874 protein-coding genes, 7 tRNA genes, 13 pseudogenes and 3 riboswitches (2 of these 897 running past the window's edge) are annotated in these 922,746 nt (G+C 68.1%); of the genes and pseudogenes, 399 read left to right on the top strand and 495 right to left on the bottom strand.

What is annotated here, in order from left to right:
• Together ruvC and LKD76_RS13765 are read right to left on the bottom strand one after the other, a co-directional pair.
• A protein-coding gene (gene ruvC / locus LKD76_RS13770; RefSeq protein WP_227985241.1) for a crossover junction endodeoxyribonuclease RuvC crosses the window boundary here: on the bottom strand, positions 1–275 show its beginning. It extends 295 nt beyond the left edge of the window; only the first 275 of its 570 coding nucleotides appear in the window; its start codon is at positions 273–275; its stop codon lies beyond the left edge, outside the window.
• A gap of 87 nt (positions 276–362) precedes the next feature.
• Complete coding sequence (locus LKD76_RS13765; protein WP_227981696.1) at positions 363–872, bottom strand: O-acetyl-ADP-ribose deacetylase; 510 nt, start codon at positions 870–872, stop codon at positions 363–365.
• A 92-nt stretch (positions 873–964) separates the two neighbouring features.
• Here LKD76_RS13765 and LKD76_RS13760 point away from each other — a divergent pair, with 92 nt between their 5' ends.
• Entirely contained in the window at positions 965–2,440 is a 1,476-nt protein-coding gene (locus LKD76_RS13760; protein WP_227985240.1) for an alpha/beta hydrolase, read from the top strand.
• Between the two features lie 63 nt (positions 2,441–2,503).
• Here LKD76_RS13760 and LKD76_RS13755 read toward each other — a convergent pair whose 3' ends face one another.
• The gene (locus LKD76_RS13755; RefSeq protein ID WP_227981695.1) at positions 2,504–3,256 is read right to left on the bottom strand and encodes a YebC/PmpR family DNA-binding transcriptional regulator; all 753 of its coding nucleotides are present in this window, start codon (positions 3,254–3,256) and stop codon (positions 2,504–2,506) included.
• Between the two features lie 110 nt (positions 3,257–3,366).
• Complete coding sequence (pdxT, locus tag LKD76_RS13750; RefSeq protein WP_227981692.1) at positions 3,367–4,029, bottom strand: pyridoxal 5'-phosphate synthase glutaminase subunit PdxT; 663 nt, start codon at positions 4,027–4,029, stop codon at positions 3,367–3,369.
• A 312-nt stretch (positions 4,030–4,341) separates the two neighbouring features.
• Here pdxT and LKD76_RS13745 point away from each other — a divergent pair, with 312 nt between their 5' ends.
• A complete protein-coding gene (locus LKD76_RS13745; RefSeq protein ID WP_227981690.1) occupies positions 4,342–10,464 on the top strand; it encodes a non-ribosomal peptide synthetase in 6,123 nt (2,040 codons plus the stop codon).
• Here LKD76_RS13745 and LKD76_RS13740 read toward each other — a convergent pair.
• Positions 10,442–11,260: an acyl-CoA thioesterase gene (locus tag LKD76_RS13740; RefSeq protein ID WP_227981688.1), complete on the bottom strand. Its 819-nt coding sequence runs from the start codon at positions 11,258–11,260 to the stop codon at positions 10,442–10,444. The genes LKD76_RS13745 and LKD76_RS13740 overlap by 23 nt on opposite strands.
• Before the next feature lie 89 nt (positions 11,261–11,349).
• Entirely contained in the window at positions 11,350–12,783 is a 1,434-nt protein-coding gene (locus LKD76_RS13735; RefSeq protein ID WP_227981687.1) for an MFS transporter, read from the bottom strand.
• A 184-nt stretch (positions 12,784–12,967) separates the two neighbouring features.
• Here LKD76_RS13735 and LKD76_RS13730 point away from each other — a divergent pair, with 184 nt between their 5' ends.
• A complete protein-coding gene (locus LKD76_RS13730; protein WP_227981685.1) occupies positions 12,968–13,579 on the top strand; it encodes a nucleoside/nucleotide kinase family protein in 612 nt (203 codons plus the stop codon).
• 16 nt (positions 13,580–13,595) lie between these two features.
• Here the strand turns inward: LKD76_RS13730 and LKD76_RS13725 are convergent, their stop codons facing one another.
• Positions 13,596–14,564, bottom strand: coding sequence for a LysR family transcriptional regulator (locus LKD76_RS13725; protein WP_227981683.1), 969 nt, complete (start codon positions 14,562–14,564; stop codon positions 13,596–13,598).
• Positions 14,565–14,816: 252 nt separating this feature from the next.
• Between LKD76_RS13725 and LKD76_RS13720 the strand changes: the two genes are divergently transcribed.
• On the top strand, positions 14,817–15,239 hold the full coding sequence (locus LKD76_RS13720; RefSeq protein ID WP_227981681.1) for a VOC family protein: 423 nt from the start codon (positions 14,817–14,819) through the stop codon (positions 15,237–15,239).
• A gap of 1 nt (position 15,240) precedes the next feature.
• Entirely contained in the window at positions 15,241–15,822 is a 582-nt protein-coding gene (locus LKD76_RS13715; protein ID WP_227981679.1) for a TetR/AcrR family transcriptional regulator, read from the top strand.
• 82 nt (positions 15,823–15,904) lie between these two features.
• Here LKD76_RS13715 and pdxS read toward each other — a convergent pair whose 3' ends face one another.
• Positions 15,905–16,807, bottom strand: a complete 903-nt coding sequence (gene pdxS / locus LKD76_RS13710) for a pyridoxal 5'-phosphate synthase lyase subunit PdxS (RefSeq protein WP_227981678.1) — start codon at positions 16,805–16,807, stop codon at positions 15,905–15,907.
• A 520-nt stretch (positions 16,808–17,327) separates the two neighbouring features.
• A complete protein-coding gene (locus LKD76_RS13705) occupies positions 17,328–17,942 on the bottom strand; it encodes a TetR/AcrR family transcriptional regulator (RefSeq protein ID WP_227981677.1) in 615 nt (204 codons plus the stop codon).
• A 204-nt stretch (positions 17,943–18,146) separates the two neighbouring features.
• On the opposite strand from LKD76_RS13705, the gene LKD76_RS13700 reads away from it, so the two are divergent.
• The 4 genes from LKD76_RS13700 to LKD76_RS13685 are packed head-to-tail and all read left to right on the top strand — an operon-like array spanning position 18,147 to position 20,968.
• Positions 18,147–19,370, top strand: a complete 1,224-nt coding sequence (locus tag LKD76_RS13700; RefSeq protein WP_227981676.1) for an alkane 1-monooxygenase — start codon at positions 18,147–18,149, stop codon at positions 19,368–19,370.
• Entirely contained in the window at positions 19,370–19,555 is a 186-nt protein-coding gene (locus LKD76_RS13695) for a rubredoxin (protein WP_227981675.1), read from the top strand. Before LKD76_RS13700 ends, LKD76_RS13695 begins: the two co-directional genes overlap by 1 nt.
• 1 nt (position 19,556) lies before the next feature.
• Positions 19,557–19,739: a rubredoxin gene (locus LKD76_RS13690; RefSeq protein ID WP_227981674.1), complete on the top strand. Its 183-nt coding sequence runs from the start codon at positions 19,557–19,559 to the stop codon at positions 19,737–19,739.
• Complete coding sequence (locus LKD76_RS13685) at positions 19,736–20,968, top strand: NAD(P)/FAD-dependent oxidoreductase (protein WP_227981672.1); 1,233 nt, start codon at positions 19,736–19,738, stop codon at positions 20,966–20,968. Before LKD76_RS13690 ends, LKD76_RS13685 begins: the two co-directional genes overlap by 4 nt.
• 85 nt (positions 20,969–21,053) lie before the next feature.
• On the opposite strand, the gene LKD76_RS13680 is transcribed toward LKD76_RS13685, so the two are convergent.
• The 9 genes from LKD76_RS13680 to LKD76_RS13640 form a co-directional block, all read right to left on the bottom strand.
• Positions 21,054–22,097, bottom strand: a complete 1,044-nt coding sequence (locus tag LKD76_RS13680) for an NUDIX hydrolase (protein WP_227985239.1) — start codon at positions 22,095–22,097, stop codon at positions 21,054–21,056.
• The gene (locus tag LKD76_RS13675) at positions 22,097–23,221 is read right to left on the bottom strand and encodes a glycosyltransferase family 4 protein (RefSeq protein ID WP_227981670.1); all 1,125 of its coding nucleotides are present in this window, start codon (positions 23,219–23,221) and stop codon (positions 22,097–22,099) included. The genes LKD76_RS13680 and LKD76_RS13675 overlap by 1 nt, the downstream gene beginning before the upstream one ends.
• Positions 23,218–24,267: a phosphatidylinositol mannoside acyltransferase gene (locus tag LKD76_RS13670; protein ID WP_227981669.1), complete on the bottom strand. Its 1,050-nt coding sequence runs from the start codon at positions 24,265–24,267 to the stop codon at positions 23,218–23,220. The genes LKD76_RS13675 and LKD76_RS13670 overlap by 4 nt, the downstream gene beginning before the upstream one ends.
• On the bottom strand, positions 24,221–24,892 hold the full coding sequence (pgsA, locus tag LKD76_RS13665; RefSeq protein WP_227981667.1) for a phosphatidylinositol phosphate synthase: 672 nt from the start codon (positions 24,890–24,892) through the stop codon (positions 24,221–24,223). The genes LKD76_RS13670 and pgsA (LKD76_RS13665) overlap by 47 nt, the downstream gene beginning before the upstream one ends.
• Position 24,893: 1 nt before the next feature.
• A complete protein-coding gene (locus tag LKD76_RS13660) occupies positions 24,894–25,499 on the bottom strand; it encodes an ATP adenylyltransferase (protein WP_227981665.1) in 606 nt (201 codons plus the stop codon).
• An 8-nt stretch (positions 25,500–25,507) separates the two neighbouring features.
• On the bottom strand, positions 25,508–27,580 hold the full coding sequence (gene thrS, locus LKD76_RS13655; RefSeq protein WP_227981662.1) for a threonine--tRNA ligase: 2,073 nt from the start codon (positions 27,578–27,580) through the stop codon (positions 25,508–25,510).
• A 258-nt stretch (positions 27,581–27,838) separates the two neighbouring features.
• Complete coding sequence (locus LKD76_RS13650; RefSeq protein ID WP_227981659.1) at positions 27,839–28,486, bottom strand: (2Fe-2S)-binding protein; 648 nt, start codon at positions 28,484–28,486, stop codon at positions 27,839–27,841.
• A 224-nt stretch (positions 28,487–28,710) separates the two neighbouring features.
• Positions 28,711–30,951 (bottom strand): SulP family inorganic anion transporter, encoded by a 2,241-nt coding sequence (locus tag LKD76_RS13645; protein ID WP_227981658.1) that lies wholly within the window; start codon positions 30,949–30,951, stop codon positions 28,711–28,713.
• A 291-nt stretch (positions 30,952–31,242) separates the two neighbouring features.
• Positions 31,243–33,450 carry a SulP family inorganic anion transporter gene (locus LKD76_RS13640; RefSeq protein ID WP_227981657.1) on the bottom strand — a complete coding sequence of 736 codons (2,208 nt, stop codon included), beginning with the start codon at positions 33,448–33,450 and terminating at the stop codon, positions 31,243–31,245.
• A 660-nt stretch (positions 33,451–34,110) separates the two neighbouring features.
• On the opposite strand from LKD76_RS13640, the gene LKD76_RS13635 reads away from it, so the two are divergent.
• Positions 34,111–34,971, top strand: a complete 861-nt coding sequence (locus tag LKD76_RS13635; RefSeq protein WP_227981656.1) for an NAD(P)-dependent oxidoreductase — start codon at positions 34,111–34,113, stop codon at positions 34,969–34,971.
• A 14-nt stretch (positions 34,972–34,985) separates the two neighbouring features.
• Here LKD76_RS13635 and LKD76_RS13630 read toward each other — a convergent pair whose 3' ends face one another.
• Both LKD76_RS13630 and LKD76_RS13625 read right to left on the bottom strand, forming a co-directional pair.
• Positions 34,986–35,411, bottom strand: a complete 426-nt coding sequence (locus tag LKD76_RS13630) for a VOC family protein (RefSeq protein WP_227981654.1) — start codon at positions 35,409–35,411, stop codon at positions 34,986–34,988.
• 264 nt (positions 35,412–35,675) lie between these two features.
• Positions 35,676–35,885 carry a hypothetical protein gene (locus LKD76_RS13625; RefSeq protein WP_227985504.1) on the bottom strand — a complete coding sequence of 70 codons (210 nt, stop codon included), beginning with the start codon at positions 35,883–35,885 and terminating at the stop codon, positions 35,676–35,678.
• Here LKD76_RS13625 and LKD76_RS13620 point away from each other — a divergent pair.
• The 5 genes from LKD76_RS13620 to LKD76_RS13600 all read left to right on the top strand — a co-directional run bounded on the left by LKD76_RS13620 (position 35,823) and on the right by LKD76_RS13600 (position 39,168).
• Entirely contained in the window at positions 35,823–36,512 is a 690-nt protein-coding gene (locus LKD76_RS13620; protein ID WP_255661419.1) for a GntR family transcriptional regulator, read from the top strand. The two genes, LKD76_RS13625 and LKD76_RS13620, sit on opposite strands and share 63 nt — an antisense overlap.
• A gap of 11 nt (positions 36,513–36,523) precedes the next feature.
• The gene (locus tag LKD76_RS13615) at positions 36,524–37,945 is read left to right on the top strand and encodes an amidase (RefSeq protein WP_227981652.1); all 1,422 of its coding nucleotides are present in this window, start codon (positions 36,524–36,526) and stop codon (positions 37,943–37,945) included.
• A 17-nt stretch (positions 37,946–37,962) separates the two neighbouring features.
• Positions 37,963–38,100, top strand: coding sequence for a hypothetical protein (locus LKD76_RS13610; RefSeq protein ID WP_227981650.1), 138 nt, complete (start codon positions 37,963–37,965; stop codon positions 38,098–38,100).
• Between the two features lie 154 nt (positions 38,101–38,254).
• Positions 38,255–38,740 carry a MarR family winged helix-turn-helix transcriptional regulator gene (locus tag LKD76_RS13605; protein ID WP_227981648.1) on the top strand — a complete coding sequence of 162 codons (486 nt, stop codon included), beginning with the start codon at positions 38,255–38,257 and terminating at the stop codon, positions 38,738–38,740.
• A 5-nt stretch (positions 38,741–38,745) separates the two neighbouring features.
• The gene (locus LKD76_RS13600; protein WP_227981646.1) at positions 38,746–39,168 is read left to right on the top strand and encodes an organic hydroperoxide resistance protein; all 423 of its coding nucleotides are present in this window, start codon (positions 38,746–38,748) and stop codon (positions 39,166–39,168) included.
• Here the strand turns inward: LKD76_RS13600 and LKD76_RS32450 are convergent.
• Both LKD76_RS32450 and LKD76_RS13595 read right to left on the bottom strand, forming a co-directional pair.
• Positions 39,099–39,308: pseudogene (locus LKD76_RS32450) on the bottom strand (DUF8730 family Cys-rich protein); the annotation flags it as partial. The gene LKD76_RS13600 and the pseudogene LKD76_RS32450 overlap by 70 nt on opposite strands.
• A 111-nt stretch (positions 39,309–39,419) precedes the next feature.
• Entirely contained in the window at positions 39,420–40,307 is an 888-nt protein-coding gene (locus tag LKD76_RS13595) for a universal stress protein (protein WP_227981644.1), read from the bottom strand.
• Between the two features lie 171 nt (positions 40,308–40,478).
• On the opposite strand from LKD76_RS13595, the gene LKD76_RS13590 reads away from it, so the two are divergent.
• From LKD76_RS13590 to LKD76_RS13575, 4 genes are all read left to right on the top strand, one after another.
• Positions 40,479–41,204, top strand: a complete 726-nt coding sequence (locus LKD76_RS13590) for a FadR/GntR family transcriptional regulator (RefSeq protein WP_227981642.1) — start codon at positions 40,479–40,481, stop codon at positions 41,202–41,204.
• On the top strand, positions 41,201–41,866 hold the full coding sequence (locus LKD76_RS13585; protein ID WP_227981641.1) for a sterol desaturase family protein: 666 nt from the start codon (positions 41,201–41,203) through the stop codon (positions 41,864–41,866). The genes LKD76_RS13590 and LKD76_RS13585 overlap by 4 nt, the downstream gene beginning before the upstream one ends.
• Positions 41,867–41,982: 116 nt before the next feature.
• Complete coding sequence (locus LKD76_RS13580) at positions 41,983–42,195, top strand: hypothetical protein (RefSeq protein WP_227981640.1); 213 nt, start codon at positions 41,983–41,985, stop codon at positions 42,193–42,195.
• A 67-nt stretch (positions 42,196–42,262) separates the two neighbouring features.
• Entirely contained in the window at positions 42,263–42,832 is a 570-nt protein-coding gene (locus tag LKD76_RS13575; protein ID WP_227981639.1) for a hypothetical protein, read from the top strand.
• Between the two features lie 86 nt (positions 42,833–42,918).
• Here LKD76_RS13575 and LKD76_RS13570 read toward each other — a convergent pair whose 3' ends face one another.
• From LKD76_RS13570 to LKD76_RS13545, 6 genes are all read right to left on the bottom strand, one after another.
• Positions 42,919–43,542 (bottom strand): TetR/AcrR family transcriptional regulator, encoded by a 624-nt coding sequence (locus LKD76_RS13570; RefSeq protein ID WP_227981638.1) that lies wholly within the window; start codon positions 43,540–43,542, stop codon positions 42,919–42,921.
• Positions 43,543–43,586: 44 nt separating this feature from the next.
• The gene (locus LKD76_RS13565) at positions 43,587–44,525 is read right to left on the bottom strand and encodes an alpha/beta hydrolase family protein (protein ID WP_227981634.1); all 939 of its coding nucleotides are present in this window, start codon (positions 44,523–44,525) and stop codon (positions 43,587–43,589) included.
• Between the two features lie 82 nt (positions 44,526–44,607).
• The gene (locus LKD76_RS13560) at positions 44,608–46,722 is read right to left on the bottom strand and encodes an acyltransferase family protein (RefSeq protein ID WP_227981632.1); all 2,115 of its coding nucleotides are present in this window, start codon (positions 46,720–46,722) and stop codon (positions 44,608–44,610) included.
• Positions 46,723–46,867: 145 nt separating this feature from the next.
• Complete coding sequence (locus LKD76_RS13555) at positions 46,868–47,554, bottom strand: rhomboid-like protein (RefSeq protein ID WP_227981630.1); 687 nt, start codon at positions 47,552–47,554, stop codon at positions 46,868–46,870.
• Between the two features lie 141 nt (positions 47,555–47,695).
• Entirely contained in the window at positions 47,696–48,853 is a 1,158-nt protein-coding gene (locus LKD76_RS13550; RefSeq protein WP_227981625.1) for an AMP-binding protein, read from the bottom strand.
• Between the two features lie 639 nt (positions 48,854–49,492).
• Positions 49,493–50,041 carry a TetR/AcrR family transcriptional regulator gene (locus LKD76_RS13545; RefSeq protein WP_227981623.1) on the bottom strand — a complete coding sequence of 183 codons (549 nt, stop codon included), beginning with the start codon at positions 50,039–50,041 and terminating at the stop codon, positions 49,493–49,495.
• A gap of 81 nt (positions 50,042–50,122) precedes the next feature.
• Here LKD76_RS13545 and LKD76_RS13540 point away from each other — a divergent pair, with 81 nt between their 5' ends.
• From LKD76_RS13540 to LKD76_RS13520, 5 genes are all read left to right on the top strand, one after another.
• Positions 50,123–50,593: a DUF4334 domain-containing protein gene (locus LKD76_RS13540; protein ID WP_227981621.1), complete on the top strand. Its 471-nt coding sequence runs from the start codon at positions 50,123–50,125 to the stop codon at positions 50,591–50,593.
• A 3-nt stretch (positions 50,594–50,596) separates the two neighbouring features.
• Positions 50,597–51,682 (top strand): NAD(P)-dependent alcohol dehydrogenase, encoded by a 1,086-nt coding sequence (locus tag LKD76_RS13535; protein WP_227981619.1) that lies wholly within the window; start codon positions 50,597–50,599, stop codon positions 51,680–51,682.
• A 59-nt stretch (positions 51,683–51,741) separates the two neighbouring features.
• Positions 51,742–51,817: riboswitch (cobalamin riboswitch) on the top strand.
• 55 nt (positions 51,818–51,872) lie between these two features.
• Positions 51,873–52,088, top strand: a complete 216-nt coding sequence (locus LKD76_RS13530; RefSeq protein ID WP_227981618.1) for a CbtB domain-containing protein — start codon at positions 51,873–51,875, stop codon at positions 52,086–52,088.
• A gap of 21 nt (positions 52,089–52,109) precedes the next feature.
• The gene (locus LKD76_RS13525) at positions 52,110–52,964 is read left to right on the top strand and encodes a CbtA family protein (protein WP_227981617.1); all 855 of its coding nucleotides are present in this window, start codon (positions 52,110–52,112) and stop codon (positions 52,962–52,964) included.
• A complete protein-coding gene (locus LKD76_RS13520; protein WP_227981614.1) occupies positions 52,961–53,521 on the top strand; it encodes a histidine phosphatase family protein in 561 nt (186 codons plus the stop codon). The genes LKD76_RS13525 and LKD76_RS13520 overlap by 4 nt, the downstream gene beginning before the upstream one ends.
• Positions 53,522–53,533: 12 nt before the next feature.
• On the opposite strand, the gene LKD76_RS13515 is transcribed toward LKD76_RS13520, so the two are convergent.
• A complete protein-coding gene (locus LKD76_RS13515; protein ID WP_227981613.1) occupies positions 53,534–53,908 on the bottom strand; it encodes a DUF488 domain-containing protein in 375 nt (124 codons plus the stop codon).
• Between the two features lie 156 nt (positions 53,909–54,064).
• On the opposite strand from LKD76_RS13515, the gene LKD76_RS13510 reads away from it, so the two are divergent.
• From LKD76_RS13510 to LKD76_RS13485, 6 genes are all read left to right on the top strand, one after another.
• Positions 54,065–54,826, top strand: a complete 762-nt coding sequence (locus LKD76_RS13510) for a 1-acyl-sn-glycerol-3-phosphate acyltransferase (protein ID WP_227981612.1) — start codon at positions 54,065–54,067, stop codon at positions 54,824–54,826.
• 274 nt (positions 54,827–55,100) lie between these two features.
• On the top strand, positions 55,101–55,811 hold the full coding sequence (locus LKD76_RS13505; RefSeq protein ID WP_227981611.1) for a TetR/AcrR family transcriptional regulator C-terminal domain-containing protein: 711 nt from the start codon (positions 55,101–55,103) through the stop codon (positions 55,809–55,811).
• 243 nt (positions 55,812–56,054) lie between these two features.
• Positions 56,055–56,645: an ABC transporter permease gene (locus LKD76_RS13500; RefSeq protein WP_227985237.1), complete on the top strand. Its 591-nt coding sequence runs from the start codon at positions 56,055–56,057 to the stop codon at positions 56,643–56,645.
• Complete coding sequence (locus LKD76_RS13495; protein ID WP_227981610.1) at positions 56,645–57,925, top strand: ATP-binding cassette domain-containing protein; 1,281 nt, start codon at positions 56,645–56,647, stop codon at positions 57,923–57,925. The genes LKD76_RS13500 and LKD76_RS13495 overlap by 1 nt, the downstream gene beginning before the upstream one ends.
• Positions 57,922–58,659 (top strand): ABC transporter permease, encoded by a 738-nt coding sequence (locus LKD76_RS13490; protein WP_227981609.1) that lies wholly within the window; start codon positions 57,922–57,924, stop codon positions 58,657–58,659. Before LKD76_RS13495 ends, LKD76_RS13490 begins: the two co-directional genes overlap by 4 nt.
• Entirely contained in the window at positions 58,656–59,663 is a 1,008-nt protein-coding gene (locus tag LKD76_RS13485) for a glycine betaine ABC transporter substrate-binding protein (protein ID WP_227981608.1), read from the top strand. The genes LKD76_RS13490 and LKD76_RS13485 overlap by 4 nt, the downstream gene beginning before the upstream one ends.
• A 23-nt stretch (positions 59,664–59,686) precedes the next feature.
• On the opposite strand, the gene LKD76_RS13480 is transcribed toward LKD76_RS13485, so the two are convergent.
• Together LKD76_RS13480 and LKD76_RS13475 are read right to left on the bottom strand one after the other, a co-directional pair.
• On the bottom strand, positions 59,687–60,439 hold the full coding sequence (locus tag LKD76_RS13480; RefSeq protein WP_227981607.1) for a VOC family protein: 753 nt from the start codon (positions 60,437–60,439) through the stop codon (positions 59,687–59,689).
• Between the two features lie 32 nt (positions 60,440–60,471).
• Entirely contained in the window at positions 60,472–61,317 is an 846-nt protein-coding gene (locus LKD76_RS13475) for a crotonase/enoyl-CoA hydratase family protein (protein WP_227981606.1), read from the bottom strand.
• Between the two features lie 258 nt (positions 61,318–61,575).
• On the opposite strand from LKD76_RS13475, the gene LKD76_RS13470 reads away from it, so the two are divergent.
• The 4 genes from LKD76_RS13470 (at position 61,576) to LKD76_RS13455 (ending at position 68,027) form a co-directional block, all read left to right on the top strand.
• The gene (locus LKD76_RS13470; RefSeq protein WP_227981605.1) at positions 61,576–64,980 is read left to right on the top strand and encodes a serine/threonine-protein kinase; all 3,405 of its coding nucleotides are present in this window, start codon (positions 61,576–61,578) and stop codon (positions 64,978–64,980) included.
• A gap of 76 nt (positions 64,981–65,056) precedes the next feature.
• Complete coding sequence (locus LKD76_RS13465; protein ID WP_227981604.1) at positions 65,057–65,653, top strand: TetR/AcrR family transcriptional regulator; 597 nt, start codon at positions 65,057–65,059, stop codon at positions 65,651–65,653.
• Positions 65,654–65,690: 37 nt separating this feature from the next.
• On the top strand, positions 65,691–66,515 hold the full coding sequence (locus tag LKD76_RS13460) for an acyl-CoA thioesterase (RefSeq protein WP_227981603.1): 825 nt from the start codon (positions 65,691–65,693) through the stop codon (positions 66,513–66,515).
• Between the two features lie 78 nt (positions 66,516–66,593).
• A complete protein-coding gene (locus LKD76_RS13455) occupies positions 66,594–68,027 on the top strand; it encodes a lipase maturation factor family protein (protein WP_227981602.1) in 1,434 nt (477 codons plus the stop codon).
• Between the two features lie 481 nt (positions 68,028–68,508).
• On the opposite strand, the gene LKD76_RS13450 is transcribed toward LKD76_RS13455, so the two are convergent.
• Positions 68,509–68,871 (bottom strand): hypothetical protein, encoded by a 363-nt coding sequence (locus tag LKD76_RS13450; RefSeq protein WP_227981600.1) that lies wholly within the window; start codon positions 68,869–68,871, stop codon positions 68,509–68,511.
• 138 nt (positions 68,872–69,009) lie between these two features.
• Here LKD76_RS13450 and LKD76_RS13445 point away from each other — a divergent pair, with 138 nt between their 5' ends.
• Positions 69,010–69,639, top strand: coding sequence for a VOC family protein (locus tag LKD76_RS13445; protein WP_227981597.1), 630 nt, complete (start codon positions 69,010–69,012; stop codon positions 69,637–69,639).
• Between the two features lie 20 nt (positions 69,640–69,659).
• Here LKD76_RS13445 and LKD76_RS13440 read toward each other — a convergent pair whose 3' ends face one another.
• The 3 genes from LKD76_RS13440 to LKD76_RS13430 form a co-directional block, all read right to left on the bottom strand.
• Positions 69,660–70,088 (bottom strand): SRPBCC family protein, encoded by a 429-nt coding sequence (locus tag LKD76_RS13440; protein ID WP_227981595.1) that lies wholly within the window; start codon positions 70,086–70,088, stop codon positions 69,660–69,662.
• A gap of 170 nt (positions 70,089–70,258) precedes the next feature.
• Positions 70,259–71,107: an alpha/beta fold hydrolase gene (locus LKD76_RS13435; RefSeq protein WP_227981592.1), complete on the bottom strand. Its 849-nt coding sequence runs from the start codon at positions 71,105–71,107 to the stop codon at positions 70,259–70,261.
• A complete protein-coding gene (locus tag LKD76_RS13430) occupies positions 71,104–71,697 on the bottom strand; it encodes a TetR/AcrR family transcriptional regulator (RefSeq protein ID WP_227981591.1) in 594 nt (197 codons plus the stop codon). The genes LKD76_RS13435 and LKD76_RS13430 overlap by 4 nt, the downstream gene beginning before the upstream one ends.
• 240 nt (positions 71,698–71,937) lie before the next feature.
• Between LKD76_RS13430 and LKD76_RS13425 the strand changes: the two genes are divergently transcribed.
• Positions 71,938–72,813, top strand: coding sequence for an SAM-dependent methyltransferase (locus LKD76_RS13425; protein ID WP_227981590.1), 876 nt, complete (start codon positions 71,938–71,940; stop codon positions 72,811–72,813).
• A gap of 241 nt (positions 72,814–73,054) precedes the next feature.
• Here LKD76_RS13425 and LKD76_RS13415 read toward each other — a convergent pair whose 3' ends face one another.
• A complete protein-coding gene (locus LKD76_RS13415; protein ID WP_227981588.1) occupies positions 73,055–73,537 on the bottom strand; it encodes a hypothetical protein in 483 nt (160 codons plus the stop codon).
• Positions 73,538–73,822: 285 nt separating this feature from the next.
• Between LKD76_RS13415 and LKD76_RS13410 the strand changes: the two genes are divergently transcribed.
• On the top strand, positions 73,823–74,038 hold the full coding sequence (locus LKD76_RS13410) for a DUF8691 family protein (RefSeq protein WP_227981586.1): 216 nt from the start codon (positions 73,823–73,825) through the stop codon (positions 74,036–74,038).
• A 15-nt stretch (positions 74,039–74,053) separates the two neighbouring features.
• On the opposite strand, the gene casI is transcribed toward LKD76_RS13410, so the two are convergent.
• The 11 genes from casI to LKD76_RS13355 all read right to left on the bottom strand — a co-directional run bounded on the left by casI (position 74,054) and on the right by LKD76_RS13355 (position 86,169).
• Positions 74,054–75,730 (bottom strand): steroid-22-oyl-CoA synthetase, encoded by a 1,677-nt coding sequence (gene casI, locus LKD76_RS13405; RefSeq protein ID WP_227981585.1) that lies wholly within the window; start codon positions 75,728–75,730, stop codon positions 74,054–74,056.
• 36 nt (positions 75,731–75,766) lie between these two features.
• A complete protein-coding gene (locus tag LKD76_RS13400; protein ID WP_227981584.1) occupies positions 75,767–76,318 on the bottom strand; it encodes a nuclear transport factor 2 family protein in 552 nt (183 codons plus the stop codon).
• Positions 76,319–76,454: 136 nt separating this feature from the next.
• Complete coding sequence (locus LKD76_RS13395) at positions 76,455–77,603, bottom strand: PucR family transcriptional regulator (protein ID WP_227981583.1); 1,149 nt, start codon at positions 77,601–77,603, stop codon at positions 76,455–76,457.
• 262 nt (positions 77,604–77,865) lie between these two features.
• Entirely contained in the window at positions 77,866–78,717 is an 852-nt protein-coding gene (locus LKD76_RS13390; protein ID WP_227981579.1) for a 3-hydroxybutyryl-CoA dehydrogenase, read from the bottom strand.
• A gap of 249 nt (positions 78,718–78,966) precedes the next feature.
• The gene (locus tag LKD76_RS13385) at positions 78,967–79,491 is read right to left on the bottom strand and encodes a GNAT family N-acetyltransferase (RefSeq protein ID WP_227981576.1); all 525 of its coding nucleotides are present in this window, start codon (positions 79,489–79,491) and stop codon (positions 78,967–78,969) included.
• 80 nt (positions 79,492–79,571) lie between these two features.
• Positions 79,572–80,411 (bottom strand): SAM-dependent methyltransferase, encoded by an 840-nt coding sequence (locus LKD76_RS13380; protein ID WP_227981575.1) that lies wholly within the window; start codon positions 80,409–80,411, stop codon positions 79,572–79,574.
• Positions 80,412–80,497: 86 nt separating this feature from the next.
• A complete protein-coding gene (locus tag LKD76_RS13375) occupies positions 80,498–81,865 on the bottom strand; it encodes an FAD-binding oxidoreductase (RefSeq protein WP_227981573.1) in 1,368 nt (455 codons plus the stop codon).
• 7 nt (positions 81,866–81,872) lie between these two features.
• The gene (locus LKD76_RS13370; RefSeq protein WP_227981572.1) at positions 81,873–83,333 is read right to left on the bottom strand and encodes an amino acid permease; all 1,461 of its coding nucleotides are present in this window, start codon (positions 83,331–83,333) and stop codon (positions 81,873–81,875) included.
• 85 nt (positions 83,334–83,418) lie between these two features.
• Positions 83,419–84,381, bottom strand: a complete 963-nt coding sequence (locus LKD76_RS13365) for a DUF5996 family protein (RefSeq protein WP_227981571.1) — start codon at positions 84,379–84,381, stop codon at positions 83,419–83,421.
• 261 nt (positions 84,382–84,642) lie between these two features.
• A complete protein-coding gene (locus tag LKD76_RS13360; RefSeq protein WP_227981570.1) occupies positions 84,643–85,647 on the bottom strand; it encodes an alpha/beta fold hydrolase in 1,005 nt (334 codons plus the stop codon).
• A gap of 21 nt (positions 85,648–85,668) precedes the next feature.
• Complete coding sequence (locus LKD76_RS13355) at positions 85,669–86,169, bottom strand: DinB family protein (RefSeq protein ID WP_227981568.1); 501 nt, start codon at positions 86,167–86,169, stop codon at positions 85,669–85,671.
• An 86-nt stretch (positions 86,170–86,255) separates the two neighbouring features.
• On the opposite strand from LKD76_RS13355, the gene LKD76_RS13350 reads away from it, so the two are divergent.
• On the top strand, positions 86,256–86,873 hold the full coding sequence (locus LKD76_RS13350) for a helix-turn-helix domain-containing protein (RefSeq protein WP_227981566.1): 618 nt from the start codon (positions 86,256–86,258) through the stop codon (positions 86,871–86,873).
• A 78-nt stretch (positions 86,874–86,951) separates the two neighbouring features.
• Here LKD76_RS13350 and LKD76_RS13345 read toward each other — a convergent pair whose 3' ends face one another.
• Positions 86,952–88,298: a family 1 glycosylhydrolase gene (locus tag LKD76_RS13345; RefSeq protein WP_227981565.1), complete on the bottom strand. Its 1,347-nt coding sequence runs from the start codon at positions 88,296–88,298 to the stop codon at positions 86,952–86,954.
• Between the two features lie 182 nt (positions 88,299–88,480).
• Between LKD76_RS13345 and mug the strand changes: the two genes are divergently transcribed.
• Positions 88,481–89,044 carry a G/U mismatch-specific DNA glycosylase gene (gene mug / locus LKD76_RS13340; protein WP_227981562.1) on the top strand — a complete coding sequence of 188 codons (564 nt, stop codon included), beginning with the start codon at positions 88,481–88,483 and terminating at the stop codon, positions 89,042–89,044.
• Between the two features lie 112 nt (positions 89,045–89,156).
• Here the strand turns inward: mug and infA are convergent, their stop codons facing one another.
• The 5 genes from infA to LKD76_RS13315 all read right to left on the bottom strand — a co-directional run bounded on the left by infA (position 89,157) and on the right by LKD76_RS13315 (position 94,116).
• Complete coding sequence (gene infA, locus LKD76_RS13335) at positions 89,157–89,381, bottom strand: translation initiation factor IF-1 (protein WP_227981561.1); 225 nt, start codon at positions 89,379–89,381, stop codon at positions 89,157–89,159.
• Positions 89,378–90,166: a GNAT family N-acetyltransferase gene (locus tag LKD76_RS32055; protein WP_227981559.1), complete on the bottom strand. Its 789-nt coding sequence runs from the start codon at positions 90,164–90,166 to the stop codon at positions 89,378–89,380. The genes infA and LKD76_RS32055 overlap by 4 nt, the downstream gene beginning before the upstream one ends.
• 254 nt (positions 90,167–90,420) lie before the next feature.
• Positions 90,421–91,848, bottom strand: coding sequence for a rifampin monooxygenase (rox, locus tag LKD76_RS13325; RefSeq protein WP_227981558.1), 1,428 nt, complete (start codon positions 91,846–91,848; stop codon positions 90,421–90,423).
• A gap of 289 nt (positions 91,849–92,137) precedes the next feature.
• Positions 92,138–93,547: an MFS transporter gene (locus LKD76_RS13320; RefSeq protein WP_227981557.1), complete on the bottom strand. Its 1,410-nt coding sequence runs from the start codon at positions 93,545–93,547 to the stop codon at positions 92,138–92,140.
• On the bottom strand, positions 93,544–94,116 hold the full coding sequence (locus LKD76_RS13315; protein ID WP_227981555.1) for a TetR/AcrR family transcriptional regulator: 573 nt from the start codon (positions 94,114–94,116) through the stop codon (positions 93,544–93,546). Before LKD76_RS13315 ends, LKD76_RS13320 begins: the two co-directional genes overlap by 4 nt.
• A 37-nt stretch (positions 94,117–94,153) precedes the next feature.
• On the opposite strand from LKD76_RS13315, the gene LKD76_RS13310 reads away from it, so the two are divergent.
• Positions 94,154–94,291, top strand: a complete 138-nt coding sequence (locus LKD76_RS13310) for a hypothetical protein (protein ID WP_227981554.1) — start codon at positions 94,154–94,156, stop codon at positions 94,289–94,291.
• A gap of 13 nt (positions 94,292–94,304) precedes the next feature.
• Here the strand turns inward: LKD76_RS13310 and LKD76_RS13305 are convergent, their stop codons facing one another.
• Positions 94,305–95,327 (bottom strand): LLM class flavin-dependent oxidoreductase, encoded by a 1,023-nt coding sequence (locus tag LKD76_RS13305; protein WP_227981552.1) that lies wholly within the window; start codon positions 95,325–95,327, stop codon positions 94,305–94,307.
• Positions 95,324–96,148, bottom strand: a complete 825-nt coding sequence (locus LKD76_RS13300; protein WP_227981550.1) for a DUF1684 domain-containing protein — start codon at positions 96,146–96,148, stop codon at positions 95,324–95,326. Before LKD76_RS13300 ends, LKD76_RS13305 begins: the two co-directional genes overlap by 4 nt.
• 196 nt (positions 96,149–96,344) lie before the next feature.
• On the opposite strand from LKD76_RS13300, the gene LKD76_RS13295 reads away from it, so the two are divergent.
• The gene (locus LKD76_RS13295; RefSeq protein ID WP_372465802.1) at positions 96,345–97,496 is read left to right on the top strand and encodes a serine hydrolase domain-containing protein; all 1,152 of its coding nucleotides are present in this window, start codon (positions 96,345–96,347) and stop codon (positions 97,494–97,496) included.
• Positions 97,497–97,718: 222 nt separating this feature from the next.
• Here the strand turns inward: LKD76_RS13295 and LKD76_RS13290 are convergent, their stop codons facing one another.
• Together LKD76_RS13290 and LKD76_RS13285 are read right to left on the bottom strand one after the other, a co-directional pair.
• Entirely contained in the window at positions 97,719–98,900 is a 1,182-nt protein-coding gene (locus LKD76_RS13290) for an NAD(P)/FAD-dependent oxidoreductase (RefSeq protein WP_227981548.1), read from the bottom strand.
• Between the two features lie 226 nt (positions 98,901–99,126).
• Positions 99,127–100,047 carry a LysR family transcriptional regulator gene (locus LKD76_RS13285; RefSeq protein WP_227981546.1) on the bottom strand — a complete coding sequence of 307 codons (921 nt, stop codon included), beginning with the start codon at positions 100,045–100,047 and terminating at the stop codon, positions 99,127–99,129.
• 71 nt (positions 100,048–100,118) lie between these two features.
• Here LKD76_RS13285 and LKD76_RS13280 point away from each other — a divergent pair, with 71 nt between their 5' ends.
• Positions 100,119–100,526 carry a nuclear transport factor 2 family protein gene (locus LKD76_RS13280; protein ID WP_227981545.1) on the top strand — a complete coding sequence of 136 codons (408 nt, stop codon included), beginning with the start codon at positions 100,119–100,121 and terminating at the stop codon, positions 100,524–100,526.
• A 137-nt stretch (positions 100,527–100,663) separates the two neighbouring features.
• On the opposite strand, the gene LKD76_RS13275 is transcribed toward LKD76_RS13280, so the two are convergent.
• Both LKD76_RS13275 and LKD76_RS13270 read right to left on the bottom strand, forming a co-directional pair.
• Positions 100,664–101,560 carry an alpha/beta fold hydrolase gene (locus LKD76_RS13275; RefSeq protein WP_227981544.1) on the bottom strand — a complete coding sequence of 299 codons (897 nt, stop codon included), beginning with the start codon at positions 101,558–101,560 and terminating at the stop codon, positions 100,664–100,666.
• Positions 101,557–102,615 carry an alpha/beta hydrolase gene (locus LKD76_RS13270; protein ID WP_227981542.1) on the bottom strand — a complete coding sequence of 353 codons (1,059 nt, stop codon included), beginning with the start codon at positions 102,613–102,615 and terminating at the stop codon, positions 101,557–101,559. The genes LKD76_RS13275 and LKD76_RS13270 overlap by 4 nt, the downstream gene beginning before the upstream one ends.
• On the opposite strand from LKD76_RS13270, the gene LKD76_RS13265 reads away from it, so the two are divergent.
• Positions 102,614–103,348 (top strand): SDR family oxidoreductase, encoded by a 735-nt coding sequence (locus LKD76_RS13265; protein WP_227981535.1) that lies wholly within the window; start codon positions 102,614–102,616, stop codon positions 103,346–103,348. The genes LKD76_RS13270 and LKD76_RS13265 overlap by 2 nt on opposite strands.
• A gap of 175 nt (positions 103,349–103,523) precedes the next feature.
• A complete protein-coding gene (locus LKD76_RS13260; RefSeq protein ID WP_339429087.1) occupies positions 103,524–103,979 on the top strand; it encodes an anthrone oxygenase family protein in 456 nt (151 codons plus the stop codon).
• 204 nt (positions 103,980–104,183) lie between these two features.
• Here LKD76_RS13260 and LKD76_RS13255 read toward each other — a convergent pair whose 3' ends face one another.
• Genes LKD76_RS13255 through LKD76_RS13240 form a run of 4 tightly spaced genes read right to left on the bottom strand, consistent with a single transcriptional unit; the run spans position 104,184 to position 114,251 of the window.
• Complete coding sequence (locus tag LKD76_RS13255; protein ID WP_227981532.1) at positions 104,184–105,641, bottom strand: MFS transporter; 1,458 nt, start codon at positions 105,639–105,641, stop codon at positions 104,184–104,186.
• Complete coding sequence (locus LKD76_RS13250) at positions 105,638–106,339, bottom strand: hypothetical protein (protein ID WP_227981531.1); 702 nt, start codon at positions 106,337–106,339, stop codon at positions 105,638–105,640. Before LKD76_RS13250 ends, LKD76_RS13255 begins: the two co-directional genes overlap by 4 nt.
• Before the next feature lie 15 nt (positions 106,340–106,354).
• The gene (locus LKD76_RS13245) at positions 106,355–107,761 is read right to left on the bottom strand and encodes a condensation domain-containing protein (RefSeq protein ID WP_227981530.1); all 1,407 of its coding nucleotides are present in this window, start codon (positions 107,759–107,761) and stop codon (positions 106,355–106,357) included.
• A 43-nt stretch (positions 107,762–107,804) separates the two neighbouring features.
• Entirely contained in the window at positions 107,805–114,251 is a 6,447-nt protein-coding gene (locus LKD76_RS13240; RefSeq protein WP_227981526.1) for a type I polyketide synthase, read from the bottom strand.
• Positions 114,252–114,643: 392 nt separating this feature from the next.
• Between LKD76_RS13240 and LKD76_RS13235 the strand changes: the two genes are divergently transcribed.
• Entirely contained in the window at positions 114,644–116,878 is a 2,235-nt protein-coding gene (locus tag LKD76_RS13235) for an MMPL family transporter (protein WP_227981524.1), read from the top strand.
• Between the two features lie 50 nt (positions 116,879–116,928).
• Here the strand turns inward: LKD76_RS13235 and LKD76_RS13230 are convergent, their stop codons facing one another.
• From LKD76_RS13230 to LKD76_RS13220, 3 genes are all read right to left on the bottom strand, one after another.
• The gene (locus LKD76_RS13230; RefSeq protein WP_227981522.1) at positions 116,929–117,888 is read right to left on the bottom strand and encodes a terpene synthase family protein; all 960 of its coding nucleotides are present in this window, start codon (positions 117,886–117,888) and stop codon (positions 116,929–116,931) included.
• Positions 117,878–118,852 carry a hypothetical protein gene (locus LKD76_RS13225; RefSeq protein WP_227981520.1) on the bottom strand — a complete coding sequence of 325 codons (975 nt, stop codon included), beginning with the start codon at positions 118,850–118,852 and terminating at the stop codon, positions 117,878–117,880. The genes LKD76_RS13230 and LKD76_RS13225 overlap by 11 nt, the downstream gene beginning before the upstream one ends.
• Positions 118,853–119,377: 525 nt before the next feature.
• The gene (locus tag LKD76_RS13220) at positions 119,378–121,684 is read right to left on the bottom strand and encodes an MFS transporter (protein ID WP_227981519.1); all 2,307 of its coding nucleotides are present in this window, start codon (positions 121,682–121,684) and stop codon (positions 119,378–119,380) included.
• A 205-nt stretch (positions 121,685–121,889) separates the two neighbouring features.
• Between LKD76_RS13220 and LKD76_RS13215 the strand changes: the two genes are divergently transcribed.
• The gene (locus LKD76_RS13215; RefSeq protein WP_227981517.1) at positions 121,890–122,789 is read left to right on the top strand and encodes a phosphotransferase family protein; all 900 of its coding nucleotides are present in this window, start codon (positions 121,890–121,892) and stop codon (positions 122,787–122,789) included.
• 81 nt (positions 122,790–122,870) lie between these two features.
• Here LKD76_RS13215 and LKD76_RS13210 read toward each other — a convergent pair whose 3' ends face one another.
• Complete coding sequence (locus LKD76_RS13210) at positions 122,871–128,336, bottom strand: ATP-binding protein (RefSeq protein ID WP_227981515.1); 5,466 nt, start codon at positions 128,334–128,336, stop codon at positions 122,871–122,873.
• A gap of 447 nt (positions 128,337–128,783) precedes the next feature.
• Between LKD76_RS13210 and LKD76_RS13205 the strand changes: the two genes are divergently transcribed.
• The 13 genes and pseudogenes from LKD76_RS13205 (at position 128,784) to LKD76_RS13145 (ending at position 141,469) form a co-directional block, all read left to right on the top strand.
• Positions 128,784–129,641 (top strand): MlaE family ABC transporter permease, encoded by an 858-nt coding sequence (locus tag LKD76_RS13205; protein WP_227981510.1) that lies wholly within the window; start codon positions 128,784–128,786, stop codon positions 129,639–129,641.
• Positions 129,641–130,504, top strand: a complete 864-nt coding sequence (locus LKD76_RS13200) for an ABC transporter permease (RefSeq protein ID WP_227981509.1) — start codon at positions 129,641–129,643, stop codon at positions 130,502–130,504. The genes LKD76_RS13205 and LKD76_RS13200 overlap by 1 nt, the downstream gene beginning before the upstream one ends.
• Before the next feature lie 4 nt (positions 130,505–130,508).
• Positions 130,509–131,561, top strand: coding sequence for an MlaD family protein (locus LKD76_RS13195; protein WP_227981508.1), 1,053 nt, complete (start codon positions 130,509–130,511; stop codon positions 131,559–131,561).
• Positions 131,561–132,565 (top strand): MlaD family protein, encoded by a 1,005-nt coding sequence (locus LKD76_RS13190; RefSeq protein WP_227981507.1) that lies wholly within the window; start codon positions 131,561–131,563, stop codon positions 132,563–132,565. Before LKD76_RS13195 ends, LKD76_RS13190 begins: the two co-directional genes overlap by 1 nt.
• Positions 132,553–133,596, top strand: coding sequence for an MlaD family protein (locus LKD76_RS13185; RefSeq protein ID WP_227981506.1), 1,044 nt, complete (start codon positions 132,553–132,555; stop codon positions 133,594–133,596). Before LKD76_RS13190 ends, LKD76_RS13185 begins: the two co-directional genes overlap by 13 nt.
• Positions 133,596–134,696, top strand: a complete 1,101-nt coding sequence (locus tag LKD76_RS13180; RefSeq protein ID WP_227981505.1) for an MlaD family protein — start codon at positions 133,596–133,598, stop codon at positions 134,694–134,696. Before LKD76_RS13185 ends, LKD76_RS13180 begins: the two co-directional genes overlap by 1 nt.
• On the top strand, positions 134,693–135,790 hold the full coding sequence (locus LKD76_RS13175) for an MlaD family protein (RefSeq protein ID WP_227981504.1): 1,098 nt from the start codon (positions 134,693–134,695) through the stop codon (positions 135,788–135,790). The genes LKD76_RS13180 and LKD76_RS13175 overlap by 4 nt, the downstream gene beginning before the upstream one ends.
• Complete coding sequence (locus LKD76_RS13170) at positions 135,787–136,743, top strand: MlaD family protein (RefSeq protein ID WP_227981503.1); 957 nt, start codon at positions 135,787–135,789, stop codon at positions 136,741–136,743. Before LKD76_RS13175 ends, LKD76_RS13170 begins: the two co-directional genes overlap by 4 nt.
• Before the next feature lie 42 nt (positions 136,744–136,785).
• Positions 136,786–137,394 (top strand): hypothetical protein, encoded by a 609-nt coding sequence (locus LKD76_RS13165; protein WP_227981501.1) that lies wholly within the window; start codon positions 136,786–136,788, stop codon positions 137,392–137,394.
• 14 nt (positions 137,395–137,408) lie between these two features.
• Positions 137,409–137,696 (top strand): annotated as a pseudogene (locus tag LKD76_RS13160) (LLM class flavin-dependent oxidoreductase); the annotation flags it as partial.
• A gap of 118 nt (positions 137,697–137,814) precedes the next feature.
• A complete protein-coding gene (locus LKD76_RS13155) occupies positions 137,815–138,627 on the top strand; it encodes an acyl-CoA thioesterase domain-containing protein (protein ID WP_227981499.1) in 813 nt (270 codons plus the stop codon).
• A gap of 115 nt (positions 138,628–138,742) precedes the next feature.
• Positions 138,743–140,521 (top strand): annotated as a pseudogene (locus LKD76_RS13150) (MFS transporter); the annotation flags it as partial.
• 171 nt (positions 140,522–140,692) lie between these two features.
• Entirely contained in the window at positions 140,693–141,469 is a 777-nt protein-coding gene (locus LKD76_RS13145) for an MSCRAMM family protein (RefSeq protein ID WP_372465984.1), read from the top strand.
• Positions 141,470–141,792: 323 nt separating this feature from the next.
• Here the strand turns inward: LKD76_RS13145 and LKD76_RS13140 are convergent, their stop codons facing one another.
• A complete protein-coding gene (locus LKD76_RS13140) occupies positions 141,793–142,155 on the bottom strand; it encodes a nuclear transport factor 2 family protein (protein WP_227981497.1) in 363 nt (120 codons plus the stop codon).
• Between the two features lie 305 nt (positions 142,156–142,460).
• Positions 142,461–142,946 (bottom strand): GNAT family N-acetyltransferase, encoded by a 486-nt coding sequence (locus tag LKD76_RS13135; protein WP_227981495.1) that lies wholly within the window; start codon positions 142,944–142,946, stop codon positions 142,461–142,463.
• Between the two features lie 69 nt (positions 142,947–143,015).
• Here LKD76_RS13135 and LKD76_RS13130 point away from each other — a divergent pair, with 69 nt between their 5' ends.
• Both LKD76_RS13130 and LKD76_RS13125 read left to right on the top strand, forming a co-directional pair.
• A complete protein-coding gene (locus tag LKD76_RS13130) occupies positions 143,016–143,915 on the top strand; it encodes a LysR family transcriptional regulator (RefSeq protein ID WP_227981493.1) in 900 nt (299 codons plus the stop codon).
• A gap of 99 nt (positions 143,916–144,014) precedes the next feature.
• On the top strand, positions 144,015–144,401 hold the full coding sequence (locus tag LKD76_RS13125; RefSeq protein ID WP_227981491.1) for a DUF1304 domain-containing protein: 387 nt from the start codon (positions 144,015–144,017) through the stop codon (positions 144,399–144,401).
• Here the strand turns inward: LKD76_RS13125 and LKD76_RS13120 are convergent.
• The 4 genes from LKD76_RS13120 to LKD76_RS13105 form a co-directional block, all read right to left on the bottom strand.
• Entirely contained in the window at positions 144,398–144,700 is a 303-nt protein-coding gene (locus LKD76_RS13120) for a DUF3349 domain-containing protein (protein ID WP_227981488.1), read from the bottom strand. The two genes, LKD76_RS13125 and LKD76_RS13120, sit on opposite strands and share 4 nt — an antisense overlap.
• 3 nt (positions 144,701–144,703) lie before the next feature.
• Complete coding sequence (locus LKD76_RS13115) at positions 144,704–145,000, bottom strand: DUF3349 domain-containing protein (RefSeq protein ID WP_227981487.1); 297 nt, start codon at positions 144,998–145,000, stop codon at positions 144,704–144,706.
• A 64-nt stretch (positions 145,001–145,064) separates the two neighbouring features.
• Complete coding sequence (locus LKD76_RS13110; protein ID WP_227981482.1) at positions 145,065–145,361, bottom strand: hypothetical protein; 297 nt, start codon at positions 145,359–145,361, stop codon at positions 145,065–145,067.
• Between the two features lie 10 nt (positions 145,362–145,371).
• On the bottom strand, positions 145,372–146,565 hold the full coding sequence (locus LKD76_RS13105) for an inorganic phosphate transporter (RefSeq protein WP_227981480.1): 1,194 nt from the start codon (positions 146,563–146,565) through the stop codon (positions 145,372–145,374).
• A 252-nt stretch (positions 146,566–146,817) separates the two neighbouring features.
• Here LKD76_RS13105 and LKD76_RS13100 point away from each other — a divergent pair, with 252 nt between their 5' ends.
• Both LKD76_RS13100 and LKD76_RS13095 read left to right on the top strand, forming a co-directional pair.
• Positions 146,818–147,351, top strand: a complete 534-nt coding sequence (locus tag LKD76_RS13100) for a hypothetical protein (protein WP_227981478.1) — start codon at positions 146,818–146,820, stop codon at positions 147,349–147,351.
• 29 nt (positions 147,352–147,380) lie between these two features.
• Positions 147,381–148,103 (top strand): hypothetical protein, encoded by a 723-nt coding sequence (locus LKD76_RS13095; RefSeq protein WP_227981476.1) that lies wholly within the window; start codon positions 147,381–147,383, stop codon positions 148,101–148,103.
• A gap of 178 nt (positions 148,104–148,281) precedes the next feature.
• On the opposite strand, the gene LKD76_RS13090 is transcribed toward LKD76_RS13095, so the two are convergent.
• From LKD76_RS13090 to LKD76_RS13065, 6 genes are all read right to left on the bottom strand, one after another.
• Entirely contained in the window at positions 148,282–148,908 is a 627-nt protein-coding gene (locus tag LKD76_RS13090) for an alpha/beta fold hydrolase (protein WP_227981474.1), read from the bottom strand.
• The gene (biuH, locus tag LKD76_RS13085; protein ID WP_227981472.1) at positions 148,899–149,606 is read right to left on the bottom strand and encodes a biuret amidohydrolase; all 708 of its coding nucleotides are present in this window, start codon (positions 149,604–149,606) and stop codon (positions 148,899–148,901) included. The genes LKD76_RS13090 and biuH overlap by 10 nt, the downstream gene beginning before the upstream one ends.
• Complete coding sequence (locus LKD76_RS13080; RefSeq protein WP_227981466.1) at positions 149,603–150,913, bottom strand: cytosine permease; 1,311 nt, start codon at positions 150,911–150,913, stop codon at positions 149,603–149,605. The genes biuH and LKD76_RS13080 overlap by 4 nt, the downstream gene beginning before the upstream one ends.
• Positions 150,910–151,968 (bottom strand): cyanuric acid amidohydrolase, encoded by a 1,059-nt coding sequence (atzD, locus tag LKD76_RS13075; protein WP_227981464.1) that lies wholly within the window; start codon positions 151,966–151,968, stop codon positions 150,910–150,912. The genes LKD76_RS13080 and atzD overlap by 4 nt, the downstream gene beginning before the upstream one ends.
• Positions 151,965–153,329: a uracil-xanthine permease family protein gene (locus tag LKD76_RS13070; protein ID WP_227981463.1), complete on the bottom strand. Its 1,365-nt coding sequence runs from the start codon at positions 153,327–153,329 to the stop codon at positions 151,965–151,967. The genes atzD and LKD76_RS13070 overlap by 4 nt, the downstream gene beginning before the upstream one ends.
• A 151-nt stretch (positions 153,330–153,480) precedes the next feature.
• Positions 153,481–154,134: a GntR family transcriptional regulator gene (locus tag LKD76_RS13065; RefSeq protein WP_227981462.1), complete on the bottom strand. Its 654-nt coding sequence runs from the start codon at positions 154,132–154,134 to the stop codon at positions 153,481–153,483.
• Between the two features lie 45 nt (positions 154,135–154,179).
• Between LKD76_RS13065 and LKD76_RS13060 the strand changes: the two genes are divergently transcribed.
• Positions 154,180–154,878, top strand: a complete 699-nt coding sequence (locus LKD76_RS13060; RefSeq protein WP_227981461.1) for a DUF1345 domain-containing protein — start codon at positions 154,180–154,182, stop codon at positions 154,876–154,878.
• 32 nt (positions 154,879–154,910) lie between these two features.
• Here LKD76_RS13060 and LKD76_RS13055 read toward each other — a convergent pair whose 3' ends face one another.
• Complete coding sequence (locus tag LKD76_RS13055) at positions 154,911–155,504, bottom strand: TetR family transcriptional regulator (RefSeq protein ID WP_227981459.1); 594 nt, start codon at positions 155,502–155,504, stop codon at positions 154,911–154,913.
• A 127-nt stretch (positions 155,505–155,631) separates the two neighbouring features.
• Here LKD76_RS13055 and LKD76_RS13050 point away from each other — a divergent pair, with 127 nt between their 5' ends.
• The gene (locus tag LKD76_RS13050; RefSeq protein WP_227981458.1) at positions 155,632–156,540 is read left to right on the top strand and encodes an SDR family oxidoreductase; all 909 of its coding nucleotides are present in this window, start codon (positions 155,632–155,634) and stop codon (positions 156,538–156,540) included.
• 71 nt (positions 156,541–156,611) lie between these two features.
• Here the strand turns inward: LKD76_RS13050 and LKD76_RS13045 are convergent, their stop codons facing one another.
• From LKD76_RS13045 to LKD76_RS13030, 4 genes are read right to left on the bottom strand one after another with little or no spacing between them, the layout of a single operon-like run.
• Entirely contained in the window at positions 156,612–157,016 is a 405-nt protein-coding gene (locus LKD76_RS13045; protein ID WP_227981456.1) for a DUF302 domain-containing protein, read from the bottom strand.
• Positions 157,017–157,054: 38 nt separating this feature from the next.
• Complete coding sequence (locus LKD76_RS13040) at positions 157,055–157,297, bottom strand: YgaP family membrane protein (RefSeq protein ID WP_227981452.1); 243 nt, start codon at positions 157,295–157,297, stop codon at positions 157,055–157,057.
• A 50-nt stretch (positions 157,298–157,347) separates the two neighbouring features.
• Positions 157,348–157,617 (bottom strand): metal-sensitive transcriptional regulator, encoded by a 270-nt coding sequence (locus LKD76_RS13035; protein WP_030516394.1) that lies wholly within the window; start codon positions 157,615–157,617, stop codon positions 157,348–157,350.
• A 60-nt stretch (positions 157,618–157,677) separates the two neighbouring features.
• Complete coding sequence (locus tag LKD76_RS13030) at positions 157,678–159,831, bottom strand: MMPL family transporter (protein WP_227981451.1); 2,154 nt, start codon at positions 159,829–159,831, stop codon at positions 157,678–157,680.
• 157 nt (positions 159,832–159,988) lie between these two features.
• On the opposite strand from LKD76_RS13030, the gene LKD76_RS13025 reads away from it, so the two are divergent.
• Together LKD76_RS13025 and LKD76_RS13020 are read left to right on the top strand one after the other, a co-directional pair.
• Entirely contained in the window at positions 159,989–160,390 is a 402-nt protein-coding gene (locus LKD76_RS13025) for an SgcJ/EcaC family oxidoreductase (protein WP_227981449.1), read from the top strand.
• Between the two features lie 161 nt (positions 160,391–160,551).
• The gene (locus LKD76_RS13020; RefSeq protein ID WP_227981447.1) at positions 160,552–160,959 is read left to right on the top strand and encodes a nuclear transport factor 2 family protein; all 408 of its coding nucleotides are present in this window, start codon (positions 160,552–160,554) and stop codon (positions 160,957–160,959) included.
• A 79-nt stretch (positions 160,960–161,038) separates the two neighbouring features.
• On the opposite strand, the gene LKD76_RS13015 is transcribed toward LKD76_RS13020, so the two are convergent.
• The 3 genes from LKD76_RS13015 to LKD76_RS13005 form a co-directional block, all read right to left on the bottom strand.
• Positions 161,039–162,190, bottom strand: coding sequence for a cytochrome P450 family protein (locus LKD76_RS13015; RefSeq protein ID WP_227981445.1), 1,152 nt, complete (start codon positions 162,188–162,190; stop codon positions 161,039–161,041).
• 589 nt (positions 162,191–162,779) lie between these two features.
• Positions 162,780–164,255 carry a glyceraldehyde-3-phosphate dehydrogenase gene (locus LKD76_RS13010; RefSeq protein ID WP_227981443.1) on the bottom strand — a complete coding sequence of 492 codons (1,476 nt, stop codon included), beginning with the start codon at positions 164,253–164,255 and terminating at the stop codon, positions 162,780–162,782.
• Positions 164,256–164,442: 187 nt separating this feature from the next.
• On the bottom strand, positions 164,443–165,150 hold the full coding sequence (locus LKD76_RS13005) for a DUF4328 domain-containing protein (RefSeq protein ID WP_227981442.1): 708 nt from the start codon (positions 165,148–165,150) through the stop codon (positions 164,443–164,445).
• Positions 165,151–165,304: 154 nt separating this feature from the next.
• Here LKD76_RS13005 and LKD76_RS13000 point away from each other — a divergent pair, with 154 nt between their 5' ends.
• Together LKD76_RS13000 and LKD76_RS32160 are read left to right on the top strand one after the other, a co-directional pair.
• On the top strand, positions 165,305–165,979 hold the full coding sequence (locus LKD76_RS13000) for an RNA polymerase sigma factor (protein ID WP_227981441.1): 675 nt from the start codon (positions 165,305–165,307) through the stop codon (positions 165,977–165,979).
• 53 nt (positions 165,980–166,032) lie between these two features.
• Positions 166,033–168,027, top strand: a complete 1,995-nt coding sequence (locus LKD76_RS32160; protein WP_227981439.1) for a S9 family peptidase — start codon at positions 166,033–166,035, stop codon at positions 168,025–168,027.
• 37 nt (positions 168,028–168,064) lie between these two features.
• Here LKD76_RS32160 and LKD76_RS12990 read toward each other — a convergent pair whose 3' ends face one another.
• Complete coding sequence (locus LKD76_RS12990) at positions 168,065–172,264, bottom strand: serine protease (protein ID WP_227981437.1); 4,200 nt, start codon at positions 172,262–172,264, stop codon at positions 168,065–168,067.
• A 522-nt stretch (positions 172,265–172,786) separates the two neighbouring features.
• Complete coding sequence (locus LKD76_RS12985) at positions 172,787–173,599, bottom strand: SAM-dependent methyltransferase (protein ID WP_227981435.1); 813 nt, start codon at positions 173,597–173,599, stop codon at positions 172,787–172,789.
• Between the two features lie 298 nt (positions 173,600–173,897).
• On the opposite strand from LKD76_RS12985, the gene LKD76_RS12980 reads away from it, so the two are divergent.
• Positions 173,898–174,992: an NAD-dependent epimerase/dehydratase family protein gene (locus tag LKD76_RS12980; protein ID WP_227981428.1), complete on the top strand. Its 1,095-nt coding sequence runs from the start codon at positions 173,898–173,900 to the stop codon at positions 174,990–174,992.
• Between the two features lie 206 nt (positions 174,993–175,198).
• Here LKD76_RS12980 and LKD76_RS12975 read toward each other — a convergent pair whose 3' ends face one another.
• Positions 175,199–176,119 (bottom strand): NADP-dependent oxidoreductase, encoded by a 921-nt coding sequence (locus LKD76_RS12975; protein WP_227981426.1) that lies wholly within the window; start codon positions 176,117–176,119, stop codon positions 175,199–175,201.
• Positions 176,120–176,264: 145 nt separating this feature from the next.
• On the opposite strand from LKD76_RS12975, the gene LKD76_RS12970 reads away from it, so the two are divergent.
• Together LKD76_RS12970 and LKD76_RS12965 are read left to right on the top strand one after the other, a co-directional pair.
• The gene (locus LKD76_RS12970; RefSeq protein WP_227981425.1) at positions 176,265–176,891 is read left to right on the top strand and encodes an HD domain-containing protein; all 627 of its coding nucleotides are present in this window, start codon (positions 176,265–176,267) and stop codon (positions 176,889–176,891) included.
• Between the two features lie 313 nt (positions 176,892–177,204).
• The gene (locus LKD76_RS12965) at positions 177,205–177,708 is read left to right on the top strand and encodes a glycoside hydrolase family 5 protein (protein ID WP_227981424.1); all 504 of its coding nucleotides are present in this window, start codon (positions 177,205–177,207) and stop codon (positions 177,706–177,708) included.
• 304 nt (positions 177,709–178,012) lie between these two features.
• Here the strand turns inward: LKD76_RS12965 and LKD76_RS12960 are convergent, their stop codons facing one another.
• The 3 genes from LKD76_RS12960 to LKD76_RS12950 are packed head-to-tail and all read right to left on the bottom strand — an operon-like array spanning position 178,013 to position 180,983.
• The gene (locus LKD76_RS12960; RefSeq protein WP_227985233.1) at positions 178,013–178,750 is read right to left on the bottom strand and encodes an SDR family NAD(P)-dependent oxidoreductase; all 738 of its coding nucleotides are present in this window, start codon (positions 178,748–178,750) and stop codon (positions 178,013–178,015) included.
• Positions 178,751–178,755: 5 nt separating this feature from the next.
• The gene (locus LKD76_RS12955; protein ID WP_227981423.1) at positions 178,756–179,778 is read right to left on the bottom strand and encodes a phosphotransferase family protein; all 1,023 of its coding nucleotides are present in this window, start codon (positions 179,776–179,778) and stop codon (positions 178,756–178,758) included.
• Positions 179,778–180,983 (bottom strand): acyl-CoA dehydrogenase family protein, encoded by a 1,206-nt coding sequence (locus LKD76_RS12950; protein ID WP_227981422.1) that lies wholly within the window; start codon positions 180,981–180,983, stop codon positions 179,778–179,780. Before LKD76_RS12950 ends, LKD76_RS12955 begins: the two co-directional genes overlap by 1 nt.
• A gap of 127 nt (positions 180,984–181,110) precedes the next feature.
• Between LKD76_RS12950 and LKD76_RS12945 the strand changes: the two genes are divergently transcribed.
• Positions 181,111–181,995, top strand: coding sequence for a TetR-type transcription factor C-terminal domain-containing protein (locus LKD76_RS12945; RefSeq protein WP_227981421.1), 885 nt, complete (start codon positions 181,111–181,113; stop codon positions 181,993–181,995).
• Between the two features lie 11 nt (positions 181,996–182,006).
• On the opposite strand, the gene mftR is transcribed toward LKD76_RS12945, so the two are convergent.
• Entirely contained in the window at positions 182,007–182,621 is a 615-nt protein-coding gene (gene mftR, locus LKD76_RS12940) for a mycofactocin system transcriptional regulator MftR (RefSeq protein ID WP_227981420.1), read from the bottom strand.
• Between the two features lie 68 nt (positions 182,622–182,689).
• Here mftR and mftA point away from each other — a divergent pair, with 68 nt between their 5' ends.
• The 5 genes from mftA to LKD76_RS12915 are packed head-to-tail and all read left to right on the top strand — an operon-like array spanning position 182,690 to position 186,250.
• Positions 182,690–182,800, top strand: coding sequence for a mycofactocin precursor MftA (mftA, locus tag LKD76_RS12935; protein WP_227981419.1), 111 nt, complete (start codon positions 182,690–182,692; stop codon positions 182,798–182,800).
• Positions 182,790–183,086 (top strand): mycofactocin biosynthesis chaperone MftB, encoded by a 297-nt coding sequence (gene mftB, locus LKD76_RS12930; RefSeq protein WP_227981417.1) that lies wholly within the window; start codon positions 182,790–182,792, stop codon positions 183,084–183,086. The genes mftA and mftB overlap by 11 nt, the downstream gene beginning before the upstream one ends.
• Complete coding sequence (mftC, locus tag LKD76_RS12925) at positions 183,083–184,261, top strand: mycofactocin radical SAM maturase (RefSeq protein WP_227981415.1); 1,179 nt, start codon at positions 183,083–183,085, stop codon at positions 184,259–184,261. Before mftB ends, mftC begins: the two co-directional genes overlap by 4 nt.
• 28 nt (positions 184,262–184,289) lie before the next feature.
• Positions 184,290–185,462 (top strand): pre-mycofactocin synthase MftD, encoded by a 1,173-nt coding sequence (gene mftD, locus LKD76_RS12920; protein WP_227981413.1) that lies wholly within the window; start codon positions 184,290–184,292, stop codon positions 185,460–185,462.
• On the top strand, positions 185,462–186,250 hold the full coding sequence (locus tag LKD76_RS12915; RefSeq protein WP_227981412.1) for a mycofactocin-coupled SDR family oxidoreductase: 789 nt from the start codon (positions 185,462–185,464) through the stop codon (positions 186,248–186,250). The genes mftD and LKD76_RS12915 overlap by 1 nt, the downstream gene beginning before the upstream one ends.
• Positions 186,251–186,271: 21 nt before the next feature.
• On the opposite strand, the gene LKD76_RS12910 is transcribed toward LKD76_RS12915, so the two are convergent.
• The 3 genes from LKD76_RS12910 to LKD76_RS12900 are packed head-to-tail and all read right to left on the bottom strand — an operon-like array spanning position 186,272 to position 189,785.
• Positions 186,272–187,147, bottom strand: coding sequence for an SDR family oxidoreductase (locus tag LKD76_RS12910; RefSeq protein ID WP_227981411.1), 876 nt, complete (start codon positions 187,145–187,147; stop codon positions 186,272–186,274).
• Positions 187,147–188,673 (bottom strand): flavin-containing monooxygenase, encoded by a 1,527-nt coding sequence (locus tag LKD76_RS12905; protein WP_227981409.1) that lies wholly within the window; start codon positions 188,671–188,673, stop codon positions 187,147–187,149. The genes LKD76_RS12910 and LKD76_RS12905 overlap by 1 nt, the downstream gene beginning before the upstream one ends.
• Positions 188,674–188,696: 23 nt before the next feature.
• On the bottom strand, positions 188,697–189,785 hold the full coding sequence (locus LKD76_RS12900) for a PDR/VanB family oxidoreductase (protein WP_227981408.1): 1,089 nt from the start codon (positions 189,783–189,785) through the stop codon (positions 188,697–188,699).
• A 98-nt stretch (positions 189,786–189,883) separates the two neighbouring features.
• Here LKD76_RS12900 and LKD76_RS12895 point away from each other — a divergent pair, with 98 nt between their 5' ends.
• Positions 189,884–190,504: a TetR/AcrR family transcriptional regulator gene (locus LKD76_RS12895; protein WP_227981407.1), complete on the top strand. Its 621-nt coding sequence runs from the start codon at positions 189,884–189,886 to the stop codon at positions 190,502–190,504.
• 30 nt (positions 190,505–190,534) lie between these two features.
• On the opposite strand, the pseudogene LKD76_RS12890 reads toward LKD76_RS12895, so the two are convergent.
• The 8 genes and pseudogenes from LKD76_RS12890 to LKD76_RS12855 all read right to left on the bottom strand — a co-directional run.
• A pseudogene (locus LKD76_RS12890) lies at positions 190,535–191,464 on the bottom strand (ABC transporter substrate-binding protein); the annotation flags it as partial.
• A 32-nt stretch (positions 191,465–191,496) separates the two neighbouring features.
• A complete protein-coding gene (locus LKD76_RS12885; RefSeq protein ID WP_227981406.1) occupies positions 191,497–192,204 on the bottom strand; it encodes a class II aldolase/adducin family protein in 708 nt (235 codons plus the stop codon).
• 7 nt (positions 192,205–192,211) lie between these two features.
• A complete protein-coding gene (locus tag LKD76_RS12880) occupies positions 192,212–193,381 on the bottom strand; it encodes an LLM class flavin-dependent oxidoreductase (RefSeq protein ID WP_227981405.1) in 1,170 nt (389 codons plus the stop codon).
• A complete protein-coding gene (locus LKD76_RS12875) occupies positions 193,378–194,508 on the bottom strand; it encodes an LLM class flavin-dependent oxidoreductase (protein WP_227981401.1) in 1,131 nt (376 codons plus the stop codon). The genes LKD76_RS12880 and LKD76_RS12875 overlap by 4 nt, the downstream gene beginning before the upstream one ends.
• Positions 194,505–195,530 carry an ABC transporter substrate-binding protein gene (locus tag LKD76_RS12870; RefSeq protein ID WP_227981399.1) on the bottom strand — a complete coding sequence of 342 codons (1,026 nt, stop codon included), beginning with the start codon at positions 195,528–195,530 and terminating at the stop codon, positions 194,505–194,507. The genes LKD76_RS12875 and LKD76_RS12870 overlap by 4 nt, the downstream gene beginning before the upstream one ends.
• A 15-nt stretch (positions 195,531–195,545) precedes the next feature.
• Positions 195,546–196,298, bottom strand: coding sequence for an ABC transporter ATP-binding protein (locus LKD76_RS12865; RefSeq protein ID WP_227981398.1), 753 nt, complete (start codon positions 196,296–196,298; stop codon positions 195,546–195,548).
• The gene (locus LKD76_RS12860) at positions 196,295–197,134 is read right to left on the bottom strand and encodes an ABC transporter permease (protein WP_227981396.1); all 840 of its coding nucleotides are present in this window, start codon (positions 197,132–197,134) and stop codon (positions 196,295–196,297) included. Before LKD76_RS12860 ends, LKD76_RS12865 begins: the two co-directional genes overlap by 4 nt.
• 1 nt (position 197,135) lies before the next feature.
• Positions 197,136–198,179, bottom strand: a complete 1,044-nt coding sequence (locus LKD76_RS12855; protein WP_227981394.1) for an NrtA/SsuA/CpmA family ABC transporter substrate-binding protein — start codon at positions 198,177–198,179, stop codon at positions 197,136–197,138.
• Between the two features lie 283 nt (positions 198,180–198,462).
• Here LKD76_RS12855 and LKD76_RS12850 point away from each other — a divergent pair, with 283 nt between their 5' ends.
• The gene (locus LKD76_RS12850) at positions 198,463–199,209 is read left to right on the top strand and encodes an IclR family transcriptional regulator (RefSeq protein WP_227985232.1); all 747 of its coding nucleotides are present in this window, start codon (positions 198,463–198,465) and stop codon (positions 199,207–199,209) included.
• 93 nt (positions 199,210–199,302) lie between these two features.
• On the opposite strand, the gene LKD76_RS12845 is transcribed toward LKD76_RS12850, so the two are convergent.
• The 7 genes from LKD76_RS12845 to LKD76_RS12815 form a co-directional block, all read right to left on the bottom strand.
• The gene (locus LKD76_RS12845) at positions 199,303–199,836 is read right to left on the bottom strand and encodes a VOC family protein (RefSeq protein WP_227981392.1); all 534 of its coding nucleotides are present in this window, start codon (positions 199,834–199,836) and stop codon (positions 199,303–199,305) included.
• A gap of 165 nt (positions 199,837–200,001) precedes the next feature.
• Complete coding sequence (locus tag LKD76_RS12840) at positions 200,002–200,406, bottom strand: hypothetical protein (RefSeq protein WP_227981390.1); 405 nt, start codon at positions 200,404–200,406, stop codon at positions 200,002–200,004.
• Positions 200,407–200,469: 63 nt separating this feature from the next.
• Complete coding sequence (locus tag LKD76_RS12835) at positions 200,470–201,231, bottom strand: ABC transporter permease (protein WP_227981388.1); 762 nt, start codon at positions 201,229–201,231, stop codon at positions 200,470–200,472.
• 8 nt (positions 201,232–201,239) lie between these two features.
• Complete coding sequence (locus LKD76_RS12830) at positions 201,240–202,019, bottom strand: ABC transporter ATP-binding protein (RefSeq protein ID WP_227981386.1); 780 nt, start codon at positions 202,017–202,019, stop codon at positions 201,240–201,242.
• Positions 202,016–202,414 carry a DUF1048 domain-containing protein gene (locus LKD76_RS12825; protein ID WP_227981384.1) on the bottom strand — a complete coding sequence of 133 codons (399 nt, stop codon included), beginning with the start codon at positions 202,412–202,414 and terminating at the stop codon, positions 202,016–202,018. The genes LKD76_RS12830 and LKD76_RS12825 overlap by 4 nt, the downstream gene beginning before the upstream one ends.
• On the bottom strand, positions 202,411–202,740 hold the full coding sequence (locus tag LKD76_RS12820) for a PadR family transcriptional regulator (protein WP_308188525.1): 330 nt from the start codon (positions 202,738–202,740) through the stop codon (positions 202,411–202,413). Before LKD76_RS12820 ends, LKD76_RS12825 begins: the two co-directional genes overlap by 4 nt.
• 301 nt (positions 202,741–203,041) lie before the next feature.
• The gene (locus LKD76_RS12815; RefSeq protein ID WP_227981380.1) at positions 203,042–205,102 is read right to left on the bottom strand and encodes an MMPL family transporter; all 2,061 of its coding nucleotides are present in this window, start codon (positions 205,100–205,102) and stop codon (positions 203,042–203,044) included.
• A 117-nt stretch (positions 205,103–205,219) separates the two neighbouring features.
• Here LKD76_RS12815 and LKD76_RS12810 point away from each other — a divergent pair, with 117 nt between their 5' ends.
• Positions 205,220–205,735 (top strand): MarR family winged helix-turn-helix transcriptional regulator, encoded by a 516-nt coding sequence (locus LKD76_RS12810; protein WP_227981379.1) that lies wholly within the window; start codon positions 205,220–205,222, stop codon positions 205,733–205,735.
• 30 nt (positions 205,736–205,765) lie between these two features.
• Here the strand turns inward: LKD76_RS12810 and LKD76_RS12805 are convergent, their stop codons facing one another.
• From LKD76_RS12805 to LKD76_RS12785, 5 genes are all read right to left on the bottom strand, one after another.
• Positions 205,766–206,842, bottom strand: coding sequence for a saccharopine dehydrogenase family protein (locus LKD76_RS12805; RefSeq protein ID WP_227981377.1), 1,077 nt, complete (start codon positions 206,840–206,842; stop codon positions 205,766–205,768).
• Between the two features lie 75 nt (positions 206,843–206,917).
• Complete coding sequence (locus LKD76_RS12800; protein WP_372465799.1) at positions 206,918–207,631, bottom strand: cation efflux transmembrane domain-containing protein; 714 nt, start codon at positions 207,629–207,631, stop codon at positions 206,918–206,920.
• Positions 207,631–207,960: an ArsR/SmtB family transcription factor gene (locus LKD76_RS12795; RefSeq protein ID WP_227981375.1), complete on the bottom strand. Its 330-nt coding sequence runs from the start codon at positions 207,958–207,960 to the stop codon at positions 207,631–207,633. Before LKD76_RS12795 ends, LKD76_RS12800 begins: the two co-directional genes overlap by 1 nt.
• 27 nt (positions 207,961–207,987) lie before the next feature.
• Positions 207,988–208,914: a universal stress protein gene (locus LKD76_RS12790; protein ID WP_227981373.1), complete on the bottom strand. Its 927-nt coding sequence runs from the start codon at positions 208,912–208,914 to the stop codon at positions 207,988–207,990.
• 141 nt (positions 208,915–209,055) lie between these two features.
• A complete protein-coding gene (locus LKD76_RS12785) occupies positions 209,056–211,101 on the bottom strand; it encodes an NAD(+) synthase (protein WP_227981372.1) in 2,046 nt (681 codons plus the stop codon).
• Between the two features lie 231 nt (positions 211,102–211,332).
• Here LKD76_RS12785 and LKD76_RS12780 point away from each other — a divergent pair, with 231 nt between their 5' ends.
• From LKD76_RS12780 to LKD76_RS12755, 6 genes are all read left to right on the top strand, one after another.
• Positions 211,333–212,151: a sigma 54 modulation/S30EA ribosomal C-terminal domain-containing protein gene (locus tag LKD76_RS12780; RefSeq protein WP_227981370.1), complete on the top strand. Its 819-nt coding sequence runs from the start codon at positions 211,333–211,335 to the stop codon at positions 212,149–212,151.
• Positions 212,152–212,255: 104 nt separating this feature from the next.
• Positions 212,256–212,741: a pyridoxamine 5'-phosphate oxidase family protein gene (locus LKD76_RS12775; RefSeq protein WP_308188524.1), complete on the top strand. Its 486-nt coding sequence runs from the start codon at positions 212,256–212,258 to the stop codon at positions 212,739–212,741.
• Positions 212,742–212,838: 97 nt separating this feature from the next.
• Complete coding sequence (locus LKD76_RS12770; RefSeq protein ID WP_227985229.1) at positions 212,839–213,483, top strand: response regulator; 645 nt, start codon at positions 212,839–212,841, stop codon at positions 213,481–213,483.
• Positions 213,484–213,565: 82 nt separating this feature from the next.
• Positions 213,566–214,564: an Acg family FMN-binding oxidoreductase gene (locus LKD76_RS12765; protein ID WP_227981368.1), complete on the top strand. Its 999-nt coding sequence runs from the start codon at positions 213,566–213,568 to the stop codon at positions 214,562–214,564.
• Between the two features lie 72 nt (positions 214,565–214,636).
• The gene (locus tag LKD76_RS12760; protein ID WP_227981366.1) at positions 214,637–215,191 is read left to right on the top strand and encodes a flavodoxin domain-containing protein; all 555 of its coding nucleotides are present in this window, start codon (positions 214,637–214,639) and stop codon (positions 215,189–215,191) included.
• A 99-nt stretch (positions 215,192–215,290) separates the two neighbouring features.
• The gene (locus tag LKD76_RS12755; RefSeq protein ID WP_227981365.1) at positions 215,291–217,018 is read left to right on the top strand and encodes a GAF domain-containing sensor histidine kinase; all 1,728 of its coding nucleotides are present in this window, start codon (positions 215,291–215,293) and stop codon (positions 217,016–217,018) included.
• Positions 217,019–217,026: 8 nt separating this feature from the next.
• Here LKD76_RS12755 and LKD76_RS12750 read toward each other — a convergent pair whose 3' ends face one another.
• The 3 genes from LKD76_RS12750 to LKD76_RS12740 are packed head-to-tail and all read right to left on the bottom strand — an operon-like array spanning position 217,027 to position 219,551.
• Positions 217,027–217,941, bottom strand: a complete 915-nt coding sequence (locus LKD76_RS12750) for a universal stress protein (RefSeq protein WP_227981363.1) — start codon at positions 217,939–217,941, stop codon at positions 217,027–217,029.
• Positions 217,942–217,966: 25 nt separating this feature from the next.
• Positions 217,967–218,560 (bottom strand): Rv1733c family protein, encoded by a 594-nt coding sequence (locus tag LKD76_RS12745; protein ID WP_227981362.1) that lies wholly within the window; start codon positions 218,558–218,560, stop codon positions 217,967–217,969.
• A gap of 13 nt (positions 218,561–218,573) precedes the next feature.
• Positions 218,574–219,551: an Acg family FMN-binding oxidoreductase gene (locus LKD76_RS12740; RefSeq protein WP_227981361.1), complete on the bottom strand. Its 978-nt coding sequence runs from the start codon at positions 219,549–219,551 to the stop codon at positions 218,574–218,576.
• Between the two features lie 199 nt (positions 219,552–219,750).
• Between LKD76_RS12740 and LKD76_RS12735 the strand changes: the two genes are divergently transcribed.
• From LKD76_RS12735 to LKD76_RS12720, 4 genes are read left to right on the top strand one after another with little or no spacing between them, the layout of a single operon-like run.
• Entirely contained in the window at positions 219,751–220,164 is a 414-nt protein-coding gene (locus LKD76_RS12735; protein ID WP_227981360.1) for a hypothetical protein, read from the top strand.
• 45 nt (positions 220,165–220,209) lie between these two features.
• The gene (locus LKD76_RS12730) at positions 220,210–221,160 is read left to right on the top strand and encodes a universal stress protein (RefSeq protein WP_227981359.1); all 951 of its coding nucleotides are present in this window, start codon (positions 220,210–220,212) and stop codon (positions 221,158–221,160) included.
• On the top strand, positions 221,147–221,818 hold the full coding sequence (locus LKD76_RS12725) for an SRPBCC family protein (protein ID WP_227981357.1): 672 nt from the start codon (positions 221,147–221,149) through the stop codon (positions 221,816–221,818). The genes LKD76_RS12730 and LKD76_RS12725 overlap by 14 nt, the downstream gene beginning before the upstream one ends.
• Positions 221,819–221,822: 4 nt before the next feature.
• The gene (locus tag LKD76_RS12720) at positions 221,823–222,398 is read left to right on the top strand and encodes a hypothetical protein (RefSeq protein WP_227981356.1); all 576 of its coding nucleotides are present in this window, start codon (positions 221,823–221,825) and stop codon (positions 222,396–222,398) included.
• A gap of 9 nt (positions 222,399–222,407) precedes the next feature.
• Here the strand turns inward: LKD76_RS12720 and LKD76_RS12715 are convergent, their stop codons facing one another.
• Positions 222,408–223,295 (bottom strand): universal stress protein, encoded by an 888-nt coding sequence (locus tag LKD76_RS12715; protein WP_227981354.1) that lies wholly within the window; start codon positions 223,293–223,295, stop codon positions 222,408–222,410.
• 207 nt (positions 223,296–223,502) lie between these two features.
• Between LKD76_RS12715 and LKD76_RS12710 the strand changes: the two genes are divergently transcribed.
• From LKD76_RS12710 to LKD76_RS12695, 4 genes are all read left to right on the top strand, one after another.
• Positions 223,503–224,384, top strand: coding sequence for a DUF302 domain-containing protein (locus LKD76_RS12710; RefSeq protein ID WP_227981352.1), 882 nt, complete (start codon positions 223,503–223,505; stop codon positions 224,382–224,384).
• 308 nt (positions 224,385–224,692) lie between these two features.
• Positions 224,693–225,394: an ANTAR domain-containing protein gene (locus LKD76_RS32155; RefSeq protein ID WP_227981350.1), complete on the top strand. Its 702-nt coding sequence runs from the start codon at positions 224,693–224,695 to the stop codon at positions 225,392–225,394.
• Between the two features lie 62 nt (positions 225,395–225,456).
• Positions 225,457–226,173: a GAF and ANTAR domain-containing protein gene (locus tag LKD76_RS12700; RefSeq protein ID WP_227981348.1), complete on the top strand. Its 717-nt coding sequence runs from the start codon at positions 225,457–225,459 to the stop codon at positions 226,171–226,173.
• A gap of 198 nt (positions 226,174–226,371) precedes the next feature.
• Positions 226,372–226,983 (top strand): mycothiol-dependent nitroreductase Rv2466c family protein, encoded by a 612-nt coding sequence (locus tag LKD76_RS12695; RefSeq protein WP_227981347.1) that lies wholly within the window; start codon positions 226,372–226,374, stop codon positions 226,981–226,983.
• A gap of 62 nt (positions 226,984–227,045) precedes the next feature.
• On the opposite strand, the gene LKD76_RS12690 is transcribed toward LKD76_RS12695, so the two are convergent.
• The 5 genes from LKD76_RS12690 to LKD76_RS12670 form a co-directional block, all read right to left on the bottom strand.
• Positions 227,046–227,975, bottom strand: a complete 930-nt coding sequence (locus LKD76_RS12690) for a serine/threonine-protein kinase (protein WP_227981345.1) — start codon at positions 227,973–227,975, stop codon at positions 227,046–227,048.
• A 75-nt stretch (positions 227,976–228,050) separates the two neighbouring features.
• Positions 228,051–229,109 carry a glycoside hydrolase family 183 protein gene (locus LKD76_RS12685; protein WP_227981344.1) on the bottom strand — a complete coding sequence of 353 codons (1,059 nt, stop codon included), beginning with the start codon at positions 229,107–229,109 and terminating at the stop codon, positions 228,051–228,053.
• Positions 229,110–229,125: 16 nt separating this feature from the next.
• Entirely contained in the window at positions 229,126–229,461 is a 336-nt protein-coding gene (locus LKD76_RS12680; RefSeq protein ID WP_227981343.1) for a hypothetical protein, read from the bottom strand.
• 19 nt (positions 229,462–229,480) lie between these two features.
• On the bottom strand, positions 229,481–230,431 hold the full coding sequence (locus LKD76_RS12675; protein ID WP_227981342.1) for a hypothetical protein: 951 nt from the start codon (positions 230,429–230,431) through the stop codon (positions 229,481–229,483).
• Positions 230,432–230,590: 159 nt separating this feature from the next.
• On the bottom strand, positions 230,591–231,208 hold the full coding sequence (locus LKD76_RS12670) for a DUF4232 domain-containing protein (RefSeq protein WP_227981340.1): 618 nt from the start codon (positions 231,206–231,208) through the stop codon (positions 230,591–230,593).
• Positions 231,209–231,369: 161 nt separating this feature from the next.
• On the opposite strand from LKD76_RS12670, the gene LKD76_RS12665 reads away from it, so the two are divergent.
• Positions 231,370–232,167: a hypothetical protein gene (locus tag LKD76_RS12665; protein WP_227981338.1), complete on the top strand. Its 798-nt coding sequence runs from the start codon at positions 231,370–231,372 to the stop codon at positions 232,165–232,167.
• A 14-nt stretch (positions 232,168–232,181) separates the two neighbouring features.
• Here the strand turns inward: LKD76_RS12665 and LKD76_RS12660 are convergent, their stop codons facing one another.
• Both LKD76_RS12660 and LKD76_RS12655 read right to left on the bottom strand, forming a co-directional pair.
• A complete protein-coding gene (locus LKD76_RS12660; protein ID WP_227981337.1) occupies positions 232,182–232,844 on the bottom strand; it encodes a phosphate signaling complex PhoU family protein in 663 nt (220 codons plus the stop codon).
• A 73-nt stretch (positions 232,845–232,917) separates the two neighbouring features.
• A complete protein-coding gene (locus tag LKD76_RS12655; protein WP_227981336.1) occupies positions 232,918–233,199 on the bottom strand; it encodes a hypothetical protein in 282 nt (93 codons plus the stop codon).
• A 179-nt stretch (positions 233,200–233,378) separates the two neighbouring features.
• Between LKD76_RS12655 and LKD76_RS12650 the strand changes: the two genes are divergently transcribed.
• Both LKD76_RS12650 and LKD76_RS12645 read left to right on the top strand, forming a co-directional pair.
• Complete coding sequence (locus LKD76_RS12650) at positions 233,379–233,903, top strand: DUF4142 domain-containing protein (protein WP_227981335.1); 525 nt, start codon at positions 233,379–233,381, stop codon at positions 233,901–233,903.
• A 43-nt stretch (positions 233,904–233,946) separates the two neighbouring features.
• Entirely contained in the window at positions 233,947–234,117 is a 171-nt protein-coding gene (locus LKD76_RS12645) for a hypothetical protein (RefSeq protein ID WP_227981334.1), read from the top strand.
• A gap of 409 nt (positions 234,118–234,526) precedes the next feature.
• Here LKD76_RS12645 and LKD76_RS12640 read toward each other — a convergent pair whose 3' ends face one another.
• Positions 234,527–234,877 carry a hypothetical protein gene (locus LKD76_RS12640; RefSeq protein ID WP_227981332.1) on the bottom strand — a complete coding sequence of 117 codons (351 nt, stop codon included), beginning with the start codon at positions 234,875–234,877 and terminating at the stop codon, positions 234,527–234,529.
• Positions 234,878–234,932: 55 nt separating this feature from the next.
• Positions 234,933–235,115, bottom strand: coding sequence for a hypothetical protein (locus LKD76_RS12635; protein WP_227981330.1), 183 nt, complete (start codon positions 235,113–235,115; stop codon positions 234,933–234,935).
• Between LKD76_RS12635 and LKD76_RS12630 the strand changes: the two genes are divergently transcribed.
• Together LKD76_RS12630 and LKD76_RS12625 are read left to right on the top strand one after the other, a co-directional pair.
• On the top strand, positions 235,114–236,187 hold the full coding sequence (locus LKD76_RS12630) for an NAD-dependent epimerase/dehydratase family protein (RefSeq protein WP_227981328.1): 1,074 nt from the start codon (positions 235,114–235,116) through the stop codon (positions 236,185–236,187). The genes LKD76_RS12635 and LKD76_RS12630 overlap by 2 nt on opposite strands.
• A gap of 59 nt (positions 236,188–236,246) precedes the next feature.
• Positions 236,247–236,918, top strand: coding sequence for a methyltransferase (locus tag LKD76_RS12625; RefSeq protein WP_227981326.1), 672 nt, complete (start codon positions 236,247–236,249; stop codon positions 236,916–236,918).
• Positions 236,919–236,959: 41 nt separating this feature from the next.
• Here LKD76_RS12625 and LKD76_RS12620 read toward each other — a convergent pair whose 3' ends face one another.
• From LKD76_RS12620 to mbp1, 8 genes are all read right to left on the bottom strand, one after another.
• Complete coding sequence (locus LKD76_RS12620) at positions 236,960–237,157, bottom strand: CDGSH iron-sulfur domain-containing protein (RefSeq protein ID WP_227985228.1); 198 nt, start codon at positions 237,155–237,157, stop codon at positions 236,960–236,962.
• Between the two features lie 5 nt (positions 237,158–237,162).
• On the bottom strand, positions 237,163–238,272 hold the full coding sequence (locus LKD76_RS12615) for an iron-containing redox enzyme family protein (RefSeq protein WP_227981324.1): 1,110 nt from the start codon (positions 238,270–238,272) through the stop codon (positions 237,163–237,165).
• Between the two features lie 68 nt (positions 238,273–238,340).
• Positions 238,341–239,333 carry a TIGR03557 family F420-dependent LLM class oxidoreductase gene (locus tag LKD76_RS12610; protein ID WP_227981323.1) on the bottom strand — a complete coding sequence of 331 codons (993 nt, stop codon included), beginning with the start codon at positions 239,331–239,333 and terminating at the stop codon, positions 238,341–238,343.
• 111 nt (positions 239,334–239,444) lie between these two features.
• Positions 239,445–239,933: a DUF6328 family protein gene (locus tag LKD76_RS12605; RefSeq protein ID WP_227981321.1), complete on the bottom strand. Its 489-nt coding sequence runs from the start codon at positions 239,931–239,933 to the stop codon at positions 239,445–239,447.
• A complete protein-coding gene (locus tag LKD76_RS12600; RefSeq protein WP_227981318.1) occupies positions 239,926–241,740 on the bottom strand; it encodes a thiamine pyrophosphate-requiring protein in 1,815 nt (604 codons plus the stop codon). The genes LKD76_RS12605 and LKD76_RS12600 overlap by 8 nt, the downstream gene beginning before the upstream one ends.
• Before the next feature lie 146 nt (positions 241,741–241,886).
• A complete protein-coding gene (locus tag LKD76_RS12595; RefSeq protein ID WP_227981316.1) occupies positions 241,887–242,300 on the bottom strand; it encodes an anti-sigma factor in 414 nt (137 codons plus the stop codon).
• Between the two features lie 134 nt (positions 242,301–242,434).
• Positions 242,435–242,830 carry an STAS domain-containing protein gene (locus tag LKD76_RS12590; protein WP_227981314.1) on the bottom strand — a complete coding sequence of 132 codons (396 nt, stop codon included), beginning with the start codon at positions 242,828–242,830 and terminating at the stop codon, positions 242,435–242,437.
• A gap of 256 nt (positions 242,831–243,086) precedes the next feature.
• Positions 243,087–243,338 (bottom strand): microaggregate-binding protein 1, encoded by a 252-nt coding sequence (gene mbp1 / locus LKD76_RS12585; protein ID WP_227981312.1) that lies wholly within the window; start codon positions 243,336–243,338, stop codon positions 243,087–243,089.
• Between the two features lie 159 nt (positions 243,339–243,497).
• Here mbp1 and LKD76_RS12580 point away from each other — a divergent pair, with 159 nt between their 5' ends.
• Positions 243,498–244,346, top strand: coding sequence for a SigB/SigF/SigG family RNA polymerase sigma factor (locus tag LKD76_RS12580; protein WP_227981311.1), 849 nt, complete (start codon positions 243,498–243,500; stop codon positions 244,344–244,346).
• A gap of 20 nt (positions 244,347–244,366) precedes the next feature.
• Here LKD76_RS12580 and LKD76_RS12575 read toward each other — a convergent pair whose 3' ends face one another.
• On the bottom strand, positions 244,367–245,014 hold the full coding sequence (locus LKD76_RS12575) for a TetR/AcrR family transcriptional regulator (RefSeq protein ID WP_227981309.1): 648 nt from the start codon (positions 245,012–245,014) through the stop codon (positions 244,367–244,369).
• Positions 245,015–245,126: 112 nt separating this feature from the next.
• Between LKD76_RS12575 and LKD76_RS12570 the strand changes: the two genes are divergently transcribed.
• Positions 245,127–245,780, top strand: coding sequence for an SRPBCC family protein (locus LKD76_RS12570; RefSeq protein WP_227981307.1), 654 nt, complete (start codon positions 245,127–245,129; stop codon positions 245,778–245,780).
• 14 nt (positions 245,781–245,794) lie between these two features.
• On the opposite strand, the gene LKD76_RS12565 is transcribed toward LKD76_RS12570, so the two are convergent.
• Positions 245,795–246,241: a hypothetical protein gene (locus LKD76_RS12565; RefSeq protein ID WP_227981306.1), complete on the bottom strand. Its 447-nt coding sequence runs from the start codon at positions 246,239–246,241 to the stop codon at positions 245,795–245,797.
• Between the two features lie 129 nt (positions 246,242–246,370).
• Positions 246,371–246,991, bottom strand: coding sequence for a TetR/AcrR family transcriptional regulator (locus tag LKD76_RS12560; protein ID WP_227981304.1), 621 nt, complete (start codon positions 246,989–246,991; stop codon positions 246,371–246,373).
• A 127-nt stretch (positions 246,992–247,118) separates the two neighbouring features.
• Here LKD76_RS12560 and LKD76_RS12555 point away from each other — a divergent pair, with 127 nt between their 5' ends.
• Positions 247,119–247,856 (top strand): nuclear transport factor 2 family protein, encoded by a 738-nt coding sequence (locus LKD76_RS12555; RefSeq protein WP_227981303.1) that lies wholly within the window; start codon positions 247,119–247,121, stop codon positions 247,854–247,856.
• 5 nt (positions 247,857–247,861) lie between these two features.
• Here the strand turns inward: LKD76_RS12555 and LKD76_RS12550 are convergent, their stop codons facing one another.
• Positions 247,862–248,488 carry a TetR/AcrR family transcriptional regulator gene (locus tag LKD76_RS12550; protein ID WP_227981302.1) on the bottom strand — a complete coding sequence of 209 codons (627 nt, stop codon included), beginning with the start codon at positions 248,486–248,488 and terminating at the stop codon, positions 247,862–247,864.
• A 128-nt stretch (positions 248,489–248,616) separates the two neighbouring features.
• Here LKD76_RS12550 and LKD76_RS12545 point away from each other — a divergent pair, with 128 nt between their 5' ends.
• The 6 genes from LKD76_RS12545 (at position 248,617) to LKD76_RS12520 (ending at position 255,634) form a co-directional block, all read left to right on the top strand.
• Positions 248,617–249,357: an SDR family NAD(P)-dependent oxidoreductase gene (locus LKD76_RS12545; protein WP_227981298.1), complete on the top strand. Its 741-nt coding sequence runs from the start codon at positions 248,617–248,619 to the stop codon at positions 249,355–249,357.
• Positions 249,357–249,848: a VOC family protein gene (locus tag LKD76_RS12540; RefSeq protein WP_227981296.1), complete on the top strand. Its 492-nt coding sequence runs from the start codon at positions 249,357–249,359 to the stop codon at positions 249,846–249,848. The genes LKD76_RS12545 and LKD76_RS12540 overlap by 1 nt, the downstream gene beginning before the upstream one ends.
• A gap of 384 nt (positions 249,849–250,232) precedes the next feature.
• A complete protein-coding gene (locus LKD76_RS12535; protein WP_227981294.1) occupies positions 250,233–251,195 on the top strand; it encodes a hypothetical protein in 963 nt (320 codons plus the stop codon).
• A gap of 168 nt (positions 251,196–251,363) precedes the next feature.
• A complete protein-coding gene (locus LKD76_RS12530; RefSeq protein WP_227981292.1) occupies positions 251,364–252,143 on the top strand; it encodes an MspA family porin in 780 nt (259 codons plus the stop codon).
• Positions 252,144–252,315: 172 nt separating this feature from the next.
• Positions 252,316–254,667: an arylsulfatase gene (locus LKD76_RS12525; RefSeq protein WP_227981290.1), complete on the top strand. Its 2,352-nt coding sequence runs from the start codon at positions 252,316–252,318 to the stop codon at positions 254,665–254,667.
• A gap of 46 nt (positions 254,668–254,713) precedes the next feature.
• On the top strand, positions 254,714–255,634 hold the full coding sequence (locus LKD76_RS12520; RefSeq protein WP_227985227.1) for a formylglycine-generating enzyme family protein: 921 nt from the start codon (positions 254,714–254,716) through the stop codon (positions 255,632–255,634).
• Here the strand turns inward: LKD76_RS12520 and LKD76_RS12515 are convergent.
• Positions 255,618–256,724 (bottom strand): NADH:flavin oxidoreductase, encoded by a 1,107-nt coding sequence (locus tag LKD76_RS12515; RefSeq protein WP_227981289.1) that lies wholly within the window; start codon positions 256,722–256,724, stop codon positions 255,618–255,620. The genes LKD76_RS12520 and LKD76_RS12515 overlap by 17 nt on opposite strands.
• A 194-nt stretch (positions 256,725–256,918) precedes the next feature.
• Between LKD76_RS12515 and LKD76_RS12510 the strand changes: the two genes are divergently transcribed.
• The 9 genes from LKD76_RS12510 to LKD76_RS12470 all read left to right on the top strand — a co-directional run bounded on the left by LKD76_RS12510 (position 256,919) and on the right by LKD76_RS12470 (position 265,895).
• Complete coding sequence (locus LKD76_RS12510; protein ID WP_227981287.1) at positions 256,919–258,235, top strand: ferredoxin reductase family protein; 1,317 nt, start codon at positions 256,919–256,921, stop codon at positions 258,233–258,235.
• A 123-nt stretch (positions 258,236–258,358) separates the two neighbouring features.
• Entirely contained in the window at positions 258,359–258,739 is a 381-nt protein-coding gene (locus LKD76_RS12505) for a MarR family winged helix-turn-helix transcriptional regulator (protein ID WP_227981285.1), read from the top strand.
• A gap of 129 nt (positions 258,740–258,868) precedes the next feature.
• Complete coding sequence (locus tag LKD76_RS12500; protein WP_227981284.1) at positions 258,869–259,150, top strand: DUF4149 domain-containing protein; 282 nt, start codon at positions 258,869–258,871, stop codon at positions 259,148–259,150.
• A gap of 89 nt (positions 259,151–259,239) precedes the next feature.
• Entirely contained in the window at positions 259,240–259,578 is a 339-nt protein-coding gene (locus tag LKD76_RS12495; RefSeq protein ID WP_227981283.1) for a histone-like nucleoid-structuring protein Lsr2, read from the top strand.
• Between the two features lie 93 nt (positions 259,579–259,671).
• A complete protein-coding gene (locus tag LKD76_RS12490) occupies positions 259,672–260,844 on the top strand; it encodes a PucR family transcriptional regulator (RefSeq protein WP_227981282.1) in 1,173 nt (390 codons plus the stop codon).
• A gap of 174 nt (positions 260,845–261,018) precedes the next feature.
• The gene (gene lpdA, locus LKD76_RS12485) at positions 261,019–262,476 is read left to right on the top strand and encodes a dihydrolipoyl dehydrogenase (protein ID WP_227981281.1); all 1,458 of its coding nucleotides are present in this window, start codon (positions 261,019–261,021) and stop codon (positions 262,474–262,476) included.
• An 11-nt stretch (positions 262,477–262,487) separates the two neighbouring features.
• A complete protein-coding gene (gene pdhA, locus LKD76_RS12480) occupies positions 262,488–263,651 on the top strand; it encodes a pyruvate dehydrogenase (acetyl-transferring) E1 component subunit alpha (RefSeq protein ID WP_227981279.1) in 1,164 nt (387 codons plus the stop codon).
• Positions 263,652–263,670: 19 nt separating this feature from the next.
• Positions 263,671–264,654: an alpha-ketoacid dehydrogenase subunit beta gene (locus LKD76_RS12475; RefSeq protein WP_227985226.1), complete on the top strand. Its 984-nt coding sequence runs from the start codon at positions 263,671–263,673 to the stop codon at positions 264,652–264,654.
• Between the two features lie 11 nt (positions 264,655–264,665).
• Entirely contained in the window at positions 264,666–265,895 is a 1,230-nt protein-coding gene (locus tag LKD76_RS12470; protein ID WP_227981277.1) for a dihydrolipoamide acetyltransferase family protein, read from the top strand.
• Positions 265,896–266,008: 113 nt separating this feature from the next.
• Here LKD76_RS12470 and LKD76_RS12465 read toward each other — a convergent pair whose 3' ends face one another.
• Entirely contained in the window at positions 266,009–266,950 is a 942-nt protein-coding gene (locus LKD76_RS12465; RefSeq protein ID WP_227981275.1) for a decaprenyl-phosphate phosphoribosyltransferase, read from the bottom strand.
• A gap of 393 nt (positions 266,951–267,343) precedes the next feature.
• On the opposite strand from LKD76_RS12465, the gene LKD76_RS12460 reads away from it, so the two are divergent.
• Genes LKD76_RS12460 through LKD76_RS12445 form a run of 4 tightly spaced genes read left to right on the top strand, consistent with a single transcriptional unit; the run spans position 267,344 to position 273,820 of the window.
• Complete coding sequence (locus tag LKD76_RS12460; protein WP_227981273.1) at positions 267,344–269,293, top strand: cellulose biosynthesis cyclic di-GMP-binding regulatory protein BcsB; 1,950 nt, start codon at positions 267,344–267,346, stop codon at positions 269,291–269,293.
• Positions 269,290–270,711 carry a DUF3488 domain-containing protein gene (locus LKD76_RS12455; protein WP_227981272.1) on the top strand — a complete coding sequence of 474 codons (1,422 nt, stop codon included), beginning with the start codon at positions 269,290–269,292 and terminating at the stop codon, positions 270,709–270,711. The genes LKD76_RS12460 and LKD76_RS12455 overlap by 4 nt, the downstream gene beginning before the upstream one ends.
• Positions 270,705–272,177: a glycosyltransferase gene (locus LKD76_RS12450; protein WP_227981270.1), complete on the top strand. Its 1,473-nt coding sequence runs from the start codon at positions 270,705–270,707 to the stop codon at positions 272,175–272,177. Before LKD76_RS12455 ends, LKD76_RS12450 begins: the two co-directional genes overlap by 7 nt.
• Complete coding sequence (locus LKD76_RS12445; RefSeq protein ID WP_227981268.1) at positions 272,174–273,820, top strand: ArnT family glycosyltransferase; 1,647 nt, start codon at positions 272,174–272,176, stop codon at positions 273,818–273,820. The genes LKD76_RS12450 and LKD76_RS12445 overlap by 4 nt, the downstream gene beginning before the upstream one ends.
• 14 nt (positions 273,821–273,834) lie before the next feature.
• Here the strand turns inward: LKD76_RS12445 and LKD76_RS12440 are convergent, their stop codons facing one another.
• A complete protein-coding gene (locus tag LKD76_RS12440; RefSeq protein WP_227981266.1) occupies positions 273,835–274,644 on the bottom strand; it encodes an alpha/beta fold hydrolase in 810 nt (269 codons plus the stop codon).
• Between the two features lie 288 nt (positions 274,645–274,932).
• Between LKD76_RS12440 and LKD76_RS12435 the strand changes: the two genes are divergently transcribed.
• The gene (locus LKD76_RS12435; RefSeq protein WP_227981264.1) at positions 274,933–275,805 is read left to right on the top strand and encodes a helix-turn-helix domain-containing protein; all 873 of its coding nucleotides are present in this window, start codon (positions 274,933–274,935) and stop codon (positions 275,803–275,805) included.
• Positions 275,806–275,845: 40 nt separating this feature from the next.
• Entirely contained in the window at positions 275,846–276,964 is a 1,119-nt protein-coding gene (locus tag LKD76_RS12430) for a serine hydrolase domain-containing protein (protein WP_227981262.1), read from the top strand.
• A 92-nt stretch (positions 276,965–277,056) separates the two neighbouring features.
• On the opposite strand, the gene LKD76_RS12425 is transcribed toward LKD76_RS12430, so the two are convergent.
• Both LKD76_RS12425 and LKD76_RS12420 read right to left on the bottom strand, forming a co-directional pair.
• On the bottom strand, positions 277,057–278,259 hold the full coding sequence (locus LKD76_RS12425) for a lipid-transfer protein (protein ID WP_227981256.1): 1,203 nt from the start codon (positions 278,257–278,259) through the stop codon (positions 277,057–277,059).
• The gene (locus tag LKD76_RS12420; RefSeq protein WP_227981254.1) at positions 278,252–278,674 is read right to left on the bottom strand and encodes a Zn-ribbon domain-containing OB-fold protein; all 423 of its coding nucleotides are present in this window, start codon (positions 278,672–278,674) and stop codon (positions 278,252–278,254) included. Before LKD76_RS12420 ends, LKD76_RS12425 begins: the two co-directional genes overlap by 8 nt.
• A 156-nt stretch (positions 278,675–278,830) precedes the next feature.
• On the opposite strand from LKD76_RS12420, the gene LKD76_RS12415 reads away from it, so the two are divergent.
• Positions 278,831–279,601: a GTP-binding protein gene (locus tag LKD76_RS12415; protein WP_227981251.1), complete on the top strand. Its 771-nt coding sequence runs from the start codon at positions 278,831–278,833 to the stop codon at positions 279,599–279,601.
• A gap of 30 nt (positions 279,602–279,631) precedes the next feature.
• On the opposite strand, the gene LKD76_RS12410 is transcribed toward LKD76_RS12415, so the two are convergent.
• Complete coding sequence (locus LKD76_RS12410) at positions 279,632–279,985, bottom strand: winged helix-turn-helix transcriptional regulator (RefSeq protein ID WP_227981249.1); 354 nt, start codon at positions 279,983–279,985, stop codon at positions 279,632–279,634.
• Positions 279,986–279,987: 2 nt separating this feature from the next.
• Entirely contained in the window at positions 279,988–280,374 is a 387-nt protein-coding gene (locus tag LKD76_RS12405; protein ID WP_227981248.1) for a hypothetical protein, read from the bottom strand.
• Positions 280,375–280,727: 353 nt separating this feature from the next.
• On the opposite strand from LKD76_RS12405, the gene LKD76_RS12400 reads away from it, so the two are divergent.
• From LKD76_RS12400 to LKD76_RS12380, 5 genes are all read left to right on the top strand, one after another.
• Entirely contained in the window at positions 280,728–281,483 is a 756-nt protein-coding gene (locus LKD76_RS12400; RefSeq protein WP_227981247.1) for a class I SAM-dependent methyltransferase, read from the top strand.
• 277 nt (positions 281,484–281,760) lie between these two features.
• Entirely contained in the window at positions 281,761–282,726 is a 966-nt protein-coding gene (locus LKD76_RS12395; RefSeq protein WP_227981245.1) for a DUF389 domain-containing protein, read from the top strand.
• 109 nt (positions 282,727–282,835) lie between these two features.
• Complete coding sequence (locus LKD76_RS12390) at positions 282,836–283,066, top strand: LapA family protein (RefSeq protein WP_227981244.1); 231 nt, start codon at positions 282,836–282,838, stop codon at positions 283,064–283,066.
• A gap of 103 nt (positions 283,067–283,169) precedes the next feature.
• Complete coding sequence (locus LKD76_RS12385; RefSeq protein ID WP_308188523.1) at positions 283,170–283,568, top strand: SHOCT domain-containing protein; 399 nt, start codon at positions 283,170–283,172, stop codon at positions 283,566–283,568.
• 71 nt (positions 283,569–283,639) lie between these two features.
• Entirely contained in the window at positions 283,640–283,948 is a 309-nt protein-coding gene (locus tag LKD76_RS12380) for a hypothetical protein (protein ID WP_227981243.1), read from the top strand.
• Positions 283,949–283,978: 30 nt separating this feature from the next.
• Here the strand turns inward: LKD76_RS12380 and LKD76_RS12375 are convergent, their stop codons facing one another.
• Together LKD76_RS12375 and LKD76_RS12370 are read right to left on the bottom strand one after the other, a co-directional pair.
• The gene (locus tag LKD76_RS12375; RefSeq protein ID WP_227981242.1) at positions 283,979–284,608 is read right to left on the bottom strand and encodes a hypothetical protein; all 630 of its coding nucleotides are present in this window, start codon (positions 284,606–284,608) and stop codon (positions 283,979–283,981) included.
• A 52-nt stretch (positions 284,609–284,660) separates the two neighbouring features.
• A complete protein-coding gene (locus tag LKD76_RS12370; RefSeq protein ID WP_227981240.1) occupies positions 284,661–285,116 on the bottom strand; it encodes a hypothetical protein in 456 nt (151 codons plus the stop codon).
• Between the two features lie 166 nt (positions 285,117–285,282).
• On the opposite strand from LKD76_RS12370, the gene LKD76_RS12365 reads away from it, so the two are divergent.
• From LKD76_RS12365 to LKD76_RS12350, 4 genes are all read left to right on the top strand, one after another.
• Entirely contained in the window at positions 285,283–286,098 is an 816-nt protein-coding gene (locus LKD76_RS12365; protein ID WP_227981239.1) for an SDR family NAD(P)-dependent oxidoreductase, read from the top strand.
• A gap of 63 nt (positions 286,099–286,161) precedes the next feature.
• A riboswitch (guanidine-III (ykkC-III) riboswitch) is annotated at positions 286,162–286,226 on the top strand.
• Between the two features lie 10 nt (positions 286,227–286,236).
• Positions 286,237–286,551, top strand: coding sequence for a DMT family transporter (locus tag LKD76_RS12360; RefSeq protein ID WP_227981238.1), 315 nt, complete (start codon positions 286,237–286,239; stop codon positions 286,549–286,551).
• Positions 286,552–286,653: 102 nt separating this feature from the next.
• A complete protein-coding gene (locus LKD76_RS12355) occupies positions 286,654–287,601 on the top strand; it encodes an alpha/beta hydrolase (protein WP_227981237.1) in 948 nt (315 codons plus the stop codon).
• A 426-nt stretch (positions 287,602–288,027) separates the two neighbouring features.
• A complete protein-coding gene (locus LKD76_RS12350; protein WP_227981231.1) occupies positions 288,028–289,248 on the top strand; it encodes a fatty acid desaturase family protein in 1,221 nt (406 codons plus the stop codon).
• Between the two features lie 38 nt (positions 289,249–289,286).
• On the opposite strand, the gene LKD76_RS12345 is transcribed toward LKD76_RS12350, so the two are convergent.
• Positions 289,287–290,099 (bottom strand): nucleotidyltransferase domain-containing protein, encoded by an 813-nt coding sequence (locus LKD76_RS12345; protein ID WP_227981229.1) that lies wholly within the window; start codon positions 290,097–290,099, stop codon positions 289,287–289,289.
• 424 nt (positions 290,100–290,523) lie between these two features.
• Here LKD76_RS12345 and LKD76_RS12340 point away from each other — a divergent pair, with 424 nt between their 5' ends.
• Both LKD76_RS12340 and LKD76_RS12335 read left to right on the top strand, forming a co-directional pair.
• The gene (locus LKD76_RS12340) at positions 290,524–290,958 is read left to right on the top strand and encodes a hypothetical protein (RefSeq protein WP_227981228.1); all 435 of its coding nucleotides are present in this window, start codon (positions 290,524–290,526) and stop codon (positions 290,956–290,958) included.
• 100 nt (positions 290,959–291,058) lie between these two features.
• The gene (locus LKD76_RS12335) at positions 291,059–292,957 is read left to right on the top strand and encodes a serine/threonine-protein kinase (protein WP_227981227.1); all 1,899 of its coding nucleotides are present in this window, start codon (positions 291,059–291,061) and stop codon (positions 292,955–292,957) included.
• Between the two features lie 45 nt (positions 292,958–293,002).
• On the opposite strand, the gene LKD76_RS12330 is transcribed toward LKD76_RS12335, so the two are convergent.
• The 7 genes from LKD76_RS12330 to LKD76_RS12300 form a co-directional block, all read right to left on the bottom strand.
• Entirely contained in the window at positions 293,003–293,296 is a 294-nt protein-coding gene (locus LKD76_RS12330) for a hypothetical protein (RefSeq protein WP_227981226.1), read from the bottom strand.
• A gap of 137 nt (positions 293,297–293,433) precedes the next feature.
• Entirely contained in the window at positions 293,434–293,865 is a 432-nt protein-coding gene (locus tag LKD76_RS12325) for a hypothetical protein (RefSeq protein WP_227981225.1), read from the bottom strand.
• 54 nt (positions 293,866–293,919) lie between these two features.
• Positions 293,920–294,075, bottom strand: coding sequence for a DUF6131 family protein (locus LKD76_RS12320; protein WP_227981223.1), 156 nt, complete (start codon positions 294,073–294,075; stop codon positions 293,920–293,922).
• Between the two features lie 125 nt (positions 294,076–294,200).
• Positions 294,201–295,880: a dihydroxy-acid dehydratase gene (gene ilvD / locus LKD76_RS12315; protein ID WP_227981220.1), complete on the bottom strand. Its 1,680-nt coding sequence runs from the start codon at positions 295,878–295,880 to the stop codon at positions 294,201–294,203.
• A gap of 37 nt (positions 295,881–295,917) precedes the next feature.
• Positions 295,918–296,979: an FAD-dependent oxidoreductase gene (locus LKD76_RS12310; RefSeq protein ID WP_227981218.1), complete on the bottom strand. Its 1,062-nt coding sequence runs from the start codon at positions 296,977–296,979 to the stop codon at positions 295,918–295,920.
• 130 nt (positions 296,980–297,109) lie between these two features.
• Positions 297,110–299,056 carry a glycoside hydrolase family 15 protein gene (locus tag LKD76_RS12305; protein WP_227981216.1) on the bottom strand — a complete coding sequence of 649 codons (1,947 nt, stop codon included), beginning with the start codon at positions 299,054–299,056 and terminating at the stop codon, positions 297,110–297,112.
• Between the two features lie 322 nt (positions 299,057–299,378).
• Positions 299,379–299,990 carry a TetR/AcrR family transcriptional regulator gene (locus LKD76_RS12300; protein WP_227981215.1) on the bottom strand — a complete coding sequence of 204 codons (612 nt, stop codon included), beginning with the start codon at positions 299,988–299,990 and terminating at the stop codon, positions 299,379–299,381.
• A gap of 99 nt (positions 299,991–300,089) precedes the next feature.
• Between LKD76_RS12300 and LKD76_RS12295 the strand changes: the two genes are divergently transcribed.
• Complete coding sequence (locus LKD76_RS12295; RefSeq protein WP_227981213.1) at positions 300,090–301,433, top strand: cytochrome P450; 1,344 nt, start codon at positions 300,090–300,092, stop codon at positions 301,431–301,433.
• 55 nt (positions 301,434–301,488) lie between these two features.
• Here the strand turns inward: LKD76_RS12295 and LKD76_RS12290 are convergent, their stop codons facing one another.
• Complete coding sequence (locus LKD76_RS12290) at positions 301,489–303,690, bottom strand: acyl-CoA dehydrogenase family protein (RefSeq protein ID WP_227981212.1); 2,202 nt, start codon at positions 303,688–303,690, stop codon at positions 301,489–301,491.
• 363 nt (positions 303,691–304,053) lie between these two features.
• On the opposite strand from LKD76_RS12290, the gene LKD76_RS12285 reads away from it, so the two are divergent.
• The 3 genes from LKD76_RS12285 (at position 304,054) to LKD76_RS12280 (ending at position 306,237) form a co-directional block, all read left to right on the top strand.
• A complete protein-coding gene (locus tag LKD76_RS12285) occupies positions 304,054–304,542 on the top strand; it encodes a hypothetical protein (RefSeq protein WP_227981211.1) in 489 nt (162 codons plus the stop codon).
• A gap of 126 nt (positions 304,543–304,668) precedes the next feature.
• Complete coding sequence (locus LKD76_RS31835) at positions 304,669–304,791, top strand: hypothetical protein (protein ID WP_255659977.1); 123 nt, start codon at positions 304,669–304,671, stop codon at positions 304,789–304,791.
• 54 nt (positions 304,792–304,845) lie between these two features.
• Positions 304,846–306,237, top strand: a complete 1,392-nt coding sequence (locus tag LKD76_RS12280; RefSeq protein ID WP_227981210.1) for an MFS transporter — start codon at positions 304,846–304,848, stop codon at positions 306,235–306,237.
• Here LKD76_RS12280 and LKD76_RS12275 read toward each other — a convergent pair.
• Both LKD76_RS12275 and LKD76_RS12270 read right to left on the bottom strand, forming a co-directional pair.
• Positions 306,222–306,773: a dihydrofolate reductase family protein gene (locus LKD76_RS12275; RefSeq protein WP_227981209.1), complete on the bottom strand. Its 552-nt coding sequence runs from the start codon at positions 306,771–306,773 to the stop codon at positions 306,222–306,224. The two genes, LKD76_RS12280 and LKD76_RS12275, sit on opposite strands and share 16 nt — an antisense overlap.
• Before the next feature lie 424 nt (positions 306,774–307,197).
• Entirely contained in the window at positions 307,198–308,115 is a 918-nt protein-coding gene (locus LKD76_RS12270) for a DUF5995 family protein (RefSeq protein WP_227981208.1), read from the bottom strand.
• Positions 308,116–308,197: 82 nt separating this feature from the next.
• Here LKD76_RS12270 and LKD76_RS12265 point away from each other — a divergent pair, with 82 nt between their 5' ends.
• The 5 genes and pseudogenes from LKD76_RS12265 to LKD76_RS12245 all read left to right on the top strand — a co-directional run bounded on the left by LKD76_RS12265 (position 308,198) and on the right by LKD76_RS12245 (position 311,596).
• Positions 308,198–308,353, top strand: a complete 156-nt coding sequence (locus LKD76_RS12265) for a hypothetical protein (protein ID WP_227981206.1) — start codon at positions 308,198–308,200, stop codon at positions 308,351–308,353.
• Positions 308,354–308,369: 16 nt separating this feature from the next.
• Positions 308,370–308,828: an SgcJ/EcaC family oxidoreductase gene (locus LKD76_RS12260; protein WP_227981204.1), complete on the top strand. Its 459-nt coding sequence runs from the start codon at positions 308,370–308,372 to the stop codon at positions 308,826–308,828.
• Between the two features lie 684 nt (positions 308,829–309,512).
• Positions 309,513–310,193: pseudogene (locus LKD76_RS12255) on the top strand (ATP-binding protein).
• Positions 310,194–310,304: 111 nt separating this feature from the next.
• The gene (locus tag LKD76_RS12250; protein WP_227981202.1) at positions 310,305–310,886 is read left to right on the top strand and encodes a hypothetical protein; all 582 of its coding nucleotides are present in this window, start codon (positions 310,305–310,307) and stop codon (positions 310,884–310,886) included.
• A gap of 14 nt (positions 310,887–310,900) precedes the next feature.
• Complete coding sequence (locus LKD76_RS12245) at positions 310,901–311,596, top strand: EamA family transporter (protein ID WP_227981200.1); 696 nt, start codon at positions 310,901–310,903, stop codon at positions 311,594–311,596.
• A gap of 145 nt (positions 311,597–311,741) precedes the next feature.
• Here LKD76_RS12245 and LKD76_RS12240 read toward each other — a convergent pair whose 3' ends face one another.
• The 3 genes from LKD76_RS12240 to LKD76_RS12230 all read right to left on the bottom strand — a co-directional run bounded on the left by LKD76_RS12240 (position 311,742) and on the right by LKD76_RS12230 (position 313,188).
• Positions 311,742–312,167 (bottom strand): DUF2871 domain-containing protein, encoded by a 426-nt coding sequence (locus LKD76_RS12240; RefSeq protein WP_227981198.1) that lies wholly within the window; start codon positions 312,165–312,167, stop codon positions 311,742–311,744.
• Positions 312,168–312,216: 49 nt separating this feature from the next.
• Positions 312,217–312,654: a DUF4267 domain-containing protein gene (locus tag LKD76_RS12235; protein ID WP_227981197.1), complete on the bottom strand. Its 438-nt coding sequence runs from the start codon at positions 312,652–312,654 to the stop codon at positions 312,217–312,219.
• Positions 312,655–312,822: 168 nt separating this feature from the next.
• Positions 312,823–313,188, bottom strand: coding sequence for an antibiotic biosynthesis monooxygenase family protein (locus LKD76_RS12230; protein WP_227981196.1), 366 nt, complete (start codon positions 313,186–313,188; stop codon positions 312,823–312,825).
• A gap of 78 nt (positions 313,189–313,266) precedes the next feature.
• On the opposite strand from LKD76_RS12230, the gene LKD76_RS12225 reads away from it, so the two are divergent.
• Positions 313,267–313,755 carry a MarR family winged helix-turn-helix transcriptional regulator gene (locus LKD76_RS12225; RefSeq protein ID WP_227981195.1) on the top strand — a complete coding sequence of 163 codons (489 nt, stop codon included), beginning with the start codon at positions 313,267–313,269 and terminating at the stop codon, positions 313,753–313,755.
• A 107-nt stretch (positions 313,756–313,862) separates the two neighbouring features.
• On the opposite strand, the gene LKD76_RS12220 is transcribed toward LKD76_RS12225, so the two are convergent.
• Both LKD76_RS12220 and LKD76_RS12215 read right to left on the bottom strand, forming a co-directional pair.
• The gene (locus LKD76_RS12220; protein WP_227981194.1) at positions 313,863–314,234 is read right to left on the bottom strand and encodes a Zn-ribbon domain-containing OB-fold protein; all 372 of its coding nucleotides are present in this window, start codon (positions 314,232–314,234) and stop codon (positions 313,863–313,865) included.
• 309 nt (positions 314,235–314,543) lie between these two features.
• Positions 314,544–315,203 carry a TetR/AcrR family transcriptional regulator gene (locus LKD76_RS12215; RefSeq protein ID WP_227981192.1) on the bottom strand — a complete coding sequence of 220 codons (660 nt, stop codon included), beginning with the start codon at positions 315,201–315,203 and terminating at the stop codon, positions 314,544–314,546.
• A gap of 131 nt (positions 315,204–315,334) precedes the next feature.
• Between LKD76_RS12215 and LKD76_RS12210 the strand changes: the two genes are divergently transcribed.
• The 5 genes from LKD76_RS12210 to mhpA are packed head-to-tail and all read left to right on the top strand — an operon-like array spanning position 315,335 to position 321,198.
• Entirely contained in the window at positions 315,335–316,468 is a 1,134-nt protein-coding gene (locus LKD76_RS12210; RefSeq protein ID WP_227981190.1) for a VOC family protein, read from the top strand.
• On the top strand, positions 316,465–317,403 hold the full coding sequence (locus LKD76_RS12205; protein ID WP_227981186.1) for a fumarylacetoacetate hydrolase family protein: 939 nt from the start codon (positions 316,465–316,467) through the stop codon (positions 317,401–317,403). Before LKD76_RS12210 ends, LKD76_RS12205 begins: the two co-directional genes overlap by 4 nt.
• Before the next feature lie 20 nt (positions 317,404–317,423).
• A complete protein-coding gene (locus LKD76_RS12200) occupies positions 317,424–319,316 on the top strand; it encodes an acyl-CoA synthetase (RefSeq protein ID WP_227985224.1) in 1,893 nt (630 codons plus the stop codon).
• Between the two features lie 5 nt (positions 319,317–319,321).
• Positions 319,322–319,666 (top strand): DoxX family protein, encoded by a 345-nt coding sequence (locus LKD76_RS12195; protein ID WP_227981185.1) that lies wholly within the window; start codon positions 319,322–319,324, stop codon positions 319,664–319,666.
• Complete coding sequence (gene mhpA / locus LKD76_RS12190; RefSeq protein WP_227981184.1) at positions 319,663–321,198, top strand: bifunctional 3-(3-hydroxy-phenyl)propionate/3-hydroxycinnamic acid hydroxylase MhpA; 1,536 nt, start codon at positions 319,663–319,665, stop codon at positions 321,196–321,198. Before LKD76_RS12195 ends, mhpA begins: the two co-directional genes overlap by 4 nt.
• A gap of 55 nt (positions 321,199–321,253) precedes the next feature.
• Here mhpA and LKD76_RS12185 read toward each other — a convergent pair whose 3' ends face one another.
• On the bottom strand, positions 321,254–321,856 hold the full coding sequence (locus LKD76_RS12185) for a TetR/AcrR family transcriptional regulator (protein WP_227981183.1): 603 nt from the start codon (positions 321,854–321,856) through the stop codon (positions 321,254–321,256).
• Between the two features lie 106 nt (positions 321,857–321,962).
• Between LKD76_RS12185 and LKD76_RS12180 the strand changes: the two genes are divergently transcribed.
• A complete protein-coding gene (locus LKD76_RS12180) occupies positions 321,963–322,610 on the top strand; it encodes an FMN-dependent NADH-azoreductase (RefSeq protein ID WP_227981181.1) in 648 nt (215 codons plus the stop codon).
• A gap of 1 nt (position 322,611) precedes the next feature.
• Positions 322,612–322,932 carry a DMT family transporter gene (locus LKD76_RS12175; RefSeq protein ID WP_227981179.1) on the top strand — a complete coding sequence of 107 codons (321 nt, stop codon included), beginning with the start codon at positions 322,612–322,614 and terminating at the stop codon, positions 322,930–322,932.
• A gap of 510 nt (positions 322,933–323,442) precedes the next feature.
• On the opposite strand, the gene LKD76_RS12170 is transcribed toward LKD76_RS12175, so the two are convergent.
• Positions 323,443–323,745: a hypothetical protein gene (locus tag LKD76_RS12170; RefSeq protein WP_227981177.1), complete on the bottom strand. Its 303-nt coding sequence runs from the start codon at positions 323,743–323,745 to the stop codon at positions 323,443–323,445.
• 129 nt (positions 323,746–323,874) lie between these two features.
• Here LKD76_RS12170 and LKD76_RS12165 point away from each other — a divergent pair, with 129 nt between their 5' ends.
• The gene (locus LKD76_RS12165) at positions 323,875–324,306 is read left to right on the top strand and encodes a hypothetical protein (RefSeq protein ID WP_227981175.1); all 432 of its coding nucleotides are present in this window, start codon (positions 323,875–323,877) and stop codon (positions 324,304–324,306) included.
• Between the two features lie 847 nt (positions 324,307–325,153).
• Entirely contained in the window at positions 325,154–326,110 is a 957-nt protein-coding gene (locus LKD76_RS12160) for a glycoside hydrolase family protein (RefSeq protein ID WP_227981174.1), read from the top strand.
• Positions 326,111–326,644: 534 nt separating this feature from the next.
• Here the strand turns inward: LKD76_RS12160 and LKD76_RS12155 are convergent.
• Together LKD76_RS12155 and LKD76_RS12150 are read right to left on the bottom strand one after the other, a co-directional pair.
• Positions 326,645–327,562, bottom strand: coding sequence for an NADP-dependent oxidoreductase (locus tag LKD76_RS12155; protein WP_227981173.1), 918 nt, complete (start codon positions 327,560–327,562; stop codon positions 326,645–326,647).
• Positions 327,563–327,684: 122 nt separating this feature from the next.
• On the bottom strand, positions 327,685–331,077 hold the full coding sequence (locus LKD76_RS12150) for an ATP-binding protein (RefSeq protein WP_227981172.1): 3,393 nt from the start codon (positions 331,075–331,077) through the stop codon (positions 327,685–327,687).
• Positions 331,078–331,197: 120 nt separating this feature from the next.
• Between LKD76_RS12150 and LKD76_RS12145 the strand changes: the two genes are divergently transcribed.
• The 3 genes from LKD76_RS12145 to LKD76_RS12135 are packed head-to-tail and all read left to right on the top strand — an operon-like array spanning position 331,198 to position 332,628.
• Positions 331,198–331,839 carry a hemerythrin domain-containing protein gene (locus tag LKD76_RS12145; RefSeq protein ID WP_227981171.1) on the top strand — a complete coding sequence of 214 codons (642 nt, stop codon included), beginning with the start codon at positions 331,198–331,200 and terminating at the stop codon, positions 331,837–331,839.
• A 45-nt stretch (positions 331,840–331,884) separates the two neighbouring features.
• Positions 331,885–332,262 carry a DUF4267 domain-containing protein gene (locus LKD76_RS12140; protein ID WP_227981169.1) on the top strand — a complete coding sequence of 126 codons (378 nt, stop codon included), beginning with the start codon at positions 331,885–331,887 and terminating at the stop codon, positions 332,260–332,262.
• A gap of 45 nt (positions 332,263–332,307) precedes the next feature.
• Positions 332,308–332,628: an NIPSNAP family protein gene (locus tag LKD76_RS12135; protein WP_227981167.1), complete on the top strand. Its 321-nt coding sequence runs from the start codon at positions 332,308–332,310 to the stop codon at positions 332,626–332,628.
• Positions 332,629–332,843: 215 nt separating this feature from the next.
• On the opposite strand, the gene LKD76_RS12130 is transcribed toward LKD76_RS12135, so the two are convergent.
• Positions 332,844–333,023 (bottom strand): IS110 family transposase, encoded by a 180-nt coding sequence (locus LKD76_RS12130; RefSeq protein ID WP_227981163.1) that lies wholly within the window; start codon positions 333,021–333,023, stop codon positions 332,844–332,846.
• A gap of 779 nt (positions 333,024–333,802) precedes the next feature.
• Between LKD76_RS12130 and LKD76_RS12125 the strand changes: the two genes are divergently transcribed.
• On the top strand, positions 333,803–334,045 hold the full coding sequence (locus tag LKD76_RS12125; protein WP_227981161.1) for a hypothetical protein: 243 nt from the start codon (positions 333,803–333,805) through the stop codon (positions 334,043–334,045).
• Positions 334,046–334,248: 203 nt separating this feature from the next.
• Here the strand turns inward: LKD76_RS12125 and LKD76_RS12120 are convergent, their stop codons facing one another.
• Positions 334,249–334,509 carry a hypothetical protein gene (locus tag LKD76_RS12120; protein ID WP_227981159.1) on the bottom strand — a complete coding sequence of 87 codons (261 nt, stop codon included), beginning with the start codon at positions 334,507–334,509 and terminating at the stop codon, positions 334,249–334,251.
• Positions 334,510–334,593: 84 nt separating this feature from the next.
• Complete coding sequence (locus LKD76_RS12115; RefSeq protein WP_227981157.1) at positions 334,594–334,869, bottom strand: hypothetical protein; 276 nt, start codon at positions 334,867–334,869, stop codon at positions 334,594–334,596.
• Between the two features lie 228 nt (positions 334,870–335,097).
• Here LKD76_RS12115 and LKD76_RS12110 point away from each other — a divergent pair, with 228 nt between their 5' ends.
• On the top strand, positions 335,098–336,240 hold the full coding sequence (locus LKD76_RS12110; protein ID WP_227981154.1) for a hypothetical protein: 1,143 nt from the start codon (positions 335,098–335,100) through the stop codon (positions 336,238–336,240).
• Positions 336,241–336,318: 78 nt separating this feature from the next.
• Here LKD76_RS12110 and LKD76_RS12105 read toward each other — a convergent pair whose 3' ends face one another.
• The gene (locus LKD76_RS12105; protein ID WP_157163600.1) at positions 336,319–336,684 is read right to left on the bottom strand and encodes a hypothetical protein; all 366 of its coding nucleotides are present in this window, start codon (positions 336,682–336,684) and stop codon (positions 336,319–336,321) included.
• A gap of 459 nt (positions 336,685–337,143) precedes the next feature.
• On the opposite strand from LKD76_RS12105, the gene LKD76_RS12100 reads away from it, so the two are divergent.
• Positions 337,144–338,175, top strand: coding sequence for a hypothetical protein (locus LKD76_RS12100; RefSeq protein ID WP_227981152.1), 1,032 nt, complete (start codon positions 337,144–337,146; stop codon positions 338,173–338,175).
• A 325-nt stretch (positions 338,176–338,500) separates the two neighbouring features.
• Here LKD76_RS12100 and LKD76_RS12095 read toward each other — a convergent pair whose 3' ends face one another.
• The 11 genes and pseudogenes from LKD76_RS12095 to LKD76_RS12050 all read right to left on the bottom strand — a co-directional run bounded on the left by LKD76_RS12095 (position 338,501) and on the right by LKD76_RS12050 (position 348,937).
• A complete protein-coding gene (locus LKD76_RS12095) occupies positions 338,501–338,941 on the bottom strand; it encodes a DUF1931 family protein (RefSeq protein ID WP_227985223.1) in 441 nt (146 codons plus the stop codon).
• A 13-nt stretch (positions 338,942–338,954) separates the two neighbouring features.
• Positions 338,955–340,682, bottom strand: a complete 1,728-nt coding sequence (locus LKD76_RS12090; RefSeq protein ID WP_227981150.1) for an FAD-dependent oxidoreductase — start codon at positions 340,680–340,682, stop codon at positions 338,955–338,957.
• Positions 340,660–340,926: a ubiquitin carboxyl-terminal hydrolase 14 gene (locus LKD76_RS12085; protein ID WP_227981148.1), complete on the bottom strand. Its 267-nt coding sequence runs from the start codon at positions 340,924–340,926 to the stop codon at positions 340,660–340,662. The genes LKD76_RS12090 and LKD76_RS12085 overlap by 23 nt, the downstream gene beginning before the upstream one ends.
• Positions 340,923–341,375 (bottom strand): thioredoxin, encoded by a 453-nt coding sequence (gene trxA, locus LKD76_RS12080; RefSeq protein WP_227981146.1) that lies wholly within the window; start codon positions 341,373–341,375, stop codon positions 340,923–340,925. Before trxA ends, LKD76_RS12085 begins: the two co-directional genes overlap by 4 nt.
• Positions 341,376–341,389: 14 nt before the next feature.
• Positions 341,390–344,023 carry an ATP-dependent chaperone ClpB gene (gene clpB, locus LKD76_RS12075; RefSeq protein ID WP_227981144.1) on the bottom strand — a complete coding sequence of 878 codons (2,634 nt, stop codon included), beginning with the start codon at positions 344,021–344,023 and terminating at the stop codon, positions 341,390–341,392.
• Positions 344,005–344,333: pseudogene (locus LKD76_RS12070) on the bottom strand (chaperone modulator CbpM). The gene clpB and the pseudogene LKD76_RS12070 overlap by 19 nt, the downstream one beginning before the upstream one ends.
• A complete protein-coding gene (locus LKD76_RS12065; RefSeq protein WP_227981142.1) occupies positions 344,330–345,235 on the bottom strand; it encodes a DnaJ C-terminal domain-containing protein in 906 nt (301 codons plus the stop codon). Before LKD76_RS12065 ends, LKD76_RS12070 begins: the two are co-directional and overlap by 4 nt.
• Positions 345,236–345,241: 6 nt before the next feature.
• Positions 345,242–345,757 (bottom strand): nucleotide exchange factor GrpE, encoded by a 516-nt coding sequence (locus tag LKD76_RS12060; protein ID WP_227981141.1) that lies wholly within the window; start codon positions 345,755–345,757, stop codon positions 345,242–345,244.
• 8 nt (positions 345,758–345,765) lie between these two features.
• Complete coding sequence (gene dnaK, locus LKD76_RS12055) at positions 345,766–347,649, bottom strand: molecular chaperone DnaK (protein WP_227981140.1); 1,884 nt, start codon at positions 347,647–347,649, stop codon at positions 345,766–345,768.
• Positions 347,650–347,652: 3 nt separating this feature from the next.
• Positions 347,653–348,065 (bottom strand): annotated as a pseudogene (locus LKD76_RS32150) (general stress protein).
• A 575-nt stretch (positions 348,066–348,640) separates the two neighbouring features.
• Positions 348,641–348,937, bottom strand: a complete 297-nt coding sequence (locus tag LKD76_RS12050; RefSeq protein ID WP_227981137.1) for a putative quinol monooxygenase — start codon at positions 348,935–348,937, stop codon at positions 348,641–348,643.
• A gap of 351 nt (positions 348,938–349,288) precedes the next feature.
• Here LKD76_RS12050 and LKD76_RS12045 point away from each other — a divergent pair, with 351 nt between their 5' ends.
• The 6 genes and pseudogenes from LKD76_RS12045 to LKD76_RS12020 all read left to right on the top strand — a co-directional run bounded on the left by LKD76_RS12045 (position 349,289) and on the right by LKD76_RS12020 (position 355,070).
• Positions 349,289–350,428, top strand: coding sequence for a glutathione-independent formaldehyde dehydrogenase (locus LKD76_RS12045; RefSeq protein ID WP_227981135.1), 1,140 nt, complete (start codon positions 349,289–349,291; stop codon positions 350,426–350,428).
• Between the two features lie 28 nt (positions 350,429–350,456).
• Positions 350,457–350,864 carry a type 1 glutamine amidotransferase family protein gene (locus tag LKD76_RS12040; RefSeq protein ID WP_227981133.1) on the top strand — a complete coding sequence of 136 codons (408 nt, stop codon included), beginning with the start codon at positions 350,457–350,459 and terminating at the stop codon, positions 350,862–350,864.
• Positions 350,861–351,274 carry a GlcG/HbpS family heme-binding protein gene (locus LKD76_RS12035; RefSeq protein WP_227981131.1) on the top strand — a complete coding sequence of 138 codons (414 nt, stop codon included), beginning with the start codon at positions 350,861–350,863 and terminating at the stop codon, positions 351,272–351,274. Before LKD76_RS12040 ends, LKD76_RS12035 begins: the two co-directional genes overlap by 4 nt.
• A gap of 99 nt (positions 351,275–351,373) precedes the next feature.
• Positions 351,374–351,896, top strand: a pseudogene (locus LKD76_RS12030) (IS3 family transposase); the annotation flags it as partial.
• 475 nt (positions 351,897–352,371) lie between these two features.
• Entirely contained in the window at positions 352,372–352,884 is a 513-nt protein-coding gene (locus LKD76_RS12025) for a hypothetical protein (protein WP_227981129.1), read from the top strand.
• A gap of 536 nt (positions 352,885–353,420) precedes the next feature.
• Positions 353,421–355,070: a long-chain fatty acid--CoA ligase gene (locus LKD76_RS12020; RefSeq protein ID WP_227985222.1), complete on the top strand. Its 1,650-nt coding sequence runs from the start codon at positions 353,421–353,423 to the stop codon at positions 355,068–355,070.
• A 97-nt stretch (positions 355,071–355,167) separates the two neighbouring features.
• On the opposite strand, the gene LKD76_RS12015 is transcribed toward LKD76_RS12020, so the two are convergent.
• The 5 genes from LKD76_RS12015 to LKD76_RS11995 form a co-directional block, all read right to left on the bottom strand.
• Complete coding sequence (locus tag LKD76_RS12015; protein WP_227981128.1) at positions 355,168–355,398, bottom strand: hypothetical protein; 231 nt, start codon at positions 355,396–355,398, stop codon at positions 355,168–355,170.
• Positions 355,392–355,817, bottom strand: coding sequence for a hypothetical protein (locus LKD76_RS12010; protein ID WP_227981127.1), 426 nt, complete (start codon positions 355,815–355,817; stop codon positions 355,392–355,394). The genes LKD76_RS12015 and LKD76_RS12010 overlap by 7 nt, the downstream gene beginning before the upstream one ends.
• Positions 355,818–355,902: 85 nt before the next feature.
• A complete protein-coding gene (locus LKD76_RS12005; protein ID WP_227981125.1) occupies positions 355,903–356,217 on the bottom strand; it encodes a DUF3263 domain-containing protein in 315 nt (104 codons plus the stop codon).
• A gap of 1 nt (position 356,218) precedes the next feature.
• Positions 356,219–356,845 (bottom strand): response regulator transcription factor, encoded by a 627-nt coding sequence (locus LKD76_RS12000; RefSeq protein WP_227981120.1) that lies wholly within the window; start codon positions 356,843–356,845, stop codon positions 356,219–356,221.
• A gap of 341 nt (positions 356,846–357,186) precedes the next feature.
• On the bottom strand, positions 357,187–357,927 hold the full coding sequence (locus LKD76_RS11995) for a DUF8020 domain-containing protein (RefSeq protein WP_227981119.1): 741 nt from the start codon (positions 357,925–357,927) through the stop codon (positions 357,187–357,189).
• 476 nt (positions 357,928–358,403) lie between these two features.
• On the opposite strand from LKD76_RS11995, the gene LKD76_RS11990 reads away from it, so the two are divergent.
• Entirely contained in the window at positions 358,404–359,858 is a 1,455-nt protein-coding gene (locus LKD76_RS11990) for an APC family permease (protein ID WP_227981117.1), read from the top strand.
• Between the two features lie 160 nt (positions 359,859–360,018).
• Here LKD76_RS11990 and LKD76_RS11985 read toward each other — a convergent pair whose 3' ends face one another.
• Positions 360,019–360,432 (bottom strand): nuclear transport factor 2 family protein, encoded by a 414-nt coding sequence (locus LKD76_RS11985; protein WP_227981116.1) that lies wholly within the window; start codon positions 360,430–360,432, stop codon positions 360,019–360,021.
• Positions 360,433–360,480: 48 nt separating this feature from the next.
• Between LKD76_RS11985 and LKD76_RS32145 the strand changes: the two genes are divergently transcribed.
• Positions 360,481–361,851, top strand: a complete 1,371-nt coding sequence (locus tag LKD76_RS32145) for a PucR family transcriptional regulator (RefSeq protein ID WP_227981114.1) — start codon at positions 360,481–360,483, stop codon at positions 361,849–361,851.
• Positions 361,852–361,860: 9 nt separating this feature from the next.
• Here LKD76_RS32145 and LKD76_RS11975 read toward each other — a convergent pair whose 3' ends face one another.
• From LKD76_RS11975 to LKD76_RS11950, 6 genes are all read right to left on the bottom strand, one after another.
• Positions 361,861–362,772 (bottom strand): NAD(P)-binding domain-containing protein, encoded by a 912-nt coding sequence (locus LKD76_RS11975; RefSeq protein ID WP_308188522.1) that lies wholly within the window; start codon positions 362,770–362,772, stop codon positions 361,861–361,863.
• Positions 362,769–363,812, bottom strand: a complete 1,044-nt coding sequence (locus tag LKD76_RS11970) for an alpha/beta hydrolase (protein WP_227981113.1) — start codon at positions 363,810–363,812, stop codon at positions 362,769–362,771. The genes LKD76_RS11975 and LKD76_RS11970 overlap by 4 nt, the downstream gene beginning before the upstream one ends.
• Entirely contained in the window at positions 363,809–365,362 is a 1,554-nt protein-coding gene (locus LKD76_RS11965; protein WP_227981111.1) for a flavin-containing monooxygenase, read from the bottom strand. Before LKD76_RS11965 ends, LKD76_RS11970 begins: the two co-directional genes overlap by 4 nt.
• Positions 365,363–365,506: 144 nt before the next feature.
• Positions 365,507–366,994: an aminobutyraldehyde dehydrogenase gene (locus LKD76_RS11960; RefSeq protein WP_227981101.1), complete on the bottom strand. Its 1,488-nt coding sequence runs from the start codon at positions 366,992–366,994 to the stop codon at positions 365,507–365,509.
• Positions 366,995–367,006: 12 nt separating this feature from the next.
• A complete protein-coding gene (locus LKD76_RS11955; protein WP_227981100.1) occupies positions 367,007–367,435 on the bottom strand; it encodes a hypothetical protein in 429 nt (142 codons plus the stop codon).
• The gene (locus LKD76_RS11950) at positions 367,432–369,069 is read right to left on the bottom strand and encodes a GMC family oxidoreductase (protein ID WP_227981098.1); all 1,638 of its coding nucleotides are present in this window, start codon (positions 369,067–369,069) and stop codon (positions 367,432–367,434) included. Before LKD76_RS11950 ends, LKD76_RS11955 begins: the two co-directional genes overlap by 4 nt.
• Before the next feature lie 58 nt (positions 369,070–369,127).
• Here LKD76_RS11950 and LKD76_RS11945 point away from each other — a divergent pair, with 58 nt between their 5' ends.
• The gene (locus tag LKD76_RS11945; protein ID WP_227981096.1) at positions 369,128–369,757 is read left to right on the top strand and encodes a TetR/AcrR family transcriptional regulator; all 630 of its coding nucleotides are present in this window, start codon (positions 369,128–369,130) and stop codon (positions 369,755–369,757) included.
• A gap of 184 nt (positions 369,758–369,941) precedes the next feature.
• Here LKD76_RS11945 and LKD76_RS11940 read toward each other — a convergent pair whose 3' ends face one another.
• From LKD76_RS11940 to LKD76_RS11925, 4 genes are read right to left on the bottom strand one after another with little or no spacing between them, the layout of a single operon-like run.
• A complete protein-coding gene (locus tag LKD76_RS11940; RefSeq protein WP_227981094.1) occupies positions 369,942–371,315 on the bottom strand; it encodes an acetyl-CoA carboxylase biotin carboxylase subunit in 1,374 nt (457 codons plus the stop codon).
• 5 nt (positions 371,316–371,320) lie between these two features.
• The gene (locus LKD76_RS11935) at positions 371,321–371,536 is read right to left on the bottom strand and encodes a biotin/lipoyl-binding carrier protein (protein WP_227981092.1); all 216 of its coding nucleotides are present in this window, start codon (positions 371,534–371,536) and stop codon (positions 371,321–371,323) included.
• Between the two features lie 44 nt (positions 371,537–371,580).
• Positions 371,581–373,158: an acyl-CoA carboxylase subunit beta gene (locus LKD76_RS11930; RefSeq protein ID WP_227981090.1), complete on the bottom strand. Its 1,578-nt coding sequence runs from the start codon at positions 373,156–373,158 to the stop codon at positions 371,581–371,583.
• Positions 373,155–374,807 (bottom strand): AMP-binding protein, encoded by a 1,653-nt coding sequence (locus LKD76_RS11925; RefSeq protein WP_227981088.1) that lies wholly within the window; start codon positions 374,805–374,807, stop codon positions 373,155–373,157. The genes LKD76_RS11930 and LKD76_RS11925 overlap by 4 nt, the downstream gene beginning before the upstream one ends.
• Between LKD76_RS11925 and LKD76_RS11920 the strand changes: the two genes are divergently transcribed.
• Entirely contained in the window at positions 374,806–375,267 is a 462-nt protein-coding gene (locus LKD76_RS11920) for an acyl-CoA thioesterase (RefSeq protein ID WP_227981083.1), read from the top strand. The genes LKD76_RS11925 and LKD76_RS11920 overlap by 2 nt on opposite strands.
• A complete protein-coding gene (locus tag LKD76_RS11915) occupies positions 375,257–376,441 on the top strand; it encodes a saccharopine dehydrogenase family protein (protein ID WP_227981082.1) in 1,185 nt (394 codons plus the stop codon). Before LKD76_RS11920 ends, LKD76_RS11915 begins: the two co-directional genes overlap by 11 nt.
• 133 nt (positions 376,442–376,574) lie before the next feature.
• On the opposite strand, the gene LKD76_RS11910 is transcribed toward LKD76_RS11915, so the two are convergent.
• On the bottom strand, positions 376,575–378,038 hold the full coding sequence (locus LKD76_RS11910; RefSeq protein WP_227981081.1) for a flavin monoamine oxidase family protein: 1,464 nt from the start codon (positions 378,036–378,038) through the stop codon (positions 376,575–376,577).
• A gap of 556 nt (positions 378,039–378,594) precedes the next feature.
• On the opposite strand from LKD76_RS11910, the gene LKD76_RS11905 reads away from it, so the two are divergent.
• Together LKD76_RS11905 and mobF are read left to right on the top strand one after the other, a co-directional pair.
• Positions 378,595–381,810: a protein kinase domain-containing protein gene (locus tag LKD76_RS11905; protein ID WP_227981080.1), complete on the top strand. Its 3,216-nt coding sequence runs from the start codon at positions 378,595–378,597 to the stop codon at positions 381,808–381,810.
• Between the two features lie 777 nt (positions 381,811–382,587).
• Positions 382,588–386,703 carry a MobF family relaxase gene (gene mobF, locus LKD76_RS11900; protein WP_227981079.1) on the top strand — a complete coding sequence of 1,372 codons (4,116 nt, stop codon included), beginning with the start codon at positions 382,588–382,590 and terminating at the stop codon, positions 386,701–386,703.
• A gap of 49 nt (positions 386,704–386,752) precedes the next feature.
• Here mobF and LKD76_RS11895 read toward each other — a convergent pair whose 3' ends face one another.
• Together LKD76_RS11895 and LKD76_RS11890 are read right to left on the bottom strand one after the other, a co-directional pair.
• Positions 386,753–387,409 (bottom strand): RibD family protein, encoded by a 657-nt coding sequence (locus tag LKD76_RS11895; protein WP_308188644.1) that lies wholly within the window; start codon positions 387,407–387,409, stop codon positions 386,753–386,755.
• Positions 387,410–387,429: 20 nt separating this feature from the next.
• The gene (locus tag LKD76_RS11890) at positions 387,430–388,776 is read right to left on the bottom strand and encodes a helix-turn-helix domain-containing protein (protein ID WP_504828447.1); all 1,347 of its coding nucleotides are present in this window, start codon (positions 388,774–388,776) and stop codon (positions 387,430–387,432) included.
• 375 nt (positions 388,777–389,151) lie between these two features.
• Here LKD76_RS11890 and LKD76_RS11885 point away from each other — a divergent pair, with 375 nt between their 5' ends.
• The 5 genes from LKD76_RS11885 (at position 389,152) to LKD76_RS32325 (ending at position 393,710) form a co-directional block, all read left to right on the top strand.
• A complete protein-coding gene (locus LKD76_RS11885; RefSeq protein ID WP_227981077.1) occupies positions 389,152–389,322 on the top strand; it encodes a hypothetical protein in 171 nt (56 codons plus the stop codon).
• Positions 389,312–389,752, top strand: a complete 441-nt coding sequence (locus LKD76_RS11880; RefSeq protein WP_227981076.1) for a hypothetical protein — start codon at positions 389,312–389,314, stop codon at positions 389,750–389,752. The genes LKD76_RS11885 and LKD76_RS11880 overlap by 11 nt, the downstream gene beginning before the upstream one ends.
• 101 nt (positions 389,753–389,853) lie before the next feature.
• Entirely contained in the window at positions 389,854–390,102 is a 249-nt protein-coding gene (locus LKD76_RS11875; RefSeq protein WP_227981075.1) for a hypothetical protein, read from the top strand.
• Positions 390,083–391,246 carry a hypothetical protein gene (locus tag LKD76_RS11870; RefSeq protein ID WP_227981074.1) on the top strand — a complete coding sequence of 388 codons (1,164 nt, stop codon included), beginning with the start codon at positions 390,083–390,085 and terminating at the stop codon, positions 391,244–391,246. Before LKD76_RS11875 ends, LKD76_RS11870 begins: the two co-directional genes overlap by 20 nt.
• Before the next feature lie 793 nt (positions 391,247–392,039).
• Positions 392,040–393,710 carry a recombinase family protein gene (locus LKD76_RS32325; RefSeq protein WP_227985219.1) on the top strand — a complete coding sequence of 557 codons (1,671 nt, stop codon included), beginning with the start codon at positions 392,040–392,042 and terminating at the stop codon, positions 393,708–393,710.
• On the opposite strand, the gene LKD76_RS11860 is transcribed toward LKD76_RS32325, so the two are convergent.
• Positions 393,667–393,741, bottom strand: a tRNA-Val gene (locus tag LKD76_RS11860). The genes LKD76_RS32325 and LKD76_RS11860 overlap by 44 nt on opposite strands.
• Positions 393,742–394,269: 528 nt before the next feature.
• Between LKD76_RS11860 and LKD76_RS11855 the strand changes: the two genes are divergently transcribed.
• From LKD76_RS11855 to LKD76_RS11845, 3 genes are all read left to right on the top strand, one after another.
• Positions 394,270–394,342, top strand: a tRNA-Gly gene (locus tag LKD76_RS11855).
• 23 nt (positions 394,343–394,365) lie between these two features.
• Positions 394,366–394,436: transfer RNA gene (locus LKD76_RS11850), tRNA-Cys, on the top strand.
• 16 nt (positions 394,437–394,452) lie between these two features.
• Positions 394,453–394,527, top strand: a tRNA-Val gene (locus tag LKD76_RS11845).
• A 371-nt stretch (positions 394,528–394,898) separates the two neighbouring features.
• On the opposite strand, the gene LKD76_RS11840 is transcribed toward LKD76_RS11845, so the two are convergent.
• Both LKD76_RS11840 and LKD76_RS11835 read right to left on the bottom strand, forming a co-directional pair.
• A complete protein-coding gene (locus LKD76_RS11840; RefSeq protein ID WP_372465790.1) occupies positions 394,899–395,102 on the bottom strand; it encodes a DUF397 domain-containing protein in 204 nt (67 codons plus the stop codon).
• Positions 395,092–396,000 carry a helix-turn-helix domain-containing protein gene (locus LKD76_RS11835; RefSeq protein WP_227981072.1) on the bottom strand — a complete coding sequence of 303 codons (909 nt, stop codon included), beginning with the start codon at positions 395,998–396,000 and terminating at the stop codon, positions 395,092–395,094. Before LKD76_RS11835 ends, LKD76_RS11840 begins: the two co-directional genes overlap by 11 nt.
• Positions 396,001–396,288: 288 nt before the next feature.
• On the opposite strand from LKD76_RS11835, the gene LKD76_RS11830 reads away from it, so the two are divergent.
• Both LKD76_RS11830 and LKD76_RS11825 read left to right on the top strand, forming a co-directional pair.
• The gene (locus LKD76_RS11830; protein ID WP_227981071.1) at positions 396,289–396,588 is read left to right on the top strand and encodes a hypothetical protein; all 300 of its coding nucleotides are present in this window, start codon (positions 396,289–396,291) and stop codon (positions 396,586–396,588) included.
• 51 nt (positions 396,589–396,639) lie between these two features.
• Positions 396,640–396,810: pseudogene (locus tag LKD76_RS11825) on the top strand (SRPBCC family protein); the annotation flags it as partial.
• Between the two features lie 2 nt (positions 396,811–396,812).
• On the opposite strand, the gene LKD76_RS11820 reads toward LKD76_RS11825, so the two are convergent.
• Positions 396,813–397,580 carry an ArsR/SmtB family transcription factor gene (locus LKD76_RS11820; RefSeq protein ID WP_227981070.1) on the bottom strand — a complete coding sequence of 256 codons (768 nt, stop codon included), beginning with the start codon at positions 397,578–397,580 and terminating at the stop codon, positions 396,813–396,815.
• A 108-nt stretch (positions 397,581–397,688) separates the two neighbouring features.
• On the opposite strand from LKD76_RS11820, the gene LKD76_RS11815 reads away from it, so the two are divergent.
• Together LKD76_RS11815 and LKD76_RS11810 are read left to right on the top strand one after the other, a co-directional pair.
• Positions 397,689–399,185: an MFS transporter gene (locus LKD76_RS11815; RefSeq protein WP_227981069.1), complete on the top strand. Its 1,497-nt coding sequence runs from the start codon at positions 397,689–397,691 to the stop codon at positions 399,183–399,185.
• A complete protein-coding gene (locus LKD76_RS11810) occupies positions 399,130–400,314 on the top strand; it encodes a hypothetical protein (RefSeq protein WP_227981068.1) in 1,185 nt (394 codons plus the stop codon). The genes LKD76_RS11815 and LKD76_RS11810 overlap by 56 nt, the downstream gene beginning before the upstream one ends.
• A 2-nt stretch (positions 400,315–400,316) precedes the next feature.
• On the opposite strand, the gene LKD76_RS11805 is transcribed toward LKD76_RS11810, so the two are convergent.
• Positions 400,317–401,105 carry a competence protein CoiA family protein gene (locus LKD76_RS11805; protein WP_227981067.1) on the bottom strand — a complete coding sequence of 263 codons (789 nt, stop codon included), beginning with the start codon at positions 401,103–401,105 and terminating at the stop codon, positions 400,317–400,319.
• Positions 401,106–401,527: 422 nt separating this feature from the next.
• Here LKD76_RS11805 and LKD76_RS11800 point away from each other — a divergent pair, with 422 nt between their 5' ends.
• Entirely contained in the window at positions 401,528–402,772 is a 1,245-nt protein-coding gene (locus LKD76_RS11800) for an MFS transporter (protein ID WP_227981066.1), read from the top strand.
• Entirely contained in the window at positions 402,769–403,308 is a 540-nt protein-coding gene (locus tag LKD76_RS11795; protein ID WP_227981065.1) for a GNAT family N-acetyltransferase, read from the top strand. Before LKD76_RS11800 ends, LKD76_RS11795 begins: the two co-directional genes overlap by 4 nt.
• A 49-nt stretch (positions 403,309–403,357) precedes the next feature.
• Here LKD76_RS11795 and LKD76_RS11790 read toward each other — a convergent pair whose 3' ends face one another.
• Both LKD76_RS11790 and zapE read right to left on the bottom strand, forming a co-directional pair.
• Positions 403,358–404,164 (bottom strand): tyrosine-protein phosphatase, encoded by an 807-nt coding sequence (locus LKD76_RS11790; RefSeq protein WP_227981064.1) that lies wholly within the window; start codon positions 404,162–404,164, stop codon positions 403,358–403,360.
• A 77-nt stretch (positions 404,165–404,241) separates the two neighbouring features.
• Positions 404,242–405,261, bottom strand: coding sequence for a cell division protein ZapE (gene zapE, locus LKD76_RS11785; protein WP_227981063.1), 1,020 nt, complete (start codon positions 405,259–405,261; stop codon positions 404,242–404,244).
• 35 nt (positions 405,262–405,296) lie between these two features.
• On the opposite strand from zapE, the gene LKD76_RS11780 reads away from it, so the two are divergent.
• From LKD76_RS11780 to msrB, 4 genes are all read left to right on the top strand, one after another.
• Positions 405,297–406,088 carry a pyrimidine reductase family protein gene (locus LKD76_RS11780; RefSeq protein ID WP_227981062.1) on the top strand — a complete coding sequence of 264 codons (792 nt, stop codon included), beginning with the start codon at positions 405,297–405,299 and terminating at the stop codon, positions 406,086–406,088.
• A 32-nt stretch (positions 406,089–406,120) separates the two neighbouring features.
• Positions 406,121–407,683, top strand: coding sequence for an alpha/beta hydrolase (locus LKD76_RS11775; RefSeq protein WP_227981060.1), 1,563 nt, complete (start codon positions 406,121–406,123; stop codon positions 407,681–407,683).
• 84 nt (positions 407,684–407,767) lie between these two features.
• On the top strand, positions 407,768–409,108 hold the full coding sequence (locus LKD76_RS11770) for a glycosyltransferase family 87 protein (protein ID WP_227981059.1): 1,341 nt from the start codon (positions 407,768–407,770) through the stop codon (positions 409,106–409,108).
• Between the two features lie 58 nt (positions 409,109–409,166).
• The gene (msrB, locus tag LKD76_RS11765; protein ID WP_227981058.1) at positions 409,167–409,622 is read left to right on the top strand and encodes a peptide-methionine (R)-S-oxide reductase MsrB; all 456 of its coding nucleotides are present in this window, start codon (positions 409,167–409,169) and stop codon (positions 409,620–409,622) included.
• Between the two features lie 143 nt (positions 409,623–409,765).
• On the opposite strand, the gene hemQ is transcribed toward msrB, so the two are convergent.
• From hemQ to hemE, 3 genes are all read right to left on the bottom strand, one after another.
• The gene (hemQ, locus tag LKD76_RS11760) at positions 409,766–410,461 is read right to left on the bottom strand and encodes a hydrogen peroxide-dependent heme synthase (protein ID WP_227981056.1); all 696 of its coding nucleotides are present in this window, start codon (positions 410,459–410,461) and stop codon (positions 409,766–409,768) included.
• A gap of 144 nt (positions 410,462–410,605) precedes the next feature.
• A complete protein-coding gene (locus LKD76_RS11755) occupies positions 410,606–411,946 on the bottom strand; it encodes a protoporphyrinogen oxidase (RefSeq protein WP_227981055.1) in 1,341 nt (446 codons plus the stop codon).
• 13 nt (positions 411,947–411,959) lie between these two features.
• Complete coding sequence (gene hemE / locus LKD76_RS11750) at positions 411,960–413,027, bottom strand: uroporphyrinogen decarboxylase (protein ID WP_227981054.1); 1,068 nt, start codon at positions 413,025–413,027, stop codon at positions 411,960–411,962.
• A gap of 206 nt (positions 413,028–413,233) precedes the next feature.
• Here hemE and LKD76_RS11745 point away from each other — a divergent pair, with 206 nt between their 5' ends.
• Positions 413,234–413,785 (top strand): DUF3000 domain-containing protein, encoded by a 552-nt coding sequence (locus LKD76_RS11745; RefSeq protein ID WP_372465983.1) that lies wholly within the window; start codon positions 413,234–413,236, stop codon positions 413,783–413,785.
• Between the two features lie 22 nt (positions 413,786–413,807).
• Positions 413,808–415,109: an HRDC domain-containing protein gene (locus LKD76_RS11740; RefSeq protein ID WP_227981052.1), complete on the top strand. Its 1,302-nt coding sequence runs from the start codon at positions 413,808–413,810 to the stop codon at positions 415,107–415,109.
• Here LKD76_RS11740 and LKD76_RS11735 read toward each other — a convergent pair.
• Together LKD76_RS11735 and dxs are read right to left on the bottom strand one after the other, a co-directional pair.
• Positions 415,097–415,900: an enoyl-CoA hydratase gene (locus tag LKD76_RS11735; protein WP_227981051.1), complete on the bottom strand. Its 804-nt coding sequence runs from the start codon at positions 415,898–415,900 to the stop codon at positions 415,097–415,099. The two genes, LKD76_RS11740 and LKD76_RS11735, sit on opposite strands and share 13 nt — an antisense overlap.
• A gap of 54 nt (positions 415,901–415,954) precedes the next feature.
• Positions 415,955–417,850: a 1-deoxy-D-xylulose-5-phosphate synthase gene (gene dxs, locus LKD76_RS11730; protein WP_227981050.1), complete on the bottom strand. Its 1,896-nt coding sequence runs from the start codon at positions 417,848–417,850 to the stop codon at positions 415,955–415,957.
• A gap of 172 nt (positions 417,851–418,022) precedes the next feature.
• On the opposite strand from dxs, the gene LKD76_RS11725 reads away from it, so the two are divergent.
• The gene (locus tag LKD76_RS11725) at positions 418,023–418,718 is read left to right on the top strand and encodes an SIMPL domain-containing protein (RefSeq protein WP_227981048.1); all 696 of its coding nucleotides are present in this window, start codon (positions 418,023–418,025) and stop codon (positions 418,716–418,718) included.
• Between the two features lie 7 nt (positions 418,719–418,725).
• Here the strand turns inward: LKD76_RS11725 and LKD76_RS11720 are convergent, their stop codons facing one another.
• Together LKD76_RS11720 and LKD76_RS11715 are read right to left on the bottom strand one after the other, a co-directional pair.
• A complete protein-coding gene (locus LKD76_RS11720; protein WP_227981047.1) occupies positions 418,726–420,015 on the bottom strand; it encodes a class I SAM-dependent RNA methyltransferase in 1,290 nt (429 codons plus the stop codon).
• Entirely contained in the window at positions 420,012–422,000 is a 1,989-nt protein-coding gene (locus tag LKD76_RS11715) for an APC family permease (RefSeq protein ID WP_227981046.1), read from the bottom strand. Before LKD76_RS11715 ends, LKD76_RS11720 begins: the two co-directional genes overlap by 4 nt.
• Positions 422,001–422,168: 168 nt before the next feature.
• Between LKD76_RS11715 and LKD76_RS11710 the strand changes: the two genes are divergently transcribed.
• Entirely contained in the window at positions 422,169–422,840 is a 672-nt protein-coding gene (locus tag LKD76_RS11710; protein ID WP_227981045.1) for a potassium channel family protein, read from the top strand.
• Positions 422,837–423,526 carry a potassium channel family protein gene (locus tag LKD76_RS11705; RefSeq protein WP_227981044.1) on the top strand — a complete coding sequence of 230 codons (690 nt, stop codon included), beginning with the start codon at positions 422,837–422,839 and terminating at the stop codon, positions 423,524–423,526. The genes LKD76_RS11710 and LKD76_RS11705 overlap by 4 nt, the downstream gene beginning before the upstream one ends.
• A gap of 7 nt (positions 423,527–423,533) precedes the next feature.
• On the opposite strand, the gene LKD76_RS11700 is transcribed toward LKD76_RS11705, so the two are convergent.
• The 3 genes from LKD76_RS11700 to LKD76_RS11690 form a co-directional block, all read right to left on the bottom strand.
• Positions 423,534–424,193, bottom strand: coding sequence for a sigma-70 family RNA polymerase sigma factor (locus tag LKD76_RS11700; protein WP_227981043.1), 660 nt, complete (start codon positions 424,191–424,193; stop codon positions 423,534–423,536).
• A 143-nt stretch (positions 424,194–424,336) separates the two neighbouring features.
• Positions 424,337–424,942 carry a DUF3159 domain-containing protein gene (locus tag LKD76_RS11695; protein WP_227985218.1) on the bottom strand — a complete coding sequence of 202 codons (606 nt, stop codon included), beginning with the start codon at positions 424,940–424,942 and terminating at the stop codon, positions 424,337–424,339.
• Between the two features lie 159 nt (positions 424,943–425,101).
• Positions 425,102–425,524, bottom strand: a complete 423-nt coding sequence (locus tag LKD76_RS11690) for an OB-fold nucleic acid binding domain-containing protein (protein WP_227981042.1) — start codon at positions 425,522–425,524, stop codon at positions 425,102–425,104.
• A gap of 308 nt (positions 425,525–425,832) precedes the next feature.
• Here LKD76_RS11690 and LKD76_RS11685 point away from each other — a divergent pair, with 308 nt between their 5' ends.
• Complete coding sequence (locus tag LKD76_RS11685; protein WP_227981041.1) at positions 425,833–426,561, top strand: alpha/beta fold hydrolase; 729 nt, start codon at positions 425,833–425,835, stop codon at positions 426,559–426,561.
• A gap of 43 nt (positions 426,562–426,604) precedes the next feature.
• Here LKD76_RS11685 and LKD76_RS11680 read toward each other — a convergent pair whose 3' ends face one another.
• A complete protein-coding gene (locus LKD76_RS11680) occupies positions 426,605–427,489 on the bottom strand; it encodes a DUF3710 domain-containing protein (protein WP_227985217.1) in 885 nt (294 codons plus the stop codon).
• A 1,172-nt stretch (positions 427,490–428,661) separates the two neighbouring features.
• Positions 428,662–429,159: a dUTP diphosphatase gene (gene dut / locus LKD76_RS11675; protein ID WP_227981040.1), complete on the bottom strand. Its 498-nt coding sequence runs from the start codon at positions 429,157–429,159 to the stop codon at positions 428,662–428,664.
• Between the two features lie 173 nt (positions 429,160–429,332).
• Between dut and LKD76_RS11670 the strand changes: the two genes are divergently transcribed.
• Positions 429,333–429,821: a DUF3093 domain-containing protein gene (locus tag LKD76_RS11670; protein ID WP_227985216.1), complete on the top strand. Its 489-nt coding sequence runs from the start codon at positions 429,333–429,335 to the stop codon at positions 429,819–429,821.
• Between the two features lie 60 nt (positions 429,822–429,881).
• Here the strand turns inward: LKD76_RS11670 and LKD76_RS11665 are convergent, their stop codons facing one another.
• Positions 429,882–430,184, bottom strand: coding sequence for a DUF4193 domain-containing protein (locus tag LKD76_RS11665; protein ID WP_025351469.1), 303 nt, complete (start codon positions 430,182–430,184; stop codon positions 429,882–429,884).
• Positions 430,185–430,710: 526 nt separating this feature from the next.
• Here LKD76_RS11665 and cei point away from each other — a divergent pair.
• Entirely contained in the window at positions 430,711–431,391 is a 681-nt protein-coding gene (cei, locus tag LKD76_RS11660; RefSeq protein WP_227981039.1) for an envelope integrity protein Cei, read from the top strand.
• A 12-nt stretch (positions 431,392–431,403) separates the two neighbouring features.
• Here the strand turns inward: cei and LKD76_RS11655 are convergent, their stop codons facing one another.
• Entirely contained in the window at positions 431,404–432,315 is a 912-nt protein-coding gene (locus tag LKD76_RS11655) for an inositol monophosphatase family protein (RefSeq protein WP_227981038.1), read from the bottom strand.
• Between the two features lie 118 nt (positions 432,316–432,433).
• On the opposite strand from LKD76_RS11655, the gene ppgK reads away from it, so the two are divergent.
• From ppgK to LKD76_RS11630, 5 genes are all read left to right on the top strand, one after another.
• Complete coding sequence (ppgK, locus tag LKD76_RS11650; RefSeq protein WP_227981037.1) at positions 432,434–433,192, top strand: polyphosphate--glucose phosphotransferase; 759 nt, start codon at positions 432,434–432,436, stop codon at positions 433,190–433,192.
• A gap of 151 nt (positions 433,193–433,343) precedes the next feature.
• A complete protein-coding gene (locus tag LKD76_RS11645; protein ID WP_227981036.1) occupies positions 433,344–434,732 on the top strand; it encodes an RNA polymerase sigma factor in 1,389 nt (462 codons plus the stop codon).
• A gap of 96 nt (positions 434,733–434,828) precedes the next feature.
• Positions 434,829–436,418, top strand: a complete 1,590-nt coding sequence (locus LKD76_RS11640) for a Na+/H+ antiporter (RefSeq protein ID WP_227981035.1) — start codon at positions 434,829–434,831, stop codon at positions 436,416–436,418.
• Positions 436,419–436,616: 198 nt separating this feature from the next.
• Entirely contained in the window at positions 436,617–437,480 is an 864-nt protein-coding gene (locus LKD76_RS11635; protein WP_227981034.1) for an MHYT domain-containing protein, read from the top strand.
• Between the two features lie 70 nt (positions 437,481–437,550).
• The gene (locus LKD76_RS11630; protein ID WP_227981033.1) at positions 437,551–438,384 is read left to right on the top strand and encodes a rhomboid-like protein; all 834 of its coding nucleotides are present in this window, start codon (positions 437,551–437,553) and stop codon (positions 438,382–438,384) included.
• Here LKD76_RS11630 and LKD76_RS11625 read toward each other — a convergent pair.
• The 3 genes from LKD76_RS11625 to LKD76_RS11615 are packed head-to-tail and all read right to left on the bottom strand — an operon-like array spanning position 438,346 to position 440,404.
• Entirely contained in the window at positions 438,346–439,527 is a 1,182-nt protein-coding gene (locus LKD76_RS11625; RefSeq protein WP_227981032.1) for a cation:proton antiporter, read from the bottom strand. The two genes, LKD76_RS11630 and LKD76_RS11625, sit on opposite strands and share 39 nt — an antisense overlap.
• A 4-nt stretch (positions 439,528–439,531) precedes the next feature.
• Entirely contained in the window at positions 439,532–440,014 is a 483-nt protein-coding gene (locus LKD76_RS11620; RefSeq protein ID WP_227981031.1) for a cation:proton antiporter regulatory subunit, read from the bottom strand.
• 15 nt (positions 440,015–440,029) lie between these two features.
• Entirely contained in the window at positions 440,030–440,404 is a 375-nt protein-coding gene (locus tag LKD76_RS11615; protein WP_227985215.1) for a DUF952 domain-containing protein, read from the bottom strand.
• Positions 440,405–440,838: 434 nt separating this feature from the next.
• On the opposite strand from LKD76_RS11615, the gene LKD76_RS11610 reads away from it, so the two are divergent.
• The gene (locus tag LKD76_RS11610; protein ID WP_030517230.1) at positions 440,839–441,033 is read left to right on the top strand and encodes a DUF7455 domain-containing protein; all 195 of its coding nucleotides are present in this window, start codon (positions 440,839–440,841) and stop codon (positions 441,031–441,033) included.
• A gap of 61 nt (positions 441,034–441,094) precedes the next feature.
• Here the strand turns inward: LKD76_RS11610 and LKD76_RS11605 are convergent, their stop codons facing one another.
• Positions 441,095–441,880 (bottom strand): TetR/AcrR family transcriptional regulator, encoded by a 786-nt coding sequence (locus LKD76_RS11605; RefSeq protein ID WP_227981030.1) that lies wholly within the window; start codon positions 441,878–441,880, stop codon positions 441,095–441,097.
• Between the two features lie 246 nt (positions 441,881–442,126).
• On the opposite strand from LKD76_RS11605, the gene LKD76_RS11600 reads away from it, so the two are divergent.
• Together LKD76_RS11600 and LKD76_RS11595 are read left to right on the top strand one after the other, a co-directional pair.
• Positions 442,127–443,740 (top strand): DEAD/DEAH box helicase, encoded by a 1,614-nt coding sequence (locus tag LKD76_RS11600; RefSeq protein ID WP_372465982.1) that lies wholly within the window; start codon positions 442,127–442,129, stop codon positions 443,738–443,740.
• Between the two features lies 1 nt (position 443,741).
• Positions 443,742–444,293, top strand: a complete 552-nt coding sequence (locus tag LKD76_RS11595) for a hypothetical protein (RefSeq protein ID WP_227981029.1) — start codon at positions 443,742–443,744, stop codon at positions 444,291–444,293.
• Positions 444,294–444,413: 120 nt separating this feature from the next.
• Here the strand turns inward: LKD76_RS11595 and LKD76_RS11590 are convergent, their stop codons facing one another.
• Complete coding sequence (locus LKD76_RS11590) at positions 444,414–445,154, bottom strand: SDR family NAD(P)-dependent oxidoreductase (protein ID WP_227981028.1); 741 nt, start codon at positions 445,152–445,154, stop codon at positions 444,414–444,416.
• A 103-nt stretch (positions 445,155–445,257) separates the two neighbouring features.
• Here LKD76_RS11590 and LKD76_RS11585 point away from each other — a divergent pair, with 103 nt between their 5' ends.
• Positions 445,258–445,866 carry a TetR/AcrR family transcriptional regulator gene (locus LKD76_RS11585; RefSeq protein WP_227981027.1) on the top strand — a complete coding sequence of 203 codons (609 nt, stop codon included), beginning with the start codon at positions 445,258–445,260 and terminating at the stop codon, positions 445,864–445,866.
• A 37-nt stretch (positions 445,867–445,903) separates the two neighbouring features.
• Here LKD76_RS11585 and LKD76_RS11580 read toward each other — a convergent pair whose 3' ends face one another.
• A complete protein-coding gene (locus LKD76_RS11580; protein WP_227981026.1) occupies positions 445,904–447,625 on the bottom strand; it encodes a DEAD/DEAH box helicase in 1,722 nt (573 codons plus the stop codon).
• A 251-nt stretch (positions 447,626–447,876) separates the two neighbouring features.
• Here LKD76_RS11580 and LKD76_RS11575 point away from each other — a divergent pair, with 251 nt between their 5' ends.
• A complete protein-coding gene (locus LKD76_RS11575) occupies positions 447,877–449,019 on the top strand; it encodes a YihY/virulence factor BrkB family protein (protein WP_372465981.1) in 1,143 nt (380 codons plus the stop codon).
• A gap of 747 nt (positions 449,020–449,766) precedes the next feature.
• On the opposite strand, the gene LKD76_RS11570 is transcribed toward LKD76_RS11575, so the two are convergent.
• Complete coding sequence (locus LKD76_RS11570; RefSeq protein WP_227981024.1) at positions 449,767–450,261, bottom strand: hypothetical protein; 495 nt, start codon at positions 450,259–450,261, stop codon at positions 449,767–449,769.
• Positions 450,262–450,452: 191 nt separating this feature from the next.
• Positions 450,453–450,602: pseudogene (locus LKD76_RS11565) on the bottom strand (alpha/beta hydrolase-fold protein); the annotation flags it as partial.
• On the opposite strand from LKD76_RS11565, the gene LKD76_RS32445 reads away from it, so the two are divergent.
• Complete coding sequence (locus LKD76_RS32445; RefSeq protein ID WP_479687477.1) at positions 450,552–450,932, top strand: twin-arginine translocase TatA/TatE family subunit; 381 nt, start codon at positions 450,552–450,554, stop codon at positions 450,930–450,932. The pseudogene LKD76_RS11565 and the gene LKD76_RS32445 sit on opposite strands and share 51 nt — an antisense overlap.
• Before the next feature lie 80 nt (positions 450,933–451,012).
• On the opposite strand, the gene LKD76_RS11555 is transcribed toward LKD76_RS32445, so the two are convergent.
• Complete coding sequence (locus LKD76_RS11555; protein WP_227981022.1) at positions 451,013–451,246, bottom strand: DUF3039 domain-containing protein; 234 nt, start codon at positions 451,244–451,246, stop codon at positions 451,013–451,015.
• A 320-nt stretch (positions 451,247–451,566) separates the two neighbouring features.
• Here LKD76_RS11555 and LKD76_RS11550 point away from each other — a divergent pair, with 320 nt between their 5' ends.
• From LKD76_RS11550 to LKD76_RS11540, 3 genes are all read left to right on the top strand, one after another.
• Complete coding sequence (locus tag LKD76_RS11550; RefSeq protein WP_227985213.1) at positions 451,567–451,923, top strand: DUF3099 domain-containing protein; 357 nt, start codon at positions 451,567–451,569, stop codon at positions 451,921–451,923.
• 66 nt (positions 451,924–451,989) lie between these two features.
• On the top strand, positions 451,990–453,537 hold the full coding sequence (locus tag LKD76_RS11545) for a DUF7782 domain-containing protein (RefSeq protein ID WP_227981021.1): 1,548 nt from the start codon (positions 451,990–451,992) through the stop codon (positions 453,535–453,537).
• Between the two features lie 193 nt (positions 453,538–453,730).
• Positions 453,731–454,699: a sigma-70 family RNA polymerase sigma factor gene (locus LKD76_RS11540; protein WP_227981020.1), complete on the top strand. Its 969-nt coding sequence runs from the start codon at positions 453,731–453,733 to the stop codon at positions 454,697–454,699.
• A 149-nt stretch (positions 454,700–454,848) separates the two neighbouring features.
• Here the strand turns inward: LKD76_RS11540 and ppc are convergent, their stop codons facing one another.
• From ppc to LKD76_RS11525, 3 genes are all read right to left on the bottom strand, one after another.
• Positions 454,849–457,635 (bottom strand): phosphoenolpyruvate carboxylase, encoded by a 2,787-nt coding sequence (ppc, locus tag LKD76_RS11535; protein ID WP_227981019.1) that lies wholly within the window; start codon positions 457,633–457,635, stop codon positions 454,849–454,851.
• A gap of 68 nt (positions 457,636–457,703) precedes the next feature.
• Positions 457,704–460,403, bottom strand: coding sequence for a bifunctional acetate--CoA ligase family protein/GNAT family N-acetyltransferase (locus tag LKD76_RS11530; protein ID WP_372465788.1), 2,700 nt, complete (start codon positions 460,401–460,403; stop codon positions 457,704–457,706).
• Positions 460,396–461,628 (bottom strand): acetoin utilization protein AcuC, encoded by a 1,233-nt coding sequence (locus LKD76_RS11525; protein ID WP_227981018.1) that lies wholly within the window; start codon positions 461,626–461,628, stop codon positions 460,396–460,398. Before LKD76_RS11525 ends, LKD76_RS11530 begins: the two co-directional genes overlap by 8 nt.
• 252 nt (positions 461,629–461,880) lie before the next feature.
• On the opposite strand from LKD76_RS11525, the gene LKD76_RS11520 reads away from it, so the two are divergent.
• Together LKD76_RS11520 and galE are read left to right on the top strand one after the other, a co-directional pair.
• Positions 461,881–462,567, top strand: coding sequence for an iron-dependent transcriptional repressor DtxR (locus tag LKD76_RS11520; RefSeq protein WP_227981017.1), 687 nt, complete (start codon positions 461,881–461,883; stop codon positions 462,565–462,567).
• A gap of 3 nt (positions 462,568–462,570) precedes the next feature.
• Complete coding sequence (gene galE, locus LKD76_RS11515) at positions 462,571–463,551, top strand: UDP-glucose 4-epimerase GalE (protein WP_227981016.1); 981 nt, start codon at positions 462,571–462,573, stop codon at positions 463,549–463,551.
• 32 nt (positions 463,552–463,583) lie between these two features.
• On the opposite strand, the gene LKD76_RS11510 is transcribed toward galE, so the two are convergent.
• Both LKD76_RS11510 and LKD76_RS11505 read right to left on the bottom strand, forming a co-directional pair.
• Positions 463,584–464,687 carry a DUF4192 domain-containing protein gene (locus LKD76_RS11510; RefSeq protein WP_227981015.1) on the bottom strand — a complete coding sequence of 368 codons (1,104 nt, stop codon included), beginning with the start codon at positions 464,685–464,687 and terminating at the stop codon, positions 463,584–463,586.
• Between the two features lie 1,022 nt (positions 464,688–465,709).
• Positions 465,710–466,423, bottom strand: a complete 714-nt coding sequence (locus LKD76_RS11505) for a DUF5642 family protein (RefSeq protein WP_227981014.1) — start codon at positions 466,421–466,423, stop codon at positions 465,710–465,712.
• A 322-nt stretch (positions 466,424–466,745) separates the two neighbouring features.
• Between LKD76_RS11505 and LKD76_RS11500 the strand changes: the two genes are divergently transcribed.
• The 4 genes from LKD76_RS11500 (at position 466,746) to speD (ending at position 472,861) form a co-directional block, all read left to right on the top strand.
• Complete coding sequence (locus LKD76_RS11500; RefSeq protein WP_227981013.1) at positions 466,746–467,681, top strand: proteasome assembly chaperone family protein; 936 nt, start codon at positions 466,746–466,748, stop codon at positions 467,679–467,681.
• A 99-nt stretch (positions 467,682–467,780) separates the two neighbouring features.
• Entirely contained in the window at positions 467,781–470,288 is a 2,508-nt protein-coding gene (locus LKD76_RS11495) for a DEAD/DEAH box helicase (RefSeq protein WP_227981012.1), read from the top strand.
• Positions 470,289–470,522: 234 nt separating this feature from the next.
• Positions 470,523–471,635: a type III PLP-dependent enzyme gene (locus tag LKD76_RS11490; RefSeq protein ID WP_308188639.1), complete on the top strand. Its 1,113-nt coding sequence runs from the start codon at positions 470,523–470,525 to the stop codon at positions 471,633–471,635.
• An 8-nt stretch (positions 471,636–471,643) separates the two neighbouring features.
• Positions 471,644–472,861 (top strand): adenosylmethionine decarboxylase, encoded by a 1,218-nt coding sequence (gene speD / locus LKD76_RS11485; protein ID WP_227981011.1) that lies wholly within the window; start codon positions 471,644–471,646, stop codon positions 472,859–472,861.
• Between the two features lie 105 nt (positions 472,862–472,966).
• Here the strand turns inward: speD and LKD76_RS11480 are convergent, their stop codons facing one another.
• The 3 genes from LKD76_RS11480 to LKD76_RS11470 form a co-directional block, all read right to left on the bottom strand.
• On the bottom strand, positions 472,967–473,491 hold the full coding sequence (locus LKD76_RS11480; RefSeq protein WP_227981010.1) for a gamma-glutamylcyclotransferase family protein: 525 nt from the start codon (positions 473,489–473,491) through the stop codon (positions 472,967–472,969).
• Between the two features lie 405 nt (positions 473,492–473,896).
• Complete coding sequence (locus LKD76_RS11475) at positions 473,897–474,691, bottom strand: MBL fold metallo-hydrolase (RefSeq protein ID WP_227981009.1); 795 nt, start codon at positions 474,689–474,691, stop codon at positions 473,897–473,899.
• 60 nt (positions 474,692–474,751) lie between these two features.
• Positions 474,752–475,660 carry a hydrogen peroxide-inducible genes activator gene (locus LKD76_RS11470; RefSeq protein WP_227981008.1) on the bottom strand — a complete coding sequence of 303 codons (909 nt, stop codon included), beginning with the start codon at positions 475,658–475,660 and terminating at the stop codon, positions 474,752–474,754.
• A 155-nt stretch (positions 475,661–475,815) separates the two neighbouring features.
• On the opposite strand from LKD76_RS11470, the gene LKD76_RS11465 reads away from it, so the two are divergent.
• The 3 genes from LKD76_RS11465 (at position 475,816) to LKD76_RS11455 (ending at position 477,755) form a co-directional block, all read left to right on the top strand.
• Positions 475,816–476,403: a peroxiredoxin gene (locus tag LKD76_RS11465; RefSeq protein ID WP_227981007.1), complete on the top strand. Its 588-nt coding sequence runs from the start codon at positions 475,816–475,818 to the stop codon at positions 476,401–476,403.
• A gap of 13 nt (positions 476,404–476,416) precedes the next feature.
• Complete coding sequence (gene ahpD / locus LKD76_RS11460) at positions 476,417–476,956, top strand: alkylhydroperoxidase, AhpD family (protein WP_227981006.1); 540 nt, start codon at positions 476,417–476,419, stop codon at positions 476,954–476,956.
• Between the two features lie 112 nt (positions 476,957–477,068).
• Positions 477,069–477,755 (top strand): PhzF family phenazine biosynthesis protein, encoded by a 687-nt coding sequence (locus LKD76_RS11455; protein ID WP_227981005.1) that lies wholly within the window; start codon positions 477,069–477,071, stop codon positions 477,753–477,755.
• A gap of 24 nt (positions 477,756–477,779) precedes the next feature.
• Here the strand turns inward: LKD76_RS11455 and LKD76_RS11450 are convergent, their stop codons facing one another.
• The 4 genes from LKD76_RS11450 to LKD76_RS11435 all read right to left on the bottom strand — a co-directional run bounded on the left by LKD76_RS11450 (position 477,780) and on the right by LKD76_RS11435 (position 480,709).
• Positions 477,780–478,412, bottom strand: a complete 633-nt coding sequence (locus LKD76_RS11450; RefSeq protein WP_227981004.1) for a DUF5134 domain-containing protein — start codon at positions 478,410–478,412, stop codon at positions 477,780–477,782.
• Positions 478,413–478,544: 132 nt separating this feature from the next.
• Positions 478,545–479,768 carry an aminotransferase family protein gene (locus LKD76_RS11445; protein WP_227981003.1) on the bottom strand — a complete coding sequence of 408 codons (1,224 nt, stop codon included), beginning with the start codon at positions 479,766–479,768 and terminating at the stop codon, positions 478,545–478,547.
• 123 nt (positions 479,769–479,891) lie between these two features.
• Complete coding sequence (locus LKD76_RS11440) at positions 479,892–480,524, bottom strand: Pr6Pr family membrane protein (RefSeq protein ID WP_255659945.1); 633 nt, start codon at positions 480,522–480,524, stop codon at positions 479,892–479,894.
• Positions 480,521–480,709: a hypothetical protein gene (locus LKD76_RS11435; protein WP_227981002.1), complete on the bottom strand. Its 189-nt coding sequence runs from the start codon at positions 480,707–480,709 to the stop codon at positions 480,521–480,523. Before LKD76_RS11435 ends, LKD76_RS11440 begins: the two co-directional genes overlap by 4 nt.
• Positions 480,710–480,847: 138 nt before the next feature.
• On the opposite strand from LKD76_RS11435, the gene hrpA reads away from it, so the two are divergent.
• Positions 480,848–484,975, top strand: a complete 4,128-nt coding sequence (gene hrpA, locus LKD76_RS11430; protein WP_227981001.1) for an ATP-dependent RNA helicase HrpA — start codon at positions 480,848–480,850, stop codon at positions 484,973–484,975.
• Here the strand turns inward: hrpA and nrdR are convergent, their stop codons facing one another.
• The 3 genes from nrdR to LKD76_RS11415 form a co-directional block, all read right to left on the bottom strand.
• Positions 484,976–485,452: a transcriptional regulator NrdR gene (nrdR, locus tag LKD76_RS11425; protein ID WP_227981000.1), complete on the bottom strand. Its 477-nt coding sequence runs from the start codon at positions 485,450–485,452 to the stop codon at positions 484,976–484,978.
• Positions 485,453–485,582: 130 nt separating this feature from the next.
• Complete coding sequence (locus LKD76_RS11420; RefSeq protein ID WP_227980999.1) at positions 485,583–486,836, bottom strand: hypothetical protein; 1,254 nt, start codon at positions 486,834–486,836, stop codon at positions 485,583–485,585.
• Between the two features lie 152 nt (positions 486,837–486,988).
• Positions 486,989–487,483 carry a LysM peptidoglycan-binding domain-containing protein gene (locus LKD76_RS11415; RefSeq protein ID WP_227980998.1) on the bottom strand — a complete coding sequence of 165 codons (495 nt, stop codon included), beginning with the start codon at positions 487,481–487,483 and terminating at the stop codon, positions 486,989–486,991.
• A gap of 246 nt (positions 487,484–487,729) precedes the next feature.
• On the opposite strand from LKD76_RS11415, the gene lexA reads away from it, so the two are divergent.
• Complete coding sequence (gene lexA / locus LKD76_RS11410; RefSeq protein WP_227980997.1) at positions 487,730–488,500, top strand: transcriptional repressor LexA; 771 nt, start codon at positions 487,730–487,732, stop codon at positions 488,498–488,500.
• A 14-nt stretch (positions 488,501–488,514) separates the two neighbouring features.
• On the opposite strand, the gene LKD76_RS11405 is transcribed toward lexA, so the two are convergent.
• Positions 488,515–489,519, bottom strand: coding sequence for a cytochrome c oxidase assembly protein (locus LKD76_RS11405; RefSeq protein ID WP_372465786.1), 1,005 nt, complete (start codon positions 489,517–489,519; stop codon positions 488,515–488,517).
• 59 nt (positions 489,520–489,578) lie between these two features.
• Positions 489,579–490,586 carry a cation diffusion facilitator family transporter gene (locus LKD76_RS11400; RefSeq protein ID WP_227980996.1) on the bottom strand — a complete coding sequence of 336 codons (1,008 nt, stop codon included), beginning with the start codon at positions 490,584–490,586 and terminating at the stop codon, positions 489,579–489,581.
• 359 nt (positions 490,587–490,945) lie between these two features.
• Here LKD76_RS11400 and LKD76_RS11395 point away from each other — a divergent pair, with 359 nt between their 5' ends.
• From LKD76_RS11395 to LKD76_RS11385, 3 genes are all read left to right on the top strand, one after another.
• Positions 490,946–491,281, top strand: coding sequence for a histone-like nucleoid-structuring protein Lsr2 (locus LKD76_RS11395; protein WP_227980995.1), 336 nt, complete (start codon positions 490,946–490,948; stop codon positions 491,279–491,281).
• 173 nt (positions 491,282–491,454) lie between these two features.
• Complete coding sequence (locus LKD76_RS11390) at positions 491,455–492,753, top strand: sensor domain-containing diguanylate cyclase (RefSeq protein WP_227980994.1); 1,299 nt, start codon at positions 491,455–491,457, stop codon at positions 492,751–492,753.
• 4 nt (positions 492,754–492,757) lie between these two features.
• Positions 492,758–493,570: an SAM-dependent methyltransferase gene (locus LKD76_RS11385; RefSeq protein WP_227980993.1), complete on the top strand. Its 813-nt coding sequence runs from the start codon at positions 492,758–492,760 to the stop codon at positions 493,568–493,570.
• 33 nt (positions 493,571–493,603) lie between these two features.
• On the opposite strand, the gene LKD76_RS11380 is transcribed toward LKD76_RS11385, so the two are convergent.
• Complete coding sequence (locus LKD76_RS11380; RefSeq protein WP_227980992.1) at positions 493,604–494,599, bottom strand: alpha/beta hydrolase; 996 nt, start codon at positions 494,597–494,599, stop codon at positions 493,604–493,606.
• 267 nt (positions 494,600–494,866) lie between these two features.
• Between LKD76_RS11380 and LKD76_RS11375 the strand changes: the two genes are divergently transcribed.
• Both LKD76_RS11375 and LKD76_RS11370 read left to right on the top strand, forming a co-directional pair.
• On the top strand, positions 494,867–496,954 hold the full coding sequence (locus LKD76_RS11375; protein WP_227980991.1) for an AMP-binding protein: 2,088 nt from the start codon (positions 494,867–494,869) through the stop codon (positions 496,952–496,954).
• A gap of 241 nt (positions 496,955–497,195) precedes the next feature.
• Positions 497,196–498,446, top strand: a complete 1,251-nt coding sequence (locus LKD76_RS11370; RefSeq protein WP_227980990.1) for a PucR family transcriptional regulator — start codon at positions 497,196–497,198, stop codon at positions 498,444–498,446.
• A gap of 56 nt (positions 498,447–498,502) precedes the next feature.
• Here LKD76_RS11370 and LKD76_RS11365 read toward each other — a convergent pair whose 3' ends face one another.
• Both LKD76_RS11365 and LKD76_RS11360 read right to left on the bottom strand, forming a co-directional pair.
• The gene (locus LKD76_RS11365; RefSeq protein ID WP_227980989.1) at positions 498,503–498,907 is read right to left on the bottom strand and encodes an RsbRD N-terminal domain-containing protein; all 405 of its coding nucleotides are present in this window, start codon (positions 498,905–498,907) and stop codon (positions 498,503–498,505) included.
• A 145-nt stretch (positions 498,908–499,052) separates the two neighbouring features.
• Positions 499,053–499,190 carry a hypothetical protein gene (locus LKD76_RS11360; RefSeq protein ID WP_227980988.1) on the bottom strand — a complete coding sequence of 46 codons (138 nt, stop codon included), beginning with the start codon at positions 499,188–499,190 and terminating at the stop codon, positions 499,053–499,055.
• 246 nt (positions 499,191–499,436) lie between these two features.
• On the opposite strand from LKD76_RS11360, the gene LKD76_RS11355 reads away from it, so the two are divergent.
• The 3 genes from LKD76_RS11355 to LKD76_RS11345 all read left to right on the top strand — a co-directional run bounded on the left by LKD76_RS11355 (position 499,437) and on the right by LKD76_RS11345 (position 501,751).
• Entirely contained in the window at positions 499,437–500,348 is a 912-nt protein-coding gene (locus LKD76_RS11355; protein WP_227980987.1) for a helix-turn-helix domain-containing protein, read from the top strand.
• A gap of 44 nt (positions 500,349–500,392) precedes the next feature.
• Complete coding sequence (locus LKD76_RS11350) at positions 500,393–501,217, top strand: SAM-dependent methyltransferase (protein ID WP_227980986.1); 825 nt, start codon at positions 500,393–500,395, stop codon at positions 501,215–501,217.
• A 141-nt stretch (positions 501,218–501,358) separates the two neighbouring features.
• Positions 501,359–501,751, top strand: a complete 393-nt coding sequence (locus LKD76_RS11345; RefSeq protein ID WP_227980985.1) for a hypothetical protein — start codon at positions 501,359–501,361, stop codon at positions 501,749–501,751.
• A 51-nt stretch (positions 501,752–501,802) separates the two neighbouring features.
• Here LKD76_RS11345 and LKD76_RS11340 read toward each other — a convergent pair whose 3' ends face one another.
• Positions 501,803–502,159: a PNPOx family protein gene (locus LKD76_RS11340; RefSeq protein WP_227980984.1), complete on the bottom strand. Its 357-nt coding sequence runs from the start codon at positions 502,157–502,159 to the stop codon at positions 501,803–501,805.
• A 245-nt stretch (positions 502,160–502,404) separates the two neighbouring features.
• Between LKD76_RS11340 and LKD76_RS11335 the strand changes: the two genes are divergently transcribed.
• From LKD76_RS11335 to LKD76_RS11320, 4 genes are read left to right on the top strand one after another with little or no spacing between them, the layout of a single operon-like run.
• Complete coding sequence (locus LKD76_RS11335; RefSeq protein WP_227980983.1) at positions 502,405–504,294, top strand: SCO2524 family protein; 1,890 nt, start codon at positions 502,405–502,407, stop codon at positions 504,292–504,294.
• Positions 504,295–504,310: 16 nt separating this feature from the next.
• Positions 504,311–505,219: an SCO2523 family variant P-loop protein gene (locus LKD76_RS11330; RefSeq protein ID WP_227980982.1), complete on the top strand. Its 909-nt coding sequence runs from the start codon at positions 504,311–504,313 to the stop codon at positions 505,217–505,219.
• A 4-nt stretch (positions 505,220–505,223) separates the two neighbouring features.
• On the top strand, positions 505,224–506,252 hold the full coding sequence (locus LKD76_RS11325) for an SCO2522 family protein (protein WP_227980981.1): 1,029 nt from the start codon (positions 505,224–505,226) through the stop codon (positions 506,250–506,252).
• A 2-nt stretch (positions 506,253–506,254) separates the two neighbouring features.
• Entirely contained in the window at positions 506,255–507,238 is a 984-nt protein-coding gene (locus LKD76_RS11320; protein WP_227980980.1) for an SCO2521 family protein, read from the top strand.
• 5 nt (positions 507,239–507,243) lie between these two features.
• Here the strand turns inward: LKD76_RS11320 and LKD76_RS11315 are convergent, their stop codons facing one another.
• The 3 genes from LKD76_RS11315 to LKD76_RS11305 form a co-directional block, all read right to left on the bottom strand.
• A complete protein-coding gene (locus LKD76_RS11315; RefSeq protein WP_227980979.1) occupies positions 507,244–508,080 on the bottom strand; it encodes a hypothetical protein in 837 nt (278 codons plus the stop codon).
• A 16-nt stretch (positions 508,081–508,096) separates the two neighbouring features.
• Positions 508,097–508,558, bottom strand: a complete 462-nt coding sequence (locus LKD76_RS11310; RefSeq protein ID WP_227980978.1) for a GNAT family N-acetyltransferase — start codon at positions 508,556–508,558, stop codon at positions 508,097–508,099.
• Positions 508,559–508,699: 141 nt separating this feature from the next.
• Complete coding sequence (locus LKD76_RS11305; RefSeq protein WP_227980977.1) at positions 508,700–509,695, bottom strand: phosphatase PAP2 family protein; 996 nt, start codon at positions 509,693–509,695, stop codon at positions 508,700–508,702.
• A 104-nt stretch (positions 509,696–509,799) separates the two neighbouring features.
• Here LKD76_RS11305 and LKD76_RS11300 point away from each other — a divergent pair, with 104 nt between their 5' ends.
• The 4 genes from LKD76_RS11300 (at position 509,800) to LKD76_RS11285 (ending at position 513,469) form a co-directional block, all read left to right on the top strand.
• Positions 509,800–510,501, top strand: a complete 702-nt coding sequence (locus tag LKD76_RS11300; protein WP_227980976.1) for a TetR/AcrR family transcriptional regulator — start codon at positions 509,800–509,802, stop codon at positions 510,499–510,501.
• A gap of 120 nt (positions 510,502–510,621) precedes the next feature.
• The gene (locus LKD76_RS11295) at positions 510,622–512,145 is read left to right on the top strand and encodes an MFS transporter (RefSeq protein ID WP_227980975.1); all 1,524 of its coding nucleotides are present in this window, start codon (positions 510,622–510,624) and stop codon (positions 512,143–512,145) included.
• A 461-nt stretch (positions 512,146–512,606) separates the two neighbouring features.
• Entirely contained in the window at positions 512,607–512,876 is a 270-nt protein-coding gene (locus LKD76_RS11290) for a hypothetical protein (protein ID WP_227980974.1), read from the top strand.
• Positions 512,877–512,911: 35 nt separating this feature from the next.
• Positions 512,912–513,469 carry a type 1 glutamine amidotransferase domain-containing protein gene (locus LKD76_RS11285; protein WP_227980973.1) on the top strand — a complete coding sequence of 186 codons (558 nt, stop codon included), beginning with the start codon at positions 512,912–512,914 and terminating at the stop codon, positions 513,467–513,469.
• A gap of 125 nt (positions 513,470–513,594) precedes the next feature.
• On the opposite strand, the gene LKD76_RS11280 is transcribed toward LKD76_RS11285, so the two are convergent.
• The 6 genes from LKD76_RS11280 to LKD76_RS11255 all read right to left on the bottom strand — a co-directional run bounded on the left by LKD76_RS11280 (position 513,595) and on the right by LKD76_RS11255 (position 520,345).
• Positions 513,595–514,740, bottom strand: coding sequence for an acyl-CoA dehydrogenase family protein (locus LKD76_RS11280; protein ID WP_227980972.1), 1,146 nt, complete (start codon positions 514,738–514,740; stop codon positions 513,595–513,597).
• A 154-nt stretch (positions 514,741–514,894) separates the two neighbouring features.
• Entirely contained in the window at positions 514,895–515,782 is an 888-nt protein-coding gene (locus LKD76_RS11275; protein WP_227980971.1) for a lysophospholipid acyltransferase family protein, read from the bottom strand.
• A gap of 73 nt (positions 515,783–515,855) precedes the next feature.
• Positions 515,856–517,463, bottom strand: coding sequence for a GTPase HflX (gene hflX / locus LKD76_RS11270; RefSeq protein WP_227980970.1), 1,608 nt, complete (start codon positions 517,461–517,463; stop codon positions 515,856–515,858).
• Between the two features lie 74 nt (positions 517,464–517,537).
• Positions 517,538–518,461, bottom strand: a complete 924-nt coding sequence (gene dapF / locus LKD76_RS11265; protein WP_227980969.1) for a diaminopimelate epimerase — start codon at positions 518,459–518,461, stop codon at positions 517,538–517,540.
• A 175-nt stretch (positions 518,462–518,636) separates the two neighbouring features.
• Entirely contained in the window at positions 518,637–519,548 is a 912-nt protein-coding gene (gene miaA, locus LKD76_RS11260; protein ID WP_227980968.1) for a tRNA (adenosine(37)-N6)-dimethylallyltransferase MiaA, read from the bottom strand.
• Positions 519,545–520,345, bottom strand: a complete 801-nt coding sequence (locus tag LKD76_RS11255) for a class III extradiol ring-cleavage dioxygenase family protein (RefSeq protein ID WP_227980967.1) — start codon at positions 520,343–520,345, stop codon at positions 519,545–519,547. The genes miaA and LKD76_RS11255 overlap by 4 nt, the downstream gene beginning before the upstream one ends.
• A 208-nt stretch (positions 520,346–520,553) precedes the next feature.
• Here LKD76_RS11255 and LKD76_RS11250 point away from each other — a divergent pair, with 208 nt between their 5' ends.
• Both LKD76_RS11250 and LKD76_RS11245 read left to right on the top strand, forming a co-directional pair.
• The gene (locus LKD76_RS11250) at positions 520,554–522,029 is read left to right on the top strand and encodes a DUF349 domain-containing protein (RefSeq protein ID WP_227980966.1); all 1,476 of its coding nucleotides are present in this window, start codon (positions 520,554–520,556) and stop codon (positions 522,027–522,029) included.
• 20 nt (positions 522,030–522,049) lie between these two features.
• Positions 522,050–522,451, top strand: a complete 402-nt coding sequence (locus LKD76_RS11245; protein WP_227980965.1) for a nitroreductase/quinone reductase family protein — start codon at positions 522,050–522,052, stop codon at positions 522,449–522,451.
• A 9-nt stretch (positions 522,452–522,460) separates the two neighbouring features.
• On the opposite strand, the gene LKD76_RS11240 is transcribed toward LKD76_RS11245, so the two are convergent.
• Together LKD76_RS11240 and miaB are read right to left on the bottom strand one after the other, a co-directional pair.
• Positions 522,461–523,042, bottom strand: coding sequence for an Rv2732c family membrane protein (locus LKD76_RS11240; protein ID WP_227985208.1), 582 nt, complete (start codon positions 523,040–523,042; stop codon positions 522,461–522,463).
• A gap of 120 nt (positions 523,043–523,162) precedes the next feature.
• On the bottom strand, positions 523,163–524,758 hold the full coding sequence (gene miaB / locus LKD76_RS11235; protein WP_227985207.1) for a tRNA (N6-isopentenyl adenosine(37)-C2)-methylthiotransferase MiaB: 1,596 nt from the start codon (positions 524,756–524,758) through the stop codon (positions 523,163–523,165).
• 306 nt (positions 524,759–525,064) lie between these two features.
• On the opposite strand from miaB, the gene LKD76_RS11230 reads away from it, so the two are divergent.
• The 4 genes from LKD76_RS11230 to LKD76_RS11215 all read left to right on the top strand — a co-directional run bounded on the left by LKD76_RS11230 (position 525,065) and on the right by LKD76_RS11215 (position 528,341).
• Positions 525,065–525,793 carry an amino acid ABC transporter ATP-binding protein gene (locus LKD76_RS11230; protein WP_227985206.1) on the top strand — a complete coding sequence of 243 codons (729 nt, stop codon included), beginning with the start codon at positions 525,065–525,067 and terminating at the stop codon, positions 525,791–525,793.
• Between the two features lie 82 nt (positions 525,794–525,875).
• A complete protein-coding gene (locus LKD76_RS11225; RefSeq protein WP_227980964.1) occupies positions 525,876–526,709 on the top strand; it encodes a glutamate ABC transporter substrate-binding protein in 834 nt (277 codons plus the stop codon).
• Positions 526,710–526,764: 55 nt separating this feature from the next.
• The gene (locus LKD76_RS11220; protein WP_227980963.1) at positions 526,765–527,451 is read left to right on the top strand and encodes an amino acid ABC transporter permease; all 687 of its coding nucleotides are present in this window, start codon (positions 526,765–526,767) and stop codon (positions 527,449–527,451) included.
• Entirely contained in the window at positions 527,448–528,341 is an 894-nt protein-coding gene (locus tag LKD76_RS11215) for an amino acid ABC transporter permease (protein ID WP_227980962.1), read from the top strand. Before LKD76_RS11220 ends, LKD76_RS11215 begins: the two co-directional genes overlap by 4 nt.
• A 135-nt stretch (positions 528,342–528,476) precedes the next feature.
• Here LKD76_RS11215 and LKD76_RS11210 read toward each other — a convergent pair whose 3' ends face one another.
• The 3 genes from LKD76_RS11210 to LKD76_RS11200 all read right to left on the bottom strand — a co-directional run bounded on the left by LKD76_RS11210 (position 528,477) and on the right by LKD76_RS11200 (position 529,457).
• A complete protein-coding gene (locus LKD76_RS11210; RefSeq protein WP_227980961.1) occupies positions 528,477–528,677 on the bottom strand; it encodes a DUF6186 family protein in 201 nt (66 codons plus the stop codon).
• The gene (locus LKD76_RS11205; RefSeq protein WP_227980960.1) at positions 528,674–529,084 is read right to left on the bottom strand and encodes a hypothetical protein; all 411 of its coding nucleotides are present in this window, start codon (positions 529,082–529,084) and stop codon (positions 528,674–528,676) included. Before LKD76_RS11205 ends, LKD76_RS11210 begins: the two co-directional genes overlap by 4 nt.
• Positions 529,085–529,154: 70 nt before the next feature.
• Positions 529,155–529,457 carry an ArsR/SmtB family transcription factor gene (locus tag LKD76_RS11200; protein WP_227980959.1) on the bottom strand — a complete coding sequence of 101 codons (303 nt, stop codon included), beginning with the start codon at positions 529,455–529,457 and terminating at the stop codon, positions 529,155–529,157.
• A 182-nt stretch (positions 529,458–529,639) separates the two neighbouring features.
• Here LKD76_RS11200 and LKD76_RS11195 point away from each other — a divergent pair, with 182 nt between their 5' ends.
• Positions 529,640–530,929 carry an MFS transporter gene (locus LKD76_RS11195; RefSeq protein WP_227980958.1) on the top strand — a complete coding sequence of 430 codons (1,290 nt, stop codon included), beginning with the start codon at positions 529,640–529,642 and terminating at the stop codon, positions 530,927–530,929.
• A 37-nt stretch (positions 530,930–530,966) separates the two neighbouring features.
• On the opposite strand, the gene LKD76_RS32320 is transcribed toward LKD76_RS11195, so the two are convergent.
• From LKD76_RS32320 to pgsA (LKD76_RS11130), 13 genes and pseudogenes are all read right to left on the bottom strand, one after another.
• Positions 530,967–531,314, bottom strand: a complete 348-nt coding sequence (locus LKD76_RS32320) for a hypothetical protein (RefSeq protein WP_372465980.1) — start codon at positions 531,312–531,314, stop codon at positions 530,967–530,969.
• A gap of 159 nt (positions 531,315–531,473) precedes the next feature.
• Positions 531,474–532,166, bottom strand: a pseudogene (gene recX / locus LKD76_RS11185) (recombination regulator RecX); the annotation flags it as partial.
• 291 nt (positions 532,167–532,457) lie between these two features.
• A complete protein-coding gene (recA, locus tag LKD76_RS11180) occupies positions 532,458–533,501 on the bottom strand; it encodes a recombinase RecA (protein WP_025351561.1) in 1,044 nt (347 codons plus the stop codon).
• 188 nt (positions 533,502–533,689) lie between these two features.
• The gene (locus tag LKD76_RS11175) at positions 533,690–534,163 is read right to left on the bottom strand and encodes a nuclear transport factor 2 family protein (RefSeq protein ID WP_227980957.1); all 474 of its coding nucleotides are present in this window, start codon (positions 534,161–534,163) and stop codon (positions 533,690–533,692) included.
• 67 nt (positions 534,164–534,230) lie between these two features.
• Positions 534,231–534,425 (bottom strand): DUF3046 domain-containing protein, encoded by a 195-nt coding sequence (locus LKD76_RS11170; RefSeq protein WP_227980956.1) that lies wholly within the window; start codon positions 534,423–534,425, stop codon positions 534,231–534,233.
• A 42-nt stretch (positions 534,426–534,467) separates the two neighbouring features.
• Entirely contained in the window at positions 534,468–535,631 is a 1,164-nt protein-coding gene (locus tag LKD76_RS11165; protein ID WP_227980955.1) for a glycosyltransferase, read from the bottom strand.
• Between the two features lie 122 nt (positions 535,632–535,753).
• Positions 535,754–536,467: a PIG-L deacetylase family protein gene (locus LKD76_RS11160; protein WP_227985205.1), complete on the bottom strand. Its 714-nt coding sequence runs from the start codon at positions 536,465–536,467 to the stop codon at positions 535,754–535,756.
• Between the two features lie 284 nt (positions 536,468–536,751).
• A complete protein-coding gene (locus LKD76_RS11155; protein ID WP_227980954.1) occupies positions 536,752–536,925 on the bottom strand; it encodes a hypothetical protein in 174 nt (57 codons plus the stop codon).
• A 150-nt stretch (positions 536,926–537,075) separates the two neighbouring features.
• A complete protein-coding gene (pspM, locus tag LKD76_RS11150) occupies positions 537,076–538,398 on the bottom strand; it encodes a phage shock envelope stress response protein PspM (RefSeq protein ID WP_227980953.1) in 1,323 nt (440 codons plus the stop codon).
• 32 nt (positions 538,399–538,430) lie between these two features.
• Positions 538,431–539,249 carry a phage shock protein PspA gene (pspA, locus tag LKD76_RS11145; RefSeq protein WP_227980952.1) on the bottom strand — a complete coding sequence of 273 codons (819 nt, stop codon included), beginning with the start codon at positions 539,247–539,249 and terminating at the stop codon, positions 538,431–538,433.
• A gap of 211 nt (positions 539,250–539,460) precedes the next feature.
• The gene (locus tag LKD76_RS11140) at positions 539,461–539,862 is read right to left on the bottom strand and encodes a helix-turn-helix domain-containing protein (protein WP_227980951.1); all 402 of its coding nucleotides are present in this window, start codon (positions 539,860–539,862) and stop codon (positions 539,461–539,463) included.
• Positions 539,863–540,007: 145 nt separating this feature from the next.
• Positions 540,008–540,517, bottom strand: coding sequence for a CinA family protein (locus LKD76_RS11135; RefSeq protein WP_227985204.1), 510 nt, complete (start codon positions 540,515–540,517; stop codon positions 540,008–540,010).
• Positions 540,518–540,543: 26 nt separating this feature from the next.
• Complete coding sequence (pgsA, locus tag LKD76_RS11130; RefSeq protein WP_372465785.1) at positions 540,544–541,206, bottom strand: CDP-diacylglycerol--glycerol-3-phosphate 3-phosphatidyltransferase; 663 nt, start codon at positions 541,204–541,206, stop codon at positions 540,544–540,546.
• A 119-nt stretch (positions 541,207–541,325) separates the two neighbouring features.
• Here pgsA (LKD76_RS11130) and LKD76_RS11125 point away from each other — a divergent pair, with 119 nt between their 5' ends.
• From LKD76_RS11125 to LKD76_RS11115, 3 genes are read left to right on the top strand one after another with little or no spacing between them, the layout of a single operon-like run.
• Positions 541,326–541,868, top strand: coding sequence for an amino-acid N-acetyltransferase (locus tag LKD76_RS11125; RefSeq protein WP_227980950.1), 543 nt, complete (start codon positions 541,326–541,328; stop codon positions 541,866–541,868).
• 16 nt (positions 541,869–541,884) lie between these two features.
• Positions 541,885–542,169, top strand: coding sequence for a YciI family protein (locus tag LKD76_RS11120; RefSeq protein WP_227980949.1), 285 nt, complete (start codon positions 541,885–541,887; stop codon positions 542,167–542,169).
• Positions 542,169–542,594, top strand: coding sequence for a TIGR03668 family PPOX class F420-dependent oxidoreductase (locus tag LKD76_RS11115; RefSeq protein ID WP_227980948.1), 426 nt, complete (start codon positions 542,169–542,171; stop codon positions 542,592–542,594). The genes LKD76_RS11120 and LKD76_RS11115 overlap by 1 nt, the downstream gene beginning before the upstream one ends.
• Positions 542,595–542,624: 30 nt before the next feature.
• Here LKD76_RS11115 and LKD76_RS11110 read toward each other — a convergent pair whose 3' ends face one another.
• The 4 genes from LKD76_RS11110 to dapA all read right to left on the bottom strand — a co-directional run bounded on the left by LKD76_RS11110 (position 542,625) and on the right by dapA (position 549,013).
• A complete protein-coding gene (locus tag LKD76_RS11110) occupies positions 542,625–545,228 on the bottom strand; it encodes an FtsK/SpoIIIE family DNA translocase (protein WP_227980947.1) in 2,604 nt (867 codons plus the stop codon).
• Positions 545,229–545,356: 128 nt separating this feature from the next.
• Complete coding sequence (locus LKD76_RS11105; protein WP_227980946.1) at positions 545,357–545,980, bottom strand: TIGR03085 family metal-binding protein; 624 nt, start codon at positions 545,978–545,980, stop codon at positions 545,357–545,359.
• Between the two features lie 115 nt (positions 545,981–546,095).
• Complete coding sequence (locus LKD76_RS11100; RefSeq protein WP_227980945.1) at positions 546,096–548,108, bottom strand: RNase J family beta-CASP ribonuclease; 2,013 nt, start codon at positions 548,106–548,108, stop codon at positions 546,096–546,098.
• Positions 548,105–549,013, bottom strand: coding sequence for a 4-hydroxy-tetrahydrodipicolinate synthase (gene dapA, locus LKD76_RS11095; protein ID WP_227980944.1), 909 nt, complete (start codon positions 549,011–549,013; stop codon positions 548,105–548,107). Before dapA ends, LKD76_RS11100 begins: the two co-directional genes overlap by 4 nt.
• A gap of 147 nt (positions 549,014–549,160) precedes the next feature.
• Here dapA and LKD76_RS11090 point away from each other — a divergent pair, with 147 nt between their 5' ends.
• A complete protein-coding gene (locus LKD76_RS11090; protein ID WP_227980943.1) occupies positions 549,161–549,607 on the top strand; it encodes a hypothetical protein in 447 nt (148 codons plus the stop codon).
• Positions 549,608–549,609: 2 nt separating this feature from the next.
• On the opposite strand, the gene LKD76_RS11085 is transcribed toward LKD76_RS11090, so the two are convergent.
• From LKD76_RS11085 to LKD76_RS11070, 4 genes are all read right to left on the bottom strand, one after another.
• The gene (locus LKD76_RS11085) at positions 549,610–550,641 is read right to left on the bottom strand and encodes a DUF8320 family protein (protein WP_227980942.1); all 1,032 of its coding nucleotides are present in this window, start codon (positions 550,639–550,641) and stop codon (positions 549,610–549,612) included.
• Complete coding sequence (locus tag LKD76_RS11080) at positions 550,631–551,890, bottom strand: sensor histidine kinase (RefSeq protein WP_227980941.1); 1,260 nt, start codon at positions 551,888–551,890, stop codon at positions 550,631–550,633. Before LKD76_RS11080 ends, LKD76_RS11085 begins: the two co-directional genes overlap by 11 nt.
• A gap of 2 nt (positions 551,891–551,892) precedes the next feature.
• Entirely contained in the window at positions 551,893–552,549 is a 657-nt protein-coding gene (locus tag LKD76_RS11075; RefSeq protein ID WP_227980940.1) for a response regulator transcription factor, read from the bottom strand.
• 144 nt (positions 552,550–552,693) lie between these two features.
• Positions 552,694–553,146 carry a flavodoxin family protein gene (locus tag LKD76_RS11070; RefSeq protein ID WP_227980939.1) on the bottom strand — a complete coding sequence of 151 codons (453 nt, stop codon included), beginning with the start codon at positions 553,144–553,146 and terminating at the stop codon, positions 552,694–552,696.
• Between the two features lie 140 nt (positions 553,147–553,286).
• On the opposite strand from LKD76_RS11070, the gene LKD76_RS11065 reads away from it, so the two are divergent.
• Complete coding sequence (locus LKD76_RS11065; protein ID WP_227980938.1) at positions 553,287–553,553, top strand: hypothetical protein; 267 nt, start codon at positions 553,287–553,289, stop codon at positions 553,551–553,553.
• A gap of 25 nt (positions 553,554–553,578) precedes the next feature.
• Here LKD76_RS11065 and LKD76_RS11060 read toward each other — a convergent pair whose 3' ends face one another.
• Both LKD76_RS11060 and LKD76_RS11055 read right to left on the bottom strand, forming a co-directional pair.
• Positions 553,579–554,832: a cytochrome P450 family protein gene (locus LKD76_RS11060; protein WP_227980937.1), complete on the bottom strand. Its 1,254-nt coding sequence runs from the start codon at positions 554,830–554,832 to the stop codon at positions 553,579–553,581.
• A gap of 10 nt (positions 554,833–554,842) precedes the next feature.
• Positions 554,843–556,096 carry a cytochrome P450 family protein gene (locus LKD76_RS11055; protein ID WP_227980936.1) on the bottom strand — a complete coding sequence of 418 codons (1,254 nt, stop codon included), beginning with the start codon at positions 556,094–556,096 and terminating at the stop codon, positions 554,843–554,845.
• A 295-nt stretch (positions 556,097–556,391) separates the two neighbouring features.
• On the opposite strand from LKD76_RS11055, the gene LKD76_RS11050 reads away from it, so the two are divergent.
• Complete coding sequence (locus tag LKD76_RS11050; protein WP_227980935.1) at positions 556,392–557,342, top strand: NADP-dependent oxidoreductase; 951 nt, start codon at positions 556,392–556,394, stop codon at positions 557,340–557,342.
• Between the two features lie 21 nt (positions 557,343–557,363).
• Here the strand turns inward: LKD76_RS11050 and LKD76_RS11045 are convergent, their stop codons facing one another.
• The 5 genes from LKD76_RS11045 to LKD76_RS11025 all read right to left on the bottom strand — a co-directional run bounded on the left by LKD76_RS11045 (position 557,364) and on the right by LKD76_RS11025 (position 562,645).
• Positions 557,364–557,858, bottom strand: a complete 495-nt coding sequence (locus tag LKD76_RS11045; protein ID WP_227980934.1) for a hypothetical protein — start codon at positions 557,856–557,858, stop codon at positions 557,364–557,366.
• A 37-nt stretch (positions 557,859–557,895) separates the two neighbouring features.
• Entirely contained in the window at positions 557,896–558,651 is a 756-nt protein-coding gene (dapB, locus tag LKD76_RS11040) for a 4-hydroxy-tetrahydrodipicolinate reductase (protein WP_227980933.1), read from the bottom strand.
• Between the two features lie 161 nt (positions 558,652–558,812).
• Positions 558,813–559,928, bottom strand: coding sequence for an alcohol dehydrogenase catalytic domain-containing protein (locus tag LKD76_RS11035; protein ID WP_227980932.1), 1,116 nt, complete (start codon positions 559,926–559,928; stop codon positions 558,813–558,815).
• An 86-nt stretch (positions 559,929–560,014) separates the two neighbouring features.
• Positions 560,015–561,361, bottom strand: a complete 1,347-nt coding sequence (locus LKD76_RS11030; protein ID WP_227980931.1) for a pentapeptide repeat-containing protein — start codon at positions 561,359–561,361, stop codon at positions 560,015–560,017.
• 78 nt (positions 561,362–561,439) lie between these two features.
• Positions 561,440–562,645 carry an MFS transporter gene (locus tag LKD76_RS11025; protein ID WP_227980930.1) on the bottom strand — a complete coding sequence of 402 codons (1,206 nt, stop codon included), beginning with the start codon at positions 562,643–562,645 and terminating at the stop codon, positions 561,440–561,442.
• A 96-nt stretch (positions 562,646–562,741) separates the two neighbouring features.
• On the opposite strand from LKD76_RS11025, the gene LKD76_RS11020 reads away from it, so the two are divergent.
• On the top strand, positions 562,742–563,083 hold the full coding sequence (locus tag LKD76_RS11020) for an ArsR/SmtB family transcription factor (protein WP_227980929.1): 342 nt from the start codon (positions 562,742–562,744) through the stop codon (positions 563,081–563,083).
• Between the two features lies 1 nt (position 563,084).
• Here LKD76_RS11020 and LKD76_RS11015 read toward each other — a convergent pair whose 3' ends face one another.
• From LKD76_RS11015 to rpsO, 3 genes are all read right to left on the bottom strand, one after another.
• On the bottom strand, positions 563,085–564,401 hold the full coding sequence (locus LKD76_RS11015) for a M16 family metallopeptidase (RefSeq protein ID WP_227985202.1): 1,317 nt from the start codon (positions 564,399–564,401) through the stop codon (positions 563,085–563,087).
• Between the two features lie 177 nt (positions 564,402–564,578).
• Positions 564,579–566,876: a polyribonucleotide nucleotidyltransferase gene (locus LKD76_RS11010; RefSeq protein ID WP_227980928.1), complete on the bottom strand. Its 2,298-nt coding sequence runs from the start codon at positions 566,874–566,876 to the stop codon at positions 564,579–564,581.
• 384 nt (positions 566,877–567,260) lie between these two features.
• Positions 567,261–567,530 (bottom strand): 30S ribosomal protein S15, encoded by a 270-nt coding sequence (gene rpsO, locus LKD76_RS11005; protein WP_227980927.1) that lies wholly within the window; start codon positions 567,528–567,530, stop codon positions 567,261–567,263.
• Positions 567,531–567,785: 255 nt separating this feature from the next.
• Here rpsO and LKD76_RS11000 point away from each other — a divergent pair, with 255 nt between their 5' ends.
• Positions 567,786–568,604 (top strand): alpha/beta fold hydrolase, encoded by an 819-nt coding sequence (locus LKD76_RS11000; protein ID WP_227980926.1) that lies wholly within the window; start codon positions 567,786–567,788, stop codon positions 568,602–568,604.
• A 52-nt stretch (positions 568,605–568,656) separates the two neighbouring features.
• On the opposite strand, the gene LKD76_RS10995 is transcribed toward LKD76_RS11000, so the two are convergent.
• Positions 568,657–569,628: a bifunctional riboflavin kinase/FAD synthetase gene (locus tag LKD76_RS10995; protein WP_227980925.1), complete on the bottom strand. Its 972-nt coding sequence runs from the start codon at positions 569,626–569,628 to the stop codon at positions 568,657–568,659.
• 499 nt (positions 569,629–570,127) lie between these two features.
• On the opposite strand from LKD76_RS10995, the gene LKD76_RS10990 reads away from it, so the two are divergent.
• Entirely contained in the window at positions 570,128–570,790 is a 663-nt protein-coding gene (locus tag LKD76_RS10990) for a metal-dependent transcriptional regulator (protein ID WP_227985201.1), read from the top strand.
• 21 nt (positions 570,791–570,811) lie between these two features.
• On the opposite strand, the gene LKD76_RS10985 is transcribed toward LKD76_RS10990, so the two are convergent.
• Both LKD76_RS10985 and LKD76_RS10980 read right to left on the bottom strand, forming a co-directional pair.
• Complete coding sequence (locus LKD76_RS10985) at positions 570,812–571,873, bottom strand: tartrate dehydrogenase (protein ID WP_227980924.1); 1,062 nt, start codon at positions 571,871–571,873, stop codon at positions 570,812–570,814.
• A complete protein-coding gene (locus LKD76_RS10980) occupies positions 571,873–573,348 on the bottom strand; it encodes an NAD-dependent succinate-semialdehyde dehydrogenase (protein ID WP_227980923.1) in 1,476 nt (491 codons plus the stop codon). Before LKD76_RS10980 ends, LKD76_RS10985 begins: the two co-directional genes overlap by 1 nt.
• A gap of 204 nt (positions 573,349–573,552) precedes the next feature.
• Between LKD76_RS10980 and LKD76_RS10975 the strand changes: the two genes are divergently transcribed.
• On the top strand, positions 573,553–574,794 hold the full coding sequence (locus LKD76_RS10975; RefSeq protein ID WP_227980922.1) for an aspartate aminotransferase family protein: 1,242 nt from the start codon (positions 573,553–573,555) through the stop codon (positions 574,792–574,794).
• 34 nt (positions 574,795–574,828) lie between these two features.
• Positions 574,829–575,329, top strand: a complete 501-nt coding sequence (locus LKD76_RS10970; RefSeq protein WP_227980921.1) for a DUF3830 family protein — start codon at positions 574,829–574,831, stop codon at positions 575,327–575,329.
• Between the two features lie 48 nt (positions 575,330–575,377).
• Here the strand turns inward: LKD76_RS10970 and LKD76_RS10965 are convergent, their stop codons facing one another.
• Both LKD76_RS10965 and LKD76_RS10960 read right to left on the bottom strand, forming a co-directional pair.
• The gene (locus tag LKD76_RS10965) at positions 575,378–576,769 is read right to left on the bottom strand and encodes an amidase (RefSeq protein ID WP_227980920.1); all 1,392 of its coding nucleotides are present in this window, start codon (positions 576,767–576,769) and stop codon (positions 575,378–575,380) included.
• Positions 576,770–576,780: 11 nt separating this feature from the next.
• Positions 576,781–577,746: a D-2-hydroxyacid dehydrogenase gene (locus tag LKD76_RS10960; protein ID WP_227980919.1), complete on the bottom strand. Its 966-nt coding sequence runs from the start codon at positions 577,744–577,746 to the stop codon at positions 576,781–576,783.
• Positions 577,747–577,832: 86 nt separating this feature from the next.
• Between LKD76_RS10960 and LKD76_RS10955 the strand changes: the two genes are divergently transcribed.
• From LKD76_RS10955 to LKD76_RS10945, 3 genes are read left to right on the top strand one after another with little or no spacing between them, the layout of a single operon-like run.
• Positions 577,833–578,573 (top strand): maleate cis-trans isomerase family protein, encoded by a 741-nt coding sequence (locus tag LKD76_RS10955; RefSeq protein WP_227980918.1) that lies wholly within the window; start codon positions 577,833–577,835, stop codon positions 578,571–578,573.
• Positions 578,552–579,322: a maleate cis-trans isomerase family protein gene (locus LKD76_RS10950; protein WP_227980917.1), complete on the top strand. Its 771-nt coding sequence runs from the start codon at positions 578,552–578,554 to the stop codon at positions 579,320–579,322. The genes LKD76_RS10955 and LKD76_RS10950 overlap by 22 nt, the downstream gene beginning before the upstream one ends.
• Complete coding sequence (locus LKD76_RS10945) at positions 579,309–579,983, top strand: GntR family transcriptional regulator (RefSeq protein WP_227980916.1); 675 nt, start codon at positions 579,309–579,311, stop codon at positions 579,981–579,983. The genes LKD76_RS10950 and LKD76_RS10945 overlap by 14 nt, the downstream gene beginning before the upstream one ends.
• A gap of 20 nt (positions 579,984–580,003) precedes the next feature.
• On the opposite strand, the gene truB is transcribed toward LKD76_RS10945, so the two are convergent.
• From truB to rimP, 11 genes are all read right to left on the bottom strand, one after another.
• Complete coding sequence (gene truB / locus LKD76_RS10940) at positions 580,004–580,927, bottom strand: tRNA pseudouridine(55) synthase TruB (RefSeq protein WP_227980915.1); 924 nt, start codon at positions 580,925–580,927, stop codon at positions 580,004–580,006.
• Entirely contained in the window at positions 580,927–581,565 is a 639-nt protein-coding gene (npt, locus tag LKD76_RS10935; protein WP_308188519.1) for a 4'-phosphopantetheinyl transferase Npt, read from the bottom strand. Before npt ends, truB begins: the two co-directional genes overlap by 1 nt.
• Positions 581,566–581,691: 126 nt before the next feature.
• The gene (locus tag LKD76_RS10930) at positions 581,692–582,651 is read right to left on the bottom strand and encodes a metallophosphoesterase family protein (RefSeq protein WP_227980914.1); all 960 of its coding nucleotides are present in this window, start codon (positions 582,649–582,651) and stop codon (positions 581,692–581,694) included.
• Positions 582,652–582,756: 105 nt separating this feature from the next.
• A complete protein-coding gene (locus tag LKD76_RS10925; protein WP_255659920.1) occupies positions 582,757–584,175 on the bottom strand; it encodes an MATE family efflux transporter in 1,419 nt (472 codons plus the stop codon).
• Between the two features lie 159 nt (positions 584,176–584,334).
• A complete protein-coding gene (locus LKD76_RS10920; protein WP_227980913.1) occupies positions 584,335–585,345 on the bottom strand; it encodes a DHH family phosphoesterase in 1,011 nt (336 codons plus the stop codon).
• A 74-nt stretch (positions 585,346–585,419) separates the two neighbouring features.
• Positions 585,420–585,863, bottom strand: coding sequence for a 30S ribosome-binding factor RbfA (gene rbfA / locus LKD76_RS10915; protein ID WP_227980912.1), 444 nt, complete (start codon positions 585,861–585,863; stop codon positions 585,420–585,422).
• 30 nt (positions 585,864–585,893) lie between these two features.
• Positions 585,894–586,184: a DUF503 domain-containing protein gene (locus LKD76_RS10910; RefSeq protein ID WP_227980911.1), complete on the bottom strand. Its 291-nt coding sequence runs from the start codon at positions 586,182–586,184 to the stop codon at positions 585,894–585,896.
• A gap of 99 nt (positions 586,185–586,283) precedes the next feature.
• Positions 586,284–589,226 carry a translation initiation factor IF-2 gene (infB, locus tag LKD76_RS10905; protein ID WP_227980910.1) on the bottom strand — a complete coding sequence of 981 codons (2,943 nt, stop codon included), beginning with the start codon at positions 589,224–589,226 and terminating at the stop codon, positions 586,284–586,286.
• 120 nt (positions 589,227–589,346) lie between these two features.
• Positions 589,347–589,727, bottom strand: coding sequence for a YlxR family protein (locus LKD76_RS10900; protein WP_372465783.1), 381 nt, complete (start codon positions 589,725–589,727; stop codon positions 589,347–589,349).
• Between the two features lie 63 nt (positions 589,728–589,790).
• The gene (nusA, locus tag LKD76_RS10895) at positions 589,791–590,819 is read right to left on the bottom strand and encodes a transcription termination factor NusA (protein ID WP_227980909.1); all 1,029 of its coding nucleotides are present in this window, start codon (positions 590,817–590,819) and stop codon (positions 589,791–589,793) included.
• Positions 590,816–591,451, bottom strand: a complete 636-nt coding sequence (gene rimP / locus LKD76_RS10890; protein WP_227980908.1) for a ribosome maturation factor RimP — start codon at positions 591,449–591,451, stop codon at positions 590,816–590,818. Before rimP ends, nusA begins: the two co-directional genes overlap by 4 nt.
• A 232-nt stretch (positions 591,452–591,683) precedes the next feature.
• Between rimP and LKD76_RS10885 the strand changes: the two genes are divergently transcribed.
• Positions 591,684–592,223 carry a hypothetical protein gene (locus LKD76_RS10885; RefSeq protein WP_227980907.1) on the top strand — a complete coding sequence of 180 codons (540 nt, stop codon included), beginning with the start codon at positions 591,684–591,686 and terminating at the stop codon, positions 592,221–592,223.
• Between the two features lie 94 nt (positions 592,224–592,317).
• The gene (locus LKD76_RS10880; protein ID WP_227980906.1) at positions 592,318–592,749 is read left to right on the top strand and encodes a ferritin-like domain-containing protein; all 432 of its coding nucleotides are present in this window, start codon (positions 592,318–592,320) and stop codon (positions 592,747–592,749) included.
• Positions 592,750–592,794: 45 nt separating this feature from the next.
• On the opposite strand, the gene LKD76_RS10875 is transcribed toward LKD76_RS10880, so the two are convergent.
• Positions 592,795–594,552 (bottom strand): proline--tRNA ligase, encoded by a 1,758-nt coding sequence (locus tag LKD76_RS10875; protein WP_227980905.1) that lies wholly within the window; start codon positions 594,550–594,552, stop codon positions 592,795–592,797.
• 58 nt (positions 594,553–594,610) lie between these two features.
• On the opposite strand from LKD76_RS10875, the gene yaaA reads away from it, so the two are divergent.
• The 3 genes from yaaA (at position 594,611) to LKD76_RS10860 (ending at position 597,868) form a co-directional block, all read left to right on the top strand.
• A complete protein-coding gene (gene yaaA, locus LKD76_RS10870; RefSeq protein ID WP_227980904.1) occupies positions 594,611–595,375 on the top strand; it encodes a peroxide stress protein YaaA in 765 nt (254 codons plus the stop codon).
• 210 nt (positions 595,376–595,585) lie between these two features.
• Positions 595,586–597,409: a three-helix bundle dimerization domain-containing protein gene (locus LKD76_RS10865; RefSeq protein ID WP_227980903.1), complete on the top strand. Its 1,824-nt coding sequence runs from the start codon at positions 595,586–595,588 to the stop codon at positions 597,407–597,409.
• 63 nt (positions 597,410–597,472) lie between these two features.
• Complete coding sequence (locus tag LKD76_RS10860; RefSeq protein WP_227980902.1) at positions 597,473–597,868, top strand: ankyrin repeat domain-containing protein; 396 nt, start codon at positions 597,473–597,475, stop codon at positions 597,866–597,868.
• Positions 597,869–597,877: 9 nt separating this feature from the next.
• Here LKD76_RS10860 and LKD76_RS10855 read toward each other — a convergent pair whose 3' ends face one another.
• The 4 genes from LKD76_RS10855 to LKD76_RS10840 form a co-directional block, all read right to left on the bottom strand.
• On the bottom strand, positions 597,878–599,338 hold the full coding sequence (locus LKD76_RS10855; RefSeq protein ID WP_227985197.1) for an MFS transporter: 1,461 nt from the start codon (positions 599,336–599,338) through the stop codon (positions 597,878–597,880).
• 107 nt (positions 599,339–599,445) lie between these two features.
• A complete protein-coding gene (gene cobA, locus LKD76_RS10850; protein ID WP_227980901.1) occupies positions 599,446–600,705 on the bottom strand; it encodes a uroporphyrinogen-III C-methyltransferase in 1,260 nt (419 codons plus the stop codon).
• 71 nt (positions 600,706–600,776) lie between these two features.
• Positions 600,777–601,400 (bottom strand): LGFP repeat-containing protein, encoded by a 624-nt coding sequence (locus LKD76_RS10845; protein ID WP_308188518.1) that lies wholly within the window; start codon positions 601,398–601,400, stop codon positions 600,777–600,779.
• Positions 601,401–601,541: 141 nt separating this feature from the next.
• Entirely contained in the window at positions 601,542–601,982 is a 441-nt protein-coding gene (locus LKD76_RS10840) for a PPOX class F420-dependent oxidoreductase (protein WP_227980900.1), read from the bottom strand.
• 39 nt (positions 601,983–602,021) lie between these two features.
• Here LKD76_RS10840 and LKD76_RS10835 point away from each other — a divergent pair, with 39 nt between their 5' ends.
• Positions 602,022–602,990, top strand: a complete 969-nt coding sequence (locus tag LKD76_RS10835; protein WP_227980899.1) for a poly(ethylene terephthalate) hydrolase family protein — start codon at positions 602,022–602,024, stop codon at positions 602,988–602,990.
• 4 nt (positions 602,991–602,994) lie between these two features.
• Here LKD76_RS10835 and LKD76_RS10830 read toward each other — a convergent pair whose 3' ends face one another.
• The gene (locus LKD76_RS10830; protein ID WP_227980898.1) at positions 602,995–604,353 is read right to left on the bottom strand and encodes a DoxX family protein; all 1,359 of its coding nucleotides are present in this window, start codon (positions 604,351–604,353) and stop codon (positions 602,995–602,997) included.
• Positions 604,354–604,713: 360 nt separating this feature from the next.
• Between LKD76_RS10830 and LKD76_RS10825 the strand changes: the two genes are divergently transcribed.
• The 3 genes from LKD76_RS10825 (at position 604,714) to LKD76_RS10815 (ending at position 607,591) form a co-directional block, all read left to right on the top strand.
• Positions 604,714–605,850 (top strand): phosphotransferase family protein, encoded by a 1,137-nt coding sequence (locus tag LKD76_RS10825; RefSeq protein ID WP_227980897.1) that lies wholly within the window; start codon positions 604,714–604,716, stop codon positions 605,848–605,850.
• 8 nt (positions 605,851–605,858) lie between these two features.
• Positions 605,859–606,983: an Rv3169 family protein gene (locus LKD76_RS10820; RefSeq protein ID WP_227980896.1), complete on the top strand. Its 1,125-nt coding sequence runs from the start codon at positions 605,859–605,861 to the stop codon at positions 606,981–606,983.
• A 116-nt stretch (positions 606,984–607,099) separates the two neighbouring features.
• Entirely contained in the window at positions 607,100–607,591 is a 492-nt protein-coding gene (locus LKD76_RS10815; protein WP_227980895.1) for a hypothetical protein, read from the top strand.
• Between the two features lie 18 nt (positions 607,592–607,609).
• Here LKD76_RS10815 and LKD76_RS10810 read toward each other — a convergent pair whose 3' ends face one another.
• From LKD76_RS10810 to LKD76_RS10795, 4 genes are all read right to left on the bottom strand, one after another.
• Positions 607,610–608,023: a cobalamin biosynthesis protein gene (locus LKD76_RS10810; RefSeq protein ID WP_227980894.1), complete on the bottom strand. Its 414-nt coding sequence runs from the start codon at positions 608,021–608,023 to the stop codon at positions 607,610–607,612.
• A complete protein-coding gene (locus LKD76_RS10805) occupies positions 608,007–609,422 on the bottom strand; it encodes a cobyrinic acid a,c-diamide synthase CobB (protein WP_227985195.1) in 1,416 nt (471 codons plus the stop codon). Before LKD76_RS10805 ends, LKD76_RS10810 begins: the two co-directional genes overlap by 17 nt.
• A gap of 10 nt (positions 609,423–609,432) precedes the next feature.
• Entirely contained in the window at positions 609,433–610,047 is a 615-nt protein-coding gene (gene cobO, locus LKD76_RS10800; RefSeq protein ID WP_227980893.1) for a cob(I)yrinic acid a,c-diamide adenosyltransferase, read from the bottom strand.
• Positions 610,048–610,135: 88 nt separating this feature from the next.
• A complete protein-coding gene (locus LKD76_RS10795; protein ID WP_227985194.1) occupies positions 610,136–612,055 on the bottom strand; it encodes a VWA domain-containing protein in 1,920 nt (639 codons plus the stop codon).
• A gap of 289 nt (positions 612,056–612,344) precedes the next feature.
• Here LKD76_RS10795 and LKD76_RS10790 point away from each other — a divergent pair, with 289 nt between their 5' ends.
• Entirely contained in the window at positions 612,345–613,118 is a 774-nt protein-coding gene (locus tag LKD76_RS10790; protein WP_227980892.1) for an EI24 domain-containing protein, read from the top strand.
• Positions 613,119–613,200: 82 nt separating this feature from the next.
• On the opposite strand, the gene LKD76_RS10785 is transcribed toward LKD76_RS10790, so the two are convergent.
• Both LKD76_RS10785 and mqo read right to left on the bottom strand, forming a co-directional pair.
• On the bottom strand, positions 613,201–613,650 hold the full coding sequence (locus LKD76_RS10785; RefSeq protein ID WP_227980891.1) for a GNAT family N-acetyltransferase: 450 nt from the start codon (positions 613,648–613,650) through the stop codon (positions 613,201–613,203).
• Positions 613,651–613,671: 21 nt separating this feature from the next.
• Complete coding sequence (gene mqo, locus LKD76_RS10780) at positions 613,672–615,213, bottom strand: malate dehydrogenase (quinone) (RefSeq protein WP_227985193.1); 1,542 nt, start codon at positions 615,211–615,213, stop codon at positions 613,672–613,674.
• 151 nt (positions 615,214–615,364) lie between these two features.
• Here mqo and LKD76_RS10775 point away from each other — a divergent pair, with 151 nt between their 5' ends.
• Positions 615,365–616,387 carry an alpha/beta hydrolase gene (locus tag LKD76_RS10775; protein WP_227980890.1) on the top strand — a complete coding sequence of 341 codons (1,023 nt, stop codon included), beginning with the start codon at positions 615,365–615,367 and terminating at the stop codon, positions 616,385–616,387.
• Between the two features lie 12 nt (positions 616,388–616,399).
• Here LKD76_RS10775 and LKD76_RS10770 read toward each other — a convergent pair whose 3' ends face one another.
• From LKD76_RS10770 to LKD76_RS10750, 5 genes are all read right to left on the bottom strand, one after another.
• Complete coding sequence (locus tag LKD76_RS10770) at positions 616,400–616,960, bottom strand: alpha/beta fold hydrolase (protein ID WP_227980889.1); 561 nt, start codon at positions 616,958–616,960, stop codon at positions 616,400–616,402.
• A 111-nt stretch (positions 616,961–617,071) separates the two neighbouring features.
• Positions 617,072–618,619, bottom strand: a complete 1,548-nt coding sequence (locus tag LKD76_RS10765; protein WP_227980888.1) for a cobyric acid synthase — start codon at positions 618,617–618,619, stop codon at positions 617,072–617,074.
• Between the two features lie 31 nt (positions 618,620–618,650).
• Positions 618,651–619,514, bottom strand: coding sequence for a type I methionyl aminopeptidase (gene map / locus LKD76_RS10760; protein WP_227980887.1), 864 nt, complete (start codon positions 619,512–619,514; stop codon positions 618,651–618,653).
• A 59-nt stretch (positions 619,515–619,573) separates the two neighbouring features.
• A complete protein-coding gene (locus tag LKD76_RS10755; protein ID WP_227980886.1) occupies positions 619,574–620,023 on the bottom strand; it encodes a hypothetical protein in 450 nt (149 codons plus the stop codon).
• Between the two features lie 301 nt (positions 620,024–620,324).
• Entirely contained in the window at positions 620,325–620,945 is a 621-nt protein-coding gene (locus LKD76_RS10750) for a TetR/AcrR family transcriptional regulator (RefSeq protein ID WP_227980885.1), read from the bottom strand.
• A gap of 74 nt (positions 620,946–621,019) precedes the next feature.
• Here LKD76_RS10750 and LKD76_RS10745 point away from each other — a divergent pair, with 74 nt between their 5' ends.
• Positions 621,020–621,574, top strand: coding sequence for a peroxiredoxin-like family protein (locus LKD76_RS10745; RefSeq protein WP_227980884.1), 555 nt, complete (start codon positions 621,020–621,022; stop codon positions 621,572–621,574).
• Positions 621,575–621,586: 12 nt separating this feature from the next.
• On the opposite strand, the gene LKD76_RS10740 is transcribed toward LKD76_RS10745, so the two are convergent.
• The gene (locus tag LKD76_RS10740; RefSeq protein ID WP_227980883.1) at positions 621,587–622,351 is read right to left on the bottom strand and encodes a pirin family protein; all 765 of its coding nucleotides are present in this window, start codon (positions 622,349–622,351) and stop codon (positions 621,587–621,589) included.
• Positions 622,352–622,532: 181 nt separating this feature from the next.
• On the opposite strand from LKD76_RS10740, the gene LKD76_RS10735 reads away from it, so the two are divergent.
• Positions 622,533–623,396: a helix-turn-helix domain-containing protein gene (locus LKD76_RS10735; protein ID WP_227980882.1), complete on the top strand. Its 864-nt coding sequence runs from the start codon at positions 622,533–622,535 to the stop codon at positions 623,394–623,396.
• Between the two features lie 7 nt (positions 623,397–623,403).
• Here LKD76_RS10735 and LKD76_RS10730 read toward each other — a convergent pair whose 3' ends face one another.
• A complete protein-coding gene (locus LKD76_RS10730) occupies positions 623,404–624,225 on the bottom strand; it encodes an ABC transporter permease (RefSeq protein WP_227980881.1) in 822 nt (273 codons plus the stop codon).
• Positions 624,222–625,070, bottom strand: coding sequence for an ABC transporter permease (locus LKD76_RS10725; RefSeq protein WP_227980880.1), 849 nt, complete (start codon positions 625,068–625,070; stop codon positions 624,222–624,224). Before LKD76_RS10725 ends, LKD76_RS10730 begins: the two co-directional genes overlap by 4 nt.
• Positions 625,071–625,257: 187 nt before the next feature.
• Between LKD76_RS10725 and LKD76_RS10720 the strand changes: the two genes are divergently transcribed.
• Together LKD76_RS10720 and LKD76_RS10715 are read left to right on the top strand one after the other, a co-directional pair.
• Entirely contained in the window at positions 625,258–625,776 is a 519-nt protein-coding gene (locus LKD76_RS10720; protein WP_227980879.1) for a peroxynitrite isomerase, read from the top strand.
• A 165-nt stretch (positions 625,777–625,941) separates the two neighbouring features.
• Entirely contained in the window at positions 625,942–626,097 is a 156-nt protein-coding gene (locus LKD76_RS10715; protein ID WP_227980878.1) for a hypothetical protein, read from the top strand.
• Positions 626,098–626,189: 92 nt separating this feature from the next.
• Here the strand turns inward: LKD76_RS10715 and LKD76_RS10710 are convergent, their stop codons facing one another.
• The 3 genes from LKD76_RS10710 to ispG (LKD76_RS10700) all read right to left on the bottom strand — a co-directional run bounded on the left by LKD76_RS10710 (position 626,190) and on the right by ispG (LKD76_RS10700) (position 630,193).
• Entirely contained in the window at positions 626,190–628,010 is a 1,821-nt protein-coding gene (locus LKD76_RS10710; RefSeq protein WP_227980877.1) for a penicillin-binding transpeptidase domain-containing protein, read from the bottom strand.
• A gap of 79 nt (positions 628,011–628,089) precedes the next feature.
• Complete coding sequence (locus LKD76_RS10705) at positions 628,090–628,950, bottom strand: GNAT family N-acetyltransferase (RefSeq protein ID WP_227980876.1); 861 nt, start codon at positions 628,948–628,950, stop codon at positions 628,090–628,092.
• A gap of 109 nt (positions 628,951–629,059) precedes the next feature.
• Positions 629,060–630,193 carry a flavodoxin-dependent (E)-4-hydroxy-3-methylbut-2-enyl-diphosphate synthase gene (ispG, locus tag LKD76_RS10700; protein ID WP_255661230.1) on the bottom strand — a complete coding sequence of 378 codons (1,134 nt, stop codon included), beginning with the start codon at positions 630,191–630,193 and terminating at the stop codon, positions 629,060–629,062.
• 297 nt (positions 630,194–630,490) lie between these two features.
• On the opposite strand from ispG (LKD76_RS10700), the gene LKD76_RS10695 reads away from it, so the two are divergent.
• From LKD76_RS10695 to LKD76_RS10665, 7 genes are all read left to right on the top strand, one after another.
• The gene (locus LKD76_RS10695) at positions 630,491–631,159 is read left to right on the top strand and encodes an endonuclease V (protein ID WP_227980874.1); all 669 of its coding nucleotides are present in this window, start codon (positions 630,491–630,493) and stop codon (positions 631,157–631,159) included.
• Positions 631,160–631,315: 156 nt separating this feature from the next.
• Positions 631,316–632,299, top strand: coding sequence for a helix-turn-helix transcriptional regulator (locus tag LKD76_RS10690; RefSeq protein ID WP_227980873.1), 984 nt, complete (start codon positions 631,316–631,318; stop codon positions 632,297–632,299).
• Between the two features lie 554 nt (positions 632,300–632,853).
• A complete protein-coding gene (locus LKD76_RS10685) occupies positions 632,854–633,120 on the top strand; it encodes a three-helix bundle dimerization domain-containing protein (protein ID WP_227980872.1) in 267 nt (88 codons plus the stop codon).
• A gap of 107 nt (positions 633,121–633,227) precedes the next feature.
• The gene (gene ppk2, locus LKD76_RS10680) at positions 633,228–634,031 is read left to right on the top strand and encodes a polyphosphate kinase 2 (RefSeq protein WP_227985192.1); all 804 of its coding nucleotides are present in this window, start codon (positions 633,228–633,230) and stop codon (positions 634,029–634,031) included.
• Positions 634,032–634,059: 28 nt separating this feature from the next.
• Complete coding sequence (locus tag LKD76_RS10675) at positions 634,060–636,855, top strand: cation-translocating P-type ATPase (protein WP_227980871.1); 2,796 nt, start codon at positions 634,060–634,062, stop codon at positions 636,853–636,855.
• An 8-nt stretch (positions 636,856–636,863) separates the two neighbouring features.
• Positions 636,864–638,570 carry a SulP family inorganic anion transporter gene (locus LKD76_RS10670; protein ID WP_227980870.1) on the top strand — a complete coding sequence of 569 codons (1,707 nt, stop codon included), beginning with the start codon at positions 636,864–636,866 and terminating at the stop codon, positions 638,568–638,570.
• Positions 638,571–638,593: 23 nt separating this feature from the next.
• Positions 638,594–639,949: a diacylglycerol/lipid kinase family protein gene (locus LKD76_RS10665; protein WP_227980869.1), complete on the top strand. Its 1,356-nt coding sequence runs from the start codon at positions 638,594–638,596 to the stop codon at positions 639,947–639,949.
• 48 nt (positions 639,950–639,997) lie between these two features.
• Here LKD76_RS10665 and LKD76_RS10660 read toward each other — a convergent pair whose 3' ends face one another.
• From LKD76_RS10660 to dxr, 3 genes are all read right to left on the bottom strand, one after another.
• Complete coding sequence (locus LKD76_RS10660) at positions 639,998–641,200, bottom strand: cytochrome P450 family protein (RefSeq protein ID WP_227980868.1); 1,203 nt, start codon at positions 641,198–641,200, stop codon at positions 639,998–640,000.
• 174 nt (positions 641,201–641,374) lie between these two features.
• The gene (locus LKD76_RS10655) at positions 641,375–642,604 is read right to left on the bottom strand and encodes a M50 family metallopeptidase (protein ID WP_227980867.1); all 1,230 of its coding nucleotides are present in this window, start codon (positions 642,602–642,604) and stop codon (positions 641,375–641,377) included.
• Between the two features lie 21 nt (positions 642,605–642,625).
• The gene (gene dxr / locus LKD76_RS10650) at positions 642,626–643,765 is read right to left on the bottom strand and encodes a 1-deoxy-D-xylulose-5-phosphate reductoisomerase (RefSeq protein WP_227980866.1); all 1,140 of its coding nucleotides are present in this window, start codon (positions 643,763–643,765) and stop codon (positions 642,626–642,628) included.
• A gap of 173 nt (positions 643,766–643,938) precedes the next feature.
• Here dxr and LKD76_RS10645 point away from each other — a divergent pair, with 173 nt between their 5' ends.
• The gene (locus tag LKD76_RS10645) at positions 643,939–644,223 is read left to right on the top strand and encodes a DUF2631 domain-containing protein (RefSeq protein WP_227980865.1); all 285 of its coding nucleotides are present in this window, start codon (positions 643,939–643,941) and stop codon (positions 644,221–644,223) included.
• 46 nt (positions 644,224–644,269) lie between these two features.
• Here the strand turns inward: LKD76_RS10645 and LKD76_RS10640 are convergent, their stop codons facing one another.
• Positions 644,270–645,019 carry a LysR substrate-binding domain-containing protein gene (locus LKD76_RS10640; RefSeq protein ID WP_227980864.1) on the bottom strand — a complete coding sequence of 250 codons (750 nt, stop codon included), beginning with the start codon at positions 645,017–645,019 and terminating at the stop codon, positions 644,270–644,272.
• Between the two features lie 235 nt (positions 645,020–645,254).
• On the opposite strand from LKD76_RS10640, the gene LKD76_RS10635 reads away from it, so the two are divergent.
• From LKD76_RS10635 to crcB (LKD76_RS10625), 3 genes are all read left to right on the top strand, one after another.
• The gene (locus LKD76_RS10635) at positions 645,255–645,902 is read left to right on the top strand and encodes a phosphatase PAP2 family protein (protein ID WP_227980863.1); all 648 of its coding nucleotides are present in this window, start codon (positions 645,255–645,257) and stop codon (positions 645,900–645,902) included.
• 193 nt (positions 645,903–646,095) lie between these two features.
• Positions 646,096–646,605, top strand: coding sequence for a fluoride efflux transporter CrcB (gene crcB / locus LKD76_RS10630; RefSeq protein WP_308188628.1), 510 nt, complete (start codon positions 646,096–646,098; stop codon positions 646,603–646,605).
• Positions 646,606–646,743: 138 nt separating this feature from the next.
• A complete protein-coding gene (gene crcB, locus LKD76_RS10625; protein ID WP_227980862.1) occupies positions 646,744–647,106 on the top strand; it encodes a fluoride efflux transporter CrcB in 363 nt (120 codons plus the stop codon).
• Positions 647,107–647,137: 31 nt separating this feature from the next.
• On the opposite strand, the gene LKD76_RS10620 is transcribed toward crcB (LKD76_RS10625), so the two are convergent.
• Positions 647,138–647,521 carry a PepSY domain-containing protein gene (locus LKD76_RS10620; RefSeq protein WP_227980861.1) on the bottom strand — a complete coding sequence of 128 codons (384 nt, stop codon included), beginning with the start codon at positions 647,519–647,521 and terminating at the stop codon, positions 647,138–647,140.
• A gap of 119 nt (positions 647,522–647,640) precedes the next feature.
• On the opposite strand from LKD76_RS10620, the gene LKD76_RS10615 reads away from it, so the two are divergent.
• On the top strand, positions 647,641–648,318 hold the full coding sequence (locus LKD76_RS10615) for a response regulator transcription factor (protein WP_227980860.1): 678 nt from the start codon (positions 647,641–647,643) through the stop codon (positions 648,316–648,318).
• Entirely contained in the window at positions 648,311–649,912 is a 1,602-nt protein-coding gene (locus LKD76_RS10610; protein ID WP_227980859.1) for a sensor histidine kinase, read from the top strand. The genes LKD76_RS10615 and LKD76_RS10610 overlap by 8 nt, the downstream gene beginning before the upstream one ends.
• 13 nt (positions 649,913–649,925) lie before the next feature.
• Here the strand turns inward: LKD76_RS10610 and LKD76_RS10605 are convergent, their stop codons facing one another.
• On the bottom strand, positions 649,926–651,122 hold the full coding sequence (locus LKD76_RS10605; protein ID WP_479687476.1) for a PucR family transcriptional regulator: 1,197 nt from the start codon (positions 651,120–651,122) through the stop codon (positions 649,926–649,928).
• A 104-nt stretch (positions 651,123–651,226) separates the two neighbouring features.
• On the opposite strand from LKD76_RS10605, the gene hpnC reads away from it, so the two are divergent.
• The 12 genes from hpnC to LKD76_RS10545 all read left to right on the top strand — a co-directional run bounded on the left by hpnC (position 651,227) and on the right by LKD76_RS10545 (position 667,759).
• On the top strand, positions 651,227–652,081 hold the full coding sequence (hpnC, locus tag LKD76_RS10600) for a squalene synthase HpnC (protein ID WP_227980857.1): 855 nt from the start codon (positions 651,227–651,229) through the stop codon (positions 652,079–652,081).
• A complete protein-coding gene (gene hpnD / locus LKD76_RS10595; protein ID WP_227980856.1) occupies positions 652,078–652,980 on the top strand; it encodes a presqualene diphosphate synthase HpnD in 903 nt (300 codons plus the stop codon). The genes hpnC and hpnD overlap by 4 nt, the downstream gene beginning before the upstream one ends.
• Positions 652,977–654,380 (top strand): hydroxysqualene dehydroxylase HpnE, encoded by a 1,404-nt coding sequence (gene hpnE, locus LKD76_RS10590; protein WP_227980855.1) that lies wholly within the window; start codon positions 652,977–652,979, stop codon positions 654,378–654,380. The genes hpnD and hpnE overlap by 4 nt, the downstream gene beginning before the upstream one ends.
• The gene (locus tag LKD76_RS10585) at positions 654,377–655,393 is read left to right on the top strand and encodes a polyprenyl synthetase family protein (protein ID WP_305082763.1); all 1,017 of its coding nucleotides are present in this window, start codon (positions 654,377–654,379) and stop codon (positions 655,391–655,393) included. The genes hpnE and LKD76_RS10585 overlap by 4 nt, the downstream gene beginning before the upstream one ends.
• 2 nt (positions 655,394–655,395) lie before the next feature.
• Entirely contained in the window at positions 655,396–657,378 is a 1,983-nt protein-coding gene (gene shc / locus LKD76_RS10580) for a squalene--hopene cyclase (RefSeq protein WP_227980854.1), read from the top strand.
• Positions 657,375–658,850 (top strand): 4-hydroxy-3-methylbut-2-enyl diphosphate reductase, encoded by a 1,476-nt coding sequence (gene ispH, locus LKD76_RS10575; protein WP_308188517.1) that lies wholly within the window; start codon positions 657,375–657,377, stop codon positions 658,848–658,850. The genes shc and ispH overlap by 4 nt, the downstream gene beginning before the upstream one ends.
• Positions 658,851–659,852, top strand: a complete 1,002-nt coding sequence (gene hpnH / locus LKD76_RS10570) for an adenosyl-hopene transferase HpnH (protein WP_227980853.1) — start codon at positions 658,851–658,853, stop codon at positions 659,850–659,852.
• A 43-nt stretch (positions 659,853–659,895) separates the two neighbouring features.
• Positions 659,896–661,689 carry a 1-deoxy-D-xylulose-5-phosphate synthase gene (locus LKD76_RS10565; protein ID WP_227980852.1) on the top strand — a complete coding sequence of 598 codons (1,794 nt, stop codon included), beginning with the start codon at positions 659,896–659,898 and terminating at the stop codon, positions 661,687–661,689.
• On the top strand, positions 661,686–662,813 hold the full coding sequence (ispG, locus tag LKD76_RS10560) for a flavodoxin-dependent (E)-4-hydroxy-3-methylbut-2-enyl-diphosphate synthase (RefSeq protein WP_227980851.1): 1,128 nt from the start codon (positions 661,686–661,688) through the stop codon (positions 662,811–662,813). The genes LKD76_RS10565 and ispG (LKD76_RS10560) overlap by 4 nt, the downstream gene beginning before the upstream one ends.
• A 100-nt stretch (positions 662,814–662,913) precedes the next feature.
• A complete protein-coding gene (efeU, locus tag LKD76_RS10555; protein WP_227980850.1) occupies positions 662,914–665,040 on the top strand; it encodes an iron uptake transporter permease EfeU in 2,127 nt (708 codons plus the stop codon).
• A gap of 37 nt (positions 665,041–665,077) precedes the next feature.
• Positions 665,078–666,313: an iron uptake transporter deferrochelatase/peroxidase subunit gene (efeB, locus tag LKD76_RS10550; protein ID WP_227980849.1), complete on the top strand. Its 1,236-nt coding sequence runs from the start codon at positions 665,078–665,080 to the stop codon at positions 666,311–666,313.
• Positions 666,314–666,421: 108 nt separating this feature from the next.
• Complete coding sequence (locus tag LKD76_RS10545; protein WP_227980848.1) at positions 666,422–667,759, top strand: MFS transporter; 1,338 nt, start codon at positions 666,422–666,424, stop codon at positions 667,757–667,759.
• Positions 667,760–667,788: 29 nt separating this feature from the next.
• On the opposite strand, the gene rlmN is transcribed toward LKD76_RS10545, so the two are convergent.
• Positions 667,789–668,901, bottom strand: coding sequence for a dual-specificity RNA methyltransferase RlmN (gene rlmN, locus LKD76_RS10540; RefSeq protein ID WP_227980847.1), 1,113 nt, complete (start codon positions 668,899–668,901; stop codon positions 667,789–667,791).
• Between the two features lie 145 nt (positions 668,902–669,046).
• Here rlmN and LKD76_RS10535 point away from each other — a divergent pair, with 145 nt between their 5' ends.
• Complete coding sequence (locus LKD76_RS10535; RefSeq protein WP_227980846.1) at positions 669,047–669,394, top strand: LapA family protein; 348 nt, start codon at positions 669,047–669,049, stop codon at positions 669,392–669,394.
• On the opposite strand, the gene LKD76_RS10530 is transcribed toward LKD76_RS10535, so the two are convergent.
• The 7 genes from LKD76_RS10530 to LKD76_RS10500 all read right to left on the bottom strand — a co-directional run bounded on the left by LKD76_RS10530 (position 669,391) and on the right by LKD76_RS10500 (position 674,946).
• The gene (locus LKD76_RS10530) at positions 669,391–670,278 is read right to left on the bottom strand and encodes a phosphatidate cytidylyltransferase (protein ID WP_227985189.1); all 888 of its coding nucleotides are present in this window, start codon (positions 670,276–670,278) and stop codon (positions 669,391–669,393) included. The genes LKD76_RS10535 and LKD76_RS10530 overlap by 4 nt on opposite strands.
• Positions 670,279–670,381: 103 nt before the next feature.
• Positions 670,382–670,939 carry a ribosome recycling factor gene (gene frr, locus LKD76_RS10525; protein WP_227980845.1) on the bottom strand — a complete coding sequence of 186 codons (558 nt, stop codon included), beginning with the start codon at positions 670,937–670,939 and terminating at the stop codon, positions 670,382–670,384.
• A gap of 65 nt (positions 670,940–671,004) precedes the next feature.
• Positions 671,005–671,739: a UMP kinase gene (pyrH, locus tag LKD76_RS10520; RefSeq protein ID WP_227980844.1), complete on the bottom strand. Its 735-nt coding sequence runs from the start codon at positions 671,737–671,739 to the stop codon at positions 671,005–671,007.
• A 422-nt stretch (positions 671,740–672,161) separates the two neighbouring features.
• On the bottom strand, positions 672,162–672,986 hold the full coding sequence (tsf, locus tag LKD76_RS10515; protein ID WP_227980843.1) for a translation elongation factor Ts: 825 nt from the start codon (positions 672,984–672,986) through the stop codon (positions 672,162–672,164).
• A 124-nt stretch (positions 672,987–673,110) separates the two neighbouring features.
• Positions 673,111–673,977, bottom strand: a complete 867-nt coding sequence (gene rpsB, locus LKD76_RS10510) for a 30S ribosomal protein S2 (RefSeq protein ID WP_227980842.1) — start codon at positions 673,975–673,977, stop codon at positions 673,111–673,113.
• Between the two features lie 271 nt (positions 673,978–674,248).
• Complete coding sequence (locus LKD76_RS10505; RefSeq protein ID WP_227980841.1) at positions 674,249–674,617, bottom strand: DUF202 domain-containing protein; 369 nt, start codon at positions 674,615–674,617, stop codon at positions 674,249–674,251.
• Positions 674,614–674,946: a YidH family protein gene (locus LKD76_RS10500; protein WP_227985188.1), complete on the bottom strand. Its 333-nt coding sequence runs from the start codon at positions 674,944–674,946 to the stop codon at positions 674,614–674,616. The genes LKD76_RS10505 and LKD76_RS10500 overlap by 4 nt, the downstream gene beginning before the upstream one ends.
• Positions 674,947–675,276: 330 nt before the next feature.
• Here LKD76_RS10500 and LKD76_RS10495 point away from each other — a divergent pair.
• Positions 675,277–675,762: pseudogene (locus tag LKD76_RS10495) on the top strand (murein hydrolase activator EnvC family protein); the annotation flags it as partial.
• A 33-nt stretch (positions 675,763–675,795) separates the two neighbouring features.
• On the opposite strand, the gene LKD76_RS10490 reads toward LKD76_RS10495, so the two are convergent.
• On the bottom strand, positions 675,796–676,557 hold the full coding sequence (locus LKD76_RS10490; RefSeq protein WP_227980840.1) for a siderophore-interacting protein: 762 nt from the start codon (positions 676,555–676,557) through the stop codon (positions 675,796–675,798).
• A gap of 158 nt (positions 676,558–676,715) precedes the next feature.
• Between LKD76_RS10490 and LKD76_RS10485 the strand changes: the two genes are divergently transcribed.
• On the top strand, positions 676,716–677,231 hold the full coding sequence (locus LKD76_RS10485) for a DUF1990 domain-containing protein (protein WP_227980839.1): 516 nt from the start codon (positions 676,716–676,718) through the stop codon (positions 677,229–677,231).
• Positions 677,232–677,256: 25 nt separating this feature from the next.
• Here the strand turns inward: LKD76_RS10485 and LKD76_RS10480 are convergent, their stop codons facing one another.
• The 21 genes from LKD76_RS10480 to ftsY form a co-directional block, all read right to left on the bottom strand.
• Positions 677,257–678,180, bottom strand: a complete 924-nt coding sequence (locus tag LKD76_RS10480) for a tyrosine recombinase XerC (RefSeq protein WP_227980838.1) — start codon at positions 678,178–678,180, stop codon at positions 677,257–677,259.
• Between the two features lie 75 nt (positions 678,181–678,255).
• Entirely contained in the window at positions 678,256–679,392 is a 1,137-nt protein-coding gene (gene dprA, locus LKD76_RS10475) for a DNA-processing protein DprA (RefSeq protein ID WP_422615968.1), read from the bottom strand.
• A 236-nt stretch (positions 679,393–679,628) separates the two neighbouring features.
• Positions 679,629–681,137 carry a YifB family Mg chelatase-like AAA ATPase gene (locus tag LKD76_RS10470; protein WP_227980836.1) on the bottom strand — a complete coding sequence of 503 codons (1,509 nt, stop codon included), beginning with the start codon at positions 681,135–681,137 and terminating at the stop codon, positions 679,629–679,631.
• On the bottom strand, positions 681,137–681,493 hold the full coding sequence (locus tag LKD76_RS10465) for a YraN family protein (protein ID WP_227980835.1): 357 nt from the start codon (positions 681,491–681,493) through the stop codon (positions 681,137–681,139). Before LKD76_RS10465 ends, LKD76_RS10470 begins: the two co-directional genes overlap by 1 nt.
• A 141-nt stretch (positions 681,494–681,634) precedes the next feature.
• A complete protein-coding gene (locus LKD76_RS10460; RefSeq protein ID WP_011210678.1) occupies positions 681,635–681,940 on the bottom strand; it encodes a DUF2469 domain-containing protein in 306 nt (101 codons plus the stop codon).
• A gap of 114 nt (positions 681,941–682,054) precedes the next feature.
• Positions 682,055–682,765: a ribonuclease HII gene (locus LKD76_RS10455; protein ID WP_308188623.1), complete on the bottom strand. Its 711-nt coding sequence runs from the start codon at positions 682,763–682,765 to the stop codon at positions 682,055–682,057.
• Positions 682,766–682,871: 106 nt separating this feature from the next.
• Positions 682,872–683,711, bottom strand: a complete 840-nt coding sequence (gene lepB, locus LKD76_RS10450) for a signal peptidase I (protein ID WP_227980833.1) — start codon at positions 683,709–683,711, stop codon at positions 682,872–682,874.
• A gap of 159 nt (positions 683,712–683,870) precedes the next feature.
• Positions 683,871–684,212 (bottom strand): 50S ribosomal protein L19, encoded by a 342-nt coding sequence (gene rplS, locus LKD76_RS10445; RefSeq protein WP_227980832.1) that lies wholly within the window; start codon positions 684,210–684,212, stop codon positions 683,871–683,873.
• 175 nt (positions 684,213–684,387) lie between these two features.
• On the bottom strand, positions 684,388–685,329 hold the full coding sequence (locus LKD76_RS10440; RefSeq protein ID WP_227980831.1) for a hypothetical protein: 942 nt from the start codon (positions 685,327–685,329) through the stop codon (positions 684,388–684,390).
• A gap of 137 nt (positions 685,330–685,466) precedes the next feature.
• The gene (locus LKD76_RS10435; RefSeq protein ID WP_227985187.1) at positions 685,467–687,803 is read right to left on the bottom strand and encodes a Tex family protein; all 2,337 of its coding nucleotides are present in this window, start codon (positions 687,801–687,803) and stop codon (positions 685,467–685,469) included.
• Between the two features lie 412 nt (positions 687,804–688,215).
• The gene (gene trmD / locus LKD76_RS10430) at positions 688,216–688,944 is read right to left on the bottom strand and encodes a tRNA (guanosine(37)-N1)-methyltransferase TrmD (RefSeq protein WP_227980830.1); all 729 of its coding nucleotides are present in this window, start codon (positions 688,942–688,944) and stop codon (positions 688,216–688,218) included.
• 2 nt (positions 688,945–688,946) lie between these two features.
• The gene (gene rimM, locus LKD76_RS10425) at positions 688,947–689,486 is read right to left on the bottom strand and encodes a ribosome maturation factor RimM (RefSeq protein ID WP_227980829.1); all 540 of its coding nucleotides are present in this window, start codon (positions 689,484–689,486) and stop codon (positions 688,947–688,949) included.
• Complete coding sequence (locus LKD76_RS10420) at positions 689,487–689,729, bottom strand: RNA-binding protein (protein WP_025351752.1); 243 nt, start codon at positions 689,727–689,729, stop codon at positions 689,487–689,489.
• The gene (rpsP, locus tag LKD76_RS10415) at positions 689,729–690,163 is read right to left on the bottom strand and encodes a 30S ribosomal protein S16 (RefSeq protein WP_227980828.1); all 435 of its coding nucleotides are present in this window, start codon (positions 690,161–690,163) and stop codon (positions 689,729–689,731) included. Before rpsP ends, LKD76_RS10420 begins: the two co-directional genes overlap by 1 nt.
• Positions 690,164–690,416: 253 nt before the next feature.
• Positions 690,417–691,517 (bottom strand): amidohydrolase family protein, encoded by a 1,101-nt coding sequence (locus LKD76_RS10410; RefSeq protein ID WP_227980827.1) that lies wholly within the window; start codon positions 691,515–691,517, stop codon positions 690,417–690,419.
• 46 nt (positions 691,518–691,563) lie between these two features.
• On the bottom strand, positions 691,564–693,150 hold the full coding sequence (gene ffh / locus LKD76_RS10405; protein WP_227980826.1) for a signal recognition particle protein: 1,587 nt from the start codon (positions 693,148–693,150) through the stop codon (positions 691,564–691,566).
• A 102-nt stretch (positions 693,151–693,252) separates the two neighbouring features.
• The gene (locus tag LKD76_RS10400) at positions 693,253–693,555 is read right to left on the bottom strand and encodes a hypothetical protein (RefSeq protein ID WP_227980825.1); all 303 of its coding nucleotides are present in this window, start codon (positions 693,553–693,555) and stop codon (positions 693,253–693,255) included.
• Between the two features lie 205 nt (positions 693,556–693,760).
• The gene (locus LKD76_RS10395; RefSeq protein WP_227980824.1) at positions 693,761–696,196 is read right to left on the bottom strand and encodes a [protein-PII] uridylyltransferase; all 2,436 of its coding nucleotides are present in this window, start codon (positions 696,194–696,196) and stop codon (positions 693,761–693,763) included.
• Between the two features lie 86 nt (positions 696,197–696,282).
• A complete protein-coding gene (locus LKD76_RS10390) occupies positions 696,283–696,621 on the bottom strand; it encodes a P-II family nitrogen regulator (protein WP_227980823.1) in 339 nt (112 codons plus the stop codon).
• A 4-nt stretch (positions 696,622–696,625) separates the two neighbouring features.
• Positions 696,626–698,035, bottom strand: a complete 1,410-nt coding sequence (locus tag LKD76_RS10385; protein ID WP_227980822.1) for an ammonium transporter — start codon at positions 698,033–698,035, stop codon at positions 696,626–696,628.
• Between the two features lie 257 nt (positions 698,036–698,292).
• On the bottom strand, positions 698,293–699,840 hold the full coding sequence (gene ftsY / locus LKD76_RS10380; RefSeq protein ID WP_255659886.1) for a signal recognition particle-docking protein FtsY: 1,548 nt from the start codon (positions 699,838–699,840) through the stop codon (positions 698,293–698,295).
• Positions 699,841–700,179: 339 nt separating this feature from the next.
• Between ftsY and LKD76_RS10375 the strand changes: the two genes are divergently transcribed.
• The gene (locus LKD76_RS10375) at positions 700,180–700,569 is read left to right on the top strand and encodes a DUF2237 family protein (RefSeq protein ID WP_227980820.1); all 390 of its coding nucleotides are present in this window, start codon (positions 700,180–700,182) and stop codon (positions 700,567–700,569) included.
• Between the two features lie 24 nt (positions 700,570–700,593).
• Here the strand turns inward: LKD76_RS10375 and LKD76_RS10370 are convergent, their stop codons facing one another.
• Together LKD76_RS10370 and LKD76_RS10365 are read right to left on the bottom strand one after the other, a co-directional pair.
• Positions 700,594–701,673, bottom strand: coding sequence for an alcohol dehydrogenase catalytic domain-containing protein (locus LKD76_RS10370; RefSeq protein WP_227980819.1), 1,080 nt, complete (start codon positions 701,671–701,673; stop codon positions 700,594–700,596).
• Positions 701,674–701,675: 2 nt separating this feature from the next.
• On the bottom strand, positions 701,676–702,857 hold the full coding sequence (locus LKD76_RS10365) for an LLM class flavin-dependent oxidoreductase (RefSeq protein ID WP_227980818.1): 1,182 nt from the start codon (positions 702,855–702,857) through the stop codon (positions 701,676–701,678).
• A gap of 255 nt (positions 702,858–703,112) precedes the next feature.
• Between LKD76_RS10365 and LKD76_RS10360 the strand changes: the two genes are divergently transcribed.
• Positions 703,113–703,751, top strand: coding sequence for a TetR/AcrR family transcriptional regulator (locus LKD76_RS10360; RefSeq protein WP_227980817.1), 639 nt, complete (start codon positions 703,113–703,115; stop codon positions 703,749–703,751).
• Between the two features lie 4 nt (positions 703,752–703,755).
• On the opposite strand, the gene LKD76_RS10355 is transcribed toward LKD76_RS10360, so the two are convergent.
• Complete coding sequence (locus LKD76_RS10355) at positions 703,756–704,856, bottom strand: FAD-dependent monooxygenase (protein ID WP_227980816.1); 1,101 nt, start codon at positions 704,854–704,856, stop codon at positions 703,756–703,758.
• A gap of 112 nt (positions 704,857–704,968) precedes the next feature.
• On the opposite strand from LKD76_RS10355, the gene LKD76_RS10350 reads away from it, so the two are divergent.
• The gene (locus LKD76_RS10350; protein WP_227980815.1) at positions 704,969–705,556 is read left to right on the top strand and encodes a TetR/AcrR family transcriptional regulator; all 588 of its coding nucleotides are present in this window, start codon (positions 704,969–704,971) and stop codon (positions 705,554–705,556) included.
• On the top strand, positions 705,557–705,793 hold the full coding sequence (locus LKD76_RS10345) for a hypothetical protein (protein WP_227980814.1): 237 nt from the start codon (positions 705,557–705,559) through the stop codon (positions 705,791–705,793).
• Between the two features lie 17 nt (positions 705,794–705,810).
• Here LKD76_RS10345 and LKD76_RS10340 read toward each other — a convergent pair whose 3' ends face one another.
• Entirely contained in the window at positions 705,811–706,605 is a 795-nt protein-coding gene (locus LKD76_RS10340) for a TetR/AcrR family transcriptional regulator (protein WP_227980813.1), read from the bottom strand.
• Positions 706,606–706,713: 108 nt separating this feature from the next.
• On the opposite strand from LKD76_RS10340, the gene LKD76_RS10335 reads away from it, so the two are divergent.
• A complete protein-coding gene (locus LKD76_RS10335; RefSeq protein WP_227980812.1) occupies positions 706,714–707,610 on the top strand; it encodes an NmrA family NAD(P)-binding protein in 897 nt (298 codons plus the stop codon).
• A gap of 6 nt (positions 707,611–707,616) precedes the next feature.
• Here the strand turns inward: LKD76_RS10335 and smc are convergent, their stop codons facing one another.
• Positions 707,617–711,231, bottom strand: coding sequence for a chromosome segregation protein SMC (smc, locus tag LKD76_RS10330; RefSeq protein WP_227980811.1), 3,615 nt, complete (start codon positions 711,229–711,231; stop codon positions 707,617–707,619).
• 173 nt (positions 711,232–711,404) lie between these two features.
• Here smc and LKD76_RS10325 point away from each other — a divergent pair, with 173 nt between their 5' ends.
• From LKD76_RS10325 to LKD76_RS10310, 4 genes are all read left to right on the top strand, one after another.
• Positions 711,405–712,637, top strand: a complete 1,233-nt coding sequence (locus LKD76_RS10325; RefSeq protein WP_227980810.1) for an acyl-CoA dehydrogenase family protein — start codon at positions 711,405–711,407, stop codon at positions 712,635–712,637.
• Between the two features lies 1 nt (position 712,638).
• A complete protein-coding gene (locus tag LKD76_RS10320) occupies positions 712,639–713,763 on the top strand; it encodes an acyl-CoA dehydrogenase family protein (RefSeq protein ID WP_227980809.1) in 1,125 nt (374 codons plus the stop codon).
• 337 nt (positions 713,764–714,100) lie between these two features.
• The gene (locus LKD76_RS10315) at positions 714,101–714,460 is read left to right on the top strand and encodes a hypothetical protein (RefSeq protein ID WP_227980808.1); all 360 of its coding nucleotides are present in this window, start codon (positions 714,101–714,103) and stop codon (positions 714,458–714,460) included.
• Between the two features lie 177 nt (positions 714,461–714,637).
• Entirely contained in the window at positions 714,638–715,420 is a 783-nt protein-coding gene (locus tag LKD76_RS10310) for a class I SAM-dependent methyltransferase (protein ID WP_227980807.1), read from the top strand.
• 67 nt (positions 715,421–715,487) lie between these two features.
• On the opposite strand, the gene LKD76_RS10305 is transcribed toward LKD76_RS10310, so the two are convergent.
• The 8 genes from LKD76_RS10305 to LKD76_RS10270 all read right to left on the bottom strand — a co-directional run bounded on the left by LKD76_RS10305 (position 715,488) and on the right by LKD76_RS10270 (position 723,262).
• On the bottom strand, positions 715,488–715,958 hold the full coding sequence (locus LKD76_RS10305) for an SRPBCC family protein (RefSeq protein WP_227985186.1): 471 nt from the start codon (positions 715,956–715,958) through the stop codon (positions 715,488–715,490).
• Positions 715,959–716,329: 371 nt separating this feature from the next.
• The gene (locus LKD76_RS10300) at positions 716,330–717,841 is read right to left on the bottom strand and encodes a class I adenylate-forming enzyme family protein (protein ID WP_227980806.1); all 1,512 of its coding nucleotides are present in this window, start codon (positions 717,839–717,841) and stop codon (positions 716,330–716,332) included.
• A gap of 490 nt (positions 717,842–718,331) precedes the next feature.
• Positions 718,332–719,213, bottom strand: a complete 882-nt coding sequence (gene thpD / locus LKD76_RS10295) for an ectoine hydroxylase (protein ID WP_227980805.1) — start codon at positions 719,211–719,213, stop codon at positions 718,332–718,334.
• Positions 719,214–719,240: 27 nt separating this feature from the next.
• Complete coding sequence (locus LKD76_RS10290; RefSeq protein ID WP_227980804.1) at positions 719,241–719,633, bottom strand: ectoine synthase; 393 nt, start codon at positions 719,631–719,633, stop codon at positions 719,241–719,243.
• Positions 719,634–720,896, bottom strand: coding sequence for a diaminobutyrate--2-oxoglutarate transaminase (gene ectB, locus LKD76_RS10285; RefSeq protein WP_227980803.1), 1,263 nt, complete (start codon positions 720,894–720,896; stop codon positions 719,634–719,636).
• 30 nt (positions 720,897–720,926) lie between these two features.
• Entirely contained in the window at positions 720,927–721,478 is a 552-nt protein-coding gene (ectA, locus tag LKD76_RS10280; RefSeq protein ID WP_227985185.1) for a diaminobutyrate acetyltransferase, read from the bottom strand.
• Positions 721,479–721,527: 49 nt separating this feature from the next.
• Complete coding sequence (locus tag LKD76_RS10275) at positions 721,528–722,511, bottom strand: HAMP domain-containing sensor histidine kinase (RefSeq protein WP_227980802.1); 984 nt, start codon at positions 722,509–722,511, stop codon at positions 721,528–721,530.
• 40 nt (positions 722,512–722,551) lie between these two features.
• Positions 722,552–723,262, bottom strand: coding sequence for a response regulator transcription factor (locus LKD76_RS10270; RefSeq protein WP_227980801.1), 711 nt, complete (start codon positions 723,260–723,262; stop codon positions 722,552–722,554).
• A 351-nt stretch (positions 723,263–723,613) separates the two neighbouring features.
• Between LKD76_RS10270 and LKD76_RS10265 the strand changes: the two genes are divergently transcribed.
• Positions 723,614–724,843: a L,D-transpeptidase gene (locus LKD76_RS10265; RefSeq protein WP_227980800.1), complete on the top strand. Its 1,230-nt coding sequence runs from the start codon at positions 723,614–723,616 to the stop codon at positions 724,841–724,843.
• 18 nt (positions 724,844–724,861) lie between these two features.
• Here the strand turns inward: LKD76_RS10265 and LKD76_RS10260 are convergent, their stop codons facing one another.
• From LKD76_RS10260 to LKD76_RS10245, 4 genes are read right to left on the bottom strand one after another with little or no spacing between them, the layout of a single operon-like run.
• Entirely contained in the window at positions 724,862–725,770 is a 909-nt protein-coding gene (locus tag LKD76_RS10260) for a potassium-transporting ATPase subunit C (RefSeq protein WP_227985184.1), read from the bottom strand.
• 16 nt (positions 725,771–725,786) lie between these two features.
• Entirely contained in the window at positions 725,787–727,940 is a 2,154-nt protein-coding gene (kdpB, locus tag LKD76_RS10255; RefSeq protein ID WP_305082762.1) for a potassium-transporting ATPase subunit KdpB, read from the bottom strand.
• 1 nt (position 727,941) lies between these two features.
• Positions 727,942–729,612, bottom strand: coding sequence for a potassium-transporting ATPase subunit KdpA (kdpA, locus tag LKD76_RS10250; RefSeq protein WP_227980799.1), 1,671 nt, complete (start codon positions 729,610–729,612; stop codon positions 727,942–727,944).
• Positions 729,613–729,894: a potassium-transporting ATPase subunit F gene (locus LKD76_RS10245; RefSeq protein WP_227985182.1), complete on the bottom strand. Its 282-nt coding sequence runs from the start codon at positions 729,892–729,894 to the stop codon at positions 729,613–729,615.
• A 163-nt stretch (positions 729,895–730,057) separates the two neighbouring features.
• On the opposite strand from LKD76_RS10245, the gene LKD76_RS10240 reads away from it, so the two are divergent.
• From LKD76_RS10240 to LKD76_RS10230, 3 genes are all read left to right on the top strand, one after another.
• Positions 730,058–730,231, top strand: coding sequence for a hypothetical protein (locus LKD76_RS10240; protein WP_227985503.1), 174 nt, complete (start codon positions 730,058–730,060; stop codon positions 730,229–730,231).
• On the top strand, positions 730,228–732,747 hold the full coding sequence (locus tag LKD76_RS10235) for a DUF4118 domain-containing protein (RefSeq protein ID WP_227980798.1): 2,520 nt from the start codon (positions 730,228–730,230) through the stop codon (positions 732,745–732,747). Before LKD76_RS10240 ends, LKD76_RS10235 begins: the two co-directional genes overlap by 4 nt.
• Before the next feature lie 138 nt (positions 732,748–732,885).
• Positions 732,886–733,593, top strand: coding sequence for a response regulator (locus LKD76_RS10230; protein ID WP_227980797.1), 708 nt, complete (start codon positions 732,886–732,888; stop codon positions 733,591–733,593).
• 10 nt (positions 733,594–733,603) lie between these two features.
• Here LKD76_RS10230 and LKD76_RS32140 read toward each other — a convergent pair whose 3' ends face one another.
• On the bottom strand, positions 733,604–734,800 hold the full coding sequence (locus LKD76_RS32140) for a cytochrome P450 (RefSeq protein WP_227980796.1): 1,197 nt from the start codon (positions 734,798–734,800) through the stop codon (positions 733,604–733,606).
• Between the two features lie 235 nt (positions 734,801–735,035).
• Between LKD76_RS32140 and LKD76_RS10220 the strand changes: the two genes are divergently transcribed.
• From LKD76_RS10220 to LKD76_RS10200, 5 genes are read left to right on the top strand one after another with little or no spacing between them, the layout of a single operon-like run.
• Positions 735,036–735,548 carry an OsmC family protein gene (locus LKD76_RS10220; protein WP_227980795.1) on the top strand — a complete coding sequence of 171 codons (513 nt, stop codon included), beginning with the start codon at positions 735,036–735,038 and terminating at the stop codon, positions 735,546–735,548.
• Positions 735,545–735,826: an acylphosphatase gene (locus tag LKD76_RS10215; protein WP_227980794.1), complete on the top strand. Its 282-nt coding sequence runs from the start codon at positions 735,545–735,547 to the stop codon at positions 735,824–735,826. The genes LKD76_RS10220 and LKD76_RS10215 overlap by 4 nt, the downstream gene beginning before the upstream one ends.
• A 24-nt stretch (positions 735,827–735,850) precedes the next feature.
• Positions 735,851–736,798 (top strand): hypothetical protein, encoded by a 948-nt coding sequence (locus tag LKD76_RS10210; RefSeq protein ID WP_227980792.1) that lies wholly within the window; start codon positions 735,851–735,853, stop codon positions 736,796–736,798.
• On the top strand, positions 736,799–737,965 hold the full coding sequence (locus LKD76_RS10205; protein WP_227980791.1) for a glutathionylspermidine synthase family protein: 1,167 nt from the start codon (positions 736,799–736,801) through the stop codon (positions 737,963–737,965). It abuts the gene before it with no gap.
• 36 nt (positions 737,966–738,001) lie between these two features.
• Positions 738,002–738,454, top strand: coding sequence for a DUF350 domain-containing protein (locus LKD76_RS10200; RefSeq protein WP_227980790.1), 453 nt, complete (start codon positions 738,002–738,004; stop codon positions 738,452–738,454).
• A 12-nt stretch (positions 738,455–738,466) separates the two neighbouring features.
• On the opposite strand, the gene LKD76_RS10195 is transcribed toward LKD76_RS10200, so the two are convergent.
• The 7 genes from LKD76_RS10195 to LKD76_RS10165 all read right to left on the bottom strand — a co-directional run bounded on the left by LKD76_RS10195 (position 738,467) and on the right by LKD76_RS10165 (position 743,511).
• Positions 738,467–739,486: a PHP domain-containing protein gene (locus LKD76_RS10195; protein ID WP_227980789.1), complete on the bottom strand. Its 1,020-nt coding sequence runs from the start codon at positions 739,484–739,486 to the stop codon at positions 738,467–738,469.
• Positions 739,483–740,067 (bottom strand): dihydrofolate reductase family protein, encoded by a 585-nt coding sequence (locus LKD76_RS10190; protein WP_227980788.1) that lies wholly within the window; start codon positions 740,065–740,067, stop codon positions 739,483–739,485. The genes LKD76_RS10195 and LKD76_RS10190 overlap by 4 nt, the downstream gene beginning before the upstream one ends.
• 57 nt (positions 740,068–740,124) lie before the next feature.
• Positions 740,125–740,985, bottom strand: a complete 861-nt coding sequence (gene mutM / locus LKD76_RS10185) for a bifunctional DNA-formamidopyrimidine glycosylase/DNA-(apurinic or apyrimidinic site) lyase (RefSeq protein ID WP_227980786.1) — start codon at positions 740,983–740,985, stop codon at positions 740,125–740,127.
• A complete protein-coding gene (gene rnc / locus LKD76_RS10180; RefSeq protein WP_227980785.1) occupies positions 740,985–741,740 on the bottom strand; it encodes a ribonuclease III in 756 nt (251 codons plus the stop codon). The genes mutM and rnc overlap by 1 nt, the downstream gene beginning before the upstream one ends.
• A gap of 23 nt (positions 741,741–741,763) precedes the next feature.
• Entirely contained in the window at positions 741,764–741,946 is a 183-nt protein-coding gene (rpmF, locus tag LKD76_RS10175) for a 50S ribosomal protein L32 (protein WP_030513024.1), read from the bottom strand.
• 2 nt (positions 741,947–741,948) lie between these two features.
• Positions 741,949–742,608: a YceD family protein gene (locus LKD76_RS10170; protein ID WP_227985181.1), complete on the bottom strand. Its 660-nt coding sequence runs from the start codon at positions 742,606–742,608 to the stop codon at positions 741,949–741,951.
• A gap of 156 nt (positions 742,609–742,764) precedes the next feature.
• On the bottom strand, positions 742,765–743,511 hold the full coding sequence (locus tag LKD76_RS10165) for a DivIVA domain-containing protein (protein WP_227980784.1): 747 nt from the start codon (positions 743,509–743,511) through the stop codon (positions 742,765–742,767).
• Between the two features lie 252 nt (positions 743,512–743,763).
• Between LKD76_RS10165 and LKD76_RS10160 the strand changes: the two genes are divergently transcribed.
• The 3 genes from LKD76_RS10160 (at position 743,764) to coaD (ending at position 746,167) form a co-directional block, all read left to right on the top strand.
• Entirely contained in the window at positions 743,764–744,309 is a 546-nt protein-coding gene (locus LKD76_RS10160; protein WP_227980783.1) for a GtrA family protein, read from the top strand.
• Between the two features lie 295 nt (positions 744,310–744,604).
• Positions 744,605–745,615, top strand: a complete 1,011-nt coding sequence (locus LKD76_RS10155; RefSeq protein WP_227980782.1) for a type IV toxin-antitoxin system AbiEi family antitoxin — start codon at positions 744,605–744,607, stop codon at positions 745,613–745,615.
• Between the two features lie 60 nt (positions 745,616–745,675).
• A complete protein-coding gene (gene coaD, locus LKD76_RS10150) occupies positions 745,676–746,167 on the top strand; it encodes a pantetheine-phosphate adenylyltransferase (RefSeq protein ID WP_227980781.1) in 492 nt (163 codons plus the stop codon).
• Between the two features lie 24 nt (positions 746,168–746,191).
• Here the strand turns inward: coaD and rsmD are convergent, their stop codons facing one another.
• Together rsmD and LKD76_RS10140 are read right to left on the bottom strand one after the other, a co-directional pair.
• Positions 746,192–746,749, bottom strand: a complete 558-nt coding sequence (gene rsmD, locus LKD76_RS10145; protein WP_227980780.1) for a 16S rRNA (guanine(966)-N(2))-methyltransferase RsmD — start codon at positions 746,747–746,749, stop codon at positions 746,192–746,194.
• 7 nt (positions 746,750–746,756) lie between these two features.
• A complete protein-coding gene (locus LKD76_RS10140) occupies positions 746,757–750,161 on the bottom strand; it encodes a pyruvate carboxylase (RefSeq protein WP_227980779.1) in 3,405 nt (1,134 codons plus the stop codon).
• A gap of 226 nt (positions 750,162–750,387) precedes the next feature.
• Positions 750,388–750,604, top strand: a riboswitch (cobalamin riboswitch).
• Positions 750,605–750,734: 130 nt separating this feature from the next.
• Here LKD76_RS10140 and metE point away from each other — a divergent pair.
• Positions 750,735–753,005 (top strand): 5-methyltetrahydropteroyltriglutamate--homocysteine S-methyltransferase, encoded by a 2,271-nt coding sequence (gene metE / locus LKD76_RS10135; protein ID WP_227980778.1) that lies wholly within the window; start codon positions 750,735–750,737, stop codon positions 753,003–753,005.
• Positions 753,006–753,275: 270 nt separating this feature from the next.
• Entirely contained in the window at positions 753,276–754,688 is a 1,413-nt protein-coding gene (locus LKD76_RS10130; protein WP_227985180.1) for a short-chain fatty acyl-CoA regulator family protein, read from the top strand.
• Between the two features lie 4 nt (positions 754,689–754,692).
• Here the strand turns inward: LKD76_RS10130 and recG are convergent, their stop codons facing one another.
• Positions 754,693–756,972 (bottom strand): ATP-dependent DNA helicase RecG, encoded by a 2,280-nt coding sequence (gene recG, locus LKD76_RS10125; RefSeq protein WP_227980777.1) that lies wholly within the window; start codon positions 756,970–756,972, stop codon positions 754,693–754,695.
• The gene (locus LKD76_RS10120) at positions 756,973–758,661 is read right to left on the bottom strand and encodes a DAK2 domain-containing protein (RefSeq protein WP_227980776.1); all 1,689 of its coding nucleotides are present in this window, start codon (positions 758,659–758,661) and stop codon (positions 756,973–756,975) included. It abuts the gene before it with no gap.
• 272 nt (positions 758,662–758,933) lie between these two features.
• Between LKD76_RS10120 and rpmB the strand changes: the two genes are divergently transcribed.
• The gene (gene rpmB, locus LKD76_RS10115; RefSeq protein ID WP_011210730.1) at positions 758,934–759,125 is read left to right on the top strand and encodes a 50S ribosomal protein L28; all 192 of its coding nucleotides are present in this window, start codon (positions 758,934–758,936) and stop codon (positions 759,123–759,125) included.
• Positions 759,126–759,246: 121 nt separating this feature from the next.
• On the top strand, positions 759,247–759,837 hold the full coding sequence (locus LKD76_RS10110) for a GNAT family N-acetyltransferase (RefSeq protein ID WP_227980775.1): 591 nt from the start codon (positions 759,247–759,249) through the stop codon (positions 759,835–759,837).
• Here LKD76_RS10110 and LKD76_RS10105 read toward each other — a convergent pair.
• The 3 genes from LKD76_RS10105 to LKD76_RS10095 form a co-directional block, all read right to left on the bottom strand.
• Positions 759,794–760,069 carry a hypothetical protein gene (locus LKD76_RS10105; protein ID WP_227980774.1) on the bottom strand — a complete coding sequence of 92 codons (276 nt, stop codon included), beginning with the start codon at positions 760,067–760,069 and terminating at the stop codon, positions 759,794–759,796. The two genes, LKD76_RS10110 and LKD76_RS10105, sit on opposite strands and share 44 nt — an antisense overlap.
• Positions 760,070–760,107: 38 nt before the next feature.
• On the bottom strand, positions 760,108–760,785 hold the full coding sequence (locus LKD76_RS10100) for a uracil-DNA glycosylase (RefSeq protein ID WP_227980773.1): 678 nt from the start codon (positions 760,783–760,785) through the stop codon (positions 760,108–760,110).
• A 74-nt stretch (positions 760,786–760,859) separates the two neighbouring features.
• Positions 760,860–761,846 carry a thiamine-phosphate kinase gene (locus LKD76_RS10095; RefSeq protein WP_227980772.1) on the bottom strand — a complete coding sequence of 329 codons (987 nt, stop codon included), beginning with the start codon at positions 761,844–761,846 and terminating at the stop codon, positions 760,860–760,862.
• A gap of 156 nt (positions 761,847–762,002) precedes the next feature.
• Here LKD76_RS10095 and LKD76_RS10090 point away from each other — a divergent pair, with 156 nt between their 5' ends.
• Entirely contained in the window at positions 762,003–762,734 is a 732-nt protein-coding gene (locus LKD76_RS10090) for a DUF3515 domain-containing protein (RefSeq protein ID WP_227980771.1), read from the top strand.
• Here the strand turns inward: LKD76_RS10090 and LKD76_RS10085 are convergent.
• The 3 genes from LKD76_RS10085 to LKD76_RS10075 are packed head-to-tail and all read right to left on the bottom strand — an operon-like array spanning position 762,731 to position 765,212.
• Positions 762,731–763,033: a DUF6191 domain-containing protein gene (locus LKD76_RS10085; RefSeq protein ID WP_227980770.1), complete on the bottom strand. Its 303-nt coding sequence runs from the start codon at positions 763,031–763,033 to the stop codon at positions 762,731–762,733. The genes LKD76_RS10090 and LKD76_RS10085 overlap by 4 nt on opposite strands.
• A 30-nt stretch (positions 763,034–763,063) precedes the next feature.
• Positions 763,064–764,182 carry a D-alanine--D-alanine ligase family protein gene (locus LKD76_RS10080; protein ID WP_227980769.1) on the bottom strand — a complete coding sequence of 373 codons (1,119 nt, stop codon included), beginning with the start codon at positions 764,180–764,182 and terminating at the stop codon, positions 763,064–763,066.
• Positions 764,183–764,216: 34 nt separating this feature from the next.
• Positions 764,217–765,212, bottom strand: coding sequence for an NAD(P)H-dependent glycerol-3-phosphate dehydrogenase (locus LKD76_RS10075; protein ID WP_227980768.1), 996 nt, complete (start codon positions 765,210–765,212; stop codon positions 764,217–764,219).
• Positions 765,213–765,367: 155 nt separating this feature from the next.
• On the opposite strand from LKD76_RS10075, the gene cofC reads away from it, so the two are divergent.
• From cofC to LKD76_RS10060, 3 genes are all read left to right on the top strand, one after another.
• Positions 765,368–766,123 (top strand): 2-phospho-L-lactate guanylyltransferase, encoded by a 756-nt coding sequence (gene cofC, locus LKD76_RS10070; protein WP_227980767.1) that lies wholly within the window; start codon positions 765,368–765,370, stop codon positions 766,121–766,123.
• Positions 766,124–766,194: 71 nt separating this feature from the next.
• Positions 766,195–768,411, top strand: coding sequence for an RNA degradosome polyphosphate kinase (locus tag LKD76_RS10065; protein ID WP_227980766.1), 2,217 nt, complete (start codon positions 766,195–766,197; stop codon positions 768,409–768,411).
• A 74-nt stretch (positions 768,412–768,485) separates the two neighbouring features.
• The gene (locus LKD76_RS10060) at positions 768,486–769,403 is read left to right on the top strand and encodes an NUDIX hydrolase (RefSeq protein WP_227985179.1); all 918 of its coding nucleotides are present in this window, start codon (positions 768,486–768,488) and stop codon (positions 769,401–769,403) included.
• Positions 769,404–769,487: 84 nt separating this feature from the next.
• Here LKD76_RS10060 and LKD76_RS10055 read toward each other — a convergent pair whose 3' ends face one another.
• From LKD76_RS10055 to leuC, 3 genes are all read right to left on the bottom strand, one after another.
• The gene (locus LKD76_RS10055) at positions 769,488–770,147 is read right to left on the bottom strand and encodes an HU family DNA-binding protein (RefSeq protein ID WP_227980765.1); all 660 of its coding nucleotides are present in this window, start codon (positions 770,145–770,147) and stop codon (positions 769,488–769,490) included.
• Between the two features lie 156 nt (positions 770,148–770,303).
• Positions 770,304–770,912 (bottom strand): 3-isopropylmalate dehydratase small subunit, encoded by a 609-nt coding sequence (gene leuD, locus LKD76_RS10050; protein WP_227980764.1) that lies wholly within the window; start codon positions 770,910–770,912, stop codon positions 770,304–770,306.
• Between the two features lie 36 nt (positions 770,913–770,948).
• The gene (leuC, locus tag LKD76_RS10045) at positions 770,949–772,373 is read right to left on the bottom strand and encodes a 3-isopropylmalate dehydratase large subunit (protein WP_227980763.1); all 1,425 of its coding nucleotides are present in this window, start codon (positions 772,371–772,373) and stop codon (positions 770,949–770,951) included.
• Between the two features lie 373 nt (positions 772,374–772,746).
• Here leuC and LKD76_RS10040 point away from each other — a divergent pair, with 373 nt between their 5' ends.
• Positions 772,747–773,448 (top strand): IclR family transcriptional regulator, encoded by a 702-nt coding sequence (locus tag LKD76_RS10040; RefSeq protein ID WP_227980762.1) that lies wholly within the window; start codon positions 772,747–772,749, stop codon positions 773,446–773,448.
• A gap of 55 nt (positions 773,449–773,503) precedes the next feature.
• Complete coding sequence (locus tag LKD76_RS10035; protein ID WP_227980761.1) at positions 773,504–774,004, top strand: pyridoxamine 5'-phosphate oxidase family protein; 501 nt, start codon at positions 773,504–773,506, stop codon at positions 774,002–774,004.
• A gap of 55 nt (positions 774,005–774,059) precedes the next feature.
• On the opposite strand, the gene LKD76_RS10030 is transcribed toward LKD76_RS10035, so the two are convergent.
• From LKD76_RS10030 to LKD76_RS10015, 4 genes are all read right to left on the bottom strand, one after another.
• Positions 774,060–774,132: transfer RNA gene (locus LKD76_RS10030), tRNA-Glu, on the bottom strand.
• Between the two features lie 142 nt (positions 774,133–774,274).
• Positions 774,275–774,346: transfer RNA gene (locus tag LKD76_RS10025), tRNA-Gln, on the bottom strand.
• 187 nt (positions 774,347–774,533) lie between these two features.
• Positions 774,534–775,991 (bottom strand): glutamate--tRNA ligase, encoded by a 1,458-nt coding sequence (gltX, locus tag LKD76_RS10020; RefSeq protein ID WP_227980760.1) that lies wholly within the window; start codon positions 775,989–775,991, stop codon positions 774,534–774,536.
• A 14-nt stretch (positions 775,992–776,005) separates the two neighbouring features.
• The gene (locus tag LKD76_RS10015; protein ID WP_227985178.1) at positions 776,006–776,779 is read right to left on the bottom strand and encodes a fumarylacetoacetate hydrolase family protein; all 774 of its coding nucleotides are present in this window, start codon (positions 776,777–776,779) and stop codon (positions 776,006–776,008) included.
• Positions 776,780–776,942: 163 nt separating this feature from the next.
• On the opposite strand from LKD76_RS10015, the gene LKD76_RS10010 reads away from it, so the two are divergent.
• Positions 776,943–778,115 carry an MFS transporter gene (locus tag LKD76_RS10010; protein WP_227980759.1) on the top strand — a complete coding sequence of 391 codons (1,173 nt, stop codon included), beginning with the start codon at positions 776,943–776,945 and terminating at the stop codon, positions 778,113–778,115.
• Positions 778,116–778,410: 295 nt separating this feature from the next.
• The gene (locus LKD76_RS10005) at positions 778,411–778,932 is read left to right on the top strand and encodes a DUF8020 domain-containing protein (protein WP_227980758.1); all 522 of its coding nucleotides are present in this window, start codon (positions 778,411–778,413) and stop codon (positions 778,930–778,932) included.
• Between the two features lie 606 nt (positions 778,933–779,538).
• Here the strand turns inward: LKD76_RS10005 and LKD76_RS10000 are convergent.
• On the bottom strand, positions 779,539–780,546 hold the full coding sequence (locus LKD76_RS10000; protein WP_227980757.1) for a 3-isopropylmalate dehydrogenase: 1,008 nt from the start codon (positions 780,544–780,546) through the stop codon (positions 779,539–779,541).
• Between the two features lie 163 nt (positions 780,547–780,709).
• Between LKD76_RS10000 and LKD76_RS09995 the strand changes: the two genes are divergently transcribed.
• Positions 780,710–780,931, top strand: coding sequence for a hypothetical protein (locus LKD76_RS09995; protein WP_227980756.1), 222 nt, complete (start codon positions 780,710–780,712; stop codon positions 780,929–780,931).
• Between the two features lie 241 nt (positions 780,932–781,172).
• On the opposite strand, the gene serA is transcribed toward LKD76_RS09995, so the two are convergent.
• The 6 genes from serA to LKD76_RS09965 all read right to left on the bottom strand — a co-directional run bounded on the left by serA (position 781,173) and on the right by LKD76_RS09965 (position 786,946).
• Positions 781,173–782,771, bottom strand: coding sequence for a phosphoglycerate dehydrogenase (gene serA, locus LKD76_RS09990; RefSeq protein ID WP_227980755.1), 1,599 nt, complete (start codon positions 782,769–782,771; stop codon positions 781,173–781,175).
• A gap of 213 nt (positions 782,772–782,984) precedes the next feature.
• Positions 782,985–783,188, bottom strand: a complete 204-nt coding sequence (locus LKD76_RS09985) for a cold-shock protein (RefSeq protein WP_227980754.1) — start codon at positions 783,186–783,188, stop codon at positions 782,985–782,987.
• A gap of 562 nt (positions 783,189–783,750) precedes the next feature.
• Positions 783,751–783,960 carry a cold shock domain-containing protein gene (locus tag LKD76_RS09980; protein ID WP_227980753.1) on the bottom strand — a complete coding sequence of 70 codons (210 nt, stop codon included), beginning with the start codon at positions 783,958–783,960 and terminating at the stop codon, positions 783,751–783,753.
• Between the two features lie 102 nt (positions 783,961–784,062).
• Positions 784,063–784,860, bottom strand: a complete 798-nt coding sequence (locus LKD76_RS09975; RefSeq protein WP_227980752.1) for an ATP-binding cassette domain-containing protein — start codon at positions 784,858–784,860, stop codon at positions 784,063–784,065.
• The gene (locus LKD76_RS09970) at positions 784,857–785,906 is read right to left on the bottom strand and encodes an ABC transporter permease (RefSeq protein ID WP_227980751.1); all 1,050 of its coding nucleotides are present in this window, start codon (positions 785,904–785,906) and stop codon (positions 784,857–784,859) included. The genes LKD76_RS09975 and LKD76_RS09970 overlap by 4 nt, the downstream gene beginning before the upstream one ends.
• A gap of 17 nt (positions 785,907–785,923) precedes the next feature.
• A complete protein-coding gene (locus LKD76_RS09965; protein ID WP_227980750.1) occupies positions 785,924–786,946 on the bottom strand; it encodes a substrate-binding domain-containing protein in 1,023 nt (340 codons plus the stop codon).
• 148 nt (positions 786,947–787,094) lie between these two features.
• On the opposite strand from LKD76_RS09965, the gene LKD76_RS09960 reads away from it, so the two are divergent.
• The 7 genes from LKD76_RS09960 (at position 787,095) to LKD76_RS09930 (ending at position 792,089) form a co-directional block, all read left to right on the top strand.
• Positions 787,095–787,580 carry a MarR family winged helix-turn-helix transcriptional regulator gene (locus LKD76_RS09960; RefSeq protein WP_227980749.1) on the top strand — a complete coding sequence of 162 codons (486 nt, stop codon included), beginning with the start codon at positions 787,095–787,097 and terminating at the stop codon, positions 787,578–787,580.
• A gap of 35 nt (positions 787,581–787,615) precedes the next feature.
• The gene (gene bla / locus LKD76_RS09955; RefSeq protein WP_372465978.1) at positions 787,616–788,524 is read left to right on the top strand and encodes a class A beta-lactamase; all 909 of its coding nucleotides are present in this window, start codon (positions 787,616–787,618) and stop codon (positions 788,522–788,524) included.
• Between the two features lie 96 nt (positions 788,525–788,620).
• A complete protein-coding gene (locus LKD76_RS09950) occupies positions 788,621–789,157 on the top strand; it encodes a carboxymuconolactone decarboxylase family protein (RefSeq protein ID WP_227980747.1) in 537 nt (178 codons plus the stop codon).
• A gap of 560 nt (positions 789,158–789,717) precedes the next feature.
• Positions 789,718–790,134: a PPOX class F420-dependent oxidoreductase gene (locus LKD76_RS09945; RefSeq protein ID WP_227980746.1), complete on the top strand. Its 417-nt coding sequence runs from the start codon at positions 789,718–789,720 to the stop codon at positions 790,132–790,134.
• 91 nt (positions 790,135–790,225) lie between these two features.
• A complete protein-coding gene (locus LKD76_RS09940; protein ID WP_227980745.1) occupies positions 790,226–790,504 on the top strand; it encodes a hypothetical protein in 279 nt (92 codons plus the stop codon).
• A 135-nt stretch (positions 790,505–790,639) separates the two neighbouring features.
• On the top strand, positions 790,640–790,972 hold the full coding sequence (locus LKD76_RS09935) for a hypothetical protein (RefSeq protein WP_227980744.1): 333 nt from the start codon (positions 790,640–790,642) through the stop codon (positions 790,970–790,972).
• Positions 790,973–791,180: 208 nt separating this feature from the next.
• Entirely contained in the window at positions 791,181–792,089 is a 909-nt protein-coding gene (locus LKD76_RS09930) for an NADP-dependent oxidoreductase (protein WP_305082778.1), read from the top strand.
• On the opposite strand, the gene LKD76_RS09925 is transcribed toward LKD76_RS09930, so the two are convergent.
• Positions 792,086–792,835 carry a TetR/AcrR family transcriptional regulator gene (locus LKD76_RS09925; RefSeq protein ID WP_227980742.1) on the bottom strand — a complete coding sequence of 250 codons (750 nt, stop codon included), beginning with the start codon at positions 792,833–792,835 and terminating at the stop codon, positions 792,086–792,088. The two genes, LKD76_RS09930 and LKD76_RS09925, sit on opposite strands and share 4 nt — an antisense overlap.
• Before the next feature lie 103 nt (positions 792,836–792,938).
• Here LKD76_RS09925 and LKD76_RS09920 point away from each other — a divergent pair, with 103 nt between their 5' ends.
• Positions 792,939–793,655, top strand: coding sequence for a hypothetical protein (locus LKD76_RS09920; protein WP_227980741.1), 717 nt, complete (start codon positions 792,939–792,941; stop codon positions 793,653–793,655).
• A gap of 8 nt (positions 793,656–793,663) precedes the next feature.
• Here LKD76_RS09920 and LKD76_RS09915 read toward each other — a convergent pair whose 3' ends face one another.
• Positions 793,664–794,116, bottom strand: a complete 453-nt coding sequence (locus LKD76_RS09915; RefSeq protein WP_227980740.1) for a MarR family winged helix-turn-helix transcriptional regulator — start codon at positions 794,114–794,116, stop codon at positions 793,664–793,666.
• A gap of 59 nt (positions 794,117–794,175) precedes the next feature.
• On the opposite strand from LKD76_RS09915, the gene LKD76_RS09910 reads away from it, so the two are divergent.
• Positions 794,176–794,547 carry a VOC family protein gene (locus LKD76_RS09910; protein ID WP_227980739.1) on the top strand — a complete coding sequence of 124 codons (372 nt, stop codon included), beginning with the start codon at positions 794,176–794,178 and terminating at the stop codon, positions 794,545–794,547.
• A 19-nt stretch (positions 794,548–794,566) separates the two neighbouring features.
• On the opposite strand, the gene LKD76_RS09905 is transcribed toward LKD76_RS09910, so the two are convergent.
• On the bottom strand, positions 794,567–795,217 hold the full coding sequence (locus tag LKD76_RS09905; RefSeq protein WP_227980738.1) for a TetR/AcrR family transcriptional regulator: 651 nt from the start codon (positions 795,215–795,217) through the stop codon (positions 794,567–794,569).
• 111 nt (positions 795,218–795,328) lie between these two features.
• On the opposite strand from LKD76_RS09905, the gene LKD76_RS09900 reads away from it, so the two are divergent.
• Positions 795,329–796,291, top strand: coding sequence for an SDR family oxidoreductase (locus LKD76_RS09900; protein ID WP_227980737.1), 963 nt, complete (start codon positions 795,329–795,331; stop codon positions 796,289–796,291).
• Between the two features lie 187 nt (positions 796,292–796,478).
• Positions 796,479–797,966, top strand: a complete 1,488-nt coding sequence (locus LKD76_RS09895) for an HNH endonuclease signature motif containing protein (protein WP_227980736.1) — start codon at positions 796,479–796,481, stop codon at positions 797,964–797,966.
• Positions 797,967–798,172: 206 nt separating this feature from the next.
• Here the strand turns inward: LKD76_RS09895 and LKD76_RS32050 are convergent.
• The 6 genes and pseudogenes from LKD76_RS32050 to LKD76_RS09865 form a co-directional block, all read right to left on the bottom strand.
• A pseudogene (locus tag LKD76_RS32050) lies at positions 798,173–798,430 on the bottom strand (HAD family hydrolase); the annotation flags it as partial.
• Positions 798,431–798,545: 115 nt separating this feature from the next.
• Complete coding sequence (locus LKD76_RS09885) at positions 798,546–799,370, bottom strand: DUF6339 family protein (RefSeq protein WP_339428986.1); 825 nt, start codon at positions 799,368–799,370, stop codon at positions 798,546–798,548.
• Positions 799,367–800,260 (bottom strand): hypothetical protein, encoded by an 894-nt coding sequence (locus tag LKD76_RS09880; protein WP_227980734.1) that lies wholly within the window; start codon positions 800,258–800,260, stop codon positions 799,367–799,369. Before LKD76_RS09880 ends, LKD76_RS09885 begins: the two co-directional genes overlap by 4 nt.
• Positions 800,260–802,245 (bottom strand): hypothetical protein, encoded by a 1,986-nt coding sequence (locus LKD76_RS09875; protein ID WP_227980733.1) that lies wholly within the window; start codon positions 802,243–802,245, stop codon positions 800,260–800,262. Before LKD76_RS09875 ends, LKD76_RS09880 begins: the two co-directional genes overlap by 1 nt.
• A complete protein-coding gene (locus LKD76_RS09870) occupies positions 802,242–803,261 on the bottom strand; it encodes a PD-(D/E)XK motif protein (protein ID WP_227980732.1) in 1,020 nt (339 codons plus the stop codon). Before LKD76_RS09870 ends, LKD76_RS09875 begins: the two co-directional genes overlap by 4 nt.
• The gene (locus tag LKD76_RS09865) at positions 803,258–805,819 is read right to left on the bottom strand and encodes a Z1 domain-containing protein (RefSeq protein ID WP_227980731.1); all 2,562 of its coding nucleotides are present in this window, start codon (positions 805,817–805,819) and stop codon (positions 803,258–803,260) included. Before LKD76_RS09865 ends, LKD76_RS09870 begins: the two co-directional genes overlap by 4 nt.
• A 374-nt stretch (positions 805,820–806,193) precedes the next feature.
• Here LKD76_RS09865 and LKD76_RS09860 point away from each other — a divergent pair, with 374 nt between their 5' ends.
• Positions 806,194–807,186, top strand: coding sequence for a DNA cytosine methyltransferase (locus tag LKD76_RS09860; protein WP_227980730.1), 993 nt, complete (start codon positions 806,194–806,196; stop codon positions 807,184–807,186).
• 26 nt (positions 807,187–807,212) lie between these two features.
• The gene (locus LKD76_RS09855; RefSeq protein ID WP_227985177.1) at positions 807,213–808,418 is read left to right on the top strand and encodes a DNA cytosine methyltransferase; all 1,206 of its coding nucleotides are present in this window, start codon (positions 807,213–807,215) and stop codon (positions 808,416–808,418) included.
• A gap of 431 nt (positions 808,419–808,849) precedes the next feature.
• Here the strand turns inward: LKD76_RS09855 and LKD76_RS09850 are convergent, their stop codons facing one another.
• Positions 808,850–809,503, bottom strand: a complete 654-nt coding sequence (locus LKD76_RS09850) for a Uma2 family endonuclease (protein WP_227980729.1) — start codon at positions 809,501–809,503, stop codon at positions 808,850–808,852.
• Between the two features lie 112 nt (positions 809,504–809,615).
• Entirely contained in the window at positions 809,616–810,386 is a 771-nt protein-coding gene (locus LKD76_RS09845; RefSeq protein ID WP_227980728.1) for a DUF1460 domain-containing protein, read from the bottom strand.
• A gap of 486 nt (positions 810,387–810,872) precedes the next feature.
• On the opposite strand from LKD76_RS09845, the gene LKD76_RS09840 reads away from it, so the two are divergent.
• Both LKD76_RS09840 and LKD76_RS09835 read left to right on the top strand, forming a co-directional pair.
• Positions 810,873–811,643, top strand: coding sequence for an SDR family NAD(P)-dependent oxidoreductase (locus tag LKD76_RS09840; RefSeq protein ID WP_227980727.1), 771 nt, complete (start codon positions 810,873–810,875; stop codon positions 811,641–811,643).
• A 329-nt stretch (positions 811,644–811,972) separates the two neighbouring features.
• On the top strand, positions 811,973–812,809 hold the full coding sequence (locus LKD76_RS09835) for an enoyl-CoA hydratase/isomerase family protein (RefSeq protein ID WP_227980726.1): 837 nt from the start codon (positions 811,973–811,975) through the stop codon (positions 812,807–812,809).
• 90 nt (positions 812,810–812,899) lie between these two features.
• On the opposite strand, the gene LKD76_RS09830 is transcribed toward LKD76_RS09835, so the two are convergent.
• From LKD76_RS09830 to LKD76_RS09815, 4 genes are all read right to left on the bottom strand, one after another.
• Complete coding sequence (locus LKD76_RS09830; RefSeq protein WP_372465977.1) at positions 812,900–813,874, bottom strand: acyl-CoA thioesterase; 975 nt, start codon at positions 813,872–813,874, stop codon at positions 812,900–812,902.
• Positions 813,875–814,117: 243 nt separating this feature from the next.
• Positions 814,118–815,479 (bottom strand): DUF2252 domain-containing protein, encoded by a 1,362-nt coding sequence (locus tag LKD76_RS09825; RefSeq protein WP_227980724.1) that lies wholly within the window; start codon positions 815,477–815,479, stop codon positions 814,118–814,120.
• Positions 815,480–815,606: 127 nt separating this feature from the next.
• Positions 815,607–816,410 carry a hypothetical protein gene (locus LKD76_RS09820; RefSeq protein WP_227980723.1) on the bottom strand — a complete coding sequence of 268 codons (804 nt, stop codon included), beginning with the start codon at positions 816,408–816,410 and terminating at the stop codon, positions 815,607–815,609.
• Positions 816,411–816,427: 17 nt separating this feature from the next.
• Positions 816,428–816,961 carry a lipoprotein LpqH gene (locus LKD76_RS09815; RefSeq protein ID WP_227980722.1) on the bottom strand — a complete coding sequence of 178 codons (534 nt, stop codon included), beginning with the start codon at positions 816,959–816,961 and terminating at the stop codon, positions 816,428–816,430.
• 155 nt (positions 816,962–817,116) lie between these two features.
• Between LKD76_RS09815 and LKD76_RS09810 the strand changes: the two genes are divergently transcribed.
• The 4 genes from LKD76_RS09810 to LKD76_RS09795 are packed head-to-tail and all read left to right on the top strand — an operon-like array spanning position 817,117 to position 822,309.
• A complete protein-coding gene (locus LKD76_RS09810; RefSeq protein ID WP_227985176.1) occupies positions 817,117–818,487 on the top strand; it encodes a hypothetical protein in 1,371 nt (456 codons plus the stop codon).
• The gene (locus LKD76_RS09805; protein WP_227980721.1) at positions 818,487–819,494 is read left to right on the top strand and encodes a hypothetical protein; all 1,008 of its coding nucleotides are present in this window, start codon (positions 818,487–818,489) and stop codon (positions 819,492–819,494) included. The genes LKD76_RS09810 and LKD76_RS09805 overlap by 1 nt, the downstream gene beginning before the upstream one ends.
• Complete coding sequence (locus LKD76_RS09800) at positions 819,494–821,026, top strand: tetratricopeptide repeat protein (protein WP_227980720.1); 1,533 nt, start codon at positions 819,494–819,496, stop codon at positions 821,024–821,026. The genes LKD76_RS09805 and LKD76_RS09800 overlap by 1 nt, the downstream gene beginning before the upstream one ends.
• Positions 821,023–822,309, top strand: coding sequence for a CHAT domain-containing protein (locus LKD76_RS09795; RefSeq protein WP_227980719.1), 1,287 nt, complete (start codon positions 821,023–821,025; stop codon positions 822,307–822,309). The genes LKD76_RS09800 and LKD76_RS09795 overlap by 4 nt, the downstream gene beginning before the upstream one ends.
• Positions 822,310–822,474: 165 nt before the next feature.
• On the opposite strand, the gene ilvC is transcribed toward LKD76_RS09795, so the two are convergent.
• The 3 genes from ilvC to LKD76_RS09780 form a co-directional block, all read right to left on the bottom strand.
• Positions 822,475–823,476: a ketol-acid reductoisomerase gene (ilvC, locus tag LKD76_RS09790; RefSeq protein WP_227985175.1), complete on the bottom strand. Its 1,002-nt coding sequence runs from the start codon at positions 823,474–823,476 to the stop codon at positions 822,475–822,477.
• A gap of 145 nt (positions 823,477–823,621) precedes the next feature.
• On the bottom strand, positions 823,622–824,125 hold the full coding sequence (gene ilvN, locus LKD76_RS09785) for an acetolactate synthase small subunit (protein ID WP_227980718.1): 504 nt from the start codon (positions 824,123–824,125) through the stop codon (positions 823,622–823,624).
• Positions 824,122–826,086, bottom strand: a complete 1,965-nt coding sequence (locus LKD76_RS09780) for an acetolactate synthase large subunit (RefSeq protein ID WP_227980717.1) — start codon at positions 826,084–826,086, stop codon at positions 824,122–824,124. The genes ilvN and LKD76_RS09780 overlap by 4 nt, the downstream gene beginning before the upstream one ends.
• 351 nt (positions 826,087–826,437) lie before the next feature.
• On the opposite strand from LKD76_RS09780, the gene LKD76_RS09775 reads away from it, so the two are divergent.
• The 3 genes from LKD76_RS09775 (at position 826,438) to LKD76_RS09765 (ending at position 830,530) form a co-directional block, all read left to right on the top strand.
• Entirely contained in the window at positions 826,438–827,010 is a 573-nt protein-coding gene (locus tag LKD76_RS09775; protein WP_227980716.1) for a PH domain-containing protein, read from the top strand.
• A 368-nt stretch (positions 827,011–827,378) separates the two neighbouring features.
• The gene (gene ilvD, locus LKD76_RS09770) at positions 827,379–829,220 is read left to right on the top strand and encodes a dihydroxy-acid dehydratase (protein ID WP_227980715.1); all 1,842 of its coding nucleotides are present in this window, start codon (positions 827,379–827,381) and stop codon (positions 829,218–829,220) included.
• A gap of 188 nt (positions 829,221–829,408) precedes the next feature.
• Positions 829,409–830,530, top strand: a complete 1,122-nt coding sequence (locus LKD76_RS09765; RefSeq protein WP_227980714.1) for a hypothetical protein — start codon at positions 829,409–829,411, stop codon at positions 830,528–830,530.
• 93 nt (positions 830,531–830,623) lie between these two features.
• Here the strand turns inward: LKD76_RS09765 and LKD76_RS09760 are convergent, their stop codons facing one another.
• A complete protein-coding gene (locus LKD76_RS09760) occupies positions 830,624–831,067 on the bottom strand; it encodes a nuclear transport factor 2 family protein (protein WP_227980713.1) in 444 nt (147 codons plus the stop codon).
• A 10-nt stretch (positions 831,068–831,077) separates the two neighbouring features.
• Positions 831,078–831,926: a DoxX family protein gene (locus tag LKD76_RS09755; RefSeq protein ID WP_227980712.1), complete on the bottom strand. Its 849-nt coding sequence runs from the start codon at positions 831,924–831,926 to the stop codon at positions 831,078–831,080.
• Positions 831,927–832,070: 144 nt separating this feature from the next.
• On the opposite strand from LKD76_RS09755, the gene LKD76_RS09750 reads away from it, so the two are divergent.
• On the top strand, positions 832,071–833,201 hold the full coding sequence (locus LKD76_RS09750; protein ID WP_227980711.1) for a PQQ-dependent sugar dehydrogenase: 1,131 nt from the start codon (positions 832,071–832,073) through the stop codon (positions 833,199–833,201).
• Positions 833,202–833,265: 64 nt separating this feature from the next.
• On the opposite strand, the gene gatB is transcribed toward LKD76_RS09750, so the two are convergent.
• From gatB to LKD76_RS09730, 4 genes are all read right to left on the bottom strand, one after another.
• Complete coding sequence (gene gatB / locus LKD76_RS09745; protein ID WP_227980710.1) at positions 833,266–834,777, bottom strand: Asp-tRNA(Asn)/Glu-tRNA(Gln) amidotransferase subunit GatB; 1,512 nt, start codon at positions 834,775–834,777, stop codon at positions 833,266–833,268.
• A 115-nt stretch (positions 834,778–834,892) separates the two neighbouring features.
• Entirely contained in the window at positions 834,893–837,385 is a 2,493-nt protein-coding gene (locus tag LKD76_RS09740) for an ABC transporter permease (RefSeq protein ID WP_227980709.1), read from the bottom strand.
• The gene (locus LKD76_RS09735; protein ID WP_227980708.1) at positions 837,382–838,128 is read right to left on the bottom strand and encodes an ABC transporter ATP-binding protein; all 747 of its coding nucleotides are present in this window, start codon (positions 838,126–838,128) and stop codon (positions 837,382–837,384) included. The genes LKD76_RS09740 and LKD76_RS09735 overlap by 4 nt, the downstream gene beginning before the upstream one ends.
• A gap of 84 nt (positions 838,129–838,212) precedes the next feature.
• A complete protein-coding gene (locus LKD76_RS09730) occupies positions 838,213–838,533 on the bottom strand; it encodes a hypothetical protein (protein WP_227980707.1) in 321 nt (106 codons plus the stop codon).
• Positions 838,534–838,716: 183 nt separating this feature from the next.
• Here LKD76_RS09730 and LKD76_RS09725 point away from each other — a divergent pair, with 183 nt between their 5' ends.
• The 6 genes from LKD76_RS09725 to LKD76_RS09700 all read left to right on the top strand — a co-directional run bounded on the left by LKD76_RS09725 (position 838,717) and on the right by LKD76_RS09700 (position 846,436).
• On the top strand, positions 838,717–840,120 hold the full coding sequence (locus LKD76_RS09725; RefSeq protein WP_227980706.1) for a sensor histidine kinase: 1,404 nt from the start codon (positions 838,717–838,719) through the stop codon (positions 840,118–840,120).
• Positions 840,117–840,821 carry a response regulator gene (locus LKD76_RS09720; protein ID WP_227980705.1) on the top strand — a complete coding sequence of 235 codons (705 nt, stop codon included), beginning with the start codon at positions 840,117–840,119 and terminating at the stop codon, positions 840,819–840,821. The genes LKD76_RS09725 and LKD76_RS09720 overlap by 4 nt, the downstream gene beginning before the upstream one ends.
• Positions 840,822–840,887: 66 nt before the next feature.
• The gene (locus LKD76_RS09715; protein ID WP_227980704.1) at positions 840,888–843,344 is read left to right on the top strand and encodes a serine/threonine-protein kinase; all 2,457 of its coding nucleotides are present in this window, start codon (positions 840,888–840,890) and stop codon (positions 843,342–843,344) included.
• Positions 843,345–843,435: 91 nt separating this feature from the next.
• Positions 843,436–844,257, top strand: a complete 822-nt coding sequence (locus tag LKD76_RS09710) for a serine hydrolase (RefSeq protein WP_227980703.1) — start codon at positions 843,436–843,438, stop codon at positions 844,255–844,257.
• 126 nt (positions 844,258–844,383) lie between these two features.
• On the top strand, positions 844,384–845,316 hold the full coding sequence (locus LKD76_RS09705) for a serine hydrolase (protein ID WP_227980702.1): 933 nt from the start codon (positions 844,384–844,386) through the stop codon (positions 845,314–845,316).
• An 88-nt stretch (positions 845,317–845,404) separates the two neighbouring features.
• The gene (locus LKD76_RS09700) at positions 845,405–846,436 is read left to right on the top strand and encodes an ATP-dependent 6-phosphofructokinase (RefSeq protein ID WP_227980701.1); all 1,032 of its coding nucleotides are present in this window, start codon (positions 845,405–845,407) and stop codon (positions 846,434–846,436) included.
• A gap of 6 nt (positions 846,437–846,442) precedes the next feature.
• Here LKD76_RS09700 and LKD76_RS09695 read toward each other — a convergent pair whose 3' ends face one another.
• The 5 genes from LKD76_RS09695 to LKD76_RS09675 all read right to left on the bottom strand — a co-directional run bounded on the left by LKD76_RS09695 (position 846,443) and on the right by LKD76_RS09675 (position 852,471).
• Positions 846,443–847,582 (bottom strand): hypothetical protein, encoded by a 1,140-nt coding sequence (locus LKD76_RS09695; protein WP_227980700.1) that lies wholly within the window; start codon positions 847,580–847,582, stop codon positions 846,443–846,445.
• A 70-nt stretch (positions 847,583–847,652) separates the two neighbouring features.
• Positions 847,653–849,440 carry a serine/threonine-protein kinase gene (locus LKD76_RS09690; RefSeq protein WP_227980699.1) on the bottom strand — a complete coding sequence of 596 codons (1,788 nt, stop codon included), beginning with the start codon at positions 849,438–849,440 and terminating at the stop codon, positions 847,653–847,655.
• Between the two features lie 52 nt (positions 849,441–849,492).
• Positions 849,493–850,152 (bottom strand): response regulator, encoded by a 660-nt coding sequence (locus LKD76_RS09685; protein WP_227980698.1) that lies wholly within the window; start codon positions 850,150–850,152, stop codon positions 849,493–849,495.
• A gap of 7 nt (positions 850,153–850,159) precedes the next feature.
• Positions 850,160–851,110, bottom strand: coding sequence for an undecaprenyl-diphosphate phosphatase (locus LKD76_RS09680; RefSeq protein WP_227980697.1), 951 nt, complete (start codon positions 851,108–851,110; stop codon positions 850,160–850,162).
• Positions 851,111–851,226: 116 nt separating this feature from the next.
• Positions 851,227–852,471, bottom strand: coding sequence for a sensor histidine kinase (locus LKD76_RS09675; protein ID WP_227980696.1), 1,245 nt, complete (start codon positions 852,469–852,471; stop codon positions 851,227–851,229).
• Positions 852,472–852,638: 167 nt separating this feature from the next.
• Between LKD76_RS09675 and LKD76_RS09670 the strand changes: the two genes are divergently transcribed.
• Together LKD76_RS09670 and LKD76_RS09665 are read left to right on the top strand one after the other, a co-directional pair.
• Positions 852,639–855,107, top strand: coding sequence for an alpha/beta-hydrolase family protein (locus tag LKD76_RS09670; RefSeq protein ID WP_227980695.1), 2,469 nt, complete (start codon positions 852,639–852,641; stop codon positions 855,105–855,107).
• An 83-nt stretch (positions 855,108–855,190) separates the two neighbouring features.
• Positions 855,191–855,640: a MarR family winged helix-turn-helix transcriptional regulator gene (locus LKD76_RS09665; RefSeq protein WP_227980694.1), complete on the top strand. Its 450-nt coding sequence runs from the start codon at positions 855,191–855,193 to the stop codon at positions 855,638–855,640.
• Positions 855,641–855,691: 51 nt separating this feature from the next.
• On the opposite strand, the gene gatA is transcribed toward LKD76_RS09665, so the two are convergent.
• Complete coding sequence (gatA, locus tag LKD76_RS09660; protein ID WP_227980693.1) at positions 855,692–857,164, bottom strand: Asp-tRNA(Asn)/Glu-tRNA(Gln) amidotransferase subunit GatA; 1,473 nt, start codon at positions 857,162–857,164, stop codon at positions 855,692–855,694.
• Positions 857,161–857,457, bottom strand: a complete 297-nt coding sequence (gene gatC / locus LKD76_RS09655; protein ID WP_227980692.1) for an Asp-tRNA(Asn)/Glu-tRNA(Gln) amidotransferase subunit GatC — start codon at positions 857,455–857,457, stop codon at positions 857,161–857,163. Before gatC ends, gatA begins: the two co-directional genes overlap by 4 nt.
• Positions 857,458–857,842: 385 nt before the next feature.
• On the opposite strand from gatC, the gene LKD76_RS09650 reads away from it, so the two are divergent.
• Positions 857,843–858,493: an ACT domain-containing protein gene (locus tag LKD76_RS09650; protein WP_227980691.1), complete on the top strand. Its 651-nt coding sequence runs from the start codon at positions 857,843–857,845 to the stop codon at positions 858,491–858,493.
• Between the two features lie 70 nt (positions 858,494–858,563).
• On the opposite strand, the gene LKD76_RS09645 is transcribed toward LKD76_RS09650, so the two are convergent.
• The 4 genes from LKD76_RS09645 to LKD76_RS09630 form a co-directional block, all read right to left on the bottom strand.
• Positions 858,564–859,067: a GNAT family N-acetyltransferase gene (locus LKD76_RS09645; RefSeq protein ID WP_227980690.1), complete on the bottom strand. Its 504-nt coding sequence runs from the start codon at positions 859,065–859,067 to the stop codon at positions 858,564–858,566.
• Between the two features lie 10 nt (positions 859,068–859,077).
• A complete protein-coding gene (gene ligA / locus LKD76_RS09640) occupies positions 859,078–861,237 on the bottom strand; it encodes an NAD-dependent DNA ligase LigA (protein WP_227980689.1) in 2,160 nt (719 codons plus the stop codon).
• Between the two features lie 105 nt (positions 861,238–861,342).
• On the bottom strand, positions 861,343–861,849 hold the full coding sequence (locus LKD76_RS09635) for an MspA family porin (protein WP_227980688.1): 507 nt from the start codon (positions 861,847–861,849) through the stop codon (positions 861,343–861,345).
• Between the two features lie 150 nt (positions 861,850–861,999).
• Entirely contained in the window at positions 862,000–862,725 is a 726-nt protein-coding gene (locus LKD76_RS09630; protein ID WP_227980687.1) for a hypothetical protein, read from the bottom strand.
• 337 nt (positions 862,726–863,062) lie between these two features.
• On the opposite strand from LKD76_RS09630, the gene LKD76_RS09625 reads away from it, so the two are divergent.
• Both LKD76_RS09625 and LKD76_RS09620 read left to right on the top strand, forming a co-directional pair.
• Positions 863,063–864,310, top strand: coding sequence for an AAA family ATPase (locus LKD76_RS09625; RefSeq protein ID WP_372465779.1), 1,248 nt, complete (start codon positions 863,063–863,065; stop codon positions 864,308–864,310).
• Between the two features lie 38 nt (positions 864,311–864,348).
• Complete coding sequence (locus LKD76_RS09620) at positions 864,349–864,696, top strand: hypothetical protein (RefSeq protein ID WP_227980685.1); 348 nt, start codon at positions 864,349–864,351, stop codon at positions 864,694–864,696.
• Between the two features lie 24 nt (positions 864,697–864,720).
• Here the strand turns inward: LKD76_RS09620 and LKD76_RS09615 are convergent, their stop codons facing one another.
• The 4 genes from LKD76_RS09615 to LKD76_RS09600 all read right to left on the bottom strand — a co-directional run bounded on the left by LKD76_RS09615 (position 864,721) and on the right by LKD76_RS09600 (position 869,037).
• A complete protein-coding gene (locus tag LKD76_RS09615; RefSeq protein ID WP_227980684.1) occupies positions 864,721–865,764 on the bottom strand; it encodes a methionine synthase in 1,044 nt (347 codons plus the stop codon).
• A gap of 34 nt (positions 865,765–865,798) precedes the next feature.
• The gene (gene mnmA / locus LKD76_RS09610; RefSeq protein ID WP_227980683.1) at positions 865,799–866,920 is read right to left on the bottom strand and encodes a tRNA 2-thiouridine(34) synthase MnmA; all 1,122 of its coding nucleotides are present in this window, start codon (positions 866,918–866,920) and stop codon (positions 865,799–865,801) included.
• A complete protein-coding gene (locus LKD76_RS09605; RefSeq protein ID WP_227980682.1) occupies positions 866,917–868,146 on the bottom strand; it encodes a cysteine desulfurase family protein in 1,230 nt (409 codons plus the stop codon). The genes mnmA and LKD76_RS09605 overlap by 4 nt, the downstream gene beginning before the upstream one ends.
• 147 nt (positions 868,147–868,293) lie before the next feature.
• Complete coding sequence (locus LKD76_RS09600; RefSeq protein ID WP_227980681.1) at positions 868,294–869,037, bottom strand: SDR family oxidoreductase; 744 nt, start codon at positions 869,035–869,037, stop codon at positions 868,294–868,296.
• Positions 869,038–869,398: 361 nt separating this feature from the next.
• Between LKD76_RS09600 and LKD76_RS09595 the strand changes: the two genes are divergently transcribed.
• Together LKD76_RS09595 and LKD76_RS09590 are read left to right on the top strand one after the other, a co-directional pair.
• Entirely contained in the window at positions 869,399–869,716 is a 318-nt protein-coding gene (locus LKD76_RS09595) for a hypothetical protein (protein ID WP_227980680.1), read from the top strand.
• Between the two features lie 118 nt (positions 869,717–869,834).
• Positions 869,835–870,332 carry a helix-turn-helix domain-containing protein gene (locus LKD76_RS09590; RefSeq protein WP_227980679.1) on the top strand — a complete coding sequence of 166 codons (498 nt, stop codon included), beginning with the start codon at positions 869,835–869,837 and terminating at the stop codon, positions 870,330–870,332.
• Here LKD76_RS09590 and LKD76_RS09585 read toward each other — a convergent pair.
• Positions 870,311–870,760: a class I SAM-dependent methyltransferase gene (locus LKD76_RS09585; RefSeq protein WP_227980678.1), complete on the bottom strand. Its 450-nt coding sequence runs from the start codon at positions 870,758–870,760 to the stop codon at positions 870,311–870,313. The genes LKD76_RS09590 and LKD76_RS09585 overlap by 22 nt on opposite strands.
• Before the next feature lie 63 nt (positions 870,761–870,823).
• Positions 870,824–871,732: a TIGR03564 family F420-dependent LLM class oxidoreductase gene (locus tag LKD76_RS09580; protein ID WP_227980677.1), complete on the bottom strand. Its 909-nt coding sequence runs from the start codon at positions 871,730–871,732 to the stop codon at positions 870,824–870,826.
• Between the two features lie 233 nt (positions 871,733–871,965).
• Between LKD76_RS09580 and LKD76_RS09575 the strand changes: the two genes are divergently transcribed.
• The 6 genes from LKD76_RS09575 (at position 871,966) to LKD76_RS09550 (ending at position 876,360) form a co-directional block, all read left to right on the top strand.
• A complete protein-coding gene (locus LKD76_RS09575; RefSeq protein WP_227980676.1) occupies positions 871,966–872,781 on the top strand; it encodes an acyl-CoA thioesterase domain-containing protein in 816 nt (271 codons plus the stop codon).
• A 213-nt stretch (positions 872,782–872,994) separates the two neighbouring features.
• Complete coding sequence (locus LKD76_RS09570) at positions 872,995–873,204, top strand: TOBE domain-containing protein (protein ID WP_227980675.1); 210 nt, start codon at positions 872,995–872,997, stop codon at positions 873,202–873,204.
• Positions 873,205–873,332: 128 nt separating this feature from the next.
• Entirely contained in the window at positions 873,333–874,670 is a 1,338-nt protein-coding gene (mftF, locus tag LKD76_RS09565) for a mycofactocin biosynthesis glycosyltransferase MftF (RefSeq protein WP_227980674.1), read from the top strand.
• Positions 874,657–875,346, top strand: a complete 690-nt coding sequence (mftE, locus tag LKD76_RS09560) for a mycofactocin biosynthesis peptidyl-dipeptidase MftE (protein ID WP_227980673.1) — start codon at positions 874,657–874,659, stop codon at positions 875,344–875,346. Before mftF ends, mftE begins: the two co-directional genes overlap by 14 nt.
• Before the next feature lie 77 nt (positions 875,347–875,423).
• Positions 875,424–875,798, top strand: coding sequence for a DUF2255 family protein (locus LKD76_RS09555; protein WP_227980672.1), 375 nt, complete (start codon positions 875,424–875,426; stop codon positions 875,796–875,798).
• 88 nt (positions 875,799–875,886) lie between these two features.
• A complete protein-coding gene (locus LKD76_RS09550) occupies positions 875,887–876,360 on the top strand; it encodes a hypothetical protein (protein WP_227980671.1) in 474 nt (157 codons plus the stop codon).
• A gap of 22 nt (positions 876,361–876,382) precedes the next feature.
• Here LKD76_RS09550 and LKD76_RS09545 read toward each other — a convergent pair whose 3' ends face one another.
• Positions 876,383–877,018 carry a TetR/AcrR family transcriptional regulator gene (locus tag LKD76_RS09545; protein ID WP_227980670.1) on the bottom strand — a complete coding sequence of 212 codons (636 nt, stop codon included), beginning with the start codon at positions 877,016–877,018 and terminating at the stop codon, positions 876,383–876,385.
• A 172-nt stretch (positions 877,019–877,190) separates the two neighbouring features.
• Here LKD76_RS09545 and LKD76_RS09540 point away from each other — a divergent pair, with 172 nt between their 5' ends.
• Positions 877,191–877,742, top strand: a complete 552-nt coding sequence (locus tag LKD76_RS09540) for a nucleotidyltransferase family protein (RefSeq protein ID WP_227980669.1) — start codon at positions 877,191–877,193, stop codon at positions 877,740–877,742.
• Positions 877,743–877,834: 92 nt separating this feature from the next.
• Entirely contained in the window at positions 877,835–878,266 is a 432-nt protein-coding gene (locus LKD76_RS09535; RefSeq protein WP_227980668.1) for a type II toxin-antitoxin system Rv0910 family toxin, read from the top strand.
• 52 nt (positions 878,267–878,318) lie between these two features.
• On the opposite strand, the gene LKD76_RS09530 is transcribed toward LKD76_RS09535, so the two are convergent.
• The gene (locus tag LKD76_RS09530) at positions 878,319–878,801 is read right to left on the bottom strand and encodes a nitroreductase family deazaflavin-dependent oxidoreductase (protein ID WP_227980667.1); all 483 of its coding nucleotides are present in this window, start codon (positions 878,799–878,801) and stop codon (positions 878,319–878,321) included.
• A gap of 341 nt (positions 878,802–879,142) precedes the next feature.
• On the opposite strand from LKD76_RS09530, the gene LKD76_RS09525 reads away from it, so the two are divergent.
• From LKD76_RS09525 to LKD76_RS09510, 4 genes are read left to right on the top strand one after another with little or no spacing between them, the layout of a single operon-like run.
• Positions 879,143–879,544, top strand: a complete 402-nt coding sequence (locus LKD76_RS09525; protein WP_227980666.1) for a TOBE domain-containing protein — start codon at positions 879,143–879,145, stop codon at positions 879,542–879,544.
• A 4-nt stretch (positions 879,545–879,548) separates the two neighbouring features.
• Positions 879,549–880,334, top strand: a complete 786-nt coding sequence (gene modA / locus LKD76_RS09520; RefSeq protein ID WP_227980665.1) for a molybdate ABC transporter substrate-binding protein — start codon at positions 879,549–879,551, stop codon at positions 880,332–880,334.
• Between the two features lie 25 nt (positions 880,335–880,359).
• Positions 880,360–881,178 carry a molybdate ABC transporter permease subunit gene (gene modB, locus LKD76_RS09515; RefSeq protein ID WP_227980664.1) on the top strand — a complete coding sequence of 273 codons (819 nt, stop codon included), beginning with the start codon at positions 880,360–880,362 and terminating at the stop codon, positions 881,176–881,178.
• Positions 881,175–882,224, top strand: a complete 1,050-nt coding sequence (locus tag LKD76_RS09510) for an ABC transporter ATP-binding protein (RefSeq protein ID WP_227980663.1) — start codon at positions 881,175–881,177, stop codon at positions 882,222–882,224. Before modB ends, LKD76_RS09510 begins: the two co-directional genes overlap by 4 nt.
• Before the next feature lie 9 nt (positions 882,225–882,233).
• Here the strand turns inward: LKD76_RS09510 and LKD76_RS09505 are convergent, their stop codons facing one another.
• The gene (locus LKD76_RS09505) at positions 882,234–883,463 is read right to left on the bottom strand and encodes a cytochrome P450 family protein (RefSeq protein ID WP_227980662.1); all 1,230 of its coding nucleotides are present in this window, start codon (positions 883,461–883,463) and stop codon (positions 882,234–882,236) included.
• A 525-nt stretch (positions 883,464–883,988) separates the two neighbouring features.
• On the opposite strand from LKD76_RS09505, the gene LKD76_RS09500 reads away from it, so the two are divergent.
• The 5 genes from LKD76_RS09500 to LKD76_RS09480 all read left to right on the top strand — a co-directional run bounded on the left by LKD76_RS09500 (position 883,989) and on the right by LKD76_RS09480 (position 891,702).
• Entirely contained in the window at positions 883,989–885,053 is a 1,065-nt protein-coding gene (locus tag LKD76_RS09500) for a hypothetical protein (protein WP_227980661.1), read from the top strand.
• 601 nt (positions 885,054–885,654) lie between these two features.
• Positions 885,655–887,151, top strand: coding sequence for a flavin-dependent monooxygenase QhpG (gene qhpG, locus LKD76_RS09495; RefSeq protein WP_227980660.1), 1,497 nt, complete (start codon positions 885,655–885,657; stop codon positions 887,149–887,151).
• A gap of 50 nt (positions 887,152–887,201) precedes the next feature.
• Positions 887,202–888,755, top strand: coding sequence for a 3-deoxy-7-phosphoheptulonate synthase (locus LKD76_RS09490; RefSeq protein WP_227980659.1), 1,554 nt, complete (start codon positions 887,202–887,204; stop codon positions 888,753–888,755).
• A gap of 39 nt (positions 888,756–888,794) precedes the next feature.
• Positions 888,795–890,063: a cation:proton antiporter gene (locus LKD76_RS09485; protein ID WP_227980658.1), complete on the top strand. Its 1,269-nt coding sequence runs from the start codon at positions 888,795–888,797 to the stop codon at positions 890,061–890,063.
• A 352-nt stretch (positions 890,064–890,415) separates the two neighbouring features.
• Positions 890,416–891,702, top strand: coding sequence for a cytochrome P450 family protein (locus LKD76_RS09480; RefSeq protein WP_227980657.1), 1,287 nt, complete (start codon positions 890,416–890,418; stop codon positions 891,700–891,702).
• A gap of 104 nt (positions 891,703–891,806) precedes the next feature.
• Here the strand turns inward: LKD76_RS09480 and LKD76_RS09475 are convergent, their stop codons facing one another.
• Complete coding sequence (locus LKD76_RS09475; RefSeq protein ID WP_227980656.1) at positions 891,807–892,241, bottom strand: hypothetical protein; 435 nt, start codon at positions 892,239–892,241, stop codon at positions 891,807–891,809.
• A gap of 614 nt (positions 892,242–892,855) precedes the next feature.
• Positions 892,856–892,928, bottom strand: a tRNA-Asn gene (locus LKD76_RS09470).
• Between the two features lie 320 nt (positions 892,929–893,248).
• On the opposite strand from LKD76_RS09470, the gene LKD76_RS09465 reads away from it, so the two are divergent.
• Positions 893,249–893,494: a hypothetical protein gene (locus LKD76_RS09465; protein WP_227985174.1), complete on the top strand. Its 246-nt coding sequence runs from the start codon at positions 893,249–893,251 to the stop codon at positions 893,492–893,494.
• Between the two features lie 60 nt (positions 893,495–893,554).
• On the opposite strand, the gene LKD76_RS09460 is transcribed toward LKD76_RS09465, so the two are convergent.
• From LKD76_RS09460 to LKD76_RS09440, 5 genes are all read right to left on the bottom strand, one after another.
• Positions 893,555–894,346 carry an alpha/beta fold hydrolase gene (locus LKD76_RS09460; RefSeq protein WP_227980655.1) on the bottom strand — a complete coding sequence of 264 codons (792 nt, stop codon included), beginning with the start codon at positions 894,344–894,346 and terminating at the stop codon, positions 893,555–893,557.
• Positions 894,347–894,357: 11 nt separating this feature from the next.
• Positions 894,358–896,268, bottom strand: a complete 1,911-nt coding sequence (gene dnaG, locus LKD76_RS09455) for a DNA primase (RefSeq protein WP_227980654.1) — start codon at positions 896,266–896,268, stop codon at positions 894,358–894,360.
• Between the two features lie 49 nt (positions 896,269–896,317).
• Positions 896,318–897,580, bottom strand: a complete 1,263-nt coding sequence (locus LKD76_RS09450) for a deoxyguanosinetriphosphate triphosphohydrolase (protein WP_227980653.1) — start codon at positions 897,578–897,580, stop codon at positions 896,318–896,320.
• A gap of 19 nt (positions 897,581–897,599) precedes the next feature.
• A complete protein-coding gene (locus tag LKD76_RS09445; protein ID WP_227980652.1) occupies positions 897,600–898,292 on the bottom strand; it encodes a YdcF family protein in 693 nt (230 codons plus the stop codon).
• Between the two features lie 62 nt (positions 898,293–898,354).
• Positions 898,355–899,032, bottom strand: coding sequence for an MBL fold metallo-hydrolase (locus LKD76_RS09440; RefSeq protein WP_227980651.1), 678 nt, complete (start codon positions 899,030–899,032; stop codon positions 898,355–898,357).
• 83 nt (positions 899,033–899,115) lie between these two features.
• On the opposite strand from LKD76_RS09440, the gene LKD76_RS09435 reads away from it, so the two are divergent.
• Complete coding sequence (locus tag LKD76_RS09435) at positions 899,116–901,113, top strand: TPM domain-containing protein (protein ID WP_227980650.1); 1,998 nt, start codon at positions 899,116–899,118, stop codon at positions 901,111–901,113.
• Positions 901,114–901,141: 28 nt separating this feature from the next.
• Here LKD76_RS09435 and LKD76_RS09430 read toward each other — a convergent pair whose 3' ends face one another.
• The 8 genes from LKD76_RS09430 to LKD76_RS09395 all read right to left on the bottom strand — a co-directional run bounded on the left by LKD76_RS09430 (position 901,142) and on the right by LKD76_RS09395 (position 909,412).
• Positions 901,142–901,561: a VOC family protein gene (locus LKD76_RS09430; RefSeq protein WP_227980649.1), complete on the bottom strand. Its 420-nt coding sequence runs from the start codon at positions 901,559–901,561 to the stop codon at positions 901,142–901,144.
• 19 nt (positions 901,562–901,580) lie between these two features.
• Positions 901,581–902,186, bottom strand: a complete 606-nt coding sequence (locus LKD76_RS09425; RefSeq protein WP_227980648.1) for a response regulator transcription factor — start codon at positions 902,184–902,186, stop codon at positions 901,581–901,583.
• A gap of 147 nt (positions 902,187–902,333) precedes the next feature.
• Positions 902,334–903,569: a sensor histidine kinase gene (locus LKD76_RS09420; RefSeq protein WP_227980647.1), complete on the bottom strand. Its 1,236-nt coding sequence runs from the start codon at positions 903,567–903,569 to the stop codon at positions 902,334–902,336.
• 82 nt (positions 903,570–903,651) lie between these two features.
• Entirely contained in the window at positions 903,652–904,434 is a 783-nt protein-coding gene (locus LKD76_RS09415; protein ID WP_227980646.1) for an ABC transporter permease, read from the bottom strand.
• Between the two features lies 1 nt (position 904,435).
• Complete coding sequence (locus LKD76_RS09410; RefSeq protein ID WP_227980645.1) at positions 904,436–905,371, bottom strand: ABC transporter ATP-binding protein; 936 nt, start codon at positions 905,369–905,371, stop codon at positions 904,436–904,438.
• A gap of 85 nt (positions 905,372–905,456) precedes the next feature.
• Entirely contained in the window at positions 905,457–906,377 is a 921-nt protein-coding gene (locus LKD76_RS09405) for an NADP-dependent oxidoreductase (protein WP_227980644.1), read from the bottom strand.
• 124 nt (positions 906,378–906,501) lie between these two features.
• Positions 906,502–907,893, bottom strand: coding sequence for a glycine--tRNA ligase (locus tag LKD76_RS09400; RefSeq protein WP_227980643.1), 1,392 nt, complete (start codon positions 907,891–907,893; stop codon positions 906,502–906,504).
• Between the two features lie 310 nt (positions 907,894–908,203).
• On the bottom strand, positions 908,204–909,412 hold the full coding sequence (locus tag LKD76_RS09395; RefSeq protein WP_227980642.1) for an MFS transporter: 1,209 nt from the start codon (positions 909,410–909,412) through the stop codon (positions 908,204–908,206).
• Positions 909,413–909,531: 119 nt separating this feature from the next.
• Here LKD76_RS09395 and LKD76_RS09390 point away from each other — a divergent pair, with 119 nt between their 5' ends.
• The 3 genes from LKD76_RS09390 to LKD76_RS09380 all read left to right on the top strand — a co-directional run bounded on the left by LKD76_RS09390 (position 909,532) and on the right by LKD76_RS09380 (position 911,060).
• Entirely contained in the window at positions 909,532–910,125 is a 594-nt protein-coding gene (locus LKD76_RS09390; protein ID WP_227980641.1) for a helix-turn-helix domain-containing protein, read from the top strand.
• A 99-nt stretch (positions 910,126–910,224) separates the two neighbouring features.
• On the top strand, positions 910,225–910,620 hold the full coding sequence (locus LKD76_RS09385) for an ArsR/SmtB family transcription factor (RefSeq protein WP_025351935.1): 396 nt from the start codon (positions 910,225–910,227) through the stop codon (positions 910,618–910,620).
• Positions 910,617–911,060, top strand: a complete 444-nt coding sequence (locus LKD76_RS09380; protein WP_227980640.1) for a Fur family transcriptional regulator — start codon at positions 910,617–910,619, stop codon at positions 911,058–911,060. The genes LKD76_RS09385 and LKD76_RS09380 overlap by 4 nt, the downstream gene beginning before the upstream one ends.
• A 158-nt stretch (positions 911,061–911,218) precedes the next feature.
• Here the strand turns inward: LKD76_RS09380 and LKD76_RS09375 are convergent, their stop codons facing one another.
• The 3 genes from LKD76_RS09375 to LKD76_RS09365 all read right to left on the bottom strand — a co-directional run bounded on the left by LKD76_RS09375 (position 911,219) and on the right by LKD76_RS09365 (position 913,303).
• The gene (locus LKD76_RS09375) at positions 911,219–911,629 is read right to left on the bottom strand and encodes a hypothetical protein (protein ID WP_372465777.1); all 411 of its coding nucleotides are present in this window, start codon (positions 911,627–911,629) and stop codon (positions 911,219–911,221) included.
• Positions 911,626–912,414, bottom strand: a complete 789-nt coding sequence (locus LKD76_RS09370) for an isoprenyl transferase (protein ID WP_372465776.1) — start codon at positions 912,412–912,414, stop codon at positions 911,626–911,628. The genes LKD76_RS09375 and LKD76_RS09370 overlap by 4 nt, the downstream gene beginning before the upstream one ends.
• Positions 912,415–912,484: 70 nt before the next feature.
• A complete protein-coding gene (locus tag LKD76_RS09365) occupies positions 912,485–913,303 on the bottom strand; it encodes an SAM-dependent methyltransferase (protein ID WP_227980639.1) in 819 nt (272 codons plus the stop codon).
• A gap of 273 nt (positions 913,304–913,576) precedes the next feature.
• On the opposite strand from LKD76_RS09365, the gene LKD76_RS09360 reads away from it, so the two are divergent.
• Complete coding sequence (locus tag LKD76_RS09360; protein ID WP_227980638.1) at positions 913,577–914,452, top strand: LLM class F420-dependent oxidoreductase; 876 nt, start codon at positions 913,577–913,579, stop codon at positions 914,450–914,452.
• A gap of 9 nt (positions 914,453–914,461) precedes the next feature.
• On the opposite strand, the gene recO is transcribed toward LKD76_RS09360, so the two are convergent.
• The 8 genes from recO to LKD76_RS09320 all read right to left on the bottom strand — a co-directional run bounded on the left by recO (position 914,462) and on the right by LKD76_RS09320 (position 921,598).
• Entirely contained in the window at positions 914,462–915,232 is a 771-nt protein-coding gene (gene recO / locus LKD76_RS09355; protein ID WP_227980637.1) for a DNA repair protein RecO, read from the bottom strand.
• Between the two features lie 77 nt (positions 915,233–915,309).
• Entirely contained in the window at positions 915,310–915,723 is a 414-nt protein-coding gene (locus LKD76_RS09350; protein ID WP_227980636.1) for a hypothetical protein, read from the bottom strand.
• Positions 915,724–916,042: 319 nt separating this feature from the next.
• Entirely contained in the window at positions 916,043–916,966 is a 924-nt protein-coding gene (gene era, locus LKD76_RS09345) for a GTPase Era (RefSeq protein WP_227980635.1), read from the bottom strand.
• Positions 916,963–917,328, bottom strand: coding sequence for a cytidine deaminase-like protein (locus LKD76_RS09340; RefSeq protein WP_227980634.1), 366 nt, complete (start codon positions 917,326–917,328; stop codon positions 916,963–916,965). The genes era and LKD76_RS09340 overlap by 4 nt, the downstream gene beginning before the upstream one ends.
• A complete protein-coding gene (locus LKD76_RS09335; RefSeq protein ID WP_227980633.1) occupies positions 917,315–918,676 on the bottom strand; it encodes a hemolysin family protein in 1,362 nt (453 codons plus the stop codon). The genes LKD76_RS09340 and LKD76_RS09335 overlap by 14 nt, the downstream gene beginning before the upstream one ends.
• 88 nt (positions 918,677–918,764) lie before the next feature.
• The gene (gene ybeY / locus LKD76_RS09330) at positions 918,765–919,319 is read right to left on the bottom strand and encodes an rRNA maturation RNase YbeY (RefSeq protein ID WP_227980632.1); all 555 of its coding nucleotides are present in this window, start codon (positions 919,317–919,319) and stop codon (positions 918,765–918,767) included.
• 139 nt (positions 919,320–919,458) lie between these two features.
• A complete protein-coding gene (locus LKD76_RS09325) occupies positions 919,459–920,532 on the bottom strand; it encodes a PhoH family protein (protein WP_227985171.1) in 1,074 nt (357 codons plus the stop codon).
• Between the two features lie 169 nt (positions 920,533–920,701).
• Entirely contained in the window at positions 920,702–921,598 is an 897-nt protein-coding gene (locus LKD76_RS09320; RefSeq protein ID WP_227980631.1) for a LysR family transcriptional regulator, read from the bottom strand.
• Between the two features lie 102 nt (positions 921,599–921,700).
• Here LKD76_RS09320 and LKD76_RS09315 point away from each other — a divergent pair, with 102 nt between their 5' ends.
• A protein-coding gene (locus LKD76_RS09315; RefSeq protein WP_227980630.1) for an MFS transporter crosses the window boundary here: on the top strand, positions 921,701–922,746 show its 5' portion. The gene runs 202 nt beyond the window's last position; 1,046 of the gene's 1,248 nt are visible here — the first part of the coding sequence; it begins with the start codon at positions 921,701–921,703; its stop codon lies beyond the right edge, outside the window.

The raw sequence follows: 922,746 nt of genomic DNA, 5'->3' as shown, positions 1-922,746 counted from the left end.
GCCAGGGCGATCACGCCACCGGCCTGCGCGGTCCCCATCGCGGTGCGAACGTTGTGCTGCGCGAAGACCCGCTCGATCGCGACCGCTTCCGGGTGGTGGGTATCCATCCAGTACTCGGCGGCATCGGCCACCCCCAGCAGACGTTCGGCGAGATCCATATCGGCCGGGGTGCGCACCACGCCGACATCCAGTGCGGTGACCTGCCGTCCCAGCCCACCTTCGACGATGCTCAACCCGCACCGGGTGAGCCCGGGGTCGACGCCCATCACCCGCACGAAATGCACCCCTCCGAGGTCGCGAACAGTTGTTCGAAGTCTAACCGAGACCGGTGACGACTCCGGCCATCGACACGATCGGCCCGCTCAGCCGACGGCCGCCTCGAAGGCACGATAGGTGGTGGCGTCGAAGAGCACGAAACGGATCTCGCGGACCTCGGTCGGCGTGGTCCGCGCGGTGTCCACCGCGATGCGGGCGCCGTTGTCGATCGGCCACCCGTAGATGCCGGTGGAGACCGCCGGGAACGCCACGGTCCGGGCGCCCAATTCGTCTGCCACCCGCAGCGATTCGCGATAGCAGGAGGACAGCAGATCCGAGCGGTCCTGTCCGGCCGCCCAGACCGGGCCGACGGTGTGGATCACCCAGCGCGCGGGCAGATCGCCGGCCGTGGTGGCCACCGCCCGGCCCGTCGGCAGTCCGTCGGGCAGCGCCGTCGCCCGTAGCTGCCGGCATGCCGCGAGCACCTCGGGACCGCCGCGTCGATGGATGGCGCCGTCGACCCCGCCGCCGCCGAGCAGGCCGGAGTTCGCGGCGTTGACGATCGCATCCACGGCCTGTTCGGTGATGTCACCGCGGACCAGTACGAGATCGGCCATGGCTGCCATTGTGCCCTGCACCGGACTCGGAGCGAGTTCACAGCGTTCCTCGAGGTAGGCCACCGACAATGACGCCCGTGTTCTCCGCGCCCATGGATGTGCCGACCCCCGCGCCGACCGTGCCCGCACCGGCGGCCGCCGCCTCGGTGGCCCCACCCGCTCCACCCTCGCTGCCGTCGGCGAAACTCAATCCCTACAACGGTTTTCATCACGGTGTCTCGCTGCTGCACGGCTGGCTGCCGGTGACCATCGAGATCGTCGCGCTCCTCGCACTCGCGATCGCGCTGACGCGCCCGCGACGACGCTGGTGGCTGATCCGGGTGCCGATCTGCCTGGTGCTGGGCGTGGTGGCCGCGCTGACCGCTCGCACGATCATGAACAACGAGGGGCTGGCCTCGGATCCGGCCCCGCCGGAGCTGTGGATCTGCGTGGGCGCGACGGTCGCGGCGCTGGTGCTGGCCGTCGTCGGCTGGCCGGGTGCACGCTGGTGGCAGCGCACGGCCGCGATCGTCGCCGTGCCGTTCGCGGTCGCGAGTACGGCGGTCGTGCTCAACCAGTGGGTGGGCTACTACCCGAGCGTGCAGTCGGCGTGGAGTGCGCTGACCGCCGGGGCGCTGCCGCATCAGACCGATCCGGAAGCCCTGGCCGGAATGCGCGATACCCACCCCGCCACCGGTGTGGTGGTGCCGATCGACACCGGCGACGCCGGTAGCGGATTCAAACACCGCACCGAATACGTCTATCTGCCGCCGGCCTGGTTCGCCGGTCCGACCCCACCCGCGCTACCCGCGGTGATGATGATCGGCGGCGAGTTCAACACCCCCGCCGACTGGTTGCGCAGCGGCCAGATCATGCCGGCGATCGACACCTTCACCGCCGCCGACGGCGGCCACGCGCCCGTGCTGGTGCTCGTCGACTCGTCGGGCAGCTTCAACAACGACACCGAATGCGTCGACGGCCCGCGCGGCGCGGCCGCCGACCATCTCACCCAGGATGTGGTGCCGTACGTGCGGGCGAGGTTCGGCGTCTCCGCCGATCCGGCGAAGTGGGCGGCGGTCGGCTGGTCGATGGGCGGCACCTGCGCGACCGATCTGACCGTGATGCATCCCGAGCTGTTCCACACCTTCGTCGACATCGCGGGCGATCTGGGGCCGACCGCGGGCACCAGGGAGCAGACCGTATCCAGGTTGTACGGCGGGAACGCGGCCGCCTACGACCGCTTCGATCCGATGACGGTGATGGCCGCCCACGGCCCCTATACCGGGGTAGCCGGGCTGTTCGACGACCTCACCCCGCCGCACCGGGCCGGTAACGGCAAGGGCGGCGGGCATTTTCACATGCCGCAGGTGGACGAGAACCGGATCGGCGTGGGCGGTCGGGACGGCGTCATGGACTCCGGCGAGGTCGGCGCCGCGGAGAAGTTGTGCGAGCGGGGCCGCACGGTCGGCATCACCTGCACCATCCACACCACGGAGGGCGGGCACACCTGGCAGTTCGCCGCCGCGGCCTTCACCTCGTCGCTGCCGTGGGTGTCGGCACGGCTGGGCCTGCCCGTCCCCGCGACCTGATCGGCCCCGCGAACGGCTCGGGCCGTCACCGCACCCGCGGTGACGGCCCGAGCCGTATGGATGTCAGTCGTCGAGTTCGGCGAGAACCTCGTCGGACACATCGACATTGGTGTAGACGTTCTGCACGTCGTCACTGTCCTCGAGCGCGTCGACGAGTTTGAACACCTTGCGGGCGCCGTCGACGTCCACCGCGACCGACACCGAGGGCTGGAAGCCGGATTCGGCGGAGTCGTAATCGATTCCGGCGTCCTGCAGCGCGGTACGCACGGCGACCAGGTCACTGGGATCGCTGATGATCTCGAACGAGTCACCGAGGTCGTTGACCTCCTCGGCGCCGGCGTCGAGCACCGCCATCAGTACGTCGTCCTCGCTGAGCCCGTTCTTCTCCAGGGTCACCATGCCCTTGCGGTGGAACAGGTAGGACACCGAGCCGGGGTCGGCCATATTGCCGCCGTTGCGGGTCATGGCGACGCGCACCTCACCCGCGGCGCGGTTGCGGTTGTCGGTCAGACATTCGATCAGCACCGCCACACCGTTGGGGCCGTACCCCTCGTACATGATGGTCTGCCAGTCGGCGCCACCGGCCTCTTCACCGCCACCGCGCTTGCGGGCGCGCTCGATGTTGTCGTTGGGGACCGACGCCTTCTTCGCCTTCTGGATGGCGTCGTAGAGAGTCGGGTTTCCGCCAGGGTCACCACCACCGGTGCGCGCCGCGACCTCGATGTTCTTGATCAACTTCGCGAACATCTTGCCGCGCTTGGCATCGATCACGGCCTTCTTGTGCTTGGTGGTGGCCCATTTGGAGTGGCCGCTCATTCCCTACTTCCTTCGAGGTCGGTGTGCTCGAGGCCCGGACAGATCCGTGATCTGTGTTCCGGCGATCGCTGTGCAGTCTACTGCCCGGCACGAACCCGACCGGCGAAAGGTCAGGCCCCGGCGCCGACGACGCTGCGGACCGAGTCCACGAACAGCCGATGCACCCGCAGATCACCCGTCACCTCCGGGTGGAACGAGGTGGCCAGGACGTTGCCCTGCCGGACCGCGACGATGCGCCCCGCGGCCTGTTCGGGCCCGCCGGCGGACGGGCCGTCGGCGAGGACGGTGCCGGGTGTGGGCCGATGCGGGACGCGGGCCAGGACCTCGACCCCGTCGCCGACGCTTTCCACCCAGGGCGCGCGGATGAAGACCGCCCGGATCGGATCGTCGAGCCCGGTGAAGTCGAGATCGGTTTCGAACGAGTCGACCTGGCGGCCGAAGGCGTTGCGCCGCACCGTCATATCGATACCGGACAGTGACTGCGCATCGGGCCGGGTATCGAGCACCGTGCGGGCCAGCAGGATCATGCCGGCACACGAACCGAAGGCCGGCATCCCCGCGCGCAACCGGGCACGCAACGGCTCCAGCAGGCCGAACACCTCGAGCAGTTTGCTGATCGTGGTGGATTCGCCCCCGGGCAACACCAGCGCGTCGACGGACTCCAGCTCCGATTCCCGGCGGACACTCACCGGCTCGGCGTCGCATGCCGCCAGCGCGTGGAAGTGCTCACGCACATCTCCCTGCAGTGCCAGCACACCAATGGTCGGTTTCACGGCACGAGCATACGAGCCGGGCGTCCCCCGGCGCCCACACAGCCACCGCCACTGTGGCTCCGATCACCGGAAAGGCCCAGGCGACGGACCGGTGGCGTCGAAACGGCGCATTGGATTACCCACTCCCGCAACCGTTAATCCGAGATCTTCCCAACAACGGTAACCCGGGTTGCCGGGCGCGGAACCGTAGCATCGGCGCGCACATTCTCTTCGACCGCGGGATCACATATGCGCGACAGCCTCCGGCCCCACTCGGCTCATCCCCTTCGTCGACAGCGCTCCGCAGCGCGCGGCGGCCGGACCCTGACTCAGATGCTGGATTCGGCAGTCGAGCGCAACCCGGACGGGCTCGCGGTGTCGGTATCCGGCCACGAGATCCGCTACCGCGAACTCGACGCCCGCGCGAATCGGTTGGCGCGCCTGCTGTGGACCTCGGGCGCCGGGCCGGAATCGCGGGTGGCCGTGGTGCTTTCGCGATCATTGGCATCGGTGACGGCGATCTGGGCGGTCGCCAGGACAGGCGCCGCGTTCGTACCGATCGATCCCACCTACCCGCGGGCTCGAGTCGAGTACCAGCTCTCCGACAGCGGCTGCCGAATCGGCCTGACCTGCCGTGAGCACCTGAGCGATCTGCCCGCGGGCGTGCGGTGGCTGGTGCTCGACGACCCTCGGCTGCTCGCCGAACTCGGCGAACAGCCGGCGAGCCCGATCACCTATCTCGACCGGCCCACACCGGTGCGGCCCTCGAACGTCGCGTACGTCACCTACACCTCCGGCTCGACCGGCCGCCCGAAGGGGGTGGCGGTGACCCACTCCGGCCTGCCCGCCCTGTGCGATGAACTTCGCGCCACGGTGCGGATCACCCAGGACGCCCGCATCCTGCACAACGCCTCCCCCAGTTTCGACGCCGCTGTCCTCGAACTGCTGCTCGCGATCGGCGCCGCCGCGACCTTGGTGATCGCCTCACCGCCGGTGATCGGCGGAAACGACCTCGCCGATCTGTTGCGCCGGGAACGGGTCACACACGCGTTCATGACGCCGTCGGTGCTGGCGACCGTCCGGCCGGACGGCCTGGACACCCTCGCCACGATCGTGGTCGGCGGCGAGGCGTGCCCGCCCGACCTCGTCCGGACCTGGGCCACCGGCGGCCGGCGGCTGCACAACGCCTACGGACCCACCGAAACCACCATCGCGGCCACCCTGAGTGACGCGCTTCGGCCGGCCGCCGCCGTCCCCCTGGGCACTGCGATTCCCGGTCTGACCTGCCATATCCTCGACGCGCGGCTCCGGCCGACACTCACCGGCGCGACCGGTGAGCTGTATGTCAGCGGGCCGGCGCTGGCCCGCGGCTATCCGGGCCACCCCGAACCCACCGCGGCGCGTTTCGTGGCCGATCCGTTCGGTGCGCCGGGTGCGCGGATGTATCGCACCGGCGATCTGGTTCGCCGCACCACCACCGGCGAATTGGCATACCTCGGCCGCGCCGATCATCAGGTCAAAGTCCGGGGCCTGCGCATCGAACTCGGCGAGATCGACTCCGCCCTCATGCGCCACCCGGAGGTGGCGCAGGCGGTCACCGTGGATCGCGCGACCGCGGCGGGCGCGGTCGAACTGGTGTCGTTCGTGCGGGGGGCGCCGGGCCGGGAACCGCGAACGGCGGAACTGACAGCGAGTTTGAGTGCCGAACTCCCGGCGTTCATGCTGCCGAACACGGTCGTCGTGGTCGAGCAGTTCCCGCTCACGGCGACCGGGAAGGTCGACCGGACGGCGTTGCGCGCGCAGCGGCTACCCGCCACGCCGTCCCGGCGGGCGGGCGACCTGGGCGAGGATCTGGTCGCCGAGGTATTCGGGCGGATACTGGGTCGCGGCGCGCTCGGCGGCGACACCGATTTCTTTGCCGCCGGGGGCAATTCGCTGCTCGCGACGCAAGTCGCGGCGCGGTTGAGCGAGATCTGGCAGATGCGGGTACCGCCCACGCTGCTGTTCGACCATCCCACCGTCGGCGCGCTCACGACCGCGTTGCGGACCCGACGATTCGACGCCGTGCGGCCGCCGTTGCTCCCGGCCGTGCGTCCCGGGCGAATCCCGTTGTCGCCGAATCAACTTCGATTCTGGCTGCGCAATCAGTTCGATACCACCTCGGCGGTGGACAATGTCGGGTTCGCGCTGCGGTTGTCCGGTGTGAACATCGACGCACTGCACGCGGCCCTCACCGATGTGTTGAGCCGGCACGAAGCATTGCGGACCCGCTATCCGGCCGATGAGGACGGGCCCTATCAACTGGTCCTGGACGCCGCGGCATGCGCCGATTGCTTCGCCGTCGAGGACATCGGCAGCGCCGACCCCGCCGAACGGGTGCACGGCGTCCTGCGGGAGGGCTTCGATGTGACCGCGCGGGTTCCCCTGCGGGTCCGGCTGCTGCGCACCACCCACGACCATGTTCTGGTCTGCGCCCTGCACCACATCTGCGCCGACGGTTCCTCGCTCGCGCCGATGGCACAGGATCTCGCGATCGCCTATGCCGCCCGATGGGCCGGGAAGGCTCCCGACTGGCGACCGATCACGGTGCAGTACGCCGACTACGCCCTGTGGCAGCGGGAACTGCTCGGGTCGCGCGACGACCCGCATTCACTTCTGTCCCGGCAACTCCGGTACTGGAGCGAAGAACTCGACGGGCTCCCCGATCAGCTCGACCTGCCGACCGATCGGCCCCGCCGAGCGGTCGCGTCGCTGCGCGGTTCGACCGTGGATCGCACGATCTCCGCCGCGGCGCACGGCGCGCTACTCGGTCTCGCTCGCGACGGGCACGCCAGTTTGTTCATGGTGATGCGCACGGCGCTGGCGGTCCTGCTGTCCCGGCTGTCGGGCAGTGGCGACATCGCCATCGGGGTGCCGATGACCAACCGGGCCGAGCCGGCACTCGACGGCGTCGTCGGCATGTTCGTCAATACGACCGTCTCCCGGACCCGGATCGATCCCCGCGAGCCCTTCGCGGCCTTGCTCGCCCGCACCAGAGCCCGCGATCTGGCCAATTTCGCACACTCCGAGGTGCCCTTCGAGCAGGTGGTGGACGCGGTCGACCCGGTGCGCTCCCCGGGGCGGCACCCGCTGTATCAAGTCGGCTTCGCCTTCCAGAACTTCGCGCGGGCCGATCTGGACATGCCCGACACCGCGCTGTCGCTGTTCGATATCGAAACCGACACGGTGAAAACCGACCTGCATATCGGCGTGGTCGACACCCGCGACGCGGACGGGGCACCCGGACCGGTGCTGATCCGATTCGGTTACAGCACGGACCTTTTCGACCACGCCACGGTCGAGGGATTCATCGACGCCTATGTCCGCCTGCTGCATTCGGTCGCGGCCGGAGCGTCGACCCCGGTCGGCGATCTGATCCTGGCCGATCCGGGCCACAGCGACTCGGACGCCGGCGGTCACCCCGTCGAAGCCGAGTCGCTCACCGCCGCGCTGGCCCGCCAGGCCGTCGCCCGCCCGGACAGCACCGCGGTGAGCTGCGGACCGGACTCGATCAGCTACCGCGATCTCGCCGACCGGATCACCCGCCTCGCCCGCTGGCTGATCGCACAGGGCGCCGGCCCCGAGTCCATCGTCGCGGTGGCGATGCGGCGGTCGATCGACCAGGTGGTGGCGTTGTACGCGGTGGCGGAGGCGGGCGCGGCCTGGGTGCCGATCGATCCGGACCATCCGCGACAGCGAATCGGCCATATCCTGGAATCGGCTGTCCCGCACTGCGTTCTGACCACTACGGCGGACCGGTTCACCGCGGTCGCCGCCCATGCCGTCGACATGATCGACCTCTCCGCATTCCCGGCCGGCCCGGTGCGCGACGACGAGCGCGAGGTCGCGCTGCGGGGCGATCATCCCGCGTATGTGATCTACACGTCCGGATCCACCGGAAAACCCAAGGGCGTGGTGGTCACCCATGCCGCGATCGTCAATCAGCTCGCGTGGATGCACCAGCGTTACCAGGTCGGACCCGAGGACCGATATCTGCAGAAGACCGCGGCCACGTTCGACGTCTCGCTGTGGGGGTATTTCCTGCCGCTGCGGGCGGGGGCACGGCTGATTCTGGCGGCGCCGGGCCGCGAGCGTGATCCGCACGCGATCTGCGCGCTGATCGCCGAGCACGCCGTCACGCTGACCGATTTCGTCCCCTCCATGCTCACGGTCGTCGTCGGCTGCGCATCCTCGGATCAGTTGCGATCGCTGCGGTCGGTGTTCGTGATCGGGGAGGCGCTGCCGCCGGAGACCGCCCGGGATTTCGCGGCGGTGTGCCCGGCGCAGTTGCACAATCTGTACGGGCCGACCGAGGCCGCGGTCAGCATCACCGAACACCACATCGGCCCGGACGATCTGCGGGCGCCGACCGTGCCCATCGGCGTTCCGGTCTGGAATTCCCGCTGCCCGGTATTGGATTCGCGCCTGCACGAGGTGCCGCCCGCAGTGACCGGCGAGCTCTTCCTCGCCGGGGACCAGCTCGCCCGCGGCTACCACGGCGCACCCGGCCTCACCGCGGCCCGGTTCGTCGCCGATCCGTTCGGACCGCCGGGCACGCGAATGTACCGCAGCGGCGACCTGGCCCGGCGGCGCCGCGACGGTGCGCTGGAATATCTGGGACGCACCGACTTTCAGGTCAAGGTGCGCGGCCATCGCATCGAACTCGGCGAGATCGAGTCCGCGCTGCTCGGCGATCCCGCTGTCGCCCAGGCCGCGGTCACCGTCCACCATTCCGACGCCGGTGACCGGCTCGTCGGATATGTGGTTCCGGCCGACGGGCACGAGGTGGAACCGACAGCGTTGCGGCGCAGGATATCCGGACAGCTGCCGAGCTACATGGTGCCCGCGGCGGTGCAGGTGCTGGCCGCGCTGCCGGTCAACACCAGCGGCAAACTCGATCGCGCCGCCCTACCCGACCCGGTGTTCACCCGCGAGCTCGCCGTCGCCCCGGCGACCGAGTTGGAACACACCCTGGCCGAGGTGTTCGCCGACGTTCTCGGCATCGGCCGGCTCGGCGCCACCGACGACTTCTTCGAGTCCGGCGGCTCCTCGTTACTCGTATTCGTTCTGCACCAACGATTGTCGGCGCGGCTGAACCGCGACGTCGCGATGTCGGCGATTCTCGCCAACCCCACGGTCGCCGGACTGGCCGCCCACCTCAGCGGCTCGGCGACACCGGCGGTGGCGTATTCCCCCGCCGCCGACGCCGTGCTCGAACCCGACATCACAGCGGCCGGATGTGCTCCCGCCTCGACCGCGCCGGCCGGCACGGTGCTGCTCACCGGAGCCACCGGATTCCTGGGGGCGCATCTGTTGAACGCACTGCTGACCCACACCGGGGCACAGGTGGTGTGCCTGGTCCGCGGCACGACCGAGCAGCATCCGCTGGATCGAATCATCGCGTCGCTGCGGCGGTTCCGGCTGCCGACCGACGCCGTGACCGCACGGGTGCGGGCCCTGCGTGGTGATCTCTCGGAACCGAACCTCGGGCTCGATCCGGCGGATTTCGATTTCCTGACCGCAACAATCGACGCGATCTATCACAACGGCGCCCGGGTCAATCATGTCGACCCCTACGAACGACTGCGTGCGGCCAATGTCGAGGGAACTCGATCGATTCTGCGGTTGGCGACCACGCGGCGGGTCAAGGCCGTCCACTTCGTCTCCACACTCGGCGCCGCCGTGCCCGCGGGTGCCATGCCCGCGGTGATCGGTGAGGACGACCGGCTGCACGCCGGGCAATTGCAGGACAACGGCTATCTGATCTCGAAATGGGTTGGCGAGGAACTGATCCGGCAGGCCGGTGAGCGTGGCGTGCCGGTATCCGTGTTCCGGCCCGGCACGATCTGTGGCCACACCGTCTCAGCGGTCAACAACCCCGACGACGCCTTCTGGAATATGGTGCGTGCGGCGGCCGTGCTCGGAGTGGCGCCCGATGTGGGGTCGGCGACGGTATCGCTGGTGCCGGTGGACTACGTCGTGCGGGCTCTCGTCGCGATCAGCACCGGTCGCGGCGCCGGGACCGGCGCGGTCTACCACCTGGTGAACCAGCATCCGGTGGCGGTCGCCGACGTTCTCGATCGGCTGCGCGCGCACGGCTACCCGATCGCCCTGCGGCCACTCGAAGAGGTCCGCGCGGCGCTGGACAGTCGATCCGCCGCCCGGTCGGCGGCGGGTGACGACACACTGGTGCGTGCCGCCCTGCTGGCGCCGACGTTCGCCGGACTCGCGGGCCATACGGTGTGGTCCGACATCGGCACCCGGTCGGCGCTGACAGGCACCGGGATCGAATGCCCTGCCATCGACCGCGTCGTTGTGGACCGCTACATCGAGTGCTTCGTGGAGTCCGGTCTGCTCGAGCCTGTTCCGGCAACCGGCGAGGCGATACCTTCCGTCACTGCCGCAGGCTGCGGATGAGCCCTTCCTGCACGACCTGGGCGACGAACTGGCCGCTCTGGTTGAAGATCCGCCCGGTGGTCAGCGCGCGGCCGTATCCGGCCGAGGGCGAATTCTGGTCGTAGAGCAGCCATTCGTCGGCACGGAACGGGCGCAGGAACCACATCGCGTGGTCGAGCGACGCGTCCTGGGTGGGCTCGTCGCGATGGGTCACCTTCGACGATCCGAGCAGGGTCATATCGCTCATGTAGGCGAGGGTGCACACGTGGAACAGCGGATCGTCGGGCAGCGGGTGCCGGTAGCGGAACCACACCTGCTGCTGGGAGGCCAGGCCGTCGCGCAGGGCGACCTGCTCCTGCGGCACCGGCCGGATGTCCCAGTGCTCCCATTCGCGCATCAGCCACAGCCGCTCCGGGCTCATCGTCTCGTGCCCGTCCGGAATATCCTGCGGCAGCGGCACATCCGGCATCCGATCCTGATGTTCGGGACCTTCGTCGCCGACGTGGAACGACGCCGACATGGTGAATATCGCCTCGCCGTCCTGGATTCCGGTCACCCGCCGGGTGCAGAACGAGCGGCCGTCGCGGATACGCTCGACCAGGTACAGGGTCTGCTCGGATGGATTGCCGGGACGCAGGAAGTAGCCGTGCAGCGAGTGCACCTCGTAGCGGGGCTCCACGGTGCGGACCGCCGACACCAGCGCCTGTCCGGCAACCTGTCCGCCGAAGGTGCGTGGCAGCTGGGACTTCGTCACCGCTCCGCGGAAGATGTCCCGCTCGAGCCGCTCGATCTCGAGCGCTTCTTCGATGGTCGCCATGTACCGTCCTTCCCGGAATAGACGAGCTCAGGCTAAGCGATCGCAACCCGGGGCCGATGCGCGACTCTCCCTCGCGACACGCCACGCGGCTAGCTCGCGCTCGTGCCCTGCGATCCCACGAAAGCCTTGGCCTCCTCCTCCGAGCCGGCGGCCGGTGCCGAACCCCACATGTGCTTGCCGTTGGGTTCGGCCAGGAAGTAGACCGACACCGCGCCCACCAGACCAGCGACGATCAGGTAGTACGCGGGCCAGTTCAGATCTCCGGTCGCGCCGACCAGCGCACCGACGACCACCGAGGTGGTGCCCGCGAACAGCGATACCGCGACATTGAACGACACCGACAGCCCGGCCCCGCGCACCTTGGTCGGGAACAGCGACGGCAGCGTGGACGGCATCGTCGCACTGAAGCAGATCAGCGTCAGCCCCATGATCAGCAGACCCAGGAACACGGCGATCGCGTTGTCGGTACGAACCAGCAGCACCATCGGGAACGCCAGCACGATCAGCGCGACGACACCGGTCCAGATGATGGGTTTTCGGCCGACCCGATCGGAGATCAGGCCGATCACCGGAATGGTCAGCAGCGCGATCGCCATCACCGCGATCTGCAGCCACTGCGATGTCGACGAGGACACCCCGCCACCGGTGCTGTCGGGCACCGTCTCGGTCACATAGGTCGGCATGTAGGAGGTGAGCATGTAGTTGGTGACGTTCCAGACCACGACCAGGCCCATGCAGACCAGCACGAACGGCCACAGTTTCGCCAGGGCCCTGGCCTCGTCGCCGGTTTTGTTGGCCTTCTCCCGCTCCGCGGATTCCATCTCCAGCGCCTCGAAGGCCGGGGTATCGGCCAGGCGCATGCGCAGATACACCCCGACCGCGCCGAGAGGCAGTGCGATGAAGAACGGCAGCCGCCAGCCCCAGGCCAGCAATTGGTCGTGGGTCAGGACGGCGTCGGCGAGCGTCACGATCAACGCGCCGAGCAGATATCCGGTGAAGGTGCCGAATTCCAGCCAGCTTCCCAGGAAGCCGCGGCGCCGGTCGGGGGCGTACTCGGCGATGAAGGTCATCGCGTTGCCGTACTCGCCGCCGGTGGAGAAACCCTGTAGCAACCGCGCGCACAACAGCAGCATGGGCGCCCAGATACCGATCGTGTTCTGATCCGGGATGCAGCCGATCGCGAAGGTTCCGGTGGCCATCAGGATCATCGTCGTCGCGAGCACCTTGTTGCGCCCGATGCGATCGGCCAAGGGGCCGAAGAACATTCCACCGAACGGGCGGACCAGGAATGCCACCGCGAACAGGCCGAAGGTGGCGATGGTCCCGGCGGTGTCACCGAGATGGGAGAAGAACACCTCCTTGATCGTCGGCTCGAAATAGGCGTAGACGCCGAAGTCGTACCACTCGGTGATGTTGCCGATACTGGCGGCGCCGATAGCCCGGCGGATGATCGGCGGGTCGGTCACGACGATGTCGTCGAGCGACCAGCGCCTGGGACGTTCGCGCGGGGTCAGCACAGCCACCGACAGGACCTCCTCGAGTTCGCGATCTGCTCGCGATCCACGACGGCGCGGCCCCGGCCGGGGTCTGAAGATCACCTCGCGCAGGGTCCGTCCGTCCGGGATCGTCCCGCTCAGGCTATGCGATGGCTAACCCGCTCCGCGGGCGACTCTCCGCGATCGGCGAGGCGTCGGGCATGATATGCGGATGCCCGGATACACCCCCACCACCGTGGATGGGCTGGTCACCTCGGTGGCCGAGGCGGTCTTCGATCTCCCCGGCGCGGTGGTGGTCGCGGTCGACGGCGCCGACGCGGCCGCACCGCGCGACCCCGCCGGCCGCCTCGCCGAACTGATCCGGACCCGGGGCCGCCCGGCCGCGGTGGTGTGGTTGCACGACTTCGTCCGCCCGGCATCGGTGCGGCTGGAATTCGGCCGTGACGAGATGTCCTATCGGACAGCCTGGTTCGACTACGCCGCACTCGATCGCGAAGTGCTGCAGGCGCTGCGACACCGGGGCCGGTGGCTGCCCGCCCTGTGGAACGAGGCCGATGACCGATCCGCCCGGGCGGCCGTGCGGCCCGCGGGCCCCGGCGCCGTCGTCGTGGTGGCCGGGCCGATGCTGCTCGGCCGGAATCTGGATTTCGATCTGACGGTCCGGTTGCAGATGTCGGAGCCGGCGCTGCGCCGGCGCACCGACCCCGGCGAGCTCTGGACGATCCCGGCGCTGCTGCGCCACGACGCCGAGCACGACGAGATCCCCGCCTTCGAGGTGCGGTGGGATCATCCGGACCGGCCCGCGCTGCGCACGAACCGCTGACCGGGCGCGCGCCACCTCACCCGATGAAAAGAGCGCGGTCGTCCTCGGGGAGCCAGCAGTCCGCGGCGATGCCGCCGTCGTAGTTGGCGCGGAAATGGTCGATCAGCTGCGGCAGGCCGGGATGGGCGTTAGCGGTCGACCACAGCAGCGCGTGCGGATACGCCGGTGTCGGGTCGACGATCGGCAGTTTTCTGATGTGCGGATGCCACGGATTGCGGAAGTGGTCACTGCTGACGGTGGCCAGCGTGTCCGAGCCGGCGATGCGCTCGATCATCGCCTGGACACCGTCGGGTCCGGGCGCACCGACTGTCGACCGGGGTGTGGTGTCGACGGTGACACCGCAGAATTCGCTCAGCTCGCGGTAGAAGTCGGCCCACTCCGAGGGCACTGCCGCGCCGGGGATCCACACCGTCGACGCGCCGAGCTCGGCGAGGGTGACCGCCGATCTGCCCGCCAGGGGATGTTCGCGGCCGACGAGCAGATGCGACGGATCCAGATACGCCGGTGCGGCCGCGATATCCGGCGGAAGCGGATTCGGGCCGCCGTGGGCGCGAGCGAAGGCCGCGTCGGCCCGGCCGTGCACGACCATATCCCGCGAGGTCACGAAGACGTTCGAGATGACGATCTCGGTATCGGAGTCGCGGTGGTGGTCCAGATAGAACCGCATCCGCTCCATCGCCCCCTGGCGTTCCCCCTGTACGGCGACCCGCAGCGGGCGCGGCACATCGCGCGCAGCCGCCACCGCGCCATCGGCCACGGCGAGCAGTGAGCGCGCGTGTGGTAGGAAGCGGGCTCCGGCCGGGGTCGCGACGACACCGGTCGGTACCCGGTCGAACAGGACCGCGCCCAGCTGCGACTCCAATTTGGCGATCCGTTTGGACACCGCCTGCTGGCTGATGCCGAGCAGGTCGGCGGCGTGCCCGAACTGCCCCTCGTCGACCGCGGCCACGAAGGCACGCACCGCGGCCAGATCGAGATCGGTCATCGCACCTCCGTCACAACCATCGGTTGTCCATCACCCTCGCCGCCGGTTCGGCCCGCGCCACTGTACCGGGTTCGCGATGCGCGAAATACGGTACCGGCCAGGATATTCGCCGCCTGCGCGACAGCCGCGGCCACCACCCCCGATCCCGAGCACCAGGCCGCGGACCGCCCCGCACGACCGGCGCGGGGGGGGGGGGACGCTTCGGCGGCGGGCGAAGTTATTTCAATACAGGTCGTACTGTAATATTGAGCCATGAGCACTGTGGACATGTGGCCGGATCACCTGGCGGTCACCCAGGTACGTATCGCGCGTCCCACCGATCGCCTGGCCGAGGTGGCGCGCTTCTACCGCGAGGGACTCGGACTGCGCGAGCTGTACCGGTTCGAAGGGCACGACGGATACGACGGGGTGATGCTGGGCCTGCCCGGCGCCGGATACCACCTCGAATTCACCAGCAGTGCCGACGGAAGTCCTTGTCCCGCACCGACTCGCGACAATCTGCTGGTGCTGTACTTCACCGGGGAGGCGGCGATGTACGACGTGGTGGCGCGGCTGGCCGAATTCGGGGCCGAACCGGTGCCCGCGGAGAATCCGTACTGGGCGGCCCACGGCGGCATCACCTTCGAAGATCCCGACGGCTGGCGGCTGGTGCTGATGCCACGCAAGGTGTTCTGAGATGGCCGGACGGGTGCGCGACGACCGTATCGACGCGGTGGTTCTGGACACCACTCGCCGCCTGCTGGGCGAGGTCGGATACGCCGAGCTGTCGATCGGGCGCATCGCGACCGAATCCGGCCAGTACCGGCCCGCGATCTATCGCCGGTGGCCGTCGAAACGACACCTGGTCGTGGATGTGGTGGCGCGGATGCTGGGCGCCGCCCCCACGCCGGACACCGGTGACCTACGGGCAGATCTGATCACCGGTACGCGCACCATCGTCACCGCGCTGCGGACCACCGATCTGGGCCGGATCCTGCCGGCACTGGTGGCGGATCTGGCCGCCGATCCCGAACTGTCCCAGCACTTTCTGCGCACGGTCTTCGCGCCGCGCCGGGAATCGAGTGCCGCGCGACTGGAATCGGCGATGGCCCGGGCGGAGATCGGCGCCGTCGCGGATCTCGACTTCGTCCTCGACGCCCTCGCCGCGCCCGTCTACTACCGCGCACTGTTCGCCCACCTGCCGCTCACCGACACCCTCGCCGAGCAAACCGTCGACACGGTACTCGCGGCACTGCCGAAACCGGCCACCGGGCGCTGAGCCCGCGAACGAGAACGCCGGGCCGTCCGATTCGGACGGCCCGGCGACAACGCTTACCGCGCGGGGGTTTTCGGCGCGGCGATCACCAGCCGCGCTCGGCCAGACGGTGCGGCTCCGGGATCTCCTCGACATTGATGCCGACCATGGCCTCTCCGAGACCACGCGAGACCTTCGCGAGCACATCGGGGTCATCGTAGAAGGTGGTGGCCTTGACGATCGCGGCGGCACGCTCGGCCGGGTTGCCGGACTTGAAAATGCCCGAACCCACGAACACACCCTCGGCGCCGAGCTGCATCATCATGGCGGCGTCGGCGGGCGTGGCGATACCACCGGCGGTGAACAGCACCACCGGCAGCTTGCCGGTTTCGGCGATCTCACGGACCAGCTCGTAGGGCGCCTGCAGCTCCTTCGCGGCCACGAACAGCTCGTCCGCGGGCAGCGACTGCAAGTGACGGATCTCGCCGCGGATCTTGCGCATGTGGGTGGTGGCGTTGGAGACGTCGCCGGTACCGGCCTCACCCTTGGAGCGGATCATCGCCGCACCCTCGGTGATGCGGCGCAGCGCCTCACCCAGGTTGGTCGCACCGCAGACGAAGGGGACGGTGAACTCCCACTTGTCGATGTGGTTGGCGTAGTCGGCGGGGGTCAGCACCTCCGACTCGTCGATGTAGTCCACACCGAGGCTCTGCAGGATCTGCGCCTCGACGAAGTGACCGATGCGCGCCTTGGCCATGACCGGGATGGAGACGGCGTTGACGATGCCGTCGATCAGATCCGGATCGCTCATGCGGGCGACGCCGCCCTGGGCGCGGATATCGGCGGGAACCCGCTCGAGCGCCATGACCGCGACCGCACCGGCGTCCTCGGCGATCTTGGCCTGATCGGCGGTGACGACGTCCATGATCACCCCGCCCTTGAGCATCTCGGCCATACCGCGCTTCACGCGGGCGGTGCCGGTCGTCGAGGTGGTGTCGGGCGTTGTCACGGGCAAACTCCTGATTATCGGGGATTCGTTCGAAAGGGCACGCTGCGATGCGAACCCCCACGATTCTAGGCGCCCCGATCAGGCCCCTTCATAGCCAGTCCGGCAGCACTGGACTGGTCGGACCGAATCCGCCCACCGGCCGCGGCGTCCGGTGCGCCGCTACACCGGCGCTACGGCGAGGACGATCCCGCTCCGGAAGTGAGCACGGCCGCCGCACGATGACGTGGGCGGACCGAGCCCCTTCCCGCCGGTCAGAGCGGACCGACGACGAGCAGTTGCGCCCAGTAGGTCGCCGCCTGCTCACCCACATAGGGCAGCAGGAAGTCGTACAGCAGATAGGACATATGCATTCGACATTCACCTCCACACACCGGTTCGCCGGATCCGGTGTGCGGCAAACCGGATTCGACCCTAACCGATGGTGAGGTAGCACACAGCACGAATCGGACGCCGATCCTGCCGATCACCCGTGGCGCCGACGAAAGACGGTGCCCATCAAGGGTTTCGAGTGATCCGACACTCAGTCCCGCGCCAGCAGCGGATCGAACAACCCCACGGCGACGACCCGAATCCGCCCCAGCGCGGCCTCGACCGATCCGGTGGGCTGGAACAGATGGCTGAGCGCAAGGCGCACAACGGTTTCGGCGACCGGGGCCAGTTCCTCGTCGGTCACCCCCGCCAGCTCGTAGCGTTCACGGATCGCCGCGGTCACCGCCTCGATCGCTCGGCCAAGCACCGGTTCCGGCTCGGTCATCAGCGCGGGCAGCAGGGCGGTGTCGGGGGCCGAGCGGCCGGACAGCACGGCTTTGAGCAGCATATTGTCCGCACCGGTACGCAGCGTGAATTCGATCGCGGCGAGCACCCCGGAGATCACATCGTCGGGATGGGCGGCCAGGTTCTCCGCGATCCCCACGAGAAAGACATCCACCTCGTTCGCGATGACGACATCGGCGAGGTCCTGTTTGGTGCCGATCTCCTTGTAGAGCACCGGCCGGCTGACCCCGACCTCCTTGGCCACCCGCGACATGTTCACCGCGCCCCACCCCTCGGTACACACCAGGCGGCGAGCGGTGTCGATGACCCGCTCGCGCAACAGCAGACGCATCTCGGATTGGAAGTTCGGCGCGGTAGCCATGGCTTCGATCGTACAGCATCAGCGAAAACGTTCGACTATTGACAACTCAGACAGATCTGTATTCAATGAGAACACTTCTTCGAAAAGTGTAAATCGCTCCAGGTGGAGCGCAACCCGAGTCCCAGATCCGACGCCCGCGAGCCTCGTCCGCGCCCACCACCCCGTTTCACGCGCCATCGGGCGCACCGTCCGTGAGGAGAACCCGTGACCACATCCCGAATCGGCGAGCCGGCGGCGGCCGCACTGCCGCAGTGGCACGATCGCAAGCGCTATCTATGGCTGTTCGGTCTCGTCCCTCCGACCGCCGTCCTGCTGGCCGCTGGGCTCGTGTGGCTGTTCAACCAACTCGGCTGGCAGCACGCGGCACCCGTCTGGTGGTGGATCGGACCGCTGCTGGTCTACGTGCTGCTGCCGATCCTGGATCGCTTCTTCGGTCCCGACGGGCAGAATCCACCCGACGAGGTGATGGAACAGCTCGAGAACGACCGCTACTACCGCTACTGCGTGTACGCCTACATTCCGTTCCAGCTGCTCAGCCTGGTTTTCGCCTGCTATCTGTGGTCGGCGTCGGATCTGTCGTGGCTGGGCGTCGACGGCGGGCTCGGCCTGGCGTCGAAGATCGGACTGGCGCTCAGCATCGGCATCATGGGGGGCGTCGGAATCAACACCGCGCACGAACTCGGCCACAAGAAGGACGAACTGGAGCGGTGGCTGTCGAAGATCACTCTCGCCCAGACGTTCTACGGCCATTTCTACATCGAGCACAATCGCGGCCACCACGTCCGGGTGGCGACGCCGGAGGATCCGGCGAGTTCGCGCCTCGGCGAATCGTTCTGGACCTTCCTGCCACGCAGCGTGTGGGGCAGTCTGCGCTCGTCCTGGTCATTGGAGCAGACCCGGTTGCGGCGAATGGGTAAGCGGCCGTGGACCATTCATAACGATGTGCTCAACGCGTGGCTGATGTCGGTGGTGCTGTGGGGTGCGCTGGCCGCGATCTTCGGGCCCGGTGTGCTGCCGTTCCTGGTGCTGCAGGCGGTGTACGGATTCTCGCTGCTGGAGACCGTCAACTATCTCGAGCACTACGGCCTGCTGCGACAACGCACCGCGGCCGGGCGCTACGAACGCTGCACCCCCGAACACAGCTGGAACTCCGACCACATCGTCACCAACATCTTCCTCTACCACCTGCAGCGGCACAGCGACCATCACGCCAATCCCACTCGGCGCTATCAGATTCTGCGCAGTATGGATGGTGCTCCCAACCTGCCCAGCGGCTACGCCAGCATGATCACCGTGGCGTATTTCCCGCCGCTGTGGCGCCGCGTCATGGACCGGCGGGTGCTGGCCCACTACGACGGTGACATCACCCGCGCCAATATCCAGCCCGGCAAGCGTGATCGGATCCTCGCGAAGTTCGGAGCCCGCTGATGTCGCGATACCTCTGCCCCATCTGCGATTTCGTCTACGACGAGATCGAAGGCGCACCGCGCGAGGGCTTTTCGGCCGGTACGCCGTGGACAGCGATCCCCGACGACTGGTGCTGCCCCGACTGCGGCGTCCGCGAAAAGCTCGACTTCGAACCGCTCGACCCGGCCGCGACGAAAGGATCCTGACATGACCGACTACAAGCTGTTCCGCTGCGTGCAATGTGGTTTCGAATACGACGAGGCGCTGGGCTGGCCCGAGGACGGGATCGGACCGGGCACCCGCTGGGACGACATCCCCGACGACTGGTCGTGCCCCGATTGCGGTGCGGCCAAGGCCGATTTCGAGATGGTCGAGGTCAGCCGGGCATGACGGGACGTATCGTCATCATCGGCGCGGGCGTGGCCGGCGCGACCGCGGCCCGAACCCTGCGCACCGAGGGATACCGCGGCGAGATCGTCGTCTTCGGCGCCGAAGCGCACCTGCCCTACCGGCGGCCGATGGTCTCCAAGGAATTGCTGGCCGGCACGGCGAACGAACGGCGCCTGCTGCTCGAATCGGCGCAATCGTGGACCGCGCTCGATATCGAACTGCGGCCCGCGACCGCCGTCACCGAGATCGAGGTCGACGCCGACCGGGTGCACGCGGCCGACGGCTCCACGCTCGGCTACGACGCCCTGATCCTCGCCACCGGCGCGCACGCGCGGCAGCTGCCCGGACCCGAGTACGGCGCCTACACCCTGCGCGGCGCCGCCGACGTCGCACCACTGCGCACGGCGATGGTCGACGGCGGCTCGATACTGATCGTCGGCGGCGGACTGGTCGGGTGCGAGGTCGCCGCCACCGCACGCGGCCTGGGCGTTCAGGTGGAGGTCGTGCACTCGGGACCGGCGCCACTGGCGCGCGTGGTCGCGCCCGTCGTCGGAGAGCACTGCCGAAAGCTGCACGCGGACAACGGAGTCGTCATCCACGACTCGGTGATGCTGGACCGCATCGACAACGCGGGCGGCGGCATCCGGGCCGTCGCGGCCGACGGGCGGGAGTGGTCGGCCGCGGCCACGCTCATCGCCATCGGCTCCGAACCGGATACGGCCCTGGCCCGCCGTGCCGGCCTGGCGGTCGGTGACGGCATCCTCGTCGACGAGTACCACACCACCTCGGCTCCGAATATCTTCGCCGCCGGTGACGCCGCCGCGGTCTACGACGCCGACTGCGGGGTCCATATCCGCTCCGAACAGTGGAACAGCGCGCAGGCCCACGGCATCGCGGTGGCGAAATCGGTACTGGGACGAGATGTCGCGCGCGCCGAAGCCGGCTGGGGCTGGACCACGCAGTACGGCACCACCATCCAGTTCGCGGGCCGCCCGGATCCCGACGACGAGATCGTGGTGCGGCCCGGCGACACCGAGGACCGATTCGTGGCGCTGGCCCTGCGCGCGGGCCGGTTGACGGCCGCCGCCGCGGTGGCGCGACCCGCCGATCTGCGCGCGGCCCGATCCCTCATCACCGCCCGGACCACCCACGATCACCGGACCTGGGCGGATCCGGCCATCACACTCACCGAACTCGCCGCCGTGTCCGAACCGGTCGGCCGCCACTGAGTTCCCCGCCGCCGAGCCGGTAGTCCGTCCGGAATCGAGCGGCTCCCCGGCCCGGATCGACACGGGCCGGGCGGCGCATTCGCTCTCAGCGGATGGACCGCACCTCGGGCTCTGCCTCCGACCCCGCCACGGCGATCGCCTCGCCCAGCAATCCGTCCAGGTGGTACGGGTAGACCTGCTCCCCCATGGTGTCCAGTTCCGCGATATCCGGTGGGCGGCACCAGCGGTAGGCGGTCACACAGCGCCGCTCCCACACCGTCGGATCCGCCGGCTTCGGGTCGAACCAGCGAACGCGCGCGACGAAGAACAACTCCTCGGAGCGGATCAGCTCTCCGTTGAACGGAAAGACCGCGACCCGACGCCAGATCGGGCCCCGCAGCAGCGTGGAGTCCAGGGCGAACCCCGTCTCCTCCCACACCTCGCGCACGGCCGCGGTGCGCAGTGTCTCGCCCGGTTCGATCCCGCCGCCGACGGTGAACCAGAACGGGGAATCCGGGGTCAGCGGATCGTGGCCGCGCATCAGCAGCACCCGATCCTGCTCGTCGAGCAGCACCACGCGCGCCGAAGTGCGCACGGTGTCGACCTCGAGTCCGGTGGCCGCGGCCGCCGTGGCCCGTTCGGCGATCTCGAAATAGGTGGGTAGCGGTGCGGTACCACCCAGGTGCAGCAGTCGCACCGGCCGCCGGGTGCGCAGCGCGAGGGTGTCGCGCACGGCGTCGTTGTGGAAGCGCCGCGCGATCAGCACCCGCGCCTCGGCATCGGCCAGTTCGGCCACCAGTTGCGGGCGCAATGTGGCGATATCGACCGACGACAGGGCGACCGCGAGCTGATTCTCCGCGGTCTCCCGGTCGCTCCAGTCGGCCCGTTCGGCCCGATCGGCCAGCCCGATCAGCCGCTTGGCCTGCTCGGCGGCCGCGGACTCCGACATCGGCCCCGCCATCGAGATCGCCACCGTGCGCGCCACCACCGCGCGCCGCGCCAGCGCCGACTCGAGTGCGTCACGCGCCTGATCACTGCGAACGTGCAGCCGGTCGAGCCGGTTGGCGGTGGAATACGCCCAGACACCGATGGCGATGACGACCGCCGCGATCAGCGCGAGGACCAGAATGGTCGTCGCGGAGAAGGTGATCATCCAGCGGTCCTCACCCGGGCGTCACCGACGGTCACCGTCTCGTACACCCGCAGAATCTGTTCGGCCACGACCGGCCAATCGTATTCGCCCACTACCTGATCGGCGATCCGCACCTGGGCCGCGCGGCGGCCGCCGTCGGTGAGCAGTACGTCGATCGCGCGAGCCAGTGCGGTCGAATCCCCCACCGGCACCAGCGATCCCGCGGTACCGTCGCGCAAGACCCGCCGGAACGCGTCCAATTCGCTCGCCACCACGGCGGTTCCGGCCGCCATGGCCTCCACGAGCACGATGCCGAAGCTCTCACCACCCAGATTCGGCGCGCAGTACACGTCCGCGCTGCGCATCGCCGAGGCCTTCTCCGCATCCGACACCTGCCCCAGGAAACGCAGATGTCCGGCATGTTCACCGGCCTCGCGGCGCAGCCGGTCCTCGTCGCCGCGACCCACGATCAGGATCTCGATCTCCGGGTGCCGGTCGACCAGCCGGGGCAGCGCGCCCAGCAGTACCGCCATGCCCTTGCGGGGTTCGTCGTAGCGCCCCAGGAACAGCACCGTGCCGCCCGGACGCGGATAGCCCTGCAGCAGTGGGGCATTCGCGAACGCTCGAACGTCGACCCCGTTCGGGATCTCCACCGCGTCGCTGCCGAGCGCCTCGACCTGCCAGCGCCGCGCGAGCTCGGAGACCGCGATCCGGCCACTGATCTTCTCGTGATACGGCCGCAGCACACCCTGGAAGGTCGCCAGCACCAGCGACCGGGTGGTCGAGGTGTGGAAGGTGGCCACGATGGGCCCCTCGGCCACCTTCAACGCCAGCATCGAGATGCTGGGCGCGTTGGGTTCGTGCACGTGCAGGACCTCGAAGTCGTTGTCGGCGATCCAGCGCCGCAACCGGGTGTAGGCGGTCGGGCCGAACGACAGCCGCGCCACCGAGCCGTTGTAGGGAATGGCCACGGCCTTGCCGGCCGAGACCACGAACTCCGGGAGTTCGGTGTCGTCGGAGGCGGGTGCCAGGACGCTGACCCGATGTCCCCGCTCGATCAGCACCTGCGCCAGCTCCACGACATGGGACTGCACACCACCCGGCACGTCGAACGAGTACGGGCAGACCATGCCGATTCTCATGACGCCGCGTCTCCGGCACGACGCTCACCGGTCGGCGTGGCCTGAGCCCGGGCGATCCGGTCCCGGCGGTGCGGAGACAGATCGCCCTCCCACAGCGGCTGCAACATATGCCAATCGGCGGGATGCTCCGCGATATTCGCCGCGAAGTTGTCCGCGATCTGCTGGGTCGCCGCGGCGACACCACCCGAGACATCCAGCGGTGCGCCGGTTTTCAGACCCCAGCCCTCCCGACCCTGTCCGTCGACGGTGTACCAGGCATGCACCGGCAGCAACGCCGCGCCGGTCTCGATGGCCAACTTCGCCGCGCCCGCCGGCATCCAGGTCCGTTCGCCGAAGAAATCCACCGGCACACCCTTGCCGGTGAGGTCCCGCTCGCCCATCAGGCAGACCACCCGATTGCGACGCAACCGCTCGGCCAGCTGCCCGAACGGCGGCTGTTCACCACCGGTCAGCGGGAACACCTCGAAACCCAGGCTCTCGCGATAGGCGACGAAGCGTTCGAACAACGACTCCGGGTGCAGCCGTTCGGCGACGGTGGAGAAGCTGCCGTAGTTCTGCACCAGCCACATCCCGGCCATATCCCAGTTCCCGGAATGCGGGAGCACGAACACCGCACCTCGCCCGCGCACCAGGGCGGCGTCGAGGTGTTCGATACCGTCGGGCGGCGGCATCAGCGGCGAGCCGGCCAGCGCCGCGTGATCGAGTGTCGGCAGCCGGAACGCCTCCCGCCAATAGCGCGCGTAGGAGCGCATCGACGCGGCGATCAAGTCGTCGGGTACCTCGTGCGGATCGACACCCACCACGCGGGCGAGATTGCGGCGCAGTTGATTCGGCTCCTGACCGCGGTGCATCGCGCGGTTGGCGCGGCGAGCCACCCAGTCGCCGCCGACATCGAACCACCGGCGCGCCGTCCGCTCGGGCAGCCCGCGCACCAGCCGCCAGCCGGTGGCGTACGCCGCGTCGGTCAGTGCCGCCCTGATCTGGGTCACGACCGGATCCTCACTTCGCCGTATCGGGTGTGGCCTTTTTCGCCGGTGCGATGACATCGCGGGCCCCGGCCGAATTACGCACCGCCAGCACGCGCTGGAAAACAGTGACGATGCTGAGCACCGCCAGGACGTACATCGCGACATAGACCGCGTAGGTGAGCCAGTCGACGTCGAAATAGCCGCCGATACCGGTGAGTCCGGCGCCGACGAGCACGATCACCAGCCGGTCCGGGCGCTCGATGATGCCGCCGTCGGCCGACAGGCCGCTGGCCTCGGCGCGCGCCTTGGCGTAGGAGATCACCTGCGAGGTCACCAGGACGACCAGCGTCGCCACGAACAGATGCTTGCTGTGCTCGTGGTACACCGACCACCAGGCCAGCGCACCGAAGATCGCGCCGTCGGCCACCCGGTCGCAGGTGGCGTCGAGCACCGCGCCGTACTTCGTGCCGCCGCCGCGGGCTCGCGCCATGGCCCCGTCGAGCATGTCGAACATGACGAACAGCCAGATCACCATTGTTCCCCAGAACAGGTGATCGGTCGGGAACAGCGTCACCGCGGCCACGATCGACGCGGTGGTGCCGATCAACGTCATCGCATCGGGGGTGAGCCCGGTGCTCACCAGGGCCCGGCCCAGCGGCGCGGTCGCCTTGGCGAACGTCTCCCGACCGAAGAAGCTCAGCACGCTACTCGACTTCCTTCGCCTCGTGCCATGCCCCGGCCAGCAGGGCCCGCGTCTCCCGCAGCAACTGCGGCATCACCTTCACCCCGCCGACGACGGTGATGAAGTTCGCGTCCCCACCCCAGCGGGGAACGATGTGCTGATGCAGGTGGTCGGCCAGTGAGCCGCCGGCCACACCGCCGAGATTGAGCCCGACGTTGAAGCCCTCGGGACGCGACACCCGCTTCATCACCCGGATCGCGCGCTGGGTGAACGCCATCAGCTCGGCGCTCTCCTCGGCCGTGAGGTCCTCGAGGTCGGCCACCCGCCGATATGGCACCACCATCATGTGCCCGGGGTTGTACGGGTAGAGGTTCAGCACCGCGAACACCCACTCGCCCCGGGCGATCACCAGGCCGTCCTCATCGGACATCTTCGGGATCTCGGTGAACGGATGCTTCAGGCCCGCCGATGTGTTCTCCTCGGCGGCGCGGCTGTCACGATCGGCGACCGCGCCGGTGATGTAGGACATCCGGTACGGGGTCCACAGGCGCTGCAACCGGTCCGGATCCCCCGCCCCCGTGTCCACGATGCGCCCCGGCTCCTGTTGTGTCACAGCTTCTTCCACCATGCCCTCACTCACGCCCCACCGGCCCGGACCTCGAACCCTTCCGCGCTCGGCGAGGCGTTGTCCCGCCGGGAGATCCAGTCGGTCACGGTGGCCACCGCATCGGCTACCGGCACCCCGTTGACCTGGGTACCGTCACGGAACCGGAAACTCACCGCACCCGCGTTCACATCACGCTCTCCGGCGAGCAGCATGAACGGCACCTTCTGCGCGGTGTGATTGAAGATCTTCTTCTGCATCCGGTCGTCGCTGCGGTCGACCTCGGCACGCACACCGTGCGCCCGCAACTGCGCCACCACCCCGTCGAGGTGTTCGGCGAAAGCGTCGGCGACGGGGATGCCCACCACCTGCACCGGCGCCAGCCAGGCCGGGAAGGCGCCCGCGTAGTGCTCGGTGAGCACGCCGAAGAAACGCTCGATCGAGCCGAACAGGGCGCGGTGGATCATCACCGGCCGCTTCTTGGTGCCGTCGGAGGAGGTGTATTCCAGCTCGAACAGTTCGGGCAGGAAGAAGTCGAGCTGAATGGTCGACATCTGCCAGGTGCGCCCCAGCGCGTCCTTGACCTGCACGGAGATCTTCGGGCCGTAGAACGCCGCGCCGCCCGGATCCGGAACCAGCTCCAGACCGGAATCGGTGGCCACCCGGCGCAGGGTCTCGGTGGCCTCCTCCCACACCTCGTCGGAGCCGACGAACTTCTCCGGGTCCTTGGTCGACAGCTCCAGGTAGAAGTCGTCGAGGCCATAGTCCTTGAGCAGGTCGAGTACGAATTCGAGGGTGGTGGTGAGCTCCTCGACCACCTGATCCTGTGCGGCGTAGATGTGCGCGTCGTCCTGGGTGAAACCGCGCGCGCGGGTCAGGCCGTGCACGACACCGGACTTCTCGTACCGGTAGACCGAGCCGAATTCGAACAGCCGCAGCGGCAGCTCCCGATACGACCGGCCGCGCGACCGGAAGATCAGATTGTGCATCGGGCAGTTCATCGGCTTGACGTAGTAGTCCTGGCCCGGCTTGCGCACGGTGCCGTCCTCGTTGTACTCCGCGTCCAGGTGCATGGGCGGGAACATGCCGTCGGCGTACCACTCGAGGTGCTTGGAGACCTCGAACAGATGGCCCTTGGTGACATGCGGAGTGTTGACGAATTCGTAGCCGGCGGCGACGTGCCGCTGCCGCGAGTAGTCCTCCATCTCCTTGCGGATGATGCCGCCCTTGGGATGGAAGACCGGCAGGCCCGAGCCCAGTTCGTCCGGGAAGGAGAACAGGTCCAGCTCCGCGCCGAGCTTGCGGTGGTCGCGCTTCTCGGCCTCGGCGAGCCGGGTCAGGTACTCGTCCTGCGCCTCGGTCGACTCCCAGGCGGTGCCGTAGATGCGCTGCAGATCCTCGCGGGACTGATCGCCGCGCCAGTAGGCCGCCGACGAGCGGGTGAGCTTGAACGCCGGAATGAACTTGGTGGTGGGGATGTGCGGGCCCCGGCACAGATCGCCCCAGACCTTCTCGCCCGAGCGCGGGTCGAGATTGTCGTAGATGGTCAGCTCGTTCGGCTCCAGGTCACTGCCGCCGACCTCCATGATCTCCGGATCGTCGATACCCGACTTATCGGAGATCAGCTCGAGTTTGAACGGCTCCTTGGCCAGTTCCACCCGGGCGTCGTCGACCTCGACCACCCGGCGCGAGAATCGTTGCGCGCCTTTGACGATCTTCTTCATCCGGGATTCGAGCTTGGTCAGATCCTCGGGAGTGAAGGGCCGGTCGACCTGGAAGTCGTAGTAGAAGCCATCCTTGATCGGCGGGCCGATGCCCAGTTTGGCCTCGGGGAATTCCTGCTGCACCGCCTGGGCCAGCACATGGGCGGCCGAGTGGCGGATGACGCTGCGGCCGTCCTCGGAGTCGGCGCCGACGGCCTCGACCTCGACATCGGTTTCGGGGGCCCACGACAGGTCCTTGAGGTTGCCCTCGGCGTCGCGCACCACGACGACGGTCTCGGGGCCCTTGGTGGGCAGGCCCGCTTCACGCACCGCGGCACCCGCCGTCGTCCCGGCCGGCACCCGGACGAGGGCGGCAGGGTTATTGCGGGCTGAGGTGGTCACGGCTGCGCTCTCCTTGGCAAAGTCGGTGTTCTCGCCGCGGACGTCCGCCCGCGGCGTTGTCGTGCGGGTGGGTACCCGCCGGGTGCGGGACGAGCCCGCGGAACCGGAGCAGAACTCCGGGCCGGTCGAGCAACTCCGACCGGCGCGACCAATGCTATCGGGACAGTACCGCCGGTGCGCCGATGGACCGGCCGCAACGGCTCGCGGCGGTCCCGATCGACCGTCCCCACCGGCGACCCGGCAGCGACCGCACGGCGTTCACGCCCGGTGTGTGAGGTCGGCCAGCAGCCGCGCACGCTCGGCGGCGGGACGTTTCGGGCAGCTGGTGCACATCTGGCATCCGGGGACCTCGTAGACCAGGCAGCACGAGATCCGCCGCACGAACGTCCGGGATTCCACGTCGATGAACCGGGGCGCCGGGAGCCGGTCACCGATCTCGGCGGCGAGCCGCGCACCGGCGTCGGGATCGCCCGCGTCGATGGCCCGGTTGCCGATCGCGTCCGCGACGATCGCCCACAGCGCGGCCTGCCCGGCGCCGGTCGCCTCGGCCAGTACCGGGACGATCCGGCGCAGCGTGTCCCCCAGTGCCGTTGCCGCGGCGGTGCCGGGTCCACAGGCCGGTGCCACGACGCGCTCGATTCCGCCGTCGGGCCGCATCTCACAGCGCAGCCGTTCCAGTGTCGGGTCGGGCACCGGGCTGCCGGCGACGTAGGCCTCGATGATCGGATCGACCAGCGCCGAGGCCGCCATACACCACCACAGGGTGCCCGAGACGCGGGAAACGCCTGTGCCCCAGGAGATTCCCATATCGGCGACCCGCTCCGCGAGCCAGGCGGGCTCGGTGAGCTTCGTCCCGGCCACCCCGGCCGGGACGCCGGGCGCCAGCGGCTGTGCAGCCATCTTCATCCGACTCCGATCCACGTCGATTCAACGAATGCACCACCTCCACCATGACACGGCCGCAAAATCCGAGTCGCCCGGATCGATCGTGCGCCGTGGTGCGCGGATCAGCGTATCGGCGTGCGCTCGGGCATCGGCCAGGCGCGCCGATTCCGCGCGTGCGGGGCCCGCACACGGCGAATGCGCGAGTTCGGCTGTCGGGCTGCCGAACTCGCGCATTCTCACCAGGATCACGCGTGGGTCGCGCTCCCGGTGGGTATTCCGGGCCGCTCGGCGTCGGTGATCTCGGCGATGCCGCTCGCCGTGACCTCGAGCACCCGCGCGGTGCCGATATCGAAGAACAGGCCCGAGAGCGCGACCCCGCGTTCGGCGACCGCACGCGACACCACCGGGTGATCGCGCAGCGTCTCGACCTGCACCGCGATATTGACCATGCTCAGCTGATCGGCGGCACCGTAACCGGCGGCGGCCGCCGCATCGGCGACCGGATGTCCGGCCCGGAACCGGGTCAAGGCCTCGTCGGCGTGCGAGAGCCAGTCGTCGATGTCGGGACCGGCGGAGGCGTCCGAGAGCAAGGCCTTCATCGCACCGCATCCGGAATGCCCGCACACGACCACATTGCGCACCGACAGGTTGCCCAGCGCGAAGGCCAGCGCCGCGTCCACCGACACATCCGTACCCCGGCGGGGCACCAGATTGCCGATATTGCGGATGGTGAACAGGTCACCGGGGCCGCTGTTGGTGATCACATTCGGCACGATCCGCGAATCGGCACAGGTCAGGAAGAACGAATCCGGGTCCTGCCCGTCGCGCAGTTCGTCCAGATGCGGCCGCATCACGTGGGCGTGGCTGCGGTGATAGGCGGCCACTCCGGCGGCGACGGAATTGCCCTCCTCGGAGCGCCACGGGCCCAGGACGTCGTCCAGCAGACCGCGCGCCCGGCCACGGCGCGGCGGACGCTCCGCGGCGTCGGCCATGCGCGCCGTGCCGATCTCGACGAATTCGACAGTGCCTCCGGTGCTTTCGTGCTGCTTCGCCCAGGAGTGAATGGCGTCGTAGGCGGCATGGTCGAGGAAGTCGACCGTCAACTCGACCATCACATCGGCCCCGGCGGGCACCTTGGCCAGCTGCCCGGTCAGCTTGGGCAGGGCCAGGAAGGTGCAGGTGCCATCCACGCTCACCAGCCACCGATCGGTTCCGGCGACCGGACCGGCCTCGACCGAGACCCGCACCACACGCCACAGCAGCAGCGCGAAGGCGACGATCAAGCCGATCAGCACCCCCTCGAGCAGGTTCAGGAAGACCACCGCGGCGATGGTCACCGCGTAGATCACCAGTTCGCCGGTGCGGTGCGCGATCCTGATGTGCGCCAGCTTCACCAGCTGGATGCCGATCATCACCAGCAGCCCGGCCAGCGCCGATTTCGGAATCTGTTCGACCACACCCACCAGGGCCACCGAGAACAGCAGCACCCACACGCCGTGCAGCAACGCCGAGGCCCGGCTGCGCGCGCCGGCGGTCACATTGGTCGCGCTGCGCACGATCACGCCGGTCACCGGCAGGCCGCCGATCATGCCCGAGGTGACGTTCGCCGCGCCCTGCGCCATGAGCTCACGGTCGAAGTTCGTGCGCGCCCCGGTGTGCATCTTGTCGACCGCGACGGCGGACAGCAGGCTCTCCACGCTCGCGATCAGCGCCACGGTCAGTACCGCGAGCGCGACGCCGCTCCAGTCCCCGCTGGGCATATTCGGCAGGCCGATGGCGTCGAACAGCGAACCGCTCATGGTGATGCGAGCGGGGTCACCCGGCAGTACCAGCGAGAGCGCGGTCGCGATCACGATCGCGACCAGCGGTCCGGGCACGACCCGGATCTTGGCCGGCACGTAGCGCCAGCCCAGCATGATCGCGATGACCAGCCCGCCGATCAGAACATCGATACCGCTCAGATGCAGAAGCTGGTTCGGCAGTTCGGCGACGTTCTCCCACGCCGAACTCTGCGACGAGCCGCCGAGCAGCACATGAACCTGCTGCAACGCGATGGTGATACCGATTCCGGCGAGCATGGCGTGCACCACGACCGGCGCGATGGCGAGGGCCGCACGGGCGATACGGCTCAGGCCGAAGACGATTTGCAGGACACCGGCACCGACTGTGATGAAACAGGTTGTCTTCCAACCGAATTGAGTGATGGTTTCGGCCATCACCACCGTCAGGCCGGCAGCCGGTCCGCTGACCTGTAGAACGGAACCCCCCAGCGCCCCCACCACGATGCCACCGACCGCGGCGGCGATGAGTCCGGCGGCGACGGGCGCGCCGGTGGCGACCGCGATACCGATCGACAGCGGCAGCGCGACGAGGAATACGACAACGGACGCGGGTAGATCGTGCCGCAGGATCGAATTCATCCGATCCGACCAACCGGCCCCCGGTGGGGCGGACGGTCTGGGCGTCGAGACGGTGTCGGCGGACATATTGCTCCTTCACCGGCACCGCGGGTGCGGCCCGGTCGGTCGAACATGTTCTCCAGGCATCGAATTCAGCTGCGAGACTTCGTTGTCCAGCAGTGAGCCGGAAGCGAGGGCAACCCTAATAGTAAAGACTAAGCAAAGCCTTAGAAAAGGGTATTTAGCCTCGGACACTTTCCGAATTCGATGTGACCGCCGTCACCGTCTCTCATTCCTACCTGCATAGACGCCGGTCGGGCGCCGATTCACCTCCTTCGAAACGCGTTCGAGATTTCCAGCGCTGGGAACGTCACAACCTCATACCGGCACCACGGCGGGCCGGCGCACCTCGTCGAATTCGCCGATCCCGTCCTCGGTGATGCGCAGCACTCGCGCCGTCGCGATATCGAAGAACAGACCCGACAGCACGACACCACGCTCCTCGATCCCCCGCGCGACGATCGGATGCGCCGCCAGCGTCTGGACCTGCACCGCGACATTGACCATGCCCAGCTGATCGACCTCACCGAATCCGGCGGCCGCGGCCGCCGCCGCGACCGGATGCCCCGCGCGGAACCGCTCGAGCGACGGCCGGCCGTGCGCGAGCCAATCATCGAGTCCGGATCCGGTGTGCAGGCCGCCGCACAGCGCATCCATCGCACCGCAGCCGGAGTGGCCGCAGACGACGATCGATCGGACATCGAGTTTGTCCAGCGCGTAGATCAGCGCGGCCTCCACCGAGGTGTCACGACCGTCCGCGGGGATGAGATTGCCGATATTGCGCACCGTGAACAGATCGCCGGGACCGCTGTTGGTGATCACATTCGGCACGATCCGCGAATCGGCACAGGTCAGAAACAGCGATTCCGGATCCTGGGCGTGCCGCAGTTCGTCCAGGTGCGGCCGCATCATATGGGCGTGACCGCGGTGGTAGGCCTCGATACCGGCCGCCATCGAATCGGTGCGAGTGGTGCGACGCCACGGACCGAGCATGTCGTCGAGCATGCCGCGGGCGTGCTTGCGCGCGGGCGGGCCCGCCGTGAGATCCGCGATGCGGACGGTACCGAGTTCGACGAATTGCACGGTGCCACCGAGGCTTTCGTGCCGCTGCGCCCATTCGTGCAGGGTGTCGGATGCGGCATGGTCGATGAAGTCCACCGTCATCTCCACCGTGACCGGCGCCCCGGCCGGCACCTTGGCCAGCTGGGCGGTGAGCCGGGGCAGCGCGAGGAAGGTGGCCGAGCCGTCCACGGTCACCAGCCAGCGTCCGGTGTCACCGACCGGCGCGGCCGCGATCACCACCCGCACTACCCGCCACATCAGCAGCCCGAACGACAACACCAGCCCGATCAGCATACCCAGCAGCAGATTGGCGAAGACGACCACGAGAACCGTTGCGGCATAGACGATCAGATCACCGGCACGCCGTGCGAGGCGGATGTGGGCGAGCTTCACCAGCCCGATGCCGATGACGATCAGCAGCCCGGCCAGCGCCGCTTTGGGAATCTGGCGCACCACCTCCACCAGCGCCACCGAGAACACCAGCACCCACACACCACCGAGCATGGTGCTGGCCTTGGTGCGCGCACCGGCCTTCGCATTGGTGATACTGCGGACGATGACCGCCGCCACCGGCAGCCCGCCCAGCATGCCGGACGTCATATTCGCCACGCCCTGACCGAGCAGTTCCCGATCCAGATCGGTGCGATACTCCGGCCGCAGGCGGTCCACGGCGACCGCGGACAGCAGGGTCTCGACGCTGGCGATCAGCGCGATCGTGATCGCCGCCAGCACGACCGCACCCCAATTGCCGTGCGGCAGTTGCGGTAGCGACATCGCGTCGAACAGCGAGCCGTGCAGCGTGATGCGCTCGACACTGGTCGGCACGATCATCGCCAGCGCCGTCGCGACCACGACGGCGGCCAGGGGCGCGGGCACCGCCCGGATACGCCCGGGCAGATAGCGCCAGCCCAGCATGATCGCGATCACCACCACGCCGACCAGCGCGTCACCACCGTGGCTCACGGTGAGCTGATGCGGCAACTGGACGATGCTCTGCCACGAGGAACTCAGCGACTGCCCGCCCAGCAGGACGTGCAGCTGCTGCAACGCGATGACGACACCGATCCCGGCCAGCATGGCGTGGACGACCACCGGCGCGATGGCCAGTGCGGCCCGCGCGATGCGACTCAGCCCGAACAGCACCTGTAGCGCCCCGGCCAGCACCGTGATGAAACATGTTGTCGCCCATCCGAATTGATGGATAGCCTCGGCGACCACCACGGTCAGGCTGGCCGTGGGGCCACTGACCTGCAGCACCGAGCCGCCACACAGTCCGGCGACCAATCCGCCGACGACCGCGGCGATCAATCCGGCGGCGACCGGCGCCCCCATGGCGACGGCCACCCCGATGGACAGGGGTAGCGCGACCAGGAAGACCACCACGGAGGCGGGTAGATCGTGTCGTAGAACAACCGAGAGCCCCTTGGGCGACGTCCGTCGGGCCGGGTCGGTGTCGGTGGACATATTTCTCCTTCGCCGAACCGTGTCGCGGTTCGGTTCATCGGTGGAACATGTACTGGCATCGAAAGCGGGCGGGCGAAGCTCGTTACGCCGAGATGTGTTGCGACTGCGATCCATCGGGACACGCGAGCCCGCGGCAACGCATCGACACAATAGTAAAGACAACGCAAAGCAGTTGGAAAGCGTTTCCAGAAGAAAAATCGCTGCCGGTACCGAATTGTGATCCATATCACATTCGAGAGCGCGATCGTATCGCCGCCGACTGCCGGGACCGGCGTCAGCTCCCCCCGAAAAGGTATGCGACAGAACCGATCCCCGCGGCGACCACCCAAGAGTACCGCATCATCCCTACTGGACATTTGTACGACTTATCTATCACCGCGGCGCGCCGAGCCCGGTGTCCGCACCGCCGGCACCGCTCGGCGCGTCCGCCCGCGCGGAACGACGCGCTGCGGCGCACCACCGATCGTGAACATTCACACCCACTGTCCGGCAACGGTTTTCACCGGCGCCGACCGCGATCACGGCCGGCCGGACGGCGGCGGCCCTCACCACTTCGGCGCCCGCCCCGCCCCGCGCGGGACAGCACCGCATGTCGTGCGAGACAGTGGAAGCAGCGGCACGTCACCGGGGCGCGCCGGGCAACCGAGACGAGGAGGCAGCGTGCATATCGCCGTACTGGGTATGGGACAGATGGGCCGGGCACTCGCCGGGCGCCTGCTCGACGGCGGGCACCGGGTCACGGTGTGGAACCGGACGAAAGGCCGAGCGGGAGAGCTCGAATCCGCCGGCGCCGTGGAGGCCGCGACGATCGCCGACGCGGTCTCCGGTGTCGACGCCGTGATCACCATGCTGGCCGACGATGTCGCGGTCATCTCGGTGGCCTTCGGAGATCTGCAGGCCGCGATCGCGGCGGATACGCCCTATCTGGACTGCTCGACGGTCTCCCCCGCGCTCGGCGCCGCCCTCGCGGATGCCTTCGGCCCCCGATTCCTGTCGCTTCCGATCGTCGGAGCACCCGCCGCGGTCCGCGCGGGCACGGCGACGCTGCTCGCCGGTGGCGACACCGGGCTGATCGATCGGCTCGGACCCCTGCTCGGCGATCTGTCCGACCGGATCCGGCGCTACGAATCGGCCGCGCTGGCGCTGACCGCCAAGGTGACCACGAACTTCCTGCTGCTGTCGGGTGTGGTCGCCCTCGCCGAGGCCTTCACCGTCGGGCGGTCCGGCGGCCTCGACGACGAACAGTTGCACGCACTGCTCGCCGATGCCCCCGTCGTCGCGCCCGCGCTCGCCAACCGGTTCGACGCCGTCCTCACGGCCTCACCGCAGGGCTGGTGGACGACCGTACTGGGCGCCAAGGATGCCGGGCTGGCCCTCGACATCGCGGCCGGGGCCGATCTCGAGTTACCGGTGGCCGAGGTCGTGCGGGGCCGCTACGAGACCGCGGGCGGCCGGGATCCCGATGCCGACATCTCCGCGGTGGCCGCCTTGTACCGCGACCCGACGGCGCCGAACTCCTAGCCGATCGCTCGCCGTCACCGCGGCGCGAAGGACACGACCTCCCACAGGTGGCCGTCGGGATCGGCGAAGTACCCCGCGTGAATTCCCCACGGCCGCCGGCGAGCGGGCTGCGGCACGGTCGCGCCGGCGTCGCGGGCCGGCTCCAGCACGCGGCCCACCGCCTCGTCGGTGTCGACGAACCAGCCCAGGCTCATCGCCGACCCCGACATTCGTTCGAGGCCGACTCCCGCATCCCGGGCCAGATCCTCGCGCCCGTACAGCGACAGCAGCACGCCGTTGTCCATGGTGAACATCGCGACCGCACCTCCCGGATTCTCGGCATCGGCCCGGAACTCGGTGCCGATCACCCCCGGTGAGGACAACCCCAGCGCGCGGTAGAACCGCAGCGACAGATCCAGGTCGCGCACAGCCAGGGTGATCGCGTGGACGTGGGCTCGCACTCGGAGCACCTCCGTATCGAATCGTCGTATGCCGCCAGTCAACCGGGCGCCGGCCCGCACGTTTTGTACGGATCGGACATACCGCTCACACCGCGTAACCGGGCCGCGCGGGCGCCACCGGGGCCCGGGCACCGTCCCATGCCCGGCGAAACCTCCGCCGCACCGATACGAACGTGCTGGTCGGAGGGGTCCGACGGCGCGAATCCACCGCGTAACCAGGTATTTACCTCGGGCCCTTGTCGCGTAACGCCCGGTCTCTGCACGCTACCTGGCATGCAGTACCGCACCGAACGGCTTCACCCCGATCAGGCGGATCGCGATCGCCCGGTCTTCCGCGATCAGGTGCGCCAGCTCCTGCCCGCCGCCGCCCAGCTCCCCGCCCGCCGGCTCCGTGATCTGCTCCGAGCCGCTTTGCGCGCGGGCGCATTCGACGCCGGACGCCTGCCGGGCGAGGCGGAACTCATGGCCGATCATCAGCTGCCGCGCGATGTGGTGCGCGCGGCGCTCGGCCTGCTGCGCGAGGACGGGCTGATCGAACGTCGCCGTGGTGTGGGCACCGTCGCGATCCGCGAACACTACGTCGTCTCCGGCGCCCTGCCGCCGGAGGGCCGCACCCTGGAAGAACATCTGGAACTGGGGCGTATCACGCCGCGATTGCTGCACTGGGCCTGGATTCCGGTACCGCCGGTGATCGCCGCCCACCTCGACGGCGTCGGACCGGACGAGGACTGCCTGTGCATCGAATACGTGCTGCTGCTCGATGATCGGCCGATCGCGGTGTTCACCAACTACCTGCGCGCACCGGAGGCGAGCCGCGTCGATCAGGCCGCCTTCGGCGACGATTTCTACACCCTGCTGCGCGGCGGCCGCGTCGAGGTCGACGGCTGCGATGTCGGGGTGCAGGCCGCGCGCGCCGACGAATGCACCGCGGCCCTGCTGCACATCCTGCCCGGTGAGCCGGTGCTGCTGGTGGAGCAGACCATTCGCACCCGCGCCGGCGAAGCCGTCGACTACGCCCTCGGGTCCTGCCGTGCCGAAATCCAGCTGGAACTCGGCGCCCTGCCCCGGCTCGATATGACCGCGACCCTGCCCCACCGATGATGAGGACCACCATGACACTCGCCGCCACCCCACCCGCGCTCTCCGGTCTCACCGGCGCCGTCGCCGCCCTGCGCAGCGGTGCGACCACCGCCACCCGGCTGCTCGCGCAGGCCACTGCCGCGGCCGATGCCCACGACGGAGCGCTGGGGGTCTACCTCCGCAGATTCGACGAGCGCGCCGCCGCCCGCGCCGCGCGCGTCGACGCTCAGCTCGCCGCCGGGGAACCGGTCGGCCCGCTGGCCGGAATTCCGCTGGGCATCAAGGATATTCTCGCCCATTCGGCGGCACCCACCACCGCGCAGAGCCTGGTGCTGGATCCGGCCTGGGGCGCCGCCGAGGGTGACTGCACGGTGGTGCGCCGGCTGGAGCAGGCCGGCGCGATCGTCACCGGCAAGGTCACCACGATGGAGTTCGCCATCGGCGCACCCGATCCTGCCAAACCCTTTCCGGTGCCGCGCAATCCCTGGAATACCGACCGGTGGGCGGGCGGTTCCAGCTCGGGATCCGGCAGTGGCGTCGCCGCCGGCATGTTCCTCGGCGCGATCGGTACCGACACCGCGGGCAGTATCCGGATCCCGGCCGCCTTCAACGGAATAACGGGTCTCAAGCCCACCTTCGGGCGGGTCCCGAAATCCGGGGTCGTACCGCTGGGCTACACCCTCGACCACCCGGGGCCGATGGCACGATCGGCCGCCGACTGCGCCCTGCTGCTCTCGGTCCTCGCCGGACACGATCCGGCCGATCCCTACAGTGCCCGTACCCCCGCCGACGACTATGTCGGCGCGCTCACCGGCGATCTGAGCGGCCTCACCGTCGGCGTCGACACCCTGGACCGATTCGCCGACGGCGGTATGGATCTCGAACAGCCGCAACGATTCTCCGCGGCGGTGGCCGAACTCGAGGCCGCCGGCGCGCGGATCGTGCCGGTCGAGGTACCGATGTACCGGGAGCTGACCGCGGTCGACGTGGTGGTCATGCTCGCCGAGGCCCACGCGTACCATCAGCGCACTCTGCGCGAGCGCTGGGACGACTATGGGCAGGCGACCCGGATCATCCTCGCCGGCGGCGACGCCGTGAGCGGCCCGGATTATGTTCAGGCGCAACGGGTGCGGCGTATCGGACGGCAGCGGATGGCCGAACTACTGGCCAGGGTGGACCTGGTGATCACCCCGACCGGACACCTCGGCGCCCCGGCCCTCGGGGATCTGGATCAGCTGCGGCCGATGGCGATGCTGGCCAGCTTGCACACGCCGTACTGGAATCCACTCGGCAATCCCACCCTGGCCGTGCCGATCGGCATCGGCAGCGAGGGGATGCCGCTGTCGATGTCGATCTCGGGCAACCATTTCGACGAGACCACCGTGCTGCGCGTGGGCGACGCCTACCAGCGCCGCACCAGCCATCACACCGAAATCCCCACTGCCGTCCGCTGATTCATCAGGAGCACACCATGACCTGGTCCACCGATCCCGACGAGAACACCGCCGTCGACGACATGCGTGCCACCGTGCGCGCCATGACCGCACTGCTCGCCGATGTCGACGCCGCTCGCTACGCCGACCCGGCCGGCGGTTTCACCACCACCTGAGCCGCCCTGGGCAGGCCTCCGGCGGCCTCCCCGAGCCGGCCGCGGAGATCGCTTCGCCGGCCGGGTGGGCCGCGCCCGCGCGATCCGCGCGGCGGTGACACAGCACACTCCCCAAAAGGTTGTGCACAACTTAATTGTGCCCTACATTGACTGTGTGACCGATCCCCTGGCGTTGGACCAGCAGCTGTGCTTCCCGCTGTACGCCGCGTCGCGTGCGATGACCGCGCGCTACCGGCCGATGCTGGCGGCACTGGGTCTGACATATCCGCAGTATCTGGTGATGCTGGTGCTGTGGGAGCGGGACGGTCGCGGCGTCGGCGAGCTCTGCGATGCCCTGGCCCTCGACTCCGGGACCTTGTCGCCGCTGTTGAAACGACTCGAGCAAGCCGAGCTGATCGAACGTGTCCGAGCCACCGACGACGAGCGCCGCGTCGAGATCCGGCTCACCGGACGAGGGCACGCGCTACGCGAGCGGGCCTGCGACATCCCCGGCCACATGGCCGAGGCCACGGGCATGACCGTGGAAGAACTGGTGACACTGCGCGAAACCCTGGTCCGCATGACCATCGCACTCAACGCCGCCACCACGGCGGGTACCTCACCGGATGCCGAGTGCGCATCCTCCGACAGAAAGCGATGACCTAGATGACGATCCTCTACACCGCCGAAGCCCTTGCCACCGGAGACGGACGCAACGGCCACGCCCGCACCACCGACGGCACACTGGACCTGACCCTGGCCACCCCGCCGGAGATGGGCGGCAGCGGGGCGGGCACCAACCCCGAGCAGCTCTTCGCGGCCGGCTACGCCGCCTGTTTCCACTCCGCCCTGCGCCTGGTCGGCAAGCAGGAGAAGGCCGACGTCAGCGACTCCGCGGTCGGAGCGAAGGTCGGCATCGGCCCCAACGACGCCGGCGGATTCGGCCTCGAGGTCACCCTGGAGGTGTCACTGCCGAATCTGGCACGCGACGCCGCGCAAGCACTGGCCGACAAGGCCCATCAGGTCTGCCCGTACTCCAACGCCACGCGCGGCAATATCGACGTGCGCGTGGTCGTCGCCGAGGACTGATCCTCAGCCGCGCTGCCACCAGCGTTTCCGCTGCGAGGCCACCAGCGTTTCCGCTGCGAGGCCTCGGCGTGACCGCCGCACCACTGCGCCGGTGGCACCGAGGCCCGCACCTGATCGATGTGCGCGCCGCAGCCGGACCAGGTGGTCTTACCTCAGGTGGCGCAGGTGGTCGGGACGCACATGGGGCAGCTCCTCACGAATCGGGCGGGATTGCCACCCACTATACCCAGGGGTGGTATTGGCCCCAGCCGTCACCGGCGCACCACCATGATCGGGCATTCGGCCGAATGCACCAGCCCGGCACTGGTTGAGCCGAGCAGCATCCCGGCGAAACCGCCGCGGCCGCGGCTTCCGACCACCGCCAGTTGGGCCGAATCGGATTGTTTCAGGAGCGATTTCCCCGGATCGTCGCGCGCCACCTCCAGCGTCACCGGCACCTCGGGATAGCGATCGCGCCACGGCGCCAGCCGCTGTGCCAGCATCGCATGTTCCGCGTTGACGATGGTGTCCCAGCCGAACATCGAGATGTCGAGACCCGTTGTGTCGCTCCAGGAATGCAGCGCGACCAGTGCTACACCACGGCGCTGCGCCTCCTCGAAGGCGAGGCCGGTCGCCGGATCACTGTTGTCGGTGCCGTCGACCCCGACCAGCACCGGGCGCCGCGCCGCCGCCGCATCGGTGGCGGAATCGTCTTTCACCACCACCACCGGACACCGGGCGTGGTGGACCAGTGCCGAGCTCACCGAACCGAGCAACCCGCGACGCAGAGCCCCCCGCCCCCGGCTTCCGGCCACCATCCGATAGGCGTGCTCCGAGCGGACCAGCAGATCGCCGATGACCAGCTCCAAGCTCAATTCGGCATCGATCACCACATCCGGCCCGGCCAGTTCCCGGGCCGAAGCAGCCGCCTCGGACAGGATCTGCTCACCGTCGGTACGCAACCAATCCGGCTGCGCGGTACCGGCCGCCAGCCCCGGCCCGAATCCCGCCGGCACCGCGATCGAGTGCACGATCCGCAGCGGATGGCCCGACAGTGCCGCATCGCGCGCCGCCCAGGCCACGGCCTGTAGTGAAGTGGGTGACCCGTCCACGGCGACGACGATCGGCGCGGTAGCGGATCCGGATTGCTCGACGGTCACAGGCGGTCCTCCTCGGTCGGCACAGCGGGACACGAGCCGGCGGACACGACGACCACCGCCGGATAAAAATCAGGGCACGAAATCCGGTCAGCTCGATAGTAGCGGTCGACCCCTTCAGAAAACTGGTATGACCACTTGACCTCTTACCACTGCGCGGCTACATTTCGGATCATGGCCTTCCAGCGGATAGACCGGCAGACGGTGCCCGACGCGGTGTTCGACCAGCTCGTCGGCGAGGTGCTCGACGGCGAACTCCCGGCCGGGTCGACCCTTCCGGCGGAACGCCAACTCGCCGAAGCACTCGGGGTGTCGCGGCCGACCGTGCGTGAGGCACTGCGCAAACTCGCCCATACCGGCCTGATCGAGGTGCGCCAGGGCGGCGCCACGACGGTGCGCGACTTCCGCCGCTCCGCCGGACTGGACCTGCTGCCGCGGCTGATCGTGCGCGACGGCACCGTCGACCCAACGGTCGTCACCGACATCCTCGAGGCACGGCGGGTCCTGGGCCGCGAGGTCGCCGTCCTCGCCGCCGAACGCACCGGTGAGACATCCGGCGCCGAGCTCGACGACTGCATCGAATCACTGGCCGCACAGCAGGAACCGGTCGCCCAGCAGCTCGAGGCGCTGAAGTTCTGGGACCACATCGTCGACGGCACCGGATCCATCGTGTTCCGGCTGTTGTTCAACACTCTGCGCGAGGTCTACGAGCCGGCGATCGTGGCGCTGGCCGGGGTGATGGCCCCGGAGGTCGGCAGCATCGAGCACTACCGGAAGCTGGCCGCCGCGATCGCTCGCGGCGACGCCGACGCCGCCCGCACCGCGGCGGACACGCTGTTGCGCATGGCCGCAACACAATTCGACACAGTCGTGCGCACGATGGAAGGTACGCGAGAATGACCGACACCACCCGCCCACACCGCAGGCCCTTCACCCTGCGCGACGCCTTCACCGCCTTCGTGCGCCGCCCCTCACCGTGGATCATCGCCGCATTGTTCGCCGGGGCGGTCGCGGCCCGGATCGCGGTGGGCGACTGGCAGCTCACCGACGTCGCGCTGGCCACGGTGATGCTCGCCCTGTTCCCGCTGACCGAATGGCTGATCCACGTCTGCGTGCTGCACTGGCGCCCTCGCCGGATCGGGCGGTTCACACTGGATTCCCTGCTGGCGCGCAAACACCGCGAACATCATGCCGACCCACGTCGCGTCGACCTGATCTTCATCCCGTGGCAGACGTTCCTGTGGTTGTTCCCCATCCTGGTTCTCGTTGCGGTGCTGGCATTTCCGCGGCTCGGACTCGGTCTGACCTTCCTGACGGTGCTCGGCGTCCTGGGCTCGGCCTACGAGTGGACGCACTATCTGATCCACACCGACTATCAGCCGCGCACCCGGCTCTACACCGCGGTCCGCCGCAATCACCGGCTGCACCATTTCAAGAACGAGCACTACTGGTTCACGGTCACGAGTTCCGGAACCGCCGATCGCCTGCTGGGCACCTATCCCGATCCCGCGACGACACCGAACTCACGCACCGCCACCACGCTGCACGGCACGACGCGCTGACCCGACCGGCAGCGCTGCCCCGAACACTCGGGGCTGTCCCATCCCGCCGGAATGTAGTGAATTGGTCCGTGCGGCAATCGCATCCACCACGTCGCCGACGGAACAGGACCGATCACATGAGCACAGCCGGAACTCTCACTCTGATCGCCGCCGCGACGGTGCTGTGCACCGGCGGCGGCATCGCCACGGCGGCCGACATCACCTCCGCCACGCCGGTGATCGCCCCCGGTGAGCCGGACCCGTCCGGCACCGGCTCCGCCTCGGGCCTCGCGGCTTTGGTGGACGCCCTGGCCAGCGGAAGTGCGCAGGCCACCGCCACCGCGCGGTAGTTGCACCGTCCCCGCCCGCGGCCCGAGACCGGACCCCGGGACACCCGGCCCACTATGGTTCGTGGGTATGCACTGGGATCAGATGACCGCCACACCCGATGAGCTGCGCAAGCGAGCGACCCGGCTGCGACGCGGCGTCGGCCAGCTCGGCATCCTGGAATCGATCCTCAACGTGGCGGAGGGCCCCTGGCAGGGAGCCATGGACGCCGACGGGCGCGGCACCGCCGAACTGAGAATGCATCTGGCCGGGCGTTATCGGGTGACCGCGGTGGTGACCAGCGCCGGCAAACTGAGCCTCATCCAGCTGAACACCCCGGAACCCGGCCGCGACAGCGAACTCGTACTCTCCGCCAAACCCGCACTGCGACGAGGCTGGGACGAAGACCGGCCGATGCCCAAACAACCGCAGTGGCTCGACTATCTGGTCGAGTGGGTGCGCGCCGCCAGCACCGACGTCGACCGTCGTTCGGTGCTCGAATGGCATCTCGAGCGCGCCGACCGCCGGCTGGCCGCGATGAACGAGACCATCGAAAGCCTGCGCCTGAGTCTCACCGAACGCGAGCAGTTGCGCGATGAGCTCGCCGCCGAGGTCGCCGAACTGCGCACCGAATGGGAATCGCTCGGCACCGATGCCTGATCGTCGTTCGCTGTCGTCGCGCGACAGCGGCCGGGTACCGCGCCGGGGAGGCGCCACCGCCCTCCCCGACGTCCCGACCGATGCTGTCAGATGTCGATCAGGGACAGGGCGACCGGAATCAGCAGATCGGTCAACTCCCCCACCTCGGCGCGCGGACGCATCAGCAACCATTCGTGGGCCAGGCCGTTGACGGCGCCGATGAGCACACTGGCGGTCAGGGCCGCGCCCCCGCGCAGCCGGGCGCCGGGGCCGGCGATCGGCACCACCACCATTTCCAGCAGGGTGACCCAGCCGTGACGGCGATCGCGCCGATGCTGTTCCATCCGGTCACTCGCGCCGACCACTTCGATGAAGGCCAGCTTGGCCCGATACGGGTCGGCGGTGATGGATTCCAGATAGGCCGACAGCACGACCGCCATCGCCGCGGCGGGATCGTGCGCCGGCAGCGAGCCCAGCGAGCGCATCACCGCCGCCGCGGCCTCGTCCTGAACCCGGTCGTAGGCCGCGATCAGCACATCCTCACGGGTCTGGAATTCCTCGTAGAACTGTCTTTTGGACAGTCCCGCGGCGGCGCACACGTCGGCGAGTGAGCAGTTCGCGTAACCCTTTTCCGCGAAGACCTTCGTCGCCGCCACGACGAAGCGCTGACGACGTTCGGCCCGGCGCTCGGTCACCGCCCGCCCGCCGTACTGTCTGTTCGCCGTCGTCACAACCTCACACTATCGCTCGGCCACGAACGCGCTCGAGCCGCCGTCTACGCCGATTCGGCGATCTGGGCGAGGATCGCCGCGAGCGCCACCGCCCACGCCGTCGATCCGGCATCGGTGAACTCGGTGTGTCCGGTACCGGGCAGGATCCGCAGTTCGGTGGTGTCGCCGGCGCCGCGGGCGGCATCGACGTAGCGGCGGCTCTGTTCCGGCGCGACGACACGATCGGCGTCACCGTGGATCGCGGTGATGTGCACACCCCGTGGAAGATTGTCGATCGGTGAGGCGAATCGATACCGGTCGGGAACCTCACCGGGCAAGCCGCCCAACAACTTTCGCGCGAATCCGTCGTTGCCGTGGGCCACCGCGTAGTCGAGATCCAGGACCGACGCCATCAGGGTGAGGCTGCGGATACGCGGCCGCTGCGGTATCGGCGCGGCCGTCCGCCGGCCCGCGACCCACGCCGCGAGCTGTCCGCCGGCCGAATGACCGGCCAGATGGACGCGGTCGAGATCCAGACGTCCCCCGGCCCGCTGCTGCACGACCGTGGCCAGTGCTCCGATGGCGTCATCGACGTCGGTCAGCGTCATCGGCCAGCCACCGGCGCCGTTGACCCGCCGATACTCGATATTCCACACCGCGACACCGGCTTCGGCGAGTTGCCGGGCCTGTGCGGCGAACTGACTCAGATCCCGGTACTGCGCCCAGCCACCGCCGTGGATCAGCACGACCACCGGGCACCGGCCGGTCGAACCCGACAGCGGGCCACCGGCCGGCAGATACAGATCACCGAAAGTGTCGGGTTCGGAACCGTAGGCGATGCGCTGCGGCGCACCCGGATCGACGAAGAGGTCCGGCATGACCGGCCCCGCGATCACATCCGGTGCGGCCGGCTCCACCGAACCGAAACCGATCGACGCGACCACGACCGCGAGTACCGCGGCCACGACCCAACGGCGCGCCCCACCGTGTCCAACGCCCACCACGCGCGGGCACCTCCTGCTCGAGCCACTCGAGCACACCGTACTGGGAAAGGGGCCGCCGTGCGGGCTTCAGTGACGCGCGGCACTACCACCAGTGCAGCAACGGCTCCAATCCGCGTCCCAGCGCCCCGGACAGCGACCGCGCATAGCTGGAGGTCAGATGATGTTCGTCGTGATACATGAGGATATTTCCCGCGACGACCGGGCATACCGACGAATCACAGAACGCGTCGCTGAGATCGAGCGGGAAGATGTTCGGATAGCGCGACGCCGGCTCGAGCTGGGGATCGATCGGGTCGAGGGCCTCGGTGCGGCGCATCCCGCAGCTGACCGCGGTGCCGCCACCGGCCAGGCAATCCGCGGCCTTGTAGCGCACCTCGTCCCGGCGCAGCCACGGGGAGTCTCGGACGGTGACCACATTGAGCCCGCGATCGGCCAGCGCCGCCCACACGTCCACGTACTCCGGCGGCGTCTCGTCACCGGGACCGGACCGCGGCCGGGTGCCGGTGGTGAACACCCAATCGGGCCGGTCGACGGCGAGGCGGTCGAGAACCGCGCGCGACCAGTCGCGGCAGTCGGGAATCGGCTCCCCCTTGTAGGTGGCGTCCTCGGCCAGCGTCAGCGGACAGCCCATCTTCAGATACACCTGGATGCGGAACGAATATTGCGCGGCGAGTTCCTGGAATGCCGGAAGCCAGTGCTCGGCATGCGAACTGCCGACCACCGCGATGGTCCGGGTGGCGTTCCTGTCGCCGTAGGTACAGGTGACCACCTCCCGGGTGTCCCAGTCGGCGATACAGCCGTCGAGCGTCGGCGGCGGCAGCTCGCCGGGCGCCTGTAAGACCGTCGGCCGCATCGGCGCCTGCGGTGTCGGCGCCCCGGCCGCCAGTGCCTCGGCACCCGGATAGTTCACCGGATCGAGTGCGCGGGTGGGCTGCGGCGGTTGCCTGTGCACCACCCCGAATTGCCAGGCTCCGGTGGCCGCGACGACCGCGGCCGCCACCAGCGACACCGCGACGCCCGCCGCGCGCCGATAGTGCGGTGAGGCGACCAGCGCCGTTGCTGTGCGGCCCCCCAGTCGCAGCGGCTGCTCGACGAGGCGATGGGTGGCCCAGGCCAGCAGCATCGAGACCGCCACGACTGCGGCGCCGTCGGCCGGGCCCGCCTTCGGGCGCCCGGTCTCGGCCAGATAGAAGATCAGAATCGGCCAGTGCCACAGATACAGCGGATAGGCGATGGTGCCGAGCCACTGCGCGGCACGCGTCGCGAGCAGCCGGTTGGGCCACGGCCTGTCGGCGGCGGCGACATTGTTGGCGGAGGCGATCACCGCCAGGGTCGCGAGAACCGGCACCAGTGCCGCGGGACCCGGATAGCGGTTGGCGCCGTCGACGATCAGCCATCCGCAGGCGAGTACGACCGCGGCACCGGCGAGTGCGGTCACCGTCCGGAATACGCGCGGTAGCGTGAACGCCGGTGCGGCCAGCGCCAGCGCGGCGCCGGCGAGCAACTCCCAGAGGCGAGCGCCGCTGTCGTAGTAGTTCCAGCCCTGGTGGGTGGCCGCGCCGTGCGTGGCGTACCACAGCGACAGCACCGCCGCCGGTGCGGTGATCGCACCCAGGACCGGCCGCAGCTGCGCGCTGCGGCCGGTGCGGCGCAGGATCACCGCGACCAGTGCCACCACCAGCAGCGCGAGCAGATAGAACTGCCCCTGCACGGCCATCGACCACAGATGCTGCAGCGGACTCACCGACGGATCCGCGGCCAGATAGTCCGACCAGGTCGTCGCCAGCCGCCAGTTCTGGAAGTAGAACAGCGAGGCCAGCGTCTGCCCGGCCATATCCGACCATTGGGTGTAGGGCCGTGTCCACACCGTCGCGACCACCACCGCCGCGAGGACGATCACCGTGGCGGGCACCAGCCGCCGTCCGGTGCGCCGGAGGGTGAATCCGATACCGACAGTTCCGGTCTCGGCACGCCGCACCAGCAGTCCGGTGAAGAAGTACCCGGACAGCACCAGGAAGACGTCCACGCCGCCGGAAACCCGGCCGAACCAGATGTGGAACGCCACCACCAGCGCGATCGCCACACCGCGCAGTCCGTCCAGATCGCCGCGGTAGGCCGCGCGACGGGTGCTCGTCCCGGTGTCCGGCCGTGGCGCCGATGTGGCGGTGGCCCCCGTGCCCGCTGTACCTGCGGTCACCACGCGTAGGGCCGGTTCCCGCGATCAAGCGCCTCGGGCGATACCGGAGGATGGAAATGAACACGCGCAGACCACAACACGTCCATTCTCTTAGCACGTGGCAAACGCTCAGCGCCACTTGAGTTTCCGAAACAGGGCTGGTTCGCTATGCCGTTCGCGCGCGCCGGCGGGCTCGCCGGGCGTCGGCCGGATTCCACAGCGCCGCCGCCCGCGACCTGGTCAGCGGATAGCAGGCCAGCCCGATCACGAATGCCGACAGATGCCCGATTCCGGTGAAGGTGAGATGGATCAGCGGCGGCGCGGCGAAACACGCCCCGGCCACCACGACGTACCCCCAGCGCCAGGGATACGCGAGGTGATAGGTCAGCACGCCGATGATGCCGGCGAGGAAATAACTGACGCCGATATCGCGGACGTCGACCATCGCCGGATCGGCATGACCGTGGCCGATCGCCCAGGCCAGCACCCCTTCGCTCAGGTAGGTCGCCGCGACGTGCGCGACCAGGCCGACAATCGCCCAGCGCAGGGCGCCCAGCCATCGTTCGGCGGGCGCGTGGAAGACGCAGTACAGCAGGAGATACGGCAGCCAGAAGTAGCCGTCGATCCAGAGCAGACTGGTCACCAGCACGTGCAGCGGATCGTCGCGGAGGTTGTCGAGGTTCGTCGAGCGTTCGCCCAGAATGGTTTTCAGCGTGCTGCGCGGCACCGAATGCTGCACGATGGTGGTGATCAGCAGCACGGTGAGCCAGGAGAAGGTCCACGGCGCGCTGCGGAGATAGCGCCACAGCGCCGCGCCGCGGTCACGCACCCGCCACGATCGACGATTCGCCACCACCCGCTCCTCCGGCCGATACGGACCGGTGATCGCCGTACTGCCGAACACCGGCCCATCGACTCTGCCCCGTGGGCGCGCCGCCTGCATCACCCGCCGCGGATGAACCCCTCACCCCGTCCGGATCGATCGCCGAGGCGGTCAGCAGGCCGCGATCACCGATGCGGGCAGGCCTGCGAGACTGCGACTCAGGTAGCTGCCGTCACCGGTCAGCGAACGTTCGAATTCGATGGGGTCGTTGAGATAGGTGGTCGCCTGCGATTTGGTGTGCACCTGCGCGTACTGCTCACCGTCGGCGGATCGCGATTCCACCCGGACCCCGGACAGCAGATGGACGCCCGGCGACCCGTCGGCGGCGTCGAAACCGTATGCCACCGGCCCGGTTTCGTCGAGGCCGTAACAGATCGTGATCGGCCCCGAGATCGCCCGCACCCGCGCGGCGACCGAGGACGCCACCGAATGCGGTGACAGCCGCAACCGGATCCGGCGCAGCGCGGCACCGACATCGGCCGACATATCGCCCCGGGTGCCCTGCACCATGGCCTGATAGACGGCCGGTTCGGCGACGAGCACGGTCGGCGATTCGGCCGCCAGGTGGCGGTGGATGTTACCCGCCGCGTGGGTTCCGGCCGGCAGCACCAGATCGGCGCCCGCGACGAGATTGGCCACGGTGGCGGTGTGAAAGCCGAAGCGCCCGAACAGCCCCGAGAAGCACAGGGTCCGATCGGATTCGCGCAGTTTGCTCGCACCCACCCACGCGGTGGCGGCGTTGAGTACCGCGGTCGCCGAGTATTCGAGACAGACCAGCCGGCGCGAGGGCGCGGACGCCACCCGGCACAGCTCGGTGTCGCGATGCAGTGCGGGACGGTCGCCGTCGACCTCGATGCGCTGCGCCCAGGAACGTTCGTCCAATCGGATACCGCTCGCCTGTCCGGAGGCCACCACGGCATCGATACCGCACTCGTCGATCAGCTCGCGCATCGCCGCGAGCGGAAGCGCCGGGTTGGCCAGGACCGGAACATCACCGCGCGCCAGCAGCGCGAGCAGCGTCGAAATATACCCGGGGTAATTCCCCAGTGCCACAAGAACTCTCGACCGCGGACGACGCAGCACCGCGTCGAATCGGGCGGCCTTGTCGCCCACCTCGGCAAGTAACTCGCCGAAGGTGCGGCTGTCGTGCATGGACGACACGGTCGCATGCGGGCGCATACGCATGGCGGTGGTGACCGCGCTGAACAGCAGCGCGGGCCTACCGGCACCGGTCGCGATATCCCTGCCCCGATATCCTCGAATATTCACCGATGCAGATTTCGTTGTCATCGAATACCAATCTTTGATCCCCCTTGTCCGATATCTACCGCAATCCTCCCCGCAGTACACGCTCGCACCCGATCACATGTGGAAACTTCACATGTACGCCACCGGGATGCGGACACATTAACCACAACCGCAACAATGCGCAACCGCGTGCATTCTTGCGTGTTTCGCGAACACATTTACGAATGCAAGTACATTTGCACGGTTGAATGTTCTCACTTTTGTACGTACGACATCGACACTGCCGAGCATCCACCAGGGCCTTTCGTCGAGCCCGTCGTGTCGCGAACCGCCACGGACCACTACCGATACCTCCGGTCACAGACATTCGAGCCTGCGGGCCACCGATCGCAGCGGCGGCGGCGACCCACCTGGGCCGGGTCCAGCAAATGTCCGGCGACAGCCGTTCCCGACAATCATGCCCGTCCGGCCGACGACAATTCCACCCATCTCGACTCCCTGGGTTGCCGGGCCCCTCGGACGGGTATTCCATACAAATGAAAACGCGCGCCGACCCCAATTACCGGAAGTTTCCCGACATACCACGGACACAATAGCGGCGGCATTTCATCCCGCCGTCGAGCCCTCGCGGCGTGTCCGAACCGGTCGGGCGGCTCCGGATCAGGGAGCGATCACACGGCGGGCCGCGCGCACGGTCGCGTCACGACGGTCGCCGACATCGTCGCCGTGCAGCGCGTGCACCGCCGATGTACGGGCGAGGTCGGTGAGCAGGGTCAGCAGGGTCAGCGGCTGGAAGGTGTCGGTGATCGCCCCGGCGCGCTGACCGCGGCGGATCTCGGCGAGTTTGGGCGCGACCGCGCGCCGGATCGCGGCCTCGGCCGCGGGGATATCGGTGCGCTCGATCTCCGCCCAGGACTGCAGGCGCGCGTTGTCGGGATGCCGGAGGTAGTGGTCGAACAACCGGCCGACGTAGGAAGGCAGATCGTCGGCGTCCAACGCGGTTTCCGCGGTGGTCTCGGTGGCCCACTGCTCGGTCACCGCCGCGTACAGATCGTCCTTACCGCCGAAATAGGCGTAGAGACGGTCCTTGCTGGCATGCGCGGCCTCGGCGATCCGGTTGATCCGCGCGCCGGCGACCCCGTACCGGGCGAACTCCGCCTTGGCGGCGGCGAGAATTCGCTCCCTGGTGGCATGACCGGCTGCGCGCATGACGCGAATCCTATATTGCCGAACCATCTGGTTCGGGTGTAGTTTCCCGAACCAGATGGTTCGGGAAACTCTGGAGGACGGATGAGCGACATCACCGATCGCTGGCGGGAACTGGCGGCACAGCCCAGCGGGGTCTCGACGGCGGATCTGGATCGGCTCTGGGCCGACCTCGCGGTCACGCGGGCCGAGGACATCCTGGGCGAATGGAAGGGGGCCGCGTTCCGGACCGGTCATCCGCTGTGCCGCGCATTGGACAAGAACCGTTGGTACGGCAAGACCTTCGTCTCCACGCTGGAGGCGAAGCCGCTGATCTGCCGCGCCGAGGACGGAACGCTGTTCTCCAACCTCGAGCTGGGCGGCGGCGGTGAGGCGACGCTGTGGAACATCGAATTCCGCGGGGAGGTGACCGCGACGATGGTCTACGACAACCGCGCGGTATTCGACCATTTCAAACAGCTCGACGCCGACACACTGATGGGCATCATGAACGGACGCCCGGATCAGGTGCTCGCCGACGGCGAATACTTCTACTTCCTGCTCGAGCGGATCTGAGCCGTGCCCGTCACCACTGCCGCGCTGTCGCGCGATCCGCGCGCCGCATTCAGCCTCGAAGCGGTCGCCGTCGACGAACCCCGAGCCGATGAGATCCTGGTGCGGATCGAGGCTTCGGGTATCTGCCACACCGATCTGGTCTCGAGATTCGCGGGCGCGCCCGATCGGCCGGTTCTGCTCGGCCACGAGGGCGCCGGTGTGGTGGAGTCCGTCGGCGCCGAGGTAGCGGGCATACGCCCCGGCGATCGCGTCGTCCTCACCTTTCGCCACTGCGGGCGATGCCGGAACTGCCGGTTGGGACGCCTGGCCTATTGCGCCCACTCCACCGCCCTGAATCAGTTCGGCGCCCGGCCCGACCGCACGCCTCGGATCACGGTCGCCGGCACCCGGGTCCGCGACGGCTTCTTCGGGCAGTCGAGCTTCGCGGGATACGCCCTGACCACCGCGGACAACACCGTCGTCGTACCGGCCGACGCCGATCCGGCGGTCGCCGCCGGTCTGGGCTGCGGATTCCAGACCGGCGCCGGGGCGGTACTCCATGTGCTGGCCCCCGAACCGGATGCGCGGCTGGTGATCTACGGCGCCGGCGCGGTCGGACTGGCGGGCATGCTGGCCGCCCTGACCCTGCCCGATGTAGGGGTGATCGTGGTCGAACCGTCCGCTTCCCGCCGCGATCTGGCCCTCGAACTCGGCGCGGCGGCGGCGCTGGACCCGGCCGAGGCCGGCGCCGCGATCGCGGATCTCACCGGCGGCGGCGCGACCCACGCCCTCGACACCACCGGACACCCCGAGGTGCTCGCCGGTGCGGTGGCGGCGCTGGGCACCGGCGGCACGGTCGCTGTGGTCGGCCTCGGCAGCGGGGTACCGCCGATCGATATCCGCGATATCGTCCTGGGCGGCAAGACCGTTCGCGGCTGCCTCGAAGGTGACGCGAACCCGCGGGAGTTCATTCCGTGGCTACTCGCGCAGTACACGGCCGGGCTGCTGCCCCTCGACCGTCTGGTCCGGCGCTATCCCCATACCGACATCGACACCGCCCTGGCCGATCAGCGTGCCGGCCGGACCGTCAAACCGGTGCTGCTCTGGTAGCCGTGGCCGCGATTGACCATTCGAGAAGCGTTTTCGTATGGTTATGTGAGCGACGATTCGAGGAACCCGGTGTGAATCCGGGACGGTCGCGCCACTGTGAGCAGCTCCGCGAGGCGGAATGTGAGTCAGGCACTCGGATCCCGCGGTAACCATCGTCTACGGGGACGCGTAATCCCCGAAGGAGTGCCCCATGGCGACGTCGTATGTCCCCCGGTCCGGTATCGAGTCGATCCGGCTCTCGATTCCGACCACGGCGCTGTGGCTGGCCGGTACCACCGTGCTGGCCCTGCTCGCCGTCTATTTCATCGGCATCGACCAGGGCGCGGTCTCGATCTTCGGCAGCGATATGCACGTGCACGAATTCGTCCACGACGCTCGCCACTTCCTCGGCTTCCCCTGCCACTGACCGCGGGAACGAGTCGACACAATGGAAAAGCGAATCATCGGCCGCGGCGTTCTCGTGGGCGCGATCGGAGGACTGCTCGCCTTCCTGTTCGCCCGGATCCTGGCCGAACCGATCATCAACCGCGCCATCGACTACGAGGGCGGCCGGGACGAGGCGCATACCCGCCTCGAGCAGGCCACTGGACATTCGATGCCCGGCATGGAGGAAGCCGAACTGTTCACCCGATCCGTGCAATCGACGATCGGCATCGGTTTCGGCATGATCATCTTCGGCGCCGCGATGGGTGCGCTGTTCGCGGTCGTGTACTGCCTGTTCGTGGGCCGCGTCGGTAAGCTCGGCCCGCGCAATCTCGCACTGTGTGTGGCCGGCGGCATGTTCGTGGTGCTCTACGCGATCCCGTTCTTCAAATACCCCGCCAATCCGCCATCGATCGGCAACCCCGACACCATCCGAGAGCGCACGGGGCTGTACCTGCTGATGGTGCTGATCTCGGCGGTCTGCGCGGTCGGGGCGGTCTGGCTGGGCCGGCGATTGCGGGCGCGCCTGGGCAATTGGACCGCGACCATCGCCGCCGGACTGGCCTTCGTCGTCGTGGTGACGGCGATCGCGGCCCTGCTGCCCTCGCTCGGCCACCTGGCCGCCAACCGCGCACTCGGTGACGCGGCCACCGAAACCCCGGTGCCGCTGACCGATTCGAAGGGCACCATCGTCTACCCGGGCTTCCCCGCCGACGACCTGTACTACTTCCGGTTCTATTCCCTCGGCGCACAGGCGATCCTGTGGGCGGTCATCGGCTTCGGCTTCGCCACACTGGCACCGCGGCTGTTCGATCGGGCGGACGAGCCCGGCCCGGCCGCGGCGGCACCGGTGATATGAGTGCGGGCGTCACCCGGCTGACCCTGGTCAGCCACGGGATGACCGAGGCGATGCGGGCCGCCCGGTTCCCGGCCGACGAACCGATCGAACAACACGCCCGCGGCATCGCGGCCGACACCGCGGCGCTGCGGGGCGATGCGGTCCGGATCGGCCCCGAGGTGCGGGCGGCGCAGACCGCGGCGCTGCTCGGGCTGTCCGGATCGGTCGATCCGGCGCTGCGGGATCTCGACTGCGGGCAGTGGGCCGGCATCGCGATGGATGCCCTGGCGCCGGCGGAGCTCATGGCGTGGATGAGCGATCCCGGCTATCGGGGCCACGGCGGTGAGTCGATCACCGACGTTCTCGACCGCGTGCGCGGCTGGCTCGACACCCGCGCCGCGGACGGGCAGCGGATCGTCGCCGTCACCCATCCCGCCGTGGTGCGCGCGAGCGTCCTCACCGCCCTGTCCGCACCACCGGAATCGTTCTGGCGCATCGACATCCCACCGCTCAGCGCGACCGCGTTGCACGGCCGGGGTACGACCTGGACGGTCCGCCACACCGCGCTTCCGGTATGAGCCACCGGCCCTTCACGCCGCGGCGTCCCCCACCAACCCGGCGAGTACCTCGGCTTCGCTGATCTCGATGCGCGTGGTCGCCGACAGCAGCGTGAGCGTCCCCCGCCGGGCCAGCTCGCGCAGGTGGGTGAGTCCGGCGGCCCGTTCCGGGTCCCGCAGTTCGTCGCGGTAGCGCCGTTCGAACTCGCCGAACCGCTCGGGATCGTGGCCGTACCACGTGCGCAGTTCGGTCGACGGAGCGACCTGCTTACACCATTCGTCGAGGTGAGCGCGCTCCTTGCTCATGCCGCGCGGCCAGATGCGATCGACCAGGACGCGGGCGCCGTCGTCCGGACTCGGATCGTCGTAGATTCGCCGGACTCGCACCCGCGCTCGCGTACTCGCCATCTCCGATCTCCCCTGCGGTCGGCCGTCGCTGCCCGATATCGCCGTACACCCGAGAATAGTCACCGGCGCATCGGGATCGGGGACATCGCACGGTCCACACCGCGAGTGCGAATTCCCACTCCCTACGGTGCCGTAACCTACGGTAGCGTAGGTTGCATGACTCTCTCGACCCCGGCCGCCCTCACCACCTCCCCGCCCCCGGCAGTCGATTTCGACAATCGCGATGTCGTCTACGAGTACTACCGCACCCACCGGCCCTCGCGGGCGCGGGCACGGCTGTCGTGCGCGGTCACCGCCTTTCGCAAACGGCCCGTCGTCAGGTACGCCGACACGGCGCGCGCCGAGATCCGGCAGCTGATTCGCGACGACCGGCGCCTGATCATCGCGATCAACCACCTGAGCGTGGAGGATCCGCGCATGGTCGCGGCCTTCGCCTGGCGCAGCGTCTTCCGACCTCGCATCGGCCGCATCCGTGTCCTGGCCAAGGACGAACTGTTCATCGATCCGGATCAGCGGGCGCGCATCGACGCGATGGGCGCGATCCCGGTCTTTCGCGGTAAGGATCACGGACCGCGCGCCGCCTACGCCGCCGGCCAGCAACTGATGGATGTCTGCGTGCGGCGCATGGTCGACGGTGACGATCTGGCACTGTTCCCGGAGGGCACCTGCAACGAGACCGATCCGACCCGGGTGCAATCCATCGGCACCGGTATCGGCCACATCGCCGCGCGCGCCCGGAAGGCCGGAGCACCACCGGTTTTCGCATTCCTGGGACTGACCTACGACACCGGCGGCCGGGCCACCTTCTACCTCGACCGGCCACTGGCCGAGTTTCCCGAGCGTCCGGCCCAGATCACCAGGGCGGTCAGCACAGGGATGCAGCAGGCGCTCGACGGCGCACTCGCGGCCGTGCGCTGACCCTCCCCGGGTGCGCTCAGCCGAGCGGCAACGTCCGCATCCCGGCGGCGTCGGCCGCGCCGACCACCGCGCGAAAGGATTCGACGTCGGCGACCCGCGGCCGGATTTCCGAGTTCCGATCACAACCACAACCTCCTCCCCCCGAGGCGGCCCACATCGCCACGGTCCAGAGACCCGCTTATTTTCCCCCATCGGGAGAAAATATTCGCAGCTCGCATCGGTCCGATCGGGACGCGTTATCCACGGCGACGCCCGATATCCGTAGCCTGAGGGGGTGAGCGGCGCGAACTCAACAGGGGCGAAGGGTGGCAACGGGGTGGAATCGCGGCGGGGACGGGGCCGGCCGCCACGCTTGAGCCGGGACCGCATCGTCGCCGCGGCGCGTGCGCTGCCACCCGAGACGCTCACGATGAAGGCGGTGGCCGACGCCCTCGGCGTCGACCGTAAATCACTGAACTACTACGTCAGCGACCGCGACGGCCTGCTGGAACTGGTGGCCTTGGACGCCTTCGAAACCGAGATCCGCCGCCTCGCCCTGCCCGCCGACGGTGATTGGCAACATCTGCTGCGGTTGTTCGCCGCGGCCGTCGCGGAAGCCCTCACGCAGGTCGGGGTGCTCATCTCCTATGTGCGATTCAGCGGAAGGGGGCAGCTGTCGGTCCTCACCGAGATCGAGCGGATCTTCGAAACCCTCGTCAGCGCCGGGTTCGAGCCGATGGAGGCCGGGCGCACCATGCGACTGCTCGCCGATATCGCCCATTCGGCCGCCCGGGAGGTCGTCGAGGCGACCCGCGGCCACGTCGACGTCCAGGCCGAACATGTCGCGCGAACCCTGAATTCCGAACTCGGAGACGATTTTCCGCTGCTCCGCGAGGTCGCCACCACGCGTGAGAGCGCCGCACGGGTGGGCGAACAGTTCGAATTCGACCTCGAGCTCGTCATCGCGGGTCTCGAGCGCAGACTGCAGGCGCGCGGACGGGGCTGAGCCCGCCCGATTTCGATCCGCGTGACCGAATCCCGGCCGCGGCTCGTTCACCTGGAAGTTCGCCGCGACACGACTCGCCTCGCCGTGTGTTGTCCGGAACCGGTGCCGCGATGTCAACTAGTCTTTTGACCGCCTGCGCCCGGCGCCGGCGCGGACAGGTACCGGCTGATCTCGGCTGAAGATGGGAGCCCCGTGAACCTGTGGAACTACATCCGAGGGCGGGGTGATGTGCTGGCCTTCCTCATGTATCAGCATGCCTCCCTGGCATTTCAGACGGTCCTGGTCGGCACGATCGTCGCCGTTCTGATCGCGGTGGCGGTATACCGGCTGCCGCTGCTGGCGCAGCTGTCACTGACGTCGAGCCGAGTCGCGCTGACGATTCCGTCGCTGGCACTGCTGGCACTGCTGCTGGTTCCCTTCGGCCTGGGCGTGGTCCCCTCGTTCGTGATGCTGGCGTTCTTCGCGGCACTTCCGGTGATCGGAAACGCGATCGTCGGATTGCAGTCGGTTCCGGCCTCGGTGGTCGAATCCGCCCGGGGCATCGGCTTTTCGCGGTGGCGCATCCTGCTGACGGTCGAACTGCCGATCGCCTGGCCGGTGATCCTCACCGGTATCCGGGTATCCACGCAGATGATCGTCGGCGTCGCCGCCATCGTCGCCTACGTGCTCGGCCCCGGGCTGGGCTCGTTGATCTTCAACGGCCTGTCCCGCCTCGGCGGTGCGAACGCACTCGAGATGGCGCTGACCGGAACCGTTCTCATCGTTATCGTCGCGCTGGTGTTCGACGCACTGCTCGTCCTACTCGGACGCCTCACGATCGCAAAGGGACTCTGATGACCGATGTGACCAGTTCACCCGCACCGTCGGCGCCGCAGCGCAATGTCACCGGGGCGACGATCACCCTGGACTCGGTCGTGAAAAGATATAAGGGACAGGACAAACCGGCCGTCGAGCGCTTGGACCTCGAGATCGAGGCGGGCCGGATCGTCGCCTTCGTCGGCCCGTCGGGATGCGGTAAGACGACCACACTCAAGATGATCAATCGGCTCATCGAGCCGACCGAGGGCCGCATCTTCATCGGGGGCCGCGATGTCACCCGCGAGGACCCCGACAAGTTGCGACAGTCGATCGGCTATGTGATCCAATCCGGCGGCCTGTTCCCGCACTGGTCGGTGCGCAAGAACGTCGGCGCGATACCCCGGGTGCTGGGCTGGGACAAGAAGCGGATCGCCGAGCGCACCGACTATCTGCTGGATCTCGTGGGCCTGGACCCCGCCACCTTCGCCGACCGGCTGCCCAAGGACATGTCGGGCGGGCAGCAGCAGCGCGTCGGTGTAGCGCGGGCGCTCGCGGCGGACCCGCCGGTGCTGCTGATGGACGAGCCGTTCGGCGCGGTCGATCCGATCACCCGGGTTCGGCTGCAGGACAGCCTGATCGCGATCCAGCACGAACTGGGCAAGACCGTCGTGATCGTCACCCACGACTTCGAAGAGGCCACCAAACTCGGCGACAAGGTGCTCATCCTGTCCGAGGGCGGGCACATCGAACAATACGCCCGGCCGGAGGAGATCCTGACCGCGCCGGCCACGCCGTTCGTGGAGGAATTCGTCGGCTCCGGCGCCAAACTGGCCTATCTGACCGTGCAGCGGGTCCGCGACGTCGCCAGTGAGGAAGTGGTCACCGCCCGGATCGGCGAATCATCACACGCGGTGATCGCGCGCGCGAAGGCCGCCGGACAGACCTGGGTGGTCGTCGTCGACGCGGCGGGGCGGCCGCGATCGTGGCCCTCACTGAGCGAACTGGCGAGCAAACCCGAGGTCTCGGACTACCTCGATCGGCGGCTGCCGGTCGTGGCGCGCTCCTCGACGCTCAACGACGCGCTCGACGCCATGCTGGCGGCCAGCCAGGGAGCCGCACTCGTCACCGACGGCCGCGGCGCCGTCGTCGGCTCGCTCAGCATCAGCTCGGTAACCGAGACGATTCAGGCCAAACTCGCCGATGTCCGGTCCGACCAGGACGATCCGTCCTACGAGACCTATGTCGACGGCACCGATCCGGCCCCGACGCCGGTGATCGCCGCCGACGACGAGCACGGATCGGCCGCGCAATCATGAATCGGCTACGCCGGCTGCCGATGGATGTGTGGTTCGAACCGCTCATCATCGCCGTGATCGGCATCGGATATGTCGTCTGGTATCGCGCGCAGACCTTCACCGCCACCGAACAGGCGTCGCTGGCCTGGTCCAATCTGCAGACCACCATCCTGTCGCATATCAAACTCACGGTGGTGGCCACGGTGATCGTCGTGGTCGTCGCGATTCCGCTGGGTATCGCCCTGACCCGACCGGCGCTCCAGCGCCTGGAACCGATCGCGGTCAACATCGCCAATATCGGGCAGGCCGCACCCGCGGTCGGCCTGCTGGTGTTGTTCACCTTCTGGCTGGGCACCGGATTCCGCACCGCGATCGTCGGCTTGGTGGTGTACGCGATTCTGCCGATTCTGCAGAACACGATCGTCGGTCTGCGTCAGGTGGACCAGCGCACCATCGAGGCCTCGCGCGGGATCGGCTTCTCCGCGGCCCGGACCCTGGTGCAGGTGGAGTTGCCGCTGGCGGTGCCGGTGATCCTCAACGGTGTCCGCACCGCACTGGTGATCCTGGTCGGCACCGCGACCCTGAGTACGTTCATCGGCGCCACCAGCCTCGGCACCCTGATCACCACCGGCGTCACCCTGTTTCTGCCCAAACTGCTGGTCTCCGGCGCGATTCTGGTCGGGCTGCTGGCGCTGGTCATCGATTGGCTGGGCAGACTCGTCGAACTGGCCGCGACTCCGCGAGGTGTGTCATGAGATCACCACGGGCACCGATCGCCGGATCCGCACGAGCGCTGACCCTCGCGCTGGCCGCCGTCGCGGTGGCGCTGTCGACGATCACCGGATGCGGTCTGGTGAGTTCGTCGGGCACCTTCCACCAGGCGAGCCTGCCCGGCGGCGACCGACCGCTCGACGGCGCGAAACTGGTTGTCACCTCGAAGAGTTTCACCGAGGGCGTACTCCTGGGCAAGATCACCGCGACCTATCTGGCCGCGGCGGGAGCCGACGTCACCGACCTGACCGGGGCGCCGGGATCGGCGTCCTCGCGGCAGGCGCAGCTCAACGGCGACGCCGATATCCTCTGGGAGTACACCGGAACCGGCTGGGTCAACTATCACAACGAAACCGAGACCATCTCCGACCCGCAGGAACTGTGGCGGCGCGTGCACGACGTCGAGAAGCGCGACTACAACCTGGAGTGGCTGCCACCGGCGAACTTCAACGACACCTACGCCTTCGGGGCGTCGACACCGACCGCGCAGCGGCTGGGGGTGACGTCGCTGTCGGATGTGGCGGCACTGCCGGTGCGCGACCGCACCTTCTGCGTGGACGACGAATTCTTCAGCCGCTCCGACGGTTTCATCCCGATGCTGCAGAAGTACGGAATCCCCTACAACGACCCCAACGGCGTGCCGTCGGGCAATGTGACCCGGATGGACGCCGGGGTGGTGTACACGGCGACGGCCAAGAGCTCACCGTGCAACTTCGGCATGATCTACACCACCGACGGCCGGGTGAAGAATCTGAATCTCGTCGTCCTCGACGACGACAAGAAGTTCTTCCTTCCCTACAGCGGCGCCGCCGTGGTGCGCGGTGCGATCATCGACCGCTACCCGCAGTTGCGCACCCTGCTGGGCACGATCTCCCAGCATCTGACCAACGATCTGATGCAGGAGCTCAACGGCCGCGTCGACATCGACGGCGAGGATCCCGCCGATGTCGCCTACGACTGGTTGAAGAGCGAAAAGCTCGTCGAGTAGCGGCGATTCGGCGCTGATGCCGGTCAGCGATCCGCGGTCCGTCGAGATACCTTGCCGGTCAACGGATCCCGCCCGGTGAGACAGTAGGTTACGCCCACGGGATCGCGCATCACCCACCAGTGCGCCCCGCGGCGCACGCGCCGGGCGCCGAGGGATTCGTGCCAGGCCGCGGTCGTCTCGATATCGGCGCAGGCGATATCGATATGCGCGGCCGGCTCCTGCTCGGCCCCCACGCGTTGCATCAGGATTCGGACCGGCAGCCGGGTGGGCACGAGCAGGCGGGTGAACTCGGGCCGCCCGGTGCGTTGCACCGGCCACCCGGTGAGGGCGGCCCAGAATTCGGTCTCGGCGGCATAGGCCGACGGCGGAATGTCGAGGCAGAGCTGATCCACCCGGCTTCGATCGCCCTCCGGCCCGGTCACAGGCGCCGGGATATGGCTTCCGTCGCCGCTGGTCAGACAGAACGCCAGGCCACTCGGTGAGTGCACCAGCGACCAGGTGTCGTGATCGGCCACCAGGGTCGCACCGAGGTCGCGCGCGGTGCGGCGGGCACGGTCGAGGTCCTCGACGTCGATATCCAGGTGGGCGCCGCCGGCGCCGCCGACTGCCTGCGCCGCCACATAGGCATCACCCGGTGTGGGCTCGAGCGTCGCGAATTCGCCGAACTCACCGTGACGCCGCGACAACCTGGTGCCGCTGATGGCGGTCCAGAACGTGAACGCCTCGTCGAAACGGTCAGCGGGACGATCGACGAAGATCCAGTTCCAGCGAATCATGTCTTCCTCCACGGGCAGTCGTGGCCGGTGCCTCAGGCGGGGCGGAACGGCGGAGTGGCGAGATCACCGGCGAAGACGTCGGGCAGATCTCGATCGACGCTGTCGGGGAACCGCGCGGGCCGCTTCTCCAGGAAGGCCGAGACTCCTTCGCGGGCATCGGCACTGGCGCCGCGCTGGTTGATGCCACGGGATTCGACGCGATGCGAGATCATCGGATGTTCGGCGCCGAGACCACGCCAGAGCATCTGCCGTGACAGCGCCACCGAGACCGGCGCCGAGTACTCGGTCACTCGCCGCGCGAGCACCCGGGCCTGATCGATCAGGTCCGTGGCGGGGTGCACGGCGTAGAACAGTCCGGCGTCGAATGCCTCGTCGGCCTCGACCAGCCGTCCGGAATACACCCAGTCCAGCGCGGTCTGCATCGGCACCAGGCGTGGCAGGAACCAGCTCGAGCACGATTCCGGCACGATGCCGCGCCGATTGAAGACGAAGCCGATGCGCGCGGTGTCCGCGGCGAGCCGGAAGTCCGCGGCCAGCGTCATCGTGATGCCCACCCCGACGGCGGGCCCGTTCACCGCGGCGATGATCGGCTTCTGCGACTCGAACATCCGCAGCGCGACCTCACCGCCGCCGTCCCGGAAGGAATCGGCGGCCTCGGCGGCGAAGGTCTCGGCCCCGGCCGACAGATCCGCACCGGCGCAGAACGCGCGTCCCGCACCGGTGACGATGATCGCGCGCACCCGATCGTCCCGGTCGCAGGCGTCGAAGGCGGCGATCAGCTCCTCCCCCATGGCCGTGGTGAAGGCGTTGAGCTGCGCCGGGCGATCGAGGGTGATGGTGGCGATGGATTCGGAGATCTCCATGCGAATGTCGGCCATATCGGACAGCATGCCAGCCGCCGCCCAGGCGCAGCCATACCCCGGTCCGATCGACACCGGGCGGCCGCGCGAATTCCGTTGCGTCACCTGCCCATCGACGCGCTGCGCCGGGATCGCCGCCGCGCCCCGGCTCGGCCGCTGGGCGGTTCTCGCGAAATCCGGCATCACCGCAGGCCGAGCCTATACTTGACATGCCAGCGCGACGGGCTCCGCGGAAGCAGGACAGACGAAACGGTGCCGATGGCCGACCAGGATCCGATGCCAACTCAGCGCGACCGCTCCCTGGTGATCGACGTCGATCTCCGGGCGGCCGGATTCTCCGATGCCCACGTCATCGGGCGAGGCGGTTTCGGTGTGGTGTACCGATGCCGCGAACTGGCGCTGGGCCGTACCGTCGCGGTGAAGGTGCTCACCGCCGCACCCGAATTCGGGGACGAGAATCTCGAACGCTTCCTGCGCGAACAGCGGGCGATGGGCGGGCTGCCGGAACATCCGAACATCGTCGCCGTCCTGCAGGTCGGGACCACCGGCGACGGCCGGCCCTATCTCGTGATGCCCTACCATCGGCAGGGTTCGCTGGAGCAGCGGATCCAGCGGAGCGGACCTCTGGATATCGCTACCGCACTGCGCATTTCGGTGAAGTTGTCCGGTGCGCTGGAAACCGTGCACCGAGCGGGAATCCTGCATCGGGACATCAAACCCGGCAACGTCCTGCTGACCGAATACGGCGAACCGCAGCTGACCGATTTCGGCATCGCCCGCGTGGAGGGCGGATTCCGGACCACCACCGGAGTGGTGACGGCATCACCCGCGTTCACCGCCCCGGAGGTGTTGCGCGACGGCACCCCGGCGGTGGCCTCCGATATCTACAGTCTGGGCGCCACACTGTTCTGCATGCTCACCGGCCACGCCGCCTACCAGCGGCGTTCCGGTGAGCGGCTGGTCGCCCAGTTCCTGCGCATCACCGAGGAACCGATACCGGATCTGCGACCGGGCGGTATCCCCGAGGACGTCTGCGAGTTGATCGAGCAGAGTATGGCCGCCGATCCCGCGCAGCGGCCCGCCTCGGCCCTGGAATTCGGCGACCGCGCGCGGCAGTTGCAGCGCAGCCATCGGCTGCGGGTCGACGAGATGGCGGTCCCGCCGGCGGCTCCCCTGCCGGAGCTCGCACAGCGCGCCGACCGGACCGCGGAACCGACGCGGCTCGGTCCGGTCACTCCGTCGCATGTCGTGCCCACACCGCCGGTCGCGGAGACCAAATTCCATCCCGCCCTGCCCCCGCGCCCGCTGGTCCGGCGGCCCCGGCTGTTGGAGCGGCTGGATCCGGAGCGCTGGCCGCGCCTGATCGTGATCCACGCCCCCGCCGGGTTCGGCAAGAGCACGCTGGCCGCGCAGTGGGGGCAGCGCATGGTGGGGCGAGGGGTGGCGACGTGCTGGCTCAACATCGATGACGACGACAACAATCCGCTGTGGTTTCTGCTGCACTTCATCGAGGCGGTGGGGCGGGCGCGTCCCGCGCTGACCACCGAACTGCTGCAGGTGGTCGAGGATCACGGCGCCACGGTGACGCGCTACGTCCTGACCACGTTGATCAACCGGATCCACGCCGACGGCGAGCGGGTGGTGGTGATCATCGAGGACTGGCATCGCGTCACCGACGCCGACACCACCGCGGCATTGCGCTTCCTGCTCGACAACGCCTGCCACCACCTGCAGTTGCTGATCACCAGCCGTGAGATGATCGGGGTGCCGCTCTCGGCCATCAGGGTGCGCGACGAACTCATCGAAATCGACTCCGCGGCACTGCGTTTCGATCAGCAGGAGAGCGCGGATTTCCTGTGCCGGGTGGGGGGCCTGGATCTCGCCGACGGGGATGTCGACATGCTGCGGACCGGTACCGACGGCTGGGTCGCGGGACTGCAGCTGGCTTCGATCACACTGCGTGGACGCGACAACCCCGGCACCGTGATCGCCACGATGTCGGGCCGGCATCAGGCGATCAGCGAATATCTCACCGACAACGTGCTCGGCACCCTCGATGCGGACCTCCTGGACGCGTTGCTGGATACCGCGGTGGCCGAACGGATCTGCGGGCCCCTGGCCGCGGAGCTGACCGGCCGGGCGAACGGGCAGGCGTTGCTCGAGGACATCGAGCGCAGGGATCTGTTCCTGCGCCGCCTCGACGACGACGGCGAGTGGTTCCGCTATCACCATCTGTTCGCGGAATTCCTGCGGCAGCGGCTGGAGCGGGAGCGGCCCGAGCGGATACCGCGGCTGCACCGCCGCGCGGCGGAATGGTTCGCGGCCAATGACATGCTCACCGAGGCGATCGACCACGCGATGGCCGCCGGCGAACCGGATCGCGCGGTGGAGCTCGTCGCCGCGCACGCCCGAGCTCTGGTGCAACACTCCCAGCTGGCCACCCTCGCCGCCCTGGCCGCCAAACTGCCGGTGACCGAGGCCGCGGCGGATCCGACACTGCAGATCACGCTGGCCTGGACGGCGGTACTGATGCGGCGGCCGAGTCGCATGCACACCGCCGTGCAGCTGGCGCTGGCCGCGGACTCGGCGAACCGACCACCGGGGCAGGGCAGATCCGATCTGGCGGTCGAGGCGGCGATTCTGTGCGGGGTCGAGACGGCCCTCGCCGATCGGCTCGACGACCTGGACGAAACGGTCGAACACTGTTGCGCCCGAACCGATTCGCTGGCGCCGTTCGTGCTGTCGGTGGCCGCCAATCTGGGCGGATTCGCCGCCCTGCGCCGCTTCGACTACGAGCGGGTACACGAATGGCATCGCTGGGGCCGCACCTACTTCCGGGATATCACCGGCGCGCTGGGCATCATGTACAGCCACTGTTTCGCGGGCATGGCCGCACACGAACAACTCGATACCGAGACCGCCGAGGAACACTTCCGCACGGCGCTGCACCTGGCGCGTACGACGGCCGGGGAGAATTCGCTGACCGCACGACTCGCCTCCGCCGCCCTCGGCGAGTTCCTCTACGAGCGGGGCGAACTCGGGGAGGCGGAAAATCTGCTCGATACCGCCGTGGAGTTCGGATTCGACGGCGGGACAGTCGATTTCCTGATCGCCGCCTACGGAACGGGAGCACGGATCAAGGCGCTGCGCGGTGATCTCACGGCCGCGGAGAAGCGCCTGGCCGACGGGACCGAGATCGCCGCCACCCACGGGCTGCCGCGGCTGGCGGCACGGCTGGAGCTCGAACTGATCCGGCTCGGACTCAGCGACGGCCGGCCCGCCGCGGCGGCGGCACCGCAGGACGACGAAAACGGTATCGCGACCGTCACCCGGGAGTGCTGCGCGGAGGCCGACATCCGGTGGTTGTTGCGCGCCGATCCCGCCGGTGCGCTCGGTGCCGCCCGCACTCTGCGCGATCGGATCGATCCCACCGCGCGGCCGCGCGCCGCCCTGTGCGCGGACCTGCTGTACGCGCACTGCCTGGCCGCGGCGGGCAGCCCGGCCGAGTTGGAGGCCGTGCTGGCACCCGCTGTGGCACGCTGCGCCGACGCGGGTCTGGTGCGGCCGATACTGGACGAGGGTCCCGAGCTGACGGCCGTCGCACGGCGACTGGCGGGCAGAGCACGGCCCGGACATCGGACGAACACCGTTCCCCGCGCCTTCCTCGAACGTCTCGGCTGATCGGTCCCGCCCCTATAGCAACCGTCATAGCCACCCGCGCTATCGTATAACGATTGTTATATACCGGGAGGTGGGGATGACAAGCAGTTCGGGCGGGGACTCGCGCCGAAAACTGGTGGCCGGCGCGGCCGATATGATCCGCCGTCGTGGGCTGGCCGCGACCAGCGTTCGCGACCTCGCCAGACACGCCCGCGCGCCGCTCGGGTCGACCTATCACTACTTCCCGGGCGGCAAGACCGAACTGGCGACCGCGGCGGTCACCCTCGCCGGCGAACTCACCGCCGCGACCCTGGCACGCGAGTTGGGGAAGGGTCCGGTCGACGGGTTGCGCTCCTTCCTGGACATGTGGCGAAAGAACGTGGTGGACAGCGAATTCCGCGCCGGCTGCCCGGTGCTGGCGGTATCGGTCGAAGATGTGCCCGAGGCCGATGGCGCACCCCGCGACGCCGCGGCGGCCGCCTTCACCCGCTGGGCCGGCCTGCTCGCCGCCTCACTGCGCGACCACGGCGCGGACCAGGCCGAGGCCGAAAGCACCGCCACCCTGATCGTCGCCGCGTTCGAGGGCAGTGTGGCCATGTGCCGCGCCGAACGCAGCGTCGCGCCCCTGGACCGCATCGGCGAGCGGCTCGAGTCGCTGATCCGCACCACGATCACGCCCACGCCGGACCGATGATCCGCCCGCCCCGGACCGACCCCTTGGAGGCCACACCGTGAATCCGACCGATATCCGTACACACCCCTTCGATCTGGCGACCGGGCTGACGGCCGCGGGCGAAGGCTCCTTCCGCGGGCACACCTCGGCCCCGTACTCGAATATGGTGGGCCCGTTCGGCGGAATCACCGCGGCCACCGCATTACGCGCCGTCCTCGACGATCCGCGCTGCGCCGCGGACCCGCTCTCCCTGACCGTCAACTTCGCCGGTCCTATCGCCGAGGGCCCGTTCACCATCGACACCCGGCCGGTCCGCACCAATCGCAGCACTCAGCACTGGACGCTGACGCTGAGCCAGGGCCAGGCGGTGGCCACCACCGCCACCGTGGTCTGCGGCACGCGCCGGCCGACATGGTCCGATACCGAGATCAGCCCGCCTCCGGCGCCTCCGGCGGATTCCGTCCCGGTGGCGGACCCGCCGGATTTCCCGGTCTGGATGCGCAATTACGAGATGCGCTTCGTCGAGGGCGGGGGCCCGCTGACCCCGCAGCCACGGGAACAGGCGAGTTCGACCACCACGCTGTGGGTGCGGGATACGCCCGCGCGCCCGCTGGATTTCCCCGCGGTCACCGCACTCAGCGACGTGTTCATTCCGCGTGTGATGGTGCGTACGGGACGCATGGTCGCCGCGAGCACGGTTTCACTCACGGTGTACTTCCACGCCGATGCCGCCGCGCTGGCCGAGCACGGTGCCGAGCCGGTGCTCGCGACCGCCCGGGCCCAGCACTTCGGGCGCGGCTTCTTCGATCAGTCCGCCCACCTGTGGGGTGCCGACGGCACGCCGCTGACCACGACGCACCAGCTGGTCTACTTCAAGGACTGAACCGCCGGCGGCGTCGCGACCGGCTCAGCGGGTATTCCGCACAGGAGGCAGGTCGGCCGATCCGAGGAAGCGGTGTGCATGCAGTGGTTCACGGCACCCGACTACTGGTTCGCGCGGGAGGTATTCCAACGCGGCCTGGCGATCGTCTATCTCGTCGCGTTCGCCGGGGCCGCGCGGCAGTTCCGGGCGCTGATCGGAGCGTCCGGGATGCTGCCGGTACCGCGATTCCTCGCCCGCACGTCGGTGCGGCGCGCACCGAGCATCTTCCACCTGCACTACTCCGACCGCTTCTTCGCGGGCGTCGCCTGGTTCGGCGCGGCATTGGCGGTCGCACTCGCGGCCGGCGCCGATGATCGGGTTCCGCTGTGGGCGGCGATGCTGCTGTGGCTGCTGGCGTGGGTGCTGTACCTGTCGATCGTCAACGTGGGTCAGGTCTGGTACGCGTTCGGCTGGGAGTCGCTGCTGCTGGAAACCGGATTCCTGGCCGTGTTCCTGGGGAACGACCGCACCGCCCCGCCGATTCTGGTGTTGTGGCTGGCGCGCTGGCTACTGTTCCGGGTGGAGTTCGGCGCCGGTCTGGTGAAGATGCGCGGCGATCCGTGCTGGCGCGATCTGACCTGCCTTTACTACCACCACGAAACCCAGCCGATGCCGGGTCCGGCCAGCCGGATGTTCCATCGCCTGCCCCGGCCGCTGCACCGCGTCGAGGTGGCCGCGAACCACGTCGTCCAGCTCGTGGTGCCGTTCGCGCTGTTCACTCCCCAGCCGGTCGCGAGCATCGCCGCCGCGGTGGTCGTCGCGACCCAGCTCTGGCTGATCCTGTCGGGCAATTTCGCGTGGCTGAACTGGTTGACGATCCTGCTGGCCTGCACGGCGATCGACGCTCGCGCGGCCGGGGCCGTAGTGCCACTGCCGGCGCCGCCCGCGCTACCCGGCCCGCCGCCGTGGTTCCTCGCCGCGGTGCTCGCCTTCACCGTCGCGGTGGTCGTACTCAGCTATTGGCCGGTGCGCAATCTGCTGTCCTCACATCAGCGCATGAATGCCAGCTTCAATCACTATCACCTGGTCAACACCTACGGCGCCTTCGGCCGCATCGAACGCCGACGGTTCGAGCTGGTGGTCGAGGGCACCAGCGATCCGGTCCTCACCGAGCGAACCCACTGGCGGGAATACGAGTTCAAGGGCAAACCCGGCGACCCGCGGCGGATGCCGCGCCAGTGGGCGCCGTGGCATCTGCGACTGGACTGGCTGATGTGGTTCGCCGCCATCAGCCCGACCTACGCCCGCGCCTGGCTCGGCCCGTTCCTGCAACGCTTGCTGACCAACGATCCGGCGACCGTACGGCTGTTGCGCCACAACCCTTTCCCTGACTCTCCGCCCACCTATATCCGGGTCCGCCACTTCCGGTACCGGTTCAGCACCAAGGAGGAATTCCGACACGACCATGTGTGGTGGCACCGCACCCCGGTCGGTGACTACGTACCGCCGATCGCGCTCGACTCGCTGCGGTGACGAACGGGAACCGGCCCGGGGCGGTGGCGGCGCCGAAGACCGGCATCGACAGCCGGGTACCCGGCTGATGTCGTACACAGGCTCGGTACACGATTCTGTGCGGGGGTGACGACACCGTGATGCGCTACTGCGAATACCTGTCGGCGGGAAAAGTCGAGATGTTGCATCCGCAGGTCGTTTCGTCGAGCAGGTCGGCCGGCGGGCGATACGTGGGAGAAGGATTCGCGTAGCCGGATTTCGGTGGTCTCGCTCGGGGAATGCGAATTCCTGGCCAAACGGTTGCAGACAGCCGATTACACGGCAGGACTGCCGAAAACACCGCCGGGACGCCGCATCGTCGCGAGGTCCGAGCCGCCTGCGATTCTCGCTACCCCACTGTTCGTCGCACGGTTGGAATGAGCGGGAGGACGTGCTGGGTGGACGTCGTTCATCCGGCACGAGGCGGCCGGTCGACAGGCTTGCTCGGCGACCGGCTGGACAGCTACCGGGTACCGAGGTTCTTCACGTCCCACGACAGGCGGATCCGAGGTTTGGTTTGCAGCGCGAGAGGCTCGTTCGTATCGCCCGGGAACCAGAGCCGCAGACCTTCGTAGCCGGACGGGCCCCGGTCTACGCTCAACCGATCCACACGGTGTAGACGGCCCAGGTAGGTATGTTCCTGCTCGCCTGCGTAGAGGCTGATATACGCCTCGCCGACCATCGGGTCGAGCGAGAACAACACCGCCTGAGCCCCCCGTGCGAGCCGGAACGAATGCAGCCCGACGGGCCACTCGAGATCATCGAACTGTGGCGTCGGCTCGTCCTCGAACAGCCAGATGAGATCGGTGAGTTCGGGAATCTCCATGCGCCGACGGTAGTCGCGTAGCGGTAGCGGCCGGACCGGGGTTCGGTGGCGCACCCACGGCAACCAGAGCGATGCGGCGACCAGAGTGATCAGGAATCGAGAAGCATCGCGTGCGGGGTGGCCGATACCGTTTGCGATATGAACATCACCACTGATCAGAGCACTGTCGCAGCCGTCACCGTCGAGACCCCGGACCCCGCTGCCGCCGCGGCCTTCTACGAGCAGGCCTTCGGTCTCGGCGATCGGCTGCGGGTCCGCGAGACGGAGGCGCAGACGAGCGGGTTCCGCGGATACATCCTCTCGCTCGTGGTGTCGCAGCCCGGCACCGTCGACAGCTTCATCGGTTCCGCGGTGGCGGCGGGGGCGACCACGGTGAAGCCGGCCAAGAAGAGTTTCTGGGGTTACGGCGGCGTCGTCCAGGCTCCCGACGGAGCGGTCTGGAAGATCGCGACCTCGGCGAAGAAGGACACCGGACCGGTCACCCGCGAGGTCGACGACTTCGTCCTGCTGCTCGGGGTCGACAGCGTCAAGGCGACCAAGCAGTTCTATGTCGAGCGCGGCTTGGCAGTGGCCAAGAGTTTCGGCGGGAAGTACGCCGAATTCGAGTCCCCGGCCGGATCGGTGAAGCTGGCGCTCTACGGCCGCAAGGCCGCGGCCAAGGACGCGGGTGTGCCGCCGGAGGGCTCCGGGTCGCATCGAATCGCGATCACCGGACCGCTCGGCTCCTTCACCGATCCGGACGGATTCGTGTGGGAGGTCGAGTCCTGAGTCCGGTGTTCACCTCGGAATCAGGCCGCCTGCAACGGAACTCGGAAGGATTTGCGCAGCGAGGACGGGCCGACGAGGGGAAGCAGCGCGGCGAGGACCTTCCCCTTGACGGCCCGCGGCCGCCGGGTCAGTTCGACGTCGACGCGGGCGCCCTCCGGTGCGGGCGTGGCGCGAAAGACCCAGCCACCGCCGGCGCCGAAGAGTTTCGAATCCAGCGTGGTGACGGTGACCGTGTCGCCGGCCGGATCCCAGTTGTAGCGGGCGCGTTCCCAGGCGGCCGCGGTGCCCTCGGTGACCTCGGCCCAGCCTTCGCCCTGCTCGTGGACGACGAAGTGGTCGGCGTCGATCGTGGGCCACACCCGGGGCCGGGCGGGGCCGAAGTCGGTCAGCACCGCGACGACCTCGGCGGGGGTCAGGGTGGACATGAGATGGAAACGGACCGTGGCCATGGGAACTCCTCGAAACCGGTGGGGCCGCCGGCCGCCGTGGTCGGCCGGTCGATATTCGTGTCCGGTGCGTGATTCGCGGTGCCGGACACTCATCGAGCATGGCCGCTCTCGCCACCGCTTCGAATCCGTCGGATGACGCTGAAGTGACGTATCGACGGTATTCGCGGTCGCTATCCGCGCTTCGCCGGCGCTGTGGGGGCCTCGGCCGCCAGCAGTTCGACCAGCCGGCGCGCGAATTCCGCGGCTTCGGTGCGTATTCCATTGTGCGCACCGGGGAATTCGACCACTTCCAGGCCGAGCCGGGTCGCGATCTCGACAGCGGGCCGGTAGGGCAGACATCCGCGGGTCTCGCGGCCGACCGCGAGCACCAGTCGCTCCGGCACTTCCGAGAGCGCCCGATAATCCGGTGTGTACGAGGTGAATTCGCGCAATTCGTGCTCGATCATCAGCGGCCCATTGGCGGCCAGACGGGTCCACATTCGCGCCGCGCGATCGGACAGCTCCGAGATTTCCGGGGCCGGTTTCATCGCGGGACCGATCCCGGCCAGGAACCGAGCGCCGGCCGCCGCGACCCCCTCGGTGTGCAGCAGCGCGTACACCTCGTCGACCATCGCCAGGTGCGTCTCGGCGTCGGGTAGCACGGCGAAGCAGGGGGGTTCGTGGGCGAGGAGCCTGTGCACGCGTTCGGGGTATCGAGCCAGCAGATCGAGTCCGACGATCGCGCCGTTGCTGGTGCCGAACACGACTGCCGGTTCGTCGGTCAGATGCGCGAGCAGCAGGGCCACATCGTCGGCCTGCACCGACACACGCTGATTCGCGGGACCTCGGTCGAGAACACTGCGCGAATACCCGCGCGGGTCCAGCGCCACGACGGTGAAGTTCCGCTCCAGCACCTCGGCCATATCGTCGAACACGCCCGCGTCCCCGCCACCGCCGGGGATCGCCAGCAGCAGCGGTCCTTCGCCGCGCATTTCGTAATACAACGTGGCGCCGGGTACCGGCAAGAATTCGGATTTCATTGCGAGACTTCCTCTTCGGTTGGGGTCGACCACTGCGACAGGGTCCGGTGCAGTGCGTCGAGGATGTGGCGCCAACTGGTGTCGACAGGCCGGGAGTGCGCGAAGCCGCCCGCCGCCTCGAGGGTGGCGAAACCGTGAAATGTGCTGCGCAGCAAGCGACCCGCATCGGTCAGCTCCGGTTCACGCAGACCGTAACCGCGCAGCAGCGCCGCCGTGAGTTCGATACCGCGCAGCAGTGCGGGCTCTCCGGCCACCTCGGCCGGATCCATCCGGATCTGCGTCGCCGCGTACCGGCCCGGATGTTCGACGGCATAGCAGCGGTACGCATCGCCGAATGCGTGCAGTGCCTCCCGACCGGATCGGCCCGCCACCGCGGGGCCGATCCGGTCGTTCATCTCCGCACCGGCCAACAGCCCGACCTGCACCTGCAGATCCCGCAGATTGCGGACATGGGTATACAGACTGGGGTCCTTCACGCCGAATCTGCGAGCCACCGCGGAGAGGGTGACCTGGGCGAATCCGACCTCGTCGGCGAGTTCGGCCGCGGCGCGGGTGATTCGGTCTCTGGACAGACCGGCACGAGGGGACATCCACCGCTCTCCTTACCTAATATGATTAGGATGTATCCTAATCATATTAGGCAGCGTATGGCCAACCGGACCACTCCGCCGAGCCCGTCGCCGCGTCGCTCGAACCGGGCTTCGCGATCAGAGCGTCAGGTCGGCGAGGGTGCCGAGCAGGGGTGCCGCAATCGAGGGCGATCGGCGACAGAGGTCGCGACGCGGCGCGGGAGGCGAATCGAGGCGGGCACGGTCGGTAGGTTGGCGATCATGCGTACCGACGACGATTCCTGGGATATCAACACGAGTGTCGGATCCACAGCCTTGTTCGTCGCGGCAGCGCGTGCCCTCGGCGGCCGCGCGGCCGATGCCCTCGCCTGCGATCCGTTCGCCGAACTCTTCGTCTCGGCGGCGGGCGGCGAGTGGGCGGATCTACTGGACGGCAGGGTGCGCGATCATCCGCTGCTGACGCCGGACTTCGGTATCCCGTTCCAGCAGCATCAACTGGCCCGCACACGATATTTCGACGAATACCTCCGCGTCGCGGTGGCCGGCGGCATCCGGCAGGTGGTCGTGCTGGCGGCGGGTCTGGACGCACGCGCGTACCGGCTGCCGTGGCTCGAGGGCTGCACGGTGTACGAGTTGGATCGGCCGCAGGTGCTCGACTTCAAACGGGAGACCCTGGCCGACGCCGGACGTTCGCCGATCGCCGATCGCCGCGAAGTAGCGGTCGATCTGCGCTCGGATTGGCCGAAAGCCTTGCGCAGCAGTGGTTTCGACGCTGATCGACCGGCCGCCTGGCTGATCGAAGGGCTGCTGATCTACCTGACACCGACCGCGCAGGACGAGCTCTTCGCCGCCGTCGACGAGCTCAGCGCATCCGGCAGCCGGGTCGCCATCGAACAGATGGATCCCCTGCCCGCCGACGCGGCCGAGGCCCTGACGGCCGGTGGGGACGCGGGATCGGAATGGTTGCGGTTGATCTACAACGAGCCTCGGGACGAGGCCACCGCATGGTTCGACGCCCGAGGCTGGCGTGGTGACCGCGTCTACCTGCCCGAGTACATCCGCAGTCTCGGCGGCACCCCGGCAGGCGCGGAAGGTCGGCAGCAATCGTTGATCAATCTGGTGACCGTCGTCAGGTGATAGGGCCGGCTCGACGCCGGCCACAGCAGCGTGACCAGGACGTACCAGCCACTCGACAGCACCAGCGCGGAGTGCCCCCAACCAGTCGCAGCAACCGGTGCGCAGCGGATCGGGCGCGGCCACCAGGTAGGCGGGACCCAAGGCCGACACCATCAAGGCCGACAACACCATCAGCCCCTCGAGCATCTTCGCCGGGAACGCCAGGCCCAGTGCCGCACCGGCCGGCATCAGCCATGAAGCGCTAGCGGCGCTGACGCTCCTGCGTCGCCGCCGACGTGCGCCGGCGCGGCCGTTCACCGGGTATGAGCAGAGCGAGAGCGGCCACGATGACCCCGCCGGCGAACAGGTACAGCCCCCACGTTCCGCTGAGCAGGTGGCGGTAGTCGTCGTGCAGTTCAGTGCCGAATCGCTCGTTGAGCCGCCAGGCCGGCACGGCGATGGCGGCCACTCCGGCCAGCACTCCGAGCCAGCCCAGCACCCGTGACCCGAACAGTCCCGCCAACAGCATGACCAGCGCCACGATGAGCAGGACGGCGGTGTAGGACGCACGCAGTTGCGGCGTCTGCGCCTGCACACCGTCGAGCGGGATTCCGGTGGCGAAGCCGTCGCGAATATCGACGAGCCGGATGTGGCGGGCCTCGACGACGCCGATGAACGGGCCGAAGGCGCCGACGGCCATCACCACACCACAGGCGAACAACACCAGATGGACGACAGTGCGCATTCCTCCACGGTATTCCCGCGACCGCCGCCACGCACCGACTCACGCCCGATCGTCTCCGTGTCGCGATCGGCGCCGTCCGAAATCCCCGGTGTCCCACGACCACACCGGCGCCGGAAGCGTTGTCACTCGTTGCGGGTGAATTGGCCCGGACCGCACCGTACGGCCGCACGGCGAACATCATCCCGATCGGATGAAGTGCGCCGCGCACGCCGTCTACCAGACTGAACACCGGGAACAGCTCGAATATCGCGGCCGAGTGCACGGGCGACGGAGAGGCGGCCCTCTATGCCGAAGGACATTCGATACCGGTTCGTCATCGAGGGCGAGCTGTCCGAGCGCGCGCTGGCCGCCTTTCCCGAGCTGACTCGCAGCGAGATATCCACGCTCGGCACGACCACCCTCTTCGGGTCGGTACCCGACAGCACGGCCGTACGCGCGGTCCTGGCGCGGGTCGACGCACTCGGCCTGACCTTGATCGAGATGTCCCGGCTACCCGACTGAACGCCGCGTCCGTGCTCACACCATGCGTTGTCTTCCGAACGCGACGAACTCCGACTCCAGCGCCTGCTTGTCCGCGGCGGACATGAGGCGGTACTCCGGTGTGCCGCGGCCCGCCCACCGATGGACCGCGTCGTCGGTGCGCCACATCTGTTCCTGTAGTTCCCGCTTGAGTACCTTGTTCGACCCGGTCACCGGCAGATTCGCCGATACCCGCAACAGCCGGGGTGTGCCCTTGGAACCGAGATCGTCCTGGGCGCGTAAGAATTCGGCGAATTCGCGCAGGTCGAATCCGGCCGGGTCGGCCACCTCGACCGCGGCCATGACCTGATCGCCGGACCGCGGGTCGGGCACCCCGAACGCGGCGGCGGCGATGACGGCCGGATGTCGGCGCAGCACCTGCTCGATCATGAGCGCGGAGGTGTTCTCGCCGTCGACCCGGAGCCAGTCGCCCTTGCGGCCGGCGAAATACAGAAAGCCGTCGGTGTCGATATAGCCGAGATCGCCGGTCCAGTACCAGCCGTTGCGGATGCGTTCGGCATCGGCGATCTCGTTCTTGTAGTACCCCTCGAAGGACATCGCTCCGGCCTTGTCGATCATCTCCCCGATCGCCTCGTCGGGATTGCGCACCCGGCCGTGCTCGTCGAGTTCGGCCCGAGCGCAGTCGCGCAGGGTGTCCGGATTGACCACGGCCACACCGGGATGCGCGGGCCTGCCGAGTGCGGCCGGCGGGGCATTCGGATCCAGGGCGGCCAGGCTCGCTCCCTCACTGGAGCCGTACCCCTCGAACAGTTCGGCGGCGAAGCGACGGCGGAACTGGTCCTGATCGGCCACCGATGCCTCGGTGCCGAAACCGCGAACGAGCGGATTGTCGGAATCGGTCTCGGTTTCGGGCGTGGCCAGCAGATACCCGAGAGCTTTGCCGACGTAGGTGAAGAAGGTCGCGCCGAAGTACCGGACATCCGGAAGAAATTGGGACGCGGAGAATTTCGGGATCAGGCAAACCGTCGCACCGACCGACAGCGCCGGCGCCCACAGCGCCATGATGGCATTGCCGTGGAACAGCGGCATACAGCAGTAGTCCACATCGTCGCGCACATGTCCGAACTTCTCGGTCGCCGCGTAGGCGAGTATCGCGAGGCGGCGCTGGGTGCACCGCACCGCCTTCGAGGTGCCGGTGGTGCCGGAGGTGAACAGCAGCAGCAGCAGCGTGTCCGGCCCGCCCGCCGCGGCGGGTTCGGCTCGATACGCGTCGAGCCGCGCGGCATATCCGGGATCGTCGACCAGCAGGAAACGGTCCTCGGCCAGGCTCAGTTCCAGCTCCCGCAGCCGGGCCATGCCCGCGGCGTCGGTGACGATCAGCTGGCAGTCGACGTACTCGATATCGGCTGCCAGCTGCGCGTCGCCGCGGGTCGGATTGAGTCCGGCCACCGTCGCGCCCGCCAGCGCCGCCGCACCCAGCCAGAAGACGAAATCGGGCACATTGTCCAGCAGTATCCCGATGTGGAACGGTCCGTCACGGCGCAGGGTCCGGGCCAGCTCCGCGCGGGCGGCCGACTCCCGGACCACCGCGTCCCAGCTCCAGTCGGTGTCGCGGGTGCGCAGGCCCAGCCGTTGATCACCGAGCCGGTCGAGCAGCATGGTCGCGACGTCGTCGCGTCGCACACCCAGGATTCCGTCCGATCGTTGCGTCATTTCCCATCGCCTTCCATGAGCCGGGTCGCGACGCTCTCAGGCGCCCGAATACACGAGTTCGACGTATTCGCGCGGTAGTTCGTCGAAGCCGAGCTTGCGGATCTCCACCGGGCCGGAGTGGTAGGAGTCCTCGCCCTCGATGCGGCCTTCGGCATCGATAGGCCAGAGCAGCAGCTGACGGAAGACCACCAGATAGTCGGCGGCCGGATCGTCGACGGGGATACCGATCCGAGCGGCGTAGGCGCCCGGGTAGATCTGTTTGAGGAAACCCTCGGTCACTACGCAATGATCGTCGACGACCAGCCGGTCCAGCTCGTATTCGAGCACATTGCTGCGGCTGGCGACGAAATCGGAGTAGTAGGCGCGCACCCCGTCCCAGCCCTTCGGGCCGACGTCGCTGCCCGCGTTCCAGAAATGGTAGGCCGGTTCGGGTACCAGGGTTCGCATGAGCCCGTCGAGATCGGGTGCGGCCTCGGCCTTCATATGCTCGATGACGATGCCCAGCACCGCGCGATGCCGTTCGTCGGTGGTGACGGCCAGGCGCTGCTCCAGCGGCGCCCAGGTGCTGTTCGGATCGATGACTGCCATGGTGAGACTCCTTCTCGTGCACCGGATTTCCCGTGCACCGCGGGTTGCCTGCCGATCATCACCGACCGACGTGATCCGGATCACCCGCCAGCTGTCGCCGGATGGCCCCGATCCACCCGACACGCGTCGGATCCGATCATCGGGCGCCCCCTGGATCCGTGGTCGAGGACAGCTCCGCCGACGACAGGGCGATGCGGCGCACCATCAGCGCCAGCGTCGCGGTGAACCGGTCCAGAGCCTCGTCGACATCCCAGCCCATCACGGCCTCGACCTGCGCGATCCGCGCCGCGACGGTGCTGTGGTGCAGATGCAGTTCGGCCGCGGTCCGGCGCAGCGATCCGAAGACACAGAAGGCCTCCAGCGTGTCGACGGCCACCGTACCGGCGTCGGTCGCGGCGAAGTCGTTGATCCGCACCACATCCGGTGTTCGGAGCAGGCGCTGTATCGGTAGCTCGCCCAGCAGTGCCAGCGCTCCGAGCCGCCCGTAGGCGACCACCCGACGTCCGTGCCAGGTCGACGACGCGAATCGCAGCGCATGCCGCGCCTGCTCCCAGGAGGTGGCGGCCGCCAGGGCGGGCAACCGCTCCCCCATCCCCAGCCACGGCCCGGACGCACCCCGGCGTGATGCCGGAAACTCCTGAACCACAGCCGAATTCAGCACATCGGAGAGTTCCGGGCAGGTACCGGAGTCCTGGACCAGTACCGCCGTGATCTCCCCGACGATCGCCGAGCGGACCACCGGAACGCGCGCCGCGACGAGGCGCACCGCGTCCGCGGCGCGCGGACCCGATACCGCCAGTACCCGCATCGGCCGCCCAGGGTCCACGCCCAGCAGGCGCATCGCGCGCACCCGGTCCTCCCGCCGTTGCTTCTCCGACAGCACCACCTCGAGCAGAGCCGGATCGCCGAGTCCGGTCGGCTCGGCATCGGGGCCGCGTCGCGCCGTCACCCGCAGGCAGTGCCGCAGCCGGGCCACCAGCACGTCGTCGAGCGGGTGCGTGGCGTCGATCCGCTCCAGCCACACCGCGGGCCGGTCAGCGCAGACCCCCGGCGGCGGTGCGACGGCCGGCAGCGGCCGGCCCGCTGGGTCGTAGCGGATGACGGTCCCCGAGGGCCAGCGTGCCCCGGCCGCACAGTCGGCCAGTACGGCGGCCGCGCGGATCACCGTGTCGGCATTGGCACCGGATTCGGCGAAGGCGTCGAAGTATTCGATGACCCGCAGGACCGAGGATTGATCGGCGGCGAGGTCGGCCAGCCGCGGCCGGCCCGGATCCGGCTCACCCATGCGGTACCTCCACTCCGGCGATTGTCGATCAGAGTGCCAGCAGCATGCCCGCTTTCCACAGGATTCACCCGGATGCTCCCACTGGGTGGCACCGCGCCCGCAGGGGTTTGCCGGCGATGGCGGACGATGTCTCCCGCCCCGAACGGCAGCCCGGTTGTCGCTCCCATCGGCTCGTGGGTCAACCCCTGACCGATCGATTCCGCGATCCACGGCGACGCCCCGGACGGGCGTCGCCGTGTCGTTCGGTACCGGACGAGTGTCGCTACCGGCTGTACTCGTAGAAGCCGCGACCGGTCTTGCGGCCGAGGCGGCCGGCGTCGACCATCCGGCGCAACAGGGCCGGGGGCGCGTAGTGCGGTTCGGCGAATTCGGCGTACAGCGACTCCGAGGCGGCCAGCGCGATATCGAGGCCCACGGTGTCGAGCAGGGTCAACGGTCCCATCGGGTATCCGCATCCGCCCTTCATCGCAGCGTCGATATCCTCGGCGGTCGCATAGCCGGACTCCAGCATCCGCACCGCCTGGCACAGATACGGAATCAACAGCGCGTTGACGATGAAGCCGGAGCGGTCACCGGCCTGCACGGTGGTCTTGTGCAGGGTGTTCTTCGCGTAATCGGTGACCGCGGCGGCCGTCTCCGGGGCGGTGACCAGCGTGGAGATGATCTCCACCAGCGGCATCACGGGAACCGGGTTGAAGAAGTGCACACCGACGACCTGTTCGGGACGCTGGGTGGCGCCGGCGACCTTGATCACCGGGATCGAGGAGGTGTTGGTGGCGAGGATGCCGGTCGGCTTCACGATCTTGTCGAGCTTGCCGAAGATCTCGTACTTCAGCGATTCGATCTCCGGGGCGGCCTCGATGACCAGGTCACGGTCGGCGAACTCCTCGATATCGAGGGTCACCCGCACCCGCGCGATGGCCGCGTCGGCGTCCTCCTGAGTGATCTTGCCCTTGCTCACCCCGCGCGAGATCGAACCGGCGATGCGCTGCTGCGCAGCCTCGGCGAAGTCCGGAGTCGTCTCCAGGACGAGAACCTCGCTCCCGGCCTTCGCACACACCTCGGCGATGCCCGCACCCATGGTTCCGCCACCGATCACACCGATCAGCTTCACAGTCGTCTCTCCCACCATGTCGATTTCGACTTCTCTCGGATTCGTCCGGCACCCTCACCTCGGCGAGCGTCCCGGCGGACCCATTATCGCTGTTCGGGTAGTCGGGCCGTTCCGCGGGCGAACCGCGGCGGCTGATCGCGCGGCGCCCGGTCGTCTCGGTCCGCCACCATGGGGCGCGCCGCGACGCCGCCGATCGTTGGCAGCGAGCATCACCGCCCGGATCGCATGCCGGACTCATCCAGCGTCGTCTCACCTCTCGGCGCGAGTCACACCCAGCTGCCACAGGTTCTCGCCCGGAAGCTCGATCCGATGCCCGAATCCGGACTTCTCCAGCACCCGCACCGATGCCGGATTCGACGGCTCCACCTTCGCGATCACGGCGTCGACTTCCGTTGCGGTGAAGGCGAACTCGGTCAGCCCCCGCACCGCCTCGGGTGCGTAACCGCGACCGCGCCGCGAGGGCACGATCCCATATCCGATCTCGAGCGCACCGTCGCTCGGCGGCCAGAACCAGCCGAGGGATCCGGCGATCAGCCCGGTGGCCCGTTCGACCACCACCCGATGGCCGTGCCGGGCGACCGGGTCCAGCTGCGGAATCAGGCCCGCGACGACCCGATCTCCCTCCGCCGGAAAGTCATCGGCCCAATCCGGGAATCGCCGCGCGGTGAGCACCGCCTCGACCTCCGCGCCGGTCCAGCAGCGCAGCACGAGCCGATCTGTCACCACATCGCTCGCCGGGTCGACCGGGCCGGAATTGTCGCATTCTTCGATCACGACCCGATCGTTCCCGGTCCCCGATCCCGGGTGCAACCGATATTCGCCGGACGGATCCCTCGGCGGCAGGTCATCGGCGGCTAGGGTTTACGGCCTATCGCGGCGTATCCGGCGGCAGGCGGTGCGGTCGCGCCGGTGTCGAGCGCGCTGACACCGGCGGGCAGAGCCGGTGCGATACCGCCCGGGTGCCAGCTGTCGATCGCCACGACGCCGGGCTCGATCACCTCCAGCCCTCGGAAGAATCGCGAAATCCGCTCGTAGGAACGAGCTTCCATCGCTATGCCGCTCTGCTGATAAGCGGCCACCGTGCCCTCGACCATGTCCGGATCGAAGTCGGGGCTCAGATGCGTCATCACCAGGAACGACCCGGCGGCCAGCGGCGCGAGCAGCGTATCGATGATGTCGTACACCCGATCGCCGGGAATGAAGTGACACAGTGCGACCAGGCTCAGCGCCACCGGGCTCGAGAAGTCCAGCGTCTGTTCCACTTCCGGCGCGGCGAGAATCCGCTCCGGCTCGTTCACGTCCGCCTCGACGTATCGGGTAACGCCCTCCTGCGTACCGGTCAGCAGCGCCCGCGCGTGGGCCAGCACGATCGGGTCGTTGTCCACGTACACTACCCGCGCGTCCGGCGCCGCGTCCTGCGCGACCTGATGCAGATTCGGCTCGGTCGGAATCCCGGTGCCGATGTCGAGGAACTGGCGTACACCGAGATCGGCGCTCAAATGGCGGACCGCGCGCACCATGAACGCCCGATTGCCGCGGGCCACCGCCCTTACGGAAGGAATGGCCTGCTCGATCGCCGCCGCGGCCATCCGGTCGGCCTCGTAATTGTCACGCCCGCCGAGGTAGTAATCGTAGATGCGCGCACTGTGCGCCCGATCCTGCCCGAGATCCACCGCACCGCCGCTGTCGGCCACAATCCGCTCCTCTCCGCTGTCCCCGTAGGAGGAGTTAACCACTGCGACCGCTTCTCACACGTGCGCGGGATCGACCACGGGAGCGCCTATCTCGCGGGCAGGATGTGTGGATTGAGGGTCAGTGCGGGGTCGATCCCGTTGCGGATCGCTTTCATCACTTCGATGTCGACCGCCGAACGAGCCAGGTGTATCCAGGACGCCTTCGATCGGCCGATGCCGTGCTCGGCGCTGATACTCCCGTCGTATTCCGCAACCAGCTCGAAGACCCGCCCGGTGATCCGCTGGGCCTGCTGCGGTTCGACATCCAACAGGTTGACATGCACGTTGCCGTCGGCGATATGGCCGAACAGAATCACCCTCGCATCCGGGAATTCCGCGGTGACGGTGCGGGTCAGCGCGTCGACGAAGGGCTCCACCGCGGCCAGCGGTGTGGTGATGTCCAGTTTGACCGGGGGCGTCGAGGAGGCGGCGTTGACGGATTCGGTATGCGCTTCGCGGTAACTCCACAACCGCGCCGCGCGATCGCGCTCGACGGTGGCGTCGACCACGAGATCGCCTGCCAGTTCCAGTGTTCGCAGCAGCAGCGCCTCACTGTCCGGGGGTCCGGATACCTCGACCAGCAGGTAGTACGGCACATCGGTGCTCAGCGGACGCCGCAGCCCACGATGCCGGCCGACCAGAGTCACGCCCGCGTCGGTCATGAATTCGGCGGCCTCGATGGTCAGGCCGGTGCGCCGCAACGAATCGACCAGACGTGGCGCGGCGCCGACCGTCGGGATGCCGAGCAGTGCGCAGTGCGTCTGTGACGGCGGCACATGAAGTTTCATCAATACCTTGGTGACGACGCCGAGCGTCCCCTCGGATCCGGCGAGCAGGCTCGGCAGGTGATAGCCCACATTGTCCTTGCGGAAGCTCTTCCACCGGGTGAGCACGCTGCCGTCGGGCATGACCGCTTCGATGCCGAGCAGTTGCGCCCGGGTGTCGCCGTATTTGATCATCCGGACGCCACCCGCGTTGGTCGCCACGATCCCGCCCAGGGTGGCCGAATCGCGTGAGGCGAGGTCGATGCCGAAGGTCAGGCCGGCCTCGCGCGCCGCGGACTGAGCCCGCGCGACGGTGACACCGGCGCCGGCGGCCAGGGTGTGACCGATCGGGTCCACGCCGTCGATCCCGTTCAGGCGCACCAGGCTCAGCACGACCTCGTCGTGCATCGGGACCGAGCCGCCCACCAGTCCGGTGTTGCCACCCTGCGGCACCACGCCCACGCCCGCTCGATTGCACGCCGCGATCACCCGGGCCACCTCACCGGTGTCGGCGGGCCGCACCACCGCGCTGGTGGCGCCGCGCCAGCGCCCCGTCCAGTCGGCGACGTACTGCGCCGTCACATCGGATTCGGTGAGAACATGTGCCGCACCGACGATGTCGGTGAGTTCGGAGACGACATCTGAGCCCACTGCCGGACTACTCCTTCCCGGATCCGTCGCCGCCGACGGCGCGTTCGGCCGCGATGCGCAGGACCCGGCCGCGTGCGAGGAACCATCCACCGACCAGGACCGGGCCCATGATCACCACCGCGGCGATCACCGCGCCGCGCTGGATCTCGTCGTCGCTGCACGCCATCAGCACGACGACGGCGGCGAGGAACACCAGCGTGGCGATGCTCGTGTACGGCGCGCCGAACAGCCGGAACGACGGGCGTTCGAGCAGCCCCTGCCGCCACCGCTGCCACAACCGCAGCTGGCACAGCACGATGGCCGCCCACGCCGACAGGACGCCGATCGCCGACATGTTCAGCACGATCTCGTACGCCTTGTTCGGGACCACGGCGTTCACCCCGACACCGAGCAACGCGATCGTCCCGGTCGCGAGGATACCGACGTAGGGCACGCCGCCGCGCGACATCCGAGCGGCCGCCGCCGGTGCGCTGCCGTTCGCCGACATCGACCGCAGGATGCGGCCGGTCGAGTACAACCCGGCGTTCAGACTCGAGAACGCGGCGGTCAGAACGACCAGGTTCATCACCGAATCAGCGCCTCCGACACCGAGTTTCGAGAAGAACGTCACGAACGGGCTGACACCCGGCGCGAAAGCCGTGTACGGCAGCAACAGTCCCAGCAGAACCAGCGAACCGACGTAGAACACCGCGATTCTGGCGATGACCGAATTGATCGCGCGCGGCATGATCTTCGCGGGGTGGTCGGTCTCCCCGGCCGCCGTGCCGACCAATTCCACGGCGGAGTAGGCGAAGACGACGCCGGTGGTCACGGTCACCAGCGGCAGCAGCCCGGCCGGGAACAGGCCGCCGTGGCCGGCGATCACACCGATACCCGTCGCCTGCCCGTCGAGGGCGAACCGGCCGCCGAGGAAGACAGTGCCGACGACCAGGAAGATCACCAGGGCCGCGACCTTGATCAACGCCGCCCAGAACTCCATCTCGCCGAACCATTTCACCGACACCAGATTGATCGAGACCACGATCCCCAACGCGATCAACGCGATGGTCCACTGCGGAATCACCCGGAACGCATGCCAGTAGTGCACATACGTCGCGATCGCGGTGATGTCGACGATGCCGCTCATGCACCAGTGGAAGAAGTACATCCACCCGACGCCGAAAGCCAGCTTCTCCCCGTAGAACTCGCGCGCGTAGGACACGAACGAGCCCGAGGACGGTCGATGTAGCACGAGCTCACCGAGGGCCCGCAGGATGAAGAAGACGAAGATCCCGCACACGCCGTAGACCAGGAACAACCCCGGCCCGGCGGCGTGCAGCCGACCGCCCGACCCGAGAAACAGTCCGGTGCCGATGGCGCCGCCGATGGCGATCATCTGCAACTGACGCGGGCGCAGCGACTTGTGGTAGCCGACGTCCTCGGCGGCGAACATTTCCGAGGAGGTCACCGAAGGCCGGATCGCCGCCATTGTCGCCCCCTCCCGCAGCACGCCATATATCGTCAGATAATGTACCGCTGAACGACGGGACGTTCAATAGGTTGGTTCGCGTTCGTCAACCCAGGGACCAGGGTGCGGCGGCGCGTTTCCCTGCCCATCGCTCAGGATCGCATTCCAGAGCGTTGCGCTGCCACTGTCCGAGTTCGGCTGCGACCGCGTATGTTTCACGGAGGAACTGGGCGACCATCGCGTTCGCGTCGTTGGCCGCGCGCACGGTTTCGTAGGGCAGGATGAACTCTCCCAGGTCCGCGGCGTACCTCGCGCCGGGCACCTGCAGGCGACGTTCGCGGTAGCCGTCGGGTTCGGGATACGAGTAGGCGTAGAACGCGCCTTCCTCCCCGCCGCCCGGCCAGAATCCGCAGCTGCTGAGTTCGTGGGAATAGCCCTCCACCATCACCCAATCCGCGCAGTGCGGCGCACCGCCACCGTGTTCGGGCGCGGTCCGTCCCGAGAAACGAGTGCAGGCCAGATCCATTGCGCCCCAGTAGAAATGCACCGGGCTGGACTTACCGGTGAAGCCGGACCGGAACTCGTTGAGCAGGCGATCGGCGTGCACCAGCTGGCGCCAGAACGTGTGCGCGGCGTCCGGATCGTAGGAGGCGTGCACGGTGTCCTCGGCGAAGGGAATCGACGGCTCGACTTCGTTGGGGCGGCCCTGAATCCGTGTCTCGAGCCCGAGTTCATCGAGGGCGTAGGTGGTTTCGGCATAGAACTGCGCGACAGATTTCGGCGCGAGCGCCACGGTGCGAGTGTCGCCGGTGTCGGCCCGGATCACCAATCGGTGTGCGAGGAAGTCGAATTCGATATCGAAGAGCCGATCACCGTACGGGATCGCCGAGGTCGTCAGCCCGCGCGGGCTGACATAGAGGGTCACCTGCCACCAGTGATTCAGCAAGGGAGCGTGGGCCAGCCGGATCTTGCCGACGATCTGCGTCCACATGTGCAGGGTCTCGCGCGTATCCGTCCAGTCCGCCACTCGCAACTGCGGCCATGAGGTGGTGGAATTCGTCGCCGGCATATCGGTCGGTCCCTTCGTCGCCGGTATCGGTTCGGTCCGGGCATCGCACACCGCCGCCCCGCGAGACGGCGGCGTATCGGCGACATCCCTGCCGCCTCGGCCATCCACAGCGCCGAGTACCGGAACCGGAGCAGGCCACCAGAGCGCCCCGATCCGAGCGAAGAGGTCGGAAGCACCGATGTGGCCACGGTATCGCACACGTCGAGCGAAATGCCGTCGCCCGCCCGTACCGGCCGCTCCGCTCGTGATCCGGGCGAGCCCTCACGTCAGGAAGCGCTGCAGTTCGGCCGTGACGAACTCGGGGTTCTCCTCGACGAGCCAGTGCCCCGCATGCGGGACATCGACCGCACGCACGATATCGGTGATGCGCGGGGAGATCGTGGCCCGGACCGCCTCGAGCTGTCCCTGGGCGGTCATGAGCAGGGTCGGCACATGTGTCGGCGCCGCTGCGGCGGTATCCCGGACATCCTCGTCGAGGGCGCGGTAGAGCTCGAAGCCTCCCGACAGCGCCGCGGGCCTGCGATAGGTGCGCGCGAATTCGTCGATGTCGGCGTCGGTGAACGGCGAGCGATCGGAGGTGCCGCCGAATGCCGTGCCACCGAAGGACACCTGCGGATAGAACAGGGCCAGGTACTCGCGGACATGATCACCGACGACCGTTTCGGGGATGGCGCGCTGGGAGTGGAAGGCGATATGCCAGCTCATCGTTCGATAGGCCGACGCGTCGATCGCGGGCCCGGGCAGCGGCAGGTCCAGGTAGCCCAGGCGGGCGGTATCGGCGGGGAACTGGGCGGCGTATTCGAACGCGACGGCCGCGCCGAAGTCGTGGCCGACGACCCGGGCGTCGCGCACGCCGAGCCGTTCGGCGATCAATGTGTGCACGTACCGCGCCAAAGTGGCCTTGTCGTAGCCGGTCGGTGTGCCGGTGCTGTCGCCCAGTCCGGGCAGGTCGATGGCGTAGACGGTGTGCTGCTCGGCCAGGGCGGGCATGATCTTCCACCAGCCGTACCATGTCTGCGGCCAGCCGTGGATCAGTACCACCGGGCTACCGCTGCCGCCGGTCACATAGTGCATACGGACGCCGCCCACCTCGGCGAACTCGTGCCGGAAAGTGTTCTCGAACGCGGCGTCGCCGTGCGTCACGCCGGCATAGGGGGCAACGGCGGGGGTGGTCGTGGAGCAGGCCGCGGTCCCTGTGGTGAGCAGGATCGCGAGTGCGAGGATGGCCATCGCGCGTGTGGGCCGCGGTCGGATTGCGGTGATCATGGGGTCCTGTCCTGGAGGAAGTCAGCGGCCGGTGGCGCCGTCGATCAGTTCGCGAAGGATGTCGGCGTGGCCCGCGTGCCGGCCGGTCTCCTCGATCATGTGGGTGAGCGCCCAGCGGACGCTCGGGGCAGAGCGAAGCCGCCGCGGCCGGGGCATCGGCGCACCGAGATCGGTACAGCCGTCGAGTATTTCGTTCGAACGCTCGACCGCGGCCCGGTAGCGGGCGACCACGTCGGATACGCGGTCCGCCGGCGGGACGTGGAATGTCGCCTGCCAGTCGGACACGGTGTCCCCCAAGAAGATCGAGCGCTCGACGACGGTCAGATGCTCGAGCAGGCCGAGCAGGTTCGTACCCGACGGCACCGCCGCCGCGCGCACCCCGGGTTCGGGTGCACCCTCGACCTTCGCGGCGATCGAGGTGCGGAGATAGTCGAGAAATCCGCGCAGAACCTCGACCTCGTCACTTCCGGTCCGCGGCGGCGGGGTATCCCGGCGGCGGGTGCGGCGCGTGGTGGTGGGCACGAGAACTCCTTCGGTCGGATGCGCTCAGTCTCACCGGGCCCACCACGATCCGGCACGCGATCTTGCGGTTCCGGCAAGATGGGCCCATGGACCCCGAAACCGGAGATGTACTCGACGCCGTGGGGCCGAGGCTGCGCGCGCTGCGCCGCGCCCGCGGGATCACCCTCGCCGATGTCGCCACACTCACCGGGGTGTCGGAGAGCACGCTGTCCCGCCTGGAGAGCGGGCAGCGCCGGGCAACCCTGGAACTACTGTTACCGCTGGCCCGCACCTACGACGTTCCGCTCGACGATCTCGTCGGGGCCCCGCGCACCGGCGACCCCCGCATTCACCTGAAGCCGATCCGGCGGGCCGGCATGGTGTTCGTGCCACTCTCGCGGCGGCCGGGCGGGGTCCAGGCGTTCAAGATGCTGATTCCCGCCCGGCCGGAACCGCTCGAACCGACGCCGCAGATTCACGACGGTTTCGAATGGTTGTACGTGCTCAACGGTCACCTGCGGCTGGTACTCGGCGATCGCGACCTGACCCTGCCACCCGGTGAGGCCGCCGAGTTCGATACCTCTACGCCACACTGGCTGGGCAGCGCCGACGGTGGCGCGGTCGAACTGCTCATCCTGTTCGGCCTGCACGGGGTCCGGGCACACGTGCGGGCCGAGCGGCCGCACGCCGGGCCGGAAAGGAGTGAACGACCTCGACAGGCCTGAGCTCGCGAACCGGGCGGTTGCCGCACCAACCGAATCGCGGCAGCCCCGACGACGCACGGGCAGTGAGGAAGTCGGTGGCTACGACCCCGCGACGGGACTGAGGCAGCTGGCCGGTGGATCGACGAAGATGCAGAGCGACGGGGCACGAGTGGGCCGGTAGCCGCCGGGCACACCGCCCGCGGCGACGATCTGTGAGTAGGTGCCCACCGCGTCGGTGGGGCGGCGAGTGAGCGACGGATCGGTGCGCACGTCGACGGTGAAGAGCCCGAATCGTGGTGTGTAGCTGCCCCATTCGTAATTGTCGGTGAGGCTCCAGTAGTTGTACCCCATCACGTTCATACCGTCGGCCTTCGCGCGCTGCAGCCAGTACACGGTGTCGCGGAGGTGGTCGCTGCGGGTATAGCCGTCCCCGCGCGGCAGACCGTTCTCGGTGGGCATGCCGTTCTCCACGATGTACAGCGGCTTGCCGGGAAGACGGCGTGAATAGCGCTGCAGCGCATAGTAGATACCCTCGGGACGCAGTGGCATCTCCCACAGGCGGGGGCCCGGCAGGTTCGGCAGCGACGATCCGGTGGCCCGTCCGATCGCGCTGTACAGCGACTGCGCCGGGTCGAAGCCGAAGTAGTAGTCCACACCCACATAGTCGAGCCGGGCCGCGATCCGATCGATCAACTCACCGTTGACCTGGTCCTCCGCACCCGCGACATATCCGACGTTGGCGGTCACCTGGGCGCCGGGCTGCCGCTGGTGAATGTAGTCGTAGATGGTGTTGTGGGCATCGACGACCCCGTTCAGCATCCCGCCCGCGTCGGCGCCCGCCTCACGGACCTCGTTCTGAATGTAGGCGACGGGCTCGTTCACGGTGACCCACAGCGGATTTCGCGACGCGTAGCGATCGACGACAGCACGCATATTGGCCAGCCAGTCACCGACCATTCCCGGATTGCGCCACCCGCCCCGGTCCGCCTCCCAGCCCGGGTACACCCAGTGGTCCAAGGTGATCATCGGCCGCATCCCGGCCCGCACGATGGTGTCGACGACCGAATCGTAGAAGCGAAAGGCGTTCTCGTCCCACACCCCGGGCGCGGGCTGCAGCCGAGCCCATTCGATGCCGACCCGGAATACCCGCATGCCCATATCGGCGGCCAGCCGGATGTCGGACTCGTAGCGATCGGCGAAGTCGACCGAATTCTGCAGTGGTTCGTATCCGGGGTTGCGAGCGATGTACCGCGTCCAATTACTGTCGGGCGAGCGGCCTTCGGACTGGAATCCGGAACTCGCCACACCCCACAGGAAGCCGGAATCCAGCGAAGAGAGCGCGGCCGACCGCACGGGTGGCGCCGCCAAGGCCGGAGTACCGGCCAGCAACACCGCCGCAACAGCGACGAACACGGCCGAAGCATTCCGAAGAATCCGGGATCGCATCAATTCAGGGTAACGAACACCACCCTGCCCGCGCTGAGGATCGGCGACGGGGACACATAGCTACAGCCCCAACGACTTCCGCCACAGCACACCAGCGACCCGCGAGCATCACCCGCCCTCGCAGGTCACGGCGGCAGTAACCGGCGCGGACGCGGAATCGGGCGTTGGGGCACACTGGACGGATGGCACATTCCGCCGCGAGCCGCCCCACCCCCGCAGATCTGGCCGCCGCGGCGGGCCGGACCATTCCGGATCTGCTGGCACCGGATCTGCGGGTACTGTTCTGCGGAATCAATCCGGGACTGTGGTCGGGAGCGACCGGTCACCACTTCGCCCGCCCCGGAAACCGTTTCTGGCCGGCACTGTTCCGGTCCGGATTCACCCCGCGCCTGTTCCGCCCCGATGAGCAGGAGGAACTGCTCGCGCTCGGATTGGGCATCACCAACGTCGCGGCGCGCACGACGGCGAAGGCCGACGAGCTGACGCCGCAGGAACTGCGTGACGGCGGCCGAGCGCTCACCGAGAGAGTACGTCGCAATCGCCCCCGCATCCTGGCCGTTCTCGGCCTGGGCGCCTATCGCACGGCATTCGGCCGGCCGAAGACCACCGTCGGCCGCCGAGCCGAGACGCTCGGCGGCACCGCCATCTGGGTGCTGCCCAATCCGAGCGGCCTCAATGCCCACTACACACTGGACGCCCTGGCGACCGAGTTCCGAAAGCTGCGGCAGGCGGCCGAATCCGGGTGAGGCCGGTCTCTCGCGGATCGCGCGAGAAGTTCGCGGCAGCGCGCCCGCGACGGCCGGAAGACATCCGGTCGTCGCGGGGTCGCGGCCTACCGTCCGGCCACACCGACCGGCACTAGTTGCGATACCGGAACAGGATCCGGCCGCGAGTGAGGTCGTAGGGACTCACCTCGACGAGCACACGGTCCTGCAGCTGGATCTTGATGTAGTTCTTCCGGATCTTCCCACTGATATGGGCAAGCACCTGATGCCCGTTCTGCAGTTCCACCGTGAAGGTGGCGTTGCGCAGGCACTCGGTCACGGTGCCCTCGATCTCGATTCCCTTCCCGTTCCTACTCATCGCAGCACCAGTTCCAGGTTGTTGTTCACACACTGGGCTCCGATGCCCTCGAACAGCGCGACGGCCGCGGCGTTCGATTCGTTCACTTCGACCGCCGCCCTGGGAATCCCGCGCTCGTGCAGGGCGCCCAGCGCATGCGCCAGCAGCGCCCGCGCGATGCCCCGGCGGCGCTGATCGGCCCGCACGGCGATCAGCCCGATCCGCGGCAGCCGAGTCACCTGCACGACGCGGATCAGTCCCACATATCGATCCGATTGTGCCGCCACCGCATATTTCGACGGATCCACCACGGTGTCACCGCCTCTGCGCGGCATGATCTCGGCCGGCATCTCCTGCCAGCCGACCGTCGCCTCCACCTCGTCCCGAATCGCTCGATCCACTTGGCGCAGTGGAGCTTCCGCCGCACAACCGGCGGCCAAGATCGTCGTATCCGACGGCGGGGCGGCCGTATCGAGCCCGGTGACCTGTGGGTCGGTCGGCACGAGGCATTCCCGTTCGCGCCGCCGCGTGATGAAACCGGCGCTCTCCCAGCGGGTTACGAGGTCTCGATCGGCCTCGTCGACCACCGTGTACAGCGGCCTCGGCAAGCCGGCCAGCATCGCGGCGGTGAGCGGGCCGAAGGTATCGGGCCGCCACGAGTCGATACTGACGAAGAGCCGGCCGTCGGGCCGTGGCGAGATATCGCCCGACCCGATCGGCACGCCGCGATGCACTGCCTGCCACTGCGTCTGCGAGACGCGTGTGATGACAGTGGGGTGTTCGTTGGAATCGGACGTGAAATCCACAGAATTCATGCTTATCGCCCTTTCGGAGCAGCCTTGAACGACAGGCGCTCCCGGCGACAGCTAGATCGTTCGCCCAACCGTGACGTCGAGAGGGAGCTCCCACTTCGATACAACGTTCATGGGTCTCACCTCCTCGCGTGCTGTCACGGTCCGCATAACGATACCGAGGGTGCGTGTGCCGCGCAAAGGGGTTTTTCCGGAGCAGGTTCTTCCGGAGGAGCCACCGCCGGCGTGTGCGCGGCCGCTTCCCGCAATCACGTGGCGGGCTCGCCGAACCAGCGAGCGAGGTGATCGTTCAGGTCCTGCTGCTGTTCGCCGATCCAGGCGATGTAACCGTCGGGGCGCAGCAGTAGGGCCGGAACATCCAGTGCCGCAGCGGAATCCGCGATGCGGTCGACCCGGTCCGACCAGCCCGCCACGGAAAGGCGTTGGGTGCGGTCGAGTACCACACCACGACCTTCGTGGAGCCGTTCGTAGAGACGGCCGTGTGTCAGCGCGACGTCGCGCAGCCGACGGCCGAGCAGGTCGGGGCCCGCGCCGAAGTCGTAGCGGATGTCGATCGCGGTGATCTTCTCGATCAGGTAGCGGTTCACGTCGTCGAAGTCCATCAGTTCGGTCAGCAGCCTGCGCACCGCCTGCGGACCGGATTCGAGGGACTGCAGTTCCGTCTGAGCGCGGGTGTTGTCGAGAACGGCCGCGGCGACGGGATGGCGTTCACTGCGGTAGGTGTCCAGCAACGTTTCCGGCGCCCAGCCGCGGACCTGCGCGGCCAGTTTCCAGCCGAGGTTGACCGCGTCTTGAACACCCAGGTTCAACCCCTGACCGCCGACGGGTGGATGGACATGGGCCGCATCGCCGGCCAGCAGCACCCGGCCGACCCGGTACTGCTCGGCCAGCCGGGTGGCATCGCCGAAGCGGGACAGCCAGCGCGGGGAGTGCACTCCGAAATCGGTACCGGCGATGGCACGTAACTGCTGTTTGAAGTCATCGAGAGTGGGCGGTTCCGCGCGGTCCTCACGGACCTCCGCGGCGGGAATCACGACGCTGTACACCCTGTCGCCGAAGGGCCGGAACACGAATCGCCGTGTGGTCTCGGCGATCTCGGCCACCGTGGCGGCGACTTCTTCGCGCGTCACGCCCACCTCCATCTCACCCATCAGCGTGTCGTTGCGCGCGGGCTCACCGGGGAAGCCGACACCGAGCAGTTTGCGCACCGTACTGCGGGCACCGTCACAGCCGACGAGATAACGCGACCGCAACCTGTTCCCGTCGGCCAGCTCGACAGTCACCCCCGCGTCGTCCTGCTCGAAACCGGTTATCGCACACCCACTTCGGACCTGCGCGCCCAGGCCGACCGCATGCTCCTCGAGCAGCCGATTGATCACCGGCTGCGGAATACCCAGCAGATACGCGTGCGTGGAATCCAGGCCCTCGGGCGCGGGGGCGGGAATCCCGGCGAAGAGACCGCCGACCGGGCGCTGTCTGCCGTGTTCGAGCAGGCGATCCAGCAGTCCGCGCATCGCCATCAGTTCGAGGCTGCGCATGTGCAGGCTGACGATGCGCACGAACGACCCGGGCTCGGATTCCTTCTCCAGAACGAGCACCCGTACATCGTGCAGCCGCAGTTCGGCGGCCAGCATCGCACCGGTCGGCCCGCACCCGGCAATGATCACATCGAACATGAACCACCCGTCCACTCGTTCTCGCCCATCCGGTCGCCGTGCCTCCCGGCATCGAGCGGCCGTCGATGCACGCCTATCGCCGATTCCGGGTTTCCGCAGGTCCTGGCACTGGCGGCCCATTGTGCGGCACCTGCGAAGCCTGCCGCAAGCGATATATGGGCGAAGGGGCGGGATCGATCACCATGGCGGTTCGCGCCATCGGTCACCGCCGTATCCGATCGCGCGTGATGTGGCGGCAATGGCAGGAACCGCTCGGCTCCAGAACGCACAGGCCGGTAGGAGTGTCGAGTCAGGACTGTGAAACGCTCGATTCGGTCCGCCGGGATCGATCGGTGGCGATGATGAGTGCGCTGACGGCGAGCGCGGGGAGCGCCCACAGCGCTGCGGTGACGTAGCCGTTCCGGGTGGGGAGCAGCGCGTCGTCCGGGGTGGTGGCGGACAGCAGGAGCCCGGCGAGCGCGCTGCCGATGCTCATTCCGATGCTGCGGGCGATCTGGTTGATCGAGAGCACACTCGCCGTTTCCGCTCGAGGCACGCCGACGAGGACGAGCTTGGGCATCACCGCGAACACACCTCCGACGGCGAAGCCGAGCAGGGCGATCGCGACGAGCACGGCCGGCAGCGACCGGTTGCCCACCGCGAACAGCAGCGCGCCGGCGACGGCGACGGCGCTCGAGAACGCGTAGGTCCAGCGTTCGGTGAGGCGCGCGACGAGTCGCGGAACCGCCTTTCCCGCAACGAATCCGAGCAGTGAGAACGGGATCAGTGCCGCACCCGCGGCGACACCGGGCAGTGCGAATCCGTAATCGGCGGTGGTAGGAGTCTGCACGTAGCGGGTGAACAGGCTGAACAGCAGGTACAAACCCGCCCCCGCCACGAGTATCGCCGAGTTCGCCCGGAGCGCGGGTCCCCGGCTCAGCAAGCGCAGGTCCACCAGTGGTGCCGTGGTGCGCAATTCGATGAACGCCCACCCGGCCAGGATCGCGGCGGAGCCGGCCAGGAGTCCGGCGGCCGGCCACCCGCTCGCCCACAGCGCGGGTTCGGCGATGACCAGGAGCAGGCCGAGAGTGCCGAGCGCGAGCAGCAGCGCGCCGGTGACATCGATCCGGGGCAGTTCCCCTGGCGCCTCCGCCGGCAGTGTCCGCCAGGCGATGACGAGTGCGACGGCGGACAGCACGAGTCCCAGGCCGTAGGCGGCGCGCAGGCCCACGACTTGGTCGAGCAAGCTGATCGCGGGATAGCCGACCCCGATGCCGACGGTCGACGCGACCGACAGCGCGGCGATCGTCGATGCCGAGCGCTCGGGCGGGAGATGGGTACGAGCCACACTCATCAACAGCGCGCCGACCGCGACCGCGAGCCCCTGTAATCCGCGTCCGATCAGCAACGCCGCGAACGGAAGTGGGAGCACCGTCAGCAGTCCGCCCACCATGACCAGGGCGAGGGTTGCCAGGATGGTGACACGTCGATACGGTCCACTGCCCAGCCTGCCCAGCACCGGGCCCGCGATCGCCCCGCTGAACAGCGTCACCGTCAAGGTCCACTGCGCGGCGTCCAGCGACACGCGCATTCCCGTGGCGACCGGCGTGATGAGCGGCGCTCCGACACTGCCGATCACCGCGCCCGCCAACGCCGTGCATACCAGAGCGGGGCCGAGCCGTCCGTCCCGCTGGGCGGAGACGTCTACGCGGGTGCTCATCGGTTCGTCTCGGTGGTGATGTGCGCGAACAGACCGGACCGGATCCGGGTGCGCACGCCCTCGGCCCATGCGGCGTCGACCTGTTCGACGTCCATCGCGGCGCCGGCGTTCAGCAACATCCCGAAGGCCAGGAACGTCTTCACCGTCACCGGATCGAGTGCGGTGCCGTCCTCGGCGGTTCCCCACAGCCGCGCGAAACACGACCGCACCGCATCCCGAACCTCCGGATCACCGCATGCGGCGAGGCCCTGAAGCTGCAACAACAACCCGGTCCGGTCGGCCAGCAGGTCGAAGTACTGCGCGCCCATCGCCGAGAGCGAATCCAGGCCGGTCTTCCCCTCCCCCGCGACTCGCATCCCGTCGCTGACACGTTCGAAGGCCGCTCGCACGAGTTCCAGGAACAGGGCCTTCTTCGTCCCGAACATCCGGAAGACATACGCCTGCGTGATCCCTGCGCTCCTCGCGATCGCCTCCGTCGACGCCCCGTGCAATCCGTGTTCGGCGAACTCCTTCGCCGCGATGGCCAGCACTTGGGCGCGTCGCTCGGTTCCGCTCATCCGCTCCGCCATGCGGCATAAGTTACCAGTCACTAACTACTAACAAAATGTGACGCCTGTCCACCCCGGCAATACGGGCGGAGTGCCGGTCGACGATCTGCTCATCCCCGCGGCGACGATCATCCTGGCCGCACGATCCCAGCGGCTCGCGGCCGAGCCCCGGCCGACCGTGAACATCGTTGCCTGACAACGAAACCGACCTAGGTGAGCGCGGGCGTCCACCCCAGTTCGGGGGCGATCAGCTCCACCGTGTCGTGCAGGATCTGCTCGTAGTCCGCACGATGGAACTCATACGGCAGTTCCGGGCGTAGTTCGCCGGTCTGCGCCAGCACCGGATCGGCGCGCAGCTGTTCGAGAATCTGCTCGGCGGTCCCGACGACATCCGAGGCGAACAGCACCCGCCGCTCGCCCTGCGGGCCGAGGGTGCGTTCGTAGCGGCTCGCGGCGTAGGCGCGGTATCGCTCGCGGGTCGCGCGATCGGCGCTGTCGAATGGAACGATCACCCGGCCGACCGCGACGCGTGCCGGTCGGACCGGATCGATCCGCTCGCGGTAATCGCTGATCAGTCCCAGCTGCGCGGTCGCGAAATCGTCACTGCGATAACCGAATACGATGTTTCCGCTGAGCAGATTCAGCCCGTTGTCCGCGGCCCAGCGCACCGACCGGGTGCTCCCGCCGCCGTACCAGACGCGGTCGGCCAGGCCCGGACTGTACGGCTGTAGGCGCGGGCGCTGAGTATTGCCCGGCGAATGAATCACGGTGTCGGCATCACCGAGATAGTGACCGCGCAGGTTCTCGATCAGCCGGGAGACCCGGCCGTAGGACAGATCGAAACTGTGCCAGTCACCGTCGAAGACCAGATCGCCGATCAGGTCGGCATGCGGTGGCCTTCCCGCACTGAATCCCGGCTGCAGGCGCCCCCTGGACAGGACATCGGCCAGCGACAAGTCCTCGGCCAGCCGGAACGGGCTCTCGTAGCCGATCGGAATGACCGCCGCGCCCAACTCCACTCGGCTCGTGCGCTGGGCGGCGGCGGCCAGGAAGACCGCCGCCGAACCGACACCGTGCTCGAGATGCCGCTGCCGGACCCACGCGCCGTCGAACCCGAGGCGCTCGCCGTACTCGAACAGCCGCAGCGTGTCCTCGAGGCCGGTGTACGGATCGTCGTCGAGGTAGTTGCCCGGAGTCAGAAACGCCAGAGCGCTGATCCGCGGAGAGCTCATCCCCGGCGCTCGTAGGGAATCTTCTCCCCCGCCTCGACGGCGATCGGCAACCGATTCTGCGCCGGTGGCAGCGGGCAGGTCGCCAGATCGGTGTATGCGCACGGCAGATTCACCGCTCGATTGAAGTCGAGCACCACCGTCGCGTCGGCGGCCGGCGCCGGTACCTGCAGCACCCGATTCGCCGCGTAGGTGCTGACACCCGAGGTCGCGTCGGTGAACAACACCGACAGATCACCGGCGTTCTTGCCGGGGAACGCGGTCAGGCGCAACGGCTGACCGTCGACCTCGAATTCGACCTCTCCCGGAGCGTCGTAGACGTGCTCGAGCCCTTCCACCGCCGCGCCGACCGTCGTCGGGCGCGGCTCGTCGAAGGCGACATAGCGACCGGTCACCACCCACTTGCGATCCGGCGCGAATGCCGGAGTGCCGTGAAAAGCGGTGCGCAGCGGATTGTCCGGATGCCGAGGACGCACGATATCGTTGCCGCCCCGCTTGGCGACCTCGATCACCGCATCTCCCCACACCGCGTTCACACCACCCCGTTCGGGGATGACACCGAACGCGTAGCGGCCGCGCACCGGATCTCCGTCGATGCTCAGCTCTTCACCCTCGTCCAGCACGACCACCACACCGTCGGTCCCGGTCGACCACGCGCCGGGCGCATCGCCGAAACGCTGCGGGGTCTCGGTGAGCCAGTGCAGACCCGTGATGGCCAGGAACCCGTGCCGGTCGGACAGCTGCGCCTCCTGCCGCCGATGCCATGCCTGCCACTCGGTGGTGAACGTGTCCGCTTCGGTGGCCGACGTCGCCTGTGCTGCCATGTCATCGATGTAATCCGATACCTCGGCCGGCGAACAGGATTGCGCTCAGTAGGAACGCAACTCGTGCGCAGTCGCGTTCGCGTAAGCCTCCACGAGACTGCGGGCCCTCTCATCCGACCGCCACCGGCTGAGTCCGACGCATCGGGTTCGGCCCGGGTAGAACCGGAGTGCGAGCGGTGGGTAGCACCCGAGCCCGATGTGGTTGCGGGCCGGGGCCTTCTACGGTCGCACCGTGCGTCCCCTCGTCCTCGTCACGATCTGCGCAGTGGCGATGCTGCCGGCCGCGTGCGCGCCCCGCCCGCCCGCAACTGTCCCGAGTCCGGCGGCTGGAGCCGACGCCTCGGACAGAGTGCGCGGTGACCTCGACACAGTGGTCCGCACCGGCGCTGTCGGAGCCATTGCCACTCTCACCACGGGCGGATCCACGACCGTGGCGACTTCCGGCCTCGCCGACATCGCGGCGAAGACCGCGATACCCACCGATCGTCCCGAATACGTGCGTGTCGGCAGTATCACCAAGACCTTCACCGCCGCGGTCGTGCTGCAACTGGTGGCCGAACACAGAATCGCTCTCGACGTCTCGGTGGACACCTATCTGCCCGGTCTGCTCAGCGATGCGCGCGACATCACGGTGCGCCGGATCCTGGGGCATCGCAGCGGTCTGCCCGAACCGCCCGACTCTCCGGAGACGAACGAGTACCAGGCGGCGCGAGACGGCCGGACCTTCACGCCCGCGCAAGAGATCGAGCTCGCCCTGCGGTATCCCCTGAAGTTCGCCCCCGGCAACCGATTCGAGTACTCCAACACCAATTACATCGTCGCCGGCATGGTGATCGAGGCGGTTACCGGGCATCGCTACGGCGACGAGCTGCGCGATCGCATTTTCACACCGTTGCATCTGTCGAACACCTATCTGCCCGCCACCGGCGAACACGTTCTGCGCGACCCGCATCCCACCGGCTACGGCACGGTCGAGGGCATCGTCACCGACGAGACCCGCATGGAACCGTCGCTGCCGTGGGCTTCGGGTGCGATGGTCAGCACCGGCGCGGACCTCAACCGATTCTTCATCGCCTTGGCGGCCGGACAGATAGTCCCGCAGGCCGAGTGGAGCCAGATGCTCGACGGCGCCGATATGGGCAACGGCGACGGCATGTTCTACGGTCTCGGAGTCGGCTACACCCGATTACAGTGCGGCGCACAGTTCGTCGGCAATGTCGGCGGCGTGTACGGATTCTCCGCCATCGCGGGCGCCACCGACACCGGGCGCGCGGCCGCGATCTCCTATACCGGCACACCCGCGGCCGTGGATATCCGCAGCCTGCTCAACCACGCCCTGTGCGAATGAGCCCGGCGCACCACCGCGGCGAACCGACTGAACGCGACGTCGGTCGAGCCGATACGCCCGGCCTGCCGAGAAGCGAGACGGGCGCGCGCCTGCTATCTCGAAGAGGGGCGGCGCCGCATCGCGTCGTCGGCATCGTGGGGATCACCGTTCCTTCGTATTCGGCTGCCGCAGTGAGGGATCGGTGGTCGCGCCGCCATCGCCGGGCGCGGCCGGCTCTCGGTGCTACGCGACCGGTGCGGCGCTGGCGGAGCGCCGGGCCCGCAGCAGTGCGGGCCGGTGTTCACCGTCGGAGAACCAGTGGTGCGAACCGGGTTTGCGGGCCTCGGTAGCCAGGTGCTTGATCCCCGCTTCGCACGCGAATTCCTTGAGCTTCTTACCGGCGAACCCACCGAAGTACAGCCGCATGGCGGTCTCGTCCTTGTGACCGAGCTGGTAGATCCCGGCGTCGCGGCCGAAGCTGAGGCACATGGCGGGAAAGGCGAGGTCGATCGGTGCGGGCTGTTCACCGGCGATCCGGTGCAGCACGGTGTCGGCCGCGTGTGCTCCCAGGCAGTACGCCGTGTACGCACTCATCCGGAACGGCAGGTCCGAGGGGGCCGACGAATCACCCGCCGCGACGATGCGTTCGTCGTCGATACTGGTCAGCGTCTCGTCGGTGAGCAGACGCCCGGTCGCGTCGACGCTCAGCCCGCTGCGACCGGCCAGGTCGGGGACGCCGAAGCCGGCGGCCCAGATCGTGACCTCACTCGTCAGGGTCCGGCCGTCGCCGAGCTGTACAGCGTGGCGCTCGATGGCGGTGACGTCGGACCCTTCGACGACGGTCACCCCGAGCTTCGCGAGGTACTTGCGGGCGGTGCGCCGGGCCTTGGGGTGCAGGTAGGGAGCGAGAACGCTACCGCAGGCCACGGTGATCGCGCGTCCCTGCTCGGCCAGCTCGGCGGCGGTCTCGATGCCGGTCGGTCCGCCCCCGATCACCGTCACCGGGACCGAGACCGGGGTGTCGAACAGGACCGACCGCAGTCGTTGCGCAGCCTCCACAGTCGCTACCGGATAGGCGAATTCGGCCGCGCCCGGCACCCGCGGCGCGGGGATCCCGCTTCCCACCGCGTAGACCAGGTAGTCGTATCCAATGCTGTCTCCGCCGCTCAGGTGCACCGTGCGGGCGTCCGCGTCGATCCGCGTCACGCTGTCGACCACCAGCCGGACCTGCTCGGCCAGGATCTCCCGGTATTCGACGGCCGCGTCGTGGGTCGCGCCCACCAGCTGGTGCAACCGCAGCCGCGGCACGAAAACCTCGCGGGGGTTGATCACGGTCACCCGCACATCGTCACGCTGCAGGAGGCGGTTGGCCGCCATCACACCGGCGTACCCGCCACCGATCACAACGACTTCGTTGGTGCTCATTGTTATCTCCGTTCGATGAGGTGTCGGGCATGAGACGCCGCATCCCCGGCGGCTGTGACAGCGGGTGAGGCAGGTCACGGAGTTTGTGCTGCCGGCCGGCTCGGTCCTGCTGCCCTGGCAACAGACCGAGACAACGACACATCGCGCCGATGACGGAGCCTGCCTCGAGCACCGAGCGGTGTGAACCGTTACCCGTGACGGACACATTGGGCCGCGGCTCCGGCCGCTACGCCGGGTCCGTGCCGACACCCCGTGTCCGCTGCCCGATCTCGATAGCCAGCCCGGCCACACTGTCGTGAACGGCATCCACGAACGCGGCGGCCGCCGCCGAGATCTGCGGGCCACGGACCATCACAGTCCTGCGCATCGCGGCCCGGTGATCGATGCGAACCACGGCGACGGCGGAGGGCAGCATGGGAACCGCGATACCCGGAACCACGGTCACGCCCATTCCCGCCGCGACCAGCCCGAGTTTCGCGAACCAATCACGGGCCACGAAGGCGATGTCGGGGTCGTGGTCGTGATGCGGGTCGTGCCAGGCGCCGAGCAGGGTGCCACCGACTTCCGAACTACCCGCGATCCACCGCTCATCGCGCAACTGTTCGGGGGTCACGCTGCGCTGTCCTGCCAGCCGATGGCCCGGCCCCACCGCGACCAGCAGCGGATCGTCGACCACGTGTTCGACCACCACGTCGCCCGGTATCGGATCTGCCGCCGTGACTACTGCCAGGTCCAGTCGGCCACGGCCGAGCGCGGTGAGCAGCCGCGGACTTGTGCCCTCTCGCAGCAGAATTCGCGCGGACGTGAGTGCGATCGCTCGTGGAATCAAGGCCGCCATCGCAGTCGAGAAAGCGCCGACCCGCACCGTAGTGGGGCGGTCGTCCAGTCTGTCGAGTCGTTCTCGCGCGCTGTCGAGCTCACCCAGGACCACCTCCGCGTGCCGCACCACGATCCGGCCGGCGGCCGTCGGTCGCACACCGCGGGCATGGCGTTCGAACAGTTCCCGCCCCGCGGCCAGCTCCATCAGCGCGATCTGGCGGGAGACGGCGGACTGGGTATAGCCGAGCCGCTCCGCCGCGGTCGAAAAGGAGCCGGATCGCGCGGCCTCGCGGACCACCCGCAATCCGAGGATACTGAATTCACCCATGCGAAAATGAGATACCACAGATGCGATATTCTCGCTTGTCGCATAGGTACGGTCGCCATAGCGTCGTCGACGTGCATACCGATGACAACAAGACGTTGCTGCAGAACATCTTCGCTCGCATGGCCGCGGGTGACACCAACGCACTGAGCGATGCCATGGCCGACGAATTTCGCTGGACCTTTCCGGGAAACTGGTCCTGGTCGCGTAGTTGGGGGCCGAAATCGACAGCGCTACACGGTCTGCTTCGGCCGTTGATGTCTCAATTCACCGAGTACCGCATCATGGCGGATGCCATCCACGCCGACGGTGATCGCGTCGTCGTGCAGGCACACAGTGCCGCCGTCACCACCCGCGGCTCGGCTTACGACCAGGTCTACTGCTTCGTGTTCACGGTCGCCGACGGCCTGCTCACCGAGGTCGTCGAATATTGCGACACGGCCCTTGTCGAGCGAGTTCTCGAGCCGTTGCGTCCCGCGTGAAATGCCATCGGGCCGGACCGGAATCTCTCGAGCGCCACCGACACTCGACGGTTGCGATCGGGACCGGTCAGTCCTCGAGAGCTTCCCGCAGTTCTCGAGAAACTCATCGTCGGGTGACCCAGCATCGCGACCGGCGCCTACCGCGGCGGTTCGGTTGCACGGGGCGAACGCGTGAACTCCCGGATGGCCCGCGCGAGTCGCCGTGGTTGGTCGAGCGGGATGAGTGTGTCACTGTCCGCTATCTCGATCAGCGTTGCGACCGGGAGCAATTCGGCGAGGCGCCTGCCGTGTTCGGGTGGCATGACCCGATCGTCGATTGCCCACACCACCAGTGCGGGGCGGTCGAAATTCGGCAGCTGCTTCGCCGCGTCGAGCAAGAGGCTCGTATCCGCCGCCGCGGCGCGCAGCATTCGTACCGCGTCGCGGCGGACCTCCGGCCGGGTCGAGGCCGGCTTCATCCACCCCGCGACCGTCGCGTCGCCGCGCCTGGTCAGCCATCCGAAGGCGAGCGGGCTGCGCCGGAGCATGCGAAACCTCATCTGCCGCATGAACAGTCCGAACAACGGCGGTGAGAGCTTGCCGGAAAGCATGAGCGTCTTGCCGGTGAGACCCGGAGGAAAATTGTCGAACGCCTCGCACGAGACCAGTACGACTCGGCCGATGCGCTGTCCCGAGAACGCGGCGCCATCCTCATCGGCGAGCGGGCCCATGAGGAGCTGAACCAGTGCGCCGCCGGTGTCATTGCCGACGAGGGTCACATCATCCAGGTCGAGGCGGCCGATGAATTCCAGAACCAGCCTGGCTATCCCGGGCAACGACAGATCCGCGCCGTCGTGCATCCCGTGCCGATGCGCGCCGAGTGGCAATGTCGGTGCGACACATCGATAGCCGGCGGCCAGGTCGGCGATCGGCCCGTCCCACAGCGAAGCGTCCATCATCAATCCGTGCAGCAGCACGATGGCGGGGCCGTCACCGCCGGTGTCCCGATAATCGATGGTTCCCGCGGACAATTCGATCCGCTTCACAGGCGTCACTTCCGAGCGCTGTGACGAAGGCCGGACCGATCCGCTCGATGATCGAGCAGGTGCCCGCGCAGGAAGGACAACTGCGCGTCTACGGCCCGCTCGTGTTCGTCCAGGAACGGGGCGTAGTGGTGACCGGGGATACGGGCGATCTCCCCACGCGGAGCGCGGTTCGCCGCCTTCACGGAGGGCTCGACCAGCGACGTCTGATCGCGATCGCAGACCATGACCAGTAGCGGCGGCTGTATGCGGGACGCGACGCGCCCCGGCCGATAGAGCGTGAAGCGCAGCGCGGTACGGGCGGCGATCATCTGCTCCCAGGCGGGATACCGATGCGAACGCAAAGCGCGTCCGGTATCGATTCCGTCCGGCGTCGTGAGCATCGCGACAGTCCCGGGCTCTCCGACGAGCGGCACCAATCGCGGCGGCCGCCGCACGAGGCTACCCAGGGCGTCGAGAATACCCAGGCCGGTGAAACGCAGCATCGCGAGTGTCTTCTGATGGCGCATGGCGTTGCGGCTCACGGCCGGGCCATCGGGGTTCGGTGTCTGGGCGATCGCCGCGCCGAGCTGCGGGTTGCGCGCCGCAACTCGGAAGATATGACCGCCCGAGGCGGAGAACGCCCACACCGCGAGCTTGGCCGGATCGACGCCGGGAAGGGTCCGGGCGAAGTCGATCGCGGCTTGCCAATCATCGAGCTGGTCTCCGGCGGAAAAGGCGAGGCGGGGCTGCCCTCCGCTCTCGCCGACGCGGCGGTAGTCGAAGGCGAGTACCGCGAATCCCTCGTCGTTGAATCGCTTCGCGAACTGGTCGGTGGCCGGCTCCTTCGGCACACCGAACCCGCCGGCCATGATCACGCACGCACCGTTGGTTCCCCGGTAATACCAAGCGGCACAGACAGTGTCGCCGCTACGGAATCGAACCTTCTCCCGCTCGACGGCCTCGGATGCGTCTTGTTCGGTCATGGGGACACCCTCTTCCGCTGTCCGGTCATGCTCTGCATGCCACACTGTATCTAACTCGTATAATATCAGACTCGTACAATACCGATAGAAGGAGAATCCCATGCGGACCAACGATCGCGTCGCCCTTGTCACTGGCAGCGGGCGCAGCATCGGCCGGGCGATCGCTCTGCGCCTGGCCGCGGACGGGGCGAAGGTCGTCATCAACTACAAGAGCAATGCCGAGGCCGCCGAGCAGGTCGCCGCGACGATCGAGTCGCGCGACGGACAGGCCACCACAGTGCAGGCGGATGTATCGGATCCGGCCCAGCTGACATCGCTGTTCGATGCCGCCGAACACCGGTACGGCGGGCTGGATGTGTTCGTGCACAACGCTTACGGGTTCGCCGCCGGTCCGATGATGAGTGCGTCCGACGAGGATTACGCGCGGTCGTTCGGCGCCAACACCCAAGCCGCCTTCGTCGCATTCAGAGAGGCCGCCAAGCGGGTACGCGACGGCGGCCGAATCGTCTACATCTCGTCATCGGCCACCAGGGCGAGCGACCCGACCCTCGCGTTGTACTCCGCGAGCAAGGCGGCGGGACAACAGCTGGCCCGCTCCTTCGCCCGCGAGGTGGGACCTCGGGGAATCACCGTGAACTGCGTATTGCCCGGACCGACGAACACCGATGCGATGCAACCCATGAAGCAGATGCTGCTCGAGCGGGTCGCGCAGACGCCACTGGGCCGCGTCGGCGAACCGGAGGATATCGCCGATGTCGTCGGTTTCCTCACCTCTCATGACGCGCGATGGGTTACCGGCCAGAGCATCGCTGCCGACGGTGGGCTGACCGCCTGACCGACGGCCCGGCGATCACCGAATCGTTTCACACAGGGCGACTTCCACCCGATTCCGGCCACACGTCGACCGCAGCACATGATACGCAAAACATGTAATATGTAACTCGTATTTTATGTGTACGATTGCTTCTATGCTCGAGCGTGTCGCCGGAATCAGCAGGTTCGCCGGCCCTGTGTTCGCCGGCCTCTACGCGGGCGTTCTCCTCACCCTGATGGTTCTCGAGGCGGAACTGCGGCGGTTCGACGGTTCGGTGTATACCCGTGTGGCGCAGGTCAATCTGATCGGCATCCCCTGGCTCGCCGGTGCGACGCTGATCCCGGCGACGCTGTGCGCCGCCGTGCTGGTGATCGTCACGATTCGCCGCCCCGGCCGGGCCCGATGGTGGGCATCGTCCGCACTGCTTCTCCTGCTGACGGTGTTCATCATCTCCTCGGCGGTCAACGTCCAGATCACCGCCGCGGAAGGACGGTGGGACCTGCTGTCGCCACCCCCCGATTGGGCTGTCCAGCGCGATCATTGGCAGATCGCGCACGCAATCCGCACCGCCGCTTCGGTCGCGGCCTTCCTCTGCCTGAGCGTGCTCACGTTCGGGAATGGACCGACTACGGCTCCCCACTCATTCGATTGAATGATCCACTCTGCGAAAGAGGTACTGATGACCACCACAACGGACGGACCACGGTTCGATTCGCCAGCGGCGGCGTGGAATGCGTCGCGTGGCACTATCCGGGCGACAACGGAGCATGTGTCGTGCTGCCGTTCTTGCATCAATTGATCGGACGATGAAGGGATAGCCGGAAACCCATGCGAGATGGCTTCGATCGACCCACTGTCACAGCCGGTTCCTTCGGTGCCGTGGCATGGCGAGTGTCAATGCGCCCAGGCCGAACGACACCACTGCCAAAGCCAGCATCATGGTGATCGCCCCATCGAGAGTGTGGGAGCGGAAGAACAAGGTTGTGAGAACCGCCAAACCCAACGCGTTACCGATCTGTTCGATGGTGGGGACCACCCCCGACGTCTCCGACATGTGGTCGGCGCTGAGCCCCGACAGCATGATCGGCTGCACCTGGACCGCGAAGATTCCGACGCCGAATCCGGCCGCGAAGCACGGTGGGGCGGCGAGGAAGGCGTTCACCTCGCCAGTGGTCAGGTACAGGTAGACGGCGCCCGCACCCATGCAGCCGCCGTAGAGGGTTACGCCGGCCGCCAGGACGAGAATTCCCCACCGGCGCACCAGGAATAGGGAGCCGATGGCGCCTGCGCCGGCGCCCAGCGCGAACAGGGTCATGACTATGGCGGTGTGCCAGGGGGTGTAGCCGAGGACGTCCTGCATGGTGATGGAGGCGGCGAAGACGAAGGCGGTGAACAGGCCGAAGAAGAGGCAGACCAGGATCGAGCCGATTCGGAAGCCTCTGTCGGAGAACAGGTCCAGGCGCATCAGGGGGCTGGCTCCGCGGGCCGCTCGCCTGATCTGGTGGACCACGAACAGGGCGCTCACGACCACACCCGCCAGGCCGAGGGCGATCGGCTGGGCTTGCCAGCCGTGTTGTTGGACCAGGGCGAGGGCGTAGACGACCAGGAGCAGCCCGAATCCGGACAGTGCCGCGCCGCCGAGGTCGAGGCGGTCGGGCGATGCCGGGCGGCCTATGCGCAAATAGCGCCAGGCGAGGGCGAAGGCCACCACGCCGATGGGAAGGTTGATCAGGAAGACCGTGCGCCAGCCCCAGCCGCCGATGTCGACGGTCAGCAGGGCGCCGCCGAGGATGGGGCCGAGCATGCCGGCGAAGCCGGCCACGCCGCCGTACATGGCGAAGACCAGGGAGTGGCGCTCACGGGGGAAGCTGGCGATGAGGATGGCTATGGTCTGGGCTGCCATCCCCGCGCCCGCGGCGCCCTGTACTACGCGAGCCACGACCAATTCGGTCGCGCCGGTGCACATTCCGCACCACACCGAGGCGGCGGTGAACGCCACCACCGAGGTGAGGAACATGGCGCGGCGGCCGACTACGGCGCCGAGACGAGCGGCGCTGAGCAAGGTGCAGGCGAAGGCCAGTGAATAGCCGGAGATGACCAGTAGTTCCGCCGAGCGGGAAGCGCTGAGGTCGGTGGTCACTCTCGGCAGGGCGGTGTTGACGATGGTCACGTCGATCATCTGCATGAACACCGCGATCAGGCAGCCGGCGAAGGCCAGCCATGCCGCTAGTTCGGAGGGCGGCGAATCGAAAACCGGCTCAATGGTTTCCGGGACGTCGACGGCGACCGGTTCACGGTCGGTAGCCCCCGTCATCCGGCCAGCTCGATCACGCTACGCGGCGCCGACAATGCCGGCTCCGTCGGAAAACTCAAGCGCACCAGCCGATGTGGTGGCTCCAGCTCGATCTGCGCCACGAACGGCGGCAGCAATCCGCCGATCATCCTGTCCAGCAACATGTTCACCTGACCGAAGCTGGGACGCAAACGCACCTGACGGCATTCGATGTCGCCGGCTCCGACTTCCACGATGGTGCGTTTGTCCACTCGGGCCACCAGGGGCCAATGCACGGAGAAGGCCAGCCAGGTGTCGATGGATCGCGTCGTCCCCTCGGTGAGGTCGAGGCCACGCAGCAGGGTCATGCCGCCGACGATCGGCATGATGTCGGTGGGGAACGGTGCGGGTGCGCCGCCGATCGGGAGGTGGACGGTGTCGATGAAATGCGCCTCCTCGCGGGACACCACCGCGCCTCGGGATCGGGTTTCGGCGCGGTAGTCCTCCGCGCGCAGGAATCCGTCGATCCGGCCGAAGCGCTGGTCGATGGTGAGCTCCAGTTCGCCGTCACCGCTGGTCGCCTCGAGGAGGGTTCGGTAGCCGCCGTGCTCGTGGGTGACGACGCTGGTCAGTGCGAATCCCGAACTGCGGCCGTCGGTTCCGACGGTGTAGCGGCACTTTTCGCCGTCGGGGATGCCGGGGTCGCGGAAGAGGGTGTGCACCGGGCCTGAGGAAACCACGAAACCTCCTGAAACTCAGTTCGATTCCGCGGTGCGATCGATGATCGACGCGAATACCGATGTCATCGCCGCGATGTAGCGCTCCACCGAGTCGTGGGCTACCGCGGTGTCGGGGTAGATGACGCTCAGCGTCGTCTCCGACGGCAAGCGGTTGACCCAGATCAGGGCCTCCTCCGACGCCGCGCGGTTGGCGTAGACGCCGGCGGTGACCTCGTCGAAGAATTCGTGGCCCGGGAAGTCGCGGGCGTCGATGAACGAGATCATCGGGGTGACCCAGCCCGGCTCGACCTTGATCTCGGAGTCGGCGGGCAACAGGTCGAGCACCCGGTGGAACGAGGTGGGCGCCAGGCGGAGGCCGTTCTCGTAGGCGCGCTGGGCCAGTTTCAGTGTGCGGGTGACGGGAGTGCCGGGGCCGAGGGGGAAGGCCACCGGCACCAGGGTCACGTACCAGCCGACCGAATTGCCCTCCGCCGCCGAGGTTCTCGTGCTGACCGGGGTCATCCCGAAGTAGTAGTCGGAATCGGTGAGAGCGTGCTCGGCCAGCGCCGCGGCCGCGAACACCCCGCCGACGAATTCCGCGTCGTTGGCCCGGCAGATCTCTTCGAAGGCCGACGCCTGGTCTTCGTCCAGCAGCGTCACCGTGCGGTGCGCGCTGCGGTGGTAGCCGTCGGCGCGTTTGCCGAGATCCAGTGGGAACGACGGGAGCCGATTGTCGTTGCCGCGCAACAATTGCAACCATTTCTGCACGCCCGGCGAGGACAGCGTCTGCCTGTCGCTGTAGGCCCGCTCGGTGACGCAGTAGTCCAGATAGCTCGCCGCCGGCGGCAGCGGTTCGGCCTTGCCGCCGAGTTCGGCCAGATACAGCTGCGCGAAATCGGACGCCGACAGGTACTGCCCGAGGCCGTCGGTGTGCAGGTGGTCGACGGCGAGGTAGACCGTGGTCGCGTCGCCGTGCTCGAGGACGCCGAAGGTGAAGCAATCCCATTGGAACGGATCGGGAGTCGTCTTCTCGACGTGCCGGCGGATCGCGGCCGGATCGTCGATCCACCCGTAGTCGACCGGGATGAAGTCGACCACCTCCCCGGGTATCAGGTGCCGTCGCACGATGCCGGCGGCATCGATGTCGAACCAGGTCCGGAAGGTGTCGTGGCGCAGCAGGAACGCGTTGACGATGCGTGTCATCGCCTCCCGGTCGAGATCGCCGGTGGGTATTCGCGCGGTCGCCAGGCACAGTCCGGAGAACCGGAAATCAGCGGCGGCATGCCGATCCGCCTGACGCAGATACTGTTCCTGCTGCAGCGACGGCGGTGCGGGATGTATCGGGGCGGTGCGGGCTCGCGCCACCGATTCCGGTGACGCGACCCACGTGACCATCCGGCCCGGCGGGGGTGCCCATTCGTCGATGAGTCCGAAATCGACCACGGTTACCTCACTTCCACTGGCAGGCGCCGGAACAACGCCCCCATCAGCTGACCCCCGCCATCACCGCGACCGCGCCGGCATCGGCGCCGTTGCCGTTCGAGCCCTCGCCCGCGCGCCGAGAACCGTTCGTGACGGCGCCCTCCACCGCGGCGGCCACGGTGGCCGGATCCGGTTGTCCGCCACCGGGCTCGTGCGCCAGGATCAATTCGGCCACCTTCGGACCGGCCTGCTCGAGGCTGAACGAACGGCCCATCTGCAGCGACATCAGATCGATGCCGAGCGTCTTGGTGACGCGGGCGCCGAGTTCGACCGCCATCAGCGAATCCAGTCCCAGTTCCGGCACCGGGATCGTCATATCGATGGTCTCGACGTCCACCCCCATGACAACCGCCAGTTCGCCGGCCATCAGCCGGGCGATATGCGGTCCGCGCTTGGTCTCCTCCATGGCCGCCAATTCGTCGCGCAACCGAGCCAGCTCGGAGGTGTCCTTGGCCGAGGCCCGGGCCAGTGCGGCGGTGCGGCCGGTGCGGGCCAGTTGCGGGAAGGTGCCGGTCAGCTTGGCCCAGTCGGTCGGGATGACCGCCACGCGCGAGGCACCCAGGCGCAGAGCCTGTTCCAGGTAGGCGGTGGCATCACCCATATCGATCGGCCCGAAGCCGACCAGGTCCAGATATTTCTCGGAGGTCTCGTTCGCGGCCATCCCACCCGCGCCGGACAGATGCCCCCAGCCGACGCACAACGCCCGCTCCCCGGCCTGCGACCAGCGCACGGCCAGCGATTCCACCGCGATATTGGCCGCGCAGTAACTGTACTGGCCGTAGATGCCGTACATCGATCCGCCGGAGGAGCACAGCACGAACATGTCCAGCGTGATTCCCGCGTCGGCGACCGCGGCGTGCACGATCTGCGCGCCGAGCACCTTCGGCCGATAGACCTGTTCGAGCTGACCGATCTCCATCTTCGCGAGGTTGTTGTCGGCGACCGCGCCCGCCGCGTGGAAGACACCGCGCAGCGGGTGCTCGGTGCTGTGGGCCCGTGTGATCGCACCGGCGACCGCCACGGGATCGGTCACATCCACGAGCTCTTCGACCACCTCGATACCGATCGCCCGCCACGCCTCGAGCTGACGGCGCGCTTCCTCGGTGGTCGCGCCGCGCCGGCCGAGCAGCACCAGCCTCCGCGCTCCGCGCAGCGTCAGCCACCGGCCGATCGCCAGACCGAACCCTCCGAAGCCGCCGGTGACGAGATAGGTCGCGGTATCGCTGATCTCGACATCGGGCAGATACGGGCGCACCGGTGGTTCCGGCGCGTCGATCCGCAGCGCGATGCGAGCCGCCCGCGAGGAACGCAGGGTTTCCTCGAACGCCTTACCCACCTCGGCGGTGTCGAACATGTGGTACGGCAGGGGGCGGTAGGTGCCTTCGGTGACCTTCTCGAACACCCGCCGCAGCAGCGCCGCCAGCCGTTGCGGCTTCACCTTGACCAGCCGGTCCAGATCCATCGAGAAGTACGACAGGTTCTTGTCGAAGTTCGCCAGCTCGAGCAGTCCGCCGGTGTAGATATCGGCCTTGCCGACCTCGACGATGCGCCCGAATTCCGCCGCGGCGTTGAAGTTCTGGCGCAGGATCTCACCGGGCGCACTGCTGATGATCACATCGGCGCCGGCGCCGCCGGTGATCGCGGCGACCTCGTCGACGAAGTTCAGCGACCGCGAATTCACCGCGTAGTCCGCGCCCATCGCCAATACGTGCTCGCGCCGCTCCGGCGTGCTCGCGGTACCGATGATGGTGGCGCCGCGCGCCTTCGCGACCTGGATCGCGGCGGTGCCGACACCACCGGCCGCACCGTGCACCAGCACCGTCTCCCCCGGTTCCAGCCGGGCCAGATCCAGCAGCGCGTATTCGGCGGTGCCGAAGGCGATGATGCTGGTGCAGTGACCGGGATCGGTGCCCTCGGGCAGGGCGACCGCGAGTCCGCGGTCCACGACCGCGAAACGCCGCATCATGCCCTTGGCGGCGACCCCGACCAGATCACCCGGCCCGACGCCGTCGACGCCCGGCCCGATCCGCACCACGGTGCCGACACCCTCCATTCCGGGCACGGTGCCGAAATAGGTGGGTGCGAGTTCTCGTTCACCGAGCAGCCCGATGACCTTCAACGGGTCCTTGTAGTTCAATCCGATGACCTGCATGCGGATTTCGATCTCCCCGGGGCCGGGTGCCGGGCGCGGGCATTCCCGCCACGCCAGCGCCGACAGCAGCCGGGTCCGCGGCATATCCAGTTCGAAGTTCGCCTCCGGGTCGGTCAGCGGCGCGGCGGTTTCCAGCTCCTCCAGCCGGTCGGGCAGCGGTTTGGTGATCACCGTGGCCCAGCGTTTCCCGGCGCGCAGCAGCACCTCGTCGCTGTTGTCGAGGGAGAAGGCGCCCGGCACCGCCAATTCGGCCACCAGATCGGCCACCGAGGTGGCGGGTTCGGTATCGATCAGCCGCCACCGCAGCGCGGTCTGCTCGTTGAGCAGAACTCGCCGCGCACCGGCCAGTGCGGCCTGCCCGGTATCGGGTGCGGCGTCGCTGCCCGGCAGCGTGAACGCCGATTCGGTGACGAGGGTGCAGTGCACCACGCCGTCGCCGAATATCGTTTGCGGTGCACCGTTCTCGCTGGGCGGTTCGACGAATTCCGCTATCGCCACCGCGATGCGCTTGAGTGTCCACAACTCGGCCACATCGTCACCGACGGCGCCGGCCACCACACACACGTGCAGCCGTTGGGCCGCATCCTCGCGGGCGGCCCGCAGCTGCTCGACCAGTTCGGCCTCGAGCTCCGGACCGGTCGAACCCACCGCGTGGAGGCGGGATCCCGGGATCGCGGCCGCCAGATCGGCGGCGCGGCCGGTGTCACCGAGGCGGACGACGAGGGTGCTCACCGTACCGGCGTCGGCCAAGGCGGCCGGGTCGATCGGATCGCGTTCCTCCAGTGTCTCGGTGTAGTAGAGCTCGGCCATCCGGTGCAGCGGATCGTCACCGGGCCGCAGCGCGCCGATCTGCAATTCGGACAGCCGGACGACCAGGTTGTGGTCGGCATCGAGCAGATCGACATCGGCGCGCAGCCGCGCCTTCGGATCGCGCCGGGCCACCACCGTGACCGTCTCCGGCAGCGCCGCGAGCAGGCGCACGGCGGCCACCCCGACCGGCACCATCACCCCCTCGTCGATCCGTTCGTCGGCGAACAGCATGGCGGCACACTGCATGGCGGCGTCCACCACCGCCGGATGCGCCAGATGTCCGGAGTCGGCGGCGATGGCACCGTCGACTGTCGCGACGACGACATCGCGGCCCACCCGCACCGAGGTAACCCGCTGGAACGACGGCCCGTATCGCAGACCCGCCGCGGCCAGGCCGCTGTAGAACAGGGCCGGATCGACGTCGATGCCGACCTCGATCTCCGGGACCGCGACCGTGGTCTGCTCGTGACTGCCGGTGAGGGTGCGACCGGAGGCGTGCACGGTCCACGCGGTGCCGGTGGCGCTGCGGGATCGGATCAGGAAGCGACCGCTGGCCTCCTCGATGCTGAGCGCGACCAGCGGCACGTCCGGGGCGCCCATGACCAGCGGTGCGACGAACCGGACCCCTTCCAGCGCGACCTGTTCCGAGCCGATCCTGGCCTGGGTGGCGCTGAGCGCGGCATCGAGGTACGCCGCGCCGGGCATGATCTTGATCCCGTTGACCACGTGGTCCGGCAGCCACGGCAGCAGTTCGGTACCGACCTGCAGCAGCCACTCCGGCCGCCCCTCCACATCCGGATCGCCGAGCATGGCGTACCCACCGGGCGTGCCGAGCCGGGCCTGTTCGAACAGCGGCAGTGCGGAGTGCAGGCGGGTGCGCTGCCACGGGTAGCGCGGCAGCGGCAGATGCGGAGTGGCCGGGCGATCGGCCGGGAACAGCACATCACGGTCCAGGACACCCGCCGCGTGCAGGCCGATCAGGGTGCGGCGCAGGCTGTCCGCATCGCGCTGCTCGCGGTCCAGCGTCGGCACCGTCGTGCCCTGCGCGTCGGCCCCGAGCAGCGCTTCGCGGATATTGCCCGAGAGCACCGGATGCGGGCCGACTTCGAGGAAGATCCGGCTGCCCGCGCCGATCAGAGTCGTGATCGCGTCGAGGAAGCGCACCGGCTGCCGGACATTGGACCACCAGTATTCGGCGTTCCAATCCCCTTCGGTGACCCGCTCGCCGGTGACGGTCGAATACAGCGGCACCGTCGGCGGCCGCGGTGTCAGATCGGCGAGCACCGTGCGCAATTCGGCTTCGATCGGCTCCATCAGCCGGCTGTGGTAGGGCACCTCGACGCGCAGGCGGCGCGCGAATACACCGTCTTCCGTGAGCTTTTCGGCGATCACGTCGAGTCGCTCCAGATCACCGGACAGAGTGACGGCACTGGGGCTGTTCACCGCCGCGATATCGACGCCGGGTTCGTCGGCGATGAGCGCCGCGGCCTTGTTCCTGGGGAGCCCGACCGCGAGCATGCCGCCGGTGCCGGCCGTGGTCGCCTGCAAGCGGGCCCGATGGTAGGCCACCGACACCGCATCGCGCAGCGACAGCATGCCGCTCACATATGCCGCCGACACCTCACCCACGCTGTGGCCCACGATGGCCGCGGGTTCGATGCCGTACTGCGCCAGCTCGCGCGCCAGTCCGACCTGGACGAGGAAGTTGGCCGGTTGCGCGACTTCGGTGCGCGTGACCCGGGATTCGTCCTCGGGACGCTGTAGCTCCTCGATGATCGACCAGCCCGCCACGGCCCGGAACTCGGCGTCGATCGCGGCCGCGGTCTCGGCGAAGATCCCACCGGCGGCGAGCAGTTCGCGCCCCATCCGCCAATGCTGCGGCCCCATTCCGGAGAAGACGAAGACCGGTTCGGCGGCGCGGGAGACGACGGTGCGCGAGGCGTCACGGCCCTCACCGGCGGCATAGGCGCGCAGATCGCGCACCAGATCCTCGGTGTTCGCACCGATCAGCACGCCGGTGCGGAACGGGTGGTGGGCCATGCGCGTCCACGCGGCCTCGGCCAGGTGATCGGGATCGGTGCCGCCGTCGATGAGATCGGCGAACCGGCCCGCCAGCGCACGAGCCGCCGCGGTGCCGCGCGCCGATATCGGCAGGATGCCCAGATGCCGGCGCGGCCCGGCGGCCGCCGGCGCCGCACCGACGTATTCCTGCAGGATCGCGTGCGCGTTGGTGCCGCCGTAGCCGAAACCGTTGACCGCCACCGACATCGGGCCGGCATCGGCGGGCAGCGGTTCGGCCTCGGTTTGCACCCGCAGGCCCAACTCCTCGAAGGGGATGTCCGGGTTCTGTTTCTCCAGCCAGCCCTGGGGCGGCAGGGTGCGATGTTTGATGGCCAGCGCGGCCTTGATCACGCTCGCGACGCCGGCCGCGGCCTCGGTGTGACCGATGGTGGCCTTGACCGAACCCACGCCCACCGTGTCCGTTCGACCGGCCGGTGCGCCGAAAACTCGTCCCAGCGCCCGCAATTCGACCGGATCACCGACCAGGGTGCCGGTGCCGTGCGCCTCCAGATAGGTGACCGAATCCGGCGCCAGGCCCGAGCGTTCACACACGGTGCGGGCCAGCGCTTCCTGGGAATCGACATTCGGCACCGTGATGGCCGTGGTGCGCCCGTCCTGATTCGAGCCCGTGGCCTTGACCACCGCGTAGACGCGGTCGCCGGCGCGCACCGCGTCGTCGAGCTTCTTCAGCACCACCATGCCCGCGCCCTCACCGCGGCCGTAGCCGTCGGCGGAGGCGTCGAAGGATTTGCACCGGCCATCGGTGGCCAGGAAACCGCCCTTGCACATCAGCACGAACGTCTCCGGCTGCAACATGACGTTCACGCCACCCGCGAGGGCCACCTCGCAGTCGTCGTTCGCGAGCGCCTGGCAGGCCAGGTGGAAGGAGACCAGCGACGAGGAGCAGGCGGTGTCGACGGTGATCGCGGGGCCGACCAGGTTGAGCGCGTAGGCGATCCGGTTCGACAGCATGGTGTAGGACGCGCTCGCGGGCGTGTGCATATCGGTGTGGAACAGGGCCGGGCCGACCACGCCGATCACCGACTGGTCGACCACGAATCCGCCGACGTACACACCGACCGAGGCACCCGCCGCCCGGCCCGCCATCCCGGCGTCGTCGAGCGCCTCCCAGGTCACCTCGAGCATGAGACGCTGCTGCGGGTCCAGTACCGTCGCCTCACGCGGGGAGATACCGAAGAAGTCTGGATCGAACTGCCAGGGATCGATGGTCATGAATGCGCCACGCTTGGTGTAGCTGCGGCCCGGCGTACGGGGTTCGGGGTCGTAGTAGCGGCGGAAATCCCAGCGATCCGCCGGCATGTCGACCACACCGTCGCGTTTGCCGATGACGAAGTCCCAGAACGATTCCGGCGAATCGATTCCGCCCGCGAATCGACAGCCGATACCCACAATTGCTATATCCGACACGAATATCCTCCGGTCTCGCGTACAGCGGCCACCGGCTCAATCGGCGACGCACTCGTCTCTGCGGTCCAGGGCCTTTGACCGATGGCGCACAGGCTATTGACCGTGATCGATCGGGTAAACGATTCATCCGAGTTTTGGATCCACCAACGAAATCGCCGATCCCGGTTTGTGATTCCGCCCAGCGCCGCCACCGGGGCGCGCGTCGAATTCGGTGACATGTCTTGAACACGCAGTGACACAACAGTATTCGAGTCACGTGCAAGAGTCGTTGCGCAACAACGACGGGTGCCGGTACCCACATCTCACAACGAGACCGCCGCGCGGCTATGACCCGTGGGAGAATTCCCTTCGGCCACGGGAAATCACTCCGATCCGGCCCTATGTTTCGTTCGATGCTCATTTTCCGCCCGGGTCGCTGGGCCGATATCGTGCTGCGCCGGCGGTGGACGGTCGTCGTCGCGATGATCGCCGGACTCATCGCGCTCGGCGCCTACGGGCTCGGTCTCGGTGATCATCTCAGCTCCAGCGGCTGGGATGATCCGACCTCGGAATCGGTCCGCGCCGCCGCCGTGCACCAGGAGATCTTCGGCCGCGACCACAGTGCGGACGTGCTTGTGCTGTACCACGCGCCGCCGGGTTCCACGATCGACGATCCGGCGTTCTCCGCCCCGATCGTGGCCGCTCTCGACAGTCTGCCGCAACGGTTTCCGGACCGGATCGACCGCGTCAACGGGGCCTACTGGCCGACCCGCACCGGGCTGGCGCTGCCGGATGTCTTCGGTTCCAAGGATCGTCGCGCCGCGTTCGCCTCGATCGCGATCCACGGCGACACTCCGACCGAGCAGATGCGCAACTACCGGGCCGTCTCCCACGAGTTCACCGTCGCGGGGGTGGAGATGGAGGTGGCCGGCGGGCAGGCGGTCGCCGGTGCGCTCAACGACACCATGGCCCACGATCAGCAGCGGATGGAACTGTTCGCCATCCCGGCGGTGGCCGTGCTGCTGTTCTTCCTCTTCGGTGGTGCGGTGGCGGCCGCGCTGCCACTGCTCGTCGGTGGGCTCACCGTGGGCGGCGCATGGGGGATCATCCGTGTGCTGACCACGGTCACGGAGGTGAATTCGTTCGTCTCCCCGGTGGTTTCGATGGTCGGGCTCGGTCTGGCCATCGACTACGGACTGTTCGTGCTGAGCCGGTTCCGCGATGAACTCGCCGCCGGGCGGGAGGTCGACGACGCGGTTCGCCGGTCGATGGCCACCGCCGGTCACACCGTCGCGATCTCCGCGACCATCGTGGTCGTCGCCGCGGCCGCGGTGCTGGTGTTCCCGCAGGGATTTCTGCGCTCGTTCGCCTACGGCGCCATGATCACCGTGGCGCTGGCCGCGATCACCTCGATCACGCTGCTCCCGGCCGTCCTGGCGGTGCTGGGGCATCGGGTGGATCGATTCGGCGTGGGCTGGTTCCGCACCACCGCCCCACCGGACCGGGTCCCGGACAATCGCTGGGGCCGGATCGCGGCACGCGTGCTGAAACGGCCGCTGGTGGTAGCGGTTTCGGTCGTGGTCGGGCTGCTGGTGCTGATCGCGCCGATCCGTGATCTGGCGTTCGGCACCATCAACGAGAGGTTCCTGCCCCCGCAACACCCGACCCGGCTGGCGCAGCAGCATTTCGACGAGATCTTCCCCCTGCGCCGGATCGACCCGATCGATCTGGTCCTGATCACCTACGACCCCGCCGCCAAGGACGAGGTCCTCGCCGCGGCCGACCGTGCCCCCGGGCTCGCGGCATCGTTTCCGGGGTGGCTGCAACGCCCGGCGCAATCCAGTGTGTTCACCACCCAGACGGTGCTGGCCTCGGCCGCCGATCGCGACGCCTGTATCGACTATCTGCGGGCCATGCCGCTGCCGAAGGGCACCACCCTGCTCGTCGGCGGGCAGCCCGCCATCGAGAAGGACAGTATCGACGCGCTGGTACACCGCGTTCCGCTGGTGGTGGCCCTGGTCTTCCTGGCGACCACACTGCTGATGACGCTGAGCCTGCGCTCGCTGCTGCTGCCGTTGAAGGCGGCCGCGCTCAATCTGCTCGGGCTGGGCTCGACGATCGGCATCCTGACGTGGATCTTCGTGGACGGTCACGGCGCCGGAGTGCTCGGCTTCACGCCGCAGCCGATCATGTCGCTGGTGCTGGTGGTGATCGTGTCGGTGATCTACGGGCTGTCCACCGATTACGAGATATTCCTGTTGTCGCGGATGGTGGAGGCCCGCGCGGCGGGTGCGTCCACCGCCGGGGCGATCCGCGCCGGTGTCGCGCACACCGGCCGGATCATCACCGCCGCGGCGCTGATCCTGCTGGTCGTCACCGGCGCCTTCGCCCTGTCGGATCTGGTGATGATGCAATACATCGCCATCGGGATGGTGGCGGCGCTGCTGATCGACGCGACCGTGCTGCGAGTGCTGCTCGTCCCGGCCACCATGCGGCTACTCGGTGACACCGTGTGGTGGGCGCCGAAGTGGTTGCGCCGCAAGCCGACACCCGCGCCCGCGGCCGACATTGCCCACGATGGCGAGGTTTTCGACGCACCCGAATGGAAGGATGTCGCTCCGGCGACCGCCGCGACCCAGCGGGTGTGAGTGATCGTCTCCGCCGGCGGGCTCGGCCGCGGCGCACAGCCGCTCTCCCGCTAGTCGCGGCGGGCGGCAGCCTCCGACAACTCGTCGAGCAACTGTCGCGCTCCCGGATACCGATGTGAGCTCAGATGACGGATCGCCGCCACATTTCCCGCGAGTACCGCCGACAGGATCTCGAGGTAGTCCCGTACGGTCGAATCGCGTTGCGCGAGAGCCGACACCGAACCGTCGGCGGCATTGCGGAACGCCGCGACCGAGACCCGGTAGGCCGTGACGGCTGCCCGGACACCGGCTTCCACACTGCCCAGATCACGGGCGTAGTGCAGCACACTGTTCAGGCTCGCCGGTGCGTCGGTGCCGGGCGGCGGTTCGGCCTCCCGCAGGTAGGAAGCGATGTCATTGCCCCGGGCGACGCATTCCGAAACCAGTTCCAGCACACCGGCCGCCCGCAGCGCGGCATCGGCCTCGGCCGGCACCCGCAGATCCCGGGCGACCCGATGACACCACACATAGGGCGCCACGGCGATGGTGTGGCGGCGCACCGACCAGTGCGCGGCCCAGTCGACCGTGTTCAGATCGAGCTCGCGTTCGCGCATCCGGGCGTCGATGGTGTCGCGGACCGCGCGCTCGAATCCGGCGGCGGGCAGGCCACGTTCGGTCATCGTGGCCACGATCGAGCGATAGCAGGACACCAACTCGTGTTCGGTGCCGACCTGCCCGGTGCGCAGATAGGTGACGAAACGGCTGAGATCCGGCAGCCCGTCGTAGGCGTCGTCGGCCAGCAGGGTCACCGCCACGTACTGTGCGCACAACAGGTTTTCGGCCATGGTGGCATCCGCCGGCGCGCAATGCAGTTCGTAGCTGCTGGCGACGTAGGCGTCCATGGCGTGGCGTTCGGCGCCCAGCGCACAGGTGCAGTGCGCCATCAGCCAGCCGAACAGTTGCTCGGCCAGCTCCTCGTGTCGTCTCCCCGGCAGCAGGTGGGCCCGGAACGGGGCCAGCTCATCGGTCACAGGCCAGCGCCCCCGCCGCGAAGATGGAGGTCAGCGCGGCCGAACCCCAGTAGAGCGGCAGCCTGCCCATCCGGTAGTACGCCGCGGCCGGCCAGCCTCCCGCGTCGTCCTGCCGGGCCAGCAACAGTTCCCGGCGCCGATCCTGTTCGAGGTCACCACCGAGGTTGTCCGCGGCGATGACCGTCAGCGCCAGATCCAGCGCCGAGAGTCGGTCCGCCGCATCGGCGTCGGCCAGGCCGTCGGCGAGCGCGGCGCCACAGGCCGCCGCGATATCGGGGAAGGCGGCGCACAATCGAGAGACCGAGTGCAGGAACGGTTCCGGTCGTGGGTAGTAGCGCGTCCCCTCGCGATAGCGGCCCGACCTCAGATGGTCGAGTACGTAGTCCGTGGTCGCGGAGCTGATTCCGTCCGGATCCTCCAGGCCGCAGGCCTGCGCGTGCCGGAGGATGTACAGCGCGTTGGCGCAGGCCACCGCGTCGTAGCGGGGACCGCGCGTCAACGTCCCCGGATCGGACAGATCCTGCCAGTACACCATCACCACGCCCGGCCGGATCGCGGTTCCGTTCGACGCCGCGGCATCGGGCAGTACGCCCGCGGCGAGGAGCTCGCGCCCGAAGCCGACGAGTTCGTGATCGGTGATCAGGCCGCGATCCCACAGGGCGCCCACGGCCATCGCGGTGCAGTCACTGTCGGCGGGAAAGCCGTTGTGGTCGAAGAAGAACCCGAACCGGTTGTGGTCGTCCCGACCGGACCACACCACCTCGGCCAGGTTCTCGACCAGCTCGCGGTCACGCGCGCTCGAGGTATAGGGCACATGCGCCAAAGCCAGGCTGGCGCTGAATCTTTCGTCGCCCAGATCGAATCCGATATCGCGGCCGAATTCCCGCAGCAGCACATGCCGGCCTTCGGCGGCGTGACAGGCCGCCGCCATCATCGGCGACAACGAGACCTCTGCGCGGGGCACACCGCGCTCATCCGATCGAGAGTGGAGGAAGTCCTTCGCATGCGCCACCGCGCGCTGCCGACAGTCGATGTCCGGTGCAGCCATGTTCGTGCCAAACTCGCTCTGTAGGGTCGCAGCATCCACTGTCGAGCCGATCGATGCGCGAGTGCGGCTGTGTGGAACCGGCACCCCCGCAAGGTGACATCGAGTATTACCGATGCAAGTGCATCCGATGCATACGGGGGCGGATCGGTGCCGATCTGTAATACTTCAGCGAATCCCACACGGCCTCACCGCATCTCACCGGATCGAGGCACGAATCGAGCCTTCGACACAGGCGGCCGGATACCGTGTTCCCCCTCATCGCTTCGGCAAAACCCCTTGTGCACCACCGGTTCTGCACCTCGACAAGAATCGGGCCGGTCCTCGCTGTTTCCTCCAGCGAGACCGGCCCGATTCGTTGTCGTCACGGTTGCGACGGCCCGATCGACATCGGCTGTGGCGCCGCGCACCTTTCCGGTTACCGGCGGTGACGGGCATCGCGCTCTAGCGGGCCGGGACGTGCACCGTCTCGTCGTAGCTCAGCTCCATGTCGTGGGTGACGGTGCCACCGCTGACGTTAACGGTGCTGGCGACCGAGGGATAGCCGCGCGCGACCACGGTGTAGTTGCCCGCCGGCAGGGCCGGGACTCGGTAACGGCCGGCGGAGTCGGTGCGGGCGGTGCCGACCGGCTCACCGGCCGAATCGACCACCGTCACTTGCGCATTCGGCACCGCCCTGCCCTGCGTCTGCACCGCGCCGGCCAGATTCGCCATCGGGGCCAGTGCGGTGTCGTGGTGCAGCAGTCCGGTGGCCGGCACCGTGAGCGTGACGGCCTGCGGCGCCATCGCGTCGGCGACCACCACCAGGGTGTGGGTACCGGGCGCCACGCCGCGGCAGATATAGCCGCCGTCGGCTCCGGTGACGGCGGCGCCGACCACCTCGCCACCGGCGTCGGTGAGGGTTACCGTCGCGTCGGCGACCGGCTCGTCCGTCCCGGCTCGGCGCACCGTTCCGGTGAGCTCACCGGAACTCGGCAGTTCGAGGTCCACCCGCTGCGCGGCAGCACCGACGATCACGGTCACCGCGACCGGCCGATGGGCCGCCGCCGAGGCGATCAGCACATAGCTGCCCGGTTGCGGCGCGGCGAGCCGATAGCCGCCGTCGGACCCGCCCACCGCACGCGAAACCTGATGTCCGCGTTGGTCGATCAGCGTCAGCGCGACACCGGAGACCGGGCGGCCGTTGTCGCCACCGATACTCCCGGCGATGGACGGCTCGTCGAGCCCGGCCGTCGCCGGCTGCGCCGCCGCGACGCCGGAGGCGACCGCGGACAGGCCGTTCTCGCCGGCTTCGACGAGGGTCTGCACCATGGCCTCGGCCGCGGCCGACCCGGCCGGTTCGACGGTCTCGGCCGGTGCGCCGTGTGTGCGGACCGCCGGGATGATCAGGGCCGCCGCCGCCGCGAGGACGGAAACGCCCGCGAGGAACCAGAAGACCTTGGAATAGCCCGAATCCGCGGGCAGACCGTGCGCGGTAGTGGCGCCCGAGGTCAGCAGCACGGCCGAGACAGCGCTGCCGATCGCGCCGCCCACGGTGCGCACATTCGCGTTCATACCGGTTGCCGCGCCGGTCTGGGCGGGCGGCACCGCGGCCACGATGATGGCGGGCATCGACGAGAACGCCAGGCCGATACCGACACCCAGCAGGGCGCCCGCCACGTAGATCTCCCAGCTGTGATCGTGCCCGACGGCGAGCATCACGAACGCCGGAACGGTGATGACACTGCCGATGACCACGATGGCCTTCGGACCGACCCACGCCGCGAGCGGGCCGATGGCCAGCCCGATCGCGAACATCGCGATCGACAGCGGCAGCATGTACAGCCCGGACTGGGTGATGCTGGCGCTCAAGCCGTAGCCGGCCACCGACTTCGGCGTCTGCAACAGCTGCGGCAGGAACGTCATCATCGCGTACATACCGGCACCGGTCAGCACGGCGACCAGATTGGTGGTCCACACCGCCGGGATGCGCATCGTCCGCATATCGATCAGCGGCGTCTCCGACCTCAGTTCCACCACGATCCATCCCGCGGCGCAGACCACGGCCAGCGCGAACAACCCGAGGGTCGCACCCGAGGTCCAGCCCCACGCCGGTCCCTTGCTCACGGCGAGCAGCAGCGCCACGAGCCAGGCCGACAGCAGAATCGCCGCCCCCCAATTGATCCGGCCGGGACTGCGCACCGGCGATTCGGGGACGAACAGGATCGCGGCCACGGCGGCGACCGCGGTGATGATCATCGGCACCCAGAACAGCCAGTGGTAGTTCAGATGGTCGACGATCGGGCCGGCCAGCACCAGGCCCAGGCCGGAGCCGACGGCGATCAGCGAGGACGCGATACCCACCGCCCCGTGCAGCTTGCGCGCCGGGAACTCGTCGCGAATGATGCCGAAGGCCAACGGGATCACGCCGCCACCGAGGCCCTGGATGACCCGGGCGACGATCATCACGCCGATCGAGTCGGTCAGCGCCGCGATCAGCGAGCCGACGGTGAGCGCGACCAGGGTGACGACGAGCATGCGCTCCTTGCCGACCTTGTCACCGATTCGCCCGAGGATGGGCGTGGCCACCGACGCCGACAGTAGATACCCGGTCATCAGCCAGGTCGCCGTGCTCTGCGTGGTGTGCAGAGCCGGAATCAGCAGTGCCAGCACCGGCACGACCATCGACTGCAGCAGGGCGTACGCGGATATTCCGAGCAGCAACACCGCGAAGACGAGGTTGTAGTGCGGGCGAGATGTGACGCGCGACACGGATCGTTTCCTCCCCACGAGCTTAAGCGGAGTGAATCTCCGTTTAAGAACCCTAACAGAGATGAAGGACCCCGATTCACCTCACAGACGTGATCTCGGCCTCAACTTCAAGTAACCACCAAGTTGCCGAAACCGCGTCGGCCGGCCCGCCGATGCCACACAATGAACGACAACATTGGAGTCCGGCACCGAATTGGATATCCGCATGACAACAGAACTAGCGGGAAACGGCGCGTTGTCGGTTCTGCACGCAGCCTGTTTGAGCGTCGGAATGGAGTCGGGGGGCGCCCGGCCGGTGCCGTTCGGGACCGGAATCGGCTACCGACTACCCAGCGGCGTCATGGTCCGGATCAGCGGCCCCGGCCACGGTCCCGGAACCCGCCGGGAGATCGACGCGGCGCGCTGGCTCAGCGAGTCCGGTATCGCGGCCATGGACGCGGTGCCCGGCGTACGTCAGCCATTGGAAATCCACGGACGGACCGTGACGTTCTGGCTCGATCCGCCGCCACATCAGCACGGCACACTCGGTGATGTCGCCGCGACCCTGCTCCGGTTGCACAGCCTGGCGCCACCGACAGACTTCTCCCTCGGGCAGTTCCAGCCCTTCCTCGGTATCGCCGAGACCATCGAAACGGCCGACGTCTTCAGCGTCGACGACCGCCGGTGGCTGCGCGCGCACCTCGGCGAATTGCGCGGGCGCTGGGCGGATCTGCCCAGCGGCCTGCAATGGTGCGTGGTTCACGGCGGAGCATGGGACGGGGAGTTCGCGACCACCACGGATCATCGTGTGCTGGTGCTGAATCTGGAGAATCTGGCGATCGGCCCGCCCGAATGGGATCTGGTGCCCACCGCGATCGAATTCGCGTCCTTCGGCTGGATCACCGCGGCCCAGTACGCCGGATTCTGCGATACCTACCACTACGACGTCATGCGCTGGGGTGGATTCTTCCTGCTGCGCGACATCCTGGAATTCCGGATGACCATCGACGCCGCCCGTGCCGCCGCCGAGGACCCGGCCCACCGGCCGCAGGCCCGGCTGCGACTGTCCTGTATCCGCGGCGACGAGGGGCCACGGCAGTGGCCGGGGTGGGAACCCGTGCCCTGACCGAACTCCGGTCACACGCGTCCGGCCGGGCCCCGCGACTGTGCGGGGCCCGGCCGGACGAGCGTCGTCGATCGAGAGTGGTTACGCGGCGCCGCCCTCGATCGCCTCGATAATGCGAGGACGCAGCTCACGGGCGCTGATCACCGCGTCGACCGAACCGACCTCCACCGCGCGGTGGATGTTGTGCACCCGGTCGAATTCCGCGGCGACCTCACCGAGCTTCTCGGCACGCACGGTCGAACGGAGTTCGTCGAGTTCGGCGGAGGCCTCCGCACGTTCGGTTCCCGATGCGTTGGCCACCCGGGACTCGAGCTCACGAACCCGCGGGTCCTTGGCGGTGCGGGTATCGACCTCGCCGGCGAACACCACCGCGGCGGCGGGGGCGCCACCGAGCACCGAAGCGAACGAACCCTCCAGTGCGAGCACCGTCATATTCGGGTTCAGCGCCTTCGAGAAGACCACGAACGCACCGCCGTGGTACCGCGAGATCACGCAGAACACGATGGGCCCACGGAAATTCACGATCGCCCGGCCGATTTCGGCACCGTACTCGAGCTGCAGTTTGCGCATCGACTCCGGCGATCCGTCGAAGCCCGACAGGTTCGCCAGCACCACCAGCGGACGGTTGCCGCTGGCCGCGTTGATCGCACGGGCGGCCTTCTTCGACGACCGTGGGAACAGGGTGCCCGCGGTGTAGGTGTCCGGGCCGTCGGTGGACGGGAATCCGTGCCGCGGCACACCCCGCGACTCGATACCCAGCAGGCAGACCGGAATACCGCCCAGATGCGCATCCTGCACCACCGCGGTCTCGGCATCGGCCATACCGGCCCACCGCTCCAGGACCGGGTGGTCCTGATCGGCGAGCGCCCGCATCACGGTCCGAATATCGAACGGCTTCTTGCGATCCGGGTTCGCGGCGGCGGAGAAGATCTCGCCCACCGTGGTGAAGTCGCTGTCGGCCAGCGTGTGCGGGAAGGTGCAGACATCGCGGTCGATCGGGTCGGTGGTCTGCGCCCGGCGCGGGGACTGCTCCCCCGGTGCGATGTAGGTGTGGTCGTAGTGCGACATCAGCACATCACGAGCGGCGGACAGGTTCGGCGCCCAATACTGCGCCTGCCCGTTCGGGCCCATGACCCGGTCGTAGCCACCGATACCGAAGTTGTCCTCCGCCGATACACCACCGGAGAAGTCCAGCGCCTGCTTACCGGTCAGCACCATGGCCGAATCCGGCGTCATCACCAGGATGCCCTTGGTGTGCATGAGCATCGTCGCCTCGGCGTTCCAGTACGGCTGCGCGCCGACGTTGATGCCCGAGACCACGATGTTGATCTCACCGCCGTCCTGGGTGAATTCGACGATGCGCTTGAGCGCCGCCGCCACCCAGTCCATGTTCTCGGTACCGGATTTCATCGAGATCCGAGCACCGGAGGACAGGGCGTACCACTCCAGCGGCACCTGCAACTTCTCGGCCAGATCCAGGGCCGCGATCACCCGGCGGCATTCCGGCTCCGACAGCGCGCCCAGCGATTTCGTCGGATCGCCGAGCAGGACGACGCGGGTGACCCCCTCGGGATGCCGCTCGGTCGGCGTGCTGACCACACCCGCGACCATCGCCGCGGTGTTGTGGCCCTTGGGCCGGTCGACCGGCACCAGCGCGTGGTCGGCGTCGAGGTCGTATTCGGCGAAATCACCGAGCAGACCCGTCAATTCGTACGGGTAGACGGTGTTGCGGCTGCTGGCACGCAGCACCTTCTGCCGGTACTCGTCGAGCGGCTCGACCGGATCGTCGGTCCGCTCACCGACGGTGACCTCGGTGCCTCCGGTGGCGTCGAAGCGGAAGCGCACCACGACCTTGACCAGTTCCCCGGTCTCCGGATCGGGCTGTCGGGCGATGAGCAGGATCTCCTCGAGCCCGGCGCCCGCGGTCGTCGGTTCCACGCGCCCGACGATGGTGTCCAGTTCGGCGCGGGTGACATCCAGCGGCGGCCAGATGTAGAGCACGATCCGGTTGGTGTGGTAGCGCTTGCGCGACGGCCGCCGTGACTGGGCGCGGCGGATCGAGTCGACACAGGTCGCCACGGTGCTCTCGGCGGTCGGCAGCGCGAGCAGCCGGCCGTCGTGTTCGCGCAGTGCGGTCAGGTCTCGGACCTGGGCGAAGGCGATCAACCGCTCATCGGCGGGGTTCTCCTTGGCCACCCCCTGGAACAGGTAGACCTCCTCGTCGGAGGACGGCAGCCGGGTGAGGTCGAACTTGCGCAGCCGGCGCATCTGCATGCGCTCGGCGATGTAGGGGTGCAGCCCGCGGATGAGCCGCTCCTCCGACAGTCCGGTGGACGACGGGCGGAAGGTGAAGTGGTGGTGCATGACCGCACCGCCGCTGCCCGCCACCGTGGCGGTGATCCGGTGCACCTGGCCGGGCAGAGCGCGCGCGCCGAGTACCTCCTGCAGGGCCGCGGCCATCGCGTCGAAGTCCTCCGGCTGGTTCTCCCAGCCGAGGTAGATATCGGCTTCGATGGAGGCCGCACCGGCCGCCAGCTCACCGAGTCCGCCCAGCACCGTGTCGAGCGCATCGAAACTGACCGCCGCCGACACCAGGCTCACTCCGCGCCGTTCGGCGACGACGAAGCTGCAGCCGTCGACCTCCTGGGTGCGGACGCCGTCGAGCCCCTTGTTGCCGTAGTAGCGGCGGGTCAGCACCTCGAGCATGACGGTGTTGTCGGGAATGCCGCGCTCCAGGCGCTGGGCCAGCAGCCGCACCAGCGGCTCGGTGCTGCGCACCATCTCGGCGATCCGATCGTCGCGATCGGCGGCGGCGGGCTGCGCGTCCAGATGGCTCAGGTGCTTGCGGACGGTGGCGTACACACGGGCGCGATTACGCCGCAGCAGCGGCTGGCCGTACCAGGCGTAGACCACACCGCGGGTCAGGTCGGCGATCACCGGGAAGCGCACCTGCGTCACGGCGACCAGGCGCTCCAGTGCCAAGCCGACCGGCTCGCGCAGTACCCGATCCGGCACGGGCTCGTTCAGCCACTCGCGCAGCAACGCGGTGACGACCGTGACGGTGTCGGAGGGACGCTGCTGGGCGAGGAAGATACGGAAGACCGCGGCCTCGAGTTCCGGAGTCCGGTCCAGTTCGCTGACGCCGTAGTGGCCGAGCGCCTTGGACAGCTTCGCCCGGTAGGACTCCGGCAGTCCGGCCCGGTCGACGTCCAGGCTCTGCAGATAGGTGTGGAAATACTCCCGCGCGCTGTGCACGTGCCGGTTGGCGGCGTCCTCGCCCCAGGCCCGGTTGTTGCTCAGTTCGGCCAGGTCGGTGAACAGCTCGACCAGTTCGAGTTCCTCGGCCAGCGGCCGGCGGTTGTCCGCGATGGCCTCGCGGCGCACGGCCAGATAGTCGGCGAGGACCCGGCGGTCGTCGTGCGGGTCGACGTCGAATCCGAGCAGCAGGCCGCGCAGATCCTGCTGACCGCGGACCGTGCGCTCGTGCGCGAGCACCCGGGTGGGCGCGTCGGGCAGATCCAGATCGACCGATTCGGCGGCCTGCGCATCGGCCGCGGTGTCGTCCGCGTCGTCGGCGATCGGCTCCAGGCGCAGCAGCGGCGCACCGGCCTCCACCTGCGAGCCGACGGAGACGCCGCATTCCTTGAGCCGGCCCTTGAACGGCGCCCGCAGCACCGTCTCCATCTTCATGCTCTCGAGGACCAGCACCGGCGCGCCGGCCTCGACCTCGTCACCGACCTCGAGCGGCTTGGCGACGACCAGCGCCGGCGCCGGCGAGCGCACGACGCCGCCCTCGTCGCGGCTGACCCGGTGGGTCACGCCGTCGACATCGACCACGTGGGTCGGACCGTGGGTGCCGGTGACCAGGCGGTACCGGACACCGTTGACCACGATCTGACCGGTGTGCCGATCGAAACGCTCGAGATCGACGTCGGCGGTGTGGACATCGGCGCCGGACTCGATACCGATCCGGAAGCGGTGCGCGCCCACCCGGGCGACCCGGAGCCGGTAGCTCGCGCCGCGCAGCTTCAGATCCAGCGGGCGGCCGCTCTCGTGCTGCACCTGCGGACGGCCACCGGCGGCGGTGGACAGCAGCCGATCTCGCTCGGCGCGCTCCTCCTGCTCGTAGGCGTCGATGGCGGCGGCGGCGAGGGCGACCGCGGTGTGACGCTGGGCGACCAGGCGACCCTCACCACGGACGCGGTCGATCCAGCCCGTGTCGGCGCTGGCGTCGATCACCTCGGGCTGGTCGAGCAGGTCGAGAACGAAACTCTTGTTGGTGGCGCCACCTTCGATGATGACCCGGGTCTCACCGACGGCCCGGCGCAAACGGCCCAGCGCCTCCTCACGGTCCCGGCCGTAGGCGATGATCTTGGCGATCATCGAGTCGAAGTCGGCGGGGATGGTGTCGCCCTCGCTGACGCCGGTGTCGACGCGGATACCCGGTCCGGCCGGCAGATCCAGCAGCGCGATCCGGCCCGGGGCCGGGGCGAAGTCGCGATCGGGGTCCTCGGCGTTGAGCCGGGCCTCGATCGCGTGCCCGCGCTCGGTCGGCGGCTCACCCTCGAGTGTGCCGCCCGAGGCCACGTGCAGCTGGGCGCGCACGAGGTCGAATCCGGTGGTGTACTCGGTGATCGGGTGCTCGACCTGCAGGCGGGTGTTGACCTCGAGGAAGGCGAACAGCTGGTCGCCGGGGTGGTAGAGGAATTCGACGGTCGCCGCGCCGCGGTAACCGACGGCGACCGCCAGCCGCTCGGCCGACCCCTTCAACTCCGCGACCTGCTCGGGCGCCAATACCGGCGACGCCGACTCCTCGATGACCTTCTGGTTGCGGCGCTGCACCGAGCAGTCGCGCACACCCAGCGCCCAGGCCGTGCCCTGACCGTCGGCGATCACCTGGACCTCGACGTGGCGGGCACCGGTGACCAGGCGCTCGAGGAATACGACACCACTACCGAAGGCGCGTGCGGCTTCCTGGCTGGTGCGCTCGTAGGCGTCGACCAGCTCGGCCTCGTTGGTGATCACGCGGATTCCGCGACCGCCGCCACCGGCGGTCGCCTTCAGCATCAGCGGGTAGCCGATCTCCCCGGCGGCCGTCACCGCCGCATCCAGGTTGTCGACCGCGCCGCGGCTCCACGGGGCGACCGGGACACCGACCTCTTCGGCGATCAGCTTCGCGCCGATCTTGTCGCCCAGTTTGCGCATCGCATCCGGGCTGGGGCCGATGAAGGTCACACCGATCTGCTCACACAGCTCCGCGAAGGCGGGATCCTCGGCGACGAAACCCCAGCCGACCCAGGCGGCGTCGGCTTTCGTCGCGACCAGCGCCCGCTCGAGGGCCTTGAGGTCCAGATATGGTCGAGCCGATGCCGGACCGAGGTCGTAGGCGATATCGGCCTCGCGCACGAATGTGGCGTTCCGGTCGACGTCGGTGTACAGAGCGACGGTTTCGATCTGTCTCGCGGTCGCCGCGGCCAAATCTCGGACGGCGTGGATGAGACGCATGGCGGCCTCACCCCGGTTCACGATGGCGATGCGGCTGAACACTCGCCAGCTCCTTTCACTACACAGCAGGGCCCGATCGGGCGAGATTTCGTCTACCGGTCATCGGTAGTCTCCCCCTGTATCGCTCATGGGTATACAGCGTGACAGGGTTACCCGCACGTATCTTCGGAAATGCCCCCTATAAGACCATGTTCGCCGCCTTTTCGAGCACCTCGTGGCAGGAACCTGCGAGTGCCGGCGAACCGGGACACCGGTCTTTCACATCGCGTGGCCGTGCCGTGCCGCGCGGGCGAGGACATCGTGGCCGCGCCGCGGCGGTGGCACCGTGGCCGCGCCGCGGCGGTGGCACCGTGGCCGGTCGAATCACCTTCGCACACCCCGCCGACCCAGCATTCCGAATAACAGAACACCTATCTGGATTAGTGTCTGGAATGTGGTCCAGATCATATGGTAGTTTCCCCGCATTGCGTCGGCGATACGGGAGGTTCCATGTCGATCGCAGAACTCGACATAGGCCCCGCGGCGGAACAACCCCGAGCTCGCGCGGCCCTGCGCCGGAATTTTTCCGACACTGTTCTGTCCAGCCTGGCCACCCTCGGCCGAGCCCTGCGGATGGGAGCGCAAGCCGCCCGGATCGGTGTCGTCGACGCGGCGCGGATGCGGTTCCGGACCCACGAAACCCTCACGCAGGCATGGTTTCTGATCAAGGTCACCGCCATCCCGAGTGTGCTGATGGCGATCCCGTTCGGCGTCATCGTGTCCACGCAGGTCGGCAATATCGTGTCCCAGCTCGGCGCCGATTCGATGATCGGCGCGGCCGGCGGGCTCGGCGTGATCAAGCAGGGCGCGCCGCTGGCGACCGCGATGATGCTGGGCGGCGCAGGATCCGCGGCCATCGCCTCCGATCTGGGCGCCCAGACCATCCGCGAGGAGGTCGACGCCATGCGCGTCATGGGCATCGATCCGGTCCAGCGCCTGGTGGTTCCGCGGATCGCGGCGATGATGCTGGTCGCGCCCCTGCTCAACGTCCTGATCGTCAGCGTCGGCATCGTGTCGGGCTTCGCCGTCGCCGTCACCGCCCTCGATGTCACCCCGGGTAGTTACTGGCAGTCGTTCGGCGCGTTCACCACGCCGCTCGATGTGTGGGTCTCACTGATCAAGGCGCTGATCTTCGGCTTCCTGGTCGTCGTCATCGCCTGCCAGCGCGGACTCGAAGCCAGAGGCGGCCCGCGCGGCGTCGCCGACGGAGTCAATGCCGCCGTCGTCATGTCCGTTGCCGCCGTCACCGTCCTCAATACCGCCATCACCCAGGTGGTCACCATGTTCTTCCCGGTGAGGATGGCGTGATGACGGCGACGCCGTACGCGCCGTTCGGACTGCGACGGACCAACCGCGTCCGGCGCCGTTTCCATCCGATGGCCCCGGCGGAGGCCATCGGATTCGCCCTCGGCTTCGGCTGGCAGGTGCTGTCGTCGGCGCCCTACACCCTGACGCACTACCGCCGTCAGACCATCGCGGTCATCACCGATATGACCTGGGGGCGCGGCTCGGTGATCATCGGCGGCGGTGTGGTGCCGCTGATGCTGCTGCTGGGCGCCGCCATGGGCGCCTCCATCGGTATCGAGGCGTACAGTGCGCTCAATCTGCTGTCACTGGGGCAGCTCAGCGGCCTGATCTCGGCATTCGGCGTCACCCGGGAACTGGCGCCGATCGCGGCCGGGGTGGGGTTCGCCGCCCAGGCCGGTTGCCGGATGACCGCCGAGATCGGATCCATGCGCATCTCCGAGGAGATCGACGCGCTGGAATCGCTGGGCGTGCGGTCGGTGCCGTTCGTGGTGACGACCCGGGTCATCGCCGGCATCATCGCGGTCGCACCGGCTTTCGTCGTCGCGCTGATCCTGAGCTACCTGTCGTGCGAGCTGATCGTGACGACCATCCACGGCACCCCGGCCGGGACCTACGACCACTACTTCGACCAGTTCGTCCTCGGCTGGGATGTCATCGCCGCCACCGTCAAGGTGATGGTCTTCGCCCTCGCCGTAGTGCTGATCCATTGCTACCAAGGGTTTTTCGCCACCGGCGGCCCCGAGGGGGTGGGCACCGCCTCCGGCCGCGCGATCCGGGCCAGCCTGGTCTCGATCATCGCCCTCGACATGCTCACGACCATCGTTCTCTGGGGATTCCGATCCCCCATCACGTTCACCGGGTGACCTCATGCCTGCCTATGCCCTGCCCGGAACCGAAGTCGGGCCCCGCCGCGCGCGCATCCTCGGAATCGGCGCCGTCTCCGTGCTCGTGCTGATCGCCGTTGTGTGGCAGCTGATTCCGGACAGCAGACCGGCCGACGATATCCGCGTCACCCTGCTCACCACCCGGATCGGCGCGGGAGTCGCCCCCGGCACCGATGTCCGGCTCGACGGTGTGCGGGTCGGATCGGTGGCCTCGGTGGCCATCGCCGGTGCGGGGCGCCAGCGCATCGGATTGGATCTGCGGGGGTCCCAGCTGTTCGGCCTGACCGATGCCCTGACCGTCGACTACGCGCCGGGCAACCTGTTCGGAATCACGACGCTGCAACTGAACTCGATCAGCGGCGGCGCGGCGCTGCGTGACGGCGCGACCGTGGATCTGTCCGATCGCGACGCCGATCGGGTCCGCGACGCCACCCTCACCGCACTGCTGGAATCCACCGGCCGGCTCACCGACGATGTGCTGACCCCGAAACTCACCGAGCTGCTGCGCAAGACCTCCCATGACATCAGCGCGTTCACTCCGCTGATGCAGGCGATCGGCACCACCGCCCGCTCGTTCACCGAAACCCAGCAGCTGCCCCCGTCGGTCCTGCTGACCCAGTTCGGTTCCGGCCTGTCCGGCGTACCGGGTCTCCTGGCCGGCGCGGCGGAACTGCTGCATTCGGATCTGACGAATCAGCAGCTGCGAACCGACCAGGACATCGCGGTGTTCTCGCAGATGTTCGCCGGAGTGCAGAAACAGATCCTGCCGGTCGCCACGACCACGCTCTACACCGCGCAACGCTATTTCGAGGGCTTTCTGCCGATCGCCACCGCGATCCTCGACCAGGTGCCCGGATCGGTCAGCGCACCACAGCGTTCCGAGGTCGAGCTGAGCGAGCTGCTGGCCCGGCTGGGCACGGGGTTCCACGATTCACCGTCGGGACCGGTGCTCGACGCCCGGGTCGATCTGGACGTGGTCCCGGGGCTGGCCGGACCACTGTCGGCACTGCCGGCCCACCGGCCCGGGGGTCGCTGATGTCGACGCGCGCGTTGTGGATTCGGATCATCGTCTCGGTGGTCGCCATGGCACTGGTGCTGGTCGGTGTGTTCCGGCTGATCGAACGCCCGGTCACCGGCCGCGCCGATACGTATACCGCGATCTTCACCGACGCCAACGGATTACGGCTCGGTGACGACGTGCGCCTCTACGGCGTGCAGGTCGGCAAGGTTCGGGATGTCGAACTCGACGGCGCCCTCGCGCGGGTCCATTTCACGGTGTCGCAGGGCCATCCGCTCTACACCGACACCACAGTGGCCGTGCGCTATCAGAATCTCACCGGCTTCCGGTATCTCGAGATCCGGCAACCGGACCGGCCCGGAGCGCGCCGCGACGCGGACGCCGTCTTCGATACCGCGCACACGGTCCCGGCCTTCGATATCACCACCCTGTTCAACGGTCTGCAGCCGGTGCTGGCGCAATTGTCGCCGGATGATCTGAATCGGTTCGCGAACAGCATGCTGTCGGTCGTCCAAGGGGACGGCAACGGAATCGGCCCGGCCCTGGACGCGATCGACACGCTGAGCCGCTACGCCTCCGACCGGCAGCAGGTGCTGTCCACCCTGGTGAACAATTTCGCGCAGGTGTCCGACCACATGGCCGGAAAATCCGGCAACGCGATGACATTGATGATCAATCTGACGGATCTGTTCGTCACCATCACCGACAAACTGCCCGGACTCGTGCAATTCGCGATGGAGATCCCGCCGATGCTGCGGCCACTGCTCGATCTGCTGCGGGTGCTGGGCGTCACCGGCGCGAAGAATCGGGATCTGGACGCACTGCTGCACCGGGTGCTGCCGAATCCGCGTCAGGCCACCGAGGTGCTGGGACGGCTGCCCGGACTGATTCAGACCATGGCCGCCACCATCCCACCGACCGGATCCGATGCGAGTATCACCTGCTCGCACGGCATCGCGGTCGCCCCGGAACCACTGCAGGTGCTCATCGCCGGACAGAGGATCACGCTATGTCATCGGTGACGACGTTATCGGTTGCGGCGGCATCGGCAAGGGCCCGGCTGCGCGCGCGGCTCACCTCCGACACCGACCGCGGCGCCCAATTGCGCTGGGGTATAGCCGGAATCGTCGGGATCCTGATTCTGGTCGCCGCGATCGGGGTGATCGATGTCGTCGGCACCGGCCCGGAGCGAACCTATTCCGCCGATATCGCCGAGGCCGGTTCGGTACGCACCGGAGATGATGTCCGGATCGCCGGGATCCCGGTCGGCAAGGTGAAAACGCTGGAGCTGCTGCCCGACCGGGTGCGAATGACCTTCACAGTGAAAGATCATGTGTTCATCGGTGATCAGACCACCCTCGCGGTGCGCATGCTCACCCTTGTCGGCGGCTACTACCTCGCCGTGCAACCGGCCGGCACCGCCTCCCTCGGCACGAAGGTGATCCCCGCGCAGCGAGTCGTTCTGCCCTACAACCTGACGCAGGCCTTCCAGGACGCGGTGATTCCGGTGCGGCGCACAGACGGTGATGTCATCCGCCGGGATCTGGCCGCACTGTCCGGTTCGATCGACGCGAGCCCGGACTCGATTCGCAGCGCGGTGCGAGCGGTCGGCGACATCGTCGCCATCATGGACAAGCAGAACGCCGACATCTCGAAAACCCTGTCGCTGACCGACGAATACCTGGCGGCGCTGAACAAGAATTCCGATGTGCTGGTTCGTTTGATGCGCACCTTCGGCACCCTCGAGAACATCGTCGCCGACAACCGGGAGCAGCTCAGCTGGGCACTGCACGGACTGGCGCAGCTGCTGGTGGAACTCAGCCCGCTGGGCCGGATCTGGAACGACTCGCTGCGCGATCAGGCCCAGCCACTGGCCGACGCGGTGCCCAAATTGCGGGAGCTCGACACACGCATGGGGGCACTGCTGGATTCCCTGCACACCTTCGAACAGCGGGTGACACCGTTCGTCGCGCCCGGTGGCGGGCTCACGATCGATCAATCCGGCGCCACCGTGACCGATATATGCGTACCGGTGCCGGGAGGTGGGTGCTGATGCTGAGCCGGATCGCGGGATCGCGCGGACTGATGTCGGCGGCGGTCATTCTGGTGCTGGTCCTGGCGGCGGGAGTCGGATTGAAACTCGCCGAATCCGGACCCGAGACCCGCAGCTACTGCGCGGAGATGCCCGACAGCATCGGGCTGTACAAGGACAGTGCCGTCACCGTGATGGGAGTGCAGGTCGGCAAGGTCACCAGCATCGAACCCCGCGGCGGTGCGGCCGAGGTGCGGTTCACCGTGCGCGCCGACCGCAAACTCGCCCCCGATGTGGGCGCGGTGACGGTCAGCCACACCATCGTCGCGGACCGCGATCTCGCGCTCATCGGACCCGAACCCAGCGGTCCGGGCTGGGATCCGGGACGGTGCATCACCAAAACCCTGACCCCCAAAAGCCTTTCGGAGACCTTCGACGCCCTGGCGAAACTGTCCGATCAGCTCGACGCGGCGAAGGATCCAGCGCAGCGCACCGCCGTCGGCGACGGTCTCGACGCCCTCGACCGTGCCACCTCCGGGACCGGGGAACAGATCAACGCGCTGATCCTGCAATTGAGCAAAGCGCTGGACTCCCCCGACGCCGCGATCGGCCATATCGGCCAACTGCTCGACAGTCTGAGCAATCTCGCGCATCGTGCTCACAACGGCTGGTCGGATCTGGAGACCATCGTCCCGCGGCTGACACAGACCTTCAGCGATATCAACACCCTCGCCTTCCCGCCCGTCATCGATCTGGTGGGCGCGCTGGTCGATCTGCTGCCGCAACTCAACGAGGTGATGATGAAGTTCGGCACCCCCGCACTGCGCGCACTCAACGCCGTCCCCAACCTGGCGCAGCTGATCTCTTCCGGCGTCGGCTCCCTGGCCGAGGTCATCCGCATGGCACCGGTGGTGGCCGGCGGATTCGCCGGCGCCCTCGATCCCGCCGGGGGTATCACGATCGGTTACGCACCACCGAAACTCGCCCTGCCGCAACCGCAGACCGACCGGATCTGCGCGGCACTGAAAACCGTTGCCGGGCAACAGTGCCAGATCAGCGGCAACGGCGCGGTGACGGTTCCGGCCCTGCCCGTACTGCTCTCGGCGGTGAGCGCGAAATGAGGAAATCCATCCGGACCGCCCGCCGCCTCGGCATCCACGCACTGGCCGCCGCCACCATCGCGATATCGGCCACCGCCTGCGGCTTCCAGCCCGCCGATATCCCCGTGCCCGGGACCGGGGTCGGTGGCCCGACCTATCACTTGCGCATCGAATTCGCCGATGTGCTCAACCTGCCGCAGGGCGCCAAGGTCATCGCCGACGGGGTACGGGTCGGGCAACTCACCGGTGTCACCCTCGTCGATCCGGTCCCCGCCACCGCGATCACCCCGGCGCGACGCGGATTTGTGATCGCCGACGTCGCCATCCGCGCCTCGGTGCGCCTCCCGGTCGGCACCACCGCCCAGTTGCGGCAGGCGACACCGCTGGGCGATGTGCACATCGCCCTCACCGAACCGGCCGCACCGTCCGCGAACCGGATCGCCCCCGAGACCACGATTCCACTGGCCGACACCCGGCAGCAGCTGCCGATCGAGGACATCCTCGCGCAGCTGGCCACTTTCGTCGGTAGCGGAGCGGTGAACGACGTTCAGAACATCGTGCACAAGGTGAACGGGATCATGCCGCGCGATCCCGCCGATACCGCGCGGATCGCCGACGTGCTCGGCACCGATCTCGACGACCTCGCCGCACACACCGATTCGATCCACGCGGTGGTCGACGGAATCCACGACACCGTCGTCGAGGGCATGCTCGACCGCGCTCCGATCTGGGATCCGCTGCTCACCCCCGACGGTGTGCGGCACACCACCGATGTGATGAACGCGCAGATCGGGACCATTCTGGTACTCACCGCACTCGGCCCGTTCGCACCGTCGACCACATGGCTGGCGCCGGTGCTGGATTCGACCGCCGCCGCCGCGCACGCGATGGTGCCGATGCTGTTCGGCAGCGCGCCGCTGGATACCGATTCCCCGTCCAATTCCAAGAAACTGATCGATCTGATCCAGACCAAGGTCATTCCGTTCGCCGAGCACGGTCCGAAGATCGATATGGTCGGCGTCGGGATCTCTGCGCCGCCGGATGCCGCGATGGGCACCGAGGAGCAGACCGGACGGATCATCGACGCCCTGCGGATGATCGGAGCGGTGCGATGAGAACTCGTGGTGCGATATCGCTGATCGCGATCGCCGCGGTGCTGGTGTTCGGCATCGTCTACATGACTGTCGGTGTCCTGCACCTGGATCCGCGCAGATCGTATGTCACCGCGAATCTGCATCTGGACAACTCGGGCGGGCTGGGACCGAATTCGCCGGTGTTGTTCGACGGTGTCGCGGTCGGTACCGCGCAGTCGGTGCGCAAACAGGCCTCCGGTGTGGTCGTCGCACTGAAAATCGATAAGCGGTACCGCATCCCGGCCACCGGCGATATCCACATCGAGCAGCTGTCGGCACTGGGTGAGCCCTATGTCGAGTTCGCTCCCACCGGGAACTCCGGGCCGTATCTGACCGACGGCCAGGACATCGCGGCCGATCGGGTGCGGTTGCCGATGTCCGTCACGGCGCTGTCGTCACGCGCGGTGCAACTGCTGAATCAGATTCACCCCGAGGCGATCTCGCATCTGGTCGGGACCTTCGACACAGCGCTGGCCGGCACCGACCAGGCGATGCGGACACTGCGGCGTTCCTCCGATCTGCTGGCCGCCACGCTGCTCAGCCGCACCGACATCATCCGGCAGCTGTTCGCCGATATGCAGGCCATGGGCGCGAATATGCAATGGCTGGGTCCGTCGGTCGATACCGCCGGAGCGCAACTGGGCCTGTTCGGCACCTCGCTCACCAAGATCGTCGAGAACGGCTCGCTGCTGTCGAAGGCGCAGCCGGTCTCGAACTATTTCACCGGAGACGGGCTCGTACCGTTCCTCGGCCGGCTGACCGATCTGCTGAACACGATCGGCCCGGGTCTGGCCCCGCTGGCGCCGGTGCTGCAACCGGTGGTCACCGACGCGGTCGCCCGCGCACCCCACGTCGATATCAGCGCCCTGATCGGCCAGGCACTCCAGAGTGTCGATCCCGACGGGACGCTGCATTTCCGCATCCACGTCAAGTAGCGGCCGAGCACAGCCCGTTCGACCCGGCAGGAGGAACACATCATGAGCACAGCCGTAGACGACAGGGACACCGGCGACGCGGCGGCCTCGGCGCGGGAGTCCACCCCCGCCGCGCCCCGGCGCGCCCAGTTCACCGTGGCCATCCGGCTCTCCACCGCGTTGATCAGCGCGGCGATCGTGGCTCTGCTGGTGCTGAGCGTCGTGTTCGGATACCTGTACTTCGCCGCGCGATCCACCTTGTCCGATCGTGACGCCGCGGCCGCCGACGACCGGCGTGCCGAACAGATCGCGTCGTCGTACTCGGTGGGCGCGTCGACCATCGACTTCCACGACGTCAAGGGCTGGATCGAACGATTGAAGGTGGGCACCACACCCCAGCTGTCGGCCAAATTCGACGCCACCGCACCGCAACTCGAACAGATCCTGCTGCCGCTGCAGTGGACGTCGAAAGCGACACCGCTGTCGGCGGCGGTCATCTCCGAATCCGGCGGCGTCTACAAGGTCAACGCCTACCTGGACGTGACCTCCACCAGTGCGCAGACCCCCGACGGGGGGCGCACCACGGTCACCTACTCCCTCACCATCGACCGCAACTCCGGCTGGAAGATCACCGACGTCGGTGGCCTGCAGAACGCCCTGCCGACCAAGTGAGATCGGACGTCGCGATGACACCACCCGCGTCGCCCGCGCGCCTGCTCACCGAGCTGGGGTACTACACCCTCGCCCGGCATCCGGCGCGACCGGCGGATCTGCTGTCCGAGGCGGCGACCGCCGAGCGGATCGGGCTGGGCGCGGCCTTCGTCTCCGAGCGGTTCAACGTCAAGGACGCGGCCGTGCTCTCGGGCGCGCTCACCCCCGCCGCGCCGAGGCTGGGCGTGGCCACCGCGGCGACGAATCATCACACCCGGCATCCGCTGGTCACCGCGACGATGGGCGCCACCCTGGCCGAACTCGAACCGGTGGTCGCGGCGTATCGCGCGATCCGGCCGGTCGATCGCGATCTGCCGGTGAATCCGGGCGCGAGCGTGGTGCGGCGAATCGGGGCCGACGGCGATAGGTCACTATGACCGTATGACTGATATGCCCGCCATGTTCACCGTCGACGATGCCGGACGGTATCTGCCCACCAAGTGGGCCTTCGGCCGGTGGGGCGCCGATATGCTCAGCGGCCCCGCCGTCTGTGCCGTCGCGGCACGCTCGCTCGAACGTGCGCACGGGCTCTCGGACTTCATCCCGGCGCGCTTCACGATCGACCTGTTCAAGGCGGCCAAGGGGCAACCGCTCGAGGTGCACACCGAGGTCGTCCGCGCCGGGCATCGGATCCACATCAGCCAGGCCCGCATCCGCCAGGGCGAGGTCGAGGTCGCCCAGGCGCGACTGGTGCAATTGCGCGCCACCGACGCCCCGCGTGGTACGGAATGGCATTCCGAGCACCCCTTCGAACCGCCGGTGGATCCGGGCCTGAACTGGTGGTACCGCAGTGACAACGACTGGTCGACGCATATGGGCGAACACCAGAATGCCGGACGCAAGAGCCTGTGGGCGGTACCGCTGGGCGCGGTGGAGGGCGAGGAGCACAGCCCGTTCGTGCAGGCGGTCGTGGGCGCCGAGTCCACGAGCCTGGTGACCAACTGGGGCTCCGCCGGGGTCGGTTACATCAACGGCGATCTGACGGTGGCGCTGAATCGGCTGCCGGTCGGTGACCGCATCGGATTACGCGCCGAGACACATCTCACCGACAACGGCATCTCGACGGGGACGGCGACCCTGTTCGACTCGCGCGGCCCGATCGGCACCGGCATGGTTACCGCCGTCGCCAATACCGCTGCGCAGATCGACTTCTCGGGAGTCCGCGATCCGCTCGAGGGCCGCGGACCCCGGTAGCCCGCTCGCCGCGGACACCTACCACACCGGACGCCATAGGCGCACGATAATCGGACTCCGAAGAAGGGTAAGTCCGATTCTCCCCCTTTAATTAGTTAGCGCTTGCAACTATATTATGTGGAGGCCGTATCCGCTTACTGTTCGATCGGGGAGAGAAAACTTGGCTTCCGCGCAATCCACCGATGATCTGGACGCATCCGACGTCCAGACCATCGGCCGCCGGCTACGGGTAGACCACGATCACCCGCACTACAAGTGGGTGGCACTGTCCAACACCACCCTCGGCATGTTGATGGTCACCATCAACTCCTCGATCGTCATCATCTCGCTGCCGGCGATCTTCCGCGGTATCCATCTCAACCCGCTCGAGCCCGCCAACGTCAGCTACCTGCTGTGGATGCTGATGGGCTTCCTGCTCACTTCCGCGGTCCTCGTGGTGATGTTCGGCCGGCTCGGCGACATGCTCGGCCGGGTCCGTATCTACAACCTCGGCTTCGTCATCTTCACCATCTGCGCGATAGCGCTGTCGTTCGATCCGTTCGATCTCGGCGGCGGCGCGCTGTGGTTGATCGGCTGGCGTGTGGTGCAAGGCATCGGCGGCGCCATGCTGATGGCCAATTCGACGGCCATCCTCACCGACGCCTTCCCCGCCCGCCAGCGCGGTGTGGCACTGGGCATCAACCAGGTCGCGGCGGTGGCCGGATCGTTCCTGGGCCTGCTGCTCGGCGGTCTGCTCGCCGAATGGGATTGGAAGGCGGTGTTCTGGGTCAGCGTTCCCTTCGGCATCCTGGGCACGATCTGGTCCTACAAATCACTGCACGACAACGGCGCGCGCACGCCCGGTTCCCTGGACATCCCCGGCACCCTCACCTTCGCGCTGGGCCTGACCGCGCTGCTGGCCGGTATCACCTACGGCATCCAGCCCTACGGCGACTCCAAGACCGGCTGGGGCAACCCATGGGTGCTGGCCGGAGTCATCGGCGGCATCGTGCTGCTGGCGCTGTTCTGCGTCATCGAGGCGAAGTCCGAGCAGCCCATGTTCCACCTGGCCCTCTTCCGCAATCGCACCTTCGCGCTGGGCAGCTTCGCGAGCCTGATGGCCTCGATCAGCCGTGGTGGCCTGCAGTTCATGCTGATCATCTGGTTGCAGGGCATCTGGCTGCCACTGCACGGCTTCGACTTCGAATCCACGCCGCTGTGGGCGGGCATCTACATGTTGCCGCTGACCATCGGCTTCCTGGTGTCGGGACCGATCTCGGGCTGGCTGAGCGACCGTTACGGCGGCCGGATGTTCGCCGCCGGTGGCCTGCTGCTGGCCGCGGTGACCTTCGTGCTGCTGATCCTGATCCCGGCCGACTTCAACTATTGGCTGTTCGCGCTGATCATCCTGCTCAACGGCCTCGGCATGGGCATCTTCACCTCACCGAACACCGCCGAGGTCATGTCGGCCGTCCCCGCTTCGCAACGAGGTGTGGCCTCCGGTATGCGAGCGACGCTGATGAACGGCGGTATGGCGCTGTCGATCGGCATCTTCTTCTCGCTGATGATCGTCGGCCTGTCCGGCACTCTGCCCGGCGCCATGAACTCCGGGTTGAAGGCACAGGGTGTCCCCGCCGACGTCGCCGGTCAGGTCGCGGATATGCCGCCGGTCGGCAGCTTGTTCGCCACCTTCCTCGGCTACAACCCGTTCAAGGAACTACTCGGCCCCAGCGGCACGCTGGACCAGCCGGGTGTGAACTCCGACGTGCTGACCGGCCAGGAGTTCTTCCCGCACCTGATCTCGGATCCGTTCCACTCGGGTCTGGTCGTGGTCTTCCTGGCCGCGGCGGTGATGATGCTGCTCGGCTCGATCGCCTCCTGGTTCGCTCGCGGTGACTACGTCGAACACGAGGCTCAGGAGTTGGCCGAGGCGACCCGCGAAGGGTTGATCCCCGCCGACGCGGCCACCGCCGCCCTGCCGGTCACCAACGGTCACGCACCGGCCGGCCGGCATTCCCTCACGACGACGATCGCGCGACCGGCGCCCACCGCGGCGCCCGGTACGGGACGCGCGATCAGTGGACGGGTGCTGCGCGCGGACGGCCGCCCGCTGACCGAAGCGGCGCTGACGCTGATCGATCAGCAGGGCCATCAGGTTTCCCGCGCGGCGGGAGATTCCGAGGGCGGGTACGTCATCGACCCGCCGGCCGCCGGAAGCTATGTGCTGATCGTGTCCGCCCGCGGACAGCAGCCGACCGCCGTCACCGTCGGGGTCGACGGCAGGCCGCAACGCGTGGACGTCACTCTGCACAGTTCGGGAGAGCTGTCGGGATTCGTCCGTTCGGCCGGGCGGCCCGTGGCCGGTGCCACCGTCACCCTGACGGATCCGCGCGGCCAGGTCGTCGGCGCCGCGGTCACCGACGTCGATGGCGGGTACCTGTGCGCGGGCGTGGTCGCGGGCGCCTACACACTGGTGGCGGTGGGCGCGCATCTGCGGCCGCAGGCCGTCACGCTGACGGTTCCCGACAGCGGCGTGCTGCACCACGATGTCGAGCTGGCACCGCTGACCATGCTGACCGGTTCCGTGCGTGCCGACAACGGCGGCGCGGTGGCCGATGCCGAGATCACCGTCCGTGACGCCGGCGGCTCGGTACTCGGCACCGCCCGGACCGACAGCCACGGCCGCTACACCGTGACCGATCTGACCGAGGGCGAGCACACGGTGGTCGTGCGCGGTTATCCGCCGCGCTCGACCCGGGTGGTCATCGACGGCGACACGGTCGAGCACGATGTGCGCCTCGGCTACGACACGGACGAGGAGACCGCGGCGGATACTGCGCACGCCGCGGCGGAGACCGAGTAACCCACCCACCGCGTCGCGCACGTTCGTCCCGTGGACGGACGTGCGCGACGCGCGACAGGTTCACCGGAATCCGCAGCAGCGGATACCACGGCCGGATCCCGCCCTCGGTGGTGACGTCGAGCGCCCACCGCGGGGAATATTCACAGCAATACCGTCGACTGTCGCTTGCGCCGAACCTCGGACAGCGGTCTCGCGAACACCGCTGTCCCAGTGATTTTTTCGCGAGAATGAGCGGTGATCATACGAACAGGACGAAGAGCGTTCAGGGCCGCCGACAGGGTGAAGACCCGTTGCGCTCGGCGTGGCCGACCGCCGACGGCGTGTTACTCGACCGCAGAGGCGTGAGCGGCAACGACCCGCCAACCACGCGAGTCGTCATGCGCCCAGGTGCGGGTATAACGCATCCTGGCCGCGAATGGTGACCCGTGAACGCTTCCCTCGACGAGGCCGAGGAACCACGTGACCCCGGTTGTCCCTTCCACCAGCACAGTCAGCTGTTCTTCCTCGAGCTTGCTGACGACCTGAGCCTTGGTGCGGTGCAGCTCGAGATCATCGGTCTTGGTGAACGTGTCGGCGCCGAGGGTGAAGATCAGCCGATCATCGAGTAGCTCATCCAGCGCCTGGACATCCCCAGCCAGCTGCGCGGTCTGAAGTCGCCGTTCAGCTTTCCGCAAGTCCTTCTCCATGGCCCTCATCCTGCCAGCAGGGACGAGGACACCACCCGAAAGCCGACCAACCCAAATCTCCAGGATGAGCCTGCCGAATGTTGTCGATAGCACCCAGCTCGCCCTGGAGGCATGGCACGCCTTGTGCTCCAACGAGGTGGGAGCACAGTCGACGAGACGGTCAAGCTGGACGAGAGGCGAAGTGACGATCCAGCGCGTAGGTCACCCACCGGCAGCGCGCTGCTGTTCGGCTGATTCCCGAACAACCGGTAACCCCGCCGGAGATGTCGTCCGGCTGTGCCGGGGGCGGCGGTGCGGTGCGATCCTCACACCGGCGACACCTTCTGTCCCAGATCGAATTTCATGAACACATCGGCGCGGTCGTAGGGGATCGGACGCAGCTGCTCGGGCTGCACGTGAACGAAGCCCACCGCCTCGTACAGGTGGACGGCCGGGGCCAGCCTGGCGTTACTCGCCAGGAACAACGAGGTGGCGCCCAGCGCCGCGGCCCGATCGATCGCCGCGTCCAGCAGGGAGCGGCCGACGCCGCGGCCCCGAATACGCGGCGTCACAGCCATTTTCGAGATCTCGAACACCCCGGGTTCCTCGGCCACCAGGGCGACGCAGCCGACCCGGTCGTCACCCTCGCGCGCGATGAGGACCTGTCCGCCGTCGTCGACGATCCGCCGCGGGTTGTCGAGCGTATGCAGGTCGGCGGGTTCGACGCCGAACAGCGCGGTGATCCACTCCAGGTTGAGTTCCTTGAAGGCACGGGCATCCTCCGGCGAGGACATCGGTTCGATGACAATCACCCGTCCAGGATCACCCACCTGCAACTATAAGGTCCAATACTTGATAGATCGGATTGATATCTTGAACTTATGGTCAATGGTGTGGAGCTGCGCCACCTGCGGTATTTCCTCGCGGTCGCGGAGGAACTGCATTTCGGCCGGGCGGCGGCCCAGCTGCGGATCGCCCAGCCCGCGCTGACCCAGCAGATCCGCCGCCTGGAGACACTGCTGGGCGCACGGCTGTTCGACCGGACCTCCCGCAGTGTCGCCCTCACCTCCGCCGGTGCCGTACTGCGCGAGCGCGCCGGCGCCCTGCTCGGACATGCCGAACGCGACCTCGCCGAGATCTCCCGTATCGGCCGGGGCAGTCAGGGGACCCTGCACCTGGGATTCGTGCCCTCGGTCCTGCCGCTCGAGCCGCTGCGCGGGGTGCGCGTATTTCGCGAGCGGTTCCCCCTCGTCGATATCGACCTGGTGGAGGGCTTCACCAGCCATCTCATGGAGCGGCTCGCCAACGGCGCGCTGGATCTCGCCATCGTGCGCGACCCCGACCCGGGCGCCGCCACCGCCACCACACCGATGATCACCGAGCCTTTCGTGGCCGTGGTTCCCGGCGACCATCCGCTCGCGGATCGTGACAGCGTCACCGGAGCCGACCTCGTCGACCATCCGATGGTGTTCTTCCCGCGCGCCGCGGGCGCCCTCGCACACGACAAGAACCTCGCGCCGCTGCTGCGCTCCGGCCGCCGCCCGCACATCGTCCAGGAGGGCACCACCTGGACGATCATCCTGTATCTGGTCGCCGCCGGTCTCGGCGTCACCGTCGCTCCCCGCAGCGCGACCTTCACCGCTCCCGGATCGGTCCGCATCCTGGCCCTCGCCGACTCCGACGCCGATACCACCATCCACCTCGCCCACCGCCACGACGACGACCGGCCGCTGGTCCACAACCTGCTGGCGCTGCTGACGGATCCGCCGCCTCCGCGATGAACGCGGTGAGGTCGTTCACGCTGCCGTCGCCGGACTGTCGCGCCGATTCGGGCCGTCACGCCGGGTACGGTGGCCCTCACCCGGCCGAAAGGGATCCCCGTGACGGTTTTCGCATTGGTCTTCGTGGGCATCGCCGCGCTGATCCACGTCTACATCTGGGTGATGGAATCGCTGACGTGGACGAGTCCGCGCACCCGGGCCACCTTCGGTCTGGGTGTGGAACAGGCCGAGGCGACGCGGGAACTGGCGTTCAATCAGGGGTTCTACAACCTGTTCCTGGCCATCGTCGCGGCGGTGGGCATCGGGTTCGTGGCAGCCGGTGACCGCGCGGTCGGGGTGGCATTGATCGCCGCCGGTGCGGGTTCGATGGTGCTGGCCGGCGTGGTGCTGCTGACCTCCTCGCCCGATAAGGCCCGGGCGGCCGCGATCCAGCTGGTGCCGCCGCTGATCGGTTGCCTCGCGCTCGGCCTGAGTGCGGTGTTCTAGTCCAGCCACTGCTCGTCGACCGGACAGCCACCCGCGATCAGATGGTCGCGCACCCGAGCCAGATCCGCTTCCCGGGGCATCTCGTCGGTGAGTTTGGTGATGACGACACCCGCGTCGACCTTGTCGACCGGCAGGGCGCCGTCGAGCCGCAGTTCGTCGGCCACCTGCTGGATCTCCGCATGCGACAACCGCTGTGACAGCAACGCCAGCAGCGGAATGTAGTCGGTATCCGGCACTCCCTGCGGGTAGCCGGTGCGCAGCCATTCGACGATCTTGGCCAACAGCCCGGACAGCGCCATCTCCTACGCGTCCGCCGGGTCGGCCAATGGCCACCCGCCCGCGACCAGGCGGGCCGCGACCCTGTTCACGTCGTCGGCACCGGGCTTCTCCAGGGCGAGCGCCGCGATCGCGGCCTCGATCTCCGGACGCGAGACCGTGCCGTCGGCGCTGCCCTCCACCAGGTGATCGACGATCCGGTCGACCTCGTGTTCGGTGAGTTTGCGATGCAGGACCGCGAACAGTGCCACGTAGTCCGCACGCGGGACGCCCTGCGGGTATCCGGCACGCAGCCAGTGCACCACCGATTCGACGACGGACATATTCGACGAGACGGCGTCGGCGCTTCGCGGTGGCGCGGCTTCACTTCTTCGCGATGACATGGCTTCACTTCTTCGCTGGTTTGGCGCCGAACAACTGGATATCGAAGGTGTGACTGATGAAATCCTTGGCGATGTAGACGATTCCGAGGATCACCGCGACCGCGACGAGCGCGAAGCACAGGTACGCGGCCACCCGCACGGCCGAAACGCGGCGTTGCGCGACGGCGCCGTCGGCGGCCGCGGGTTCGGCCGACCACCATCGTATTCCGGCCGCGAAGATCAGCGGCAGCCCCGCGCCGAGAACGACCGCGATGAGCGTGACCTCGGCCAAGGACTTGGCGATGGCGGTGAACGTGTGCACCTGGCCCTCCTCAGACCGACGCGACGACGGCCGGAGCCGGGCGCTGGGACGGTGGGGCGGGCCCGCCGTCCCAGTCGTCGTTGACATTGGTCGTATCCACCGGGTTGCGCCGCGACCGTAGGTACATGTAGCCCGACAGCGCGATCAGCACGGCGACGTCGGCGAGCACACCGCCGAGGCCACCGATCAGATCGGCGATCCACCAGCACAGCGCACCCACCAGACCGGCCAGCGGCAGCGTGAACAACCACGCCACGGACATGCGTCCGAGCACACCCCAGCGCACCTCACCACCCGGTTTACCCAGCCCGGTACCGAGAATGGAGCCGGTGGCGGTTTGCGTGGTCGACAGCGGGAGCCCGAATTGCGCGGAGGTGAGAATGATGACGGCCGAGGAGGATTCGGCCGCGAAGCCCTGCGGCGAATCGATCTCCACCAGCCCCTTGCCGAGAGTGCGGATGATGCGCCAGCCGCCCAGATAGGTTCCCGCCGCGATCGCCACGGCACAGCACAGTTTGACCCACAGCGGAATGTCGTCGCTCGCGCTGAAGGTGCCGTGCGCGACCAGCGCCATGAAGATCACGCCCATGGTCTTCTGCGCGTCGTTGGTGCCGTGCGCGAGCGACACCAGTGCGGCCGAACCGATCTGGCCCCAGCGGAATCCGCGGGAGACTTTGGTGGCATCGCTGCGGCGCGTCAGCCGGTAGACGGCGTAGGTGCCCAGGGCGGCGACGAGCGCGGCCACGAACGGCGCCAGGACCGCCGGCACGATGATCTTGCTGATCAGTCCGGTCTTCTCGTTACCGGTCCAGATCACCCCGCCGGTGCCGAGTGCGGCCACCGCGGCGCCGATCAGTCCGCCGAACAGCGCATGCGAGGAACTAGACGGGATGCCGAACAGCCAGGTGAACAGATTCCACAGAATGCCGCCGGCCAGGCCGGCGAACACGATGTGCAGCAAGGCCATGTGATGGACGTCGTTGATCCGCAGCAGACCCCCCGACACCGTTTTGGCAACCTCGACCGACAAGAACGCGCCCACCAGATTCAGCACCGCCGACATCGCGACCGCCACGCGGGGACTCAGCGCCCCGGTCGCGATCGAGGTGGCCATGGCATTGGCCGTGTCGTGGAAGCCGTTGGTGAAGTCGAACGCCAATGCCGTGACGATCACGATCACAAGGACGACCAGTTCCGAACTCACGCACTCAGTGTGATGAGCTCGACGCGGCCGGACCCACTTCCCGGCGAGCTGTTCACGCAACGTTCAGCGGCGCGAGTGTGATTCGGTATCGACGGGCCGGGGCACCCGGGCCCCGACCGTCCGGTGCGGGCACTGCTCGGCCCGTTCGTGAGAGCCCCGCACCCGGCTGACTAACCTACGGACGGCTCGTGAGAATCCTCGATTCGCGAATCGAGAGCACGAGCGTGAATCAGGCATCGAGAAAGAAGACGCATGCGTTACTTCACCCGGGCGGCCACACTGGCCGTCCTCGCCGCCTCCGCCACCGCACTCGGGGCGCAGCCGGCATTCGCCGATACTGGGCAGCCCGCCGCCGCGGTGGCGGGCCTACCGGACCGATCGGTGGCGGCGGAGACCGAACCGGCCGCCCCGGCGCAGCCGTCGGACACCGCACCCACCGACCCGGGCGCCGAGTATCTGAACGCCTTCGACTCCATCGCCGGGGCCTGGGCGGACGGCTCCGCGGTGGGACAGGTGGTGGGCACCGCGGCCGGCATCGTGGTGGGTTGCCCGGTCGGGGCGGTGACCGGCGGCACCCTGACCATTCCGGTGCCGGTGTTGACCCCCATCGGCATCGTCGGCGGCTGCGTCCTGGGCGCCGGCACGCTCGGATTCCTCGGCGGCATGGCCGGAGGCATCGTCAGCGGCGGACCGAGCCTGGCGAACGAGGTGGGTGAGCAGTACCAGTCGTTGCACTCCAAAGGGCTGATCGCACAGCAACTTCCGGCCGACACCGCAGCGCACTGACCGCGCACAGATTCCTTGGAGTGACAGATATGAAGAACACGACACGCAGCGCCGCGGTTTCCACGCTCGTCGCCACCGCGCTCGTCGCGGCGGCCGGAGCGGCACAGGCCGACGACACGGCCCCCGCACCCGCCGCACCGCACTCGGAGTGGTCGGCCACCGAACTGGCGCCGGGTATCCGGTACCAGGACGACACCACGACCGGCGCCGCCGCACTGCAGACGCCGATCGGCGCGGTGGCGATCCGTCCGGGCCAGTTCGACATCCGGGATTCGGGAGGCCACACACTGCTCGGTACTCCGATCGAGGTCCCCGCTCCCGCCACCACCGCGAGCCCGGATCGGTCGCCCGAATCCGTTGCCGAACAGGTGGATTCGGCGGCGCCACAGCGGCCCGGCGGCGGTGACACCATGGCGGATCTCAATCAGGCGGTGGCCGCGGCCGCCCCGCACATGGGTCTCGCTTTGGCCGTGGGCAGCATGGCGGGCTCGGTCGTCGGCGCGCTGCTGGGTTGCCCGCTGGGTGTGGCCACCGGCGGCACCCTCGTCTCGGTCGCGACCGCCGGAACACTGACCGTTCCGGCCATGGTCGCGTCCTGCCTGGTCGGCGTGGTCGCGGTCGGTGGACTCGGTGCCAGCGTCGGCGGGGTGGCGGTCGCCATTCCGGTCGGAATCGCGGCGGGCACCCAGAAGTTCAACCAGTTGCAGGCCGAGCGCGCACACGGCGCGCCGGCGGCACCGGCCGCGAGCTGATCGGCTCCGGAGGTCCGGCCGGTGCCGCGCCGGCCGGACCCCGTCACCGGAGGTCCGGCCGGATCAGCCGAGACAGCGTGGGTACCGATCGGTGACACGATGCCGGCCTCCGCGGCGGCGACCGGCCGGCAGCGCCGCCTCCGTATCGTCGCGGAAGGGTTCGGTCGGCGCTCTCGGGCTACCCCGGCTCGGCCAGCTCGGCGACGAGAGCGGCCAAGGCGGCGGGCCGTTCGAGGTGGACGGCGTGGCCGGATCCGGGGATCGCCCGGACGGCGGTGCCGAGGAACGCCGCCAGGCGATCGACCGAAAGATGGCGTGCCGGAGGCGATTGCGCGCCCACGGTGAGAGTGATCCGGGTGGCCGCGGCACCGAGCGGGCGGGGTTCGAATCCCAGGAACATCGCCAGTTCCGCGCCGACCGTGGCCGGCGTGGCGTGAGTGCGCTCCGGTGTCCACCGAGGCCCGTAGAGCGTCCGGCCGAAGCGCTCCACGCCGCCCTCGCGCAGTGCGGCCGCCACCGGGGCCAGCAGTCCCGGCGCCAAGGAACCCGCCGCCGGTTCGTGTAGCAGCGCCCCGCGGACGGGGATGCCGCGCGCGGCGAGTTCGAGGCCGAGAGTGGCGCCGCCACCGACCCCTACGACGTAGGCATCCTCGCACACCGTGGCGAGTGCGGCGACCTCGGTCTCGAGGTCGCCGGACTGCGGGCGCTGAGGACAGATCGTGTCCCAGTGCGCGGGCAACTCGCCGACGGTGTCCCCCCACACCGTGGATTCGGTGGCGGCGCCGTGGATCAGGACTACCCGCATGCGCCCGCCGGGATCGCGCCGAGGGCGGCGAGCAGATCGGCGGAGGAGGCCACCGCGCCGAAAATGCCGCCCTGCATGGTGACCATGCCCAGTGCGGCCTCGTGATGGCTCGGGTCGGTGGCGCCGGTGCAGTCGGACAGCAGCAGGCATTCGTAGCCGCGGTCGTTGGCCTCGCGCATGGTGGTGTGCACGCAGACGTCGGTGGTGATGCCGGTGAGGATCAGATGGGTGATTCCCGCGGTGCGCAACAGCAGATCCAGGTCGGTGGCGTAGAAGGCGCCCTTACCCGGTTTGTCCACGACCGGCTCGCCCGGCGCGGGAGCGACTTCCGGCACGATCTCCCAGCCCGGTTCGCCGCGTACGAGGATGCGCCCGCACGGGCCTTCGGATCCGATCTCGGCGCCCATCCGCGCCGAACGCCAGCGCTTGTTCGCGGGCAGATCGCTCAGATCCCGGCGGTGTCCCTCGCGCGTGTGCACGACCGTCATCCCCGCCTTCCGGGCGGCCGCGAGCACGCGTGTCGTCGGTTCGAGCCCGGCACGGGTGAGGGCGAGGTCGTATCCCATCCGGTCGACGTAGCCGCCCGGCCCGCAGAAGTCGGTCTGCCAGTCGATGAGCAGCAGGGCGGTATGCGCCGGATCGATGGCGCCGTCGTAGGGCCAGGTGTACGGGGTGGCGGGAAGCGACGGGAAGGTCATGCGGTCTCCTCGGCAGCGAATCGTTCGGTCAGGACATGGGTCAGTGCGCACACCAGGGCCGCCACGGCGAACCCGACGACAGCGTCGGACAGCCAGGGCGCGGTGTAGTGGGTCAGCAGTGCGGCACCGGCGCCTGCGCCCCACCCGATGAAGGGCGGGCGGCGCGCGGCGGCGCCGATCTCGCTGTCGCGCCGCCGGATTCGGCCCAGGATCAGCTGATCGACGATGATCACCGCGCCGATCGGCGGGACGATCACCCCCAGCAGATTCAGCCACTGTTCGAAGTAGGTCCAGATCCCCGCGACCGCCGCCACGATGCCGATCGCACCCAGTCCCAGAGTGAACGCGCGCATGCGGCCCGCGGTCAGCTGGCTCCAGCCGACCGCGCCGTTGTACAGGCAGTGCGCGCAGACCGACCCGAGATTGACGAAGACGAACACCACCGCCAGCGGAACCAGCACTCCGCCTCGATCGATCAGCAGCCCCAGGAAGTTGCCACCGTCGGTCCCGGGATCCCTCGCACCGCCGCAGGCCACCACCAGCCCGCCGATCAGCAGGGCGATCGAATTGCCCACGGGGAACGCCGCGAACGCGGCCAGCGCGCCGTGGCGGCCGGTGCGCGACCAGCGGGTGAAGTCGGCGGTCATGGTGCCCGAATCGATGAACGAGGCGATGACCAGTGTGACCGCGGCGCCGAAACTCAGTGCCGCCGAACCGGCGCCACCGGGGTAGGACAGCGGTGCGACCGGACCGTGCCGGGCCGCGAGACAGATCGCCACCGTCCCGAGCGCGACATACAGTGGCGCGGCGATCATCCCGATCACGGCCAGCGCCCGGATGCCGAGCAGCGTCAGCCCGACGAATATCAGCCCCGCGACCAGGGTGGTCAGCTGTTCGTGCCAGCCCAGCCGATCGTGCAGGATCGCCCCGGCCATACCGGTCTGGAATGCGAACCAGCCGATGACGATACTGGCCAGGAACGCCGCCGGAATCGCCGCGGCGCGACGTCCGAAGGTCCGCGCGGCGGTCTGCGCGAAGTTCTCACCGGTCCGTCCGGCCAGTGCGCTCAGCGAGCCGACGTACACCATCAGGCACAGGTTGCCGACCCCGATGGCGGCCAGCCCGCGAACGAATCCGAGCGAGTACACGATCAGGCCACCGAAGACGGCGCAGGTGAGCACCATCGGGAATCCGGCCCATACCGCGGCGACCGAGGCCAGGCTCCGGCGGTGTTGCGGCGGCACCGCCGTGGTCTCGAATTCGTCTGCGCTCCGGCTGATCTCAGTGGTGGTGACGGTGACGGTCATGGCCGCCGGCTCCTTTCCGGGGTCGGCAGTTCGTAGACGACGGTGATGCTGCCACCACCCGGTGGCCCCTGATGTTCGGCGCCGCCGGAGACGTACACCGCGCCATCTCCTTTGAGCGCCGAGAGCAACCCGCCCACCGCCGCGCGCGCGTGCCGGGTGGAGTTGATATCGGAATCGGTCGACATGGTGTGGCGCAATCCGCGGATCCGGCCCGCCGGATCGGCCTCCGCCTTGGCGAAGATCTGGCGGACGACGCCTCCGCGTTCGCGAATCCGATTCAGCAGCGCGGTGACCGACGCCAGATCGAGCGCGTCGCCCATCGCGCCGTGTACGGCGCGCAACGGATTCGACACCGATGCGCTCTCCGCGACCATCAGAATGTGGCAATCGTCGAGTTCGGCGCCGGCACTGGCGGACGCCCGCGCGGAATGCACCGAACCCGAGCCGGCCAGCGCCCGCACCGCGGCGGACCGGTCGCACTCACCGAGTGCGGTGGCGATTCCCAGCGCACTCGCCGCGCGGGAGCGTCCCATGGATTCGTAGGTGTCGGTGGCGACCGGCACCTCGCCTCGTGCCTGGATCGCGGCGATCTTCTCCGAGGTCAGCAGCGGGCATTTCACCACCACCAGATGGACGTCGCCGGGTTCCACGCCGAGTTCGGCACGGAGTTTGCCGACCGTCTCGGCCACCGCGTCCAGCTGTGCGTCCCGGCCGATCTCCTCCGGTCCCAGGATGCGGGTGCGTCCGGCGGCGGCGACCAGGCCGCGGTCGAATCCGGGGTGGTCGCGGTCGTCGCGAACGAACAGGTTGACGTGCGGGCTGAGCACTCCCTCGGTGCCACCGGAGAAGACGGTCACCGCGCTGTCGCGCAGCCGCGGTTCCCAGACCGCCGCCGCGAGGCCGCGGCTGAAGTCGTTGACACAGCCGTTGCCCTCGGTCTTGCCGATCACCGCGACGACATCATCGGGGGCACAACCGCTTTCGGCGAGGTGGCGCAGTGGGGCGAGATCGCCGGGGTCGGCGGTGGGGACGGTGAACAGGGTTATCGCGGTCATATCCGCACCTCCTGGGGTCGGACGTCGGTGACCGCGGCGGTCGGGCGGGACCGTCGCGGGACTCGGAGATGGTGGAAGATCAGATTGAGCACGAATGCCACCAGCACCGTGCTGGTGATCGCTCCCCCGGCCACGATGCGCACGGCGGCGGGCAGGCCCTCGTAGACCTGCGGCGCCACGATGGGAATCATGCCGACCCCCACGGCGAGGGAGACGATCAGCAGGTTGTCGTCACGAACCAGATCGGCCCGCGCCAGCGTGGCGATGCCGACCCCGGCGACGGTCGCGAACATGACCAGGCTCACCGCGCCGATGACGACGCCGGGCAGGCTCGCGACCACCTCGCCCATCTTCGGCACCAGTCCCAGCACCACCAGCATCGCGCCCGCCACGACGGCCGCCGCCCGGCTCACCACACCGGTGATCCGCACGAGACTGACGTTCTGCGCGAAGACGGTGTCGGGGAAGGAGTTCAGCAATCCGGCGACGATCGCGGACACCCCGTCGGCGGCCAGGCCGCGTGCCAGCCGCCCGTGTTCCATCGGCTGTGCCGAATACTCCGACACCGACAGCAGATACGCGGTGGATTCGGCGAAGACGACGAGCATCACCAGGCACATCGACACGATGCCCGCGATCGGGAATTCGGGAGCGCCGAACCGGAACGGATTGGGCAACCCGAGCCAGCCCGCGGCGCCTACCCCGGTGAAGTCGGTCAGCGAGCACGCCGCCGCCACCACGGTCCCCGCCACCAGTGCGATCAGCACCGCCGACTGCGCGAAGATCCCTCGCCCGTAACGCATCAGGGCGACGATGACGACGATGACCCCCGCCGCGAGGGCCAGGTGGGTGCCGTCGGGAGCATGACCGTCGAAGATCATCGTGACGGCGTTGCCGATCAGCGACAACCCGATCATGGTGACCGCCGCGCCCCGCACGATCGGCGGGAAGTAGCGCAGCAGGCGCGCGAACGGAACCGCGACCAGCACACCGAACACCCCGGCGGCGATCATGGCGCCGTAGACCGCGGACAGTCCGTACTGCTGGCCGATCAGGATCATCGGATTCACCGCCGTGAAGGACGCGCCGGCGATCACCGGCAGCCGCACCCCCAGCACTTTTCCGATACCGGCCGCCTGCACGATGGTGATGACACCGGCGACCAGCAGATCGGCGTTCACCAATACCGCGATGGTGGATTTGTCCAGACCGACCGCGGCGCCGAAGACCAGCGGGACCGCGACACATCCGGTGTACATCACCAGCACGTGTTGAGTGCCGAATACCACTGTGCGCCAAGCGGACAGGCGTTGCGGCGGCGGGCCCGGATCGGATCCGGGCGCCGGAGCGGGCAGAGACATGGGAGCTACCTCCGAACAGCGGCGACCAACTCCCAAATTTGTATACAAAACCTGTTACCCGGCGGGGTCGAGCAGTTTTCTTACGCGTTAAGTCCCGGACTGCGGCAGATTTTTGTATACGAACTGGCGCGGAGGGCGCGCCCGGTAGCGACTACCCGATCTCGAGCCGAGCCAGCAACGCCTCGTCCTTGGCGATGTGCTCACCCATCAGATACCCCGCCTGCACCGGCGATCCGCCCAGGATGGCGCGGGCGATCGCGGCGTGGTCACTCCAGGAGTCGTCGGTGCGCTCGTCGAGATGCTGATCGAAGATCCACGCGACGCGATCCAGCAGTTGCCCGAGCATCAACTCCAGCTGGTGGTTACCGGCGGCCCGGGCGACCAGGGTGTGGAAGCGCAGAATGAGCGGCGGCAGGTCGGGATGGGCACGCACCGTGGTCGCCGTGCGGCCCAGTTCGACGACCCGGGCCAGCTCGTCGGCCACGGCGCCGCCTCGATTCTCGGCGGCCAGCTGCGCGGCCAGCACCTCGAGACCGCGCCGGATCTGGATCAGTTCGAGGGCGGCCGACCCGGAGGCCGCCGACACCGTCGCACCGCGGTAACGCACCAACGTGACGAAACCCTCGCTCTGCAACTGCGACAGGGCTTCTCGCACCGGCACCCGCGAAACCCCGAACCGCTGGGCCAGTTCGGCCTCGCGCAGCCGATCCCCCGGTGCGAGGGAACCGGTGAGAATCTGCTCGCGCACCGTCCGGGCGATGACTTCCCGGGGCGCGGGTTCCGGTGCACTGCGAGCGACGGACACACCCCGAGCCTAGACGGCCCGGATACCGGGGCCACGCATGAGAGGATGCCGAACGTGTCGCAGCTGTGCCGAGCCGACGCGTGGCTGTCCGAACGACGCCGGTCGGCGACGAGCCTCGTCGTGGCCGCGCTCGCGGCGACGATCGTCTTCGTCTGCGCCCACGACGAGACGCCGATCTCGGTCGTCGACAGTGGCGTGCTCGCGGGTCTGGCCTATCTGCTCACCTATCTGGTGGCGACCACCGTCGCCTTCTCCGTCGCCACCCGACCTCAGATCGTCTCCTGGGCACAACGCGAGAGCCGGGGCAGTGTGCTGGAGCGCTACATCCTCGGATCGGCCCCCGGTCCCGGCGTCTCGATCTTCTTGGCGGGCGCGGCCATGACCGTCGCCGTGGTCTGGCTGCCCGGATACGGCGGCACCTCATTGCCGACGACACCGCGGGTCGCGGTCGCGATGCTGCTGGTGGTCGTGAGCTGGGTGTGCGTGGTCATGTCCTTCGCGGTCACCTTCCACGCCGACAATCTGGTGGAGGACGAGAACGCCCTGCAGTTCCCCGGCGACGAGTCCGCCCAGTGGGCCGATTACGTGTACTTCGCGGTCTCGGTGATGACCACCTTCGGCACCACCGATGTCACGGTGATCTCCCGGGAGATGCGACGAACCGTGACAGCCAACGCGATCATCGCGTTCGTATTCAACGCCGTGACCGTGGCCGCCTCGGTCACCGCGCTCACCAACCGCTGACGGACGCCCGAAAATCCGTGGGACGCAGGGCCTTACCGGCGTCCGTCGAGAGCCGCGGGCGACGGCGACGCGGCGGCGAGCCGCCGCAGCTCCTCGAAGGCCCGGTCCAGGTGCGCGTCCATGCCCGGTTCGGGATCGTCGACCCAGGCCCCGGCCGCCTCGTCGAAGGCCGCCCAGCCGACCCGGGTGGCCAGACCGGCCCACCGGACGGCGACACCCCGCCGCCGCAACGCCTCGGTCACCGCGTCGACCAGTGCCGCATGTTTGGCCAGATCGCGTTCCCGTAGCGCCGGGGTCGCGGCAATGACACGAAACCGCGGTTCGGCGAAGGCGCGATTGGATTCGATGATGTGCCCGGCCCGCCGGAAGGCGAACAGCAGGACCTCCAGCGGCCCCAGCCGCTCGGGCGCCTCGGCCACCGCGTCGACGAGGGCGGCGCGCACCTCGGCCTCGGCACCGAAGAGCACCTCACGTTTGTCCGGAAAATGACGGAAGAAAGTGCGCTCGGTGACGCCGGCCCGGGCGGCGATCTCGGCCGCGGTGGTGCGGTCGAATCCCTGGTCCCGGAACAGTTCCAGAGCCGCCTGCTGCAGGCGGCGGCGCGCGTGTTCTCCGCTGCGTGGCACGGCCCGATCCTATCCCATAGCGTCAGTGACTGACACCACATTGCGTCAGCGACTGACGCTACGCGTAGAGTCAGTCACTGACGCTACGAATGGCGTCGTTCACTCACGGCAACGGAGAGATTCCGATATGCACATCTTCGTCACCGGCGGTTCGGGCTTGACCGGCCCCGCCGTCATCACCGAACTCGTCACCGCTGGGCACATCGTCACGGGTCTGGCACGGTCGGATGCGGCCGCCGCCCGGCTGGCGGCACTCGGCGCGACGCCACACCGCGGTTCCCTCGACGACCTCGACAGTCTGCGTGAGGGCGCCGAAAACGCCGACGGCGTCCTGCATATGGCCTTCGGAGGCGACTTCACCGATCCCGAGGACATGATGCGGCGCGACCGGACCGCGATCGAGACACTCGCCCGTGCCCTCGAACAGTCGGACAAGCCCTTCGTCAGCACCTCCGGCACGCTGGTGATGCCGGCCGGACGGGAGTCCACCGAGTCGGACGAGCCGGATCCGAACGGGGCCGCGGGTTTTCGGATTCCGGGTGAGCGCGCGTGCCTGGACTCGGCCGCTCGGGGCGTGCGCGCCGGTGTCGTACGACTCGCGCCGACCGTGCACGGTCCCGGCGACCATGGTTTCATCGGCATGCTGGTCGCCACCGCGCGGCGAACCGGCGTCTCGGCCTATATCGGCACCGGCGCCAACCGATGGCCGGCGGTTCATCGGCTCGACGCGGCCCGCCTGTTCCGCCTGGCGGTGGAGCGGGCACCCGCCGGCAGCGTGCTGCACGGAACCGCGGAGAGCGGAGTGACCCTGCGCAGCATCGCGGAAACGATCGGCCGGGTACTGGAACTGCCCGTGGTCTCGCTCGCCCCGGAGGAGGCGGTGGCGCATTTCGTCAGCCCCTTCATGGCCACCGCTTACGGCATCGACGCACCGGTCTCCAGCGTGCGCACCCGGGAACTGGTCGGCTGGACACCGACCGGTCCGACCCTGCTGGACGATCTGGAGAACGGCGACTATCTCGCGGGCGGGGCTTGACGGCCGCCGCCGCGCGTCGGTCTGTGCGCCGCGAATTACCGTGGCGCACAGACCATATCGGAGCCCACGCCTCAGCGGTCGCCGAGGGCGTCGATGGCGGCGCGCAGTTTCGTCGCCGCCGCGGCCGCGACCGGCTCCAATTCCGGGTCACCGGTGACCTGGACCATCACCTGCGGATCCATCGCTTCGACGATGACGGTGCCGGCGTCGGCCGGATCCCGGCGGACGACCACGTTGCACGGCAGCAGCAGTCCGATTCGCCGGTCGACCCCGACCGCACGGTGGGCCAGAGGGGGATTACAGGCGCCGAGAATGCGGTAATCCTCCATATCCACACCGATCTTGGTCTTCAGGGTCGCCGACATATCGATCTCGGTCAGCACGCCGAAGCCCTGTGCGGCCAGCGCCTCGCGCGTTCGTTCGACAGCCTCGTCGAACCGGTCGGTGTGCACGGTGGTGGCGATGGCGAGATTCATGGCTGTTCACGCTTCCTTTGGGTCGTCGTGGTCTGCGGTCAGATTCGGGACGGGGCGCACGGGGCGGTGGCGGGCAACCCCAGCCGCCGCAGTACGAGAGTCACCGGACACCAGCCGGCGACTCCGTACAGCAGCAGATTCACACCCACGAACCCGGTGAACACGAGCCACCAGCTCGACCAGGCCGCGGCCGCGACCACGCTGATCAGCACGAAGGCGCCGGCCAGCAGCGGTACCACGCGAGCGATGGACCAGCCGTGGTGCCGAGGTAGGTTCGTCATGGATCACTCTCCGAATTCGTCATGCCCGGACCTGCGCGGTGGGACCCGCGTTATGCCAGGGCGAGGAACAATTTCTCCAGTTCGGCTTCGCTCATCGGTTCGGCGCCGTCGGCGCTCTCGCCGGTGAGACATTCGCGCAGACCGGTCGCGACGATCTTGAATCCGGCGCGGTCCAGCGCTCGCGACACCGCCGCGAGCTGGGTGACGACGTCCTTGCAGTCGCGGCCCTGCTCGATCATCGCGATCACTCCGCCGAGTTGCCCCTGCGCACGGCGCAAACGGTTCAGCACTTGTGCGATCGTCTCTTCGTTGCCCACCATGGCTGTCTTCCTCTCGTCTCTTCCCCAGTATACCCCTGGGGGTATGGCGGGCCGGTGATCTCAGTCATGCGCGAAATCGATCGACGGCAACACTCTGCGTAGCCACCGCGGCGACCACCACGCACCGTGCCCGGTGAGCCGTAACAATGCGGGCAGCAGCACCAGTCGCACCGCGGCCGCGTCGAGCAGCACCGCCACGCCGAGGATGATGCCCATCTCCTTGGGCGGCAGCGGATCGGCCAGCGCGAAGGTGAAGAAGACCGCCACCATCACCGCCGCCGCGGCGAAGATCACCCGGCCCGAATGGGCGAGCCCGTCGACCAGGGCGTGGCTCGGATCGCCGGTCCGTTCGTAGTGCTCTTTCGCCGTAGCGAGCAGAAAGACCGTGTAGTCCATCGCGATTGCGAAGATCATCGCGAAGAAGAACACCGGCCCCCACCCGTCGAGGAAGCCCTGCGGGGTGAAGCCGAGCACCCCGGCGCCGTGCCCGTCCTGGAAGATCAGCTTCGCCACTCCGAACGCCGCGGCGGTCGACAACAGGCTCACCACCGTACCCAGTGCCGCGACCAGCGGCGCCTGCAAGGCGATCAGCAGCAGTGCGAAACCCAGCGCCAGGATGATGCCCACGATGATCGGGAAGTAATGGTCGAGCGCGTGTTGCAGGTCCAGGTTCTCCGCGGGCGCACCACCCACCAGAGCACCGGCCGGCAAGCGATCTCGCATCTGGTCCAGGATCGTGCCCATCCGCGCGTCGGAGGGGTCCACGTTCGGCAGCGCCTGCATCATGACCAGGCCGCTGCCGTCGCGGGCGGGCTGGGCCGGCGTGACCATCGAGATGCCGTCCACACCCGAAGCCGCCCGCGCGACCGCCGCGGACTCGTCCGCCGGGGCGATGATCTGCAACATTCCAGGCGCACCCTCGCCCATCTGCGCCTGCACCAGCTCATAACCCTGGCGGACCGGGGCGTCGGCGGGCACGACCTGAATCGAAGGCATCGCGACCTTCAGCCCGGTCACCGGGATCGCCAGCGCGATCAGCACCAGCAGCGCGGCGATCGCGAAGGGCCAGGGCCGGTTGTGCAGCAGCCGCCCCCAGGCCGCGAAGCGCGGTGAGCGGTGCTGCCGGCCTCCGAGGCGCGGCAGCGATCCGGCGTTGATTCGGTGACCGAGCGCGCCCAGCGCCGCGGGCAGCAGCGTCAACGTGGCAGCCAGCACGAAAGCCACCGCGAACATGATCCCGACCGCCATCGTCCGCACCGCCGGCGCCGGGACGATCAAGACCGCCGACAGGCTCACCAGGACTGTGAGTCCGGACAATACGACGGCTTTACCCGCCGTACTCATCGTCTCGGCCACCGCCTGACGGGGATCCGCGCTCGCGGCGAGGGCACCACGGAAGCGGGCGACGATGAACAGGGCATAGTCGATGCCCAGCGCCAGGGCGAACATCATCGCGAAGTTCATGGCCCACACCGAAATCGGCGTCACGTGGTTGAGCAGCACCAAACCTCCCGCCGAGGCGATCAGCCCGGCCAGGGTGAGCAGCAGCGGCAGCCCGGCCGCCACCAACGACCCGAACGCGATCACCATGATCGCGAGAGTCACCGGCCAGGAGAACATCTCCGCCTTCAACATCGCTTCGTGGTTGGCCTTGTTGAAATCGCTCCACAACGCCGACGCACCGGTCGGATAGACCTCGATCCCATTGCCCGACAAGGCCGTCAGCGCGTCCTTGTGCGCGTCGACAGCCCGCACCATCTCGTCCGTCGAGGCGGCGGCGCCGGCGATGAGGATTCCGGTGTGCCCGTCCGGGCTGATCGACATCCCCGGCTGCGGCGCCACCACCTCGCCGAATCGGGAGTCACCGGCGAACAAGGCGGTGGCGCTGCCGAGCACCGACTGCACCGCCGGACTGTCGACGGTCTGGGTGTCCGAGTGCACCACGACCTGGACCGCCGCCGACGAGTTCCCGCCGAAGTGCTGCTGAGCCAGCTCCCGGACCCGCACCGAGTCCGATCCGTTCGCCTGCCAGCCGGCGCCGGCGAGTGCGTCGAACACGCTCGGCGCGGCGGCGCCCAGCGCGACCAGCACCACCAGCCACACCCCGAACACGATCCGGGCCCGGCCGGCCATGGCGGCGCCCATTCTGCCCAGCACATCACCGGCACCGCGGGCGGTGGTCTCCGGCGGTGAAACAACCTGCGAGTCGGTCATCACTTTCTCCATTCAATACCCCTGGGGGTATATAGCCGTCGCTGCCGAAGATACCCCATGGGGTATATGAAAGGCAACGAGGTGTCGAAATCGGCCCGCCCCCCACGTCGGTCCGACAGGGCCGGTTCACGGCCCACGACACAATCCGGAGGATGCGATGAGCTCACACCCGACCACGACAAACCCCCTGCTGGAGGCCGCCCGCACGATATTCGAGGCCACATCCGCCGCCTGGGCCGACGGTGACGCGGATTCGTTCGTCACCTGGTACACCGAGACGGCGACCGTCGCACTGCCGGGCCGGCTGCTCACCGGCAGCGCCGATATTCACACGGCGATGACCGCGGCCTTCGCGGGTCCGCTCGCGGGCACCGAACGCGTGCACGAGATCCGGCAGGCGCGTGCGGCCGGTGCGGACACGGCCGTCGTGATCACCGAGAGCGCCACCACATCACCCGGCGCGCCCACCCGAACCGAGGATCGGGAATCCGGAACCTGGGTGCTCGTGCGCCACGACGGCACCTGGCTGATCGAGGCGTACCACAGCTGCCAGGCCTGATCGGCGCAGGCGGACTCGGCCCGGCGTCACCGGGCCGATACGCTCCTCCGCGGCGAGCGGGGCCGGTTCGCCGCGGACGAGCAGCCGGGGCGCGGCCGCTCGTCGGGGCGCGCTGAGTACAGTCCCCGATATTCACCCGACCGACCGATGGAGCCTGTCACATGCACCCTTTCCGAGCCGCCGTCGAGGCACGCGACGAGGCCGCCATCGCGGCACAGCTGGCCGACAATGTGGTGTTCACCAGTCCGGTCGCGTTCAAGCCGTATCCGGGCAAGGCGATCACGGCGGCCATCCTGCGCGCGGTCATCCGGGTGTTCGAGGACTTCCACTACGTGCGCGAAATCGCCGATCCGAACGGCCGCGACCACGCGCTCGTCTTCGAGGCGACCGTCGACGGCAAGAAGCTCACCGGATGCGACTTCCTGCACTTCGACGCCGACGGCAAGATCGACGACTTCATGGTCATGGTCCGGCCGCTGTCGGCGGCCCAGGCCCTCGCGGCCCGCATGGGCGAACAGTTCGAGCGCATCCAGGCCGAGGCCACCGCCGAGCTCAGTGGGCAGGCGTGAGCGGTGCACCGTAGCGGGCCGGAGCCGCTCGCGGCGGAGGGCGCCGCGGCCGAACCACCACGCCCCCATCGTCGCCGGGCTATCCCACCACCGGGAAGGTGACCGGCAATGCGGTCAGGGCACGGTGGAACGGGCCCGGGCGCCAGACCAGATCGCCGTCGGGACTCATATCGGGAAGCACATCGAGTAGCTGATCGATCGCGTCCTGCGCGATCAGGTAGGCCAATGATTGTGCGGGGCAAGCATGTTGGCCGATGCCGAAGGCGAGGTGGGAACGATTGCCGATGCGATCGTCGGCGCGGATCGTGGGATCGTTGTTGGCTGCCGCGATGCTGATCAGGACCGGCTGGTCCGCGGGTAGCCACACGTCGTCGATGAAGATCGGCTGACGCGGATAGGTGACCAGATAGTTGGCCAGCGGCGGGTCGTTGAACAACACCTCGTCGAGTGCGTCCCGGGTCGACAGGCTGCCGCCGAGGACGGAGCCGCCGAAGCGATCCTCGGTGAGGATCAGCAGCAGGGTGTTGACCACCAGATTGAGCTGCAGTTCGATCCCGGCGCCGTAGAAGGTGATCAGTTGATGGACGGCCTCCTCATCGGTGAGAGCCGAATTGTGCCGCAGCAGTTGTGAGGTCACGTCGTTGCCGGGCTCGGCCCGCTTGATCGTGACCAGCTGGTACATCGCCTCACTGACCATCCGGTTGCCCTTGTCGGCGTCGACGCCCTCGAACATCGCCGCCATCCCGGTGGCCACCATCTGGCCGACCTCCGGCGGGCAACCGACCAGCGCGCAGCACACCTGGAAGGTCAGCGGAAATACGTACTGGCTCAGCAGATCCGCCTTGCCCTCGTTTCGGAAACCCTCGATCAGGGGCAGGGCGATCTGCTCGACGATCGCATGCAGACCGTAGAGATCCACCCCTTCGATACTGTCGATGGTGGCCTGCCGGTACCGCGCGAATTCCGGTCCCGCGTTGCGGCTTCCGGTCGGCCGCCACTCCAGGATCGGCAGCACCGGGCAGTCCTCGGCGACGCTGCGCTGCCAGCGGCGCGGATCGGCCGGAAAGTGCTCGGGGTCGTTGAGAATTCGCAACGCGGTCCGGTATCCGATCACCAGCGTGGCGGGTACACCGGGCGCCAGATCCACCGGAACCATCGTGCGGAACCGGTCGCGCATGTGCTGATAGGAGCGATGCGGATCGGCTGCGAATTCCGTTGCGTGCAAAGCCATCCGCGGGCCGTCGAAGCCGTCCGGCGAACCGGGCGAGACCGGGCAACGTGATGCCTGCGCCGGAACCCTGGGTGCGTTCAAGAGAACTCCAAACTCTCGTCCGACCTGATCCACCGCGTCCTCGGAACAACCATCCCGGGGGTCGGACTCACTCTCCCGGCATCGATCACTACTGCTACGAGAACGGAAAACGTACCGACAGCACGGGTACCGCGTGGTGCGATCGCGCTCGGTCGGTTGATGTCTCGGTGGAGCTTACAAAAAAGGGGCCACGACGGCATGCCCGATGATGCCGGGATCGAAACCGGCGAACGGCGAATGTCGATGGAGCTGCACCGAAATACCTTGCGAAGAAGGGATTTACGCGGCACACACGCGGGCGCATCGGAATAAGTCCGGCCGGGCCCGCCGGGACGGTCCGCGTGCGCCGCGGAATCGACGCGGACGCGCGAGACGGACCTGACGCCGCGAAAGTGATGATATATCAACACCTCTCAGGCCGCGGGCCCCGCGACGGCGGTCCGGGGGCGGCATCGATGGTGGGGTACCGGCCTACCCCACCATCGATCGACCTATCGTGCCGGCCGACTCATCCGCGCCGGCCCGCGATCGCCGGCGTGCGGACCTCGGCGCCGAGTTGCGGATGAGTCGGATACTCGATTCCCGAGATGTACTGCACCGTCCGCACCACCTGCGACGAATAGCCGAATTCGTTGTCGTACCAGACATAGAGGATCGCGGTGTCGCCGTCGACGATCGTGGCGTTGGCGTCGATGATCGATGCGGCCCGTGACCCGATGAAATCGCTGGAGACCACATCCGTGGCCGCGGTGTAGTCCAGGTTGCGACTCAACGGACCCGACAGCGACACCCGGCGCAGATATTCGAGCACCTCCGTGCTGGTCGTCTCCCGCTTCAGCTGCAAATTCAGAATCGCCACCGACACGTCCGGGGTGGGGACGCGAATGGAGTTTCCGGTGATCTTGGCCTTGAAATCGGGCATCGCCTTCGCGACCGCCGACGCGGCGCCGGTTTCGGTGAGAACCAGATTGAACGGCGCGGAGCGGCCGCGGCGGTCCGCCCCGTGATAGTTGTCCAGCAGGTTCTGGTCGTTGGTGAACGAGTGCACCGTCTCCACGTGGCCGCGGACGATGCCGAACTCGTCGTCCATCGCCTTGAGCGGCGGCACGATCGCGTTGGTGGTGCACGAGGCGCACGAGAAGATCCGCTGCGAGAGATCCTGGCCGCGGTGGTTGACGCCATGCACGATATTCGGGACGTCACCCTTGCCGGGCGCGGTGAGTACGACCTTCGCGATACCGGGCCGCAGATGCTGCGACAGCCCGTCACGGTCTCGCCACTTACCGGTGTTGTCGATCAGGATCGCGTCGCTGATCCCGTACCGGGTGTAGTCGATCGTCGTCGGATCGTCGCTGTAGATGAACTTGATGACGTTGCCGTTCGCGATGATCGTGTCATTGGCGGCGTCGACCTTGATGGTGCCGTCGAAATGTCCGTGCACCGAATCCCGGCGCAGCAGCGAGGCCCGCTTCGCCAGATCACCGTCGCCACCGCGGCGCACCACCACCGCGCGCAGATTCAGCCCGTTGCCGGAGCCGACCTTCTCGATCAGCAGGCGCGTGACCAGCCGGCCGATGCGGCCGAACCCGTAGAGCACGACATCGCGGGGCCCCGGAGAGGACGACTTGTTGCCACCGATCACATCGGCGAGGACCTCGGCGGTGAACGCACCGATCGGCCGCCCCCGCCCGTCGGCGCGGTAGGCCGTGACCAGCAGACCGAGATCGATCTTGCAGGGACCGAGGTCCAGCTCACCCAGCGCCTGCAGGAACGGCAGGGTCTCGTCGACCGACAGCTCCTCGCCCTCGATCTGCCGCGCGAACCGGTGGGTTCGCAGAATGCTGATCACCGACTTGTTCACCAGTGAGCGGCTGTGCAGCAGGATCGTCACCCCTTTTCCCCGATACAGGGTGCCGATGATGGGGATCATCGCCTCCGCCGCGGCTTCCTGAGCGTTCCAGCGGTCAAGTTGTTCGGTAGTCACCACAGATCCTCGGATTCATCGATGGGGTCGCCCCCTTGATGCTATGGGGGCGCCGATATCACCGCGGACCCACTCTCACCTGTGAGATCTCCGGGGTCCGGCACCTCCCGGCGCCCGCCACGCCACCGGCCGGCGAGATCGCCTCGTCCTGATTGTTCCAGGTGGAGAAAACCCGGGATCGATCGCGTCACGAACCGCCGCGGTTCTCCTGCCAGGTCTGGACTCGGACGATCACCACCGCGAGGAAGACCGCCGAGACGGCCAGAGCCCCGACGGCGAGCAGGTCCGCCACGATCATGGCCGTCCCGTTGGCCGGGGCGAGCGCGTACACGAAATACTCGTCGGTCGATTTCGAGCGCAGCCGCGGCGCACCGAACCGCAGCGACACCAGGGTCAGCGCCCAGGAGACCAGCAAACTCAGCCACCACCCGGTGACCGGCCCGGTGCCGGGGCGGCCGCGCAGCTCCACCGCATCCGCCGGCGTCGCCGGATCGCTCGCGCGGACGACATCCGAAACGATCATCTGCGGGAACCAGAAATTCACCACCGGGCAGAGCCACGCGCCGACAACCCAGCCGAATGCCAGCCGGTGCCCGGCCGCACACAACGCCTCCGCGTTGCGGCGAGCGCGCCACAACCACACGATGATCGCCACGGCCGCGCACACCGTCAGCACCATCGACAGGTCGGCGGCCCAGGAATCCCCGGACCACTCCTGCCGGCTTCCGCTCGGATGCCGCCAATTCCGCTCGAAGTCGGACAGGGTGACCCAATCGATGAGTGTGCTTATCAGTTGTGTGAGTACCACACCGGCCGTCAGCGTGATGGCCGCGGACCCCCACCCGTGCAGTGCTCGCATGTTCCGGACGGGCGCGGTGGACGGTTGTACCGACATGAGTTCGATCCTTTCGTTCGGGAGCCGACACCGATATCAACCGGGCACGGCCGGAAAACGTTGGGTCCCGCGGCATTCCGGCTGCCCGAATCCGGCACCACTGTCGTGAGGTGCGCCGATAGGATTCCGGCAGACCGACAGGAAGGCGAAGGCCATGGGTGCGCCGCTCGATCCCGATCAGGCTCGGGACATCTCGCTGGCCGCGCTGCTGCGGGTGGTCCTGCGGGAGTGCGCGCGGACGCCGCTCACACTGCTCACCGCCGAACCCGGACCGGCCGTGGTCCGGATCGCCCGCGGCGAGAAACAGGGTGCGCCGGATTTCGCCGAATTACTGGTCGAGGCATACGAATCCGCGAGCGAGATGCTGCTGGCGCGCATCGTCCGGCAGATCGGCAACCGCGCCGACGCCGACGACATCGTGCAGACCGCCTTCATGCGGGTCTACGCGCGCCGGCCCGACCACATCACCGATGTGGAGGGGTTGCGGAAGTATCTGTGGGCCACTGCCGAGAATCTGGTGAAAGACGCTGCCGTGCGGGCCGCGAAGGATCGCGAGCGGCTCGATGCCGAGGGACACGAACGCCTGTCGGTTCTCGCCGACCACGCGGGCCTCCCCTTCGACGATACGGTCGCCCTGCGCGACATGCTGATCCGGCTGCTGGACACGCTGCCGCCCCGGGAACGCCAAGCGGTGATCGTCTACACCTACGAGGGCAACACCTACAAGGAGACGGCGCGGGTGATGGGCGTGGCGGAGGGCACTGTCAAGGGATACGTCCACGACGGGCTGGTGCGCATCCGTAAACAGCTCGGCGAGCACGTGGCCTGAGCTCGCGGTGCGCACGCTCACCCCCGCAGGACCGCGGCGACTAGCCTGTCCGGGTGACGATCACCGTATTGCCTTTCGGGTCGTGGCCGACCTCCATCACCTCCGAGAGCGTCGTCAGCGCTGCGGTGCGCCTCGGCGAGGTGCGGGTGGACGGGCCGGACGTGTACTGGTCGGAGGGCCGCCCCACCGAGGGAGGCCGGACCCAGATCGTGCGCCGTCGCCCCGACGGAACCCGCACCGACCTGCTGCCGGACGGGATGGACGCGCGCACGGCGGTCCACGAATACGGTGGCGCCGCGTGGTGGGTGCGCGACGGGGTGCTCTATTTCGCCAACTGGGCGGATCAGCGGCTCTACCGGATCGAGCGCGACGGTGTGCCGGTCGCGCTGACACCGGAGCCGGCCACGGCGCGCGGTGACCGTTACGGCGACGGCGCACTCGATCCGGACGGGGCCACCGTCGTCGCTGTCCGGGAAAGTCATCCGGTGCACGGGCGGGGTGCGATCGATGTGCGCAACGAGATCGTGCGGTTGTCGGCCGATCGGCCGTCGCAGCCCGAAGTCCTGGTCAGCGGACCGGATTTCGTCGTCGCACCACGACCGAGCCCGGACGGGTCCGCGCTCGCCGTCGTCACCTGGGATCACCCCTCGATGCCGTGGGACGACACCGTCCTGCGCGTACGTGACCTGGCGACCGGGACCGACACCGTCGTCGCCGGCGGGCCGGGCGAGTCGGTACAGGAGCCGCGCTGGCAGGAGGACGGCTCGCTGCTGTTCCTGTCCGACCGCAACGGGTGGTGGAACCTCTACCGGTGGACACCGGGCGGCACAGTCGAGGCAGTCATCGAGATGGATGCCGAAATCGGCGTTCCCGCATGGCAGCTGGGCTCGGCGCGCTACGCGGTGCTCGGCGAGCCCGGCATCGTGTTCGCCCGCTGGCGCGACGGCTACGACGCACTGGCCGTGCGCCGCCCGGACGGGTCGGTGATCGATCTGGACCTCCCCTTCTCCGTGATCGTCTCGGTCGAGCGGGCGGACGAGAACGCCGTCGTCGTGGTCGCTGGAACCCCCACTGCCGAACTCGGCGTCTACCGCATCGGATTCGCCGGGACAGCCACCGAAATCGAAACCCTGCGCGCTCCGCGCGATCTCGGATTGGAATCCACCGATATCTCTGTGCCGGAGCCGATCTCGTTTCCTTCGACGGATTCGGCCGGTGCGCCGCGCACCGCCCACGCGCTGTTCTACCCGCCCGCCGCGACCGGGCACCGCGGTCCCGACGGGGAGCTGCCACCGCTGCTGGTCATGATCCACGGGGGTCCGACTTCACACGCGGTGCCCGTGCTCTCCCCGAGTACCCAGTACTGGACCAGCCGCGGAATCGCCGTCGTGGATGTCAATTACGGAGGTTCCACCGGCTACGGCCGCGCCTACCGCGACCTGCTGCGCGATGCCTGGGGTGTGGTCGACGTCGCCGATTGCACAGCCGCCGCCCGGTGGCTGGCGGACAACGGTCGCGTCGATCCGCGCCGGTTGGCCATCCGCGGCGGATCGGCCGGCGGCTACACGACGCTGGCCGCGCTGGCCCGGACCGGCACGCCGTTCTCCGCGGGCGCCGACCACTACGGCGTCGCCGATCTCGAGGCCCTCGCCGCCGAGACCCACAAATTCGAGAGCCGATATCTGGACGGCCTGATCGGCGAGTACCCGGCCGAGCGCGACCGCTACCGTGAGCGGTCACCGATCCACCACATCGACCGGTTCCGCAGTCCGCTGATCGTTCTGCAGGGCAGCGAGGATGCCGTGGTGCCGCCCAATCAGTCGCAGATGATCGTGGACGCACTGCGAGCGCGGCAGATCCCGGTCGCCTTTCTTCTCTTCGACGGTGAGCAGCACGGGTTCCGGCGGGCGGAGAACATCCGCCGGGCACTGGATTCCGAATTGAGTTTCTACGGGCAGATCTTCGGATTCGCGTTGCCGACCGCCGAGGGGATCGAACCGGTCGGCATCGAGAATCTCCCGAACGACGGCGGCCGGCAGCACGGGTGACCCGCACCGACCGCCGTCGAGGCACGACACCGCCGGTTCAGCGGACCCCGCGGCAGGGCCGGGCGGTGTCGGCGCCCACCGGCAGCGCGTCCCGTTCGGCCGGGGTGTAGTCACGATCACTGATGCCGCAGAGGCGCTGCAGAATTCCGTCGCGGTCGAGGTCGACCCGGAAGATGCCGGAGAAGGTCTCGCCGTCCGTGTCACCGGTCAGATAGAACAGGGTGTCCTCCCCGATGACCGGATACCTGTTCCCGTACCCCGGGAGTTCGAACAGTTTCGCGCCCCGATCGATATCCCAGATCTCCAGCTTTCCCAGATCGTCCAGCACCAGCACACCGTCCGCGCTCAGACCCCGCAACATCTTCCCTGTCGAAACCCGATGCGGGAAGCGGGATTCCGCGCCGGTGTCCAGGTTTCGCTCGACCACACCGCCGGAGGGGTCGATCTTGTAGAGGACCGGTGTGCCGGGCCGGACGATGTCGGTCGAACGGCTGTACCGTTCGTCGACGTCGAGCGGCATGGTGCGCACGACCCGGCCATCGGCCACATTCCGCACCACATCCGCGTCCCGCGTCGCCAGCAGGAACCGGTCGGGGTGTGTCGGAACGGAATTCGCCGTCACCCCCTGCTCCACCGACCACCGCAGTTCTTCGAGATCGGACCACGTCCGCACGGTCGCGCCGACCTGCCGCCAGTCCCCGATGTGCCGGCGGGTCACCGTTCCCGCGTAGTAGAAGGCGAGCTCGTCGTCGGCGGTCTGCAGGACCGAGGTCGGGCCGTGCGGCCGGGCACCGAGTTCGGGTGGATAGGGCAGCGAAATATGTTGCTCGACAGTCAGATCGGGCAGCGCGTAGCTGGTCACCCCACCCATGCCGTCGGGAAGCACGAAATGTCGTTCATCGGCGGTGATCTGTCCCGGCGGCTCGGTGACACCGAGCACGGCGGGTGCGGGCAGGACGACACGAGCGACTTCCGCGACGGCAGGGCTCGTTTCGAAGATGCGGATCCCCTGGTTCGGATCCCCGCCGGCCTGACTGAGCGCGACCAGGTACCGGCCGTGCGGACTCCACACGAAATTCGAGGTCACCCCCGCGGTGAAGACACGCAGCCCGGACATCGGAACAGCGGGGGCGAAGCGGAGAAATCCGCTCCGGGTCAGCTGCGTCAGCTGTGGTGCGCCGGGACCCGGCACGCCCAGGAACACACCGGTGCCCTTCGGGGTGTTGCGCACCTGGGTGGTGTAGATCTTTCCGGTGCCGAGATCGACGAGGTAGACCAGCCGCAGGACGTCGTCGTCGCCGGCCGCGGACCGCACCGCGTATCGCTGGCTCGCATCGACATCCCAGTGGCATTTCTCGCTCACCTCGGGCCGATATGCGCCCTCCGTCCGGAATCGCTCGGCTCCGGTGGTGGCGTCCGAGACGATCAGGCTGCCGTCGGCACATCCCACGATCAGGCCGGACGCGGTGATCACGCCCTGCGGAAGTTCCCGCACTCGCTGTCCTGTCCGCGCGTCGCGCAGCACGTTGCGACCGGTGGCCCCGGTGATCTCGTGCATCGCGATCGTGGCCCCATCCGCAGCGACGAACTGCGGATACTGCTCGATAGCGTCCGGCGGTGGCGGCGCGGCCACCCGCACCGGCCGCTGCCCCGCCAGGTCGTACACCTCGAACGCGTCGGTGTGTCCGAGCTGGGAGGGCGCCTGCCGCAGATGCTCGCGGTCGAGACGCAGTGCGAGCAGGGCCCCGTTCGGATCCCAGTTGGCGGCAATCGCATTCGCGGTCAGCGGCGCGTCCTCCGGCTCGCGGACGACCACGGGTCCGGTGTGGCCGCCGATCCGCCAGGCGGTGACCGCGCCGAATTCGGTCACCACGGCCAACGCGGCGCCGTTGCCGCTCAGGTGCAGGGAGACGACCTTCGCCGGCGACGGCGGCAACCGCCGGCAATGGCGTTCGGCGCCGGTGAAACCGGTCCAGACGGTGACATCGTGGTCGTTCTCCGTGACCGCCACCGTCTCCCCGTCCCCGCTCATCGCCATGGACGACGGGTTCGACCACAGGCCCGACACCTGCGAGGTGGCCGCAGCCATGCGCACCTGCTGATTCAACAGTGCCGTGCGCACCTCGTGATCGTCCGGCGCATGACGCGCCGCGGCCTGCGCGAACTGCAGGGCACGTTCGGGGTCGGAGTCGGCGATCCGCAGCGATTCCGCGGCCAGGTCGCGCCCGGCCTGCCACCGCAGTTGCTGCGCGCGCGCCTGACCGCTGCGGTAGGCGACCACCGCCATCGAGGTGGCCACGACCACCAGGACGGTGAGCGTCGCGGCCACGATGCGCAGGCGGCGCACCTCCCGGCCGCGACGCCGTCGGCTGGCGGTGATGAAATCCCGATGCGGCTGCGGCACATCGGTTTTCCGCGCCGCGAGTTGATCCTCGGCAGTGTCGAGCGCGGTGCCGCGCAGCAGAGCGTCGTGCTCGCGGCCGCGCCGCTCCCAGTTGTCCAGGCTCTGGGTGAGCTGCTGTTGCCAGGTGCGGAAGTCGCGATCGGCCTGCAGCAGATCGTGCAGGCGTGCCCAGTTGTCGATGAGCGCCTGATGCGCGAGTTCGACGGTATCGGCGCCGTCCTGGTCGCGGCCGATGACGACCAGGCGGTCGATCGCCAACCGGCCGACGACCTCGCGGAGTTCGGGATGGTCACGCATCCGCAGCACCGTCCGGACGAATCCGGCGCCGCTGGCGGTCGGTATCGCGAGCAGTCCGAGTGCTCGCTGCGCGGCGACCAGCTCGACGGGATCGGTGAACTGCGCCATCACCTGTTCGGCGCGGCGCGCGATGGAAACCGCTACGCTGCCGACGTTTTCGTAGTCGGTGAGGGTGATCCGGCCGCTGGTGCGGCGGACCCACAGATCCGGCAGCACCGAGGCCAGCAGCGGCAGCCCGCCGGGCTGATCGGCTACCTCGTCGACCAGTCGCTCCACCACCGCGTCGTCGAGTGTGACGCCGAGCCGGGCGGCGGGGCGGGTGATCACGTCCCGCAGCTGCGCGCGGCCCAGAGGTGCGAGGGCCACCGTCGCCCCGCCGAGGAATGCGGCGAGATCGGTGTCGAGCAGTTCATCGAACGCATCCCAGCGCAGGGTGCAGACGATCCACAGGCGGCCCTCGGCATCGGCGCGGGTGAGCTCGATCAGTGCCCGCAGCAGAGCGCGGGCCCGGTCCGGCGCCGCGGCCGCGAGTTCTTCGAACTGGTCGACGAACAGCAGGGTGCCTTGTGCCGGTACCCGATTCAGCAATTCCGCCGCACCGGTGTCGCCGGTACCGGCGGCTCGATCGGCCAGCCAGGTCGCCACCGGATCGTCGGCGGCGGCGCCCGAAGTCACCGCCCGGGCACCGGACGCATCACCGCTGAGCCGGAACGCACTGATGCGGCGCCCCTGTTCCCGCACCCGCGGCAGCACACCGGCCCGGACCAGTGAGGACTTGCCGATGCCGGACCGTCCGACCACAGCGGCGAACGAACGGTCCCGCAGAGCGTCGAGGATGCGCTCGATATCCCCGTCGCGGCCGTAGAAGAACGGAGCGTGTTCCTCGTCGAAGGGCTCCATCCCGCGATACGGCGGCGACAGCAGTGCCGGATCCAGGCGCAGCACCTCGTCGATCGGAAGCATGAACGCGGTGCGCGTGTAGCGGCGGCCGTCGGCAGCGACCGCCATACCCGCCACGGCATGGGCCGCGGTATCCCACACCGGGGCGCCGCTGAAGCCCCCGGTGATGGGCTGTCCACCCGTCGCGGCCTGCAATTGCACCCAGCCCTGGCTCTGCGCGGCACGGAACTCGCCGGAAACCCAGACACCGTCGGGCACCTCGGCCGGGAACCCGAACATCCGGAATTGCCCGCCCCACAGCTGCGCGGCGGGCCAGAACGGCAACGGCGCAACGGAATCCGGCGCCGGGCCGGGCAGTTCCAGCACGGCGATATCACCGCGGCCATCCGGCCCGATCGGCGACCAGTGCCGCACCCGCGCGCCGATCGGTTCGGCCGCTCCCGGAAAGTCCACGAGCACAGACTCTTCGGGCGCCGTGACCGCATTCGGGATGCCCAGCGCGGCCGACACGACATGCGCGCAGGTGGCGATCAGCGTGGACCGCAACGGAAATCCCGCACCGACGACCGCGCCGTCCGATGTCAGAATTCGCACGGTGGCCCGGCCGAGCCGGTCGATATCCGGCAACTCTTGCACGAGCGTGAGTCCTCCCCGGAAGTGTGCGGCGAGCCTAGCAAAACCGACGCCGACGCGCCGTGGGAATCCTCACCGGCTCCCGAACACCCCCTGGAGCACCCGGCCCCTCGAGGGCGATCACAGCGACGACATCGCGTGCCATGGCGTATTCGCGACGCAGCCGGTTCAGATCGCGGAAACACCACCGGTTCGGGTTCGCGAGCCTGATCGAGGTCCGGCTCCGATTCCGTTGCGGGAGCGTATCTCTCGATGCGTGTGCCGGTGTCGCCGGGACCGGGCTGGAGGGAAGAAGACGCAGGATATCCGCGATCGGGACGACGGTGAGCGCACCGTCGGCCGCTCCCCCGGGCAGGACCGGCCTGGTTCGGGCACGACCTCGATGGGTCGGCGGATGGGTCCGATATCTCCCATGGCGGTCCCTGCTCTCGTTCCGTGTGGCACTGTCTCACACCGGAATCAACCGGGCAGCCGTCCGAAAGGTTGGGGTCCGGCGGGTCACGATCCGCGTGACCCGCCCGGTGATCAGGGTTTGCGGCCCACCGCGCCGTAGAGCGATACCTGCTTGTCGTGGCTCGGCGGATGGTCGATGCCGCCGTTGCGCCACCGGTGGATCAGCTCGACGCCGGGTTCCACCAATTCCAGTCCGTCGAAGAAGCGCGACACCTCCTCGCGGGTGCGGGGTCGCACGGGAATCCCGCGGTCGCGGTACACCTGCAGCAGCCGGCCCATTCCCTCCGGATCGCGCTCGCTGTCGTCGAATTCCGTTGTCACATGCGACATCGCCAGATAGGACCCGCTCGGCATCGCCGCCATCAACCTGGCCACCACGTCGTAGACGTCGCCGGGGACGAAATGCAGCACCGCCATCAACGAGATCGCCACCGGCTGCGACAGATCCAGGGTGTCCGCCAACTCCGGCGCGGCCAGAATGGCCGCCGGATCCGCGGCATCGGCCTGAACGTAGGCGGTGCGGCCCTCCGCCGAACTCACCAGCAGCGCTCGGGCATGCGCCAGCACGATCGGGTCGTTGTCGACGTACACGACGCGAGACTCGGGCGCCTCGCCCTGTGCGATCTGATGCAGGTTCGGTTCGGTGGGGATGCCGGTGCCGATATCCAGAAATTGCCTGATGCCCTGCCCGACCAGATATCGCGTTGCGTGCCGCATGAATTCGCGATTGGTCTTGGCGGTCACCCGGACCGCCGGGAAGTTCTGCAGGGCCTGTTCGGCGGCCGCGCGATCGGCATCGTAGTAGTCTTTACCGCCGAGAAAGTAGTCATACATCCGAGCCGGATGCGCCACGTCGGTGCGCAGTTCGATCGGGCCGTCGGGCACGGCATCTCTCCTTGTGACATCGAGTCTGTACGGTGCACACATATATCGCATTCGGGCCTGGGGCCCAACATATTCCGGCGGAACGGGATCGAGACGATGCCCGCCGCACCGCCCGAGTACCCGTTTCACCACATCGGCCCGCGCTGACACACAACGGACGACTTCTTCTCATTACACCACCGGCCTGCGCCGGCCGCATCGAAACCGGCCAGTGAGAGCACTTGTCCGGACAGTAGTACAGACTATAGTTCGTCCGATATCGGACCCTGATGCACTTCTCGACCGAGCGGAGTTGGATATGGCCGGCGACCACGATCACGACGATGCCGATCCGTCCGGACCGGTGCTGGTCACCGGCGCCTTCGGACTGGTCGGTTCCGCGGTGGTCCGAGCCCTGGCGGCGGCCGGATTCCAGGTCGTGGCAAGTGATCTCGATGCCGCCGCGAATCGCCGCGCCGCGCGACGGCTCCCGGAGGCGGTGTCAGCGCGCTGGGCCGACCTGACCGCCCCTGGGCAGGTCGAGGCCCTGCTCGATACCGTGCGCCCCAGCGTGATCGTGCATCTGGCCGCGATCATTCCGCCGGTCTGCTACCGACGTCGCCGGCTCGCCCATGCGGTCAATGTCGATGCGACCGCGACCCTGGTGCGGCGCGCCGAAGAACTCTCGTCCCCACCGCGATTCGTGCTGGCCTCCAGTATCGCGGTCTACGGTGCGCGCAATCCGCATCGCGACGAGAGCCCGCTCACCGTCGATACACCGATCCGGCCCACCGATCTGTACGGCGCGCACAAGGCCGCCGCCGAGGGGCTGGTCCGCGGTTCGCGTCTGGACTGGGTGATTCTCCGGCTCGGCGGGGTACTGACGATCGAGCCGATGCTCACCGCGAGCTCCGACACCCTGTATTTCGAAGCGGCGCTGCCGAGCGACGGGCGAATCAACACCGTCGACGTCCGCGACGTCGCCACGGCGATGGTGGCCGCGGCGACGACCCCGAGTACGAAGGAGATCTTTCTCATCGGCGGTGACGCCTCACATCGGCTGCGTCAGCGCGAGATCGGATCGTCCATCGCCGCCGCCTCCGGGCTGACCGACGCGATTCCGCCCGGTCTTCCGGGTGATCCCGCACGCGACGAGGACTGGTTCGCGACGGACTGGATGGATACCGAGCGCGCACAGCAGGTGTTGCGGTTCCAGCATCACGCGTTCCCCGGGATGCTCGACGAGATACGGTCCAGAACAGGGGTTCGACGCTATGTCGTCGCACCGGCAGCGCCGCTGCTGCGGTGGTATCTGCGTCGCGGCTCCCCGTATCGCAACACTGCGCGCCGGTTCGCCGATCCGTGGGGCGCGATCCGTAGCCGGCTGGGTGATCCCGAGCCCGATCTGCTCTGAGTTCCTCGATGACGCGATTCTGTTGTGCCGCTGCCGAAACACCGGTGCCGCCGTACCCTGTGTAGGAATTCGAATGGCAGGCGGCTGCTCCGCGGCACGGTGCCCGGCGATCAACACCACACAGGTTATCGGCCGATATCCGAGGCAGTGCGTGCCGACCTGCGGCGATACCACTCCGCGCGGGCGTGCAGCGGGACCTGCGAACGTCAGTCCGGGGTCACCTTGATGATCGTTCTGCCGCGGGTACGTCCGTTGGGACCGAAGGCAGCAGCCACCTCGGCCAGGGAGCGGACACTGTTGACGAGGGGGATGAGCCGACCATCGTGAAGGCGGGTGGCCAGTTGAATCAGTTGCTCGCGGTTGGGTTCAACAACGAAGAAGATGGCTCGGCCATCGCGGGGCTGGACAGCGGGCGGATCGGCGATGGTGACGAGAGTGCCGCCGGAGCGGAGCAGCGCGGTGGAACGGTCGCGGACGTCGCCGCCGATCACGTCGAGTACTACGTCGACCTCGCCGACGTCCTCCAGGAGTGCGCCGTCCAGGTCGACGAACTCCTGGACGCCGAGATCACCAGCCGCGTCCCGGTCGGCAGCTCGGCCGGTGCCCACGACATAGGCCCCCGCCTCGCGAGCCAGCTGCGCAGCGACGGAGCCGACGGCACCACCGACTCCATGGATGAGAACGGTTTGACCAGTTTGCAACTGAGCGTGGTCGAACAGAGCCTGCCAAGCCGTCAAACCCGAGATCGGTAGAGCGGCTGCGGCGACGTGGTCGACGTCGGCGGGAAGTGGGGCCAGGTTGCGGGCTTCCACGGCGGTGTACTCCGCGAGCGAACCATCGCGGGTCCAGTCGGTCAGCCCGAAGACGCGCTGCCCCACTGTGAGACCAGTGGTGCCGTAGCCGAGCTCGGCGACTACGCCTGATAGTTCGTGGCCGGGGACGCTCGGGGTGCGGTCGCGGCCGGCCCGGTCGGTCCACGACCCCGGCCAGTCCAGCTCACCGCGGGTGAAGCCGGCGGCGTGGACTTGCACGATGACGTCGTTCTCGGCGGCGTGGGGGTGGGGCAGATCGGTCAAGGTCAATCCACCGACCCCCGCTTCGCGATCCCGGACTGTGACGGCTCGCATGTAGGTCCTTCCGGTAGTCGTTGTACTGGATGAGCTTCGACGGTACGCACTCGGAATCCGGCCGCCCCAGGAGTGAACAGCCCACGACTGTGGCGTCGGAATGCATGAGCGATACGGCGGGCCTTGCACGCCGTACTGTCGAAGTATGACCGGTTCGGACGACCTCGCGACCCCTGACACGGTCGCAGCCGCGGCCGCCTTGGACGTGGCCTCCGCGTACCATTCCCCCGCATTGCTGAACCACTCGCGCCGCGTCTACATCTGGGCGGCTGCCCATGGCAGGCAGCAGGGAATCCGGTACGACGCCGAGCTGCTGTTCGCGGCTGCGATGTTCCACGACATCGGCCTGGTACCGGAGTTCGACAGCCACACCGTCTCCTTCGAGGAGGCCGGCGGCCATGTCGCCGGGGTGTTCGCCGCCGGCGCCGGCTGGCCGAGCGAGCGCCGCCAACGCCTCGGCGAAGTCATCGTCAGGCATATGTGGCCTCAGGTGGACGTGGCCGATGATCCCGAAGGTCACCTGCTGTGGCGGGCGACGACATTGGACATCGTGGGGAAGAACATCGACGACTTCAGCCCCGCCTTCCGTGCCGAAGTACTCCAGCAGTACCCCCGGCTCGGGCTCGCCGACGAGTTCATTGCCTGCTTCCAGGCTCAGGCCGGCCGGAAGACCAGCAGCTCCGCCGCACGCGCAATACAGTCCGGCCTTGCCACCAGGATGGCCGCGAACCCCCTCGACGCCGGGTCCGAGCACACGCCCGGCGGAAACTAGCAACTGCGCCATCGCGTGACCGAAGACCCGGAGCGCACAGCTCCGGGTCTTTTCGAAGGGACAGGCCCGCCCGGCAAACCACAGCCGCCCCGCCCCGGCGGGCCTGCGCCGCAGATCCACGCGGCTCCCCGGCACTCCCGGCGGCCCAGGATATTACTGACGTCGCAAGCATCAGCACATATCCAGTCAGCGTTGGGCCCGGCGATCGGCGTCGGAGGTAGGCGGAACCTCCGCCGCCGCGCGAGGGAACCTCGCCTCGATCTCGAAAAACTTCGGCAATACAGCGAACCCGAGCCTGGTAGCACCCGATCTGTTGCCACTGACCGTCATCCGCACAACCGACCCCGAGCGCGCCGTCGTCTTCGGCCCCCGCGCCTGCAACAACATTCGCATGCTGGAACAACTGTCACTGCCCGACGACCCCAACCTGATCGTCACCATCCATCAGTACTGGCCTATCACCTTCACCATGCAGGGCGAACAATGGCTGGGCACCGAGACCCCGTTCGGTGACCCCCGCTCGTGGCTGGGTACCACCTGGACCGGAACCGACCAGCGGCGAGCCGCATTGGCCGCCGGCTACGCAAGCTTGGCCGCCTCGGCCGAAACCAACCACCGCCCCGTCTTCGTCGGCGAGTTCGGCACCACCACCAACGCCGACCCCGACAGCCGCGCCCGCTGGACAGAATTCAACAGGCGAAAGGCCGAAGCACACGGGTTCTCCTGGGGCTGCTGGTCTTTCGCACCCACCTTCGCCCTCTACGACCTCGAATCCCACACCTGGAATCAGCCACTGTTGCGCGCACTGATGGACTGACAAGATCGCGCCGACGGGACCTCCGGCGACTATCCACCCGTCGAGACGGCCGACATCGTTGCCGCGCAGAGGAATGCGACGGCCATGACCGGTATCGCGAGCGGAATCAGCATCCACCCGCGCAGCGCCTCGGTGGCGCAGGGGTTCCACCGGCACACCAGCCGCTCCGTGTTCAGCGGGGAAAACATCCCTCGGCGGACAACAGCAGGCACGTGATCGCGCCCCCGACCGCCCGGGCGATCTGTGCGCGGTGAAGCAGTGTCACCGGCCCGTCGCCCTCGCCGCAGCTCCGCCGCGGCGCGGATCAGGCGCGGTAGCCGTCGGTACCCGCGCGCGACATCACGATATTCGAGACCACGGCGCGAGCGGACAATCGCAGCAGCGAGTCCACCATCTCGACGACATCGTCGACCGCGAGCATCTGCTCGGGCGGGATGCGGTCGTGGATCCAGGCACTCATATCGGTGTCGACATAGCCGGGCGCGATCGTCGTGGCGGCCACGCCGTTGCCCGACTCCTCGGCGTTGAGCGTCGCGATCAGGGAGACGAGGGCGGCTTTGGCCGCACCGTACACCGACAGACCCGCCTCGGCGTACACCCCGGTGATCGAGGACAGGGCGATCACCTTCGCGCCGCGAGCGGGCTCGGCCGCCGCGGCGGTGCGCAGCAGTGGTAGCGCGCCCTGGATGAGTTGCAGTGGCGCCCGCAGATTCACGGCCATGGTCTTGTCGAAGCGGCGCATCACCGCATCGGCGACCGGTTCGGCATAGCCCACACCGGCATTGAGGATCAGCGCCGACATCGCTCCGAAGCGACCCTCGTGTTCGGCGAGTACACCGGCCACTCCGTCGGTATCCGACATATCCGCCGCCACCGCCGCGACATCGACGGCGCCGGCTTCGCGCAACCGGTCCCCGACCGAGGTCAGCCGTTCGGCGTCGCGGGCCGTGATGGTCAGCGCATATCCCTGGCGGGCCAGGCGTTCCGCGACTCCCAGGCCGATTCCACGCGATGCCCCCGTGATCAGGGCGGTCCTCGTCACCTCGGTCAACTCCAGTCTCCTTTCAGTGCGCGCAATCCGGCCGCCATGAACTCCGGTGTCGCCTCGGCCGCCTTCTCGGCGGCCGATCCGGCGTCGGACCCGCGCAGCGCGCGGTGGGTGATGCCCTCGCCGATCACTCCGAGTTTGAAATTGGCCAGGGCGAGGTAGAAGCCCCAGTGGTCCAGCTCCCGGCCGGACGCGGCGGCATAGATCTGCGCGAGGGCGTCCGGCGGCGGCAGCCGGTCGCTGGTCCAGGCGGCCTTCGCGCCGAGAACCAGGTCGAACACCGGGGACCGATAGACGCACATCAACGCGACATCGGTGAGCGGATCGCCCAGTGTGGCCAGCTCCCAGTCGACGACGGCGCGAATGTCGGCCGGATCCGCCGGATCGACGATCGTGTTGTCGATCCGGAAATCACCGTGCACGATCGCGCCCGGCGCCTCGGGTGGCAGCGCCTCGGCCAGGGCGGTGCGCAGCGTGGCGACATCGGCCAGTTCCCGGGTCTTGACCCGATCCCATTGCGACGCCCACAGATTCACCTGCCGGGTCACGAATCCGGCCGGGCGCCCGAAGCCGCCCAGCCCGACGCTCTCGGCGTCCACCGCGTGCAGATCGGCCAGCACCCGCACCAGTCCGGTCACGCAGGCGCCGATCTGGCCGTCGGTGAAGGCCGCGAGGTCGTCCTGATCGCGGACGACCGCGCCGTCGACGAATTCGACAACGGTGGTGGGCGCGCCGAGCGCACTCCCCTCGGCATCGAAGGCGACGGTCTTCGCCACCGGCACAGCGGATTCCCGCAAGGCCCGGGTCACGGTGTACTCGCGGTTCATATCGTGCGCCGACGGCGTGAGTCCGGCGACCGGCGGTCGGCGCACCACCCAGCGCGACACTTCGTCGGAGGCGGCGAAGGTGAGATTGGACCGACCGCCACTGATGAGTTCGACCCGCAGCTCACCGCGCACCTCGACACCCTGCTCGACCAGAAACCGTCGCAGCGCGGCGACATCCATCCCCGGCAGGCTCATCACGCCTCCCGTGCGGCGCGACGTGCCGCGCCGACCACACGCTTGGCGATCGCCCACCGATGCACCTCGGACGGCCCGTCGTAGATCCGGAACGGGCGCACCTCTCGCGACAAGCGCGCCAGCGGCAGATCCTCGGAGACGCCGAGGCCACCGCACATCTGCACACTGCGGTCCACGATCCGGAAGATCGCCTCGGCGGCAAAGGTTTTCGCGATGGAGGTGGCATCGGCGGCATGCTCGCCGCGATCGAGTTCCCAGCACGCGCGGGTCAGCAGCGCTCGGGTGGCCGCGATATCGATCTCGTTGTCGGCGATCATCTTCTGGATCATGCCGAGGTCACCCAGCCGCGAGCCGAAGCCCTCACGCTCGGCCACGTGCGCCACCGCGACATCGTGCCCGCGGCGCGCGGCGCCCAGCCAGCGCATCACATGTGTCATCCGGGCCGGCCCCAGTCGCACCTGCGCGTATTCGAATCCGCGATCGACAGCGCCCAGCACCGCGGAATCCGGCACCAGCACATCGTCGAAGAACACCTCGCAGTGTCCGCCGATCATCGATTTGTCGAGGGTGCCGATATGGCGCTGCACCCGGATCCCGGGGGTGTCCGCGGGCGCCAGGAACATCGTGGCGCCGCCCCGCTGACCGGGCTCACCCGAGGTCCGCGCCATGATGATGAAGAAGCCTGCACCGTCGGCGCCGGTGATGAACCACTTGTGGCCGTTGATCCGCCAGCCGCCCTCGGCGCGCTCGGCCCGCGTGGTCAGCGCCGAGGGATCCGACCCCGCACCGGGCGCCGGTTCGGTCATCGCGAACGCCGAACGCACATCACCGCGGGCGAGCGGTTCCAGGAACCGCTGCTTCTGCTCCGGATCGGCGATGTGGGCGAGCATGTGCACATTGCCCTCGTCCGGGGCCGCGATGTTCACGGCGAGGGGACCGAACAGCGAGTACCCGGCCTCCTCGAACACCGGCGCCCGGTCGGCCATGCCCAGCCCGTGCCCGCCGTATTCGATCGGCGCATGCGGCGCGAACACGCCCGCGTCTCGTGCCGCACGCTGCAATTCCGCCCGCACCGCGTCACCACCCGCGGCGGCGATATCGCCACGGTGCGCGTCCTCCACCGGCAGCACGGTGGCACGCACGAACTCCCGGGTGCGCTCGACCAGAGCTTGAACCTCGGGCGAATACGACAACTCGATCGTCACACGCACTCCTCACCACAGCGGCCGAACGTTCACTCGGCTCACGACTGCAGAAGACAGTGCCACGATACATTTACCCTTGTCAACGCGGCATCGTCAGACCGATTCTTGTTCAGTTATTCTGAACACCATGGATCGTCCGAACCGCGCGGCACACGATGTCGGCACCCGGCTCGAGCAGGCGCGGAAGGCCGCCGGGCTCTCCCTGCGCGAGACCGCCCGCCGCATCGGCGTCAGCCCGGCCACCCTCAGCGCCGTCGAGAACGGCCGGACGGGGGTGTCGGTACCGCGGCTGCGCGCCCTGGCCGCGGAACTGGGTACGACCGTCCCCTGGCTCATCGGGGAACCACCGCGCGAACGACCACCGCGATCCCGGCCCACGAGCGAGGGGGGCCTCCGGCAGCTCCCGGCGGCCGATTGGCGGGAATTCCCTCCGCTGTCACTGGATCCCGTACTCGCCGCGGCCATCGAGTCGTTCGTGGAGACCGGATATCACGGCGCCACCATGCGCTCGATCGCCGATCGGGCGGGGATGAGCGTGCCGGGCGTCTACCACCACTACCACGACAAACAGGAACTGCTCGTGCGCGCACTGGACCTGACGATGGACGAATTGCATCGTCGCGTCCGCGCCGCCGGCGCACAGGGCACGACGGCCATGCTCCGACTGATCCACACCGTCGAGGCACTGGCGCTGTACCACACCCATCGCCGGGAGCTGGCCTTCATCGGCGCCAGCGAGATGCGCAGCCTGACCTCCGCGAACCGGCAGCGAATCGCCGCATCGCGCAACGAACTCCAATACCTGCTCGACGACGTGATCGCGGCCGCGCTCGGCGAGGCGGGCCTGCCACACGACGGCGCGCACGTCGCCGGGCGGGCGATCGCCACGATGTGCACCGCACTGCCGCAATGGTTCCGGCTCGACGGCCCGCTCTCACCCGAGCAGATCGCCACGCAATACGCCGATTTCGCGGTGGGCCTGCTCGGGCTCAGCCCGGCACGCGCCGACTGACGGCGCCCCGGTCAGCCGCCGAATCCCGAGCTCCAGCCACGCAGGGCGCGGTCGAGGACGTCGGTCAGCTCCTCGTCGGGATGGCCGAGCCAGTGTTCGTATCCGGCCACGGCGACGCCGAGGGCGCAGTACCCCGCCACCTGCGGCAGCAGATCGCGGGTGTCCACTCCCATCCGGCCGGCGACGAACTCCGCCACCACGTTGCGCCACTCTCGATAGCGCAACGTCGAATGCGCCTGTAGCGCCGGAACTTTCAGAATCAGCTCCATCCGCTTGCGATGCCAGGGCACCTGGGCCGGGTCGAAGCGATTGAAGGCGACCACGACGGTGCGCACGGCATCGGCGATCCCCTGCTCCGGCGGGCAGCGGTCGAAGAGTTCGCGCATCGCGTGCAGCTGGTCGGTGAAGCTGCCCCACACCACGTCGTTCTTGGAGTCGAAGTAGCGGAAGAAGGTGCGCTTGCTGACGCCGACGGCCGCCGCGATGTCCTCGACCGTGGTGTCGTCGAATCCGCGCTGTTCGAACAGCTCGAAGGCGGCGCGCTCGAGCTCGACCGCACTGGTCGAAGGCTTGCGACCAGCACGTCCGCGCGCGCCGGCAACTTTTCCGGCGCGCGCCCCTTCCATTTTGTCACCCGGTGACATTATGCTGTGCCTCACACCCATCCCGCCTCGCCCGATCCGGAGGAGCGATCATGAACGAACCCATCACCAGCCAGACAGTAGTCCCCGCCGAGGAGGCACTGGTCGAAGACGACCTGCTCGTCGAAGAGGTGTCGATCGATGGCATGTGCGGTGTCTACTGACGAGTTCGACCCGGCCGGCTCCTACCGGCTCGCGCCCTCCATCTCCCTGCGGCCCGAGCCGTTCGGGGCGCTGGTCTACGACTTCACCACCCGCCGCCTGTCGTTTCTGAAGACACGGCAGCTGGTGGCGGTCGTGGAGGGGCTGGCCGAACAACCCGACGCGGCCGCCGCACTGGCGGCCGCGGGGGTCTCCGCGGCCGAACGTCGTAGCTATCTGCACGCGCTCGCGGGCCTGTTGCAGGCAGGCACCATCGAGCCCCGTCCCGCCGAACAGGATCACCGATGAAACTGGTCGAACATTTCAAACACGGCCTCGACGCGCCGATCTGCCTGACCTGGGAACTGACCTACGCCTGCAATCTGGCCTGCGAGCACTGCCTGTCGTCGTCGGGCCGGCGCGATCCGCGCGAGCTGTCGACCGAGGAGTGCAAGGCATTCATCGACGACCTCGAGCGAATGCAGGTCTTCTACGTCAATATCGGCGGCGGTGAGCCGACGGTGCGGTCCGACTTCTGGGAGTTGCTGGACTACGCCGTGGCCCACCACGTCGGAGTCAAGTTCTCCACCAACGGCATTCGGCTGACCCCCGAACGAGCGCGGCAGCTGGCCGCCACCGACTACGTCGACGTGCAGATCTCCATCGACGGCGCCACCGCCGAGGTCAACGACGCCGTGCGTGGCGCCGGATCGTTCGATACCGCGATGCGGGCCATGCAGAACCTGGCCGACGCCGGATTCCGGAACTTCAAGATCTCGGTCGTGATGACCCGCCACAACGTCGACCAGCTCGACGAATTCAAGGCCATCGCGGACCGTTTCGGCGCCCAGCTGCGCATCACCCGGCTGCGCCCGTCCGGTCGGGGCGCCGATGTCTGGAACGATCTGCATCCGACCACCGATCAGCAGCTGAAGATCTACGACTGGCTCGTCGCGCACGGCGAGGGCGTGCTCACCGGGGATTCGTTCTTCCACCTCAACGCCCTGGGTTCCACCCCACTGGCGGGACTGAACCTGTGCGGCGCCGGACGCGTGGTCTGCCTGGTCGACCCGGTCGGCGACGTCTACGCCTGCCCGTTCGCGATTCACGACGAATTCCTGGCCGGCAACGTCCGCGACCGCGGCGGATTCGAAGACGTCTGGCGCACTTCGGATCTGTTCGCCCGGCTGCGGCAGCCACAGAGCGGCGGCGCCTGCACCTCGTGTTCGGCCTACGACACCTGCCAAGGCGGCTGTATGGCCGCGAAATTCTTCACCGGCCTCCCTCTCGACGGACCCGATCCCGAATGTGTGCGCGGTAATGGCGAACTGGCGCTGGCCGGCGCCGGGACGCGCCCGCAGCCGGACAAGAACCACTCACGCTCGGCACCGGTTCGGCGCACGGTCGCCCTCGGGATACCGACCCGCGCCCGGACGGCACCCGATCGGGCCTGTGACACCAGCCCGCTGGCCGGGCTCACCTGACGACATCACCTTCAGCACAAGGACTCTCATGGCAAGCACACGTGACTGGTTCGAATCGGTCGCCGAGGCGCAGCGACGCGCGAAGAAGCGGGTACCCAAGCCGGTCTACCTGGCACTGCTGGCCGGGTCCGAGGCCGGCGCCACCCTCGACGACAACGCCGCCGCTTTCACCGAACTCGGGCTGCGCCCGCACATCGCCGATCTGCCCGCCACCCGCGAACTCGGCACAACCGTACTCGGACAAGAGATCTCGATGCCGGTGATCTGCTCGCCCACCGGCGTGCAGGCGGTCGACCCGGCCGGCGAGGTCGGCGTCGCGCGCGGCGCCGCCATGTCGGGCACCGCGCTCGGACTGTCCTCGTTCGGCTCCAAGCCGATCGAGGAGGTCGTCGCCGCCAACGACAAGACCTTCTTCCAGATCTATTGGCTCGGCGGCAAAGACGACATGGTCGCCCGCCTCGACCGAGCCCGCGAAGCCGGCGCCAAGGGCATCATCGTCACGCTGGACTGGGTGTTCGCCACCGCCCGCGACTGGGGCAGCCCGCCGTTGCCGGAGAAGATCGATGTGAAGACCGCCGTACGGTTCGCACCGCAGGTGGTGACCAAGCCCGGCTGGCTGCTGCGATTCGCCCGCTCCGGGAAACTGCCCGACCTCACCACCCCCAACCTCGTCGCGCGCGGACAGCAGGGCCCGACCTTCTTCGGCGCCTACGGCGAATGGATGGGCACCCCGCCCCCCACCTGGGACGATTTGGCCTGGTTGCGGCAACAGTGGGACGGGCCGTTCCTGATCAAGGGGATCGGCCGCCCCGACGACGCCAAACGCGCCGTCGATATCGGCGCCACCGCCCTCTCGGTGTCCAACCACGGCGGCAACAACCTCGACACCACCCCGGCCGCGATCCGCATGCTCCCCAGCGTGGTCCAGGCGGTCGGCGGCCAGGTCGAGATCCTGCTCGACGGCGGTGTGCGCCGCGGCAGCGACGTGGTCAAGGCCGTCGCACTCGGCGCCCGGGCCGTGATGATCGGACGTCCGTACCTGTGGGGTATGGCCGCGGCCGGCGATCGCGGCGTGCACAACGTGCTCGAGGTGCTGCGGCAGGGCATCGACTCCGCCCTCTACGGGCTCGGGCATTCCTCGATCCACGACCTGTCCCCCGAGGACGTCATCGTGCCCGACGGATTCACCCGGGGTATGTAGTGGACGCGCCGCCGGTCGCCGTTGTCACGGGCGCGGCGCGCGGAATCGGCGCCGCTACCGTGCATCGGCTCGCGACCGAGGGCTGGCGGGTGGTGGCCGTGGACCGCTGCCACGACGATCCCGCCCTCGGCTACCGGCTCGGCACCCGCGACGAGCTGGCCGCGGTGGCCGCCCCCTATCGTGGCGCGGTCGTCGACCTGCCCGGCGACGTGCGCATCCCGGAAAACCTCACCACGGCAGTGGAACTCGCCCGCGAGCGTTTCGGCCGGCTCGATGCCGCGGTAGCCGCCGCGGCGGTCATGACGGGCGGGCGGCCACTGTGGGAAACGACCACCGCGGACTGGGCGCCGATGTTCGACGTCGGCGTCCACGGCATGGCGAATCTCGCGCGCGCGGCCATCCCGGCCATGCTCGCCGGTCCCGGACCGCATACCGGGCGGTTCATCGGAATCGCCTCCGCCGCGGCTCATCACGGCATGTGGCAGCTGTCGGGGTACAGTGCCGCCAAACACGCCGTGGTCGGGCTGATCAAGGGACTGGCCCACGATCTGCGCGGTACCGGCGTCACCGCCACGGCCGTTTCTCCCGGCTCCACCCGCACCGCCCTGCTCACCGAGACCGCGCGGCTCTACGACCTCGACGCGGTCGACGACTTCGCGACCCATCAACTCCTCGACCGAATTCTCGAACCCGATGAGGTCGCTCGCGTCGTCGCCTGGTTGTGTTCACCCGAATCCGCCGCCGTCACCGGCAGTGTCGTCCACGCCGACGGCGGGTTCCTCGGCTAGGTGCGCGCGGCGGCCGCACGCTCACCCACGTCGCTCGATCTCGCGCAGGATCCGGTGCACGGTGGAGCTGGCCGCCAGCCGGCTGTCGAGTGCGACGTTGATCGCACCGCGCAGCAGCGCGTACGGTTCCCAGCCGCTCGGGGCGATGGTGCGCGCGGCGCGATGGGCGATGCCGTCGGCGATGGTGCGCGCCGCCTCCGCGGCGGTGATGCGCACGTTCAACGGCCACGGCAGCAATCCGTCCAGCTGCCGGCCCAGATCGTCGGCATCGAGCATGTCGTGGGTCATCGCCGTCTCGACGATGCCGAAGTAGGCGATACCCGCGCTCGCCCCACTACCACCGAGTTCCACCCGCAGCGCCCGGCCCAGCTGCTCGACGCCGGCTTTGCTGGTCATGTACGGCGAACCACCCATGCCGGGGGCGAAGGCGGCACACGAGGACACCACGACCACATGTCCGCGGGCCCGCACGACGGCGTCGAGCGCGGGATGGACGGTGTTGAACGCACCGGTGAGGTTGATGCCGATCACCCGGTCGAAGTCCGCGGGATCCATGGTCCGCAGGGTGGCCGGCACCGGCGTCACCCCCGCATTGGCGACCACGACGTCGAGACCGCCGAACCCGTCGAGCGTCTCGGCGATCACCGACCGCATACGGGCGCGATCGGCGACGTCGGCGCCGACGGCGTGCGCCCGCGGGCCCAGCTCGTCCGCGGCGGCGCGCGCGGCCGATTCGTCGATATCGGCGATGATCACCTGGGCGCCACGCCGATGCAGGATCGCCGCCAGTTCCCGCCCGATACCCTGCGCGGCGCCGGTGATCAGCACGACCTTGCCTTCGACGTCGTAGGTGCTCCGGTCGAACCAGCCGAACGGGTTCATCGACAGCGCTGTCATCACACCCTCACCTCGTATGCGTCGGCATCGAAATGCCTGGTCCGTCTGCGGTATTCGAAACTCCAGCCGGGATAGAGCCCGGCGTTGCCGCCCTCGGCGGTGGTGTAGTAACTCTGGCACCCGCCGGTGAGCCAGACCGTGGCCGCACTGCGCTGATTCATCTCCGCCACGAACGACTCCTGCTGGGCGGCTCGCACTTCCACCCGGCGCGCACCGCGTTCGCGGCACGATGTCAGGGCGTCGACGATATAGGCGATCTGCGATTCGATCATGTATACCGCCGACTGGTTGCCCGCGGCCCCGAACGGCCCGAGCGTGCAGAAGAAGTTCGGGAACCCGGCGACGGCCGCACCCAGATAGGTCCGGGGCCGGGCTCGCTGTAGCTGCGCGATCGTGACCCCGTCGCGGCCGGTGATCCGTTCGAAGGCCGAGGCGATGGGTTCGAAGCCGGTGCCGAAGATGATGGTGTCGACCGGGATCTCGTCCCCCGCGCGGGTCCGGATGGACCGCGGCCCGACCTCGGCCACACCGTCGGTGACCACCTCGACATTGTCGCGATCGAGCGCTGGCAGGTAGGCGTCGGAGAAGATGGCGCGCTTACAGCCGATCATGTAGTCCGGGGTCACGCGCGCTCGCAGCCGCGGATCGCGGATCTGGCGGCGCAACTGGAACCGGCCGAGCAGCTCGTAGGGATGCCGGAAGCGGTTGTCGACGAATCCCACCAGTCCGAAGCCCTCGATCAGCGAGTACCAGGTGCCCCGCACCAGCTTCTGCGCCAGCGGGACCCGGCGCAGCAGCTCCCGTTCCAGGCCGATGGTGGGCCGGTCCATCCGCGGCACGATCCACGGCGCGGACCGCTGGAATACCGTGAGCGCGGCCACCTTCGGCGCGATCTCGGGAATGAACTGCACGGCGGAGGCCCCGGTGCCGATCACCGCGACCCGCTGCCCCGACAGGTCGTGGTCGTGGTCCCAGTGCAGCGAATGGAAGGCCGTGCCCTCGAAACCGTCCAGGCCCGGCAGCGACGGGTACTTCGCCTCGGCGAAGATGCCCGCGGCCGCGATGAAGAAGTCCGCGGTGAGCGCTCCCCGTGAGGTCTCGATCCGCCACAGCGACTGCTCCTCGTCCCAACGAGCCTCCAGCAGTTCGGTATTCAGCCGGATATGGCGCACCACATCGTGTTCGGTGGCCACCGCCCGGATGTACTCCAAGATCTCCGGCTGCCGCCCGTAGGTGCGCGACCAGTCCGGATTCGGAGCGAACGAATAGCTGTAGAGCTGCGAGGGCACATCGCAGGCGCAGCCCGGATAGGTGTTGGCCTGCCAGGTGCCACCGAGATCGGAGGCCCGTTCCAGCAGCACCAGATCCTCGAACCCGGCCTGCCGCAGTTTGATCGCCAGGCCGATCCCGCCGAAGCCCGCGCCGAGAACGACGACGGCGTGGTGTTCGGTGGCCGGCGCGGCGGCCTGGGCGGCGGAGGTCGGGGATTCGTCGTCGGCGGGAGTGCGCGCGAAACGTGTGGTCATCGGACCGTATCGGCCTTTCACTGTCAGAGATCGAGGACCAGCGGCCCGTCGAGCGAGCGGGAGACGCAGGTCAGCATGTGGTCGCGGCGTTCGGCATCGGGCAGCGCACGGTCTCGATGGTCGACCGCACCGGCGAGGACGCGGGTCTTGCAGGTACCGCAGAACCCCTGCCGGCACGAGTACACGACATCGGGTTCGACGCGGCGGATGGCATCCAGTGCCGTTTCCGTACTGGCGACGCGCACCGAGACGCCGCGGCGGGCGAGCGTCAGCTCGAATTCGCGGCCATCGGACACCGGCAGCGCCGAAAACCGTTCGGTATGCAGCGATCCGGTCGGATTCACCGTGAACGCACAGCGCCGCGCCGCCTCGAGGACCGGCGGCGGACCACAGACGTAGACCGCCGCGCCCGGATCCGCGGTGCGCAGAATCGCCGGGATATCGGGGGTGCCGGCGTCGGAGTCGGCGCGCACGTCGGCACCGGCCGGCAGTTCGTCGAGGAACGGCATGCTGTCTCGTGAACGCCCCAGATACACCAGGCGTCCGCGGGTTCCGGCGGCACGCGCCATCGGCAGGATCGGCGTGATCCCGATACCGGCGGCCACGAACAGATAGGACGGTGCGTTCTCGACGAATGCGAACGCGTTGCGCGGACCTCGAATACGCAGCACATCGCCGCGGCGCAGGGTGTGCACCTCGACCGACCCGCCGTCGCCGCCGGCCAGACGACGCACGGCGATGCGGTAGCGGCGCCGGTCGTCGGGATCGCCGCACAGCGAATACTGCCGCTGACGGCCCGAGGGCAGGAATACGTCCAGATGCGATCCCGGCCGCCACGACGGCAACAGCCCGCCGTCGGGGCGCGCCAGGTGCACGCTCACGACATCGGCGGCTTCCGGCCGCACCGACTCGACCACGGCATCCAAGTCGAATCCGATGTGGCGCACCGGATTCGAGCGCGACAGCGACGGTGTCGTGAACACCTTCCGGTACACATCGACCGCGACGCCCAGCGCACGCAGGCCGATCGTCGGGTCGGCGGCGGGGGCGCTCACGCCCGGTCCGCCGTCGAGGAGGTGGCAAGTGTGCGTCGTCGCACGGTCATCAGCCATGCCCTGACGCTAACAAAGCAACAAATCGTATGGCAATGTGGCAGCCACAAATTATCAGAATTTGTTGCATGATTGCCGTAGCCTGCTACTGTTGCCGTGTGCGCCCCACTGCCACTACCTCGAAGGACACGGAAAAGACCGACGACCTCGAGGCGCGCATCCTCGATGCCGCCCTCGTACAGTTCGAGCGAGTGGGGGTCAAGAAGACGACGATCGAAGACGTCGCCCGGCAGGCGGACGTCGACAGGGTCACCGTCTACCGGCGCATCGGCTCACGCGACGATCTGGTCCGCGCGGTGACGGCCCGCGAAGTACAGAAGCTGCTCGACGAACTGAACGACATCCCGTCCCGGCACGAGACCATCGACGACGTCGTGGTCGCGGTATTCACCACGGTCGTGCTCAGCTGGCGCCGGCACCCGCTGATCGACCGGATGCTCACCCTCGAGCCCGAGCGCCTGCTCCCCCAGTTCACCACCGACGGCGGGGCGCCGTTCGTACTCGCGGTCGAATCCGCGACGACATTGCTGCGGAACACCCTGCGGGACAGGGATTTACCGGTCGCGCCGGATCTGCGCAACCGGGTCGAGATCGCCTGCCGGATCGTGCACTCGATCATCCTGCAGCCGGTGGGCACCATCGATCTCGACTCCGACAGCGACCTCACCGCCTTCGCTCGCGCCTACCTGGTGCCGATCATCACCGCCGCGCGGGACTGACCCGCGCGCCCAGCCGGTCGCCGCCGGTTCCCGCCGCGCGGCGACGAATGCGCCGATCACCGGATCGACCGCGTCGCGCACCCGAACCGTCCTGGGGAGCAGTCCGTTCGCCGCGAGCAGGTCCGCGGCGTGCTGCTGTTCGTCGAGGAATTCCTCGGTCACCGGGCCGATGCCGAACGGGCGCCCGCGCAGGGCGGCTTCCCAGGCGTCGAGCTCGGCGGTGCCGCCACGCGCGACGATATCGTCGACGAAGTACTGGGCCGCGGCGCGCGGATTCTCGGCGATCCAGGCGTCGGATTCCTGCAGGGCGGTGAGGATCGCTTCCAGAGCGGGCCGGTTGTTCTCGGCGAAATCGCGCCGGGTGAACCACAGGGACGGATGGCTGAACACGGATTCGGTGTCGACGAGAGTATGCAGCGCGGAGGCGGCTTCGACCGCGGTCAGGCCCGGATACGCGCCGACCCAGGCGTCCAGGGTGCCGTCGAGCAGCAGGACCCCGCCGTCGTGGACGTCGGTGTCGACCGGTTCGACATCGGCCCAGCCCAGTCCCGCCTTCTCCAGCGCGAACAGCAACAGTGTCGTCTGCCAGGATCCGTGCGCGATCCCGATCCGCTTGCCCTTCAGATCGGCCACCGACTCGATTCCGTTGCCCGCCTTGGTAACCAGGCGGCCGTTCTCGATACGCGGGCCGGAGATGCCGGCGTACACGATGTCGCGGTCGTTGCCGAGCGCGGTGATCGGCGGGGTGAAGCCGGTGCCGATGAAGTCGTAGCCGCCCTCGGTGAACAGGTAGTCCGAATGCACCGACGGCAGCGTGGATTTCACATCGGCACGCTCCGGCTGGGGCAGGGCGCGCAGGTCCACCCATTCCACCTCGGGCAGTACCCGTTCCAGAATGCCGCGGTGGCGCAGGACGAACAGGGAGTTGTTGTGGGGGAAGTAGCCGACCCGAACGGTCACGGTTGCTCCTCGGGAGTTGTGCGGGAGTGGGTTCAGATCAGGCCGCGGCGGCGGGCCTCGTCGGCCAGCCCGGTGCGACCCCACTGCACGGCCAGATTGGACGCGTCCAATTCGACCGAGCCGCCGAGGGTTTCGGCGATCGCCTGGTATTGGGCGCCCTCTTCCAGCAGCACCACCAGTTTCGCCAGGTCCAGCAATCCCGCGCGGCCGATGACGTTCGCGCCGCCGTTGGCTTCGAAGATCGCGATCAGGTCGGGATCCCGGGTCAGCCGGTCCAGGACGAACGCACCGGCGCCGATGCTGCGGTCGATATGCGGCAGGATCTCCCGGGACAGGGTCAAGCGCTGGACGGCCGCGTAGCGGATCGGGAAGGTGCGATGAGTCTGCGCCCAGCCGCCCAGCCAGGGGCTGTGCACGTGCACCACGGAGGTGATCTCGGGATGGGCGCGGAACACCGGGGCGTAGCCGGTGACGAATCCGGCGGATCCGCTGCCGGACAACACTTCTCCGTCGAAGCTCGCCACCACCGGTCGCACGCTGCGGTCGTCGGCCCAGGGCCCGGGTTCGTTCAGTGCGACGGCGATGTCCTCGCCGGGCACCCGTTCGACGAAGTTGACCGTTCCGTTGCCGGTCACGGTACCCGTCTCGCGCAACACCCGGAACGCCTTCTCGGCGTCGCGGGTGGCGGCGGCGACGAAGTCGGTCACGGTCTCGGTGAGCCGGATCTCGGTGCTGGTCATGGTTCTCCTAGTGGGCGTGGGTGAGCACGGGGGCGGCGGCCGGCGCGGTCAGCCGGGAGCGGCCGAGCAACGGCAGCACTTCCTCCCCGACTCGATAGGCCTCTTCCAGATGTGGGTTGCCGGCGAGGATGAAGGCGTCGACGCCGAGGGCGATCAGCTCGTCCAGCCGCTGGGCGACCTGTTCGTAACTGCCGACCAACCCGAAGGCGGGCCCGCCGCGAATCAGGCTGAACCCGCACCAGACGTTGGGCTGTACCTCGAGGTCCCGGTAACCGGTGATGGTTTCGGGCACCCAGCCCTTGATCCGGGCCGCGCCCACCGAATCGCCCTGGGCGGCGCGGTTGGCGGCCTCGCGGTCGACGAAGGCCCAGCCCTTGTGGATCTCGTCCCAGGCCGCCTCCTCGGTATGCCGTGCCAGGATGTCGATGCGCACCGCGAATTTCGGTGTGCGGCCGATCGTGTCGGCATGGGCGCGCACGCCGTCGAATTTGGCCCGCAGATCGGCGAACGGCTCGAGCCAGGACAGGTAGTAGTCCGCATGCCGGCCGGCGGCCTGCACCGCGGCGCCCGAGGATCCGGAGAAGTACACCTCCGGGAAGGGCTGACCGGCCAGGCCCGGTGGCAGCGCGGCGCCGTCGGTGCCGAAGAACCGGCCGTCGTGAGAGTAGGGATCGCCATCCCACACCCCGCGCAGCACATCCAGGAATTCGCTGGTGCGAGCGTAGCGGTCGTCGTGGGAAACCTTGTCGCCCCACCACAATTGGGCGGGCCCGCCACCGCCGCTGATGATGTTGTAGACGAGCCGGCCCCCGGTGGCGCGCTGCAGGCTCGCCGACATCCGGGCGGCCTGCACCGGGTGCAGGAAGCCCGGCTGGAAGGCGACCATGAACCGGTAGGTGGTGGTCTCGCGAGCCAGCGCGGCAGCGAAGGCCCAAGGGTCCTCGGTGACCGGGAACGAGGGCAGCAGCCCGCCCAGGAATCCGGCGGATTCGCTGGCCCTGGCGACGGCGGCGACGTGGTCGATATAGCTGTAGCCGTCCAGTTCTCCGCCCCGGACAGCGGGGGCGATATTGCCGGGGCCGTACCCGGCGGCGTTGCCCCGGTTGTAGCGGCGCGGGGTGCGCAGCGAGGCGTGGTCACCCTCCATACCGATGCGCCAGTAGATGTCGATGGTCATACCACGGCCTCCTTCAGTGTGCGTCCGGCCGGATCGGCGAGGAACAGCAGGTGCTCACCGGCGCGGTGCACCTCTTCGATATGCGGGTGACCGCTCAGCACGACGGTGTCGAATCCGGCAGCGGCATATACCTGAAGCTGCCGGGCCACCTGCTCGTAACTGCCGATCAGGCCGATGGTCTGCGGATAGCCGAGCACGTCGAATCCGGCCCAGCGCCCGTCCCCGAGGCTCAGCGAGCGCGCACCGGGGCCGTCCGGACGCACCTCGTGCCACTGCCGTTCCGCACGCGCCCAGGCCTCGTCCTCGGTCTCGCGGGCGATGATCGGCACGTCGAGTCCGGCGCGCACGGTGCGGCCGGTCTCGGCGGTGCGGGCTCGCAGCGCCGCCAGCGCCGCGGCCGGACCGTCCGGCGTTTCGGTGAACAGGTGCACATCACCGTGGTGGGCCGAAAGGTCCAGTGCGGCAGCGGAAGTGCCGGACAGATGCACGTCCGGGAAGGGCAGCCCGGACAGTACGCCGCGGAAGCCGCCGTCGATCACGTCGAAGTACTGTCCCGCGAACTCGACCCCGGTGCCCCGGAAGCCGGCCCCCGGTACCGGTTCAGAGTTCCAGACCCGGCGCGCCACGGTGAGGAATTCGGCGGCGCGGGTGTAGCGATCGTCCCCGGTCACCCGGTCACCCCGGGCGCGCGCGTCCGCGCCGTCGGTATCGACCGCCAGCCGCCATCCCAGCCGCCCGCCCGACAGCCGCTGCAGGGTGGCCGACATCTTGGCCGCGTACACGGGAGTGCCGAAGGCGGGCTGGAATTCGACGACGACCTGGCTGTGGCGGGTGGCGCGCAAGGCACCCCCGGCCACCATCCAGGATTCCTCACCGAGCGGATCGTAGGGCGCGAGCACACCGTCGAGTCCGGCCAGTTCGGCGGCGGCGATCACCTGATGCAGATCGTCGAAGGGCCCGAAGCGGCCGGGCCGCACATCGGTGGGACCGCGTCCGGCCGGGCGCGGAGTGCGGATGTCCGTAGCCGGAATGGGCGCCGGATCCGAGAAGCCCCCGCGGTGGCGCAGTTCGGGGCGAGCGCGCCGCCCGTCGCCGCGACTGGGCAACCGCCACAGGAATGCGGTCATGCCGCTGCCCGCCCGGCGGCGACGAGTTCCCGGGCCCGTGTCAGCGGCTCCGGGTCGACCCAGGACTCGAGGTCGAAGTCGGCGGCGAGGAATCCGTGGGTGTACAGGAACTGTTTCTGCACGCCCAGCAGTTCCACCCGATCCTCGTCCAGTGTCGGACGCAGGCCGCGATGGAAGTCGGCGCCGTAGGCCGCCTCGACACCTTCGGGGCCGGACAGGGTTTCGCGTTGCAGCACGGTGCGCACACCGTCGAGGTTGTCGGCGGCCCAGTCGGCGGCACGCAGACTCTGCGCGAGGAAGCCGATCACCACCTCGGGGGCGGAATCGAGCAGATCCTGGTGCACGGTGATCGGGCGCGGGGTGCCGTTGTTCACGCGCAGCCGCCGCGTCTCGGTGGCATCGAGGTCCACGGCCACCCGCAGGCCGTGCTGTGCGGCGACCTCCTGGGCGCGTGCGCCCTTGACGTAGATGGCATCCACCTCACCGCGCACGAGTTCCTCCGCGCCCCAGGTCACCCGCCGAGTGCGCTGCTGAATCTCGGTGCGCACCTGGGGGTCTCGTTCGACACCCAACTCCACCACGGTGACGTCGGAGAGGGTGAGCCCGCCCAGGCGCAGGGCGCTGGTGAAGCCGTGCAGGGCCATGGCCCGCGGGAAACTGCGGGCCTGATCCTGGGCCCAGGCCGGAACACCGATCCGCAGTCCGGCCAGCTGGGCGGGCGTGCGCACCGGGGAATCCGGGCCGACCAGGATGGCCTGGGCCTCGTCGATCCAGGTCAGACCGATCAGCCGGGTCGGTGAGCCCTGCGCGTGCGCGGCGATCGCGGGGACATTGCCGCCCTCGCGGATCAGCCCGGACAGCCCGTGGTCGAAATGGGATGCGGCCAGTTCCGGCCCGGCGTCCTGGAGAACTCCGAACCGCAGGCCGTTGCGCTGTGCGGTATCCCCCAGCCAGCCCAGGCTGTGCGCCAGTCCACTGGCGGTGGGGACAGGGCAGCGGGTGTACCAGAGTGTGTCGGTCATGAAATGCTCCTGAGGTCAAGAGGTCCGGTGGTTGTCGGTGACGCGCCCGACGCCGAGTTCGGCGAGCAGACCCGCCCGATAGCGCAGGGCGTCGGGATCCGTGCGGTCCCGGGGGTGCGCGAGATCGATCTCGATGTCGACGGCGAAGCGGCCGCGGTCCAGGACGAGTACGCGGTCGGCGAGCCGGACCGCCTCGTCCACGTCGTGGGTGACCATGAGCACGGCGGGGCGATGACGGTCCACCAGGTCGCCGACCAGATCCTGCATCTGCAATCGGGTCAGCGCGTCCAGGGCCGCGAAAGGCTCGTCGAGCAGCAGCAGTTCGGGTTCCCGGACCAGAGCGCGGGCCAGCGCCGCACGCTGGGCCTCACCACCGGAGAGGGTGGCCGGCCACTGCCGGGCCTTCGGTTCGAGACCGACCTCGGCCAGCGCGCGTAAGCCCGCTTCGCGCGTCGATTTCGCCCGGCGCTGCCCGACGATCACATTGGCCAGCACCCGCTTGGACGGAATGAGACGTGGCTCCTGGTAGACGGTGGTGCGGACGGCCGGCACCAGCACCTGCCCCGCATCCGGCGCTTCCAGCCCGGTGAGCAGGCGTAGCAGGGTGGTCTTACCGGTGCCGCTGGGACCGAGCAGTACCACGAATTCGCCCCGGCGGACGGTCAGGTCCACACCGTCGAGAACGACCTTGTCGCCGAACGCTTTTCGCAATCCCTCGATGCGCACGGCCGCCGGTGCGCAGGTGCGCGATTCGTCCACGGCGGTCACCGGATCGCGACCTGTCCGCGCCAGGGCATCGCGAAGCGTTCGATCAGCCGCACCACGCCGTCGAAGATCAGGCCCAGCAGCGCGTAGAGCACGACGCACAGGACCATGTAGTCGGTGCGGTTGTATTCCTGTGCGAGGGTGACCAGGTATCCGACGCCCTTGCTGGTGCCGACCTGCTCGGCGGCGATCAGACCGGTGATGCTGATGGACAGGCACACTCGCAGCGCCATGAGTATGCCGGGCAGCGCCGAGGGCACAATCACCTCGAGCACCAGCCGGGGCCCGGTCAGGCCGAATCCGCGCGCCGCCTCCACCACCTTGCGGTCCACATTGCGCACCCCGAGGTAGGTGTAGGCGTACATCGGCGCGACGGTGGCCACCGCGATGAGCAGCACCTTGTACAGCTCGTCGATACCGAACCACGCGATGAACAGCGGCACCAGCGCCAGGAACGGGACCGCGCGCACGATCTGCATCGTGGAATCGACCAATTCCTCACCGAGACTCGACAATCCGGCCACGAGACCGAGTAGCAGACCCGCGGTCACCCCCAGCAGCACTCCGAAGGCCGCGCGAGTGAACGAGGCGAGCGCGAAGTCGGCGAGCTGGCCGTTGCGCAGCAGTTCGGTGAACGCCGACCAGACCTTCGGCGGTCCGGCCAGCACCTCCGGTGACAGCGCACCGGTCGCCGAACCGATCCACCAGCCGGCCACGATCAATACCGGCAGCAGGATGCGCAGCGGCACCGAAAGCCATGCGGGCCTGCGCTTGTCCACCCTGCCGCGCGGTGGTGCGAGCGAACCGGCCGGGGCGGCCGGAATGACGACGGCGGTCATCTCAGCGCCCCTTCTGCACTGCGGCCAGCTGATCGGGGCTGAGTTTGGCCCTCAGGTCATAGAAGATGTCGGCGGCGGTGACGGTGCGGCTGATCACGCCGTTGTCGGCGAACAGATTCACCACATCGGCGAGGTCGGCGGCGTCGGAGTCGCGCGGCAGCCGCGGGATGGTGGCCTCACCGTCGACCCGCAGCGCATCCGCGAGCCGGGCGCCGCTGAGCGCCCTGGGCCCGCTCTGCTCGAAGACGTTCTCGAACGCGGTCGGATTGTCGTGCTGCTGGGCGGTGAGCCCTTGCAGCACCTCGAGATACTTGGCGGCGACTTCCGGCCGCTTGTCCAGGATTTCGGTGCGGAACACCACCACCGTGTTGTCCTTGGAGCCGATGCTCTGCTCGGTGGCGATCTCGACGCCGCCGTTGGCCTTGGCCTCCTGATAGGGCACCAGGAACGAGGCCCATGCGTCGACCTTTCCGGTGGCGAACGCGGAGGCGGCGTCCTTCTGCTGCAACGGAACCCGCGTCACGGTGCCGGCCGGCACTCCGGCCTGGGCCAGGGCCTTGAGCAGGATGTACTCACCCTTCGCCGCCGGATTCACCGCGACCCGCTTGCCGACCAGATCGGTCACCGAGTGGATGCCGGACTCCTTGGTGGCGATGATGCCGCTCTGGTCCTTGCCCGCCGGATCCTGCACCGCCACGATCCGTACCGCCACATCCTTGGACAGTGCGCCGACGACGGGACTGAACGCGGCCCCCGACACGTCGAGCTGGCGGGTGTTGAACAGCTTCAGCATGGAGCTGAAACCCGGTGTGGTGGTGACCCATTCGACCTTCGCGCCGAGTGGGGCCAGGGCCTTGTCGAAGATCCCGTCCCGCTTGGCCACCGCCAGCGGGCCCGAATTGCCGGGATCGGCCACCTTCAGCACCAGCTCACTGCCCGGACCGGTGTCGGTGGCGGCTCCGGAGCCACATGCCGCCACCACCGCGACGACGGGAGCGAGCGCGAGCGCCAGTCGCCAACCGTGTGGCCTGCGCGTGCGGAACATCGTGGAGCACCTCTTCCGAATTCATGGCCCGAAGTCGAGCGACTACCCAGCGACAGTAGGTCCGCACGGGATTCGGTACGAGGTAATGCTTTCCGTAGATCGGAAGGCTTGACGGATCATTCCTACTGGGTGTATCCGGGCCGGAAATAGCGCGGTACTGGTGAATCAGGTTCGGCAGTCCAGGTTTTCGCGCGCCGTGAGCCAAAGTCGCAGGGCGCTCACTTTCCAGATATTGGAACAGATCGCCGTCGGTGTGCCGATCGCCTGTGTTACCGTCGCCATCGTGGAAGCCTCCGGTGTGCAGACCGTCGCCCGCGCCCTGTCGGTCCTCGACTGTTTCCGTGACGGCGAGGATCGTGGCGTATCGGAAGTCGCCCGCCGGCAGGGGCTCGCGGTCAGCACCACCCACCGGCTGCTCTCCGCCCTCGTGCAGGCCGGATTCCTGGACAAGGACGAAACCTCCAGCCGCTACCGGATGGGCGGGGCGCTGGCCGAATACGGCCAGATCGCCTACCGCCAGCACCGCATCTACCTCGCCGAACCCAGCCTCGAACAGCTCGCGGCCACGACCGGAGCCAATGTCTCGGTCGCGATTCGCCACAGCATCCACGCCGTATTGCTCGGCACCAGCCGCTGGCGTGACACCGACGGCCACCGCCTCATGGGCGTACGCCTACCCCTGCATGCCAGCGCCTTGGGCAAGGCGCTGCTCGCCTGGTCCGACACCTCCGGCGATTTCCTCGCCACCCTCCCCTACGACGAGGGCACCACCCGATCGGTCTCCAGCCCGGCCGAACTCCGTGCCGAACTGGACCTCGCCCGTGCCCGCGGCTACGCCTACAACGACGAGGAACTCGACCCCGGCTTCCGCACCATCGGCCTGCCCATCCTCACCCCGGCGGGAGACTGCCGCTTCGCCCTGGGCCTGCGCGGGCCCGTCACCCTGATGATCCCGGAACGACTTCCGTTCCTCGTCGAACTGGCCAAGGTGACGGCGGCCGACATCGCCGCTCGCTTCGCCGACGTGTGATCGCGACCGTTATCCGCCCACAGCCGCGCTGTCATCCCGCGAAGCACCGTAATCGGCTGCGCCCCAGCACAGTAGGGCCGGGGCGCCACCGAGTCAGCGCTGCGCGGCGCGGTTCGCCGCGACTCGCATCCACACCTGCGGGTCGGTACGCGGGCCACCGGGAGTCGACGCACCGTAGCGGGCGATCTCGGCCGCGATATCGAGGGGAGCTGTCATCGCGGCGCCGGGTCCCAATGCCCGCTCCACATGCTCGTCGGGCACCAGCCAGCACACCTCGAACTCGATACCGTCGGGGTCACGTCCGTACAGCGCCTTGGTCGACGCGTGATCCGACGCGCCGGTCAGGGCCCCGGCATCCACCAGGCGCCGCTGCAGCGACTCGAGTTCGGACAGCGTCTCCACCTCCCAGGCGACATGGTAGAGGCCGACCGACCCGGCGACCGGGGCCGGCCCGCCGCGCGCTTGGAACAGCCCGAGATCGTGATCGTTGGCCGATCCCGCGTGTCGCAGAAAGGCAGCTCCGGGGAAGCTCTCGGGCAGACGCCGGAATTCGAGCACGTCCTCGTAGAACGCGAGACTGCGCCGCAACTCCGATACGTACAGCACCACATGATTGATCCCACGCATACCTCTTGCGCCCTCCTCGACGCCCGCTCCACCGATCGCGAGTGGTGAAGATCGGGAAATATCACCATCGTCCCCGAATCCGGCCTTGGTCGTCCCACCCTGTCCCGAAGGCCGGTATCCGAGGGTTCTCGCCGGTTCGCCCGCACGAGCGGTGACGTCTCCGCTTCAGCCCTCGGGGGCCGGCACCCAGCGGCGGAGAGCGTCGATGGTGGTTTCCGGAGAGGTGTTGAAGCAGAACCGGATCCCGGGGGCGATCTCGGTGAGGGTGTTGATCAGGCGCTCGAACAGCAGAGTGTGCTCCGATGCCATGCGGACGCCCGCGCCGATCATCGCCACCCGGAAGCCGCGGCCCGCGACGCGGTCGCGCAGCGTCGCCTCCGCCGCATCGGGATCCGCGGGAAGCTCGCAGCTGGTCACCTCGAACCCGGCCGCGCGCAGTGCCGCGCTCCCCGCGGCGATCCGCGCGGTGAGGGTTGCCTCGTCGAGACCCGGATATCGGGTGTAGTCCACCGCGCTGGGATGCAACCCGATCGACAGTACGGCCGTGGTGATCGAATCAGTTCGTGTCATCGCGTCCTCCGAGACGATCGAGCGGCCGCGGTCGGCCGACCACGGGCGGAACCCAGTGTGACACTAGGAGATCCGGCGGCGGTATGCGGCCATGGCCGCGATATAGGCGACGACCAGGATGCCGGCGCACCAGCCCAGCGCGATCCAGATCCCGGTACCGACCGGCTGCTGGGTGAACAGGTCTCGGATCGCGTTGACGATCGAGGTCACCGGCTGATGTTCGGCGAAGGCGCGCACCGGGCCGGGCATCGTCGCGGTGGGCACGAAGGCCGAGCTGATGAACGGGAGGAAGATCAGCGGGTAGGAGAACGCGCTCGCGCCGTCCGGAGTGCTCGCGGTGAGACCCGGGATGACGGCGATCCACGTCAGCGCCAGTGTGAACAACATCAGGATCCCGGCGATCGCCAGCCAGGCCCCTACTCCGGCGCCGGAGCGAAATCCCATGAGCAGCGCGACGAGCACGACGACCACGAGTGAGATCAGATTCGCGACGAGTGACGTCAGCACGTGCGCCCACAGCACCGACGACCGCGCGATCGGCATGGACTGGAACCGCTCGAAGATGCCGTTGTTCTTGTCCTGGAACAATCGGAACGCGGTGTAGGCGATACCCGACGCCACCGTGATGAGCAGAATGCCCGGCAGCAGATATTGCACATACGAATGGGTGCCCGCGTTGATCGCGCCGCCGAACACGTAGACGAACAGCAGCAGGAACGCGATCGGCATGACCACGGTCGTGATGATCGTGTCCATGCTGCGCGTGATGTGGCGCAGGGACCGTCCCAGCAGGACGGCGGTGTCACCGAGGAAATGCTTCGTCATCGGAATCCTCACTTCTGCGCGCTGACGCCACGGTCACCGACGATGGCGAAGAAGATGTCTTCGAGCGTCGGCTTCTTCTCGACATATTCGACCTCGGCCGGCGGGTGCAGCCGCTCGAGTTCGGCCAGGGTGCCGTTCACGATGATCCGGCCCTCGTGCAGGATGGCGATCCGGTCGGCGAGGTGTTCGGCCTCCTCCAGGTACTGCGTCGTGAGCAGGACGGTGGTACCGCGCTCGGCGAGTTCGGCCACGGCCCGCCACACCTCGAGACGCGCCTGCGGGTCGAGCCCGGTCGTCGGCTCGTCGAGAAAGACCACCGGCGGATCCCCGATGAGGCTCATCGCGATATCGAGACGCCGGCGCATACCACCGGAATACGTCGACACCTTCCGCGCGGCCGCGTCGGTCAGGGCGAAACGCGCGAGCAGATCGTCCGCGACCGCACCCGGATTCCGCAGATGCCGAAGCCGGGCTACCAGTACGAGATTCTCACGCCCGCTGAGGATTTCGTCGACAGCGGCGAATTGCCCGGTGAGACTGATGGACTCCCGCACGCGCATCGCCTCGGTGGCGACGTCGAACCCGTTGACACCGGCCGTGCCCGCATCGGCCTTCAGCAGCGTCGCGAGGATTTTCACGACCGTGGTCTTTCCTGCTCCGTTGGAGCCCAGCAGTGCGAAGATGCTGCCGCGCGCAACGTCGAAATCCACCCCGCGCAGCACATTCAGCTGCTTGTAGGATTTCTCCAGACCCCGCACCCGGATGGCCGGCGCTTGTGCTGTCGTCATCGAACGTCCTCGTTCTGTTGTCCGGTGTCTTCGCCGGCGGCCTGCGCGATGGCGCCGCGCAGCCGATCCCGCTCCCGCCTGATCCACGACTCGTCCTGGTAGTTGCGGCCGAATGCCTCGATGAACTCCACCGGTTCCGCCCCGACGACCTGCCGGATCCCGAGCCCGTCCGCCGCGCTCTGCTCGAACAGATCGGCGAGGTCATCGAACATCGAAACACCGCCGCCCGCACCGAAATACATCAGATATCGCTGGAATGCCTCGATCGCGGCGCGGTAGGGCTCGGGAAGCGCTTTGACCCGCGCCCGGTACTGCCACCACCGCCGCTTCTCGCCGATGTCACCGATCACCGTCGAGATGATCTTGGCGGCCATATTCGAGTCGGACATGGTCATTTCCCTCCTTCGTGGAGCTGTTCGAGCCGTTCGGAGAGGAAGCTCCAGGTCCTCCAGAACTCGTCGAGATATTCCCGACCCTGTGTGTTGAGCGAATACACCTTGCGCGGCGGCCCCTTTTCCGACGGGACCTTCTCCACGTCGACGAGGCCGCGCTTCTCGATCCGGACGAGCAGGGCGTAGACCGTGCCCTCGGCGATATCGGAGAAGCCCTGCTCACGCAGCCACGCGGTGATCTCGTAGCCGTATGCGGATCGCAACGACAGGATCGCCAGCACGATGCCCTCCAGCGTGCCCTTCAGCAGCTCTGTCATCTGCTTGCCCACGGGCCACACCTCCCTGTCACTACTAAGCATCAATGAGTACTAGTAGATAGTAACACTGAGTAGCGCGGCCGCAAGGGGGCCTCGAGAAGGGATCGACGGAAATCACCGGATTCGAACGGCGGGAATCCCGGCGCCGGCCCAGCGGCCCGGCACGCGGACGGAGTTGCGGACCACGCCGGGGCATCGAATCCGGCGCGGTCCAGCCGCAACTATATACGTTCTACGTACACAGATAGTAGTTGGTTGCGGCGCAGCGGGATTCGGCGCCGGAACTCACCGGCGCCGAATCGCGCCCGCGGAGTCACCTGGCGCGCGACGGTTCGGATCCCTCCCGCGCATCCGGCGCCGCCTCCCGCATCCAGCGTCCCGGCCACCAGATCGGCCGGCCGATGAGGGCGAAAAGCGCCGGAATGACGACGGTGCGGACCACGAAGGTATCGAGCAGAATGCCGAGGCCGACCACGATGCCCAGCTGGGTCAGGGTGATCAGCGGCAGGACGCCGAGCACGGCGAACACCGCGGCCAGGACGACGCCCGCGCTGGTGATGACACCGCCGGTGGAGGCCACCGCACGCACGATGCCGCCGGTCACCCCGTGGCCGGGGGTTTCCTCACGAGCACGGGTGACCAGGAAGATCGTGTAGTCCACCCCCAGCGCGACGAGGAACAGGAATGCGAACAGCGGCACGTTGGTGTCCAGCGCCGGGAACCCGAAAAGGTGTGCGCTGAGCAGACTTCCGATGCCCAGCGCGGCCAGCGCGCTCAACACGGTGACCCCGACCAGCACCAGCGCGGCCGGCACCGCCCGCAGCAGCACCAGCAGCACGATCAACACCACCGCCAGGATCAGCGGGATGATCAGCAGCTGATCGCGCCGGGCCGCGTCACGGGTGTCGGATGCGACCGCATCCGATCCGCCCACCAGGGCCTGCGCGTCCGGCACCTCGGCCAGTCCCGCACGCAGACGCGCCACGGTGGCGAAGGCCGCCGCCGAAGCCGGTGGCGCGTCGAACACCACCGACCAGCGCGTCGATCCGCTCGCCGACACCCCGCCCGGCGTCGCCCGCACCACCCCCGGGGTTCGATCGAGGACCGCCTGCACTCGGGGCGCGGCCTCCGTTCTCGCCACCACGATCGCGGGATCGCTCGCGCCGGAGGAGAAGTGCTCGCCGAGCGCGCGCAGCCCGTCGACCGATTCCGCCCGCACCCGGAATTGCTCCGATTGCGCGAGTCCGACATGAGCGAACGGGAGCGCGGCGGCACACGCCGCCAGGACGACGAGCGTCCCGGCCACGACCGCCGCCGGACGCCGGACCACCCGCTCGGCGAGCGTGTACCAGGCACCGGATCGCGCCGCGTCCCGGCCGTCGGGGCGGGGCACGAAGGGCCAGAACACCTTTCGGCCACACAGGGCCAGGGCCGGCGGCAGCGCCGTCAGCACGAAGATCGCCGCGATCAACAGGCCCGCCGCACCGAAGGCGCCCAGCGCCCGGGTGTTGGGCAGCAGGGCCAGCAGCAATGTCAGCAAGGCCAGGACCACGGTCAGATTACTGGCCAGCACCGCGGGACCGGCCCGGCGCACCGCGATGCGCAGCGCCTCCCGATGATCCTCGGTCCGGTGCAGCTCATCGCGATACCGCGATACCAGCAGCAGTGCGTAGTTCGTCCCGGCGCCGAATACCAGCACGCTGGTGATCCCCGAAGTCGAGCCGTCGAAGGTCAGCCCGCTCGCCTGCGCCAGGAGGTTGCCGACCGAGGCGGCGACCCGGTCGGCGACCGCCACCACCGACAGCGGAACCAGCCACAGCACCGGAGACCGATACGTGGCGATCAGCAGCACCATCACCACGGCGGCCGTGACCGCGAGCAGCAGCGTATTCGCGCCGGAGAAGGAATCGGCGATATCGGCCCCGAAGGCCGGACCACCGGTGACCCGCAATCTCAGCTCGGCCGGTGCGCCGCTGCGCGCCGCGGCACGCAATTGGTCGATCCGGTCGGTCAGCGCGAAGCCGTTGAGCTGCGCGGACACCGGGACCTGCCCGAGCGCGGCACGCCGGTCCGGCGCCACCACCACACCGGCACCGGGGGCGTCACCACGCATTCGCGTGAGGGCCGCATCGGCCGCGGCGTGGTCCGCGGCGGTCAGATCGGCGCCGTCGGCCCGGGTGACGATCAGCACCGCGGCGGCGGAGTCTCCGCCGGGAAAGCCAGGCAGCAGCTGCTGCACGCGGGCGGCTTCGGCGTTGTCCGGCAACGATTTCGGCGCCGTGCCGCTCGACTCGTTCCCGCCGGAGAGGCCGAGGATAGCGACGGCGGCGACCACCACGGCCAGCAGCACGAGCCAGCCCCTGCGACCCGCCACGACTCGCGCATATCGGTTCCACAGTCCCACGAGCAAACTATTTCAGATACTTAACTAATGCGCAACGGTGACCGCCACCGCCGACTACGCTGAGCACACCGGAGAAAGGAGACGACCGTGGCCGAGCGCTCGACCGGAGCGGCGAACCCCAGCCGCGAACGCGAGGGGCTCGAAAGGACCATCGCCCGCGACATCCGGGCACTCAGCGCCGTCTCCGACCAGATCTCGCATTTCTTCGCCCACTCGAACAAACTGCGGCCCAACGACTTCCGCGCCCTCACTCATATCGCGACCGCGGACGCGGAAGGCAGCCCGCTCACCGCCGGGCAACTGCGCACGCTGCTGGGCGTCTCCCCCGCCGCCATCACCTACCTCGTGGAACGGATGATCGAGTCGGGCCATATCGTGCGGGAAGCCGACGCGAGCGACAAGCGCCGCGTCCTGCTGCGCTACAGCGGCCACGGGATGGACGTGGCCGCGGGATTCTTCGCCCCGATCGGCGCGCGGACCCGCACCGCGCTGGCCGATCTGCCCAACGCCGATCTCGAGGCCACCCACCGGGTGTTGACCGCCATCGTCGGCGCACTGCGCGAGCACGGCACGGCGATGGCGCATCCGGACCCAACGGGCTGAGCGCCGGCCCACCGGTCCCGGATACGACCGCTACCGCAACCCGGCGTCGGCCGCGGCCGCGGACACCGCGTCCAGACCGAAGGCTTCGACGGGACCGAGTGCGCCGGTGTCGCGCAGACCTCCCGACAGCGCGGTCCGCGCACCCCAGGCGAGGATCGCGGCGGTGAAGTCGTAGGGATCGCCTCCGGCGAGGGTTTCCGAGGCCAGCACGCGCCCGGCGCCGTCGCGCACCTCGGCGACCGCCCAGGTGCGGGTGCGCGCCCGGTCGGTCGCGCCGGGACCGCCCGTCGATCCCTTGACGACGCTGCCCAGTGCCGCCTCGGCCAGCCGCCGCACCGGCGTCACCCGTGCGGTGAGATCGGTGATGAGTGAGGTGAGCTGCAGCCCGCGCGCGGCTCCCGGCGGCAGACCCAGGAAGACATCGGCAGCACGCAGATTCGGGTGGGATCGATGCAGGATCAGGTGTTCCGAACCCGGAATCGACACCCCGGTGCGCACCCGGCCGCGCACATCGAAAGTCCGGACCCGCGTACCGGAACGCTGCGGCACGACGTCTCCGTTCCGCAGCGCGAAACCGCGTTCGAACAGCATGCCCGCCATGGATGCCCGGGTGCCGCCGCTGGTGCCCGGGCCGGCGATGAAGTAACCGATATCCGCTCCGGCGGCGTCCGGCGCCGCCCGCAAGGCCTTGGCGGCGGCCAGATTGCCCGGCACGTAATCGAATCCGAAGGCCGGCAGCAGCGCCACGCCCGCCGCGCGGGCCTCGGCGTCACGATCGAAGACATCGCGAATGAACGGCCCCTCGCCGGTCGAGTCGACGTAGTGCGCGCCCGCTCCGAGCGCGGCGGCCAGCGCCGGACCGCCGTATCGCAGGAACGGTCCCACCGTCGTCACCAGCACATCACCGCCACCGAGCAGCCTGCGCACCGAATCCGGATCGCCGACATCGGCGACCGCGGTCTCGGCGCCACCCAGATCGGCGGCCAGTGTCGCCAGCGCGCCGGCGTTGCGCGCGGCCAGCACCGGTGCGGCACCACCGGCGAGCAGGGCCTCGGCGGTGAGCCGGCCGGTGTATCCGGTCGCCCCGAACAACACGATCTTCGCCATCGCCATCACCCGCGTTTCTGTTCGATGCCCGACATCTGCACGGTATCGGACGAACGCGCCGCCGGCAGCGACCACTCAGTCACAGCAGGCGCAGTCGTGCCCCTCGGATGGAGCACCGTCACGCACGACCGGTGCGGGACAACAGGTCTCACCGCGCCGGGCATCGACGCCCTCCTTCACCGCGATCGCGGCGATGACCAGGCCGGCGACCGGATCCGCCCACGACCACCCGAACAGGCTGTTGAGCAGCAGTCCGATCAGCAGCACCGCGGACAGATAGGTACACAGCAGGGTTTGCGCGGAGTCGGCGACCGCGGAGGCCGAGCCGAGTTCGCGACCGGCGCGGCGCTGGGCGTACGAGAGCATCGGCATGACCACCAGACTGGTCGCGGCCAGAGCGATCCCGACCGCCGAGTGACGAGCGTCGGCGGCGCCGAGCAGACCGCGCACCGACTCCACGGTGACGTACACCGCCAGCGCGAAGAAGGACAGCGCGATGACGCGGAGCGCGGCCTTCTCCCGTCGTTGCGGATCCCGGCCGGCGAACTGCCAGGCGACCGCAGCCGCCGAGGACACCTCGATCACCGAGTCGAGTCCGAACCCGATCAACGCGGTCGAGGAGGCGCGGCCGCCCTCGGTGAGCGCGACAACCGCCTCGACCACGTTGTAGGAGATCGTCGCCGCGACGAACCAGCGGATCCGGCGCATGAGCGTCGCCCGGCGTGCCGCCGGCATCCCGGTCGCACGCGGGCCGGGACCCACCACGGGAATGTCCGGTGGGGTCGTCATCAGCAGCACCCGTCCGCGTCGGCGACCGGGCAGCAGGCCGGATCGACGGCCAGTACCAGACCGAGCAGATCGGTCAGGGCGGCCGCGATGCGCGCATCGGCGAGTTCGTAGCGGTTGCGGCGCCCCTCCGGCACGGCCACCACCAGACCGCAACCACGCAGGCAGGCAAGGTGATTGGACAGAATCTGCCGGGAGACCCCGATCCTGTCGGCCAACTCGGACGGATATCCCGGCCCCGTTCGCAAGCTCAACAGCACGTCGGTCCGGGTCGGATCGGACAGTGCATGTCCGAACCGGGACAGGGCGTCGCGATGCAGGAGAGCTTCCACAGGTCTAATAATACAGATTTCGGTGTATCAATTGTGCTGGGGATGCACCACCATCACCGGACACCAGGCGTGCTGGACGAGGGAGCGCGAGGTCGAGCCGAGCAACGCCCGCACCCCACCGCGCCCCCTGCTGCCGACGACCAGCAACTGTGCCGTCTTCGACGAATCCAGCAGCACCGCAACGGGATCGGCGAGACTCACCCGGCGGGTCACCGGCACGTCCGGATACTTCTCCTGCAGGCCCGCCAGCCGTTCGGCGAGCAATGCCCGCTCTCGCACCTCGATCTCCGGCACCGAGAACAGCAGGTGCGGCTCATCGGCGAACTCACCGTTGTAGACGTCGTGACACACGTGCACGGCGACCAGCTCGGCCTCACGTTCGGCTGCTTCCTCGAACGCGGCCCCGACGGCCTCCTCACTGATCGAACTGCCGTCCACCCCGACCACCACCGGCCCCTCGCTGTGGACACCATCCGCCGCGCGCGGATCGGTCCGTACCACCAGCACCGGACCCGGCGCGTTCGCGCTGACGGCCGCCACCGTCGACCCGAAATGGCCGGGCAGCCGACTGAGGCCGTCGGCCGCCAGCACCACCGCGTAGGCCGTGGCGCTCGCACCGACCAGCACGGTCGTGGGATCGGATTCGGCCACCTCGGTCGATATCCGCAATCCGGGCAGCACCGCCCGCACTCGCTGCGCGGCCCGTTCGACCAGCATCTCGCCCTGTTGCCGGGCGGCCGCCACCACGGCGGCCACGGGTGTGCCGGGCATACCGAAGCCGCGCTGGATCCGGCGCAGATCCAGCGCGTGCACGATGTGTAGTTCCCGTCCCCGCTGCGCGGCCATTCCAGCGGCCCAGTCCACCGCGGTATTCGCGGCCGCGGATCTGTCCACGCCGACCACGACCGGGGCCGAGGCGAGGTGACGCGTGTCGGGAGATGCGTTCGATGTCATGTCCGGATCCCCTTCCGAAGTGACGGCACGGCGCAGAATGCGGCCTTGTAGTCACCGTAGCGACGACGACCCCGCACGCGATGCGGCCGAAAGTCCTCAGTGGGCGCCCCGGCGGCACCGGTACCCGGCGCCGCCATCGGCTCAGTCCGGAACGTTGCGGATGAGTTCGTCCAGCCAGGCGGCCGCCGAGGCATCGCTGGGCGCGCGCCAGTCTCCACGCGGCGACAGCGAGCCACCGGAGCCGACCTTGGGCGCATTGGGCAGGGTGGATCGTTTGAACTGACTGGTCTGGACGAACCGGCGGAGGAATTCCGCGAGCCAGTGTTTGATGGTCGCGAGGTCGTATTCGTGTCGCTGGTCGGCCGGGATCAGGTCCGGCCACGCGCCGCGCGTGCGATCCGCCCAGGCGTGGTGGGCCAGATAGGCGATGCGGCTGGGGAGGAATCCGTACCGCAGCAGGTAGTAGAGGTGGAAGTCCTGCAGTTCGTAGGGACCGACCGTGGCCTCCGAACTCTGGATCGCCTCGCCCGGAACCAGTTCCGGGGAGATCTCGGTATCGAGGACCGACCGCAGCACCGTGCTCGCGTCCGGGCCCAGATCTCCCCGATCGGCGGTCCACGCGATCAAATATTTGATCAGCGTCTTGGGCACCGAGGCATTCACGCTGTAGTGCGCCATATGGTCGCCGACGCCGAAGGTGCACCAGCCGAGGGCCAGTTCGCTCAGATCACCGGTGCCCACGACGAGCCCGCCGTGCATATTCGCGAGCCGGAACAGATGGGACGTGCGTTCACCGGCCTGCACGTTCTCGTAGGTGATGTCGTAGACGGCCGCACCCCGCGCGGCCGGATGGCCGAGATCGCGCAGCATCTGCTCCGCCGACGGCCGGATGTCGATCTCACCGGCCGTGGCGCCGACCGCCGCCATCAACCGGCGCGCGTTGTCCAGGGTGCGGCTGCCGGTAGCGAAACCCGGCATGGTGTAGGCGAGCACATTCGACCGCGGCAGCCCGAGCCGGTCCATGGTCTGGGCCGCGACGATCAGCGCGAGAGTCGAATCGAGCCCACCGGAGACACCGATCACCAGATGCCGCGATCCGGTCGCGGCCAGCCGGGTCGCCAGGCCCGCCACCTGGATGTGATGGACCTCCGCACATCGCTGGTTCCGCACGGCCGGATCGGCCGGGACATAGGGGAAACGCGCTATGTCGCGGCGCAGTGCCGGCGCCCCGCCCGGGATCGGCGCGGCGAACTCGATCCGGCGGAACCGTGTCACCCGATCGTGGTGGTCGTGCGCGTTGTCGGTGAAGCTGCCCATGCGCAGCCGGTCCGCGGCCAGGCGCCGCAGATCCACATCGGCGGTGATCAGCTGCGGATCGGGGCCGAACCGCTCGCTCTCGGCCAGTAGATTGCCGTTCTCACAGATCAGGGCTTGCCCGTCCCACGCCATATCCGTCGTGGATTCCCCGTGTCCCGCCGCGGTGTAGAGGTAGGCCGCGACATTGCGCGCCGACGTCGACACGCACAGCTCCCGGCGATAATCCGCCTTGCCGACCACGATATTGCTGGCCGACAGATTCACCAGCACGGTGGCGCCCGCCAGGGCGGCGAATACATTGGGTGGCAAAGGAACCCACGCGTCCTGGCAGATTTCCACGCCCGCCACGAAGCCGGGCAGATCGGTTGCCTCGAACAGCAGATCGGCACCGAAGGGCACGCGCTGCCCGGCCACGGTGATGTGATCGTCGACGGCGTCGCGAGCGGCGGCGAACTGCCGCTTCTCGTAGAACTCCTGGAAGTTCGGCAGATAGCTCTTGGGCACCACGCCCAGTACCCGCCCCCGGTCGACGACCAGGGCACAGTTGAACAACCGATCCCGCACCCGCAGCGGTGCGCCCACCACCATGACGGTGTCGATCTCCGCGCTGTCGGCGATCACCCGGGCTACCGCCGCCGATACGGCGTCGTCCAGCGCGTCCTGGTGGAACAGGTCGTCGGCGGTGTAGCTGGACAGGCCCAGTTCCGGAAATACCGTCAGCACAACGGAATCGGCGGCCGCCCGCCGGGCCAGCAGCACCGTCTGCTCCGCGTTGTAGGCCGGATCCGCCACCCGGACCGCCGGCACCGCGACACCCACCCGGGCGAACCCGTGACGATACAGCGAACGGAACTCCGGCTCCTGAACCATCGCAACTCCTGCACGTTGACCGGCCCGTCGGCCGGCCCGTCGCGGCGGCCGCGGTACCGAGGATCCTCGATCGACGGGTATTCCCGGTCCATCTCACCACGGACCGGCCGCGCCGGCCGCGCACGCGCGGCCGCGGCGGGGGCCCGGTCGGCATCGTGGTGATCATTCGGGACCTTCGACCCTGGTGACGGTCGACTCCTTCGGGTGGTATCGACGCCGAGGAGCGTGACAATGACACTCGGATCCACCGTCCCCGCCGACCCGTGCCCGGGCCCCCGCGACAGGCCGGGCGACATCCCCTCTCCGATCATCGTCCCCGCGGTCGACATCCGGACCGACCCCCGGATTCCGGCCATGTTCGCCGAGTACGCGCGACAACGTATCCGCGCGGCGGCCCAGCGGTGCCCGTTTCCGATCAGGTCGATTCGCGTGCGATTGGCCGACCATCACGACACCGCGGTCTCGCATGCCTTCGTCGCACAGGCCGACATCGTCACCTCCAGGATGGTCCGGATCCAGGTGACGGGCGCGACGGCGCGGGAGGCGGTGGACGCGCTGCAGGCCCGCGCCCGCGCCCGGCTACACACCCTGCCCGCGCCGCGCCCCGCACCCTGGAGCCACTGCGAGCCCCAGGCTGCCACATTGCTGTTCCTGCGACCGGTTCGAGAACGAAAGGTAGTGCGCACCAAATGTTTTCACCTGATCGAGCGCACGCCTGCCGAGGCCGCGGTCGATATGACGTTGATGGACTACACCTTCGAGTTGTTCCGCGAGACGGGCGCCGAGACCGACAGCGTGCTGTACCGCACCGGGCACGACGGATATCGGCTCATCCGGCTGGACCGTCGACCGGTTGCTGTTCACACGGACCCCCGGCAGATCACCGTCGACCCGCGACCGGCACCGCGATGGGACCGCGAGCAAGCACTGGTGCGCCTGTCGCTGAGCGGATTGCCGTTCCTGTTCTACCGCGACCGGGATCTCGACCGCGGCTGCGTGCTGTACCACCGCTACGACGGACATTACGGGTTCATGACCTCCCGGCGGTGATCACCGGAATCCCTGGCGCGGTGGACCTTCGGCTCTAGCCGCCACGCCCGCGCCGATGGTGCGCTGTGATGACCGTACCCCTCGCCTCGAAAGGTACTGCTGCTGTGACCTCGCCGGACCCCGCCGCCGACGGCGCACCCAACCTGGTGATCGCGCTCGATCGCCTGGAAGCGATGCGCCTGCTCACCGGAATCGGCTACGGGCGTATCGTCTTCACCCGCGACGCGCTGCCGGCGATCCGCCCGGTGAATCACCTGGTCGACACGGACGGGAACATCGTCGTGCGCACCCGGCTGACCTCTCGGCTGACCTCGTCGATCCGGGCCGACCCACAGGTGGTCGTCGCCTACGAAGCCGACGATATCGATCCGGTCACCCACACCGGGTGGTCGGTCGTGGTGACCGGACTCGCCCGCGCCGTCACCGAACCCGCCCGGATCGCGTGGTACGAGCACCGATTGCGGCCGTGGGTGGCCGCGAGTATGGACACGGTCGTGGCCATCGAGCCCGCGATCGTGACCGGTGTCCGGCTGCTCGGCGCCACCGATTCGGCCACCGGGGTCGAGCCGAGTGGCTACGGCGCCCACTGATCTCACCGTCAGGAAAGGACTTTGGTCCATGACGTGGCGGCGACCGGGTGATTATGGTGAGAGCACCATCGTCGTTACTCCCGATTGGACACCCACCATGATCAAGGTGTTCCTGGTCGACGACCACGAGATCGTCCGGCGCGGCCTGAGCGACCTGCTCGACGGCGATCCGGACCTGTCCGTCGTCGGTGAGGCGGGCTCGGTGTCCCAGGCACTGGCCCGGATTCCCGCGCTGCGCCCCGATGTCGCGGTGCTCGATGTCCGCCTGCCCGACGGCAACGGCATAGAACTGTGCCGCGAACTGCTGTCCAGACTCGACGGGCTGCGGTGCCTGATCCTCACCTCGTTCACCGATGAGCACGCCATGCTGGACGCGATCCTCGCCGGGGCCAGCGGATACGTGGTCAAGGACATCAAGGGTATGGAACTCGCGAAGGCGGTCAAGGACGTCGGCTCCGGAAAATCACTGCTGGACAACCGTGCCGCGGCCGCGCTCATGGAACAGCTCCGGCACGGCACCGAGCCCGAGGGACCGCTGGCCACGCTCACCGACCAGGAACGCAAGCTCCTCGATCTGCTGGGCGAGGGCCTGACCAACCGGCAGATCGCCGAACGCATGTTCCTGGCGGAGAAGACGGTCAAGAACTACGTCTCGCGACTGCTGGCCAAACTCGGTATGCAGCGCCGCACCCAGGCGGCCGTCTACGCCACCCGCATGCATACCGAGCACAACTCGGACTGACACGCCCGGGGTGACCATCGGCCCTGCGCGCCGAGGGACAACGCCCGTATCGACACCCGGAAACCGCTGTGAGACTTCTCGTATGACCACGACAGCTCATTCGAAGGCCTTGGACAGGCCGGATGAGGCGATGGTCACCGCCGTGCTCCGGCTCGCACAGCGAGCGCCCTCGGTCCACAACACCCAGCCGTGGCGATGGCGTTTCGACGGCGAACGACTACACCTGTTCACCGATCCCGATCGGGTCCTGCCGGCCGCCGATCCGCACGGCCGTGAACAGGTGATCAGTTGCGGCACGGTGCTGCACCACGCCAGGACCGTCTTCGCCGCCCGGCGCTGGCATACCGACACGGTGCGGCTCCCCGACCCCTCGCACCCGGGCTACCTGGCGTTCATCGACTTCCGGCCCTGGCCCGACCCACCGGCGGGAATCGCGGGCCGCGCGGCCGCGATCAGCCGGCGGTACACCGATCGGCTGCCGATGGGCGAACCGCGGGACTGGGCCACGCTCGTGCCGAAACTGCAACAACTCGTCTCCCCCCACGGACTCGGTTGCGACGCCCTCGCCGGCGATATTCGTGCCCGAGTGGCCGCGGTATCGGACAACGCTTCGGCGGCACGCCGCGACGACTGGATGTATCAGGACGAATTGCACTGGTGGGCAGGACATTCCGGAACCACGGAAGGCGTCCCGCCGGGTGGCCTGATCTCCGACGCCGAATTGGCCCGCGTCGACATCGCGCGCCTGTTCCCGTCGGCGCCGCATTCGGAGCGCCGGCCCGGGCGCATCGATCGGGCCCGGCTCCTGGCCCTGAGCTCCCCCGACGAATCGCCGAGCAGCTGGTTGCACACCGGCGAGGCCTTGTCGGCGGTACTCCTGGAATGCACGGCCGCGGGACTGGGCACCTGCCCGGTCACCCACCTCACCGAGGTGCCGGCGGGCCGCCGGGCGCTGGCCGCACTGCTGCCCGGTCACGACTTCCCGCAGGTCCTCGTGCGGGTCGGCACCGCCCCGCCCGGCGAACCGCAACCGCCTCCCACACCTCGGCGCCACGTCGACGAGGTCCTCACCCTGAGCTGAGGGACGTTGGTCCATACCGCGTCGGGAACGATGGCTCTCGCCATGGCCCGCACCGCGGCGCAGGCTCATGATATGAATCACGAAACTCCTCGCATCGCGGTCGTATTCGCCACAGCGCAGGGGTCGACCAAGGCGATCGCCGAATGCATCGGGGCGGATCTGGCCCACCGCGGCGCACAGGTCGAGGTCGCCGACGCCGAGCACGCGCCCGAGCTCTCCCGATTCGATGCCGTGATCCTCGGCAGCGCCGTCCACAACGTCGATGTGCTCCCCGAGATGACAGCCTTCACGCGCGCCCACCGCCGCGAGCTCACCGACCGCGACGTCTGGTTGTTCACCGTCGGCCTGGGCCCGGCGCTGCGCGGCCCGATCGGCCGCCGGATCGGCCGCGTCGTGCCACCGAAGATCGCCGCCCTGCGTGATGCGGTGCAGGCGGTGGACTACAAGGCCTTCGCCGGACGCTTCGAGCATGTGGATGTCTCGTGGCGAGCAGGGGTCGTGTTCCGGTTGCTCTGCGGCGGCCGATACGGAGATCTGCGGGACTGGCCGTCGATCACCGAATGGACCGCCACTATCGCCCATGTCCTGCGACTTCCCCAGCCCACGACCACCATCACGTCTCCGTAACCCCGCATCCTTCGCGGTCCGAGTCGACAGCGGTACTCTTTCGACACAGCGCAAACAACTTCGTTTCGCCCAGTCGACATCGAATACAGGACTGACGACATGGCCGAGGAACAGCGATCCGGTCCGTACTCCGTACGCGGTACGTTGCAGCAGTTGCGACTGCGTGAGTTGCTGTCCGAGGTCCGCGATCGCGTCGACGAGATCATGGATTCCCGAGACCGGATGGACGGTCTGGTCGAGGCCATGCTCTCGGTCACAGCCGGATTGGATCTCGCCGAGACATTACGCGCGATCGTGCACGCCGCGATCAATCTGGTCGATGCCCGGTACGGGGCGCTGGGAGTGCGCGGCCACGACGAGCACCTGACGCAATTCATCTACGAGGGCATCGATGAGCCGACCCGCGAACTCATCGGCGATCTCCCCGAGGGCCACGGCGTGCTGGGGATGTTGTTCACCCAGCCCGCGCCCATCCGGCTCGAGGATCTCGCCGCGCACCCGTCCTCGGTCGGCTTCCCGCCGCATCACCCGCCGATGCGGACCTTCCTCGGCGTGCCCGTACACATCCGCAACGAGACCTTCGGCAACCTCTACCTCACCGAGAAGGCCGGCGGACAGCCCTTCACCGAGGACGACGAACTGATCGTGCAGGCACTCGCCGCCGCGGCCGGCATCGCGATCGAGAACGCCCGCCTGTACCAGGCGGCCCGCAACCGGCAGGTGTGGATCGAGGCCACCCGCGATCTGACCACCGAGTTCCTCGCCGCCACCGACCCGGACCAGGTACTGGGCCATCTGGTCGACCACGCCCGAGTGCTGACCGAGTCGGAACGGGTGCTGCTGGCCACGGTCGACGACCCCGATATACCGGCCCCCGAGATCACCGAACTGACCATCACCCAGTACTCCGGCGCGCGCATCGACGATACGGATGGTCGCCTCGCGGTGGTCGGAACGATCGGCAAGGCCTTCTCCGATCGCCTGCCCCAGCGTTTCGACAACGTGGCCGAACTGGAGTTCGCCGAGTTGTTTCCCACCGGGGGGCCGGTTCTGCTGATTCCCCTGCACACCCGCGACGCGCCGCAGGGCATCCTCATCACGGTGCGGTCCAAGGACGCGGCTCCCTACGACGACGAGATGCTGGGATTGGCGGCGGCGTTCTCCGATCAGGCGGCGCTGGCCATGCAGCTGGCCGCCACCTACCAGCGGCTGCGTGAACTGGACGTGCTCACCGACCGCGACCGGATCGCCCGTGACCTGCACGATCACGTCATACAGCGGTTGTTCGCGATCGGCCTGTCCCTGCAGGGCGCGGTGCCGCGCACCCGCGTGCCCGAGGTACGGACCCGGCTGATCGACGCGATCGACGGCCTGCAGGATGTGGTTCAGGAGATCCGCACGTCCATCTTCGATCTCCACGGCGGGACCAGCACCCGGTTGCGCCAGCGTCTGGACGAGGCGATCCGCCAGCAATGCGGTGACAGCGGGATCCGGACCAGATTGCGGGTGACGGGTCCGTTGTCGGTGATCAGCGCGCAACTGGCCGATCATGCGGAGGCCGTCGTGCGCGAGGGGGTCAGCAACGCCGTCCGGCACGCCCACGCCACGACCATCGAGGTCGACATCTCCGTCGACGACGACCTCGGCATCACGGTCTCCGACAACGGCTGCGGCATCGGCGCCGGCATCACGCCCAGCGGATTGACCAACCTCGAGCAGCGGGCGCAATCGCTCGGCGGCCGATTCTCCGTCGAAGCGAGATCCGCGGCCGACGGCGAGGCCGATCACCGCGGCACTCGCCTGAACTGGTCGGTGCCCCTGAGCTGATCACCGCGTCACTCGGCGTCGGCCGGCTGCCGCACGATGGTGATCGGACATTCCACCGACTGGAGCAGGGCCGCGCTGGTGGAGCCGAGCAGCATGCCGGTGAAACCGCCGCGGCCGTGGCTGCCGACCACCACCAGCTGGGCGTGTTCGGACGCTTCGAGCAGCGACCGCACCGGCCGGTCGAGCATCAGCTTCCGGGTGACCTTCACCTCCGGATAGCGTTCGGCGTAACCGGCGAGACTTTCCGCGAGAACGGCGTCTTCGGACTGTTCGACGGCATCCCAGCCGACGATCGCCGGATCCAGCGCCGTGCTGAGGTCACTCCAGGCATGCAATACCACCAATCCGACGTTGCGCCGCGACGCCTCCTCGAACGCGACCTCGAGCGCCGGAACGCTGTTGCCGGTGCCGTCGACGCCGACGAGAACCGGCTCGACCGCACTCACCGCGTCGATCGCCGACGTCGAATGCACCACGGTGACAGGGCATTTCGCATGACGGGTGATCGCCGAGGAGACCGAGCCGAGCAGGCTGCGGCGGAAGGCGCCCAGGCCACGGCTGCCCACCACGATCGCGTACGCCTGTTCCGACGCCTGAATCAGATGCCCGATGATCGTGTCGGTGGTGACCTCGGTCGTGATCACCGGCGGCTGCTCACCGGTGGCGGCGCGGGCGATCCTGGTCGCCTCGACGAGGGTTCGTTCACCGTCGAGATGCGACCAGCTCATATCGTCCTCGGTCTGAATGGGTGCCAGACCGAGCCCGTCGGCGACACCGATGGAGGTGACCAGGTGCAGGCGGCGATCGTGCAGCGCGGCATCGGCGGCCGCCCACGCGGCAGCGTGGTAGCCGACCGCCGAGCCGTCGACCGCCGCGATGATCGGCGCGTCGACACGGCGCTGCGGTACTGCGCGGTCGGTCATGACGTTCTCCTCACGGATCGAGTTCTCACTGAGTTCCGATGGGGCGGCTTATCGTTCGCCATTCCCGTGCCAGCGCGGCGCGGCGGCGAGCCTCGAACAACCACGCCGTGGCCGCGACCACTGTCACCGCCAGCCCGGTGATCTCGGCGAAACTCGCCACGCCGAGCCCGATGCCGCGCACCGCGGCGGTATCACCGGGCAGTGGCGCGGTGGTCATCCGGCCGTCGGGACCGAGCCAGATCGTCGTCTGTTCGCCGCGGCGGGCGGCATCGGCGACGGGTGCGGTGGCGGTGCCGGAGCGGCCGTCGTGGGTCCACCGCACGGTGGCGTCGGTGCGCTGCGCGGACAGCTCCGTCGCCGTGGTCGTCGTCCGGATCGGATCGTCGACGATGATCGCCGTGACCCGGGTCTTCGCGGCGTTGTCGGCCCTGATCTGCGCGGCGGCGTCGGTGTAGTGAGCGGTCCCCATCGCCGCGGACACCGGCACCGCGGCCAGCACGACCAGCACGGCCAGCATGCGAATCACGGCCTCCACCCGATCCGAGATCCGCATCAGCGGATTCGTGGTCCACGGACCGCTGCGCCACAGGCGAACCACCGGCGAGGGGTATCGCGTCATCCCAGCCACCTCCTCACCACGACGCCACGACCTCGTCCAGGGGCCGGCGCGGGGTCGCCGGCAGCGGCCCCGAATTCGTTGCGGCCCATCCGGTCCGGATGATCATCTGCGGAAATCCGCTGTCCTGGAGCAGCTCCGTACGCAGTTCACGCCGGACCTCGGGCACCTCGAGCGGATCGCTGAGCGGGCAGGTCGCCAGCCCGAAGACGGTCGCGGCCAACAGGATCGCGCTGGTCGCCTCGCCGGAGCGCAACCAGCTGATGCGTTCGTCACCGGCGGTGTACAGGATCAGCATGCGATCGGCGCCGTCCGCGTCGCCGACGATCGCCTCGGGCAGCCGCGGGTCGGCGAACGGCCGAGCGCGCGGCCCGGCCGTGACGACGGCGTTGCGGGCCGGTATCCCGTCCGCGACCGCGTGATGGCCGCTCCAGCGGGCCAGCTCGGCGCGATATCCGGCATCGGCGGCGTGGATCGCGGCGGCACGGGCGAACGCCCGCGACAGGTGGACGCGCCCGGTCTCGGGACCGATGTCACGAACCAGCACACCGCGGGTGGCGCCGGCGTCCACCAGCGCGTCGACGTGGATACCCGGCACGTCCCACGAGGTGTAGCGGCGGCGATCGGAGCGGCGATCGATGATCGCGCGCGCCAGCCGCACCGCCTTCGCCGTCGGCGGGGCCGGGCGGAACTGCACCGCTGCCAGGTGATTCGGCTCCACCGGATTCGGCAGCCGGTGCACCACCGTCGCCCAGCCCAGCGCGGCGGCCGCCACCTGCAGATGATGCAGTGCCGCACCACAACTCACGACGAGGTCGCGCTGGTCGGGGTCGGTGTGGCACAGCTGCCGATCGGGATCCGCGTAGAGTTGGACGGTCTCGTCGCCGATCCGCCACAGCCAGGGCTGGCTGTTGTGTACCGAGGGCGCGAGCACCGCGAGCGCCACCACTGTCATCAGAGTGTCGTGATCGGGTTGGTTCGCGACGGTACTCACAGTCGCTGTCCCTTCGGCTCGTGCGGCTTCGCACCTCAGCATCGCGCGCGCGGGGCTCGCGGAGCATGGCCGAAAGTCACTTCGAAGCCGAGTCTTCGGACAGTGGTCGGGACCGGGCCGCACGAGACGGGCCGAGATGAGGGCACTGCGGGACCAAAGGCCCTTCCGGCGCCGGCACCCGATCCGGAAGGGTCGCGGTATGGCAGGAATCGTTCGCGGAGACAGCGCCTGGTCCTGGCGCGCGCTCTTGGCGGGGACCGCGGGTGCGGTCGCGGCCTGCGCGTTCGCCGGCTCGGTCGTACTGATCACGCGGCGGTCCGCCGGGGGCGATGACCTCGCGCGCACCCTCGGATGGCACAGCCTGGTGGCGGGTGCGGTGATACTCGCGCTGGTGGTCGGAATTCCGATGGCGGTCACCGCCGGCAGTGTGCTGGTCGGCGACCGCCGCGCCGCGACCGTCGCGGTGGCCAGCGGCACATTGCTCATCTGCTGGGTGCTCGGCCAGATGGCCGTCGTGCACACCTTGAGCTGGCTGCAGCCGGTATACCTGCTCCTCGGCGTCGGCGTCGCCGCGCTCGGGCTGCACATCCGAACCGCGGAGATCGAGTCCTGAGCGCCGGTCGAACCGGACAATCGCTCCAGGCGGAAGGAATGCACGATGACCGGGCAGTTCTGGGACATCCCGCGCCGGTTGACCTCGGCGCCGGTGGTGGTCGGTGTCGACGGCTCCGACGCCGCGCGCGCCGCTCTACTGTGGGCGGCCCGGGTCGCGTTGGACCGCGAGCGTGAACTGTGTATCGCGTACGGTCTCGACCTCGACAGCGCGCGGCGGGTGTTCAACTGCTACGACATTTCCGAGCCCGCGGTACTGCAGCGGGTGCGCGCCCACGGTCTCGAAGTAGCCGCCCGCGAGGCGCTCGCCGTGCGCGAAACGCTGCCGGAGCTGCGGGTGTCCACCGAGATCTCGTCCGAACATCCGGCCCGAATGTTGGCGCGCCACAGCGCGACCGCCTACTTGACGGCGGTCGGCCCGCATGGCACCGGCGGTTTCACCGGGCACCTCGGCTCTGTCGCGCTGTCGGTCGCCGCTCGCGCCGAGGGGCCGATCGTGGTGGTGCGTGCCGACTCCGGCGCACCGGACGGTCCGCGCAGCAGCGGGCCGGTGGTGGTCGGCATCGACGGCGGCCCGGTGAGCGAGGCCGCGGTGGCGACGGCCTTCGAGGAAGCCTCCGAGCGTGATGCCGAACTGGTGGCCGTGCACGCCTGGAGCGACCTGACATTCGGTTCCTTCGCCGGCGATCCGTACACCTGGTTCCCGACCTCGGAGATCGAGGTGAACGAGGAAGCGATCCTGGCCGAGCGACTGGCCGGCTGGCAGGAGAAGTATCCCGACGTCCGGGTGCGCCGGCACATCACGATCGCCGACCCCGGCCCGCATCTGCGACAGTGGAGTGATATCGCCCAGTTGATCGTGGTCGGCAGTCACGGCCGGGGCGGCTTCCGCGGTCTGCTGCTGGGCAGCGTCTCCAATTCCCTTGTCCAGCACGCGAACTGTCCCGTCATGGTGGTCCGCCCCGGCAGAGGTCCAAGCGATCGTGACTACTCCTGACGGCCGTATCGCCCACCGCGCCGGCGCCGCGGTGGCCGCCACCCTGACGATCCTCGGCGCGCTGGCCGCCACGTATCGGCTCCTCGCCCGCAGGTGGTGCCTCACCTGGGGTGCGACGGAGGAGGAGGTCCGGCGGCCGATGGCCGGGGACGAGTTGCTGCCGCGGCCGGACCTGCTCGCGACCCGGGCGATCACCATCGAGACCGACGCGGATGCGATATGGCCGTGGCTGCTGCAGTTCGGGCCCGGCCGCGGCGGAATCTACAGCTACGACCGCATCGACCGGCTACTGGGCATCGACGTGCACAGCGCCGAGACGATCCTGCCGCGATACCAGGACCTCGCGGTGGGCGACACCGTGACGATCAACTCCGACAGCACCCCTGCCCGCGTGGCGGTTCTCGACCCCGGACGAGCGCTGGTGTTCCGCACCGAGGACGGCAACTGGGTGTGGTCGTTCGGGCTGTTCCCGTGCCCGGGCGGAACGCGGCTGGTCAGCCGCAATCGCATCGCCACTCCGCACGCCTCGGCACTTCTTCGGCTGTTCGACATCTTCGTCATGGAACCGGGAAGTCTGGTGATGGAGCGAAAGATGTTGCGCGGCATCAAAGAACGCGCCGAACGACGTGGCGATCGGCGCGTCGCGGTCCCGGGGTGAGCCGATGACGGCAACGAGCGTCCCGACACCGCTGCCACCCGCTCCGGCGATGGCAGCGGTCGCACGCTGTCTTGTCACGACCCTCGGTCTGCTGGTCGCGCGTCGCGTCCACCTGCCTACCGAGAACCAGGGGCTGCGACTGGATTTCGCCGACGGAACCTCGGCCCGCGTCTTCCGGGAAACGGTGATCGATCGCCCCGTGTCCCGAGACCCGTGCCTGCTCGTGGTGACCTTCGAACTGCGGGGTGTCCACGGTCGCGGACATGCCTGGTTCCGCCGGGCGAGTGTGCTCAACACCCTGCTCTTCGCCGGATTCCCGGGACTGAGCTCCAAACTGTGGCTGACGCATGACGAACACGGCGCCTACCGCGGTCTCTACGAGTGGGACGGGCCGGGCGCAGCGCAAGCCTACGCGCGCGCCCTGTATCGGGTCCTGGCCCTGGTCAGCGTCCCGGGGTCGATCGGCTATCGAGTCGTGCCGGGCCTGCGCCGCCGTGATCTGCGGACATGGATGGACCGCCGCGACCCCGGCGCGACACCGTGGTGGCAGCTGACCGCGATGCGGCCCGCTCGGTCCTGATCCACGTCCTCAGCGCCGGCCTCGCGGTTCGGGCACGATCAGGGTCGGGCACAGCGCTCGATGCAGCAGTGCCGCCCGGGTCGATCGAGCGATACCGGCCGATCCGTCCCAGCCGTGCCGTCCCACCACCAGCAGCTGGGCGGCATCGGCATGGCCGAGCAGGACATGTGCCGGGCTGTCGAACGCCACCGTCGTCTCCACCGGCACCTGCGGATATCTGCGCGTCCAGGGCGCCAGATGCGCTGCGAGCGCGCGTGTTTCATCGGCCCGCACCCGGCCGAGTTCGCCGGCCAGGGCGAACGCCCCGACCACCTCGTCGCAGGCCCGGAGCGCCATCAGCGCCACCCCGCGCACCGACGCCTCGTCGAAGGCCCGGTCGATCGGCGCGGTCTCGTCGTTCACCCCCACCGCGACGGGACGCTCGTCGCGCTCCACGCCGATCACGCTGTCGCGGTGCACGATCGCGACCGGGCAGTGGGCCTTACGGGTGATCGCGCTGCTGACCGAGCCCAGCAGCGCTCGCCCCAACGCGCCCCGGCCGTGACTGCCCGCGACGATCATCGGCGCCCGCTCGGACCGCCGCAGCAGTGCCGGGACGACGGGATCGGCTGTCAGTTCCGTGGTCACCGCGATATCGCCGGCGACGTGTCCGGCCATCGCCGCCGCTTCCGACAACACCCGCTCGCCGTTCCATCGCAGCCATTCCCGGCCGCCGACGATCTCCATCGCGCTCAGCCCGGTTCGCGGCGCGGACGCCGAGGACAACAGAATCTCGAGTGGGCAGTCGCGTAATGCGCATTCGATCGCCGCCCACCGCACCGCCTGCAGCGCCGTGGCCGAGCCGTCTACCGCCACGACGATCCTGCGCTCGGGCCCGACATTCGTGGCATCGGTCATGGCGGCCTCCTGACACCGTGTTGCTCCGATGATCCGGCCACCGGCGCGCGAACCCTAGGGCCGAAAGTCGATCCGGGCGACAACCTACGTCCGCCGCCGCACCGCACCAAGCCGGACTCGTTCGTCCCGCCGTTGCGGGTCCTTCGCCTCTCGCACATCCGCGCCGATGTGGGCATTGTCGAGACAGCGACGAGACGAGGACGACCGATGAGATACCAGGTGGATGTGTGCGAGGTACCGCCGCAGGCGTTGCTGAGACTGCCGCGCGCGGTCAGGGCCGATCGCCCCGGTGAGGACGTCGCGGCGGGAATGCAGGAGCTGGCCACGGCCGTCACCCGCGCCGGGCTCACCGCGAGCGGACCGCCCACCATCACCTACGCCGAGACCGACCGGCCCGGCGCGGCGACCATCGTCGACTTCGGTGTACCGGTCGAGCCGGCCCCCGCCCTGAGTATGCAGTCGGGTGCGGAGGTGGTGGTACGCGCCGGATTCCTGGTTGCGCGAGCCTGCCACCGCGGCAGTTACCGAGGGCTGGGCGACGCCTACCGCAGCCTCGCGGAGTGGACGAACCACAACGGATATCGCGCCGCCGGCCCGCCGACCGAGGTCTACCTCATCGGTCCCGACGAGGTCAGCGATCCGCGCCTGCTGGTCACCGAGATCCGGCTGCCGGTGGCTCCCATCCCCGTCCTCGTCGCGGAGGCCGGAAAGGACTTCGCGACCGCGCTGCGGCGGGCACGAGAGGCACTGCGGCACAACGGCTTCACGATCCTGTCCGAGATCGATCCACTCGCCGCGCTCCCCGACGGCCGCGCGCCGCACCCCGCCCGCCACACCGTCCTCGAGATCTGCCGGCCGAGCGCGCTGGTACAGGCCTACGACACGGACGACTGTGCGGGCGTGATGATTCCGCATCCGGTCGTCGTGCGGGAACGCCCCGCGGGGATCGTCGTCGCGGCCGCCGACCCGACGGTCTGGGCACAGGCGCTCGCGGACCAGGAGTTGAGCCCGATCGCCGCCGAGGTCCGGCATCACCTCGTCGCGGCCGTCGCCGAACTCGCCGCCGCCACGACGACGTCGGACGCATAGCGCGCGAGCCCGGCTCGCGACGATCCCGCGTCGCGATCGGGAACTCCGCCCGCGCATCCGGGCCGTGGTGCCCTGTGGACCGCGGTCCGGGCGGGAAGGCTAGTGTCGGGACAGAGCCCTCCGAACACCTCGAGCCGGCAACTGTTCGAGGACTCTCGACCAACGACGGTAACTTCGCGCCCATCGTCGTTCGGCCGCGAATCGACGGCGGTGTGTCGACCCGATGAGCTGTCCCGGGCGATGACGCGAAGTCCCGGAACCGTCGATTCGGCAGCGCAGGCGTGCCGTCCCAGAGCAGAGTAGGGCCAGTGAACGAACGATCCGGGGGCCGACTGCACGCGGCCGTGGCCGCGATCGGCCGGCCGCGCAGTGCCCAGGACTGGGGCCATCGAGTCTGTGTGGCCTGTTGCGAGGTGCTCGACGGTGTCGATTCCGCCGCACTCGTGCTGTACGGCGCGGGCACCCTGGTCGACCTGGTGGGCTTCAGCGATTCGTTCGCCGAGCGGATGGAGGACGCGCAGATCGTGGTCGGCGAGGGCCCGGGGCCGACCGCCTTCACCACCGGCACCACGGTACGGGTGGTGACGGGGGTCGCGGCATTCGAACGGTGGCCGATTCTCGCGCACGAGGCCGCGCGCCTGGGCGCCGGCGCGGTGATCGCGCTGCCGTTGCGGATCGGCGGTATCCGCATCGGATCCCTGGATCTGTACCGGCGGCAACCGGGCGACCTGTCGATGGTCGCGGAAAACGATGCCAAGCTGCTGGCGGACCTGATCAGCTACACCCTCATCGAGGACTTCGCCCTGCGCGAGCCCGGTACCGATCCACTGGCCACCACGCACCGGGATGTCAACGTCGCGACCGGAATGATCGCAGCTCAACTGGGTATATCACTCGATGAGGCATTCCTCCGCTTGCGAGCATTCGCTTTCGCCGCGGAACGGCCCCTGCTCGACGTCGCGCGAGGTGTGCTCGAACGCCGCGTCGACCTCGATGGAGCGGCCGAATGATCGACGACAACACGAATTCCATGCGGAATCGTAAGCTTGCGAATGTGTCGAAGGAGCGCGCAGTGCCGGAGCAGTTGGTGCGTGCGCTGTCGCAGATCACCGCGGACCTGGTCCGCGATGCCGATATCGCGAACATGCTTCCGCTGATCACCCGGTTGGGCGCCCAGGTGCTGAACGCCGCCGCGACGGCGCTCGTCGTCGTGGACCCGCGCGGTCGAGTGCGCGTACTTCCGACCACCGACGAGCGGCCCGACCTGACTCGTCTGCTCGAAGCGCACGCACTCGACGGCCCCTGGACCGAGAGCATGTCCTCGATGGACGTGGTGGTCGTCGGGCACGCGGCTGCCGACGGCCGATGGCCGCATGTGTCGCGCGCCGCCGACGGCGCCGGATTCGCCGCGGTCTGCGCGGCGCCGATGATCCTGGGCGACCGAGCGGTCGGCAGCCTGGCGTTGTTCTTCGGCGAGCACGCCGAGTTCGGTCCCGATCACCGGGCCACCATCCAGATGCTCGCCGATTTGACCACATTGTCGTTGTGCCAGAACAGCGACGACACGCGCGCGGAATTGCTCGCTCGCCGGACCCTCTCGGTTTTCGACGATCGCGTGCGCTACGAACACGCCGTCGGCATGACGGCGGGTCGTCTGAACACCGACCCGGATCGGGCCGCGGCCCTGCTGCGTACGCACGCCCGTACCCATGGCCTCTCGCTGGTCACCCTGTCCCGGGACATCATCGATGGGACCTTCGACTGGACGGCACTGGAACCCTCCAGCTGATCGTCCGGCCACAGAACCCGACCGCCGGCGTGGACGCCGGTGCGACCGCACGGGCGGGCACCTCGGCAGTCGGCATGGAATCCGGCCGCCTCGGCCTCTCATACCCCCTGGGGTATATTGGCCCTATCGACCAAATACCCCTCGGGGTATTTTTGTATCAGGCGGCCCCGCAGGACGGGCGACCCGAGAGGAGACGAAATGGCGGAGATCGAACTGTATGTCGACCCGGTCTGCCCGTTCGGATGGGTGACCGCTCGGTGGCTGCTCACCGCGAGCGACAGCGCCGACGCCGATACCGTGCTGCGCCAGATGAGCCTGGCGGCGCTGAACGAGGGACACGAGGTGGACACGGAGCATCGGCCGATGATCGACCGCTCGCGCCGGGTCGGGCGGCTGTTCGCGGCGGTGTCCGAGCGTTACGGCATCGAGGGATTCGGCCGGCTCTACCCGGCATTCGGCATCGCGACCCATGGTCGCGGGGAAACGATGACGGCCCGAGGACTTTCGACGCTACTCGCCGGCGTCGACCTGGACCCCGCCCTGGCCGAGGCCGTCGGCGATCCGGCGTGGGACGAGGCCGTCACCGAGGCGCACCGGGCGAGTCAGCGGGCTCTCGGTGAGCGCGGCGGATGTCCGATCATCAGCATCGGCGGCCGCGGCTTCTTCGGCCCGGTACTCACCGAGATCCCGGGCCCGCGGCAGGGCGCTCGACTGCTGGAAGCACTGGTCACAGCCGCATCGACCCCGGGATTCGCGGAGCTGCGCCGCCCGTATTCCGGCCCGCCGCGGACGGTGAGCCCGGGCGACTGAGCCGCTCGGGCGCGCACAGCTTCTCGCCGATCCCGTCGGTGGCCGCGCAGTCGGGAGCCGAATCACCGGGAGCGCGAATGAAATCCGAGCCGGAAGTGCCCCCAGTGCTCCTCGACCGGGGCGATATCGCGCAGGGCGGCGGCGATCAGGCGAATCGGTTCTCCGCACGAGTCGTAGCGCGCGGCCGGATCCTTCGCCAATGCCCGGTCGAGAATCGAATCCACCGCACGCGGAATCCAATGCCGCCGCCCCGACACATCGGGCGGCGGTTTGTGCACCTGAGCGTCGGCCACCATCATCGGATTGGGTCCCGGGAACGGCGGGCGTCCGGTGAGCAGTTCGACCGCCGAGCACGCCAGCGCGTATTGATCGGTCGCCGGGCACACCAGCCGCCCCCGCACGAGTTCGGGAGCCGCATACGGCAGCGAACCGACCACCCGGCCGTCGACGACCAACGGCGACTCGGGGCGGTCCAGCCATCGAGCCGTGCCGAAGTCCGACAGCTTCGCCGTCGCCGGATCCGCCCGGGGCACCAGAAAGTTGGCGGGCTTCACATCGAGATGGACGAGGCCCAGCCCGTGGATATGATCCAGCGCCTCGGCGATATCGGCCAGCACCCCGAGCACCCTGACCACATTCGGATTGTGATGCGGCGCCGGATCCAATGTCGCGGCGGTGTCGCCGTCCACGTATTCGTGCGCCGACCACAGCCGGCCCCGGAACTCACCGTGAGCGTACATCCGCACGATGGTGCGGTGCGCCACCGTGGTGAGGATGTCGAACTCGTGCAGGAATCCGGCCCGCACCGCCGGAGAACGGCTTTCGGCCGGCTCGAGAACTTTCAGCGACACCGGTCGCGACTCCCGCGGATCGTCGGCGAGATAGACCTCGCTGCTGCCGCCGGCGCCCAGGACGGCGCGGACGAGGTAACCGGCAAACCGCTCACCGGGCGCCAGCAACTCCCGTGGCTCCCAGGTGTGATCACGAAACACCGACACAGGATGTCATCAACCCCGGCAGCAATTCCCACGCAATTCCCAGCCACGGCGAGTGAACCGGTTCCTCGCTCAGGGATCGATCCCATCGAACTGCATCACCCAATAGGGATTGTCGGTGGTGGTGTTCCATTGCGAGACATACAGGGTCACATCGGTCGGCGAGACCGAGCGCGGGTGGATGTAGCCGCCGTAGAGCTGCGGGAACGCGCGGACCCAGAATTGCCACCACGGGACCGAGCCGCGGATCTGCACTCTCGCATCGGTCCACACCCGATCGATCGCCGGTGCGGTGCGGGTGGAGATGCAGTAGCCGTCGACATCGAAGTAGGACATGACCCAGGTGCCGGCGAGGTTCTTCACACTCAACTCCCCGATGGGTCCCATCCCCGCGAACAGCGGAGTGGGTGCGGGGTTACCCCACCGCCAGGCCGTGCCGTCGTAGCCCCAGAACTCGTAGTCGGCGCGGTTCGCGAGCTGCCGCCACGGCACCCGCATCAGGATCGGGCCGTCGCGATTGTGGCCGCGGCCCCATTCCTTCGAGACGATGTACAGGTAGTCGTCGCCGTTGTTGTTCCCGATGCCGGCGAAGGACTGCATCATGAACGGGCTCCAGCCGCCGTACCCGTCGCTGCCGTCGTTGGGCCAGACAGCCGCGTAGTCGGTCCAGGTGTTGCCGTCGTCGTCGGACCAGGCGAGCCCGCAGAACAGCGCGCCGTGGCGGTCGTCGGGCGCGTACCAGTCGTGCACGCTGGTGTAGGTGAGCCAGGTTCGCCCGTCCGGATCGACGAAGGTGTCGTTGGGAATCCGGCTGACCTCGGTCCCGTAGCCGTTGTCGGCATTGTGGGTGTAGGTGAGAGCCTGCTCGGCCCGGCCTCCGCCGGGAGTCGCGGTGAAGGTGGTGGTGGTGGTATCCGGGGCGTCGGTGCTGAACAGCAGCACCGGCGAACCGAGCCAGGTGCCGGAGCCCTGACTGTCACCGGTGAAGGTGTCACCGAATACGAATCCCGACCCGCCCGGCTCGAAACGGTGCCGGTCGTAAGGGATTCCGAGATCGGTTCCTCCCACTCCGAACCGCTCGGCCGTACTTCCGGCATAGCCGGTGATCGGGGTGCCCCAGTGTTTCGGCATAGGCGGCGAATCCGGGTTATGCGGGCCCGGCGAGGACGAATCGGGTCCATGCCGCGGCTCGGTTGGCGTTCTCGGTCGATACCTTCCCCGTACTGAGGTCGATGGCATAGACACAACCGTCGGGGACCCCTCCGTTGAAGGTGGCGAACCACGCGGTCGGCCCGGCTTGCGATGTGGCACAGGCGGTTACGGTGGCGAACGCACCATCCGGAAACGTGATCTCGGAGACGGTGTCCGAGGTGAGGGCGGCAAGCCTGCCGCCCGCGGCGACGGCCGTAGCCGCCGCCCGCACCTGCGGCACACAGTCGGTGATAACGAAGAAGCGGCCGTTCGTGCTCGCGATTGTCGGCATACGAATACTCCGTCGGTAACTATTGATTGGGGGGCTGGAAGCCGGCGATATCGAGTTTCTGCCCGATGGCCGCGATGGCGTCGACGAGCGAACGGCCGCCGAGTTGCGCCCACCCGGCGCCCTGGACACCGCGCATCTGGATCCATTCGTCGCGAATGCGGCCGTCGGGGTCGCGGGGCAACGGCACCTGGGTCGGCCCCGGCGGTGGCGCGAACCCGGGCAGGCCGAGGGTCTGCCCGACGGTGGCGACACCGTCGACGAGTGTGTGCCCGGCCAGCTGCGGCCAGCCGTTGCCGCCGATACCCATGAACTGAATCCACATGTCGGTCACCGGATCCGGTGCGACGGTCCCGACACCGACCTGATTGGCGAATTCCTCCGGCGAGAATCCGTCGGCGGAGTTCATATCGCAGTTCCCGAAAGGCGAGGCGCCCTCGGGCAGTCCACCGCCGTACCCCTGGCCGTCGGTGTACTGATGCGCGATCTGGCCGGGCAGATTGGGGTTCCTGCCGTAACCGGCGCCGATCATGTTGAGCCCGTCCGGGCGCACCGGCCACATGCTGTCGAAATCGGGCCGATTGGCGTAGCCGATGACGCGGCGGGTCGAGCCCAGCCAGTCAGCGAGCCGCCAATACGCGCGGTTGATGCCGTCGGACTGATCGCCGCCGGGATTGCCCCCCGATTCCACGTCGATCATCGAGATCATCTTCGGATGCGGTCCGCCCGCCTGTCCCACCATGCCGCGGTGGTTGTCGACCGTATCGAGCCAGTTCGGCCGCCAGTAGAAGTAGACGATGAAGCAGGCTATTCGCCCGGAGTCCGCGGCCGCGGCGGCCCAGGCGTAGTTCCGATAGAAGTTGTGGTCCTGATAGGTCCCGTCGTTGGAACGGAACGAGAACAGTTGATACGGGTAGGAATCGTCGACCGGTACTTGGAACTCGGACACGTCGGCAAAAAGGGAATCGACCATAATCCCCTCCGAGAGGTCGACCGGCCCACGAGCCGGGCCGGGGTGCGGATGGCTGGCTATTCAATTCTCCGGGGTCGCGCCCGCCCCGTCATCGATAGTGCACTTCTCGTGACCGCGTCGTAATCGGTGACGCCGCAACGAAACCCATGATCATCCGGGTCAACGGCCTTCGGCCCCCGGCACGACGGTGCGAACCCGCAGCTGAGTGGTAGTCACCTGCCCGTTACTGCATGCTGTCGCGGCGCGCGTGACATACAGCGATGCGGTGTTGTCGGGCGGGTAGATCCGGAGACCGGGAACCGGCACCGGCCGGCACGCCTCGGCCGGAATGTTGTGCACATCGACCGCGAACACCAGCGCCGAGGCCTGGCCGCCGGGCGCCAAGCGGACCGGGGCGGACGAGGCGCCCTCGCGGGCGGCGGGCGCGCCGACCGGTCCACCGTCGGGGCCGTCGGCATAGGACACGCCCGGAAAACCCGTGAGCGCACAGGGATCGGACCCGTTGTTGGTGAATACGATCGGGAAGGCGACGGTTCCGGCGGCGGCGCTCTCCGCACCGGCACCGGCGGTGAGATCGGGAGTCCGGCATTGCGGCACAACGGCGTTCGCGCCGGGAACATCCGACGTCCGGGCATCCGCCGGTACCGAACCCACATGCAGCGCCGGGCCCGGAGTGCCGGTCCGCGTATCCGGCGCGGGCTGCTGCGCCCCACAGCCGGCGACGGTCGCGGCCACTGCGACGGTCAGCAACCACCACCCGATCCGCCTTCGTCTCACAACAGCCCACCGTACTCCGCCAGCGGGCGGACAGGGGGTGGAAGCGCCGTCACCGCAACCGGATACGGGCAAAATTCGATCGGCGTTTCCAGTGGTCCGTGTCGCCGTCGCGGGCCTACCGTAGACGTACGGGGAGTTTCGGCGCGGGTAAGGAGAACCCGATGATCGACATCATCACATTGCGTGGGACCGGAGAGACGCGGAACGCCGACGGAGCGCCCGCGGGCATGCTGGCCGCGGTGACCGATCTACTGCCGACCGACAGTTTCAGCTTCTTCGAACCGGAGTGGCCCGCATCGGTCGGACCGGATCCCGATCTGTGGGGGCCGTCGCTGGACACGTCGGTGCGAGAGGGTACCGCCGCGGGCGTGCGGGCGATCCAGCAATCGCCGAATGTCTGTGCGCTGCTGAGTTATTCGCTCGGCGCGATCTGCGCGAGCAAGATCCTCGAAGGGGTGGCCTCGGGGCAGTACACCAATACCGACGGCAGTCCGCTCGAGATCGCCTTCGCCGTCTTCATCGCCAATCCGCTGCGCAAAGCGGGAGATTCGGTGCACAACCTGTGCCCGGCCACCACCTACGGACTGCACGGCCAGCACGGCACCTGGCCCGCGAACGTGGCGACCCGGGAGTACGCGAATCCCGGCGACATCATCACCGCGTCACCGGCCGACTCGCCGCTGCGCGTCATCGATGTGGGGATCTCGCCGTTCTCGTTCGTCGAGGGTGCGAGATTCGGCGATGCCACCTATGTCATCTTCGCCCAGCTGATGGAATTCCTGATGCGCAACCCCGTGGCCAACCTCGCGCGCTTCGTGACGACCGTCAACGGCGTGATCGGCTACCTCACCCCCTACCCCGAGGGCCAGCACGTGCTGTATCCGGCGAAGAACATGCCGGGCGCCGATGTCACCTGGACGACCGCGGCGGCGAACTACATCATCACCGACTTCACATAGGGTCACCGCGCGGATCAGTCCTCGGCGATCCAGGTGTCGGCGGTTTCGCCCGTGGACAGGAAGATGGTGCGGCGCCCCACCTCGACGGCATTGTCGGCGAAGCGCTCGTAATAGCGGCCGAGCAACGTGAGGTCCACCGCCGCGGTGACGCCGTGATCCCAGTCCGGATCCAGCACGGTACCGAGCAGCTGCTCGTGCAGGTGGTCCATGATGTCGTCCTGGGTTTCCAGACCGGCCGCGTCATCGGGATCACCGGACTCGAGCACGCCGGCGGCGCTGGTGGCGATCGCCAGCGCGGTGGTGCCCATCTTGGAGATCAGCGGGCGCACCGCCTCGACCACCACGTGGTCGGGGTGACGCCGCCGCGCACTCGCCGCGATGTGTCCGGCGAGTGCGCCCATCCGCTGCAGATTCCCGATCAGCTGGATCGCGCTCACCACCTGCCGTAACTCGCCGGCCACCGGCGCCTGCAGCGCGAGCAGCCGCATCGCTTCCTGCTCGGCCTGCTGCTGCATGCCCTCGACCCGGACGGCGATATCCATCGCGGCCTCGGCCTGATCGATGTCGGCGTCCACCACGGCGTGCGTGGCGGCCGCGATCGCAGTGCGGTCCTGTAAGCACATCGCGTGCAACAGCCCGGCAAGCCGTCGCAGATTCTCGTGGTACTGGGTACGCATACCCCATCAAAACGCAGAACGGCTCAGATAGCGAGACCGCATTGCCACGACCGGCGCACCGGTTCGCGCTGGTCTAGACCTCCGGGAAGGCTTCCGCCCGGTGACGCAGGCGGTCGGAGAAGCTCTCGGTCCACGCCGCGGTCTCGCTGTCGTCGTCGGCGGCACTCCGGCGCGGCCGCCGATTCATCGGGTGTGAGCGTAGCGATCTCGGGGGGCGCGACTGTAGAGCAACCTCGCGGACACTGGTGGCGAGATAGTCGCGCACGCTCATACCGGCGCATTCGGCCACATCACACAGCTGGGCCCATTCGATGTCGTCCACGGTCACCGTCACGGTGACCTGTTTGTTCGCCATACCCGACACGCTAGACCCATGCCCTCCGCACCGCGCCCCCCGCGCCGCGGTTCGGGTGCCGACAGCGGGCGTTTGCGCAGGCCGGCCCCGGTGCCGGGAACTCCGCGTGCCGTTCGACGTGTAGCACGCGCAACTCTGGGCATCCGGGCGGCAGATACCCGGATACGAAGGAGGCACACATGCGATCACCTCACGGTTTGCTGCTGGCCACTGCCGCCGCCGTCGGTATCGGCATCGCGGGAACCGCGGTCGGCACCGCCGCACCACCCCCTCCCGCACCCCAGGATCAGCAATTCCTCGTCGCCGCCCATCAGGGCAACCTCGCCGAACTCGCCTCCGCCCCGCGTGCCGCGACCATGGGAAGCTGCACACAGGTGCGCGATCTCGGGGCGATGCTCGTCACCGACCACGCCCGGCTGGAGGCCATGGGCGCGGCGGTCGCCATCCCGAACGGCATAGCGCTACCGGGCGACCCCAACCCGGATCAGATCCAGCAGCTCACCTCGGTCGGGCGACAAACCGGGCATGATTTCGATCTGGCCTGGCTGCGTATGCAGGAGGAATTCCACACCCAGACCATGCAGGCCGTCGTCGGCGAGCAGGCCAACGGCTCCGCACCGCAGGTCACCGCGGTCGCCGACGCCGCCGCCCCGATCGTCGAACACCATCTGGCATTGATCCGCGACGCATTGGCCGTGTGCTGATCGCGGGCGTGCTCCGGCACCGCTGACAACGGAAGGAGACGACATGGAACGAGGAAACGCCAAACACGGTGCCCGTCACGACGATCAGCTGCGCCACGAGCTACAGGGCACGTTGCGTGGCAACCGCTCCAGTCGCGCCGAGGAGTGGCGCGAGCCCGAGCCGCCCGCCGACGACGACCCGCCCGCCGCGAGCGGCAGGCTGTCCGGCGGCTGAGCGGTTGCCCCGCAACGGTACAGGCGCGAGCGATACCGCCCCTCCGGCAGGAACCGGCCTCAGGGGCGGTGTCGCCCTAGTTTGCCGATAACGCTGTGCCAGAAAATACTCCGCGATGTGACACCGCCGCACCCGGGCGACGGCGCGTGCAGCGGTCGCGACGGCGCATACGGTGACCGGGACCGCTCATGGCCGGTCGCGATGCCGCACCGCGTCGGTCCGGACACGATGAGAACACGCTCGTGTTTCCGCTCGATATCGTGACCGGCATCGCCTCGGGACACTGTTTTCCTGTGGTGCTCGGACGATTTCATCCCGCGACCTCCCGCCCGCTGTCGGTATGCACGCGGATACCCGAAATCCCTTCCCGGAAAACAGGAACGCGCACAGCGACAGGGCTGTCGAGGCTTCATCCGCTCCCCACGGCCAGCGCCAGATACACCACCATCAGGGCGAACAGGAACCAGCCCGCGCCCTGCCACACCGGCCACGGCCGACCCCCGCGCCAGTGGCGGAAGGTGACGACGAAGGCGCCGATCCCACCCAGGAGCAGCACGACCCCGGGCAGCAGGCCGACCACGAGAATCGAAGGGGTATCACAGATGGTCCGGTCCGCGTCGGCGCATTCGGGTCGCGTGTCGGCCCAGCCGAACGCGATTCCGGCCACCATTCCGGTCATCACCAGTACGGCCACCACGTAGATCACCGCCCGCCGGAAGCTCGGCGGATCGCTCCATTGCGGATTCACCGTCCGCACCACCGCGCGCACCTCCTACTCACAGCCCTATGTTCCGCACTACCCCGTCCGGCGTCGGCTATTCGGCCCGCATCCGAGTCGTTTCGGCAGGCAGCAGCAGGGTCGTTTCGGCAGGCAGCAGCAGGGTCGTTTCGGCAGGCAGCAGCAGGGTCGTTTCGGCAGGCAGCAGCAGGGTCGTTTTGGCAGGCAGCAGCAGGGTAGGCGAACGCTGAGGACAGTCCGATCCGGAGGTGATCGTCATGCGGGTGGTCGTGGTTGGAGCAACCGGCAATGTCGGAACGGCGGTCGTCGCCGCGCTCGCGCGTGCATCGGAGGTCGACTCGATCGTCGGACTGGCTCGGCGCGTGCCCGGCGTCAGCCTCGCCGGCGTGGAATGGCAACGTGTCGATATCAGGCGCGACGACCTCGTCGCGCCGTTCCGGGGAGCCGACGCCGTCATCCATCTGGCGTGGTTGTTCCAGCCCACCCATCGACCATTGGTCACGTGGCGAGCCAACGTCGACGGGACCGCCCGGGTACTGGACGCCGTCGCCGAGGCAGGCGTGCCCGTTCTGGTTCAGGCGTCCTCGGTGGGCGCGTATTCGCCTGTCCAGCACGATGATCCGGTCACCGAGAGTTGGTCGACCGAAGGGTGGCCCGCGGCCGGATACATGCGTGAGAAGGCCTACGTCGAGCGATTGCTGGATCTGTTCGAACGCGATCATCCCGATCGCCGCGTGGTCCGGATGCGACCGGGCTTCACCTTTCAGCGCGCCTCGGCGGCCGAGCAGCGCCGGCTCTTCGCCGGCCCGCTGGTGCCCGGCCGGATCCTCCGGCCCGGATTCGTACCCGTGCTTCCCGTCCCGTCGGGTCTGCGACTGCAGGCGGTGCACGCCGACGATGTCGGCCACGCCTACCGGCTGGCCGTCGTCGATCCCGATGCGCGAGGGGCTTTCAACCTGGCCGCCGACCCGGTGATCGACCGCAAGGTCTTGGGCGAGATCCTGCGCGCACCGACGATGTCGGTTCCGCCCGGTGTGGTCCGCGCGGCCCTGACGGTGGGCTGGCGGCTGCGCCTGGTCCCCGCACCGGCGGATCTGTTCGACGCGATGATGCAGCTTCCGATCATGGACACCGGACGGGCCCGGCGCGAACTGGGCTGGTCCCCGCGGATCGACGCCACCGACGCACTGCGCGAGGTGCTGACGGGTATGCGCACCGGCGCCGGTGGGAACACGCCTCCCCTAGCGGCCGAGGCCGGCGGCCGGCTGCGCGTGCGCGAGTTCGCATCGGGGGTGCGAGCGAGGGATCCCGTCGACGGGTGGGGCGACTGAGGACCACCGCGCTACCCATCGCACCGACCACGCACTTTCGTAGAGACAGGACGACGATCATGTTTCTCCTGCGCCTGCCCGGGGTGTACGGACCACAGCACGACACGGCATTGCTCATGCGGGCCGCCGAGGATCCCTCGATACCGCGCTGCGGACGAGTGCTGGACATGTGCACCGGCACCGGCGCCGTGGCGATCCACGCCGCGCGCAACGGCGCGCAGAGTGTCACCGCCGTGGACATATCGTGGCGGGCGTTGACCTCGGCGTGGCTCAACAGCCGACTCCGCGGGGTATCGGTCGCGCTGCGCCACGCCGACTCGACCCTGCTCGCCGACGACGGCGGCTACGACCTGGTGCTCGCCAATCCCCCCTACGTCCCGGGGCCGCACAGCGCGTCCGCCCACGGCGCGGCGCGAGCCTGGGACGCCGGGCCGAAGGGCCGGGACATCCTCGACCCGCTGTGCCGGGTGCTGCCCCGGCTGCTCAAGCCCAATGCGACAGGTCTGATCGTGCACTCGGCCCTGTGCGATCCGGATACGACCATCGACCGGCTGCGAGCGGGTGGTTTGAAGGCAGCCGTGGTGTCCCGGTCCGTGGTGGAGTTCGGCCCGGTGCTGAACTCACGCGCGAAGGACTTGGAGGCCATGGGCCTGCTCGCTCCCGGGCAGCGGAGGGAGCAACTGGTGGTCGTCCGAGCCGACCGCCCGGACACACCGCCTTCGGCAGACTGACTCCCGTTGTGTACCAAGCGATTCCGGCAGCGTGAACAACGTCAGTGATCCGGGCGTCGATGGCGACGGTGCGAGGTGTCGCACAGCGGGTAGATGCCCGACCGTCGGCACAGGCACACCGCGACCACGAAGCGATCACACCGGACCACGCGGCCGTCGGCGGTCACCAACTCGACAGGCCCTTCGATGAGCGCGGGCCCGTCCTGGGTCAGCGTCACCCGCGTGCGCCGCTCGGACATGGTCATCACCACCGTCTCTCGCCCTCTTCACACCGCGGCTCGGCCGGTCGTTCCCGGTCGGGTACCGGGAGCAATGAACTGCGGCCCTCGGCCCAGCAGTCCAGCAGGGCACGTCCGAACATGCCCTCCAGCAGCTCGGTCGCCTGCATACCGAAGACCAGGGATGCGGTCAGCTCGGGTTCCCGGGCGACGATATCGCCGATCACATCCCTGCGCATCACCTGCTCGTGCACCGCGTCGGCCTCGACATGTTCGGCGTAGAACCGCACACAGGCCGGATGCGCCTCCAGTCGCCGCAGCGTCTCCACCATCCGGCGCGCCGCGGGCGGCGAGCCGATCTCGACACTCGCGAAATGGCCGACCAGCGCGCCCCGCAGCTGCCGATGCAGTCCGAACAGCGACATCATGTTGACCAGGGCGAGCATCGAGGCCGGCACGGCTTCCAGATAGTGCAGGTATTCGTTGTTCATCCCGGCGCCCGCCAGCAGATCGGCGAACAGCTGGGCATGGATGTCCTCGCCCCGGCCGGCGCCGAATTCGTCGTAGGCGACCGCGACGAGTCCCGCCTTGGCGGTCCCGCGCAACCGCGGAATCACCCAGACGTACGGATCGGCTTCCTTGAGGTGGTAGATGGAACGGTGCGCGAAGTATTCGCACACCTGCCACCAGTGTCCCTGCTCGAGCAGGAAACCCCCGACACCGCCGGGTTCGGCCGGTTCGCGCACCAGGATGTCCAGCTCGCGCTCCACATCGGAACCCCCGGCGACGTCCCGGCGCATCGCCGTCAGGAATCGGTCTTCCAGGCGGGCCCGCAGCCCCAGCAGCGCGGGGTCCCATTCCCAGCCTGGATCGACGGAAGCGAAACCGCCGTAATGCAATTCGTAACACATGTGCAGTGCGAGATGGAGATCGTCACCGTAGGCATCGGCATCGCCGGTGTCGATATCGACAGCGGCCGACGTGCCGCGCAGTACGGCGGCGACCGCGTGGGAGAGTTCACCGCGCGGAGTCGGAAGCGGCGGCCCGCTGCCGTTCGCCGGCGCCGCCGGTGGGCGCGTCGCCGACGTCTCGCGAGCGCTTCGCGCGGGCCACCCGTGTGGATACGAGACCTCCATACGCGGCGCATACCCGGCGGCCCCCTGTTCAATCGGAAGTCCGGGCGGTTACCGCCGAATACGAGAGGTCACACGCTCTGGCCGACCCGCCCATCGGCGAGTTCACGGAGCCGGTCGCGCAATTCGGTGTCGAAGAAACCGATGAAACCGTCCGGATCCGGGCCGGCGTTCTGCAGGACCAAGCGGTCGAACCCCGCGTCGAGATACGGGCGGACGGCATTCAGGTAGTCGTCGGCGTCGGTACCGCAGGTGAATTGGCGGCGGATGTCCTCTTCGCGGACCGTCTCGGTGGCCGCGGCGAAGTTGGCCGGATTCGGCAGTTCGCTCATGACCTTCCATCCGGTGAGCCCCCACCGTGACGTCTCGAGCGCGGCCCGCGCCCCGGTGTGGGCATCCCGCGCCCAGGCAACCGGTATCTCGACATAGCGTGGGCCGTCCCCGCCGGATGCCCGGAACTGCCGGACCAGTTCGGGTGACAGCTCGGTAGCGAACAACCCGTCACCCAGTTCACCGGCCAGCCTCGCGGCGGCAGGACCACCGGCGGCGACCGCGATCGTCGGGAGCCGATCGGGCAGATCGAAGATCCGCGCGTCCGACACCTGCAGATACTCGCCACGATAGGACCGATAGCCACCACGCCACAGCAGCCGGATGATCTCGAGGGCCTCCCGCAGCCGGCGGTGGCGGCCGGGTACCGAGGCGGGGAATCCGGCGCCCACCACGTGCTCGTTCAGGCGCTCGCCGGATCCGACCCCGAGCGTGAATCGACCGTCGGAGATCAGCGCCAGCGTCGCGGCGGCCTGCGCGATGATCGCGGGGTGGTAGCGAACCGTAGGGCAGGTCACCCCTGTCGCCAGCTCGATCCGGTCGGTTCGAGCCGCGATCGCCGAGAGCACCGACCACGCGAACGGTGAGTGACCTTGATTGTCCAGCCACGGATGGAAATGATCGCTGATCTCGACGAAGTCGAATCCGGCCGCTTCGGCGAGAATCGCTTGCCGGATCAGTTCCTGCGGACCGAATGCCTCCGCCGCCAGTTTGTACCCGATCTGAGACGCCATTGCTGTCGATCCTCTCCGTCAGGCGGCCCGGGCCTGCCACATTCGGTGCGGTCGCTCCGACCTGGGTCGCGATGTCGATGAACGGGTCCCGGGTAATGCCGGGACGCGCGGTCACGGCGGGTGCAGCCGCTGCCACAGCGGATGCCCGACCCATACGGTCGTGAACAGTGCCGCGCAGGCGACACCCGCCACCGCTCCGGCGATCACACCCGCCACCGTGTCGAAGATCAGCACGGCGACACCGGTGAGGGCCAGGCCCAACAGGATCAGGCCGATCATCGCGAAGTGGTGTCCCGCGCGCACCACCCGGTCGAGCCGGCGCCGGCGGAACAGCAGCCGGTGTGCGGCCACGAGCGCGGTCAGGAACACCGTGGCCGCGATCGATGCCGCGACCACGGCCAGATACAGACTGCGCATCGGGGTGGACAGGGTCGTGAAGCGCTGCTGGAACGGCAACGTGAGCAGGAACCCGGTGAGCAGCTGCACCCCGGTCTGGACCACCCGCAGCTCCTGCAGCAGTCCCGACAGATTCCGGTCGAGCTGATCGGCCTCGGTTTCGTGGCGATCGTATCGATCGAGATCGCGAGCGTCGCTATCCATCCGCTCGATCACCACTGCCGCGGCCCGCCGGAACGAATTCCTGCGCTTTGGTTTTCAGCCCCTGCGCCACCAGATGCCAGGCATTGGGATCCCCTCGCAGCACCGCTTCGGCGGTGGCCTTCATCTGCTCCCAGGTCGCATGCGGCGGAATCGGCGGTACCTCCGGGTCGCAGCGGACATCCAGCACCGTGGGCCGGTCGGCGCGCAGCGCCCGGTCCCAGGCGGGACCGAGCTCATCCGGGTCGTCGACGGCGACGGCGTCCAGGCCGAAGACCCGGGCGGCATCGGCGTACGAGGTGTCCGGAAGTGATTGTGACTCCTCGAATTTCGGGGAACCGCCCATGGACCGCAGCTCCCAGGTGACCTGATTGAGATCGTTGTTGTGGAAGACGCACACGATCAGGCGCGGATCGCTCCACTGCCGGTGATAGCGGGCGATGGTGAGCAGTTCGGCCAGCCCGTTCATCTGCATCGCGCCGTCGCCGACGAGTGCGACGACCGGGCGGTCCGGATGCGCGAATTTCGCACCGATGGCGTAGGGGACGCCGGGTCCCATGGTCGCCAGGGTTCCGGACAGTGAACCGCGCATGTCACCGCGCATCCGCAGACATCGGGCATACCAGTTGGTGGAGGATCCGGAATCGGCGGTGACGATCGCATTCGTCGGGATGCGGTCCGAGAGTTCCCACACCACACGCATGGGGTTGACCGGCTCCGCTTCGAGCATGGCTTGGCGTTCCACCGTTTCCCACCACCGGGCCACCCCGGATTCGACGGTCTCCCGCCAGCTTCTATCGGTCTTGCGCTCCAGCAACGGAATCAACGCCGCCAGTGTGGTTTTCGCGTCGCCGACGAGATTCACCTCGGTCGGATAGCGCATCCCGATCATGGCCTCGTCGATGTCGATCTGGATCGCCCGCGCCTGGTCGAATTCCGGAAGGAATTGCGCGTAGGGGAAATTCGAGCCGACGATGAGCAACGTGTCGCAGTCGCGCATGAGTTCGTAGCTCGGCCGGGTGCCCAGCAGCCCGATGGAACCGGTGACGAACGAAAGCTCATCGGAGAGCACGTCCTTGCCCAGCAGCGCTTTCGCCACTCCGGCCCCGGTGCGGTCGGCGAGCTCGATGAGCTCGGCCGCGGCGCCGCGAGCCCCCTGCCCGGCCAGGATCGCCACCCGCGATCCCGCGTTGAGGACATCCGCGGCGCGCTCGATATCGGCAGGTCCCGGAGTCACCGTCGTCTTCACGACCCCCGGCGGGCTCGAGGGAACCTGCTGGAATTCGTGCGCCGGTGCCTCGTAGGGCTCCTCCTGCAGATCGGCGGGGATGATCACCGCCGTCGGCGCACGCCGCGAACGGGCGACGCGGAACGCGCGATCCAGCGCATTCGGCAACTGGGTGGCCACATTGACCTCGGCCAGATAGTCACTGGCCACATCCTTGTACAGGCTCTGCAGGTCGACCTCCTGCTGGTAGCTGCCGCCCATCGCGCTGCGAGCCGTCTGGCCGACGATCGCGACCACCGGAACATGGTCGAGCTTGGCGTCGTAGAGCCCGTTGAGCAGGTGGATCGCCCCCGGCCCCGAGGTCGCGGCGCACACCCCGACCGCACCACTGAACTTGGCGTACCCGACCGCTTCGAAGGCTGCCATCTCCTCGTGCCGGGCCTGGATGAACGCGGGCTCGTTGCCGGCCCGCCCGAATGCCGCGACCAGGCCGTTTATGCCATCGCCGGGATATCCGAACACCTGCTGCACACCCCAGTCGCGGAGGCGTCGCAGGAGGTAGTCGCCGACTTGCTGCACCATGTCCACTCCTGTCCGTGCTCGGTCCGCGCGGCGTCATCGCCGCCGCGACGGGCGGGTACCCGGGCGAACCGCCGCCAATCAGGGTGTGCGCCGCCCGATCGCGGAGATCATCGCGCTACCGATGGCTGTCGGCGGGGCGGGAAAGATCACTGTCCACCAGGGCCGCACCCGAATTCGACCGTGATCGGGAACCCGCCCCAGATCCGGTCGTAGGACCCGATATCGGTCCGCAGGGTTTCGGTGACGGTACGGATCACGTGCCAGCCGAATCCCTCTTCGTCGATGACCTCTCGCTTGACGGAGATCGTGCTGAGACATACGGCGATTCGGCCACGGTCGACGGTGAGTTCGCAGTCCAACGCGGAACCGACGATGGCCGCGCCGATGAGATCGGTGGCGATCTCGTCGATCGCCACCTGGATATCGGTCACCTCGTCGAGTGCGAACTCGGCGAGCATCAGGACCGTCTCCGTGAGCGCGCGCAGCATCGTCAGCTGACGGTATTCGGCGGGAACTCGAACACCGACCGTCGTTGCCGCACCGAACTGCTCGCTGCCCACGGCTGCCTGTTCCTCCCCTCCGCGTCGACTCGGCCGGTTCCGCGATGCGGAACACCTCCGGCCCCGGCTGGGACCGCCTGTCGACCGCGTACCCGGGTGGGATGCCGCGAAACCCGACCGGCCGGCGGTGGAATTCACGCCCGCAGCGCGGCGTACATGCTCGAGTGCACACGCGATCGTGTGCCCACCCCGACCACCTCCAGCACCCGCTCGACGGGACGCGATCCGGCCACCATGTGCAGTTCGATACCGGCGGCACGGCAGGTGTCCTCGGTGGCGGCGAGTACGGCCGCCGCCCTGATGCCCAGAAACGATGTGTTGCGCAGATCCACGACAACGGCGTGGCGGGCGCGTTTCGCGGCGTATTCCAGCGCATGACGCAGATCGCCGATCACTGACACATCAGCCTCACCCTCCACATGCACCACGATCCGGAAGGGGCCGACGGTGTCGCGGGCGAGGCCGCGGTGAGGTGTGTCCGGTGTGGCGGGGAACTCGGTGGTGTGCGGCACGACGGCGATGGCGGTCATGACAACCTTCCGAACATCCGGGGCTCGCACACAAGCGCCTGAAGGAAACGTCTCCGACGGTTGGCGGGCCGGGGCGGGCTGTTGTCTCAACCTGCAGCCAGTATGTCACGCCGACGGCGCTGTCGCTATGGCCGACCATAGCCACGTGAGCCTCGGACAGGGCCATGAGCTGCGCGAAGCGACCGCCCGGCATTGCCGGGCGGTCGCTTCGTCCCTCATGCGGCGGAGTGTCGTGCGTCATGACGCACGGCGGAACTCAGCCGTCGTCACGCTGGTGCGCGCGCTGACGCTCCTCGTCGGCGGCGGCTTTGGCCCGTTCCTTCTCCGCTTCGGCTTCCTTCTTGGCGGCCTCACGCTGGGAATCGGCCCGATCCTGCTGGGCCCGGCCCTCGCGCTGCTTGGAATCGTCCCCCACGACGGCGCCGGCGACCTCTTTGGCCTTACCCTTCACGCCCTCGACGACGCCTTCCAAACCCTCACGGGCACCGCCCTTTTCGTGTTCGGACAAGACATTCACCTCCCGGTCGCTGATTCGGATGACGATGTCGTGCTACCCGCGCCCCGCACGCCGAAACAGCACGGAACGAATCGGCGTGGGTTCTTTTGACGGCGGTGCGGGTGGGTACCCGATTTCCACCGGCCTCACGTGACAACGAGAGGATGTCGAATGACACCGCAAGCGATGCCCGATACTCCGCCCCGGGCCCGGCACGGCCCCGACAGCTACGACAACATCGAGCCCTGGTTCGACAAATTGGCCGGATTCGACCCCGATGACCCCCATCGCGAAGCGACTCGTGGCGAAATCGTCCGCCTCTGCTTGCCACTGGCCGACCACATCGCCCGCCGCTTCACCGGCCGTGGCGAGAACTACGACGACCTCCATCAGGTCGCCTCACTCGGCCTCGTACTCGCCGTCGATCGCTACGACGTCAGCCGCGGTAGCTCGTTCCTGTCGTTCGCGATCCCCACCATGATGGGTGAGGTGCGCCGCTACTTCCGCGACGGCACCTGGGCCACCCGAGTCCCGCGCCGCCTCAAGGAGTTGCGCACACTGCTGGGCCCCGCCACCGACCGGCTCGCTCAGCGGCTCGGCCGCATGCCCACCGCACGGGAGCTGTCCACCGAACTCGACACCGACATCGTCGATGTCACCCAGGCCATGGTCGCCGGAAACGCCTACCGGTCGGACTCCCTGGACGAGATGATCGCCGCCGACGAGAACGAGACCTACCCTGTCCCGGCCGGCCTCGGCGCCGAGGAACACTGCTACGAACTCACCGAGGATGCGATGGCGGTCCGGCCGCTGATCGCCGAGCTGCCCACGCGGGAACGCCGAATCCTGATCATGCGGTTCTTCGAATCTCGCACCCAGGCCCAGATCGCGCGAGCACTGAACATCTCCCAGATGCAGGTGTCGCGCATCCTGATGCGCACCTTGCGCCGACTCCACGATCGAGCTCTGCCCGACGAAGCGGGCGTCGCGGCACAACCGCGACCGGGGCGCATCCGGTAGGCCCGCACTCGGCCACAGATCTACTGCTTTACAACGGAATTCAGCTCCGCGTCGTACAGCAGCGCGGGGTCGAACCGCATACCGGCGAAGTGCCCCGCCAGCTCGAGCGACAGCACACCGTGCAGCCGGGTCCACACCGATATCGCCCGATGTAACACCGCCGCGGCTTCCGGACGGTCACCCGCCCAGCGACGATGGTCGTCGAGGTGGGTGTCGAATGCTGTCACCGGTCCCTCACGCGGCAGCTCGGCACAGGCTTCGACCAGGACGGACATGATCCGATCGGAGATCTCGACGGTGTCGCCCGGGGCGCGATACCCGGGCACCGGGGTGCCGTAGATCAGGAAGTACCGCTGCGGATCGGCCAGAGCCCAATCGCGCAGCGCGACAGCCAATCCCGTCAGGTCCGCACCCCGTTCCCGCGCCGTGCGCAGCGCATCGGCGAGGCTTCGGTAGGCGTCGCGGACCAGTTCGGTGATCAGTTCGTCCCGACCGGTGAAGTACCGGTACAGCGCGGGGCCGCTCATACCCATCCGCTTCGCGATCGCGTTGAGCGACAGTGCGGAGGCACCCGCCGTCGCGATCTGTTCCCACGCGCACTGCTTGATCTCCGCGCGCACCTGTTCCCGGTAGCGCTCCCGCGGTTTCCGTGCCAGCGGTTCGGTCATGAACCCTCCTGATCTGTCTAGTTAGAGACTATCACTTTCGCGCTTGCCTCTCACACCGAGACGTTATAGCCTCTAACTAACGCAAGACCAAATAGCAAACAGGAGAGCGCTCATGTCCAGCAGCCACCCCTCGAATCGCTCGCAGCGCAGGTCCGGATCGCGTGGCAGGGCCGCACTGGCCGCGGCGGCCGCGGCCACGATCATCGGCGCGACCGGGGCGCCCGCCCTGGCCGACGCTCCCGCGCCGGACCCGACGCCACTCACCTGCGGCGGACAGACCATCGATCGCGCGGCGCCGATCCACTACCGCACCGAAGGCGTCATCGCCGCACCGGTCGACACCGTCTGGAATCTGCAGACCGACGTGGCCCGCTGGCCGTCCTGGCAGGCCCCGGTCACCAGCATGCGACGCCTGGACGACGGCCCCCTCCAACCGAACTCACGGTTCCGATGGACCACACCCGCCCCGGCGACCGCCACCACACCGGCGACCACCCTCACCATCACCTCCACCGTCCGGCAACTCGAGCCGAATCGGTGCCTCCGCTGGACCGGACCGGCCGTCGGCGACGGCATGAGCATCGACGGCGGAACCCACGTCTGGACCTTCACCCCCGTCCCGGGCGGCACGCTCGTACGCACCGAGGAGAACTGGAACGGCGCCCAGGTCGAGGCCGATGTCGCGACCTCCACCCGGTTTCTGGGCGCGGGACTCGAAGCGTGGATCTCCGACCTGCGCAAGGCCGCGGAAACACCCCACCGATAAGCGGCGCGGACCGGTCACCGCGCGAAGCGCGCCCACCCCTCCGAGATGCGCCCGGTCCGGGGTTCGGGACCGCTCGGGGTCATGAACGACGGCATCTCGAACGGGACGCCGGCCTCGTGCCCGCCGATGCGGACCCGCGCCGACCGCGGTGGCCCGGTCCACTCCGCCGCCCACACCCGCCCCAGATGCACGACCCGGGGCCGGGATCCGTCCGGAAGGACCACGTCGACGTCGGAATCCGAGCACATCCCCCACACCACCCACCACCGTTCCGCGGTGTCCGCCGATGTCCCCGCCACCGCGAAAATGGTGTCCGGCTCCACACAGGGCTGCCAGCGCGCCCCCTCACCGGTGATCGGACGTGTTCCCGCGGGCACCTCCACCCGCAGATATCCGGTATCCGCACGCCACTGCAGACGCAACCCCGACCTGGGGAGCAACAATTCGTGAATTGCCGTCAAGCCATCACCTCCCGGCGCCGCGAACCACTCGACACACCGGAACTGGCGAAGGTCCACACTCTATCCACCTTCCACCATAGTTGCCGCATATTTGCTGACAAGTGGTGAACGGGGTTCTTCAGGGAAAGTTCACCGAGCGAGGCCGAGCAGCGCGACCACGATCCCCACCGCGGTATCCACCAGCCGGTCGCGTTCGATCACCAGGTGCCCGTCCGTCCATTCCAGATAGACCGAGGTGAGCGCCCCGGCCAGCGCGGTGCCGATCGTGGCCAGGGTCGCGTCGCTGCTGGCGAACAGACGGTCGGCCCCCGCACCGAGCAGCGGCGCCAGCGCGCGGATCACAGCGGGGGCGCGCTGGGTGATGTGGCGGCGCAGATCGTCGTCGGCCAGCGATTCCCGCAGCAGCACTCGCGCCCGGCGAGGGTCCTCGTCGAAGAAATCGGCGCAGGTTTCCAGCGCGGCCCGGATGGCGGCGTGCGGATCGCAGCCCGGCGCGATGGCCGCGAGCCGATCACGCAGGCCGGCCTCGACGCGGTCGTATACCGCGATGATCAAAACCTCGCGGTTGTCGAAACTCTCGTAGAAGTAGCGCGGGCTCAGATTGGCCCGGCGCACCACCGCGCGCATGGTGACCGCGCCGGCACCAGCGGTGCCCAGCAGATCGAACGCGCAGTCGAGCAGTTGCTCCCGGCGTTCCTCGGATCGATCCTGCAGCGTCTGGCCCCGCCAGAGTTTGGATGCGGCGGTCACGGTGTCATCCTCGCACCCCACTCCATCCAGATATTGACATCATGTGATTCTACATGAATCATATGATTCACCTTCGAACTCGCGCGACCGTGCCGGTCGCGCTTTCGTCGCGGTGAAAGGGTCTTCCATGTTCGATGAGGAACAGTTTCAGCAGGCTCTGCGGCAGCCGCGGCTGTCGAAACCGGCGCCGGAGTTACTGAACTCCAATCGCTCCGTGCCGATCCGCGCGATCCCGGAGGCGGAGCTGCAGGCCGGCACCCTGCAGTGGTTCGGGGAGTTCGAACGCAAGCTGGAGGCCTACGGCAAGCTCGGCGTCGATCTGAGCTGGGTGATGCAGTGGGCCAAGAAGTACTGGTGGAGCTTCCTGGTACGGGATATGAGCGTCAACGACGAGCTGTACGCCCAGGACGTGCGCTACACCGATGTGACGACCTTCGGCCGCACCATCGTCGGCATCGACGAATTCGTGAAATACAACTTCGCGTTCTTCGACGCGATCCCCGACTGGCGCTACGACCCGCTGCCGAATCAGGTGTATCTGGATGTGACGCCGGAAGGCAACGTGCGCACCGTCATTCGGTACATCGGCAGCGGGCACTGGACCGGTCCGCTGCGGCTGTACCCGTACGACGAATCCGCGCCGGTGATCCACGGCAACGGCCGCTTCATCCAATGCCCCGCCGTGGACCGCTACCACTTCAACGCCGACGGGCTGATGGAGGAGGGCGAAACTCTCTACGATTTCCTCGACGCGACCCAGCGCGGCGGCATTCTGCCCCGCGACGACAGCTGGCAGTTCCGCACCCTGATGGCCGCCTCCAAGATCCCCGCGCTGTTGTCCCGGTTCGGGATCACCACGCGGTGAGCCGCTCAGCCCCGGCTCGGCCGCACCGTCGCGACATCGGCTCGTAGCGCGCCGATGAGAATCGCGACGATCTCGTCGGCGCTCAGGGCCGACCGGCCGGCGGCCACGGCACGCTCACGATCGGCCGCGAGGGCGAACAGCACCGTGCTGGTGGCCGCGATGCGCCGGCCCCGCGCCCGCGCCGGCAGATGGTCGAGGTGGCGAGCGATGAGATCGGTGACCTTCTTGGTCGCCGACCACTGCCGATCACCACGCAGCCAATCGACGATCACCGGATGAGCCCGGACCTGTTCCAGAAACCGGGCGTAGTGGGTCGAGCCCTGCTCGTAGGGGACGGTCAACATCGGCTCGACCAGGATGCGCACGAGTGCGGGCAGATCGGGGTCGGTTCCGGTGGCGGCGGCCAGCAGTAGCGTGCGCTTGTCCTCCATGGCGGTGGTGCGCCGATCGACCACGAATTCCACCAGACCGTCGCGAGATCCGAAGTAGTAGTTGACCGCCGAGTTGTTGCGCTGGCCCGCCGCCACCGCGATATCGCGCAGGGAGACGCCGGGACCGCGTTCGGCGTACAACTGCTCGGCGGCGAGCAGCAGCCGTTCACGTGAATCGTGCGGGCGGACATGGTCGCTCACGAAACCATTGAAACACGACGACTGCCGAAACCAGTCGACTACCTTGATCGGTTAAATCAGTTCGCTTAACGTGACCGGACGACCGCGCGTTCCCCGAACGCCGAAGGTGTCGCCGGACAGGAGTCGCAATGAGCAATATGTCGGGAAAAGTGGCGTTGGTGACGGGGGCATCGTCCGGACTCGGCGCCGAGGTGGCGAAACTGCTGGCCCAGCGCGGCGCCTCGGTGTTCGGTGTCGCGCGCGACGAGCGGCGACTGGCCGCGACCTTCGCCGCGACCCCCGGCGGCCGGTTCACCGTCGCCGACATCTCCACCGCCGACGCCTGCCGGTCGGTGGTCGCCCAATGCGTCGAGACCTTCGGCCGGCTCGACGCCCTGATCAACGTCGCGGGCTTCCACCGGATGCGCCACACCCGCGAGATGACCGATGCGGACTGGGAGCACGACCTCGCGGTGAATCTGCACGGCCCGTTCCACCTCTGCCGCGCCGCGCTTCCACGGCTGCTCGAGGTCGGCGGCAACATCGTGAACGTGGCATCCATCGCCGGACTCGAGGGTCAGGCGTACTCGGCGGGCTACTGCGCGGCCAAACACGGCCTCGTCGGCCTGACCCGCGCACTGGCGGTCGAATTCACCGCCGATCGGCTGCGTGTCAACGCCGTCTGCCCGGGCGGCATGCTGACCCCGCAGATCACCGATTTCACCCTGCCCGAGGGCGCCGACGTCAACCTCGTCATGCGCACGGCCTCACCCCGTGGCATCAGCGATCCGGCCGATGTGGCGAAGGTGGTCGCATTTCTCGCCGGCGACGATGCCACCGCGGTCCACGGCGCCGTCTACACGGCCGACAACGGCAAGACCGCCGGCTGATGGCCGTCGACTACGGGCCGATCACCCAGATCGCTTGGGTCGGTGCCGATATCGAGGCCACCGAGCGATTGCTGAGCGCCCAGTTCGGCGCCGGCAGCTGGACACGCCTGCCCGACACCCACTTCGGCCCGCACTCGTGCCGATATCGCGGTGAACCCGCGGATTTCACCGCCCACATCTCGCTGTCGTATCTGGCGGATATGCAACTGGAACTCATCCAGCCCGTGCGGGGCACGAGCATCTACACCGAGTTCCTCGACCGCAGCGGCCCCGGCCTGCACCACGTGTGTTTCGAACCATCGGATTTCGATGCCGCGATATCGGAGGCCGCCGCCGGTGGTCTGCCGGTGATCCAGAACGGAGCCGTCGGTGACACGATGCGCTACGCCTACATCGACGGCGCCGCCGCGGGAGTTCCCTATATCGAGATCGCGGAGATCGGCCCCCAGATGCGCGAGTTCTACCGTTACGTCAAGGATCACGCGCACTGAATCCCGAATCCGGGGGGCCACGACGCCCGTGACGCGCCCGCCACCATGCGCGGCCGCGACATCGGAGCCCGTGCGCGGTGTTGGCCCGGTCACGATTCCCGCCGCCGCCGACCGGCCTCGCGTTCCCACCGGATCCCGCCGGGTCCATCCAACTCCGTTCCAGGACAATACTTTTCGCGCGGCCGCCGACGGCGTCACGCGGCCGGGAGAATCGCGTTGTGACCTGAGCCCCATCCATGCGTGGGAGGTCTGGTGGCCCTGCGCGCAGAGCGGTTCTACCGTGATTTTTCGTCGACGCACAGCGCAGTCGCCGACGTACTCGACTCATCACACCGTGCCGGCCGCAACGGTTTCGGCATCGCGGTAACAGACAGACCCGGAGTAATGGCTACCCGAACCCCTTGGACCGATGTTCACCCACGCACCGAAGGCACCGAGCCGCCACGCGGCGCGCTACCGGCGCCACCGGGTGACCGCCGCCCACTATGGGGGTACCTGACCTGCGCCGCGCTGAGCGCCGCCACTCTCATCCTGTTGTTCCAGCCGTGGTTGTCGGCGTCGGGACGCGCCGGGACGATCCGCTCCGACGCCTTCGGCAGGGTGGACGGCGTCACCGGAACGCAGGAGAGCTGGGACGGTTCCGGCGTGCGCAGTGTCGATATCAGCGGCACCTGGGCGGTGCTGACCTGTGTCGCCGTGCTGGCGGCGATCTTCGCGGCGGGCGCGTATCTGCGGACCCGCGCCGCCGTCTTCGCGCACGCCACCGCCGTCGCGGGAGCCGCGGTCGCGATCTTCGTCCTCGCGAATGTGCTGTACCTCAACGACAAGGAGGCCGACCTGCGTGCCGCGGTCGACTACGACAGCGGTCTGTCCGGCCTCTTCCGCAACCTGTTCGGTGGCGCGCACAGCGCCCATCAACTGGCCGGCGCGCATCTCGATATCGCGGCCCTCCTCGCCGGCATCACCGCTTTCGGCGCGGCGGTGAGTGCCCTGGCGCACCATCTGCCCACCGCCGCGGCGGCCCGCCCCGTCGCGCAGACTCCCCCGCCGCCGGTCGCGCAACTCGTCGAGACGGCACCGCCGCCGATGCCCGCCGCCGCACCACAACCGATGTCCGCCGCCGCACCACAACCGATGCCCGCCGCGCCGGCGCAGATGCCCGCACCCGCGCCGGTGATCCCGCCGATCCCCGTCGTGCCCGTCCCCGCACCGGAACTGCACGAGCCCGCGCCCGAACCGCCGCCGTTCCCGGCCCCGAAACAACCGAGCTGGCGCATCGTGATCCCCGCGGGCGAGATCTCCGCGCACACCTATTCACAGCGGCCGGAACGCACGCTCGCCGGATAAGTCGGATTTGTGTCGACCAGGGATTCGAATTCGAATCCCTGGTCGACACACGCATCGCAGCGACGCTGCCCGCCGCGATATCACCGTTATGCTTGCCGTTCGTCAGCTATCTGGATCCGCTTTCGCGTTATCGAGTCCAGCACGTCCGCTTCGAGACAGGATCGAGCTATGCGACGTCCACTTATCGTCGCCGTGACAGGTGCAGCCGTAGCGGCTTTGGCCGGATCGGCCGTATGGGCCGGTAATACCGGATTGGGCCGGGCACAACCGCCCGGCGGGGACGTTTCCGGCTCGGGTCTTCATCTGACGGCGTCGGTCGACAATATCGGAGTCACCCCGCCCGGCGACCGCACACCGAATTACCTCATGACGTTCTCGCACGCGACGCAGGTGTCGGGAAATTACTCTGTCACTGTGGACGGAGGCGCGGTGTCCTCCGGCCAGGCCGTCGCGGGCTTCATCCTGGGCTGCGGCATCAGTGTGGCCGGCGGAGTCAGTGTCGGCATCGAACCCAACCAGGAACTCGATCTCAGCATCTCCCCGACCTTCACTCCGCCCAGTGCCGATGTCGCCCCACCGGGCGTCGGCGCCTTCCCGGGCGGGCGGAGTCGTTCCACCACGACCACGACGACCACCACCACAGCGCCGCCGAGCGGCAGCGTGACTCCGCCCGATTTCAGCCTCGGACCCAGTATCGGCGGCGCTCTGGGACTCGGCGAAGCGCTGGAAGGAAATCTGGGCCCCGGCGAGGTCACCACGGCGACGACCGCGACCGCGACGCTGGACGGCAACACCACCTTCCCGTTCCACCTCGCCTTCAACAACGCCGCGCTCAACGTCTCCCAGTGCGCGTCCCCGGTATCCGCCGTGCCTTTCGTCTCCGCCTCGGTTTCGACCGCGAGCGGTTTGGTCCAGACCACGGCCTACGGAGACCAGTTCACCTTCTGAGCGGGTTCGATCGGCGACCACGGCCGGGCCGCCTGCCGAGGATCTCGATCCGGCGGTCGTCGGCCGCTATCCGAATATCGATTCCCGGAGGATAATCAACCATCGCACCTGGCGGGTCCAGGGTCGTCCTGGATCACGGCCACCAACCAGCTCTCCGTTTCGGAGGTGGACGATGGGCAAGAAGTTCGAAGGACATATCGCGCTCGATATCCGGGATTCGGTGGCCGACTGGCAGCCTTTCGCAGAGCCGACCGCGCCGCGGGAGGCACCCAATGTTCTCTATCTGGTGTGGGACGACATCGGAATCGCCACCTGGGACTGTTACGGCGGTCTGGTCGATATGCCGAATATGCGGCGTATCGCCGAGCGTGGCGTCCAGTTCACCCAATTCCACACGACCGCACTGTGTTCGCCCACCCGCGCCTCGCTGCTGACCGGCCGGAATCCGACCTCGGTCGGTATGGCGACCATCGAGGAGTTCACCGACGGATTCCCGAGTCTGTGTGGCCGCATACCCGAGGACACCGCATTGTGCTCGGAGGTCCTGAGCGAGCGCGGGTGGAATACCTACGCCGTCGGCAAATGGCATATGACGCCGTTGGAGGAGGCGAATCTGGCCGCGTCCAAGCGACATTGGCCACTGGGGCGCGGCTTCGAGCGGTTCTACGGCTTCCTGGGCGGTGAAGCCGATCAGTGGTATCCGAATCTGGTCTACGACAACCACCCGATCACCCAGCCGTACGCACCGGAGGACGGATACCACCTGTCGAAGGATCTGGCCGACAGGTCGATCGAGTTCATTCGCGACACGAAGGTCATCGCGCCCGACAAGCCCTGGTTCCTGTACCTGTGCCCGGGATGCGGCCACGCACCGCACCACGTGCCCCGGGAATGGGCCGACAAATACCGCGGCCGATTCGATATGGGCTACGAGAAGTATCGCGAGATCGCGCTCGCGAACCAGAAGCGATTGGGCTTGATACCGGGCAATACCGAATTGTCGCCCATGAATCCCTATTCGGACGCCACCAGTACCGACGGCAAACCCTGGCCGATGCAGGACACCGTGCGGGAATGGGAGTCGCTGACCGATGACGAGAAGCGGCTCTTCTGCCGCCAGGCCGAGGTGTTCGCCGGATTCCTGTCCTACACCGACGCGCAGATCGGCCGGCTGCTCGACTATCTCGAGGACAGCGGCCAACTGGACAACACGATCATCGTCGCCTTCTCCGACAACGGCGCCAGCGGTGAGGGCGGGCCCAACGGATCCGCCAACGAGATGAAGTTCTTCAACGGCTATATCGACACCATCGAGGACAGCCTGGCCAAAATCGACGAATTGGGTTCGCCGACCACCTACAACCACTACAGCATCGGCTGGGCGATGGCGTTCAATACTCCGTACAAGCTCTACAAGCGCTACGCCTCGCACGAGGGCGGCATAGCCGACGCGTGTCTCATGTCGTGGCCGGCCGGGATCGCGGCCCGGGGCGAATTGCGTCACCAATACCTCAACGTCTGCGATATCACCCCCACGGTGTACGAGCTACTCGGTATCACACCTCCGGACACGGTGAAGAACGTCGCGCAACGGCCGTTGGAAGGGGTCAGCTTCCGAGCACTGTTCGACGACGCGAACGCCGATGTCGGCAAGCACACCCAGTTCTATTCGATGCTGGGCACCCGCGCCATCTGGCATCGCGGGTGGTTCGCCGACGCCGTGCACGCGGCATGTCCGTCCGGCTGGGGACATTTCGAGGCCGACCGGTGGGAACTGTTCCACCTCGAACACGACCGCAGCCAGACCAACGATCTGGCCGAGGTTCACCCCGACCGGCTCGAGGAGATGAAGGCGCTGTGGTTCTCCGAAGCCGAGAAATACGGCGGATTACCGCTCTACGACCTCGATATCGTCTCGGTGATGCTGCGCGACCGCCCGACCTACGCCCAAACCCGCGATTCCGCTGTCTACTATCCGGATATCGCCGAAGTGGGACCCGGCGCCGCGATCGAGATCCGGGGCCGATCGTTCGCGCTGCTCGCGGAAACGACCATCACCAGCCCGGACGCGCAGGGGGTACTGTTCGCCCACGGCGGGCGGCTCGGCGGGCACACGCTGTTCCTGCAGGACGGTCGCCTGTACTACGTCTACAACTTTCTCGGTGAAGAGGAGCAGGTGATCGTCTCCGACCACCCGGTGCCGGTCGGCGATCACATCCTCGGTATGCGTTACGAACGCCGCGGCACCCGGTCCGACAATTTCACGCCCACCGGTGAGGCCGTCCTCTACATCGACGCCGATCCGGTGGGATCATTCGCCGATATGCGCACTCAGCCCACCGTCTTCTCCGGCGTCGGAGAAGGCGTCCGGGTCGGACGCGACATCGGTCAGTCCGTGTCCGCCCGCTACCGGTCGCCGTTCCCGTTCACCGGGGGCAGCATGCGTCAGGTCATCGAGGATGTGAGCGGCAAACCGTACGTAGATCTGGAAATGGCCGCCGCCGCGGCATTTTCACGCGATTGAGGCACCCCCGGTGGCCACCCTGAGCGGCGCCGACGTGCGTCGCGGCATGGTTCCGATCACCGGTGGCGACTTCGCGATGGGCTGCGACGACTTCTTTCCCGAGGAGCGTCCGGTACACCGGGTGCACGTCGGCTCGTTCCTGATCGACGCGCACCCGGTGACCAACGCCGCCTTCCGGCGATTCGTCAAGCAGACCGGCTACGTCACCGTCGCCGAGCGCACGCCCACGACCGAGGACTACCCGGACGCGGATCCGGCGCGGCTGACCCCCGGAGGGCTGGTGTTCCACCCCACCCGGGGGCCGGTGCCGTTGGACGACTGGCGGCGGTGGTGGCGGTATGTGCCCGGCGCGAGCTGGCGTCATCCGCTCGGACCCGGCAGCACCCTCGACGGACTCGACCGCCACCCGGTCACCCAGGTCTGTTACCGGGATGCGGCGGCGTTCGCGGCCTGGGCCGGCAAACAGCTCCCGACAGAGGCCGAATGGGAGTACGCGGCCCGCGGCGGGCTCGACTCGGCCACCTTCGCGTGGGGCGACGAGTTCGAGCCCACCGGGCGGCGCATGGCCAACGTCTGGGTCGGCGCCTTCCCCTGGCAGTTCCATCCGGGTCGGGGACAACGGGCGACACCGGGCACGACCGTGGTCGGCACCTACTCCCCCAACGGCTACGGACTGTTCGATATGACCGGCAACGTCTGGGAGTGGACCGCCGATCCCTTCCTCTCCCACACCCCGGCACCGGCCTGCTGTGCGCCGCGGCCGCCCGGCGTCGAACCCGAAGCGGCGCAACGCTTCGCACGGCATGTCGTCAAGGGCGGCTCGTACTTGTGCGCGGCCTGCTACTGCTTGCGTTACCGCCCGGCGGCCCGCCAGTCGCAGACCGAGGACACCGCCACCTGCCACCTCGGGTTTCGGTGTGTCCTGCGCGAGGACGTCCATCGGTCATCGCTCAGCGGAAGGGAGTGATCTCCGAAAGTCGTCGATCGCGTATCTTGTTCACCCATTCCGGATCGGCGAGCAGGGCCCGGCCCACCGCGACGACATCGAACTCGCCGCGTTCGAACTGCTCTCGCAGCACGCGGAAGCGCTGCGCCTGCGTCTCGTCGATCCGATCGCCGCGAAAGACGCTGTCGACTCCGACCGACCCGACGGTGACGACCGGCAGCCCGGTGATCTTCTTGGTCCAGCCGGCCAGGCTGAGATCGTCCGCCTGCTCGGTGAACTCGGGCAGCCAATGCCGCCGCTGCGAGGTGTGGAAGAGATCGACACCGGCTTCGACCAGCGGTGTCAGTAACTCCTCGAGTTCCGCCGGCGTCTCGGCGATCCGGGCGCTGTAGTCGACGCCCTTCCACTGCGAATAGCGGTAGATGATCGGGAAGTCCGGGCCCACGGCCTCACGGACGGCGGCGACCACCCGCGCGGGGAACGCGGCGCGACGGCGCAGGGTCCCTCCGTACTCATCGGTGCGGCGATTGGTCGCGGCCCAGAAGAACTGGTCGAGCAGATACCCGTGCGCACCGTGCATTTCGATGCCGTCGAATCCCAGCCGCTGGGCCAGGACCGCCGACTCCACGTACGAATCGACCAGGGTGTCCAGATCGGCCACCGTCAACGCCCGCCCCACCGTGCGACCGGTGTGATCGACGCCGGACGGACTCACCGTCCGCAGATCCGGTTCGAAGGCGGGTTCGTCGCCCCGGTCGACACCGGTATGCCACAACTGCGGAACGATCGCGGCGCCCTCGGCATGGACCGCCTCGACCACCGCGCGCCACCCGGCCGCGCTGTCGTCGCCGTAGAACCGCGGCACCGCCGCGAACGGACCGGACGCCGGGCCCCGGACGTAGGTTCCCTCGGTGACGATCAGCCCCACCCCGCCGGCGGCGTGTTCACGGTAGTAGGCGACGTTCTCCGCGTTCGGAATGCCGTCCGGTGATTGCACCCTGGTCATCGGCGCCATCGCGAATCTGTTCCGCAGCCGCAGCGACCCCGCGCGGAATTCGGAGAACAACTCGTCGAGATGGACGGCGGGCCCGGCGAGGGGTTCGTGTGACATGGGGCATATTTCCTTCCGGTTCGACAACAGCGCTCGAATTCCGAGGGCAACACCATCGACATCCCGGTCATTCCGGACCGGGTCCGCTGCGGGCATGTCGTCTCGTTCCGGTGGTCGCCGGGACCTAGACTCACGACCAGGCGGTCGGTTGGTGTACTGCGCGGTTCGGTGGACGAGTTGCCCGGGAGGTCGCGATGTCTCTGGTCGCCCGAGGACTGGGCTGGTTCGGGTTGTATCTGGCGGTGGCCGTGGTTCCCCTGGTCTTCGCCGTGATCGGCGTGAACGCGCCGAGCCGGGGGTTCTGGACGGAGTTCTCGGTCGCGCTGGGATTCGTCGGAATGTCCATGCTGGGTATGCAATTCGCATTGGTCGCACGATTCCGGGCGATCGCCGCACCGTTCGGCGAGGACGCCCTCGTGCAGTTCCACCGCCAGATTTCCTTTGTCGCGCTGGCCTTCGTGCTCGCCCATCCGATCCTGTTGCAATTCGCGGGCACCGATATCGTCGGACTGCTCGACCTGACCCAGGCCCCGCCGCGCGCCCGTTTCGCGGTCGCCTCCACCGTGCTGCTGGTGATCGTCGTCGCGACCTCGGTGTGGCGTCGCAGGCTCCGGATCGGCTACGAGATCTGGCAGATCGCGCACGGGCTGCTGTCGGTGCTGGTGGTCGCCTTCGCACTGGCCCATATGCTGCTCGTCGGCTACTACCTCGACCAGATCTGGAAGAAGTGGCTGTGGGCGCTGATGACCGTCGCACTGGTCACCCTGCTGGTGTGGGTGCGAGTGGTTCAGCCGCTGCTGCGGCTGCGCCGGCCCTGGCGCATCACCCGGGTCACCGCCGAACGCGGCAACGCGCACACCCTGACCGTGGCACCGGACGGGCACCGCGGATTCCGGTTCGCGCCCGGACAGTTCGGCTGGCTGGTCGTCGACCGCTCCCCGTTCTCGGTCACCGCACACCCGTTCTCGTTCTCCTCCAGTGCCGAACGCGTCGGTTCGGTCGAGGTGACCGTCAAAGCGCTCGGTGATTTCACCGCCACCGTCGGCGATATCCGCCCGGGAACCCGGGCCTGGCTCGACGGCCCGCACGGGGTTTTCAGCCCCGACCGCAACGAGGGGCCCGGTTTCGTCCTCATCGCGGGCGGAGTCGGGATCACGCCGATGGTCAGCATCCTGCGCACCATGGCCGATCGCGAGGACCGCCGTCCCGTGCTGCTGCTGTATGCGACCCGCTCCCTCGCCGATGCCACACTCGCCGACGAACTGCCGCCGCTGGCGCAACGGCTCGACCTGACCATCGTGCACATCCTCGAGCGACCCGGCCCGGACTGGTCCGGAGAGCGCGGGTTCATCGACCGGGCCGTGCTGTCGCGTCATCTTCCCCGCCGCTACGAACGACTGCAGTACTTCATCTGCGGGCCGGCTCCGATGGTCACCGCCGTAGAGGACGCGCTGGCCGCCGAGCGAGTTCCGGCCGACCGTGTCCACACCGAACGCTTCGACTTCGTCTGAAAGGCCGATCGGACATGCGCCACACCTACACGACTCGCGCGGTCCTCGTGATCACCCTCGTCCTGCTGATCGCCTGCCTCTGGTTCGGTTTCGCTGTCTAGTCGATTACTGCTGGACAGCTAGTTGTCGACCCTGCTGGATCAGCGCCTGGCGCCCTACGGTGTCACCGCGCAGCAGGCGGCCGTGCTGGTGAGCGTCGCGGCCGGGCGGACCGCGCCGCGCGTGCTGGCGACCGCGTTGCGCACCGACACCGCGGGATTGACCAGATTGCTCGATCGACTCGAGGCCAAGGAACTGGTGACCCGCCGGCGCAGCACCACCGACCGGCGCTCGGTGGTCGTCGAGCTCACCGACGCGGGCCGGACGCTGACTCCCGATCTGCTGCCGCGGTTCACCGAGGCCGCCCATCACATGTTCGCCGGAGTTCCCGAGCGTGCAGTCCGGCTGGTCGGCGATGTGCTCGCGCGGGCCGTGGCCAACCTGCGCGGCGAGGACGGCCGCTGATCGGCGGCCATGGAGATCGGTTGCACAGCCCGGTGGCACGGTCGGCCATAATCTCGGACTGGACACGAACGTGCCGTAGAGCCAACCGATCTCCGCAACGGCCGCGGCACCGGAAAGACAGGGGACACCATGGCCATTCTGTTCCGCATCGGTATGGCGATCTGGTTCTTGAGCGTCGCCGCGATGTTTCTGTCCCGCGCCCTCGAGACTCGGAAGTCGCAGGCGTTCGCGGGCAGTTTCGCACTGTGCGGCGTGGGGTCGGTGATTCTGGCGATCACCACTCCGGCCGTCAGCGGAGCGTCCACCACGCGGAACGTACTGGTCAGTATAGTGTTCGCGGCTTTGGCGTTGCTGTGCGCAGCGGCGACCCTGATCCTGCGGCGTAGCCCGACGGAACAACGGAAGCCCTGAAACTCCCGTCGGGGGACCGGATTTGTTGCCCGCCGCCCGGCGGATTAGCATTCCGCCGCGTCACATACGAGCTGAGCGGAGGGTGCTTCATGGCCAAGAAGGTCATCGTCGAGCTGGTGGACGACTACGACGGCAAGTCCAAGGCCGACGAGACCGTGCATTTCGGCCTCGACGGCGTCGAATACGAGATCGACCTGTCGACGAAGAACGCGGCCGCGCTGCGTGAGATCTTCGAACAGTGGACCCAGCCCGCTCGCAAGGTGGGCCGAAACCGCAAGAGCAACAGCAAGATCAGCGGAACCCGGACCGCACCGGACCGCGAGCACACCGCCGCCATCCGGGAATGGGCCCGAAACAACGGCTACGAGGTCTCCAGCCGCGGCCGCATCCACAAGGACATCGTCGAGGCCTACAACAAGGCCGGCTAGCACCCGGCGTTCCCGGTGGGCGATCACGAAACCGGACCCGAGCGGCCACGACGTACTGTGGCCGACGTGGCGGTATCCAAGAGGTCCGGTCCCGTGACGAACGCGAACGAGCTCGCGGCGGCCTGTCGCGGCGACATTCCCGCGTTGACCGAGAGGCTGATGGCAGCGGTCTTCACCGACAATCCGGAGTGGACCGACTACTCCGCGGTGACCAGGGCAGACCTCCAGGACGGATGCCGGCGTTTTCTGACCCGGGTGCTGGACCTGCTCGGCGCGAAAGGCGCCGGCGCCGAACACGACGATGTCGCCGCGGCGATCGGTAAGCAGCGCGCCGAGCAAGGCGTGCCGCTGGAGGCCATGCTGCGCACCTTCCGCCTGGGCGGACGCATCATCTGGGAAGCGTTGCTCGACCGCGCCGGCGCCATCTCCCCCGCCGACTTCCGGGAAACCGGCACGGCGATGTGGGCGGTGATCGACGGAATGTCCTCGGCGCTGGTCACCTCCTATCGCGGAACCGAACTCGACCGCGTCCGCCGCGACGAGCGCCGCCGCCACGCCCTGATCGAGGATCTGCTGTCCGGTCGCGGCCACGACGCGAGATTCGCCGTGTACGCCGCCCGGGAGTTGCACATCCCGCCGAGTGGCGACTACCTCGTCGTCGTCGGGCGCGGTGATCCCCACCCCCTGCGACTGGGCACCGAGACCGCGTTGGCGGCCAAGGGAATTCGCTCGGTCTGGCACGATCGCGGTGACTCCACCGTCGGTATCGTCGCTCTCGAGCAGCACTCCTCGAAGCAGGTCGCGCAGGTGCTGGAACCGCTCGTGCGCGGCCGCGCCGGTCTGTCCCCCACCGTCTCCGGACTGGCCGAGGTCGACAGTGCGCACACCTTCGCCGCCCTCGCGCTCGACACCGTGCCGCCGCCCGCCGAAGGCGTTCTCATCTCGCTGGACGACCGCTATCCGGAAGCCCTGCTGCTGCGCTCGCCCGACCTCGCGCAGCTGTCGGTGCGCCGGCTGCTGGGACCGATTCTGGCGCTGCCGGCGAAAGAGCGAGATATGTTGCTGCACACCCTGACGGTCTGGCTGGCCGAGAACGGTTCGGCCGCCCATGCCGCGCCGCTGCTGCATTGCCACCGCAACACCGTCATCAACCGGCTCCAGCGCGCCGCCACTCTTCTCGGCCGGCCACTGGAGGGACAGCGCCGCCAGCTGGAACTTTCCCTCGCACTGACCGCGCTCGAACTCCTCGGCCGCCCGAACGACTGAGCCGCGGCACTACCTCGGCGGAGGCTCCGAATTGGGCGCAGCGCCCAATTTTGCGCCCCGATTCCTGGGCTTGCGGGGAATTGCCCGGACCTCCGGCACCGAGCAGACTCCACTCCTGATGGCCCGCACCACAACCGGATTCGGGTCACTTATCCAGGACGAGGAGCACCACAAGTGCCGGAATTCGATCTCTTGATCGTGGGCGGAGGGCCCGGCGGCTACGTCGCGGCGATCCGTGCGGCCCAGCGCGGCCTGCGGGTCGGGCTGGTGGAAAAGGAACGCCCGGGCGGGGTCTGCCTGAACTGGGGCTGCATCCCCACCAAGGCCATGTTGCGGTCGGCCGAGGTATTCCACACCGTCACCGCCGCGGCCGAGTTCGGAATCCACGCCGACAACGTTCGCCTCGACTTCGCCGCGGTGCGCAAACGCAAGGACGGCATCGTCAGCGACCTCACCAACGGTGTCGCGGGTTTGTTGAAAGCCAACGGCGTCACCGTGATCGAGGGGCATGCCCGATTCGTCGGCCCGACCACCGTCGAGGTGTTCGAGCCGGGTCCGTCACCGATCTTCCCGGACGGACCGCGCTACGGCGCCGCGCCGACCGCCACCGCGACCCGCACGGTCGATGCCACCGACGTCGTCATCGCGACCGGATCGGTGCCGGCGCAGCTCCCCGTACCCGGCGCCGACCTACCGGGCGTCATCACCTCCGACGGCGCCTTCGGGCTGAGCGAGGTGCCCCGGCGGCTGGTCGTGATCGGCGGCAGTGCGGTCGGCGCCGAATGGGCCAGCCTGTTCGCCACCCTCGGCGCCGAGGTGACCGTCGTCGAGATGCGGGATCGCCTGGTCCCGGCGGAGGACGAGGAGATCGGCGCCGCCCTGGGCCGCTCCTTCGCCAAGCGCGGCATCACGATCCTGACCGGCTCCACGGTCACCGGCATCGCGCGGGCCGGCGATGGACTGGTCGTCGACGTGGGTGGAACCTCGCCTCGGGAGATCGATGCCGACGTCGTGCTCATCGGTGTGGGCCGCCGCCCGAACACCGCCCACCTCGATCTGGATCACGCCGGGATCGACACGGACGCACGGGGTTTCATCCCCGTCGACGATCGGCTGCGGACCGCCGTCGAGCACGTCTACGCCATCGGTGATGTCACCGGTCGGGCGCTGCTGGCCCATGTGGCCTCCCATCAGGGCCTGACCGCGGCCGACGTCGTCGCCGGGCACGACGCGCGCATCGACTACACGGTCATCCCCGCGGCGACGTTCACCCATCCGGAGATCGCGAGCGTCGGGCTGACCGAGCAGGCGGCCCGGCAGGCCGGACACGAGATCGTCACCGCCACTTTCCCGTTCGCCGCACTCGGGCGCGCGAAATCGTTCGGCGACACCGAGGGCTTCTGCAAGATCGTCGCCGGGGCCCGGTATCGGGAAGTCCTCGGCGTGCACATCATCGGCCCGTCGGCCAGCGATCTGATCACCGAAGGCGCACTGGCGATATCGCTCGAGGCGACTCTCGACGAGCTCGCCGACACCATTCACGCCCACCCCACCCTGGGTGAGATCGGCATGGAGGCGGCCCTGACCGGGCTCGGCCTGCCGGTCCACATCACCCCGCCCCGCACGCGTTGAGGAGCACCACCGTGACTACCGCAACCCCGCAGCAGGCCCCACGCAAGTCCGGCCGGCGCGCGAAAGCCCGGCCAGCGGCCGACGAAGCCCCGCAGGCCGCACCGAACGCGGACCTGCTGGTCGACCGGACCGCCGACACCACCTCGTCGCAGTCCCGCGTCACCGCCGAGGATCCCGGCACCCTCCGTCGTCTCTACCGGGACATGCTGTTCGTACGCCGGTTCGAGGAACGCACCGCCCAGAGCTATCAGCAGGCCAAGATCGGCGGCTACTGCCACCTCAATCTGGGTGAGGAAGCCACCGTGGTCGGGCTCGGTGCCGCGATGCGACGCACCGACTACCTGTTCACCAACTATCGCGAACACGGTTACGCGCTGGCCAAGGGAATCGAGCCGGGGCGCGTGATGGCCGAACTGTACGGCCGGACCACCGGCACCTCCAAAGGGTGGGGCGGCTCGATGCACATGTACGACACCGACACTCGGCTGCTCGGTGGTTATGCCATCGTGGGCGGCCAGGTTCCGCTGGCCGTCGGCGCCGCGCTGGCCATCGACTACCGCGGCGGCGACGATGTCGTGGTGTGCCAGATGGGCGAGGGCACGACCAATATCGGCGCCTTCCACGAATCGCTGAACCTGGCCGCGCTGTGGAAGTTGCCGATCGTGTTCCTGGTGGTCAACAACCGCACCGGTATGGGCACCACCGTCGAGAAGTCCTCCGCCGAGCCGGATCTGTGGAAGCGGGCCGCGGCCTACCGCATGCGCGGCGAACGCGTCGACGGCACCGATGTGCTGGCCGTGCGCGACGCGGCGAGCGAACTCATCGAGTCCGCGCGCCGCACGGGCACACCGGCGCTGCTGGAAGCGATGAGCCATCGGCTCAAGGGCCACTCGGTGGTCGATCCGGCGAAATACCGCACCAGCGAAGCGGTGTCGGTGGCGCGGGAGCACGACCCGATCACACGCTGGCAGGCCGCGCTGCTCGACGCCGGTGTCCTGACCGAGGATTCGGCCGCCGTCATCGAACAGGAGGTCACCGCCGAGGTCGCGGCCGCGGTGGAGTTCGCCGACGCGAGCCCGCATCCGGAACCGTCGAGCCTGTTCGATTACAACTACGCCACCCCGGTGCCCGGCGATTCCCGCCGCCTGCCCGCCGATCCGCTCTTCACCGCCTGAGGACCACCCTGTGCCTGTCATGACCTATCGCGAAGCGCTGCGCGAGACCCTGCGCGACCAGATGCGGCGCGACGACGACATCGTCCTCATCGGTGAGGAGATCGGCGTCTTCGAGGGCTCCTACAAGATCACCGCCGGACTGCTCGACGAGTTCGGCGACAAGCGGGTGCGCGACACCCCGATCGCCGAGGAGGGATTCGTGGGGGCGGCCATCGGCGCCGCCATGCTCGGCCTGCGCCCGATCGTCGAGATCATGACGATCAACTTCTCCCTGCTGGCACTGGATCAGATCGTCAACCACGCCGCCAAGATCTACGGCATGTTCGGCGGGCAGACCAGTGTGCCGATGGTGATCCGCACCCCCGGTGGCGGCGGACAGCAGCTGGGCGCGACCCATTCGCAGAACATCGAGCTGTACTACGCCTTCGTCCCCGGCCTCAAGGTCGTCGCACCCAGCACCCCCGCCGACGCGCGGGCCCTGCTCGAGGCCGCGATCGAGGACGAGGATCCGGTGTTGTTCCTGGAGAACCTGTCGCTGTACAACACCAAAGGTGAAGTGCCGCACGATCTGCCGCCGGCACAGATCGGCAAGGCCGCTGTCACCCGTCCGGGTGCCGACATCACCCTGATCGGCTACTCGCGCATGGCCACCGTGTGCACCCAGGTCGCGGAGAAACTCGCGGCCGAGGGCATCTCGGCGGAGGTGATCGATCTGCGCAGTCTGCGTCCGCTCGATCGCGACACTCTCATCCGCTCGGTGCGCAAGACCGGGTGCGCGGTCATCGGTGAGGACGATTGGCTCACCTACGGTATCGGCGCCGAGATCGCGGCCTCGATCTCCGACGGCGCCTTCGACTATCTCGATGCGCCGGTGCGCCGCGTGGCCATGGCCGAGGTGCCGCTGCCCTACGCCAAACCACTGGAGAAGCTGGCGCTGCCGTCTGTCGACTCGCTCTACACCGCCGCGGTGGAAACCCTTGCGGCCGTGGGTAAGCGACGCTGAGAGGAATCCCTTTGCCCGACATCACCATGCCCCGGCTCTCCGACACCATGGAGGACGGCGTCGTCGCGAACTGGCTCAAACAGGTCGGCGATACCGTCACCCGCGGCGAAGTCCTCGCCGAGATCGAGACCGACAAGGCCCTCATGGAACTCGAGGCCTACGACGACGGGGTCCTCGAACGGATCATCGCCGTCGTGGGAACCCGCGTTCCCATCGGTGAGCCGATCGCCGTCGTCGGCGACGGCAGCGGAGCCGACACGACCCCGGCGCCCACCGGTGCGGCAGCCACCGCGGCCGCGGCGCCGTCACCGGCCGCACCCGCGGCCACCGCACCCGACGGCCGGCACAAATCCTCACCCCTGGCCCGCAAGATCGCTCGCGAGCTCGGTGTCGACATCACCGCTGTCACCGGAACCGGCCCCGGCGGGCGGGTAACTCGTCACGACGTCGAAACCGCGCACACGGCAACCGTTTCCGGTGTTCCGGAGAGCCACACGCCGGAGACTCCGGTGTCGGCGGCCGTCGATACCGCCACGGTCCCGGTGGCCGGCGACTACGACGAGATCCCCTTGACCAGCATTCAGCGAGTGTCGGCCGTACGGCTCACCGAGAGCAAACAACACGCGCCGCACATCTACCTGACCAGCGCGATCGACGTGACCGATCTGCTGGCGTTCCGCGCGCGGATCAACGAGACGCTGGCCGAGGCGGGGGCGGGCAAGGTCAGCGTCAACGATCTGCTCGTCAAGGCTGTCGCTGTCACCCTGCGGGCGAACCCGGCCGTCAATGTCTCCTTCGGCGGGGACACCCTGTTGCGGCACCGGGGAATTCACCTGGGCGTCGCGGTCGCCACCCCCGCCGGTCTGCTGGTTCCCGTGATCCGCGACGCCGATCTCAAACCGGTGTCCGCCATCGCCACCGAGACCCTGGACAAGGCGCGGCGGGCACGCGATCGCAAACTGCGGGCCGAGGAGATGAGCGGCGGTACCTTCACCATCTCCAATCTCGGCATGTACGGCATCGAACATTTCACCGCCGTCATCAACCCACCCGAATGCGCCATCCTGGCCGTGGGCGCCGCGACCGACGAACTCCGGCTCGACGGTGACGATGTGGTGAGCCGGAAGATCCTGCGCGTCACCATGTCCGCGGATCACCGCGCGATCGACGGCGCGGTGGCCGCGCAATTCCTCGCGCAATTGAAAGACCTGATCGAACACCCCCTGCGGATTGTGACCTAGCCGCTACCGCGCACGTCACAACCCCGAAGCCGGGCAGCGCGGTCGAAGACCCATCGCCCCGCTGCCCGGCTTCACCCCTTCGCCGCCGCGACGACGATCGGTCCGACGCCCGGTCAGTGGTAGACGGCGATGAGCAGCGCCACGATCCACACCAGGGCCAGCAGTTGCAGGCGGGCGCTGTGCAGGGCGATCTCCTCGGGTTCGTCTGCCTCCGCCCCGTCGATCGATACGGCGTAGCGCAGCACGGCCATGGTGAACGGGATCAGCGACAGTTCGAACCAGATGCTGTCGGAGCGGGCGGGTTCGAAGGCCCACAGGCTGTAGAAGACGACCAGAGCCGTCGCCGCCATGGTCCACACGAAGCGCAGATAGGTGGGGGTGTAGTACTGCAGCGAGGCACGCATCCGAGCACCGGTGTCGCGGGCGATCATCAACTCCGCGTAGCGTTTTCCCGCGGCGACGAAAACCGATCCCGAGGCCGTCACCAACAGGAACCACATCGACAACCGAACCTCGGCCGCGACGCCGCCCGCGATCGCTCGCACCAGAAATCCTCCGGCGACGAGGCAGATGTCGATGACCGCGACTTCGGTCAGCGCGAGCCAGTACGACAACTGCATCGCGATGAACATCGCGGTCACGAAGGCGAGCTGCCAGGACACGGCCAGCGAGACGAGGACCGCCGCGGCGAGTAGTACGGCCCCCAGCACGCAGGCCACCGGTGCCGGCACGAGTCCTGCCGCGATCGGTCGATAGCGGCGAGCGGAATTCGCGCGATCGGATGACGCGCCGACCGTGTCGGCGATCAGATAGATACCCGATGAGGCCACGCAGAAGACCGCGAAAGCCACCGCGACCCGGCCGACAGCCGCCGCGTCGACGATGTACTCACCGGTGACGACATTCTTTCCGGCAGGCACGAGCGCGGCCAGCACCAGGAGATTCTTCACCCACTGGCGCGGCCGCAGGGCCGCGACGAGTGCGGCCGCCACCGAGCCCGCGGGCCGGGTCCGCGCCGCCGTCATCGGATCGGGATGCGTCGGTTCCTCGCTCATCGGCATCCCCGCTGCCGGCGTCGCATTCGCCGATCTCGCGCCGAGGGTGCGGTCCGGCGAGGTCGCTCGCCGAAGACACGGCGCGTGATGATCGTTACCGTATCCACCCCTCGCACAGTAGCTAATCAACAGCAATAATCACCCTTAGTTTGCCATTCCGCCTGCAGTACCGTTCGCCCGAACGACCGCCGTTGGCCGCTCACCGGGCTCCGGATCCAGCGATCGACGGCGTTGCGCCCCGGAAACCAGCACTCCACCAGTAGCATCCGGGTCGGACGGATCCCATGCGTCCGGTTTGCGGCAACCCGGCCACCGGGACCGCATCGACGGCCACCCGTCCCCGCTGCCTGTGTTCGGAAAGTGTGCGTTCGCTGATCCACGAGAGGGCCGCCGATGCCTATAGCCAAGCGATTGCTCAATCTCGTTGCGGCCGGGGCAGCGCTGCTGACCTTCATCCCGATATCCGCTGTGGCACAACCGCCCGCGGCGACATCGAATGACACACCGCTGGTCGTGGATTCACGCGCGCTCGGACTGGGCGACACGGTGGCCCTGCGCGGCACCCAGGACCAGCGCTCCCTCACCATCCCCGTCCCGCCCGGGCTGACACCGTCCACCCTGAGCCTGCAGGTCGATATGCCCGCCAATGTCGCCCGCGGCTGGATCGAGGCCCGCTCCGGTGATCTCACCTCGGCCCGCGCCGAACTGCCCGCGGGCCCGGCCACGTCGGTACCGCTGACATTGCCGCTGACCGGCATCCCGGTCGATCGCCAGGCGGCGTCGATCACCCTCGACGTATCACTGCTTCCGCGCGACGGCCTGTGCCCGGACGTCTGGTACGACCACAGCGTGGTGCTGCGGAATCTGCGATTCGGATTCAGTGGCGCCCCGGAACTGCCGACCGTCATCGCCGACTTCCTCCCACCGTTGCTGCAGCGCCTGCGGATCGCGATTCCCGCGCAGCCCGACGCACAGGAAATCGACGCCGCCCTGCAACTCGATGCCGCCGTCGTCGCGCACTACGGCACCCAGCCGGTCCGCGTGGTCACCGAAGCACTGGCCGGAAATTCGAACACGCCGGCCGAGCCGGACGGCCCCTTCGATCGCACCGTCGTCATCCGGCGCGGGCCGAGCGCGGGCACGAATCTGACGCCGATGCCGAGTGGACCGCCCGCACTGCTGGTCACCGGGGAAGGCGAGGCGCTCATCGACCAGGCGCGGCTGATCACCAGCGATGTCTCCGCGGTCGCCGTCGATACCGGCGCGGTGGCCGGTTCCATCGACCAGCCGCCGGTCCTCGCACCCGCGAGCACCACCCTCGGGCAGCTCGGCGCGGGCACGCTCAGCGCCACCTCCCACGGACAGGTGTCGGTCGAATTCGGTGTGGACCAAACCCATCTCGGCCGCAACGCACACAACATCCGGGTGCTGTTGTCCGGCACCTACACCCCGCCGCCGCCGACCCAGAGCGGGCTGCTCACCGTGATGGTCGGCGACCGGGTCGTGACCAGCTGGGCGGCCGAGAGCTCCGGCCGCATCCAGCGCTGGATCGACATCCCCGACGATGTCCTGGCTCGCACCACCACCGTGGCGGTGACACTGCAGACCACCGGCGGTACCGCCGGTTGCGGCCTGGACCTGCCACTGACGCTCACGATCTTCCCGGAATCGCAGGTCACCAGCGAGGCGTCACCGAGCGGTCCGCCGTTCGGGTTCCAGGCGCTGCCGCAGGCGCTGCTGCCGAGTGTGAACGTCGCCGCCGACGGCCACGGCTACGACGACGCCGCGCGCGCGATCACCCTGATCGCCGCACAGCAGCGGCTCACCTCGACCCGACTGGATCCACGGTGGGTGACGATGTCGGAGGCCACCGATTCCTCCCATCCGGCGATCCTCATCGCAGGGCAGGGCCGGGTACCGGACGGCATCACACTGCCGCTGTCGGTGTCGACGAACAACACGGTGCGCCTGACCCACCCCGACGGTGGCACCACCGAGATCAAGGTCGACGCGTTCGAGAAGTACGCCTCGATCCAGACGCTCCACCAGAATGAGCGCGAACTGCTGGTGGCGACCTCCGACTCCGGTCCGGCGGAACTGGATCGGACGCTGGCGTGGCTGGATGCGCAGTCGTCGGGATGGGCGAATCTCTCCGGCGATCTGATCTTCACGGTGCCCGGGCGTGATCCGGTGGAATTGAGCCTGCCGCACAGCACCTCGAAGACCTCCACCTCCTCGGGGTTGTCCTCGACCGCGGTGACCGTGCTGGTGATCGCCGCGGCGCTGCTGGCACTCGGAGTACTGATCGCCGTCATCGTGGCATGGCGGCGGAGTACCCGATGAATACCCGCGCGGCGGCGTGGCGCTGGGCGCTCATCGCGGCCGCGACCGGCGCCGGGTTCTGGCAGACCTGGGTCAGCGTGTGGAAATCGGCCGTCGACGGTGGCTCGATCGGCTACATCGTGTTCATCCCGATCCTGGCCGCGCTCGTCGGCTTCGGCGTGGCCCATCGGCCGCGGCGCGGCCCGCTGATCCAGGATCGCCAGACCGATGTGATCGTCGGCCTGGTCGTGCTGGTGATCGCGCTGTCGGTCGAGCGAATGCTGGTGCCGCGCTTGACCCCCTACTACTTTCTGCTGAACCTGGATGTCCTCGCGGCCTGGCTGTTCGTCGTCTTCGCGGTGATCCTGCTGTTCGGGCTGCGACCGGTCACCACGTACTGGCAGGTGGTCGTGTTCGCGCTGGTGGCATGTCCGCTGGTGTACCGGGTGCTGGCGGTCGCGCTGGGCGGTGGGCGCTTCGCCTACGGCTTCGCGATGGTGATCTTCTCGGCGGCGGCGGTGGCCTTCGCCTGCGGCCGGGGCCGCGGCGCGCTGATCCTGTTCGGTCTCTGCCTGGGCGTGGGGGCTGTGGCGATCGCGATCGCGATACAGCCGAAGCCGGTGACCTTCGTCCTACAACTGGTCGCCACCATCGTCACCGTCGCGGTCGGAACCGCCTGGTGGGCGGTCGCACGAACGCGGCGGTCGGGCTCGATCGGCGCGGCGCGCCCGGTGTCGCTGCCGCGCGCACTGCGCGCCGCCATCCTGGTCCCCGTCGCCTGTGCGTTGTTCGCGCTCATCCCGCTGCCCGCGCAGGCCACCTCCGAACCAGCGGCCGGACCACCGTGGACCGGTGATCCGGGGTTGGTCGTCCCGGCGGGATGGGTCCAGTTGTCGGTCGAGCCCTACGACTGGGCAGGACACTATTTCTCCTCCCGCGATGCCTCCCTGGTGCGTCAGACCATCCGCACCCGGGAACCCGATCCGCAGTGGGATTCACTGGGGCGCAATCGAACCGCGCAGATCGATGTGCTGACCGTCAGCAATCCGGTAGCCCTCGAGGTCACGCCGATACGGATGAGTTACGACCTGTCCCACGGCCGGATCAGCGAATCGGTACCGGTGGACGTCGGCCGCGGGATCACCGCCGACATGTCCACCGTCGTCGACGACAACCTGCTACTGACCTGGACCAACCTGAGTTTCGAATGGGCCCGCGCCGACAAGCGGATCCAGCGGGTCACCATCGTCACGGTCGACAATCACGAACCCGATGCCTACTTCCCCGAACCGGTGCCCTCCCCGACCGGCAATGTCGGCGAATTCCTGGAGCTGATGTTCCGCGGGGTGGCGGCGGTATCGGATACGCGCTCGGAGTTCAAGGACCGCGATCTGGTCGAGACCCTGGGCCGGGAACTGGTCGAGGTGCAGAAATGGTGAGCGAGAACGACAGTCGCGCCGCCCCCGGGGTCGAGGCCGCCCTGCACAAGGCGATTCACGGTCTGCGCGAAGCACATCCGGACGCGTCGGCCGCCGTGGTGCTCTACCCCTGGCAGCGCGCCGTGTTGATCGCCGCGCTGGTCGTCACGATCGGGTGCGCGATCGTCTTTCCCCTCCCCACCCTGATCACGCTGACGTTCCTGTCGACCTTCTTCTACGTGTGGACGCTCGTCGACCGCCTGATCCTGTTCTATCGCGGACTCGACGGGCGCACCATCATCCGCGTCTCCGACGAGGAGGCGCTGGCCTTCCCCGATTCCCGGCTACCGACGTATACCGTGCTCGTCCCGGCCTACGACGAGCCGAACATCATCACCCAATTGGTGACCAATATCGGAGCCCTGAACTATCCCGGGGACAAATTGCAGGTACTGCTGCTGCTCGAGGCCGACGACACACCGACAGTGGAGGCCGCGCGCGGGATGAGCGCCGATTTCGGCATGACGATTCTCGAAGTGCCGCCGTCGGATCCGCGCACCAAACCCAAGGCATGCAACTTCGGACTCGAATTCGCCACCGGCGAGATCATCACCATCTACGACGCCGAGGACAATCCCGATCCGCTGCAACTGCGCCGCGCCGCGGTCGCGTTCTCCCGGCTGCCGGACGACACCGCGTGCGTGCAAGCCAAGCTCGCCTTCCACAACGGCGGTCAGAACCTGCTCACCGCATGGTTCACCGCCGATTACGCGCTGTGGTTCAACTTCGTGCTCCCCGGTCTCATGCGCGGCTCGAGTCCGATTCCGCTGGGTGGCACGTCCAATCACCTCCGGCGCGCCGTCCTGGACCGGATCGGCTCGTGGGATCCCTACAACGTCACCGAGGACGCCGATCTCGGGGTGCGGATCGCGGCCTCGGGATATCGCACCGCGGTGCTGGATTCGACGACGCTGGAGGAGGCCAACAGCGACGCCATCAACTGGATCCGGCAGCGCTCGCGCTGGTACAAGGGCTACCTCCAGACCTGGCTGGTGCACACCCGTGCCCCGGTCCGGCTGTGGCGCGCCCTGGGCCCGATCGGTTTCGGCCGGTTCACCACACTGCTGGCGGGCACGCCGATCATCGCCTGTATGAACATGGTGTTCTGGCTCATCACACTGGCGTGGATTCTGGGACAGCCCAGCGTGATTCAGCAGGAGTTCCCCGCCTACGTGTACTTCCCGGCGCTGTTCTGCCTGGTATTCGGTAATACGGCGATGCTGTACATGAATCTCGTCGCCTGCCGGGAAACCAGGCATGCCGCGTTGATCGTGGCGGCGCTGACCACCCCGCTGTACTGGCTGCTGATGAGCGTGGCGGCGATCAAGGGCACCTATCAGCTGATCAGCAGTCCCTCCTACTGGGAGAAGACCGTGCACGGGCTGCCCGGTTCCGGAGAGGGGCCGGCGGAAGGCGAACCGACATGAAATCCGCGTCCCGGTGGCTGTTCTGCGGTACGACGCTGATCTACGTCGCCGCCGGCCTCTACCTCGCCTTCGTTCCCGGCTTCTTCCTCGGCGACTCGCTCAGCCGGGTGGCGACCGCGCGCAGTGTGATGTTCAGCAGGAATCCGCATCTGGCCGCGATCGGATTCATATTCACCCCGTTGACGGCGGTCACGCAACTGCCGGTCGTGTACTTCAGCCAGTGGTGGACGGTGGTGACCGAGCGCGGGGTGAGCGCGGTTCTGATGTCGGCGCCGTTCATGGCCGGCGCGGTCGTGCAGATCTATCTCCTCGGCCGCGACCGGGGACTGCCGTCCTGGCTGGTCTGGGTCGCCACCGCCGCCTTCGCACTCGATCCGATGGTCGTGTTCTACGCCGCGAACGGTATGAGCGAGGCGCCGTTCCTGTTCCTCGTGATCTGGGCGGCGCGACGGCTGATCCGCTGGTGCCACACCGACGACGTGCACGATCTGTGTCTGGCCGGCTGCGCGTTCGGCATCGCCTACCTGGCCCGCTACGACTCGCTCGCCGCCGCGGGCGCCGCGACCCTCTTCGTCATGGGCGTCACCGTATTTCGCTCGAACCGCCGGACCCGCCGCGGCCGGATCGTCGAGGCCCTGCTGGACGGGGTCATCATCGCGATGCCGTCGGCGGTCGCCTTCCTCGGCTGGGCGTTCGCGAGCTGGATCATCACCGGACAGGCCTTCCAGCAACTGTCGTCGGGCTACGGCAATGCCAGCATTCTGGCGCAGAGCGGGGGTGGCGCCTCGACACCGCTGTACGGGCTGGCGTTCAGCCTGGCCGAGATCGTCGTCATGGGCCCGTTCCTGCCGGTACTGATTCCGGTGGTGGCGGTGCTGGCCTGGCAGCGCCGCGATCTCGAGGTGGTGGCCGCGGCGGTGGTGTTCGGCGCCATCATGATCTTCGCGATCCGCAATTACATGACGGGCAGCACCTTTCCGTTCCTGCGGTTCTATTTCGCGGCGCTGCCGTGGATGGTCATCCTGATCTACCAGGTGTACCCCGCACGGGGTCAGCAGCGGGCCCGCCGCCCCGGCCGCTATCGCCGGATCCGGGTTTCCGGCACCGAGCGCCGCGGGCCCGTCCTCGCCACGGTGACGGTGCTGATCCTGGTCACCACCCCGATCGTGACCGGTGCGCTGATGACCTCACCCACACTGTCGGATCAGCAGTACGCCCTCGAGGCCATCGTCCATCCCGAACCCGAGAACACCTCGCCCGAACATCTGCGAGAACTGCACATCATCGCCTCCTTCAGCACCGAACGCCACCTGGCGCGATACATCGACTCCCTGCACCTGCCCGACTCCTCGGTACTGATGGACACCGTCTACGGATTCTCGGTCTACACCGCGACCACCCGCCCGCAGACCTTCGTCATCCCGTCGGACCAGGATTTCGTCGATATCCTCAACAATCCGTCCGGCAGCGGGATCCGCTATATCCTCAGTGTTCCCAATGCCGGGCGCGGCGCCTCCGACGCGATCAACCGCCGCTTTCCCACGCTCTACGACACGGGTGCCGAGATCGCGTCACTGGAGTTGGAAGTGCCCAACGACGGCGACGATCTACCAACCTGGCGGCTGTACCGGGTGACGGGATGAGCCGGCGACCTGCCCTAGACTCCGTTCGCCGCCGCCACGATCACATCGGCTACCACGGCGGGCTGGGATACCAGCGCCACGTGTGACGCCTGCACCTCGCTGGTGTGGGCACCGATCCGGTCGGCCATGGACCGCTGTGCCGCGGGCGGGATCACGGTGTCACCGGCGGACACCAGATACCAGCTCGGCGTGCCGGACCAGGCGGGCGGCCCGGAGAGCTCGAGATTCGCCGAGGCCGCGATGGATTTCTGATGGGCCAGCATGGTGGCCGCGGTGGCATCGCTGACATCGGGTGCGAAAACCTGGTGGAACGATGCGTCGGCGATATAGGCGTCGACGTTGCGGCCCACCGCGGTGCTCGAATCGTCGACGACCTTCATCTGCAGCGCGGGTGGCAGCAACTGACTGCCGGGGTACTGAATCGGATTCAGTGCCAGCGCCACGGGCTCGCCCTGGGCGGGCGCGAACGCCGCCACATAGACCAGCGCTTTCACATTCGGATTGTGCGCGTTCGTGATCACCGCGCCACCGTAGGAGTGGCCGACCAGCACCACCGGGCCGGAGATGCCCGCGAGCGTCTTCTCGATCGCCGCGGCGTCGTAGGCGGGGCCGCGCAACGGGTTCTCGGGCACAACCACCCGATATTCGCGTCCCCGCAAATTTTCGGCGACACCATCCCAGCTCGTGGTGTCGGCGAATGCGCCGTGGACCAGCACGATCGTCGGCATCGACTGAGCAGTCGCGGGCCCGACCGCTGCCACAACGAAACCGGCGATCAGTGCGAATACCGCCGACACTGCGCGCGCGAAACGGCTAATTCTCATCACATGTCCCTTCGTCGCTACACCAGCGGGCTTACAGACGAGGACCGGCAACGCATTGGCAACAACGCCTGGAGCGACGATAGTCCACCGCGCACCGGCAGGCAGGGCGATCCGAGCGATCCGGCGGATTCTCCGGAGATCGCAATTTCTATCGCTGGGCCGGACGCACCGACCACCCGTACTTCCCGCCCATCCAGCGATGGCGCGATCGAATCCGGATATCTGGGCGGCGCGTGTTCTCCCCGACGCGCTCCGGTCCACGATCGGCGGCTGCGTAACCTCGATGAGGTGGCAGTTGTACAGATCGGCCGCGAGCGCGGCGGCGCGTGGGATTTCGCCGGCCCGGGCGATTCCGGCTCCTCGGGTGCCGGGATGATCGGTTACCGCGATATCGGCGGCGCCGGGCTCGATCTGCGAGTCGCAGGGACGACCGCGATCACGGTGGTGATCGGATTCGGGGATCGCGAACTCATCGTCGACGACGCCGAGGGCCACAAGGAACTCGGCGGCTTCGCCGTCGGCCTGCCGGTCGAGGCCATGCGCATTCGCGGCGAGCGGGCCGAGTGCATCGAGGTTCGCTTACCGCCGGCGCGGGCGTATTCGCTGCTGGGGATCCCTCCGGCCGAGCTGGGGCGCGGCGTGGTCGACCTCGACGATCTCTGGGGTGGACGGGCCCTGCACCTGCGGGAGAGGCTGGGGGCCGCCCGGAGCTGGGACGAGCGGTTCGCCGTGACGACAGCGTTTCTGGCACAGGGTGACCGGCCGACCCGAACCCTGGACCCCGAGGTCCTCGCCGGGTGGGATCGGATCCTCACCACCCGTGGCCGGGTGCGGATCGGTGAACTGGCCGAATCCCTCGGATGGAGCGCCAAGCGGCTGTCGGTGCGGTTCGAGTCGCAGATCGGCCTGCCGCCCAAGCGTGCGGCGATGCTGGCCCGGTTCCGCCACGCGGTCGACGGTCTGCTCGCCGGGCAACCCGCTGCCGATGTCGCCGCGACCTGCGGGTACTCCGATCAGGCGCATCTATGCCGCGATATGTCCCTGTTCACCGACCACACCCCGGGGGCACTGACAGCGCATTATCGGCCTGCCATCGCCCGCGATCGCTATCGGGCCTGGGGGAAATTCTTCCAATACGGGACCGGACCGCTCGATCGATAGTGGTGTGCACCGCACCCCATCGACTACGAGAGGACATCTCGTGACCAGCACCCTCGATTCGGCGACACTGCAGAGCGCCCTGGAGGCCGTCCAGCGCGCCGGTATTCCCGGACTCTTCGCCGAGGTACGCGACCGCGGCCGGATCTGGCGAGGCGCCGCCGGAGTCGCCGATCTCGACACCGCCCGCCCGGTCGGCGCCGAGATGCGTCACCGCGTCGGCAGCATCACCAAGACCTTCACCGCCGCCGCGGTGTTGCAGCAGGTCGACAACGGCGCCATCGCGCTCGACACGCCGATCGGGCATTACCTGCCGCACCTGGTTCCCGGCCCTCGCGGCGGGGAGATCACGGTCCGGATGTTGATCAACCACACCAGCGGCCTCGCCGAATATCTTCCCCGCGCCTATCCCTCCCTCGCGGCCTTCCCCGCGCTGGCGGACACCACACCGAAAAGCCTGGATGACAACCGATTCACCCGGTTCCGGCCGGCCGAGCTGATAGAGATGGGTGTCTCAGCGCCCGCGACCGGAGCCCCCGGTAGCACACCGGGGGTGTATTCGAACACCAATTACCTACTGCTGTGCGAACTCCTGGAGTCGGTCACCGGCATCGCGGCGGCGAAATACATCACCGGCAACGTCATCGAACGCGCCGGGCTGTCCGGCACCGAGCTCCCGGACGGTCCCGACATCGCCGGACCGCATGCGCTGCACTACGAATCATGGTTCGGCATGATCGATCCGCCTCGCGACTACAGCGTCTACGACATGTCGTGGGTGGGCCCCGCGGCATCGCTGATATCGACCGTCGCGGATCTGAACCGGTTCTTCGGCCTCCTGCTGGCCGGCGACATCATCAGCCGATCGTCACTGGCTCTGATGCAACAGACCGTCCCGGTCATCTCCTTCGAGGGCAAGATGATCGAGTACGGTCTCGGCCTGCACAAGACGACCCTGCCCGGTCACGGCACCTTCTGGGGGCACGACGGTTCCGTCTGGGGCGGCGGAGCGATATCGATGACCAGCGCCGACGGCACACGACAGCTGTCGGTCGCGGTGAATCTGCAACGCTGGAACCGCCTCGATTCCACGGGAACACCGCGGCCCCATCCCATCGACGGCGCCCTGCAGAGCTTCATCCGGTCGGCGCTGTGCGGCTGATCGCCGCCGGCCCACCGCGTCGCGGCCGCGACAGCCGGAGTTGAGAGCCCCGAAAACCCGGGCAGTGCCCGGGTTTTCGGGGTGAACGGATATCAGCGGGTGGCGATGATGGCCGATCCGTGACCGAACAGTCCCTGATTCACCGCGATACCGGCCCGGGCGTTGTCCACCTGGCGGCCGTCGGCCTGGCCCCGCAACTGCCAGGTGAGCTCGCAGATCTGCGCGATGGCCTGCGCGGGAATCGCCTCTCCGAAGCAGGCCAGACCACCACTGGGATTCACCGGCACCCGGCCGCCCACAGTCGTTGCGCCGCTGCGCAACAGCTCCTCGGCGCCGCCGATCTCACACAGCCCGATATCCTCGTACCAGTCCAGTTCCAGCGCGGTGGACAGGTCGTAGACCTCCGCCAGGGACAGATCCGACGGCCCGATCCCGGCCTCCTCGTACGCGGCGTTCGCGATAGCGGAACGGAACGTCGGCGGCGCGGCGTCGAAGGCCACGGCGGAGTCCGTCGCGAAGTCCGGCAGGTCGAGAACGGTTTTCGGGAACGTCGGCGTGACCGTCGACAGCGCACTGATCCGGACCGGGTCAGTGATGCCGTGGCGGCGGGCGTAATCCATCGACGTCAGCACCAGCGCGGCGCCGCCGTCACTGGTCGCGCAGATATCGAGCAGACGCAGTGGATCCGACACGATCGCCGAGGCGGCGACCTCCTCGGCCGACACCTCCTTGCGGTACCGGGCGTACGGGTTGTTGAGGCCGTGCTTGGCGTTCTTCACCTTGACCGCGGCGAAATCGTCGAGCGTGGCACCGTGCAGCGCCATCCGCCGGCGGGCGTAGAGCGCGAAATAGATCGGGTTGGTGGCGCCGAGCAGGTGGAAGCGCAGCCAGTCCGGATCGTCGCGGCGCTCGCCGCCGACCGGCTGGAAGAACCCCTTCGGAGCGGCATCCGCGCCGACCACCAGCGCCACATCGGTCAGGCCGGCCAGGATCTGGGCACGCGCGTTGGCGATGGCCTGCGCACCGGAGGCGCAGGCGGCATAGCTGCTCGAGATCCGTGCGCCCGACCAGCCCAGGGCCTGGGCGAACGTCGCACCCGACACGAAACCGGGGTAGCCGTTGCGGATGGTGTCGGCCCCGGCGATGTAGCCGACGTCGCGGTGGTCCACGCCGGCGTCGGCCAGCGCCGCGCGTGCCGCGACCAGGCCGTATTCGACGAAGTTGCGTCCCCACTTGCCCCACTGGTGCATACCCGCACCGAGGACGGCGATATCGCGATCATTGGTGTCAGGCATCGACCGGCCTCCACATCCACACCGTGTGCTCCGCTTCCTCGTCCTCGTACAGCACGCCGAGGGTCAGTTCGACCGGCATGCCGACGGCCAGGTCGTCCACGGTGAGGCCGCGTACGACCTGCCCGAGAATCACCATCTGCTCGACCTCGAGCTCGACCGCCGCGACGACGTAGGGCTCGAACGGGTCGGGCGCGACATAGGGCGGCGGCGGCTTGTACCGGGCGTCCGCGTACGACCAGATCCGGCCACGCGTCGAGAACAGGTATTCGGCCAGCTCCGAGCCGTCCTTCGGACTCGCGCACTGCGGGTTGCGGCAGGCCAGCGTGTTTCGCGGGAAGTACGGTGTGGCGCACACATCGCAGCGACTTCCCACGAGACGCACCGCGCCGTCGTCCGCGGTGAACCAATCTGCCACCGCAGGTCGTTGTTCTTTCTGCACAGACCCCACGGTATAGGAACACGTTCTATTTTGGGGATGGAAATCCACTCCGTGGACGGACGCGCGCGGGTACGGTGAGTGGATTCGGGACGCGACCGGACCCGCGAGTCGATCTGGAGTATCACCACGCCGATGGGCACCAAAGCCATTGACCCGCAGACGATCCGCAATGTCACGATCATCGGGGAACCCGATGCGACGAACCGAATCGCCCCTCGCCTGCATCGTCGATTCACCGAGACCGGTTCCGGCACGATCCAGTGGACGACCGACCGCGTCGATCACACGATCCACCTCACCGAGCTGTCGAGCCGGGCCCCCCTGGCGGAGCTGGAGCGGTCCATCCGGGTGGCCGACGGAGTGATCGCGGTCGTGCACGCCGCCGAGCGGCGCGCCCCGCGGTCGCAGACGCTACTGCGGGTCGCCGACGACCATCAGGTCGCACGGATGTGCCTGGTGACCGGACTCGACGACGTCGACGCCGACTTCGACCGCAGCGTCGCCACGATCGCCGATACGCGCGGGGCGGTGCCGCTGACGGTGCAGATTCCCGTCGGCGCCGGCACCGGATTCGGCGGCGTCATCGATCTGGTCTCGATGTGGGCACTGGAGCCGATGGGCGTCGAATTCTTCGGCCCCCATTGGGCTCTCGCCGAGCAGCGCTATCGTGATCTGGTCGCCACCGTGTCCGCACAGGACGCCAGGTATTCCGGCCCGGGCGCGATCCCACCCGACCGGTTGCGCGACCGCATCCGCGGCCTCACCCGCATCGGCGAGGCCGTCCCCGTACTGTGCGACGCCACGCCGAGAGTCGACGACGTCACCCCGCTCCTGGACGCCATCGTCCGGTACCTGCCGTCCCCCCTGCACGTCTGCCAACCCGAACACGCCCTGGACTACTGACTCGCGTCCAACCGGGCGCGGGCGAGAACCTCACGGCCGGGCTTCGTCGGCATCGAGCACGTGCGCCCAGTTCTCGGCCCACGCCGTGACCGGTTGCAGCGCCTCGACGAGTTCGCGTCCCAGCGTCGTCAGGACGTACCCGTCGGCGTGTTCGACCAGGCCGGCCGCGGTGAGTTCGTGCAATCGCCTGGTCAAGACGCTGGATGAAACCTCACCGCACACCGCGCGCAGGGCGCGGAAGGTCAGCGGGGTCTCGGCACGATCGAGTTCCCAGAGCACGCGCAGCACCCATCGTCGCCCGACCAGATCGAACAGGGCCATGACCGGCCGCCCGGCCGTCGAGCCGCGGACCTGCCGTCCCGGTCGCGGGATGTCGGCGGCCACCCTCACCCCACCGATTCGGGCAGCGGCGAATCCCGCAGCCGCTCGGCCATCATCGCCATCGCCTCGCGTAGTGCGCGATAGGGCCGCAGATACAGCGTCACGTGGCCGAGCCCGCCGCCCGCCTCGTGTTCCTCGCGGATCATGCCGTGCAGTTCACTACCGGCGGCCCGCGCGGTGAAGGCGAACACCGCATCGCGCTCATCGCGCCACCGCGCGCTCTCTTCGACACTGTCGAGAACCGTCGCGATCAGGCCGAGCACATGCGCGGCATTCGCCCGCCCGCGATAGTCGGCGACCGGACTGGAGAAGGTCGCGTTCTCGGTCAGCACGGTCGCCAGCTGCGAGATGTCGCGGAACCGCCAGGCATCGAGAACCACACTATCGATCATGCCTCTACAATAGAGGCACAGCGGTGGACGCCGAAGTCCCCCGGCCGGATTCGACTCGCGGGACGCGAGCCGAATCCGTCGCGTTCACCAGCCGGAGCCGGAGCCACCCGATCCGGTGTTGGCAAGGATGGTACCGATGACCATCTGCGCTAGACCGGCCACTGAGCCAAGAAATTCCACGGTGTCCTCCGACTTTCTCATCGCCGATCGTCCGGCGTAGCCAGAACTTAGCCGACAGAACTTATGAAAGGTGTGTATTTCATAAAACTCGCAACCGGGACACCTGGAGGCGCTCCACCTGCCGTATCGACCGCCGACCCCGGGACCGAGCGCCGGCTGGCAGAATCTGCCACATGGACCGCTCGTTCGACGACCTGATATCCGAGGCGTCGGCGGCGCCGGTGGCGGGCTGGGACTTCGCCTGGCTCGACGGACGCGCCACCGAACAACGCCCGTCCTGGGGGTACCAGCGGCAGATGAGCGCCCGCTTGTCGACGGCGACCGCCGCACTCGACATCCAGACCGGCGGCGGCGAAGTCCTCGCCGAGGCAACGAAGTTCCCGCCGACGATGGTGGCCACCGAATCGTGGGCACCGAATATCGCCGAGGCGACCGCGCTGCTGCATCCGCGCGGCGTGGTCGTCGTCGCCGATCCGGACGAGCCGCCGCTGCCGTTCGCCGACGCGGCGTTCGACCTGGTCACCAGTCGCCATCCGGTCACCGTGTGGTGGGACGAGATCGCCCGGGTGCTGCGACCGGGCGGGACCTATTTCGCTCAGCACGTCGGCCCGGCCAGCGTTTTCGAGCTCGTCGAATACTTCCTCGGCCCGCAGCCGCGGGCACGTCGCGCACGCGACCCCGACGACGAGGCCGCGGCGGCCCGCGACGCCGGGCTGCGCATCGTCGACCTGCGCACCGAGCGGCTGCGGATGGAGTTCGCCGATATCGGCGCGGTGGTCTACTTCCTGCGCAAGGTGGTGTGGATGGTCCCCGGCTTCACCGTCGACGTCTATCGCGACCGGCTTATGCTGCTCCACAACGAGATTCGCGAACACGGGCCGTTCGTGGCCCACTCCAGCCGTACCCTGATCGAAGCCCGCACACCGTAGTCGCACCGACCGGAGCCGACGATGCCGGGACGTCGGTGGCGCGGGATCTCGGCCGGGGGTATCACCGTCCGGAAGGGGCCGGACGGATCCCGACCGTCCCCCGCCGCGCCCGATGCCGGATCACCCGGATCGGGCGATGTCCGAACTCACCGGCGCTTCTAACCTCGATCCTGGACAGCGATCCGCTGCCGACGAGTCACCGGATCCGGCACCGCGGACAGGCCTTTCGGCGGATGGCGAAGCCGCTGCCATCGATATCGGCACGGAAGGACCTGTCGTGCACCATCTGCTGCCCACCAGCCAGCGTCGTACTCTCGACGAACTCACCGACCGTCTGGACCTGTCCACCGGCGACACCGGCGCCAAGCGGTCCGCATTCTGGATGATGCTCGTCCTCTCGGCGATCATCGCCATCTCCGGCGTTGTCGGAGACTCCACCGCGACAGTGATCGGCGCGATGATCGTGGCACCGTTGTCGGTGCCGATTCTGGGAATCGGCTTGGGGATCGTCACCGGTCGGGCCCGACTCATCGGACGCAGCGTGCTGCTGGTCCTGGCCGGGATCGGAGTGGTCGTCGTCCTCGGATACCTGTTCGCGCAGTTGCTACCGAATCCGGTCGACGTGCTGTCGAATTCGCAGGTGGTGGGTCGCACGTCGCCGAAACTCATGGATCTGACCGCGGCGTTGGCGACCGGGCTGGTGGCCGCGGTAGCGATCACCCGCCGCGATGTCGGCGATGTACTTCCCGGCGTCGCCATCGCCATTTCCCTCGTTCCACCGCTGGGCGTGGTCGGCGTCTGCCTGGGATCCGATGCTCCCGCCCTGGCCCTGGGCGCTTTCGTACTCTTCGCATCCAATGTGCTGGCCATGATCATCACCACGACCGTCGTGCTGGTGATCGCCGGATACGGCCGCGACGAAGACGCCGCCATCCGCCGCGGCCGGGCCTACGCCGTCTTGGCGATCGCTCTGCTTCTGGTGGTCGTCCCGATGACGGTGAACTCACTGACATCGTTGTGGGCACGCCAGATCTCCGACGCCGCGCAGAGCTGGCTGCAGCAGATCCCGGGCGCCGAGGTCACCGACGTCACCCTCCACAGCGATACCGCCACGGTGTCGGTTCTCGGCCCCCAGCAGCTGCCGCCGGTCGCACAGCTGCAGCGCTCGGTCGACGATCTGGTCCCCTGGAATCCGACGGTGGTCGTCGTGCACACGGTCGGCAGCCGGGGCGGTGATCGTTGAGCCCGGGACGGTCCCCGGATCATCCGCGGTGGGTGATGCCGATCCGGACGATCGGTTCGACACTGATCGTCGTGACCGCGCACCACCTCGACATTCCCGGAGGATCGCGATGACTTCGAGGCCGAAAACATCCGTACTGTCCAGGATTTCCGCGGCCCAGTGGGTCGCGATCGTCCTGGCGGTGCTGGCCGTCATCTTCGTCGCGCAGAATCACCACCGCGTCGACATCAATATCCTGATGGTCACCATCGCCTCGCCGATGTGGCTGGTACTGCTGGTGATGTTCGTCGTCGGATGGCTGGCCGGGCTGCTGACCCGGCGCTCACGCCGGGAGCGGTGAGCCGGCGGTCATTCGGCGGGCTTCGTGCGGCCGTCGTCAGCCGATGCCTTCTCACCCGAATCGGATGAGCCGCGGCAGTGCCGGAATCGGAACAATGCCGGATATGACTGCCGACAATGTGGGTCCCGTGGAACTGGCAGTTCCGGTAATGGTGTTTCGAGCAGGACGTATCGGGCGGCCGGGACTGCTGGGCACGGTGGCGCGGACCGCGGTGGTCGCCGGCACGGCCAGCGCCACCGCCACCGCGGTCAACCGCCGCGCCCAGCGCCGAGCGGCCGAACAGCAGGCATACACCGACCAGCAGGCCTGCACCCAACAACAGGCTTACGCACCCGAACCCGCGCGGTACTACGCGCCGCCGCCCGCCGCACCGGCTCCCGCGGCAGCCGCCGGGCCCGGTGACGATCCGGTCGCCGAACTGCAACAGCCGGGCGAACTGCATCGATCCGGCGTACTCTCGGACCAGGAGTTCGCGGCCACCAAAGCTCAACTGCTGCAATGATCTTCGTCTACCTATCCGGCCCGCGACGCAGCGGAGCCGACCGACCCCGATAGTGCAACCTGGGGGTTGTCATGAACGTGATGACACACGGCAACTTTCGGCGAACCGTACGGCAACGGTCGTGGCGCGCACCGGGTCCGGCCCGCCCCGCGACCGTCGGGCTGCTCCTGCTGATACCGGCCCTGGCCGCGATCGGCCCGCTCGGCGCGGCACTGCTGATTCGCCACCACAACGCCGGCATCGGACCCGGCACCGCGGCGCTGACCACTCTGCTCGCCGCCACCGCGGTCCTGGTGGCCATCGCCGTGGTCGCCCTCACGATGGCATGGCATCACGCTTCGGTCCGGCATCGCCTGCGACACGACCGCCACGCCCGCTAGCGACGATCGCACACCGGGCTCTCGCCCGCACTACCCGTGCCGGGCCCGGTCGATCTCGCGGCCCAGGCAGGTCAGTGAGCCGTAATGCCCGTGCCTGCCGTGGACGAGTTGGTGGGCGAGGATCTCGTTCTTGTCGAGCGCATCGATCTCCGCGAGTTCCGCGAGATACCGGTGCAGGTCCCGCTTTCCGGGCGCGTCGCCCCACCCGTTGGTGCCGGCGTAGTCGATTCCTTCGAGGATCTTGCGATGCCGTTCCGGTCGAGTCGTCATGTGAATCCGTCGTTCCACCAGATTCAGCGCGCCGATCTCATCGGCCCAGAAGCCACAGGAGAACGACGGGTCTTCCACCACGACGACGGGATTGTCACGGGTGTACCTGCGGGCCAGCTCGAGTTCTTTCAGCCCGGGCGCGCACACCAGAGCGGGATGGCCGTACGCGAGGGCGGACTGGTTCGCATTTCGTGGAGTGAGAACTGTCCGATTCCGTGAGAATCGTTGTAGTGGCCCCGAAACGCCCAGAACCCGCTTCTCCGGGAGGATGACGATCGCGGCCTCGTCCGCGCCGACACGTTTCAGAAACCCGGCGGCGAGCTCTACTGCCGGATCCAACCCCATATCGGTGTCGAACGGGATGTATGCAGCCCGAGGCAAGGTAGCCATGTCAGAACAATCTCACCCCCGGCCGACACTGTTACCGATCGGTGACGCCCCATCAGCCGAGCGCGGGCTCACAGACCGCGTCGGCGCGGGGCCGCTTCCCGGCCGCCCGCGAGGCATCGTCGGCATCGGTCGTCTGCGTCGCGCGCAGCAATCCGGCCAGCGCGACACTCGCCCGCGGAGTGCGTGCCACGGCATCGGAGAGCAGTGCCAGATCCGCCGCGATATCGGCACTGTGCACCGACTCGCGGATCTCTCCCCCCGCGGCCGCCGACAGCGTCGAGGTCATCGCCCGCAGTAGGGGCGCCAGCTCGGGGGCCGGCTCGGATTCGAGCACACCCACCGTGATTCGCAGGGTGCTCGCCAGGGCGTCGGCCATCCGCCGGATCCGCTCCGGGGACCCCCCACGCCACGCGTCCAGCGACATCACCACCACCGGCGACTCCGGATCGCCCGCGGGGCTCATCCGCAGCTCCAACTCGCCCGGGGCGAGTGGCAGTCCTTCGCCCACCCCTCGATCCTGGCATCATCCTCCGCGCGTGACGCGGGGGAGTTCGTCCGATCAACGGCAACCGCATGCCTCACGGCCGGGTGAGGTGATACAACCGGCCGGTGAGTCCTCCACGCGCTCGGTCACTTTCGAGCGCGGTCCCAGGAGGGTCGGAAGGAGATCAACCGTGCAGGTCGCGGGAAAAGTATTCGTCGTCACCGGCGCCGGCAACGGCATCGGGCGGTGCGTCGCCACGGAACTGGTGCGGCGCGGGGCGGTTGTCGCGGGGGCCGACCTCGACGAGCAAGCGCTGGCCGCGACGGCGGAGCTGGTCGGTGATCGGACGCGGTTCTCGGCTCACCGCCTCGATATCGGGGACCGCGAGGCGGTGCGGGCCTTTCCCGAAACGGTGCTCGCCGCGCACGGGCAGATCGACGGCCTGTTCAACATTGCCGGCATCGCCCAGCAGTTCCAGACGGTGGCCGAGGTCGACGACGACCGCATCGACACCCTGATGCGAGTGAACTTCTTCGGCGCGGTGTGGATGTGCCGGGCCTTTCTCCCGCACCTGCTGCGGCGGCCCGAGGCCGTTGTCATGAACACCTCGAGTATGTCGGCGCTCGTCCCGGTGCCGGGCTCGACCCTGTACGGCGCGTCCAAGGCCGCGCTGGCACTGTTCGGATACGGCCTGTCCCAGGATCTGCGTGGGCGCTCGAACGTCACGGTGACCACGGTGGTTCCGGGCACGGTGTGGACCGATCTCGTGCGCGCGAGCGCGGCCCAACTGGGAGCGCCTGAAGCGGTGGCGAGAGTTTTCGCCGCCGCGCCCGTGCGGGTGGCTCGCCGCATGGTCGACGCCACCCTGAAGGGCCGGGGCCGGGTGGTGATCGGCAAGGACGCCCACGTCTACAACGTCGTCCGCCGCGTCAGCTTCCGTGCCGCCGATCGGCTCGCCTACCTGCAGGTCGGCAAGATCTTCTATGCCCGCCGAAGCGGATCGTGAGGTGGAGACCATCCTCACCACGGCCGTAGCTTGCCTCGTTGCGTGAAGTTTGCCACGGTAGAGGCAGACCCCGTGACAGGGAGTTCCGGACGAGGGAGCCGTACCCGGCGAGCGACAAGACGGCCGGAAGGACTCGTCATGGCCTGGCTCGTTCTGATTCTGTCCGGCGTGCTCGAAGCGGTATGGGCGATCGCCCTCGGCAAATCCGAGGGGTTCAGCAGGCTGCTGCCGTCGGTGGTGTTCGCGGTGGCGCTGACCCTGAGCATGACCGGACTGGCGATCGCCATGCGCCAGCTCCCGATCGGCACCTCGTATGCGGTGTGGGTCGGCATCGGCGCGGTACTGACGGTGACCTGCTCGATGATCACCGGAGCCGAAACCACCTCCCCGCTGAAAGTTCTTCTGCTGCTGGGGATCGTGGGATGTGTGGTCGGCTTGAAGGTTCTGCACTAGCACGGTCGGCGCGCCGAGCGCCCCTCCTGCGCCGCGCGCCGTGCTTCGGGCACCGCCTGTTTTCCCGCGCGACCAAAGCGGCGCCGGGAGCTGTGCGCCGGCGTGACCGGCACCGCCACCGCCGCACCCCGGACAGCCCGGGTGGTGTCCGTGGAGCAGATCGGCGACCGGCAGCAGCGGGTAGCCGTCTACTCCCCCGCCATGGACCGCCCGATTCCCCTGCTCGTCGTGCGCGCCGCCGCCGCGGCCCCGCGTCCCACGCTGTATCTGCTCAACGGTTCCCAGGGCGGCCCGAACCAGAGCGGATGGGATGCGCAGACCGACGCGTTGGACTTCCTGCGCGACAGGGATGTCAACGTGGTGAACCCGGTCGACGGCGCCAGTTCGTACTACACCGACTGGATGAACGACGATCCGGTTCTGGGTCGCAACAAATGGCAGACCTTCCTCGACGACGAACTCCCGCCGGTGATCGAGGACTTCCTCGGAGCCGACGGCAACCGCGCGCCGGCGGGTGTTTCGATGAGCGGCACCTCGGTACTCGATCTCGCCATCGCCAGGCCCGGCTTCTGGAAGAGCGTGGCCTCCTACAGCGGTTGTGCGCAGACCTCGGATCCGATGGGCCACGAGTTCGTCCGGCTGACCGTGGAGAACTGGGGTGGCGGTCGCAGCGTGGAGAATATGTGGGGGCCGGCCGGCGGGCCGCTGTGGCGGGCCAACGATCCGCTGGTCAACGCGGACCGATTGCGCGGTACGGCCGTTTATCTGAGTTCGGGTAGCGGTATGCCGGGCGCGCCCCACGACACCCCGGGTGACCGGCGGGTCGCGGAGGGAAGGATTCCGTTGCCGGTGCAGATCGTCTTCGGCGGGCCCATCGAGGCGGCGGTGCATCTGTGCACCGCCAACCTCACGCGGCGACTGCATGAGCTGAATATTCCCGTGACAGTGGATGATCGGCCGGTCGGGACCCATTCCTGGGGCTACTGGGAGGACGACCTGCACCGGTCCTGGCCCTTCCTGGCCGCATCGATCGGCAGCCGGGAGGGCTGATCGGGCCCACCCGGCCGGCGCCGAGCTCGGCACACGACTCCGCGAGAGCCTCGAACATGCCGGTCAGGCCATGTTTTCGCGCCGCGACATGGACACCGGTGACAGGTTCCCGTAGGTTCGAAACAGACACCCGGTCTCGTGCAGCGGACGGTAGGCCGTCGAGGGCCGACTGCCGCTTCCCATCCGGAGACGGGATGATCTGCATGACCACCGAGCATTGGATATTCGGCCCGCTTCGCGCGGCCGGGGTGTGGTGGAATACATTCCGCGACACGCGTCTACGCGTGCCGGCCGAACGCGTGGTCAGTGTTCTCGATCGTTTCGAACGGCTGCTCAGAAGTGGATTCTGAACACCGATTCGCCGTCGTCACCGATCGGTGAGGGCGCACTGCTCCACCTGCTCGCGCAGGTCCGGGAAAGGAACACATGGCTATTGCCGACGTCGCGGCCTACGCACATCTGAGCGACGCCGACATCACCGAACTCGGTCGTGCACTCGACGCGATTCGGCGTGACGTCGAGGACGGCAGAGGAGCGCGCGACGCGGCGTATATCCGCCGCACGATTGTCTCCCAGCGTGTCCTCGACGTGGCAGCCCGGATCATGATCGCGGTAAGCCGAGGCAGAGTCGGTTGGGCGCTGGGAGTGACCGGGCTGACGCTGGCCAAATGTGTGGAGAACATGGAAATCGGCCACAACATCTGCCACGGCCAATGGGACTGGATGAACGATCCCGAAATCCATTCCAGCACATGGGAATGGGATATGGCGGCACCGTCGTCGCAGTGGCGTTACGCACACAACGTCCGACACCACGTCTATACGAATGTGCTCGGGATGGACGACGATATCGGCTTCGGGGTCATGCGCGTGACCCGCGATCAGCCCTGGCGCGCGTACATGATCCTGCAGCCGTTGCAGAACCTGCTGTTGGCCCTGACCTTCGAGTGGGGCATCGCGTTACACGGGCTCTACGCCGAATACGAACGCTCGGACGGACGTGCGGCCCGGTCCGGCCACACCACAGCGTTCCTGGGCAAGGCGGTCCGGCAGATCGGGAAGGACTACGTGCTGTTCCCCGCTCTGACCGGCCGCCGGTGGCGGCGGACCCTGACCGCCACCGTCGCCGCCAACATAGTGCGAAACCTCTGGGCGCATACGGTGATCTTCTGCGGACATTTCCCGGACGGCGCGGAGAAGTTCACCTCCGGAGTGGTCGAGCGGGAATCCGAGCACGAGTGGTATCTGCGGCAACTGCTGGGCAGTGCGAACTTCACCGCCGGCCCCCTGCTGGCCGTCCTGAGCGGGAACCTGTGCTATCAGATCGAGCACCACTTGTTCCCCGACCTGCCCAGTAATCGCTATGCCGAAATCGCGGTACGCGTGCGGGCACTGTGCGAGAAATACGATCTGCCCTACACCAGCGGTTCACTGCCGCGTCAGTATCTGCTGGCGATGCGCACCGTCCACAAGTTGGCGGTTCCGGACCGATTCCTGCGCGCCGACTCCGATGACGCCCCGGAGACGGCGTCGGAGCGTAAATTCCCCGTTCCCGCCCCGCCGGCCCACGGGGAGGACAACGCTGTGCGAGGCCGCCGCGGATTGCGCACCGCACTGCGCCGACCGGCGCAGCGGCGCGCGTCGTAGAACCGGTCCGCGACAATGATCGAAGGAGAGCACGGCGATCATCCGGCCCCGGACGATGGCGGCGGTTCGCTGCGCACTGTCGATTCCACTTCGACGGCCACCCAGGACAGGAACCGTCGCACCTCGGCGGCCGGGAGCTCATCGGGGCTCGATCGAGGCCGGTCGAAGCTGGCGAGCGCGAGGTCGACGAGCGGCCGGAAACGCGCTGCGGTGAGCCGGATATCCTGTGCGGCGGCATATTTGGCGAACCAGCGTCCCGTGCGGCAGAACATCACCGAGCGGCAGCCGTTGAGGACCTGATTGTCGGCCAGGTGCCCCTCCCCGGTGGCATGCTCGCGCACCGAAGCCGATACCGCCGCCAGCTGGTCGGCGCGCGCGGGCGCCCCGACGACCTGCCGCACGGGGCGACCGTACAACAGCCGTCCTGCCTGATAGGCGACACCGCGATCGATCACGTACCAGAACGCGGGCGACTGCGCCGCATCGACGCTGACCCGATGGGGCAGCAGCGGGCCGGTGTTGAGATCGAGACGGTACCCGGCCCGGTCACAGCGCTGACCGATGACATCCGCGTCGTACAGCACCAGTTCCAGACCCGCTGCGGGACAATCGAGATCGGTCAGCGCCTCGGCCAGCTCGAGCAGTGCCGCGTCCGGCAGCGCCGGATCGGCGACCACCGTGATATCCACATCACTGCGTCCGTGCCGGTAATCGCCCAGAGCCAGCGAGCCCACGGCGAAGATGCTCACCAGCTGCGGCTCGCACACGATCCGGGTACGCCGGACGAGCTCTCGCAGGTACGGACGCAGTTGCGCGGGCAGGGACCGTGGTCCCACGAGTGAGGCGGCCATCCCACCAGCATCGCACCGATCGGGGGTGGACTCGATCCGGCACGTGACGCACCCGCGGCGGATCCGGTGGAATCCGAAGGCAGCTCACCGAATCCGCCGCGCGCACATCAGAGCAGCAAACCGACGACCCCGGTGATGATGGCGCCGAGATTCGAGACGAGGGATCCGATAACCGCGACGAGTCCGCTGGACAACAGCGTTCCTTTCTCCCGAGCAGTGCTTTCCGACAGCAGCGTCTGGTATTCGAGGTATCGAGCCGGCCGGATGGGTCGGCCGCGAGCCGCTGCTCCGGCGCCGCCTCGCGGGCGCCCAGCCGCACATGCCCGGTTCGCCTGCCGCGACTCCGCGCGGCGAACTTTGAGAATGACCTGAGAAGTTCGCTGCGACTATCACCCCGACGTCGCGCAGAAACGAATCTGGATATGTGCGCGCCCGTGATGTGGAGATCGGGCACACCTACGTGGTGCTGGTCCCCCACCGACTGCCGACCGCTCGCTATCCCGACCGCGACCGGCTGGGCACACACATGTGGGCGGCCGGCCTGCTGATCGGCGCCCGGTTCCGGCTGACCGTCACCGGCATCGACCACAGTGCCACCCCGGTCACGGCCGAGGGCCTGCGACTGATCGAGCGCTCCTCCATCGACATCGAGCTCAGTGACCGCCAGGCCATCGGTCTCGGCCTGCCACCCGGCCAGCGCTACCGTGTCACCGGATCGCTGGTCGACCGCCACGGCCGCCCCGCCCGGGTCCCGTCGATCGAGCCCACGTGTGTGCCGGTGCGCTGGCTCCGCCCCACCGACGATCCCCACCTGCAGCGACACACTCATCGCGACGCTGACCACTGGCCCTACATGTGAATCGTGCGCGGGCGCTCGCCGCTCATCGCGGATACGCCGGAGGCGGCTGTGCGCGATAGAATTCACCATGTCTCGGAGTCACACCTCGGAGTAGCCGGTCATGGGCACCCGACCGGAAGATGACGGCACCGCCGCCTTCGATCCGGCGGCGCATACCGCGCCGCAGCCGATCAGCGAGCGGCCGGCTGCGCCCGAGCTCGACGAGGATCTCGAACCCGGCCGGCGCATCGACGACTTCGACCTGCTGTTGGAGCTGGGCCATGGGGCCTTCGCGACGGTGTTCCTGGCACGGCAGCGATCGATGCAGCGCTTGGTGGCCGTGAAGATCTCCACCGATCACGGCACCGAACCACAGACTCTCGCCCAGCTCGACCACGAATCCATCGTCCGGGTGTACGACCAGCGCGTGCTCCCGGATCGGGGCCTGAAGCTGCTGTACATGCAGTACGTGCCGGGCGGGACGCTGGCCGCGGTGCTGAAACGGGTCCGTGCCACGGCACCGCAACGACGCGGCGGTCAGCTGCTACTGGACGCCGTCGACGAGGCATTGGCGGAGAAGGGCGAGATACCCACCTCGGGCACCCGGGCACGCGACGAGATCGCGAACCTGTCATGGCCCGAGACGGTGGCCTGGCTCGGACGCCGGCTCGCCGGAGCCCTCGACTACGCCGAACGGCGCGGTGTGCTGCACCGCGACATCAAACCGGCGAATGTGCTGCTCTCCGCTTATGCCGCACCGAAATTGGCCGATTTCAACATCAGTTTCAGCGACCATGTCGCGGGCAGCAGTCCGGTCGCGTACTTCGGCGGATCGCTGGCCTATATGTCCCCCGAGCACCTCGAGGCGAGCCATCCGCAGCTGCCCGGCACGGTCGACGACCTCGATACCCGCAGCGATATCTACGCGCTCGGCGTCATGCTGTGGGAGCTGCTGGCCGGGCACCGGCCGTTCCCCCCGATCGAGGCGAAGGATGCTCGGACCTCCGTCGCGCAGCTACTGGCACTGCGGCGCCGCCCGATCGCCTCCCGCTTCCTCGATGATCTGCCCGCCGACTGCCCGGCCTCGCTGCGGCGTGTGCTGTTGACCTGTCTGGCGCCGCAGCGAACCGATCGGTGGGCCAACGGCGCGGAGCTCGCGCAGCAATTCGAGCTGTGCCTGGACGCCCGTGCCCGCGATCTGGTCGACGCCCCGGAGCCCGGCCACCGATTCGGCGGGCCGCTGTGGCCGATCCCGATTCTCGCGATCGCCATCGCCGTTCCGAACGTGGCGGCGGCCGGGTACAACTATCACTACAACAAAACGCTGATCGTCAGCAAGCTCACGCCCGAGGCCCAGCAGTCCTTCCACGATGTCGCTCGGGTGCTCTACCCGCTGGCCATCGCGGTGGCCACCATCCTGATTCTCTACACCTCGCGTCACCTCATCCGAATATCCGTCGGCCTGCACAGGGGACGGAAGTATCCCGACGCGACCCTCACCCGGGCACGTATCGACGCGCTACGGCTCGGCAACCGGGTGGCGGAGATCGCCTTCGTGTTCTGGGTCCTCGGCGGCGTGGTGTTCCCCATAATGCTGAACCTCGTCGCCGGGGGCGTTCCGCACGGCACCTACGCCCATTTCCTGTTGTCGCTGGTCGTCTGCGGCGCCGTCGCGCTGGCGTATCCGTACTTCGCGATCACCTGGTATGTGGTGCGGTTCCTCTATCCGATCTTCCTGGCGCACGGGCGATCCGACGCCGCCGACGTCGAACATCTGCGCCGCCTCGCCCGGCACACCGGCTTCTACCTGACCGTGGCCGCCGCCGTACCGCTGGTCGGGGTCACCGGCATCACCTTCCTGCCGACCTCGGATATCGACGCCATCATCGGGGCGGTTCGCATCCTGTGCGTCGGCGGCATCATCGGCTTCGTTCTCGCCTATGTGTCCTACGGCGTGATCGAGAAGGATCTCCAAGCGCTCGAACGCGTGGCCGCCGCATCCCGCGCCGACACGGCCTGATCGTTCCCGTGCTGCCCGTGCCCGACGAGGTGACCGTCGCCCGCACTACCTCGACCGGGGCCCACCGACGGTCGGTTCCGTCCGGCGGGCGCATTCCAATTCGACCCAGCGGCAGATGATTTCGACGATGTACTCGCGCTCACGGGGGTCAGATCGTGGCCCTTGGCGATACCGTGCGTTCGCCGCAGACAGCTGCGGCGGCACGTGCCGGCGCAGCACCGCCACTCCACGCAGTGCGACGAACTCCACCTCGGGCGCGCGCAGGTGGAACGTCGCCCGGAACGGGTGCCGGGCGATCTCGCCGAGGCGAGCATCGAGGGTCGCGCGGTCCAGTGTCACGACGCCGGCCTAGGTCGACGGTCCGACACCCGCGCCCGGCCACCGCCGGACACCGGCGCCGTCGGGCAACGCCGGAGGTCGTGTGGCGAATGCGGTACCGGACGACGGTGAGCCGACAGAGCGCGCCGGATCCGAACTCACCGACCGTCGGCCCGGTGGTTCCCGCGTGAGCCGGGTGGCGTCCGATCGGGCTCGGCTCCTTCGCGCGCGCCGCGTGTGGCGGCGTCCGGATCGACCTCGTCGGCACGCTGGAATTCCTGTGCGAGTTCGTCGCGGGAGCTGACGGCATCGTGTCGGTGTGCCGCCGCCTGCTCCTTCAGGCCGGCCGCTTGCGCGGCCTTGATATCGGCCTCGGCCGAGGCCGCCCTGGCCTTCGCCGCGGTTTCATCGGCGAGAGCTTGGCGCTGACCGACCTCATGGGACTTCTCGGTCGCCTTCTCGCGAATCTCCGCCGCTTCGGAGCGGCGTTGTTCCCTGCGCTTGTTCACGACCACCCAGCTCAGCGCGGCGATGATCAGAACTGCGACGATCACGACAACAACGATCACGACGATTGTGGTGGTAGTCATCTCGACTCCTCGAACTCATTCGAGCCTGGCTGTGCGGCAGACATCGGAGCGGCGTCAGTAGTAGTACCGTCGCCCGCCGACCGAACGCCCCATTGCCCCCAGGGCCAGCAACACCAAACCGATGACGAGGACCACGATCCCGATGATCCAGACGACATGGATGTTCAGCAGAAACCCGACCACGAGAAGGATGATCCCGAGAATGATCATGTTCGATACCTGATTCGGCAGATGGAGCATCTGTGGGCTCTCCGGCGGTCTCCAAAGCTACCCACGGGCTACTCTTTGTAATGCCAACCCAACCACCGCACGCCCACCGTGTCAACGGTGTCGGATCAGCCGGTGACGGCTCCGTGGGCCGCGGAACCGACCAGCTTGCGGTACTTGGCCAGCACTCCCGAGGTGTACTTCGGGGCCGGTGGCTCCCAGCCGCTCCGGCGCGCGGCGAGTTCACCCTCGTCGATCTCGACATCGAGGATGCGGTTGGCGACATCGAGGACGATCGGGTCGCCGTCCGCGACGAAGGCGATCGGCCCACCGTCCACCGCTTCGGGGGCGACGTGGCCGACACACAAACCGGTTGTGCCGCCGGAGAATCGGCCGTCGGTGAGCAACAGGACATCCTTGCCCAGACCGGCACCCTTGATCGCACCGGTGATGGCGAGCATCTCACGCATACCCGGGCCGCCCTTGGGGCCCTCGTACCGGATGACGACGACATCGCCGGCCACGATCGTGCCGTTCTCGAGGGCGTCCATGGCCGCACGCTCGCCGTCGAACACCCGGGCGGTCCCGCGGAAGACGTCGGAGTCGAAACCCGCGCTCTTCACCACGGCGCCTTCGGGTGCGAGTGTGCCGTGCAGAATGGTCAGCCCGCCCGTCTTGTGGATCGGTCGATCGAGCGGACGGATGACGTCACCGTCGAGGCCCAACTCGATGTGCGACAGATTCTCGGCCATGGTCTTGCCGGTCACCGTCAGCGTATCCCCGTGCAGCAGGCCCGCATCCAGCAGCGCCTTCATCACCACCGGGATCCCGCCGACCCGGTCGACATCGTTCATGACGTAGCGCCCGAACGGCTTGAGATCACCCAGATGGGGCACCTTGTCACCGACGCGATTGAAGTCGGCGAGGGTGAGCTCGACTCCGGCCTCCCGGGCGATGGCCAGCAGATGCAGCACCGCATTGGTCGAACCGCCGAGCGCCATGACGACGGTGATGGCGTTCTCGAACGCCTCGAGGGTCAAGATGTCGCGCGCGGTGATACCGCTGCGCAGCAATCCGACGACGGCCTCACCGGACTTGCGGGCGTATTCGTCGCGGCGCCGGTCCGGGGCCGGCGGCGCGGCCGAACCGGGCAGACTCATGCCCAGCGCCTCGGCGGCCGAGGCCATGGTGTTGGCGGTGTACATACCGCCGCAGGCTCCCTCGCCAGGACAGATCGCCCGCTCGATCCGGTCGACGTCCTCCCTGCTGATCAGGCCCTTCATACACGCGCCGACCGCCTCGAAGGCATCGATGATCGTGACGTCCCGGCCGTCGACATTGCCGGGCAGGGTCGAGCCGGCGTAGAGGAACACACTCGCCAGGTCCAGCCGCGCGGCAGCCATCAGCATGCCCGGCAGGCTCTTGTCGCAGCCGGCGAGCAGCACCGACCCGTCGAGACGCTCGGCCATCATCACGGTCTCGACGGAGTCGGCGATGATCTCGCGGCTCACCAGCGAGAAATGCATCCCCTCATGGCCCATCGAAATCCCGTCGGAGACAGAGATCGTGCCGAACTCGAGCGGGTAGCCGCCACCCGTGTGCACGCCCTCCTTGACCGCCTTCGCCAGACGATCGAGCGACAGATTGCACGGGGTGATCTCGTTCCAGCTGGAGGCGACGCCGATCTGCGGTTTGCTCCAATCGTCGTCGCCCATACCGACAGCGCGAAGCATGCCGCGGGCGGCGGTCTTCTCCAGCCCGTCGGTGACATCGCGCGAGCGAGGCTTGAGGTCATGATCCGGTGCCATGTCGCAAGCCTACGGCCGGTGAAATCCGCGCTCCTGATCAGGCCGTTCGTCGGCGTGGCATCGCCCGCCGCGCCCTTTCCCGGTCGGCGGTGAGCTGCTCGCGCCGCCGCAGCATCGCCGCGGCGGGCGACGTGTCGCCGAGGACCGCGTCGAACACCGCCCGGGCGTCCTCGAGGGCGTCGCGAGCACCGACTCCGGCGGCCGGCGTGATGGCATGGTCGGCGTCGCCGATGAGGACGACCGAATCCCGCGGATCGCACGCCCGATCCAGCGGCACGTTCCGCGCGTTGCTGACGTGGACCGCGTCGGTGCGGGCCAGGAACTGCCCGACCAGCTCCCTGTTCGACGGCGTCGCGGCCGCGACGGTGTCGGCCCATTCGCCGACGGAACGCAGGCCGAGATCGTCGCTGTCGCCGGTCAGCGGCTCACGCGCGATTCGCACGAACCACAGCGCCACCGGATCGTCCGGACGCCAGATGTGCCCGAAAGTACTGGCGGCACTGCCGTCTTCGGCGATCTCGGCGAAGAAGTGCAGCACCGCCGGCGACGAGTCCGGCGGTGGATCCAGCGGAGCGCTCGTCATGCCGTAGAGCACCACGTCGCCGGCGTAGACCGGCGCCCGGTCCGGTTCGAACCGCGCTCGGACCACCGAATCGATCCCATCGGCGGCGACCAGCAGTCCGTCGACGGGCTCGATACTCGAATGGTGGTGCACCGCATGACCATCGGGACTCAGCGCGACATCGGTGACGGGGTCGCCGAAACGCAGGTCCGCACCGGAGTGCGCGACGAATTCCGACAGCACGCCCATCAGATTCCGGCGCAACCAGAACCGATGTCCCCGGCTGGGCATCGCGCTGTGCCTGCCCGAACTGTCGGCGTAGTCGAGCCCGGCCAGCGGATACGACACGTCGTGCAGCGCGTCTCGATCCACGCCCATCGCGGCCATCGCATCGTGTCCGCGACCGTCGATGAACAGGAACGCGCCCGCCCCGGGACCGGGGCGTTGCTGCTCGTAGACGACCGCCCGCCGCCCCCGCCGCGCCAGGCCGCCGGCCAGACAACTGCCCGCGATTCCGCCCCCGATGACGGTCGTCATACTCGAACCTCCTAGCGTTGCCGCTGTCGTCGCCGAGCCTCGATATCCGGGCCGGACTCTACCTGGGCGTCGCCGGGATGCGGAACCGGTTTGCCCGCAAACACTTTCGCCGACGGCAGTTCCGGCGCGGTCAGATGTGGATGTATCCGCCGTTGAGGGTGGCGTCGTCGAGGCGCGGCGCGATGGATTCCCCGCCGAGCGCACTGCGCAGTTCGACCTGCTCGTCCCGGATGACGTGCATAACGGCGTTGATCAGCGCCAGGTGCGTGAATGCCTGCGGATAGTTGCCCCAGTGCCGGCCGGTGCGGGGGTCGATCTCCTCGGCGTACAGGCCCAGCGGACTGGCGTAGCCGAGCAGCTTCTCGCACAGTTGCCTGGCGCGGTGCTTCTCGCCGATTTCCGACAGTGCGGAGACCAGCCAGAACGAGCAGATCGTGAAGGTGCTCTCGTCTCCGGCGCAGCCGTCGTCGGTTTCGTCGACGCGATAGCGCAGGACGAGCCCGTCGACGGTGAGCTCGTCCGCGATGGCGAGCACGGTATTGCGTACTCGTTCGTCATCGGGGGGAAGGAAGCGAACGAGCGGGATGAGCAGGGTCGAGGCGTCCAGTGCCGTACTGCCGTAGAACTGGGTGAACACGCCCCGCGAGTCGACGGCATTGGCACAGATGTCGGCGCGAATGTCGTCGGCGGCCTGTTGCCAGCGATCGGCCCGTTCGAAGTTCTGGTGGATGCGGGCCAGCCGTGCGCCGCGATCGGCGGCGACCCAGCACATCACTTTGCTGGACGTGAAATGTTGCGGCTCGCCACGTACTTCCCAGATCCCGTGATCGGGCTGACGCCACACCGCGAGCGCGCTCTTGACCGCCCAGCGCAGCAGCGGCCAGGTTCGCGCGTCGATCTGGTCCCGATGGCGGGCGTAGAGGTAGACCGCGTCCAGCGCCGCACCCCAAACATCGTGCTGGCGTTGGCGATACGCGTCGTTGCCGATACGCACCGGGACGGCGTTGTCGTATCCGCGCAGGTGGTCGAGCGTCTGTTCGGCCAGATTCGTCTCGCCACCGATGCCGTAGACGATCTGCATACCCTGGCCGTCCTCGGCCAGATTGATGATGTGGGAGAAGTAGTCGTTGGCTTCCCAGCTGAAGCCCAGCGTGTACAGACCCCACAGCGCGAACGCCGAGTCCCGGATCCAGGTGTAGCGATAGTCCCAGTTGCGCTTGCCACCCGGAGTCTCCGGCAGCGACGTCGTGGGGGCGGCGACGATGGCGCCGGTCGGGGCGAAGGTCAGACCCTTGAGGGTCAGCGCGCTGCGCGTGAGCTGAGCGCTCCACGGATGGTCGGGAAACCGGCCGCCCGCCAGCCAGTGCCGCCAATGGTGCACGGTACCGACCAGCCGCTCGTTGGCCTCTTCGACGGTTTCCGGAGCCGCCCGGCTGCCCCACGACAGCGCACAGAATCGAGTGTCACCGCTCTTGAGCAGGGTGCGGGCGACCGCGCGCGAACCTTCCAGCCCCAGACGCAGATCGGTGGTGAGGCGCAGCGGCAGATCGACACCGTCGGCACTCGCCTGGGCGACGTGGTAGCTGTCGAGATATTCCCACCGCGTACCGGCTCGGGCGTAGTCGAAGGCGGGCTGACAGTCGAGGACGAACTGGATCTGCCCGGTCTCGCAGTGCACGGTGCGCAGCAGGATATGTTCGGCGTCGTAATCGGTGGGTGCGCGCCGGTGGGCGCTGCGGCCGGGTTTCTGGTGTCGCCACGGCCCGACGAGCAGCACATCACGTACCGTCGCCCACCCTTCGCCGGAGCGCCAGCTCGTCTCCATGACCAAGGTCCCCGGAATATATCGGCGATCGGCCGCGGTCGCGATATCGGCCGGGGCGAAGCGAAACGATCCGGCCGAACGGTCGAGGATGGCCCCGAACACACTGGGCGAGTCCATCCGCGGCAGGCACATCCACTCGATCGCCCCGCTGGGCGCGATGAGGGCGGTCACCTCGGAGTCGGAGATGAACCCGTAGTCGTCGATGCGCGGAAAGGCCGTGACCCGGGGCGAATATTCCGGATGATCGTTCATGCCCCACTCGTCTCCTGGTCGGACTCTCGGGTGCCGCTTCTGATCGTATGCCAAGGATTTGCCGAATACCCACGGAAACGTCGGCCGGCGCCACCGCGGTGACTCACCCGTCGATCAGGGCATCGCGGCTGTTTTTTTCTCCGGTTCTCCACCGGGTATGAGCGACTCGACACGCGGAGCCTATAAATTAATGCGCATATCTCGGTAGTTCAATTACTCCCTGCGGGAGACGCCACCGGAACGGCACACTCCTCCCGGACCGCACGGCACACGCACTCACAGCCGGTGAGCGAGCGCGTAACCGGTTGCCCGCCCGGCGAATTCAGCGATAGAGGCCGCGCAGCGCACGGCAGGCGGATTCGATGATCTCCTCGGGGGCGGCCTCGATGGCGCCGTCGAGCCACGCTGTGACGAGTTCGGCCATACCGCCGATGAACAGCAGACCGGAGGTTTCGTCGGCGGCTCGGCTGCGGCCGGAATCGCCGAGCCAGGTGCGGACCTCGAGAGCCGCTTCGTGTGCCAGATGACGGAGCAATTCGGTTCGCCGCCGCCGCAATTCGGGGATCGCCACCGATTCGACGATCGCCACTCGGCCCTTGCGCGGGTCCGCGACCAGCAGGCGCACGAAGGCTCCGATCGATGCCCGCATGCGGGCCTCGGGATCGCCGCCGGCGGCGTCGGCGGCGCTGCGGCTGTTCTCCTCGATCTCGACCGCTATCTCGTTCAGGACGGCCTCGAGCAGGGCGTCGAGTCCGGTGAAACTCTCGTAGAAGTAGCGTTCGCTGAGGCCGGCCTCGGCGCAGACGGCGGTCATCGTGGTCCGGGTTCGCGGGTCGGCCCATACCGTCAAACCCGCTTCCAGCAGGCGAGACCGGCGTTCGGTGGCCCGTTCGGCGGCGGTGGCTCCGCGATAGACCCCTGATTGCACAGCCATGGCCCCAGCATGCCACAGCGGGATCCATCCCAAGGTTGACAGGACGCCCTTCCTGAATCAGGCTGTGACGTGAGCGCCATCACAGAGACGAGGTGTGCGATGACGGCCGACGCCCTGGACACCAGGCCGATCCCGACCCAGCGACGCGGCGACCGCGGCTATCCGCTGGTCGGGCAAGTGCTGGAGTTCGCCAAAGACCCCCTGGGGCTGTTCCAGCGCGAATGGGATCACTACGGTCCGGTCGCCCCCATGTACTCGCTCGGCCGGACCGCGGCACTGCTGCTCGGCCCGGACGCGTGCGGTGCGGCGCTACTGAACAAGGACGGCGCCCTGGCCAACGAACCGGCCTGGTCGCGGCTGGTCGGCCCGTTCTTCCACGGCGGGCTCATGCTCATCGATTTCGACGAGCACAAGCGGCATCGGCGGATCATGCAGCAGGCGTTCACCCGTCCGCGGTTGCAGGCCTACACCGAACGCCTGCACCCGGCGATCGAACAGGGTGTCGCGCACTGGGGCGAGAGCGAATCCTTCCCCGCCTACTGGAAACTCAAGCAGCTCACCCTCGATATCGCCGCCGACCTGTTCATGGGCGGCGCCGCGGACACCAGCGCGGCCGAGATGGCGCGGATCAACCAGGCGTTCATCGCCTGCGTTCAGGCCGCCGCCGGAATCGTGCGCGGCAACGTGCCGTTCACGCGCTGGGGTAGGGCCTACCGCGGCCGACGGGTGCTCGAAGATTTTCTGCGCCACTACCTTCCCGCGAAACGCGGCGAACAGACCGACGACATCTTCTCGGTGCTGTGCCATATCGAAGATGAGGACGGCGCCCGGTTCAGCGACGACGACGTGGTGAACCACATGATCTTCTTGATGATGGCCGCCCACGACACCTCCACCATCACCACCTCCACGATCCTGCAGTATCTGGGACAGCACCCGGCGTGGCAGGACCGGTGCCGCGCCGAGGCGGCGGCATTGGGCCCGGCACCGTCGATGGCGCAACTCGAGGGTCTGGAATCCATCGACCTGGTCATGCGCGAGGCGCTGCGACTACGCGCCCCGGTCCCGGTGCTGGTCCGCTACGCGGTGAAAGACACTGTGATCCATGGGGTTCGGATCCCCGCCGGCACCGATGTGGTCATCGGAATCCAGTTCACCCACCTGATGCCGCAGTACTGGACCGACCCGCACACCTTCGACCCGGACCGTTTCGGTCCCGACCGCCGCGAGGACAGATCCCACCGCTTCGCCTGGGAGCCGTTCGGTGGCGGCGCGCACAAATGTATCGGCATGCATTTCGGTGGATTGGAAGTGAAGTCGATCATGCACCGCCTGCTGCGCGACTACCACTGGCGGGTGGATCCCGCGTATGTCCCGCCGCTGGACTACCACTCCCTCCCCTTCCCCAAGGACGGTCTGCCCATCACCTTCGTCCGCAATTGAGCGCAGTCCCGCGCGCCGCCGGGCCGAATTCGGCGGCGCGCGACAGTGACCGGGGTTATTTCCTGGGCAGCCCCATGACGAGGGTGGCGATGGTGTTGAGCTGGATCTCCAGCGTTCCGCCACCGATCACCCAGCTCGGGATATCCAGTTCATGGTGGACGACCTCGGAGTGTTTTTCACTCAGCGCGGCGGCGGGACCGATGAGTTCGAGGGCGGCGGCCGCGGCGTCGGTGTGCAGCATGGAGGCCGCGGCCTTGGAAATACTGGTGGCGGGGCCGATTCCGTGACCGTCGAGACGGCGAATGGTCTCGCGCAGGTTCATCGCCGAGATGGCGGCTCCGCGCGCGCTGATCCGGCCCAGCGCCCGCAGCGCGTTCTCGCGGCTGCCCACGAACTCCGCGCGCTCGATGATGCCGACGATGCGGGCGTTGTGCCCGGGATCTCGGACACCGCCGATGAAAAGCCGTTCCTGGGCAAGGGTTTCCAGTGTCAGCGCCCAGCCCTGACCGACCTCGCCGAGAACCATGTCGCCGGGGACGAAGGCGTCGTCGAAGAACACCTCGTTGAATTCGGCGTTACCGCTGGATTGAGTGATCGGACGGACCGTGACACCGGCGCCGTGCATATCGACCAGGAACATGGTCAGGCCGCGGTGGCGTTCGGCGCCGGAGTCGGTGCGAGCCAGCAGCAGTCCCCAGTCGGAGCGATGAGCCAGCGTGGTCCAGATCTTCTGGCCGTTGAGCCGCCAGCCGTCGCCGTCCGGGGTGGCGCGCAGACTCAGCGAGGCCACATCCGAACCCGCCTCCGGCTCACTCATCAGCTGGCACCAGATCTCCTCACCGCGCAGGGCGGGAGCGGCCAGCCGTGCGAGCTGTTCGGGTGTGCCGCGCGCCAGCACGATCGGCACCACCCACTGGCCGATTCCCATGGAGGGCTGGGCGATTGCGTGCTTGTCGTACTCGTCCTGCAGGATCAGCTGTTCCAGTGGACCGGCTTCGATCCCCCACGGTCTGGGCATGGGCGGGGAGACCAGCCCCGAGTCCGCGAGCAGAGTGCGGCGGGGACCGGTATTGGTGGCGTCGTGGTCACCGATCTTGCCCGGGTTCGGATTGTCCAGGGCGGCGGCACGATCCAGGATCTCCGAGACCCAGTCGCGGAACGTGGAATCGGTTTCCGGCAGCGGCACCGCGAAATTGCGCGGTCCGCCGAGTGCGACCTCCCCGAGGCGCCGTTCCCAGCTCTCCGCGGAACCGCCCAGCCCGGCCAGCGAGATCGCCCGCCGCCAGTACAGATGCAGATCGTGCTCCCAGGTGAAACCGATGGCGCCGTGCAGGCACAGACATTCCACGGCCGCGTGCACGGCATTGCCGAGGGTGGTGATCGCGGCGCCGGCCGTCGCGTGCGTGCGCTGCGCGGGCTCGTCGGCGAGACCACGCACCGCGTCCCAGGCCGCCGCGGTGGCGAGTTCACTGGTGATCAGCAGCTGGGCGGCGCGGTGCTGTACGGCCTGGAAGGAGCCGACGGGGCGACCGAACTGCTTGCGCGCCTTCACATATTCGGTGGCCGTGTCCGAGCACCAGCGGATCACCCCGGCGGCTTCGGCGGCCATGAACGCGGTGGCGACCGCTTCGGCGTAGCCGGCATCGATGCCGGTGAGTTCGGTTCCGGCGGTATCGCGCAGCCGGACGACCGCGAGGTCGCGACCGAGATCCGATCCGGCACGCGCCTCGATCTCCACACCCGGCGCGCTACGTTCCACCAGGAACCAGCGGATCCCGTCGTCCTCGGAAGCGGCCACGAGGAGCACCTCGGCCGACGCAGCGCCCAAGACCGGGCCGGTCGCGCCGCCGAGCCCGGCATCGGCGATCCGCACCCCGTGTCCGGGATCCACGGTCGCAGCGGTCACCCCGGCGGCGAACCGCCGCAGCGCAAGACCGACCGGCTCGGTGGGTTCCGCCGACGCGACGATGGCGCTCGTGACCGCCGACGGGAGCAGCGGCCCGGGTAGCAGCGCCCGCCCGGCTTCGGCGAGTACCACCGCGATCTCGTCCAGGGTTCCGCCCTGTCCGCCCACCGCCTCCGGCAGATGCACACCGGGCAGTCCGAGGGCGACCAGTTCCGCCCAGAAGGCGGGCAGTTCGCCGGCGGCCAGCCGGTCGGTGTGCTTGCGGGTGTATTCGCGGGTGCTGTGGCGGTCGGCGAATCCACTGACGGCCTCCGCCAGCGCCGCCTGATCCACGGTCAGGGCTACGGGCACGATCTCTCACTCCGCTCGGCGTCGATACGCTCCCAGCACGGGCCGGGCACTCCGATTAGAACAGGTTCCACGACGTCGCGGGGTCGAATAGAAGTTCGGCCGATTCGGGGTGAGAGACGATCTCCGGTCCGCGTGATCGTGCCCGCGGTACTCCCCCACTCGGCCCCTTCCGGCGCCATTCGGAGGCGGCGAGCCACCACACGGTCGGTTGTCTGGGAATTTGCCGAATACCGAGCACGGACCCCCGCACAAGGTGACGATGAGGTGGTGACCGATCGAGAACCGCGTCCCCCGGCTGCCGGCCGCCGCCGAGTTCGCGCGGATGCGCCGATTCGACACGCTGCCACGACAGTTTCCGGTGAGATGAGCGCCCTGGCCACCGCGCGGCATCGAGCCCGCGCGGTGCGGCGGGCGTGGGTGGAGAGTCTGGGCCCCGGGGAGCGTTCAGCGGTGTGGGCGTGGGCCTCGTTCACGACGACATTCGCGGCCACGCGGGCCCTCACCCACTGGATCCGCGCGGGGCACGGCCCTTCCAGCGGCGGATTCACTGTGGGGGGCAGGCATTTCCATCACTACAACATCGGCATCGCGATGCTCGAAGCCGTGGGACTGGTGGCCTTGCGCGGAACCGAGCGCGCTCGCCGACATCCGGTGGTCGCCACCTCCTACGGCGCCGGTTCGGCGCTGATCGTCGACGAACTGGCCTTGCTCCTGGATCTCGAGGACGTCTACTGGGCCCGCGAGGGGCGCACCAGTGTCGACGCGGCGATCCTGGTGATCGGCCTCGGCGGCATGACCACCGCCGGATTCGAATTCTGGCCGCGGGCCCGTCGCGCCCTGCGGGGGCACTGACACCAACGCGGCCGACGGTACTGCCCCTTCCTGGACGTGCTGTGCGGTGGGACCGGGAATCCCCCGACCGATCTCGGTCCGTCCGGCACCACGGGGTCCGCTAATTGATTAGGTAGACTAAGCAATGTGGATCGACGGCCCGTGAACCCGCGCGCCCAGGTGGCCGCGACGGTGTCGGCCGCCGGCCTCACCAGGTACCGCCGCCCGACCGGGCAGCACACCACCTCCGTTCTCCAGGCCCATCCGTAGCAACCGAACGTTGCTCGTCATAGAACAAGGAGCCGCACCGCAGGAAAGGCAGTTTTGACCGCGCCCCGCACCGACGACTACCGCAACACCACCGCCACCGATCCGATCCCGGCCGATCCGCCCGTCGCGGTATCGCAGCAGCCGGAGGGCGCCGGTGGGATGTTCACCTCTCTCACCGTCCCCAACTACCGCTATTACTTTGCGGGCCAGGTGGTTTCGAACACCGGCACCTGGATGCAGCGAATCGCCCAGGACTGGCTGGTACTCGGTCTCACCGGCAGCTCGTTCGCCGTCGGAATCACCACCGCCATGCAGTTCCTGCCGATGCTGCTGTTCGGTCTCTACGGCGGCGTCATCGCCGACCGCTTCCCCAAGCGGGGTCTGCTGGTCCTCACTCAGGCCACCATGGGACTGCTCGCCGCCGTCCTCGCCGTCCTGACGCTGACCGGCACGGTCGAGGTATGGCATGTGTACCTGCTGGCGCTACTGCTGGGCATGGTGACCGTCGTCGACAATCCGACCCGCCAGTCGTTCGTTCCGGAAATCGTCGGCCGGCAGCGATTACGCAATGCCGTCAGCCTGAACTCCGCGAACTTCCAGGCCGCCCGGCTCGTCGGCCCGGCAGTCGCCGGAGCGGTGATCGCCGCGGTCGGATCGGGCTGGGCGTTCGTGATCAACGCGGGATCCTTCGCCGCCGTCATCGGCGGCCTGCTGGCGATGCGACCGGCGGAATTGACGCCGGTGCCGCGCCTGCCACGTCGAAAAGGGCAACTGCGCGAGGGTCTCCGCTATGTGAGCGCGCATCCGCAACTGCTCTGGCCGATCGTCATGGTGGGCTTCGTCGGAACCTTCGGCTACAACTTTCCCACCGTGCTGTCGGGCTTCGCCTATCACGTCTTCGATGTCGACGCCGGGAAATACGGACTGCTCAACACCGCGCTGGCGGCGGGATCCCTCGCGGGCGCGCTGCTGGCCAGCCGCCGAGGACGAGTGCGCATGCGGATGCTGGTCGCCACCGCGATCGGCTTCGGGGCGCTCGAGGCGGTCACCGCCTTCGCGCCGGATTATTGGCTGTTCACCGCGCTGCTCGTGGTGGTGGGCTTGCTCGGCCTCACCTTCAACACCTCGGGCAACTCGATGGTGCAACTGGAAACCGACCCCACCATGCGGGGACGGGTGATGTCGCTGTACATGATGGTCTTCACGGGCGGCACCCCCATCGGGGGTCCGATCGTGGGGTGGCTCACCGAGAAATTCGGGCCCCGGTTCGGACTGTTCGCCTGCGGGGTGGTCTCCGCGGCGTCCGCGGCCCTGGTCGGCGTCGTTCTCGCCCGCGCCGCGGGCCTGCGCGTGCGGATCTCGGGCCGGCGGATTTCACTCGTGCCTCGCGACGATCCACTGCCAGGGGTCGCGACCGTGACGACCGGACCTCAGACGGCGGAATAGCGCAGCATCACCGCGGTGTCGAAATGCCTCGTCTCGGTCAACCGGAGCTGAATTCGCTTGTCCAGCGGCGGGAACAGCGGGGTGCCGCCGCCGAGCACCACCGGCATGAGAAACAACTGATACTCGTCGATGAGCCCGTGTGGGATCAGCGAGGCCGCGAGCCCCGCGCCACCGACCTCCATGACGCCATCGCCGCCGGCCTTGAGCCTGCGAACCTCCGCGACCGCGTTCTCGGCGACCAGGGTGCTGTTCCAATGGACCTCGGTCAGCGTCCGGGAGAACACGACCTTGGGCTTCTCCGTCCACAGCCTGGCGAACTCGCGCTCGATGGGCGGCGCGTTCTCGGACACGTGCGGCCAGTGCTCGGCCATCAGTTCGTAGAGCCGGCGACCGTGCAGTGAGACCTCGATATCGCGGTAACGGTCGTTGTGGAACTGGTGCAGCTCGTCGTCCGGGTCGGACCAGTCGATGCCGCCGTCGCGGTCGTTGATGTAGCCGTCCAGGGACACACCGATCCCATAGATCAGTTTTCTCATACCGGGTAGACGGCATACGCCTCCGAAATTCATCGCCGTACATCGGAGACATCCCCGATCGAGGGCCCCGAGCCGTGGGGACACGGGCACGACCGCCCGGGACCCGACGCCTGCGGGTGCCGGTGTGGCGTTGCGCCGACGATGCTGTGCGGCGACAAGCCGAGCCGCACCGCCGCCCCGAACCGGATCGTCGTCGCTTCTGCCGACTGTCGCCGCGATATGGTGCGCGCCAACCGAACCCGGTTCGGATCGTGTCGGTGACGTCGTTACTTTCATCCGTCGCAGCCACGCCGAACAATCAACTTTCTACGTTGCTGTCAGCGTATGTACCGGCCGGGCCGCCCACCTGAGTAGACCGCTACTCGAATTCCACGAGCACCTCCCGCAGGCGGCTGCGGGCCGTCGACGCTGCCCGATGACGGGGTCACAGCCCGCCGTTGGCGGACAGGACCGCGAAGGCGGCGTCGGCGCTGTGCCACAGCGCGTCGATCTCGGCCCGGGTACCCGGTTCCAGCGCGGGATCCTGCAGGGCCAGACCGTTACCGAAGATCACCACGTTCGCACCGGCGTCGGCGAACCGCAGCAGGGCGCCGGAGCCGACTCCGGCACCGACCACCCGGTCCAGGCCCTCGCCCAGGAAATAGAAGCGCCACAGCGGCCCCAGATCACCGCCGTAGATCGATTTCGTCTCGTCGACGATCAGCGATCCCTTGCTCGCGATCGCGTCCACGATCCGGAAATAGTCGGCGGCATTCGCGGGCGTGGAGTGCACGGCGGCGACAGCGTTGGCCAGATCGACACTGAGATGCGCGTTGTAGCCCGCCATCGCGACCCGAGCCGGCGACAGCGAGCAGTCGCGGGCCAGCGCGAAGTAGTTCGCCCATTGCGGTTCGGGTGTGCCGCCGGTGAATTCCGCGTGCACATTGCGCAGGAACCGCAGGAGCAGATCCAGACTGATGCGGTGCGCGTACTCCGGATCGGCGAAGGCGGACGGGTCGCGCTGCAGCGGCATGACCGCGGACTGTTCGACGGCATCGAGACCCAACGCGAGCAGTCCGCGCCGATCCCGGTGCCGCACCAGGATTTCGGCGATCCGCCGATGCTGATCGACGGCCTGCTCCAGGCGCTGCGACGATGTCCCGGACAAGGTGGTCGTATCCGACAGCCGCACGATGTCGGCCACCTCCCCGGCGGACAACGGTGTGCCGCACGCGACGTCGATCGGCTGGGCCGACGCGGTCGCCGGGACACCCACCGCGATCACAGACAGCGTGAGGACTACGAACAACAGGAAGCGGATCCAGGAACGGCGCGGCGGCACCGGGTCCGTCGGGCAGTGCATGTCTTCTCGCCTTCATTCGGTGTTCGAATCGACGGGAACGGCCGAACACCGCTGCGGACACTCGCACGATGCCGACTCGGAGATGCCGAGCGTAACGCAGCACGCGGGCACCGGAGCCCGGCGGCTCGCCGGACGCGGCGACGGATTCACCCCGTGGGAGCCGGTGATCGACGCGGTGGCGTCCTCGGCGGCGGTCACCGGCGATCGGCGGCTTGACCTCGAGTTGGCTCGAGGTTGAATACTGTCTCGCATGAGTGCGATCAACAAACCCCCAGCCCACAGCGACCGAGAGCACGCGGCCCCTTTCGGTCGAGGACGAGCGCGCCATTCGCGACCTGGTGGCCCGCGCCGACCGCGCCCAGGCCGACACCGCCGTACTCCCGGCCCTGCATGCCGACACCGCGGCCGTGGTCAACTTCTACGGCCGTCGGCTCCTCGGCCGTGACATGTTGGAGGCGGCGATGAGTGCGGCCCTGAGCAGCGGACTCGGGGCTGTCCGCACCAGCGTCGAGGTCGTCGACATCCGATCGCTCAGTGCCGACGCCGCCCTCGTCAGCTGCATCAAGACGGTGTACGACGAGCGCCCGGATGAGCAGATCCCGCCGACCACCGGCGCCCTGACCTACGTGACGGTACGGACCGCTACCGGGTGGAAGATCGGCCTGGCCCAGACCACCCCGATTGTCCCGGCCGGACAGCCGGCGCGGATCTGAGCGAGCGAATCGATCGTCGGCCCGGCGATCGACGAATTCTGTTGCAGAACGAGAACATTCGACTGCCAGCTGGACAGGGAAACTCGGATCACGAGCGCTTCCCACTGTGGGTACAGTGGCGAGGTGCATCGATTGCTCGTCGTCCTGGCGCCGCCCCGCTGCTGAGCGGGGCCGATTTCCCGGCGCGCTGAGCCGAGACGGCCGGCGTGCGGTTCTCACCCGGGTGAGTTGAGCGAGCCCCGCTTCCGCGACCCATTCCTCTCGTCGCAGGAGCGCGAATACTCATGCATACCTCGTTGGCGGTTCGCCGTCGCGATCCCGGACAACATGAAGGCGATCGTGGACCGCGCGAACGCGACCGATCCCCGGTTGAACGACTCGTTCCGCGAGTACTACGAGTCTCGTGGGTTCGTGGTTGATCCGGCCCGGGTCCGCAGCCCGCAGCCCGCAGGACAAGCCGCGCGTCGAACGCTGTGTTCCTTATGCACGGTCGAATTTCTTTGCCGGAGAACAATTCCGGGACCTTCAGGACTGCCGGGAACGCGCGCAACGGTGGTGCCGTGAGACCGCGGGGATGAGAATGCTCGCCCGCGGCACCAGCGGCCAGCAGCTGACGCTGCTGCCGCCGCCTGCACCGTCCCGGTTCGTCCGTTCCACCACCGATTTCGCTGTCAGGAGGTCGTCATGAGCACCACCCGCCGTCCCGCCTCGTCCCTAGCGGTCAAACCGATCGAGATCTCCCCGGAGCTGCAGTTCGCTGATGCGGCGGCTCAAGCTCGGCCAATTGCTCGATACCCTCCCGGAACGGTTGGCCCTGGCCAGGTCGAATCGGCTGCCGCACCACGACTTTCTGGAGATGCTGTTCGCCGACGAGGTCGCCCGCCGTGACCGCCAATCCGAGCAACGCCGCGCCAAGACGGCCCATCTGGATCCACAGATGCACCTGGCGGCATGGGACGATTCGACAGCGGTCGCCTTCGACCGCGAACTCTGGCCGAGCTGACCTCGCTGCGGTTTCTCGCCGACGCCTACAACGTCCCGGTGATGGGGCCGGTCGGGGTCGGAAAGACGTTCCTGGCCAACGCATTAGGACACATCGCGGTCCGCCGCCACCATACCGTTCACACCGAGCGCGCCGACAAACTGTTCAAACGGTTGCGTGGTGCGCGCCTGGACGGCAGCTACGAAGACGAGATGCGCAAACTGCACCGCGTGGACCTGTTGATCCTCGATGACCTGGCCTTGCATCGATTGGAGACGCCCGAGACCAACGACTTCTACGAGCTGATCGTCGAGGGCAAGTCCTACCGGCAACGACAGAAGCCCCGCCGCGGCAAACCAGCCGGACCAGCCGACTCGGATTGACCCAGTCCTCCAGTCCTGGGCACCATCACCCACACGGTCTGCGCCCAGAACGAGCTGATCACTGTGATGGCACAGCGGCGGCACCGACCGGGGAAGGGATGAAAGACCGTCATGCAGCGCCGCTACAGCACCGACACAGCCGATCAATGGGCAGGATGGTCGTACTACGGTGCCGCCCACCGATACGACATCCACGACACACCCGAGGCCACTTCGGCCTGCACGCAGGCAATGGACCGCCTCGAAAAAGCCGCCGATGAGGCACGGTTACGCGAACTCGCCCACGACGGCGACCGCTGCGCCTTCATCCGGTTGATCGAGATCATGGTGGACGCAGACCGCGTCGATGACCTGCGGCTCCTGGCACGCGGCGGGGATGACCGCGCGTTTGCCACACTCATGGAATACCTGGTCCGAACCAACAGCATCGACCGGCTGCGCGCGGAGGCGTCCGAGTTCGCCAGCGCCCGACTATGGCTGGCGCAACTGCACTTCCACCGCGGTGAGCATGAGGCCGGGCTCGCCGAGCTAGAAGCCATGGAAAGCGATCCCGACAACGGTGTCTACGCACACTCCGAACGAATAGCGCAGTTGATCCGGCTCAACCGGATAGCCGAAGTCCGCACGATGGCCCAGGCCGGCGACCGCACAGCCACACGACGTCTGAAGCGGATATCCGCCACACCGGATTGACGAGGAACCCGATCATGCGTCACCATCACCACACGGCCCGCGACCAGACAACACGGTTCCATACCCGCGGCAAATCGGTGGTCCCATCACCCTGGCAAGCGACATCCGTCAGTCTGGCCACCCTGATCACGATCGCCGCGGGTCCCGTTCTCGTGCTGGCGCTGGAACGGCTCACGGGCCGATGCGAACTCAATCGCTGGATGATCGCCACGATCGTTCTTTCACTGGCCGGTCTCGCACTGCTCGTAGGACTCCCCTCGGGCGGATTCGCCGTGACCGCTCTGCTCGGCAGTGCGGCATTGTCGCTACTGGCCGCCGCCGGGTTCGTGGCCGTGACACTGTTGGGCGCTCATCCGATACCCGCGATGGATGATCTGGCGACGACCGGGATCAGCTTCACCATCGGCGGCGTGTTGCTGGCACCGATCGCGGAGGGGACGACCTGCTCGACGTTCGATCCCAGCCCGGCCGCTCTCGGACTGCTCCTGGGCTTGGCCACGGCCCCGACCGCGGTCGCTTACACGCTGTACTTCCGCGGTCTCCGCGGCGTCAGCGCCACGATCGTCACCCTGTTGGAAACCCTGACGGCCGCCGTCCTCGGCGCGTTCTTGCTCGGGGATCAGCTCGGCATCGCGGGTACGACGGGAGCGCTCATGCTGGCCGTGGCGGTCGTGATCGCTCCGAAGGCACAGCCCTCCGTGGCGAACTGACCGGTGTCCGCTGTCCACCCCCGGGCCGGGCAGCGGCCTCCGGGACGCACGCCGAGGCGCGTGTCGGCCGGCAGCCGACGCCCCCATCGGCGATGCCGAAAAACGCAGTGCTCGTGTGGTAGCGGGTGAACTGACGCAACGGAGTTCACGAGGGAACCAGGTCCTTGCGGCGATCTGTGATGGCCTGGTGCACGGTGAGGAAGAAGAGCACGAATCCGAACGTCAGCAGGACATGACCGATGCCGGCCAGCTCCGACAGTGGCCGGTATTCGCCGTACCCGAGAACGGTCCGGGCACCGATGACGGTCATGCACGACACCGTCCAGAGGACACCGGTGTTGTAGACGCTGAAGAACCAGCGGTAGGCGCGGGTGTTCGACAGGGCGAGTTGGTGTTCGAGCACCAGGACGATCAGCAGGAACAATGTTCCCAACGCCAGCAGGTGAGTGTGGACCACGGCGAGTTCGGTCTTGCCGGTGAATTGGTGGGCCTTGGTGAGTTCGCGGTAGAACAGGCCCGAGGGCAGGCCCAGGACGGTATAGGCGACGGCGGCCCAGTAGAGCTGTTTCATCGAGTCCTCGTTCCTGAATGGTGGTGCGGTCGTTCGGGGCGTGCGGAGCTCAGGCGGGCTGCGCGGAGGGCGCCGGGGCGCTGGCCCGCTCGGCTTGGCGCACCCGGCCGGCCTCGCGGAGGAGCAGCAGGCCTGTGACCGCGATCAGCGCGGAGGTCAGACCGTGGACGCCGAACGCGGTGGCCATGGAGCCGTGGTGGGCAAGGACGTTGACCATGTCGCCGAGCGGGGCGACGGCCGTCATCAGCAGGACCCAGCCGAGGGCGCGGCGCTGGCCGGTCACCAGCAGGATGCCCGTACCCAGGCCCATCGCGAGTTCGCGGCAGCCTTTCACGATGAGGAAGCCGCCGCCGTCGCCGGAGGGCCAACTCGGCAGGCCGAAGCCCGGGGCGGACGTCGCGGGGCTCGAGATGAAGGACAACGCGAGGTAGAAGGTGAACCCGACGACGGCGGTGGCCAGGGCGGTGTTGAGGTTCTTGTGCGACATGGGTTGTGCTCCTTGACGTTCGGGCAGATCGGTGCGGGTTCGCGTCTGCCGGGACAGTGCCGAGGGGTGAGCGGGGTGATCTCGTCGGCGTCGAGGTGTTTCAGCAGTACGTGCGGCACCCGACCGGTTGCACGCCGGGTGCCGCACTGTCCGACTATCGATCGGCGGTCACCGGGACAGCACGTCGCCGGGTGCTATGTCGAAGGCGAGACGGTAGATCATCGGTCGTGCGGTGAGGTCGAGATCCTCCTGGATCCGCTGATTCAGCCGACGCCATCGCGAAGTGTCGAGAGCGCTACGCAGGGCGGCACCGCTGTCCCAGTCTCCGACGTTGACGAAGACCGCCTCGGCGGCCTCGCCGGCCGCCTGGAACATCCGGGATCGGCGGAAACCCGGCGCGGATGCCATGTACTGGGCATTGTCCCGCCAGCGTTGCAGGAACAGGTCCCGCTGTGCCACGGGTACGGCCATCGTATTGATCACGGTGACCGGGGAATCGGTGTCGGGAACGGCGGGGTCGCTGAAAGCTGTCATATTGTCACGGTAAATGACAATATTCTTAGATGTCAATCTTGCTATGTGGCAATCACGTTGAGTTGCTAGTGTGAGGTCATGGTGAACCGGCCGCTGGACTCGCGTGGGGTATTCCTGTTGTCGCAGATCGGTCATCACGTGGCATACCGGTTCACCGAGCAGCTGGCGCGATTGGATCTGGATCCGGCCCACTTCGCGGTCCTGGGCCACCTGGCCGCCACGGACGGTCGCAGCCAGCAAGAACTCGCGGATCTGCTACGGGTTCACCGCAACGCGATGGTCGGACTGGTCGACGAGCTACAGGAGCGCGGCCTGGTGACCCGGCAGCCCCATCCGGACGACCGCCGCGCACACGCGGTCCACCTCACCGAGCACGCGCGCGAAGCACTCGAGGCCATCCAATCCGAGGCCGATGCACTGGAATCGGAAATCCTCGCCCCCCTCGACGAGGCCGAGCGAACCCTGCTCCTCCCGCTGCTGCAACGCATCGCCGCACACGCGAACCTCCCCGCCGGAATCCATCCCGGCCTGCAACGACGGCGCCGCGCACGCAGAGAACCCCGGTAAACCCGGCCTGCCGAGCACCCGGCTCGCCGGAGCCGGCACCGCCGAAAGGCGCCCAGCGGAAAGCGGCGACGACCACCGACCGCAGACGGATCTGCCTGCGCCGGCGATCAGCCCACCACGAAGACCGGAAACCTGTCGCCTCGCGGGCGCGGCTGGAAATGCACACGCACCGGCCGATCCGGAAGCAATGGCACCTCACCCTCCAGGCAGGTGTAGACCCACGGCCCCTCGTCGAGTTCCACGATCGCGACCGTCGACGGCGTACCACCCGCGCCGGCACGATCCACCACCCGCCACGACACGATCGAACCCGCACCCGACGACGGCACCCGTTCCAGGACATCCGACGCACACGAGGAACATCCGGCCGTCAGCGGCGCGAACAATTTGTCACACTTCGCGCATCGCAGGATCATCAAGATCTCTTCCGCGCTCGTTGTGCCGACATGAGCCCTGTGCTGAAGTGTGGGCGCAGACATCGAATCCTCCGCAACGTGACCGATAGAACGCACACCAGCCTCGTCACCGGCGAGCACCACCGCGACGGTGAAACTACCCCCGCGTATACCTATTTCCGGCAGACCGACTCGCTGAGTGAGACCCCCGCCCGCTCTGCATCAGCGGCCGCGATCAGTACAGATTTCGCGGTCGGGTACGCATCGCCGCGGAAGACATCGACAAAGCCATGCGCCGCCTCAGTGGACACGGATCGCCTCCCGCCGTGTCCGCTACACCCCGACCCGCACAGTCATCAACGCAAGCTGTCGGCCTCCCGCCGGCCCATGCCCCTACGCCGGCAAACGACCTCGCGGGTCGCCGAGTGCAGGAAGCGGACGTTGGCAGATATCGTGCGCTTCCCCGGGAGGCACACCGAACATTCGTAGCAGCCCCTCGGTCACGTGGTCAGAGGCCTCGCAGTCGTCGCGTTCCGGTTTGTCATGCAGCAGTTTCCCGAGGCACAGCGCGGCGCCCGTGACGACGGTCATTGCCAACTCGGGGTCTCGGACATCGAATCGGCCGGCCACAGCCGCGGCCTCGATATCGCGACGTGCGCGGGGTACGAGGCCCCGTCCCGAGTTCGTGAGGGCGAGCCCGTCGTTGAGCAGGACCTTGCTGAGAATGGGCTCGCGGCGGTGCAGACGCCCGGTGAGGCGGAAACTCTGCGCGAATACCTGAGCCGGATCGTCCACGTCTGCGCACAGCTGGTCGAGAAGTGCGCCGTAGTGGTCCAGCGCTTCCTCGACTGCGGCACGGAACAGTTCTTCGCGGCTCTGGAAGTGGTTGTAGAACGATCCCATTCCGACGTCGGCGGCCTGAGTGATATCGAGGATCGGCACGTTGCCCTTCCCCTCCGCCAGCAGTGATTGCGCGGCACCGACAAGCGCGGAACGCGTGCGGGCTTTGCGGCGCTCGAGGCGGCTGGGTTCCGAACCGTTGTGTGCGGTCATCGATACACCTCCAGAAGTACCCGCACACCATCGTAGACGGTCGGCTCAATATTGACGGAATCGTCAGACCCTCTTGACTGACGTCGCCCTCGTAAGTGACGATATCGTCAGTAAGTGAAAGGGAGTGGTCGATGAGCGGCCTCCAGGACGTACACAGCGGACTGCACAGCGACAGCGGCGCGTTGGCCGGCGAGCATCCCGGCAGGTCTCTCGATCCGGTGGTGAAAGTGCTCGATCTCGCGTGGCTGGAATTCGAAAAGCCCGATCTGGACGCGGCAGAGGTCTTTGCCCACGCCTTCGGCTTCGCGACCGCGATGCGTTCCACCGATGAGGTACACCTGCGTGGAAACGATCCGGGTTCGCCCTGTGTTCTCATCCGTCGCGGAGGTCGTTCGAGGTTCGTCGGTCCGGCCTTCCGTGCCGCCGACACGGCCGACCTGGTGCGACTGGCGCGAGTGACCGGTGCGCAGTCCCTGCCACTACCGGAGTCGCTGGGCGGGTTGAGCGTTGTCCTCACCGACCCGAGTCACTTGCGAGTGCGAGTAGTGAGCGACACCCACGAACTGTCAGCCTTGCCGACGCAACGGCCGCACGTGTTCAACTTCGGACATGATGTGGCACGTGCCAACGCCCCCCAGCGTCCGTCGCGAGTGCCCGCACTGGTGCAACGCCTCGGCCATGTCGTGGTCCAGACGACGAAGTATCGGGAAACTCTCGACTGGTACCTGAAGAATCTGGGGCTGATCGTCAGCGACTTCCTCTACTATCCCGGACAGCGGGAACGGGGTCCCGTCATGAGCTTCATTCGCTGCGACCGGGGTTCGCTTCCCGCCGATCATCACACCCTCGCGCTGACGCTGGGCCCGTCGAATCGGTATGTGCACTCCGCGTACCAGGTCGCGGACCTCGACACACTCGCCGCGGGGGGTGAGTACTTGCGCGCGCAGGGATACCACCGGTCCTGGGGGATCGGCCGCCACATTCAAGGCAGCCAGATCTTCGACTACTGGCGCGACCCCGATGGATTCATGGTCGAGCATTTCAGCGACGGCGACATGTTCGATCACACCGTCGAGCCTGGCTGGGCCCCGATGACGGCATCCGGCCTCGCCCAGTGGGGTCCCCCCGCGACCAAGGACTTCCTGGGCATCAAGCCCGGAACCGAATCGCTGCGCGAGCTGCGGGCCATCGGCACCGCACTGCGCGAGGACAACGAATTCGATATCCGCCGCCTGCGCGGCCTGCTGAAAGTGGCCAATTCATGAGCACATCCGTACTCCGCACCGCCGACGCCTGGTGGGTACAGACGCCGACGGGCGCGGTCCGCATCGACACCGCCGCGACGACCACACGGCAACTGCTCGCTGATCGCGACGCGATCGCCAGGGCCGCTGCCGGCTCGGAAACCGTGGCAGTCGACAGCCTTTCGCTGGTTTCGCCGGTCACCTCGCCGTGTCGTGTCGTGGCCCAAATGACGAACTTCGCCTCGCACGTGAAGGACTCGGGCATGGACCCCGCAACGGTGCCGTTGACATTCTTCCGCAAAGCATCCGGATCGATCAGCGGTCCGCAGGATGACATTCTGCGTCCCGCGCACGTTCAGCTTCTCGACTACGAGGTCGAGATCGGTATCGTCTTCGGCCGCGACATGCCGGTCGGCTCGGACATCGCAGCGGAGAACCTGACGGAGTTCATCGCGGGCCTGGTCGTGACCAACGATGTCTCCGCGCGCGATGTGCAACTACCGAAAACTCAGTTCTACGAGGCGAAGTCGTATCCCACCTTCACCCCGGTCGGCCCAGCGCTGGTACTGCTGGACGCCGATGAACTGCGGAGGTTCGGGGATCTGCGGCTGCGGCTGTGGGTCAACGGACAGGCGCGACAGGACATGACAGTCGCGGACATGATCTACCGTCCGGTCGAGGCCCTACGTGCGCTGACCCGCTTCCAGCGAATGCAGGCCGGGGACCTGCTGCTCACCGGCACTCCCGTCGGCACCGCCCTCAGCGCACCACCCAAACTTGCGGAGATCATCGGGTCGCTGCTGCCACCGAAAACCAAGTGGAAGATGTTCTTCCGACGCCAAGCCGAGAATCCGAAGTACCTTCGGGACGGTGACGTGGTCGAGGCCGCGATTCGAACCGACGACGGCGCCATCGACCTGGGCCGCCAACGCACGGTCGTGAGGTACGCCCGGTGAGCGACACTCCGATCCTCGCGATCTCGGCCGAGGAACTGCTCTGGCCCCGCTACGCCGAGCCGGACGATCTCGCGACCATCGAGGCGGTACCGCTGGCGGCGCGCGGCCTGCCCGAATCGACGTATGCCCTGCTGGCCCGAGCGGCGCGGCTATGGCCGGAGCGTAACGCGACCACTGTGATGCCGGAGGCCGCGCGTTGGCGAGAACCGTTCCGGCGCAGCTACTCCGAGCTACTGGCCGAAGTCCATCGATACGGGAACCTGTTGTACGAACTGGGCGTGCGTCGCACCGACGCGGTGGCACTCATCGCGCCCAACTGCGCGCAGTTGATTCCGGCCACTCTGGCCGCCCAGTTGGCGGGTATAGCCGCGCCGATCAACGGTGGCCTGGCACCTGATCATGTCGCAGAACTGTTGCGTCGCTCCGGAGCACGGGTACTGATCACCGCTGGGCCCGAACTCTGTCCCGACACCTGGACCACCGCAGGTGAACTGGCCGCACGCGGCCTCCTCGACACCGTGTTGGTGCTGCGCCCGACCGCCGCCCCGCAGCCGCCACCGGCGCTGCCCACCATCGGCGATCTCCGGGTCGGTTACCTCGATGTGTGTGCCGGCGAACATGATTCCGCAACGTATCGTGGACGGCCGCCGGCGGCATCGGATCTGGCGGCGTTGTTTCACACCGGTGGGACGACCGGGGTGCCGAAGTTGGCTGCCCACCGTCACAGCGGGGAGGTGGCGAACGCGTGGATGATCGCCGCCAACTCTCTACTCGACGAGGATGCGGTGCTGTTCGCCGCGCTGCCGCTGTTTCACGTCAACGCGCTGGTTGTCACCCTGCTCGCACCGCTGTTCCGAGGCCAGTCCGTGGTGTGGGCCGGCCCACTGGGGTACCGGGACTTCGCGTTGTATAAGGAATTCTGGAATATCGTGGCGCACTACCGAATTGCCGCGATGAGCGCGGTACCGACGGTGTACTCGGTGTTGGCGCAATGTCCGATCGATACCGACATCGCGACCTTGCGATACGCACTGGTCGGCGCGTCGCCGCTGCCCCACGCCGTGCGTGAGGACTTCGAGCGGCACACCGGAGTCGGACTGGTGGAAGGCTACGGCCTCACCGAGGCCACCTGCGCGACCGCCCGGAGCTTCCCCGACATCCCCCGCCCCGGCGCGGTCGGGCAGCGTATGCCCTATCAGCAGGTTGCAGTCGTCCGCACAGCCGAGGATGAACCGTGGGAGGCCCTTTCGGTCGGCGAAACCGGCGAATTGGCCATCAGCGGCCCCACCCTCTTCGCCGGATACGTCACCGGCCATGACGAGAACGGGCACCACCTCGACGTCCTGGGCATCATGGTGGAGGGGTGGCTGCGCACAGGCGATCTGGCCCACATCGACGCCGAGGGCTTCATTCATCTGCATGGTCGCGCAAAGGATCTCATCATCCGCGGCGGCCACAACATCGATCCCGCGTCCATCGAGGATGCCCTGCTCAGCCACCCTGGAGTCAGCGCAGCCGGGGCGGTGGGCCGCCCGGACGTCCACGCCGGCGAGGTCCCGGTCGCATACGTCGCGCTCACCTCTGGCGCCGAGGTCACCGAGGACGAGCTGGTGGCCTGGGCAGCCGAACGGGTCCACGAACGCGCCGCCGCGCCCAAAACGGTCACGATCCTCGATGCCCTACCGGTCACCGACATCGGCAAACCTTACAAACCGGGACTACGCGCAGACGCGACCCGCCGCGAACTGGTCGATGCGCTCACCGCGCTCCCGGGAGTCGGCGCCGTCGCAGCCACCGTCGAGGACGGCGCGATTGTCGCCACCGTTACCCTGGGCTCCGATGCCGACCGATCCGCCGCCGAGGCGATCATGGGCCGCTACGCGATCGACTGGAAAGTCGTTGTGGGACAGTGAGCTTCGTGTCGAACATACTGACGGCTCTACTGGCAGCGGGGTTTCCGTCCCTCGGAGTCACCACACTGGCGGAGGTCGAACCGATGCGCACACGTGCCGAGCATCTCGGTTACTCGACAGCCGCCTACCGTGGGATCGGAGCAATCGAGATCGCCGCGGCCGGAGGCATACTCATGGGCGGTACCCGCCCGTCGACCGGCATGGCCGCTGGTACCGGACCGGTGTTGTCGATGTCCGGTGCCGTCGCCGGCCACCTCCGGCGCGGTGACGGCATCCCGGAGATCGCGCCTGCGGCAGGCACCGCGCTCGTCGCGGCGATGTACACCGCGACGCCGGCAGGTGCGTCGTGAGCTCGCCGAAGATTCCGGTGGTGATCGTCGGTGCGGGTCCGACAGGGCTGGCCGTGGCCACTCTGCTCGCGCAGTACGGAATCGAGTCGCTGGCCCTGGAGAGATGGAACGATGTGTACCCGCAGCCGCGCGCGGTCCACCTGGACGGCGAAGTCCGGCGAATCGTGGAACGACTCGGCATCGGCGCCGAATTCGATGCGATCTCGCGGCCCGCGTTGGGACTGCGCCTGGTCGGCCCGGATCGCCGCGTACTGGCGCAGTTCGACCGCGACCCGTCCGGAGGACGTAACGGTTTTCCGGAGGCGAATCTGTTCGATCAGCCGGAGCTGGAAACGGTGTTGCGTGCCAACGTGAGCCGCTATCCGGCCGTGACGTTGCGTGGCGGCGCCGAGGTCACCGATGTCACAGAGGAACTCGACTGCGTCCGAGTGGATTTCACCGACCGGACCACCGGGCACACCGAGTCGGTGTGGGCGGATTATGTCCTGGGCTGCGACGGCGCGAACAGTCTGGTGCGCGAGGTGATCGGCGCGCGGATGCAGGATCTGCGATTCGAGCAAAGATGGTTGGTTGTCGACATCGCCACTACGGCCGCACCCGGGCTGTGGGAAGGCGTGCACCAGGTCTGCGACACGAGGCGACCGGCAACCTATATGCGCATCGGCGAGACACGCTACAGGTGGGAATTTCGGTTGAATCCAGGCGAAACCGCCTCCGACTACAGCGATCTCACACGGCTGTGGCCGCTGCTCGCGCCATGGCTCGATGGAAGAGATGATGAAAGACCGGAGTTGGTGCGCGTCGCGGATTACACCTTCCGTGCACAGTTGGCCGATCGGTGGCGTGGCAAGCGGACATTCCTACTCGGGGACGCCGCCCACCTCACGCCACCGTTCATCGGCCAAGGCATGGGTGCCGGCATACGGGACGGGGCGAACCTCAGCTGGAAACTCGCCGGAGTGCTGCGCGGCGAACTGCCCGACGATCTGCTCGCCACCTACGAAGCCGAGCGGAAACCGCACGCACGGTCGATGATCCGCCTCGCGAAACTCACCGGCATAACGATGACCGAAGGCGGCGAACTGGGTAACCAGCTGCGTCGCCTGATAGCTCCGCGACTACATCTGGCACCCGGCCTCACTCGAATGATCACCGAAGGTGAATCCCCACCCCTGCGGCGGTCCCACATGATCGCAGCGCCGCGGCTACGCCGAGGTCCGACAGGCCGGCTGCTACCGAACAGCCGACTGGCCGACGGACGTCGCCTCGACGACGTAATCGCCGGGAGGTACGCCATCATCACCGCCGCTGATATGTCACCGGCGGACCGGACCGTCGTTGAACAACGCGGCGGAGTCGTCGTACGCCCCGAGGCCGATACGGAACTGTACCGCTGGCTCCGACACCACCACGCGGCCTCGCTCGTGGTCAGACCGGACGGGACCGTGCAGAGTTCCGGGGGAAACCTGTCCGCTCTGTGCGCCTCGATTCCGAGATTCACACCGAGTGTCCGCAGGGCACGTATCACATGAACTCCTGAACAATCGTCGGGTTCGACACCTACCGGCAGTTGATTGCGCGAGGTCATCAGTGCCGCGCGTCCAGGATGCCGTGTGCGAGTTTCGCCAGCCCCGCGGCGATCTGCTCGGAGCCGAGCCCGCGCTCACGCTGATGCCGGTACACCTCGGCGGCGAGCGGTGCGAGGAGCGGATCCACGAGTGAATCAGGTTCGGCCACACCGGCTTCGGCGAGCAGCGCGCGTACGTGCACCGCCCAGAATTGATAGGCCCCGGCGCGGAAGCGCGCGCCGCCGGTCTCCGCACCGAGGACCAGATGGGCGTGGGTGGCCAGCAATTCGACCATCGCAGCGTAGAACGCGGTCAGCCGTTCAGCGGGCGGTGCGCCCGGCCCGAGCGGCGGTTCCCCGCGCAGCAGCTGCTCCTGCAATGCCCGCTCATGCTCGTCGAGCAGCGCGACGGCGATGGATCCCACGTCCGGATAGCGGCGGTACAGCGTCCCCCGGCCGACCCCGGCAGCCTTGGCGATGTCGTCCATGGTGACCGTGCGCGGATCGCGCACGGCGAACAGCGCCGCCGCGGCGGCCAGCACCTTGGCCCGATTACGAGCGGCGTCAGCGCGCTCGACGGGCGCGGACTGGTCGTTGAGCAGGGGGAGGCCGGGGCTGTCCATGCAGCTCACTCTAGCTCCGCAGGTCTAACTGGACAATCTGTCCAGTTAGGCTCTAGCATTGAAAGTCACAAACGGACATAATGTCCAGTTGATTGGAGACTCGACAATGACCACCCTGCTGCACCTCGACGCCAGCGCCCGCCGCACCTCGATCAGCCGCGAACTGAGCGCCGCCTTCGCCGCCGCCTGGCGTGCCGAACACCCCGACGCCACCTACACTCACCGCGATCTGGCCGCCGATCCGATCCCGTTCATCGGCGAGGGCTGGACCGAACTGTGCGACCGCGTGCTGGCCCATGGCGCCACCGACCTCGACCGGCTGGGCGAGCTGGTGGATTCCCCCGCCCAACAGCGGGCCTGGGAGATCGTCGAGCCGCTGCTGACCGAGCTCCGAGCCGCCGATATCGTGCTGATCGGCACGCCGATGTACAACTACTCGATCCCGGCCAGCCTCAAGGCGTGGCTGGATCAGATCACCTTCCCGCGAATGTCACTGGCCCCCACCCGATTCGTGGTCGTCACCGCGCGCGGCGGCGCGTACTCGCCGGGCACGCCGAAAGCGATCTACGACTATCAAGAGCGCTATCTCCGCGACTTCTTCGCAGGCCATTTCGCCGTCGAGGACACAGTTTTCGTCAATTCCGAACTGGTGAACTCGCGCCAGGACCCGGCGCTCGCCCACCTGCGCGACAAGCACGACGCCTCCTACGCCGCCGCGCTCGTCACCGCCCGCACCCTGGGTAAGGAGTACTGAAATGAACTGGCTTGTCCTGAGTTTGGCCGGTGTGGTGGAGATCGCGTGGTCCCAGTCCATCAAGCCGACCCAGAGTTTCACCAAGCCGCTGCCCACCCTGCTGTGTTTCGTCCTCGCGGCGATCGCGGTGTACCTGCTGTCCCACGCCATGCAGTCGCTGCCGGTGGGCACCGCGTACGCCGTCTTCACCGGCATCGGCGCGGTGGGCGCGATCGTGCTCGGCATCGTCGTGCAGAAGGATCCGGTGAGCGCGGGCCGGGTACTGGCGTTGTCCATGATCATCGGCGGCATCATCCTGGCCCGGGTCACCAATCCCGAGTGAGCACGAACCGCGGCATCCGGCCACCGGCCACCGACGCCGCGACCTCGCTGCTGGTCACGCCGTATCCGTTGGTTCTGCGCCGAAACTACGGGAACCCCCCACAAATCCCGAAGTACTCGCGGTCGGCTTATTCGACGACGAGGTTGCCGCGGCCGCTGTGCGGAAGCGTGAACCCGAATTCGGGTAGTGGACTACCCAGGGCTTGACACGCTGATCCCGATAGCGTTTCGACCATGGCGGCTTATTGCCTGAACAACGCCTCTATAGGAGACGAACTTGCGAAGGGGTAAAGACAATGGGACTCAACAGCATGCTGTTCACCTCGCTCGAGCCGAACTGGAAGGTGCTGAAACGCCAGCCGTCGGCCGTTTCACCCTGCGGCATATGACATCAGCTGTCAGCATGAGCGCAGCTGCTTCTCCGAACTGACTGGCCCCGCCCATCTCGGCGACGCCCGAACGCACTCTTCTGCCGATTTGCGGATGCGCGCGTGTAACGCAGCCGTTCCGCCTACGGGCCCAGCGGCCGATAGGCGGTATCGGCAGGGACATAGCCCACCCAGCTGTCGCGGTCGAACGTGCCAGCGGCCCAGGTGCACGGGGACGCTTCGACATCGATGACCGCACCGATATCCCCTAGCTTGCCGTTCAGATCTCCGGCGGCGAGTGTTCTGCCATCCGGACTCAACGACACGGAGCCCTGGAACGAATCGTGGAATGTGACGAGATCACCGATGGGCCGCCGGGTGCCGATATCCCACAGGCACACGACATGTTTCGCGTCGATGGTGACGAGTAACGTCAGCGACCGCACCTTAACGATGTGTCGGCGCCGCCGGTCGCGAGCAGCCGCCCGTCCGGGCTGAACACCAGCGTGGTGCGGTCGATGGACCCTGAACCTGTGTGTCGATAGCGTGTAGGGCCTGAACTGCGAGAGGACACCATGCACGCTCCTGCCTTTGTTTCCATCCTCGCTGCCGTCGGTAGCGCGCTGCTGTTTCAGGCCACGCCGGCCTCCGCCGAGTCGCACACCGGTATGCCGACGCTGACTGCACAGTTCGATGGCGGCCCGTGCGCGACGACCATCAACGCCAAGGCCAATATCTTCGACGACAGCAACCAGGTCTCCATCGGCTACCAGACCAACGACATCGCCGGCACCGGCAGCGCCGGATGCGGGTCGTCGCTGGTCGCCGTCGTCAACTGGCGCAATCTGGACAGCGGTGGGGAGGGTAGCGTCTCACGGCACATGTTCCACAACGAAACCAACTCGATATCCTTCGCCCCCGGCCCGGGACGGATCGCGATCGAGCTGACCACGCTCGGTACCCACTTCCCCGAAGCTTCCCGTCTCGAGGTCGTGATGCACGGCTGATCGCTTCCGGAAAAGGGGCGGCAAATCCCGGCTGAACCTCACCCCTCATCACCCCCGCACCAGCCTGCGCCAACCTCAGCGCCCCATGCGCCGACACCTACATACTCCACCTACCATTGCTCTACGCCGGGGACACACCCAGCACTCACAATCAAGGGGAGGGGCCCGACCGGGGAAACCGCGGACGCGACAGGGTCGTAATCCGTGCTGGTGGCCGCTGCGGCTGCTCATCCCCCCGAGGGCACCCCCCCGGGGCCAGTGAGCCCCCTGGCATTGCTGCGCGTGTAGCCGGTTTCGGCGCGCGAGCTGCGGTCGCCCGTAGGTGCGAGCCAAGCGGGGTCGCCGCAGTATCGGCCGAATTTCGGGCGGATAGGGCGTAGTTGCCGGTCAGTGGGTGCGGGACGCGTCGGGGCCGATGAGGCTGTTGAGTTCGCGCATGGCCTGCGGGGATGGTTCGCCTGCCGCGGTGAGCTGGTTCGGCTGGGGGCAACGGCTCTCATCGCGGCCGGCGCGATCGTGGCCGCGGCCGCGATCACCGCCCGTTGTCGTTGTCTCTCGCGCGATTACTACCTGACCCCTTGTAGGGACAGCATCGCCCCGGCTCGCAGAGCAGATGGCGCGCATGCCGATTCATCTCCACGGCCCACGCAGCAGAGTCCGGCGGCCGCCCGGGACGGGCGGCGTCGGCGCCGGTGCGGCCACCACAAGCAGCATATCGACCTGCTCACCACGCGCGGTGTGTCAGCAATCATTCAGCGTTCACGGGCTGAATAATCCGTGTATGACGTCGATCGGGCTGTCCCGCAGAGCGATGCTCGCCCTGACAGCGAGCGTACCGTTGAGCGTTGTGGCATCCCGACGCGCAGTGGCCGCCGCCCCGCCGATCCGATACACGATGACGGCGTTCACCAACGCCAGCCAGACCGATATGTCGGTCTACGAATCCAGCGACGCAACGAATTTCCAGCTCGTCCAGGCCGACGCCTACCGTCCGCCGGACGCCGACCCCGCCGACACCCCGGCAGCGGCGGCCACGACCACGAAGGGCTTGTGCCGCGACCCCAGCGTCTTTCGTCACGTCGACGGCCAGTACTACGTGACGTACACGACCGCATGGGACGGCAACACCATCGGGTTCGCTCGCAGCCATGACCGGATCCACTGGGAGTTCCTGTACGAGTACACGATTCCGTTCGACGGTGTCACCCATACCTGGGCACCGGAATGGTTCGTCGACCGTGACGGCACGGTCAGCGTCCTGGTGAACATCAACGACGGCACGATCTTTCGGCCGCACGTCATGACCGCGACCACCTCGTCGCTGAGCCGGCTGCATTGGACCACGCCCCTACCGCTGGCAGGCGTCGTTCCCGCACCGGGTGGCCTCGGCTACATCGACACCACGGTCACGTTGTCGCAGGGACGCTACTACGCGTTCGTCAAGAACGAATCGACCAAGAACGTCGAGGTCGCGGTGGCCGACCGCCTGGTCGGCCCGTACACGTTCGCGCGAACCGGGAACTGGGCACGCTGGGGCGGACCGGGCCCGGGACAACCGCGCGAGGGACAGTGCGTGATCCCGCTCCCCGACGGCCGATGGCGGATCTACCTGGATGCCTACGACCTCAACGAACCAACACACGGTCACTATCTCTACAGCGACACCGTCACCGGCGACCTGCTCGGCGAGTGGACCACACCGAAGGACCTGCCTGTCCTGTCCGGTTTCGTCCGCCACTTCACCGTGTTACCCGAACAGCTGAGCACCGACCCGCAACCGGGCCCGAAGCCCGTCACGCGGTGAGGACGATCGGGCCGCGGCCTGCCCGCACCGACCAGGCACCCACGGATCCGCTGGTCACCCTTGGAATACCCTGGATGCTCGTCCATTTCGGCGTTCACGCCGTCTCCAGCACGGTTTTCGTAATCTGCGACAGCAAACCGCCCGGCCCGGATCGCCCACCGCACTGCTGCTGCGCCCGGACCGCTACGGCGCATGGGCAAACCGCATCACCCCACCCGGACGCCACGGACAGACAGGCCCTCCGCACAGCACTGCAGCGCTGTCTCCTGCCGCTGGGGCCGACGAGCCGGCCGTCGGCGTCGGGAATCCGTTGATACATCGTCCAACTCAGGATCGGCGACTACCGATGGGGAACTCAGAGATCATCAAGGGATGACGCGGGTCGACAATCGTGAGCGCAGTGACATCTGCGAGTCGGACACGGTCCCGTGTGGTGTTTGTTCCACCCCACCGTGAGGGCCGGTCGGCCTCGACTCTGGGAACGCCGGCAGGGAGGCGCTGCCGTCCTTCCCGCCTCCGCTGTGGCCGCTTCGGTCAGGGCTCGAGCACGTAGCGACCGCGCGTCCCGCCCTCGGCCATGGCCCGGTGGGCGTCCGCGGCCCGGGCCAACGGCATAACGGCATGCACGCGAGTCGGCAACCGGCCGGCGGCCGCGTGGGCCAGTAGCTGCGCTAGTCGGGGACCGTCCGACTGCGCCATCAGTGTGTGCACTGTGATCCCTCGCTCGGCCGCGGGCACGATATTCGGCCGGACGCCGACGAAGGTTCCGCCGTCGCGGACCGGGGTCAGGCCACACACCTGCCGGGGCGTGGTATCGACGACCGCGTCCCAGCCCATCCCGGCACTCGTGACGAAGCCGGCGCCGAGACTCCGCACGAACGGTTCGTCCGCCTCGCGGGCCAGGCCGGACACCCGCCAACCCCGGTCGGGAGCGAGGGCAGCAACGTTGGCCCCGATCGCGCCGGCGACGCCGGCCACCAGCAGCCGGTTTCCGTCGGTCGGCGGCGCGCCGATCAGATCGACGATCCGCGCCGCACTCAGGCCGCTGAGTGGCACTGTAGATGCCGTGACCAGGTCGAGTGCGTCGGGTACGACGGCGAGATCGGCGGCGGGCACGACGAGTTGCTCGGCGTAGGTGCCGAAGTCGCGGTCGAAACCGAGAACGACACTGGCGACCCGGGTGCCTACGGACAGTTCCACGCCCGGACCGACGGCGCGCACGATGCCGGCGAAGTCCCAGCCCAGACCGGTGTGCGAAGGCTGGTTGATCATGCCCAGCTCGTGGAAGAACCCGCCCACGACACCGAGGTCGGTGGGGTTGACCGGCGTAGCCGCGACCGCGACCCCGACCTCACCGGGGCCGGGCTCGGTGAGCGGGACGTCGATGATCTCGATCGAGTCGGGTCCGCTCGGAGTGCGGACGACGGCGGCCCGGAAAGTAGGTGTGCTCATGTTTCGCTCCTCTAGAGGGTCGTTCCGATGAGCTCGACAATGGTCCCGGGGTTCTGGAAGGTACTTGGAGCCGACTTGGAACGCTGTGGCCGGTGCATGGGACACCCGTCGCCGAAGACGATTCAGCGTTGCCGCGGGGACGAAACCTGGCTGGTGAGAGCATGTTCGGCGCGTGCTCGGGCGTCGGCGGACCAGTGTGGGGCATGCCACCGGTCGGCGACGGCGGCGGCGCGGATGAAGTGGGCGGCGGCCTCGTCGTGCCGGTCGAGGAAGAGAGCGAGTTCGCCGAGCGTGTGGGCGACCGGGCGCAAGGCCAGCGACACGGTTTCCACGCCTGCCGGGGGCCCGTCTCGGTGTGGGAGCAGGTCCGTGTAGCTCTGCTCGGCGGCGTCGCGGTCGTTCGAGGCGATACCGGCAAGGGCGCGCAGGCTGGTCAGGAAGGTGAACAAGAAGTCGGGCCGGATAGGGGCCGGTGCCGCGCCGCACCGGCGGGCCTCGTCGCCGCGGCCGGCGGCGTGGAGGGCGAGCGTGAGTAGGTCGGCGACCATGGGGCCGAGCGCCTCGTGGAAGGCCCGCACGTCGTCCAGGTGGTCGCCGAGCGTGCCGTCGGCGATCCAGATCGCCGCCCGCGCGAGACGGAGGAAGCCCGCGGCGTGCACCGATCCGGCGCGTTCCATGCGTTCGGTGGCCTCGGCGTAGCGGCGTTCGGCATCGGCGAATCGGCCCTCGACGAGCACCAGCGTCGCCAGTGCGATCTCGGCGGCGCCGATCGACTCCGGCATCCGGTAGGTGCGGGCGAGATCGAGCGCTTCTTCGGTGACACGGCGCATGGTTGTCGGGTCGTTGGCCACCGCGGCGTTCGCGGCCTGGTCCAGCAGCCCGGTCACGCGGTAGACAGGCAGGTCGTGCTCGACGCCGATCTCCACCAGCTCCCGGGAGTACTCCTCCCGCCCGGACGCGCGTGCGAGGACCAGGAGCGCGGCGGCGCGGAGGCGGGGATCGGCCGCGAGCTCGAGAGCTTCCTCCCCCGCCGCGACGACCGTCGGATCGTCCTCGCCCACCAGTTCGTGGGCGTAGGCGATCAGAAGGTGGGAACGCGTGCCAGGGGTGAGGCCCGGCCGTTCGAGCAGACGGGCGAGGCGTCCGACGATGTGGTGGTCGACCGTGCCGTATGGGCGGGCTTGCCAGGGAGTGGGTTCGGTCCAGGCGGTGAACGCGGCGATCATCAGGTCCTCGCGCCCGATCGAGTCGGAGTACTCCACGGCCCGCGCGCGTGTGTCCCTGGCCGCGGCGAAGGATCCGGCCCGCACCTGTGCGCGCAGCAGCCTGCCGAGCAGGTCGACGTGTTCATCCGGGTCGCCGGAGTTGGTAACGGCATCGGTGAGGAGCGCGGCCGCTACATCGTGGGCATAGCGTGCCTCGGCCAGCTCGGCGGCGCGCACGCAATAGCCGACGGCCTTCGGTGACCCTGCGCGCGCGTAGTGATGGGCGAGCGCAGCGATATCGCCCGAATCCTCTAGTGCCGCGGCGATCCGAGCGTGCATCCTCGTCGTCCGTATCCGACTGACATCGCTCACCAGCGTGTCCCGGACCAGCGCGTGCACGAACCGGACCCGCCCCGGCCCCGGCTCGTCGAGCAATCCGGCGATGACGCCCGCGTCCAACGCGTCGAGCACGCCGTCCTCGTCGGTGTCGGCGGCCCGGACGAGCATATCCACCGAACTCTCCCGGCCGGCCACGGCAGCCAGCCGTAGGACGGAGACACCGCCCTCGGGGAGCCGGGCGAGCCTGCGCCGCAGCACATCCCGGACACCGTCGGGGACCTCGGAGAGCGCGACCAACGCGCCCTCCCCGTGCAGCAGCCGCGCGCTCTCTCGTACGTAGAAGGGGTTGCCCCCTGTCCGCTCGGCGATCCCGGCCACGGTCGTGTCGTCGGCCGCGCATTCGGCACGTACGAGCTCGGCGACAGCGTCGGCGGGCAGTCCGGCCAGGTCCAGCCGCAGCGGCGCGGCTCGGGCGAGTGATCCGAGGGTGTCGGTGAGCCGCTCGCTCTCGTCCCCGCGATACGCCGCGACGATCAGGATCGGGGCCCGCACACCCACGCCACCGCCGAGCAGGTCCAAGGTCGTGCCGTCCGCGCAGTGCAGATCATCGAGAATCAGCGCAATGGGACGTGCCCCCGCGGCCGCGGTGAGCCAGTTCCACAATGCCCGGCGCAGCCGGAAACGCCCGGCCGTCGCATCTCCCGTACCCCGTGCGGAATCGCAGAGCAGTGGGGCGAGCTCGCCGGGCGGCTCGCCGGACCGGCAACTCGCCGCCACCTCCCGAAGGGCCTCGACCCACGCCCACGCGGGCGGAGCGCTGTCCAGCTCGGGACAGCGCCCGGCAGCTACGAGCCATCCATTCTGTCCGAGTCGCGCGCCGAGGTGCTCCAGCAGTGTCGATTTGCCGAGCCCGGCCTCCCCGGTGACGAGCACGACGCGAACCCCGCCGGTGGCGGCCTCCTCCGCGGCGGCCATCATCACCGCGAGTTCGCGATCGCGCCCCACGAACGCAGCGGCGCCCGGCCCGCCGTTCGACGATTCGACGGCTCTCGGCTCTGTTGCCGTCGAGTCAGATTGTGTTCCTGGCACTTTTGTGGCATCGCGTGCCTGTTCGGCGATGACGTGCGCTCCGGAACCGGCGAACTTCGAAGCGCTGGTGATGGGCAGAACCTCGGCGCGCGGGAGTCGCGCGGACGTCGGCGGAACGGCGGCGTGCAGGATATCCGTGCGCTGGGCGAGGATCGCCGCCTCCAGTTCCATCAGATCCGGGCTCGGATCGAGCCCCAGCTCGTCGGCGAACGTCGCGCCCGCGCGGCGCAGCACGGCCAGTGAGTCGGCTCGGCGACCGCTGCCCCACAGCGCGAGGGCGAGCATCCGCCATCCTTCCTCGCGCAGCGGTTCGTCGCGGGTGAGGCCCTCAGCCTCAGGAACCACCGCGACGGGATCGCCCAGCCGCAGTCCCGCCGCGACGCGCAGTTCACGGGCGACCACCCGCAACTCGTCGAGCCGCGCGATCTCGGCCGCCGCCCACGGCTCGTCGGCGAACTCGGCGAACGCCGGCCCCTGCCACAGCGCCAGCGCCGACCCCAGCCGGTCGCGGGCGTCGCGGGGGTCGGCGAGCGCACGAGTCTCCTCGAGGAACTCCTCGAAACGCCACGCATCCACCGCTTCCGGCGGCACCCGCAGTGCGTAGCCGGGTGGGGCGCTCACCAGCAGCCGGGCCGGGGTGCGTGGCATGCGACCAGGTTCCAGCAGACGGCGCAGGTTGGACACGTACGCCTGCAACGAGGTGCGGGCGCGGCCCGGCGGTTCGCCACGCCACAGATCCTCGACCAGGCGATCGACCGACACCACCTGCCCACGTGCGGCCACCAGCAGAGCCAGCACCCCGCGCTGGCGCGGTCCGCCGAGCGGAACCGGCCCATCACGGTCCTCGGCCGCGAACGAACCCAATACCCGGATCAAGACCATGACCAGGCCGATCGTACGCGCGGTAGGTACCGGTGTTCCATGTCGTCTCCAAGCACCTTCCAACAACCGGGGCTCAGTTTAGGTGCATCGAACCGATCGAACACGGAGGGAAACAAGCAGATGGGCATCGACACCCACGACATGGAAGTAGTTCACCGTGGACTGCGCCGTGAATCGCGGCTGCTGATCGAGCTGGTAGCGGCGGTCGCGCCGGGCGACACCGCTCGGGCCGCGGTCCTCGCCGACCACTTCCGCCTCTACCGGCTGGGTCTGCAGAACCACCACGAGGGCGAGGACGAACTGCTGTGGCCGCTGCTGCTCGCCCGCGTGGATCTCGGGACCGACATCGTCCTACGGATGGAGGCCCAGCACGAGCGCGTAGCCGCCACGCTGACCAGACTGGACACCGAGGTGCCGGCCTGGGAGGCGGCCGCCGCAGCCGACGAACGCGACGCACTCGTGGCCTCGCTCACCGATCACCGGGCGGTCCTGCTGGAGCACCTCGACGACGAAGAGGCCACCTTGCTGCCACTCGCCGCCGACCACCTCACCGAAGCGGAATGGGCCTCGCAGGGCGAGCACCTGGTGGCGCACACTCCCAAGCTCGCACTGCTCACACTTTTCGGCATAGTCCTCGAGGACGCCAACCCGTCCGAACGCGCACGCCTGCTGTCCGGCCTCCCCGCCCCGGTCCGAGGTATCTGGCACCTCATCGGCCGCCCTCGCTACGCCCGCCACATCCGCCGCATCCGCGCGGCGTGATCATTCCGAACATCTGAAACCAGCCATCCACCAAAGGAATTCATTATGCAATCGATTATCGGCAGCTCTCTCGCCGCGCTCATCGGGATCGCGGTCGTCGCCATGGGCAGCTCATTTCTCTGGGCACCGCAGGGGGCGGCCGGCTTCGGCATCCCGAATTCCCCGCTCCAGGACCCTGCCTTTCGTGCATGGCTGCGCGTCAAGGGAATCCGCGATATGGCCGCCGGAGCGTGCATTCTCGTTCTGCTCGCCGTCGGCACGCCGGCGCTGCTCGGCGGGCTCGTACTCACCCTCGCCCTCATTCCGGTCGGAGACGCGGCCATCGTGCTCCGCGACAAAGGGCCCAAGTCGGCCGCCTACGGAGTCCACGCCTCCTCCGCGGCCGTGATGTTCGCGGTCGCATTACTCCTGCTGACCGCCTGAATCCGCGGTCATACAACCATTCTGGAAAGAAGGTAGGAGAACATCTTGAGAAACTACCAGCTCAGGGTATACACACTGTCGACAGCAACCGCACTGGAACAGTATCGGAACACCCACTATCCCCGGCATCTGGCGAGCTTCCCGCAATTCGGCATCGGCCTACACGGTCTGTGGACCGATGACTCCGACGTTCCGCGACTGTACGCATTGCTGTCGTTCCCCCCGGACTCCGACTCGACCGCCGTCACCGAGCGGTATCTCGCCAGCTCCGAATTGCGCTCCGATATGCAGGGTTTCGACATCGATGCCATCCTCGACGTGACCACCACCGAACTCACCCCGGCCCCCGGATCGCCGCTGCTGTGACCGCGCTGTGGGTCGGAACTTCGTCCAACTGTCAAGCGGCGGCGTGATTTCGAGGTTCGGGGACCGGGTGGCCGAATGCTTTCGCCGGGTCGTAGGGCTGGTGGGCGCGTGCAAGAACCGCGATGGCTTGGGCGAGTTCGCTATCGGGTAGTGGGCCCCGGCCATCGGATTGTTCGCGAACACCAGCAGCCCGGTTGCGCGCAGAGCAGCGACCATCAACCGCGTGGGTTCTCGATGGCGACCGGGACCAGGTGGTCTTCGGCATCGCCGGCGTCGGCAAGCATTTGGGTCAGCTCGGCGAAACCGGTTGGATCGTCGGCGATCCGCTTCTTGGACACGAGTTTTCCCTCCCGATCGACGATCGCGATGTCATGATGCCCTTCGGCCCGGTCCACGCCGCAGTAGTCACTCAATCCAGTCCTCCATCAGGTGTTTTGCGGTGTTCGATGTCCCCGGCGGAAACGCGCAGCGCCCTACTTACGAGCCTCGATGGGCTTTCCTCCGATGAGCTGTTCGCGATCCCGGCTCACCCGCACGACACCGGTCTATCTCAGAGCTCGAGGGCCCACGAGAACGCCGGGCGTCTGGTCGTGCGGGAGGGATCGAACCACGAGCTATCCCAACCGAATACGACGACCGGGCAGGAACGACACATCGGGCCTCTGAGGGATCGAGCTCCCGAGGTGAGTCCAGACGTCGCCCGGAACGAACCGTGAATGGTCGAAGCGCCCAGCCGGCTGTATGCCCCGGCAAGGGATCTGGTAACGGTGCCGCCGGCTGTTGAGAGGCCTCCAACGCCCACGGATTCGCTGAGGGATCACCACGATCGAACCGAAGGATCGGATCAACTGGTGCGCAGTATCCGAGCCATCGAATTCCTACCCTTCAGAGATAAGTAGGATTCGCTTCCGGGGTCGATCCGGTTCTGCTCGGCTGGTGCATAGCCTCCGTAGACGGCCGCGACGTGCGCGCCCCAACTTGTTTCGCTGAAACGAGATTTGTCGCTGTACGCATTGGTGGGAGCCCAACTCGGTGTACTGGACCGGGATCCGACCGGTCGATGTCGCGGACGGTGATCTTCGAGTCACCCCTGGAGTCGGTGAATTTTTCCATCTGCGTGCGCTGATAGAATGTTGTGAGATCCCGCGACGGAAGGAAGCCGATGGGGCGAACGATGCCCACGACTGCCGCGCTGGTACGCCGCACCCTCGTTGTAGCGCTGATTGCCGCGGCGATCGGGGCGCCGTACGCGGTGACGGCGACTGCCGTGGTGTTGCAGACTGGGGATGACGGCTTTTGCATCGATGAGAATACGCGTGTGCGTGACGGGTTGCGCGTCACTGACCTCACTTGCATTCATGACCACAGCCGCTTCCACAATCACGAGCGCTTCCATATTCCGCCGACTGATTCTTGAACCCGGCTACCTCTCGAAGTTGGGGCGTCATGGCCACACACGCGCACGCGGAGCAAGGTCAGGTGAGGTTCACCCCGAGTGGTGGACAGGGGGCTTAAAGATTTCAGGCGGCAGCGGTTCGAAGTAAACGCTCGTAATCGTCGGGTCTTTGGTTCCCGATCGCGGAATGCCGCCGGGTAGTGTTGTAGAAGTTCATCCACTTGTCAACCGACACAACGAGTTCGGTCTTTCGTGGCGTAGGTGTGACGGTAATAGTGTTCGTGTTTGAAACTCGACCACAGCGATTCGGAAGGGCTGTTGTCCCAACATATTCCGGTCGCTCCCATCGACGGTAGCAGCCCGTGGTGGCAGCAGGCCCGCGCGGTCAGATAGGTGATATCGGTCGTCCAGACAGCGTCGGGCCGGCCCCGGTCGAAGCGGCGTTCCACCAGATCCGGCGGGAACGATGCCGCGGGATCTGCCACGGTGGTGCGCACTTTGAACGTGCGAGGACTGATCCCTTCGAGCCCGGCCGACGCCATAATCTGGGCGACGGTCTTGGCCGAGACTCACTCGCCCCGATCACGTAACTCGCCGGTTATCCGCGGTGATCCGTGGGTGCCGTGCGATTCGCGATGAACGGTGACGATCTTCGTTTCCAGGTCCGCCCGCCGCTGCTGGCGGTCGGTGAGAACCGTTGCCGCCCTGCGCTTCACATATGCGTAGTAGCTCGATTTCGACACCTGCAGCAGTCGTGCCATGCGGCGGATCGAAAACCGGTGCCCTGCAGGCTGTTCAGTACCGGCAACGCCGGTGACAGTGTCGGGGCCGGCGTACTCGGCCATCAGATCGAACCGGGCCGGTTCGTCTACATCGCGGCAAAGTACGCCGACGCTCTTTTCAGAAACGCGATGTCCTTGTCCTGCTCAGCGACCGTGCGACCGGAATCGATCACACGATGCGCAGCCTCGACTTGTACTCGGCCGTGAACGACCGACGCTTACGAGGAGGCACGAAAGACATCCTAACCAGCGAGATCAACCGTCCCGCCAACTCGGTGTCCACTCCCCGGGGTGAACCTCAGAGTGCGGTACGCCTACTTCGCCTGCCGCAGGAGCAAACAAGGCCTCTGCGACCTCCCCCACCTGCCGGCCGAGACCGTCGAAGAAGCAATCGTCGACCACTACCGCACTCTGCAGCTGCCGACCGACTTCGCCGCCACGACCCGACGCCTGCTCGAACAAGTCGTCTCCGACGAGCAGAACACCACCCGAGAGCTGCACGCCAACCTGAACCGGCAAATGAAGGAACTCGACCAGAGCGAAAACCGGTTGGTCGATCTGCTCGCCGATGGCTCGATGCCCCAAGCCAAGGTGCGCATGAGACTCATCGAGATCAAAGCCCAGCGCAACCGCATCGAAGCGGCCCTCACCAACACTTCCGAAGAACTCGGCGTCGGAACGACGGTTCTCCGTCACGCCCTCGACCTCATCGCCGACCCGTACAGCCTGTATCTGGACGCAGGCCCAGACGTACGGCGACTGCTGAACGAGACGTTGTTCGAGTGCTTCTACATCGATGACATGGAAGACGCCACCGCACTACGAATCACCGACGACAAGACCGGCATGTTCGCTGACCTTCACTCGGCAGCCCTAAACCACCCAAATCGGACGGCGGACAAAACCAGGATCAACCGCCGCGATGCACACCTGCGGACGGTCACTGTTTCGAATAAAGAGGTTCTGGTGGACCTGGCTGGGCGTTACGCGAAACGGGATGACCTGCGCAAACTCGAAAACCTCACAGCCGGAATCCAATCCGACAGCGTCGAACCGAGGAGACGGCAGCGGAAATCACCCAGCCCGATGCGGCCCAAGCCGGCCCGGAACATCCAACACCGACTCCCCCGCCGCACCGTCGACGAACCCGTCCAGGCCTACCGAGACGGCGCAACAACGCTCGAACTTGCCGCCCGATACGACATCTCCAAAACCGCCGTCCTGAACCTGCTCATTAGAGAAGGGGTAACCCGCCGTCACCAACCTCTCACTGACGCCGACATCGACCACCTCGAAAACCTTTACCTCGCCGGCAACTCCCTCGCCTCCTGCAGCCGACTCAGCGGAACACCCGCCAGCACGATCAAAGACGGACTCCACAAACGCGGAACCCCGATGCGCCCCGCCGGTGGACACCGCAACAACCGCACATGAGCCGACACCGAGTGTCGACACACCCGAAAAGCCACCCAATTCAACCCGATAGCGAACCTTCAGCAATCGCTGAACTCGTCAGGCGCGCTCCGTCAACCATTGCCCTACGTTGGTGCCCCCGACCCGACCGGTGTTGGTAAGGCACGATGGGTGATGTGATGGAAGCCCGCGCTCAACGCGTTCGCCATCGCATTCGAAGGCCGGATCACCCAACCGGAAACTGACCCCTACGGGGTCAGATCCACCGGTAATTCGACACTTCCGCGTCGGTGCGAGCGTGGCGGCGGAGCGCGTGTTTCGGGTCTTCTCGTTGGTCGGGAAGAACAGCTCGACCGACAGATCGGAATGGGTGAGACCCATCGGCGTACCGAAACTCCCCAGCAGGTTCGCCGACAATTGCGGCAAGCTCCAAGTGCGGAAGATGTTGGTCGGCGCACCGCGCACGTATTCGAGAATACCCGAACCAGGCTGCGCGCAGCATGATTGGTGAGTCGCACATTCCAGCCGCGGTCGATTGCGGCGCCGGAAACGGGTCGTGGGAGTCCAGCAACGCCTGCAAGGATCGCAGGATGTGCAATAGCGCCCGTTGAGCGAGGTTTCCGTGTAGGGGTGCTTAGCCGGCGGCAAGGCGCCAGTCGTTGCGTTCGGGTAGTGGGAGATCCAGTTGACTTTCTCGTGCCTCGCGGCCGTCGGTTTCCGTCGCGTGAACATCGTGATTCGCCAGTCGGGTGCCGCGAGTTGTTTTGCGCTGCAACATGAATGGCCAGCCGCGTGATCGTCGTTGTCTGAAGCCCTCTCCGCGGCCTACGCGTCGATCGCGATCCGTTCGTTGCCGCGAAGGTTTCGCGGGCGCGTGAAAACCGGAGACGTTTGGCCGGCCGGGGGCGAGGGTAGGCCGGGCCTATGGCACGGGAACAGTCGTCAATTCTGCTGATCGCCGATCCCGGAGCGCCGGCGGCGATCGCCGAGCATCTGTCCGAATCGCTCTCGAATGAGCGGACCGACGGGGCCGCGCCCGAGACTCGGGATGTGTCGGTGCGATGTCACGCCTACCCCATCGACGAGCACACCGAGTTCTCGGAGGTCGTCGACACCATCGACCCGAGTGGCCAGACCGAGGACGTCGTCATCTACCTCACCGATCTGCCTCGCCGTCAGGGAACGACGCCGGTACTGGCCGACATCAGTGTGCCGGACCGGTTCGCCGTGATCTCCATCCCGGGTCTGGGTGGTGCGTTCATTCAGCGCCGGGTGCGGGGCTTGGCGCGAGCCGTCGTGGCCGAGATGACGAGCCGGTCGAGCCCACAGAAGGCTGCAACCGAGCGGCTGAATCGGGTGCAGGACGGCGATATCGTCCACTACCTCGCCCCGTCGGTCCTGTCGCGCGTGCGGCTGCTCGCGGGCATGGTCTATGCCAATCGACCATGGCGATTGGTGACCGGCATGTCGAAGGTGATGATGGCGGCCTTCGCCACCGGGGCTGTCAGCCTCGCCTATGGGACGATGTGGCGGCTGTCGGCCACGATGGGCCCGTGGCGATTGAGCGCGGCAACGGCCCTCGCGAGCGTGGCGCTGATCGCCTGGCTCATCATCGAACACAATCTACGGGAACGCCCGCACTCGAGAAGCGAACGAGAGCGCGCGGCGCTGTACAACGCATCGACCGTCATCACCCTGACGATCGGCGTCGTTGTCTTTCACGCCGCGCTGTTCATCCTGCTGATGCTGACCGCCTGGTGGACGATACCGCCGCAGATGGTTACCGAAAACACCGGCGGGCCTGCGGGATTGGCGACGCTGCTGCTGATGGCCTGGCTGGTCGCCGCCGTGGCCACCCTGGGCGGTGCGCTGGGGTCGGGTATGGAGGACGACGAGGCCGTGAAGGCTGCGGCCTACGGGGCTCGGCAACGCCGGCGATTCGACCACACGGACTGACGACCCTTCCACTGGCGAATCGGTTGAGCCCGAACGCGACGAAGCAGTCCTGACCGCGTCGCGCATGGTCTGTCCACCAGCGCATCGCCACCTGTCTTCACCTAGCCGAGCAGTCGACCGGCCCCGAGATCGCCGATCGGCGTCGCCGCGAGCCGCGTCAGGCCGAGGGTGGCGGGTTCGAGGTGGGACCGAGAGCTGGCGAGGATAAACCGGTCTTGCCCGGCGGGCGTTGCAAGCTGAATACATTGCGGCGCAAACTATTCCACAACGCAAGTGCCGTCACAGGCCAGCGGCGGTTTACTCGGCTCCGCCGGGCGGGGAGTGGTCAGAGCAGGAGATGGAAGATGTCGAAGGCGACGTTCCATTCGGCGGTACCGGGGTTCTTACGGTCCGGCTCGATCGCCACGAAGGTGTGCGCCAGCGCCACGCTCAAACCTCCGGCGATCAGCGGCAATCGCTGCTCGGTCGCCTCGGAGAGGGCCATGTCCAACGGCGGCCGGGCCGTCAGTTGATCGAGCAGAGCCTGTAATTCGATTTCCTGGTCGAGTTTTTCGAACCGGTGGATGCTCTCCTGCAGCCCCTTGGTGATCGGCAGGTCCCACGGTTCGATCACGTCCCTGAGGTTTGCCTTTGCCGAGGACTTGCCGATGAGGATCAGATCGTAGATCTTGTCGTCGACAAAATCCGTATAGCGCTTGAGGTCGTTCCGGTCGACGTGCAGGCCGGCCGCTGCCCGGAAGAGATGCTGGAATTTCACGGTACCCATCACTGGCATGTCGTCAGCTCCTGTCGAAGTATTCATGGATTTGGCGAACCGCCATCGCTCCCTCACCGACAGCGGAGGCGACCCGTTTCACGGAACCGCTGCGGACGTCGCCGACAGCGAACAGGCCGGGCAGGCTCGTTTCGAGCGTCCTCGACGGCCGGTCGCCGATCCACTGGTTGCCGTCCTCACGCGCGCGGACCGCATCCATGCCGGTAAGGACGAAACCGTGGTCGTCGAGTGCGACCGTGTCGGCCAGCCACCCGGTGTACGGCACCGCCCCGATGAAGACGAACAGCGCGCGCACCCGAAGGGTGTCGTGTGCGCCCGTGTGATTGTTCTCGACCACGATTTCGTCGAGGTACTTCTCACCGTGGACCTCGCGAATCTCGGTATTCCGGTGAACGGTCACGCGCGGATGACGCTCGATCTGGTCGACGAGGTAGCGGGACATGCTCTTTCCGAGGTTACCGCCGCGGATGAGCAGGTCCACGTGGGAAACACGGTCCGCGAGAAAGACCGTGGCCTGCCCGGCGGAGTTTCCGCCGCCGACGATGGCCACCGGGTCGGTGCCGCACATTCGCGCTTCCTGATGGGTTGCGGCGTAGTACACGCTCGTCCCCTCCAGTACCTCGATTCCTGGCACCGACAACTTGCGATATCGCGCCCCGGTGGCGAGCACGACGGCCCGGCCGCGAACCGTGCCGCCGTCCGCCAGCCGCAGCACGTGGTGCCCGTCCTGGGACCCCAGACCGGCAACCTCCGCCGACACCAGGATGCGGGCGCCGAACTTGCCGGCCTGGATCACGGCCCGCTCCGCCAATTCGGCGCCGGAAATCCCTGCCGGGAAGCCCAGGTAGTTCTCGATCCGGGAGGAGGTGCTCGCCTGGCCACCCGCGGCGAACGACTCCAGTGTCACCGTGTTCAACCCGTCCGAGGCGCCGTACACGGACGCGGCCAGACCCGCCGGTCCCCCACCCACCACGACGAGGTCACACACGTCCTGGGCCGCGTCCCGGGCCGCGTCCGGAACCGGAAGCCCGACGATGCGAGCGAGTTCCGCGTTCGTCGGATTACGCAGCACCTTCTCGCCGTGCCAGATCACCACGGGAGTGTCCTCGGGGGAGACGCCCAGGCCGCGCAGCAGCTGCTCCGCCCGATCGTCGCGCTCCAGATCGATCCACCTGTGGGGCAACCGGTTTCGCATGGCGAACTCACGAAGCCGCAACGTGTCCGGTGAATAGCAGGAGCCGATGATCCGGAACCCCGAACCGAGCCCGATCAGCAGATGCCTGCGCACCAGGTAGGCGCGCAGGATCAGATCGCTGAGCACGGGATCGTGGGAAACCAGCTCGCGCACCCGCTCGGCCGGGACGACGAGTATCTCGCCGTCCTCGATCGTCTCGGCGCTGAAGAACGCCACCTGGCCTTCCAGCAACCCGAGCTCGCCCAGGAATCGGCCGGGACCGTGCATGCGCAGTATCCGGCGTTCGCCGTCTCCGTCGCCCTCGTCGATGATCGCCACCTTGCCCGAGAGGATGACGAAGAAGTCGTTGCTGGGCTCGCCCTCTCGGACCAGCACCTCACCGGCGCGAACCGCTCGACGCGTGCCACCGACCTCGAGCGTCGCGACCTGGTCGTCGGTCAGCCGCGGGTATGCTCCCAGCTCATCCGGAGTCTCGGCGTCGACAGGCGGAATGTCGCGGACGGGAGCGGCGTCCTCAGACGAAGTTCTGGTCGACATAACACCAGCGCCAATCTTCACCCGGCTCGAACGACTGGACGATCGGATGGCCGACAGTGTGCGCGTGCGCGCTGGCATGCTTGCCCGGCGAGGAGTCGCAGCAACCGACGTGTCCGCACGTCAGGCACAGCCTCAGATGCACCCACGGGGTGCCGAGGCGAAGGCATTCCTCGCAGCCCTGCGGAGTCCGGGGTGCGACGGGCCGGATCGCGGTCACGTGTGGGTCGACAGGGACAGAAGTCATAGCTTCGCCTCCTTGCCCGCGTTTTTCGAGAGCGCCTGATCGAGCCAACCGCGCAATTGCGGTACCGGAGCAGCACCCGCGTGACGAGCCAGCACCTCTCCCCGGTCCATCACCAGCAAAGTCGGTACCGCACGAACGGTGAATCGTTCGGCCGTCCGGGGTGCAGCATCCACGTCGACCTTCACCAGCTTGATTCCACCCGCGCGTTCCCTGGCGAGCTGCTCGAGCGCCGGACTGACCGTGCGGCACGGGCCACACCATGTCGCCCAGAGGTCGACGAGCACAGGCATCGCGGATCTCTCGGCGACCTCCACGAAGTCGTCGTCGCCTGCCGAAGCGATCCAGGGCAGCGGCTCATGGCAGTTCCCGCATCGCGGTTTTCCTTCCCCGGCCGCCGCCACCTTGTTGACCTTGCCGCAGTTCGGGCACTTCACCTTCTCGGTTCCCATGACAACACCTCTTCTCAGGCCGCCGCGACGGCAGGTTCGGCATACGCGACGGCGAGCTCGCCGCCGGCCACCGTGACACGGATGGTGCCCCCCGGTTCGATCTCGCCGCGCAACAGCGCACGGCCGATCCTGGTTTCGACCTCGTGGGCGATGTACCGCCGCAGCGGCCGCGCACCGTAGACCGGGTCGAAACCGTGTTCGGCGATGAGCCGTCGCGCTTCCGGCGTGATATCCAAGTGTATCTGCCGCTCCGACAACCTATTTCGAAGATCGGTGAGTTGTAGCTCCACAATGTGCTCGATCTGGGGCAGCGTGAGCGGGGTGAACAACACGATGTCGTCGACCCGGTTGAGGAATTCGGGGCGGAAGTGCCCGCGCAGCTCCGCCAGCACCCGCTCCCGGGCATCCGGTTTGATCTCGCCGTCGGCTGTGACTCCCCCGAGCAGATACTGGGATCCGATGTTGGAGGTCATGATGATCACCGTGTTCCGGAAATCGACCTGCCGCCCTTGAGAATCAGTGATACGGCCGTCATCGAGCACCTGTAGCAGGGTATTGAAGACGTCGGCGTGGGCCTTCTCGATCTCGTCGAAGAGCACGACGGAGTACGGCTTGCGGCGCACCGCCTCGGTGAGCTGGCCGCCCTCGTCGTACCCGACGTACCCAGGGGGCGCACCGATGAGCCTGCTCACCGTGTGCCGCTCCTGATACTCGCTCATGTCCAGGCGCACCATGTTTTCTTCGCTGTCGAAGAGGGCACTGGCCAGCGTCTTCGCGAGCTCGGTCTTGCCCACGCCGGTCGGGCCCAGGAAGATGAACGAACCGATCGGCCGGCGCGGATCACGGATTCCGGATCTCGCCCGGATTACCGCGTCTGCGACCAGTTGCACCGCCTCCTCCTGACCGACGACCCTCTCGTGCAGAATCTCGTCGAGCTTCAACAGCTTCTCCCGCTCGCCTTCCTGCAGCCGGGCAACCGGGATACCCGTCCACGCGGCCACGATCTCCGCGATCTCGTCTTCGGTGACCACCTCCCGGAGCAACGGATTCCGTCCCTGCCGGGCGGCCAGTTGCTCCTCCGCCGCCGTGAGCCTGCGTTCCAGCTCGGTGATCTCGCCGTATCGCAACTCGGCAGCACGATTGAGGTCGTAGTTGCGCTCCGCCTCCTCGGCCTCATGGCGCAACCGTTCCAGCTCTCCCCGCAGCTCCTGCACACGCCGGATCGCCTGCCGCTCCGCCTCCCATTGAGCGTGCCGGGCGTCGGCCTCGGCCCGCAGGTCGGCCAGCTCCTTACGGAGCTCTTCCAGGCGCGCCTTGCTGGCCGCGTCCGTTTCCTTGGACAGCGCGGCCTCTTCGATCTCGAGCCGGGTGACTTTCCGGGTGAGCTCGTCGAGTTCGGCGGGCATCGAGTCGATTTCGGTGCGTAGCCGAGCGCATGCCTCATCGACCAGATCGATCGCCTTGTCCGGAAGGAAGCGGTCGGTGATGTACCGGTGCGAGAGGGTCACGGCGGCAACCAGGGCGCCGTCCTGAATCTTCACGCCGTGAAACACTTCGAGGCGTTCCCGAAGTCCGCGCAGAATCGAGATCGCGTCCTCGATGCTGGGCTCGTCGACGAGAACGGTCTGGAATCGACGTTCCAGTGCCGCATCGGATTCGATGTGTTTGCGATACTCGTCGAGAGTGGTGGCGCCGATCATGTGCAGCTCGCCGCGGGCGAGCATCGGCTTGAGCATGTTGCCGGCGTCGAGAGACCCTTCGCCGCCGACCGATCCCGCCCCCACCACGGTATGTAACTCGTCGACGAACAACAGGATGCGCCCTTCGGCCGCCTTCACCTCCGACAGCACCGCCTGCAGTCGCTCCTCGAACTCGCCGCGGTACTTCGCGCCGGCCACCAGGGAACCCATGTCGAGCGAGAAGATCGTCTTGTCGCGCAGGCCCTCGGGCACGTCGCCGCGGACGATCCGCTGGGCGAGGCCCTCCACGATCGCGGTCTTACCGACGCCGGGGTCGCCGATCAGCACCGGATTGTTCTTCGTCTTCCGGCTCAAAATCTGCGTGACCCTGCGGATCTCGCCATCTCGGCCGATAACCGGATCGAGTTTGCCTGTCCGGCCCTCGGCGACGAGATCGCGTCCGTACTTCTCCAGCGCCTCATACGCCCCCTCCGGGGTCGCCGAGGTGACGCGCTGATTCCCGCGCACTGTGGTCAAGGCGGTGAGGAAGGCCTCCCGTGTGACCCCATGACGCGCGAGGACCCGTCCCGCCGCACTGGCCGACCCCTCCTCGGAGAGGGCCATCACGAGATGCTCCACCGACACATAGGAATCCTTGAGGCGCTTCGCCTCCCGTTCCGCGGCGTCGAGCAGCTTGGCCAAGCGCTGGGTGATCATCACCTGACCGGGCGTCGCGCCGGGGCCGCTGACCTTCGGCCTACGCGACAGTTCACCGTGCAGATCGGATCGCAGGGCATCGACGTCCGCACCCGCCTGCTCGAGCAGTCGGGGTACCAGCCCTTCCGGCTGATCGACCAATGCGAGCAGCAGGTGCTCTCCGTCGACCTCGGTGTGCCCCATTCTGGTCGCGATGTTCTGAGCTTCCTGCAGGGCTTCTCGTGACCTTTCAGTCAGGCTGCCGGTGTCCATGCGATGTCCTCCTTGCGCGGGAAGCTGCTTCGAGTTTCTCGATTCGATCCAGCAGATCGAGCACAAGCCCGATCGCCGAGTAGTTCAGGCCCAGGCCGGTCCGCAGCCGTTGGATGCGAGCCGCGTTAGCCACTTCGGATGGTTCGAACGACATCTCGCCGGCGGCGTCGCGGTGGGCATCGAGCAGGCCGAGAGCCACCAGCCTTCGTGCCAGATCCGGGTGCAGGCCGGTACGTTCGGCGAAGGCTTCCGGCGACAATCCGGGACGGCAAACCAATACGTACCGGGTGACCGGGGTCGGTGTGCTCATGTCTTTTTCCTCGGATCGAAGTTCGATTCGGCGGCCAGCTGTTCGAACAGTTCGCGTTCGCGCGCTGTGGGTTTCGACGGCACCATCACCTTGATTTCGGCGTAGAGATTGCCCTTGGCGCCACGCGGATTGGGCATCCCTTCTCCGCGCAGGCGCAACTTCCGGCCCGTCGAGGAGCCCGGTGCCACTTTGACCTTCGCCTCGCCGCCCGGGGTGGGAACGACAACGGTCGACCCGAGCACCGCCTCCCATGGCGATACGGGCAGGTCGACGTAGATGTCGCGACCCTGTACCCGGAACCGGGGATGCGGTTTGATCCGCACCACGAGGTACAGATCCCCGGGCGGTGCGTCACCGTTGCTCCGGCCGCCTTGTCCGGCCAGCCGGATCCTTTGGCCGTCCAGGACACCGGCGGGGATGTCGACGTCGTACCGCCGTCCATCCAATCGGAGACTGCGTTTGCCGCCCCGATACGCCTCTTCCAGGGTCAGTTCCAGTTCCGCTTCTTGATCGGCGCCTGGGATCGGTCCGTACCCACCGGCGCCGCCGAACATCTGCCCGAAGAGGTCGTCGAAACCGACGGCGCCCTCGCCGCCGAAACCGTGACCGAAGCGCACCCTTGTGCCGGTGCCGCCGTACCCGCCGGCGCTCGCCCGGACCCGTTCGTCGTAATCCTCGGGGACACGCCGGAAGTCGTCACCGAATCGGTCGTAGCGTTTCCGGGTGTCCGGATCGGACAACACCGAATAGGCCTCGTTGGCCTCCTTGAACTTGTCCTCCGCGGTGGGGTCCTTGTTCACGTCGGGGTGATACTTGCGCGCCAGCTTTCGGTAGGCCTGCTGGATCTCGTCGGTGCCGGCACCACGCGGGACACCGAGCACTTCGTAGTAGTCACGCGCCATCGCTGCTCACCCCTCGGGCCGGCTGACAACCACGGAGGCGGGACGCAACTGCCGGCCGTCCTCCCCATAGCCGGGGCGCACGACCTCGATCACGGTCCCGGAGGGAAGGTCGGGTTGGGCCACCACACTGACCACTTCGTGGAGCTCCGGAGAGAACGGCACACCGACCTCGTCGTGGCGCTCGAAGCCGAACTGCGCCAGCACTTGTACCGCCTGGTCCCGGATCGCCTTCACGCCCTCGACGACGGCCTGGGGATCGCTGCCCGCATGGGCCAGCGCGAGCTCCAAATTGTCCAGCACCGGGAGCCACGCAGCGGAAACCCTCGCCACCTCCGCAGCCCGTGCACGCTCCAGATCCTTGGCAAACCGCTTGCGCAGGTTGTCCAGATCCGCCAGGGCCCTGCGCCAGCGGTCCTCGAGTTGAGCCAGCTCGGCCCCCGTGTCGGTGCTATCAGGAACCGTCTCGGTACGATCCTCGTCGGTAGCCGACTCGGTCGGCGAATGATCTGCAGACCTTTCCATCGTGTGCCTCAGCTTCGATCGAATTCGGCGTCGATCACGTCGTCGTCATCCGACGACGCCGCACCTCCGCCGCCTGCCTCCTGTCCGTCGCCGCCGCCGGTCTGGGCCGACGCGAGCCCGTAGAGCAGCTGCTGCAGCTCCGAGGTGAGTGGCTCCACCTCCGCGGGGGAAGCATTGTCTTGCACGGCTTTCCGGGCGTCGGCGATCAGCATCTCGGCACGCGCCTTCTCGTGCGGAGGGGCACTGTCGCCGAGTTCGGCCAGTCGCCGTTCCACTTGATAGGCAACCGAATCGAGCGCGTTGCGCGCATCGACCGCCTTTCGCAGCGCCTCATCCTCGGCCCGGTTCCGTTCGGCCTCCGCGAGCATGCGCTCGACCTCACTCTGGTCCAGGTTGCCCTGCTCGCTGATCGTGATGCCCTGCTCCTTACCAGTGTCCTTGTCGCGAGCGGTGACGTTGAGGATGCCGTTGGCGTCGATGTCGAACGTGACTTCGACCTGGGCCTCGCCCCGGGGCGCGGGGCGGATGTCTTCCAGCCGGAACCGACCGAGCACCCGGTTGTCGGCGGCCCGTTCGCGTTCGCCCTGCAGGACCACGACATCCACCGCCGACTGATTGTCTTCCGCGGTGGCGAACACCTCACTGCGCCGGACCGGGATCGTCGTATTGCGCTCGATGATCTTGGTCATCACCCCGCCCTGGGTCTCGACACCGAGGGACAGCGGGGTGACATCGAGCAACAGCACATCGGAGACCTCCCCCTTGAGCACGCCCGCCTGGACCGCGGCACCGAGCGCCACGACCTCGTCCGGGTTGACGCTCATGTTGGGGTCCTTGCCGCCGGTGAGCCGGCGGACCAGCGCCTGCACCGCCGGAATACGTGTGGACCCGCCGACCAGAATCACCTCGTCGATGTCGTCGGCGGTGACCTTGGCGTCACTCATCGCCTGCTTCACCGGACCGAGGCAGCGTTCCACCAGATCCGCCGTCAGATCCTCGAACTTCGATCGCATGACCGTGGTGGTGAGATGCTTGGGACCGTTCGCGTCAGCGGTGACGAAGGGCAGGTTGACCTGAGCCTGTGTCACCGAGGACAACTCGACCTTTGCCTTTTCCGCCGCCTCGAAGAGGCGCTGTAACGCCTGCGGATCGTTGCGCAGATCGATGTTCTCCGCCCGTTGGAATTCGTCGGCGAGGTAGTCCACCAGACGTCGGTCGAAGTCGTCGCCGCCGAGATGGGAGTCGCCGGCCGTCGCACGAACCTCGACCACCCCGTCGCCGACGTCGAGCAGGCTCACATCGAAAGTGCCGCCGCCGAGGTCGAAGACCAATACGGTCTCGTGGGTCTGCTTGTCCATGCCGTACGCCAGCGCCGCGGCGGTCGGCTCGTTGATGATCCGCAAAACGTCGAGGCCCGCGATTCGGCCGGCGTCCTTGGTGGCGTTGCGCTGCGCGTCGTTGAAGTAGGCCGGAACGGTGATGACCGCTTCCTTGACCTTCTCACCGAGGAACTTGCTCGCGTCGTCGACGAGCTTGCGCAGCACGAGGGCGCTGATCTCCTCCGGCGCGTACTTCCTGCCCCGCACGTCGAATCGAGCTTCACCGTTGTCCCCCGGTACGACGTCGAAACTGACCGCCTTGGCCTCTTCGGAGACCTCGTCGTAATGACGTCCGATGAAGCGTTTCGCCGAATAGATAGTGCCCTTCGGATTCAAGATCGCCTGTCGCCGGGCGAGCTGACCCACCAGGCGCTCCCCGCTCTCGGTGAACGCCACCACCGACGGCGTCGTTCGCGCTCCCTCGGTATTGGAGATCACGACCGGCTCACCGCCTTGCCAGCTTGCGATGACCGAGTTCGTGGTGCCCAGGTCTATACCTACAGCGGTCGCCATGGCTCATTCCTTTCGATCGGTCCGGCCGGTGAGCAGGCGAACGACTTCGTCCGCGAACTCGACGTCGGCGAGAACTGCGTAGTGAGTGGTTGTGATGACTGGATTGAGGTGAAGTCGCGCCGACCGCCCTGCGGCGCGTACATGAGTAGACCGAGCAGGGCGCCGGCAGCCGCTTGCGGCGGCACCTCGCACAGCGGCGCCGGCCGCAGTTCGATCGGCCGACGACCTAATCGACCAGCTCGATGTCGCGTTCGACGATGGCCAGTTGACCGTGAAATACAGGTGACCGTGAAATACAGGTCGGAGAGGCAGTCGCCAGCGGTTTCAGCGTCGGCGTAGTTGCCGAACGTTGCCATTACCTGCCGGGCAGGCTGGTTCGGACGTATTGGCGAGGTTCCACGATCGGACTCTGACATCACGCCCCTCGGCGTCGATGATTCGCTGTTCACCGAGCTGGCGCGAACCAGCTCGTGTCCGGCCGGTCGGTCAACCGCTTGAACTCACGGACGGCTCAACCGCTGAAAGTTCTACATCCGCCTGTAGGCGTCGACAGAGCGGGAGGCGGTGGCGTCCACACCCCGGCTGGAGCATAGAAGTGCCGGAACCCGCGCGAGGCGACCGGTGCGCGCACTCCGGGCATCAGCCACTACTCCGGTGCTTCCACGAGTAGAACTCCGATACGAAAGATCGGGACTGCTGAGCGGTGTGACAAAGCCCAACAGGTCGAAAGTGGGAAGCCAACTACGCCACACAGTGTAGCCACGGGAGCACCGGGAGTCACGGGCTGCATGCCCGCTCGCGCCAGGAACAGCGGCCACCAGCGCGAGGACTCCACCGACGAGGCATCGTCATCCTGCTGCATGGCCAACGCCACCTCGTCGTTGCGCACCAAGAATCCGACAGGTTCGGCGGACTCGCGTGCCGAAGTTCGCGTCGGGCGGGTGACGCGGGTTCTGTCGAGCTTGCGGGCGGGCTGTTTCCAGGCGGTGGATCAGAGCTTGTTGGCGAGCACGTCGAGGTTGCTGATTTCGGGCGGCGCAGCGAAGAGTTCGTCGGCGCGTTCGCCGAGGGCCTTGCCGACCGGCCCATTGAGATGTGTTTCGCGGGCGGCCTGGTCTGGGAATGCGTCGATGATGCCGAACGTCGAGGGGCCGAACTGTACCGCGAGCCAGGGCTTCGTGCCGGACTCCTGTTCGACGAGTGGCAGCGCCGATCGGAGGAATTCCACGACCGCGTCTTCCTTGCCTGGTTTGGCTTCGAGTCGGACCAGCAGCGCCTTGGTGGCCATGTCGGGTCTCCTGTTCGAGGTGGTGGATAGATCCAGCATCACACCATCGACCGGTGAAGAGAAGGAGCCGAGCGAACAAATCAATGAGACCGATGTCAACCCCTAGCGATCGCGGAGTCGAAAGAGGAGACTCCAGGGTGGAGAGAACGGGACGCCTGGAAGGCACCCACTGCTAGTTTGTCGATGACCCGAAACATGGTGGTGTGCCTTAGTTTTGGTGTGTTCTTCCGTTGCGTGCGCTGTCGCGTCGGCTGCCCCAGCAGAACGGTTCGTTCGGTCGGTCGCTCACACGTAACCGCCTGTGGACGCTGGGCGTCAACCGGAAACGCCGAATGTCAAGGGAGTATCGAGATGAAAGCGCTTGTGTACGACGGGCCGCGTGAGGTTCATGTGAAGGATGTGCCCGATGCGAGGATCGAGCAGCCGACCGATGTGCTGGTAAAGATCACCAGCACCAACATTTGCGGGTCGGATCTACACATGTACGAGGGCCGCACCGATCTGGAACCCGGGATGGTCCTCGGTCACGAGAACCTGGGGATCGTCGCCGAGGTGGGCAATGCGGTGGTAAAGGTCACCACCGGGGACCGGGTGTGCCTGCCGTTCAACATCGGTTGCGGTTTCTGCCGAAACTGCGAGGAAGGGTTGACCGCGTTCTGCCTGACGGTGCATCCGGATCCGAAGATGGCGGGCGCCGCTTATGGTTTCGCCGGGATGGGACCATTCTGGGGCGGACAGGCCGAGTATTTGCGGGTGCCGTTCGGCGACTTCAACTGTCTGCGGCTGCCTGAGGATGCTCAGGACAAAGAAACCGACTATGTGATGCTGTCGGACATTTTCCCGACCGGTTGGCACTGCACCCGTCTGGCCGATATGCAGCCTGGCGATTCGATGGTGGTCTACGGGGCCGGCCCGGTGGGTTTGATGGCTGCATATTCGGCGATGATCCAGGGCGCGAGCAAGGTGATGATAGTGGACCGGCATCCAGACCGGTTGCGCCTGGCCGAGCAGATCGGCGTCATACCGATCGACGACTCGAAGGGCGACCCGGTCGAGCAGGTGCTGGAGCAGACCAACGGGCGCGGTGCCGACAAGGGTTGTGAGTGCGTCGGCTATCAGGCCCATGACCCGCAGGGACATGAGGATTCGGCGATGACCATGAACCGGCTGGTCGATTCGGTGCGGTTCACCGGGCACATCGGCGTGGTGGGCATCTTCTTGCCGCAAGACCCCAACGCGCCCGACAAGCTGGAGAAGAAGGGCAGGATCGCCTTTGACATGGGCAAGTTCTGGTTCAAGGGTCAAAAGGCCGGAACCGGGCAGGCCAACGTCAAGCACTACAACCGCCAGCTTCGTGACCTGATCCATGAAGGCCGGGCCAAACCGTCCTGGATCGTCTCTCACGAACTCCCGCTGGCCGAGGCCGAGTCCGGCTATCAGCACTTCGATGCCCGCGACGACGGATGGACCAAGGTCGTCATGCATCCGTGAGGCGGCCCGGACCGAGAGGAGCGCAACGATGGCGAATGCACTGCAGGCCAAGCAGATCGCGAGATTGGCTGCCGACGGGATCGAAAGAATCGAACTCGACCGACACCGCGACGCCGTACCCGATGCCGCGGTCGATGTCTACGATGCGTTGCTGCTCCGAGGTGGCACGGTGAACACGGACAAGCTGCGAATCGCGGAAGCGGCGGTGTCGTTCGTACGCCCCTTCGTCGGCTTCCGAAAGTCGATCGAGGCAGGCGAAACGCTTACCCCATGCCCGCGTCTGCGGGCCGACCTGCGCAACGCCGAGGCCGACGTCGTCGACGAGGGGGTCGTGATCTACGACAGCCTGATCCCGCGCAGGTCGCACGATGACCTCTTCGCGGTCTGTCAGGCCGTCGTCGAGCAGTTCGCGAAGACCGGGACAGGTGCCTCATGACAATCAATCAGACCTCAGTGTCCCTCGAAGATGCGCAGCGGGTGATTGCCGCCGGGCAGGCCAAAGCCGCCGAAATCGAGTCGCCGTCGAATATCGCGGTAGTCGATGCCGGCGGCAACCTCGTAGCCCATGTGCGGATGGACGGTGCATGGATCGCCAGCATCGACATCTCGATCAACAAGGCATTCACCGCCCGAGCGCTTGATATCTCGACCGAGGACCTCGCAACCGATGCGGGTCCGGGCGAGCAGTTCTACGGGATCCATACCTCCAACGGTGGGCGCATCATGATCTTCGCCGGCGGTGTGCCGCTGCGGCGAAATGACCAGGTCATCGGGGCCGTCGGCGTCAGCGGCGGCACCGGAGAGCAGGACAAGGCTGTCGCCGAGGCAGCCTCAACGGCGATGTGAGCGGGGCTGCTGCACGGAGAGGTGACAAACTGACCTGCCCCACCGATTGGGTTCCAACTCGGGTTGCTAGCTGACAGCCTTACCGAAAGGCTGTCCCGCGTGCCACGCGCTTATCCCACCGAGTTCCGGACCCGAGCGATCGCTCTGTTCCGGACAGGCAAATCCGCCAAGCAGACCGCGATCGAGCACACCTCTGCCCCATAAGGCGGTTCTATCCAGTGATCGACAGGCTCGTCGCCGCCGGGGCACCGGTAGACCGATGCTGTCGAGTGCTGGGGGTCGCCCGGCAGAACTACTACAAGCCCAAACCGCGCCCGACTACATCGACACAGTTGCGGCGCCAAGGGTTGACCGGGCTGATCCGCGAGATCCACGTCGCGTCCCGAGGAACCCCCGGCTACCGCAGGATTTACGCTGAACTCACGATGGCGATGGGCGTCAAGGTCTGCTCCCACACCGTATCTGTCCTTCATGACCTCGGCCGGCATGTGTCGGTTGCCGGCATCGTCGCGGGTCAAGAACCTACGCGGTGTGGCTGACCGCAGGAGATCTGGTCAACCGTAAGTTCCATCGACTGAAAACCGAACGAGTTGTGGATCGCGACGTCACGGTCCACCACACCACCGGAGTCGATGGACCAGCCCACGAGGCGGCGGGTGAAGGCATCCAGGACTGCGGCGCAGTTAGACCCTGCCTTCCCTCCCTGCTCAACGCGCCAGCGTCAGTCGAGACACGATCCGTCGAATGATCGCGGACGGCCAGCTAGTCGAAGAGGATTGAGGCATCGCGAATCCTTCGGCTTCTCGTCTCCCCACCCCCGATGAGAACCTCCGCAAGCGCGGGTAATGTGATCACGCGGCTAAGGCGCCGGCCTGATGTACCACCTGTCAGTGCGCTCGGTCTGGAAGTGCGACTTCGAGCGCCAACCGCCCCGGGCCTCTGATGTCCAGTGGTTTACCTGATCGTGCTCTTCCGAGACCAAACCGTCTACAGATTTCGCGGTCAGGTGCGCATCGCCGTGGAAGACATCGACAAAGCCATGCGCCCCATCAGGTGAGTGGCACGAAGACCCACCCTATTGCACGCAAGTTGCACGAATGGACACCGAATTCCGGAAACCAGGACTGACCTGCATAAACAAAGTGGACCTGGCTGGGCGTTACGCGAAACGGGATGACCTGCGCAAACTCGAAAACCTCGCCGCCGGAATCCAATCCGACAATCCCGAACCGGGGCGACGGCCGCGGAAATCGGCCACACCGGCGCAGGCCAAGCCCGCCCGGAACATCCAACGCCGACTCCCCCGCCACACCATCGACCAACTCGTCCACGCCTACCGAGAAGGCGCAACCACCCTCGAACTCGCTGCCCGATACGACATCTCAAAAACCGCTGTCCTGACCTTACTCAGCAGAGAAAGCGTCACCCGCCGTCATCAACCCCTCACCGAGACCGACGTCGACCACCTCGAAAACCTCTATCTCGCCGGCCATTCCCTCGTCTCCTGCAGCCGCCTGACCGGCACACCCGCCAGCACCATCAAAGACGCACTCCACAAACGCGGCACACCCATGCGCCCCGCCGGCGGAACACGAAACAACCACACATGAACCGACACCCAGTCTCGACACGCCCGAAAGCCCACCCAAATTCAACCAATAGCGAATCTTCAGCAAGCACAGAGCTCGCCAGGCGCAGCCCACCAACGACTGTCACAGGTCGATGCCACACCAGCCGTCCCCACTCAGAGGAAGGGCTCGGACAACCAGACGCACGGTTCGCAGCGGGGCTGCCGTCCGCCGCAGCGTCCGACAACATGACCGCAGTTCACGCGTAACACACCGGGATGATAAATCCCCTCGCGCATCGCTCCCCGTCCTCGGTGACGCGACCGGCCGTCGTTCGTACACAACGTGATCACTGGCGTGGTCCCCCGCGAGCCGCGGATTGTGCATCCTGCATCTTCTTCTTCTCGGTCCTGCAGCATCGTGCCGTAGTGGGGGCACGTCGGCATCGGCAACGCTGAATCGACGGGCCCGAGGGCGCCATCGCCCTTCCTGCCCGTCGTGCTTCGATATCCCCTCTCCGAAGGAAGTAACTCCGCCCGATGACGACCTCCGAGCGCGGCTCCGCTTTCCCCGTTCCGATGCCGAGCACCATGCAGGACGAGCCGCTGTTGCTGGCGACACTGGTGCGCTACGCCTGCCGGGCCCACCCGAACGCTACCGTCCGCACCTGGACGGGCACCGAATCGCGGGTGCTGACCTATGCCCAAGTCGGTGCGGCGGCGGCTCAGTTGGCGCATGCGCTGGCATCGCTCGGCGTCCAGCCCGGCGACCGCGTGGGCACCTTCATGTGGAACAACAACGAGCACCTCATCGCCTACGCCGGCGTACCGGCGATGGGTGCGGTGCTGCATACGCTCAACATCCGCCTCTTCCCCGAACAAGTGTCCTACGTTGCCAACCACGCCGCCGACCGGGTGGTCATCGTGGACGGCTCACTGGTGCGTACCTTCGCGGCGATACTGCCCGAACTCATGACCGTCCGGCACGTGATCGTCGCGGGCGGCGACCCGGCTGACCTGGAGGCGCCGCGTGGCGTCGAGGTGCACTCCTTCGACGCCCTGCTCGCGGGCCGGCCCACCAAGTACCCATACCCCGAAATCGACGAAACCTCCGCCGCCGCAATGTGTTACACCTCCGGAACAACCGGACTCCCGAAGGGAGTGGTGTACTCCCACCGTTCGAACTGGCTGCACTCGATGTATGCCTGCACCCGCGACGGGATGGGGATTTCTCGCGCCGACACCATCTTGGCAATCGTGCCCATGTTCCATGCCAACGCGTGGGGTTTGCCGTACGCAGCGTTGATGTCGGGCGCGTCGCTGATCATGCCCGATCGGTTCCTGCAACCGGCCGCCCTGCTCGAGATGATGGACATCGAACGCCCGAGTTTCGCCGCTGCGGTGCCCACCGTGTGGAACGGAGTGCTCGCCGCCCTCGAAGACCGGCCGCAAGACATCACTCATCTGCGCTGTGTCATCGTGGGCGGCGCGGCAGTTCCTCCGCAGATGATTCGCGCATTCGCGGTCGAGCACGGAGTGGAAATCGTGCAGGCGTGGGGCATGACTGAGACCTCTCCCCTCGGTACAGTCGCCCGGCCACCGGACGGCCTGTCCGACGAGGAAGAGTTCCCTTACCGGGTCAGCCAAGGATTTTTCCCGCCCGCAGTGCAGGGCCGCCTCGTCGCCGAGGATGGCTCGATCCAGCCGTGGGATGGAAAGTCGATGGGCGAGTTGCACATTCGTGGGCCGTGGATCACCGGCGCCTACTACGCCCCGGACGGCGGGGGCGTCGATGCAGACAAATTCAGCGACGGGTGGCTGTGTACAGGCGATATCGGCACCATCACCCCCGACGGGTACCTGACCCTCGTCGACCGGGCCAAGGACATCATCAAATCCGGAGGAGAATGGATCTCCTCAGTGGATCTGGAGAACGCCGTCATGGCCCATCCCGACGTCGTCGAGGCCGCAGTGTTCGGCGTCCCCGATGAAAAGTGGGACGAGCGCCCCGTAGTCGCCGTGGTATTGCGGCCTGGTTCCACCGCGGAAGCCGCCGTGCTTCGAGATTCCCTCACCGACAAGTTCGCGAAATGGCAACTCCCGCAGTTGTGGGCGTTCGTCACCCACGTACCGAAAACGAGCGTCGGGAAGTTCGACAAGAAGCGCCTGCGTGCGGAATACGGCGCAGGTGAGATGCAGGTCGTCTCCACAGCTGCGGTCCACACATAGCGAACGCATAGGACAACGACACCGGCCGAGGTCGCTGCCGCGAGAGCCTCTTCTCGCGACAGCGACCTCGGCAACCATCAACAGGCTCGCGCCCGGATCACGGGCCGAGAAACAGCCGTTCATTCGGCAGCCGCCGCTCTGGAAGTTGTTCCTCAACCGTTCGGAACATGAATTCGATTGCGCACCAGCGCTTTCGCTGCCAGTCGCGAAGGAGTTGCTCCGCGGCTGCGACAGTGGCTCGATAGTCGAAAGCGATGCCACCCAGCCAGATCCGCAGGTGCACATCACCTGCACGCGCAAACCACTCTCCCCCGATGCCGTTCAGCACCGGACCGATCTCGCCGAAACAGGGCTTTCGATGAACCATGCCGAGGCGAGAGCATCACGAAGTGCGCGCTTGAGCCATCGCACTTCCTGATCGTCGCCAGGGCGAAGTCGCAGGCCCTCACGCACCATCTCCACGAAACGCCGGCGCCCGACACCGAACGAGACCAGCAGATCACCCGAGTCGGCGCCCCCGAACGGCGCCCAGCGGATGGCGAACTCGATAACCGGACCCACTTCCGTATCGACCGACCGCAGCGAACGAAGAAAGTCCAGTTGGCTCAGCGCCGAGCGCACCCACGACGAGTCGTAGGTCACGACCGTCGAGCCCACCTGTTCAACTCGCGACGACCGGTTCGACGGCACACGCACGGCATACGACGCTTGGGAACCACGCGGTCGTCGTTTCAGTGAATAGTCCATGATCATCCTCGAGAGCGATAACGCCGGTTTCGATAACCCCGGCAATCATTTCGTGCGCACGCATGTTCAGCGACAGCAGATCTACCTACTCGCATACCTGTTCCCGTACGTGCGGGCGACGTTCACGCGTGCTCCGACTGCTGGAATCCAGCCGGCTCGCGCACTGTTTCCGTAGTTGGGCAACCGTCGCGTTGGTGAGGGTCCGGGCCGCCGGCGAATTGAGCAGGTGCAGCAGCCGCTGGTGAAACACCCGGGAGGACAACCCGAACCGTACGAAGGCCTCCTCGTCGTTGCCGCCATAGGGTGCCCATTCGGTGGCGAACTCCAATAGTGCGCGCTCCCAATGGTTTACAGGTCGATGCTCGACCGCACCGTCCAGCGCCGGCACAGTTTTCGACATCTCAGACACGTGCGATTCCGAACTCTTGTGCATGCCGGGCAGCCTGCGTCCTGTTCCGAACGCCGAGCTTTCGATAGAGCGCGCTCGTGTACTGCTTGACGGTCCATCGTGAAAGATTCATCATCTGGGCCATTTCCGAGTTCGTCAGGCCCAGCGCGAGATGCTGCAAGACATCGCGTTCACGTTTCGACAGTCGGACTGCAACGGACTCCTTGCGTGTCGCATGACGTTCATTGGCGACGCGCCTGACTTCTTCGAGCAGCAGCGCGGAGGGTAGCCATTTCGGCACCACCGGCACCACCCCATGTGCCAGCGCCGCGCTCGTCGCAACGTCCGCGTCTGCGGACAGAAGTACCAGCCGGACGCCACGAATACGGTGCACGATCTCATTGCACAGCTCGAAACCCGTGGGCAGAGGAAGCGACATGCTGATCACGACGAGCTGGGGGTGATGTTGGAGTGCGAGCTGCCAAGCGATTTCCGCCGAGGTCGCGCTGTAGCAATTCGCCACCCACGGTTCCCGCGCCAGCAGCGCGTGCAATCCCGCCTGTATCAGCTCGTGCTCTTCCACGACGAGGACATCCTGTTGTCTTCGGCTCCCCGCCAGAACGGCAGACGTTGCCGCCATGCTCAGCCCTCCTGTCTGTCGATCCGATGAAGCCATCGCCATGGTCCGCCGACTGACGCCGGCACGACCGATGATTTCTGTGGCCTGGCTCTCAACCTGCTCTGGATCAGTGGGCCGATCAACGTGAATTCAGCGCAAGATTCGCCCTGTGGCGGTGCATAATGCACCGCGCCGGGCTGCGCACAGCGGACCAGCGCGGGCATGAGGCGTCGTTACATCCTCATGCCCGCGCTGGTGCTCGCTAGCCGCCTTCCGGACTCTGCGGCCATCAAAGTCGTTGATTTACAGAATTATTCGGTGGCGTGAAGAACACACTCCGCGTCCCACGGCCAGGAGATCGCTCAGATGTCCCCGGCTGCATGCAGGGTGTTGTACATCTGAACAGCGCTCGCAATGCCGACAGGGATCCCGAGCACCGCGGCGCCGGTCACCCCGCCGAGCCCGGCTCCGACGCTGGCACCCATGACGCAGCCCAACGCGGCGGCCGGCGCCGCGATCGGCCCGGTGGGAATCGCGACGAAACCACCGGTGAGCGCCCCGGCGACACAGCCGACGCCCATTCCGATCACTCCGCCGGCCAGCGTTCCGACGCCGGTCGCGAGGCCGAATTGCGTCGCGGCGACACCGAGAGCACCAGTGAAATCGGCGCTCGCGTCGACGTTGTGCGCCTGTTGCGACGGTTCGTCAACCGGAGCGTCGACAGCCTGCGTCGTCTGCGAACTCGCCATGGAGCTTGTGGTGATGTCGGCCCGCGGGGCTCGCACGGCCGCAGTATCCGTCGAGGGCGCGGTGTCTTCCGGCTGCGCCGCGTCGGGCGCGGTGATCGGCGTGCCCGCGACCAGAGATCCCTGGTGGTCGAGGACTTGGAAGTCACCGCCGCGGGTGGTCAGCGATCCGACGGGCGTATCGACGACCACGGAGTGATCAGCGGCGCTCCCTCGATAGTGGATTCCGGGGGCGATATCGACCTCGATGGGAGGCGTCGGTGTCGGCGCTCCCGGCGCGGCGTGTGCGCTGCCGCAGGCGAGAACGACCATGGCGGTGCCGGCAACGACAGATGTCGCGATTCGTGCATTCTTCATGCTTTTCACTTCCCGAGTGCTGATTCAGTGATTCGTGTAAGCGCCGAGCCATCTTGTGGGTGACCCACGACCCAGTCATGACAATGGCGGATGATCGCCGGAACGCATATCCCCCGAATGGGCACTGTGAAGATCTCGGGACAATCGAACTCCATCCGGGTGCGATGTCGTTGCGATGGCGGCATTCACGATTTTTGCCCAGAAGCATTTTCCGAACAGCAGCGAGATGCACAATGCAGCAGCTGCCCAACTAATTGATGTCCGTTAAACGTAGATAGTCCCGATTTGCACCGCAGCGATCCAGATGACGGTGCACAGTGCACCGCCAAATCCGAAACTGTGGGTAACTATGCCGTACCTCGCCGACTTCTTCCTCATCAGAATGAGACCCGCATCACAGCCGGTGGGCGGTGGCGGTTCGGCTTCACTTCCTTCACGGTTCACACGTTCGACACCACGAAAGTATCGAGGCTTCCATGACCGTATTCGACGAAACACCTATGAGTGTTTCTGACACAAAAGAAGATCCCAAGCTGCGCGGCAGCCTCAACACGTTCAAATTGCTCTTCGCAGTGTTGGCGTTCAACGGCCCGATCGTCGCGGTCGTTTCTTTTCTCCCCTTGGTGGTCGCCTTCGGAAATGGCGTCGGAGCACCGTCGTCGTTCATCGCGTGCGGTGTGCTGGTCGCCCTTTTCGCATCGGGCTTCATGAAAATGTCCAAGCATATCGACAACCCCGGCGGGTTCTACTCGTTCGTGACCAAGGGACTCGGCCGAGAACTCGGCCTCGGAGCGGCGTTTCTTGCCACCGTCAGCTACGGGTTCCTCTACGTGGCCGGGTACTCACTATTGGGAAACTACTTGCAATCTCTGGTCCGCGACACCTTCCACGGGCCGAATATCCCATGGCAGGTGCTGGCGGTGCTCGTGCTGGTCGTGGTGAGCGTTTTCGGCTACTTCAATGTCGAATTCTCGGCGCGGACACTGACAGTGTGCATGGTGCTGGAAGGGCTGATGATCGTCGCCTATGACGCGGCGGTGATCGGTCGCGGCGGCGCAAACGGTCTTTCGGCGCACTCCTTCACAGCACACAACATCTTTTCCGGAAACGTCGGACTGGGCCTGCTGTTCGCCATGCTGTGCCTATCCGGGTTCGAAGTCACCGTCATCTTCCGGGACGAGGTGAAAGACCCTGACCGCACCATTTCACGAGCGACGTATTGGTTCATCGCTCTCATCGGAATCGGCTACGCCCTCTCGATGTGGGCCTTCGTCCAAGCCGTCGGCGAAGCCGACGCCGTCGCCCAGTCCCAGCTCGACCCGACCGGTACCTCGCTCGGCACATTCCGCGCCTTCACCGGCGCGGTCTCGACGGATCTGGTTACCGTCCTGGTCTGCACCGGGACCTTCGCGTCGATGCTGGGCCTACACAACGTGCTGTCCCGGTACGTGTTCAACCTGGGAGTCGACGGAGTCTTTTCCCGCCGCCTCGGCGTGGTGCATCACAGGCACGGGTCACCTCATCTCGGATCATTCGTTGTCAGCACCGTCGCAGCCGTGGCGACTCTGATCATGATCCTCGTCGACACCAACCCGAAAACGGTCTACGCGCCACTGTCGGGCGGGTCCGGATACGGCTTCATCCTCTCCCTGTCGATCACGACGGTCGCCATCATCGTCTTCATGAATCGCCAGCGGCCCGCGAACACCACCATGTGGCATCGGATCGTCGCGCCGAGCCTTGCTCTCGTCGGTCTCGGCGGCGTTCTGGTCATGGCGACCAAGAACATCGGGGTACTCGTCGGTGACAGCGCCGGCGTGGTCACCGTCATGCTGACCCTGCTCTACGGCGCCCTGGCGGCCGGCATCGTGTGGGCCCGCCTGCTCAAACGGACGCGGCCGCAAGCGTACGCAAAGATCGGACGCCAGTAGCGGCCGCAGTCGAACTGTCCGCAGACCGCCTGGTCTGACACTGAACACGAATAGGGGCCCCTGGCCGGCTACTCTGCCGGTACAGGGGCCCTTATTCGTCACCGATCGACGCGACTGGGAGCGGGCTGCGAAGCCGTGGCCAGCCCCGGAGGGAAGCCGCTCAGCCGACCGCCTCGCAACCGCTGATCTTCTGCTCGAGGGCTGCCTCGTCCATGAAATAGACATCGCGAACGATTTTCAACGTCCCAGGATCGAACGTCGAGTAGCCGGTGCCGATCCAGGTAACCTTCGGGCCGGAACCGAAGGCCGTCCCGGTGATCTCGAAAAGTACGCCGATGGTGTCGCCATCCAGGAAAGACGCGGCCACCCGCGGGGTCCAGTCCGGAAATGTCGCGAACATTTCCTCGAACCCGGGGACCAGGGCCGATTTGTCGCCCACTGTGGCGCCCGCGCCGTTGATGACAACACACTCGTCGTCGAAGTAATCGAGCACCTTTTCGAGATCGTGCGCCGCGACGGCAGCACAAATTTCATTCAGCTTCTGGTTGTAGACAGCGAGCTTGGAAGCGGACATGACGTCTCCTTCGAAGGGGATATAGGGACACCTTGCTTGCTGGATGGCGTGGCGACCTACACCAATGACCACCGTGCTGAGCAGCCGCGCGATGCACTTTGCACCTGTGACGCCCACCACGTTTCCGCATACGCTGATCGTCCGGAGAAGGTTTGGGAGGCAACGGTGGACGCCGAAGAACAGCAGCCTTCGCAGCGGGTACGCGAGCTGTTTCGCACCGCTGCGACCAAGATGCAGGATCACGTGGCCGAGATCGCCGACGAGATGTGGGCCGCGGGCCAGCGGAATCTGGGCGAGCGCGCCTTGGCCGAAAACCCGTACCTCGCCGAGATCGATCGACTCTTCGTCCGATCCACACTGGCCCATTGGCTTATCGCCAACATCGACGATCCCGGCTGCCGGGTAGCGCCGAAGATGATCCCGGACACCAGGCATTATGCGCGAGACCTCGCTCTGCGCGGGCTGGATGTCAACGACGTCGAGGCGTGGCGGGCCGCGCAGCGCGTTGGATGGTCGGCGTGGCTCGGGTTCTGCTTCGACGCCACAGACGACAAGGAGGAACTTCGCCAGCTGGTCGAGATATCCGTCAACTCCCTGGGAACCTACATCGATGATTCGATGGCAACCGTCGTGGCCTACATCGACGAGGTGCGGACCGAACTCGCTCAGGGGCCCGAGACCGAACGGATGGCGACCGTTCAACTGCTGCTGAGAGGGGCTCCGATCACACGCCCTCGGGCCGAAGCTCAGCTCGGTTACGCGCTCACCGGCCACCACGTGGCCGCAATCCTCTGGGCCGACACCCATGATCAACTCGTCGGCATCGAGGAGGCCGCAGAGCGCGTGATGCGGGCGACCGGCGCCGCGCGGCGCCTGACACTTGTCGCGGGAACAGCAACGCTTTGGACCTGGATGCCGGTCAGGTCCGCCCCCTCACCAGGTGATCTCGACCAGATCGTCTCCGACCTCCCGAACGTTCGGATCGCGGTAGGACGGCCGGAGCGCGACGTACACGGCTTTCGCCGCAGCCACCTCGACGCCGCCGCAGCCCAAGCACTGCTCACGCGCCTGCGGTCCGGCTGTCGTGCGGTCCGCTTCGAGGACGTGCAACTCATCACCCTGCTGACGAACGATCTCGCGGAGGCGCGGCAGTTCGTCGCCGATACGCTCGGCGAACTCGCAACCGCCGAGCAGGTGCTGCGCGACACCGCTCGGGTTTTCATCGCCGAGCAGTTCAACACCTCCAAGACCGCGGACCGGTTGTTCGCACATCGCAACACGATCGACCGCCGCCTCGCACGGGTGGACGAGCTACTGCCACGCCCATTGGCTCACAACCCTGCCGCGGTCGATACAGCACTGGCACTGGTCGAACTGCAAAGAGGCGAGTCGCGGCAGCCCGACTCGCCTCCCTGCTGAAGTTGATGCTTAAAGCAGTACCTGCGCGGAGTACCCGAGGTGGCCCATACCGGCGCGCTGCGCTGCTTCGAGTTTGCGCTTCGACGCCGTCGTGACCGTCGAGTCGACACCGGCGCTGTCCAACTCTCCCACCACCTTGCCGGCGACATCGGCGAAGACACGAATCGGAGCTTGGTCCGTCTCGTGGCAACCGGACCCGATCGCCGACGCCATCGCCTCGGTGGCGTGCCGCAACAGGTCGAGGCAATACCCGGTGGTGTCGTGAATCTCCTCGAGCGTCCGGCCGCGTCGCAGAAGGTAGGCCGTCGACTCGACGAACCCGGCCAGCGCGATCCCGAAGAAGTTGCTGCTGCCCAGATACAACTCCTTCGCGGCCGCGATGTCGTCGGACAGGTGCCGTGTCCGTCCGCCCAGCATCCTCAGAGTGGGCTCATGCTCCACCCAGATCGCCCTGGATCCGGAGAAGACCAGCATCGCGCCCGGATCGCCGATCTGCTCCGGATAGCAGAAGGTCGCTCCATCGAGGAGACGGGCGCCGCGCTCATCGAGCCGGCCGACCAAACCCTCGATGTCCTCGCGGGTCCCATCGCTGAGATTGACGACCGTCAGACCGGCGAGACTCGGCGCCGCATCGAGCGTGGTCAGAGCCGCATCGGTATCCGACATACAGACGACCACCAGGCCGGCCCCTTCGACTGCCTCTCGGACAGTCGCTGCCGGCACGACACCATCGGTGACGAGTACCTCGGCTCCTTTCGGCGTGCGGTTCCAGGCCGTCACCGTCAGTCCGCTGGATGCGAACCGGCGTGCCAGTGCCGAGCCCATCAACCCGCAGCCGAGCACGGCCACGTCGTACTTCGATGCGCGAGTCATCGCGGTTACCTCTCGACGTTGCAGGCGGTGACCATCGTGCGCTGTCACGTCATGGCCCGCACTATGGATGCCGCGATCCGCAAGAGCGCATCTCGGCTGGTCGCGCTGAGCGCGGTAAGCCCGAGGTAACCGTGAACGAGTCCCGGCTCCCTGATCAGCTCGACTGGAACGCCGCTGTCGGCCAGCTTCGCGGCGTAGGCGATGCCGTCGTCGCGCAGCGGATCGAACCCTGCGACAGTCACGACAGCAGGGGCCAGACCGGTCACGTCCTCGGCGAGCAGTGGCGATGCCTGCGGATCGGCACGGTCGAGCGCCCGCGGCGCGTACAGGTCGAGAAACCACTCGATCTGCTTGGCAGTCAAGGCGGGTGAGTCGGCGAACTCTCGTCGCGAGGGCCGCATGCCCGCGAGGTCGGTGGCCGGGTACATCAGGACCTGCAGCGCGGGCTCCTGCGCGGAACCACGCAACGTGCGAGCGAGAACCGCAGCGATGTTTCCGCCCGAACTGTCGCCGGCGACGACGATACGGTCGGCCGGCACGCCCCACGAGGGGCACTGCTTCACCGCGTAGTCCCAGGCGACCAGCGCGTCCTGGTGGGGCGCGGGAAAGGCATGTTCGGGCGCCAAGCGGTATTCGACCGACAGGATGTCCATACCCGTGTGGTGGGCGAGCAACCGCAGGGGGCCGTCGTAGGCGGCCGTACTGCCGAGGACGAATCCGCCTCCGTGGAAGAACACGACGAGCCCGGTGGAGGCGGTGCCGGCGCGGTACCGGGTTGCGGTAAGGCCTCCGGGCAGGTCTAGTTCCTCGACCAGTCGCATCGGCAGCGGGCGTTCGCCGTAGATCCGAACATCCTTCAGTTCGGCTTCCCGCGCTTCCCGTGGGCTGAGGTCGCTGAAGTCAGGGGCCTTGGCGATCGCCGACATCAGCATCGCGACCTCGGGAGACATCTGCTCACCGTCGGCATTCACCGGTATGGTGACCAGCCGCTTCAGCAACGACGCTGGAAGCCGGCCCATCCCGATTCCGAGCTGTCGCTGTACCCACTCCCCGATCGAGATGCGGCTCTGCGCAGGCGCGGCGCTCATCGCACGCGCGCCTTGCTCGCGGAATCGGCGGCGGTCGCCGCTCGTTCCAAGCCGGAATGATCAGCGCGAGAGCCGAACAACAGATGGTCGTCGACGACCGCCGTCTTGAGCAGCCTCTTGTCGGCCTGATACGACGTGAGCATCCGCCACGGCAAGGCGGTGCCCTGCTTGGGCAGGGAATCCGCGGCCCGCGTCACATAGCCCGCATTGAGGTCGAGCAGCGGCTCGGTCGCCATCCCCGGTTCGGCCACCGGCACGACCTGGTCGTAGCCGTGTGCCTCCATGTATCGGATCAGCTCGATGACATACTGCGCGGTCAGACCGACCTTGAGTGTCCACGACGAATACTTGGTGTAGCCGAATGCGAAGGACCAGTTCGGCAGTCCGGACAGCAGCATTCCGCGGTAGGTGACGCTGTCGCCGATATCGAATGTCTGTCCGTCGACCGTCTGCGGGATTCCGCCGAACATACGAAGGTTCAGCCCGGTGGCGGTGACGATTACATCCGCGGGAATCTCCTCGCCCGAAGTCAGCCGGATACCGCTCTGGGTGAAGCGTTCGATCGTGCCCGTCATCACCGAGGCTTTACCCTCGGTGATCGCTTGGAAGAAGTCGCCGTCGGGGGTCATGCACAGCCGTTGCTCCCACGGCTGGTACGGCGGATTGAAGTGAGTATCGACGGCGTAGCCCTCGGGCAGCGCTTTCCGGGTGAGGTCGCGCATCAGCTTGCGCCCCGAGTTCGGGAACTTGAGCATATAACCGACGAAGAAGAAATCCCGCCACACATTCTTGAATCGAGTGAGGGCATATCCCCGCTCCGGACCGAGGATTCGGTAGAGGAACTGCGACACCTTGTCGATACGTGGAAGCGTCATGACGTAGGTGGGGGTGCGCTGCAACATCGTGACGTGCTTTGCCGCACCGGGTCCCGCGGTCATCGCCGGAACCATCGTGATCGCGGTTGCGCCACTACCGATCACGACCACCCTCTTGCCCGTGTAGTCGTAGTTCTCCGGCCAGAACTGCGGATGCAGGATGTCACCGGCGAAGTCCTCGCGCCCGTCGAAATGCGGCGTGTACCCATCGTCGTATCGGTAGTAGCCGGTGGCGCCGTAGACCCAATTGGTCTTGATCGCAACGGTTTTCTTCCTCTGGCCCGGGACGGCGACCTCGACCCGGAGCGTCCATGCCCCCTCGGTGCTGGACCAGTCGGCCGAAACCACGCGGTGGTGATAGCGGATCAGGTCGGCGATGCCGTGCTCGGCGGCAGTTTCCTCGAGGTACTCGCGGATCAGATGCCCGTCCGCGATGGCGTGCTCGTGGTTCCAGGGCTTGAACTGGTAACCGTAGGTGTGCAGTTCGGAGTCCGACCGCACGCCCGGATAGCGAAAGAGATCCCACGTACCGCCGATTCGACCACGCCCCTCGAGGACGACGATCTTCTTACCGGGAAAGGCGTCCCGCAAGTAGCACGCCGACCCCACCCCGGAGACCCCGGCTCCGATGATGACGATGTCGACGGACTCGGGAGGGGCACTGGTGCCTGCCATGATGAAACTCCTCATTCGATCAGCGCGGACCGGTCTTCGGCCCAGGTCGTCATGCTCTGTCAGCGGATATGACCGACACCACACAGATCCGTCGTGTCCTGCCACCGGATCCGGTGCAAAGTGCACCGTCTGCCCGCTTCGTACTCAGGCGTCGAGGGGCGCCCCGAGCGGAAGCATCACGTGTTTGGTGCGGCTGTAGTCGTCGAGGGCATACGTGGAGTTGTCGCGGCCGTAGCCCGACTTCCCGAAACCCGCCCACGGCATCTCGCTGACGAAGTTCAGGTGCGTACCGACCCACACCGAACCGAAGTTCAGGTCCTCGGTGAAACGCAGTGCCCGGGCCTGGTCCCTGGTCCACACCGATGCCGCGAGCCCGTATTCGACATCGTTGGCTTTGGCCAGTGCCTCCGCGTCGGTGGTGAAGGTTTCCACTGAGATCACCGGACCGAACACTTCCTCGCGCGCCATCTCCGAACCGGAGACGACGTCGGCGAGGATCGTCGCCGGGTAGAAGAACCCGGGCCCGTCTGGAATCTCACCGCCGAGAACGACTCGGGCGCCGTCTTTTCGGGCCCGGTCGACCATGCCCGCGACGCGGTCGCGCTGGGCTGCGCTGATCAACGGGCCCAGCTCGAATTCCTCGCCCGAGGCGGCATCGCCGCTACGAAGCTGCCCCGCAGCGGTGACGAGCGCCTCCAGAAGCCGGTCCCGTACATCTTCGTGGCAGATCACCCGCGTCGCCGCGCCACAGTCCTGCCCGGCGTTGCCATATCCCACGGTCACCAGGGTCTGCACGAGTTCGTCGAAGTCGGCATCGGGAAATACCACGACCGGTGCCTTACCGCCGAGCTCGAGGTGGACCCGTTTGATCGTCGTCGCCGCGCCTTCCGCGACCAGCCGCCCCGAGGCCACGCTGCCGGTCAACGCCATCATGTCGATGCCTTCGTGGCGGCTCATCGCCTCACCCACCGTTGCGCCTTCGCCCACAACGACATTGAGAACCCCATCGGGCAGGATGCCCCGCGAAAGGTCGGCGAGGATCAACGTGCTCAGTGGCGTCAACTCGGACGGCTTGAGCACCACGGTGTTTCCCGCCGCCAGCGCCGGCGCTATTTTCCAGGCCGCCATCAGAAGCGGAAAGTTCCACGGCGTGATGGCACCGACGACGCCGACGGGTTCACGCCGAATATAGGAGAGCCGTCCCTCGGCATACTGGCCGGGCGCCGGCGTCTGAGCTGTTCGCGCCGCGCCGGCCATGAAGCGGAAACAATCGGAGATGAAGGGAATCTCGTAGGCCGCGTAGGCATACGACTTGCCGACGTTGAGCGCCTCGAGGGCCGCCAAGTCGGCACTGTCGTCGATCGCGTCCGCGAACCGGAATAACAACTCGGCGCGACCGGCGGGTGTCAGCCGCGCCCAACCCGGCAAGGCCGCGCGCGCCGCCGCAACCGCGGCATCGACATCGGCTGCGGTACCGTTCGACGCGACCCCCAGTCGCTTTTCGTTGCCGGGGTTGATCACTTCGATCGTCGCGCTTCCCGTACTCGGAACGAAGCGGCCGCCGATGTAGTGGGCCGGGGCGAGGTCATCGATGCGGCGCTGCGCATGCGCCAGTATCTCTTCGGGGCTCATGTCGTGTGTCCTTCAGTCGGAGGTGGGGGTCGGGATGTAGGTCGGGCCCAAGGCGAGCACCGGTGCGAGCAGTTCGTCGTCGAGCAGCTGGTCCGGTGTGGCCTGCGCCGAGGGTGTCCTGACCTGGCCCGGATAGCCGACCGCCCGCCGCGCCTCGGGGGCCATGTAGTACGTGCAGCTGAGGAAGTAGAAGGCGGCCTCGCACAGGTCCGCGGGCCACTCGGCGACGACCTCCGGTGAAAGCTCCTCGACCTCGGCGGCCAGTTCGGCGACCCGAATGAAGGCGCCGGAAAATTCCGGGTCGACTTGCAGTGCGCGGCTCACGAGTGCGTCATAGCCGGGCAGTGCTGTCAGCCGCGGTGACCGTGCGGTCCCCGGAAACCACAGATCCGCGATGCGCGCCGCACCGATACGGGTCTCGTCGTCGGGAAAATCGATCACAGTGGAGTCCTTTGGTCGGCAGCGGTCTCGATCAAGTGCTCGGCGGCTCGCAGCGCGAAGGCGGTGATGGTCGGAGTGGGATTCACCGAGGAGGACGTGACGAAGACGCTGCCGTCGAATATGTAGAGGTTCGGAACATCGTGGGACCGCCCGTAGCCGTCGACTACCGACGCCGCCGGGTCGTTGCCGCAACGGGCGGTGCCGAGCAGATGCCAACCGGTCTCGCCCATGAAATCCACCCGCTTGGTGGAGATGGCGCCCGCGGCCCGGTGGACCTCCTCGATCCGGCTGAGGTGCCAGTCCAGAGCACGCTTGCTCTCCTCCGACATCGTGTACCGGATCTTCGGCGCCGGGATTCCGTCGCTGTCGACGAGATCGGGATCCAACGTCACCCGGTTGTCGAAGTCGGGCAGGTCCTCGATCGATGCCGAGATCTCGAAAGACCGGCCATAGAGGCGCTCGACCAGTTCGTGCCCGGCTCGGCCACTGCGCTCGGCGAGCGGCAACTCGGCGAACCGCTGGAGCAGGCTCACCGGCCCCTGAAGGACGACCGCCGTCCACTTGGCGCCGCGGTGGAAGCCGCGGCCGATGTCGGTCTCCGCGAAATGCATCGACCAGATCGGATGACTTTCCGGTCCTAGCCAGGGCTCGACATCCTGCTCGTACTCACCGAGAACAGTCGCCACCGGGTGCATCATCAGATTGCGTCCGACGTAGCCGGAGGAATTCGCGAGCCCGTCCGGGAACAGCGCAGACGTGGACAGTTGCAACAGACGAGGTGTGCCGATTCCGTTGGCGCACACGATCACAACCGGCGCGCGGGTGTGCTGCTCCACGCCGGCACGGTCGATCCAGATGGCGCCGGTCGCCAGCCCCTGCGCGGAGACCGTGATCTCCCGAACCCGGGCACCCACCACCAGGTTGACACCGGCAGCCAAGGCACCCGGCCACATGGCTACGTCGAAGGAGGCCTTCGCCCCTTCCGGGCAACCGCTCCCACACGTCCCCCAGCGTGCGCACGCTCCCCGTGAACCGACGCCCTGCGACAGGATCGCGGAGGTACCGGGCCACCATCCAATGCCCAACTTGTTCATGCCCTGGGCGGCGATTCGGCCGATGCGTCCGATCGGAAGCGGCGGTTGGGTGGGCACATAACCCGGCGGATAGGCGATATTGCCGCCGAGCCCCGAGACACCGATCATCTCGTCGACAGCGTCGTAGTAGGGCTGCAACTCTTCGTAGGTGAGTGGCCAGTCCTCGGCAATTCCGTCCAGAGTGCGTACCCGGAAGTCGGACGGGATCATTCGGGGCCATTCGGCCCAGAACAGGACGCTGCTTCCGCCGACTCCGTTGAACATGAACGGATGCACATCGGAGGCCGAGTCGTTGACGGGATAGTCGCTCGGCCACCGACGGTGGTTAGGGTTCGGATTCCAGCGGCCGGCGACCAGAATTTCCCGCTCGAGTTTTTCGCTGGGATAGTCGGCGACATCGGGCCAGTCGCCCTGTTCCAGCACGGTAACTCGATAACCGCTCTCGGCCAGTAGCCGGGCCGCGGTGACTCCGGACGGACCGGCGCCGATGATCAGCGCATCGACATCGTCGCTGCAGGCGGCTGCGCCGGTTCTACTCATGCACGCACTCCTCGTAGGCTCGGTGAATTAAGTCGGACGCTTGTGTTTAAATACGGACATGCCGAAGATCGTCGACCACCGCCAGCGGCGCGCCGAGATCGCTGACGCCGTCCTCGCGATCGTCGCGGAGGAGGGCCTCTCCGGCGTCACCCTGCGAGACGTCGCGGATCGCAGTGGCTGGTCCACCGGCGTGTTGAACCACTACGTCGGCGGTCGAGACGACTTGTTGCAGTTGGCCTTCCGGCACGCCTTCTGGCTCTCGGGCCGCCGCCTGGCCGAAATCGCCGAGGAGACCGCACTGGACCCGATCGAGCGGCTGACTCGGATACTCACGGCACAATTGCCGCTCGACAAGCCGTCGGTCGCCTTCAGCCGGATCACGTTGTTCTTCTACGCCGAGGCGGCGAGTTCCCCGGACAAGTTGGGTCAGGAGATGATCAACTACCTCTCCTCCTGGCGCTCGACCGTCCATGCGCACGTGCACGCCGCGCTGGTGTTCCGCGACCTGCCGACCTCGCGAGCACGAGAGATCGGCGACTACCTCGTCGCGCTCACTGACGGCTATGCCAGCTATGCGATTCTCGGCTCCAACCTGTGGAGCGGCGGCGATCCCACCGCCCCGCCTCCGGTCGCGACGTGGGTCGAATCTGCGCTCGCGATGAGCACATTCGACAGCGCGCAGCAGTGACCGCCACACACCCGACCAGCGCGGGCCGGTGGCACTACGGGCGCCGGTGCGAGGCATGGGTGCGCTCCTGAACTCGATCCGCTGGGCCGATCCCGACCCGAGAGCCATGTTTCGTCGTCGGCCGACGCCCGCACCACAGCGATATGCGGCGATCACGGGCACCGCACGGTGCACAATGCACTCGTCACCCGAGCCCGCTGGCCCACGCATCGGTGGACTTCAGCCAGGACCGGTCCTCCACCAGCTCACGGCACGTGCTCGCGCGTTCCCACTCGGCACTCGCCAGCAACGCCCGGTGGAACGGAAGCAGCGTCGGTATCCCCTCGACCACGGTCTCGTCGAGAGCCTTACGCATGGCATCGGTGGCAGCACGGCGGTTTTCGCCCCAGGTGATCAGCTTCGCGATCATCGGGTCGTAGTACGGATGCACGCTGTCTCCGTCGGCCACCCCGGTGTCGAGCCGCACTCCCTCCCCGGCCGGTGTGACGAATCGATCGATCCGGCCCGGACCCGGCCGAAAGCCTTTGGCGGCCGATTCGGCGTTGATCCGGCATTCGATCGCATGGCCGCGGATCCGCACATCGGATTGGCCGAAGCTCAGCGCCTCACCCGCGGCAATGCGGATCTGCTCGGCCACCAGATCCAGCCCCGTGACGAGCTCGGTCACCGGATGCTCGACCTGGATACGGGTGTTCATCTCGAGAAAGTAGAAGTTCTCGCCCACCAGCAGTCCCTCGACGGTGCCGAGGGAGTAATAGCCCGCCGCGCGCGCTGCTCGCACCGCGATCTCACCGAGCCGCGCACGCTGGTCATCGGTCAACAGCGGACACGGCGCTTCTTCCACCAGCTTCTGGTGGCGACGCTGCACCGAACAGTCCCGCTCGAACAAGTGCACCATGTTGCCGTGTGTGTCGGCGATTATCTGCACCTCGACGTGACGCGGATCTTCGAGGTATCGCTCCAGGTAGACAGTGGAGTCCCCGAAGAAGCGCGCGCCCTCGGCAGACGCACCTTCCACTGCCGCGGCAAGCTCGTCCGGGCTGTGAGCCACTCGGAACCCTTTGCCACCACCGCCGCTCGCCGCCTTGGCGGCAACGGGATAGCCGATCGCCTCCGCCGTAGCGAAAGCCTTGGGGCCGGGGTGAATCGGCTCGGAACACCCCGGGACGACGGGCACGCCGGCAGCCGTCACGGTCTCGCGTGCCCGAATCTTCGACGACATCATCTCCATGGACTCGGGGCTCGGGCCGATGAACACCAGTCCCGCCGCGGCGCAGGCGCGCGCGAACTCGGGGTTCTCCGACAGCAGGCCGTAGCCGGGATGGACGGCCTGGGCGCCCGTCGCGAGAGCTGCCTCGATGATGCGATCGATGCGTAGATAGCTCTCGGCCACCGGCGCCGCACCGATCGGCACACTCTCATCCGCCATCCGGACAGGCAGGCTGTTCACATCGGCATCGGAGTGAACAGCGACGCTCGCGATACCGAGCCGTCGCAGTGTGGTGATGACACGCACGGCGATCTCGCCCCGGTTCGCGACGAGTACCTTGTCGAACATCGCGATCAGTCCTCCAGGGTGACGAGAGGGTCGCCGTCGGAGACGACGGCTCCGACGCCGACGTGGACCTGCGCCACCACCCCGTCGTTCTCGGCCTCGATCGGGATCTCCATCTTCATCGACTCGAGAACGAGCAGGACGTCGCCTTCACTGACCCGGTCGCCGGGCCGCGCGACGACCTTCCATACCGTTGCCGCACAGTCGGCTGCGATCTGGTTCATGGTTGTCTTCTCCTCTTCGACAGTGCACATACCGCACCCGGTGGTCATCGGCGATAGCGCCGGTCTCGCGAGATCGGGCTCACGGCCGCGGCGAGTGCTCCCCGGCCGGCATCGAGAAACGAGGCCACGACTTCGCGGGTCTCGCGTGGGTCGATCATGTGTTCCACGCCGAATGCCTCGACGGTCCGCCACGGATCGATGAGGCCGCCCATCCGCGCCTCGATCTCCGCGCGCATCCGCACGGGGTCCTCGGCGGCTTCGATTTCGCGCCGGTACGCCGCCTCGACGCCGCCCTCGACCGGGAGGTCGCCCCACTCGCCGCTCGGCCACGCCAGGCGCAGGCCCAGTCGGTCGGGGTTCGCCGTCGCGGATACGGCCAGGCCATAGGCCTTGCGCACCTGGACCGTGATGATGGGGACCGTCGCCTCGACCACGGACTGGATCGCGCGCACCCCCCAGCGCATGACGTTCGCCCGCTCTGCCTGCGGACCGACCATGAATCCGGGCACGTCGACGAAGTACAGGACCGGGAGGTGAAAGGTATTGCAGAGGTTGATCAGCCGGACCTGCTTCTCGGCCGCGGCGGAATCCATCGCACCACCGAGGTGCTGCGGATTGCTCGCGAGGACACCGATCGGCATTCCGTCGATCCGGGCCAGACCTGTGACCAGGCTCTTGCCCCACCGGGAGCCGATCTCGAAGAACGACTTCTCATCGACCACCGCCTTGATCACTCTGGCCGCCCGGTAGGCCTGACGCCGGTTCTCCGGGATGATCTCGAGAAGTTCCGGGGCCCGCCGATCGACGGGGTCGTCGCATGGCGTGCGTTCCGGGAGCTGCCAGACGTTCTGGGGCAGATAGCTCAGCACCGCGCGCATCTGCGCGATCGCGTCGTCCTCGTCCTTCGCCAAGTTGTCGACGGTGCCCGTGCCGGTAGCGACAAGCCCACCGCCCAATTCGTGCTTGTCGATGTCGACGCCCAGCGCGCGGCGCACCAACGGAGGTCCGCCGGCGAAGATCACCGAGTCCTCGGTCATGACCGAAAAGTGGCTGGCCACCGCGCGCGCCGCACTGCCACCGACCGCGGCGCCGCTCACCATGGTCAGGACCGGCACCTCGTCGAGCAGCTCGAACGACCGAGTCCAGCTCAGGGAACTGGTGAGATAGGCGTGCCCTTTGTCCTCCTGCGCCGCGACATCTCCGCCGATGCCTTCCACGAACATCAGCAGCGGGATCTTGTATTCGTGAGCGAGGTCCTCGACGAACCCGCCCATTCCACCCTTCATGCGATCGAGATAGCTCTGCGGAGCGCCGGCTCGCACAGTGAAGTCCTCCCCGCCCAGCGCCACCGGCCTGCCGTCCACCCTCGCCAGGCCGCAGACGTAGCTCGAGGACAGAGTTCCCAGCGGGTTGCCGAGCGCGTCACGCTCCTCGAAGACAGCGAATTCGCCTATCTCGCTGAAGGTTTCGGCAATGGCGGCGATCCGCTCACGAATCGTGTACCGGCCCTGTTCTTTCTGGCGAGCTACCCGCCGCTCGCCGCCGAGCCTGCGGGCTCGGGCGCGACGGCCGTCGAACTCGGCGAGTGCGTCGGGCCAGTTGAATCCACCAGCTGCGTTCATCGGTGCACTTCCATGACGTCGGGCGACGTGATGTCGCGGGAGAGTAGGTGTTTCTGGACCACACCGGTGCCTGCGCTGCGGACGAATTCGGAGCCGTCGGTGACCGTGATGTATCTCGGCATCGCGAACCGGGGAAGCACGGCGCGGCAGTGCTCGATGAACTCCTCGATTACCAGGGACTCACCGTCCGGGACAACGAAAACCTTGATCTCGTCCTCGCCGCCGTGCTCGTCAGGAACAGCGATCGCCACGCACTCCCGAACGCCTGCCGCAGTGTTCAAGCTGTGCTCCAACTCCCAGACAGAGATGTTCTCGCCGCGCCGGCGAAAGCTGTCGGTGCGGCGCCCGTCGAAGTAGAGGTAGCCCTCGGCATCGAGATGACCGGAGTCGCCGGTGTGGAACCACAGGTTGCGCCACGCCTCGAGCGTTGCGTCGGGCCGACACCAGTACCCCAGTGCCGCGCTGTGCGGCCGACGGGGGCGATAGACGATCTCGCCGGTCTCCCCCACGGGAAGCGGCCGATCGTCATGGTCGACCACCTGAACGTCGATCCCATCGTGGATTCGCCCCGCCGCCCCACGGCGGCGCTGCTGCATGTTGTCCATCGCGATGCCGTCGCACTCGGTCTGACCGAAGAGCGTGAGAACGGGGATACCGAGCCGGTCCTCGAAAATCTCGTAGGCGATCGCCGGGATCGGCGCCCCGACCAGACGGGTCAGCCGATGCGAACCCGGTTCGGGCAACTCCGCCTGGGCCAGCATCGAGAACATCGCGCCCACACCCGACGCCCACGTCGCCTCGAACCGACGGACGTCGGCGAAGTACTCCGAGACGGAGAACCGATCACGGAACGCCATCGATCCGCCTGATTGCAGGCATGCAGTGAGCTGGACATGCCCATCCACGTGGAAGAACGGGAGCGGGAAGTAACCGATGTCGTCCGGGCCGAGGCCCAACCGGTCGATCCACACCTCGGCGAGCTCACAGAAGTAGGCACGCGGGAGCATCACCCCCTTGGCCGGCCCCGTCGTACCCGACGTGTAGAGGATCGTCGCGAGTTCGCCGGGGCCGAAGTCGCGCTGCGCAGTGTCCAACTCCTCCCGCAGCGGCTGGTCGACCGGCTCCACCGCCAGTCGGCCCATCGGCAGGACTCCCCCCTCCGCTGTACAACGCACATGCTCCAGCAGGTCGTCCTGACAGACGATCAGCCTGGGATCGGCGTCGGTCAGGACATGACACAGCATGGGGCCGCGGAGTTCGACGTTGACCGACACCTCGACCGCACCGAGCCACCAGATGCCGAACATCCAGACCACCCGGTCGATCGAGTTGCCACTCACCAGCGCCACACGGTCCCCCGCCGAGACGCCGCGGCAGCTCAGCGCGGCCGCCACCGCGCGGGCCCGGTCAGCCAGCTCACCCACGGTGAGGACCTCGCGGTGCGATCGCAGCAACGGGCGCGCGGGATCGATGGCAATCGCCCGCAGCAGGTCGTCGACCGGGCTGACGCGATCGGCCGCGAGTGATCGATGCCTGCCGACGTCGTTCACGGAGCAATCCTTTCCTCGAATGGGGTTTCTTATTTGAGACGTTTGATATAGAACGTTACATGTCCATCCGATGTCAAGAGCCCAGTTGGAGATCGCCATGACGTGGACGACGACGGTGCATCCGTGGGCGTTCGACTTCGACTACCTCGGCCACCTGACCGCAGCCGTCTATCCCAAGGCGTTCGAACAGGCGCGGGTGCAGTACCTGCGCGATCGCTGGCAGACCCGCAGTCCCGCCTACGTCGTCGCCGCACACCGAATGCAGTACCTGCGCGAGATCCTCGAAGAACAGGCCCCGGTCCAGGTCGTGATCCGGCCGGTGCGCGTCGGGAGATCGAGCATCGATCTCGCCGAGTTGCTCCTCGACGCCGACGGCACGGTGTGCAACCGCTCCGAGGCAACGCTCGTGGCCTGGGACGTCGAGGCTCGTCGCGCACGGCCGCTTGCTCCGGCAGAACGTCGCGCGCTCCTCGATGACATCGATCAGACGCCCCGCAACCACCCGCCGGGGCCGCTCCCCGCCGACAAACAGGAGGTCGAAAACCACCATGACTCATGACAATCCGAACGGAAAACGCGTGCTCGTCACGGGCGGCGCAGGCGAGATGGGCGCCCACGCATGTCGAGTGCTGGCCGCAGCCGGCGACATCGCCGAGGTCCTCATCGCCGACCGGAACGAGCGGGCCGCCACATCCCTGGCCGAGGAACTCGGATCGCGCGCGAAACCGCTCGCCCTCGACATCGCCGACGCAGACGCCCTTACCGAGGCGCTCGCCGACGTCGACATCGTGCTGAACACGGCGGGCCCGTTCTACCGGTTCGGTCCCCTGGTTCTGCGGGCCGCGATCGCGACGCGAACGCATTACCTCGACATCTGTGACGACTTCGAACCGACGCTCGAGATGCTCGATCTCGACGCCGAGGCACGCACCGCCGGTATCACCGCGGTGATCGGAGTCGGGGCAAGCCCTGGGATCAGCAACCTGCTCGGTGTTCTCGCGATGAACGAGTGCGACACGGTGGAAACCATCCACACCTCGTGGCGAGCATCCGGCTTCCAGCGCGCCGAGGTCGACCCCAGCGTCCAGTCCTCCGCCGCGATCGAACATTGGATCCACAACTGCACTGCGACCATCAAGATCTGGCAGGACGGCGGCCTGACCGACGGTCGACCGCTCGAGGAGCGCACGATCAGCTACCCGGGGTTGAGTGAGGCGACGGTGTGGGTGTGCGGTCATCCCGAGCCACTCACGCTCCCCCGCAGTCGCAGCGGTGTACGAGAGTCCCTCAACCTCATGACATCTCGCCCGCGGCTGATGGAGGCCGTGATCCGTACGGCCAACCGTGTCCGCTCCGGGGAACTCGATGTGGCCGCGGCGAGCCGGGCTCTCGTTCTCGAACCGAACACGATGGGATCCGCAGCAGGCCCCGCACCGTCGCTCCCGGTGCTGTTCGCCATCGCGGAAGGAACCAAGAACGGCAAGCACGTCCGCGTCGGCGCCCGCCCCCTCGTCGTGCCCGACGACAGCATGGGCACGATGACCGGTATCCCGCTGGCAGTCGCGACGCTGATGGCGGCGCGCGGACAAGTCGACCGACCGGGCGTTCACGGTCCCGAAATCCTCGACGCTGCAACGTTTTTCGACCACCTGGCCCAGCACGCGGACCGGCAGGCCGCCGGTCCGCGGCCGAGCGATCCCGTCGAGGTCGTCATCGAAGAAATCACCGCTTGATCGCCATGTTGAGCGGGCGGTAGGTTCCGCCCGCTCAACTCGACGATGAACACACCGCTGTCTGTTGAAAGCGTTGGGGTGACACCGTCCGGTGCCACCCCAACGCGGTTTCACCGAAAGGCGTTGGCAGATCTTATTTTTCGGAACGGGCTGTACCCAACGCCTGCCCGTTGCGGGATGCGCCCTCACGGTGCCGACCGGCCCCGTCGAGTTCGCCCACATCGGTCGAGGCAACGATCTCGGCAGCCGCCCGTTCCCCGGCGACGACCGCCCCCTCCATCGAACCCGGCCACGACGGCGAGACCTCCGAGCCGGCGAAATGCACGCGGCCGACCGGAGCCGCATACCCGGGCCCGCAGGTGGTGAGGATTCCCGGCGACCAGACCGGCACACACCCCGACGACCAGCGCTCCTCGGTCCAGTTCATCTCGTGGTACTCGTCCGGGTACAGTGCCTCCTCACCGAACGCGCGAGCCAAGCCCGCGAGAACGGCCCCGCGACGCTGGGCCGCATCGACCGGCAACGGGTCGGGAAGATCGGCGCTGATCCCGCCATCGCCTCGCGCGAACCCGACCAGGACGCCCTGCCTCTCTCCCGGCGGAGTGTCGTCGAAGGTCAGCATCAAGGGCGCGGTGTCACTCATGCTCGCGCCGCTGAGGCCCTGACTACGCCAAAACGGTTGCGGGTAAACGACATGCACCTTGTAGGCATGTGCCATCGCCATCCGCTCGCCGAGGTTGCGCTGGGGTAGAGATAGTCGAGGATCGACGCGAATAGCAGCCCGGTCGGAAGGACTCATCGCAATGATTACGCGCCGGGCGTGATGAGTGGCCCCGGGCGTGTCGACCTCGACATGGTCCGCATACTGCCGGATCGCGAGTGCCGGGGAATCGAGCATGAGACGGTCGCCGAGTTCAGCAGCCATCCTCAGGCTCAGCTCGGCAGATCCCCCGGTGAACGAACGCTCGTTGCCACCGGAAAGAGACTCGAGCAGCGTCTCCACACCACCGATCGAGCGCAGATGACGGAGAACATAGAGCAAGGACAGGTCGCCCGGCTGCGCGCCGAGAGTCAAGGTAGCAATGATGGCCCAGAACGTGCGCGCCGTGGCTGTCTTCGTGCTGCGGTTCACCCACGACGCGAAGGTGACGGCATCCAACTTCGCCGCCGCCGGCGTCGCCAGCTCGTCGTCGCCGGGACAACGCTTGCACCGGCGGTCCAGACGCAGCAAGGACTGCGCGAAGTCCGCGGAGCCAATAGGGTCCGCCGCCCACGGCATCGAACCTCCGAACCGGATGACGCGACCGCGCCGTTCGAACACCGTCTTCCCGTGCTCATGGTGCGGCCAGGTCGACACCCCCAGCTCTTCTCCGAGTGCGATGAGCCGCTTGTACTCGGGACCGACCAGCTGCCCGCCCTCCTCGACGAACCGGCCGTTTTCGAGTCGATGGATCTTGGTGCGCCCACCGACCCGGTCACGCGCCTCGAGGACTCGCAGGGAAGTGATACCCGCCTGGTCCATACGACGTGCCGCGACCAGTCCAGACAAGCCGGCCCCGACTACGATCACGTCGACCGCAGCGTTCTCGCGTTCCATGAATCCTCCTTCTGCCGAACCACATGTCGCGGTTCAGCTTCGTGACCGAGGTCACTGCGGCTCTACCGCAACCCCCACCGGGTGTGGCTCGAAGACGGTGCACTTTTCACCACGCGACGCCGACCGGAACGTCGGTTTTCCCGACGGCCGACGTCCGGTAATCGAGCGCGGACACGGTCGACGTGCGTCAGTACCACCCTCCGAAGCGACGCGCCGAATCTCCTCGGCTGGCGACGAAGCACACTGTGTCCCACGCACTTCTCGCCCACTCCTGCACCGGGCCCGGCGGTGTGCTCACGCTGCGGCGCGGAGTCGGCATCGCGGATTACCCCTCCACCACCAGGATGACGGCACGCCGTGGGGTGATCAAGCGTGGTGAGGCTGGACGCCAGCTGAAGACCGTCGGGACTACGGATATGGATGATTGCGCTCGTCGGGGTCACTTGTTCAATGAACCGGAGCGGACCTGCAGCAGCCCGAAACCCGACGGGTCTCCGCCGAAGGGCACCAGCGGCGATAGTCTGAATCCACCTGCTGGCAATCCGACGAGTGGCCGATGGTTGAGAGCGATCCGTTCAAGACTCAGCGTGATGACGGTGTCGATATCATCACGGAGCTGGACGCTGCGGGGTTCGCGGAGGCGGAGGCGATCGGACGGGGTGGTTTCGGACAGGTATATCGGTGCACTCAACTCGCCGTCGAGCGCACCGTCGCGGTCAAAGTACTGACTGCCGAACTGGACGAGAATCGGGAGCGCTTCCTTCGCGAGCAACGGGCGATGGGGCGGCTGACCGGTCATCCCAATATCGCGGGGATGCTCGAAGTCGGCGAAACCTCCGCCGGTCGCCCGTACCTGGTGATGCCCTACTACGCGCGTGGTTCGCTCGATGCCCGCATTCGTCGCGACGGCCCGCTGCCGCTGCCGCAGGTGCTGCGTCTGGGGGTGAAGATCGCCGGTGCGCTGGCGACCGCGCATCGCGCCGATGTGCTGCACCGCGATATCAAGCCGAGCAACATCCTGATCACCGACTACGACGAACCCGCGCTGACCGACTTCGGCATCGCCCACATCACCGGTGGATTCGAGACCTCGGCCGGCACGATCACCGGCTCTCCGGCGTTCACCGCACCCGAGGTGATCAGTGCGGGCGCCGCGAGCCGAGCCTCCGACGTCTACGGACTGGGCGCCACCTTGTTCACCGCGCTGACCGGACACGCGGCCTTCGAACGCCGCAGCGGCGAGCAGGTCGTCGCGCAGTTCCTGCGCATCACCGAACAACCCGTCCCCGACCTACGCGAACGCGGCTACCCCGACGACGTGTGCGCGGTGATCGAGGCAGCGATGTCCCGCGATCCCTCCAACCGGCCCACCGCCGAGATGCTCGGCGAACAACTCCAGCGCATAGAGCACGAGCACGGCTTCACCGTCGACGAGATACCCCTGCAAGACGCCTCGGACACCGAGCACAGGCCATCACCGGAATCCGTGGAAACCGCCGCCGGGAATCTTCCGCTCGAACTGACCAGTTTCATCGATCGCCGTATCCAACTGGCCGAGGTCAAGAATCTGCTGGCCGGTTCTCGTCTTGTCACCCTGACCGGGATCGGCGGAATCGGCAAATCCCGGCTCGCCCTGCGAGTCGCCCACAAACTGATCCCGGATTTCACCGACGGTGTGTGGCTGGTCGAACTGAGCGAGCTCCACGATCCGGCGTTGGTCGCGGAAAATGTCGCAGCCGCCCTCGGCCTGCAGAACCGCGGTGCCGGCCGAACACTCGACGTCCTCATCCGGTACCTGTCCAGCAAAGACCTCCTCCTGGTACTCGACAACTGCGAACACGTCGTCGACGAAGCCGCGAAACTGACCGAGTCACTGCTACGAACCTGCCCGGACGTGAGAATCATGGCCACCAGCCGCGAGGCCCTCGGCATCGGCGCCGAATCGGTGTACGCAGTTGCGCCCCTGGGGATTTCCGACCCGGCCGGAAGACGAGCCACTCGCGACGACGCGCTTACCCTGTTCGGTGAACGAGCCGCCGCGGCCGTGCCGGGATTCGCGGTGACCGAACGCAATCGCTCCACCGTCACCCGCATCTGCGCCCGGCTCGACGGCCTGCCGTTGGCGATCGAACTGGCCGCCGCACGGCTGCGCACTATGTCACTCGAACAGATCGACTCGCGTCTCGACGACCGATTCGCGTTGCTGACCCGCGGCAGCCGCGGCGCACCGAAGCGGCAGCAAACCCTGCGATGGTGCATTGCCTGGAGCTACGACCTATGCACGACGGCCGAACAACGACTGTGGGAGCAACTTTCGGTCTTCGCCGGTGGATTCGAACTCGACGCCGCCGAACATGTCTGCGGCAGCGACCTCGACGGCGCGGAGTTGCTCGATGCGGTGGCCGCGCTGGTGGACAAGTCGATCCTGCTCCGCGACGAGACCGACGACAGTGTCCGATTCCGGGAGCTCGAAACCGTCCAGCAGTACGGCCGGCAAATGGCCGAGGCGCACGGGACCTATCCGGAAACCGCGCGGCGCCACCGTGATTGGTGCGAGCACATCGCCCGACACGCCGAGCAGGAGTGGATCGGCCCGCACCAACTCGAGTGGGTAGCGCGACTGGAACGTGAGCTTCCGAATCTGCGAAAGGCGTTGGAATTCAGTCTTTCCGAACCGAACGAGAGTGCTGTGCCGATCACGACCACGCTCTATCTGTTCTGGGCATTGGGTGGCCGGCTCAGCGAAGGCCGCCGCTGGCTGGAACGCGCCCTCGCCCAGCCGATTCGCTCCCCGCAGCCCTTCCGAGCCAAGGCGCTCTTCGCCGCCAGCTCGATGGCCGGGATACAGGCAGACCTGCCGACCGCTTCCGACAAACTACGAGAACTCGCAGCCCTGGCCGACGACACAGCGGACCCGATGACCGAGGCGCTACTCGCCCATGCCGAAGCCAATATCTACCTCGGCGGCGGCCACGTCGAACTCCAGCGTGCGATCGACCTTCTGACCGAGGCGATCTCCTGGTACACCACGCGCGGTGAACTCGGCTTGCGGCTCGATGCCGAGATCTCGCTCGGATGGTGTTACGCCCTTCGGGGCGACAGCGATCGAGCTCTTCCGCCCCTCGAGGAGGCACTGGCTGTCACCGAATCGACCGGCGAAGTGATGCTCCGATCGTGGGCATTGTGGGCTGCGGGTTTCGCCCGGTGGCGACAAGGCGATCTCGACGCTGCCACGCACATGCTCCGAACGGGAATCCAGGCCGCGCGCCAGGTGAACGACCCCCTCGTCGCGGCGGCGTGCTCGGAGACACTGGCCTGGACAGCGGCACAGCAGCACCATCACCGCCGCGCGACGGTTCTGATGGGCGCCGCCGACACGCTGGGGCACGCCGCCGGAATCTCCGCCTTCATACTCTCGGACTTGCAGATCTATCACGAACAGGCCGAGCGAGCCGCCCGAACAGCGCTGGGCGCCAGAGCATTCGAGGCCGCCCGCCAGGAAGGCACCGCGATGAGCCTCCACACCGCGGTGGCCTTCGCCGTGGACGAGAACTCGTCGGCCGCAGCATCGGCAACGCCATCGGCGACATTGACCAGGCGTGAACGCCAGGTCGCCGACCTCGTCGCCGAAGGTCTGACCAACAAGGCCATCGCCGCCCGCCTTGTGATCTCACAACGCACCGCCGAAGGACACGTCGAACACATCCTGACCAAACTCGGCTTCACCTCCCGCGCCCAGATCGCGGCATGGGCCAGCCACAGCGGGCCCTGAATCGCAGAGCGACGAACCCCGAGCTGAGCGAACGAAAACGTTGACATCAAGCGCGGAGAGCACGAGGCCTGGGAGAGGTGCGCAGTCGAAGAGCTGCAGCGATTAGCGCACATATCGAGCAGGTGCAACTGGCACGCGAGGCCACCGACGCCGCAGACCAGACGCGCAAGGAAAAACGGCCAGTGCTGAATAGCGCGCAGGAGGAACGAGAGCAGCGCCAACGCGACTTGGCTGACGCATACCTGCGCACAAGGCTCCCACCAGACATGGCGTACCTAGTACGAAAGCCGACCGACCCCGGACTGGAGTACTCGCACCGCCAGCCACCGTCTGGCGGGATCCACCCGCGGCGGGCGAGCGGAGCGGACACGAGGAAAAAGCCCCCATGGTGAAAGGGAGCGCAGCCAGTGACACCGTACTACGAGGCTCTCGCCCTGCTCACGCCGTCGAACCCCATGGCCCGCCGAAACGGAATGGCGCCACCCACGTCACGAGCGACCATTGCGGGGCCCGCCACCACACAGCAAACCAGCCACTCCCACACAACAAGCACCCACACAAACCCTCAACTCACCACACATACCCACCCACATTCCCTCACTCACACCACACACACATTCACACACCCACTCCACCCCCAAATCCACACACCACACGCAGACCTCCTGCACTCCGGCTGAGAATTTCCTTACGACGTGGCGAAACGGCGAAAATTGATACAAACTACCTCCCTTCCAGCCCTCGCGATCCGAATACCGTTGGGTGTCTGATGGATACGTGACAGCGACGCTGCACAAAATCCTCGCCGGAACCAGCTACCTGTACTACCAACGCCAGGTAGCCGCCGCCGATGCCACCGACCTGGGTAATTCCAGCCTCGCCGACTACTACTCCACCCGCGGCGAAGCACCCGGCACGTGGCACGGCACCGGCCTTGCCGCCCTCGGTATTTCAGCAGGCGAACAGGTCACCGAGGACCAGATGCGGTGCCTGTTCGGGCTCGGCCGCCACCCCAACGCGACCGCCATCGAATACGAGATCGTCACCGAAGCGATAGCGAAGGGTGCCAAACCCAAAGACGCTGTGTATGCGGCCAAACAAGCCAGCCGGCTCAGGAAAGCCTTCCCGGCACGCCACGGCGACAACACCTTCCGCACCCGCTGCGCCCGGGCCTATCGGGATCACAACCTCGCCCACGGACTCGACGCCAACACCGCCATCGACGAAGACATTCGCGCCCACATCCGCACCGAGGTCGCCACAGCGATGTTCGTCGAGAACTACGATCGCGCACCGCTCGACGATCGAGAACTTTCCGGATTCGTCGCTCGCATCTCCCGCCCCCAATCGGCCGCGGTCGCCGGGTTCGACATCACCTTCTCTCCCGTCAAAAGCGTCTCCGCGCTGTGGGCCATCGCCCCCAAACCCATCGCCGACACCATCCAGGCCGCCCACAATGCTGCCGTCGACGACGCCATCGCCTGGCTGGAAAACAACGCCACCTACACCCGCCTCGGCACCCGCGGCGTGCGGCAAGTCGACGTCGAAGGACTCGTCGCCGCACGCTTCACCCACCGCGAATCCCGCTCCGGCGACCCCGATCTGCATACCCACATGCTCATCGCCAACCGCGTGCGCACCCTCGACGGCAAATGGCGGACTCTGGATGCGACCCACTTCTACCGAAACCTCGTCGTGGTCAGCGAGATCTACAACACCCGCCTCGAACACCATCTCGAAACCAGCCTCGGCATCCAATTCACCGAACGCCCCGCACCCACACCCAACAAGCGCCCCATCCGCGAAATCACTGGCATCCTAGCCGAACTGATACGCCACTGGTCGCGCCGCGACGCCGCCATCACCCACCGGCTCGACTCTCTCGCGGTGTCGTTTCAGCAGCAGCTCGGGCGCGAACCGACACCGAAAGAACTGTTCGCTCTCGCCGAGCGCGCCACTCTCGAAACCCGCCCCTCCAAACATCTCTCGCGCTCATACGCTCAGCAACGCCGCGACTGGCACCACGATGCAGCGACACTCCTCGGCGGACCCGACGCTGTCCGGGACACCGTGAAAGCAGTGCTGGATCGCTCCGCACATCCTCGTTCGACGATCGATGAGGCGTGGATTTCCCGTACTGCCGACGAGGTCGTCGATGTTGTTTCCGGGCAGCGTTCGGTGTGGCAGCACCACCACATTCGCGCCGAAGCCGAACGCCAAACCCGCGGACACATTCAGCCGACGCAGTGGCCCAACGTAGTGGAAGCCGTCGTCCGTGAAGCCTTATCGCCCACCAGATCCCTCGCCCGCGGCGACCCGGACATCACCGCAGAATCTGTCCTTCAACACTCACCTGAGGTCCTGCGACGCCGCGACGGCACCAGTGTCTACACCGTTTCAGGTGCCCAGACCTACACCTCGACACGTCGACTCGACACCGAACAACGCCTCCTCGACCTCTCCATACAGCCCGGCGCCCGCACACTGCCGCACGATCTAGTGACCTCAGCGATCGACGCCTACGACGCTGATCCCGCGAACAACCACGCGCAGCTCAACAGCGGTCAAACAGCTCTCATCACGTATTTTGCCACGTCTCCCGCGCGGATTGCGGTCGCGAACGCGCCCGCAGGCACCGGCAAAACCACCGCCATGCGCGTGCTCGTCAGCGCCTGGCACGCCTCCGGCGGCACTGTCCTCGGCCTCGCCCCCACCGCCGCCGCAGCTGCGGTCCTCGCCGAAAACACCGGCATCCGAGTTGAAACCGTCGACCGCCTCCTACACATCGTCGACCAGCATGTACACGCCCCACAGCCGATTTCCGACTCGACACACCCGCCGCCGTTACCGGAATGGCTACTGCAGATCGACCACCGCACCCTGGTGATCGTGGACGAGCACGTCAAGCTCGGCGACGACAAACGTCTGCGCCTGTTCGAATTCCTCACCACCCGCGACGCGACCATCCGATGCCTCGGCGACGACAAACAACTACCCTCCATCGAGCCCGGCGGCACCGGCATCGACACCACCCACAACGCCGAAACACCCACCGTCACCGAGGTCGTGCGCTTCGCCTCACCGGCCGAAGCCCGCGCCAGTCTCATGCTGCGCGACGGCGATCCCGCCGCGCTCGGGTTCTACCTCGACCATCAACGCGTCCACTCCGGAACCCCAGCCGCGATCGCGGACAAGGCGTATGTCGCATGGTTCGCCGACCACCACCACGGCCGAAACACCCTCATGCTCGCCACCACGCACGACATCGTCACCGACCTCAACACCCGCGCCCGCACCGACCGACTCACCCGCACGCTCGCCCCGCACGGTCCGGAAGTCGTCCTCGCCGACGGACTGGCCGCCTCGGCCGGCGACATCATCTGCACCCGACGCAACAACCCCCGCCTCCCCGTCGGCGACAACGACTGGGTCCGCAACGGCTACCGATGGACCATCACTACCGTCCACCCCGACGGCAGCCTCACCGCCAGCCACCACACCCACAACGGAAAACCCGGCGCCACAACACTGCTACCCGCCGACTACGTCGCCGAACACGTCCGCCTCGGCTACGCCCTCACCCTCGACTCCGCCCAAGGCATCACCACCGACACCTGCCACACCGTGCTCACCGGCCACGAATCACGCAACCAGCTCTACGTCGCCCTCACCCGCGGCATCCACACCAACCACGCCTACATCCCCACCACCACTAACCCGGACGAACCCTCCCCCTGGACCGAACCGGCGGTCCTTCCCCGCACCAGCACCGAAGTGCTGCAACACATCCTCGCCCGCGACGCCACCCACACCAGCGCCCACAACCACCTCCGCGACACCCTCAACCCCCACAAACGACTCGGCCCCGCCATCGACACCTACCTCGACGCCACCGGCATCGCCATCGAACACACCCTCAGCCCCGCCACCCTCGACCACATCGACACCGCCGCAGAAAACCTCCTTCCAGGGCTCACCGACGCACCCGCCTACACCGTCCTGCGCCACCACCTCGCCACCCTCGCCCTCACCGGACACGACCCCATCCACGCCCTCCACACCGCGGCCGCCCAACGAGAACTCGACACCGCCCACGACCCAGCCGCCGTCCTCGACTGGCGCCTCGACACCACCGGAACACACTCCACCCAACCCGGACCACTGCCCTGGACACCCCGACACCCTCACCACATCACCGACCCCCAGCTCACCGAACACCTCGACGCACGCGCCCGCATCATCACCACCCTCACCCAACAAATCACCAGCGACACCCGAACGTGGACACACGCCACCGCCCCACCATGGGCACAACCACTACTCGAAAACCCCTCCCTCATCGCAGAACTCGCCGTCTGGCGCGCAGCCCACCACATCCCCGACACCGACCTGCGCCCCACCGGACCACGCCGCTACCCCACCACCGAACGCCATCATCAACACCGGCTCGACACCCACGTCACCGACACCCTCGGCGACCTCCACACCGCCACCCACACCTGGTCAGCACTCGCCAAACGCATCGACACCCGAATCACCACCGACCCCTGGTGGCCCACCCTCGCCCAACACCTCGACACCGCCGCCCACGCCGGCCACGACATCGAAGCCCTCCTCACCACCGCCGCCGCCCAACGTCCCCTCCCCGACGACATGCCCGCCGCAGCGCTCTGGCACCGCCTCGAACTCCCCAAGCACGCACCAATGGACAGTGCAGAGACCGCCCCCGCCGACGGCGGCTCCGGTGGTGTCGATATCCCATCCGCGGGTTCTGCCATCGACTCGGCGGTAGACACCGCACTGCCCGTCACCACCGACCTCGAGTACGAAACCGCTTCCGGCAGTGAGCAACAGGTCCACGAAAGATCGGCAATCACCGACCTCGGCCTGTAACTACGCGGCCGACGGCGATTCGTACAGCAACATGCGGAAGTGGTTCTTGTCAGCCGTCTGCGGACGGGACTTTCGGAAAGTATCGCAACAGCGCAACATCCCCGATCTGGGTCACATCGGCCAACTGCATCCGTCGACGAGACCCTCCAGGGAACTCCGCCGGATTGACGAAGCGGGGCGCATCCCCCTGCCCGATCAGCAAAGGCGCGACAGCGACATGGAGTTCGTCGGCCAACCCGGCGGCAAGTACCGCGGTGTGTATTGAGGTACCACCTTCGATCATCACCCGGCCGATGCCGCGCGTACCGAGGTCATCGAGAAGAGTACCGAAATCCACTGTGTCGCCGAGCGTTACGACTGTGGCGAGGTCGCCGAACCGTTCACGCAGCTTCGGCGCTGCCGTGTCGGAGGTGTAGACGATCGGACGGCGTTCTTCCACGCCGTGGTGCCAGAACTTCGCCTCACGATCCAGGTTGCCGGAAGCCGTCACCACGACCTTCTGCAGATGCGCGGGCTTCCCCGCGGCGGCGCGAGCCTCGAGACGGTCTGCGCTCTTGATGATCAAACGCGGATTGTCCCGCCGCAATGTCTCCGCCCCGATCAGGATGGCATCACATCCGGCGCGGACCTGGTCGACTCGATCGAAGTCCGCCTCGTTCGACAGGTAGAGGCGTTCGGGAACGAGGTCGTCGATATAGCCATCCACACTCACCGCCACCGAGAGCACTACATACGGCTTGGGCAACTCGCTACCTTCCACTGATCGAACTCCTCTACGAACTCGCCCACCCCGGGCTGGGTGCTGTGCGGATCCATCAACGCCGCAAGCGTGATCACCGGCTCCATGATCCGGCCCGAATTCGTGGCAATGCCAACCCGTAAAGCCTGCTTCCCCGCCGACGCCGCCGGCTCGATATCCCCCGCGGTCATATGCGCCACCGCTGCCCGCGCCAAGTACACACCCCGGTCACGCGGATAGCCGGACTGCATGCGAGCGGTCGCCGCGTCGAATTGTTCTGCGGCGGAGTGATGGTCACCGAGGGCGACGAGGCTGTGTGCTTGGTAGGCGTCGATATAGGAGTGGTCGAGGAAGAATCCCCAGACAGGATCGGCGTCGGCCTTCTCGATCAGAAGGCGGGCATCGTCGTAGGCGCGTGCGCTCGCGGTCGCATTCTTTTCGAGCGACAGCGCGTGCGCGCCGTAGGCGACAGCTGCGGCGGCGAACAAAGAGCTTTCCGGCGCAGCCCGTTTCGCGGCTTCGGCGAGTTCACCGCTGCTTGCGCCATCGCCTTGATCCGACGCCAGCTGACTCATCCGAACCAGCGCCATGCCGATGCAGTAGTTGTCGCCCAGTTGATGTGCCCACGTCAAAGCCTTCTCGGCCCAATGCTGCGCTTCGCCGAACATTCGCTGGTCCTGGTACTGCCAGGCCGCAGTCTCCGCATACAACGCCAACAGCCGCAAGATACGCTGAGAATCAACGACTTTCGCCTGCTTCAGAGCTTGCATGCGGGCGATCGCACCCAATACTTCGGCGAGTGTGCTCGCCGAGCCGTAGACATTGTCCGCCTCGATGATGTTCATCCGCTTGTCGAGGAAGAATTTGACGTGGTCGATATCGCTACCGGCGAAGGCCTCCGCCAGCGGGATCCCCGACACCGCCCGGTCCACGACGACACCGACAGCACCAACCCCAACGCCGGCCATGAACGTGCGTCGTGGAATAGACATCAACACAACCTCACCCGACGCAGTATGCGCCGGCACGAACATGCGATCAGCACTTTCGGGCTCCGGCACTCGTTCTTCGTCGCAATTGGCCTCGGCATCAGCGTCCTTGTCAGGCAGCAGCGCCCAAAATCGTTCTACGACAAACGCTTCGGCTTCGCGGAGCTTGCGATCCATGCGCGCCGCGTAAGGCACCGACAGAACGATCGTCTCGCGTCGCCGCTCCCATTTACGCACCGCTTCCACAGACACACCGGCATGAGCCGCAAAAGCCTCGCGCTTCATACCGAGCGCGTGCCGAAATGCAGCTACTTCTCGTCCGGTCCATCGTCCACACGATCGCATCAGCAGTATCCGTCGTCAGGGGTCGAGTACGCCGAGAGTACCCCGCACGTACCCCATCTGTACCTGGTGTGACCTGCACCAGCGCGAGAAAGTTGGGAACAGCGCTGCCGCCGGGTCGAGCCCCGATCCCACCAGCACACCCGGCGCACCACAAGTGACGCCCGCCGGGGCAGATGCCAGGGATTCACCATCCCCGGCGGCAGCTGCTTTCCACGACAGAACACGGACACATGGCGCTGTGCTGCAGACCAGCCGCGCTCAGGAAGGGGACGCCATGCCCAGCAGCAGGGTAGCGAGAGCTGATCGCTCGTCCGGATACATACCGGTCAGAACCAGGACATCATCGGTACGCCGTCTGGGCGGTGCGAACCGGCCATGATCACACTCTTCATCGGCTGCGTCATCCTGACGATCATCATCTACATCACCATCGTGTGCTGGCCGCAACGCATTCCACCGGAACGACGCGTCACAGAAATTCGCCATCGCATCGAACGGGAGAACACCGACCCCGCCGATCCGCACGGAGATACCTATGAACGCTGAAACTCTACCGCGGGCAATGGGTTACGTCTGCGTCGACCTGGTGACAGCGATCGAACCCTTGCTCTTCCAATCCCAGCGCATCGCCGCTCGTTTGGGCTACGACTACGTCGGCATGACTCGAGGGAGCAGCCTGATCGTGCCGGAGGCCCTCATCGATCACGTAGCCACCCACGAGATCGAACTACTGATCGTTCCCCACATCGCCCATCTACGGGGGCGTATACCCGCCGAACTTGGCGAAATGACGGATATCCACGACCTTGCGACCAGTCGGACCTACGAACGCGGCGGTGGATACGCCCCGGAGGGAGGCCGGAGGAATCCCCTGGATACGTCCATACCCATCGAAGGCAGCAGTGACGTGCGAACCGGTTTAAATACAACCAACTTTCAGCAGCCCCAGGCGCCCGGTTCTCACACTGGCCACTGATTGGCTCCAGAGTGGAAGCGTGGAAGATTCCATCAGCCCTGCCCGGCAGGTCGCGGTAACCAAGCGACGGGTGTATCGGGAGATGACGTACACAGCAGGAAGTGCTGGCGACTTGGCCGCCGGTGCAGCAGCACCTCATCGCACCGGTTCGCCCGGCCGGATCACCGCGCAGCTGTTCACCTGCACCAGCGAGCAGTGCAGCGAACGACCTGATCAACAGCGCGACCGAGGACCTACTGTGGCACTACGACGGCGATGACATCGTGGTCACGCTGACCAGAGACTATCTGCGACCGAACGAATCGGTGACGCTACGTTGGGAGATCGATCGTGACCAGGCAACTGCGTGACGCCGCCGAGCACGTTCTACGAGCCTGGAACCGATACGAAATCGAACGCGGCGCGCACCCCGTCATCGACTACGACTGCTCGCCGATAACTTCAGACGTCCCGGCAGTCGACAACAGGCTCGAAGCCCTGCAAAGGCTGTCGGAACTCCACGCCGAAGCCGCAGCAGCCGGCGACACCGCCCTCGCAACCAGAATCGACGCAGACATCGCCTACTGCGCCGCACTGCTCGGAGAACACGACTCCCTCGAGCGATACATTCGCCGCACGCAGGGATGCGAACCCAAGGGATGGTCGGACGAATACCTCCAGCAACACCTCGAGCGAGCACAACACAGCCTCGCCGCACTCGGCATAGACTGGGGACCCAAGACCCTGACCGACTTGATGGAAGCCGAAGGCCCGCTAGATGTCTCGGTCAGCGCGGACGCGATCCGCGAAGCCGCAGCCGACCTCGAGCCGAGCGTCCGCGCCGCAACCGGATCGACCGCAGACTACGACCTCACCATCGAATCCGTTGACGTCGACGCCTACTGGAGCTACTGGCTCGACGGCGCCGGCCAGAAACCCCGACTACGAATCAACCTCCGAAACGCCCGCTTCACCCAGGTGGTAGCCCGCCAATTCGCACTCCACGAAATCCTCGGCCACGCGCTCCAATTCGCAAGCATCTCCGCACGCTGCGCCCAAGAAGACGTGCCGTGGATCCGCCTATGCTCGGTCCACTCATCGAACCAAGTCCTGTTCGAAGGCCTCGCACAGGCAATGCCGCTATTCGTCACTCCCGACGACGAAAACCTCACCGCCCGAGTGCGATTGGACCACTACCACCAACTGGTGCGCGGCCAGCTACACCTCGCGCTGGCAGCCGGACACCCGATTCTCGACCTAGCAGAGCGCGCCCGGCGCTGCGTGCCCTACTGGACCGATTCCCAGATCGCCGACTTGCTCACCGACCGTGGCGCCAACATTCTCTTGCGGTCCTACATGTGGTCATACTCCGCCGGAATAGACTGGTTCGTTCGCCTCGCCGACACCCCTGGTGCGCCGAAGGATCAGATCTTGCGAGCCGTCTATCAGGCACCGCACACTCCCGGCGACCTCATGACGTATTGGCCTAGCGGTCCAGACATCGGAGCGGAATGACACCAGCGCCAAGCCCTGCGAACCGACCGATTACTGATCGCGAACTGTCTTCTTATCATTCGTGACACTCCCGAATCCACTTTGGGCGTCGAGGTGGATCGGATCTGAAATTCTCCGAAGAAAAGAAGCAAGATTCGATATACCCCTTCCCCTTTGGCGACACGGATGGAAGCCTCGAACGTATCTGGCGTAGCGCGAGGAACTCGATAGGAACCGAATCGAGGCCTCGACCATGTTGCGACTCTGGAATTTGCGCCGAGGTAGTTGCGCCGACAATTCCGAACACAGCTGCACGCCCGGCACGCCGAGCGCGCTAGTCGGATTCGAAAGCTGTCCCCGTGCGGCTGCCTACATTTCGCCACCGATTCTTACTTCCGCGGCAACCGTGGATCCGTCCGATGCGGGCAGGACGACCGCAGGACTCACCTTCCGCCAGGCGGTACGGCATTGCGCACCATGCCGACCACTCCAGCAACGCTGGTTCCTCACCGATGAGCCACACCGACAGCTATCCGCCAGCAATCATTCGGTTCTTGTAATTCGAGGCAGAGCCGAGAAACTTCATAGCTGGAACCAGTCTCGAACAGCCCGCAGTTCGGCCCTCCGGCGCGTCTCAGGAATGTCCGATGCCTAGCGGCGGCGGCAGACCTATCGGCGAGCGACGTGAGCATCACCTTGTCGTCGAAAGCGATCGGCGCGATCCGCCCGATCTTCGCAGGCTCAGCCGAGTCGTCATCGAGCTGGCGAAAGAGTCGAAAACCACCGAGGAGGAAACCCATTGAACGGCACCGTCGTGCTCGCTGTCGCCTACCTGCGCGTCTCGGACAAGAAGCAGCTGAACACCGCCATCGACATCGACCCCGACGGCAATTCCATTGCCACCCAACGCACGATCGTCGAACAACGAGCCCACACACTGCCCGCCCAGATCGTCCAGGAATTCGTCGAGCCAGGAGTCTCGGCTCAGTCGATCGAAAAGCGCCCCGCCTTCCAGCGGATGCTCACCTACCTCCAGCAGAACCCACAGATCAAGTACGTCATCGTCTACATGCGCTCCCGCGCCTTCCGCAACTACATCGACGCCGCCATCACCAAACGCCAACTCGACCTGCTCGGCGTCAAGCTGATATCGGCCAAGGAAGACTTCGGCGACGGCATCTACGGCGACATGATGGCCGCCATCACCGACATCTTCAACGACACCCAGAACCGGTTGTCAGGCCAGGACATCAGCACCAAGATGCTGAACAAAGCCATGAACGGCGGCACCTGCAGCCGGGCAAAACTGGGCTACATCAACGCACGGATCACAGTCGAGGGCCGCCAAGTCAACACCATCAAGACCGACGAAGAACGCGCATCACTCGTTGTTCGAGCATGGGAGCTCTACGCGACCGGCGATTACTCGATCGAGGACCTCGAAGCAGCAATGGCCGACATGGGCCTCACGTCCCGCCCCACCGGCGCCCGCCCGAACCCACGCCCCGTCTCCGCGGCGACCCTCCACAACATGCTGCGCGATCCCTACTACGTCGGCTACGTCACCTGGAAGGGCCAGATCTATCCCGGCCGGCACGAGCCACTGATCGACCACGAACTCTTCGAACGTGTGCAGAACGTCTTGCGCAAACGCAGCGGCAACGGCACCCGGGACCGCATACACGCCCACTACCTGAAAGGGTGGCTCTTCTGCGCACGCTGCCGAGACGAAGACACCACCGCCAGATTGATCTACAACGTCTCCACCGGCCGCAACCGAGTGCGGTACGCCTACTTCGTCTGCCGCAGGAGCAAACAAGGCCTCTGCGACCTCCCCCACCTGCCGGCCGAGACCGTCGAAGAAGCAATCGTCGACCACTACCGCACTCTGCAGCTGCCGACCGACTTCGCCGCCACGACGCGACGCCTGCTCGAACAAGTCGTCTCCGACGAGCAGAACACCACCCGAGAGCTGCACGCCAACCTGAACCGGCAAATGAAGGAACTCGACCAGAGCGAAAACCGGTTGGTCGATCTGCTCGCCGATGGCTCGATGCCCCAAGCCAAGGTGCGCATGAGACTCATCGAGATCAAAGCCCAGCGCAACCGCATCGAAGCGGCCCTCACCAACACTTCCGAAGAACTCGGCGTCGGAACGACGGTTCTCCGTCACGCCCTCGACCTCATCGCCGACCCGTACAGCCTGTATCTGGACGCAGCCCCAGACGTACGGCGACTGCTGAACGAGACGTTCTTCGAATGCTTCTACATCGATGACCTGGAAGACGCCACGGCCCTACGAATCACCGACGACAAGACCGGCATGTTCGCTGACCTTCACTCGGCAGCCCTAAACCACCCAAATCGGACGGCGGACAAAACCAGGATCAACCGCCGCGATGCACACATGCGAACGGTCGCCGTTTCGAATAAAGAGGTTCTGGTGGTCCCAGCTGGTTTCGAACCAGCGACCTCTCGCGTGTGAGGCGAGCGCTCTCCCACTGAGCTATGGGACCGTGGGGATTCGGGGCGGCGGAAGTGCCGTTCCGAACGAGAAGGAACCTTAACACGCATCACCGGTGTCACACCAAATCGGGCCTTGAACTGGGGATTTTCCGTGGCATGCGAGGGACGGAAAAGGAACGGGCGCAGCGGGTCTCGCGCAAGTGGCTTCGGGGCGCATCGAGGCCGGGAGAACCGGGCACGGAATGAGCCCCGCCGACGTGGGCGATCGCGCGGCCACGATCGAGTCCGGCCGGCAGCGCGACAGTCGACCGCGCGTGGGATGCGGAGTGTCGGCCGCAGGGACAGCCGGCTACCGACGCTCGGAGCGGCACCGGGCGCGATCTGGATCCAGGTATTCGTCCGGTTCGGGACCGGCTTCGTACGGAAGCCTCTGGCCGACACCGGGAGGCATCTTCCGGACTACATGCTTGTCATTCACATTTACCCCCATCTACCAGCCGATTTGTTGACGAAGCGGGTAGTGGGCTAATGTTCTCTCTCGCAGCCGGAAGGGGCCCGAAAGCCCCGGAGAGCAGCATGCGGATGTAGCGCAGCTGGTAGCGCATCACCTTGCCAAGGTGAGGGTCGCGGGTTCGAATCCCGTCATCCGCTCGAAGGCCAACCCGGCCTTGGTTGGCGGTGTGGCCGAGTGGTGAGGCAACGGCCTGCAAAGCCGTGCACACGGGTTCGATTCCCGTCGCCGCCTCTAGTAGGCGAACCACGCGCGATTAGCTCAGCGGGAGAGCGCTTCCCTGACACGGAAGAGGTCACTGGTTCAATCCCAGTATCGCGCACCAACTGCAGGTCAGCCCCGGTTCACACCGGGGCTTTCTTGTATCTGCGCAACCGTATGCGATGACAACCCCGCCTCGCCTGTCCGACGGGCAGTGATGTCAGCCACTCGCGCCGGTGCGGAATGCGCGGGCCTTCGCGAAAACCGCTGTAGGCCAAGGGGATGCGCCCGGCGCCGACGAGGGCACCGGGCGCCGGCGAGGTCGATGTTCAGGCGCCCGCGCGAGCCGCGCGAGCGCAGGCATCGCGACGGAGTGCGCACGACGATCGCGGCCTCGTCGGCCGCCTACGAACCACACAGAGAAGCCCGGCCCGGACCGATCGATCGCGCCCGGTCCGGGCCGGGCTTCGCCCGTTTTCTCAGCGCTCGAGTTTCTCAGCGCTCGAGCTTTCCGCCCGCCACGTCGGCGGTGAACGCATCCCACTCAGCCGGGGTGAACACCAGCGCCGGGCCGTTCACGTTCTTGGAGTCGCGTACGCCGACTGTATTTCCCGCGAGGAAAGCAACTTCGACGCACTCGGCTCCCCCGGAGCTGTGACTGGATTTGAACCACTGTGCCGTGGTCGGATCAGGCTCCACGCTCATGTTTCCTTGCTGCCTCTCTGATCAGATCTCTACTCGGCCGGTCGTCCAGGGCCGCTGCCAGCAGGGTATGGAACGCCTGTCGGCACCTACGCACGTCGTCCGCGCTTTCAAGGTAGACGTGGCCGGTGTGACTCTCGGCGAACACTATGGTCGGCTCAACCGGCTTGCCCCTGCTGTCCTTGGGAAACGTCATGATGATGAATTGCGACGTGACCATGCCGGTGGGAAATCCTGCACGGAACGGCAGGACTCGCACCTGGACGTTTTCCCGCGTGTCCATATCCGCGATGTGACGCAACTGGGCAGCCATCAATTGTGGCCCGCCTACTACGGTATGCAGTACATTCTCGTGCAAAATGACCGAGATCCGCAGTGGCTGCCGTTGGCGTGTGACAGCGTGCTGTCTCTGAATCCGCAGCGCTACAGCGCGTTCCACCTCGTCATGTGAGCCTTCTGAGAAATACTGCTGGTCAAGCGTTCTTGCATAGTCGGCGGTCTGCAGTATTCCCGGCACGATCAGCGGCTGAAACATCGCCAATTCGCTGGCGCCGCCCTCCAATGCGACGTATGTGTTGAACTTCGCCGCCATCACATCCCCATAGCTTCGCCACCACGATCGCGCCGGGGTCTGTTCGGCCAGTTGTCTGGCCGCGTCGGCCTTCTCCTCATCGAGCCCGTACACCTCACACAAGCCCATAACATCCCGAACCCTGACCTTTTCGGTCAATCCACGTTCCAGGCGACTCAAGGTCGACTTGTGCCATTCCATCAGCGCGGCGGCTCGCTCGACCGTGAGACCCGATCCTTCGCGTGCCTCCCGCAGATAACGTCCGAGTTGCCGTCGCGGCAACGTGCTGCCCGCTGCCTCCGATTCATCGCCATCGACGATCAACGACTCTCCCCTCGTTGCATTCTGAAGTCGGTGCGCGTTGCAGAACGCGCCGATTGTATGCGGCATTGCTCAACACGACCAGGCGATTCGCATGAGTTTTCCCAGGTTATCGTGTTGGCGCACATCCTCTTTCGCTCTCCTCGACTCTCGACGGCATACCGAAGCGGACGAGGGAGAGGTGTGCGAAATGTTGCCGGTGGTGCTGTTGATCGCGGCGCTGGTCGTGTTCACGGTCGTGACGGTGCGGCTCCCCCCGCGAGGTGAGCGGCGGCGCGGCGGTAGGCGGCGGTGACGCGCCCGATCGCACTCGGATGGGTGCATCCGGAGGCACCCGCGCTGGACTGGGATATGGCCCAGGTTCGGCGCTTGGCGCGACACCTGGGCTACTGCCTGGTGTGGTCGCCGGAGAACAGCCGGATTCCCCTCGCGGACCAGGCGCGTGCGGCCGGGGCGGACGTCGTCATCACGCCGTCGACCGACCATATCGGCATCATGACCCTGCACGCGGTGATGTGCGTGGCGGATGTCGAGACCGTCACACCGCGTCTGTCCTTCGCGAGGTGGCCGATGAAACCGGACAGCGAATAGCAACGGCGGACTACCGTCGGAGGCGCGGTGCGGCGATTGCGAGGTGAGGGTGTGCGTGGTTCGGTCACCGTTCGTATGTCGGCCACCCCGGCGCAGGTCTGGGCACTGATCAGCGATATCACGCGGATCGGCGAGTGCGGTCCGGAGACTTTCGAGGCCGAGTGGCTCGGTGGCGCAACCGGTCCCGCGGTGGGCGCGAAGTTCCGCGGGCATGTGCGGCGCGGCTAACCGGCGAGTTCCACCCCGAGTACCCGATCGAGTTCGCGCACACCGCGATCGGTCAGTCGCAGGGCGCGACGCGTGCCCGGGCGATCGATCCAGCCCGCCGATTCCATCCGGGTCAGGACCGCGGCGCCCAGCGCACCGCTGAGGTGGTGGCGCTGCTCGCTCCAATCGACGCAGAAGCGCAGCAGCGGACGACGCTGATGCCGCGCACCGTCGAGATCGACGCCCAATTCGGCGAACAGCGCGGCGGCGTTGGGGCCGAGCCGATACGGGTGACTCGGAAGCGGCGCCGAGATGGGGTCACCGGCGGCGCGGCCGGTGCCGTCCACACCATCGGTGCGGGTCAGCGCTTCCCGGTCGAGTAACGCCTCGGTGACCGCCACGCCGAGCTGCCCGGCGAGATGGTCGTAGCAACTGCGCGCCCGGCGCAGCGCGGCCGCCCGGGTCGATTCGCGCAGCGACCGGACGGGCCGGGTCGGCGCGAGTACCGCCAGCGCCTCGATCGCCGCGCCGACCTGCGAATTCGCGATCCGGTAGTAGCGGTGCCGGCCCGAGCGCTCGACACTGAGCAGTCCGCCCTCGACCAGGCGGGCGAGATGCTCGCTGGCGGTCGAGGCCGCGACACCGGATTCCGCGGCGAGCACCGAGGCGGGCAGTGCCCGGCCGTCGGCCAGGCCGATCATCATCCGCGCCCGGGTCGGATCGGACAGCAGGGCGCCGACTGCGGCGATATCGGCATATCCGTAGAGCGGTCGACGGTCGGTCATGACACCAGTCTGCCGCGACGACACTTCGGTCCGCACCGAAGTGTGGGCGTCGGCGCTCGCGCGAACACTTCGGTCCACGCCGAACGATTCGCGTCCCACACTGGCCGCATGACCAGCGCACCCACGACCTCGCACCGGCGCGACCGTGCTCTCATCCTCACGGTGATGTGTGCCGGCATGTTCCTGGTGCTGTTGGACGTGACCATCGTCAACGTCGCACTACCCGCGATCGGACGGGGGCTGGGCGCCCAGATCGCGCAGCTGCAGTGGGTGGTCGACGGATATGTCGTCGCCATCGCCGGACTGCTGCTCGCGGCCGGGACGATCGGCGACCGGGTCGGGCACCGCCGAATGCTACTCACCGGATTCGCGCTGTTCGGCCTGGCCGCACTGGGGTGTGCGCTGGCGCCGGACGTCGCGGTGCTGATCGGGGCGCGGATCGCGCAGGGGGTGGGCGGCGCGCTGTTGCTGCCCAGCACGATGGCCGTGATCGTGGAGGTCTTTCCCGGCCGCGCCGAACAGGCGCGGGCGCTGGGGACCTGGGCGGCGGTGTCGTCGCTGGCGCTGCCGGCCGGCCCCCTGCTGGGCGGCGTGCTGGTGACGCGGTGGGGATGGCGGCCGGTGTTCTGGATCGCCGTACCGCTGACGATCGCGGCGACCGTCGCCGCCCGGATCGTCGTTCCGGCCGACGTCGCACGCCGCGGCGGTCGTCTCGATCTGCCCGGTCTGACCGGGTTCGTCCTGGGCCTGGGCAGCCTGGTGTTCGCGATCATCTCCGCGGGCCACCGGGCCGGGCCCGGAATCGTCGCCACGGCCGCGGTGGTCGCCGTCGCCGCACTCGCCGCGGCCTTCGCGTCCGCGCGCCGCGGCACCGATCCGTTCCTGCCGGTGGACCTGTTGCGGCGCAAGCAACTCCTGGCGCCGAATGTGGTGGCCCTGACGATGAATCTGATCTTCAACGGAATCCTGTTCGTGGGCATGCTGTATCTGCAGGACACGCTGGGCCGCTCCCCCGCCGCCGCGGGCGCCGCGATCATCCCGCTGGCGCTACCGCTGGTGATCCTGGCACCGGTATCGGGACGGCTCACCGCGCGGTACGGGCCGCGACCGGCCATCGCAGGTGGCTGCGTCCTCGCCGCCTGCGGGTCGATCCCGCTGACCACTCTCGGGCACACCGGCGGAATCGGCCGGTTGCTCGCCGCCTTCACCGTCCTGGGCTGTGGCTCCGGGCTCATCACCACCGCGGTGGTCGCGGCCACGGTCCGCGCCACCCCGGCCGACCGATCGGGACTGGCGACGGGGGTGTCCAACACCGCTCGCCAGGTCGGAACCGCCTGTGGTGTGGCGATATTCGGCGCGGTGGCCGGGTCGCCGGCCGCGGCGGGATTCGTGGACGGGATCCACCTGCTGGGCGCCGCGTCGGCGGCCGCGTGGGTCGTAGCGTTGCTCATCACACTGTTCGCGATCGGACACGGCCGCGCTTGCCGGGCCGAAACCACACGAGGGCATAGGCTTTCGAATGGACGTGCGAGACGGCGAAAGGCAAGCGGTGACGACCAACCGGATCGAGGAGATACAGGCCGGGCTGCTCGACGACCTGCGTGACGGCATCTCCTTCCGCTCCGAGCAGATCGCCGACACGCTGGCGGCGATGGTCGGCGACCAGGCCTGCGATCGTCCCCGCGACGGAGAACTGCTCACCCGCAGGCTGGGGCTGAACGGTGTGCGCCCGGAAACGCTGACGCTGCTGGGGGCGCGCTTCGAGCTGTCCCGCGACCGGGTTCGCCAGCTCTACACCCGCGCCGCCGGACAGCTGATCCGGCGGGTGCAGGCCACCGGATATCCGGATCCCGCGATCTTCGCCGAGCAGTATCCGGCCGAAGCCGGCGATCAGCATCTGATTCGCACGCTGCTCATCGAAACCTATGTGGGAGACAGCGATATCGCCGCCCAGGATCTCGCCTACCTGAAACTACGACTGGCCGGGCATTCGCTGATCGACGCCAAACGGGTGGCGGGCTTCGTCTTTCAGCGCATCGCCGTATGGCAGCAGCGGGGACGCTGGCATCCGGATCGCCCCCGGACGTCCGAACCCACTGCCGGACAGCTCCTTCCGCTGCTGCGGCGCGCACAGTGGCCGGGCGGGAATCCCGCCGCGCTGCCCGAACTGCCGATCACCACCGTCGACGCGGACGATGACGCGCGCGGGCGGATCTTCGCCGAAAAGCTGGGCCGGGAAGCGACATTCGACACCGCGCTCCAGGCCAGGCTACTGCGACTGCTCGACGAGAGCGAACAGGTCGACAGCTATGTGGAACGTCCGATCGCCGTCGACTACGAGCTCGACGGTGTGCCGGACTCGTACTGCCCCACCATCGCGGTCCGGCTCACCGACGGCCGGGTGCTGCTCGTCGACGTGGTCGCGCTGGGACAGCTCGGACTGCATGCCAACCGGGTCCGGCTCGAGGCGGCCCGGGCGCACGCGCATGCGCGCGGCTGGGGCCTGCTGGTGTTCACCGGAAGCCGCCTCGGCGAGCCGGACCTGTTGCAGCACACAGTATCCGCGCGCTCGGAGAATATCCTGCGGAATCGGCTGGCTACCGGTCCGCTCGACTGGTCCGGGTTCCGGGCCTGCGTCGACGGCACCGATCTCGAGCCCGTGGATCTGATCGCGCTGGTGCTGCGCCACCACTGGCGCTGGGACCGCGCCCCCTTCCGGCTCGCGGCGTCCTGAGCTCAGTGCAGCATGAACCCGGCCACGATGAAGGTGACGATCACCAGCATCGCGAAGCACGTCATCAGCTGCCAGTGCATGACCGCCTCACGCTGCCGGGCCAGACGCACCCGCAGGCCCGCCTCGAGCCGGTCCCGGTCGGCCAGGGTGCGCCGCGCGGCATCCAGCTGGCCGACGACCAGTTCTGCCCGCTCGAGCCGCTGGTTCAGTTTGTGGATGTGTTTCGCCTTGTCCCGGGTCGCCCTGCGGGCCACGGCCAGTTCGGTGCGCTGATCGAGTAGTTCCTGACGCTGCTGCGCGATCATCATCGCCTGCGCGTGGGTGTGGGCCTCCCAATTGCTCACCGTCGCCCACCCTCTCGTGTTCTCGTCCAGATACCCGCAGGACAACTCGCCCGCGACCCAGCCATCGATGAATTCCCTTATTCCCCAGGGGGTTTGCCTGGGCCCCAGGATACCGTCGGAGTCGACGACCAGCCCACCCGACAGTGCCCGGTACTCGCAGCCGGCGGCGGCGAAATCGTCGACACCGAGAGCCGGAATCTGCCCGATCCAATATCCGGTCGGGCACAACCACAACACCTCGTCACAGCCCACCGCCTTCAACCGGGCGGTGCGTTTGCGGGCGTGGGTCAGCGATACGGGTGAGCTGCGGACCTCGATCGCATACAGCCGCCCGCCGCGCCGCCACAGCAGTCCGGGGGTTTGCGCTCCCAGCGGCTTGTCCACCTCGGCATCGTCGGCGCCCGCCGCCAACAGTCTGCCCCGCAACCAGTACTTGAGCCGCTGCACATCCCAATGACAATTGCCACAGCCCGGTTCACGACACCGGTCCCCTGCCTGGTGTCCGCGCGGATTCGGTTCCACCGCAGGCAGTTTCACTGTCTCCAGCGGAGCCAGAATCGTTGCCTGCTGCCTCGTCTCGGTCCGTTCTGTCGTACTCACGGCACCACTTCCCCTACCCGTGCACCCGCGGCCCGTCCGGCCCGCTCTCTCCAGAGTGCCGTACATGCCAGGGGGCTTCACGTACCCGTGACCGGATTCGTTATCCAACCGGGAGCCCGGCGTGATCAACTGCCTCGCTGAGCTGCGGTTTCGGCACGGCCGGACAGCGGCGTGATCGGGACGTCGCGCAGCCGGTACCCCGTGCGGGCCCGCGGCGGCACGCACCGGTCCACTACCGTCGCCCGGCACCGACCGATTAGGCTGCCCAGATGTTCGACCGCGGATACATCTCTGTATCGACACCGCTCCGGGCGGCCCGCACGGCCAATTCGGTGGCCTTCGCGCTGCAGGGATTCTTCCTGGCGGTCATCCTCACCGAACTGCCACAGCAGCGCGATCGGCTCGGCCTGACCGACACCGTCATCCTGGTGGCCGTCGTGATGATCTCCGGACTCGCCGCGGGCGGCAGCCTGCTCGCCGAGCGCGTGGCACTGCGCTGGTCCAGCCGGGTGGCACTGCGCGTGGGCCTGGCGCTGGTGGCGGTGACCGGACTGGTGATCGCGGTCGCGCCGAATATCGTGATCGACCTGATCGCGCTGGGCTGTTACGGCGTCGCGGTCGGCATGGTCGATGCCGGCACGAATATGCAGGCGGTCTTCATCCAGCACGGGTACGGGCGGTTCGTGCTGTCGTCGTTCTACGCCGCCTGGAGCGCGGGCTCGATCCTGGGCGCGCTGTTCGTGTCCGGATGCGAGAAGGCGGGGATCACCCTGCCCTACGCGGTGACCATGGCCGCACTCGTGGTCGCGGTCGCCGGACTGGTGTTCGGGCCCCGGTTGCTGGGTTCCGATCAAGCCGAGGGACACGCCGCCGAGCCGGGCGCCGCGCCCAGCCCCCGGACAGTCACCGCGGTTCCGCTGCGTGCCTACCTGGCGCTGGGTATCGCGATGGCGCTGGTCTTCGCGATAGATCTGGCGGTGGGCAATTGGTCGGCGCTGTATCTGACCGACGATCTGCTGGCCTCGTCGGCGACGGCCGCGCTGGCACTGGCGGCCTATCAGGGCGCCTCGCTGATCACGCGACTCACGGGTGACTGGTGGGTGCGCCGGTTCGGGGCGCGCGCGGTCGTGCGGGTGGCCGCCACCATCGGCGTGCTCGGCCTGGCATTGGTGGTCGCGGCGCCGGGACCGGTGGCGGCGCTGATCGGTTTCCTCGTCGCGGGGCTGGGCCTGCCGGTGATCGCGCCGCTGTGCTTCAGCGAGGCCGGGCGCCTGACCGACGGCCGCGGCCTGGATGCGGTGATCGCCCGGCTCAACCTGTTCAACTACGCGGGCACGCTGATCGGCGGCGGTGTGGTCGGGGCGGTCGCGGACGCGTCGAGCAGGCGGGCCGGATTCGTCATCCCGTTGCTGTTCGCCGCGATCCTGATCGCCACGGCTCGGTTCTTCCGGCCGCGCCCGAGTCCCAGCGAACACGCGGCAACGAATTCCGGACGTGCTGTACTGGACCCATGACCGAGCAACAAGTCGTCGTCGATCGCGCCGGGCTCTGGGACGCCGAGGCACTGAGCGACGTTGCGGCGGCCACCTTTCCACTGGCCTGCCCGCCGGAGCTGACCGACGAGAGTATCGAGACCTTCATCGCCGATGTCCTGTCCGACGAGCGCTTCGGCGACTACCTCAGCGATCCCCGGCGCACGGTGCTCAAGGCCGTGGCGGGCGGCGATATCGTGGGATACGCCATGGTGGTGGCCGGTGATCCGGCCGATCCGTCGGTCGCGGCGGTGATCGATGTCCGCCCCGCGCTGGAGATCAGCAAGATGTATGTGATGCCCGGCCATCACGGCACCGGGGTGTCGACCGCGCTGATGGACGCCGCGATCGAGCACGCGCGCCGCGGCGAATACGCGGTGGTGTGGCTGGGGGTCAACCAGCGCAACGAACGCGCGCAGCGCTTCTACGCCAAGCACGGATTCCGCACGGTCGGCACCAAGACCTTCACCGTCGGCGATCAGCTGTGCCACGACTTCGTGATGGCGTTGCGTCCGTGAATCCGGCCGCCGGGCAGCCGGATTGCGCACCGCATGCCGAAAACCGGTGTCAGGACAGCAGTTTCGCCCGCAACGCGGCGATATCGTTGTCGCTCAACTTCAGTCCGTCACGGACGTAGTTGTCGAAGCTGCCGTAGCTCTGATCCACCTGATCGAAGGCCGAGTCCAGCGCCGAGAGGATCACACCGTTGAGCGCATCGCCCTCGGACGCGTTGCGGTAGTAGTTCGACAGCAGGAAGTCGTAGTTCACGGTGTCGCGATCGACGCCGAGAATCGTCAGCAGCACGGCGGCGGTCCATCCGGTGCGGTCTTTGCCGGCCGAGCAGTGGAACAGCACCGAGCCGTCGGCGTCGACGATGTCGCGCAGGACGCCCGCGAACGCATCGCTCGCACCCGGCGCGGTGATGAAGGCGCGATAGAGGTCACTGCCCGCGCTGAGGGTGGAGGCCATCACCTGCGGCGGCGCCTGACCGATCACATCGTGGACATGCAGTGCCGCACCGGCCGGGACGCGATCCGGGCTCAGCGCCCGCTCGTAGCTCGTGCGCAGATCGGCGACGGTGCGCAGACCGCGGGCGGCGAGGGCCGCGGAGTCGGCGTCGGACAATCTGCTCAGGTCCGCGCTGCGGAACACCAGCCCCGTCTTCACCACCCGGCCGTCGGTCGTGCGGTAACCACCGATATCGCGGGCGTTCTGCACACTGGCCAGCGGCAGCGCGCGATCCTGGGTGTTCACCGCCACCGCCGGCGGCGGGGCGGGCGGATCGGCGGCGACCGCGACACCCAGCGCCGGGCCGGTCACGATGAGGGCTCCGGCCGCCACCGCGGCGGCGAGGCGAATCGAACGGGGGGCCATATCAGCTCCGATCGGAGAAACTGGACGTTCGTCCATGGTGCGATTTCGTCCCCGACGGTACGCCGTACGGAACGGACTCAGCCCGCCGGTACCTCGAAGCGCGACAGCGCCAGCAGCCGGGAGATCGCACGCAGATACTTCTTGCGGTATCCGCCGCCGAGCATCTCCTCGGAGAAGATCTTGTCCAGCGGCGTCCCGGCCACCGTCACGGGCGTGCCCGCGTCGTAGAGCCGGTCGGCGAGCACCACCATGCGCAACGCGACGGCCTGGTCGGTGATGGTGTGCACGCCGCGGATGTAGACCGCCGAGACGTCGGCGATCAGCGAGCCGTACTTCGACGGATGCAGCGTGCTGAGATGCTTCAGCAGCGCGTCGAAATCGTCGAGGGTGGAATTCGATGTCGCCGCGGCCTTTTCGGTCAGGACCTCGGGATCGGTCGGTTCCGGCGCGGGCGGCAGATCGCGGTGGCGATAGTCGGGGCCGTCGACCCGGATGGGCTCGAACAACGAGCCCAGTTTGCGGATCTCGCGCAGGAAGTCCTGGGCGGCGAACCGGCCCTCCCCCAGCTGATCGGGCAGGGTGTTCGACGTCGCCGCCACCGACACGCCGCGCGCGGTCAACTCGGTGAGCAGACGCGACACGAGCATCGTGTCGCCCGGATCATCGAGTTCGAATTCGTCGATGCACAACACGCTGTTGCCGCCGAGCCGTTCCACCGCGTTGGTGAAGCCCAGCGCGCCGACCAGATTGGTCAATTCTCCGAAGGTGCCGAACGATTTCGGCCCCGGCGACGCGTGGAAGATCGAGGCCAGCAGGTGGGTCTTGCCGACGCCGAAGCCACCGTCGAGGTAGAGCCCCGCGCCGCTGACCTGCTTCTTCTTACCGAACAATGATTTCTTGCCCGCGGCGGCGTGAATTTTGCCCACCCGCTCGGCGAAGTCGCGCGCCGCGGTCACGGCCGCGGCCTGACTCGGCTCCTTCGGGTCGGGAATGTAGGAGGCGAAACTCACCTCGTCGAATGTGGGCGGCGGCACCATCTGGGCGATGAGTTGATCGGCCGGAACCTCCGGATGGCGATCGACGAGGCGTTGTTGCACGCTCGTAGCGTACTGACGTGGTGTGATCGGACCTTATGCAGCGTGTCCCCGATGCGATCCAGTTCACAGCCCTGACGGCCGACGGCGCCGGTGAGATCACCGACCTCGTTCAGCTCTACACCTATCCGGCCGCGGTGGAGACGCCGTGGATCCGGGTCAACTTCGTGGCCAGCCTCGACGGCGCCGCCACCGTGGACGACCGTTCCGGTGCGCTGGGACGGCCCGCCGACGGCACCGTCTTCGCCATCCTGCGGGACCTGGCCGATGTGATCCTCGTCGGCGCGGGAACCGTGCGCGCGGAGAATTACGGCGGCGCCCGCACCGACTCCCGGCGCCGGATGCGGCTGCACCATCACGGTCTGGGCGGCGCGCGTGACGGCGCGCCGCCGCCCATCGCGGTCGTCACCGCGAGCGCGGCGCTGGACCCGGCGAGCCGGCTGTTCACCGATACCCAGCGCCCGCCGCTGATTCTCACCACCGCCGCCGCCGACAGCGCGCGCAAACACCTGCTCGCCGGCACCGGCGCGGAGGTGATCGAGGCCGGCCAGAGCACGGTCACCGCCGCCGATATCCGCCGCGTGCTGGCCGAACGCGGTCTGCTGCGGGTGCTGTGCGAGGGCGGGCCGTCACTGTTCGGCGAATTGATCGGCGCGGGTGCGGTCGACGAGTTGTGCCTGACCGTCTCACCACTGCTGGTCGGCGGCACCGCGGGACGAATCGCGGTGTCGCCCAAGGCCTTGCCGACGGCGATGAGCCTGCGTCACGCGCTGCTCGACGACGACGGCACGGTGCTCACCCGATGGGAGCGCACGCGCACCCAGAGCTGAAACGGCGCACCGAACCTGGCAGGGTGTAACGCATGCGTTGGACTCGCGCCGCTCTGCTGGCATCGTCGCTGACGGTTCTGCTGACCACCGCCTGCGGTGCCGGACCGTCGCAACGTCCGGGCGTGGCGGTGGAACATCCGCACGGCGGATCGGGCCCGGCCACCAGCACCAGCGCCGCTGCGGCGGCGCCGCCGCAGGCGCAGGTGCCCACAACCGATCTGTCCTGGCACGATTGCGCCGCACCGACGTTCAACCTGCTGGGAACGGGTGCGCCGCCGGCCGGGGTGATCTTCGAATGCGCCGAATTCTCCAGCCCGATCGATTCCGGCGGATCGGTGCTGGGCACCTTCCGTATCGCCGCGGTCCGTGCCCGCACCCCGCAGACCCCCGCCGACGCCGCGCCGCTGGTGGTGACCTCCGGCGGTGACCGCTCCACCACCGCCACCGTCGCGGGCCTGGTCTCCGGCCCGGGCGCGGAGATCCTGGCCAGCCACCCACTCGTCGGGGTCGATCGGCGCGGCATCGGCAGCTCGCAGCCGATCGACTGCCTGCCCGACGACATCCGACAGGGCCTGGCCGACAACGGACAGTTCGCCCCTGGCGGCGACAAGGTGGACGCGATGGCGACGCTGAGCCAGAACGCCACCATCGCCTGCCAGGACTTCCTGCAGCCGTACCAGGGGACCTTCGACGCCCCGCACGCCGCCGACGATATCGAGCAGCTGCGCAAGCAGTGGCAGGTCGATCGGATCGATCTGCTCGGCACCGGCAACGGTTCCCGGGTGGCACTCGGATATGCGGCCAAATACGGTGATCACCTGGCCCGGCTGGTACTGGACTCACCCGAACCGAGCGGCACCGACGCGGTCACCCGGACCGAACAGCAGGTCAAGGGCGCCGAGGCCGCGTTGACCGGATTCGCGCGGCGCTGCGCCGATCTCGGCTGTTCACTCGGACCCGATCCCCGGGCGGCGATCACCGATCTGGTCGGCAAAGCCGGATCCGGGCAACTCGGCGAACTGTCCGCATCCGCCCTGACCACCACCATCACCGGTTTCCTCGGTGATCCCCGCGCCGACCAGCCCGCGCACACCACCGAACTGGCCGATGCCCTGTCAGCGGCCGGACGCGGCGACCGCGGTCCGCTACAGGGACTGGTCACCCGGGAGGCCGCGGCGATCGGATCCGACGGCCAATTCGTGTCGCGCTGCAGCGACAACCAGCAGCCGGCCACGCCGGACCGCGCCAAGCAGCTGGAAAACGATTGGGGCGCAAAGTATCCGGTATTCGGCCGGACGGGCGCGACCGGACTGATGGAATGCTCGGCCTGGCCGGCCGCACAGGCACCGAAGCAGCCGGGCGCATTCGCACTGCCCGTGCTGGTACTCGGCACGACCGCCGACCCGGTGGTCGGCGGTGAGGGCAGATCATCGGTCACCGGTGCGCTCGGCGCCGCCGGTGCGCGCACCTCCACCGTGCAGTGGCAGGGCTGGGGGCATCCGGTGTTCACTCACTCCGGCTGCGCGCAGCAGAACATCACCGCCTATCTGAAGGATGCGACACTGCCGGCCGACGGCACCGCCTGCCCGGCCTGACCACCTGTGACCGATGCGATCGATCACGCGCTCGACGGCGGGTCCGCGCAACCATAGCCAGGGTTTCCGGTGTACCGTGCCCCAGTGTTCCTTCGTCAGCTCGAGCCGCGCACCGCTCGCACCACCGCCGAAGTGTTCAACTTCGCACTGTGGCCCTTCGCGATACTCACCGTGCTGCACCAGGTCATCGTCAAAGGGACCAATTTCAGCATCACCGACGACTTCGCACCCGTCTACAAGGCGTCGCTGGCATTTCTCAACGGCCGGTCGATCTACGGTGAGAACTTCGATCTCGTCGATCCGCACTACCTGTACCCGCCGAGCGGAACACTGCTGGTCGCGCCGCTGGCGCTGATCGATCCGGATAAATCTCGCTGGTGCTTCATCGCGTTGAACGCGGTCGCGATCATCCTGGCCTGGTACCTGCTGCTGCGGCTGTTCAAGTACTCGACGAAGTCGGTGGCCGCGCCGTTGCTGCTGCTGCTGATGTTCGCCTCCGAAACCGTCATCAACACCCTCGGCTTCGGCAATGTCAACGGCTGCCTCCTGCTGGCCGAGGTGCTGTTCATCCACTTGCTGCTGCAGCGACGCGATCTGCTGGCCGGGCTGGTCATGGGATTGACCATCGCGGTGAAACCGACGCTCGCGCCGCTGCTGCTGATACCGCTGGCACGCAGGCAGTGGCAGGTGTTCATCACCGCGATCGGCGTCCCGGTCGTGCTGATGGCCATCGCCTGGCCGCTGATCAAGGATCCGATGGACTTCGTCCACCGCACCGTGCCGTACCTGCTCAAATCCCGCGACTACTTCAACAGCGCCATCGTCGGCAACGCCGAGTACTACGGCCTGCCGCCGTGGCTCACCTGGAGTATCCGGATCGTGCTGGGCGTACTGGTGCTGATCTCGCTGTGGCTGCTGTACCGGTACTGCCGCGACGACGAGGTGTTCTTCGTCTGCACCAGCGCCGGCGTCATCCTGACCGCCTCGTTCCTGCTGCCCGGCCTGGGCCAGCAGTACTACTCGATGATGCTGTTCCCGTTCCTCATGACGGTGGTGCTGCGTAATTCGGTGCTGCGCAACTGGCCCGCGTGGGTGGCGATCTTCGGTTTCATGACCTACGACAAATGGCTGCTGGACCACTGGCAGAGTGCCGGTCGCGCCCTGGAGTATCTGCGGGTCACCTTCGGCTGGGCGTTGCTGCTGATCGTGGTGTTCTGCGTGCTGGGCGACCGGTATCTGGCCGCCCGGCGAGACGGGCGCCTCGATTCGGGTATCGAACCCGCATTCCTGCTGCCACGCGCGGCGAGCCCGGCGGCCACCGTCACCGATTCGCCGTCCACCCGGGTCGGCAGCCGCGAACCCGTCCCCGCCGACGATGACGCGGTGGAGCCGCCGACACCGTCGGAGGCCGGGGCGCTGCGCTGATCCGCGGGGTGAGCGCGCACACCCGATGCGGGTTCGGGAGCGCCACTAGAATCGACTCATGAGCTCCGACGCCGAATCATCCGCGACCTCGTCGCTACCGGCCCCCAAGATCGAGCTGAGCCCGCAACAGTGGCGGGCCCGGCTGAGTCCGCAGGAGTACGCGGTGCTGCGTGAGGCCGGCACCGAGCGGGCGTTCACCGGTGAATACACCGACACCGAGACCACCGGTGTCTACAGCTGCCGGGCCTGCGGTGCCGAACTGTTCCGCAGCGCCGAGAAATTCCATTCGCACTGCGGCTGGCCGTCGTTCTTCGATCCCGCCGATTCCGATGCGGTGATCCTGCGGTCCGACGATTCGCTGGGGATGCGCCGGGTCGAGGTGCTGTGCGCGAACTGCCACAGCCACCTCGGCCACGTCTTCGAGGGCGAGGGCTATCCGACGCCGACCGACAAGCGGTACTGCATCAACTCGATCGCACTGCGTCTGCACCCCTCGGACGACACGGCCGGCTGATCGGACCCGGCCCGATGCCCGGTCCCGCAACCCTCGGGACACGTCGGGCAGACGCGCGACCGAGCTGACGGCAAGACCTTACGGGGTACGAGACCGCGGCGGCATGCCCCGAATTCCCGGGGCACACCGGCCGGCGGCCCCGGTCAGGGCAGTGCGGCGATCAGCTGTTCGATGTCCACCCGAGGCCCGCTGAAGAACGGGATCTCCTCGCGCACATGATTGCGCGCGTCGGTAGCGCGCAGCTCGCGCATGAGGTCGACGATGCGGTGCAGCTCCGGCGCCTCGAAGGCGAGGATCCACTCGTAGTCGCCCAGGGCGAACGAGGCGACGGTATTGGCCCGCACATCCGGATAGGCCCGGGCCTGCTTACCGTGGTCGGCCAGCATGCGGCGGCGCTCCTCGTCGGGCAGCAGGTACCACTCGTAGGACCGGACGAACGGGTAGACGCAGATGTAGTTGCCCGGCTCCTCACCGGCCAGGAAGGCCGGGATGTGGCTCTTGTTGAACTCCGCGGGGCGGTGGATCGCGGCATTGCTCCACACCGGGGTGCTCGCGCGGCCCAGATCGGTGGTGCGGCGGAATTCGGCGTAGGCCGCCTGCAGATCCTCGATCCGCTCGGCATGCCACCAGATCATGAAATCGGCGTCGGCACGCAGACCGGCCACATCGTAGATTCCGCGCACCACGACACCGCGCTCGTCGAGCGAGTCGAAGAATTCGCGCGCCTGTTTGACCACGGTGTCGCGCTGCTCGCCCAGGGCCCCGGGTTTGACCTGGAACACCGAGAACATCAGATACCGGATGGTCGAGTTGAGAGCTTGGTAATCGAGTCGCGCCATAGCCACCATCGTGCCACTGAGCACTCCACGACAGCACAGCCGCACCCAGTCCGCCCCCACCCGGTTCCGGCGGATACCCGGTCGGTGCCGCCCCGCCGGCGCTCACCGCTCGCCGAGACGGCGGCCGGGTGATCCAGGGACCGCCTACTCCGACAGGATGCGCTGAGCCGCAGCGGTTCCCGAAGCGGCACATGCCGGGACACCGACACCGTGCAGATAGGCGCCCGCCACCGCCAGCCGGGGCAGCGCCGCCACCCGGGCCTCCAACTCGGCGATACGTGCCGTGTGACCGGGCGCGTATTGCGGCAGGCCGCCCCGCCACCGCTGGACGAGGGCGGTCTCCGGGCGCATCGCCACACCGGTGACCGTGGACAGATCCGCGACCGCGGCCGCGATCAATTCCTCGTCCGACCACGACAGCGGGGTGTCGTCGCCGAAGCGGCCGAAGGAGGCGCGCACCAGCGCCACATCCCGTTCGGCCAGATGCGGCCACTTGCGGCTCGACAGTGTGAACGCCTTGGCGCGCAACGGTTCTCCGGTGGCGACCAGAATTCCGGAATTGTCGGGCAGCGGCGTGCCGACCGGCAGCCCGAGCGCCACCACGGCCGAGGACGACAGCTCGATGGCGCTCGCGACCGCCGCCGCCTCCGGGGCGACCTCACGCAGCAGCGCGGCTGTCACCGGCGCCGGTGTCGCCAGGATCACCGCGTCGACCGCACCGATCGGATCGATCGCCCACCCGCTCGCGGTGCGCGTCGGACTCGTTGCCACCGTATCGGTTTCGAGCTTCGGCGCGGCGGCCTCGCGCAGCCCGTCGAGCAGGACGCGATATCCGTCGCGCAGACCGCCGAAGACCGGTGCGGTCGACGGAGGCGGGAGCGCGTCCGCGATCGCCCGCGTCAGATTCGGAGCACCGGCGTCGAGCGCGGCCGCCAGCGTCGGCAGCGCGGCCCGCACCCCGATCGACTCCGCGCGCCCGGCGTACACCCCGCCCAGTAGCGGATCCACACTGCGCGCGACGACCTGCGGACCGAAGCGGTCGGCGACCAGCTCGGCCACCGAGACGTCACCGCCGCGTTCCCAGCGCAGCGGGCGGCCGGGCTCGTCGGCGATCCGGGCCAGCGTCGCCTCGTCGACCAGGCCGGCGACCGGGTCCGGACCGCTGGGAATCCCCATCAGGGTGCGTTCGGGGAGCGGACGGGCCACCCCACCCGACCAGATCAGCGGCCGTCGCCCGGCCGGATGCACCAGCTGGTCGGACAGGCCCAATTCGGCCAGCAGCGCCGGGATTTCGGGCCGGCGGCCCACGAAGGCCTCCGCGCCCAGATCCACCGGTCCACCGCCGAGCTCACCGGTGTACAGGATTCCGCCGATCCGCTCGCGTCGCTCGACCAGGATCAGCTCGAGGTCGGAACCCAGCGCCCGCCGCAGCCGATAGGCCGCGACCAGCCCACTGATGCCACCGCCGATCACCGCGACTCGCATCGAACGCTCCTCGTTACAGCGGGACGGGCAGGCTGTGGATCAACTCCACGGCCGCGGTGATGGCGGCCGGGTCGGTATCGGGCAGGACGCCGTGGCCCAGGTTGAAGATATGCCCGGCCGCCCCCAGGGTGATCGCCTCGTCCGCCTCGTGCGCGATCCGGCGGATCTCGCGTTCGACGACCGCGCTCCCCGCGAACAGCACGGCCGGATCGAGATTGCCCTGCAACACTTTTCCGGCGCCGACCCGGCGCACCGCGGCCGTCAGCGGCACCCGCCAGTCGACCCCGACGACATCGGCGCCCGCCTCCCCCATCGCACCCAGCAACTCGCCGGTGCCGACACCGAAGTGGATGCGCGGCACACCGGACTCGGCGATCTCGGCGAACACCCGTTCCGAATGCGGCAGGACGAATTCCCGGTACTGCGCCAGCGACAGCGCACCGGCCCACGAATCGAACAGCTGCACCGCGTCCACCCCGGCGGCGATCTGCGCACGCAGGAATTCGATGGTGATATCGGTGAGCACACCGAGCAGCTCGTGCCAGGTCCGCGGCTCACCCAGCATCATCGCCTTGGTGCGCTCGTGATTGCGGCTCGGCCCGCCCTCCACCAGATAGGAGGCGAGAGTGAAAGGGGCACCGGCGAATCCGATCAGCGGTGTCGCGCCGAGCTCACCGAGCAGCAGCCTGACCCCCTCGGTGACCGCGCCGACCTCCTCGGGCCGCAGCCGCGGCAGCGCGCGCACATCCTCGACCGAACGCACCGGATCGGCGATCACCGGACCCACACCGGGCACGATATCGAGATCGATACCGGCCGCCTTGAGTGGAACGACGATGTCGGAGAACAGGATTGCCGCGTCCACACCGTGGCGGCGGACCGGCTGCATGGTGATCTCACACACCAGCTCCGGATCGAAGCACGATTCCAGCATGCCGATCCCGGCGCGCAGTTCGCGGTACTCGGGCAGCGAGCGGCCGGCTTGGCGCATGAACCAGACGGGACGCCGGCTGGGCCCGGCGCCGGTGGCGGCGGCGAGGAACGGCGCATCGGACAGAAGGCGGCGGGTTGGTGTGCTCATCACCGCTATCGTATGCCGCCGCGACGAGCGCATCCGCGCCACCGTGCGCACGTGGCGCAAGCGCCCGTAGCGGCGCGCCTCCGCGTGCCGGACACGGTTCAGGTCTACCGTTCACATTCGTGACACCGCTCGACTTCCGCGACGGCGCCGCACCGACCCCGGAGCCTGACAGCGAACCAGCCCAGTTTCGCGCCGCGGTCGATGCGATGGGCACCGCATCCGTCCATCCTCGGATCGAGCTCGCACCGATCCGGCCTCCCCAGCGACTGGCTCCCTATTCTTATGCCATCGGAGCGGAGGTCAAGCATCCCGACACCAACGTGATCCCGGTCGACTCCGACGACGACGCGTTCGGCCGCTTGATCCTGCTGCACGATCCGAACGGGCACGAGGCCTGGCACGGCGTGTTCCGGCTGGTGGCCTACATTCAGGCCGATATCGACGCGGCGCTGGCGGGGGATCCGTTGCTCCCCGAGGTCGCGTGGAGCTGGCTGGTCGACGCGCTGGAGTCGCGGGGTGAGGAATTCACGGCGCTGGGCGGCACCGTCACCTCCACGAGTTCGGTCCGCTACGGCGATATCGCCGGACCACCGCGCGCCTACCAGCTGGAGCTGCGCGCTTCCTGGACGGTGGGCTCTACGCAGCTCGCGCCGCACGTCGAGGCATTCTGCGAGGTACTGGCCTACGCCGCCGGGCTACCCCCGGCGGGTATCACCCATTTGCGTCCGCATCCACAGAACGCCGACGACCGGTTCTGAGGGCCACGTAGAGTTCAAAGCTATGCCCGAAGCCGACGAGTCCGACACCACCCCGGGGCCCCCGCCCGCGACGCCACCCGACGCGGACACCGCGGTTCCCCTGCTGGCTCCGGCCGACGGCATCCCTCCGGTCCTCGACAGCGCCGAGCAGATCGCCGCCGCGGCCGCGGCGCTCGCGGCGGGCGCCGGCCCGCTGGCGGTGGACGCGGAACGCGCCTCGGGATTCCGCTACTCGAATCGGGCCTATCTGATCCAGCTGCGCCGACGCGGCAGCGGCAGCTACCTGATCGATCCGATTCCGGATCCGGCGGCGGTGGACGCGCTGGCCGCGGTGATCAACGATCTGGAGTGGGTGCTGCATTCCGCGGATCAAGATCTGCCGTGCCTGGCCGAACTCGGATTGCGTCCGGCCCAGCTGTTCGACACCGAACTGGGCGGGCGACTGGCCGGATTCGACCGGGTAGGGCTGGCCGCGATGGTCGCCCGGCTGCTCGGCCGCGAACTGCGCAAGGGTCACGGCGCCGCCGACTGGTCCACCCGCCCGCTGCCGCAGGACTGGCTCAACTATGCCGCCCTGGATGTGGAACTGCTGGTGGAGTTGCGCGACGAGGTCGCCGCGGCACTCACCGAACAGGGCAAAGCCGACTGGGCCGCACAGGAATTCGAACATGTGCGCACCGCCGAGCCGGCCGCGCCGAAACCCGATCGCTGGCGCCGCACCTCCGGAATTCACACCCTGCGCCGGGCGCGGCAGTTGGCGACCGTGCGCGAATTGTGGACCACCCGTGACGGTATCGCGCGTCATCGCGATGTGGCGCCCGCCCGGATTCTGCCGGATTCGGCGATCATCGCCGCGGCACAGGCGGATCCGAAGACCATTCCGCAGCTGCGCGCCCTGCCGGTATTCGGCGGTCCGCGGCAGCGCCGGTATTCGCGCGAATGGCTGACCGCGGTGGAACGCGCTCGGGCGCTGCCGGATTCGCAACTACCGCCGATGTCACAGCCGTTCGACGGTCCCCCGCCGGTCAATCGCTGGGAACGACGCGACCCGGTCGCCGCCGCGCGCCTGGCCGCCGCCCGTGCCGCGATGAACGGATTGTCCGAGCGGCACACGATTCCGGTGGAGAACCTGCTCACCCCGGATCTGCTGCGGCGGCTGTGCTGGGACGGACTACCCGAATTCCGTTCCGGCGCAACACCGTCGGAACCGGCCGCGGCGATCGACAAGTATCTGGAGGCCGGTGGCGCACGGACCTGGCAACGCGAACTGGCGGTGCCCGAACTGGCCGCCGCCCTGTTCCCGGAACCGGATCAGTCCTCGTAGACCGGAGTGCGCCGGTCGCGGCGGGCGCGGATCGCCTCGTCGAAGTTCTCGGTGGTCAGCCGCACGTACAGCTGCGCCGTGCCCTCGTGCTGCATATGCGATTCCAGGCTGCCGGCTTCCATCCCACTCCACAGCATGCGCTTGGTGAGCTCGGTGCCGACCCGGCTGTAGCCGATCATGCGCTCGGCCATCTCGTAGCAGGTGTCCAGCAGGTCATCCGGGGCCACGGTGCGCGAGACGAGACCGATGCGTTCCGCCTCGGCGGCATCGATATCACGGCCCGACAGCATGATCTCGAAGGCCCGGGACGCCCCGATCGCCCGCGGCAGCAGATAGCTGATTCCGAGTTCGGCGGAGGTCAGACCGTTGTTGATACCCGCGGCCCGGAAGTAGGCCTGCTCCGAGGCGACCCGGATATCGGTGGCCATGCTCAGGCAGAAGCCGCCGCCGATCGCGGCCCCGTTGACCGCGGCGATCACGGGCTGATGCATCCGCCGCAACGTCGTCATCACACTGTCGAGCAGATCCATCGACCGGCGCGCGACAGTGGTGCGGGTGAGACCGTCGATATTGGGCACCCGCCCGGCGCCCTGCAGATCGGCGCCCGAGCAGAACCCGTGACCCGCGCCGGTCAGCACCACGACGCGCACGTCGTTGTCGGCGGCGACGGCCTCGAGGGTTTCGCGCAGCGGAACCATCACATCGAAGGCCATCGCGTTCATGCGGTCGGGCCGGTTCAGGGTGACCAGCGCGATCTGCGGGCGCGGTTTCTCGACGAGCACGAACGACATGCGGACTCCTACCGGCGACGAAAACTGTAACCGGTTTCAGAATCTACACGGCATCTACACGGCGCCACCGGACAACCACCGGGTAATCCGCTCGGCGATCTCCTCGGCGGTGAGCCCCAGCTCCTGATGGATCTGCGCGCGCGAGGAATGATCGAGGAACTGCTGCGGCACACCCAGTTCCCGGGTGGGCACATCGAGCCCGGCATCGCGCAGCCGCGCCGAGACGGTGCAGCCGATTCCGCCGTGCAGACCACCGTCCTCGACCGTCACCACCATGCGGTAGTTCTCGGCCAGTTTGACGATGGTGTCCGATATCGGCAGCACCCAGCGGGGGTCGACAACCGTCACCGAAATCCCCTGCGCCGTCAGCACATCCGCCGCCGCCACGGCGGTGGCGCCCAGCGCGCCCACGGCCACCAGCAGCACATCACCGCGCACGGCCTGCGCCGAGGAGCCCTCGGGCATCCGCAGCACATCGACTCCGTCGAGCCGTTCCAGCGCCGAAACCTCCTCGACGACAGGACCTTTGGGGAACCGCAGCGCGGTGGGGCCGTCACCGACGGCGAGCGCCTCGGCCAGTTCCTCGCGCAGCGTCGCCGCATCGCGCGGTGCGGCGACCCGGATACCCGGAACGATGCCCAGCACCGACAGGTCCCACATACCGTTGTGACTGGCGCCGTCGTCACCGGTGATACCGGCGCGGTCCAGCACCAGGGTCACCGGCAGCTTCAGCAGCGCGACATCCATCAGCAACTGATCGAAGGCGCGATTGAGGAAGGTCGAATAGATCGCGACCACCGGATGCAGCCCGCCCAGCGCCAGTCCGGCCGCGGAGGTCATCGCGTGCTGTTCGGCGATGCCCACATCGAACATGCGCTCGGGGAAGCGCTCGCCGAAGGGTGCGAGCCCGGTCGGTCCCGACATGGCGGCGGTGATGGCGACGATATCGTCGCGCTCCTCGCCGTGTCTGATCAGTTCCTCCGAGAACACCGACGTCCAGCCGACGGACTTGCCGCCGGTCGGCCGCCCGGTCTCGGGATCGATCACACCGATGGAATGCATCTGATCGGCCACGTGATCGACCGCGGGCTGATAGCCCCGGCCCTTCAGGGTCACCACGTGCACCACCGCGGGCCCGCCGAAATCCTTGGCACGGCGCAGCGCGGCCTCGAGCGCCACCGGATCGTGCCCGTCCACCGGGCCCACATACTTGAGCCCGAGATCACTGAACAGTTCCTGCGGTGCGACGGCGTCCTTGATCCCGGCCTTGAGCGCGTGCAGCATCGAATAGGCGGAATTCCCGACCCGCGGTATGCCCTGGACGAACCGCTTGGTGGCGTCGAGGGCCTGTTCGTAGGCCGGTTGCATCCGCAGCGCGCCGAGCCGGTCGGCCAGTCCCCCGATGGTCGGTGAATACGACCGGCCGTTGTCGTTGACGACCACGACCAGCGAGCGGTCCGGGCCGGCGGCGATATTGTTCAGCGCCTCCCAGCACATCCCGCCGGTGAGCGCGCCGTCGCCGACCACCGCCACCACATGGCGCTTCTGGCCGGTCAGCGCGAAGGCCTTGGCCAGGCCGTCGGCATAGGACAGCGAGGCCGAGGCATGGGACGACTCGACCCAGTCGTGCTCGCTCTCCGCGCGGCTCGGATACCCCGACAGCCCGCCCTGTTTGCGCAGCCGGTCGAAACCGTCCTTGCGGCCGGTGAGGATCTTGTGCACATAGGCCTGGTGGCCGGTGTCGAAGATGATCGGATCGGCCGGGGAGTCGAAGACCCGGTGCAGTGCGATGGTCAGTTCCACCACACCCAGGTTCGGCCCCAGATGACCTCCGGTGACCGCGACTTTGCGGACCAGGAACTCCCGAATCTCCTCGGCCAGCTCGCGCAGCTGGGGTACCGTCAGCCGGCGCAGGTCCTCGGGCGTATCGACCCGGGAAAGAACTCCCACCGTTCTCGCTCCCTCTCCGATGCTCATCTGTTTCGAACAGTCTACGGAGCCGAATCCGCGCCCGACGACGGGAATGACCGGCGAGCTGCAATATTCGCGATCGGTGTGAGGCTCGACATAGATCATCGGCACTACAGTGGGCGGCGGCCGTCCGCACCGCAGGAAGGACGATATGACCACCGAGCAGCAGCGATCCGGTCTCACCCAGCAGCCGCGCACGGGGACCGTGACCACGTTCGGCCACGGCAGCGCGAGCGCCACCCCCGACCGCATGCAGGTGTCGATCTCGATCGAGACCCGGGCGCAATCCGTGGCGTCGGCCTACGGCCGGGCGGGTGAGCGGACCGCGGCGGTCACCGATGCCCTGCGCGCCGACGGGGTCGCCTCGGCCGATATCGCCACCACCGGGCTGTCGGTCCGTACCGAGACCACCTGGTCCGAGAACGAGGGCGCCCGGATCACCGGATATGTCGCGACCACGTCGCTGACCCTCGGGCTGCGCATCCCGGCCACCGCCGACGCGGCCGCGGATCCCGCGGCGATCATCGCGCGCGCGGTCGAGGCCGGCGGGGACGACGTCCGGCTCGGCGGGCTGAACCTCACGGTCGCCGATCAGGCCGAACTGCTGATCCGGGCACGCGAGGCGGCCTGGGACGATGCCCTCGACCGGGCCCGGCGCTACGCGGCCCGTGCCGAGCGAGCACTCGGGCCGGTGCTGGAGATCACCGAGAACACCGCCGCCGTACCGGAACCGCGGGGCGAGATCCGGTTCATGGCCGCCCGCGTCGCCACCGACACACCCGTCGCCGTCGAATACGGCGAACAGCAGGTCAGCGCCGATCTGCGCGCGACGTGGCAATTGGATTGAGCCGCAGTCACCGTCGTTCGAGCAGAGCCAGGCACTCCACATGATGGGTGGCGGGGAACGCGTCGAAGGCACGCAGCGCCCCGACCCGGTACCCCGACTCATGGTAGAGGCCGATATCGCGCGCGAAAGCGGCCGGGTCACAACCGATATGGATGATCCGATCGGGACCTGCGGCGGCGAGCGCCGCGATGACCTGCTTCCCGGCACCGGCGCGCGGCGGATCGAGCACGACCACGTGCGGGGTGCGATCGCGGGCCGCGATCCAGCGTTCCACCCGGTCGGCGAACAGCTCGACACCGGATAGGTCGCGTAGCGCCGCGATGCCGTCGGCGACGGCCGATCGTGATGATTCGACGCCCGATACCGAACCGGCCGGTCCGGCCTGCTCGGCCAGGCGGGCAGCGAACACTCCCGCTCCGCAGTACAGATCCCACGCCGACGATCCGGCGCCGAGATCCGCCCACTCGGCCACCAGATCCGAATAGCATTGCGCCGCACCACGATGCGGCTGCCAGAACCCGGTCGCCGATATCTCCCACCGGCGTCCGGACACATACTGCACCGCCCGGCCGCTGCCCGACACCACCCGTTCCGCGCGCCGCGCGTGGGCCGCGGCGCGCCGGGCCGCGGTCGCACGGCGATCGCCACCGCGCCTGGGCGCCGCCGTGGGCGCGAGCTCGACGATATGGCGCAGCCCGTCCCCGTCGACCGCGATCACCAGCTCCGCCCCGGGAGTCCAGCTCCGGTCGGCGATCCCGTCCACCGCACCCGGCGCCGGCTGGGGACAGCGCAGGTCCGCGATCACCTCACTGCCGCGGTACCGGTGCACGCCCGCGCGGCCATCGGCGTCGACCACGAGCCGCACCCGGGTCCGCCACCCGATCTGGGGGACGTCGCCGGCCGCCGTGCCCGCCGGCACGGGAATCGGTTCCACGACGACCTCGGTGTCCCAGTGCGCCAGCCGACGCAATTGCTCGCCGACCACCGATGCCTTCAGCGCGCGTTGTGCCCGCGGGGTGGCGAAGGCGAAATCGCAGCAGCCCGCGCCGCCGGGGCCGGAGACCGGGCAATTCGACGCCACCCGATCCGGCGACGGCTCCAGGATCTCGATCGCCTCGGCACGGCAGAACGAACCACCCCGGTCCTCGCTGACCCGGGCCACCACCAGCTCACCGGGCAATCCGTGCCGGACGAACAGCACCCGGCCCTCGTGCCGGGCGATACAGAAACCACCGTGTCCGGGGGCACCCAGCCGCACCCGGAAGGTCTCGCCGAACCAGTCCGGCCCTGCGCTCACGAACGATCCTCGTACCCGCGGCGTACCGCACCGGGCGCGTTGACCACCTCGGGGCGGCGGGCCTTGGTCGACGAGCTGAGCTGCCACGGCACACTCGTGACCATCACCCCGGGCTCGAACAGCAGGCGGCCCTTGAGCCGCAGCGCACTCTGATTGTGCAGCAATTGTTCCCACCAGTGCCCGACCACGTATTCGGGGATGAACACGGTCACCACATCGCGCGGGGAATCCTTGCGCACCCGCTTGACGTAATCGACGACGGGCTTGGTGATTTCGCGATAGGGCGACTCGATCACCTTCAGCGGCACCGGAATATCGCTGTCACCCCACTCCCGCACCAGCGCCCGGGTATCGGGTTCGTCGACGTTGACGGTCACCGCCTCCAGCGTGTCGGGCCGGGTGGCGCGGGCGTAGGCCAGGGCGCGGCGGGTCGGCAGATGCAGTTTCGACACCAGCACGATCGAATGCGTGCGACTGGGCAGCACCCCGGTGAACTCCTGCTCCTCGAGTTCGCGCCCGACGGTGTCGTAGTGGCGGCGGATCAGCCGCATCAGGCCGAAGATCGCGGCCATGGTGACGATCGCGATCCACGCTCCGGCAAGGAATTTGGTGATCAGCACGATGATCAGCACCGCACCGGTCATGGTCAGGCCGATGGCGTTGATCACCCGCGAACGCAGCATCCGCCGCCGGACGACGGGGTCGGTCTCGGTGCGCAGCAGCCGGGTCCAGTGCCGCAGCATGCCGGTCTGACTGAGCACGAACGAGACGAACACACCGACGATGTAGAGCTGGATCAGTCGCGTCACCTCGGCGCCGAACAGCACCACGAACGCGATCGCGGCTCCGGACAGGAACAGGATGCCGTTGCTGAACGCCAGCCGGTCGCCGCGAGTGTGCAGCTGGCGCGGCAGGAAGCGGTCCTGCGCCAGGATCGAGCCGAGGACCGGGAAACCGTTGAACGCGGTGTTGGCCGCGAGCACCAGGATCAGCGCGGTGACGATGGTGATGTAGAAGAAACCGGCCGGGAAACCGTCGAAGATCGTGTGGGCCAGCTGGGCGACGAGTGTCTTCTGTTCGTAGCCGGCCGGTGCGCCGACCAGATCCGAGCTGTTCGCGGCGAAGACGACGCCCAGTTTGCGGGCCATCAGGATGATGCCCATCAGCAGGGTGATCGCGATGGCGCCGAGCATCAGCAGCGTCGTGGCGGCATTGCGGGATTTCGGCTTGCGGAAGGCGGGGACCCCGTTGCTGATCGCCTCCACACCGGTCAGCGCGGCGCATCCGGAGGAGAACGCGCGCGCGATCAGGAAGGTGAAGGCGATGCCCTGCAGATGCGATTCGTTGCCGTTGAGGCTGAAACCGGACGATTCGGCATGCAGATCGTCACCGAAGACGAAGATCCGCACCGACCCCCAGGCCAGCATCAGGAAGACACCGATCATGAAGCCGTAGGTGGGGATCGAGAACGCGGTGCCCGATTCCCGCACCCCGCGCAGATTGATCGCGGTGAGCAGCACGATCGCCGCCACCGCGAACAGCACCTTGTGAGTGGCCACGAACGGCACCGCGGAACCGATGTTCGACGCCGCGGAGGAGATCGAGACCGCGACGGTGAGCACATAGTCGACCATCAGCGCACTGCCCACCGTCAGCCCGGCCATCGGACCGAGATTGACCGTCGCGACCTCGTAGTCACCGCCGCCTGACGGATAGGCGTGCACGTTCTGGCGGTAACTGGCCACCACGACCGCCATCACGGTGGCGACCGCCAAGCCGATCCAGGGTGTGTAGACATACGCGGACAGGCCGGCCGTGGACAGCACGAGGAAGATCTCCTCGGGCGCGTACGCGACCGACGACAAGGCGTCGGAGGCGAAGACGGGCAGCGCGATCCGCTTGGGCAACAGGGTATGTCCCAGCGAATCACTACGGAATGGGCGGCCGACCACCATGCGCTTGACGGCCGTCGTCAACTTCGACACTCGGCACAGCATAAGGGCACGGCCCGATGTGACATAGCCGGTGGTTCACTCGCGTTTCGGTTCCGCCGGATGGGGGAACGTGCTGCAGGGAGCCGTCAACGGGTACGGTTCCCCCGAGAGGGAACCAGACCGCACACCACGGTTTTCGGCGGAATTGGGGTTGACACGGTGTACGTAGTGATCATGGGGTGCGGCCGAGTCGGCTCCGCGCTGGCGCGCGCCCTGGTCCGGATCGGCCACGAGGTTGCCGTGATCGACCGGGATCCGGGCGCGTTCCTGCGCCTGGGCAAGGATTTCCCCGGTGAGCGGGTGACCGGCGTCGGGTTCGACCGGGATGTGTTGACCAGGGCCGGAATCGAGCGCGCGGGCGCGTTCGCCGCGGTCTCCAACGGTGACAACTCCAACATCATCGCCGCCCGCGTGGCACGGGAGACCTTCGGCGTGGAACGGGTCGTCGCCCGGATCTACGACGCGAAGCGGGCCGCGGTCTACGAGCGGCTGGGCATTCCGACGATCGCCACCGTGCCGTGGACCACCGACCGTTTCCTGCGCACCCTGACCGGTGACGAAACCACCGCCACCTGGCGCGATCCCACCGGTACCGGCTCGGTCACCGAACTCGTCCTGCACGAGGACTGGTACGGGCGTACCGTACGAGATCTGGAAGACGCGATTCCGGTGCGGGTGACCTTCCTCGTCCGCTTCGGGCAGGCGTTGCTGCCCACCAGCAAAACGGTGCTGCAGGCCGGCGACGCCGTCTATGTCGCCGCCGTCTCCGACAAGGTCGGCGAGGTCGTCGCCGTCGCCGCTACCGCACCTTCGAGCGAGGACCAGTCGTGAACGTAGCGATCGCGGGGGCCGGCGCCGTCGGCCGCTCCATTGCCCAGGAATTGCTGCGGGGTGGGCACCGGGTCACGCTGCTCGAGCGCCGCCTCGACCATATCGACCCGGCCGCCGCCCCCACCGCCATCTGGATCCACGGCGATGCCTGCGAGCTGGAACTACTCGAGGAGTCGGGCCTGCAGGACTACGAGGTGGTGATCGCGGCCACCGGCGACGACAAGGCGAATCTGGTGTTCAGCCTGCTCGCCAAGACCGAATTCGGTGTACGCCGGGTGGTGGCCCGGGTCAACGATCCGCGCAACGAGTGGCTGTTCGACGGGTCCTGGGGTGTCGACGTCGCGGTGTCGACACCGCGGCTGCTCGCCTCACTCGCCGAGGAGGCGGTCTCGGTCGGCGATCTCGTCCGGCTGATGACGCTGCGCCAGGGGCAGGCCAACCTGGTGGAGATCACCCTGCCCACCGATACCGCACTGGCCGGTCGCGCGGTGCGCACGCTGTCGCTGCCGCGCGATGTCGCGCTGGTGACGATTCTGCGGGGCGGCCGGGTGATCGTGCCCCAGCCCGACGATCCGCTCGAAGGTGAGGACGAACTGCTGTTCGTCGCGTCGGTCGACGCCGAGGACGAACTGCGCCGCAACCTCACCGCCGAACCGACCGGCTCGGAACCGTCCGCGTCGATCTGAGCGCGGCTCAGGCCGTTTCGGCGGTCAGCCGGGCCCGCAGCTTGGTCAGCGCGCGGTGCTGCATCACCCGGACCACACCGGGGCTGGTGCCGATCGCCTCGGCGGTCTGCGCGGCGGTCCAGCCGAGCACGATCCGCATCACCAGCACCTCACGATGCGCCGGGGCGAGAATCGTCATCAGTTCGCGGGTGGCCCTGCGGCGCTCCATATCGAGGGCCAAGTCCTCGGGTCCCGGTGCGTTCGAAGCGGTTTCGGGGAATTCGGCCACCGGATAGGACGGATGCTGCTGGGCGCGGCGGAACGCGTCGGCCACCTTGTTCGCCGAGATGCCGTAGACGAAGGCCAGAAACGACTTGCCCTGATCGCGGTAGCGCGGAATGGCGGTGACGGTCGCGATGCAGATCTCCTGCGCGATGTCGTCGGCGGTGACATGCGGATTACTGCTGGTCCCGACCCGTGCGGCGCAGTACCGCCGCACCAGCGGGTGCACGATCTTGATGATCTCGGTGACCGCGCGCTGATCACCCGCGGCGGCCGGGCCGATCAGCCGATCCAGCTCGGCGGCGGCGCGGCGGCTGTCGGATCCCACGGGCGCCGATCGCGGCGAGCGGACACCCGTGCCCTTCGCCGGGCTGTTCGTCGCCACCGTCTCGTCCTCGGTAACCACTGGGGATCCTCTCGCCGATCGCTACTGTCCTCACGATCGTGCGACGAATCACGGCACCGAGATAGACACCCCAGGGGTGGGTTCACCCCACCCCGTCGAGGCGATGCCCCCGGCATCGGGGGCACGGTCGGGCCGCAGGCGGTTCAGTCCGCTGCCGACGACGCCGGCATATGTCCGGCGCGGCGCACCGCCCACACCGTGACCAGCAGGGCGATGGCGGTCAGCGGCCAGCCCATGGCGATACGCGCGGCAGCGAGCCAGCCGGTGCTGCCGGTGTCGTAGAAATGGTTCTGCACCAGATAGCGAGCGCCGAAGACGACCACCCACACCACGGTGGCCAGATCGTAGAGACGCATCGCGCGCCGGTCCGAGCGCCAGTCGTGGCCGTGCCCGTTGAGCACACCCCAGATCACGCCCGCCAACGGCCACCGCACCAGCAATGACACCAGGAACACCCCGGCATAGACCAGGCTGGCCCAGATGCCGAACAGGAAATACCCCTTCGCGGCGCCGGTGCGATGTGCGATGAAGGCGCAGACCGCGACCCCGATGAATCCGGAGATCGCCGGCTGAATCGGCGAACGACGCACGAGCCGCCAGACCAGCACACCCGCGGCGGTCGCCAGCGCCGTCCAGATGGCGACGGTCAGGCCCCACAGCGTGTTGGCGGGAACGAACACCACCACCGGCAACGTGGAGTAGACGAGACCGCTGATACCGCCGAGTTGCTCGAGCAGCGTCTGCTGGATCTCCCCCTCACGCTCTTCGTCGGTGTAGGAGCCGTCGGCCGCCGGCTCGTCGGCGGACTCGCGCAGGCGATGCCGGCCGCGCCCCTCGACCGGGCTCACCCGGAGTCCGGCCGCGGCGGCCGGGTCGGCGCCCTCGTCGTGGTGGGGTCTCGGCATACGTCAGGAATTCTCGCGGAGTTCGTAGTTGGGGTTGTAGATCACCTTGGCCCCATCACGATCACCGATGCGGCCACGAACCAGGATACGGCGTCCCGGTTCGATGCCGGGAATCCGGCGCCGGCCGATCCACACCAACGTCACCGCGTCGGTCCCGTCGAAGAATTCTGCTTCCATCGTGGCGCTGGCCGACTTCGGACAGGCCTCCACACTGCGCAGCCGCCCCAGCATGGTGACCTCTTCGCCACGCCGGCATTCAGCCGCCCTGCACGCGCCTGACGCTTCCGAAGTCTCGGCCAGCTCTTCCGCATCGAGCACATCGAGATCGGCTGTCAGACGACGCCCCAGACGCCGGAAATAACCACTGTCGGGGCCTACCTTGCCCGCGGCACCGGATCCCGCCTTGTTACCGCCTGTGAAAGGCATCTTGCAACACTTCCTGCATGACAGACGGCGTGGGTCACACGTCGTCGGTTTCCCACTCGACCGGCTGGTCGGCCGTACACCGCCACTGTAGATGCACCCCGGTCCGCCCGCTACGCGAGCCCAGGGCCGTCGTGACCGCGCTGACCGTACCGTTTGCCGAGTTCCCCACCCGACCGCTCGCGAATCCTCCGATCGCAGTGTCGGACGCCACGTTTGCCGGCGGTATGTCCGAGATCCGGCGCAACCGGCACAACGCGGTGCGGATGGGCGCCGGATTCGCGGCGGGTTCGGCGCGTAGGCTCCGGCGCGTGTCAGAGCTCTCCCGTTCCGGCGGCACCCGCCCGGCCGTCGTCGTCGCCCTGCCGGGTACCGGATCCGATGCCGACTTCGCCCGCCGCGCGTTCGGACCGGCCAGTGCCGCAAGCGATCTGCCGTTCGTCGCCGTCGAACCGGACCCGCGCGCGGTGGTGGCCGGCTGTCTGGCCGCACTCGACGAGGCCGCCCGGTCCGGGCCGGTGCTGGCGGCCGGGATCTCGCTGGGTGCGGCGATCGCGGTGGAGTGGGCCGCCGCCCACCCGCACTCCGCCTTCGGCGTGGTGGCCGCACTGCCGGCCTGGACCGGCAGCGACACCACCGGCTGCCCGGCGGCGCTGAGCGCGGCCGCCACCGCCGCGCAACTGCGCGCCGACGGACTCGAACCGGTGATCGATCGCATGCGGGCCGGCAGCCCACCCTGGCTGGCCCGGGCCCTGACCCAGTCGTGGCGCGCCCACTGGCCCGAGCTGCCCACGGCCCTGGAAGAGGCCGCCGCCTACGCCTGGCCGGAACCGGAACTGCTTGCGGCAGTGACGGTTCCGACCACGATCGTCGCCGCTGTCGACGATCCGGTGCATCCCCTGGCGGTCGCGCGGCGCTGGCACGACCTGATTCCGCACGCCCGGCTGCACCGGATCACCCTCGACGAGCTGGGGGCCGATCCGGGCATTCTCGGGGCGCGCGGACTCGGCGACCTGGTGGCGCCGTCACTGCGGGGATGAGCGAGATCCGGCGTCTCGGTCGCGACCGAGACGCCGGAGTCGATCAGTTACGGCCCAGCTGCTGCATCGCCGACCCCTCGGCACCGCGGCGCGGTCCCTGCTGTTCGGGCGTGACGACCGGGAAGGTACCGGTCGCGGCGGCTTCGGCGGCCGCGGCCTGCGCGGCGACCGCCTGCTCCTGCGCCTCGACCTGTTGCTGGTGTGCCGCGGTGAGCTGATCGGCCAGCTCCTGCGGCAGCACCACCGGCAGCGGTTCACGCACCGGCATGGGTTCCTCACCGCGGCGAACCACGGTGTCGGCGAGGATGCGGCGGGCGGCCTCCACCAGCGGCGTGCCCTCGTCGGCCGCACCCGACGGCCCGGCCGCGACCAGCCGCACCATCCAGCGATATCCGTCGACACCGATGAAGCGCAGGTCGGCGCCCTCGGTCACCGCGTGCAGTTCGCGTCCCCAGGGGCCGGTCTGGACCGATACCTGGGCGCCGTCGGCACGCAACGACTCGGCCAGATCGGTAGCGACCGTTCGCCACTGGCCCGGCGATTTCGGCGCCGCGTAGGCGGCCACCGTCAGCCGCCCGTTCGGTGTGGCCAGATGGACCGCCTGCGGGGTGCCGTCGGGAGTCATCTCCACCTGGAGCTGACCGCCGTCGGGTACCGGCAGAATGATCGACCCCAGATCCAGACGCTGTTCGGAGATCTCGTCGAGGATCTCCGCGACCTCGTCGTAGTCGAACGGCCCGGTACGAGGTTCGGATTCCTCCTCCTCGGCGGCGTCGTATTCGTCGTAATCGTCGGAGTCGTAATCCTGCGCGTAGTCCTCGGCGGCGTAGCCGTCCTCGAACCCGTCGTCCTCGAACCCGTCGCTCTCGAACCCGTCGTCCTCGACGTAGGCATCTTCGACGTAGGCATCCTCGGCGGCGTAGGCCACATGCTCCGGATAGCCGGCCGCTTCCTGCGGCTCTCCCCGATACGGCGCCTCGGCGGGCGCATAGGCATCCTCGCGGCGTGCGGCGGCCGGATCGCGGTACTCCTCGGCCACCGCGAAACCACCGGTGGCGGGGCCGGACGCGGAACGGTCGTAGCCGTGCCGCGCGTACGGATCACCGGGTTCACGGTCCGGACCGGCCGGGCGATGCCGGCCGGCCGGCGCCGGACCACCTGGTTGCGGGCGGCCGTACCCGGGCTCGTTCGGCGCAGGGCGCGGCCGGCCGGGCATCACGGGGTGCTGTCCGGTCGACATCGGCCCCGGCGCATCGGGTGTCGGACGCGGCGGCGCCTGGGGTACGGGTCGCGGCCCGGCGGGCGCCGGTCGGCCCGGCCCCGGCGGAACTCGCGGCACCGCGCCGGTACCGCCCGGACCCGGGCGAGGTCCCGGACCACCCGGCAACCGCGGCACCGAACCGGTCGGCGGACCGGCCGGGCCCGGCATCGGACCGGGCGGAACCCGGCGCACCGAACCGGTGGGCGGTCCGCCCGGACCCGGGGCACCGGACGGCAGGCGCGGAATCGCACCGGTCCCGCCCCGGCCCGGATTCGCCGGCACGCGCGGCGCCGCACCGGTCCGTCCCGGTGCGTGCCGGCCGGTCGGCGGACCGGGCGGGATCCGGGGAATCGGCCCGGTGTCGTCATCGTCGCGCGGCGCCGGTGCGGGACGTGGGCCACCCGGCGCTCGCCGCGGCGGGGCACTCATGGCGTCGCCGCGAGCGGCGCCGGTGGGGCGTCCGGGAATGCGCGCGTGGGCGCCGGTCTCGTACTGCCCGGTCGCCGGACCGGGATACGGCGGATCCACCGGACGCCCGGCCGGGTTGCGGCCGGGTGCCCCACGATTCGGTTCGGCCGGACCACGACGGCCGGGGCCGCGCAGGTCCCGCGGCGCCTCGTACTGCCCGGTCGGGTACCGCGGCTCGGCATAGCCGCTCGCCGGGGCGGGTTCGCCGTAGGCTCCCCCGTCGTCGGCGTCGTCGGGTGCGCGATGGGCACCGGTCTGCGAGTAGCCCCCCTGGGCGTAGTAGGACTGCCCGTCGCCGTAGCCGGAGTCCTCTCGGCCGAAATCGTCGAGCTCGGAGTCACGATCGCGATGATCGCCCTGGCCGAACATGCTCATGCCTCCCCTCCGGGGCGCCCCACCCCGCCGGCCGCCCCCGACAGACTGTCGTGACCGCCACTGGACCCGTAACCACCTGTGCCGCGCGCTGTTTCGTCGAGTTGTTCGACCTCGACGAAATCCACCAGCTCGACCCGCTGCACCAGCAATTGCGCGATCCGGTCGCCACGACGCAACTGGACCGCCGCGCGCGGATCGTGATTGATCAGGCACACCTTGATCTCGCCTCGATACCCGGCATCGATGGTGCCGGGGGTGTTGACGATCGACAGACCCGTCTTAGCGGCGAGCCCGGATCGTGGATGAACGAGGCCGACGGTGCCCACCGGCAACGCGACGGCGATTCCGGTGCCGACGAGTACCCGCTCGCCCGGCTCCAGGATGACGTCCTCGGTGGTGCACAAATCCACACCGGCATCGCCCGGGTGCGCACGCGTGGGCACCGGGACGCCGGGGTCGAGCCGCAGCAGGGGTATGGGTGCAATTCCGGTCACGTCCAGCGAGCCTACGCGTCCGGCGGGCAGTCCCGGACCTCGACGCGGCACCGATGATGTCGCGCGCCCGCGCGCGTAGCGGATCGGCTCCCGCCGACAGCGAATATGTCGGGCTGACCTAGTCTGATGAGGTGTCCGACCAGTCCCACGCAGTACCCCCGCGCGAGTCCGCGGTGCCCGCGCCGGCCGACCCCGCTGCCGCGGTCTACTCCGAACGGCTGTGGGTGCCGCTGTGGTGGTGGCCGATCGCCCTGGCGATCACCGGACTGCTGGCCGCCGAAATCCACATGGGTGCGCCCGGCATCCGGGCGTGGCTGCCGTACGTCCTGCTGTTCCCGGTTCCGGTCTGGGTCCTGCTGTGGGTGAGCCGCCATCGGGTCGAGGTGGCACCGGACACGGACGGCGTCCTCGAATTGCGCGCGGACCGGGCCCACCTGCCGGTAACGTATGTATCCCGGGCGGTCGCGGTTCCGACGAGCGCGAAGAGCGCGGCCCTGGGTCGTCAGCTCGACCCGGCCGCATTCGTCCAGCATCGGCCCTGGATCGGGCCCATGGTCCTGCTCGTCCTCGACGATCCGGACGATCCGGCTCCGTACTGGCTGGTCAGCACGCGTAAACCCGAGCAGGTACTGGCCGCGCTCGGCGTGCCGAGCGCGGGCTGACGAAACCTGCCGGGCTTGTCGTTGTTCGGATTGTGACTTTCCTGCGTGCGCGGCGACCGCTCAGGCCGCGCAATCCATGCAGATCATCTGCCCGCCGGCTTCGCTGGCGAGTCTGCTGCGGTGATGAACCAGGAAGCAGCTCGAGCAGGTGAACTCGTCGGCCTGCTTCGGGATCACCCGGACCGAGAGCACCTCCTCGGACAGATCCGCGCCGGGAAGCTCGAACGACTCCGCGGTATCGGATTCGTCGATATCCACGACGGCGGACGCGGCCTCGTTGCGACGAGCCTTCAGCTCCTCGAGCGAGTCCTCCGACACTTCATCGGATTCACTGCGCCTAGGTGCGTCATAGTCGGTTGCCATGTCGTCTTCCCCTCGTCCTTGCTCCGTATATCCCGGACCGGCTCCACCGTCACCGATTCCTTTCGGAATCGGTCCCGGCAATGCCGCCCCGCCGTGGTGTACGTCACGTGCACACCGCTCGCCGACCGGACGGATCACCGTGATCCATACCGATTCGCGCTCGGTCAACGCAGGAGATGCCCTGGTTGTTCCCGAAATCGCTGCCCTGATTCGCATCAGCCGATTCGGATCGGGCCGCCAGACAATAGCGGACGACAGCGCAAAAGTCGCAATCAAAACCCAAGCGCGTCGAAACCGAGGGGTAATCGTCACAGCGGCGGGGACGTTGTGGCGATCCGCCACCGTCTCGTGTTCCGCGATTCGCCCGGTTGTGATCGGTCCGCGATCCGGGCCACCACACCGATCGTTACCATCCCGATACCGAATCCGGGTTTCTCGCCCGATTCCACGGCGCGCCGTCGCGGCGGTATCGGCACGCGGACGTCCGCTTGCGCGGCCGTGCACCGCCAACTCGTAAGGTATGCGTGTGGTTTCACTGATCACCGAAGGCCGCACGGTCGACAACAAGGGCCGCCCATTCCTGCGTCGCCGCTATCAGCCGTGGGTCGCGCTCGTCGCGATTCTCGCCCTCATCTGCGCAATCGTGTGGATCAAGGCGCTGACCACCGCCGATACCGGCCACACGGCCATGGCCTGCAATTCGCCGTCGCCGGTCACCGACCCCACCGCGACCCAGCAACCGGCGCCGCTGGGAGAGGTGGTGTCGCCGTCACGGCTGCACGATGTCGAGCCGGTGCCGCTGGCACAGGCGAAGGTGCGGGTGCTCAACGGTTCCGGCCAGCGCGGCCTGGCCGAGCACATCGCGTCCAAACTCGGTGATTACGGCTTCGCGAGCCCGCCCGCGCCCGTGTACGGCAACGACCCGGTCTACCTGAGCGGTGACCTGGTCTGCACCGGTCAGATCCGCTACGGCGTGAGCGGGCGCCCGGCAGCGGCCGCCGTACAGCTGGTGGCACCGTGCGCGGAACTGATCGAGGATCAGCGCACCGACGACACCGTCGATCTCGCACTCGGCTCACTGTTCGGCAACGACCTGCAGCCGAGCACCGACGCCGAGGAGGTGCTGCGGGCGCTGAAGAACCCCGCACCCGGTGGCGCGCACGTCGACTCCGCGCTGCTCGAGGCCGCCCGCACCGCCCGCTGCTGAGGCGCGGTCCGCTCAGACCTCCGGAATGGGCGCGGTGACCTCGAGCCGGTCGAACAGCTCGGCGAGTTCGTCCGCGATGCCCGGTGCGGCCGCGACGGTGAGCTCCCCCCGCGCTCCGGTGGACTCCGCCGCGGGCAACCGCAGCACCGCGCCCGCTTCGGCGGCGACCAGCGCGCCGGCGGCCCAGTCCCACGGATTGAGGCCGTGCTCGTAGTGGGCGTCGACGCGACCGGCGGCCACCATGCACAGATCCAGTGCCGCGGAGCCGATGCGCCGGATGTCGCGCACCTGCGGTAGCAGTCGGGCCACCAGTTCGCCCTGACGCTGCCGCCGGGCCGCCCCGTAGCCGAATCCGGTGGCCAGCAGTGCCAGCCGAGTCGAGTCGATCTCGTTGCACCGCAACGAGACCGGGTCGCCGCCGGATTCGGTCCGGGTGGCCCCGGCACCGAGTCCGGCGCTGTAGGTGCTCGCACCGGGCACATCGACAACGGCGCCGGCCAGCGACCGGCCGCCTCGCATGGCGGCCACCGACACGGCGTAGGCCGGGATCCCGTAGACGAAGTTGACCGTGCCGTCGATCGGATCGACCACCCACAGGATGTCGCCGGGCGCGGCCGGACCGCCGCCACCCTCCTCACCGAGGACCCTCTCCCCCGGCCGGACCTCGGCCAGCAGGGCGCGGATCAGCTGTTCGGTCTCGGTGTCGACCACGGTGACCGGATCGGTCGGCGTCGATTTGGTATGCACCGAGCCGTCCCCGGGCCGCCCGGGCCCGAACACCTCGGGCCGGCGGCGACGCACGTGCGCGGCCGCGGTTTCGGCCAGATACACTGCGACGCGGCGCAATTCGGTGATCTCCGCAGGGTCGAGGACGCTCTGGTCCGCGATATCGGCGGGTGAATTCGTCTCGGGCACGGTATCCATCCGATCACAGATCCGGACGAACTCGCATCCGCGCGGTCGCCGCGATACGCGCGCCGCGCAGTGTAACGTGCCGCTGGCACCTTCATCGGCCTAGACCACAGGGAACGAGGAGTTCGCGATGTCCGCTCGGGGGCAAGCATTCGGAATCGATATCGGGGGCAGCGGGGTGAAAGGCGCGGTCGTCGATCTGGCGACCGGCGAGCTCGCGCACGAGCGGATCAAGATCTCCACCCCGCATCCGGCCACCCCCAATGCCATCGCCGAAACCGTCGCCACCCTCGTCGGCAAGGCCAAGTGGGACGGACCGGTCGGGCTCACCCTGCCCAGTGTCGTGGTCAACGGCATCGCCCGTACGGCCGCCAACATCGATAAGAGCTGGGTCGACACCGACGCCCACCAGTTGTTCTCGCTGGCCCTGGGCGGCCGCGAGGTGGTGGTGCTCAACGACGCCGATGCCGCCGGTCTGGCCGAGGACCGCTACGGCGCGGCCAGCAATATCGACGGTCTGGTGATGTTGCTGACGTTCGGTACCGGCATCGGGTCGGCGCTGATGCACCACGGCGTCCTCGTTCCGAACACCGAACTCGGTCACCTCGAGATCCACGGAAAGGAGGCCGAGCACCGGGCCGCCTCCTCGGTGAAGGAACGAAAGAATCTGTCGTACAAAGAATGGGCCGCCGAGGTGTCGAAGGTGCTGATCACCCTCGAGAATTTGTTCTGGCCGACGGTCTTCGTCGCGGGCGGCGGAATCAGCCGCGATGCCGAACATTGGATTCCGTTGTTGGCCAATCGGACTCCGGTGGTGGCGGCGCGGCTGCGCAATACCGCGGGTATCGTCGGTGCCGCGATGGCCGCCGATAGCGGGATCGCGCCGTGAGCACTCGTCGTCGATCGTTACAATGGAACGTGACCGGCGGTGAGCCGGAAAACGACCCCGGCACGAGAGCCGGGATTAACCCCGACAGAACCGCTCCGCCGGATGTTTACTCTGGCGTGACGCCGCACGAGACCGTCACGAAAGGGCGTACGTGGTAGCCACGAATACCCGACAGACCGCCGAATCGGCCGACGCTGCCGACTCCGCAGACAGCACCGCAGCACGGCCGGTCCGCAAGGCTGCCGCGAAGAAGGCTCCGGCCAAGAAGGCCGTAGCGAAGAAGGCACCTGCCAAGAAGGCCGGCGCCAAAGCTGCCAAGAAGGCTCCCGCCAAGAAGGCCACCACCAAGAAGGCGGCTCCCGGCGCGGACAACGAAGCCGACGAGAATATCGAAGACGAGTCGCTGGAGCTCGACGATCTCGGTGACCTGGAGGTCTCCGAGGAGGATCTGAGCGAAGACGGCGAGGAACTGGTCGAGGAGACCGCCGAGGAAGAGGCCGAAGCCGAGGACGAGGAAGCCGACGAGCCGTCCGAGAAGGACAAGGCCTCCGGCGACTTCGTCTGGGACGAGGAGGAATCCGAGGCCCTGCGTCAGGCCCGCAAGGATGCCGAACTGACCGCGTCCGCGGATTCGGTGCGTGCCTACCTCAAGCAGATCGGTAAGGTCGCGCTGCTCAACGCGGAGGAGGAGGTCGAACTCGCCAAGCGGATCGAGGCCGGTCTCTACGCCACCGAGAAGCTGCGCGAATTCGCCGACAAGGGCGAGAAGCTGCCCGTGGCCACCCGCCGCGACCTGCAGTGGATCATGCGCGACGGCAACCGCGCCAAGAACCACCTGCTCGAGGCCAACCTCCGTCTGGTCGTCTCGCTCGCCAAGCGCTACACCGGCCGCGGTATGGCCTTCCTGGACCTGATCCAGGAGGGCAACCTTGGTCTGATCCGCGCGGTGGAGAAGTTCGACTACACCAAGGGCTACAAGTTCTCCACGTACGCCACCTGGTGGATCCGGCAGGCCATCACCCGCGCGATGGCCGACCAGGCCCGCACCATCCGTATCCCGGTACACATGGTCGAGGTCATCAACAAGCTGGGCCGTATCCAGCGCGAGCTGCTGCAGGACCTGGGCCGTGAGCCCACGCCCGAGGAACTCGCCAAGGAAATGGACATCACCCCGGAGAAGGTCCTCGAGATCCAGCAGTACGCTCGCGAACCCATCTCGCTGGATCAGACCATCGGTGACGAGGGCGATTCCCAGCTGGGCGACTTCATCGAGGATTCCGAGGCGGTCGTCGCGGTCGACGCGGTGAGCTTCACGCTGCTGCAGGATCAGTTGCAGTCGGTGCTCGAGACGCTGTCCGAGCGCGAGGCGGGCGTGGTCCGGCTGCGCTTCGGCCTCACCGACGGCCAGCCGCGCACACTCGACGAGATCGGCCAGGTCTACGGGGTCACCCGTGAGCGCATCCGCCAGATCGAGTCGAAGACCATGAGCAAGCTGCGCCACCCCAGCCGCTCCCAGGTACTGCGGGACTACCTGGACTGATATCCGCTCGACCCACGATGCCGCCGCGGCTGTTCCGCGGCGGCATCGTCGTTTTGTGCGGGCGATTGCCGGGGCCGCCCCATAGGCTGGGCTGTCGTGGATCAGTTGGTGTTGGTTTTCGTACTGGCGTTCGCGACGATCCTCGCGCAGCCCCTGGGCCGGCGGATCGGATTGGCCCCCGCGGTCCTGATGACCGTATTCGGTTTGATCATGGCGGTACTGCCGTTCGTTCCGAATATCGACCTGGCGCCGGAGCTGATCCTGCCGCTGGTCCTGCCTCCGCTGCTGTACGCGTCCGCCCGGCGCACCTCCTGGCAGCAGTTCGCCTCCAACGCCGGCGCGATCCTGCTGCGTGCGGTAGGCCTCGTGATCGCCACCGTCGCGGCCGTGGCCGCGGTCTTCCACATCTGGTATCCGGCACTCCCGCTGGGGGCCGCCTTCGCACTGGGTGCGGTGGTCGCGCCACCGGATCCGGTGGCGGTCAGCGCGATGGCCGATCGGCTGGGTCTGCCCCGGCGGCTGGTGGCGGTCCTCGAGGGTGAGGGCCTGTTCAACGATGTGACCGCCGTGGTGATCTACGACGTCGCGGTGCTGGCGGTGGTGACCGGACATTTCTCGGCCTGGCAGACCGCGGTGGATTTCGTGGTGTCGGCGGTGGTGGCGGTCGCGGTCGGGCTCGCACTCGGGTGGGCCGGTAGCGCGATGATGCGACGGCTGACGGAGGCGCCGTGGCAGGTGGCGCTCGGACTGCTGCTGCCGTTCGCGGCCTATCGCCTGGCCGAGGCCGCACACGGTTCGGCGGTGCTGGCGGTGTTGGTGTGCGCGCTGTATCTCACCGATGCCGCAACGGATTTCAGCGATGTCGGCTACCGGATCGTCGGTGACTCCTTCTGGGATGTGATCGACATGCTGGTGACCGGATTCGCCTTCGGCCTGGTGGGTCTGGAACTCAGTACGGTGCTCGCCACCACCGGCCCGGACTGGCCCCGGCTGCTGGGTGGGGCGGCCGTGGTCGTCGGCGTGGTGGTCGGGCTGCGGCTGCTGTGGCTGCTGGCCAGTACGGGCCTGTTCCGCGGCTGGTGGCGCCGGCGGCGAGTGGACGAGCCGTACACCTGGCGTGAAACCGTGGTCACGTGGTGGGCCGGTATGCGCGGCGTGGTGACGGTCGCGCTGGCGCTGGCCATTCCGCTGACCACCGAATCGGGAGCGGACTTCCCGGGCCGCACGGAAGTGCTGTTCATCGCCTTCGTCGTGGTCCTGTTCACGTTGCTGCTGCAGGGGCCCACGCTGCCGCTGGTGGCGCGCTGGACCGGGGTGAAGGCCGATACCGAGGGTGAACGCGCGCTGGAGAAGCGGTTGTGGACCCGCATCCTGCGCGCCGAGCTGACGCGGCTCGAGGAGATCGCCGATAACGAGGACCTCCCCGACGAGGTGTACCAACGCCTGCGCGATACCGTCGAACGCCGGTTGGTCCGGGCGGATCCGGAGGCGGCCGAGGCGGCCGACGGTACCAAGGCGGTGGAGCATGCGATGCGTTTGACCGGCAAACTGCGGACCATCAGCAACGACGTGCTCGAGGCCGGGCGCGGTGAAGCCTTGGCGGCCCGGCGCGAACCGGGTATGCCACCGGATCTGGTCGATCGGGTGATGCGCCGGCTGGACCTGCGTCCGCCACCGCTGCTGTGACAGAGCCGCGACGACCGGGGTGACCCAATTGAGCCATCGGGCGTCCCGCGTGCGCACTACCTGCGCCTCCTGCTCGGCAAACCCCAGCTATTTTCTATGAAAAGTATTCGAAAAATTTACTACCTGCGAGTATGGGGCTAATGTCGGCGCCGTCACCGGCGTGCGGCCGGATGACGACCGTTCCGGCAAGGAGTCCGCATGCTCGAGATCAACCAGTTCACTTACGGGTGGTTGACGCCCGGACTGGCCTACGTCATGTCCGTCATCGGTTCGTTGCTCGCCCTGCGCTGTATGGTCCGCGCGCGGGCGAATCCGACGAGGCGCGGCTGGATCGTCACCGCGGCGGTGGCGCTGGGCGGAACCGGGGTCTGGGTCATGCATTTCATCGCGATGCTGGGTTTTTCGGTACACGGAGCGACCATCCGCTACAACGTCCCGGTCACCTTGATCAGCGTGGCGATCGCGGTGCTGGTGGTCTGGATCGGCCTGTCGCTGGTGCTGCGCCGCGGCGGCGGAACGCAGGCGCTGCTGACCGGCGGCGCGGTGACCGGACTCGGCGTGGCGGCCATGCACTACGCGGGCATGTACGCGATGAAGACCGATGTCGCGATGCGGTACGACCCGTGGCTGGTGATCGTCTCGATAGTGATCGCGGTGGTGGCCGCGACGGCGGCGCTGTGGTTCGCGCTACACGTGCAGGGTGTGCCCGCCGCGATCGCCTCGGCGATGATCATGGGCGTCGCCGTCTGCGGTATGCACTACACCGGCATGTACGCGATGCAGGCCCATATGGCCGAGAATATGCACGCGCCGTCGGGCGCACAGGCCAGTCAGCTGCTGACTCCGCTGATCATCGGTGTGAGCATGGTGACCCTGCTGCTGTTCCTGCAGGTGGGCATCACCGAGATCCACGAACCCGACCTGTCGCGCATCCGAGGGCAGCGCGCGAGCCGGTACTGGCCGAGCAGCGGCCAGCAGGTCGAACCGGACGATTTCGGCGACCGGTTCCCGGCCCGGTCGCCGATATCCGCCGACGACGGCCCGCATCACCACCGGAGGTAGCCCGGCCGGCCACAGCGGATTTGCGCGGGTCGGCGCGCGGGCCGGACCGGCGCAGGCGACACTGGGACATGTGGCGTCCTCCGCGTTGAATCACTACCGGTCTCCCTGGACTCGGACCATCGATGTCGCGGCCGCGCGGCGGCAACTGTCGGAGTGGTGGCACGGGCCCGACCGGGTCTATCGCGCCGGGCGGGCGGTCCACGATCATCTCGCGGGGGCCCCGGCCGCCTGCGCCTATGCCTTCACGCTGTTCGTCACCTGGTGGACGTTGCGTGGGATCAGCGATTTCGCCGGCCACCGGCTGATCCTGTCCGCCTCCACCAATCTGCACAACATGCGCCGCGATCCGGTGCAGGTCCTGGTCGCGTCGGCGTTCTGGACCGACGGCGGATTCCCGTGGTCGATCATCATCGGGTTCCTGACCGTGGGAGCGTTCGCCGAGCGCTGGCTGGGCACCCTGCGCTGGATCATGGTGTTCGCCTGCGGACATGCCGGCGCCTCGATGATCGTGGTCACCGGTATCGCCTACGCGGTCCATCACCAGCTGATTCCGCTGCATATCGCGGTCGCCTCGGATGTCGGGTCGTCCTACGGATCCACGGCGATACTCGCGGTGCTGACGTATCACCTGCGCGGAACACCGCGCGCCGTGTGGGCGGCGGCGCTGCTGGCATGGTTCTGCTTCGCCGCCTGGCACGGACGCACCTTCACCGACTACGGCCACTTGACCGCACTGCTCATCGGATTCGTCGTCGGAGCGATCGCGGTGGCCCTGTCGGTGCGCCTCGAGCGGGCACGCGACCTGCGCGCGGCAGCCCCGGCTCCGCATCCGCCGGTGACACCACCGGCGGATGCGGAGCAGCCCTCAGCCGGTGGTGGCCGGAGCGAGCCGACGCTGCGCTGACCGGACCACCGGTTCGACCACGCGCGCGGCGACCGGTCCCACGATGGCCATCAGCAGCACATAGGCGGAGGCCAGTGCCGCGAGCTTGCCCTCGACGGCCCCCACCGAAACAGCCAGTCCCGCAATGACGATCGAGAATTCGCCGCGAGCGACCAAGGTGGCGCCGGCCCGCGCGCGTCCCAATCGGCCGATGCCCTGGCGCTTGGCGGCGAACCATCCGGTGGCGATCTTGGTCAGCGTGGTGACGACCGCCAGCAGGACCGCCCAGCCGAGCACCTGCGGAATCTTCTGCGGATCGGTGTTGAGGCCGAATGCGACGAAGAAGATGGCGGCGAACAGATCGCGCAGCGGCTCGAGCAGTTTGGCCGCGCTCTGCGCGGTCGACCCGGAGATCGCGATCCCCAGCAGGAACGCGCCGACGGCCGCGGACACGTTGAGGCCAGAGGCGATTCCGGCGACCAGCAGCGCCGCGCCGAGCAGTTGCAGCAGGAAGACCTCGCGGTCCTTACTGTCCACGATCGCGGAGACGTAGCGCCCGTACCGCAGCGCGATGACCAGGACGACGGTGATCACCAACAGGGCCAGCGCCAGCGATCGCAGCCCCGCCATCCAGCCCACGCCGGCCAGGATGGTGGTGAGAATCGGCAGGTAGACCGCCATCGCCAGATCCTCGAAAACCAGGACCGACAGGATGACCGGGGTCTCCCGGTTACCGAGGCGCCCCAGATCGTTGAGCACCTTCGCCGCGATGCCGGACGAGGAGATGTAGGTGACGCCGGCGAGTGTGATGGCCCCGGTCGGTCCCCATCCGAGGATCAGGGCGACGGCGGCGCCGGGCGTGGCATTGAGGACGATATCGACCAGACCTGCCAGCCAGGACTTCTTCATACCGGACACGAGTTCCGGCGCGGTGTATTCCAGTCCCAGCAGCAACAGCAGCAGAACGACGCCGATTTCTCCTGCGAGATGGCCGAATTCGGACGCGGCCTTGACCGTCAGGACACCGCCGTCACCGAAGGCCAGGCCCCCCAGCAGGTAGAGCGGAATCGGGGACATACCGAAACGCCCTGCGACGCGCCCCAGGACACCTAGGGCGAACAGGACCGCTCCGAGCTCGAACAGGGCTAGTGCGGTCGACTCCACCGGCTCACCCGCCGGTCAGGATCTCGAGGGCCTCGTCGAGACCGTGCGGAGTGCCGACCACGACCAGCAGATCGGCTGCGACGAGCACGAAATCCGGTCCGGGCGAAGGGTAGATCTGCCCGGCTCGCATCACCGCGACGATCGACGCCTTGGTGCGGGTACGCATCCGGGTTTCGCCGAGCGGCCGCCCGGAATAGGGCGAGTCGTCACCGATCGGGAGCTGCCGGGTCGTGATCCCCGGCAGATCGCGATGATCGTCCCTGAGCTTCTCCACCAGTTGTGGCGCGCCGAGCAGATTGGCCAGCACCGCGGCTTCGTCGATGGTCAGCGGAATCTGGGCCGCGCAGTCGTCGGGGTCGTCGTGTTTGGAGACGATCAGATCGATACTGCCGTCGCGATGGGCGACGACTCCGATCCGGCGGCCCGAACGCGCCTGGAAGTCCTTGCGTACGCCAATCCCTGGGAGCTGTGTCACATCGACGTTCACGAAATCCAGCCTAGATCAAGCGGTTCGAGAGGCCGGCCACTGCTCCGGATCGGCAGTAAGCGCCGGAAATGTCCCTTTTTCATCGCAGTCATAGTAACTCGCGCGAAGTACCGCCGCGGCCGGCAGTGGGCCGTAGAGGTGCGGAAACCGCATCGAGCCCGGATCCCCGGCCACACCCGGTTCCCAGCGCAGCGGCGCATGCAGGCGCTCGACGTCCAGCCACAGCAGAACGAGGTCGTGACGGCCCGCGAACAGGCGATTCGCCGGTAGGTGCACCTGATGAGGCGCGGACAGATGAACGAATCCCTCCGTCTGCAGCGAGGGCGTCGCCCGTTCACCGGTGCGGCGCAATTCTTCCCACTCCTGGCGAGTGCACAGATGAACCAGCATGCGGCCGTTGAGGTTTTCGGCATCCGCGGGTGCGCCCCCGCAGGAGTGGGCAGCATTGTCGGCAGTCACGGCCAGCACCCTACCCAGCCGTCGGCCGACGACCCGCGGAGAGGACGAAACCGACGGTTGATTGTCGGATACCGAGGGTAATCTGCGATCAGACAACTGGATCGGCCTGTCTCCGAAGTGTTCAACCGCAGGTGGCGCACCAAGGTTTCCCACGGATGGCCATGGTGTTCGCCCGCAGCGAAATACCTGGTCATGTTAGGGAAAACACATACGAACATCTTCGGGAACAAAGCCCCCGTCCCGAACGTCTGACAGAGTAGTCATCAGCCACTGCTGGGAAGTAGCGGTAGCGAGCTCGCGGAAGGGACCGCGGGCCCCACACCAGGCGAACGGCTTTCTGCGCCGGGAGCCAGGACGGAGGAGTCATGCCAGGAACACTGACTAGCACCCCACTGACTGCGGTCGATCGCTGCGACCGCTGCGGGGCGGCGGCGCGCGTTCGCGCGACACTTCCCGCTGGTGGCGAGTTGCTCTTCTGCCAGCACCACGCCAATGAGCACATGGAGCGCTTGCGCGAACTCGAGGCGGTCATCGATACCGAGTCGGCACCGGCGCTCTGATCGGGCTCCTCACGTCCCCACATCAACCAACGGGCGATCCCTTCGGGGGTCGCCCGTTCCGTTATCCGGCGGCGGGCTCCCCGCCCCCGGCGCCACGGCCACCTGCCGCTTTTACCAGGCCGTCCACCAGCCGCGACAGCCCGTACTCGAAGGCGCCGTCGGGGTCACCGGGCGCCTGATAGAGCTCCCCGACCGTGGTGCCGACGCGCTGCGAGAGCGGCAACTCCTGGCCCGACACGGCCTCGGTCAGCGCCGGCCCGTACACCTCCCACCACTGCGCGTCGCTCATCTCGCCGTCCCCGCGCCGCGCCGCCACGGCGGTGCGGGCATTGCCGGACGCGAAATCCGACAGCACGGCGATGATGCGATCCATCTCGACATCCGACAGCCCCGACCCCTCCAACGCCGTCAGTTGCCGTTCGTACCGGCGCAGTCGGCCCGGCCCCAGATCCAGCCGCCAGGGCGGCACTTCCAGCAGCCACGGATGGGCGAGCATTTCCGCGCGCACCCCCCGGGCGATCGCGGCCAGCCGCGCACGCAGCGGCGCCGCGAGATCGATGGGCGCGTCGTCGTCGCAGACCCGGTCGACCATCGCGATGATCAGCGCCTGCTTATCCGGGACATAGGTGTACAGACTCATCGGTTTGAGCCCCAGGGCCGTGGCCACCGCCCGGATCGATACCGCGCCGTAGCCGTCTCGGTCGGCGATGCGCACCGCCGCCCGGATCACCTCGTCGACCTCGACCGTCTGCTTCGGTCCGCGCAGGCCGGGACGAGCCGGCAGTTCCCGGCGCCACAGCAGCGCGATCACCTGTCGCGCGTGGTCGGCGGCCGTTTTCCGGGTCACATCACTCCTCGGGAATCTCAGTACACCGTACGTGGTTATAATACTCCGTACGCCATACGTAGATTAGCGAGGGTTGTCCTGCACACCACACACGCCACGTATCTGCCCGATCGACACGCGTTCGCACTGTGGACCTGGACCGGACGCGCACCCGGGCCCGCCCCGGAGGGACCGCGCGAGCGCGTCCGTCTCGCACTGCCCGATCCCGGCGGCGCCGCGATCACCGTGGACGAGGTCGACTGCGCGATGGTCGACGCCGATCAGCTCGACGGGGTCGCGGTGCGCGACGCGGGTCCGTCACTGTCGGGCTGGCAGGCGGTGGCCCGCGGCGCGGGCGGAGCCGAGGTGCTGCCGCCCGCGGCACACGCGGTCACCAATGCCGAGGCCACCGCGATCGTGTCCGCCGACCGCGCCCTCCAGGCCTATCGGGAGACCGAGCACATCACGCGCGAGCTGCGCGCACCGCTGCGGGCGACGCTGCGGCCCTATCAGGCCCGGGGCATCGCCTGGCTGCATCGCACCACCGCCGAACAGGGTGGCGCGGTGCTCGCCGACGAGATGGGGCTCGGAAAGACCGTGCAGGCCATCGGCTTCCTGATCGGGCGCGCCGAATCCGGACCGCAACTGGTGGTCTGCCCGACCTCGCTGGTCGGCAACTGGGTGCACGAGATCACCCGCTTCGCACCGGGACTGCGCCCGATCGCCTGGCGTGGCGGCGAATACGACGATCCCGGGCCCGCCACGGTGGTGGTCAGCGGCTATCCGACGCTGCGCCGCCACGGCGGCACACTGGCCGAGACGGACTGGGCGACCGTCGTTTTCGACGAGGCACAGGTGCTGAAGAATCCGCGCACCCAGGTCGCGCGCGCGGCCCGGGCGGTCCCCGCGCGGGCACGCGTGGCCCTGACCGGAACTCCGGTGGAGAACCATCTCGACGAACTGTGGGCACTGCTCAATCTGGTCACACCGGCCGCGTTCACCCACAAGGCCCGGTTCCGCCGCCGGTTCGCCCGCCCGATCGAGGAGGGTTCCACCACCGCGGTACAGCGACTGCACGACGCCATCGAGCCGATCGTGCTGGGACGCAAAAAACTTCAGGTCGCCGCCGCACTGCCGCCGAAGCTCCACACCGATCTGGTGTGCGACCTCACCGGTGAGCAGCAACGCCTCTACGACGAACTGCTGGATCGGGCCGAGGCACAGGGATTCGGCGTCGGCGCGGAGCGCAACGCACGAGTCCTGGCCGCACTGACCGCACTCAAACAGGTCTGCAACCATCCGGGGCTGATCTCCGGGGACGTCGACGAGCTCCTCGGCCGCAGCGGCAAATTCGACGTCTGTTCCGATATTCTGACCAACAACCTCGAACTGGACTGTCCGACACTGGTGTTCACCCAGTATCGGCGAACCGCGGAGCTGCTGGCCCGCCACTGCGGCGAACAGTTCGGGGTCACCGCACCGGTGTTCCACGGCGGGCTGTCCCAGGCCGAGCGGTCCGCGATCGTCACCGACTTCCAGGCGCCGCACGGCCCGCCGATCCTGATCCTGAGCCTGCGCGCCGCCGGCACCGGCCTCACCCTGACCCGCGCGGCGGATGTCGTGCACTACGACCGCTGGTGGAATCCGGCGGTCGAGGCACAGGCCTCCGATCGCGCACACCGCATCGGCCAGACCCGGCCGGTCACGATCACCACGCTGACCAGCGCGACCACCGTCGAGGAACATATCGCGGGTATGCACGACCGCAAATCCGCACTGGCCGGGCTCGGCACCGGGGACGGCCGGTCGGCGGTGGCCCGGCTGGCGCGCCTGGACGACGACGACCTGCTGGCCGTCCTACGCCGGAAGCGAGGCAACTGATATGCCGGACAACGAATTCGGTTACACGCCGTGGGGTATGGGCTGGGTGCGGCTGGCCGAGCCGATGACGGCGACCCGGCCGGAACCACTGCTGCCACGCGCCCGCAGTATCGCGCGCAACGGCGGGGTGCGGCTCGAGATCGAGGGCTCTTCGGTCTGTGCGCGCATCCACCGGGGCAGCCAGGCATCGGTGACCCACCTGGAGGTCGTGTCCCTGTCGTCGTCCCAGGTGAGCGCCATCGCGGAGCGCATCCCGGCGCATACCGTGGAACTCACCGACACCGTCCACGCGGCACTGTCCGCGGCGGATGCGCTCCCCCGGCCCCGGCTGGCGGATTCGGACTGCTCGTGTTCGGCCCGCACACCGCGGTGCCTGCATCTGCTGGCGACCTGCTACGCCCTGGCCCGGCAGGTGGACGAGAACCCTTGGCTGACATTGGATCTGCAGGGCTACCGCCGTGGCGGGCGGAGCGAGGACAGCGACACGCCGCCGGCGCGCTGGACTTCCATCGACGCCCTCGACCCGGGCGCGTTCTTCACGTACCCGGCCTAGTTCCGGCCACACGACACAGCGCCCGCCGGATCCGGACCGCTCGCGCCGTCCGGATCCGGCCGCGCGCACCCGACACCGGCCGAGACGCGGACCGGCGCGGGCCGAGCCGGACATGCCGCCTCAGGCGTTGGTCCCGCCGTCGACGGTGAGCGTGGCACCGGTGAGACGCGCCCCGTCGGGACCGGCCAGGAAGGCGACCAGAGCGGCGACATCGTCGGCGGCACCGAAACGGCCCAGCGCCGAGGCTCGCACCTGTTGTTCGGCGTGGGCGGCCGCCGCCGGGTTCATATCCGTATCGGTGGATCCCGGCTGCACCAGATTCACCGTGATTCCGCGCGGACCCAGCTCCCGCGCCAGCGCCCGGGTGAATCCGTTGAGCGCCGACTTACTGAGGTTGTAGAGGGTGAGCCCGTCGAAGAGGGCGCGCTCGGACAGGTTCGAGCCGATGCTGATGATGCGCCCGCCACGATCCATGTGCGGCAGCGCGGCCTGCGCCGCGACGAACGCCGCGCGGGCATGGATGTGCAGAGCCCGGTCGATCTCGGCGAGTGAGAACTCCTCGAACGGTTTCGCGGGGAAGATGCCCGCGTTGTTGACGAGGATGTCGACGCCGCCCAGCTCTGCGGCCGTGCGGTTCACCGCGTCGACGACCTGCTCGGCGTCGGCGCTGTCCGCGGACAGGGTGATCGCTCGCCGGCCGGCGGCGCGAATATCGGCGGCGACGGCCTCGGCCGGATCCGCACCGCTGCGGTAGGTGATCGCGATGTCGGCCCCCGCGGCGGCCAGGCGCCGCGCGATCGCCGCGCCGATCCCCCGGCTGCCGCCGGTGACGAGGGCCACGGTGCCGGTCAACTCGCTCATGTGCGCTCCCATTTCTGTGTTGATCAGTACAGAAATAGACAAGCAGCAGACCCGCCGGGCGTCAAGAGATATATTTAGTGATCGACACAGAAAGAGGATTGGCATGGCCGAACGCGGACGACCGCGCGGGTTCGATCGCGACATCGCGCTGCGACGCGCGATGGAGGTGTTCTGGGAACACGGCTACGAGGGCGCCGCCATGAACGATCTGACCGGGGCGATGGGTATCAACTCCCCCAGCCTGTACGCCGCCTTCGGCTGTAAGGAGCAGTTGTTCCGTGAGGCGGTGGAACTCTACGGTCGCACCGAGGGCGGGTATACCGAGCGCGCGCTCGCGACCGCGCCGACCGCCCGCGCCGCCATCGAGGCGATGCTGCGCGACAACGCCGCCGCCTACTGCGATCCCGCGACTCCACGCGGCTGCCTGGTGGTCGTCGCCGGCAACACCGCCGGACCCCGCCACGGCGCCGTCCGCGAATTCCTGGCCGAGCGCAGGCGCCGGACCACGACGGCGGTCCGGCAACGCCTCGACCGCGGGATCGACGACGGCGATCTGCACACCGGCACCGATACCGCCGGCCTGGCCGACTTCTACACCGCGGTGCTGTTCGGACTGTCGGTTCAGGCCGGCGACGGTGTGAACGCCGCGCGGCTCGACAGCACCATCGACCGCGCGTTGTGCGCCTGGCCGGAGTCCGTCGGCCGCGGGTGAGCCCGCCGTGGCCGCGGGTGCCGCCGGCCGTTCGCGGTCACATCCTGCGCAGTGCGGAAATGCGCTGAGACAGCTGATCGGCGGTGGCCAGCGCGGTCGGCGGGCCCCCGCATTCGCGGCGCAGTTCGCCGTGGATCACCCCGTGCGGTTTCCCGGTGCGGTGATGATGCATCGCGACCAACGAGTTGAGTTCGCGCCGCAACTCCCCGAGCCGATCGGCGGTCGCGACCCGTTCGGCCGCGGCCGCCGCGGAGGGCCCGGCTTCGGGCGCCTCGGTCATGGTCGCCGCGGCGCTGCGCTCGGCGATCTGCCGGGTCTGCCGGTCCCGCAGCAGGGCCCGCATCTGGTCGGCGTCGAGCAGGCCGGGAATCCCGAGATAGTCGGCTTCCTCGTCGCTGCCGGCGAAGGTGGCGGTCCCGAACGAGTCACCGTCGTAGATCACCTGATCCAGTTCGGCGTCGGCGGCCAGCGCGACGAACGCGCGTTCCTCCTCGCCGGGCTCGTCCTTCTGCTTGTTGGCGTCGATCAGCAGCTCGTCGTCGAGAGCGTTCTTCTCCCGATGCGGTTTGCCGATGACGTGATCGCGCTGCACCTCGAGCTGTGCGGCCAGATCGAGCAGTACCGGCACCGAGGGCAGGAAGACACTCGCGGTCTCACCGGTGCGGCGGGCGCGGACGAAGCGGCCGATGGCCTGGGCGAAATACAGCGGCGTCGAGGCGCTGGTGGCGTACACGCCGACGGCCAAGCGGGGCACGTCGACGCCCTCGGACACCATGCGCACCGCGACCATCCACGGATCGGTGCTCTTGCTGAACTCGCCGATCCGGTCCGAGGAGGACGGGTCGTCGGACAGCACCACCGCGGGTTTGCTGCCCGAGATGTGTTCCAGCAGTTCGGCGTAGTCGCGGGCCTTCTCCTGGTCGGTCGCGATCACCAGGCCGCCGGCGTCGGGCATACCGGTGGCGCGCAGCTGCCGCAGCCGGGTATCGGCGGCGGAGAGCACCTTCGACATCCAATCCCCAGCGGGGTCGAGGGCGGTGCGCCAGGCGCGTGCGGTCTGTTCGGCGCTCAGCGGCTCACCCAGTCGCGCGGTGTACTCCTCGCCGGCGCTGTCGCGCCACTGCGCCTCACCCGAGTAGGCCAGGAAGACCACCGGGCGCACGACGCCGTCGGCGAGCGCCTCGGAGTATCCGTAGGTGTAGTCGGCGCTCGACCTCGGGAACCCGGATTCGTCGGGCTCGTAATTGACGAACGGGATCTGCGAATCGTCGCTGCGGAAGGGCGTACCGGTCAGCGCCAGCCGGCGGGTGGCGTCACCGAACGCCTCCGCGGTCGCGTCACCCCAGCTCTTGGCATCACCGGCGTGGTGGATCTCGTCGAGGATCACGAGAGTACGGCGATTCTCGGTCCGCACCCGGTGTTTGAACGGATGCGAGGCCACCTGCGCGTAGGTGACCACGACACCGTGGAAGTCGCCGGAGGTACCGCCGGTGCTGTTGGAGAAGTTCGAATCCAGCGCGATACCCAGGCGCGCCGCGGCCGCCGACCACTGATGCTTGAGGTGTTCGGTGGGCGCCACCACCGTGATCTGGTCGACGGTGCGATCGGTGAGCAGCTCGGTCGCCAACCGCAACGCGAAGGTGGTCTTACCCGCACCGGGCGTGGCCACGGCCAGGAAGTCCCGCGGTTTGGTCGTCAGATATCTGGTGAGTGCCCTGCGCTGCCATGCTCGTAACGAACCGCCACCACCCGAAGTCACTCCAGAGAGGTTAGCGACCATCACCGACACCTAGCCAATTCGACACCAGCTGATCCGGTGAACATCGGCCCGGACCGCGACTCACCTCGCAGATCACCGGGGGCATGTGCCGTAGAACACTTCCGACACGTTCGTCACCTGTTGCTGCCGTCGCGCCGCGCGTGGGCAATGCTGTACTCACGATGTCCGACAACCGGCCGAATTCGCTCCACCGCGCGGCCCGCCCTCTGCGGCGGCTGGGCGATCGAGCCATGGCCGCGATCCGGGTGTTGTGGCAGGTGATCGTGCGGGTGGCGGTGAAGGCGTGGGGCGACTCGATCTTCGCCAAGTCGGCGGCCGCGGCGTTCTGGCAGACGCTGTCGCTGGCGCCGCTGCTCCTGGGCCTGCTGGGCAGTATCGGATATATCGGCGGTTGGTTCGGGCCCGATACCGTGCACATCGTCGAGGGCAAGATCATCAGCTTCAGCCGCAACCTCTTCAGCGCGAACGTGGTCGACGAGATGATCGCGCCGACCGTGCGCGACGTCCTGCAACGCGGACGTGGCGCCGTGGTGTCGGTGGGGTTCGTGCTCTCGCTGTGGGCCGGCTCCTCCGCCATGGCGACCTTCGTCGATGCCATCGTCGCCGCCCACGGCCAGGCCGATGCCCGCCATCCGGTGTGGCAGCGCATCTTCGCGCTCGGGCTGTATCTGCTGTTCCTCGTGGCGGCTGTCTTCGTGCTTCCGTTGGTGGCGCTGGGGCCGACGCTGATCGGCCGGGCGCTACCGGAGGGCTGGCGCGAGCTGGGACTGCACCTGCTCGACAACTTCTACTACCCCGGCGCCGGCCTGCTGCTCGTTATCGGGCTCACCTGGCTGTACAAGCTGGCACTGCACCGGTCGCTGCCCTGGCATCGGCTCTTCGGCGGCGCGCTGATCGCGGTGATCTTCTTCATGACCGCCAGCGATATCCTGCGGCGCTATCTGACCTGGGCAGCGCGCGCCGGTATCAGTTACGGCGCCCTGGCGACTCCGATCGCCTTTCTGCTCTTCACTTTCTTCTTGGCCTTCGCGGTCATTCTGGGAGCGGAGTTCAACGCCACCGTGCAGGAATTCTGGCCGGCTCGCGCCACCCGCTTCGAACAGCTCAAACAGTGGTGGGCACGGCGCCGGCACCGGGTGGCGGGCGTTGCGGACGACACCGCCGAGGGTTCGGGATCCGAGGCCGGACCGCCAACGGATCTGCCATGGGCCCAACCCGGCTCCGAGAGTTCGAGCCCGGAGGGCTATGCCGAGGGCCCCTCGGCCTCCGGCCGGTCCGAGGACGTCGGCGGATCGGCGACCTTCGGTTCGGCCGATGTGCGCCCGGCGACGATCGGGGATCGCCATCGCAGGTGGATCCGCCCCACCGGGTGATCGAGTGCCCACTGCACGACGACGGCGACGGCCGAGATCAGGGACACGACGCAGGCCACCATGCCCCACGGGGTCAGTCCCGCACTGGAGTAGCTGCTGCGCTTGATGCCCGGGATCACGAGCGATCCGTTGCCGAAGGCCCAAGCCATGAACGAACCGATCTGCCCGCCCATATCGGTGCGCCGAGCGGTCATGGCCTTGAGTTCGGGCGCCTTGGCGTTGATGTACACCAGCGTGATCAGGACCAGAACGGCGGCGACCACCGCGCAGATCGCCGTGCATCGCGCCGCGAGCTCGGTCCGCAGGCCGATGCTCACGAGCGCGACGACGCACATGGCGACGAGGGCGGTCGCGGCCAGAATGGCCCAGACGCCGTTGATCCGGGCGATGCCGTGCTGCTGCTGCGACCACGCACCCAGATACGCGGTGCTGGCCTGGATCCGGCCGAACGCGTTGGATTTGGCGTAGCCGTCCGGGCCGGTCGCCGACGCCCACGGCCGGAACAGCAGCACCAGTGTCACGACACCGCCGACCACGGCACACCAGGCGCCCCAGGACCGCCGCAGTCTGTCCGGTCGCGGAATCAGATCGGACCAGGGGAATATCGGTGCCTGCGGGAGCTGCGAGTCGGGTCGGCCGGGCGAGGCATCGCTCGACCCCCGACGGGTGGGCTGTGCCATTGCCCGAGCGTAGATGCGAGTGGGCGAAATGACCGATTTACTACTACCAGTGCTGGGAAGTACGCGCTTATCGGCCCCCCAGGGACAAACCCATGACAAGACTCGAATACAGCGAGCCGTCGGCCTGCTCGTCGCCGTAGGCCACCACCATCGACCCCGGGCCCACGTCGGCCACCTTCGACCCCGGGAAGACGATCACCGAGGTCGAGGCATCCGTGCGCACCGTTGTCGTCCGCCCGGTCAGATCACGTACGCGCAGTGTGCTGCCGTCGTTGTCGAGGACCGGCCCGATGGCGATACCCCCGCCACCGGTTCGAACCGCCGGTTCCTGAGCCTTCTCGGCCCCCGCGGTGGCGACCCGGGCACCGCCGGCCGGCGTATCCGTCCACGAGACCCCTTGCAGCAAGGCCACCAGCAGCACGGCGACCACCCCGAAACCGATGAAGCCCACCATCTGCACGACGGGCGATACCACCGGACGGACCCGCCACCCGCCGCCGGCGGGCGCGCGCGCACCCTCGTCGGGTTGTGCGCTCTCGGACCACGTGACAGGTTGTGACACAGTCCCTTTCGACCACGGAGTCGCCGAGGCAGCCATCGTTCCAGATTAGAGTGATGATCCGACCGGGTATCACCACTAACGGGAGTCCGGACCGGCGGGCGCCACCTCAATACCCCGCCAACCCCATGCCCCGGGCCAGCAGTGGCCACGAATCGTGCAGCGCCGCTTCCCAATAGGGCGCACCCACTGTAGGCGGCGACGGATTTCCACGGACCGGGCGCGGCCTCGGCCGACTGGAGCACCGAGGTCCCCGACATCGACAGTCCGGTCAGCGCGTTCGACCCGATGGAATGCAGCGGCGGCGGCAGCTCCTCGGTGAAGAAGGTCTTCCATTTGTTCACGCCCAGTACGGGATCCGGCCGCAGCCGGTCGGAGTAGTCGATGGTATCGGCCGGCCTGAATTCATGATTCTGCTCGTGGCGGCGCTGGTAATTCCGGGCCCGGAACGACTGCCCGGCGCAATGCGATCAACCAGGAACGCGGTCCGGCAGGCCCGGGACAACGTCGACGGCACAGCCGAACAATCGCGATCGGAAATCGGTTCCGAAGTGGATGATTTCCGCGAGCCCCTGCCCCGGTTGCGGGCGTTGCGCGGGATGTCAGCGCGGGAGATCACGACGACACCCGCGCCGGATGTGGAACCGCCGCGAATCGATATCGAGGCCACGTAGCCGCTGCCGAACCGCGGCCCCACACGGGCGCCCCGCGGACCGGATTCAGCAGGTCGGGAATGCTCGACCGGCGAAAGGACCTAGTCCTTCTTCATCATTTCGTAGATGCGCTTGCAGTCCGGGCAGACCGGCGAACCGGGCTTGGCCGACCGGGTCACCGGGAAGACCTCACCGCACAGGGCCACCACGTGGGTGCCCATGACGGCGCTCTCGGCGATCTTGTCCTTCTTCACGTAGTGGAAGACTTTGGGTGTGTCGTTGTCGGTCGACTCGTCGGTGGTCGTATCCGGACGTACCAGGGTGTCGGTGCTCACCTGATCGATTCTGCCATCGTCGCGAACGACCGGTCGGCAGGTGTCGCGAACATCGCCTCCGACCGTTGGGCCGAGGGGCGGGCACATGTGCATTCGATCATGGGGAGTGGAAGACTCGAGGTATGCAGCGTGACCACGACCCTTCCGACCCTCCGCCCGAGTCCCGGACGTCGGGCCCCGGCCGGGTCGGTTCGGACAGTGGTGACGCGCGGTCGGACGCGACCGAATTCGAGCAGGCGGCCCACGAGGAGGCGGCATCGGGCACCGGAACCGCAGCGTCGGCGGCCGGCCCCACCTTCGAACAGCGCCCGGCCGGGTCGATACCCCGGCCCGTCCGCCCCTCGGCCGGATACTTCCCTGGTGAGGACAAACATCCGGCGTTGATCACGGAGGCTGCTCCGTCGCTGGAACAGCAGCATCGCGCCCGCGTGAAGCGGTACTCGATTCTGATGGGTTTCCGCATTCCGTGCCTGGTCCTGGCGGCGGCGGCCTACGGGCTCTGGAGCAATGCGCTGATCTCGCTGGCGATCATCGGCGTCTCCATCCCCCTGCCGTGGATCGCGGTACTCATCGCCAACGACCGGCCGCCGCGCAGTAAGGACGAGCCCAGCCGCTGGGACGGCCGGCGGGCGACGACAGCGATCGAATCCCGGCCACACCGGCCGATCGACGGCTGAGCGGATCGGGGCGACTCGCCGCGCCCCAGGTACGGCCACGCGAACCCGCGATGGCAGAGTGCTCCCGTGCCTGCCGATCCGACGACCGCCTCCCTGCTCACCGCCCTCGCGCCCGCACTGCGGACCGCGCTGATCCGGGCGCGCTACGACGCCGATACGGTGCTCGACGCTCTCGGCGCCGACGCGCACGCCGCCCTCGGCCGGTCGGAGCCCGTTCCGGTGCGCCGCGCCGCACGTGCGGCCGGTGAACTGGGCGTACTGGTCCGGCTCCTGCTGCTCGGCGACCCGCTGCCGGAGGCGGAAGTGGCCGCGGCCCTCGCACCGCTGGATATCGACCGGGCGGTGGCCGCGGGCCTGTTCGAACGCGACGGTGACCTGATCCGGACCGCGCTGGATCTGCGGCCGCTGGACCTGGGCAAGGGCACCCGGTGGGTGCTGTCGGACCTCGACGATTCGATGCGGCGGCGCACGCTGAGCGCCGACCACGTCCTGGGGGTCGGACAGGCATCACTGTCGCTGCTGCGCGCCACCCCCACCGATCCGGTCGGCTCGGTCCTGGATCTGGGCACCGGCTGCGGCGTGCAGGCGGTGCACGCGGCAGGTTATGCGCGAACGGTGACCGGAACCGATGTCAGCCGCCGGGCGCTGTGGCTGGCCGATGCGACCGCCGCGCTCAACGAACTCGACATCGAATTCGCCCAGGGCTCCTGGTTCGAGCCGGTGGCGGGCCGCCGCTTCGATCAGGTGGTGGCCAATCCGCCGTTCGTGGTCGGCCCCGCCCGGATCGAGCACACCTACCGGGATTCGGGCCTGGCCCTCGACGGCGCCAGCGAACTGGTCGTGTCGCAGGCGCCGGAGCTGCTGAATCCGGGTGGCACGGCCGCCATGCTCGCGTCCTGGATCCACACCGGTGACGAGGACTGGCGGACCCGGGTGGCGGGCTGGCTGCCCGATCACGGCGTGGACGCGTGGATCGTCCAGCGCGATATCGCCGACCCCGCCCTGTACGTGGGCACGTGGCTGCGCGATGCCGGGCTCGATCCCCGCGACCCCGAGGCGCAGCGTCGCGCCGAGCAGTGGCTGGCCGCTTTCGACGCCGCCGGTGTGGAGGGCATCGGATTCGGATTCGTCTATCTGCGCGCCGTCGACGGACCGACCGAAGTACTCGCCGAGGATCTGACCCACGGCTTCGACGACCCGCTCGGTTCGGAGGCTCCGGCCTACTTCCGGCGCTCGGCCTGGCTGCGCTCGGTGATCGCCGACAACGACGTGGCCTGGCGTGCGCGTTTCACCGTCGAGGCGGCCACGGCTCTCGAACGTGTCCTGCTGCCCGGGCCCGAGGGGTGGCGCGAACGTGTGGTGCGGCTGCATCGCGGTGACGGACCTCGCTGGCAGCACGAGATCGACGACACCCTCGCCGCGCTGCTCGCGGGAATGCGACCGGACGGGCTGCCGTTGGAAGAGCTGGTCGAACTGCTCGCAGTCGGCCACACCGGCACTCCCGCCACACCACAATTCCGTTCCGAGGCTCTCTCGGCGATCACCGGGCTGGTGCGACACGGCCTGATCACGCCGGACGAGCTCGCCGACCGCACGGACACCACCGCACCCTGACCGACGGCCCGGGAACCGACGTCCCCGCGCCATCGGCGAGGGCGGCGGCGGACCCGAGTTCCGTTCTTAGGAACTTCTCAGACGGTGGCTGCGAAACCCGCAGCTCAGAACGGTTTATCGGCCTCGTGGCGGGGAACTTTCCCAGTGTCGGGTCCGTTGATCGGAGTGAGACACCACCGACAGGAGGCAAGTCATGACAAGCCCCGCCACCACCCGAGTGCGCGCCATCGATTCCGACCTCGACGCCCAGAGCCCCGCCGCCGACCTGGTACGCGTGTACCTGAACGGGATCGGCAAGACCGCGCTGCTCACGGCCGCCGACGAGGTCGAGTTGGCCAAGCGCATCGAGGCGGGCCTCTATGCCCAGAACCTGTTGGAGACCGGAAAGCGGCTGTCCGCCACTCGTAAGCGCGACCTGGCGATTCTGGTCCGCGACGGCCAGGCCGCTCGCCAGCATCTGCTCGAAGCCAATCTCCGCCTGGTCGTCTCGCTGGCCAAGCGCTACACCGGTCGCGGCATGCCGCTGCTGGACCTGATCCAGGAGGGCAACCTGGGTCTGATCCGCGCGATGGAGAAGTTCGACTACGCCAAGGGCTTCAAGTTCTCCACCTACGCCACCTGGTGGATCCGGCAGGCCATCACCCGCGGTATGGCCGATCAGAGCCGTACCATCCGGCTGCCCGTGCATCTGGTCGAACAGGTCAACAAGCTGGCCCGGATCAAGCGCGAACTGCATCAGCAGCTCGGCCGCGAGGCCAGCGACGAGGAACTGTCGGCGGAATCGGGCATCCCGGTGGAGAAGATCGCCGATCTGCTCGACCACAGCCGCGATCCGGTAAGCCTGGATATGCCGGTCGGCAACGACGAGGAAGCCCCGCTGGGCGACTTCATCGAGGATTCGGAGGCGACCTCGGCCGAGAGCGCCGTCATCGCCGGCCTCATGCACCGCGATGTGCGCAGCGTGCTGGCCACGCTGGACGAGCGCGAACAGCAGGTCATCCGCCTGCGCTTCGGACTCGACGACGGCCAGCCCCGCACTCTCGACCAGATCGGCAAACTGTTCGGTCTCTCGCGTGAGCGCGTGCGCCAGATCGAGCGCGAAGTCATGGCCAAGCTGCGTAAGGGCGAGCGGGCCGACCGCCTGCGCGCGTACGCCAGCTAGGTCACACAGACGCTGGGCCGCCCGGAATCCGGCCCAGCACCACCTCGGTGACCGGATTTCGCGGTCACCTCCGTTGCGCCGGCCGATGCCGGTGTGCCCATCCCCCCTCCAGGGCGCACCCGTCGGCCGGCGTGCCGTATCTCCAGGCCCTACCCGGAATTGCGCAGCGCGGTGGCGAGGCCGTTCATGGTGAGCAGAATGCCGCGTTCCACCAGTTCCGAATCGTCGCCCGCACGGCGGCGACGCAGCAGATCCACCTGCATCTGGTTCAGCGGCTCCAGATACGGGAACCGGTTACGGATGGATTCGGCCAGCGCCGGATTGTCCGACAGCAGCTGATCACTGCCGGTGATCGCGGCATGCGCGTCGACGGTGCGATCGAACTCCGCGCGGATCATCCCGAAGATGGTGGCGCGCAACGACGGATCCTCCACGAGTTCGGCGTAGCTGGCGGCGATGTCCATATCCGCCTTGGCCATCACCTGCGCCAGATTCGACATCACCGTGCGGAAGAAGGGCCAGCGCCGATACAGCTCGCGCAGCGTCTGCCAGCGCTCCTCGTCCGAACCCGCCCACTCCTGGATCGCGCTGCCGGTGCCGTACCAGCCCGGCAACATGACCCGAGCCTGGCTCCATGCCATGACCCACGGGATCGCGCGCAGATCCGATACCGAATTGGTGGGTTTGCGCGAGGCCGGGCGGCTGCCGAGGTTCAGGTCGGCGACCTCCGCGATCGGGGTCGAGGAGCGGAAATAGTCGACGAACCCCGGGGTTTCGTGCACCAGCCGCGCATACGCCCGGCGCGCGGCGTCCGCGAGTTCCTCGAAGACCTCGTAGGCCGCCTCGGCGCCGGAGCCCAAACCCTCCACATCCAGGAGCGACGATTCCAGAGTGCCCGCCACCAGCGATTCCAGATTGCGGTGCGCCGAACCGGATTCGGCGTACTTGGTGGAGATCACCTCACCCTGCTCGGTCAGCCGCAGCGAACCTCGTACCGCGCCGGCGGGCTGGGCGAGGATGGCGTCGTAACTACGGCCGCCGCCACGTCCGACGGTCCCGCCGCGACCGTGGAACAGTCGCAGGCGAATTCCGGTCTTGCGCGCGGTCTCGACCAGATCCAGTTCCGCCCGATACAGCGCCCAGTTCGCGGCCAGATATCCGCCGTCCTTGTTCGAGTCGGAGTAGCCGAGCATCACCTCCTGCGCCATCGCGCGGGCGGCGACCAGGCGCCGATAGACCGGCACCTCCAACGCCGCGGCCAACGTCGCGGCGCCGCCGCGCAGATCATCGATGGTCTCGAACAGCGGAACCACTCCGACCGTGCAGCGGGGCGGGGTCTGTTCATCGCCCGGATCCAGGATCCCGGCCTCCTTGAGCAGCAAGGCAGCCTCGAGCATGTCGCTGACCGAGGTGCACATGCTGATGATGTAGTTGGGCACGGTGTCGGGGCCCAGCGCGTCCAGCGCGACGCGGGCGGCACGAACCACACCGAGCTCCTTGGTCGCGAGTTCACTCAGGCGCGCCCGCGGGCCCAGTAAGGGGCGCCGTGTGCTCAACTCGCTCGCCAGCAGGTCGACCCGCTCGGCCTCGGGCAGACTCCCGTAGTCCGGATGCACCCCCGCCCAGGCCAGCAGTTCGGCCACGACCTGTTCGTGCACCTCCGAGTTCTGGCGCATGTCCAGGCCCTGCAGGTGGAATCCGAAGGTCTCCACCGCGCCGCGCAGCGCCGCCAGCCGATCGTCGGCCAGCAGGCCGTCACCGGAGGCGCGCATCGACGTGTCGACGATGGTCAGTTCCTCGAGCAGCTGCGCCGGATCGTCGTAGGCGGCGACGCGGTCGATCTGTTCGCCGGACAGTTCGAAGACCGACGGCAGTTCGGTGGCCGATCCCAGCGCGCGCCGTGCGGTGGCCGCTGTGCGCAATCGGATTCCCCGGATCGCGCGCCGATAGGGTTCGTCGGCGCGCTGGGCCGAATCGTCACCGGCGGCACCGGCCAGCCGGGCGAGCTCCGGCGTGATCTCGACCAGCCGGGCCGACTGGGACAGTGATTTCTCCAGTGCGACAAGCTCTTCGAGATAGTGACCGAGGATCACCGTGGCCGCCCGTTGGGTGGCACGCTCCACCACCTCGGCGGTGACGTTGGGATTGCCGTCGCGATCGCCGCCGATCCACGATCCGGGTCGCAGGATCGGACGGCCGAGCAGCTCGTATCCGGGCCAGAGCTCGCGCAGTGCGGTGCGCACCTCGGCATTGATCCGCGGAATGATCTCGAGCAGGGTCAGTTCGTAGTACCGCAGGCCGACCTCGATCTCGTCGGAGATGCGCAACCGCGCCAGCCGGATCAACGCCGTACGCCAGAGGGTCAGGATCTGGCGGCGGATGTCGTGGTCGATCGCCGCGTACTCGGGTTCGTCGTCCCGGTAGCGGGCCCGGCGGCGCATCAGCTCGGTGATCCGGGATTGGACGTCGAAGACGGTCCGGCGGCGGGTCTCGGTGGGATGGGCGGTGATCACCGGGGACACCAGCGCGTCCTCGAGTACCTCGGCCACGACCGCACCGTCGATACCCGCCCGGTCGAGGGCACGGTAGGTGGCCGCGAGACTCGATTCCTGTGGCGGCTCCCCCGCGGCCACGTGGACCGCTCGCCGGCGGTCGCGTTGCAGATCCTCGGCGAGATTGGCCAGCAGCAGAAAGTGGCTGAAGGCCCGGATCAGCGGGATCGCGACCCGCAGGTCGGTATCGCGCAGCATCTCCGCGACGGCACTGCGTTCGACCTCGGAGCGCCGGACCCGGAAAGCCTCGACCCGCACGCGTTCGACCAGATCGAACACCTCGGGGCCTTCGTGATCGCGAATCGTCTCACCCAAGATCGCGCCGAGAAACCGGATATCGTCCCGCAGGGGCGCCGTAGCGCTCTCGATCTGATCTTCGCGCATAAGGCCAGTATCGACCATCGTCGCGCCCGACCCGTGGTGGCGCCCGTCACGGCGGGCCGCCACCGGTCTCACACCAGGCGGCGCGGACCGTTGTCGAATCTGCTCGGTTCCGGCCCGATGCGCACCCGCGCGTACAGAATCGCCGCGCCCTCGGGCGAGGCCAGCACCGGCTCCACCGCCAATTCCCGAACCTCGGGCAGATCGTCGCACAGCGCCGAAATACGCTGGGCCAGCGCGGCCAGCGCCGCCTTGTCCACCGGTTCGCCGATGGTGCGACCCGCACCGGCCTGGCCGTCGAGCAGCGGGGCGGCACGCGGCGCCTCGATCAATTCGGCGGCCTCGGCCTCGGTCAGCGGCAGGGCCCGGTAGGCGCGATCGCCGAGCAGATCGATGATCGTGCCCGACAAACCGAATCCGATCACCGAGCCGAAGGAAGGATCGTCCTGGACGCGCAGGACACATCCCACGCCCTTGGTCGCCATCTTCTGGATGTGGACCACCTCGTTGCCGGTGAGCTCGGCCAGATCCGTGTACGCGCGCCGGACCGCGGTATCGCGCCACAGGTCGAGGCGCACACCGATGAAGTCGGGACGGTTACGCCACAATTCGCCGGTGGCCTTGGCGGCCACCGGATATCCCAGTTCGGCGGCTGCCGCGACGGCGGATTCGGGGTCGCGGGCCTCGCGGAACTCCACCACCCGGATCCCGTAGCAGGCCAGCAGCTCGACGGCTTCCAGATCACCCAGCCACTCCCCCTCCGGACAACGAATCATCCATCGCCCCACCAGCTCTCGCGCCCGCGCGACCTCGAGTCCGGCGGGCCGCACCACCAGTGACGCGGGGCGGGTCCGCCAGGCGGCATAGCGCCGGACCCGCGCCAGCGCCCGCGCCGCCCGCTCCGGATCCGGATACGACGGGATCGAACCGCGGTCGACGACTCCCCTCGCCCCGCGCACGGTCAGCAGATTGGGCATACCGTGATCGGCGACGAAGGTGGTGAGCACCGGTTTGGTGCCGTCCTGCGCACCGGCCCGGATGGCCTCGGCGAACGCCGTCACCGCCACCGGCACCGGCGGGGCGAAGATGACGATCACCGCGTCGACCTCGGCGGAAGCCATCGCGTTCGCCACCGCGCCGAGGTAGTCGGCGGGTTCGGCCTGCGGGCCCAGGTCGGTCGGCTCACCGACCCGCAACCCCTCCCCGCGCGCCGCGTCCACCGCCAGCCAGCCCAGAGCGGCGCTGTTGCCGATGACCGCCAGCCGCGGCCCGTCCGGCAGCGGCTGATATGCCAGCAGCATGGCGCAGTCGAACAGTTCGGCGATCGTGTCGACCTGCACGATCCCGGCCTGGGCGAACAGATCACGTTCGACCGAGCGCTCCAATCCGCTGACCGGCACGTTGGCGGCGTTGCGGCCGCTGCTCACCGCCACCACCGGCTTCCCGCGCGCCACCCGCCGGGCGATCCGGGAGAACTTGCGCGGATTGCCGAAGGTCTCCAGATACAGCAGGACGACATCGGTGTCGGGGTCGGTATCCCAGTACTGCAACAGGTCGTTGCCCGACACGTCCGCGCGGTTGCCGGCCGAGACGAAGGTCGACAGTCCCAGCTTCCGCGCCGCGGCCTCGGCCAGGATGGCCGCGCCCAGCGGCCCGGACTGACAGAAGAATCCGACCCTGCCCCGGCCGGGCAGCACGGGCGCCAGAGTCGCGTTCAGCGATACCGCCGGGTCGGTGTTGGCGATACCCAGGGCGCTGGGCCCGACCACCCGCATCCCGTGCCCGCGGGCGGCGTCGACCAGATCACGTTCGGCCCCGAAACCGGCCGGCCCGGTCTCGGAGAAGCCCGCCGTGAGGACCACCAGGCCCTTGACCCCCTTGGCCATACAGTCGTCGAGGACCGATTTGATCTCCTCGGCGGGGACCGCGATCACGGCCAGATCGAGTTCGTCCGGAATGTCGTGGACCGTCGGATACGCCCGGACGCCGCGCACCGAGGCGCGATTCGGGTTCACCGGATACACCGGCCCCTGGAACACCCCCGACAGCAGATTGGCCAGCACCGCGCCGCCGACCCGCCCGGCTGCCGGAGTGGCGCCGATGACGGCGATCGACCGGGGCGCCAGCAGGTTACCGACGCTGCGCGCCTCCGAGGCCCGCTCGCGCGAATCCCGCACCGACAGCAGCGCTTCGGTGGGGTCGATGGCGAATTCCAGATGCAGTACCGAGCCGTCGCGGCTGCGCTGCACCTGGTATCCCGCCTCCCGGAACACCGTCACCATGGTGTGGTTCTCGGCGAGGACCTCGGCGACGAAGGTCTCGATATCGTTCTCGGCGGCCGCACCCGCCAGGTGCTCGAGCAGAATCGAGCCCAGCCCCCGTCCCTGATGTTCGTCGGCGACCACGAAGGCCACCTCCGCCGCGCGCGGGCCTTCCCGATCACTCAGCAGTTCATACCGGCCGACCGCGATGATCGCCGACCCGAGTTCGACGACCAAGCCCACGCGGTCGCGATAGTCCACATGCGTGGTGCGGTAGAGATCCTTCGGCGTCATCCGCGGGTAGGGACCGAAATAGCGCAGGTAGCGGGTCCGGTCCGACAGTGCCGCGTGGAACCGCTGCATCGGCTCCGCGTCGTCGGGTGTGATCGGCCGCAGCCGGACCACACCTCCGTCGGCGGCGAGCACATCGGCGAACCAATGTTGCGGCGGTGGCGGTGGATCGGCCGGCGTGGCGTCGGCGGCCGGCGGAGTAGCGGATGGTTCAGTCACGGGGGTCCTCCGGGTCCAGGCCCAGCAATCCGTAGGTGGCGCGGCGAGTGGCCAGTACCGAGGTATCGATCGCGCGCTGCGCGCGGTCGGCGTGGGAGTCGCCGGTGTCGAGAGCGCCGCCGGGTCCCTCCCACCGGGTGAAGGTGGTATCGCCGCCGTCGCCCATGGTGGTCGGCGCCGGCACGGTCGGGGCGTAGGCGCGGACCTGCTCGCGCCACTGTTCGGGTGTCTCGGTCGCCGGATCGATATCGCGATCGAGTGCGATGGCCAGCAGATGGGTCCATGCTCTCGGGACGACGCGCACCAGCCCGTAACCGCCGCCCCCGACGGCGAGCCAGCGGCCCTCGGCGTAGCGGTCGGCGAGTTCGCGCATCGCCCGGAACGCGGTGCGCTGACCGTCGACGGTGAGTTCCAGATCGGCGAGCGGGTCCTCGCGGTGGCTGTCTACCCCGCACTGACTCACCACCAGCTGCGGTCGGAACGCGGCCAGCGCCCCGGGCACCACGGCATGGAATCCGCGCAGCCACTGGGCATCCCGGGTGCCGGGCAGGACGGCGAGATTGATCGCGGTGCCCTCGCCGGCGCCGGCGCCGATCTCCTCCGGCCATCCCGTATTGGGCCACAGTGTCGCCGGGTGCTGGTGCATCGAGATCGTCAGCACCCGGGGGTCGCCGTAGAACGCCCGCTGTACACCGTCGCCGTGATGCACGTCGACATCGACATAGGCGATGCGGTCGAACCCGTTGTCGAGCAGCCATGAAATGGCCACCGCCACATCGTTGTAGACGCAGAACCCGGATGCCGCGTCCGGCATCGCGTGATGCATCCCGCCGCCGATGCTCACCGCCCGGCGAGTACGCCCAGCCGCGATTTCCCCGGCGGCGGCGAGGGTTCCGCCGACGATCACCGAAGCCGCCTCGTGCATCTGCGGAAAGATCGGATTGTCCATCGAGCCCAGACCGTGCGGCGGCGCGGCGGGCGGTGTGATTCCGGGTGGTGCCGGGGTGGCGTGCCGAACGGCTTCGAGGTAGGCCGCGGTGTGAATGCGCAGCAGCTCACCCTCGCCGGCCGCCTCCGGGGCGAGAGTTTCGACACCTTCGAGCACTCCCAGGCCGCGAGCCAGCTCCATCGTGAATCGGAGCCGTGCCGGTTTCATCGGATGTTCCGGAGTCCAGGTGTAGTCCAGAAATCGGTCCGTCCACACCACGGTGGCGTCATCTGCCATATCGTCACGCTAGCCCACCACGGCCGGTCGCCGTGGCGTTGCTCGCACCCGGGTGGACACGGGAAGCAGACGCCCGGCGTTGTCGTTGTGATGCAGTAGAAATGCACAGTGACACCGGGTGTGCCTGTCGCCGGCGCGCGGCCGGTCGCGCGCATGGGCATCGGTGTGGTTGGTGCTGGACCCGCGAAATATGCTGACGCCCGATTGTGCAGCCGGGCGTGGGTAGAATTCGTGCCGACGAAGGGGTAACAGGTGAAGGATCTGGTCGACACCACGGAGATGTATCTCCGTACCATCTACGACCTCGAGGAGGAGGGCGTCGTGCCGTTGCGCGCACGTATCGCCGAACGACTCGAGCAGAGCGGCCCGACGGTGAGCCAGACGGTCGCGCGGATGGAGCGTGACGGTCTGCTGATGGTCGCGGGCGACCGGCACCTCGAACTCACCGACAAGGGCCGCGCGATGGCGGTGGCGGTCATGCGCAAGCACCGCTTGGCGGAACGGTTGCTCGTCGACGTGATCGGACTGGACTGGCAGAACGTGCACGCCGAGGCCTGTCGCTGGGAGCACGTGATGAGCGAGGAGGTCGAGTTGCGCCTGCTCGAGGTCCTCAACCACCCCACCACCTCCCCGTACGGCAACCCCATCCCCGGCCTGGACGAGCTCGGCGTCAACTTCCCCAACTCCGGTGAGGAGACGCTGGTCCGGCTCTCCGACCTGCCCGCCGGACAGGTGTCGGCGGTGGTCGTGCGGCGGCTGTCGGAACATATCCAGTCCGATCCCGACATCATCGGCCAGCTGCGCGAAGCCGGAGTGGTGCCCGATGCGCGTGTCACGGTGGAGACCAAGCCGGGGCTGGTGATCATCTCCGTGCCCGGTCACGAAGGCTTCGAACTGTCCGACGAACTGGCCCACGCGGTCCAGGTGAGGCTGGTCTGAGGAATGAAACTTCTGGTGACCGGCGGAGCCGGATATGTCGGCGGCGTCTGCGCTCAGGTCCTGATTCAGGACGGCCACGAGGTCGTCGTGGTCGACGATCTGTCCACCGGTAACGCCGCGGGCGTCCCGGCCGGTGCGAAGTTCGTCGACGGCGATATCGCGACCGTCGGGGTGGAACTGATCGAGTCCGAATCCTTCGACGGTGTGCTCCATTTCGCGGCGCAGTCGCTGGTCGGCGAATCGGTGCAGCAGCCGGAGAAGTACTGGCACGGCAATGTGGTGAAGACCCTGGCCTTGCTGGAGGCGCTTCGCCGCGCCGGCACTGCGCGGCTGGTGTTCTCCTCGACCGCCGCGGTCTACGGCGAACCCGAGCAGGTCCCCATTCTCGAATCCGCGCCGGCGCGGCCCACCAACCCCTACGGTGCGTCGAAGCTGGCGATCGACCACGCGATCACCTCGTACGCCAAGGCGCACGGGCTGGCCGCGACGAGCCTGCGGTATTTCAACGTCGCCGGAGCCTACGGCGGGCTGGGCGAGAACCGGGTGGTCGAAACACATCTCATCCCGCTGGTCCTGCAAACCGCGCTGGGACATCGGGATTCGATCTCGGTTTTCGGTACCGACTATCCGACGCCGGACGGCACCGCGATCCGCGACTACATCCACATCCGGGACCTCGCCCGTGCCCACGTACTCGCTCTGGCGCAGTCGCGCCCCGGTGAGCATCGGATCTTCAATCTCGGCAGCGGCACGGGTTTCTCGGTACGCGAGGTGATCTCGGCTTGCGAGCGCGTCGTCGGCCGGCCGATTCCCGCGGCGGACGCCCCGCGCCGCGCGGGCGATCCGGCGGTACTGGTCGCGTCGAGCGCCAAGGCTATCGAGGAACTCGGCTGGCAGCCCGAGCACAACGATCTCGACGAAATCGTCTCCGACGCTTGGGATTTCCTGGTGTCGCTCGGTGACCACGCGCACAGCGCCCGCTAGCCGGGATACCCGGTATGCCCGGGTGGCGGTGATCATCGCCCCGCCGTATCGGCCGGCGGTTCGTACGGCTCGGTGACACTGAGGTCGACGCCCAGCCCGGCGGCCGTGCCGCGGCCGCTCACGGCGAGTTTTCGCACGTCACCAGGTCGCATTCCGGTGCGCAGCGCCGCGTCGAGCAGTTGCGCGATGCGATGGGCCGGATCGGCGTGCAGGGCGGCCTCGAACGCCACCCCCGCCAGCGGACCGTCACCACGGGTGTAGGCGCTGTAGCCGAACAAGGTGGCCAGTTCGGCACGATCCGGTCCGGTGAGGCCGCGGCAGGCCCGGGCCCACAGCGACTCCGCAGCCGCGGCATGCGCGGTGAGGGCGACCGCGAACAGAGCATCGCGAACCGCGGTGTCGCGGACCGCGACGGCCAGATCCGCGAGTTCCCTCGGATCGAGGTCGTCTCCGGATTCGACGGTGCTGATCTGCCACAACACCATCTCCAGGGCCGCCCGGCTGTAGGCGCGGGGGGTGCCGGTGCGCAGCGCTTGCCGGAAGCGGCGTCGGGCGGCGTCGGCGGCCGCCTCGAGCACCTCGTCGATTCGGGCTCGCAGTGCGGTGTCCTCGGCCACGACGGCGGTCAGTTCGTCGCGCGAGCGCCGAATCGGGCGGCCGTCGAGTACCTGCGCCAGCGCGATCGGCGAGGCCGCGGGATCCGATTGGGTTCCCCGGTTTTCGGCGTCGAGCACACTCCACCACTGGGCGCCCGCGGCGATATCGGAGACGGCCCACGCCTCGGTGAGCAGGACATCCTCGGCACGGAGCGCACCGTCCAGGGCGCGGATCAGATCACGATGCCGCGCGGTCCGGCGCCCCGCCCGCCCCGAGCGGGGTGCGGTGGCGCGATCGTCGACGATCAGGACCAGAACTCCCACGGCTTGTTCCTGGCCGCAGATCGCGGCCAGCTGCCCGGCCAGGCGCACCCACGCCCCGCAGCCCGCGACATCCAGATCGTGCCGGGCCACCGCGCCGAGATAGACCGCCCCCGCGTCGTGCTGCGACCGCAGAAGCAGACACGCGACCAGCGAACGCTGCGGCCGGAAACCGAGTAGGGCGGGCACGGCGGCGATGAACTCCCCGGGCTCACTCATCGTCAACGCCGTTGCCGTCCGGCATTCTTCGCTCCCGCGCACCGGTCCGGCCGAGCCGGCGCCCGGCTCGCCGGGCCGGTCGCCCTCGCCGCTGCGCCCCGCATCGCCGCGGCCGGCCTCCGGTCGACCGCGCTCTCCTCCGTCGTATCCGGTCTCGACACCGCCCGAACCGGCCCCGCGCGAAGGCGTCGGCTCATCCCGGGCACCGGGACCGAATACCTCGGCCGCGGCCGCCTCCGGCTCACGGCTCTCGTCACCGGGAGCATCGAATTCCGCACCACGGCAACCGAAATCACAAGCCCGCGCACTCGATCCGTCGACCGTTCGCCCCGCGGCCGTCGCGCCGGTTCGGCATCCGCTCTCGGCCGGTGGTCGGCCGGCCACCGCGGTGCGGCGATCGCGCCGGCACGGCGACTGCCCCGGGCCGTCGGCGCGGACGGCCCCATCGCCCGACTCGGAGGCCACTCCACGCGGTGTGCGATGTTCACCGAAACGCCCGGTGCACAGACGAGATTCGAACCGGCCGGCTCCCGGTGTACCCCCGGCTCCCGATGCCGAGAGCACCGGCCCCGGCGCGCCGGACGACGCGGCCGGTCCACCCTCGGACTCGGTGAAAGGCGCAGCCCCGTCCCCGGTTTCGAGCGTCACCGACGGTTCGGCCACCGCGACCGGATCCGGTGTCGGCTCGACGAGGTGAGAGCCGGTGGGCGGGCGCGTCCGGGTGGTCTCCCCGGACCGCGTGCCGCGCCGGTGTGGGGCGGCTACCGGGATCGACGGGGAGGACACCTCCCCGGTCGGCCACGGGCGATCGGGGCGAGGGGGCTGAGGCGACGGCGTCGGTGTGGTCATGGCTCCACCCTGCGCCTGCCGCCGTGCGGCCTCACGGCGCTGAACTGGGCGTTCATATGCCTTGGGGACAGTCGCGCAGGGTGGGGATCGCAGCGCCGACACGCTCGTCATCCTGGTTCGGATGTCGGTCGCGGCTGTTACTGTCGCGGCGGGGACGCACACGCTCCGGAGGCTCAGTGACCGCGAGCCTCGGCAACGGCCACGGTGAACACCTGGTCCAGGCCTGCCGTATCCACCGGTGCGGAGCCGAAGCTCATCGCCGTAGTTTCCACGCGTACGTCGCCGACCTGCGCCGACAGTGCCCGCATGGTCGGATCGGCGGCGCTACCGGGCGGGGCGCCGGTGACGGTGCGGCCGTAGGCCAGTGTGTCATCGGCGTCGACGGGCGGTGGCGGCAGGAGTTCGGTCCGGATCGTCCGATCGATGGCGCCGTGGCGCGCATGCACCGTGGGGCAGTGCGAAAGCTGTTCTCCCAGTCGGGACAGCGGCTGATCGGTGCGGGTCAGGACCACGGTGATGGTGGCCCTGGTGTCGGCATCGGTGCCGACCACGACCGCGGTCCGCCCCGGATCCGGTGGTTCCGGGGCACAGTCGGCCGGATCGATCCGAGCACCCGGTGGGATGGCGGTCAGATCGGCGGCCGCGGCCGCCGCACGGTCACCGGCCGGGACGACGGTGACATATCCACTCGGAAACCGATCCTGAGCGGGCAACAGCGCCGCCAGATCGGCATCGACGTGGCGGATGCTCGAACTCTGCTGGATGGCGACCGGATGCCCGGACACCGTCGAACCGCACGCGGCGAGCAGACAACTCGACACCGCGCACGCGAGGGTGCTGCCGAACCCGCGGCGCGGCCGCGAGGCCGGCGGATCCGTGACGCTCACTCCCTCACTATGGCCGACGAGGCCGCGGGCGACGGTCTGCCACGCCGCGACGCCGGGGAATACCGCCCGAAGAGACGGAGTTGTCTCCTCCGGTAGCGCGTTGCGATGGCCTAGTTCCGCCGGGCATCGTCCGCGACCGCTACTCTGCGGAGGTTACATCCCCCGGTGGACCGGCGGTTTCCGTTGGATGACGGCACCCGCACACCAACGGGTACGCGACGCCGCGCGCGTACCCTGGAAGGTGGCGACGTGTCGAAATCCGGCCCCGGACCACCACCGAAAACGACTGAGGCGGATAGGGCTTGACCAGGGAGTTTGGCAAATGAGCAGTATGTACGAGCTGGAGTTCCCCGCTCCGCAGCTGTCCTCGGCCGACGGCGAGGGTCCGGTGCTGGTGCACGGCCTGGAGGGATTCACCGACGCGGGTCATGCGGTGCGACTGGCGACCACCCACTTGCGCGAAAGCCTCGAATCCGAACTCGTCGCCTCCTTCGACGTCGACGAACTACTCGATTACCGCTCGCGCCGCCCGTTGATGACCTTCAAGACCGACCACTTCTCCGACTACGCCGATCCGGAGCTGAACCTGTGGGCGCTGCGCGATACCGCCGGCACCCCGTTCCTGCTGTTGGCCGGGATCGAACCGGATCTGCGCTGGGAGAAGTTCGTCACCGCGGTGCGACTGCTGTCCGAGCAACTCGGCGTGCGTCGCAGCATCGGTCTGAGTGCCATCCCGATGGCCATTCCGCACACCCGCCCGCTGGGCGTCACCGCGCACGCCAACGATCGGGACCTGATCGGTGAGCACCAGCGCTGGCCCGGCGAATTGCAGGTTCCGGGCAGCGCCTCGTCCCTGCTGGAATACCGCATGGGCCAGCACGGGCACGAATCCATCGGCTACTCGGTGCATGTGCCGCACTATCTGGCGCAGACCGCCTATCCGGAGGCCGCTCAGACGCTGCTGGAGAACGTCGCCGGCAATGCCGGTCTGGAGCTTCCGCTGGCCGCGCTGGGCGATGCCGCGGCCCGGGTCCGCGAGCAGGTCAACGAGCACATCGCCGGCAATGCCGAAGTGGAGACGGTGGTGCAGGCGCTGGAGCGCCAGTACGACAGTTTCGTCACCGCCCAGGAGCGCCGGTCGAGCCTGCTCGCAGGTGAGGCCGATCTGCCGACCGGTGAGGAGCTCGGCGCCGAATTCGAGCGCTTCCTCGCCGAGCAGGGCGATTTCGGCGAGGGGGACGACGGTCCCAGGGACTGATGTCGTTCGCCCCGGGTGGGGTGTCCTTCGCCCGGCGCGGACCGCGCCCGCACCGGGCGATGCGCACGGTCGGCGGGCTCGGCAGTAACGTGAACGCACGTGCAGCTGTCCGAACTGGTTCCCGACCGTGCCGTGCCCGATGTGGATGCCGACTGGCTGTACGAGACCTTCGCCGAATGGACCACCGCGCAGGGACTGACGTTGTATCCGGCGCAGGAGGAAGCGCTGCTCGAGTTGATGACCGGCGCCAACGTCATCCTCGCCACCCCCACCGGATCCGGGAAGTCGATGGTGGCCGTCGGCGCGCACTTCGCCTCGCTCAATCGCGGTGCGCGCAGTTACTACACCGCGCCGATCAAGGCCCTGGTCAGTGAGAAGTTCTTCGCGCTGTGCGAGGTGTTCGGCGCGGACAAAGTCGGCATGGTGACCGGTGACGCCGCGGTGAATCCGACCGCTCCGATCATCTGCGCCACCGCCGAGATCCTCGCGAATCTCGCGCTGCGCGAAGGGGCGAACGCCGATATCGGCCAGGTGGTGATGGACGAATTCCACTATTACGCCGACCCCGATCGCGGCTGGGCCTGGCAGGTACCGCTGCTCGAACTACCGAACGCCCAGTTCCTGCTGATGTCGGCGACACTCGGCGAGGTCGACCATTTCGCCCGGGATCTGGAACGCCGCACCGGACGCTCGACCGCGATCGTCACCGGCTCCGAACGTCCGGTGCCGCTGCTGTTCTCCTATGTCCGTACTCCGATCACCGAGACGCTGGAAGATCTGGTGACCACCAGCCAGGCACCGGTCTACGTCGTGCATTTCACCCAGGCCGCGGCGCTGGAACGGGCGCAGGCGCTGACGAGTGTGAACTTCGCGTCGAAGGCGGAGAAGGACGCGATCGCGCAGGCGCTCGGTGGATTCCGGTTCGCGACGGGTTTCGGTAAGACCCTGTCGCGGCTGATCCGGCACGGTATCGGCGTCCATCACGCGGGAATGCTGCCGAAGTATCGGCGGCTGGTCGAGCGCCTGGCCCAAGAGGGCCTGCTGAAGGTGGTCTGCGGCACCGACACCCTGGGTGTCGGAATCAACGTTCCGATCCGCACGGTGCTGCTGACAGGTCTCACCAAATTCGACGGAGTGCGGACCCGGCGGCTCAAGGCTCGCGAATTCCATCAGATCGCCGGACGCGCGGGACGCGCGGGATACGACACCGTCGGCACGGTCGTCGTCCAAGCTCCCGAACACGAGGTCGAGAACGCGCGGCTGCTGGCCAAGGCCGGCGACGATCCGAAGAAGCTGCGCAAGGTCCAGCGGCGGAAGCCGCCGGAGGGCTTCGTGTCCTGGTCCGAGGACACTTTCGATCGCCTGGTGGGCGCGCAACCGGAGCCCATGGTGTCGCGATTCCGGGTCACGAACTCGATGTTGCTCAACGTCATCGCCCGGCCCGGCAACTGCTTCGACGCGATGCGGCATCTACTCGAGGACAATCACGAACCGCGCCCGGCCCAGCGCGCACACATCCTGAAGGCGATTCGCCTGTACCGCGCACTGCGTGATGCGGGGGTGGTACAGCAACTCGACGAACCGGACAGCACCGGCCGCCGCGCCCGCCTCACCGTCGATCTCCAGCGCGACTTCGCCCTCGATCAGCCGCTGTCGCCGTTCGCCCTGGCAGCGCTGGAGCTGCTTGACAAGTCCGCGCCCAGCTACACACTGGATGTGGTGTCGATCATCGAGTCCACACTGGAGGATCCGCGCCAGTTGCTGCTCGCCCAGCAGCATCGGGCGCGCGGCGCCGCGATCGCCGAAATGAAGGCCGACGGTATCGATTACGACGAGCGCATGGAGCTGATCGAGGACATCACGTGGCCGCGTCCACTGGCCGAGTTGATCGAGCCGGCGTTCGAAACCTACCGGTCCGGCCATCCGTGGGTATCGGAATTCAGCCCGTCCCCCAAGGCCGTGGTCCGCGAAATGATCGAGCGCTCACTGACTTTCGCCGAACTGATCTCCCAGTACGAACTGGCGCGTTCGGAGGGCCTGGTCCTGCGCTACCTGGCCGACGCCTATCGCGCACTGCGTCGCACGGTCCCCGAATCGGCCCGCACCGAGGAGCTCGAGGACATCACCGAATGGCTGGGCGAGCTTATCCGGCAGGTGGATTCGAGCCTGCTCGACGAGTGGGAACAGCTCACCAATCCGGGTGCCGAGACCGATGACGAGCAGCTGGCCTTCGGCGCCGACACCGTGCGCCCTATCACCGCCAACGAGCGCGCGTTCCGGGTCATGGTCCGCAACAGCATGTTTCGCAGAATCGAGCTGGCCGCGCGGCGGCGCTGGGACGATCTCGACGATCTCGGCGACGGCCCCGACTGGGAGCACGATCTGGCCCCCTACTTCGACGAATACGACGTCATCGGCACCGGGCCGCAGGCACGCGGACCGGCGCTGTTCGGTGTCGAGATCGAATCCGGCTATTGGCGGGTACGCCAGGTGCTCGACGACCCCGCCGGAGATCACGGCTGGTCGATCGACGCCGTCGTCGATCTGGCCGAATCCGACGCCGCCGGCGAGGTGGTCTTCGACGAGATCACGGTGCGTGCGGGATGACCGCGATCGTCACCGGCACCCGGCACGATCCGGGCTGCACGCCGGTACGCCGCCGAAAACCCGGCCTCAACGAGTGGATCTGATCCCGTCCGGCACCCGGTCGCCGCCGTGATCGCCCGAGCGTGATCAAGGCGACCCCGTTCCGGTTCGTTTCCCGTGCCCTCGCGCTGATACTCTCTCGCTCGCTGCCTGCAGCGGGAGGCTGCCCAGAAGAAAGAGAGTTCCCTTAGATTGATCGGTACAAACGCGCCCGAGTCGCCCTTTCTCGTCATCGATCTCGATCGGGTGCGCGGCAACTTCCAGGCTTTACATGCGGCACTACCCGCGGCCCGAATTCGATTCGCGGTCAAGGCATCTCCGATGCCGAAGATCATCCGGCTACTCGACTCGCTCGGCGCCGAATTCGATGTCGCCAGTATCGGCGAGATCGAGATGTGCGCGGAGCTGGGCGTCGATCCGGCGCTGCTGTGCTACGGCAATCCGATCAAGAAGGCCGCTCATATCTCCGCCGCCTACGCCGCCGGTGTCCGCCGGTTCGCCTTCGACACCGAGGACGATCTGGACCGGATCGCCGCCTTGGCTCCGGGTTCCGAGGTGGAGTGCCGCTTCCTGGCCTCCACCCCGCAGTCCCGGACCCCGTTCGGGACCAAGTTCGGCTGCGCTCCGGGCGAGGCGGTCCGGCTGCTGGTGCGGGCCCACGACCTCGGGCTGCGGGTGGCCGGCCCCTACTTCCACGTCGGCTCCCAGCAGCTCGATCCGGTGGCCTGGCAGATCGGCATCGAGCAGGCCGCCGCCATCACAGAGGCGCTGGCAGTCAAGGACATTCCGATCACGTCACTGAATATCGGTGGCGGACTGCCGATTTCGTATGCCGATCCGGCACCGGGGTTGTCCGAACTGGGTGCGGTGATCACCGAGGCCGCGACGCGGCACTTTCCCGAGCACACCGATCTGGTGGTGGAACCCGGCCGGGCCCTGGTGGGCAATGCCGGTGTGATCCACGCCGAGGTCGTGAACGTGCGCATGGCGCCGGACGGGCGGCGCTGGGTGTATCTCGACATCGGCCGCTACAACGGTATGGCCGAGACCGAGAACGAGTACATCGCCTACCGGATCGAGACCGATCGAGACGGTGACCCCGCCGACGAGGCGGTGATCGCGGGCCCGACCTGCGACGGAGACGATGTACTGTATCAACGCACGCGAGTCCTTCTGCCGACCACGCTGCGAGCCGGTGATCCCGTTCGGATCCTCGATACCGGCGCCTATACGGCGAGCTATTCGTCGGTGTCCTTCAACGGTTTTCCGCCTTTGACTGTGCATGTCATCGGCGCTGAGCGAGAGTGAGTTTGCCCATGACGGCAGAATTCACCGGCTGGCACGTGCTGGCCGAGTTCGGTGGTGTCGACGTAGCCCTCTGCGACGATCTCGAACGACTCGAAACAGCGCTTCGACAGTCGTTGCTCGCCGCGGGAGTGACGATCTGTGAGGTAGTGCGTAAGAAGTTCGAGCCCCACGGTGTGACGGTGCTGGCACTGCTGTCGGAGTCGCACGCCTCGATTCACACCTATCCGGAGTCCGGCGATATCTTCGTCGACGTATTCACTTGCGGCAGTATCGGTTCCGGCGCCACCAAGGCGGTCGAACTGCTACAGGACGCGCTGAGTCCGGAATCGGTACACCTGGAGGTCGTGCAGCGCGGTCACAACGCCCGCCGGGTGCACGAGCCGGTCGGCGATGGACTGACCCGGGTCTGGGATCTGTCCGACGTGATCGTCGATGCGCGAACTCCGTTCCAGCACATGGTGATCGCCCGTACCGCCCAGGGCATCTCGTTGTTCTCCGACGACGATCGGCAGTCCACCGAATTCTCCCAGCTGACCTATCACGAGGCGATGCTGGTGCCGGCCTACGCACTGGCCGCGAAGCTGGACAATGTGCTCATCATCGGCTCCGGCGAGGGTGTCGCCAGTCAGATGTCGGTAGCAGCGGGTGCGACGCGGGTCGATCACGTCGACATCGACCGGATGGAGGTCGAACTGTGCGCGCGGCATCTGCCCTACGGTTACACCTCCGCCGATCTGGAGGACGCGGTCCGCGGTGACGGCGCGATCCGGATGCACTACGCCGACGGCTGGGACTTCCTGGCCGAGGCCGAAGCCGCCGGTGTGCGCTACGACGTGATCGTCATCGACCTGCCCGACGAGCGGGTCGAGGACGCCCAGCACAATCGCCTGTACGAGGAGGAATTCCTCACTCGCTGCAGGACACTGCTGGCCGAAGGCGGAGTTCTGGCCGCACAGGCCGGTTGTCCGACCATGTGGCGCAACGAGACACTCAAGCGCTCCTGGCAGCGGTTCACCGATCTGTTCGACACCGTCGTCCCCTACGGCAGTGACGAGCACGAGTGGACCTTCCTGTTCGGCGTCGCGGAGCGGATCGACGATCCGGTCGCGGTGATGTGCGAGAAGCTGGGGCGGTTGCCCTACCGCGCGGAGACGGTCGACGAGCGCGCCCTGGTGCGCGGCGCCATCGAACCGTACGCGCTGCGGGAGATCGCCGTTCGCGCCTGAGCCCCCACCGGCACGCCGATCCGGTTGCGCCGCAATCGAAGACACGAAGGCCGCCCGGATCGTCTGTCCCGGGCGGCCTTCGTCGCCGGCACCGTCCGGTCTGGCTCAGACCCGCTCTCGCCGCCACTGCGACGCCCGGTCGACGTAGCGATCGAGATGATCGGAGACGAAGACCTCGGGCAGCCAATCGTTGCCCGTGACCGCCGCCGACCAGACGAAGGTCCGGACCGGTTGCTCCACGCCGATCAATTCGATCGGCCGCAGATCGTATTCCGGATCCTCGAACGCCTCGATGATTCGCCAATCCGCCGCGGTGAGCCCGCGCAGCACCACACCTCCGGCCATGCGGCCCGGCTGGGCCACCAGTCCCGGATACAGACGTTGCGGCAAGGCCGCCACCCGCCATCCGCGCGCGACCGCGACATCCATATCCGGCGTCCGCCCGAGCAGCACATCGAGCACCGGGCCGAATTGCAGGGTCCCGTAGGCGAACAGATCGGGGCCGGGATCGTCCGGACGGGCTCGCCGCTGCGGCGCGGGATTTCGCGCGGCGCTCATCGTCCGGCCCGCCCGGAACCGGTGCCGGCCCAGTCGATGGGAGTTCGCCGATCCGTCGCTCGGCCATGGCATCCGCTTCTACTCGCACACCCGTATCGCATCCCTCCACTGTGCCCAATCCGCGGACGACGTTTCACACCGGGTAAACGTGAGCTCTGTCACACATATTGTCAGCGCTGGTCAACGGTTGCCGAATAATCGCCAGAAATTGAAAAGAGATATTTCCCCAGGGTCCGCGCCGACGACCGAGACCGACCGTTCATTCGCCCACGGTGGCCGGTCCATCCACAGTGCCCCTCGCGTATCGAGCACCGCTGATCGATGCGGCGCCGGCGGCCTCGGGCGTGAACGCCATTGCGGGCGTATCCATGTCAGCGGCCGGATCGAGGCGGCCGCCGACCGTGGCACCTACCGGCAGGACGACCCGCGCGATTCGTGGCCGGTCATCGGGGCCGCGCCGAGGCCGGCGTGAGCGGACTACCCCACCGGCCGTACGGAATTCCCGGTGACACGGGCGAAAAGCTCCGGGTCGTGCGAATTGACGATGGTGACCGCAGCACCGTGGTCGCGGTTGAGTTCCACCAGCCGACGTCGATTCTCCTGATAGGCGCCACGCACGATCGAGCCGAGTTCGTAGGTCCACCACAGCAGCGGTGTCTTCGGCTGCGCCGGGTCGATTTCACTCGCGACGTAGAAGGCGTCACCGGCGTGCAACAGCCAGCCGGCACCGGTGTCCACCGCCACGCCGATATGTCCGCGGGTGTGACCGGGCAGCGGGACGACGAGGATCTCCGGCGGGATCCCGGGCAGATCGCGTACCGCGCGGAAGCCGAACCACTCGTCGGTGCCGTCGAGTTCGTTGACCATCCAGCGGGGTCCGTGCGACCACTGGGCGGCGCGGTAGCGCAGCCGCTCCGCCAAGGTCCGGCCGGCGGTAGCGGCACGGAACTCCGGTCCGTACACATGGATCGTCGCCTCCGGGAAATCGGCGAGGCCGGCGGCATGATCGAGGTCCAGGTGGGTGAGGATGATGTGCCGCACATCGGCCGGGTTGTATCCCAGCGCCTGAATCTGACGGACCGCGGTCTGGTGTTCGTTCGGGCGGATGCCCAGCAGGAAGCGTCCCGGACCGACGAAGCGCCCCGGATCACGCACGGAGTCGAGTCCGAATCCGGTGTCCACCAGCACCAACCCGGTCCTGGTCTCGATGAGCAGGCAGTGGTCCACCATGCCCAGGGCCATGGTGCCGCAGTTGAGGTGATGAATCCGCACTCGCCGAGCGTTCCAGACGCTCACCGCCCGGTCAATCGGGGCGCGCGCCGGTGGAATTTCTCATATCGGACGTTGGCCGCGAATGATTTCCGCCAGCTGTTCGTAGTCCTCGACGCGGGCGGTGGAACCCCGGAAAACCAGCCCGATGGTGCGCCCCGGAGCGGGTGCGGCGAACCGCGCGATGTCCAATGTGCCGCGAGAGGTTTCGGCCACGACGGCCATCTCCGGAATCAAGGTGACGCCCAGCCCTCCGCCGACACACTGCACGACCGTGGTCAGCGAGGCCGCGCGGGTATCGCCGACCGGGCCGGGGCGCACATCTTGGGACCGGCACAGATCCAGGGTCTGATCGCGCAGGCAGTGCCCCTCGTCCAGTAACAGCAACGGCAACGCGTCCAGCGCGGCGGGGGTGACGTCCGCGCGCCCCGCCAGTTCGTGCCCCAGCGGCGTCACCAGCACGAACTCCTCGGTGTAGAGCGGGATTTCGATCATGCCCGAGGCCTCGGCCGGCAATGCCAGCATCGCGACGTCGAGCACCCCGGACCGCAGCCCGTCGATGAGCCGCGCCGTCTGATCCTCGATGACATGCGGTGTCAGCGCGGGCAGGCGGCGTCGCAACTCCGGCAGCAGCGCGGGCAGCACATAGGGCGCGACGGTCGGGATGATGCCCATCCGCAGCGTGCCCCCCAGCCCGTCACCGGCCGCCGTGGCCACGAAGCGATCGGCGGCCTCGAGGGTCGCCATCGCTTGCGGCAGCAGTCTTTTGCCCGCGGCGGTGACCAGCACCCGGCGGGTGCTGCGCTCGATCAGCTGCAGTCCGAGTCCGTTTTCCAGTGATGCCAGCGCCTGGGATAACGTGGGTTGGCTCACATTCAGATGAGCCGCGGCAGTACCGAAATGGCGATACTCGGCGATCGCCACGAACGCACGCAGCTGTGACAGGGTGGGCTGATAAGTCTGATCAGTCACACCTATCAGTGTAATGCAACTGATCACCTTTACCTTTTAACCGGTTTTGGGCAAGATCGATTGCGAAAGCTTCGACGGTGTCCCCGCACCCAGGCGACGCCGTTACCCCCGTGTCCCACTGCGACATGAGTCCCAACACGACAAAAGGAGACAGCATGGCTCTGCTGACCATCGGCGACCAGTTCCCCGCCTACAACCTGACGGCGGTCATCGGCGGCGACTTGTCGAAGGTGAACGCGCAGCAGCCCGACGACTACTTCACCCAGATCTCGAGCGATGACCATGCCGGCAAGTGGCGCATCGTCTTCTTCTGGCCGAAGGACTTCACCTTCGTCTGCCCGACCGAGATCGCCGCCTTCGGCAAGCTGAACGAGGAGTTCGCCGACCGCGATGCCCAGGTGCTGGGCGCCTCGGTCGACAACGAGTTCGTCCACTTCCAGTGGCGGGCCCAGCACGAGGATCTCAAGACCCTCCCCTTCCCGATGCTGAGCGACCTCAAGCGTGAGCTCGCCGCCGCCACCGGTGTGCTCAACGCCGACGGTGTCGCCGACCGCGCGACCTTCATCGTCGACCCGAACAACGAGGTCCAGTTCGTCTCGGTCACCGCCGGTTCGGTCGGCCGCAACGTCGACGAGGTGCTGCGCGTGCTCGACGCCCTGCAGTCCGACGAGCTGTGCGCCTGCAACTGGAAGAAGGGCGACCCGACCATCAACGCCGGTGAACTGCTGGCCGCCAGCGTCTGAGGAGTACAACGCAGTGTCCGTAGAGAACCTGAAGAATTCGCTACCCGAATACGCCAAGGACCTCAAGCTCAACCTGTCGTCGATCGCACGCTCGACCGTGCTCAACGAACAGCAGCTGTGGGGCACCCTGCTCGCCGCGGCGGCCGCCAGCCGGTCGGCCACCACATTGCGCGAGATCGGCGAGGAAGCCGCGGACACCCTGTCCGAACAGGCCTACAACGCCGCACTGGGCGCCGCGTCCATCATGGGTATGAACAACGTGTTCTACCGTGGCCGGGCGTTTCTCGACGGTCGCTACGACGATCTGCGGGCCGGACTGCGCATGCAGATCATCGGCAATCCGGGCGTCGAGAAGGCCGACTTCGAGCTGTGGTCGTTCGCGGTCTCGTCGATCAACGGCTGCCAGCACTGCCTGGAGGCCCACGAGCACACCCTGCGTGAGGCCGGTGTGTCGCGTGAGGTGATCTTCGAGGCGCTGCGGGTGGCCGCGATCATGGCCGGCGTCGGCCAGGCCGTCCAGGCCAGCGAGACCCTCGCCGCCGCCGCGGTCTGATATCGCATTCACGACGATGCCTCGTCCCGTACCGCGGGACGAGGCATCGTCGTCTTCCGGGATGCCGCGAGCCCGCTGATAGCTGCGAGTACGCTGGATCAGCATGAAACCAATGGGCAGCGATGGCACGCAGGTCGAGGTGGTCCGTGTTTTCACCGATGTCGCGGGCCGGTTCGGCAACCCGCTCGGCATCGCCCGCGCATCGGAGGTGGTCGAGGCCGACCATCAGGCCCTCGCGGCCCGGGTCGGCCACAGCGAAACGGTGGTCGTGCAGGAACCCGTCGCCGGCCGGGCCCGGATGCGGATCTACACCCCGGCGCGGGAACTGGCCTTCGCCGGACATCCGACGGTGGGAACCGGATGGTGGCTCGCCGACCAAGGGCATCCGGTCAAGGTGATCGATGTGCCCGCCGGCCCGGTCGAGGTGCAGATGCTCGACGACGGCCTGGTCTGGATCCGTGCCCGCGCGGAGTGGACGCCGGAGTTCACCTTCGACCAGTTCACCGACCTGTCCCTGCTGTCGACGGTCGATCCTCGGCATTTCACCGAGGGCCAGCACTACATCTGGACCTGGACCGATGAGACCCGCGGCGCCGTGCGCGCGCGAATGTTCGCCCCCGCCATGGGCATTGCCGAGGACGAGGCGACGGGCGCGGCGGCCGTCGCGCTGACCGCGAAGCTGCGCCGCAGCCTGATCATCACCCAGGGCTCGGGATCGCAATTGTTCACCGAGTGGGATTCCGACGGCTGGGTGCGCCTCGGTGGCCGGGTGGTCGCCGACCACCCGGTGCTGGTCTGACCGCGACGTGACCGGCCGCCGGTATCAGCCGGCGACGGCGGCGATCAGCATGTAGGCCGTGCCCAGATCCATCACCACGTGCGGTACGATGCCGAGCGCGCCCGGCGACCCCGGGAGATGCGGGATGCCGTGCCGGAGAAGGTGTCTCGTCCGCGGGTGCGCCAGCAGGACGGCGTCGAGGACGAACAGCGCGGCGAGGATCGCGACCGGCACGGGCGGCGCCGTGGACATCGACCCCCCGTCGTGCCGATGTCCCGACATCACCCAGAGCATGGCCGCCGCGGCGATGAGGTGATAGCCCACAGCGGGCGTACGGAAATCCGGGGACGCCGGCGACAGCGTGCGCCACCGGGCGACCCGCGGCACCAGCAGGCCCGCGTAGACGACCACCATCGCGGTGAGTACACCCCGGATCGCATCGGGAGCGGCGCCCGGAAACACCAGCATCGCCGGCATCACCAGGCACATCAGCAGATGGGCGGCATCGGACTCGTGATCGGCGGCGCCGTGCGCCCGGCCGCCCGCGCGCCGATCGCCGCGCACGACCTCCCCGGCCGGGACCGAGACGTGCCGTACGAGCACGATGCCCGCCGCGACCACGAAGGCCACGACCGCACCCCAGCGCAGCATCTCGTGCTCGGTCACGAAAGAGCCCACACCCCACCACCTTCCGCCGCGGCGCGTCCGCTCGGTCCCATGCTCGCATCCGACGGCGACCGCTGCGGCCCATCGGGCAGAGTTGCGGCATCGGAGGGGCAGCCTTTCGGCCGCGCCCGGCCCGGTGCCCGCTCAGCCCAGGGCGCGCGCGATGGCCGCCGCGAGCTCGGCGACCTGCTCGTCGGTGATCACGAAGGCCGGGGAGATCTGCAGGGCGCCCTGACCGGCCGCGCGGCCCGAGACCCCCTGTTCGCGTAGCGCTTTCACCATCGCCGGGCCCGCGGAGGTATCGGCGAGTTGCACCGCGGCGACCGCGCCCAGTCCGCTGCGCACCTGCGCCACCCGCGGATGATCGGCCAGCGGGGCGAGGTGCTCGTGCAGCAGTGACTCCACATTCTTGCTGGCGTCGAGCAGGTGCTCGCGCTCGATGATGTCGAGGTTGGCCATCGCCGCCGCGGCCGATCCGGCATGGCCGCCGTAGGTGTAGCCGTGCCGGAACCAGACTCCCCCGCCGAAGAACGGCTCGGCCACGCGCGGTGCCACGAACACCGCACCCATCGGCAGATAGCCGGAGGTCAGGCCCTTGGCGGTGGTCATCAGATCCGGTTCCAGACCGAAACGCGTGGAGGCGAACCAGGATCCGCCGATCCGGCCGAATCCGGTGACGACCTCGTCGGCGACGAAGAGGATGTCGTGCTCACGGCACAGGCGACGGACCTCGGTGAGATAGCCCTCGGGCGGCAGGTACACCCCACCGGCACCGATGATCGGCTCACAGAAGAATGCCGCGATCCGGTCGGCGCCCACCTCGTCGATCAGGGTGCGCAATGCCTGGGCCTGATCGAATTCCACGGTCCGGGTATCGGCCATCAGTTCGCCGTAGCCCTCGTGATTCACCGTGATCCCGGCGAGAGCCGTTCCGGCGACGTGCATTCCGTGATAGGCGAGGCGGCGGCCGACGAGCAGCGTCTTGTCCGGGCGGCCCTGTTCCCGCCAGTACCGGCGGGCGAGCTTGGCGGCGGTGTCGACCGAATCCGACCCTCCGGAGGTGAACATGATCTTGCTGCCCGGCACCGGGGCCAGCTCCGACAGCCGCTCGGCCAGACGCTGAGTGACCGGTGCGGTCAGATCGCCGAAGTTCGAATAGTGGGCGAGTGTGGACAATTGCGCCGCGACCGCGTCGGCGATCTCCCGCCGGCCGTGCCCGACATTGGTGAACCACAGTCCGGCGGTGGCATCGAGGTAGCGCCGTCCGGTCTCGTCCCAGATGTAGGCGCCCTCACCGCGAGCCACGACGAACGCTCCGTCGCGCTCCACCGCGCCCATATCAGCGAATCCGTGCCACAACGCGCCCATGGTCGGGTCCTCCTCCATCGTCCGGCGGCGGTGAACGCAGGTTCCGCCCGCGCCGCCAGACTACCTGCGGGGTACTCCCGGCCCGCTCGGCGAAGTACGCGCAACCACTCCGCTACCCGGCGTTCAGGCCGGCACCGCGGCATTGGACCGACCACGCAGCGACCCCAGCCAGGCCACCGCGATCGCCATCAGGGTGAATACCGCGGCCAGCATCGTGATCCCGATCAGCAGCGACGGATAGCCCTCGCTGCGCGGGTCCAGGAACGGGTACGGATACCAGTTCACCCTGTGGCCTCGAATCAGGCTGTATCCACAGTAGGCGATCGGATAGATCAGCCACCCGACGATCAGGGGCGGGGTGATCCGCAGCCGGGCGGAGACCAGGATCCAGTCGGCGACCAGCACGATCGGCAGCACCCGGTGGGTCGTGTGATTGATCCATCGGTCGGTGAGCATGACATCGATACCGGACAGCAGCACCGCGTAGATCACCCCGGTGATCAGCAGATACAGGGTCGCGCCGCCGCGCACGGCCTGCCACCGGCGCGAGGCCGGATCCAGCACGCCGCCGATCAGCAGCACGATCACGCCCACGATGCTGGATTGGATGGTGAAGTAGCTGAGGTAGTTGGCGAGGGAGAAGTCCGCCGCGCCACTGTTGCGCACCGGAATCCACAGCAACGCAACAATTCCCAGCACACCGAAGGCGATACGCAGGCCTCTGATCCAGATGGGCGTCCCCGCGCGCCCGATCATCTGGCGGAACCGGCGAGCGAGGTGCGCGGCCCCGCCTCGGACTCCGCTCCCGTCCGCCGCAACGGTGTGGCGACCGCCGCCGCCAGGAACCGCACGCGATCGCGAACCAGGGCGACGATACCCACCAGCACCGACACCACCTGCAGTGCACGGACCCACATCGGCCTTCCCGAACCAGGAGTCATGACACGATCGTGACATATCACACCCCGAATCGGGACCAAGATCAACCCAATAGCAATCGTTCGGTTATCCATGCTGTCCCGAACGGTCGCGGCGCGGGATCAGCGCTGGTGAGCGGTTTCGCTACGCTGGTCGATGCAATGACCTCGACTGCCGCCCTCACCCGCGAACTCCGCGCTCGCCTGGCCGACCTCACCCTCCGCGACGAACACCGGCTACGCCGGCGGCTGGACAAGGCGCGCGGAAACGACGGCGAGATCGAACGCCTGGACCGGGAGATCACGGCCGCGCAGACGCGGATCGAGGCTCGCCGCAACGCCGTCCCGGTGATCCGCTATCCCGAGCAGCTGCCGGTGTCGGCGCACCGCGACGATATCGCCGCCGCCATCGCCGCTCACCAGGTCGTCGTCATCGCCGGTGAGACCGGATCCGGTAAGACCACCCAGATCCCCAAGATCTGCCTGGAACTCGGGCGCGGCATCCGCGGCACCATCGGGCACACCCAGCCGCGCCGGCTGGCGGCGCGGACCGTCGCCGAACGCATCGCGGACGAACTCGGGACCGAACTCGGTGATGTGGTCGGCTACACGGTGCGATTCACCGATCAGGCCTCCGATCGCACCCTGGTCAAATTGATGACCGACGGCATCCTGCTGGCCGAGATCCAGCGCGACCGCCTCCTGCGCCGATACGACACGATCATCATCGATGAGGCGCACGAGCGCAGTCTCAATATCGACTTCCTGCTGGGCTACCTCAGATCGCTGCTGCCCCAGCGTCCCGATCTGAAGGTGATCATCACCTCGGCGACCATCGATCCAGAACTGTTCGCCCGGCATTTCGCCGATCCGGTCACCGGTGATCCCGCACCGATCGTCGAGGTGTCGGGCCGCTCCTATCCGGTCGAGATCCGGTATCGCCCACTGGCGCCGGAGATGACGGCCACCGCCGACGAGGACGATCTCGACGAGGACGCGGCCGAGATCCCGCCACGGCGGGGTCGCGCACCAGCCCGCGGCGGCGCGGAGGCCCGCGACCAGACCGATGCCATCGGCGACGCGGTGCGCGAACTGCTCGCCGAGGGCGACGGCGATGTGCTGGTGTTCCTGTCCGGTGAACGCGAGATTCGCGACACCGCCGATACGCTGCGCGATCTGAAGTTGCCGCGCACCGAGATCGTGCCGCTGTACGCACGCTTGTCGGCGGCCGAGCAGCATCGGGTGTTCCAGGCGCACACCGGCCGCAGGGTGGTGCTGGCCACCAACGTCGCCGAGACCTCCCTGACGGTGCCGGGCATTCGATATGTCGTGGATCCCGGCACCGCTCGTATCTCGCGGTATTCGATGCGCACCAAGGTGCAGCGCCTGCCGATCGAACCGATCTCCCAGGCCTCGGCCCGTCAGCGTTCCGGCCGCTGTGGCCGTGTCGCGGACGGCATCTGCATTCGCCTCTACTCCGAGGAGGATTTCGAGGCGCGCCCCACCTTCACCGAACCGGAGATCCTGCGTACGAATCTGGCTGCGGTCATCCTGCAGATGACCGCGCTGGGGCTGGGCGATATCGAGAGTTTCCCCTTCGTCGAGGCGCCGGATCGACGGGCGATTCGCGACGGTATCGCGCTGCTGCTGGAACTGGGCGCACTCGGCCGCCGCACCGGTGACGCACCCGAACGCCCACCTCGCCGCCGCGGCCGCGGCGGGCGCTCCGGCGAGGGCGCATCCCGGGTCGACGGTCACGTGCGCGCTCCCGAGGGCGGCGACGATCTCGAGTTGACCGCGGTCGGCCGGCAGATGGCGCAGTTACCGGTCGATCCGCGGATGGCGCGCATGCTGGTCGCCGCCGAGGCCAACGGGTGCCTGGCCGAGGTCCTGGTGATCGTGGCCGCGCTCTCGATTCAGGATGTGCGGGAACGGCCCGCCGAATTCCAGCAGGCCGCCGACACCAAACATGCCCGGTTCACCGTCGAGGGCTCGGACTTCCTGGCCTACCTGCGGCTCTGGGACTATCTACGCGGACAGCGGAAGACCCTGTCCTCCAATCAGTTCCGCCGCATGTGCCGCGACGAGTTCCTGCACTACCTGCGCATTCGGGAGTGGCAGGACCTGCAGGGCCAACTGCGCACCATCACCCGAGGGCTGGGCTGGGCGGCCGCCGAGTCGATTGCCGCACAACCCGATCCGCACTCGCTGCCGTGGGACGGCGACGCGATCCATCGCGCACTCCTGGCCGGAATGCTGTCGCATATCGGAGTGCGCGAGGCCGAATCGCGCGAATTCCTCGGCGCGCGGGGCGCGAAGTTCATGGTGTTCCCCGGTTCGTCGCTGGCGAAGAAACCACCGCGCTGGGTGATGGCGGCCGAACTGGTCGAAACCTCACGGCTGTGGGGCCGGATGGCGGCGCGGATCGAACCCGAATGGGCCGAACGTCTCGCCGGGGATCTGGTCAAACGCAATTATTCCGAACCGCATTGGTCATCGCGGCGCGGCGCGACGATGGCCTATGAGCGCGTCACCCTCTACGGAATCCCACTGGTCACCCAGCGCCGGGTCGACTTCGGGCGCATCGACGCGCAACTGGCCCGCGAGCTGTTCATCCGCCATGCGCTGGTCCAGGGCGAATGGCAGACGCGGCACCGGTTCTTCCAGCGCAATCGCGATCTGCTCGACGATGTGGCCGATCTGGAACATCGGGCCCGCCGTCGCGACATCCTCGTCGACGATCAGGTCCTGTTCGATTTCTACGATCAGCGCGTGCCCGCCGACGTGGTGTCGGTACGACATTTCGACAGCTGGTGGCGCAAGGCCGGACGCGAGAACCCGGAACTTCTCGACTTCTCCGCGGCGACCGTGGTCAACGCACAGGCGGCGACTCTGGATCCGGCCGCCTACCCCGACAGCTGGCGACAGGGTGAACTGACGTTCCGCCTCACCTACCAGTTCGAACCGGGCCAGGCCGATGACGGCGTGACCGTCCACATCCCGGTCGCGCAGCTGGCCCACGTGCGCGCGGTCGGCTTCGACTGGCTGGTTCCCGGGATGCGGGAGGAACTGGCCGCGGCGCTGATCAAGACCCTGCCGAAACAGCTGCGCCGCAGCGTGGTTCCGGCGCCCGACTTCGCCCGAGCGGCCCTCGCGCGCCTCACCGCCCGGGCCGAACCACTGCGCACGGGCCTGGCGCGAGAACTGTCCGCGCTGGCATCGGTGTCGATCGCTCCGGCCGATCTGGATCCCGCCGCACTCCCCGACCATCTGCGAATGACCTTCGCGGTCACCGGACCCGACGACGCGGTCCTGGCCCGGGGCAAGAGCCTGGCGGCCTTGAAGACACAGCTGGCGCAGCAGGTTTCACATTCGGTGGCCGAGGCCACCAGTGCGGCCGAACGCCCGGCCGCCACGGTCTGGACCGCGCAGACCCTGGGCACCGTGCCGCAGACGATCCGGCGTGACGTCGGCGGGCAAACCATCACCGGCTATCCGGCACTGGTCAGCGAGGGCGACGGAGTCTCGGTGCGGGTGCTGTCGTCACCGGCCGCGCAGCGGGCCGCGATGCGAATCGGTACCCGGGTGCTGCTGCTGCGCGAACTGCCGACCGCGCAGCGGTCGGTGACCTCCGGCCTGTCGGCCACCGATCGTCTCGCGCTGAGCCAGAATCCGTACGGCTCGCTGGATGCGCTGGTCGAGGACTGCCGCGCGTGCGCCGCCGATGAACTCATCGCCTCGCACGGCGGGCCGGTCCGCGATCCGGACCGATTCACCCACCTCGTCGACCGGGTCCGTCCCGAGTTCCCGGGCGCGGTCGCGCGCGTTCTCGCGTTGGTGGTGCCGATTCTGGCAGCGGCGCACCAGGTGCGAACAGCCCTGTCCGACACCACCGATCGCGATGTCGCCGACGATGTCGCGGGTCAACTCGACGAGCTGGTCTTCGCGGGGTTCATCGGCGAGTTCGGCAGTGCTCGGCTGCGCGAGATCCCGCGCTATCTCCAGGCCGCGGAGGCGCGAGTGCGGGCCCTGCCGGCATCGGCCGATCGCGACCGGCAGGGGGCGGCCGAACTCGACCGGGTGCACGCGGCATATGCCCGGCTCCTCGACCGGCTGCCCGAGCCGCGGCGAACCGCTGCCGACGTCACCGAGATCTGGTGGATGATCGAGGAGCTGCGGGTGAGCCTGTTCGCCCAGCAGCTGGGCACGCCCTATCCGGTCTCGGCCAAGCGGATACTCAAGGCGATGGACGGCATCACCGCGGCGCCCGCCCCCACGCGGCCCCGCTGATCATTCGGCGCCGGCGGCCACCGATCGCTCGGTGCGATGACGGCGCAGCTCGGCGATCTCGCGTTCGAAATCGTCGGCGGAGCTGAAGGACCGGTAGACCGAGGCGAATCGCAGATAGGCGACCTCGTCGAGATCGCGCAGCGGCCCGAGGATGGCCAAACCGACCTCGTGGCTGGGCACCTCGGGAGATCCCTTGGCTCGCACGGCGTCTTCGACCTGCTGAGCGAGCAGGTTCAGCGCGTCGTCGTCGACCTCGCGTCCCTGACATGCTCGGCGGACACCGCGGATCACCTTCTCCCGGCTGAACGGTTCGGTGACACCGCTGCGTTTGACCACCGAAAGAATCGCGGTCTCGACCGTGGTGAAGCGGCGCCCGCACTGCGGGCACGCGCGACGGCGCCTGATCGCGATACCTTCCTCGGCCTCACGCGAGTCGACCACCCGCGAATCCGGGTGCCGACAGTACGGGCAATGCATCCGGGATCCTTTGTCGATGCCTGCGTCGGTCCGTGGCGAACCCGCTACGGTCACCACGTATGTCCTGAGCCTTTTCAGGATACCCGGACGGCACGCAGGTCGGCCCACGCGGACCCGGTACCACCGCCGCTCAGCCCGTCACTTGCCATCGACTCGTCAAATCGGTGAGCAGATCCGGCAGGCGGCTCAGCAGCCGGCCCGCGGCCAGATCGGCGGAAAAGGGCACCGACAGTACGCGCTGCGCGAAGGCCGGATCGGACTGCATACCTTCATAACAGGGCACCAGGTCGCCGGTGATGTAGGTCCATCGCGGCCCCCGATCGGCCCAGTTGAAATCCGGCAGCGGCGTGCGCAGTGACATCGTCCGGCCGTCGACCACCGCGGTGACCGTGGTCGGTGCGAACACGCCGGGCGCACGCACGCCCGGCACCGCGGGTTTGGCCGCCACGGTGCTGACATAGGTCATCACCCGGCCGAGTGCGCCTCGCCCCTGCGCGGTCGCATCCCATTGGTCGGCGATGATCTGATTCTGCTCGCGATCGGTCATTCGCATCAGTGCGTCGTCGTATCCGGCGCCGGTACCCGTGGCCAGCGACCGCCACGCCTGCACGGCGTTGTCATCGAGGACCCCGGCGGCGTACATCTCCTCGATCGCGGGCAGGCCCCCGGCGAGGTACGCCTCGTGCATCGGTACCTGGTCGAGGAAGATGTGCTTCTGCATGATCATCAGGCGGGTCTGGAACCACGCCAGATCGTCGGCGGTCAGCCGGGACCCCTCGGTGGCGAGCAACCGAATGTCCGGCGGCAGCAGGGCAACCAGTTGCGGGGGTGTCACCCGCAACAGATCGGCGACCGCGTCACCGAGCTGATGGATTCCCGGAACGCTGAGAATCGTTCCGACATCGCTCATATCGAAGAATCCCGAAGCGAACGAACCGCCGGCGAGCCCGGCCAGCCCGGTCCAGTAGAACTCCGGATGGGTGGTGGTGAGCCGCAGATAGTTCACATAGACCTGGGTGAATGTCCGCGAATTCGCCGCCACGCCCCGGTCGGGATCCCATGTGGCCAGATCGATATCGGCATTCCCGGTGGCCACGACCAGCCAATACTGATGCAGCAGTGCCGCATAGCGCCGAGGCGCGACCCCGTCGGCGCGGGCTTGCTCGACAGCCGATCGCAGCGTCGGAACATCGAGCGGCAGTTCCGGATTCAGGCCCCCGGCACCGGCGCCCTCGCCGTTGACCACCGGGATGTCCAGATAGGCAGTGTAGGCGGCCTCGGCCCGTACGGCCGGCATCGCGATACAGGTGAGCGCTAGGCAGGTGAGCAGGCCGGCCGCGCGGGCCAGTAACCGCACCTGCGCCGGATAGGGGGTGTGCACCATGGTGGCTGATCCTCGAAATCCGTTGTCGGCGAATGTTGCCCCGATCACATTTCGAGCACAGTAGCAACATGTTCCAATCCTGGATCAACAAATCCGGCCAGCCGGATCCATCGGGATACCGAGCCCGCGAACCCGAGGCACCGCCCCGGCGGTTACCGCGGCGCGGGCACGAGCAGCGTGCGCCCGGCGACGACCTCCGTCCCACGCAGTCCGTTGAGGTCGACGATCTGGGATACGGTGTCGCGCACCGGATCCGCGGGCGCCACCCGCTGGGCTACCTCGGACAGCGACTCCCCCGGCTGCACCTGAACGGTCTGGGTCGCCGCCGGTGCGGCCGCGATGCGCAGGTGCGCGAGCCCGATCAGCCCGCACACCGCCGCGGCCGTGATCAGGGCCGTGACCGCCAGGGTGGCCAGCCCGACGCGCGCCTGTTCCACAGTGCGAATCGGATGCGGACCGCGCACCGGGAGGGTAGCGGCGACCCGGTCGTAGCCGATACCGCCCCGGGGCCGGCGCAGCCCGCCGGGATGCCGCGAATCCGCCGGACGTCCGGCGGGCCGTCCCGGTCGCGCGGTACGGCCGGGAACGCTTCCGACCGATTCGTTCCGACTGTCGATCACGCTGAATTCTGCGACCGCGGTACGCATCTGACGACCTCCAAGAGTGATGTGCGGAGTGGATCACCGGATCTGAGAGTGGGGGCGTATTCGATCATCTGTTCGACGAACTGATGTTCGAATTTCTACCACGCGGAGCCGACGATGTCACCAGACGCGCCGACATACGTCGAACAGATGTTTGAAACCTGGCCGCGGTCGGACTACATTCGAACCACGCGATCCGGCGACGCCCGGCACAACCCGACAGACATCCACGAACGGAGGACGGCGAGCGTGAGCGAACGTACGGTGGTCGGAAACGAGGAGGCGGCCGCGAGCGGTCGAGTCCCTCCCGGCGGTGCCGCGGCGTCGGCCGGTGATACCGAATCCCCCGGCACCGGCGCGGATCTCACCGTCCGCCAGCGCAAGGTGCTCGAGGTCATCCGGACCTCGGTCAGCGAGCGGGGCTACCCGCCGAGCATCCGGGAGATCGGCGATGCGGTCGGATTGACCTCCACCTCGTCGGTGGCCCATCAACTGCGCGCCCTCGAGCGCAAGGGCTATCTGCGCCGCGACCCCAATCGGCCCCGGGCCGTCGACGTGCGCGGCCTGGACGAGACGGCCCTGCGAGCCGCCGGCGCGCCCGCCACATTGCGCGCGGTCGCGACGGAAGCCTCCGAGGCCACTCCGGTCCCCACCTACGTACCGGTTCTGGGCCGGATCGCCGCCGGTGGCCCGATCCTGGCCGAACAAGCCGTCGAGGACGTGTTCCCGCTGCCACGCGAACTGGTCGGCGAGGGTTCGCTGTTCCTGTTGAAGGTCGTCGGCGAGTCGATGGTCGACGCGGCCATCTGCGACGGCGACTGGGTGGTGGTCCGTCAGCAGAACGTCGCCGACAACGGCGATATCGTCGCGGCGATGATCGATGGCGAGGCCACGGTCAAGACGTTCAAACGCACCGGTGATCAGGTATGGCTGATTCCGCACAACCCGCTGTTCGATCCGATCGACGGAAACGACGCCCAGATCCTGGGCAAGGTGGTCACGGTCATTCGCAAGATCTGACCGGCGGTGCCCGGTCAACGCCGGAATCGGTCGCGTAACACCGGATCGTGCTCCCACCACAAACCGCTCTGAATCGGTTCCTCCGCATCCGTTTTCGCCGCTACCGGCACGGATGCGGAGGAACGCGCGGCCACGACGCCACCCCGGTCGGCCGAATCCCGTTCGGCGGCATCGAGTTCGGCATCCAGACGGGCCGCGGCGCGCTGTTCGTCGGCGGCCCAGGAACGCATCAGGGTCAACAGATACGGCAGGCCCAGAACATCGCCGAGCACCCAGATGATGCCCGCGGCGATGATCTGGTCCATCCGCAGATCCGGCCCCCAGGTCCGGCCTACCTCGGTGTAGTAGTCCACCGCGACGAGCGGTCCCAACCACAGCACCAGACCCAGCACGCCGTCGGCCAATGATTCGAAGACGGTGATCAGCAGCGATACGGCCTGGGAATAGCGATGCGGCACCGGATCGGTCTGCAACCGCGAATAGAAGTACAGAAAGCCCACCGCCACCAGTAGCACACGGGTGAGGGCGTCGAGCCCGCCGTGTCGCAACACGGCCTCGTACCACGGTGTCAGCACCAGCAGCCACGGTGTGGCGAGCATGGCCACGGACGTGACCAGCGGATAGGTCGATATTCTGGCCGGCGCCGATGCGAGCACCCGGTCCACGCGGGCCCGGCCGGCCGGGCCGAGTGCCTCGCGCAGCACGGTCACCGGTCGCCCGGCCGCCAGGCCGAACGGCACCACGTACAGCAGCAACAGAATCTGTAGTGCCCGGACCCAGAACAGAGTGCCCGAGTACACACCGACGACGCCGACACCGCTGAGCAACCACACGCCGAGACCGGCCAGGCCGAAGACCCAGCCGCGGCCCGCGGATTCGGTGCTGCCGTTGCGCACCGCCCGCCGGCGGGCCAGCCCGTAGCCCGCTCCCAGCGCGGCGGTCACCAGCACGGTCGAGGTGTCCCAGCGCCATTGCTCGGCGATGGAGTGCACGGTCAGCGGCGTGTCGATCCATCCCACGGCAGCCAGTATCCACCGCCGATTCCGCCGGGTGCGCGCCGGTCCGGACCGGTGTCCGGTTAGTGCCGATTACCGCTTTCGTGGGCGTGCGCGCCGGTCTGCGGGCGGTGCGCGGGTCCGTGCGACTGCGCGCAGTGATCGCTGGACCCGGTGCCGAGTTCGATCAGTTCGGGCTGCGCGTGGTCGACCTGCAGGGTGGCGTGTTCGATGTGATGGTCGGCGGCGAGCCAGCCCGCCAGATCCTGGCGCACCGCGTGGCAGTCGCGCCCGGGCTCGACCAGGACATGGGCCGACAGCGCGGGAGAACCCGAGGTGATCTCCCAGATATGCAGATCGTGCACCTCGACCACACCCGCGCGCGCGGCCATCCCGACACCGACCGCGGCGGGGTCGATATCGGCCGGGGCGGCCTCGAGAAAGATGCGGCTCGACGCGCGGACCAGCCCGACTCCGGCCTTCACCATCAACGCGACGACCACCAGCGTCGCGATGGCGTCGGCGCGTTCGAAGCCGGTGGTCATGACGATCAGCCCGGCCACCGCCGTCGCGATGAACGCGTAGAGGTCGGTGAGAATGTGCTGGAAGGCGCCCTCGACATTGAGACTGCTCCGGTTCGCCCGCGAAATCATCCAGGTGGCAAGGAGATTCACCACGACGCCCACCAGTGCCGTCACCAGCACCAGCCCGCCGCTCACATCGGGCGGGCTGATCAGGCGACGGATCGCCTCGTACAGCAGCCATCCCGACAGCACCAGCAGGGTCAGGCCGTTGGCTTGCGCCGACAGAATTTCCACACGCTTCCAGCCGAAGGTCATTCGCCCAGCCGGCGGCCTGGCGGCCAGCCGGATCGCCCACAGCGCCAGCGCGATGGAGGCGGCGTCGGTGAGCATGTGCGCGGCATCCGACAGCAGGGCCAGCGAGCCGGCGAGCACACCGACGACCACCTCACCGAGGAGGAAGGCCACGATGACCGCGAGCGCACCCGCCAGCCAGCGCCGATCGCTGTCCGGGGTCGCGTGCGCATGGCTGTGCGTATGGCCCGAGCCGTGTGTATGTCCGGCGCCCATGCCCTGCACTCCTCTCCGTCGGGTGTCGATCGCCATCGTATGCACACATCACTATGTATGCAATATCCACCACTTCTCCCCCTCCGGACTTGCTACCGCACCGACCGGGTCGCGCGGCAGCGGATGCCGACCGAACGGTACGGGAAGACCGAACTCGGGTTTGCCCTGCGCCCCCGCCGGCATTCCGATAACGCATTGTGAGTGACTCGCAAATTGCATCGCGGTCGATTCTTTTCCACATTCCGGGAACATTCACCATCGGAAACGCCCGAATAGCACCGGATTCACTACGGCCGCGCTGACTACGGTACGGTATACACAATCCCAGTTGCTCCGTGTCAGTGCGAAAGGGCTCGATCATGGCCAAGAAAGTCACCGTCACACTCATCGATGATTACGACGGGAAGTCCAAAGCGGATGAGACCGTGCAGTTCTCGATCGACGGTGTGGCGTATGAAATCGACCTGTCGACATTGAATGCCGGGAAGCTCCGGGGCGCGCTGGAACCGTGGACCGAAAAGTCCCGCAAGGTCGGCCGGTTGAAGGCGGGCGGGGGTACCCGGGCGAAGTCCGCGGCCGATCGCGAGCAGACCGTGGCGATCCGGGAATGGGCCAAGAAACACGGCTATAACGTGTCGGCCCGCGGTCGTATTTCGTCCGAGGTTGTCGCCGCCTATCACAAAGCGAGCAAGTAGCCGGCATCCGATCTTTCCGGGAAAGATCACATAAGTATCGAGCGGGTCCGCAGCATCACGCCACAGTCGTGATCTTGCGGACCCGTTCGGCACGGTAACCTTGATCTCCGGTTCGGCACCACGCCGTACTCACAAGTCGCTGGGGAGTAGTTCCGAGGGCGGGGTTGGTGTGCATGACAGGGGCAGCCGAAATCGGGGAGCTGGCACGGCGCTGGCGTATCGCGGTCGCCGACACCGGTTTCGTTCCCATGTCGATGCGCGAACTCGATCAGCTGCTGCTGGGATTGTTACAGCAACTGATCGTGCTGCTCGAGACCGAACCGTTCGATGCCGCACCCGCCGCTGCCGTCGGCGCGGCCCTGGTGCGCGCCAATCTCACCGATCCGCAGGTGCTGGCCCGCTCGACTCGCAGCCTCGAACCGCTGGCCACCACCTGGTTCCCACCCGGTGACCGGGTAATCGCGGCCCTCGGCGAGCTGGCCCGCGGATATACCGAGGAATTGCTGGCCACCCGAGCACACCACCAGGAAATGCTGCACGCGGCGATGGCCGAAGCACGCAATGCGGCCGAGGCGAGATTCCGCGTGGTATTCGACAATGCCGCGATCGCGATCGGGATCGGTGATGCCGAGGGCCGCGTCGTCGATGTCAATCCCGCCATGGCGGCCATGCTCGGCGTCGGCCGCGAGTATCTGCTCGAGCGCGGGGTCGCCGAACTGGTACATCCCGATGATCGCGCCGAATTACGCCGGCGGGTGCTGGATGATCTGCTGACCGCGGGGTCGGGCACCGTCCGTATGGAATTGCGCTATACGCGCCCCGAGGGCATCAACGGCTGGGCCACCTGGGCGATCACCCTGGTGCCGGCCACGGGTGGTCGCGCCGCCTATCTGCTGGTGGTCGGCGAGGACACCACACAGCGCCGGGAATTGCAGGCCGAATTGCATCGCCAGGCCCGGCACGACCCACTGACCGGACTTCCCAACCGGCGGCAATTGGTCGAGGTGCTGTCGGGAATCAGCGCCGAGGCGGGACCGCACGACCGTATCGGGCTCTGTTTCATCGATCTGGACGGATTCAAATCGGTCAACGACACCTACGGTCACGGCGTGGGCGATCGGCTGCTGGCGGCGGTCGCGAGCCGGTTGTCGGCCGGGGTCCCCACGGTACTGCTGGCCCGGGTCGGGGGCGACGAATTCGTCGCCCTGCTCCGCCCGCCGTGCGATACCGAGCGCATCGCGACGATCGCCGAGCAATTGTTGGACGCCCTGGCCGCGCCCATTCCGGTCGGCGACCACTCTCTCGGGATCTCGGCGTGCATCGGCGCGATCGTGACCCCGGTGGCCGGCGCCGACGCCGAGCGACTGCTCGACGCCGCCGACGCCGGTCTCTACCGGGCCAAGGCGAGCGGGCGCAATCAATGGGTCCTGCAGGCGGCGGATGTCCCGGCCCGTGTGCGCCGCCTAGGATAGGGCAGTGCAACCTCTGTTACCCGACTGGGCGGCCGACGATATCGACCCCCAGATTCCCAGCCCCGCACGGGTTTACGACTTTCTGCTGGGCGGATTCGCCAATTTCGAGGTGGACCGCGCGGTGGCCGAGCGGATGATCGAGGTCATCCCGGAGGTACCGCGCACCGCCCGCGCCAATCGCGCGTTCCTGCAGCGTGCGGTCGGTTTCCTCGCCGCGGCCGGAGTCGACCAGTTCCTCGATCTGGGGTCCGGAATCCCGACCGCGGGTAACGTCCACGAAATTGCGCAACGGGTCACGCCGCGAGCCCGGGTGGTCTATGTCGATATCGATCCGGTAGCGGTGACGATGAGCCGCCAATTGCTGGCCGACAACCCGCACGCGACCGCCGTGCACGGCGATTTCACCGATATCGACGGGGTGCTGGAACATCCGCAGGTACGCGATCTCATCGATTTCGACCGGCCGGTGGCGGTGCTGATGGTGTCGATGCTGCATTTCGTCGACGACGACACATTGGCCGCGACGGTGTTCGAGCGCCTGCGCGCGACGATCGCGCCGGGCAGCTATCTCGCGCTGTCACATCTGACCGGTGAGGGTCCGCCCGAGCAGATGGACCGCATGCTGGCGGTCACCGAGAGCGTCACCGGCCGCGGCGACCGGCTGCGCACCCGGGCGGAGATCATGGAGCTACTGGGTGATCTGGAACTGGTCGAGCCGGGTTTGGAGTACCTGGCGCACTGGCGGCCGGACCCGGACGAACCGTTGCCCGAGGTCCGCCCGCTCGATGGCTACGCGGGTGTCGCTCGCAAACGGTGAATACTCCCCGCCACGCAGGGGGTACACCGGCGGTCAACCGGCCAGCGCGCGTTCGAAATCCGGCCACGCATCGTGTAATGACCGCTGCCAGTAGGGCCAGGCGTGCAGGCCACCGGGTGTGTATCGGTAGGTCGCGGGAATCCCGGCGCGCTCGGTCGCGTCCTGCAGGCGCCGGGTGCATTGTGCGACTACCGATTCCAGCATGCCGCCCCCGGCCGGATCGTCGACGGCCGGCGCTGCGGGCTCGGCTCCGGCCGCCGGGGCGCCCGCGGTGACGTACAGCTCGGTCCCGCGCAACTTCTCCAGATTCACGGCCGCGGTGGGGTCGGCCGCCGCCCAGCCGGGAGCGCCGTCGGGTCCCCACATGTTCCAGGGATTACCTCCCCCCGAGGCCACCACGGCCTGGACGAAGCGGCGTCCCGGATCGGAGCCGGTCTGCGCGCACCCGCTGAAGGAGCCGACCGCCGCGTAGAGTCCGGGCGCCGACTCGGCCAGCGCGAGCACCGAGGTCGCCGACATCGATACTCCCGCAATGGCATTGCGGCCCGATGCGTGCAAGGCGGCATCCACGAGCGGCGGCAGCTCACGGGTCAGGAAGGTCGTCCACTTGTTGCGGCCCAGCACCGGATCATCGGCCTGCCAGTCGGTGTAGTAGGTGTAGCGGCCGTCGAGGATGTTCACGACCGTCACGTCCCGATCCGCGGTGAAGGCATCGATATCGGTTCGGGTGCCCCACGAGGTTTCGGCGCCGCCGGGGCCGATGCCGTCCTCGGCGCCGTCGAGCAGGTACAGCACCGGACTCGGGCCCGACGGGTGCGCGGGCCGCAGCACCCGCAGCGTGACAGTTCGGTTCATCGCCGCCGAGTACACGGTGAGGGTGGCGTGGCGCGCGTCGGTGTCGACGATCCGGTCGATCCGGGAGCCGTCCGAGTTCACGGCCGCGGCCGGCCCGCTCGACAGCGTCACCGCGGCCGCCACCGTGGTGACCGCGGCGCACAACGCGGCCCAGTACCCGGTTCTCCTGCTCATCCCGCTCACCCGTCCTCGTCCGGCACCGCCCCCGGCATCGTCGCGGCACGAGGCATCCGCAAGATCAACGATCGATGTCGGCGCGACGTTCCGGTCCGGGCCTGCGACACACGTCACGCGGCCGAGGGAGACCGGTCAACTCACAACGGGTTCGCGCCTCGCTCCGGGAATTGTCACAAGGCACCTTCTGCGCGAAATCAATCCCGGTTACAAAGGAGTTCCCGCCGGGTGTGCTCGAAGAACCGGCCCGCGAGAAGTGTAATGAAGGTGACTACCGAGGTTTTCGACACCGCAGTCGAGCTGCCGGTCGCACGCAGCACCGTATGGGAGCTGCTGATCGACCCGCAGCTGTATCCGCGCATCTTCACCGGAATCGGCGCCTGCGACCGGCTCGAGACGATCGCCGGCGCACCACTGTGGCAACTACGAATCGGCACCGTCGACACCGAGATCCGGACGTTGTCACTGACGGTGCGCCTCGGCCGGCCCGGGGAGAGTTTCGAACTGTACTGCGCGGCCACGGGCAGTTTCGCCTCCGTGCGGCTGCGCGATATCGAGGGCGGCACCCGTGTCGTGATCACCTGCTTCGCCGCGGGGCGGGTGCATCCGGTCGCGAGCGCCACGCCCACCGCTGAGGTAGTGGCCTGGCTCGACGCCGGCCTGCGGCGTCTGCGCGAATTGACCATGGCCGCACCGACTTCGGTGATCGTCAACGGGGAGAACGCTCCGCTGCGGCGGCGCGCGGAAGTAGCCCGGCGCATTCTCGGCACCGGCGTCGTACACACCGCGCGACCGGATCGCAGCGTCGGACAGCTGCGCGGGCTGGCCCGGTGGGGATTCAATCTGGCCGGCGGTTACGCCGCGGCGGCCGCGCATTCCCCCGACCGGATCGCCATCGTCGACGACGAACGCAGCCGCACCTTCGCCGAGATCGACCGGCGCAGTACCGCACTCGCCGCCGGGATGGCCACCCTGGGCCTGCGCAGTGGTGACGCGATCGGATTGCTCGCGCACAATCACGCCGGCATGGTCGAAACCATGGTCGCGGCCGGCAAACTCGGGGTGGACACGATCTTGCTGAACGCCGGGCTCTCGGCACGGCGGATCGAGGAGATCGTCCAGCGGCATCGGCTGGCGCACGTATTCGTCGACGCCGCGCTGGAATCACTGATCCACTATCTGCACGCCGATATCGCGCGCATCGCCACCGACGCGGGTGCCCCCGGCCGCACCACGATCGAGGATCTGCTCGATCGAGGCGCCGACGGCTTCGACAAGCCCGCGCGACCGGGACGGCTGATCGTGCTGACCTCGGGCACCAGCGGCACCCCGAAGGGCGCCCGGCGTCCGCACGCGAAGGGTTTCGCCACCGTCGCCGCGTTGCTGTCGCGCATTCCGTTGCGCATGAACGACACCATGCTCATTCCGGCGCCGCTGTTCCACACCTGGGGCCTGGCCGCACTGCAGCTGAGTACGGCGCTGCGGGCCACCGTCGTCCTGCCGGCGCAGTTCGATGCCCGAGACACCCTCGAGCGCGTCGCCGAGCATCGGATCGGCACGCTGATCCTGGTGCCGACGATGGTGCAGCGGATCCTGGATCTGCCGACCCCAGTGCGGGCCCGCTACGACACCTCGCACCTACGGGTGGTGGCCAGCTGCGGCGCCCCGCTGGCCGGGGCGACGGTACTGCGCTTCGCCGACTGCTACGGCGATGTGCTCTACAACGTCTACGGATCGACCGAGGTCTCCTGGGCGACCATCGCCACTCCCGAGGATCTGCGGACCGCACCGACCACCGCCGGGCGTCCGCCCCTCGGCACCAGGATCGCGGTGCTGGGGCCGGATCGGACGCCGGTGCCGATCGGTGCGACCGGACGTATCTACGTCCGCAATCACATGCTGTTCGACGGCTACGTCAACTCGGCGCCACCGGACGAGACCGACGGCATGCTCGATACCGGGGATCTGGGGTACCTGAACGCCGACGGCCGCCTGTTCATCGCCGGCCGTGACGACGAGATGATCATCTCCGGGGGTGAGAACGTCTTCCCGCGGCCGGTGGAGGAAGCGCTGTCCCATCTGCCGCAGATCACCGATGTGGCCGTGGTGGGCGTACCGGACCGCGAATTCGGGCAGCGCTTGGCGGCGTTCATCGTCAAGCGGGAGGGTTCGGGTCTGGACCCGGACATGATCCGCACCTACGTCCGGAACCGGCTCAGCCGCTTCTCGGTGCCGCGCGATGTCACCTTCCTGTCCGCGCTGCCGCGCGGGGAGACCGGCAAGGTGCTGAAGCGATTACTCATCGGCGGACCCGCCGAACTGGCCGGTCCGTCCCGGCCGGCGACCGGGTTGTGACGGCTCACCAGTCGAGGGCCGATCGTGATACGCGTTGTCACGAGGATCGGCGAAACACAGGCACCAGGTTCTCGTTACGGTTACGTTATAAAGGCAGTGCAGTAAACGGGCGGGGGGAAGGAAGTATTCGCCAATGTCTGTTGCCACGCCGGGTTCTGCCGCCACGCCGGGTTCTGCCGCCACACCGGGAGCTGTCGACGCTCCGCCATCCACTGCCGCCGCGCCACGCCCGAGTCTGACCATGTCCGGTCAGCCATTGTCGTCGCCGTTGAGGGATGTATGGTCCCTGTCCCGGCACATGGTCGGCCACTTCGTCGAAAACGTCGCACCCTGCGGCACCCTGCCCGGCGACGCCATCCACGGCGACATCACCACCATCACCCGCACCTGCCTCGAACTCGCCATCAGCCTCCTCGACGGCCGCGACATCCCCGAAAAAACCGAACGCCTCAAAGACGCCGCCGCCGCCTGGGCCCGCGAAGGCGTCCCCATCGACACCATCCACCACGCCATCCACGAAGGCTTCAAAATCGGCTTCGACCTCGTCGTCACCAACGCCACCACCAAAAACACCAGCAATACCGGCAGCACCACCAGCGCGAGCACCGAACCCACACTCACCCTCACCCACACCGACTACACCAACCTCCTCCAAGGCGCCAAACTCCTCGTCGAAATCCTCGACACCATGACCACCGCCGTCTCCCACGCCTACGTCCGCGAACTCCGCGCCGTCGTCTCCGAACACCACAACGCCGTCCACACCCTCACCTCAGCACTCCTCGGCGGCCACCCCACCAGCACCATGGCCCGCGAATGCGGCATCGAAATCGCCGACAACTACCACATCCTCGCCCTCCACATCCCCCCACACCCCGACCAACACAACCCCCACCTCGACCCCACCATCATCGCCCGCCGCAAACTCCGACGCATCCAAGCCGCCCTCGCCACCACCACCCACACCACCACACTCTCCCTCCTGTCCACCGACGGCGGCACCCTGCTCATCCCCACCACCCACACCACACCCACCGACCTCGACCCCCTCATCACCCACCTCTCCCACGCCGCCCGCGTCCCCATCACCGCCACCACCACAACCACCACCACCACCGACATCCCCACCGCCACCGACCAAACCCACCAACTCCTCGACATGGTCACCCGCCTCGAATCCATCCCCGGCCTCTACCGATTCGACGACCTCGCCCTCGAATACCAACTCACCCGCCCCGGCCCCGGACGCGACCACCTCGGCACCCTCCTCAACCCCCTCGACCACCACCCCGAACTCCTCACCACCCTCCAAACCCACATCGCCAACAACCTCAACCGACAACGCACCGCCCGACTCCTCCACGTCCACACCAACACCGTCGACTACCGACTCAAACGCATCGCCCAACTCACCGGCTTCGACCCCACCCAAGCCAGCGGACTCTGGTACCTCCGCTCCGCCCTCGTCGCACGCACCTACACCACCAACTGAATCCGCGCCGGTGAGATGTTTCGCCGCACTCTCGGCCGCTGCCCCCGCTGCCGGTGTCAGCGGGCCGGACTATCGCGGATGGCGTCGACGTAGGCCCGGGAGACGGTGCAGGTCAACACATCGAGCATGTCGACGAGGAAGCCGCGGTCGGCCACCGGATCGGTGGTCCCGGTCCCACCGGCCGGATCGATCCGATTCAATGTGAGTTTGACGCCGTCGTGAATGGCGTGCTGCACCACATCGATCGGAATCCCGTCGCGCGCCCAGGCCGCCGCGGCCTCTTCCAATTTCCGCAGCGCGCAGGCCGCGCCGCTGGGGACGTCGCCCAGCAGAATGAGCGCCAATTCGAATCCCATCCGCATCACTATCGCGGGATCGGAATGCTTTGCGCTCCTGGTTTTTTCGGAATCGAATCCATTGCCCTCCGCGGATTCCGCATCCCAGGAGTCGTAGGCCGGCATCGCGCTCCTTCCGTGCGCCCGATCGCCATCGCACTGACGAAGGTAATGGCGGCACGCGGTGATTACGAGCACTCCGCTCGGGTTGGCCCAAACATCCGAACCACGACCCCCCGCGATTGTGAGATCTCCCGAATACGGAGCGAATTCAGTGCGCCCGGCCGGAATCCGGCCGCAACCGACCGGCCTGGACCAGCGTCAGATACGCCACCCGCTTACGCGGACATTCGTCACGACGGCAACCGCGATGACGCTGCATCGCCACATGCGCTTCCTGGACCGACATCGCATGCTCCGGGGCCTCGTGCGGCCACCCGATCGGCCAAACGGACCCGTCTCCCATTGCCACTCCCGCTGCGTCCGACTGCCGCCGAAACCGTGATAGCCTGAACGTGATACATGCTAGCGTGATAATCACGCAATTGAAAGCGATTGGGGCGGAAGAGATTTCGTCGAGCGAATGACCATCAGCCAGCAATGCCGAGATTCCGTGACCTCCCGGGGCACGCGTCGCGCCGATACGCTGACATCCATGGGAGCCCGATTACGTACCGCGCGAAAATTACTGCTGGGGCGCGAGATCGAACATATGCTCAGCGTGGCCGGAGTGAATCAGGCCGACGCCGCCCGGATCATCGACACCAGCCAGAGCCGGATCGCGATGCTGATCAACGGCGCCAGCTCGATCACCGTCGGTGACCTCGAACGACTCGCGGTCGCACTGGGTTTCACCGACCCGGGTTATCTCGACAGCCTCGAGGCATTGCGCCGCGACAACCACAAACGTGGCTTCTGGAATACCGGTCACCGCCGCGCCTATCTCGAAGAGTTACGCCTGCTGGTCGATCTCGAGGCACATGCCAGCGCACTACGGATCACCGAGGCCGAAATCGTGCCCGGCTTGATCCAGTGCGAGTCCTATATCCGTGCCCTGCACGAACCCTTACCGGCGCCCGACGGGGCCGTCCACGATCTCGCCGCGGTCACCGTGGAGGACTCCGTGCGGGCACGGATGGCGCGTCAGGACGTCCTCACCGGCGCCGGCGCCCCGCAATTTCACGCCGTCCTGTCCGAATCGTGTCTGCGCCGCGAATACGGCGGACGTTCGGTCATGGCCGAACAGCTGGAGTATCTACTCACCCTGTCCCATCGCCCCAACATCACCCTGCAGGTGCTGCCGTTCACCTCGGCCCCCCGGGGCGCGGGGATGGAGGATCGCTTCACTCTGGTGCGGGTGCCCTCCCCCGGCGCCGCCGGCGATCTGGATATGGCGATCGTGGAGAGCCAGGGCGATATTCGCTATATCGACGACAAACCCGCGGTTCGCGCGCGCGAGACCGTGTGGGACCGATTATCCGCGGCCGCAGCGGATCCCGATCGGTCACGGGCGTTCATCGACCGGATCGCGCGTTCGTTCCGACGCGAGAGCGTCACCGGGACGTGACCCTCCGTCCGTAATCTGCATAGCCTAAGGAGTGCCGGGCAGCTATGAGCGACAACGACTTTCCCTCACGTGACATCGACGCCAGCCGGCCTTCGGCGGCGCGGATGTACCACTACTATCTGTCCGGGCAGGCCCTGTTCGACGTCGACAAGGTCTTCGGCGAACGGGTGTTCGCAGCGTTTCCCCATATCGATTCCTGGGCCCGCCACAATCGCGAATTCCTGCGCCGTGCCGTGGATTTCATGGCGGCCGGCGGCATCCGGCAATTCCTGGACATCGGCGCCGGATTGCCCGCGGCGGGCAACACCCACGACATCGCGCGGGGGCGGTATCCGAGCGCCCGCGTCGTCTACGTCGACAACAACACCGAAGCGGTGGCGCGCACCCACGAGTTGTTACGCGGCACCGGCGTACTCGACGTCACCGCGGTCATCGATGCCGATCTGCGATGTCCCGATGACATTTTCGACCATTCCGAGACCCGCCGCCTGCTCGATCTGGACCAGCCGCTCGGACTGCTGATGGTCAATGTCTGGCCCTTCGTCGCCGACAGCGACCGCCCGTATCAGCTCATGGCGCAGCTGCGCGATCGCCTGCCGCGCGGCAGTTACGTAGCGATGAGCCATGCCGGTCCGGACGAGGCGGCCCCCGAGGCCGCCCACGGCCTGGCCGCCGCGGCGGAGCTCTACAAGCAGACCTCCGATCCGGTAACCCTGCGCCGCCGTGACGATTTCGCCGCCTTCTACGACGGCCTCGAACTCCTGGACCCCGGTATCGTGCACGCCCCCGAATGGCGGCCCGCGTCACCGGTGGACATAGGGGATCCGGCACGGCCGTGTAATTTCGCGGCCGTCGGCTACAAGCCGTAGCCGGCACGGTCGGCGCGGCGATCCGCGCATCGGTGCGCCGGCAGCTTTACTCCGTAGAAAGGGCATCCGATGACGCGGCCACCGACCTTCACCGTAGGCGAATTCCGAAAAGCCTCAGCCAGTTCCCCCCATCAGAACTGCGTGCGCGTCGCACGCAAACACGGGTGGACCGCCGTCTGGGACGACAAGCGCGCCACCGGCGCGACCACGACCGCCACCACCCTGGCGAAGACGGAAATACTGTTGCTGCGCGATGAGCAGTTCGAGAGCTATCAGACCGGAATTCGCGCCGGGCGCACCGATCGATTACCGATCACTCAGCTCCGGCGTTCCGACGGGCGCTTCGCGCTGCGGACCGACATCGACCAGCCCACAGCGGATGTCGAGTTGATCTTCGACCGAGCCGAGCTCGACGCCTTCCATCACGGGGTACGCACCCACGAATTCGACATCCACCGATTCGCTCCGGCGATCTTCGACAGAACCGAATCCTCCGATCCCACAACCGAACTCACGGCCAGAATGTCGGCCTAGCGGTTCGCATGTCCTGGTGCCCGCGGACGCGGGCACCGCCACCTCCGCCGATCAGTTCGCCTGTGGATCCGCTCCGGCCAGCGACACCCGGACCGTGACCCGGCCACGGTCGTCACGCGTGGCGACCGCGTGCCCGCTTCGATCCCCGCCCGGCAGATGCAGGGTCACCGGGCCGCCGTCACCGGTGAAATTGCGCCACCACTTCTTGCGATCGGGCATCGCCACCCCGATGAGAATCGAATCGCCCGAACGGCGGTAGTTGACCGGGGTCGTGAAGCTGTTGCCCGACCGCCGGCCCACATAGCTGATCTCGACGAAGCCCTTGCGCATCAGCGGGCCGAGAACCGGCGTCCGGGTCAGCGTCACCACCACCGAGTTGAGGCTGTTGATTACCGATTTCGCATTCATCCGACGTCTCCTGGGTCCAACCGTGACAGCGATCGTGCCGACTCTACCGACCATCGCCGCCGGCGGCCTCCAGCGGTGGCGGCCCTGACGGGCCGGATCCGGCCCACGGTGTTCACCCGCGCACCGACTTCCGGCAATCCGCCGGATTCGACTGATTTCCTTGGCTCACCAAACGTTGTCGGGGCACACTCTAAAGGTCGGCGTTCGGCGACGGGAGGACCGAATGTGACTGTGAGGACGGGCATATGAGGATTCGGCCGCGGCAACAATTGCTGGATCTGTGGCAGGCGATGGTGCGGTGTTGTCATCGCGACGGGACCTGGACCTGGGGCGGCAGACAGGGGTCGAATTCGATCAGCGACGCCGAGCAACTGCTGTGCCTGTTGTACCCGGCCACCGAGATCGGGGCGTTCGCGCTGGATCGGCCCAACGATATGCCCGCCGACACCCGTGCGGTGCTGGCGCCACTGGGCGAGCCCACCCGGGTCGGCGGCGTGCTGGTGGGCCTGCTCGAACAGTATCTGGACCGCTATACCGATGCCGCGGGTGAACCGATCTTCGCCGGTGGCAGCTACCTCGCCGCCGAGGGCGAGCAGCCGCCGACCGATGCGCAACGTGAGCTGGAGATCGTCGATTCCTACTCGATGTCGGTCAGCCTGTGCATCGCCTCGTTGCGCTTCCTGCGCGGCTTCCAGCGCTTCGTCAGCGGCGAAGTGCGCAGGGAAGCAAAGGAACTCGACGCTCGGGTCGAGGCTCTGCTGCCGGGCGTCGGGGCCCGGTTGACCGCGGCGATGACCGGTCTGGTGCGCAGTTTCGTGATTCACACCCCACCGCCCACCACACCCGCCGGGCAGGCCATCCTGCGCATGCTGGATCAGACCGGCGCACCGGTGGAGGAGGTGATCACCGCGGTCTCGGCACGGCTGGAACGCGTCCGAGTGCAGGCGGCCAACGACGTGAAGCTGGCCCAGACACCGGGCGTCGACCTCGCCGACGACCTGCTGTTGTTCGAATGCGGCTGGAGCTGGGGCGTCTTCCGCGATGCCGAGCCGATCGATTTCGTCACCCGCCGGGTCGCCGACGCCGCCGGACGCGCCGAGGCCCGCCCCTATCTGTATTTCACCGTGGTCGCACTCGACGGCATCGCCGACCTGTCCTCCCAGCGAACGCGAGAGCTGGACCTGCTCGACGACGCCCAGCGCCAGCTCGCCGACGCGCTACAGCTGCGTTCGGAGCTGACCCTGCGCTACTGGTCCACGGTGGCGCGGTTCGGCACCGGTCGCTGGCCGCTCGAGGACATTCCCTGGCGCACCTCCGACGGCGCGGAATCGGACTATTTCAGCCTCGCGATCGCGGCCATGCTGCTGCAGGATCTGGTGGCGCGGGAGAGCACCGACGATCTGACACGGACGGTCGCGGTCTTCGACCAGCTGGCCCGGCGCGGCCGGATCATCAGCCGGCTCACCGCCGACGATCCCGCCGCGGCCCTGCACCACCCCGGGGTGGCGCTGCGCCTGGCCGGTAGTGAGACCGTCGCCGGCGGTCCCCGATTGATCTGGCGCACACCCGATTTCGCCACCATGATGCTCAAGCGATGTCTGCAGGCGGCGCGCCTGTCGGGTGATGTCGCCACTCGCGACCAGCTGATGGAACTGGCCGAATCGGCGATGGATCACGTCGAGCGCCGCGTCATCGGCGGCGACGGTCCCGCCGCCGGCCTGTGGGACGATCCGGCCGCGGTCGTCGGGCACTCCGAATCCGGCGCCGCGCCACCGGACCTGCCCTCGTGGTTCCACACCGAGCGGGTGATGGAATGTCTCGTCGTCGCCTACAGCACGTTCCGGGAGCCCCCGCTCTCGCCCGCGACGATGATCGCGCGTGCGGTGGAACTGCTCAACGAGGCCGAACACCTGCTGAATCAGGAAATGCTGGAGGTGAGCCTGGACCGGTGGGTCGACGACCACGGTCCGGCCGAGCGCTCCTCGACGCTCACCGCGCTGACCCGCATCGAACAATCATTGGACCGGGCCCGCCGCCAGCTCCGCGAGCGGCCCGGTACCGCCTTCGCCCTGGCCAGTCAGGCGTTGATCCAGCTCGACGAGCTGGCCTACGCCCGCCAGGACGCGCGACGGTGAGGGCCGCGTAGTGCTCGTGTTCTCCACTTCGGACAAGGGCGGCACCGGCCGGTCGGTCACCAGCTGCAACCTCGCCTACCGGCTGTGCGCGACCGGCCGGAATGTGGCTTACGTCGATTTCGACTTCGGCTCGCCGACGGCCGGGGCACTGTTCGAGATCAGCACGGTCGAACGCGGTATTCCGGGCAACGGGGTGCACTCGTATCTGCTCGGCGATACCGGAACCGCCACCCGCATCGATGTCGGCGCCCGCACCGATCGGGTGGAATTGCGCCGGATCGCCTCGCGCAGCGGCAGATTGGTGTTGCTCCCCGGCGACGAGGGCGGCGCCGAATTCCTCACCTGCGACGACGCGATCGTCACCCGGTGCGCGGAACTGCTGCTGACGCTGGAACAGGAATTCGCCGTCGTGGTGGTCGATCTCAGCGCCGGCCGATCGGTGGCCCTCGACATCGTCCTGCGGGCCACCGCACTGCCGCAATTGCGCGCCCGCACCGCCCGCTGGCTGATCTTCCATCGCTGGACCCGCCAGCACATCCTGGCGGCGTCGGGACTCGTCCACGGGCCGCACGGGGTGCTGGAAACGGGCGCCGAATGCGGTCACGATCCGCAACGGCTGGCCGAGTCGATCCGATACGTGCGGACCGCGGTGGCCGCCGCCGACGCCCACCCGCTGGTATCGCGTGCCGCGCAGGCGGCCTGGCTGCAGGAGCAGGACGCCGCGCTCAAACGGCTGGCCTCGGCGAACCGGCTCGGCAGTACGGCGGTCCTGGGTGCCACCCCGATGGAACCGGTGCTGCAATGGCGCGAGCAGCTCATCCTCGACAGCGATGTCAACGCCCGTATCGCCAACGCCGAAACCGCCGCCGCGTACACCGAATTGGCACGCCGGCTCATCGACACCGCCACCTGGGAAAGGCTGTGAGCCGATGGCGCAGACATCAGGGCCGGACGAGGTCCGCGGCTACAGCGAGGCGAGCGAACGTCCCCGGATCGTGCCGATCGACCTGTCCCATCTGTCGATCGAGGTCGGCCATTTCCACCTCAACGACATCACCGACGACATCGACCTGGTGACCGCCGAGTTCCGGCGCATCGTGCCGCTGGTCGCGGCCTTCGTGGAATCGGCCCGGATCCGCTTCGGAGACGACGTCCGGGTCAGCACCTGCTATCTGATCGACGACTACTTCCAGCCCGATACCGACCCGGAGCAGATCCTCGGCAAACTCCTCGGGGCCGCCGAGGCGGCGGGGCTGCGCATCGACTATCTGGCACGCGAATCCGGCTGCTGGCAGACCTCGATCTTCGCCGACGGGGTACCGCTGGGCGAGACCGTGCCCGTCGCGGAGATGGTCGCCGCGCGCATCGTCGCCGAACCGGCCCCGCCCGACACCGGCGCCCGTCCCCCCACGGCGCAGTCGGGCTGGCTGTGCAACGGCCGACGCTCCTCGCTCGAGGAACCGGCTCAGGCGATGCGGGCGCGCACCTATCGGCCACCCGAGGAGTTCGGCCGCCGCGAGCATTCGATCTTCCTCGACGTCCAGCTGTGGAGTACCCGGACAGTGGACGGGGTGACCGAGACCCGCTGGTCGTGTCCCTTCCTGGCGGCGGTCTGGCATCTGCTGCGCCTGGGCATGCTGCGGTACCACGGTGCGGCGGTGGCCCAGCCACAGCTGTGGGATCGAGAACAGCCGTGGCCGCGCCGCTGGCACGATGTCGCGCCGGTACTCCAGCTCGAGCCCGACGCCGCACCGTTCGCGGCCTACCAGACGCTGTCGATGCTGCCGAAACGCTATATCGGGATCGAGCACGCGGTCCGGGTCATCCTCGACCATCTGGCACTCGACGACGATGTTCTCGAACAGGTGATCGCCGACGGCGCGAACAACGCGGTACCGGTGCCGATTCCGCACCAGGTGAGTGAGCGTCTGTCCCATCTGCTGCTCGACGGGTCCTGACCATGGTGGCGAGCACTCCGCTGGTGGCCCTCGGTGAAATCCGGACCTGCCTGCTGCCCTCGGCGACCGCACTGGGCCGCGCGGAGGCGGGCGAACTGCTGGCGCTGATGCCCGGTCGTGCGGTGCGATGGCGGGAAAGGCCGGGCACCCTTGCCGTTTCGCCGACGACCGCGGTCGGCATCGACTGCGATCTGCGTCTGGGTACCGCCGACACCGCGCGCATCGTCGGCACGGTCGCCACCAATGTCGTACTGGCCGGCGGCCGGCTGCTGCAGTCCTCCGCCCACACCCGGGTCGTCCGGGCGCGTGAGCGCCGCCGCCAGACCTGGTCGCACTACGTGAGCCGGGCCGGGGTGGCGGAGGTGATCAGCCGGGTGCCGGAACGAGCCACGGCCGCACCGGCACTGGTCGAGGGCTACCTCACCGACGTACTCGCGCCCGGACACACCGAGGTGCTGGACCTGGCCTCGATCAGCGAGCGACTGCTCGCCCGGATCCGCACCGCCCCGGCCCTCGATCAGGAGCCGCCGGTACGCACCGCGGGCACCCGGCTGCGCTGGGCCGCCCGCGTGGGCGGATCCGCCGGTCCCCGGGTGGCCCTGAGCCTCGACGACGAATCCACGCGATCGGTACGGGTGATCGTGCGCGAGGTGGACGATCTGGCCGCGGCGCAACGGTTCTGCGAGGATCTGGCCGCGCACGACTGGCTGCTGACGGCCACCGCGGCGGCACTCGAGCAGGCCGATCGGTTCGGCTCCCGCAGCCGCGAACGGCTCGACATCCTGGCCCCCGTCCTCGAGCACTTCACCGGATTGTGGATGCCCGGAGCGCACACGCCGGCCTCGCTGCGCACCCTGTGGCGCGATCTGCAATCCGATCCGGGAATGTCGCGGCAATGGAACACCCTGGCCGATCGCCTGCGCGACGCGATCGCCGTCGCGACCTTGAACGCGTTGCGGAACAAGGGTTTCGATACCGAGTGGTGAGCGGGTCAGGCCCGGAACCACTTCCGTACGAGCAGCGCGAAGAACACCGACATCGAGACGGTGCCCGCCCATGATTCGACGGCGAAGATCGGCCGCGCCGCGGCGCCCAGCCCCTCGGTGTCGCCGGGGCCGAGCGGGTTGAGAAAGCTCGTCACGCACATGTACACCGTCTCGGCCACCGACCGCGGGTCCGCGACCAGTACGCCGAGCAGTGTGAACACCACCAGTTGCACCGCCACCCAGCCCAGCAGCCAGAACGGCCGATATCCGTGGCCGCACAACACATCCGACAGCTGACCGGCCCACCGCCGCCAGCCCGGAGGCAAGGCCCGGGTGTTGGCGCGAGCCAGCTGCAGCCCGCACCGATCCTCGCCCCCGATGTCCTCGTTCATCCGGTACAGCCCCTCGGCACGCCGGTAGGCGAGGGCGGCGTGCACGGGCAGGCCGATCCCGAGCAGGTGCGCGCCGAGCCGCTCGTACACCTCCGCCAGCAGGGCCTGGCGTCGCGCCGACAAACGCAGCGGCCCACGGAATTCCACCTCCGCGGCGATCAGCGCGGCCGGGAGCGCGCTGGGCACCTGCCAGCCCTCCTCATCCGGGACCGGTGACCGGGCGGCGGCGTAGAGGTGCCGAAAGATCAAGCCGCCGTGACGCTGCCGGGACGGCGGCCGTTGCGCGACGGCCTCCTCCAGCTGGGTGAGTACGGCCTCGACCTGATCGTCGAGGAAATCGATCAGCTCGCGTTCGCGCCGGTCGGGGCGGTCCAGTTCCGCGGTGTATCCGGCTGCGCGCCGGGCGATTCCGGTCGATATCGACGCCACGACCGGTGATATCTCACCCATGCGGAAATTCTAATGATCAACTGCCCAGGGGGTAGGCGTAAACATCGCGAGGCTCACCCGGGCCGAAGTATCGGTCGTCGTGGGTGCGGAAGACGAAGCCGACCCGTTTGAACAGATTGCCGGCTCGCAGATTGTCCGGGCGCACGGTCAGCGACATCTCCCGCGCGCCCAGATCGCGGCAGCGGGCCAGGGCGGCCTCGAGCAGTGCGCGCCCGTAGTCGCGGCCCTGCCATCGCCGCGCCACCGCGAAGGTGAACAACAGCGCCTTGCCGTCCTTCTCCAGCACCAGGGCGTAACCGATGACGGCGCCGTCGATTTCGGCCACCAGCCACGCGGTGCCGTGAAGTTCGAACAACTGGCGCAGCATGAGATACAAGTACGGCTCGGCGAACACCTCGGCCTCGATGGCCGCGATGTCGTTCAGATCGGTGAACCGTGCCTGCCGGTACTCCGGCCGCGGGTCGTGCGCGATCTCCATGAGCTCCCTAGCGTTAGGGCATGAGCCTTCCGATTTCAGCCTAACTCCCCCACCACCAACCGGATCAGTGTAGAGCCACAGATCGTTACAGACGCGGCGGTCGGCGGATCCACACCGACGACACCCGATATCGCGATGCGCTCAGGCGGACCGGCGTTGCGGGAATCCGGCGGACCTCTCGTCCGGCACGGCGAGACCGGCCCCGAAGCGACCGCCGGCACCCGGGAGCGCGCGTAGTCCGGGGGCGAGACCGGCGCCGATACTCACGGCCGGGCCGGTCAACGCACCCGGAGCGAAGGCGGCGATCACGGCGCTACGCCACGCCGGCCAGTGCGCGTCCGCCCCGACCATCGACCACCACACCCGCGCGCCGTCGGCGGCCGCGTCGCAGATCCTGAGGTAGGGCGCCGCCGCGTATCCGGCGGCCAGGATCAACGCGGCACCGGCCACACAGTCGAGCAGATAATGGTTGGCCGTACCCATCACCACCAGGGTCATCACGATCGGATAGGCCACCCCGATCAGTCGCGTCGAGGGATTGCGCCCGAAGCGGTACAGCACCAGACCGCACCACAGCGCCCAGCCGACATGCAGGCTCGGCATCGCGGCGAAGGAGTTGGTAAGCGAATCCAGTCCGCGCGGCGTGCTGGCGTCGCCCTGCCACCAGCCCACCGAGGAGTGCAGCGCCATCACGTCGACGAAACCGTAGGACGATTCCAGCAGGCGTGGCGGCGCGGTGGGCATCAGGACGAAACCGACCAGGCCCGCGACGGTCGCGATGCCGAGTTGGGTCCGGGCCAGGCGATAGTGCTCGCGATGTGACCACCACATCCAGATCAGTACGGCCGGAGTCACGACGTAGTGCAGCGTGGCGTAGGCGAAATCGGCCGGTATCGCGATCCCGGCGTGGCCGGAGAAGATCCGGTTCAACCACAGTTCCGGGTCCAGTCCCAGCCAGCTCTCCAGTCGCAGGAGGCCATGGCCGTCGGTCCGGGCGTGATCGAGTCCGCTGCCTACGAGCAGCCGGGCTCCGTCGTACGCGAAATACACGACGACGACCAGCGCCGCTTCCCGGAACCAGCCCCGCGCTCGCGCCGGAAGCTGCGCGACGGGACCCGAGATGGTTGTTGCAGCCACGAGCCGACCTCCACGGTGAGCGCTGACGTACAACGTACGGTACGTCGTACGTGCATACTACAATGGCGGGCAGACCGGAATCCATCCCCACCGGAGACGCCGCTGTGACATCTGAGCCCGCCCGACGCACCCCGCCCCGGGGCGGCCGTCGACGAGTGCCGCGCCACACGCTCAGCGCCGAGGCGATCGTCGAGTCCGCCCTGCGCATGCTCGACGACACCGACTGTGAGGACATCTCGATGCGGGCGCTCGCCGCCGACCTCGGCGTCGGCACCATGACGCTCTACACCTACTTCCGCAGTAAGGACGAGTTGCTGCAGGCCGCTCGCGACCAGGTTCTCGGCAGCTTCCATCCGCCGACGGTCGACGGCGACTGGTCCGACCGGGTCCGAGCCTGCTGTCACGAGCTCTACCGACTGCTGGTGGAGCGGCCGGCCGTGCTGCGCGTCCTCGCGGTCAAACCGGACGGAGACGGCGACTTCGCCGACACCGCCACCGCCGCACTGGAATTGGTGCTGTCACAGTTGCGCGCGGCCGGTCTGGGACGAATGGAGACCGCACGCGGATACGTGACGCTGCTGCAGTACACCTTCGGCGCTGCGCTGCGCCACGTCTTCGCCCCCGCACGTGGCGACGAGAACGTACCCAGCCGGCTGCAGATGCTGGATCCGCTGATTCATCCCACGATCGCCGATCTGATGCCGGAGCTGATCACGGTCCATCGCAGCGGCGAGGATCAGTACCTGTCCGGACTCGATCTGATTCTCGACGGCCTGCGCACGGCCGCGGCGGCGGCCGAACACTAGCCGGGCGCGGTCCGCACCGTCGCCCCCCGCGGACGAAGCGCCGTCGGCACCATCGTCCCGACCACCCTGTTTGTAGGATTGCCCGCAGGTAGCAGAGCTCCTTCGGAATCGGGAGGCCCGATGATCGATCGATCCCGGACAGAGGTTCCCGTGCGTGGCCGGTGGGGCATGCTGACCGTGCTGTGCGCGAGCCTGCTGCTGGTGGCCATGGACGCCACCGTGCTCAACGTCGCCCTCCCCTCCCTGATCGCCGATCTGCAACCGGGCGCGGTGGCCCAGTTGTGGATCGTCGACATCTACGGGTTGGTGCTGGGCGGACTGCTGATCACCTTCGGCGCGATCGGTGATCGGATCGGTCGCAAGCGACTGTTTTTGTTCGGATTCGCCCTGTTCGGCCTGGCTTCCGTGGTGGCGGCCACCTCTCGGGTCACCGGCCAGCTCATCGGCGGACGGGTGCTGCTGGCGATCGGTGGCGCGATGGTGATGCCGTCCACCCTGTCGCTGATCCGCAACATCTTCCACGATCCGCACGAACGCACCCGGGCGATCGCCATCTGGGCCGCGATCGCCGGTGTGGGCGCGGCGGTCGGCCCGATCGTCGGTGGACTGCTGGTCGAACACTTCGGCTGGGCGGCCGCCTTCTGGATCAATGTGCCCGTCGTGCTCCTCACCCTCGCCGCCGGGCTGTGGTTGCTGCCGGAGTACCGGGCGCCGTCGACCACCCCGTTCGACTGGGTCAGCGTGCCACTGTCGGTGCTCGGCATCATCGGATTCGTCTGGGGTGTCAAACATCTGGCACGTGGCGAGGAGGTCGTACTCAACGTGCTCGTCCTCCTGGCCGGGCTCGCCTTGCTGATCTGGTTCGCGCGCAGGCAGTTGCGGCTGATCGATCCGCTGCTCGACATCAGGCTGTTCCGCCGGCCGGTCTTCCTCGCCGCGGCGCTGGCGACGCTCATCGCGATGATCGCGATCGGCGCGGCACTGTTCCTCATCTCGTTGTGGCTGCAATACATTCACGGCTACTCTCCCGCCGGAGCCGGACTGCGCACGGCACCGGCGGCGGTCGCGACTCTGGTCGGATCGCTGATCACCCCCGCACTGCTGCGGCGCACGGGGGTGCGCACCGTCATGGTCGGCAGCCTCGTCGTGCTCGCCGCCGGCTTCGCGGGATTGGCGATATCCCCCGAGCCCACCAGCTACGCGGTGATCGCGCTGGTACTGGTCTGCCTGGGCATCGGCGACGGTATCGCGGTCACCACGGCCGCGGCGGTACTGGTCTCCTCGGTCCCACCCGAACGCGCCGGACAGGGCGGGGCCGTCGAGGAAACCAGCTACGAACTCGGCAACGGCCTGGGCGTGGCCCTGCTGGGCAGCGTGCACGGAGCGCTGTTCACCCGGCACATGGCCGATGTGCCGCTCACCGGCGCACAGGCCGCCACCGCCCGGGAATCGGCGGGCGGCGCCATCGCCGTCGCCGGCGAGATCGGCGGCGACCTCGGCGACCGGGTGCACGAGATCGCCGCGGCCGCATTCGATTCCGCACTCACCGTCACCTCCTACGCGGCGGCGGGTGTGGTCCTCGTGGTCGCGATACTCACAGCGATCCTCATCCCCCGCCACACCACCGCGACAGCTCGGCACTGACCCGGCGCGGCTGTCGCGCGCGATCGGTACCGCGCACTGATTCGAGTAGCCGCCGGCGGGTACTGCGACAGGCAGACGCGACGTATTTCCACCAGGAGCCGAGATGAACAGCGATACCACAGGGCATCCGATCCGGACCGGTACGCCTCCGGTCCCCGAACCCGTACCGCCCGAGCCGATTCCGGATCCGGGCACTCCGCCGCCGGCCCCCGAACCGCCCCCGGATCCGGGCCGCCCGCTCCCCGGGCCGACACCCGATCCGATCCCCGGGCACCCACCGCCGGACCCCGGACATCCGGTGCCACCGGATCCGGTTCCCGGACCACCACCCGATCCGGGCCGCCCGATTCCGGGGCCGACGCCCGACCCGCTGCCCGACCCGCCCGGGCCGGGTCCCGATCCCCGTCCACCGATCCCGCAGGCCGGTGTTTCAGCGCACCGGCTCCGGGCATACGCCGACCATGACATCCGATGAGCAGACCCACCGCATGCGCCCGCAGATCACCACCGATGATCTGCGGATGCTGCTGGATGCGGGCCGCCCCGGCACCCGCCTCGTGCTGACACAGGACCGGATCCGGCTGGCCACCGACGGCGGCGACGACGCGGGTGGACTGGAGCTGATCCGGCGCCCGGAACTCGCCGACCGGCTGGGCGACCACCCCGACCAGCAGGAACTACACCACGAGGCCGAGCTGCTCAACACCGCCATTCGCATCCGACGCGTATGAACCACAACCCGGCCAATCCCGAAAAGGGGGACCCGATGAGCGAATCCGGCCGAGAACCGACCGTCCTGGTGGCGACCTCCCAGACCGGCATCGAACGCGATGAACTCGAGGTGCCGCTGAAACGTCTGCGCGACAACGGCATCCGCGTGACCCATGCAGCGCCCGGCGCCGAATCCGTGCACACCTTCGTCCACGACACCCAACCCGACGCCCTCATCGACCCCGACATCACCCTGGCCTCGGCCACGGTGAGCGACTTCGACGCCCTGGTGGTGCCGGGTGGCACGGTCAACGCCGACAAGTTGCGGATCACGAAGGAAGCCGTGGATCTGGCCCGCGGATTCGCCGCGGCCGGTAAGACGGTCGCCGCGATCTGCCACGGGCCGTGGCTGCTGGTGGAGGCGGACCTGGTGCGAGGCAAGACCCTCACGTCGTATCCGTCACTGCGTACCGATATCACCAACGCCGGCGGCCAGTGGGTCGACGAAGAGGTGGTGCGGACGCGGGACGGCTGGACGCTGATCACCTCCCGCAATCCGCGTGACCTGGACGCGTTCTGCTCCGCGATCGAGACCGAATTAGGCGCGAAGTGACATGGGCACTTCCGGATCACCCGGGATCGCGGGCGGCTGATCGACCGCGATGAGTATCGCGCGGCGGCCGCCGCCGGAGAGCCGGCGAGGGCCGCCGCTGTCGGAGGCGAACCGCCGAACTCCGATCAGCTCAGTTTCAGCGAACGGCCGATGATCTCCTTCATGATCTCGGTGGTGCCGCCGTAGATGGTCTGCACGCGAGCGTCCATGTACGCCTTGGCGATCGGGTACTCGCGCATGTAGCCGTAACCACCGTGCAACTGCAGGCATTTGGTGATCAGGTCGAGCTGTTCCTCGGTGCTCCACCACTTGGCCATCGCGGCGTCCTCGGCCGACAGCGTGCCCGCGTTCAGCGCCTCGATGAAGCGATCGACCAGGACCCGCACCGCGGTGGTCTTGGTGGCCAGCTCGGCCAGGACGAAGCGGGTGTTCTGCTGGGCGCCGATCGGCTTGCCGAAGGCCTTGCGATCGCGCACGTACTGGATGGTGGTGTCCAGGCAGCCCTCCATCGCCGCGGCGGCCATCACCGCGATCGACATGCGCTCCTGCGGCAGGTTCTGCATCAGGTGGATGAAGCCCATCCCCTCGGTGCCGAGCAGGTTCTCGGCCGGCACCCGCACATCGGTGAAGCTGAGTTCGGCGGTGTCCTGGGCCTTGAGGCCGATCTTGTCGAGGTTGCGGCCCCGCTCGAATCCGGCCATGCCCCGCTCGACGACCAGCAGCGAGAAGCCCATCGCCCCCTTCTCCGGATCGGTCTGCGCGACCACGATCACGATGTCGGAGTTGATGCCGTTGGTGATGAAGGTCTTGGCGCCGTTGATGACCCAGTCGTCGCCCTCGCGGACCGCCCGGGTCTTGATGCCCTGCAGATCCGAGCCGGTGCCCGGCTCGGTCATCGCGATGGCGGTGATGATCTCACCGGAGCAGAACCCGGGCAGCCAGCGCTGCTTCTGCTCATCGTTGGCCAGCTCCAGCAGGTACGGCGCGATGACGTCGTTGTGCAGCGAGAAGCCCAGGCCCGAGTACTGCCCCTTGGTGGTCTCCTCGGTGATCACCGCGTTGTAGCGGAAGTCCTTCACCCCGCCGCCGCCGAACTCCTCCGGTACGGCCATCCCCAGGAAGCCCTGCTTACCCGCTTCCAGCCACAGCTCCCGGTCGACCACACCGGACTCTTCCCAGCGTGCGTGGTTGGCCGCCACATGCTGATCCAGAAACTTACGGTAGGACTCCCGGAACAGATCGTGTTCGGGCTCGAAAAGGGTGCGCTCCACGCCAACCTCCTAGTGACCACAGTGGCAACTCGCCTGCCACATACGGTACCCGGAAGTGGAATCGCGGTTCACTTCACCTCCAAAAAAACTCCCCTGCCTGTGCAGAAAGCATTCAAGTGAGGAGTAGGAGCACCCTGAACCCGGGTAAACCTGATCAGATCCCGACGGCGCCGCGCACCCGCCCCCACAGCGTCCGCCCGCGATCGCGATCGCGCTCGGCCAGCAGATGCGTGATCTCCTCTTCCAGCGCCTTGTGCACGACCCGCTGCAATTCGACGGCCGCGGCATCGAGATCGGGAGCGTCCTGCCACGGGGCGGGATCGATGGGCGTGCCGATCGAGTAGTAGAACCGCTCGGGGCGCGGCACGATGGTCGGCCCGATGCCGCGCATCAGCGGCGGTGTCAGATTGCCGCGAATCCCCAGCGCCTCGACGGTCCAGCGCAGCGGGCTCATCACCGGATGATCGCCGTCGAAGACCACATCGAAGACATCGTCGGCGCCGATCATCGCGGTCGGCAGGATCGGGACGCCGGATTCGATCGCCATCCGCGCGAAGCCGGTGCGCCCCTCCCATTTCAAGTGGTATTTCTCACCCTTGCGGCGCATGGCCTCGCGGCCGCCGCCCGGGAAGACGATCACGGCCTCACCGTGGTCGAGCAGGGTACGGCAGTTGTCGCGGGAGCCGCGCACACTGCCGATCCGATGCACCATCTCCCGCACCGGCGGCACCCGCATGAGTACGTTCTCGGCCAGTCCGCGCACCACGCGGCCGGTGCGGCGATGGATCTCGTGCACCAGCAGCGGGGCGTCGACACCACCGAGCAGCGTGTGGTTGCCCACCAGCATCGCCGGCCCGGTCGCGGGAATGTTGTCCAGCCCGTGGAAGACCGGACTGTTCCACAGTCGTACCGGCGCCGACAACGCGTCGAAGAAGCGAAGATCACTGCGGGGCACCGTCATTCGCAACGGCGCCCCGTCACTGAGCGCTACCGGCGGGCGGTCGGCGGCGACATCGACATGTGTGGAATCGTTCCCGGACATTGCACCCTCCCTGCAGCCGTCCGCGGTGAGACCGATCCACCGGACACGACTGTGGCACACGAACTACGAGACTTCAGTGCGAAGGCCCCGCTGCTTCCGCACCACTGACGGTGCTCGCGTGCGCGTACTGCGACAGAGTCGGCGCCAGGGCCCGGGGAACCCGAGCCCGCACCCGGGTACCACCCTCCTCGTGCGAGGAGCTGATGATGCGGCCGTCGGAGTGGATGCGCGCGAGCAGATCACCGCGAGTGTACGGCAGCAGAACGCTCACTTCGACATCGAGCCCGCCGAGGATCTCGGCCAGCCGATCACGCAACCGATCGATTCCGTATCCTGTGCGCGCCGAGACGAAGACCGCATCCGGCAGCTGCGCGCGCAAGTGCGCCAGCTGGGTCCGATCCAGTGCGTCGATCTTGTTCACCACCAGCAGTTCCGGCGGCCCCGAGGACTGCGCGCCCTGCTCCCGCAGCACATCGGTGATCACCTCACGCACCGCCTTGATCTGCTGATCGGGCAGCGCGTCGGAACCGTCGACCACGTGCAGCAGCAGATCCGCCCCGGTGACCTCCTCGAGGGTGGACCGGAACGCCTCCACCAGCTGGGTGGGCAGATGGCGCACGAAGCCGACGGTATCGGTGAACACCACCTCGCGGCCGTCGTCGAGGGCGGCCCGGCGGGTGGTCGGATCCAGAGTGGCGAACAGCGCGTCCTGCACCAGGATCCCGGCTCCGGTCAGCGCGTTCATCAGGCTCGACTTACCGGCATTGGTGTATCCGACGATCGCCACCGCCGGAATACCGCTGGAGGTGCGCCGCGACCGCTTGGTGTCGCGGGCGGTCTTCATCTCCTTGATCTCGCGGCGCAGTTTGGCCATGCGCTCGCGGATCCGGCGGCGATCGGTCTCGATCTTCGTCTCACCGGGACCACGGGTACCCACGCCGCCGCCCGCGCCACCGGCGCGGCCACCGGCCTGGCGGGACATGGATTCACCCCAGCCGCGCAGCCGCGGCAGCATGTACTCCATCTGCGCCAGCGACACCTGGGCCTTGCCCTCGCGGGAGGTGGCGTGCTGCGCGAAGATGTCCAGAATCAGCGCGGTGCGGTCGATAACCTTCACCTTGACGACCTTCTCCAGGGCGTTCAGCTGAGCGGGGGTCAATTCACCGTCGCAGATCACGGTATCGGCGCCGGTATGCAGAACCACGGCGCGCAGTTCGTCGGCCTTACCGGAACCGATGTAGGTGGCCGGATCGGGTTTGTCGCGGCGCTGGATCAGGGCATCGAGCACCTGCGATCCAGCGGTTTCGGCGAGGGCCGCCAATTCGGCCATGCTGGCGTCGGCCTGAGCGGAGCTGCCCTCGGTCCACACCCCGACCAGCACCACCCGTTCCAGCCTGAGCTGCCGGTACTCGACCTCGGTGATATCGGTGAGTTCGGTGGACAGACCCGCCACGCGTCGCAGGGCGCTACGTTCGTCCAGCTGAAATTCACCGACGGTGGGTTCGGCGGACCAGCCCGTGCGGCGGGTGTAACCCTCACCGTCCACCGTGCCGTCGTCGTAGTCGGTCACGCTGTTGTCGGCATCGTCATCGCCGATGCTGTAATCCTGGTCTGCGTAGCCGTCCGCCTCCGAGTCGAGCTGCTCGACCGGGGTGAACTCGTACGTTTCTGATTTCCTCATACACCTCCATGCTCCCACGCGACAACCACCCGGCGCACTCGGATATTTCCGGCACCGCCCAGCTCATGCGGTATTCAGGCGCCGGCCCACCAGGCCCCGGCCAAGTGGCCCGAGCCGACCAGCACCGACGGGCCGCGCAACCATGCCCGGCCCTGCTCGATGCCCACGGTGACCGCGCCACCGGGCACCCGCACCCGCACCTGCGCGGTCTCCTCGGCGGGGACGAAGCCCGCGCGGGTCAAGGCCGCGGCCGCCGCGGCGACCGTTCCCGTTCCGCACGAACGGGTTTCGCCGACGCCGCGCTCGTAGACCCGCATATCGACCGCACCGTCGGCGCCGAGCGCGGTCAAGATCTCCACGTTGACCCCGTGCGGGAACAACTCCGGATCGAAGCCGGGCGGCACGCTCAGATCGAGGGCGGCCAGACCATCGGCGGTGAGAGCGGGGTCGACGCAGGCCAGATGCGGATTGCCGACATCGACACCGATCCCCGGCAGGGCGCTGCCGGCGACCGTCGCGGTGGATTCGCCGAGGATCCGGACCGGGCCCATATCGACGGTGACCTCGCCGTACACCTCGTCGAAGGAGTGCACCACCACGGCCCGCGCGCCGGCCCGGGTGCCGACCACGAACTCCGGCTCCCGCTGCAGGCCGGTGGCCAGCAGATAGTGGGCGAAGACCCGCACGCCGTTACCGCACATCTCCGCGATCGAACCGTCGGCATTGCGGTAATCCATGAACCAGTCGCCTGCCGTCACCCCGTCGGGCAGCGCCCCGAGCTCACCGCCGGCCACCAGACTTCCGGCCCGGGCGACCCGCAGCACACCGTCCCCGCCGATCCCCTGCCGGCGGTCGCACAACACCGCCACGACGTCGGGGGCCAGCCGTAGCCGGGCATCCGGATCGGGCAGCACCACGAAATCGTTCTGGGTGCCGTGGCCCTTGCTGAATTCGACATCAGCCGGACCGGAACCCAGCTGTTCGGTCTGCTCGCTCATCGAAGTCGATCCTCCACGAAGTCGATCCTCCACCCGTCCGCACCGGTCGCCGATCCCTCGGCACCGTCTCGATCCAACACCAGCCGCTGCCGGAAGATTTCGTCCCGCCCCCATTCGGCGCCCGCGAGCGCCGGAACACCGGTACCCGCGCGGCCCGCGAGCGCATCCGGCCGGATCAGTCCGCCGAGGAGACCACCCGGTCCAGCACCGTATCCACGAGCCGCGGATCGGCGCCGTCGACCCAGCGCACCCGCGGGTCCCGGCGGAACCAGGATCGTTGCCGGCGCACGTAGCGGCGGGTGCCGATGAGGGTGCGTTCGCGGGCGTGCTCCAGGTCGTATTCGCCGTCGAGATGGTCCAGCACCTGGGCGTATCCGATGGCCCGGCGAGCGGTCAGGCCCGCGCGCAGCCCGCGGCCGATCAGGTCGTGCACCTCGGCTACCAAACCCTGGTCGAACATGGTCGCGGTCCGCAGTTCGATGCGAGCGTCGAGTTCGGCGGTCTCGCGATCGACACCGATGATGGTGGTGCCCCATCGCGGCGTCCCGCGCTGCGGTTGTGAGGCCGCGAAGGGGCGCCCGGTCAGTTCCACCACCTCGAGCGCGCGCACGATCCGCCGTCCGTCGGTCGGCAGAATCGTCCGCGCCGCGACGGGGTCGGCTTCGCGCAGCGCCGCGTGGACCGCGGCGACCCCTTCGCTCTCGAGCACGGCCTCCCATTTCGCGCGGACACCGGTGTCGGTGGCGGGGAACTCCCAATCGTCCAGCAGCGCTTGCACGTACATCATCGAACCGCCGACGATGACGGGCACTCGCCCGCGGGCGCGGATGTCCTCCACATCGGCACAGGCCGCGGCCTGATAGGCGGCGACGGTGGCGGTTTCGGTCACCTCGAGCACGTCGAGCTGATGGTGCGCGATGCCGCGCCGCAATTCCGGGGGCAGCTTCGCGGTGCCGATATCCATACCGCGATACAGCTGCATGGCATCGATATTCACGATCTCGCCGCCGAGCCGCACCGCCAGTTCCAGTGCCAGATCCGACTTCCCGGTCGCGGTCGGGCCGATGACGGCGATCGGCGTGGTCATCGCGCGCCCGCCGGATACCACACCGATACGTGATAGCCGACTCCGAAAGGCGCTCCCCGATAGAGGGTTTCGACCTTCGGGTCGGCGTCGTCGCCGCCGAACAACCCGGCCAGCACCTGGTAGCCGGGGCGGCCCGCGATATCCAGATCGGCGCACAGGTGCGGATCCAGCTCGCCCAGCGCCGATCGGTCACCGCCGTCGAGTGCGTCGTCGATGCGGCGCTGATATGCCGCGGCCCGCGGATCCAGATAGCCCGGGGACGTCGTGGACAGGGTCGCGGCACCGTCGGCTACCACCAGCACCGCCTGCGGATTCGGATCGGCGTCCAGGCACGCCCGCAACCGCGCCCCGAGTTCGACGCACCGCCCGGAATCGGCGTCGGGGTCGACCGGGACGGCGCGCGCCTCGATATCGTCTGTTTCGCCGTCGTCTGCTTCGCCACCGCCCGTCCCGGCGCCCTCCGCGGCGATCCGGCCGCGCAACCACGCACCGACCAGCAGGGCGGTCGGCCACGCCGGATCCGGCTCGGCGTCCGGCTCGTGCGCCGACAGGCTCACCCGCACGTCCGCCCCGAATCCCCCGAAGCCGCCGACACCCGTGGGCACCGGTCCGGTGCCGGCGCCGACGATGGCCCAGTGCCGGGCCTGCTCCCGGAGAATCCGGCCGGCGCGCAGGACGGACTCGCGGAGGTCGGGCACCCGCACGGCCGGATGTCCGGGATCGTTCAGCGGCACCCCACCGGCCAATTCGGGGACCAGCACGAGTGGCGAGGGAATCAGCGCGGCGACACGGAACACTCGTCAACCGTAGCGGCCCCGGTCCCGGTGTCCCCCGGGCCACCTCCGGCACCCGCGCACCACGCACAGCCCCCTCCCCACCACTCACAGCTTTCACTCGGTGCACGCCACCGCCGGTAAGAGAGGGCAATTCTGTCTATTGGCTGGTTGAATGGGATCTGCTAGGGCGTAACCAGGCAGCCGTGACGCGCGGCAGGGATGAGGAGCGATGACCGACAACAGCGGAACCGAGAAGGCAGTGCATCCGGAAACCGGCGCTTCGCAGCAGTCCAGTGATCCTGCCGCCAAGCGTCCCACCCCGGCCGATGCCGCCCCCAAGCCCGGCGCGGCGCCACGCCCCGGGGTACCCAAGCCGCAGGCGCCGAAACCCAGCTCGGCGGCCCATCACGTCAAACCCGCTCCCGTCCCCGGCCCGGCGCAGGAGCATCCGCATCCGGTCGTGGTGCCCACGGTCACCGATCCCAGCGAGTGGGGCCGGGTCGACGACGACGGCACCGCATGGGTCAAGACCGCCACCGGTGAGCGCGAGATCGGCTCGTGGCAGGCCGGCGATGCCGCCGAGGGGCTGGCCCATTTCGGCCGCCGCTTCGACGATCTGGCGACCGAGGTGGCCCTGCTGGAGGCGCGGCTGGCGGCCGGCACCGATGCCCGCAAGACCAAGACCGCCGCCGTCGCGCTCGCCGAATCGCTGCCCACCGCGGCGGTGATCGGCGATGTCGACGGACTGGCGCAGCGGTTGCAGGCCATCATCGAGCATTCCGACGAGGCGGCCGCCCACGCCAAGGAGGAGAAGGAACGCGCGCGGCACGAGCACACCGAGCGCAAGGAAGCGCTGTGCGCGGAGGCCGAGCAGATCGCCGCCGACTCCACCCAGTGGAAGGCCGCCGGTGATCGGCTGCGCGAAATCCTCGACGAGTGGAAGTCCATTCGCGGGGTCGATCGCAAGGTCGACGACGCACTGTGGCGGCGGTTCTCGAAGGCGCGGGAGGCGTTCAACCGTCGCCGTGGCGCGCACTTCGCCGAACTCGATCGCGAGCGCGCGGCGGCGAAGACCCGCAAGGAAGACCTGTGCGTGCGTGCCGAGGAGCTGTCCGATTCCACCGACTGGGTGGGCACCGCCGCGGTCTTCCGCGATCTGCTCACCGAGTGGAAGGCCGCCGGTCGCGCGCCCCGCGAGGCCGATGAGCAGCTGTGGCGGCGTTTCAAGAGCGCGCAGGACGTGTTCTTCGCCGCCCGCAATGCCGCCGCTTCCGAGCGCGACGCCGAATTCGGGGAGAACGCGGCCGCCAAGGAGGAGCTACTGCACAGCTACGAGGACCGCATCCCGGAGCGGATCGAACCCGATTCCGCGACGCTGGATTCGGCCCGTGCCGCCCTGCGCGAACTGCAGGAGAAGTGGGACCGGATCGGCAAGGTGCCGCGGGAGCGCATGCACGAGCTCGAGGGCCGGCTGCGCGCGCTGGAGAAGCGGGTACGCGAGGCGGTCGACGCCCAGTGGCGGCGGACCGATCCGGAGGCGATGGCACGCGCGGCCCAGTTCCGTGAACGCGTCGCGCAATTCGAGGAGCAGGCCGCGAAGGCCGAGGCCGCCGGTCGCCCCCGCGATGCCGAGAAGGCGCTGGAACAGGCCAAGCAATGGCGCGAGTGGGCCGACGCGGCCGAGGGCGCGGTCAGCCGGCGCTGAACCCGAACGAGGAGCCGGCCATGAATGTACGGGCGATCAATCGGCGGGTCATCGAGCAGTTCCGGGCCGGTGACCCGATCGAGGGCATGCATCGGGACCGTTTGGTGCTGCTCACCACCACCGGACGCCGGACCGGGACGGCCCACACCACGCCGATGATGTTCCACCCCGACGGCGACCGCATCCTGGTGGTCGCCTCGAACGTCGGCGCCCCCGAACATCCGGACTGGTACCTGAATCTGGTCGCCGATCCGGCCGTGACGGTGGAGCTGGCCGAGCGCAGCTACTCCGCGACCGCGACACCCCTGCACGGTCCGGAATACGACCGGTTGTGGGCCGAGCTCACCCGGTTGTATCCGTTCTTCGCCGACCACGCGCGCAAGACCAGCCGGACCATCCCGGTGGTCGCCGTGCACCGCTGAACGGCCGGATCAGCCGTCCTCGCCGAAGAGGCGGCGCCGATCGCGCTCCTCCTGTTCGGCGGCGGCGGCGCGGCGGCGTTCCTCGGCCTCGAGTTGCAGTGCCGTGCGGCTCCACACCACGCGGATCCAGTGGAATGTGAGCACGATGATCGCGAGGGCGGCCAGGATCAGGCCGATCCCCGGTCCGGCGCCGTGATAGTTGCCCAGGCCCGGAGTCTGCCGGTGCCAGATCGACAGCACGCCGAAGACGCTGCCGACCGCAGATCCCGCGACCGCCACCCAGGCCAGCGCCCAGCGGCGGGTGACCAGCGCCAGCGACGAGAAGCCGATACCGAAGACGATGACGAACCATTCGAATACCCGCGACGGCAACCCGATGTGCTCGGCCTGCGCGGTGGCGTCGTAGAGCACCACATCCAGGCCGCGCGCATGCCCGGCGTGCGGCAGCACCAGCGACAGCAGCAGGACGAACACCGCCACCGCGACCACCATGGCCCGCGAGCCGGGATCGATCTCACCGGCGATCTTTCGTTCGACGGCCTCGAGATCGCCGCGGAACTGTTCGAAAACCTTCGATTCGCCGGGGTTCATGCTCTCCTCATTCGACTCGGTCGCACCGTCGGGTCCGGGCCGCGGCGGATGCTGTGCGCGATCGGACCGCTCCGGTTCCTCCGGGCGATCCTCATCTCCGCGTTCGCTCATCGCCGGTGCTCACGCTCCGCAGCCGGAATCGCAGGCCGAGGCCGCGGGCAGCGGCGCCGGAGCGCCGATGCGCGGCAATCCCAGCCCGACGCCGATCGGCGCGGTCTTGGGCAGCACACCGCGTTCGTGCGCGTCACCGGCGCGAGTGCGGCGGTGGGTGTGCACGGGCCCGTCGGCGATCAGATAGTGCGGCGCCGCGCCGGTGATATCGACGGTGACGATATCGCCGGGCCGAATTCCCGCATCGGGGGCGGGCCGGAAATGCACCAGCCGGCCGTCCCGCGACCGTCCGCTCATCCGGGCGGTGGCCGCGTTCTTCTTCCCCGCGCCGTCGGCGACCAGCAGTTCGACCTCGGTCCCGACCAGCGCGCGATTGGCCTCGAGCGAAATCTGCTCCTGCAATTCGATCAGCCGGTCGTAGCGCTCCTGCACCACGGCCTTGGGCACCTGGCCGGCCATGGTGGCCGCGGGAGTGCCGGGTCGGATCGAGTACTGGAAGGTGAAGGCGCTGGTGAAGCGCGCCTGGCGCACGACATCGAGGGTCTGCTGGAAATCCTCCTCGGTCTCGCCCGGGAATCCGACGATGATGTCGGTGGTGATCGCGGCATGCGGCATCGCGGCCCGCACCTTCTCGATGATGCCGAGGTAACGGTCCTTGCGATAGGAGCGCCGCATCGCCTTGAGCACCCGGTCCGAGCCGGATTGCAGCGGCATGTGCAGCTGCGGGCACACGTTCGGGGTCTCGGCCATCGCCTCGATGACATCGTCGGTGAATTCCGCCGGATGCGGTGAGGTGAAGCGCACCCGCTCGAGCCCATCGATCGCGCCGCAGGCGCGCAACAATTTCGCGAAGGCGCCCCGATCACGCTGCTCGGTCGCGAATTCCGCCGGATGCCCTTGTGGCAGTGCGGGTTCGGCGAAGTTCACGCCGTAGGAATTGACGTTCTGCCCCAGCAGGGTCACCTCGAGCACACCCTGATCGACCAGCGCCTGCACCTCGGCCAGCACATCGCCGGGCCGGCGGTCGACCTCCTTGCCGCGCAGCGAGGGCACGATGCAGAAGGTGCAGGTGTTGTTGCAGCCCACCGAGATCGACACCCAACCGGCATAGGCGGATTCGCGCCGCGCGGGCAGCGTCGACGGGAACGCCTCGAGCGATTCCAGGATCTCGACCTGCGCCTGCCCGTTGTGGCGCGCGCGTTCGAGCAGAACCGGCAGTGAACCGATGTTGTGCGTACCGAACACCACGTCGACCCACGGCGCCTTGCGCACCACGGTGTCACGGTCCTTCTGCGCCAGGCACCCGCCGACCGCGATCTGCATTCCGGGACGCTCGGCCTTGATCGGCGCGAGATGGCCGAGCGTTCCGTAGAGCTTGTTGTCGGCGTTCTCGCGCACCGCGCAGGTGTTGAACACCACCAGGTCAGCGGTCTCACCGCCGTCGGCCTTGATGTATCCGGCGTCCTCGAGCAGGCCCGACAACCGTTCGGAGTCGTGCACGTTCATCTGGCAGCCGTAGGTCCGGACCTCGTAGGTCCGCAGCGGCTGCGGATCGATGGGCGAGCCCGGGGCGCGTCCCGCAGCCGAATGCGCTGCAACCTGCATGGACGAATTCACGGGTCCAGGGTAGACGCTTCGCGAAATCGGACGCCCACCCCGGTGGCCACGACCGTCTCCGGAGTGACCCCGGTCACCCGGCCTCTTCCCCAGGTCACCAGCGGGTTAAGGCCGGGCTGCGACGGCACGACGCACAGGCGAAAAGAGCGCATTCCGCGCGAAACCCCTCTAGGGTCGATTCCCATGACCGATGCCGCCGACGCAAGCCCCGGTATAACCGGGGCTGGGAACACCGCCGAGTCGGAAGCCGGCACCGCGGCCGGAGCATCCCCCGGCGCCGCTGCCGCCCCACCGATGATCTCGATGCGCAACGTGGACAAGCACTTCGGCGAACTCCACGTACTGCGCGAGGTGAATCTCGAAGTCCCGCGCGGACAGGTGGTGATCGTCCTGGGCCCGTCCGGGTCCGGGAAATCCACCCTGTGCCGGACGATCAACCGGCTCGAACCCATCGATACCGGCACCATCGCCGTCGATGGGGTCGCTCTGCCCGACGAGGGTCGGGCGCTGGCGAAGCTGCGCGCCGATGTGGGCATGGTGTTCCAGTCGTTCAATCTGTTCGCGCACAAGACGATCCTCGACAACGTGGTCCTCGGGCCGGTGAAGGTCCGGCGCATTGACAAGAAGCAGGCCCGCGCGCGGGCGATGGAACTGCTCGAACGCGTCGGAATCGCCGATCAGGCCGACAAGTATCCGGCGCAACTGTCGGGTGGTCAGCAGCAGCGAGTGGCCATCGCGCGGGCGCTGGCGATGAATCCCAAGGTGATGCTGTTCGACGAACCCACCTCGGCCTTGGATCCCGAAATGGTCAACGAGGTCCTCGAGGTGATGGTGTCGCTGGCCAAGGAGGGGATGACCATGCTGGTGGTGACGCACGAAATGGGTTTCGCGCGCCGAGCCGGCGATCGGGTGCTGTTCATGGCCGACGGCGCGATCGTCGAGGACGCGCCCCCCGAAACCTTCTTCACCGCACCCGCTTCCGAGCGCGCCCGCGACTTTCTGGGCAAGATCTTGAGCCATTGATCACCGTTCACGACCGCGGTGACCCGACCGCTCCCGTCGCACCGCCCAGCACCCCTGCCCCGCACCAGAGAGAAGGCATTCGATGAGGATTCCCCGAGCACTGCGATTCGGAATCGGCGCACTGGCCGTGGCGGTTGTCGCGACCGGATGCGGCGGTGGCAGCAACAAAACCGCCACTCAGCACGCCTCCGAGGGCGAACTCACCATCGGTATCAAGTTCGACCAACCGGGTCTGGGCCTACGCAACAGGGACGGGTCGTTCTCCGGATTCGATGTCGATGTCGCCCGCTACGTCGCCGGGAAACTCGGGGTTCCCCCGGACAAGATCTCCTTCAAGGAGGCGCCGTCGGCGCAGCGCGAGACACTGATTCAGAACGGGCAGGTCGACTACGTGGTCGCCACCTACTCCATCACCGATCAGCGCAAACAGAAGGTCGACTTCGCGGGACCGTACTACGTGGCCGGGCAGTCGCTGCTCGTGCGCGCCGACAACACCACCGTCACCGGCCCGGAATCACTGAAGGGCGGTAAGAAGCTGTGCTCGGTGAAGGGCTCCACACCGGCACAGAACATCCAGAAGAATTTCGCCAACGACGTGCAGTTGCAGGAGTACGACACCTATTCGCTGTGCGTGGAGGCGTTGAAATCGGGTGCGGTGGACGCGGTCACGACCGACAACATCATTCTGGCCGGATATGCCGCGCAGTCGCCCGGCCAGTTGAAAGTGGTCGGTCAGCCGTTCACGACCGAGAACTACGGAATCGGCCTGAAGAAGGGCGACAAGGAATCTCGCGACAAGATCAACGACGCCATCGAGTCGATGATCAACGACGGATCCTGGAAGGCCTCGCTGCAGCAGAACTTCGGCAGTGCCGATTTCCAGATCCCGAGCCCGCCGCAGGTCGACCGCTACTGATCGAGCCTGCCCCGCACCGATACGGGTGCGGAGCGGAGAAAGGGACGGCCCACCCGTGTTCGATTTGATCTCCCGATACGACAGTCAGCTGTGGGATGCCTTCTGGGTGACCATCAAGCTGACCGTATTCTCCGCGGTCGGGGCGCTGATCATCGGGACCCTGGTGGCGGCGATGCGGGTGTCGCCCATTCCGGTGGCTCGGTGGATCGGCACGGCGTACGTGACGATTTTCCGCAATACTCCGCTGACGCTGATCCTGGTGTTCTGTTCGCTCGGCCTCTACACCACCCTGGGTATCGAACTCGCCAGTGAGAGCTCAGGCCTGGATTTTCTGCCCACCAACAACTTTCGTTTCGCGGTACTCGGATTGAGCGTCTACACCGCCTCTTTCGTCTGCGAATCCCTGCGCGCGGGTATCAACACGGTGCCGCTGGGGCAGTCGGAGGCGGGCCGATCGCTGGGGCTGACCTTCGGACAGAATCTGCGGCATGTGGTGTTGCCGCAGGCATTCCGCTCGGTGATCGCCCCGCTCGGCAGTGTCCTGATCGCGTTGACGAAGAATTCGACGATCGCCTCGGCGATCGGGGTGGCCGAGGCGGCGGCGCTGATGGCATCCATGAACGAGACCGAGGCCGATATCCTCGCCATCGGCGCGATCTTCGCCCTCGGCTTCGTCATCCTCACCCTGCCGACCGGTCTGCTGTTCGGCTGGCTGGCCAAACGATTCGAGGTGAAGCGATGAGCGCCGGCACCTCGGTCCTCTACGACGTTCCGGGCCCGCGGGCACGGCGCCGCCATCGGGCGTATTCGGTGCTGGTGGCGGCGGCGCTGGTGGGGATCGGCTGGCTGGTGTGGCGCGCCTTCGACGAGAAGGGACAGCTGACCGCCGAGAAGTGGAAGCCGTTCATCCAGGCCGAGGTCTGGCAGACCTACATTCTGCCGGGTCTGCGTGGCACGCTGGTGGCCGCGGCGCTGTCGATCGTGTTCGCCCTGGTGATCGGAATCGTCTTCGGACTGTTGCGGTTATCGGATCATCGCATCGTGCGCTGGGTGGCGGGAGCGATCGTCGAAGTGGCGCGCGCCATTCCGGTGCTGATCCTGATGATCTTCCTCTACAACTGGTTCGCCAAGAACAATCTCTTCGTCTCCGATCAGCTGGCGCTGGCCGCGGTGGTCGTGGCGTTGACCGTGTACAACGGGTCGGTCATCGCCGAGATCGTGCGGTCGGGTATCCGGTCGCTCCCGCGCGGGCAGAGCGAGGCCGCACAGGCACTGGGCCTGCGCAAGGGACAGATGATGCGGCTGATCCTGCTGCCGCAGGCGGTGACGGCGATGTTGCCGGCGCTCATCTCGCAGATGGTGGTGGCGCTCAAGGACACCGCACTCGGGTATCAGATCACGTATCAGGAGATCGTCCGCCAGGGTCAGCAGCTGGGCGCGGCCGAGCAGAACACGGTGCCGGCGTTGATCGTGGTGGGCATCGTCATGATCGCGTTGAACTGGGCGCTGACCTTCGTGGCCACCCGTCTGGAACACCGGCTGCGGTCGGGCCGGCGGGGCCGGACCGTCCTGGGCGTCGATTCGGTTCTCACCGACGCGGCCCCGGGTGTGGACGTCGGCCGAGCCTCCTAGCCCGCGGCCGGGTTGTGCTCGCGCCGAGCACAACCCTCGACCCGTTGTCGTCGATATTCGATGCTGAACGAGCACCACCCCGGTCGCCGGGCCACGCCACTCGCGGCGGCCGGGGATGGGTGTCCAACCGGGTCGCTATCTCGCCAGGAAATGCCAGCCGAGCCAGGCCCACACCACCACGGCGGCGATCCGGGCGGGCGCGGTCCGGGTCAGGTAGCGAACGGTCTCGCCCAGGGCGGCCCAGGACAGACGGCGCAGGCGTATCGCCACCGCTGCCAGGACCAGCACGGCGATGAGTACGGCGAAACCGGTGACGATCAGCACCCGATCGGTCATGGCCGCACCAGCCACCATCCGGCGGCCGACCAGACCAGCCATCCGATGAATCGCCCCGGCTCCTCCTCCAGCCAGGGGCTGAGCAGTGTCGACAGGGTGGGGTGGGAGGGATCGGGGACGAGCAGGGCGGGCTGACGCGTCCAGGCGAACAGCTCCCATGCCAGCAAGGCCGCCAGCAGGATCGACCATCCCGCCACGCCCCGGCGCAACCGCGGAGTGAACGAGAGGTCGCGCGCCCCGCCCCGGACCGCGTAAACGACCGCGACGATGGCGGCGCCGGCCACCAATCCCGTCGCGGCGACACCGAACGGACGGGTGCTCGCACCCACGGCCGACAGCGCGAGCCAGGCGGCCACCCGGCCGGCACGCCGCCCCCACAGGCGCATGCCGCTTCGATCGGTGGTCATGCGCGCAGCATATGACGGTCGATCCCGTCCGGCCCTCAGGACGAGCGGATACCGTGCCGACCGCCGCGCGCTACGGCTGCGCCGTCTCCGGCGTCCAGTTCGCGACCAGGTCCAGCAAACCCGGAAATCGCGATTGCAGATCATCGATGCGGACCTGGCTGCGACGTTCGAGGCCGTATTGGCGCTGACGCAGGATTCCGGCGGTGCGCAGAGCCTTGAAGTGATGGGTCAGCGAGGATTTGGGCCGGTCGATGCCGAACCAGCCACACGGATGATCGAATGCCTCCGAGGACAACAACAGCTCACGCACGATACGCAGCCGCAGCGGATCGCTGAGCGCGCCCAGCACGGTGTCCAGGCGGAGCTCGTCCACAGCGGGTTCCGCCAACGGCGGCGGCACCGCGGCCGGTTCCGGATGTCTCGCGAAGCGGTGTGGCGACGACGCCGGCATCATTCCTCCGATCTCACTAGTTCGAATTCTATCGTACTGATGCTAAGTTCGACTTTACTCGTATCAGTTCGAGTATATTCGTACTATCGATCGGGAGTTGAATCATGACCGTCACCGATGCCCGGAGCACCGACCCCGAACCCCCCGGCCCGGCCGCGCGTCCCACCGCCAGGGCGGCCGAGCAGACCACGAATCCGCGCTATCGGATGTGGCTGGCCGCGTGGCCGGTGGTCGCGGTGTTCATCCTGTCGAACGCGGCGACGCCGCTGTATGTGCTGTGGCAGCACGACATCGGGTTCTCCAAGGGAACGATGACCGTGGTCTTCGCCTGCTACATCGCGGGACTGCTCGGATCACTCCTGGTTTCCGGGCTGGCCTCGGATCGATGGGGCCGCCGGCGCGTCATGGTGCCCGCGCTGATCCTGGCCCTTGTCGCCTGCGGACTGTTCGCCTCGGCGAATACGGTGCCCGCCTTGATGATCGCGCGCCTGTGCACCGGAATAGCGGTCGGTGCCGCGGTATCGGCCGGCATGGCGGCGGTCACCGATGTGGCCGGGTCTCGCGATACGAGCCGAGCCGCCCTGATCGCCTCGTGCGCGATGGTTTTCGGCGCGGGCCTGGGACCGCTGCTGTCGGGGGTGATGTCACAGACCCTGCCCGCGCCGACCACACTCGTCTTCGCCGTCGAGGCGGCGCTGCTGATAACGGCTCTGCTCGTCGTGGTGCGACTGCCACTCCCCCGGCCGCCGGCGTCGAGTTCGGGAGCGTGGATTCGAATTCCGGCGGTGCCGCGCGGAGCCGGGCGGTATCTGCTGCCGGGGATCGCCGCATTCGCCCCGGGAATCACCGCCACCTCGTTCGTGCTGTCGCTCGGGCCCGCCCTACTGTCCGGGCTGCTGCACACCGGCACTCGAATTGTGGCCGGTGCCATGGCGTTCGCCATGTTCCTCACCGCGACCGGTGTTCAGTTCGCGGTGCGCGCGCTCGGACGCCGCACGATCCTGCTGTCGTCGATCGGCGCGACCGGCGTGTCGATGATTTCGCTGATCACAGCGGTGCATACCGGAGAGATTCCGGCCTTGGCCGCCGCGGCCCTGCTGGCCGGAGCCGGGCAGGGCCTCGGGCAGTTGGGCGGGCTGTCGCTGCTCAATGCGAATATCCCCGGGCGGCGCCTCGCCGAGGCCAATGCCGCGCTCAACGTCGGCGGCTACCTTCCGGCGGGTCTCCTTCCCGTCAGCGCCGGATATCTCAGCGATGCGATCGGATTGAGCATGGGCACAACGATTTTCGGGATCGTCTTGATCACGATGGCCGTATTCGCGACGCCGGCGATACTGTCCGCGATGCGCGAATCCTCGCCCTCGGAGGAAACCGGGGCAGTCACCCGCCCCTGACCCACACACGGTCGGCACGGGATCGTCCGGGTGCGCCTCAGCCGGGCGCCTCGCCGTCGGCCAGTGCGGCTTTCACGACGGCGTAGGCGACAGAGCTGCTGTATCCGCGGCGGGCGAGCAGGCCGACGAGCCGATTCCGCACCTTGTCGCCGGTCAGATTCGAGGGCATGGTGCGCAGTGCGCGGCGCACAAGTTCGGCGGCCTGGTCGGCAGTCTCCTCGGTGCCGGATTCGGAGGCGGCGGGATCGGAGGCGGCGGGGTCGGAGGCGGCGGGATCGGAGGCAGCGGGGTCGGAGGCGGCGGGATCGACCTCGGCGGCCGCGGCGAGTTCGTCCTTCACCACCGCATAGGCCAGGGACTGGCCGTAACCGCGACGCGCGAGCATGCCCACCAGGCGCGCGGTCACCTTGTCCCGGGGCACATCGTGCGACAGTGTGCCGAGTTTGCGGCGCACCAGCTCGGCCGCTCGCTCACGATCCGAGGCGTCCGACCCGATCGGCGAGCGCGGCGTCGCGCTGGTGCCGACCTCACCGGCGGCCGGCGAATCCGGATCCATCGCGGATGACCGTGCGGCCGCGGCGAGTTCGTCCTTCACCACCGCATAGGCCAGGGACTGGCCGTAACCGCGACGCGCGAGCATGCCGACCAGACGCGCGGTCACCGTGTCCGGTGTCGTATCGCCGGGCAGGCTCGCGAGCTTACGGCGAACCAGTTCGGCGGCCCGGGCGCTTTCGTCGGCGGGCGTAATGGCCTCGAGCGCGGGTTCGGCGTCGGTATCCGACACACCTTTACGGCGCAGCTCTTGTGCGAGAACCTTTTTCCCTTTGCCGGAGAAGGTGTGGCGGGAGTGCACCCATTGTTCGGCGAAGGCGGCATCGTCGATGAGCCCGACCTCGGCGAGCCGGTTCAGCGCCCGCTCCGCGATCTCGGGCGCGAAACCTTTGGCCGCGAGTTTGTCCGCGAGTTCGGCACGGCTGCGTGCGCGATCGGTGAGCAGGCGCAGACAGATATCCTTGGCCTGCACCTCGGTGCCGGCCTGCGGCTCACGACCGGAACGCGATGCGCCGGAACGCTTGTCACCCTCGGCGCCGGTGCTCCGGCGCGAACCACGCCGCCCTCCCCGCCCCTGACGGGAGCGGCCACCCGATCCGTCGTCGAACTCGTCAGCACCCGCTGGCGAAGGCGAGCCGGAGGTGTGTGGACGGCTCCGAACCTCGTCGGAAGAACTCGATGCCACCGCTCGACGATCCGGCCGAGCCGGTGCCGCACAGTCCGGCACCGCCCCTTGATCGGAGCGCCACACCCCCGTCGGCGTATCCCCCGCCTCCGAGCCCGGCTGTGTGCGGCGAACCGAACCGCGGTTCCGGCGAACGGGTTTCGACCACTGTTGATCGCCGGTATCGTCTCCCCGTCGCTCGCGGGATTCGATCTGCTCCAGTTGCCGCCGTAAGCGTTCGACGGCATCGAGCCGAGAGGCGCCGGGGTCGGGAACGGACGCGGACCCCGGCGCTTCCCGGTTCGGCATCGGTTAGAAGTCGACGGGCGCCTCGGCACCCGCGTCTGCGGTGACGTCGGCACCGATGCCGAGCTTCTCCTTGATCTTCTTCTCGATCTCGTCGCGGACGTCGGTGTTCTCCAGCAGGAACTTGCGGGCGTTCTCCTTACCCTGGCCCAGCTGATCGCCCTCGTAGGTGTACCAGGAGCCGGACTTACGGATGAAGCCCTGATCGACACCCATATCGATGATCGAGCCCTCCTTGGAGATGCCCGCGCCGTAGAGGATGTCGAATTCGGCCTGCTTGAACGGCGGCGACACCTTGTTCTTGACGACCTTGACGCGGGTGCGGTTACCCACCGCATCGCTGCCGTCCTTCAGCGTCTCGATACGACGCACGTCCAAACGCACCGAGGCGTAGAACTTCAACGCCTTACCACCGGTGGTGGTCTCGGGCGAGCCGAACATGACGCCGATCTTCTCGCGCAGCTGGTTGATGAAGATGGCGGTGGTGCCGGAGTTGTTGAGGGCGCTGGTCATCTTGCGCAGCGCCTGGCTCATCAGGCGGGCCTGCAGACCGACGTGGCTGTCACCCATCTCGCCCTCGATTTCCGCACGCGGTACCAGGGCCGCGACGGAGTCGATGACGATGATGTCCAGCGCGCCGGAGCGCACCAGCATGTCGGCGATTTCGAGGGCCTGCTCACCGGTATCGGGCTGGGAGACCAGCAGGGCGTCGGTGTCGACACCGAGCTTGCGGGCGTATTCCGGATCCAGCGCGTGCTCGGCGTCGATGAAGGCGGCGAGGCCGCCGTTGGCCTGCGCATTGGCGATGGCGTGCAGGGCGACCGTGGTCTTACCGGAGGATTCCGGACCGTAGATCTCCACGACGCGGCCACGCGGCAGGCCGCCGATACCCAGCGCCACATCCAGCGCGATCGAGCCCGTCGGAATCACCGAGATGGGCTGATGCGCCTCCTCGCCCAGGCGCATGATCGCGCCCTTACCGAAACTCTTCTCGACCTGCGCGAGAGCGAGCTCGAGTGCCTTGTCGCGGTCGTAGGCCTGTGGTGCCATCGTCTGATCCCCTTCTGACGGGTGAGTCTCATTGTGTGGTTGGCGCCCACGGTAGAGGGCGGCACCGACAAGTTCTGATGGCAAGCTTAGACGAACACGTGTTCGAGGCAAGCGCCGCGCCTCGCGACACGCAGACGGCGTCGGCAGCCGCACCCCCACGGCGCGGCGGACGACCCGGATCTCGATCCTCAGACCGCCGACGTGGGCGCTGCCGGTAGCCGCGGCGGAGTGCCCTGCGTCCACACGACACGCAACGCCGAGGACGAGATCCGCCAGCCCTCGGCCGTCCGGACCAGCTCGGTATCGGCATGGCCGGCCGAGATGAAGACGGCCTCGGAGCCGTCGGCGAGGACATGGGTGCTCAACTGCGCCCCGCGTGCCGTCGCGGTATCACCGTGCACCTCGATCACCGCGTTGGTGCCCAGGTGGACCGTGCGATCGAACAGCGCCATGCCACGCCGGATGCTCGCGAGCACCGCGGGCCGGCCCACCACCGATCCGATCGGCATCTCGGCGGTCGCGTCCGCGGTGAAGTAGGCGCGGGCCCACCCCTCATCGAAGACGCCGTCGTCCAGCGACCGCAGATAGCGGTCCAGCAGATCGGTTATCTCGGTCCGATCCAGCAGGTCACGAATCCGGCTGTCGGCGATCTCGGTATCCATGCGATCAGCGTGCAACCTCGAGCGAACTCGAGGTCAATGCCATTGTGGCGGGCGCAACACCCGGCCGTCACCACCGATTCCTCGGGACATCGAATTCGGCGCACAGGGCGCGCCAGACCTCACGCGGATCGGTGCCGTCCTCGATCGCCTGAGCACCGGTGCGGCCGCTCATCGTGGGCAGGACATGGTCGGCCAGCAGCAGGTCGCCACGGGCAACGCCGAATTCGGTATGCAAGAGTTCCTGGAATTCAGTCAATCGCACCGTATCCAGGTTACCGGCCCACCGCCGGGCACGGTGGGCGACTCAGGCCGCGCCGACCCGGTCCACCACCCGATGGCAGATATCCACCGGATCGGCGACCGCGCCCGCGGTGGCCGCGGCCGATACCGCCGCCGTCCGGTAGGACTCGTCCGCGAGCACCGTGTGCACCGCCGACCGCAGCGCCTCGGTCGTGAACGGCCGCACCAGCAGCGAACTCCCCTGCCGGACAGCGCGATTCGCCAGCTCCCACTGGTCGCCGCCACCGGGAACCGTCACGATCGGCACCCCGGCGAGCAGCGTCTTCGCCAGCAGTCCGTGACCACCGCCACCGACCACCACCGCGGCATGCTTCAGTAATTCGTCCTGCCGGCCCAACCCGGCCGTCGCCCAGGACGGCAGCTCCGCCGGCGGCGTATCCAGCATCGATACCGCCACCCGCACATCGCTGCCGGCCAGCGCCTCGAGCGAACCGGTCACCAGATCCCCGAACCCGGTCACCGCCGTCGACGGCGCGACCACGACCAGTGGGCGATCACCCGGCGGCAAAGCCAGCACCTCGGACGTCGGCTCCCACAGCAACGGGCCCACGAGATGGGTGTGCTCGGGCCAATCCGGCCGCGCCACCTCCAGTGCGGGCACCGTGGCGATCAGCCGGGCATCGGGGCCCGGATCCGCCTCGGGCAGACCGACACTCACACGCGCGGCCCCACGCTGCCGCTCCCCCCGGGTGATCGCCCGGGCGGTGAGACCGCGCAACACGGTATCGCGCATCCGGCCTCGCAATCCCTCCCCCGGCGCGAGCCCACTGCCGATGGGCGGCAACGCTTTCGACGGCAGATACAGCGGGTGCGGTGACAGTTCCACCCACGGCACCCCCAGCCGCTCGGCCGCCATCCCGCCGCCGACGGTCAGCACATCCGCGACCACCAGCTCCGGCAGCATCGCGCTGAGATCCGGCAGGATCTCGGTGGAGATATGAGCCGCGCGCTGGTGGATACGCGCGCCGGCGTCACCGTCGTCGTCCTGTGGCCGCGGCGCCAGGCCCTTCAGCCGCCGCACCGCGATCCCGGCCGCACGAGCCGCATCGAACCAGCGCGGGCCGGTGAACAAGACCGGATCGTCACCGGCTCGAAGAAACCGCAGGCACAACGCGATCGCCGGAAAGGCATGACCCGGATCCGGGCCCGCGACAACAGCCACTCGCATGAGCCCCACCCTGCCATACGAGCCCCGCGCCCGACGCCGGGCCGCTGCCGGCACGCGACGATCATGAATCCGGCCCCGGCCGATGGTGGCCACTCACAGCCGCGAGCGGCGGTCGACCGCACTCAGTCCGCGAAGTGGTACAGCTCGAACCCGACCGCACGGTCGGCGGGAAAACCCGGCTGCGGCCGGGTCGCCCGATCGACGATGGCACGAGCCTGCTCCAGCACCGGTTCCGCACTGAGCGCACGCAGATATCGGCCATGCTGTGCGAGCGAATCCACCGCCGCCCCAACGGTATCGGTGACATCGACCACGTGCGTGACAACCGGACCGACGACAGCGGCCCACCGCGGGGTCCAGATCGGCAGTTCCGCCAGCTCCGGGAAAATCCACTCGTTACCCGCATCCGAAACAGCGTCGAGCGCACTGCGCCCGACCGCCCGATGGTCCGCGCTGTTGACATAGCCCGGCGCCCACGTATCGCCGAAGTTGAACAACACCACCATCTCAGGGCGATGACGGCGGATCGCGGCGGCCAGATCCCGGCGCAGCCCCAGCCCGCCCTCGATCCGCCCGTCCGGATAACCCAGGAATTCCACCTCGGTCACCCCGACCATGCCGGCGGCGGCGATCTCTTCCCGCTCACGCAGCGGACCACATTCCGCGGGCGGCAGCCCCGCGATCCCCGCCTCACCGCTGGAGGCGAGCAGATATCGGATGTCCTTGCCCTGTTTCGTCCACCGCGCGACCGCGGCCGCGGCGCCGTATTCGATGTCGTCGGGGTGGGCGACGATCACCAGACCGCGCTGCCAGTCCTCGGGCAGTTGCTGCGTAATGATGGTGGCCTCCGCTTCGCTCCGGCTGGGTTCTCGGCCCGGTGGACTGTCTCGGCAAGGGTAGCCGCCGCAGCGAGGTCCGGCGCCGCGGACACTGCGGGCTTCGTCTTCTCGGGAGGCGGGGGTACCCGCCGGCGGCTCCTACGCCGGGCTCGGCTCGCACCGCCGACCTGGTCGCGCTGCCATCTCGGACCGACCCGAACTGCGCTCCGGCGCACCCGGCAGTCCCGACACACGCGTGCGGGCCGTCCGGCGGGTACCGGACGGCCCGCACGGCAGGCTCACTACAGCTTGGTGACCGTCGATTTGTTCGAACCCGAGACGGCCTTGTACAGCAGGTACAGGCCGAAGACCACGGCACTGATCATCAGGATCGGGAACAACGCCTTGACCAGCGCGCCGATCACGATCAGCGCGAGCCACACGAGCGCGACGACGCCCAGGATCTTCCAGAACATGTCCATTCCTCCCGAAGGTTTCCGAACCGCCGTCATCGCGATCCGACTCCTCCATACTGCCAACTCATTCGCCGAAAATCACCAGGTCACGACCGATATCCGGGGAAATCTCAGGGTGAACCCCGAGACGTATCGGCCGCCGGGACGGCGCTAGCGCCGATCGGCGAGGTCGGTCAGCGCCTGGGCCCAGCCGTCGAGCCGGTCGGCGGCCTCGCGCAGGGTGAACATCGCCCAGCCGAATTCATCGGCGGGTGCGGCGCCCGTGGCCGCCGGGACGGCGAGAATCCGCCCGGCCGCGCTGACCAGCTGCTCGTATTCGACGACGCCCGATTCGAGGCGTTCGACCATCGCCTCGAGCTGGCGGGACAACTGCGGGCCGCACTGCGAACTCGCGACGACAGCGATCGCCTGTTCCATCGCGACGACATCGCCCGCCAGCGCGTGCAGCGCCGCCGCACCGGAATCGGCCGTCGCCAAGGTATCGGTGAGGTCGTCGGACGGCACGCGGCCGCCCTGTGCGATATGCCGGCCGAGTTCGTACATCGCGCGTTCGGCACGCACCAGGCGCGCGATCGGGGCCCGGGCCGCCGAGCGCACCGACGGCAGCCGGCGCGGGACGAAAGCCACGGGCGGGAGCGGATTCCGCCGCATGTCGAGATAGCGGCGGGTGCTGACGGCCGCGCCGGTCGCCAGCGCCACCGTGCCGCTGCCGACCACGATCACCGCCCAGGCGGGCGCCGATATCGCCACCAAGCCGGCGGTACCCAGGACCGTCATTCCCGATGCCGCACTCCAGCGCAGGCTGCGGCGGCGAACCCGCCGCCGCTTGCGTAGCTCGCGTTCCCGCGGATCGGCCCATTTCCGCACCGCGTGCAGGGCGTACTCACCGGCCTCGCGCAGCGTCTCGGGCATCCGCGCGGCGCGATCCGGCCGCTCGGCAGCAACTCCCCGCTGCGCGAACCCCTCTCGCGCGAAGGCACCCGCGACGTCGCGGGCCACACGGCCGACTCGCGAATCGGTGTCACGCCGCCGGGTACGAACGCCACGCGACCGCCGGCGCCGCAAGCGATCTGCCGCGCCGGATCCCGGCGTCGCGGATCCACCCCGGACTCGCTGTGCGGCACCACTTTCCGTCGTGCCGGAATTCGATCCGGCGCGGCCCGCGCGAAAGCGGTCATCGGCCTCGGAGCCGATTCCGGTGACCGGGGTCGGCGGCGGCTCGGGCGGCACATCCGGTGCGCTGCGCTGCGACCCGTCACCGCCCGGAGCGGAGGCGGAATCTCGTGGGCGACCGGGAGATTCGGGGAGGTTGTCCCGCGCGGCCTCGACCGCGACGGGCACCGAAGGGGTCCGCGCCGCATCGGCCGACGGTGCGGCGGAGGCGGTCGGCGCGGACACACCGGTGCGGGCCGATCGGGACCACGGCAGCACACGGGTGGTCGCGGGCTCGGTGCGCGCCCGCGTTCTGCCCATCGGTACAGCCTTCCGATCAACCCGCCGTCACATCACTGCTGTGCGGCCTGGTCCTTGTTCACCTGCGGCTGAGCCGGATTCGCGATGCTCGGACCGGCAGCGGCGGAGTCACCCGAGGGCAGCGCGTCCCCGCGCATGGAGGCGCGGATCTGCTCGAGGCGGCTGTGCCCGGCCATCTGCACACTGGCCTGCTGCACCTCCATCATCCGGCCCTGCACGGTGTTCTGCGCGAGCTCGGCGGCACCCAGCGCATTGGCGTAGCGGCGCTCGATCTTCTCCCGCACCGCGTCCAGGCTCGGCGTGCTGCCCGGCGCGGACAGGGTCGAGTCCATCTGCTGCAGCGAGGCCGACACCTGCTCCTGCATCTTGGCCTGCTCCAGCTGGCTGAGCAGCTTGGTGCGCTCGGCCACCTTCTGCTGCAGCAGCATGGCGTTCTGCTCGACCGCCTTCTTGGCCTGGGCGGCGGCCTGCAGCGACTGGTCGTGCAGCACCTTCAGGTCCTCGACCGACTGCTCGGCCGTGACCAGCTGCGCCGCGAACGCCTCGGCGGCGTTGGTGTACTGGATGGCCTTGTCGGTGTCACCGGCCGAGGAGGCCTGGTCGGCCAGCTGGACCGCTTGACGCGCGTTGGCATTGAGCTTCTCGACCTCGTCGAGCTGGCGGTTGAGCTTCATCTCCAGCTGACGCTGGTTACCGATCACCGACGCCGCCTGCTGCGACAGGGCCTGGTGTTGACGCTGGGCTTCCTCGATAGCCTGCTGAATCTGCACCTTCGGATCCGCATGCTCCTCGATCTTGGAATCGAAGAGGGCCATCAGGTACTTCCAGGCCTTCACGAACGGATTAGCCATCGATTGATCCCGCCTCCATCTGACTGCGCCGCGCCCCAGCACGGCGGTAGTGCGCGACCGTCACGCACCCTGTGTCCCTATCCTCCATCGCGCCGTGTCCGGGCCGCCGAACCAACCCGTCACCGACGCTTACAGAGAATCTATCCGTTTCCGCTCCGTCGTACAGCCTTGCGGGCATCGATCGGTATCGATGCCCCGCCCCACCGCGTCTCTACTTCGCTTGCACCAACACCAGTTTCTCGGCCTTCGGCGCCGGAATGACGATCCGGGTGTCCTCGGCGATACCGGCGCGCGCGGCGGCACCCGCGCTCACCGTCGCCTCGGCCGGCACACTCTCGGCGGGAGCCGGTTCGCTCACCGGCCGGGTCCGGGCCGGAGCGTCGGCGTCGGCCATGGTCGCGCTGACGTCGACCAGCACCTGCGACAGCGGCACATCCAGAGCCTGGCAGATGGCGGCCAGCAGTTCGCTCGACGCTTCCTTACGACCGCGTTCGACCTCGGACAAATACCCCAGGCTCACCCGCGCCGACGTCGAGACCTCACGCAGGGTCCGGCTCTGGGCGATGCGAGCGCGCCGCAGACTCTCGCCGATGGCCTCTCGAAGCAGCGTCATCTCGTTCTCCTCACGTTCTCGCCTCACCGGGCCGAGCGCGACCGCCGTCGACGTGACGCACCCTCCGTCTACAGTGCCAACGTCGTATGCCACCCCGTTGGTTCCCGGGCGCCGATTCCGATCGGCATCCACCGGAAAGTCCGCTTTACCCGGAATCGACAGGCACATCGTCGCCGACGCGGCGCAGCAGCTCCGCGACGGCTGTGTCCACCGCACTCATCCTGATCGTCCACCGGTCTCCGGCCAGGTGCAACCGCATCACCTCGGTTCCCCCGGGGCCGCTCAAGCCCAGATAGACCGTTCCGACCGGACAGCCGTCCTGCGGATCCGGCCCGGCGACACCGGTCAATCCGACACCCCAGTCGGCCCCGCACGCCGTGCGCGCGCCGACCGCGAGCTGTTCCGCGGTAGCGGCGGCGACCGGTCCCTCGGCCGCGAGCGTGTGCTCATCGACGCCCGCCAGGGTGTGTTTGAGATCGGTGGCGTAGACGACGAGTCCGCCGCGCAGCACCGCGCTGGCCCCCGGCACCCCGGCGATCGTCGCCGCGAGCAGGCCCGCGGTCAGCGATTCGGCGGTGGCCATCGTCTGGCCCCGGCGAGTGAGGATCGCCACCAGGTCGGCGGCCGCCGGAACGCCGGTCACCGGATCGGAGATCCCGGTCCGGCCCGAAACCACCGCGCTCACCGCCGCTCGACCGGGCGAGCCCACAATCGCGCGGCCTGTACCACGTAGTCCAGGCCGGTGACCACGGTCAGCACCACCGCGACATACATCAGCGCCATCCCCGCGCCGGCCCATGCGCCCGCCAGCGGCAACAGCAGCACCGCGATCGCGACCGATTGCACGAGTGTCTTGGCCTTACCGCCACGACCGGCCGGAATCACGCCGCGACGCACCACCGCGAGCCGCAGCAGGGTCACCCCGATCTCCCGCGCGCAGATCACGACCGTGATCCACCACGGCAGATCGCCGAGCGCCGACAGGCCGATCAACGCCGCGCCGATCAACGCCTTGTCGGCGATCGGATCGGCCAGCTTCCCGAAGTCGGTCACCAGCCCGTACTTGCGCGCCACCTGACCGTCGATGCGATCGGTGATGGCGGCCAGCCCGAACAGCGCGGCCGCCGTGATCCGCCAGCCCGTGTCGTGGCCGTCGCCGGCGAACAGCGCCAGCAGGAAGATCGGTACGATCAGGATGCGCAGGACGGTGAGGATGTTGGCGATGTTCATCAACGGCACAGCCGACGGCTCGACCGTTCTGTTCGATTGCGGCGGAACGAGATTCGCCCGTGCTCTGCCGGCCTCGGCCCAGGTCCGGTCCATATCGTCGCTCTGCACGCTCACCGGCACCCCCGACCGGAATGCACGCAGCCGCGGCCCCCGGCAGAACGGGGCAGACGGGCAGACGAGATGTGCGGCACTCCACCAGACTATCGGTTGGCGAGCCGACTACTGTGCACCCCATGACGACGCGGGCACCTCACAGTGATTCGATCGGCGGCACCGGCCCCGGCACCGCGGCAGTCCGACGCGCGCGCACCTCCGATGTCCCCGCCATCAAAAGCCTCGTCGACGTCTACGCGGGCCGCATCCTGCTGGAGAAGAATCTGGTCAACCTCTACGAGTCGGTCCAGGAATTCTGGGTCGCCGAGGTCGACGACCGGGTCGTGGGGTGTGGCGCATTACACGTGCTGTGGGCCGACCTCGGTGAGGTCCGCACGGTCGCGGTCCATCCGGACGCCAAAGGGCACGGCGTCGGGCGCCGGATCGTCGACCAGCTGATCGCCACCGCCCGCGAGTTGCAGCTGCAACGATTGTTCGTGCTGACCTTCGAAGTCGACTTCTTCTCCCGGCACGGCTTCGCCGAGATCGACGGCACCCCGGTGACGGCCGAGGTGTTCGCCGAGATGTGCCGCTCCTACGACACCGGCGTGGCGGAGTTCCTCGACCTCAGCTACGTCAAGCCGAACACCCTCGGCAATACTCGAATGCTGTTGACCCTCTGACCTTTCGGGAGACGATGTGCCGATCTTCGCGGTCCACTACACCTACTCCGACGCCACCACCGCCGCCCGCGACGAACATCGGCCCCGGCACCGGGAGTGGCTGTCGAACCTGCTCGACCAGGGCGTGGTGCTGTCCAGCGGTCCGTATGCCGACGGTTCCGGTGCGCTGATTCTGTTCCGCGCCGAGGACGCCGCGGCGATGGACCGGCTGCTCGCGGCCGATCCGTTCGCGCGGCACGACCTCATCGCCGCCAAGCGATTCGTGGAATGGACACCGGTCATGGGCACCTTCTCCGGATAATGCCGCGCCTGGAACCGGGCGACGCACTCGCTCGACTGCGCTCCGCCCGCATCGCCCGGCTCGCCACCGCCGACGCGTCCGGGCGGCCCCATCTGGTTCCGGTCACCTTCGCGCTGTCACCCGACGATCGGCTGCTGGTCAGCGCGGTCGACCAGAAACCGAAGACCACGACGAATCTGGCGCGGCTGCGCAATATCGCCGCGCAACCGCGGGTCGCGGTGCTGGTCGATCGATACGACGAGGACTGGTCGCAGCTGTGGTGGGTGCGTGCCGACGGGGTCGCCGCCATCCGCACGGGAGCGGACCGGAGCGCCCCGATCACCTGGCTGGCCGCGAAATATCCGCAGTACCGGGACAATTCACCGCGGGGACCGGTGATCGCGATCGCTCTGGACACGGTGACGGGCTGGGCCTACACCGAGTGAACCCGGCCCGCGTCCGATGCCCGCGACCGGCTATTGCTCACCCTCTCCGGTCTCCGCGTCCTCCGGTTCACCACCACCGCGGATCGAGTAGATCAGACCGTCCAGCTCATCCGGTTTGATCAGCACGTCCCGGGCCTTGGACCCCTCGCTGGGGCCGACGACACCGCGAGTCTCCATCAGATCCATCAACCGGCCGGCCTTGGCGAATCCGACCCGCAGTTTGCGCTGCAGCATCGAGGTCGAACCGAACTGCGAGGTGACGACGAGCTCCACGGCCTGCAGGAAGACGTCGAGATCGTCGCCGATATCGGGATCGACATCCTTCTTCTCGCCGGCCTTGGCGGTGGTCACGCCCTCCTGATAGTCGGGCTCGGCCTGATTCTTGGTGAAGTCGACGACGGCCTGGATCTCCTCGTCGGAGATGAACGCCCCCTGCAGACGGGTCGGCTTCGAGGCGCCCATCGGCAGGAACAGGCCGTCACCCATACCGATCAGCTTCTCGGCGCCGGGCTGGTCGAGGATGACGCGCGAATCGGTGAGCGAGGAGGTGGCGAAGGCCAGGCGGGAGGGCACATTGGTCTTGATCAGGCCGGTGACCACATCCACCGAGGGCCGCTGGGTCGCCAGCACCAGGTGGATTCCGGCCGCACGCGCCTTCTGGGTGATGCGCACGATGGCATCCTCCACATCGCGCGGTGCTGTCATCATCAGATCGGCGAGCTCGTCGACGATGGCCAGGATGTAGGGGTAGGGCCGATAGACCCGCTCACTGCCGAGCGGAGTGGTGATCTGGCCCGACTTGACCTTCTTGTTGAAATCGTCGATGTGGCGGACCTTGCTGGCCTGCATGTCCTGATACCGCTGTTCCATCTCCTCCACCAGCCAGGCCAGCGCGGCCGCCGCCTTCTTGGGCTGGGTGATGATGGGCGTGATCAGATGCGGGATGCCCTCGTACGGGGTCAGTTCCACCATCTTCGGGTCGATGAGGATCATCCGCACCTCATCGGGGGTGGCGCGCCCCAGCAGCGAGACCAGCATCGAGTTCACGAAACTCGACTTACCGGAACCGGTCGAACCGGCCACCAGCAGATGCGGCATCTTCGCGAGGTTGGCGCAGACGAACTCGCCCTCGATGTTCTTGCCGAGTCCGATCACCAGCGGGTGGTGGTCGTTTCGGGTGGACGGGGCCTTGAGCACATCGGCCAGCCGCACCAGTTCGCGATCGGCGTTGGGCACCTCGATGCCGACCGCCGACTTGCCGGGGATCGGTGCGAGCAAGCGCACGTTCTCGGTGGCCACCGCATAGGCGATATTGCGGGCCAGCGCGGTGATCTTCTCGACCTTCACACCCGGGCCGAGCTCGACCTCGTAGCGGGTGACCGTCGGACCCCGGACGAATCCGGTGACCGCGGCGTCGATCTTGAACTGCACCAGCACCTCGGTGATCGCCTCGATCATCGATTCGTTGGCGGCACTGCGCTTCTTCGGCGGATCACCGTCGGTGAGCAGGGTCAGCGGAGGCAGCTGGTAATCGCCGTCGATCTCGCGATCGGTGACGAACTCCAGCTGTTGCACCGGCTGCGGCTCGGGTGTCTGGTCGACGACCTTGGGCGCCTTGCGGGCCTTGGCCTTGGCCCCGCCGGCTTTGGTTGCCGCCGCCGTGGTTTCGGCCGTCTCGGCGGCGACGTCCTTGGCCTCGCGCAGCGGCGGCTCGCCCAGCACCTCGGTGACCGCGTCGGCGCCACCGAATTCGTCGGCCGGATAGTTCTCCTCGGGGGTGCGGCCGCGACGCGAGGAGCGGCTCTTGTGCACCGGAAAACCGTCGGCGTCATAGTTTTCCGGATCGTAGAGCCCGTATTGCCCGTCACCGTAGTCGAATTCGGGATCGGGGACCCCGAACAGTTCCCGCAGCCGATGCGGGACCTCCCGCACGGTCGTACCCGTGACCAGCAGGAGCCCGAACACCATGGCCAGCAACAGCAGTGGCACCGCCAGCCAGGCGGTGAGACCGTCGCCCAACGGGCCGCCCAGCACGTAGCCCACGAATCCGGCCGCGTGCGCGCGGCCGTGCGCGTCGGTCGGGGCACCGGCCAGGATGTGCCAGACGCCCAGCGCCGGAAGTCCGATCAGCAGGCCACCGAGGACCAGCCGCGGCCGAATCTCCGGCCGCGGTTCGGTACGCATCAGCACGACCGCGATCCCGGACGCCACGAACGGCAGGATCGCCGCCGCCGATCCGGCGACGGCACGCACCGCGGTGTCGACCCAGTGACCGACCGGGCCACCCGCCGACAGCCACACCGCGGCGGCGATGATCACGCTGAACGCCACCAGCGCCAAAGCGATTCCGTCGCGGCGATGGCCGTGCTCGATCTCGCCCGCGCGGCTGATGGTGCGAGTGGTGGCGCCGAATCCGCGCGCCAGCACCGACCAACTGTTGCCGATACCCCGGCTGAGCACCGCCAGCGGTGCGGTCTGGGGCGCCCTGCGCACCGGCCGCCGGGTGGCGGCGGTCCGTCCTCGGGGCGCCGAGCGGGCGCGAGAGCCACCGGTGCGAGTCCGCGCCGGAGCCCGCCCCCGGGTGGATCCCGCCCGCGAACTCGATGTCGTGGTGCCGCGGGACTTACCTGCCATGAACTCAGGCTAGCCGCAACAGCCCCATCGGGACCATCCGCAACACCCATCCCAGCCACATCATTGCCGACCTCACACCGCCGTCAACGGCAGGATTCGGCCCCGAACACGGACTCGGAGGGCGGGGATCAGACGCTGCGGTCGGAGGCGAAGACCGCGGCGACATCGTCGACGTCGCCGGTCGCGTCGACCCGGACCTCGTTGCGGCCGAAAGCGTGCAGCAGCAGTTCCGACGGTTTACCGGTCAGCACCACCGCGTCGCCGCCCACGTTGTGCGCGGTCACGCGTTCTCCCTCGGGCGTCGCCAGCACGACCGTGACCGGGGATTTCCGGTAGGCCATGCGGGCCATCCGCCGCGCCGTCGACCACAGTTTCGCCTCGTCGCCGGCGGACAGGATGCGCGGCTGCCAATCGGGTTCGGCACGACGCACATCCTCGTGATGAACGAACATCTCGGTCATGTTGACGACCGCGTCGACCGGCTTGAGCGGTGACCACCACGGCGGGCCGGTGCGAATCTGCTCGAGCAGGTCGGTGAAGGGCTGCTGCGACACCTTCGCCTGCACCGAATCGAGATAGCCGGCCAGCGGCTTCAGCAGAATTCCGGGGGCGGCGGCGGGATGGCGTTCGCGAACCACCAGATGTGCGGCCAGATCGTGCACGGTCCAGGTCCCACACAGCGTCGGGGCACCGGGCCCGGCCGCCGTCATGGTCGCGACCAGGGCCCGGCGTTCCCGTTGAGCCATACTCATGCGGCCGAGCGTAATCGGTCGGGGCGCGCGGGGGCCAGCGGAGCGTTACCGCCCCGACGGCCCCGTTGCGCCCGGTCCCAACACCGGGTAATGGGCGGTGGCGGAACGTGACCCGTCAGACGCCGATGACCGTGGGCACGATCATCGGACGGCGACGGTAGGTGTCGGCGACCCAGCGGCCGACCACCCGGCGCACACCCTGAGCGATGCGATGGGTGTCGGTGACGCCCTCCCCGGCCAGGCGCAACAGTTCCGCCTCGACCAGTTCGCGGGCGCCCATGAGTGCGCCCGGATCGTCGGAGAAGCCGCGTCCGCTGACCTCCGGTGCGGTGACCGCCTTACCCGTGGTCTCGTCGACGGCCACGGTGATCGAGATGAAGCCGCCCTCACCGAGGACCAGGCGATCCGACAGCGTCGATTCGCCGACATCGCCGACCGACAGCCCGTCGACGTACACCTGACCGACGGGATAGCGGCCCACGATCGAGGCGATGCCGTCGACCAGGTCGACCACCACACCGTCCTCGGCGAGCACCACCCGATCCTCGGGCACCCCGGTGGCCACCGCCAGCGCCGCGTTGGCGCGCAGATGCCGCCACTCGCCGTGCACCGGCATCGCATTGGTGGGCCGCACCGCGTTGTAGAGATAGAGCAGCTCACCGGCGGAGGCGTGCCCGGAGACGTGCACCTTGGCGCTCTGCTGGGTGACCACGGTCGCGCCGAGCCGAGCCAGGCCGTTGACCACGGCGAACACCGCGTTCTCGTTACCGGGGATCAGTGAGGAGGCCAGCACCACCAGGTCGTCGGCGCGGATGTTGATCTGACGGTGATCGCCGCGGGCCATCCGCGACAGCGCCGACAGCGGTTCCCCCTGCGAACCGGTCGAGATCAGCACCAGTTTGTGGACGGGCAGATTCGCGGCCTGGTCCAGATCGACCACGATCCCCTCGGGGATGGTCAGATAGCCCAGATCCTGCGCGATCTGCATATTGCGGACCATCGAGCGACCGACGAAGCAGACCCGGCGGTTGTACCGCTGCGCGACGTCCACCACCTGCTGGATGCGATGCACATGGCTGGCGAAGGAGGCCACGATGACGCGGCCCTTGGCCTTACCGATCACGCTGTCGAGCACCGGCCCGATCTCGCGTTCCGGCGTGACGAAGCCCGGCACCTCGGCATTGGTGGAGTCGACCAGGAACAGATCCACACCCTCGTCACCGAGGCGGGAGAATCCGGCCAGGTCGGTGAGCCGTCCGTCGAGCGGCAACTGGTCGAGCTTGATGTCGCCGGTGTGCAGGGCCAGTCCCGCCGGGCTGCGCACCGCGACCGCGATGGCGTCGGGAATCGAGTGGTTGACCGCGAAGTACTCGCAGTCGAACGGGCCGTGGGTGGTCTTCTGTCCCTCGGTGACCTCGATCAGCTTGGGCTGCAGGCGATGTTCGCGGCATTTCGCGGCCACCAGCGCGAGGGTGAATTTCGAACCCACCACCGGAATGTCGGGACGTAACCGCAGCAGGAACGGCACCGCGCCGATGTGATCCTCGTGGCCGTGGGTCAGCACCACCGCGGCGACATCGTCGATGCGGTCCTCGATCGGGCGGAAGTCCGGCAGGATCAGGTCGACACCGGGCTGCTGATCCTCGGGGAACAGCACACCGCAGTCGATGATCAGCAGTGTGCCGTCGTATTCGAAGACGGTCATGTTGCGGCCGATCTCACCGATACCGCCGAGCGCGTAGACCCGCAGGCCGTGCTTCGGCAGCTTCGGTGGCAGACCGGTCGGCAACGCGGGGGAAACCGCTTGCGGCGCAGGCTGTTCGGCGCGTCCGCGGGAGGACTGCCGGCCTCGGCCGGAACGTTTGGAACGGCCGCGGTCACCGGACTGGTCGCCGCGCTGAGAGGCGGGCGCCTGCTCACGCCGGGGCGCGGGGGCCGCCGATTCGCGCTGCGCCGCGGGCGCCGAACGCTCGACGGCGGGTTCGGCCGCTCGCGTCTCGGGAGGGGAAACCTGTTCCGGCGCAGGCTTTACCGGCTCTTCACGCTGTGTCGGCGGCGGTGCCGGAGCCGGTGCCCCTGCCGCTCGGCTCGCGGTCCGACGCGGACGACGATTCACCGGTTCACTCATGCAAGCACTCCCGCCAGCCGCAGTTCGGCGACGATCGATTCGAGGTTCACGCCGATGGGCATCAGCTGCGGCAGGCGCGGTTCGCCGACCTCCATGCCGAGCAACCGCAGCGCGGATTTGATCAGGGCCACACCGCCCACCCGGGCCATCGCCCGGTTGACCGGCAACAGGCCGGCATTGATGTCGCGGGCCAGCGTCACCTCACCGGCGGCATACGCGTCGCGCAGCTGTACCAGCCGCTCCGGCACCAGATGGCCGATCACACTGATGAATCCGACCGCGCCCACCGACAGCCAGGGCAGGTTCAGCACATCGTCACCGGAGTAGTAGGCCAAGCCGGTATCGGCGATGAGCTCGGCACCCGCGCCCAGATCACCCTTGGCGTCCTTGACCGCGACGATATTCGGATGTTCGGCGAGGCGGCGCAGCGTGTCGGGTGCGATCGGCACGATCGAGCGCGGCGGAATGTCGTAGAGCGTCACCGGCAGGCCGGTGGCGTCGGCCACGGCGGTGAAATGCGCGAGCAGACCCTCCTGCGAGGGCCGTGAGTAGTACGGCGTCACCACCAGCAAACCGTGCGCACCCGCCCGTTCGGCGTTGCGCGCGAGTTCGATGCTGTGCGCGGTGTCGTAGGTGCCGGCGCCCGCGATGACGGTGGCGCGATCGCCCACGGCGTCGACGACCGCATGGAGCAGATCGAACTTCTCCGACTCGGTGGTGGTCGGCGATTCACCGGTGGTCCCGGAGATGGCGAGCAGGTCGACACCGCGATCGACCAGCTGCGCGGCGAGGGCGACGCCGGAGTCGACATCGAGCTTGCCCTCGGCGGTAAAGGGGGTCACCATCGCGACACCGACCGTGCCGGACGCGCGCAGCCCTGTTCGCGTCGATTCACCGTTCGTCATGGTCAGAAAGGCTACCCGGTCGTGCAGACGACACCGAACCGTCGTCGGCCATATCGGCAGACAATCCGGTCACAGTCCAGCGGTGACATCGATTGTGACTGCGCCACCACGCTAGCGTGATGTCAGAAGTGGCGCCATAATGGCGTCATGGATCTGAACAAGTACACCGCCCGCCTGCACGACGACCTGATCGCGGCCGCCGCGCTCGGTGACGAGAAGACGCGGGCCACCGCCGCCGCACTGGCCGCCGCGACCGAGAACTCTCTGCGGCTCACCCTGCTGGCCGCGCTGTCGGATCTCGCCGGCGAGGTCAACGCCACGCTCGAGGACCGGACCGTGCACGTGTCACTGTCCGGCACCGACGCTGTGGTGGAAGTACGGCGCAACCCCGCCGACGACCAGCACCCCACCTTCGAGGAGATGACCGGCGATATCAGCCGCGTCACCCTGCGCATGGTCGAGAACCTGAAGGCCCGGGCCGAGGAGGCCGCCACCCAGAGCGGTCAATCGCTGAACTCCTGGTTGGCGGGCGCGGTACAGGGCGCGCTGCGGGATCAGATGCGCAAGGGCGGGCCGGGACGCTGCGACAGCTGACCTCAATCCAGCACCGCGACGGTGCCGGTGGTGCCGATATCGGTGCGGCGGTCGCGATCGGGCGCCTGCGCCAGCACCGTGGCCAGTGTCCGCCGCCCCGGCGGCAGGACGCGTACGGTGACCGACCCCGCGTTGGCGGCATCCAATTCCCTTGCCGCGATATCGATCACGCGTTCGCGCAACCAGTGGGGCGCGTCGGCGAACCCGCCGTCGTCGAGGAGCACGACCTCCACCCCGCGCGCCCGCGCCCCCCGGGCCGCACCGCTGAGCTCGTCGGTCGCCAACTGGGGCGCGCGCAGTCCGTCGCGTAGTTCCGCCTCGAGCAGTCGGCACTGCTCGCGTTCGCCGGCGGTCAGGACCGCGCCCTCGGCGATCCGTTCCAGCATCGGCCGCGCTACCCGGTCCAGCCGGGCCAGCTGGCGCGTCCGCTCGCCGTCCGCCGCCGCCATCGTCGCCTCGGCCGCGGCCCGCGCGCTCGCCTCCTCGCTCAGCAACCGCAGCGACCGCTGGGTGGGTCGCATGATCAGCGCGAAAACCGATATCGCGATGACGGTGCCCAGTGGTACGAGCGCGGCGACGATGACGCCGGCGCTCAGCCAGGCACGCGCACCGTCGATCCCGATCACGACGGCGACCCCGGCCACCCCCAGCCAGGCGGCGCCCATCCGCCCGCGCAGCACCATCCCGGCCAGCACATAGGAGGTCGCGAAGGTGGTCCACACCGTGTGGTGGGTGTGCGCCCTGCTCGGATCCACCGTGGTCAGCGCCGTCGCCACCGGCCCGGCGACTACGACGAGCCCGGTGACCGTCCACGGCAGCGGATCTCCCGGCGCCATCAGGACCAGCGCACCGGCCACGACCATCACCACCAGCGCGATCGACGCCGGCAGCGGTTCGGCGGCATCGAACGTGCGCACCATGTACAACACGATGGTCGCCTCGAGCAGCACCAGAAAGAGCCAGGCCGCGCCACCGCGCAACCCCAGCAGTTCACGCAGTCCGAATTCGGTTTCGCGGCACGGATCAGTACTCACCGTCACCACCCCAGACCAGCGTCACCGTCGTGCCCTCACCGGGCTGTGATTCGACGAATCCGGCGCCGCCGGCGAGCTGGCGCATCCGGCCGAGAATGCTCACCGAGATGCCGAGCCGGTCCGCGGAGACGGCCCGCACATCGAATCCGGCACCGTCGTCGACGAATACCGCCCGAATGCCCCCGGCGCTGATCGTGCAGGTCACGGTGCGCGCGACCGGCCGTCCGGGCACCGCGGCGTGGCGCAAACTGTTGCGCACCGCTTCCGCCAGAGCCGCGGCCACCGTCCGCGCGGCCGCGGTCGGCATCCGCAGATCGTCGAATCCCGGCCAGGTCCGGGTGGCGAAGCGGATACCGGGATTGACCTCGTGGACCGCGGCCCGCAGGAAATTCACCGCCGCGGCGGCGTCGAAGACGTCGGGAGTACGGGATTCGACGCGGATCTCGTCGAGTTGTTCGAGGGTGCGTTCGGCCTGGCGGCGCAGGGCCGCCGAGGGTTCGCGGTCGCGCGAGGCGTCGAGCAGGGTGGACAGGACCGCGTCGTGGATGAGCGCGGCGAAGCGCTCGCTCTCGTTGTCACGCGCGGCGGCCCCGGCGGCTTCCGCGGCCTGGCGGCCGGCCGCCTCCGATTCCCGGTCCACCCGGGCCGCCGCCGCCAGCGCCGAGACCAGGCACCACAGGAACAGCGCCGACAGGCCGACCGCCCGCGCGAACGCACTCAGCGCCGATGCCGCCGTGAACGGTTCGGCCAGATAGATGTTCACCAGGGCGACCGCGGCCGAACCGACCAGCAGATAGCCGACCGACATCGGCAGCGGCCAGGCCAGGGCGGCGGTGAGCACCCCGAGGGGCAGCATCCGGTACAGCCATGCCGACGTGGCGACGATGCTGTGCGGTTCCAGCGCCACCATCATCACGGCGGCCGCGCCGAGGAAGGCCACCGCCGCGCATCCGGACACCAGCCGGATCACCCGCGGCCTCGACCGGATCGACACCACGGCCAGGACCGGGAACAGCCCGAACGCGAGCCCGACCGCCGCGGGGGTCCACCAGGCCGGACCGAAACGCGCCCCCTCGGTGATCTCGGAGAGGTCCGCCAGCCCCATGATCACCCCGCCCACCCCGATCGAGAGGCCGATTCTGCGCACGACCCGTTCGATGGCCGGAGCATCGCGTCGCACGGTGATCCGCGGCATCCGGATGCGGGCCGCGGCCGCGATGCGGGCGAGTGTCGCGGGCGCGATGACCACTATCACGGATTGTCGTTGCGCTCGGGAACCGGTAGCCACCCGTCCTCCACCGCACGCTTGTACAGATCGGTCTTGGTGGGGGCCGGCCGCCCGGCATCGGCGTACTTCTGGCGGATCCGGCCCAGATAATCGTTGACGGTCTGCTCGGACAATCCCGTCAACCGTGCCACCCGCGAGGCCTTCTCCCCCGACGCGTACAGGGTCAGCACTTCCTCCTGACGCGGGCTCAAACCGACATCGGGCAACTGCGGATCCCCGTCGATCGCCGCCGCCCAATCGGTGGTCACCACCTGCTCCCCGCTCGCCGCCGCGCGCACCGCCGCGACAACCGTGCGCACATCCTCGGATTTGCGCACCACACCGAGCACTCCCGCCCGGGCCGCCGAGCGCACCAGGAAGGGATTGTCGGCGCCGGTGAACACCAGCACCTCGAGTCCGCGGTCGCGTAGCGCCCGCACATTGTCCTGCGGGCCCGAGCCGTCGGCCAAGCGCAGGTCCAGGATCACCAGATCCAATCGCGGTGCCCCGGACAGCAATTCGGGAACCGTCCCGGCGGTCACGACCAATTCCAGATCGCTTTCACCGGCCAGCATGCTGGCCAGGCCGAGCGCCACCGATTCGTGGTCTTCGACCAGTCCGATCCGCCTCGCCGGCGCCATAGGGACCTCACCTTTCCCGAGCCCGTCCACCTCGCCACCCGTCCGACCCGCACGACAACGCGGCGGCTTCCTGTCGAGTATGCCGGGATCGGTGATCTCGGTGTCAGACACCAGAAATCGGGGGGTGTGACCGGCTCGCCCGATTCAGCCCATCAACCCGGCGGCGACCGTGGCGCCCAGTTCCCAGCAGCGTTCCCGATCGTCCTTGGCGGGCGTACCGGTGACGATCACCGGCGCGGCGGCCCGCAGCCAGCCCATTCCGGTCGTGACCGTGGTGATACTGCGTTCGGCGCCTTCGGTGCCCTGATTGCCGTGGATGTAGACGCCGAACGGGCGTCCCTGGGTGCTGTCCAGGCAGGGGTAGTAGAAGGTGTCGAAGGCATGTTTGAGTGCCCCGGACATGTACCCGAGATTCGCCGGCGTTCCCAGGATGTACCCGTCGGCCGCGAGCACATCACTCGCGGTGACCTGCAACGCCGCCCGCCGCACCACCTCGACATCCTCGATCTCGGGGTCGGTGGCACCGGCTACCACCGCCTCGAACATGTCCTGCAGGAATGGGGACGGCGTGTGATGGATGATCAGCAAGGTCGGCACACCGACGAGCCTAGGCCCGGCAGCCGGCCGGGCCGCGAATCCGGCGATCCGGGTCGCGCCGCGGCGGTTGGCTCGGCTCGCATGGGCACCGAACTTCCGGCGGGCGGCCGCCCCATCGATCAGCGAGAGTGCGATCGCCGATGGGAACCGTGGACACCGGAACGTGTCGCCGAGAAGCTCGCCGCGGTGGCGGCGCACTGGTGCGTCTGCGCGACCCCGCCACCGGCCGATACCACCTCGACGTCTTTCGCGAACCGCATGACGGCGACCAGTGGATCTGCCGCCGCGACAGCGGAATAACCCTGCCCTACACCGAACTGATCCGCACGAGCCCGGCAGGGATCCCCTACGCCATCCCCGAGGCAGCACTACTGGCCGGATCGGCGGCGGTACCGCCCCTCTCCTGACCAGCGGCGAGCGACGAACCGCGGCTCAGGAGTCCCGCGCTGTCCGATGAACCGGGATGTCGCGATGCCCGTTGGTCACGATGCTCGGAATCGGCCTCAGCTCGGCCGGATCGATCGCGAGTTCCAGCTCGGGAAACCGGCCGAACAGAGCCGGCAGCGCTATCGCCGCCTCGAGCCGGGCCAGGGGCGCGCCGAGACAATGGTGCACTCCGTATCCGAACGCGAGATGCTGCTTCGACCGCCGACCCGCGTCGAACGCATCGGCGGTGTCGCCGTGCACCTTTCGGTCCCGGCCCGCGCCGGCCAGGGATGCGATGATCACGTCACCGCGGTTGATGCGCACACCGGGAAAATCGGAACTACCGGCGATGTCGATGTCTTCCACCGCGAAACGCAGCGGCATATGCGCCAGCGGCGCATTCCATCGCAGACCTTCCTCGACCACCTCGGCCCACGGCGTCTGTTCCGCGAGGGCCGCTTTCCGTTGTTCCGGATGGGTGAGCAGACCGATGATGCTGTGATCCAGCAGATTCGCGGTGGTTTCGTGGCCGGCCGTGATGATCAGCAGCAGCGTGTCCCGCAACTCCTGTTCGTCGAGCCGTGATCCGTCGGCGTCGCCGTGGGCGTTCATCAGCACGGTGGTGAGGTCGTCGCCGGGGTTGTCGCGCTTATGCCGCATCAGTTCCTCCATGAGGACGAACAGCGCCCCGAAATGCGCTCCGACCGCGGCGGGATCCAGGCTGGTGTCGAGGATTCCGTCCGCGTGGACGCGCAGCTGTTCATCCATCCCGGCGGGGACGCCCATCAGTTCGCCGATCACCCGGATGGGCAGGGCGGTGGCGAAAGCGGCACGCAAATCGATGATTTCACCGTCCGGCACAGCGGATATCCCGTCGAGCAACTCGGCGACGAACGCTTCGATCCGGGGCCGAAGCGCCTGGGTGCGCTTGTTGGTGAACGCCGGCGCCACGAGTGTGCGCAGCCGCTGATGCTGGTCGCCGTAGGTGGTGAGCATATTTCTCGCCGCCACCCAGGGAAACATCACCCAGTCCTGGCCGATCTCGCCGTCGATGAGCTGCGGCCAATGCCGGTGTGCGTCCTTGGAGACGCGCGGATCGGTGAGCAGTTGCCTGAGCACATCGAGGTCGGTGACCGACCAGGCCGGTACGCCGCCGGGAAGCACCACCTCGGTGACCGGCCCCCGAGACCGGATGCGAGCCAGCTCGCCCTGGATGTCGGTGGCACTGGGATCCAGCACCAGCGGCTGCGTATCTGTCATCGGAGCTCCATCAGGTGAGACGCATCTGCGGGCACGCGGGAAACACCACCGGCAGTGCTGCCAAGGCGCGGTGAAACTGCCCGGTCCTCCAACTTAGTTGCTGCGCAGGAACTTCCGGACGAATATCGGGAAGTGCGTCGAGCAGCAGGTCGATGGCCTGGCGCGCGATCGTCTGCGCGAGCGGCTGCGCCGGGCACGAGTGGGGGCCCACTCCCCACGCCAGGTGAGACCGGTTTCCCTTGCGGTCGCCGCCCACGATGTGCGGGTCGGTATTGCAGGCGGCCAGGCTCACGACCACCGGCTGATCGGCCGGTAACCACACATCGCCGACGAGTTGCGGTTGTCTCGGATATGTCATGCAGAAATTGGCCAGTGGCGGATCCGCGAACAGCACCTCGTCGATGGCGTCGCGGGTGTCCATCGCGCCACTGAGCACATCACCGCCGTACTCTTCGTCGGCCATCAACAGCAGCAGCGTATTCAGGATCAGATTGCAGGTCGGCTCCGTGCCCGCCGAGAACAACAACGCCGCCTGATTCACCATTTCCATGGGATCGAGCCCGTCCGGGTGCGCCAGCAGGCGCGAGGTGAGGTCGTCGCCCGGGCGTTCTCGCTTCTGCTCGACCACCCCGAGCAGGGCTTCGATGAACCGCTGCTGTCCTTCTTCGGCGCCGACCCCGTCCAGCATGGCGGCCATTCCCTGATAGGCCGCGGACGCGGCGTCCGCGGGGAAGCCCATCAGCTCGCTGAGCACCCGGAAGGTCAGCGGAAAGGCGTAATCCATCCGAAGATCGGCGGCGCCGCTCTCACAGAACGAGTTGACGAGCGAATCGGCGGCACGCGCGACCGCACCGTGCACCTGGTGCAGGTTCACCGTCTCCAGCGCGTCGGTGATCGTGCGGCGGTAACGGGCGTGCTCCGCGCCCGCGGTGCGGAGCGCGTTCTGGCGGTAGCCCAGCATCGGGATCACCGGGCAGTCCGGCGGAGCGTTCTTCTCCCAGCGACGTGGATCGGCGGGAAAGCGGGCCTCGTCGTTGAGAATCTGCAGCGCCGCTTGGTATCCGATCACCAGCGTGGCCGGGACACCGGGCGCCAGTTCGATCGACACCAGCGGCCCGCGGTCGCGCATGGATTCGTAGGCGCCGTGCGGATCCGCCGCGAACTCCGTGGAATCCAGCCGGATCTGTGGTCGGGCGGAGCTCTGGGGCGATCCGTACGCGACCGGGCATCCGGTCGTCGGCACCGCGTCCGCGTCGTTCACCATGCGGCCACCGCGTGTGTTGTGGCGTGTCCTGTTCGATGTCCTGCGAGATTGCCTGCCGTTCGTTGTGTGGGCACGGCCGACACCCTAGCGGAAGTCGTTGCAGTTCAACATAATTGAGAAAACCGACGGCACGGTAGTTTGTTGCGTGCGGGTAGCTGACAGGGCGGGGAGACGGTTCGGTCGCGGGCCCGGGCACTCACGCGATGCCGGAGCTGTCTCACCGGTCGGCAGGAACAAAACACCGATCGGTGACGGTTGCCCGGACGGACATGACACCACGAACTCGGGAGATGTGATGCTGGCGATCGGATTCGACGAACCCGGCGGTCCGCAGGTGCTGCGGCCGGTCGATGTGCCCGAACCGCATGCGGGGGCGGGTGACGTGCGGATCAAGGTCGTGGCCGCGGCGGTGAACCCGTCCGACACCGTGACGCGGTCGGGCATGGCACACGACCGCTACCGAGCGGTGGCGCCGCCCTATGTGCCCGGATGGGATGCCGCGGGAATCGTCGACGAGGCGGATCCCGCGACGGGCTGGCGCAGCGGAGACCGGGTCGTCGCGGTCACACTGCCGGTGCTCGCCGGGGGCGGGGCCTACGCCGACAAGATCGTGGTGCCTGCGGGCCAGGTGGCTCGCATGCCGGAGGGCAGCGACTTCGCCTCCGCCGCAACACTTCCGATGAACGGCCTCACCGCCTGGTTCGCCCTGGACGCGCTCGGGCCGCGATCCGGCCGGACGATCGCGGTGACGGGTGCGGCCGGCGCGGTCGGCGGTTACGTGATCGAGTTGGCGAAAACGCGTGGCTACACCGTCATCGCCGATGCGAAACCGTCCGATGAGCAGATGGTCCGCGACTTCGGCGCCGATATCGTGCTCCCCCGCGGCGACGACCTCGCCCGGCACATCCGCGCACACGTCCCCGACGGTGTCGACGCGCTGATCGACACCGCACTGCAGGGCCAAGCGGTGCTCCCGGCCGTCCGTGACGGCGGGTCGTTCGTCATCCTGCGGCCCGCGGCCCTGGGCGGCGGCGTCACGCCGGAGCGTGATATCTCGGTCCACCTCGTGATGGTCGCCGACCACCTCGACGATCCGCACGCGCTCGGTGAGCTGAGCCGCCTGGCGTCCGAGGGCGCGCTCACCCTCCGGGTGGCCCGCACCGTGCCGGCCGAACAGGCGGCACGTGCCCATGAAGTCCTCGAGGCCGGAGGTGTGCGAGGGCGCATCGTGCTCGAGTTCCCCTGACCGGCCGGATCCGTCCGTTGTTCAGGATCGCGCGTCGCGTTCGGCGCGCTCCAGCGCCACCGCGCGCCGCATGGTCTCGCGCGCCCGGCCGCGATCGCCGGCGTAGTCGTAGGCGCGGGCAGCCCGGTAATTGGTGCGCCAGTTGTCCGGGTCGGCTTCGTATTCCTTCTTGACCCGCTCGAACAGTTCGTCGGCGGCGGACTTCTCCAGCCGGCCGGAAGGTCGGTGCGGCAGATCGGAGGTGTCGAGTTCGAGGCCCTCGTCGTGGATGCGGCGGGCCAGATGCTGGTGGGCGAGGGCGGCGCGAATACTGGTCGCCACCACCCAGACACCGAGGATCGGCAGGATCAGGACGCCGACCCCCATGGCGATCGCGGCCGGATTCCCGGAGCCCATCAGGTCGATCGAGATCCGGCCCAGCAGCAGGAAGTAGAAGGCCAGGGCGACGACCAGGAAGACGATGAACCCGACGATGCGGACGACCTGCCGCCCGCTGTCGCGCTCGGAGCCGCTCACGACCGCACCTCGCCGGCGCTCGCCCCCGCGCGCTCGCTCACAGGTCGAGCAGCGGGTCGAGGCCCACCGTGAGGCCGGGACGCGCGCCGATCTGCCGCACACCCAGCAGCACACCCGGGGCGAAGGAGCTGCGGTCGATGGAATCGTGGCGGATGGTCAGCGTCTCGCCCTGGGTGCCGAACAGCACCTCCTGGTGGGCGACCAGACCCGCGAGCCGGACCGAGTGCACCCGCACGCCGTCGACGCTCGCGCCACGGGCGCCGTCGAGTTCGGTAGTGGTGGCATCGGGGCTCGGACCGACCCCGGCCTGCTTACGCGCCTCGGCGATGATGCCCGCGGTGCGGTAGGCGGTGCCCGAGGGCGCGTCCGCCTTGTTCGGGTGGTGCAGTTCGATGACCTCGACCGAGTCGAACCAGCGCGCCGCCTGCTCGGCGAAGCGCATGGACAGCACCGCGCCGATGGCGAAGTTGGGGGCGATCAGCACGCCGACCTCGGGGGCGGCCGCCAGCCAGTCGCGCACCTGGTCCAGGCGGGCTTCGTCGAATCCGGTGGTGCCGACGACGGCGTGAATACCGTGTTCCACCAACCATTTCAGATTCGGCATCACCACATCGGGATGGGTGAAGTCGACGACCACCTGGGTGCCGGCCGCGGTGAACGCGTCCAAGGCGTCGTCCTTGTCGACGGCGGCGGCCAGTTCCAGATCGCCGGCCGCCTCGACCGCCGCGCAGATCGCCTGCCCGACCTTGCCCCGCGCGCCGAGTACGCCCACCCGGATCCGGTTCGCTGCCACCGTGCACTCCTCACATACCGTTCGATGCCACTTCGCTTCGATGCCACTTCGCTTCGATGCCACTTCGCTTCGATGCCGTTGCGCTCAGAGCCTATCGGTCCGTCCCGGGCCGGCCGCCACGCCGGTCGCCCGGAAGTCGGATGCGTCACCCGCCGGGCCGCTCAGTCGAAGATGATCACCTGCCGCAGTCCGTGCCCGGCGGCGAGTTCGTCCATCGCGTGGTTGATGTCGTCGAGCCGGATCCGCGCCGACACCAGGCGCTCGACCGGCAGCCGGCCCGCACGCCACATCGCCACGTATTCGGGGATATCGCGGGCCGGCACCGCGGAGCCGAGGTAGCTGCCGACGATCGAGCGCCCTTGGGCCACCAGCCCCAGCGGCGAAATACTCGCTCGCGCTTCGGGGTTGGGCAGGCCGACGGTGACCGTCGTACCGCCGGGCGCGGTCGCGGCCACCGCCGTCTCGAACGCGCGCACGTTTCCCGCCGCTTCGACCACGATCTCGGCGACGATCCCCTGATCGGTCAGCTCGGCCGGGGTGTAGACCTGGGTGGCGCCGAGCTCGCGGGCCAGTGTCAACTTCTCCGGCAGGGTGTCGACCGCGATCACCTCGCCGCCGAGGTTTTCCCGCAGCGAGGCGGCGACCAGCACCGCCGCCATGCCGACTCCGCCCAGTCCGACCACCATGATGCGATCACCCACACCGGGCCGCGCCGAGTTCAGCAGCGCGCCGCCCCCGGTCAGGACCGCGCAGCCGAGGACGGCGGCCACTTCGGGCGGTACGTCGTCGTCGACCGGGACGACCGAGCGCCGATCCACCACCGCGTGCGTGGCGAAACCGGAAACCCCGAGATGGTGATGTACCGGACCGTCGCCACGGGCCAGCCGGCGCCCGCCGCCGAGCAGTTCACCGCCGTTGTTGGCGACGCTGCCGGGTACGCAGGGGGTGCGACCGTCGGTGGCACAGCCCTCGCACTGTCCGCAGCGGGGCAGGAAGGTCATCACCACGCGCTGGCCGAGGCGCAGATCGCTGTCGCCCGGACCGAGTTGTTCGATGCGCCCGGCCGCCTCGTGGCCCAGCAGCATCGGCAGCGGCCGTACCCGGTTGCCGTCCACCACCGACAGATCCGAATGGCACAGCCCCGCCGCCTCGATCCGGACGAGCAGCTCACCCGGGCCGGGTTCCCCCAATTCCAGCTCCTCGACCACGATCGGCGTCGAGTCCGCGTAGGGAACCGGGTCCCCGATCCGCTCCAGCACAGCACCACGAATCTTCATGGAACCGACGGTACCGGGGCCCACCCTTTGCAGACACCGTGGCCGGCGCGGGCCGGGCGGTGCCGGTGGCCGGGCGAACGCCGCCGCTAGGAGAGGGAGCGCATATCGCCGGGAGCGGGGGCGTCCGCGCCATCGGCATGCCGGCCGTCATCGGCCGTACCGGTCGCGCCCTGCGCAGCATCCGGTTGTGAGGTACCAGCGGCCTCGGGCAATCCGGGCCACCCCTGGATGACCGCGTCCTCGGCCGAGACGCTGCCGCGGTAGGTGACGCCGGTGAAATCCGGGTCGGTTCCGTGGCCCGCGGGCGCTGCGATCCGCGCATTGTCGAAAACGGTCTGCGATGAACGGAATTCGGCGTGCGCGAACGTGATTCGCGGACTCTCGACGGTTACCGCCTCGAAATGGGTCCGCTTGCCCGCGAAACGGACAGCGTCGAAACCGGTGACGTCGGCGGTGAAACGAGCCCGGACGAACGCGGTCGACCGGCCGGAGAAGCGCGCGCCGGTGAAGCGCGTGCGCAGCCCGCCGAATTCGGTATCGGAGAAGTCGGCCTTTCCGTGAAAGGCGGCGTTGATGAAGCTGGTGCCGACCCGGCCGGTGTGAACCTCGTCCTCGGCCGGCACGAATCGCGCACCGCGGAACAGCGCATCGCCGTCGAAGCGCGCGCCGTGGAAGGTCACATGCTGGCCGACGAATTGGACGCTCTCGAAATTTGCCGATCGGTCGCCGGTGAAGTGCGCGCCGCGCAGGTGGGTGTGACGCCCGGCGAAGACCGCCCAGCGGAAGTCGACATTCTCCAGTACCGCGTCATCGAAATTGAAGTGGTAAGTGGACCAGGATATTTCGGCTTGTGGACGTAGATGGGCGGCGATCACCGCCACGATCGTCCGCCGGACCTCGCGATCGTTCTGACGCAACCGGTAGACCCGCTCCACCTCTGCCCCCTCGGCCTCGGCCGTGGTCTTGCGCGAGCTCAGATGGGTGGCGCCGTCGGCCGGGTCGTAGGGCAGCCGCAGGTAGCCGCAGAGGACGTCGATGCACTGTTGACGACGACTTCGTGCCGAGAATTCGTCCGCCACACCGGCCATCGCGTAGACCCCGGCCATCCGCACGGCGACATCGGCATTACCCAGCTGGGCCGCCGCGGCTCCGAACAACTGGGCGAATCGGCCGCGCTCGTTGTCCCGCTGCCGGCGGTAGGCGACCACCAGCGCCACCGCACCACCCACACCCGCCGATACCGACAGCGCGATCTTGGTCAGATCCAGTTGATTCGGGGTGTCGGCCTTGGCGCCGAGTAGTAACCACAGCACCCACCAGGTGAATGTCGCGATCGCCAGTGCGCCGAACACCACCGAGACCACCGCCACCAGCAGCGCCGAACGCTGCATCCGCTGCGCCTGGCGCTCCAGAAATGTCCCCCGCCGAACCATGGCCGCATAGTAACGGGGATAGGGCGCCCACCGCCCGGTGAGCGCCGTATTCCCTTGTCCGGCACGTCGTTCGGCTGCTCAGGCCGCGGCCCGGCTGCCGCGCACGCCGATCGCGGCGGCGGTCAGGCAGGCCGCGGCGACGATCACCACGAACCACGGGAAGATGGTGCCCATCCCCCATTCCGTGGCCGCCCAGCCCGCCAGCACGGTCGGCAGGGCCATCGCGGAATAGGCCAGCAGATAGTAGGCCGACATCGTCTCGCCGCGCTTGTGCTGTGGCACCACATTCGACAGGTGCCGCAGCGAGCCACCGAAACCCAGACCGAAGGTGGCGCCGAGCACCACCCCCGCGACCAGGACCACGACCCAGTTGTGGGTGGCCAGCGCGGGCAACGTCAGCAGCAAGGCGATCGCCATGCCCGTATCGCCGGCGACGGCCGCGCGCCGCGCCGGAATCGAGGTCGCGAACAGCTGAGCGAGGGCCCCGGCGGTCGCCGTCGAGGCCACCACGGCCCCGCCGAACACCAGGTTGTGCACCCCGGTCTTCGCCGCCGCCAGCGAGGGATACAGCGACAGCAGCACGCCCAGGACCGACCACGCCGCCATCACGCCCAGTGCGGAGAACCAGAAGTCCGCGCGAATCTCCTGCGGCACGGCCGGTTTCGCGATCCGGATCGGACCGGGTACCCGGGTGGTGTGGGTTTCGGTCATCAGCACCACACCGGCGCCGATCAGCAGGCAGAACACCGTGATCACCACGTACGGCGTGCGCAGCGGATGCGGGACGTACTGCGCGAGCAGGGCCGAGCCCAGAATGGCCACGGCCATACCGACATTGAACGCGACCCCGGTCAGCTGACCCGACCGCGCGCCGTGCTGGGGCCGCAGATCCAGCAGGGCGGCCGCACCGGCCACGACTGTCGCGCCCACCGCGACACCGTGCAGCGCGCGTGCCACCAGCAGCATCGCCACATTGTCGGCGAGCAGGAAGACGATCAGGCCGAGCACCATCGTGGCCAGCGCGCCCAGCAGCACCGGCTTGCGGCCCACCACATCGGAGACCTTCCCCGATACCAGCACCGCGGCCAGGGCGGCGATCGCGTACACGGCGAACACGATCGTGGTGGTCAGCGGCGAGAAGTGCCATTCCTTCTGATAGAGGCCGTAAAGCGGGGCGGGAACACCGGATACGCCGAGCGCTACTCCACTGGCGACCAGAATCAGCGCATAGGCCCAGGACTGGGTGGTCCGCTGGGCCGGTGCAACTGTCACGGTTGCGGCCATCGACTCTCTCCATCAGGTAAGTTTGATTGCGATCGAACTCAACCACCGTAGCGATGGTTTGATTCCCATCAAACCAAATATCCCGTGAGAAAGATCATGACCGACACCCATACGACCGTGGAGTCCCATCCGGTCGCCGCCGTACAGGACGTACTCGGCGCCCTGCACGACCCCGTGCGATTGGAGATGGTGCGCCGTCTCAGCAACGCCGGCGCCGCGATGCGCTGTGGACAGCTCTACGACACCATCAACAAGTCGACCGCCACCCACCACCTGAAGATTCTGCGTGAGGCCGGCATCACCGAGCGCATCGTCGCGGATGGGCAGACCTATGCGCGGCTGCGCACCGCGGAGGTCGACCACGCGCTGCCGGGACTGCTCGCGGCCGTGGTCGGCGCGGCCAACCGGGCCGGCGAGCAGAAACCACCGGGAGACTGACTCAGTCCGCCAATCGCCGCACCGCGCCGGGCAATTCGCGGGTGCGCCGATACGGCCCGGCCACCGAGGCCGCATAGGGCCGGGCCAGCAGGCTCGCGGCGATGGCCGAAACCTCCTCGGTGGTCACCGCGTCGATCCGGGCCAGCGTCTCGGAGACGCTGCGGTGATTGCCGTAACTGAGCTCACTGCGCCCGATGCGATTCATCCGGGATCCGGAATCCTCGAGTCCGAGCACCAGGCCACCACGCAGCGACCCCTTTGCTCGCGCGCATTCGGCGTCGGTGATCCCGTTGGCGGCAACATCTTCCAGAACACCGCGCGCCAAACTCGCCACCTCGCCGAGATTTTCGGGCTGGCAGCCCAGATAGACCGAGAACGCCCCGGTATCGGCGAAGGTGTCCACGCTCGAGTACACCGAGTACGCCAGACCCCGTTCCTCCCGGATCCGCTGGAACAACCGCGAACTCAGCCCACCGCCGAGCACCGTGTTCAACACCGACAGCGGCCAGCGCTTGTGCCCCTCGTGCCGGCCGAACGCCCGCACCCCGAAGACCAGGTGGGCCTGCTCACTGTCGCGGTAGATCCGGTGCAGTTGCGGGGCGGCCCGGGTCCGGAACCGGCCTTCGCGCCGCGGCGCCGGCGAGCACAGCGGATCGAGCCGGCCGCCGAAGGCACGGTGCACCAACTCCACCGTGTGATCGTGTTCGATATTGCCCGCCACCGCGACCACCATCCGGTCCGGCCGGTACCGGCGCAGATGGAAACCCCGCAACTGAGCGGCCGTCATCTCCTCGATCGAGTCGACGGTGCCGATCACCGGCCGCCCGATCGGATGATCGCCGAACAGTGCGGTGAGAAAGCAGTCGCCGACCAGATCCTCGGGATCGTCGTCGCGCATCGAGATCTCCTCGAGCACGACCTGACGTTCGACATCGACGTCGGCGGGCCGGCACAGGCCGTTGAGCACCACATCGGAGACCACGTCGATCGCCAGCGGCAGATCGTCGTCGAGGACATGAGCGTAATAGCAGGTCTGTTCCTTGGCGGTGAACGCGTTCAGTTCGCCGCCGACCGCGTCCACGGCCTCCGCGATCTGCAGCGCCGAGCGCGTCGGTGTCGCCTTGAACAGCAGATGTTCCAGGAAGTGCGCGGCACCGGCGACGGTCGGGCCCTCGTCACGGGAACCGACGCCCACCCAGACCCCGATCGAGGCCGAACGCACTCCGGGCACGTGCTCGGTCACCACCCGCAGGCCGCCGGGCAGCACCGTGCGCCGCACCCCGCTGTCGGAGGGAGAACCGTCCTCGGCGAGTACCAGCGACGAAACCCCCTGCTCGAGTGCGAGCAAGGGGGCCGCGTCGCTGGGAGGTCGAGCCGATGTCGCACGCGCGGAACGCTCATCGCGCGCGGCGCGCGCTGTACTGCCCGGCGCGCGTACCGAACCCTTCGAATTCGATACGCGCGCCGAGGGCTTCTTCTTCGTCACACCCAACTATTACTCGGCAGCGGCCTCGGCGACAGCCGGAGCCTCGTCGGCGGAGGCGGCCGAGTCAGCGGAGGTGTCCGCCGCTGCCTCGTCCTCGGCGACCGGAACCAGCGAGATCTTGCCGCGGTTGTCGATATCGGCGATCTCGACGCGGATCTTGTCGCCGACGTTGACCACGTCCTCGACCTTGCCGACCCGCTTGCCGTTGCCCAGCTTCGAGATGTGCACCAGACCGTCGCGGCCCGGCAGCAGCGAGACGAACGCGCCGAAGGCGGTGGTCTTGACGACCGTGCCCAGGAAGCGCTCGCCGACCTTCGGCAGCTGCGGGTTGGCGATGGCGTTGATCGCGTCGATCGCGGCCTGCGCCGACGGGCCGTCGGTCGCGCCGACGAACACGGTGCCGTCGTCCTCGATGGAGATGTTGGCGCCGGTGTCCTCGGTGATCTGGTTGATCATCTTGCCCTTGGGCCCGATGACCTCGCCGATCTTGTCGACCGGGATCTTGATCGCGGTGACGCGCGGGGCGTAGGGGCTCATCTCGTCCGGGGTGGCGATGGCCTCGGCCATCACGTCCAGGATGGTCAGGCGCGCGTCGCGAGCCTGGTTGAGCGCCCCCGCGAGCACCTTCGAGGGGATGCCGTCGAGCTTGGTGTCCAGCTGCAGGGCCGTCACGAAGTCCGGGGTACCGGCGACCTTGAAGTCCATGTCGCCGAAGGCATCCTCGGCGCCGAGGATGTCGGTCAGCGCGACGTAACGGGTCTCGGACTCACCCTTGTCGTTGGTGACCTCGTCGGACACCAGGCCCATCGCGATACCGGCGACCGGGGACTTCAGCGGCACACCCGCGTTCAGCAGCGACAGGGTCGAGGCACACACCGAACCCATCGAGGTGGATCCGTTGGATCCCAGCGCCTCCGACACCTGACGGATGGCGTAGGGGAACTCCTCCTGGCTCGGCAGCACCGGCACCAGCGCGCGCTCGGCGAGGGCGCCGTGGCCGATCTCGCGCCGCTTGGGCGAGCCGACGCGGCCGGTCTCACCGGTGGAGAACGGCGGGAAGTTGTAGTGGTGCATGTAGCGCTTGCTGGTCTCCGGGCCGAGCGAGTCGACCTGCTGGGCCATCTTCACCATGTCGAGGGTGGTGACGCCCAGGATCTGGGTCTCGCCACGCTCGAACAGCGCCGAACCGTGTGCCCGCGGCACGACCGCGACCTCGGCGGACAGGGCCCGGATATCGGCCAGGCCACGGCCGTCGATACGGAAGCCGTCGGACAGGATGCGCTGACGCACGAGCTTCTTGGTGACCGCGCGGAACGCCGCGCCGATCTCCTTCTCGCGGCCCTCGAAATCCTCGGCCAGCGCGGACAGCACCTCGAGCTTGATCTCGTCGGTGCGCTCGTCGCGCTCCTGCTTACCGGCGATCGACAGCGCCTGGCCCAGCGGAACCTTCGCGGTGCCCTCGACGGCGGTGTAGACGTCGGCCTCGTACGGCGGGAAGAGCGGGAACTCCTCGGTGGGTTTGGCGGCCAGCGTGGCCAGATCGGCCTGCGCCTTGCACAGCCGGGCGATGAACGGCTTGGCGGCCTCGAGGCCCTCGGCCACGACGGTCTCGGTCGGCGCCTGCGCACCGGCCTCGACCAGCGCGATCACCTTGTCGGTGGCCTCGGCCTCGACCATCATGATCGCGACGTCACCGGATTCGACGACGCGGCCGGCGACGACCATGTCGAAGACGGCGGTCTCGAGCTGCTCGACGGTCGGGAAGGCAACCCACTGACCGTCGATGAGAGCGACGCGCACACCGCCGACCGGACCGGAGAACGGCAGGCCGGAGATCTGGGTCGACGCCGAGGCCGCGTTGATGGCGACCACGTCGTAGAGATCCTTGGGATCCAGGCTCATCACCGTGACCACGACCTGGATCTCGTTGCGCAGGCCGTCGACGAACGACGGGCGCAGCGGACGGTCGATCAGGCGGCAGGTCAGGATCGCGTCGGTGGAGGGACGGCCCTCGCGACGGAAGAAGGAACCGGGGATGCGGCCCGCGGCGTACATCCGCTCCTCGACATCGACCGTCAGCGGGAAGAAGTCGAACTGGTCCTTGGGGTGCTTACCGGCCGTGGTGGCCGACAGCAGCATGGTCTCGTCGTCCAGGTAGGCGACGACGGAGCCGGCGGCCTGCTTGGCCAGGCGCCCGGTCTCGAATCGCACCGTGCGGGTGCCGTAGCTGCCGTTGTCGATCAGCGCCACCGATTCGAACACACCGGGTTCGACCTCGATGGCGGAGCTGGTCTGGGATTCGGTCATATTTCTGTCTCAACCTCTCGTCTTGCCGGATCCAACGCCCAGTGGCGCGATCCGGCCGGTGTCCCTGCGCTGCGGTTTCCCTGCACAGGGGCAGCCGTACCCGGGTTCGGGCGCGCGGCAACCCTCCTGGCTGCGGCGGCGCACACCCGGCCGATCCCCCATGGAACCGGCGACGCGGAGGCGGTCATCGATCGAAGCCCGCCGGCAACTCTCGCCGAAAGGCCACTACCGAAGACCGACGCCACGCGTGCGGGTGCATACGGCTGGTGCGGTGCCGATATACGACTAACCGACGGGGAAGAGTCTATGCCTCCCCGTCGGCTGCGCGTTAACTACCTTGTGATTGTCAGCGCGTCTCGCTCGCGTCGTATGGGTGCGAGTGGATCAGCGCCGCAGGCCGAGCCGCTCGATCAGAGTGCGGTAGCGCTCGATGTCCTTGGCCTGCAGGTACTTCGACAGGCGACGGCGACGGCCGATCAGGCCCAGCAGGCCGTGGCGGGTGTGGTGATCGTGCTTGTGCACCTTCAGGTGCTCGGTCAGGTCGGCGATCCGCTTGGACAGCATGGCGATCTGGGCCTCCGGCGAACCGGTGTCCTTCTCGTGCAGGCCGTACTCCTTGAGGATGGCCGCCTTCTGCTCGGTGGTCAGAGCCACGAATTCACTCCTAATTTCTCAGTCCGCGCTCGAGGACACCGGGAAATCCCGGGCGGGCGCCACCGCGGACCGCAGCAGACCCGACGAGCCAGCCTACCGGATCACCTGCGCCGATCCGAATCGGACTGCCATCCCCGCCACCGGCGCGCCCGGCCCGGCCCGGCGAGGGGTGCGCGGGCATTACCCGACGGGTAATCGCTTCCGTTCCCCGCGACTGCGAATGTTGTTGGCACACCACAGAAACAGGAGATGACGATGCCGTACTTCCAGACCGCCGACAACACCACACTCGCCTACGAGGTGTACGGCACGGGCGCCCCGATCGTGTTCCTCGCCGGATGGTCGCTCAACACCGATATGTGGGAACACCAGGTGCCGTACCTCGTCGAGCGAGGCTACCGCTGCATTCTGCTCGATCGGCGCGGTCACGGCCGCTCCGACCGCCCGGCCGACGGCTACGACAACGACACCCGCGCCGACGACGTGGCCGCGTTCCTCGAACACCTGGATATCCGCGACGCCGTGCTCATCGGGCATTCCGGTGGCGGCGCGGAGGCGGTGCACTACCTGGCCCGGCACGGTCAGGACCGCATTCGCAAGCTCGTGCTGGTGGCCGCGGCGGTCCCCAAACTGCGCTGGAGCGAGGACCACCCCGCGGGAGTTCCCGCGGCCGCGATCGACGCGTCGATCGCCGCGCTGTGCGCCGACCGGGCCAAGTGGATGGCGGACCGCGCGCAGGGCTACTTCGCGACCCACCTGGGCAACGACGTCTCCCCCGCGCTGATCGACCAAGAGGTCCGCCGCTGCCTGTCGTGTGCCCCGTGGGCCGCGACGACGATGCAGCGCGAGATCGCCGATTCCGATCTGCGGCCGGATCTGGCGCGGATCACCGTTCCGGTCCTGCTGCTGCACGGTCTGGCCGATCAATCGATCCCGATCGAGCCGACCAGCCGGGTCGCGGTGGACCTGCTGGCGGACGCCGTCCTGAAGGAGTTCCCGACGGCCGGACACGGGCTCTACGTCACCCACGCCGCCGAACTCAACCGCGAGATCGACGAATTCGCCTCGCGGTGAACCCGATTCGCGTCGTCTCACCGGACGGGCCGGTGAGACGATCGCGGAGGGCTCAGCCCGCGGAGCCGGCGGCGAGGACCTGGCGGGTCTGCTCGACGTCGCCGCGCATCGCGGCGATCAGCTCGTCCACCGAATCGAAACGGCGCATACCGCGCAGATGCTTCACGAAATCGACCGCGACGTGCTGGCCGTACAGATCGGCCTCGGTATCGAGCACGAACGCCTCCACCGTTCGCGTGCGGCCGGAGAACGTCGGATTGGTACCGACCGAGATCGCCGCCATCACCGGCTTGCCGGGACGGATGTCGCCGACGGTCTCCCCGGCGGCCAGCACGGTGAACCAGCCCGCGTACACGCCGTCGGCGGGAATGGCGGCATGCATCGGCGGCGCCACGTTGGCGGTCGGGAAGCCCAGTTCGCGGCCCCGGCCGTCACCGTGCACCACCACCCCCTCCACCCGGTGCGGGCGGCCCAGCGCGTCGGCCGCCGCGGCCATATCGCCGGCATCGACGCAGGCCCGGATGTAGGTGGAGGACAAGGTCACCGCATGCTCGCCGACCAGGGTCACCCCGTCGACCTCGAAGCCGAACCGGCCGCCCAGCTCGCGCATGGTCTCCACGGTGCCGGCGGCCTTCTTGCCGAAGGTGAAGTTGTCACCGACCACGACCTCGGCCACATGCAACTTCTCGACCAGCAGATCGTGGACGTAGCGGCCGGGGGTCAGCTTCATGAAGTCCTGCGTGAACGGCATCACGCAGAACACATCGATACCGAGTTCCTCCACCAGTTCCGCGCGCCGGGTCAGCGTGGTGAGCTGCGCCGGATGCGAACCGGGGCGCACCACCTCCATCGGATGCGGATCGAAGGTCATCAGAACCGAGGGAACACCGCGTACCGCAGCGGATTTCACGGCACGGCTGATCAGCTGGGCGTGACCGCGATGGACACCGTCGAACACGCCGATGGTGAGCACGCACCGCCCCCAGTCCGGTGGCATTTCCTCGAGACTTCGCCATCTCTGCACACACCGCAGCCTACGCAAGAGCGGACACCGACCGGGATTCGGCGGGGCTGTTGTTCACCCGACCGTCACCGGCGACAGGGTGAACCAGCGCCCGCGGGTCGCGGGCGTGGTCACGCCAGGCTGCCTCCTCCGAGCCCACGCCTGCCCCCGCTGTGCCTGATGAGCGGGGCCCGCCACGAGCTCTCCGTGGTTACGCAGGCTGCCTCCTCCGAGCCCGCGCCTGCCCCCGCTGTGCCTGACGAGCGGGGCCCGCCACGAGCTCTCCGTGGTTACGCAGGCTGCCTCCTCCGAGCCCGCGCCTGCCCCCGCTGTGCCTGATGAGCGGGGCCCGCCACGAGCTCTCCGTGGTTACGCAGGCTGCCTCCTCCGAGCCCGCGCCTGCCCCCGCTAAGCTCGATACGTGCCCGGAAAACGTGATGTCGCCACCCGGCGTGAGCTGGCAGATTCCGCTGCGTCACAAGCGTCTCCCGATTCGGGCGCGAGCGAGCAGGCCGGGAGCGTGGCGCCGTCGCTGTCCTCGGTCGCTCAGGATTACCTGAAGGTGATCTGGAGCGCTCAGGAATGGTCACAGGAGAAGGTCTCGACCAAACTGCTCGCCGAACGGATCGGGGTATCGGCCTCGACGGTGTCGGAGGCGGTACGCAAACTCGCCGATCAGGGATTGGTCGAACACGCCCGCTACGGGGCGATCACCCTGACCGAGAACGGCCGCCGGGCCGCGGTCACCATGGTGCGCCGGCACCGGCTGATCGAGACATTCCTGGTCAACGAACTCGGCTACGGCTGGGACGAGGTGCACGACGAGGCCGAGGTGCTCGAGCACGCCGTCTCGGAGACCCTGGTGGCCCGCATCGACGCCAAGCTCGGCCACCCCGACCGCGATCCGCACGGCGACCCGATCCCGTCGGTCGACGGCGCGGTCCCCACACCACCCGCACATCAGCTCAGCGATTTCCAGGCCGGTCAGTCCGGCCGGGTGGCGCGCATCTCGGACTTCGATCCGGCGATGCTGCGCTACTTCGATTCGGTCGGCATCGCCCTGGACACGGTGATCACCGTGATCGAGCGGCGCGATTTCGCCGGAACGATCGCGGTGCGGATCGGCGAGCACACCATCGATCTGGGTAGCCCTGCGGCCGAGGCGATCTGGCTGACCTCCTGATCCGATCGCCCCGGCCGGACCTCAGTGCGCGACCAGCGCCGCCGCCCGCTCGGCGATCGCGGTGCCCAGCTGCGTCGTGGTCGCGGTCCCGCCCAGATCGGGAGTGCGCACCGCACCCTCGGCGAGCACATCGCAGACCGCGCGATCGACCGCCGCCGCGGCCGCGGATTCGCCCAGCTGCTCGAGCATCATGGCACCGGCGAGGATCTGCGCCACCGGATCGGCGATGCCCTGGCCCGCGATATCCGGCGCACTGCCGTGGACGGCCTCGAACATCGAGGGCGCGTCCCGGGCCGGATTGATATTGCCCGACGGCGCGAGCCCCAGCCCGCCGGTCACCGCGGCGGCCAGATCGGAGAGGATGTCGCCGAACAGGTTCGACCCCACGATCACGTCGAGCCGATCCGGATGCAGCACGATCTCCGCGGCCAGCGCGTCGACGTGCATCTGCCGCGTCTGCACATCGGGATAGTCGGCGGCGATGCGCTCGAAGACGCTGTCCCAGTAGGGCATCGAGTGGATGAGGCCGTTGGATTTGGTGGCCGAGCACAGTTTCCGATCGCGCCGGCGCGCCTGCTCGAACGCGTAACGGATGATGCGCTCACATCCGGTCCGGGTGAATATCGACTCCTGGACCACGAATTCGTCGGAACGGCCCGGATTGTGCGTACCGCCGATCGCGGAGTATTCGCCCTCGGAATTCTCCCGGACGATCAGGATGTCGAGATCTTCGGCGCCGCGTCCGCGCAGCGCCGATTCGGTCCCCGGCAGCAACCGCACCGGCCGCAGATTCACGTACTGGCCGAATGCGCGCCGCAGCGGGATCAGCAGCCCCCACAGCGAAATGTGGTCGGCCACACCGGGAAAGCCCACCGCGCCGAGCAGGATCGCGTCGAATCCGGCGAGCTGTTCGGGGCCGTCGGCGGGCATCATGGCACCGGTGCGCAGATACTGCTCACAGGACCAGTCGAATTCGGTCCACTCGATACCGGGCAGCACCGCGTCGAGGACCTTGACGGCCTCGATCGTCACATCGACGCCGATACCGTCTCCGGGAATGGTGGCAATTCGGAACACCGGCATCACAGTGCCACCCCGATGTACTTGGTCTCCAGGAACTCGTCGATGCCGCCGAAGCCGCCCTCGCGGCCGAGGCCGGACTCCTTGACCCCGCCGAACGGCGCGGCCGGATTCGACACCACTCCCTGATTGAGCCCGACCATTCCGGTGTCGAGCGCCTCGCTCACCCGCAGCCCGCGCCGCAGATTCTCGGTGAACACGTAGGAGACCAGGCCGTAGGGGGTGTCGTTGGCGCGGGTGATCGCCTCCTCCTCGGTATCGAACACCGTCAGCCCGGCCACCGGACCGAAGATCTCGGTGGCGAACATCTCGGCATCGTCGGGCACATCGGTGAGCACGGTGGCGGGATAGAAGTATCCGGGCCCGTCCACCGCGGTCCCGCCCAGTACCACCGTGGCGCCGCGCCGGCGGGCATCGTCGACCAGTTCCGAAACCTTCGTCACGGCGGCGGCGTCGATCAGCGGCCCGACCACGACCCCGTCGTCGGTGCCACGCCCCATCGGCAGTGCCGCCATTCGCTCGGCCAGCCGGCGGGCGAATTCCGCGGCGACCGGGCGCTGCACGAGGATGCGATTCGCGGCCGTGCAGGCCTGCCCGATATTGCGCATCTTCGCCGCCAGCGCGCCCTCGATCGCCGCGTCCAGGTCGGCGTCGTCGAAGACGATCAGCGGCGCGTTGCCGCCCAGTTCCATCGATGTCCGCATGACCGTCTTCGCACACTGCTCCAGCAGCAGCTTCCCGACCGCGGTCGATCCGGTGAAGGACAATTTGCGAGACCGGCTGTCGGCGATCATCGCACCGGTGACCGCGGCCGGATCCGAGGTGGTGACCACATTGACCACACCGTCGGGAACACCTGCGGCACTGAGGATCTCGGCCAGCGCGAGGGTGCACAGCGGCGTCTGTTCGGCGGGTTTGACGACACTGGTGCAGCCCGCGGCCAGGGCGGGCCCGATCTTGCGGGTGGCCATCGCCATCGGGAAGTTCCACGGGGTGATCAGCAGACTCGGGCCGACCGGCTGGCGGGTCACCAGGAACCGGGAACCGCCCGTGGGCGCCGGCATGTACCCGCCGTCGACGCGGACCGCTTCCTCGGCGAACCAGCGGAAGAACTCCGCGGCGTAGGCGATCTCACCGCGCGCCTCGGCCAGCGGTTTACCCATTTCGGCGGTGGCGATGCGGGCCAGCCGCTCGGTGTCGTCGAGCAGTGCCCGGTGGGCGCGCTGCAGGATCTCCGAACGAGTGCGGGCGGGAGTGGCCGCCCAGTCGGCCTGCGCGGCCGCGGCGGCGGCGAGCGCGTCCAGTCCGTCCTGCGGGCCGGCGTCGGCGACGGTGCACAGTGCCTGCCCGGTCGCGGGGTCGACGACCGGCGTCCGGGCCGCGGTATCGCACCACTGTCCGCCGATGAACAATCCTGTCGGCACACTGTCGATCGCCGCCCGCGTGGCCGCGTCCGCCTCCGCAACGGTTTGCGTCATCGCTTGCTCCTCTGTTCTGCGGGACACCCGCACCCGGTCGCGACGATGACCGGCCGCGCGATAGCCGGCCATCGTCGCTCTCTACCCATTTCCAGCGCTGTCATTGCCGTCACCGTCGCCGCCATGTTATACGTATTGTCAACAATCCGACAATAAGAATCCGGGACCGTCCGGATTTCCCCGTCGCCCGGGAGGCGGATCACCATGACTGCACTTTCCCCCGTTCTCAAGCAGGCCACACCGGTCACTGTCGACCATGGCGAAGGCTGCTACCTGTACGACACCGACGGTCGCCGCTATCTGGATTTCACCGCCGGAATCGGCGTCACCAGCACCGGACACTGCCACCCCCGCGTGGTCGAGGCCGCGCGCGAACAGATCGGCAGCCTGATCCACGGCCAGTACACGACCGTGATGCATCGCCCGCTGCTGCGCCTGACCGAACGCCTCGCCGATGTGCTGCCGTCCCATCTGGACTCGCTGTTCTTCGCCAACTCCGGCAGCGAGGCCGTGGAAGCGGCGCTGCGCCTGTCCCGCCAGGCCACCGGCCGGCCCAATGTCGTGGTGTTCCACGGCGGGTTCCACGGCCGCACCGTCGCCACCGCCACCATGACCACCTCCGGCACCCGATTCTCGGCCGGCTTCAGCCCGCTGATGAGTGGCGTCCACGTCGCGCCGTTCCCCACCGCCTACCGGTACGGCTGGTCGGAGGAACAGGCCACCGACTTCGCGCTGCGCGAACTCGACTACGTGCTCACGACCCTCACCGCACCGAACGAAACGGCCGCGTTCATCGTCGAGCCGGTGCTGGGCGAGGGCGGCTACATCCCCGGCAACACCCGGTTCTTCCAGGGGCTGCGGGAGCGGGCGGACCGGCACGGCATTCTGCTGGTCCTCGACGAGATCCAGACCGGATTCGGCCGCACCGGAAAGTTCTTCGGCCACCAGCATTTCGACGTGCGACCGGACATCATCACGATCGCGAAGGGTCTGGCCAGCGGCTTCCCGCTGTCCGGTATCGCGGCCCCGCGCGAGCTGATGGCGAAGGCATGGCCGGGATCCCAGGGCGGGACCTACGGCGGGAACGCGGTCGCGTGCGCGGCCGCGGTGGCGACCATCGATGTCATCGAATCCGAGGGACTGGTCGACAATGCCGCCGCTCGCGGCGAACAACTGCTGGCCGGGGTCCGGGCCGGCGCCACCAAGGCGGTCGGCGATGTGCGCGGCCTCGGACTGCTCGTCGGCAGCGAATTCACCACCGCGACGGGCGAACCCGATACCGCCACCGCGGCCGCGGCACAGCGGCTGGCCGCCGAGCACGGCCTGCTGCTGCTGACCTGCGGCGCATACAGCAATGTGGTGCGCATGATCCCACCGCTGATCGTGACCTCCGAGCAGATCGAGGAGGCCCTGGCCATCTGGGCACGGGTCCTCGACGAGCTGTAACCGCGACCGACCGCGATCCGAACAGGAGATCTCGATGGCCCGATACCTCACCATCACCTTGACCAAGGCGGGCGTCAGTGTGCGCGCGCGATTGCTCGACGAGCTGGCGCCACACACCTGCGCGGCGGTCTGGGACGCCCTGCCGCAGGAGGGCGACGCCTTCCACGCCAAATACGCCCGCAACGAGGTGTACACCCTGGTGCCGCGCATCACCGCGGCGCCACATCGCGAGAATCCCACTGTCACCCCCATTCCGGGCGATGTGTGCCTGTTCGACTTCGAGCCGTGGGAGATCGGCAACCCCGCCTACGGGTACGAGCCCGGCTCGGCCGCGCACGACGCCCAGGGGGCGACCGACCTCGCACTGTTCTACGACCGCAACAATCTGCTGATCAACGGTGATATGGGCTGGGTGCCGGGCAATGTGTTCGCCACCATCGAGTCCGGACTGCCCGAACTCGGGGCGGCCTGCAACGCACTGTGGCTGCGTGGGGTGGAGGGCGAAACCCTCGCCTTCACCAGAGCTTCCGACTGACGCGCGCGCCTGCGGCCCGGACCGGGAAGGTCCGGGCCGCAGGCGTGTTCACGCCAGTACCAATTCGGCGAAGCGTGCCACGGCGAGCACGAAATCGTCGGAGTGCCGGGGCCCGACGATCTGCAGGCCCACCGGCATCCCCGCGGCCGTCACCCCGGCCGGGATACTGATCGCGGGCTGCTGGGTGAGGTTGAAGGGATAGGTGAACGGCGTCCACTGCGGCCAGCTCTCGAGCGCGCTGCCCGGCGGCACATCGTGTCCCGCCTCGAAGGCGGTGATCGGCACGGTGGGGGTGATCAGCACATCGTGCGCGGTGTGGAAGGCGCCCATGGCGATTCCCACTTCGGCGGCCACGGCGCGGGCGTCGATGTAGTCCACCGCGCTGAGGGTGCGGCCGCGGTCCCACACCGCACCGAGTCCGGGATCGACACGCTCCCGCGTCCCGGGGGGAAAGGTCGCCAGCATCGCCGCCGCGCCCGCTGCCCACATCTGTTCGAACGCCGCGCGTGGATCGGCGAATCCGGGATCGGCCTCGACCACCCGCAGTCCCGCTTCGTCGAGCCGCCGCACCGCCGCCCCGACCACGGCCGCCACCTCCGGATCGACCTCGGCGAAGCCGAGCGTCGCCGAGTACCCGACCGTCGCCCCGCGCACTTCCCGCTGCAGTTCACCGCGGAAGGTGGCCAGCGGCGGCGCGCCCGCGGTGGGGTCACGCGGATCGGGCAGCGACAGGATGTCCATCAGCAGCGCCACATCCTCGACGGTCCGGGCGAAGGGCCCACCGTGCGCCAGCGGGCCGAACGGGCTGGCCGGATACAGCGGAATACGACCGTGGGTGGGCTTGAACCCGACCACCCCGCAGAACGACGCCGGAATCCGCACGCTGCCGCCACCGTCGGTGCCGATCGAGACCGGTCCCATCCCGGCCGCCACCGCGACGGCCGAACCGCCGGAGGACCCGCCCGAGGTCTTGGCCGGGTCGACCGGGTTGCGGGTGATTCCCGTCAGCGCGCTGTCGGTGGTCGCCTTCCACGCCAGCTCCGGCGTGGTGGTCTTACCGAGGAAGACCAGGCCGTCCTCGCGCAGCCGGGCCGCGGCCGGGCTGTCGACCGGCCACGGCACATCGGGCCGGATCGAGGTCGAGCCGCGCAGCGTCGGCCAGCCCTCGGTCAGGAAGATGTCCTTGATCGAGATCGGGACGCCGTCGAGCAGGCCCTGCGCATGTCCGTTGTGCCAGCGCGCCTCGGATTCCTTGGCCTGTATCAGGGCCCGCTCCGGATCGACGAGACAGAACGCGTTGAGGGTCTCGTCGCGCGCGGCGATCGCGTCCAGCGCCGCCTTGGTGGCCTCGACAGGAGACAAAGCCCCGGCCGAATAGGCGGCGGCCAACTCCGCCGCGGTCATCGCCGCGGGGTCGGTCCCTGTTTCCGGGTGGGCCATCGTAGCTCCCTTCAGCTGGGTACGTAGCCCAGCTTCTTGTCGACCACATTCTCTAAGGGCTGACCGGTCATCCAGCGCTCGAAGTTGTCTGCGAACGCGGTGACGATCTCCGATCGCCAGCCGAGGAAATCGCCGCTGTTGTGCGGGGTGAGCACGACATTCGGCAGTTCCCACAGCGGGTGCGCGGCGGGCAGCGGTTCCGGGTCGACCACATCCAGCGCGGCACCCGCGAGCGCACCGTTGCGCAACGCGGCGACGAGATCATCGGTAACCACGGATTCCCCACGGCCGACGTTGACGAAACGCGCATGCGGCTTCATCGCCGCGAACGCGCTCGCATCGAACATGTGCCGGGTCTGCGGAGTCAGCGGCGTCACACAGATCACGTAGTCCGCGGCGGGCAGTTCGGCGTGCAGATCGGTCGCCACCGTCCCGAAGTCCGGATCGTCGGTGCGCGCGGTGCGTCCCACGCCGCGCACTCGCATACCGACCGCACGCAGCAACCGGGCGATGGTGCGGCCGATCGAACCGGTGCCGACCACCAGGGCACAGGCGCCCGCGATCCGCTCGGATTCGCGATGCCGCCAGATATGACGCTGTTGCAGCCGCAACGATTCGGGCACATCCTTGGCGAAGTTGAGGATCTGGGCCAGGACGTACTCGGCGATGGGCCGGTCGAACAGGCCGCGAGTATTGGTGACCACCACATCGCTGTCGATCAGCGCGTCGAACATCACGGCGTCGACGCCCGTGGCTCCGACGTGCACCCAGCGCAGCCGATCGGCGTGCTGCCACGCGGCCGGGACGGCCGTGCTCTGGAAGTCGTAGACGAACAGCACGTCGGTACCGGGCAACGCACTTCCCAGTACCGGCCCGTCGGCGTAACGGACGGTAGCGTGCTCCGACACCGGGCGCATTCGATGCGCGTCGGGCTCGGTGCCGTCGTGCAGGACGGTGACAACTGGGCCCGCGTTCATATTGACAGGCTAAAAACCCATCGTATGCTTGTCAACAATCCGATTGTGCGCGGAGGATATTCGGCCGTTACGCGAGAGGGGCCCTCGTGGATCTGAATTTTCCCGAGTTGGAAGGTCCCGTCGCGCAACGGGGCATCGGGATCATCGCACCGTTCGATCTGGCACTCGAACGGGAACTATGGCGCTGGGCGCCGCTGGAGGTGAGCCTGCATCTGGCCCGCACACCGTACGAACCGGTGCCCGTCTCGTTGGAGATGGCCGAACTGGTCTCCGACGCAATACATCTCACCGCGGCCACCCGCAACGTCGCACACGTGGAGCCGGAGGTGGTCGCCTACCTGTGCAGCTCCGGCAGTTTCATCAAGGGGCTGGCCTACGAACGGTCACTGTGCGAGACCATCCGCCGGGCCGGTGCGCTCGACGCGGTGACGACCTCGGGCGCTCTGGTCGAGGCGATCGGCAAGCTGAACCTGTCGCGGCTGTCGGTCATCACCCCGTATGACGAGATCCTCACCGGGAAACTGCACGAATTCCTGCGTGAAGCCGGGTGCGAGGTGCTGCGTTCGGACCACCTGGGCCTCGGCGGCGGAATCTGGAAGGTCAGCTACCGCACGATCGCCGAGCGCATCATCGCCGCCGACGACCCCGGCGCCGAGGCAATCTTCGTCAGCTGTACCAATCTGCCCACTTACGACCTCATCGAACCGCTCGAGCAGTACCTCGGTAAACCGGTGCTGACCGCCAACCAACTGACCATGTGGGCCTGTCTGGGACGCATGAAGTTGCCCATGATGGGCCCCGGCAAATGGCTGCAGAACGTCTTCTAGGAGGCATTGTGGAACCCACCATCGGCTTCATCTACCCCGACCATGCCGCCGAGGACGACTACCCCTGGACGGCAACACAACTCGGCGTCGACCTGCGGGTCGCCCACATCTACGGCACCGATCTGCACGCGGTGCCCGAACTGCTCGATCTGGGCAGCCCGGAGAAGTTGCGCCAGGGGGCCGAACTGCTCGCGCCCTACCGCCCACAGGCCGTGATCTGGGCCTGTACCTCGGGCAGTTTCGTCTACGGCCCGCAGGGCGCGCGCGAGCAGGTCGACCGGCTCGCCGAGGTGTGCGGGGTCCCGGCCTCGAGCACCAGCTTCGCCTTCGTCGACGCCGCGGCGGCCCTGGGCGTCCGCACCGTCGCGGTCTGCGCCAGCTATCCCGACGAGGTCGCGACCCTGTTCGTGGACTTCCTCGCCGCCGCCGACATCCGGGTGGTGTCGATGTCGAGCGCCGGTATCGACACCGCCGCCGAAGTGGGCACCCTGACGCACAATCAGGTGCTGGAGCTTGCGGTGGCCAACGATCACCCCGATGCCGAGGCGCTGCTGATCCCCGACACCGCCATGCATACGATGAGGGTGCTTCCGGCGCTGGAATCGGCGCTCGGCAAGCCGGTGCTCACCGCGAACCAGGTCACCGTCTGGCAAGGTATGCGATCGGCCGGCCTGCGCGCCGTCTCGCCGCCGTCCGGACCGCGGCTCGGAACGCTCTTCTCGGAAAGGCCGATTCATGTCGGTGATTGAATTCGAACCCGTGAATCGGCAGTCCACGGCGGAAATGATCGCCGACCGACTGCGCGCGGCCATCGTGCGCGGCACGCTGGCGCCGGGAACTCAGCTGGTGGAGGCCGACCTCGCGACCCAGTTCGACGTCTCCCGCGGACCGGTTCGGGAGGCGATGCAGCGCCTGGTCTCGGAGGGGCTGCTGCACAGCGTGCGTCATCGCGGCATCTTCGTGATCGAACTCAGCCTCGACGACGTGGTCGACATCTACCGCGCCCGCTCCGCGATCGAGGGCGGCGCCCTGGAGCTGATTCTCGACGGCCGGCGCGAAATCGCCTATCAAGCCCTGGAACCCAGCGTCACGGCGATGCGGGCCTGCGCCGAACGCGGGGACGCCACCGGTGTCACCGAGGCCGACCACGCCTTCCATCAGGCTCTGGTCACCAGCGCCGACAGTCCACGCCTGGTCCGCGCGGCCCAGACCCTGCTCATCGAGACGCGAATGTGCCTGGGCGCGTTGCAGACCACCTACACCGACCTCGCCGAGCAGGCCCGCGAACATGTCGCGCTGCGCGAGGCCGTCGCCACCGGCCTGCCACAGGATGTGCGCGAACTACTGCTCGGGCACATGCGCGACGCCGTCGAACGTCTCCGCGAGGAGATGCGCGGCGCCAACGGGTAGGCCCGCCACCGATTCCCGGCTCAGTCGATGAGCCCGCGGGGACGCACCACGAATACCGGTGCGGCCCGCTTCCCCTTTTCCTCCAGCAGGGCGATGGCCCGGCCGTCGGCGGTCGCGGCCGCGTACACCCCGCGGATACCGGCCGGGTCGAGCCAGCGGCCGTCGCGTAGCGATTCCGCCTGCCCGGCGTCGATCTCCCGGTGTGGGAACGCCAGGCGCACAGCGGAATCGATATCGAGGTTCAGACTCGGATCCGCGGCGAGCTGTTCCAGCGTGCGGGCGTGCTCGAGGGTGAACGGACCGACGCGGGTGCGCCGCAACGCGGTCAGGTGGCCGCCGACACCCAGCGCGGCACCGAGATCGCGAGCCAGGGCCCGGATGTAGGTGCCCGACGAGCATTCGACCTCGACGTCCAGATCGACGAATACGGTTGTGGCGGTGTCGACATCGCGGCGACGCAGAATGTCGAACCGGCCGACGGTCACCGGCCGCGCCGCCAGTTGCACATCCTCGCCGGCCCGCGCGCGGGCATAGGCGCGTTCCCCGTTCACCTTGATCGCACTGACCGTCGAGGGCACCTGCTCGATCTCTCCGCTGAGATCGGCTACCGCGGAGGCGATATCGGCATCGGTGACCTGTGCCGCGGAGAGCGTGGCCAGAACCTCGCCCTCGGCATCGTCGGTGACGGTGGCCTGACCGAGCCGGATGGTCGCCGCGTACGCCTTGGTCGTCAGACTCAGCAGCCCGAGCAGTTTGGTGGCCCGTTCGACGCCGAGCACCAGTACCCCGGTGGCCATCGGGTCCAGGGTGCCGGCATGCCCGATCTTCCTGGTACGCAGGATCTTCCGGCATTTCGCGACCACATCGTGGCTGGTCTGCCCGCCGTCCTTGTCGATGACGAGCAGCCCGCCCAACGCGTCGACGACCGCCGCGTGCTCGGCCATCAGCCCGCCACGATCGCGGTCAGGATCAGCCCCTCGGCGATCGTCCACCGGCCGTCGAAGGCGGTCAGCGGCGCACCACCGTCATTGGCCTGCCCGGGCACCAGCAGCGCGCTGTGGAAGGTGCCGGCGGTACCGCTGTCGTCGACGGTGAAGGTGATGTGGGCATCCTCGAAGCCGAGCCAGCGCAGCGTCAGCGGGAACCACGCCTTGTAGGTGGCCTCCTTGGCGCAGAACAGCAGCCGGTCCATATGCAGTCCGGTCGCCGGGATCGCTCCCCGTAGCCACTCCCGTTCGGCGGGCAGGCTCACCGATTCGAGAACGCCCTCGGGCAGGGTGTCGTGTGGTTCGGCATCGATGCCCACCGACCGCCAGCGCAGGCGGTGCGCCAGCACCGCCGCGCGGTATCCGTCGCAATGGGTGAGGCTGCCCACCACACCGCGCGGGAACAGCGGCATTCCCCGCTCGCCCTTGCCGATCGCGACCGGCGGCTCACCGAGCTCGGCCAGCGCCAGCCGGGCACAGTGCCGGGCGCCGATGAAATCGCGGCGCCGCTTCTCCACCGATTGCGCGATCAGATGTTCCTCGCCGGGATGCGGTTTCAGGTCCTCCGGATACCGCAACAGCTCCGCCGCCGCCACGCCCGCGGGCAGGATACTGCCGATGACGCGGGTGCCCGCCTGTTCCTCGATGACCGCCTCCTGAGTCCAGCCTGTCTGCGCTACGAGCCTAGCGGGCGCCGGACACCTCGGTGACCGGGTGCACCGTCAGCGCACACCACGGCGACGCTCGGCCTGGCGCCGCATCTCCTCGGCGGCGGCCCGCATCTCGGGGGTGATCTTGAAGTGGCCGCCCCACTCGTTCAGATCGTCGGGTCCGTACTCGGGCGCGGGCAGAATCTGGCGCAGCAGTTTGTCGGGCAGCCCGCGCCGCTGCCATTCGCGCGGATATCCGAGCGAGACCTCCTCGAACCGCACCTCGTCGTAGAAGGTCGTACGCGGAATGTGCAGATGGCCGTACACCGAGCAGACCACGTTGTAGCGGGTATGCCAATCGGCGGTCTCCTCGGTACCGCACCACAGCGAGAACTCCGGATAGAACAGCATTCTGGTGGGCTCACGCACCGTCGGGAAATGGTTGACCATCACCACCGCGGTGCCGGGATCCAGCGCGTCCAGACGCCGCTTGCTGTACTGCACCCGGGCCCGGCACCAGGCATCGCGAGTCAGGTACGGATCGCTGGCCAGCAGGAATTCATCGGTGGCGACCACATTGCGATCGCGGGCGATGGTCAGCGCGTCGGCCTTGGTGACGGCGCCGTCGGGCATCCACGAATAGTCGTAGAGCACGAACAGCGGCGCGATGGTCACCGCGCCTCCGTACTGCTGCGCGCCCGCCCCCTCCCAGACCGGGAACGGATCCTCCGGCGTGACGACATCGAGGTCACGGCACATGGCCACCAGATAGTCGTAGCGCGCGGCGCCCTTGATCTGCACCGGGTCCTTGGCCGTGGTCCACAGCTCGTGATTCCCCGGCACCCAGATCACCTTCGCGAAGCGTTCGCGCAGGGTGCGCAGCGCCCACCGGATGTCGTCGGTCTTCTCCCCCACGTCGCCGGCGAGGATCAGCCAGTCCTCGGGCGAATCGGCCCGGATCTGCTCGACGACCGGCTTGTTCCCCTGATGACCGACATGGATATCGCTCACCGCCATCAACTTCGGAATCACTGTTCCACCATGCCCGATCCTCGCCGGGTGGGCACACCCGCCCCGGCCACCGCCGTCATTCGCACGACACCCGCACCCGATCGGCACCGCGAGTGGCCGCGCCGGTCACTCACCGCGCCACGACGACGACCGGGGAATCTCCGACCCGACCCGCACCCAGCGGCCCGACAGCGCACGCCCGGCGACCGCGAGCAGGCGCAGCAGGATGAAGGCGCTCAGTCCCGACCAGATGCCCGCGATCCCCCAGTCGAAGGTCAGTGCCAGCCAGATGGCCGGCAGGAATCCGGCCAGCGCGGCGGCCATCGTGGTGTTGCGCAGATAGGAGGCGTCACCGGCACCCAGCAGGACCCCGTCGAGCGCGAAGACCACTCCGGCGGCCGGAATGAGCGCCACGAAGAACCACCAGATCACGTGCACCCGATCGAGCACCGTCGGATCATCGGTGAACAACCGTGGAATCACCGAATACCCGGCGGCGAAGATCACCGCCAGCAGCACGGCGAACACCGTGGACCACAGCGTGATTCGCCGCGCCAGCCGCCGGGCCCCGGATGCGTCCCCGGCGCCCAGCGCCGCACCGGTCAGCGTCTGCGCGGCGATCGCCAGCGAATCCAGTGTCAGCGACAGGAAGTTCCACAGCTGCAACACCAGTTGATGCGCTGCCACCGAGGCGGCGCCGAACCGCGCCGCGACCGCGCCCGCGGAGACGAAGCAGGCCTGGAAGGCCAGGCTGCGCACGATCAGATCGCGGCCGAGCACCAGCTGCGCGCGCATCACCGCGGGTCTCGGACGCAGCGAAACCCGTTGCCGCACCAGGGCTGCGGCGAACAACGCGCCCGAGATCAGCTGCCCGGTCACATTGGCCACCGCCGAACCGGCCAGTTCCAGCCGGGGCATACCCAGCAGCCCGTGTACCAGCAGCGGGCAGAGCACGGCCGAGACAATCAGTCCGGCAACGACGTACGCCAGCGGTCTGCGCGTCTGCTGGACACCGCGCAACCAGCCGTTGCCCGCCATGGTGAGCAGGATCAGCGGCACCCCGAACAGCGCGATCCGCAGCCACCCCAGCGCCTCGTCCGCGATGTCGTGCCCGCCGGCGATCACATCCACGATCGGCCGCGCGCATATCTGCAGCACCACGACGATCGCCAGGCCCGCGGCCACCGCGAGCCAGCTGGCCTGCACACCTTCGGCCACCGCACCCGGTGTGTCCCCCGCACCGTGACGGCGCGACGACCGCGCCGTGGTGCCGTAGCTGAGGAAGGTCAACTGCGTGCTGACCTGGCCGAGAATCAGGCCGCCGACCGCCAGCCCCGCCAGAGCCAGCGCTCCCAGCCGGCCGACGACCGCCATATCGAACAGCAGATAAACCGGTTCGGCGACGAGCACGCCCAGGGTGGGCACCGCGATACCGAGGATCCGCCGGGGTCCGGCGGCCACGGGATCCGGCCGGATTCGGGCCGCGCCGTGCGCATCCTCCACGGCCCCGTCGAGCCGGGCCGCACTCCCCTCGGCGGGAGTCATCCGGCACCTCGTCCCGGCCGGCGGCGATGCCGCCGCATCCCCGGGGCTTCGTCGAACCGGATCACCTGACCTCCCACCGTCGCGTGCTGTGCCCGCCTCACGATCGCACAGCGCGCTGACAGGTCGCGCCCGGCCGTGGTCGCGGGGTCAGCGGCCGGACTACCGCGCGCCGTCCAGGGCCGAGACCAGGTTCGCCACCAGTTCCCCGGCGGCACCCTCGGTCGTATATCCGGCGGCATAGCGATGGCCGCCACCGCCCAGCGCCGCCGCGACCCGGGCCACATCCACCGCGTCACCCGCCCCGACACCGCTGTCGCGCGACCGCAGCGATACCGTCCACCGATCCGGATCGGCCCGCGATTGTTTGAATACCGCCGCGATATCGGCCTCGGCCGTGGTGCGGACGACGTCGATGACGCTTTCCACCTCTTCCGAGCGCACCCCCTCGGTGTCTCCGGCCCGCACGAACGCGTACACGAGCCCGGCGCCGCCGGCGGCTTCCGGTTGCAGCCGCGCCGACCCCAGCACCCGCGACAGCATCGACAACCAGCCGAACGGATGCGTATCCATCAGTGTGCGAGTGATTCCGGCACCATCGATCCCGGTCGCCAGCAACCGATCGGCTAGCAGATGGGTTCCGGGTCCGCCCCAGCGGAAGCAGCCGGTATCGGTCACCAGGCCCGCGAACAGGCAGTGCGCGATATCGCGATCGATCTCCTCACCCCAGGCGTCGAAGACCCGCGCCAGCACGCTGGTCGTCGACTCCGCGGTGTCGTCGATCAGGTTCACGGTGCCGAAGCGGGTGTTGGAGCGATGGTGATCGATCACCAAAGTGGTTGCCGCACCGTCGATCCGGTCCGCCAGCGCGCCGAGCCGACCGGCACTGCCGCAGTCGACGGTGACCAGCAGGTCCACCCGCGCGGCGACCCGGTCGGCCGCGACCAGATGTTCGACGCCGGGCAGCGATCGCATCGACGCCGGGAGATCACTCGGTTCCGCGAACGACACCTGTACCGGGACGCCGCGCCGATGCAGCACCTGCGCCAGCGCCAGTCCGCTACCGACGGTGTCGGCGTCGGGTTGCACATGGCAGAGCACCGTCACCGATCGGGCCGCCGCCAAAATTTCGACGGCCGCGGCCGGATCGGCCGTCGACGTCACTGCTGTCATATCCAGGCTCGATTCTCCGGTGACCCGGCCGGGTCAGCACCCGGACCGGTCGCCCGCATCGACCGCCGCAGCGGTCAGTCTTCCTCTTCCGGGTCGGGTTTGTAGGGATCGGCTTCACCCGCGTGGGTGGCGTTCGCCGCTACCTGTGCGACCCGCTCGTCGGAGGCCCGCGCCTGCGCCAGCAACTGCTCCATCTCCCGGGCCGCATCCGGCACGGTATCGAGGACGAAGCTCAGCGACGGCGTGAATTTGATCCCGGTGGCGGCGCCGACCTTGGAGCGCAACACCCCCTTGGCCTTCTCCAGTCCGGCCGCGGCGCCCGCGAAATCCGGTTCGGCGGAGAGGGTTTCACCCATCACCGTGTAATAGACGGTCGCCTCCCGCAGATCACCGGTCACCTTGGCATCGGTGACGGTGATGAAACGCAGCCGCGGATCCTTGATCTCGTATTCGATCGCCGTGCCGACGATGGTCACGATCCGCTTCGCGAGTCGGCGTGCCCTGGCCTGATCCACCATGGCGGGCCCTCCTCACTTTCCACTGGTCATTCAGTCTTCGGGTCCGAAGATGCGGCGGCGTACTGCCAGCAACTGTAACTCCGGACGCGCCGCGACGTGGCGTTCACACTTGTCCAGCACCTCTGTGAGATGTCCCATCTCGGCGCTGACCATGGCGACACCCAAACGGGTGCGGCGGTGTTGATCATGATCTCCGGCCTCGGCCGCGCTGATCCCGAACCGCTGTAGTTCGGCCAGCACCGGACGAATCACGGAGCGCTTCTGTTTCAACGAGTGCACATCGCCGAGCAGGATGTCGAATTCCAATGCTCCGACGAACAAGGGCTCACCTCTTCGATTCTCGCGAGAGCCTGCCCAGCGAAGCGAACGTCACGTCCGGGCTACCGCACCGAACGTGACGTTCGCTTCGCTGTGGACGACTCAGTCGCGCGGCTTCTCCCGAAGCTCGTAGGCCTCGATGATGTCGCCTTCCTTGATGTCGTTGTAGCCCAACGTCATACCGCACTCGAAGCCCTCGCGGACCTCGGTGGCATCGTCCTTCTCCCGGCGCAGCGACTGGATCGTCGTATCGGCGATCACCACGCTGTCGCGGAGCAGACGGGCCTTGGCGTTGCGCTTGACCGTCCCGGAGGTGATCATGCAGCCGGCGATGTTGCCGAACTTCGAGGAGCGGAACACCGCGCGAATCTCGGCGCGACCCAGTTCGGCCTCTTCGTAGATCGGCTTGAGCATGCCCTTCAGGGCCTTCTCGATCTCGTCGATGGCCTGGTAGATCACCGAGTAGTAGCGGATGTCCACACCCTCGCGGTTGGCGAGTTCGGTGGCCTTGCCCTCGGCACGGACGTTGAAGCCGATGATGATCGCGTTCGACGCCGAGGCCAGGTTGACGTTGGTCTCGGTGACGCCACCGACACCGCGGTCGATGACCCGCAGCCGGACCTCATCGCTGATCTCGATACCGAGCAGCGCCTCTTCGAGGGCCTCGACCGTACCGGAGTTGTCACCCTTGAGGATCAGGTTGAGCTCCGAGGTCTCCTTCAGAGCGGCGTCCAGATCTTCCAGGCTGATCCGCTTGCGGCTACGCGCGGCCAGAGCGTTGCGCTTACGCGCGTTGCGCCGGTCGGCGATCTGGCGGGCGATGCGGTCCTCCTCGACGACGAGCAGGTTGTCGCCCGCGCCCGGCACCGAGGTGAAACCGATGACCTGCACCGGCCGCGACGGCAGCGCCGCGTCCACGTCCTCACCGTGTTCGTCGACCATCCGGCGGACGCGACCGTAGGCGTCACCGGCCACGATCGAGTCACCGACGCGCAAGGTACCGCGCTGCACCAGGACGGTGGCAACCGGACCACGGCCGCGGTCCAGGTGCGCCTCGATGGCGACACCCTGGGCGTCCATATCCGGGTTGGCCCGCAGATCCAGTGCGGCGTCCGCGGTCAGCACCACGGCCTCGAGCAGGGCTTCGATATTGGTGCCCTGACGCGCGGAGATGTTGACGAACATGGTTTCGCCGCCGTACTCCTCGGCCACCAGGTTGTACTCGGTCAGCTGCTGCCGGACCTTCTCCGGGTTCGCGCCTTCCTTGTCGATCTTGTTGACCGCCACCACGATCGGCACATCCGCGGCCTGCGCGTGGTTGATGGCCTCCACCGTCTGCGGCATGACGCCGTCGTCGGCCGCGACCACCAGGATCGCGATATCGGTGGCCTTCGCACCACGAGCACGCATGGCGGTGAACGCCTCGTGACCCGGGGTGTCGATGAAGGTGATCAGACGCTCTTCGTCGTTGACGTTGGTGAGCACCTGGTAGGCGCCGATGTGCTGGGTGATACCGCCGGCCTCGCCCTCGCGGACGTTGGTCTTGCGGATGGTGTCCAGCAGTCGGGTCTTACCGTGGTCGACGTGACCCATGACGGTCACGACCGGCGGACGGACCTGCAGGTCCTCCTCGTCGCCCTCGTCCTCGCCGTAGGTGAGGTCGAAGCTCTCCAGCAGCTCGCGGTCCTCGTCCTCGGGCGAGACCACGTGCACGACGTAGTTCATCTCGCCGCCGAGCAGCTCGAAGATCTCGTCGTTCACCGACTGGGTCGCGGTGACCATCTCACCGAGGTTGAACAGCACCTGCACCAGCGAGGCCGGGTTGGCGTTGATCTTCTCGGCGAAGTCCGACAGCGACGCGCCGCGAGCGAGACGGATGATCTCGCCGTTGCCGCGGGGCAGCCGCACACCGCCGACCGACGGTGCCTGCATGTTCTCGTATTCGGCGCGTTTCGCCCGCTTCGACTTGCGGCCCTTGCGGGGGGCGCCACCGGGACGGCCGAAGGCACCCGCGGCACCGCCGCGACCGCCACCGCCACCGGGACGGCCACCGCCACCGGGACGACCCCGGAAGCCACCGGCCGCGGGCGCACCCGCGCCGCCGCCGCCACCGGCACCGCCGCCACCGCGGTAGTTACCGCCGCCGCCGCCACCACCGGGACGGCCACCGCCGGCACCGCCACCGGGACGACCCGGACGACCGGCCGCCGGCCCCGGACGGGCAGCGCGAGCGGGCATGGCACCCGGATTCGGCCGCGGCGGCATCGAACCCGGGGAAGGACGCGGGCCGCCGGGGCGAGGACCGCCCTGACCGGCCGGGGGACGCGGCGCGCCACCCGGAGTCGGGCGGGGACCACCCTGGCCCGGACGCGGCGCGTTCTGTCCCGGACCGGGACGCGGCCCCGGCGCCGGACGCGGGCCGGAGGCCGGACGCGGCGCGGGACGCTCGGGAGCCGAGGAGAACGGGTTGTTACCGACCCGCGGCGGCTTCGGGCCCGGCTTGGGACCCGAAGCGGCCGGACGCGGCGCGCCCTGCTGGCCACCCGGAGTGTTACGACCCTGGCCGGGACGCGGCGCGCCCGGAGTGGGACGGGCGCCGGTCTGCGGTGCCTGGGCCGAACCGGCGGACGCCGCCGGGGCCGCGGGCTGCTGCGGAGCCGGCTTCGGGCCGGGCTTGACCGCCGGACCGGGCTTGACCGCATCGGGACGGGGTGCCGTGGGAGCCTCGGCGGCGGGCGCCGAATCGGCCTGGGCCGCAGCCGGAGTCGGACGCGGGCCGGGACGCGGCCCCGGCGTTACGCCGGCGGACGGCTTGGCGGCCGGGCGCGCCTGCGCGGGACCGGGTTTCGCGGATGATTTCGCGGAGCCGTTGGCGGGAGCGGACTTCGCCGCGAACGACTCCCGGAGCCGACGCGCGACGGGTGCCTCCACCGTCGACGACGCCGACTTCACGAACTCGCCCTGCTCCTTGAGCGTTGCGAGTAGTTCTTTACTCGTGACACCGAGTTCTTTTGCCAACTCGTGCACGCGGGCCTTGCCTGCCACTGCTCTCCTCACTGAGAGGTCGAGCGTGACAGTCCCGCCTCCCCTTGTGAGGGGTCAGGAAGCCCGCACGACCTCGGGTTATCTTCGATGGCCGTTCATCGTTGGTACTTCACGGTGTACTCATGAGTGCTCGTGCCTGTTCTCGACGTAGTGCTCCAGGGCTGAGATATCCAGTTTTCCGGACACTCGTAGCGCTCTGCCGAACGCTCGGCGCCGCTCTGCCATGCTCAGACAAGCCGAAACGGGGTGCAGCCAAGCACCCCTCCCGGGAAGTCTGCGCTGCGGATCGGGAACGATCACGACGGCGGCATCCCTGTCGGGAACGCTGCCGGGTGACTGTGCCACGACCCGCAACAGATCGGCGGCCAGCTCGCGTTTCCGGCATCCGACACAGGTCCGGACAGGGCCGGGATCCCGGGTTGTGACCCGAGTTCCGACCTGGGCGGAAAGTGCGGATACCGAAGACTCGCGCTGAGCCTGTGTCCACTGTACCGCTGCCATGTCCCGATCTCCGCATCCAGCCCCTGGTTGACGTCCGAACCCCACCTGCCCTCGCCCCGCGGGCTACCCGTGCTGGGCGTGCGGCCGCTGGGATCCGGCCACGTCGGGGGCGGCGTCGGAGCGGATATCGATGCGCCACCCGGTCAACCGCGCGGCCAACCGGGCGTTCTGGCCTTCCTTGCCGATCGCCAGCGACAACTGGAAATCGGGGACCACGACCCGGGCGGCACGAGCCTCCGGATCGACGATCGTCACCGACACAACCTTCGACGGACTCAGCGCATTCCCGACGAAGGCGGCCGGATCCTCGGCCCAGTCGATGATGTCGATCTTCTCCCCCGCCAACTCGCTCATCACATTGCGCACACGCTGGCCCATCGGGCCGATACACGCGCCCTTGGCGTTGACCCCGGGCACCGTGGAGCGCACCGCGATCTTGGAACGATGTCCGGCCTCACGGGCCACCGCGACGATCTCGACCGATCCGTCGGCGATCTCTGGCACCTCGAGGGCGAACAGCCGCCGCACCAGATTCGGGTGCGTGCGCGAGAGGGTGATCTGCGGGCCGCGGGCACCGCGCGAGACGCCGTAGACGTAGCACTTGATGCGATCGCCGTGCTCGTAGGTCTCACCGGGCACCTGTTCGGCCGGTGGGATCAGCCCCTCGGCGCCGTTGGCCTCGCTGCCGATCCGCACCACCACGGTGCCGCGGGCGTTCATGCGGGCGTCGCGCTGGACGACGCCGCCGACGATATCGCCCTCGTGGGTGGAGAACTCGCCGAAGGACTTCTCGTTCTCGGCATCGCGTAGCCGCTGCAACACCACCTGGCGGGCGGTGGTGGCGGCGATACGGCCGAAGCCCTCCGGGGTGTCGTCCCATTCGGAGATGACATTGCCGTCGGCGTCGGTCTCGGTGGCCATCACCCGCACCACACCGGTCTTCTGATTGATATCGATGCGTGCGTTGGGCTCGTGGCCCTCGGTGTGCCGATAGGCGGTCAGCAGAGCCGACTCGATCGCGGAGAGCACTGTCTCCATCGAGATTCCCTTATCGGCGACGATCGCACGCAGGGCTTCGATTTCGATGTTCATTCCACGATCCCTTCGGTCGGCGCAACTACTGGACGGTCTTCTCCCCGGACTGTGTCGGCCACATCCACGGCCTCGTCCGCGGCGCCCGGTTCGGGACGGCCCGCGGCCACCCCTCCGGTCAGCGCCAGCTCCGCCGCGCCCGGTGGGGAGAATTCCACCTGCACGACCGCGGAGTCGATATCGGCGAGCGGCACGCTCACCCGGTGCGGGTCACGTTTGCCGCCGAGCACCAGCGCCACCTCGGTGTCGGTCACGACACCGACCCGGGCGTCGAAAGCGGCCTTGCCGTCCGGCGTCGCCGCGCCCGCGCGCATCCGGACGCGGACCTTGCGGCCGCGGGCTCGCCGCCAATGCCGCGGCGCCACCAGCGGGCGCTCGACACCGGGTGTGGTGACTTCGAGCAGATAGGGCGTCTCGCCGAAATCGCCGGCCTCGTCACAGACCTCCGAGATCTCCGAACTCAATTCCGCGATCATGTCCAGATCGACGGTCTCATCGCCGTCGACGGTGACCGTCACCCGCGCCTGCGACCCGCCCGCGGCCGTGATACGCACGCCCTCGAGGTCGAGTCCTCGGCGTTCGACGAGCCCAGCAACGAGCTGGCTCACCCTTTCCTCGGTCGGCATCGGCATATGGGGCGGCTCCTGGTTCAGTTGTGACGCGGTATTGGTCCTGGTCGGGTATGGTCTGCGCGCATGTTCCGCGGAGTGTTCCGCGGGAGATCCAGCCTAACGCGCTGCAAGAGTGTAAAGGACCAGCCAACCCGGTCGAGTCGGCCCGGGTCGGTACGCGCTGCCCGGCACGGGGAGCGTGTCGGACGGGCTGGGCGCGAGGCCCCCGATCGGGCACTGGCACGATGTAGGCGTGCCAAGCCGCCTCGATGTGATTCCGGCGCCCGCGGATCGGGCAGTCTCCCCCACCTTCGACCGCCGCTGGATGCTGCGCTCGGCCGGGGGGACCGCGGTCGCCCTCGTCGCCCTCGGCGCGGCCACCGCGTGTTCGGACAAGGCTCCGCCCGCACCGGATGTGCTCGTGTCACAGGAGGAGGCGGCCCGCACCGACGCCGCCTGGGCGAAGGCCGCCATCGCGGCGGCACCGGACCGGACCGCCGCGCTGACCGTCGTCGCCACCCAGCGCACCCAGCACGCCGACGCGTTGCGCGCCGAGATCGATCGCGCGGTCGGCACCTACGGCGACGGCACGAAACCGAAGTCGGCGACCGCGCCGGTACCGGAACCGGTCGCGCCCACTCCGCCACCGTCGGTCGCCGCCGTACGCAGCCGGCTGACCGACTCCCAGCACGCGGCCGCCCAGCTGGGCACGGCCCAGTCCGGCTATCGCGCGGGCCTGCTGGCATCGATCAGCGCCAGCTGCGCCACGCACGCGGCGGTGATCCTGGCGTGATCACCCCGGCGGCGCACACCGTGGCCGCCGGACGCGAGGGCATCGGCGCAGCGTCATCACGCGGCGCCCCGTACACGTTGGAAGGGACATACGCGTGAGTACCGATCAGCAGGCGCTCGTCGATGCTTTGAACGCCGAATACTCCGCCGTCTACGCCTATGGCGTGGTCGCGGCCTACGCCTCACCGGAGCGCACTCAGCTCGTCGCCGAATACCTCGCCGCGCACCGCGCGCGCCGCGATGCCACCGTCGACGCCCTGAAGGCCGCCGGCGCCACCGTGCCCGCACCGGCCGCGGCCTACGCTCCGCCGTTCCCGGTCGACGACCCGATCCCGGCCGCGAAGCTCGCGGTCACCGTGGAATCGGATACCGCGGTCGCGTGGCGCTCGGTGGTGGAGCACGCGGCCACCGCGGACCTGCGCCGTACGGGTACCGACGCGCTCACCGAATGCGCCCTGCGACTGGCCACCTGGCAGTCGGTCCTGGGTGCGAACCCGGCAACCACCCCGTTTCCGGGCCAGCCCTGACCGTCCACCGGCGCCCGGTGCGCATCCGCACCGGGCGCCGGCCGGTCAGGCGCGGATCTTCGCGAGCACCGACTCGACCGCGGACGCGGCCGGAATGTCCTCGGCTTCACCGGTGAAGCGGTTGCGCAGCTCGACCTTGCCGTCGGCCCAGCCCCGGCCGATCACCACGATCCACGGCATGCCGAGCAATTCGGCGTCCTTGAACTTGACCCCCGGCGAGGCGGTGCGGTCGTCGAACAGGACGTCCAGCCCCTGCGCGTCCAGTCCGGCGACGACCTCCTCGGCGCCCGCGCGGGCCGCCTCGTCCTTGTTGGCGATGACCACGTGCACATCGAAGGGCGCGACCTCACTCGGCCAGCGCAGGCCCTTGTCGTCGTGCATCTGCTCGGCGACCACGGCGACCATGCGGGAGATGCCGACGCCGTAGGAACCCTGAACCAGACGCACCGGTTTGCCGTTCTCGCCGAGCACGTCGACCTCGAAGGCATCGGTGTACTTGTAGCCGAGCTGGAAGATGTGGGCGATCTCGATACCGCGCGCCGTGTGCAGCACACCGCGACCGTCCGGCGACGGATCACCCGCGCGGACCTCGGCGGCCTCGATCGTGCCGTCGGGGGTGAAATCGCGGCCCGCGACCAAGCCGACGACATGCTTGCCGGAGGCGTCGGCCCCTGTGATCCACGCGGTGCCGGTGACCACGCGCGGGTCGACCAGATAGCGGACGCCGTTCTCCAGCAGCGCCTTCGGGCCGATGTAGCCCTTCACCAGGAACGGGTTGGCGGCGAAGTCGGCATCGGTCAGCAGTTCCACCTCGGCCGGTTCGAGGCTCGCGCCGAGGCGCTTGTCGTCGACCTCACGGTCGCCGGGCACGCCGATGCCGACGATCTCGGTCTTGCCGTCGGGGTGGCGCAGTTTCACCATGACGTTCTTCAAGGTGTCGGCGGCGGTGACGGGGCGGCCGTACTGTTCGGCGATACCGGCGCCGTTGGCCCAGTCGACCAGCGAGGCGATGGTCGGAGTGCCGGGGGTGTCGTGCACGACGGCGTCGGCCTGGCCCGCGACGGGGATCTCCGGCGGCGCGGCGGTCACCACGGCCTCCACATTGGCCGCGTAGCCGGACTCGAGGCAGGTCACGTAGGTGTCCTCGCCGATCGGGCTGGTGGCCAGGAATTCCTCGGAAGCGCTGCCGCCCATGGCACCCGAGGTGGCGGCCACGATCACGTATTCCACGCCGAGGCGGGCGAAGATGCGCTGATAGGCCCCGCGGTGCGCGGCGTAGCTGGCGGCCAGCCCCTGCTCGTCGAGGTCGAACGAGTAGGAGTCCTTCATCACGAACTCGCGTCCGCGCAGGATGCCGGCGCGCGGCCGCTCCTCGTCGCGGTACTTGGTCTGGATCTGGTACAGCGTGACCGGCAGATCCTTGTAGGAGTTGTATTCGCCCTTGACCGTCAAAGCGAACAGCTCCTCGTGGGTGGGGCCGAGCAGCATATCGGCGCCCTTGCGGTCACGCAGGCGGAACAGGCTGTCGCCGTATTCGGTCCAGCGGTTGGTGGTCTCGTAGGGATCGCGCGGCAACAGGGCCGGCAGCGAGATCTCCTGTCCGCCGATCGCGTCCATCTCCTCGCGCACGACGTTCTCGATCCGGCGCAGCACCTTCAGGCCCAACGGCAACCACGAGTACACGCCCGGTGCGATCCGGCGCACGTAACCGGCGCGAACCAGAAGTTTGTGACTGGGCACCTCGGCGTCGGCGGGATCGTCGCGCAGGGTACGCAGGAACAGGTGCGAGAGACGGGTGATCACGGATGCACAGACTAGCCGCTGCTGCGCGGATGCTTACAGGGCATTACCGTATCCGCTCGTGCTGGTGATCCTGCCTCCTTCCGAAACCAAGTCCGACGGTGGAACTCTCGGACCGCTAGAGCTGGATTCGCTGTGGTTGCCGCAGCTCACCGCGGTCCGCGACAAGTTGATCACCGAGCTGATCGAATTGTCCGCCGACGCGGAGGCGGCCCGGGTCGCACTCGGGCTCGGCAAGGCGGGCGGCGCGGGCGCGGAAGGTTTGCAGGCCGCGCTCGCCCGCAACGCGTCGTTGCGGAGCGCGGCCACCGCACCGGCGCTCGTGCGCTACACCGGAGTCCTCTACGACGCCCTCGATGCCCGCGCACTGACCAAGGCGCAGCGCGCACGCGCCGAGGAGCGGCTGGCGATCGGATCCGCGCTGTTCGGGGTGGTCCGTGCCGCAGACGCGATTCCCGCCTACCGCCTGTCGGGCGGATCGAAGCTGCCGGGACTGCCGACCCTGGCCTCGCTCTGGAAGCCGGTACTGGCCCCCGCACTGCGCGATGCCACCGCCGATCGGCTCGTCGTCGATCTGCGATCGGGCACCTATCAGCAATTGGGCCGGCTGCCGGGTGCGGTCACGGCCACGGTGCTGACCGAGCGCCCCGACGGTTCCCGCACGGTGGTGAGTCATTTCAACAAACATCACAAGGGGCTGCTGGCGCGGGCACTGGTGACGACGCGCGCCGAGCCGGGCGATATCCGCGCGCTGGCCCGGGTGGCCGAAAAGGCCGGGCTGCGAGTGGAAATCGCGTCCTCGAGCGAACTGCTGGTCCTCACCTGAATGAATTCTCGGTGACCGAGGACGTAATTCGAACCGAATCGCGACCGGCCACAGCTGGGAAGATATCCGCAAAAATGGGTAGCTACCAGCTATTTCCGGATAGTCACGGCCGATATTCGGTCGACCGGAACGGTTCCTCTCCCTCGCTATCGTAGTTCGGCGCGGCGGTCGACGGCTGCCGCGGACATGCGATTGGGCGAGGAGTTCGGCGTGGGTGACGCCATCGACCGTGAGGAAAAAGCGCTGCGTCAGTTGACGAGTCGACTGGTCGACTCGTACGGCCACAGCCACTCGCCGGAATTGGTGCACGAACTGGTCGGTCAGGTGCGGCGGCGCTTCGACGGCCATGCCGTACGCGATTTCGTGCCGATTCTGGTGGAGCGGATCGTGCGGCGGGAATTGCAGCATCTGCCGCCACACCGCGGCGCCGACGACGCGTATGGGCCGGAATACGCTGCGGCCCACCATGCTCCGCCGGATCGGCCCTACCCCGCCGCCGAGGTTCCGGCGGCGGTATCCGCACCGGCGGCCGCCGACGGCGCCGATTCCGCCGTTCGGATCGTCACCGTACCCGAGGACGACGCTCACCCGGCGACCGCGGAGACGGTGGTCGCCGGGGCCGTGCGCACATCACAGGCCGCGGACGCCGAGCCGGTGGCACCCGCCGTCCGGGAAGCCGATTCGGTCGACCCGGCGACGACCGAGAATGCCGACGATACCGCGCATTTCGACAGGCAGCCCGACCTGCCGGCGGCGCGCCCGGATGATGCGGATGCGGCGGTCGTGGCGGGTGTCGGCGCGGCGGTGGTCGAACCGACGGCGCCGGCGACCGCACCGGAACGGGCGAATCCCACTGCACCACATGGTGAATCGGCCGCGACGAGCGTCGGCGCCGCAGCACGTCCCGAGGTGACCGCGGGCGGTTTCGCCGCGGGACTGCGCCGACGACCCCGGCTCGTCGCGGCACTGGCGGCAGCCGTCGTCGTGGTGGTAGCGCTGGTGGTGGGCTTCGGGTTCCGCGACGACGACACCGCCCCGGCCGCCGCGCCCGTCCCCGTCCCGGCGACCGCGCACGGTGTCGTGGGATCGGAGAAGATGGGTTTCTTCACCGATCCACGAGTGGTGGAAGCGCTGGCGCGCAACGGCATCCGGTTGAACGTCGAACCCGCGGGATCCCGGCAGATCGCGACCACGGTCGATCTGGGCGGCTACGACTTCGCCTTCCCGTCCAGCAGCCTGGCCGCCGAACGGATCCAACGCCAGCGCGGTATCACCGCCAAGTACACCCCGTTCTCCTCACCGATGACGGTCGCCACCTTCGGCCCGATCGCCGACGTCCTGACCCGGTCGGGTGTGCTGCGTCCTGGCGCGGTGCCGACTTTCGATATGCGCCGCTACCTCGAGCTCACCCAGCAGGGCACGCAGTGGGATCGGCTCGACGGCAACACCGGCTATCCGGTGCGTAAGAACATGCTGCTGTCGACCACCGATCCGCGCACCTCGAACTCCGCGGCGATGTATCTGGCCGTCGCGGCCTATGTCGCGAACGAGGATGCGATCGTGCAGGGTCCCGCGGCGGAGAACTTCGTGTTGTCGAAGGTGTCACGACTGTTCACCAAACAGGGGTACACCGAGAACTCGAGTGAGGGGCCGTTCGCCGAATATCTCACTGCCGGAATGGGTCCCACGCCGATGGTGTGGGGTTACGAGTCCCAGTACGTGGAGGCGGCCGTCGCCGGGAAACTGCCCGCGAACGCGGTACTGGCCTACCCGTCGCCGACGGTGCTGTCGCGCCACACGCTGGTGCCGCTGAACGCCACCGGCGATCGGGTCGGGCGCCTGTTGAGCACCGACCCCGAGCTGCAGCGGCTGGCCGCCGAGCACGGCTTCCGCACCGCCGATCCGGCGCAGTTCGCGAAAGTCACGGCGGAGCACCACATTCCGGTGTCGCCGGCCATCGTCGACGTGGTCGACACGCCGACCTACGACACCCTCGAGCATCTGCTGGACGGCGTCGCGCGGTCCTACAACTGAGCGGCCCGGGCGCGGACGGCGCCGCCTCGGCGCACCGCTCGGCACCCGTGGTAGGAAGGGTGAATGGACACCGACGGTGTGGATCCGGGAGTGGTCGAGCTGGCCACCCGGATGTTCGAATCGGCCCGTAACGGTGCGGCCGCCACCCTCGCGGCCTACATCGATGCGGGCGTACCGGTGAATCTGGCCAACGATAAGGGCGACACCCTGCTGATGCTCGCCGCCTACCACGGCCACCTCACCGCGGTGACGGCCCTGCTGGAGCGTGGCGCCGACCCCGATCGCGCCAACGACCGCGGCCAAACCCCCGCCGCGGGAGCCGTTTTCAAGGGCGAGGACGACATCCTGCAAGCCCTGCTCGCCGCCGGCGCCGATCCGGATGCCGGCACGCCCTCGGCACGGGAGTCCGCCACCGTATTCGGCAGGACCGAACTGCTGAACCTGTTCGACCGCGGCTGATACCGGCCGTCAGGACTGCTGTGCTTCCTCCTGCGCATGCTGCGCCTGGGCGAGCTGCTGCGGGGTGTAGCGCAGGGTGAGCACGATCAGCCCGATGAGAACGGCGCCGAACGCACAGATCAGCAGGACGAAGGTGTAACCACTCGACAGTGCCGAGACTTCGGCGGTGGTGAGATCCGAGGTGCGGTCGGTCCGCCCGCCGAGCGACAGGGTGCGCGAGGCGGCCAGCGGGGTCAGCAGGCCGACGGCGAAGGGGGTGCCGAGGGTGAGGATCATCTGGCCGATCGCCGACAGCGGCCCCACCTCGTTCACCGGGACCCCGACCAGCAGGCACAGCGGGCCGACCACGATCACGAAACCGATCGCGGTGCCGACCACGATCAGCAGCACCAGCAGGGTCGGCCAGTATTCGACCGTCCGGTCCAGGGTCGAGCCGAAGAACAGCGCCGCCGCGAGCACCGCGGCCGCCCCGGACAGCAGCCAGCGCGGCCGGACCATGAGGGCCGCTTTGGACGCGATCCCCGTGCCGACACCCGCGCCGATCGTGAACGGGATCGAGGCCAGGCCCGCGACCAGTGGACTGTAGCCGACCACGTTCTGCAGGAATTGGGCCACGAAGTAGGTCATCGCACCGAGCACACCGGAACCGAGCAGCAAGGCGACGAAGGTGATCGCACGGTCGCGATCGCGGAACAACCCCAGGGGCAGCAGCGGGTTGGTGGCGCTGCGCTCGGCGATCACGAAGGCCACCAGCAACACCAGACCGGCGATCAGCGCGCCGATGACGTAGGGACTGGTCCAGCCCAGATCGGGTCCCTCGGTCGCACCGAAGATCACACCCACGCAGCCGAGCGTGCCCAGCGCGGCGCCCCGCACATCCAGCGGCAGCCGGTGATGGGCGGAATCGCGCAGCTGGAATATCGCCCCGAGGATGATGAGCAATCCGATCGGCACATTGATCAGGAAGATCAGCCGCCAATTCCATTCCGCCAGCGCGCCGCCCACGACGAGCCCGCCGACCGAACCGACGCCCATCATCGAGCCGAAGATCGCGATGGCCTGATTGCGCGGCGGGCCGGGTGCGAAGGTGCTGACGACCAGTGCCATGGCCACCGGTGCCGCGACGGCCGCGCCGGTGCCCTGTAGTGCGCGGGCCAGGATCAGCATCCAGTCGTTCTGCGCGAGCCCGCACAGCAGTGACGCCAGTGTGAACAGCGAGACTCCGAGCACCAGCATCTTCTTGCGACCGAACGAGTCGCCGAGCCGTCCACCCAGCAGCATCAGCCCGCCGTAGGTGAGGCCGTAGGCGGTGACGGTCCAGGCACTGCCCGAACTGGTCAATCCCAGGTGACGCTGCAGCGCGGGCAGCGCCAGAATCACCACCGTACCGTCGAGGACCACCATCAATTGCAGGCCGGACAGCACCAGGATCGGCAGCCCGAAGGCCCGCTTCGTCACCGGATAATGCATCGTCGCAGCGGGGTTATCGAGCACAGTGACTCACTGTAACGGATATCCGGACACCCCCGCCGAACGCGTTGTCGCCGCTGCGCACGGTCGCACGACACCAGCACGCGCTACCCCGCGGGCCGGTCGGTCTCGGGCCCTCCGGCGGTGAATCCGGCGGTGGGACCGACGATGATGATCGCGGGCGGGCGGATCTCCTCGGCACGCACCCGTTCGGCGACGGTGGCCAGATCGGCGCGCACGATGCGCTGAGTCCGCAGACTGCCTTCCTGGACGACCGTGACCGGGGTGCCGGCGGCGCGGCCGCCGTCGATGAGGGCGGCGGCGAATTTCTCGATCCGCTCCACCGCCATCAACAGCACGAGCGTGCCCCGCAACCGGGCCAGCGCCGGCCAATCCACCAGCGAATCCGGGTGCTCGGGCGGAATATGTCCGCTCACGACCACGAATTCGTGTGTGACCCCGCGGTGAGTGACCGGAATTCCGGCCAGTGCGGGCACGGAGATCGCGGAGGTGACCCCCGGGACGACGGTCACCGGCACCCCGGCATCGACGCAGGCCTCGAGTTCCTCGTATCCGCGCCCGAAGACGTAGGGGTCGCCCCCCTTGAGCCGCACCACGAATTTGCCGGCCTTGGCACCCTCGACGAGTGCGGAGTTGATCGCCTCCTGCGCCATCGCGCGCCCGTACGGAATCTTCGCCGCGTCGACGACCTCCACATCGGGCCCGAGTTCGGCGAGCAGTTCCGGCGGCGCCAGTCGATCGGCCACCACCAGATCGGCGCGCGCCAGCAACCGCCGTCCACGTACGGTGATCAGGTCGGGATCGCCGGGCCCGCCGCCGACGAGGGCGACACCGGGAGCCACGGGTTCGGAATCATCGGTGATCGTTCCGGATTGCAGCGCCTCCAGCAGCGCCGTACGCACGGCCGCCGATCGACGATGACGGCCACCGGCCAGCACGGCGAGCGTGAGGCCGTCGTAGCGGGCGCTGGCGGGGGTCACGGCGGTGCCGAGGCGGGCATTGTCGGCGCGCACGCAGAAGATGTGGCGCCGGGTGGCCTCGGCGACCACGGCCGCGTTGGTATCCGGTTCGTCGGTGCAGGCGATCGCGTACCAGGCGCCGTCCAGATCGCCGTCGGCGTAGGGGCGCAGCGAGATGCGCAACTGCCCGGAGGTCGCCATCGCCTCGACGGCGGGTGTCACCGTGCGGCTGATCACCTCGATCTCGGCACCACTGGCGATGAGCAGTCCGAGGCGGCGCTGAGCTACCGAGCCGCCGCCCACGACCACGACGCGGCGGCCGGCGAGATCGAGCCCGACCACGTAGTTCGGGTCACCGGATTGCTGGTCGTCTGTCGTATTCGGCACAAGGTTCCAGCCTACGGCGTGGGCCGGCCGACTCCGTAATCACCCGCCGCGGCGCCCGCGGACGGGCCGGATCAGGGCTTCCAGGTGATCCGGCCGCCCTGGAAATCCTGGGCCTTGCCGCCGTTGTAGTCGTATTCGTCGCTGGTCGGCAGGCCGTAGCGGCCGCGGTCGGCCTGGTTGCCCTGCCAGATGCCGAGAATCGAACCCCAGACCGGATGGGCGCCGGTATTCGCCGACCAGTAGACGACTCCGCCGGGGAACTGGGTGAATCGAGCGCTGCCGTCCCTGCCTGCGGCGGCCTCGTCGGTCAGCGGGAAGCCCAGCGGGCTGTTCTCCCAGCCCATCGCACCCCACTTGTCGCGGATCAGGCCGCAGATCGCGTGCGCGTCGGTGCCCAGGGACCAGTAGATCGAGCAGCCGCGTTCGAACACCTGGAACTTGCCGCCGCGGGCATCGGATTCCGGGCCGGTGGGATTGCCGAAGGCGGCGGTGCCACCGGCCCGGTCGTATTCCTGCTCGATCGCGCCGCCGACATCGAAGGCGCCGACCGGACGCGCGGTGGCGACCCCGATCCCGGTTCCGGTGAGTAGTGCCAGCGCCGCGGCGCCGGCGGCGGCGGTACGGGCGGCGGCCCGTCGGATCCCGGTCCTGTGCCCGGTTCCGGTTCTACCCTGCGTACGACCTGACGAAGCCAAGAGAACTCCCTCTACCTGCGAAGTTGGTGCGACGGAAGCCGCTGCTTCCGCCATCCTGCAGGGAGTACACCGGGTCCGCAACGACCGCCGTATCACAGTCGAGATCGATCTCACAGAATCGGAAACCGATTCCGCGGCGAATTACAGGCGCCCGTTGATCCGCTGCGGAGTCACGCGGACGATCACTCGCTCGGCGTCGTCCACGGAGGCGGGATTGAATTCGGCGTACGGCTGACCGGTGTACTTCGCCGACAGCCGATCGGGCATGGCCCGCTCCGGATCGGGGGTGATGGTCGCGGTGCCGCGGATCTCGGCATACAGGTACGGGGCGTCGGGCGGATTGATCATGACTGTCACTCGTGGATCGCGCACCACATTCTTGTACTGCGCACGCGCCACGGTGGTGGAATACACCAGCTCGTCGCCGTCCCGATCGAGCCAGATGACGGTCAGATGCGGCTGCCCGTCGCGGCCGATCGTCGCCAAGGTGGCGAAAACCTTTGTGGTGTCGAGGATCTTCTTCAATTCCGCCGAGAGTTCGATGCTCACCTCTATGGCGAACCCGCCGGAGCCGGTGGTCATTCCCGACCCGGCCGGATATCGCGGATCTATGCTGCGACCATGCGACGAGCGGTGCTGCAGGTGCTGACCGTATTGGTGACGGTTGTCGTGGCGGGTGCGGTGGCGGCGACCGCGGTGGCCGCCGATCCGTATCGGGCCGCCGGGTCGGTCGAGGCCCGCTATCTGGAACCCGGCCCGTGGCCGGTCGGCGAACACTATCGCTTCGGCTGCTGCGACAGCACCGGCGCCGCCTACGACGTCTGGTATCCGGCGAATCTGCGTGATCGCGATGTGCGTCATCCGATCGTCACCTGGGGCAACGGCACGGCCGCGGAGCCCCGGCAGTACGCGTATCTGCTGCGGCATCTCGCGTCCTGGGGTTTCGTGGTGATCGCGACCGAGAACCGCAACACCGGTTCCGGCGTCGATATCGCCGGGGCCGCACGCTATCTCGTCGATCGCGCCGCCGATCCCGCCAGTATCTTCCACGATCGGCTCGACACCGCGGCGATCGGCGCGGTGGGCCATTCCCAGGGCGCCACCGGCGTCCTCAACGCCATGATCGGCGCGGGCGGCGCGATCCGCACCGCCGTGCCGATCGAACTGCCCACCCAGGCGGTGTGTTCGAACAGGTTGAGCTGCACCGATACTCACCACCTCAGCGCGGGCTCGGTGTTCTTCGTCAACGGCTCCGACGATGCGCTGATCTCTCCCTCGCAACCGTTGTGGTCACTACCCGGGTTGCAGTCGAATCAGGACTACTACCGGGCGACCCCCGCCACGGTGACCAAGGCGTGGGGCACTCTGATCGCCGCCAATCACAACGATGTGCAGGGTCAGCCCGACTGCGTGCGGGCATCGCGTCCGTGCACCACCGGGGTCTACGGCTATCTCGGATATCCGACGGCGTGGCTGGTGGCGCGGCTGTGGCGATGCGCCGAGGCGGTGGCCGCGTTCGAACCAGGCACGGGCGAGTTCTACGCACCGAATCCGCACTGGGGCAATCAGATCGGCGCCAACGCGGCGTGAACCGTCAGTAGCCGGGGGCGTCCTGGATCCAGCGGAAGCCGTGGCTGCGCTGCGGCAAGGCATCCGGATCCTGGCGGTGCAGGGTCAGCGTCACGGGGCGGCCCTCCAGCTCGCCGGTGAACCGCAGTACGTCGGGTCCCTGCTGGTCGTAGTGGAAGTCGCCCAGTGGCGCCGGGGCCGCCCCGGGCCGGCGCGGCGGTGCGACCAGCGCCAGGTGCCGTGTCCCGGTATCGACCTGTGCGCCGGTCCGGACCAGGGTCCCGTCGACGCGCTGGTAGTGCATGACGCCCGGATAGTCGAAGACGATGCGCTGCCAGCGTGCGGTATCGGTCGACAGCGGCGGTACCGGTTGCCCGTCCCGGGTGAATTCCTCGACCTTCCAGATGCCGTACAGCGGCGGTTCGGGACGACCGGGGCCGCGATCCCACAGCTGTGTCCCGACGTGGACGAGCGCGACCCCCACCCAGATGCCGATCCCGGCCTGTACCAGCGCCGCGATCAGCCGCGACCGCGGAGTCCGGAACGGGTAGGGCGCCGTCGAGCGCCCGACCGGACGATCGAGCACCAGCACATCGGCCAGCCGCCGGGCCTGCGGAGCCAGCAGCACCAGCGATATCAGCAGCAGATGTCCGGACAGGATCTTGACCGGCACGTCGAAGGTCATGTTCAGCACGAAGACTTGCGCCATGCTGACCAGGGCCAGCATCGCGCCCACCGTCGCGGTGCGCGGAACGAACAGCAGCACCCCGGCGAGTACCTCCGCGGCGCCGAGAAGTATCTCGTAGGCCGGGCTCATCCCGACCTGGCTCCACAGCACCGCCATCGGGGTCAGATCGCCGAACGGCGTCAGCAGCGTCGACAGTGCCGGTTCGGGCATCTGGGTGGGGATGACCTTCGCGAATCCGTAGTTCAGCATCTGTGCGCCCAGGCACAGCCGCAGAAAGATCAGAAACCATCCCGCGAGCCGCCGATAGTCGCGGCGGCGGCGATCGAGCACCGACCAGACCAGTGTGCCCGCGACGGCCACGACCAGGACGCAGAACACCAGCACCCACAGGATGGTCTGATCGCCGCTGCCGTTGGGGCTGAGCACCGGACGCACGCCGAAGACCGTGCGTCCGGTCCATTCCAGCACCGGACGCAACAGCCGTCCCTGCCACAGCACCGCGTCGGAGTCGAGCCAGGAACCGAACCAGCCGGTGAAAGCGAAGACGACCTGCGGATAGCTCAGGCAGAACAGTCCGAGATAGAGGAAGGTGAAACGGAATGCGATGCGGGTGAGCGGATTCCAGCCCGGCCGGGCAGGCTCCTCCGGCTCCGCCGCCGCCGGCACGGGGTCGGCCTGCTCGACGATGACACTCACTGCTCTCCGGCTCCTCTCCGCTCCCCGCGCCCGGCGGTGCCGGTCCCCTCGTGGTCGCGCGTGGATCCTGTCCGAACCCTACGAGCGAGAGCGGCGGAAGTCCTCAGGGCCCGACCCCTATTCCGGACTCCACCTCGAGGCGTACGTGCCACCACGACGGTGCGCGAGGATATCCGGCGCACCCTGGGCAAACCGGGTCCCGCTGAACGGAACGGCGGAAGTTTCGGGCCTGATTTCGTTCCGCGCCGTACTAGAACGCGTTACATTTCATCCCATACGCCTCCGGCGCCGCGTCCACCCCTGCGCCCGGCCGCGTAATGAATTGGCGCACAAAAACTTTCATCCAGCAGGAGGTCCGACATGGCGACCGAATCCGAATCCGATCCGGGGCAGCGCCGACAACTGACGACCAGCGCCCGCGATCTCGACGAGCTCGCCGAGCGGCTCACCGGATGGCTGACCGAACGCGTCGACGGCAGCGCCGTGCCGGTCGTGTCCGGCCTGTCGCGGCCCCAGGCCGGCGGGATGTCGAGTTCGTCGGTGATGTTCGATGCGAACTGGGAGCGCGACGGCCGCGCCGAGGGTGGCTCGTACGTGGCGCGGATGGCGCCCGAGGACGATTCGTTCCCGGTCTTCGAAACCTACGATCTGGATACCCAGTACGCCGTGATGGCCGGTGTCGCCAAGCACTCCGATGTGCCGGTGCCGCGGCTGTGCTGGCGCGAGCCCGACGAATCCGTACTCGGCACACCGTTTTTCGTGATGGAGCGGATCACGGGCCGCATTCCCGAGGACAATCCCCCCTACGTCTTCGTGGGCTGGCTGTTCGACGCCACCGCCGAGCAGCGGATGCGCATCACCCGCGGCACCGTCGATGTCATCGCCGCAGTACACGACATCGCCGATCCGGCGGCGAAATTCCCGGCCCTCGCCGGCCCGGACTCGTCGCTGCGCCGCCACTTCGAGGCGCAGCGGGAGTGGTATCGATGGGCGCTCGCCGACGACGGCTATCGAATTCCGCTGCTGGAGCGCGGCTTCGACTGGCTCGAGCAGCATTGGCCGGCCGATCCCGGTACCGACGTGCTGAACTGGGGTGATGCCCGGCCCGGCAACATCATCTTCGACGAGTTCGACCCGGTCGCGGTACTGGACTGGGAGATGGCCACTCTCGGCCCGCGCGAACTCGACGTCGCGTGGCTGATCTTCATCCACCGCTTCTTCCAGGACATCGCGACCCGCTTCGATCAACCCGGTCTGCCGGACTATCTGCGCCGCGACGACGTGGTCGCCCTCTACGAGCAGCGCACCGGATATCGGCTTCGCGATCTGGACTGGTATCTGGTCTACGCCGCGCTGCGCCACGGCATCGTGATGGCACGCATCAAGCGCCGGATGATCCACTTCGGCGAGGACACCGACACCGACGACCGCGACGACTACGTGATGCACCGAGCGGCGCTGGAAGCCCTGCTCGACGGCACCTATCAATGGGATTGAGGAGATAGATGACAGACGGACGTCCGGCGCACCACGCGCCGGTACCCCTCGACGAGTACCCGGTCCATCAGACACCGCTGTCGCTGGCCCGCGCGGCGACCACCGACCGCAACTTCTACGACCGCAGCTACTTCAACGCCCACGACCGCAGCGGCGGCACGATGCTGGTCACCGGCTTCGGTGTGTATCCGAATCTCGGTGTGGTCGACGCCTACGCCGCGCTGCGCCGCGGCGACACCCAGCGCACCGTCCGCTTCTCCGATGCGCTCGGCGCGCGCGATCTGAATCTGAGCGTGGGCGGATACCGCATCGAGGTGGTGGAACCGCTGCGGCGGGTGCGGGTCGTCTGCGAACACGACGATCTGAGTCTCGACCTCACCTGGGAAGGCTCGTTCCCGGCGGTCCAGGAACAGCCGCATCTGATCCACACCGGCAGCCGGCCGATCATCGACGCTTCGCGTTTCGCACAGGTCGGAACCTGGTCGGGCACAGTCTGTGTCGACGGCACCGATATCGCGGTCGATCCGGATGTCTGGCTCGGCACCCGGGACCGGTCGTGGGGTATCCGCCCGGTCGGCGAAACCGAACCGGCGGGGCGGGATGCGAGCGAGCCCGCCGGCGGCTTCTGGTGGCTGTACGTTCCGCTGCGCTTCGACGACTTCGCGATCGTGGTGATCGTGCAGGAGAATCCGGACGGCTTCCGCACCCTCAACGACGCGGTGCGGGTATGGCCCGACGGCCGGGTCGAGCAGCTGGGCTGGCCGCGGATCCACATCGACTACCGGTCCGGCACCCGCATTCCGGTCTCGGCCCGTCTCGACATGACAGCCGGGGACGGCTCGCCGCTGACGGTGGAGATCCGCACCCACACCTGCGTTCCGCTGCACATCGGCTGCGGATACGGTGGCGATCCCGATTGGCTGCACGGTCAGTGGAAGGGCCGCGACTGGTCCTCGACCAGTACCTACGACCTCACCGATCCGGCGGTGGCCGGGCGCATTCCGTGGGGTGTGATCGACCATGTCGGTCAGGCCCGCTGCGGCGACGCCGAGGGCTGGGGGTTGTTCGAGCACGCCAGTCTGGGCCGCCACGACCCCACCGGCTTCGCCGATTGGACCTCGGTCGCACCGTGACCGGGGGCCCGCCGGCCGTTCCGCGCGCCGTGGCCGATGTGAGCCGAGTCTCGGGTAGCCTGCGACGGATCGACGCCGGGCCGTCGGCCCGGCTCCGACAGCGAGAGGCAGGCACGATGAGCGGATTCCGTGTTTCGCGCGATACCGCCGGGGTTTCCTCCGATCGGACGGCGCGTTCGCGCACCGCCGCCGGATTCGTCCTGGCGGCCGCGGCGCTGATCGGTACCGCACTACCGATGGCCGCGGCACCCGCCGCCGAGGCCACCACCGTCCCGATCATGACCGTGTCGATGGCGGGTTCGGCACTGAGCCCGATCAGCGCCGCCCTCGTCGGCTGCTCGCAGAACGCGGTCGCGACGGTGCACAACCCCGACGGCAGCCCGGTGACGCACGGAACCGTCGATTTCTTCAGTCACCTCGACGGGATCAGCGGCAATATCGTCGGCACCGCGCCCGTGGTCGACGGGGTGGCCAGTATCGGCTGGATGCCCGATCGGGCCGGACAGCACATCGTCAGCGCGGTGTTCTACGACGGACTTCCCGAGCTCTCCCCGGTCGCCGGATTCACCCGGGTCATGACGGCGGCCCCGATCGGTATCTGCCCATAGGTCGTCGCCGGGGCGGCGTCAGCAGCAGGCGACGGCGACGGTGATCGCGCCGAACGCCGATTTGGGTACCAGCAGCCGGGGCCGTTCGCACCAGCGACGGCATGCCAGGAGTGCGGCGGCCTCGGCGACGCTGCCGGTGCCGACGCTCGTCGCCGTGCGGGCGGCCGGATTGGGGACCTCGATCCGGGCGAGTTCGGTGGCATCGAATCCGAATACCGGCACGCCCAGGACGGCCGCCGCCGCGACCATACCCGCCGCACCGGCGCGTCGATCGATCGTGGCCAGGCCACGAATCGGACTGTCCCCCAGGACCGTCCGAACGGCGGCCACGATCGCATCACCGTCCGGATCGGGTCGTGCCCCGACGCCGACCACGACCGGGGCTCCGATACCGTACCTGCCGGGAATACCGCGTCTAGCGGGCCGGCGCATGCGAATCACCCGCCGGACGCGCCGCGCCGAACCGCGCGCACGCATCGACGAAACGTGCTATCGCCGTGGGGTTACCGGCCGGATGGGTGTGCAGGTAGGAGGCGTGCACCCGACGACGCAAGGCACCTTCGCGGACCGGCGCCTCGCTGCGCCAGCCCCAGGCCGGATCGCTGGTTCCCGCGTCCACCAGCCGGGTGCGGTGGAATTCGTGGCCGCGCACACGTTCCCCGGCCCGCCACAGCGCCGAATCCGACAGGGCGACCGCATCCCGGTAGCCGAGAGTCAGGCGGGGACCGAATTCCGCGGTCGCGTCGAGCACACCGGCCATCCGGTGCCCGTCCAGCGTGCGAGTCAGATACAGCAACCCGGCGCATTCGGCGTGGATCGGCATCCCGCGCTCGGCGGCATCGGCCACCGCGCTCAGCAGCGGCGCGTTGGCGGCCAGGTCGGCGGCGTGTTCCTCGGGAAATCCGCCCGGTAACACCACACCCGTTGTGCCCGAGGGCAACTGTTCGTGCAGCGGATCGAACACCGCCACCCGGGCACCGGCCGCGGTGAGCAGTTCGCGATGTTCGGCGTATCCGAAGGTGAAGGCGGGCCCGCCCGCGACGGCGACCACCGGCCGGGAAACGATCGCCCGCTCCGGTGCGGTGGCGGCGAGTTCGGCGACCGGATCCCAGGCCGGACCGTCGATCCGCACCGCGGCCAGCCGGGCCACCGCGTCCAGATCGATGTGCGCGCCGACGAGTTCGGTCATGGCCTCGACCGCACGGTGGGCCGCGGTGCCGTGTTCGACGGCGGGCACCAGGCCGAGATGCCGTGCCGGAACGGATAATTCGTCCATGCGCGGCAGAGCGCCGAGCACCGGCAGGCCGACGCGCGCACAGGCACCGCGTAGCACCTGTTCGTGACGGGGGCTGCCGACCCGGTTGAGGATGACGCCGCCGAGCCGAATCCCGCTGTCGAAGGTGGCGAATCCGTGCAGCAGCGCCGCCAGGCTCTGACTGTGCCCGCGCGCGTCGACCACCAGCAGCACCGGCGCACCCAGCAGCGCGGCGACCTGCGCGGTGGATCCCTCGGCGATCGGGGCCGGATTCTCCGCATCGATGCGACCGTCGAACAGGCCCATCACACCTTCGACCACCGACAGATCACACCCCGCGCTGCCGTGCCGGTACAGCGGCACCACGCGCTCGGCCCCGACCAGCACCGGATCCAGATTGCGTCCGGGCCGGTCGGCGGCGAGGCCGTGATAGCCGGGATCGATGTAGTCCGGCCCCACCTTGAACGGCGCGACCCGATGGCCCGCCCGGCGCAGGGCTCCGATCAAACCGGTGGCCAGAGTGGTCTTTCCGCTTCCGGAGGCGGGGGCCGCGATCACCACGGCCGGCGTGTTCACGGGCACGCGGTCACCATTCGATTCCCCGCTGCCCCTTGCGCCCGGCATCCATCGGGTGTTTCACCTTGGTCATCTCGGTGACCAGATCCGCGGCGTCGAGCAGCGCCTGCGGCGCGTCGCGCCCGGTGATCACCACATGCTGGTTACCCGGCCGGGTCACCAGAGTCTCCACCACGTCGTCGACATCGACCCAGCCCCACTTCAGCGGATAGGTGAATTCGTCCAGGACGTAGAAACGATGCTGTTCGGCGGCGATCCGGCGGGCGATCTCCTGCCAGCCCGCCAGCGCCGCGGCGGCATGATCGTCCTCGCTGCCCTGTTTGCGGGTCCACGACCAGCCCTCGCCCATCTTGTGCCATTCGACGGGACCGCCGGAACCTGTTTCGGCGTGCAACCGGCCCAGCGTGCGGAACGCGGCCTCCTCGCCCACCTTCCATTTCGCACTCTTCACGAACTGGAACACCGCGATATCGAAGCCCTGATTCCAGGCCCGCAACGCCATGCCGAAGGCCGCCGTCGATTTACCCTTGCCGGGGCCGGTGTGTACCGCCAGCACCGGCTGATTGCGCCGCTGCCGAGTGGTCAGCCCGTCGTCGGGGATGGTCTCCGGCACGCCCTTGGGCATCGCTGCACTCTCCTTCTCCAGCCACTACGGCATCACATTTCCACACCGGCGATCTCCGGCACGCCGAACCCCGCGCCGGGACACGGGATCAGGCCGCCAGCCGCCCGTGCGGCAGCCCCGACTTCACCGCGGCGGCCACCGACTCGCCGGTCAGCTCGGCCAGGCGCAGACAGGTGGCGCGCAGTTCACGGGCGAATTCGGCGGCCAGGCCGAGCCGGACCATGCCCCGCTCGCAGTCCACCACCACACCGGACACGCCATCGCGCGCCAGCAGCCGGGCGGCGGCACGAGCGCGCGGAATCGGATCGGCGCCACCGGTGGCCCGGCCGTCGGTGAGCAGGACGACCATCGCCCGGCGGCGCGGATCGCGGAGGTGTTCGCGGGCCACCACCTCCCGGGCCTTCAGCAGTCCCTGGGCGAGCGGGGTTTTGCCGCCGGTGCGCAGATCGGCGAGGCGGCGGACCGCGATATCCACCGATGAGGTCGGTGGCAGCACCAGCTCGGCCTCGGCACCCCGCACCGTGATCACCGCGACCTTGTCGCGCCGCTGATAGGCGTCCCGCAACAGGGCCACGACCGCGCCGGTCACCGCCGACAGCCGATCCCGGGCGGCCATCGAACCGGAGGTGTCGACCACGAACACCACCAGATTCCCTTCCCGCCCTTCGCGATACGCGCCGCGCAGATCGGCGGGTTCGAGTGCCAGCGGACCCTCGGTCCGGCCGCGGGTGACCTGGTGCGGTGCGGCGGCGAACAGGGTGCCGAGCAGATGCAGGCCGGTGGAGGTGTCGGCGACCGACCGCACCACCCGGCCGTGCCGGGTGTGCGCGCGTGAGCGCCGGCCCGGGGCGCCCTCTCCGACACCGGGAATCTCCCAGTGCGGCGGGCGCGCGGCCGAATCCGCCGGAGCCGCGGCGGCGCGCTCGCGGGCGCCCCCGCCGGGCGAACCGTCGGGTCCGTCGTCGTCGGGACCGTCGGGATCGGAATCTCCGGACGGTGCCGGATCGAGCGGACCCGTCCCGCCGGTATCGGACGGAGCGTCCTCGCCCTCGGATGCGCCGGTGCCACTACCGGATTCACGATCCTCCGGCGGGGCGGGCCGATCCGCGTCGGAGCGGGCCTGTTCGGCCTCCCGGTCGGCCTCGCGCATCGCGTCGTCGAGCTGCTCCTCGGTGATGCCGGGTTCGTCGAACGGGTCGCGCCGCCGCCGATGCGGCAGGGCCAGTTCCGCGGCGACCCGGACGTCTTCGGCTGTCACACAATCACTTCCGCGCCACGCCGCATGCGCGGTCGCGGTGCGCGCCACCACCAGATCCGCACGCATACCGTCGACGTCGAAGGCCGCGCACAGCGCCGCGATCCGGCGCAGTTCGATATCGTCGAGTGCCACCTCGCCGAGCCGTTCGCGGGCACCGAGGATCCGATCGGCGATGTCACGATCGGCGGCGGCGTAGGCAGCGGCGAAGGCCGCCGGATCGGCCTCGTAATCCAGACGGCGGCGCACCACCGCCATGCGGATGTCCACCTCCCGGGAGGCGGCGACATCGACGGTGAGGCCGAACCGGTCCAGCAGCTGCGGCCGCAGTTCGCCCTCCTCCGGATTCATCGTGCCGACCAGCACGAATCGCGCGGGATGCGAATGCGACACCCCGTCGCGCTCGACATGCACCCGTCCCATCGCCGCCGCGTCGAGCAGCACGTCGACGAGATGATCGTGCAGCAGGTTGACCTCGTCGACATACAGCACGCCGTGATGGGCCGCGGCCAGCAGACCGGGCCGGAACGCCTGTTCCCCATCGCGCAGGACCCGTTCCAGATCCAGCGACCCCACCACCCGGTCCTCGGTGGCGCCCACCGGCAGTTCCACCAGCCGCGCCGGACGCTGCCCGCGCTCGTCGGAGACCGGGGGCAGCAGCTGCGCCAGCGCCCGCACCACGGTCGACTTCGCGGTGCCCTTCTCCCCGCGCACCAGCACGCCGCCGATTCCGGGATGCACGGCGCACAGCATCAGCGCCAGCTGCAGCTGCTGCTGTCCGACCACCGCGGAGAACGGGAATCCCGCGTCGGCGTCACGATCGGAGGACTCGGCGGCGGCCGGTGCGGCATCGGCTCGGAAATCGGACACGAGCCCACTGTAGGCGGGCGGAATTCCGTTCTCGCAGCCACCCGTCCACCGCGGACCTGCCCGACAGCGCGCTCCCGGACCGCGCGATGGCCTGGTCGGGCGCGGGGACGACGCCACTGCCACCGCGACGCTCGGCGGGCACCTGGGTGACCGCACGGAATACGCTGTGCCCGTGCGGGATTTGACGCGGGGATTCGGATATCTGGTGCGGGGACAGCGCTGGATGGCTACGCATCGGCGGCAGTTCGGGCTGGGCATGCTGCCCGGCCTGCTCGCCACGGTGCTGTATCTGGCGGTGCTGGTGGCGCTGATCCGCTACGCCGGCGAGCTGGTGACCTGGGCGACGCCGTTCGCGTCCGACTGGTCCTCGCCCTGGCCCGCGACCTTGCGCGGCTGCCTGGCGGTGCTGCTGGTCCTGCTGGGACTGTTCCTGGCGGTGATCACCTTCACCGCGGTGACGCTGGTGATCGGACAGCCGTTCTACGAGGCACTGTCCGAACAGGTGGACCGCTCGCTCTCGGCCGACGGACAGGTACCGGAATCGGGGCTGCCACTGTGGCGGGAACTGTGGATCGGTATCCGGGACGGGGTGCGCGTACTCGTGCGCGCGGCGATCTGGGGAGTGATCCTGTTCGCCGCCGGATTCCTGCCGCTGGTCGGCCAGACGGTCGTGCCGGTGCTCGGGGTCTGCGTGGCCGGATTCTTCCTGGCGCAGGAGCTCACCGCCGTCGCCATGCTGCGCCGCGGGATCGAGCTGCGCGAACAGCTGGCTGTGCTGAGGTCCCGGCGTCTGCTGGTGTGGGGCTTCGGAATTCCGCTGGCCGCCACATTTCTCGTGCCGTTCGTCGCGGTGGTGCTGATGCCGGGTGCGGTGGCCGGCGCCACGATGCTCGCGCGCGAACTCTGCGCGGCCGATGCCGACGCCGCCTCCCGATCGCGCGACTGAGATCTCGGCCTGTCGTCGAGCCGGTCTCGCGGCCGAATGCCACGAGACCGGACCTCGTCCGGGCGGGGACGTCCGCCCGAGCTCAGCCTCGGCGCATCGGGATGTGCGCGATGCCGTCCTCTTCGTACTCCTCGCCGTCGGGCTTGAACCCGTGCTTGGTATAGAGGTCGACCAGATAGGTCTGGGCGTTCAAACGCACTGTCGCCGAACCGGCTTCGGCGATGGCGGCTTGCAGCACCCGGGTGGTGTACCCGTGCCCGCGGGCCTCCGGCGTGGTGCACAGCCGGCCGATCCGGAACGACTTCACCCCGTTGTCGTGCTCCTCGAGCAAGCGCAGGGTGCAGATGATCTCACCCTCGTCGTCGAGCCAGAAGTGCCGTGTCTCGGCGAGCAGATCGAGCCCGTCCAGTTCCGGATAGGCGCATTTCTGCTCTACGACGAACACTTCGACGCGCAATTTCAACAGCTTGTACAGCGTCGCGGTATCCAGATCCGCGGCCCACGACCGTTTGAGCGCAACCGTTGACATCATCGCGTCTTGCTATCACATGATTCAGCTGTGCGCGACCCCTGCGGGGATCGGCGTGTTGTCGCCCAGGTTCAGCGCCTTGGTCGACCAGTCCCACACTTCGTGGAACAGCGCCTGATTCTCCGACAGTTTGACGCCCAGCGAGGGCACCATTTCCTTGAGTTTCGGTGTCCAGTCGGCGTATTCGTCGGGGAAGCACCGCTGCATGACATCGAGCATGGCGCTGACGCACGTCGAGGCGCCCGGCGACGCGCCGAGCAGGCCCGCGATACTGCCGTCCCCGGAGGTGATCACGGCGGTGCCCAGTTCGAGGACGCCACCGGCGCCCTTGCGGCGAATGATCTGCACGCGCTGACCGGCGGTGATGAGCTCCCAATCGTTGCCCTCGGCGCGGGGGATGAACTCCTCCATGGTGTCGACCTTGCCCGCCGGAGACTTCAGCAGTTCGCTCACCAGGTACTTGACCAGGCCCAATTCGGTCACCCCGACACCCAGCATCGGGGTGACGTTTCCGGGGCGCACCGACTTGAACAGATCGCTGAGTTTGCCGTCCTTGAGGAACTTCGGCGTCCAGCCGGCGTAGGGGCCGAACAGCAGGCCCGGCTTACCGTTGATCACGCGAGTGTCCAAGTGCGGCACCGACATCGGCGGTGCGCCCACGGCGGCCTTACCGTAGACCTTGGCATTGTGCTTGCCGATCAGCTCCGAGTTGGTGCAGCGCAGGAACTGGCCGCTGACCGGGAAGCCGCCGAAGCCCTGGATCTCCTTGATCCCGGCCTTCTGCAGCAGCGGCAGCGCGTAACCACCGGCTCCCACGAAGACGAATTTGGCGTTCAGGGTGCGTGCGGCGCGGGTGCGGGTATTGCGGACCTTCACCGTCCAGCTGCCGTCGGACTGCTTGGACAGGTTGCGCACCTCGTTGCCGAAGGCGATCTCCACGCCCGAGGAACCCAGGTAGGCCAGCAGCTGCTTGGTGAGCGAGCCGAAGTCGATATCGGTGCCGGTCTGCGTCCAGTTCAGCGCGACCGGCTCGGCGAAGTCACGACCCTTCGCCATGAGCGGCAGCCGCCGGCTGAATTCCGCTGCGCTGTCGATGAATTCCATCCCCTCGAACAGCGGATGGCGAGACAGCGCCGCGTGCCGCTTGCGCAGGTACTCGACCCCGTCGGCACCGTGGCAGAAGCTCACGTGCGGAATCGGGTTGATGAAACCCGAAGGGTCGGCGAGGATGCCGTTCTCGGCGCCGTAGGCCCAGAACTGGCGCGACACCTGAAAACGCTCGTTGATATCGATCGCCTTGGTGATGTCGACCGAGCCATCGGCCTGCTGCGGCGTGTAGTTCAGCTCGCACAGCGCCGAATGGCCGGTGCCCGCGTTGTTCCACGGGTCACTGCTCTCGGGGGCGGCCGCGTCCAGCCGCTCGAACATGGTGATCGACCAATCGGGCTGCAACTGACGAAGCAGTGCACCGAGGGTGGCACTCATGATGCCGGCACCGATGAGGACTACATCGGTCTTTTCAGTCATCGCAGCGTTCGGCACGGGTTGATCGACTTCCTTGTCCAGCGCGGGCACTTGTGGGCGGGAATGAGGTTACCCGCCGTTCACTTCAACTTGATTCTGCCCCTCACCATGCCCGTTTCCGAAAACGTCCACACCACGAGTCGGTACGCGGCGCACTGGACAAGCCCCTGAGCGGGTCGAATATCGTGGAGCTGTGACGAACGAGACGCCGTTGGCCCCCTCGACGACCCACGCCTGGCAGCCCGATGTGCTGGGCGAGGGATACCGGCAGTTGACCATCCCGCTCGGGCCCGATCCCGACGGTGAAGGTGAGGTGGCGGCCACGCTGGTCCGCCACGAATCCGACAGTGCGGAGCCGGCGGCCGGCGCGGTGCTGTACGTCCACGGCTTCACCGACTACTTCTTCCAGAAGCATCTGGCCGAGCACATGAGCGGCCACGGCTACCGCTTCTACGCACTGGATCTGCGCAAGTGCGGCCGATCCCGCCGCCCCGGCCAGACCGCCCACTACGTCAGCGATCTACGCCTCTACGACGCCGAACTGGATCGGGCGGTCGAGATCGTGCGCGAGGAGACCGGATTGCCGGTGCTGCTGATGGCGCACTCCACCGGTGGTCTGGTGCTGCCGCTGTGGCTGCACCGCCGCAACCTGGAGTCACCGGTCGCCGAGCAGGGTCTCACCGGTCTGGTGCTCAACAGCCCGTGGTTCGATCTGCAGGGCCCGGCCTACTACCGCAGCGTCGGCACCGCGATCATCGGCGGGGTCGGCCGGTTGCGGGCCATGACCCGGCTGCCCGGCGGTGAGCTGAGTACCTACGGCGACAGCCTGCACGCCAGCGTCTCCGGCGAATGGGACTACAACCTGGACTGGAAGCCGCTGGGTGGATTCCCGGTTCATCTGGGCTGGCTGCGCGCGATTCGCCAGGGGCATGCGCGCCTGCATCGCGGTCTCGACATCGGCATTCCGGCGCTGATCCTGCGGTCGAAGGTGACCAAGTTCATGCGCAGCTACGGCCCCGCCGCCGACGTCTCGGATGTGGTACTCGACGTGCGCCAGATCCAGCGCTGGTCGGGATGTCTGGGCGGGCGGACGAACATCGTGCCGATCGAGGGTGCGCGCCACGATGTGTTCCTGTCCGCGCCGCCGGTGCGCGCACAGGCGTTCACCGAACTCGATGCCTGGCTGGGCTGGTTGCGCGATCACCGCGGCCGCTGACGGCCGCGGGCGTCACCACAGGCCGGAACGCAGCACGATCTCGGTGGCGAATTCGTGGTCGGCCTTGACCGGCACCTCGGCGGTGTCGACCTGGGTCACCCGGAATTCGCCGTAGACGTGGCGGCCGCAGGCGTCGGCGACGGCGCGCGGCAGATCGTCGGTCGCGATGACCGTGGTGGGCAGTTCGACCGCCGGGCAGCTCGCATCGGCGGCGGCACCGTCCACCGCGACGGCCGGATGGGGACGACCGGCGACCACCAGGCCGACGAAGCGGCCGAATCCGCGCGCGCCCAAGTGCCACGCCAGCTCGGCACCGGCGCCGTATCCGGCGAGGTTGGCCCATGCCACCCCGAGGTCGTCGAGGATCGCGTAGACCCCGGCCTGATCCAGGCCCTCGATCGTCTCCGGGGTGATGGTGCGCAGATCGGAGTTGTGCAGGCGCTCGCACACGTGGTCGTAGACGTCGGCCGGAGCCCCGGCGTCCGGTAGCAACAGCACCGTATGCCTGGACTCCGGCCCGCCGACTCGTACCGTCCAGGCGCGGTCACCGACCGCGATTCGCCGGGTTTCCATGCCGATCCACGCTACACGCGGGCGGAGCGGCGCAGGACATGTCTTCGGCCACGTTCAGGGGCCGGTGATGACCCGATCGCATCCGGTGTGAGGTAGGCGGCGGCCGCGCCGTCAGTACCCGACGGTGAGGCCGGGCAGGTCCGGCGGCGCGCCGATCGTGATCAGCCGTTCGAGCGCCCCGATGTCCAGATGCTGTTCGACCAGGTCGGCGAGCAGGTCGAGCTGGGCGCCGCGCACCGCGTCGACACAGGTGTCGGGAGCCACCACGAAACCGGTGCGGCCGGCCCGGCTCGCGGCGTCGCGCAGCCACGCACGCCGGAAATCGTCCGATTCGAGCAGTCCGTGCAGATGGGTGCCACGGACGGAGCCGCGTACGCTGCCCTCGGCGCCGGCGCCGGTCTCGCCGGACAGTTCCACCCATGCCGGATCGCCGCTGCGCCGCACCCGGCCGTGATGAATCTCGTAGCCCGACACCGGGACTCCCGCCACCGCCGCGTCGGCGGGCGCACCTCGGCCGCCGCTGCGGCGCAAGATCTTCGGATCGGCGAATTCGATCTCGAGATCCAGCAGTCCCAGTCCGTCCACCGCGCCGGCCGACGATTCCACCTCGTCGTCGATCCGATGGGCGAGCATCTGATATCCGCCGCAGATCCCGAGCAGCGGTTTCCCGGCCGCGGCGTGCGCGGCGACGGCGGCGGCGATGCCGGTGCGGCGCAACCAGTTCAGGTCCGACACCGTCGATTTGCTGCCGGGTAGCACGATGACGTCGGCCCCCGCCAGGCGCGAGGGTTCGCTGACCCAGCGCACCGACACCCCCGGCTCACAGGCCAGGGCCTCGATATCGGTGGAGTTGGAGATGCGGGGCAGCCGGATCGCGGCCACGGTCAGCCATTCGGCACCCAGCGGCGGCCGGGGACGGCCGACCGGCGCGTCGGCGACGGTTCCGAGGGAATCCTCCGCGTCGATCCACAACTCGTCGGAATACGGCAGCACGCCCAGTGTCGGACGGGCGGTGCGGGCGGTGAGCTGATCGAGTCCGGGCCGCAGCAGTTCGACGTCACCGCGGAACTTGTTGATGACGAACCCCGAAATCAGCTGCTGATCCTCGGGTTCCAGAATCGCGACGGTGCCGAACAGATGGGCCAGCACTCCACCGCGGTCGATATCGCCGACCAGCAGCACCGGCAGCCGTGCCGCCCGTGCCAGGCCCATATTCGCCAGATCGGTGGCCCGCAGATTGATTTCGGCGGGTGAACCCGCGCCCTCGCAGATCACCACATCGAAGTCGGTACGCAGCGCGGCCAATTCGGCGGCCACCACCTCGCGCAACCGCGAGCGGTGCCGGAAATAGTCGCGCGCACCCACGGTATCGACGGCGACGCCGCGCACCACCAGCTGTGAGCGCCGATCGCTGCCGGGCTTGAGCAGCACGGGGTTGAACCGCACGCTCGGTTCCAGGCCGCAGGCGCGAGCCTGCAGTGCCTGTGCTCGGCCGATCTCGCCGCCGTCGAGGGTGACGACGGAGTTGTTGGACATGTTCTGCGCCTTGAACGGCGCGACCCGTACCCCGCGCCGGGCCAGCATCCGGCAGATCCCGGCCACGACGACGCTCTTGCCGGCGTCGGAGGTGGTGCCCGCGATCAGTAGCGCGCCCTTCACCTCGGCGTTCCCGTCGCCGCCGCCACGGTTGTCATGGAAGCGTGAGGATTTCGGCGCCTTCCTCGGTGACGACCAGGGTGTGCTCGAACTGGGCGGTCCATTCGCGGTCCTTGGTGACCACGGTCCAGCCGTCGTCCCAGATCTCGTAATCGATGCCGCCGAGGTTGATCATCGGCTCGATCGTGAAGGTCATACCGGTTTCGATCACCGATTCGATGGCCGGCTGGTCGTAGTGCAGGATGACCAGGCCGCTGTGGAAGGTGGGGCCCACGCCGTGGCCGGTGAAATCGCGGACCACGCCGTAGCCGAAGCGGTTGGCGTAGGACTCGATCACGCGGCCGATGACGTTGAGCGCCCGGCCCGGGCGGACCGCCTTGATGGCCCGCATGGTCGCCTCGTGGGTCCGCTCGACCAGCAGGCGCGCTTCCTCGTCGACGTCTCCGGACAGGAAGGTGGCGTTGGTGTCGCCGTGGACCCCGTCGATATAGGCGGTGACGTCGATATTGACGATGTCACCGTCCTCGATCACGGTCGAGTCCGGAATGCCGTGGCAGATCACCTCGTTCAGCGAGGTGCAGCAGGACTTGGGGAAACCCTTGTATCCCAGGGTCGAGGGGTAGGCGCCGTGATCGCACAGGTACTCGTGCACGATGGCGTCGAGATGATCGGTGGTGACGCCGGGCTCGACCGCCCGACCGGCTTCCTGCAGCGCCTGCGCGGCCAGCTTGCTGGCCAACCGCATCTTCTCGATGGTCTCCGGCGTCTGCACCCACGGCTCGCGACCCTCGTTGACGGTCTTCTTCCACGCGTACTCCGGCCGCTCGATCGAGCGCGGCACCTCGCGGACGGGCGAGAGCGTTCCGGGGACGAGTGGCTTGCGGGTGCGCACAGACATGTATTCAGACTATCCGCACCATAGGACGGCCACGGTCCCGACGCCGGAGTGCGGGGCGCTCACCGCCCGCTGCGCGCGACCGGCGCCTCGCACTTCGCGACGCCACTGACCAGATCGGTGTAGCCGTCGACCAGTTCGGCGAGGTGGTACCAGTGCTTGTGGGTGGTGTCGCTGCGAGCGCCGTCGCGGTCGATGGCGCGATTGGCGGCGACCCAGCTACCGGCCATGCGGTCGACCATCGGGCCGAGGATATCGGTCCGCAGCGCGACACCCGCGCGATAACCGGGTAGTTCGCTTTCGACCCACTCGTTGATGTCGTCGATGAGTTCGCTACGACGGCAGTCGATTTCCGCCAGCAGAATCGGATCCGCGACCTGCGCGCGACGCGCGTGCAGATCGGCCAGCGCTCGCGCGGACCGCAGCAGCTCCCGGTCCTGGAAACGCCGTCCCTGGAACGCGCACAGCAATTGCGGGGCCGCGGGTAACGCACTGGCTATCGAAGTGGTCATCGCCGCGCTCCGAAGATATCCGGATTCCGCATCGGTTGCACCGCCATCATCTGATCTCCGAACTTCGCTCGTCGGATCGGTGGTCCGACCTAAGAGTAGATGGGATTCTGCTCTTGCATATGCAAGAACGCAACATTGCGTCCGCATTGCCGGCACCCTGCGGTGATCAGTGCCGGGCGAATCGGTGAATATTCGCCCTGACGTGCATCTATGCCCTGAGAAGGACTGCGCTGGTGATCATTTCACGATTCGGTCACGGTAGCCACAACCCGTGTCGGCGCGTCGGCCGGCGGCGCTGCGCTCACCCTCGCGAGGACTCCAGGCCACGCAGCAGGATCTCCAGACCGCCGCCGAATTCCGCCGCGGCCGTGATCTCCCGAGCCCGCGCCGCGGTCTCGGTGAGATGCGGATAGTCCGCCGCCGGCAGCGCCGCGATCGCCGCGGTTCCGGAGCCCGCGATCGCGCCGTAGTGCTCGTTCTCCAGAAAGCCGAGCAGGAAAGCCACCAGCGTCCGCTGAGCTATCACGCGGTCACGCCCCCGGAACCCGCCCTCGGCGAGTGCGGCCAGAGTCGCCTCCATCCACCGCAGCGCGGCCGCGCTGGCATGCCGATGCCGCGGCACCAGCGGCGCCATCGCCGGATGAGCCGAGACCGCCGCGCGCATCCGCTCGAGCAGCAGGGCCAGGCGCGTGCGCCAATCGGCGTCGGCCGGGGTCGTCACCTCGATTTCACCCAGTACGTGGTCGACGATCAGCGCTTCCAGGGTGTCGCGGTCGGCGACATAGCGATACAGCGCCATGGTCGCCATCCCGAGTTCGGTGGCGACCGCGCGCATGGTCAGGGCGGACAGGCCCGCCCGGTCGATCACGGCCAGCGCGGCCGACGCCAGATCCGCGGTGGTCAGCGAACGAGGACGGGGCACGGATTGACAGCGTACAAGATACGCGCATACTTGTCGTAAGCGTACGAGATACGCCTAAACGCCGAGGAGTCATCATGACAGCACCCACCACGGTCGCGAACCGGACACTGATCGCCGTCACCGGCGCCGAGGTCGCGGTACCGGATCCGCATCGCCTGACCCATCTGCAATTCCGCCGCTTCGCCGGTTGCCCGATCTGCCATCGGCACCTGCGCACCTTCATCACCCGGCATACCGAGATCACCGCGGCCGGGATTCGCCCGATCGCGGTATTCCACTCCAGCGCGCGCGAATTGACCGAGTACGCCGAGGAGATCCCGCTGGAGCTGATCGCGGACCCGGACAGGGCGCTGTACCGGGAATTCGGGGTGGAGTCGGCGCCCCGCGCACTACTGAGCCCCCGCGCATGGCCGGGCATCGCCCGGTCGATAGCGACCGCCGTCGGCCCGATGGCCCGCGGCGAACAGCCCGCCCCCCGCGGCACACCGGAGGGCGGACGACTCGGCCTGCCCGCCGACTTTCTCATCGCCTCCGACGGCACGGTGGTCGCCGCCCGATACGGAGCGCACGCCGACGATCAGTGGTCGGTGGACGAACTGCTGTCCCAGGGCCGGGCCCACCGCCGGTGACCAGCGCCGGGATCAGGCGAACGTGGCGTGCATCTCCCAGATCAGGACCTCGCTGGGCGAGACTGCCGTGATCCGCCGGGCGCCGGCATCGGTGGTGCGCAAGGCGTCACCCGCGGCGAGGGTGAGCTCCCCGTCGGACCCGCCGCCTTCGACGATCACCGCGCCACGCGCGAGGAACACGTGGCCGGAGGGCGCCTCCGGCAGCCGGACCGAGTGGCCGGGGTCCAGCCGCGCCGCATGGAATGCCGCATAACGGTTTCCGAGCGTGATCGCGGTCTCCGCGCGGTGGCGCGCCAGCCCGGAGGCGACGGTGACGAGTTCGTTGCGCGCGAGTTCGGCGCGAATGTCGGCTTCCTGATAGCTCGGCCGGCGGCCGTCCTCGTCGGGCGGAATCCACATCTGGACCACGTGCAGGTCCTGGCGTTCGTGGCGGAGCGCGCCGTTGCGTTCGGAGTGCAGGATTCCGGCGCCGGCGCTCATCCGTTGCGCCAGGCCCGGATGGATCAGCCCGGAGTGGCCTTGCGAATCCTGGTGCACCACAGTGCCTTCCAGGACCCAGGTGATGATCTCGGTATTGCGGTGCTGATGGGTGTCGAAGCCGGCACCGGCCTCGACGATGTCCTCGTTGTGCACCATCAACAGCCCGTGCGCGTTGGCGGCGAGGTCGAAATTGCCGGTCGCGGGAAACGACTGCCGCGAGTCCAGCCACTCGTTGCGCCAGCGATACCGCTGTTCGGACCGCACGATCCGCACGGCTTCCGCCGTTGTGGGCGCCATATCGATCGACCTCCGTTCCACCGCGCTGTCCCCTCCTGCAATTGCCCGGCAACCGCCGATATTCCCATGCCCGGCACGACCGGATTCGGGGCCGGAGCAGGGCGGTATGCTCGCCCAACCGTTCCCGCATCACCGCGGAACGCGCTCGAGCGTCACGAATCTCATGAGGAGAACGCGCGCGATGGCAGGTAAACGCACTGTGCTGACGGTTCAGCTGCGGCGATTGGCCGCACTGCTGTCGGAGATGCGGGAGCAAGCGGGGGTCAGCAAGGAAGTCGTCAGTGCCCGCACCGGCATCAACGTCACCACGCTGTACCGGATCGAGACCGCGCAGGCGCGTCCGCAGCGCCGCACCCTGACCGCGATGCTCGATCTGTACGGGATCGGCGAACCACAGCGCTCGGATGCGGTCCAACTGCTGACCGAGGCGCTGAAACCCGGTATGTCACGGCCGTTCGAGGCGGCGGTCTCGGAGGTCTACGCCGCCTACATCAACTTCGAGACCGAGGCACTGTCGGCACGACTGTTCCAGACCTCGTTCATTCCCGGACTGCTGCAGAGCGAGCGCTACGCGTGGGCGGTGCTCGACACCGCGATGCCGAAGGTCGAGACATCGGTGATCGAACAGCGCCTGCGAGCCCGGGTGGAACGCGGCAAAGTACTGACCCGCGACGGAAATCCGCTGGAGCTGTGGGTGGTGCTCGACGAGGCGGCGATCCGCCGCGTCGTCGGCGGGCCCGAGGTGATGCGCGAGCAGTTGCTGCGGCTCACCGAGGACACCGACAAGCGCAACGTGATCCTGCAGGTGTTGCCGTTCGGCGCCGGCGCGCATCCGGCGATGGTGGGCTCGTTCGTCGTGCTCGACTTCCCGGATCCGGCAGATCCGGAACTGGTCTACGTCGAAGGGATCGCCGGTGACGATATCGTCGAGGGCCACAACGAGATTCGCCGTTTCGGGGTGATGTTCGACCAACTGCGCGCGATGGCGTTGAGTCCGCGCGACTCGGCCGAGATGATCACCGAGGTGGCCGAGGGCCTGCGCTGAACGAGGTTCACGCCTGGCTGGCGCGCCGGAAACCGACCGCCGCCGGCACCGCGAAGACGACGATCGCCCCGACCGACCAGGCCACCGTCAACAGCAGCGGACCACGTATCGCACCGCCGAGGGTCGCCGCGCGCATCGTGTCGATCGCCGCCGACATCGGCTGATGCGAAACGATCGGCTGCGCCCACCCGGGGTAGGCGTTCAACGGCACGAATCCGGTGCTGAAGAACATCAGCAGCGACGATCCCAGCGAAATAGCCTCCACGGCGAAGGTTTTCGCCGAATACACCGCCACCGATGTCACCATGGTGGCGAAACCCAGCCCGTACAGCACCGGCACACCCAGCACCGCGAGCACGGCGATCGGTCGATGGAATCGGAACCCGAGCGCCACCCCCACCGCGAACAGGACCACGGTGCACACCACGATCCGCACCACCTCGGCGAGAATGCGCGAGGCCAGGCCAGAGGCGCGATGGATCGGCAGCGCCCACAGCCGCCCCAGCAGCCCGGCGTCGCGTTCGCGGCCGAGCGTCACCGCCCCGGCCAGTGAGCCGGACATCACCGACACCACGGTCACCATCGGCACCGAGCCGTAGAGGGCATCGACGCCGGAGAACGCGGAGATCTGATGTCCCAGCACCGTATTCAGCATCACCAGCAACAACGCCGGGAACAGCAGCGTCTGCGCGGCGGTGACCGGATCGCGGCGCCACCGCCGCAGCAGGCGACCGGTCTGCACCAGCGTCTGCGGGAGCAGATACCGCCACCGCTCGGTGTCGACTCGCACGGCCCCGAATCCGCTCGCCGCGGTGCCTATCCCGGTCATCGCTGCCGCCTGACCGCCACCAGCACCGACGCCACGCCGAAGAGGGCGACACCGGCGATCGTCCACAGCACACCCGGGCCCACCGTCGACCGGCTCACCGCCGCCGTGAAACCCGGCTGGTCACCGGCCAGCGCCCGCATCGCGTCGACGAACTGCGAAATCGGCTGGTTACGCGCGAATCCCCGGATCCACTCCGGGAACTGCTCGGCCGGTGCGAATCCGGTGGACACCATGCCGAGGATCAGCTGCGGCAGCATCAACATCTGGGTGGTGGCCTCGGGCGATTTCGACAGCGTGCCGAGCAGATCGCCGAACACTCCCAGCATCATCCCCACGGCCACCGAGAAGAGCAGGAATCCGACCGTGTTCCACAGTCCCCCGTAGAACCTGAATCCGATCACATATCCACACATCAGCGCCGCCACCAGTGCGATCACGATGCGGTAGCCGGTGGAGGCCGTGCGCGCGCCCAGCGGCGCGATATGTGGGATCGGCATGGTGGCCAGGCGGGCATCGAGTCCGTCGCGCGCGTCGACCGCCGCCCGGAAGGCCGCCGCGGTGGCGCAGAACGACACCGCCTGCATGACGATCATCGGCATCAGGAACTGCGAATAGCTGCTGGCCCCGTGCCCGGCGAAGGTCATCACCCGGTCCAGTGGCACGTAGAACCCGACGGTGAAAATGGTCGGAGCGAGCACCGCGGTCAGCGCCTCGCCGTTGCGCACCGACGAGCTGATCTGCCGCCGGGTGAGCACCCAGCAGGGCAGCCACCAGCGCCGCAGCACCGCGGGCATCCGCCGCTGGGACATCTGCCGCTGGGGCATCTGCTGAATTCGCACAGTCATCGCCCGCTCCGTTCACACGCAGTCGGCTTCCGATCTTCATCACACCAGATACCGGGCTCGCAGGCGGTAGCTTCCGCCGCGCCGGTCGTCGGGTTCGCGAGATATGTCGCGCACTGTCAAGTCCGCTATCGCATGCCGAATCGGACGGCGCCGGGTGGTCCTCCCACCATCGCCGCGGCGGGCAACTATGCTGTGCGCCGTGTTCGATCCCCAACCCGATGTCGCACCTCATCCGGATATCGCCCATCTGGCTCCATTGCTGGGCACCTGGCGCGGATCCGGGCACGGGGAGTATCCGACCATCGAGCCGTTCGACTACCACGAGGAAATCCACTTCGGCCACGTCGGCCGCCCGTTCCTCACCTACCGGCAGCGCACCCGCCATGCCGGCGACGGCCGCTCCCTGCATGCCGAAACCGGCTACCTGCGCTCCACCGGCGCGGATCGGGTGGAATTGATCCTGGCCCATCCGACCGGTATCACCGAGATCTGCGAGGGCAGGATCGCCGTCGCCGGCGACGGGCTGCGGCTCGAGCTCGATTCCACCCGGATCGGCACCTCGAGTACGGCCAAACCGGTGACCGCGCTCGGGCGCTCGATCCACCTGGCGGGCGACACCATCGACTACAGCTTGCGCATGGCAGCGGTCGGGCAACCAATCCGGCATCACCTGTCCGCCAGTTTGCATCGAGCTGAACAGAAGTAAAAATACGGGCGTGAACAGGCTGTATCCAGCCTGAACCACTGTGTGGAGCCGCACAGGGGGTTGTCGGCGCGTGGTTCGCCGGTTTACCGTTTTCGGGTCGGCTAACAGTCGGCGAACCATCAGTTCGATGCCAATGGCTCTCACTCACCCGCAAGGGGGAAGACCATGAAGCGTTCGACGCTCACGCTGATCACGGCGGGAATGATCCTCGCCGGGACCGGGGCCGTGGAGATCTTGGGAGATGGTTCGGCGGGGGCGTCACCCCCCACCGAGCAGGCCCCCGCGGCCGGCATCAGTGGATCGGAGGTGCAGGCACCATAATCGGCACCGGAACTTCCACACTCACATCCCCGTGACCGGACGCCCCTGTCGGCGGCCGGTCACGAGCGTTCAGGGGGCCGTCACGTTTCCCGTCAGGTGCCGCCCGCCGGCAGAGCGGCAAGCATATCCCTGGTAACCGCTACGGCATTGTCCGAACTGCCGCCCCGCGCCAGCAGCGTCGCCCAGGCGAGATCGCCGCGGTAGCCGATGAACCACGAGTGCGATCCGCCGTCCACCTCCGCCTCACCGGTCTTGCCGAACACCTCGCCCTGATCGGCGATCCGCGCGGCGGTTCCGCCCGTGACCACCTTGCGCATCATCTCCTGCAGTCCCCGCACCACCTGCGGTGACAACGCGGGCCGATCCCCGTGCACGGCGGTCTCGTGCCCCGCGATCAGATACGGAGTCGGCGCCGAACCGCGCGCCACGGTGGCGGCCACCAGCGCCATCCCGAACGGACTGACCACCACCTTGCCCTGCCCGATGCCGTCCTCGGTGCGAAGTACCAGGTCATCGGCGGGCGGAACCGAACCCGATACCGTCGGCAGCCCGGCCACGGTGTAGTCCGGCCCCACCCCCATCCGGGCCGCGGCATCGGTCAGGGCATTACCGGACAATTCGCTCGACAGCTGAGCGAAGGCGGTATTGCATGACCGTTCGTAGGCCGTCGACAGGGGCACATCGCCGAGAGAGAACAGGTCGTAGTTGGGAATCGTGCGTTCGCCCACCACGATTCGGCTGGGGCACGGGACCACGGTGTCGGGCTGGGCCAGACCCGCGGACATCGCGGCGGCCGCGGTGACGGTCTTGAACGTCGAGCCGGGCGGATACAGTCCGGTGGTCGCGACCGGACCGTCGGCATCGGCGGCCTCGTTCTGGGCCACCGCGAGGATGGCGCCGGTCGACGGCTGCACCACCACCATCATCGTCTGCTCGCGGCGCGGATCGACCGCGCGTTGCGCGGCATTCTGCACATTCCGGTCGATACTCAGCGAGAACGACGGCGCCGGTTGGGGCGCAACCTCTTTCAGCACATCGGTATCGACCCCGTTGGCGTTGACGGTGACGACACTCCAGCCCGCCTTGCCGTCGACCTCGTCGATCACGGTCTTGCGGATCTGGGTCATCAGGTCGGGGGCGAAGTGCCGATCGGTGGGGATCAGATCACCCTGGCGGTCGGTGGCGACTCCGGGCAGACCGAGCAGCTGCCCGCTGACCTGGTCGAACTCCCAGTCGCTCAGCGAGGCAACGAGATAGCGACCGGTCGTCTTGCGGGCCGCGGACAGGATCGCCGTCGCGGTCGCGGTGTCGTCGAACCGCTTCACCGCGGCGGACAGGGCGCCGGCGACATATCCGGGATCCGGGGCCGCGGCGGCGGTGAACGAAATCCGGTGCACGGCACCCGGAACGAGCACGTCACCGCCCGATCGCTCGTTGACCCGGGCCCGCGGCGCGGGGGTGGTGCGCAACTGCAGGCTCTGGGTGTCGCCCAGTTTCGGGTGGATGTCGGAGGCGGTCCAGCGCACCTTCCACTCGCCGCCGCTGCGGCCCATCTGCAACTGGCCGGTGTAACTCCAGATCCGGTTCCTGGGCAGGGTCCACTCGTAGGTGTAGTCCACGGTGGCGGTGTCCCCGGTGACCCGCGCCGAACCGGTATGCGCGCTCAGACGCTGTGCCTGCAGGTTCTTCCACGCCGAATCCAATGCCGCCGTGGCCTTCTCGGGCTGGGTGGTGACACCGGCGGCGCGTTCGAGATCATGGCGGGCGACGGCGGACAGGAACGTGTCGGCCGCGGCGACGGGCCCCTGCGATCCGGCCGAACACGCGCCCACGGTGACGACCACGGCGGTCGCCGTGCCCAGTACCAGCGCCCGGGGCCCCCACCACCGCGGTGCGCATCTCGAAATCGACATCACCACCGATGGTAGCCAGCCGATCGCTGGTAACCGTTGCGACACACTGAATTTGCCGTGCGCGCAACAATCCGACCGGTCAGTCCACCAGGATGGTCGCGAAGGTCGCCACCTGGTGGAACCCCACCCGGGCATAGGCGCGGCGCGCGACCTCGTTGTAGGAGTTCACATACAGGCTGGCGGTTCGCCCCGCGGCCACCACCGCATCCGCGACCGCGGCGGTTCCGGCCGTGCCCAGGCCGCGGCCCCGCCACTGCGGATGCACCCAGACGCCCTGGATCTGCCCGGTCCGCCGGGACATCGCACCGACCTCGGCCTTGTAGACGACCTCACCGTCCTCGAAACGCGCCCAGGCCCGGCCGGATTCGATCAAGCTCGCCACCCGGCGCCGGTAGCCGCGACCACCGTCGCCCGCCCGCGGATCGACCCCGATCTCCTCGGTGAACATCGCCACCGCCGCGACCAGATAGCGATCCAGCTCGTCGGTGCGAACCCGGCGCACCTTGGGATCCGGCAGTGCGTGCGGGCGGCCGTCCAGTGCCAGCAGCGGCTGATCCGAGCGCACCTCACGGGGCGCGCCCCAGCGCTGCTCCAGCACCTCCCACAGCGGCAACGCCAACTCCTGACGCCCCACGACCGAGGAGCACACCCGCGGCCAGCGCGCCGCGCGATCGGCGAAGGCCTGCATATCGTCACCGGTGCCACGCAGCGGAACCAGATTGGCACCGGAGAAGCACAGCGACTCCTCCGGGCTTCCCCGTGTCCACAGCTCGCCACCGCCGCGATTGTCCAGACCGCATTCCTGCAATCGCGCGGCGACCATGCAGCAGGCCACCGGGTCGGTGTCCAGTACTTGCAGCACCCGCGCCAGATCTCGATCTCCGAGCTGACGCGCACCGGAAATCCGTGACCGTCGCGACGGTTCCAGCACACTCCGCACGCTCACAGCCTGCCATGAACCCCGGCGGCGTGCGGGGGCTTTGCTCAGCTCGAGCGGGAGAATGCGCCCGACCCGGGACACGCCCGCCTCCGCTGTCCGCGCACTGCGCTCAGCCGACGGTGACGACGGGCTCGCCGGACTCGGCATCGGTGCCCATCTCGTCGGCGATCCGCATCGCCTCTTCGATCAGAGTCTCCACGATCTGATGTTCCGGCACGGTCTTGACGACCTCACCCTTGACGAAGATCTGGCCCTTCCCGTTACCCGAGGCGACGCCCAGATCCGCCTCGCGAGCCTCACCGGGACCGTTGACCACACAGCCCATCACGGCCACCCGCAACGGCACCTCGAGCCCTTCCAGCCCGGCGGTGACCTCGTTCGCGAGGGTGTAGACGTCGACCTGCGCGCGCCCGCACGACGGGCACGAGACGATCTCGAGTTTGCGCGGGCGCAGATTCAGCGACTGCAGGATCTGCGCGCCGACCTTGACCTCCTCGGCGGGCGGCGCGGACAGCGAGACCCGGATGGTGTCGCCGATGCCCTCGCTCAGCAGCGCACCGAAGGCCACCGCCGACTTGATCGTGCCCTGGAACGCGGGCCCGGCCTCGGTCACGCCCAGATGCAGCGGATAATCGCACTGCGCGGCCAGCTGCCGATAGGCCTCGACCATCACCACCGGGTCGTTGTGCTTGACCGAGATCTTGATATCGCCGAAGCCGTGTTCCTCGAACAGGCCCGCCTCCCACAGCGCCGACTCGACCAGCGCCTCGGGGGTGGCCTTGCCGTACTTCTCGAGCATCCGCTTGTCCAGCGATCCCGCGTTCACGCCGATCCGGATCGGGATACCGGCCGCACCCGCGGCCTGGGCGACCTCCTTGACCCGGCCGTCGAACTCCTTGATGTTGCCGGGGTTGACCCGGACCGCCGCACATCCGGCATCGATGGCGGCGAAGATGTAGCGCGGCTGGAAGTGGATATCGGCGATGACCGGAATCTGCGATTTCTTCGCGATCGTCGGCAGCGCGTCGGCGTCCTCCTGGCGCGGGCAGGCCACGCGGACGATGTCACAGCCCGCGGCCGTCAGTTCCGCGATCTGCTGCAACGTCGCGTTCACGTCATGGGTCTTGGTCGTGGTCATCGACTGGACCGAGATGGGGTTATCGCTGCCCACCCCCACCGTGCCCACCATCAGCTGGCGAGTCCTACGCCGCGGTGCGAGGACCGCCGCCGGTGCGGCCGGCATCCCCAGGGTGATGGCTGTGCTCACGTTCGGCTGCCTACTTTCGTCTGCGTACTGGGTGCACCCGTTCGACACGAGTCTAGTGCGGACCACCGGACGGCCGGCTGTGAGAGCACCGACACCGCCGTGAGCACCGCTGTCGCGGTACCGCACCCGACCGCGCGCGGGCCCGGAACCGGGTGGTTACGGTTGCCGGACCGCGACGGTCGATCCACGCCCGCCATCCCCGCGTTCAGGAGGCTTCACCGGATGTACATGCCGGGATCACGTCGAGGACGGTGCTGAGGGGTGCGCCTGGCCATGCCCGCCGAACTGCCGGCCGATCCGGAAGCCGCTGCGGCGCTGCAGAATCGGCTGCGGGAGCGGGTCGTCACCACGGATCCGGCGCCACCGCGGTTCACGACCGTCGCCGGACTGGATTCGGCGTACGACGACGAGGGCCGGGTCGTGGCCGCCGTCGTGGTCCTCCACGCGGCCACGCTCGAGGTCGTCGACACCGCCACCGCGGCCGGTACCGCGGCCTTCCCGTATATGCCCGGACTGCTGGCCTTTCGTGAGCTGCCGACCACACTGGCCGCGCTCGACACCCTGACCACCACCCCCGACCTGCTGGTATGCGATGGGCAAGGGATCGCGCATCCGCGCCGGTTCGGATTGGCGTGCCATCTCGGCCTGCTGACCGGGCTGCCGTCGATCGGCGTCGCCAAAACGGTGTGGGGACACTACGACGAGCCCGGGTTCGAGCGAGGTTCGGTCTCCGACATCACCCTCGACGGGGAGCTCGTCGGACGCGCGGTGCGGACCCAGCCCGGGGTCAAACCGCTCTACGTCTCGGTCGGCCACCGGATCGGCCTGGACACCGCGTGCGCGACGGTGCTGGCGCTGGCGCCGCGCTATCGACAGCCGGAGACCACGCGGCGGGCCGACCGGCTGTGCCGGGATCTGCTGCGCGCGGCCGGCACGAGCTAGCCGGTGACCGGGCTCCCGGTTCGGGGTTGCGTCGTGGTCGCGATCTCGTACGGTTGTCACATGGACTCGAAATCGGCGGGCGCACATCACTGTTCACCTCCGCACGCCCCTCGATGAAAGTCGGCGGCACCGGATGTCCACGGATGGGGATATCGCATGCGTTACACGGCTCTGAACGTCGGCCAGACCGAGGAGTGGAGCGAACTCACCAACACTTTCGTGCCGATGGAGCACCGCTACCTGCGGCCGGCACGCTGGCGATCGGAGCTGACGGTCCAGCAGAACAGTCGCTACAGCCTGCTGCGATGGGACGAACCCGACGGGCGGATCGCCGACCGCACCCGCGGCAACGTCGCCCGGGTCCCCGCGGACGACTTCTACTGGCTGGTGGTGCCGGACCGTAGCGTTTTCGGTGTGCGCTGGGCCGATCCGACCGCGCCCACCACCGTGGCAGGCCGCCACGACGGCCGGATCGGCACCGCCCGCGACGGCGCCATCCGGGTCGCGGACGGACGGGGCATGCTGATGGGCCTGGATCAGGAATGCCGGCTGCGCCCCGGTGCGGCCGCCTACGCGATGCAGCTCCCCCGCGCCGAAATCGAACACGCCCTGCCCGCGACCGGCCCCATGCGGCGCGTCCTCGATCTCGATTCCGGTCTCGGCCGGGTGGTCGACTCGATGATGCGCAGTGCGCACGCCGAACAGGACCGGCTCGGCGAACTCGAGTTCAACGCGATCTGCGAACGCCTCGGCGAACTCGTGTGCCTGCTGCTGACCGGTGATATGCGCCCACACCACGACCACCTCACCGAGACCGCGGCCGCGGTGCGCCGGTATGTCCGCGAGACGGTCGGAACCGGCGATGTGCGACTGCCCGCGGTCGCACACGCACTCGGCTGGTCACCCCGGCAACTGCGCCTCATCCTGCAGCAGTGCGGTACCACCTATCGCGACCTGCGGCGCGAGGAGTCGTTGCGCGCGGCACGGACCATGCTCGAGCGGCCCGACCCGGCGATCGCCGAGGTGGCCGCCCGCTGCGGTTTCACCGTCACCTGGTTCTCGGCCGCGTTCAAACAGCGTTTCGGCGAGACGCCGCGGGAGTTCCGCAAGCGCCGGCTGGCCGAGCTCGCCGACCGGTAGGCACCGTCGTCACACCCGTTGACGCCGGTCGGCCCGCGTGGTGAAAGCGGATGTCACCGAGCGGATTTCGAGGTGCGACACCGCCTGGTTCGCCGGCGCCGTCGACGATAAAACGTTGTGTTCGGCAATTTGATGGCAAATAGCACTGGACAACCTCGACCAAGGAACAGCTGCGAGTATCGAAAACACCTGGATCGCCACACCGAGCAGGGACGGAAAAGTTCGCCATCTCGTCACGTCATCCACATTCCGAGAACGGTTTCAGCAGCACTTCGACGGGCTCGCATCCGGCCCGATTCGAATGCCCCACGGAGCCGCGCGGCCCGCCTCGGCACGCGATCCGCGGCGAACTGTCCACCGGGTGCGTCCATGCTGTTTACCCGATCGCCGACTACCCGAACCTGTCCGGTATCACCTGATGAATGCCGACTTCTCCGGCACCACACCCGAGACGAGAGCGCACGCGCGGGCGACGAGCGAGAGTCGAAGGACACCGAAACAAGTGCCCATTTCGTGTCTTGACGAACATTCCCGACCGGGCAGACGATTATTCGATGACCGTCGATGAGGAGTTGATTCAGGTCGAACAAGTCATCGAACGCCTGATCACTCGGTACCCATCCGCACCACCCGCGGACATCGAACTCATCGTGCGCACCATTCACAAGCGATTCGCCGATGTCCGAATCCACGATTTCGTTCCCCTTCTCGTCGAAAAGGCGGCACGGCAAGCGATCAGCATCCACCTAGCCGGAGGATCGGCGCACTCGGCGATCCGTAGTCGATCACGCGGCGGCACCTACCCGGTGACCGTGCTCTGAGGAGACCGGCTGTGGGCAAGAAGACCCGGCAGCACAAGCATCGCAGCGACCGATCGGGACCGGCCGTCGCCGAGCGGAACCGTCACGAGCCGGGCGCCCCGGCGGAGTTGTCCGCGCCCGGCCCCGCGGTCGCGCGCGCTCCCATGACGAACAAGCACTATCGCCGTGCGCTACGACCGCTGCACGCCGAACTGGTCGCGCTGCAGGAATGGGTGAAGGCCTCCGGCGCAAGGGTTTGCATCGTCTTCGAAGGTCGTGACACCGCCGGAAAGGGCGGGGTCATCAAGGCGATCACCGCGCGGGTGAGTCCGCGGGTGTTCCGGGTGGTGGCCCTGCCCGCCCCCACCGAACGGGAGAAGTCACAGATGTACGTGCAGCGCTATCTGCCACATCTGCCGGCCGCCGGCGAGGTCGTGATCTTCGACCGCAGCTGGTACAACCGGGCCGGAGTCGAGCGGGTGATGGGTTTCTGCACCGACGAACAGGCGCGGCACTTCCTCGAGCTGATCCCGACCGTGGAGCGGGAAATCGTCGACTCGGGCGTCATCATGCTCAAGTACTGGCTCGAGGTCAGCCGGGAACAGCAGACCCTGCGCCTGCAGAGCCGCATCGACGATCCTCGCAAGATCTGGAAACTGTCGGATCTGGACCTGCGCTCCTATCGCCACTGGTACGACTACTCCCGGGCCCGCGACGAGATGTTCCACTTCACCGATACCGGCTGGGCGCCCTGGTATGTCGCGGTCACCGATGACAAGAAGCGCGGCCGGCTCAACGTCATCAGCCATCTTCTGAGCCGCATCCCCTACGAACCACTGGATCGGCCCGAGGTGGTGCTGCCGGATCAGCAGAAGGCGAAGGGTTACCGGGCCCCGGGGCAACCACTGCACTGGATTCCGACGCCGTACTGAGCGTGCGGTGCGGGAAAGGACGGGTGCCATGGCGGCCACACGAGCGGTAAGCCCGAACCCGGCGGCGGACACCTCCGCCGGCGAACCGGCGAACTGGCATGCGCGCGATCCCGAATCCGTTGTGTCGGAGCTGTCCTCGGACCGGCAGGCCGGACTCACCACCGCGTCGGCCGACGAGCGCCGGCGGCGCTACGGCCCGAACGAGATCGCCTCCGAGCCGGCGCCGGCGCTGTGGTCGATCGCGCTACGGCAGGTCAGGGATCCGATGAATCTGATGCTGATCGCGGTCGCGGTGGTCAGCGTGGTCATCGACGAGATCCCCACGGCCGTCGTGGTCGCGGCACTGGTCGTGCTCAACGTCGTGCTGGGCACCCGGCAGGAGGTCAAGGCGCGCGCGAGCGTGGACGCACTGGCGAGGATGCAGACCCCGCGGGCACGCGTGCTGCGGGACGACGTCCTCACCCAGGTCGACGCACTGGAACTGGTGCCCGGCGATATCGTCCAGCTCGAAGCGGGCGATATCGTTCCCGCCGACGGACGTCTGCTCGCCTCCGCCACCTTGGAAACCCAGGAGGCGGCGCTGACCGGTGAAAGCGCCCCGGTCGCCAAGGATCCCGGCACCCTCGACACCACCGACGTCGCGCTCGGAGATCGCGCCGACATGGTGTATCAGAACACCTCGGTCACCCGCGGCACCGCCACGATGGTGGTCACCGAGACGGGCATGAATACCGAGATGGGCCGGATCGCGTCGATGCTGTCGGCGGTCGCCCCGTCGAAATCGCCGCTGCAGCGGGAACTGGATTCGCTGACCAAGGTGCTCGGTGTGATCGCGTGGACGGCGGTCGCGCTCATCGTGGTGATCGGCGCGCTGCGCGGCCAGGACGTCACAGCGGTGCTGCTGCTGGGCATCTCGATGGGCGTGTCCGCGATTCCCACCGGGCTGCCGACCTTCGTCCAGGCGATGCTCGCCTACGGCGCCCGTCAGCTCGCCGATGCCAAGGCGGTGGTCAAAAACCTCACCGATGTCGAGACACTCGGCGCGACCAGTGCGATCAACTCGGACAAGACCGGCACCCTGACCATGAATCAGATGACGGTGCGCTCCCTGTTCTTCCACTGCCGCTGGTACCGCGTGACCGGTGAGGGATACAGCACGACCGGGACCGTCACCGAGGCCGCCGGTGCGGGAACCCCGGATTTCACGCTCCTGGCCTACGGGCTGTGCCTCGACAGCGACGCCACCGTGTCCGATACCGGCGAGATCATCGGCGATCCGACCGAGGCGGCCCTGGTGGTCCTCGCGGCCAAGCTGGGCATCGACGCTCCCCTGACCCGCCGGAGTTACCCTCGGGTCGCCGCGGTGCCGTTCGACTCGGCCTACAAGTTCATGGCGACGTTCCACCATCTGCGGGTGGACGGGCGGACCCGGTTCGTCGAACTGGTCAAGGGCGCACCGGATATGGTCCTGGCCCGCTGCGCGACCGCGTACCTGCCCGGCCGCGCGGAGACGCCGATCGACCAGGTGCACGAGCAGATCACCGACGCGATGCGCACGATGTCGGAACAGGGACTGCGGGTGCTGGCCTTCGCGGCGCGCCTGCTCGACGATCAGGAGGCTGCCGCGCGGGACGATCCGATGTCGATGGTCGAGGACCTCACCTTCGTCGGGATGGCGGGCATCATCGACCCGTTGCGCCCCGAAGCTGTCGAGGCGGTGCGCATCGCCCACGAGGCCGGTATCGACGTGCGCATGATCACCGGCGACCACGCGATCACCGCGGCGGCGATCGGCGCCGAACTCGGGCTGGGTCCGGGTGCGGTCGGCGGCGCCGAGTTGCAGGCGATGACCGATGAGCAACTCGCCCGAGCACTACCGGACCTTCATGTGTTCGGCCGGGTCACCCCTCAGGACAAACTGCGCCTGGCAGAGGTGATGCAGCGTGGCGGCGCGGTCGTCGCGATGACCGGTGACGCCGTCAACGACGCGGCCGCGCTGAAGAAGGCCGATATCGGTGTCGCGATGGGCTCGGGCAGCGAGGTCACCAAACAGGCGGGCAAGATGGTGCTCACCGACGACAACTTCGGGACGCTGATCACCGCGATTCGCCTGGGCCGCAGCATCTACGACAAGATCGTGTCCTACATCCGCTACCAGATGTCGAAACTGTTCTCGCTGGTGCTGCTCTTTCTGGTGGCCAGCATCGTCGATATCAACGACGGCGTCGCGCTCACTCCGCTGATGGTGCTGTTCCAGCACTTCTTCATCACGCTGTTCCCGGTGGCGGTGATCATGACCGACCCGCCGCCGCCGAATCTGATGAACCAGCCACCGCGCGACCCGGCGATGCCGATCGCCAACCGGAGCGCCTTCGCTCAGTGGCTGGCCTACGGCGTGCTGCAATTCGCCGTCGCGCTCGCGGCGATGCTGCTCGCCCCCGGCGAGATGAGCACCGATACGGCCTCGGTGCCGATGACGACGACCTTCGTGGTGCTGTCGTTCAGCTCGATCCTGAGCGGCCTGGCCATGCGCCGCGACCCCGAATCCGGTTTCGGCGCACCGATTCTCGGCGCGCTGAAGATCCTGTCCGTGCCGGTCGCGGTGACCGTGCTCGCCGTGGAACTGGGCTTCCTGCAAGACCTGCTGATGACCAGGTCACTGACGGGTCCCCAGTGGCTGGCCTGTCTCGGCTGGTCGCTGCTGGTCCCGCTCGCCATCGAAGCGGAGAAGGCGCTGCGGCGCCGCCGCGCGCGCCGCACCGAACCTCGCGTACCGCTGACGGCCGCGGTCGCGGTGGCCCCGCGGCGCGCACGAGCGCATTAGGCACGGCCGTGCGCTGGCGGGAGAGTGTCGGCCGATTGCCCGCGATCGCGACGGCCCGTGCGTATCACCGGGAGTGGCTGCGGCCGGACATCACCGCCGGTCTGGTCCTGACCGCACTGCTGATTCCCGCGGGTATGGGATACGCCGAGGCCGCCGGGCTGCCCGCCTATGCCGGGCTCTACGCCACCATCGTCCCGCTGCTCGCGTACGCGGCGGTGGGTCCGTCCCGGATTCTGGTGCTCGGGCCGGACTCGTCACTGGCGCCCCTGATCGCGGCGGCGGTGCTGCCGCTGGCGGCGGCCGGTGATCCCGACAGCGCGCTCGCCCTCGCGGGTGTGCTGGCCGTGCTCGTCGGGGTCATCCTGCTCGCCGGCGGATTCCTGCACCTCGGATTCGTCACCGAACTGCTGTCCAAACCCATCCGGATCGGGTATCTGAACGCTATCGCGCTGGTCGTGGTGGTCGGACAGATACCGAAGCTGCTCGGCTTCTCCGTCGACGTGTCCGGTCTGCTCGCCGAGGTCGCCGCGATCGTCCGGTCGGTGTTCCACGGCGATATCGACCCGATCGCGGCGGCCGTCGGTATCGGCTCGCTCGCCGTCATCGTGGCCTTCCGGAGGTGGTTGCCCGTGGTGCCCGGGGTGCTGGTCGCGGTCGCCGGTGCCATCGCGATCTCCGCGGCGGCCGGGCTCACCGATCGGATCGGCATGGTCGGCGCCCTGCCCGAGGGCCTGCCGTTGCCGTCGGTCGGCGGAGTCGATTGGCACGATGTCGGACGGCTGATCGGTCCCGCGGCGGGTATCGCGCTGATCGCGTTCGCCGACAGCGGTGTCCTGTCGCGGACCTTCGCGTCCCGCCACGGCGAGGACGTCGACGGCAGCACCGAGATGAAGGCGATCGGCGTCGCCAATCTGGCGGGCGGGCTGTTCGGCGGATTTCCCGTCTCCGCCAGCGGTTCTCGCACACCGGTCGCCGAACAGAACGGCGCGCGTACCCAATTGGCCGGTGTCGTCGGCGCACTCGCCGTGTTGCTGTTCGTGCTGGTCGCGCCCGGGCTCACCGCCTACCTCCCCGACGCGACCCTCGGTGCGGTGGTGATCGTGGCGGCCACCGCGCTCATCGATGTGCGCGGCATGGTCCGGATGTGGCGGATGAGCAGGCTGGAATTCACCCTCGCGGTGGCGGCGTTCCTCGGCGTCGCACTGGTGGGCGTGCTGCAGGGCATCCTCGTCGCCATCGGACTGTCGTTCCTCGCGGTGGTCGCGCAGGCCTGGCAGCCCTACCGCACCGAACTCGTGGCGACCGCGGACCGCCCCGGCTTCCACGACATCGAACGCCATCCCGAGGGGCACCGCATACCCGGACTGGTGCTGGTGCGTTTCGACGCGCCGCTGTTCTTCGCCAACGGGCAGATCTTCGACGAGTACGTGCGCTCGGTCGTCGCACGGGCCCCGGCCCCGGTCGACTGGGTGGTCGTGGCCGCCGAGCCGATCACCGGCCTGGACACCACGGCCGTCGACGAAATCGTCGACCTCGACGAGTATCTCGAGGGCCACGGCATTCGACTGGCCTTCGCGGAGATGAAGGGCCCGATCAAGGACAAACTCATCCGCTTCGGCGTCGGCGACCGGTTCGACGACACCCACTTCTTCCCCACCGTCGAGGCCGCGGTCGACGCCTTCGGCCATCGATCCGACCACACCACCGACACCTGATCGCGCACGAGACGAGGCTGATCATGAATCCCTCCGGCGACCCTCACCCGCACCGCCGATCGGCGGACGCGGTGGCGACCGCGGACCGTGAGCTCCGCGGCCGGCGCCGGTGGGCGCGTGCGGCATTCGTGTTCGCCGCCGCGGCGGTCACGGGGCCGGTGGTGTTCGCCGGAGTGCTGGGCACCCTGGCCCTGCTGGCCGTGGGCGTCGGCGGCGTCGTGGTCACGGTGGCCGCGCTGTACTGGTTCGTCAGCGGTCGCGGCGTCCTGCGGTGGGCGTCGGCGGCGATCGCCGTCCTGACGCCGATCGTGGTCCTGGTGATGTTCGTGCGCGCCGGCCTGCTGTGGGTGGTGCTGCTGGTGTGCGCCACCGTCGTGGCCGCCGTCGTCTGCGCCCGCCTGGCACTGCGCGCCCACACCCCGCCCACCACCGAGTACCCTGTGCCACCACCGTTACGGCCGTTTCTGATCATGAACCCGCGCTCGGGTGGCGGGAAGGTCGCGAAATTCGATCTGCGCCGCCGCGCCGAGGAACTCGGTGCGCGGGTCGTCGTGCTGGAGGGCGCCGTCGATGTCGTCGCGCTGGCCCGTGAGGCGGTCGAACACGGCGCGGACCTGCTCGGCGTGGCCGGCGGTGACGGCACCCAGGCGCTCGTGGCGGGCGTCGCGGCCGCCCACGATGTGCCGTTTCTCGTGATCAGCGCCGGCACCCGCAATCACTTCGCGATGGACCTCGGGCTGGATCGCGCCGATCCGGCCGCCGGCTTGGCGGCACTGCGCGACGGCAGGGAGATGCGGGTCGACCTCGGCCGGATCAACGACCTGCCCTTCGTCAACAACGCGTCCTTCGGCGTGTACGCGGAAGTCGTGCGCAGCCCGGCCTACCGGAACGACAAGGCCGCGACCGTGCTGCGGCTGCTGCCCGACCTGCTCACCGGGCAGACCGGCGCCCGGCTCGTCGCCCGTATCGGCCCGGCGACCGTCGAGGGGCCGCAGGCGGTGCTGGTGAGCAACAATCCGTACGGCACCGGCGATCTGGCCGGTCTGAGCCGTCGGGACCGGCTCGACCGCGGTGTACTGGGCGCGGTGACCGTCTCGGTCTCCAACACTCGCGACGCCGTGGGCCTGATTCGACGCACCCACAGTCACGGGCTGACCCAGCGCACCGCGGCCGAGGTCGTCGTCGACGCGGGAAGTCCGCGGATCCCGGTCGGCGTCGACGGGGAGTCGCTGCTGCTGGACACCCCGGTGCGCTGCGTCGTCGAACCCGGCGCGCTGCGGGTCCGGGTTCCTCGCGACCGGCCCGGAACCCGTCCGGCCGCACCCGCGCTCGACTGGATACGGCTGCGGGATCTGGCGACCGGTCGCGCGAGCGAATGACGAAAGACGGTGGCGGGCAACCCGTCCCCGCGGCTGCCCGCTGTCATGTCACGGCCGCAGCCGCACCGGCAGTCGCTGCGGTCCGGCGGTGATGATCTGCGGCCCGTACGGCAATTCCGCTGCCGGGCAGGCCAGTTCGAGTTGAGGGAAGCGACCGAACAGCGTCGACAGCGCGATCGCGGATTCCAGCCGGGCCAGCGGCGCGCCGAGGCAGAAATGCGGGCCGCGCCCGAAGGCCAGCTGATCCCGTGGATCGCGGTCGATATCGAAGACATCGGCGTCCGGGTAGTACTCGGGATCGCGGCCGATTCCGCCGTACCACACCACCATCGCGCCGGCGGGCAGATCGACTCCGGCGATGGTGACATCCTCGAGCGCGTAGCGGATGAACGCGGTGCACAGCGGCGACCGATAGCGCAGGGCCTCCTCGACCACATCTCGCCACCGATCACCGGTAACCGCTTTCGCGAGCTGCTGCGGATGCTCGCACAGGGCCACCACCGCATTGCCGAGCAGATACACCGTCGTCTCGTGACCGGCGGTGATCACCACCCACAGCACGGTGACGAGTTCTTCGTCGGTCAGCTCGTTATCGGCGTTGGCAGCCAGCAGCGCCGAGGTCAGATCATCGCCCGGCGCACGGCGTTTCGCCTCCAGCAGACCGGCCAGGTGCACGGTCATGGCGCCCATCGCCGCGGCGGTCTCGGCCCCGGTGGCGACGGGCGAGGTGATGGTGACCACCCAGTCCCGGATCAGCGGCTCATCGGCCTTCTCCACCCCGAACAGTTCACAGATCACCCGCACCGGAAGCGGGGTGGTGTAGGCCGAGATGAGGTCGACTTCCTCTGTCCGAGAGGCGAATTCGTCGATCAGTTCACCGGCGATACGCCGGATGCGGGGCTCCATCGCCGCCACCCGCGCGGGGGTGAACGCCTGCCCGATCGTCTTGCGCAACCGGCGGTGTTCGGCGCCGTCGAGATTGAGCATGTGGTCCATGTCGGTGAGCGCGCGCATCGGCCAATCCGCCGGGATGGTGCCGTCGTGCAGGGCCGGGCAGTTGCGCGAATTCTTGCTGAACGACGTGCCGTCGGCCGCCAGCAACTCGCCGACCGCCCGATGACTGACCGCCGCCCACGCGGAGACGTTGCCGGGCAACGTGATCGGCACCACCGGCCCGCGACCGCGGATGCGATCGTAGGTGTCGAATACCGATTCGCCCAGGGTGGGCAGTTCGATGACGGATTCGGTCATTACGGCTCCCGAGATGTGATCGACGACAGGCGTCACGGGCCGCGATGAACCCGGACCCGATCAGTCTCGGTGGCCGCTCTCGACCGCACCACCGCGCGACCCATCCTCTGCCCCGCACCCGAAGTCCGGTGCCCCGGAACAGAAGTACCCGGGCACCGGAACGCCACCGAACGGCTACGGGAACAGTTTGATCGGGTTCACGATATCGGCGACCAGCGTCAGGATCATGTACGCGCCACCGATGACCACCACCACATACGTCGCGGGCAGTAGCTTCATGTAGTCGACCGGACCACCGTTGGGCAGCCCCTTGCGGTTACGCCACATATTGCGCAGCTTCTCGAAGATCACCACCGCGATGTGGCCGCCGTCCAACGGCAGCAGCGGCAGCAGATTGAACGCGCCGAGGAAGAAGTTCAGGCTGGCCAGCACCAGGACGAACGCGCCCCAGAGCCCGTGCTCGGCGGTTTCGCCACCGATCTTGCTGGCGCCGTAGACGCTGACCGGGGTATCGGCGTCGCGCTGGCCGCCGGTGACGGCGTGCCACAGGCTCACCACCTTGCTCGGCATCTGGGCCAGCGAGGCGAAGGTGCGGCCGAACATATCGCCGGTGAACGACACCGAGGCGGGGATCGCCGAGATCACGTTGTATTTGACCGGCCCGTAGAAGTCCTGCGCGACACCGACTTTGCTCGCGTACACCGGTGTGGTGACGCGATCGGAACCGTCGGTGGCACCCGACCGCGCCGGATAGGTCGCCACCCGCTGCGGGGTGACCGGGATCTGCAACGTCTGCCCGTCTCGCTTCACCGTGTAGACGATCGGACCGGTGGCCTTCTCGGTGATCGACCGGAAATCGTTCCAGCTGCTCACGGGCTTGCCGTCGATCGCGGTGACCAGATCACCGCGCTCGAGACCGGCACGTTCGGCCGGGCCGGGCCCGGTGCACTGCTGCATCGATCCGTCCGGGTTCTGCGCGGCCACGCAGCCGGCCGGATAGATCTGGGTGGCGGGCGGCGAATCCAGCCGAGGCAGGCCCCAGGCCACCGCCAGCAGCATGATCAGCAGGAAACCCAGGACGAAGTTCATGGCGATGCCGCCGAACATCACGACCAGCCGTTTCCAGGTGGTCTGGCGGTACATCGCGCGGTGCAGATCCTCGGGCGGGACCTCGTCCAGCGCGGTCATACCCGCGATATCGCAGAAACCGCCCAGCGGTAGCGCCTTGAGGCCGTATTCGGTCTCACCACGGCGGAAGGAGAACACCTTCGGCCCGAAGCCGACGAAGTAGCGGCGCACCTGCATGCCGGTGGCCTGCGCCGCCCACATATGGCCACATTCGTGTAGCGCCACCGATACCGTGATGCCGAGGGCGAACAGCACGAATCCGATCGCGAAGCCCATGCGGTATGGAACCCTCCTGAATCAGTTGCTCACGAGCGTGCGCGCACGCTGTCGCGCCCACGCATCGGCCGCGAGCACCTCGTCCAAGGTACTGGGTTCGGCGGCCCAACGGTCGGCCGACTCGACGACCCGCGCGACCGTGCGCACGATATCGGGGAACCGCAGCGCCCCGTCGAGGAAGGCCTGCACCGCGATCTCGTTGGCGGCGTTGTAGACCGCGGTCACGCTGCCTCCGGCCTTCCCGGCCGTACGCGCCAGCTCGACCGCGGGGAACACCTCGTTGTCGACGGGTTCGAAATCCCAGCGCATCGCGGTGCCGAAGTCCAGCGGTGCGAGGGCGCCGGGCACCCGGTCGGGCCAGCCCAGTGCCAGGGCGATCGGCAACCTCATATCCGGTGGACTGGCCTGGGCCAGAGTGGATCCGTCGGTGAAGGTCGCCATCGAGTGCACGATCGACTGCGGATGCACGGTGACGTCGATCTTGTCGTAGTCGATGCCGAACAGCATGTGCGCCTCGATCAGCTCCAGGCCCTTGTTCATCAGGGTCGCCGAGTTGAGCGTGTTCATCAGGCCCATCGACCAGGTGGGATGAGCCTTGGCCTCCTCCGGGCTCACCGATTCGAGCATCTCGGCGGTCCAGCCCCGGAACGGCCCGCCCGACGCGGTCAGCACCAGCCGCGCGACCTCGTCGGCGCGGCCACCGCGCAGGCACTGCGCCATCGCGGAATGCTCGGAGTCGACCGGGACGATCTGACCGGGCGCCGCCGCGCGAGTCACCAGACTGCCGCCCGCGACCAGCGACTCCTTATTGGCCAGCGCCAGCCGCCGTCCCGATTCCAGCGTGGCCAGGGTCGGTTTCAAGCCGAGCGCGCCGACCAGGGCGTTGAGCACCACGTCGGCGTCGGTGCGCCGCACGAGTTCGGTGACCGCGTCCGGACCGCTCAGGGCGACACCGAGTTTCGCCGCCGCGGCCGGATCGGTCACGGCCACGTTGTCGGTTCCGGTGGCCCGGATCTGCTCGGCCAACAGGTCGGCGTTGCCACCACGCGCGGCCAGCCCGACCACCTGGAATCGGTCCGGGGCGGCGGCGACGACCTCCAACGCCTGGGTGCCGATGGAGCCGGTGCTGCCCAGCAGCAGAACTTTCACGATGTCGGACACGCACCCATTGTCCACGGTGAACCGTGGGCGGTGAATCGCCGTGGCCGACACCCCGCTGGCTACGACGGCCGGTCGTATGCAAACATATTCACGACAGTCACCTTCACGACCTGCGGACCTCACGGTGTGTGATGCATCCGGACGCAGTGATCACGGAAATGATGGGAGCGAACGTGGCCGCCACGGAACTGGAACCCGCCAAGAGCGCCGGCGTCGTCACCAAGGTCGATCCCGCCGAGGTTCCCTCCGCCGCCTGGGGCTGGAGCGGTGAATCGCGGCGCTCCTTCCGTATCGCCGGATGGGTCGTCGTCGTGATCCTGCTCGCCATGCTGTTCGAGAACCAGCAGGGCGCCTCCTCGGGCACCGGCTGGACCGGCTACATCTTCCTGATCGGATTCGCCGTCGCCCTCGCCGGCATCCTGATTCGCGACTCGATCCTGCAGCGCAAGCCGCGCTGAGTCGGCCACCGCGCCGCTGATCCACCGGCCGCTGAGGTTTCCTACCTCAGCGGCCGCGTCGTTTCTGCCGGCCGCGAGTGCCACCCGATCGAGTGCCACCCGAGCGCCCCTGCCCCGCCCCGCCCCGGCGCGGCGCGGACTGCTTCGCCCCACCCTGCGCGCGTCCCTTACCGCCCTGTGCCGCACCACCTCCGGTGCGGGCGCGGGTGCCCTCACCCTCGCGACGATCACGTTCACCACTGGTCCGTGAACTGTTCGCGGTGCGGCCGCGCACGATGCCGATGAACTCCTCGACGAACTCCCCCGGGTGGTCGATCGGCCAGGCCAGGGCGATCTGCGTCGGATCCACGTCGGTGAGCGGCCGGTAGATCAGGTCGCGGCGGTGATGCAGGCGCGCCAGCGACTGCGGGACCACGGCCGCGCCGCCGACCGCCGCCACCAGTTCCAGGGCGTCGCCGACCGCATCGATATCGCCCGTGTCCTGCATCCGCTCATCGTCCAGATCGGCCGAGCTCACCTCCTCGAACAGTGCGATCGGATGGTCCTTGGGCACCACCGCCACCGCCAGTTCGCGGTACAGCGGAATCGCGTGCAGGCCCTCGCGGTCGATCGGCAACCGCACGAAGCACATGTCGACCCGGCCCTCGGTCAGGGCGCCGCGCTGCTGCGCCTGCGGTACCGCGACGAGTTCCAGCGGCGCGTCGGGAAAACGTTGCGCCCATACCCGCGCCCATTTGGCGACGGTGACGCCCGGGACATAGCCGATACGCGGCGAGACGGGAGTGGGCTGGGTCATCGGGCAAGCGTATGGCACCGGCCGGACGCCTCCGGCACCCGCGGTCCCCGGCCGGCCCACCGCGGCCGGTGCCATCCGGCCGGTCGGCGCCACGATCCGGGTCGCTACATCATCGAGATGACGAGCGGTACGACAGCAGTGGTCGGCACCGTGTGCCCCCGGCGAACACGGTAGAAATGATCACAGCACTCCCCAGACTCACCCGGTACGCCGGGCCGACCAGAACGGATTCGCGTTGACGACCCCCTCCCCGGCCCCGATGGCATCCGGCGGCCCCGGATTCGATCGCCCGTTGTTCACCACCATCACCGATTTCGCCGACCACACCCGCTGGCTCAACGACGCGATGCTGTGGTGGACCGATGCGGGACTGGGAATCTTCGCCGTGCTGATGGTGATCGGCTGGTGGCTGGCACGCCGCCGCGACGACCGGTCGATGGCACTGGCGTTGCTGGCTCCGGTGAGCGTAGTGGTCGCGTATCTGGTCGCTGAGGTGGTGAAAGTACTGGTCGCCGAGCCGCGGCCGTGCCGGGGCGTCCCGTCCGCCTACATCCTCGAGACCTGTCCGGTGCCGAGCGACTATTCGTTCCCCAGCGGTCACACCACGACGGCGGCGGCCACCGTCGCCGCGCTCTATCTGCTGAATCGGCGCCTGGGCTGGGTCACGGCGGTCTTCGCGGTCGTCCTGGCGTTCAGCCGGGTCTACGTCGGCGGCCACTATCCGCACGATGTGGTGGCCTCGGCGATCCTCGCCGTCCCGGTCGCCGCCGCGGTCAGCCTGCTGCTGGCGCGCCCGGTCACCAACCTGGTGGCACGGCTGCGCTCGTCGGCGCTCGCGCCGCTGGTCGCCGACACCGCGCGGGAGCCCGTGCCGCGGGCGTGAGGCGGGCCGATCGGTGAAGCCGGGCACAGTCCGGATACGCGGGTGCCGCGACCCGCTATTCTGACCGACGTGGCGGTGGGGCTCGCCACTCCGGTGCAGGCGCCGGAACAACCGCGATCGGACGATCGCCAACAGTCCCTACTCGAGGTCTGTGCTGTCCCGTCGTTCGAGTAGGAGTCTGTCGTTGACCGAAGTGCGTCGTTTCCCGGACCGGCCCGGCGACTCCGCCGCCGAGTCGATCGATCCCGATGTCGACCTGCGCGTCCCCACTCAACGGCGGGAGCTGATGCGCGAACACGGCGCGGTGCTGGCGGTGATCGCGATCGGCGGCGGACTCGGCGGTCTGTCCCGCTACGGTCTGTCGCGGCTGCTGCCGACCCATCCCGGCCAGTTCCCGTGGGGCACCTTCACCGAGAACGTCGCCGGCTGCCTGGCGATCGGCGTGCTGATGGTGCTGATCACCGAGGTGTGGCCCGCCCATCGGCTGGTGCGGCCGTTCGTGGGGGTGGGCTTTCTCGGCGGATTCACCACCTTCTCCACCTACGCCGTCGAGATCCGCAATCTGCTGCAACCGGGTTCGGCCTGGCTCGCGTTCGCCTATCTGGGTGCCACCCTGGTGTGCGCGCTGCTCGCGGTGCTCGCCGGGGTCACCCTGGCGCGAATGGTATTTCTCGGCAAGCGGATTCGGCAGGAGGCACGATGAGTCACACTGCGCAGCCCACTCACCGGGCCGACCGGGCGCAGGTGCCCCGCAAATCGCAGGAGGCACGATGAGTCACACTGCGCAGCCCACTCACCGGGCCGACCGGGCGCAGGTGCCCCGCATATCGCAGGAGGCACGATGATCATCGCGTTGGTTCTCCTCGGCGCGATGATCGGCGCCCCGGCCCGCTACCTGACCGATCGCTTCGTTCAGGCGCGGCACGACAGCCTGTTCCCGTGGGGGACGCTGACGGTCAATATCGCCGGCTGCCTCATCCTGGGGGCGCTCACCGGCGCCGCGGCCGGCACGCCGGTCCTGGCCTTGCTCGGCACCGGGTTCTGCGGGGCGCTGACCACCTACAGTACGTTCGGGTACGAGACGATGCGGCTGCTCGAGCAGCGCGTGACGTTCTACGCGGCGATGAATGTGGTGATCAGCGTGGTGGCCGGACTCGGCGCCGCCCTGCTCGGCTACGCGGTGGCGCACGCGTTCGCCGGCTGAGCGGGCCGCCGCATCGCACCCGGTAGCGATGTCAGTCGTCGTCGTGATCGACCGCGAGCACGGTGGCGTTCACCGCGTCGACGGTCACGTCCACGTCCTCGCCCCGGGCATCGCGCAACTCGACCTCCCAGACCGGATTCGCCCGGCCGGTGTCGAGTTCGGCGGAGATGACCCGCGCATCGGGTACCGCGCCGCGGGCGACCTCGACGGCTCGCTCGCGGTCGATCGTCGCGGCGGCGGGTTCGGCCGCCGCGGCGTAGCCCACCGGCGAGAACTCCAGGTGATGCCGGGAGTCGTCGAGAACCCCGGTCCCGGCGCCGAGCGCCAGGCCGGTGGCCGCGACCACGGCGAAGGCCGCCGCGCCGACGAGCAGCCAGCGCAGTCCGTTGCCGACCCGGCGCAGTATCGATGTCATGATGTTTCCTCCTGTGCGAGTGGGTGTTTCGACGGCGAAGCCACTCTGGCAGCACGGACCTGAAGGGCCGCTGAAGCTTCCTGAAATTCCCTTCAGGAGGAATCTGCGAAGCTGAGCACATGCGCCTGCTCATCGTGGAGGACGAGAAACGGCTGGCCGATACGCTCGCGAAAGGCCTGGCGGCAGAAGGCTTCGCGACCGATGTCGCCCACGACGGAACCGAGGGTCTGCATCTGGCGCGCACCGCGGCCTACGACCTGATCCTGCTCGACATCATGTTGCCCGGGATCAACGGCTATCGGATCTGCGCCACCCTGCGAGCCGAGGGCGACGACACCCCGGTCCTGATGCTGACCGCCAAGGACGGCGAGTACGACGAGGCCGAGGGCCTCGACACCGGCGCCGACGACTACCTGTGCAAGCCGTTCTCCTATGTCGTTCTGCTGGCCCGCATTCGGGCGCTGCTGCGACGGCGCACCCGTGGCGGCGCGCCCGTGGTCCGGGTGGGCGATCTGCTGGTGGATCCGGCGACGCACACCTGCCGGCGCGGCGATCAGCCCGTCTCGCTGACCGCGAAGGAGTTCGCGGTGCTCGAACATCTCGCCCTGCGCGCCGAGCAGATCGTGCCGAAATCCGAGATCCTCGATCATGTCTGGGATTTCGCCTACACCGGTGATCCGAATATCGTCGAGGTGTACATCAGCGCACTGCGCCGAAAGATCGACACACCGTTCGGCTGCCGCACGATCATCACCGTGCGCGGCGCCGGATACCGCCTGGTGGCCGGGCGTGGCTGAGGTGCCCGCCCGATGGCTCGGCCGGCTGCGATGGTGGAATTCGGTGCGCGCCCGCACCACCGCCGCCGCCACCGTCGTGGTGGCGGCCGCCTTGATCGCGGCCGGGCTTGCCGTGCTGATGGTGTTGCGGCACAACCTGATCGACAGCGCGGGACTGCAGGCCGAGACGAGCGCGCGAACCATCGCGACCCGGATCGCGGTCGGCGTGGACTTCGCGCGTCTGAACCTGCCCGACGCCGATCATCAACCGGTACAGGTGGTTTCGGAACAGGGCGTGGTGCTGGCGGCCGACGACGATCTGCCGCGCCACCCGATCATGGGGACCGGGCGGCCCGGCACCGCGGGCGAAACCCACGGTGTCGCTCCGAAACTCGACAGTGACGACCACGGCGATGACGACGACGATGACGACGGCGGCGATGACGACGACAACGGCAATGCCGGCGACGATGGCGACGTCGACGACGGAGAAGACGACGATCGCGTGTCCGCATCGGGCCGTCGCGGCGGCGAGCACGCCGCCGCGACCACACCCGGCACCGTCGGCGACCGGGTGACACTGCGCGATATGCGCCTGCCGGTGGCCGATTCCGACACCGGCGGTCACGATTTCCGGGTAGCGGCCCTGTCGGTGACCACACCGGGCGGGCAACCGGTCACCGTCTACGCGGGAACGTCACTGGCGACAGCGGACAAGGCGGTATCGGGCGTGCGCGGCGCCATGCTCGCGGGGCTGGCGCCGCTGCTGGCGCTGGTGGCGGCGGTGACCTGGCTGGTGACGCGCCGCGCGCTGCGCCCGGTGGAGGCGATCCGTGCCGAACTGGCCGAGATCGTCGACGGCGATCTGTCCCGCCGGGTCCCCGAACCCGCGGCACGTGATGAGATCGCCCGGCTGGCGGCCACCACCAATGTGACCCTGTCGGCACTGGAATCCGCCGCACACCGGCAGCGCCGTTTCATCGCCGACGCCGCGCACGAACTGCGCAGTCCGATCGCGAGTCTGCGCACCCAACTGGAAGTGGCCCAGGCCCACCCCGAGCTGCTCGATATCGACGGCATCCTCGACGACACGATCCGGCTCGAACATCTGGCGGCGGATCTGCTGTTGCTGGCCCGGCTGGACTCGGGCGAACAACCGCGGCGCGACGCGGTCGAGCTGGCGCAGCTGGTGCGTGACGAGTTCGCCCGGCGCACCGGCGATCGGCATCCCACCACCTTCGAACTCCCCGACATCGCGATCACGGTGCCGGGCAGCCGCATTCAACTCGGCCGGGTGCTGAACAATCTGCTCGACAACGCACAGCGCCACGCGGCCGGTCAGGTGCGGGTCCGGGTGGCACGCCGGGACGGCGACGCGGTGCTGGAGGTGTGCGACGACGGCGGCGGTGTGGCACCCGCCGATCGCGATCGCATCTTCCGGCGTTTCGTCCGCCTCGACGACGCGCGCAGTCGTGACGACGGCGGCGCCGGACTGGGATTGGCGATCGTCGCCGATGTCGTCGCCGGCCACGGCGGACGCATCGAGGTGGGTGACGCCGACGACGGCGGCGCCCGGTTCACCGTCACCCTGCCCGCGACGGACCCGTCGCGCTGACCGGCGCCGACCGCTACCGATCGTCCCAGGTGAGTGCCAGATACATCCGCGCCCGCTCGCGCGGCGAGTCGAGTGTGTCGCCGAAGATCTCGTGCAGCCGATCCATGCGGTAGCGCACGGTCTGCAGATGGATATGCAGTTCCTCCGCCATGGCATGACGGTCACCCATATGCCACAGCCAGCTGCGCAGGGTCTCCACCAGCCGATCCCGTTTACCGTCGGGCAGTTCCAGCAGTGGTCGCAGTACCTGCTTGCGCAGCGTGTCCAGCAGCCACTCGTCTCGATTGGCGATGATGGTGTCGAGTTCGTCGGCGACGATCACCGGACTGCCACTGAGCACTCCGGTGCGGCGCAACCGCAGCGCGGTGCGGGCGATGCGCATCCCGGTCGGTAGCCGGTCCACGGTCAGCGGATGCCCGACCACCACCCGGCAGCCACGCAGGGCGGTGATCAGCCGATCGGCCCGCCCGCCGGGCAACGGCACGATCGCGCCGGTCGTGTCGTCGCGGCGGATCGGCAGGCAGTGATGTCCCAGATGCTCGACCACGCTGCAGGCGCGCGCATCCTCCGGATCGGCCAGCACGACCGCGACATCACCGGGCATCTGCCACCCGGCTCGTTCGGCCGCCAAACGCACGGCAATCGTGTCCGAACGGCCCGACAGCAACAATTCCGCCAATTCCTCACGGTGGCGTTCCCGGGCCGCACTCGACGCCGACTGTTCGGAGACGTAACCGTGTGCGGAAGCGGTGGAGAATTCGTCGACGAATGCGAAAACCGCCTCGGCGAGAATCGCCAGGACCTCCGAACCGAGGTCGAGTTTCAGCGCGGTTTCGGCAACATGATGCCAGGCGACCCTGGCACCCACCTGGTAGGCGCCCAGCAAATCCGATAGCTCCAGTCCCTCCTGCAGCTGCTGGCGGCCCACCTGTTCGAAGACCAGCTGGGTCGGCTGGAATACCGTTTCCCCGGGGCCACCGACACCGTGCGGGCCGTGTTCGGCCAGGTCGAGCAACCGATGCACGAACAACACCCCGACCTCCGCGACCTCGGCGCGATGCTCGTCGAGGTAGCGCGCGTAGTCCGGCCACTCGGCGGCGAGCAGATCCCGGACCTCGTCCAGCAGATCGGGCATCCTAGCGTCGAGTTCTTCGGAGAGCTGGTCCAACGCTTCCGGTGTTATCGGAATTTCATTCTGGGAATCGCTCATTCGAGTCCTCTCCGGCTCGATTATCGTCCCGATACAAAAAACACCAACCGGAATCACTTCGACGGTTGAAGATTTGAGCCCTGTGGTGCGTTCACCATCGAATGATGGACGCAGCGACAGCCCCGGCCCGCTGGCTGCGGGCCCGTGAAAAGGAAGAGAACTTTCCGGTCGCGCTGCGGTGGTTGCCGCGCGAACCACGTCGCCATCTCCACGCGGTCTACGCAGCGACCAGACTAATCGACGAGATCGGCGATGCCGCTCCCGGCGATCGTGTGTCGCAACTGCTGGCGCTGCGGGCGGAACTGGCCGCGATGTGGCAGGGCCACGCCCCCGACGACCCCGTGCTGCGCATGCTGGCCCCGGCGGTGACCGCCTGCGCTCTGCCCCAGGACGCGTTCCAGGAGCTGATCGAGGCCAACCTCATCGATCAGCGCGTGAACCACTACGCCACCTTCGACGATCTGCTCGGCTACTGCCGGCTGTCGGCGAATCCGGTGGGCCGCTTGGTCCTCGCCGTCTTCGACCAGTCCACAGCCGAGACGGTGGCGCTGTCGGATCAGGTGTGCTCGGCGCTGCAGATACTCGAGCACTGCCAGGACGTGGCCGAGGACCATGCCGCGGGCCGGATCTACCTGCCGCTGCGAGATCTCGCCGAGGCCGGGGTGAGCGAAGCGAGTCTGGCCACCGGCGGACCGGGCGCCCCGGCATGCCGCGCGGTGATCCGGCTCCAGGTCGACCGCTGCGAATCACTGCTGGAAGCGGGAGCGCCGCTGGTAGCGCGCTTGACCGGCTGGGCGCGGATCGCGGTCGCGGGCTATATAGCGGGCGGCTGCGCGACCGTGCGCGCACTGCGGGCGTGCGACGGCGATGTGTGGTCGAATCCGGTGCGGCCCCGGCACGTCGACACGGTGGCCTCGATGGTCACGCTGCTCGGCAAGGCGACGGTGGTGTCGCAGTGACCATCGCGGGCACCACCACCGAACAGGCCTATACGGCCTGTGCGCGGATCACGCGCACCGAGGCCAAGAACTTCTACTACGGCATCCGGTTGCTGCCACCGCCGAAGCGCTCGGCGCTGTGCGCGCTGTACGCCCTGGCCCGCCGCATCGACGACATCGGCGACGAGCAGGGCGACCCGGCCGCCAAGACCGAGGGGCTGACCCTGCTGCGCAAGGAATTGGACAAGGTCGCCGGCGGTGCCGGCACCGACGATCCGGTACTGTTCGCGGTCGCCGACGCCGCCCGCCGCTATCCGGTGCCGATGGGCGCCTTCGGCGAATTGATCGACGGGGTACAAGCCGATGTCGACGGCGTCACGTACGCCGATTTCGACGAGCTCACCCACTACTGCCGCTGTGTGGCCGGTGCGGTCGGCCGGTTGTGCCTGTCGATCTTCGGCTCCGGCGACGACCGCTCCGCACCGCTGTACGCCGACCAGCTCGGAATCGCCCTGCAGCAGACCAACATCCTGCGCGATATCCGCGAGGACCTGATCAACGGCCGGGTGTACCTGCCCGGGGCGGACCTGCGGCGCTTCGGGGTCCGGCTGGAACTCGACGCGGGCGGTTCGCTCGACGATCCCGACGGCGGGCTGGCGGCACTGATCCGCACCGCCACCGAACGGGCCGAGAACTGGTATTGCCTGGGGCTGCGCCTGATACCGCATCTCGACGGGCGCAGCGCCGCCTGCTGTGCGGCCATGGCCGGGATCTATCGCCGGCTCAACGCCCGGATCCACGCGAATCCGGTGGCCGTCTACGACCGTCGGCTGTCGCTGAGCGGGCGGGAGAAGACCCGGGTGGCATCCGGTGCGCTGCTGCAGTATTCGATGGCGACCTTCGGGCGGAGCGCGCGATGACCGCGCGCGTGGCCGTGGTGGGCGGTGGGCTCGCGGGCATCACCGCGGCCCTGTGCTGCGCGGATGCCGGCTATGCGGTCCGGCTCTTCGAATCCCGGCCCTGGCTGGGCGGTCTGACACATTCGTTCACCCGCGGCGAGCTGTGGGTGGACAACGGCCAGCATGTCTTCCTGCGCTGTTGCGAACGCTATCTCGCGCTGCTCGACCGGATGGGCGTCCGGGACGCGGTGTATCTGCAACCGCGACTGGATATCCCGGTCTCGGGCACCGGGCGCAGGGGGCGACTGAGCCGCCTGCCGGTGCCCGCGCCGCTTCATCTGAGCTGGTCGTTGCTGCGCTACCCGTGGCTGTCGACCGGCGCTCGACTGCGTTTCGCACGCGCCGCGCTGGCCCTGCGCGCCGTCGACACCTCCGATCCGCGCACCGACGATACGAGTTTCGGCGACTGGCTGCGCGCGCACGGGCAGGATCGCGATGCCGTCGACAGCCTCTGGGATCTGGTCGGCATCGCCACTCTCAACGCCCGCGCCGACGAGGTGTCACTCACTCTGGCCGCCACTGTCTTCCGGATCGGGCTCCTCACCGATTCCGCCGCGGCCGATATCGGCTGGGCACGAATCCCGTTGCGGCAGTTGCACGGTGATGCCGCACGGGCCGCCCTGTCGGACGCGGGAGTGGATACGGTCGCGCCGGCCAGGGTCACCGGGATCCGCAGGCTCTCCGACGGATGGGCGATCTCCACCACCGGCAGCGACACCCGTGCCGACGCGGTCGTGTCGGCGATCCCGCACCCCGCGGCCGCGGCCCTGCTCCCGGCGGGCGCTATCGATCTACCGGCGGATTGGGCCGCGGCACTGGGCAGTTCGCCCATCGTCAACATTCATGTGATCTACGACCGGCAGGTCATGACCGGGCCGCTGCGCGCCGGGATCGGTACGGCGGTGCAGTGGGTGTTCGATCGCACGGCGGCCGCGGGAGTACCCGAGGCGGGGGCGCAGTATCTGGCGGTCTCCGTCTCGGCGGCAGACGATATCGTCGACCGGCCGACCGCCGAGCTACGGCGGCGATTCCTGCCCGCCCTCGCCGAGCTGCTGCCCGCGGCCCGCGACGCGCGCGTCCTGGATTTCTTCGTCACCCGCGAACGCCACGCGACTTTCCGGCCCGCCCCGGGCACCGCCCGGTTGCGTCCGCCGGCGGCCACCGCGCTGCCCGGACTGGTGCTGGCGGGGGCGTGGACCGATACCGGCTGGCCGGCAACCATGGAAGGTGCCGTGCGCAGCGGGGAATCGGCTGCGACAGAGGTCATTTCGTATCTGGCGGGGATCCCGTCCCGCACCGGCGCACGCGAGCGCGCCGCGACGCCCCAACCCCGTACGCGGATATCGGAGGTGATCAGATGACGGTAACCACCCTGTCCACGGTCGATGCCGGTGGCGCGGCCGTCCGGTCGGCACTGTTCGACGCCGTCGGACGACTCGACAACGCCATCCGCCCGGTCGTGGCCTATCACCTCGGCTGGTGCGATGAGCAAGGCCGTGCGGTCACCGCCGACAGCGGCAAATCGGTGCGCTCGCGGTTGGCCATGCTGGCCGCCCAGGCCGCCGGTGGCGACGAGCACTGCGCCGTCCCCGGCGCGGTGGCCGTCGAACTGGTGCACAATTTCTCGCTCGTCCACGACGATCTGATGGACCGCGACGCCACCCGCCGCCATCGGCCGACCGTCTGGGCGGTGTGGGGTGACGCGGTGGCGGTGCTGGCCGGTGACGCGATGCTGTCGCTGGCCCACGAGGTGCTGCTGGATTCGGGATCGCCGCACGCGGTGTCCGCGGCCCTGCTGGTCGGCCGGGCCACCCAGGATCTGATCCGCGGGCAGGCCGCGGATGTGGACTTCGAGCGCCGCAACGACGTCGGCCTGGCCGAATGTATCCGCATGGCGATGGGGAAGACGGCGGCGCTGTTGTCGGCGAGTGCGGGCGTCGGCGCGATCCTGGCCGATGCGCCACCGGCCACGGTGGCGGCGCTGCGCACCTACGGCGACAACATCGGACTGGCCTTTCAGCTGGTCGACGATCTGCTCGGTATCTGGGGCGATCCCGAGGTCACCGGTAAGCCGGTGTTCTCCGATCTGCGCTCACGGAAGAAATCGCTACCGGTGACCTGGAGCCTGGAATCCGGCCGGCCGGCGGGGCTGGAACTCGCCCGGTGGCTCGACCGCACCGGTGACCCCACCGAATCCGATCTGCGGGCCGCCGCCGAGATGGTCGAGGCCGCCGGTGGGCGCCGGTGGGCGCGCGCCGAGGCCCGGCGTCGCCTGCGCGCGGCCCAGCGGGCGCTCGACGCGGCCGCCATCGACCCCGTCTATCGCCGGGAACTGACTCACCTGGCGGAGTACATCGTGGAACGGAGTGCGTAGCAATGACTGTCACCCACACCGGTAACGCGGCGGCGAATCCGCGGGCGGCCGAATCGGCGCGCGCGGCGCACGATCCGGCCGCGGTCCGCGCCGCCACCGAGGCGGCGGTCCGGCTGCTGCGTTCGTCCCAGCACGAACAGGGCTGGTGGAAGGGCGAATTGGCCACCAATGTGACGATGGACGCCGAAGATCTGCTGCTGCGGGCATTCCTGGGCATCTCCGATCCGGAGGTGACCGCCGCGGCGGCACGCTGGATCCGCTCACAGCAACGCGCGGACGGCACCTGGGCGACCTTCCACGGCGGCCCCGGCGACCTGTCCACCACCGCCGAGGCCTGGGTGGCACTGCGCTGGGCCGGTGACGATCCCGCCGAACCGCATATGCGGGCGGCGGCGCAGTTCGTCCGGGACGGTGGCGGTATCGAGGCGAGCCGGGTCTTCACTCGAATCTGGCTGGCGCTGTTCGGACTGTGGTCCTGGGACGATCTGCCGAATCTGCCACCGGAGCTGGTGCTGTTCCCGTCCTGGTTTCCGCTCAACATCTACGACTGGGGCTGCTGGGCCCGCCAGACCGTGGTGCCGCTGACCGTTGTCGCCACCCTGCGGCCGTGCCGCCCGCTGCCGTTCGGAATCGACGAGTTGCGCGCGGGCTCCGGCCGTCCCCGGCAGGCGCCGATCACCACACTCGCCGGAGTCTTCCAGCGCGTCGACACCGTCCTGCACGCCTACGCCAGACTTCCGCTGAACTTCGTGCGCGAGCTCGCGATGCGCCGGGCCGCGGAATGGATTCTGGCGCGGCAGGAGGCCGACGGCGGATGGGGCGGAATCCAGCCGCCGTGGGTGTATTCGCTGTTGGCACTGCATCTGCTGGGCTATCCGCTCGATCATCCGGCGATGCGCGCCGGGATCGAGGGTCTGGACGGATTCGTGGTGTGGGAGCAGACACCGGAGGGTGCGGTGCGGCGGCTCGAGGCCTGCCAGTCCCCGGTCTGGGATACCGCGCTGGCCACGGCGGCACTGCTGGATGCCGGTGTGGCACGCGATGATCCGGCCGTGCTGCGGGCTACCGATTGGCTGCTCGGCGAGCAGATCACCGCCGGCGGCGACTGGCAGGTACGGCGCCCGCAGCTCGAGCCCGGCGGCTGGGCCTTCGAATTCGCCAACGACGTCTATCCCGATACCGACGACACCGCCGAGATCGTCATCGCGCTGCACCAGGTTTCGCATCCGGATCAGGCCCGTCTCGACGCGGCGATCGAACGCGCGGCGCGCTGGACGGTCGGGATGCAATCCGCCGACGGCGGCTGGGGCGCCTTCGATGCCGACAACACCTCGGTACTGCCGACGAAGTTGCCGTTCTGCGATTTCGGCGCCGTCACCGATCCGCCGTCCGCGGATGTCACCGCACATGTGGTGGAGATGCTGGCGGCCCTGGGTCGCGGCGGTGACCGCGCCTGCCGCCGCGGCGTGCGCTGGCTGCTCGACCATCAGGAAGCCGACGGGTCCTGGTTCGGGCGCTGGGGCGCCAACCACATCTACGGCACCGGCGCGGCGGTTCCGGCACTGGTCGCGGCCGGCACGAATCCGCGCTCGCAGCCGATTCGCGCGGCGGTGCGCTGGCTGGAGGACCATCAGAACGCCGACGGCGGCTGGGGTGAGGATCTGCGGTCCTACCGCGAGCCGGAGTGGATCGGCCGTGGTGAATCGACCGCCTCGCAGACGGCGTGGGCACTGCTGGCCCTGCTGGCGGCGCAGGAGCAGGACTCCCCCGCCGTGCGGCGCGCCGTCGCCTGGCTGGTGCGGACCCAGCGGTCCGACGGCGGCTGGGACGAGGACCTGTTCACCGGTACCGGATTCCCCGGCGACTTCTACATCAACTACCACCTGTACCGGCTGGTGTTCCCGGTGTGGGCCCTGGGGCGCTATCTGCGTCTGCAGGGCTGCCCGAACGACGTCGCCGTCGAGGCGGCGGGAGCCGACGGATGAGCCGGCCCGGAATCGTCTGTACCCCATTGCGTTCGGAATGGGCGGCACTACGCGGTGCCGTGACCGCACCGGTGGTACGCACCGGCCGGGGGCCGCGGCGACGCTACGACGACGCCGCGGCCGGGCCGATCGCGGTGGCCGGTGTGGCGGGCGCACTGGACGGCGGCCTGCGCCCCGGCGATCTGGTGGTGGCCGATGTGATCCGCGGCCCGGATACCGAATTGTCCAGCGCGGCAGCACCGTTGCTGTACGGCGAACTTCGACGGCTGGGCCTGCCCGCCCGGCTGGGCCCGGTGCTGTCCACCGAGCGTGTCGTGGACGGGCGCGCCCGGGCCGAGCTGGCCCGCACCGGCGCGGTCGCGGTCGATACCGAATCGGCCTTCCTGGCCGCCGATGCCCCGCACGGCCGGGCCGTCGTGATCCGGGCCGTCGTCGACACTCCCGGCGCACCCCTGCTGCGGCCGGGCACGGCGTGGCGCGGGGTGCGGGCATTGCGCGCACTGCGCGCGGCCGCACCCGTCTTCGACCGCTGGTCCGCCGCGACCGGTGACCGCGAGGTCCTGCTCGCCGGTCCACGCTCGTTCTGCGCCGGTGTCGAGCGCGCGATCGAGATCGTCGAGCAGACCCTGCGCCGCTTCGGCGCACCGGTGTACGTGCGCCGCCAGATCGTGCACAACACCCACGTGGTGCGCGAATTGACCGAGCGCGGTGCGGTTTTCGTGAACGAGGTCGACGACGTGCCCGAACATGGCGTGCTGGTGCTCGCCGCCCACGGCGTCGCACCGGAGGTCCGCCGCCGGGCCGAGCAGCGCTCGCTGCGGGTCGTCGACGGCACCTGTCCGCTGGTGTCGAAGGTGCACACCGAGGTCCGCAACTTCGCGGCGGCGGGGAAGACGGTCTTCCTGATCGGGCACGCCGACCACGAGGAGGTCGTGGGCACCCGCGGCGAGGCGCCGGATCGGGTCGTGGTGGTAGCGGATCCGGAGGCCGCGGCGCGGGTGTCGGTGCCGGATCCCGAACGGGTCGCCTACGTCACGCAGACCACCCTGGCGATCGCGGAGGCCGAGGCCACGGCTGCCGTACTGCGGCAACGGTTTCCGGCCGTCAGCACCCCGCGCAAGGACGACATCTGCTACGCCACCACCAATCGCCAGCACGCGGTGCGGGCGGTGGCCCGGCAGTCGGACCTGGTGTTGGTGCTGGGTTCGCGCAACTCCTCCAATTCGCTGCGGCTGGCCGAGGTCGCCGCGGCCGAGGGCGTGGCGGCGCAGCTGGTGGAGGACGCCGGCGAGGTCGAGTTGGGCTGGCTGGCGCGCGCCCACCGCATCGGTGTCACCGCCGGCGCCTCGGCACCGCCCTATCTGGTGGACGACCTGGTCGATGCCTTGTCCGGGCTCGGCGCCGTCCGGGTCCGCCACCACACCGTGACCGAAGAAAGTGTTCGTTTCAACCTGCCTCGGGAGGTGAGCTGAATGGCCATGCCATTCCGTCAATCCGTGCGTCTGGGAGCGTATCTGGCGAAGCAGAAACTGCTTCGCCGAGAGAAGTTCCCCATCCTGGTGGAATTGGAGCCACTGTTCGCGTGCAATCTCAAGTGCGCGGGCTGCGGCAAGATCCAGCACCCGCACACGCTGCTCAAGCAGCGAATGCCGGTGGAGCAGGCAGTCGGCGCGATCGAGGAGTGCGGTGCGCCGATGGTCTCCATCGCCGGTGGTGAGCCGCTGATGCATCCGCAGATCGACGAGATCGTGCAGCAGCTGCTGGACCGCAACAAGATCGTATTCCTGTGCACCAACGCGGTATTGCTGCCCAAACACCTGCACAAGTTCACTCCGCACCGCAATTTCGCGTGGATGGTGCATCTGGACGGACTGCGCGAACGTCACGACGCGTCGGTCTGCAAGGACGGCGTGTTCGATCAGGCCGTCGCCGCGATCCGGCAGGCCAAGGCCGCCGGATTCCGGGTGATGACGAATACCACGTTCTTCGATGTGGATTCGCCGCACGACGTGATCGACGTACTGGACTATCTCAACGACGAACTCGAGATCGACCATATGCAGATCGCGCCCGGCTACGCCTACGAGAAGGCGCCCGATCAGGAGCACTGGCTCGGCGTCGCACAGACCCACGAGCTGTTCTCCAAGGCGTTCGCCGACGGACGCCGGAAGAAGTGGCGGCTCAACCACTCTCCGCTGTATCTGGATTTCCTCGAGGGCAAGGTCGACTTCCAGTGCACCGCGTGGGCCATCCCGTCGTATTCGCTCAAGGGCTGGCAGCGGCCCTGCTATCTGCTCGACGACGGGTACGCGGCGACCTACCGGGAACTGATCGACGACACCGATTGGAAGGCCTTCGGCCGCGACAACGATCCGCGCTGCTCGAATTGCATGGCGCACTGCGGATACGAACCGACCGCGGTGGTCGCGACTCTGGGCTCGTTGAAGGAGACGATCCGCGCCGCGGTCAGCTGAGCCGAATCCGACGTTCCACTGTCCCCGGAAGGTGAGCACCCCCATGAAACACTCGCCGCGCGGGCCCGACCCGCTCGCCGCCCTGACCGGCCCCGACGCGCTGGCGGCGTGGCCCGAGGCCGAACTGCCCGCGCTGGCCCGGGTAGTGCGTGATCGCCTGGTCGAGACGGTCACCGCTACCGGCGGCCATCTGGGCGCCGGTCTGGGGACGGTGGAACTGACCATCGCGCTGCATCGGGTATTCCGTTCGCCCGCCGATGTTCTCGTCTTCGACACCGGTCATCAGAGCTACACCCACAAACTGCTCACCGGGCGCTCGCACACCTTCGACACCCTGCGCCAGGCCGGTGGCATCGCTGGATATCCGAATCGCGGCGAATCCGCGCACGACTGGGTGGAGAATTCGCACGCCTCGGTCAGTCTGGCCTGGGCCGACGGCATCGCCAAGGCGTTCGCGCTGCGCGGTGAGCACGACCGCCGGGTCGTCGCGGTGATCGGGGACGGCGCCCTCACCGGCGGGGTCGCCTGGGAAGGTCTGAACAATCTCGGCGCGGCCGGGCGGCCGGTCGTGGTGGTGCTCAACGACAACGGGCGCTCCTACGATCCGACGGTCGGCGCGTTGGCCGGTCACTTGAGCGCGCTTCGGCGGGGTGCGCCCGAGACCGGTAACCTGTTCGCCACCTTGGGTTTCCGCTATCTCGGGCCGGTCGACGGGCACGATATCGGCGCGCTCAGCACGGCCCTGCGCGCGGCCGCGGAGCTGGCCGAACCGGTTGTGGTGCACGCGATCACGACGAAGGGATGTGGTTTCGGCCCGGCGGAGACCGACGAGGACGACCGGATGCACGCCTGCGGTGTGATCGATCCCGTCACCGGTGCGCCACGTCAGCCACCGGCGACCACCTGGACCGATATCGTGGAGTCCGAACTCGCCGATATCGCCCGCGAGCACCCGAAGGTGGTGGCGCTGACCGCGGCGATGCGGCTGCCCACCGGTCTGGGCGAGCTGTCACGACGGTCTCCGGAACGCGTCTTCGACTCCGGGATCGCCGAGCAGCATCTACTCGCGTCGGCCGCCGGTCTGGCGGCGGCCGGTATGCATCCGGTGGTCGCGGTCTACTCGACCTTCCTCAACCGCGCGATCGACCAGGTACTGCTCGATATCGCACTGCACGAACTGCCGGTCACGCTTGCCCTGGACCGCGCCGGGGTGACCGGCCCGGACGGACCCAGCCATCACGGGATGTGGGATCTGGCCCTGCTGACCTGTGTGCCCGGCATGCGCATCGCCTGTCCGCGCGATCCGCGACGGCTGCGCGATCTGCTCCGCGAAGCCGTGTCGGCGGCCGGGCCGACCACCGTCCGCTATCCGAAAGCCACCGCCGGAGCGGATATCGCGCACCTGGCGCGGATGGACGGGATGGATATCCTGCACCGCGGGCCGCACCGTCCGCTCGATGTGCTGCTCGTGGCCGTGGGCGCCATGGCCCCGGCCTGCTTGCGGGCCGCGGAATTGTTGAGCGACAACGGTTTCGGCGCGACGGTCGTCGATCCCCGCTGGGTGTGGCCGATCAATCCGGGACTGCCCGCGATCGCGGCGCGGCATCGGCTGACCGTCTGTGTGGAGGACGGGATCGCCGACAACGGTATCGGCGCGCATCTGCTCCAAGCGATCGCCCGGAAAGGGAACCCCTCCACCGTCCACGCACTGGGTCTGCCCACCAGCTTCATCCCCCACGCCTCCCGAGACCGCATCCTGGCCGACTACGGCCTCACCGGCGCCGGTATCGCGGCGGCCTGCATGGATCGGCTCCCCGCGACCGAGAGGATCCGATGACCGCCGTATTCCTGTCCGAGCCCTCGACCCCGGCCCTGCGATCGCGCCGGCCCAGCCGGCGCATCGATGTCGGCTCCGTGCCGGTCGGTGGCGGCGCGCCCATCTCGGTGCAGTCGATGACCACCACGGTCACCGCCGATGTCGAGGCGACCCTGCGCCAGATCGCCGAATTGACCTCCGCCGGTTGCGATATCGTGCGCGTCGCGGTGCCGACCCAGGACGACTGCCTGGCACTGCCCACGATCGCCGCCCGCTCCGCCATTCCGGTGATCGCCGATATCCACTTCAACCCGCGCTACGTCTTCGCCGCCATCGACGCCGGATGCGCCGGGGTGCGGGTCAATCCGGGAAATATCCGCGCATTCGACGACAAGGTCCGCGAGATCGCCATGGCGGCCGGCGCGGCGGGCGTGCCGATCCGCATCGGCGTCAATGCCGGCTCCCTCGACCATCGGGTGCTGGACCGGCACGGTGGCCGCGCCACCGCGCCCGCACTGGTCGAATCCGCGCTGTGGGAGGCGGGACTGTTCGAGGAGCACGGCTTCACCGATCTGAAGATCTCGGTCAAACACAACGATCCGCTGGTGATGATCCAGGCCTACCGGCTGCTCGCGCAGCGCTGTGACTATCCCCTGCATCTGGGCGTGACCGAGGCGGGACCGTCGCTGCAGGGGACGGCGAAGTCGGCGAGCGCGTTCGGCATTCTGCTGGCCGAGGGCATCGGTGACACCATCCGAGTGTCGCTGTCGGCACCGCCGGTGGAGGAGGTGAAGGTCGGCCACCACATCCTGGCCGGTCTCGGGCTGCGTCCCCGCACTCTCGACATCGTGTCCTGCCCGACCTGCGGCCGCTGTCAGGTCGACGTCTTCGCACTCACCAGGAAGGTCGAGGAGGCGTTCCGCGATTTCCCGGCGCCGCTGCGGGTCGCGGTGATGGGCTGCATCGTCAACGGCCCCGGGGAATCGCGCGAGGCCGATATCGGGGTGTCGGCCGGCAATCACAAGGGCCAGATCTTCGTCCGCGGCGAGGTGGTGCGCACGGTCTCGGAATCGATGATCGTGGAGGCGTTGCTCGAAGAGGCGCTGACGCTGATCGACGACGCGCCGGAGAGCCAGTCGAGCTAATACCGACATACCTCGCATACCACCCCACCTGCGGCAAGGAGTACTCGCTACAGGTACGCAGGATTGGACCTGTGGTATAGGTATGCCTTACCTTTGGACGGTGAGCTGGGCCGAGGCTGTACCGAATCTACTGATCTGCCTGCGGGAGGGCCTCGAGGCGGGACTCGTGGTGACGATCCTGCTGGCCGCCGTGCGCAAGACGTCGACCCCGCAGCGCCCGGTCTCCGCGACTCCCGTCTGGCTCGGCCTGCTCGGCGCGGTATCGGTGGCGGCCGGCTTCGCGGCCGTGCTCACCTACTCCACGAGCGTGCTCTCGAACTCCGGCCAGGAAATCGTCGGCGGCACCCTGAGCGTGATCGCGGTCGGACTGGTGACGGCGATGGTGTTCTGGATGCGGCGCACCGCCGCGTCGCTGTCCGGTCAGCTTCGCGGTGAGGTCGCCCGCGCCACCGCCATCGGGGCGGGCGCGCTGGCCATCACGGCCTTCATGGCCGTCGGACGCGAGGGCCTGGAATCGACGCTGTTCGTCTGGACCGCGGTCAAGGCATCCGGCACCACCGTCGCACCGCTGGTCGGCGCCGCGCTCGGTTTCGCCGCCGCGGTGGTGCTGTGCTGGTTGCTGTACCGGCAGTCGGTGAAACTCAACCTCGGCGTGTTCTTCAACCGCACCGCGCTCGCGCTGATCGTGATCGCCGCCGGTGTGCTGTCCTACGGTCTCGGTGATCTGCAGGACGCGAACATCCTGCCCGGACGACACTGGGTCGCCTTCGATCTGTCGGCCCATATCGACCCGAATTCGTGGTGGGTCTCGATCATCACCGGCATCACCGAGCTCACGCCGCGCATGACGGTGCTGCAGGTTGTCGCCTGGGTGGTCTACCTGGCCGTGGTGATCCCGCTGTTCATCCGCGCGGGAAGCCAGGCGCCCGCGAAGGCCCCGGCAAAGGCGGCACCGGCCACGACTGCAGGCACCGCGGCCGCGGCGGCCCCCCTGGCGGCGTCGACCGCGGCGCACGACGACTCCGAGCAGACGCCCGACTGGTGGGAGCGAATCGCCGGGCCGCGGCCGTTGCTGGTCGGTGCGGTGCTGGTGGTCGTTCCCGCCGTGGCCGCCGGGGCGGCGATCGCGCTGCTGCCGTCGAGCGGCTCCGGTAAGGCGCAGGCGGTGTCGGTCACCGACAGTTCGTGTGCCTCGGAATGGAAGTCCGGGCGGGCCGGGATGCAGACGTTCGAGGTCCAGAACAAGACGTCCAAAGCCGGGGAGATCAACCTGGTGAACTCCGGCGGTGCGGTCGTCGGCGAGATCGAGACGATCGGCCCGGCCACCACCGCCAACCTGACCGCGACCTTGGGCAGCGGCACCTACACCATGCAATGCCTGATGTCCGGTAAGCCGGTGACGTCTTCGGCGGCGGTGCAGGTCAGTGGCGAGGCGGGCGACACCCCGCCGGCCGTCAAACGCGTCACCGAGGACGATCTGCGCGGCCCCAACGACGCCTATCAGGCCTACGCCGCCGGTGTGCTGACCCGGCTCTCCGGCGCCGTCACCGCGATCGGCAACGATCTGCGTGGCGGCAATATCGCTGCCGCACAAGCGGATTGGCTCAGCGCCCAGCTGGAATGGGAGCGGGTCGGCGCCTCCTACAACAGTTTCGGCGACGCCGGCACCGCGGTCTCGGGTCTGCCCGACGGCCTGCCCGGTGGTGTCAGCGATCCCGGATTCACGGGTCTGCACCGGCTGGAATACGGCCTGTGGCACGGACAGCGGCCCGATCAACTGCTGCCTGCGGTCGATCGGCTCGGCGGCGATATCGCCGACATCCGGAAGAATCTCGGCAGCGACGACCTCGCCGGCGATCCGAAGAATCTGCCGCTGCGCGCCCACGAGATCCTGGAAGACGCTCTGCGCGACCATATTTCGGGCATCGACGACCAGGGCGCGGGCGCGGCGTATCCGATGACGCTCGCCGACATCGACGTGACTCGCGCGGTCCTCGATCAGCTCGGCCCGCTGATCGATCCGCGGGCGCCGCAACTGCGCGCCACCCTGCGCACCCGCCTCGACGAGTTGCAGGCAGCTCTGCTCGCCACCCAGAACCACGGACAGTGGCAGTCGCCGGATCGGACCCCGCCGGCCGCGCGGCAAGCCGTCAACGCGCGCCTCGGCGCCGCCCTCGAGGAACTCGCCACGGTGCCACGGTTGCTCGAAGTGCCGATCTCCCACTGACCATGCCGAATCACCGACCGACCAGTAAGGCTTCACGATGAACGTCAGCCGCCGCCGCTTCCTCTCCGGCGCCGCCGCCGGTGCCGCCGGAACCGCGCTGACCGCGGGCATTCTCGCCGAGGGTGCCCGCCAGGACGCCGACGCCGCCACGGTGGGCACCCCGAAGGCCGAAGCGAGCTACCCCTTCCACGGCGAACATCAGGCCGGCATCCTCACGCCGGGCCCGTCGGCGAAACAGAACGCCGCCTGCTTCGCCGCCTTCGACGTCACCACCACCCACCGCGCGGAACTGGTGGAGGCGATGAAGACCCTCACCGCGCGCGCCCGCTTCCTCACCGCCGGCGGCGCCCCGACCGACCTCGGCCTCGGTCAGCCGCCGTCCGACAGTGCGGTGCTCGGGCCGGAGGTGATCGCCGACGGGCTCACCGTCACCACCGGAGTGGGCGCGAGCCTGTTCGACGGCCGCTTCGGCCTGGCCGCGGCCAAACCCGCCAAACTCACGCCGATGCGGACCTTCCCCAACGACACCCCGGATCCGGCCTGGATGCACGGCGATCTGCTGATCCAGCTGTGCGCCCACCATCCCGACACGGTCCATCACGCGCTGCGCGACATCACCCGCCAGACCCGCGGCGCATTGCAGCTGCGCTGGAAGATCGACGGCTACAACTCTCCGCCGCGCCCCTCCGGCACCGGCCGGAACCTGTTGGGCTTCAAGGACGGAACGGCGAATCCGACCGGCGCCGACGCCGAATCGCTCATCTGGAGCGACGGCGGCGGCGAACCGGAATGGACCCGCGGCGGCACCTACCAGGTGGTCCGGCTGATCCGCATGCTCGTCGAATTCTGGGATCGGGTCTCGATCAACGAGCAGGAGAACATGTTCGGGCGCCGCCGCGACTCCGGCGCCCCGCTCGACGGCAATCAGGAATTCGACACCCCCGACTACGCCGCCGACCCGGAGGGCTCGGTCATTCCGCTGGATTCCCATATCCGGCTGGCCAATCCGCGCACCCCCGACACCGCGCGCCAGCAGCTGGTCCGCCGCTCCTACAACTACGACCTCGGCGTGGAGCGCAACGGCAACATGGCCTCGGGCCACATCTTCACCTGCTTCCAGCAGGACGTCGCCCGCCAGTTCGAGGCCATCCAGACCCGGCTGATCAACGAACCCCTCACCGACTACGTCCAGCCCTTCGGCGGCGGCTACTTCTTCGCGCTGCCGGGCGTCCGCGACGACAAGGACTGGTACCTGCGACAAATCCTCGGCTGACCCGCGCCGGGGCGGCAGGCGCGCGGCAGTCCGCGGCCGTACCCCAGCGGCCGAGGCCGTGCGAGAGGCGAACTTGACTCCCCGCGCCGGAATACGGAGAGTACGCGAGTGCTCAACTCGCCCGACATCGCCACCACGACAGTCCGCAAGGTGACGATTCGGCTGGTGCCGTTCCTGTGCCTGCTGTATTTCGTCAATTATCTGGACCGGGTGAACGTGGGGTTCGCAGGCCCCAGCGGAATGAAGTCCGATCTCGGCATGTCGGAGACGATGTTCGGATTCGCCTCGGGCATCTTCTTCTTCGGCTATCTGGTGCTGGAGGTGCCGAGCAATCTGGCACTGCACCGGTTCGGCGCCCGGCGCTGGATCGCGCGCATCATGCTCACCTGGGGCGTCATCGCCACCGCCATGGCCTTCGTGCCCGACGGCACGTCGCTGATCGTGCTGCGCTTCCTGCTCGGTGTGGCCGAAGCCGGATTCTTCCCGGGTATCCTGCTGTATCTGACCTACTGGTTCCCCCAGCGGTACCGTGCTCGCATCGTCGCGTTGTTCATGACCGCGGTGCCGCTGTCCACCGCGCTCGGATCCACGCTGTCGAGCCTGCTCATCCGATACGGGGACAGTGTTCTCGGCCTCAGCGGCTGGCGGTTCATGTTCCTCGTCCAGGGCCTGCCGGCCCTGCTGCTCGCGGTCGCGACCTGGTTCTACCTCACCGACCGGCCGGAACGGGCCCGCTGGTTGTCGACCGAGGAAAGGGCTTGGCTGGCAACCGAACTCGCCGAGGAGCGGCAGTCGGTGGAGCGAACCGAGCACTGGTCGGTCCGCCGATCCCTCACTCACCCCCGCATTCTCGGACTCGCCGCCATCTACGCCGGCATCGTCTACGGTCTCTACGCGCTCGGCTTCTTCCTGCCCACCATCGTGGCCGGATTCCAGCAGCAGTACGGCGCCCACTATTCGGTGATACAGCGCGGACTGATCACCGCTGTTCCCTACGTGATCGGCGCGATCGTCATGGTGTGGTGGGGCCGCCACGGCGACCGTACCGGCGAACGCCGCCGGCATGTCGCCCTGCCCGCCGTACTCGGCGGCCTCGCCATTCCGATCGCGCTGTACCTGGGCAATCCGTTCGCGGCCATGTCCGCGGTCACCGTATGCGCCGTGGGCGTGCTCGCCGCCCTGCCCACCTTCTGGGCCCTGCCGAGCACCTTCCTGTCCGGAGCGGCCGCGGCGGGCGGGATCGCCCTGATCAATTCGCTCGGCAATATCAGCGGTTTCGCGGGCCCGTACATCACCGGGTGGCTCGCGGACCTCACCGGAACCCAGCGCGCCGGGCTCTGGGTGGTGGGCGTCTACATGGTCCTCGCCGGTGTGGGCGCCCTCGCGCTGCGCGCCGCGCCGTCACGCACCGATGTACCGACACATCGCCTACCCGAACGGAATTGACCGCCCGGTCGACGACCGGACGTCCGCGATCAGCCTTCGGCCGCCAACTGGCCGCACGCCGCGGCGATCTCCTGCCCCCGGGTATCGCGCACCGTGCACGGCACACCCTGCGCCTCCACCCGCCGGACGAATTCCCGCTCGACAGGTTTCGGCGAGGCATCCCACTTCGAGCCAGGAGTCGGATTCAGGGGGATCAGATTCACGTGCACCCGCGAGCCGAGGGCCTTGTGCAGTTTCGAGCCCAGCAGGTCGGCTCGCCACGGCTGATCGTTGATATCTCGGATCAGCGCGTACTCCACGGAGACGCGCCGGCCGGTCTTATCGGCGTAATACCGTGCGGCATCGAGGACTTCGGATACGGGCCAGCGATTGTTGACCGGCACCAGCGTATCCCGCAGCTCGTCGTCCGGAGTGTGCAGTGAGACAGCCAATGTCACCGACAGGCCCTCATCAGCCAGCTTCCGGATCGCCGGGGCCAGGCCGACGGTCGACACCACCACATTGCGCTGCGAGATGCCCAGACCGTCGGGTGCCGGTGCGGTGATCCGCCGCACCGCGTTCACGACGCGCTTGTAGTTCGCCAGCGGCTCGCCCATGCCCATGAACACGATGTTCGACAGTCGTCCCACGCCTCCCGCGACCTCGCCGTCGCGCAGCGCCGCGGCGGCCGCGCGCACCTGGTCGACGATCTCGGCGGTGGAGAGGTTGCGGTTCAGTCCGCCCTGCCCGGTCGCGCAGAACGGGCACGCCATACCGCATCCGGCCTGGCTGGAGATGCACAGCGTATTGCGGTCCGAATAGCGCATGAGCACGCTTTCGAGCAGTGTGCCGTCGCCCGCGCGCCACAGCGTCTTGCGGGTTGTGCCCTCATCGCAGACCACCTGCCGCACCTCGCTCAGCAGCGGCGGAAACAATGCCTCGGCGACCTTGTCCCGCATCGGTTCGGGGAGATCGGTCATCTGCCGCGGGTCGGCTTGCAGGCGCCCGTAGTACTGGCGCGCGATCTGGTCGGCCCGGAACTTGGGCAGCCCCAGCTCCTCCACCGCCTGCCGGCGCTGCGCGGCGTCGAGGTCGGCGAGGTGCCGCGGCGGCATACCACGGCGCGGGGCATCGAATACGAGCGGCAGGGAGGTGGTGGTCATAACCCTTCCAGTGTCGCATCCGCGCACGTCGAAACGGCCACGGGGTGGCGAAGGTCATCGAGCGCGGACCGCGCGAACCGGGGCACGGTACATCCCGGACATCGAATTGCGTGCATCCGTCATAGCGATCAGGAATGATCGAATTATGACCAGCGACGCAGTACCCAGCCACGGACCGGACCCGGTACCGCATACCGATCCCCCCCGTGTCGATGCCCCGCCCTCGACCGCGCCCGCACGCCGCAATCGCGCGCTCAAGACCCGCGCCGGCTACACCTGGGTGGCACTGGTCGCCGCGGCGGTGATCGGAATTCTGCTGTTGATCTTCATCCTGCAGAATCTGGATCAGGTGCGCATCCACGTGTTCTTCTGGGAATTCAACATGCCGCTGGGCGTCACCCTGCTGCTGTCGGTGATCGCCGGGGCACTGGTGATGGCGCTGGCCGGGGGCTGGCGCATCCTGCAACTGCGCCGGGTCGCCAAGCGTCGCTAGAGCAGCGCGGTCAGGATCAGCCAGGACACGAACGCCGAGGGCAGCATCGAATCGAGCCGGTCCATGATGCCGCCGTGGCCGGGCAGCAGGGTCCCCATATCCTTGATGCCCAGTTCCCGCTTGATCTGGGATTCGATCAGGTCGCCGCCGGTCGCGACCAGCACCACCGCGATACCGAGCAGAACGCCGATCATCGAATTGGCCTGCAGCAGCAGTGTCACCGTCAGCAGACCGCCGATGATGCAGAACACCAGCGAACCGGCGAAGCCCTCCCAGGACTTCTTCGGACTGATCGCGGGCACCATCGGATGACGGCCGAACAGCACGCCCGCGACATATCCGCCGACGTCGGAGCAGACCACCAGAATCATGAAGGTCAGCACGCGCAAATTGCCGTTGTCCTGCTGCAGCATCAACACCGCGAACGACGCCAGCAGCGGAATCCACGACACCACGAATATGGTGATCGCGGTGTCGCGCAGGAAGTTCCGCGGGGTGGCCGACAAGCCGTGATCGAACAGCCGCCACGCCATACACCCCAGCGCGGTCGCCGCGAATGCGCCGACCGCGCCCTGGGGGCCGCACGGCCAGGCCAGCCAGATCATCGCCTGCCCGCCGACGAGCAGCGGAATCCGGGGCACCAGGACATCGGCTTCGCGCAGGCGCTTGGCGACCTCCCAGGTGGCGATGGCCATGGCGACCGCGATGACCCCGATGAGGACCTTCGGGACGAACAGCAGGATCGCGATCAGCGACGCTCCGAGGCCGACACCGACTGCCAGCGCCGCCGGTAAATTGCGGCCCGCGCGGGAGGACTTACCGCTCGGCGGCACCGAGGGCGGGTCGGAAGCCGGTGTTGCACCGGCCGGGTCGCTCACCGGCATCGACTCGTCGGCTGCGGCTTCTTCGGCCACGATTGTCCCGTCGCTCACTTATTCGTCCACTCCGTCCCGTACCCGTGCCGCCTCGTCGCGCCGGGTTCGAGTCTCACACCTCGAGCAGTTCGGATTCCTTGTGCTTGACCAGTTCATCGATCTGGGCAACGTACTTCTGAGTGGTCTTGTCCAATTCCTTCTCGGCGCGACCGACCTCGTCCTCACCGGCCTCCCCGTCCTTCTGGATCCGGTTCAGCTCGTCCATCGTCTTGCGCCGCACATTGCGGATCGCGATCTTGGCGTCCTCGCCCTTCGACTTGGCCTGCTTGACCAGCTCGCGGCGACGCTCCTCGGTCAGCTGCGGCACCATCACCCGGATGACGTTGCCGTCGTCGGTCGGGTTGACACCCAGGTCGGAGTTGCGGATCGCGGTCTCGATGGTCTTCAACTGCGCCTGCTCGTAGGGCTTGATGACGACCATGCGCGGCTCCGGCACGGTGATGCTGGCCATCTGCGTGATCGGCGTCGGCGAACCGTAGTATTCCGCGACGACCCGGTTGAACATGCCCGGATTGGCACGGCCGGTCCGGACGGATCCGAGGTCGTCCTTCGCCACCGAGACAGCCTTCTCCATCTTCTCCTCGGCGTCGAAGAGCGCTTCATCAATCACGACCGTTTCCTCCACAGCATCGTTTCGGGGGGCCCGGAATCGCGAGGACCGATCCCCCGCCGGATTCAGGACCGAACCAGTGTGCCGATCTTCTCACCGGCCACCGCGCGGGCGATATTTCCCTTGGTCAACAAATTGAACACCAACATCGGCATCTGGTTGTCCATGCACAGACTGAACGCGGTGGCGTCGGCGACCTTGAGTCCTTGTTCGAGCACTTCCTTGTGGGTGATCTCGGTGAACATCACCGCGTCCGCGTCGACCTTGGGGTCGGCGGTGAAGACACCGTCGACGGCCTTGGCCATCAGCACCACCTCGGCACCGATCTCGAGGGCGCGCTGCGCCGCGGTCGTATCCGTGGAGAAGTACGGCATGCCCATCCCGGCGCCGAAGATCACCACCCGGCCCTTCTCGAGATGCCGCTTCGCGCGCAACGGCAGATACGGCTCGGCGACCTGCCCCATCGTGATGGCGGTCTGCACCCGGGTGTCGACACCCTGCTTCTGCAGAAAGTCTTGCAGCGCAAGGCTGTTCATCACGGTGCCGAGCATACCCATGTAATCGGAGCGGGCCCGCTCCATACCGCGTTCCTCGAGTTCGGCGCCGCGGAAGAAATTGCCACCACCGATGACCACGGCCACCTGCACGCCGGTCGCGACGACCTCGGCGATCTGCTCGGCGACGGTCTGGACCACATCCGGGTCGAGCCCGACCTCGCCACCACCGAACATCTCCCCACCCAATTTGAGGAGTACTCGGCGAAAGCCCTTGCGGTCGGGCGCCGTATCCGGGTCCGTCATCGGTCTCCTAGTCGTCGGCTGTCGAGCGAGCGTACGCACGGGAAAACACCATCCCGGGGCGGCATTGTTCGCGCGGGACGGTAACACGCTCAGTCCATCCTGCACCACCGGCGGACTCGGTGGTGAGCCGACCCTCGAATTCACCCCGTCACCCGCGGCGCACAGCCAGGCGTTTCCTCGGCCGGAACGCATAAGCGGCGGGTGTCACGAGCCGATCCCCACCGGCGGTACCGAGGCCGCGTTCGGCGGCAGTACGCCGCTCGTCGGCCGGTTACCCGCGATTCCCGTCCTGGCGAGCGGGGACGTCACGCGAGCGGCGACTGCCCCGGGCCCCGTACACAGCACGCGCGGACCCGGCGCAACCACACCAAAAGACCCCCGGCGCAACGAGATTCGTCGCACCGGGGGCCTTGTCGGGCGAATCAGGCCTGACCGACCTCGAAGCGGGCGAAGCGGGTGATGGTGACACCGGCCTCGTCCAGCAGCTGCTTGACGGTCTTCTTGCTGTCGGTGACCGACGACTGCTCCAGCAGGACGACATCCTTGTAGAAGCCGTTGACCCGGCCCTCGACGATCTTCGGCAGCGCGGCCTCCGGCTTGCCCTCCTCGCGGGCGGTGGCCTCGGCGATGCCGCGCTCCTTCTCGACCAGATCGGCCGGGACCTCGTCGCGGGTGACGTACTTGGCCTTCAGCGCGGCGATCTGCATGGCGGCGGCACGCGCGACCTCGGCGGCGGCATCGCCTTCGCCCTGGTACTCGACCAGGACGCCGACGGCCGGCGGCAGGTCCGAGGACCGCTTGTGCAGGTAGGTCGCGACCGGGCCCTCGAAGGACACGACGCGGCGCAGCTCGAGCTTCTCACCGATCTTGGCGGCCAGCTCCTGTACCACCTGGTCGGCGGTCTTGCCGTTGACGTCGACGGCCTTGAGCGCCTCGAGATCGGCCGGGCGCACCTTGGCGGCGGCATCGACGATGTCACCGGCGGTGTTCTGGAACTCGTCGTTCTTGGCGACGAAGTCGGTCTCGGAGTTGAGCTCGATCATCACGCCGCTCTGCGCGGCGACCAGGCCCTCGGCGGTGGCGCGCTCGGCACGCTTGCCGACATCCTTGGCGCCCTTGATCCGCAGGACCTCGACGGCTTTATCGAAATCGCCCGAAGTCTCTTCCAAAGCCTTCTTGCAGTCCATCATTCCGGAGCCGGTGAGCTCGCGGAGCCGCTTCACATCCTGGGCGGTGTAGTTCGCCATCGTGGCGAGCCTCCTCGAAAATTTGCGAAAGTGTGTCAGGTCTCTAGCACCACCTTGCCGACCGCTTCCGAACAGGAAGGGCCGGCAAGGTGAACAGGAAATCGCGGTCGGAGACCGCCGTGGATCAGAAGTCGGCCGGGGTCTTGGTGGCCGGCTCTTCCTTCAGCTCCGCCTCGGCCGCGGTCTCCGGAGCGGCCTCGCCGCTCTCGGCGGCCGGGGTCGCCTGAGCCAGCAGCTCCTGCTCCCACTCCGCGAGCGGCTCACCGGCGCCGGCTTCCGGCTTCACATCGCCGGTGGCGCGGGCGGCACGCGCCTGCACACCCTCGGCGACCGCGGAGGCGACGACCTTGGTGAGCAGGGCAGCCGAGCGGATCGCGTCGTCGTTACCCGGGATCGGGTAGTCGACCAGGTCGGGGTCGCAGTTGGTGTCCAGGATCGCGATGACCGGGATGTTCAGCTTGCGAGCCTCGCCGACAGCGATGTGCTCCTTGTTGGTGTCGACGACCCAGATGGCCGAGGGAACCTTGGCCATGTCCCGGATACCGCCGAGCGTGCGCTCGAGCTTGTTCTTCTCGCGGGTCAGCATCAAGATTTCCTTCTTGGTGCGGCCCTCGAAGCCACCGGTCTGCTCCATCGCCTCGAGTTCCTTCAGGCGCTGCAGCCGCTTGTGCACGGTGGAGAAGTTGGTGAGCATGCCACCCAGCCAGCGCTGGTTGACGTAGGGCATCCCGACGCGAGTCGCCTCGGCCGCGATCGACTCCTGGGCCTGCTTCTTGGTGCCGACGAAGAGGACGGTGCCACCGTGGGCGACGGTCTCCTTGACGAACTCGTAGGCCTTGTCGATGTAGGTCAGCGTCTGCTGCAGGTCGATGATGTAGATGCCGTTGCGGTCGGTGAAGATGAACCGCTTCATCTTCGGGTTCCACCGCCGGGTCTGGTGACCGAAGTGTGCGCCGCTGTCGAGCAGCTGCTTCATGGTTACGACAGCCATAGCCGCGTATCCGCCTTTCATATGCCGGTTGACGCAGAAATCGAGGGTCGATCTCTGCCCTGGCGTCCGTGGCCGCCGGACCCACCGGAAAGATTTTCGGGAGGACCAGCCGACGGCACCGTGATCGGACGCGCGAAGTCGATCCGCGTACAGCGAACCGCTCGGTCAGTCTACGACTCGCACGTGACGGAACCTAAACGGGGTGGTCAGCGGCTGGTTACCGACCGTTCATCGGCCCACGCCGGGCACACCGGCCCGGCCCACCGCGGCTTCACAGATGCCACCCTTGCCCGGGCTGCAGCAATCCCACCGCGGCGGCGATGACCGTGACCACCGTGATGGCCGCGCTCACCGTCACGACGGCCCTGCGCCCGTCGGTCCAGCCGGGGCGCCCCGGAATACGCAACGCCATGCCGCGCCAGACGCAGACGGCGACCACCACCGCGAGCACAGCCGTCGCCGCGAGCGCCAGGATCAGCGCGCCGAGTTGCTCGCGATTGGTCGCGACGTGCAGGAACAGCACCCCGGTCGCCATCGCTCCGACCGCGGTGCGCCACCACGACAGCGCCGTGCGCTCGGCCTGCAGACCGGGATCGCGGTCGGCGGCCTCGCCCGGTGAACGATCCGGTGCCGCGTTCACGACAGCAACAATCCGAGTCCGGCCAATATCGCGATCACCGCGATACCGACCGCGAGGATCGGCACCATGACCGTATGCGGCAGCGGACGGCCCGCCCGCATGGCCGCCTCGACCGACCGCCAGCGCCCGAAGGCGCCGACCGCGACGACCGCCGACAACACGATGCAGCACATGGCGAGAGTCGAACGGATGTCGTGATGCCCGAACGGCTGCACCAGCTCGTGAACCGCCACGCCGCCGGCGAGCAGCCCGAGCGAGGTGCGGATCCACGCCAGGAAGGTGCGCTCACCGGCCAGGGTGAACCGATAATCGAGTTCCACATCCTCCACCGGAGCCGAGGCCGGGCCTGCCGTTTCCCGATCGGGTTCCGCCGGATCGGGTCCCGGTGGGACATTCCCGGCCGAGCCGGCGTCCGCCGCGTGGTCGCGGGGACCGCGCGATGCTTCCCGGTCGGAGCCGGGCGAATCGGTGGTCATGAACCCGACCGCTGCCGGCAACGTCGCACGGCCATCGACGGTCACCCTCCTTCGCGGCGATCTCCGGTCGGCGCCGGCCAGCACGGCACTCGGCGGGACACGCCCTGTTCACATGCTTGCGAGTTGTCCACACACGCCGACACCGATCTTTCCATGTCCGCCGCCGCGGGCCAGGGTGGTCGCATGCGATGGTGGCCGGCGTTTCTGATGGCTGTGCTGGTTACGGCCGCGAACTGGGGCGCCGGGGTGGGGCGTGCCGCGCCACCGGGCCAGTTCGATTGGCCCCTGCGTCCGCGGCCCTCGGTCGTGCGCGGCTTCGACAAGCCCGAGCAGGCCTGGCTGCCGGGGCATCGCGGTGTCGATCTGGCGGGCGCGGCCGGTCAGGACGTGCTGGCCGCCGGTGCGGGAATCGTCGTCTTCGCCGGGACAGTGGCCGGGAAACCGGTCGTCTCGGTCGATCATCCGGGCGGCCTGCGAACTACCTACGAACCCGTGCGGGCCGCCGTGACGGTCGGCGAGCGGCTCGGGCGCGGGGCATCGCTGGGGACATTGCAGCCGGGCCATCCGGGCTGCCCGGGAGTCTGCCTGCACTGGGGCCTGCGGCGGGGGCGGGACTATCTGGACCCCCTCGGTCTGCTGCGACGGGCCCCGGTGCGGCTCAAACCCGTGCTGCCGCAGGCCGGGACACCGGCGGCGTCGCCCTCAGGACGCTCCGGAGATGGCGGCTTCCTGCTCGGACAGATCCCGCTTCCACTGCCGGAAGCCCTCCTCGGTCCGGCCGCGACGCCAATACCCGGAGATCGAGGCCGAGGCCGCGGGCACGCCGCGTTCGGTGCGGATGTACCGGCGCAGATCGTGCATCACCTTGTCGGCCTCGCCGTGGATGAACACCTGCACCCCGCCGTCCCGCCACGGCGCGGCGCGAACAGCGGCGGCCAATGCCTCACCGGGCCCCCGGTCCCCGCGGTACACCCAGTCGAGTTCGACCCCGGCCGGGCGGGGGAAGTCCAATTCGTCCGCGGGCCCGGCGATTTCGACGAGAACGCGGCCGACGGCCCCGGGCGGCAGCGCGGCACAGGCCGCGGCGATCGCGGGCAGTGCGGCCTCGTCCCCCGCCAACAAGTGCCAATCGGCTCGGGGATCGGGCGTGTACGCACCACCGGGACCGAACAGTTCGATGGTGTCACCCGCGCGGGCGGCGGCGGCCCAGGGCCCCGCGACCCCCTCGTCACCGTGGTAGACGAAATCGATCGAGATCTCCTGGGCCTCGGAGTCGATGGAACTCACCGTGTAGGTGCGCATGGTGTCCCCATCGGGTCCAGGGAACAGCAGTTTGACGTAGGCGTCGGTGAATCCGTTGGGCTGGAAGCCCTCGAAACCGGGCCCTCCCAGATACACCCGGATCAGATGGTCGGTCAGTCGTTGCGTGCGCCGGACCTCGAAGGCCAGTCGAGTGCGAGCCACGATGCGATACCTCCAGTATTAGGGTTACCTAACCCACGGTAGCACGACTTATCTCCGATAGCTCGAATTATATCGGCGACCGAACTGAGCGCGAGGGCATCGGCCATCCGGCGCCGCGCGGTATCGCGAGAGCGCCCCGCACAGACGAGGATGGCGGTATGGCGAATCCGTCGGCCGCAGAGCCGTTCACCTATTCGGAAGTCGGCGCGACCGCGGGCGCATTCCCGGACGGCTACCACCAATTCCGGCTGCGGCGCCGGATCGGCACCGGGCGCGCGGTGTTCGAATCCGCGGGTGATCAGGTCCTCGGCTATCGAATGCAACGGGGCAGCGGCATCTTTCACCACGCCGACACTCCCGTCGCCGAGCCGGGTACCGCACTGACAGTGCGGCTGGGGGTGGCCGGTCTCGGGATCACCGCACCGTGCCGGGTGATCTACGTGATCGACGAACCGAACCGCCGGGGCTTCGCCTACGGCACTCTGCCCGGGCATCCGGAGATCGGCGAGGAACTGTTCGCAGTGGAGTACGACCCCGCCGACGAGGCCGTCTACGGCATCGTCGAGGCCTTCTCCAAGCCCGGAACCTGGTACGTGCGCCTGGGCGGACCGGTGGTCCGAGGACTGCAGCGTGTCATGGCCGGTCGCTACATCGAGGCGATCCGCCCCAGGTGATCCGGTCATCTCGGCGCGGTCGTGCTCACGCGCGCGGGTGCGCCTGATCGTGCACCCGCCGGAGCCGCTCGATGGAGACGTGGGTGTAGAGCTGAGTGGTGGCCATACTGGCGTGGCCCAGTAACTCCTGGACGATGCGCAGGTCGGCGCCGCCCTCGAGCAGATGGGTGGCGGCGGTGTGGCGCAAACCGTGCGGGCCCAGATCCGGGGCGCCCGGAACCGCCGAGACAACCTCGTGCACAACCGTTCTGGCCTGTCGCTGGCCGAGGCGCCGGCCACGGCGACCGAGCAGCAGAGCCCGGCCCGATTCGGCGGTGGCCAGATGCGAACGTCCGAAACTCAGCCAGTTCTCCAGCGCCCGATCGGCGGGGAGCCCGAACGGCACCGAACGCTCCTTGTTGCCCTTGCCCAGTACCCTGACCAGCCGGCGCTCCCGATCGATGTCGTCGATATCGAGCCCGCACAGCTCACTGACCCGGATCCCGGTGGCGTACAGCATCTCCACGATCAGCCGATCCCGCAGCGCCATGGGATCACGTTGAGCCGCACCGGATTCCGCGGCTTCCATCGCGGCATCGGCCTGATCTCTGCCGAGCACCGCGGGCAGCACCCGATGAGCGCGGGCCGAGCCCAGGCGCGGACCTGGATCGACGGTGAGCCGACCGGTATGGGTCAGCCAAGCCGTGAAGGTCCGTGCGGCCGAGGCTCGCCGAGCCATGGTGGTGCGCGCGGCCCCCGCCGCGGACTGGGCGGCCAGCCACGAACGCAGCAGCGCGAGATCGATCTCCCCGACCGACGCGTCCGGTGACCGGTCGTACAGGTGGTCCAGCAGGGATCGCGCATCACCCAGATACGCCCGCACGGTATGCGCCGATCTGTTGCGGCCCAGCAGGAGATGTCGCTCGTATTGCTCGAGCAGATCCCGCAGATCGCCCGGTAGTTCCTCCATTTCTCCACGGTCACCGACGGCGGGGCCCGGCGCAAGCCACCGCGCCGACGATCGCCCGCGGGCCACGCGATCGCCTCACGCTCCCGTACGGACGATCCGGAACCATCCCGAACTGTCGGTACCGACCAGGCCCGCGACCTCGAGTGCGGCCAGCGCGGCACGCACCGCGGGGACGGCCAGGCCGCTGGCCTCCGCGATCTGTTTCGGCACCCGGGAGCCGGCGACGGGTAAATCCGCGAACACCGTTGCCTGGTCACCGGCCAGATTCGCGTCCGGATCGCCATCGGGGGGCAGCGAGAGCCGCAGCGGTCCCACCTCGTCGTGTATCTCCTCGACCCGGGTCACGAGAATCGCCTCCCGGTCACGAACCATGCGATGGCAGCCGACCGATGCCGCGGCGGTGATCGGGCCGGGTACCGCGAGCGCCGGACGGCCCAGGCGCCGAGCCCATTTCGCCGTATTGCGCGCGCCGCTGCGCAGTCCCGCCTCCACTACCAGCACCCCGTCCGACAATGCCGCGATCAGCCGGTTACGAGCCAGGAATCGATGTTTGTACGCGGTGGCGCCGGGCGGATACTCACTCACCACCACACCCGTCTCGGCGATCTCGGCGAGCAGCCTTTCGTGCTGTGCGGGATAGGCCCGATCGACCCCGCACGCGAGCACCGCCACCGTCGCCCCGCCGGCGGCCAGTGCCGCGCGATGCGCGGTGCCGTCGATACCGAACGCCGCGCCGGACACGATCGTCCAGCCGCGCGCGGCGAGTTCACCCGCCAACTCCGCGGTGGCCTGTTCGCCGTATCCGGTACTGCACCGCGCGCCGACCACCGCCAGGGACTGCTCGGTGCACTGCTGCAGCGACAGCGGACCACGGGCCCACAACACCAGCGGGATCGCGGCATCCGCGTCGCGGGCGGGGTCGAGCTGGGTCAACCCGAGCAGCCGCCACTGCGGCCATTCCGGATCGTCCGGGGTGATCACGCGGCCCCCGATCCGCGCCATCACCTCCAGATCCCGTTCGGCGCGGTCGATTCCACGGCGGCGCTCGGTGGGTCCGCGCAGCGACTCCGGCAGATCGCAGTCACGCACTGCCCGCGCCGCTTCCACCACCCCGACCCGCGCGATCAACGCCGACAGCGCGGGGCACGGGCCCTCCACCACCCGCGACAGATACACCCATGCCAAGCGCCGCTCATCGGCATCCACCGTCACCGACGAGGCTGCCGCGGAGCCGAACTCCCCCCTCACTTCGAGATCCTGCCCAGTCACCGCCTGCCCTCCGTTCGATGACCACCGCCCGCGCGCAGGCGCCCCCGAGCCGATGACTCCCTCGGCATTCCGGGCCGTATCCACACTCCGTGCATTCCCGCCTCTCCCTCCCCGCCGCCTGCGACATCCGTACCGACGGCTCGATACATCCGTGCGGTGAGCCGACCCGCCCACCCCGATCAGGAAACTCCCCGCTGCCGAAAGTTCAATGCCTGCAGCACATCCTGCGCCGAAGGCACCTGCGCGCCCCGAAGATCGCCGATGGTCCAGGCGACTCGGATCGCCCGATCGGCCCCGCGTGCCGACATCCGGCCCTGCCGCAGCGCTGTCTCCACCGGTGCCAGCGCCTCGGCCGGGAGCCGGAACCGCTGCCGCAGCACATGTCCCGGCACCTCCGCGTTGACGGTCCAGCCGTACTCGGACCAGCGTTGCGCGGCGGCCCGTCGTGCGGCGTCGACCCGGTCCCGGACGACCACACTGGATTCGGCGTCGGCCGGGGTGAACGCTCCGGCGGCGTGCGCGTGCATCTGCATCCAGATATCGATGCGATCCATGAGCGGGCCCGACAGCTTGCCCAGATACCTACGGCGAGCCAGCGGCGCGCAGATGCAGTCCACATCGCGGGCCGGGGCACACGGGCATGGATTCGCGGCCAGAATCAGCTGGAAACGTGCCGGGTAACGCGCGACACCGTCGCGGCGGGCGATACGAACCTCGCCCTCCTCCAGCGGGGTTCGTAATGCCTCGAGTACCTTGGCTCCGATCTCGGCGCATTCGTCGAGGAACAGCACGCCGCGGTGGGCACGGCTGACCGCGCCCGGCCGCGCGGATCCCGAACCGCCGCCGACCATCGCCGACACCGAGGTCGAATGATGGGGTGCGACGAACGGTGCGGTGGTGATGAGCGGATGGTCGTCCGACAGGGTTCCCGCCACCGAATGGATGGCGGTGACCTCCAGGGACTCCGTCTCGGTCAGCGGCGGTAGCAGCCCCGGAAGGCGTTGCGCCAACATGGTTTTGCCGATTCCCGGCGGACCGGTGAGAAGGAGGTGATGACCTCCGGCGGCGGCCACCTCCAACGCCCAGCGTGCCTCGTCCTGCCCCACCACCTCGTTGAGATCGCCGACAACGCGTTGTGGGGCGGTATATCTCCCGTCCGGGCTCGGCAGTGTGCCCTCACCGCGCAACCAGTCGATGAGTGCGCGCAGAGTGGGTGCGCCCAGGACGGTGATGCCGTTCACCAACCCGGCCTCACCGAGAACCGACTCGGGCACCACCGCGGTGGTCCGGCCGGCGGTGCGCGCGGCCAGCACCGCGGGCAGGATGCCCCGCACGCGGCGCACGCGGCCGTCGAGGGCGAGCTCGCCCAGCAGCACCGTCCCGTCGAGCCGGGAGCCGGGAACCGAATCCCCGGCGTGCAGAACGGCGGCGGCGAGTGCCAGGTCGTAGACACTGCCCACCTTCGGTAGCGTCGCCGGCGACAGGGCGAGAACGACGCGACCGTCGGGCCACTTCTCCCCCGAGTTCGCCACGGCCGCCCGTACCCGGTCACGCGATTCCTGCAGCGTGGTGTCGGGACGGCCGACCAGGTGTACCGACGGCAGGCCCTGCCCGATATCGGCCTCGATCTCGACCAGTTGCCCGTCGACACCCGTGACCGCCACCGAATGGGCGCGGCCGAGGGCCATCAGAACGCCGCCCGGATGTGCTCGATCCGCGGTTGCCGACCGGGCAGCACCAACACCGACACCACGTCGAACCGAATCCGCAGCCACGGGCCGCTCTGTTCGGTCAGCCACAGCAGGGCCAGCCGGCGGATGCGCTGTTGCTTCGCGAAGGTCACCGATTCGGCCGGGGTGCCGAACCCTACGCCGGATCGTGTTTTGACCTCGACGAAAGCGGTGGTGCCGGATTCCTCGACGATGAGGTCCAATTCGCCGTAACGGCAGCGCCAGTTTCGTTCGACGATCCGTATTCCGGCCCCCCGCAGGAACCGCGCGGCCAGATCTTCCCCGTGTGCGCCGAGCGCCAGATTGTGTGCCACCCGCTCAGCATGGCGCCGACGCCGGGCCGGACGGCGGGCCTCACCTGGGCGAACGGCAAGTCTGTGGACAGCCGACGAGCTGTGGATCAACAGCGGTGCGACGTGCCCGATCCACCCCGTCGGATCGGGCCCGCACGGCCGTTACTCGGGCAGACGCAGATCCGGCTTCTCGAGTTCCTCGATGTTCACATCCTTGAACGTGATCACGCGGACATGTTTGACGAAGCGGGCGGGCCGGTACATATCCCACACCCACGCATCCGACATCCGCACCTCGAAATACACCTCTCCGTCGGCGTTCTGGGGGCGCAGCTCGACGGAATTGGCCAGATAGAAGCGGCGTTCGGTCTCGACCACATACGAAAACTGACCGACGATGTCCTTGTACTCGCGATACAGCGAGAGCTCCATCTCGGTTTCGTACTTCTCGAGGTCCTCGGCGCTCATGCCCGGACCTCGCTGATGCTCGACTCCGGCCGGACCGCCAGGGCGGCTGCGCCGATCGTTCGCTCGCTCATCGGGTGGAATGTCCTCCTTATTGCCACGATGCGTGTGCTCACATCATCTCGCATGGGCGGCATCGGCAGCCACTTGCCCGGTCGCCGGGGCGTCCGCACCGCGCACATTGCGCCACGACCGGCGGTGTTCATCGCTGGGCCCCAGTCGCGCCAACGCCGCCGTATGCTCCGGGGTGTTGTAGCCCTTGTGTGCGGCGAAGCCGTATCCGGGCAGCTCACGGTCCATATCGACCATCATTCGATCACGGGTCACCTTGGCGAGGATGCTGGCCGCCGCGATACAGGCCGCGGTGGCGTCACCGCCGATCACCGGCAGTGAGGGAACGCTGATCCCCGGCACCCGGAAGCCGTCGGTGAGGACATATCCGGGCCGCACCTCGAGGCCGGCGACCGCCCGGCGCATTCCCTCGATATTGGCGACGTGGATACCGATCGCATCGATCTCCCACGCCGGGATCACGACCACCTTCCAGGCCAGCGCCCGCCGCATGATGACCGGATACAGCTGCTCGCGCGCGGCCTCGGTGAGCCGTTTCGAATCATCCAGTCCCGCAAGGGAATCGTAGGCCTTGGGCGCCAACAGGCAGGCGGCCACCACGAGCGGGCCCGCACAGCAGCCACGACCCGCTTCGTCGACTCCCGCCACCGGGCCGAGACCACTGCGAATCAGCGCCGCTTCCAGCGTGCGCAGGCCACCGGCCCGCCGCATCACCACTCGCGGCGGCCAGTCGCCGACGCGGAGCGGAGGCCGGATGATCTTGCTGCCGTTACCGTTGCGCGTCGTGCGTCGCGATACTTCCGCCACTGCACCTACCGTTCGACTGTCCCGTGACTCGATTATCTCGCGCTGCGTATCCCGCTCAGTTCGTTTGCGGGTTCTGGGATCGCACCGGACCGATCCGGCTGGGTGGCCAGATCTTGAACACCGCTTTACCGCGCACATCGTCTATCGGCACGGTGCCGGAGTACTCGTCGTCCACGTGAGCCCGCGAATCGGCCGATTCGTTACGGTTGTCGCCCATCACCCACAAATGGCCATCGGGAACCTTGATCGGTCCGAACTCGCGACCGCGCGGATCGATCGACAGCCCACCGGCGACCTTGGTCGCATAGGGCAGACCCGGCTGATACGGATAGATGTAGTGGGCGTACGGCTCGTCGAGCGGCTTACCGTCGACCATCACCCGTCCTTGCGCATCGCAGCACTGCACGGTCTGACCGCCCACCGCGATCACGCGCTTGACCAGATCGTTCTCATCCGGCGGAACCAGTCCGAAGAACGAGAAGAAGTTCTGGACGCCGCGCACGGCGACATTGCTGGAGCGGTTGGAATGGTAGGACCGGTTCCAGGAACCGCTCGGGCCGACGAACACCACTACGTCACCCGGCTTCGGATCACCGAAGTCGTAGCTGAGCTTCTCGACGTAGATCCGATCGCCGGTGCAACCGGTGCAGCCGTGCAGCGTCGGTTCCATCGACTGCGACGGGATCACGTAGGGCCGGCCGATGAAGTTGACCACCAGCGCGGCGATCACCGCGGCGATGACGATCAGGATCGGCAGTTCCTGCCAGAAGGGGCGTTGCTTGCGTTTTCCGCCGCCCCGGCGCCGGCGTCGCGATGCGGACTCGTCCTTGCGTTCGTCATCGGCACGGTTGTCATCGGCTCGGCGCCGCGCCACCGACTCGCTTTCGTCTGCCACGCCGAACAGGTTATCCCGCAGCCGTGTTCGTCGTCTCCACCGGCGTTCCCCGAGCGGCGCGCAGGCGGGGCACCTCGAGCCATGTGCGCGCTTCGAAAAAAGGAAAACCCCCGGTCACAGGGACCGAGGGTCGAGCGTGAACGGGCAGAGCCCGAATGTTCAGCGCTTCTCCTTGATCTTGGCGGCCTTGCCGCGCAGATCGCGCAGGTAGTACAGCTTGGCCCGGCGGACATCACCGCGGGTCGCCACATCGATATGGTCGATGTTGGGGCTGTGAACCGGGAAGGTGCGCTCGACACCCACGCCGAACGACACCTTGCGCACGGTGAAGGTCTCGCGGATGCCACCACCCTGGCGGCGGATGACCGCACCCTTGAAGACCTGGATGCGCTCTTTGTTACCTTCGATAACCTTGACGTGCACGTTCACCGTGTCGCCCGGGCGGAAGTCCGGGATATCGGTGCGCAGCGACTTTTCGTCGACGAAGTCGAGGGTGTTCATTTCCGTCCTTTGGAAGTTCGCGTGAACAGAGGAACCTGGCGGCAACTGCTCGGCCGGTTCGTGCTCCGGATACGGTCGGTGCACCGGACTCGATCGCCCAGGGCAACCTGAGCATTGTGCCAGATCAGGACGGTGAACCGAAAATCGGCCCCCCGATTATCGCCGACCCGCCCCGTCAGTGCCCCGATCGCTCCGACCGATGAGCGGCTGTCTCGGCGCCGTCGGCCGACAGCGCCGCGGACGAGGGCGCACCGTCGTGCACGGTCGCGCGCGACGACCTCGATCGCAGATGTACCGGTGGCGCGGGCACCACGGTGCGGGCCAGCTCCGCCTCGGCGGCACTGCGCACATGGGCGACGTCCGGCTTACCCGCGACCAGGTCCTGAACGAAGATCTTGGCCCGGATCACCGGGCGCCGATAACGCCGCTCGCGGACGACGGCCCGATACATCAGGCGGCGGCGGTCACCGTAGCGCCAGCGCGCCCACGGCGCGCCGGGGCGGCTCAAACGCAGCGCACCGACGACCAGCAGCGGCAGGAAGAACATGCCGAACAATCCGGTCCAGATCTTGCCCTTCGCGATGACGACGGCGGCGAGCACCAGATTCACCAGCGCGAACATTCCCAGGAAACCGCGGCCCGCGGCGCTCGTATCGTGCCGGATGTCTTTGATGTCCAGCAGCCAGAGCGGATGAAATCCCAGCAGCAGCAGCCCGGTGACAGCGACGGCCACGAAGACCGCGTCGACCGATGTGCGGCCCTGTTCCTCCCAGTACACATCGCGCAGGTAGTAGATGAGCGCGAACTCGTCGAGTACCAGTGCCGCCCCGAGTCCGAAGGACGCGGCGAGGGCGGAGGTGGTGGCGACCCCGCTGCGATACGCGGCCACCAGCCCCAGTCCCGAGGCCAGTACCAGCACGACACCGAAGACCATGTGGTGGATGTGCACATCGCCGGCGCGCAGATTGCCCGGCCACCAACGCACCTGATTGCGGATCATCCGCACGCTCAGGCGGATCAGCAGGAATCCGACGATGAAGCCGAACAGGAAGCACAGCAACGGCAGCCGACCCTCCGCGAGGATCGAATCGTCGAGCCACCGTCGTAGAACCGCCATATCCCCTCGCTCGCGATGCCGGTCGAAGCCGGGTCCGCGGGCCGATCACCCGAACCCGGCCCGCACCCGCCATTGTCCAGCACCGCCCGGCGGAGTTCGGGCCGAAACCCGTGGAACTCCGCCGGCGAGAGCAGCGATCAGCGGCCGAATCCGGCGCGCCGCAACGCGTCGGCCATCGCTCCCGAAGGCTCGGACGCAGTGCGCCGCTGCTGGTTTCGGCCCTGTCCGCGATCCTGGCCGCCGCGTGCCTGATTGCCCTTGCCCGGCTGAGCGCCGCGCGGCTGACCACCGCGCCCCTGACCGCCACCGCGCTGCCCGGCGCCGCCCTTCTCGGCCTTGCCGGTGCCGGGCTCGTCGTCGAGCCGCAGCGTCAGGCCGATGCGCTGCCGGGCCACATCGACCTCGAGCACCTTCACCTTGACCACATCACCGGATTTGACGATCTCGCGCGGATCGCGGACGAAGGAGTGCGACATCGCCGAGACATGGACCAGACCGTCCTGATGGACGCCCACGTCGACGAAGGCGCCGAAGGCCGCCACATTCGTGACTACCCCCTCGAGCACCATGCCGGGCTTCAGATCGGCCACTTTCTCGACCCCGGCCGCGAATTCGGCGGTCTTGAACTCCGGACGCGGGTCACGACCCGGCTTCTCGAGTTCGGCGATGATGTCGGTGACGGTGGGGACACCGAAGGTGTCGTCGGTGAAATCCTGCGGCCGCAACGCGCGCAGCGCCCCGGAGTTGCCGATCAACCCGGGCACATCGCGACCGGTCGCCTCGAGGATGCGCCGCACGACCGGATAGGCCTCGGGGTGCACGGCCGAGGTGTCGAGCGGATCGTCGCCGCCACGGATGCGCAGGAAGCCCGCGCACTGCTCGAACGCCTTGGGCCCCAGCCGCGGCACACCCAGCAGACCGGTGCGGTTGCGGAACGGGCCGTTCTGATCTCGATGGGCCACAATCGATTCCGCGACCGAGGTGGCGATACCGGATACCCGTGAGAGCAGCGGCACCGAGGCGGTGTTGACGTCGACACCGACCGCGTTCACCGCGTCTTCGACCACCGCGCCCAGCGACCGGGCCAGCAGTGTCTCCGACACATCGTGCTGATACTGGCCGACGCCGATGGATTTCGGCTCGATCTTCACCAGCTCGGCCAGCGGATCCTGCAGACGACGCGCGATCGATACCGCCCCGCGCAGTGAGACGTCGAGATCGGGCAGTTCCTGCGAGGCGTACGCCGACGCGGAGTACACCGACGCACCGGCCTCCGACACCACGATCTTGGTGGGCTTACGGGCTCCCGGAGTCGCGCCGATCCGCGAAATCAGTTCCACGGCAAGGGCGTCGGTCTCGCGGGAGGCGGTGCCGTTTCCGATCGCGATGAGGTCCACCCCGAATCGGGCGACGAGGGCGCCGAGGACCGCGAGCGACTTCTCGGTCTGTCCCTGCGGCTTGTGCGGGTAGATCGTCTCTGTGGCGACCACCTTGCCGGTGCCGTCGACCACGGCCACCTTCACCCCGGTGCGGTATCCCGGGTCCAGGCCCATGGTGGTGCGGGTACCGGCGGGTGCCGCCAGCAGCAGATCCCGCAGGTTGGCGGCGAAGATGTCGACGGCATCCTTCTCCGCGGACTGCCGCAACCGCATCCGGATATCGATACCGAGGCTGACCTGCAACTTGGTCCGCCACGCCCAGCGCACGGTATCCAGCAGCCAGCTGTCGGCCGGGCGGCCCTGATCGGCGATATCGAACTTGCGCGCGATCCGCCCTTCGTAGATGGTGCGCGCACCCGGCTCCGGCTCGTCGGCATCGGGGTCCAGCGACAGGCTGAGCACATCCTCCTTCTCGCCGCGCAGCAGCGCGAGGATCCGGTGCGAGGGCAATGTAGCGAACGGCTCGCTGAACTCGAAGTAGTCCGCGAACTTGGCGCCGGCCTCTTCCTTACCACTGCGCACCCGGGAGGTGACCTGGCCGCGCTCCCACATCAGTTCACGCAGTTCACCGACCAGATCGGCATCCTCGGCGAACCGCTCCACCAGGATGGCGCGGGCACCGTCGAGCTGTTCGGTGGAGTAGCCGGCCGGATCGGTGGCGGGATCGCCGATGAGCGCGTCGGCGACCGGCTCGTGGCCGGCCTCTCGCGCGATCTGCGCCTTGGTGCGCCGCTTCGGCTTGTACGGCAGGTAGATGTCCTCGAGGCGGGCCTTGGTTTCGGCGAGCATGATCTGCTGCTCGAGCGCGGCATCCAGCTTTCCCTGACCGCGAATGGATTCCAGGATCGAGCCCCGGCGATCGTCGAGTTCACGCAGGTAGTGCAGCCGCTCCTCCAATTGCCGCAACTGCGCGTCGTCGAGGCCGCCGGTGACCTCCTTGCGGTAGCGGGCGATGAACGGCACGGTCGACCCGCCGTCGAGCAGCTCGACGGCGGAACGTACCTGTTCCTCGCGCACGGCGAGCTCATCGGCGATGCGACGGCCGACACTGGCTAGCCGGACCGTCGCGCCCCCTTCGGCGCGGGCGGGTGCTTCGGTGCTGACGGATTCGGAGGCTGTCGTCACGCTCGCTGACACTACCGTCGCTGTCCGACAGCGAGCCAAGTGGCGCGACCCGGATCTCGCTCGCCGCACCCCGACTCGGGGTAACAGATATCGCTGGTCGGCGAAAAACCGCTGGCCACAGCGTTGTCGAACAGCCGGCGCCCCCCTCGGGATCCGTCACCGGATATCGCGGCCGCACCCCGTGTCGGACCGCCCGCCGGGACCGATCGTCGCGCGGCGGAACAACGAGCGATACTCAAGCCGGTTCCCGCGCGGCGCACGGGGATCCGCGGCCCACTCCGCGGGCATGGGGACGAGTTCCGCTGCGGCAGTACGGTTTCGGCTATTCGGGCGGCAGCAGGTCGGGCCGACGGTCCCGGGTGCGTTCCTCGGACCGCTCCCGGCGCCACGCCTCGATCCGCGCGTGATTACCCGACAGCAGGATCTCCGGCACGTCCCATCCACGCCAGCTCACCGGCCGCGTGTAGCTCGGCCCCTCCAGCAGTCCGTCGGAGAACGAATCCTGTTGGTGGGATTGCTGATTGCCCAGTACGCCGGGAATGAGGCGGACCACCGCCTCGGCCATCACCAGCACCGCGGCCTCACCACCGATCAGCACGTAGTCACCGATGCTGACCTCTTCCACGCGCACCCGGCGCGCGGCATCGTCGAAGACCCGCTGGTCGATCCCCTCGTAGCGGCCACAGGCGAACACCAGGTGCGATTCGGTGGACCAGCGCTGTGCGGTGGCCTGGGTGAACGGCACGCCCGCCGGGGTCGGGACCACCAGCAGCGCCTCGTCCGGGCACACCTCGTCGAGTGCGTCCCCCCAGACCGTCGGTTTCATGACCATGCCAGGGCCACCGCCGTAGGGGGCGTCGTCGACCGACTGGTGCACATCATGGGTCCAGCGCCGCAGATTGTGCACATCCACCTCGACGATCCCCTTCTCGATCGCCTTGCCCAGCAACGCCGTTCGCAAGGGTTCGAGGTATTCGGGGAAGATGGTGACGACGTCGATGCGGAGGGCAGGATCGACGTGCGGCGCGGGATCGCCGGCTCCGGTGCCCATCGCTACTCCTCGTCCAGCAAACCTTCGGGTGGATCGATGACGATCAGCCGCTCGGCGATCGAGACGGTCGGAACGATCGCGGTGACGAACGGCACCAGGATCTCCCGGCCGCCGCGGCCACCGACGCCCTCGGCCGCCCGAATCGACAGCAGCTCGCCCGCAGCCGAATGCAATACCTCGTTCACGGTGCCGATCTCGGTCCCGTCGGTCAGTTGCACCCGCAGGCCCTCGAGTTCGTGATCGTAGAACTCGTCGGGATCCTCCGACGGCGGCAGATCATCGCTTTCGATGAGAAAGACGGTGCCACGCAACGCATCCGCGGCGGTCCGGTCGGCGACACCCTCGAGGCGCACGAGGAGCCGGCCCGAATGCTCTCGGGCCGACTCCACCGTGTATGTCTGCACCACGTCACTTCTCGGCGCCCGCCCCCGCAGGCGTGAGCCGGGAGCGAAACGGAGTTCGGGCTCGTCGGTACGTACCTCGACCACGAGTTCGCCACGCACACCGTGCGATTTGGCGACCCGCCCGACTACCAGTTCCATCTACTGATCGGTGTCGACCACGTCGACCCGGATGCCCCGGCCGCCGATTCCGGCGACCAGGGTGCGCAGCGCGGTCGCGGTACGTCCGCCGCGGCCGATGACCTTGCCCAGATCCTCGGGGTTGACATGCACCTCGACGGTGCGTCCGCGACGGCTGGTGATCAGGTCGACGCGCACGTCCTCCGGATTGGCGACGATGCCGCGCACCAGGTGCTCGACGGCATCGGCGACGACCGCACTCATTATTCGGCAGCCTCGGCGGCGGCCTCGGCTTCGCCCTCGGCGGCCTTCGACTTCTTCTTCTTGGGGGTCACGGCCTCGGCGACCGGCTCGCTGTCGGCGGCGGCCAGCGCGGCGTTGAACAGGTCGAGCTTGCTGGGCTTGGCCTCCTTGACCTTCAGGGTGCCCTCGGCGCCCGGCAGACCCTTGAACTTCTGCCAGTCACCGGTGATCTCCAGCAGACGCTTGACCGGCTCGGTGGGCTGCGCGCCGACACCCAGCCAGTACTGCACGCGCTCGGAATCGACCTCGATCAGCGAGGGCTCTTCCTTCGGGTGGTACTTGCCGACGTTCTCGATGGCGCGGCCGTCACGACGGGTGCGCGCATCGGCGACGACGATGCGGTACTGGGGGTTGCGGATCTTGCCCAGACGGGTCAGCTTGATCTTGACAGCCATGGCTGTGCCTATGCCTTTCGATGGCGGCCGCCCGTGGGCAGCCTGAGTGGTCACGGCCGCAATTCAGCAGCCCACACGGGGTGCGGGCCCGGTTTTGCGTTGAGTGTGTGACCGCCGCGCGGTACGTAACCGGAGACGGGCTGACACTGTCCTCAACACGGTGGTCACGGCATGGGCCGAGAGCGCCGACGAGGACGGTCGTTCATTCTGCCAGACGGGCGGTGTCCGAAGAAATCGCCCCGGGGCGCGCGGTTCACCGGTGGCCGGTGACCGGATCGCGGCCGGGGTACACCCGCCCCCGCAGCACGACGTACGCGGGCGCATCGAGCGCCGCACGGCCGCCGCGCGGATCGGTGCGATAGACGACGAAGTCGGCCGGTGCCCCGGGTTCGATCCCCGGGCGACCGAGCCATTCCCGAGCACCCCAGGATGCCGCGCCCAATGCCTCGTGCCGGGACAGCCCCGCACCGGCGAGGGCGTCGATCTCGTCGGCGACGCGGCCGTGGCGGATCGAACCGCCGGCGTCGGTGCCGGTGTAGATCGGCACGCCCGCGGCATGGGCGTCGGCCACGGTATCGCGGACCCGGCGGTGCAGATCGCGCATATGCGCGGCGTAGACGGGGAATTTGGCCGCCCCGTCGGCGATCTCGGGAAAGGTGTCGATATTGATCAGGGTCGGCACCAGAGCGGTGCCGTGGGTGACCATCATCTCGATGGTGTCGCCGGTGAGGCCGGTGCCGTGTTCGAGGCAGTCGATCCCGGCGCCGATCAATCCGGGCAGGGCGTCCTCACCGAAGACGTGCGCGGTGACGCGGGCGCCCTCGCGATGCGCGGCATCGATGGCCTCCTTCAGGATCGCATCGCTCCACAGCGGACGCAGATCGCCGACCGAGCGATCGATCCAGTCACCGACGATCTTGACCCAGCCGTCACCGAATCGGGCCTGTTCGGCAACGATATCGGGCAAGTCGCGCTCGTCGTCGAGCTCGATGCCCAGTTCGCGGATATAGCGTTTGGGCCGGGCGATGTGGCGGCCGGCGCGGATGATCTTCGGCAGCTCGTGATGGTCGTCGACGAACCGCGTATCGATGGGCGATCCGGCATCACGCAGAAGCAGCGCCCCCGCGTCGCGCTCGACCTCGGCCTGCGCGATCGCACCCGCCCGATCCTCGTGACCGCCGCCGTAGCGGATACCGACGTGGCAGTGGGCATCGACCAGTCCCGGCACGATCCATCCGGTGTCGCACAGGGTTTCGGCATCGCACACCGGCTCGTCGGAGATCACTCCGTCGCGCACCCAGAGGTCGCGGACCTCGTCGTCGGGAAGTACGACGCCCCGAAGATGCAGCCGCATATCGCCTCCTGGCCCCGTCGTCGGAATGATCCCGCCGAGATACAGCTCAGTTCTTGGGGAACTTCAGCTTCGACAGATCGAACCCCTCGAGGCCCGGCGGCAGTTCGTCGAGGCCCGCGGGCATATTCGACAGATCCGGCATTCCGGCCGCGGGCATCCCGGGCATTCCCGGCGGCATACCCGGCATCCCCGGGAAACCACCGCGCATCCCCTTCGGCGGAGTCGGGCCGCGCCCGCCCTTCTTGCCCTTCTTCCCCTTCTTGCCCTTGGTGTTGTTGCGGCGTCCGCCCGGCAGGCCCATCTGGCGGCCCATCGCCGCCATCATCTTGCGGGCCTCGAAGAAGCGGTCGACGAGCTGGTTGACATCGGTGACCGTGACGCCGGAGCCGTTGGCGATGCGCAGCCGGCGGGACGCGTTGATGATCTTCGGGTTGGCGCGCTCCGCGGGAGTCATGCCGCGGATGATCGCCTGCACCCGGTCGAGCTGTTTGTCGTCGACCTGGGCCAGCACATCCTTCATCTGACCGGCGCCGGGCAGCATGCCGAGCAGGTTGCCGATCGGGCCCATCTTGCGAATGGCGAGCATCTGGTCGAGGAAGTCCTCGAGAGTCAGCTCACCCGAACCGATCTTGCGGGCCGCTTCCTCGGCCTGCTGCTGGTCGTAGACCTGCTCGGCCTGCTCGATCAGGGTGAGCAGATCGCCCATACCCAGGATGCGGCTGGACATCCGGTCGGGGTGGAAGACGTCGAAGTCCTCGAGCTTCTCACCGGTGGACGCGAACAGGATCGGCACGCCGGTCACTTCACGCACCGACAGCGCGGCACCACCACGGGCGTCGCCGTCGAGCTTGGTCAGCACGACGCCGGTGAATCCCACACCGTCGCGGAAGGCCTCCGCGGTGGTGACAGCGTCCTGACCGATCATGGCGTCGAGGACGAACAGGGTCTCGTCCGGATGGACCGCATCGCGGATACCGGCGGCCTGGCGCATCAACTCCTCGTCGATGCCGAGGCGGCCGGCGGTGTCGACGATGACGATGTCGTAGTGGCGCCGCTTCGCCTCGTCGATACCGGCCTCGGCGACCCGGATGGGGTCGGCGGCCGTCACCCCGAGGGCATTGTCGCCCCCGCCGATCGAGGTGCCGGGATGCGGGGCGAAGACCGGGACGCCGGCTCGTTCACCGACCACCTGCAGCTGCGTGACGGCGCCCGGCCGCTGCAGGTCACAGGCGACCAGCAGCGGCGTGTGGCCCTGTCCCTTCAGCCATTTCGCGAGCTTGCCCGCGAGCGTGGTCTTACCGGCACCCTGCAGACCGGCGAGCATGATCACCGTGGGCGGGGTCTTGGCCAGCTGCAGCCGCCGGGTTTCGCCGCCGAGGATGCCGATCAGTTCCTCGTTGACGATCTTGACGACCTGCTGGGCCGGGTTCAGCGCGGCCGAGACCTCGGCCCCCTTGGCACGTTCCTTGATGCGGGCGATGAATTGCCGCACCACGGGCAGTGCGACGTCCGCCTCGAGCAGTGCGAGCCGGATCTCGCGCGCGGTCGCGTCGATATCGGCCGGCGACAGGCGTCCCTTGCCACGCAGATCCTTCAGGGCACCGGTCAACCGGTCGGAAAGGGATTCGAACACCGATCGCGCTCCTGGTCTTGTCGAGGGACGTCACTCGGTTTACCAGGGTACGGGCAACTCGGCGATCGGTGGATTCGCCCTGGGTAAGACCACGCCGAACGGTCAGGACAGCGCGTCGCGCCGCCGGCGTGGTGTGCGGCTGATGTCGTGCTGCTCACTGGCCACCAGATACACCGCTTCACGGGCGGTCAGGCCCAATTGCAGTGCCATGGCGTCCAATTCGGCCCACTCGGGCTGGCCATCGGCCAGGGCGCCGGCGAGGGCCATCGCCGTCACCGCCTGGGTACCGGTCAGGGTGCGACCGGGCAGCCAGGACACCACCCAGCGGTCACCCCCGACGCAACGCGCGATGTGCTGGGACGAATCACTGGTGATCATGGATGCGGACACGACTTCGACGGCCATCGACCTGCTCCCCTCAACGCACCCTCGCCGGATAGGTAGGCACTAGCAACAGTTCGAAGAGCTCGGATCAGGATCAACGTGACGATCCACACCGATAGTAGAGTGGCGAGCATCACATTCAGTGGAGGTTGTCACAACAATACGGTTAACCAATAAATGGCCAGTTGACCAGCTTCTTCACCAATCAGGCAATCGGTCGGTAAACCTAGCTGCCCTCCGCACCGCTGTCCGTTTCACTCGGCTTCTTCGGTTCCTGGTGCGGAACCACCCCCAGCAGCGCCCCCTCGATCTCCCGGCGCCGCGCCTCGGTATCTTCGCCGAGATCGAGACTGAAGGCGTCCACCACGACCGAGCCCATGGTCACCGCCTTGGCCCAGCGCACATCGGCGCCGTGCGCGGCGAGCACCGCGGCCAGCCGGCTGAGCAATCCGAGGCGGTCCTCGGCCCGCAATTCCAGCAGCACCTGACCGGGCCGATCGGTATCGGTCCAGATCACCCGGGGTTGGGCCTGCGCGTAAGGCCTGGTCCGCGAGGAGGTTTCGCGCTCCTTGTCGGCCAGCGCCGCGGCCAGCTTCAGATCACCGTTGATCGCCCGGATCAGTTCCTGCCGCACCAGGCCGGCATCGGGCGGATCACCGAATGTCGGGCTCACCACGAAGGTGTCGATCGCGATACCGTCCGTCGCGGACAGCGTCGCCGACAGCACCCGCAGCGAATGCAGGGCCAGCACGCCGGCCGCCTCCGACAGCAGACCGGGCGTATCGGGTGCGACCACCGTGACGACATGGGTGTATCGGCCGTCGCCGGCGCGCAGATCCACATGCACCCCACCGGCCGCGACCTTGTCCAGCACGGACAGGTCCACTGTCGCCGGGGCCGGCGAATCTCCGTGCGGGACAGGTTCACCCGCCATCGCCGACCGGGAACGACGCACCAGCTCGCCGATCAGCGAGGCCTTCCACTCACCCCAGACCCCCGGACCGGTCGCCAGCGAATCGGCTTCGGCCAGAGTGTGCAGGAGTTCGAGGACCTGGCGGTCACCGTCCAGGGTGTCCACGACGCGGGCCGCCGTCGCCGGGTCGGCGAGATCGCGACGGGTCGCGGTCTCGGGCAGCAGCAGATGATGCCGCACGATCATCGCGAGACTGTCCACGTCGGCGGGCCACAGTCCCAGCCGACGGCCGATCCGGGTGGCCAGTTCGGCGCCGACCACACTGTGATCCTCCGCGCGCCCCTTGCCGATATCGTGCAGCAGCGCGCCGAGCAGCAGCAGATCCGGGCGGGCGACTCGGGTGCTCAGCGCGGTGGCGTAGGCGACCGTCTCCACCAGGTGACGGTCCACGGTCCAGGTGTGCACGGCATCGCGCGGGGGCAGGTCCCGGACCGCACCCCACTCCGGAAACAGCCTGCCCCACAGGCCTGTCCGGTCCAGTGCCTCGATCGCGTCGATGGTGGCGCGACCGGACCCCAGCAGCACGAGCAGATCGTTGAGCGCCTCGCGCGGCCACGGTTCCCGTAGTTCGGGGGCATCCTCGGAGAGCCGATTGAGGGTGGTCGCCGACATCGGCAGACCGGTACGCGCGGAGGCGGCCGCCACCCGCAGGATCAGGCCGGGATCGCGTTGTGGTCGCGCGTCACGAGCAAGCACCACCTCTCCCGCGTGTTCGACCACGCCCTCGTCCAGCGGGCGGCGCACCGGCAGCCGCCGCAGCCGGGCCAGACCGCGCCGGGGCAGCGCGTTTCCGGCGGTGCGCACGCCGACGTCCACCGAGTAGACAACCGTGCGTGCCGCATCGCTGAGCGTGCGGGCCAGATCGAATCGATCGCCGATGCGCAGCGCGGCGCCGATCTCGTCGGCGTCCTGGGCCCGCAACTGGTCCCGGGAGCGACCGGCCACCCGATGCAGTTCGGTGCGCACGTCCAGCAGACGGCGATGGGCGGCGTCGAGTCCGCCGCCGGGCACATCGGGGCCCAAGCCCGGCATCGCGTCGGTCAACTGGGCGATGGCCAGCGCGTCGAGCAGCTGAATATCGCGTAGTCCGCCGCGGCCGCTCTTGAGGTCGGGTTCGGCGCGATGGGCGACCTCACCGTTGCGCTTCCAGCGCGCCTGCGCCTGTTCGACCAGTTCGCCGAACCGAGAACGGATTCCGGTCCGCCATTCGCGCCGGACGCCGCCGATGAGCAGATTGCTCAGCTCGGCGTCTCCGACGATGTGCCGGGCGTCGAGCATGCCCAGCGCGGCGGTGAGGTCCTCGGCGGCCACTCGCAGGGCCTGCGGCACCGTGCGCACACTGTGGTCGAGTTTGATGTGCGCGTCCCACAGCGGGTACCAGAGCCGATCGGCCACCTCCGCGACCCGTTCGGGATCCACATCGTCGTGCAGCAGCACCAGATCCAGATCCGAATAGGGCAGCATCTCCCGTCGTCCCAGGCCACCGACGGCCACCACGGCCAGTCCGCTGTCGGCGGTGATGCCCAGCTCGGCCCCCTTGCTGGTCAACCACAGATCGTGCAGGTCGACCAGTGCCTGCCGCAGCGCGTCGGCGCCCAGGCGCGGGCGACGCGCGTCTCCGCTGCCCAGCAGTTGATCTCGCGCGGCCACCAGATCCTTGGCGCCGTCGGACAATTCGTCTGCACTCATACCCGCAACCACCACCCGTTCATGCGGGCAGCCCCGTCCCCGGCCGACAACCGGCAGGGAACGGGGCTGCCCGAATCTCTCATCTCCTACAGTGCGTCGCCACCGCGTTCACCGGTTCGGACCCGGATCACCGATTCGACGGGCGTTACCCAGACCTTGCCGTCACCGATCTTGCCGGTCCGGGCGGCCTCGACGATCACCTCGACGACCTTCTCCACCGATGCGTCGTCCACGACCACCTCGACCCGGACCTTCGGCACGAAATCCACCGAATACTCGGCACCGCGGTAAACCTCGGTGTGCCCCTTCTGCCGGCCGTACCCCTGGACCTCGCTGACCGTCATACCCAGCACACCGGCCTGCTCGAGCCCCGACTTGACGTCCTCGAGCGTGAACGGTTTGACGATTGCAGTGATCAGTTTCATTGCGTCATGCCTCCTTGACGGCGGTACGTGCCGTGCCACCCACAGCAGCGAAATCGTATGACGTCTCCGCGTGCTCCGACTCGTCCATACCCTGGAACTCCTCTTCTTCGGAGGCCCGGATACCGATCGTGTACTTGATGATCAGACCCAGAATCAGTGAGACGACGAAGGAGAACGCGAGCACGGTGAAGGCCCCGACGGCCTGCTTCCCGAGCTGATCGAAACCGCCGCCGTAGAACAAGCCCTTCGCGCCCGAAGCGCCCGCGCCGGATTCCGGAGCCAGGAACAGACCGATGAGCAGCGTACCGACCACACCACCGACCAGGTGCACACCCACCACGTCGAGCGAGTCGTCGAAACCGAGTTTGAACTTCAGTCCCACCGCCAGGGCGCACAGCACACCGGCGACCGCGCCGATGACCAACGCGCCGAGCACGTTCACCGACGAGCAGGACGGCGTGATCGCGACCAGACCGGCGACGATGCCCGACGCGGCGCCGAGGCTGGTGGGCTTGCCGTCGCGGAACTTCTCCACCACCAGCCAGCCGATCATCGCGGCACAGGTGGCGAAGGTGGTGGTCAGGAAAGTGGAACCGGCCAGTCCGTTGGAGCTCACCGAGGAACCGGCGTTGAAGCCGAACCAGCCGAACCACAGCAGACCGGCGCCGAGCATGACGAAGGGCAGGTTGTGCGGGCGCATCGGCGTCTTGGGCCAGCCCTTACGGCGACCGAGTACCAGGCACAGCGCCAGACCCGCGGCACCGGCGTTGATGTGGACCGCGGTACCACCGGCGAAGTCGATGGCCTGCAACTTGTTGGCGATCCAGCCGCCGTGGTGGACGATGTTGCCCGCCGCGTCCTTGACGTCGAAGTCGAAGACCCAGTGCGCGACCGGGAAGTAGACCACGGTCGCCCACACGATGGAGAAGACCACCCACGCCCGGAACTTCATGCGATCGGCGACCGCGCCGGAGATCAGCGCGACCGTGATGATCGCGAACATCAGCTGGAATGCGACGAACACCGTCATGGGGATGGTGCCCGCCAACGGGATGTTGACCTGATCCACCGCGGCCGCACCGGTCGACGGGTCGGCGGGACTGGCCTTGACGGCATTGGCGCCGATCAAGCCCTTGAGTCCGAAGAACTGACCGGGATTGCCGATCAGGCCGAATTTGTTGTCGCCGAACGCCTCGGAGAAGCCGTACAGCGCCCACAGGACGCCGACGACGCCCATCGCGCTGATGCTCATCATGATCATGTTGAGCACATTCTTCGAACGGACCATACCGCCGTAGAAGAACGCCAGCCCCGGGGTCATCAACAACACGAGCGCGGAGCTCGCCAGCATCCATGCGGTGTCGCCGGTGTCGGGCACACCGAGCAAGGGATACGCCACCTTGATCCTCCTCATCTCGGGCCCGGCCGAAACTGCGGCAACGAGCCTGCACGCAAGGGTCGCCATCTGGTGTTTCATCCGTGCCGCCGCGATGTTTCGCATGCGTGAACGGATCCGTCCACCGTGTTGCTTCCAGGTTTCACGGCGCACACAGAAGTGTCGTGCTCACCGTGAGGGGTGGGTCGAAATGAGGAGGAACTGCCGTTTCAGCTCGGCGTTTCGCGCCGGGCGCGAGGGGCGCGCACGCGCCGGGCGGTCACGACGGGATGTGGCTAGCCGAGCAACGCGTCGACGAAGGCGGAGGGTTCGAAGGGGGCCAGATCGTCGGCGCCCTCGCCGAGCCCGACCAGTTTCACCGGCACGCCGAGTTCGTGCTGCACCTGGAAGACGATGCCGCCCTTGGCGGTGCCGTCGAGTTTGGTGAGTACCACGCCGGTGATGTCGACGACCTCGGCGAAGACCCGGGCCTGGGTCAGCCCGTTCTGGCCGACGGTGGCGTCGAGCACCAGCAGCACCTCGTCCACCGCGGCCTTCTTCTCCACCACGCGCTTGACCTTGCCCAGCTCGTCCATCAGGCCGGTCTTGGTGTGCAGCCGGCCTGCGGTGTCGACCAGGACAGCGTCGACCCCCTCGGTGATACCGGTGGTGACCGCGTCGAAGGCGACCGAGGCCGGGTCGGCGCCCTCCCGGCCGCGAACGGTGTCGGCGCCGACCCGTTCACCCCAGGTCTGCAGCTGGTCGGCGGCGGCCGCGCGGAAGGTGTCGGCGGCGCCGAGCAGCACCCGGCGTCCGTCGGCGACCAGCACGCGGGCGAGTTTGCCGGTGGTCGTGGTCTTGCCGGTGCCGTTGACACCGACGACCAGCAGGATCGACGGATGGTCGGCATGGGGCAGTGCGCGGATGGAACGGTCCAGTTCCGGACGCAGTGCCTCGATCAGTACATCGCGCAGCACCTGCCGGGCCTGTTCGGCGGTCCGCACGCTGCGGGCCGCCATCTCCTGACGCAGCCGCTCCACGACCGTCGTGGTGACCGAGGTGCCGAGGTCGGCCATGACCAGGGTGTCCTCGACCTCCTCCCAGGAGTCCTCGTCGAGGTCACCGCCACCGAGCAGGCCGAGCAGACTCTTGCCGACCGCGTTCTGCGAGCGGGACAACCGCCCGCGCAGGCGGGTCAGGCGCCCGGCGGTGGGTTCGATCTCCTCGACCGCCGGCGCGGTATCCGGCGTTTCGACGGGCGCCGGCGATACGACGGCACCGTTCGGCGACGGCGGCGCGACCGGGGCGGCTTCCACCGGCGCCGGCACGGTCTCGGTCGTGGTCGACTCGGCCGGGGTCACCTCGCTCGCCGCGGTGTCCGCGGGGGCGGCGGGTTCGACCGGCGCCACCGGATCCGACGGCTCGGCGGTGGTCTCGGGCTCGATGACCGGCGTCGAGCCGCTCGCCCCGTCGGCCGGCCGATCGGTGACGGTTTCCGGTTCCGGCAACCGCACGTCGGTGATGGTCCGTCGGGCCGAGTCGCGTGGGATGGCGGCGTCGTCGCCGACGTGCGGCTGACCTTCGTCGTCGGTGCGCTCGATCGGCACCGGTTCGGGACGCGGCGGGGTCAGGGTGCCCGAGCCCGCACCTCCCTGACTGAAGTTGAAGCCACCGGATGCGGTGTAGCCACCCGACCGGTCGGTCAGTTCCTTGTCCTGGTCCGCGGCCGCTGCAATGCTGACCCGGCGACGCTTGTACAGGACGAATCCGGCAACGAACGCCACCAGCAGTACGGCGGCGATCGCGGCGATCAGAATCCAGGCTTGCGCATTCACGGCCCCCATCCTGTCAGAACGCGGAGACCGGCTCGCGCCGCGGCAGGTCCGCGGCGCCGCGTCCGCGCTCGTGCCGCCCGGGCCGGCACCCGAACCGATCGCCTGAGGTCAGCACGCCGGCCGGGCCGCCGCGACCGGACGGGCGCACCGCGGGCGGCGGCCCGCGGCGATCCGAGGCGCCGGCGCGCACGGGCGGGCCCCGGCCGGAATCCGAAAGGAATTTCGGCCGCCCCGACACGCCGACGACGTCGGCCGATACACCTGTTCGGCCGCGCATCGCGGCGGGTGTGCGGATGCCAACTGCCCAAGGCGCGGCGAATCCAACACAGAGACAATAGGATCGGCGATGTGACCGATCGAAATGTGCTTGGGGGACCGTTGGAGGAGTGTGGCACCGATCCTCTCACCGGCTTCTACCGGGACGGGTGCTGCAGCACCGGCCCCGAGGATCTGGGTAGCCACACCGTCTGCACCGTTGTGACTCAGGAATTCCTGGAGCACCAGAAATCGATCGGCAACGATCTGCTGACACCACGTCCGGAGAACAACTTCCCCGGCCTGCAACCGGGCGACCGCTGGTGTGTGGTCGCGGTGCGCTGGCTGCACGCCCACGAGGACGGGGTGGCCGCCCCGGTGGTCCTGGCGGCCACCCACGAGGACGCCCTCGAGGTCGTGCCCATGGAAACCCTGCGCAAATACGCGGTCGACGTCCCCGACGACGTCAGCGATCTGCTCTGACCCCCTTCCTCACGCCCCCTCGACTCACGCCCCCTCGACCCCCTCGGGTTTGACGATGATCTTGACGTGGCCCCGCGGATCGCGCAGGGCGGCGAAGGCCGCGCCGACACCGTCGAGGCCGACCCGGCCGGTGATGATCGCCTCGGCATCGATCTGCCCGTCGGCCAGGCGCCGCAGGGTGACGTCGTAGGCGTCCTGGTAGGGGCCGTGGCCGAAATTGACGGCGATCCGGCGGAACTGCGGCACGACCGGCACGATCGTCTCCTCGGCGAATCCCGCCGCGAGGACCTGGATCCGGGAGTTGAACGGCAGCCGATACATCAGATCGTTGAGGATCCCGGTCCGGCCGCTGCACTCGTAGGCGATGAGAGTGCCGTCCGCCGAGTCGCCGACGAGGGTATCGCCGTCGGCGATCAGCGCGTTCCACACATCGATCGGATCGCGCTCGGCCGGATCGACCACGACGTCGGCGCCCATCCGGGCCGCGAGTTCCCGTCGGGTGGCCGACGGTTCGGCGGCGATCACCATGGCAGCACCGTGTGCCTTCGCCGCGACGACGGCGCCCAAACCGATGGTGCCGCAGCCGATCACCAGTGCCGAATCCCCGGGACGCAGCCCGGACTGCTGCACGTGCATCTCCCCCACGTGCAGGGGTTCGGCCAGGGTGGCGTGCTCGAGCGACAGCGACTCCGGCACCGGGCGCACCCAGTAGGCGTCGACCACGATCTGCTCGCCGAACCCGCCGTGATAGCTGTTGGAGTATCCGATGATGGTCGGGATCCCGGTCGCGGTATCGGTGGCCAGACCGATCCCCGCCACTCGGTCGCCGATGGCGAATTCGGTGACGCCGGGCCCGATTTCGGTGATCAGGCCGGCGTATTCGTGCCCGAGCACGACCGGCCGATCGGCGTCGAAGGCCGCGAGCGGATATCCCCCGGCCACCGCCACGTCGACGAACCGGCACGGATCCTTCGACACGGACAGGTCACTGCCGCAGATCCCGCAGGCTGCGACCGCGATGCGAACCTGGCCCGCGCCGAGCGCCGGCGGATCGGCGATCTCGGCGACGGTGAAACGGCCGTCGGCGAATTGTGCTGCGCGCATGATCAGGCTCCTGTCGCGGCGGTGCCGTAGTAGTCGGTATGCGCCTTGGTGAGGGCGGTGACCAGCCGGCCGACCAGCACCTCGTGGTGGTCCTCGGCGTACTGCAGGCTGGCCTCACGGCCTCGGTTGCGATCCTTGAAATGCGGGATCACCTCCGAGGCGAACAGCTCGTAACTGCGTTTGGTCGCCTCCCAGTCGGCCATGTCGACGTGCAGGATCAGCAGTGCGCCGAATCCGCCGGTCTTGTCGATCAACCGCTGGATCTGCTCGACGGCCTCGTCCGGAGTGCCGATGATCGCCTGACCGAACTCACCGAGAGTCTCGTTGCGCCACTGGTCGACGATGCCCGCGGGCGTCTCGGCCCACCGCGGGCGCTGACCGGTCTGCCGGTTGACGTAGGCGGCCATCGAGCCGATGCGCCGGGCCACCGCCCGCTCGGCGTCGCCGCGTGATTCGGCCAGGAAGATGGGATTGACCAACCGCCAGTTCGCGCGATCGGCCCGATGCCCGGAATCGGCGCACGCCTTCTCGTAGACGCCCCAATTGCGGTCGAGGGCTTCGAATCCCGACGGTGAACTGGCCGCCAGCGACAGCAGCGACAAGCCGTGGGTGCCCGCGAGCACGGACCCGTTCGGCGAGATCGTCGAGGCCGCGGCGACCTCGATTCCGGCCGGGTCGTAGGTCGGCAGCTGGGCCCGCGCGTCGCGCAGGGTGAACCAGTCGGTCTCCATCGTGACCTGCTCACCGCGCAACAGCGGCAGAATCGCCGCCAGCGCCTCGCCCTGGCGGCGGCGCTGATCGGAGGGATCGATACCCATCATGTGCGCGTCGAGCGGGATCTTGCCCGGACCGGTACCGAAGATGACCCGCCCGCGGGTCTGCAGGTCGAGCTGGGTGATGCGGTCGGCGGTGACCAGCGGGTGGTGATAGGGCAGCGACACGACCCCCGTGCCGAACCGGATGCGGCGGGTGCGCTCGGCGGCCGCGGCGATGAACAGATCGGGGGCGGGCACGATTTCGGCGCCGGTGGAGTGGTGTTCACCCATCCACGCCTCGTCGAAACCGAGGTGGTCCAGATGCTCCATCAGATCGAGGTCACGACGCAGCTGCAGTGCCGGATCGGCGTCGAGGGGGTGGTAGGGCGCCAGGAAGGCGCCGAATCGGATCGAACTGGGGGTCCACATGACGGATGCGTCTCCTCTTCGGAAGGGCTGTGATCGAGCTCACCGCCGATGCATCATGCTTAACATGGATCAACTGATCCAAAAGTAGCTCGGCCCATCCACCGGGACCGGTCGCGAAAACTGCGTGTAATCAATGAACTTCGCCGTATCGGCAGGGATAGAATCGGCGCTGTTATGGATCATCTGATCGAGAAGTGTCCCGGACCGGCGGCAGTGGTTCCCACCGGTTCGGTTCCCCTGTGCGATTCTCGGGCGGTGACCACCTCGACCGGCAACCGCCAGGGCAGCGCCACCCGGACCCGCCTGGTGAAGACCGCCGAACGCCTCTTCGCCGAACAGGGTGTCGACGCCGTATCCGTGCGCGCGGTCAACGCCGCCGCCGGCCTGGGGCCGGCATCGGTGAACTATCACTTCGGCACCAAGGACGATCTGCTGGCCGCGGTCCTGCTGGATCTCGGCGCGAGCGTGCGCGACGGCATCCGGCGCCGTGTCGACGAGCTGGCCCGGCGACCGGAACCGCCCACCGCCGGCGAACTGGTACACGTGGTGACCGAACCGTATCGAGATCTGTTGCGCCGTCATCGCACTCGCGGAATGCGCTGGATCAGGATCGTCTCGCAGATGTCGGCACGCGATCATCCGGCGCTGGATGCCACGGAGAACGATCTGCGGGCCGCACTGCTCGTCCAGGTCCGGCGCACCTTTCCGGGGACCGACCCCGAGCGGCTCGAACAACGCTGGGCCGTGGCGCTGATGGTGTTCCTGCAGGCACTCGGCCGCGCCGAGGAGTGGAATGCCCGGCACGGCGCGACTCCCGGCCCCGCGGCACTGACCGACTATTTCGACGATCAGGTCGAATTCCTCACCGGCGGACTGGTTCACCTGATGCGGTGAACGCTCACGCCTTGGCGAAGATCCGCACCGCGGTATCGCGCAGGCCGATCGCGGGCCGGGAGGCGGGCACCATCAGCGCAGAGGCCAGCCGCACGCCCCGATGCCGGCCGCCGATATGGTCCCGGTGCCGGGATTCGTAGCGCCGCAACGCACCGTCCGGATCGCGCGGGGCGGCGGCGAGTTCCTCGGCCAGGGTGTGCGCACCGGCGATCGCCAGACTGGAGCCGTCGCCGAACAGCGACAAGCAGGACGCGGCATCCCCGACCACGGCCACCCGGCCGTGTGACCATCGCGGCAGCGATACCCTGCTGACGGCGTCGAAGTAGAGATCGCCGCCGTCCCGCAGGTGGTCGAGCACGGTATCGAACGGCCCTGTCCGGCCCGTGAACTCCTCGATCAGCAGCCGGCGATGCGCGTCGGTGTCGCGGTAGTCCAGATCCGCGATCGCCGCGTGCCGGAACATGAATGCCGCGATCGGATGGCCACCCGCCGGATGGACCGAGAGCGACCGTCCGGGCGAGTTGTACATGACCACCTCGTCGGCACCACCCCACGCCCGCGGCACCGGCATGGTGGCGATGTAGATACCCATATGCCGCACGAACTCTCGTTCCGCGCCGAAGGTCAGTCCCCGTACGGCCGAATGCAATCCGTCCGCGCCGACCACGTAGTCGTAGCGCCCGCCGGCGCCCGACTCGAACTCGACCGACACGCCGCGGGCGGACTGTTCGAGCGCGGAAATACCGTCACCCCAGCGCATCTCGACTCGGTCCCGGGACGCACCGGCGAGGATCCCGGCCAACTCGGCACGAGCGAGCTCCAGCGCCCCGGCGGCCGGATCACTCACCCGCATCACCGCTTTCGCCCGCCCGTTCGCGTCGACGAAGGACAGTCGATCGACCGCGGTCGCCGCCGCGCGCAGCGCGGGTAGCACCCCCATCTCGGTCACCACGTCCAGGGCCCGGTCGCGGACGTCCACCGGATTACCGCTGGACCGCTGCCCCCGCGCCCGCTCGACCACGGTCACCTCGAATCCGTTCCGGGTCAGCCAGTACGCGAGCGTCGATCCCGCGATACCCGCACCGGAGATAAGCACCGTCGTCATCGTTTTACGCCTTTCCTAAGTGGACGAAATTCGTCCGTTTGAACTCGATGGTAGAGTAAACGGACGAATTTCGTCCACTTGAAATCGGTATGGCACCGGAAGGAGACCGCTGATGCCATCGGAACTGACCGGTGAACTGCGCGCCGACGCGCGTAGCAACCGCGACCAGATCCTGCTCACCGCGCTGGAGGTCTTCGCCGAACGCGGCACCGACGTGCCGATGAAATATCTCGCCGATCGGGCCGGCGTCGGCGTCGGCACGCTGTATCGCCGCTTCCCCGACCGCGACACCCTCGTGATCGCGACCGCCCGCGCGCACCTGAACCGGCTCGCGGAGCTCGCCGAGAGCGCGCTCGCGGAGGAACCGACCGCCTGGGACGCGCTGTGCCGGTTCCTGCGGGAATGCCTGATTCTGCGACTGGGCGCCCTGGCCGACGCGATCGAGCCCGCCGTACACACCATGGTCCGCGCCGACCCTCGGGTGGGCGAGGTGCGCACGCGGGTCACCGACGCGCTCGCGGCCATGGTCGAGCGCGCGCAGCGAGACGCCGATCTGCGCCGCGACGTCGACGCCGACACCATCGGCCTGCTGCTGACCACCCGGCTCCACATCCAGCCCGGAGAGTCCGGCGAGGCGGCCGTGGACCGGGTGCTGCCGATCCTGGTCGACGGCTTACGCGGCCCGAGTACCGTCGATTAGGTGAGATGGTGGCGTGGACGCGGATCCGGCGACGAGGGCAGCCCGCTCGGCGCCGAGATGGACCAGCTGTTCGGCCCGTCCCGCAAGCACATTCACGAACGCAAGGAATGGGTCGCGGTCGCGAAGGTCGACGATCGCCTGTCCGGTGACGATCCGATCGTGGACCTGCCCGGCGGCACCGTCACCCTGTCGCCGGCGCGGCCCGCGTCCGGCGAGTCGGCCACCCGGCCGAGCTGACGACCACTCGTTCTCGACTACTCGGCGGCCGCCGATGCCGCCCGCGGATTCCGTGCGGCCCGGCGGCGGCGGTGCGCCTTCTGCCGACACGCGGACGAGCAGTAGCGCGCCGGCCGGCCGGTCGCCGAATGCGGTAAACCGGCCCCACAGATCGGGCATCGCCCCGGATCCCGACTTTCGTCACTCCCCGGACTTTCGTCACGGCGATCCGAAGAATTCTCGCGTTTCGTTACGGTCGATTCGGCGCGCATGGCCTGCAGCAGCATCGCGGCCGGACGGGACAGTTCGGTGCGGACATTCGAAGCCCGCTGGATGGCAACACATCCGGTGAAGATCGCCAGCACATCGGTGAGGGTCAGATCGGCACGCACCCCACCGGCACGCTGGGCCGCGTGCAGCAGCTGTCCCAGCGCCAGGTGAAACCGCTCCCCCGCATCCCGGAGCAGCACTCGCGGCCAGCCGTCATCGGCCTCCAGCAGATCGCACATCGCCTTGTTTCCCGGAGTGCGCGTGACGATCTCGCGACAGAAGTCCAGGAAAGCGGCGGTGGGGTCCGGGGCGTCGCGCAGGGTCAGCGCCCGCGCGGTCAGCCGGTCGATCCGCTGCTGGATCACCGCCTCCAGCAGATCGGTCTTGGTCGGGAAATGCCGGTGCACAGTGCCCGCGCCGACACCCGCGCGCCGCGCGATCTCCGACAGCGATACCGACATTCCGGATTCGGCGAAGGCTCGCTGAGCGGCGGTGAGCACCCGGGCCCGGTTGCGGCGGGCGTCGATTCGAGTGGCCGGTACGGCGGGTGCCGGTGCGTTCATGGCGTGACGAAACCCCTTCACCGACGGCTGGCACAGACGCCGGTCGCGTTTCTATCGTGCAGATACGGGTTGACCAACCCGATTCTACCGAAAGGGCTGCACACGACCATGACCGAGCACAACGACCTCGTTCTCGTCACCGGCGCGACCGGCAACCAGGGTGGCGCGACCGCCCGCGCACTGCTGTCGAGCCGGACGCCGGTTCGCATCCTGGTCCGCGATCCCGACGCCCCGGCCGTCCGGGAACTGGCCGGACGGGGAGCTCAGGTCGCCGTCGGCGACTTCGACGACCCACCCACCCTGGCGGCGGCGGTGGCCGGAACCCGAGGCGTCTTCGCCGTCCCGCCGGCGGCGTTCGGGCCCGACGGCTGGGATGTCGAACTCGAGGCGACTCGCGGCCGCGCACTCGTCGACGCCGCCCGGCACGCCGGAACCGACCATATCGTCTTCACCGGGGTCGCCTCGTTCGACAACGAAATCCCTTGGGGCAGTGCCGGAAAGCGCCAGATCGAGGAGGCGCTCGCGGCGAGCGGTATGCGATACACCATCCTGCGCCCGGTCCGGTTCATGGAGAACTACCTCGCGCAGGGCCTGCCGGTCGACGGATTCGTCGACGGCGTGAACACCCATCTGTTCCCGTCCGAGCGGCCGCTGCAGATGATCGCGGTCGACGATATCGCCGCCGTCGCCGCGGCGGCGTTCGCCGATCCCGCACGATTCACCGGACAGATCCTCGAACTCGCCGGCGATGCCGTGACCCCCTCGGCCGCGATGGAGCTCATTTCCCGGGCGACCGGATTCCCGGTGCGGTATCACGAGCTCACCGAGGCGCAAGCCGACGAACTCGGCGAGCAGATCGGCAATACGTGGCGCCTGACCCATCAGGGGCACGGCTGGCGCGCCGATATCGAACAGATCCGCCGGATCCATCCGGGCCTGCAGAGTCTCGAGACCTGGCTCACCACCACCGGCGCGGCGGTCCTGAAGTCCCGGCTGGCCGGATGAGATCGGCTAGGTGGACGCGCCGACCAGATTCTGGCCGCGCATCCGCTGCGAGATGACCTGGGTGATGCCGTCGCCGCGCATGCTCACGCCGTAGAGCGCGTCGGCGATCTCCATGGTCGGCTTCTGGTGGGTGATCACGATCAGCTGGGACTTCTCCCGCAGCTGTTCGAACAGGCCGATGAGCCGACGCAGGTTGGTGTCGTCCAGGGCCGCTTCGACCTCGTCCATCACATAGAACGGTGAGGGACGGGCACGGAAGATCGAGACCAGAAATGCCACCGCGGCAAGGGATTTCTCGCCACCGGACAGCAGTGACAGCCGCTTGACCTTCTTCCCCGGAGGCCGGGCCTCCACCTCGATTCCGGTGGTGAGCATATCGGAGGGGTCGGTCAGCAGCAGCCGGCCCTCACCGCCCGGGAAGAGCCTGCCGAAGACCTGCACGAACTCGCGTTCCACATCCTCGTAGGCCTCGGTGAACACCTGCAGGATGCGCGCGTCGACCTCGGCGACCACGTCGAGCAGATCCTGGCGGGCCTTCTTGACGTCCTCGAGCTGCGTGGACAGGAAGGTGTAGCGCTCCTCCAGCGCCGCGAACTCCTCCAGCGCAAGAGGATTCACCTTGCCGAGCGTGGTCAGATCCTTCTCGGCACGTTTGACGCGACGCTCCTGCGTGGCGCGGTCGTAGGGCATCGGTTGCGGCGGGCTGACCTGATCACCGCGTTCGCGGGCCTGTTCGTACTCCTGCAGTTCCAGGGCGGTGGGCGGCATCGGGACGTGCGGGCCGTATTCGGCGACGAGTTCGTCCAGGGCGATGCCGAACTGCTCGGCGATGGTGGTTTCCAATTGTTCGATGCGCAAGGCGGACTGGGCACGCGCCACCTCGTCCCGGTGCACGGCGTCGGTCAGCTGGGTGAGCTGGGTGGTCAGGGCCCGCGCCCGTTCCTTGGTCTGATCGACCTGCGCCGCGCATTCGGTGCGGCGGCGCACCAGCTCGTCGCGCCGTGCGGCGGCCTCGCCCACCACCGTTTCCAGTTCGGCGGCGATCCGCTCCGCGGATTCGGCGACCACCGCCGCCACCTCGGCGGCGCGCCGCCGGGCCGCCTGCGCGCGCTCGGCTCGCGCACGCGTCTCGCGTTCGGCCCGGGCGGCGCGCCGCAGCGAATCCGCTTTTCCGCGAACCGATTCCGCGCGTTCCTCCGCGGTCCGCACCGACAGCCGCGCCTCCACCTCCATGGCCCGCGCCTCGGCCAGGGCGGCGGCGGCTTGCTCGCGTTCCTGCCCGGCGGCATCGGTTCCGGCGTCGGCATCGGAATCCAGATCCGAGTGCTCGGATTCGGCATGGCGCAGCCGGCCCTCGAGGTCGGCCAGGGCCGTCAGATTCTCGTCGCGGGTGGTCTCGGCCTCCGCGCGTTGCGCCAGCAGGCGTTCGTAGTCGGTGCGCGCGCCGCGCGCGGTGGCGCCGAGCCGACCGAGCCGGTCGTAGATCGCGACCATCGCCTGATCGGATTCGTGCAGGGCGAGCAGTGCCTGATCGACGGCCTGTTTGCGATCGCCCTGCTCGGCCAGCGCACCCGACAGCGCCGCCTCGAGCTCCTCGGCCTGCCGCTGCCACGACACCAGTTCGGCGGCGGCGGTGTCGATATCGGCCTGGACCTCGAGCTGGCTGGGGGCGCGATCGGAACCACCGAGCACCCAGCCGGATCCGCTCAGATCGCCGTCGCGGGTCACCACGCGCAAGTCGGGCCGGGCGGCGAGCACGTCCGCGGCCCGCGCCAGATCGTCGACGACGACGGTGCCCGCGGTGAGGGCGGCGACCGCACCACGCAGCCGGTCCGGGTACTCGACCACCTCGGCGAGCCGGCGCGCGCCCGCGGGCAATTCACCTTCGGCGGGCTCGGCGGCCAGTGGCGCCGCGCCGGCGTAGACCAGCGCCGCCCGGCCGCCGTCGGCCTCCTTGAGCTCCCGCACAGCGGCGTGTGCGGTGGCGCCCGAATCCGCGGCGACGGCATCGGCCAGCGGACCCAGCGCGGCCGCGACCGCGGCCTCGAATCCGCTGTGCGCCCGCACCATTCCCGACAGCGGTCCGAGCATCCCGTCCCGATGGTTGTCCAGCAGCCAGGCGCCGCCGTCCCTGCGGGCCAGCCCCATGGTGAGCGCCTCGATGCGGGCGGTCAGCGAGGCCACCTTCTTACCGGCCTCGCGGTCGCGCTCGCGCAGTTCGGTCACCCGCGCGTCGACCAGTTCGAGCGCCTGCGCGGCATGTTCGTAGGCGGCGTCGAGCCCTTCTTCCCCGGCATCGAGTTCGCTCAATTCCGTCTGCACCGACTCGAATTCGGCCTCGGCCTCGTCACCGCGCTGGCGTGCGGCGGTCAGCGACTCGGACAGCCGGGCGATATCACCGTCGGCCGATTGGGCACGGTGCCGCAGCGTGTCGACCTGACCGGCCAGGCGGGCCAGCCCTTCGCGCCGGTCGGCGATCGCGCGCACGGCCGCCAGATGGGCCTGCTCGGCGGCCTTGGCGGCCTGTTCGCGGTCGATCAGCTGATCGCGCGCGGCCTCCAGGGTGGCCGAGGCCACCTCGACCGCCTCGAGTAGTTCGGCCTCCTCGGCCTGCACCCGATCGGCTTCGGCCTCGAGCTGCTCGGGATCGCGACCGGTCCCGGTCGGCTGTTCGATGGTGAGGTTGCGGGCCCGGTCGCGCGCGATGCGGATGGTCGCGTTGACGCGCTCCACCAGTGCCGAGAGCTGGAACCAGGTCTGGGCGGCGGCCTCGGCCCCGGGGGTCAGCCGCGACAGCTGGAACTCCTGCTGCGCCAATGCCGCGTTGGCCGCGTCGAGTTCGGCCTGCACGGTGATCTGCTGCTCGCGGGCGTAGGCCTCCTTGCTCTGCTGACTCTCCAGCTCGCGCCGCCGCACCACCAGATCGTCGGCGGCCAGCCGCAGGCGGGCATCACGCAGATCCGCCTGCACGGTCGCCGCCCGCCGCGCCACCTCGGCCTGGCGCCCCAGTGGTTTGAGCTGCCGGCGCAATTCGGTGGTGAGATCGGTCAGGCGGGCCAGATTCGCCTGCATGGCGTCGAGTTTGCGGACCGCCTTCTCTTTGCGTTTGCGGTGTTTGAGCACACCCGCGGCCTCCTCGATGAAGGCCCGGCGATCCTCGGGACGAGATTCCAGAATCGCCGACAGCTGTCCCTGGCCGACGATGACGTGCATTTCCCGGCCGATACCGGAGTCCGACAGCAGTTCCTGCACGTCCATCAACCGGCAGGAGTTGCCGTTGATCTCGTACTCGCCCGCGCCGTCGCGGAACATTCGCCGGGTGATCGACACCTCGGAGTAGTCGATCGGCAACGCTCCGTCGGAGTTGTCGATGGTGAGGGTGACCTCGGCGCGACCCAGCGGCGCACGCCCCGAGGTACCGGCGAAGATCACGTCCTGCATTTTCCCGCCCCGCAGCGCCTTGGCGCCCTGCTCCCCCATCACCCAGGTCAGCGCGTCGACGACGTTCGATTTGCCCGAGCCGTTCGGGCCCACCACACAGGTGATGCCGGGCTCGAGGCGCAGCGTCGTCGCGGACGCGAAGGATTTGAATCCCTTCAGCGTCAGACTCTTCAGGTGCACAGTCGGTCAGGCTACCCGGTCGCAGGGCGTAGCCGGTCGTATGCCGGGCGAACGCGCACGCGGCCCCGTCGCCGTCCCGAGCCGCGAATTCCCTCAATAAGTTAACGGTCATTTGCGCTCTGGTAGGACCGAATGAGATGGTAGAAGCCCATTTACCGTACAAGGAGTTCTTCGTGAATCTGGACTGGTCACCCACCGATCTGGCGTTTCGCGACGAGGTGCGGCGCTTCCTGGACGAGAATCTGACCCCGGAACTACGTCGCGCCGGTCAGCTCGCCACCAGCGTGTACCCGGATCACGAGGCCAGCATGCGGTGGCAGCACATCCTGAACGCCCGCGGCTGGGCCGCACCGGCCTGGCCGGTCGCGCACGGCGGCTGCGACTGGAGCATGACGCAGCACTACATCTTCGATCGTGAATCCACGCTCGCGGGTGCGCCCGCACTGTCGCCGATGGGTATCCGGATGGTCGCGCACGCGATCATCGCCTTCGGCACCCCCGAGCAGAAGGACTTCTTCCTGCCTCGCATCCTCACCGGTGAGGTCTTCTTCTGCCAGGGCTATTCCGAGCCGGAGGCCGGTTCCGATCTGGCCTCGCTGACCATGGCCGCGGTGTCCGACGGCGACGATCTGGTCTGCACCGGATCCAAGATCTGGACCACCCACGCCAGCGAGGCGAACTGGATCTTCGCCCTGGTCCGCACGTCGAAGCTGGAACGCAAACAGCAGGGCATCACCTTCGTGCTGATTCCCATGGACACCCCGGGTATCGAGATCCGGCCGCTGGTCATGACCTCCGGCGAGCAGGTGCAGAATCAGGTGTTCTTCGATCAGGTCCGGGTGTCGAAGACCAATGTCATCGGCCGCGTCGACGAGGGCTGGACCGTCGCCAAACATCTGCTCAACTTCGAACGCGGTGGTTCGGCCTACGGCCCGGCCCTGCAGGTGCTCGCCGAATCGCTGGCCGCGCACGCGGCCGCACAGCCCGGCTTCGCCGGCGGCAGCCTGCTCGACGAGCCCGCCTTCGCCGCCAAGCTGGCCGATGCGCGGATCCGCGCCGACGTGCTCGAGATCCTGGAATACCGGACCATGTCGGCCATCTCGCGCGGCAAGGACCCCGGTCCGGCGGCGTCCACGATCAAGATCCTGGGCACCGAATTGAGCCAGCAGCTCACCGAACTGGCCCTCGAGGCCGCCGGACCGCGCGGGCGGGCCTATCAGCCGCATGCGGCGATGCCGGGTGGGCCGGTCGCCGATTTCGTCGCACCCGCCGACGGATATCTCAGCGGCGAACCGTGGCAGGCCGTGGCGCCGCTGCGGTACTTCAACGACCGGGCCGGCTCGATCTACGCGGGCAGCAACGAGATTCAGCGCAACATCATCGCCAAGGCAACCCTGGGACTGTGAGATGGACTTCGAATTCACTGCCGAACAGCAACTGCTCGGTGACACGGTCACCGAATTCCTCGCCGCGCGCTACGACCTCGAGAAGAGCCGTGCGGCGGCCCGGGTCGGCGCCGGACATCAGCCCGAGATCTGGCGCGGCTTCGCCGAAGAGGTCGGCATTCTCGGCGCCGGTCTGCCCGAGAGCGTCGGCGGCTTCGACGGCGGCGCGATCGAGACCATGATCATCGCCGAGGCCCTGGGCAGCGCGCTGGTGGTCGAGCCCTATATCGACACCGCCGTACTCGGTGGCGGGCTCCTGCGGCGCGCGGGGGGCAGGGCGGCCGACGAACTGCTGCGTGGCATCGTCGACGGCTCGGTCGTCACGGCCCTGGCCGGGCTGGAACCGCAATCCGGATACGACCTGCACCGCATCGCGACCACCGCGCGCCGCGACGGGGACGGGTGGATCATCGACGGCGCCAAGACCGGCGTCACCAGCGCACCGCTGGCCACCCATCTGCTGGTCACCGCGCGCACCGAGGCGGGGCCGGGGCTGTCGCTGTTCGTCGTGGCGGCCGATTCCGCCGGCGTGACACAGCACGCCTATCGCACCATCGACGAACGCCGCGCGGCCGATCTGGTGTTCGAGGGGGTACGGGTGCCCGCCGACGCGCTGCTGGGATCCGAAGGCGCGGCCGATGATTCACTCGAACTCGGGGTCGACGAGGCGATCGCGGCGATCTGCGCCGAGGCCGTGGGAGCGATGCGCCGGGTGCTCGCCGAAACCGTGGAGTACAGCAAGCAGCGCCGGCAGTTCGGGGTGCCGATCGGCAGCTTCCAGGTGCTGCAGCATCGCATGGTCGATATGCATCTGGAACTCGAACAGGCCGTCGCCGCCACCTATCTGGTGACGCTGAAGCTCGATGCCGAACCCCGGGTCCGGGCCCGCGCGGCCGCCGCCGCCAAGGCCACTATCGCCCGCGCCGCCGGATTCATCGGTCAGCACGCGGTGCAGTTACACGGGGCGATGGGCATGACCGAGGAGCTGGCGATCGGACACTTCTTCAAGCGGCTCACCGCGATTCGCTACGAATGGGGCTCGGCCGATCAGCACATCGCGCGCTACGCAGCGCTGACCCGGCCGTGAATCCCGGGGTTCACCGACGCGGGAGGGCTCCCGCCACCGCAGCAGCCATGTTTCACCGAAACCACTGGCGCTGTGCGTGACTCGGGTTCGACGACCGACCAGGCCGACGCATCTTCGCGCCCGGCCTGGTCGGACGCTCCCCGGTTCGGCTCACCCATCGCAACTGTCCGTGAAATCGTTTGAGTCGCAAACAAGTTCACGCATGGGCTCTCCCAGCGCTGGGAGGGCTCATCCCTTGACTGGTGATCTGGCACACACCACACTCTGACTACTCCAGCACCTCTGGAGACTTGTCGGCCGGCATGGTGAGTTTCTGAACGAATCGAGGGTTCGGGTTATGACGACGAGTATCGCGGCTGTATCGACTGAAACCGAAGTACCTGCTGCGGATTTCGATACGACACATCTCAAAGAGAACCTGCGTTGGGGCCACTTGTTCTGGCCGGGCTCCACAGCCTTGACCGAGGAGCAGATCGACGATCGAGTAACCCGCTACCAGCGGTCACTGGAGCGCTTCCGGGCCAGTGGCATGCAGGGCAACTACCTGCCCGATGATCTGGAAGTGGATTCGGCGTGGCATGCGCACCAGTGTGACCCGGTCGGCTACGCGGAGTTCTGCACCCGGTATTTCGGCGGCATTCTCGCCCACACCGTGACGCTGTGCGTCTGCAAGCTGGTCGAACTCGACAAGAAGTGATCCACGAGAATTGATCCGTTCGGTGCAGCTCCCCTTCCGGGGAGCTACACCCCATCGGCAACTATCCGACCGCGCGCGACCGATGGCGGCCGTCGGCACACCGCTCACGTGGACCGATCGCACTGTTCATATGGTCATGAATTGCGATATGGTCGTTCGGTTTTCGAGGAACCAGCGATGAAGATTTCGATCGAGCAGCCGGCGCGCCCGGTCACGGCGACCACTTCCGAACGCATCACCCGAGACAACTGGGCTGACGAATTCTTCGACGAAGGCTTCCGCGAAACATTCACCATCCTAGGCAAATACGATCACACCGAGAGCGAGATCGATGCGATTGTCGCCTTGCTGCGATTACCCCTCGGAGCGCGAATACTCGATGTCCCTTGCGGATTCGGCCGTCACACCGGACCGCTCGGTCGGCGCGGCTATCGTATCGTCGGTATAGACAACTCACCGAAACAACTCGACGACGCCCGGCGGCGATACCCTGACTGCGCCTTCGTCCTGACCGATATGCGAACGCCACCCGCAGGTCCATACGACGCAATTTTGAACCTGTGGACCAGCTTCGGCTTCTTCGATACCCGCGAGGAAGACCTTGCCGCCCTCGCGGCCTGGGCCGATGTTCTCGTGCCCGGGGGCAAGCTCGTCATGGAAATCGATACTCTCGAATACTTCGAGCATCGAGTGCGCAACGGCAGCGAATTGATCAGCACGCAGCTGGTGCAACGGTCCGATCTCGTCGGTCACGCTCGATATGATTGGACCACCCAGGAACTCGACCTTCACTGGAAGCGTCCTGGATGGTCCCGGCAGTGTCGGCTCAACATGTACTCCCGCTCGCAACTCGAGACAGCGATCCACGAAGCCGGATTCGGCCACGTGGCATTCGCAGCCGATTTTCACGGCCGTCCGATAGACCTGGGCAGCGGCACCGTCATCGTCGCAACCAAGTAGCGCGGCACACTCGCCGGTGAGTGTCGTCGGGTACCTGCCGACGACACTCACCGACTCGGCGGATCGCCTATTTCTTCTCCACGGTCCTGGCGAGGAGCCCGAGCGAGGCCCGCAGCACGAATTCGGGAAGAATCGGGAAGATTCCCATTTCGCGGTATTGCGCCGGGATCTGACTCCAATCGTAGTAGGACGTCACCGAGGCGCCGATCTCGCTGGGTTCTACGCGGTAGCCGTAGCGGTGGTCGATCGGCACCTGGCCCTCGCGGCCGACCGTCCACGCGATATGGGCGTCCTTTTCGAATGCGGTGATGGTCACCGTGACGTCGTACTTTCCCATGTCGGGAAAGTCATTGAGCGATTCGCGATCCATGTGCACGACGAATTCATCTCCGACGGCGGTGATTGTTTCGCCTTCTGCTGATTGCAGCATGCCCGTGCTGTCGATCGACACATGCCCTTCGGGTGAGCACAGCAGGGCGAAGATCTCGGCCGGCTGTGCCGCGATCTCCCGTCGGACCTCGAACCGTTCTTCAGTCATGAGATCATTTTCGCGCGAAAGCTGATGCAAAGACGGTTCGAATATAGCCACCAGTGATAAGTCGGGATGCGGACGCGGGTGCGCCATCCATCCCGAAAAACACTCCGATACAGATCATTTCGCCGATCTCGCCGCTTTGGGACCGGACGTTTCGGATATCGTCCCCCGCACACCGGTCGGCACACCGCCGCGCGGCGACGAGGCGGGTCTCGCGGCCGATATCGTAGCCGCACAAAGTCATTTCCCCGCCGAGCTGTCGCGGACACGCGTTCTCACCGTCAATGGTGCAGCCACACAAGGAATTACCGCGCCTTGGTCGGGTGAGCGCGCCCGAGGCGACGGTGATATGCGCGGATGCCGCCGCGGGTGAATCAGACCTTGCCGTATCTGAGTTCACGTTTCAGGATCTCGCCGCTGCCCGCCTTGGGAAGGTCACCGACGAACTCCACGATCCTCGGGCGCTTGTAACGGGCAAGCCGGCGTTCGAGCCAGCCGAGCAGTTCGGTCTCGTCGAGCTCCTGACCGCGGCGCAGCACCACAACCGCTTTCACCGTCTCACCCCAGTGCGGGTGGGGTACGCCGACGACGGCAGCCTCGAGCACCGCGGGGTGCGCACCGATCACGTTCTCGACCTCGACCGAGTAGACGTTCTCACCGCCCACGATGATCATGTCCTTGAGCCGGTCGTGGACGTAGAGGAATCCATCGTCGTCGATCATTCCGATATCGCCGGTGCGGAACCAGCCGTCGGCGGAAATCACGGCCGCGGTCTCCGCGGGTTTGTTCCAATATCCGATGGTCAGTTGCGGCGTCCGCAGCCAGATCTCGCCGTCCTCACCGGCGCCGAGGTCGCGACCGGTGGAAACATCGACGATCCGGCCCTCGCAGTTGGGCAGGATGCGGCCGACGCTACCCGGGTGCCGGTCGACCTCCCCCCGGCGGAGGATCGGCGCGGCCACCACCCCGGCACAGGTTTCGGTCAAGCCATACCCCTGCGAGAAGCCGGTCTGCGGCAGCATCTCCATCGCTTCGTCGATCAGCGAGCTGTGCGAGGGCGCGGAGCCGTAGATGATCACCTCGAGACTGGACAGGTCGAAGGTCTCGGCGGCGTTCTCGGCAACCATGCCGGCCAGCAGGGTCGGCACCACGCTGGTGTGGGTGACACCTCGGTCCTCGACGGCGCCGGCGATCTCGGCGACCGAGGTGCCCGACGGGATCACCACCTCCCCACCCAGATGCACGCAGCACATCATCGAGCTCATCCCGCTCATGCGAAACAGCGGCAGGCAGGTCATGTATTTCATCTCCGGATGCAACGCCCAGGCTGCCGCCGCCTGCTGGGCCATCTCCCGCAGATTTCGCTCGACCAGCTGAATGCCCTTGGGCTCGCCGGTGGTGCCGGTCGTGTAGGCCAGCAACACGACGGACTCGTCGGTTTGATCGACATCCGGCGCGTAGCCGGAATCCCCTGCGACATACCAGCGCTCGAAGTCGGGCCCGTCCAGCAGGACTACCGGACACCGTGGATCCAACCCCGCTGCCAACTCCCGTTCGGCGAAGAGCAGGGACGGGTCGCAGTCCTCCAGCACAGCCCGGATCTCGGTCGCCGTCAGCCGCCAGTTCAGACCGACCAGCGCGATACCGGCCCAGGAGGCAGCGTAGACGAGCTGGACGTAGGCCAAGTCGTTGTGCGCGAGCACCGCCATCCGGTCTCCCCGGCGTAGACCGGCAGCGTGCAGCCGGTCCGCGATTCGCGCCACGTCCCCGGCGAACTCCGCATAGGTCTGCGACCCCGCGGGCGCGCTGATCGCGCGGCATCCCGCGCGTTCGCGGGCATGCCCGACCAGCACGCCGGCCAGCGTCGGTGGGTGAGGGATGGTCATCGGCGTCTCCCTGGATCCTCGGCACCGGAAAGGCGATCACCGCACAGGTGCCCACCGCCCCGCGGTCTGCCGCGGGTCCCGACGATGCTGCCGGGGATCGTATCCAGGACACAATCGAGTTGTCACGCGATTCGAACGGACGCTTGCCCTGTGGGCCGAATCGAGGCACGAACATGCTCGCGACACGGCCGAAGCCTGGCTCGGTAGCGCGAAACCTACTGCGCCGCACCAGGCCTCGGCACCCACTTGCCCGCATGGCCGCTCGATCGCGCATCGGGCGACGGTTTCGGCTCTGCGCGACGGCCATCATCGCCGGGCGTGGTTGCGCCACAGCTCATTTCATACCTCCCCCGAACATGTTTCCGGCCGGAATCCGAGGAGGATTCCGGCCGGAAACGCGCCGGGCGGCGAAACGCGGGACACCCACGCCACCGTCGGGGCGAACCGCGAATCGCGATCCCGACGTGTCCGGGTCACCCCCGCACGCTGGTCAGCGCACCGGGGTGAAATCGCGCGAGGCGATATAGGTCGGCCGTGGATGCGTTCCCGCATACGGCTGTTCCAGGGTGTTCTCCACGCTGTTGAACACCAGGAAGATGTTCGAGCGCGGGAACGGGGTGATGTTGTTCGAGGACCCGTGCATGATGTTGGAATCGAACAGCAGTGCCGAACCGCGCGCGCCGGCGAACTGCGCGATGCCGTACTTGTCGGCGAGCTGCGTCAGATCCTCCTGCTCGGGCACTCCGATCCATTGCTCCCGCAACGATTCTCGGTAGTGATCGTGCGGAGTCTCCCCCTGGCACGGCATGAACCGCCGATGCGACCCGGGCAACAGCATCAGGCTGCCGTTGAACGGATAGTTCTCGGTCAGGGCGATCGACAGACTCACCGCTCGCGGTGACGGCATGCCGTCCTCCGCGTGCCACGTCTCGAAATCCGAATGCCAGTAGAAACCGGCACCCTGGAATCCGGGCATGTAATTGACCCGGCTCTGATGGATGTAGACGTCGGAGCCGAGCACCTGACGGGCGAGTCCGACGATGCGCTCGTCGCGGACCAGCTCGGCTACCATCGCACTGATCTTGTGCACCTCGAAGATCGATCGAACCTGGTTCGACGTCTTCTCGATGATCACTCGTTCATCCGAATGCAGGGCCGGATCGGCTGCCAGCCGGTCGATTTCGGCGGCGACATCGGCCACCTCCATCGGGCTGAGCAACTCGTCGATGATCGCGTACCCATCGGCATCGAAATGCTCCAGTACCGGTGTCGACACCGTCCCCCACACCGTGGGATCAGGGCGTTCCACCGACGGTACCGCTACGGCCGTTCTGGTCCGATAGCGGTCGATTCGACTGTCCGCCAACGTCATCGCGGGGTCGTCCTCCTAACTACCTCACTACTCGCCTACCTCGACCAACGGGTAGACACCGTTCTCGTCGTGAACCTCCTTGCCGGTGACAGGAGGATTGAAGACACACAGCATCCGCATCAGGGTGCGGGTTTCGACACGATGGCGTTCGTGCCCGTTGAGCAGGTACATCGTTCCGGGGGCCAGGTCGTAGGTGACCTGGTTGTCCAGATCGGTCAGCGTGCCCTCGCCCTCGACCAGCCACACCGCTTCGACGTGGTTCTGGTAGTGGAATTCGTGCACTGTTCCGGGCTGGATCGTGGTCTCGTGGAAGGAGAAGCCCACGCCGTCGCCGCCGAGGACGATCCGCTTGCTTCGCCAGTCCTCCGCCGCGACGTCGCGGTCGGTGCCGGTGATCTCGGCGGTGGTACGCACGATCATTCAGTTGCCTCCTCGGGCCATATCGACTGCCCGGCCCAGAATGCCCAGGCCATGGTCGAGTTCGTCATCGGTAATCGTCAGCGGCGGCAGGAGCTTGACCACCTGATCCTCGGCTCCCGAGGTTTCCACCAGCAGACCCTCCTCGAAGGCGATGCTGGAAACCTTGCCCGCCTCGGAGGAATCCTCGAATACCAGTCCCTGCACCATGCCGCGTCCGCGAGTGGACACGCCGTCGAAGTTCTCGGACAGGTTCTCGAACGACTTTCGAATCTTGTCGCCCTTGGCCAGAGTCGACTCCTCGAGCCGCGCATCGGTCCAGTAGTGCTCGAGGGCCACGCGCGCGGTCACGAAGGCCGGGTTGTTGCCGCGGAAGGTGCCGTTGTGCTCACCGGGGGCCCACACGTCGAGTTCCCGCTTCATCAGCACCAGCGCCAGCGGCATGCCGTAACCACCGATCGACTTGGAGAGAGTGACGATATCGGGAGTGATACCGGCGATCTCGAAGGAGAAGAACGGACCGGTGCGACCGCAACCCATCTGCACATCGTCGACGATCAGCAGGATCCCGCGGGCAGCGCAGACCTCCGACAGTTGCCGTAGCCACTGCGCACGCGCGACGTTCACACCGCCTTCGCCCTGCACGGTCTCCACGATAACCGCGGCCGGCTTGTCCACACCGGAGGAATTGTCGTCGAGGACGCGCTCCATCCAGGCCAGGTCATCGGCACCGTCGAGGTAGCCGTCGTAAGGCATCGGATTGACGTGGTTCAGCGGCACGCCGGCACCGGCGCGCTTGGTCGCGTTACCGGTCACCGACAGCGCACCGAGAGTCATTCCGTGGAACGCGTTGGTGAAATTCAGGATGTTGGTGCGACCGGTCACCTTGCGGGCCAGTTTCAGCGCCGACTCGACGGCATTCGCACCGGTAGGGCCGGGGAACTGGACCTTGTAATCCAATCCGCGCGGGTCCAGGAGAACGTTGTTGATCGTCTCCAGCAATTCACGCTTCGCAACGGTCGACATATCGAGTCCGTGCGTAATTCCGTCACGAGCGATGTAATCGATCAGAGCTTCTTTGAGGACGGGGTTGTTATGCCCGTAGTTGAGCGCACCCGCGCCCGCGAAGAAATCGAGGTAATCACGTCCGCTGCCGTCGCGCAGCCAGGCGCCGGAAGCGGTGTCGAACAGCGTCGGCCACGAGCGGCAATATCCGCGCACATTCGATTCGAGAGATTCGAAAACGGTCATCTCAGCGGTGGTCATCGATGATCCTTCCTATCTTTTTGCGTCGCTCTACAGCGGCGCGATCCGGTACAGGTCTTCGGATTCGTGCCCGTCCGGAAAATCTTTTGGCTCGAACAACGTCTGGCGGATTATTTCCGCCCCTCGGCGTCGCGCCAGCGAGCCGAACATGGCCAGCGACGCTTCGTTGTCCGGCGAAACAGTCGTTTCCAATACCGAAACACCTTGTTCGGCGGCCTGCTCCACCAGTCCGTCCAACATCGAGACACCGACACCACGTCCACGGAAGGCGTGATCGACGGCGACCTGCCAGATGAACAGCGTGTCCGGAGACTGCGGCCGCACGTAACCGGTAACGAAACCGGCTGTTCGCGAGTCGATTTCGGCCACCACGGAGGTGGTCCGGAAGTCACGACACCACAGCAGATATGAGTAGCTCGAATTGGCGTCCAACACCTTCGAATCGACAGCGATCCGCCACATCGAGGCGCCGTCTTCCACCCGCGGCGCACGAATCACCGGAGGGGTCGAGGTGTTCCGACGGCCATCTGTCCTGTCGTCGGCGGGAGAAGTAGAAGGCATACTCCGCGTTCGGGTCTGCATCACCTCTTCAGAATTGCCCGCGAACGTTGAGTTCTATCGGCCGAATACTTTACGGTTGTGTTACAGAAGTATGATCGGTGAATTTCGTCACGATCGGCAACCACACGGTGAATCTGGCACCACCGCCGGGACGGTCGTCACATTTCACCCGTCCGCCGTGCGCCGCAACGGTTTCGGCCACCAGCGCCAATCCGATACCGGTGCCCGAACGTTTCCCGCGACGGACTGTCACAAATCTTTCGAAGATGCGCTGCCGGTCCCGCGGTGCGACACCGGGGCCGGCGTCGTCGACCGTGATCGCCATTTCGTCTCCGTCGCGGGCGACACCGACCGCGACCACCCCTCCCCCGTGCCGCTGCGCATTCTCGAGCAGATTTACGACTGCTCGCTCCAGCTCGAGTTTTCGTCCGGTAACGATTCCGTCCTCGGTGACGGTCAGCAGATCCTGCGAGTAATGCATTTCGGCCAGGGTGTGGGTCAGCAATTCGTTTATGGACAACGGTTCGGCATCGGAACCGTGCATGCGCGCCTCGGCGCGGGCCAGTGCCAGCAGATCGTCGAGCAGCCTGCGCAGATGATCGAGTTCGGCGCGTACCAGTTCCAGTGCCCGGCGCGACCGTTCGGGCAGCTGGTCCTCGTAGCGCGACATCACGCCGACACTGGTGGTCAGCGTCGTCAGCGGCGTCCGCAATTCGTGACTCACATCACCGACCAGACGCCGCTCCCGATCGATGCGGTTCTGCAGCGAATCGACCATGGTGTTGAACGCGTCGACCGTCGGCGCCAGATCCGGATCGTCGGTATCGGGCAACCGGGTGCCCAGCTCACCCGAGGCGATCTTCGCCGCGGTACCGGTGACCTGGCGCAACGGCTCCAACAGCCGGTGCGACAACCACAGTCCGAAGAGTGCGCCGATCACCGCGCCCGCGAGACCACCCACCAGCCAGATGTGCCACACGTCGCCGCCGATCGCCGCGATCACGACCGCGAGCAACGCCGATACCAGGCCGGTAACCGTGAAGGCGACGATCACCCGGCCGCGCAGAACCTGGCGGCGAGGCAGGCGCGGAAATCTAGCGCTGCACATCGAGGCGGTAGCCGAGCCCACGCACGGTTACCACGATCGCGGGTTCCGACGGATCGCGTTCGATCTTGGTCCGCAGGCGCCGGACATGCACGTCCACAATCCGCTCGTCACCGAAAAACCCCCGGTCCCAGACCCTTTCGAGGAGGACGCTGCGAGACAGCACCCGCCCCGGGGTCTCGGCCAGCTCACACAGCAACCGGAATTCGGTCAGGGTGAGATGCAACTCCTCGTCACCGCGGTGGACGGTGCCACCGTCTGCCGACAGCACCAGCGGGGCATCGGTGGAGGCGTCGAGCACGACCTCCTGCGGAGTCGGCGGCTCGACGGTTTGCTGGGCGCGACGGCGCAGCGCCCGCATCCGGGCCGTGATCTCCTTGATCTCGAACGGCTTGGTGACGAAATCGTCGGCGCCGGCCTCGAGCGCGGCCACGACGTCGTGGGTGTCGTCGCGCGCGCTGACGACGATGATCGGCACATCGTGGTCGCGACGAATCTCACGAATACAGGTGAAGCCGTCCATCTCGCCCAGCATGAGATCGACGATCATCACATCGGGTGCGCCGTTGTCGCGCAGATGTTCGAGCGCATCCTCGGCCTCTTCGGCCTCGGCGACGTCGTAGCCCTCGTCCTCCATGGCCAGCCGCAGCGCACTGCGGACCCGGTCGTCGTCCTCTACGATCATCAGATTTGCACTCATCACAACACCTCGTCCAGCTGCGCCTCATCGGATCGCGGGTCGCCGACCCGTCCGTTCTTCAGGCGAGCGAGGGGCCGCGCAGCCTGGGTCTCGCATCGCCTACTCATAAACCACATCCCTCACCGGTGCCGGTGCGGACCTCCTGGTGCCCGGCGCGCGCTGTGCGCTGCTTGGCCGACCTCGAGGCACACAACAGTAACTGGAGTACCCGGCACGACGATGCGTAAACATGGGGCAACACCACCGAGGTGCAAGCACTCCGAAATGCCCCGTAAACTACGTACCGAGACAGTAAGGCGATTGGTGCGCTGCGAGGGCTTGCCCAGGCGCACGGCGAACGCAGGAGACACCATGTCCACTCGCCGCTGCCGATTCAGTGTCGCACTGGGTATTGCCCTGATGACGGTGCTGATGGCTGCGTGCTCGTCCTCCCCGGACCCGGCATCGACCCCGATGCACGGCACCCCGGGCAAGGTCGCACCCGCTCTGGCCATGGTGCCGGCGGCGGGTAGTTCCGACGTCGATCCACTCGGCACCATCGAGGTGAGTGCCACCGACGGCGTCATCTCGAATGTGACGTTGACCAATGAGGACGGCAAGCCGGTCGAGGGCACTCTCAATCCGGACAAGACCGCGTGGAAACCGAAGGTTCCGCTCGGTTACGGCCACACCTACACGATGACCGCCGAGGGCGTCACGCTCACCGGTCCGAGTGGGCCCATGACCTCGACGTTCACCACGCTCACCCCGAGCAACCAGGTCAAGGCGTACCTGACCACGACGGCCGGGCAGCCGCTGAACGACGGCGGCACCTACGGTGTGGGCACGGTCATCGTCGCCCATTTCGACGAGGCCGTCGGTGATCGCGCCGCCGCCGAGAAGCGCTTGTCGGTCACCACGACTCCGCAGGTCCAGGGCTCCTGGTACTGGCTCGACGACAAGAACGCGCACTGGCGCCCGCAGCAGTACTGGCAGCCCGGCACCAAGGTCACGGTCGCGGCGAACATCTTCGGCGCGCAGCTGGGTCCCGGCCTGTTCGGCCAGGAGGATTCCAAGACCAGCTTCACCATCGGTGATTCGCACGTCTCCATCGCCGACGACAACACCCACGAAGTGCAGGTGTTCGAGAACGGCAAACTGATCCGCACCATGCCCACCTCGATGGGCCGCGGCGGCAGCGAGCAGGTCGGCGGTAAGACCATCTACTTCAACACCCCCGCGGGTATCTACACGGTGATGGGCAAGGGCAATCCGGTGATCATGGATTCGTCCAGCTACGGCCTGCCGGTGAACTCGCGACTGGGGTACAAGGAAGAGATCGGCTGGGCCACCCAGATCAGTGGTGACGGTATCTACCTGCACCAACTCGATTCCACGGTGTGGGCTCAGGGTAATACCGACACCTCGCACGGCTGTCTGAACCTCAATCTCGAGAACGCGCGCTGGTTCTACAACTTCGCGGTACCCGGCGATGTGGTCGAGGTCCGCAACACCAGCGGTCCGCCGCTGCCGTCCTGGAACAACGGCGACTGGATCGTGCCGTGGGACCAGTGGGTGGCCGGCAGCGCCGTGCACTCCTGATCGCCACGGCCACGACGCTCAGCCCCGCACCGGATAGCGGTGGTCCAGCTCGAGATTCACCCCGAGGACGTCGACCCTGGGCTCACCGAGGAAGCCCAGGTCTCGACCGGCGGTGTGGCCCGCCACCACCCCGGCCACCTGCTCGGCGGTGACACCTCTGGCCGCCGCCACCCGCGCGACCTGGATGTCGGCGTAGCGCGGTGAGATGTGCGGATCCAATCCGGATCCCGACGCGGTGACCGCGTCGGAGGGCACCGGAGTGTCGGCCGGCGCGTCACCGCGCACCGGCACGATCAACCCCGCGGCGTAGTCCGTACCGGGCTGGGCGCATTCCACCCGGACGCCGCGATAGGCGGCCAGGAACGGCGCCGCCGGGCACGCCTCGTTCACACTGACCACCTTCGTCGGCGCGGTGACCTCGCCACGGGCGTCACGCGGTCCGAACACCGCCAGCACCGCGCCGACACCGCCGGGAGTGCAGAACGGCCGCGCCCCCGACACCCCCTCCCGCTCACCGATCTGTTTGCTGCGGGTACAGACAGTGGTCAGCAAACTCGGCTTCGATTCCGACGGGTCGGCGGCGAGGGTGTCGACGACATCCTCGGGCCCCTTGTTGCCGAAGCCGGTACTGGTCGGGTCGTAGCCGTCGGGGCGGCTGCCGTCGGCGGGGGCGGAATTCGACGGCCGGGTCTGGAAGTACTGCGGCAGCGCCGCGCCCGCGCCATCGGTGAACGCCTGCCCGATCAGACTGCTGCCCACCGGTTTTCCGTCGCGGTAGACCAGCGAGCCCTCGGCCTTGTCGTGCAGGCCGGGCAGCTGCGCCACCCCGAAAACGACCAGTGGATAGAGGATCCCGGTGATCGCGGTGAGCACGACCAGTGCCCGCAGCGCCGCCAGGTGCTGGCGGAACCAGGTGGTGTATCGCATGGAGAACGAAGGCATATCAGGACATCCCAGGCAGGAATCGGACGACGAGGTCGATGAGTTTGATGCCGATGAACGGTGCGACGATGCCACCGGCTCCATAGATGGCGAGGTTGCGGCTCAACAGTTTCGACGCACTGGACGGTCGGTAGTTCACGCCGCGCAGCGCCAGCGGAATCAGCGCCACGATGACGATCGCGTTGAAGATCACCGCGGACAGGATCGCCGACTGGGGACTGTGCAGCCGCATGACGTTGAGCACGTCCAGACCGGGGAACAACGCCACGAACAGCGCGGGAATGATCGCGAAGTACTTGGCGATGTCGTTGGCGATGGAGAAGGTCGTCAGGGCGCCCCGGGTGATCAGCAGTTGCTTGCCGATCTCGACGATCTCGATCAATTTGGTTGGATCCGAATCCAGATCCACCATATTGCCGGCCTCCTTGGCCGCCGAGGTCCCGGTGTTCATCGCCACCCCGACGTCGGCCTGGGCCAGCGCCGGAGCGTCGTTGGTGCCGTCACCGGTCATGGCGACCAGGCGGCCGCCGGCCTGTTCGGATTTGATCAACGCCAGCTTGTCCTCGGGAGTGGCCTCGGCCAGGAAGTCGTCGACGCCGGCCTCGTCCGCGATCGCCTTCGCGGTCAGCGGGTTGTCACCGGTGATCATGACCGTGCGGATACCCATCCGCCGCATCTCGTCGAAACGCTCCCGCATGCCCTGCTTCACCACATCCTTCAGATGGACGACGCCGAGCAGCCGGGCACTGCCGTCGAGTAGTTCGCCCACCACCAGCGGCGTGCCGCCGGAGGCGGAGATGCCGTCCACCGTCCGGCCGACCTCCTCGGGCACCGAGCCCCCGTGTGCGCGAACCCATTCGGTCACCGCGCTCGCCGCACCCTTGCGTAGCTGATGCCCGCCGCGCAGGTCCACCCCCGACATCCGGGTCTGGGCGGTGAATTCCACCCAGTCGGCACCCGTGAGCTCCCCCGGGGTGCGTTCCCGCTTGCCGTAGGCGGATTTGGCGAAGACGACGATCGAGCGACCCTCGGGAGTCTCGTCGGCGAGACTGGAAAGCTGTGCGGCATCGGCCATCTCGTCCTCGGTGACCCCGGGCATGGCGACGAAGGCGGCGGCCTGACGGTTACCGAGGGTGATGGTTCCGGTCTTGTCGAGCAGCAGGGTGTTCACATCCCCCGCCGCTTCGACCGCGCGGCCCGACATCGCCAGCACATTGCGCTGCACCAGCCGGTCCATCCCCGCGATACCGATCGCCGACAGCAACGCGCCGATCGTGGTCGGGATGAGACAGACCAGCAGCGACACCATCACGATGCCGGTGACGCCGTGCAGATCCAGAGCGGCGGTATCGCCCACCCCGGGGTTGTTCGCCTTGGAGAAGATCGCCGGCGGCTGCAGCGTCACGACCGCGAAGACGAAGATGATCGTCAAGGCGGCCAGCAGGATGTTCAGCGCGATCTCGTTCGGCGTCTTCTGCCGGCTGGCGCCCTCGACCAGTGCGATCATCTTGTCGATGAAGCTGCCGCCGGGCTCCTGGGTGATCTCGACCACGATGCGGTCCGACAGCACCGTGGTGCCGCCGGTCACCGCGGACCGGTCACCGCCGGATTCCCGGATCACGGGCGCGGACTCACCGGTGATCGCCGATTCGTCGACCGAGGCGATGCCCTCCACGACGTCGCCGTCACCGGGGACGACCTGTCCGGCCTCGACCACGACGTGGTCACCACGGCGCAGTTCGGGCGCGGCGACATTCTCCTCCAGCGGATGGCTGTCGCCCGGGCGCCAGTTCACCAGTCGCCGTGCGACGGTGTCGGTCTTGGCCTTGCGCAGTGTATCGGCCTGCGCCTTGCCCCTGCCCTCGGCGACGGCCTCGGCCAGATTCGCGAAGACCACCGTCAGCCACAGCCAGACGACGATCGCGCAGGCGAAGACGGACGGACGGGCGAGGGCCAGCACCGTCGACCAGACGGCGCCGATCTCCACGATCAGCATCACCGGATTGCGCCAGAGGGTGCGCGGATCGAGTTTGCGCAGCGCTTCCGGCAGCGATCTCGCCAGCAGCGCGGGATCGAACATCCCGCGGGTGACTCGGCGACTCGCGGCGTCGACACCCTGCGGGGCGGCCGCGGAATCTGTTGTGGGAGCGGTCATATCAGTGAATTCCTTCGGCGAGCGGCCCGAGCGCCAGCATGGGCAGGAAGGTCAGGGCGACCAGGATGAGCGTCACGCCCGCGACCATGCCGACGAATTGCGGCCGGTGCGTCGGCAGCGTGCCGATCGATTCCGGGGTGTGCCCCTGCCGGGCCAGCGAACCGGCCAGTGCGAGCACGAGAACGATCGGGATGAAGCGGCCGAGCACCATCGCCACGCCGAGGGCGGTGTTCCACCACACGGTGTTGCCGCTCAGGCCGGCGAAGGCCGAACCGTTGTTGTTGGCGGCCGAGGTGAAGGCGTACAGGACCTCCGACAGGCCGTGCGGACCCGAATTCGCCATACCCGCGCGCTCACCCGGCAAGGCCATCGCAATCGCGGTGCCCACCAGTACGATCAGCGGGCTGACCAGGAAATACGATGCGGCGAACTTGATTTCGCGCGGCGTGATCTTCTTGCCGAGGTATTCGGGCGTGCGCCCGACCATCAGCCCGGCGACGAATACCGTGATCACCGCCAGGATCAGCATCCCGTACAGACCCGAGCCGACACCGCCGGGCGCGACCTCGCCCAGCTGCATGTTGATCATCGCCATCATGCCGCCGAGGCTGGTGTAGGAATCGTGCGCGGAATCCACGGCGCCGGTGGAGGTCAGCGTGGTGGTCGTGGCGAAGGTCGCCGAATCCGATACCCCGAAACGGGTTTCGACCCCTTCCAGCGCGGAACCGACCGCGGTGGGCACGGTGCCGTGATGGCGCAGCTGCAGGAAGTTGGTCAGCGTCACGCTGATCAGCGCGAGCACCGCCATCACCGAGACGATGGCATACCCCTGTTTCGGGCTGCCCACCATGCGGCCGAAGGTCCGCGGCAGCGCGAACGCGATCAGCAGGATCAGGAAGATCTCGATCCAGTTGGTCCAGGTGGTCGGATTCTCGAACGGATGGGCGGAGTTGACGTTGAAGAATCCGCCGCCGTTGGTACCCAGCTCCTTGATGACCTCCTGGGAGGCGACCGGACCGCCCGGAATCGTCTGGGTCGCGCCGGTCACCGTCTGCGCCACCTGATCGTGCAGGTGGAAATTCTGGATCACACCGCCCGCGACCAGCACGATCGCGAACACGAAGGCGATCGGTAGCAGGATCCGGATGGTGCCGCGCACCAGGTCGACCCAGAAGTTTCCGAGGTCGCCGGTGTGCCGCCGGGCGAACCCGCGGACCAGAGCCACCGCGACCGCCATACCGACCGCGGCGGAGACGAAGTTCTGCACCGCCAGACCGGCCATCTGGACCAGATGTCCCTGGGTCGACTCACCGGCGTAGTTCTGCCAATTGGTATTGGTGACGAAGCTGATCGCGGTGTTCCACGCGAGCGCCGCGGTCATCTCGGTACCGGGTTGACGCAGGTGCAGGGGCAGATGCCCCTGGATCAACTGCAGGAAGAACAGCCCGAGGACGCTGACCGCGGAGAAGGCCAGCACACTGCGGGCGTACACACCCCAGGTCTGCTCCACCCCGGGATGGACTCCGATGGCGCGATAGAGGATTCGCTCGACCCGGGAATGCTCGGTGCCCGCGTACACCCGGTACATGTAGTCGCCCAGCGGTATGTGGACCGCCGCGAGCGCGATGACGAGGGTCGCGACGAAGACGACCCCGGCAGTGGTAGTGCTCACCTAGAACCTTTCCGGGAACAGCAGCGCCGCGATCATGTAGACGGCGACGCCGAGCGCCAGGACCAGACCGACGATGTTCGCGATCACAGCCGCTCCACCCCCCGTTGAAGCAGGCCGAGCAAGGCGAAAATCGCCACGGTCACGACGGTGAACACCGCGACAGACATAGTGCAAACCTCTCTGTTGACGGCATCCGTGCGGATGCGCCGACAGTGAGTGAAACTCTCGAAACACCCGAATTCGACGGCGTTGACGGGTTCTTAGCGGTGGCGGCGGCGGCATTGACGGGGTGCTTACGCACCGCGCGATCCCCCGCTCGGGCGGCGTCAAAGTCGACGGTGCGCCCGTCAAGGAGTCGTAAAGATCGGTGTTCGGCCGGTCACGGCGATGCACAGTGTGATGTCCGGTCCCGCGGAGCCGGCGGCGCTGCGCGCGATTCGGCAGCGTGACGAGTGACGACAAGGAGACGACGGTGCCGGATTTCCTGGTCGCGGCGATGGTGATCACGATCTTCGTCTGCTGTGCCCTGGCGCTGCGGGTGGCCGGCGGACGCACCCCGCGCGTGGTACGGGTGCGGCGGCACCCTCACCGCCCGAATCGAGCGATGATGGACCTGTGAAGCGCGGACAACTACGCATCTACCTCGGGGCCGCGCCCGGTGTGGGCAAGACCTACGCGATGCTCGGCGAAGCGCACCGACGGCTCGGCCGCGGCCGCGACGTGGTGGCCGCCGTGGTGGAGACCCACGGTCGCAGTAGGACCGCCGAGTTGCTCGAGGGCATCGAATCCGTTCCGCCGGTGCTGCGGACCTATCGCGGCACGACGATCGCCGAACTGGACCTCGACGCCGTGCTGCGCCGCGCACCGGCGGTGGCGCTGGTCGACGAACTCGCGCATACCAACGTGCCCGGATCCCAGCACGAGAAGCGCTGGCAGGATGTGCACGAGCTGCTCGACGCCGGGATCGATGTCATCTCCACGGTCAACGTCCAGCACCTCGACAGCCTCAACGACGTCGTCGAGCAGATCACCGGTGTGGTGCAGCGCGAAACGGTGCCGGACTGGGTGGTGCGCGGCGCCGATCAAGTCGAACTGGTCGACATCACACCGGAGGCGTTGCGGCGCAGGCTGTCCCACGGCAACGTCTACGCCGCGGACAAGGTCGACGCCGCGCTGCGCAACTACTTCCGGCCCGGAAATCTCACCGCACTGCGCGAATTGGCCCTGCTGTGGCTGGCCGATCAGGTCGATGCCGCCCTGGCCAAATACCGGGCCGACCACAAGATCACCGCGACCTGGGAGGCACGCGAACGCGTCGTCGTCGCGGTGACCGGCGGTCCCGAATCGGAGACGATCGTGCGGCGCGCGAGCCGGATCGCCACCAAATCCAGTGCCGAACTGATCGTCGTGCACGTGGTGCGCGGCGACGGACTGGCCGGGGTGTCGGCCCAGCGCCTGCACCGCCTGCGCGATCTGGCCAACAGCCTCGGATCCAGTCTTCACACCGTGACCGGGGAGAACGTGCCCCACGCGCTGCTGGATTTCGCCCGGCAGGTCAATGCCACCCAGTTGGTGGTGGGTACCTCGCGGCGCTCCCGCTGGGCCCGAATCCTCGATCAGGGCATCGGCTCGACCGTGGTGCAGCGGTCGGGAACCATCGATGTCCATATGGTCACCCATGAGGAGGCCCAGCGCGGACTGCGATGGTCGGCGCTGCTGCGGCGGCAACGGCCGGCGGTGTCGTGGCTGGCCGCCCTGGTGGTTCCGACCCTGATCACGGTGCTCTGCTATCTGTGGCTGGATTCGCGACTGGATCTGGCGGGTGAGAGCGCGTTGTACTTCATCGGCGTGATCGCGGTGGCGCTGCTCGGCGGCGTCGCCCCCGCGGCGCTGTCGGCGGTGCTGGGCGGACTGCTGCTGAACTGGTTCTTCACCACGCCCCGTCACAGCCTCACCATCGCCGAGCCCGACAACTTCCTGACCATCGTGGTGATGGCGGTGGTGGCGGTGGCGGTGGCGGCCCTGGTCGACATTTCGGCCAACCGGACTCGCGAGGCGCGCACCGCCTCCCGCGAGGCCGAACTGCTCACCCTGTTCGCCGGGGCGGTACTGCACGGCGCGGATCTGCCGGACCTCCTCGAACGCGCGCGGGAGATATACGGACAGCGCGCGGTCAGTTTCACCACCGACGACGCGGTGATCGCCTGTGTCGGCAACGATCCGGCCCGCACGCCGGGTGCGGCGGACACCGCGATCGGCGCCGGTGACGAGGAACATTGGCTGCTGCTCAACGGCCGCGCCCTCACGCCGGGCGACCGCAGGGTGCTGGGCGCGGTGGCCGGCCAGGCCGCCGGGCTGGTGCGCCAGCGCGAACTCGCCGGCCAGGCGCAGGCGGCGGCCAATGTCATGGCCGCCGACCGGTTGCGGCGGGCCCTGCTGTCGGCGGTCAGCCACGATCTGCGCACGCCACTGGCCGCGGCGAAGGCGGCGGTATCGAGCCTGCGCAGTGAGGATGTGCAGTTCTCCCCCGCCGACACCGCCGAACTGCTCGAGACGATCGAGGAATCCACCGATCAGCTCACCGCACTGGTCGGCAATCTGCTCGATTCCTCCCGCCTGGCCGCGGGCGCGGTGGAGCCACAGCTCAAACAGGTCTACCTGGAGGAAGTCGTCAATCGCGCGGTCGTGAGCGTCGGCATGGGAACGCGCGGCGTCCGCCAGGCGGTCATGGATCGGGTCAAGGTCGAGGTCGGTGAGATCTCGGTGTACGCCGACAGCGGGTTGCTCGAGCGGGTGCTGGCCAATCTCATCGACAACGCGCTGCGTTATTCGGTACACGACCCGGCTGTCCCCGACACGCCGGTCCGGGTTGGCGCGGAACGCGACGGCGACCAGGTATCCATCACTGTGGTCGATTACGGTCCGGGGGTTCCGACCGGACTCGAGGACCAGATGTTCGAACCGTTCCAACGGCTGGGCGACCGCGACAACTCGACCGGTGTGGGCCTGGGTCTGTCGGTGGTCCGCGGATTCGTCGAGGCGATGGGCGGAACCGTCCACGCCGAACCGACGCCCGGAGGTGGGTTGACCATGGTGATCGAACTGCCCGCCCGCGAAACACAGGAGGCGCGGTGAGTGACCATGCGCAGCCCACCCACCGGGCCGACCGGGTGCGGGTGTCCCGCGAAACACAGGAGGCGCGGTGAGTGACCATGCGCAGCCCACCCACCGGGCCGACCGGGTGCGGGTGTCCCGCGAAACACAGGAGGCGGGGTGACGTCAGCCGAACGTACGGGTCCCGCCACGCGGGTGTTGGTGGTCGACGACGAACCGCAGATCCTGCGGGCGCTGCGGATCAACCTGTCGGTGCGCGGCTATGAGGTGATCACCGCCGCCACCGGCGCGGCCGCCCTGCGCGCGGCCGCGGAGAAACATCCCGATGTGGTGGTTCTCGACCTGGGGCTGCCCGATATCGACGGTATCGACGTGCTCGCCGGGATTCGGGGCTGGAGTTCGATGCCGGTGATCGTGCTGTCGGCGCGCACCGACTCCTCGGACAAGGTGCAGGCCCTCGATAGCGGCGCCGACGACTACGTCACCAAGCCCTTCGGCATGGACGAATTGCTGGCCCGGCTGCGAGCCGCGGTGCGCCGCTCGGCCGCGGCCGTCGAGGAGTCGGTGCCGGTGGTGGAAACCTCCTCCTTCACCGTCGATCTGGCCGCCAAGAAGGTGACGCGGGGCGGCCGCGACGTCCACCTCACCCCGACCGAGTGGGGGGTGCTCGAGATGCTGGTGCGCAATCAGGGCAAGCTCGTGGGGCGCCGGGAGCTGCTGCGTGAGGTGTGGGGGCCGTCCTATGCGACCGAAACCCACTACCTGCGGGTCTATCTGGCGCAGTTGCGGCGCAAGCTGGAGGACGACCCGTCGCAGCCGAAACATCTGCTCACCGAGGCGGGTATGGGCTACCGCTTCCAGATCTAGCGCGAAGGGCTCAGCGCGCCAATCGGATCGGCAGTTCTTTCAGGCCGTTGCTGAGATTCGACCGGATCCGTTGCGCCGGACCGATCTGCTCGATATCGGAGAATCTCGTCAGCAGTTCCTCGAAGAACACCCGTCCCTCGAGCCGGGCCAGGTGCACACCGAGGCAGAAGTGGTGCGCGTTGCCGAAGGACAAGTGCGGGTTGGGGCTGCGGCGGATGTCGAAGCGCTGCGGATCGTCGAAGACGGTCTCGTCGCGATTCGCGGAGGTGTACCACATGGCCACCTTCTCCCCCGCCGCGATCGGCACACCGTGCAGCACGGTGTTCTCGGTCGCGGTCCGGCGGAAGTAGTGCAGCGGATTGGCGAAGCGCAGGATCTCCTCCACCGCACCGGGAATCAGACTCGGATCCGCCCGCAGGGCCCGGAGTTGGTCGGGGTGGTCGAGCAGTAGCTGCAGTCCCGACGACAGCATGGTCTTCGTGGTGTCGTTGCCGGCGGTCACCAATTGGGTGAAGAAGCCGCCGAATTCGAATTCGGCCATCGGCCGCCCACCGAAATTGCCCGCCAGGATCAGTGCGGTCAGATCCCCGCGTGGTTGTTCGTCGGCCCGCCGCCGCACCGCGAAATCGATGGCGTAGCGCGCCAGCGGGGAGAGCTCCGCGCCGGGGTCGAGATCACCGGCCAGGTCCGGATCCTGTGCGCTGGTGGACTGTTCGGCCCAGCGCCGGATCCGGGGCCAGTCCTCGGCCGGAATGCCGAACAGTCCGCCGACCACCTGGCTGGGGAGCACACCGGCGATATCGTGCACGAATTCCACGGTGGGCGGGGCCGATTCGAGCAGCGCCCGGGTCAGCTCGCGGACCTGCTCCTCCATGCGGCCGATCACGCGCGCGGTGAAGTTCTGCGCCAACGGCTTCCGGTAGGCGGTGTGGCGGGGTGGATCCATCATCAGCAGCATGTTTCGGCTCTGCGCCAGCCGGGCCGGCGGCTGATCCTCCAAGAGCACACCTTCGCGTTCGGCGGAGAACACCTGCGGGTTGCGGGCCACGTGCACCACGTCGGCGTGGGCGAGGACCGCCCAGTACCCGGTGCCGTCCGGCATCGGCTGCCGGTAGACGGGGTGGGTGCGGCGCAGTTCGCCGAGGATGTCGTGAATGGCCCCGTCGGCATACGCCGCCGGATCGTAGATATCGGCGATGGCGGTCACCGGCCCACCTAGTCGTGAAATGTGCAGCGGTCGAATTCCGTGGCCAGCGTAGGGGTCCGCGCGCGCTCGCAAGGCCGTTTCCCGAATACCGGTACCGCTGAGCGGGACCTGGACTCGGCACGGCGGCGGCGCCACGGCGGGGAATCGGTGATATCGGACACAGCCGGCGTCGCGCACCCCGGTCGGACACCGGCGCCGATGCGGGCCGACCGGTCGCGATGGCAGGATCGACGGTATGTCCGAACAGACCGCCGGTAACTCCGCCGCTACCGCCGCCACCGCCGCGGCCACCTCCACGACCGATGCGGCCGCGAAGCCGGCCCGGGCGCCGAAGCCGGCCACCGACCTGTGGGTCGAACGCACCGGCACCCGCCGATACACCGGCCGCAGCTCCCGCGGGGCCGAGGTGCTCATCGGCTCCGATGGTGTCGAGGGTGTGTTCACCCCCGGTGAGCTGCTCAAGATCGCCCTCGCCGCGTGCACCGGTATGAGTTCGGACTTCCCGCTGTCGAACCGGCTGGGCGAGACCTACGACACCACGATCCGCGTCTCCGGCGACGCCGACCGCGAGAACGAGGTCTATCCGGAGCTGAACGAGGTCGTCGAACTGGACCTGTCGGAACTCGACGAGGCCGCTCGCCAGCGCCTGCTGGTGACCGTGCAGCGCGCCATCGACAAGGTCTGCACCGTGGGCCGGACCCTGAAGGCGGGCTCCACGGTGAACCTGACCTTCCAGATCGACTCGTGACGGACGAGCCCGTCCGGCTCAGTGCCTGGGTACACGGACTGGTACAGGGCGTCGGCTTCCGCTGGTGGACTCGGGCCCGGGCTTTGGAACTGGGGCTGGCCGGATATGCGCGCAACACGCGAGACGGGCGGGTGCACGTCATCGCCGAGGGGCCGCGACCGGCGTGTGAACGTTTGCTGGCATTGTTGCAGTCGGGTGACACGCCTGGTCGCGTCGATCTGGTTGTGGAAAACTGGGGCGCCGCTCTCGGTGGGCTCACCGGCTTCGAGGAACGGTAGCGGCGGGGAAACAGGAGTCGATCGTTGGCAACACATGAGCCGGGCGGCGAGCGCGAGGATCGGGATTCGCACGATTCCGGCGCCACACCGCCCGCGGGGGACCACAACAGCAGCAACTCGGAGGACTCCGGAGGCGAGGCACGAGGTATCGGCGCCTCGGATCCGACGGTCCGATTCACGCCGCCCCCGTCCGGTCCCGGCGGCCCGGAATCGGGTGCGGAGCCGACCGTACGATTCGGCGAGCCCGCGCCGACCCTGCCGAATCCGGCCGCACCGGCGCCGCCGACCCTTCCGGGCATGCCCGACCTGACGGGCATCCCGCCGTTGCCGGCGCCCGGCGCCGACCTCACCGGCGGCCTCGTACCCGGCCCCGGTGAAACCACCGGCGCCGCAGGGGAATCCGAGGCGCCGCGGCGGATGCGCGGCAGTATGCAGCGCCAGGAGGCCGGCGTCACCCAGCCGCGCCCGCCGACGGTGGCCGAATCACGCGCCCGGGACAAGGCTCGTAAGCGCGCCGAAGAGGCCGAGCGGGCCGCCGCCGAGGCCGCGGAGAACAAGAAGCGCACCCGCCGGCGGGTGCTCATCGGCGGAGTCGCCGTCGCCGGTGTGGCCGCGGTGGTCGGTGCCGGGTATCTGGCGTATCAGGCGGTACACAAGCCGAATGTGACCGCCTACTGCATCACCGACGACAACGGCCAGCAGCAGGTCGTCTCGGACGACGACTGTGTCCGCGCCCAGTCGTACGCCGGTACCGGCGGCGGATATTACGGCGGCGGCTATCACAGCCCCGGCATCTTCTTCTACAACGGCCATCAATACCGCTACTACTACGGCGGCAACAACACGGTCGGCCGTCCGCCCGTGGGCGGCAGCACGGTGGCGCCGAAGAAGGCCACCGTCAGCACCAAGAGCGGGACCGTCGTGCGCGGCGGCCTCGGCAGTAAGTCCGGTTCCACCAGTGGAGGGTCCTAGATGCGCCGGATGCGCAACTCGCAACGTGCCGGCTGGCAGCAGATCATCGCCGATCAGGGGCTGGTATTCGGTTCGCCCGGACGCGACGCCAACGGTGCCTCGCGACCGTATTGGGACGAGTCGGTGCACTACGAATTCGACCTCGACGAGATCCTGGCGCTGGAAGCACAGGTCGAGGTCCTGCATTCGATGTGCCTGCACGCGGTGGAACAGATCGTGCTCACCGAGCGGTTCGCCGATTTCGGCCTGCCCGACTGGAGCTGGGAGCCGATCAAGAAGTCGTGGCAGCGTAGCGACCCCTTCGTCTACGGCCGGTTCGATCTGCGCTACGACGGTCGCGGGCCGGCGAAACTGCTGGAGTACAACGCCGATACGCCGACCTCACTGCTGGAGGCGGCGATTGTGCAGTGGCACTGGCTGACCGACGTCTATCCGGGCGACGACCAGTGGAATTCGTTGCACGAGAAGCTGGTCGAACGCTGGGGTGAGCTGCTCGATCAGCTGCCGACCAATCAGCTCCACTTCACCTGGTCCTCGGCCGACGGTTCGGGTGAGGACAATGTCACCACCGCCTACATGCAGGAGACGGCGGCGGAAGCCGGTTTCGACACCATCGCCCTGCCGATCGAGGAGATCGGATTCGATACCGAGCTGGAGCGTTTCGTCGATCTGGCGGAAGCGCCGATCGGATCGATCTTCAAGCTGTATCCGTGGGAGTGGGCCCTCGACGACGATTTCGGTAAGCGTGTGGTCGATTCGATCCCCGAGACCGCATGGGTCGAACCCCTGTGGAAGACATTGCTTTCCAACAAGGCGCTGCTGGCGGTGCTGTGGGAGATGTATCCGGGGCACCCGAATCTGCTGCCCGCCTACCTCGACGATCCGCACGAGCTCACCGAATACATTCGCAAGCCGAAGCTGGGCCGTGAAGGCGCCAATATGACGATCGTCGGCGCCGGGATGGAAACCTCCACCGGCGGGGTGTACGGCGAGGAGGGGTTCGTCTACCAGCTCCTCGATCCCCTCCCCGAATTCGACGGTCTGCGCCCGGTGCTGGGCGCGTGGATCGTCGGCGACACGTCGGCGGGACTCGGCATCCGCGAATCGCCCGGCCTGATCACCGACGACGGCGCGACCTTCGTCCCGCACCGCATCCCGACCACGTAGCATTCAGCGACTCGCTCAACATCTCCGGAGGAATCTGTGTCGTCCACCCTCGCGCTGGAATCAGGGTATTGGAGCTCCATCGGTCACGGCGTCGGCGCGATCGCGCTGTACGCGGTGCTGGGGCTGGCTCTGATGCTGATCGGATTCCAGGCCATCGACAGCAGCACCCCCGGCCCGCTGCGCAAGATGGTCGCGGCCGGCAATCCGAACGCGGTCGTCATCGCCTCCGCGGGCATGGTGAGCATGGCGCTGATCGTGGTGCTGGCGATCTACTCCTCGGGCGGCCGGCTCGCCGAGGGCCTGATCGGCACCGGGATCTACGGGCTGGTGGGAATCCTCGCCCAGGTGATCTCCATCCGGCTGCTGGAATGGCTGGTCGGCCTGCATATCGGTGACCTGCTCAAATCGCCCACCTACCAGATCCAGTCGCTGCTGGTGGCCGCCGCGCATCTGGCGATCGGGCTGGTCGTCGCGTTCGCGATTCTCTGACCGGGCCGTCGCTCACCGGCCGGTGAACTCCAGCAGATCGTCGAGCGTCCAGGTGTTGACGACCCGTTCCGCGGCGACATCGTTGGCGATCGCGCGCTCACATCCGTAGCCCTGCCAGTCCAGCTGCCCGGGTGCGTGCGCATCGGTGTCGATGCTGAACAGGCAACCCATCTCCGCCGCGAGGCGGATCAGGCGCCCGGGTGGATCGCGCCGCTCGGGGCGACTGTTGATCTCCACCGCGGTGTCGTAGCGGCGGCACGCCTCGAAGACCACCTCGGCGTCGAACGACGATTCCGGCCGCAGTCCGCGTTCACCGGCGACCAGCCGCCCGGTGCAGTGCCCGAGGACATCGACATTCGGATTCGCGACCGCGTACACCATCCGCTTCGTCATGGTCTCGGAGTCGGCGCGCAGATTCGAATGCACGCTCGCGACAACGAGATCCAGCTGTTCGAGGAGTTCGGCTTCCTGATCGAGGGTGCCGTCGTCGAGGATGTCGACCTCGATACCGGTGAGGATCCGGAACGGGGCCAGCCGGGCGTTGAGTTCGGCGACGACCTCGAGCTGGTCGCGCAGTCGCGGCGCGGACAATCCGTTGGCCACCCGCAGGCGCGGCGAATGGTCGGTCAGCGCGCAGTATTCGTGGCCCAGCGCCATCGCGGTGCGCATCATCTCCTCGATCGGACTGCCTCCGTCGGACCATTCGGAGTGGGTGTGCAGATCGCCGCGCAGCCGGGTCCGCAGGGCGGCGCCCGCCGGGGCGATCAGCTGTGCGGCCGAACGCAATTGCGCCAGCCGCTCGGGCACGTCACCGGCGCAGGCCTGCGCGATCACCGCGGCGGTCTTCGGCCCGATCCCCGGAAGTTCCTGCCATGCACCGGATTCCCGGCGGCGCTCGTATTCGGCATCGGACAGACCCGCCACCGTATCCGCGGCCCGGCGGTAGGCCTTGACCCGATGTGTCTGCGCGCGTTCACGTTCCATCCAGAACGCGATCTCGCGCAGGGCGGCCGCCGGATCCGGGGCTGTCACCGGCGGATCCGGCTGTACTTGACGAAGGCCACCCCGTCGTCGAACACCCGGCTGGTGAGCACCCGGAACAGCGACGGCTCCGGCAGTCCCCGGCCCCGGCCGAACAGCGGCCGGCCGCCACCCAGGACGATCGGATACAGCTTGAGGAAGATCTGGTCGATGGCCGGCAGCAACGTGTAGGCCAGTTCCCCGCCGCCGCACAGCCACATGCCCGGCCCCTTGTCCCGCTGCATACTCCGCACCCGGGCGAGCGGGTCGGCGGAGATCAGCTCGACATCCGGATCGGGCGCGTCGGGCAGGGTGGTCGAGACGACGAATTGCCGCAGATGCGAATACGGGCTCGACGTTCCGGTGCGCACGCCGAAGTCGTAGGTTCTGCGCCCCATGATCACGGTGTCGAAACTCTCCCCCGGACTGTCGATGCCGAGCGATTCGCGCACCTTCGTCGGCAGGGTTTCGGGGTACTGCGTCGTGATGGCGGGCCCGTGGTCCCCACCGACGGGAAAGAAGTCGACCGAACCGTCCTCGGTGGCGATATAGCCGTCGATGGTCGAGGCCACGTAGTAGGTGAGCTTGCGCATCCGTCCTCCCTTCGTACGAAGCGTGTCGGACACACTGCAAACGTTAGCGCGTGCGGATCACCGTCGCCGGGGCTTCGGCTGGCATCGAGGGCAGGAGTAGGAGGAGCGGTTCATGAACTTCTCACGGCGGATCGGCGCTCCGCAACGGCGGCACGGCCGGTCCTCACGACCGTAGGCGGCGAGTGACCGCTCGAAGTAGCCGGAGTTGCCGTTGACGTTCACATACAGCGCGTCGAAGGAGGTCCCGCCGGCGTCCAGGGCCTCGCCCATCACGATCCGCACATCCGCGAGCACCTGTCGCAGGGCGGGCCTGGTCAGGGTGGCGGCGATACGTTCGCCGTGGATACCGGCCCGCCACAGGGCCTCGTCGGCATAGATGTTGCCGATCCCCGAAACCACCGTCTGATCCAGCAGGATTCGCTTGATCTCGGTCGACTTGGCTCGGATCCGGGCCACCACGGCCTCGGTGTCGAAGCGGGGATCGAGTGGGTCGCGAGCGATGTGGGCAACCGATTCCGGCAGCTCGTCGCCGTCCACGGTCACCAGGCGATTGAGCGCCCAGCCGCCGAAGGTGCGCTGATCGACGAATCGCAGCTGCGCGCCGTCGTCGAGCCCCGCGACGATGTGCGCGTGCTTCTCCAGTGGTGCGTCGGCGGGCTGGACCAGCATCTGCCCGCTCATCCCGAGATGAACCACCAGCGCGGTATCGGGTTCGTCGAAGGTCAGCCACAGGAATTTGCCCCGCCGGCACGCGGATCGCACGCGCAGACCGGTGATCCGAGCGGCGAGATCATCACCGCCGAGATCGTGACGACGCACCGACCGCGGATGTTTGACCAGTACCGATTCCACGATATGGCCGACGACGTGCTCCGCGAGTCCACGCCGCACCACCTCGACCTCGGGCAGTTCGGGCATCAATCCCCGACTCGAGCGGAACCGTCGGCGGTGAGCGCCTGCCAGGCGGCACCGGCGGCCTTCTGTTCGGCTTCCTTCTTCGACCGGCCGACGCCCTGGCCGTAGGCCTGACCACCGATCACCGCGGTGGCGGTGAATTCCTTGTCGTGATCGGGACCGGTCGAGGTGATCTCGTAACTGGGCACGCCGATACCGCGTTCGGCGGTGAGCTCCTGCAGACTGGTCTTCCAGTCGAGCCCGGCGCCCATCCGCGGGCCGCGCTCGAGCAACTCGGCGAACAGCCGCAACACCACTTCGCGGGCGACTTCGATGCCGTGTTGCAGATGGACCGCGCCCAGCAGCGACTCCATCCCGTCGGCGAGGATGCTCGCCTTGTCTCGTCCGCCGGTGAGCTCCTCACCCTTCCCGAGCAGCAGATGGCGACCGAGGCCGCCCTCACCGAGGGCGCGCGCCACCTCGGCCAGCGCGTGCATATTCACCACGCTGGCACGCAGTTTGGCGAGTTCGCCCTCGGATTTGTCCGGATGCTCGAGGTACAGGCGCTCGGTAATACTCAGGCCGAGCACCGAATCGCCCAGGAATTCCAGGCGTTCGTTGGTCGGCAGACCACCGTTCTCGTACGCGTACGAGCGGTGAGTGAGCGCGAGCCGGAGCAGATCCGGACGCACCTCCACGCCCAGCGCTTCGAGCAGGCTGGCGTGGTCGGCGGCATCGCCCGCTGCGAGTGCGTCCGTATCGTCCTTACCGGCAGTCACTTCGCGGTTACCCGATCAGCGGATCAGATGGCCGAGGTGACCTGGCGGCCCTTGTAGGTGCCGCAGTTCGGGCACGCGATGTGCGGGAGGGTCTTCTGACCGCAGGCCCGGTTCGGGCAGGTGATCAGGGTCGGCGCGGTGGCCTTCCACTGGCTGCGCCGCGAGTGGGTGTTGGCACGAGACATCCGGCGCTTCGGAACGGCCACGACTACTTCTCCTCTGTCGTCGAACTTGCCGAGCCATGGCGGCTCGCAAGAGATCGGTCTACGTCTGATGGGGCGTCAGTGACGCCGGCGCCGGGGGTTTCGCTCGCGAATTTCGCAAGTCCCGCCCAGCGAGGGTCCAGTATCTCATGCGTGTGATCCGGACCCGCAATCGCCATCCGCACCCCACATTCCGGGCACAGACCGGCACAGTCGGGTTCGCACAGCGGTTGCAGCGGCAGTTCCAGGCCGACCGCGTCGGTGACCACCGGCTCGATATCGATCATGTCGTCGACGAGCCGATGGATCTCGTCTTCCTCGGTGGTCTGCTCGGTCGCGCTGTCGGGATAGGCGAACAGCTCGGTGATGTGGAGGTCCAGCTCATCGGTGAACGACTCCAGGCAGCGCGAGCACTCCCCCTCGACCGGCGCCGACACCGTCCCGGTGACCAGCACACCTTCCGAGACCGACTGCAGGGTCAGATCGAGATCGATCTCGGCCCCGGCCGGAATCGCGATCAGGTCCAGGCCGATCCGCTCGGACGCGGTGACGACGCGATGCAACTGCCGCATCGAACCCGGGGCACGCCCCAGGCTGCGCGTGTCCAGCACGAAATCCGCGTCCGTCTTGCGACGACGCGAACCGGAACCGGATTCGGCGGGCATCGGAATCTCACTCACGTTTCGGGGGGTTTGGGCAACCACCCCACAGTACGCGAACTGCGGCTATCGCCCCAAATCCCGCCGACGCGGACCGCCGGACATCGCTCCCGCCGGGCCGAGGCGGCGCATGCGCCGCTCGACGGTGACAGCCGTCACCGATCAGCGCCGGAATTCGGACGCGTAATCCGGAACGCCCGTACCGGAACGCAGCTGCTGGCGGCCCCGCCCGACCGTGCGCAATGTGGAGTGCAGCGTTTCCTCGAAGTCGGCCAGCTGGGAGTCGACATACTGGTCGCACTCGGCGCGCAGCCGATCGGCCTCGGTCTGCGCGGAATCGATCAGCCGCGCGGACTCCCCGTGCGCGGCCCGCACCACTTCGGTCTGGGCGACGAGGCGATCCTGTTCAGCCTGCCCCTCGGCGACCGAACGGTCGTAGGAGGCCTGGCCCGCCGCGATCATTCGCTCCGATTCGGTGCGGGCCCGGCCGGTGACCGCCTCGTATTCGGCCTTGCCGTCGGTGACGATCCGCTCGGCCTCGGCCTGCGCGGTCGCGACCAGGTGGTCGGCATGCGCACGAGCCTCGGCGACCATGCGATCGGCGTGCGCCTTGGCATCGGCCAGCAACCGGTCGGCCTCCTCGCGCGCGCCGCCGACGGTCCGTTCGGCCTGATCGTTGGCACCGGCGACGGTCGCCTCGGCCGAGTCGCGGGCATCGGTGACGATCTTGTCGCGGTGATCGAGCACGTCCTGCGCGTCGTCCAGTTCCCCGGGCAGCGCCTCACGCACATCATCGAGCAGCTCCAGCACGTCGCCACGGGGGACGATGCAATTGCGAGTGGGCGGGATACCTCGTGCCTCTTCGACGATCGCGACCAGTTCGTCGAGTGCCTCGAATACGCGGTACATCCTGCTGACCCCACTCTCCTGCCGAACTCCTCGCGGCCACGAGGAGCCGCGACGGCCTGTTATGCCTTCGCCCAGTCTGCCCGTATTCCGCGTGTCTGCCCAGATCACCATCGGTGTGTCGGAGGGGTGTTTCCCATGCCACATCAATCAAGTGGAGGAATTCTCTCCGCTTGGTGCTATCTTTCTACCGAGCGGTAGACCAGCCGGAACCGTCGTCAGCTCGGCGTCCGGCACTGTGCGATCGGAACGACAATGGTTGTCCTTTATCCGGCACCCCCGGGTATGTGGGTGGGCCCACAGCCCGGCCCTGGTGTATCCCTCGCCCACAGCGAGTTGCTGGCCGAAACTCCGGAACCGCCGCAGGCGCCGCCACGGATCCGACGCCTTGCCGCGCGCTTCGCGCAGTATCTACGGGGAGACCACTGGTTGCCGCAGCTCATGCGGTTCGCACTGGTCGGCGGCTTCAGCAATATCGGATATTTCCTGTTGTTCCTGGCCTGCTACAGCGGTGGTCCACAGATCGCCAATCTGACCGGATCGATCGTCAGCACCGCCCTGGCCAACGAACTGCACCGCCGCCTCACCTTCCACGCCGCGAACCGCGTCGGCTGGCTGGCCGCCCAGCTCGAGGGCGGCGGACTGGCGCTGGCGGGCCTGGCCATCACATCCGGCGCGCTGGCCGTCCTCGATGTCCTGGCACCGGGACTCGACGATGTCACCGAGGCCATCGCGGTGATCGGGATCACCGCAGCGGTGGGCGCGATGCGCTTCGTCACCCTGCGCTGGTGGGTGTTCTGACCTGTCGGCACCGACCGCCACTCTCCTGCACGGGGTGCGGATAGAACCTGGTCATTTGTGCAAGGAACCGAGGCCGAATACCCCACGTCCTAACTCAGCAAACGTCGTTGCTAGTTCTCATCGTGGGAGGTTCGGCAATGCATCAGTGTCCGGGAAACCCCAGGTCGTGGCGTAACGGTCTGCGCGGGCCGCGCACCACCCCACCTCTGCGAAATCCGCGGGCGCGAGCCGCTGTGGCGTGTCGTCCGCTCCCCGATCACCGCCACATCCGTCCGCACCGCGACCCGGAAGCGCAGTGATCGCCGAAAGCGCCCGCGGTACAGCCGGTCTCGCGCGGCACATGACACCCGCCGCCGCGGGACTGCACCGGCGCCGCGATGTGGTGTCGGTCGGCATCAGCGACGACGAGATACGACGGCGCTGTGCGGGCGGAACCTGGCGGCGGGTGCGGCGCGGGGCCTATGCGGAATCCGCGGTGGTGGCCGAGCTGGACGCGGTGGCGCGGCATCGGCTGAAGGTGGCGGCACTGCTGCCGGAGATGGCGGCCGGCGCGGTGGTCAGCCATCAATCGGCGGCGGTGGTACTCGGCGCGCCGATGGTGCCGGCCCTGCTCGACCGGGTGCATGTCACCCGCGATCGTCGCTACGGCGGCCGGATCAAGGCCGAACTCCAGGTGCATTGCGCACCGGTCGAACTCGTGGCCGAGGTGCACGGACTGGTGGTGACCAGTCCGGCGCGCACCGTCGTCGACCTGGCCCGCACTCTCGCATTCGAACCGGCGGTGGTCGTCGGCGACGCGTTGAGCCGCGACTTCGGCATCAGCGCAGCGGATCTCGCGCACGAACTGGAGGCCGCGCGCGGGCGGCGCGGGGTGCACGCCGCGCGGCGCGTGATCGGATTTCTGGACGCGGGCAGCCGTGGGGTTTCCCATTCCCGGGCGCGCGTGCTTTTGCGACACCTCGGCTTCCCGCCCGCCGCGGCGGGCGGCGTCGTCTGTGGCCACGACGGCCGCGTGCTGGGCTCGGCCGATATCCACCTGGGCCGGACCGGGGTACTGCTCACCCTCGCCGACCCCGCCGACCGCGCGGCGCCCGCCGCCGATCGCACCGTCGGCGCACCGTGCGACGCGACGTTGCGCCGCTACGGGTTCCACCTCGTTCGCACGACCTGGCGCGAGCTCAGCGCCGGCACGGTGGCCGCGCGCCTGCACACCGCCGTGGCCCGTACCCGAGAGGATCCCGCACGCGGATTCGTCCGGCCCACTCCACTTCCCCCGCCGAAGTCGCTTTTTCTGCGGGCACTGTGACACCGCCCGGTCACCACTCCCACCGGTCATCGGCAGCCGCGCACCTGTTAGCGTCGCTGCATGGCTGGAGCACTGTGCCCGGGATCGTTCGACCCGGTCCACAACGGACATATCGACGTCATTTCGCGGGCGGCCGCGCAATTCGACGAGGTCGTCGTGACCGTGAGCATCAACAAGAACAAACAGGGCATGTTCAGCGTCGACGAACGCATCGAGCTGTTGCGCGAAGCGACCTCGGCGCTGCCCACCGTGCGTATCGAATCCTGGTACGGACTGACGGTCGACTTCGCCCGTGAACAGGGCATCACCGCGATCGTGAAGGGTCTGCGCGATGCCACCGACTTCGGCTACGAGCTGCAGATGGCGCAAATGAACAAGAAGCTGTCGGGCGTCGACACCTACTTCCTGGCCAGCAACCCGGCCCACAGCTTCCTGTCCAGCTCCCTGATCAAAGAAGTCGCGAGCTTCGGTGGCGATGTCGCCGACATGCTCCCCGCCGCGGTCCACAAGCGGCTGCTCGCTCGCATCGCCGAACGCCGCACGGCGCAATAGGGCCCGGGTCTCGCGGCTGCGCGGTCAGCCGTGATATTCGGCGAGGTCGATACGGGTCTCCCCGTACCGGCGTGACTTCAGCGCCGAATACTTCGCGGGCCACGCGGTTTCCGGCGAACGGGCCGATCGCTCGACGACGATCAACGCGTCCGGAGCGAGCCAGCCGTTGGCTGCCAGGGCCGACAGGTCGGCCTCGACCGCGACATCGGTCACGGCATAGGGCGGGTCGGACAGCACCAGGTCATACGATTCCGCCGGTGCGCTCGCCAGTACCGAAGCGACTGTGCCCGGGCGCAATTCGGCGCCCGGCAGTCCGAGATCGGCGATATTGCCCCGGATCACCGCCGCGGCCTTGCGGTCGGATTCGACCAGCAGGGCGTGAGAGGCGCCACGCGACAACGCTTCCAGTCCGAGCGCGCCCGAACCCGCGTACAGGTCGAGCACGCGCATCCCGTCGAAATCCAGCCGGGCGCCCAGCAGATTGAACAGTGCTTCGCGCACCCGATCCGAGGTGGGCCGGGTACCGGCCGGTGGGACGCGTAACCGCCGCCCACCGGCCGAACCCGCGACAATCCTCGTCATCGCCGGCTCACTCGGCGGATGCCTCGTTCAATCGCAGCTCGACGAGCAGATCGCCACCCTCCACCTGCTGTACGGGACTGATGGCGACCCGGGCCACGACACCACCGCGCGGTGCGGTGATGGCGGCCTCCATCTTCATGGCCTCGATCGTTCCGACCGTATCGCCGGCGGCCACCGTGGCGCCCTCTCCGACGGTCAGTGTCACCACACCCGCGAACGGCGCCGCGATATGCCCGGCGTTGTTCTTGTCGGCCTTCTCCGCCACCGGGACGTCACTGGCGATGGAGCGGTCGCGCACCAGCACCGGACGCAATTGCCCGTTCAGGATGCACATCACCGTGCGCATCCCGCGCTCGTCCGGTTCGGAGATCGCCTCCAGGCCGATCAGCAGGGTGACGCCCTTCTCCAGCTCGACCCGATGCTCCTCGCCATGGCGCAGGCCGTAGAAGAACTGGTTCGCCGACAGGCCGGTGGTGTCACCGTATTTCTCCCGGTGCGCGAGGAATTCGGCCGTCGGCGCCGGGAACAGCAAGCGGTTCAGGGTTTCCCGCCGCTGCTGCGAGGTGCCCGCCAGGGCGGCCGAATCCTCCCCGGTGAGCGCGACTTCCGGCTTGGCCGGACCGCGGCCCTCGAGCGCCCGGGTACGGAACGGTTCGGGCCAGCCGCCGGCCGGAGTGCCGAGTTCCCCACGCAGGAAACCGATCACCGAATCCGGGATGTCGTAGCGAGCCGGCTCGGCGGCGAAAGCCTCCACATCGACACCGGAACCTACCAGCGACAGCGCCAGATCGCCGACCACCTTCGACGACGGTGTCACCTTCACCAGCCGGCCCAGGAGCCGGTCGGCGGCAGCGTATTTCGCCTCGACCTCCTCGAACCGGTCACCCAGGCCGAGCGCGATGGCCTGCTGGCGCAGATTCGACAGCTGGCCACCCGGAATCTCGTGGTGGTAGACCCGGCCGGTCGGGCCCGGCAGTCCGGATTCGAACGGCGCGTACACCTTTCGCAGCGCCTCCCAGTACGGCTCCAGATCGCATACCGCGTCCAGATTCAACCCGGTGTCGTGGGGCGAATGCGCCGCCGCGGCCACGATCGCCGACAGGGCGGGCTGGCTGGTCGTGCCCGCCATCGGCGCGCTCGCACCGTCGACCGCGTCCGCACCGGCCTGCCATGCCGCGAGATAGGTCGCGAGCTGACCGCCCGGAGTGTCGTGGGTGTGCACGTGCACCGGCAGATCGAAGTTGCTGCGCAGGGCCGTGACCAGAGTGTGGGCGGCGGGTGCGCGCAGCAGCCCGGCCATGTCCTTGATCCCGATGACATGGGCGCCGGCCTCGACGATCTGCTCGGCCAGTTTCAGGTAGTAGTCGAGGGTGTAGAGGTTCTCGTCCGGATTCGCCAGGTCCCCGGTGTAGCTCATCGCCACTTCGGCGATGGCGGTACCGGTCTCGCGCACCGCGTCGATCGCCGGCCGCATCTGGTCGACGTTGTTGAGCGCGTCGAAGATCCGGAAGATGTCGATACCGGTATCGGTCGCCTCCTGGACGAACGCCCGTGTCACCTGTTCCGGATACGGCGTGTAGCCGACGGTGTTGCGGCCGCGCAGCAGCATCTGCAGACAGATGTTCGGGATCGCCTCCCGCAGGGCGGCCAGCCGCTCCCACGGATCCTCGTACAGGAACCGCAATGCCACGTCGTAGGTGGCGCCACCCCAGCACTCCACCGACAGCAACTCCGGCGTCATCCGCGCCACGTGGCCGGCCACCTGCAGCAGCCCACGCGTGCGCACGCGGGTGGCCAGCAGCGACTGGTGCGCGTCACGGAAGGTGGTGTCGGTGACGCCGACCGCGTCGCGCTCGCGCATCCACCGGGCGAAACCCTCCGGCCCCAGGGTCAGCAGCCGCTGCCGGGTGCCGTCCGGCGGCGGGGCGCTCAGATCGATGGCGGGCAGCTTGTCGTGCGGGTACACCGCCGTCGGCCGCTCTCCGTGCGGCTTGTTGACCGTCACGTCCGCCAGATAGCGCAGGATGCGGGTACCGCGGTCGGCCGAACCGCGCTGGGTCAGCAGTTCGGGTCGCTCGTCGATGAACGAGGTGGTGATGCGTCCAGCCCGGAAGTCCGGATCGTCGAGCACGGCCTGCAGGAACGGAATGTTGGTGGCCACGCCGCGAATGCGGAACTCCGCCACCGCCCGGCGGGCACGCGCCACCGCCTGGCCGAAATCACGGCCGCGGCAGGTGAGCTTCACCAGCATGGAATCGAAGTGGGCGCCCACCTCGGCGCCGAGGTTCGCACCGCCGTCGAGCCGGATGCCACCGCCGCCCGGGCTGCGGTAGGCGGTGATGCGGCCGGTGTCGGGGCGGAATCCGTTGGCGGGGTCCTCGGTGGTGATCCGGCACTGCAGCGCAGCACCGTGAATCGAGATGCCGTCCTGGCTCAGGCCCAGATCCGTCAGGGTCTCCCCGGCGGCGATGCGCAACTGCGACTGCACCAGGTCGACATCGGTGATCTCCTCGGTCACCGTGTGCTCGACCTGGATGCGCGGATTCATCTCGATGAACACGTGATGTCCGCGCTCGTCGAGCAGGAACTCCACGGTGCCCGCGCAGGAGTAGCCGATCTGCCGGGCGAAGGCGACCGCGTCCGCGCATATGCGTTCGCGCAGTGCGGGATCCAGGTTCGGCGCGGGCGCGAGCTCGATCACCTTCTGGTGACGGCGCTGCAGCGAACAGTCGCGCTCGAACAGATGCATGACGTTGCCGTGCTGATCAGCGAGGATCTGCACCTCGATATGGCGCGGATTGATCACCGCCTGCTCGAGGAAGACCGTCGCGTCGCCGAAGGCCGATTCGGCCTCGCGCATCGCGGCCTCGATGGATTCGCGCAACTGGACCCGGTCCGCGACCCGGCGCATACCGCGACCGCCGCCACCGGCGACCGCCTTGACGAAGACCGGGAAATCCATCGACTCCGAGGCCGCCAGCAACTCCTCCACATTCGCCGAGGGTGCGCTGGAGTTGAGCACCGGCAGCCCGGCGGCCTTGGCCGCCGCGATCGCCCGCGCCTTGTTACCGGTCAGTTCGAGCACTTCCGCCGACGGCCCGATGAAGGTGATGCCCTCGGCGGCGCACGCTGCGGCCAGATCCGGATTCTCCGACAGGAATCCGTAACCCGGGTAGACGGCGTCGGCACCGGCCGACTTCGCCGCGTTCACGATTTCCGGGATCGACAGGTAAGCCCGTACCGGGTGACCGGGGACCCCGATCTGGTACGACTCGTCGGCCTTCAGGCGATGTACCGAGTTGCGGTCCTCGTAAGGAAAAACCGCCACGGTCCCGATGCCGAGTTCGTAGGCGGCACGGAAGGCGCGAATGGCGATTTCCCCGCGGTTGGCGACCAGCACTTTGGAGAACATTCGATAAAGGTACCTGGCCCCTGAGCGGCTCCGGACAGCGAATACGGCATCGGGTCGATCCTCACAAACCGAACCGGGGAGGCGGCGAACTCCTGGTGTTCCAGCGGAAACAATCGGTCATTCGACCGGTTCCGCGACGGCCGCCTTACCACTCGTCGACCGCGGTGGATTACTGTTGACGGCGCAGCTGGTTCGCTGCCGTCGACGAGTTGGAGCCCCGAGCGTCGCGCGCAGCGTCGAAACCGGTCCTCGCGGACCGGTGAGAGGGAACCCGGTGAGAATCCGGGACTGTCCCGCAGCGGTGAACAGGAACGACCGCCGTCATGAGCACTGGATTCTTCCGGGAAGCGACGGCCAGTAGGTGCAATCCGGGGCCCCTCTCCGGACCGGTCCCTCGACCGATGCCTGTGAGTCCGAAGACCTGCCGGTTGTGCCGGATACGCCGTATCCGGCGGTCACCGCCTCGTGGATCGGGCGGACGGACCCGGAAGGCCGGACCTCGGTTCGGCTCGGTGTGTGGGCTCCGTCCGTCCTTGCGGCGGTGTCCCGTGACTTCCAGTACTGGAGAACACCGTGACCGTCACAGACAACGAACACTTCACCGCAACAGTTCTGGGCTTGCCGCGCATCGGGCCGCGGCGCGAGCTCAAACGCGCTGTCGAAAGCTATTGGGCCGGCCGCATCGACGCCGCCGAACTCGCCGAGGCCGGCCGCACGCTGCGGGCGCAGGGCCTCGTCGGCGCCCAGGACGCCGGACTCGATTCCGTGCCGGTGGGCACCTTCTCCCACTACGACCAGATCCTCGATACCGCGGTCCTGCTGGGTGCGCTGCCCCCGCGGGTCGCGGGCATCGCCGATCCGATCGATCGCTACTTCGCCGCCGCCCGCGGCGCCGACGGGATCGAACCGCTGGAGATGACCAAATGGTTCGACACCAACTACCACTACCTGGTTCCCGAGATCGGGCCGGACACCCGGTTCGCACTCGATCCGTCGAAACTGCTCGCCGAACTGGCCGAGGCCCGCGAACTGGGCGTGACCGCGCGGCCGGTGGTGGTCGGCCCGCTGACCTTCCTGGCGCTGTCCAAGGGTGTCGACGGGGTCGCGCCATCGGATCGGCTGGGTGAGCTGATTCCGCTCTACCGCGATCTGCTGGGACAACTGGCCGAGGCCGGCGCCACCTGGGTGCAGATCGACGAGCCGGCCGTGGTGCGCGATCTGACCGAGGCCGAGGTGGAGACGGTGCGCACCACCTATACCGAGCTCGCCGCGGGCGCCGATCGCCCGAAGATCCTGGTGGCCACCTACTTCGGCTCGCCCGGCCCGGCGCTGGGCGCGCTGGCGGCCACCGATGTCGAGGGCGTATCGCTCGACTTCCGTTCCGGCGCCACGGTTTCCGAGGTCGCGGCACTGCCGGCCCTGGCGGACAAACTCGTCGTCGCCGGGGTCGTGGACGGCCGCAACATCTGGCGTACCGATCTGGAGGCGGCGCTGAGCGAGCTGGGCACCCTGCTCGGTTCGGTCGGCACGCTGGCGGTGTCGACATCGAGTTCGCTGCTGCACGTGCCGTATTCGCTGGCCGCCGAACCGGATCTGGATCCGGTCCTGCGATCGTGGCTGGCCTTCGGCGCCGAGAAGCTCGCCGAGGTGCGGGTACTGGCCCGGGCGATCGGCGACGGCACCGAATCCGTGGCCGCGGAGCTCGCCGCGGCGCGCACCGCGATCAAGAGCAGGCGCTCGGATCCGCGCCTGCGTATCGAGGCCGTCCGTACCCGCCTGGCCGGGCTCGACGACGGGCACACCGGGCGGGCGCCGGCGGATCGGCGCCGCGAACTGCAACGCGAACATCTGCGCCTGCCGCTGCTGCCGACCACCACCATCGGTTCCTATCCGCAGACCACCGCGATCCGCACCGCCCGGGCCGCGCTGCGCGCCGGGGAGATCACCGACACGCAGTATCGGGACCGGATGCGCGCCGAGATCGCCGATGTCATCGCGCTGCAGGAGGGTCTGGGTCTCGACGTGCTGGTGCACGGTGAGCCCGAGCGCAACGACATGGTGCAGTACTTCGCCGAACAGCTCGACGGTTTCGCCGCGACACACAACGGGTGGGTCCAGTCCTACGGCACCCGCTGCGTGCGGCCGCCGATCCTGTACGGCGACGTGGTGCGGACCGCGCCGATGACCGTCGACTGGATCACCTACGCCCAGTCACTGACCGCGAAGCCGGTCAAGGGCATGCTGACGGGCCCGGTCACCATCCTGGCGTGGTCGTTCGTGCGCGACGACCAGCCGCTGGCCGACACCGCGCGGCAGGTGGCGCTGGCCATCCGCGACGAGACCGTCGATCTCGAGTCGGCCGGCATCCGTGTCGTCCAGGTCGATGAGCCCGCGCTGCGCGAGTTGCTGCCGTTGCGGCGCGCCGACCAGCAGCGTTACCTCGACTGGGCGGTGGGCGCCTTCCGGCTGGCGACCAGCGGGGTGCGCGACGACACCCAGATCCACACCCATCTGTGCTACTCCGAATTCGGCGAGATCATCGGCGCGATCGCCGCGCTGGACGCCGACGTCACATCCGTGGAGGCGGCGCGCTCGCATATGGAGATCCTCGACGACCTCAATGCCGTGGGCTATGCCCTGGGTATCGGGCCGGGTGTCTACGACATCCATTCGCCGCGGGTTCCGAGCGTCGGGGAGATCGAGACCTCATTGCGCGAGGCGATGAAAGCCGTTCCCGCCGAACGGCTGTGGGTCAACCCGGACTGCGGGCTCAAGACCCGGGGCCCCGCCGAGGTGGAGGCGTCACTGCGCAACATGGTGAAGGCGGCCCAGCTGGTCCGCTGAGCATCGACCGGTCGGCGGCCCGCGGGTCGCCGACCGGCTGCCGGCTTCGAATCAGCAGCGCCGCCGGGCCCGTATGCCAGCTGATAGCGCGGACGATATCCGGCGGTACCCTCAGGGCCGGAACCGGCATTCCGGACATGCCATACTTCGCACGCTACGCAGTCGACCCGGTGGTCAAAACACCTTGCAACAGCCGATCTTTCTGTGCCACTACCACCGAAATTGCAATGATTGCGAAGGTTGGTGGGTACCATCTGCGGCGTGCGCAAGATGTATGCGGGTGCCCGGTTACGGCGGTTGCGCGAAGAACGACGGATGACACAGGCCGCCCTGGCGAAGTCGTTGGAGCTTTCTGCCAGCTATCTCAATCAGCTCGAACGCGACCAGCGCCCCCTGACGATTCCCGTTCTGCTCAAACTGAATTCGACCTTCGATCTGGACGTCCAGTTCTTCGCCGCCGATTCCGACGCCCGGCTGGTCTCGGATCTGCACGAGGTGCTGGTGGAGGCGGCCGGCGGGACGGCGCCACCCGCCGCGGAAGTCGAGGATCTCGCCACCCGTCTGCCAGAGGTCGCCAAGACCATCGTCGCCATGCATCGGCGGCTGCGCGCCACCACCGACCAACTCGATCTGCTGTCGTCGAAGGTCGCCACACCGGCCGGGGCACCCGGTGTGCCGATGCCCTACGAGGACGTCCGCGACTTCTTCTACGACCACCACAATCACATTCCACAACTGGATCTGGCCGCCGAGCGACTGTTCGAGGAGTGCGGGCTGGCCATCGGCTCGGTCGATCGTCAATTGGCGCGCGTCGCCGAGGAACGGGCTGGAGTGACCGTGCTCGTGCGCGGCGACGGCGCCGATCCGGCTATTCCGAAACGCCGATACGACCCCGAGACCCGCACGCTCACCCTCGCTCGCCGCCTGCGCCCGGGCCAGCGAGCCTTCCAGATCGCCACCACGCTCGCATTTCTCCTGCACGGTGAACTGCTCGACGAGGTGCTCGCCGCCACCCCCTCGCTGGTCGGCGAATCGCGCGCGCTCGCCCGGGTCGGATTGGCCAACTATTTCGCGGGCGCCGTCGTGCTGCCCTACGGAAAGTTCCTGCGCTCGGCCGAGGAACTGTCCTACGACATCGACCTGTTGTCCCTGCGGTTCGAGGTCGGATTCGAGACGGTCTGCCATCGGCTCAGCACCCTGCAGCGGCAGGGGCAACGCGGGGTGCCGTTCTTCTTCGTCCGTACCGACCGCGCGGGCAACATCTCCAAACGCCAGTCCGCCACCGCATTCCATTTCTCCCGGGTGGGCGGCAGCTGTCCGCTCTGGGTGGTGCACGAGGCGTTCTCCCATCCCGGTCGCATCCTCACCCAGGTCGCCGCGATGCCGGACGGCCGGCGCTATCTGTGGATCGCCCGCACCACCCATCCGGGGCAGCACGGATTCGGCACGGCCCCCAAGGAATTCGCGGTCGGCCTCGGTTGCGATATCGAATACGCCGACCGGCTGGTGTACTCCCAGGGCCTGCAGCTCGACGAGCCCGCGGCCGCGGTGCCGATCGGGGCGGGATGCAAGGTGTGCGAACGCCCCGCCTGCCCGCAACGGGCCTTCCCGCAGATCGGCCGGCCGCTGGCGGTCACCGAGAACACCAGCGTCGATCTGCCGTATCCGCCCTCGACCCGGTAGCCGCTCAGGACTTGGCCAGATACTCCAGCCGCTCGGAGTCGACCGCGGCGCGCATCATGCTCGCCAGTCCCGGATGGTCGGTCAGTCCCGGATCGGCGTCGACCACCTCACGTGCCAGATGCTGTGCGGCGGTGATGACCTCGAGATCGTCGAGCAGCGAAAGCAGCTTCAGGCTGCGGGCGGTACCCGACTGCGCCGAGCCGAGCACATCGCCCTCCCGGCGCTGGCGCAGATCCAGCACCGACAGTTCGAAACCGTCCAGCGTCGCGGCCACCGATTCCAGCCGGGCCATGGCGGTCCCCATCGGTGAGGTCTCGGTGATCAGCAGGCACAGGCCCGGATGTTTGCCGCGCCCCACTCGCCCGCGCAGCTGATGCAGCTGACTGACACCGAACCGGTCGGCGTCCACGATCACCATGATTGTCGCATTCGGCACATCGACACCGACCTCGACGACGGTGGTGCACACCAGGACGTCGATATCGCCATCGTTGAACGAGCGCATCACCCGATCCTTGTCCTCGGTCGGCAGGCGACCGTGCAGGAGTCCGAGGCGCAGCTCGGCCAGCGCGCCGGTACGCAGCGTGTCGAACACGTCGACCGCGGCGTGGGTGGTCGGCCCCTCGCCCGCCTCGGCGTCGGCGGTGCGCTTGCGACCCTTGGCCTTCGGCTTCCCGGTCTCGTCCTCCTCGTCGCCGATCCGGGAGCACACCACATACGCCTGCCGTCCCTCGGCGACCTCCTCGCGGATCCGTTCCCAGGCCCGGTCGACCCAGGCCGGCTTCATCCGGGCGGGCACCACCCGGGTGGTGATGGGTGAACGGCCGCGCGGCAGCTCGGTGAGGGTGGAGGTTTCCAGATCCCCCAGGGTGGTCATCGCGATGGTGCGGGGAATGGGTGTCGCGGTCATCACCAGCAGGTGAGGGGTGATGCCCTGCTTCGCCTTGGCTCGCAACGCGTCTCGCTGCTCCACTCCGAAGCGGTGCTGTTCGTCGACGATCACCATGCCGAGGTCGAAGAATTCCACGGCATCCTGGATCAGGGCATGGGTGCCGATGACGATGCCCGCCGTTCCGGTCACCACATCCAGCAGTGCGGCCTTCTTCGCACCGGCCGACATCGAACCGGTCAGCAGCACCACCTTCGTGGCCTGCTCCGCGGCGCCCAGTTCACCCGCCTCACCCAGATCGCCGAGCATGCCGCGCAACGACCGGTAGTGCTGGGCGGCAAGGACTTCCGTCGGCGCGAGCAGCGCGCACTGCAGTCCGGAATCGACCACCTGCAACATCGCGTGCAGGGCCACGATGGTCTTACCGGAGCCCACCTCACCCTGCAGCAGCCGGTGCATCGGATGCGGACGCGACAGATCCGCGGAGATCTCGGCGATGACCTTGTGCTGGCCGGTGGTCAACTCGAACGGCAACCGGTGCTCGAATTCGGCCGCGATACCGTCCGTACGCGGCTCGCAGGGCCGCGCGACGCGCCCCGCCGCATCGTGGCGACGCTGTGCCAGCACCAGTTGCAGCGCCAGTGCCTCGTCGAAACGCAGCCGCTGCCTGGCCTGTTCGATATCCGATTTGTGCTCGGGGAGATGGATCAACCGCAACGCGTCGGAGACTCCGAGCAGCTCGTGTTCGGCACGCAGCGGCTCCGGCAGCGGATCGTCGATGGGGTCCAGCTGATCGAGCACCTGGCGCACACAGGCCAGCACATCCCAGCTCTGCACCTTCGCGGTCGCCGGATAGACGGGGATGTACTCCCGCTCGAAGAACGAGATATCCACTCCCCCCGCGCCTTTGGCACTCTCGGCCAGACCGCGCAGGGCACCGCCACCGCGGACCGAGGTGAGGTTGTCCACCGATTCGGCGGTCTCGGGCAGGATCAGATAGGACGGATGCGACAGGTTCCACCGATCGGGGCGCCACCAGTGCACCGTGCCCGACATCATCGCCCGGACACCTTGTTTGACAAGGTAATTGACCTTGTCGCCGTTGAAGAAGGTGATGTCGACCGGCTTCGCCGAGCCGGTGTCGAGATCGACCTTGAGCAGTTTGCCGCGGCGCTGGCGCATCGGCCGCAGTTCGGTCTTGCTCACCCGGCCCACGACGGTGATGTGGGCGCCCTCCTCCGGCGCCTCCTCGGTCAGCGGCTGCCCCTGGGTCGCGTACCGCAGCGGATAGTGCCGCAGCAGATCTTCGACGGTGTGCATATCGAAGGCGTCGGCCAGCGGTTCGGCCGCCTTCACACCCAGCACGTGGTCGAGCCGGTCGGCCAGCGTCGCCATCTATTCCACCCCGATCTGAACCAGGTCCACGGCTTGTCCGCCGTTGTAGGTGACGACTTCGACGCCCGGGAATTCCGCGGTGATATGCGCGATGAGATCGTCGGCGAGCCCGGCCGGAGCCCGATCACCCAGCAGCAGGGTCACCAGCTCACCGCCGAGGCCGAGCATCCGATCGAGCAGCGTGCGCGCGGCCCGGCGCAGATCCGGATCGATCACCACCACGTCGTGCCCGACCAGGCCGAGCCCGTCGCCCTGTTCGCAGGTGCCGACGATGGTGAGGGCACGTTCGGCGGCGACCCGGACCGCACCCCAGCGGGTACTCGCGGCCGACTGCGACATCGTCAAGGCGTCGTCGACGGCCAGGCTGCCGCTGTCGTGCAGGGCCAGTGCCGCCAATCCCTGCACCATCGACAGGCTCGGCAGCATGAGAACCTCACGCCACCCGGCGCGGGCGGCGACACCGATGGCGACCAGATCCGGTGCCGGCAGCGCGCCGTTGGGCAGCACCAGCACCTCGCGCTCGGGCATCGCCCGGATGGCGTCGAGCAGCCGGTCGGCGGTGACCTCGCCGGTGAGGACCACCGCGCCCGCGTCCTCGAACAGCCGCACCGCGCCCGCGCCACTCGCGATGGCGAGGATGCCGCGATCGGCCGGGCCGGATTCGGCGGCCGCGTCGACGACCAATCCCTCGATGCGGATGGCGCGCACGGTCCCCGCCGCCAGCCCGGCCTCGACCGCGGCGCCCGCGTCCGCGCAGTGCACATGTGCCGACCAGGTGCTGTCACCGTCGCCGACCACGACCACCGAATCGCCGATCGCGTCCAGGGCGGCGCGCAGGGCGTCGATACGCCCGGTATCGGTCTCGCCGATCAGGTACATCACCTCGTACTGTGCCCGGATCGGGCGCGCGGACGCGCCCGCCTGCTCATCCGCGGCGACGTCCGCGCAGGCGGGCCGGCCGGTGGTGGCGGACTCCGCCGCGGCGGCGGACGCACCGGGCGCCGGCTGCCGCGGGTCGGTCCGGCCGTAGGCGGGGCGCGCCGGCATGCGCCCGGCGCACATCTGCACCAGGGTGTCCAGCAGCACGAGCAGTCCGCGCGCACCGGCGTCGACCACACCCGCGGCGCGCAGCACACCGAGTTGCGACGGCGTCTCGCCGAGGGCTTTGGCCGCGCCGTCCGCGGCGGCGACGGCCACCGCGGCGACCGTCTCCTCCGGACAGTCCGCGGCCCGATCGGCCGCGGCCTCCAGGACCGTGAGCATGGTGCCGTCCACCGGCTCGCTCAGTGATTCGCGGACCAGTCGCGCCGCACGCCGCAGGGCCTCGCGCAGGGTGCGCGCGCTCAGCGGCGCATCCCCGGCCGCCTCGGCGAACCCGCGTAGTACTTGGGACAGGATGATGCCCGAATTTCCGCAGGCGCCCGCGGTGGCCGCCCGCGCCATCGACCCGAGCAGCGCCGCCACCCCGGAGCCGTCGCCCGCCGCGTCCTCGTCGGGCGGCTCCGCGGCACGCATCGCCGCTCGCATGGTGATCAGCAGATTCGTGCCGGTATCGGAATCGGCCACCGGGAAGACGTTGAGCGCGTTGATCTCATCGCGGTGCTCCGACAGCCGATCGACACATGAATACCCCCATTGCCGAAGCGCCGCCGCATCGAGCGTCTCCCGGACCCCGAGCACCGTCACCATCCTTCCGCCACCGAGATCAGACCGTCGAACCGCGTCAGCCAGGGTAGTCGTCCGCACCGACAGCACGGACACGCGAATATGCTCGTCCGGTGCCGGCCGGGGTGCGATTGGACATCGAATACGGCCGCCCGCTACTCTTGCAGGGTTGCCCCACGCGACCATCGCTCGGACGCGTTGACCGGCCGGTAGAGCTGGTAGGCATTGAGATAAGGTTTCCGGACAGGCTGTCTCCCCGACAGCGGTCCCCACATGACATGAAGGAGCTCGCGACTATGGCTGCCGTCTGCGACGTCTGCGCCAAGGGCCCCGGCTTCGGTAAGTCGGTTTCGCACTCGCACCGGCGCACCAACCGTCGCTGGAATCCGAACATCCAGACCGTGCGCGCGCAGGTTGCCCCCGGCAACACCCGCCGCATGAACGTCTGCACCTCCTGCCTGAAGGCAGGAAAGGTTGTTCGCGGCTGAGCTGCGCAAACATAGACGATGCCCCGGCCCACCCACAGGGTGGCCGGGGCTTTGTCATATCCGGGGTCCTCTGCGGGGAGGTCGTATGTCCGGACCGACCCGCGATCCGCGAGGTGTCCCGATGACCGGTTCCGAGTGGACTGTGCGCGGCGCCACCGTCGACTACGCCCGCGATCTGGCGGTATGTCATATCGAATCGTGGCGGGAGGCCCATCGGGGCCTGGTCCCCGATCACCTGCTGGACGCCTTCGACACCGATCGCCGGACACGGCAATGGGTCCGGATCATCACCGAGAGCCGGCCGCCGGCCGATCCGAAGGCCGCTGATCCAGCGGAGCACATCATCGCGCTGGCCGTCGACGACACTCGTCCCCCCGGCGACCGGGTCCTCGGATTCGCCCATACCGGGCCGCCGCGCGATACGCCCCGCGTCGCGGACCGGGAATTGTTCGCACTGTACGTCCGCGCCGCCCGGTACGGGACCGGCCTCGCCCAGGAATTGATGCGCGCGATTCTCCTCCCCGACACCGACACCGTGTTATGGGTGTTCGAGGAGAATCCACGCGCCCGGAGTTTCTATCGGAAGTTCGGATTCGCGGCAGACGGTGCCCGCAGAATCGAACCGTTCTCGGCGGCGAGCGAGATCCGGATGATCGCCCGCCGCGGGACTACTGGGCGCCGTCGAGGCAGTCCAGCCCACCCTGTGCGCTGATGCTCTGGAAGACGCACAGACCGCGCGCACTCACATTGGACGACAGCGATGCCGACCCCGTCTGCGGATCCCACAGCGCGAGGACCGGTCCCGCCTGCTGGGTAGCGGCCTGCTCCTGCGGGGAAGCGGGTTCCAACGGCAATCCGGCGGCCTGAGCCACCGCCGGGGCGCCCAGTACGGCCGCGCCCGCGGCAACGGCGACGACCGCGCCGCGCACGGAAGTGATCTGCATTCGTATGCTCCTGTTTCGCTCGAACTATGACGCCCCGGTCAGGGCAAGCGCCAGTCGACCGGGGCGGCCCCCAATGTACCGAGCAATTCATTGGTTCGGGAGAACGGCCTCGAACCGAAGAACCCGCGCGAGGCCGACAGCGGTGAGGGATGGGCGGATTCGATACTCGGCACCGCACCCAGCATCGGCTTCAGTGTGGCCGCGTCGCGGCCCCACAGAATCGCCACCAGCGGCTGCTCCCGGGCCACCAGGGCACGAATCGCCTGCTCCGTCACCGCTTCCCAGCCCTTGCCGCGATGGGAGGCGGGCTGGCCGGGAGAGACGGTCAGAACCCGGTTGAGCATCAGCACACCCTGGTCCGACCAGGGGGACAGATCACCGCACGACGGTGTCGGATGTCCGAGATCACGCGAGTATTCGGAGAAGATGTTTGCCAGGCTGCGCGGCACCGGCGAAACATCCGGGGCCACCGAGAAACTCAGCCCCATCGCATGTCCCGGAGTGGGATACGGATCCTGTCCGACGATCAGTACCCGCACCTTGTCGAAGGGGCGGGAGAAGGCCCGTAAGACGTTCTCTCCCTTGGGAAGATACCCGCGTCCCGCGGCATTCTCCGCCCGCAGGAACTCCCCCATCTCGGCGATCCGGTCGGCCACCGGCTCCAACGCCTCGGCCCAGCCCGTATCGATGATCTCCGGCAGTGGTTTCGCGCCCATGTCGGGAAAAGATAGTCGCCACCGATCCGCGTCGTGACGCCGCCCACCCGGGGCTGCGCCGCGGTGGCGCGGCACTACTCGCCAGCTCCGAACGACTCCCAGCCCAGCGGACCGTGCCAAGCGCACCCGTCGACGAGAACGCCGGCACCGGAGCGCACCCGGCCGATCCGGCGCCACCCGGGTGGTAGCGGCGCGCCCGCACGGAACGTGGCGGCGAAGGCGTGATCTTCGCCCCCGGCCAGCACCCAGGTCAGCGGGTCGGCGCCGAGGGCGTCGGCGGCCGAGCGCAGTGCGGGCTCGGACACCGTGCCGGTATCGATATCGATGGCGACGCCGGAGGATTCGGCGATATGCCCCAGGTCGGCGAGTAATCCGTCCGATACATCGGTCATCGCGGTGATCGCGGCCGTGGCCGGAAGCTCCAGGACGCTGGCATACGGTGGTTGTGGAACCCGATGCGCGGCAACGAGATCGGCGAACCTCTCGCGATCGGCGCCGGCCGCCAGCACCGCCAGTCCCGCGGCGGACCAGCCCAGCCGTCCGGCGACGGCGACGGTATCGTCCACGCCGGCGCCCGAGCGCAGCACCGGATGCGCTCCCGGATCACCGAACGCGGTCACCGACAGCACCAGCAGCGGACTGCGCACCACATCACCGCCCGCGATCGAGGCGCCCGCCCGCTGTGCCTCCGTCCACATCCCCTCGACCAGGCCGTCGACGAGATCGACCGGGGTCTCGCCCGGACATCCCAGCGACACCACGAACCCGGTCGGCGTCGCACCCATCGCCACCACGTCGGCGGCGTTCTGCGCGATCGCCTTGGCGCCGATATCGCGCGGCGCCGACCACTCGAGCCGGAAATGGCGATCCTGGATCAGCATGTCGGTGCTGACGACGTACCGGCCCGCCGGGGCGGCGAGCACCGCGGCGTCGTCGCCGGGGCCCAGCAGGACCGCGCGACCGGGCGTGCGCCCCGCGTTCATTCGTGCGATCAACGCGAATTCGCCCAGTTCGCGCACGGTGCGCGGGGTGCTGTCGGTGATCTCGCTCTCCTTCTCCACACCCGGTCGCCGAACGCCGGGACATCGCGTTCCGACGCTACCCTCCCCCTTCGGCGCCACCGCGCACGGTTCGATACCCTCGAAATCGCCTTTTCCCCGACGACGAGCCGGTCCGGCGCGGGCCGCGACACCGGCACAAGTGGAGACGAATCCCGGATGACCAGCGATACGGATCGGCCGAATACGGATACCCCGCCGGCCGACCGACCGGACCCCGAGCAGCGCGCGCCGGACGCCGATACCCCGGCCGAGCGCACCGAGTCCACGTCGCCCACCTCCGACACCACGCCGTCGACGCATGGCGATGCCACCGACCACGACTCCGCCGCCCAGCCGGCCGATCAGGGTCCGGCACTGCATCCGGCCCTCATCGCCACCGCGGTCGCGCTCCCGATCGCGCTGATCGTCGCGGTCTTCGTGATCGCGATCATGTCGAAGGAGACCACCGGCCGGGAACCGCTGGCCCTGGGTTCGGTTCCCGCCCCCGCCGCCGGCGGCCAGGACTGCGCCGCGCTGCTGGGCGCGCTGCCCGCATCACTGGGCGACGACTACACCGAATCCGAACTCGCCCAACCGGCTCCGCCCGCCACGAAGGCCTGGCAACTGCCCGACGGCGGCGAACCGATCGTGCTGCGCTGCGGTCTGGACCGCCCCCTGGAATTCACCGCGGCCTCCGCACTACAGGTGGTCAACGGTGTGAACTGGTTCGAGGTGCGCGATCAGACCAGTGGTGTCACCTCCGGCACCTGGTACGCGGTCGACCGCGGCACCTACATCGCGGTCACCATGCCCAACAAGGCGGGCCCCTCTCCCCTGCAGGAGATTTCGGACACGATCACCAAGACGCTTCCCGCGAAGCCGCTCGACCCGGGACCGATCCCGAACTAGTCGTCGCGCGCCAGGCGCACGCGTCCGGAATCCAGGTCGATATCCGGCCTGCCCGGGGTCCCGTCGCCCGGGTTCTCGCGATGCATGAGAACCGTGCGACGTTCCTCGAATTCGTGCCGTTTACCGGCGTCGAACAGCACATCGAACTGTTCGAATCCGATGGCGGCGGCGCCCTGGCCGCCGGTCTCGCGCATCCACGGCAGCGCGGTGCGACCGGTCACCTTGCGGTAGGCGACCTCGGCGAAGGCGACCGCGATGATCAGCAGCGCCAAGCCGGGCAGGGTCATGGCGAACAACACACGTCCAGACTACGTCCGGCGCGCGTGGGCTCAGCGCAATCCGGTGCCCCGGGTCAGCGCGGTCTCGATCAGGGTCGTGATCAACGTGCGGTTGTCGACGCCCGTGGCATCCCACATGCGCGGATACATGGAGATGGAGGTGAAGCCGGGCAGCGTGTTGATCTCGTTGATCACCGGTCCGGAGTCGGTGACGAAGAAATCCACCCGGGCCAGTCCCTGGCAGTCCAGCGCCCGGAAGGCTCGCACCGACAGCTCCCGGATCTGCAGGGAGATGTCGTCGTCCAGCTTCGCGGGGATATCGAATTCACAGACGTCGTCGAGATATTTGGTGTCGAAATCGTAGAACTGCGGTGCGGGAGAGGAGGATTCACCGCCGGAGGTTTCCGCGTCGGGCATCCGGATCTCGGCGATCGCGCTGGCCTGGACCCGGCCGTCCGGGAATTCCAGGACGCCACATTCGACCTCCCGGCCGATGATGCCGGCCTCGACGATCACCTTCGGATCGTGGATACGCGCCACGGCGATCGCGGCCTCGAGATCACTCCAGTCCTCGACCTTGGTGATACCGATCGAGGATCCCCCGCGCGCCGGTTTGACGAAGACCGGCAGGCCCAGCCGATCCCGGTCGGCCTCCTCCACGGTGTCGGCGCCAGGCCGCAGGACCACCTGGGTGCCGACCGGAAGTCCTTCCGCGGCAAGCAGTTTCTTGGTGAACTCCTTGTCCATACCGGTGGCGCTGGCGAGCACTCCGGGGCCGACGTAGGGCACACCGGCCAACTCCAGCAGACCCTGCAGCGTGCCGTCCTCACCCCACGGCCCGTGCAGGACCGGGAACACCACATCGACCTCACCCAGGACCGCCTCGGCCCCGTCGAGTGCCACCAGGCTGCCCGAGCGGCTGGGATCGGCGGCCAGCGTCAGCGCCGTTCCGTTGGAATCCACTGCGGGCAGCGCGCGCTCGCGAATGGCCAGAGCGCGCGCATCCTCTCCGCCGAGCATCCAGGTGCCCTCGCGGGTGATGCCGATCGGCACCGCCTCGTAACGTTCCGGATCCAGGTTGGTCAGCACCATGCCGGCCGAGACGCACGACACCGCGTGTTCGTTGCTGCGGCCCCCGAACACGACTGCCACCCTGATCCGGTTTGTCATAGTCCGAACCGTACCCCGATCGGGCCGAAATCATTCATTCCGGTTTGATGCGCCGACCCAGCAATTGCCCGACCGCATCCGACACCGCCAGGCCCTCGTGACAGACCCGGTGCACCGCGGTGGTCAGCGGCATCTCCACCTGATGGGTCTCGGCCAACGCCCGGATCGACGTGCACGATTTCACCCCCTCGGCGACCTGGCCGTTCGTCGCGTCCTGGGCGGCCTGCATCGATCCGCCCGAGCCAAGGGCGTAGCCGAAGGAGCGATTACGAGACAGCGTCGAGGTACACGTTGCCACCAGGTCGCCCACACCGGCCAGGCCCGCCAGCGTGACCGGATTCGCACCCAGCGCCACCCCCAGCCGGATGATCTCGGCCAGCCCGCGGGTGATCAGGCTCGCGACCGAGTTGTCACCCAGCCCCATTCCCGCGGCGATACCGCAGGCCAGCGCGATGACGTTCTTGCAGGCGCCACCGATCTCGCAGCCGACCACATCGGTATTGGTGTAGGGACGGAAATAGCCGGTCGCGCAGGAATGCTGCACGGCTTCCGCCCGCGCGGCATCGGTGCAGGCCACCACGGACGCGGCCGGTTGTTCAGCGGCGATCTCACGCGCCAGGTTCGGCCCCGACAGCACCGCGATCCGCCCCTGATCCGCGCCGGTGACCTCCGCGATGACCTCGCTCATCCGCATCAGCGTCCCGGTCTCCACGCCTTTGGCCAGGCTCAGCAGCGTCGCATCGGAGCCGATGGCCGACCGCCAGGCCGTGAGGTTGGGGCGCAGCGACTGCGACGGCACCGCGAGCACGACGATATCGGCACCGGCGAGTGCCACCCGGTAGTCGTCGGTCGCGGAGATTCCGTCCAACCACACTTCGGGTAGGTAGGCGGGATTGCGGTGCTCGGTCGCCAACGCCTTCGCGATCTCCGGACGTCGCGCCCACATCGTCACCTCGGTGCCCGCGTCGTTGAGCACCTTCGCGAACGCGGTGCCCCACGAACCCGCACCCATCACTGCCGCCCTCGTCATCATTTCAATATGCCATTCCGGGCGGTGCGCCCGTCGCGTACTCGGAAGTCGTGTTCGCCCCGGCGCGACGCGCCAGGTTCGATCCGGCACTGCGTGCCGTCCGGTCGGGCACTGCTCACAGGTCACGGGCCCGGCGAACGTGCGACCATGGGCGCATGCGTCCGGATGCTGTCCACGCCGTGATCGCGGTCAAGAACCTCGACCGAGCCAAGAGCCGTCTCGCCGATCGATTGCCGGCTCCGCAACGGTCGCGGCTGGTATTGGCCATGCTCTCCGATACCGTCACCGCGGGGCTGGCGGCCGGACTCGGATCGGTGACGGTGGTGACACCCGATCAACGGGTCGCGGCGGCCGTGCGCGCACTGGGTGCGACGGTCCATCCGGACCCGACCGAGGCGGGTCCCATCGATCGGTCACCGGCCGCCGGCGGCACGGGGCCCGAATACGCCGACGGGCTCAACAGCGCTCTGGCATCGGCGGCGGCCGCGGTACGCGAACGTCACGGCGCGGTCGATCTGCTTGCGTTGCAGGCCGATCTCCCCGCGGTCCACGCCGACGAACTGGCGGCCGCGCTCACCGCCGCCCCCGGCGCCGGTCGCGCGGTCGTGGTCGACCACACCGGCCGCGGTACCGCCGCGCTGATCGTGCGGGCCGGGGCGGGCGACGCCGGTGCCCTGATGCCGCGCTTCGGACCCGATTCGGCGCGCCGGCACCGCGAATCCGGAGCCGTCGATCTGGAAGGGCAGTGGCCCGGTCTGCGACTGGATGTCGACACCGCCGACGATCTCGATCGCGCGGTATCGCTCGGAGTCGGCGCGGCCACCGCGGCGCTGCTGACCGACATCGGCTGGCCGGGAGGAGTTCACGAGAAGCTCATCCGGAGGTGCGTAACACCGTCACACGTGTGCTAGATGATCGCCGGGCCTGGACACGAGGCCGCACAACGGTGGTGTCGAGCGCGACACCACCCGAGCCGTAAGGAATGATCGTGAGCGTGAGCGATACGGAGACCGCCCCGCAACAGCCCCGACTACCGGCGGCACCGCCGGCGGCCACACCGCCACGCACCGCGCCCGCCGCGACTCAGTTGCCAGCCGATCGCTACCTCAATCGTGAGCTGAGTTGGCTGGACTTCAACGCCCGCGTCCTCGCCCTCGCCGAGGACCCGTCGGAACCGTTGCTGGAACGGGCGAAATTCCTGGCGATCTTCTCCTCGAATCTCGACGAGTTCTACATGGTCCGGGTCGCCGGGCTCAAACGCCGCGCCGAGGCGGGGTTGTCGGTCCGTTCGGCCGACGGCCTGTCGCCCACCGAACAGCTCACCCTCATCGCCGAGCGGACGCAGGAGCTGGCCGATCGGCACGCGCGCGTCTTCCTGGACCAGATCCAGCCCGCCCTCACCGACGACGGTATCGCCATCATCGGCTGGTCCGATCTCGATGACGACGAGCGGCGGCGGCTGTCGGGATATTTCCTCGATCAGGTGTTCCCGGTGTTGACCCCGCTCGCGGTCGATCCGGCCCACCCCTTCCCCTACATCAGCGGCCTGAGCCTGAATCTCGCTGTGACGGTGAAGGATTCCGATACCGGCGGTGAGCACTTCGCCCGGGTGAAGGTGCCCGACAACGTCGACCGCTTCGTCCGGGTCCGGCGTACCCGCGCCGAGCCGGCCAACAACCGCCGCGACTCCGAGGCCGCGGCACTGCCGCCGCTGGCCGCGTTCCTGCCGATGGAAGATCTGATCGCCGCCCACCTCGAACAGCTCTTCCCGGGAATGGAAGTGGTGGAACACCATTCGTTCCGTATCACCCGCAATGCCGACTTCGAGGTGGACGAGGACCGCGACGAGGATCTGCTGCAGGCGCTCGAACGCGAACTGGCCCGGCGCCGGTTCGGGTCGCCGGTGCGCCTGGAAGTGTCCGACGATATGACCGAGCACATGCTCGAGCTGCTGCTGCGCGAACTGGACGTCGACCCCGGCGATGTCATCCAGGTGCCCGGACTGCTCGACCTGTCGTGCCTGTGGCAGGTCTACGGCGTCGACCGGCCCGGTCTCAAGGACGCGCCCTACGTACCGGCGACGCCGCCGGCATTCGGGGAAAGGGAAACGCCGAGAAACGTTTTCGCCGCCCTGCGCGAGGGCGATGTGCTGGTGCACCATCCCTACGATTCGTTCTCCACCAGCGTGCAGCGCTTCATCGAACAGGCCGCGGCCGACCCTCAGGTGCTGGCCATCAAGCAGACCCTCTACCGCACCTCCGGCGATTCCCCCATCGTCAACGCGCTCATCGACGCCGCCGAGGCCGGCAAACAGGTCGTGGCCCTGGTGGAGATCAAGGCCCGGTTCGACGAACAGGCCAACATCAAATGGGCTCGCGCGCTGGAACAGGCGGGCGTGCATGTGGTCTACGGTCTCATCGGATTGAAGACCCATTGCAAGACCTGCCTGGTGGTGCGGCGCGAGGGTGCGACCATCCGCCGCTACTGCCATATCGGCACCGGTAACTACAATCCGAAAACGGCCCGGCTCTACGAGGACGTCGGACTCCTCACCGCCGCACCGGAAATCGGCGCCGACCTCACCGATCTGTTCAACTCGCTGACCGGCTATTCGCGAAAGGCCAACTATCGCAACCTGTTGGTGGCGCCCAGTAGCGTCCGCTCCGGGATCGTGGAACGGATCCAGCGCGAAACCGAACTGGCCGCACAGGGTGTGCCGGCCCGAATTCGCCTCAAGGCCAACGCGATCGTCGACGAACAGATCATCGACGCGCTCTACCGCGCTTCTCAGGCCGGTGTCCCGGTGCAGATCGTCGTGCGCGGCATCTGCGGGCTACGCCCGGGGGTGCCCGGAATGAGCGACAACATCGAAGTGCGCTCGATCCTCGGCCGCTTCCTCGAACATTCGCGCATCCTGCATTTCCAGGCGCAGGACGAATACTGGATCGGCAGCGCCGATATGATGCACCGCAATCTCGATCGGCGCGTCGAGGTCATGGCGCAGGTGAAGGATCCCAAACTACGGGAGCGACTGGCGGTCGTCTTCGACTCGGCGCTGGATCCGGCGACCCGCTGCTGGGTGCTGCAGCCCGACGGCGGCTGGGCGGCCCAGCCCAGCCCCGACGCGGAGGGCCGCGGCGTGCAGGTGCGCGACCACCAGGACTTCCTGATGCGATTGCGTCGTCCGGATCAGCAGTGAAACACGCGGCGACACGGGATTTCGACCGTACCCCCGAAGGCGATGACGCCGACCGCGACCCCGATACCGGCGAGGTGGTCTCCGATCGCCGGGTCACCGCCAACATCATCGCCGCCGGGGCGGTCGTGTGGCGTCGGCCGGCGGCCGGCGGGCCGGTCGAGGTCGCCCTCGTCCATCGGCCCAAATACGATGATTGGTCCCTGCCCAAGGGAAAACTCGATCCGGGCGAAACCGCGATGATCGCGGCCGTGCGCGAAGTGGCCGAGGAAACCGGTCTGCACTGCCGTTTGGGCCGCTATCTCGGTCGGGTCACATATCCGGTACCGGGACATCGCAAACTCAAACGCGTCGACTACTGGGCGGCCACGCCCGTCGACGGCGAATTCGTCACCAATTCCGAAGTCGATCAACTGCGGTGGCATCGGGTCGACCGGGTGATGGACGAGCTGTCCTATCCGATGGACCGCCGAATCATCCGGAATTTCCGGCGGCTACCACCGGATACCTCGACTCTGCTGCTGGTGCGCCACGCCAAGGCCGGCCGCCGGGAGCGTTTCACCGGCCCCGACGACGAACGACCGCTGGAAAAGGCCGGTCGCGCACAGGTTCAGACCCTGACGCCGAATCTGCTGGCCTTCGGACCCACCGCCGTCCATTCGGCGCCGCCGGTGCGCTGTGTGCATACCGTGGCGCCGGTCGCGGAGGCCCTCGGCCTCGAGATCGTGCCCGAACCGCTGCTGTCGGAAACCGGTTATGCCGCAGCACCACAGGCCGGAGTCGACCGATTGCGCGCACTGGTCTCCCCCGACAGCGTGCCGCTCGTATGCAGTCAGGGCAAGGTCATTCCCGATCTGCTGCAACGGTGGGCCGACGATTCCGGGCTGACCCTGCCGCCGGCCCGGAACCGCAAGGGCACCGCGTGGGTGCTTTCGGTCGCCGGCGACCGGCTGGTGGCCGCCGACCACCTCGACCGGTCGCTGCGCACCCACTGAGACCGCCCGGCCGCGTACAGCCGGGAAATGACGAAATGACCCCGGTCCGGAAACGACCGGGGTCATCGTCGCCGCATTTACCCGCTATCGACGCGTGGTGCGCTTGGCCGCCGTCCGCTTGGCGGCGGCCTTGGCCGGAGCCTTTTTCGCCGCCGTCTTCTTGGCGACCGTCTTCTTGGCTGCGACCGTCTTCTTGGCGGCGGTCTTCTTGGCGGTAGCGGTGGTCTTCTTGGCCGGGGCCTTCTTCGCCACCGTCTTCTTCGCCGTGACCTTCTTGGCCGGAGCCTTCTTCGCGACCGTCTTCTTGGCGGCGACCGTCTTCTTGGCGGCGGTCTTCTTGGCCGTGGTGGTCTTCTTGGCGGCGGCCTTCTTCGCCGTCGTCTTCTTGGCGGCGGCCTTCTTGGCCGCACCCGACACCGGCGCTGCCACACCGCGTTTCACGGCCGGACCGGCGGCCGCGATCTTCTGCTTGCCCGAGATGATCGCCTTGAACTGCGCACCCGGACGGAAGGCCGGCACCGAAGTGGGCTTCACCTTGACGGTCTCGCCGGTACGGGGATTACGCGCCACCCGTGCCGCCCGCTTGCGCTGTTCGAATACACCGAATCCGGTGATTGTGACGCTCTGACCCTTGTTCACCGCACGCACGATCGTGTCGACAATGTGCTCGACTGCCGCAGTGGCCGTGCGCCTGTCAGTACCCAACTTCTCGGTCAGAACATCGATCAGTTCCGCCTTGTTCATTGAATCCTCCGCAGACTAATGGCCCGTCGTCGGACCGACTAGGTACCACGGTAAACCCTGAATGGGCAAGAGTCTATGTGCCACGCCAAATTTCATGTGGTGTGGCACACGCACAGCAACCTCGATTGGTTGCTCTCAGCTAACACTCGAGACCGTTCAGTCCCGTGAAATAGGCTCCGGAATGGTGGTCGGTTTCCAAGCTGGCCTTGCCTTTTCGAACTGCTCAATGGCGTGTTCCTGCCGAAGAGTGAGTCCGATGTCGTCCAGACCTTCCAGCAGCCGCCACCGGGTGTAGTCGTCAATATCGAAGCGCAACACGGTGGTTCCAGCGGTCACTGTGCGTGCCTCGAGATCGACGATCAATTCCAGGCCCGGGTGTTCTTCGATCAACTTCCAGAGCAATTCGACATCATGTTGTGACATCTGCGCGGCCAACAAGCCGCCCTTACCGGCGTTGCCCCGGAAGATGTCGGCGAAGCGGGAAGAGATGACCACCCGGAACCCATAGTCCATCAACGCCCAAACAGCGTGCTCTCGTGACGATCCCGTACCGAAATCCGGACCGGCGACCAACACACTTCCCCGGTCGAAGGGGGTGTTGTTCAGAATGAACGTCGGATCCGAACGCCAGGCGGCGAACAGACCGTCCTCGAATCCCGTTCGAGTCACCCGTTTCAGATAGACCGCCGGGATGATCTGGTCGGTATCGACATTCGACCGGCGCAACGGCACGCCGATCCCCTTGTGCACCTTGAAGGCTTCCATGACTGCTCCTGTAGTCCTAGCGTGAATTCCGGCCGGTCAGTTCAGATCCGCGGGGGCCGACAACCGGCCCCGAACGGCCGTCGCGGCCGCGACCAGAGGCGAAACCAGATGCGTACGGCCGCCTTTACCCTGACGACCCTCGAAGTTGCGATTCGAGGTCGAAGCACAGCGCTGACCGGGGGAAAGCTGATCCGGGTTCATTCCCAGGCACATCGAGCAGCCGGCCTGCCGCCATTCCGCGCCCGCCGCGGTGAAAATCTCGCCCAACCCCTCGGATTCGGCCTGGGCCCGCACCCGCATCGACCCGGGCACGATCAACATCCGCACGTTGTCGGCGACCTTGCGACCCTTCAAAACATCGGCCACCGCGCGCAAATCCTCGATACGGCCGTTGGTGCACGAACCCACGAATACCGTATCGACCGGCACCTCACGAAGCGGAGTTCCCGGCTCCAAATCCATATAACTCAGCGCCTTCTCGGCGGCCGACCGCTCGTTTTCGTCGGTGAAATCGGCCGGATTCGGCACCGCGGCTCCCAGCGGGGCCCCCTGACCGGGGTTGGTGCCCCACGTGACGAAGGGGGTCAGCGAGGACGCATCGATATGCACCTCGGCGTCGAATTTCGCGTCCGGATCGGTTTTCAGGGCCTCCCAGGCCGCCACCGCGGTATCCCATTCCGCGCCCTGGGGTGCGTGTTCACGGCCCTTCAGGAAGTCGTAGGTGATCTCGTCGGGGGCCACCATGCCCGCCCGGGCGCCCGCCTCGATGGACATGTTGCACATCGTCATCCGCGCCTCCATCGACATGGCGCGCACGGCCTCACCGCGGTATTCGAGGACATAGCCCTGTCCGCCACCGGTGCCGATCTGCGCGATGACCGCCAGAATCACGTCCTTGCTCGTGACTCCCGCCGGCAGCTCACCGTCGATATTGATCGCCATCGTCTTGAACGGGCGCAACGACAGCGTCTGCGTCGCCATCACATGCTCGACCTCGCTGGTGCCGATACCCATCGCCAGCGCGCCGAACGCGCCATGAGTCGAGGTGTGCGAATCACCGCACACCACGGTCATACCCGGCTGGGTCAAACCCAGCTGCGGGCCGACCACGTGCACGATGCCCTGCTCGATATCGCCCATCGGGTACAGCCGCACGCCGAATTCCTCGCAATTGCGGCGCAGCGTCTCCACCTGAGTCCGCGAAACGGGATCCGCGATCGGCTTATCGATATCGACCGTCGGCACATTGTGGTCCTCGGTCGCGATCGTCAGATCCGGCCGCCGCACCGGCCGGCCCGCCGCCCGCAGCCCGTCGAAGGCCTGCGGACTGGTCACCTCGTGCACCAGATGCAGATCGATGTAGATGAGATCCGGTTCGCGCTGCGCACCCTCCCCCGCACCCTGTGCGACGACATGCTGATCCCAAACCTTCTCCGCCAGCGTGCGTGGCCGTTCGGCCATGACATCCTCCTGTGTTGATGGCGACGGCTTCGCCGTCGCGGGTCTTCGGCCCGCCCAGGTGCTCCGGCACGTATCGCGTCGGGCCTCGGTTGCATCACAGTCCGGGAACGACACCGGCCCGCTCGCCCGCGGCATCGGTTTACGCGGGCCTGTGCGGGCGCGTCATCGATCAGCGGGACGATTCCCACCTCGAGCCTCTTCCGCGGGCCGTGCGGTGCTCGAGGCGGGAGCTGGATGCGTGTTCACGACTCCGAGATCGGGGCAGGCCCGGTCCATCGGACGGTCGTGGCCGTGTGATGCGATTCAGTTGTCGATCTTCCGTTGCCGTACTCGAACTTGCGCATCTCACTATGCGAGACGCTAATATCGTTCTATGAGACAGCATAGCGGTATCGGGGTGCTCGACAAAGCCATGGCCGTCCTGCACGCGGTGGCCGCACAGCCCTGTGGCCTCAACGAGCTGTGCGCGCGCACCGGACTGCCCCGGGCCACCGCGCACCGGCTGGCGGTCGGCCTCGAGACCCACCGCATGCTCGCCCGCGACGCCACCGGTTCCTGGCGGCCGGGACCGGCGCTGTCGGAACTGGCCACCGCGGCCGAGGATCCGCTGCTCGACGCCGCGGCGATCATCCTGCCGCGCCTGCGCGAGATCACCGGCGAGAGTGTGCAGCTCTACCGGCTCGACGGCCATTCGCGCATCTGCGTGGCCGCACTGGAACCGACCTCCGGCCTGCGCGATACCGTCCCGGTCGGCGCCCGCCTGCCGCTGACCGCCGGTTCGGCCGCGAAAGTACTGCTCGCCTGGGCCGATCCGGATCTGCAGCGCGGGGTCCTCGCCGATGCCGTCTTCGGCGAGCGCGCCCTGGCGGAGGTGCGCCGGCGCGGCTGGGCGCAGAGCGCCGCCGAACGCTCCGCGGGTGTGGCCAGCGTGTCCGCTCCGGTGCGGGATTCGGCCACCGACGTCGTCGCCGCCGTCTCGGTATCCGGTCCGATCGATCGGATGGGCCGGCGGCCGGGTGCGCGCTGGGCCGCTGATCTCGTCGCCGCGGCCGACGCCCTGCACAAGCGGCTCTGACCACCCCGATCACGAGCTGTGATTCCAGCCATACGCCGTAAAGTATCGTGGCCGCATGGGAGTGAACCAACGCGCACAGATCGTGATGTCCGAGACGGAGATCACCGAATTCCTCGAAAGAAGTCGCATCATCACCCTGGCGAGCCTGGGCAAGAACGGGATGCCGCATCTGACCGCGATGTGGTACGGCCTGGTGGACGGCGAGATCTGGTTCGAGACGAAGGGCAAGTCGCAGAAGGCGGTCAATCTGCGCCGCGATCCCCGGGTCACGGTGCTGGTCGAGGCGGGCGACACCTACGACCAGCTGCGCGGTGTCTCCATCGAGGGCCGGGCCGAGATCGTCGAGGACGCCGAGGCGCTGTTCAAGGTCGGCGTCAGCGTCTGGGAGCGCTACACCGGGCCCTACACCGAGGAACTGCGGCCGATGGTGGAGGCGATGCTGAACAAGCGCGTCGCGATCCGCGTGGTGCCGGAGCGGATCCGCAGCTGGGACCACCGGAAGCTCGGCATGCCCGCCATGCCGGCGGGCGGGTCGACCTGGCCGGCTCAGGACTAGCCGACCTGCGAAAACGAGAAAAGCCCTCCAGCTCGCACTGGAGGGCTTTCGACTGTAGCCCCGACGGGATTTGAACCCGCGCTACCGCCTTGAGAGGGCGGCGTCCTAGGCCGCTAGACGACGGGGCCAGAGGACATTTCCCCGAAGGGAGATCTCCGCAGATCTTTCGATCGAGGAGGCTCGGCAAGCTTAACCGGCCGAGACCCGGCGACCAAATCGCCGGGGATGCTGTTCCGTCTCGACCGAACGAAAGCGAATCAACATTCTCCGCTGGGGTACCAGGACTCGAACCTAGAATGGCTGAACCAGAATCAGCTGTGTTGCCAATTACACCATACCCCAATGACCTGGGCTTTCGACCCTTTCACCTTGCGGTTGAGGGCCTCGTTCCGGGCCGAGAAGAAGAGTACCAAACCCCTACCCGATTTATACAAATCGGCTGGTCAGAGCCACAAAATGCGCGATGAGAAGAGCGTGGCGGCGACCGGGACGGCGGCGGCGGGCGTCCGCCGCCGGTCGCCGCGCCGGCTCACGCCAGTGCGGCTCGCAGCCGCCGCATGGTCACCTCACGGCCCAGCAGTTCCAGCGATTCGTACAGCGGCGGGCTGATGTGCGAACCGGTGACCGCCACCCGGACCGGCCCGAAGGCCTTACGCGGTTTGAGCCCCAAATCGTCCACCAGAGCCTTTTTCAGCGCTTCCTCGAGCGCGCCCGGAGTCCATTCCGAAACACCGTCGAGCGCATCGATCGCGGCCTGGACGACCGGCGCCGCGTCGGGGCCCAGATTCTTTTGTGCCGCGGCCTCGTCCACCGCGAACTCCTCGGCCGGAACGAACAGAAACTTCAATAGATCCCAGGCATCACCGAGGACGACGATCCGCGTCTGCACCAACTCGGCGGCGGCGGTGAAAACTCGGTCATCCACTTCCGCACCGATGTGTCCCTGCGCGGTGAGGAACTCCCGCAACCGTCGGGCGAAATCCCCGGCCTCCAGCAAACGAATGTGTTCGGCGTTGATCGCATCGGCCTTCTTCTGGTCGAAACGGGCCGGATTCGAATTTACTTTCGATATGTCGAAGGCCTCCACCATCTCCGCCATGGAGAAGACGTCGCGGTCCTCGGCGAGGCTCCATCCGAGCAAAGCCAGGTAATTCAGCAAACCTTCAGGAATGAATCCGCGCTCCCGGTGAACGAACAGATTCGACTCCGGATCACGTTTCGACAACTTCTTGTTGCCCTGCCCCATCACGAACGGCAGATGCCCGAACTCCGGGGTGAACTCGGCGATGCCGATCCGCCGCAATGCGGCATACAACGCCAGCTGCCGCGGAGTGGACGACAACAGATCCTCACCGCGCAACACGTGAGTGATTTTCATCATCGCGTCGTCGACGGGATTGACCAGCGTATAGAGCGGATCGCCGGTACCACGGGTGAGCGCGAAATCCGGCACCGTCCCGGCCTTGGCGGTGATCTCACCACGCACCAGATCGTTCCAGACCAGATCCTCGGCGGGCATGCGCAACCGCACCACCGCCGGGCGCCCCTCGGCCTTGTAGGCCGCGATCTGCTCCGGCGTCAGATCGCGGTCGAAGTTGTCGTAACCGAGCTTCGGGTCACGTCCCGCTGCGCGATGACGGGCCTCGACTTCCTCTGGGGTGGAGAAGGATTCGTACGCCTCACCGGCCGCCAGCAACCGCTGCACGACATCGAGATGAAGGTCCCGGCGCAGCGATTGGCGATACGGCCCGTAGGGACCGCCGACCTCGGGACCCTCGTCCCAGGTGAGTCCCAGCCAGCGCAGCGCATCCAGAATCGCACTGTAGGATTCCTCGGAATCGCGTGCGGCATCGGTATCTTCGATACGGAAGACGAAGGTGCCGCCGTGGTGTCGAGCGAACGCCCAGTTGAACAGTGCGGTCCGGATCAGGCCGACATGCGGTGTGCCGGTCGGTGACGGGCAGAAGCGGACCCGTACGTCAGTCATATTCCTTCTCTCGATCAACGTTTTGCGGCAACGGGATTGGTGAGGGTGCCGATGCCCTGAACCGTCACGGATACGGTTTGCCCATCGACCATCGGTCCTACACCTTCGGGCGTTCCGGTGAGAATGACATCACCTGGCAGCAGAGTCATTACCGTGGTGACCCATTCGATCACCTTCGGAATATCGTGCAGCAGAAGTGAAGTCCGGCTGCGCTGGCGTACCTCGCCGTCGAGTTCGGTGGTGATCTCGAGATCGCTCGGATCGAGTTCGGTCTCGATCCACGGACCCAGCGGGCAGAAGGTGTCGTATCCCTTGCCCCGCGTCCACTGACCGTCGTGGCGCTGCTGATCACGCGCGGTGACATCGTTGGCGACGGTGTAGCCCAGGATGACGTCGGCGGCCCGCGCGGCCGGCACATCCTTGCACGGACGCCCGATCACCACCGCCAGCTCACCCTCGTAGTCCACCTGAGACGAACTGGGCGGCAACAGAATCGGAAGGTTCGGACCGACGATGGCGGTGTTGGGCTTGAGGAAGATCACCGGATCCTCCGGGGCCGGACCGCCCATTTCCGCGGCGTGGGCGGCGTAGTTCTTGCCGACGCAGACCACCTTGCTGGCCAGAATGGGAGCCAGCAGTCGCACATCGGCCAACGGCCAGGTTCGGCCGGTGAATGTCGGGGTACCGAACGGATGCTCGGCGATTTCACGAGCGATCTCGTCGGAACCATCGGTTTCGATACTCACGAACGCGACCCCATCGGGGCTGGCAACACGACCTAGACGCATGGCGATCAGTGTATCCACCTGCCCGAATGCGTCCGACCACCCGGTCTGCAACCACACGATGTGACGAATACGTGGTTGATTTCCGCCCGCACCCTGGGTGTACGGTGATGCGTGTTCACAGAGTAAGACTGTGATACCAATATATGAGATTGAGGTGAGGGTAATGACCACCGTGGCGCAGCGGCACTCGACCCGGCGGTGGATCATGCTCGCCCTCGGAGTGTTCGCGCAGAGCTCCAGCGCGGTGATCGTGCACGGCACACCTTTTCTGCTGCCGGCCTTGACCGACCGCGGAATGCCCTTGGCCACAGCGGGTCTGCTGGTCGCGATGCCGACCGTCGGCCTGGTCTGCACGCTGATCGCGTGGGGCTACGCGGTCGACCGATTCGGTGAGCGCACCATCCTGGTCGCCGGGCCGCTGGTGATGTGTGTGGCGGGAGTGGCTGCCGCGACGGTGACGAACTACGGCGTGCTGGGTGTGCTGCTGTTCATCGCCGGTATGGGTGCCGCGAGTACCAACGGCGCCAGCGGGCGGGTCATCGTGGGCTGGTTCCCGGCCGATCAGCGCGGGCTGGCGATGGGTATCCGGCAGACCGCGCAGCCGCTGGGCGTGGCGATCGCGGCCATGTCGATTCCGGCTGTCGCTGCGGCACACGGATTTTCCACCGCGATCCTGGTTCCGGCGGCGATGGCGGGACTGGCGGCGATCGGCTGCCTGGTCGGCATCATCGATCCACCGCGGCCGGCGAGCGCCGACGTCCACCGGAACAATCCGTATCGGGGCGATTCCACCCTGTGGCGCATTCACGCCGTATCGGTTCTGCTGGTGATTCCCCAGGCCACCCTGTGGACCTTCGCGCTGCTGTGGCTGCATCGCGATGCCGGGTTGTCGTTGCCGGTGGCCGGCGCGATCGTGACCGCGACGCAGATTCTGGGCGCGGCCGGTCGCATCGGCGCCGGAATCTGGTCCGACCGGGTCGGTAGCCGGTTGCGGCCGCTGCACTCCGTGGCGATCGCGGCATTGATCTCGATGGCCGCGCTGGCCGGGGCGGCGTGGCTGCACTGGTGGTGGGCGGCGATCCCGATCCTGTTCGCGGCCTCGGTCATCACCGTCGCCGACAACGGCCTGGCGTTCACCGCGGTCGCCGAAATCGCGGGGCCGTACTGGAGCGGTCGCGGACTGGGCATCCAGAACACCGGCCAGAACCTGGCGTCGGCCGCTGTCGCACCGGTTTTCGGGGCGCTGATCACCGCGGCGGGTTTCCCGGCCACCTACCTGGTGGCCGCGGTGATCGCGGCGGCCGCGGTACCCCTGGTACCGCTGCGCCGGAACTGAGGAACCGAGCACCCACCAGCGCGCGCATTCCCCGAAATCATGTCGACGCCATTGCGAAAATCGGATCCAGGCAATAGTTTTCGATACAGGTGGGGCGCAACCGTGCGATATCGGCGGCATCCGACCGATATCACGACGGTCGGTTCACAGGGGTCGTGTCATCGGTGGGATGCGGGTGGCATCGCGCAAAAGGTTGATGCCATAGGGTGCGAAATGCGTACCATCACCTCGCTCAACACTTAAATCTGATGAAGGATTGACTGTGTCACTCTCGATACAAACTCTCGGTCGCAGCATGGCCGTCGCCGCTATCACCGCCGGTGCCCTGGTCATCGGCGTGAGCACGGCCAACGCCGGACCGGCCGCCCCGCAGCCGCAGCCCGCCGCCGAGCAGGTCACCACCACGACCGATGCCGCCGCGCACTCGGTGACCGCGACGCTGCCCTCCGGCCACTTCGTCGCCAACGACGCCACCCACGCGATCGATATCACCGACGCCGCCGGCAAGGTCGTGGAGTCGTTTCCGCTCACCTCGCACGGCACCGCCGTTCCGGTCGCGGCCACCGTCAGCAACGACGGTCAGACCCTGAACCTCAAGCAGGTCGCCTTCACCGACACCGCCAACCAGCTCGTCAACGAGTGGGTCTGGGGTGTGCAGAACGGTGGCGCGGTCGGCGCCATCATCGGCTGCCTGCTCGGCTTCTGGTTCTTCGTCATCCCGGGTTGCGCCGTCGGCGCCGTCATCGGTGGCGCCATCGGCAGCCCGAACAGCGGCGAGATCAACGCCACCTTCTTCCGGCTGCTCAGCGGCAACTGATCAGCGGGACTCGCGGTCGCCGTGCCCTCTGGAACGGAGGGCACGGCGACCGTGTCGTTCCGGCCACGGATAGTCACCGTGGTGCTACGTCGAACTCCTGCGAACACACCACTTTCCATCACGGCGATCCCGGAAACCGAGGGCAGGCAACAGCTTTCGGTGACCTGACCGACGCGCCGGATCAGAGCTCGATCGGCGAGGCGGGATCGAACTCGACGCGAAACACCTTGTCCGCCTCGATATCCGCACTGAATACCGCGCCCTCCCCCATGCCGGTCCCCACCGATGTCCATCGGCGGCCGGCATCGCCCCGTGCACTCGGATCCGATACCGCGGGATTCCGAGGGCGGCGCACTCCGGACTTCGCGCGCCCGTTCTGTCGGTTCCCTTCCACTACCCGGAATGACGACCTCCACGGCGAGTAACGACTCGGCGCCCGAGATCAGCTCGGTCGGCTCATCGAGCACTGCGGCGCGAGCGAGCTCTCGCGGAATGAGAAGGAGGTCGGGCATTCCGGTGCCCACCCTCACATCACCAGCGGTATCGCGGCCGACAGGCGAATCCCCTGTCGCACAGTCCGATGCGCGACAGGGGATCGACGTGAGATCAGACCGCGGCGGCGATCCGGTCACCGATCTCCACGGTGGAGGCGGTGCCGGTGCGGGCGGCGAGATCCTTGGCGACGGCCGCCTCGATGCGGGCGGCTTCCTCGGTGTTGCCGAGGTGGTTCAGCAGCAACGAGACCGACAGGATCGCGGCGGTGGGGTCCGCCTTGGACTGACCGGCGATATCGGGGGCGCTGCCGTGCACGGGTTCGAACATGCTCGGGTTGGTGCCGGACGCGTCGATATTGCCCGAGGCGGCCAAGCCGATCCCACCGGATACCGCGGCGGCCAGATCCGTGATGATGTCGCCGAACAGGTTGTCGGTGACGATCACGTCGAAGCGGCCCGGATCGGTGACCATGTGGATGGTCGCGGCGTCGATGTGCTGGTACGCGGTCTCGATATCCGGGTATTCCGCACCGACCTCGTCCACGGTGCGCTTCCACAGCGATCCGGCGAAGGCCAGCACGTTGTTCTTGTGCACCAGCGTCAGGTGCTTGCGTCGCCGGCGAGCGGTCTCGAACGCGTAGCGCACGACACGCTCGATACCGAAGCGGGTGTTGGTGGAGACCTCGGTGGCGACCTCGTGCGGGGTGTTCACGCGGATGGCGCCGCCGGTGCCGGTGTACGGCCCCTCGGTGCCCTCGCGCACGACCACGAAGTCGATATCCGGGTTGCCGGCCAGCGGGCTGGTGACGCCCGGATACAGCTTCGACGGGCGCAGATTGACGTGGTGATCCAGTTCGAACCGGGTGCGCAGCAGCAGCCCCCGCTCGAGCAGGCCGGACTGCACCGACGGGTCGCCGATGGCACCGAGCAGGATGGCATCGTGCTGCTTGAGTTCGGGCAGCACATTGTCCGGGAGAATCTCACCGGTGGCATGGAACCGCTTGGCACCCAGGTCGTATTCGGTTTTCTCCACGCCCGGGACCACCACGTCGAGCACCTTGAGCGCCTCGGCGATGACCTCGGGACCGATACCGTCGCCCGGGATGACAGCAAGTTTCATGACAACAAAGCTCCGTTCGGAATGGGGGTCGCCGCCACGATAGCGGGCGCCGCCGCGGCCCCCGTCACCAGGGCGAACGTCTCCCAGCAGGTGAGACGAGGCGATCGATCCGGCGCGGCGGTAATTTCGGGGAATGTTCGGAAACAACTCGCTCGAGCGCCGCATGGACCGCCTCGAGCACAAACTCGATCTCATTCTCGCGCACCTCGGGATACCGGATTCGGCGGCGCTGCCCGGCTACCCCGCGCTCGACTACGGCGAAATCGACGCGCTGCTGTCGCGGGGAAAGAAAATCCAGGCGATAAAGATCTACCGGGAGCTGGTCCCGGGAACGGGTTTGGCGGAAGCGAAACGAGCGGTCGAAGCGCGGGAGGGACGAGTCTGACGCGATGACCGAACACTCTCCGACCGAAGCCGCCATCGCACAGTGGTCCCGATCTCCCCGGTCCGCGATGGAGGCCATGGACCCCCGGACGGAGATCTCGCCGAGCGGCATCCGGTCGACCTGTGCCCTGGCGACGCCACCCGTGTGCGAGACAGTGCGCGCGAATCCGGTTCCGTGACAACACGGTCGGATTCGCGCGCACTGTGCGGCGCCGCGCCCGGGGCCGAGGACGGCCCGCGACTCAGCTCAGGTCGACCTGGGTGACCTTGGCCGCACCGACGGACTCGGCGATCGCGGACTGCACCTCGGCCGGGACCGAGTCGTTGACGCGCAGGATGACGGTCGCGCCCTCCTGGTCGACATCCTGGCTCAACTGCGCGGCCTTGATGTCGATGGCGGCCTCGCCCAGCTTGGTGCCGATCTTGCCGAGCGCGCCCGGGCGATCGTCGTAGTTGAGGATGGCCAGGTTCAGGCCCTCGGCGCGCATGTCGTAGTTGCGGCCGTTGATGTTGACGATCTTCTCGACCTGAGCGGGCTCGGTCAGGGTGCCGGCGACGTTCAGGGTACGGCCGTCACCGAAGACGGCACGCAGGTCGACCAGGCTGCGGTGGGTCGGGCTCTCGGTGTGGGTCGTGACGGAGGCCTCGAGGCCCCGCTCCTCGGCCAGCGACGGAGCGTTGACGAAGGTGACCGCGTCCTCGATGTGCGCGGAGAACACGCCACGCAGCGCCGAGAGCTCCAGCACCGCAACATCTTCCGAGGACAGCTCGCCGCGCACCTGGATCTCGAGCGAGACCGGCAGTTCGTCGGCGAGGGCGCCCAGCAGCACACCCTGCTTGCGGACGATGTCCAGCCAGGGGGCGACGATCTCGGTGACCGCGCCGCCGGCGACGTTCACCGCTCCGGGCACGAATTCGCCGGCCAGGGCGAGCTGCACCGACTTGGCGACATCGGTTCCGGCGCGGTCCTGGGCCTCGGCGGTGGAGGCGCCCAGGTGCGGGGTGACGACGACCTGCGGCAGCTCGAACAGCGGGCTGTCGGTGGACGGCTCGGTCTCGAACACGTCGATGCCGGCGGCGCGCACGTGGCCGGAGGTGATGGCGTCGGCCAGGGCCTGCTCGTCGATCAGACCGCCGCGGGCGGCGTTGACGATGATGACGCCCTTCTTCGTCTTGGCCAGGGTCTCGGAGTTCAGCATGCCCTTGGTCTCAGGAGTCTTGGGCAGGTGAATGGAGATGAAGTCGGCGCGCTCGAGCACTTCGTCCAGGGTCAGCAGCTCGATGCCGAGCTGGGCGGCGCGGGCCGGGGAGGTGTAGGGGTCGTACGCGATGACCTTGGTCTCGAAGGAGGCGAGACGCTGCGCGAACAGCTGGCCGATGCGGCCCAGTCCGATGACGCCGACGGTCTTGCCGAAGATCTCGACACCGTTGAACTTGCTCCGCTGCCAGGTGTGCTCGCGCAGAGTGGCGTCGGCGGCCGGAATCTGGCGGGCGGCCGAGAGCAGCAGGGTGACGGCGTGCTCGGCGGCGGTGTGGATGTTCGAGGTCGGCGCGTTGACGACCATGACACCGCGCTCGGTGGCCGCGGGGACGTCGACATTGTCCAGTCCGACGCCGGCGCGGGCGACGATCTTGAGGTTCTTACCGGCTTCGAGCACCTCGGCGTCGACGGTGGTGGCCGAACGGACCAGCAGCGCGTCGGCCTCGGGCACGGCGGCCAGCAGCTCGGGTCGATTGGGGCCGTCGACCCAGCGAACCTCGACACCGTCACCGAGCGCATCGACGGTCGACTGGGCGAGCTTGTCGGCGATCAGAACAACAGGACGGCCATTTTGGCTCACTGTGGGGCACTCCTGGGGAAAGAGGTCGGCATTTACCGCGGACCAGCTTAATGGTCGCGCTCGGGCGCCGGTGTACCGCCCGGTAGGCAGCCGCCCTCAGACCGGGAGCGGCCCCGGACGCAGAAGAGCCCCGCATCTCGAAAGATACGGGGCCCCACCGTAAGTCGCGGACAGTTCACGCTACGTCAAGTGGCGCGCAGTCAGCAGACTCGTTCAGAGAACGCGCACGCCCTGGGCCTGCGGGCCCTTCTGGCCCTGGCCGATCTCGAACTCTACGCGCTGCCCCTCGTCGAGGGACCGGAATCCACTACCGCTCACAGCCGAGTAGTGCACGAACACATCGGGACCACCGTCGTCCTGAGCGATGAACCCGAAGCCCTTCTCGCTGTTGAACCACTTCACTACGCCTTGCGCCATTTCATACCTTCTGTAGCGAGCCGAGCCGATCAACTTCACGATCGCCCCGTGCTCGTTGCTCCAGCCTGCCATGTGTCGCGACCCACCGCCACCACAGCATGGTCGTCGCGGAGTCGAATTTTCGCTGAAATCGAATTACTCCAGGTCGGACACGGCTCGGCCGTAATTGTTCCGTGATAGACGGCCGCCGGTCCCAGGATCGTCGGCGGCGAACCGCGGAAGACCGTGGAATCGGCCATTTCCGGCCGCGGATACGGGTCGACCCCGGGCATTGCCGCCCGGGGTCGACCCGAGGTCGCCTAGGCGACCGAAATCAGTGGTCAGCCACCGAAAGAGCCGGTCCACAGGGTGTTGAGAACGCCATGGAAAGCCGCACCCAGGGTGTCGAACAGGCCGTTCACAGCAGCGCTACCGGTGTCGATGATGACGGGGATCATATTTACCTCTTCGTTGTTTCAATCACTGACAATCAACATATCGAGGTGGGAAAAACTCGCGTTAACCCGAATCCGTGAAAAGTGATCTGCCCGACAGCCCCGTGGACGTGTGGGCGCAGCCACATCTAGTACGCGCGGGCGATTCGCACGCCTCGGGCTTCCGGCCCCGCCTTGGTTTGGCGGACATCGAACTCGACGTGCTGCCCCTGCACCAATTGCCGGAATCCGTCACCGTAGACCTCGGTGTATTCGACGAAAACCTCCGGTCCGCCGCCGTCGGGGATTATGAAACCGAAGCCTTTCTCAGTGTCGAACCACTTCACGATGCCGTGCACCTACGCTTCTCACTCACTTCTCGAGGCCGGAACAGGCAGAGGGTAGCCGTGCCCTCATCGACAGTCCAGCGCGGCTGCCCGTATCTCCGGAATCACCGCACTTCAGGGCATCGGACGCCGCAATTCGTGTTGCAGCGCTTCCAGTTCCGCGCCACCGGCCATCTGCCGGGTCAGCTCCGGCAGACCGATCTCGCTCTTGGCGTAGCTGCCGAGGACGCGACCGCGCCGCAGCAGCAGGAATCGGTCGCCGACCGGGTAGGCGTGATGCGGATTGTGCGTGATCAGGACCACGCCGAGGCCGCGATCGCGCGCCTGCGCCACATACCGCAGCACGACCCCGGACTGTTTGACACCGAGCGCGGCGGTGGGTTCGTCGAGGATGAGGACCTTCGCCCCGTAGTGCACCGCGCGCGCGATCGCGACACACTGCCGCTGCCCGCCCGAGAGCGTGCCGACCGGCTGTTCCAGGTCGCGGATCTCGATTCCCATGTCCGACAACGCCGTCCGCGTGATGTCGCGTGCGGTGGTGCGATCGAGCAACCGCAGCGGCCCCACCCGCACGGTCGGTTCGGATCCGAGGACGAAATTGCGCCACACACTCATCAGCGGCACGACCGCCAGATCCTGGTACACCGTCGCGATGCCGTGATCCAAAGCCGCACGGGGCGAGACGAATCGGGTCGCGGTGCCGTCGATCAGCAGCTGTCCGGCATCATGCTGGTGGACACCGGCGAGAATCTTGATCAGGGTGGACTTTCCGGCGCCGTTGTCGCCCAGCACGCAGGTGACGCGGCCCGCCTCCACCACCATGGAGATGTCGTCGAGGGCGACCACACCGCCGTAACTCTTTCCCATGCCGCGGGTTTCGATCAGCGCGGTCGCGCTCGTCTCGGCGGTCATCGGCGCAGCCTTTCCGCTCGTTTGGCGAAGGCGTTGTTGACCAGCACCGCGGCCAGCAGCAGAACGCCGAGGAACAGCATGAACCAGTCACTGTCCCACCGCGCGAACACGATTCCCTGCCGTGCCATCCCGAAGATCAGCGCACCGATGGCCGCGCCCAGGACCGATCCGAAGCCACCGGTCAGCAGGCAACCGCCCACCACCGCGGCGATGATGTACTGAAACTCCAGTCCCACCCCCTGATTGGCCTGCACACTCGCGAAACGCAACAGATTGCAGGAGCCGACGATCCAGCCGGCGAAGGCGGTGCCCATGAACAGCACGATCTTGGTTCGGGCGGCCGGCACGCCGACCGCGCGGGCGCTGGGCAGTGCACCACCCACCGCGTAGGTCCAGTTGCCGAACCGGGTGCGCACCAGCAGCAGCATGGCCACCGCGGTGATCACGATCCACCACAGCACCGAGGCCTGAATGCGGGCCTCCCCGAGGTTCGTCGTCGCCGCGAAGACCCAGCCGGCGGAGGAATAGCCCGGCGCGGAACGAATACCCGATACCTGGACGGTGCCGGTGACCAGCCGGGTCACACCGAGGTTCAGTCCCTGCAGGGCGAGAAAGGTACCCAGGGTGACGATGAAGCTGGGCAATCCGGTCCGCATCACCACCCAGCTGTTGAGCGCGCCCACCGCCAGGGCGAACAGCAGCGAAACCACCAGCGCCGGCCACACATTCCATCCCGCGTGCACCGCGAGCATGGCCGTCACCAGGGCTGTCGACGCCGTCATGACCCCGGCGGACAGATCGAACTCGCCGCCGATCATCAACAGCGCCACCGCGACCGCCATGATGCCGAGGGTGGACGCGTCATCGAGCCAGGTGGCGACGCCGAGCGGACTGAGGAACCGGTCGGTGACGACGGAGAAGAAGACGAACACCACCAGGGCGCCCAGACCGGCGCCGATCTCGGGCCGGACGATCAGCCGGTTCACCAGTGAGGTTCGCATCCGGTCGGACGTGCCGGACTCGGAAACCGTTGTGGTATCGCTCATTCGGGACCCTTCACTACTCACCTGGTGCCCTGGGCGACGAGGGTCGCGATGGCGTCGACATTGCTCTTGTCCACGAAGGCCGGACCGGTCTGCACCGGCATTCCGCCGCCGACGGTATCGAGATTGCGTCGATACAGATGCAGCATCACGACGGGCAGATAGCCCTGCTCGTACTGCTGCTGATCGACGGCGAACAGCAGGCTGCCGGACCGGATGGCGTCCACCACATCGGAATTCAGATCGAAGGTCGCCACCACCGCGCGCGAGTGCGATTCCCCGGCTCCGTCCACGGCACGGGCGGCGACCTGCGAGTTCAGCGTCAACACGGCGTCGATCGAATGATTCGCTTCGAGGGCGCCCTTGATCCGTGACTGCGCGTCGGCCGGATTGTTGATATCCACCTGCAGAGTGGTGGCGTTGCCGCCGAATCCGTCGATGGCACCGGCGCACCGGTCGTTGGCGCCGATATTGCCGGCCTCGTGGATGACGCAGAGCATTGTCGTCTTCCCCGCCGCGCGCAGGCGCCTGCCGGCGGCGGCCCCGGCCTGGCGTTCGCTCTGGCCGACATGTCCGATGGCACCGACGGCCGCGCTGTCGGCCTCACCGGAATTGATGGTGACGACCGGAATACCCGCCGCGACCGCGTGCTCGATCGACGGCCGCAGCGCCTGCGGGTTGGCCATGGACACCACCAGGCCGCCGACCTGCTGCGCCACCGCGTCGTCGACCAATGTGGCCTGCTCACCGGGATCGCCGGAGGAGTTGTACTCGACCTCGATACCGAGGTCCTTCCCGGCCGCTTCGGCGCCGTTCTTCACCACGTTCCAGAACGCGTCGCCGGGGCTGCCGTGGGTGACGACGGCGACCGAGGTCAGAGGTGCGGTGGTGACGGTGGCGGTCCCGGAGGGTCCGGAGGTGTCGGCGCCGGGCCCACTGCATCCGGCGAGAACCGCGGCCGCCGCCAGCCATACTCCGATGTGGCGCCGGTATCCGGGTGGCGACAGTGCGTGGCGGCGATTCCGGTGTGGCAGTGAGGTCATCGGGCCTCCGGGTATCCGTCGGTGAAGGCCGGGCACTGGATCCCGGCCGCTCCACGCTGTATTGAACACCACGGGACCTGGGCCCGAGCGGCATTACACGCCCCGAGGGCGCGGCCCTCGCCGCACCGCTGCGATTACTCTCGTCGACATGGTTGTCGGGAAACGTGGGACGGCGGACGGCCCCGGATTCGAGTTGCCGCTGCTGCTGTTCGCCGGGTTCCGCTCGCTGCTCGACGAACTCCACACCGAACTGGCGCTGCGGGGCCATCCGCAGGTGCGCCCCGCCTACGGGTTCGCGATGCAGGCGATCGGACCGGAGGGCGCCACCGCCAGCGATATCGGGCGGCGCCTGGGCGTCTCCAAACAGGCCGCCGGCAAGACGGTCGAGAAACTCGCCGCACTGGGCTACGCCGAACGGGTCGACGATCCCGACGACGCGCGCCGCAAGGTGGTACGCCTGACCCCGCGCGGAATCGACTCGCTACGGCAATCGGCGGAGATCTTCGAGCGTTTGCGACAGCGCTGGGTGCGGGAACTGGGCGCACAGCGGGTTCGGGATATGGAGTCCGGGTTGCGCGCCGTCGTGCCGCCGGAATCGTTCCGGCTCGATGTGGCGGGATGGTTCGGCGGCTGAGTGGCACGACAGTGAGGAAGACGGTCACCACTCACATCCGCCGCCGGGCATTGTTGCTGGGCGGACTGCTCGCACCGCTGGCGGCCTGCGCGACCGACATCTCCGCCCGCCCGCCGGCGGTCCGGACGCCGCCCGCGCCGGTACCGTTCGGCGATCTGGAGACACGATACGACGGCCGCGTGGGCATCTTCGCCGCCTCGATCGGCTCCGGCGCCACGGTCGAGCACCGCGCTGACGAGCGCTTCGCGTTCTGCTCGACCTTCAAGACACTGGCCGCCGCCGCGGTGCTGGCCCGATACCCGTTGTCGCATCTGAGTTCCCGGGTCACCTTCACCCGAGACGCGATCCGATCGATTTCCCCGATCACCCAGGATCACGTCGACTCCGGGATGACCATCGGTGAACTGTGCGACGCGGCGATCCGCTTCAGCGACGGCACCGCGGGCAACCTGTTGCTCGACGATATCGGCGGCCCGCGGGCGCTGACCGAGTATCTGCGCAATCTCGGCGATCCGGTCAGCCGGATGGACAACTACGAACCCGAACTCAACCGCGACACTCCGGACAGTGTCTTCGATACCACCACCGCCCGCGCCATCGCCGCGGACTACCGCGCGATCCTCGGCGTCGGCCCCGGGGTCACCGGCGCCCGGCTCGAGGCGATCCCGTCCGCGGATAAACAGCAACTATTGCTGAACTGGTTGCGCGACAACAAGACCGGCGCCCACCGCATCCGTGCCGCCGCTCCTCCCGGCTGGACCGTCGCCGATAAGACCGGCACCGGAGACTACGGCCGGGCCAACGATGTCGCCATCGCCTTCCCGCCCACCGGAGCGCCCCTCGTGATCGCGATACTGGCCGACCGGAACGGCGGCTACGACGCACCGCCGAGCGAGGAATTCGTCGCCGCGGCGGCCGGGCGGATCTTCGACGCGCTGCGGTGAGGTAACGGCCGGGGCGACTCCGGCCGGCCCTTGCGGTAATAGACAACCTCGTTTACTATTTGGACAACCAGGTTGTCCAAATGAAGGATCGGAACCATGCATTTCCCCGCCCACACCCTCGACTCCGCCCCCGCCGACGCCCAGCGCGTGATGCGAACCAGCGCCGACCGCCTCGGCTACCTCCCCGCCGCCGTGGCGAAGATGGCGACCTCTCCGCGCCTGCTCGACGGATTCCTCAGGCTCAGCGCGCTTTTCGAATCCACCACCCTGGATCAGCTCTCCCGCGAGGTGCTCATCATGACCATGGCCACCCGCAACGAATGCCACGTGTGCGTGGCCATGCACACCGCGAAGCTGACCGCCATCGGCGCCGACCCCGCGTTGATCACCGCCCTGCGCGAACAACTCCCACTACCCGACGCGCGCTTGGCCGCCCTGCGAGAGTTCGCGCTGACCGTCCTGGATTCCGCCGGCGCGGTCCCCGACGACCGCACGACTGCGTTCCTGAACCACGGCTACACCACCGAACAGGCGCTCGAAGTGGTCCTGGGCATCGGCACCTACACCCTGTCGACCTTCGGCAACCGCCTCACCCGCGCACCCCTGGATCCCGCGCTCGAGGAATTCGCGTGACGGGCAGGTGCGTCGCGCCCAACAGCGCCTGCGCTTCCTCGTCTTTACATCACCGCCCGCGCCGAACGCGTCGAGAATGTTGCGTTCGGTGGCGCTTCCGGCCGGCCGGCCGGTACAGCGTCACCTCCGATCGGCACGGCGGAGCGGCCGAACCGGGCCTGGCGACGCGGGTGCCGCCGTCGCCCGTGGACGGCGCGCGACCACCGCCGAGCACCCCTGGTCACTGTCCCCGGCCACACTGCGCCGGGCACCCGCGGTCGAACGCTTGATCCCGTCCTCCCCCAACGGATCCGCGATCTCCTCCGCGGTCGAGGGCACGCCGGCCGTGGCCGCGTCACTGCGCGGGTGAGCACTGGCCGGACGGCCGCCTGCGGCCGCCCGCGATCGTGCGCTCCTGTGTCTCGGGGCGCGAACTCATCGCCGGCGGGGTCGCCGACGATGTGGAAATCGCGGTCGGCATCGATCGCAGCGATGCGGTTCCCTGCTGGTGGACGGGGGAATTCGCAGACGCGCCGAACCGGTCTTGACCTCAACCGGACTTCAGCTCATACGCTGCGCACATGACCTTCACCGCAGTGGAAACCTCGTACCTGGCCTCTCAATCACTGGGCCGGCTGGCCACCGTCACCACCGACGGCAAGCCGCAGCTCGTGCCGGTGGGATTCCGCGTCAACGAGGACGGAACCATCGATATCGGCGGTCCGAGTCCGGCCGCTCAGCGCTATCGGAATGTGCGGGCGAATCCGAATGTGAGCCTGGTGGTCGACGATATGACGCCGAACGATCCGGACGAGGTGAAGCCCGGCTGGGGGCGCGGTGTCGAAATTCGCGGCATCGGTGAGATTCTCGATGTCGAGGTGCCGCCGGTGAATCCGGAGTGGTTCGCACACACTGTCATTCGCATCCATCCGCGCCGGATTCGCAGCTGGCACATCGATCGGGCGAATCCCGACGGTGGCGCTCGCGACGTGAGCTAGACAACTTCTCAGCCCTGGGCGCATCGCGGCCGTGACGTAGCCGCCGGAATCGGCGAAGGTTGCGGAGCAAGCGAGTTGAAAGGGGCTGGTCGTGTACGCGACTACCGGATCCGTCCGGGTACGCCGCACCCTGGCGAGAATTGTTCTCGCGGCATTGATCCTCATCGGGATGATCACCGCGGCCGGGCAGAGTTCAGCGCAGACAGCGCCGGTGCCCGCACCGGGGCCGAGTGCGGTCGGCTGGTACTACCCGGGCATCACGCCGTTCGATCCGATTCCGCTCTCCCCGTGGTACGGCTGGAGCCCGTGGTATCGGCCGTACCACTCCTGGTATCCCTACTATGCGCCGGGCTGGTTCGGCAGTAGCTGAGGGACTCGGGGGCAACCCTGAGCATCGTGTCGTCCCCGAGGCTGATTCACCCCTGAACCTCGAGCCACCACCCGTGACGCATTGTCCGATTTGCGAGAGACTGCGTAGGGTGTAATCGATTTGGAAGGATTGAGCGTGACTGCCAGAACCGAACATCGCACCAAACGCACCGCGGCGCGTATCGCCGTGGCCGGCGCCATCATCGCCGCTCCGCTTGCCGCACTTGCCGTTCCGGCGCAGGCCGACACCGTGAGCGACCAGGTCGCCACCGAGGTCTCGCACCCGGGACACGGGCACGGCAACGGCCCGTGGGACGGCCGCCACGACCGCGGTCGCCACCACGACTGGGACCGTGGCTGGGACCGTGGCTGGGATCGCCACGACGACTGGAACCCGTTCGACCGGCACGGTCACGGCTGGAACGGATTCCGCCAGTACCTGCCTCCGGGCCTGTTCGGCAGCAGCTGAATCGACCCGTGACAACGGCCCGGCACCCCCATGGGTGCCGGGCCGTTCGTTGTCACAGGGTGTTCGTCTCCGACGCGTCGACGCACTGTCCGATCCCCAGCCGGCACCGAACAACTCCGGCACGCCAACGGCGTGCAGGCGCCACTGCGCTCGGACAGTGCTGGCAGACTGCGGAGAGCGCAGCCACACCGTGAGATCGGAGCGAATGATGAAGGCGGTCCGTTTCAGCCGGTTCGGCGGCCCGGAAGTCCTCGAGATCGTGGACCTTCCGGATCCGCATCCCGGTCCGGGCGAGATCCGGATCGCGGTGCGGGCCGCCGGCATCAACGCCAGCGATTGGAAGAAGCGGCAGGGGAAGATGGACGAGCAACTTCCGCAGACGCTGGGCCACGAGGCCGCGGGCGTCGTGGACGAACTCGGCGCTGGGGTCACGGATGTGGCCGTCGGTGATCGCGTATTCGGTGTCGGCGACCAGCCGGCGGCCCAGGCGGAACTGGCGGTGCTGTCCCACTTCGCGCCGATCCCACCGTCCCTCGACTTCCCCGGCGCCGCCGCACTACCGGCGGCCGTCGAAACGGCCACCCGCGCACTCGATCAACTCGGCGTCGCCGGCGGTAACACGGTGCTGATCAACGGCGCCTCGGGCGCTGTCGGTAGCGCCGCCGCGCAGCTCGCGGTGGTGCGCGGCGCGCGGGTGATCGGCACGGCGAGTCCGGCGAATCACGACTACCTGCGCTCGCTGGGGGCCGAACCCGTCGCCTACGGGGTGGGCATGGCCGATCGGGTACGCGCGCTCGCGCCCGCGGGGGTCGACCTGGCGCTCGACGTCGCCGGAAGCGGGGCGCTTCCCGCGCTCATCGAGCTGGCGGGTGGGCCGGATCAGGTCCTCACGGTTGCCGATTTCGCCGGCGCGCAGCACTATCGGGTCCGATTCAGTCGCGGTGACACCGGCCGCGCGCTGCACGCGCTCGGCGAGGTCGGCGCGTTGATCGAATCCGGCCGGTTCTCACTTCCGGTCGCGCGGACCTTTCCGCTCTCCGAGATCGCACAGGCACATCGCGTCGGTGAGGCCGGTGGACTCCGGGGCAAACTCGTCCTGGTGGTCGAGCCCTCCTAGCCTGACGCCGACACCGCTGCGGCGACGCCGTCGAGTACGAGGTCCAAGCCGAAGGCGAAGTCCGCATCGGGATCGGCGTCGGCGGCCGGCTCGATGTCGTCGAACAGTCCCGATGCCAGCAGCGCGGCCATATCCGGCAACCGTTCCGGATCCACCAGCGTGCGCAGCGTGCGGCTGTAGTCGTGCAGCGCGGTGGCGGCATCGAGATCCGCTGCGACTCTTGCCTGTTCGAGTTGCCGGCCCGTGACGAACGCTTCCCGCACGTATCCGCTGACCACCATGATGACGCCCACCTTCTGTGGCCAATCCAGCGCGGTCGCCCGCATCGCGCGCAGCCCCGCGTCCATCCACGCCACATTGTGGGGGCCACTCGGCGGTCCGGTGATCGGCAGCTGGGTCAGCCACGGCCGCACGCGGTGAACGGCCCGTTGCGCCATCGCCCAGGACCGTAACGCCGAACGCCACGGCGCGGCCGGAAATTCGGGCGGTGCGCCCAAGCCCGCATCGGCCATCAGGATCAGCAGTTCATCCTTCGACCCGATGTGCCGATACAGCGACATCGGCGTAACCCTCAGCGCAGCAGCGATTTTCGGGAGAGTGGCTCCGGCAAGCCCGTCTCGGTCGGCGAGTTCGACGGCCATCGCCACCACCGCGTCGACATCGAGTGCGGCCGGACGGCCGAGTCGGTTGTCCACCGGCACCCGCCACAGCCGGGCCAGCCGATCGGGAACCTCCCGGTCACTCATCGATGCACATCCTGTCGTCGACAACTCCGCCTTCCACAGCTTAGTATGATCGATATAGTATAAGTCATATACTAACTCGGTTCCGCGCTCGGAAGGACCACCCGTGACCACCGAAACCCTCCGCCGTACCGCCGGCACCGCCGCGGTCGTCGGCGCCGTCCTCATGCTGATCGAACTGCCCCTGTACTTCGTCTACGACGGCCCGCCCCCGGACTGGAACATCCTGACCCGTGGCCTCATCGGCCTGGTCGGCCTCATCGCTCTGGTGGTGTTCATGTCCGCGTACGGCCACCTGGTCAAAGACGCCGACCGCGGCTATGAATGGCTGGGCTCACTGGCCTCCACCGCCGGATTGCTGTGGGCGACCGTCGCCCTCGTATCCATGGGCCTCGAAATCGGCGCCACCATCCAGGCCCCCGACCCGATCGATCCCACCATCACCGTCTCGGGCACCTACGTTCTCTACGGCGCCATCAGCAGACTGCTGACCGCCCTGTTCATGACCACCGCCGCCGTCACGATCCTGCGAACCCGGGTCCTTCCGGTGTGGGCAGGCCGCGCCGCGGCGGGACTGGCCGTGGTGAATGTGGCGTTCGCACCGTCGATGTTCTTCGGGAACACACCCGCGAACTTCTACGCGGCAAATGGATGGGGTAGTACCGCAACGGTTTCCGGGTTCACCATCATCTGGCTCCTGGCGGTCGGAATCGCGTTGCTGCGCGGGCCCGCTCGCCCGAAAGAGCCGCCGCGTCGATACCCCTCGTCATCACGGGCCGCTGCGATCGACGCCTCCGCGCGCGGCGGTCGAGAAGCATGGTGATCAGCTCGTCACGGCGACCGCGGCGAGAGCGCCTCGACACAGGCGGCCAGGTCGTCGCGGAGCCCTTGTCGCCGAGCCGGATCGAAAGCGCTCAGCATCTGCCGCTCCACGTCGGCGACGGCACGGCTGGCGGTGCGCAGTACTCGCTCCCCGTCGGGAGTCAGCCGACTGGGCAGCGCTCGACCGTGTTCGGTCACGGCCGGACGGGCCAATAGGCCGCGCTCCTGCAGTCCGCGCAACACCTGATTCATGGCCTGGCGGCTGACGAACACGCCCCGGGCGAGTTCGGCACTCGACAGCCCCTCCCGCTGCCCGAGCAATTCCAGGCAGGCGTACTGCGGCACGGTCAATTCCAGCGGCCGCAGTACCGCGTCCATCCGGACCCGCAACGCGGTCGCCGCCTGTTTGAGCACATACCCCACCGACAGATCGACATCTCCGACGCCACCGTCTTGACCCATGTCAATATCTTGACATACAGTCTCTATGTCAATGTGTTGACATAGAGAGGACATCGTCCATGACCGTCACCGGACCCGACTTCATCGCACTCCAGGTACACGATCTCGACCGCGCCGCCGATTTCTATCGAACCCACCTGGGCCTGCGGCCCGCTCCGAGCAGCCCACCCGGAGCCGTCGTCTTCGACACCACGCCTATCCCGTTCGCGGTGCGAGAGCCGCTGCCGGGCGTCGACCTGAACAGCGCCTCGCCCCGACCGGGAGTCGGTGTCGCACTCTGGCTGCACGCCGATGACGCCCAGGCGCTGCACGACGAGCTGGCCACGGCCGGAGTACCGATCCTCGCGGGCCCGGCCGACTCCCCCTTCGGGCGGATGTTCACCTTCGGCGATCCGGACGGATACGCGGTGACCGTCCACGACAAGCGCTGAGGCGCACGATATTTCGGTCTCAATGCGGACCGAGCAGCCCCCGCGTGATCAGATCGGCGAGCTCGCGCGCGGTGCGTTCCCGACTTTCCGGGGTGTCCGGCGCGGCCCGCCCCAGCCGATGCGCCAGCGGCAATTGCACCAGGCCGGCGACCGGGCTGATCACGGCGAAGAACAGCACATCCATCGGCACAGTGGGCATCCGGCGCGCCGCCATGAGTCGTTCGACGGCCGGGATCATCGGGTTCAGCGTCGGGGCGACGTAGTTGTCGTAGAGGTAGTCCAGACGCTCGGACTCGCGGGCGAACTCATCGGCGAGTACCCGGCCCAGCAGGGGCGTTTCGACCGCGGCTCGATAGAAGTGGGTGATCACAGCCCGAACCCGCTCGGCATCGTCCATCTCGGCCGCGAGTAACTGTTCACGTTCCCGCTGATCGCTGTCCAGAGCCGAATCCACTACGGCCCGCCAGAAATTGGCCTTGGACCCGTAACGGTCGGTGATGAAGTTGTGGCTGACCCCGAGCCGTCTCGCGAGCTCCCGCACCGAGGTCCGGTCGTAGCCCAGTTCCGCGAACGCCTCCACCCCGCGACGGAGGATCTCTCCCTGGGCAGGCACCGGACGCCCGCCCGTCCCGGGACGACCCGGTGTCCGCATCGCCTTCGTTACCACCATGCGTTCCTTCTCCCCATGCTTCGCCCGGTCCGCACCCGGGCTCTTGACACCTGTCAGAATACGCCTAATCTGACAGGTGTCAGACCATCCCTCCGCTAGGGGTCGCTCGCCATGGCACGCACCGCACCGGACATCCCGGTCCCCGCCCTCACCGGCAAGCTCGCGGTGGTCACCGGAGCGAGCGACGGCGTCGGGCTGGGGCTCGCGACTCGGCTGGCCGCAGCGGGCGCCGAGGTGGTCATGCCGGTCCGAAACCCGGCCAAGGGCCAGGCCGCGATCACACAGATCCGCCGGCACTGCCCCGATGCCGAAGTCTCGCTCCGCGATCTGGATCTGTCCTCGCCGGCGTCCGTCGCCGGCGTCGCCGACCAGCTCATGGACGAGGGGCGGCCGATTCACATCCTCGTGAACAACGCCGGAGTGATGACGCCGCCGCGGCGGCAGGTGACAGCGGACGGTTTCGAGCTGCAGTTCGGCACGAATCACCTCGGACATTTCGCCCTGGTAGCCCGGCTGCTTCCGCTGCTGCGGGCGGGTGGAGCCCGGGTCACCTCGCAGATCAGCATCGCCGCCGACCAGCACTCCATCAATTGGGACGATCTCCAGTGGGAACGGAAATACAACGGCAACCGCGCCTACAGCCAGTCGAAGATCGCTGTCGGACTGTTCGGCCTCGAGCTCGATCGGCGCAGCCGCGACGGCGGCTGGGGTATCACGAGCAATCTCTCCCATCCCGGGGTGACGCCGACCAACCTTCTTGCCGCACGTCCCGAAGTCGGCAGGGAACGTGACACCGCCCTGGTGCGGCTCATCCGCGCGCTGTCGGCGCGCGGGATCCTGTTCGGAAAGGTCGAATCGGCACTGCTGCCCGCCCTGTATGCCGCGACATCACCCGACGCCGAAGGTGGCCACCTCTACGGCCCCAACGGCTTCCGCCATCTATCCGGCCCACCGGCCGGACAGAAGCTGTATTCGCGCTTGCGCAGTGCCGAGGACGCCCGCCGAATCTGGGAAATCTCGGAAGAATTGCTCGGCTGCCGGTTCCCGGCTGTACGCACACAAGCACCGGGCTGACGACAGCAGACGGTCCCGCCCGATCGCAGCGGTTCCGCCGGTCTTCGCGACCGCCGGCCGATCCGCCGGAGGCGGTGGCATCGCTCGCTGAAAGTTACTGTCACACAGACATTTTCGATCACACTTTCCAAACAGCACCCGGCACGAAAGGGTGCGTCACCCACCCCGCGCCTGATAGAATTCGAACATGCATTCGAGCGATGGGGAGGTCGCGGAACAGGTCGCGAGACCACTGCTCGCCGCCGTCTCCGAACTGTTCGAACGTTCGCTGATACCACTGTCGGACGCGGAACTGGTGGCGGCGATGCGGGGTGTGGAGATGTGCGCGCGCCGGCTGACAGCAATGCAACATCGGTTGCTGATCGAGGCCGAGGAACGGTCCCTGCCCGCGCGATCCGGCGCGAAGACGGTGAAGCGCTTTCTGATGGAGACGCTGAACGTGTCGAGCGCGGATGCGGGCAGCCGCGTGCACGCGGCACGATGGGTGGGGACGTTCCACGATCTCGACGGCGAACCGCGTGCCCCGCAATTGCCCTGCACGGCAGGCGCTTTGGCAGAAGGTGAGGTGTCGGCCGACCATGTCCGGGGAATCGCGCATGTGATGAACCGGATTCCGCGCGGTGTCGCGGAATCGGATCGCGAAGCAGCCGAGCAACTGTTGGCACAGTTCGCGCGGTCGGGCTCACCGGACGATATCGGCAAGGTCGGTGACCGAATCCTCGCCCACCTGGACCCCGACGGCCGACTCACCACCGACCGGGATCGGGCCCGAATGCGAGGCATCGTGGTGGGACGGCAACGCCCGGACGGCATGTCACCCCTGCGTGGCGACATCGATCCCGTGCTACGCGCCCTGCTGGACCCACTGCTGGCCAAGTACGCGCGCCCCGGCGTCTGCAATCCGGAGGACCCGGACAGTCCCGGCGTGCATATCGACTCGGCAGACCCGGCAATGGTGGCCGCGGCCGCGCACGCCGACCAGCGCAGCACCGCACAACGCAACCACGACGCATTGACCGCCGTCCTGCGCTCCGGACTGGTCGCCGAAGACCTGGGCCGCCACCGCGGCCTGCCGGTCACCGCCGTGCTCACGATGAGACTCGAAGACCTGGAGAAGGATTCAGGTGTCGCGACCACAGCCACCGGCGGCATCGTGCCGATCCGCGAGGCGCTGCGACTGGCCGAATCATCCCGCCCCTACCTGGCGATCTTCGACCACGCCGGACTCCCCCTGCACCTCGGCCGCATGAAACGGCTCGCCTCCCCAACCCAACGCCTGGCCTTGATCGCCGCCCTCCGCGGCTGCTCCCGCCCCGGCTGCGACGCCCCCGCCAGTCTCTGCGCAGCTCACCATATCCGCGACTACGCCAAAGGTGGCCCCACCGACATCACCAACCTCGTCCTCGCCTGCGACGCCTGCCACGCCCTGATCCACGACGGACCCGGGGGCTGGAAAACCGTTACAGAAGGCACGTTTTCGTCCTTCCCCGGCCGAACCGCGTGGATCGCCCCCGACCACATCGACCCCAGCCGAACACCCCGGATCAACCACCGCCACCACGCCGACGAACTGCTCGCCGAGATACTCACCCACGACCATCTGCGCGACGAACAAGGACGCCGACAACCCTGGTCGCGATCCCGCCCCCGGCCACCGGACGCCACCGCGGCCTGAGAACCCGACCACTGGCCGGGCGAGCAAGGCTGCGCAGCAGCATTCGTCACGGCCGCCCTTCGACGGGCGCCACCATCAATGGGTTGACCCGCCGTCGATAGGGCGCGTACCCATAGTCCGCTCGTGGATGGGGTCGGTTGAAAGATCGTGAATATGGTTGAGAGCGAACAGATCTGGTGGAATCCGGCCATGCCGATGCGGGGCGCCGGAATCAGGTCGTTGACCCGGTGATCACCGACATACAAGATCTCGCCGCGTTTTCGTGGCGCGAAGTCTGCCACGTGATCGAAGAACCGTGGCTCCGGCTTGGTCACTCCCCGCTCCCCCGAGGTCGCGATCGCATCGCCCGGAAGGTCCAGCCCACGTAAAAGTTCCGCAGCCCGGACGGTCCGTTTGCCCGCGATGCCGACCCACATTCCACGCTCCCGCAGAGCCGACAGCGCGGACCGAACATCCGGATACAGATTCCGGTCCGCCCAGGCACCGAACTCGCGAGTATCGAGGAGCAGGGCGCCGACGTCGAAAGAACTATGTGAATCAAAGCTCCAACTCCTGATGGGCAGCTTCCGACGGGCCCGATCATGTCCGCGGAAGTGCCCGGTGGGCCCTTTGCTCCGCAGCTTCCCGGGTGTTTCCCCTACTGATCAGGACGCCGACAACTGCCTCACGAGCCACTGTGCGAAGCTCGGTGTCGAGAGCCGAGTCGTCAAGTGCCTCGTAGACCAGGAAGGGGTCGAGCCGGAGTAGGCGTTTCAGGAAGTCGCGGAGAACATCGCGGTCGGGAATCTCGCGTGTTTCGATCTCTTGCCACACGCGGAGAATGGATTTGATCAGCTGCGGGCGTCCGCCCAACGTCGCGCGTCGCGCATAGATCTGGTCGAACTCGGCCTCGCCCAGGACCGATAGTGCCGCATACGGTTCGGATTCTTCCGGCGAGTAGACAAAGTGCGCTCGCCACCACATTCGACCGAAGACGTGCCGGGTGAGGTCGGCATCCAAGAAGCGTTCGCGCACGACGCGATCGCTAGGCGGCGGGTATCGCCAGTACGCCACATCCGGCAGCAGAATGAGTGCCAGAAACGCCCATACGTCGCCGGCAGCGGCCTCCGCAGGGGCGATATCCATCTGGCTGTGCAGCAGCGTCGCCGAACTCAGATCGAACACGGTCTTTTGATCAGTCGACGGCGGCCCCGGGAATCCCGATTCCTTAGCCAGATCGACGACCATATCGCGAAGCGCCTGTAGCCGACTCGGCTGCACGCGAGTGCCGCCAGTAGCCACGTACACGGCGGATTCGTCACTCGTCGCCGATCGGGACTGCAGATCCAGGACCGACAGTTCGCGGTACTCCTTGCCCAGCTTGGAGGCATGCGGGCGCAGCAGGCGTGGGTACAGTAAGGTCATGCCACACCTCCGAAAAGATTGACTGCGGCTTGTAATTCGGCGTCGAACCGGCTGGGGGAACTGTCGGCGAGCAGGCGTATGTCCCCGATCGAACGAGATGGGAAGAGTCGACCGATCAGCTCCTGCAAGGTGGCGCCGAGAGTGTCGTCCTCGTAGTCGATTTCATCATCGAACTCGCTGTCGCGAAGCGCGTGGTTCACCAGCGAGCGGGCAAGGTCTCCATACAGCGCGGACATCGCGAGTCGATCCTGGACCCGCGGGCTCTTTGCTCGCTGGACAGCCTCGGTCATCACAGCGTTCTTCTCGTTCACCAGTAGCAAGATCGCACCCATGGTCGCGGCCTCAAGATTGGAGCCGATCTCCAGATACCATGCCGCATTTTCCGGATAGGACGTCGTGGCGAAGTCGACGATCGCGATCGGAAACTGCGTGGCATCGCCCTGCAAACGGATTGTGTGACGGTCACTCCACAACACCGATCCCGCACGTCGGGGAGCGGTCAGGCGATCGTGGCCCGTTCGCTTTTTTGTAAGCACCAACGCGGTGTCGAGTACCACGGTGCCGCCGAGGTCTGCACCCCGAAGCACGGCGGACAATTCGACCACTCCAGATTCTGGGACCGGCTGCCGCATTAGGCACCCTTTGAGTTTTGAGCCGTCGGCTGCCCAGGTTGCGGCCAGGGTCAGATCCGTGCCGGGGGCCAAGCCGGACTCTTCGCGTGCGCGTGCGATATCGACAGTGACGTTTCGGCGCAAATTCAGGTCGGTCTGATAGTCCCAATGCGGAAATGCCTCGGGTAGTGGAAGTTCCTCGCCGTCGATTGTCAGCATCCAGTCCTCGGCACCGACAACATCCGGCGCCGGAACGTTGTACGGAAGCGCGAGTGACATCAGGCTTCCACCGCCTCTACATACAGTCCAATATTCGTCATCGTGTCCGCGGCCGGCTTGACCACCGCCTGCCAGGTGTGCTCACCACCGCCGTCGACCACGCGAGTCTCGCCCCTGTGCAGCGCTCCCGTCGAATCACGCCAACCGATGAGAAGGGGCATATCGGCTCCGGCGGGCGGATCTAATTCGAGCCCGGAATCATTGCTGAGTGCCACCGCCAGGTCGGCGATGACACGTTGAGGCCCGTTCACCGGGAGCCGGAACTCTTGGACCAGGACGGCCACACCCTCGAATTCCTCCAAGTACGGATCACCGACATATTCGATCTTGGGCCGGCGGCGTTGCACAGGCTTCTGTTCCGGATAGCCACCTTCCGGCATTCGGTCGGCGAAGTTCTCGTCACTGCCCTCGGGACGAACTCCATCGCTGGAGTCGAGGTTGAGACGCTCGTCGAGGATATCTGTGTTCGTCGTGGGCGATCCCCGCTTCTTACGATGCTTCACCGGACGCCGAGGTTCCCGCGAACGGGTGTCGCCGGGTCTACCGTAATCGGTCGCCGAACCGACACCCCAGATTCCACCGATCAAGGGCGACAGTCGATCGGCCGCGGCACCGAGTGACACCTGTGCCACCTCGAACTGATCTGAGTTCCGAGTTCCGAGAATCTCCTCGATATATTTCTTCAGTTTGGTGAAAGTTGTTTTTACATAGGAACTCTCGGGATGCTCGAGGGATTGGTAATTCCAGCTGTCGTGAGTCGGCGGCTCAGCAGCGGCGTAGGAGCCATCCAGTGCTGTATCCGCCTGGAAGACCCCGGCATAAGCCGTGTACTCGGTTGCGGGTTTCGGACCTGGCCAATAGGTCACAACCAATTCAGCGGGCCGCATCAGACAGATATGATGCACCAGACCATCTTCGAATCCGGCGACTCGGGCTGCGTCACTGGGCTCGAATTTTTGAAACATGAATCGATTCAGTCCGAGGTAGCCGAGAACCGGCCTTGTGCGCCATCGTAACTCTTGGCGTGCTTCCGGATTTTTCATCTGTCGGTAGGCCGAGACGAACGGCCGCAATGCCTTGAACGACTCTGGATCGGGCACCGGATATTCGATGCCGTCACACATCACGGAGAAGCGCATTGGGCGCAGGCCCGTCGGTGTCCGCAGCATCTTCGGCCAGAGGTGCCATGCGATCGTTTCGCCAAGATACAGTGCGGCATCCGTCGGCTCGCGCTCATCAAGAATCGGATCGACGATCGCAATCGTCGTCCCGGTTTCCAAATCTCCGAAACCTCGGAGCCCGAGTCGATTGGCCATCACGTCCGCCTCGTCACCGACCAGGGGTTCGATCACGTTGTTCGATATCGCGCCCCACCAGTGGCGGCCGGTGTACCGCCGCGGACCCGACGATTCCTCGGCCTGATAGCTCTGCCACAGCGAAGCACCCATCAACCTGGATTCGAGTTGCCCTCGATATCGACACCGGGTGTACACGAGGATCGTGCCGCATCGCGACAGTAGGTACAGAATGCCTTTGCCGAAACCATATGTCCCACCGCCGAGCACCTGGTCGCGCGGCTCACCGATATTGCGCAGGAAGGCGACGAAATCCCTTGTCTCGTCGGACACTTCGTCGGCGCGGGTCGGTCCGCCCAGACCTCGGGTTCCTCGGTCGGAGATGGAGAGTGTCCGAATAGCTGGCTTCTGCAACGAGTCACGCAGCGGCAGAAAGGCTTTCATAGGCGCACGCCGTTGGAAGTGCTCCCGCCACGCCGAAGCGTGAGCCGCACTCACCGTTTGCAGTTCGATCCGGAAGTCGACCGAAGTTTCGTCGTCGCAACGCGCGTCCCAACTGTTCTGCGCGGATTCTCGGACGAGCACGGTGAGGTGGTCCAGCTGGGGCTTACCCAGTTGGTTCCGAATGCCCTCCGCAGCACTCGCGCCTTCTGCCGGGAACGGTTGCGACATCCATGCGGGCTCGTTCACCTCAGCTCCTCGACCAGTGCAGCGAGTTGTGACTTGATCCTGCCGTCATCCAACGGTTCTGGTGATTTTCCCGTTAGCGAGACCGAGTAATCGACACCGAAAACCGCCTCGGACGTCCCGGCCGTGGCCAAATGTGTCTGCGTCAGTCGTGGAAAGTTGTCATCGACCCGATACCAGCGTTCCTCGTACAGCCCGAAGCGGATGTGCCGGTAGTGGTCGTCGTGCGCGACGCGGTAGCCAACTGCGGCCAGCAACGTGATTACGGCCCCTTCGTCATCACACAGTCTGAGCACTTCGTCGACCAACTCCTTGACCCCCGTTCCGCCGACCACCGCCGCCCCCAACCGCAACCAGACAAGAGCGAGCGTGCCGCCGAGGGGCGGGTCCAACTGGTTCAGACCGTGGATACGGATCTCCCTACTTTCGGCCGCCATCGAGGTCTTCACTTCTATCGCGTTCAGCTCGGCGGAGAAATCGTGGCGATATCCCGACGGCCCCCGCCACAGCCGGTGAGCGCCCGCATCCAGTTCGAGTAGACGTCGCAAGACCACGAGTTCGCCAAAGAGACCGGCTATCTGCTTGGCCCCCAACGGAGCTCCTGGATTCTGGAACAACGCTTTCCAACGATCCAGAACCCGATTCATCGCCTTCACCGGCTGTGCAGACGCAGCCTCTGTCGCGAGAAGAACATCCGCGCACAGGACCGCGAAGACGTCGTTCAGATCCTCTCTCAGGCAGCCGAGATCGGCAAAGGTCGAACGAGTTTCGTCGTCCTCGAGGACTCTCCTCTGTAGTTCGAGCACTGGCCCGTTCAAGCCGCGGCGCACACTGTGATGCGGGTCGGTGGGCACGAGAAGATGCCGATGACCGTCGATATCGATGGCAGCGAGGAGCGGTCCGGCGGGTGTCACGACGGGAAGGGCAGCAGTCTGCAACGCGTGCCCGGAGGTCGGCCGGTCGTGTTCGAGTCGATCCCAGTAATCGTCGAGAACGGATCGAAGGCCCGAGTCGGTCATCCTTCGTCCGCCTCGAGGATGCTCAGATCCTCTTCCTCGTTCTCGATTCCGGACAGGTCGGCCGAGACGTAGGTCGCCTCCCATTCGACGGTAGTGTCGGCGTCGCTCGGTGTCGGAAACACCAGACCCACGCCGATCACATGCTCCGGAGCGTCGAGCGGCCAACGGCTCTTCATGCGAGCTTCACTCGGCTCAGAGACCTTGTCGATCGGGTACAGCACCAACAGCCCGGTTTCGGGCAATTGTTTGCAACGTTCGGCTTCGATCTGTTTCTCGGTGAGATCAGGTGCCGCGTCCGCCAGATCCACCGCGGCGTCGCGACGGCTCATCAAGGTCTTGATATCGGCGATGTCGGCGGTCGACGTCTGTAGCCGCGATCGCACGATCCGACCGACCGACACACCCGGCGCGAAATCGAACCGACCGTCCTCGCCCTCACTCGGCGTTCCGACGATGGCGATGTTCCAATGACGCAGGGTGTGCGCTTTGCGGTTTCGCTTGTCGATGTAGTCGATCATCAGGTCGCTGTCGCATTCCTGCGAGTTCTCGTGGAACTGGTACTCACGCAGAAAATCGATCACCAGTTCGCTGGGCACGTCTCGGACCAGGTACCGGCCCTCGTCGCTGCGATCCTCTGCTCGTCCCTGTGCCACGGCCTCCGATATCAGTACACGCGATGCCTTCTGATTACGCAGCAGCCAGTCGGATTCCCTTTGGAAGTAACGGGTTTGAACGCGCCTGCCGCCGTAGGAGGAGGCGGCGGTCACCGCGGCCTTCATCTTGGCCGCTGCCGTCACCCGCAACGACGGGTGTGTACGCAACCGCACGGCGAAAGTGCGCGGGGTCTTGTCCTCGGTCAGGTAGAGGTCGATATCGCGACGCATCTCGGTCTCGACGGTCGCCAAATGGCGGAACGAGTCCTCGAGTTCGGTCGTCATCCAAATTCGTGGCAGGTCGGCGTAGCCGTTGCGGAATCCGAACCATCGGCCCATCTGAAGCAGGGTGTCATAGGTGGATACCGAACGGACAAAGAAGCTGACCGACAGACCTTCCAAGGTCAGTCCGCGCGACAGCGTATTGCCGCCGACCGCGATGGCCACCACAGGACCGTTCTCATAGTCGAGACGGTCGACGCTTTCGGAGTTGTCCATCACGATCCGGCAGTCCCGGACCACCCCTGGCAGATGCTCCAGAACGGTCTCGAAAGGCACTGCCGCTTCGCCGAAGTCGGAGGCAGCGACCTTCGAGGTCTCCTCCTCCCAGAGCTTGCGCAGCCGCTCGATCCCCACTCCGACGGCCAAATCGCTGATCATCCGGCCGCGCAAGGCCTCCAGCGGTTCGCGGAAGCTGTTGTGCACCGAGGTCCGCACACTGGTGTGAATCAGCATGGTGCTGTGCGGATTGCCTCTACCGCGGGTGCGACGCGCCGCTGTGGTCATCCAGAAGTAGTGCACGGCATCGCGCAGCGCGTCCGTGATCGTGGGGACGAACCCCTCGGTATCGGCCTTGCTCTTGGGCCGGACAAGTTCGACGTCATCATCGGGAATGGTCCGGATCATGTCGTGACCGTCATCGACGTCGTTGGGGTCCTCGCCGTCGAGCGCGTACCGTCCGAACAGCACCTCGGTACCGAAGTGACCGTCAGGTTTGGGCAGGTTGACGATAAAGTGCTCAGGATACAGATCCTCGGCGGCCGGGTCGATCAACAGGTTGGCGAACGGCGAGGCCGTGTAACCGACATAGGCGGACTTCGGCAGGGTGTTCAGGATCTGCCGGATCAACGGGTTGATCGAGGCGGTGGCGACTGTGGCCTGATCGGCCTCGTCATCGATGATCAGGGCCGGACAGTCTGCGAGATACTCCTGCGCGTCGCCGAGCCACCGCACCAACTTGCGCAGCACCGTGGCATTCTTCTTGACCACGCACAGCACGTGCGTTTTGTTGGACTTGCCGAAGAAGGCAGCGGGATTCGCTGTCGGACGGAAATCCGCGTCCAGATCGGTGATCTGATGCCAAAGGCTGGGGTTCGGTTCGACGAGCTGTTGGATCAGCCGCGCCTGGGTCTGCCGCCGCAGGCCGTTGTGGATTCCGGCCAACACGATGAAGAGCTTGTACCCTCGGTCGGCGGCCTTCGCCATGACGGCTGTGAAACTGGTCGTCTTTCCGGACTGCACATAGCCGACGACCAGGCCGCGCGTGGAGAAGGCACGTTCACGCGGGTGGCTCAGCAACGAGACGATGCGGGTGGATGAGGCGTCGAGGCTGTCGATCGCCGGAGTCTGCTGCCATCCGTCGCGCCGCAGGATGTCGGCGAGGGCGGGCCAGAGTCGATCATCGGGATGCGGACCGGCGTACCAGGTCTCGTAGTTGTCGATGACGACCGCTCGAGGTTCCTGAAGTTCCTTGATCCGGATCATGTCGGCCTCGTACCGCTCGAGGATCCGCTTGATGACATCCTCGGGTGCCAGCAACGACAGCTTCTTGACCGCTTCCGCCGGCGTGTACTTGTCCAAGATCGACTTGAACACGTCGTACTGGTCCTCAATCAGATCGTCCACCCGACACTCCCTGCTACTCAGCCCACGTCGCACCCGCTGCGCGCCCCACCTGCGTCGCGGAGATCAGGCTCCGTGCACGGGGAGTACTCCAGCGCGCTTCCAACGAGGAATAGCACAAACGCAACATTGCGTTACGGTTCGACTCAAGACGTTACTTCGCGAGCACCGGACGGCGATCACGAAATCCCATTTACCCAGTTCAGATTCCCGGGGCGGCGACACGGAACGGCTGCCTATGTCGAAATCGGACATGGGGCATCCCTTTACTCTTACGTCCCGTCGACCTTGGCCCTTCGACCATCGTTGCCTCCGTACCTGACCGGGCGTGGCGCTATTCTGAAATCGATGCGCGCCGCGCGGAGAAGGGGGCGTCGATGACAGGCGTCGGTCAGCGCCTCAGCTCACTGGAATTGTGCGCCGGGGCAGGCGGGATGGCGCTCGGGCTGGAACATGCCGGGTTCGATCCGATTGCGCTGGTGGACAATCGGAGCATCGCCTGCACCACCCTGCGAACGAACCGGCCACGATGGCAGGTGATTCATCGAGACCTGTCGCTCATCGATCCGCAGCGGGATCTACCCGTGGACAAGGGACTGGACCTACTGTCCGCGGGGCTGCCACGAGTACGCTCCGCGGCGACCGCATCGCGCTCCCGCGGTGACAACATCGAACTCGAACTACTCGAGACAGCAGGTCGGTGGGTATGGCACCTGCGTCCGCGAGCGGTACTGCTGGAGAACGTTCCCGACCTGGTCTCGCGTGACGACTATGCCGAAAGTCGTTCGTATGTTGAAAAGTATCTGGATAACGCCGGATACGAGTTCAGTTGGCGAGTAGTGGACGCGGCCAATTTCGGTGTGCCGCAACACCGAGATCTCGGCGTGCTCGTCGCCTTCCGGGACGGCGGGCTCAGCAAGTTCGACGCGGTACTGGATGCGGTGCTACCGTCGCCTGCTCTGACAGTCGGGGCGGTACTTCGTACTTCGATGGCTTCGTGCGGCTGGCCACAAGCCGATGAATGGGCCGATTACGCTGATCAACTCGCCCCGACGATCGTCGGGGGTTCCTGGGATCGCGGCGGCGCGGATTTGGGGCCGGCGGGATCGCAACGCGGCTGGGCACGGCTGGGCGTCGAGGGAAAATCCCTGTCCGACGCTCCTCCTCAACCGGACTTTCACTGGGATCCCGACCTGCCCGAAGGACGGGTGCGGCTGACAGTCGACCAGACCGCGGAGCTGCAAGCATTTCCCAGTCACTGGCAGGTTTGTGGTCTCAAAACCGCACGCTACCGCCAGATCGGGAACGCGACGCCACCACCTGCCGCCCAAGCCCTCGGCCGCGCGGTTCGGGCCGGCTTGACTTGCTGACTCCCCTTCCAGCGCACCCGCCGGCTATGCTCCCTTCCGTGCCGAGCGAAGTCCCACCCCCGACCAGAGAAGAAGCCGACACTGTCGACTTGTTCGCGGGCCCCGGCGGGCTCGATGTCGCCGCCCACTGGCTCGGCCGCAAGGTCTACGGCATCGAATGGGATACCGACGCGTGTCGCACCCGCCAGGCAGCCGGGCTCAACTTCGAGCCTCACGACGTGCGCGACCTCGGCCCGGAGGACTTTCCGGCCGCCACGATGCTGACCGGCGGACCACCGTGCCAGACCTTCACCGTCGCGGGCAGCGGAGCGGGCCGTCGCGCGCTGGACGCGGTGTTGAAATTCATCATCGCCATGGCCGCCGGTGAGCCGGTACGAGAAGCGCTGTCGCAGTTGGAAGATGAACGCACCGGCCTGGTCCTCGAACCGCTGCGCTGGGCCCTGCGAGCGGCTGAACTCGGTCGCCCGTATCGAACGATCGTGCTCGAACAGGTCCCCGCGGTTCTGCCCGTCTGGGAGGCCATGGCCATCGTGCTGCGCGAGAAGCTGCAATACAACGTGGCCACGAAGGTACTGCACACCGAAATGTATGGAGTGCCGCAGACCCGCCGACGGGCCGTTCTCATAGCATCACTCGACGGACCCAGATCTGTACCGAAACCCACCCACCGGATCTACCGCAAATCGGGATTGCGGCCCACCGACAACCACGAGCTGCCGCAATGGAAGACCATGGCCGAGGCTCTTCCTCACCGCAAGGAAGCCTTCGAGGTCATTTCGAACTACGGCACCGGGGGCAACCCCAAGCTGCGCGGAGTTCGCGAGTCCGCTCAACCGTCCGCGACCATCACTGGAAAAGTCTCCCGCAACAAGGTCGTGACGAACGGAGTGACAGACAGGTTTCTCGATAGGGAGGCCGGCCGCTTGCAGAGCTTCCCCATGGATTACCCCTGGCAGGAGGGAGCTGTCGCCCAGCAGATCGGCAATGCCGTACCACCGATTTTCGGACTTCACATCCTCGCCGCCGCGATGGGATATCAGGTCACCAAGGAACAGGCCGACAAGGTATTCGACCTGGAGTGGTCGGAGGTCCGAGGTAAATCCGGCGATGATGCGCCTCCAGTTGTAGCCGAACTTCGTGAACGAGTTCGGCCCGGAGCGAATGCGACCGCGGTGACCACCAACGACCACGTTGATCGGAAGTTTGCCTACCAGCCGGCATTGTTTCCCTGAAGGAAGAGCTCCCGTCCGTACGCGCAGCAGTGCGGTCGTTTCGTATTCTTGGAACCTTCCTACCGAGTTTCGCGTCCAACTTCAGCAGCTCGCTTTCGTCGCGCCTGAGGTCGCAACATACGAATGGTCGTCTTTGCGGCTCATACACGTGCCTTCGGGGTGGCATGTGGCCCTGCCCAGGATCATTGCGAGTGGGCGGCTCAGTATCTCGCCGGAGGCGTTGCCCACCGACCAGCCGAAGCCGGCCAGGCGGCGGCACCATACTTCCCGTCGGAACGTTTGAATGACGGGTAGCCGTGAACGGTTCCCTCACAGGAGAATTCGTGGACCACACCGTCGCCTCTGAGCAGAGTTGGCTACGCGCGTGTGGTGCCCCAGGCGTTATGGCGGCATTTGTTCGAGCACGATCCGGGCGTCCTTCGCGGTGGTCCTCAGAAGTCCAGCTCCGACCACGGGATGTTGATCGGGAACGGGAAGTCGATCCGCATCCCTTCTTCATTTCCCGCGGTCCACTCCCCCGCCACGATGTAGTTGGCCGAGCGGAGTGGTCGCACACCTTGCGGGAGGGTGCCGTGCCCGGTTTCCAGCGCGTAAGCGCGGACGGTGGCGATCGCGCTGCTCTCGCGCGCCAGCGTGACCTCCCAATACCAGGGGATTCCAGCTGTCGCGTATCGACTCTTCTTTGCTTCCATGTCGGATTGGGTGTTCGACGGCGACAGCACTTCACCTACCAATATGGTGTCTGCGCCGCGGACGTCCTGGTAGGGCGAAGGAAGGCAGCGGTAGACGAGGAAGTCCGGGGTCAAAAAGTTGGATTTGCCGCTGGCCGAGAGGAATACGTTGGTCTCGGACTCTACTCGCCAACAGGTTTCGGGCTGATCGGACATGCTCTTGCGAGCGCAGCGCTCGAACGCGTTGGTGATGCGCCGAGTGAACGCCTGGTGCTCCGCCGGTCCACGCCGAACCCACACCACACGACCGTCCCAGAGTTCGATCTGGTCGGCGACCTCCTCGGGTAGCTGTTCCAGTTCCTCCCATGTCATGTACTCAGGCAGGTCCGGACGCTCTATCCGTGGCATGGACATACCCGCAATCGTAGTGCTTCTGATACGCGAACCAGCCTGCGTAGCCGACTCCACATCAGTGCTGCATATTGATCACCCCCTACGTCTCCGAGCCGGTCGGAGCTGCTGCCACCTACCTCGGCCTCAACACCACGATGCCCGGAACCGTCTGCAAATAGTCACCCAACGGCGTGTCCACCACCTGGTTGTTCTCCGCTAGTGAGGACGCGTTCCGGAAGACCGGGCCGTTGGGTGTGGCGATGAAGATTCCGACGTGGGTGACGTCCAGGCCCGGCGCATCGGCGTAGGCGCCGACGAAGTCTCCGGTGTGCAGGCCGCGGATGACGTTGTCGTCCACGGATCCGCTCGGGATGTAGGTGATGTCGCGGTCGACCACCGGGATGCCCGGGAGGTAGGGGCCGCCGTCGGCTTTGGCGTTGAGGTGTTTGGACATGGTGACGGCGGCGGGCGACAGGGTTGCGGTGATGTCGGTGGCGGCGGTGTTCGCCACGTTCGCCCAGTCGGTGAAGAAGTGTTTGCGGTGGGTGAAGTCGACCTGGTCGCCGGCGTAGCGGGTGTCGATCAGGTTGGCTACGAACTGGTTTCGGTCCGTGGTTCGGCTCAACGCTTCGACATAGTCCACCAGGGTGAAGCAGTCCACCTGCCGGAAGTCGGCGACCAGCTTTTCGGGTTCGGTGGCCGAGCCGATGAGCGTGTTCGCACCGTAGGAGGTGCCGAGGAATTGGCCGGACAGCACGTCCAACAGCTGTCCTTTGCTGGTCCCGACCATCCCGGCACGCAGCGCGACCAGTTGATCGATGCGATGTGACGTGGTGTCGTCGATGGCGGCGTCGGCGCTCGCCCGCGCGGGCAGCAGTAGCGCCGTGGCGATCAAGACGAGCACGAACGGCAGTATCCGGATGGAGCGCAAAACACCTCCCGGTGACGAGTCGAATGATCGGTCTCCACCGTAGACCAGACGACAGCGGTTCGAACTCCACTTCCGGCCACTGGAATATCGGCCGGAACGAGCAATCTGCCGATTCGGCCGGCCGCATCCACAGCTGAGGGATTCACCGGCGTAGTCGACCCACGGGTGTTCTGTTCGGCCCCTACGGCGTGACTCCGAGCGCGCTCGTCGGCAACATCTTTCGGTTTGCGCAACGTCACCGCCGAGGCCACGAGCGCGATTACCGAGTCCATGTCGAATCCTCCCGCCTCACCCGGCGATAGGTACTGCCGAACCCACCGACACCGCGCGTGCGGGGAATCCGCGCCGGCCCCCGGGCCGCGGCGGCCACGGGCGGGTCGCACACACCCCGCCTGGTAGAACTGACTGCGACCGTCGTCAGTTCTGCTCGCAGACCGACATCAGAGAGAGGCCGATCCTATGGACCGCAGCTCATTCCAGAAGTTGTTCGATCTGAGCGGCCGGACCGCGATCGTCACCGGCGGCACCCGGGGTATCGGGCTCGCGCTGGCCGAGGGTTTGGCCTGTGCCGGGGCGAATGTCGTTGTGGCGAGCCGGAAGCCGGAGGCGTGTGCGAAGGCGGCGCGGCGGCTGCGGGAGCTGGGGGCCGAGGCGATCGGGGTGCCGACGCATCTGGGTGATATCGACGCGTTGCGGGCGCTGGTCGCGACCACGGTGGAGACCTTCGGCGGGGTCGACATCGTGATCAACAACGCGGCCAACGCGCTGGCCCAGCCGTTGGCGACGATGGAGAAGGAAGCGGTCGACAAGTCGTTCGCGGTCAATGTGCAGGGGCCGTTGTTCCTGGTGCAGGCGGCGTTGCCGTATCTGCGGGAGAGCGAGCACGCGGCGGTGTTGAACCTCGGGTCGATCGGGGCCTTCGGGTTCTCCGGCGGACTGTCGATGTATTCGGCGGGTAAAGCGGCGTTGTTGTCGTTCACCCGGTCCATGGCAGCCGAATTCGCCGCCGACGGGATTCGGGTGAACGCTATCGCTCCGGGTGCGGTCGATACCGATATGGTGCGCAACAATCCGCAGGAAGTGGTGGACGCGATGGCCTCCGCGCCGTTGCTGCGGCGGCTCGGCGAGCCGGACGAGTTGGTCGGGCCCGCATTGATGTTGTGTTCGGACGCGGGCAGTTTCGTCACCGGGCAGACGTTCCTGATCGACGGCGGTACCGTGCCCCGCTGAAGCGCCGGGCTCGGTGGTACGGCGCCGGGTTTCGATCAGGCGCCGAGCAGGTCGGCGGCGTCGGCCACGGTGTGGGCCTCACGACCGTCATCGGGAGAGCGGCCGCCGGGGTGGGCGAATTCCGGGGCGACCGCCACGACGACGATGGTGGCGGCGCCCTGTGGGGGTCACGCGCCTGCTGCCGGTCCCGGACCGCACCTGATGACGGCGACGATGTGGTGGGCCGATGCCGCGCGGCAGGGTTCGGGCGCAGGCAGTTTCACCACCCGGCCGACGGTCGTCGCCGACGGCGGTACCGTCCGCTGAGACCATCTCGTGAAGGAGTCGCTATGTCCGCGCTGTCCATCGACCGCCGTCCGTCCGGTGTCGTGGTACTCACCATCGACCGGCCGCACCGGCGCAACGCTCTGGACAATCAGACCGTCGCCGAACTCCATCGGGTACTCGACGAGGTCAACGGGAAGCCCGATGTCCGGGCGCTGGTCATCACCGGGACCGGGGCGGGATTCTCCTCCGGCGCCGACCTGAAGGCGAAGCCGGAGGATTTCACCGCCACCGATGCCACGCCGACCGCCGCGCTGCTGGGCGCGGCGCAGTCCTCGCTCACCCGGATCTATGCCGCCCAGGAGTTGATGGCTTCGGCGTTCGAGAAGATCCACCGGCTGCGGCAGCCGGTGATCGCGGCGGTGAACGGCGCCGCCGTCGGTGGCGGGTTCGCGCTGGCGCTGGCGTGCGATATCCGGTACGCGAGCCGGAGTGCCCGCTTCGGCGCGGTGTTCATCCGGCACGGGATCTCGGCCTGCGATATGGGTACCAGCTATCACCTGCCGCGGTTGGTGGGCGCGTCCCGATCGGCCGAACTGCTGCTCACCGGTCGCGTCTTCGATGCCGCCGAAGCCGAGCGGATGGGGCTGGTACTCGAGGTCGTCGACGACGGCGAACTGCTGGAGCGGGCCATCGCGAAGGCGGAGGAGATCGCCGCGAATTCGCCGTTGGCGGTGTGGATGACGAAGGAGACCATGTGGCAGACGGTCGATGCGCCGAGTCTGCGCCACGCCCTCGACATCGAGAACCGGACCCAGGTGATGTGCACTGCCACCGGGGAACTCGCGCGATCCTTCGACGCTTTCCGGGACGGGGCGGAATTCGGCTGGGGGCCACTGTGATCGGCCGTATCCGACGACACCGCCGCACGACGAATGCCCCGCGGAGTCAGCTGCCGGGGAAACGCGCTGGATCCGGCCGCGGTGAGTTGTTCAACGCTCGGCCCCGACCCGGAAGAAGTTCGGTTCGGCGTCCTCGGGCACGGCACTGGCCGGTGTGAAATCCTCGACCGCGGAACGCAATTCGATCAGGTGACGGGCGTGTGCGTCCAATGCCACATCCTCCTCCGATACCGGGATCCACTGCCGGATCGAGCGTGCCTTCGCCTCCAGATCGAGCGCGACGACCACGGCCAGCCCGTGCGCCGCCAGTTCCGGCTCACCGGAGTGCGCGTCCATCGCGGTGACGTGCACGCTGATGTGCATACTGCGCGGGCCGGTGTGGATCAGGCGGGCGGTCACCTCCACCGCGTGGCCGATCACGATCGGGCGGTAGAAGCGGATACCGCCGAAATACGAGGTGAGTACATGCTGGCCGGCCCAGTTCGCACCGCAGACGTAGGCGGCCTCGTCGATCCACTGCATGGTCCGGCCGCCGTGAACCTTGCCGCCCCAGTTGATATCGGAGGGCGCGGCCAGGAAGCGCAGGGTGGCGCTCGGGCCGGTGCCGGCCGCGGTGTAGCGCTGGGCGGCCATCGCGGCTTCGATCTCCTTGCGGACCGCGACCCGGGCCCGCGCCTGGCGGTGACGCTGCAGTTCGAGGATGGTGGACGGATTCCACTGCGGTACTTCGACGGTGCGGCGCTCATCGTCGACGGCGACGAAGATGGTCAGGCATTGCGCGCTCTGCACCGGCTTCGCCCGGGTCGGGTCGGTCGAGTAGACGGTGACCAGGATGTGCATGCTGGTGCGGCCCGTGTGCACCAGGTTGGCATGCAGTTCGACCAGTTCACCGACCTCGATGGGCCGGTCGAGGTGGATATTGCCGACATAGGCCGTGACGCAGTAGTGACCGCTCCACCGGGCAGCGCCCGCGTAGGCGACCTTGTCGATCCATTCGAGAAGCTTGCCGCCGTCCACCGTGCCGACGATGCCGGCGTCGGTCGGCTTGACCAGGAAGCGGTGGATGACCTCGGCGCGAGATCCGGTCGAGTGGGCGGCGGGCGCGGTAGCGGTGAGTGTGTCGGGCACAGCGACAATTCCGTTCGGGGGACGTGCGGTCGATTCGCTGACACCGTTGTCCTGGAGCACAGTAGAGGCCGCATGCCATACGGGCGAGTAACCGACTTCCCAGGCGAAACATGCCCCGGCTGCACACGTCCGCCGCGCCGAGACCCGAACCATCCTCGATCAACGGAGCCGCGCGCAGTCTCAATATGGGTTCGCCGCTGCTTGCACCCGTCCGGAGTCGATGGCGCGCAACAGTTCTCGATGGTCGGCGGCGGTCTGGTCGGCATAGGTGAGGGCGAATTCGCCCATCGCCTTATCGAAGCTCTCTCCCCCGCCGAGATAGTCGGCGATCGCGATGCGGTCGCCGGATCTGGCGTGGGCCCGGGCGAGGGTGTAGCCGCACAGGGCGCTGTAGTCGCGCAGGCCCGTTCGGGTCATGTTCTCGATATCGGCGCTGCCTTTCATATCCCGCAACTGCCGAACGTAGAAGTAGCGGCCGCCGGGGCCGGTGGTCCAGCCGAGGAAGATGTCGCTCGCGGTCTGCAACAGACGCTGGCCGTGGACCACCCGGTGACCTTCCTGGTGGAACGGGCTGGGCGCCAGATATGGTGCCAGCACGGAGGACTCCGCTTCTTTGACCTGGAGAAAAAGCGGTCCACCGGTATCGCGGTCGACCAGCAGCAGCACGTAGCAGCGGGTCCCGACACTGCCGACTCCGACCACCTTGCGCGCGAAATCCACGATGCGATAGCGGTTGACCAGCACGCGGCGTTCCTCGGGCAGCGTCCGGCAGTACTCGGCGAAGACCTTGTCGACGGCGCGGGCCTCGGGCGGGTCGAGGGCCACCAGCAGCGGCGGCTGGAATCGGATACGGGGCTCACCGCCGGGACCGGGCTCGGTCAGTTTGCGCAACGCCTGCAAGCTGGTGCGTTTGCGAGCGGCATCGAGAGATTTCGTTACGTCTTTGCGCTGCTTGGGGTTTCGCACCAAGTCGGTCAAGGTGTCGGCCTCTACCCGTTCGTACCACACCTCGAGCGAATCGAGACCGGCCAGGCGGCGCATGCACTGGCGGTAGGCCGATGCGGCGGTGCGCGCGAGTTCGCGGGCGTCGCCGTCCTCGTAGCCGTTGGCACGGGCGGCCACGGCGATGCTGGCGACCAGGCGCTTCACATCCCATTCGAACGGCCCCGGCAGGGTTTCGTCGAAATCGTTGAGGTCGAACACCAGTGATCTCTCCGGTGACGCGAAGACCCCGAAGTTGGACAGGTGCGCGTCACCGCAGAGCTGGACGGTCAGACCGGTGTCGCGGGTGGTGGCCAGGTCGGCCGCCATGATCGCGGGAGCGCCGCGCAGGAACGGGAACTCGCCGGCCGCCATGCGCGCATAGCGGATCGGGACGAGGTCCGGAAGCCGGGTTTCCGCCTGCCGCTGCAGGATCGCGACGGGATCGCGATCCGGTGCCGGATGGAATTCGGCAAGCGACGAGCGAGGGACGTCGGCTCGTACCGCACGTCCCACGGAGAGGGATTCGCTGGGAACCGGGCCGGCCACCGTATTCGTCATCCACCAAGTTTTGCCCCGGAACGCGCTTGTGGCAACCATCTGGCGACCACCGTGATCCGCTTGCCGCCGACACGATCGTGCCGCCCTCCGCAGCACTGGTTCTGCGAAGGGCGGCACACCCCGCGGCTCACGCGTTGAGCGGGATCGCGATCACCACCTCCTGCTCGTTCTCCGGGAGATAGTGCACCTGCACGATCCGTCCGAACTGCACATTCGAGACGCTCGATGGCGGGAGGTACTTTTCCGCGCGGGTGCTGAAGGTGCTGCCGTCGGGTCGGGTGACCGCGAGCCCGAGGTCGATCTTGGCGTAGCCGTTGCGGATTTCGCCGGGCACCGACAGCGACTGCACGACCGCCTGCGCGGCGACGCCGCGACCGGCGATGTCGAGCTTGGCCCGCGTGGTCACTCCCTTGCGGATCATCGATTCGTTCATCGCCTGCTGCGCCGAAGCGCTGTCGCCGGATCGGTCGACTTCCACCTTGTCGGTCCGTCCGGGCAGATAGCGCACCGGAAGCACGACGCCGGGGCGCAGCAGCGCCAGTTCGGCGAGGGGCACGATCATCTTGGCGGTCGAGCCGAAGATCTCGCCCCGGGCGCCCTCGACGCTGAACTCGATGCGCAGCTGCGGCTGATCGTTCACACTCACCCCCGTCTCGCGAACCGACTTGACGGTTCCCAAGCCGAGCAGGCCATCGCGGAACTCCGCGCTGTTGCGGCCCGTGAGCGCCGACAGCACGCCCTCGCCGGTGAACACGAAGACCATCACCACCGTGGTGAGCGCGATGATCGGCAGTGCCAGAAAGCCGTTCAGCCAGGCGACGAATCCCGGTTCCCAGGGACTGTCCACTCGGTAGGTGAGGCCGTGCCGGAGGTAGAGACCGACCGCGAGGGCGGCGAATGCGACGGCGCCGGTCCGCAGTGTGGTGCGCATGACGGTTCCTCCGGGTCTCAGCCGTGGACGATGGTGTCGCAGGCGAAGGTGATCTCGAACTTCGCCGTGGCCGGACCGGCCGCCGGGTTGGTCATATCCGGGGCGGCGATTCCCTCACCGGTGACCTTGTAGGTCTTCCCGTCCTTGGCTACGGTGGCCGAGCCGCCCGGCTGGCCGTTGCCGTAGCCGACGGCGTACGGCATTCCCGCGGCACCGCCCTTGCTGCCCGCGATGGCGACCGCCTGCACGCTGCCGCTCTCGGTGAGGGTGGCGCTCACACTCAACTGGCCGTATGTCGCGTTGGCGGTATCGGTCAACGCCAAGGCGAGCATCCCGCCCTGCCGGGCACAGGTCGTGTCGAAGTTCCCGTTCAGGGCCTTGCCGTCCACCAGGGCCGCCGACTTGCCGCCCGACGGGGCGGGCCGGGCGGGCGCCGCGGTGGTCGAGGCCGGGGCGGCGGTGCCGGCGTCGTCGCCGCAGGCGACGAGCCCCAGGGTGAGTCCGGCGGCGGCGAAGGTGGCGGCGGCGATCCGAATCTGCTTGGTGCGCATGATGTTCGTTCCTTCGTTCTCGGTGATCCCGGCCCTGCGACCGGGCCGTTGTGCACAAGTTAGGAACGGTCGGCCGCCTACCGATCCCAGGTTTCGCCGCCCCGGCCGCGGTGGCGGCCTTGGGTTAATGTGGCCGAATGCGACGACCGCGCGCCATGGTGCTCGACGAGGTGTGGCGCGGAATCGATGGCGTCGAGGCGCTCAGCGGAGCCCAGGGCGGTCCGCTGCGCCGCACCGTCAAACTGATCCTCGACCCGCTGGTTATCCGCCCGGTCCAGCATCCGGCCTGCGCCGGGCCGATGGTGACCGCGGACGGCGCGACCCTGCTCGCGGCGCGGGTCCATGCCGCCGCGGATGTCCTGCGCGCGACCGCGGCCTGGTTCACCCTGCTCAAACAGGTTCGGCGGGCGTTGCGCATCACCGAGGGCCATCCGCAGGATCTGTATTTCCAGCGCTGTTTCGAACTCGCGACGGCGATGGGTCCGCCGGATCCGATGCGTGACGAACCCGCCGCCACAGCGGCATTGCGGGATATCCATCACCTCGCGGCGGGCCGGACCACACGAGCGTTGCGCGACCATCTGACCGACGGGCCCACCAGCACCGAACTCGCTGGATTGATCGACACCGCGTGGCGTCGACGCCCACGGCGACAAGCCGCGACCGCCGATCACAGCGCCCTACTGGCCGCGCTGCTCGAGGCGTGCGCGACCGCCCGCGACGACGACACCGCGCGGGCACTTCGTACCCTGATCACCGAGCGGGCCGGTACCCATTCCGGTATTTCGCTGTGGCACAGCGGATCCGAGGGATCGGCACAGGAACTCGGGCTCACCGGCCATCCGTTACCCGTCGCACCGGCGCTCGGGGCCTCGGCCTCGACCGCGACGCTGGCCCTGCCGTTCGACCGCACCATCTACGAGCGCGTCTTCACGGTGCTGCAGACGTCCACCGAGCGCGCGGATCTGCCGACGATCCCGGAACTGGTCGCCACCGAGATCGCCCGCAGCTGCGCTCCGTGGGCTCTGCTCGACGAATCGCTGCGGGTGGCCGCGGCCGCGGGTGTGGAACTGGCGCTGGGTCTGACGCCCCTAGCCGGCACCGAGTCGGCGACTCCTGGTACCGCGATCGGCCCCTCGCAGCGCGCGGGCATTTCCGACGGGCGAGCCGTCACCGCCGCGCACCGGGTGATCAACGGCCGGTGGCGGCGGGAGGCCTACGTGCTGCGGGCGCGCCGGCTCACCGTGCACGAGACCGGCGCGCCCGCCGATCCGCTGTCCGCGATCGCGGCCGAACTCCGCCGCCCCTGGCGGTCGTACCTGCGACGGCTGTGGGTTCGGCTGCACGGGCGCGATGTCCGCGACGCATCGATAGCGCCCGCTTCGCCGGAACCCTCCGAGCTGTGGGATCTGCTCGACGGTGTGGCGCGATCGGTCATCCTCGATCACCGGACCCGGGTGCGCAAGGCGTTGACCGCCACTTCGATTGCCGCAGTGGATGATCCGCTGGAATCGAGGGCCGGCTGATGTCCGAGGCCGTATTCCTGCATCGCGATGACGACAACGTCGTCACCGTCGCGCCCGCCGGCGCGCCCACCGTCCACGACCCGGCCATCGGACTCGACACCCTGGTCCTCGAGGTGATCGGCGGTCATCTGTCGTGGAGTCTGCTGTCCGGACAGCGGATTCCGGCGGCGGTACTGCACGATCCGGAAGCCGCCCAGGACTGGCTGTGGGCCGTGTACGGCGAACCGGTCGCGCTCGCCGTCGCCGACGATCGCACCGGCGAATTGCCCGCGGCGGCGGCGCTACCCGAATTGACCGAGGCCGCTTGGCAACTCGGTTATGCGCACTGGGCCGCGCATTGGTGGCCCGCGTCCACCATCGACGGCATCCCCGCACTCGACCCGGATGTGCTCGCCCGGGATATCGCGGCCCTCACCGAATCCTGCGATGCGATCACCGACGGAGCCGACGCGCAGCCGCCACCACGGCCCTCGGCGGCGGCGCCGGCGCGCAGACAGGACTACGCCTTGGCGGCCGGATCCGCGACCGGCACCGGGCGCCCCGGCCTGGTGCTGGCCACGGGTACGGCGGGCTGGGACTGGCGCCGGTGTCCCCCGGGCATCGTCGACGCTTCGGAATACGCCGTGTCGTGGCGGCTCACCAGGGACGCCGGCAGCACCACCGTCGACGTGCACGCGGCGGCGGCACCGCAACTGGATACCGGGCTGCCCGCGCATCTGTGGCCGCGCGCCCGCGTCGTGACCAGGTCGCTGACGCTGGATCTCCCCCTGCGCCTCGACGGCGACACCTGGACCGGCACGACCCGCACCGACGCGGAAGAGGTGGTGCGCGTGGACCTCCACGTGCCCGCGGTGGGGCCGGCGATCACCGGACCGTCGGCGCCGGCGTACGGTCCCGCACAGCGGCAGCGGATCAGGGATTTCGTGGTGAGCCGGTTGCGCGCACCACGGTCCGCACCGCGACTCGAGGCCGAGATCGCCGCCGCCGCATCGGATTCGGACTTCTGATGACCGCGGAGAACGACACCTCACCTCCCGGCCTCGAACTGCTCTACGAGGGCGCCGCGGCCCATGCCCGAGGCGAGGTCACCGAGGCACTGCGGATCTTCGAACACGCGGTACGCACCACCACCGGCGGGGTCCGGGTCAGCGCCCTGATCAACGCGGCGAGCATGCGCGACGAACTCGGCGACCACACCGGGGCGCTCACCGGATTTCGTGCCGCCCTCACCGAAATCCCGGACGATGCGACGGAAAAGCGCGCATCCACCCTCGTCAACTACTCACAGGCGCTGCAGCACGTCGGCGAACTCGACGCCGCGCAGGCCGCACTGGAACAGGCCCGCGAGCTGCTCACCGGCCACAGCGAGCTGGCAGCGCTGCGGGTGTCGTGCCTGATCTCGCTCACCGCCGTCGCGATGCATCGCAGCCAGTGGGCCCGCGCCATCGAGCTGGCGACCGAATCACTGGATTTCACCGCGCGATTCGCACCGCGGCTGCGGGGACACCCGCTCGGCAACCTCGCCGCCGCCCACTTCGAATCCGGGCGCGGTGACCTGGGGCTCGACTTCGCCCACCAGGCGCTGGCCGCATTCGAGACCGTCGGTGACGTGAACGGGGCCGCCGAATCCCAGCAGACGCTCGCGATGATGTACGCGCGGCTGAACCGACCCGACGACGCCGACCGGTATCTGCGCGACAGTTGTCTGTACTTCGAACAGGCCGGCCTCGGCTATCGCGCCGGACTGGGGCTGCAGCTGACCGGATTCCTCGCCGAACGACACGGCGACCTGGACCACGTCGAACGGCTCTACCGCCGCGCACTGGCATATTTCGAGGACTCCGGCGCGGCGCTCGAGTCCGCGGGCGTCCGAATCCGGCTGGCGACACTGGCTTTCGCGCACGGTCGGGTCGGAGAAGGGCAAACACTGCTGGCGGCCGCCTACGAGATCTACGCGGTGCGCGGTCTGGGCCTGCAGTGTGCGCGCGTCGACTACTGGCATGCCGCGCTGTGGGAGTCCGTCATCGACGATATGGTCACGCCACCGCCCGCCCAGGTGCTCGCCCTGGCCCGCGATCTGGCCGTCACCTCCGCCATAGCCATCGACGCGGTGCGCTACAGCTTCCCCAGCGGTACTCAGCGGGAACAGTGGAACCGGGAGATGGCCGCGCCGGCGGTACGGCTGGCATTCCGCTTCGCCTACCTGTGCGGTGACGCCGCGCTGATCGCCGATCTGATCGAAACACAATGCGCTGGAACCACTCTCGACAAAGAGGCCACCGTGGCCGCCGGCGGACCGCCACGGCTTCCGTTCGATCCGATGCCGGCGCCCGGCGATCCCGCCGACGGCCCCGAGGCGGGTTCCCTGCGGCTGGGTTCGGCACTGGCGCACGTCGCCGCGGCGGCCGGGCTGCCGGTCACCCCACCACCGCGGCTGGCGGTGGCCCCCGACGGTCACATCGCCCTGGCCGCCTACATCGCCGCCGCCGAGCAACGCTACGGCCGGACGGTTCGGGAGGATCGGGTACTGCCGATATGAGCGATGAGGCAACATCCGGCGCACAACCGACGGTGACCGTGCGGATGGCCGACGCGGGCGATCTGTACATGTCCTGGCGCTGGGTCTCCGATGCCGCGAGTCCGGGGGTGGCTATGCTGCCCGGCGCCGATATCGACGCGGCGGTGGGGCGTCTCGCGGCCGCGCTACCCGATCCCGCCCATCCCGGCGGGCTCGAACGAGCGCTGACCACCGGCCCGTTCGCCGACCGGGACTCCGAGTACGACTTGGCGCGGGCGCTCAGCCGGGCCCTGCTGCCCCAGGGGCTCGGAATGCAGCTGCACGACCTGCTCGTCCGAGGTATCCGTCCGCGTATCCGGCTGCAGCCGTCACCGCGAGTCGCGCAGGTACCGTGGGAGATCATCGCACCCGATCCGACGCTGCGACTGGCCGATATCGCGGATATCGGTCTGCTCGCTCCGGCGAGCATCGTCGGTGCGCCCGGCCGGACCGCGCGCACGTGGGCCGCCGACCGCGCGCTCCCGGTGGTCGCGGTCCTCGATCCGCGAGTGCCCGGTTTCCGCGCCGATTCCGAACTCGGCTCGGTACTCGGCCGGATGACCGCCGCCGCCGCGCTGACCGGCCGGATCTCCGAATACGTCGCGCAGCAGCGACTCCGGCCGGAGGTGGACGACCCGCTCGACGCCTTCCGGCGCACCGACCTGGACCGGTCCCGGCTCGGTGCGATGCTGCGCGCCGGCGCCGGCCGGCTGCTCTACGTCGGCCATGTCACCGCCGGACTGCCGGAATCCGGTCTGAGCGAGAACGCCGAACTGCACCTCGCCTGCACCGCGGACAGCACCGGCTTCGCCCGGCCGCTGCGCGCGCACCGCCCGCTGTCGGCCAAGGATCTGCTGCTGGGCACCCATACGCTCGACGCCGAACCTGTTGCCGGACCGCGACTCTGGCCGATCCCGAGCCGGGTGGCGCTCATCGCCTGCGAGAGCGGCGGCGACCTTCGCTTCACCGAGGCACTGGGCCTGGTGGCCGCGATGATCCACGGCGGCGCCGAACTGGTCACCGCCACCCGCTGGCCGCTGCCCACCGACCTGGCGTTCCAGCGCTTCGCCGGCACCACCGGCGCGACACCGCTGCAACACCTCATCTGCGCGATCGACGCGGCCCACGAACAGCCCGATCCGATTGCCGCCCTGGCGAACTGGCAGCGTGAGCGGCTCACCGCCTGGCGCGAGACCGGCGCCGTCGAGCATTCGCCGCTGCTGTGGGCGGCCTTCGCCACCGTCGACGCCGGGATCGAGCACTGAGCACAGGCAACGATCGCCGAGGGTCACAGGGAACCGGCGCGCCGACCGTTGGCCGCCGGCCCGTCCGAGCTATCGGGCGCGGGGCAGGGCCGCTTCGGGCACCGAGCACAGATACAACGACCCGCCGGGCGAGGCGCCCGGCGGGTCGTTATGGGGTGTGAAACCTTACGCGGTCTCGGTGATCGGCCGGTCGACCCAGCTCATCAGGTCGCGCAGCTTCTTACCGGTGACCTCGATCGGGTGCTCGGCGTTGGCCTTGCGCAGGCCCTCGAGCTCCTTGTTGCCGCCCTCGACGTTGGCGACGAGGCGCTTGACGAAGGTGCCGTCCTGGATGTCCTTCAGGATCGCCTTCATGCGCTCTTTGGTGTCGGCGTCGATGACCCGCGGGCCCGACAGGTAGCCACCGAACTCGGCGGTGTCGGAGACCGAGTAGTTCATCCGCGCGATGCCGCCCTCGTACATGAGGTCGACGATCAGCTTCAGTTCGTGCAGCACCTCGAAGTAGGCCATCTCCGGCGCGTACCCGGCCTCGACCATGACCTCGAAGCCGGTCTTGACCAGCTCTTCGGTACCACCACAGAGGACGGCCTGCTCACCGAACAGGTCGGTCTCGGTCTCCTCCTTGAAGGTGGTCTTGATGACGCCCGCGCGGGTGCCGCCGATGCCCTTGGCGTAGGAAAGGGTCAGCGCCTGTCCCTCACCCTTGGGATCCTGGTCGACGGCGATCAGGGCCGGAACGCCCTTGCCGTCGACGAACTGGCGGCGCACCAGGTGGCCGGGGCCCTTCGGGGCGACCATGCCGACCGTGACATCGGCCGGAGCCTTGATCAGGTCGAAGTGGATGTTGAGGCCGTGGCCGAAGAACAGCGCGTCGCCGTCCTTCAGGTTCGGCTCGATGTCCTCGGTGAAGATCTTGGCCTGGGCGGTGTCGGGGGCGAGCAGCATGATGACGTCCGCCCACTCCGAAACCTCGGCGGGGGTGCCGACGGTCAGGCCGGCTTCTTCGGCCTTGGCCCGCGACTTGGAGCCTTCCTTGAGGCCGATGCGCACCTCGACGCCGGAGTCACGCAGGCTCAGCGAGTGTGCGTGGCCCTGGGAGCCGTAGCCGATCACCGCGACCTTGCGGCCCTGGATGATCGACAGATCGGCGTCGTCGTCGTAGAACATCTCGACTGCCACTGGTTTGGTATCCCTTCCGGTTCATCCCCGCTGACGCGAGGAATCGAAATGCGCATATGCGCGGTTTTGTTCGATATGGGATCGGGCCCCGTGTTGCGGGGAGCACCGACGCCGACTGTCGATCACAGCTAACTTAGCGCGTCGCCGTAATCGACTTGGGGCCGCGGCCAACGGCAACGACTCCCGACTGCACGATCTCACGGATTCCGAACGGTTCCAGCATCCGCAGCAGTGCCTCGAGTTTGGACCGGGTACCGGTCGCCTCGATGGTGAGCGCGTCGGGCGACACGTCGATGACCTTAGCCCGGAACAGATTGGCCGCTTCGATCACCTGGGTGCGCACGCTGGCATCGGCGCGCACCTTCACCAGGATCAATTCGCGGGCCACCGAGGCGTCGGCGTCCTGCTCGACGATCTTGATGACGTTCACCAGCTTGTTGAGCTGCTTGGTGACCTGCTCGAGCGGCAGATCCTCCACGGTGACGACGATGGTCATCCGGGAGATGTCGGGCACCTCGGTGCCACCCACGGCCAGCGATTCGATATTGAATCCGCGCCGCGAGAACAGGCTCGCCACCCGGGCCAGCACGCCGGGTTTGTCCTCCACCAGCACGCTGAGGGTATGGGTCGTGCTCACAGGTTGGTCCCCTTCTGCGAAGCCCGTTCGTGCGCCGACAGGGTCGCCTTGTCATGCGACATGGCCTCGTGGATGACGGCCGGCTCGGATGCCTGCTCGTCGTCGTCGAACAGCGGGCGGATGCCGCGTGCGGCCATGATCTCGTCGTTGGAGGTGCCGGCGGCGACCATCGGCCACACCTGCGCGTCCTTGCCGACGATGAAGTCGATCACCACGGGACGGTCGTTGATCGACTGCGCCTCGCGGATCGCGGCCTCGACATCCTCTTCCTTCTCCACGCGGATGCCATGGCAGCCCAGGGCCTCCGCCAGCTTCACGAAGTCGGGGATGCGCAGGGTGTGGGTGCCCAGATCGGTGTTGGAGTAGCGCTTCTCGTAGAACAGAGTCTGCCACTGCCGGACCATGCCCAGGTTGCCGTTGTTGATCAGCGCGACCTTGATCGGCACGCCCTCGACGGCGCAGGTGGCCAGCTCCTGATTGGTCATCTGGAAGCAGCCGTCACCGTCGACCGCCCACACCTCTTTGTCCGGCGCGCCCATCTTGGCGCCCATCGCGGCGGGCACCGCGTAGCCCATGGTGCCCAGACCACCGGAGTTCAGCCAGGTGCGCGGCTTCTCGTACTTGACGAACTGCGCGGCCCACATCTGGTGCTGACCGACGCCCGCGACGTAGACGGCCTCGGGCCCGGCCAGCCGGCCCAGGGTCTCGATGACGAACTCCGGCGACAGCGAACCGTCGGAGGTCGGGCCGTACCCCAGCGGGTACTGCTTGCGCACGCCGTCGAGATAGCTCCACCACGAATCCAGCTCCAGCAGCGGCGCCTCGGCGTTGGTGAACACCGGATCGGACTTCAGGGTCTCGATCAGCTCGGTGATGACCTCGCGGCAGTCGCCCACGATCGGCACGTCCGCGTGGCGGTTCTTGCCGATCTCGGCCGGGTCGATATCGGCGTGGATCACCTTGGCGTGCGGTGCGAAGGAGTCCAGCTGACCGGTGACGCGATCGTCGAAACGCGCGCCCAGGGTGATCAGCAGATCCGACTTCTGCAGTGCCGCAACGGCTCCCACGGTCCCGTGCATACCCGGCATACCCATGTTGAGGGTGTGGCTGTCGGGGAACGCGCCGCGCGCCATCAGGGTGGTGACGACCGGGATACCGGTCAGCTCGGCCAACTCCAGCAGTTCGGGCGAGGCATCGGCCTTGATCACGCCACCGCCGACGTAGAGCACCGGCGCCTTGGCCTCGGCGATCAGCCGGGCCGCCTCGCGCACCTGCTTACCGTGCGGCTTGGTCACCGGACGATAGCCGGGCAGCCGCATCTCCGGCGGCCAGCTGAAGGTGGTCTGCGCCTGCAGCACATCCTTCGGGATATCGACCAGCACCGCGCCCGGACGACCGGAGGCGGCCAGGTGGAACGCCTCGGCGATGATGCGCGGGATGTCGATCGCGTCGTTGACCAGGAAATTGTGCTTGGTGCACGCCATCGTGATGCCGGAGATGTCGGCTTCCTGGAAGGCGTCGGTGCCGATCAGGCCGCGGCCGACCTGGCCGGTGATCGCCACCAGCGGCACCGAGTCCATCTGCGCGTCGGCGATCGGGGTGACCAGGTTGGTGGCGCCGGGACCGGAGGTGGCCATGCACACGCCGACCTTGCCGGTGGCCTGGGCGTAGCCGGTCGCCGCGTGACCGGCGCCCTGCTCGTGCCGGACCAGGACGTGACGCACGCGGGTGGAATCGAAGAGCGGGTCGTAGACAGGGAGAATCGCACCGCCGGGAATCCCGAATACCGTGTCGACCTCGAGCTCCTCGAGGGAGCGGACGACGGACTGCGCGCCGGTCACCTTCTCGGGTGGAACCTGGCGGCGGTTTCCGGTCGCGGCGGCGGCCGCGGGAGTCGGCGAAGTAGCCGAGGGCGCTGGCCTGCGGGCCGAGGGCCCGGGCCGGGCTGTTGGTGCGCTCACCGTCTTTTTCCTTACTGCTTGTCGTTCACCGCTTCGCTGTCACGCGGCGCCTGTGCGGCACTCGAGCGAGCATCGAAGCCGGCGAACACAACTTGTCCGAACACAAAAAAGCCCCCGTCAGCCGATGGCTGAGCGAGGGTGGCGCGTCGCAGTTGCGAGCTGACGTATTCGACCTCGAGTCGTCAGGCTCAGCGCTGGACGCGCCGGCCGATTACGAGAAGCTCGTTTCGATTCACGCGCTCGACGGTATGCGCGCGCGACTCGATGAGTCAAATTCCTTGACCTATGGTGTCTCATTATGTGAGACGGGGCGGTTCGAGTGTCGCTTCACCATGATGCGAGGATGGGGGTGTGTCATCGCCGCAGCAGTCCGTGCCACCAGCTCAATCGTCCCACACCGCCGAGGACGGAACCGATACGGGGCGTGTGATCCGCATCCCTCGGCTCGGACATCTCGCGGTGTTCATCCTGCTGTTCTGCGTCCTGTTCCCGTTCTTCGGCTGGCCCGCGGTGCTGTGGATCCTGTTCCTGATCCCGATCACGGCGGCCTGGTGGGTCGAGCGCACCCGGACCACGGTATCGGCGACCGGGCTGGATACGCGCACGATGTTCGGCGCCCGGCACATCGACTGGTCACAGGTCAAGGGCCTGCGGATTCCCAAGCGCGGTTTCGTGCGGGTGCACCTGAGCGACGATTCCGAACAGGCCCTGCCCGCGGTGAGCTACGACCGGCTGAAGGACCTGGTCGCGGCCTCCGGCGGCCGGATTCCGGACCCGTTCGCGCAGCCGTCGACCGGCGGCAGTGGCAGTGCGGGCCCGGCCACCGGCGCCGACGACTCGGTGCGGGGTGAGAGCCCCGCGGCCGAAGCCGAGAAGGCCGAAGCAGAGAAGGCCGAGAAGTCGGACACACCGGACCCGGACTGAGACTCGAACCGAACAGCGCGCGGCTCCCGCGCCGACCGCGGCGGTGACGTGGGATCTTTCACACTGCCGTTCGGACCGCTCGACGACGGTCGCGCGCCGCGCAACCCCGCGGCGCACGACTCCTCCCGCCTCCAGTGAGCACCGCTCGGTGACGGGAGTAACGTTGAGACGCCGAACAGACACTCTGCTCCGGGCCAACAGATCACTCTGCCGACGACACCTCGCCGACGAGACACTCACCGCGCAAGCCGACCAGCCCCGGCCGCGCTACCGGAGATCCGCCGAACGAGTAGAGCCGCTCCGGCCACCGTGCCGCCCGACGGCGACGCCAGCCGCCGTCCCAGAGCCGACCACCGAGGACCGTATACATGCCACCGCTTCGTTCACGAACCACCACCGCCGGACGCAATGCCGCAGGCGCACGCGCACTCTGGCGGGCCACCGGCCTCACCGACTCCGACTTCGGTAAGCCGATCGTCGCGATCGCGAACTCCTACACCCAGTTCGTGCCCGGCCATGTGCATCTGAAGGATGTCGGCGAGATCGTCGCCGAGGCGGTCCGCGCCGCGGGTGGCGTCCCGCGTGAATTCCACACCATCGCCGTCGACGACGGCATCGCGATGGGCCACGGCGGCATGCTCTACTCGCTGCCCAGCCGCGAGATCATCGCCGACTCGGTCGAGTACATGGCCAACGCCCACACCGCCGACGCACTGGTGTGTATCTCCAACTGCGACAAGATCACCCCCGGCATGCTCAATGCCGCGATGCGCCTGAACATCCCGACGGTGTTCGTCTCCGGCGGCCCGATGGAGGCCGGCAAGGCCGTGGTCGTCGGCGGCGTCGCGCAGGCACCGACCGACCTGATCACCGCCATCTCCGCCAGCGCCTCGAGCGAGGTCACCGACGAGGGACTGAGCGAAGTCGAGCGCAGCGCCTGCCCGACCTGCGGTTCCTGTTCGGGCATGTTCACCGCCAACTCGATGAACTGCCTCACCGAGGCGCTGGGCCTGGCACTGCCCGGCAACGGCTCCACCCTCGCCACCCACGCCGCGCGTCGCGCGCTGTTCGAGCGGGCCGGATCGACGGTCGTCGATATCGCCAACCGCTGGTACCGCGACGACGACGCCTCGGTGCTGCCGCGAAACGTCGCCGACGCCAAGGCGTTCCGCAACGCGATGGCACTCGATGTCGCGATGGGCGGTTCCACCAATACCGTGCTGCACACCCTGGCCGCCGCGCAGGAAGGCGAGATCGACTTCGATCTCGCCACCATCGACGAGATCTCGCGCCGGGTGCCGTGTCTGTCCAAGGTCTCGCCCAACTCCGACTACCACATGGAGGATGTGCACCGCGCCGGCGGCATCCCGGCCATCCTCGGTGAGCTGCGCCGCGGCGGCCTGCTGGAAACCGATGTGACCACCGTGCACACCGCCACCCTGGACGAGTGGCTCGACACCTGGGACATCCGCTCCGGCAAGGCCTCCGAGGCGGCGCTCGAGTTGTTCCACGCCGCACCGGGCGGGGTCCGCACCACTGTGCCGTTCTCCACCGAGAACCGCTGGTCGTCGCTGGATACCGACGCCGCGGGCGGCTGCATCCGGGATATCGAACACGCCTACACCGTCGAAGGCGGACTGTGCGTGCTCCGGGGCAATATCGCCCTCGACGGCGCGATCCTCAAGACCGCCGGTATCGACGAGGACCTGTTCACCTTCGAGGGACCGGCCGTGGTGCTGGAATCGCAGGAGGACGCGGTCTCGGCCATCCTCGGCAAGAAGATCAAGCCCGGCGACGTGGTCGTCATCCGCTACGAGGGCCCCGCCGGCGGTCCCGGTATGCAGGAGATGCTGCACCCCACCTCGTTCCTCAAGGGCCTCGGCCTGGGCAAGGTGTGCGCGCTGATCACCGACGGCCGCTTCTCCGGCGGCACCTCGGGCCTGTCGATCGGCCACATCTCTCCCGAGGCGGCCAGCGGCGGCGCCATCGGCCTCATCGAGGACGGCGACCGCATCCGCGTCGACGTGCACACCCGCGCACTCGACCTGCTGGTCGACGACGAGGTGCTCGCCGTGCGCCGCGCCAAGATGGAGGCCCGCGAGCGTCCGTGGCAGCCGGTCGAGCGCGATCGCCCGGTCACCACCGCTCTGCGCGCCTACGCCGCCCTGGCGATGTCGGCAGACAAGGGAGCCGTTCGCCGCGTGCCCTGAGCAGCCTTTCGTAAGCGGTTGAGGACCGTGCACTACGCAGGCCCACAAGGGCTTTCGACTTCCCGTCAGCGGTGAGTCGGCCGGCCGCGGCCGGACATACGATGCGCATTGTTCACGCTGTGGCACCACCGGGTCACCCTCTCGAAGGATGCCCGCTGGCTGCCCGCAGTCGCTGGAAGGATGCCACCATGACCAGATACGCGCATTTCGTCGGTAGCCTGCCCGAGGCGCTGCTGACCAGCGATCGAGAAGTCATGGAATGGTTCGCCGACCGGAGTGACGGCTGGCCGCTCACTGCGGTGCCGCGCGACCTCGACGCCGGGTGGGTCGTCGCCTATCTGCGTGACTTGGAAGGGCGTGATGCCTTCGACGTCGCCCGCTCGGGCGACTACGCCGACTACAGCGATATGCGCAGCTACGATGTGCGGCCCGGTCACATCCTCGAACCGCGCGATGTGGCGATGCGGCGGGTCGAGCGGATCGGCGCGATAGTCGCCGAGTTCGAATCGCTGCGGTGCAGCCGTCCGGAGTTGGCGGATAAGCGAGTTCAGATCAGCCAGCCCAATCCATTGGATCTCGCCCTGTTCGTTTTCGCCGGCGCCGCGGTCTCGCTCGGTTTGCCCCTCGGGTCCGCGGTCCGCAACCTGGGTGTGGTTCGCACCGCTCTGCGGTATCTGCCCGTATTCACAGATGCCGTCCTGCAGGAGATGTCCGAGATCACCGCTCGATACGGAGATCGCGTTGTGTGGCAGGTGGAATCACCGATCGCTACCCTCGGCATGGTCAAGGCCGAGCAACTGCGGGCGCAGTGGTCAGTGGGACCGCTGCTGGCACGCCAGCTCGGCGGATTCCTCGTCCGCGCCCACCAGATCGGCGCGGCGACCACCCTGCACCTGTGCTACGGCGACCACGAGCACAGGCACCTGCTGGCCCCGCGCAGCCTGGCGCCGGTGGTGAACCTGCTCGGCCACGTCTGCCGGCGACTGCGCACAAGCGGAGTACCGCTACCGGTTGTCCACGTCCCCTGCGCCTACGGCGCTGATCCAGCGCCGTCGGCTCCGTCGTTCTACCGCCCGTTGGAACGACTGGACCCGGCCTGGCAGCTGATCGCCGGGGTGGTGTCTCCCGACGATGTCGATCGCAGCATCGGCGCGCTGACACTGTTCGAAGCGGACTCCCATCGTGCCGCCTACGGGGTCGCCACCGCTTGTGGGCTCGGCCGGCGAACCGTCGACGACGCAGGCGCCGCGGCCGCTGCCACGATCGCCGTCGCACGTGCCAGCGTCGGCGCACTCGCCGACAAAAGCTGACGCCTCCGCGCGCGGTGGAAAGCCGCTCCGCTTGCGAGGAGCGGCTTTTCGATCGACCGACACGCGTTCATGCGGATCCAGGTGATGCTCGGATCACCTCCGCAAGTGACCGCTGACGTCTCCGATCAGGTCCATGGTGACCGTGCGTTCCGCGAAGGACCATGTGCCGTCGGCCCGGCGGAACCGGTCGTCGTAGCGGCCGCTCACGATGGGTTGCAGCGGCAGGTCCGGGGTGGCTTGCAGAACAGTGAAGTACGACCTTCCGGTTGCGGTGCCCTCGTCCTCGTCCATGTCGATGACCAGGTTCGTCACCAGGTGTTTCGTGCGGGGCGTGCCGTCGCCGTAGCGAATCACCGTGCCGGTCAACAGGTTCTCCACCGCGGCACTGCCCTCGATCCGACCACCGCTGCCACCGAACGCGCCGTCGGCGAACAGGGCGCCGACACCGCCGAAATCACCCTGATCGACGCACAGGGCATAGTCGGCGATCAGGCGCTCGATCGCTCGATAACTGGACGATTCGGCGGAATTCGACATGCGGGTGACTCTAGAAGATCCCGACGAACGGGTTACCGCCGTGCAGGAAGATCCAGCCACCGGCGGCCGCCGCGAGCGCCAGGATCAGGCAGACGAACGAACCCCAGGATGGGCGCACGGCCCAGCCGCGGTTGCGGTCGAAGGACAGGCGGCCGGGACCGGTGAGGATCAGCGACGCGGACGCGGCGGCGAGAATCGACTCCAATTCGACCGGCCGGTACTGGAAATCGGGAGCCATGCCCTGTTTCCACAGCCACGCGGTGGAGATGGAGGCGAGGACCGCGCCCGCCGCGAGCGGTGTGGCCAGGCCCAGCACGATCAACGCGCCGCCGCCGACCTCGGATACCGTCAGCATCGCGGTGGACAGCTCGATATGTTTCCAGCCGCCCTGTTCCAGCATGTGCCGCGTGCCGTCCAGGCCGGGGCCGTGGAACCAGCCCGCCAGCTTCTGCAGACCGTGGTACAGGAAGGTGAGACCGACCGTCAGGCGCAGCGCCAGCAGGCCGAGATCCACTGTGCCGCGCCGATACTCGCGTGAGCGCCGCAGGCGTTCGGTATCGCCGTTCGCCGGGGCCGGCGGAATGCTGGCGAACGCGTAGGTCGACGCGTCGGCCGCCTCGCCGTGCGATGCCGAGGTCATCTTCGGAGTCTCGGCCGCACCGGCCCCCGCCGACGACGGCACCTCCGGATCCAGGCCCAGATCGTCCTCGGTCCGTGGGACATCCTTACCCGCCGCGGGTTTCACCGAGGGGAATTCGCCGGTCGGATTGTCGTAGGGGCTGCTCGCCGCCTGTCCGGACGCCGGCGGCTGCGCCGACGGCTGATTCGATTCCGGTCTTTGGTTCGGCTTGTCCGTCACGGGCACAGAGTATGACGCGAAACCGGCGGGTGCGTGGTCTGTTCGCGGCGTGTCCAGCGCGGCCCGACGCCGTCACGAGGGCCTCGACGAGCCATCGCGACCCCCTACGAGCGCTCGCGGCGGTATTTCCGTAACGTTTGGGCAATGAGTGTGGTTGTCGTCGGCCGTGTCGCGTCGATCCTCGCCGTCACCGCCGGCTTGGTGGCCGGCTGTGCCAGTTTCGACGATTCCGCGTCCAAACCGTTCTCTCCCGCACCGACCATCGAACCCGAGGGACAGGGCCCGACCAACGAGCCCAAGACCCCGCCGCCGACCGGCCAGCGTCCCACCGGTCCGTGTATCGATCCCGATCCCTCGGTCGTGGTGTCGTGCCTGGACACCACCGGCGGCCTGACCGTCCTGCCCGACGGGCAGCGGGCATTGGTCACCGAACGCACGACCGGCCGCATTCTCCAGGTCACCGCCGTCGATGCCAGTACCGCGCCGCCACCGCCGCTCGAGGTCACCCGGGTCGACGTCGACGCCGCCGGGGACGGCGGGCTCGGCGACGTGGCCCTGTCCCCCAGCTACGGCGAGGACGGGCTGATCTACGCCTACATCACCACCGCGTCGGACAATCGCGTGGTGCGGATCGGCGCCGGCGGTGAGCCCAAACCCATCCTCACCGGAATCCCGAAGGGCGCCAGCGGAAATCACGGTTCGCTCGCCTTCGTCAGCCCGACGAAACTGGTGGTGCTGACCGGTGACGCGGGTGATCCGGGCTCGGCCGACAATCCGGGCTCACTGGCCGGGAAACTGCTCGAGATCGACGACCCCGCGCCGGGCAACGCCAACCCGAAGGTGGTGGCCTCCGGCATCGGCAGCGCGGGCGGTGTGTGCGCCGACCACAAGGACAGCGTCTGGTTCACCGACCGCACCGCCACTCAGGACCGCCTGCAGCGCCTGGCTCAGGACGGCACCGTCTCCACCGCGTGGACCTGGCCCGACAAACCGGGCGCCGGAGGGTGCGCGGCGGCCGTGGACGGCGTGGCCGTCGCGATGTCGGGAGCCAAGGCGCTCGCCTTCGCCGATGCCGACCCCAACACCCACGCGGTGACCACCGCACCGACGATGGTGGCCCAGGACAAGTACGGCGCACTCGGCGGCGCCACCCTCGGCGCCGACGGCAACGTGTGGGTCGGCACCGTCAACAAGCCCGCCGCGGCCGGACCACTCGACGACCGCATCGTGCGCATCCCGCCCCCGAAGGGCGGCGCCGGCGGCGGACCCGACTAGGCGGCGGCCGCCGGGAATCCGACAGGCCCGGTCCGTACGGACCGGGCCTGTCGAGTCGGCGGGGTCAGGCCGCGCTGCAGGCGGCGAGGACCAGCTCGCGCACCCGGGCCGCATCGGCTTGGCCGCGGGTGGCCTTCATGACGTCGCCGACGATCTTGCCGGCGGCCTGGACCTTGCCGGAGCGGATCTTGTCGGCGATATCGGGATTGGCGGCCAGGGCCTTGTCGACCTCGGTCTGCAGTGCGGAGTCGTCGGAGACCATGCCCAGGCCCTTGGCCTCCACGATCTGCCCCGGATCACCCTCACCGGCCAGGACGAAGTCCACGACCTGGCGCGCGACCTTGGAGTTGATGGTCTTGGCGTCGACCAGCGCGACCACCTCGGCGACCTGCTGGGGCGTGATCGCCAGATCCTCGAGCGCGACCTCGCGCTCCTTGGCCTGTTCGGTGAGGTAGTTGACCCACCAGGCGCGGGCCGCATCGACCGAGGTGCCGGCATCGACGGTCGCGATGATCAGGTCCAGCGCGTCGGCGTTGACCAGATCGCGGAACACCTCGTCGGACAGACCCCACTCGGCCTGGATACGCGCCCGGCGCAGCCACGGATACTCGGGGATGGTGCCGCGCAGTTCCTCCACCCAGGCGGCATCCGGGGCGATCGGCTCCAGATCCGGTTCGGGGAAGTAGCGGTAGTCCTCAGCGGACTCCTTCGGGCGTCCGGGCGAGGTGGTGCCGTCGGTCTCGTGGAAGTGCCGGGTCTCCATCAGGATGATGCCGCCGCCGGCGAGCACCGCGGCCTGGCGGCGCATCTCGAAACGCACCGCGACCTCGACGCTGCGCAGCGAGTTGACGTTCTTGGTCTCGGTGCGGGTGCCGAATTCCTTCGCGCCCTTGGGCATCAGCGAGACGTTGGCATCGCAGCGCAGCGAACCCTGCTCCATTTTCACATCGGAGACGTCGAGCGACTTCAGCACCTCGCGCAGGGCGGTGACGTAGGCGCGGGCCACCTCGGGCGCCCGCTCACCGGCACCGGTGACCGGCTTGGTGACGATCTCGATCAGCGGCACACCCGCGCGGTTGTAGTCCAGCAGTGAATGGCTCGCACCGTGGATGCGGCCGGTGGCGCCGCCCACGTGCAGTGACTTACCGGTGTCCTCTTCCATGTGGGCGCGCTCGATCTCGACCCGGAAGGTGGAGCCGTCGTCGAGCACCACATCGAGGTAGCCGTCGGTGGCGATCGGCTCGTCGTACTGGCTGATCTGGTAGTTCTTCGGCTGGTCGGGGTAGAAGTAGTTCTTGCGCGCGAACCGGCCCCACGGGGTGATCGAGCAGTTCAGCGCGAGACCGATCCGGATCGCCGATTCGACGGCCTGCTGGTTGACCACCGGCAGCGCGCCCGGCAGGCCGAGGCAGACCGGGCAGACCTGGGTGTTGGGCTCGGCACCGAACACGGTCGGGCACCCGCAGAACATCTTGGTCGCGGTGCCCAGCTCGACGTGCACTTCCATGCCGAGCACCGGCTCGTACCGGTCGATGACGTCGGCATAGTCCATCAAGTCCACCGTGGGTGCAGTCATGTCCCTCATTTTATGTATCGGCGGGGAACGCGCTCGCCCGGCCCGAGCAGAGCCGGTCCGGCGCCGGGAGCAGCCCCACGCGCCCGGCCGCGTGGGGCTTCCCCTCCTCCCTCGATCAGTCGACGGCGATGGCCTCGACGATCGGCATGCGGGCCGCGCGCAGCGACGGCGGAACGGAACCGAGCAGCGCCAGGATCAGGGCGGCGAGGGCGTAGACCAGCAGCATCGGACTGGGCCGGTAGACGACGTCGATCGTCATCGCCCGCCCCATGGCCATGGTGGCCAGGTACTGCACGCTCGCACCGGTCACCAATCCCAGTGCCGCGCCCGTCAATCCGATGCCGGCCGCCTCGGTCAGAACGGTGCGCAGCAGGAAACGGCGACTGGTGCCCATCGCGCGCAGCACACCCATCTCCCGGCGTCGCTCCAGCACCGAGAGCATCAGTGTGTTCAGCAGCGCCGCGGTCGAGACCAGTACGACGATCCACAGAATCGACCCCGACAGCGAGGTGCCCTGCCGCACCCCTCCCGATACCGCGGCCAGCGCCTGCGGACCGGTATCGACATGCATACCGGGCGGCACCACGCCGCGGATCGCGTCGAGCACCCTGTCCTTGTCGGCGCCCGGCGCGAAACCGACCCCCAGAATCGTCTCCCCCGGCCGGTCGTACCACTGCCGCAGGATGTTCAGATCCATCAGCACGATGCCCGACAGCGCCGAGAAGTACGGAATCACCGCCAGTACCCGGACGTCGTGGATTCCGGTCGGTGTCGGCAGGGACACCCGCGCACCGGTCCCGACGCCCAGCGAGCGCGCCACATCACGGGACAACACCACCCCCGCACCGGTCGACATCTGCTGTGCCACTTCGGGTCCCAGCCGCGCGAGCAGATCGGTACGCACATTCGGTTCGTAGGCCTGCACCATGACCCGATCGCCGCCGACGGTGGCGAACGCCATCTGCGCCGAGCCGACCTCGGCCACCCCGGGCACCGCGCGCACCTTCTGTTTCAGATCCGCCGGAAGTATCGGTCCCGTGGGGAATTCGGCCAGCGACGTCGGGCTCACATAGGCGTCGCGCTCGGCCAGATCGGCGAAGGAATCGGTGGCGGAGTCGACGAGATTGCTCGACGCGCCCCCCATGGCGACGGTGGCGGTCACGCCGATCATCACCGTCATGGCGGTCGCCCAGACCCGCCGGGGCGCCCGTTCGATGGTGGTGGCGCCCAACGCACCCGGCGCACCGAAGAGCCGGGCCACCCCGGCCGCGAATCGCACGATCGGCGCCATCGCCGCGAAGCACACACCGACCACGCCCGTGATGGACAGTGAGATGGCGGCCAGCGACGCCCGGCCGATATCGGCCCGGGCGATCGAGATCGCGGCGACGACCAGCGCCAGGCCGCCGGCCAGCGCACCCCAGCGCAGCCACGGGCTCACCGTATCGGCCTTCGACACCCCCACCGGTGCCAGCGCCTCGATCGGCTCCACCTTGTAGATCTGCCGCGCGGCGATCGACGCGGCCGCCACACTGGCCAGCACACAGGCCGTGATCGCGACCGGAATCGCGTACCAGGGCACGATGTACTCGGTGCGTGTCTGGACCGCGGCCATCATCGCCGACGGGATCTGGTTGATCGACGTGCGCCCGGCGAACAGCCCGATCACCGAGCCGATCGCCCCGCCGATCAGTCCGACGATCGCGGCTTCGGCGATCAGATCACGCACCATGGGCCCGCGTCGGCCGCCGATGGCTCGCAGCAGCGACAGGGTCGGACGCCGTTGCGCCACCGCCATACTCATCGCGTTGTAGATGAGGAAGCCGGACACGATCAGCGCCGCCGCCGACGCCATCGTGGTGGAGAAGCGCACCAGCTGGATCGCACCACCCGCCTGTGCGGTGCGCAGACTCGGGTCGGCCACCACGGCGCGGCCGTCGACCACCCCGGTCAGCGCCGAACGCAGCTGTCCTACATCGGTATCCGGTTTCGGCACGATCTGGATCGAATCGAGCATCCCGGCGCGGCCGGCCAGCTGCTGGGCCACCGGCAGGGTGGCGATGACGATATGCCCGCTGTTGAGTTTGCGGGACGTAGCGTCGTCGAGCACCCCGGCCACGGTCACGTGCCGGGAACCCAGCGAGAAGGTTTCGCCCTCGTGCCGGCCCATCCCCGTACCCACCAGCACACCATCGGGTACCGACAGCAGTGTCATCGCTCGATCGCGCACGGCGTCGTCGAGATCGCTGCCCAGCGCCGAGACCGAGGCGTCGGCACCGATCAGCAGGCTGCGCTCGTCCCGGTCGCCGATACCGGTCCGGATCATCGGCACCGCGGCCCCGACACCCGGCACCGCGCGAATCCGCGGCAGCAGATCCTGGCCGAACCCGCTCTCGGTGACTCCCGATATCTCGAGTTGCGCCCTACCGCCCAGTGCCGTGGTGAGCCGGTCCACCGAACCGGTCACCGAGCCGGCGATGCTGAGCACTGCGACCAGCAGCCCCGCCGACACCGCCATGACCGCCATCGACATCGCGGTGCGGCCCCGATGGGTGAGCAGCTCGCCGATATTGAACAGCCGCAACCGATCCCAGCCGGCCGTGATCACGCGCGCACCACCTCGTCGCCGCCGCGGACCTCACCGTCGGCGGCGGCCGCGGCACCCTCACGCCGCGCACCGACACGCTCGTCGGAACCGATGTGCCCGTCCCGCAGGGTGATCACCCGATCGCAGTATTCGACCGCACCCATGTCGTGGGTGACCATCACCACCGAGTTGCCCGCACCGGAGATGTCGCCGAGCAGCTTCAGAATGGCGGCGCCGGTCTTGGAGTCCAGGTTGCCGGTGGGCTCGTCGGCCAGGATCAACGGCGGATCCATGATCAGCGCGCGGGCGACCGCCACCCGCTGCATCTGCCCACCGGACAGTTCCGCGGGCCGATGCTCGGCGCGATCGGCGAGCCCGACGAGGTTCAGTAGTTCCAGGGCCCGCGGCTCGGCTTTGCGTAATCCGGTGCCGTCCAGCAGCTTCGGGACCGCGACGTTCTCCCATGCCGACAGCGTGGGCAGCAGATTGAAGAACTGGAACACGAAACCCACACGGTGGCGGCGGAATTCGGATTGCCGGTTGTCGTCGAGCGCGCCGATCTCCGCACCCTGGAATCTGATCGACCCCGAGTCCGGCGAATCGAGTGCGCCGAGCAGATGCAGCAGAGTGCTCTTACCGGAGCCGGACGGACCGATGATCGAGGTGAACTCACCTGCCTCGATACGCAGGCTGATGCTGTCGAGAGCACGAACCCGCTGTTCGCCCACCCGGTATTCCTTCACGATGTCGGTCAATTCCAACATGGCGGTCTCCCCACCCTCTTTCTGCTGTCGGTCCGGTGTCACCGTGCGCCGACCCGCGCCGCGTTCGGTGCGATCCCTCCGGAGTCAGCGCGCCAGGACCGGCTCACGCTGCTGATGGCGAACCCGGTGCGCGTCGAGTACGGCGCGCAGAATCGGTTGTTCGGCGGCCAGTTCGAGATAGGCCTCGGCCGCCGACTGGCCCTGCGTCTGTGCCTGATCGAGCTTCGCGTGCAGATGGTTGTCCCACCGATATTGCAGTGCGGCAAGCACTCCGGCGGGTCCGCCGAAGAGTCGCTCGCACCCGGGCAGGTCGTAGAACAGGCCCGGGACAGCCGGATCGGCGGCAGCGCGGGCGAGCACCTCGTGCAGGATTTCGGTACGAGCGTGCTGGTCTCGCCATGTCATCGCACCCATCTCCTCGAGCCGGGCGTCCGAACCTTGTCTCCGAACGCTGTGCCAGTCACGCTACGGACGCGGTGCCCGTAATACGTCGTGCTCCGGACGAGACTCGAGCTCCTACCCGGGTAGGAGCTCGCCCCCTTTCCGGGAACGATGCGACGGCGATGCGGAGGCGACTAGCCTGACACCATGGACCTGACCAGCGCCCACGGTCGCAAGGGCGCGGCAGATGCCGGATCGGAACCGGTGCCGCGGCCCGATGACGATGCCGGGGTGCCGCCGCGAACGGCGCACCACCCGGGTCCGCTGCGCCTGGCGCTGGGCCGGGTCGCGCGCCGTATCGCCGACCTCGTCCACGACCCCGGCGGCACCCTGCGCCGGCGGGTGGAGGAGATGTCCTACGGCTATCCCGTCTCGGTGGTGGTGACGGCCGATATCGCGGTCGTGGTCGCCGCCATCGCGGCCGCCTCGCTGCGCAGCCAGTACTTCGACACCGGAGTGCCCTTCATCGCGGTAGCGCTGCTGTTCGCCTGCTATCCGCTGCTGTTCCTGTTCGATCTGTCCCCGAAACCGGCGGTGTTCGGCCTGTCCGCACTCGCCGCGCAGGCGCTGTTCCTGGTGCAGCCGGTCTCCCCCGACTGTTCGCCACTGGTGCTGACGGTCATGGTCGGCATGATCGCAGCGATCGCGCCCAAACGGGCCAGCCTGTTCTGGATGCTGCTCGCGGTCGCCGAGATTCTGATCTTCTACGCCCTCGGCTACGCCGAACTGGTGCAGGTCTACGTGGTGGCCATCGTATTGGGGTGGATGGTCGGGCTGATGCTGCGGTTCCAGCGGCAGTCGCTCGACCAGGAACGCGAGAATCAGCAGATCCGCGCGGCCCAGGCCGCCGACGACGAGCGCCGCCGGATCGCGCGCGAGGTACACGACGTGATCGCGCATTCGCTCAGCGTCACGCTGTTGCATCTGACCGCGGCTCGTCACTCCCTCGAAACCGATCGCGACGTCGACGAGGCCATCGACGCCCTCGGTGATGCCGAACGCCTGGGCCGCCAGGCGATGGCCGATATCCGGCACACCGTCGGGCTGCTCGATCAGCGGCCCTCGGCCATGACCCCCGAACCCGGACTCGACGATATCGGCGATCTGGTCTCGGACTTCGTCGGCGCCGGACTGCCGGTGACCTACCGTCTCAGCGGCGATGCCGGATCGGTGTCGGCCTCCACCGGACTCGCGCTCTACCGGATCAGCCAGGAATCGCTGTCCAATATCGCCAAGCACGCGCCGGGTGCGGCCGCGACCGTCGATATCGCCGTCACACCGATGGAAGTGACCGTGCAGGTGCGCAATACGCTGCCGGCCGGCCCGGCGCCACGCACCGGACGCGGTATGGGGATCAACGGCATGCGCCAGCGCACCGCGACGCTCAACGGCAACCTGTCGGCGGGCCGGTCGGGTGATCATTGGCAGGTGCGCGCGCGCATCCCGCTGGCTCCGGGCGAGGTGTGCCCGATGACCGGAATCGACGATCCGCTGACGATCGTGCGCGAGGCCATCACCTCGCTGACCCGCAAGCGCCAGGAGGGCATGTGAATTCGGGGCAGGTCCCGCTCGCCGATACCGATACCGCGACCACCACCGTCCTCGTCGTCGACGACCAGGAACTCGTGCGCGGCGGACTGCGCCGCATCCTGCGCCGCCGCGACGGCTTCGTGGTCGCCGAATGCGGTGACGGTGACGAGGTGCCCGCCGCGCTGGCCGCCAACCGCCCCGACGTGGTGCTGATGGATCTGCGAATGAAGCGGGTGGGTGGCATCGACGCCACCCGCCGCCTGCGCGAGCGCGACGGCGCACCGCCGGTGCTGGTGCTCACCACCTTCGACGACGACCATCTGCTCTCCGGCGCGCTGCGTGCGGGTGCGGCCGGATTCATCCTCAAGGACTCCCCGGCCGAGGATCTGATCCGGGCGGTGCGCACCGTGGCCGAGGGCGGCTCGTGGCTGGATCCGTCGGTCACCGGCCGGGTGCTCTCGGCCTATCGCACCGCGCGCCCGGTGCCCGCCGAGGAGCGCGCGCACCTCAACGAGCTGACCGCACGCGAACTCGAGGTGCTGAAACTGATCGGCCGGGGCCGGGTCAACTCCGAGATCGCGGCCATGCTCGGCATCTCCGAAGTGACGGTAAAGAGCCACGTAGGACACATTTTCGGCAAGCTCGGGTTACGTGATCGGGCGGCCGCGATCGTCTTCGCGTTTGACCACGGCGTGGTCGCACCCGGAGAATCGGCGTTCTGAGGGGCAGGCAACCCGGTGCGCGCCGGGCATGGTTGGCCACCTTGCCCAGGAGTTGGAGGTTCACCGGTGGAAGTGCCGAGATCCCTGGCCGGTACCAGGTTCGGCCCGTACGAGGTGCGCTCGCTGCTCGGTCGCGGCGGTATGGGCGAGGTGTACGAGGCGTTCGATACCGGTAAGGATCGCGTCGTCGCGTTGAAGGTGCTGCCCGAACAGCTGGCGCAGGATCCGACGTACCGGGAGCGCTTCCGCCGCGAATCCCATATCGCGGCCGGCCTGGCCGAACCGCATATCGTCCCGATCCACGACTCGGGTGAGATCGACGGCACCCTCTACATCGATATGCGGCTGGTGCGGGGCGAGAATCTGCGCACCCTGCTGCGGCGTCAGGGCCCGCTCGCCCCGGACCGGGCGATCGCGATCGTCGAGCAAGTGGCCGCCGCACTCGACGCCGCCCACAGCGCCGGGCTGGTACATCGTGATGTGAAGCCCGCGAATATCCTGGTCACCCCGGCCGATTTCGCCTATCTGGCCGATTTCGGCGTCGCCCGTAGCGAGGGTGACACCGCGGCCACCACCACCGGCACCCATGCCGCCGCGTCCTACACCTATATGGCGCCCGAGCGGTTCGACGCCGGACCGGTGACCACTCGCGCCGATATCTACTCGCTGGCCTGTGTGCTGTACGAGTGCCTCACCGGCTCGACACCGTTTCCGGCACAGAGCGTCAGTGTGCTGATCCGATCGCATCTGTCCGAGCCGCCGCCGCGGCCCAGTGCGGAGCGCCCCGACGTGCCGGAGGCGGTCGACGCCGTGATCGCGCGCGCGCTGGCCAAGAGCGCGGCCGACCGGTACCAGACCGCTGGGCAGTTCGCGGCCGCCACCCGGTCGGCACTCGCGGCCGGCGCCAGGTCGGCCGCGGCGGGCACGCCGCCGGACTCGGTGACGACCGGGGTGTTCGGGGCCGAACTCCTCGCCGAGGCACCGCCCACGCCCCCGACCCCCGAGCCGGCGATCGACGACGCGCCCACCCCGGTCGATCTGCCCGTGGCAACCGTGCAGGACTATCGCCGGGAGCCGGAGCCCACCACCTTCCAGCCGTTCGGACCGGACGGGCCGACGATCGCGGCGAATTTCCAGCCCCGCGGTCCGCTGATCACACCGCCCGAGGGTGCGCCCGCCGCCCCCGTGTCCGGGGGGCCCGCCGATTCCGCTGCCGCACCGTCCGTTCCGGCGAGCGACGCCGGCGCATCGGCGGATTCGACGACCTCGCGCGGCTACGAGACCACCGGAACGCTGCGCATCATCGCGCCGCCGGACGCGGACGAGCGCGAGGCCACCGGTGATCTGCCGGTGATCCACCCGGCCGACCCCACACTGGTGCATCCGGGCGAATTCCACTACTCGCCGCTGCAGGCCGACGGGTCCGCGGCGGCCGTGAAGCCGCCGGTGAGCCGTCCGCAACCGGCGGTACCCGCGGCGGCGCGCTCCGCCGAACCGAGCAGCGCCTACGCCGATCCGATTCCCGGTTCCGAACACCGCACCCAACTGCTGGATCCCGCGCAGTTCCACACCGATCCGAGGTCGGCCCCGCGGCCCCGGTCCGGCGAGGACACCGGCTCGCCGGCCGAGGGGGAGACGACCGCGGGGTCCGACAGCGACACCCGCTTCCTGGATATCTCGCAGTTCGGCACCGGCGCGGGCGATACCCAGTTCCTCGAGGTCGCCGGATTACGCGGGCAGACCCGCTACGACGACGATCACTACGACGAGTCCGGTGCCGAGGACGCCGGTGCCGAGGACGCCGGTTACGAGGACGCCGGTTACGAGGACTCGGCCTTCGACGAGTCGGGCTACGACGAGTCCGGGTACGAGGACGATCCGCGCTACGCCCACGACGCCGGCTATCACGACGAGACCGATCCCGAAGACTCCTACGCGGACGACTCCTACGCGGACGACGAGTTCGCCTTCGCCGCAGCGGATTACGATGAGGCCCCGCCCGCGAAGCGGTCCCGCTCGGTCGCCGTGCCAGTGGTTCTCGGGGTGCTGGGCGCGGTGGTCGTCGCCGGCCTCGGCGTAGTCGGCTGGCAGGTGTTCGGCTCCTCGTCGAGCGACGACGCCCCGGCCACCGCCTCCGGTCCGGCCACCTCCGCCGCGGCGCCCCAGCGCGCCGCCACCGGTGTCGCACCGACGACAGCGGCGCCGACCACCACGACCGGCGCCACCCCGGCCTTGCCGGTGGGCGCGAGCCCGTGCTCGCAATCCGCCACCGCCGGCGAATCGTTCGGCAAGGCCGCCACCGGATCCGAGGTGACCTCGTGCGGCTTCGCCGAGGCGGTGCGCCAGGCGTATGCGAAGGCCGCCCGATCCCACGGCGCGACCAGCGCGGCGACAGCCGACGCCAACACCTCGATCATCGCGGTCAGCCCGGTGACGGGACGGTCCTACCCGATGACGTGCACGAGTTCGGGCAAGGTCGTCACCTGCACCGGCGGCGACAACGCGGTGGTCTATGTCTATTGACCCGACGCCCACCGGGCGCCAGGGTCGGCGGCGGTTGTTCTCGGCAGGTTTGGCACTTCTGGTTTCGGCATGTTCGGCGCAAGGGGTCGCGGTGACCACCGGCCCGACCGTCTCCGGCCCGGTCACCGAAATGGTGCGCCCGGCGCCCGCGCCCGACGCGGCGACGCCCCGGCTACCGCGCGGTCTGGCGGCCGATTTCGCGGCACTGCAGGCCGAATTCCCCGGCCGGATGGGGCTCGCGGTCATGGCCGTGGGCAGCGACCACGTCATCACACTGGGTGATTGGACGTCCGGCGTCGCCTGGTCGACGATCAAGGTGCCGTTGGCGCTGGCGGCGCTGCGCCGCGATCCGGCCGGGCTGGCCGATACCGCGGCGGCGGCCATCACCGCCTCCGACAACGATGCGGCCCAAGCACTCTGGATCGCGCTCGGCGGCGGTGAACCGGCCGCGGAAGCCGTGGAGGCGGTGTTGCGCGAGGCCGGGGACACCACCACCGATGTCGCCGACCGGCACAATCCGGATGCCCGCCAATCCATCGACGACCCCATGGTTTTCGGCGCCACCCAGTGGAGCCTGGTCGATCAACTGCGCTTCGCGGCGCGACTGCCGTGTCTGCGCAATGCCTCGCGCGTGGTCGACCTGATGCAGCAGATCACCGACAGCCAGAGCTGGGGACTCGGCTCGTTCGTCGGCGCCGAGTACAAGGGCGGCTGGGGACCCGACGACGATACCGGCGCCTATCTGGTCCGGCAGTTCGGGCTGGTCCCGACGTGGTCCGGCCAGCTCGCGATAGCCCTTGCGGCGCAACCGGACTCGGGCAGCTACGACGACGCGGTCACGATGACCGACCGGATGTCGGCCATCCTGGCCAAACACGTGCACGAACTGCGTGGCGGGGCGTGCGAACGATGACGGTGACCTCGTCTCATATGCGCCGCCGACGGCCTCCGCATTTGACCAGCGCGGCGGTTGCGCACACAATTCCACGTCTGACGGGTGGTGCCATCGCGGGCCGCCCGGGGATGTGGAGGTGAACGGGTGCACGCACCATACGCACCGCGGGGCCGGCGCAACTCGCCGACCGCGCCGAGAATCGGTCGGCCCCAACGCTTTCGCGTTCTGGCGGCGACGCTCGGCACGGGCCTGCTGATCGGGACGGCGGCCTGTTCGACCGCGTCGGATACCGAAACGACGACCACACAGTCCCTACCCACCAGCGCCACCGCCCCGGCCACGATGTTCGCGCTGCCGGGTTCGCTGGCCGCCGACTTCACCGCGCTGCGACCGAGTTTGAACGGCCACGCCGGAATGGCGATCATGGCCGTCGGCGGTCAGCGCACCGCGCTGATGGGCGACTGGACCACCGGACCGGCCTGGTCGACGATGAAAGTTCCACTGACGCTTGCGGTTCTGCGGACCAACGGCAACACCAGCACCTATCAGATGTCGGCGGCGATCACCGAATCCGACAACTCCGCGGCCGATGCGCTGTGGCAGTCGCTCGGCGCTCCCGATGCCGCCGCGCAGGCCGTCCAGGGGGTGCTGCGCGACGGCGGCGACAGCAAGACCACCGTGCCGGCCGCCCGTAGCCGAGCGGAGTACTCGGCCTTCGGTCAAGCCGATTGGGCACTGGGCGACCAGGTGCGATTCGCCTCGCACCTGCCCTGCCTGCCCGATGCCGATACCGTCACCACGCTGATGGGCAAGGTGGTCTGGGGCCAGCAGTGGGGCCTCGGACATCTCGACAACACGCGCTTCAAGGGCGGCTGGGGGCCGGATTCCTCCGGCAGCTACCTGGTCCGGCAGTTCGGCCTGCTCACGACTCCCAACGGCGATGTCGCGGTCTCCCTTGCCGCACAGGCGACTTCGGGTACGTTCGACGACGGCACCCAGATCCTCAACCAGATGGCCGGGCTGCTGACCAAACATCTCGACGATCTGCCGGCCGGTCACTGCGCACCCGCGCAATAGCCGCTGTCCGTGCTGGGCCGGTTGCTGTAACCGGCGGTTAACGGGGGCGAGGCTGCGGTGCGCGGGCGAACGCGGCAAGATAGGCGGCATGCGCATCGGAGTCTTGACCGGAGGCGGGGACTGCCCAGGCTTGAACGCGGTCATCCGAGCTGTCGTCCGCACCGCGAACGGCCGCTACGGGGACGCGATCGTCGGCTTCCAGGACGGTTGGCGCGGGTTACTCGAGGATCGCAAGATCCATATCCACAACGACGACCGCACCGACCGCATCCTCACCAAGGGCGGCACCATCCTCGGCACCGCACGCACCAATCCCGAGGTTCTGCGCGAGGGGCTGGGGCGAGTCAAACGCACCCTCGACGACAACGGCATCGACGCCCTCGTCCCGATCGGCGGCGAGGGCACCCTGACCGCCGCCCACTGGCTGGCCGACGAAGGGGTGCCGGTGGTCGGCGTCCCGAAGACCATCGACAACGACATCGACTGCACCGACACCACTTTCGGCCATGACACCGCGGTCACCATCGCCACCGACGCCATCGACCGGCTGCACACCACCGCCGAATCGCATCAGCGAGTCATGCTGGTGGAGGTGATGGGGCGCCACGCCGGCTGGATCGCCATGAACTCCGGTATCGCCTCCGGCGCCCATCTGACCCTCGTCCCCGAGGCGCCCTTCGACGTGGAGGAGGTGTGCACCATGATCAAGCGCCGGTTCCAGCGCGGCGACTCGCACTTCATCTGCGTGGTCGCCGAGGGCGCGAAACCGGCGGAGGGATCGTTCCACCTGCGTGAGGGCGGGGTCGACGAATACGGCCACGAACGGTTCACCGGTGTGGCCCACCAGCTCGGTGTCGAAATCGAACGCCGCATCGGCAAGGAGGTGCGCACCACGGTGCTGGGCCATGTCCAACGCGGCGGTTCGCCGACCCCGTACGACCGGGTGCTGGCGACCCGATTCGGCCTGCACGCCGCCGAGGCGGTCCACAGCGGGAAGTTCGGGCAGATGGTGGCACTGCACGGCACCCAGATCGAGCTGGTATCGCTGGCGGAGGCCACCAAGCAGCTCAAACTGGTGCCGTCGGACCGCTACGCGGAGGCCGCCGCCTTCTTCGGGTGACCTCGATCAGCCGGCAGTCGGTTCCGGCACCGCGTCCAGCGCGGTGGTATCCGGAACCGACGGCCGAGCGTCGCTCTCCCGGACGCGGGCGTCGCGGCGACGGCCACGATCCCGATAGCGCAGCAGCGCCCACAGGAGCACCGCCTCCGCGATGGCGGTGAACACGGTCAGGAATTGGCTGAAATAGCTGGCGAAGACGTTGACCACCGTCAGGGAGACGACACTGGTCCAGATCCCCAGGCGCACACCGCGTTCCTCCTCGCCGCGCAACCACGCGACGGCGCCGGTGAGGCAACCGATTCCGACCACCGCTTCGGCGACGGCGGCAATCGCCAACCCGGACAACGCCTTCCAGCCGTGTCCGTCGGTGATGTCGAGCAGGTGATCGAGTTCCGACCACGGCGAACTCCAGCCCGAGATCACCACCAACGCCAGTACCAAGCGCAGCAGGGTCCACAATCCGTGGCACAGCAGTACGGTGATCAGCAGCACGCGCACCAGGAGCAACGGCAGCAGCCGCTCCTCGGCGTCGCGGGCGAACCGCAGTGCTCGCGCACCCAGCGCAGGCTCGGCATCACACGGCACCGCGTGCAGGTAGGTGCGTAGCGCGGCGGCCAGCTCACGCCGGGGTTCGTCGAGCCGGTCCACCCGGACCCGATCCAGCTCGGCGAGCAGCGCCTCGCGCCGCCGGGTGGTCATGCGGGCCGCCACCATATCGCCGACCTCCTCGGTCAGCGCGCCCAGCGACAGATCCGCGGAGCGCAGTCGCCGGCTCGCCGCGTACCGGGCCGCCGCCACGATGATCAGGAACGCCAGATAGATGATCGGCGCGGCGAGCGGGAAGAAGTAGTCGTTGTCGGCGGTGATGAACTTCCCGACCTCGTCGATGAACAGGCCGAGCCCGACACCGGCCAGGATCGCCGCCCACACGATCGCGGTGCGTCCCGACGACATCAGTTGCAGCACACACGAAATCACCAGCAGCAGCCCACCGAACAGCGCGTGCGCGATGTGATAGGTGCTGCCGCCGATCTTCGGATACCCCGAGGCCATGAGATACAGCCGGGTGATCACCACCGTCATGCCGAACCCGATCGCCATCAGCGTGACCAGCCGTCCCGCATCGGGCCGCCACTGCATCCTCATCCGCGCACCGAACACACCGCTTACCTTGGCACAGCGCGTGTTTCTACGGGGCAGCACCGGATATCGGGTCTCACTCCAGCGGCATTCTCTGCCACCAGGCGGTGAACTCGGGCTCGCTCATCCCGTCCGTCGAGCCCATGAAGGAGAACGCTCGACTCGTCGCCACTACGAGGTACTGCCCACGCGGCGTATCCGCGCCGAAAGACAACACCACCCACCGGGTGTAGATCGACTCCGAGCTCGGCGGATTGGTGTGACTCGTATAACTGACGGTTCCGGTCCGTCCCGTTCCCGGCCGCGAACTGGGCAGCCGGGCCACCACCGCCTGCGCATCGGCGGACGAGGGATACTTCAGGACGGCGTAGTCGGGCAATCCGGACTGGGTCGAGCAATCCCAGCTGCCCGACCTGTTCCCCACCTCGAGATTCGTTCCCGCGATGGCCACGATATTCTGACCGCCTCCGGAGGCCAAACAGGTTCCGCCGTTGTACCCGCGTCCGTCGCCCGAGACCGCGAGCGCGGGAAAGACCTTGGTCATGGCGGCGGTTTCCCGCCTGCTCGCATCGATGTTTTCCATGGCGTCCGCGATCTCCTGGTTCGCCTTGCCTCGCATCACCATGAACACCACTGCGGCGATGACGAGCAGCGCGACCACCACGCCACCGATGATCCACCCGACCGGAGACGACCGCTTCGGCGCCGGCGGCCGACCGTACGCATCGGGCGGATAACCTCCGGCGCCGGGCGGGGGCGGAGGCGGCCGCCCGACCGAATAGGGCGCCGCCGCCACCGGCTTCACCGATCCGGGGGTCGGACGCACGGTCGTGTTCCCGCCGAATCCACCGGTCGAGGACATCCCCCGCGCGGCACCCGGAAGATTCGGGGCGATGGGTGCGTACCCGCCCATTCCCGGCGCGCCCGCGGCCGGTCCGGCCGGGACCGGCCCGATCGCCCTCGGCGGGGCGAGCGTCCGCCCGGGCGCGATGAGCGTCGGCGCGGCGCCCGCGACGGCCGGTATCGCCACCGGAGCCGTCAACGCCTCCCGGGCGGCTGCCACGAATTCCGCACAGCTGCCGAATCTTTCGGAGGCCCGCTTGGCCATGGCCCGCGAGATCACCGCATCCATCGCGGGGGACAGTCCGGCGCGCCGGGCGCTCGCGGGCGGGACCGGCAGTTGCAGATGCCCGCGGATCACCTCGGTGGGATGTTCGGAGTCGAACGGGCCGGTGCCGGTCAGCAGCCAGTACAGTGCGCAGGCCAGTGAATACTGATCGGAGCGGTGGTCGAGGGCGGCACCGGTCATCTGTTCGGGCGAGGCGTAGGCGAGGGTCGCGGTGAACATACCGGCCTGGGTCAGATGCGTGGAATCCTCACGCAGCCGGGCGATTCCGAAATCGGTCAGGAAGACTCGCTCACCCTTACCCCCGACCGCGCGCGCGAGCAGGATGTTGGCGGGCTTCACATCTCGGTGCATGACACCGTTGCTGTGCGCGTAATCCAGTGCGGCGCCGACCCCCTCGATGATCTGCACGGCCCGCTCGAGCGGCAGCGACAGCGGGTTCACGCCCGCGGCGTCGATACCGTCCACGTACTGCATGCAGATCCACAGCTGATCGTCTTCCACCCCGCGGTCGTAGACGGCGACGATGCCGGGGTGATCCAGCTGCGCACACAGATCGGCCTCGCGTTCGAACCGTGCCCGTATCTCCGCATCGGTGTACAGCTCGCGATTGAGCAGTTTCAACGCCGTCAACCGTGGCAGGCGCGGGTGCCGCGCGAGATAGACCGACCCCATCCCCCCTTGGCCGAGCAGTCGCTCCACGGTGAAGCCGGCGAACACGTCACCGTTGTTCAACACCTACGTTCCCCCCTTCCGGCGACGTACCAGGAGGCGATCCTACCCGGACCGGTCAGCCCGGGGTGACCAGCCCGGATTCGTAGGCGATGACTACGGCCTGGGCGCGATCACGCAGGTCGAGCTTGGAAAACACCTTCGACACATGGGTTTTCACCGTTTGCTCGGCCACGAACAGCGCCTCGGCGATCTCGGTATTGGACATGCCCTTGGCGATGAGTTCGAGGACTTCCCGCTCCCGGGGGGTCAGCGCGTTGAGCGCCGGAGCGGGCTTGGGGCGGGCGCGACGCCGCGTCACATCGGCGATCAGCCGGCGCGTCACGGTCGGCGCCAGCAGTGCCTGTCCTTCGGCGACCACCCGCACCGCGCGCACCAGTTCGTCGGCCGGTGCGTCCTTGAGCAGGAATCCGCTGGCGCCCAGTCCCAGTGCCTCGTAGACGTAGTCGTCGATATCGAAGGTGGTGAGCATCAATACCCGCACCGGCGGATCGAATCCGGCGGCCAGGATGGCGCGGGCCGCGTCGAGCCCGTTCATCTCCGGCATGCGCACATCCATCAGCACCACATCGGGGCGCAACCGCTTGGCCTCGGTCACCGCGACCACACCGTTGGGTGCGTCGCCGATGACGCTGATGTCGGGCTGGGCGGACAGTAGCGCGCCGAAACCCTGCCGCACCATGGCCTGGTCATCGGCGATCAACACAGTGATCGGCATATCCGCCTCAGAGGAATCGAATGACCGAGAGCAGACCCGCGACCAGGCAGTAGATCGCGAACGGCAGCAGGGTCCGGGTTTTGAAGAAACGTTCCAGGAAGCGCACCGCCAGCCACGCCGCCAATCCCGCGACGATCGCGCCGACCACGGCCTGGCCGTGGATGCCGGCGGCCTGCGGCCCGGCCAGCTCGGGCAGTTTCAGCACACCCGCGGCCAGGATGACCGGCGTGGCGAGCAGGAAGGCGAATTTCGCGGTGTCCTCGTGGTCGAGGCCGCGCAGTAGTCCGCCGACCATGGTGAGACCGGACCGGCTGAACCCGGCCAGCAGCGCACCCGACTGGGCCAGCCCGATACCCAACGCGTCCTTGACCGACAGCGCCGCCAGCCGCTCGTCGGAGGCGATCTGTTCTGCCTCCTGCACCGCGACTCCCCGCGCCTGCGCCTCGGCACGGGCCTCGTCCTCGGCGAAGCGGCGGCCGTACTCGGCCAGCGACGGCGCGTTGCGGCGACGCAGACCCTCGCCGACGATCAGCACCACACCGTTCAGCGTGAGGAAGATACTCGCGTAGATCGGTGTCGCGAACATGGTGCGCAGCGGATGTTCCAGCAGCAGCCCCAGCACGCCGACCGGAATCGTCGCCAGCACGATCAACCACGCCAGCCGCTGTGACGAGGTCTCGACGCGACGGGTCCGCAAGGTCGTGACGAAGCCGACGATGATGTCGCGCCAGTCCCGCCAGTAGTAGGCCAGCAGCGCCACCGCGGTGGCGACGTGCAATGCGACCACGAAGGCCAGATACGGCGTTCCGTTCTCGGAATCGCCCTCGGTCACGAGCTTTTCCCAGCTCCCGCCCAACCAGGCCGGGACCAGCACGGAATGGCCCAGACTGGAGATCGGGAACAATTCGGTGACGCCCTGTAGCGCGCCGATGACGATGGCTTGGAAATAGGTGAGCATCGCCGCTAAGTCTTACACGAACACGCCTCGTACCCCATGCGCGCACCGCGTCCCGCACGTGCGGATCTCCTCCCCTGACCAGCTGATACGGACATATCACGCAAGGCCCGGCGGCCTCAGCCGGGCAGGCCCGGCAGCACGGTGGCCGATGTCACGGCGACCGCGGTCATCGGCAACCTCGCGTACACCTGGAATCCACCTTCCGAGCGCGGCCCGGCGGCCAGCATGCCGCCGATCGCTTCGGCCCGCGCGCGCATCCCGGCGATACCGCTGCCACCGCTGCCGCCCGACGCCGACGCCGGTTCCGGACCCCCGCCCGCATCGTTGCCGACCAGCAGTTCCACGGATTCGGCCGTCACAGTGACGGTGACCGTCACCGCGCCACCGGACGCATGCCGCGAAACGTTCGACAGCGACTCCTGCACGATCCGGTACAACGCCAGACCCACGGTGTCGGGGACCGTGGCCAGGCTTCCGTCGATCGTCCATTCGATGGGCACCCCTGCGCGGCGCACCCCGTCGAGCACCGACACCACGTCGGCGGCGACCGGTTGCGGCGCGTGTTCGGGCAGCTGACCATCGCTGCGCAGCACTCCGAGCATGCTGCGCACCTCGTTGAGCGCCTCGCGCGCGGAGTCCCCGATGGATTCGAATTCGGCCCGCGCGGCCGGGGAGACATCGGCGACCCGATAGGGCGCGGTCTGGGCTTGCACGACCACCATCGACATGTGGTGGGCCACCACATCGTGCAGGTCGCGCGCGATGCGCGCCTTCTCCTCCAGGATCGCGCGGCGGGCGCGTTCCACCTCGTTCTCTTCCTCCTGCCGCACCAGCGCCTGGCGCGACAACACCAGCCAGCGCACCAGCAGTCCGAATCCGACCAGGCCGGTCATCGCGATCGGCCAGCCGAATCCCGCTTCGGCGAATGAGGTGCCGCCGGACATGGTGGTGGCGAACAACAGTGAGGACGCGATCCAGGCGACCGCCACGATCTGTATCGGCGAACGCACCGCCACCGCGAACAGCAGGGTGAAAAGCACCAGGATGTGCACCACCTGGAACGGCAGGTCGTTACCCGGCTGATGTGGTATCGCCAGGGCGATCAGCAAGGCCGAGCCCGCGGAGATCGCCCAGCCCAGGGCCGGATTGACCCGGATCAGCGCCAGCGGGAACACCGCCAGTGCGGCGATGAAGGGCTGCGCGCCCGCCGGGACCTGGTGGGTGATGTGCAGAGTCGGCCAGCCCACCGCGAACAGCGTCACGACGGCGATCACCGTGAAGAGATCGAACCACAGCCGCGCGCGGCCCGGCGTTCGCACCGACGTCCGTACCCGTCGGATCGATCGTGTCACCCGTGTCATGGGTACGAGCCTAGGAATTCCGGCGCGATTCGTCCTCACCCGGAAGTCCGACTTCACACCCCCTACCCCGGTATGAGAGCCGGCCCGGCGCGGCCCCCGGTAGCGGTATCGAAACCGGTCCGCGGCGGGAGGTGCGGCGCGGCTCCGGATTCCTAACTTCGACCACCATGAGCGATGTAGCGGCGGCCGGTGCGACCACATCCGGGACCGGGCACCCCTCGAACCAGGAGCCGGACCGCACCGAAAGGTATTGGGCCGCAAGGAATATTCGGCGCGCGCTGGGCGTGGCGGCCGTGCTCGCGGTCGTGGTCGCGATGCTGATCGCACCCGCGGCGGCCGGTGCCGCCGAGGTCGCGCCGGATATGGAGAACGCGGCGGCGCGCGCCGCGGTACTGGCGCTCACCGGGGACGGTCCGGATCGGGTGGTCCTGCCGGCGGATTTCGCCGCGTCTCAGGGATATCGGCCGATCGAGCTCGACGGGATGACCGTCGATCCGGGCGGTCAGTGTTCCTCGCCGGTGTCGTTGCCGGCCGAATTCGATACCGCCTGCAAGGCCCACGATCTCGGCTACGACCTGCTGCGCTATGCCGAACTGCGCGGCCACCCCCTCGGACCGTGGGCCCGTCGCGCCGTCGACAATGCCCTCGAGCAGCGCATGTTCACTGCCTGCGCCGGTCGCGACGACACCCTGTCCCGCCTGCGCTGCACCACGATGGCCGCGGTCGCGACCGCGGCGGTCGATCTGAACTCCCGGCGGCAGAACTATGCCGCGCCGATGCCCGAATACCTGTTCGGCGCACAGCTTTCCGGCACCGATTCGGGACCGCGACTGGTGCGTGTCCTCGCCTCGGTCGCCGTGGTGCTGCTCCTGGTGGCGGCGCTGTTCGCCATCGTGCGCCGGCTGCTCCGCCAGGACCGGTCCGGAGGCCGGTCGGGCAGACCCCTCGCGCCGATGCCGGACGACCGACCGTCGCCGATATCTCCGGCCGCGTTCGCCCGCGGCTACCTCGTCCGGATCGCACATATGCTGATCTGCGCCGCCCACGGCGCCCGAGCACTGGTCGGTCCACCGGAAATGGCGATCGCGACCACCGGCGCACGGATCCCGGATGCACCCGGATTCGGCGCCTCCCCAGCGGCTCTCCGTATTTCACATCCTCGGTCGGGCGCCACTCACCGGCGTGGTCCGTCCTCCCGTGGCGCGGGAATCCGCGCAGACGCCGGGCCGCGCGATTCGACGCTCCGGGATTCGGGGGCGGCCGACGGCCGCGAGCGGTTACGCGCGGCCATCACGCGGCGCGGCGCCGCCATCCGCCCGCCGCGCCTGGGCGCCCTCATCGCGACCGCGGCCGGTACCACCGCCTCTCTCTCCCCCGGTCTGCTTCCACGCACGTCGATCGCCCAGGCGCTGCTCACCGCGATCCTGGCACTTCTGGCCCTCGCGGTCTCCGGGCTGGGACGGAAACTGCTGGGACGCTTCGGAGCCGATATCGATCGGCGATTCGCGCGGTACCGTCACCCGATCGCCGCGACCGCCGCGACCGCGGTGATGGCCGCCCTCGGCTACGCGTGGCACTGGCAGAACCAGTTGCGCGCCGCCATGCACTTCCCCCCGGCCGGGCTCTGGTACTGGCTGCACTGGGCACTCGGCGTCGCGGCGATCGTGGTGCCCGTACTCCTCGTGGCGCGCGGACTGCGCCGGGCCACGCGGTCCATGGGCTCGCTGCGCGCCGTGACTCTGATCTCCGTGATCGTGATCGCCTGCCATTTCGCCCTGCTGCCGGCGGCGGCGAGCTGGCAGCGTTCCGCCTTCGCCGCGGCCGATGCCGCGGTCGATCCCGATGTGGTGCGGCCGGTTTCGGCCACCCGGTCCGGTAGTCCGGAGTCCGCGGTGAGCTGGTCCTCACTCGGCGCCGAGGGTCGCAAGTTCGTCTCCGAGCGCGGCGCGTCGGCGCGCGTCTACATCGGCTTGCGTTCCGCACCGGATCTCGATTCCCGTGTCGCCCTGGCCATTCGGGAACTGGAGCGATCGGGGGGATTCGACCGCGGCAATCTGGTGATGATGGTGCCGACCGGTTCGGGCTGGCTCGATGCTCGGGCGGCGCGCGGCCTCGACGAGCGCTTCGGCGGCGACGCCACGCTGATCGGCATGCAGTATTCCCAAGCGCCGAGCTGGGCGACGTTCCTGTTCGCCCGCGCCGACGCCGAACAATCCGCCCGGGCCCTGTTCACCGGTATCGAACAGCGGCTGGCGGGTATGGCGCACCCACCCAAGCTCTACCTGTACGGGCAGAGTCTGGGCGCCACCGCCGGCAGCGCGATCTTCGACAGTGACCGCGACGAGCGGGCCCGGGTCTGCGCGGCGCTGTGGGCCGGCCCGCCCGTCTCGGCGGTGCATCGCGGTGGCGCGACCGTACTCGCCAACTCCTCCGACCCCGTGGTGCAGTGGTCACCACGATTGCTGTGGCACGCACCGGATCTCGGCGATACTCGCCGCGACGCACCGCGGCCGCCGTGGCTGCCCGTCCTGGGCTGGGTACAGACCACCGCCGATATGCTGTCGGCGCTGGCGCCGGGACCCGGCCACGGGCACCGGTACGACAGTGATCAGGGCACGGCACTCGGATCCTGCTGACCAGCACCCCTGCCCGCCACCACACCCCGCGTGTGCTATACCGGTTCTCGCAGGTCAGAAGTGTGAATCGGCGGAAGGACGGCATGGACAAGCCCACGAATTCGGTGGAGTTCGAGACCATGCTGCTCGGCCGATACACCATCCATCCGCGCTACCGCCGCGACGGCACCCGGCTCGATCGCAGCGCGTACCTGCTGCTGAGCCGGCTCTCGATCGAGGGACCGATGTCGATCGGCCAGCTCAGCGAGGCGTTCGGCCTCGATGCCTCCACCCTCAACCGGCAGACCGCCGCCCTGCTGCGCGCCGGACATGTGGAACGGATCCCGGACCCGGAGGGCGGGATGGCGCGCAAATTCCGCATCACAGCGGCGGGTGAGGAGAACCTCGACGCCGAGCGCGCCGCGAATGTCGAAGGGCTGGGCCGAGTACTGGAGGGCTGGTCCGCCGACGATGTCGCCCGTTTCGCCGACTACCTGCAGCGCTTCAACACCGATATCGAACGCCTCGACGGCCGTCCCTGGCCCCGTCCCTGAGCCGAGCCGGGCCGGCGCGTCGAGTGTGCGTTCGGATCGCTCGTCGCGTGATCAGGCGATCGGGCCGCGTGCCGCCTCGTAGGCGGCGCCCACGCGGTAGAGCCGGTCGTCGGCCAGTGCGGGCGCCATGATCTGCAGCCCCACCGGCAGCCCGTCGTCGGCGGACAGCCCCGACGGCACCGACATCGCGCAGTGGCCGGCCAGGTTGGTCGGGAGCGTGCACAGGTCCGACAGGTACATCGCCAGCGGATCGTTCACCTTCTCGCCCAGTTTCCACGGCGTGAACGGGCTCGTCGGCGAGACCAGCACGTCGACGCTCTCGTAGGCCTTGTCGAAGTCCTGCGCGATCAGGGTCCGGACCTTCAGCGCCTGACCGTAGAAGGCGTCGTAGTAACCGGCCGACAGCGCGTAGGTGCCGATCATGATGCGGCGCTTGACTTCCGGCCCGAACCCGGCCTCGCGGGTCAGCGACATGACCTGCTCGGCGGAGTGGGTGCCGTCGTCACCGACCCGCAGGCCGTAGCGCATGGCATCGAACCGCGCCAGGTTGGACGACACCTCGCTCGGCAGGATCAGGTAGTAGGAGGCCAGGGCGTACTCGAAATGCGGGCACGACACCTCGACCACCTCGGCGCCCAGATCCTTCAGTTGGGCGACGGCGGCATCGAAGGAGGCGATGACACCGGGCTGATAGCTGTCGGAGTGCAGTTCCTTGACCACACCGACCTTGACCCCGGACAGATCACCGCGCGCACCCGCGCGGGCCGCCTCCACCACGGGCGCGATCGCCACGTTGCGCGAGGTCGAATCCCTGGGGTCGTATCCGGCGATCACCTCGTGCAGCAGTGCGGTGTCGAGCACGGTGCGCCCGCACGGGCCACCCTGATCCAGCGACGACGCGCACGCGACCAGTCCGTACCGGGAGACGGTGCCGTAGGTGGGTTTGGTGCCGACGGTCGCGGTGACCGCGGCGGGCTGGCGGATCGAACCCCCGGTATCGGTGCCGATGGCCAGCGGGGCCTGGTGCGAGGCCAGCGCCGCCGCCGAGCCGCCGCCGGAACCGCCGGGGATGCGGGTGGTGTCCCACGGGTTGCGGGTCGGGCCGTAGGCGGAGTTCTCGGTGGACGAACCCATCGCGAACTCGTCCATATTGGTCTTGCCGAGAATCGGGATGCCGGCGGCGCGCAATTTGGCCGTCACGGTCGCGTCGTAGGGCGATACCCAGCCCTCGAGGATCTTCGACGCACAGGTGGTCGGCATATCCGTGGTGGTGAAAACGTCCTTGAGCGCCAACGGAACTCCCGCCAGCGGCGAGGCGACGGTGCCCGCGGCGATGGCGGCATCCACCTCGGCCGCGGTGACCAGGGCCTGCTCCCCGGCCACGTGCAGGAACGCGTTCAGCTCGCCGTCGACCTCGGCGATGCGCTGCAGATGCGCCTCGGTGACCTGGACCGAGGACACCTCACGGCCGTGGATCTTCTCCGCCAGCTCGGCCGCGGACAGTGCGGTCAGGTCCGCGCTCATTCGCCTTCTCCCAGGATCTGCGGAACCATGAACCGCTGCTCGTCGACGGCGGGCGCACCGGACAGCGCCTGGTCCGGAGTCAGGCACTCGGCCACGACATCGGGACGGGTGACATTCGTGGTCGGGTTCGGCGACGCCGTCGCTGGTACGTCGGCGGCGACCTCGGTGATGACCCGCACGTGACTCAGGATCGAATCCAGCTGACCGGCATACACATCGAGCTCTTCCTCGGTGAGCGAGAGCCGGGACAGCCGGGCGAGGTGTGCGACCTCGTCGCGGGAGATGGCGGGCACCGCGAAACCCCTTTCGGCAGGTTGGTGCGTGTCGGTGGCGCAGGGCGCTGCGCATCGATCAGCCTAGTGGGGGCGAGGCCCGGAGGCGGCAGCGGATGCGGACCGCGCGGGCCTCCCCAGTAGGCTCAGAGGGAAAAGCCTAGTCGGTCGGTCGGTCCGCCGGCGCACGGGAGCCGTTCACGGAGTCGGAACCGGACACAAGTTGACACCACAACGTCACCTGTGCGGCACTGGCACGCCACCCACTGTTCGGCCGACAATGGGGTATGTGGCATACCTCACTGCGCCCCGTTCGGGTCGTTCCCGGAAAGCAGTGGGTGTAAGGATTGCGAGACACGGGTATCCGTCCGAAAGTCTCGGTCGCACAGGAAAGGAAGGCAAGCACGTGTCATTTCTGCTTCGCGTGCAACTTCCGGATCGCCCAGGAAGTCTCGGTTCGCTCGCGGTGGCGCTGGGTTCCGTCGGCGGTGACATCCTCTCGCTGGATGTCGTCGAACGCGGAGCCGGCTACGCGATCGATGACCTGGTGGTGGAGGTCCCGTCGGGCGCATTGCCCGACACGTTGATCACCGCCGCCGAATCCCTCGCCGATGTGCGGGTGGATTCACTGCGACCATATTCCGGGATTCTGGACACCCACCGCGAGCTGGAACTGATCGACCAGGTCGCCACCGCGCACGACGACCGGTTGCAGGTACTGGTCGACGGTGTGCCGCGGGTCCTGCAGGTCGGGTGGAGCACCGTGATGGATATGGGTCCGCACGGCGGTCACCGCCTCGTCGGCAGTGCCAGCGCACCGGAGACCCAGGCCGGCAGCGTGCCGTGGATGCCATTGGAGAAACCGACCGCCCTCGATCCCGAGGCCGATTGGGTGCCGCAGATCTGGCGCGATATGGACACCAAACTGGCCGCGGCCCCACTGGGGAACACCGGTAAGGCGCTGCTGCTCGGCCGCCCCGGCGGGCCCGAGTTCCGCCCTTCCGAGATCGCCCGGCTGGGCTACCTGGCCGGAATCGTCGCCACCGTCCTGTCCTGAATCCGGTTGCCGCCCATAACATCCGGGCGGTACAGCAGCTCCGCGCCGCAGGCCGCGAGCAGTGCCGGGCTCAGGCGGAACGGCGCATCACGGTGAGCCGAATGCCGGTCTCGGTCGACCAATCACGGTCGGGAGTGTGCCGGAATCCCAGTCGCTGGTAGATGCGGCGGGCGGCGGCCATCCTCGGCATCGTCGTGAGCACCACCGCCGCGAAGCCCTCGTGCCGCGCGGTGTCGATGACGGTGCGGACCAATGCCGTGCCGACCCCCACCCCGCGGGCCCGCTCGGAGACCGCCAGCATTCGGAACTCCAGCTCACCGGCACGGGCGATATCGGCATACGGCGTGCCGGGGCGGGCGATGGTCAGCGATCCCAGCAAATCCGAATCGCGTACCGCGACAAGCACTTCGGCGACAGCGGCCCGCGATTCGGTATCGGCGAGTTCCGCGACGTACGGACTCTCGGAGTGCACATGGCCCTCACCGACGTAGGTGTCGACGGTCAATCGCGCGATCGCGGCGAAATCGTCCGGTACGGCCGGGCGGATGTGCACCCGGGTATCCCACTGCGTCATCTCCCGTGACTCAGCCTTCGGACCGCGCGGCGGACCCGGGCGCAGGCTCCGATTCGGGGTCCGGCCGCAGCGCGCCCGGGCCCTCGTCCAGCAGCAGGCGGAACCCGTCCTCGTCGAGGATCGGCACCCCCAGCTCCTCGGCCTTGGCGGCCTTGGTGCCCGGCGCCTCACCGATCACCACGAACGCCGTCTTCTTCGACACCGAACCGGCCGCCTTACCACCCCGCACGAGAATCGCCTCCTTGGCCTCGTCCCGTGAAAACCCTTGCAGGGAACCGGTGACGACGATCGACAGGCCCTCGAGAGTGCGTTCGATGGATTCGTCGCGCTCGTCCTGCATCCGCACGCCGGCCGCGCGCCACTTCGCCACGATGACGCGGTGCCAGTCGACGGTGAACCATTCCTTCACCGCGGCGGCGATGATCGAGCCGACCCCGTCGACCGCGGCCAGCTCCTCGGCCGAGGCCGCCTCGATCGCGTCCATACCGCCCAGCGCCCCGGCCAATCCGCGCGCCGCGGTGGGCCCGACGTGGCGGATGGACAGCGCGACCAGCACCCGCCACAGCGGTTTCCGCTTCGCGGCGTTCAGGTTCTGCAACAGCCGTTTGCCGTTGGCCGACAGGGTGCCGTTCTTGTTGACGAAAAGCGTGGTGCCGAGCAACTTCTCCTCGGTCAGATCGAACAGGTCGCCCTCGTCGGCGATCACCCCCGACTTCAGCAGGTCGACCGCGGCCTCGTAGCCCAGTGCCTCGATATCGAAGGCGCCGCGGCCGGCCATGTGGAATACGCGCTCGCGCAGCTGCGCCGGGCAGTGCCGCTGATTCGGGCAGCGGATGTCGGCATCGCCCTCCTTCTCGGGCGCGAGTTCGGTACCGCATTCCGGGCACTGGGTGGGCATGACGAATCGGCGCTCACTGCCGTCGCGCACATCGACGACCGGGCCCAGCACCTCGGGAATCACGTCACCGGCCTTGCGGATGGTGACCGTATCGCCGATCAGCACACCTTTGCGCTGCACTTCGGAGGCATTGTGCAGGGTGGCCATCGCGACCGTGGAACCGGCGATCGTGACCGGCTCCATCACCGCGAAGGGCGTCACCCGGCCGGTGCGGCCGACGTTGACCTGGATATCGAGCAGCCGGGTGGTGGCCTCCTCGGGCGGATATTTGTAGGCGATGGCCCAGCGCGGGGCCCGCGAGGTGGCGCCGAGCCGCCGCTGCAGCGAGAACTCGTCGACCTTGATCACCTGGCCGTCGATCTCGTGTTCGATATCGTGGCGGCGCTCACCCCAATACCGGATGCGTTCCACAACCGCGTCGGCCCCCCGCACTCGGACGGTATGCGCCGAGACCGGCAGCCCCCACGCCGCCAGCGCCCGGTAGGCCTCGTACTGGGAGGACGGGCTGAAACCCACCATCCGCCCGAAGCCGTGACAGATCATGCGCAACCGGCGGCGCGCGGTGACCGACGGATCCTTCTGCCGCAGCGAACCCGCGGCGGTATTGCGCGGATTGGCGTACGGCGCCTTCCCCGCGGCCACGATGGCGGCATTGAGGTTCTCGAAATCCTCGAGCCGGAAGTACACCTCGCCGCGGATCTCGAGCAGCTCCGGGATCGGGAATTCCGCTGTGGGGCTGAGCTGTTCGGGAATGTCGGAGATGGTGCGGGCGTTGAGCGTGACATCCTCACCGGTGCGGCCGTCGCCGCGGGTGGCGCCGCGGACCAGACGGCCGTTCTCGTACACCAGGTTGAGCGCGACCCCGTCGATCTTCACCTCGCAGACGAAGTGGATATCCGGTCCGGTTTCGGCCTCCACCCGGCTGACCCAGGTACGCATCTCGGCCTCGTCGAAGACGTTGTCCAACGACAACATCCGCTCGAGATGGTCGACCGCGGTGAAGTCCGTGGCGAAGCCTCCACCGACCAGTTGCGTCGGCGAATCGGGGGTGCGCAGATCCGGATGCGCCTCCTCCATCGCGAGCAGGCGCTGGAAGAGGGTGTCGAACTCACCGTCGGAGATGATCGGCGCATCCCGCACGTAGTACCGGAACTGATGTTCACGGACCTGCTCGGCCAGTTGCCGCCATTCGGTGCGCTCATCGGCGGTGGCCGCATCGGCCGCATCGCTCGCCTCCGCGGCGCGTGCGCTGTCGATCCCGGTTTCACTCACAGGTGGCACATTAGCCCAGCCGACCGACAACAAGGACGGGGCCGCAGCTAATCTTCCGCAGCTGGCCCCGTCCTCGATTTCCGACGTGTTTTCAGAGCCCGTTCGTCAAATCCACAGCGGATCGCCGTACACGACTCCGACATCGTCGAGACTGTCGGTGTGCAATTGCATCAGCGTGTATTGGCGGACCACCGCCGGACCGATGCAGCCGTTGACCACCAGATGGATATCGCGCATCACGATCCGCGCCGGGACGCCCGACACGGCCTCCTTCCGGAGCAGCGGCACATCGCTCACACTGCCCGGCGCGACATTGACCGACACCGTCGGGCCGAGGTCCTCCTGGGACAGCATGCCCGGGTTCAGATAGGCGGTCGGCCCCAGCCCCGCACCTCCTCCCTGCAGTTCAACGGCGCAACCGACGTGATAGCCGACCATGAGGGTGCCGCCGCTCGGCGCATCGGAACGGGTATAGGAGCTACCCGATACGAAGACTTCACGGACGCCACCGGAAGCATTCAGGGGCGGCACCTTGTCGATCAGCTCGTCCTGGCTGCCGACCACGAACGTCGGACCACCCGGAGAGGTGAAGGTCTTTTCGTGCGGAGGCATCGGAACGACCTCGGCGACCGCCGACTGCGCGGATATCACCGGTATCGCGAGGGCCGCTGCTGATAATGCGCACGACAGAACACATCTGGCGAGGCTGGATGGCATGAAGGGATCGTAGCCCGACTTTCTCGGCTTTCAGCAATTTTGGGGCTATCGGCGGGGCGCGGGCCGGCTCGTGACATCGGCCGGTTCACCGCGCCAGTCGGCGGGCGCGGCGCCGAAGGCGCGGTCCGCGTTGGCGAGCACGGCCCGGCCGAGGGCGTAGTTGCCGGTGCCGCCGATGATCGCGCCGATCCCCGCGGGCAGCGCCCGCCCGAACAGCAGTGCGCCGCGTTTGGCGATGAACCCGACGACGAACCGTCGTGCCATCGGATTGTCGATCGAGCGAACCACGGGCAGTTTGTCCGCCACCGCCGAGGCCCAGTCCTTGGCCGACTGGCTCGCGCTCTTGCCCAGCAACTGGGCCCCGCCCTCGCCGAGTACCACCGCGACCACCAGCGCCCGCCGCTGTTGCGGCGACATCTCGGACATACCGTGCAGCTCTCCGACCGACACCGCGTACAGCGCCGAAACCTCCATGAAGAACACCGATTCCACACCACTGGCGGCCAATCCGACCAGCGTGCCGACGCCGGGCACCGCGGCCGAGAGCCCGGCCAGCGTTCCGCTGGCCGTCACCGCCGCCAGATAGCGCCACTGCAGTCCGCGCTCGATATCGACCGGTGTGCGTTCGGGATGCCGGTCGCGCAACCGGGCCACATACTTCGCGGCCAGCGGCGCCTGCACACCGGTTCCCGCACGCACCATCGTCTCCACCGACTTCTGCACTACCCGTTCGAACATCGCGACCGGTCCCTTCTCGATTTCGGTGGACATCGGCGACCTTACGGACGTCGCGGGCAGGTGCGCCACATCGACACGATGCGGCACCCGGCCGGTCGGCTCCGCCGGCCACTGCTTCGGGCACCGTCTCGCCCGTCTCGAGCAGTGCCGTCGGGTCGCGGGATCGTTACCGCTCCGATCACCCCGCTGCCACACCATGTCCGAACCGGTCCCCCGGCCGGTGTCGAAACTCGCGCCCCGATACCAATTGTGAAGGCCGGGCCGGTCAGCGTCTGCCACAGTTTCTCCGGGGTGGTCCGGATCAGGGTCGCGTGTCGTCCGGCGAGACCTGGTGTCGCGGACCGGGCCGCCGGACGGCAGGATGACTCGGGTGCTGCGTAGTTTTCAGGTGACCAATCACCGATCCCTCGCCGAATCGCAGGAGCTCCGACTGGTCGGAAGCCGGGCCGGAGCGCTGCCGGCGCCGGTGACCGCCGTCCACGGCGCCGCCGCCAGCGGGAAATCCGGCCTGATCGACGCGCTCGCCCATATGCGCGACGCGGTGCTGCACTCGGTGACCGGCTGGGATCCGTACGCCGGCCCCGTGCGCACCCCGCACCTCGGATTCGCCGATCGCCCTTCGGAATTCGCCGCGACCTTCGTCGCCGAGGGCACCCCGTACACCTACGGTTTCCGGCTCGACAACGCCGATGTGACCGCCGAGTGGTTGCACAGCCATCCGCACAACCGCAAACGCATCGTGTTCGAACGCGAGGGTGAGCAGGTCCGGATCGGCCCGATGTTCGAACCGGCGCGCTACGGCATCACCCCGCTGGTCCCGCTGATGCGCCCGAACGCGTTGCTGCTCAGCCTGACCGGGCAGATGTACGCCGAGGCCCTGGTCCCCGCCTACCGCTGGTTCTCCGCGCAACTGGATGTGCAGCGGGGTCCCACCGATCCACAGGCCATCGCCGAACGCCTGGGCGGGCACATCTCCCGCTCCGCCGACAACGCCGCCCGGCTGCTCCTGCTGCTGCGATCGGCCGAACTGGGGATCGAGGATCTGCTCCTGGCCGACAACGATCCCATGTACGCCGACTATCTGCGCGATCTGGACGGTGAGATCGCCGGGCTGGCACGCGAAGTCGACGCCTGCGCGGCGTCGACCGCGCACGCGTTGCAGGTGCGCGAGAAGCTCGGGATGGAACCCACCGCACTCGAGCGGGAACTGAGCAATCTGCGCGCCGCCCGCGACACCCTCTACTCCCGCATGGTCGCCCGGCGCGGCGTCGGGCTCGGCCTGGTCCACGCGGGTATCGACGCCACCTTCGATATCGCCGACGAGTCCACCGCCACGCTGGCCCTGCTGCGACTGCTGCCGACCGTTCTCGATGCCCTCGATACCGGCCGGGTGCTGGCGGTCGACGATATCGACACCCACCTCACCGGCGATACCGCCGACCGCCTGATCCAGCTGTTCCAGAATCCGGAAACCAACTCCCGCGGCGGCCAGCTGATCTTCACGACCCGCAATCGGACCCTGATCGACCGGGCCAACGGCCGATCGCAATCGCGCCGCACCACGGTCTGGCAGCTGCGCCGGACCTCGACCGGCACCAGCGAGCTCACCACCGACTGATGTCAAGGCTGTCCCGTTTGTCCGCCTAGCATGGAGGCATGCTCCTGCAGATCGTGTTCATCGTATTGATCGCCGGCGCCCTGGTCGCGCTGCTGATGAACGTCCGCCGCGGCGGTGGCCGGCCCGGTGGTTTCCAGCGCGCACCGCAGGAAGCCGGGACGCTGCGGATCACCGGTGTGAGCCCGCGCCCGGCCGGTCAGGGCGAGCAGTTCGTGACGATCACCGGCACGATCTCCGGCCCGACGGTCCCCGCCGAAACCGTCTACGGCCGCTTCGCCTGGGATGTGAACCAGTGGCCCTTCCCCGGTGAGGACCTCCCGGTCCGATACCCGCCGGGCAAGCCCGAGCGCTGGCAGATCGGCCGGCCGGACGCCGGGCCCGGATAGAGCTGCCGAACCGACGGGCCCGCCTCAGTCGAAGGTCAGGGATTCGGGGTCGTCGGCGTAGGCGCGGGCGATATCGGAGGACAGCTCCAGGGCGCGGCGGGCCCAGCTCAGTGGTGCCGACGCCAGGCCGCACGCGGGAGTGACCAGGACGCGGTCGGTGAGGGTGCGGCGACCGAAGCCGAGGCGATCGATCAACCGGACGCCGGGCTCGGCGAGCCGCCGCCAGGTCGGCGGGACCGGTGGCGCGGCGGTGGGGACCAGCCCCAGCGCCAGGAGTTTCCCGGAATCGAGGAGTTCGCCGACCGCGTCGAGATCACCGGTGGCGATGGCGGCCAGATCGAAACCTATTGCGGCGGCGGCGCTTCCCCGCAGGAACCGCAGTGGCGGCTCGGTGGCGCAGCTGTGCACCAGGACCGGGCCGGATTGCGCGGTGACGACCGTGTCGAGGATGTGCAGGGCCTCGGGTTCGGGAAGTGCGCGCACCGTATTCAGCACACTGGCGCCGCGCAGGCTGCCCTCCAGGACCGCCGGCGCGGACGGTTCGTCCAGTTGCACCACGACTGCGGCGCCGAGCCGCTTGCTCACCTCGGCCGCATGCGTGGCCAGTCCCTCCGCCAGCGATTCCGAAAGGTCGCGCACCGCACCGGGATCGGTCAGCGCGCGGTGACCGTTGGCCAGTTCCACCTGCGCGGCCAGGGTCAACGGCCCGACCGCCTGCACTTTCACCACCCGACCGGTTCCGGTCGCACCCGCGAGCTCCCATGCCTCCTCGAGGGCGTCGAGGTCGGTGCGCAGCAGATCGTGAGCACGGCGCGCGATCGCGCCGGGCCGAGTGGCGAGGCGGTAGCCGCGGGTGGTGGTGTCGAGCCGGATATCGACCAGGAGCGCCGAGGCGCGCCCGACCATATCGGAACCGGCACCGCGCGCGGGCGATTCGGGCAGATGCGCGAGATCGGGCAGCTCACCGACGAGGGTGGCCGCGGCCTCGCGCGGATCGGTACCCGGCCATGAGCCGACCCCGGTGGCGATGCCGCCGCGCAGGCGCGAGCCGCCGTCGTCATCGCTCATATCGACTGTCCCACTACCGATCGGCGCGAACGGATCACCGGGCGGAATCCGCGATCAGCCCGGCGGTTTCGATCTCACGCTCGCGCCCGGTGCCGCTGATGGTGCCGCTGCCGATCACCCGGTCCCCCAACGGATCCCGATGGTAGGCGACCACGGCCTGACCGCGGGCGACACCGGTGAGCGGCTCGCGCAGGCGAGCGATGAGACCGTCCTCGGTGGCCTCGACGATCGCGGGGGCGATGCCGCCGTGAGCACGCACCTGAACGATGCAGTCGAACGGCGCCTCGGGGACCTCACCGGAGGTCCAGACCGCCCGATCCGCCCGTACCGTCCACACGTCCAGCTCTTCGGCGGGACCCACATGCACGGTGCCGGATTCGGGGTCGATGCCGGTGACGTAGCGAGGACGGCCGTCCGCCGCCGGTCCGGGCAGGCCCAGTCCCTTGCGCTGACCGATCGTGAATCCGTGCACGCCTTCGTGTTCGGCCAGTTTGTGGCCGTCGGTGTCGACGATCGCACCGGGCCGCACGCCGATCGAGGCGCCGAGGAAGGCGCGAGTGTCCCCGGAGGGAATGAAGCAGATGTCGTGGGAATCCGGTTTGTTCGCCACGGCCAGCCCACGCTCGGCCGCTTCCTCGCGAATGCGCGGCTTGGGAGTGTCACCGACCGGGAACATCGCCCGCGACAACTGGTCGGCGGTCAGGACGGCCAGCACGTAGGACTGATCCTTGTCGGCATCGACCGCCCGCCGCAGCACACCGTCCGACAGCTGCGCGTAGTGGCCGGTGACCACGGCGTCGAAGCCCAGTGCCACCGCGCGGTCGGCCAGCGCGGAGAACTTGATCTTCTCGTTGCAGCGCAGGCAGGGATTGGGGGTCTCGCCCGCCGCGTACGCGGCGACGAAGTCGTCGATCACGTCCTCTTTGAAGCGATCCGCGAAATCCCAGACGTAGAAGGGGATTCCGAGCACATCGGCGGCGCGGCGGGCATCGCCGGCGTCCTCCTTGGAGCAGCAGCCGCGCGATCCGGTGCGCAGGGTTCCGGGGGTGGCCGACAAGGCCAGATGGACACCGACGACCTCGTGGCCCGCGTCGACCGCCCGTGCGGCGGCCACGGCGGAATCCACGCCGCCGCTCATCGCTGCCAGCACTCTCATCGTGTACCTCCTTTCGCACCGGCCAGTCCGGCCGCTTCGGCCCGTTCCACCACCGGCGGCAGAACTTCCAGCAATCTGTCGATCTCGGCGTGGGTCGAGGTGTGGCCCAATGAGAACCGCAGCGACCCGCGCGCCTGCCGGGGTTCGACACCCATGGCGAGCAGTACGTGACTCGGCGCCGCCACTCCGGCATTGCAGGCCGAGCCGGTCGAACATTCGATGCCGGCCGCATCGAGCAGCATCAGCAGGGAATCGCCCTCGCAGCCGGGAAAGGTGAAGTGGGCGTTGCCCGGCAGCCGCCGCTCGGCGGAGGCGCCGTTGAGCACGGCTCCCGGCACGGCCTCGTACACCCCGGTGATCAACCGGTCCCGAAGCGCCAGCAACTGCGCCGTACGCTCATCCATCCCCCGGACAGTTTCCCGCAGCGCGGCGGCCAGACCGGCCGCCCCCGGTACATCGGAGGTGCCCGAGCGCAGATCCCGTTCGTGCCCACCGCCGTGCAGCAGCGGTACGCATCCGATCTGCCGTCCCAGCAGCAGCACACCGGAACCGTGCGGACCACCGACCTTGTGCCCGGCGACACTGGCGGCGGCCAGCCCGCTCGCGGCGAAATCGATGGGGAGTTGCGCCGCGGCCTGTACCGCGTCACTGTGCATCGGCACGTCGAATTCCTGTGCGATGGCTGCCAATTCGACGATCGGCTCGATGGTGCCGACCTCGTTGTTGGCCCACATCACACTCACCAGCGCGGTCTCGGCCGCATGGGCGGCAAGCGCCTCGCGCAGCGCCCGCGGCGAGACCGTGCCGTCGTCATCGACCTCGAGCAGCGTGATCTGCGCGCCCTCGTGCTGCTGCAGCCACTCCACCGCGTCGAGCACCGCATGGTGCTCGACGGAGCTCACCAGAATGCGGGTGCGCCGGGGATCGGCGTCGCGGCGAGCCCAGTAGATGCCCTTGATCGCGAGATTGTCGCTTTCGGTGCCGCCGGAGGTGAAGATCACTTCCGAGGGCCGCGCCCCCAGATCGGCGGCGATGGATTCACGCGCCTCCTCGAGCATGCGCCGCGCCGCGCGACCGGAACCGTGCAGGGACGAGGCGTTACCGGCGCTGCCCAGGGCAGCCGTCATCGCCTCGACGGCGGCCGGGAACATGGGTGTCGTGGCCGCGTGATCGAGGTAGACCGTCTTGGGCGCCGCTGCGACCGGACCCGGGAAAGCCGACATCATGACCGATAAAGCCTATCCCATCCTTGACCTGCGCATCTTCGGGGTCTCCCGGCCGGCGGCGAATTCTCCACGATTCCGCACACCATCCCCACAACCGAGCGCTCGCCGCCCGGTATTCCCCGGATCGCATTCGGCCACGTCCGCGCGTCACTGTGCGGCCAGCCACTCCGCCAGCCGAGTCTCGGCGAGCCGCGCTCCCGGCCCCGGCAACAGACTGTCCGCCTGCAGCACCGCCCCGAAGTACGGAGACCGCGGATCGGAGACGACCTCACGCGAATCGGATCGAGCCGCCAGCACCGTGCGGATCCACTGGTCGAGTCCGAACACCTCCGGGCCCGCGACCTCGACGGTGCCGTTCACCGGTGCGCCCGCCGCACTGCGGGCCATCGCGGCCGCGACGTCGTCGGCGGCCATCGGCCGCACGTTCGCCGCGGACAGTCGCACCCGGCCGTCGACGGTCGCGGAATCGGCTATGCCACCGGCGAATTCGAAGAACTGGGTGGCGTGCACCAGCGAATACGGCAGGCCGGACCCCTTGATCAGCTCCTCCTGCGCCACCTTCGCCCGAAAGTATCCGGATTCCGGCAGCCGTTCGGTGCCGACCACCGACAGGGCGACGTAATGGCCCACGCCCGCGGCGCGGGCGCCCGCGAGCAGATTCGTGGTGGAGGTGCGAAAGAAGTCCATGACGTCGTCGTCGGCGAACGACGGTGAATTGGAGACGTCCACGACAACGTCGGCTCCGCGCAGCACAGTGTCGACGCCCGCTCCGGTGAGGGCGTTCACGCCGGTGCTGGGCGCGGCCGGAATCGCGGTGAGGCCGTCTGCGGCGAGCCGGGTGACGAGCTTCGAACCGATGAGCCCGGTGCCACCTATCACGACGATTTTCATGGCTGTTCCTTTCGCTCGAGGTGCGACCTCCGTACCCGTCCATCATTTGCTGATACTTCGCTGAGAGTTTCGTGTGAAATCTCCCGCGCCAACATATCGACAGTACCATTCGAAAATGCCTGGTTCGCAGAATATTTCAGCACCTCCGCCGACACACGGAAGGTTTGCTGTTGACCCGTTTGCGGACTATTCTGATTGCTGAACGATTACCGCGGCGGATTCGCGCACGATCCAGCCGGGCGGGGGCCTGCTTCGACATCCCGCGACCCGCCGCGGTTGCGCTGGGGGCTTTTCACAGGGAAATGACGGTTGAGCGTGGGTGGCGACAGGTCGTACCCGCGCTGTGAGGGTGAGGAGAACGGTGAGCAGCAAACTGATCGCGGCCACTCCGTCGGCGGACCTGCTGGTGGAGGAGATCATCGATCGCTACGGGTCGGTCGGGCAATTCTGCGATCTGCTGCGCCGAGATCTCGACGATCCGACCGTCGAACTGCCTCGCGTGCCCGTCATCGCCCGCGCGGATCGGGTACGCGTCCCGAAACCACCGAATATCGTCTGGTCCGAGGACGGCGACCCTCCGCCGGCGGTCGCACCGGCGGCGAAACCTCCCGCGAACACGGCAGCGGAGGTGAACCGGCGCCGCGGACTGTGGCAGCGGCTTCTCACCTGGTTCTGCTGAGGCCGGGGCTCGGTGGCGGGGTCGCGGCCCGGCTGGAAGTGTGAACGGTGTGCACGCCCCTCACCCGCCCGCGCCACGGTTCGCCATCGGTGACGGCTATGCGATTTACCGAGGTCCGGTGGCGGACAGCGCTTTCCATCGGCACGCCGCCTTCCAGATCGCGATCGCCGGGCACGGCGAGGTCGAGATGGTGGACGCGGCGAGGCACCAGCATCGATCGGTGGCGCTGCTCGTCCCGCCGATGCAGCGCCACCGGATCCGCGCCACCGCGCTCCCCTCCGAGAATCTCGATCCCCGTCTGGCATCGGCCCTGAATCTGTTGTGGCACAGTCATTTCACGATCCCCGATCTCGCCGCACGGGTTGGTCTGTCCGCACCACGATTGCGCACCTTGGCCCGGGCTCAGGTGGGGATGCCGCTCACCCGGTGGCGAGCCTGGGCGCAACTGCGCCGTGCGGCCGAGGCGCTGCAGGCCGGTCGATCACCGGCGGAAGCGGCGATCACGGCGGGTTTCGCGGATCAACCACATTTCACCCGCCGCCTGCGCGAGATGATGGGCATCACCCCCGCGGCCGTGCGGCCGCTGCTGTGTCCTCAATCCCGGCGCGCGACGTAGACCGAGATCGACCCGGTGACGGTCGGCACCACCTCGGCCTCGCGCACATCGCGAAAACCGGCCTCCGCCATCAATCGCGGAAGTATCCCCTCGGCGTTGGGCTGGGTATCGGCCCTCCCGTCGGCGAACTGCACCACCCGGAACGCCGCGCGCATCGACGCGGTCCGCTGCCGGCCGTAGTCGGCGATCACCAGCTTCCCGCCCGGCCGCAGCACCGCCGACTCACCTTTGCGACGGGCCACCGCCAGCACCTCCGGATCGGGATCCACCCCGATGATCCGCGCGCCCGGCTCGACCCGGGCGCGCGGCGCCACGTACATCACCGCCAGCGACCGCCATACCCGCTCGCGCGTCAACGCCACCACGCCGTCGTAGAGCCGGGTCGGGGCGAACCGCCCCAGGGCGGGGGTGAAGGGTTGCTCACTCATGTGCCCAGTCTCGACGCGCCCTCGGCTCCGGTCTTGAACGAAACGCTCGCCGAACCAGCGCGGTTACCGTGCGCCACCGCGCAGCCGCGACACCAGCTCGCGGGTACGTTCCTGTTCCGCCGCGGTACCGCGTGCGCTCACGATCGGATCGGTCACACCGGACTGCTCGAAAGCGCGGAACCCCTCCGCCACAGTGTCTTCCGAACCGAGCAGCGCGGTCTCGTGCACGCCGTGCAGCCCTTGACGGTCCAGCAGCACCCGATAGCTCGGCAGCTGCGAGACCGGGCCCCACTGTCGCGCCAGCTCCTGCCGGAGACGATCCGGATCCGCGGTCACCGCGGCCGACACCACCGCGACGATCCGTGGCGCCGGACGGCCCGCCGCCGTGGCCGCCGACGACAGCTGAGGTGCGATGTACTCGGCGATGATGCCGGGGGTGGTCCAGGTGGTCACCGCCCCGTCCGCCAGTTCACCGGCGGCCTTCACCATCGCCGGTCCCAGCGCGGACACCAGGACCGGCGGGGCCGCGGCGGCCGGCACCTCGACCGTGCCGGCTGCCCGCAACGTCTCACCGCGATAGTCCACCGTCTCCCCGCGCAGCAGCGGGGCGAGCGCCGAGAGGTATTCGCGCACGTGCCGGGCGGGCCGCTCATAGGACAGCCCGTAGCTGCCCTCGACGATATGCGGATGGCTCGGACCGAGGCCGAGGGCGTACCGGTTCGCCCCCTGGGCGGTGATCGTCAGCGCCTGCTGCGCGAGTGTGATCGGGTGCCGGGCGAAGGTGTGGGTGACCGCGGTCCCGACCTCGATATCGGCGATCTCCCGCACCGCCGGGGCGGCGACGGTCAACGCGTCCCAGCCGAGCACCTGGTCGAGGAACACGCTGTCCAGCCCGGCCCGCGCCGCCCAGCGAATCCGATCCAGCACCTGCGCGACCGGCAACGTCCCGCCGATATAGAGACCAGTGCGCACCGCACTCCCTGTTCCACGACTCGGCCTCTCACACTATGCGTTTCCGGATACGAGGCCAGGGTTCGGATCGCGCGGAGCCGAACACCTGACAGCCACGACCGCGGCGGCCATCATCGCTCGGTGCGCGGATCCGGCGGATCGCCTACCCCGGCGGTGGTAGCGCGCCCGCACCGGTCGATGATCGAGGTGGTTGTCCGGCGACAGGGCGGCCGAGGAGGAAGGAGCTCGGCAGGATGGATGGCGCGTTCTTCCGCGTGAAGCACGGAGATGGCGAGGAACTACATCCCGAACCGCGCGCGAGCAGCGGCTGGGGTGCGAACCAGATGCGCGGACCGGCCGCGAGCGCGGCGCTGGCGCGTGCGGTCGAGCGCACCGTCGCGCAGGTGGGCCGGACGGATCTGCGGCCCGTGCGGTGGACGCTCGATCTGTTCCGCGCGGTCGAAATGCGCCCCTCGGTGACCGAGGCGACGGTGGTCCGCGACGGGCCGCGGTTGTGCTTGATCGATGCGGTGCTGAGCCAGGACGGTCAGCCGACGGCCCGCGCGAGTGCGCTGTTTCTGCGGCCGAGCGAACCGCCGCCGGGCGAGGTGTGGTCGGGCGGCACTTCCCCGGTCCCCCCGGCGCCCGGGCAGCTGCCCGGCGGCGACCCGGAACGGTTGTACTTCACCGATGGCCAGGGCTGGGGTGACTGGACCGACGACTTCCGCGACAGCGATCGGAAACGGATCTGGCACTTCCCGATTCCCGTGGTCGACGGTGAGGATCCGACGCCGTTCCAGCTCGCGGCCTCGGTCGCCGACGTGACGAATATGGTCGCCAATCTCGGTAGTGCGGGACTGGAATTCATCAACGCGGATGTGACGATGACGATCGCGCGACTGCCGGAGGGCATGGAAGTCGGCCTCGCGCTGACCGAACGCGCCCAGCGGGACGGGATCGCGGTGGGCACCGCGGTGATGTTCGATCGCGCGGGCGTCATCGGCACCACCACGGTGTCCGCGATCGCCAACGCGAAACGCGCGGTACGCATCGACCGGGACCGCGACTGAGCGATCGCTCCCGGCGGCTCACAGCTCGGTCGGCCGCCGCGCCGCGCGCACAGCCGGACGCGGGTTCCGGCCACGGCACCCTCCCGCTGCCGATCGGCACCGAATTCGCCCCGGGCATCGAACAACTCGTCCGCATCGCCCTCGCGGTGACCGGCGGGAAACACGGACCCCTCGTTACCGGGTGAGCACCGACGGCGGGCGTAGGGTCGGCGCATGCGCCTGAGCACCCGGAATCAGCTCGACGGAACCGTCGTCTCGGTGACGCGCGGCGAGGCCATGGCGGTGGTGCGGGTCCGCCTCGGCGGCGGGGACGAGATCACCTCGTCGATCACCCGCGACGCCGTGGACGACCTCGCGTTGGACGAGGGCTCGGTGGTGAAGGTGCTGATCAAGTCGACCGAGGTCACGCTCGGTATCGAATAGCCGCGTCGCGGGGCCCGCGGGCCGGGACCGGTTCCGGATCCGCCGGGTGGGCGTGGCAGTAGCCTGGTGAGCGAATATCTCGTCCCGGACGTCTGACCGTCGCCCCTGTTCGATGGAGGGTTCCTGTCGTGACCACCACGCTGCGACCGGACTCGCGCCTGCGGCTCTCCCGGGACGGCCGCTTGGTCCTCGGCGGCAGCCCGATGCGGATGCTGCGGCTGTCCCCCGCCGGTGCTCGGCGGGTTCGCGCCTGGCTCGCGGGTGAACCGGTGGGCGCCACCCCGGGCGAGCAGGCGTTGGCCCACCGCATGCTCGCCGCGGGCATCGTGCATCCTCGGGCCGGCGGCGGCCGCCGCACAACCACCGAGGTGAGCGTGGTGATCCCGGTCAAGGACAACCCGGCCGGGCTCGCTCGGCTGATCGACGCGACCGAGGGCCTCACCCGGATCATCGTCGACGACGGTTCGGCCACCCCGGTGCCCTCGGCCGCGGTGCGCCACGATCGCCCGCACGGCCCCGCGGCCGCACGCAACAGCGGCTCTCGGCAGGTCACCACCGAGCTGATCGCCTTCCTGGACTCCGATATCGTCCCGGATCCGGGCTGGCTGCGGGCCGTGCTGTCCCTGTTCGACGACCCCGCGGTCGCCGCCGTCGCCCCGCGTGTGCGCACCCTCGACGACGGTGTGCTGGGCAGATACGAGCAGGGCCGGTCGAGTCTGGATATGGGCGCCGAGCCCGCGGTGGTGCGACCGGGCGGCCGAATCGGATATGTCCCGAGTGCGGCGCTGGTGATCCGGCGCGACGTATTGACCGCGGCGGGCGGCTTCGACGAGGAACTGCGTTACGGCGAGGATGTCGATCTGATCTGGCGCCTCGTGGCCGCCGGCCACCTGGTGCGGTATCAGCCCGAGTCGGTGGTCCGGCACGCACCGCGCACCACCCTGCGGGCCTGGCTGCGGCAGCGCTACGAGTACGGCACCTCCGCCGCGCCCCTGGCCCGGCACCATCCCGGGCAGTTGCCCTGTGCGCGGCTGTCCCGGGCCACGGCGCTGCGCTGGCTGTCGTTCGCGGTGGGCCGCCCCGGATTCGCGGCGGTGACCCTGGCCGAACCGGTACGCCGGTTCCGTCGGCTGCGTGACCTCGGGCTGCCGATCACGACCGCGGCGGCCGTCGTGGGGGAGGCCGAGTTGTCGGCGGTCGGTCAGCTCGCCGATGCGATGCGTCGAATCTGGTGGCCCGCAGCGCTTCTCAGCCGTCGTGGCCGGCGTCTGCTGGCCGCGGTCTATCTACCGGTGGTGCTGCGGGCGGCGGTGGCGGCGCGCGATCCACGGGCCGCGGTGCTGCGCGTCGCCGACGACATCGCCTACGGCACCGGAGTCTGGGCGGGATGTCTGCGCACCCGCACGGCCGAACCCGTCCTGCCGTCACTGCGCGGACAGACCGAGACCGCCGATGTGGCTCGCTGATCTCAGTTCGGCCGATCTGGCCGAGTCGGCGACCCCGCCGCTGCTGGCGATCCCGCTCGGCGCCACCGAACAGCACGGACCCCATCTGCCGCTGGACACCGACACCGCCGTCGCGGTGGAACTGTGCCGGCGGCTGGCCGCGGCCCGGGCCGATATCGTTGTGGCGCCGCCGATTCCGTACGGATCCAGCGGTGAGCACGCCCGATTCCCCGGCACCCTGTCCATCGGCCGTGACGCGCTGGAACTGCTGATCGTCGAACTGGTGCGCTCGGCGGACGAATTCGCCGGTGTCGTGCTGATCAACGGGCACGGCGGCAATCTCGAGCCGCTGCATGCCGCGCATCGGCGGCTCACGGCCGAGGGCCGCGACATCCTGCTCTGGTCGCCGACCGGTCCCGCCGACGACACCCACGCCGGCCACGGCGAGACCTCGGTGATGCTCGAACTCCATCCGGATCGGGTCGCCATGCACCGCGCCGAACCCGGCAATACCCGGCCGTTGCGGGAGCTGATGCCACATCTGCGCTCGGGTGGCGTGAAAGCGGTGAGCGACAACGGCGTTCTCGGCGATCCGACCGGGGCCACCGCGGCCGAGGGCACGCGGATACTGGCGCGCTGGACGGAGGCGTTGATCGCCGCGGTCACGGATGAATTTCCGCATCGTATGCAAAGGTGAGAGCTGGATCACAGCCGTGCCCGCATGTCGAGGCCCCGACGGGCGGCGGCGAACCGACGATCGACGGAGGAAGCGATATGGCGTGGACCAGCACTCAGCTCGATCGGATCGGCGGTTCCGAGGAACTGCAGATCACCAGCTATCGGGAGAACGGGGCACTGCGGCCCTGGACGCCCATCTGGGTGGTCCGGGTCGACGACGACCTCTACATCCGCTCCGCGTTCGGCTCGTCCGGCGGCTGGTACCGCCACGCCATGCACACGCGGGGAGCCCGGATCCGGGCCGGCGGCGTGGAGAGGGATGTGACGCTGCATCCGGCTACCGACTCGGTCACCAACGACCGTGTCCGCGACGCCTACACGACGAAGTACCGGGGACAGCCCACCGCCTTGGAACCGATGCTGGCGCCGATCGCGGCCAACACCACCGTCCGGGTGGATGTGGTCGGATAGACCTTCCGGACTCGGATCGGGTGACATGCCGACCGCCTGCGCGTAGAGTCCGGGACTCGCTGTCAGATGCCGACGGAGGGGCCCGGCCATGATTCGACCGAAACCGACTCGCACGCTGGGACGGTGGGCCATGGGTGCCGTGGCGGTCATGGTGATGATGGTCGTCCCGGCGGCCGCCGCGCCGATCGCGCCACCGGGCAGCGGCTCCGGCGCCCCCTCCACGGCACCCGGTGCTCAGGTCGAGCTGAACGCCTACTGCGATACCGACGGCGCGTCCGCGCAGATCGCCGGCGGGCGCACCGTGTACTGCGCACCGGTACAGGGCACCGACGCGCACGTCTGGTCCTACAGTCACGGCCCGCTCCGCCACGATCCCAATACCCGCGGCTACACCTGTGACGACAACGGCTGCCGGTTTCCGGACGGCGGTCCGGTCCCGGGCTACCGCCGCTGCGGCATCCTCTGCGGTGAGCCGCCCACCAGTGGTGATTTCCAGAGCGGACTCGCCGACTGCTTCACCGCGGGTACGCCGTTCGAGGAGTGCGACCGCCGGATCCGGTGACGGTCGCGCCCGGGCGGCGCGATTACGGGGAATTCGCCCGGCGGCGTTCGATTTCGGCGGTGCTCCACGCGCCGATCATGCGCGCTGTCATATCGATGGCCTCCTGCCGCTGTTCCGGTTCCACCTCGACCGCGGAGGCACGCAGCACCGCGGAGAAGCCGGTGTTCACCAGGACGAAGGCCATGACGTCGAGTTCGTGGTCATCGGCGGGACCGAGCACCTGGATCAGTACCACCTTCGCCAGCAGTCGCAGGCGGGGTTCGAATTCGGGGATGCCGCTGTTGTAGAACTGCACCCCGGCGGCCAAGGCGCGGACCAGCTTGGCGTTGGCGACGAGTTCGTCGCAGATGGTGGCGAGAATGCCGGCGGTCAGCTCCTCGACCGTCTTCTCCGACATGTTCAACCGCTCGGTGAAGCGCCGCTCGATGTTCTGCAGCAACTGTTCGAGTAGTTCCTCGACCATGACGGTGCGGTCGGCGAAGTAGCGGTAGACGGTGCCGATACTCAGGCCCGCCTCGGCCGCGATCCGGTTGGTGGAGGTGTTCTCGATACCCCGCTCGCCGAACAACCGCGCCGCGGTGTCGAGGATGTGCTGCCGGGTTTCCTTGGCACGCTCCTGCATGGGGCGTCGACGCTGACCGGCCACCTTGGACGGCATCACCTACTCCTCCCTGCTGGCGGCGGGCAAATCGGTAGATCATCCTAGGGCTCGCGCGGCGGGCCTACCGCCTGTTCGACGTCTCCCGGACACGAATTGGCCGACTCCACAAAACGGCGAGCGTTCCGCTATTACGTTTGCGTCACCGCAGTTTTCGCAGCGAAAGGCCGCCATGTCGGATCGCGTCGTCGGAGTCGTGCTCGCCGCGGGCGCCGGGCGCCGATTCGGCAGGCCCAAGGCAGGTGTCGGACACTGGCTGATCACCGCGGTCGAGGCGCTGCGCGAGGGTGGATGCGCGGAGGTCGCCGTGGTGCTCGGCGCCGCGCGGGTCGCGCCGATACCCGGTGTTCGCACACTCGTGGCACCGGATTGGGCGACGGGGATGAGCGCATCGGTCCGCGCCGCGGTGGAGCACGCGCGAGGTACGGGTGCTGGCCATCTGGCACTGCACGTCGTGGACACCCCGGATGTCGGGCCGGATGTGGTGGCTCGGGTGATCGAGGCGGCGCGCACCTGCGAATCCGGGATCGCCCGTGCCTCGTTCGCCGGACGCCCCGGCCATCCCGTCGTGATCGCGCGCCGGCACTGGGCGCGGCTGCTACCGACGCTGTCCGGCGATCGCGGCGCCGCCGAATTCCTGCGGACCGTGGCGGTGCGGGCCGTCGAATGCGGCGACCTGGCCGGTGGGCGCGATATCGACGACCCCGCGGATCTCGACCCCTGACCGCGGTGCGGTCGGTATCCGCCGGCCCCGTGCTCGCTCGGTCACGCGCGCCCGCCGAAACCTGTTCCCGATACCACCGTTAACATCCACCCGTGGCGAAACTGAAGGTCTCGGTCGACGTTCCGACCTCCCCCGACCAGGCGTGGTCACACGCGTCGAATCTGCGCGAACTGGATCAGTGGCTGATCATGCACGAGGCCTGGCGCGGCACCGTGCCCGACGATCTGACGCCGGGCACCGAATTGGTCGGCATCGCCTCGGTGAAGGGGCTCCGCAATCGAGTGCGCTGGACCGTGCGCTCCGCGGAACCGCCGCGCCGCCTCGTCCTCACCGGCGCCGGCAAGGGCGGCACCAAACTGGGGTTGGAGCTGCTGGTGGCGGCGAAGGGGCCCGGTGCACAGGTCACCGTCGATATCGATCTGGGCGGCCGGCCGCTGTTCGGGCCGATCGGCGCGACCGTGGCACGCGCGCTGAAAGGCGATATCGAGCGCTCGCTCGGCAAGTTTGTCGAGCTGTACTGCTGATCCCGGCACCCCCATCCCCGCTCCGGCCCGGGTACGGCGGCACGGCACCGGGTCAGCGCCGGTCGAGCACGACGATCGGGATGTCGCGACCCGCGGCGTGACTGCGGTAGAACTCGAAGTCCGGCGTCGCCGCCACGAAATCCCGCCACAGCGGGCCGTATTCGTCCGCGGTCGCCACCCTGGCCCGGACCGGCCGTAGCTCACCGCCGATCCGGATCGTGGTGTCGGGATCGGCGAGCAGATTGTGGTACCACCCCGGATGCCTGGGCTGCCCCGCCCTCGACGCGGCGATCGCCACGGCCTCGCCCGCGTCGACATACATCAGCGGTGATGTCCGCACGATGCCGGATCTGGCGCCGGTGTGCTCGAGCAGCAGGATTCGGGCCGCCGGCCGTCCGGGCAGATGGCCGCCGATCCGTCCGCCCGACCAGCGGTAGAGCCGCACATGCACCGCGGTGGAGCGACGGCCCGCGTAGATACCGTGCCGATTCGCGAATTGCGAGGCAGCGGAGACCATTCCGGCGACGATGGGCATTGCCTCAGTAGACACCCCCGCCCGCCTCGGCACCAGGATGCCCGCATCACGAGCACCTCGATCCGGATCGCGCAGGTATCGCACACACATCCGCGCCTGCGGGTGAGCACAGCGAAATCCACCGGCAATCGCGGAGACGGTCGGCCGAAATATCCGTCTTCGAGGATCTGTCCGACATCGTCCACAGAATCAGGAGGCCACGGATGCACGGGACGGTCCCCGGAAGGCGCGGCGGCATGCCCCGGCGTTCCGCGAGCCGGTCGCGCGACGTTCACCGGATCGCCGCCGATTCCACACCGAACGCGGTTGCGGACCGCACTCACGGCAATATGCTTCCATTTGTGACGAATCTGCGGATCAGTGAAGCGGCGGCACTGCTGGGCGTCAGCGACGACACCGTACGGCGCTGGATCGATCAGGGCCGGCTGCCGGCGGTCCGCCTGGACAACGGCCGCAAGGGCGTGCGCGGCGCCGATCTCGCCGACCTGCTGCGCGATCAGTACGCCGAGACGCCCGAGCCCGGCGCCACCGTCGCGGCCTCGGCCCGCAATCGGATGCGCGGCATCGTGACCCGGGTCGTGAAGGACACGGTGATGGCACAGGTCGAGATGCAGGCCGGCCCGTTCCGGCTGGTGTCGCTGGTCAGCCGGGAATCGGTGGACGAACTCGGTCTCGAGGTCGGCAGCATCGCCGTCGCCTCGGTCAAGTCGACCCATGTCGTGGTCGAGATACCGGAAAGTTGACGAAATGCAGATCTTTCGCACGCTCGGCGTGACCACGGCCGTCTCGGCCCTCGCCGTGAGCCTGGCCGGATGCGGCTCCGGCGACCCGAAGACCACGGCGGGATCGAATCGAATATCCGGCACCGTCACGGTTTTCGCGGCGGCCTCGCTCACCGAGACATTCACGAAGCTGGGCCACGATTTCGAGGCCGCCCACCCCGGAACCACGGTGGTCTACAGTTTCGGCGGCAGTTCGTCGCTGGCACAGCAGATCCAGCAGGGCGCACCCGCCGATGTCTTCGCCGCCGCGGCCCCGGCCACGATGCAGCAGGTCGTCGATACCGGTGACATCACCGCCCACCCCGAGACATTCGTCAGCAATCGCCTGGAAATCGCGGTGCCCAAGGGCAATCCGGGCAAGATCACCGGACTGGCCGACTTCGGGAAGACCGAACCGCGGATCGCGCTGTGTGCCACGCAGGTGCCGTGCGGCGCCGCCGCCGAGCAGGTCTTCAGGATCGCCGGGATCACCCCGCGGCCTGACACCCGCGAGCAGGATGTGAAGGCCGCGCTGACCAAGGTGGCCCTGGACGAGGTCGATGCCGCGCTGGTCTATCGCACCGACGTGCAGGCGGCGGGCGACAAGGTGGAGGGCATCGACTTCCCGGAATCGGCGAAGGTGATCAACGCCTATCCGATCGCACCGGTGGCCGAGGCCCCGAATGCCGCCGCGGCGGCGGCGTTCGTCGACTACATCCGCTCCGATGAGGCGAAGCGGGTCTTCGCCGCCGCCGGATTCGACACGCCATGAGGTCGTCGGCGGCGGGCGAGGCGGCATGGTGAAGGGCGCGGCGGCGCGGCGGCGGGCGGGGACCGGGCGGCGGCCCGTCGTACTGGTCCTGCCCGCGGTCTGCGCGCTGGCCTTCCTGGTGGTTCCGCTCATCGGCCTGCTCGTGCGGGCGCCGTGGACGACCCTGACCGACCGGCTGTTCAGCGCCGAAGTCGGTACCGCCCTGCGCCTTTCGCTGATCTGCGCGACCACCGCGACGGTGATCTGCCTGCTGCTGGGCATCCCGCTGGCGTGGCTGCTGGCCCGAGCTCGCATTCCGGGAGGCGGCGTGATCCGGGCACTGGTGACGGTGCCCCTGGTCCTGCCACCGGTCGTCGGCGGTGTGGCGCTGCTGCTGGTCTTCGGCCGGCGCGGACTGCTCGGCCGGTATCTCTACGACTGGTTCGGGGTATCGCTGCCGTTCACCACCGCGGGCGTGGTGGTCGCCGAGGCATTCGTCGCCATGCCCTTCCTGGTGATCTCGGTCGAGGGCGCGCTACGCGGCGCCGACCCCCGATACGAGGAAGCCGCCGCCACCCTCGGCGCCGGACCCTGGTACACCTTCCGCCGCGTGACCCTGCCCGCCATCGCCCCCGGGGTGATCGCGGGCGGGGTTCTGTGCTGGGCCCGGGCACTCGGGGAATTCGGCGCCACCATCACCTTCGCCGGCAACTTTCCCGGCCGCACCACCACCATGCCGCTGGCGGTCTACCTCGCGCTCGAAACCGATCCCGATGCCGCGATCGTCCTGAGCCTGGTCCTGCTGGTGGTCTCGGTCGCGGTGCTGGTGTCGTTGCGGGAGCGCTGGATTCGAGGTGCGGTGTGACGCTGCGGGCCGACCTGGAAGTGCGCCGAGCGCGGTTCCGGCTGGACATCTCCCTCACCGCGGAACCCGGCGAGGTGGTGGCCCTGCTCGGCCCCAACGGCGCCGGTAAGACCACCGCGCTGCGGGCGATGGCCGGACTGGTCCCGCTCCGGGGCGGTCGCCTCGCCGTCGCCGACCACGTCTGGGACGAGCCACCGGCGATCTTCGTCCCCGCCGACCGCCGACGGGTCGGCGTCGTCTTCCAGGATTATCTACTGTTCCAGCACCTTTCGGCGCTGGAGAACGTCGCTTTCGGCCTGCGAGCCCGCGGTATGCGGCGCACCGCGGCACGAACCCGGGCCGCCGACTGGCTCGAGCGCGTCGGCCTGGGCGATCACCTCCGGGCCACCCCGCGCACGCTGTCCGGTGGACAGGCACAGCGGGTCGCACTGGCCCGGGCGCTGGCCACCGAACCGGACCTGCTGCTGCTCGACGAACCACTCGCCGCGCTCGACGCCGGCACCCGGCTGCAGGTGCGCGCCGATCTGGCCCGCCATCTACGCGACTATCGCGGACATACCGTCGTGGTCACCCACGATCCGCTCGACGCCATGGTTCTCGCGGACCGGCTCGTGATAATCGAGGACGGCGTGGTCGTCCAGCAGGGTGCGCCGACCGAGGTCGCGCGCCGGCCGCGCACCGACTACGTCGCTGATCTGGTCGGGCTCAATCTTTTTCGCGGCACTGCCGACGGCACCGGCGTGGATCTCGGCAACCGCGGCCACCTGACCGTCACCGAACCGGGGACGGGGCGGGTATTTCTCGCCTTCCCGCCCACCGCGGTGAGCGTCTATCGAGAACAGCCCTCCGGAAGCCCCCGCAACACCTGGCCGGTGACCGTCGCCGGACTGGAACAACACGCCAACCTCACCCGGGTCCGGCTCGACGGCGCACCGCCGGTCCTCGCCGACATCACCTCGGCCGCCGTCGCCGACCTGCGCATCGAGCCCGGCATGCGACTGTGGGCTGCGGTCAAGGCCACCGAGATCCATGTGTACCCAGCGTGACCGCGGGGTCTAACGACGCACCAGATTCAGCGGCGGTGACGGCGGGAACACCACCGGAAGGCCGACCAGCGACCGATGGAACGGACCCGGCCGCCAACGCAATTCGCTCACCGGCACCTCCAGCTCCGCATCCGGAATGGCATCGAGGAGTTGATCGACGGCGTCCTGCGCGATCCGGTACGCGGCCGACTGCGCCGGGCACCGATGCCGGCCGGCGCCGAATGCCAGATGTGATCGATTGCCGCTGCGATCACCGCCGCGGACCTTCGGATCGTCGTTGGCGGCGGCCATGCTCACCAGCACCGGTTCGTCGGCGGGCAGCCACACCCCTTCGATCAGCACCGGCTGTCTCGGGTATCGGGCGCAGTAGTTGGCCAGTGGCGGATTGTTGAACAGCACCCCGTCCAGCGCGTCCCGGGTGGACAGGCTGCCGTCGTGCAGACTTCCGGAGAAGCGTTCGTCGGTCACCATCAGCAGCAGGGCGTTGGCGATGAGGTGAACCTGGGGCTCGACCGCGGCGCCGTAGAGGGTCGCGATCTGCTCGACCAGTTCGTCGTCGGTCAGGCCCGCGGCGTGCGCGATCAGCCGTGAGGTGACGTCGTCGCCCGGCTGGGCGCGCGTGCGGCACAGATGGTCCTGCAGGGCGGTGACCAGCATCTTGTTGCCGACTTCCGGATCCCCGCCGGCGCCGAAGGTCGCGGCCATCCCGGCGGCGACCTGTTCGCCGATATCGTTCTCGATGCCCAGCATGGTGTTGATCGCGGCGCAGACCAGCGGGTAGATGTACTGCGCGATCAGCTCGCCCTGACCGGTCGTGCAGAAGTCGTTGATCAGCGCGATCGCGATATCCTCGACCACCGCGTGCATCGCGTGCAGGTCGATCGCGCCGATGGCATCGCTGATGGCGGTGCGGTAGCGCGCGTGCTCGGCGCCCTCGCTGCGCAGCGCGTTCGGCCGCCATCCCAGCACGGACAGGATCGGGCTGCCCGGGGGTATCTTGCCCTGCCAGCGGCGTGGATCAGCGGGAAAGTGTTCCGGATCGTTGAGGATCTGTACCGCCGTCTCGTATCCGATGACCAGTGTCGCCGGCACCCCGGGCGCCAGTTCCACATCTCCGAAGCACGGATGCCGTCGCCGCATCTCACGGTATGCGCTGTGCGAATCGGCCGCGAAGGCATCGGTGTAGATCGAGGTGAGTTGCCTGTCCGAAGTCGGTTGCAGCGAATGCGGCGTTGTCACAACAAGAACTCCATAAGTTGAGGTATGTGAAGAGCGCAACGAGATTCCCGCGGTCGGAGTCGATGAATTCGGCGGCCCCGCAATCACACGCCGGTATCGAGACACCCGGGAACGGGCACGCGGCGTAACCCCTGCGGCGGCCCACCCGAACACGGAACCCGGCCGACGGTGCAGGCCCACGAGGAACTCGAAGGTCGAGTACGGTGAGCGCACTCCCCCTTGTCGTGTGCCGAAAGTATTGAGCGAAAGCTTATTTTGACTCCGGTGCCCGATAGTAGCCGAGCCACCCGGGAGCGCGCAGGCGAAGCCGGCAACACGCCGCGTGGATCATCATTCCCACCGCCGGAAACATCGGCGCCGTTTCCGCTGCTCCCCGCCCCGCGGGCCGGGCACATCCACCTCACTGTTCACGGAATCGACTCACCGGCAAGCGATTCGGCTGAGAATGTGTAGGAGAAAGTGGAACGACGAGGAGTGGCGATGACCAGATATGCCCATTTTGTCGGGAGTGTCCCCGCAGACGTGATGACCGGGGATTCTGCGGTGTTGCAGTGGTTCGCCGACGCGAGCGCCGGACACCCGGTGACGGGGCTGCCGTGCGACCTGGATCCGGACTGGATTCTCGACTATCTCCGCACCCGCGGTCAGCACTCCGACGTCTTCGAGATCGTCAGCGGCGGTGAGTACACCGATTACAGCGACTTCCCGAGCTACGGGCTGCGCTCCGGCGCGACACTGGAACCGCGCCACGTGTCGATGGATCGGCTGGACCGCATCGATCAAGTCGTCGCGGCCTTCGACACCCTGCGTTCGGAGAGACCGGAGCTGGCGGATACGAAACTGCAGCTGAGTCAACCCAATCCGCTGGATCTGGCCATGTTCGTCTTCGCGGGCGCGGCGGTCTCCGGCGGTTTTCCGCTGGGGCCGGCGCTGCGTCGCTCGAATCTCCTGATCGCCGCGTTGCGGCAGCTTCCGGTCTTCACCGACGCCGCGCTGCAGGAGATCGGCGAGGTACACCGCCGCTACGGCGACCGGGTGGTCTGGCAGGTGGAGTCCCCGTTCGCACTGCTGGGCATGGTCAAGGCCGATCAGCTGCGGTCCCGATGGGCCGCCGCGCCGCTGATAGCCCGGCAGCTGGCCGGCCTGCTCACCGGCATCCACCGCATCGGCGCCACGGCCGTCGTACATCTGTGCTACGGCGACTACCAGCACAAGGCCCTGCTCAGTCCACGCTCGCTGGCGCCCGCGGCGACCTTGCTCCGGCACACCGGACGGCGACTGCGCGCACAGGACACTCCCCTTCCGCCGGTTCACATTCCGTGCGCGTTCGGCGCCGAGCCCGCACCCCTGGATCCGGCCTTCTACGCTCCCCTGAGCGGACTGGATCCCCAGTGGCGCATCATCGCGGGTGTGGTGTCACCGGACTCGGCCGAGGACAGCGCGCGAGCCCTGACCCTGTTCGAGCGCGCTGCCGGACGCACCGCCTACGGGGTCGCGACCGCATGCGGTCTCGGCCGCTGCGATGTTGCCGACGCCGGACAGGCCGCCGCCACGACCGCCGCGCTGACCGCGACACAGACGACCCTCTGATTCGGCCCACCGGGGTGCGCCGTGATTCGTCAGGGGCCCTGACGAATCACGGCGCACCCACTCCGCCACCTGTGGTTCACGGTGACGAGATCGCAATCCACCTCCGCCCCAAGGTTTCTCCTCGAGTCCTCGACCAGGAGATACACCCCGCGCGCTGTCCGGATTCCGGTCTATGGCGCGCAGGAACCGGACATTCGTCGTAGGCTGGATGGGTCGAAAAGTGGGGTGATGCCGGACCGGAACAGTCGTGATCGCAGCCCACTCAGTCGCCACCGCCGCCTCTTTCGCCGCATCAGCACTCCCGCATCGCCTGGCGATGCTCGCGTCGTGGATCCGCATTCGCCACCAAGCACGACGGATATCCCCTTACCCTCATCAGCTATCTTTCAGCTATCTTACTGAAAAGTGAAATTTCATCGTAAATTGCTGTTTCATTTGATGATTCGCTCTCCGCTGTTAGACTGACATCCCGTGCGCCGCAAACTGGTTAACAGACGGCAACGGAGGTGAGGTCGCTGGTGTCGAGTATTGGCGACCCGGGTTCGATTCGATCGCCGTCGCGGTGCACGATCCGTTTCGTACGCAGTTCCAGGGAGTTGCTATGGGGAACAAGGAAATTCCGCGTGTACTAGTCGTCGGCGGCGGTCCCGCGGGATCGACGGCCGCCGCGCTGCTGGCACGGTCGGGAGTGCAGGTGACCCTCCTGGAGCGGGATACGTTCCCGCGCTACCACATCGGAGAGTCGCTGCTGGCATCGTGCCTGTCGACACTGAAGGTCTCGGGCGCCTACGACAAGGTCGCCGCGCACGGCTTCCAGATCAAGCGCGGCGGGTACTTCCAGTGGCAGACCGACACCTGGCTGCTCGACTGGTCCAAGCTGGTCGACGCCGAAGCCTGGTCCTGGCAGGTCGACCGGGCCACATTCGACGATCTACTGCTGCGCAACGCCTCCGAGCAGGGCGCCGAGGTGATCGAACAGGCCACGGTCCGCACCATCCTGTTCGAGGGCGAACGACCGGTCGCGGCCGAATGGGTCCGCGCCGGCGACGACACCGTGCAGACCCTCGAATTCGACTTCCTGGTCGACGCCACCGGCCGAGATGGTCTGCTGGCCAAGCATTTCGCGATGCGCCGCCAACATCCGGCCTTCCGCAACGTCGCGGTCTGGTCGTATTGGAAGGGCGCGCATCTACACCCCGACAGCCCCGAGGGCGCGATCAACGTGGTCTCCACCGAAGAGGGTGGCTGGTTCTGGAACATCCCGCTGGCCGACGGCCGCACGAGTGTCGGCTACGTGGTCTCCGCCCGCCTCGCCGCCGAGAAATTACGTGGTCACGACTCCCGGCAGTCCTACTATCTGCAGACGATCCGCGAGAGCAAGCCCATGTGCGAAATGCTCGAGGGCGCCGAACAGATCGCCGACGTGCGCGCCGAGCAGGACTATTCCTATGTCGCCGACCGCTTCTGCGGACCCGGCTACGTCCTCGTCGGCGATGCGGCATGCTTCCTCGACCCGCTGCTGTCGACCGGCGTGCACCTGGCGACCTACTCCGGCCTGGTCTCGGCGGCGGCCATCGCGACCACACTGCGCGGTGAGATGAGCGAAACCGACGCCCTGGCCTACTACGAGTACACCTATCGGCGCGGCTACACCCGATTCCTGTCGCTGGTCTCCCGCATGTACGAGCACTACATCGGGTCCGAGGAGTACTTCGCGCACGCCCACAAGCTCACCGACGTGCACGACGGCGACTCACCGGAGCAGTCGTTCACCCGCATCATGGCCGGTCTCACCGATGTCGGCGAGACCACCGGCGAGCAGGACCGGACCGGCACCGAGGTGATCGTGGCCGAGGCCGAGCGCCTGCACACAGCTCCCGACACCGACGGGGTCAACATCAAATACATGGGCGGGCTGGATATGTCACCGGTCTGGGACCACTGGCGCGACCCGCTGTCGGACACCACGATGGGTGAGATCCGGATCACCACCGAACCGGTACTCGGCCTGACCTCGCGACCCCGGTCCGAGGCCGAGCGGGAGGCAGTCGTACGGCCGGTACTCCCGCCGCGGAGCGCCGACGCGGCCACCCATTAGCCGCGGCGTCGGCTGGATTTCCCGATGCGAACCGACGGACGGAGTCGGTCGTGACGGCGATCGGCTCCACTCCCGGGCCGCTGGGCGAACCCTCGCCCGGCGGCCCGGGGTTCCGAACCCCCACGGACGAACAGGTCCAGCGATTCCACCACCCGCTGACCCGGAACCTGCTGGCGGACGAGGGTTTCACGACGCTCGCGCTCGAGCGCATCCTCGGCACGAGCCTGGCGGTGCGAGTACTGCGTCAGGACGAGGTCCCGGCGCGGGTGCTGCCCGCGACCGTGGCCGATGACCTTCGGCTGCACGACGACGACCGCGCGCTGATCCGGCGCTCATGTCTGGTGACCTCGGATCTGATCACCGCGTCGGTCAATTACGTGGTGGCCGTGGCCCAGCCGGCCTCGGCCAACGGTCTCGACGATGTGCGCACACCGATCGGTCACGGCCTGATCAACCGGGGCCGGACCGCGCGCCGCCATCTCGTCTGGGCCGGACCGGCGACCTGGCCCGACGGGCGGCAGTGTGCCACCAAGGCGTACATCATGACCATCGGCGACCGCCCCGTGTGCTACATCCGCGAGGCGTTCAACCCGGCCGTCGTTCCGCCCGAACACAGCGCACCGGCGCCCTCCCCGAGGGAGACCGCAGAGCCGAAGCCGGCAGGCCGCACCGAGCCGGTACCGCCCCCACGCACTGCCGCTCGATGTGCCCGGCGGCTCCCGCGACCCGCCGCCGACCGGTCCACCACACTGACCTCCGAACTCGCACAAGCGGCCCGCGGCCGGGTGTTCGCGCTCCATCTGGACCAGCGCGCCGCGGTCGCCGCACCCGACGAATCCCGAGGCGCCGCACTGTTGTACGCGGCCGCGGCCGTCCTGACGCATCTCGTGGACATACCGGTGATCGTGCTCGGTCCGGACACGCCGGACTCGGCCCCGCCGCTGGAGCAGAGTGCGGAACTGCTGCGACGCGCGGCCCCGCGGTTCCCCGGCGGCCGGATCGCGACCATGCTCGGTGAGGTCGCCGGCTTGCTGCCGGCCGCCGGGACGCCGCCACCGTCGGGTCATGAGCTGTTCAGCTCCGTCCCACAGCTCTATCCGGCCCGCGAGCTGCCGCCGCCGGCCGCCGACACCCGTCGGCATCGAGACAGCGCCCGGGCGCCGGGAGCGCGGAACCGTCCGCATCCCCGGCTGTGGTTCACCGACAGCGGTCACGATCCGGCCCCCGGCCCGGCCCGGGCGGTGTGGACCGGCGATCCCCTCGCCGTTCGTCTCGACCCGGCGCTCACACCCTCGGCCCTCGAATTACTGTGCCGCCGAACGAATCCCCATCGGCAGCCGGGCCGGCTGACACTGATCCCACCGCCCGGAACCGGCGCCGAACGGCTCACGGCATGGCAGGCCGCCGCGGCGGCCTCCGGCGTGCCGGTCGGCTGGCTGTGCGCCCCGACCGCCTCGGCCGGGTGCCCGGCCGAGATCCGCACCTTCTTCCGCACCTGCGGGACAGCCGGCATGTCCGCTGCCGGCCTGACCCTTCCGGGACCCGACACGGAACGGGCACTGCGCTGTGTCCTCTCCGTCGCATCCGAAATACGGATCGACTGAGCGATCTCGTACGGCGCATCGATATCCGAGGAGACAACAGTGCACGTTCCGACCGTCATGATCCTGCTCGATCTGGTCCTCATCATGGCCGCCGCGCACGTGCTCGGCTGGCTGTCGGAGAAATTCGGTCAGCCTCCGGTGATCGGTGAGATCGCGGCCGGAATCCTGGCCGGGCCCACCGTCATCGGGCCGCACCTGTCCTCCACACTCTTTCCGCAGGACGGGCGCCCGTACCTGAATCTGCTGGCCAATATCGGTGTGGCCGTCTTCATGTTCGTCGCCGGACTGGAACTCGATCGGGGAATCTTCGCCGGCAACCGCCGCGCCATACCCGCGGTCTCCCTCGCGGCGTACGCGGTTCCGTTCCTCCTGGGCAGCGGTGTCGCGGTCACCGTGCTGTTACGCCACGAGACCGGCAACCGGGTGCATTTCGCCCTGTTCGTCGGCTGTGCGCTGGCGGTCACGGCCTTCCCGGTGCTGGCCCGGATTCTGCACGACCGCAACCTGGTTCGCACGGAGATCGGACAGCTCAGCCTGGCCTGTGCGGCGCTGGTGGACATCATGGCGTGGACGGTGCTCGCGGTGGTGCTGGCGCTCGCCCACCCGGGTGGTGGCAGCCAGTGGCGGTTGGCGCTGCTGATCCCGCTGGTGGTTTTCCTGTGGTGGTTCCTGCGTCCGGTCCTGGGACGGATCTCGGCGATCGGCACCCAGCAGACCATGATCGTGGTCGGTGTGGGCGGTGCGCTGGGCCTGGCCGCGGTCACCGAATGGATAGGACTGCATCTGATCTTCGGCGCGTTCGCCTTCGGTGTCATCTTTCCCCGTGAGCGCCGGCAGGTGGTCGAATCCGGTGTCCGGGTGCTCAGCGCCGTGCTGCTGCCGGGTTTCTTCGTGGTCGCGGGCCTGGCCGTGGACCTCGGTTCGGTGGACTCGACCGCGATCGGCGAACTGGTGGCCATCATCGTCGTGGCGGTGGTGGGCAAGGTCTGCAGCGTCTACGCCGCCGGACGCATGACCGGGATGGACTCCCGGCCGGCCGCCGCCGTCGCGGCGCTGCTGAATACCCGGGGCCTGACCGAGCTGGTGATTCTGAACGTCGGCCTGACCACCGGGCTCATCGGCACCCAGCTGTACTCGCTCCTGGTGGTGATGGCGCTGGTGACCACCGCCTCGACCGCGCCGATGCTCCGGTTGCTCGGCATGTCCCGCGGCCCCGCCGAGACCGCTTCCACGACGGATTCGGCGGCCGCCGCGGAACCCGCGGCCGACGAGGAACATTCGGCCCGTCCGCCCGGACAACCCGTCTAGGCCGCAATATGTTGCACGGCAATGTTTTACATGCTTCGATATCGACGCTCCAAGGCCGCCGCCCACGCACGAGCAGACGATGAACCAACCGGTCGGACCGTGACGAACCGGCGATCCTCGGATAATCCGGACGGAATCGACTGATACGCAATCATATCCGCGTGCACGACCGAACCCCGTGGTGAGAGCCTCGCGGCGGCGGGCGCCCCCCCGTGGCGAGGCGTACTACTCCCACGTTCGCAAGCACCGGCCGCGACGTCGCTGCTATGTTGCTTGCATCCGATCGCTGCATCCTGCCGCGCTCGCCCGAGCTCTCGTCGAATTCCTGTTCCATCGTCTGGAGTCACCTCTTTTGACCACACCACCCTCACCGGCCCCCGGGCCCTACACCACGGCGACCGGGATATGCCCCGTCCAGCACGCCTCCCCGTTCGATGTCGTCACCGACCGGTTTTCGCTGCATACGCCCGACTTCGTCGCCGATCCCCATCGCGCGTACCGCGAGATGCGCGAGCAGCACCCCGCCCTGGTCCCGGTCGAACTGGCACCGGGCGTGCCCGCCACCCTGGTCATCGATTACGCCGTCGCGGTCCGCATCCTCAACGACCCCGACCACTTCCCGTCCGATCCGCGCACCTGGCAGAAGTCCATCCCCGAGGATTCGCCGGTGCGCCCCATGATGGAGTGGTACCCGGCCGCGCGCTACAACACCGGCGCCACCCACGCTCGCTACCGCGATCCGTCCGTGGTCGCGATCGACGCCATCGACCTGCACAGCATCCCCGCGACCGTCGAGAAGATCGCCATCCCGCTGATCAACGCGTTCAGCGAGCACGGCTCCGCCGATCTGGTGATGCAGTACTCGTTCCCGCTGGTGCTCCAGGTGCTCAATCAGATGGTGGGCTGCCCCACCGCCATCGGCACCCGGGTCGCCACCGGCATGGCGGCCCGCTTCGACACCGTCAAGGGCGCCCAGGGCATGGAGATGCTCAAGGAAGCTCTCATGGAGCTGATCGCGCTCAAACGCGAACAGCCGGGCGACGATGTGACCTCACATCTGGCTCATCATCCGAACGGCCTCAACGATATCGAGGTGTTCGCCCAGCTGATGAGCTTCTACGGGGCCGGTTTCGAGGCACAGCGCAATCTCATCACCAATGCGCTGCTGCTGATCTTCACCGATGAGCGGTTCCGGTTCGGCGACATCTACGGACGTAATCTCTCGACCACCGACGCGCTGGACGAGATCCTGTTCGACGACCCGCCGATGGCGAACTTCTGCACCACGTATCCGCGCCAGCCGATCATGATCGACAACGTGTGGTTGCCGGCCGATCAGCCGGTTCTCATCAGCCTCGCGGCCTGCAACAACGATCCCCGGATCCGCGGTGAGGGCGGTGCGAGCAGTATCGGCAACCGCTCACATCTGGCGTGGAGCACCGGCCCGCACGCCTGCCCCGCGAAATCGGTGGCCTATCTGACTGTTCAGAACGCCATCGACCAGCTCTTCGACGCCCTGCCGGAACTCCAGCTGGCGGCGGCGCCGAACCAGCTCGTGTGGCGCCCCGGCCCGTTCCACCGCGCCCTCACCTCCATGCCGGTGGTCTTCCCGCCGTCCCCGCCGCTGCCGGTGATGTAATCCGGACCGCCCCGCGCTCCCGACCGGTCACCCACCGGGCGGGGGCCGCTGGGCAACCCCGGCGCCGGTGTCGAATCTTGTATCACCGCAGGGTATTTCGTCGATCACATGAACGGGAAATGGTCCGCGTCGCGATCCGCGCGCGCCTCCAGCAGCGGATCGTCGAGGTGGCGCAGCCAGCGCGCGGGTACCCGCATGGGCTCCACATCGGGGAGATGGATGAGCCGGCCGTCGGCGTCGATCACCGTGCCGACCACGCGATACCCGTTGTCCGCCGGCAGTCCGAGCGCGGCGATCTGCTCACCGGTGAGCGCCACCTCGGTGCGCGAACGTTCGACGATCCGCACACCTTCGACGCTCGCGGGTACGGCGGAGACATCCACCGAGGTGACGGTGAGCCGGAAACGGGCGCCGGTGAGGAAGCTCGCGATCCACATCGAACTGCCCAGCCGGTCGCGATCGGGGTAGCGGCCGGCCGGTAGCCGGAAAGGCACCAGCACCGTATAGGTGTTGCCTACCTCGACGTCACGGGCGCGCACTCGCCCCGGATACCCGTTGCCACCTCCCGCCAAACCCCCGCTACCTCGACCTTTACGCCGTGACAATTGTCTTCCGGGGGTTCTCGAACGATTCGCCGGCCGGTGGCTCGCGGCAATGCGTTCGGCCACAACGGAATCGAGCCGACCGCGCCGCCGCGATGTCCGGATCGGGACCACCCTCGTATCCGATTATCCAGCAACAATTTACGTGAAAATAGTCCGGCCGATGCGCCCGCCCGGCGGCGCCGACAGCGGCGGCGACCGGTGATGTGGTTGAACCTGCAAGTCCCGGTTGAGGATCGGCGGTCGCCCCGCGGTCCGGCGCGGTCGCGTGCGCCCCGCGGTCGCGACGGTCGTCGACCACGCGTCGCGCGGTCACTCGATCATCGGTCGGCCCGGCCGAGGGCCCGCGCGACGACGCTCCCCCGAGCCGGATGAGTGCACCGTCTCACACCGAGCAGGGCGGACTCGCAGACCCCCACTCGGCTCGCGGCAGGCCTGACACGCCCCCTCACGAGGCCCCGGCCCCCGGCAGATCCGACCGCATCCACCCGCGACACCGGAACACGAAATAAGCCCCCTACCGGCCTGCGCTGGTAGAGGGCTTACTATTGCTCCCCCATCTGGACTCGAACCAGAAACCTGCCGATTAACAGTCGGCTGCTCTGCCAATTGAGCTATAGGGGATCACTCTCGGCCGAACCCTTGCGGGCCGACCGAGAGGAAACTTTAGCGTATGTCCGGTCCGGTCCCCAAATCGGGCCCGGACCTGCACGAATGCGATGGGTGGCGGTGGCCCGGGGAAGACGGCCGCGCGGACGGCCGCACACGGATCCCGAACGTCGGACGATGACCGAAACGGATGCGCGGCTGTGGAATTCGGGAGCCGGCCCGGAAAGGACCGGAATTTGTCGGTGGGGTCTGGAAAGGTGGTGCCGGATCGACAGCTCGAGTCGGCGTCGGGCAGGATGTACGACGCGGACAGCTACTGGGAGGAGCCCGAAAGAATGCTGCGGTTGATCATCGGCGTCGCAGCCGGTTATGTGCTGGGGGCCAAAGCGGGGCGGGCGCGCTACGAGCAGATCAGCAAGACCACCCGCGCTGTCGCCGCGAGCCCGGTCACCCGCAAGCTGGTGCAGGCCAGCCGCCAGAGACTGTCGGACCGCCTCAATACCCAGCCCAAGCTCGAACCCATGGAACCGCTCGACGAACGCACTACGGTCCTGGTGCCACAGGACCAGCTTCGCCGCTGATCCTCGGCAGCGTCACCGGGCCGGGCACTCGGCCCGGTGAGGCGAATCCCGGACCTCCGCTCACCGGGTGGCGGATACCACCTCCGTGATACGCCTCCCCAGCTGTTCGGGCGCTTGGGCATGGGCGAGGTGGCCCTGATCGCGCAGCAGTTCCACCCGCGCCCGCGGCAGCGCCGCGGCGATCCGATCGAAGGCCGTGCCGTACGGTGCGCCACCCCGGTTCAGCTCGCCGAGCAACAGGGTCACCGGTAGGTCCAATTCTCGATATCGGCGCGATGTCACTCGATACTCGTTGATCGCGGCCAGTTCGCGCGCCAGCGACGCCGCCAGCGGGCGCAGCACGTCCCACACGGGCGACCGGCGAAGCGCCGCAACATATTCCACGGAGAAACCCGACACGTCGGTGTTCACCAGTCGCACCGCGGCATCCAGATCACCCCGGTCGACCGCGGCCCGCAACGCCGGAATCGCCTCGGGGGCGAACGGCGCCGACACCGGTTCGTAGAGCGTCAGGGAGCTCAGATCGGTCCGCTCGCACGCCGCCTCCAGGGCGATCAGTCCCCCGTAGCTCCAGCCGAACAGCGCCGTGCCGGGGCCGAGCGCGTCGAGGACGTGATGGAGATCATCGATCTCGGTGCGGACGGTGTAGTCATCGCCCAGCGGTCCGCTCGGTGCGCGGCCGCGCCGATTGATCGTCACCACCGGGGCGCTCAGGGCGATCGAGTCGGCCACCGGCCGCCAGGTCGCGGCATCGGACATCACTCCGGGCACGATCACCAGCGGCGGACCGTCACCGTCCCGGATCTCGGCCGTGAGTCGGGTACCCGCTCGTTCGAAAGACGTCGATCTCATTCCAGGTGGAACTACTGGACGGGGGAGAAATCATCCGAGTTGCCCATGGCCTGAGTCAGCAGGCTCTTGCGGTATTGCTCGAGGGCGACCAGATCGCCGAACAGTGCCATATAGGCGTCGGGCTGTTCGGTCGAGGACACCCGCTGCAGTTTGGACTTCAACTCCGCGACCTGGCGCCCGACCCACGCCTCCTGGACCCGGGCCAGGACACCGGAGATGAACCGGGGAATGCCGTCCATCGACTTCACCGGCAGCGGTTCGGCGGCCAGTTCCGAGACCAGGGCGCGCAGCATCAGATCGTCCGTGTTGTCGGCGACCCGCGAAACCCATTCGGCGCCACCCAATCCCGCCGCGGTTCCACCGGCGGCGGCCAGCGCGCCACGCACGGCCGCGTACGCGGGATGTGTGAAGGCTTCCGATTCGAGGCTGTCGAACAGCGGGCCTGCCGTCGCCGGATACTGCAGGGCGGCGGCCAGCACCTGACGTTGCGGCAGCAGCACCGGATCACCCGGATTGGGGCGGGACGCGGCCGACTCGGACATCTTGGTCTCGGCGGCCTCGCGCGCCGGAACGCCCTGTCCGCCCTTGCCGCGGCGGGCCTGGTCACCGACCCGGCGCACCACGAGCTGGATATCGTCCCAGCCGACCCACCCGGCCAGCTTCGTCGCATACGCCTTGCGCAGCGCGTTGTCCTTGATCTGCGCCACCACCGGGACCGCGCGCCGCAGCGCCTCCACCTGGCCCTCGGGGGTGTCGAGGTTGTGGTCGGCGAGGAGACCGCGAATGACGAACTCGTACAGCGGGACTCGGCGCGCGACCAGGTCGCGGACCGCTCCGTCGCCGGAACGCTGCCGCAATTCGCACGGATCCTGCCCGTCGGGTGCGACGGCGATATAGGTCTGACCAGCCAGTTTCTGATCGCCGGAGAACGCCTTCAACGCCGCGGCCTGGCCCGCGGCGTCACCGTCGAAGGTGTAGATGATCTCACCGCGCCAGAAATTGTCGTCCATCAGCAGCCGGCGCAGCATCGACAGATGTTCGTCGCCGAAGGCGGTGCCACAGGCGGCGACGGCGGTCGTGACACCCGACAGATGCATCGCCATCACATCGGTGTAGCCCTCCACGACCACCGCCTGGTGGCTCTTGGCGATCTCGCGCTTGGCGAGATCGAGCCCGAACAGCACCTGAGACTTCTTGTACAGCACCGTTTCCGGTGTGTTGATGTATTTCGCCGTCATCTGATCGTCGTCGAACAGCCGGCGCGCCCCGAAGCCGATGACATCACCGCTCAGATTCCGGATCGGCCACAGCAGCCGGCGGTGGAAGCGATCCATCGGACCGTGCCGGCCGGGCTTGGACAGCCCCGCCGCCTCCAGTTCCTTGATGTCGAAACCCTTGCGCATCAGGTATTTCGTCAGGGTGTCCCAGCCCGCCGGGGCGTAGCCGCAGCCGAACTGCTTGGCGGCGTTGCCGTCGAAATTGCGGTCGGTGAGGTACTTGCGCGCGGTCTCGGCGGCCGGATCGCGCAGCTGCGCCTGGTAGAACTCGTGCGCGGCGGCATTGGCGGCGACCAGCCGGGCGCGGGTCCCGCGGTCGCGCTGCACCGAGGTGCCGCCACCCTCGTAGTTGATCTTGTAGCCGATCCGGTCGGCCAGCTGCTCGACCGCCTCGACGAAGCCGACATGTTCGATCTTCTGCAGGAAGGCGAAGACGTCACCGCTCTCACCGCAGCCGAAGCAGTGGAAATGGCTGTGATTGGGCCGCACGTGGAACGACGGCGACTTCTCGTCGTGGAACGGGCACAGCCCCTTCAGCGAATCGGCCCCGGCACGTTTGAGCGATACATATTCACCGACGACATCCTCGATGCGTACGCGTTCACGTATTGCCGCGATATCGCGATCCGGAAGTCGACCTGCCACGGCATCCGAGTCTAGCCGCGCACCGATCGGCCCACCCCGACGACCGGCCTCAGCGGGCGGCGATGCGCTCGAGCCGGCTCTCGGTATAGGACGCGATCTGGTCCACGATCACCCGCACGCGCTCGGCGTCGTCGGCGGCCGCCTCCCACCACGGCAGCAGAATCGGGTCCAGGCCGTGCGGCGCCCGGGCGAGCAGCCGATCGGCGACCACATGGACGCGCTCACGCTGTTCGGCCTGCCGCTGATGATGTTCGGGATCGGACATCACATATCGCAGCGCCACCGTCTTCAGCAGCGCCACCTCCGCGGCGACCACGGCCGGAACCTCCAGATCGGCGGCGTAGCGGCACAGCGACCGTCCGGACCAGGCGGCCCGGGTGGCCTCGACCGCGGCGGTGGCGAAGCGGCCGACCAGATCGCTGGTGAGCCGTTTGAGCGCGACCGAGGCACGCAGGGTGCCGTCGTAGGCCGCGGCGTCGGCGATCACCTGCAGCTGCGACAGCCGCGCACCGGCCGCGATCAGATCGTCGGCGGTCAGGTCGGCATGCTGGCGCTGCCCCAATTCGGCCAGGGCCGCCTGCTCGGCCGGATCGGCGAGGGCCCGCAGATCGATCCGCCCCACGATCACCCCGTCCTCCACATCGTGCACGGAATAGGCCACATCGTCGGCCCAGTCCATGACCTGGGATTCCAGGCTCTGCCGGCGTTCCGGAGCGCCCTTGCGCACCCAGTTCAGCCGGTCCGCGTCGGCCTCGTAGGCGCCGAATTTGGCGCCGGAAGCCGTTCTGCCCCACGGATATTTGACGGTCGCGTCCAAAGCCGCGCGGGTCAGGTTGAGGCCGAGGCTCTCCCCCGTCGCGTCGAAGACCTTCGGCTCCAGCCGGGTCAGGATGCGCAGGTTCTGGGCGTTGCCCTCGAATCCGCCGTAGGCGTCGGCGAATTCGTCGAGGGCGCGTTCGCCGTTGTGGCCGTAGGGCGGGTGACCGATATCGTGGGCCAGCCCGGCCAGATCCACCAGGTCCGCGTCGCAGCCCAGCCCCTCGGCGATACTGCGGCCGATCTGGGCGACCTCGAGCGAATGGGTGAGGCGGGTGCGCGGGGTGTCGCCCTCGCGCGGACCCATCACCTGGGTTTTGTCGGCCAGGCGCCGCAACGCGGCCGAATGCAGCACCCGGGCCCGGTCACGGGCGAAATCAGTGCGCCGCGCCGGGCTCGGCGACCACCGCAGTCCCGCCGTCGCCGCGGTCTCGGGCACCATGCGCTCGTGATCGGCGTCGACATAGGGGCATTCGGGTACGCTGTCGGGACTCATGAGGGGTACCGCCTGATTCTCACTGCTCCGCGGTGTACTTGAAGTCGGCGGAGAAATGGGTGAGCTGGTACCACAGCAACGCGCCGGTCTCGCGGGCGATGCCGTGGAACTGGGACTCTCGGGTGTAGACGGCCGGACCGGTGCGGGTCGGCGCGGTCCACGCGTCCAGCCCCGCGTCCCGGGCCATGGTCCGGGTCCGCAGCGAATGCCACGGGTCGCTGACCAGTACCGCGGAATTCAGATCGCGGGAGTGCATCGCGGCGGCGACCGCCTCGATGCTCTGCAGGGTGTCCGAACCGGTCTCCACCGCGAGGACGTGATCGGCGGGGACGCCGCGGTCGATCAGATAGTTCCTGCCGGAGGCGGCCTCGGTGTAGTTGTCCCCCACCTGTTTGCCGCCGACCGTGATGACCAGCGGGGCAACACCTTTGGTGTACAGGTGGTAGGCCTGTCCGAGCCGGGCCTCGAAGACCGAGGAGGGAGTGCCGTCGTATTGCGCGGCGCCCAGCACCACGATGGCGTCGGCAGGGGAGTAGTCGGTGATCCGGGCCACCTGCCACACCCTGAACGCGGTTCCCCCGACGAGGACCGCGCCGATGACCAGGGTCCCGGCGATGACTCGTCGCGCCCAGCGCGCGACGGCCGACCCGCGCGGGCGGCGCGGCGCCGCGGGCGGACGGGTGGGCGCTGGCTGGGTCGGGGCCGAAGGCATGACCCGAGTGTGCCAGCGCTCGGTCACGTCCCGATTACCGCCGCGTGCGGCCCGGCCGGGTCTCACCAACCGCGTTGCCGCCACTGCGCCAGCTGGGGTCTCTCGGCGCCCAGGGTGGTGTCGTCGCCGTGACCGGGATAAACCGCGGTCTCGTCGCCGAATCGGTCGAACACCTTGGTGGTGACATCGCCGTAGAGGGAATCGAAATCCTCCGGTGAGGTGGTGCGTCCCACACCACCGGGAAACAGGCAGTCACCGGTGAACAGGTGAGTGTGTCCGTCGCCGTCGGTCAGTGCCAGCGCCACCGACCCCGGGGTGTGCCCGCGCAGATGGACGACCTCGAAGGAGAGATCGCCGATCCGTACGGTGTCCCCCTCGGCGAGCAACCGGTCCGGCGGCACCGGCAGCGGTGCCGCGTCGAGAGCGTGCGCGGCGGTCGTGACACCGGTATCGGCCACCACGGCACTGAGTGCCTGCCAGTGGTCGGCGTGCTGATGGGTGGTGACGAGCAGCCGCAACCGGCCCGGCACCTCCTGATCCAGCAGCGCCAGAATACGCTCGGACTCGTTGGCGGCATCGATCAGGATCGCGTCACCGGTGGCGGTGTCCTGCACCAGATAGACGTTGTTGTCCATGGCGCCGACCGACATCTTGACGATCCGGGCGCCCGGCACATCCCGCTGCTGCGGATTGCTGCCGGGCGCGACATGTCCCGTATAGGGGATATCCAGCGTGATCACGGTGACGATGGTAATCACCGGAGCCGACACGAGTCGGCCCGAATCAACGCCACATCCGCGGCGACGGCGGATACATTCGACTCATGCCGCCGCTCCCGCGTCCGAGCCGACCACAGCCGCCGGCGATGCTCGCGGCCCTGGTGTCGATCGTGATCGGCCTCGTGCTCGGCTGCTGCGGGCCGGCGGTGGCCGAGGAACCGACCCGGCTCGACACCTACATCACCGATACCGCGCAGGTCCTCGACGACTCCCAGCGCGATACCGTCCGCGCGTCGCTGGACGCGCTCTACACCTCCCATCGCGAGCGGCTGTGGGTGGTCTACGTCCGCGATTTCGGCGGCCTCGACCCGCGGACGTGGGGTGAGCGCACGGCGCAGGCGTCCGGCTTCGGCGATCGCGATGTACTGCTGTCGATCGCGACCGCCGACCGCTCCTACGCCTTCACCGGCGCGCTGCCGCCCTCGGTCAGCGAGTCGGAGCTGAACTCCCTGCTCACCGATCAGGTGGAGCCGCGGTTGCGTAATGCCCAGTGGGCCGATGCCGCGATCGCCACGGCGGACGGATTGTCCACGGCCATGGGCGATTCCGGCGGCGTCGGCATCTGGCCGCTGATCGTGATCACCCTGATCGTGCTGGGCGTGATCGGCACCGTCCTGGGATATTCGCGGTTGCGGCGCCGGGCCCGGGGGCGGGCCGAGGCCGAGGCGGCGCGTGCGGTGGATCCCACCGATGCCGCCGCTCTGACCCGGATGCGCCCGGACCTGCTCGACGCCCGCTCCGCCCAGGTGCTGGTCGACACCGACAACGCGATCCGCGACAGCGCCGAGGAACTTCGCCTGGCCACAGACGAATTCGGCGCCACCGCGACCGCACCGTTCGCCGCCGCGCTGGAGGCCGCGAAACAGGCCATGGCGCACGCCTTTTCGATTCGGCAGCGGCTGGACGACGACATTCCGGAAACTCCGGACGAACGCCGCGATCTGCTGGTCGAGCTGATTTCCACCTGTGGCCGCGCCGACGCCGAACTCGACGCCAAGGTCAGCGAATTCGACGCGATGCGCGATCTGCTGATCGATGCGCCACAACGATTGGACGCGCTCACTCGCGATGTCGTCGATCTGACCGTACGGGTGCCCGGCGCCCAGGACACGCTGCGCCGACTGCTGGCCGCACAGCCGGAATCGGTGACCGCACCGGTGCGCGACAACGTGACGATGGCACAGGAGCGCATCGGTTTCGCCGAGCAGACGATCGAGCAGGGCCGGCGGGCCGCCGCGCAACCGGTCGGCCGCCAAGGCGGCGTGGTCGCGGCGATTCGCGGTGCCGAGGCCGCGGTCACCGCCGCCCGCGCCCTGCTCGACGCCGTCGACACCGCCGAGACCGATATCACCCAGGCCCGTGCCGGATTGCCCGCCGCGGTCGCGGAACTGGAGCGTGACCTCGAGACCGCCAGCGGCCTGACCGAACACGGTGGTGCGGAATTGGCCGCGGCGGTGGTCGGCGCGCGCACCGCGTTGGATACCGCTCGCGGCACCGGTGAGGCCGACCCGCTGGGCACCTTCCAGCGCGCGGTGGCCGCGGACAACGCCCTCGATCGCGCGGTCGCGGCGGCCGGTGAACGCACATTCGCCGCCGATCAGCTCCGCCGCCGCCTCGACCAGGCGATGACCGCCGCACAGGCGCAGGTCCGCGCCGCGGGCGATTTCATCGATACCCGCCGCGGCGGCATCGACGCCACGCCGCGCACCCGCCTCGCCGAGGCACAGCGCAATCTCGCCCGGGCGCAGACTCTTTCGGCCACCGATCCGCAGTCCGCGCTCGACGCCGCGCAGCAGGCGGCCGAGCTGGCCACGAGGGCATTGAGCGCCGCACAGGCCGACGTTCGCGATTGGCAGGCGCGGCAGCCGGTTTCGGGGACCTCGCAGGCGGGCGCGGTCCTCGGCGGCATCCTCATCGACAGCCTGCTGCGCGGCGCCGGCAGTGGTTACCGGAACCGTCCGATGGGCGGAACGAACTGGGGCCCCGCCTCATTCGGCGGCTCCGGCGGATCGCGCCGGATCAGCCGCGGCGGACGCTTCTGACACGGGTGCCGCGTCGGATCGGCGCGGCTCAGCGCGCCGGCGGAACCGGCTCCCCGGCGCGGGTAGCCAGCCACTGTTGGATCTCGATCAGGTTGCCCTCCGGATCCCGCAGGTAGGCACAGCGGATGCGGCCGTCGTATTCGACCGGGCCACTCAGGATCTCGGCGCCACGTTCCCGCAGCAGGGCGATATATCCGGCGAGGTCGTCGACACGCAGCGACACCATCGCCGCATCGGCGCCGGACGCCGCGGGGCGCAGGACGGCGCCGAGCGTCGCGGCCAGATCGGCCCGATCGTGCAGGGCCAGCGCACTACCCAGTTCCGGTTTGAACGCGACATAGGGCGGGCGCGGATCGTCGAACTGCGGTGTGAGTCCGATGATGTCGCGATAGAACGTGACACAGCCGGCGAAATCGCGGACTACCAGGCGAATCTGAGTGAGGTGCACCCGAGCAATCTACGCCCGGTCACAACCAGCCGAGACGTTCGGCGGCACGAACCGCCTCGGCGCGCGTGCGGGTGCCGGTTTTGCCGATGGCCGCCGACAGATGGTTGCGCACCGTGCCCTCGGACAGATGCAGCCGGCGGGCGATCACCCCGGCCGTCACCCCGTCGGCCGCGGCCGCGAGGACCTCCCGCTCCCGTTCCGTCAACGGCGAGGTCCCGGCGGTCAGGGTTTCGGTGGCCAGCGCCGGATCGACCACCCGCAAGCCCATGTGCACCCGGCGCACCGCATCGGCCAGTTCCCGCGCCGGCGTGTCCTTCACGACGAATCCGTCCGCGCCGGCGTCGATGGCGCGGCGCAGATATCCGGGCCGGCCGAAGGTGGTGACCATGAGAATGCGCAGGGCGGGGAATTCGGCACGCAACCGCTCGGCCACCGAAATACCGTCCATACCGGGCATTTCCACATCGAGCAGCGCGACATCCGGAGCACTGCGGCGCACCGCGTCCGCGACCTCGTCGCCACGGCCGACCTCGGCCACCACCTCCAGATCGGCTTCGAGACCGAGTAGCGCCGCGAGAGCACCCCGGACCAGGGCCTGATCATCGGCGAGCAGCAGCCGGATCATCGCGCGCCACCCCGGTCACCGTCGGATCTCACCTCTCGCACACGTCAGACCCTATCGGGATACCGGTCGACGCGGCCGGGTACCGCCGCAGAGGCGGCCGATCGGGTGGAGGCGCACCGTGCGCGACCGGGAACCGGGGAGGTCCGCCTACTCGGGGAATTCGGCCGCGATGAGCACTCCACCGTCCGGGGGCGAATCGACCGTGAGGACGCCACCGGCCGCCCGGACCCGCTCGCCGAGACCGGTGAGCCCCGAACCGAAGACGGCACCGGCCGAACCGGCACCGTCGTCGCGGATCTCGATGCGCGCCCCCTCGACTCGGACCCGGCAGTGGCGGGCGCCGCTGTGGCGCACCACATTGGTCACCGCCTCCCGCAACACCCAACCGAAGATCTCCGCCTTCCGATCGGGCAGATCGGCCGGATCCGGCAGGTCGGCATCGATTCCGGCGGCACGCAGCGCCGTTCGAGCGTTCGCGATCTCACCGTGGAGAGTCACCTCACGCAGTCCACCGACGGTATCGCGAACCCCGGCCAGCGCTTCCCGCGCCAGCCGCTCCACATCCGCCATCTCCTGTCCGGCCCGGGCCGGGTCGGATTCGAGCAGCCGCTGCGCCAGTTCGGTTTTGACCGTGATGACGGTCAGCGAATGACCGAGGATGTCGTGCACATCGCGCGCGACCCGGTTGCGCTCCTCGACGATCGCCAGCTCCCCCTGCTGGCGCCGGACCAGTTCACGCAACTGCTGGCGACGGGCGCCGATCTCGCGGCCGGTCCACATGATCACCGGAACGAAAGCGAAATACAGTGGGGTGCTACCGAAATGCAGGCCGGGCATCAGCGTCGACCCGACCAGCAGGACGGCTATGCCCGCTACCACGACGCCGGATTTCGCCGGGGGAAGGGTGAATACCGCCGCCGCGGCCACATAGATCGCGGTGGCGAGGGCGGCGAGGCCGAGCAGCGCGACCAGTGCCACCGACAGCGTCGCCAGCGCACCGACCACCACCCAGCGCGGCCATTCACAGGACACCGGGAGCATCGAGGCGACAGTGGCTCGCCGATCGGTGGCCGGGCGATCGAAGAGCTGCCGCTCATCCCAATCCGGTTGCCGGAAGGGCCCGAAGCAGGACGCCATGAGCACCCAGAACAACAGCAAACAGACAGCCGCGGCCACCGCGCGCGGATAACGGCCGTCATGCCACTGCGACACGATCGGCCCGATCAGATACAGCAGCCACAGCATCGCCAGCATCGCGCCGAACGCGAAGCGACGCTGCTGGATACCGGAGCGGGACGGGACCTGGTTGCCGACCGTCCGGCGCGCGATCCGGTCCAGCACACCGGTGATCGGCCGATCCAGCGCAGGTCCGCGCAACCTCACTGTCCGCCTCCCGCCCTGGTCGCCGCCACCGCGCTCCGACGCTACCGCACCGTCCGCCGAGGCGGACGGTGCGGCGACCCGGTCAGCGGGCGGTGTCACGACGGAACAGCACCGCCGCACCACAGCCGAAGGCCGCGGCCCAGGCCACGACGTTCAGCACGGCCAGCGCGGCCGAGCCCGCGCTGGTGTCGCCGAGCGGCAACCGTGCCAGCGTCGCGACCCCGTTGGTCGGGAAGATCCGCGACACCGTGTCGAACCACCCGTGCAGTGGCATGAACAGCCCACCGGCGAACGACAGCAGCGCCAGTACCGGGCCGAGGATCTGCATCACGTTCTCCGACGGCAGCAGATAGCCCATGAACAAGCCGAAAGCGGCGAAGACCACCGAGGTGAGCCAGGCGATCAGGAAGCAGGACACCCACGCGGCCGCGGTCAGCCGCGCTCCGGTGATCGCGCCACCGACGAAAACCACGGCCACCGAACACAATCCGAGCACCATGGCACAGGCCAGCTTGGTGGCGACGTAAGCCGCCGGACGCAACGGTGTCAGTCGCAGCTGGCGCACCCATCCGGCGGCCCGCTCCACGGCCACCATCGCCCCGCCGCTGGTGGTCGCGAGCATCGCACCGTAGACCGCCATGGACACCATCACGTAGGCGGTGACATTGGCCGAACCGTAGACCGAGGCCCGCGCCGAGGATTGGCTGCCGAAGACGACGAAGAACACCAGCGGCATCACCAGGGCGAAGAGGACGGTGCGCCGATTGCGCATCATGCGGCGCAGTTCGAGAAGCAGGAAGCCGCGGCGCAATCCCCCGGCGCCGGGGCGCGCACCGCGCGGGACGGATGTGGTGACGGTACTCATCTCAGTTCTCTCCGGTCAGTGCGAGGAAGGCGGCTTCGAGGTTGTGGCCGGTGATCTCGAGGTCGACGGCCGTCGTCGCGGTCAGCAGATAGCGGGCCACGGCGTCGGAATCCTTGCCGTGCACCAGCACCCGGTCCCCGCGCTGTTCGACCCGGTCGACACCGGAGATCGCGAGCAGCCGGTCCCGATCGGCCGCGGGCAGTGTCGCCGAGACGGTGCGCCCGGAGGCCAGATTCTTCACCGCCGCCGCGCTGCCGTCGGCGACGACCTTTCCGTTGCGTACCAGGACGATTCGATCGGCGTAGGCGTCGGCCTCGTCGAGGTAGTGGGTGGCGAAGACGACGGTGCGGCCCCGACGGGCATCCGAGCGCATGGCGTTCCAGAAATCGCGCCGGCCCTCGACGTCCATACCGGTGGTCGGCTCGTCGAGGATCAGCAGATCCGGATCGGGCAGCAGCGCGAGCGCGAAACGCAGTCGCTGCTGCTGGCCCCCCGAACATTTGCCGACCATCCGATCCGCGATGCCGTCGATACCGGCACGGATGAGGACCTCACCGGCCGGCCGGGGGTGGTGGTGCAGTGCGGCGACCGCGCGCACGGTTTCGCCGACGGTCAGATCCGGCAGCAGCCCGCCGGATTGCAGTACGGCCGAAATACGTCCGGCCGCGGTCGCTTCGGCGGGAGACCCGCCGAGAATCCGGACGCTGCCGGCGTCGGGCCGCAGCAGGCCCAGCATCATGTCGATACTGGTGGACTTCCCCGCGCCGTTGGGTCCGAGGAAGGCGACGACTTCCCCGGCGGTGACGGTCAGGTCGAGACCGTCGACGGCGTGGACGGGTCCGGTGGTGCCGCGAAAGGTCTTGCTCAATCCGCGAAGCTCGATCACCGGTGCGGCGGCGACCCGTTCCGCCGGACCGGAGGTCATTGCTGATGTCATGGTTCCACTGTCGCTCGGACCCGGTCCCCGAACCTGGTCCGAGCGTCACGACTGTGCCATGACAGATGTCATGGTTCCCGCGAGATCAGGGCAGCAGGACGATCTTGCCCCTGGTGTGCCCGCGCTCGAGTTCGGTGAAAGCGTCGCGCACGGCGGTGAGTGGATAGGTCGCGGCGATGGGGATCCGCAGGGTCCCGGCCGCGGCCAGGTCGGCCAGTTCGGCGAGCACGTCGATGGTGTTGGCGGCGGCGTTGCCCTCCGCCTTGACACCGTACTTCTCCACGGCGGCGAAGTCGGCGATGGTATCGATGCGATCGGGCTTCACGCCGAGCTCGAGCGCCAGTTCCACATATCCGGTGCCGTAGGTGTCGATGAACGCGTCGATGCCGCCGGGGGCGAGGGCACGGAGGCGATCGGCCAGTCCGTCGCCGTAGACGACCGGCACGGCCCCGAGTTCGCGCAGATATTCCTGATTGCCCGGACCGGCGATGCCGATCACGGTGACGCCGCGCTCCCGAAGTAGCTGCACCACAACAGCTCCCACTCCACCGGCGGCGCCGGACACCGCGATGGTGTCACCTGTTGCCGGGCTGACCGCCCGCGCGGCGGCGAAGGCGGTGGTACCCGCCACGTACAGCGAACCGGCGACCTCCCACGACAGGGCGGTGGGTTTGGGCGTGATCTGCTCGGCCGGAACCACCACCCGGGTGGCGTGGCTGGACCGCTCTTCGCTGAAGCCGAGCACCTCGTCCCCCACGGCGACGCCGCCGACGCCTTCGCCCAGGGCGGCGATCCGGCCCGCGAAGTCGGTGCCCTCACCGGAGGGGAAGGTCGCGGGCCAGCGCTCGTGCAGTGCGCCGGTGCGGATCTTCGATTCCCCCGGATTGATTCCCGCGGCGACCACATCGACCGCCACCCGGCCGGGACCCGGCTGCGGATCCGGCACCTCCCGCACATCCAGTACGCCGATGTCACCGTAACGATCGAATGTGACCGCCTGCGCCATGACCAGCACCTTTCGTCGGAACTGTCGGGCCGAGCCCGGCACGGACGAGAAACCGGACGAGCTCGGACTGCTCAGTGGCCGAAACGGATCCCGCACCCGGGATATTCCGGCCCGGCCCCGCGGCTCAGGCGCCCAGCAGGCGCTGCGCCAGATAGCCCTCGACCTGGTCGAGGGCGATGCGCTCCTGGCTCATCGAGTCCCGCTCGCGCACGGTGACGGCCTGGTCCTCGAGGGTCTCGAAGTCGACCGTGATGCAGAACGGGGTGCCGATCTCGTCCTGGCGGCGGTAGCGGCGGCCGATCGCACCGGCGTCGTCGAAGTCGACATTCCAGTTCCGGCGCAGTTGCGCGGCAAGGTCTTTCGCCTTCGGCGACAGATCGGCGTTGCGCGACAGCGGAAGTACCGCGGCCTTCACCGGCGCCAGGCGGCGGTCCAGCCGCAGCACGGTGCGCTTCTCCATGACGCCCTTGGCGTTCGGCGCCTCGTCCTCGGTGTAGGCGTCGATCAGGAAGGCCATCAGCGAGCGGGTCAGGCCGGCCGCGGGCTCGATCACGTACGGGGTGTAGCGCTCGTTGGTGTTCTGATCGAAGAAGCTCAGATCGGTGCCGGAATGCTCCGAATGGGTCTTCAGATCGAAATCGGTGCGGTTGGCGACACCCTCGAGCTCACCCCATTCGCTGCCCTGGAAGTGGAAGCGGTACTCGATATCGACCGTGCGGGTCGAGTAGTGCGAGAGCTTCTCCTTCGGGTGCTCGTACAGGCGCAGATTCTCCGCCTCGATACCCAGATCGGTGTACCAGGCCAGCCGGGTATCGATCCAGTACTGATGCCACCGCTCGTCCTCACCCGGCTTGACGAAGAACTCCATCTCCATCTGCTCGAACTCGCGGGTGCGGAAGATGAAGTTGCCGGGGGTGATCTCGTTGCGGAAGCTCTTGCCGATCTGCGCGATGCCGAACGGCGGCTTCTTGCGCGCGGTGGTCATCACATTGGCGAAGTTGACGAAGATGCCCTGCGCGGTCTCCGGACGCAGATAGTGCAGACCCTCCTCGGACTCGATCGGCCCGAGGTAGGTCTTGAGCATCATGTTGAAATCGCGCGGCTCGGTCCACTTGCCGACGGTGCCACAGTCGGGGCAGCCGATCAGCTCCATGGACACGGAGTCCGGATCGTCGATCTTGTGCTTCTCGGCGTAGGCCTCCTGCAGGTGATCCTGCCGGTGCCGCTTATGGCAGTTCAGGCATTCCACCAGCGGATCGTTGAAGACACTGACATGCCCCGAGGCCACCCACACCGGTCGCGGCAGGATGATCGAGGAGTCCAGGCCGACCACATCGTCGCGGCTGGTGACCATGGCGCGCCACCACTGCTTCTTGATGTTCTCCTTGAGCTCCACGCCGAGCGGACCGTAATCCCACGCCGACCGGGTCCCTCCGTAGATCTCGCCGCTGGGGTAAACCAGACCCCGGCGCTTGGCGAGATTCGCGACGGTGTCGATCTTCGACTTGGGTGCCACGGCTGGAGCTCTCCCTCTGGATGGCGGGTGCAACGATTCGAACCAGCCTAGCGATGCCGCCGGGAGCAGCGCGAAGCAGTATCGCCACACCCACCAGCCGATCGGGCCAGTGCGCGGGCGCCTCCGTGCTCACACGCCCCGTCGGCCGATCGCCGCGGCGCGCTTGTCGTCCAGCCAGAGCCCCGCCCCGTAGGTGGCGTGTGCGCGGACACCGCCGAGCGGCTTCTCCCCTGGAATCTGTTGTGCCGCAACGATCGAACCGTAACCGCCCGTGCGACAGATGGCCGAGCCCTCGTCCCAGGAGACGATTTCATGGTTCGTTCCCCTCCCGCCGCGTGGCGGTCTTGTACTCGATCAGGACACAGGCGACGGTGGCCAGGGCCAGGCCGGCGCCGATCCATCCGACCGCGGTGATCGGCGCACCGCTGTGCAAGGCCGCGCCCGCGACGAGCGGTACGAGACTGATACCCAGCTGGAATGCCGATACGGTGGCCGCTCCGGCGAGGGTCGGCGCGGAGAAGGCGATATCGAACACCCGCGCGTAGATGGCGGGATTGAGCACGAACCCGAATACGCCGAGCAGTATCACCAGCGGGACCACCACGACCACCTGTGCGGCGCAGACCGCGATGAGTATCGAGCAGACGGCGATCCCCGTGGCACCGGTGAGCAGCGCCCGGTGCGGCCGGCGATCGGAGATCCGGCCACCGATCGACACACCGATGTAGGCGCCGGCGCCGAAGGACATGAGGACCGGTGCGACCCATCCGGCCGGGATCCCGGTGACGGTGGTCAGCAACTCGGCGAGATAGTTGAACACGATCATGTAGGCCGCCGTGCTCAGCAGGGTCACCAGAAATACCAGCCACAGGCGCGGCTGCCGTAACGTCGCGAGCTCGCGAGCGACGCCGGGCCTGTCTCCGGCCCGCGTCGGAGGTAGCACCGCCGCGATGGCGGCGGCGGCGAGCACGGTGAGGGCGACGACCAGCCAGAACCCGGCCTCCCAGCCCAGACGGTAGCCCAGTGCGGTACCGGCGGGGCCACCGACGATCATCGCCAGGCTGAGCCCGCTGATCACCACCCCCGACGCTCGAGCCGACCGATCGGGCGCCACCAGGCCGATCGCTGTCACCGCCGCGACGGCGAAGAATCCCGCATACGCGAGCCCCGCCAGGAAACGGGTGACCAGCAGTGCCGGGTAACTGCCACCGATCAGACCGGCGGCGATACATCCGGCGAAGGCCAGCTGGGTGCACACCAGCGCGGTGCGCCGCGGCCACCTCAGGCTCACGATCGCGAACGGCGGCCCGCCGATCACCACGCCGATCGAGAATGCGGTGATCAGCCCGCCGACGGTGGCCAGGTCGACACCGATATCCGAGGCGACCGCGGGTAGCACCCCGGCGAGCAGAAACTCGGCGCTGCCCATCGCGAACAGGCTGAAGGCCAGCAGATACACCCCGGGCGGCAGCATCCGCGCGCGCCCGCCGGCCGGCGGGGCCGATGTTTCGACGGTCACAGCAGCCCACCCCGTGCCTTGTTCTCAGATAGCGAATCCATGGTTCGAACAGTGCTCGTCCCCTGATGGATCGGCAACGATTCGTTGCCGAAAAAGCAACGATCACGTCTACTGGTGCCATGCCCACCCATCCCGCCATCGACGCGACACTGAGCCGGATCGGCGTACGCTTGCGGCGAATCCGCGAGGGAAACGACGTCTCGCTCGCCGAATTGTCCCGGCTCACCGGCATTTCCAAGAGCACGCTGTCACGGCTGGAAAACGGCGGGCGCAAACCGAGTTTGGAGTTGTTGTTGCCGATCGCCGGCGCATTGGGGGTGCCGCTCGACGAGATCGTCGCCGCGCCACGCATCGTCGATCCGCGGATGCCGCAACAACCGCGGGATACCGGAGGGCGTGTGATCGTCGCGCTGTCTCGAACCCAAGGCGAGCCGAAGGCATACAAGCTGACGATCCCGGCGACCGAGTCCGAGCCCTTCCCGCGCACCCACGCCGGCTACGAATGGCTCTTCGTGCTCAGTGGCCGGCTACGGCTCGTGCTCGGCGATTACGACCTCGTCCTCGGCCCCGGCGAGGTCGCCGAATTCGATACCCGGCACCCGCATTGGTTCGGTTCCACCGGGCGTGGCAGCGTCGAGGTGCTCAGCCTCTTCGGCGGGCAGGGTGAGCGAATTCATGTCCGCGCCAGACCGAAGCACCCGCAATCCGCATGAGCGGCTCGGATCCGGCGCGAAAGTCCCGGAGCGTCGAAGTTGACATGCGCACGTTTGCATACCAATAATGGCATCGGTTTCCAATAAGGAGTTGGTTCGATGACCGCCGACAGCGGTGTGCCCGCGCGTCGCAGCCGCGTCGCCGTCGAGGCGCCTACGCCGATCCCGCACGACCCCTACCCCTACCGCGCCCCGACCGCACCCGCGGTACCCGCCCGGACGACCCTCGACAACGCGGGTGAGCTGCTGCGCGCCCTGGCCGCGCCGGTGCGCATCGCCATCGTGCTGCAACTGCGGGAGTCGCCGCGCTGCGTACACGAGCTGGTCGACACACTGGGCGTGACGCAGCCGCTGGTGAGCCAGCATCTACGCATCCTGAAGTCCGCGGGCGTGGTGCGCGGTGAGCGCACCGGCCGCGAGGTCATCTACGAATTGGTCGACGACCATCTGGCACGCATCGTCGTCGACGCCGTCGCACACGCCGAGGAAGGATGATCGTGCCGGAGAAGATGGGCACCGCCGAGAAGACCGTCGGAATCCGCAGCACTCGCCAGCGCACCGCGATCACCGCGCTGCTGGGTGATATCGAGGAATTCCGATCGGCGCAGGAACTGCACGACGAATTGCGCCGCCGCGGTGAGGGGATCGGCCTCACCACCGTGTACCGCACCCTGCAGTCACTCGCCGACGCCGGCAAGGTCGACGTATTACGCACCGACACAGGCGAATCCGTCTACCGGCAGTGCTCCAAGGGCCACCATCACCATCTGGTGTGCCGCGAATGCGGCCGCACCGTGGAGGTGGAGGGGCCGACGGTGGAGGCCTGGGCCCAGGCGATCGCCGGCGAACACGGCTTCACCGACATCAGCCACACCATGGAGGTGTTCGGCACCTGCCGGGAGTGCGCCCGGATCGTCCACTCCCCTCGTTCCTGAACCACCCGCCGGGGCGCACACGCCCCGGCCTCCCTACCGCGTCCCGTCCTCGTCGGTCGTGTCCGGGCTGTTCACCCGCATGAGCGGCACGCACGCCGACCCCGCAGCGCCGGCGCCGTATCCGCTCTCCCGGCGCCGGCGCCCGCGGGGATGCCCGATCAGGGCACCAGGCCCTGGCGGGCACGTCCGGCGCCGGACAGGGCCAGCAGCAGCATCGTCGTCAGCGCCTCGTCGGTGAGCCCGGCCGCCGGGAAGGTGTAGCGCAGCAGAACATCGGCGAGCCTCTCGTGGGCGATGACCGTCAACGAGCCGAATTGCAGATCGTTGTTGCGGTCGGCGACCCGCTTGTGCAGCTGCGGCTTGAGCGGACGATCCCAGGCGAGCACGCAGGTCAGCGAGAGTACGTCCAGCCCCGGCGCCAGCGTCACGGCGCGCAGCGAGCACAACGCGCCCTCGAATTCGAAGCCGAGCGCGTCACCGTCCTCCACCCGCACCGTGATATCGCAGCCGCGCAGACAGTCGGCGGCCCGGCCCTGCAATTCCGCGGCGATGGTCAGATCGTGGCTCATTTGACGCCTCCGAACCGGCGGTCGCGCTTGGCGTACTCCACACATGCCTCCCACAGATCGCGGCGGTCGAAGTCGGGGAACAGGGTGTGCTGGTACACGAATTCGGCATAGGCCGATTGCCAGATCAGGAAATTGGAGCTGCGCAATTCACCGGAAGGCCGCAGGAACAGGTCCACATCGGGCATTTCGGGTTCGTCGAGGTACTTCGCGAAGGTGGACTCGGTGATCTTCTCCGGATCCAGCTCACCCGCCGCCGCCTTGCGCGCGATTTCCCTTGCCGCATCGGCGATTTCGGCCCGCCCGCCGTAGTTGACGCACATCGTGAGGGTCATGACCGTGTTGTCCGCGGTGAGCTCCTCGGCGATCTCGAGCTCCTTGATCACACTGCGCCACAACCGCGGCCGGCGCCCCGCCCAGCGCACTCGCACACCCATCTCGTGCATCTCGTCGCGGCGACGCCGGATCACATCGCGATTGAATCCCATCAGGAATCGCACCTCGTCCGGGCTGCGCCGCCAGTTCTCGGTCGAAAAGGCATACGCGGAAAGCCATTTCACGCCGATCTCGATACAGCCCTCGACCGTGTCCATCAGCACCGCTTCGCCGCGTTCGTGCCCGGCGGTGCGCGGCAACCCTCGTTCCTGGGCCCAGCGGCCGTTACCGTCCATCACCAGGGCCACATGTTTGGGTACGAATTCCGCCGGCAGCGCGGGCGGGGTCGCGCCCGACGGGTGCGGTGACGGCGGGCGGATGGCGCGGGCGGACTGGGAACGGTTACCGATCACGCCACCTATCCTGCATCACGCGCCCATCCGGCCGGGTGCGGGCCGCCGGAATTCGCGGACGCCCCGCACGTCAGCGTTTGATTCCGACACCGGCCCAGACACCGAACGCCCGGTCGGCCCAGGCCAGGCGCTCTTCGGGGATGTAGAAGTCGGTGTTCGGCCGCCAGCGATGCAAGGGCACCACACCGGGTTCGACCAGGTCCAAGCCGTCGAAGAACCGGGCCGTGCCCGCCTTGTCGCGCAGGGCGACCGTCATACCGGCCCGGGCGTACACCTCGGCGATCTTCTCGAACGTCTCCGGATTCAGATCGCTCGAGGCGTGCGTGATGCTCAGATAGGAGCCCGGCGCGAACGCGTCCAGGTAGGCCCGCACGATGTCGTAGGCGCCCTCTTCGTCGGTGATGAAATGCATGACCGCGGCCAGATTGAGGGCCACCGGCTCCGACAGATCGATGATCGCGCGGAAGGCGTCGGAACGGAGGACGACATCGGGATCTCGCACATCCGAGGGAATGAACGCGGTGCGCCCCTGCTCCGAGCCGATCATCAGCGCCTGAGCGTGCGCCAGCACCAGCGGATCGTGATCGACGTACACGACGCGACAGCGCGGATCGACTGCCTGCACCGCGTTGTGCAGATTCGGCTCGGTCGGAATCCCGGTGCCGATGTCGAGAAATTGCCGGACCCCGTCATGTGCCGCGAAACGCGCTGCCCGGTGGACGAATTCGCGGTTGGCCCGAGCCGCCTGCGCTGTCTCCGGAAAGGCCTCCATCACCTGCGACGCGGCCTCCCGATCGGCCGGGTAGTGATCCTTGCCGCCGAGGTAGTAGTCGTACATCCGCGCCGAATGCGCCTTCTCCGTATCGAACTCGACCAGATCGTGAGACATCGAAGCCTTCTCCAAGGTTGGGTATGACCGTCAGGTGAAGGTACCCCGCGCCGCCGGTCGTCTCCCAGCGGTCCGCCGCTCTGCCCGAATCATCCCGAGCCGACTCCGGATGCGCCCTCCGGCCGTCGTCCGCCCGCGCGACTGTGCCGTGACCCCACATCGTTTCTCGCAGAGCGAAATTCGCGATCCGGTCCGCGATTCGGGGTTGACCTGGAGTGCGCTCCAAGGTTTAGCGTACGAACCGCAGGTCAGGCATCGACAAGGAGAACTCGTATGGAACTCGGCATTCATGTCCCGATCTTCGATATCGACGGCGGCACCACAGCGATCGCCGGGGAACTGGCCCGTGTGGGCCGGTCCGTCGAGGAAGCCGGGGTTTCCTGGCTGTCGTTCATGGATCACTACTTCCAGATCGAACCGACCGGCCTGCCCGCCGAGGCGAACATGCTCGAGGGCTACACCACCCTGGGCTATCTCGCCGCGCAGACCAGCACGGTAGAGCTGGGGCTGTTGGTCACCGGTGTGACCTATCGGCATCCGGGGCTGCTCGCCAAGATCGTCACCACGGTCGACGTGCTCTCGGGCGGGCGGGCCACACTCGGCCTCGGCGCCGCCTGGTTCGAACGCGAGCACCGCGGGCTCGGAGTGGACTTCCCGCCGCTCGCGGAGCGGTTCGAACGAGTGGAGGAAACGCTGCGGATCTGCGGGCAGATGTGGGATCCGCGGAACAACGGCCCGTTCGAGGGCAAGTACTACCAGCTGGCCGAGACCCTGTGCGCACCGCAGCCGATCAACCGGCCGAAGGTGCTGATCGGTGGTAGCGGCGAGAAGAAGACGTTGCGACTGGTCGCCCAGTACGGCGACGCCTGCAACCTGTTCGGCACCTCGCCGGATGACGTGGCCCACAAGCTGGACGTCCTGCGCCGTCACTGCGACGACGTCGGCCGCGACTTCGCCACCATCCGCACCACGATCATGGCCAACAACCCGCGCCCGGGCCCGGATACCCGCGACGAGTTCGTCCGTTCGATGGCCGACTACGCGAAGCTGGGCATCGACATGGCCATCGTCACCCCCACCACCGGATCGCCGGCCGCGTGGATCGACGCGATGGCTCCGGCGGTCACCCAGCTGAACGACCTGGGCTGAGCGATCCGCTCAGCCGACCCGGCTGTCCAGCTCGGCGGCCTCGTGCGGCCGGGATCGTTCGATCAGCGGCAGGGTGCGCAACTGCCGTTCCAGATGCCATTGCAGATGGGCGGCGGTCAGGCCACTGGCCTGGCGGCGAATCGATTCGGCCACCACATCCAGACCCGCCCAGTCACCGCGACACAACGCACTCATCAATTCCAGCACACCGACGGACGGGGTGGCCGATCCGGGCGGGCGGCAATGGACGCAGACCGCTCCCCCGGCGGCCACGTGGAAGGCCCGGTGCGGGCCGGGGGTCGCGCAGCGCGCGCATTCGTCCAGCGCCGGCGCCCAGCCCGCGAAACCCATGGCACGCAACAGGAATGCGTCGAGGATCAGCTCGTGCGGGCGCTTCCCGGCGGCGATCGCGCGGAGGGCGCCGGCGGTCAGGGTGTGCAGGCGGGGCGCGGGCGCGCGCTCCTCACCGGCGAGCCGCTCGGCGGTCTCCAGAACCGCGCAGGCGGTGGTGTAGCGACCGTAATCGGCGACGATGTCGGCGGCGAAGGCCTCCACCGTATGCACCTGGGTGACGGTATCGAGATTGCGCCCGGGGTACAACTGCACATCGATATAGGCGAACGGCTCCAGCCGCGCCCCGAACTTCGACCGGGTGCGGCGCACCCCTTTGGCCACCGCCCGCACCAGTCCGTGCTGACGAGTGAGCAGCGTGACGATGCGATCGGCCTCGCCCAGTTTGTGCTGACGCAGCACAATCGCCTGGTCCCGATACAACAACACGCCAACAGTCTCCCACGCCGCCCCGACCGCGGGGGCACCCCACGCCCTGGTCGGTCACCGACGGACACGTCGCGGTCTCACACGCTGCGCGGCAGCCCCTCCGCATACAGTTGCGCGATGCGGGGCGCGTGAATCGTACGAAGCATCAACGTGGTCCAGCCGGTGCGAATCGGATCGATCGCTCCCCGGTCGGCCTCGACGAGCATGCGCTCGGGACCCTGCAATTCCATGGTGACGGCCGGATGGCCGAGCCACACATCGACGAGAGCCTCGCCGTTACCCCAGATCACCAGGCGCTTTCTGCTCATCCCGATGGTCCCACCCGCGATATTCTCCCAACTGGAAGAACCGTAGTGCAGTGGTGTCCGGTAATTGCGTCTGGCCAGCGATCCACTCACCGGGCCGAATACGACGATCCCTTCCGATTCCAGATCCGAACGCACTTGTGGCGGCAGCTCTTTCGAGCCGAACGCCCGGGACATCCACTTCACGCCAGGATCGTAGGCTTGTCTCAGAATGTGCGTGCGCACACAGTCCGCGGACTCCTGCGGAAATACCGGGATCGCACATCACAATTCGACTACAACGCGTTTTCACACCGCGGTCGGCGACGGTTCCGTGTCTCCTTTGGGCAAGTGACACATCCCCGCCCCGGGGCGGCAAGGGCCGTTGACACGCGGAGCCGAGCGCTCGATCCTGGGACAAGATCGGGAACTGGAACGATTCGAGTCGATCGCCGCATCGTCGCGGGTGTCCCGCTGTCCGCCGCGGCACCGCTCGCCGCCGCGCCCGAGCAGGCCCGAACGACGATCAGAATCCCAGCTTGCCCAGCTGTTTCGGATCGCGCTGCCAGTCCTTGGCGACCTTCACGTGCAGGTGCAGATAGATGCGGGTACCGAGAATGTGCTCGATCTGCTTGCGTGCCGCCGTGCCGACCTCCTTGAGCCGGGCGCCGCGCTTGCCGATGATGATCGCCTTCTGACTGGGCCGTTCGACATACAGCAGAGCGTGCACATCGAGCATGCCCTCGTGCTCCTCACGCGGCAGGATCTCCTCGATCACCACCGCCAGCGAATGCGGGAGCTCATCGCGCACACCCTCGAGCGCGGCCTCGCGAATGAGCTCGGCCATCAGGGTTTCCTCGGGTTCGTCGGTCAGCTCCCCGTCGGGGTAGAAGGCCGGGCCCTCGGGCATCTTCGAGGCGATCACGTCGATGAGCAGTTCGACCTGCTCACCCTTGGCCGCCGAGACCGGAACCACCTCGGCCTCGGGGCCCAGCAGCTGCGAGACCGCGAGCAGCTGCTCGGCGATCTGCGGCTTGTCCACCTTGTCGATCTTGGTGACCACGCCGATCAGCGTCGTCTTCGGCGCCATCTGCTTGACCTGCTGCACGATCCAGCGGTCACCCGGTCCGATCTTCTCGTCGGCCGGAATACACAGCGCGATCACGTCGACTTCGGAATAGGTATCGCGCACCAGATCGTTGAGCCGCTGTCCCAGCAGTGTGCGCGGCCGATGCAGGCCCGGGGTGTCGACCAGGATCAGCTGGGCGTGGTCGCGATGCACGATGCCGCGAATGGTGTGACGGGTGGTCTGCGGCCGCGAGGACGTGATCGCGATCTTCTGACCCACCATGGCATTGGTCAGCGTGGACTTGCCGGTATTGGGCCTGCCGACGAAACAGACGAAACCGGAACGGAATTCGCCCGCGCCGGGCTGCTGGCTATCGCTCATCGGGCGGTCTCGGTTCCGGCATCGACGAGCCGGTAGGTGGCGCCCTTACGATCGGTGACGATGATCGCCGCCGCGGCACTCACCTCACGGACCGCGGCCACACCCGGATCGGTGTCCTGCCCGCCGACCAGGACGGCGGCCTCGAAACCCTCGGCGCCGCTGGAGATCGCGGCCGCCACCGCGGCCTGCAGCGCGCTGAGCGGCAGCGCGGTCAACTCGACCACGCCGGCGGCGTAGGTCCGGCCGTCGGTGTCCCGGATCGCGGCACCGGCCGCGCCGCCGGTGCGGCCCATCGCGCCGCGCGCCAGCACCAGTAGTTTGCTGTCCTCGGCATCCAGTCGGTCGGTATCACCATCGGTCATCGCCGGCTCCATCCTCTTGTGTCGATGTCTCGTCCCGCCCCTGATGTTCGGTATCTCCCCCGGCCGGCTCGTCGGCGACGGCGCCGTCCTCGGGTTCCGGCGCCCGGCGCGCGACCACCGTGTGCACTCGCACCCGGCCGCGGGCGTCGTCGCCGCCCTCCCCGTGCAGCAGCAACCCGTGCACGATCACTTCCGATCCGGGCAGCGGCACCCGGCCGAGTGCGTGTGCGAGCATCCCGCCGACGGTATCGACATCGTCTTCTTCGATATCGAGTCCGAACAGCTCGCCCAGATCCTCCACCGGCAGCCGGGCCGACACCCGGTACACCTCGCCGCCCAGGGCATCCACCGGCGCGATCTCGTCGGTGTCGTATTCGTCGGCGATCTCGCCCACGATCTCCTCGAGCACATCCTCGATGGTGACCAGACCAGCGATGCCACCGTATTCGTCCACCAGCAGCGCCATGTGGTTGCGGCGGCGCTGCATCTCGTCCAGCAGAGCGTCGAGCGGTTTGGAGTCGGGGACGAACACAGCCGGGCGCATCACCGCTCGCACTCGCACCGCACGGCCCCGATCCGCGTACGGCACAAGGTCTTTCAGGTACACCACGCCGAGAATGTCGTCGACGTTCTCACCGATCACCGGAATGCGCGAATGCCCGGACCGCACCGCCAGCGACATCGCCTGCGACACCGTCTTGTCCGCTTCGATCCATACCATCTCGGTGCGCGGCACCATCACCGCCCGGGCGGCGGTGTCGCCGAGTTCGAAGACCGACTGGATCATCCGGCGCTCCTCGGAATCGACCACGCCACTCTGCTGCGCCATATCCACGATCTCGCGCAGTTCGACTTCGGAGGCGAAGGGGCCGTTGCGAAATCCGCGACCGGGGGTGATGGCGTTACCGATAATGATCAGCAACCGGCTCACCGGTCCCAGCAGTGCACCGATCGCCTGCACCGGCAGGGCCGCCGCGAGCGAGATCGAGTACGCGTGCTGCCGGCCCAGCGTGCGCGGCCCGACGCCGATGACGACGTAATCGACCACCACCATCACCACCGCCGTCACCGCCAGCGCCCAGCCCCAGCTGAGAACCTCGCTCAACGCCGCCACCAGCAGTACCGTCGCGGCGATCTCGCAGGCCAGGCGCAACAGCACCATGAGGTTGACGTATCGAGGGCGGTCGGTGGTCAGCCGGGCCAACCGGCGCGCACCCGGCCGGTCGTCACGGACCAAATCCTCGATCCGGGCCGGGGAGACCGTCATCAGGGCCGCATCGATCGCCGCGAAGACACCACCGACCGGCACCAGCAGGATAGCCAGCAGCAGCGGTATCAGCGGACTCACCGCCGCCGCCTCCGCGCCCGACCGCTCACGCTGTGCTCAGCCGCGGCGTGAGCTCGGCGCCGCGTGGTGACCCTCCGCGCCCGACCGCTCACGCCGGGCCCAGAGGATCACCCGGCGCGGTGAATCCGGTCTTGCCCAGCAGGCGGCGGTCGCGTTCGGCGAGTTCGGCGCGGCGAGCGGCCTCACGCAGACTCTCGTACCATTCGGCCAGCAGGCGGTTCTGCAGGCCGAACATCACCTTCTCCTCCTCCGGCTCGGCATGGTCGTAGCCGAGCAGGTGCAGGACACCGTGCACGGTGAGCAACGCCAGTTCGTGGTCGAGGGAGTGCCCCGCCTTGGTGGCCTGCGCCGCGGCGAATTCCGGGCACAGCACGATATCGCCGAGCATCGATGGGCCCGGTTCGGCACCGTCGGGACGGCCGCCCGGTTCCAGCTCGTCCATCGGGAACGACATCACATCGGTGGGACCGGGCAGGTCCATCCACCGCATGTGCAAGTCGGCCATGGTGTCGAGATCGACCAGCACCATCGACAATTCGGCCGCCGGATGGACATCCATCCGCTCGATCGCGAACCGCGCGACACTGACCAGATCCGGCTCGGATACGTCGATACCCGACTCGTTGGCGATCTCGATGCTCACCCCGTCAGCCTAATGGGGTGCAGGCCCGCAGGCGGCAGCGGATGCGTAACCACGCAGGGCCCTCCCATTAGGCGCAAACGACACAGCCTAATGGGGTGCAGGCCCGCAGGCGGCAGCGGATGCCAGACCATCCCGCCGGTCAGCGTCGCGCGGCCTTGTCGGCGGCCCGCCGCTGTGCGCGATTGCCCGGGTAATGCCGAGCCACCTGTGGCCGCCCGTCGGATTCGTAACGGTCGTAGGCATCGACGATGTCCGAGACCAGCCGGTGGCGCACCACATCGCTGGAGGTGAGCTCGGCGAAATGAATATCGTCGATATCGGTGAGGATGTCGCTGACCACCCGTAGACCGGATTTGGTCCCACCCGGCAGATCGACCTGGGTGACATCGCCGGTGACGACGATCTTGGAACCGAAGCCGAGCCGGGTCAGGAACATCTTCATCTGCTCGGGCGTGGTGTTCTGCGCCTCGTCGAGGATGATGAACGAATCGTTGAGGCTGCGTCCGCGCATGTACGCCAGCGGCGCGACCTCGATGACACCCGAGGCCATCAGCTTCGGAATCGCCTCCGGATCCATCATGTCGTGCAGGGCGTCGTAGAGCGGGCGCAGATACGGATCGATCTTCTCGTTCAGCGTGCCCGGGAGGAAGCCCAGCCGCTCACCCGCCTCCACCGCCGGCCGGGTGAGGATGATGCGGCTGACCTGCTTGCTCTGCAGCGCCTGCACCGCCTTGGCAACGGCGAGATAGGTCTTACCGGTACCGGCCGGACCGATGCCGAACACGATGGTGTGCTCGTCGATCGCGTCGACATAGCGCTTCTGGTTGAGCGTTTTGGGGCGGATGGTCTTACCGCGCCGCGCGATGATGTCCAGACTCAGCACCTCGGCCGGCGATTCCGACGACCCCTCGGTGAGCATCGACACCGTATGCCGGACCGCTTCCGGAGTGACGACGCGATTGTGCGCGGTCAGCGCCACCAGTTGCTCGACCACCCGCTCGGCCAGGGCCACATCCGCGGCCTTACCGGTGAGGGTGACGGAATTGCCGCGCACATGGATGTCGGCGTCGAGCAGACCTTCGAGCTCCCGCAGGTTCGCATCGGCGGAACCGAGGAATCCGAACACGGATTCCGGAGCGAGTTCGATACTGGAGCGCACCGTCCGGGCCGCTGGACCCGAGCCGCTACCGTTGCCGTTGGAACCGGCTCCGATGCCGGTCGATGGGGTTGTCGGGTCGCCGATATCGCCTGATGTTCGCAAAAGGGTCTATGGCCTGCTTTCCGGTCTCGAACGAGTTGTCCTCAAAGTCTATCGCGCGGCACCGACACCGCCCAGTGAATAGATCTCCGGCCGCAGCTCACAGCGGTGGAGGGCGAACCCATCAGCGAGCGGCCCGGCGCGCCCACTCCACCGCGAAATCACGGAACGTCCGCACCGCGTCGCCCGGCACCACATCGGCCGACCAGATCAATCCCACCGCACGCGCGGCGCCGGGATCCGACAGCGGCACCAGTGCCGGACCCGGTTGCGGGCCCCGGACCGCCGGTTCCTCCCAGGGCAGCAGGGCGACCCCGAGTCCGGCGGCCACCAGGCCCGAGACGGTGACCAGATCACTGGACTCCATCACGATGCGCGGCCGGAAATCGGCTGCCGCACAGAGCTCGTCGAGGATTCGGCGCATGCCGAATCCGGTGGGCATGGCGATGAATTCGGCATCGGCGGCCTCGGCGAGCCGGATCTGCCGCCGCCCCGCCAGCCGATGATCCACCGGCACGCCCAACGCCAGGCGCTGCCGGAACAGCGTGTGCCAGCCCAGACCGGACGTCGCGGGTTTGGGCGAGGTCAGGCCGAGATCGGCCGAGCCGTCGAGCACCCGGTCGACCACCACGCCAGCGGCGCCCTGGTCGAGGCTGAAGGTGATCCGCCCCGACAGCCGCCGGAAGCCCGCGACCAGTTCCGGGACCACCCGCCCGCCGAAGGAATGCACGAACGACAGCCGTACGACGCCGCGGGCCGGATTCGCCAGATCCGCCAGCGCCCGGCTCGCCGCGTCCAGTTCGGCCTGGGCGCGGCGGGCGTGCTCGTAGAAGATGCGGCCGGATTCGTTGAGGGACAACCGTTTTCCGTGCCGATCGAACAACCGGGTACCCAGCCGATGTTCGAGCCGGGCGAGCATCCGCGACAGCGTCGGCTGCGCCAGATGCAGCCGATCGGCCGCCGCCCCGACTCGCTCGAGTTCGGCGAGGGTCAGAAACCAGTGCAAATCGTCACTCGGCACGTCCCGGCTCCCAGCGCTCAGCTCATCTAATGCCGATTCGGCATCAACTTACCGATTATTATGCATTTCCTTTCTTAGCGACTTCGGGCCACCGTGGATGTCATGACCACGACCGTGACCACCGCCCCCGCTCGATCGGCCGAGCATGCGCGTCACGAACGACGGATCACGCTGGCGCTGTTCGCGGCCGGGCTCACCACCTTCGGTTCGATGTACAGCGCCCAGGCACTGCTGCCGAGTCTGTCGACCGCCTTCGGCGCCGCCCCCGCCCGGGCCGCACTCGCGGTATCGCTGACCACCGGTCTGCTCGCCGTGGCGATCGTGCCGGTGAGCGTGCTGTCGGGGCGTTTCGGACGAACCCGGGTGATGATCGTGTCGGCGGTGACGACCAGCATCCTCGGGCTCGCCCTCCCCTTCAGCCCGAATCTGGACCTGCTGCTGGCCGGACGAGCGATCGAAGGTATCGCGGTCGCCGGCGTTCCGGCGGTGGCGATGGCCTACCTGGCCGAGGAGATCGGCTCGGCCGGCTTGGGCGCCGCGATGGGGGTGTACGTGGCGGGGACCACCGTCGGCGGACTCACCGGCCGCTTGATCCCGGCCTTCGTCCTGGAGATGGCGTCCTGGCGGTGGGGCGCGGCGATATTCGCGGTCGGCGCGGCGCTGTGCACCCTCTGGTTCGTCCGACTGCTCCCGCCGTCACGCCATTTCGTCGCACAGCCGCTCGGAATCCGCACTCTGGCCGCCGATGTCGCCGGTCATCTGCGCAACCGTTCACTCCTGGCGCTGTTCGGACTGGCCTTCCTGCTGATGGGCGGATTCGTCTCGGTCTACAACTTCCTCGGGTATCGCCTCCTCGAGGCGCCGTTCGGATTGTCCGCCGCCACCGCGGGTTCGGTATTTCTGATGTACCTGTCCGGCACCGCGTCCTCGACCGCCGCCGGACGGCTCGCCGATCGGATCGGCCGCTTCCCCGTCGTCGCGCTGTCCATCCTGACCATGGGGATCGGACTGGTGCTCACCATTCCCGATCACCTGGCGATCCTGTTGCCGGGCCTGCTGTTGTTCACGGCGGGATTCTTCGGCGCGCACGCGGTGGCCAGCGCCTGGGTCGGCGCCACCGCGACCGGCAACCGCGCGGCCGCCTCCTC

Origin of the sequence: Nocardia spumae, from assembly GCF_020733635.1 — a bacterium.
Classification (GTDB): Bacteria; Actinomycetota; Actinomycetes; order Mycobacteriales; family Mycobacteriaceae; genus Nocardia; species Nocardia spumae.
The sequence above is the reverse complement of the archived record's forward strand: the minus strand, read 5'-3'. Positions and strand labels throughout refer to the sequence as shown.

Coding starts and splice junctions, on each gene's coding strand:
- LKD76_RS13765 (WP_227981696.1), bottom strand. CDS start 872: ATGGCCGATCTCGTACTGGTCCGCGGTGACATCACCGAACAGGCCGTG.
- LKD76_RS13760 (WP_227985240.1), top strand. CDS start 965: ATGGATGTGCCGACCCCCGCGCCGACCGTGCCCGCACCGGCGGCCGCC.
- LKD76_RS13755 (WP_227981695.1), bottom strand. CDS start 3,256: ATGAGCGGCCACTCCAAATGGGCCACCACCAAGCACAAGAAGGCCGTG.
- LKD76_RS13745 (WP_227981690.1), top strand. CDS start 4,342: ATGCTGGATTCGGCAGTCGAGCGCAACCCGGACGGGCTCGCGGTGTCG.
- LKD76_RS13740 (WP_227981688.1), bottom strand. CDS start 11,260: ATGGCGACCATCGAAGAAGCGCTCGAGATCGAGCGGCTCGAGCGGGAC.
- LKD76_RS13730 (WP_227981685.1), top strand. CDS start 12,968: ATGCCCGGATACACCCCCACCACCGTGGATGGGCTGGTCACCTCGGTG.
- LKD76_RS13725 (WP_227981683.1), bottom strand. CDS start 14,564: ATGACCGATCTCGATCTGGCCGCGGTGCGTGCCTTCGTGGCCGCGGTC.
- LKD76_RS13720 (WP_227981681.1), top strand. CDS start 14,817: ATGAGCACTGTGGACATGTGGCCGGATCACCTGGCGGTCACCCAGGTA.
- LKD76_RS13715 (WP_227981679.1), top strand. CDS start 15,241: ATGGCCGGACGGGTGCGCGACGACCGTATCGACGCGGTGGTTCTGGAC.
- LKD76_RS13705 (WP_227981677.1), bottom strand. CDS start 17,942: ATGGCTACCGCGCCGAACTTCCAATCCGAGATGCGTCTGCTGTTGCGC.
- LKD76_RS13695 (WP_227981675.1), top strand. CDS start 19,370: ATGTCGCGATACCTCTGCCCCATCTGCGATTTCGTCTACGACGAGATC.
- LKD76_RS13690 (WP_227981674.1), top strand. CDS start 19,557: ATGACCGACTACAAGCTGTTCCGCTGCGTGCAATGTGGTTTCGAATAC.
- LKD76_RS13685 (WP_227981672.1), top strand. CDS start 19,736: ATGACGGGACGTATCGTCATCATCGGCGCGGGCGTGGCCGGCGCGACC.
- LKD76_RS13675 (WP_227981670.1), bottom strand. CDS start 23,221: ATGAGAATCGGCATGGTCTGCCCGTACTCGTTCGACGTGCCGGGTGGT.
- LKD76_RS13670 (WP_227981669.1), bottom strand. CDS start 24,267: ATGTCATCGCACCGGCGAAAAAGGCCACACCCGATACGGCGAAGTGAG.
- LKD76_RS13660 (WP_227981665.1), bottom strand. CDS start 25,499: ATGGTGGAAGAAGCTGTGACACAACAGGAGCCGGGGCGCATCGTGGAC.
- LKD76_RS13650 (WP_227981659.1), bottom strand. CDS start 28,486: ATGAAGATGGCTGCACAGCCGCTGGCGCCCGGCGTCCCGGCCGGGGTG.
- LKD76_RS13645 (WP_227981658.1), bottom strand. CDS start 30,951: ATGTCCGCCGACACCGTCTCGACGCCCAGACCGTCCGCCCCACCGGGG.
- LKD76_RS13640 (WP_227981657.1), bottom strand. CDS start 33,450: ATGTCCACCGACACCGACCCGGCCCGACGGACGTCGCCCAAGGGGCTC.
- LKD76_RS13625 (WP_227985504.1), bottom strand. CDS start 35,885: ATGATCGGCCATGAGTTCCGCCTCGCCCGGCAGGCGTCCGGCGTCGAA.
- LKD76_RS13615 (WP_227981652.1), top strand. CDS start 36,524: ATGACACTCGCCGCCACCCCACCCGCGCTCTCCGGTCTCACCGGCGCC.
- LKD76_RS13610 (WP_227981650.1), top strand. CDS start 37,963: ATGACCTGGTCCACCGATCCCGACGAGAACACCGCCGTCGACGACATG.
- LKD76_RS13600 (WP_227981646.1), top strand. CDS start 38,746: ATGACGATCCTCTACACCGCCGAAGCCCTTGCCACCGGAGACGGACGC.
- LKD76_RS13590 (WP_227981642.1), top strand. CDS start 40,479: ATGGCCTTCCAGCGGATAGACCGGCAGACGGTGCCCGACGCGGTGTTC.
- LKD76_RS13585 (WP_227981641.1), top strand. CDS start 41,201: ATGACCGACACCACCCGCCCACACCGCAGGCCCTTCACCCTGCGCGAC.
- LKD76_RS13580 (WP_227981640.1), top strand. CDS start 41,983: ATGAGCACAGCCGGAACTCTCACTCTGATCGCCGCCGCGACGGTGCTG.
- LKD76_RS13575 (WP_227981639.1), top strand. CDS start 42,263: ATGCACTGGGATCAGATGACCGCCACACCCGATGAGCTGCGCAAGCGA.
- LKD76_RS13545 (WP_227981623.1), bottom strand. CDS start 50,041: ATGCGCGCAGCCGGTCATGCCACCAGGGAGCGAATTCTCGCCGCCGCC.
- LKD76_RS13540 (WP_227981621.1), top strand. CDS start 50,123: ATGAGCGACATCACCGATCGCTGGCGGGAACTGGCGGCACAGCCCAGC.
- LKD76_RS13530 (WP_227981618.1), top strand. CDS start 51,873: ATGGCGACGTCGTATGTCCCCCGGTCCGGTATCGAGTCGATCCGGCTC.
- LKD76_RS13525 (WP_227981617.1), top strand. CDS start 52,110: ATGGAAAAGCGAATCATCGGCCGCGGCGTTCTCGTGGGCGCGATCGGA.
- LKD76_RS13520 (WP_227981614.1), top strand. CDS start 52,961: ATGAGTGCGGGCGTCACCCGGCTGACCCTGGTCAGCCACGGGATGACC.
- LKD76_RS13515 (WP_227981613.1), bottom strand. CDS start 53,908: ATGGCGAGTACGCGAGCGCGGGTGCGAGTCCGGCGAATCTACGACGAT.
- LKD76_RS13510 (WP_227981612.1), top strand. CDS start 54,065: ATGACTCTCTCGACCCCGGCCGCCCTCACCACCTCCCCGCCCCCGGCA.
- LKD76_RS13500 (WP_227985237.1), top strand. CDS start 56,055: ATGTATCAGCATGCCTCCCTGGCATTTCAGACGGTCCTGGTCGGCACG.
- LKD76_RS13495 (WP_227981610.1), top strand. CDS start 56,645: ATGACCGATGTGACCAGTTCACCCGCACCGTCGGCGCCGCAGCGCAAT.
- LKD76_RS13490 (WP_227981609.1), top strand. CDS start 57,922: ATGAATCGGCTACGCCGGCTGCCGATGGATGTGTGGTTCGAACCGCTC.
- LKD76_RS13485 (WP_227981608.1), top strand. CDS start 58,656: ATGAGATCACCACGGGCACCGATCGCCGGATCCGCACGAGCGCTGACC.
- LKD76_RS13480 (WP_227981607.1), bottom strand. CDS start 60,439: ATGATTCGCTGGAACTGGATCTTCGTCGATCGTCCCGCTGACCGTTTC.
- LKD76_RS13475 (WP_227981606.1), bottom strand. CDS start 61,317: ATGGCCGACATTCGCATGGAGATCTCCGAATCCATCGCCACCATCACC.
- LKD76_RS13470 (WP_227981605.1), top strand. CDS start 61,576: ATGCCAACTCAGCGCGACCGCTCCCTGGTGATCGACGTCGATCTCCGG.
- LKD76_RS13465 (WP_227981604.1), top strand. CDS start 65,057: ATGACAAGCAGTTCGGGCGGGGACTCGCGCCGAAAACTGGTGGCCGGC.
- LKD76_RS13455 (WP_227981602.1), top strand. CDS start 66,594: ATGCAGTGGTTCACGGCACCCGACTACTGGTTCGCGCGGGAGGTATTC.
- LKD76_RS13450 (WP_227981600.1), bottom strand. CDS start 68,871: ATGGAGATTCCCGAACTCACCGATCTCATCTGGCTGTTCGAGGACGAG.
- LKD76_RS13445 (WP_227981597.1), top strand. CDS start 69,010: ATGAACATCACCACTGATCAGAGCACTGTCGCAGCCGTCACCGTCGAG.
- LKD76_RS13440 (WP_227981595.1), bottom strand. CDS start 70,088: ATGGCCACGGTCCGTTTCCATCTCATGTCCACCCTGACCCCCGCCGAG.
- LKD76_RS13435 (WP_227981592.1), bottom strand. CDS start 71,107: ATGAAATCCGAATTCTTGCCGGTACCCGGCGCCACGTTGTATTACGAA.
- LKD76_RS13430 (WP_227981591.1), bottom strand. CDS start 71,697: ATGTCCCCTCGTGCCGGTCTGTCCAGAGACCGAATCACCCGCGCCGCG.
- LKD76_RS13425 (WP_227981590.1), top strand. CDS start 71,938: ATGCGTACCGACGACGATTCCTGGGATATCAACACGAGTGTCGGATCC.
- LKD76_RS13415 (WP_227981588.1), bottom strand. CDS start 73,537: ATGCGCACTGTCGTCCATCTGGTGTTGTTCGCCTGTGGTGTGGTGATG.
- LKD76_RS13410 (WP_227981586.1), top strand. CDS start 73,823: ATGCCGAAGGACATTCGATACCGGTTCGTCATCGAGGGCGAGCTGTCC.
- casI (WP_227981585.1), bottom strand. CDS start 75,730: ATGACGCAACGATCGGACGGAATCCTGGGTGTGCGACGCGACGACGTC.
- LKD76_RS13400 (WP_227981584.1), bottom strand. CDS start 76,318: ATGGCAGTCATCGATCCGAACAGCACCTGGGCGCCGCTGGAGCAGCGC.
- LKD76_RS13395 (WP_227981583.1), bottom strand. CDS start 77,603: ATGGGTGAGCCGGATCCGGGCCGGCCGCGGCTGGCCGACCTCGCCGCC.
- LKD76_RS13370 (WP_227981572.1), bottom strand. CDS start 83,333: ATGGCGGCGATCCGGCCTTCGGTGACCTCCTCGGAAATGTTCGCCGCC.
- LKD76_RS13365 (WP_227981571.1), bottom strand. CDS start 84,381: ATGCCGGCGACGAATTCCACCACCTCATGGCCGCAGTTGCGAGTGGCG.
- LKD76_RS13360 (WP_227981570.1), bottom strand. CDS start 85,647: ATGATCACCGCAATCCGACCGCGGCCCACACGCGCGATGGCCATCCTC.
- LKD76_RS13350 (WP_227981566.1), top strand. CDS start 86,256: ATGGACCCCGAAACCGGAGATGTACTCGACGCCGTGGGGCCGAGGCTG.
- LKD76_RS13345 (WP_227981565.1), bottom strand. CDS start 88,298: ATGCGATCCCGGATTCTTCGGAATGCTTCGGCCGTGTTCGTCGCTGTT.
- mug (WP_227981562.1), top strand. CDS start 88,481: ATGGCACATTCCGCCGCGAGCCGCCCCACCCCCGCAGATCTGGCCGCC.
- infA (WP_227981561.1), bottom strand. CDS start 89,381: ATGAGTAGGAACGGGAAGGGAATCGAGATCGAGGGCACCGTGACCGAG.
- rox (WP_227981558.1), bottom strand. CDS start 91,848: ATGTTCGATGTGATCATTGCCGGGTGCGGGCCGACCGGTGCGATGCTG.
- LKD76_RS13320 (WP_227981557.1), bottom strand. CDS start 93,547: ATGAGCACCCGCGTAGACGTCTCCGCCCAGCGGGACGGACGGCTCGGC.
- LKD76_RS13315 (WP_227981555.1), bottom strand. CDS start 94,116: ATGGCGGAGCGGATGAGCGGAACCGAGCGACGCGCCCAAGTGCTGGCC.
- LKD76_RS13305 (WP_227981552.1), bottom strand. CDS start 95,327: ATGAGCTCTCCGCGGATCAGCGCTCTGGCGTTTCTGACTCCGGGCAAC.
- LKD76_RS13300 (WP_227981550.1), bottom strand. CDS start 96,148: ATGGCAGCACAGGCGACGTCGGCCACCGAAGCGGACACGTTCACCACC.
- LKD76_RS13295 (WP_372465802.1), top strand. CDS start 96,345: ATGTGGTTGCGGGCCGGGGCCTTCTACGGTCGCACCGTGCGTCCCCTC.
- LKD76_RS13290 (WP_227981548.1), bottom strand. CDS start 98,900: ATGAGCACCAACGAAGTCGTTGTGATCGGTGGCGGGTACGCCGGTGTG.
- LKD76_RS13285 (WP_227981546.1), bottom strand. CDS start 100,047: ATGGGTGAATTCAGTATCCTCGGATTGCGGGTGGTCCGCGAGGCCGCG.
- LKD76_RS13265 (WP_227981535.1), top strand. CDS start 102,614: ATGCGGACCAACGATCGCGTCGCCCTTGTCACTGGCAGCGGGCGCAGC.
- LKD76_RS13270 (WP_227981542.1), bottom strand. CDS start 102,615: ATGGGATTCTCCTTCTATCGGTATTGTACGAGTCTGATATTATACGAG.
- LKD76_RS13255 (WP_227981532.1), bottom strand. CDS start 105,641: ATGACGGGGGCTACCGACCGTGAACCGGTCGCCGTCGACGTCCCGGAA.
- LKD76_RS13235 (WP_227981524.1), top strand. CDS start 114,644: ATGCTCATTTTCCGCCCGGGTCGCTGGGCCGATATCGTGCTGCGCCGG.
- LKD76_RS13215 (WP_227981517.1), top strand. CDS start 121,890: ATGACAACAGAACTAGCGGGAAACGGCGCGTTGTCGGTTCTGCACGCA.
- LKD76_RS13205 (WP_227981510.1), top strand. CDS start 128,784: ATGTCGATCGCAGAACTCGACATAGGCCCCGCGGCGGAACAACCCCGA.
- LKD76_RS13200 (WP_227981509.1), top strand. CDS start 129,641: ATGACGGCGACGCCGTACGCGCCGTTCGGACTGCGACGGACCAACCGC.
- LKD76_RS13195 (WP_227981508.1), top strand. CDS start 130,509: ATGCCTGCCTATGCCCTGCCCGGAACCGAAGTCGGGCCCCGCCGCGCG.
- LKD76_RS13190 (WP_227981507.1), top strand. CDS start 131,561: ATGTCGACGCGCGCGTTGTGGATTCGGATCATCGTCTCGGTGGTCGCC.
- LKD76_RS13185 (WP_227981506.1), top strand. CDS start 132,553: ATGTCATCGGTGACGACGTTATCGGTTGCGGCGGCATCGGCAAGGGCC.
- LKD76_RS13180 (WP_227981505.1), top strand. CDS start 133,596: ATGCTGAGCCGGATCGCGGGATCGCGCGGACTGATGTCGGCGGCGGTC.
- LKD76_RS13175 (WP_227981504.1), top strand. CDS start 134,693: ATGAGGAAATCCATCCGGACCGCCCGCCGCCTCGGCATCCACGCACTG.
- LKD76_RS13170 (WP_227981503.1), top strand. CDS start 135,787: ATGAGAACTCGTGGTGCGATATCGCTGATCGCGATCGCCGCGGTGCTG.
- LKD76_RS13165 (WP_227981501.1), top strand. CDS start 136,786: ATGAGCACAGCCGTAGACGACAGGGACACCGGCGACGCGGCGGCCTCG.
- LKD76_RS13155 (WP_227981499.1), top strand. CDS start 137,815: ATGACTGATATGCCCGCCATGTTCACCGTCGACGATGCCGGACGGTAT.
- LKD76_RS13140 (WP_227981497.1), bottom strand. CDS start 142,155: ATGGAGAAGGACTTGCGGAAAGCTGAACGGCGACTTCAGACCGCGCAG.
- LKD76_RS13130 (WP_227981493.1), top strand. CDS start 143,016: ATGGTCAATGGTGTGGAGCTGCGCCACCTGCGGTATTTCCTCGCGGTC.
- LKD76_RS13120 (WP_227981488.1), bottom strand. CDS start 144,700: ATGGCGCTGTCCGGGCTGTTGGCCAAGATCGTCGAATGGCTGCGCACC.
- LKD76_RS13115 (WP_227981487.1), bottom strand. CDS start 145,000: ATGTCCGTCGTCGAATCGGTGGTGCACTGGCTGCGTGCCGGATACCCG.
- LKD76_RS13100 (WP_227981478.1), top strand. CDS start 146,818: ATGCGTTACTTCACCCGGGCGGCCACACTGGCCGTCCTCGCCGCCTCC.
- LKD76_RS13095 (WP_227981476.1), top strand. CDS start 147,381: ATGAAGAACACGACACGCAGCGCCGCGGTTTCCACGCTCGTCGCCACC.
- LKD76_RS13090 (WP_227981474.1), bottom strand. CDS start 148,908: ATGCGGGTAGTCCTGATCCACGGCGCCGCCACCGAATCCACGGTGTGG.
- biuH (WP_227981472.1), bottom strand. CDS start 149,606: ATGACCTTCCCGTCGCTTCCCGCCACCCCGTACACCTGGCCCTACGAC.
- LKD76_RS13080 (WP_227981466.1), bottom strand. CDS start 150,913: ATGACCGTCACCGTCACCACCACTGAGATCAGCCGGAGCGCAGACGAA.
- atzD (WP_227981464.1), bottom strand. CDS start 151,968: ATGACCGCGATAACCCTGTTCACCGTCCCCACCGCCGACCCCGGCGAT.
- LKD76_RS13070 (WP_227981463.1), bottom strand. CDS start 153,329: ATGTCTCTGCCCGCTCCGGCGCCCGGATCCGATCCGGGCCCGCCGCCG.
- LKD76_RS13060 (WP_227981461.1), top strand. CDS start 154,180: ATGCCGAACGTGTCGCAGCTGTGCCGAGCCGACGCGTGGCTGTCCGAA.
- LKD76_RS13050 (WP_227981458.1), top strand. CDS start 155,632: ATGCACATCTTCGTCACCGGCGGTTCGGGCTTGACCGGCCCCGCCGTC.
- LKD76_RS13045 (WP_227981456.1), bottom strand. CDS start 157,016: ATGAATCTCGCCATCGCCACCACCGTGCACACCGACCGGTTCGACGAG.
- LKD76_RS13040 (WP_227981452.1), bottom strand. CDS start 157,297: ATGACGAACCTACCTCGGCACCACGGCTGGTCCATCGCTCGCGTGGTA.
- LKD76_RS13035 (WP_030516394.1), bottom strand. CDS start 157,617: ATGGTGGGCAACGAAGAGACGATCGCACAAGTGCTGAACCGTTTGCGC.
- LKD76_RS13030 (WP_227981451.1), bottom strand. CDS start 159,831: ATGACCGACTCGCAGGTTGTTTCACCGCCGGAGACCACCGCCCGCGGT.
- LKD76_RS13025 (WP_227981449.1), top strand. CDS start 159,989: ATGAGCTCACACCCGACCACGACAAACCCCCTGCTGGAGGCCGCCCGC.
- LKD76_RS13020 (WP_227981447.1), top strand. CDS start 160,552: ATGCACCCTTTCCGAGCCGCCGTCGAGGCACGCGACGAGGCCGCCATC.
- LKD76_RS13015 (WP_227981445.1), bottom strand. CDS start 162,190: ATGGCTTTGCACGCAACGGAATTCGCAGCCGATCCGCATCGCTCCTAT.
- LKD76_RS13005 (WP_227981442.1), bottom strand. CDS start 165,150: ATGTCGGTACAACCGTCCACCGCGCCCGTCCGGAACATGCGAGCACTG.
- LKD76_RS13000 (WP_227981441.1), top strand. CDS start 165,305: ATGGGTGCGCCGCTCGATCCCGATCAGGCTCGGGACATCTCGCTGGCC.
- LKD76_RS12980 (WP_227981428.1), top strand. CDS start 173,898: ATGGCCGGCGACCACGATCACGACGATGCCGATCCGTCCGGACCGGTG.
- LKD76_RS12975 (WP_227981426.1), bottom strand. CDS start 176,119: ATGCGAGCCGTCACAGTCCGGGATCGCGAAGCGGGGGTCGGTGGATTG.
- LKD76_RS12970 (WP_227981425.1), top strand. CDS start 176,265: ATGACCGGTTCGGACGACCTCGCGACCCCTGACACGGTCGCAGCCGCG.
- LKD76_RS12955 (WP_227981423.1), bottom strand. CDS start 179,778: ATGAGCCTGCCGGGGATGGATGTCGCCGCGCTGCGACGGTTTCTGGTC.
- LKD76_RS12945 (WP_227981421.1), top strand. CDS start 181,111: ATGGATCGTCCGAACCGCGCGGCACACGATGTCGGCACCCGGCTCGAG.
- mftR (WP_227981420.1), bottom strand. CDS start 182,621: ATGGAAGGGGCGCGCGCCGGAAAAGTTGCCGGCGCGCGCGGACGTGCT.
- mftA (WP_227981419.1), top strand. CDS start 182,690: ATGAACGAACCCATCACCAGCCAGACAGTAGTCCCCGCCGAGGAGGCA.
- mftC (WP_227981415.1), top strand. CDS start 183,083: ATGAAACTGGTCGAACATTTCAAACACGGCCTCGACGCGCCGATCTGC.
- mftD (WP_227981413.1), top strand. CDS start 184,290: ATGGCAAGCACACGTGACTGGTTCGAATCGGTCGCCGAGGCGCAGCGA.
- LKD76_RS12910 (WP_227981411.1), bottom strand. CDS start 187,147: ATGACAGCGCTGTCGATGAACCCGTTCGGCTGGTTCGACCGGAGCACC.
- LKD76_RS12905 (WP_227981409.1), bottom strand. CDS start 188,673: ATGACCACACGTTTCGCGCGCACTCCCGCCGACGACGAATCCCCGACC.
- LKD76_RS12900 (WP_227981408.1), bottom strand. CDS start 189,785: ATGGCTGATGACCGTGCGACGACGCACACTTGCCACCTCCTCGACGGC.
- LKD76_RS12885 (WP_227981406.1), bottom strand. CDS start 192,204: ATGACCAGCACCGAGATCCGGCTCACCGAGACCGTGACCGACTTCGTC.
- LKD76_RS12880 (WP_227981405.1), bottom strand. CDS start 193,381: ATGACCATCGACATCTACTGGCGCATCGGTATGGAGGGTGACCACGCC.
- LKD76_RS12875 (WP_227981401.1), bottom strand. CDS start 194,508: ATGACCGCATTCCTGTGGCGGTTGCCCAGTCGCGGCGACGGGCGGCGC.
- LKD76_RS12870 (WP_227981399.1), bottom strand. CDS start 195,530: ATGACCGACACACTCTGGTACACCCGCTGCCCTGTCCCCACCGCCAGT.
- LKD76_RS12860 (WP_227981396.1), bottom strand. CDS start 197,134: ATGACCGCCGTCGTCATTCCGGCCGCCCCGGCCGGTTCGCTCGCACCA.
- LKD76_RS12855 (WP_227981394.1), bottom strand. CDS start 198,179: ATGTTCCGCACGCGCAGGCCACACGGTTGGCGACTGGCGCTCGCGCTC.
- LKD76_RS12845 (WP_227981392.1), bottom strand. CDS start 199,836: ATGCGTGGGATCAATCATGTGGTGCTGTACGTATCGGAGTTGCGGCGC.
- LKD76_RS12840 (WP_227981390.1), bottom strand. CDS start 200,406: ATGACACGAACTGATTCGATCACCACGGCCGTACTGTCGATCGGGTTG.
- LKD76_RS12835 (WP_227981388.1), bottom strand. CDS start 201,231: ATGACGAAGCATTTCCTCGGTGACACCGCCGTCCTGCTGGGACGGTCC.
- LKD76_RS12830 (WP_227981386.1), bottom strand. CDS start 202,019: ATGACGACAGCACAAGCGCCGGCCATCCGGGTGCGGGGTCTGGAGAAA.
- LKD76_RS12825 (WP_227981384.1), bottom strand. CDS start 202,414: ATGACCATGTCCGACTCGAATATGGCCGCCAAGATCATCTCGACGGTG.
- LKD76_RS12805 (WP_227981377.1), bottom strand. CDS start 206,842: ATGGCGAAGATCGTGTTGTTCGGGGCGACCGGATACACCGGCCGGCTC.
- LKD76_RS12800 (WP_372465799.1), bottom strand. CDS start 207,631: ATGACGACCCCACCGGACATTCCCGTGGTGGGTCCCGGCCCGCGTGCG.
- LKD76_RS12790 (WP_227981373.1), bottom strand. CDS start 208,914: ATGACATCGAACGCATCTCCCGACACGCGTCACCTCGCCTCGGCCCCG.
- LKD76_RS12785 (WP_227981372.1), bottom strand. CDS start 211,101: ATGGTTCAGGAGCCGGAGTTCCGTTCGCTGTATCGTCACGGGTTCGCC.
- LKD76_RS12780 (WP_227981370.1), top strand. CDS start 211,333: ATGACACTCGGATCCACCGTCCCCGCCGACCCGTGCCCGGGCCCCCGC.
- LKD76_RS12770 (WP_227985229.1), top strand. CDS start 212,839: ATGATCAAGGTGTTCCTGGTCGACGACCACGAGATCGTCCGGCGCGGC.
- LKD76_RS12765 (WP_227981368.1), top strand. CDS start 213,566: ATGACCACGACAGCTCATTCGAAGGCCTTGGACAGGCCGGATGAGGCG.
- LKD76_RS12760 (WP_227981366.1), top strand. CDS start 214,637: ATGAATCACGAAACTCCTCGCATCGCGGTCGTATTCGCCACAGCGCAG.
- LKD76_RS12755 (WP_227981365.1), top strand. CDS start 215,291: ATGGCCGAGGAACAGCGATCCGGTCCGTACTCCGTACGCGGTACGTTG.
- LKD76_RS12750 (WP_227981363.1), bottom strand. CDS start 217,941: ATGACCGACCGCGCAGTACCGCAGCGCCGTGTCGACGCGCCGATCATC.
- LKD76_RS12745 (WP_227981362.1), bottom strand. CDS start 218,560: ATGACGCGATACCCCTCGCCGGTGGTTCGCCTGTGGCGCAGCGGTCCG.
- LKD76_RS12735 (WP_227981360.1), top strand. CDS start 219,751: ATGGCAGGAATCGTTCGCGGAGACAGCGCCTGGTCCTGGCGCGCGCTC.
- LKD76_RS12730 (WP_227981359.1), top strand. CDS start 220,210: ATGACCGGGCAGTTCTGGGACATCCCGCGCCGGTTGACCTCGGCGCCG.
- LKD76_RS12720 (WP_227981356.1), top strand. CDS start 221,823: ATGACGGCAACGAGCGTCCCGACACCGCTGCCACCCGCTCCGGCGATG.
- LKD76_RS12715 (WP_227981354.1), bottom strand. CDS start 223,295: ATGACCGATGCCACGAATGTCGGGCCCGAGCGCAGGATCGTCGTGGCG.
- LKD76_RS12710 (WP_227981352.1), top strand. CDS start 223,503: ATGAGATACCAGGTGGATGTGTGCGAGGTACCGCCGCAGGCGTTGCTG.
- LKD76_RS12695 (WP_227981347.1), top strand. CDS start 226,372: ATGGCGGAGATCGAACTGTATGTCGACCCGGTCTGCCCGTTCGGATGG.
- LKD76_RS12685 (WP_227981344.1), bottom strand. CDS start 229,109: ATGCCGAAACACTGGGGCACCCCGATCACCGGCTATGCCGGAAGTACG.
- LKD76_RS12680 (WP_227981343.1), bottom strand. CDS start 229,461: ATGCCGACAATCGCGAGCACGAACGGCCGCTTCTTCGTTATCACCGAC.
- LKD76_RS12675 (WP_227981342.1), bottom strand. CDS start 230,431: ATGGTCGATTCCCTTTTTGCCGACGTGTCCGAGTTCCAAGTACCGGTC.
- LKD76_RS12665 (WP_227981338.1), top strand. CDS start 231,370: ATGATCGACATCATCACATTGCGTGGGACCGGAGAGACGCGGAACGCC.
- LKD76_RS12660 (WP_227981337.1), bottom strand. CDS start 232,844: ATGCGTACCCAGTACCACGAGAATCTGCGACGGCTTGCCGGGCTGTTG.
- LKD76_RS12655 (WP_227981336.1), bottom strand. CDS start 233,199: ATGGCGAACAAACAGGTCACCGTGACGGTGACCGTGGACGACATCGAA.
- LKD76_RS12650 (WP_227981335.1), top strand. CDS start 233,379: ATGCGATCACCTCACGGTTTGCTGCTGGCCACTGCCGCCGCCGTCGGT.
- LKD76_RS12645 (WP_227981334.1), top strand. CDS start 233,947: ATGGAACGAGGAAACGCCAAACACGGTGCCCGTCACGACGATCAGCTG.
- LKD76_RS12630 (WP_227981328.1), top strand. CDS start 235,114: ATGCGGGTGGTCGTGGTTGGAGCAACCGGCAATGTCGGAACGGCGGTC.
- LKD76_RS12635 (WP_227981330.1), bottom strand. CDS start 235,115: ATGACGATCACCTCCGGATCGGACTGTCCTCAGCGTTCGCCTACCCTG.
- LKD76_RS12625 (WP_227981326.1), top strand. CDS start 236,247: ATGTTTCTCCTGCGCCTGCCCGGGGTGTACGGACCACAGCACGACACG.
- LKD76_RS12620 (WP_227985228.1), bottom strand. CDS start 237,157: ATGTCCGAGCGGCGCACGCGGGTGACGCTGACCCAGGACGGGCCCGCG.
- LKD76_RS12615 (WP_227981324.1), bottom strand. CDS start 238,272: ATGGAGGTCTCGTATCCACACGGGTGGCCCGCGCGAAGCGCTCGCGAG.
- LKD76_RS12610 (WP_227981323.1), bottom strand. CDS start 239,333: ATGGCGTCTCAGATCGGGTACAAACTGGCGGCGGAGGCATTCGGTCCG.
- LKD76_RS12605 (WP_227981321.1), bottom strand. CDS start 239,933: ATGGATAGCGACGCTCGCGATCTCGATCGATACGATCGCCACGAAACC.
- LKD76_RS12600 (WP_227981318.1), bottom strand. CDS start 241,740: ATGGTGCAGCAAGTCGGCGACTACCTCCTGCGACGCCTCCGCGACTGG.
- LKD76_RS12590 (WP_227981314.1), bottom strand. CDS start 242,830: ATGACCGCCATCGCCGTCGTGCCGCACACCACCGAGTTCCCCGCCACA.
- LKD76_RS12580 (WP_227981311.1), top strand. CDS start 243,498: ATGACACCGCAAGCGATGCCCGATACTCCGCCCCGGGCCCGGCACGGC.
- LKD76_RS12575 (WP_227981309.1), bottom strand. CDS start 245,014: ATGACCGAACCGCTGGCACGGAAACCGCGGGAGCGCTACCGGGAACAG.
- LKD76_RS12570 (WP_227981307.1), top strand. CDS start 245,127: ATGTCCAGCAGCCACCCCTCGAATCGCTCGCAGCGCAGGTCCGGATCG.
- LKD76_RS12555 (WP_227981303.1), top strand. CDS start 247,119: ATGTTCGATGAGGAACAGTTTCAGCAGGCTCTGCGGCAGCCGCGGCTG.
- LKD76_RS12545 (WP_227981298.1), top strand. CDS start 248,617: ATGAGCAATATGTCGGGAAAAGTGGCGTTGGTGACGGGGGCATCGTCC.
- LKD76_RS12540 (WP_227981296.1), top strand. CDS start 249,357: ATGGCCGTCGACTACGGGCCGATCACCCAGATCGCTTGGGTCGGTGCC.
- LKD76_RS12535 (WP_227981294.1), top strand. CDS start 250,233: ATGGCTACCCGAACCCCTTGGACCGATGTTCACCCACGCACCGAAGGC.
- LKD76_RS12530 (WP_227981292.1), top strand. CDS start 251,364: ATGCGACGTCCACTTATCGTCGCCGTGACAGGTGCAGCCGTAGCGGCT.
- LKD76_RS12525 (WP_227981290.1), top strand. CDS start 252,316: ATGGGCAAGAAGTTCGAAGGACATATCGCGCTCGATATCCGGGATTCG.
- LKD76_RS12520 (WP_227985227.1), top strand. CDS start 254,714: ATGGTTCCGATCACCGGTGGCGACTTCGCGATGGGCTGCGACGACTTC.
- LKD76_RS12515 (WP_227981289.1), bottom strand. CDS start 256,724: ATGTCACACGAACCCCTCGCCGGGCCCGCCGTCCATCTCGACGAGTTG.
- LKD76_RS12510 (WP_227981287.1), top strand. CDS start 256,919: ATGTCTCTGGTCGCCCGAGGACTGGGCTGGTTCGGGTTGTATCTGGCG.
- LKD76_RS12500 (WP_227981284.1), top strand. CDS start 258,869: ATGGCCATTCTGTTCCGCATCGGTATGGCGATCTGGTTCTTGAGCGTC.
- LKD76_RS12495 (WP_227981283.1), top strand. CDS start 259,240: ATGGCCAAGAAGGTCATCGTCGAGCTGGTGGACGACTACGACGGCAAG.
- LKD76_RS12475 (WP_227985226.1), top strand. CDS start 263,671: ATGACCTATCGCGAAGCGCTGCGCGAGACCCTGCGCGACCAGATGCGG.
- LKD76_RS12465 (WP_227981275.1), bottom strand. CDS start 266,950: ATGAGCGAGGAACCGACGCATCCCGATCCGATGACGGCGGCGCGGACC.
- LKD76_RS12460 (WP_227981273.1), top strand. CDS start 267,344: ATGCCTATAGCCAAGCGATTGCTCAATCTCGTTGCGGCCGGGGCAGCG.
- LKD76_RS12455 (WP_227981272.1), top strand. CDS start 269,290: ATGAATACCCGCGCGGCGGCGTGGCGCTGGGCGCTCATCGCGGCCGCG.
- LKD76_RS12450 (WP_227981270.1), top strand. CDS start 270,705: ATGGTGAGCGAGAACGACAGTCGCGCCGCCCCCGGGGTCGAGGCCGCC.
- LKD76_RS12445 (WP_227981268.1), top strand. CDS start 272,174: ATGAAATCCGCGTCCCGGTGGCTGTTCTGCGGTACGACGCTGATCTAC.
- LKD76_RS12440 (WP_227981266.1), bottom strand. CDS start 274,644: ATGAGAATTAGCCGTTTCGCGCGCGCAGTGTCGGCGGTATTCGCACTG.
- LKD76_RS12425 (WP_227981256.1), bottom strand. CDS start 278,259: ATGCCTGACACCAATGATCGCGATATCGCCGTCCTCGGTGCGGGTATG.
- LKD76_RS12415 (WP_227981251.1), top strand. CDS start 278,831: ATGGGCACCAAAGCCATTGACCCGCAGACGATCCGCAATGTCACGATC.
- LKD76_RS12405 (WP_227981248.1), bottom strand. CDS start 280,374: ATGATCGATAGTGTGGTTCTCGATGCCTGGCGGTTCCGCGACATCTCG.
- LKD76_RS12400 (WP_227981247.1), top strand. CDS start 280,728: ATGGACCGCTCGTTCGACGACCTGATATCCGAGGCGTCGGCGGCGCCG.
- LKD76_RS12390 (WP_227981244.1), top strand. CDS start 282,836: ATGACTTCGAGGCCGAAAACATCCGTACTGTCCAGGATTTCCGCGGCC.
- LKD76_RS12385 (WP_308188523.1), top strand. CDS start 283,170: ATGACTGCCGACAATGTGGGTCCCGTGGAACTGGCAGTTCCGGTAATG.
- LKD76_RS12380 (WP_227981243.1), top strand. CDS start 283,640: ATGAACGTGATGACACACGGCAACTTTCGGCGAACCGTACGGCAACGG.
- LKD76_RS12375 (WP_227981242.1), bottom strand. CDS start 284,608: ATGGCTACCTTGCCTCGGGCTGCATACATCCCGTTCGACACCGATATG.
- LKD76_RS12360 (WP_227981238.1), top strand. CDS start 286,237: ATGGCCTGGCTCGTTCTGATTCTGTCCGGCGTGCTCGAAGCGGTATGG.
- LKD76_RS12350 (WP_227981231.1), top strand. CDS start 288,028: ATGGCTATTGCCGACGTCGCGGCCTACGCACATCTGAGCGACGCCGAC.
- LKD76_RS12345 (WP_227981229.1), bottom strand. CDS start 290,099: ATGGCCGCCTCACTCGTGGGACCACGGTCCCTGCCCGCGCAACTGCGT.
- LKD76_RS12335 (WP_227981227.1), top strand. CDS start 291,059: ATGGGCACCCGACCGGAAGATGACGGCACCGCCGCCTTCGATCCGGCG.
- LKD76_RS12325 (WP_227981225.1), bottom strand. CDS start 293,865: ATGACTACCACCACAATCGTCGTGATCGTTGTTGTCGTGATCGTCGCA.
- LKD76_RS12320 (WP_227981223.1), bottom strand. CDS start 294,075: ATGATCATTCTCGGGATCATCCTTCTCGTGGTCGGGTTTCTGCTGAAC.
- ilvD (WP_227981220.1), bottom strand. CDS start 295,880: ATGGCACCGGATCATGACCTCAAGCCTCGCTCGCGCGATGTCACCGAC.
- LKD76_RS12310 (WP_227981218.1), bottom strand. CDS start 296,979: ATGACGACCGTCATCGGGGGCGGAATCGCGGGCAGTTGTCTGGCCGGC.
- LKD76_RS12305 (WP_227981216.1), bottom strand. CDS start 299,056: ATGAACGATCATCCGGAATATTCGCCCCGGGTCACGGCCTTTCCGCGC.
- LKD76_RS12300 (WP_227981215.1), bottom strand. CDS start 299,990: ATGGCTGTGCAATCAGGGGTCTATCGCGGAGCCACCGCCGCCGAACGG.
- LKD76_RS12295 (WP_227981213.1), top strand. CDS start 300,090: ATGACGGCCGACGCCCTGGACACCAGGCCGATCCCGACCCAGCGACGC.
- LKD76_RS12285 (WP_227981211.1), top strand. CDS start 304,054: ATGAGCGCCCTGGCCACCGCGCGGCATCGAGCCCGCGCGGTGCGGCGG.
- LKD76_RS12275 (WP_227981209.1), bottom strand. CDS start 306,773: ATGAGAAAACTGATCTATGGGATCGGTGTGTCCCTGGACGGCTACATC.
- LKD76_RS12270 (WP_227981208.1), bottom strand. CDS start 308,115: ATGCACTGCCCGACGGACCCGGTGCCGCCGCGCCGTTCCTGGATCCGC.
- LKD76_RS12265 (WP_227981206.1), top strand. CDS start 308,198: ATGCCGAGCGTAACGCAGCACGCGGGCACCGGAGCCCGGCGGCTCGCC.
- LKD76_RS12250 (WP_227981202.1), top strand. CDS start 310,305: ATGCAGCGCCGCTACAGCACCGACACAGCCGATCAATGGGCAGGATGG.
- LKD76_RS12245 (WP_227981200.1), top strand. CDS start 310,901: ATGCGTCACCATCACCACACGGCCCGCGACCAGACAACACGGTTCCAT.
- LKD76_RS12240 (WP_227981198.1), bottom strand. CDS start 312,167: ATGAAACAGCTCTACTGGGCCGCCGTCGCCTATACCGTCCTGGGCCTG.
- LKD76_RS12235 (WP_227981197.1), bottom strand. CDS start 312,654: ATGTCGCACAAGAACCTCAACACCGCCCTGGCCACCGCCGTCGTCGGG.
- LKD76_RS12230 (WP_227981196.1), bottom strand. CDS start 313,188: ATGACAGCTTTCAGCGACCCCGCCGTTCCCGACACCGATTCCCCGGTC.
- LKD76_RS12225 (WP_227981195.1), top strand. CDS start 313,267: ATGGTGAACCGGCCGCTGGACTCGCGTGGGGTATTCCTGTTGTCGCAG.
- LKD76_RS12220 (WP_227981194.1), bottom strand. CDS start 314,234: ATGTCTGCGCCCACACTTCAGCACAGGGCTCATGTCGGCACAACGAGC.
- LKD76_RS12215 (WP_227981192.1), bottom strand. CDS start 315,203: ATGACCGCACACAACGGTTCGGAACCCAGCCGCCTCGAGCGCCGCAAA.
- LKD76_RS12210 (WP_227981190.1), top strand. CDS start 315,335: ATGAGCGGCCTCCAGGACGTACACAGCGGACTGCACAGCGACAGCGGC.
- LKD76_RS12205 (WP_227981186.1), top strand. CDS start 316,465: ATGAGCACATCCGTACTCCGCACCGCCGACGCCTGGTGGGTACAGACG.
- LKD76_RS12185 (WP_227981183.1), bottom strand. CDS start 321,856: ATGGACAGCCCCGGCCTCCCCCTGCTCAACGACCAGTCCGCGCCCGTC.
- LKD76_RS12180 (WP_227981181.1), top strand. CDS start 321,963: ATGACCACCCTGCTGCACCTCGACGCCAGCGCCCGCCGCACCTCGATC.
- LKD76_RS12175 (WP_227981179.1), top strand. CDS start 322,612: ATGAACTGGCTTGTCCTGAGTTTGGCCGGTGTGGTGGAGATCGCGTGG.
- LKD76_RS12165 (WP_227981175.1), top strand. CDS start 323,875: ATGCACGCTCCTGCCTTTGTTTCCATCCTCGCTGCCGTCGGTAGCGCG.
- LKD76_RS12155 (WP_227981173.1), bottom strand. CDS start 327,562: ATGAGCACACCTACTTTCCGGGCCGCCGTCGTCCGCACTCCGAGCGGA.
- LKD76_RS12150 (WP_227981172.1), bottom strand. CDS start 331,077: ATGGTCTTGATCCGGGTATTGGGTTCGTTCGCGGCCGAGGACCGTGAT.
- LKD76_RS12145 (WP_227981171.1), top strand. CDS start 331,198: ATGGGCATCGACACCCACGACATGGAAGTAGTTCACCGTGGACTGCGC.
- LKD76_RS12140 (WP_227981169.1), top strand. CDS start 331,885: ATGCAATCGATTATCGGCAGCTCTCTCGCCGCGCTCATCGGGATCGCG.
- LKD76_RS12125 (WP_227981161.1), top strand. CDS start 333,803: ATGCCCACGACTGCCGCGCTGGTACGCCGCACCCTCGTTGTAGCGCTG.
- LKD76_RS12115 (WP_227981157.1), bottom strand. CDS start 334,869: ATGGCCGAGTACGCCGGCCCCGACACTGTCACCGGCGTTGCCGGTACT.
- LKD76_RS12100 (WP_227981152.1), top strand. CDS start 337,144: ATGGCACGGGAACAGTCGTCAATTCTGCTGATCGCCGATCCCGGAGCG.
- LKD76_RS12095 (WP_227985223.1), bottom strand. CDS start 338,941: ATGGGTACCGTGAAATTCCAGCATCTCTTCCGGGCAGCGGCCGGCCTG.
- LKD76_RS12090 (WP_227981150.1), bottom strand. CDS start 340,682: ATGTCGACCAGAACTTCGTCTGAGGACGCCGCTCCCGTCCGCGACATT.
- LKD76_RS12085 (WP_227981148.1), bottom strand. CDS start 340,926: ATGACTTCTGTCCCTGTCGACCCACACGTGACCGCGATCCGGCCCGTC.
- trxA (WP_227981146.1), bottom strand. CDS start 341,375: ATGGGAACCGAGAAGGTGAAGTGCCCGAACTGCGGCAAGGTCAACAAG.
- clpB (WP_227981144.1), bottom strand. CDS start 344,023: ATGGACACCGGCAGCCTGACTGAAAGGTCACGAGAAGCCCTGCAGGAA.
- LKD76_RS12065 (WP_227981142.1), bottom strand. CDS start 345,235: ATGGCGCGTGACTACTACGAAGTGCTCGGTGTCCCGCGTGGTGCCGGC.
- LKD76_RS12060 (WP_227981141.1), bottom strand. CDS start 345,757: ATGGAAAGGTCTGCAGATCATTCGCCGACCGAGTCGGCTACCGACGAG.
- dnaK (WP_227981140.1), bottom strand. CDS start 347,649: ATGGCGACCGCTGTAGGTATAGACCTGGGCACCACGAACTCGGTCATC.
- LKD76_RS12050 (WP_227981137.1), bottom strand. CDS start 348,937: ATGGCCACCAAGGCGCTGCTGGTCCGACTCGAAGCCAAACCAGGCAAG.
- LKD76_RS12045 (WP_227981135.1), top strand. CDS start 349,289: ATGAAAGCGCTTGTGTACGACGGGCCGCGTGAGGTTCATGTGAAGGAT.
- LKD76_RS12040 (WP_227981133.1), top strand. CDS start 350,457: ATGGCGAATGCACTGCAGGCCAAGCAGATCGCGAGATTGGCTGCCGAC.
- LKD76_RS12035 (WP_227981131.1), top strand. CDS start 350,861: ATGACAATCAATCAGACCTCAGTGTCCCTCGAAGATGCGCAGCGGGTG.
- LKD76_RS12025 (WP_227981129.1), top strand. CDS start 352,372: ATGGACACCGAATTCCGGAAACCAGGACTGACCTGCATAAACAAAGTG.
- LKD76_RS12020 (WP_227985222.1), top strand. CDS start 353,421: ATGCCGAGCACCATGCAGGACGAGCCGCTGTTGCTGGCGACACTGGTG.
- LKD76_RS12010 (WP_227981127.1), bottom strand. CDS start 355,817: ATGGACTATTCACTGAAACGACGACCGCGTGGTTCCCAAGCGTCGTAT.
- LKD76_RS12005 (WP_227981125.1), bottom strand. CDS start 356,217: ATGTCGAAAACTGTGCCGGCGCTGGACGGTGCGGTCGAGCATCGACCT.
- LKD76_RS12000 (WP_227981120.1), bottom strand. CDS start 356,845: ATGGCGGCAACGTCTGCCGTTCTGGCGGGGAGCCGAAGACAACAGGAT.
- LKD76_RS11995 (WP_227981119.1), bottom strand. CDS start 357,927: ATGAAGAATGCACGAATCGCGACATCTGTCGTTGCCGGCACCGCCATG.
- LKD76_RS11990 (WP_227981117.1), top strand. CDS start 358,404: ATGACCGTATTCGACGAAACACCTATGAGTGTTTCTGACACAAAAGAA.
- LKD76_RS11985 (WP_227981116.1), bottom strand. CDS start 360,432: ATGTCCGCTTCCAAGCTCGCTGTCTACAACCAGAAGCTGAATGAAATT.
- LKD76_RS11970 (WP_227981113.1), bottom strand. CDS start 363,812: ATGAGCGCCGCGCCTGCGCAGAGCCGCATCTCGATCGGGGAGTGGGTA.
- LKD76_RS11965 (WP_227981111.1), bottom strand. CDS start 365,362: ATGGCAGGCACCAGTGCCCCTCCCGAGTCCGTCGACATCGTCATCATC.
- LKD76_RS11960 (WP_227981101.1), bottom strand. CDS start 366,994: ATGAGCCCCGAAGAGATACTGGCGCATGCGCAGCGCCGCATCGATGAC.
- LKD76_RS11950 (WP_227981098.1), bottom strand. CDS start 369,069: ATGAGTAGAACCGGCGCAGCCGCCTGCAGCGACGATGTCGATGCGCTG.
- LKD76_RS11945 (WP_227981096.1), top strand. CDS start 369,128: ATGCCGAAGATCGTCGACCACCGCCAGCGGCGCGCCGAGATCGCTGAC.
- LKD76_RS11940 (WP_227981094.1), bottom strand. CDS start 371,315: ATGTTCGACAAGGTACTCGTCGCGAACCGGGGCGAGATCGCCGTGCGT.
- LKD76_RS11935 (WP_227981092.1), bottom strand. CDS start 371,536: ATGAACCAGATCGCAGCCGACTGTGCGGCAACGGTATGGAAGGTCGTC.
- LKD76_RS11930 (WP_227981090.1), bottom strand. CDS start 373,158: ATGAACGCAGCTGGTGGATTCAACTGGCCCGACGCACTCGCCGAGTTC.
- LKD76_RS11920 (WP_227981083.1), top strand. CDS start 374,806: ATGACGTGGACGACGACGGTGCATCCGTGGGCGTTCGACTTCGACTAC.
- LKD76_RS11925 (WP_227981088.1), bottom strand. CDS start 374,807: ATGGCGATCTCCAACTGGGCTCTTGACATCGGATGGACATGTAACGTT.
- LKD76_RS11915 (WP_227981082.1), top strand. CDS start 375,257: ATGACTCATGACAATCCGAACGGAAAACGCGTGCTCGTCACGGGCGGC.
- LKD76_RS11910 (WP_227981081.1), bottom strand. CDS start 378,038: ATGGAACGCGAGAACGCTGCGGTCGACGTGATCGTAGTCGGGGCCGGC.
- LKD76_RS11905 (WP_227981080.1), top strand. CDS start 378,595: ATGGTTGAGAGCGATCCGTTCAAGACTCAGCGTGATGACGGTGTCGAT.
- LKD76_RS11890 (WP_504828447.1), bottom strand. CDS start 388,776: ATGCGATCGTGTGGACGATGGACCGGACGAGAAGTAGCTGCATTTCGG.
- LKD76_RS11885 (WP_227981077.1), top strand. CDS start 389,152: ATGATCACACTCTTCATCGGCTGCGTCATCCTGACGATCATCATCTAC.
- LKD76_RS11880 (WP_227981076.1), top strand. CDS start 389,312: ATGAACGCTGAAACTCTACCGCGGGCAATGGGTTACGTCTGCGTCGAC.
- LKD76_RS11820 (WP_227981070.1), bottom strand. CDS start 397,580: ATGACCGACCGTCGACCGCTCTACGGATATGCCGATATCGCCGCAGTC.
- LKD76_RS11815 (WP_227981069.1), top strand. CDS start 397,689: ATGACCAGCGCACCCACGACCTCGCACCGGCGCGACCGTGCTCTCATC.
- LKD76_RS11800 (WP_227981066.1), top strand. CDS start 401,528: ATGTTCGACCGCGGATACATCTCTGTATCGACACCGCTCCGGGCGGCC.
- LKD76_RS11795 (WP_227981065.1), top strand. CDS start 402,769: ATGACCGAGCAACAAGTCGTCGTCGATCGCGCCGGGCTCTGGGACGCC.
- LKD76_RS11790 (WP_227981064.1), bottom strand. CDS start 404,164: ATGGCCCCCCGTTCGATTCGCCTCGCCGCCGCGGTGGCGGCCGGAGCC.
- LKD76_RS11780 (WP_227981062.1), top strand. CDS start 405,297: ATGCAGCGTGTCCCCGATGCGATCCAGTTCACAGCCCTGACGGCCGAC.
- LKD76_RS11775 (WP_227981060.1), top strand. CDS start 406,121: ATGCGTTGGACTCGCGCCGCTCTGCTGGCATCGTCGCTGACGGTTCTG.
- msrB (WP_227981058.1), top strand. CDS start 409,167: ATGAGCTCCGACGCCGAATCATCCGCGACCTCGTCGCTACCGGCCCCC.
- hemQ (WP_227981056.1), bottom strand. CDS start 410,461: ATGGCGCGACTCGATTACCAAGCTCTCAACTCGACCATCCGGTATCTG.
- LKD76_RS11755 (WP_227981055.1), bottom strand. CDS start 411,946: ATGCGAGTCGCGGTGATCGGCGGTGGCATCAGTGGGCTGGTCGCGGCC.
- hemE (WP_227981054.1), bottom strand. CDS start 413,027: ATGAGCACACCAACCCGCCGCCTTCTGTCCGATGCGCCGTTCCTCGCC.
- LKD76_RS11745 (WP_372465983.1), top strand. CDS start 413,234: ATGGGCACCGCATCCGTCCATCCTCGGATCGAGCTCGCACCGATCCGG.
- LKD76_RS11740 (WP_227981052.1), top strand. CDS start 413,808: ATGCCCGAAGCCGACGAGTCCGACACCACCCCGGGGCCCCCGCCCGCG.
- LKD76_RS11735 (WP_227981051.1), bottom strand. CDS start 415,900: ATGTCGTTCGTGCTCGTCGAGAAACCGCGCCCGCAGATCGCGCTGGTC.
- LKD76_RS11725 (WP_227981048.1), top strand. CDS start 418,023: ATGACCACCGAGCAGCAGCGATCCGGTCTCACCCAGCAGCCGCGCACG.
- LKD76_RS11690 (WP_227981042.1), bottom strand. CDS start 425,524: ATGCCTTTCACAGGCGGTAACAAGGCGGGATCCGGTGCCGCGGGCAAG.
- LKD76_RS11665 (WP_025351469.1), bottom strand. CDS start 430,184: ATGGCAACCGACTATGACGCACCTAGGCGCAGTGAATCCGATGAAGTG.
- LKD76_RS11655 (WP_227981038.1), bottom strand. CDS start 432,315: ATGGATACCGTGCCCGAGACGAATTCACCCGCCGATATCGCGGACCAG.
- ppgK (WP_227981037.1), top strand. CDS start 432,434: ATGTCCGCTCGGGGGCAAGCATTCGGAATCGATATCGGGGGCAGCGGG.
- LKD76_RS11635 (WP_227981034.1), top strand. CDS start 436,617: ATGCTCGAGATCAACCAGTTCACTTACGGGTGGTTGACGCCCGGACTG.
- LKD76_RS11615 (WP_227985215.1), bottom strand. CDS start 440,404: ATGCTGGTTCATCTGTGCACTCGCCAGGAGTGGGAAGAATTGCGCCGC.
- LKD76_RS11610 (WP_030517230.1), top strand. CDS start 440,839: ATGCCAGGAACACTGACTAGCACCCCACTGACTGCGGTCGATCGCTGC.
- LKD76_RS11600 (WP_372465982.1), top strand. CDS start 442,127: ATGGTCGACGCCGATCAGCTCGACGGGGTCGCGGTGCGCGACGCGGGT.
- LKD76_RS11595 (WP_227981029.1), top strand. CDS start 443,742: ATGCCGGACAACGAATTCGGTTACACGCCGTGGGGTATGGGCTGGGTG.
- LKD76_RS11590 (WP_227981028.1), bottom strand. CDS start 445,154: ATGAGCGAGTTGACCGGCACCGTGGCCCTCGTCACCGGCGGCAGCCGG.
- LKD76_RS11585 (WP_227981027.1), top strand. CDS start 445,258: ATGGCCGAACGCGGACGACCGCGCGGGTTCGATCGCGACATCGCGCTG.
- LKD76_RS11575 (WP_372465981.1), top strand. CDS start 447,877: ATGGCCGCGATCCGGGTGTTGTGGCAGGTGATCGTGCGGGTGGCGGTG.
- LKD76_RS32445 (WP_479687477.1), top strand. CDS start 450,552: ATGCAGCGGCGGCGGCAGCTCCTCGGTGAAGAAGGTCTTCCATTTGTT.
- LKD76_RS11540 (WP_227981020.1), top strand. CDS start 453,731: ATGACAAGCCCCGCCACCACCCGAGTGCGCGCCATCGATTCCGACCTC.
- ppc (WP_227981019.1), bottom strand. CDS start 457,635: ATGCGCGAAGATCAGATCGAGAGCGCTACGGCGCCCCTGCGGGACGAT.
- LKD76_RS11525 (WP_227981018.1), bottom strand. CDS start 461,628: ATGGCAGATGACGCCACCGTGGTGTGGACGGACCGATTTCTGGACTAC.
- galE (WP_227981016.1), top strand. CDS start 462,571: ATGAAACTTCTGGTGACCGGCGGAGCCGGATATGTCGGCGGCGTCTGC.
- LKD76_RS11510 (WP_227981015.1), bottom strand. CDS start 464,687: ATGAGTGAGCCCGGGGAGTTCATCGCCGCCGTGCCCGCCCTACTCGGT.
- LKD76_RS11500 (WP_227981013.1), top strand. CDS start 466,746: ATGAGCAGTATGTACGAGCTGGAGTTCCCCGCTCCGCAGCTGTCCTCG.
- speD (WP_227981011.1), top strand. CDS start 471,644: ATGACGGCAGAATTCACCGGCTGGCACGTGCTGGCCGAGTTCGGTGGT.
- LKD76_RS11480 (WP_227981010.1), bottom strand. CDS start 473,491: ATGCCATGGCCGAGCGACGGATCGGCGAACTCCCATCGACTGGGCCGG.
- LKD76_RS11465 (WP_227981007.1), top strand. CDS start 475,816: ATGGCTCTGCTGACCATCGGCGACCAGTTCCCCGCCTACAACCTGACG.
- LKD76_RS11455 (WP_227981005.1), top strand. CDS start 477,069: ATGGGCAGCGATGGCACGCAGGTCGAGGTGGTCCGTGTTTTCACCGAT.
- LKD76_RS11445 (WP_227981003.1), bottom strand. CDS start 479,768: ATGGGCGCGTTGTGGCACGGATTCGCTGATATGGGCGCGGTGGAGCGC.
- LKD76_RS11440 (WP_255659945.1), bottom strand. CDS start 480,524: ATGATCGGGCGCGCGGGGACGCCCATCTGGATCAGAGGCCTGCGTATC.
- LKD76_RS11435 (WP_227981002.1), bottom strand. CDS start 480,709: ATGACTCCTGGTTCGGGAAGGCCGATGTGGGTCCGTGCACTGCAGGTG.
- hrpA (WP_227981001.1), top strand. CDS start 480,848: ATGACCTCGACTGCCGCCCTCACCCGCGAACTCCGCGCTCGCCTGGCC.
- nrdR (WP_227981000.1), bottom strand. CDS start 485,452: ATGCATTGCCCGTACTGTCGGCACCCGGATTCGCGGGTGGTCGACTCG.
- LKD76_RS11420 (WP_227980999.1), bottom strand. CDS start 486,836: ATGGTGCACACCCCCTATCCGGCGCAGGTGCGGTTACTGGCCCGCGCG.
- LKD76_RS11415 (WP_227980998.1), bottom strand. CDS start 487,483: ATGCGTACCGCGGTCGCAGAATTCAGCGTGATCGACAGTCGGAACGAA.
- LKD76_RS11400 (WP_227980996.1), bottom strand. CDS start 490,586: ATGGGCGCCGGACATACACACGGCTCGGGCCATACGCACAGCCATGCG.
- LKD76_RS11395 (WP_227980995.1), top strand. CDS start 490,946: ATGGCCAAGAAAGTCACCGTCACACTCATCGATGATTACGACGGGAAG.
- LKD76_RS11390 (WP_227980994.1), top strand. CDS start 491,455: ATGACAGGGGCAGCCGAAATCGGGGAGCTGGCACGGCGCTGGCGTATC.
- LKD76_RS11380 (WP_227980992.1), bottom strand. CDS start 494,599: ATGAGCAGGAGAACCGGGTACTGGGCCGCGTTGTGCGCCGCGGTCACC.
- LKD76_RS11370 (WP_227980990.1), top strand. CDS start 497,196: ATGTCCGGTCAGCCATTGTCGTCGCCGTTGAGGGATGTATGGTCCCTG.
- LKD76_RS11365 (WP_227980989.1), bottom strand. CDS start 498,907: ATGCCGGCCTACGACTCCTGGGATGCGGAATCCGCGGAGGGCAATGGA.
- LKD76_RS11360 (WP_227980988.1), bottom strand. CDS start 499,190: ATGTCGGTCCAGGAAGCGCATGTGGCGATGCAGCGTCATCGCGGTTGC.
- LKD76_RS11355 (WP_227980987.1), top strand. CDS start 499,437: ATGGGAGCCCGATTACGTACCGCGCGAAAATTACTGCTGGGGCGCGAG.
- LKD76_RS11350 (WP_227980986.1), top strand. CDS start 500,393: ATGAGCGACAACGACTTTCCCTCACGTGACATCGACGCCAGCCGGCCT.
- LKD76_RS11340 (WP_227980984.1), bottom strand. CDS start 502,159: ATGAATGCGAAATCGGTAATCAACAGCCTCAACTCGGTGGTGGTGACG.
- LKD76_RS11335 (WP_227980983.1), top strand. CDS start 502,405: ATGAGGATTCGGCCGCGGCAACAATTGCTGGATCTGTGGCAGGCGATG.
- LKD76_RS11325 (WP_227980981.1), top strand. CDS start 505,224: ATGGCGCAGACATCAGGGCCGGACGAGGTCCGCGGCTACAGCGAGGCG.
- LKD76_RS11320 (WP_227980980.1), top strand. CDS start 506,255: ATGGTGGCGAGCACTCCGCTGGTGGCCCTCGGTGAAATCCGGACCTGC.
- LKD76_RS11315 (WP_227980979.1), bottom strand. CDS start 508,080: ATGGGTGAGATATCACCGGTCGTGGCGTCGATATCGACCGGAATCGCC.
- LKD76_RS11310 (WP_227980978.1), bottom strand. CDS start 508,558: ATGGAGATCGCGCACGACCCGCGGCCGGAGTACCGGCAGGCACGGTTC.
- LKD76_RS11295 (WP_227980975.1), top strand. CDS start 510,622: ATGATCGATCGATCCCGGACAGAGGTTCCCGTGCGTGGCCGGTGGGGC.
- LKD76_RS11290 (WP_227980974.1), top strand. CDS start 512,607: ATGACATCCGATGAGCAGACCCACCGCATGCGCCCGCAGATCACCACC.
- LKD76_RS11285 (WP_227980973.1), top strand. CDS start 512,912: ATGAGCGAATCCGGCCGAGAACCGACCGTCCTGGTGGCGACCTCCCAG.
- LKD76_RS11275 (WP_227980971.1), bottom strand. CDS start 515,782: ATGTCCGGGAACGATTCCACACATGTCGATGTCGCCGCCGACCGCCCG.
- hflX (WP_227980970.1), bottom strand. CDS start 517,463: ATGAGGAAATCAGAAACGTACGAGTTCACCCCGGTCGAGCAGCTCGAC.
- dapF (WP_227980969.1), bottom strand. CDS start 518,461: ATGAGCGAGCAGACCGAACAGCTGGGTTCCGGTCCGGCTGATGTCGAA.
- miaA (WP_227980968.1), bottom strand. CDS start 519,548: ATGACCACGCCGATCGCCGTCATCGGCCCGACCGCGACCGGGAAGTCG.
- LKD76_RS11250 (WP_227980966.1), top strand. CDS start 520,554: ATGACCGACAACAGCGGAACCGAGAAGGCAGTGCATCCGGAAACCGGC.
- LKD76_RS11245 (WP_227980965.1), top strand. CDS start 522,050: ATGAATGTACGGGCGATCAATCGGCGGGTCATCGAGCAGTTCCGGGCC.
- LKD76_RS11240 (WP_227985208.1), bottom strand. CDS start 523,042: ATGAACCCCGGCGAATCGAAGGTTTTCGAACAGTTCCGCGGCGATCTC.
- miaB (WP_227985207.1), bottom strand. CDS start 524,758: ATGCAGGTTGCAGCGCATTCGGCTGCGGGACGCGCCCCGGGCTCGCCC.
- LKD76_RS11230 (WP_227985206.1), top strand. CDS start 525,065: ATGATCTCGATGCGCAACGTGGACAAGCACTTCGGCGAACTCCACGTA.
- LKD76_RS11225 (WP_227980964.1), top strand. CDS start 525,876: ATGAGGATTCCCCGAGCACTGCGATTCGGAATCGGCGCACTGGCCGTG.
- LKD76_RS11215 (WP_227980962.1), top strand. CDS start 527,448: ATGAGCGCCGGCACCTCGGTCCTCTACGACGTTCCGGGCCCGCGGGCA.
- LKD76_RS11210 (WP_227980961.1), bottom strand. CDS start 528,677: ATGACCGATCGGGTGCTGATCGTCACCGGTTTCGCCGTACTCATCGCC.
- LKD76_RS11205 (WP_227980960.1), bottom strand. CDS start 529,084: ATGACCACCGATCGAAGCGGCATGCGCCTGTGGGGGCGGCGTGCCGGC.
- LKD76_RS11195 (WP_227980958.1), top strand. CDS start 529,640: ATGACCGTCACCGATGCCCGGAGCACCGACCCCGAACCCCCCGGCCCG.
- LKD76_RS32320 (WP_372465980.1), bottom strand. CDS start 531,314: ATGCTCGCGCGTCGCGGTTACGGCCAGTCCCTGGCCTATGCGGTGGTG.
- recA (WP_025351561.1), bottom strand. CDS start 533,501: ATGGCACCACAGGCCTACGACCGCGACAAGGCACTCGAGCTCGCTCTC.
- LKD76_RS11175 (WP_227980957.1), bottom strand. CDS start 534,163: ATGGATACCGAGATCGCCGACAGCCGGATTCGTGACCTGCTGGATCGG.
- LKD76_RS11165 (WP_227980955.1), bottom strand. CDS start 535,631: ATGCGAGTGGCTGTTGTCGCGGGCCCGGATCCGGGTCATGCCTTTCCG.
- LKD76_RS11155 (WP_227980954.1), bottom strand. CDS start 536,925: ATGTTCTGGAAGATCCTGGGCGTCGTCGCGCTCGTGTGGCTCGCGCTG.
- pspM (WP_227980953.1), bottom strand. CDS start 538,398: ATGGGCAGAACGCGGGCGCGCACCGAGCCCGCGACCACCCGTGTGCTG.
- pspA (WP_227980952.1), bottom strand. CDS start 539,249: ATGGCTAATCCGTTCGTGAAGGCCTGGAAGTACCTGATGGCCCTCTTC.
- LKD76_RS11140 (WP_227980951.1), bottom strand. CDS start 539,862: ATGACGCTGCTTCGAGAGGCCATCGGCGAGAGTCTGCGGCGCGCTCGC.
- LKD76_RS11125 (WP_227980950.1), top strand. CDS start 541,326: ATGACGACGCGGGCACCTCACAGTGATTCGATCGGCGGCACCGGCCCC.
- LKD76_RS11115 (WP_227980948.1), top strand. CDS start 542,169: ATGCCGCGCCTGGAACCGGGCGACGCACTCGCTCGACTGCGCTCCGCC.
- LKD76_RS11110 (WP_227980947.1), bottom strand. CDS start 545,228: ATGGCAGGTAAGTCCCGCGGCACCACGACATCGAGTTCGCGGGCGGGA.
- LKD76_RS11105 (WP_227980946.1), bottom strand. CDS start 545,980: ATGAGTATGGCTCAACGGGAACGCCGGGCCCTGGTCGCGACCATGACG.
- LKD76_RS11100 (WP_227980945.1), bottom strand. CDS start 548,108: ATGAGTGAACCGGTGAATCGTCGTCCGCGTCGGACCGCGAGCCGAGCG.
- dapA (WP_227980944.1), bottom strand. CDS start 549,013: ATGACGAACGGTGAATCGACGCGAACAGGGCTGCGCGCGTCCGGCACG.
- LKD76_RS11090 (WP_227980943.1), top strand. CDS start 549,161: ATGGATCTGAACAAGTACACCGCCCGCCTGCACGACGACCTGATCGCG.
- LKD76_RS11075 (WP_227980940.1), bottom strand. CDS start 552,549: ATGGCGCCGGCGAGGCGGATCGGACTGGTCGAAGACCACGAATCGGTG.
- LKD76_RS11065 (WP_227980938.1), top strand. CDS start 553,287: ATGGGAACCGTGGACACCGGAACGTGTCGCCGAGAAGCTCGCCGCGGT.
- LKD76_RS11060 (WP_227980937.1), bottom strand. CDS start 554,832: ATGACAGATACGCAGCCGCTGGTGCTGGATCCCAGTGCCACCGACATC.
- LKD76_RS11055 (WP_227980936.1), bottom strand. CDS start 556,096: ATGGTGAACGACGCGGACGCGGTGCCGACGACCGGATGCCCGGTCGCG.
- LKD76_RS11050 (WP_227980935.1), top strand. CDS start 556,392: ATGCTGGCGATCGGATTCGACGAACCCGGCGGTCCGCAGGTGCTGCGG.
- LKD76_RS11035 (WP_227980932.1), bottom strand. CDS start 559,928: ATGAAGATTCGTGGTGCTGTGCTGGAGCGGATCGGGGACCCGGTTCCC.
- LKD76_RS11030 (WP_227980931.1), bottom strand. CDS start 561,361: ATGGTTCGGCGGGGGACATTTCTGGAGCGCCAGGCGCAGCGGATGCAG.
- LKD76_RS11025 (WP_227980930.1), bottom strand. CDS start 562,645: ATGGCCGCAACCGTGACAGTTGCACCGGCCCAGCGGACCACCCAGTCC.
- LKD76_RS11020 (WP_227980929.1), top strand. CDS start 562,742: ATGACCGACACCCATACGACCGTGGAGTCCCATCCGGTCGCCGCCGTA.
- LKD76_RS11010 (WP_227980928.1), bottom strand. CDS start 566,876: ATGACCGAATCCCAGACCAGCTCCGCCATCGAGGTCGAACCCGGTGTG.
- LKD76_RS11000 (WP_227980926.1), top strand. CDS start 567,786: ATGCCGTACTTCCAGACCGCCGACAACACCACACTCGCCTACGAGGTG.
- LKD76_RS10985 (WP_227980924.1), bottom strand. CDS start 571,873: ATGCCGGTGTTCCGAATTGCCACCATTCCCGGAGACGGTATCGGCGTC.
- LKD76_RS10980 (WP_227980923.1), bottom strand. CDS start 573,348: ATGACGCAAACCGTTGCGGAGGCGGACGCGGCCACGCGGGCGGCGATC.
- LKD76_RS10975 (WP_227980922.1), top strand. CDS start 573,553: ATGACTGCACTTTCCCCCGTTCTCAAGCAGGCCACACCGGTCACTGTC.
- LKD76_RS10970 (WP_227980921.1), top strand. CDS start 574,829: ATGGCCCGATACCTCACCATCACCTTGACCAAGGCGGGCGTCAGTGTG.
- LKD76_RS10965 (WP_227980920.1), bottom strand. CDS start 576,769: ATGGCCCACCCGGAAACAGGGACCGACCCCGCGGCGATGACCGCGGCG.
- LKD76_RS10960 (WP_227980919.1), bottom strand. CDS start 577,746: ATGAACGCGGGCCCAGTTGTCACCGTCCTGCACGACGGCACCGAGCCC.
- LKD76_RS10950 (WP_227980917.1), top strand. CDS start 578,552: ATGGCTGCAGAACGTCTTCTAGGAGGCATTGTGGAACCCACCATCGGC.
- LKD76_RS10945 (WP_227980916.1), top strand. CDS start 579,309: ATGTCGGTGATTGAATTCGAACCCGTGAATCGGCAGTCCACGGCGGAA.
- truB (WP_227980915.1), bottom strand. CDS start 580,927: ATGGCCGAGCACGCGGCGGTCGTCGACGCGTTGGGCGGGCTGCTCGTC.
- LKD76_RS10925 (WP_255659920.1), bottom strand. CDS start 584,175: ATGACTCCCGCCGAGGGGAGTGCGGCCCGGCTCGACGGGGCCGTGGAG.
- LKD76_RS10920 (WP_227980913.1), bottom strand. CDS start 585,345: ATGACAGCAGTGACGTCGACGGCCGATCCGGCCGCGGCCGTCGAAATT.
- rbfA (WP_227980912.1), bottom strand. CDS start 585,863: ATGGTGGATCAGGCCAGGGCACGCCGACTCGCGAAGCGGATCGTGACC.
- LKD76_RS10900 (WP_372465783.1), bottom strand. CDS start 589,727: ATGGCAGCGGTACAGTGGACACAGGCTCAGCGCGAGTCTTCGGTATCC.
- nusA (WP_227980909.1), bottom strand. CDS start 590,819: ATGAACATCGAAATCGAAGCCCTGCGTGCGATCGTCGCCGATAAGGGA.
- rimP (WP_227980908.1), bottom strand. CDS start 591,451: ATGCCGATGCCGACCGAGGAAAGGGTGAGCCAGCTCGTTGCTGGGCTC.
- LKD76_RS10860 (WP_227980902.1), top strand. CDS start 597,473: ATGGACACCGACGGTGTGGATCCGGGAGTGGTCGAGCTGGCCACCCGG.
- LKD76_RS10855 (WP_227985197.1), bottom strand. CDS start 599,338: ATGCATTATCCGGTGACGAAGCGGGCCTTCGGGCTGCCGATCCTGGTG.
- LKD76_RS10840 (WP_227980900.1), bottom strand. CDS start 601,982: ATGACCACCGGCTCCGGCGGGTTCGCCATAGAGGTGAGCATCGAACTC.
- LKD76_RS10835 (WP_227980899.1), top strand. CDS start 602,022: ATGCGACGAGCGGTGCTGCAGGTGCTGACCGTATTGGTGACGGTTGTC.
- LKD76_RS10825 (WP_227980897.1), top strand. CDS start 604,714: ATGGCGACCGAATCCGAATCCGATCCGGGGCAGCGCCGACAACTGACG.
- LKD76_RS10820 (WP_227980896.1), top strand. CDS start 605,859: ATGACAGACGGACGTCCGGCGCACCACGCGCCGGTACCCCTCGACGAG.
- LKD76_RS10815 (WP_227980895.1), top strand. CDS start 607,100: ATGAGCGGATTCCGTGTTTCGCGCGATACCGCCGGGGTTTCCTCCGAT.
- LKD76_RS10810 (WP_227980894.1), bottom strand. CDS start 608,023: ATGCGCCGGCCCGCTAGACGCGGTATTCCCGGCAGGTACGGTATCGGA.
- cobO (WP_227980893.1), bottom strand. CDS start 610,047: ATGCCCAAGGGCGTGCCGGAGACCATCCCCGACGACGGGCTGACCACT.
- LKD76_RS10795 (WP_227985194.1), bottom strand. CDS start 612,055: ATGCTGTGCGCCGTGCATCCCGGAATCGGCGGCGTGCTGGTGCGCGGG.
- LKD76_RS10785 (WP_227980891.1), bottom strand. CDS start 613,650: ATGATGTCAACGGTTGCGCTCAAACGGTCGTGGGCCGCGGATCTGGAT.
- LKD76_RS10770 (WP_227980889.1), bottom strand. CDS start 616,960: ATGGAAACCCGGCGAATCGCGGTCGGTGACCGCGCCTGGACGGTACGA.
- map (WP_227980887.1), bottom strand. CDS start 619,514: ATGTCTGTGCGCACCCGCAAGCCACTCGTCCCCGGAACGCTCTCGCCC.
- LKD76_RS10755 (WP_227980886.1), bottom strand. CDS start 620,023: ATGACCACTTCGATAGCCAGTGCGTTACCCGCGGCCCCGCAATTGCTG.
- LKD76_RS10745 (WP_227980884.1), top strand. CDS start 621,020: ATGACAGCACCCACCACGGTCGCGAACCGGACACTGATCGCCGTCACC.
- LKD76_RS10740 (WP_227980883.1), bottom strand. CDS start 622,351: ATGGCGCCCACAACGGCGGAAGCCGTGCGGATCGTGCGGTCCGAACAG.
- LKD76_RS10735 (WP_227980882.1), top strand. CDS start 622,533: ATGGCAGGTAAACGCACTGTGCTGACGGTTCAGCTGCGGCGATTGGCC.
- LKD76_RS10730 (WP_227980881.1), bottom strand. CDS start 624,225: ATGACCGGGATAGGCACCGCGGCGAGCGGATTCGGGGCCGTGCGAGTC.
- LKD76_RS10725 (WP_227980880.1), bottom strand. CDS start 625,070: ATGACTGTGCGAATTCAGCAGATGCCCCAGCGGCAGATGTCCCAGCGG.
- LKD76_RS10720 (WP_227980879.1), top strand. CDS start 625,258: ATGCTGTGCGCCGTGTTCGATCCCCAACCCGATGTCGCACCTCATCCG.
- LKD76_RS10715 (WP_227980878.1), top strand. CDS start 625,942: ATGAAGCGTTCGACGCTCACGCTGATCACGGCGGGAATGATCCTCGCC.
- LKD76_RS10710 (WP_227980877.1), bottom strand. CDS start 628,010: ATGTCGATTTCGAGATGCGCACCGCGGTGGTGGGGGCCCCGGGCGCTG.
- ispG (WP_255661230.1), bottom strand. CDS start 630,193: ATGCCGGCCGCACCGGCGGCGGTCCTCGCACCGCGGCGTAGGACTCGC.
- LKD76_RS10695 (WP_227980874.1), top strand. CDS start 630,491: ATGCCCGCCGAACTGCCGGCCGATCCGGAAGCCGCTGCGGCGCTGCAG.
- LKD76_RS10690 (WP_227980873.1), top strand. CDS start 631,316: ATGCGTTACACGGCTCTGAACGTCGGCCAGACCGAGGAGTGGAGCGAA.
- LKD76_RS10685 (WP_227980872.1), top strand. CDS start 632,854: ATGACCGTCGATGAGGAGTTGATTCAGGTCGAACAAGTCATCGAACGC.
- LKD76_RS10675 (WP_227980871.1), top strand. CDS start 634,060: ATGGCGGCCACACGAGCGGTAAGCCCGAACCCGGCGGCGGACACCTCC.
- LKD76_RS10665 (WP_227980869.1), top strand. CDS start 638,594: ATGAATCCCTCCGGCGACCCTCACCCGCACCGCCGATCGGCGGACGCG.
- LKD76_RS10660 (WP_227980868.1), bottom strand. CDS start 641,200: ATGACCGAATCCGTCATCGAACTGCCCACCCTGGGCGAATCGGTATTC.
- LKD76_RS10655 (WP_227980867.1), bottom strand. CDS start 642,604: ATGGGCTTCGCGATCGGATTCGTGCTGTTCGCCCTCGGCATCACGGTA.
- LKD76_RS10640 (WP_227980864.1), bottom strand. CDS start 645,019: ATGACCCAGCCCACTCCCGTCTCGCCGCGTATCGGCTATGTCCCGGGC.
- crcB (WP_227980862.1), top strand. CDS start 646,744: ATGATCATCGCGTTGGTTCTCCTCGGCGCGATGATCGGCGCCCCGGCC.
- LKD76_RS10620 (WP_227980861.1), bottom strand. CDS start 647,521: ATGACATCGATACTGCGCCGGGTCGGCAACGGACTGCGCTGGCTGCTC.
- LKD76_RS10615 (WP_227980860.1), top strand. CDS start 647,641: ATGCGCCTGCTCATCGTGGAGGACGAGAAACGGCTGGCCGATACGCTC.
- LKD76_RS10605 (WP_479687476.1), bottom strand. CDS start 651,122: ATGAGCGATTCCCAGAATGAAATTCCGATAACACCGGAAGCGTTGGAC.
- hpnC (WP_227980857.1), top strand. CDS start 651,227: ATGGACGCAGCGACAGCCCCGGCCCGCTGGCTGCGGGCCCGTGAAAAG.
- hpnE (WP_227980855.1), top strand. CDS start 652,977: ATGACCGCGCGCGTGGCCGTGGTGGGCGGTGGGCTCGCGGGCATCACC.
- LKD76_RS10585 (WP_305082763.1), top strand. CDS start 654,377: ATGACGGTAACCACCCTGTCCACGGTCGATGCCGGTGGCGCGGCCGTC.
- shc (WP_227980854.1), top strand. CDS start 655,396: ATGACTGTCACCCACACCGGTAACGCGGCGGCGAATCCGCGGGCGGCC.
- ispH (WP_308188517.1), top strand. CDS start 657,375: ATGAGCCGGCCCGGAATCGTCTGTACCCCATTGCGTTCGGAATGGGCG.
- hpnH (WP_227980853.1), top strand. CDS start 658,851: ATGGCCATGCCATTCCGTCAATCCGTGCGTCTGGGAGCGTATCTGGCG.
- LKD76_RS10565 (WP_227980852.1), top strand. CDS start 659,896: ATGAAACACTCGCCGCGCGGGCCCGACCCGCTCGCCGCCCTGACCGGC.
- ispG (WP_227980851.1), top strand. CDS start 661,686: ATGACCGCCGTATTCCTGTCCGAGCCCTCGACCCCGGCCCTGCGATCG.
- efeB (WP_227980849.1), top strand. CDS start 665,078: ATGAACGTCAGCCGCCGCCGCTTCCTCTCCGGCGCCGCCGCCGGTGCC.
- rlmN (WP_227980847.1), bottom strand. CDS start 668,901: ATGACCACCACCTCCCTGCCGCTCGTATTCGATGCCCCGCGCCGTGGT.
- LKD76_RS10535 (WP_227980846.1), top strand. CDS start 669,047: ATGACCAGCGACGCAGTACCCAGCCACGGACCGGACCCGGTACCGCAT.
- LKD76_RS10530 (WP_227985189.1), bottom strand. CDS start 670,278: ATGCCGGTGAGCGACCCGGCCGGTGCAACACCGGCTTCCGACCCGCCC.
- pyrH (WP_227980844.1), bottom strand. CDS start 671,739: ATGACGGACCCGGATACGGCGCCCGACCGCAAGGGCTTTCGCCGAGTA.
- tsf (WP_227980843.1), bottom strand. CDS start 672,986: ATGGCGAACTACACCGCCCAGGATGTGAAGCGGCTCCGCGAGCTCACC.
- rpsB (WP_227980842.1), bottom strand. CDS start 673,977: ATGGCTGTCGTAACCATGAAGCAGCTGCTCGACAGCGGCGCACACTTC.
- LKD76_RS10485 (WP_227980839.1), top strand. CDS start 676,716: ATGGCGAATCCGTCGGCCGCAGAGCCGTTCACCTATTCGGAAGTCGGC.
- LKD76_RS10480 (WP_227980838.1), bottom strand. CDS start 678,180: ATGGAGGAACTACCGGGCGATCTGCGGGATCTGCTCGAGCAATACGAG.
- LKD76_RS10470 (WP_227980836.1), bottom strand. CDS start 681,137: ATGGCCCTCGGCCGCGCCCATTCGGTGGCGGTCACGGGTGTCGACGGG.
- LKD76_RS10460 (WP_011210678.1), bottom strand. CDS start 681,940: ATGAGCGCCGAGGACCTCGAGAAGTACGAAACCGAGATGGAGCTCTCG.
- rplS (WP_227980832.1), bottom strand. CDS start 684,212: ATGAACACCCTCGACTTCGTCGACGAAAAGTCGCTGCGCACCGATATC.
- LKD76_RS10440 (WP_227980831.1), bottom strand. CDS start 685,329: ATGGCGGTTCTACGACGGTGGCTCGACGATTCGATCCTCGCGGAGGGT.
- trmD (WP_227980830.1), bottom strand. CDS start 688,944: ATGGGCACCGGAGCCGGCGATCCCGCGCCGCACGTCGATCCTGCCCTC.
- rimM (WP_227980829.1), bottom strand. CDS start 689,486: ATGGAACTGGTAGTCGGGCGGGTCGCCAAATCGCACGGTGTGCGTGGC.
- LKD76_RS10420 (WP_025351752.1), bottom strand. CDS start 689,729: ATGAGTGCGGTCGTCGCCGATGCCGTCGAGCACCTGGTGCGCGGCATC.
- rpsP (WP_227980828.1), bottom strand. CDS start 690,163: ATGGCTGTCAAGATCAAGCTGACCCGTCTGGGCAAGATCCGCAACCCC.
- LKD76_RS10410 (WP_227980827.1), bottom strand. CDS start 691,517: ATGCGGCTGCATCTTCGGGGCGTCGTACTTCCCGACGACGAGGTCCGC.
- LKD76_RS10400 (WP_227980825.1), bottom strand. CDS start 693,555: ATGGCCGTCGAAGTCGTGTCCGCATCCATGATCACCAGTGATTCGTCC.
- LKD76_RS10395 (WP_227980824.1), bottom strand. CDS start 696,196: ATGAGTGCAGACGAATTGTCCGACGGCGCCAAGGATCTGGTGGCCGCG.
- LKD76_RS10390 (WP_227980823.1), bottom strand. CDS start 696,621: ATGAAACTGATCACTGCAATCGTCAAACCGTTCACGCTCGAGGACGTC.
- LKD76_RS10385 (WP_227980822.1), bottom strand. CDS start 698,035: ATGAGGAGGATCAAGGTGGCGTATCCCTTGCTCGGTGTGCCCGACACC.
- ftsY (WP_255659886.1), bottom strand. CDS start 699,840: ATGGGGGCCGTGAATGCGCAAGCCTGGATTCTGATCGCCGCGATCGCC.
- LKD76_RS10370 (WP_227980819.1), bottom strand. CDS start 701,673: ATGCGCGCAGCACAATTCGCCGACGGCCGTTTCACCGTCGCCGAGATC.
- LKD76_RS10365 (WP_227980818.1), bottom strand. CDS start 702,857: ATGTGGACCCCCAGTTCGATCCGATTCGGCGCCTTCCTGGCGCCCTAC.
- LKD76_RS10355 (WP_227980816.1), bottom strand. CDS start 704,856: ATGACGACGGTGCTTATCTCCGGTGCGGGTATCGCGGGATCGACGCTC.
- LKD76_RS10350 (WP_227980815.1), top strand. CDS start 704,969: ATGCCATCGGAACTGACCGGTGAACTGCGCGCCGACGCGCGTAGCAAC.
- LKD76_RS10340 (WP_227980813.1), bottom strand. CDS start 706,605: ATGAACGCACCGGCACCCGCCGTACCGGCCACTCGAATCGACGCCCGC.
- LKD76_RS10335 (WP_227980812.1), top strand. CDS start 706,714: ATGACCGAGCACAACGACCTCGTTCTCGTCACCGGCGCGACCGGCAAC.
- LKD76_RS10320 (WP_227980809.1), top strand. CDS start 712,639: ATGGACTTCGAATTCACTGCCGAACAGCAACTGCTCGGTGACACGGTC.
- LKD76_RS10315 (WP_227980808.1), top strand. CDS start 714,101: ATGACGACGAGTATCGCGGCTGTATCGACTGAAACCGAAGTACCTGCT.
- LKD76_RS10310 (WP_227980807.1), top strand. CDS start 714,638: ATGAAGATTTCGATCGAGCAGCCGGCGCGCCCGGTCACGGCGACCACT.
- LKD76_RS10305 (WP_227985186.1), bottom strand. CDS start 715,958: ATGACTGAAGAACGGTTCGAGGTCCGACGGGAGATCGCGGCACAGCCG.
- LKD76_RS10300 (WP_227980806.1), bottom strand. CDS start 717,841: ATGACCATCCCTCACCCACCGACGCTGGCCGGCGTGCTGGTCGGGCAT.
- thpD (WP_227980805.1), bottom strand. CDS start 719,213: ATGACGTTGGCGGACAGTCGAATCGACCGCTATCGGACCAGAACGGCC.
- LKD76_RS10290 (WP_227980804.1), bottom strand. CDS start 719,633: ATGATCGTGCGTACCACCGCCGAGATCACCGGCACCGACCGCGACGTC.
- ectB (WP_227980803.1), bottom strand. CDS start 720,896: ATGACCACCGCTGAGATGACCGTTTTCGAATCTCTCGAATCGAATGTG.
- ectA (WP_227985185.1), bottom strand. CDS start 721,478: ATGCAGACCCGAACGCGGAGTATGCCTTCTACTTCTCCCGCCGACGAC.
- LKD76_RS10270 (WP_227980801.1), bottom strand. CDS start 723,262: ATGAGTGCAAATCTGATGATCGTAGAGGACGACGACCGGGTCCGCAGT.
- LKD76_RS10265 (WP_227980800.1), top strand. CDS start 723,614: ATGTCCACTCGCCGCTGCCGATTCAGTGTCGCACTGGGTATTGCCCTG.
- LKD76_RS10260 (WP_227985184.1), bottom strand. CDS start 725,770: ATGCGATACACCACCTGGTTCCGCCAGCACCTGGCGGCGCTGCGGGCA.
- kdpB (WP_305082762.1), bottom strand. CDS start 727,940: ATGACCGCTCCCACAACAGATTCCGCGGCCGCCCCGCAGGGTGTCGAC.
- LKD76_RS10245 (WP_227985182.1), bottom strand. CDS start 729,894: ATGCCGCCGCCGCCACCGCTAAGAACCCGTCAACGCCGTCGAATTCGG.
- LKD76_RS10220 (WP_227980795.1), top strand. CDS start 735,036: ATGTCCGAACAGACCGCCGGTAACTCCGCCGCTACCGCCGCCACCGCC.
- LKD76_RS10205 (WP_227980791.1), top strand. CDS start 736,799: ATGCGCCGGATGCGCAACTCGCAACGTGCCGGCTGGCAGCAGATCATC.
- LKD76_RS10190 (WP_227980788.1), bottom strand. CDS start 740,067: ATGCGCAAGCTCACCTACTACGTGGCCTCGACCATCGACGGCTATATC.
- mutM (WP_227980786.1), bottom strand. CDS start 740,985: ATGCCCGAACTGCCCGAGGTCGAGGTGGTGCGGCGTGGACTCGCGGAG.
- LKD76_RS10170 (WP_227985181.1), bottom strand. CDS start 742,608: ATGCCCGCCGAATCCGGTTCCGGTTCGCGTCGTCGCAAGACGGACGCG.
- LKD76_RS10165 (WP_227980784.1), bottom strand. CDS start 743,511: ATGTACCGCGTATTCGAGGCACTCGACGAACTGGTCGCGATCGTCGAA.
- LKD76_RS10160 (WP_227980783.1), top strand. CDS start 743,764: ATGGTTGTCCTTTATCCGGCACCCCCGGGTATGTGGGTGGGCCCACAG.
- coaD (WP_227980781.1), top strand. CDS start 745,676: ATGGCTGGAGCACTGTGCCCGGGATCGTTCGACCCGGTCCACAACGGA.
- rsmD (WP_227980780.1), bottom strand. CDS start 746,749: ATGACGAGGATTGTCGCGGGTTCGGCCGGTGGGCGGCGGTTACGCGTC.
- LKD76_RS10140 (WP_227980779.1), bottom strand. CDS start 750,161: ATGTTCTCCAAAGTGCTGGTCGCCAACCGCGGGGAAATCGCCATTCGC.
- LKD76_RS10130 (WP_227985180.1), top strand. CDS start 753,276: ATGTATGCGGGTGCCCGGTTACGGCGGTTGCGCGAAGAACGACGGATG.
- recG (WP_227980777.1), bottom strand. CDS start 756,972: ATGGCGACGCTGGCCGACCGGCTCGACCACGTGCTGGGTGTGAAGGCG.
- LKD76_RS10120 (WP_227980776.1), bottom strand. CDS start 758,661: ATGGTGACGGTGCTCGGGGTCCGGGAGACGCTCGATGCGGCGGCGCTT.
- rpmB (WP_011210730.1), top strand. CDS start 758,934: ATGGCTGCCGTCTGCGACGTCTGCGCCAAGGGCCCCGGCTTCGGTAAG.
- LKD76_RS10110 (WP_227980775.1), top strand. CDS start 759,247: ATGACCGGTTCCGAGTGGACTGTGCGCGGCGCCACCGTCGACTACGCC.
- LKD76_RS10105 (WP_227980774.1), bottom strand. CDS start 760,069: ATGCAGATCACTTCCGTGCGCGGCGCGGTCGTCGCCGTTGCCGCGGGC.
- LKD76_RS10100 (WP_227980773.1), bottom strand. CDS start 760,785: ATGGGCGCGAAACCACTGCCGGAGATCATCGATACGGGCTGGGCCGAG.
- LKD76_RS10090 (WP_227980771.1), top strand. CDS start 762,003: ATGACCAGCGATACGGATCGGCCGAATACGGATACCCCGCCGGCCGAC.
- LKD76_RS10080 (WP_227980769.1), bottom strand. CDS start 764,182: ATGACAAACCGGATCAGGGTGGCAGTCGTGTTCGGGGGCCGCAGCAAC.
- LKD76_RS10075 (WP_227980768.1), bottom strand. CDS start 765,212: ATGACGAGGGCGGCAGTGATGGGTGCGGGTTCGTGGGGCACCGCGTTC.
- cofC (WP_227980767.1), top strand. CDS start 765,368: ATGCGTCCGGATGCTGTCCACGCCGTGATCGCGGTCAAGAACCTCGAC.
- LKD76_RS10065 (WP_227980766.1), top strand. CDS start 766,195: ATGATCGTGAGCGTGAGCGATACGGAGACCGCCCCGCAACAGCCCCGA.
- LKD76_RS10055 (WP_227980765.1), bottom strand. CDS start 770,147: ATGAACAAGGCGGAACTGATCGATGTTCTGACCGAGAAGTTGGGTACT.
- leuD (WP_227980764.1), bottom strand. CDS start 770,912: ATGGAAGCCTTCAAGGTGCACAAGGGGATCGGCGTGCCGTTGCGCCGG.
- leuC (WP_227980763.1), bottom strand. CDS start 772,373: ATGGCCGAACGGCCACGCACGCTGGCGGAGAAGGTTTGGGATCAGCAT.
- LKD76_RS10040 (WP_227980762.1), top strand. CDS start 772,747: ATGAGACAGCATAGCGGTATCGGGGTGCTCGACAAAGCCATGGCCGTC.
- LKD76_RS10035 (WP_227980761.1), top strand. CDS start 773,504: ATGGGAGTGAACCAACGCGCACAGATCGTGATGTCCGAGACGGAGATC.
- gltX (WP_227980760.1), bottom strand. CDS start 775,991: ATGACTGACGTACGGGTCCGCTTCTGCCCGTCACCGACCGGCACACCG.
- LKD76_RS10015 (WP_227985178.1), bottom strand. CDS start 776,779: ATGCGTCTAGGTCGTGTTGCCAGCCCCGATGGGGTCGCGTTCGTGAGT.
- LKD76_RS10010 (WP_227980759.1), top strand. CDS start 776,943: ATGACCACCGTGGCGCAGCGGCACTCGACCCGGCGGTGGATCATGCTC.
- LKD76_RS10005 (WP_227980758.1), top strand. CDS start 778,411: ATGGCCGTCGCCGCTATCACCGCCGGTGCCCTGGTCATCGGCGTGAGC.
- LKD76_RS10000 (WP_227980757.1), bottom strand. CDS start 780,546: ATGAAACTTGCTGTCATCCCGGGCGACGGTATCGGTCCCGAGGTCATC.
- LKD76_RS09995 (WP_227980756.1), top strand. CDS start 780,710: ATGGACCGCCTCGAGCACAAACTCGATCTCATTCTCGCGCACCTCGGG.
- LKD76_RS09985 (WP_227980754.1), bottom strand. CDS start 783,188: ATGGCGCAAGGCGTAGTGAAGTGGTTCAACAGCGAGAAGGGCTTCGGG.
- LKD76_RS09975 (WP_227980752.1), bottom strand. CDS start 784,860: ATGACCGCCGAGACGAGCGCGACCGCGCTGATCGAAACCCGCGGCATG.
- LKD76_RS09970 (WP_227980751.1), bottom strand. CDS start 785,906: ATGAGCGATACCACAACGGTTTCCGAGTCCGGCACGTCCGACCGGATG.
- LKD76_RS09965 (WP_227980750.1), bottom strand. CDS start 786,946: ATGACCTCACTGCCACACCGGAATCGCCGCCACGCACTGTCGCCACCC.
- LKD76_RS09960 (WP_227980749.1), top strand. CDS start 787,095: ATGGTTGTCGGGAAACGTGGGACGGCGGACGGCCCCGGATTCGAGTTG.
- LKD76_RS09950 (WP_227980747.1), top strand. CDS start 788,621: ATGCATTTCCCCGCCCACACCCTCGACTCCGCCCCCGCCGACGCCCAG.
- LKD76_RS09945 (WP_227980746.1), top strand. CDS start 789,718: ATGACCTTCACCGCAGTGGAAACCTCGTACCTGGCCTCTCAATCACTG.
- LKD76_RS09930 (WP_305082778.1), top strand. CDS start 791,181: ATGAAGGCGGTCCGTTTCAGCCGGTTCGGCGGCCCGGAAGTCCTCGAG.
- LKD76_RS09925 (WP_227980742.1), bottom strand. CDS start 792,835: ATGAGTGACCGGGAGGTTCCCGATCGGCTGGCCCGGCTGTGGCGGGTG.
- LKD76_RS09915 (WP_227980740.1), bottom strand. CDS start 794,116: ATGGGTCAAGACGGTGGCGTCGGAGATGTCGATCTGTCGGTGGGGTAT.
- LKD76_RS09910 (WP_227980739.1), top strand. CDS start 794,176: ATGACCGTCACCGGACCCGACTTCATCGCACTCCAGGTACACGATCTC.
- LKD76_RS09905 (WP_227980738.1), bottom strand. CDS start 795,217: ATGGTGGTAACGAAGGCGATGCGGACACCGGGTCGTCCCGGGACGGGC.
- LKD76_RS09900 (WP_227980737.1), top strand. CDS start 795,329: ATGGCACGCACCGCACCGGACATCCCGGTCCCCGCCCTCACCGGCAAG.
- LKD76_RS09895 (WP_227980736.1), top strand. CDS start 796,479: ATGCATTCGAGCGATGGGGAGGTCGCGGAACAGGTCGCGAGACCACTG.
- LKD76_RS09885 (WP_339428986.1), bottom strand. CDS start 799,370: ATGACCTTACTGTACCCACGCCTGCTGCGCCCGCATGCCTCCAAGCTG.
- LKD76_RS09880 (WP_227980734.1), bottom strand. CDS start 800,260: ATGTCACTCGCGCTTCCGTACAACGTTCCGGCGCCGGATGTTGTCGGT.
- LKD76_RS09870 (WP_227980732.1), bottom strand. CDS start 803,261: ATGACCGACTCGGGCCTTCGATCCGTTCTCGACGATTACTGGGATCGA.
- LKD76_RS09860 (WP_227980730.1), top strand. CDS start 806,194: ATGACAGGCGTCGGTCAGCGCCTCAGCTCACTGGAATTGTGCGCCGGG.
- LKD76_RS09855 (WP_227985177.1), top strand. CDS start 807,213: ATGCTCCCTTCCGTGCCGAGCGAAGTCCCACCCCCGACCAGAGAAGAA.
- LKD76_RS09850 (WP_227980729.1), bottom strand. CDS start 809,503: ATGTCCATGCCACGGATAGAGCGTCCGGACCTGCCTGAGTACATGACA.
- LKD76_RS09840 (WP_227980727.1), top strand. CDS start 810,873: ATGGACCGCAGCTCATTCCAGAAGTTGTTCGATCTGAGCGGCCGGACC.
- LKD76_RS09835 (WP_227980726.1), top strand. CDS start 811,973: ATGTCCGCGCTGTCCATCGACCGCCGTCCGTCCGGTGTCGTGGTACTC.
- LKD76_RS09825 (WP_227980724.1), bottom strand. CDS start 815,479: ATGACGAATACGGTGGCCGGCCCGGTTCCCAGCGAATCCCTCTCCGTG.
- LKD76_RS09820 (WP_227980723.1), bottom strand. CDS start 816,410: ATGCGCACCACACTGCGGACCGGCGCCGTCGCATTCGCCGCCCTCGCG.
- LKD76_RS09815 (WP_227980722.1), bottom strand. CDS start 816,961: ATGCGCACCAAGCAGATTCGGATCGCCGCCGCCACCTTCGCCGCCGCC.
- LKD76_RS09810 (WP_227985176.1), top strand. CDS start 817,117: ATGGTGCTCGACGAGGTGTGGCGCGGAATCGATGGCGTCGAGGCGCTC.
- LKD76_RS09805 (WP_227980721.1), top strand. CDS start 818,487: ATGTCCGAGGCCGTATTCCTGCATCGCGATGACGACAACGTCGTCACC.
- LKD76_RS09800 (WP_227980720.1), top strand. CDS start 819,494: ATGACCGCGGAGAACGACACCTCACCTCCCGGCCTCGAACTGCTCTAC.
- LKD76_RS09795 (WP_227980719.1), top strand. CDS start 821,023: ATGAGCGATGAGGCAACATCCGGCGCACAACCGACGGTGACCGTGCGG.
- ilvC (WP_227985175.1), bottom strand. CDS start 823,476: ATGTTCTACGACGACGACGCCGATCTGTCGATCATCCAGGGCCGCAAG.
- ilvD (WP_227980715.1), top strand. CDS start 827,379: ATGCCACCGCTTCGTTCACGAACCACCACCGCCGGACGCAATGCCGCA.
- LKD76_RS09765 (WP_227980714.1), top strand. CDS start 829,409: ATGACCAGATACGCGCATTTCGTCGGTAGCCTGCCCGAGGCGCTGCTG.
- LKD76_RS09760 (WP_227980713.1), bottom strand. CDS start 831,067: ATGTCGAATTCCGCCGAATCGTCCAGTTATCGAGCGATCGAGCGCCTG.
- LKD76_RS09750 (WP_227980711.1), top strand. CDS start 832,071: ATGAGTGTGGTTGTCGTCGGCCGTGTCGCGTCGATCCTCGCCGTCACC.
- gatB (WP_227980710.1), bottom strand. CDS start 834,777: ATGACTGCACCCACGGTGGACTTGATGGACTATGCCGACGTCATCGAC.
- LKD76_RS09735 (WP_227980708.1), bottom strand. CDS start 838,128: ATGTTGGAATTGACCGACATCGTGAAGGAATACCGGGTGGGCGAACAG.
- LKD76_RS09730 (WP_227980707.1), bottom strand. CDS start 838,533: ATGACATGGCGAGACCAGCACGCTCGTACCGAAATCCTGCACGAGGTG.
- LKD76_RS09725 (WP_227980706.1), top strand. CDS start 838,717: ATGGACCTGACCAGCGCCCACGGTCGCAAGGGCGCGGCAGATGCCGGA.
- LKD76_RS09700 (WP_227980701.1), top strand. CDS start 845,405: ATGCGCATCGGAGTCTTGACCGGAGGCGGGGACTGCCCAGGCTTGAAC.
- LKD76_RS09695 (WP_227980700.1), bottom strand. CDS start 847,582: ATGAGGATGCAGTGGCGGCCCGATGCGGGACGGCTGGTCACGCTGATG.
- LKD76_RS09685 (WP_227980698.1), bottom strand. CDS start 850,152: ATGCCGATCACTGTGTTGATCGCCGATGACCAGGCCATGGTGCGGCAG.
- LKD76_RS09680 (WP_227980697.1), bottom strand. CDS start 851,110: ATGCTCACCTATTTCCAAGCCATCGTCATCGGCGCGCTACAGGGCGTC.
- LKD76_RS09675 (WP_227980696.1), bottom strand. CDS start 852,471: ATGACACGGGTGACACGATCGATCCGACGGGTACGGACGTCGGTGCGA.
- LKD76_RS09670 (WP_227980695.1), top strand. CDS start 852,639: ATGAGCGATGTAGCGGCGGCCGGTGCGACCACATCCGGGACCGGGCAC.
- LKD76_RS09665 (WP_227980694.1), top strand. CDS start 855,191: ATGGACAAGCCCACGAATTCGGTGGAGTTCGAGACCATGCTGCTCGGC.
- gatA (WP_227980693.1), bottom strand. CDS start 857,164: ATGAGCGCGGACCTGACCGCACTGTCCGCGGCCGAGCTGGCGGAGAAG.
- LKD76_RS09645 (WP_227980690.1), bottom strand. CDS start 859,067: ATGACGCAGTGGGATACCCGGGTGCACATCCGCCCGGCCGTACCGGAC.
- LKD76_RS09635 (WP_227980688.1), bottom strand. CDS start 861,849: ATGCCTCCGCACGAAAAGACCTTCACCTCTCCGGGTGGTCCGACGTTC.
- LKD76_RS09630 (WP_227980687.1), bottom strand. CDS start 862,725: ATGTCCACCGAAATCGAGAAGGGACCGGTCGCGATGTTCGAACGGGTA.
- LKD76_RS09620 (WP_227980685.1), top strand. CDS start 864,349: ATGCTCCTGCAGATCGTGTTCATCGTATTGATCGCCGGCGCCCTGGTC.
- LKD76_RS09615 (WP_227980684.1), bottom strand. CDS start 865,764: ATGAGCGATGACGACGGCGGCTCGCGCCTGCGCGGCGGCATCGCCACC.
- mnmA (WP_227980683.1), bottom strand. CDS start 866,920: ATGAGAGTGCTGGCAGCGATGAGCGGCGGCGTGGATTCCGCCGTGGCC.
- LKD76_RS09605 (WP_227980682.1), bottom strand. CDS start 868,146: ATGATGTCGGCTTTCCCGGGTCCGGTCGCAGCGGCGCCCAAGACGGTC.
- LKD76_RS09600 (WP_227980681.1), bottom strand. CDS start 869,037: ATGAAAATCGTCGTGATAGGTGGCACCGGGCTCATCGGTTCGAAGCTC.
- LKD76_RS09585 (WP_227980678.1), bottom strand. CDS start 870,760: ATGAGTGAGCAACCCTTCACCCCCGCCCTGGGGCGGTTCGCCCCGACC.
- LKD76_RS09575 (WP_227980676.1), top strand. CDS start 871,966: ATGGATGGCGCGTTCTTCCGCGTGAAGCACGGAGATGGCGAGGAACTA.
- LKD76_RS09570 (WP_227980675.1), top strand. CDS start 872,995: ATGCGCCTGAGCACCCGGAATCAGCTCGACGGAACCGTCGTCTCGGTG.
- mftE (WP_227980673.1), top strand. CDS start 874,657: ATGTGGCTCGCTGATCTCAGTTCGGCCGATCTGGCCGAGTCGGCGACC.
- LKD76_RS09555 (WP_227980672.1), top strand. CDS start 875,424: ATGGCGTGGACCAGCACTCAGCTCGATCGGATCGGCGGTTCCGAGGAA.
- LKD76_RS09550 (WP_227980671.1), top strand. CDS start 875,887: ATGATTCGACCGAAACCGACTCGCACGCTGGGACGGTGGGCCATGGGT.
- LKD76_RS09545 (WP_227980670.1), bottom strand. CDS start 877,018: ATGCCGTCCAAGGTGGCCGGTCAGCGTCGACGCCCCATGCAGGAGCGT.
- LKD76_RS09540 (WP_227980669.1), top strand. CDS start 877,191: ATGTCGGATCGCGTCGTCGGAGTCGTGCTCGCCGCGGGCGCCGGGCGC.
- LKD76_RS09530 (WP_227980667.1), bottom strand. CDS start 878,801: ATGCCCATCGTCGCCGGAATGGTCTCCGCTGCCTCGCAATTCGCGAAT.
- modA (WP_227980665.1), top strand. CDS start 879,549: ATGCAGATCTTTCGCACGCTCGGCGTGACCACGGCCGTCTCGGCCCTC.
- modB (WP_227980664.1), top strand. CDS start 880,360: ATGGTGAAGGGCGCGGCGGCGCGGCGGCGGGCGGGGACCGGGCGGCGG.
- LKD76_RS09500 (WP_227980661.1), top strand. CDS start 883,989: ATGACCGGGGATTCTGCGGTGTTGCAGTGGTTCGCCGACGCGAGCGCC.
- qhpG (WP_227980660.1), top strand. CDS start 885,655: ATGGGGAACAAGGAAATTCCGCGTGTACTAGTCGTCGGCGGCGGTCCC.
- LKD76_RS09465 (WP_227985174.1), top strand. CDS start 893,249: ATGCTGCGGTTGATCATCGGCGTCGCAGCCGGTTATGTGCTGGGGGCC.
- LKD76_RS09460 (WP_227980655.1), bottom strand. CDS start 894,346: ATGAGATCGACGTCTTTCGAACGAGCGGGTACCCGACTCACGGCCGAG.
- LKD76_RS09450 (WP_227980653.1), bottom strand. CDS start 897,580: ATGAGTCCCGACAGCGTACCCGAATGCCCCTATGTCGACGCCGATCAC.
- LKD76_RS09445 (WP_227980652.1), bottom strand. CDS start 898,292: ATGCCTTCGGCCCCGACCCAGCCAGCGCCCACCCGTCCGCCCGCGGCG.
- LKD76_RS09435 (WP_227980650.1), top strand. CDS start 899,116: ATGCCGCCGCTCCCGCGTCCGAGCCGACCACAGCCGCCGGCGATGCTC.
- LKD76_RS09425 (WP_227980648.1), bottom strand. CDS start 902,186: ATGATCCGGCTGCTGCTCGCCGATGATCAGGCCCTGGTCCGGGGTGCT.
- LKD76_RS09415 (WP_227980646.1), bottom strand. CDS start 904,434: ATGAGTACCGTCACCACATCCGTCCCGCGCGGTGCGCGCCCCGGCGCC.
- LKD76_RS09410 (WP_227980645.1), bottom strand. CDS start 905,371: ATGACATCAGCAATGACCTCCGGTCCGGCGGAACGGGTCGCCGCCGCA.
- LKD76_RS09405 (WP_227980644.1), bottom strand. CDS start 906,377: ATGGCGCAGGCGGTCACATTCGATCGTTACGGTGACATCGGCGTACTG.
- LKD76_RS09390 (WP_227980641.1), top strand. CDS start 909,532: ATGCCCACCCATCCCGCCATCGACGCGACACTGAGCCGGATCGGCGTA.
- LKD76_RS09385 (WP_025351935.1), top strand. CDS start 910,225: ATGACCGCCGACAGCGGTGTGCCCGCGCGTCGCAGCCGCGTCGCCGTC.
- LKD76_RS09380 (WP_227980640.1), top strand. CDS start 910,617: ATGATCGTGCCGGAGAAGATGGGCACCGCCGAGAAGACCGTCGGAATC.
- LKD76_RS09375 (WP_372465777.1), bottom strand. CDS start 911,629: ATGAGCCACGATCTGACCATCGCCGCGGAATTGCAGGGCCGGGCCGCC.
- LKD76_RS09365 (WP_227980639.1), bottom strand. CDS start 913,303: ATGTCTCACGATCTGGTCGAGTTCGATACGGAGAAGGCGCATTCGGCG.
- LKD76_RS09360 (WP_227980638.1), top strand. CDS start 913,577: ATGGAACTCGGCATTCATGTCCCGATCTTCGATATCGACGGCGGCACC.
- era (WP_227980635.1), bottom strand. CDS start 916,966: ATGAGCGATAGCCAGCAGCCCGGCGCGGGCGAATTCCGTTCCGGTTTC.
- LKD76_RS09340 (WP_227980634.1), bottom strand. CDS start 917,328: ATGACCGATGGTGATACCGACCGACTGGATGCCGAGGACAGCAAACTA.